The following is a 744,963-nucleotide window of genomic DNA, read 5'->3' as shown; positions in this document are numbered from 1 at the left end:
GGACGTGCGGGATCGTTCGAAGCAGCGCATCTTGCTGCTTCGTGGTGAGGTCTTCAGGTGGACTGGATCAGTCGGGCTTAGCTGGGGGCGTCCTTGTCAGCCCCGGTCTTCTTCTTGGGACGCCAGCCGGGAGAGGCAGCAGCCTTCCGGCTCTTGCGCGCCAACTCGCGCGCCTCCCGGAACTCGGGCTCGATCTCGGCGAGTTTGTCGACGAGGCCCTGCAGGTCGTACATGTTGGTCTGCCGACCACCGTGATCGCCGTAGCGCTCCTGCCGGCGCAGGAGCCCTTCGTTCTCCAGGTCGGTGATGTACCGCTGCACCTGGCGCTCGCTGATGCCGAGGCGGGAGGAAAGCTCCTTCTTGCTCGGGTACGGCTTGCGGGCGGCATCCCACCAATGGTCGATGATCTGCAGCAGCACGGCGAGCTGAGACGGGTTCAGATGCAGCCGACGTTGCGCTCGCAGCAGCAACGAAGGGATCATACAGAAACCCTGCTCCATCACCTTCCCGCCCCACTTGTCCGCATTGGCGGATCGGCGCTGCTTCTTGGGCGGGGATTCCGTTTCTGATTGATTCTGTTCGGTCATTTGTGTTCTCCTTGCCTCATAAATGCAGCCTGCCGGGGCTCCACACAAGGCGCGGAAAGTGGACGTTTGTGTCTTGGGGGTGCAGACACAAGCATCTAGTCCCCCAAGTCGTCAGCGTCTCCTGATTAAGACGTCAGTTACGCAGGAGAACCGGAAGGCGCATAACAAGCATATGGAACCCCCAGACACGGATGACCTATGGGGACCACCTTGAGGCCGGTTTATGCGGCTCGGCTTCTCGGTATCAGGCTCTTCTGACGGCAGCTGTCCCGATCAGGCCGACCACTTGGCTTTTCTCTCTCAGAGCGCGCTGCAGCCAAGCGCGGCATGACGGAGACCAAGTTGAAACGCCCCAATCCGCTCCCGCCCGTCCAGATGACGTCCGCAGAGCGCCGCGCCGAGCTGTGCGGCCTGCTGGCGCTCGGGCTGGTTCGGTTGCGGATGCGGGATGGGGGCGAAGTATCTGACGATACTGGAGAGCGTGGCCTACACTATCCGCCCGACCAATGCCGTCATGCAACTCCAACGCACCGGAGAAATGCATGAACAAGCCCGATCCCGTCCCCGCGCGCCTCGCCGCGCTCAAGACCACGCCGACGCCTGACCTGAAAAAGCAGTGGCGCGACCTGTTCGACAGCGAGCCGCCGCCGTTCAACCGCCGCTACCTGGAAAGCCGCTTGGCCTACCGCATCCAGGAACTTGCCTATGGCGGGCTCAAACCCGAGACGATTCGGCGCCTCGAACGGCTCGGCGAGGAACTGGACGGCGGCGACAGGAAGAAGCGCGGCATCCGCGCCGATCGCGACCGCCCCATCACCGGCACGCGCCTCCTGCGCGAATGGCAGGGCGTCGAACAGATCGTAACCGTCACCGCCGACGGCTTCGAATGGCAGGGTCGGCCGTACAAGTCGCTGTCCGCCATCGCACGGGCCATCACCGGCACGCGCTGGAACGGCTGGACCTTCTTCGGGCTCAAGAACCACAGGGGGCGGAAGTGACGAAGCCGCCGGATAAATCGAAGGTCGTCCGCAAGCTGCGATGTGCCGTCTACACCCGGAAGTCCTCCGAGGAAGGGCTGGAGCAGGAGTTCAACAGCCTCCACGCCCAACGTGAGGCCTGCGAGGCCTACATTGCCAGCCAGCGCTCCGAAGGATGGGTGCTTGTCCGCGATCAGTATGACGACGGCGGCATTTCGGGCGGCACACTGGAGCGCCCCGGATTGAAGCGGCTGCTGGAGGATATCGAGGACGGGCTGGTCGACGTGGTCGTCGTCTACAAGATCGACCGCCTCAGCCGCTCGCTGGCCGACTTCGCCAAGCTGGTTGAGGTGTTCGATCGGAACGGCGTGACCTTCGTCTCCGTCACGCAGAGCTTCAACACGACCACGTCGATGGGCAGGCTGACGCTGAACATCCTGCTGTCCTTCGCCCAGTTCGAGCGCGAGGTCACGGCCGAGCGCATCCGCGACAAGGTCGCCGCCAGCCGGAAGAAGGGCATCTGGATGGGCGGGGTGCCGCCCTACGGATACCGGGTAGAAAACCGGAAGCTGGTGGCCGACGAAGAAGCCGCCGAGCATGTCCGATGGATCTTCGCCCGCTACCTCGAGATCGGATCGGGGACCGAACTGGCGCGCGAGGTCGCGAAACGCGGCATCCGCACGCCCCGCGGCAACCGGATCGACAAAAAGTACCTCTACCGGATGCTGAACAACCGCGCCTATATCGGCGAGGCGGTCCACAAGGGCGAGAGCTACCCCGGCGAGCACGACGCCATCATCGACCGCGAGACGTGGGACCGCGTCCACGCCATCTTGCAGGAAAGCCCCCGCAAGCGCGCCGCACGCACCCGCGCCGAGACGCCCGCGCTGCTGAAGGGGCTGCTGTTCGGACCCGATGGTGCCGCGTTCTCACCGACCCACACGCGCAAGGGAGACCGGCTGTACCGTTACTATGTCAGCCAGACGGTGCTGAAGCATGGCGCAGGGGCGTGCCCTGTCGGCCGCGTGCCCGCAAGTGAGATCGAGGTCACCGTCATCGACCAACTGCGCGCCGTCTTTCGCCAGCCCGAGATCGTGGCGGGCTCGTTGAGAGCGGCTCGGGCGCATGACGAGGAGATCGCCAAGGCCGACGCACGGGCAGCGCTTCAGCAGCTCGACCCGCTGTGGGAAGAACTGTTCCCCGCCGAGCAGGCGCGCATCGTCACGCTGCTGGTCGAGCGTGTCGATATCGGCATGGACGGGCTGAAGGTGCGGCTACGCATCGACGGTCTCACTGGCCTTTCCCGCGAGATGCTGGGCGGCAATATCGGAGAAGCGGCGTGACACTCGGCGCGCCGATTCCCGAGACTGTGACGCTCCACGTCCCATTCCGCGTCGTTAAGCGCGGCGGGCGGAAAGAGATGCAGTTGCCAGAAGGCGCTACCCATCCGCGTCGCACGGACAGCACTCTGGTCAAGGCGCTGGCCCGCGCGTTCCGCTGGAAGCGTCTGCTGGAGTCGGGTGAGTTCGCCACCGTTTCCGAACTTGCCGAGCGAGAGGGGATCGCACCATCCTACATAACCCGCGTCCTGCGCCTGACGCTGCTAGCGCCGGACATCGTCGAGGCAATCCTGGATGGCAAGCAGGGGCCGGAGGTGACGCTGGCACAAGGACTGGAGCCGTTCCCCCTCGCATGGCAGCTGCAGGGCGCGCATTTTTCTCTGTAGGACAAAAACTGCATCGCGGACGATTGACTCGTCCAGGGAGATAACCTAGATCTCTGTAAGCGCCTTACAGAGGATTTTTCCATGCGGCTCGCGGAGCTCTCTGATATTCACTCCGGCTACACGGCACGCGGCAGGCTCGAACCGCTGCCTGAGGGCGGCGTGCCGGCACTGCAGCTGCGTGATGTCGGGACGGAAGGCGCGGCACCGGGCCCAGACTTCCAACGGTACGATCTGGGCAAGCTGCCCGCCCGATACTTTGTCCGTGGCGGCGAGGTCGTCTTTCGCTCGCGCGGCGAACCGAACGCTGCGGCCGCAATTCGCGATCCGCTTCCGGAGCCTGCCGTGGTCATCGTTCCGCTGGTGATCGTTCGCCCGGACAGGGCCCGCGTTCTCCCCGAATACCTCGCTTGGGCCATCAACCAGCCCGACGCGCAGCGCAGGCTCGGCGCGGAAGCACAGGGCACAAGCCTCCGGATGATCCCGATGGCGGTCCTCGAAAACCTCGAGATCGCCGTCCCCGACCTGCCCACGCAGAGACGCATCGTCGAACTCAATGCCTTGGCCCGGCAGGAGGGGAAACTGCTTCGACAGCTCGCCGCTCGCCGGGAAGAACTCGTAAGCGCGATTCTCGGCGAGGCCGCGAAGGCCGCCGACCAGAAGGAAATTGCCTGATGACCAACCAGATTACCCAAGACCAGGTCAATAATGCCGCCTGGGCTGCTTGCGACACCTTCCGGGGCGCAGTCGATCCCGCTCAGTACAAGGACTACATCCTCGTGATGTTGTTCCTGAAGTATATTTCGGACCTCTGGAACGACCACCTCGAGACCTACCGCAAGCAGTATGGCGACGACGAGGCACGCATTCGCCGGCGCCTCGAGCGCGAGCGCTTCATCCTGCCTGAGGGCGCCAGCTTCTACGACCTCCACGCCCAGCGGAACGAGGCCAATATCGGCGAGCTGATCAACATCGCGCTCGAGAAGATCGAGGACTCGAACCGTGCCAAGCTCGAGGGCGTTTTCCGCAACATCGACTTCAACTCCGAGGCCAATCTCGGCCGCCCGAAGGATCGTAACCGCCGCCTCAAGAACATGCTTGAGGACTTTGCCAAGCCTGCCCTCGACCTGCGCCCGTCGCGGGTGACCGAGGACATCATCGGCGAGTGCTACATCTACCTGATCTCGCGCTTCGCCTCAGACGCCGGAAAGAAGGCGGGCGAGTTCTACACCCCCACCGCCGTGTCCCGCCTGCTGGCCAAGCTGGCCGCGCCGCAGCCCGGCAACACGATCTGTGATCCCGCCTGCGGGTCCGGCTCACTGCTGATCCAGACTTCGCAGGAGGTCGGGTCCGAGAACTTCGCCCTCTACGGGCAGGAGGTGAATGGGGCCACCTGGGCGCTGGCCCGGATGAACATGTTCCTGCACGCAAAGGATGCTGCTCGCATCGAATGGTGCGACACGCTCAACAGCCCGGCGCTGGTCGAGGGCGATCACCTGATGCGGTTCGACGTGGTGCTCGCCAATCCGCCGTTCTCGCTCGACAAATGGGGCGCGGAGGATGCCGACAGCGACCAGTACAAGCGCTTCTGGCGCGGCGTGCCGCCCAAGTCCAAGGGCGACTACGCCTTCATCACCCACATGATCGAGATCGCCAAGCGGCAGTCCGGCCGTGTCGCCGTCATCGTGCCGCATGGCGTGCTGTTCCGGGGCGGGGCCGAGGGGCGCATCCGCCAGCAGCTGATCGAGGAGAACCTGCTCGACGCCGTCGTCGGCCTGCCCGCGAACCTGTTCACCACCACGGGCATCCCGGTCGCCATCCTGATCTTCGACCGCTCGCGCGAGGAAGGTGGAGCGAACGCGGACCGGCGGGACGTGCTGTTCATCGATGCCAGCAAGGAGTTCACGCCGGGCAAGACCCAGAACGTGATGGACGAGGCGCATGTCGCCAAGGTGCTGGAGACCTACAGCGCCCGCGCCGAGGTCGAGCGGTATTCGCATCGGGCGAGCCCCGAGGAGATCGCCGAGAACGGCTACAACCTAAATATCCCCCGCTACGTCGACACCTTCGAGCCGGAGGAAGAGATCGACGTCGCCGCCGTGCAGAAGGACATCCTGCGGATCGAGGCGGAACTGGCCGAGGTTCGGGCGAAGATGGCCGGGTATCTGAAGGAGCTCGGCGTTGATGCTTGAAGGATGGCGCCATGCAACGGTGGAGGAAATCTGCCAGAGGGTCAGCGTTGGGATCGTGATCAAGCCGTCGCAGTACTACGTCGAGAACGGCGAGGGTATTCGCGCTTTCCGGTCCGCCAATATCGGTGAGAACAAGGTCGTTGATCGGGACTGGGTGTACCTGTCTAACGCCGGCCACGAGGCAAACAAGAAATCTGCCCTCCGAGAAGGCGACGTTCTGGTCGTGCGGTCAGGCGCCCCTGGCACAGCATGTGTCGTGCCAAAGGATTTCGCAGGCAGCAACTGCATCGATGTCGTGTTTGCGCGTCCGGATCGCAGTCAAGTTCTGCCAGAGTATCTGGCTAGCTACACGAATTCGGACGTCGGCAAGCAGCATGTCCTCGGCAATAAGGGCGGACTCGCCCTCCAACATTTTAATGTTGGTGCCTACAAGGAAATGCTTGTCTTGCTACCCCCGCTCCCCGAACAGCGCAAGATCGCCGTGATCCTGCGGACCTGGGACGAAGCGCTCGAAAAGCTCACCGCCCTCCGCGCGGCGAAGGAGCTCGCTTATCGCGCTCTTGCCCGAAAGTTCTTCGAGCCCTGCCATCCATCCTTCCACGGGCGCCCGAACACTTGGCAGGAGTTCGAACTCGGCGACATCTTCATCGAACGCACTCAAGCTGGCGAAAACGGCGAACGCCTTCTCAGCGTCACTATGAATGGTGGCGTGATCGACCGCGACGATGTTGGCCGCAAGGACACCTCGACGGAGGACAAGTCGCGATACAAGCTCGTCCTGCCGGGAGACATCGCATACAACACCATGCGCATGTGGCAGGGTGTGTCGGGCCTTTCTACGATGCGAGGCATCGTCAGCCCAGCCTACACGGTCGTGACGCCGAGAGAGCTTCATATCGTTGGCCGGTATGCAGCGCATCTCTTCAAATCGCGCAGGATGGTGTTCGACTTCGAGCGCTACTCCCAAGGCCTGACCAGCGACACTTGGAACCTGAAGTTCCCGGCCTTTTCCAAGATCAAACTTTGGCTTCCGCCGACCGATGAACAAGAGAAGCAGGCCAATCTGCTCGACGCGATGCTATCCGAGCAGGACGTTCTCCGCCGGCAGATCGAAGCCCTGACCCGCCAGAAGCGCGGCCTGATGCAGAAGCTGCTGACGGGCGAGTGGAGGGTCAGCCCGTGAAGTTCGAAGTCTACTGCGACGAGACACTGCCCGACCTGTTCACCTCGGCTCACCCCGACGCGCGCTTCCTGATGATCGGAAGCCTGTGGCTCCCGGCTGATCTGCGAGACGTTGTGAAAGCCCGGATCGCAGGGCTACGCCAGCAGCATGGTGTTCATGGCGAGATGAAGTGGCGCAAGGTGTCGCCGTCGAAGGTGGGCTTCTACACAGATCTCATCGACCTGTTCATGAGCTTCGGTCTCGACCTGCGGTTCCGATGCATCGCTGTCGAGCACGAGGCAATGAACCTCGGCCTGCACAATGGCGACGCCGAGTTGGGCTTCTACAAGTTCTACTACCAGGTCTTGCACCACTGGATCCTCGATCAGAACGAATACACCGTTTTTTGCGACTTGAAGCGCAATCGGGACAGGACGCGGCTCTCGACGCTCAAGCGGGTTCTGAACAATGCCAACCGGACCTCGATCATCAGTGACGTTCAATCGCTGCCGTCTCCCGAAGTGGTTCTTCTGCAACTCTGCGACGTTCTGCTCGGGGCTGCCTCGGCGCGGATGAACGATCGGCAGGACCTTGGCGCGGCCAAGGAAAGCGTAATTGCTCATCTCGAACGACGGTTGAACCGTACTAGGCTGCGCCCAACCCACAAGTCGGAGGAGAAGTTCAATATCTTCCGGATCAGGCTCGAGGGCGGCTGGTGATGCCCCCGCTTTTGAAACTAGCTGACGAAGCAGCCTACCGCGCGCACTACGAGCTAACGCTTTGCCGTGGCGGTATCTTCACACATGATGGGATCCCCGTGTTCTTTCGAAGGGAAGAGTTCGACCACGCCTTCTTCGAGAGCTCAACCAGGCGTGGCGAGAACGATGTGTTCTCCCCTGTCCGCGCGGAGAGGATAGACTGGATCGCGGCAGCCTTGGCTGATCCCGGCGCACAGCGCTTTCAGGGTTGGTTGAAGCGAGAACGCCGCCACGATCCCACCCGGCGCGTTACCGTCGTCATGGGCGATTTCGTCGTCATCATCGCGCTGAGCAAGCGCCGTGATGGCCGGCTCAAGGCGAATTTCATCACCTGCTACAGAGCGGACAACAGCATCGGAAGGATAATCGGCGCTCCCCTCTGGACGAGAGAGGATTGTGTCAATGCACTGCGGTAAGGGAAGAAGGACGCTGATTTGCTACGCTGGCTCAGCGTCCGAGGCCTCGATAGGTTCACGGCCGTTGGGCAGTGAACTCGCGGTAGATATGGTCATCATATGGCTGGGAAGTCAAGGGACCCCTAACAGACCGCACTTTCCGCTGGGTCGCGGAGCAGCGTTCGGAGAGCGCTCATGACCTTCAACGCCGCGGAGAAACATCAGTCTCAGGTGCCGGCACTTCAACTGTTGGTCGCCCTCGGGTTTACCCCACTCTCGCAGGACGAAGCGCTGCGCCTCCGCGGCGGGCGCCTGCGGAACGTCGTGCTGGACGACGTACTCGCCGAGCAGCTGATGCGCATCAACCGCTTCACCCATCGGGGCCGCGAGTACGGCTTCGACCTCGAGGACGCGCACGAGGCGATGCGGCGGCTTAAGCCCACGCCGGACCGCCTGAAGGGGCTGCGGGGAACGAACCAGGACATCTACGACACGCTCGTTCTCGGCACCACGATCACAAAGTCCATCGACGGCGACTCGAAGAGCTACTCGTTCCGCTACATCGATTGGGAGCGGCCGGGGAACAACGTCTTCCACGTCACCGCCGAGTTCTCGGTCGAGAGAACCGCGTCGAGCCAGACCAAGCGCTGCGACATCGTCGCCTTCGTGAACGGCATCCCGATCCTGGTGATCGAGAACAAGCGGCCGACAGAAAGCCTGAAGAAGGCGGACAGCCAGCTGATCGGCTACCAGAACGAGGACAACATCCCGCAGCTCTTCCACTTCGCCCAATTGCTGATCGGCATGAACCGGAACGAGGCGCGCTACGCCACGGTCGGAACGCCGCGGAAGTTCTGGCAGACCTGGCGCGACGAGGAAGACACGGACGAGGCCATCGCGCCCTTCGCCAACCGCGTCCTTACGGCGGCGGAGAAGGACGCCATCTTCTCCGGCGACTTCGTGGACGCACGCGCCTATTTCGACGCGATGGCCGCCGAAGGCGACCGCGCCGTCACGGCTCAGGACCGGACGGTGCACGCGCTGTGCCGCCCCGAGCGGCTGCTCGACCTCATCCGCCGCTTCACCGTGTTCGACGGCGGCGTCCGCAAGGTTGCGCGCCACCAGCAGTTCTTCGGGATCCGCCGCGCGGTCGAGACGGTCAAGCAGCACGACGTGAGCGGCGCCCGCAAGGGCGGCGTGATCTGGCACACACAGGGCTCGGGCAAGTCGCTGACGATGGTGATGCTGGGGCGCTCGCTCGCTCTCGAGCGCAGCATCGAGAACCCGCGGATCCTCATCGTCACGGACCGCGACGATCTCGACAAGCAGATCAAGGACACCTTCAAGTCCTGTGACCTCGAACCGGTTCGGGCGACGAGTGGGTCTCACCTTCTGGAGCTCGTCCACAACAAGGCTCCGCTGGTCACCACGATCATCAACAAGTTCGATACGGCGCTGAGAAACAGCAAGCTGGTGGACGAGGATCCGAACATCTTCGTGCTGGTCGACGAGAGCCACAGGACTCAGACGGGGCGCTACGGCGGCCACAGCCAATTCGCCGCCAAGATGCGCCGCCTCCTTCCAAAGGCCTGCTACCTCGGCTTCACCGGCACGCCCCTTCTGAAGAAGGAGAAGAACACGCTGTCGACCTTCGGGCGGCTGATCCACCGCTACGCCATCGACGAGGCGGTCGCCGACGGTGCTGTCGTGCCGCTGCTCTATGAGGGACGGCTCGTTGAGCAGCAGGTCTCGGGCGCCGTTATCGACCGTTGGTTCGACAAGATCAGCGAGGGGCTGACCGAGAACCAGAAGCGTGATCTGAAGCGCAAGTTCTCCCGGATGGACGCTCTGGCCAAGACCGATCAGGCTATCCGAGCCAAGGCGTTCGACATCTCCGAGCACTTTCGCCAGCACTGGCAGGGGACTGGGTTCAAGGCGCAGCTCATCGCCCCGTCGAAAGCGGCGGCCGTCCGCTTCAAGGAGGTCCTCGACGAGATCGGCCACGTGTCGAGCGCGATCGTCATCTCGCCGCCGGACGAGAACGAGGGCAACGAGGAGGTCGACCAAGAATCCAAGGACCTCGTGCGGAGATTTTGGTCGTCAATGATGGCGCGGTACAAGACCGAGGAAGAGTACAACCGCCAGATCATCGACGCCTTCAAGGGCTCCGGCGATCCAGAGATCCTGATCGTCGTCTCCAAGCTGCTCACCGGCTTCGACGCGCCCCGGAACACGGTTCTTTACGTCTGCAAGTCCCTGAAGGAACATAACCTCCTGCAGGCGATTGCGCGCGTAAACCGCCTCTACGAGGACGGTGGCACGGAGAAGCAGTTCGGCTTCATCATCGACTACGAAGGGTTGCTGGGCGAGCTCGACAGCGCCCTGACGACCTATAGCGCATTCGAGGGGTACGAGGCGGCGGACCTCGCCGAGACGGTGCATGACGTCCGCGAGGAGATCCGCAAGCTGCCCCAGCTGCACGATCAGCTCTGGGACCTGTTCAAGCCGGTCCGGAACAAGAAGGACATGGAGCAGTTCGAGCAGCACCTTGCTGACGAGTCGCTTCGCCATGAGTTCTACGCGCGCCTCAAGGCTTTCAGCCGGTGCCTTCATATATCGCTCTCGTCGGACAAGCTGTTCGATGTCTTCGACGAGGCCAAGGTCGACGCCCTGAAGCGGGACTGGAAGCAGTTCTCCGAGCTCAAGCGGTCGGTCCAGCTCCGCTACCAGGAGACGGTCGATGTCCGCGAGTTCGAGCCAAAGATCCAGAAGCTGCTCGATGACCATGTAGTGGCGATGCCTGCCGAGACCATCATCGAGGTGGTGAACATCAACGATCCTGATGCGCTGAAGGCGGTCGTCGAGGAGACGGGCGTCTCAGAAGCCTCGAGGGCGGACCGCATCGCCAGCGCCACCCGGCGGGCAATCACCGAGAAGATGGATGAGGACCCGACGTTCTACAAACAGTTCTCCGAGCTGCTCGAAGAGACCATCCGCGCCTATCGTGAGAAGCGGCTGTCCGAGCGTGAATACCTGAACAGCGTCGTGGACCTCGCGAGCAAGGTCGCGCGCAAGGATCGGGGCCGGGATGTTCCGGAAAGCATTCGGGGCGATGAGGATGCGCAGGCGTTCTTCGGGATCCTCGACGGTCAGCTCAAGACCAAGGGCGATGAGCCGGTGGCCGGTGCGGAAGCCGCCTCTATCGCCCTGGAGATCATCGACATCATCAAGTCCCACCTGATCGTCGATATCTGGTCGAACGAAGTGGCCCAGAACAAACTGCGCAATGCCATCGATGACTACTTCTTCGACGTTCTGCGTGACGAGAGGGGCATCGACCTGCCCGTGCAGGTGCTCGACGATCTCGAACTCAAGATCATGGATCTTGCTCGGGCCCGGTTCGCGGCATGACGCGGGAACTGCACTGCCTGCAGTACGGCGAGCAGGAGATCCGGTACGAGATCGTCCGCCGTCCGAGGAAGACGCTAGAGATCGCTGTCGAGCCGGATGCTTCGGTGGTGATCGCGGCCCCGGAGGACGCGACGCTCGACGCCATAGAAGCCAAGCTGCGGAAGCGCGCGGCATGGGTGACGCGGCAGCAGCGGTACTTCGCCCAGTTCCTTCCAAGAACACCGGAGCGCAGGTTTGTCGCCGGTGAGACCCATCTCTACCTCGGGCGCCAGTATCGGCTGAAGGTGGTCCCGCATGTCCAGGAAAGCGTAAAGCTGATCCGCGGCTTCATCGTTGTGCAGACACACCGGCCGACCAGGCCGGAGGTGACGCGCGAACTGGTCGAGGCATGGTACCGGGACCGGGCACACATCAAGTTTCCGGAGCGGATCGAGCTCTGTCTCGGCCACTTCCCGGATCCGGAGGCATTCAGGCCGAAAGGTCTCATCGTACGCCAGACCCGGCAGCGATGGGGGTCCATGTCGCCGGCCGGACGCCTGCTGCTGAACCGCCGCCTCGTGCAGGCGCCGGTCGACGCCATCGACTACGTGATCACCCACGAGCTCTGCCATGTGGCGGAGCCTCATCACGGTGCTGCCTTCTTCGAGCTACTCTACAAGGTGATGCCCGATTGGGAGCGTCGGAAGCAGAGGTTGGAAAGGGCCATGGCCTGAGAACTTCCGAACCCGGTCGCGGCAGACGCAAACGCGACTCCAATCCAAGCAATTTCAACGGCTTGAATTTCGTCAATATCTACATGGGCTTATGAGAAATTCACCAAATCGGCGCAGTCATGAGGTCCAGAGAATATCGGCCCTGAGAGACCGCTTCCGGGCCTCTTGGCGCGGGGGCCAGTGCTCAGCCCCTCCCGCATAACCCTCAAAAACAACGAGAAATTCCGGCCGCAGCCGGATCGGGAGAACGCCTTCGTGGGGGCAAGTGGCGGAGAGGAAGGGATTCGAACCCTCGAGACGGTTGCCCGTCTACTCCCTTAGCAGGGGAGCGCCTTCGACCACTCGGCCACCTCTCCGGTACGCCTCGTGTACGCAGAATGCCGTCGCAGATCAAGGCGTTTTTCTCCTATCCACACCAAACTTGTCCAAGGTGTTGAAGCGCTTGCGATCTTCGCCCCTTGAACCGTTTGTCGGGTGCAGGGGATCGGGGCATTCCGGTGTTTCGTCCTGAGCTGAGGTGGAGCTTGGCCTGTCCTCATGCCGAGGGCCATCTTCCGGGCACGTTGCTGGCCGAACGCGCGTGAGGGACGGCGAGGGCGGGCCACAGGTTGGGAGAGAGAAGCAGAGAGGGGCGCCGAGGTGTGAGGGCGGCCGTAAGGCGGGCGCGGGGAGCGGTCTTCTGAATGCGCGCGGCAGAAAGGGCGTTCGGAAGCTTGGCCCCCCCCAAAAAAAACCAGAAAAAGCCGAGCCCCCCTAAGCAGGGCCGCAGAAGCCGGATCGCAGAAGATGGGGAAGGTCCGGGGAACCGGTCAGGTCTGTTCGGCCCCGCTCCGGCGTCCTCGGCTGCGGCTGCGGCGCCTGGGCTCAAGGCCCGCCTTGATTGCCCTCCCGCAGCGCTTCCCCGGCCTTCAGGCGACGTCGTCGATCAGGATGTGGCGGCGGCCGCGGGCGCAGGTCTCGATCCGGGCTTCGACCCGGTAGATCTCCCGCAGCAGGTCTGCGGTGAGGACATCCCCGGTCGCCCCGCTGGCCGCCAGGGTGCCCTTGTCGAGCACGATGGCGATGTCGGTGTAGCGCAGGGCGTGGCCGAGGTCGTGCATGGCCACGATGATCAGCATCTGCCGGTCCTCGGCCAGACGGCGCAGGATGCGCAGCAGGCCAAGCTGGCGGTGCAGGTCGAGGGCGGAGGTCGGTTCGTCGAGAAGCAGGATTTCCGGCTCCTGAACGATGGCCTGGGCCGCGCTGACGAGCTGGCGCTGGCCGCCGCTCAGGTCGGAAATGGCCCTTGCGCCGAGGGTCTCGATATCGAGATAGCGCAAGGTGTCCTCGACGGCGGTCAGGTCGTCTTCGGCCACCTTCAGGCCGCGGCCCTGCATGCGGGCGAGGAGCACGGCCTCGTAGACGCTGAGGGCTGCGGCACTGCCACTGTCCTGGGGCATGTGGCAGATCGGGCGCTCACTGCGCTGACCCTCGATCCGGACCTGACCCTCGCCCTTGATGTGTCCGAGAATGCGCCGGAACAAGGTGGACTTTCCGGCCGCGTTGGGGCCCAGCAGGGCGACGATCTCGCCGCCGGACAGGGTCGGGGTGGTGATGCCCTCGAGGATGCGGGTTGTGCCGTAGCCGGCGGAGACGTTTTCCAGGCGCAGGCTCACCATGTGGAGGCTTTCCGGTTGAGAATGAGGAACAGGAAGAAGGGGATGCCGACGAGAGAGGTGACGATGCCGATGGGAATGATCGTGCCGGGAATGATGATCTTGGAGAGCACCGACCCGACCGACAGGATGAGCGCACCGCAAATGGCCGATCCGGGCAGGAAGAAGCGCTGGTCCTCGCCCAGCAGCATGCGGGCGATGTGAGGTCCCACGAGACCGATGAAGCCGATGGTGCCGACAAAGGCGACCGCAATGGCCGCGAGCAGGGAGACGAGCACCAGAACCTCAAGGCGCAGCCGCTTCGGGTCGACACCCATGGAGCGGGCCTTGGCGTCGCCGAGCCGCATGGCGGTGAGGGCCCAGCCGTGGCGGGCCAGCAAGGGCAGCACGAGCGCAAGCACGGTGCTGGCGATCCAGAGTTTCGGCCAGGTGGCCTTGGTGAGGCTGCCCATGGTCCAGAAGACGACCGCCGAGACGGCCTGCTGACTGGCGAAGAACTGGATCAGCGCCATCAGGGAATTGAAGATGAAGACCATGGCGATGCCGAGCAGCACGATGGTCTCGATGGTGACGCCGCGGCGCATGCTGAGAGCATGGATCATGAAGGAGGTGATCATGGCCATGATGAAGGCATTGACCGGGATCACATAATCCACGGCGGGCGGAAACAGAACCACCCCGAAGGCGAGCGCCAGGGCGGCGCCGAAGCTGGCGCCGGCGGAAATGCCCAGGGTGAAGGGGCTGGCGAGGGGGTTGCTCAGGATCGTCTGCATCTGGGCGCCAGCGACCGAAAGGCTGGCGCCGACGACGATGGCCATGAGGGCCACGGGCATGCGGATCTCCCAGAGGATCACGCGGGCCTGGGCGGTGGCGCTGTCGGGCAGAAACAGGGCGGAGAGAACCTCCGCGAGCGTATAGTTGGCGGGGCCGAGCGCCAGATCGACGCAGACGCTGAAGAGGAGCGCCAGGGCGAGGCCCGCGAGCAGCATCTGCCGGCGCAGCACAAGGGCGCGGTAGAAACCGCGCCCCGTTGCGTTGCCTGGAACAGGCGACGGATCACTTGTCATTGAGGGAGACCCAGTAGCCCGGTTCATAGGCGACCGGCAGGAAGCGTTCGTGCAGGTCGGCCATGGTTGCTTCCGGATCGAGGTCGGCAAACAGCTCCGGATGGATCCACTTCGCCAGTTGCTGCACGGCGACGAAGTAGTAGGGGCTGTTGTAGAACTGGTGCCAGATGGCGTGGAAGTTGCCGGTCTCCACGGCGGCGATGCCGGTCATGGCGGTGCGCTTCGTCAGATTGTGCAGCTTGCGCCGGGCTTCGGTCATGTCGGAGCCGGGTCCCATGCCCACCCAGTTTCCGCCGGGCACATAGGCATCCCAGTTGCCGCCGGTCACCACCACATGTTCGGGGCTGGCGGCGATGATCTGTTCCGGGTTCAGGGTGCCGAAGGTGCCGGGAATGATGTCGCGGGCAATGTTGGTGCCGCCGGCGAGTTCCACATACTTGCCGAAGTTGCCGTCTCCGAAGCTCATGCAGCAATCGTCGGAATAACCGCCTGCGCGGTCGACGAAGACGGTCGGGCGCGCCGGGGCGGCGGCCTCGATCACATCCGTCACCCGCTTCAGCTGGGCTTCGGAGAAGGCGATGAATTCTTCGGCGCGGTCCTGCTTGCCCAGAAGCTCGCCCATGATGCGCATGGACGGAACCGTGTGTTCGAGCGGCTTTTCGCGGAAGTCGACGTAGACAATCGGAATGTCGAGGGCGGCGAGCTTGTCGTCATAGCCCGCGTCTTCCGTCGCCGCCTTCGCCTCGATGTTCATGAGGATCACGTCGGGCTTCAGGCTGGCAGCCTGTTCCACGTCGAAGGTACCATCCTTGAAGCCGCCGAAGGTGGGCAGATCCTTGAGCTTAGGGAACTTCGCCTCATAGCGGGCATAGCTGTCCGGATCGGCCTGGGAGAAGTCCTCGCGCCAGCCGACCACATGAGCGAAGGGATCTTCGGGGGTCAGCACGCCGAGCAGATAGATCTGGCGGCCTTCCCCGAGAATGATGCGCTGGACAGGCGCCTCCAGCGTGACCTCCCGGCCGGCAACGTCGGTCACCGTGATCTGGTCCGCGAGGGCGAGAGCCGTCGAGGCGGCCAGAGATGCAGCGATGAGGGAACCCCTCAAAATGGAGCGAAGCATTTTCATGTCTCCTTGTTGGGGCGCAAGGCAACTGCCGTTGCGGCCCTTGGGCGCGTCCAGATTGAGCAGCTATATAATATGAGTATTTAATTCAAGATATTCATGGAGGCCTGGCCGGTTTTCCACGACGTTGCGGTAGTTCCGGTTCACATGGCGCCGTCGTCGCGTCCTGGAGCCGCATGGAACTGGGCCGCGTGCATGCGGGCATAGGCGCCGCCGTCGCGCAGCAGGACCTCGTGAGCCCCCTGTTCGACGATCCGGCCCTGATCCACCACCACGATGCGGTCGGCCTTGCGGATGGTGGCCAGCCGGTGGGCGATGATGAGGGTGGTGCGGTTGGCGGAGAGATCGTCGAGGCTTTCCTGGATCTCGCGCTCTGTCTGGGTGTCGAGCGCCGAGGTCGCCTCGTCGAGAATGAGGATGGCCGGGTCCTTCAGGAAGATGCGGGCGATGGCGAGGCGCTGCTTCTGGCCGCCGGAGAGCTTGACGCCGCGCTCGCCGATCACCGTGTCCAGGCCCTCGGGCATGCGGGCCAGCGCCGAGGTCAGGCGGGCGCGCTCAAGAGCGGCCAGGATCTGGGCGTCGCTCGCCCCCAGCCGGCCATAGGCGACGTTGTCACGCAAGGTGCCGCCAAAGAGGAACACATCCTGCTGCACGATGCCGATCTGCCGGCGCAGGGAGGCGAGCGTCATGTCGCGCAGGTCCTGACCGTCGATGGTGATCCTGCCGGAGGTCACGTCATAAAAGCGGGGCAGGAGAGAGCAGAGCGTGGTCTTGCCCGCCCCCGAGGGTCCGACGAAGGCGACGGTCTCGCCGGCGCGGATCTCCAGATCGATGGCGTCGAGCACCTTGTGGTCGGCCGCATAGGCAAAGCTCACCTGATCGAAGCGGATGTCGCCCCGCAGACGTGTGACCGCGCGGGCCTCCGGCCGGTCGGCAATGTCGGGTGCGGTGTCCAGCAGGTCGCAATAGCGGCGGAAGCCGGCGATGCCCTTGGGATAGGTCTCGATCACCGCGTTGATCTTCTCGATCGGGCGGAAGAAGACGGTGACCAGCAGCAGGAAACCGACGAAGCCGCCATAGGTCAGGCTGTCCTGCAGCACCAGATAGCTGCCGGCCAGCATGATGATGAGCTGGATCAGCCGCATGCTCATGTAGTTGAGCGAGGAGGAGGCGGCCATGATGCGATAGGCCTCCAGCTTGGTGCGGCGATAGCTGGCGTTGTCCCGGGCAAAGAGCCGGCGCTCATGCTCCTCGTTGGCGAAGGCCTGGACCAAGCGAATGCCGCCGACATTTTCCTCGACCCGGACATTGAAGTCGCCAACCCGGGCATAGATCGACTGCCAGTTGGTGGTCATGCGGCCGCCATAGTGGCTGGTGACGAAGGCCACCGCCGGCACGATGGCCGCCGTGATGAGCGCCAGCGGAACATTGACCCACAGCATCAGCGCGAAGGCGCCGAGGAAAGTCATGACCGCGATGAAGAGATCCTCGGGGCCGTGATGGGCTATCTCGCCGATCTCCTCCAGATCCTTGGTGACCCGGGCGAGCAGGTGGCCGGTCTTCTGGTTGTCGAAGAAGCGGAAGGAGAGTTTCTGCAGGTGCTCGAAGGCCTTGCGGCGCATCTCCGTCTCGATGTTGATGCCCAGCATGTGGCCCCAGTAGACCACCACCGCATTGAGCGCGGTGGTGAGCAGGTAAAGTGCCAGCAGTCCGATGGCGGCAAGGACGATCAGCCGCCCCTCACCGGTGGGCAGGAAGTCGTCGACGAAGACCTTCACCGCCACGGGAAAGGACAGTTCGAGGAGGCCGGCGAGGATGGCGCAGCCGAAGTCGAGCAGGAAGAGCGACCGGTAGGGGGCGTAATAGGCGGCGAAACGCTTGAGCATCGGGCAAAGGTCCGGATCTGGCGGAAAGACTGGTCTAGAGAGGGCGGCAGAGCGTGTCGAGAAGGGTCAGTGCAATCGTGACCGGCCGTTGCCCAGCAGCCACAGCAGATAGGGCCCGGCCAGAAGGCTGGCGATGAGCCCCAGCGGTAGCTGGTAGGGGAAGGCCAGTTGGCGCGACAGCCAGTCGGAGATCACGAGAAGCATGCCGCCGCAAAGCGTGCTGGCGATGACGTGGGCACGGCCGTGGGCGAAGCCGCCGAGGCGCGCCAGGTGCGGGGCGACCAGTCCGATGAAGCTCAAGGGTCCGATGCTGAGGGTGGCGAGCGCGGTGGCCGCGGCGCCAAGCGCGATCAGGGTCAGCCGGGCCGGGCGCAGGGGCAGGCCGAGGGAACGGGCCAGCGGGTCGCCCAGACTGAGGAGATCGAGCCAGCGCCCGAGGCCCAGAAGCAGCGCCACGAGCCCGAGGGCGGATCCGGTCAGGGCCAGCCCTCCGGCGAGGGTGGCGGACTGGGTGGAACCGGTCATCCAGGCCACCAGCTGGTAGGAGACCGGGGTGCCCATCGCCATGACGGCGGACAGGATCGCGCTGCAGAAGGCCCCGAGCGCGACGCCGCCCAGAAGCAGGCGCTCGCGGCTGAACCCGGCGCGGGTGGCCAGCCGCAGGATCAGAAGCGTCGCCAGCAGAGCGCCTGTCGTGCTGGCGGCCAGCCGTAGTTCGCTGCCAGCGAGCGGCACGATCAGCAGCATCAGGCACAGGCCGACGCCGCTGGCCGCGCCAACCCCAAGGATTTCCGGCCCGGCGAGCGGATTGCCGGAAAGCTTCTGCAGGATCACTCCGGCGGTGGCGAGCAGGGCGCCCCCGGCGAGTGCGGTCAGGATGCGCGGCAGACGCCAGGGCAGCATGTCTGCGAGATCGGCGCCGGTGACGAGCTGCCAGCCTTGCCCATTGCGGCCGAGGCAGAGCGCCAGCGCACAGGCCAGGACAAGGCCGAGAGCCAGAAGGGCGAGCCGTGCGGGGCTCTGCTGGAGAGGTCCGGTGGGCGCGGGCGGGAGGGATCCGGTGTCCCGTCTCTCGCCGGGGCGCAGCATGGAGAGGCGCGGCAACACCCAGAGCAGCAGCGGCCCGCCCAGCAGCGCGGTGGCGGCCCCAGCGGGAATGCGGTCGAACTCCCGGCCGATGGTGAGAGCGAGCGCGCTGTCAGTCACGCTCAGCAGGGTTGCGGAGATGACGAGGGCGGAGAGGGTCTGACCGCCGGATGAGGTGCCTGATGCGGTCCCCGAACCTCCGGTCGCGGCAATCCGGGCGAGTGCAGGACCACCCAGGCCGATGAAGGCGATGGGCCCGAGATGGGCGGTGACGGCAGAGGCCAGGCCGGTGGCCAGGGCCAGCAGCACGATGCGCAGGGTGATGACCGCAAGGCCAAGCCCGCGGGCGGCCCGGTCATCGAGGGAGAGAAGGGTCAGCGGGCGGCGCAGGAGGACGGCGCAAAGGGCAACGGCAAGGGTCAGCGTGCCGAGGATCCCTGTCGCCTGCCAGTCCTGCTGGACGAGTGACCCGCCGCCCCAGACGAAGAGAGAGAAGACATAGTCACCGTTGAAGATGATCAGGGCGGCGCTGGCAGCGACCGCCATCATGGTCAGCATCATGCCGCCCAGCACGACGGAGACCGGATCAAGACCCTTGCGCCAGGTCAGGCTCAGAAGCAGGGCGACGGTGCCCAGGCCGCCCAGAAGCGCCACGGGTTCCCGGCCCAGCGTCAGGAGGGCGGGCAGGAACAGGGTCGCGATGGCAAGGGCAAGCTGCGCTCCGGCGGTGATCCCGAGGGTTGCGGGCTCGGCGAGCGGATTGCGCAGCACCCGCTGGAGCAGCAGGCCCGACAGGCCGAGCGCGGCCCCGGCCACCAGCCCTATGGCGAGGCGAGGCAGGAGCGCCGAGGCGAAGGTGAGACGGGCGAGGGAACAGGCGCCGGAGGCATGGCCGCTCGCAGGATCAGGGGCGGTCTTGCAGGTCACGACCTCCTGCCATCCCAGATGGAGCCGCAGGGCAATGAGGAGCAGGGCGGAGGCGGTAAGGATCGCGGGCAGCCGGCGCAACAGATCCGGCGCAAGGCGGGCGGAGCCTGCTGCGACGGCTTGCGCAGGGCCGGAGGCGTGAAGGGGCAGGCGGTCAGTCATGGCCGAGCCCCTCCAGCCCGTCGGTGATCTCCGCAGCAAGGCGCAAGGCGGTCGGCACGCCGCCATAGTGGTTGTGATCGCCGGTCCAGACGATCCGGCCTTCCCGAACCTGAGGCAGGGCCTGCCAGACGGGGTTGCGGGCGAGTGCGGCCCGAAGATCCTCCGGCGTCGGGCCGACCACGATGACGTCTGCCTCGGGCATCCGGGCGAGCGCGGTGACGGGCACCGGGGCCGATGCCGAGTAGCTGGTGGGGCCTTCCCAGGCCCCCGGACGGCCGAGGCCTGCAAGCACGCCGCCGACAAGGCTTTCCGGTCCGAAGACCCGCAGATGCCGCGCGTCCCCCAGGTTGACCGCGATGGCGGGGCGCTCCGGCCGATCTGAGAGCTTCTGCCGTCCCGCGTCAAGCGCGTGGTCGAGGGCGGACAGGAGCTCCTGGGCCTGAGTTTCCCGGTCAAGCAGCGCGCCAAGGCGGGTCACAGCGTCGCGCGCCAGATCCAGAGCCGGGCGGTCGGGAGTATAGGTTGCAAGGGAGAGGACGGGGGCGATGCGTTCGAGCTGCGGCCGCATGGCTTCGTAGAAGCCGGAAATCAGGATGAGATCGGGGGACTGGGCCTGCAGAAGTTCCAGATTGGGCGCGCCGCGCAGGCCCATGTCGAGGGTGTCGGCGGGAAGGTCGTGTCCGATGGGCAGGCGGCGGTACTGGCGCAGTTCGGCGGCAAGCAGGACGGGCACGTCGAGCGCGACGACGGTTTCCAGCAGGGCCCAGTCGAGAATGGCGAGGCAGGGGCTGTTATCCGGTCTGGCCGGCGCGGCGATCGCCCGGTTATGGGCCGCGCCCGCGAGCAGCGCCAGGTTTCCGCCCACGGCGCTGACAAGGACACCCGTCAGGCCGGCCAGAACCGCGCGGCGGTCAGGATCTGCGGCTGTCATGCGGGGAACCCGATCGGCTTGCCGCTCGCCGGGTGGGGCATTGTGTGCATCTCCACCCGGTAGATGCGGCTGAGCACGTCCGCCCGCATCACCGCGTCGGGGGTGCCATTGGCAATCACGCGCCCCGCCTCAAGGGCGACGATGCGGTCGGCAACCCGGGCGGCCATGTTGATGTCGTGCAGCACGACGACGGCGCTCATGTCGCGGCTGCGGGCCAGATCGCGCAGCAATTCGAGCATGTCCACCTGATGGGGAATATCGAGCGCGGAGGTCGGTTCATCGAGCAGAAGGCAGCGGGTGTCCTGGGCGATCATCATGGCGAGCCAGGCGCGCTGACGCTCCCCGCCGGAGAGGCTGTCGACCACGCGGTCTGCCATGGCGGTCAGGCCGGTCGCGGCAAGTGCGTCCTCCACCTTGTCCCGGTCGCGGTGGCTGAAGCGGCCAAGCGTGCCGTGCCAGGCGAAGCGGCCGAGGGCCACCAGATCGCGGACGCGCATGCCATCGGAGGACGGCGGAAACTGGGGCATGTAGGCGAGCAGCCGGGCCAGCTCGCGCCCGCCATAGTCCGTCAGGCGCTGCCCGAGAAAGTGGAGGCTGCCCGCATCCGGCCGGATCTGGCGAGCCAGAATGTTCAGAAGCGTGGACTTGCCCGATCCGTTCAGGCCGATGAGGGCGTGAACCCTGCCGGCCTCGAGGGAAAGGGTGAGGGGCGGAAGGATCTCCCGCCCCTGACGTTCAAGGCTGATGCCGTCGAGCTGGAACAGGGGCTCCCGGTCCGTGAGGCTGGCGACCGGGCCGCTGGCTGTGGTCATGGGATGTCCCTGTTCCTGTTCGGGTTACCAGGTGGCGCGGGCGCGCAGCATCACGGTGCGGCCCTCGCCGTAGTAGCAGTAGGCGGAGGTGTTGCAGGCGGCCACATAGGTGGTGTCGGCAAGGTTGGTGACGTTGAGATCGACGCCCCAGTTGTCGCGGGAATAGCCCAGATGGGCATCCACCAGCGTCACGTCCGGCACTTCGTAGAGGTTGGCATTGTCGGCGAAGGTCTTGCCGACATAGCGCAGGCCGCCACCGATGGAGACACCGTCGAGGGCGCCGCCGAAGAGCGTCTCGTCGAAGCCGTATTCCAGCCAGAGCGCGCCCTGGACCTCGGGCGCCGCAAGCGGAACCTTGCCCACATTGGCCGCCACCGTGTCCTTGGTGATCTCCAGATTGTAGGCGGTGAACGCTGCGGTCGCCGTCAGGTTGTCGAGGATCTCGCCCTTGGCTTCCAGCTCGATGCCGCGGGAGCGGACTTCGCCGGTCTGGATCTTCTGCCAGGCATTGACCGGGTCGTCGGTCTGGACGTTCTGGCGGGTCAGATCGAAGACCGAGGCGGTGATGAGGGCGTTCATGAAGGTCGGCTGGTACTTCAGTCCGGCCTCGTACTGGACGCCGGTTTCCGGCTCGAAGGCATCGCCGGCAAAGGTGGTGCCGATCTGCGGGTTGAAGAAGCTCGCCACGCTGACATAAGGCGTCAGGCCGTTGGCGAATTCATAGGCGAGGCCGGCGCGGCCGGACAGGGCGCCATCGGTGGAGGTGGTGCCGTTGTTGTCGGTCCAGACCTGATCATAGCGGCCGTTGAAGGTGGCGATGAAGCCGCCGCCGAAGCGGATCTGATCCTGCGCATAGGCGCCGAGCTGATGCTGCTCGAGGACCGTGTCGGCGCCGACCGCATAGGTCTCGCCGGCGGCGCCATAGACCGGGTTCAGCACGTCGATGGCGCCGGCAGAGCCATAACCGGAGGCGCTGCGGTTGCGGTAGAACTTGTAGTCGGTGCCGGCCAGCAGGGTGTGGTCCAGGGCGCCGGTCGCCAGCGTTCCGGTCAGGCTGGTGTCGCTGACGAAAGTGTCGGCGCTGGTGCGTTCCTTGAAGGTGCCGCGTCCAAGCTCGGTGGCGCTGGCGTAATAGCCGTAGCCCAGCACCTGCTGCTCGCCGACATTGACGTGGGTGAAGCGCGACTTGTGGTCCAGGGACCAGCCATTGTCGAAGGCGTGCTGCAGGTCATAGCCGAAGGAAAACTGGGTGCGGGTGTAATAGTCCGAGCCCGGTTCGCTGCCGTTGAAGTCCGGATCGATGCGGCCGAAGGCGGCGCGGGTCACGGTGCCTTCATAGGGCAGCCAGGTGCCGGCGATATGGGTCTCGTCGACGGCGGTGTAATTGCCCAGAAGGGTGAGCTTCGTGCTGTCGTTCAGGTCGAGCCGCAGGCTCGGGGAGATGACGCCCTTGAAGTTGTCGTCGAAGCCGTCGTCCTGCTTCTGGCCTTCCAGATGTCCGGTCACCCGGTAGGAGGCGACGTCGTTGATCGCATCACCGATGTCGAAGGCGGTCCAGGCGGTGCCTTCATCGGCGGTGCTGACGCCGGTCTCGACCGAGCGGATGCGCTTGCCGTTGGCCACTTTCGACACGTAATTGACCAGACCGCCCGGATTGGAGCCACCATAGAGCACGGAGGCCGCGCCCTTCAGCACCTCGATGCGTTCCAGCGTGAAGGGATCGACCAGGGTGGAGCCATAGCCGTTGAAGAAAAGCGGCATGCCGTCGAGATAGACGCCGGTCTGGGTGGCGTCGAAGCCGCGGATGAAGATCCAGTCCGTGTCGCTGTCGGCGCCGTAGGGCTGGGCGAAGACGCCGGCGGTGTAGCGCAGGGCCTCATCAGCCTTGGTCGCGCCGCGCTCGCGGAATTCAGCCGCGCCGACGACGGAGACCGACTGGGGGATCTCGTTGAGCGGGGTTGCGGTTTTCGATCCGGTCAGGGTGGCGTCGGCGACATAGCCTTCCACGGCGCCGGTTGCGGCTTCGTCGCCGGGAGCCGTTTCCACGGTCACCTGCTCCAGGCGGGTGGTGGTGTCCTGAGCGAAGGCGGAATGGCCTGTGAGCGCGGTGCTGGCCAGGAAGGCCGCGGCGAGAATGCCCCTCGTCATTGTGTCATGCCCCGAAGTCTGTCTGGGAGAGTGGCCTTCCGGATAAGGGCCGGAAGGGTGATGAAGATAATTCGGAGTCATTAAGTCAGGTTTTCCGTCGGGGCTTGTTCGTTTCTTCGGTCTCTTGAACGAAATTCCGGCAAATGTTCCGGTCCGCGTGTGTTCAGCCGTCGAGGCTGCGCAGCCAGGCGCCGGGCGTCGTGCCCTCGAAGCGGCGGAACACTCGGGTGAAATGGGCCTGGTCGGCAAAGCCCGCGGCGAGGGCGGCCTCGGTGGGGCTCAGGCGCTGGTCGCGCAGAAGCCGCTTGGCCTCCTGCACCCGGCGGGCCATCTGCCAGCGGTGGGGCGGAAGACCGGTGGACTGCTTGAAGGCCTCGGAGAAATAGGAGGGCGACAGGCCCACCAGATCCGCCAGTTCCTTCAGCGAGATGCTGCGCGCCACATTCTCGGAGATATGGTCCATCACCTTGCGCAGATGGCGGGCAGGCAGCTTGCCGCGCTGGGCCCGGGCGGCGGGCCTCGGACGGGCCAGAAGGGTGACAAGTGCCGTCACCAGGCTCTCGCCATAAAGATCGTCCAGCCCGTCTGGATCGGCGGTCTCCCGGCCGATGAGCCGGGCGACTTGCAGAAGACGCGGATCGGTCAGGGAGAATTGCGGAGCCTGCAGAGCCTCGTTCAGGGACACCCGGTCCAGACGTCCGGCGAGCCGCTCCGACAGGGAGGCCATGTCCAGATGCAGATCGAGATGGCGCATCGTCCCTCCCGGAGAAATGCGCGACCAGATTGGCATTTCGGCCGGGATGAAGCATAGCGGCCTCTCGGGAGACAGCGCATGTTCCGGCCCGCTGTCTGTGCTGCGCAGGTTGAGGCGCAGATCGGCGTCGCCTTCCAGCATCATGAAGAGCCGGGGCGCACGAGACACATAGTGGCCTTCCGCGCCTTCCGCACAGGAGACATTCCACACGTCGGCAATGACCCCCGGCCAGGCCCGGCAGCGCAGCTCCTCCAGCACGGTGACGCCGGAGATGCGGCTGTTCATGTTGGGATGAAAGGTCACGAGCGGCACATTCGCTGGGAAGTCGGAGACGATGGGCACTTGCCGCAGGGGCAAAGCGTGTCTCGCGCTCTAACGCAAAAAACCGGACTTTTCCAGTCCGGTTTTCGCATTCTTCATTCTGGGTTCCCGCAGGGCGCGACGGTCAGGCCTTGCCGGCGATCTGGGCCGACTGGGCCAGCAGGGCCGCGTTGCCGCCGGCTGCGGTGGTGTCGATGCAGACGTGGCGCTCGTGGAAGATATGACCCGTGTCCGGCTGACCGGCGATCAGCGGCAGGATGGGACCGTCCCTTTCGGACAGCGCCTGGGCATAGGCGCGGGCCTGCGTTTCATCGCCCCACCAGACCACGGCCGAGAAGCCGTCCAGTCCGATCAGGTCCTGAGGCGCGAGGCGACCTCCCTCGGCCACCGCATTGCCGCCCATGGCGACGATCAGGTCGCGCTGGCGGTTGGCGGCCGCCTCTCCGGGGCCGAGGCAGAGCACCGGCTTGCGGGCGATCCGCGACAGGCGGTTGCTTTCACCGGTGGGCCCGGGCAGGTCCTCGCTGATCACCGGGCGCTCCGCATCGGCTGTCGCCAGCAGCTTGCGCAGTTCGACGAGATCTGCCGCGCGGTCGCTGGCTGCCGTCATCTCCGCCAGTCCGCTCTCGACCGGGTGGGCCTTGAAGCGGGACAGATAGGCCGGGCCACCCGCCTTCGGACCCGTTCCGGACAGGCCTTCGCCGCCGAAGGGCTGGCTGCCGACGATGGCGCCGATCTGGTTGCGGTTCACATAGACGTTGCCGACGTGCATCTTCTCGCTCACCGCCTTGACGCGGGAGGTGATGCGGGTGTGAAGGCCAAAGGTCAGGCCGTAGCCGGTGGCGTTGATGGCCGCCACCACGTCATCCAGCTGTTCGGCGCGGAAGGTTGCCACATGCAGCACCGGACCGAAGATCTCGCGCTTCAGATCGGCAATGCCGCTGACCCGGATCAGGGCGGGGCCGACGAAAGTGCCGGTGGCGGGAGCGTCGAGCTGCTTCACGAGACGCCCCTCGGCCCTCGCCACCGCGATGTGGTCGCGGATGGTCTTGGCCGCCGCGTCATCGATCACCGGACCGATATCGGTGGTGAGCAAGGCCGGATCGCCGAGCACCAGTTCATCCATCACGCCCTGAAGCATCTCGATGAAGGCCGGGGCGATGTCTTCCTGCACATAAAGGCAGCGCAGGGCCGAGCAGCGTTGACCTGCCGATTGGAAGGCGGAGGACACGACATCGCGGGCGGCCTGTTCGGGCAGGGCGGTGCTGTCGACGATCATGGCGTTGAGCCCGCCGGTTTCGGCGATCAGCGGGGCATCCGGCGCCATGTTGGCCGCCATCGCCCGGCGGATGCGCTGGGCGGTCGCCGTGGAACCGGTGAAGGCCACGCCGTTGACGCGCGGGTCGCTGGTGAGGGCTGCGCCGACGGTGGCGCCGGATCCGATCAGAAGCTGCAGGGCTTGCGCCGGAACACCGGCCCGGTGGAGCAGGGAGACCGCATGGGTCGCAATCAGCGGCGTCTGTTCGGCGGGCTTCGCCAGCACTCCGTTTCCGGCCGCAAGGGCGGCTGCGATCTGGCCGGAGAAGATGGCCAGCGGGAAGTTCCAGGGGCTGATGCAGGTGAAGATGCCTTGCGGCGCCGCCGGTTCATGGTCTGCCGCATTGGCTGCGTAGTAGCGCAGGAAGTCGACGGCCTCGCGCACCTCGCCGACGCAATCGGCGAGGGTCTTGCCGGCTTCTGCCGCCAGAAGGGCGAAGAAGGTCGCGGTTTCGGCCTCGTAGAGATCGGCTGCCGCATTCAGGATGCGCGCCCGCTCTTCCACCGGCGCATCCCAGGGGCGTGCGGCGGCAAGGGCGGCGTCGACATCCTCGGGCGAGGCGATCTTCACGGTGCCGATGGTGGCACCCGTTGCCGGGTTGTGTGCCGACGCGGTTACGGTGCCACTGAGGCGCCCGGCGATGCTGGAGAGGGCGAGATCCGGCCGGGTGCGCCGGCGTGCCTCGTCGACTTCGGCCAGCGTGATGCGGCTGGACAGGTCGTGGCCCTGGGAGTTGCGGCGCGCGGCTCCGAAGAGGCCCGGCCCCTTGGCGAGGATCGGGCTCGGCTGGAAGCCGAGAGCCTCGGCTTCCGTCAGCGGGCAGGCGACGACTTTCTCGGGCGCGATGCGCTCGTCCACGATCTGGTTGACGAAGGAGGAGTTGGCCCCGTTTTCCAGAAGCCGGCGGACCAGGTAGGCCAGCAGGTCGCGATGGGCGCCCACAGGCGCATAGATGCGGCAGCGGGTGCCGTTGTCGCCCTTGACGAATTCATGCAGCTTCTCGCCCATCCCATGCAGGCGCTGGAACTCGAAGCAGTCCTTCGGCAGGTCGCGGGCCAGATGCAGAACCGCGGCCATGGTGTGAGCGTTGTGGGTGGCGAATTGCGGATAGATCCGGTCGGTCATGGCCAGCAGCTTGCGCGCATTGGCAATGTAGCTCACGTCCGAATAGGCCTTGCGGGTGAAGACGGGGAAGTCGGGCAGGCCTTCCACCTGCGCATGCTTGACCTCCGCATCCCAATAGGCGCCCTTGACGAGGCGCACGGTGATGCGCCGGTCGAGGCGGGTGGCGGTTTCGTGGAGCCAGTCGAGTACAGCACCGGCCCGGCGCGAATAGGCCTGGACCACCACGCCGAAGCCGTCCCAGCCCGCGAGCCCCTCATCCTCCAGAACCCGCTCCATCACCTGAAGCGACAGGACCAGCCGGTCGGCCTCCTCCGCATCCACGTTCAGGTTCATGTTGGCGGCCTTGGCCTGCAGGGCCAGATCGCGCAGCACGGGCACGAGCTCCGCCAGAACCCGCTCTTCCTGGGCGACCTCGTAGCGCGGATGCAGGGCGGAGAGCTTGACCGAGACGCCCGGATTGTCGCGCATGTCGGGGCGGGTGCAGGCGGGCGTCAGCGCCGCGATCGTGTCGGAATAGCTCTTCTTGTAGAACTCGGCGGCGGCCCGGGTCATGGCGGCCTCGCCCAGCATGTCATAGGAATAGGTGAAGCCCTTGGCCTCCTGGCGGGTGGCGCGTTCCATGGCCTTCTGGATGGTCTCGCCAAGCACGAACTGGCGGCCCATCTCTCGCATGCCCTGGGCGACGGCGGCGCGGATCACCGGCTCTCCCAGACGCTTCACGGCACCACGGACGATACCGGTGAGGCCGGGCTTCTCGCCGTCCAGAACCTTGGAGGTGAGGGCGAGGCCGATGGTCGAGCTGTTGACCAGCGCCGAGCGGGAGTGTCCCCGGTGAGCGGACCAGTCGTGCGGCACGATCTTGTCCTCGATCAGGTCGTCGATGGTGGCCGCATCGGGCACGCGCAGCAGCGCTTCGGCCAGACACATGAGCGCGATGCCTTCTTCCGTCGACAGGCCGTATTCGGCGAGGAAGACCTCCATCAGGCCCAGGCTGTCGTCCTTGCGGATGCGGCGCACGAGATCGGCGGCGGCACCGACGATGGCGCTGCGATCGCTCGCGGTCAGGTTGGCCTGCGCGGCCAGCTGGCGCAGCAGGGCGGTTTCGTCGGTCAGCTTGAGGGCGTCGATGGCATCGAAGGTGTCGCGGGCAGCGCGCATGTATTGCCTCCTGTGGCGTTTGCGCTATTCTACTCTCGCCCTGGACTTCAAACCGTCCAAAATAATTTTCTGAGCAGACGATCGGACTAAAATGCAGGCCAAAGACACGCCAAATGAAATTGTCGAGCTGGACCGGATCGACCATGCGATTCTCAACATTCTGGCGGTCGATGGACGCATCTCCATGACGGCGCTGGCCGAAAAGGTCGGCCTGTCGAAGACGCCGGTGCTGGCGCGGGTGCGCCGGCTGGAGACGGAAGGGGTGATCCTCAACTATCGCGCCACCCTGTCCCCGGCGAAGCTGGGGCGCAGTCACATCGCCTTTGTCGAGGCGCGGTTGCTGGACACGCGCGAGGCGGCGCTGAAGGCCTTCAACGATGCGGTGGCCAAGGTGCCCGAGATCGAGGAATGCCACATGATCGCAGGCGGTTACGATTATCTGCTGAAGGTCCGGACCCGGGACATCGCCGAGTATCGGAGGGTGATGGGAGAGAAGATCTCCTCCCTGCCGCATGTGTCCTCGACCAGTACCTATGTGGCCATGGACACGGTGAAGGAGACGGCGCTGCACGGCCTTTGAGATGTCGACAGCATCTTGACGGCGGCGGGGTGATCCACATAAGAAAAGAAGCCGTAAGTATCTGGCTTGATTATAGTAATTCTAAACTGACTGGTGGGTCATGACCAAGGTTTCTTCCGTGGGCGACGATATTCGCTTCCATCTGGCCCGCGAAACTCGCGCCCTTCACGACGTGGTCGACCAGCAGGCGGAGTTCAACGATCTGCACACGGCTGAGGGCGTGGCGGGGCTGCTGCGCTTCTTCCGCAAGGGCTTCGGCCGGATCGAAACCGCGCTCGAGCGGTCGGGCGCCGAGGCCGTGCTTCCGGCTTTCCCCGAACGCCGCCGCGCCGCGCTCATCGATGCGGATCTCGCAAGCGGGTCCTCTGGTGAGATCCCGGCAGAGGCCGCTGCGGAGGACCTGGTCTTCCTGTCGCCCGCCGAAATCTGGGGTGCGCTCTATGTGGTGGAAGGCTCCCGTCTGGGCGCGCGGATGATGGCACGCGCTTCCGATGCCACGCGGGCTTCCCGCTTCCTGTCTGAATCGGCCGAGTGCCGCTACTGGCCGACCTTCCTTGCCGCCCTGAGCGAGGCGGATGCAACGCTTGCCGATCGCGATGGCATGGTCGCCGGTGCCCACAAGGCCTTCCGCGCCTTCCTCTGACGGGGATCAAACCTCTCGCTTCTTGAAAAAGCCACGTGCGGGTGTGAGGGCCGGCGCGTGGCTTTTCACATTTGCGCCCTGGCGTGAAACACTGGGGCTCCTGCCGGCCCGCATTGTTCCAGTCGAAAAATGGGTGGCTGCCTGAGACACTTTTTCCGCTGGTACGCAAGGGGCACTGCGTATTAGGGGGCTCAGAATGTCTTGCGTCCGGGCCATAGCAGGCGCCCCGTCGTCGGCGGATCAATCCCGGGTTGCGACTGTGATCATCCCTCCCTGTTTTTCAGCCTGAGCGTCCTCAAGGGCTTAGGAAGTTTTCCTCAGGGTCCGTTTCGAAAAATACGTAATAGTATGTATATCCGGAAAATTAATTTGATCCCTGTTTCCGCACCGGTAATATTTCCGAGTTCGCAGATGCGTTTCGGTTCTGAGGGGGAACGAGACGTCTCTTTATCTTGATCGCGCGGCCGCATGCGCCACTTTCATGCGTGTTGCGCGAAGTTCGACTGCCTCTCCTCGATTCTCCACTTCACTGCTTTGCGTCCTGCCACTGCGGGATAAGTCCTCACACCGCGTAACAGGCAAAGGCTCAATGGAAATCGTCGACCTGGGAAATTGCGAGCGGGAGCCGATCCACCTTCTCGGTGGTGTTCAGGCTTTCGGGTGTCTGTTTGCCTTCTCGAATGACTGGTTGCTGGCGCATGTGAGCGACAACTGCGAGCGTTTCGCGCGCCAAGCACCCGATGACCTGCTCGGCACTCCGGCGGCCAACATCTTCTCCCGCGACAGTCTGCACGACATGCGCTCGCGGTTGCAGTGGATTCAGTATTCCGATGGTGGCGAACGCATGTTTGGCGTCGACGTGTTTGGCGACGGGCGCAGCTTCGACGTGGCCCTGCACAAGTCGGAAGATCTCATCATCATTGAGGTCGAGCTGACCCATCATGCGCACCGACTGGACGCCATGTCCGTCGTTCGCTCGATGATGTCGCGTCTGGGCACCGACATCCGCTTCTCGGCCTTCCTGGAGCAGGCCGCTCGACAGGTGCGCTTCGTTACCGATTTCGACCGGGTGATGGTCTATCGCTTCCTGCCCGACGGATCGGGCGAAGTGGTGGCCGAATCCCGCAGTCCGCAGGTCGATAGTTTCCTCGGGTTGCGCTACCCGTCCTATGACATCCCGCCGCAGGCTCGCCAACTCTATCTGCGCAACCAGTTCCGCATCATCGCCGACGTGGACGGCGAGGTGTCGCGGCTGGAGCCGCCGCTGCGCTATGACGGCCGTCCGATCGACCTGTCTCTCAGCGTGCTGCGCTCGGTCTCGGAAATCCATCTGGAATATCTGCGCAACATGGGCGTCAAGGCGTCGCTGTCCATCTCGATCATCGTCGATGGAAAGCTCTGGGGCCTGTTCGCCTGTCACCATTATGCGCCGAAGCTGATCGGCTTCGACCGGCGCACCGCCGCCGAGCTCTTCTCCCAGATGTTCTCGCGGGAAGTGGCCAAGCGGGAACAGGACGAGATGCTGACGGTTGAGGCCCGGGCGCGCGCCCTGCATGACCGGGTGATGGCCTCCGTCAGTGTCGAGGGATCCGTCTTCGACAATCTGAAGGACTATCTGGAAGCCTTCATGGAGGTGGTGAGCTGCGACGGGGTCGCGATCCTGGTGGACGAGGACTATGCGAGCCTGGGGCTCGCGGCCTCGCCGGAGGATGTGAAGTCCTTGCGCAAGCTGCTCAACCGGTCGGCTGCAAGCCGGGTCTTCTCGTCCAACCGGCTCTCCACCCTGATGGGCGAATCGGACTTCACCCTGCGTATTCCCGGAGTGCTTGCGATCCCCGTGTCCCGTCGCCCGCGCGACTATCTGCTCTTCTTCCGGGGTGAGGTGGTCCAGTCGGTCACCTGGGCCGGCAAGCCGGAGAAGGCGATCGAATACGGGCCGAATGGCGCACGCCTGACGCCGCGCAAGAGCTTCGAGGCCTGGAAGGAAGAGCTGACCGGCCAGTCCGAGCACTGGACGCGCTCGGACCTGCGAATCACGGAAGTCCTGCGCACGACGCTGCTGGAGGTGATCCTGCGCTCGGTCGATGCCAATGATCGCCTGCAGCAGGAGGCCAACCGGCGGCAGGACACGCTGATTGCCGAGCTGAACCACCGGGTGCGCAACATTCTCACCCTCATCCAGGGCGTGGTGTCGAAGACCCGGCAGATGTCGCTCTCGCCGGAGCATTTCACCGAGACGGTAAATGGCCGCATCGGCGCGCTGGCGCGAGCCCATGACCAGATCACCCGGGGCAACTGGTCGCCCGGGCCTCTGCGTCTGCTGCTTGAGAACGAGATCCGAGCCTATTCAGAGGAAATCGGCGATCAGGTGGATCTCTCCGGTGACCCGGTGATGCTGGAGCCCCAGGCCTTTTCCACCATCGCTCTCGTCATGCACGAGATGGTGACCAATGCTGCCAAATATGGCGCATTGTCCCGCCCGGAGGGCCGTCTCTCGGTGACCTGGAAGATGAACCCAGATGGCTCCGTTCTGATTGACTGGCAGGAGCGCGGCGGCCCTGCGGTCGGCAAGCCGAGCCGGCGGGGCTTTGGCTCGACGATCATCGAGCATTCCGTTCCGCACGAGCTGCACGGGGTGGCGGAGATCGACTATCAGGAGGCGGGCGTCAGTGCCTTCTTCCGGATCCCGGCCCGGTTCTGCCAGCGCGATCTCGATGAAGGTTACCGGGCCCCGGCTCATGATGTTCCCGCACCGAAGGAGATTGCCGTGGACGCACGCAAGGGCAGGGTTCTTCTGGTGGAGGACAACGTGATCATCGCCATGGATGGCGAGGACATGTTGCGCGAGATCGGTTTCAAGGAAGTTGTCCTGGCCAACAGCGTCTCGTCCGGCCTGCGCCGGGTGGACGAGGGCGGCATCGACATGGCCGTGCTGGACATCAACCTGGGGGTGGAGACCAGCCTGCCGATCGCCGAGCGGCTGCTGGCCGATGGCACGCCCTTCATCTTCGCCAGTGGCTACGACGACACGTCGTTCCTGGAGGACCGGCGCTTTGCGAAGATCCCGGTGCTGAGCAAGCCCTTCACCAAGCAGATGCTGGTGGAAGCCTTCGGCGGAGAGATCGAGCGCTGACGCGCGGGCAGACCGTCTCTCGGAAATTTCAGGCGACCGTGCCGTTCACAGCGGCAGGTCGCGGCTGTCGGCGATCGCTTCCATGGTGATGTAGGAGGTCACGGTCTCCAGCTCCACCTTGTCGATCAGGGCCTGATAGATCCGGTCGAAGGCATTCATGTCCTCGACCATGATCTTCAGCATGTAGTCGTAGTCGCCGGCGAGGCGGAAGAAATCGATCACATTGGGAATGGCGATCACCTGGCGGCGGAAGGTTTCCAGCCATTCGCGCGCGTGGTGGCGCGTGCGCACCATGACGAAGACCGTCAGGCCCAGCCCGAGCTCCTGCGGGTCGAGGCGGATCGTGTGTCCGCGGATCACGCCACGTTCCTCCAGCACCTTCAACCGGCGCCAGCAGGCATTCTGGGACAGGCCGACTCGGTCCGCGATCTCGCGCTGGGAGAGGCGGGCGTCCTGTTGCAGGACCTTGAGGATCTTTCGATCAAGAGGGTCGAGAGCGTGCTTCATGTTGGGTCATATGACACAATATGCCCGTGTCGTCCCGAGAAATCTGTGATGAAATCCAAGGCCTGCCGATCATAGCATCCGGTTCTCAAGCCCCGGAGCGATCAAATGACCCCAGATCATGCTGAAACCCTTCTCCAATCCTTCCGCGACAGCCTCGCCGGGCCGGACCATCTTGCCCGGCTGAGCGCAGGTGTCATCGGCGAGGGGCGGATGATCGACGGAGGTTTCGGCCCAAAGCCGCTAATCTATGCGGATTACGTCGCCTCCGGCCGGGCCCTGCGCCAGGTGGAGCATTTCATCCTGGAGGAGGTGCTGCCGCTTTATGCCAATAGCCACACGGAGGCCTCCACCTGTGGCGCCTTCATGACCCGGCTGCGGCGGGCGGGGCGGGCCGCAATCGCGCGTCTCTGCGGCGCGGACGCGAGCCATGCGGTGATCTTCTGCGGCAACGGAGCAACCGCCGGGCTGAACCGGCTGGTGACGCTGCTCGGGGTCTCCGGTGCGGTGGCGCGCGGCGAGCGGCCGCTGGTGCTGATCGGTCCCTACGAGCATCACTCCAACATCCTGCCATGGCGCGAAAGCGGGGCGGAGGTGATCGAGATCGGCGAAGCGGAGACCGGCGGTCCGGATCTGGGCGAGCTGGAGCGGGTGCTGCGGACGGCGGATCCCGAACGGCTTGTCGTCGGCGCCTTTTCCGCCCTGTCCAATGTCACGGGGATCCTGACCGGTGTCGCCGCCGTCACAGCACTCTTGAAGCGGTATGGGGCGCTCTCGGTCTGGGACTATGCGGGCGGCGGGCCCTATCTGCCCATCGACATGGGGCAGGGGATGGATGCGGTGGTGGTGTCGCCGCACAAGTTCGTCGGCGGGCCGGGGGCGTCCGGCGTGCTGGTCCTGCGCCGGGATGCGGTGCGCGAGACCCGGCCGAGCGTTCCGGGCGGCGGGACGGTGCGATTCGTCTCGCCCTGGGGCCATGACTACAGCACCGATGTGGCGGTGCGCGAGGAGGCGGGCACGCCCAACGTGCTTGGGGATATCCGCGCCGCGCTCGCCTTCCTGGTCAAGGATGCCATCGGTCAGGAGGTCATGGACCGGCGACACGCGGCGCTGAAGGCGCGGGCGCTGGAGGTCTGGGGAAACTGCCCGGAGATCGAGCTGCTCGGCCAGCCGCAGAAGCGCCACAGTCTTCCGATTTTTTCCTTCCGCATCCGTGACATGCGCGAAGGTGGCAACTTGCATCCGCAACTTGTCACGCGCATGCTCGCAGATCTCCACGGGATTCAGGCGCGCGGTGGATGCGCCTGCGCCGGCCCCTATGCCCATCGGCTGCTGGGGCTGGATCAGGACCACTCCGAAGCCCTGCGTCAGGCCATCCTGTCTGGAGAGGAAATGGAAAAGCCGGGCTGGACCCGGCTCAATCTGAGTGTCCTGATGAGCGACAAGAAGGTCGAGACCATTCTCGGCGCCGTGGCGGAGCTGGCGCGTGCGCCCTATCCGTCCTGTCTGGCCTATGAGGCCGATCCTTCCACGGCCCGGTTCCGGGTGCGGGCGGAGGCGGCCTGATGTGTCGCTGGGCGGCCTGGAGCGGGACTCCGAAATATCTCGAGGAACTGGTCTGCGGACCGGAACATTCGCTGGTGCATCAGAGCCGCAACGCGGTCTCGTGCAAGACGCCGGTGAATGCGGACGGGTTCGGCATGGCCTGGTACGACAGCCGTCAGGCGCCCTGCGTCTACAAGGACGTGCGACCGGCCTGGTCGGATGCGAACCTGCTGCAGCTTGCCCATCATGTGCGCTCGCCGCTGTTTCTCGCCCATATCCGCGCCTCCACGGGCACGGCCACGAACCACGAGAACTGCCATCCCTTCACCTCCGGCCGCTGGTGCTTCATGCACAACGGCCAGGTGGGCGGCTATGAGCGGGTGCGCAAGCGGCTCGATGCGCTGATCCCCGATCACCTCTATCGCTACCGCACGGGCGCGACCGACAGCGAGGCCCTGTTCCTGATTGCGGTCGGCTACGGTCTCGACGCGGATCCGGTGGGGGCGATGGTGCGGGCGGTGAAGGATGTGGAGCAGATCGCCCGCGAGGCGGATGGCCTGCCGCACATGCGCTTTGCCGCCGCCTGGTCCAACGGGGAGAGCCTCTTTGCGGCGCGCTATGCCTCGGATCATCTGGCGCCGAGCCTCTACTACCGGCGCTTCGCGGAAGGCACGACCGTGGTGTCCGAACCGCTCGACAAGGCGCCTGATGCCTGGGTCGAGGTGCCTCATTGCAGCATCCTGCAGGTGACGGGGGGCGAGGTGCGCGAATTGCCCTTCCGCGCGGTCTCCGCCGCAGCCTGAGCGAAACGTGAAAAGGGCCCGCAGTGCGGGCCCACTTGGTGCATGTCGTGTCTTGCCGGTGCGTCGTCATGCTGATCAGGTTCTTGGCGCACGGCTCCCGGATCTTCGGGCCTTGCCTTCGTTCGGGAGGACGGTGGAGGGACTTTGCCAGAGGGGGATAGCCTTTCGGAAGGTCAATAACCGCTCCGCCGTCCCGGACGCAGCGCAAGCGGAGATCCGGGACCTCACAACCGACGCTCCAATGGATATTCGAGAGAAGAGTGGGTCCCGGCTCAGGGCCGGGACGGCGCGGCGGAGGGACGAGGCTTCGGCAGCACTCTCTTCCTCGTCATCCCGGGCAAGCGTAGCGCAACCCGGGATCGGTGAGCCAGAGATCTCTCTTGTCCCGTCCTTGAGCTTTCTGGTCCAGTGGCTATGGGGGGCGGGGCTCATCGATGCCGGATCTTCAGGCTCTGCCTGCGTCCCGGGCGCGAATGTCAGATGGTTCGCTGACCTGAAGGGCCCGCAGAGCGGGCCCTTCTTGCATGGTTTGTCGGCTCAGAGCGGATCGAGCGCCTGGGCCAGATCGGCGATGATGTCGGCCGCATCTTCCAGACCGATGGAGACACGCACCACGTCCGGCCCGGCACCGGCGGCGGTCTTCTGCGCGTCGGTCAGCTGGCGGTGGGTGGTGGAGGCCGGATGGATGATCAGCGACCGGGTGTCGCCGATGTTGGCCAGATGGGAGAAGAGCTGGACGTTGGAGACCAGCGCCACCCCCGCGTCATAGCCGCCCTTCAGGCCGAAGGTGAAGACCGCGCCGCCGCCCTTGGGCATGTAGGTCTGCTGCAGCCCGTGATAGGCATCGCCCTCCAGCCCGGCATAGGACACCCAGCCCACCTTGTCGTGGCCCTTCAGGAAGGCCGCGACCGCCTTGGCGTTGTCGCAGTGGCGCTGCATGCGCAGGGGCAGGGTCTCGATCCCGGTCAGGATCATGAAGGCGTTGAAGGGGGAAATGGCCGGGCCCAGGTCGCGCAGGCCCAGCACGCGGCAGGCGATGGCGAAGGCGAAGTTGCCGAAGGTCTCGTGCAGGACGAGGCCGTCATATTCCGGGCGGGGCTTGGACAGCATGGGATAGCGGTCGTCGGCCGACCAGTCGAAGCTGCCGCCATCCACCAGGATGCCGCCCATGGAATTGCCGTGGCCGCCCATGAACTTGGTCAGCGAGTGGAGCACGATGTCGGCCCCGTGCTCGATCGGGCGGCAGAGATAGGGAGTGGCCAGGGTGTTGTCGACGACGAGCGGCACCCGGTGCTTGCGGGCAATGGCGGAGATGGAGGCGATATCGGTGACCACGCCGCCCGGGTTCGCCAGGCTTTCGATGAAGATCGCCTTCACCGTGCCGTCGATGGCCGCCTCGATGGCGCCCATGTCGGCCGGGTCGACCCAGCGCACGTTCCAGCCAAAGCTCTTGAAGGAGTGATTGAGCTGGTTGATCGAGCCGCCATAGAGCTTGTTGGCGGCAACGATCGTGTCACCGGGCTGCATCAGGGCGTGGAAGGCGAGCAGCTGAGCCGCGTGACCGGAGGCCGTGGCAAGGGCTGCCGTGCCGCCCTCAAGCGCTGCGACGCGCTCTTCCAGAACCGCCGTCGTGGGATTGGTGATGCGGGTGTAGATGTTGCCGAAAGCCTGAAGGCCGAACAGGGAGGCCGCATGATCCACGTCGTCAAAGACGAAGGACGCGGTCTGGTAGATCGGCGTCACACGGGCGCCGGTGGACGGGTCGGGCTGGGCACCGGCGTGAATCGCCAGGGTGGAAAAGCCGGGAATTCCTTCGCTCATCAAATGTTTCCTCCTCGTAAGTTTTGCGCAGTGTGGCGGAGGGGACGACACCCGTAAAGGGGCAGAGCTCTTTATGAAGCAGCGGGTGCTTCCCCGTGGCTCGCAGGCCTAGAGACGGCGCAGGAGCTCCCGTCCGAGCGGCTTGGCGGGTTCGCTGCGCAGGACGAGCGCGGTCTTGACGGCGCCATGACGGGCGACCGCGTCGACGATGGTTTCGAGCTGACCCGGATCCGGCACCAGGACCTTGAGCAGGAAACAGTCTTCGCCCGTCAGCCGATGAACCTCGATGACGTGCGGCATCTCGGCAAACTGCTTGAGGCAGGGCTTGATATGCTCATGGGTGGTGGCGACGCGGATCAGGGCCATCATGCCAAGTCCTAGCGCCTCGGGTGAAATGCGAGCGCCATAGCCGGTGATGACGCCTCGCTCTTCCAGCCGTTTGACCCGCTCGGATGTGGCGGGTTGGGAGAGGCCGATGCGCCGGCCCAGTTCGGAGATGCCGATGCGCGCGTTCTCCTGCAGGATCTCGAGGATGGCGATATCCGTCGGATCGAGGGGTGGACGGGATGTCGCTGTCTTTTGCATGGTCGACCTTTAATTCATCGGCTTTAGCATCTCTTTCCCGATGAATTCCCATTCCTGCGCCGGAATTTCATCGGCAAGCTGTGCTGATCTCAGATCATTGCGGAAGGACGCGACGATGGAAATCCTAAATTTGCCGGGGATCGGAAATTCAGGGCAGGACCACTGGCAAAGCCTTTGGGAAGCAGGCGACAATCGCTTCTTGCGGTTTCAGCCGACGAGCTGGGATGCGCCGGAGCTTGATGACTGGATTGCTGCGCTGGACCGGGCAATCGGCGTCTGTTCCGCACCTCCCGTTCTCGTGGCGCACAGCCTTGCCTGTCTTCTTGTGGCGCATTGGGCGGCCCGGACAAGAGTGCCGATTGCCGGGGCCCTTCTGGTGGCGCTCCCGGACCCTGACGGCGCTGCGTTTCCCGATGCAGCGGCCAGTTTTCGCCCGGTGCCGGCAAAGGCCTTGCCGTTTCCCTCGATGGTGGTGGCCAGCTCGAACGATCCCTATGGCTCCGTTGCCTATTCTCAGGCGCAAGCTCGGCTGTGGGGAAGCCGCTTTCTGGTGTTGGGCGATCTGGGGCACATCAACGGATCGAGCGGGCTGGGCGTCTGGCCGGAAGGTCTGGCGATTCTGTCAGTGTTTATCGGATCGCTGACGGCTCAGCCATGATCGTCGGCGAGGCCCCGGCGCTGGAAGCCCTGCTTGAGGACCGGGCGTCGGGAGGAGATGGTGCGGGAGTTCACGCCCATCCAGCCGATCTCGCCGGAGAGGCGGCCGTATTCGATCTTTGGGCAGCGATCCATGACGACCCGGATCCCGGCGGCTTCCGCCCGGGCGGCGGCGGCGTCATGGCGCACTCCCTGCTGCATCCAGATCACCTTCGGCAGGGTGCCGGAGGTGGTGCCGCGTCCGAGGATCTCGTCGATGATCCCGGCGGCGGCCTCCGCATTGCGGAAGATGTCCACCATGTCGGGGGTGGCGGGCAGGTCCTTAAGGCTGGCATATACCGTCTGGCCCAGAAGTTCGCTGCCGGCGAGGCCCGGATTGACCGGCCAGACCTCATAGCCCTTGGCGAGAAGATATTTCGTCACGAAGTGGGAGGGACGCACCGGGTTGGCGCTGGCGCCGACGAGGGCAATGGTCTTCACCTCGTCCAGGATGGCCTTGATATAGGCGTCGGGGTAGGCGTCGTGATTCATGCAAGTCACTCTCGTGCTTCGAAAACCGCTCCATCCAGTCAGGAAACGCCGGCGCTTGCAACGGCTTTTCCCGGCGCCGGCAGCACGATCGGGATCCTGCGGTCTCACAGAAGCGTGACCGGCGCGGGGCCGAGAGCGCGGCTTTTGCCGCTGACGGGCGATCCGGCACGGGTTACCGTAACGGCATGGGTGAAAATCGTCATTCTTCCTGTCTTGTCGCGCTGGCGGGGGCTCTTGCCCTTTGCGCTGCCTTTTGCGCGGGCCTGTCTTTTGGCGGGCCAGGTTCTGCACAGGCCCAGAGCGCTCCGGCCGCCGTTGATGTGGCGCTGGTGCTTGCGGTGGATGTCTCCCGCTCCATGGCGGTGGATGAGCTCCTCATCCAGCGCAAGGGCTATGCGGCGGCGATTGCCGATCCCGCCGTGCTCCAGGCCATCGGCTATGGGGCGCATGGGCGCATCGCCGTGAGCTTTCTGGAATGGGCCGGGCAGGGGCACAGCCAGCTGGTGCTGGACTGGACCGTGATCGAGACGCGCGAGGACGCGGAGGCGGTCGCGGCCCATCTTCTGGCCGGGCGCAGTCTGGGGGCAAGCCGCACGTCGATTTCCGGCGCGATCCGCAGCGCTTCGGCCCTGTTCGAGCGGTTGTCCTTCGACGCGGAGCGGCGGGTGATCGACATTTCCGGAGATGGCCCCAACAACGAGGGCCTGCCGGTGGTCGCGGCCCGCGACGCGGCGGTGGAACAGGGCATCGTGATCAACGGGCTGCCGCTGATGACAAGGGGCGGCGCCTATTCCGGTTTCAGCATCGACGGGCTCGACCGCTACTATCAGGCCTGCGTCGTCGGCGGTCCCACCAGTTTCGTGGTGCCCGTGTGGGACTGGGCGGAATTTCCCGAAGCCGTGCGGCGCAAGCTGGTCATGGAGATCGGCGGGGTCGCGCCCGGACACGGACCCGGACCGAGCTCAGATCCGGATCCGGCTGCACCCTATTTCGCGGATCAGGGGGCTTCCGGCAAAAGGGCCCTGCCGGTGCAGTTCCGCCCGGCAGAGCCCTATGATTGCCTGATCGGCGAGAAGCTGTGGGAACAGCGTCGCCGGAATTTCGATTTCGACCGCTGACCGCTGACATTTGTCCACTGACCATTGGCTAACGGCTATCGGCCGAAAAAGGCGCTGCGGGTCAGCTGTCGCTCCACTCCGGCTTGCGCTTTTTCAGGAACGCGCTGATGCCTTCCTCCGCATCCCGGGCCATCATGTTCTCCACCATCACGCCGGCGGCATAGTCATAGGCCTTGTCGAGGGGCATCTCGATCTGCCGATAGAAGGCTTCCTTGCCGATCTTGAGAGTGTGGGCCGACTTGGAGGCGATGGCCTCGGCGTATTTTTGCACCACCTGCTCCAGATAGTCGCGCGGGATGATGCGGTTGATGAGGCCGAAGTCCTTGGCGGTGGAGGCGTCGATGCTCTCGCCCGTCAGCAACATTTCCATGGCCTGCTTCGGCGAGGCATTGCGCGACAGGGCCACCATCGGCGTTGAACAGAAGAGCCCGATGTTGACGCCCGGGGTGCAGAAGGTGGCCGTGTCGGTGGCCAGCGCCAGATCGCAGGAGGCGACGAGCTGGCAACCTGCGGCCGTGGCCACCCCGGTGACGACGGCGATCACCGGCTTGGGGCAGCGCACGATCTGCTGCATCAGGTCGGCGCATTGCTTCATGATCGCCTGATAGGTCGCCTTGCCGCCGTCGGCCTCGGCCCGGGCGGCGGTCAGTTCCTTCAGGTCATGGCCGGCGCAGAAGACCTTGCCTTCCGCCCCGATCAGCACCACCCGGATCGCCGGATCTTCGGCCGCGCGGGTGAGCTCGGCGGAAAGCGCCGCCATCATGGGGCGGGAGAGGGCGTTCATCCGCTCCGGCCGCTGCATCACGATGCGATAGACGCCCTGGTGGAGCAGGGTGCCAAGCAGCGGGCGGTCTTCGGTCTGGGGCGTCGCGGCGGCGTCGAGCTCGCTCATGGTCCTGTTTCCTCCTGATGGGCAAGGGCTTGCAGCACGGGCCTGTGGCACATCTGCGTGTCTTCTTGATCTTCCTGTCTTATAGACTGCGCGGGAGAGCGTGGCGAGCAGCGGTCACGGCCGGCTGGGGAGAAGCGCCGCGCGGTTGCCGGTGTTGCCCTTGTCAGGATGCACGAATACCGTTTACGTAAGCGTTAGATACTGGCGCGGATTTTGGGAGGAAGCATGCAGCCTGTAATGACGCTGGAGGAGGTCCGGACGTTCCTGAAGGATCATTTTCCGCAGGTGAATGGCGGGTTTTTCATGGAAGATGTGGCGCCCGGACAGACGGTGATGCGCCTGCGGACGACCACCATGCACCTGCGCCCGGGTGGAACCGTTTCCGGTCCGGCGATGATGACGCTTGCGGATGTGGCGGCCTATACGGTGGTTTTGGCCCATGCGGGGCCGGTGGCCATGGCGGTGACCACGAATCTCAACATCAATTTCCTGAAGCGCCCGGCGCCGGGCGACATGATCGCCACCTGTCGGCTGTTGAAGCTGGGCAAGCGTCTGGCCGTGGTGGAGTGCCTTCTCGCCAGCGAGGGGGACGAGGATCTCTGCGCCCACGCAACGGCGACCTATTCCATTCCGCCGCGGGACGAGGCGCGGGCGCAGGACGGTGCTGCGGCGGTGGGTGCAAGCTGAGAGGGAACTGCCGGTGCGTTTCCACACCGGCAGTCAGGGTCAGTGGCTCATGCGGTGGGCGAGCCCGCGCAGGCTGGAGAACACCAGGCCGGCCAGAGCGCCCGAGGCGAGCAGGAGGGCCAGGGCAATGGCCGAATCGCCCCAGACCTCGAAAGGCAGGCGGGAAGCGGCGACGAAGGTGCCGATGGCGGTGACGGCGAAGCCGGCCGTCAGCATCACGCAGACGATCTGGGTCATCATGTCGCCCCAGACCCAGGCGGGCATGGCCTTGGTGCCGTGAACCGCGCGCAGGGCAAGATACAGGAAGATGATCACCGCGAAGGCGGTGGCGGCTCCACCAAGAGCCATGAGCCAGGAAGTGGTGAACATGGGAAGGCAATCCGGAAAGGGCAGGTCTGCCTGTTACGCGATTGGCTTTCGCGCAAAGCCGCCCGCAGGGATCTGCGGAAAGCAGGTGTAGCGGGCGGTCTGATGTTCCTCCTGCGGAGTGTCGGCAGCAACGGGATTATTTGCGGGTCGGGCGGGTATATTTGATGTCGTGCGCGGCCCATGCCATGGATTGGCCGCAATTGACGCGAATTCGCGCTCAAGGCGCCGTGGCTGGTGCTTTTGGACGCAGATGGCCCGTGGAGCGGCTGACGGTGAGGCAAAGCCGGGCAAAAAGAAGTGGTAATATAATACCGTTTTTTTAAGCTATTGTTTTTGCTTGTTTTTTCGCACTGTCGCTCGAATGAATGCTCTTGACCGGTCTTTTTCCCTGACGTATAAGCTGCGCCGACGAATGAAGGTCCGTCAGCGCCGGGATCCGGCGGCTCGCGGGCCTTTTGGTTTAAACGACCCCAATCATGGATCGACACACATGAAGACCTTCTCTGCCAAGCCGGCTGAGGTCGAGAAAAAGTGGATCTTGATCGACGCAGAAGGCATGGTTGTCGGCCGCCTGGCCGCCTACATCGCCAACCACCTGCGCGGCAAGCATCTGCCGACCTACACGCCCCACGTCGACACCGGTGACAACATCATCGTCATCAACGCCGACAAGGTCGTGCTGACCGGCCGCAAGTACGACAACAAGAAGTACTACTGGCACACCGGCCACCCGGGCGGCATCAAGGAGCGCACCGCACGTGCAATCCTGGAAGGCCGTTTCCCGGAGCGCGTCCTGGAAAAGGCCGTGCAGCGCATGATGCCGGGCGGTCCGCTGTCCAACAAGCAGCTCAAGAACCTGCGCATTTACGCCGGTGCAGAGCATCCGCATGAAGCTCAGTCGCCGGAACTGGTCGACGTCAAGAGCCTCAACGAAAAGAACGGGAAGAGGGCTGACTAATGGCTGAGCTGAACTCCCTGGAAGAGCTGGGCGGCGCCGTGTCTGCTGCTCAGGAAGCTCCGGTGCATGTCCAGAAGCTGGACGCACAGGGCCGCGCCTATGCCACCGGCAAGCGTAAGGACGCCATTGCCCGCGTGTGGGTCAAGCCGGGCTCCGGCAAGATCACCGTGAACGGCAAGGACTTCACTGCCTATTTCGCACGTCCGGTGCTGCAGATGATCCTGCGTCAGCCGATCGTTCTCTGCGACCGTGATGGCCAGTTCGACGTCGTCGCCACCGTCACCGGTGGTGGCCTGTCCGGTCAGGCCGGTGCCGTTCGTCACGGCATCTCCAAGGCTCTGACCCACTACGAGCCGGAACTGCGCGCGATCCTGAAGAAGAACGGCTTCCTCACCCGCGACAGCCGCGTGGTCGAGCGCAAGAAGTTCGGCCGTGCAAAGGCACGTCGTTCGTTCCAGTTCTCCAAGCGTTAATCGCTTCGCAGATCTGGTCGAAGGACCGATTTCAGAAAACCCGCCGGAGATTTCCGGCGGGTTTTTTCGTGTCTGGATGTCTTTTTGTTCGATCGTCTCCGGATAACTCCTCACGCAAGCCTAGAGCGAGGTGGTGACAGAAAAATCCGGATCGAGCGGGTTTTGTTTTTTGAAATTTACGTTAGGGTAGTTTGTCGGTTCCTCAGCTTCAGGGGCGCATTTTTTCCTGGAAGCTTCTGTTTTTTAAGAGGATTTCCATGCTACTTTCGCTTTTTTGCACGGCATGGCTGCGCTGTGGTCTTCCGCGCCTTTCCGCCGTGCTCCCGGTCACACTGCTTTGCTTGGCGGGGACGAATCCTGTCTCTGCGCAAGGCGTCCTCCCGTCTGGCGGGGAGCTCCAGCTTGACCTCAAGAAACCTGACTTGCCCGTTCTCCCGATTGACAGGCCAGACGCGCGTCTGACCTGTCCGTTCCGGCTTTTCATCGAAACTGCGATGCAGGCACCCGAGGAAGTATCTCTGCGCTATTTCGTCAAGAGTGATGGCGGCGCAGAGGTACTCGGCGGTCAGGCGAAGCTGACGGACACGATCGAGGGATCCTTGCCGGCCGGGGAGGTTCTGGTAGTGGTCCGTGCGCCGGGGCACACTCTTTTTTCTGAAAAGGTCCGCCACGGATGCCGCAATGCGCTCGGCCTCATCGGCGTGACAACCAACCATATCGCATCACTTACCCTCAAGCTGGGGGAAACGCGCAGTGCCATGTTGCGTCTGCCATTTGCCTCCAAAGTGTCGCGGGTGACCTACCGGGCCAAAGACGGCCTCGCGCTGATGGATGACATCGTGCTGGGCGCAGAAGACGAGATCGCCCGGCGGCAGGCAGGGGACCAGACGGCGCCTTGGTATAGTGGGCGAATGCCCGCGCCGCCCCCCCAGCCCGAGCGGGATCTTTCGGGCACCGGAGATCTGCGCACCGTGCGCCAGCCGTTGCTTGCCCTGAGCGATCCGGATCTGCTCTGGCCGGACGGAGTGGTTCCCTACGAAATTTCAGCAGGTGATTTCACCCTGCGCGAGGAAGGCATTATCCGCGAGCACATGGACCGGATCGAGCAGGTGAGCAATGTACGCTTCATCAACGAACCTGGATATGGCGGAAAACTGTTAATCCGGCAGGATTCGAGCGTGACGAATGTCTGCGGAAGCTCGCCTGTCGGCCGCCAGAGCGACGAGCAGGTCCTGATCCTGAATGATCGCTGTGTCCGGCCTGGAAACAGGACGGTGACCCACGAGCTCCTGCATGCACTCGGGATGTTCCATGAGCAAAACAGGCCTGACAGGGAAAAATACGTCCGGATCCTTTCCGACAATATCCAAGAGGACGTGGAGGGCAATTTTGACCGCGCCGAGGAGGATGCGACACAGACCCTGACGCCCTACGACTATGCGTCGATCATGCATTATTCCAGTCACGCATTCGGCAAGCGCATGGCAGTCACGTTGGGGATCACGGCGCGCAAGACCATCGAATGCGTCGCCGCCGACTGCGATGAGGAGCTGATGGGAGGCGAGGTGCTCTCCAGGCTCGACCAGCAGGGGCTCCGCCTGCTTTATCCGGGCCTGAAAGATCATCTCGGAGGCGGAGACTGGCACAACGCCTTTGCGGCGACCGGAATAGCCATTGGCGACCTTACTGGCAACGGCAAGGGGGAGGTCGTGGTGGTGTCCGACACGCCTGTTGCCGGCGAGGCGCGGGTACATGTGCTTGACCGCATGACCAATTACGCCCCCTTGCGCGGCAGCAGCCTGACCGGCGCGGACTGGGGCAACGGTGCCTATGGGACGGCGGTTGCCATGGGCAACATCGGCGAGCGTTTGGCGGCCCTGTCCCGCGATGGCGAAATTCCCCGGCAGGAAGTCGCCATCGGCCGGCGCAGCACCGTGAACATGCGCATGGCGGTCTATGGATATGAAGGAGCTTACCCTCAGGGGCGCCTCATGCCCTATTTCGAGATCGGGAAGGACTGGGGTACGTCTTCCGTTCGCGACATTGCCTTTGGGGATCTGGATGGGGATGGGATCGACGAGATCGCGGTGGCGACCGACGATGAGGATCGCGGGAGTGGCTATCAGGGCACGCGCCCTGGCGCCGTGCAAGTGATCATGCGCGGGCGCAAGGGAACGGCGGCGCAGGACCAGTATTTTCCCCTGCGGTTCGACGGTCATCTTGACGGACACAAGGCGATTGCAGTGGCCTGGGCCGAATTGGGCTGCGAGGCGCCTTATCCCCTGAACGGTGTGCTCGATCCGGTCAATGCGTGTGGTCTGGACGCTGCGGGCGCGCGCCTTCCGCAGAAAAAGGAGCTGATTGTGCTGACTGATGCGGACAGGAAGGGCGAGGCCAGGATCTATGCCTTTTCCATCGAACTGGATAGCGGGAGCGCTTCGGGGGATCCGACCAAGGCACTGAAGATCACACGGCTTTTCACCGCTGGCGAGGATTGGGGACCGGGAGCACGCGCCACCGATATTGCCGTCGGGCAACTGGATGAAGATGCACTCGACGAGATTGCGGTCTCCCGCGACAGCTCTGTCAATCTGCGGGTAAAGGTGCTGGAGACCGATCTCCACCGCAACTACACCGAGCCGAAGAACGACAACAAACGCCCTATCGGCGAGACCTGGGCCAGGGATATCGCCGCGTCGCGGGTCGCCATGGCGGATCTGGACGGCGACGGTCTGGACGAAATTATCGTTGGACGCATGCCTCACGGCAACAAATCTGTCGGGTTCCAGCGGGTCATGACCTTCTCCTGGAGCCAGACCAAGGGCGCGCTGGTCACCAATCAGCTGGTGGCGAATGATTATCCGGTCGATGGCAGTGACCGGATCACGGCTCTAGCCGCCGGCGACGTGACCGGCGATGGAAAAGCGGAACTGGGAATCGGCAACACCCGGGTCACGGCGATCCTTTCAGGGGGAGGCGGCTTTGGCAGCCCGTCGGCGCATGGCGTCCCTTCCTTCCGCTTCGGAGTGCTGTCGCCCTGCCGTCGCGACGTCTGCGGTGCGTCGGCAAAGTAAGGGGTGGGAGAGAGAGGGGCGGAGCATCCGCTTCCCGCTTGTGAAGAGCTGCGGGTTTCGCTAGGGCTGGTGCCGGTTGAACCCGTTTCGAAAGGCGATCCATGTCCGACAGCAAGAACCCCCGGCCCACCGACAATGCGGTGTTCGGCTCCTCCATTCTCGGCGGGGCTCATGAGCCCACCTATGGCGGGGTTCTCTCCTTCATGCGACGACGCTACAGCCGCGATCTGACCGGCGTGGATGCGGCGGTGTGGGGCATTCCCTTTGACGCCTCCGTCTCCAACCGGCCGGGCGCGCGCTTCGGTCCGCAAGGGGTGCGCCGGGCCTCGGCCATCTTCGATGGCGATCCGCAGTATCCGTTCCAGGCGGACCCGTTCAAGGTGCTGTCCGTCGTGGATTACGGCGACTGCTCCTTCGACTATGGCAAGAACGCCGATATTCCGGGCCATATCGAACGTCAGGCGCGGGAAATCCTCGACCAGGGCGTCCATCTCTTCTCCATCGGCGGCGATCACTTCGTCACCTATCCGCTGCTCAAGGCCCATGTGGCCAGGCACGGGCCGCTGGCCCTGGTGCAGTTCGATGCCCATCAGGACACTTGGGACGATCAGGGCGACCGGATCGACCATGGCACCTTCACCGGGCGTGCCGTGCGCGAGGGGCTGATCGATCCGGAGAAGTCCATCCAGATCGGCATCCGCACCCATGCGCCGGAAACCTGCGGCCTCGAGATCCTTTATGGGGAAGAGGTCGAGCAGCTGGGCGTCAACGGGGTTGTCGAGCTGATCAAGGACCGGGTGGGCGATTCCAAGGCCTACATGACCTTCGATATCGACTGTCTGGATCCCGCCTTCGCCCCGGGCACGGGCACGCCGGTGGCCGGTGGCCTGTCGTCGCGCGAGGCGCTGATGATCCTGCGCCGTCTGGGGGATATCGACTTCGTCGGCGGCGACGTGGTGGAAGTGTCCCCGGCCTATGACCATGCGGACATCACTTCCATTGCCGGGGCGACGATTGCCCAGCACTACTTCGGTCTTCTGGCCGAGCGTCGGCTCGCCGGGCAAGGCGAAGACTGATCGCAGGCCGACTAACGGATTGGACCGGAAGGGCTTCACCTTGCTCTCCCGGTCCTCTTCCGGCGCGATGTGACGCGTCATGTGACGCGCCGGGCAAGGTGTCGGGCATTGCCTGGCCCGAACTGACGACGCTAGAATGATCCACCATCGCGAGGGAGACTTTTCGCACCGGCCGTCCAGCGGCCGGGAAACGGAGTGTGCCCTCATGTTTCGATCTCTCCAGCGTTTCCGTATCCTGCAAAGGCCGCTTTACGCGCTCGTGGTCTTGGCCGGGCTTCTTGTCTCAAGCGAGACGGCGGTGCGGGCTGAGGAGGTCCGGGCGCCCGGTCCGACGGGGCCTCTCGCCGGCACCTTACTGAGCGCTCCGGGCCACTCGGCCGGAGTGCTGATCCTGCCGGGATCCGGACCTATCGACCGGGACGGGCTGTTTTCGAAGGGACTGGGACCGAACACCTACAGGCTTCTTGCCGAGGGTCTCGCGCAAGAGGGCATCAGCAGCCTGCGGGTGGACAAGCGCGGCCTGTTCGAAAGTGCTGCGGCCACCGCCGATCCGAACGACGTGACGCTTGACGCCTATGGGCAGGATGTGGCGGCCTGGGTTTCTGTCATGCGGGGGCGGACCGGCCTCGCGTGCATCTGGCTTTTGGGGCATTCGGAAGGCGGGCTGGTGGCCCTGAAGGCGGTCGCCCGCGCGGACTTGCGCGGGGCGGTCTGCGGCCTGCTGCTGGTCGCCGCTCCCGGGCGTCCGCTCGGTGTGCTGCTACGCGAGCAGCTTGCGCAAAACCCCGCCTCGGCGCCCTTGCTTGCAGAGGCCGAACGGGTGATCGCGCAGTTGGAACGGGGCGAGCCGGTGCCGGAGAACGAGCTGCCCCCGGAGCTTGCGTCCTTGTTCGCTCCGCGCCTGCAGGGCTATCTCATTGATCTTCTTGCCCATGATCCGGCGAAGATGCTCGGCGCCACGTCGCTTCCCCTTCTGATTCTGCAGGGCGAACAGGATCTTCAGGTGCAGGTGGAGGATGCGCGGCGACTGGCGCGGGCGCGGCCTGATGCGGAGCTGCATCTGCTGGCGGGCGTCACTCATGTGTTGAAAGCGGTGACCTCGACGGAGCGGCAAGACAATCTTGCCACATACACCGATCCGCACCGCCCGGTGCCGCCGGAGATCATCGGGCATCTGGCCCGCTTCATCGCGGACCATGCGCCCTCGGAATGAGGGGGCACCCCATGCGGCGCTGCCGATCAGTTGACAGGGGGAGTTGGCTGGCGATCGTTGTCGTTCTGCGGTGCGATGGACCAGAAGCGGTAGAGGGGATGGGCATTGCGCATCCGCTCGTAGAGCTGGACCAGCCGGTTCAGCAGGACGAGCTTGCCCGCGTAGGTGACGGCCAGACCGGGCAGCAGAACCATCCAGTCGTTGCGCAGGGCGCCGACCAGGGTGGCGATGAAGCCGATGGCGGTGACGGCGGAGAGCAAGAGGGCGGCCTGATCCACGTCGCGGGGGATGGGCACCTGACGGCGGTTCAGCCAGATGCGCTCGCCGAAGGTGGCTTTGGAGGCCCAGTTCTCCGTGTTCTTCGGAGCCGGGAAGAGGCGCGGATTGACCCGCAGCCAGATCACCACCAGCAGGGTCAGGCCGAGGGCCGCCCAGGGGCCAAGCAGGCTGTGGCTCCAGATGGCCGCTGCCAGGAAGGGCAGGGTGGCCATGCGGGTGTAGACGCTCCAGGGCGAGGCGTGACGGTGCCAGGCGGCGCTGTCCATGCCGAGCGCGCGGATGGTCCCTGCCGGCATGGGGGCCGGCATGGTCCGGGGGCGCGGAATTTTCGGCGCGGGCTGCATGTCACCTCACGAAGAACACTTGCGTCAGTCATTATAGGGCACAGTTGCGGAAAGGGGAGGTTAATTGCCGTCTCCGTACTTCCTCGGACCCGCGACCGGTCGTGGGGCCGGTCAAGACCCCAGGCCGCCGTCTCGCGCCTGTGCGCGGGGCATGTCTTCACTCTGCCCGATCAGGCCTTGGCCTTCACATAGGAACCCGGCGCATCCTCGATGATCTTCATGCGGTTGGCGCCGGGCTTGCGGGCCTTGGCCATGGTGTCGTCCTGCTTGCGGATCCAGGCATCCCAGTGGGGCCACCAGGAGCCGGGGTGCTCCTCGGTCTTGTGCAGCCAGTTTTCGAAGGTGCCCTTCGGCGCGCGGCCGGTCCAGTACTGGTACTTGCCCTTGGCGGGCGGGTTGACCACGCCGGCAATGTGGCCCGATCCGGACAGCACGTATTCCACCGGTCCGCCGAAGCATGTGGAGCCGAGGAAGACGGACTGGGCCGGGGCGATGTGATCCTCGCGGGTCGCCAGATTGTAGATCGGGATGGTCACGTCCTCCAGATCCAGCCGCTCGCCGTCGATCACCATCTCGCCACGCGACAGGTTGTTCTCCAGATAGCAGTTGCGCAGGTAGAAGGCGTGGTTGGCGGCGGGCATGCGGGTGCTGTCCGCGTTCCAGTAGAGCAGGTCGAAGGGGAAGGGATCGGTGCCCTTCAGGTAGTTGTTGACCACATAGGGCCAGATCAGATCGTTGGAACGCAGCATGTTGAAGGCCTGCGCCATGCGCGAGCCCTCCAGATAGCCGGTCTCGGTCATCTGCTTTTCGAGGATGGCCAGCTGTTCCTCATCGACGAAGACCTTGAGGTCGCCGGCGAAGGTGAAGTCCACCTGGGTGGTGAAGAAGGTGGCGGTGGCGATGCGGGTGTCCTTCTTCGCCGCCATGTAGGCAAGCGTCACCGCCAACAGGGTGCCGCCGACGCAATAGCCGATGGCATTCACCTCTGACTGGCGGGTGGCCTTCTTGATCACGTCGAGGGTCTCGAGGATGCCCTCCTTCATGTAGTGCTCGAAGCTCTTGCCCGCCTGCTGTGGCCCCGGATTGACCCAGGAGATGACGAAGACCGTGTGGCCCTGGTCGACCGCCCACTTGATGAAGGACTTTTCCGGGTTGAGATCCAGAATGTAGAACTTGTTGATCCAGGGCGGCACGATCATCAGCGGCCGCTTCAGCACGTCGGGCGTGGTCGGGTCATACTGGATGACCTGGCACACGTCGTTCTGGGCGATCACCTTGCCCGGCGTCATGGCCATGTTCACGCCGAGGGCGAACTTGCTCGTGTCGGTCTGGCGGATCTTCAGCTCGCCATGGCCGGCGGCGATGTCCTCGGCCAGATGCTGCATGCCCTTCACCAGGTTCTCCCCGTTCGATTCCACGGTGAGGCGCAGCAGCTCCGGATTGGTGAAGAGGAAGTTGGAGGGCGAGATCGCGTTGGTGATCTGCTCCATGTAGAATTCCGCCTTGTGGCGGGTGTGATCGTCGATGCCCTCCGCCTCGCGCACCATGTCCTGCGCCCAGGACGAGGTGATCAGGTAGAGCTGCTTGAGGAAGTCAAAATACTGGTTCTCGTTCCAGTCCGGGTCCTTGAAGCGCTTGTCCTTGGGCGAGGGGCTGATGGCGGGCGCGGTGTCCTCGCCGATCATCCGCTTCAGGGACGAGTTCCACAGCTCCGCATAGCCGGTCCACAGCCGGTTCTGAGCCTCCACCGCGCGCTGCGGGTCGGAAGTCCAGTAGTCGCCGATCTGGGCGAGGGTGCGGATGACGGAGGTCAGTTCCTCGGTGCCGCCACCCTTGCGGATCTCGCCATTCTCGCGCGGAGCGATATAGGCGGCCAGTGCCTTGCCTGCGTTTTCGAGGGCCTTTGCCAGGTTCTGCGCAAAGGCTTCCGGATTGTCGACGATGTATTTGATCAACTGCTTCGGGCGTTCGTCAGCCATGGTCAGGCGCTTTCCTCCAAACGTCTTTCCGGCAGGCACCGGATGCGCGCCCTGCGGCGGCAGCTCTTGGGCAAGTGTCACTCAGGTTGTCGGAAAAAGGCAATGCGCAAATGCGTTTTTCTGCCTTGACCCCCGTCAAATCCGACGAAAAATCGCCGCAGCCGCGCGGGCAGATTTTCCCTCTGCCGTCCGTCTGGTGGAGAGTTTCCGGTCTCAACCGATTAAATAGTCGGGAGCGAACCAGAACGGCTTTTCTGGGGCTGGTCTTCTCAGTAAAGTGCGGCTATGCGCCATTGGCAAAATCGGAAGTCATACACTTGCCTCGTCTGTCCCTGCCCAGTCTCCATCTGGGTCTCAGCCTCCTCCTTCTGCCGCTTGGCGCCTGCGCGCTCGGGCCGGACGCCACCGTCTTCGAGGTGGTGACGGCGCAGCCTCCTGCGGCCACCGTCGCGACACCGGTTGCGGGCGCGACGGATGGAGTGCCGCTGGCGCTGGCGGAGCCGGCCGGCGGGGTGACGGATCCGGGCGTGGCCTTGCTCAAGTCGGTTGACGGGGGCATCGGGGCCGGAGGAACCGATCCGGCAGCGGCCGGCACCGCGTCGACCTCCGGGGCGGCTGCGCCAGTGACCCTTTCGGAAGGGGCCAGCTTCGAGGCGACGATTGCCTATCTCAAGGCGCTTGGGCTTGCCCAGACCGCCCAGAAGCCTGCGGCAACCACCGCGACGGCGGCCCAGATGCGGGCGCTCGCGGCCTCGGAGCGGGCGGCGGCCCTGGCCTCCATCGAGGCAAGCGGTTCCACCGGCCGCTAGTGCGAAAAATACCTGTCCAAACACGTGATGATTGGTGCGGGTAAGGTGACCTGCTGCTAAAAGGCGGCATCCGCAAGCCTCCCCTTGAGGGAGCTGGCTTCCGGGACAAGTGTTCAACGGGATCGAAAACGCGAAGGATCCGCGCCATGGAAGAGTTTCATAAGACACGGCGGCTGCCGCCTTATGTCTTCGAACAGGTCAACCGGCTCAAGGCCAAGGCGCGAGCGGCGGGCGCGGACATCATTGATCTCGGCATGGGCAACCCGGACCTGCCGACCCCGAAGCACATTGTCGACAAGCTGACGGAAGTGGTTCAGGACCCGCGCTCTCATCGCTATTCCGCCTCCAAGGGCATTCATGGGTTACGCAAGGCCCAGGCGAATTACTATGAGCGCCGCTTCGGCGTGAAGCTGAACCCGGAAACCCAGGTGGTTGCCACGCTGGGGTCCAAGGAAGGCTTCGCCAACATGGCCCAGGCGATCACCGCACCAGGCGACGTGGTGCTGAGCCCGAACCCGAGCTATCCGATCCACACCTTCGGCTTCCTGATGGCCGGTGCGGCCATCCGTTCCATCCCGGCCGAGCCGGGGCCGGAGTTCTTCCACGCGCTGGAACGTGCCGTCATCCACTCGGTGCCGAAGCCGCTTGCCATCATCCTGTGCTATCCGGCGAACCCGACGGCCTATTGCGCCGACCTGGAGTTCTACAAGGACGTGGTGGCCTTTGCCCGCAAGCATGACATCTTCATCCTGTCGGATCTGGCCTATTCGGAGATCTATTTCGGCGACACGCCGCCGCCCTCCGTGCTGCAGGTTCCAGGCGCGATCGAGGTGACGGCGGAGTTCACCTCCCTGTCCAAGACCTTCTCCATGCCTGGCTGGCGCATGGGCTTTGCCGTGGGCAACGAGCGGCTGATTGCCGCGCTCACCCGGGTGAAGTCCTATCTGGACTACGGTGCCTTCACGCCGATCCAGGTGGCGGCAACCGCTGCTCTCAACGGCTCGGACGCCTGCGTGGCGGAAACCCGCGCCATCTACAAGAAGCGCCGCGACGTGGTGATCGATGCCTTCGCGCGCGCCGGATGGGCCATTCCGGCGCCGGAGGCGAGCATGTTCGTCTGGGCGCCGATCCCGGAGAAGTTCAAGGCGCTCGGCAGCCTGGAGTTCTCCAAGCTGCTGCTGGAGAAGGCCGAGGTGGCCGTGGCTCCGGGCATCGGCTTCGGCGAATACGGCGACGACTACGTCCGCATCGGTCTGGTGGAGAACGAACAGCGCCTGCGCCAGGCCGCGCGCAACGTGCGCCGTTTCCTTGAAACCGCAGACGAAACATTGCACAACGTGGTGCCGATCGAGGCGTCTCGCTAATTCACGAAGATCAACCGGAATAAGATTTACATGGCAAATGCTTTGAGACTTGGGGTCGCTGGACTTGGCACCGTGGGTGCGTCCGTGATCCGGCTCCTGAGCCAGCATGGGGATGCGCTTGCGCGCAAGAACGGGCGTGCGGCGAAAGTCGTCGCCGTCAGCGCGCGCGACCCGAACCGGGACCGGGGTGTGGATGTCAGCGGCCTGACCTGGTTCACTGACCCGGTGGCGCTCGCCAATTCGGACGAGATCGACGTCTTCGTGGAGCTGATCGGTGGCGACAGCGGCCCGGCAGAAGACAGCGTGCGGGCAGCGCTCAGCGCCGGCAAGCATGTGGTCACCGCCAACAAGGCGCTGCTGGCCAAGCATGGCGTCGAGCTGGCGGCGCTGGCCGAGCTGAACCGGGTGAGCCTCAACTACGAGGCGGCGGTGGCCGGCGGCATCCCGATCGTCAAGACCCTGCGCGAAAGCCTGTCGGGCAATGCGGTGAACCGCATCTATGGGATCATGAACGGCACCTGCAACTACATCCTCACCCGGATGGAACGGGACGGCATTTCCTTCGAGGACTGCCTCGCCGATGCCCAGCGTCTGGGCTATGCGGAGGCCGATCCGAGCTTCGACATCGAGGGCAACGACACGGCGCACAAGCTCGCCATCCTGACGAGCCTCGCCTTTGGCACCAAGATCTCCGCCGATGATGTCTATCTGGAAGGCATCACCTCGATCACCACCGCAGACATCCAGGCAGCCGACGAACTCGGCTACCGGATCAAGCTGCTGGGCGTTGCCCAGCGGACCGACACCGGCATCGAGCAGCGCGTGCATCCGACTATGGTGCCCAAGCATTCCGCCATCGCCCAGGTGGACGGCGTGCTGAATGCGGTGGCCGTGGACGGGGATTTCGTCGGCAGCCTGGTGCTGGTCGGCCCGGGGGCGGGCGGCGATGCGACCGCGTCCTCCGTGGTCAGCGACATTGCGGATCTTGCCCGCGGCTGCCGCACCAACGTGCTCGGCATGCCGGCCGACGAGCTGGCGGATTACACCCGGGCGCAGATGCGCCGGCACGAGGGCGGCTATTACATCCGCTTCTCGGTTCATGACCGGCCGGGCGCCTTTGCTGAGATCGCCAAGGCGATGGGCAACAAGGCCATTTCCCTGCAGTCGATCGTCCAGCGCGCCCGCGCGAAGGTGGCGGCCACCGACCTGCAGTCTGTGATCCTGATCACCCACGAGACGACGGAAGTCGCCGTGCGCGAGGCGCTGGACGAGATTGCCGCAAGCGGCGTGATCTCGGGCGTTCCGCAGATGATCCGAATTGAAAAACTGAATTGATCCCTTGGCCGGGTGACGCGGGAGGCGGCCCGGCCGAATGAGAGTGGAGAGTTTGATGGCGAAGAAGGAAACGTCCGGATCCAGCGTTCTGGATCGTATTCTGACACTGGAGCTGGCGCGTGTGGCCGAGCGGGCGGCCGTTTCCGCTGCCCGTCTTCGCGGTCATGGCGACGAAATGGCCGCCGACCAGGCCGCCGTGGACGCCATGCGCCGGGAACTGAACCGGCTGCCGATCGACGGCACCGTGGTGATCGGCGAAGGCGAACGCGACGAAGCACCGATGCTCTACATCGGCGAGAAAGTCGGCACCAAGGTCGGTCCGAAGGTCGACATCGCTCTCGATCCGCTGGAAGGCACCACCATCTGCGCCAAGAACCTGCCGAACTCCCTGGCGGTGATTGCCATGGCGCCGGAAGGCGACCTGCTCAACGCGCCTGACAGCTACATGGACAAGATCGCCATCGGCCCGGGCTATCCGGCCGGCCTGATCGATCTGGATGCGCCGATTGCCGAGAACCTGGCAGCGGTTGCCCGCGAAAAGGGCGTGAAGATCCACGAGATCACCGCCTGCGTGCTCGACCGTCCGCGCCATGCCCGTCTGATCGAGGACATCCGCGCCACCGGTGCGGCGATCCGTCTGATCGGCGACGGCGATGTGGCCGGCGTGATCCACACCACCGACTGGGAAGAGACCGGCATCGATCTCTACGCCGGCATCGGCGGGGCTCCGGAAGGCGTTCTGGCGGCTGCGGCCCTGCGCTGCATCGGCGGCCAGATGCAGACCCGTCTGGTGATCACCCGCGAAGAGCAGGTGGAGCGGGCCCATCGCATGGGCATCGACGACATCAAGAAGAAGTACACCCTGGAAGAGATGGCAGGCCCGGACGTTCTGTTCGCCGCCACCGGCGTGACCGACGGCAACCTGCTGCAGGGCGTCAAGTTCGGCCGCAACGACATCACCACCCACACGCTGGTGATGCGCTCCTCCACGGGCACGGTGCGCTACATCAAGGCCAAGCACACCCAGCTGGACAAGTTCCACCTGGACTGAGCCTTGGGGCATGACAAGTGGACCGCCGCGCCGCAAGGGGCGGCGGTCCCGCTTTTTTTGAAAGCCGGCCGGACGGTCCGAGCGACAGACGGGGCACCGGATCCCGGGACGTGTCCGAGCCGCAGACAGAGCGCATGATCAGCGGGCAGGGAAGGCCGCAGCCATGATGAGTTCCAGCCCAGACGGATCGACGGGACGCCTCGTCCTCGGGGTCGCGCGCTCGGCCAATGACAATGCCTGGCGCGAGCGGCTGAACGATGCCCAGGCCCTGACTGCCGCGACGATTTCCCAGCGCGAGGGCCTGCCGGACGTGCTCGCCCGGGTGATGGCGGCGCGCGGCGTTGCGGCCCCGGCGGCCCAGGATTTCCTCAATCCCTCCCTCAAGACCCTGATGCCCGATCCCTCCACCCTGGTGGGGATGGATGCGGCAGTGGCGCGTGTCGCGGATGCGGTACAGGCGGGCACGCGGATCGCGATCTTCGGCGACTATGACGTGGACGGGGCCACGTCCTCTGCGGTTCTGGCAAGCTATCTGCGCTGGGTCGGGCTCGATCCGGTGATCCACATTCCCGACCGCATCATCGAAGGTTACGGGCCGAACGGTCCCGCCATCGAGGCGCTGCACCAGAGCGGCGCCCGGCTGCTGGTGACTGTGGACTGTGGCAGCACCTCCTTCGAGGCCTTCGAGAGCGCCCGGCGCCTCGGCCTCGACGTGGTGGTGATCGACCATCACCAGGTGGGCGAGGAGCTGCCCTCGGTGGCCGCCCTCGTCAACCCGAACCGGCAGGATGACTTGTCGGGGCAGGGGCATCTGGCGGCGGTCGGCGTCACCTTCCTGTTTCTTGTCGGGCTCAACCGGGAGCTTCGCCGCCGGGGCGCCTTCCCGGGCGGTCGTCAGCCCGATCTCATGCAATTGCTGGATCTCGTGGCGCTCGGCACCGTGTGCGATGTGGTGCCGCTGCAGGGTCTCAACCGGGCCTATGTCATGCGCGGCCTCGACGTGATGGCCCGGCGCGGCAATGCGGGGCTCTCGGCTCTGGCCGATGTGGCGCGCGTCAACGGACCTCCCGCGCCCTATCATCTGGGCTTCCTGCTCGGACCGCGGATCAACGCAGGCGGACGCATCGGCGATGCGGCCCTGGGCGCGCGGCTGCTCACCTGCGGTGCGGCGGACGAAGCCCGCGCCATTGCCGAGCGGCTGAACCAGCTCAATCAGGAACGCCAGGCGATGGAAGCCCTGATGCTGGAACAGGCCGAGGCGCAGGCGGTCGTCGCCCTGGCCAACGAGGATCCGGCGGTGCTGCTGACCGGGTCGGAGGAGTGGCATCCGGGGATCGTCGGCCTGCTGGCCTCGCGGCTGAAGGAGGCGCATCGGCGTCCGTCCTTTGCCATTGCCTTCGACAGCGAGGGCAGGGGCACAGGCTCCGGCCGATCCATCCAGGGGGTGGATCTGGGTCGGGCCGTGCGCAAGGCGGTGGACCTCAAGCTGCTCGTCAAGGGCGGCGGACATGCCATGGCGGCCGGCCTGACGGTGGAGCGCTCCCGGCTCGGCGACCTTGCCGCCTTCTTTGCCGAGATCCTGAGCGCGGAGGTCGAGGCGGCTTCGGCAAAGCGGGAGCTGAAGATCGACGGGGCGCTGACCGCCACGGGGGCGAGTGTCGAGTTCCTGCAGCTTCTTGAGAAGGCCGGGCCCTATGGGGCAGGCCATGCGGAGCCGGTCTTCGTGTTCCCCGCCCACCGGGTGAAATTCGCCGATGTGGTCGGCAATGGTCACGTACGCGTGACCCTGGCCGCCGGGGACGGGGCCAGCCTCAAGGCGATCTGCTTCAAGGCAGAAGACAAGCCCCACGGAAAGATGCTGCTCCACAACCGGGGCGGGGCGCTGCATGTGGCCGGAACCCTGTCCATCGACACCTGGCAGGGTGTCCCTAAGGCACAGTTGCGCATTCTGGACGTGGCGGACCCGCAGAAGGTGCGGGTCTGAGCCGGAGAGGCGCTCTTTAACTTGCATTAACCATATGGAAAGGCTCGCGGCCTAGGGTCTTGTCAGGCGAAGGAATCGCCTGATGGGGGATCTGGCATGGCTGCTCAGAACGAGCTGGAAACATTGTTTGCGGAACTCGACAGACGCACCGATCTGGCACTTGCCGGTCTGCGCCAGGTGCGTGAGACGCCGAAACTCTCCAGCCTCAAGAGCCCCTTCTTCCTGCGTGCGCCGCTGGTTCTCACCGCAGCCCTTGTCTCGCTGCTGATCGTCTGGTTTTCGCGCGGCGCGCCGTCCCAGTTCTGATCGCTGCTGAAGCCATTCACCTGACTTTTTGCGCCTGGCTGTCTCAGGGTCCGACATTTTCGGGCCCGAGGCTTTTTAGTGGCCGCCGAACCGGGCTAGTGTGAGCCATCGTCCGCAGACTCGCGTCTGACGTGACCCCGCCACAACCGATCTTCATGCCCGGGATACCTGCCAGATGACTGATGTGCCGATTGCCCTTTGGGCGATGAACCTGGGGTTCGCGCCCCGGTCCGCCGCCGATTTCGCCGCTCATGTGGAGGCGCGTCTGCGTCAGGTGAAGGAAGAGGGGGCCGAGCTTCTCGTCCTTCCCGAATATGCCATCGAGGCCTGTCTTGCCTTCAAGCCGGAGGGTCTGGCCCCGACCGAGGAGATGACCTTCCTCGCGGCCGTGGGCGAGGATGTGCGGGCGCTGCTGGCTCCTCTTCCGCAAAAGCTCGGGATCTCGCTGCTTCTCGGCTCCATGCCGGTCGCATGCGAGGGCGGCTATACCAACACGGCCGTCTTCTATGCCCATGACGGGCGCGAGATCCGCCACGACAAGCTGAGCCTGACGCCGGGCGAGCAGGATCCGGAAAGCTGGACGCTGGTTCCCGGCGGTGAGGTCGTCATCTTCGACTGGCAGGGCGTGCGAACCGCCATGCTGATCTGTCTGGACGTGGAAATGCCGGCGCTCTCCGTGCTTCTGGCGGAAGAGAAGATCGAGCTGCTTCTGGTCCCCTCCATGACCGAGAAACTGTCGGGCTATCACCGGGTGTTCGACTGTGCCAAGGCGCGGGCGGTGGAACTCATGTGTGCAGTCGCCGTCTGCGGCACCATCGGCCGGTCCGAGGGCACCACCCAGATGGAGACCAATGTTTCGGGCGCCGCGCTCTTCGTGCCCTGCGAGGAGCCGCTCGGCTTCACCGGCGTCGGCGCCAAGACCCAGGTTTTCGACGGGCGCGCCGGCGATGATCCGGTGCTCCATGCCCGGGTTCCGGTCACCGCGATCCGACGGCTGCGGTCGGGGGCCGCAGAGGTCTGGCCAGGGTCCTGGAAGGCCGGTCACGTGCGGGTGCGCGAGGCCTGAGAGGGCAACTTGCGCAGCTGGACGATGTAATGACGCCGTTTTGACCGGCGGCTGACGCAGGGTCTTGCGCCTCTCGTCAGCGCGATGTCGCGCGAATGTCATCCAGCTGTTGCACCCTTTCGCTCTGTCGCGGACTATTTGACGAAGAATCAATAAGCCGGCTCAGGAAGCAGCGCGGCGAGCGAAAGGCTTCAAAGCTGAAACGGGTGTTCAAGAACCTCTTCACCGTGCCGGACCGGCTGCAGATTGCCGCGCTGTGCTATCGGGTGACCAACCGCCGTCTCGAGGTGTTGCTGGTCACCACGCGGGACAGTGGCCGCTGGATCCTGCCCAAGGGGTGGCCCATGATGAAGAAGAAGGGTCACCGCACGGCGGTGATCGAGGCCTTCGAGGAAGCCGGTGTGATCGGCGAGGCTCCGCGCAAGGAGCCATATGCCCAGTTTGCCTCGCACAAGGGGGTTGGCGGCGGGCTGAAGGTGGACACGGATGTGCTCGTCTATCTGGTGGAGGCCAAGGGCCAGGCCGAGACGTTCCCGGAAGCGGGCGAGCGGCAGCTGCGCTGGCTCAGCGTGGACGAGGCCATCGCGCTGACCGACGAAGAGGGCGCGCGGCCCATTCTCCGGCAGTTTCTAGAGGAAATGCGCCAAAAAGGCCGTTGCTCGTAAGTCTCACAATTGAAATTCCGCTCATCTCCTGTCATGCGGGGGCGCAGCATATGACAGTTTCGTGACACCGTCACCCGCGAGCAGAGTGGAATGGCATGAATCAGTACCATAAACCGACCCTCGACAAGGATCTGGACAAGCTCTCCTACATGGGAGAAGCCACGGGCAGTCTGGGCAAGCGTCTGGTCGCGCCGGGCATCGGCCTGCTCTTCGTTCTTGTCTGCGGGCTGGTGGCGACGCTCTTCTTCTTCGACTCTCCCGGCACCTATATTGTCGCCGTCGCGGCGGTGATCGGAGCCTACATGGCGCTGAACATCGGCGCCAATGACGTGGCCAACAACGTCGGGCCCGCCGTGGGCTCGCGCGCCATGAGCATGCTGACGGCCCTGCTGATTGCCGCCGTGGCCGAAAGCGCCGGCGCTCTGCTGGCCGGGGGCGATGTGGTCGGCACGATTTCAAAGGGCATCATCGATCCGGCGGCGGTCGCCAATCCGGCGGTCTTCATGGCTGCCATGATGGCCGCCCTGATTTCCTCCGCGCTCTGGATCAACCTGGCGACCTGGATCGGGGCGCCGGTTTCCACCACCCACGCCATCGTCGGCGGTGTCATGGGGGCCGGGATCGCTGCCGCAGGCTTTGCGGCGGTGAGCTGGGGCACCATGGGGCAGATTGCGGCCAGCTGGGTGATCTCGCCGCTGATGGGCGGGGTGATCGCGGCCTTCTTCCTCTATCTGATCAAGGTTCTGGTGGTCTACCGGGACGACAAGATCGCCGCAGCCCGGCGCTGGGTGCCGGTGTTCATCGCCGTGATGACCGGGGCCTTTGCCACCTATCTGGCGCTGAAGGGCGTGAAGAAGCTCGTCGAGATCGACATGCCGATGGCGCTGCTGATCGGCCTCGGGTCGGCCATCGCCAGCCTGCTGATCACCCGGCCCTATGTGGCGCGCCAGTCGCGCGGTCTGGAAAACAAGAACCAGTCCCTGCGCAAGCTCTTCAAGGTTCCGCTGGTCGTCTCGGCCGCGCTGCTGTCCTTCGCCCATGGCGCCAATGATGTGGCCAACGCGGTGGGGCCGCTGGCGGCCATCGTGCACACGGCCGGGTTCGGCGATGTGGCCAGCAAGGTGGAAATCCCGCTCTGGGTCATGGCGGTCGGAGCCTTCGGCATTTCCTTCGGTCTGCTGCTCTTCGGTCCGAAGCTGATCAACATGGTCGGCCAGCAGATCACCAAGCTGAACCCGATGCGTGCCTTCTGCGTGGCGCTGTCTGCCGCGCTGACCGTGATCGTCGCCTCCGCGCTGGGGCTGCCGGTGTCCTCCACCCACATTGCGGTGGGTGCGGTCTTTGGCGTGGGCTTCTTCCGCGAATGGTACACCGCAAATTCGCTGCGCCGGTTCAATTACGTGATGGCCAAGAATGGCCGGGGTCCCAAGCCGACCCGTCCCCAGCGCAACAGGGAAGAGATGTTCCGCCGCAAGCTGGTGCGCCGCGCCCATTTCTCCACAATCGTGGCGGCCTGGGTGATCACCGTTCCGGCGTCTGCGCTGCTGTCGGCGGGTCTCTACCTGCTGCTCGTGCCGTTGATGGGGTGAAGACCGGTCAGGATCGGACACTAAACTGAAGAAAACAAAAGCGCCGCAGGATCCTGCGGCGCTTTTTTCATTTAGCAAATGAAGTTTATCGGCGTGGCCAAACTCAGTTGGTGGCGGTCGCATTCGGGAAGAACAGCTGTTCGCCGTTGATCTTGTAGGCTGCGATGGCCGACTGGCCTTCGGCGCCGATCAGCCAGTCGATGAAGGCCTGGCCGGCTTCGGCCTTGACGTTCGGGTGCTTGGCCGGATTGACCAGAATGACGCCATACTGGTTGAACAGGATATCGTCGCCCTGGGTGACGATTTCCAGGGACCCACGGTTCTGGAAGGCGAGCCAGGTGGCACGGTCGGTGAGCGTATAGGCGTCCATGCCGGCGGCCACGTTCAGGGTGGCGCCCATGCCGGAGCCGGTCTCGCGGTACCAGTCCTTGGCGGCCTTCACGTCCACGCCGGCCAGCTTCCAGAGTGCCTGTTCCTTCTTGTGGGTGCCGCTGTCGTCGCCGCGCGAAGCGAAGGGGGAACCGGCTTCGGCGATCTTGGCAAGCGCTGCCTTGGCGTCGGTCATGCCCTTGATGCCCGCGGGATCGCTGGCCGGTCCGACGACGACGAAGTCGTTGTACATCACGTCGAAGCGCTTCACGCCTTCACCATCGGCGACGAACTTTTCTTCCGCAGGCTTGGCATGGACGAGGAGCACGTCACCATCGCCATTGGCGGCGTTCTTGATGGCCTGACCGGTGCCCACGGCCACGACGCGCACCTCGATGCCGGACTTCTTGGTGAACTCCGGCAGGATCACGTCGAGAAGGCCGGAGTTCTGGGTGGAGGTGGTGGACTGGACGACGATGAACTGGTCGGCGGCCTGTGCGGATGCGATCGGGGCGACGAGGGTCGCAAGCGCGAGGCCCGCCCCGAGGATCGTGCGGGCGAAGAGACGGTTGAACTGGTGCATCTGGATGTTTCTCCCTCAAATGCGTCTTGTGATGGTCTTCCGGCCCGAAGGGAACCGGCAAGCGGGTGGGACCCAGGCGGCGTCACGCCCGGGGGACCTCAGAGAAGGATGTCTCCCTTCACGTAGGCCTCTGCCTCGGCGCTCGACGGGCGGTCGAAGAAGGCAGCGGCGCTCGTGTGCTCGACAATCCGGCCCTTGTGCAGGAAGACCACGTCGTCGGCGAGACGGCGGGCCTGGGCCATGTCGTGGGTGATCAGCAGCACCTTGGTGCCTGCGGCGCGCGCTGCCCGGATCGCGGTCTCGATCAGCAGGGTCGAGGCCGGGTCCAGATTGGCGGAGGGTTCGTCAAGGAGCAGGACGCGCGGGTCATGCAGCAGGGCGCGCGCGAGCGCGAGGCGCTGCTGTTCGCCCCCGGACAGGGTGCGGGCGTTCTGGCGAGCCAGATGCTCGAGGCGGACCTCGCGAAGCGCCTGCATGAGGTCGTCGGTGGAGGGGCGCGGGCGGCGCAGTCCGGCGACGAATTTCAGATTGGCGAGAACGGAGCGGCGCAGCAGCACCGGCTTTTGCGCCACCAGGGCCTGGGCCTTGCGGATGGCGAGATCCGGCGCGTGGTCGCGGCCTTCGTGATGCCAGAGGATCGTCCCCCGGGTCGGCGTGACCAGACCATGAAGGCAGCGCAGAAGCAGGGACTTGCCCGCGCCATTGGGCCCAAGGATCGCCGTGACCCCGTCATCGGCAAGCGCCAGGTCGATGTCGTTGAGCACCAGCGTGCCCTCCAGCGTGAGGGTAAGCCCCTCCACGCGCAGGGGCATGGGCGAACGACCCGAGCGGCGCAGGCTGCGGGCCGTGACGGAGGCCGGGGTCTCAAGCACGTCGGACATTCCCGCTCATCCTTGCCGGTGCGTTGATCAGGGACGTCAGGGCGTTGACCGCCAGCGCCAGGGTCAGGAGGATCAGCCCGAGTGCCAGCGCGAGGGCGAGATCGCCCCGCGACGTCTCAAGCGCGATGGCCGTGGTCATGACCCGGGTCACGTGGTTGATGTTGCCGCCGACGATCATCACCGCGCCGACCTCGGCGACCGCACGCCCGAACCCGGCGAGCAGCACCGTCACGAGAGAGAAGCGTCCATCCCACAGGAGTGCTGCGATGGCGGTGGGCGCGGGGACCCCCAGAGAGCGAAAGGTCTCCGCATATTCCTGGTCCAGATCGTTGATCACCTGGCGGGTCAGCGCGATCAGGATCGGCGTGATGAGAATGGTCTGGGCGATGACCATGGCCGTCGGGGTGTAGAGCAGGCGCAGTACACCTAGCGGCCCTGCATTGGACAGCATCATGTAGACCAGCAGGCCGACGACGACCGGCGGAAGGCCCATGAGCGCGTTGGTGAGGACGACGAGGGCACGGCGGCCGGGGAAACGGGTGACGGCCAGCAGCGCACCCAGCGGCAGGCCGATCAGGGCGGAGGCGAGCAGCGCGCTCAGGGTGACCTGCAGGGACAGCAGGACGATTTCGACAAGGGCGGGGTCGGCTTCGAGAATGAGCCCGCCCGCCAGCAGGAAGCTTTGTGCAAAATCCTGCATAATTCTGTTTTTCTCCCTGATCTTCTCTTCTTTGCCCGCAGAATATCCGAAATCGCGTAATTTCGATAGGGGCAATTCCCTCACGTCACCCTTGCTCCACCGTTCAAGATCCATCTCGATGGCAGGCGTGGTTGCCTCGTCCGGGATGCCAAGACCGCAGCTTCAGGCGAGGCAAGGGAGGGCAATCCCGGCCGAAGACCGGGTGGCGGCATCCGGTGTCACGCCGAGAGAAAGCGATCAGGCCGGGAGGTCGAGATCCGCCCAGACGGGCAAGTGGTCGGAGGCGATGCGGGCGGTCGCTGAACGGTGGACGCCGGACCGCAGCACCGGCAGATCGGCGCTGGTCATGATGCGGTCGAGGCTGGCGACGGGGAAGGGAGACGGAAAGCTCTTGCCCGGGTTCGTGATCGTGTAGTGGGCGCTGACGGCGCGCAGGGGCCGTCCTTCCTCGCGCCATTCGTTCAGATCGCCGACGAGCACAGTCGGGGGCGATCCCTCGTCCGGATGCAGGATCTGCATCAGCCGTTCGATCTGCCGCTGGCGGAAGTGACCGACAAGGCTCAGGTGGGTGGCGGCGACACGCAGGCGGCGGCCATCAATCTCCAGATCGGCCATGACGGCGCCGCGGGGCTCCAGCTGGGGCAGGTCGATGCAGGAATGGCTGCGCACGCAGATCCCATCGCGCACCAGAATGGCGTTGCCATGCCAGCCCAGACCGCCATCGTGGCGAGCGAGGGGAACCGGGTGAAAGCCGCAGGCCTCGGCGAGGCGTTCTGGCAGCAGGGTGGAGTGACGGGCTCCGAAGCGGCGGTCGGCCTCCTGCAGCGCGATGATGTCGCATCCCAGCTCGCCGAGCACCTTGAGGGTGCGCTCCGGCTGTCGGCGCCCGTCGACCCCGATGGATTTCTGGATGTTGTAGGAGGCAATCCGGATCATGGGGCGTGGTGAGGCTCTGTCTTGGGCATCGGAGCGGCAAGGACCGGGAGTGCTTGCGCTGCGTTCCGGTAGCGGAATGTGTGTGGCAGAACAACGGCTCACCGGCAAGCTGGTTGCATCGCATGGACGCCACCTAGCCGAGACCGGCGGGGACGGTGCGGCAGGAAGAGGACGCCGTCAGGCGCGCAAGGGACGGAATGCCTCCTGCTGCTCGCCGAAGCGGTTGATCAGATCGGCGAAGCACATGGGCGCGCCGAAGAGATAACCCTGAAGGTGGTCGATGTCGGCCATGAAGAGCAGGTTGGCCTGTTCCTCGGTTTCCACCCCTTCGGCCACCACCTTCATGTGCAGGGCACGGGCAATGGCGGTAATGGCGACGATCAGCTGGCGGGCCTCGTCGCTTGTCGTCAGGTCTCGTGTGAAGCTGCGGTCGATCTTCAGGGTGTCGAAGGGCAGGCGGCGGAGATAGCCGATGGAGGAGAAGCCGTCGCCGAAGTCATCGAGGAAGACCTCGAAGCCGGCCGCACGCAGGGCGTTCAGGCGCATGCGGCTGACCTCGGGCTGCGTCACGAGAACCCCTTCGGTCAGCTCGATGGCGATGCGCGAGGGGGCGATGTGATGGTCGCGGCAGGTGCGGATCAGCCGGGCCACATAGCGCGGGTCCGCCAGCTCCTTGGGCGAGGCATTGATGCTGACCTTTAGAGCGGGCCAGATCTGCATGTCCCTGCAGATCTTCTCCAGAATGGACTGGCCGAGGGCAATGATGAGGCCTGCCTGTTCCGCGACAGAGATGAAGACCTCCGGGCTGATGGGGCCTTCTGCCTCCGACGGGGTCCAGCGTGACAGCGCCTCCACCCGGCGCAGGCTGCGGGTGCGAGCGCAGATGATGGGTTGATAGACCACGTTGATCTGCCGGTCGGCGATGGCCTGACGCAGGCGAACCTCCAGATCCCGGTGATTGTTGAGCACGCTGTCGAGATCGGGAGTGTAGCGCAGGGGCACGCCCGAGCGGGTGCGCTTGGCCTCCAGCACCGCCAGATCGCACCGGCGCTTGAGCTCGGCGATCGAGCAGAAGTCGCGCTGGGAACTGGCGTAGCCGACAGAGGCGCGCACCTGGAAATCCTGTCCGCACAGGGTGTAGTCGGTGGCAAAGGCTTCGTAGATCACTTCCGCGCAGGCCCGGATTTCCTCTTCCGGATTGGGCGAGATCAGCAGCACGTCGAATTCGTCACCGCCGGTGCGGGCCAGGAAGGCGGAAGGCGGAAGGGCACGGGTGAGGCGCTCGGCGACCATGCGGATGAGATGGTTGCCGCCGATCTGTCCGACCGCATTGTTGATGTCCCGCAGGCCGGTGATGTCGATCAGCATCATGGCCGCATGTCCGGCGGCGCATTCGGCCAGCACGTTGGGCGAGCCCATCGCCTTGAGCAGGTTCTCGCGGTTGGGGAGCTTGGTCAGGCTGTCGTGATGGGCAAGCCAGGTGGCCCGGCTTTCCTGTTCGCGCAGCCGCACGGCATTGGACCGGGTGAGGCGAAGCGCGACGGCGCACATGCCGATCAGCATGATACAGACGATGGAGGCGGGCAGCAGCGCCTGCCGCAACAGGATTTCTCCGGGATATTGCGGCGTCCAGATCAGGTGCCCGATCAGCATGCCGGAGGCATCGCGAAGGGAGTGGGCATAGCCATCTGTGGTGGCGGCCTCCAGCCCGGGAAAGCTCGGTGGGTGGAGCGTCAGCCCGCTCAGGGTCGTGGTGCTGCCGATCTCGGCCAGGACCTGGGGCGTCAGTTCCCGGCCGAACACGAGCAGCATTGCGGGGCGCTCTTCCTCATCGTTGCTCGCGGTAGGCTGGAACAGGGCGGACGAGAGGAAATAGATGCGACCCTCGAGCTCGATCACGCTGTTGTGGAGCCCTGACATGAGCTGCCGGGTCGGTGGCAGGGTTTTCCTCAGGGTGGCAAAGAGCTCCTTGCCCATCAGGCTTTCGCGGATTGCGCCGGCGGGGTCGACGAGCCAGAGCGTGTCGCCGTGTTCCCCTTCCTCGCCGAGACCTGTCAGGTCGATGAAGTAGCTGGAGGCAAGCTGGCTGGCGAGCTGATCCTGAAGCCAGTCCCGATCATGGTCCTGCAGACGCCGGCCGGTTTCGGGCCAGTAGACGAAGGCGCGTGCCGTCTTCTCTATGCGGGACTGGAGACCGGTAACCGCCTGTTCGATCATCCGGCGCTCGTCCGCGCGCCGGGTCACGTTGAGGGTGTAGGAAGACCAGAGGAGAAGGGCGGTGATCCCTGTCAGGGAGAGCACGACGCAAAGAATGAGAAGGCGGCGGACCTGGCCCGAATGAAGCGGGGCAGCGTTGATGCGGCCTTTGGGTTTTGCAGGGTCTTCGGTTGTCGACGTTGGCGCTCGCAAGGGGCCCCCCTGAATTCCGGGTCTATGTGCTTTTCACGTCAAGTCTGGTCGTCCGGTCCTGATCCGGGCATACGCCATGAGCCTGCCCAAACTATCGTCGGGCAAGAGTTAAGGAATTCATGCTGCGGGAGAAGGGAGTCAGGCTTTTTCAGGAATAACGTAGCTTGTGTTGCTCTGAATCGGCCGAGCATATGTTAGTTTTGACTAGTCAATACTTGCAGTCTGTTTTCGCTCTGGTGCCTCACCCTGTCGAAACTTCGGATATCTCAAGTCAGCGAGCATGTACCACTGGGCCAGATGGCGCAGGATCAGAGGCTCGAAGATCCCGTTCAGGGTGGCGATGGTGGCGGCGGGATCATAGGCGCCGGAGGCAGGTCGGGGCAGGGCCGGGTGGAGGGTGAGCATGAGCCGGGCCCCCTCGCGCCGCAGGCAGTGTACGGGCACGATCAGGGCCTCAGCGGCATTGGCCAGCTTGACCGCCACAAGAGCGTTGCCGCCCGGCGTGGTGGGGCGGCCGAAGGCGGGGAAGTGAACCTGCGCGTCGCGCACCTCATCGATGAAAATGATCAGGTTCGCCGCCCGTCCGGTCAGCAGGCGGTGCAGGCGGAAGGCGGATTTCTGCCCCGGCGGGAAGAGATACTGGCCGCGCGCCTTGCGCAGGCGATAGATCACCCGGTTGGTGAAGCGGTTCGGCTCGGGTTGAAACGGGCCCACCGTGGGGCCGGCCGGCCCCGTGTGGGTGGCGGCAATCACGGCCTCCCAGGTTCCGAGGTGGACCGAGACGAAGACCAGCGGACGGCCTGTCGCCTGGGCCGCCTCCAGATGTTCAGCCCCTGAAACGGTCAGATGCGGCGGCCGCGCCAGCCGGTTGAGAACGCTGAACTCCGCCACGCTGCGGCCCATGTTGCGCCACCAGCGCCGATGGAGACCGTTGTCCGGGTCGAGCAGCGGATCGGGTGCATCTTCTGGCAGCGCCAGGCCGTGCCTCCGCCCATGGGCGGCGAGTGCCTCCAGATTGGAGCGGATCCGTGCGGCAAAGACCCGGTTCCGGTGCCACCGGCGCGAGACGGGCGCAAGGCTTGCCCCGACTGCGGAGACGAAGGTCACGGGCAGGTGGCGCAAGACGGCGTGAAAGGCGAGGTTGAGGCCGCCCTGAACCGGGTGCTTCAGCCAGTGGAGCCGTGCCACATGACGGCGGGCGGGCTCTGCGGCAAAGAGGTCCGCCAGCGGGGGCGCGGCGGGCTCGAACGGCAGGGTTTCCTCGATCGGAATCTGCTCGAAGCCCGGCCTGCGTCCGTCGGCCGGGACGTCTCGGCGGTTAGTCATGAACCGGTCCGCGGGCTCAGCATCATCGGCAGGGTTTCCCCCGGGCGCAGGGTCAGGCGGCAGACCGGCTGAACGTCCGTTCCCGGTTTCAGGGTCAGATCGAAGCGGCTGGCGAGGGTGGCCAGACTGAGGATCGCTTCCACCATGCCGAATTGCAGCCCGGCGCAGATGCGCGGACCGATGGAGAAGGGCACGTAGCCATATTTGTTCGGCCGACCCTCACGGGTCAGGAAGCGGCTCGGGTCGAATTCGTCCGCCCGCTCCCAGAGCTTGGGATTGCGGTGGAGCAGCCAGGGCACGACCATCAGGATCGAGCCCTTGGGCACGTGGCGATGGCCCACCTGCACGTCCTCCATGGCCTGTCGGGCCAGAACGGGCACCGGCGGATAGAGCCGCAGGGTTTCCTCGATCACGGCCCGGGTGAAGGGGAGGTTGGCCACATCCGCAAAGCCGGGCGTGCGCCCTGCCAGCACGGTATCGAGCTCCGCATGGAGCCTGTCGCGGACATGGGGCGCCTGGGACAGCAGGAACCAGGACCAGGCCAGGGTGTTGGCGGTGGTCTCATGACCGGCCATGAAGATGACGGCGGCTTCCGAGCGGATGGCGGCGCGCGACAGCGGCTGGCCGTCCTCGTCCCGGGCTTCCAGCAATCCGCCGATCACGGAGGTCTCGCCGCGCTCCTTTTGCGCCTCGTAGCTGTCGATGATGGTGTCGAGCACGTCGAGGATGCGGGTCTTCGCCGCCCGCACCTTGCCGTTTCGGAACCGGGGCAGCCAGTCGGGAAGACCGAGCATGGCGGGCAGGTCGACCTGATCGATATGGGCCTGATAGGCGGTGAAGCCCTCCACCACCTCGTGGGCATAGGCACTGCCAAGGGTGCGGCCGAAGATTGTGCGGGAGATGATTTCCGCCGTCAGGTGCGCCATTTCGGACAGGGCATCGATTTCCGCGCCGGGGCCGCGGGTCTCCCATTTCTGCGCCATCTCGACGATGGTTTCGATCATGATGGGCGCGAAGCCCGGCACGCGGGAGCCGTGGATGATCGGGGCCACGATCTTGCGGCGGCGGCGCCAGGTTTCCGTGTCGCTGATGAAGAGCCCGTCGCCCAGCAGGGGCTCCAGCGCATGGCGCATCTGGGGGCTCTTGCGCTGCAGCTCCTCGTGGTGGGTCTGGAAGGCGTCCTGCACCACGTCGGGCGCGTTGCAGAGGAAGAGTTCCCGGCGCAGCACCTTCTGGGAGACGAGACGGCGCGAGAAGTCGCTTTCGGTCCAGATGGAGAGGAAGTTCTTGCGGGCCAGACCCAGCAACTGGATGATCGAGGGCTGGGCCGGGTGCCGATAGGGATAGGGCGGCACATAGGCCGGTGTCACCTCGGGGCTTGCCGGCGTCCCGGTGGCGGAGGCCCTTGCGGCCGCGTCGTCTGCCCTGAGGCTGGCGGACATGTCTCCGTCTCCTGGCTCCTTGCCCGTCGCGGGACGAGCCTTGCGCGACGGGTCAGTGATTCCTGCATAGTGCCGTCAACGGGCGCGGGAGAAAAGCCCGGCGAGACCGAGGGTGATCCACGACAGGATCAGAGCGATCCCGCCGCCTGGCGCCGCCATGGGGAAGAGGCGGTCTTCCGCCAGCGCCCGGGACAGCATGTCGCCGCAGAAGAGCAACAGACCGAGGGTCATCAGCCCCAGGGCCAGGGTTGCGAGCGGGGCCCGCCGCAGGGTGGCCAGCAGGCCGGCGACGGCCAGCGCCGGCGCGTGGAAGAGCATCATCTGGCCGGCCTGCTGCATCAGGCCGGTGGTGTCCATGTGGGCGGCGGCGGCGAGCGTTGCCACACCGGCCGCCCCCGCAAGGCCGGCGCACAGGACGCCGGCCCGCAAGGGGGCCGCGCCGGTCGAGGTCTGGGTCATGTCAGGGCTCCGGATCAGGCGGCGAGGCCGCGGCTTTCCAGCAGGGCGTCGATCTTCGGATCGCGGCCGCGGAAGGCACGGTAGGTCTCTGCGGGGTCCGGCAGGCCGCCGGCGGAATAGATGTGGGTCAGCAGCTTTTCGGCGGTTTCCGGATCGAAGACATTGCCCGTTTCGCGGAAGGCGGCGAAGGCATCCGCATCCATCACTTCCGACCACATGTAACTGTAATATCCGGCCGAATATCCGTCGCCGGCAAAGGCATGGGCGAAATGGGGCAGGCGATGGCGCATGACGATCGCCTTCGGCATGCCAAGGGACGCTAGCCGGTCCTTCTCGAAGGCGGTCACATCCAGCGCTGCCGGATCGGCAAGGGTGTGGATGTCCTGGTCGATCAGGGCGCAGGCGGTGTATTCCACCGTGGCGAAGCCCTGGTTGAAGTTCTCGGCCGCCTTGAGCTTGTCGAGGAGAGCCTGGGGCATGGGCTCGCCGGTCTTGTAGTGCACGGCGAAGCGCGACAGGATTTCCGGCTCGGACAGCCAGTGCTCATAGAGCTGGGAGGGCAGCTCCACGAAGTCGCGGGCGACGGAGGTGCCGGAGATCACCGGATAGGTGACGTTCGACAGCAGTCCGTGCAGCGCATGGCCGAACTCGTGGAACAGGGTGCGGGCGTCGTCGAAGGTGAGCAGCGAGGCTTCCCCCGGCTTGGCGCGGGAGAAGTTCATCACGTTGACGATGATCGGCGGCACGTCGCCCTTCAGCCGGTGCTGGGAGCGGAAAGCGCTCATCCAGGCCCCGGACCGCTTGGAGGCGCGGGCGAAATAGTCTCCCAGGAACAGGCCGACGTGACGGCCTTGCGCATCCTTCACCTCGAAGACGCGCACGTCCGGATGATAGACGGGCAGCCCGGTCTTTTCCTCGAAGGTCACGCCGAAGAGGCGGGTGGCCGTGTGGAAGGCGGCCTCGATCATGCGGTCGAGCTGCAGGTAGGGCTTCAGCTCCGCGTCGTCGAGATCATATTCCGCCTTGCGCAGGCGCTCGGCATAGAAGCGCCAGTCCCAGGGCTCCAGATCGCCATTGTCGCCTGACGCATGGGCCAGAGCCTCCAGGCGGGCGGCTTCCTCGTTGGCGCGGGCGACGGCCGGTCCCCAAACCCGCATCAGCAGGTCGCGCACGGCGCCGGGCGTTCCGGCCATGCTGTCGTCGAGCTTGAAGGCGGCAAAGTTGTCGTAGCCGAGAAGGCGGGCCCGCTCGTCGCGCAGGGCCACGGTTTCGGCAATCAGGGCGCGGTTGTCGGTGTCGCCGCCGTTCTCGCCGCGGGCGGTCCAGGCCTTGAAGGCTTCCTCGCGCCGCGTCCGGTTGGTGGAGAATTGCAGGAACGGCTCGATGGACGAGCGCAGGAGCGTGATCACATACTTGCCCTCAAGACCCCGCTCGCGGGCGGCCTCGGCTGCCGCGGAGAGCAGGAAGTCTGGCAGGCCTGCAATGTCTTCGTCGGTCTCGAGAACCAGCTGATACTCCGCTTCGTCCTTCAGCACGTTCTGGGCAAAGCTGGTGCCGAGGGTGGCCAGTCGCTGGGAGATTTCGGCCATGCGCGCCTTCGCGGTATCGTCAAGCCAGGCGCCGGCCCGGCGGAACATGGTGGCATAGCGTTCCAGCACGCGCGCTTCCTCGCGGCCGAGGCCAAGCGTGTCGCGCGCGTCCCACAGGGTGGCGATACGGGCGGCCAGCCGGGCATTCTGGAAGGTCTGGGAGGAGTGGCGGGCGAGCTTTGGCGCCATCTCGCGCTCGATGGCCTGCAGCTCCGGGTTCGTGTGCGCGCCGGTCAGATTGTAGAAGGTGCGGGCGGTTCGGCTCAGGCCTTCGCCGGCCATTTCGAGCGCCCGGATGGTGTTGTCAAAACTCGGCTCGCTCTGCGCATCGGCAATGGCGTCGATCTCCGTGCGGGCCTGCGCCATGGTCGCATCGAAGGCCTCGCGGAAATGCTCGGGCTCGAGGGCGCCGAAGGGCGGCAGTTCGAACGGAGTGGTCCAGTCGGCGAGAAGCGGGTTGGAAGTCGTCATGACCGTTTCGCAATCCTTTGGGAGCAAGGCGGGAATCAGGGGCGGCGGAGGCCGCGCGGTTGACCAAGCATATGGCGTCTGTGCGCCGGGATGTGAAGCCTAGCGTGCGGCATGGTCCGGTGCAAAGGCCCCATCGAGGTGGGAGCGTGGCGTCACCACATGGATTTCGCGGCGCGCTCCGGCCATTCCCGGTCGTAGCTCTCGCCACCCACCTCGCCGGCGGTCATGTTGGCGAGGATTGCGCCGGGTGTCGGCAGGCTTGCGGGATCGACGCGGGCGGCCTCGTCCCAGAGACCGGCGCGCAGGACCGCGCGGGCGCACTGGAAATAGATCTCTTCGATGGTGATGCGGATGACGCTGCGGGGCGCCTTTCCCTCACGCGCGAGGCGCTCGAGCAGGTCCGGCTCGACGGAGATTTCCGCCCGGCCGTTGACCCGCACGCAGGTGCCCGATCCCGGGATCAGCATCATCAGGGCCACGCGCGGATCGCGCACGATGTTGCGCAAGGAATCGATGCGGTTGTTGCCACGCCGGTCGGGCATCAGGAGGGTGGTGTCGCTCTCGATCACCAGGCAGGTGCCCGCATCGCCGCGCGGGGAACAGTCAAGTCCCTCGGGGCCGCTCGTGGCAAGCGCACAGAAGGGCGAGGCCTCGATGAGGCGGCGGTAATCCGCCGTCAGCCGCGGGCTGACCTTGACGAGGCTGGCCGGGCTGCTCGTGCCATAGAGTTCGGTGAGGGCGTCAAGGGTGGTGATCGTGTGGCTCATCTGTGGCTCATCGTGTGGTGCGGCCGCTGGCGGATCCGGTCGGGCATGGGCGTCGGGTGCGGGCAGGGCGCAGGATGGAGACCGGAGCCTAGCACGGCCGCCGCTGGAAGACAGGTATCCTTGCGCAAACTTCGGGCCGAGACCTTTCCGTCTGGATCTGCGCTCGTATGTATTCCTGCGTCCTTGGACGGCAGTGCGGTATCCTTCCCTTGCTGCAATGCGGGATGACCATGAGGAAGTCACGGGTTCTATTGCTGAATCTCAAGTTTTGCAGCGCAATAATTCTGAGTTACTTTGCGAATCCGAATGTTGAAGCCGGGATTTTTCGTCGTGAAAACTGATTTTTGACCGTCCGATAGTCGTATTGCGAAGAAGTTCTTCAATTCCTTAGGATCCGGCTCAGGCACGCGCTGCGAACGAGGAGGCGTCCCCTGGTTCCGTCCGGCAAGGTCCGGCGGGTACGTGGGGCGCGGTTCGAGGCAAGGGCTCGCTGCGCGAGGAGGTGCAGCCGTTTCATCGAGGCTATGTGAGCCTTTCGGGAGGAAAGCATGACGATTATTCGCAAACCGCTGAATCGCCGTTCCATTCTGCGCGCCGGCGCGCTGGGCGGTGTGGCGCTGGCAACCCCCACGATCTTTACGAGCCGGGCCTGGTCGGCCGGATATCTGAACGAGCCGACCGGCTCCACGGTGACCTTCGGCTTCAACGTTCCCCAGTCCGGTCCCTATGCCGACGAAGGCGCCGACGAACTGCGCGCCTATCAGCTGGCCGTCAAGCACCTGAACGGTGAAGGCGACGGCGGCATGCTGAACACCTTCTCGTCCAAGGCGCTGCAGGGCAATGGCGTCAACGGCAAGAAGGTCGTCTTCGTGACCGGTGACACCCAGACCAAGTCCGATGCGGCGCGCGCGTCTGCCAAGCGCATGATCGAGAAGGACGGCGCCATCATGATCACCGGCGGCTCGTCCTCGGGCGTGGCCATCGCGGTGCAGTCGCTCTGCCAGGAAGCCGGCGTCATTTTCATGGCCGGTCTGACCCACTCCAACGACACCACCGGCAAGGACAAGCGCGCCAACGGCTTCCGCCACTTCTTCAACACGGAAATGACCGGCGCTGCGCTGGCTCCGGTGCTGAAGAACGTCATGGGTGCCGACCGTCGCGCCTATCACCTGACCGCCGACTACACCTGGGGCTGGTCCCAGGAAGAGTCCATCAAGAAGTACACCGGTGAACTGGGCTGGGAAACGGTTGCAGCCGTGCGCACCCCGCTGGGTGCGGGCGACTTCTCCCAGTACATCACCCCGGTGCTGAACTCGGGCGCCGACGTGCTGGTGCTGAACCACTACGGCAAGGACATGGTGAACTCCCTGACCCAGGCCGTGCAGTTCGGTCTGCGCGACAAGCAGGTGAACGGCAAGAACTTCGAAATCGTCGTTCCGCTCTATTCCGAACTGATGGCACAGGGTGCCGGTGAAAACGTGAAGGGCATCCTCGGCTCTTCCGGCTGGGACTGGAAGCTCACCGATGCGGGCACCCAGGCCTTCACCAAGTCCTTCGGTCAGGAATACGGCTTCCCGCCGAGCCAGGCGGCGCACACCTGCTACGTCCAGGCCCTGCTTTATGCAGACGCCGCGCAGCGCGCCGGCACCTTCATGCCGAGCGAACTGGGCAAGGCGCTGGAAGGCTTCGAGTTCGACGGTCTGGGCAACGGCCCGACCCTCTATCGCGCCGCCGACCACCAGTGTTTCAAGGACGTGCTCGTCGTGAAGGGCAAGGAAAACCCGTCCTCGCAGTACGACCTGCTGGAAGTGGTGGAAGTGACCCCGCGCGCCCAGGTCGAATACCCGGCAGAGCTGCTGGGCGGCGAACTCGGCCCCTACAACAACGGGGTCTGATCTCCGCTTGCCAACCGCATGACGGCCGCTCTCCGGAGCGGCCGTTCCCTGCCTGCGGGCTTTCAGTCAGTCAACTGCGGCGATACCGATGGATGTCTTTCTTCTCCAATTGCTGAACGGTCTGGACAAGGGCGGCGCCTATGCGCTGATCGCCCTGGGCCTGACCCTTATCTTCGGCACACTCGGGGTGGTGAACTTTGCTCACGGCACCCTGTTCATGCTCGGGGCCTTCTGTGCCATCACCTTCAACAAATTGCTCAGCCTGGAGCAGGTCCGGATCGATCCGGAGAAGCTGACCCCTTGGGGCACGCCTCTCGAGGTCCGCGAACCCTATGTGGAGGCGCTTCTCGGCGACTTCGGCCACTGGCTGCTCAACTATTCGGTTCCCGCCTCCATCCTGCTTGCGATCCCCGTGATGGCCATCATCGGCTTCGTCATGGAACGCGGCCTGATCAAGCATTTCTACAACCGACCCCACGCCGACCAGATCCTCGTCACCTTCGGCCTTGCCATCGTGATCCAGGAAATCGTCAAGACCATGTTCGGCGCCAATCCGATCCCGCAGATCGCTCCGGAGAGCCTGCGCGGCGCTGCCGACATCGGCCTGATGCTGGGCACGGATCCGGGCGTCATCGTCTATCCGGTGTGGCGCATGGTCTATCTGGTCTTTGCCGGTCTCGTGATTGCCGCCGTCTTTGCCTTCCTGCAATTCACCACCTTCGGGATGGTGGTGCGCGCTGGCATGGCGGACCGGGAAACCGTCGGTCTGCTTGGAATCAACATCGAGCGCCGCTTCACTATCGTCTTTGCGATTGCCGCGGTCGTCGCCGGCCTGGCGGGCGTCATGTACACGCCGATCCTGCCGCCGGACTATCACATGGGCATGGACTTCCTTGTGCTGTCCTTCGTGGTGGTGGTCGTGGGGGGCATGGGCTCGCTGCCCGGAGCCGTTGCCGCAGGCTTCCTGCTCGGCATCCTCCAGTCCTTCGCCTCCATGAACGAGATCAAGGACATTCTCCCGGGCATTGACCAGATCATCATCTATCTCGTTGCGGTGGTCATCCTGCTTGTGCGTCCGCGCGGGCTGATGGGTCGCAAGGGCGTCATGGAGAACTAAGAACAATGAGCGCAAGAACCTCTCCCGCCCGCGATCTCGTCTATTTCGTGATCTTCGCGGCGGCCGTCCTCACCATGCCGGTCTGGCTGGCGCCCATCGGCGCCGGTTACCCGGATCTCCTGCAGAAATTCGCGATCTACGGGCTGTTCGCGACGGGCTTCAACCTGCTCTTCGGGCTTACCGGCTATCTCTCCTTCGGCCATGCGGCCTTCCTGGGGGTCGGGTCCTACACGGCGGTCTGGTCGTTCAAGCTTCTGGGCATGAACCCCATTCCGGCGGTGATCCTGGCCGTCGTGGCCGCCGGCATCTTCGCCCTGGCCATCGGCTTCGTGTCCCTGCGCCGGTCGGGCATCTATTTCTCGATCCTGACGCTGGCCTTTGCCCAGATGTCCTACAACCTGGCCTATTCGGTGCTGACCCCGATCACCAACGGCGAGACCGGCCTGCGCGTCCTGCGCTCCGACCCGCGGATCTTCGATGCGGCGGACGGGGCAGAGGGGGCCCTCGTCTCCACCCTCTTCGGGATCGAGATGAATGGCTATGCCGGCTTCTACTTCTGCGCCGTCATCCTGATCGCCGGCTTCTTCATCGCCCAGCGGATCTTCCGCTCGCCCTTCGGCATCATGCTGCGGGCCGTGAAGTCGAACCAGAACCGCATGACCTACACCGGCCTCAACCCGCGTCCCTACACGCTGGCGGCCTTCGTCATCTCCGGTATGTATGCCGGGCTCGCCGGCTCCCTGCTATGCATCACCGATCCGCTGGCCGGGGCCGAGCGCATGCAGTGGACCGCGTCCGGTGAAGTGGTGCTGATGACCATTCTCGGCGGGGCGGGCACGTTGCTCGGGCCGCTGCTGGGGGCTGGTCTCATCAAGTATTTCGAGAACATCTTCTCGGCCTTCAACGAGCAGACCCTGCATTCCATCTTCAGCTTCCTGCCGGACTTCCTGGAAACCCCGGTGGTCGGCCTCATGAGCCTCTTCGTGGGCGAGGGCTGGCAGCTGACGCTGGGCGTGTTGTTCATGATCATCGTGATCTTCCTGCCGGGCGGCATCATGGAGGGGGTTTCCCGTCTGGGACGTCTCTTCAAGGGATCTGACAAGCCCTCTGCCGCCGACAAGGGCCGCGTCGAAGCGGCTGCCGAGTAAAGGAAACCACACATGGAAATTCTCAAGGTTTCGGGTGTGAACAAGTCCTTCGGCGGCTTGCGTGCCCTCAACAACGTGAACTTTGCCGTCGAAGAGGGCACGGTTCACGCCATCATCGGGCCGAACGGGGCGGGCAAGTCGACCTTCCTCAACTGCATGATCGGCCGTCTGGCGCCCGACACGGGCACGGTGATGTTCGGCGACATCTCGCTCACGGGCATGAAGCCCTTCGAGATCAACCAGGTGGGCGTGTCCCGCGTGTTCCAGACGCCGGAGATCTTTGCGGATCTGACGCTTCTGGAAAACGTCATGATCCCCACCATGGCCAAGCGCGACGGGATCTTCTCCCTCAATGGCTTCCGCCGTCTCGACCGGGATGCGGAGGTCCGCGACAAGGCGCTCCACATGCTGGAGGACGTGGGGCTGGCGGAGAAGAAGGACATGCACTCGGGCAGCCTGTCGCGCGGCGACAAGCGGCGTCTGGAGCTGGCCATGTGCCTGTCCCAGGATCCCAAGCTGCTGCTGCTCGACGAGCCGACCGCCGGCATGTCGCGCGCCGACACCAACAACACCATCGACCTGCTGAAGCGGATCGGCGACCGGGGCATCACCAAGGTCATCATCGAGCACGACATGCATGTGGTGTTCTCGCTGGCCAAGAAGGTGACCGTTCTGGCCCAGGGCACGATCATCGCCGAAGGCAAGCCGGAAGACATCAAGGGCGATCCGCGCGTTCAGGAAGCCTATCTGGGAGGAGCGCATCTATGACGCTTTTGGACAATCAGTTCGACGGGCGCGACGCGCCGGGCATCAAGCCGGTGCGGGCTCAGGGCGGGGCTCCCGCCTTCTTCTCGGCGTGGGATCTGCATGCCTATTACGGCGAGAGCTATATCGTTCAGGGTGTCCGATTCGACGTTCGCGAAGGCGAGATCCTGGCGCTGCTCGGCCGCAACGGGGCAGGCAAGACCTCGACCCTGCGCACCATCGCCCGCATGGACAATCCGCGCCTGACCCACGGGGAAATCTGGCTGGACCACCAGCCCCTGCACGAGATGAAGAGCTATCAGGCCGCGCGTCTGGGTGTCGGGCTGGTGCCGGAAGACCGGCGCATCATTCCGGGCCTGACGGTTCAGGAAAACCTCGAGCTCAGCCAGATCGCCGAGCCCAAGGGCTGGTCGATCGAACGCATCTACGAGCATTTCCCCCGTCTGGCCGAACGGCGCAGTCAGGAAGCCGTGACCATGTCCGGTGGCGAGCAGCAGATGCTGGCGGTTGCCCGGGTGCTCGCCCGGGACATCAAGCTGCTGCTCCTCGACGAGCCCTATGAAGGCCTGGCCCCAGTGATCGTTCAGGAAATCGAGCGGATCCTCGAAGGGGTGAAGGAGCTCGGCATCACCACGATCATCGTGGAGCAGAATGCGGTGGCGGCGCTCCATCTGGCGGACAGGGCCGTGATCCTCGACATGGGCGAGGTCGTCTTCGACGGCACCGCTCAGGAGGTTCTCGACAATGCCCAGCTGCGCCAGGAGTATCTGGCCATCTGACGGCAGGACCGCAGCATGAAACAAGGGGAGGCCGGTGCCATGGGTGCCGGCCTTTTCGCATTTGCGCCACCTGAATGCTGCCGCAGGCTTGCCAGAGGCCCCCGGCATGCTAACCATCTCCTTGAAAGAACAAGGAGTCATTCCCCATGCTGTTGCTCTCCGCCGAGCAGACCCGCGACGCGCTGCCCTTCGATCGCCTGATCACCGCCCTTGATGCGATGTTCCTTTCCGGCTGCGAGATGCCGGTGCGCCATCATCATGACATGGCTGTGCCCGGCGAGGCGGATGCGACCCTGCTGCTCATGCCCGCCTGGGTGCCGGGGCGTTATTCGGCGGTGAAGATCGTCAATGTGGTGCCGGGCAATGCGGATCGCGGACTTCCGGCCATCGCGGCGCAGGTGCTGCTGTCGTCGGGCCAGACGGGGGAAATGCTGGCCCTGATCGACGGGGGCGAGCTGACGGCCCGCCGCACGGCGGCGGCCTCCGCGCTTGCCGCGCGCTATCTGGCCCGCGAGGATGCCGCCCATCTGGTGCTGGCGGGCACGGGGCGTGTGGTGGAGAACCTCATTGCCGCTCACCGGGCTGTGCGGCCGATCACCCGGGTAACGGTCTGCGGCCGGTCGCTGGAGCGCACGCAAGCCTTCGCGCGGCGCATGGCAGATCTGCACGGGGTCGCCGTGGAGGCGAGCGACGATCTGGAAGGCGCCGTTGGGCAGGCCGATATCGTCAGCGCGGCCACCCTCTCCATCGATCCGCTGATCCGCGGCGCTTGGCTGCGGCCGGGCACCCATGTGGATCTGGTCGGGGCCTTCAAGCCTTCCATGCGGGAAAGCGATGACGAGGCGGTCCGCCGGGCGAAGGTCTATGTGGACACGCTTGCCGGGGCGACGAAGGAAGGCGGCGACATCACCCAGCCGCTGGCGAGCGGCGCACTCACCCGCGAGGCGATCTGCGGCGACCTCTTCGGGCTTGCCCGGGGCGATGTGAGTGGCCGGCGAAGCGCAGAGGAGATCACGCTCTTCAAGTCGGTCGGTGCGGCGCTTGAGGATCTGGCAGCGGCCATTCTGGCCTATGAGGTGGCCAGTCGCGCCTGAGGGCACGCTTCAGCCCAGTTCGAAGGTGGTGATCCCGAAAATCCGCGCCAGCGGCAGGTCGGGAGCCTGACCGCGATACATGCGCGCGGTCTCGAACACGGGGGAAAGGTCGTGGCGTTCGGCGAGCGCCAGGGCGGCCGCGTTGGGCTCAGGCGTGTCGAGGATGACCGTCTGGCCCTTCACCTGCCCGGCAAGGGCCCGGAACAGCAGGTCCGCGACTTCCGGCGTCTGCGCGAAGAGCGGGCCGATCTTGTACCCGTCCTCGCACTGGCGGATGGTGCCGAAGCCCTGAAGCGTCCCGTCTTCCACCACGGCGAAGGACTTGCGGGTGTCCGCCATCGGGTCCAGCCAGGCCTCGAGGAAGGCTGTCCGGTCGAAGCCGAAGAACTGCCTGTCCATCGCGCGCAGCGCGGGCAGCATGCCCTTGCCGGCAAGCGTCAGGCGCGGATCGGCGGGCGCGTCCACCGTGGAGAGCCCGCTCTGGCGGATGTTGCGGTGGGTCAGCGTGAAGCCGGACTTGCGGTAATTGTCCTGCTGGTCGACGACCCCGTCGAGGCCGACCGTGCGGTTGCCCAGACGATCCATCGCCGCGGTCCACAGGGCCCGGCCGTGGCCCTGACCGCGATGGTCGGGCGCGCAGATGTAGAAGCCGATGAAGCCGAAGTCGTCGCCGTAGCGGACGGCCGAGATGCCGGTCACCGGCTCGGCTTCCAGACATCCGACCAGAAAACCCTCAGGGTCTGCGGCAAGAAAGGCCGCGCCATCGTCCGATCCCGGGTTCCAGCCCTCGCGTGCGGCCCAGGAGACCAGAAGATCGACATCCTCGGGCGTTGCGGTTCGAATTTTCATGGCAAGACTAAACTCAGTGAATTTGATGCTTCAAGGTCGCGGTGGAGTGGTTGCGCGTTGATCAGGTCGAGATCCGTCGCTCAGTCCGGGAAACACGTCGTACGACCTGCTCGCGCAAAGCCTCGAGTGGACGGTCGACCGACAGATAGAAAGTGGTGGAGACCACAAGTATCACGCACAAGACAATGACCTTTTCGGTGCTGTCCAGAGGTCCAAGCAGCTCCTTCATCATTGAAATGATTGGCCAGTGAATGATGTAGAGAGAGAATGAGAAGTTTCCAAGGTGTCGATCGAGAGGGGAGCTTTGCTGACGCACGTTCCAGGCTACGAAGGGGGTCAGGAGAATGGTCCAGGGCATCAGGAAGACATCGCTCGAAAAAGCGAGGTCTTGATCCTTAAGAAGCAAGGGGCGGTAGGGGCTGCTCGCGTAGGTCAGCAGCCCGGCGGCAATGAAAAGACCGAGGGACGCCCATGCCGAGCGAGAACTGGGTGCAAAGCCAGATCGATAGATCCAGATGCCGCATGCAAAGCATGGCGCATAGTAAAGGGCAGTCTCGACGTCGAGATACTCTGAAAGTGCTATGCCGCACATTGTCAAAAGCGCCACGATCGCCAAAGTTCCCGATCGAGGATGGATTGGAGACTTGCTCATGCCAAGAACGATCAACGGAAGCGCGAGATAGAATTGCGCTTCAATATCTAGAGACCATGATACGCCCAAGACGTCGGCATCTGTAGATGCTATCCCAAGGAGGAGGAAACTCATCGCGGAAATTGGTTGATCGGTCGAGGATGTAAAACTCAGAATGACACCAAAAATCAACATTGCGGCTGCAAACGGCGCCCAGATGCGCAGAAAGCGAGAAATGTAGAATGTTCTCAGGCCGTAGTTTGGCGCATATTTTTCTGCATACATCTTGCTCACCCAGTAGCCACTCAAGGCGAAAAAGATGAATACAGAAGGCCTGCCTATTTCATAGTTTGACAGATGGCTGGCAACGACCATGGCTGCGAGAACGCAGCGGAATAGACCTGGTTGGAAAATCATTCGTGCGCCTGCGGCTAAATAGAAGAATGGTCTTGGACACCGAGAAATATCGGGCAATTCAAAGCGATAACCGGAAAAAAGACAACAAAAAAGCCCGCGCTGTTGCACGAGCTTCGGAAGAAAAGTGGTACGCCCAAGGGGAATCGAACCCCTGTTTTCGCCGTGAAAGGGCGACGTCCTAACCGCTAGACGATGGGCGCACTGTCGACGCTGCTGCGTCGGTGGAGAGGCTTATAGGCAGAATTTCCGGACCCCGCAAGAGGCTTTTTCACGAAATCTTCCCCGTCACTCCTGCCTGTGCAAAACTTTCGGGACGAGGGGCGCAAATGCGTGGAAATGCGCCGCAATCGGCATCGGCCCACCGGTCAGGCCCACCGCTCAGACCCATCGGTGGGGCCCGCCGGTGGTGCCAGCGGGCCCGGGATGCTCGGGCGGCTTACCAGGTGCCGGTGTTTTCCATGGAGATCCAGGGTTCTGCCGGGGCCAGAGCCTCGCCCTTCTGCAGGATCTCGAAGGAAATTCCGTCCGGGGACTTGATGAAGGCCATGCGGCCGTCGCGCGGCGGACGGTTGATGGTCACGCCCTTGGCCTGAACGCTGGCACAGAATTCGTAGACATTGTCCACTTCATAGGCCAGGTGACCGAAGTTGCGGCCGCCGGAATAGGTTTCCGGGTCCCAGTTGTAGGTGAGTTCCAGCAGCGGAGCCTTCACGTCGCGACCGGCGTCCACGTCCTCGGACGCGGCCAGGAAGATCAGGGTGAAACGGCCGGCTTCGTGATCCATCCGTCGGACCTCGGTCATTCCCATCTTGTTGCAATAGAAATCGAGGGACTCCTCGATGTTGGTGACGCGCACCATGGTGTGAAGATAGCGCATGGACGATTCCTCCTTTTTTGCTGGCGGGAAGCATATAAGGTCGTGGGCCGGAATGGCGAGGGGCGGGCGCAAGATCAGAGGGCCGAAGGGCGGCACATGGACGAGATTGTCAATCTGACGGAGGCACAGGCGGTCCTCCGCGACCTGTTCGGCGGGAGCGCCGGCCGGCTGGTGGTGATGACCGGGGCGGGCATTTCCACCGAGAGCGGGGTTCCCGATTTCCGCTCTCCCGGCGGCCTGTGGTCGCGCATGCAGCCTGTGACCTTTCAGGACTTCGTGTCCGATCCGGATCAGCGCCGGGAGGACTGGCGCCGCCGGTTCGAGATGAAGGAGATCTTCGATCGGGCGGCACCCAATGCGGCGCATCGGGTGCTCGCCGGGTTGAGCCGCACCGGCGGGCTGGAGCTGCTGATCACCCAGAACGTGGACGGGCTGCATCAGCGCGCTGGCGTCGCTGAGGAGTGTCTGGTGGAGCTGCACGGCAATTCCACCTATGCGACCTGCCTGGACTGCGGGCAGAGGGCCGAGCTGGAGCAGGCGCGACACGTGTGGGCGGATCACCAGGATCCCGTCTGCGCGGCCTGCGGCGGTCTGCTCAAGGCGGCGGTGGTGAGTTTCGGACAGGCCATGCCGGAGGCAGCGCTTCGGCGGGCCGCCGAGGCTGCGGCGCAGGCGGATGTCTTCGTGGTCATCGGATCCTCGCTTCTGGTGCAGCCCGCAGCGCAGCTTCCGGTGATTGCGGCGCGCGCCCACGCCCGTCTGATCCTTATCAACAGGGAAGCGACACCACTCGATCACCTTGCCGAGGTCAGCGTGCGCACGTCGATAGCTGAGACATTTTCGCACCTTGACCCGGGGAAAGTGACCTAGCGGCCTAAATCGCTTGTGGGGAACCGGGACAATTCCTCTTCCGGTGTGCCGGTGCGGTGTTATCCTTTTGTTAGGAATCAACCTGAGTCGCGTTTCGTCTGATCCTGAAACGCTCCCTGGTTGAGTGGTGCGAACGAAACGCGGGGCAATCGGACATGGGGGCTAAATCGCTTACGGACCCCCGCATGATCGAAGCGACGGACGATGTTGCCGTCGATGTGATCGAGATTGCGGGTTCGATCAAATGGTTCGATGTCGCCAAGGGCTATGGCTTCATCGTGCCGGACAGCGGCGAGGGCGATATCCTGCTCCACGTCACCTGTTTGCGGCGCGATGGCTATCAGACCGCCTATGAAGGTGCGCGTGTCGTCTGCGAGGTCCTTGACCGGCCGCGCGGCCTGCAGGCCTTCCGCATCCTTTCCATGGACGAATCCACCGCCGTTCACCCGTCCCAGCTTCCGCCGTCGCGCACCCATGTGCAGGTGGTGGCCGAGACCGGGTTCGAGATGGCGACCGTGAAGTGGTTCAACCGGGTGAAGGGGTTCGGCTTCCTCACCCAGGGCGAAGGCTCCGAGGACATCTTCATCCACATGGAAACGCTTCGCCGTTTCGGGATTGCCGAGCTGCGTCCGGGGCAAGAGGTTCTGGTGCGCTTCGGGACCGGCCCCAAGGGGCGCATGGCTGCCGAAATCCGCCCGACCGGCGCGGGAACGCATATTCCCTCGTCCCATTGATCAGACGGGGCGGGGGCGGACCGGGAGCGACGCTCCCCGACCGGAAAACACGCGATTTCAAGGGGCCTTGTGGCCCCTTTCGTCTGTCTGGTGTCCCGATCGGGCTTACCCAGGGCGGCCAGGGCAGGGGTCCTGCCTTGCTCTTGCCGCGCTGGCAGGCGATTGAGAAGCCCTTGGCCGTGATGCGGTCGGGATCAGGTCTTTGCCCCTCAGGCCGAAGGAGAGTTTCCATGTGGGAAGATGCAAGCCGGTCGCGCTGCCCAGAGATCCAGGCCGAGTACAGAGCCCGAGGCAACGCTCAGGGCAAGGCCCAAGGCAGGGCGAGGTTTCGGGCTGGAACCCTGGAGCGGAACAGGGCGGGGCATAGTCTTGCAGGCTTCACGCGCGTCGCCCTGATGCTGGCGCTGGTGGCAGGCGTATCGGTGCCGGTCCTTCGTCCGGCACTGGCGACGGAACCGGCGCAGCAGGCCTTGAGCGCCACGGCGGATGCGCAAACCCTGCGTCTTCCGCTGGAGATCCATACGCCCGAGACGCGGCATCTCTTTCAGGTGGAGGTGGCGCGCACCGACAAGGAACGGGCGCGGGGCTTGATGGAGCGGCGCGATCTCACCGCCGATCAGGGCATGCTCTTCCTCTTTGCCAGCGCCGGAGACCGGTATTTCTGGATGAAGGACACGCCGCTCTCGCTCGACATCATCTTCATCGGCGAGGACCGCCGCATCTTGCGGGTGGCGGCAGGAACCGAGCCCTTCTCCGAGCGGATCATCCCCTCCAACGGGCCTGCGCGCTACGTGCTGGAGGTGCTGGCGGGCACGGCTAAACGGCTCGGCTTCGGGGAGGGGGACCTGGTGGTCTCCGATGCCTTCGATCTTGCGCCGGGCGAGTGAGGGGCTCTCCGGCGAGGCCGGCGCGGAAGGGAACCGTGCAAAGGCGCGCGGGGCCGGGTCTTCGCCCTTGACGCTCCCGGTCCCGGGGGCTAAACCGTCCTCACTTCGGATCGGGGTATAGCGCAGCCTGGTAGCGCATCTGGTTTGGGACCAGAGGGTCGCAAGTTCGAATCTTGCTGCCCCGACCACTCTCCCTTCATTTTCAGTGTCTTGACGTGGTCTGTTCCAGTCTGCGGCTGGTGATCGTTAGCCCTTGTGACGCATTTTGCGCCCACGGAGCCCGCGTCCGGCCACCGTCACTCGCCGTTACAACGCCTTGCCGGGGTTGCGCGATGGCCGAACGGGCCTCGGCCGCCGCGCTTCGTCCTACTTGTCCCGGTGCAGGTGCTGGATCACGCCGAAATAGGCGCAAAAGCGCCGGTCGGAGAGCGAATTGGGCCGCAGGGCGATGATCAGCCGTTCGAAGGCGACCTCAACGCGGCGTCCGTCCAGCCGCATGGTGGTGCGGCCATAGCCGTAATAGGGGGTGCCGCCGAGCGCTACCCGATAGCCCTCTGCGGAGGCTTCCTCCAATGCGATATCCGGGGTGCGCAGGCTTCCGGCTTCCGGATCTGCCCAGTCGTCTCCGAACAGGGTGCGCTGGCTGGCGCGCTTGCCCACATAGAAAATCGGCGGCGGAGCGCCGTCCGTCATCCTGTCCGAGCAGAGGCTGAGATAGGGCAGGTGATCGCGCAGCCGGTCGGCGATAGGGGCCGGTCCGGACATCACGGCTTCATGGAAGGCGGAAAGATGCGGGTCGGCAAGGCCGCGCTCGATGGCTTTGGTGCCGATTTTGGTGAAGATGTGCTGGGTCATCGAAGGCAGGACAGAGGAACGCCGCAAGGGCCGAAATGGGGGGAGGGCGTCAGGCAAAGGCTTGAAGCAACACGGAAATGATGCCGCAGAACTCCCGACGCTCTTCGCATTTCAGCTCATAGGCGCTCTCCACCTCGTAGTCGAGGGACAGGATCATGTCCCACATGTCCCGCAGGCCCTGATCCTCGATCCGGCTGAGGAGCTGTTCCACCTCGTGCGGGGTCACGACGGCATGTTCGTGCCGGTAGGCCTCTGGCGGATACTGGAGGGGCAGAGACATGGGACCGCTCTGTTCTTCTGTTTGGATCTGCGGCCGGGTTGCGGCCTCCGGAAGATGACGGCGCATCTCCGATCCCGTGAGGCGGGAGGGCAATGCACCGGCCGGTTGCGGACCTCGACAGGGGCCCTTCACCTGACGCCGACCCTGCCATGAAAAGGGGGCCATGCCCATACCGCATTCTTCGTAAGTACAGTCCTTGATGGGCAAAATGGCGGGGAGGCGCAGCCTGGATCCGGATCTCCGGTTGACTTATGGCGCAAAGACGGGAAAAAGCATGATCCAGAGGAACCGGCGCGCAAGCGGCGGGGTTCATCCATTCTGAAGGTGTCTCACCATGGTTGCACGCATCTACCGTCCTGCGAAAACCGCCATGCAATCCGGCAAGGCCAAGACGCAACGCTGGGTGTTCGAATTCGAGCCGGAAATGGCGCGCTCCGTGGAGCCGCTCATGGGCTACACCTCTTCCGCCGACATGAAGGCCCAGGTGCGCCTGACCTTCGAGACCAAGGAAGACGCGATTGCCTATGCCCGGCGCAACGGCATTCCGCACCGGGTCGAAGAGCCCCGGGACCGGGTCGTGCGCGGCGCCTCCTATTCGGACAATTTCAAGTTCGACCGGCAGACGCCCTGGACCCATTGAGGTCCGCTGCCCACGACCGGCGTGGCGGTTGCTCTTCCCCGGAAGGGTGGCGGCCGCCGTCAGGCCGCATCACGTTCGTGCCGCGCCTCAGGCACGCCAGGACAAAGGCCCCGTAGCTCAGCTGGATAGAGCACTCGCCTTCTAAGCGAATGGTCGCAGGTTCGAATCCTGCCGGGGTCGCCATCCTGATTTTCAAGAATCTGTATCGGAAACGATTTTCCGAAATTGTTACGCACCCAAGCCAGGGGTGCGGGAGTGATGGGCCGTATTCCGCGCCTGATATGCTGGGCCTGTCTGCAGTCCGCTCCCCAACATCACCTTCGTCACCCCGGACGCAGCCCAACGGAGATCCGGGGCCGGTGAGCCGCTGGGCCAAGTGATCAATCGGCCTCAACTGAGAGTTCTGTGGCTCGCCGATCCCGGGTCGCGCTGTCGCTTGCCCGGGATGACGGTGGAGGGACATTGCCAGCGGGGGGGCAGCCTTTCGGAGGGTCAGCGACCTCTGCGTCGTCGTCCCGGACTTGATCCGGGATCCATTCCACGCCGCGACAGGTCCCTTCCTTGTGCACCGGGCCGGGGCCGCTTCGGGCGCTCAGGAGGTGAGTAGATCCCCGGTCAAGCCGGGGATGACGACCGTGAGGGTGCCCATTTCGAGAGGCTCGAAGGATGGCCCACCTGTTTGGCGCGCGGGACTCCGGCCGCTAACGGCATGCCTATTTCTTGTCCCGAAGGCCGGGCACAGTTCTGCCCGCCTGTTTGGCGTCCAGAAACCTGGCCGGAAAAAAGGCGCGTCTATTTGGCGCCCAAAACCTGAGTAGAAAAAAGGCGCGCCTATTTGGCGCGCCGGGGCTTTCTGGACCGCTCCAGGTCGGGCATGGGGGTGATGCGGGCCCGCAGGGCGAGGTTCATCTCCTCGCTGTCCTCGTCGAGCGCGCTGAGGGCCAGATCGAGGAGATAGGCGCAGAAGGTTCGATCCTTCATCTCAGCTTCGCGCTTGGTGAAGCTGATCATCCGGCGAAGGCTTTCCGCGTCGGAGAGCGCCGCGAGGTTTGGCCCGGTCGCCTCGCAGGGGCGTCGCCCCTCGGGCGCGCCGGCAGCTGTTCCTTGATCCGGGCGGAGATGGCCCTCGCCAAGATCCGGTGAGATGCGGGACTGATGATCGTGTGCCAGTTCGAAAACGTTCGTCTCGCCTTTCGACATGGTATGTACCACTCAAGATGTAGGGTCTGCGGCGCGGCCAAGGGCCGTCCTCCGCTGGATCCCCGGTCCCGGGATCCTGTGCAACAGGCTACGCATCCAGCCCGGCTCGTTCTTCGCGAGACCCTTTTGGGCCCTGATGCGGGAACGGAGCGGCAGTCCGGCGTTCTGGCGCCGATGGCGGAGGGGCTGCAAGGGATTTGGCAATCCCCGGCGTCCCTCGGCAATCTGCCGGGGCGTATCCTGCGTCAGTGTCTGATCGGTCGGCGCACGAAAAGGGGTCGCCACACGGCAGGATGCCCGGGGTGTGCTGCAGGGTTGCACCGGATTCCGCAGTCTTCGGCGCCGTCTCCGGACGAAAGTCCTTGCCATGCCCACAAGCACGAGACGCGCGAAAGGATCCGCGGAATGCCGGAGATGCTCTGCTCCGGATGTCCCACCATGGCCACGCTCTGGCACCCTGATCTCCGAGGGTCGGAGACCTCTCGCCGTATCCGGCAAGATCTCGCGCAAGTCCGTGGCGGTCGATGTGCCGGCGCCGCGATGGCCCATATCGCAGTCCGGCCCCTTCCAGTTCGCCAACCGCGTCCGACATGACAGCGATCGGTATGTTCGAGTTCTCCCTCGATGGGTTCGGTCACTTGCCCTGACAGCCAGGGGAGCGGCCGAACTGAATTCGGAGCGGCTTCTCGGGCTTGATCTGGTATTTTTACCGGATTTTTGCGCCAAAAAGCCCTTCAGTGCCGTTCGTGAGCTTGCTTCAGCCCGGTATCCACAAGTGGAACGGCGCATGGTGCCGACCAGACCTGCGATGCGTGATCGCGAACAGAAGTGAAGTATCTCCGATTTCTTTCCATATATCCAGTGTTACCTGATCCCTTTGCGGAGAACATCGCAAACGCGACGTTGCGGAGGCAAGATGTTTGCCGGGCAAGCACCGCGAAGACAAGCATGACGCGACGTTTCCGACGCCGTCTTTGCAACGTTGCTCCGGGGGCGAGGCCGGGCTGTCTGCTGTGGGTGGCGGGCGATCTCTCAGGAGCGGGGGAGGTGACCGCGGTTGCGTCGCGAACGTGCTGCGTGCGGGTGGTGCTTCGGGGTGCCAGTTGGGGTGTTGACGGGTGTGATTCCCTGGGCTAGAAAATACTTGAGAATAATACTCCAGTTTTGGAGCGGCGTTCTCACTGGCGATTGCCGGTTTCCCCGAAAGGGGTCTCTGGAACCTACCTGCGGCGGATCTCCTCGGAGATCCGCTCTTTTTTTGACCAGGGTTCTGCCGGGTGTCATGGTCGTTTCCGGGGCGTTTCCCAGGCCTCTCTCGGGCCTCTCGGGGGCCTCTGGGGGGGGATCCCCAGCCCCGGCAGCGGGCCGGCTCAGGAATAGCCGGGAACCAGTTCCGGGCGGCCGTCGAGGCGCGGACGACCCAGGGTCATCACCCAGAAATGGCGCCATTTGCCGTTTGAGCGGTCGATCGAGGCGACACCCACTTCCGTCACATAGGGGTTGAGCAGGTTCTTGTTGTGCCCGGGCGAGCCCTTCCAGCCGTCGAAGGCCGCTGGCAGGTTGGCATAACCGGCGCCCAGGTTCTCGGCCGCCGCATAATTGTCATAGCGGGCGTCGGCCAGCCGCTGACCGAGACCGAAGCGGCTGTGCGCCCAGGTGTCCATGCTGTCCTGTTCGGCGATTCGCCGGGCCATGTCGGCGGAGACGGACACGAGGGCCTGACTGGCGCGCAAGGGAGCGCGGCCGTGACCGGCGCGATAGGCGTTGATCAGGGCGAGCACCTGAGACTGGTCGACCGGGATTACCGTAAAACTGGGGCCGTCCTCAGCCATGTCGCCGAAGGGAAGCCCGGCGCAGGAGGCCAGCAGCAGGCTTGCGCCCGCCGCGATCAGCCCCCTCCGGGAGACGCAGGCGGCAAGGCTCTGCCCGGTTCGAGCGCCGGGGTGCCCGGCGCCCGACAGGTTCGTGGCCTTTCGCCAGGGGAGGCCAGGGATCAGATCATCGGCGGGGTGGCTCCGCGCGAGCAAGGTCCGGTGATCGTCTGCCATCTGGGTCTCCTGGAAGCGGTGGGCGGTCAACCGCCCCAGCTTACTCCCTCATCGGCCCAGAAGGGGAAGGGGCCTTCATGATTTTCCACATAGGCGGTGTGGGTGACGAGGCCGAAGGGCTCGATCCAGGCATGAAGATAATAGGCGGCCGGGTCGAAGTTGAACTGGGCCGGGGCTTCCGGGTCGAGATCCAGCACCACCTGATGCCCGGTGGCCGGGGCGATGGTCAGGGTCTTGCCGGCGAAGCTGGCGATGATCGGTCGATGCACGTGGCCGCAGATGATCCGCTCCACATGGGCGTGGGGGCGCAGCACCTCGGCAAGGGCGGCAGCATCGACGAGGCCGATGCGGTCCATGTGGGCAAAGCCGGTGGGGATGGGCGGATGATGCAGGGCGACCACCGTCGGCTTGTCGGAGGCGGCGAGCTCACCGGCCAGCCACTCCAGCTGAAGCGTTCCGATCTCGCCATGGGGTTTGCCGGGCACATGGGTGTCGAGGGCGATCAGGCGCAGCTTGCCCACCTCGGCCACATAATGCAGCTTGCCGTCGAGCCCGACGTTGTCGGGGGCGAACTCCGCCAGTTCGCGGGCCATGTCGGCGCTGCCGTCGTGATTGCCGGGGATGACATAGACCGGCATGGGCAGCTTCTTCAGGAGACGGCGGACCTGGGCATATTCGCGCGGGTCGCTCTTGTCGGTCAGATCGCCGGTCACGATGACGGCGTCGGGGCGCGGGGTCTGGGCCATCAGCGCATTGATGGCGCGCTCGGCCAGCATGTTGGTGTCGCTGACCCGGTAACAGGTCAGGCCGTTCGGCCGCTGGTGCAGGTCGGTGATCTGGGCAAGAATGGTCATGGAGAAGTCTGGGTCTCTGAAACGGGTCGGAGCTGGGAAAAAGCCTCTGGAACAGGCCGTCCGACGATAGCCTGAAGGGGCGGAAGCGCAAGCAGCTGTTTCCCTTTTCCGTCCGGTCCTGTAGAGGGAAACGTCTGGCCCGGGGCTTTACGCCGGGCATGTGACAATCTGACGAAGGACGATAGCCAGTGACGGCGGAAGAGAGCACGAAGGCTGAAGCATCCCCTGCCGCGACGGCTGCGACCGGAGGCCGCGCCGCTGGCAGGGCTGACGTCGCACGACCTTGGTGGCTGCGGCTTCTGGGGCATGACGGGCTGGCGCCGTTGCTGTTGCTAGGTCTGACGCTGCTGCTCTTCATCCCCGGCCAGATGACCGTGCCGCCGCTGGACCGGGACGAGCCCCGTTTTACCCAGGCCTCCAAGCAGATGCTGGAGCGCAACGACTTTGTGGATATCCGCTATCAGGACGAGGCACGGCACAAGAAGCCGGTCGGCATCTACTGGCTGCAAGTCGCGGCTGTAAAGCTGACGGGCCATGATGCCACGGCGCCGCTGTGGGTCTATCGCCTGCCGTCCCTGATTGCCGCCGTGCTTGCGGTGCAGATGGCCTACTGGTTCGCCCGCGCCTTCACTGGGCCGCCCGCGGCGCTCATCGCCGGTCTCTTCGTCGCCGGTGCGGTGATCGTCGGTGTCGAGGCGCGGCTGGCCAAGACCGATGCGGCGCTCTTTGCCGCCATTCTGCTGGCGCAGGGCGCGCTTGCCCGTCTGTGGCTGGCAGGCGAGGGACGCCGGACCAATGGACTGGCCTTCCTGTTCTGGACCGGGCTCGGGCTCGGCGTCCTGATCAAGGGGCCGGTGGCGCCCATGGTCGTGGGGCTGACGGTGCTGGCGCTCATGGCGCTGGAACGCAAGGCCGCGTGGTTTGCCCGCAGCCGGCCGCTGCCCGGTGTGATCTGGCTGGTGCTGCTGGTGCTGCCCTGGTTCGTGGCCATTACCCTTGCAACCGACGGGGCCTTCTTCCGGGAGGCCATCGGAAAGGATCTGCTGGGCAAGGTCGGTCAGGGGCAGGAAGGCCATGGCGCGCCGCCCTTCACCCATCTGGCGGTGATGTTCGCGATCTTCTGGCCGCTTCCTGCCTATGCGCTGCTGTCGCTGTCCACGATCTGGCGGGAACGGGCCAGCCCGCTGGTGCGGTTCTGCGCCGCCTGGTTCGTGCCGTCCTGGATCGTCTTTGAGCTGGTGGCGACCAAGCTGCCGCACTACACCATGCCGCTGCTGCCGGCACTGGCACTGCCTGTGGCCGTCGCGCTTGTTGCCGGGGCCGGCGCTCTTGCCTCTGGCGAGGTGCGCGGATCCCGCAGGCTGTCCTGGGTTGCCGCCGTGCTTCTGGCCCTGCCGCCGGTCGGGCTGGCGGTTGTCGCCCTGGCCGGGCCGCTGGCGCTTGGTGTCTGGCCCTCGCCCCCCGGTGTCGTGCTGGTGGTGATCGCGGCCTGTCTCGCGCTTGCAGGTGCCGGACAGATCCTGAAAGGGGCACCGCTCAAGGCGCTGCCCGCCTCGATCGGCGCGGCCCTGTTCGTGGCCTTCGGCTTCTGGGGCTATGTGGGTCCGGCCCTGTCGCCGATCTGGGTGTCGCCGCGTCTCGTCGCGGAGATTACCCGGGTGACGCCCTGTGCCGATCCGCAGGTGGCCTCGACCGGTTTCAATGAACCGAGCTTCGTCTTCCTGCAGGGCACCGACACGCTTCTGGTCGGACCGGAGGCCAATGCGGATTTCCTCGCCGGTGACGTGGCTGGCAGCCGCGCCTGCCGCATTTCCGTGGTAGATGCCACACAGGAAGACCGTTTTCTCGCCCAGGCGCCGACGAAGGGTCTTGTGCCTGTCCTCCTCGGCAGGGTACAGGGCCTGAACATCAATGGCGGCGACGAGCTGGATCTTGCCCTCTACGGCGCCTCGGCCTCGACGGTCGAGAAGTCCGAGGACCGGGCGGGTGCCGTTGGGGCTGCAAGCGGTTCCGGCAAGGCGTCTGGCGCAGACGCGCCTCTGGCCCCAGACGCTGCTCCGGCCCCAGACGCTGCTCCGGCAAACTGACGGCCGTCGGGCTGTCGGCCAGCACGCCGACCGAGACCACTGCCCAAACATGGACTGAAAGACTGCACCGTGGACCGAAACGATCTCGACACGCCTCTGCTGCCTGCCGCCAGGGACATCCCGTCCCGGATGAAGCGAAACCTTGTCCGGGTGGGGGCTCTCCTGTCCGGTCGCCGGGTGCGGGCGCGCAGGGCAGAGCACAAGCCGCTTCGCCCGGGCCGCAGGCCGCAGGACATTGTCGCCTTCGCCCTCCTGACCGTGGGGCTGGCGATCGTCCTGCTCGACATTCCGTCCACGCCCTGGCTGCGGTCGCTGCCGCCCCAGTATCGCAACACCTTCTCGGCGCTCACGGATATCGGCAAGTCGGACTGGATCCTGATCAGCACCGGGGTCATCTGCCTGGCACTTCTCACCCTTGAGGCCCGGCGTCTGCGTTTCCGCCTGCGCATGGGCGTTGCGGCGGCCTGGACCTATCTGGGCTTTCTCTTCTACACGGTGGCCGCTTCCGGTCTTCTCGCCATCGTGCTGAAATGGTGCTTCGGCCGTGCGCGACCCAAGCTTTATGAAGAGCTCGGGCCTGTCGCCTTCGAGCCCTTCATCTTCCACGGCGCGCATACCAGCTTCCCCTCCGGACATTCCACCACGGTGGGGGCTCTTGCCATGGCTCTCGCGCTGATCTTCCCGGCCTGGCGCTGGCTGATTGGCGTGGTCGCCTTCTGGGCGGCCTTCAGCCGGATCATGGTCGGCGCCCATTATCCGTCCGACGTGATCGCGGGCACTCTGCTCGGGGTCACCTTCACCTATTTCAGCGCGCGCTATCTGGCGCGCCGGCGGCTCGGGTTCCACTTCACGGAAGCGGGCTCGATCCGCCCGATCATGGGGCCTGTGTCGGCGGGCGCTTGCCTGCGGGCGTTCGGGTCTGTATTGAGGCGCCGATCCGGCCTTCTTGCCGGAGCGCAATCTGCGGCCGCTGGGAGGGTGGACACCGCGAAGGACGAAGGCACGGGCGAATGAGCGAGATCGACGGGACCATGATGGGACAGGACACAACCGGCATGCCGCTGGACGGGCGGAGCATGCCCCTGGACGTGACGGTGCCCCTGGACGTAACGGTGGTCGTGCCCGCCAAGGACGAGGCGGAGAACCTGCTGATCCTACTCGACGAGATCGGGGCCGCCCTTGAAGGTCGCCGCTTCGAAGTGATCGTCATCGACGATGGCTCCTCCGACGGCACCGGCGACGTGCTGAAGCAGTATCGCCTGACCCATCCCTGGCTGCGTCCGCTGCGCCATGCGGTGGCCTGCGGCCAGAGCTGCGCGGTGCGGACCGGCGTGCTCCATGCCCGCGGCGCCGTCGTGGCGACCATCGACGGCGACGGGGAGAACAACCCAGCCTATATTCCGCAGCTTCTCGATGCGCTGAACGCTGCCGGGCCCGCCTGTGCGCTGGCCGCCGGTCAGCGGGTCGGCCGCAAGGCGAGCCTTGCCAAGCGTCTTGCCTCCAAGGGCGCGAACAAGCTGCGTGGCGCCATTCTCAAGGACAACACCCGCGACAGCGGCTGCGGCCTGAAGGCCCTGCGCCGCGAGGTGTTCCTGACGCTGCCCTATTTCGACGGCTGGCATCGGTTCCTGCCCGCGCTGGTGATGCGCGAGGGCTTTGGCGTGACCCATGTGGACGTGCTGGATCGCCAGCGCCGCCACGGCCAGTCCAAATACGGCATCTTCGACCGGGCGCTCGTCGGCGTTCTGGACCTCTTCGGGGTCTGGTGGCTGCGCCGCCGCCGCAAGAAGCTGCCGCAGGTCTCTTCCCTGGCCGACTGATCCCGGCCTTCCGGCCCCTTGCGCGGGCCCTGACGGATGTTTCTCCCGATGCAGTTTGTGCTCGATTATCTTCACACGGTCTTCGTCCAGAAGTTCGACTTCTGGTTCGTCTTCGGCATTGCCGCCCAGGCCATGTTCATGATGCGCTTCGTGGTGCAGTGGCTGGCGTCCGAGCGGGTCGGCAAGTCCATCGTGCCGATCGCCTTCTGGTTCTTCTCGCTCGCCGGCGGTGTGATGCTACTGGCCTACGGGTTGGTGCAGCGCGAGCCGGTGATCATTCTCGGCCAAGCGCTTGGGCTGATCATCTACCTGCGCAACCTGCGCCTGATCTTCAAAGAAAAGCGGCAGGACCCGACGGTCTGACCCGCCTGACCGGCTCTTCACTCAAAAGGCCCCGCAGCGGTGATGCTGCGGGGCCTTTTTGCATTCTTGATGCCACGACGGGCGGTCAGGCCGGAATGGCGGCGGCGAGCGCCTGTTCCAGATCGGCGATCAGGTCGCGCGGATCTTCCAGACCCACATGCAGGCGAACCATCGGACCGGCCTCGACGACACTGGCCGGGGAGGCGGTGCGGATGCCGTTCAGGCGCACCGGGATCGCCAGGCTCTCGTAACCACCCCAGGAATAGCCGAGGCCGAAGAGCTTCAGCGCATCGAGGAAGGCCTCCGACTGGGCCTCGGACACGCGCTTGTCGAAGGCGAAGGTAAAGAGGCCGCAGGCGCCCTTGAAATAGGTGCTCCAGAGATTGTGACCGGGGCTGCCGGCGAGTGCCGGATAGCGCACCTCGCGGATCTCCGGGCGGGACTGGAGCCACTCGGCCACGGCCGTGGCATTGCGCTGGTGACGCTCCAGGCGCACGGACAGGGTCTTCAGGCCGCGCAGGGCCAGATAGACGTCGTCGGGGGCCACGTGCAGTCCCAGCCAGCCATGGGTGGCTTCCAGGTCCGGCCAGGCCTCGGCGCTGGCGGCGACCGTGCCGATCATCGTGTCGGAGTGGCCGACGATGTATTTCGTCGCGGCCTGGATCGACAGGTCGATGCCGTCCCTGATCGGCTGGTAGAAGAGGGGCGTCGCCCAGGTGTTGTCCATCAGAACCCTTGCGCCGCGGGCCTTGGCGGCGGCGACAAGGGGGGCGATGTCCAGCATTTCCATGGTGAGCGAGCCCGGGCTTTCCAGGAACAGTGCGCGGGTGTTGTCCTGGAACAGGCCCTCGACCTCGGCACCGACGGAGGGATCGAAATAGGTGGCGGTGATGCCATAGCGCGGCAGCAGCCTGTCGGCCAGTTCCCGGGTCGGGCCGTAGCAGGTGTCGACGATCAGGACGTTGTCCCCGGCCTTCAGGCAGCTCAGCAGGGCAAGCGCGATGGCATTGAGGCCGGAGGTGGCGAGCTTGGTACCTGCAGCCCCCTCCAGCGCGGTGATCGCTTCCTCGAGGGCTGCGGTGGTCGGCGTGCCGCGGCGCCCGTAGTGATAGGTGCGCGAGCCATCGCGCATGGACTTCACGTTGGGGAAAAGAACAGTGGAGGCGTGAACGACCGGCGGATTGACGAAACCGTGGAAGTCTTCCGGATGGTTTCCCCCGTGGGTGAGCAGTGTATCCGGATAAATACTGCCATCGTTTTGGGCAGCGTCGGGTCGATTTTTACTCATGTTCACCTTCTGTGCAGTGCATTCCGGGGGAATCGCCGATTCGGCTTGGGAATTTTGGCAGTCATGAGAGTGCAACCCCTTGACCGGTTGCGTCAAATGCCATCGAATGCGTGCATTGGGCTCGAGAACGGCATTCGGAGGACGATTGTGAGGGGCAGGCCGAAGGGCCGGTTTCCCACGCGTTGAATGCAGCCAGAACCTGAGGGAGGCGAGATCCGTGTCACGGACCCCTGCCGGACTGAGGTTCAGTCTCTTGCCCAGTACAACGATAAAGTATGGGTAACAAAAGGCTGCATATCCATGTCCAACAAAATCCTTCCGCTTGTCATCGGTGCTGCCATGGGCGTCGGCGCGACGGCTGCTCACGCCACCACGCTTGAAGACGTCAAGGCAAAGGGCTTCGTCCAGTGCGGCGTGAGCCAGGGCCTTCCCGGCTTCTCCAACCCCGATGCACAGGGGAACTGGTCCGGTATCGACGTCGATTACTGCCGTGGCGTTGCCGCAGCCGTGTTCGGCGACGCGAATGCCGTCAAGTTCACCCCGCTGTCCTCCAAGGACCGTTTCACCGCCCTGTCTTCCGGTGAAATCGACATCCTGTCCCGTAACACCACCTGGACCATGTCCCGTGACACCCAGATGGGCCTGAACTTCGCCGGCGTGACCTATTACGACGGCCAGGGCTTCATGGTGCGCAAGGATCTGGGCGTGACCTCCGCTCTGGAACTGTCCGGCGCGTCCGTCTGCACGCAGACCGGCACCACCACCGAGCTGAACGTCGCCGACTACTTCCGCTCGCACAACATGCCGTATGAAATCGTCGCCTTCGACAACAACAACTCGGTTGTTGAAGCCTACGACGCCGGCCGCTGCGACGTGTTCACCACCGACGCCTCCGGCCTCTATGCAGAGCGCCTGAAGCTGGCAAACCCGGGCGACCACATCGTCCTGCCGGAAATCATCTCCAAGGAGCCGCTCGGCCCGGTCGTTCGCCAAGGCGATGATCAGTGGTTCAGCGTTGCCAAGTGGACCCTCAACGCGATGATCAACGCTGAAGAACTCGGCGTGACCTCCGCAAACGTCGACGAGATGAAGGCCTCCGACAACCCGGGCATCAAGCGTCTGCTGGGCACCGAAGGCGCCTTCGGCGAGCCGCTCGGCCTGTCCAACGAGTGGGCCTACAACATCATCAAGCAGGTCGGCAACTACGCCGAAATCTTCGACAAGAACATCGGTCCGGACACCCCGCTGGGCATCTCCCGCGGTGTGAACGCGCTGTGGTCGCAGGGCGGCTTCATGTACGCTCCGCCGATCCGCTAATCGGTTCTGCCGGGGCCCTTGCGGGCCCCGGCTCACCTTCGGTGGACCGTCTCCAGACGGTCGACCGGTCCCGGCCGCCTCAAGTCTGCGTCATAAGCGGACAGGCCGCGCCGGATGAACTGCCAAACAAAGTCTCCCGCGTCACTGTCACCAGGTCCGAGCATATGGGCCGGGGCGGGGCAGGGTTTTCCCGCCGCTCATCCATCAAGGGGTTGAAGGGGAGAGCGGTCAACTTGGGGTATTGGGTACATGTCAAGCGATACGCAGGACCGGGCGGGTGCGCCGGCGCGTGCGTCGCTCCTGAATGATCCGAAAGCCCGGGGCCTGTTCTACCAGATCGTCGTCGTCGTCGGTCTGGCGCTGTTCTTCTGGTTCATCGTGTCCAACACGATCCACAACCTGCAGCGTCTGAACATTGCTTCCGGTTTCGGCTTTCTCGAGAACACCGCGGGCTTCGGGACGTCGCAGTCCCTCATCAACTATTCCGAAAGCTCAAGCTATGGCGACGCGATCCTTGTCGGTCTGCTGAACACCATCCTGGTGGCGGTGATCGGCATCTTCTTCGCCACGCTGCTCGGCTTCCTCATCGGCGTTGCGCGCCTGTCCAACAACTGGATCATCTCCAAGCTGGCCTATTGCTACGTGGAGCTGCTGCGCAATGTTCCGCTGCTTCTGCAGATCTTCTTCTGGTACTTCGCCGTGCTGCGCTCCATTCCGGGCAAACGCGAGAAGTGGTCCCTGTTCGACACGTTCCACCTGAACATCGTCGGCCTGCGCGGCCCGGCGCCGATCTTCGAGCCCGGCTCGCAGTTCATGTTCTATGCGCTGATCGTGGCCATCGGTGCGGCCTTCGGGCTCAGCCGCTGGGCGCGCAAGCGCCAGGACGCGACCGGCCAGCAGTTCCCGTCCTTCTGGGCCGGGCTCGGCCTGATCATCGGCCTGCCGACGGTCGTCTGCCTGCTCACCGGCGTTCCGGTTCATCTGGAATATCCGGTCTTCAACGAGACGGGGCCGATCCTCAAGCGCGGCTTCGAGCTGGGCACGGGCTTCAACCTGATCCCGGAACTGCTCGCCCTCGTGCTGGCGCTGTCGCTCTACACGGCCGCCTTCATCGCGGAAATCGTGCGCGCCGGCATCCAGGCGGTCAGCCATGGCCAGACTGAGGCCGCCCAGGCGCTCGGCATCCGCCAGGGCCTGACCCTGCGCCTGGTCGTGATCCCGCAGGCCATGCGGGTGATCATTCCGCCGCTGACCTCACAGTTCCTGAACCTGACCAAGAACTCCTCGCTTGCGGTGGCCATCGGCTTCCCCGACCTGGTGTCCATGGGCGGCACGGTGCTGAACCAGACCGGTCAGGCGCTGGAAGTCATCGCGATCTGGATGGCAGTCTATCTGTCCCTGTCGCTGCTCACCTCGGCCTTCATGAATTGGTACAACCAGCGCATGGCGCTCGTGGAAAGATAAGGAGAGGGACATGTCTGACGCTCAAATGTTCCAGATCCGCACCGTCGAGGCGCCGCGTCTGCCGGCTCCGTCGTCGACCACCGGTGTCATCGGCTGGATGCGACAGAACCTGTTCTCGTCCATCGGCAACACGGTTCTCACCATCCTCGGCGCCCTGATCGCCTGGGCGCTGATCGAGCCGCTGATCGAGTTCGCACTCGTCAAGGCGGTCTGGACGGGTGACGACCGCACGGCCTGCCTCGGGGCGGACGGCGAGCACATCGGCGCCTGCTGGGCCTATGTGGGCGACTACATGCAGCAGTTCATCTACGGCCGCTACACGACCAGTGAACTGTGGCGGGTGAACACGGTCTATGGGCTCTTCGCCCTGCTGCTCGTGCCGCTTCTGGCGCCGTCCGTACCCTACAAGGGGATCAACGCCCTTCTGCTGCTCGTGGCCTTCCCGATCGTGGCCTATTACCTGCTGACGGGCCTCGTCATCGGCGACACGGTGATCCTGCCGATCGTTGAGACGGCCCAGTGGGGCGGCCTGCTGGTCACGCTGGTGATTGCGGTCACCGGCATCACGGCCTCCCTGCCGCTCGGCATCCTCTTTGCCCTCGGCCGGCGCTCCAACATGCCGATCATCAAGCTGATCTCGGTGATCTTCATCGAGTTCTGGCGCGGGGTTCCGCTGATCACCGTGCTCTTCATGTCGTCGGTCATGCTGCCGTTGTTCCTGCCGGACGGGGTAACCTTCGACAAGCTGCTGCGCGTGCTCGTCGGCGTGACCCTGTTCTCGTCCGCCTATATGGCGGAGGTGGTGCGCGGCGGTCTGCAGGCGATCCCGAAGGGACAGTATGAAGGGGCGATGGCGCTGGGTCTGCGCTTCTGGCCGATGATGTATCTCATCATTCTGCCGCAGGCGCTGAAGCTGGTGATCCCGGGCATCGTGAACACCTTCATCGGCCTGTTCAAGGACACGACGCTGGTGCTGATCGTGGGCATGTTTGACCTGCTCGGCATGATCCAGTCGTCCTTTGCGGATCCGAGCTGGGCCACGCCGACGCAGGCGCACACGGGCTATCTGTTCGCTGCCTTCGTGTTCTTCGTCTTCTGCTTCGGCATGTCGCGCTACTCGATCTTCGTCGAGAAGCAGCTGCACACCGGCCACAAACGCTAACGGGCCCAAGGGCCCAGGCGGGAGCGGTGAGCCGCTTCCGCCGCCATTCTTCTCAAGTCTGGAGTGAAACCCATGTCTGACACCGCTGTGGAGCTGAATCTCGATCGCTCGCGGATGATGGTTTCTGAAACCGAAGTCGCTGTCGAACTCATCAACATGAACAAGTGGTACGGGGATTTCCACGTGCTGCGCGACATCAACCTCAAGGTCATGAAGGGCGAGCGCATCGTCATCTGCGGCCCGTCCGGGTCCGGTAAGTCCACCATGATCCGCTGCATCAACCGTCTGGAAGAGCATCAGGCCGGCCAGATCATCGTTGATGGCAACGAGCTGACGGGTGACCTGAAGAAGATCGACGAGATCCGCCGGGAAGTCGGCATGTGCTTCCAGCACTTCAACCTCTTCCCGCATCTGACGATCCTGGAAAACTGCACCCTTGCGCCGATCTGGGTGCGCAAGATGCCGAAGCGCCAGGCCGAAGAGATCGCCATGCACTATCTGGAGCGCGTGAAGATCCCGGAGCAGGCCAACAAGTACCCGGGCCAGCTCTCCGGTGGTCAGCAGCAGCGCGTGGCCATTGCCCGCTCGCTCTGCATGAACCCGAAGATCATGCTCTTCGATGAGCCGACCTCGGCGCTTGATCCGGAAATGATCAAGGAAGTGCTCGACGTGATGGTGAGCCTGGCCGAAGAAGGCATGACCATGCTCTGCGTGACCCACGAAATGGGCTTTGCACGCAAGGTGGCGAACCGGGTGATCTTCATGGATGCCGGACAGATCGTCGAACAGAACGAGCCGGAGGCCTTCTTCCTCAACCCGCAGCACGAGCGGACCCAGCTCTTCCTGAGCCAGATCCTGCATCACTGATCGGGTCGCGCGCGAGCGCAAGACAAACGAAAAGGCCGGCGAAATCGCCGGCCTTTTTTTGCTTCTGAGATCTCGGTCGGGCCTATTCCTCGCCGCGCAGCAGCGGGGTGATGCGGCGGACTGCAACGCGGCGGTTTTCCGCGTTGGCGGCCTGGGTCCGGACCTTCAGATACTGCTCGCCATAGCCCTGGACCACGAGGTTTTCCGGCGGAATGTCGAAATAGTCGGTCAGGGCGAGAGCAACGGATTCCGCACGGGCATCGGACAGGCGCAGGTTGGAAATGTCGTTGCCCACCGCATCCGTGTGGCCCTCGATCAGGAACACGTCATCCGGGTTCTGGCGCAGACGCTCGGCAATGGATTCCCCCAGATAGGAGAGGGTGTCGAACTGGTCGGCGGGGATCGCCGCAGAGCCGGTGGCGAAATTCACTGCCAGATCGACCCGGCGCAGCTTGGCGCGCAGGCGCTCGTTCTCGCGGATTTCCTCCAGGCTGTAGGCCCGTTCGACCTGCTCCACGGGAGCGGCCTCAAAGGTGCGGGCATAGGTGTCCCGGTTGGCGCGGCGGCCTTCCACGATATAGCGCTCGCGGGGCACCTCGAGGCGCAGGGGCGGCAGGTCCACCCGTTCGCGACGGCGCTCGCGGCGATACTCCTCCCGGTTGTCGATGAGGACGACCTTGCTGCCGTCCGGCCGTTCGCGGACGCGACGGATGATGTTGCCATCCGGATCCTCCACGGTGATCACCCGCGAGCCGTTGGGACGATCAATGACGATGCGCTTGTTGCCGTTCGGCAGGGTCTCTGCGGTCACACGGCTTTCCGGGGTTTCCAGACGGCGCACATCGTCATGCTCGACCCGGGCATTGGCCCCGGTGCCGATGACCACGCGGGCATCCATGTTGGGCAGGGGAATGGAGAACTGCAGGGTGTTGCCGTCCGAACGCAGGATCGGCTTCTTGCGGTCGCCATCCCGGTGGTTTCGGTCGCGGTGGTCCCCATCCCGGTGACGGCGGTCGCCCTCCCGGGTGTCTTCCGCGCGGCGCTCCTTGCGGCGCGGCTCGGAATCCGGTGCCGGGGCAGAGGCGGCAGCCGGCGCGGACTGCAGGGTGCGGGGCTCGGCGGGGGATGCCTCGGTAGTTGCGGCCACGGGCGGCTTGGGGGCGGGCGGGGCGTCGCTCGCCTGGGTTTCCTGCCCGGCCGGCTTTTCCTCCGGGGTCACATCGGCAGATGCGGCTGCTTCGGCCTCGGGCTTGGGCTCGGGGGCGCTGGCCTCGGCCGGAGCAGGGGCCGGAACTGGGGCAGGCTCGGTTACTGCCGGTGCCGGTTCGGCCGGGGTTTCTGCGGGTGCGTTTACGGGGGCGGGCTCTGCGGTCGCCTCGGCCGGAGCTTCAGTGGGAGCTGCTGCGGGGGCGTCTGCCGGGGCCTGGCGAGCATCCCGCGGGCGCTCTCCACGTTCGCGGCGCTCACCGTCCTTGCCGGGGCGCTTGCGCGGGGCCTCGCAGCCTTCGGCCTGCGGGTTCGCGGCGCAATCGACGGTCTGTTCCGGCGCGGGCGCGGCAGCATTGTCCTGGGCAAAGGCGAGGGGGCTTGCCGTCAGCAGGGTGGTGGCGGCAAGCGCCGAAAGCAGATGTCGCAGGCCGGTGCGGCGGGGCGTGGGTCGTTGCATGGGGCGTTTCCCTTTTCCTTATGGCGTTGTTAACGCTGTCGGGGGGGAAACGTCGGAGCCAGGTGACGGGTTCACAAGGGGGCAAGAATTATTTTTCTTTGCCCCGCCCCTCGCGCGTCTCTGCCAGTGTCAGGTGTCCGTCTAAGGCGCCCGTCTCAGGCTCCAGTGGCAACCTCCGTATCGTCGCGGCCGCCCCATTCGCTCCAGGAGCCGTCATAAAGCGCCAGATCCCGCACACCGAGGGCGGTGAGGCCCAGGGTCAGGATGGCGGCGGTGACGCCGGAGCCGCAGGTGGTGGTGATGGGCTTGTCGAGATCGACACCCGCCGCCACATAGGCCGCCTTCAGGTCGTCGCCCGTTCGGAAGGTCCCGTCCTCGGCGATCAGGCGCGGGAAGGGCAGGTTGAGCGCGCCGGGCATGTGGCCGCTGCGCAGGCCTGCGCGGGGTTCGCTGGCCGCGCCCGAAAACCGCTCGGCGGAGCGGGCATCGACCACCTGACGGGAGCCATCGGACAGGGCGCGGCGGATGTCGTCGAGATCCGCCACGGCGGAATTGTCGAGCCGTGCGGTGAAGTGGCTCTCGCTGCGGCGCGGGGTCTCGTCGCTCAACCGGTGGCCTTCCGCCTTCCATTTCGGCAGGCCGCCATCCAGCACATAGACCCGCTCCACACCGAAGGCGCGGAAGGTCCACCACACGCGCGGGGCGGAATAGAAGCCGAAATCGTCATAGACGACGATGGTCTGGCCGTCGCCGATGCCGAGCTTGCGCATGGCAGAGGAAAAGACATGGGGCGCCGGCAGCATGTGCGGCAGCGGGTTGGACTTGTCGCAGATGGCGTTCACGTCAAAGAAGACCGCGCCGGGCAGATGCTCCCCGCCATAGACCGGCTTCATGTCCGGGCTGGTGACCGGCGGCATCCAGGCATTGACGACGACCACATCGGGCGCATCCAGGTGCTCGGCCAGCCACTGGGTGGAAACGAGAGGGAAGTAGGACATGTTGAATCCTTCTGACGAAAAAGCGGAATGAAGCAGGCAGGCGGCGGGTGCGGGCTGCCGGTTATGGGGGCGCTGCCGGGCTCAGGCGAGGCGGATCCGGACGCGCCGGTTCTGCTTGCCCTTGTTCTCGATCTTGCCGAGCTCCAGGGGACCGATCTCGCCCGTGTCGGCCACATGGGTGCCGCCGCAGGGTTGGAGATCCACGTCGCGGCCGATGCGCACGAGGCGGATGCGGCCCGACCCGCGCGGCGGCTGCACGGACATGGTCTTCACAAGGCCCGGATTGGCGTCCAGCTCCGCGTCGGTGATCCACTCGCTGGTGACCGCATGGCTCCCGGCGGCAAGGGCGTTGAGCTGGCGGGTGATCTCGTCCCGGTCGATAGGCTGGTCTCCCATGTCGAAATCGAGCCGGCCTTCGCCGTCGCCGATCTGGCCGCCGGTGACGGGGAAGGGCAGGACGACGGAGAGGAGATGGAGTGCGGTGTGCACGCGCATCAGGGCGTGGCGCCGGTTCCAGTCCAGCTCGGCGGTGACCTGGGTTCCCGGTTCGGGCAGCGGCGCGTTTTCGGCCGGCACATGCAGGATGCCCGTCCGGTCGGCGTCATAGACCGTGTTGGCAATGGGCACGCGGGTGCCGTCGGCAAGCAGCAGCGCGCCCCGGTCCCCGGGCTGACCGCCACCGGTGGCATAGAAGACGGTCCGGTCGAGCAGGATGCCGCGCTCGCTCACTTCAAGGACGCGCGCCTCGCAGTGGCGCAGATAGGCATCCTCGCGGAACAATGGTGTGGTCATGGGTGTTCTGCGGCCTCCCCCGCCATGAGCTTGCGGGGCGCGCATGTGGCGCGGCCCGTGTTGCAAGCGAGAGTAACGGTGGTCCGCCGCTGGTCAAGGTGAGTCCGGAGCCGATCAGATCGCCCGCTCCGGTTTCACACCGCCGTCCTGGCCGGTGTCAGGCGGGGTGACGCAGCAGGGCTCAGCTGGCGTTGGCGCGGGCCGCCAGAAGCCGCAGGGCGAAGGCGCCCATGACCCCGGCGAAGGCCCAGTCGAAGGCGCGCATGGCCTTCGGCGAGCTGCGCAGGAAGCCTGCGAACTGGCTGGAGAAATAGACCATCACGATGCAGCAGGGCACGCCGAGGGCGATGAAATAGAAGCCGAGGAACAGCAGCTTGCCGGCCGCATGGGGATCGCCGACGGTGACGAACTGGGGCAGGAAGGTCACGAAGAAGAGGATGATCTTCGGGTTCAGCAGGTTGATCAGCAGGCCCTGGGACCAGACGCGGGCGAAGCTCTCCTTCTTCGTGGTCACCTCTTCGAGGGTCAGGGCCGAGCCATGGCGCACGGCCTGCACGGCCAGATAGATCAGATAGGCGGCGCCCGCATATTTCAGCACGGAGAAGGCGGTTGCGGAGGTCGCAAGCAGGGCGGAGATGCCAAGCGCGGCAAAGAGCGAGTGCACCACGATGCCGCAGGCCGCCCCGAGCACGGCCGCGATCCCCGCACGACGGCCTTGGGTCAGGGTCTTGCCCATGAAGAGGGTCATGTCCGGTCCGGGGGTGATCGTCAGGATGAAGGCTGCCAGGGTGAAGGCTGCGATGACCGAGAGGTCGGGCAGGAAGGTCATGGGGCGTCTCGCTACTGGCGCGCGGAATCGGACGCGCCGAAAGGGTTACAGCACCGGACTTAGCAGTTTTGCCCCCGTGGCGACCACTCGAAAAGCGAAGGACCGGCTCTTGAGCGCGGAGGGCGGCACGGCGCGGGAATGGGCGAAGTCGTTTTCGAGCATGCGCGCCACCTTCTCGATCATCCGTGCGTGGGTGAACCAGAGGGTGATCTCGAAATTGATCGAGAAGGATCGGTTGTCGAAATTCACCGTTCCGATGGAGGCGAGGTCGTCATCGACCAGCACCACCTTCTGGTGCAGGAAGCCGGCCTGATAACGGAAGACCCGCACGCCTCGGGCCAGCATGTCGTCGCCGTGGGAGTGGCTGGCCAGCCAGACGATCTTGTGATCGGCCTTTTCGGGCATGAGGATGCGCACGTCGACACCCCTCAGCGCGGCCGCATAGAGCGCGGTCTGGATGTCGAGGGAGGGCACGAAATAGGGGGTGGAGATCCACAGGCGCTTGCGGGCGCGGGCGGCCGCCTCGACGAAGGCGATGGCGCATTCCTCCAGCTCGTCGGCGGGGCCGGTGGGCATGACGAGCACCGGCTCGTCGCCGGGCTTCTCGATGCTGGTGAGGAGCGCCAGCGAGATGTCGCCGCCATGGGCCCACTTCCAGTCTTCGGCGAAGGACAGGGCGCAGGCCAGCGCTGCGGGGCCCGAAACGCAGACATGGGTGTCGCGCCAGGCACCGAAACGGTCGTTGCGGCCGAGATAGTCGTTCGAGACATTATGGCCGCCGACCCAGGCGTGCTCGAAGTCGGTGACCACGACCTTGCGGTGATTGCGGTAATTAAGCCGCATGGGGCCAAGGATGCGCAGATACTTGTGTCGGGCATTGAAGGCGCTGACCTGGACACCGGCCGCGCGCAGGCGCTTGCGGTAGGAGCGGGTCAGGCTGGAGGAGCCGATGTCGTCATAGAGCAGATAGACCCGAACGCCGGCTTTCGCCCGCTCGATCAGCCGGTCGGCCAGCTGGTTGCCAATCTCGTCGTCGGCAATGGTGAAGAACTGCACGAGGATGGTGTGGCGGGCGGATTCGATGCCGGCGAGGATCGAAGAAAAGGTTTCCTCCCCATTGATCAGCAGCTCGCAGCGGTTTCCCGCCAGGAAGGGCAGTCCGGCGACGCTGGAGAGGACCTGCCAGGTGCGGGTCTCCTCTTCGTCGGTGAGATCGAGCTTCCGGGCCCGCTCGGCCCGGTTGTCGCGCCCCAGCTTGTGGCGGATGCGGGCGTAGTCGTCAAAGTCGCGCCAGCCGAAGATCACATAGGCCGGGACGGTCAGATAGGGAATGAAAAACAGGGAGAGCAGCCAGGCAATCGAGCCTTGCGACGACCGGCTCTTGAGGATTTCCCGCACGGAGCAGACCGCGGCAGCGACATAAAAGACGATGGCCGCCGCGGCCAGAAGGCCGAGGTTGTTGGCCACCGTCTCCACCATATGGGTGCCGGAGGCGATGTCTCTTGCGGTGTCGGCAAGGGCCTGCGCCCCGCTCTGTGGCTCCATCGGGAAATCCGTTCTCCCCGCTTCTCGCGTCAGGCGAAGGGCGCGGTCAGCCCGGAAGAACGCTCCAGCCAGCCCGGAACCGGAAGGTTCTTCGCGCGCAGGAACTCGGGATTGTAAAGCTTGGACTGGCTGCGGGTTCCATGATCGCAAAGGATGGTCACGATCGTGTGGCCCGGACCGAGGTCCTTCGCGAGGCGGCGGGCGCCGGCCAGATTGATGGCGCTGGAGCCGCCCAGCAGCAGGCCTTCGTTCTCGGCGAGGTCGAAGACGAGGGGCAGGGCTTCCTCATCGGGGATCGCATAGGGGAAGTCCACGGTGATGTCGCCGACGATGGGGGTCGTGCGGCCTAGGCCGATGCCTTCCGCAATCGAGCCGCCGTCGGTGGCCTTGGCCACTCCGTCCTTGAAGAGATGATACATGCCTGCGCCCAGCGGATCGGCGCAGCCGATGCGGATGCCCGGAACCTTTTCGCGCAGGAAGGTGGAAACGCCGGCGAGCGTGCCGCCCGAGCCCACCGCGCAGATGAAGCCGTCGATCTTGCCGCCGGTCTGTTCCACGATCTCCGGGCCGGTGGTCAGATAATGGGCCTTGCGGTTGTCCAGGTTGTTCCACTGGTCGGCGAAGAGCACGCCGTTCGGCTCGGTCTTGGCGAGCTGTTCGGCAAGGCGGCGGGCAACGTGCTGGTAGTTGTTGGGATCGGAGAAGGGCTTGGCGGGAACCTCGATCAGCTCCGCGCCGCACATGCGCAGCATGTCCTTCTTTTCCTGGGTCTGGGTCTCGGGGATGACTATGACCGTGCGATAGCCCCGGGCGCTGGCGACCAGCGCGAGGCCGATGCCGGTGTTGCCGGCGGTGCCTTCCACGATCAGGCCGCCCGGCTTCAGCTCGCCACGGGCTTCCGCCTCCAGGATCATCTGGCGGGCGGGGCGGTCCTTGACCGACTGACCCGGGTTCATGAACTCGGCCTTGCCGAAGATCTCGCACCCGGTTTCTTCCGACAGGCCCTTGAGGCGGATCAGCGGCGTGTTGCCGATGGCGTCGACGACAGAAGAGGCAGCGGTCATGAAAAGGGTTCCTGATTGTCTTTGCGGGCGGCAAGCCCGAGGGTCTTTCGATGAGGCCCGGCCCCGGCCCGGAACGAGTAGTTCGCCTTTTGCCGCGCGCGTCAACTGGCTGTCGCACGCGGCGGACAAGAGGGTCTCGTTCCGGCCGGGGAGCCGGTCGGTTGGGGATCACATAATGCGGGGCAGGGAGGGCTGCAACCGGAGGCGCGCGGAGCGAGTTGAAATGGGACCGGCTTTCGTTCTATTTTCGGCGCGCGGGCGAGGACACCCTGTCCGATTTTCCGCGCGTCATATGATCTGCTGCCCCAAAGCCTCCGTATGAGGAAACAGAATTGTTATTTCCTCGTGACAGGAGCACCATGAGCGACTGCATGGAAAAGAACGTCACCGGTCTGGATGAACTGCTTGCGGGTTATGCCGCAGGGTCTCTTGCCATGCCTGCCCATGTGCTGGTGGGGGCTCATCTGGAATTGCGGGACACCCACCGATCCTATGTCCACCAGCTGGAAACCCTTGGCGGTGCCGGCATGGAAGACTGTGCACCCGTGGCCCTGGCCGACCGGGACAGTCTGCTCGCGCGGATCCTTGCCACCGAGCCGGCGCCGCGTGTGAGCGGCGCGTCTCATCCTGCGACGCGTTCCGGTGACGCCTGGATGCCTTCGGCCATCCGGCCGCTTCTGGGGCGCTCCGGTGCCGAGGGTGGGCTCGTGTGGAAGACGCTGCTTCCGGGCGTGAAGGAATGCAAGCTCGGCGAGATCGATGGCTGCGCCACGTCCTTCCTCTGGGTGCGTGCGGGCAAGGCCATGCCCTCCCACACCCACAGCGGGACGGAACTGACGCTCGTGCTGCAGGGCGGCTTCTCGGACTCGGATGGTCATTTCGGCAAGGGCGACATCGCCTTCGCGGACCACGAGATCGATCACAAGCCGATTGCCGATGATGACGGGGAAGATTGCATCTGCTTCACCGTGACCGAAGGCAGTCTGCGTCTGACCGGCCCGATCGGCCGGCTCTTCGCTCCCTTCATGCGCTGATTTTTTAAGGGCTTTCCCAGATCCATCGGGCTCTGAATGCGTATCTCCTGTAGACAATCTCAGGAGACACCCATGACTTCTCCCAATGTGAGCCCTTATGTGGCGCGCCCCCTCGACGGTATTGCCTGGATCACCGGCGCCAGCTCTGGCATCGGACGGGCGCTCGCGCTCAGGCTCGCCGCCGAAGGCTGGACGGTTGCCGTCACCGCCCGATCCGCCGACCAGCTTGCCGCGCTCGAAACGGAAGCTGCAGGACTTGCGGGGCAGATCCGCGCCTTCCCCGGAGATGTGACCGACGCCGCCCTGATGGCCAATCATCTGGCGGCCATGGAACGCACGCTCGGGCCGGTTGCTCTGGCGATTGCCAATGCGGGCGTCTATTTCCCCCAGGACGGACTGGACGGCGATCCGGCCCAGTGGAAGACGACCTTCGACGTCAATCTTTCCGGCACGGTCAACATGCTGCTGCCTGTCATAAGCGCCATGAAGGAGCGCCGGCGGGGTCAGATCGGCGTTGTGGCGTCTGTCGCCGGATATCGCGGCCTGCCCACGTCGGCTGCCTATGGCGCCACCAAGGCGGCGCTGATCAACATGGCGGAAGCGCTGAAGTTCGATCTGGACCGGGCCGGCATCCGCATCCAGGTGATCAATCCGGGCTTCGTCGACACGCCCGCCACCGCCGACAACCCTTTCCCCATGCCGCATCTCATGACGCCGGAAGATGCGGCGTCTGCCATCTCCGACGGCTTGAAGGACCCGCGCGCCTTCGAGATCTCCTTCCCCAAGGCCTTCGTCCGCCAGCTGAAGCTTCTGCGGATCCTGCCCTATTCCTGGTACTTCAAGCTCGTGGCCAGGAGCACCGGCTGGGACAAGAAGTCCTGAGAGGGGGGCTTCTGAATGCGGGCTGTCAGCGACCCGGAGCCCCTCTTGGCTCGTCGTCCCTGCGCAGGCAGGGACCCAGTACACGCCAGCGGCCCCGGTGGCACTGATGCGTTCGCTCAGGTCGGCATCCCCGGTCTCGTGCGGAGGTTCCAGGTTCCGGGGGGGGCGAAGGAGACCCCTCATCCTTGCTCAGGCTGTGAGTGGATCCCCGATCAGGTCGGGGATGACGGATCGAGGAGAGGCGGTGAAGAGCAGAGAACTGCTGAAATAGCGACCATCGCCCCGAGACGGGAGCCTCTCCCCTCCGCTATGGTCAAGCCCGAGCATTGCGGAGAGGGGAAAGCTCCCCTCCACCGTCATCCTTGTCTTCGGGCCGGGGATCCAGTCTCCGTCAGTTCCCGATAGAGAGCCTGTGAGCTCAGCTCTTCACATAGACCATCTGGCGCACGTCGATGTTGCCGGAGCGGAAGCCGGCCTCGCAATAGTGGAGGTAGAACTCCCAGAGGCGGCGGAAGCGCTCGTCGAAGCCGAGCGGCATGATGCGGGGCCAGGCCTCGCGGAAGCGGATGCGCCATTCCTCCAGGGTGCGGGCATAGTCCTGGCCGAAGATGCGCTGGTTCGCCAGATCGAGCCCGAGGGTCTTGCCGATCTCCACCAGCTTGCCCGGCGGCGGCAGCATGCCGCCCGGGAAGACGTGACGCTGGATGAAGTCGGTGGAGCGCCGATAATCGTCGAACATGCGGTCCTGGATGGTGATGATCTGCAGACCGGCCTTGCCGCCCGACTTGAGGCAGCGGCTGAGCTGACGGAAGTAGGTCGGCCAGTATTGCTCGCCGACTGCCTCGAACATCTCGATGGAGGCGATGCGGTCATAGACACCCGCCTCGTCCCGGTAGTCCTGGAAGACCACCTGCACCCGCTCGTTCAGTCCGGCGTTGAAGATACGCTCGCGGGCATAGTCATATTGTTCCCGGGAGATGGTCAGGGCACGGACATTGGCGCCGATCTCCTTGCCGACGAATTCGGCGAAGCCGCCCCAGCCGCAGCCGATTTCCAGCACGTCATGGCCGGCCTGGATGTCGGTTTCCCGGGCGAGCGAGAGGTATTTCAGCCGTTGGGCGCCCTCCAGATCATTCACGGACGGGTCGTAGATGGCCGAGGAATAGGTCATGGAGGGGTCGAGCCACTCCCGGTAGAAGGCATTGCCCAGATCGTAATGGGCGGAAATGTTGCGCTTCGAGCCGGAGCGGGTGTTGGCGTTGAGCCAGTGGCGCAGGGAGAGCAGGAAGCGGGTGATCGGCTTGCCGTGAAGCACGGCGACGGTCGCGTCCCGGTTGATGCAGAAGAGCTCCAGGAAGGTGGTGATGTCCGGGGAGGACCAGTAGCCGGCGATGAAGGCCTCGCCGACCCCCACGTCGCCGCCCTGAATCACCATCCGGGCGAAGCGCCAGTCATGGACGTGAAGTTCGGCGCTGGGGCCGGCCTCGCGCCCTTCGAAGAGGAAGCGGCGGCCATCCGGGGCCGTGACCAGCAGGCGGCCATGGCGCAGGCCCGCCAGCAGGCGGAAGCCCAGCCGCACGAAGCGGGGCAGACGGGCGGTGGCCGCCTTCAGGTTGTCGGATGTGACGCGAACGATGTCAGACATGTCATGTCCCTCGAAAAGGAGAGCGGATGGCGTGGTCTGCCGCCTGAGGGGAAATCCTCGCGCGGCCGAAGGAAAAGGTCGGTCATGGCGTTGGGGGAGGGTATCACGCCCCTTTCGCTGCGGACCGGAAGTTCGTCAATCGTCTGCACTCAGCGGGTCAGCGCCCGGGCCTTGCCGTCAAGGACTGGCGGCTCGGGCCGACGGTGAAATGGTACACCCATGCGCCAGATTTTAAAGGCCTGCCAATGGATGCCCGCCAGAACCTTGAGGCCGAGCAGGGGGATCCGGGCGCAGAGACGCACCACGCCCATGGTGGTGAGGGGACGGGCGCGGCCGTGGAAGGTGGCCGAGAGGATCGGGCCTTCCGGATCCCTTTCCAGAATGCGCAGGCGCACCCCGTCGCCTGGAGGCATGAGGCGGAAGTGGTAATGCTGGCGCATGTCCAGGAAGGGGGAGACGTAGAAAAGCTTCTCCTGATCCTGACGCAGGCCGGCGGCGCTGAGCTGGTGAGGCCGGACGGGAGCCACATAGGTGTGCAGGTCGCCGAAGGTGTTGCGCACCTCGTAAAGCACTCCGGTGAGGTTCTTCTCCTCGTCATAGGCGAAATAGACCGCCAGCGGGTTGAACACGTGGCCGAGCACCCGGGGATAGGCGAGGAGCAGGACACGGTCCGGGCGCGCAAGGCCTTCCCTGGCCAAAAGCCCATCCACATGGGCGCGCAGGGAGGAGCCGTCGCGGGGGCCGTGATCGCGCTCGTGGAAGGACACCAGATTGATGCGCCCGACCGAGAAAAGTCGGCTCATGCGGCTGGCTTCGTCCAGCCGGTCCAGATCGATCAGCAGAGAGAAGACGTCATAGGAAAAGCGGTTAGCCACCGGTTTCATGCGCTGATGCATGACCGGGCCGACGTAGAGCGTGGCGGCCGCTGACGGAGCCGTGCCGTTGGCGGCCATGTCGGTCGGGAAGTCGCGGATCACCTACCGTCTCCCTTCAAGGGGGCCGTCCTGAAGCTGCTCTTTGCCTGCGCCAGGGCGATGCAAGTCCTCACTCTGCCGCCTCCAGCAGCTTTTCGCCAGTGGCGCCTTCGGGGGCCGCGCTGTCCCAGGGTGCGGTGCAGCCGAGCGCGCGCGCAACTGCAAGGCCGGACTTCAGTCCGTCCTCGTGGAAGCCGTGGCCCGTCCAGGCGCCGCAATACCAGGTGCGGTTCTGTCCCTGCAGGGAGGCAAGACGCGTCTGGGCGTCGATCGCCGCACGGTCGAACTGGGGATGGTCGTAGACGAAATGGCCGAAGGTGAGCTCGGGGCGCGGCGGTGTCGCCGGATTGAGGGTAACAAAGACCGGCCGGGCGGGATCGATGTTCTGGAGACGGTTCATCCAGTAGCTCACCGTCACCTGCCGGTCGGCATCCGGGGTGGAGCCTGCCAGATAGTTCCAGGAGGACCAGACCTTCTGCCGGCGGGGCATCAGGGCCGTGTCGCGGTGCAGGTAGACGTCATTGGGGCGGTAGCGCACGTCGGCCAGCAGACGGCGTTCGGTGTCGCTGGCATCGCCCAGCATGGCAAGCGCCTGATCGGTGTGGGTGGCGAGCACCACCTGGTCGAAGCGGTTGATCTCGCCTTGGGCATCGGTGATCTCCACATGGTCCGGATGTCGGCGGATGTCGGTCACGGCCGCGCCCAGACGGATGTGGCCCTGAAGCGGGGCCAGAAGCCTTTCCACATAGGAGCGGCTGCCGCCGGTGACCGTGCGCCAGGTGGGGCGATCGAAATTCACGAGCCGGTGATTGCGGAAGAAGGCGACGAAGTTTTCCGCCGGATAGTCGGGCATTTCGGCAAGCGGCGTGGACCAGATGGCCGCGCCCATGGGAAGGAGATACTGGTCGGTGAAGGTGCGCCCGTAGCCATTGGCGCGCAGGTAGTCGCCGAGCGACAGACCCGCCAGGCGACCGGCTTCCAGATCGCGCACGCTCTCCTTGTTGAAGCGGAAGATCTGGCGCAGCATCATCAGGAAGGCGGGATTGAGCAGGTTCCGGCGCTGGGCGAAGACCGTGTCCAGGTTCTGCCCCGACCATTCGCGGCGGCCACTGTCGGCGGAGAGGGCGAAGCTCATGTCGCTCTCTTCGGTCGGAACGCCGAGATGGGCGAGCATGCGCGTGAAATTCGGGTAGTTCAGCTCATTGTAGACGATGAAGCCGGTGTCGACGGACATGGGCTCGCCGTCATAGTCGATGTCGACGGTTGCGCTGTGACCGCCTGTCCGCAGGCGCTTTTCGTAGAGGACGACCTCGTGGCGGGTGCTCAGCACCGCTGCCGCACTGTTTCCGGAAATGCCCGAACCGATCACCGCTATGCGCATGGTTTACCCTGTTGCTGGGGGAGAACCGTCCGCGTGACGGTCGGCTTTCCCGGCTTGACCTCTTTTGCAAGGGCTTACGCCCATGTTGCGAAGTCGGATCACCGGAGGATCAGCAAAAGGTCTTGAAAATTCTGAAAGAACTGTGACGGCAGCGGTTGGGCAACGTGCCGAGGGCGGGGCGCCGGGTCGCGGAAGATGAGCCGATCTCAAGATCGGTGCGGCTTGGACCTGCGAAAGCGCGGCCGAAAGAGGCGACCGGGCGCGGCGCCGATATGGTTCGAGCCGGGCGCTGGGCGCTCGGCTCGTCGGTCATGTCGGATATGCGGGGAGGGGATCGGCGCCGGTGGAAGGGGCAGATCCTGACACGGGTGGTTCAGTCAGATGCGGGTCAGGCCTGAAGCGTGCCGATCAGCCAGTTCCAGGCGACCTGCACGGTTTCTGCCGCGCCAGACACGAGAGCGGCAACGGTCTGCCAGACGGCGGTGCCAAAGAGCGCAAGGTGCATCAGCACACCGGGCTCGGGTTCCTTGGTCTCCGCCGGCGGGCGTGCCTCCATGAACTCCACCGAGGTTGCGCCCAGGTTTTCGTCCTCCACCACGCGGCGGGTCACGACCATGGCGCCGTCAAGCGCCAGGCGATCCTCATCAAGCTTGGCGACGCGGGTGGCAGGATCCACTGAGCGCACCACGATGGCGCGGCCATCGGGCAGAAGGTGGGTCTCGTTGGGGCCGACCTCGCTGTCGTAGATCACCTCACCGTACCGGTCGATGAGCTCGACCCAGATGGTCGGACGGCCGTTCATGTCGATCTGGCCAACCCAGATGCTGAATTCGCTGTCGAGCGGATCGCTTTCCTCGAAGGAGGCGGCAGCCACAGTGACGGCCAGATTGTCGTCCTCGATGAAGACGGTTTCCTCGGACCGGGTGGCGGGGCTTGCGGAGACTGCGGTCTCTGCAGCCGGCAGGCTAAGCCTGTCCTCGGCGAAACCGGGCGCTCCGCCCGTAACAGCAAGCAGGGGAAGGGCGATGGCCGCGACGCCAAGGGCTCGCCGCAGGGCGACGGACGGGGCCGTTGCGCGCAGACGGGTGGCGCAGGCGTGGTCGAGCAGCATGCGCATGCGTGACTTGCGGAAATGTGCCGGGCCGCTCCCGGACGGGGTCTGGGCAATCCTAACCATTTTCTCGCCTCCCGGGGCTTTGTGCCCCTTGGTCTGCTTAACGCGCCAGACCGGCTCCTGTTCCGATCCGCGCAAAGTATAGTTCCGAGTTCCTTTCGCTTGCCGCAGAGGCGGGTGTTAACGGGTTGTCGCGTCTCTGCCGTATTGCGACCACATTTATACCAGCTTCCCCGCAAGAAAGCGTGTAACGCAGATCACAATTCGTCGTGTTTTGCTTGGGGGGGTGTTAACCAATTCCTTGGAGAACACTTGGGGCGGAGGGACTGTTTCGATGTAAATTGCTAGTTTTGCCGATATTTATCCTGGAAGAAAGGTGTGCATACTTGGCAATTTCACTGGTATATTCCCCAAATTGTTTCGTAGAACAAAGAGATCCTTAGGGTTTTTCATTTACCCCTTGGGGTTGAAGAGGCAGATGAGGTTGTTTTCGTGACGCTTGCACCCACCCATGCTTCGGCATCGCTGCAGTCCTCTCCCTCTGGGGCGGGGTCATCCATCGCTCTCGTTCCGGGGCGCGAGAGGGGGAGCGAGGCGGGGAGCGAGGAGCAGGGGGCGGGCGGGGTGCTCGCGGAGCCCCGGCGCCTGGCGCTCACCGCCCTTCTGTCGTCCGTGGTGGCGCTCAGCGAGGGCGCGGTGCGCGGTGCGGCCTTCTGTGCGATTGAGCCGGGCGCGCGCGACCTGCTGGTTCTGGCCCTCGATGGCGAGGGCGCTGGAGGCTGCCTGCCGGACCCTGGGGCCCGGATCGCGCTGCCGGACTGCGTTCTGGACGACGCCCAAGCCTCTCTTGTGACGATCCCGTTGCGTGACCAGGAGGGAATCCGGCTTCTCGCTCGTCAGCCCGGTGCCGATAACATGCGTTTCGGGCTTTTGCTCGACACGGCTGCCTCCGGCGGCCGGGGTCTTCCCTCTTTCAAGGCGCTTGAAAGCGTTCTGGCCAGCGCTATTCGTCTTGTTTCTCCGGAGCTGCCGTCAGCGCCTCCGGCCCAGACCATGTCCGATCGCACCGAGCATCAGCAGCTGGAATTCTATTCTCAGTTCAGCGAACTGGCCGGTACCGGCGGTTGGGAAATCGACGGCGAGACCCTGGAGGTGCGCTGGACCTCCCAGACCTGCCATATCCATGACATGCCGGAAGGGGAGACCCCTTCGCTGCAGCAGTGGTTCGGGCTGTGCCATCCGCATGACCAGCCCATGCTGCAATCCGCATTCCGGGAAGCCCTGCGCACCGGGTCGGGCTGGCGGCTCAATCTGCGCATTCGCACGGCCATCGGTCGTGAGGCCTGGGTCTATTCCGTCTGTCAGCCGGTGTTCGATCCGGGTCGGGCGAAGCCGCGACTTGTCGGAGCGGTGATCGACATCAGCTCCCGTCAGGCGGTCGAGACCGAGGTCAATCGGGCGCAACTGCTCTATCGCTCGACGCTGGATGCCCTGAGCGAAGGCATTCTGGTGGTGGACCAGAACGGCATCGTCCAGCGTTACAACACGGCCACGGAAACCATCCTCGAGGTCAGCACCCTTTATGAAGGCATGAGCCATCTCTCCGATGTGGTGGGGCTGATCGTGCCCGAGCCGGATGCGGACGAGGACGCCGATGACGATGCGGAGGTGCTGGTCCCCTCGGCCGGGGAATTCCTGACCGACCTGCTGACGGGGCGCGAAAGCCGGTCCTGGACGGCACTCGCGCGGTTTGGGCCGGAGCGCCGGCGCAAGTGGTTCCGCTGCCGCTCCGAGCCGCTCATCGACGATGCCAGCCAGGCGATGACCGGTGTCGTGATTTCCGTCGAGGATGTCACCCGGCAGAAGCACAGCGAGGACATGCTCAACGAGGTCTTCGAGGCGATCCCCGCCGGCTTTGCGATTTATGATCACACGGACGCGCTGGTCATGGCCAATGGGGCCTACCGGCGCGGCCTCCTGGGAGGCATGGCCCTGCGCGACTGTCAGGGCCGCAGTTTCCGCGAGCTGCTGCTGAAGGCCGTGGAGGAGGGACGATTTGCCGACCTTCCCTGGTCTCGCGAAGACCGGGACGCCTGGATCGAGGACCGTCGCACCAGTTTCTTCATCGGCGACTCGTCCCATCTCGACCAGATGAGCAACGGGCGCTGGCTGCAGACCACGAGCCAGATCACCCCGTCGAGCTTCCGCGCCGACTTCTTCGCCGACGTGACGGAGATAAAGCGGCAGGCCTCGATCCTGAAGGGGGTCTTCGACCAGTTCCCGGGCGCCGTGTCGCTGGTCGGGCCGGATCTCAACCTCACCTATTACAATGACCACTGGAAGCGGCTGCTGCATTTCTCCGGCATGGAGACGGACGAGGTGCTTGCCCTGCGCGAGGTGCTGCGCAATGCGTTCCGGCACATGGGCTCAGGCGAGGAAAACCTCGAGGCGGAAGTGGCCCGCTCGGCCGAGGCCCTGCGGAGCATCGACAAGGAGCCTTTCGAGCGGCGTTTTGCCGATGGAACCATCTACAAGATCAGCGGCGCGACCCTGCCGGATGGCAGCGTGCTGACCTTCGTGGAGGACGTGACCGCCCGCCGTCAGGCGGAGACGCGTCTGCAGGAAAAGGAAAGGGAGGCCCGCCGCAAGAGCGAGGATCTGGAGCAGACCCTTGCCTATCTCGACATGGGGGTCAGCGTCTTCGACAAGGACGGCAACCTGCAGACCTGGAACGAGAAATACATCGAGATCTTCGGCAAGCGCGACGGAGAGGTGGCGCGCGGTGTCTCGCTCACGTCCCTGATCGAGGCGGAAAAGGCTCGCGGTGACTTCAAGGGGGATGTGGGGGCCCATGTGCGCGGCCTGATCGGCGCCCTGCGCCGGGGCGAGACGGTGCGCTCGCGCTTCCCGCTCGCCAGCGGCCGGATCGTGAGCTCCATTCATTCCCCGCTGCCGTGCGGCGGCTGGATTGGCACTCACAGTCTCGTCAGCCAGAGCGCCGAGGCGCCGATCCCCGAGGGGCCTGTCGTGGCGATGGGGCGCGGAACGCAGCTGTCCGGCGAGAGCGAGTTGCTGAAGGCCCTGGACGAGATCCTGCAAGGCCTGCGCAATCGCAAGGGGGCCGGGGCCCTCCTGGTCATCCGGATCTACGGGCCTGCGTCGGAGGTGGATCTTGCAGAAAAGCTCGGTGGCAGCGTTCGCGCCTTCGACATGGTGGCACGGCTGGGGTCTGGCGAATTCTGTGTTGTGCTTCCGAGCGTGCAGGCGGGACATGGGGCGCTGCAATCGCTTGCCGCACGCATCCGCGACGAGCTTCTGGCCCAGATCGGCGGCGGCGACCGACCGGACAATCTGGTGATGGTCGGCGCGGTGGCGCTGACGCCGCGCTTGCAAGGGGGGGCGTGCGAGGTTCTGGACATGGCACGAGAGGCCTGCCAGATCGCGCAGGCCGGCGCACAGGGGCCGATTGTCCTGCTCGAGGCAGGCGGGGCTGGGCGATCAGAGGATGACGGGAGCCTCGATCCGGGGATCTGAGACGCGCCAGGCGGCGCGTCCCGAGCGGTCTCGCCCGAGACCTTACTTCAGCAGGGCCAGGGTCGCGCGGCTGCTGGTGGTCAGGTCGGCGATGCAGGCGGTCGCGGGGGCGGAAGGCGTCTCGCCGCCGGTGCTGCCCTTCGCCAGATCGCATCGCGGTGCGCCATTGACCAGCACCTGGCTGAGGCCCTCACAGGGCTGACCGGCCAGCTCGAACTGCCGCACCACGGTCTTGGAGGCCGGCAGGGAGCCGAAGTCGAAGGCGGTCATCTTTTCCACCAGACCTTCGGCATTGAACAGCACCAGTTCATAGACCACGCCGGTCACGTCCCGGGCCGAGCCGTTGCTGGCCACGAACGAGAGCATGCAGCCCCGCTCGGTGGTTACGGAGCGATTGAGCTCCAGGGTCAGGCCGCCGTCGGCCGCATGCACCATGCTGGGCGCGGCCAGCGCATAGGTGAGCGACAGGCCGAGAGCGCGCATGAGCCGCTTGCCGGAAACGCGGCGGCGAAGGGAAGAGGCGCGAAGGATGTGCGGCATGCAGCGGGCTCCGTCTTTGGCTTTGAGCGAAATCAAATTTTTCGCCGGACGACGTGACAATTAGAAAATATGAATTTAGTAGTCAAGTAATGTTGCGCGGATGACGGGCGCCTTTCCCGGATCCGCGGCACGACCGGTTGCCAGCCAGGGTGCGGCGGGATTTTCGCCGCCCGAGCCAGCCGTTCCGGGGTCTTTCACGCGACTCTGATCAGGACCATTCCATGTTCCGCTTGTCTTCCCGTCTGCCGTTCCGCACCGCGCGGAGCCTTGTTCTTGCTGCCAGCCTTGCCGCTTCGCCCGCCCTTGCGGCAGGGGCGCCGGTGCCGGATGTGTCCGGTGCCCGGCATCTGGTCTCCATCGGGGGCTCGGTGACGGAAATCATCTATGCGCTGGGGGCAGAGGACCGGCTTGTGGCCCGCGACACGACCAGCCTCTTTCCGCCTGCCGCACAGGCCCTGCCCGACGTGGGCTATATCCGCGCGCTGAGCCCCGAGGGCGTTCTCTCGACGGGTCCGGATGCGATCCTGACGCTTGAGGGCAGCGGGCCGCCCGAAGCGCTGGAGGTGTTGCGCCAGGCCGGTGTTCCGATCGTGACCGTGCCGGAGGACTACAGCGGCGAGGGTGTGCTGCGGAAGGTCGAGATCGTGGGGCAGGCGCTCGGACTGGCCGACAAGGCCGCCGACCTGTCCGCCAGCCTTCGCGATGCCCTTGCCCGGGCCGAGGAACAGGCTGCGACCCGCGAGAGCGATCTCAAGGTGCTGTTCGTCCTGTCGCTGAGTGGCGGCAACGTGATGGCAGCCGGCGAGCATACGGCGGCGGCGGGGATCATGAAGCTGGCCCATCTGACCAACGCGGTTTCCGGCTTCGGCGGCTACAAGCCCCTGACCCCGGAAGCCATCACCGAGGCCGCGCCTGACGTCATCTTGATGATGAGCAACAGCGGCGACCATGCAGCCAGCCGGGAGACGGTGCTCGCTCATCCGGTTCTGGGGCTCACCCCGGCCGCGCGCAACAACCGGATCCTGGCGCTCGACGGGCTCTATCTTCTGGGCTTCGGGCCGCGCACGGCGGAGGCCGCCGACGAGCTGAGCCGCACGGTTGCCGAGTGGGCGGCGGAGGAGGCTGGCCAATGAGCCTTGCCTCCCTGTCGGCCGAAGATGCCGGAGACACGCCGGCCGCCTCCAGCCGGGCCGGTCATGCCGGTGCGGGTGACCGCCGCCGGCGCGCCCGCCTCGTGCTGCTGGCGCTTGCCGGTCTGCTCGTCGTGGTGGCCCTTGCCAGCCTGTCGATCGGCGCGGTGGGGGTGACCCTTGGCGACTATCTCCACGCCCGGCTGTTCGGGGGCGAGATCCCCTTGCGCGACCGTCTCGTGATCGAGGTGATCCGTCTGCCGCGCATGGTGCTCGGCATGCTGGTGGGTGCGGGGCTTGCGGTGGCCGGCGCTGTCATGCAGGGCCTGTTCCGCAATCCCCTGGCGGATCCGGGGCTCATCGGCGTCAGCGCCGGGTCCAGCCTCGGTGTCGCCGCCTTCATCGTGCTGGGAAGCACGGTGCTGAGCCCGGTGAGCGCGCTGCTCGGGTTTCACGCGGTGCCGCTGGCCGCCTTCGCGGGAGGTCTGGCGGCAACCTTCTGCCTTTATCGGCTCGGTCAGAGCCAGGGGCAGACCTCCATCGCCACCCTGCTTCTGGCAGGCATTGCCCTGTCGGCCATCGTCTTTGCCTGTGTCGGCGTGCTGATCTTCATGGCCGATGACCAGCAGATCCGGGATCTCAATTTCTGGCAGCTGGGCTCGCTGGCCGGCGCCACCTGGGAAAAGACCCTTGCGGCGGCCCCGCTCATCCTGGCCTCGCTTGCCGGAGCCCGGCTCATGGCGGGCGGGCTCAACGCCCTGTTCCTGGGCGAGGCGGCGGCCGGGCACATGGGGCTTGACGTGGAGCGGCTGAAAACGGCCGCGATCTTCTGTGTCGCCGGGGCCGTGGGGGCCAGCGTGGCGGTGGCCGGCGGCATCGGGTTTGTCGGTATCGTCGTGCCTCATCTGCTGCGCCTGCTCATGGGGCCGGATCACCGCTATCTGCTGCCCGGTTGCGCCCTGCTCGGGGCAAGCCTGCTGCTCGTGGCAGACACCGTGGCCCGGGTGCTCGTGGCACCTGCCGAACTGCCCATCGGGATCGTCATGGCGCTGGTGGGCGGCCCGTTCTTTCTCTGGATCCTCTTGCGTCGCAAGGGGCTGATCGCAGGGGTGTGAGGAGAGATCCGATGTTTCATTTCCGATCGGACGAGAAAGCTGCGACGGCTTCGGCATGGACCGGGGACCGTAACGGGCTCGCCGTGCGCGGCCTGGGCGTGACGCTTGGTACGCGGCGCATTCTCCACGACATCAGCCTTTCGGCGCGGGTCGGCGAGCTGACAGCGATCATCGGGCCCAACGGTTCGGGCAAGAGCACGCTGCTGAAGGCGGTGACCGGCGAACATGCCCATGACGGGGAAGCCCTTCTTGCGAGCGTCCGGGTCTCTCCGGACAACCGCAGGCGCCTTGCCCTCATGCGTGGGGTTCTGGCCCAGCACACCAGCGTTGCCTTCTCGCTCACGGTGGAGGAGGTGGTGCGCCTCGGCGTGAGCGTGCGCGGTGCGCATGGCCCTGACGCGGCCATGAGCGTGGCGGAGGCGCTTGAAGCCGTCGACCTGTCCGGTTTCGCCGGGCGGGATTATCTGAAGCTGTCGGGGGGCGAGCAGCAGCGGGTGCAGCTCGCCCGTGTCCTGTGTCAGGTGGGGGCGCCGGTCGGGCCGCAGGGGCCACGCTGGATCTTCCTCGACGAGCCGGTTTCCAGTCTCGACATCAAGCACCAGCTCTGGGTGATGCGCTTTGTCCGCGACTTTGCCAAGCGCGGCGGCGGGGTCGTGGCGGTGATGCATGATCTCAACCTGACGGCCATGTTCGCGGATCAGGTGGTCGCCCTTCGGCAGGGCCGGGTGCATGCGGCGGGCACGCCGCAGGAGGTTCTCACCCGCGCGCTCATGTCGGAGCTTTATGACTGTGATGTGCCGGTGGGAGAGGCACCGCGTGACGGAAGCCCCTTCGTGCTTCCGCATGGGGCGAGGGTTTCACCTGGCACTTGAGACCTTGCGGGCGACGCGTGGCTTGCGCGAGCCGCGACGCATCTCGCAAAACCCAGTCTGAAACTGAGCGCAAGACCCACGCCATTTCACGTGCCCGAGAGCGCCGCGCGGCGCCTCGGGTGAAGTGAGGTCAGCGCGGGATGGGGCCACGTGCGTCAACCTCATGCTCTTGCGTCACGGTCCCCTCCCGGGGGGCGCGGGCCAAGGGGCGGGGGCTGTGGCCTGCCGGAAAGGACAGGCTTTCTCTCTCGCCTCTGGTGTCTGGTCCGTCCCGTTTGTTTGGGATCTCGACCATTCGATCCGCAGAGCTTGTTCCGTAAGGATCTCGCACATGATCACGGTCCTGGAAGACCTTGAAACTCATGATCTTGTGCGTTGCTTCGATCCTTGTGGACTCATCCTTCGCGAAAACTTCTGATTCTTGCAACTTGGTAAAAACAACAGGTCCGAACGATTTGTGTGCGCTGGATACGTGTATCTACGTAATTTTCCACTCTTCCCCTGCGGAATCAAGCTCTCAGTGTTGATCTGTCGTTCGAAAGTCGTAGCGGTCACGTGCGAGAAGGTTCCTTCACCCCCCTCAGGCGGCTCAGGACTTATAGGAAGAGGACGCCAAGGTCTCCGAGAGGACCCAGTCCGCATAGTCCTGCGAGACGAGCGCGAGCGGCCACGCAAGGATCGCGGCCACCTCATAGGGGTGAAGCTCGCCGATTCGGGCGCAGAGCACGTCAAACAGGTGCTGGCGCGTCTTCAGGGTCAGGATCACTTCCCGGTCTTCCTCCAGCGTGCCCTTCCAGCGGTAGAGGCTGGTGATGGCCGGGCCGATGTTGGCGCAGGCCACGAGCCGTTCTTCCACGAGGTGCCGGGCGATGGTGCTGGCGCAGGCATCGTCGGGGCAAGTCACGGTGACTTCGATGAGGGCAGGCGTCATGATCGCGGCTCCGGCAGATGGCAAAGGTGGCCTGTCAGACCTCGGGCGCGGAAAGGGATCTGTCAAGATATCCGAACACCGTGACGCAGGACTGCGCGGTGAAAAGCCGGATCTGGAAAAGGGGGGGTAGAAAGTGGCTCCCTGAGTAGGACTCGAACCTACGACCCAGCGATTAACAGTCGCTTGCTCTACCAACTGAGCTATCAGGGAATACCGTCGGACGGGGTGGATCAGAAGATCCTGTCCGGTGATCGGCGCGGTGAGGAGAGGATGGCTCCCTGAGTAGGACTCGAACCTACGACCCAGCGATTAACAGTCGCTTGCTCTACCAACTGAGCTATCAGGGATCACCGTCAGGCGGGCTGGATCAGCACCGCCGCGTCGATGGGGATGCGTATATCAAACGGTTTGCCGGTTTGCCAAGTCCTTGCCCGCGATTTTTATGAAGAAACTTCACGAGCCTCGCACAGGGTGTGGATAATTGAAATGCGATCAAGGGCTTGGGCGCGTTTTTCCAAGGCGCCGGGCGGTTGGCCCGGCCCCTGGCGTAGTGCCGGTTCCCGGCGGTCCGTCCCGATGTCCGAATGAGGACGGGCATGTGGGGGCGGGGCGCCTGTTCACGCGGTGCTCGGCTCCTCCCGGTTCCGGTTGCCGTGGTCCTGCAAGCCGGATAGAACGGAGAGGTCAGGTGTCTGTCAGGGGCCTTCGGGGCCGTGACGGATGAAACGGGAATTCGGTGCGGGCAGGGTGGTCGACAGGCCGCGCGCTCCCAGGCCGAAGCTGCCCCCGCAACTGTAGGCGGTGAGGCGGCGGGACGAGACGCCACTGGCGCCAGGCACGGGACACCGCGCCGGGGCCGGGAAGGCAGGACCGCCGGACCGATCGAACCGCAAGCCAGGAGACCGGCCTGACGTGATGTTTCTTCTCGTGAGACCGTCGGGTGGACGGTGCGGAGGCACGGCATGACTTCCTGCGGCCCGTCCGTGGACAGACCGGCGGCGACAGAGGCGACCGCAACGCTCGTTCTGGGCGGTGCGCGCTCGGGAAAGAGCGCCCATGCGGAAGCTCTGGCCCGTGCGAGCGGCCGCGATCTCGTCTATCTCGCCACCAGCCCGGTGCTGGACGCGGAATGGGAGGGCCGGGTGAACCGCCACAAGGCCCAGCGCGGCACCGACTGGCGCACGGTGGAGGAAGAGCTCGACATCGTCTCCGTTCTCGAGCGCGAGGCCAGGGCCGGGCAGATCGTTCTCGTCGACTGCCTGACCCTCTGGCTCAACAACCTTATCTATCACGGCCGCGACGTGGAGGCCGAGACGCAGCGCCTTGTCGCGCATCTTGCTGCCCCCGCCGGTCCCGTGATCCTCGTTTCCAATGAAATCGGCCTCGGCATCGTGCCGGAAGCGCGCGAGACCCGCGCCTTCCGCGATGCGCAGGGGCGTCTCAACCAGCTTATGGCCCGGGTTGCCGCGCGGGTGATCTTCGTCGCCGCCGGCCTGCCGCTCACCCTCAAGCCTTCTTCTCTCTCTTCCACGGACACGCCCTCATGACCGACCAGACTTCCTCGCCGCTCCGCCAGCCGGGGCAAAAGATCCCCGCCACCATCATCACCGGCTTTCTCGGGGCGGGAAAGACGACCCTGATCCGCTCGCTTCTGAAGAATGCCCAGGGCAAGCGCATCGCGCTGATCGTCAATGAATTCGGCGACATGGGCTTCGACGGGTCTCTGCTGAACGGCTGCGCCGATCCGGATTGCGCGGCGGAAGAGGTGGTGGAGCTGACCAACGGCTGCATCTGCTGCACGGTGGCCGACGACTTCCTGCCGACCATGGAAATGCTGCTGGCCCGGGAAACCCCGCCCGAACATATCGTCATCGAGACCTCCGGCCTGGCCCTGCCGCAGCCGCTGGTGCGGGCCTTCTCCTGGCCGAGCGTCAAGCCGAAGGTCACGGTCGACGGGGTGGTGACCGTGCTGGATGCGGCGGCCCTTGCCGAGGGCCGGATCGTGCTGGACGAAGCCGCACTCGAGGCCCAGCGCAAGGCGGACGAGGCCCTGGACCACGAGAGCCCGGTGGAGGAGCTCTTCCATGACCAGCTGCGCTGCGCCGATCTTCTGGTGCTGAACAAGGCCGATCTGGTCTCCGAGGCGGACCTTGCCCGGGTGCAGGAGCAGATCGCCCGCGACCTGCGCGCCGGTGTCGCCATCGTCACCGCGGAGAAGGGCTCGCTGCCGATCGAGGTTCTGCTCGGCCGGGAATCGGCTGCCGAGGACGACATGGAGCAGCGCCACGAGCATCACGGGCATCATCACGACGATCATGACGATCATGATGACCACGACCACCACGACGATGACCACGATCACGGCGATCACCACGACCATGACCATGACCATGACCATGACCATGATCACCACCACCATCATCACGACCATCACCACCATGATGACTTTGACAGTCAGGTGATTGCGGTGCGCGACTTTGCCTCCCTGAAGGAGGCCGAAGAGCGGGTGCAGGCGGCCATGGGCTGCCGCGGCGTGCTGCGGATCAAGGGACCGGTGCGGATTGCGGGCAAGGCCGCTCCTGCGATGGTGCAGGCGGTGGGGCCCCGGGTCGAGACCTGGTTCGCCGCAGGTGCGGAGGCCTCCGGCCGCCTTGTCGTCATCGGTCTCAAGGGACTGGATCTCGACGGGGTGAAGGCGGTTCTCGGCCAGCCGGCGGAGGTCGCGTGATCCGTCTGCGCGGCAAGCCGGAGCGCGGCTGATGCATATTCTGGCCAGCCAGACCCGGGGGATCGACATGGGCGAGGAGGCTGTCGATCTGGGCCAGAGCCCGGCCGACATCCTCTTCCTGTCCGCCGCCGACACGGAGCTTGGCGCTCTGGCAGCCGCGCAGGCGGCGCTGGGGGAGGCTGCCTGCAGCCTGCGGTTGGCCAGCACGCTGGCGCTTTCCCATCCCTATTCGGTCGACATGTATGCGGAGGCCACGGTCTCCGGGTCGAAGCTGGTGATCGTCCGCCTTCTGGGCGGTGTCGACTACTGGCGCTACGGGGTGGAGCGTTTCGAGGAAGAGGCGCGGGCGAGCGGGGTGCGGCTGGTCTTCCTGCCAGGCGACGACACCTGGGACGAGGATCTGGCCGCCCGTTCCACCGAGCCGGTGGAGGTGGTGCGCCGGCTCTGGCGCTATTGCGTCGAGGGCGGTGCGGTCAACCACGGCAATTTCCTGCGCTACGGCGCTCATCTTCTGAGGCGCGGCGAAGATCCGGTGGCGCCTCTGCCGCTGCCGCGTGCCGGGATCCACGGGCATGGCGATCTCGACGCGCTGAGAGCGGCCTGCTGGGCCGATCCGGCGGCCCCTGTCGCGGCGCTTGTCTTCTACCGGGCGCTGGTACAGGGCGGGCAGACGGCGCCTGTCGAGGCGCTCTGTGCCGCCCTTGCCGCTCAGGGGCTCAATCCGCTGCCGGTCTTCGTCTCGTCGCTCAAGGAAGCCGAGAGCATTGCCGTGCTGGACGCGCTGATGGAGGCGGCAGGCCCTGCCGTGGTGCTCAATGCCACGGCCTTTGCGGTGTCGAACGCGGGCAAGGCTCACCGGCCGACGCCACTCGACCGGCCGGGCAAGCCGGTGCTGCAAGTGGTGTTCTCTTCCTCCTCGCGTCAGGCGTGGGAGGAGAGCGATCAGGGGCTCTCCGCGCGGGATCTGGCCATGCATGTGGTGCTGCCCGAGCTGGACGGGCGGCTGCTGAGCCGGGCCGTCTCCTTCAAGGAGGAAGGCCTGCGGGACGGGGCGACCCAGTCGACCCCGGTGCGTTTCGTGCCCGCCCCCGACCGGATGGCGTTCGTTGCCGCCCTTGCGGCGAACTGGGCGCGGCTTGGCGCGCTTCCGGCCTGCGAGCGCAGCGTGGCGCTGGTGCTGGCCAATTATCCCAACAAGGATGGCCGGCTTGCCAATGGGGTCGGGCTGGATACGCCGGAATCCTGTGCGCAGCTGCTGCAGGCGATGAAACTTGCGGGCTACGCGGTTGAGGACGCTCCGTCAGGATCGCGCGCGCTGATGCAGCGCATTTGCGCTGGCGTGACCAATGCGCTGGAGGGGCGTGAGACCCGCACGGACTATGAGACCCTGCCGCTTGCGACCTATCGCGCGGCCTTCGAGCGGCTGCCCGAGCAGGTGCGGCAGGAGGTCGTCGCGCGCTGGGGCGCACCGGAGGCCGATCCGCATGTGGTCGACGGGGCCTTCCGTCTCGGCCTGTACCGCTATGGCCGGCAGATCGTCGGCATTCAGCCGGCACGCGGTTACAACATCGATCCCAAGGACACCTATCACGACCCGGCGCTTGTGCCGCCGCACCACTATTTCGCCTTCTATGTCTGGCTGCGCGAGGTGGCCGGTGTTCACGCGGTGGTGCATCTGGGCAAGCATGGCAATCTGGAATGGCTGCCGGGCAAGGCGCTGGCCCTGTCCGAGGCCTGCTATCCGGAAGCCGTTCTCGGGCCGCTTCCGAACATCTATCCCTTCATCGTCAATGATCCGGGCGAAGGCGCGCAGGCCAAGCGACGCACGTCGGCGGTCATCGTCGACCATCTCACGCCGCCGCTCACCCGGGCCGAAAGCCACGGTGTGGGCGAGGAGCTGGAAGGGCTGCTTGACGAATATTATCTGGCGAGCGGTGTGGACCCGCGCCGCCTCAAGGCCCTGACCCGCGACATTCTCGATCTTGCCGCCCGCCACGGGCTCGACCGGGACATCGGTCTTGACCCGTCCTCAGACGAGGCGACACGGCTGGCACGGCTGGACGCCCATCTCTGCGATCTGAAGGAACTGCAGATCCGCGACGGGCTGCATGTTCTGGGGCAGAGCCCGGAGGGCGATCTGCTCACCGATCTTCTGGTTGCGCTGGTGCGCGTGCCGCGAGGGTCTGCCCCTGAGCAGGAAAGCCTGCACCGGGCGATCGCGCGGGATCTGGGGGTGAAGAACGAAGTCGTTCTATCGTCATCCCGGTCAAACGCAGTGCGAGCCGGGATCGGTGAGCCGGGGTCTATCGAGAGCCATGGGGCTCACCGGTCCCGGATCTCCGCTGACGCTGCGTCCGGGATGACGCTGGAAAGGTCCTTCGATCCCCTCGACTGCGATTTTGCCGCGCCCTGGAACGGTGCGCGGCCGGAGGTGCTTGCGCGGCTCTCGGCAGATCCCTGGCGCTCCTGTGGCGACACGGTCGAGCGGATCGAGCTGCTGGCCGGCCTGCTGATCGCGGGCAGTCTCGAGCCCCCCGGGGCTGCCAGTGCGGCGGTGCTGGGCGATGTGGAGGCCCATCTTCGCCCGGCGGTCACCGGCTCCGGCCCGGCGGAGACCGAGGCGGTGCTGAGCGCGCTCTCCGGAGGGTTCGTTGCGCCCGGGCCTTCGGGGGCACCGACCCGGGGCCGGCCGGACGTGTTGCCCACGGGGCGCAACTTCTATTCCGTCGACGTGCGCGCCGTGCCGACCGAGACGGCCTGGCGCATCGGCAGGGCCTCGGCCGAGCTGGTGCTGCAACGGCATTTTCAGGACGAGGGCGAGTGGCCGCAGGCGCTGGTGCTCACCTGCTGGGGCACGGCCAACATGCGCACCGGCGGCGACGACATCGCCCAGGCCATGGCCCTGATCGGTGCGCGCCCCGTGTGGCAAGGCGCCTCGGGCCGGGTGTCCGGGTTCGAGATCCTGCCCTTGTCGGAGCTGGGTCGGCCCCGGGTCGATGTCACCTTGCGCATCTCCGGCTTCTTCCGGGATGCCTTCCCGCATCAGATCGACCTGTTCGACAGTGCGGTGCGGGCGGTGGCCGCGCTCAACGAGCCCGAGCAGGCCAATCCGCTGGCAGCCCGCTTTCTCAGGGATTGCGAGAGGTTGCGCGCGCAAGGGATTGATGCCGCGGAGTCATCGCGGCGCGCCGGCTTCCGGGTCTTCGGGTCGAAGCCCGGTGCCTATGGGGCCGGGCTTCAGGCGCTCATCGACGAGGGGATCTGGGAGGCGCGCGACGACTTCGCCGAGGCCTTCCTCACCTGGGGCGGCTATGCCTATGGGCAGGGCGCGGAGGGCCTGGCGGCGCGGTCGGATCTGGAAGAACGTCTCAAGGGGGTCGATGCGGTCCTGCACAATCAGGACAACCGGGAACACGACCTGCTCGACAGCGACGACTATTACCAGTTCGAGGGCGGGCTTGCGGCGACCGTCGAGAGCCTGACCGGTACAGCCCCGAAGGTCTATCACAACGATCATTCCCGGCCAGAGCGGCCGGTGGTGCGCACCCTGTCGGAGGAAATCGGCCGGGTGGTGCGCGGACGCGCGGCCAATCCGAAATGGATCGCCGGTGTCATGCGCCATGGCTACAAGGGGGCCTTCGAGATGGCGGCGACCCTCGACTATCTCTTTGCCTTTTCCGCCACCACACGGGCGGTGGGCGACCATCATTTCGACCAGCTTTTCGAGGCCTATGTGGAAGCGGACGAGGTGCGGGCGTTCCTGCAGGACGTCAATCCGGCCGCCTGGCGCGAGATGCTCGCCCGTTTCGACGAGGCGCTCCGGCGCGGGCTGTGGACCCCGCGCCGCAACAGTACTCATGCGCGGCTGGACAGCCTGCGCGCACAGATCAGGGAGATTTCCTCATGACCGACACTCCGGAAAACGGGCCCGACACGGAGATGGCGACCGGCCTCGACGGCAGCGCGAGCGAAGCCGATCTGGATGCGCGCCACGCGGAGAAGATGCGCAAGAAGAAGGCGGCCCGCGACAAGATCATGGCCACCAAGACCATCGAGAAGGGTCTGCTCATCGTCCACACGGGCAAGGGCAAGGGCAAGTCGACGGCGGGCTTCGGTATGGTGTTCCGCTCGCTCGGCCACGGTCACAAGGTCGGTGTCGTACAGTTCGTCAAGGGACGGCTGGACACCGGCGAGCGCAAAGCGCTGGAACGCTTCTCCGATCTGGTCACTGTCAAGCGCATGGGCGAGGGCTTCACCTGGGAAACCCAGGACCGGCAGCGGGACATCGCGGCGGCGCGCGAGGCCTGGGACGTCGCCAAGGAGATGATCCGCTCCCGCGAGCACCGGCTGGTGCTCTGTGACGAGCTGAACATCGTGCTGCGTTACGACTATCTGCCCATCGAGGAGGTCGTGGACTTCCTGCGGGACGAAAAACCGGAAGGCGTGCATGTGGTCATCACCGGCCGCAACGCCAAGGACGAGCTGATCGAGATTGCCGATCTGGTGACCGACATGACCCAGGTGAAGCATCCGTTCCGTTCCGGCGTGAAGCCGCAGGAAGGCATCGAGTTCTAGGATCTCGACACCATCGGGCGCTGCGGAAAGGCTTCGCGGCGCCAATGCATGCGTCGAGTGTGCAGAGCGCGGGACACTCGCTATTCTCTGTGCCCGAATCGGCGGAGGATTCCGCCATCCTGTCCCTGTCTGCGGGCCTGCTCTCGCCGGTCAGCCCGCAGCCTCATCCGAGACCCGGAGCGTCATGCCCTTCACGATCGTTTCCGCCGATCCGGCCTATGCCGTCGAGATTGCCCGCCTGTCCCGTCGGTCCGTGGAGGAGCTGTGCGCGGCCGATCACGCCGGCGCCGGGCCGGGTCTCGATGCGTGGCTGAACGCGCTTGCGACCGACCGGATCGAACGCTGGATCACCCGGCCGGGTGTCTTCCTCATGGCGGTGGACGAGACCACGCAGGTGCTTGGGGCCGTTGCCGCTACCACCATGGGCGAGATTGCCCTGCTGCATGTTCTGCCCGAGGCGCGGTTCCAGGGGGTGAGCAAGGCGCTGCTGCGCCAGCTTGGCCGCGCACTCGATGATCTGGGAGCGTCACATCTGTTGGTGCGGAGCCCGGAGACGGCACGGCGCTTCTTCGAGGCCCGCGGCTTCGAGCCCGCCGGGCCTGCCGAAGAGCGGGAGGGCCTGCGCCTTCATCCGCTGCGAAAGGCGCTTTGATGGAACAGCTTTCGGGCAAGAGCCGTCGTCCGGCCCTGATGATCCAGGGCACGGGATCGAATGTGGGCAAGAGCCTGATCGTTGCCGGTCTGTGCCGCCTGCTGGCGAACCGGGGCATCAGGGTGATGCCCTTCAAGCCGCAGAACATGTCGAACAATGCGGCCGTGACGGCCGATGGTGGCGAGATCGGTCGGGCGCAGGCGCTGCAGGCGCTGGCGGCGCGGGTGCCGCTGTCGGTTCACATGAACCCGATCCTGCTGAAGCCGGAGACGGAGACGGGCGCTCAGGTCATCGTCCAGGGCAAGCGCTTCGGTACCATGCGGGCGCGGGAGTACGGGCAGAGAAAAGCCGAGCTTCTGCCGAAGGTTATCGAAAGTTTCTATGAAATTGAATCCGCCTGCGATCTGGTGCTGGTGGAAGGGGCGGGAAGCCCGGCGGAGATCAATCTGCGGGCCGGCGACATTGCCAACATGGGCTTTGCGGAGGCTGTCGACCTGCCGGTGGTGCTGTGTGGCGACATTGACCGGGGTGGGGTGATCGCCTCGCTGGTTGGCACCCATGCGGTGCTGGACCCCGCCGAGCGGATCCGCATCCAGGCCTATTTCATCAACCGATTCCGGGGCGACACGAGCCTCTTCGACGAGGGGCTGATGGAGATCAGCGGGCGTACCGGCTGGGACAGTGTCGGGGTCGTTCCCTGGTTCTCCGAGGCGGGCAAGCTGCCGGCCGAGGACGCGCTCGGGCTGGCCGACGGTCAGGGCCAGGGGCCGGTGAAGATCGTCGTGCCCGTGACCTCGCGGATCGCCAATTTCGATGATCTGGATCCGCTGCGCCTCGAGGAGAGCGTGACCCTGCAGCTGGTGCAGGCGGGAGAAGCGCTGCCGGGCGATGCGGATCTCGTGCTGCTGCCGGGGTCCAAGGCGACGATTGCGGATCTGGCCTTCTTCCGGGCGCAAGGCTGGGACATCGATCTCAAGGCCCATGTACGCCGGGGCGGGCGGGTGATCGGTCTTTGCGGCGGCTACCAGATGCTGGGTCGGACGATTTCCGATCCACATGGCATCGAGGGGGCTGCCGGATCTGTCGAGGGGTTGGGACTGCTGGACGTGGACACGGTTCTGACCGCAGACAAGACCCTGCGCGAGGTCGAGGGCACCCATGTGGAGAGCGGCATGGCGGTGCGCGGTTACGAGATCCATTTGGGGCGCAGCTTCGGGGAAGATTGCGCGCGGCCGTTCCTGACGCTGGCCGGACGGCCGGAGGGCGCCACATCCGCAGACGGACGGGTTGCCGGCACCTATCTGCACGGGCTCTTCGGGTCGGATGACTTCCGCGCCGCCTGTCTCGACCGGCTGGGCGCCGGATCGACGCTCGCCTATGAGGCGCAGATCGACGGGGTGCTGGACCGGCTGGCCACCCATCTGGAGGGCTGTCTCGACGTGGAGCGGCTGCTGGAGATTGCCCGGGGGCGCTGCGACAACCTGCTGCTGCCGGCCGGTCTCTTCGGCGACCGGCTCTGAATGTGCCGGAACTTCGGGTCAGGACGACTCAGAAGAGCACGATGGGCGCTGTCAGCAGAAAGACCCCGAGCACCAGCAGAAACTGCGCCTTGTAGACCCAGCGCAGGACGATGAGCGCCCGGTTGATGTCCTGGGCGGTGGCCTCCTTGCGGCCCTTCGGGTTCATGAAGGGATCGCGCACCACATAATCCGCATAGGCACGGGGGCCGGCCAGCGCGATGCCGAGCGCGCCCGCCATTGCGGCCTCGGGCCAGCCAGCGTTGGGAGAGCGGTGCTTGCGCGCATCCCGATAGACGGTCTTGAGGGCTGCGACCGGCGAGCCGCCGACGATGGGTGCCACCAGCGCGATGAGCAGTCCCGTCAGGCGGGAGGCGGGCAGATTGATCAGGTCATCGAAGCGGGCTGCGGCCCAGCCGAAGTCGTGCAGCTCGGCGGTCTTGTGGCCGATCATGCTGTCGGCGGTGTTGACCGCCTTGTAGGCGATGAGGCCGGGGAGCCCCAGAAGGGCGAACCAGAAGACCGGCGCGACGACCCCGTCCGAGAGGTTCTCTGCCGCAGATTCGATGGCTGCGCGCGACACGCCCGCTTCATCCAGCTTTTCCGGGTCGCGCCCGACAATCATGGAGACCGCGCGACGTCCGGCGGGCAGTCCGTCCCGCGAGAGAGCATCGCGGACGGCGGCCACATGGCCGTGCAGGCTTCGCTGGGCCACGAGGATGGCGGCGGGCAGGACGATCAGAACCTCCCCATAGGCGAGATGCTCGGCGGCGATCTGCAGGCCAAGGCCGATGGCCAGGCTGACCACGAGCAGAAGAAGCAGGGTCAGCACTCCGGCACCCCTGCGCCACCGGTGAGAGTGGGACTTCCGGTTCAGGGCGCGCTCGAGGACGCGGATGAAGCCGCCGATCCAGACCACCGGGTGGGGAAGGCGGCGCCAGATCCAGTCCGGATCCCCGATGAGGGCGTCAAGGGCGAGGGCGGCGAGAAGGAGGAGGAGGGTGTCTTGCCAGAAAAGCATGGGGCGGGATCACTGGTTGGCGCAGGGGCGCTCAGATCTCGGTAAAGGCGTCGATCAGGCTGGTCGACAGGCGGTTGAGATCGGCCGTTTTCGGCGGCAGGCCAAATCGCAGCCAGTTGGGCGTGTGATCGAAGCGCCGGGTCCAGATGCCGCGACGGGCCAGCGCGGCATGCAGCTGATGGGCCCGGGGGTGTTCGAAGAGGGCGAAGAGCGGCACGTGACCCAGCAGGCTCAAGCCGCCATGCTCCAGGGTCAGGGTCAGGCGCTTCATGTCGTGGTGCAGCCGCTCGCGGGTCGTTGCCTGCCAGGCCGTGTCGCCTAGAGCCCTGGCGCCGATGGCGAGCGCCGGTCCGTTGACCGCCCAGGTGTCAAGGGTCAGCGTCAGGGCGCCGCAGATCTTGTCCGGACCGACAAGGAAGCCGAGGCGAACGCCTGCAAGACCGAAGAACTTGCCGAAGGATCGCAGCACCAGAATATTGTGCTGGTTCTCCAGATGGGGCAGCACGCTGACCTGAGGCACGCAGTCGGCGAAAGCCTCGTCGACAATGAGATAGTGGCCGGACTGGGCCAGATGCTCCGCCAGCGCGATAAGGGCCTGGGGCTTGAAGGAGCGCCCGTCCGGATTGTTCGGATTGACCAGAAGCACATGGCCGGGGAGCCGTTTCATGGCGGCCAGCAGGTCGTGCCAGCTCAGGGCCTCGTGGACCTCACGTCCAGCCTGGTTCCAGTTCTGGCTGTGGCTGGAATAGGTGGGGCCCAGGAGATGCAGGGGACCGAGGGGCAGGGCGTCCGGCAGCAGGGAAATGATCACCTGGGTGCCGGGTGTCACGGCGAGGGCCTGGCTGCGGGGAATGGAATAGGCCTTGCGCGCCGCCTGACGCAGGCTGCGGAGCGCGGCCTCGGAGGGAAGGCGCGTCCAGTCGTCGGGCTTCAGGATCCCCTCGACCGGATAGGGATGAGGATTGATGCCGGTGGAGAGATCAAGCCAGCTGTCCGGCGTGCCGCCGAACTGCGCAATCGCTTCTCCCAGATCGCCGCCATGCCGCATGGAATCTGTCCCATCCTCCCCGTCATCGGCCAGACACATATGGCATGGGGCGCGCCCTGTACAGGGTTGGCGGGGACAAGCTGTTCCGACGCTCGCCCCACACGGAGGCGAGCGATTGACAGGGACCGGCCCGCGACGCCATAAGGAGGAGAACAAAAGCGGAACATTTGCGGAGGTGCAAGATGACGGACATCCGGAGTGGCGTGCCGCGTCCCGATTTCGAGCGGGATGTGCTCATCAGCCAGTTGCGTCAGGCCTATCTTGGGCTGATGGAGGCGCGGGAGACGCTGGGGCCCGGTGCCGGATTGCAGCGGGCCTCGGAGGCCGTGATCGGGGAGCTTGAGGCTCTGGCGCTGGTGCTGACCGGTGATGGCCAGTATTTCCGCCGGGATCGCTCGCACAAGGGGGCGGGGGGCCTTGATCGGCGCGACCTCGACAAGGGGGGAGCGCGTGACGCGGTCGATCGATCAGGATCCGCGATGAGAGCGGGGCAAAAGCTGATTGGAGTTCCCGGAGAGGGCGCAATAGTCTGACGGCCGATTGCGGATTGGCTCGTGTGTCGCCTTTCCGCTTATCCTTTCGCGCCGCGCCGGTCTCCGGCCGTCTTTCAGGAGCTTTCCATGTCCGATCTCGTCCTCCATGTGGGCAACAAGAACTATTCCTCCTGGTCCATGCGTCCCTGGGTGGCGCTGACGGCGGCGGGGATCCCCTTCAGGGAAGTGCTCCTGCGCTTCGACTTTCCCGCCGGCAATCCGGAGATCCGCGCCGTGTCGCCCTCGGGCAAGGTGCCGCTCCTGCGCGACGGGGAGCTGGATGTGTGGGAGAGCCTGGCGATCATCGAATATGCGGCCGATCTCTTCCCCGATGCGGGGCTCTGGCCGGAAGGGCGGAGGGAGCGCGCGGTGGCGCGGGCCATTTCAAGCGAGATGGCGACCGGTTTTGCCGCCCTGCGCGGCGCCTGCCCGATGAACCTGCGCCTGGAGCCGATGACCCTTGCTGTGCAACCGGCGGTTCTGGCCAATGTGGCGCGGATCGAGACCCTCTGGGCGGACTGCCTGGCCTCCAGCGGCGGGCCTTATCTCTTCGGAGCCTTCTGTGCGGCCGATGCCATGTATGCGCCGGTGGTTTCTCGCTTCCACACCTATGGTCTGCCGGTGAGCGACACCAGCCGTGCCTACATGCAGGCCGTGATGGCCCATCCGGCCGTGGTGGAGTGGGTGGATGCGGGGCGCGCCGAGCCGTGGATCGTGGCCGAGGACGAGCTTCCGGCAATCCCCAAGCCCTGAGGCGTCAGCCCTCAGGGCTTGCGCTTTGCCTGCCATGGCGCTGAGCTCCGGATCCGGGCAGGGTTCGGGGCCTTCAAGCCTTGCGCAGTCGTGCTGGGGTCGTGCTGGGGGCGAGGCGCTCGACAACAGATCGTATCCCTGGCGCTGGGCACACGAGGTCACATTGCACGAAAGTGCAAGCTGGCGCGGAAGATCTCGAATTCTGAAGGGGGGAATTTGGAGGCCTCTGCCGGAATCGAACCGGCGTACACGGATTTGCAATCCGCTGCGTCACCACTCCGCCAAGAGGCCTTCCTGAACGGTCCGTGACGCTGTGGTGATGTCTGCGTCGACCGATGGCGCTGGTGATTACCAGAGGGATCTGAAAAGCTCAATGGGAGATTTTGCGAAATTCGCTTAAGGTGTGGATGAAGCAGCGGGAATTTTTCCACCTCCGGAGGCGGCTTGCTGCCCTTTCGCCAATCTGCCGCAGCGGTTCCGGCGCATCCTGCGCGAAACGGGCAGGCGACGTCGATCTGTGCCTGCGTCGGGCCGCCTGCGTCGCGCCGCGACCGGCAGGGCCCGGGCACCCGAGGTGACGCCTGCGGGAGGAGGGGTTCCCAGTGCGGCCCCATTGGGGAATGGCGCAATCAATTGCTTGTCACCGGCCCCGGTCCTTTGTAAGGAACCGGTCAGAGAGGCCGATTTTTCGGAACATCGGAACAAGAGGGTCATCATGACTGACTATGCCCTGTCCCGCCGCAAGATGGTGGATTGCCAGCTGCGCACCAATGACGTGACCGACCACCGGGTGCTCGATGCGGTCGAGGCGGTTCCGCGGGAACGCTTCGTGCCGGCATCCCGCCAGGCGGTGGCCTATATCGACCGGGAAATCGCGGTCGAGGGCAGCGGTCAGCGCGTTCTGGTCAAGCCGCATGTGATGGGAAAGATGGTCCAGCTCGCCGGGGTGCGCCCGGATGACGTGGTTCTGGTGATCGGTGCCGGCAGCGGCTACACGACTGCCGTCATGTCCCATCTGGCCGCCTCTGTCGTGGCCGTGGAGAGCGATCCGGATCTGGCGCGCCAGGCGGGCGAGACGATCGTCGAGCTTGGTATCCAGAACGCCGCCGTGGTCGAAGGCCCGCTGACGGCAGGTCTGGCCGGGGAAGGCCCCTTCGACGTGATCCTCATCGACGGCGCCGTGGAAGTCCTGCCGCAGGATCTCTTCCGTCAGCTCAAGGACGGTGGCCGCCTCGTGGTCGTGGAAGGTCTGGGCGGTGCGGGCACCGTGCGGCTCTACCAGAAGGCCGGGGAACATGTCTCCGGACGCTTCGCCTTCAACGCCAGCGTTCCGCTTCTCCCGGGCTTCGGTCGCGTGCCGGAGTTTCAGTTCTAATTAACCTGTGCCATGATCTGATGGTTGACGACTCGTTGAGACCTTCTTCTCCCCGAAGAAGGCCTCCGACGAGGCGGGGGTTTTTCAGGGTTCAGAGTTTCATCCAGGCGCAAGCCGCAAGCGCCCTTTTTCAGAAGGGTGCCGTGTGTTGCCGATTGGTCGCACCTCGCGGAATTGTGCTTGATCTTCAGGTGCAAAGTTGCATCACGGCAGACGGCCGATTACCAGTAGTCTGACCTGCGCAGCATGCACGGCAAGGATTTGGGAATGCAGAAGAAGTTTCGAGCGATGGCGGCAGCCCTCGGTGTGGCGGCCCTGATGTCGACCACGGCCGTGACCTCCGTCAGGGCGGAAAGCATCCAGCAGGCTCTCGCCCTTGCCTATGCCAACAATCCGTCGCTCAACGCGGCCCGTGCCGGTCTGCGCGGCGCGGATGAAAGCGTTCCCCAGGCCCTGGCCGGATGGCGCCCGACTGTCAGCGCGTCGGCCAGCGCCGGTGGAACGCGGACCGAGAACTCGGCCACCACCACCTATCAGAACAACGCCTCGCTTTCCCTGTCTATGTCCCAGGCTCTGTTCAACGGGTTCAAGACGGTCAACTCGACCAAGCAGGCCGAAGCCATCATCCGCGCCCAGCGGGAAAGCCTGATCGCGACCGAGCAGGATGTGCTGCTTGCTGCCGCTCAGGCCTATGTGGACGTGATCCGCGACACCGCGCTGGTCTCCCTGTCCCGCAGCGACCTCGAGTTCCTGAACGAGCAGGTGCGTGCCGCCGATGATCGTTTCGATGTGGGTGAGGGCACCCGTACCGACGTGTCCCAGGCCGATGCCCGCCGCTCCAGCGCCCAGGCGAGCCTCAATGCGTCTCTGGCGCAGCTCAACGCGAGCCGCGCGATCTATCGCCAGATCGTCGGCGTGGAAGCCAACAACCTCTCGGCCGATACCTCGATCGGCATCCTTGTCCCGAAGAACCTCGACGCCGCGCTTGCCACGTCCGAGACCAGCCAGCCGGTGATCCGTCAGGCCGTTCATCTGGTCGATGCGGGTCTCTACGGGGTCAAGGTCGCCGAAGGCACGCTGATGCCGACCGTGTCGCTCAGCGGCTCCCTGTCCCAGAGCTGGGCCACCAATTCCTCCACTGACGGCACGACGTCTGCCTCGTTCAGCGGCCGGGTGTCCATTCCGATCTATCAGGGTGGTTCCGAATATTCCGCCATCCGTCAGGCCAAGGAATCCCTCGGTCAGGCACGGCTGCAGCTGGATGTGGCGCGCGATCAGGTCCGCGCCAACGTGATTTCCGCCTGGGGCAACTATCAGGCTGCGGAAGCGTCGATCAGCGCGGCTCAGGCCGCCGTTCAGGCCCAGCAGCTGGCGCTCGAAGGCGTTCTGGAAGAGCAGCGGGTCGGTCAGCGCACCACCCTTGATGTGCTTGATGCCCAGCGTGAGCTGGTCAGTCAGCGCGTCTCGCTGGTCACCGCCCAGCGGACCCGGATCGTGTCCGGCTATCAGCTGCTGGCCGCCGTCGGCAAGCTGGATGCGGGTACGCTCGGCCTCAACGTCAAGCGCTATGACCCGACCGAGCATTACAAGGCCGTGCGCAACAAGTGGTTTGGCGTGCGGACCCCTGACGGGCGCTGATCGGGCTTTTCAGCGCCCCTGATCCCTTGAGGACTGGTTGATCCCGTATCGGCCCTTTCGTCCCGGGATCGCTTTCGAATTCTGTCCATGACCGGCCGGCGCCTGGCGCCGGACCCAAGGTTGCCGGGGAAAAGACAAGCGGAAGCATCTGCTTGTCTTTTCGCTCGGGCCTTGGCGCTTCTATAATGGCTGTTAACGAATCGTTCAGTCATGCGCGAAGTGATTCGATAACGCGTTGCCGATTAGTACGGGGGATGTCATGGCGCAAGCTAAGCAGGCGGACGAACCGTCCATGGAGGAAATACTCGCCTCCATCCGCCGGATCATCTCCGACGAGGATGAGCAATCCGGCGGTGCGGCCACAGCCAGCGCCGGTTTGAGCACGACCAACCAAGACGAGGCGGCAGACCTGATGGGTGATTCAGCCGAGATGTCCCAGGACGACCTGGACAAGCTCTTCGACATGGACGACTCCGACATCGGTGGCGTTGAGGACGAGGACGCGGCCGACGACGACATGGCGGCTGCGATGGCCGCGGCGGCCGATGACGAAGACGACGTGCTCGAACTGACCGAGGACTTTGCCGTCGGCGAAAGTGACGCGGACGACGATCTCGCCATGGTCGGCGAGGACGAGATCGCCTTCGTCGAAAAGGACATTCCGGCCGACGACGATGACGCGGACATCATGGCCGGCTTCGACATGGACGATGTCGAGGAAGAGGCCCCGGTGGCGGCCGCGCCGAAGCCGGCTCCGGCTCCGGCAGCAGCCCCCAAGCCGCGGGCAACGGCGTCCGTGGCCACTGCGCCGATCCCCGACGATCTGCCGGAGGTCGATGACGAAACGCCGCTCACCTCGGACATGACCGGCTCCGCCGTTCATGCGGCCTTCGACAACCTGTCGAACCTCTTCGTCGGCAATCAGCCCCAGACCATGGAAGAGCTGGTGCGCGAGATGCTGCGCCCCATGCTGAAGGCCTGGCTGGACCAGAACCTGCCGGTGATGGTCGAAGCGCTGGTGAAGAAGGAAATCGAGCGCGTCACCCGCCGCCGCTGATCCTGATCGTATTCCGGTCGTCCCCTGGCCTGTCCTGAGGGCGAAGTGCCCATCCCATTGCCTGACGCCGCCTCCCGGGGCGGCGTTTTCGTTTGAAGTGGAGCGGGTGCCATGGTTTGCCCAGCTTTCCGCCTTCTTCTGTTGACTTGAGAAGCCGCATCCGATTTACACGGTCGGCACGGACATCCATCTTCGAGTACCCTTATGCTTGACAAGACTTACGAGGCGGCAAGCGTTGAGCCGCGGATCTACGAAACCTGGGAAAAGGCCGAGGCCTTCAAGGCCGGTGCCGGCGCGCATGAAGGTGCAGACGCCTTTACCATCGTGATCCCGCCGCCGAACGTGACCGGCTCCCTGCATATGGGCCACGCGCTCAACAACACCCTTCAGGACATCCTCGTCCGCTGGAAGCGCATGCAGGGCTTTGACGTCCTGTGGCAGCCGGGCACCGACCATGCGGGCATCGCGACCCAGATGGTCGTCGAGCGCGAGCTGGCGGCGAACCAGCAGCCGGGCCGCCGCGAGATGGGCCGCGAGGCCTTTGTCGAGCGGGTCTGGGAACAGAAGCGCAAGTCCGAAGGCACGATTCTGGGCCAGCTGAAGCGGCTTGGCGCGTCCTGCGACTGGAGCCGCACCGAGTTCACCATGTCGCCGAACCTGTCGGCTGCCGTGCTCAAGGTCTTCGTCGATCTTTATAATGAAGGCCTGATCTATCGCTCCAAGCGTCTGGTCAACTGGGACCCGAAGTTCGAGACCGCCATTTCCGATCTCGAGGTCGAGAACATCGAGTCCGACGGCCACATGTGGCACTTCAAGTATCCGCTGGCCGGCGGCGAGACCTATGAATATGTCGAGAAGGACGAGGAGGGGAACGTCACCCTCCGCGAGACCCGCGACTATATTTCCATCGCCACCACCCGCCCGGAAACCATGCTGGGCGACGGTGCGGTGGCCGTGCATCCGGATGATGAGCGCTACAAGCCGATCGTCGGCAAGCTGTGCGAGATCCCGGTCGGCCCGAAGGAACACCGCCGCCTGATCCCAATCATCACCGACGAATATCCGGACCCGACCTTCGGCTCCGGCGCGGTGAAGATCACCGGCGCGCATGATTTCAACGACAACGGGGTTGCCCAGCGTAACAAGATCCCGATGTACCGCCTGATGGACACCAAGGGCGCCATGCGCGCCGATGGCGCGCCTTATGCGGAAGAGGCCCTCAAGGCCCAGGCCATCATCGACGGTGCGGACTTCACCATCAACGAGGTCGACGCGATCAACATCGTGCCGGACGACCTGCGCGGTCTGGACCGTTACGAGGCGCGCAAGCGCGTGATCGACCAGATCACTGAAGAGGGTCTGGCGGTCATGGTGCCGGCCGATCATGCGGACGTGGCCTGGATGAAGGGCCGTGCACCGGAGTGGACCACCGCCGGCAAGGCCGTGGTGCGCGCGCTCGGCGAGGACGAGGACGCCCCGGCGCTGCTGCCGATGGTCGAATCCAAGAAGATCATGCAGCCCTATGGGGACCGCTCCAAGGTGGTCATCGAGCCGATGCTGACCGACCAGTGGTTCGTCGATGCCAAGGTTCTGGCCGAACCGGCCCTGAAGGCCGTTCAGGACGGGACCACCAAGCTCATTCCGGGCAATGCGGAGAAGGTCTATTTCCACTGGCTGGACGACATCCAGCCCTGGTGCATCTCGCGCCAGCTGTGGTGGGGTCACCAGATCCCGGTCTGGTATGACGAGGATGGCAAGGAATATTGCGCCGAGAGCGAGGAAAAGGCCGTGGAGATGGCCGGCGGCAAGCCGCTGACCCGCGACCCGGACGTGCTCGACACCTGGTTCTCTTCCGCCCTGTGGCCGTTCTCGACCCTCGGCTGGCCGAACAAGACGCCGGAACTTGAGCGTTACTACAAGACCGACGTGCTGGTCACCGGTCTCGACATCATCTTCTTCTGGGTGGCCCGGATGATGATGCAGGGCCTGCACTTCATGAAGGAAGTGCCGTTCGACACGGTCTATTTCAACTCGATCGTCGTGGACGCGCAGGGCAAGAAGATGTCCAAGTCCGTCGGCAACGTCATCGATCCGCTCGACCTGATCGACCGCTTCGGCGCCGATGCGACCCGCTATGCGCTCGCCAGCCAGGAAGTGCAGGGCCGCCGGTTCCTGCGCATGTCCGACCAGGCGGCCGAGGGCGGCCAGCGGTTTGCCACCAAGCTGTGGAACGCGGCGCGCTTTGCCGAGATGAACGAGTGCCAGCGGGTTGCCGGCTTCGATCCCTCCGCCACGAGCCAGACCCTCAACCGCTGGATCGCGACGGAAGTGGGCAAGTGCGCGGCCGAAGTGACCGAGGCGCTTGAGGGCTTCCGCTTCAACGATGCCTGCGCGGCCTTCTACCGCTTTGTCTGGAACACCTATTGCGACTGGTACCTGGAGCTCGCCAAGCCGATCTTCAACGGCGACGATGAGGCCGCCAAGGCCGAGACCCGCGCCACCGCCGCCTGGGCCCTGGACGAGATCCTGAAGATCCTCCATCCCTTCATGCCCTTCCTCACCGAAGAGCTGTGGGAGCGCATGGGCGATGCGGGCGTGAAGGCCGACCGTCTGCTGGCGCTGACCCAGTGGCCGAAGGCTGTCGTGGCCGACGAGGCGGCCGCCGGCGAGATCAACTGGCTGGTGTCCCTCATTTCCGAAATCCGCTCGGTGCGGGCGGAAATGAACATTCCGGCAGGGGCCAAGGTGCCTGTCGTCATCGTCGGCGCGTCCGATGTGACGAAGGCACGTCTCGACACCCACCGGTCCGCCATTGAGCGACTGGCCCGTGCCGAGACCATCGAGCTGGCCGAGGCAGCCCCCAAGGGGTCGGCACAGGTCATCGTCGGCGAGGCAACGATCTGCCTGCCGCTGGCCGGTCTCATCGACCTGGGTGCAGAGCGGGCACGCCTTGCCAAGGAGATGGACAAGCTCAAGGGCGAGATCAGCCGCATCGAGAAGAAGCTCGGCAACCCCGGCTTCCTGGCCAAGGCCCCGGAAGAGGTGGTCGATGGCGAGAAGGAAAAGATGGCCGAGTTTGCCGCGCGCCTCGAAAAGGTCACGCTGGCCCACAGCCGGTTGCTCGACGCCTGAGGCGCGAGCGCCTATCGTCGCCGAAGAAAATGCGGCCCGGGGAAGCCTTGTCTTTTCCGGGCCTTATTCCGATGCTAGCGATCGGACCTTGAACGAGAGAATCGAGCAAAGAGACACGCCATGCGGCTTGGACTGACGCGATCGGGAATGGGTCTTGGACACCGGATGGGCAAGGCCGTGGGAGTGTCCGTACTTGCTTGCGGCGTGACCCTTGGCGGTGCCGTGGCACCGGCGCTTGCCCAGTGGCAGCCGCTCGATCCGGCGCGCGAGTTGCCGCCGCTGCCGCTGCCGGGTTCCGACCAGCAGCCGCCACAGCCCCAGACCTTTGATCAGCCCCAGACCTTCCAGCAGGCCCCGCTGGATCCGGCGCCCGAGCCCCAGACCCTGCCTGGGCTGGACGGGCAGGAGAATGGCGTCGCTCAAGGGTTCGATCAGGGTGTCGATCAGGGGGCAAATCCGGGCGGCAGCCAGGCGGATCCGAATTTCGACCCCTATGGTCAGAACCAGGGGCAGCAGACCACGGAGACCCCGGAAGGCGAGCTGATCGAGAACCCGGTCGCCGTCTTCTCGGGTCTCGACAAGATCACCGCGCGGATCACCTCCTTTGACGTCTACATGGGCGAGACGGTCCAGTTTGGCGCGCTGCAGCTGACGCCGAAGGTCTGCCACACCCGGCCGGCCACCGAGAACCCGGAGACCACCGCCTTCGTGCAGGTGGACGAGATCACCCTGAACAACGAAGTCCGCCGGATCTTCTCCGGCTGGATGTATGCCGGGTCGCCCGGTCTGCATGCGGTGGAGCATGCGGTCTATGACGTCTGGCTGACGAACTGCAAGACCTCGTCCTCCGTGCCGCCACCAGAGGGTTATGATGGTCCTCCCGTGGAAGCCGGGGCAGAGCAGGGGCTCGACCCGCTCGCAGGCGAAGCGGAAACCGGCAAGACCGGCATTCCCGTACCCAAGCCCTGATCCGCTTCCGCGATCCGATGACATTCCAGAGGCCCCGTTTCACGACGGGGCCTTTTTTCGTCATCCGGACTGCCGGGCCGTCACAGGAACCCGTCTGCTTCGTCCTTGAGAAAAGTCCGTTGGTCGTGTCATCCGGGAAAGGAAGCGGGAATGTTCGTGAAATACTCAAAGAACGATGGTGCCTTTGCGCCCGTGACCCAGATGCTGCAGGCCCGTCTCCAGACGCGGCTGAAGACCGTGGGCAATGTGGCCTCGCCGGAAGGCTTCACCTTTCTGACCAAGCCCGCGATCGACAAGTATATCGTCGACAGTTCCTACCCGCGGGATTTCGCGCTGTTCGGCTTTGCCTTCAAGACCTCCGACGATCCGGCGGGTCTGCGGCCCTTGCGCCGGATCCAGGTTTGTACCGAAGGGTCGCTTTGCGTGCCCGTGGGGGCGGACAGCGGCAGCGGTGACGTGGGCATGAGCATCAATGTCTCGCTGAAGGACATGTCCCGCATCGAGAAGATGACCACCTATTACTGCATGCTGACAGGCGCGTCGGAGGCGGATCTGGCGCGCTACGGCAAGCGGATCGTGGCCATCGTGCTGACCTACAAGACCCTGGATCCGGCAGCGCCGCCAAAGGACATGGTGGTCGCGGCGGAAGGGAGCCTGTTCAAGACGGCGGAGGCCGCTCAGGGGCAGACCCTGGCCGAGCGCATCCAGACGGCGGTGAAGACCTTCAACCGCAACGGCAATTATCAGATCTTCGACGAGGTCAATGATGCGGGCCTGTCGCTCAGCATCACCACGCCGCAGGGGACCATCCGCCGTCAGGTGGTGAATGTGGGCTATCATCAGTTCGTGGGCAAGTCGCGCACTTACATCAACAACATCGAGCTGGTGACCGCGCTGCCGGCTTCGGCCCAGATCGCCAGTCTGTTCCAGAACCTGGAGGAGATCAGCTTCACGCTGCCCTTCGTGAAGAACAATCTGGGCCTGCAGACGGAGATGGTGCTGGAACGCACGGTGACCGAGGGGCGCAACGACATCACGGTGAGCCAGAAGTCGTCGATGCATACGTTCTCGCTGCCCTCCATCGGCATCGGAGAACTGGCGGAGGTGGGGTCGATGTATTCTTACAGCACCGGCACTAGCTCGTCGGAGCAGCATGACAAGACCCGCTCTACCGCTGACCGCAATGCCTTCACCATGCAGGTGCCGCACGACGCCTATGTGGTGCGCGGCTATCCGGGTGTGCAGAAATATGCGGTGAGCACGGTGGTGGGGCTGATCTACACGCCCAATGCGGATCCGAAGTTCGAGGTGACCATCCCCTCGGGCACGCCGGCCATCGTCGCCAATTCGGATGATGCGCTGGTGCTCAGCGTGCTCGGCTTCATCTAGACCCGAAGCGAGACCGGCGACGCTCAGGCTTCCTCGTCTTCGTCGTCCCCGTCTTCGGGGAACGGGCGGGACAGGTCCGGTTGCGGCGCGCCCTTGCAATGGCGCTCCACGATCTCCAGCACGTCAGCGCCGGTGGCTTCGGCGCTCAGGGCATAGAAGTCGCCTTCCACCTGAAGGGCCTTGGCGAGCTCGTCGTTATACGTGTCCCGGTCCACTTCGATCGTGCCGAAGCGGGCGAGGTGGGACGTGACGAACTGGGTGTCGAGAAGGGTGTAGCCGCCAGCGATCAGTCGGGCGACCAGATGGGAGAAGCAGACCTTGGAGGCGTCGGTGGCCTTCGTGAACATGCTTTCGCCGAAGAAGGCGCCGTTGAGGGAGACGCCGTAGAGCCCGCCCACGAGGGTCTCGTTCTCCCAGGCTTCCACCGTGTGGCAATAGCCCAGGTCGAAGAGCTCGCCATAGAGACGGCGGATTTCCCGGTTGATCCAGGTCTTGGGCCGGTCGGGACCGCCACCGGCACAGCCGTCGATCACCGCCTCGAAGTCGGTGGAGATGCGGATCTCGAACCGGTCGGCGCGCAGCGTGCGGCGCAGGCGTCGGGGAAGATGAAAGTCGGAGAGGGGGAGGATGCCGCGGTGTTCGGGCTCGAGCCAGAACAGGCCGGCATCCTCTGCCGATTCCGCCATGGGGAACAACCCGCAGGCATAAGCCTTCAGCAGGACCTGCGGGGTGATTTCCAGGACAATGTCGTCGCTGTGTTCTGCCATGGGCGCGTCGGTTGCCGCCGGAGAGCCTTAGCTCTCCGAGGTGTTTGCGAGATACTGTTCCAGCCAGTGGATGTCGTATTGTCCGTTGGCGATGTCCTGATTTTCCACGAGATCCCGGAACAGCGGGATGGTGGACTTGATCTCGTCGACAACGAACTCGTCCAGGCAGCGGCGCAGGCGCATCAGGCACTCGACGCGGTTGCGGCCGTGCACGATGAGCTTGCCGATCAGGCTGTCGTAATAGGGCGGGATCTTGTAGCCCTGATAGACACCGCTATCGACGCGCACACCCAGACCACCGGGCGGGTGGTAATAGGTGATGGTGCCCGGAGACGGCATGAAGGTGCGCGGATCCTCGGCGTTGATGCGGCATTCGATGGCATGGCCCTCGAACTTCACGTCTTCCTGGCGAAGATCCAGGCTGCCGCCGGCGGCGATGCGGATCTGTTCGTTGACCAGGTCGATGCCGGTGATCATTTCCGTCACCGGATGTTCCACCTGCAGGCGGGTGTTCATCTCGATGAAGTAGAACTCGCCGTTCTCATAGAGGAACTCGACGGTGCCCACGCCGCGGTACTTGAGCTTGCGCATGGCATTGGCGACGATCTCGCCGATCTGGTTGCGCTGCTCGACGTTGAGGCAGGGAGACGGAGCTTCTTCCAGCACTTTCTGGTGACGGCGCTGCAGGGAGCAGTCGCGTTCGCCGAGGTGAATGGCGTTGCCCTTGCCGTCGCCGAGAACCTGGATCTCGATGTGGCGCGGCTTGCCGAGATACTTCTCCATGTAGAGAGCATCGTCGCCGAAGGCGGCCTTGGCTTCCGCACGGGCATTGGCCAGCGCGCCATCCAGGTCGGCAGCGGTCTTGGCGACCTTCATGCCGCGTCCGCCGCCGCCAGCTGCGGCCTTGACGAGAACCGGATAGCCGATCTCGGCCGCAATGGCATGGGCGTCGTCTTCCGGGCGCACGGCGCCGTCGGAACCGGGCACGACCGGAATGCCGAGATCCCGGGCCGTCTGCTTGGCCTGGATCTTGTCACCCATGATGCGGATGTGTTCCGAGGTCGGCCCGATGAAGACGATGTTGTGGGCTTCGAGGATTTCCGCGAAGCGGGCGTTCTCGGAGAGGAAGCCGTAACCCGGGTGGACCGCGTCGGCACCGGTGATTTCACAGGCGGCCAGAAGCTGCGGGATGTTCAGATAGCTGTCGCGGGCGGCCGGGGGGCCGATGCAGACGCTTTCATCCGCCAGACGCACGTGCATGGCATTGGCATCGGCCGTGGAGTGAACCGCCACGGTGGAGATGCCAAGCTCCTTGCAGGCGCGCAGGATGCGCAGCGCAATCTCACCGCGGTTGGCAATGAGGATCTTGGAGAACATGAGCAAGCGCTCCTTATTCGACGATGATGAGCGGTTCGCCGAATTCGACCGGCTGGGCGTCGTCCACGAGGATCTGCTTCACGACGCCGGCCTTGGTTGCCGGAATGTGGTTCATGGTCTTCATCGCTTCGATGATCAGGATCGTCTGACCGACGGAGACCTTGTCGCCCACCTGGACATAGGGCTTGGCGCCCGGTTCGGCAGCGAGATAGGCGGTGCCGACCATCGGGGAGGTGATGGCGTCGACTGCGGCGGAAGCGGCGGCCGGGGCAGCAGCCGGAGCGGCTGCGGGGGCGGCGACAGGGGCTGCCACCGGAGCCGGGGCGGCCACATGGATCGGCGCGTCATAAGAGATCTGGCGGGCGACGCGGACACGGAAATCGGTCTGCTCCAGCTCGATCTCGGTCAGGTTCGTCTCATCGAGAAGCAGCGCAAGATCGCGGATCAGGTCCGTATCAAACTTCTTGTTATCTTTCGACATGTGGCTGAACTTTCGTAATATCGGTCAGGCTGTGGCTGCGCCATTCAGGCTGCTGCGCCTGGCGTGGGCGGACGGTTGGACAATGATCCGTATGCAGGGATCCGCATGCAGGGCGGCGGTCTCTTTCACTCAGAGGCTTCCGGCGAGGGTACGTCCCGCCAGACAATCCGCCCCGTGGGGTGTCATTTCCGTAAGCGTCCAAGGTCTTTCGTACCGGTTGAGCTTGAACATAGGCGGCCCCAACGTTTCCGCGGGCCGATCATCGCTCCTTATAGGCACTCCCGTTGATGAAAAAAAGCCCGAACCGTCTGGGGTCCGGGCCTTTTTCCCGATTAACAGGTGGTCTGGCCGCAGTTGCGCACAGACTCGATCCGCGCTTTCAGACCATCGTAGCCGATGGCGCCGGGGATCACCTCGTTGCCCACCACATAGGACGGGGTGCCCGAGAGACCGAGCTTGTCGGCCAGCTCGTAGACCTCGCTGATGGAGGTTCGGGCGAGTTCGGTCTGCACCACTTCGCCGATCTGGGCTTCGGTCAGGCCGATGCCGGTTGCCGCCTCGATCGCGCTGGCGTGATTCGCCTGACCGCGCTGGAGCAGCAGGGCCTGGTGGAAATCGGCGTATTTCTCGGGCGCCAGCTTGTTGACCGCCACGGCGATCTGGGCAGCCTCCGCCGAGCCCTGGCCAAGAACCGGGAATTCCTTCAGCACGACGCGCAGCTTGGGGTCTTCCTCGATCAGGCGCACCATGTCCGCATAGGCACGCTTGCAGTAGCCGCAGTTGTAATCAAAGAATTCGACCAGGGTGACATCCCCGTCCGGGTTGCCGAGGACGGCCTGATGCTCCGAGTTGAAGAGAATGTCGGCGCTGCTCGACAGGGCGTCGTTGCGGGCCTTTTCCTCGGCCGCCTGCTGGCGGCGGTCCAGCTCGGCGAGCGCATCGCGGATCACTTCCGGGTTGGCCAGAAGATATTCCTTGACGATGGTTTCCACCTGGGCGCGGTCCATGTCGGCGGCGCGCACCGGAGCGACATCACCGAAGACGCCTGCACCCAGAAGACCGGCGCCGAGGGCAAGACCGCCAAGAGCGGACCGCAGCCGGCGTGCGGTGAAGAGGCGAAGATGGGACATGAAAGGCTCCTGTTGCTTGCGTGCGGGCCGGTCGGGCGCGGCACGAAGTCGGTATGGGTCTCCGGAACGCGCCCGGGCCGGCTCAGCGCCGACGCTGCAGGTTCTCCGGCGGTCTATAGGACAGAATATCATCGGCTTGAAGCCAGGCGGGCGTGCCGCGCTTCAAATTCTGTTGAGCTCGCTGTGCGTAGCGCTTGGCGCCCTGGAAGTCGCCCTGGATCATGAGGCCGCGGGCGGTGGCGAGATCCGCCTCCGCCGTCTCGCCCTGGCGGGCATGGGCAATTGCCAGCTGGCTGTAGCCGATGCCGGAATTGGGGTCGCGTTGCAGGCCACCCTTCAGGGCGCCTTCGGCCTCGGCGAGGGCGCTGTTGTCGTTGGAGGCGACAAGGGCATAGCCGAGCCAGATGAGGAACTGACCCTCCTGCGGGTGCAGGGCCACGGCCTTGCGGAAGGCGGGCACCGCCTCGCGCGGGCGACCGGCCTCCATCAGGGCCTGGCCTTTCAGCTCCTGGAAGTGGGGGTTGTTCGGCTGCTGGCGGATCAGGTCGTCGATCTGGGCGATGGCCTTGCGGGAGCGGCTCTTCATGGCCGCCACCGCCCGGGCATATTGCGCCGGCATGGAACTGTCGCTCTTGGGATAGCGCCGGGCCACCTCGTTGGGGTGATTGACGAAGGCAAAGAGCTTGGCGCGCACCATGGCGTGACGGGCGGCCAGGGCGGCCGGCGCCGGGGTATCGAAATAACGGCTGGCCTGGGCATCGACGGCCAGTGACCGGTAGCGCTCGTTGGCCATGGGATGGGAGACCGCGTAAGGATCGGCGAAGCGGGAGGCAAAGACCTGCTGCTCGGCGAAACGCTCGAACACGGTCAACATGCCCTTGGCGCTCTGTCCAGTGGCTTCGAGATAGCGAAGCGCGGCCCGGTCGGCGGAGGCTTCCTCGCCGCGCTGATAGGACAGGAGCGAGCGCTGACCGAGGCCGCCGGCGCCCAGTGCCGCGGCAGCGCCCCCGGTGGTCGCCTGGCTGGACCCGGCACTGGCCCCGGCCACGGCCGCACCTGCGCCCAGCACCATGCCGATAACGGACATGATCTGGGCATTGGCCGCGGCCTGACGCAGGCGCACCAGGTGGCGGCCGGCGATGTGGCCGGTTTCATGGGCGATCACCCCGATCACCTCGCCTGGGGTCTCTGCCTCCAGAATGACGCCGATGTTGATGAACATGCGCTTGCTGTCGGGGACGAAGGCATTGAAGGACTTGTCATTCACCAGCACGATCTCGGCCGGTGAATTGCCGATGCCGGCCACCTTGAAGATCGGCGCCGCATAGTCGCGCAGGAGATCCTCGGTTTCCGCGTCGCGCACCAGGGGCAGGCCGCGCTGCTGGGCCTGGGCGGCGGTCGGCAGGACGCCGAGGAGGGTGGGCAGAAGCAGAGCGGCGGTCAGTCCGGAGCTCAGAAGTTTGCGCAAGGCGAGTGTCCTCGGCTGGATGAAGTGCACGAACCGTAGAAGACAGCCCGGGAAAAGGTCAAGCTCCCGTCTGTGCAAGCGGATTGAGCGGATGGTAAGAGGGAAACGAGGCAAATCAAGGACACCCGGAGGCAACTTGACCATCACGCACAAGACCGTGAGCCGGCAGGCCGTATCTGCGCGCAGCGCCGTCGATCCGTTTCTCGCCATGGAAGTGCTGAGCGAGGCGGCGCGTCTGGAGGCTGAAGGCCGGCGGATCATCCACATGGAAGTGGGCCAGCCCGGTGCTCCGGCGCCGGTTGCCGCCCGCGAGGCCGCGATCCGCGCCCTTGAAGACGGCCGGATCGGCTATACCCAGGCGCTCGGCATTCCCTCGCTGCGGCAGGGGCTCTCGCGGCACTATCTGGCGACCTACGGGGTCGAGGTGCCGGAAGCGCGCATCGCGGTGACGACCGGCTCTTCGGCAGGCTTCAACCTCATCTTTCTCGCCGCCTTCAATCCGGGCGACCGGATCGTGCTGACCTCGCCGGGTTATCCGGCCTATCGCAACATCCTCAAGGCGCTCGGGCTGGTGCCGGTCGAGGTCGAGGTGGGTGAGGACAGCCGCTGGAGCCTGACGCCCGAGCATCTGGAAGCTGCCCGCCGGGACGGACCGGTGCACGGGGTGCTGGTGGCAAGCCCCGCCAACCCCACCGGCACGATGATGACACCCGAGGCCCTGGAAGCCCTGGTGACCTATTGCGACCGGGAAGGCATCTGGTTCATCTCCGACGAGATCTACCACGGCCTCGTCTATCAGGGCACTCAGGAGACGGCCCTGCGCTTTTCCGACCGGGCGATCATCATCAACTCATTCTCGAAGTATTTCTGCATGACCGGCTGGCGCATCGGCTGGATGGTTCTGCCGGAGGATCTGGTGCGGCCGGTGGAGAAGCTCACCCAGAGCCTCTATATCTCGGCGCCCGGCCTGTCGCAGGTGGCCGCGGAAGCCGCCCTCGGGGCGGGCCGTGAGCTGGAGATCGTCAAGGCGGGCTATGCGGCCAACCGCAAGCTTCTCCTCGACGGCTTGCCGAAGATCGGGTTCGACAAGCTGCTGCCGGTGGACGGGGCCTTCTACGTCTACGCGGACATCAGTCGCTTCACCAACGACTCGCTCGCCTTCACCAAGGCGATGCTGGCGGAAGCCGGTGTCGCCGGGACGCCGGGGGCGGATTTCGACCAGATCAACGGGGCCCGCTTCATGCGCCTGTCGTTTGCCGGCACGACCGGCGACATGGAAACCGCCCTCGCGGCCCTGGGCGCCTGGCTCCGCTAGGGAATCCCCGCGTCGTCCCTGCGCCGCCCAGTGTTTGTCATCCTCGGCCCCGTGCCGAGGATCGAGCCTTAGGCGTCGAAGACTGGGTGCTCGGGATGGGCCCGAGCGTGACGAAGGTGAGGGGAGCGCAGGAGTGCGAGCGACCGGCGAGGCGAGGCAAGAAAAAAGGCGGCCACTTGGGCCGCCTTTTTCATGTCTCGTGCCGGTCGTCCTCAGAAGAACGTGCGGCGCTGCCACCAGCCGCCCCGCTTGGGGCGGTTCGGGTCGTCGTTCTCCGGGGTGGAGGCCAGCTCGCTGGTCACAACCGGTTCGGCCGGGGCCGAGGGGGCTGCGGGCTCCTCATCGGCCGCGACGGTCTCGGCTTCGCCAGAGGTCTCGGCGACCTTCTGCTCGCCGGTCTCGTCCACCGCCTCGGCGACGGGTTCGGCGGAAGGGGCCTCGACGGTGTCCGCGACCGGCTCGGCCACGGTTTCCACGACCGGTTCGGCTTCATGGGCAACCGGCGCCTCGACGGCCTGAGCCTCAGGGGCTGCTTCCGCGACGGCCTCAGGGGCCATTTCCACCGCCGGGGCGTCAGTCACGGTCTCAGCCGGAGCGGCGTCAGCCTCGTCCTTGGAGACGGTTGCCTCGGTAGCCGCTGCGTCGACCGGAGCGGCCTCGGTTGCGGAGACTTCAGCTGCGGCATCCTGGCCCGCGTCGGCGTCGTCAGAGGCGGTTTCGCCGTCAGAGCCGTCTTCGGACCCGTTTTCGCCTTCACCTTCGCCATTGCGACGGCTGCGACGGCCACCGCGACGGCCGCGACGGCGCTTGCGGCGCGGTTCACCATCGGTGTCGCCATCGGCTTCGGAGGTCTCGCCTTCGGAGGCAGTGTCCTCATCGTCAGACTCTGCGGAGCCGTTCTCGTCGGAGCTGTCCTCGCGGGCGGCCATGTTGCCTTCGCTGGCGCCATCTTGGCTGCCACCACGCCGACGCTTGCGGCGGCGGCGGCGGCGACGGTCACCCGAACCGCGCTGGCCTTCGCCCTCGCTGTCGCCGTCGTTCTCGCTCTCGTCTTCGGACTGATCCTCGCGGGCGTCTTCGCCGGCGGGCAGGTTGTCTTCTTCGTCCTCGTCCTCCGGAATGTCGATGTCGTCGATCTCGAAGGTGTCAGGATGGATGGTGGTCAGCACCGGCTGCGGGTAGCGCTCCCGGTCAACCAGTTCGGCCCGTTCCAGCTGGTAGAGCTGGCCGTTGTGCATGTGTTCGGCCTGCAGGGTGATCTCGACCGCGAAGCGGGCTTCCAGATCGACTAGGTTCGAACGCTTCTGGTTGAGGATGTAGAGGGCCACTTCCGCAGTGGTGCGGATGATCAGGTTGTGGGTCGCGCCCTTGAGCAGGTTGTCTTCCAGCGACCGGAGGACGTGGAGGGCAACGGATTCGACCGAGCGGATCATGCCCGTGCCATGGCAGTGCGGGCAGAGCGTGGTGGAGCTTTCCAGAACCCCGGTGCGGATGCGCTGACGCGACATTTCCAGCAGGCCGAAGTGGGAGATGCGGCCAACCTGGATGCGGGCGCGGTCGCTCTTCAAGCATTCCTTCAGGCGGCGCTCGACGTTCCGGTTGTTCTTGTTCTCCTCCATGTCGATGAAGTCGATGACAACCAGACCGGCCAGATCGCGCAGACGCAGCTGGCGGGCGACTTCTTCCGCCGCTTCCAGGTTGGTCTGGAGGGCAGTGTCCTCGATGTTGTGCTCACGCGTGGACTTGCCGGAGTTCACGTCGATCGACACCAGCGCTTCCGTCTGGTTGATGACGATGTAACCGCCGGACTTGAGCGTCACCTGGGGCGAGAACATGGCATCGAGCTGCGGCTCGACCCCGTAGCGGATGAATACCGGGGACGCATCGCGGTAGGGCTGGACGTTCTTGGCATGGCTCGGCATGAGCATGCGCATGAAGTCCTTGGCCTCGCGGTAGCCTTCCTCACCGGCGACCAGAACCTGGTCGATGTCCTTGTTGTAGAGGTCGCGGATCGAGCGCTTGATCAGGCTGCCTTCCTCATAGACGAGGGAGGGAGCGGTCGAGCGCAGGGTGAGCTCGCGCACGTTCTCCCACAGGCGCATCAGATATTCGAAGTCGCGCTTGATCTCGGCCTTGGTGCGGCTGGCGCCTGCGGTCCGCAGGATGACGCCCATGCCTTCCGGCACCTCCAGCTCGGAGGCGATCTTCTTCAGACGCTTGCGGTCGGTCAGCTGGGTGATCTTGCGGGAGATGCCGCCGCCACGGGCGGTGTTGGGCATCAGGACGGAGTAGCGGCCGGCGAGCGACAGGTAGGTGGTGAGAGCCGCGCCCTTGTTGCCGCGCTCTTCCTTGACGACCTGAACCAGCAGCACCTGGCGGCGCTTGATCACTTCCTGGATCTTGTACTGACGGCGGGACGACTGGCGGCGGACCGGCACTTCCTCCATGGCGTCTTCGGCGCCAACGGATTCCACGCTGTCCTCGTCCGATCCATCTTCGGCGAAGTCATGGCTGTCATCGTCGCGGGACCTGGAGGAAACGTTATCCTCGTCCTCGGCGCCATCTTCGCTGGCTTCGGTGTCGTCGGAGACCTGATCCGCAGCGCCTTCATTGCGGGCGGCGGAGGACCGGCGCCGGCGGCGGCGCGGCTTTTCGTCCCGGGGCTCGTCGGAATGGTCGTCGTGCTGGCGGCTTTCCTCTTCCAGGAGCGCCTGACGATCGGCTACCGGGATCTGGTAGTAGTCGGGATGAATTTCGCTGAAGGCGAGGAAACCATGCCGGTTTCCGCCATATTCCACAAAGGCGGCCTGCAGGGACGGTTCGACCCGCGTCACCTTTGCCAGATAGATGTTCCCGCGAAGCTGCTTCCTGTTTGCCGCTTCGAAATCGAATTCTTCAACCCGATTGCCCCGGACGACGACCACCCGGGTTTCTTCCGGGTGGGCCGCGTCGATCAGCATTTTGTTTGCCATAGATGAAAGTCTCCACGGCAGGCTCCAGGTCCGCGCAGAAAGCGCGCGGTGAATAATCCGCTGGAGCGGCTGCCGTCATGTTGTGGAAGTCAGGGAAAGGGTAGGGCGCTGCGGCAATCGCGGTCGCAAAGGCGACAAAGGGGGCCGTGTGAAACGGGCCTTCCATCTTGTCGAAACCTTGTTGCATCGCGTCGTTCCTGAGGCCGCAGGCCTGTGAATTGGTCTTCGTTGTCGCTCTCGGGAAAAGGGCAGGCCGCCTCGACGCGCATGCGCCATGGGCGGGGATCGCCGCATCCCCCGTCGCACGGATCCTTCGGGGCCCCGGTGGTCCCCCGCCCTTGAATTGCTTCCGGATCTTTGTGGGATTGCGAAAGACGGGGCGGGACTCACAAGCGGGTTTCGAAAGCCTGATAACCGCCGAAAGACCATCCGCATGACGTCAGGGTTTGTGGCCTCCATGAGCCCTGACAATGGGACGGACCGCGATGACATGTGGATAGTCCAGCGCTGGCATCGGGGGCGGTATCGGTTTCAAACCTAAATCCGTAAGGTACTTTTACGATCACGGATGCGCGTTTGCAAGCAATGTGAAAGCGATAATGCGATTTGATCCAAATTGCTGTTCACAAGATGACGCTGGGACATCTTTGCGAGCTTGTGCCCCGGTGGCCGGTGGGCTGGTGTCACGGCGGGGTTGACGCGGGTGGCCGGGCGACCCTAACCCTTGCGGGCCTGAAAATCCGGCCGAACCTGCGGCCGGATGAGGTACAGGATAAGGCAGGCATCCTTGAGGATCATCTGAGCGGAGGCAGTCGCGCTTCATGGCAGGAAACCGGTGGCAGGAATGGTTTCGGGCAGAACGTCCTGGCCCGCAGACCAGCGAGGGCGAGGATCCGGGCCGGACTGCGCGAAACCATGCGGGCTGTGGGACTGCGCGCGCCGGGATCGTGCTTTTCTGCGCTCTCGTCCTCGGGCCGCTGATCGCCGGTCTTGCTGGCTTTGACAAGGCTTCGGCCCAGAGCGAACCCTCGGCCCAAAGCCAGTCTCAGACCCAGTCTCAGGCCCAGTCGCCATCCACATCGACCGGGGGCGACCAGGCCGGTCTCCTGCGGGTGACGGGCGCGCGGGTGGCGGGGGACGCGGTGCGCACCCGATTCGTGATCGACCTCAGCGACCAGATCGGCATCGCCATTTCGGGGCTCGCCGATCCTTACCGGCTCATTCTCGATCTGCCGGAGGTTGCCTTCGATCTGGACCCGGCGGCGGGCAAGGAGGGGCGCGGTCTGGTGACGGCCTGGCGCTATGGCCTCTTTGCCCCGGGCAAGTCGCGCATGGTGATCGATCTGTCTGAGCCGGCGCGGGTGGACAAGACCTTCGTGCTGCCGGCGGTCGACGACCAGCCGGCGCGCATGGTGATCGATCTGGTGAAGAGCACCCGGTCCGACTTCCTCGCCTTTGCCGAGACGTCGCGGGCGAGCCTCGCTCAGGGCAAGGGTGCGCCAAAGGGCGACAAGCTGTCGGGGGGCGACGGCAACCGTCCGGTGATCGTCATCGATCCCGGTCATGGCGGGCTGGACACGGGGGCCGAGGGTGTCGGCGGCACGCTGGAAAAGGCGGTGGTTCTCGACTTCGCCTCGATCCTGAAGCGCAAGCTCGAGGAGACGGGGCGCTACACCATCCATCTGACCCGCGAGGATGACACGTTCGTGGCGCTCGGCAAGCGCGTGAACCTCGCCCGCGATCTGGGGGCGGATCTCTTCGTGTCGATCCACGCCGATTCGGTCATTCGCGGCCGCTCGCTGGCGCGCGGGGCAACCGTCTATACGCTTTCGGACACTGCGTCGGACGATCTGGCCGGGGAACTGGCCCAGTCGGAAAACATGTCCGACATCATCGCCGGGGTGGAGCTGCACGACGAGACGGAGGAGGTGACGGACATCCTCATCGATCTTGCCCGGCGCGAGACGCGCACCTTCTCCGGCTACTTCGCCCATGTGCTGGTGGAGGAGCTGAAAAGCGCGGTGAAGCTGATCGGCAATCCTCACAGATCCGCAGGGTTCCGGGTGCTCAAGGCCCATGACATCCCTTCCGTGCTCGTCGAGCTCGGCTACCTCTCCAATGAACAGGACGAGAAGTTGCTGATTTCCGATGAGTGGCGCGAGCGCATGGCGACCGCCATGGTCGAGGCGATCGAGACCTTCTTCCGGCCGCGTCTGGAAGGGCAGGGCGGCTGAGCCTTTTCGCGCCCTGCCATGGGCGATCGCGCCGGGGCGGCCTGCCTCAGCCTCGCCATATTGGGCAGCCATGTTGGCCGCAGGTTTTGCACTGCGGTGATGCCGCTCCCTACAGGTGAGGGAACCGCATGATGCGCAAGGGGGTTTGGGCTGCAGAAAGACTGCTGACCGAGCTTTCTTTTGTGTTAAGGACGGGCAACGCGTTTCGAACGTTGCGATGAAGACGACGAGTGGTGCGACCGGTCCCGGAGAGGGGCCGGCGGCCAAGACGGGGAAAGACGAGCCCGCAGCATGAAATTCCTGATCAAGTTCTTCGGCTATCTCTTCGGTATAGGCGCCGCCGTTGCTCTCGTGGCAGCTGCGGGTGTCTGGATCTATCTGGAGAAGCTGAACGAGGGCCTGCCCGACTACACCGCACTCAAGAACTACGAGCCGCCGGTGATGACCCGCGTGCATGCCGCCGACGGCAGCCTGATGGCCGAATATGCCAACCAGCGGCGCATGTTCCTGCCCATCCAGGCCATTCCGGACCGTCTGAAATATGCCTTCGTCGCGACCGAGGACAAGAATTTCTACAAGCACATCGGTGTCGACCCGGAAGGGTTGGCCCGTGCTGTGGTGCGCTTCGTCCAGAACTACGGCAGCGGCCGGCGTCCGGAAGGCGCCTCGACCATCACTCAGCAGGTGGCGAAGAACTTCCTTCTGACCAATGACGTGAAGATCGAGCGCAAGATCAAGGAAGCGATCCTCGCCCTGCGCATCGAGCAGACCTATTCCAAGGACCAGATCCTCGAACTCTATCTGAACGAGATCTACTTCGGCTTCGGCGCCTATGGGGTGGCCGCCGCATCGCTTGTCTATTTCGACAAGTCGGTGCATGAGCTGAGCCTCGAGGAGATGGCCTATCTGGCCGCCGTGATCAAAGGTCCGACCAACTATCATCCCTTCCGCCACAAGCAGGACGCGATCGTCCGGCGCAACCACGTCATCGAGCGCATGGCCGCCGAAGGCTATGTGACCCGCGAGGAGGCCGAGGAGGCCAAGTCGAAGGATCTGGTGGTCACACCGCGCGAACGGGGCATCCAGCTGGATGCGGCCGAATATTTCACCGAGGAAGTGCGCCGCGAAGTAGCGAATATCTACGGCGAGAAGCGTCTTTATGAAGGCGGTCTGTCGGTGCGCTCGACGCTCGATCCGAAGATGCAGGTCATGGCCCGCCGGGCCCTGCAGGACGGCCTGCTCGCCTTCGACCGGGAGCGTGGCAAGTGGCGTGGTCCCGTGGCGACCATCGACATCAACACCGACTGGGGTGCTGCGCTCGGCAAGGTCGAGGCCCATAGCGATCTGCCGCACTGGCGTCTGGCCGTGGTTCTCGATGCAGGCGAGAAGGAGGCCAGGATCGGTCTGCAGCCGCCGCTTCTCATCAGCGGGCGCCTGTCCGACGAGCGCGAGACCGGCAAGCTGATGCTGGAAAGCATGGGCTGGGCCCGGGTGAACGGTGCCTCGCCCAAGGCGGTCAACCAGGTGCTGAAGCCCGGCGACGTGGTCTATGTGCAGGAGGCCAAGGGTGTCTCCGGCATCTTCGAGCTGCGCCAGATCCCGGAAGTGTCCGGCGCGCTGATTGCCATGGATCCTTACACCGGCCGCGTGCTGGCCATGGTCGGCGGGTTCAGCTTTGCCCAGAGCGAGTTCAACCGCGCGACCCAGGCCTATCGTCAGCCCGGTTCGTCCTTCAAGCCGTTCCTCTATGCGGCAGCCCTCGACAATGGCTACACCCCGTCGTCGGTCATTCTCGATGCGCCGCTGGAAGTGAGCCAGGGGCCGGGTCAGGAAACCTGGAAGCCGCAGAATTATGCGGGCAAGTTCTATGGCCCCTCGACCCTGCGCACAGGCATCGAGCTGTCGCGAAACGTCATGACCGTGCGTCTGGCGCAGGACATGGGCATGCCGCTGGTGGCCGAATATGCCGAGCGCTTCGGTATCTACGACAATATGCTTCCGGTGCTTTCCATGTCGCTGGGGGCGGGGGAAACCACCGTCCTGCGCATGACCGCCGCCTATGCCACCATTGCGAACGGTGGTCGCCGGATCCGTCCGACCCTGATCGACCGGATCCAGGACCGCTATGGCCGCACCATCTACAAGCATGACAGCCGCATCTGCGATGGCTGCACCCAGGACGAATGGACCGGCCAGGCCGAGCCGACCCTGATCGACGACCGTGAGCAGGTGCTCGATCCGATGACCGCCTATCAGATCACCTCCATGATGGAAGGTGTGGTCCAGCGCGGCACGGCGACGTCCGTTCAGGCGGTCGGGCGTCCGGTTGCCGGCAAGACGGGCACCACCAACGACGAGAAGGATGCCTGGTTCATGGGCTTCACGCCCGATCTGGCGGTCGGTGTCTTCGTCGGCTACGACACGCCGCGCCCCATGGGACGGGGGGCGACCGGTGGTCAGGTGGCCGCGCCGATCTTCACGGAATTCGTCAAGGAAGCGCTGGCCGACAAGCCGCCGGTGGAGTTCCGCGTGCCGCGCGGGCTGCAGCTTATCCCCATCGACCGGCGCACGGGTCTGCGCACGGCGGCCGGCTCTCCGGATGCCATTCTGGAGGCCTTCAAGCCGGGCATGGCGCCGCCGGACAGCTATTCGGTCATCGGTTTCGGCGACGACATGGGCGATTACCGCAGCGTGTCGCCGGAAGCCGGCGAAGCGGTGCTGAGCGGAACGGGCGGGCTCTACTGAGCGCAGTCCGCACCCTCAATCCACCCGATCCATCCGTGATCCATCAATGATCTCGGCCGTTTTCCAGAGGGGGCGCTTCCAGGCGCCCCCAGCGGTTTACAAGGGTTTCCCCCGGGGCTAATGTCCCGCACCGATCTGGGCCCGGTGCTGCTTCCGGCAGGCCGGGCTTTTCACACCAAATGAGCGAGGTATCCGATGCGCGCCGAGATGGAAGGCATCGTCGATGAAATCAAGCAGGCCATAAGCCTGCTGAGGAGGCATCTTTGACTGGGATCATGCTCTCGTAAGACTGGATGAACTGAACGCAGCCTCGGAAGATCCGTCGCTGTGGAACGACCCGAGCAAGGCCCAGAAGCTGATGCGTGAGCGTCAGCAGCTCGACGACGGCATCACCGGCGTGCGTGCCCTCGAACAGGACCTTTCCGACAATGTCGAGCTCATCGAACTGGGCGAGATGGAAGGGGACAAGGGGGTCATCGCCGACGCCGAGGAGGCCCTGCGCGGGCTGAAGGAGAAGGTGCATCAGCTGCAGCTTCAGTCGCTTCTCTCGGGCGAAGCCGATGGCAACGACACTTACCTGGAAATCAACTCCGGAGCCGGCGGTACCGAGAGCCAGGACTGGGCCTCCATGATGCTGCGCATGTACCGCCGCTGGGCGGAAAAGCGTGGCTACAAGGTGGAGCTGCTCGAGTATCACGACGGGGAAGAGGCCGGCATCAAGTCTGCCACCCTGCTGATCAAGGGCGAGAACGCCTATGGCTGGCTGAAGACGGAATCGGGCGTTCATCGCCTGGTGCGCATTTCGCCCTATGACAGCCAGGCGCGCCGCCATACGAGCTTCTCCTCGGCCTGGGTCTATCCAGTGGTGGATGACTCGATCGAGATCGAGATCAACGAAAGCGACTGCCGCATCGACACCTATCGTGCGTCGGGTGCGGGTGGTCAGCACGTCAACACGACCGACTCGGCCGTGCGCATCACGCACCAGCCGACCGGCATCGTGGTGCAGTGCCAGTCCGAACGCTCCCAGCACAAGAACCGGGCCACGGCCTGGTCGATGCTGAAGGCCCGTCTCTACGAGGCGGAACTGAAGAAGCGCGAGGAAGCCGCCAACAAGGAACAGGCGTCCAAGACCGATATCGGCTGGGGCCACCAGATCCGTTCCTATGTTCTCCAGCCCTATCAGCTGGTGAAGGATCTGCGCACGGGCGTGGAAAGCACGTCGCCGTCGGATGTGCTGGACGGGGATCTCGACCAGTTCATGGAAGCGGCCTTGGCGCAGCGCGTCTTCGGGGGCGATGCTGCGGACGTGGCCGACATCGACTGAGGACCGGCTCCGGCCTGATCTGGCCTTGAGACACGAAAACGCCCGGGGATTTCTCCGGGCGTTTTTCGTTTCGGCAGAGTGTAAGGGGCAGCTGCTCAGAGGTAGCGGGAGACCGTCTTGCCCGCATTGAGATAGGGCTTGGGGTCGAGTGCCTCGTTCTGGAGGCGCACCTCATAATGAAGATGCGGACCGGTGGAGCGTCCGGTGCTGCCGACCTGACCGATGATGTCGCCCGGGGCAACGCTTTCACCTTCGCGCACGAAGATACGGCTCAGGTGAGCATAGCGGGTGACGAGCCCACCCGGATGGCGGATCTCCACCATGTTGCCATAGCCGCCGTTGCGGCCGGCGCTCAGAACGGTGCCCCGGCCCGTGGCGTGAACGTCCTGGCCCTGGGGCGCCATGAAGTCGATGCCCGTGTGCATGGCGATGGTGCCGAGGAACGGATCCATGCGCGGGCCGAAGGTGCTGGAGACGGGTGTGCCCCGGGTGGGGGGCGCCACGGGAAGGTCGCGGATGGCCTGCTTGAGGCCATCGAGATCATTCAGCGCCGTTTCCGCCGTCAGGGCGCTTGAGGCAAAACCAGGTCCGAGCAAGGGCTCGTAGGGGCCGCCGACGGCGAGATCCGGCGAGGACAGGGCAGGCGTTGAGGGGCGCAGATCGGCGAGGCGCAGGCCGAGTGGGCGGAGGGCGCCGGTCAGGGTGTCGATCTGGCTGCGGGCGGCCAGGGTGATCGCCTGAAGGGCGGCGGCACTCTCCGCATCCATGGCGCTCAGGTCCGAGCGCAGCTGGGCAAGCGCCTGCTTTTCCTGCGCATTGAGCTGGGCTTGCGGGCCAACCGGTGCGGCCGGAGCTCCGGTCGCGGCGGGGGCGACCTGTTCGGGCGTGATGCCTGAGGACCCACGCAGGCCGAGGGCTGCAAAGGGATCGTCGAGGGGCTGGGATTCGCCGCCGATGGCCAGAAGATGATCGGGGCCGGCGGCCAGTTCGTCCACCAGATCCGGCTTGCGCTCGGGCAGCGGCGTGGTGAGGGCCAAAGGTAGGCCCGAGCGTTCGGCCCGGGCTACCAGATCGGAAACGAGGGAATGGCGGGCCTGCAGGCTTTGCTGGCGCTGCAGGAGCATGTCCATCTGCTCTTCGAGATTGGCCTGGGTCAGGGCCTGACGGCTCATCAGCCGGTCGATCTCCGTGCGCAGAGACTGGATGCGCGCCTCATAGCTGCGCGAAAGCTGTTCGCGCTCCTGGCTGGCGGCTGCCAGGGTCTCGTCGCGGCTGGAGGACCAGGTGGCGTAGCCGGCGAACGAGGTGAGGGTCAGGATTGCAGCGCCCGACAAGGCCAGGGCGATCCGCAGCGCGAGAGCTCGACGGGGAGCCGGAGAGGGGCGACGCGCAGCCGGGCTTTCGGCGCTGGCGGCAGATCTCTGTGGGGCACGGTACATCGTCTTGGATCACTCGGCATGGACGTCTGTCTTGTGCCAAGTAGACCCGATCAAGGTTAACAAAATCTCACGCGATGGCGGATTTCTGCGGTTTCATTGGGCTATTTGCCTGTCCGATGAACCTCTTAGATGGTTACCACGGGGAAGGTTTCAGGTCCGTCCTGCCTTTCGTGTGCCGCGCGCAGGCTCTGCGCGCGGACGGAATCAGAGGATGAGCCTGAGACGGCTTTCGACCCCGTGTCTGATCAGCGCGGCAGATCGCGCGCGGCGGCGAGAACCTCTTCCGCGTGGCCTGCCACCTTCACCTTGCGCCAGATGCGGGCAATGTTGCCGCTGCCGTCCACAAGAAAGGTCGAGCGTTCCACGCCCATGTAAGTCTTGCCATACATGGATTTTTCCACCCAGACGCCGAAGGCTTCGCTGGCGGCATTGTCCGGATCGGCGGCCAGGGTCAGGCGCAGGCCATGCTTGGCGATGAACTTGTCGTGCTTTGCCGCGTTGTCCGGAGAAATGCCGATGATCCGGACGCCGAGGCTCTCGAACTCGCCGGCCAGATCGGTGAAGGCAATGGCCTCCTTGGTGCAGCCGGGGGTGTCATCCTTGGGGTAGAAATAGATGACGGCGGGTGTGCCTGCGAGGTCAGCGGTGGCAATGCGTCCACCGCCATCGGTTTCAAGATTGAACGGGGGGAGCGGGCTGCCTTCTGCGAGGGCGGTCATCTTGCCTTCCTTCTGTCACACTGAGAGGGTCATAAGACTGGACTATCTGCGCCGGGCAGCGGGTTTTTCAAGCCCTTGCCGGAATGTGCGGCTAATATTTCACCGGTTGGGCGAATCGACCGGATCGCGGGTCTTGCAGACCCGTCTCCGGGCCTTTCTCTGGCTGGCTGCTCGGGCGGACAACGGACTGTATGGATCAACTACCGCAAGACGATAGCGGCAACGGGCGAGCCCTCCAGGAGGGCGAAGGCCCGGACCGGCGTGAGGCGCGTGCCCCCGATGTGGGCGCGACTGATCCCTTGCGCGCGGATGAGCCTACCCAGCCCTCAGCAGCCGAGCCTGCGTCGTCCGGCGATCCCGTTTCCGCTGAAGCGGCCGAGCTGTCTCCAGAACCTCAGTCCACCGTGGCTGAGGAGCCGAAGCCGGATGCGCTGTCGGAAGGGACCGGTGGCGCTGGCGTGGGGGAGACAGGCGAAGCCCTCGCTTCTGAGACAGCCCTCCCCAAGGTGTCCGCGGACACAGCCGAGCCCGGCGATGCCGCAGCTCACGCTGAGGAACCTGAGCCGGCCAGGCCGAGCCTGTTGGGCCGGCTGGTGCGGATCGTGCTGTTTCTCGTGCTCTTCGTTCTCTGCCTCGTGGCGGGAGCCATTGGCTGGCTCTATCTGTCCGGCCCGGTTCACGTGCCCTTCGTCGCCCAGTGGCTGGCGGGGCAAGCCAGTGTCGGCCCGGCGCGGCTGACTATCGGCGATGCCTCCTTCGACATTTCCTCAAGCTCCGGCATCCAGGTCGTCCTGCACGAGGCGCATTTGCGCGTCGAGGGCGAGGTTCCGGTGGAGGTGACCCTGCCGCGCCTCGAGGCACCCATCGAGCCGCGGGCGCTGCTCTCGGGCAAGCTGCATTTCGCCTCGCTGGATCTGGTCCGGCCGCGTGTCGTCCTTGGGGTGCCCCAGGCCCAGAACAAGGACCTGCCGCCGATGGCCGGGCTGATGGAGGCGATCAACCGGGTTGCCGATGTCATCGACCTGCAGTTCTCCCGGCGCAATCTGGCGCTTGTGCGCATCAGCGATGGCTCCCTGCGCATGACGGGCGCGCTGGCCCGCCGGTTCCAGGGGATCAATGCCACGCTCACCCGCGATATCTCCGGGCGGCTCACCGGACAGGCACGCATTGCCGGGCGTTTCGGCCCCTGGGAAATGCGCTTCGACCGGCTTCCCGGACTTGAGGCGGGGCCGGACACACCTGCGATCGGCAGCCAGTTCGGGGTCAAGTTCCGCGACATCACCATCGGCGATCTGCTCGACAGCCGGAAGACCCTGCAACAGGGCAAGGGCCTCGGCCTGCCCATGTCGGCGGAGTTCCTGGCCCAGTTCGACGGACAGGGCGCCTTTGACAAGGCGGGTGCCGTGGGTCGGGTCACCAAGGGCTGGTTCCGCCTTGGCCGCACCTCGGTGCGTTTCGACGACGCGGCGGTGGAACTCGCCTGGCGGCGGGATGCGCCGGTGGTGGAGATCCGCCGCTCCCATGTGATCCAGGGCAACAGCCGGATCTTCTGGAACGGCGAGATCCGCCCGCCCGAGGACGGGGCGAGCGAATGGGTCCTGCGCATCGTCTCCGACTATCCGCAATTCGGCTCCTCCGACATTCCCGACGAGCCGGTGATGCTGGATCAGGTGCTGATCGACGGTCGTGTTGACACGGACAGCCGGACGGTTTTCATCGACAATGCACGGATCACCGCCGGCCCCGCTCAGCTTCAGGGCTCCGCGAGCCTCGACCTGCTGGAGGATGGCCCCTATCTGGTCGTGGTGATGGAAGGGGAAAAGCTGCCCGTCGGCCTGGTGAAGCAGGTCTGGCCCATCACGCTGGTTCCGCCCGCACGGCAGTGGATGATCGAGCGCCTCACAGGCGGTCTCGTGGATCATGTGGCCTATTCGGCGGCGGTGCGCCCGCCGGCCTTCAATGCGGCCGACCCGGATCCGGGCTGGTCGGGAAATGACCTGCGCGTCGACATGGCGTTTTCCGGCGCAAGCCTGCTGCCGGTGGGCGAGGTCGGTGAGATCCGGGATCTGACCGGCACGCTGACCGTTGCCGACGAAACCCTGACCGTGGACGCCAGGGGCGGCACGATGGCGGACCCGTCCGGTGGCACAGGTGTGGTGCAGGTGCCGGAAGGCATGTTCCGCATTCTCAATCTGCCCCTGCGCTCGGGCAAGATCGCCGAGCTCGACGTGAAACTGGCGGGTGACGCCGGGCCCGTGAGCGAGGTGTTCAATGCCAAGCCCTTCGAGATCCTGAAGAAGGCCAAGCTCTCCTCGCAAGGGGTGACAGGCACGGGCACCGTCAGTCTCTCCGCGCGGTTCCCGCTCGAGGGCAAGGTGGAGCTGCAGGACGTGGAGTGGCGCGCCACCGCCGAGGCCAAGGGCTTCACCTCTCCCAACGAGATTCAGGGCCACACGATTGCCAAGGGCGATATCCGCCTCGACGCGGACCCGTCCCGGGTCGCGATCACCGGCCAGGGACTTCTGGACGGCCTGCCGGCCGACATCGATCTGGTCATGCCGCTGGACGGATCCGACGTGGAGGCCCGTCAGGGGGTGGCGGTGACCGCCAATGCCAAGCAGTTGAAGGAGCGGGGCATCGACCTCACCCAGTTCGTGGAAGGGCCGATGGAGCTCAATCTCCAGGACCTGGGCGAAGGGGGCAAGCGTTTCGACGTGGACCTGACCCCGGCACGGGTCAAGCTCACCCCGCTCGGCTGGAGCAAGGGCAAGGGGATCCAGGCCTCGGCCTCCTTCCTGCTCAAGGAGGCCGGTGACGAGATCCGCATCGGCGACTTCCGCCTGAAGTCCGAAGGGGTGGATGTGACCGGCGATATCCGGCTCTCGTCGAAGGGGGAGCTGCTGGAGGCGAATTTCTCCCGCTTCCACCTGCGCTCGGGCGACGCGGTCGCCCTGCAGATCCGCGCCGACGGATCGAAGCGCTATGCGGTGACCCTCAATGGCAAGACCTTCGACGCGCGCGGTGTGCTGACCCAGATTCTGCGCGGCGGGGAAGGCGGAGAGCCCAAGTCCAAACAGCCGTTTGATGTGCTGACCCTCGACGTCTCGCTCGATCAGGTGATCGGCTTCGACGGCAAGCTCAGCGCCTTTTCAGCCGAAGTGGAGATGCGCGACGAAAAGGTGCGCTATGCGGATCTGGCCGGGCAGGTCAATGGGTCTTCGCCCTTCCGGCTGGTGATCAATGCGTCGGAGAGTGGCGGCGGACGTCAGGCGACAGGCGAATTTTCCGACGTGGGCGGGCTCCTGCGCTTCCTCGACCTTTACGAGCGCATGCGTGGCGGGCAGGGACGGCTTGCGGTGAAGATGCCCGACGATCAGGACTGGAAGGGAACCTTCCGGGTGCGCAACCTGTCGATCACCGATGACCCGGCGCTGAAGACGCTTGGCGCGCGGGGCTCCGTGCCAGGTCAGCCGGCACGCTCCGGCGAACTGGTGCCGCCGGAAACGGCCACCACCGGGGCTGCGGCCTTCGATCAGCTGGAACTGGTCTTCGTGCGCTCAGGCAATCTCCTTTCGGTCACCCGCGGAGCGCTGCAAGGGGCGGTTTTCGGCGGCACCGTGTCCGGTGATGTGGATCTGGATGCCAAGACCCTCAACCTGACAGGCACCTTCGTGCCGATCTATGCGCTCAACAACATCTTCTCCAAGATCCCGATCCTCGGCTTCGCCCTGGGCGGCAGCAGCAAGGAAGGCCTGATCGGTGTCACCTACCGGGTCACAGGCGCGCTTGCCGAACCGGTGCTCACCGTCAACCCCATGTCGGCCATCGCGCCGGGCATCTTCCGCAAGATGTTCGAGTTCCAGCAATAGGTCGTGGATCTTTCGAAGACCGGATGCCCGGGACGCGCCCGGGCAGAAGGGCGGGGGAGTGGCTGGAGCAGGAGGAAGCGCAGGGCAGAAAGCACGGCAGGGCGGCTGCGCGAGGGGCTGTCAGCGCAGGCTGAACTTCCCCGCTTTCCACCGTCATCCTCGGCCCTGTGCCGAGGATCCAGCCTTCGGCCTGGAGGACTGGATGCTCCGGACATGCCCGAGCATGACGGAGGAAAGGGGTGAGTATTGGCCGCAGATGGTCCCGCTCTCGCAGATGCTCTTCCGCGCCCGCTGCGGCATGCGCCCTGCCGCCGTGGCTCCCACGCTCCCACCCCACCGCGCGTTAGGCCATGGCTCGACCATGGCACCCATCTTGCGCCCGAGGCTCAGTAGCAGACGAGATTGTTCTCGAAATCGTCGCTGAGCGTCGCTTCGACCTCCATGGGGTTTTCATCGGGCTGGCGGCAGTAGCCGGCCGCATCATCCGACGGGGTGTAGTAGCAGCCGGGCATCGGCTTGTCCTGGACGGTCTTCAGCTGAATGGTGACGGTGCCGATGCTCTTGTTATCCTTGTCCAGGACGGTGATCGTCGTGGGCTCACGGCGCAGTCCGCCACCGTCGAAATAGATGAAGGGCTCGGCGGTCGTCGGCGTCAGGGCGAGTGCTTCATCGCATTCGGGCACCTCGTCGGCCCGGGCTGCTGCGAGGCCGAGAGCCATGAGCCCTGCAAGCGCGCCAAGGCCGACCCGGGTCAGGCCGAAGGCATGAAAGTTGATGGATGGCATGGCGGATCGTCTCCTGTGTTGGGATCAGCAAGACAGGGACGCGGACGGTCGGCGATGGTGACGAGAAAAAGTCTCGCATCATTATCGTCTGACCCGTGCCGAGGATCCAGCCCTTGGCTTCGGGGACTGGATGCTCGGGACAAGCCCGAGCATGACGGAGAGTGGAGTGGCAGGAACCGGAGAGGAAGTGGCTGGGGGACACGCGGCAGCCCTGTCCGGGCCTCGCACCCAGACGAAAAAGGCCGGGCGTGGGCCCGGCCTTTCGATGGATCCGTGACAAATGTTCCGGATCAGACCGGCTTCACCAGCACGTGCTTCTTCTTGCCCAGAGACAGCTTGATCACGCCGTCGGCGGTCACGTCGGCAAGGGTGAGGGTGCGATTGGGGTCCTGCTCGCCCGCATCGTTGATCTTCACCGCGCCGCCCTTCATGTTGCGCCGGACGTCGCCGTTGGAGGCGCAGAGCCCGGCGGTGACATAGACGTTGAGCACGCCAAGGCCCGCTTCCAGCTCGGCGGTGGGGATCTCGATGGTCGGCAGGCCTTCCGCGCTCTCGCCTTCCTCAAACGCCTTGCGGGCGGTCTCGGCGGCGGCTTCCGCCTTCTCGCGGCCATGGATCATGGCGGTGGCCTCGGTCGCCAGAACCTTCTTGGCCTCGTTGATGCCCGCACCTTCGAGGGCGGCCAGACGGCGGATCTCGTCCAGCGGCAGCACGGTGAAGAGCTTCAGGAACTTCTCCACGTCCGCGTCTTCGGTGTTGCGCCAATACTGCCAGTAGTCATAGGCCGAGAGCTGCTCCTCGTTGAGCCAGACGGCGCCGGCCGCGGTCTTGCCCATCTTGGCGCCGGAGGCGGTGGTCAGCAGGGGCGCGGTCAGCGCGAAGGCTTCCACGCTTTCCTTGCGGCGGATGAGGTCCACGCCGGAGAGGATGTTCGACCACTGGTCGGAGCCGCCCATCTGCAGGCGGCAGCCGGTCTGCTGGTAGATCTCCAGGAAGTCATAGCCCTGAAGCAGCATGTAGTTGAACTCCAGGAAGGAGAGGTGCTGCTCGCGCTCGAGCCGCAGCTTGACCGAATCCCGCTGGATCATCTGGTTGACCGAGAAGTGGCGGCCGATGTCGCGCAGGAAGTCGAGGTAGTTGAGCTTGAGCAGCCAGTCCGCGTTGTCCAGCATCACCGCGTCGGTGGGGCCGTCGCCGAAGGTGAGCAGCTTCTCGAAGATCTTCTTGATGCCGGCCTTGTTCTCCTCGATCGTCTCGTCGGAGAGCACCTTGCGGCTTTCGTCCTTGCCGGTCGGGTCGCCGACGCGGGTGGTGCCCGAGCCCATCAGCGCGATCGGCTTGTGGCCGGTCTGCTGGAACCAGTAGAGCATCATGATGGTGACGAGGGAGCCCGCGTGGAGGCTGGGGGCGGTGCAATCGAAGCCGATGTAGGCGGTGACGGTTTCCTTCGTCAGGAGCTCGTCGAGGCCCTTGGCGTCGGAGAGCTGATGGATGAAGCCGCGTTCTTCCAGAACCTTCAGAAACTCGGACGTGTACTCGCTCATGGTCTTCCCGTTGTCGGTGCCGGAAGATTGGCAGCATCTTCCGCGAAAAATCAGTCGCCTCCGCTATATCGGAAGTTTTTCGAAATTTCACGGGGGCAAGGCAAAAAACCGGCTTCGTCCGCAGGCTTTGCCGGTCTAGCAAGGATATCCCGCCGCACCGACCGGAGTTGCCCGCCATGACTGCCCCTTCAGACCGCACCGCCCGCGCCTTCGGGCTGATCTGTGGCGACATGATGCCGGGGCCGCGCAACACGCTCACCGACGTTCCGGGGGTGCGCGTCGGTCATCAGTCCTTGCAGACCAAAACGCTCAACACGGGCGTCACCGCGATCCTGCCTGCCGGCGGAAACCTCTTCCGGGAGAAGGTTCCGGCGGCCGTGGAGGTGATCAACGGCTTTGGCAAGAGCGCCGGCCTGATGCAGGTGGAGGAGCTGGGCACGCTGGAAACGCCGATCCTGCTCACCAACACCTTCGGCGTTGGCACGGGCATCAATGCGCTGATCCGCCGCGCCACCGGCACGGTGAACCCGGTGGTGATGGAATGTAATGACGGCTATTTGAGCGACATTCAGGGACTGGCCTTGAGCGAAGCGGATGCGCTGGCGGCGCTGGAGGCGGCGGACACGGATTTCGCCCAGGGCAATGTGGGGGCGGGCACGGGCATGAGCGCCTTCGGCTTCAAGGGCGGCATCGGCTCGGCCTCACGGGTGTTCGGGCTGGACGAGCGGAGCTTCACGCTGGGCGCTCTGGTGCTGGCGAATTTCGGCCGGCCCGGCGATCTGATGCTTCCGGACGGGCGCAAGCCGCATCCGGGTGACCTGAAGGCGCCCGATGATGGTGTGCCGCAAGAGCGCGGCTCGGTCATCGTCGTGCTGGGCACGGACGTGCCGCTGGAGAGCCGCCAGCTCAAGCGGGTGGCGCGGCGGGCGGGCGCCGGGATTGCCCGGCTCGGCGCCTATTACGGCAATGGTAGCGGCGATATCGCGCTCGCTTTCTCCACGGCGCAGCGTGTTCCTCATGATGTGGCGGCCGATTTTCTCGCGCGCGACGTGCTCGCTGAAAGCCGGATCGACGAGCTCTTCAAGGCCGCCGCCGAGACCACCCAGGAAGCGGTCCTGAACGCGATGATCGCGGCGGACCCAATGAGGGGGTTCAAGGGGCATAGAAGGCGTAGTTTGAGGGAGTGGCTGGAGAGCCGCGCTGGTTGAGCCGCGCACCTGATGCCCCTTCGACACCCTCGCGGCGGTCACCCTCGGCCCTATGCCGAGGATCCAGCCTTGGGTGTCGAAGACTGGGTGCTCGGGACGGGCCCGAGCATGACGGAGAGGGGAGTGGCCGGAGCCAGAGAGTGAGTGGCAGGAGCAGGAGCAGAAAGCGCGTCAGGGCGCAGAGGCGAAGGGCTGTGAGCGCCGCGCTGGTTGACGCCGCCCGCGCAACGTCTGTCATCCTCGGCCCTGTGCCGTGGATCCAGCCTTGGGTGTCGAAGACTAGGTCCCGGCTCACGCCTGAGATGACGAAGCCAAATCGTCTGGTGCACTGTATTGCGGCACAAGAGGCGCAAGTTACCTCTCTCAAGGCTGGGAGAGGTCGGACTGAAAAGTCCGGGTGAGGGTTGAGGCCATCCTCCCCATATGCGCTGCGGCAAGACCGATGGTCTTGTCGGCCCTCACCCGACGCGTTGCGTCGACCTCTCCCGGTCCCGGGAGAGGTAAATGGCGCTTATGCCTTGCGCGAGAGCAATTGGGGTGAGCCACAAGCCGACCCTGGCGCCCCGTACCATCTTCAGCGCCGGGATCAGAGACGACTTCAAAATACAGAGTTGATGATGCTGAGCGAGCGGTCGGAATAGTGCCGCACTCTTTCCAGTCTTGTTGAATACGAAAAAGGCCGGGCGTGAGCCCGGCCTTGTCCGTCATCCGATCCGGGAAGGATCAGACAGAGTAGTACATGTCGAATTCGACCGGGTGCGGCGTCATTTCGTAACGCTCGACTTCTTCCATCTTCAGTTCGATGTAAGCGTCGATCTGGTCGTCGTCGAACACGCCACCGGCCTTCAGGAACTCGCGGTCCGCATCAACGGCTTCGAGAGCTTCGCGCAGGGTGCGGCAAACGGTCGGGATTTCGGCCAGTTCTTCAGCCGGCAGGTCGTACAGGTTCTTGTCCATGGCGTCGCCCGGATGGATCTTGTTCTTGATGCCATCGAGGCCAGCCATCAGCAGAGCGGAGAAGCAGAGGTACGGGTTCGCGGACGGATCCGGGAAGCGAACTTCGACGCGCTTTGCCTTCGGGTTGGACGAGAACGGAATACGGCAGGAAGCCGAACGGTTACGGGACGAGTAGGCCAGAAGAACCGGTGCTTCGTAGCCCGGGACCAGACGCTTGTAGGAGTTGGTCGACGGGTTGGTGAAGGCGTTCAGGGCCTTGGCGTGCTTCAGGATGCCGCCGATGAAGTACAGGCAGCTCTCGGAGAGGTCAGCGTACTGGTTGCCGGCAAAGGTCGGCTTGCCTTCGTTCCAGATGGACAGGTGGCAGTGCATGCCGGTGCCGTTGTCGCCATAGACCGGCTTCGGCATGAAGGTTGCGGTCTTGCCATAGGCATGGGCAACCTGGTGCACGACGTACTTGTAGACCTGCATGTTGTCGGCGCAACGGGTCAGGGTGTCGAACTTCATGCCCAGCTCGTGCTGAGCGGACGCCACTTCGTGGTGGTGCTTTTCGGTCGGCACGCCCATTTCGGCCATGATGGACAGCATTTCGGAGCGCAGGTCCTGGCAGCTGTCGATCGGCGGAACCGGGAAGTAACCGCCCTTGGTGCGGACGCGGTGACCCATGTTGCCGGTTTCGTATTCGCTGTCACCGTTGGTCGGCAGTTCGGTGCTGTCCAGCTCGAAGCCGGTCTTGTACGGATCTGCGGAGAAACGGACGTCGTCGAAGACGAAGAATTCGGCTTCCGGGCCAACGAAGATGGTGTCGCCGAAGCCGCCGGACTTCACGTAGGCTTCCGCCTTCTTGGCGGTCATGCGCGGGTCGCGGTTGTAGGCTTCGCCGGTGATCGGGTCGACGATGTCGCAGAAGATCGCCAGGGTGGTCTGAGCGAAGAACGGGTCGATGTGAGCGGATGCGGGATCCAGCACCATCATCATGTCGGACTCGTTGATGGCCTTCCAGCCAGCGATGGAGGAACCGTCGAAGGCAGTGCCTTCGGCGAACATGTCTTCATCGACCAGTGCGATGTCGAACGTGACATGCTGCATCTTGCCGCGCGGATCGGTAAAGCGCAGGTCAACGAACTTTACATCCTTGTCCTTGATGAGCTGAAGGACTTCAGAGGCGGTGGTCATACTGTCCATCCCTTTAGTTATGTTACTCAGTTGGGGTTCGTCCCGATCCGGTTCCCGGCGCTGTCAGGCAGGCGTGTTGCGGTCATCTCGGATCGAAAGGCTGGAAGGCCGCGAGGGCCTGGAAGGTGATGAGGTCAGATCGCGTCGACGCCGGTTTCGCCGGTCCGGATGCGGACTGCTTCCTCGATGTTGGAAACGAAAATCTTGCCGTCGCCGATGCGACCGGTCTGCGCGGCCGAGCGAATGGCTTCCACCGCCTGTTCCACGAGATTCTCGGTCAGGACGATCTCTACCTTAACCTTGGGCAGGAAGTCGACCACGTATTCGGCGCCGCGGTAGAGTTCGGTGTGTCCCTTCTGACGCCCGAAACCCTTCGCCTCCGTGACGGTGATGCCCTGGAGACCGACCTCCTGGAGAGCTTCCTTCACCTCGTCCAATTTGAAGGGCTTAATGATCGCTTCGATCTTTTTCATCACCTTCTGTCTCTCTCCGAGTTGTCTGGCCCGAGTTGTCGTTCGGCCCGGTTGTTCTTGTGGCCTGGGCGTGGTCCGCCAGCGGAGGGAACCTCCGTGTGCAGCTTCCCCTCCTTCTAGCACGTAGCGTGCCAATCGGAGGGAGGCTGCGAAGCGGCCAAGAAACAGGCAATTTCGTCGAAAACCAGAAGGCGCGATCTTTTGCGACGCGTCAAGTGTGATCAATTTATGTGCAAATGCTGCTTAATTGTGCATTTCCGAATGGGGTGATCCCCGCGGGATGCTGCGGTGCAAGGCATCAGGGCTGCTTTTTCTTGCGGCAGCGGGTGCGTGGCCGCCACTCTCTTGCGGGGCTCAGGAAAGCGAATCGCCGTCCCTGCAGCAGCCGGACAAGCGCCTGCTCGGCGACGGGGTAGACGGTGGGGCAGACAGCAAAAGGAATGGCCGTGATGAGGGAGCGGACAGGGGATGCGCGGGATGCCGCGCTGCTCACGCCTCGGGAAATGGCAGCCGCCGATCAGGCGACAATCCGCGCCGGAGTTCCCGGTGCCGCGCTGATGGAGCGGGCAGGGGCTGCTGTTGCACGCGCGGCGTCTGCGATGACCCGGCCGGGGCAGCGGATCGTCGTCCTCTGCGGTCCGGGCAACAATGGCGGTGACGGATTTGTCGCAGCCCGGCACCTGCGAAATCGTCAGAGATCTGTGGATGTCCTGCTTCTGGCAGAACCGGAGCGCCTGAAGGGGGATGCCCGCTGGGCCTTCAACGCTCTCTCTGGCGGATGGAGGCCGCTCTCCGGGGACGTGCTTGCGGAGTGTCTTGATGGCGCGCATCTGGTCATTGACGCGCTGTTCGGAGCGGGACTGGACCGGCCGCTTGCCGGAGTGGCGGCGGAGGCGGTGCGGGCGGTCGCTGTGTCCGGCGTGCCGGTGCTGAGCGTCGATCTGCCCTCCGGGGTGAATGGTGCGACCGGCGAGGTGCTGCGGGCGGAGGAGGGGCAGGGGCTGGCCTTTCGCGCCGCGGCCACGGTCACCTTCTTCCGGCGCAAGCCCGGCCTCGTGCTTTACCCCGGTCGCGGGCTCTGCGGGAAGGTCGAGGTGGCGCAGATCGGGATCGAGCCTTCCGTCCTCGATGAGATCGCGCCGCGCCAGTGGGTGAACGGGCCGGATATGTGGGGCGCGGCTTTCCCCCGCGTGCGGGACGATGGCCACAAATATGATCGCGGCCACGCGCTGGTGCTGTCCGGCGGGGCGGCGTCGTCGGGGGCGGCCCGGCTGTCGGCGCTCGGGGCCCTTCGCATCGGAGCGGGGCTGGTGACCCTTGGTGCGCCGCCTTCGGCCATGCTGGTCAATGCCGCGCATCTGACGGCGGTGATGCTGCGCTCCGTCGGGGATGCGGACGCTCTGACAGACCTTCTGGAGGACCGGCGGTTCACGTCGGTTCTCGCGGGGCCGGGATTCGGTCTGGGTCAGAGGCTTGACGCGGTGCTTGCCGTGCTGCTGTCCGCAGACCGGGCGCTGGTGCTCGATGCGGATGCGCTCACCGCCCTCGCGGTGGATCCGGAAGGAGCCTGTGCCCGCTTGCGCGAACGGGCGGCGCCGGTGGTCCTCACACCCCACGAGGGGGAGTTCGGCCGTCTGTTTCCGGATCTGAAAGAGCAGCCGAAGCTGGAACGGGCCCGGGCGGCCGCGCATCGGTGCGGGGCGATCGTCGTGCTCAAGGGCGCGGATACGGTCATTGCCCATCCGGATGGACGGCTCGTGATCAATGACAATGGCGCGCCCTGGCTGGCGACGGCCGGATCCGGAGACGTGCTGGCCGGGCTTGTCAGTGGCTTGCTGGCCCAGGGAATGCCCGCCTTCGAGGCGGCCTGCGCGGCCGTTTGGATCCACGGGCGGGCGGGGGTCCGCTTCGGGCCGGGGCTGATTGCGGAGGATCTTCCCGCTCAGGTGCCGGGGGTTCTGTCCGATCTGCTGCAGCGGTGAGCCCGGGTCCGGGTGCCGGTGGACAGGGCGGAATTTCCCTTTGACGGCGAAAGCGCGAGTGCTATAGAGGCCCCCGCCTTGGCGACGCGGTCTCTGACGGGATCTGCGTCCTTGCGGATGTGGCGAAACTGGTAGACGCACCAGATTTAGGTTCTGGCGCCGAGAGGCGTGGGGGTTCAAGTCCCTCCATCCGCACCAAGCCCTTTTTCCCTCTCGACTGACGGTTTCCTTTGCAGGGCGCGGTGTGTCCGTCGTGCCGCAGGCGCGCAAGCCGTGGGTCGGGCAGGGACTTTTCGTGCAGGGGGCATGCGCTGCATCCCCGGATTGGTGTGCGCAGAGGCCGCCTAACGGGCCATGTAACCCCTCCGACACTTGACACTCCTTAAGACACCCTTTATCGCGCTCCCATCGTGCGCCTTCCTTTAGGCATGGTGCGGCCTGCTAGATCGCCTCCCTCGGGCTTCCGAGGAGACGGGCGCCGGGCGGCATCGGACGAGTTTTTGAAAACAAGCATCCGGAACGGATCGTTCCAGACCGAGGACGAAGCAAACCCATGCAGGTAACCGAAACCCTCAACGAGGGCCTCAAGCGAGAGCTGAAAATCGAAATTCCGGCCGCTGACCTGGCCGCCAAGCTCGACACCTACCTGGACGACATGAAGTCCAAGGTGCGCATCAACGGCTTCCGTCCGGGCAAGGTTCCGGTCGCGCATCTGAAGAAGATGTACGGCCGTCAGGCCATGGCCGAGCTGCTGTCCAACGAAATCCAGGCCTCCACCCAGAAGGCCCTGGAAGACCGTTCCGAGCGCCCGGCCCTGACCCCGTCCATCGATCTGCCGGATGAAGAAGCCGAAAAGATCCTGGCCGGCGATGCCGACCTGTCCTTCAAGATGTCCTATGACGTCCTGCCGGACTTCGAGATCGTCGATTTCAAGGGCATCTCCATCGAGCGTCCGGTCGTCGAAGTGGCTGACGCCGAAGTCGACGAGCAGATCGCCGAGATCGCCAAGAACGCGACCCCGTTCGAAGCCAAGGACGGCGCTGCCGAAAACGGCGACCAGGTGACCATGTCCTACCTGGGCAAGCTGGACGGCGAACCCTTCGAGGGCGGTGCCGACGAGAACGGCAAGCTCGTGCTCGGCTCCGGCCGCTTCATCCCGGGCTTCGAAGAGCAGCTCGTGGGCCTGAAGGCCGGCGACACCAAGGTCATCGAAGTGACCTTCCCGGAAGATTATCCGGCCGCTCATCTGGCCGGCAAGGCCGTGACCTTCGACATCGAAGTCAAGGAAGTCGGCGCACCGGGTGAAGCCAAGCTCGACGACGAATTCGCCAAGAACCTGGGCCTTGAGTCCCTCGACAAGCTGAAGGAAATCATCCGCGGCCAGATCGAGAGCCAGTTCGGCGCGATGACCCGTCAGCGCGTGAAGCGTCAGCTTCTCGATGCCCTGGATGAGCACTACTCCTTCGAACTGCCGGAAGCCCTGCTGAACGGCGAGTTCGAGAACGTGTGGCGTCAGGTCGAAGAAGACATGAAGCGCAACGAGAAGTCCTTCGAGGACGAAGGCACCACCGAGGACGAAGCCAAGGCCGAATACCGCAAGATCGCGGAACGCCGCGTGCGCCTCGGCCTGGTCCTGTCCGAGATCGGCGAGAAGAACAACATCCAGGTCACTGACGAGGAAATGCAGCGCGCGCTCTATGACCGCGTGCGTCAGTTCCCGGGCCAGGAACAGCAGGTGTTCGAGTTCTACCGGAACAACCAGCAGGCTCTCGCGTCCCTGCGTGCCCCGATCTACGAAGAGAAGGTCGTCGACTTCATCCTCGAACTGGCCAAGGTCACCGACAAGTCCGTGACCAAGGAAGAGCTGGAGAAGCTCGTGGCCGAGGACGAGGACGAAAAGGCCTGATCGGCCTTTCGACCGAAATATCCACCGGATGCGGCATGGGGCTTAACTTTGCCTTCATGCCGCGTCTGGCAAGACTTTTCGAACAGGGCGACATCTCCTATGTATGGGATGTCGCTTTTTTCGAGTCAGGTCCCGGGTCGTTCAGACGTGTTGCCTTGACCTGTGTCTCGCCGGGCCTCTCTCAAGGGGTGCCCGGTCCTCTCAAGAATAATGGATGAGGTATGAAGGATCCTGTCGAACTCTACATGAACACACTCGTTCCGATGGTCGTCGAGCAGACGAACCGCGGCGAGCGGGCCTTCGACATCTATTCCCGTCTCCTGAAGGAGCGGATCATCTTCCTGACCGGTCCGGTCGAGGACCACATGGCGACCTTGATCTGCGCCCAGCTGCTGTTCCTGGAATCGGAAAACCCGACCAAGGAAATCGCGCTGTACATCAACTCGCCGGGTGGTCTGGTGACGTCGGGTCTGGCGATCTACGACACCATGCAGTTCATTCGCCCTGCCGTGTCCACCCTGTGCATCGGCCAGGCTGCCTCCATGGGCTCCCTGCTGCTGGCTGCCGGTGAAAAGGACCTGCGCTTCTCCCTGCCGAATGCCCGCGTGATGGTGCACCAGCCCTCCGGCGGCTTCCGCGGTCAGGCGGCCGATATCATGCTGCATGCTCAGGAAATCCTGAAGATGAAGCGCCGGCTCAATGAAATCTACGTGAAGCACACAGGTCAGAGCCTCGATGCGGTTGAAGAAGCGCTCGAGCGTGACAACTTCATGACGGCAGAGCGGGCGAAGGAATTCGGGATCATCGACAGCGTGATCACCGACCGCGCCAGCCTCTCCGAGCAGGCGTGAGCCTGTTCTGACGACAACTGCCGGTCCGGCTGATCCTCTGGTGAGGGTGCCCGGACCGGATCGACTGCCGGAGGGCAGGGGAGCCGGTCTCCCCTCCCGGATCGGGTTCCCGGGGCAGGCTCGGGAAAATGACCAGTGGGCACACGTCCCATTGCCGGCAAATGGACCGTAGTTTCTGCTTCCGCCTTAAACCTATATTGATTTTTAAGAGGGAAGCATGGTCCCATTGGGGCCGACGAGGCGATACAATCGGTCCGGATCGGAAACTTTCGAGCCTTCCTGCCTTATTTTGGCTCGATCTGGAACGATAAGGGGGAAGCTCCTCCTTAGAGAACGCGGGGTTGAATAGATGACCAAGGCCAGCGGCAGCGACTCCAAGAACACGCTCTACTGCTCGTTCTGCGGGAAGAGCCAACACGAAGTGCGCAAGCTGATCGCCGGCCCGACTGTTTTCATTTGCGATGAATGTGTCGAGCTGTGCATGGACATCATCCGCGAGGAAAACAAGTCTTCGCTGGTGAAGTCCCGGGACGGGATCCCGACGCCGCAGGAAATCCGCCATGTTCTGGATGACTATGTCATCGGTCAGAACAGCGCGAAGAAGGTCCTGTCCGTCGCCGTTCACAACCATTACAAGCGCCTGAACCACGCCTCGAAGAACAACGACGTGGAACTGGCGAAGTCCAACATCCTTCTGGTCGGCCCGACCGGCTGCGGCAAGACGCTTCTTGCCCAGACCCTGGCGCGCATCCTCGATGTGCCCTTCACCATGGCCGACGCCACGACCCTGACCGAAGCCGGTTATGTGGGCGAGGATGTGGAAAACATCATCCTGAAGCTGCTGCAGTCGGCAGACTACAACGTGGAACGCGCACAGCGCGGCATCGTCTACATTGACGAGGTGGACAAGATCAGCCGCAAGGCCGACAATCCGTCCATCACCCGCGACGTGTCCGGCGAAGGCGTGCAGCAGGCCCTGCTGAAGATCATGGAAGGCACCGTGGCTTCCGTGCCGCCCCAGGGCGGCCGCAAGCATCCCCAGCAGGAGTTCCTGCAGGTGGACACGACCAACATCCTGTTCATCTGCGGCGGCGCCTTTGCGGGCCTCGACAAGATCATTTCCGATCGCGGCACCAAGACCTCCATCGGCTTCAAGGCCAAGGTGAGCGCTCCTGAAGATCGCCGCATCGGCGAGCTCTTCTCCGAGCTGGAGCCGGAAGACCTGCTGAAGTTCGGCCTGATCCCGGAATTCGTCGGTCGTCTGCCGGTCATCGCGACCCTCGAGGATCTCGATGAACCTGCTCTGATCACGATCCTGACCGAGCCGAAGAACGCTCTGGTCAAGCAGTATCAGCGCCTGTTCGAGATGGAACAGGTGGAGCTCACCTTCCACGAGGACGCCCTGTCGGCGATCGCCCGCAAGGCCATCGACCGCAAGACCGGTGCCCGTGGCCTGCGCTCCATCCTGGAAGCCATCCTGCTCGACACCATGTACGAGCTGCCGGGGCTGAAGGGTGTGAAGGAAGTGGTCATCTCGCCGGAAGTGGTGAAGGGCGAGGCGCGCCCGCTCTACATCTACGAAGACCGCGAGGAAACCACGGCAACGGGCGCCTGACGCGCCCTTGCGGTTTACCCGGGTCTCCGACGGCTGTCGTCACGCTTTCAGGGTGTGGCGGAACGTCTCCGGTCCGGCGGTTCAAGACAAGGATGCCGTCCTCCTTCCGGAGGGCGGCATTTTTTGTCAAAGCGGTGCAAAAGATCAGTTTTCCACCGCCTGATCGGATCATCCCGGGGTTTCTTGCCGTCGGGGTCCGTGTGCCTTGACAGGGCGGTCCCCGGTGTCCACCTAATAGGTCGACTAAGGCGTCTCACAAGCGGTTCGGGCCGCGCCCATCTGGGGTGATCCGAACCGGCCATTTCGCGGCTTCCTCCCCGCCGCAGGCGCCTGGAAGCGTACACCGGCTGCCCGATCGCGGGGGCGGTGGCGCGCAGAGAAAGGAAAGAAAATGAGCGATCACGACATCCGCTCTGAGGATCAGGGCTCCAGCGCCGTCTACCCGGTGCTGCCACTGCGGGACATTGTTGTCTTTCCGCACATGATCGTTCCGCTCTTCGTTGGCCGCGAGAAGTCCATCCGCGCCCTGGAAGAGGTGATGACCACCGACAAGCACATTCTCCTGGCCACCCAGAAGAACGCCGGTGACGACGATCCCAGCTCCGACGACATTCATGAGGTCGGTACCCTCGCAACCGTGCTGCAGCTGCTCAAGCTGCCCGACAACACGGTGAAGGTCCTGGTCGAGGGCGGCGCACGTGCCCGCATCGACGAGTACACCGACCGTGCCGAATATTACGAGGCAACCGCCACCGTGCTGCCGGAGCGCGATGGCGACAACATCGAGGTCGAGGCCCTGGCCCGCTCGGTGGTGGCCGAGTTCGAAAACTACGTGAAGCTCAACAAGAAGGTCTCTCCGGAGGTCCTGGGCGCCGTCAACCAGATCGAGGACTACTCGAAGCTGGCCGACACGGTGGCCTCGCATCTGGCTGTGAAGATCACTGAGAAGCAGGAAATCCTCGGCATCGTCTCCGTCTCCGAGCGTCTGGAACGGGTGCTGGGCATGATGGAGAGCGAGATCTCCGTTCTGCAGGTGGAAAAGCGCATCCGCTCGCGGGTGAAGCGCCAGATGGAGAAGACCCAGCGCGAGTACTATCTGAATGAGCAGATGAAGGCCATTCAGAAGGAACTCGGCGACAGCGAGGACGGTCGCGACGAGATCGCCGAGCTGGAAGAGAAGGTCAAGGCCACCAAGCTGACCAAGGAAGCGCGCGAACGCGCCGCAGCCGAGATCAAGAAGCTGAAGCAGATGTCGCCGATGTCTGCGGAAGCGACGGTGGTGCGCAACTATCTCGACTGGCTGATCGGCATTCCGTGGAACAAGCGAAGCAAGGTCAAGCACGACCTGGAGTTCGCCGAGACGGTTCTCGACACCGATCACTATGGCCTCGAGAAGGTCAAGGAGCGGATCGTCGAGTATCTGGCGGTGCAGAAGCGGGCCAACAAGCTGAAGGGTCCGATTCTCTGCCTCGTCGGCCCTCCCGGCGTCGGCAAGACCTCTCTGGGCAAGTCCATCGCCAAGGCGACGGGTCGCGAATTCGTGCGCATTTCGCTGGGCGGCGTGCGTGACGAGGCCGAGATCCGCGGTCACCGGCGGACCTATATCGGCTCCATGCCGGGCAAGGTCATCCAGTCCATGAAGAAGGCGAAGAAGTCCAACCCGCTCTTCCTGCTCGACGAGATCGACAAGATGGGCATGGACTTCCGCGGGGATCCGTCCTCGGCCCTGCTCGAGGTGCTGGATCCGGAACAGAACGCCACCTTCATGGACCACTACCTTGAGGTCGAATATGACCTCTCGGACGTGATGTTCGTGACCACGGCCAACACGCTGAACATTCCCGCGCCCCTGATGGACCGCATGGAAGTGATCCGCATTGCCGGTTACACGGAAGAGGAAAAGGCAGAAATCTGCCGTCGTCACCTCATCCCGAAAGCCGCCAAGGACCATGGTCTGAAGGACGGGGAGTTCTCGATCACCGACGAGGCCCTGCAGTTCGTGGTGCGTCGCTACACCCGTGAGGCGGGCGTGCGTAATCTCGAGCGCGAAATGGCGACGCTTGCCCGGAAGGCCGTCAAGGACATCCTGATGAGCGACAAGACCTCCATCGAGGTCACGCCGGAGATCGTCGAGAAGTACCTGGGCGTTCCGCGCTATCGTTATGGCGAGGCGGAAACGGAAGATCAGGTCGGCGTTGTCACGGGTCTGGCCTGGACCGAGGTGGGCGGCGAGCTGCTGACCATCGAAGGCGTCATGATGCCTGGCAAGGGCAAGATGACGGTGACGGGCAACCTGAAGGACGTGATGAAGGAATCGATTTCCGCAGCTGCATCCTACGTGCGCTCGCGGGCCGTCGATTTCGGCATCGAGCCGCCGCTCTTCGACAAGCGGGACATCCACGTGCACGTGCCGGAAGGCGCCACGCCCAAGGATGGTCCGTCGGCCGGCATCGCCATGGCGACGGCCGTCATCTCCACCATGACCAGCATTCCGGTGCGCCGGGACGTGGCCATGACCGGGGAAATCACCCTGCGCGGCCGCGTGCTGCCCATCGGTGGCCTGAAGGAGAAACTGCTGGCGGCCCTGCGCGGTGGCATCAAGACGGTGATGATCCCGCAGGACAATGCCAAGGATCTGGCCGACATTCCGGACACGGTGAAGAACTCGCTCGAGATCATCCCTGTCTCCGGCATGGAAGAGGTGCTCAAGACCGCGCTGGTCCGGGTGCCGGATCCGATCCAGTGGGACGAGGCAGCGGCTGATGCCGCCGCAAAGACCCGGCCGCAGGAGGACGAATCGGCGGGCTTCGTCGCCCACTGATCTTCCCCTACTGCGATGCAGCATCCGGAAACCCCCGCCCTTGGCGGGGGTTTTCTTTTGGAAATTGCTGAAATTGGCTGTTTTCCGCCAAAAATGGCTTGCGTTTGGAGGCGTTTCGCCTGACTTTCCGGCAACGGCGCCGACGAGAATCGTCGGCCATCTGCCGTCTCTTAGAAAGGTATGAGCTATGAACAAGAACGATCTGATCGCAGCCGTTGCAGAGAAGACTGGCCTCACCAAAGCCCAGGCCGGCGAAGCTGTTGACGCAACGTTCGACACGGTCACTGAAACCCTGAAGGCCGGCGACGAAGTTCGCATCATCGGCTTCGGCAACTTCTCCGTGTCCGAGCGCGCTGCCACCGAAGGCCGCAACCCGCGCACCGGTGACACCATTCAGATCCCGGCTTCCAAGACGCCGAAGTTCAAGGCCGGCAAGGGCCTGAAGGACGCCGTGAACGCCTGATCGGCGCTTCCGCTCTTTCAAAGACGGTCTGCCAGGGCCCTGCGGTTTCCGCAGGGCCTTTTGTTTTGCTTGTGGATGGCGCAGCGTGCAGGTAGGGCAGGCGTGGGCGGTGAGAGGTCGTTTTGCGCGGCAGACGCGGCGTCGCCTTGGGCGCGCGCCTTTCTCCATCCACAGGGCGGCGCGGCAACGTCGTCAAGGCTCTTGCAAAGGCCGGGGCTTGCGCCTACAAGGCTCCCACTGCGCGCCCGACACGGGCCGGCGTCAGGGCGATTAGCTCAGTTGGTAGAGCGCCTCGTTTACACCGAGGATGTCGGGAGTTCGAGTCTCTCATCGCCCACCAATCCCTTCTCCTTTCATCTCGTTGCCGACCTTGCGCTTCTCGATCAGCGCGGGCTTGGTTTACCCTGTGTGCCTTCCGCTTTTGACACCTCTCTGACGGTTTCTTACCATGCGTCAGTTTCATGAGGTGCTTCATTGCGATTCCCGGCTTTTCTGCTCACCCTTCTGCTGATCCTGTCCTGCGGGGCCGCCCATGCGGAGCGACGGGTTGCCCTTGTCATCGGCAACTCGGCCTATGTTCATGCGGCCGCGCTTCCGAATCCGAAGAATGATGCGCTCGGCATGAGCGAGAAGCTCGAAGATCTCGGCTTCGAGGTGGTGCGCGGGGTCGATCTGGATCTGGGCGCCATGCGCGGCACCATCCGGGATTTCGTCGGCAAGCTGGAGGGGGCGGACATGGCGCTCTTCTTCTATGCGGGCCACGGGTTGCAGGTGGGGGGCGAGAACTATCTGGCGCCGGTGGATGCGCGGCTGCGCTCCTATCTGGATCTCGATTTCGAGGCGGTGCCCGTCAATCTGGTGCTGACCGCGATGGAGCGGGCGGCGAAGGTCAACCTGGTGTTTCTCGATGCCTGCCGGGACAATCCTCTGGCTGAGACCCTTGCGCGCTCCATGGGAACGCGCTCGGGCAGTGTAGGCCGGGGGCTTGCCAAGGTCGGGTCGGGGGTCGGGTCCCTCGTCTCCTTTGCCACCCAGCCGGGCAATGTTGCGCTCGATGGGGCAGGGGACAACAGCCCCTTTACCACGGCGCTCCTGAAGCATCTGGGCACGCCGGGGCAGGACATCACCCGGGATCTGGTGCTGGTGCGCCGGGACGTGCTGCAGCAGACCGGTGGCAAGCAGGTGCCCTGGGACAATTCCTCTCTCACCGGTGAAGTGATTCTGAAGGCCGCGCCGGTGGTGGTGACCCCGCCGGAGCCCGCCGGACCGGATCCCCGGGTGGAGCTTACCTATTGGGAGACCATCAAGGGGGGCTCGTCGGCGGCCTATTTCGAGACCTATCTCAAGCGCTTCCCGGACGGTCAGTTCGCCGATCTCGCCCGTCTGCGGCTTGAGGACCTCAAGGCGGCGGAGACGGCGGCTCGGGAAGAAAAGGCGCGCCCGGCGCCGGAGCCCGTCGCGACCGGACCTGATCCCCGCATCGAGCTGGCCTATTGGCAGTCGGTTCAGGATGCCGGCTCGGTCGGCATGTTCCAGAGTTACCTCGCGCGCTATCCGGAGGGCATCTATGCGGAGCTGGCGCGGCTGAAGATCGACGCGCTGACCCGTGCGGCGGAGGCCGGGGCGCAGTCAGCCGCGCAGTCAGCCGCGCAGGACAAGGTCACGGTTGCCAGTCTGGCACCCGAGGAAGGCCGCCAGGCAGAGGAGCCGGCGGCACTCGATCGTTCCCCCACCGGGCCGTCAGGCGCGGCAATCGAACCAGCGGAGCTGGCCCGCTCTCTGCAACAGGAGCTCAATCGGGTTGGCTGTTCGGTTGGCACCGTGGATGGAGACTGGGGCGCGCGCAGCCGCCGGGCGCTTTCGACCTACGGGAAGGAAGCCGGGATCCGCCTGTCGTCGCTTGATCCGTCGGCTGAGGTCCTCGAGCAGATCCGCCGCAGTTCTGGCCGGGTCTGCCCGCTGGCCTGTGGCGCCAATCAGGAAGAGCGCAATGGTCGCTGCGTGGCGAAGCCTCAGGCGGCGGGAGGAGCGGCAGGAGGGGCGACGACGGCGCGGGTGGACAGCAAGGCGACGGCCTCGGCAGGGGCCTGCCCGGCGGATGCGCGCAATGCGGCGCGCCCCCTGATCAAGTGGAACTATCGGCAGCTCTTCGCCGTGGTTCAGCACCCTTGCGGACGCAAGATCACCTGCACCATTCCGCCCAACAGCTACAATGACATGAATTGCTTCTGGGAGAAGTAGGTCGGGATTTACGAGGAGCGCAGGTCCTGGGCGATGGCAAGTGCGATCAGATGGGTCACGTTGCGCGCGCCGAACTTGATCTTCAGGGCCTGGATCCGGTGTTCCACCGAGCGGCGGGTGACGCCGAGCAGGGGTGCAATCTCCTTGGGCTGCTCGCCCAGGGCCAGATGTTGCAGGATCGTGCTTTCCTGAGGGGTCAGGTCGGAGCGGCTCGGCGCCAGCGGCAGCACGAGATTGATCATCATCAGGCCGAGCGCCCAGGCCGGGCGGGCGGTACCGCCTGTGCGCTGTGGCAAGATCAGCCGGTCGTAACGGTAAAGCCGGTCGACAATCGGAGAGACGACCTGGTCCACCATATGGCGGCCGGTCTCGCGCACCTCCGCATAGGCGGCGAGCAGAAAGCGCCGGGCATAGGTCTGGTCCGGGATCTCGCCAATCCGGATCGGGGGGAGCGGGGCCGACGGGAGGTTCTGTCTCAGGCAGACGAAGAGAAAGTCCTCCGGCCGCTCCGGTGTCAGATCCACCTGAAAGATGTTCAGGGCCGGACCTTCGCACAGTTGCCCGAGGCGCGCGGCAAGGCCTGCCGGGCCGGCGTTCTCTGGTTCATTGGACCACAGGTCCAGAGCGTCACAAATGAAAGCGTCGAATTGCATGCCGATCGGTGATCCGTAAAAATAGAAATAAAAAAATAATGCAATGTGCGCATTGGATAGCCACTCCTGACGGGCACGTAAAGCGGTTTGGCGTGGCGCAGATCGTCAAACTGTCGCAATTTTTAGAGAACTTCGTTCACTAAATCCCCCGATCCACTGGATTAGGTCCACCCATTCAGTCCTGACGGCTGATCATGTCCGTTCGCGACTTGCCTGCGTGGGGCCGTCGCGGGGGAGGGCGTCAGTCATCGTCGCCCCGGGTCAGAAGCCCGGCGTTTGCGGACCGGGGTTTTCGAAAACGCAAAAAAAACCGGCCAAGCCCTTTTGCGGAAATGTCTTTATCCACAAACCTCTGTCTTCGGAAACTGGCGTTTTTCCCGGAGTCTTGCCGGAGTTTGGGGAACTTTCGCAAAAACGTCATTTCGGGCTTTGCGGGGCGCTTGACTTCGCCGTCCTGTCGCCGTACATCGGCGTCACTCCACGGCGACAACGGGTCGCTGAGGGGTCCTTAAGCGGGTGTAGCTCAGTTGGTTAGAGTGCCGGCCTGTCACGCCGGAGGTCGCGGGTTCGAGCCCCGTCACTCGCGCCACTTTCTCTCTGGTCTTCGGATCAGAGATCGAGGAAGAGGCGCTTCACCGTTTATCGAGCGGGTGTAGCTCAGTTGGTTAGAGTGCCGGCCTGTCACGCCGGAGGTCGCGGGTTCGAGCCCCGTCACTCGCGCCACTTTCTCTCTGGTCTTCGGATCAGAGATCGAGGAAGAGGCGCTTCACCGTTTATCGAGCGGGTGTAGCTCAGTTGGTTAGAGTGCCGGCCTGTCACGCCGGAGGTCGCGGGTTCGAGCCCCGTCACTCGCGCCACTCACGGTTCTTCTCAAGGTTTCAGATGTTGATTTGCGGTCGGATGGGTCACCCTCCGGCCTTTTTCGTTTTTGCATGGCCCGGCTCGCGGGCCCTGGCCGAGTGGCCGCAGACTGCGTCGTTGCGCCGGAGCAGGGGCGGGGATCAGGATCCTGTTCGACGGCGCGGGCGAGACGGGTCGCGAGCCGTGATTGATTCCCCGGCAAATGGCGGGAAACCGGGCTTTGTCGAGGGGCGTGCCTCAGCCGTTGCTGGCGTTTTGCACCGGTTCGTGTCCGGTCAAAGGGGCAGAATGCCGCAGCTTGGTCCGATCTGACGCAAAGGCCGTCTTTTCTTTGACCGTGAAGGGTCTTGCGTTGCACTATCGCGTGGGCTAAGCGTGCCTGCGCATGCCGATGGTTCCTCACCCATCGGTGGATCGTCCCCAGGTGGCGCAGGACGCAATTGCAGCCCCAGTCGACGATCGCGACGGCCGGCCCCCTCAGCGGCTCCCGGCCCCATTGCAAGGACGCGAAGACATGGAAGAACTCTTGCGGGAATATGTCCCGATTGTCGTCTTCATCGGCATTGCGCTGGTGATCGGCCTGGCGCTGCTCGTCTCGCCCTTCCTTCTGGCCTATCGGAACCCCGATCCGGAAAAGCTGTCGGCCTACGAGTGCGGCTTCAACGCCTTCGATGATGCGCGCATGAAGTTCGATGTGCGTTTCTACCTCGTGTCGATCCTCTTCATCATCTTCGATCTGGAAGTGGCTTTCCTCTTCCCCTGGTCCGTCCAGTTCGCTTCGCTCGGCTGGTACGGCTTCTGGTCGATGATGGTGTTCCTGGGCGTCCTCACGGTCGGGTTCATCTATGAATGGAAAAAGGGAGCGCTGGAATGGGATTGACCACCACCGGCCCGCTCATCGCGGAAAGCCCGAAGGGCATCATTGATCCGAACACCGGCAAGCCGGTGGGCAGCGATGATCCGTTCTTCCTGGAAATCAACGAGGAACTGGCCGACAAGGGCTTCCTCGTCACCTCCACCGACGCCCTGATCCAGTGGGCCCGCACCGGTTCGCTGATGTGGATGACCTTCGGTCTCGCCTGCTGCGCGGTGGAAATGATCCAGGTTTCCATGCCGCATTACGACATCGAGCGCTTCGGCACCGCGCCGCGCGCCTCTCCGCGTCAGTCCGACGTGATGATCGTGGCCGGCACGCTGACCAACAAGATGGCTCCCGCCCTGCGCAAGGTCTATGACCAGATGCCGGAGCCGCGCTACGTGATCTCCATGGGATCCTGCGCCAATGGCGGCGGCTATTACCACTATTCCTATTCGGTGGTGCGTGGCTGTGACCGGATCGTCCCGGTCGACATCTATATCCCCGGCTGTCCTCCGACGGCTGAAGCGCTGCTTTACGGCGTGCTGATGCTGCAGAAGAAGATCCGCCGCACGGGCACCATCGAACGCTAAAAGACTTCCCCGGCGGCTTGCGCCGCCGACGAGGCTCCAACGGAGTGAGGGCTACACGAATGGACGAGACGCTCAAGGATCTGGCCGAGCACATCACGCTGTCGCTCGGCGGGGCCGTTCTCTCCTCGAAGGTGGAATATGGCGAACTGACGATCGAGGTCGGCCTGTCCGACCTGCTCGAGGTCATTCGCTTCCTGAGGGACAATTCCTCCTGCAAGTTCGTCAACATCACCGATGTCTGCGGCGTCGACTATCCGGCGCGCGACAAGCGGTTCGACGTGGTCTATCACTTCCTGTCGCCGGTCCAGAACCAGCGCATTCGCGTGAAGGTCGCCACCGACGAGGAAACCCCGGTTCCCTCGATCACCGGTCTCTTCCCCGGTGCGGAATGGTTCGAGCGCGAAGCCTACGACATGTATGGCATCCTGTTCTCCGGCCATCCGGACCTGCGCCGCATCCTGACCGACTACGGCTTCGACGGCTTCCCCCTGCGCAAGGACTTCCCCGTCACGGGCTATGTGGAGCTGCGCTACGACGATGAAAAGAAGCGCGTCGTCTACGAGCCGGTGAAGCTGAACCAGGAAATGCGCAATTTCGATTTCCTCTCGCCCTGGGAAGGCACGGACTACGTGCTGCCGGGCGATGAAAAAGCAACCACGAAGTAAGGCGCGCTGAAGATGGCTGAAGCACAAGTCCGCAACTTCAACATCAACTTCGGTCCGCAGCACCCGGCAGCGCACGGCGTGCTGCGTCTGGTGCTGGAGCTGGACGGCGAAGTCTGCACCCGCGTCGATCCGCATATCGGCCTGCTGCATCGCGGCACCGAGAAGCTGATCGAGCAGAAGACCTATCTCCAGGCAGTGCCCTATTTCGATCGGCTCGACTACGTGTCGCCGATGAACCAGGAACATGCCTTCGCGCTCGGCGTGGAAAAGCTGCTCGGCATCACCGTGCCGATGCGCGGCCAGCTGATCCGCGTGCTGTTCTCCGAAATCGGCCGCATCCTGTCGCATCTTCTGAACGTGACCACCCAGGCGATGGACGTTGGCGCGCTGACCCCGCCGCTGTGGGGCTTCGAGCCGCGCGAAGAGCTGATGGTGTTCTATGAGCGCGCTTCGGGTGCACGCATGCACGCAGCCTATGTCCGTCCGGGCGGGGTGCACCAGGACGTGCCGCAGAAGCTCCTCGACGATATCTGGGACTTCTGTGACCCGTTCCTCTCCCGTCTTGACGACATCGAGGGCCTGCTGACCGACAACCGCATCTTCAAGCAGCGCAATGTCGACATCGGCATCGTGTCGCTGGAAGATGCCTTTGCCTGGGGCTTCTCGGGCGTGATGGTGCGCGGTTCGGGCGCGGCATGGGACCTGCGCAAGTCGCAGCCCTACGAATGCTATGCGGATCTCGACTTCGACATTCCGATCGGCAAGAACGGCGACTGCTATGACCGCTATCTCATCCGCGTGGAAGAGATGCGCCAGTCGGTCCGCATCATGAAGCAGTGCCTGGAAAAGCTGACGGTCGAGACCGGCCCGGTCTCCTCCACCGACGGCAAGATCGTTCCGCCGAAGCGAGGCGAGATGAAGCGGTCGATGGAAGCGCTGATCCATCACTTCAAGCTTTATACCGAGGGCTATCATGTTCCGGCCGGTGAAGTTTACGCCGCCGTGGAAGCGCCCAAGGGCGAATTCGGGGTCTATCTGGTGTCCGACGGCACCAACAAGCCCTATCGCTGCAAGATCAAGGCACCGGGCTACAGCCACCTGCAGGCCATGGATTTCCTGTGCCGCGGTCACCAGCTCGCCGACGTTTCGGCCGTGCTGGGCTCGCTCGATATCGTGTTCGGCGAGGTCGACCGCTGATGGTTGCCGCCACCTTTGCTAACGTGACCCTGGCGGCCGCCTGCGCGGCTCCGGTCAAGACGACAGAACGGGGATAACACCATGGCAGTTCGCAGACTTGCCGCGGAACAACCTGAAAGCTTCGCGTTCACGGCCGAGAATCTCGCCTGGGCGAAGAAGGTGATCGACCGCTATCCGGCGGGCCGTCAGGCGTCCGCAGTCATCCCGCTGCTGTGGCGGGCCCAGGAACAGCATGACGGCTGGGTGTGCGAGCCGGCGATCCGCTACATCGCCGAAATGCTCGACATGCCGCATATCCGCGTGCTGGAAGTGGCCACGTTCTACACGATGTTCCAGCTGCAGCCGGTGGGCAAGAAGGCCCATATCCAGGTCTGCGGCACCACGCCGTGCCAGCTGCGCGGGGCAGGGGATCTGATCAAGATCTGCCAGAGCCGCATCGCCAAGCACATGCACGAGATCTCCGAGGACGGAAACTTTTCCTGGGAAGAGGTCGAGTGTCTGGGCGCCTGCGTGAACGCGCCGATGGTCCAGATCTTCAAGGACACCTACGAAGATCTGACCGAAGAGACCTTCAACAAGCTGCTCGACGACATCGAGGCTGGCAATCCGGTCACCCCGGGTCCGCAGAACGGCCGCCGCTTTGCCATGGCAGCCGGAGGCCAGACCTCCCTGACCGAGATCAAGGACGACACCGTCGGTGTCCTGCCGCAGCCGGTCGTTATCGACGGGTCCGAGCCGGCGTCCCATCACTTCACCGGTGATGCAATCAACACCGGTGGCAAGGACTATGACGGGGTCCCGACCCCGGCAGAGGACGCGGTTGCCAAGGTGAAGGCGGCGCATGCGGCCAAGATCGCGGCTGCCAATTCCGCAGCCGCTCAGGAAGCCGAGGCCAAGGCGCGCGCGCCGGAAGCCAAGGCCGAGAACGCGGCCCGTCCGAAGACCGAAGACCGCGCCGAAGTCGAAGTGGCGCGCAGCGGTGCTGCCAGCGACGAGCAGGAGCCCAAGCTCCTGAGCGCGCCGGACGGCGGCAAGGCGGACGATCTCAAGCAGCTCAAGGGCGTTGGCCCGGCGCTGGAAAAGACCCTGAACGAGCTCGGCATCTATCATTTCGCGCAGATCGCGGAATGGAGCGCCAAGGAAATCGCCTGGGTCGACAGCCGCCTGAAGTTCAAGGGCCGCATCGAGCGGGATGGCTGGATCGACCAGTCCAAGATCCTGGCCGCCGGCGGTGAAACCGAATTCTCGAAGCGTGTCGCCGCCGGCGAAGTGCCTTCGAGCAAGAACGAAGAGTAGGAGATCGCCGTGCTGAAGGATCAGGATCGCATCTTCACCAACATCTACGGTCTGCATGACTGGGGCCTGAAGGGCGCCATGAACCGCGGCCATTGGGACGGCACCAAATCCATCCTGGAGAAGGGCCGCAGCTGGATCATCGACGAGATGAAGGCCTCGGGTCTTCGCGGTCGTGGCGGCGCGGGCTTCCCCACCGGCCTGAAGTGGTCCTTCATGCCGAAGGAAAGCGACGGTCGTCCGGCCTATCTCGTCGTCAATGCCGACGAATCCGAGCCTGGCACCTGCAAGGACCGCGAGATCCTGCGCCACGACCCGCACACGCTGGTCGAAGGCTGCCTGATCGCCGGTTTCGCCATGGGCGCGATCGCTGCCTATATCTATGTGCGCGGCGAGTTCATCCGTGAACGCGAGCGCCTGCAGGCGGCCATCGACCAGGCCTATGACGCCGGGCTGATCGGCAAGAACAACAAGAACGGCTACGATTTCGACATCTACGTTCACCACGGGGCCGGCGCCTATATCTGCGGCGAGGAAACGGCACTGCTGGAAAGCCTGGAAGGCAAGAAGGGTCAGCCGCGCCTGAAGCCGCCGTTCCCGGCGAACGTCGGTCTCTATGGCTGCCCGACCACCGTGAACAACGTGGAATCCATCGCGGTCGCCCCGACGATCCTGCGTCGCGGCGGGGCATGGTTCTCCGGTCTGGGCACGCCGAACAACACGGGCACCAAGCTCTTCTGCGTGTCGGGTCACGTCAATCAGCCGGCGACCTTCGAGGAAGAGCTGGGCATGCCCTTCGGCGAGATGATGGACCGGCATTGCGGCGGCATTCGCGGCGGCTGGGACAATCTGCTGGCGGTCATCCCGGGCGGGTCTTCCGTGCCGTGCCTGACGGCCGAGCAGATCAAGGACGCGCCGATGGACTTCGACACCCTGCGCGGTCTGGGCTCCGGCCTGGGCACGGCGGCGGTGATCGTCATGGACAAGTCGACCGACATCATCAAGGCGATCGCCCGCATCAGCTACTTCTACAAGCACGAGAGCTGCGGCCAGTGCACGCCGTGCCGTGAAGGCACCGGCTGGATGTGGCGCGTGATGGAACGCATGGTGAAGGGCCAGTCGTCTCGCGAGGAGATCGACATGCTCTTCAACGTGACGAAGCAGGTTGAAGGCCACACCATCTGTGCTCTCGGAGACGCGGCCGCATGGCCGATCCAGGGGCTGATCAAGAATTTCCGTCCGGTCATCGAGCAGCGCATCGATGACTACATTGCCCGGCCGAAGGCGGCCCCGGCGATGGTCGCGGCAGAGTAATTGGAACGGGATTTGGAGAGCAGGCGATGACAAAGCTGATCATCGACGGCAATGAGGTTGATGTCCCGTCGGACTACACGGTGCTTCAGGCCTGTGAAGCCGCTGGCGCCGAAGTGCCGCGTTTCTGTTACCACGAGCGCCTGTCGATCGCGGGCAACTGCCGCATGTGTCTGGTGGAAGTGAAGGGCGGACCGCCCAAGCCGACCGCCTCTTGCGCCATGTCCGTGCGCGACCTGCGTCCGGGCCCGAACGGCGAACCGCCGGTGGTGGAAACCAAGAGCCCGATGGTCAAGAAGGCCCGCGAAGGGGTGATGGAGTTCCTGCTCATCAACCACCCGCTGGATTGCCCGATCTGTGACCAGGGCGGCGAGTGCGACCTGCAGGACCAGGCCATGGCCTACGGGGTCGACGGCTCGCGCTTCCACGAGAACAAGCGTGCGGTGGAGAACAAGAACATCGGGCCGCTGATCAAGACGATCATGACCCGCTGCATCCACTGCACCCGTTGCGTGCGCTTCACGACGGAAGTCTGCGGTGTCACCGACATGGGCCTGATCGGCCGTGGCGAGGACGCGGAGATCACCACCTATCTGGAAGCCGCTCTGTCTTCCGAAATGCAGGGCAACGTGGCGGACCTGTGCCCGGTGGGCGCACTGACCCACAAGCCCTATGAATTCCATGCCCGTCCCTGGGAACTGGTGAAGACCGAAAGCGTCGACGTGATGGACGCTGTCGGCTCTGCCATCCGGGTCGACACCCGTGGCCGCGAAGTCATGCGCATCATGCCGCGCCTGAACGAGGCGGTGAACGAGGAGTGGATCTCCGACAAGTCCCGCTACATCTGGGACGGCCTGCGCACCCAGCGTCTCGACCGGCCCTATGCCAAGGTCGATGGCCGCCTGCAGCCGGTCACCTGGTCCGAGGCGTTCCGCATCATTGCCGAGAAGGTCAAGGCGACCTCCGGCGACCGCATGGGCGCCATTGCTGGCGATCTGGCTTCGGTCGAGGAAATGTACGCTCTCAAGAGCCTCATGACCGCGCTCGGCTCCGCCCACATCGACTGCCGTCAGGACGGGTCCAAGCTGCATCCGGCCAACGGCCGCGCCAGCTATATCTTCAACTCCTCCATCGAGGGGATCGAAGAGGCCGACGCCATCCTGATCATCGGCTCCAACCCGCGCCTCGAGGCTCCGGTGCTTAATGCCCGGATCCGCAAGCAGTGGCGCAAGGGCGGCTGCAAGATCGGCGTCATCGGCCAGGCGGCCGACCTGACCTACGATACCACCTATGTGGGTGCAGGCACCGACACGCTGGCCGATCTGGTCGCGGGCAACGGCTCCTTCCTCGACGTGCTGAAGGGCGCCAAGCGTCCGATGATCATCGTCGGTCAGGGCGCCCTGTCGCGGGTCGACGGTCCGTCCGTTCTCGGTCACGCGATCAAGCTGGCCGATGCGGTCGGCGCGATCTCTGCCGACTGGAACGGCTTCAACGTCCTGCACACGGCGGCCAGCCGCGTCGGCGGTCTCGACATCGGCTTCGTGCCGGGCGAGGGCGGCAAGTCGGTTCTCGACATGCAGCATGCCGGCGAGAAGGGCGAGCTGGACGTGCTCTTCCTGCTCGGCGCGGACGAACTGGATCTGGACGCGTTCAAGTCCACTTTCACCGTCTATATCGGCACCCATGGTGACCGCGGCGCCCACGCGGCGGACGTGATCCTCCCGGGCGCGACCTATACGGAAAAGTCGGGCACCTATGTGAACACGGAAGGCCGTGTGCAGCAGGGCAACCGCGCCGGTTTCCCCGTGGGCGAGGCCCGCGAGGACTGGGCGATCCTGCGTGCACTCTCCGCCGTGCTTGGTCAGGCTCTGCCCTTCGACACGCTGGGGGCGCTGCGCGCCAAGCTGGCGGCCGAGTTCCCGCATTTCCTCACCATCGACGGCATCGAAGCCGGCTCGATCGAGGATCTGAAGGGGCTGAGCGGTCTGGCCGGCAACCTGGAAGCCGCAGGCTTTGCCAACGCGGTCAACGAATTCTATCTCACCAACCCGATCGCACGGGCCTCCAAGACGATGGCGGAATGCTCCGCTCTCGCCAAGGCGCGCGCGGCGGTGGCAGCGGAATAAGGGGCAGGGGCGAACCATGTCGGACTTCATGACGACCTACGGCTTTCCCTTTCTTTGGATGGCCTTCCAGAGCATCCTCCTCATGGTGGTGCTGCTGGTTCTCGTCGCCTACATCCTCTATGCGGACCGCAAGATCTGGGCAGCCGTCCAGCTCCGCCGCGGCCCGAACGTGGTGGGTCCCTGGGGCCTGCTGCAGAGTTTCGCCGACCTTCTGAAATTCGTTCTGAAGGAACCGGTGATCCCGTCGGGCTCCAACAAAGTGCTCTTCCTGCTGGCGCCGCTGGTTTCCGTGATGCTGGCGCTGGCCGCATGGGCGGTGATCCCGGTGGCCGATGGCTGGGTGATTTCCAACATCAACGTGGGCGTGCTCTTCGTCTTCGCCGTGTCGTCGCTGGAAGTCTACGGGGTGATCATCGGCGGTTGGGCGTCCAACTCCAAGTATCCGTTCCTGTCGGCCCTGCGTGCTGCGGCCCAGATGGTGTCCTATGAAGTGTCCATCGGCTTCGTCATCGTGACGGTGCTGATGTGCGCCGGGTCGCTGAACCTGTCGGAAATCGTCCATTCTCAGGAAACCGGTCTGGCGACCATGATCGGCCTGCCGTGGCTGTCCATCCTCAACTGGTACTGGCTGCCGCTCTTCCCGATGTTCGTGGTGTTCTTCATCTCTGCCCTGGCCGAGACGAACCGTCCGCCCTTCGATCTTGCGGAAGCGGAATCCGAGCTGGTTGCCGGCTTCATGGTGGAATATGGCTCCACCCCGTACATGATGTTCATGCTCGGCGAATATGTGGCGATCTGCCTGATGTGCGCCCTGATGACCATCTTCTTCATGGGTGGATGGCTGCCGCCGTTCGACTTCGCGCCCTTCACCTGGGTGCCGGGCGTCATCTGGTTCATCCTGAAGTGCCTGCTCGGCTTCTTCATGTTCGCGATGGTGAAGGCCATGGTCCCGCGCTACCGCTATGACCAGCTGATGCGCCTGGGCTGGAAGGTCTTCCTGCCGCTGTCGCTGGCCATGGTGGTGATCGTGGCGGCCGTGCTGATGGCGACCGGCTGGGCGCCCCAGCCCGGCGCCTGAGGGACGCGGGCATGACCCCGTCGCTCGCAGGGCTGATCGGAGCCGGGCTCGGATTGTATCTGGGCTGGCTCGACGGCAAGGTCCTCTCGGGGATCCTGGGAGCGCAGGCAGAACGCAAGAGAGGCGAGGGGGCTGGCAACAGCATCCTCGTCCGGTACCAGGCCCAGATCCGGGCCCTGAGTTTAGGTTGTCCCTTGGTCGCGTTTCCGATCATTGGATATTGGGCCGGCATAAGTCTTGCCGGCTGAGGGATTTTAAGGGAAGGCACCAGCGATGGGACTTGATCAGGCCGCCAAATCGCTCTTTCTGAAGGAGTTCGTCTCGGCGTTCTTCCTTGCCATGCGCTATTTCTTCAAGCCGAAGGCAACGATCAACTACCCCTTCGAAAAGGGGGAGGTGAGCCCGCGGTTCCGGGGCGAGCATGCGCTGCGCCGCTATCCGAACGGGGAAGAACGCTGCATCGCCTGCAAGCTGTGCGAGGCCATCTGCCCGGCACAGGCGATCACCATCGAGGCCGGTCCGCGGCGCAATGACGGCACCCGCCGCACCACGCGCTACGACATCGACATGGTGAAGTGCATCTACTGCGGCTTCTGTCAGGAAGCCTGCCCGGTGGATGCCATCGTTGAAGGCCCGAACTTCGAATTCGCCACCGAGACCCGTGAAGAGCTCTACTACAACAAAGAAAAGCTCCTCGCGAACGGCGACCGGTGGGAGCGGGAAATCGCCCGCAACATCGCTTTGGACGCGCCCTACCGTTAAGGGCACAACGAATTTCAATCCGGGGACGGGGCAGCCCCGCGGACAATCCGGTCCGCCACGTGCGCGCCCCGCGCTCCACTCCCGGCTTCGGCCAGACGACAGGCAGGTCTTTCAATGATCCTGAGCGCCCTTTTCTTCTATCTGTTCGCCGGTGTGACGGTGGCTTCCGCCTTCATGGTGATCGCCTCCCGCAACCCGGTCCACTCGGTCCTGTTCCTCATCCTGGCCTTCGTCAACTCGTCGGGGCTCTTCATCCTGCTCGGAGCGGAATATCTGGCGCTGCTGCTGGTCGTCGTCTACGTCGGCGCGGTCGCGGTGCTGTTCCTCTTCGTGGTGATGATGCTGGACGTGGACTTCGTCGAGCTGCGCCAGGGCTTCCTGCAGTACATGCCGGTGGGCGCGCTGATCGGCATCATCCTGCTGATCGAGCTCATCCTGGCGCTGGGTGGCTGGGCCATCTCTCCGGAGCTTGCCGGTCACACGGCGCATCCGACCCCGTCGCTCGAGCTGGCCTCGAACGTCGAGGCGCTCGGCGCGGTGCTCTACACCAAGTACATCTTCTTCTTCCAGCTGGCAGGTCTGATCCTTCTGGTGGCGATGATCGGCGCAATCGTGCTGACGCTGCGCCACAAGGAATTCGTCAAGCGGCAGGATATTTCTGCACAGGTTGCCCGCAATCCCGCCACCTCGGTCGAGATCCGCAAGGTGGAAAGCGGCAAGGGCATCTGAGGACTCTTCCGGGCCGGCCTCTTTCCGGGGCCTGGTCCGAACATACGCATGATCCGGCACGAGCGGCACCTTCTACGCTCCTGACCGGTTGGATTTAACGAGGGGGAGCACGGCGAGGCGCCCATGGAAATCGGTCTGTCGCACTATCTGACGGTCGCAGCCATTCTGTTCACGATCGGGATCTTCGGGATCTTTCTGAATCGGAAAAACGTGATCGTCATCTTGATGTCCATCGAGCTTCTTCTGCTCGCGGTGAATATCAACCTGGTATCCTTTTCTTCCTTCCTGGGAGACCTGATGGGCCAGATCTTCACCATGCTGGTGCTGACGGTTGCCGCCGCTGAAGCGGCCATCGGTCTGGCCATCCTGGTCGTCTATTACCGGAACCGCGGCTCCATTGCCGTGGAAGACATCAATTCGATGAAGGGCTAGGAGCGAATGTATACCGCCATCGTATTCCTGCCGCTGATCGGCTTCCTGATTGCCGGCCTGTTTGGGCGCATGATCGGGCCCAAGGCCAGCGAAATCGTGACCGCGACGCTGGTCACCGCCTCCGCGATCCTGTCGTGGGTCGCCTTCTTCACCATCGGCTACGGCGACACGAAGCTGGTGCAGATCGAGATCATGCGCTGGATCAGCGCCGGGGCGCTCGACGTGACCTGGGGCATCCGGGTCGACACGCTGACCGTCGTCATGCTGGTCGTGGTGAACTCGGTGTCCGCGCTGGTTCACTGGTATTCCCGCGGCTACATGCACCATGATCCGCATCGTCCGCGCTTCTTTGCCTATTTGTCGCTCTTCACCTTCGCCATGCTCTCGCTGGTGACCTCCGACAACCTGCTGCAGATGTTCTTCGGCTGGGAAGGCGTGGGTCTGGCGTCGTATCTGCTGATCGGCTTCTGGTTCCACAAGCCGTCCGCGAACGCAGCCGCCATGAAGGCCTTCGTCGTCAACCGCGTCGGCGACTTCGGGTTTGCGCTCGGCATCTTCGGCACCTTCGTCCTGTTCGACAGCATCGACCTGCAGACGATCTTCAACCAGGCCATCGCGCTCGGCGGCCAGGGCGAGATCGCGCATGAGGCCTCCTTCGAGTTCCTCGGCTATCACCTGGACACCCACGCGGCAATGACCGTCGTCTGCCTGCTGCTCTTCATGGGCGCCATGGGCAAGTCGGCGCAGTTCCTGCTGCACACCTGGCTGCCGGACGCCATGGAAGGCCCGACCCCGGTGTCGGCGCTGATCCATGCGGCCACGATGGTGACCGCGGGCGTCTTCATGGTTGCCCGCCTGTCGCCGCTGTTCGAGCTGTCCCACACCGCGCTGACCGTCGTCACCTTCTTCGGTGCGACCACGGCGTTCTTCGCCGCGACCGTCGGTCTGGTGCAGAACGACATCAAGCGCGTGATCGCCTATTCGACCTGTTCGCAGCTCGGCTACATGTTCGTGGCCCTCGGCGTCGGCGCCTATTCGATCGGCGTGTTCCACCTCTTCACCCACGCCTTCTTCAAGGCTCTGCTCTTCCTATGCGCCGGTTCCGTGATCCACGCGGTCTCCGACGAGCAGGACATGCGCAAGATGGGTGGCCTGCGGAAGCACATTCCCTGGACCTACTGGACCATGTTCATCGGGACCGTGGCCCTGACCGGTGTCGGCATTCCCTTCACCCACATCGGCTTTGCCGGCTTCATCTCCAAGGATGCGGTCATCGAGGCAGCCTATGCAGGTCACAACGCCATGAGCCAGTATGCCTTCTGGCTGACCGTGATCGCCGCCGGCCTGACGTCCTTCTACTCCTGGCGTCTGACCTTCATGACCTTCCATGGCAAGCCGCGTGCGCCCGTCGACGTGATGAGCCACGTGCACGAGAGCCCCTGGATCATGCTGTTCCCGCTGGTCCTGCTCTCTGTCGGTGCCGTGCTTGCGGGCATGGTGTTCTACGGGGTGTTCGTCGGCGAAGGCTTCGAGCACTTCTGGAAGGGCGCGATCTTCATGGGGCCGGAAAACCACATCCTGCACGCCATGCATGAAGTGCCGGGCTGGGTGAAGGTGTCGCCCTTCGTGATGATGGCCGGCGGTTTCGTCGTCGCCTACATCTTCTACCTGCGCAAGCCGGACCTGCCGAAGAAGCTCGCCGAGCAGCACTCTGGTCTCTACCAGTTCCTGCTCAACAAGTGGTACTTCGACGAGGCCTATGACTTCCTCTTCGTGCGCCCGGCCAAGTGGCTCGGCCGCACGCTGTGGAAGAAGGGTGACGGCACCGTGATCGACGGCTTCGGCCCGAACGGCATCGCCGCCCGCGTGCAGAATGTCACCACCTGGGTGGTCAAGCTGCAGACCGGCTATCTCTACCACTACGCCTTTGCCATGCTGATCGGGGTAGCGGCCCTGGTCACCTGGTCGATGTTTACCGGTGCCGGCACCGGAGGAGCTCACTGATGATCGACTGGCCAATTCTCTCGACGGTCACGTTCCTTCCGCTGATCGGTGTCCTCTTCATCCTCCTCGTTCCGGGGGATGACGAGGGCGGCAAGCGCAACATCCGCATGGTTGCGCTGGTCACCACGCTCTTCACCTTCGCGGTGTCGCTCATGCTCTGGGCGGGCTTCGACTATTCCAACCCGGACTTCCAGTTCGTGGAGGAAAAGGACTGGCTCGGCGGCGGCATTTCCTACCGCATGGGTGTCGACGGGATCTCGATCCTCTTCGTCGTGCTCTCTGCCTTCCTGATGCCCTTCTGCGTGCTTGCCTCCTGGGAGAGCGTGCAGAAGCGGGTGAAGGAATACATGATTGCCTTCCTCGTGCTGGAAACCCTCATGATCGGCGTGTTCTGCGCGCTCGACCTGATGGTCTTCTACGTCTTCTTCGAGGCTGGCCTGATCCCGATGTTCCTGATCATCGGGGTGTGGGGTGGCGCACGCCGCGTCTATGCGTCCTACAAGTTCTTCCTCTACACGCTGCTCGGCTCCGTGCTGATGCTGATCGCCATCATGGCCATGTACTGGAATGCCGGGACCACCGACATCACCGTGCTGCTCGGCCACGAGTTCCCGGCGTCCATGCAGACCTGGCTGTGGCTCGCCTTCTTCGCCAGCTTTGCGGTGAAGATGCCCATGTGGCCGGTTCACACCTGGCTGCCGGATGCGCACGTGGAAGCGCCGACCGCCGGTTCCGTCATTCTGGCGGGCATCCTGCTGAAGCTCGGCGGCTACGGCTTCCTGCGCTTCTCGCTGCCGATGTTCCCGCTGGCGTCCGACCTGTTCGCGCCGATGGTCTTCACCCTGTCCGTGGTGGCGATCGTCTACACCTCGCTGGTGGCGCTGGCCCAGGAAGACATCAAGAAGCTGATCGCCTATTCCTCCGTCGCCCACATGGGCTACGTGACCATGGGCATCTTCACGATGAACGAGCAGGGCGTGCAGGGCGGCATCTTCCAGATGCTCTCCCACGGCATCGTCTCCGGCGCGCTCTTCCTCTGCGTCGGCGTGGTCTATGACCGGATGCACACCCGCGAGATCGCGGCTTATGGCGGCCTGGTGTCGCGCATGCCGAAATACGCGGTGGCCTTCCTGATCTTCACCATGGCGAACGTGGGCCTTCCGGGCACCTCGGGCTTCGTGGGCGAAATCCTCACCCTGCTCGGCGCCTACCGGGCGAACACCTGGGTGGCCTTCTTCGCCACATCCGGCGTGATCCTGTCGGCCGCCTACGCGCTGTTCCTCTACCGCCGGGTCGTCTTCGGCCCGCTGGAGAAGGAAAGCCTCAAGTCGATCCTCGACCTGAACCTGCGCGAGAAGGTGATCCTCGTACCGCTCATCGTCCTGACGATCTTCTTCGGCTTCTATCCGATGGCGATCCTGGACGTGACACAGGGCGCGGTGGATCAGCTCATTCACAACTACCAGGCAGCGCTCGAGGCGGCTGGACATGTCCAGAACGCCGCAGCGCCGGCCCACTGACCGTCAAAGGCGAGATGAAAGCACATGTCTGACATGACACAACTGCCTGATCTCCTTCCGGCCCTGCCGGAAATCTTCCTGGCGCTCGGTGCGCTTGTCCTGCTGATGATCGGCGTCTTCGGTGGAAACCGGGTGTCGCCGCTGGTCAACGGCATGGCCATGGGCCTGATCGCGGCCACCGCGCTCTTCGTGCTGCCGTTCGGCGCGAAGAACGGGGTGACCTTCTCCGGCTCCTTCATCCTCGACGACTATGCCTATTACCTGAAGCTGGTCATCCTGGTCGGCTCGTTCTTCGCGATCGCCATGTCCTGGGCCTATGCCAAGAGCCAGGCCTTCGACAAGTTCGAGTATCCGGTGCTCATCGTGCTGGCGACCCTCGGCATGCTGCTCATGGTCTCCGCCCATGACATGATCGCGCTGTACCTCGGTCTCGAGCTGCAGTCCTTCGCGCTCTATGTCGTGGCTGCCATCAACCGGGACAGCGTGCGTTCGACGGAATCCGGCCTGAAGTACTTCGTGCTTGGATCGCTCTCCTCGGGCATGCTGCTCTATGGCATGTCGCTGGTCTATGGCTTCACCGGCCAGATTGGCCTGCCGGAGATCGCCGCTCACCTGCACGAGAACGGTGCTTCCATCGGTCTTGTGATCGGTCTGGTTTTCGTGCTCGCAGGCCTGGCCTTCAAGATCTCCGCCGTGCCGTTCCACATGTGGACCCCGGACGTCTATGAAGGCGCGCCGACCCCGGTGACCGCCTTCCTGGCAGCCGCTCCCAAGGTTGCCGCCATGGGCATGCTGGTGCGCGTCGTGATCGATGGCTTCCAGCCGGTGACCCACGACTGGCAGCAGGTGATCGTCTTCGTCGCCATCGCCTCCATGGGTCTTGGTGCCTTTGCCGCCATCGGCCAGACCAACATCAAGCGCCTGATGGCCTATTCCTCCATCAGCCACATGGGGTATGCGCTGGTCGGTCTTGCTGCCGGCACCGAAGGCGGCGTGCAGGGCGTGCTGTTCTACATGACCGCCTATCTGGCCATGACCCTCGGCGTCTTCGCCTGCATCCTCGGCATGCGCCGCAAGGATGGCATGGTCGAGGAGATCGAGGACCTGGCCGGCCTGAGCCGCACCAACCTGTCGATGGCCATCCTGCTGGCGATCCTGATGTTCTCGCTGGCCGGCATCCCGCCGTTCATCGGCTTCTTCGCCAAGTGGTATGTCTTCTCGGCTGCCGTGGAAGCGGGTCTCTATCCGCTCGCCATCATCGGCGTGGTTCTCTCCGTGGTCGGCGCCTACTACTACCTGCGCGTCATCAAGGTGATGTTCTTCGACGAGCCGAAGGAAGCCTTCGAGAAGATGCCGGTGGAACTTCGGGTCGTGCTCGGCCTGTCGGGCCTGGTGGTGATCTTCTTCTGGGCCATGCCGAGCGCCTTCATCCAGGGGGCCGCGACCGCCGCAGGCTCGCTGTTCTGAGCGTCCGCGTGAAGACAACGACACTCACAGGCCCGGCATCGCAAGTGCCGGGCCTGCGCATTGAGCGCCACGACAGTGTCCTCTCGACCATGGTGCCGGCCTTCGAGCGGGCCCGTGAGGGCGTGGCAGACGATCTCTGGATCATTGCCCGCGAACAGACCGGGGGCAGGGGCCGTCGCGGCCGCCTCTGGACATCTCCCCCCGGAAACCTTTATACGAGCCATCTCATGGTCGATCCGCAGCCGCGGGCGCGGATCGGTGAGCTTCCGCTTGTGGCAGCCGTTGCGCTGGCCGAGGCGGTCGAGCGGGTCTGCGGCTTCGACGGGTCGGGACCTGGCCGGGATGGCGGCTTCGTGCGCCTCAAGTGGCCCAATGACCTGCTGATCGGTGGCGCCAAGGTGTCCGGCATCCTGCTGGAGGCCGAGCCGCGCATCGACGGGCGCCACTGCGTGGTGCTGGGGATTGGCGTCAACTGCCAGAGCCATCCGGAGGCCGGGCTTTATGCCACCACCGACCTTCGGGCGGAGGGCTTCGACATTTCCCCGGACAGGCTGTTCGAGGCTCTGATCGAGCGGTTTTCCGTCTGGCGGGGGATCTGGCAGGAAGAGGGGGGCTTTTCGGCTGTCAGGACCGCCTGGCTGGCCCGGGCGGCCCATCTCGGCATGGAGATTGGCGTGCGCAACGGCTCCCGGGAGATCCGAGGGATCTTCCGCGACCTGGATGCGACCGGTCATCTCATTCTGGAATGCGCGGACGGCGAACGCGAAATCATATTCGCCGGTGATGTGTTTCTGGGCGGCTCGTAGCGCTTTTTCAAAGCCAGGCTCGCCGTTCGGAGACGGACAATTGGAGTAAGGAATGGCATCTGCCAAGGAAATCGTCTTCCTGCCGCTTGGCGGCGTGGGAGAAATCGGGATGAATCTGGCCCTTTACGGGTTCGGTGAAGGCAAGAAGCGCAAGTGGCTGATGGTCGATTGCGGCGTGTCCTTCGCCGGCCCCGACCTGCCGGGCATCGATCTGGTCTTCCCCGACATCACCTTCCTCGAACAGGAAGCGGACAACATCCTGGGCATGGTGATCACCCATGCCCATGAGGATCACTACGGGGCGATTGCCCATCTCTGGCCCTTCCTGCGGGTTCCGGTCTATGCCACGCCCTTCACGGCGGGGCTCCTGGAAGCCAAGATCGAGAGCGAGCCGGGCGCCGAGGAAGTGCCTGTCACCATCGTCAATCAGGGCGACCGGATCGACATCGGCCCGTTCAATGTCGAGTTCGTCGCCATGACCCACTCGATCCCCGAGCCCTGCGCGCTGGCGATCCGCACGGAAGCGGGTCTCGTGCTGCACACGGGCGACTGGAAGATCGACCCGACGCCGGGCGTGGGCAAGAGCATCGACCTGGAGCGTCTGGCGGAGCTCGGCCGGGAAGGGGTGATGGCGCTGGTCTGTGACAGCACCAATGCCATTCGCAACGGCAAGAGCCCTTCGGAAGCCGATGTGGCGCGCGAGCTGACGGAAGTCATGAAGAAGGCCAAGAACCGCATCGCGGTGACAACCTTTGCCTCGAACGTCGCCCGCATCAAGGCGATCGCGCTGGCGGCCAAGGCCTGCGACCGGGATGTGGTCGTGGTGGGGCGCTCCATGCACCGGGTGATCGATGTGGCCGGCGAACTGGGCTATCTCGACGGTCTGCCGACCTTCCACGACGAGGAAGCCTTCGGCTATCTGCCGCGCGAGAAGGCCGTTCTGCTCTGCACCGGCTCGCAGGGCGAGCCGCGCGCGGCCCTGTCGCGCATTGCCGCCGGCGACCATCGGCACATTGCCTTCTCCCAGGGCGACACGGTGATCTTCTCCTCGCGCACCATTCCGGGCAACGAGAAGGCGGTCGGCGCCGTGCTCAACAATCTGGCGGATCTGGGCACCCATATCGTGACCGACGCGGATGCGCTGGTTCACGTCTCCGGCCACCCGCGCCGGGGCGAACTGGAGGAGCTCTACAAGCTCGTTCAGCCGAAAGTGGTGGTTCCCGTTCACGGCGAGCCGTTGCATCTTGCAGCGCACGCGGACTTCGCCCGGGGCATGGGCGTGAAGGAAGTGGTGCGGGCGCGCAATGGCAACATGGTGCGGCTCAATGCCGGCTCTGCCGGGGTCATCAAGGAAGTCACCTCCGGCTTGATGGTCAAGGACGGGGACATTCTCGACGATCCGGAAGTGACCGGCGTGAAGGAGCGGCGCAAGCTGGCCTATGCCGGGGCCCTGGTGGTCTCGCTGGTGGTCAACAAGGCCGGCGAACTCTATGGCGATCCGGAAATGGCGCTGATGGGTCTGCCGGACTGCGACGACGATGGCGAGCCGATGGAAAACATCGTCGCCAAGGCCGTGGTCGGGGCGGTGGTCTCCATCCCCAAGGCGCGCCGCAAGGACAATGACCTGATCGCCGAGGCCGCGCGCCGGGCGGCCCGGGCGGCTGTGCTGGACGTGTGGGGCAAGAAGACCCACTGCCAGGTGCTTGTCAGCCGCATTTGACACGACCGCCTGCCGGTCCCGCGTTCGCGGGGCCGGGGCGCTGGAGGAGGGAAGAGGAATGATCGGACGTCTGAACCATGTGGCGATTGCTGTTTCCGACATGGAAGCGGCCGCGAGCGTCTATCGCGACACGCTGGGCGCCGATGTCTCCGAGAAGGTGGCCCAGCCCGACCACGGGGTGAACACGGTCTTCATCAATCTTCCCAACACCAAGATCGAGCTTCTTGAGCCGCTGGGCGAGAATTCGCCCATCGCGAAGTTTTTGGAGAAGAACCCCTCCGGCGGCATTCATCACGTGTGCTACGAGGTGGATGACATTCTGGCGGCCCGCGACAAGCTGGTGGCCCAGGGCGCCCGGGTGCTGGGCGACGGGGAGCCGAAGATCGGCGCCCATGGCAAGCCGGTGCTCTTCCTCCATCCGAAGGATTTCCTCGGCACCCTGACCGAGCTGGAACAGGCCTGATCCCGCGGCAACGACCCTGACCGGCAGGCGGCCTGCGCCCTGGCGGCGCCTCATGGGCTGATCCGCGCGAGCGTGCGTGAGACGGTCCTGTGGCGCCGGGCCGCGCAAATGCCATCATTGCGTGCGACGCGGGAGTGCTTCTCGTACCCCGGAGACCTCGCCGCGATGCTGACTGCCCATCTTCCTGCCGGCTATTCCCTCGTCCGGCTGGCGCGCCAGACCAGCCCCTCGGTGCTGGCTGTGGCGCTGATTTTCTCGATCCTGCCGGATTTCGATCTGCTCTGGTTCTATCTGGTCGACAACCGGTCTGTCCATCATCACCGCTATTGGGTGCATCTGCCGGTGTTTTGGGTCGCGGTCTTTTGTCCGCTCATCGCGCTTGGCTGGCGGACCCGATTTCGCGCCCATCTCGTCATTGCCTTTGCGGCGGTCATGCTCCATCTGGTGCTGGATACGATTGCCGGCGGGATCGCGTGGCTTGCGCCTTTCGACAGGACCCTGATCCATCTGGTCATCGTGCCGCCTTCGGAGCATTACCACTGGCTGATGACCTTCATGCTGCACTGGACCTTCGCTCTCGAGCTCGTTGTCTGGTGTCTTGCGCTGGGGCTGATGGCGCGAGAGGTTTCGCTGCGACGGCGGGCGGTGTAAGGAAACGTGCCGGAGAACGTTCCGGCACTCACGCGCGGGAGGAGAAGCGCATGTCGATCGCCTTTGGTCTGGCCATCTATTTCATGATCTGGTGGATCGTGCTTTTCGCCGCACTGCCCTTCGGCATCCGGCGCAGCCAGGTGGAGGCGGGCGACGTGGCGCCCGGCACGGATCCCGGTGCGCCGGAGCGGGTGAACATGGTCAAGGTGATCGTGATCACTACCGTGATCGCCACGACCATCTTTGCCGGCTACGTGTGGCTTCGTTACTCCGGCATCACCCTCGACGATCTCCCCCTGCCGCGCCCGCCCTCCGGCCGCTGACGGGTTTGGCTTGCTGACGGGCTCGGGAGACGCGGCAAGGCAGCGGCGGAGCCGCAAGGGAGCGAGATTCGCAAGCCGCTGTTGTTTGTCATACACCCCCCACCTCGTCATCCTGTGCAGACAGGAGCCCGGACCCCGCTGAGGGATCGATGCCTGTCGATCAGCGCGTGTGAAGTCTGGATCCTCGGCACAGGGCCGAGGATGACTTTCGAGATGGCGGCTTCGCTGGACAGGCTCCTGCGCGACGTCCAGTCACCCAGTCTTCAAGCCCCCCGGTCATCAAGCCACCAAAGTCTTCCGCCGCTCCTCCGTCGTGCCATGGCTCGACCATGGCATCCATGCCTTGACCTGTCCTCATCGGTTGGCCCGGATGGATCACGGCGTTGCGTGCATCCCCATGAGCTGCAATGATGGAAGATAGGCACGCTGAGAACCCCGCTACCGCTGCCGACCGTTGCAGCTGACCAGGCGCCGGAGGTCGAGGCGCCGGAGGACCAGGGGCCGGAGAACCAGGGGCCGGAGAACCAGGGGCCTGAGAACCAGGGGCCGGAGAACCAGAAGACACCGAGCCAGTGAGGCTTCACAGCTTCTCCCATTTCATCAGGCTGTCATCATGCGGGGGGCCTGGCTTTCACTTCGCTGGCCTTCGCTGCGAAGCCTTCTGCCACCGGTCAATCCATCCCCGGGTTCCAGGATATCGGTCGAAAAAAAAGGCAGAGCCGAAGCTCTGCCTTTTCCTCAGTTCCGCGTCTAATTGCTTTCGACCCCGAGTGCTCTTGCGAGCGATGCCATTTTGGCTTGTTCGGGTGGCTGCGAACCTTACGGTGCGCCAGGAAAGCTCTTCCTCCCAAGACTCAGACCGCGATTTGATCAAGGGTCGGTGGTAGGTAGGTCTTACCACAGCCCTTTTTCTTATGATTTTGTGACACTAGCCTACGTATTTCGATTTGTCACCAGTTTGTGCAGGAAAGGCTGAAATTTTTGCTTGTGCAATAATTTAGCAGGTTTGCCCCTGCGGAATGGGGGGGTGGTCATATTGGCATAAATAACGAGGATGCCTACCGATCAGGGTGGTGCGCCTCCAGAGGGCCCGGTTCGCTCCAATGGATTTGTGCCGGCAGGGGCGACAGCGCGACTGTCCGATCCGGCGGCCTTGCGGCGTTCTGACAGCCTGTCTCTTCTCCGGACCTCCCGCGCTGGCGGAGAAAGGGTGATTTCCTGATGAATGGCAGGGGCGGGGGCTTGTATTTGCGCGCTTCATGCGCTTTCACTCTTGCTTCAAATTCCGGCGGTTCGCCCGCCCTGAACGATCCAAGAGAGACCCCATGCGCCTGTCCCGCTATTTCCTGCCGATCCTGAAGGAAACGCCGAAGGAAGCTGAAATCGTTTCCCACCGGCTGATGCTGCGTGCCGGCATGATCCGCCAGCAATCCGCCGGCATCTATTCCTGGCTGCCGCTCGGCCATCGGGTGCTGCGCAAGATCGAGCGGATCGTGGAAGAAGAGCAGGCGCGCGCCGGGGCCATCCAGATGCTGATGCCGACGCTCCAGTCCGCCGACCTGTGGCGCGAAAGCGGGCGCTATGACGCCTATGGCAAGGAAATGCTGCGGATCACCGACCGCCACGAGCGCGACATGCTCTATGGTCCGACGAACGAGGAGATGATCACCGACATCTTCCGTTCCTACGTGCGCTCCTACAAGGATTTGCCGCTCAACCTCTACCATATCCAGTGGAAGTTCCGCGACGAGGTGCGTCCGCGCTTCGGCGTCATGCGCGGGCGCGAGTTCCTGATGAAGGATGCCTATTCCTTCGACCTGACCCAGGACCAGGCGGTGGAAAGCTACAATCGCATGTTCGTCTCCTATCTGCGCACCTACAAGCGCATGGGTCTGACCGCGATCCCGATGAAGGCGGAAACCGGCCCGATCGGCGGCGATCTCAGCCATGAATTCATCGTTCTGGCCGAAACCGGCGAGAGCGAGGTCTATTGCCATCGCGACTTCCTGGACAAGGCGACGCCGGGCATCGACACGGACTTCGACGGGGATCTGACTCCGATCGTCAGGGACTGGACCTCGCTCTATGCGGCGACCGAGGACGTCGTCGACAAGGCCGAGTTCGAGGCGAGCGTTCCGGAAGACAAGCGGATCGTTGCCCGCGGTATCGAGGTCGGCCAGACCTTCTATTTCGGCACGAAATATTCCGAGCCCATGGGCGCTAAGGTCGCAACGGCCGAGGGCACCGAAGAGCCGGTGCACATGGGGTCCTATGGCATTGGCGTGTCGCGCCTGCTCGGGGCGATCATCGAGGCGAGCCATGACGATGCGGGCATCATCTGGCCCATCGAGGTGGCGCCGTTCCATGTGGGCCTGATTAACATGCGCCCCGGGGATGACCTCACCGATCCGGTCTGCGAGGATCTCTATGCGCGCCTTGAGGCCTCCGGCATCGAAGTGCTCTATGACGACACGAGCAAGAGCGCGGGTGCAAAGTTTGCCTCGATGGATCTGATCGGCCTGCCGTTCCAGGTGGTTGCCGGCCCCCGCGGCCTGAAGGACGGGCTGCTGGAGGTCAAGGACCGCAAGACGGGCGAGAAGGAAATGCTGACGGTGGATGCAACCATCGCCAGGCTGCAGGCGGCATTGACGCTCTGAGCCGCAGCGTAGATCCTTGAAACACTGGGAATCGCCGGCGGTTGCCGGCGATTTTTTTCGCCCTGCGGCCGTGAAATCGCCACGGTGGTGACGAGCATGGGGCAACGGGCAGGGGCGCGACCGATTCGACGGTATCGTTCGACCCGAAACCCCGAGGATCCTGCTCTCCGGTGTCGGAGCGCGGCAGGCAGACACGACAGCGGACGGGCATAGCGGACGGACCATGAGCTCATCTCCCATCACTCCCGAACGGGCGACCCGTCCGTTCTCGGCTTTCGAATGGATGATTGCCGGCCGCTATCTGCGGTCCCGCCGCAAGGAAACCTTCATTTCGGTCATTGCCGGCTTCTCCTTCACGGGCATCATGCTGGGGGTCGCGACCCTGATCATCGTGATGGCGGTGATGAACGGTTTCCGATCCGAGCTGCTGGGCAAGATCCTCGGCATCAACGGCCACATGCTGGTCCAGCCGATCGATAGCCCGCTCACCGACTATGATCCGGTCGCCAAGCGGCTCGAGGCCGTGCCGGAGGTCATTTCCGCCATTCCCTTCGTGGAAGGGCAGGGGCTCGTCAGCGGCCCGTCGGGCAATCTGGGCGGATTGGTGCGGGGCGTGAACGAGGCGGACCTGCGGCGCATCCCGCTGATTTCCGGCAATGTGTCGCTCGGGACCTTCGACGACTTCGATGCGGGCTCCGGGGTCGCGATCGGCACCCGCATGGCGCAGCAGCTCGGGGTCACGCTCGGGGACAACATCACGCTCATCGCCCCGCGCGGGAATGTCACCCCCATGGGCGTCACTCCGCGTATCAAGGCCTATCCGGTCACGGCGATCTTCGAGATCGGTATGAGCGAGTATGATGCTACCTTCGTCTTCATGCCTCTGGCTGAAGCGCAAGGGTTCTTCAACATGGCCGATCGGGTGACGGGCATCGAGCTCTATGTGGCCGATCCGGACCGGGTCGGTGTCATGCGCGCAGCGGTGGAAGAGGGTGCAGGGCGCCCGGCGGTCGTGAGCGACTGGCGTCAACGGAACGTCACCTTCTTCTCGGCCCTCGAGGTTGAGCGCAATGTCATGTTCATCATCCTCTTCCTGATCGTTCTGGTGGCGGCTCTCAACATCATTTCCGGGCTCATCATGCTGGTTAAGGACAAGGGGCGCGACATCGCGATCCTGCGCACCATGGGGGCAAGCCAGGGGGCGATCCTGCGGGTCTTCCTCATCACCGGGGCCAGCATCGGCTGCGTCGGAACGCTGGCGGGCTTCGTCCTCGGGCTGGTGGTCTGCCTCAACATCGAGAGCATCCGGCAAGGGGTTTCCTGGCTCACCTCTACCCAGCTCTTTGATCCCACTCTCTACTTCCTTTCCAAGCTGCCGGCTGAGATTGACAATGGCGAGACCATTACCGTTCTGGTGATGGCGCTTGTTCTCTCGCTTCTGGCCACGCTCTATCCCGCCTGGCGCGCCGCACGGCTCGATCCGGTGGAAGCCCTGAGGTACGAATGATGACGGCCGCGGCAACCGTTCCCGCTCCTCACCCTGACGGACATGCACTTGCCCTCAGCGGCGTCGTGCGGACGTTCCACGAGGGTGACCGCGAACTGCAGGTCCTGCGCGGCGTGGACTTTGCCATGAACCCGGGCGAAATGGTCGCGCTGGTGGCGCCGTCTGGCACGGGCAAGTCGACGCTCCTGCAGATTGCGGGACTGCTCGAGCGGCCGGATGACGGCGAAGTGCTCATCGGCGGGCTCGATTGCGGCGACATGGACGATGCCGAGCGCACCATGGTGCGACGGGATCAGGTCGGTTTCGTCTATCAGTTTCATCATCTCCTCCCAGAATTCACGGCGCAGGAAAACATCATGCTGCCCCAGATGATCGCGGGCCTCCCCAAGCGGGAAGCGGCAGCGCGGGCCATGGAGCTGCTCGACTACATGCGTCTCGGGCCGCGGGCCCGGCACCGGCCGTCGGAGCTCTCCGGCGGGGAACAGCAGCGCGTCGCCATCGCCCGCGCCGTGGCCAACGCGCCAAGGCTTCTTTTGCTTGACGAGCCGACCGGCAACCTGGATCCGGAAACCGCCGACTATGTGTTCGAGGCGCTCTACGCCCTCGTGCGCGCCTCGGGTGTCGCTGCCCTCTTTGCCACCCACAACATGGAACTCGCCCGGCGCATGAACCGCTGCGTGACCCTGCGCGGCGGCCTGCTCGAACCTTACGAGCCCTGAGGCCGCCCGATCAGGCGACGTCGCCAAAGGCTTTAGTTGTGCGGCTCAGTCTCTCTCGCCAAAGACCTGGCATGACGCCTGCGCTGCAACTTCCGGTGCCTTTCCTGACCCGTGCCCTGCCGGAGGTCGCTGCTTCCAGGATGCGTGACGACTCTTGAAAGTGGCGACAGCTTGCACCTGTCCAAAGCCACGACTTTCCGCATCGTTGTTTCACCCTTTCTTAACCTTGAGGCGGATCGACAGAACGCGCAAGAGATAATTAGAACAAAAAGGGGTTGCGAAGAGAACAAAAGCGGTACATCGTATTTCCAGATTGTTGGAGACAGGAGCAGAGACATGTGCATTTTCGCCCGCGATTTCGCCGCTTTCGGTTCCATGATTGCCTTTTGTGCGACCCTGATGGTCTGGGGCGACGTTCTGATGGGAAGCCTCTGATCCCGAACTGGCTCGTGGGGGCGGTCGGCGTCTGGGTTCCGTCGCGAGCCACGGCGAAACATCCGCTGCGGGACATTCTCATGTCCGGGCCTGAGACGAGAAGATCGTGGATTGAAGGCTGCTGCCGCATGTCCGAGGGGCGCAAGAGGGGCTCGGGAGTGTTACCTTGGACAGCCCGGCGGAGCGTTTCGCCGGGGCCACGCCAATCCATGCCACGATGGGTGAGGGGCGTGAGCCGTACCTCGATTGTGCTCGGTTGCTGAACCCCTGATCCCTGGTTCCGCCGGGTGTCCGGCTTCGATTGGAGGATTTCCTCGTGACCCAGTCCCCATCCGTCAGCGGTCCGTCGATCGTCTCTGGTGCCGCTCCAGATGCTGGGGGTGGCGTCGGCCTCGACCGGATGATGGACCGTGTCGGCTTCGTGCATCTGCGCGTTCATTCCGCGCTCTCGCTGCTGGAGGGGGCACTTCCCATCAAGAAGCTCCTGGATCTCGCCAAGTCCGATGATCAGCCGGCCCTCGCCATCACGGATACGGGAAATCTCTTCGGGGCGCAGGAATTCTCGGCGAAGGCCTGGGGCAGCGGCATTCAGCCGATCATCGGCACCCAGCTCGCCATCACCTTCGACAAGCCGGTTGCAGGCGCGCCAGGGCTGGTGCTCGGAGGGGGGGGCGCACCGCAGCTTTCCGATGTGGTGCTGCTGGCAGCCGATGAGACCGGCTACATGAACCTGATGGACCTGAGTTCCCGGGCCTTCCTGGACACGGAGACAGGTCTGCGCCCCCATGTCGGGATCGACTATCTGCTCTCTCGGGCCGAGGGGATCGTGCTTCTGACGGGCGGTGTTTCGGGGGCGGTTGGGCAGGCCCTGCTTTCCGGCAACACGGCTCTGGCGCGCGAACGCCTGACGACGCTTGCCCAGGGATTTGCCGGGCGGACCTATGTGGAGATTCAGCGGCACGGCATGGAGACGGAGCACAGGACGGAGGCCGGGTTCCTGGATCTCGCCTATGAGCTCGGCCTGCCGATCGTTGCCACGAACGAGTGCTACTTCCCCAAGCGGGAGGATTACGAAGCCCATGACGCGCTCATCTGCATTGCCGAGGGCAGGGTCATTCCGGAGGCAGATCGCCGCAGGCTGACGCCGGAGCATTATTTCAAGTCGAGGGCGGAGATGGTCGAGCTCTTTGCCGATCTGCCGGAAGCGCTGACCTCGACCCTGGAAATCGCCGCGCGCTGCAGCTATCGCCCCTTGCGGCGCAATCCGATCCTGCCGCGCTTTGCCGGCGCAGATGCGGATCCGGAGGAAGCGGAACAGGCGGAGGCGGCCGAACTGGAACGGCAGGCCCGCGAGGGTCTCCAGGCGCGCCTCGATGCCCATGGCCTGGCGCCCGGCCTGTCGGAGACCGACTACTGGGAACGGCTCGACTACGAGATCGGCATCATCAACCGGATGAAGTTCCCGGGCTACTTCCTGATCGTGGCGGACTTCATCAAATGGGCGAAAGACCACGATATTCCGGTGGGACCCGGGCGAGGGTCCGGTGCCGGGTCACTGGTCGCCTGGTCGCTGACCATCACCGACCTCGATCCCATGCGCTTCTCGTTGCTCTTCGAGCGCTTCCTGAACCCTGAGCGCGTGTCGATGCCCGATTTCGACATCGACTTCTGCCAGAGCCGGCGTGAAGAGGTCATCCGCTACGTTCAGGAGAAATACGGCCGCCAGCAGGTGGCGCAGATCATCACCTTCGGGTCGCTTCAGGCCCGCGCCGTGCTGCGCGACGTGGGTCGTGTGCTGCAGATGCCCTATGGCCAGGTCGACCGGTTGTGCAAGCTTGTGCCCGCGAACCCGGCCAATCCGGTGACCCTGGCCCAGGCGATTGCTGACGAACCGCGCCTTCGGGAAGCCGCAAGGGATGAGGAGATCGTGGACCGGCTCCTGACCATGGCGCAGAAGCTCGAGGGGCTCTACCGTCACGCGTCGACCCATGCCGCGGGTGTTGTGATCGGGGACCGGCCGCTGGAGCAGCTGGTGCCGCTCTACCGCGATCCGCGCTCCGACATGCCGGTCGCCCAGTTCAACATGAAGATGGTGGAGGATGCCGGGCTGGTGAAGTTCGACTTCCTCGGTCTGAAGACCCTGACCGTCATCGACACGGCGGTGAAGCTCATCGCCCGCCGGGGGATCGACGTGGATGTCACGGCTCTGCCGATCGACGATCTTCCGACCTACGAGCTTCTGGCCCGCGGCGAGACCTTCGGCGTGTTCCAGCTGGAAAGTCAGGGGATGCGCCGGGCGATTTCCGGCATGAAGCCGGACCGGTTCGAGGATATCGTTGCCCTGGTGGCGCTGTACCGTCCGGGGCCGATGGAGAACATCCCGGTCTATAACGCGGTGAAGCACGGCGAGCAGGAGATGGACTGCCTCCATCCGCTGCTGGAACCGATCCTGAGCGAGACCAACGGGATCATCGTCTATCAGGAACAGGTGATGCAGATCGCCCAGGTGCTCTCGGGATACTCTCTCGGGGAGGCAGATCTTCTGCGCCGCGCCATGGGCAAGAAGATCGCTGCAGAGATGGAGGTCCAGCGCACCCGCTTCGTCGATGGGGCGGTGGAGCGCGGCATCGACAAGAAGCACGCCGGCTTCATCTTCGACCTGGTGGCGAAGTTCGCCAATTACGGCTTCAACAAGTCGCACGCGGCGGCCTACGCGCTTGTCTCCTACCACACCGCCTGGCTCAAGGCGAACCACCCGGTGGAGTTCATGGCGGCCTCCATGACCCTCGACATGGGCAACACGGACAAGCTGGGGGATTTCCGTCAGGAAGCGCGGCGGATGGGAATCGAGGTCGTGCCGCCGTCCATCAACCGGTCCCAGGTCTATTTCGACGTGGCCGACGGCAAGATCCTCTATGCCATGGGGGCGATCAAGGGCGTCGGCGAGCAGGCGGTGGAACACATCGTGAGCGCGCGCGGCGACAAGCCCTTCCGGTCCTTGAGCGACTTTGCCCGGCGCATCTCGCCGCGCCAGCTGAACAAGCGGACGCTGGAAAACCTTGTCGCGGCCGGCGCGCTCGATGAGCTGGAGCCGAACCGGGCCAAGATCCTGGAGGGGCTCGACCGGATCATGGGCCTGGCGCAGCGGACCGAGGAGAATCGCACGCTCGGTCAGAACGAGCTCTTCGGCGGCGGTGGCGGAGGAAGCGGCGAGGAGGATCTTCAGCTTAACGACGTGCCGAAGTGGAGTTCGGAGGAGCGGCTGCAGCGCGAGCATGCGGCCATCGGCTTCTATCTCTCCGCTCATCCGCTCGATGAATATGGCGAGCTCCTTGAGAAGATGCGGGTGCAGCCCTGGTCGCGGTTCGCCGAGGCGGTGAAACGCGGCGCATCCGCCGGACGTCTGGCGGGGACGGTGATCGGCATGCAGGAGCGCAAGACCAAGAGCGGCTCGAAAATGGGGATCGCGCGCCTCTCCGATTCGACCGGCCAGTTCGAGGTGCTGCTCTTCCGGGAGAAGCTCGAACAGCTGCGCGACAGTCTGGAGCCGGGCAAGTCCGTCGTCGTTCTCGTCGGGGCGGATCTGCGCGATGACGAGCCGTCCCTGCGCCTGGAAAGTGTCGAGAGCATCGACAAGATGGCGGCGCGGGTGCAGCGGGCGATGCGCGTGTTCCTGCGGGACGAGCGGGCGGTCTCCGGTCTGGCGCGGCACCTCACCGTGCGGGGCGAGGGGGAGGTCACCGTGATCGTCCAGATGCAGGAGGGCGCGCGGGAGGTCGAGGTGCGGCTTCCGGGCAAGTACCGTCTGTCGCCGGAGATCGCCGGGGCGGTGAAGGCCATGCCCGGTGTGAATGACGTGCAGATGGCGTGACGGCGTCCGCAGCGCGTGGGGCCGTCGACCGGCAGACGAACGTGGGGCGGGTATTGAGCGCCCCAAACGATCCTGTGCGGGTGTCCGGATCGTGCCGTATGCGGCAGGCTGTCCGGGGATGCGGCGAGGTCGATAACCCTGGCGGCTGGGTCCGGTGGGGGCGCCCGTAGGAGCCGCGAGGGCCGTGGGCCTGGTTGGCAGTTTCTGCGACCGCGCCTTGCGCTGGATCAGAGGCTGTTCCTGCGGCGTGGGTTGCGTCGCAAATTTCCCTGTCGGGACTTGCACTTTGGGGTTGCCCCGCCTATAAGGCGCGCATTCCACACGCAAGGGGCGGAATGCAGTCTTCGTGCTGCCTTCCATCCGGTGACGGACGCCAGTCTCGGTTCACCTGCTTTTCCGCTTGGAAATCAGGAGCTTCCGGTCTGGTCTCGTTCACGCCCACTTGCGGAGGTCAAACCGGAAAACAGGAGACAAGAGCCATGGCTCTGCCCGATTTCACCATGCGTCAGCTGCTTGAAGCTGGCGTGCACTTCGGCCACCAGAAGCACCGCTGGAACCCGCGCATGGGCCAGTATATCTTCGGTGTCCGCAATGATGTCCACATCATCGATCTGGCCCAGACCGTGCCGCTGCTGCACCAGGCTCTGAAGGCCGTTTCCGACACCGTCGCCGGCGGCGGTCGCGTCCTCATCGTGGGCACCAAGCGTCAGGCTCAGGAAGCTGTTGCCATCGCTGCCCGCAACTCCGCCCAGTACTACGTCAATGCCCGCTGGCTCGGCGGCATGCTGACCAACTGGAAGACCATCTCCAACTCCATCCAGCGCCTGCGCAAGGTTGAGGACACCCTCAATTCCGACGCCGCAAACTCGCTGACCAAGAAGGAGCGCCTGTTCCTGGACCGCGAGCGCGAGAAGCTCGAGCGGAACCTGGGCGGCATCAAGGACATGGGCGGTATCCCGGACCTGATCTTCGTCATCGACACCAACCGTGAAGCCATCGCCATCCAGGAAGCCCGTCGTCTGGGTATCCCGGTTGCCGCGATCCTGGATTCGAACTCGAATCCGGAAGGCATCACCTATCCGGTGCCGGGCAACGATGATGCTGGCCGCGCCATCACCCTGTATTGCGATCTGATCGCCCGGGCTGCCATCGACGGCATCTCCCGCGCCCAGGGTTCTGCCGGCATGGACATTGGTGCTTCCGAGGAAGCTCCGGTCGAAGAAGCTCTCGCCGACGCGTCGGAAGAAGCTGCCGAGGCCTGATGCCTTTGCGATATCCGGCGGCTTGCCGCCGGATATCCTCTGCTTTTCGAAAAAGGCGGGACGGGCTTCGTCGTCTTCCCGTCACACAGTTGGGGGTAGCCAGAATGCTGCACCCCGCTTTTTGTTTAACCCCCATCCACGAGGAAATCGATGAGCATTACCGCTGCGATGGTGAAGGAGCTCCGCGAGAAATCCGGCGCTGGCATGATGGACTGCAAGACCGCCCTGACCGAAACGGGCGGCGACATGGAAGCAGCAATTGACTGGCTGCGCACCAAGGGTCTTGCCAAGGCTGCCAAGAAGGCTGGCCGCGTGGCTGCCGAAGGTCTCGTCGGCGTGGCCGCCGAGGGCAACAAGGCCGCCGTCATCGAACTGAACTCCGAAACCGACTTCGTCTCCCGCAACGACGGGTTCCAGGATCTGGTCAAGAAGGTCGCCGGCGTTGCCGTGACGACCGATGGCACCCTGGAAGCCGTGTCCGCTGCCGATCTTGGCGGCAAGCCGGTTGCTGACGCGATCACCGATGCCATCGCCACCATTGGCGAGAACATGACCCTGCGCCGCACCGCGGTTCTGGAAGTGTCCGAAGGCGTCGTCGCCACCTATGTCCACAGCGCCGTTTCCGACGGTCTGGGCAAGATCGGCGTGCTGGTTGCCCTGGAATCCGCTGGCGACAAGGCCAAGCTGGAAGGCCTCGGCCGTCAGATCGCGATGCACGTCGCTGCCACCAGCCCGCTGGCCCTGTCCGCAGATGATGTGGATCCGGAAGTCGTCGAGCGTGAGCGCAACGTGTTCTCCGAACAGGCTCGCGAATCTGGCAAGCCGGAAAACATCATCGAGAAGATGGTGGAAGGCCGTATCCGCAAGTTCTACGAAGAAGTCACGCTGACCAAGCAGGCCTTCGTGATCGACCCGGACAAGACCGTCGAACAGGCTGTCGAGGCTCTGGCCAAGGACCTGGGCGCCCCGGTCAAGCTGACCGGCTTCGTTCGCTTCGCCCTGGGCGAGGGGATCGAGAAGGAAGAGACGGACTTCGCCGCAGAGGTGGCAGCCGCCACTGGGCAGTAAGCCTGATCCAGAAAAAGCGCCGGCATCGTCCGGCGCTTTTTTTATAGAAGGACCAGTCCGCATCACAAGAAGAAGGTTGCTGTCATGACCAAGCCCCTGCGTTGGAAACGTGTACTGCTGAAGCTCTCCGGCGAGGCCCTGATGGGCTCCCAGACGTTCGGGATCGACCCGGCGGTGGTTGAGCGGATCGCCAAGGAGATCGCCGATGCGGTTGCTCTGGGTGCCCAGGTGGGCGTGGTTGTCGGCGGCGGCAACATCTTCCGTGGCGTGGCTGTTGCCGCCAAGGGCGGCAACCGGGTGACTGGCGACCACATGGGCATGCTGGCCACCATCATGAACTCCCTGACCCTTGCCGACGCCCTGCGCCGGGTGAAGGTTCCGGCCCGTGTGCTCTCCGCAGTGCCCGTTCCTTCCATCTGCGAGACCTTCTCTCAGCGGGTGGCCGAGCGCTACATGGAAGATGGCGACGTGATCGTCTTCGCCGGCGGCACGGGCAACCCGTTCTTCACCACGGATTCGGGTGCGGCTCTTCGCGCGGTCGAGATGAAATGCGACGCCTTCCTGAAGGGCACTCAGGTGGACGGCGTCTATTCCGAGGACCCGAAGGTCAATCCGGATGCTGAGCGCTACGACAGCCTGTCCTATGAGGATGTGATCAAGCGCGATCTCAAGGTCATGGACACCACGGCCATCGCGCTGGCCCGCGACAATTCCGTGCCCGTCATCGTATTTTCCATCCATTCTCCCGGTTCGCTGGTCAGCGTTCTACAGGAAACCGGCCTCTATACGGTTGTCGGCGCCTGATTCTTTTGCCAATAAACAGGGCAACCGGCTTGTGTTTCGCGAAGGGTGTGCGATGTTTCGCGCAGACGCTCGCACGAGCTTAAACGACGAACAAACAAGAACGAAGCGAGGATGAGATGGCGGTAGAAGGTGTGGATCTCGAGGATCTCAAGCGCCGCATGCAAGGGGCGCTCTCCGTCCTGAAGACCGATTTCGCCAGCCTGCGCACCGGTCGTGCTTCCGCATCCATGCTGGATGCCATCAGCGTGGACGCCTATGGCCAGGCCATGCCGATCAACCAGGTTGCCACCGTCAGCGTGCCGGAGCCGCGCATGGTTGCTGTGCAGGTCTGGGACCGGGGCATGGTGCAGGCCGTGGACCGCGCCATTCGCGAAAGCAATCTGGGTCTGAACCCGGTGATGGACGGCCAGCTTCTGCGCCTGCCGATCCCGGAACTCAACCAGGAGCGCCGTCAGGAGCTCATCAAGATCGCGCACAAATATGCGGAACAGGCCAAGGTCGCCGTCCGTCACGTGCGTCGTGATGGCATGGATGCCGCCAAGAAGGCGGAAAAGGACGGGACGATTTCCCAGGACGACAGCCGCGTGGCGTCCGACGAAGTGCAGAAGCTGACCGACAGCATGATTGCCGAAGTCGATTCCATGCTGGAAAAGAAGCAGCAGGAAATCTCCCAGGTTTGATCGGCTGATCAGGCTGCCTGTTACCGAGGCGATGCGCGATGACTGCCAATGCCGACTATTCCCCGGTCTCCGGAAGGCCCAGCCCTTCGGAGCCGCGCCTTCCGCGCCATGTTGGTCTCATCATGGACGGGAACGGCCGCTGGGCCGAGGCTCGGGGTCTGTCGCGCACGGACGGTCATCGCCAGGGCCTCGAGGCCCTGCGGCGGATCATCCGCCACTCGGGCCGCATCGGTCTCGACTACATCACCATCTTCTCGTTTTCCTCGGAAAACTGGAGCCGGCCGCGTGCGGAAGTCACCTTCCTCATGGGCCTGTTGCGCCGGTTCATCCAGCAGGATCTGAGCGAGCTGCATGAGGCGAATGTCCGCATCAGGGTGATTGGCGGCCGGGACGATCTTGACCGGTCGATCCGGCAGCTTCTCGAAGAGGCCGAGGATCTGACCCGGGCCAATACGGGCCTCACGCTGGTGGTGGCCTTCAACTACGGGGCCCGCGACGAGCTGACCCGCGCTGTCCGGCGGCTGGCGGCGGATGTGGCGGCGGGCAAGCTCGCGCCCGAAGCCATTTCAGCCGACCACATCTCCCGGGCTCTGGACACGGGCGACATGCCCGATCCGGATCTGATCATCCGCACCAGCGGCGAGATCCGTCTGTCCAATTTCCTGCTGTGGCAGGCCGCTTATAGCGAACTCTATTTCTGCGACTGCCTGTGGCCCGATTTCGACGAGGCGGCGTTCGACCGCGCGCTCGAGGCCTATGGGGCGCGCAACCGCCGCTTTGGCGGCGTTGAAGCCAAGGCCCTGTGATGAGCGGCTCCGATACCTCTCCGGTCCCCGGCACTCCGGCGCCGAAATCCCGCATGGGTGACCTCAAGCTCCGTCTTCTGTCCGCCCTCGTGCTCGGTCCGGCCGTGCTCCTGCTCGTGTGGCTGGGCGGTCTGCCCTTTGCTGCACTTGTTGTCGTGGCGGGGCTTGGCTTCCTGTGGGAATGGCTGACGATCACCGGCACGGCGCGCAGCGCGCCGCACGGCATTCTGGCCTATCTGGTGCTTGTCACCGCCTTTGGCCTGCAGCTCTCCGGTCTTCCCGGAATGGGCCTTGTGGTCGTGCTGCTCGGGGCGGCCCTGGTCTGGGGGCTCGGCATCAGCGCGGAGCGCTCGCCTGCCGCCCGCTGGGCCGCAGAAGGCGTCGTCTATACGGGGCTTTCCATGCTGTCGCTCTTCGCCCTGCGCGAGGGCAGCCATGGGGCGGTGTTCCTCTTCTATCTTCTGGTCGTGGTCTGGTCGACGGATGTCTGCGCCTATTTCGTCGGGCGCTTCGTTGGCGGTCCGAAACTCTGGCGCCGCGTGTCCCCCAACAAGACCTGGTCCGGATCCCTTGGGGGTCTTGGTTTCGCCGTGGCCTTCGCCGGTCTCTATGCCCATCTGACGGGCGCGCAGGGCGTCGTTGGCTGGATGGCTCTGGCCGCGCTCCTGTCGGCCGCCTCCCAGGCGGGGGACCTGATGGAATCGGCGCTCAAGCGCCGGTTCTCGGTGAAGGATTCCAGCCATCTCATTCCCGGTCACGGCGGTATCATGGACCGGATCGACGGTCTCGTGGCGGCTGCCATCCTGGCCGCCCTGCTGGGGCTCGCATTTGGCGGCAGCCTGATGGGCCCGGTGTCCGGCTTCGGTTTGACCTGATCGCGGCAAGTCAGGGCAACGGCCGCGGCATCCATGCCGCTTCGGTCCGTTCCGGCTTGCGCCTGGAGTAACATGAGCGTGTCCCTTTCCCCATCCTCCGCGTCCCCATCCTTCGGTGGCCTTCTGTCCGAGACCTCTAGACAGAGGATCACCGTGCTGGGTGCGACCGGCTCCGTCGGCAAGAGCACGCTCGACATCCTGAGCCGCAATCCGGAATGCTTCGAGGTCGTGGCTCTGGTGGCGCATTCCAATGTTGAGGAACTGGCGGCCCAGGCGCGGCGGGTGAGGGCGCAGGTGGCCGTCATTGCGCGCGCGGATCTGCACGACGCCCTGAAGACAGCGCTGGCCGGATCCGGCATCGAGGCTGCCGCCGGTGAGGCCGCGGTTCTCGAGGCGGTCGAGCGGCCATGCGACATGGTCGTCGGGGCGATCGTGGGTGCGGCCGGGCTCAAGCCCACCTATGCCGCCCTGCGCGCCGGGCGCAGTCTGGCGCTCGCCAACAAGGAATGTCTTGTCTGTGCCGGTGATCTCTTCATGGCGCAGGTTCATGCGACGGGCGCGACCCTGTTGCCCGTCGACAGCGAGCACAGCGCCGTCTTCCAGGTGTTCGAACGCGACAATGCGGACCAGATCGAGAAGGTGGTGCTGACCGCGTCCGGGGGGCCGTTCCGCCAGGCCTCGCTGGAGGCCATGGCGAGCGTGACACCGGAACAGGCGCTGAAGCACCCGAACTGGGACATGGGCAGCCGCATCACCATCGACAGCGCCACCATGATGAACAAGGGCTTCGAGGTGATCGAGGCGTTTCATCTCTTCCCGCTGACGGCCGATCAGCTCGACATCCTCGTCCATCCCCAGTCCGTCATTCACGGCATGGTGCAGTATCGCGACGGATCCCTGCTGGCCCAGCTCGGCAGTCCGGACATGCGCACGCCGATTGCCCATTGCCTGGCCTGGCCGCGGCGGATCGAGGTGCCGGTGGAGCGTCTGGATCTGGCGCGCATTGCCAGCCTCAGCTTCGAGGCTCCGGATCCGGTGCGGTTCCCCGCGCTGCCTTTGGCGCGAGTGGCAATGGAGAGCGGCCCTGTCGCCACAGCCAGCCTGAATGCGGCTGATGAAGTGGCGGTTGCCGCCTTCCTTGAGCGCCGCATCGGCTTCCTCGACATTCCGGCGGCGGTTGCCGCCGTGGTCGAGCGGATGAGTGCCGGGTCCTCGGGATCCGTGTCCAGCATCGATGACGTGCTGGCGGTGGATGCGCAGGCGCGGGCGTTCTGCCGGGAATGGATCGCCGGACGCTGATCCTGTCGCTGCTCCTGCCGCTGCTCCTGCTGCCCTCCTGATTGGCCCGCGATGGCCGGTTGCGGGTGCCGTCTTGCCGGTGGACCTCACGTGAAATCCGTTTGCAACCCGATCGTCCCTTGGGGTAACCCTATTGCAAGGGGATTGTGCTAGGGCTTGAGTAACCTTGAGGCTTGCTGACCGGCGGAGGACTGCCGGTCATTCCGAGCCCCGCGTGTGGAGCATTCGCTTGTTGGATCTGTTGACGTCCGCCTATGACCTGGTCGTGGGGTATCTGGTTCCCTTCCTCTTCGTCCTGACCATCGTGGTGTTTTTCCACGAGCTCGGCCACTTCCTGGTGGCCCGCTGGTGCGGCGTGCGGGTCGTGACCTTCTCCGTCGGTTTCGGGCGCGAGCTCTTCGGCTTCAATGATGCCAAGGGCACGCGTTGGCGCCTGTCCCTGATCCCGCTCGGCGGCTATGTGAAGTTCGCCGGCGACGACAATGCGGCCAGCGTGCCGGACCGGGAGCGGATCGCCGCCATGAGCGCGCAGGAGCGGGAAGGCGCCTTCGTGGCCAAGCCCGTGGCGCAGCGCGCCGCCGTGGTGGCCGCCGGGCCGATCGCCAATTTCATCCTCGCCATCGTCATCTTCGCGACGATCTTCTTCTCCTTCGGCAAGATGATCACCGCACCGCTGGTCGATCAGGTGCAGCCGGGCAGTGCGGCGGAGGCCGGCGGTCTCCAGACCGGGGACCTGATCCTGACCGTCGACGGGCGCCAGATCGAAGCCTTCTCGGATCTGCAGCGGATCGTTTCCGTGAGCGCCGACCGGACGCTGGCCATGACCGTGGACCGGGCCGGTGCCGTGGTGGAGCTGAGCGTGACGCCGCAGGCGCGGGTGGTGCGCGACAATTTCGGCAACGAGCAGCGCATCGGCCTTCTCGGCGTGTCGCGCAGCCCGAGCCAGGATGACGTGAAGGTCAAGAATTACGGTCTCGTCGAGGCCGTGGTCGCCGGCACCCAGGAAACCTGGTTCATTGCCGAGCGGACCCTCAGCTATCTGGGCGGCGTGATCACCGGGCGTGAAAGCGCCGACCAGCTGGGCGGCCCGATCCGGGTGGCGCAGGTGTCCGGGCAGGTCGCAACTCAAGGGGTGATGGCGCTCCTGAGCCTTGCGGCCGTGCTGTCGGTCTCCATCGGGCTCATCAATTTGATGCCTGTTCCCATGCTCGATGGTGGCCATCTTGTGTTCTATCTGGCCGAGGCCCTGCAGGGAAAGCCGCTCAGCGAGCGGGTGCAGGATATCGGTTTCCGCATCGGCATGGGCATCGTCCTGCTGCTCATGGTGTTCGCAACCTGGAACGATGTGCTGCATTTGACAAATCTTTAAGGTTTATCAAGTGACATCGGCGCAACGTGTTCTAACAAAATCGCTTTCTCGGTGGACGGGCTGTTGCGTAATCGGCAAAAGGCTGTAAAACCATTCCCGAGTTGCTGAGAATCCGTCCATTCATGGCCGTCCGGTCGTGTCGGGGCTTTAAGACAAAAGGCATAGCGCACTAATGCAGCGATTGCAGAAAAACTCCTCCGCCGTGCTCCTTGCAGCGGCGTTCCTGGGCTCGAGCGCCATCGTTCCGGTCGGTTTCGGTCCTCTTTCCGCCACCGTTGCCGAAGCTGCTGTCGCCCGCTCCATCGTGGTGCGCGGCAACGAGCGCATCGAGGAAGAAACCGTTCTCAGCTATCTGACGATCCGTCCGGGCCAGTCCTACGGGGCTGGTGATGTGGACGAATCGCTGAAGGCGCTGTTTGCGACCGGTCTGTTCGCCGACGTGAAGATCACCCCGCAGGGCTCTTCCGTGGTGGTGACCGTGAGCGAGAACCCCATGATCAACCGGGTCTCCTTCGAAGGGAACAAGAAGCTCAATGACGATGCCCTGAAGACCGTTGTGCGGTCCTCCGAGCGCGCCATGCTGACCCGTGCGAAGGTTCAGTCCGACGTTCAGAACCTGCTCGAAGCCTATCGTCGCTCCGGCCGCTACGGCGCGTCCGTCGAGCCGAAGATCATTGATCGGGCCAACAATCGCGTCGACCTGGTGTTCGAGATCGACGAAGGGGCGAAGACCGGCGTGGAGCGCATCAGCTTCATCGGCAACGACTCCTTCTCCGACAGCCGTCTGCAGGACGTGATCCGCACCCGTGAAACCGGTCTGCTGGGCTGGCTGCGCACCACCGACACCTATGATCCGGACCGTCTGGCCGCGGATCAGGAGCTGCTGCGTCAGTACTATTTCAAGAAGGGCTATGCGGACTTCCGCATTCTCTCTGCGACCGCTGAACTCGACCGCGAGACCAACGTCTTCTACGTGACCTTCACGGTGGACGAGGGCGAGAAGTACACGATTTCCGACGTGGAAGTGGTGTCCTCCCTGTCCGACGTGGATCCGGAGAGCCTGCGTGGTGTCGTGCGCACCGATGCCGGTGACACGTTCAACTCGCTGCGTGTCGAGCAGAGCGTCGAGGACCTGACGGTTCGCGTGGCCGAAGGCGGTTATGCCTTTGCCCAGGTGCGTCCGCGCGCCTCCCGCGACTATGACAACAAGACCATCTCGCTGACCTATTACATCGAGGAAGGTCCGCGCGCCTATGTGGAGCGCATCAACATCGTCGGCAACGATCGCACCCGGGAATATGTCCTGCGTCGCGAGTTCGATCTGGCGGAAGGGGATGCCTTCAACCGCGCGCTGCTGGACAAGGCCGAGCGTCGCCTGAAGAACCTCGGCTTCTTCGAGAAGGTCAGCGTCACCACCTCCCAGGGTTCCGCGCCCGACCGGGTCGTGGTCAATGTGAACGTGGAAGAGAAGGCCACCGGGGAAGTCTCCTTCGGTATCGGCTACTCGACCACCGACGGCGTCATCGGCGACGTGTCCATCTCCGAGAAGAACTTCCTCGGCCGTGGCCAGTACGTGAAGATCGGCGTGGGCGGCGGTACGGACACCCAGTCCTACGAGTTCTCCTTCCGTGAACCCTTCTTCCTCGGCCGTCGCATCGGCTTCGATCTCGACCTGTACCGCAAGGTGACGGAAGAGAACGATTACCGCGACTATGACGAGGACAAGATCGGCGGCGGCTTCGGTTTCACCCTTCCGCTCAAGGAAGAAGAGCTGACCCTGCGTCTTGGCTACGAAATCTACCAGACGGACATTTCCGATCCGGCAAGCCCTGGTGCAACCGGTCTGGCCGACTGTGCGGTTAACCCGGACCTGTCTCCGGCCATCTGCGACAGCCTCGGCAAGCGTCTGACGTCGGCCATCAGCTACAAGCTGGCCTACAACACGCTGGACAACAACCTGAACCCGTCCGACGGCTTCTATGCCACGTTCGGTCAGGAATTTGCCGGCGTCGGCGGCGACAGCTTCTATCTGAAGACCACGGCCGAAGCCCGCGCCTATCGCGAGCTGCTGCCGGACTTCGGTCTGGTCGGAAAGCTGGCCATCCAGGGCGGTCACATCACCGGTCTGGGCGACGAGCGTCTGCGCGTTTCCGAGCAGTTCATGATGGGCGGCACCATGGTGCGCGGCTTCGAGAACTCCGGCATCGGTCCGCGTGACTCCGTGGGTGACGATGCCATCGGCGGCCAGATGTTCTTCGCCGCCACGGCTGAAGGCACCTTCCCGTTCCCGGTCATCCCGAAGGAATTCGGTCTGAGCGGTGCGGTCTTCGCAGACGCGGGCTCCCTGTGGGATGCGGATGACGATCTGGAGAACATCGTGAACACCAACGGTGGTCAGGTGGTTTCGGACGACTTCGCCCTGCGCGCCTCGGTTGGTGCGGGTATCCGTTGGCAGTCGCCGTTCGGTCCGCTGCGTGCCGACTTCGCCTGGCCGCTCATGAAGGAAGACAGCGACAAGACCCAGGTGTTCCGCCTCTCCGGTGGCACCCGCTTCTAAGCCGGGTCGAGAAGCTCCGGGCTTCCGTACAAAGATTTCGGACGGCCGCCCCCAAAGGCGGCCGTTTGCCGTTCAGATTGCGCCTTGCGCAGAGTATTCGAGTGCACGCCATGACAGACCTGTCCTTCTTCGCCCCCTTCGCCCCGGTCACCATCGGGCAGATCGCCGAATGGGCTGGCGCCGAGATTGCCAGCGGAACGCCGGAGACGGTGATCCGCCTGGTCGCGCCTCTGGAGGATGCCAGCGAAGGGGCGCTCGTCTTCTTCGACAACACGGCCTATCTGGAGAAGCTGACCCAGACCCGTGCGGCCGCCTGTCTGGTGGCGAAGAAACATGCCGCCAAGGTTCCCGAGGGGGTCGCGGCCCTTGTCTGTGCCGAACCCTACAAGGGCTGGGCGCTGGTTCTGGCGAAGCTCTTCCCCGACGCCATGGTGCCGCAGGTTCAGGCGCTGTCGAGTGTCTCCGAGCGGGCCGTGGTTCATCCCGACGCGCTGCTCGAAGACGGGGTGCGCGTGGGGCCGGGGGCTGTGATCGGCGCCGGGGCCGAGATCGGCCGGGGCACGCGGATCGAGGCCAATGCGGTGATCGGCGACAAGGTGCGCATCGGGCGTGACTGCGTGATTGGCGCCAATGTGGTGATCCAGCATGCGCTCGTCGGCAATCAGGTCTATCTGCACCCGGGCGTAGCCGTGGGGCAAGATGGCTTCGGCTATGCCATGGGTCTGGGCGGGCATCTGAAGGTGCCGCAGGTGGGCCGGGTGATCATTCAGGACAAGGTGGAGATCGGTGCCAACACGACGGTCGATCGGGGTGCCAACCGGGACACGGTGATCGGCGAGGGCACCAAGATCGACAACCAGGTGCAGATCGGCCACAACGTGGTCATCGGCCGGCACTGCGTGATCGTGTCTCAGGTGGGCCTGTCCGGTTCCTGCACGCTGGAAGACTTCGTGGCCATCGGCGGTCAGTCGGGGGTGCGCGGGCACGTCACCATCGGCATGGGCGCGCAGATTGCCGCCGTCAGTGTGGTGAACGAGGATGTGCCCGCCGGCGGGCGCTATGGCGGCACCCCGGCCAAGCCGGTAAAGCAGTGGTTCCGCGAAATCGCCGCCTTGCGCAAGCTTGCGGAGCGCGGCAAGGACGCTTAAACGGGGCTCGAACGAGTTCTACCCGAATGTATCTGACGGGCGCGGCTTCGGATCCGCGCCAGATGGGGGCACGACAATGGACGTTACCGAGAAGAAAGAACTGGCCAGCGCCGACATCCTCAAGATCATGGAGCTGCTGCCGCATCGCTACCCCTTCCTGCTGATCGACAAGATCATCGAGATGGACGGGGACGACAGCTGCATCGGCATCAAGAACGTGACGATCAACGAGCCGCAGTTCACCGGTCACTTCCCCAAGCAGCCGATCATGCCGGGCGTCCTGTTGATCGAAGCCATGGCCCAGACCGCCGGTGCCCTGTGCATTCACGCACGCGGCGACGGAGCGGCCCCGCAGCTGGTCTATTTCATGACCATCGACAAGGCCAAGTTCCGCAAGCCGGTGGTGCCGGGCGATGTGGTGGAATTCCACGTCAAAAAGATCAAGCAGCGCGCCAACATCTGGAAGTTCGACGCCATTGCCATGGTGTCGGGTGCCAAGGTGGCCGAAGCCGAGATCAGCGCCATGCTGGTGGATGCGTGAGGCCGCAATGACCAAGATCCATCCCACCGCGATTGTCGAGGACGGAGCGCAGATCGGCAACGGCTGCGTGATCGGGCCCTACAGCGTGGTCGGTCCGAATGTGACCCTGCATGATGGCGTCGAGCTGAAGTCCCACGTGGTGGTGGCTGGCCACACGTCCGTGGGTGAGGGGACGACGATCTTCCCCTTCGCCTCCATCGGCCATCAGCCGCAGGATCTGAAATATGCTGGCGAGGTCACCCGTCTGGAGATCGGCCGCAACAACCAGATCCGCGAACACGCGACCATGAACCCGGGCACGGCCGGCGGCGGCGGGCTGACGAAGATAGGCGACAACTGCCTCTTCATGATGAGCACCCATGTGGGCCATGACTGTGTGGTCGGCAATGGCTGCATTCTGGCCAACAACGCCACGCTGGCAGGCCATGTGGAGCTGGAGGATCACGTGATCCTGGGCGGCCTCAGCGCCGTTCGCCAGTGGATCCGCGTGGGCAAGGGCGCCATTATCGGCGGGCTGACCGGTGTCGAGTTCGACCTCATTCCCTTCGGCTCCGCCATCGGTGACCGGGCGCATCTGGCCGGGCTCAACCTGGTCGGCCTCAAGCGTTCCAACCTGCCGCGCGAGGAGATTCATGCGCTGCGGGCGGCCTATCGCGAGATTTTCGAGAGCGAGGAAGGCACGCTGCTGGAGCGCGCCGCGCGCGTGGCGGAGGCTCACGCGGATCGGCCGCTGGTCAAAACCGTCACCGACTTCATGTTCGCCCGCGAGAACCGGCGTTTCATGACGCCGCGCGGCGAAGGCTGAGCGATCATGCGGCAAGCGGCAGGGAGCGTGGACGGGCCTGTGGGGCTCATCTGCGGCAATGGTTCCCTGCCGCTCGCCGTTCTTGACGAACTGGGCCGCGCCGGGCGGCGCGCCCATGTGGTGGCCATTCGCAACGAGGCCTGCGAGGCGATTACCCAGCGGGCCGATGCGGTGCTGGGCTTTGGCGAGATCGGGCGCCTGTTCAAGGGCCTGTCGCGGGCCGGATGCCGTGACCTGATCCTGATCGGCGGCATCGTCCGCCGCCCGGATTTCACCTCCATTCTCGGCGATCCGGGCACGCTGCGGCGGTTGCCGCGCATTCTCAGGGCCATGACCGGGGGCGACGACAGCCTGCTGTCGAAGGTCATCGGCATCTTCGAGGCGGAGGGTTTCCACGTGGTTGGACTTCATGAAATTGCTCCGGCCCTTCTGGCCGGCGAAGGGGCGCTTGGCGCGCTGCACCCGGACGCGGCCGCTCTCGCCGATGTGGGCCTTGCGCGGGAGGCCGCCCGCCGGCTCGGGGATCTGGATATCGGCCAGGGGGCGATTGCGGTCGCCGGCCGTGTCGTGGCGCTGGAAGGGGCCGAGGGGACCGATGCCATGCTGGAGCGTTGCGCCCAGCTGCGTGCCTCCGGCCGGGTTCGGGCCAGGGCGCCGTCGGGCGTGCTGGTCAAGACCGTGAAACCGGGTCAGGACTTGCGGGTCGACCTTCCGACCATCGGGCCGAAGACCGTCGCGCTGGCCAAGGCGGCGGGCCTCGCGGGCATTGCGGTCCAAAGCGGCGGCGCCCTGATCGCGGAGCGGGAGGAGACCCTGAGGGCTGCGGATGCGGCCGGTCTCTTCGTCTTCGGGTTCGCGGGCGACAGCGGAGCACCGGCATGACCGCGAAGGCTCCTTGCTCCAGCGCCCATCCGGATCGTCCGCTTACCGTCGGGCTCGTGGTGGGCGAGGAGAGCGGCGACTTTCTCGGTGGCGCGCTGATGGCGTCCCTCAAGGCGAAGCTCGGAACAGGCCTGCGCTTCTGCGGCTCCGGCGGCCACCGGATGCAGGCCGAAGGACTGACCTCGGTCTTCGACATTGCCGATACGTCGGTCATGGGCCTGACGGCGGTTCTTCAGCGATTGCCGTTGATCATCAAGCGCGTACATCAGACTGTTGACGCGCTGGTCGAGGCGGATCCGGATGTGATCGTCATCATCGACAGCCCGGATTTCACCCATAACGTGGCCAAGCGGGTGCGCCGCAAGGCGCCGCATATTCCGATCGTCGGTTATGTGTCGCCCTCCGTCTGGGTGTGGCGTCCGGGGCGCGCGCGAAAGATGCGCGCCTATGTGGACGCGCTGCTGGCGCTTCTGCCGTTCGAGCCTGCGGTGCACGCGCGGCTCGGCGGCCCCGCGACCCATTATGTGGGGCATCCCCTCATCGAGCATCTGGGCGATCTGCGTCCCGCGCCGGGTGAGCGCAGCGATCGGGACGATCCGCACCGGGTGTTGGTGGTTCTTCCCGGAAGCCGGGGCAGCGAGATCGAGCGGCTCCTTCCTGTCTTCGGAGAGACGGTGGCCCGTGTGGCGGCCCGTGTGCCGGATCTCGAAGTGCTGCTTCCGGCCGTGCCTCATCTGGTTTCGCGCATCCGGCAGGAGACAGCTTCCTGGCCGGTGAAGCCGACGATCCTGGAAGGCGAGGCGGCGAAGAATGAGGCCTTCCGGCGCGCCCATGCGGCGCTCGCGGCGTCGGGCACGGTCACGCTTCAGCTCGCCATTGCCGGCGTCCCCATGGCGGTCGCCTACAAGGTGGACTGGTTCTTCCGGCGCCTCAAGGATCTGAACAGGATCATTCCCATCGCCCAGGTCACCTCCATGGTGCTGCCGAACATCATTCTGGGCCGCAACGTGATCCCGGAATATCTGGACGAGCAGGTGACGCCGGAAGCGCTCGCCGCGCGGCTGGAGACGCTTCTGACGGATACGGAGGAACGCCGGTCCCAGGTGGACGCCTTCGGCGATCTGGACGCGATCATGCGCTTGCCGGAAAGTCAGAGCCAGTCGGAAGCGGCGGCCCGTGTGGTGATCGACGTTCTCATCCGCGCGGGAGCCGTGCAGGCCTGATCCATGCTTGTCTGGACAGGCACATGCAGCTGCTCGTGGCCCCGGATTTGTGGATTACCGTAATCTCAGTCAGCGGCCCGACAGGTCAGATCGAAGGTCTCGGCGCGTTCGAGTTCCCCATCCAGTCCTTCCTTCTGAGTGTCATAGAGCATCCGCAGGTCCGCCAGGCCAAGGGTGGTCGGCGCCGTGCTGGTCCCTCCAATATATTCGTCATCGCTCAGATAGAGCGTGTCGCCGCTGATCTCGAAGGGGACGCAATAGGCGATGATCTCGCGAGCGGTGGTCTTTCCCTCCCGCTTCCCGTAGGAGGCGACGTCGATGCAGGCCTTGCGCGCGTCATAGTCGAGCTTCAGCGTGCCCCGCACATCGTCGTCCCGGGTCTCGATCGGCTTTCCCCCCGTGAGCAAGGAGCCCTGCCAATAGGCTTCACCGGTGCCCTGACAGGTCAGGGACAGGGCGCCTGAGGAGCGCCGCAGGTCCGGCTTCTCCTTGCGGCGTGTCTCCTTCTGTCCGTTGGTGCCACTCCCGAAGCGGATCGGGCCGGTCACGTTGGACCAGATCTTGCCGAGGTCGTGGGAGACGGCAATATCCAGCGGGATCATGCCGCCGGACAGAAGCGAGAAGCGTGTTGCCGGGGTGACAAGCCACAGGACGGCGAGCGTGGCGGCAATGCCGCCCCACCTGATCCACTTGCTTTGCCTTGGTTGAACGGCGACAGGCTTCCCGGACGTGGCGCCGGGTTCGGTGTCAGGCCTCGCGGTCGCCGTTGGTGGCGGTGTTGCGCCGTGCAGCGTCTCTCCGGCCGGCCCGGGCTCGTTGCGGGGAGCCGCAGATGTGGTTTCCTGCGGGTCCCTCGTTGCCTCGTCTGCAACTTCCATGCGCAACAGTGGCGAGCGCAGGTTGAGCCTTGTGCCGGCCTCGAAATTGACCGCCGTGATCCACCCGTCCATGGGCGCGCGGATCTTGCGCTCCTGCTCGGGGCCTGTGATGACGACGATGATTTCACCCTTGCGGACCGTGTCCCCGGCCGTGAAGGGCAGGGACGAGACGGTGAGCGGATAAAGGGCGTCATCGCGCGGCGAAAAGATCTCGATCAGGCGGGGCACGGGCAATCCAGTTCGCAGGGAAAATGCTTGGGCGGTAACGTGTGCCCAAGAGACCCGGAATCGCCGCGCTTGCCAAGGCGAAAGTCATGCCGTTCCGGTGCGTGTGCCGGAGAGCCAGCTTGCCGCGAAACACGGGCCGAGAAACAGGCGCCGCAATACAGGAGCCCGAGAAACGAAAAAGGCCGCCCGGGGGCGGCCTTCTCCATGTCTTGTTGTCGAAAGGCTCAGCGCTGTTCGATCGGCTTGTAGTCGCGCTTCGGCGCGCCGGTGTAGAGCTGGCGCGGACGACCGATACGCTGGGACGGATCTTCCACCATTTCCTTCCACTGGGCGATCCAGCCCACGGTGCGGGCGAGAGCGAACAGCACGGTGAACATGGTGGTCGGGAAGCCGAGCGCACGCAGGGTGATGCCGGAGTAGAAGTCGATGTTCGGATAGAGCTTCTTCTCGACGAAATAGGGATCGTTGAGAGCGATCTTTTCCAGTTCCATCGCGATGTCGAGGAGCGGATCGTCCTTGATGCCCAGTTCGCCGAGAACCTCGTGGCAGGTCTTCTGCATGATCTTGGCGCGCGGGTCGTAGTTCTTGTAGACCCGGTGACCGAAGCCCATGAGACGGAACGGATCGTTCTTGTCCTTGGCGCGGGCCACAAATTCCGGAATACGGTCAACGGAGCCGATTTCGGACAGCATGTTGAGGGCTGCCTCGTTGGCGCCGCCGTGGGCCGGGCCCCAGAGGCAGGCAATGCCGGCCGCGATGCAGGCGAACGGGTTGGCACCCGAAGAGCCGGCCAGACGCACGGTGGACGTGGACGCGTTCTGCTCGTGATCGGCGTGGAGGATGAAGATACGGTCCATGGCGCGGGCCAGAACCGGGTTCACCTTGTATTCCTCGCAAGGAACCGAGAAGCACATGCGCAGGAAGTTGGACGAGTAGTCCAGGTCGTTGCGCGGGTACACGAAGGGCTGGCCGACGTGGTACTTGTAGGCCATGGCAGCGATCGTCGGCATCTTGGCGATCATGCGCAGGGAAGCGACCATGCGCTGATGCGGATCGGAGATGTCGGTGCTGTCGTGGTAGAAGGCGGAGAGGGCGCCCACGGTGCCCACCATGACGGCCATCGGATGGGCGTCGCGGCGGAAGCCGGCGAAGAACCGCGACATCTGCTCGTGGATCATCGTGTGGTAGGTCACACGCTGCACGAAGTCGTTCTTTTCAGCCTTGGACGGCAGTTCGCCGTAAAGCAGCAGGTAGCAGGTTTCCAGGAAGTCGCCCTGATCGGCCAGCTGATCGATCGGGTAGCCGCGATACAGAAGCGTGCCTTCATCGCCGTCGATGTAGGTGATCTTGGATTCGCAGGACGCGGTGGAGGTGAACCCCGGGTCGTAGGTGAACATGCCCGTGTCCTTGTAAAGGGACGCGATGTTCACGACGGACGGTCCAATGGAGCCGCTGAGAACGTCGTACTCTTGTTCGGTACCACCCACGTTCAGCTTGGCAGTAGTGTCGGCCATTCAGAAAACCCCCTTTTCATATGTCATATGCAGCAGCGCTTATGCGACATTCTTGGCGGTGTGCTCCGAGGGGCGTTTTGCCAACGTCTTCGGGCGTCGCTCAAGCCTTTGCCGGCCGGCATCAAGTGTCCTCCTGTGTGCCGGCCCTACGCCGAACGCGCTGCCCAGCTGCTGCTGGAGGAATGGACGCGTTCTGCGTAAACCATTTGGTGCAGCGCCGCAAGTTGATCATTGTGCGCAAATGTATACGCTTCACAATGAGCTATGCGTGCCGACGGACCCGGCGCTGTGGGTCCGTCGGAAGTGCCCTTGGGTCAGGCGGCCTGGTCGGCGATGCGGCCGAGGGATTCTTCCCGGCCGAGCGCGATCAGGACGTCATAGATACCGGGAGAAACCCCGCGTCCGGTGAGGGCGGCGCGCAGCGGCTGTGCCACCTTGCCCAACTTGAGATCCTTTTCCTCGGCATAGGCCTTCACGGCGATTTCAAGGGGCTCCGCGTCCCAGGCAGGCTGAGCGCTCAGGACCTCATGAAGATCTTTCAGGATCTGGCGACCGGTGTCATCCAGAATTTTCTCGGCCTTCTCGTCGCAGTCCAGCGGGCGCTGGCGCCACAGGTAGCTGGCGCTGTCGGTCAGCTCGACCAGGGTCTTGGCGCGTTCCTTCAGGCCGGGCAGGGCGGCCAGGGTCACGGCTTCATGATCGCCCTGTGCCATCCAGTCGAGGATTGCTGCACCGCCGTCGAGATGGGCGAGGCAGGTCTTCCAGTCGTCCAGCAGATCGGCATCCGCCGTGGAGCGCATGTAGTGGCCGTTCAGGTTCTCCAGCTTCTTGAAGTCGAAGCGGGCCGCGGACTTGCCGACCGCATCGAAATCGAACCACTCGATCAGCTTGTCGAGGGGAATGATCTCCTCGTCGCCATGGCTCCAGCCGAGGCGGGCGAGGTAGTTGCGCATGGCCTGGGGCAGGTAGCCCATGGCGCGATAGGCTTCGGCCCCGGTCGCGCCGTGGCGCTTGGATAGCTTGGCGCCATCGGGGCCGTGGATCAGCGGGATATGGGCCATGACCGGGACATCCCAGTCCAGGGCCTTGAAGATCAGGGTCTGGCGGGCGGCGTTGGTCAGGTGGTCATCGCCGCGGATGATGTGGGTCACGCCCATGTCGTGGTCGTCGACCACCACGGCCAGCATGTAGGTCGGCGTGCCGTCGGAACGCATGAGGACCAGATCGTCCAGGTCCTTGTTGGCGAAGGTCACGGTGCCCTGCACCAGATCCTCGATCACGGTCTCGCCGTTCTGCGGGGCCTTCAGGCGGATGGCCGGGGCCACGCCTTCGGGGGCGTCGCTCTCGGGCCGGTCGCGCCAGCGGCCGTCATAGCGCGGCGCGCGGCCTTCGGCGCGGGCGGTCTCGCGCATCTCGTCCAGCTCGGCCGGCGAGGCATAGCACTTGTAGGCCTGGCCACGGGCCAGCAGCTCGTCGACCACTTCCTGATGGCGCGCCACGCGGGAGAACTGGGAAATCGGCTCGCCGTCCCAGGTCAGGCCCAGCCAGCTCAGGCCGTCGAGGATCGCGTCCACGGCTTCCTGGGTCGAGCGAGCCCGGTCGGTATCCTCGATGCGCAGCAGCATCTTTCCGCCGTGGTGCTGGGCGTAGAGCCAGTTGAACAGGGCCGTGCGGGCGCCGCCGATGTGAAGGAAGCCGGTGGGCGAGGGCGCAAAGCGCGTGACGATCGGTTTGGACATGGTGCTTTCGGTCGGTCTGTGAAAAGATCGGGGCACCGTGCGGCGCTCCGTTTGGCCCGGGTCTTACCATAGGCGCGGGACATTGAAAAAGCCTTGCGCCAAAAAGCCTGTGAAACCGTTTCGGGCTGAGCGAGCGCCAGGCTGACTGCCGGGCGGAGAGGCCGCAGGGAAGGGGGAGGGCGTCCCCCCGTTCGAGACGCCAGGCAAGCATGACGGGACCGATGGCGGATCGCGCAGACGATCGGCCGGGTCGGGGCCCCGCCGGACCGGATGAGGGCAAGGACCTGGCCTCTGCGGCCGGAGCGCTCGCGCCAGGCGGGGCTCGGGGGGATGCCGGTCGGGACAGCCGGAATACGGCCCCGGATGACAGGGTCCAGCGACGGTTCCCCGGGTTTGCCCGTTCATTTTCCCGGACATCTTTCTGGTCATCTTCCTCACCGACGGCGTCCGAGCCGGATGCGGGGCCAAAGGCGGGGCGGTCACCGGGTCCGGATCGGTATGAGAGCCGAACCCGACCCCGGAGTGAGGCCCCATCGGGCCCGTTCAGGCTTGCGGCGCTGGTGCCGCCGCTGGGGGATCCGAACCAGACCACCCTCCTTTGCGCGCTGGTCTTCTGCGCGGGCATCGGCCTTTATTTCCAGCTGCCCGAAGAGCCGGAGCCCTGGGCGCTTGCGCTTCTGTGGCTCGGACTTGCGCTGGCGTGCTGCTGGCAGGGCGTGCGTGCCCTGCTGGTGCCGCGCCGGGGGCAGCCCACTCCCTTCCTTTTCCCCGCGTCCCGGCTCACCTCCCGGCTCCTTTTGATCTCCCTGCTTCTGGTGAGCGGCGTGGCCTGCGGGGCCTGGCGCAGTCTCCAGGTGGCCGGGCCGCGGCTCGATGCGCCGCGGGTGGTTCGGGTGCTGGCCCATGTGGAGAGCACGGAGCCGAGGGAGCGGGGGCTGCGGCTGGTGCTGAAGATCCTTGCGCTGCAGGACCGGCAGGGCCGACCGCAGACGGATCAGGGAGGGCGCACGGATCTCCTCGGCATGCGGGTGCGGGTGAACGTCCGGGCGCCGAAGGCGACATCCAGGGACGCCGGGCTCCCGTCGCCACCCGAAGGGCCAAGGTCCGGACTTCAGGCATCGGGCCCGCAGCCGGGGGACCGGATCGAGGCCCGTCTTCGGCTTGTGCCTGGCGGAGGTCCGGCGGCACCCGGCGCCTATGACTTTGCCTTCTGGAGCTATTTCGCCGGCCTTGGAGCCAGCGGTCAGGTGCTCGGTCCGATCAGCTTCGTGGAGATGCCGCAGGCGAGCGATGACACGGGCTGGAGGGGCCGGGCATCCCGGGGGCTTGAGGCGCTCCGGGCCGATCTCGCACGGCGGCTCCTGGCAAGCGCCGGGGGCGGGCCGGAGGCCGGACTTGCGGTTGCCCTGCTGGTGGGCGACCGCAGTGGCGTGGGGGAGGCGGCGGAAGAGGATCTGCGGCAGGCGGGTCTCGCCCACATTCTGGCCATTTCCGGCCTGCACATGGCGATCTTTGCCGGTGCGGGCTATGCGGCGGTCGGACTGGTTCTTGCGCTTCTGCCTGGCTTCAGTCTGTCGGCGCCCACCCACAAGATCGCGGCGGTCGCCGGTCTGGCGCTCGCGACCCTCTATCTGGTGATTTCCGGCGCGGCGGTGCCCACCCAGCGCAGCTTCCTCATGGTGGCGCTGGTGTTTCTGGCGCGGCTCACCGACCGCCGCGGCCTGACCCTCCACTCGGTGGCGCTCGCCGGGATCCTGTTGCTGGTGCCGGCTCCCGAGCGGCTGCTGTCGCCGGGCTTCCAGATGTCCTTTGGCGCCGTGCTCTGTCTGGTTGCAGTCTATGAGGGATGGCGGCGCGCAGGGGGGCGCGAGGGCGGACGGCGGCGCCGTGCCCGGCCTGCCACCCGCTCGCGGAGCCTGCGGCTTGCCGGGGCCGTCGGGCGCTACGGGCTGGGGTTGCTGGTGACGTCGCTCGTGGCGGGCACGATCACCGGGGTCATCGGCGCCCATCACTTCGGGCGGATTGCCCCCTTCGGCCTTCTCGGCAATCTGCTTGCCATGCCGCTCTTTGCCCTGATCATCATGCCGCTCGGCGGGCTTGCGCTGTTGCTTCTGCCTCTCGGTCTGGCGAGCCTGCCGCTTCAGGGCATGACCCTTGCCCTTGGTTGGCTGCTGGAGATCGCCCATGCGGTGGCCCGATTCGGCACGGGTGACGGATCGGGCATCGGGGGCGCTGTGGGGGCCGTAGCGGGGGCCGTCGCGGGGGCGGTGCCGCCGCCGGGGGTGACCGCCAGCCTGCTGCTTGGCGGTGGGCTGATCTGTCTCACGCTTGCCTGGGCGGCGCGCGGGACGTCGCCCCGGGCGGGGCTGGGCGGTGGAGCCCGTCTGGCGGGGGATCCGGACCGGGAGCCGGTGCCTTTTGCTCGCCAGCAGGGGGGCCAAGGTGACGCTTGGGACGCCGGCGTTCCCTCGGGGCGCGCGCAGGGGCCTTTCGTCCGGATGCGTCAGGCCGGGCAAGGGGCTGCGCGAGGCTTGCGGGACATGTCGCGCCGGGCCGCCCCCGGGCTCATCGGGGCGGCCGGACCGCTTGCGGCGATTGGCCTGGGTCTCGTGCTCTGGGGACAGGAGCGGCCGCCGGACCTGCAGGTCTCGGCGGATGGTCGCCACGTGGCCTTCCGGACGCGTACGGGAGATCTGGTCACCACGGCCCGCGCGCGGTCCCTGCAGGCGGAGGTCTGGTTCACGACGGAGGGAGAAACCGGCGGACATCGGGGCGTGACGTCCCTCTTGCGGTCCTGCGACGCGGGGGGCTGTGTGATGCGGGGGTATGGGACGGAGGGAGCCGGTGCACATGACTCGCGTGAACATGGTGCGAGCGGACGGTCAACCGATCCATCCGGCCCCTCCGACCCGCAAGAGGGGGCCGCTGCTGCGCCGGAGCCGAGGCGACGCGAGGGGTCAGCCTATGGCGTCCTTCCGGGGAGCCTGCGGATTGCCCTGCCGAAAACCGGCGCGGCCCTGCGGGAAGACTGCCTTCTGGCGGATGTCATCGTCACGGCCCTGATCGCGCCTCCGGACTGCGCCGCAAGCCTCGTGCTTGATCAGCGAAGGCTCGCCACGGGCGGAGCCGTGTCCGTGTGGCTGACCCCGCATCCGGATGCGCCCCGGGTTGAGAAAGGCGACCACCTCACCGGGTCCAGTTCCGGTTCCGGCTCGGAGCGCGAGGTGCCGCGGGGACTTGAAACGCCGGGGCTCGCAACGCCGGAACGACTGTCAGAACCGGAGGCGAAATCGGGCGCAGCAGGGCCGCCCTCCGGGCTCGTGCTTCATGTGCGCAGCGCGATCCCGTCCCTGCGTCGGCCATGGATGCCCCGCCTCGAGGCTGATGCCGAGGCCATGGGATCCGCAGCTGCGGGATCGCGCTAGCAGTGGCGTCCACCCGCGTAAAAAGGCGAGAGAGGCGCCCCTGACCCGACGGACCTACTTCCGGGGGACCGGACCGCCTTGAGGCCCGATCAGTCAGTGTTGCCGCCCGGTGAGTGCTCGCGCCCGGTCAGTACTGCCGGAACAGCGCCACAAGACGCCCCTGCACCCGGACGCGGCCCGGTCCGAAGATTCGGGTCTCATAGGCCGGGTTTGCGGCTTCGAGAGCGATGGAGGCCCCCTTCTTGCGCAGGCGCTTGAGGGTGGCTTCCTCGTCATCCACGAGGGCCACGACAATGTCGCCGCTTTCGGCGCTGTCGGTCCGGCGGATCAGGACGGTGTCCCCATCCAGAATGCCGGCCTCGATCATGGAATCGCCGCGAACCTCGAGGGCATAATGCTCGCCCTTGCCAAGCATCTCCGGCGGAACCGAGATGGAATGGCTGTGGGTCTGGATCGCCTCGATGGGCACACCGGCGGCAATCCGGCCCATGACCGGGATCTCGATGCCGGCGCTGACCGGAACCGGATCGGCGGCGGGCCGCGTGGGGGCTGCCGGCTTTGCGGGCTTGCCGAGGTCGCCTTCGATGACCTCTGGCGAGAAGGTGCCGCGCTGGGGCGGGGTCGCAAGGCCGGGCGAAATGCTCTCGGGCAGGCGCAACACTTCCATCGCCCGGGCCCGGTTGGGCAGGCGGCGGATGAAGCCACGTTCCTCCAGGGCGGTGATCAGACGGTGGATGCCCGACTTGGACCGGAGGTCGAGGGCGTCCTTCATCTCGTCAAAGGACGGCGGAACGCCGGTTTCCTTCAGGCGCTCCTGGATGAACATCAGCAGTTCGTATTGCTTGCGGGTGAGCATGCCCAGCCTCTCATGTCACGGGCCGCCCGGTGCGGAGCCGCTCCCTGGACAGGAGGATCGAATCCGGGCGGTACAAATCATGAACGTACATTACCTGTTCTTATTGTGTTCCGCAACCGCTTAAGGATTTGCTACGGCCCGCTCCCCCTCAGACGTCGATCGGCTCCAGTCCGCACCAGCTGGCGATGAAGAGGGCGATGGCGCCGGTGATGCGCTTGACGGAGGCAAGGCTCACCCTTTCGTCAAAGCCGTGGATGCCCCGGGTGACGGGCCCATAGACCAGGCAGGGGATGTCCGCATAGATGACGAAGACGCGCGCATCGAGATAGGCGGTGGAGACCATGGTCTCCAGATCGCTGCCGGTGGCGCGGCGATGGGCGCGGGCGAGCGCCTGCTCGGCCTCCGTATTGTCCGGCAGCACGAAGCCGCGGGCGAAGAAGCCGTTCCAGGTGATCTGCGGCGGACGGTTGCCGAGGAAACTGTCGCCGGCCAGATCCCGGGCGAGATGCTCCTCGATCTGGCGGGCCCGGTCCTTCGGGTCGTCGCCGGGGTAGATGGCGATGCGGCAGTTCATGCGGCACCAGGAGGGCACGGAAGAGGCCCAGTCGCCCCCTTCGATCTGGCCCAGGTTGAAGTTGATCGGATGGGGATGGTCGGCGAAGGGCGGGCAGGCGTGTTTCTCGCCGTTCCAGGCCTCGGTCAGGCGTTTCAGGCTTTCGATGACCCGGAAACTTGCCTCGATGGCATTGGCGCCGGAGCCGGCCTCGCGCACATGGACCGGGTGGCCGGCGACCAGCACCTCGAACCAGAGCACCCCCACATTGGCGCGCACCAGTCGTTCATCCTCCGGCTCGGGGATGATGGCCGCATCGGCTGTATAGCCTTCGACGAGACAGGCGAGCGCGCCGTTGCCGGTGCATTCCTCTTCCACCACCGACTGGATGTGGACCCTGGCGGCGGGCTGGTATCCTAGGCGGCGGAGCGCATCGAGGGCGAAGACATTGGCCGCAATGCCGGCCTTCATGTCGCCGGCGCCACGCCCGTGCAGCCAGCCGTCCACGATCTTCGGCTCATAGGGGGGCGAGACCTGCCACATGTCGAGCGGGCCTTCCGGCACCACGTCCATGTGACCGTTGAGGATCAGCGACTTGCCGCGGGGCGTGCGCGGTTCGTGGGTGGCGATGACATTGAGGGCGTCCCGGTAGTCGACGGTGACCGGCGAGAAGCCGGGATGGTCGTGGATCTTCGCCAGATCCACCAGGAAGCTCTTGACCCCATAGCCCCGGTCGGAGAGCTGCCGGGCGAGCCATTCCTGGGCGGGGCGCTCGGCGCCGCGGCGCGAGGCAAAGCGCACGAGATCGCAGGTGAAGCCGATCTGTGCGTCGAACCCGTCCTCCACCGCCTGAAGGATGGCGGCCTCCAGTGCGGGGTCGAGAAGGGAGGCGTGGGCCTCACCCTCGGACGGGGCGGCAGGGGCAAGCGGATCGGTCATGGCAGGGTCCGGATCTGGGGCGGGAAGCCTCGAGGCAAGCATGGGGTCACGGGCCTGTCAATTGTCGACAATCGGCTCTCATGGGAATATGTCTCCGTGAGACAGACGGAAGCGGTTGGCAGTGCGGGCGATGAACATGGAGAGAGACGGTTCGGAGACGGGCACGGCTATGGGCACGGGCATGGGCATGGACATGGACACGGGCACGGAGCGGGATCTGCCGCACCGGATCGCGGCGCAGATCAGTGACGGGATCCTGGCCGGGCGACATGCGCCGGGGGAGCGGCTCAACGAGCTGCAGCTGTCGCGTGAACTGGGGACCAGCCGGGCGCCGGTGCGCGAGGCCGCCCGCCTGCTGGAGGCGCAGGGGCTCGTGATCTCCCATCCCCGGCGGGGGTTCTTCGTGCGCACCCTGACTGCGCCCCAGCTCTATGACATGTATGATCTGCGTCTGGCGCTGGAGATCCATGCGGCCGGTCAGGCGCTGGAGCGGATCGGAGAGGCGGACATGGACCGGCTGCGCCATCAGGTGGGGCTGCTGCACGGGCTTGCCCGCTCGGCGCGTCCGGCGGAACAGGTTGCCGCCGACTATGCCTTCCACCGGATGCTTGCGAGCCTGTCCGGCAACGGGCGGCTCCTCAAGGTGCTGGATGACATCGCGCTCGACATGCGCGCCGGCATTGCGGTGATCGGACGGCTCTATGACGACCCGGCGCGGATCGCGCGCAACCACGATCCGATCCTGGAGGCGCTGGAGGCGCGCGATCCCCATCGGCTTGCCGCCGCGCTGCGGTTCCACATAGGCGAGGCCCGCGACCGGGTGGTGCCGCTGTTTTCCTCTCTTCCAACTTAAAGTAACGTCGATAAGTTATTTGACGCGCTGCGTCCTGCGTCACAAGGCTGGACGCTTGCGCAACAGACCTAGAGCCTCGGACACGGCCCATGCAGATACAGGCGATCACCTATTTCCTCGAACTGGTCAAATGCCGCTCGATCCGGCAGGCGGCCCAGTCTCTCGGCGTGTCGCCCACGGCGATCTCGCGGCAGATGGACAATCTGGAATATCATTTCGGTGCGCCGCTGATCGAGCGCGGGGCCCGTGGCATCGAGCTGACGGCCGCCGGAGAAGTGGTCGCCCAGCACCTGCGCACGGCGAGCCGGTCCTTCGATCAGGCGCAGCAGTTTGTCGATGACCTGCGTGGCCTGCGCCGCGGCGAGGTGAGCGTCTGCGTCAATGGCGCGGCGAGCGGATCGGTCATGGCTCATGCCATGGCCGGCTTCATGAAGGCCTTTCCCGCGATCCGCCTCAAGGTTCAGGAAACCTCGGCGCGCGAGGGACTGATGGCCGTCACCCGGGGGGATGCGGACATGGCGCTTACGATGTTCTCGCCCGAGGATGTGCGGGTGCGGGTGCGCGCCCAGGTGCCGATGGCCTATCGGGCGATCATGGCGCCCGACCATCCGGCGGCCGCCCTCCCGGTCCTGACGCTCGCCGATCTTCAGGCCTGGCCGCTGGCCCTGCCGGATCACGGCTATTCCCTGCGCCAGGCCATTGAGGCGCGGCTGCGGGCGGCGAAGCGCAGTCCGGCCGAGGTCGTCTTCACCACGGCCTCCATGACCGTGCAGAAGGAGCTGGCGCGGCTCGGGGCGGCTCTGCTGATTCTGCCCGAACTCTCCGTGGTGCGCGATCTGGAGCAGGGGCTGCTGGTGGCGCGGCCGCTTGGTGACGACGCGCAGGTGGACACGCGGCTCCAGCTCAGCCTGCCCCCTGACGCGCCCTTGAGTTTTGCCGCCGAACGATTTGCCCGCCATCTGGAAGACCTTCTTCAACGGAGCCTGTCTGCCCGTCCGTGACGGGCGTTGGCCGGCGACGACAAGGTGACGCCGGGGATCCTGCTGCTGCGCCACGCGTGCAACGGTTTCGGCAACGCTGCGTCCTCAAGAAAGGCATTGTGTGTCCGCTCCCGCCTCGTGCAGCCTGCTCTCAGACAGGAGGCGGCGCAGGACCGCCGGTGACGAGGAACAGGACAGGCATGACCCTTTCTGGCGATGTGATGGAGCGCAGCCCTTCGGCCAGGGCGCTCGAGGAAACGGTTCTCGATCAGTCCGCAGGCGCGGTGCTGGCGCAGTTTGCTGCCGGCGACATCTCGCCGGTCGACTACATGGAGGCGCTGATCGCCCGTGTCGAGGCACGTGAGCCAAAGGTCTGTGCGCTCTGGGATTTCCGGCCGGAAGCCGCATTGGAACAAGCCCGCGCGTCCGAGGCGCGCTGGCATGCGGGCACCCCTTGCGGTCCGCTCGACGGGATGCCGGTCACGCTCAAGGAGCTGATTGCCACCAAGGGGGATCCGGTGCCCAATGGCACGGCTGCCAGCGACATGACGCCGGCGAGTGACGATGCGCCTGCCGCGGCCCGGCTGCGCGAGGACGGGGCCATCTTTTTCGCCAAGACCACGTGCCCGGATTTCGGCATGCTCAGCTCCGGGCTTTCGACCTTCCATCATCTGAGCCGCAACCCCTGGGATCTGTTGGCCAACCCGGGTGGCTCCAGCGCCGGGTCCGGATCGGCGGGGGCCGCCGGTTATGGGCCGCTGCATGTGGGCACCGACATTGGCGGCTCCGTGCGCCTGCCGGCGGGCTGGACGGGCCTCTTCGGCTTCAAGGCCTCCCAGGGCCGGGTGCCTGCCTTCCCCTATTATCCGGGGCGCTGCATCGGTCCCATGACGCGCACCGTCGAAGACGGCATCCTCCTGATGAAATCCCTCAGCCGTCCGGACTGGCGCGATGCGACGTCGCTTCCGCCCATGACCGAGAGCTGGGACGTGGCGCCGATGGATCTGAGGGGCAAGCGGATCGGCTACATGGCGGAGGCTGGCTGCGGTCTCGGCGTGGACCGGGACGTGGCCGAAGCCGTGGCCGGGGCCGTGCGCTGGTTCGAGGCACAGGGCGCGGAGATCGTGCCGCTGGACGGGGTCCTGACCCGCACCATGCTGGACGGTCTCGACGATTTCTGGCGCGCCCGGTTCTGGGCCCAGATGGAAACCTTCTCCGAGGAGCGCAGGGCGAAGGTGCTGCCCTATATCCTGGACTGGGCGTCTGCGGCCTCGTCGCTCAGCGGTGCGCGGGTTGCGGCAGGGTTCGATCAGATGCTGGCGATCCGGCAGGCAACCGCACGGATCTTTACGCAGGTGGACCTGCTGCTGTCGCCGGTCAATCCGATCGTGAGCTTCCCGGCCGAATGGCCGTCGCCCACCAATGATCCGGCCAAGCCCTTCGAACATATCGCCTTCACCATGCCCTTCAACATGGGCGACCAGCCGGCCTGCTCGATCAACTGCGGCTTCTCGGAAAGCGGCATGCCGATCGGGTTGCAGATCGTGGCGCCGCGCTTCGGCGATCTGGACGTGCTGTCGGCGGCGCTCGCCTATGAGCAGGCACGCGGTCCGATCACCAACTGGCCGGAGCTCTGATGTCCAGGGCCGTGCGCATCTCAGGCCCGGCCTATGGTGCGCGCGGCCTGAATCATGAGCGGGGCGAACTGCTTCTCGAAGTCCTCCCGGGACCATTCGGCAAGCGATCCGGCCAAATGGATCGCCGCCACCGGATCGCCCTGGGCATTGAGGATCGCGACGCCCAGCGCGATCTCGCCGGTGAGGATCTGCTCGCGAGCGACCGCATAGCCGCGTTCGCGGGTTTCGGCCACGGCGCGTCTGAGGTCACGCAGGTCGGTGAGCGTGTGGGGCGTGTGGCGGATCCGGTCGGAGCGGTGAAGGATGTCCTCCACTTCCGCCTGATCCAGATGGGCCATGATCGCCCAGCCACCGGAGGTGCAGAAGAGCGGCACGCTGTTGCCGATGAGCGTGGAGGTGAGGATCTCCCGCTTGCTCTGGAGGCGGGTGGCATAGACCAGCCGCAGGTCGTCGCGCAGGCTCAGGTCCACGCGCTCGCGGGTCATGCGGCGCAGCTCCAGCAGGATCGGGTTGGCCTTGACCACCACCGGGTTCAGCCGCTGGAAGTCGAGCGTGTGGTCGAGGATGCGCAGTCCGGGCACATAGCCGCGATCATCCGGATCCCGGTCGATGTAGCCCAGCGCCCGGAGCGTGAAGATCATGCGCTGGACGGCGGAGCGGCCGAGCCCGGTGATGCGGCTGATGTCCTGAAGGGTGAGCGGCCGCGAGGTTTCATGAAACGCCGAGAGAACCTGCAGGGCGCGGTCGATGGACTGGACGAAGAGCGGGTCCTGGCGCGGGTCGGCCCGGGTGGTTTCCACCTGTCCGGTTCCGGCGGTGCCGAGGGCGACGGAGGTCGTGGATGGCTGGGCCGGACGGGCAGGGCGATGGGGGGTGCGGGCGCGCATTCTTTTTGGGCTCCTCGTGCCTGCAATTGCATCTGGCGGGCGATTGACCATGGAGGTTAATGTCCGTTAGCATAAAACTGATACTAGAGTATTGCAATGCGATACCTGAGGGGAAATTTCCCGCCACCGCTCGCAGGCCGTGCTTCGGATCCCGGTTCATCCGGTCAGGGATCCGGAGTTTTGCAGCGAGGGAGACCCGGAATAGTCATTCGGTCCGCTCTCCGGTGCGCGGACCAGACGACACGAGAGTGAGACGTGAGGCGGAGCGGGCAGTGCCCCTCGGCAAAGACAGGAGAAGAGAATGTCCAGACGGGTGGCGATTGCCGGGTTCCTTCATGAATCAAACTCCTTCGCGCCGACGCCTGCGACCTTCGAACGCTTTCTGGAAGGCGGCGGCCACCTGCCGCTGAGCCGGGGAGCGGAAATTCTCGAACGCTGTCCGGGTGTGAACATCGGCGCGGCCGGTGCCGTCGACTTCGGTCAGGCTGCCGGGTGGGAGCTGGTGCCGCTGCTGTGGACGGTGGCCATTCCCTCTGCTCCGGTCGAACGGGAGACGTTCGAGACCATTCTCGGTGAGCTGATTGCGCGGCTTGAGGCCGCCGGCCCGCTGGACGGGGTCTATCTGGACCTCCACGGCGCCATGGTCTGCGAACATCTCGACGATGGCGAGGGCGAGATCCTGGCGCGGGTGCGCGCAGCCGTCGGTCCGGACGTGCCGGTTGCGGCAACCCTCGACCTGCATGGCAATGTCACCGCCCGCATGGTGGAGATGGCCGATGTGCTGGTCGCCTATCGCACCTATCCCCACGTGGACATGGCCGAGAGCGGGCATCGCACGGCTGAGCAGCTGGAGCGTCTGATGGACCGGCGCGGGGCTGGGCTGGCGCCCTTCGCCAAGGCCTTCCGGCAGCTGCCGTTCCTGATCCCCATTCCCTGGCAGTCGACCGAGCTGGAGCCGGCGCGCGATCTCTATGTCCGTGTGGCGCAGGCGGAGACCGGGGTGGATGGGGTCACCTCGACCTCCTTCCTCATGGGTTTCCCGGCGGCCGACTTCGAGGATTGCCGCGGCTGCGTCCTGGCCTATGCCGGAGACCAATCCGCGGCGGCTGCGGCCGCCGATGCGCTGCTGTCGCAGATCGTCTCCCGGGAGGCGGAGTTCCAGGGCCTGGCGCATGACCCGGACGAGTGCGTTGCGCTTGCCATGTCCCTTGCCGCAAATGCCACGCGCCCGGTGGTGATTGCCGACACCCAGGACAACCCCGGTGCGGGTGGGGATTCCAACACCGCCGGCATGCTGGCCGCGCTGATTGCAGCCGATGCGCAGGATGCGGCGCTCGGCCTGATGGTCGACCCGGAGGCCGCGCAGCTTGCCCATGCGGCGGGCGAGGGCGCCGATGTCACCCTGACGCTGGGCGGCAAGTCGGGCGTGGCGGGCGACGAGCCATTGACCGCAACCTATCGGGTCGAGCGGCTCTCGGATGGACAGTTCATGGCCAAGGGGCCATTCTTCGGGGCAACCCACATGGATCTGGGCCCCTCCGCCTGTCTGCGGATCGGTGGCGTCCGGGTAGTGCTGGCGAGCCGCAAGGTGCAGATGGCCGATCAGGAGATGTACCGCTATGTCGGCATCGAGCCGACGGCGCAGAAGATCCTGGTGAACAAGAGCTCCGTGCATTTCCGGGCCGATTTCACGCCGATCGCGCAGACCATTCTGGTGGCGCGGGCGCCCGGGCCCATGGCCCTGCTGGCGCAGGATCTGCCGTTCCGGCGGCTGGCGAAAGGCGTGCGGCTCTCTCCTTGCGGGCCGGCCTTCGTGCCTGCCAGACTGGAGGTGGCAGACGCCGCCTCCTGACCTCTTGCGGAACGGGGTCCGACGAGATCCCGTCCGCCTTGAACCGGCCGGAAACAGGCCGGGAAACCATAAGCAAGCAATCACCTAACCAGATGGGATGTGTTGAAGATGCTGAGTTTCAAGGACAGCCTTCGGGAGAAGGCAGCATGGCTGCGCGGGGGCCGTACGCTCCAGGCGGGTCTGATCGCGGGTGCGCTTCTGAGCGGCACCGGTCTCGCGACCCCTTCCTTTGCCGAGGAAAAGGTCGTCACGGCGGTGATGCACTCGGGCCTAAGGGTCATCGACCCGGTCATTACCACCGCCCATATCGTGCGCAACCATGCCTACATGATCTATGACGTGCTGGTGGCGGTCGACGAAACCTTCAAGCCGCAGCCGCAGATGGCCAGCTGGGAGATTTCCGAGGACAAGAAGACCTACACCTTCACCCTGCGCGACGGTTTGAAGTTCCATGACGGCGCTCCGGTCACCTCCGCCGATGCGGTCGCATCCCTCAAGCGCTGGGGCGTAAAGGACAGCGGCGGCCAGCTCATCTTCGACGTGACGGAGAGCCTGGAGCCCAAGGACGACAAGGTCTTCGTCTGGACGCTCAAGGAACCCTACGCGCCGCTGATCGACACGATCGCCAAGATGTCGGCGCTGCCGCCCTTCATCATGCCGGCAGCGGTTGCCGCGACGCCTGCAACCGAGTCCATCACCTCCTTCATCGGCTCCGGCCCGTTCAAGTTCGTCGAGGCGGAATATCAGCCGGGCGTGAGCGTGACCTATGTGAAGAACGAGGACTATGTGCCGCGTTCCGAACCGGCGAGCTGGATGGCCGGCGGCAAGGTCGTGAACGTGGACAAGGTCAAGTGGGTCACCATGCCCGACAGCCAGACCACCATCAACGCGCTGCTCTCCGGTGAAGTCGACTACATGGAGCAGGTGCCGGTGGATCTTCTGCCGATCCTGGAAGGCAGCGACGACGTGGTGGCGGAAGTCCGCGATCCGCTCGGCTACCAGACCATCGGCCGCATGAACTTCCTCTATCCTCCGTTTGACAACGTGAAGGTGCGCAAGGCTGCGCTCATGGCGCTCAGCCAGGAAGACGTGCTCGGCACCCTGATCGGCAACCCGGACTATTACAAAGTCTGCGGTGCGGTCTTCGGCTGCGGCACGCCGCTGGAAGACGAGGCCGGCGCCGAGACCCTGATCAATGGTGGTGATCTGGAAGGGGCCAAGAAGGCCCTGGCCGAAAGCGGCTATGACGGAACGCCGGTGGTGCTGATGCAGCCGACCGACGTGCCGACCATCTCCGCTCAGCCGATCGTCGCGGCTCAGGCCCTGCGCGAAGCCGGCTTCAACGTCGACATGCAGGCCATGGACTGGCAGACCCTCGTCGGTCGCCGCGCCAGCCAGGCGAAGCCCGCGGAAGGCGGCTGGAACCTGTTCTTCACCAACTGGGGCGTGCCGGAAATCAACACTCCGCTCATCAACCCGATGCTGAACGGCCGTGGCAACGATGCCTGGTTCGGCTGGCCGACGGACGAGAAGCTGGAAGCCCTGCGCAAGGACTTCATCGCCGCGGAGACCGCTGACGATCAGGCCACCGTTGCCAAGCAGATCCAGGCTCATGCGCTGGACGTGGTCAACTACATCCCGCTCGGCCAGTATCTGTCGCCCCAGGCCCGCACCACCAAGCTCGTCGACATGATCGGCTCACCGGTGCCGGTGTTCTGGAACCTGAAGAAGGAAGACTGATGGGGCAGGGCGGTCGCCCGGGAACTGCCCGGGGGATCGCCCGTCTCCGGTCCGTGTGAAAGAGCGCGGACCTTCGGACACTGTCTCCGTCTTCTCCCCTTTAGGCGGAGACACGACAGGAAGCCGGGGCGAAGACGCAGCCCTTTGTCCCGGTTTCCATCCAGAACATCAACGACACTCGAACGAGAGGGGCCAGCCGGCCGATGCTTGGCTATATCCTGAAACGACTACTCGCCGTGGTGCCGGTCATCGTCTTCGTGGCGATCTTCGTCTTCCTCCTGCTGCGGCTCACACCCGGCGATCCGGCAGCCATCATTGCCGGAGACGCGGCCACGCCCGCGCAGCTCGAGAAGATCCGCGCGTCCCTGGGCTTGAGCGAACCCATCCTGGTACAGTTTGCCACCTGGATCGGCCATCTGGTGCGTGGCGATCTGGGCATCTCCCTGATCTCCAACATTCCCGTCACCGAGCTGATCGGTCAGCGGATCTGGCCGACCATCAACATCGCGCTTCTCACCATCTGCCTGTCGGTGCTGATTGCCGTGCCCATGGGGGTGATCGCGGCCTGGAAACATCGCACCTGGGCCGACTACGCGGTGATGACCTTCTCCGTTCTCGGCTTTTCCGTGCCGGTCTTCGTCATTGGCTACATCTTCATCCAGGTCTTCTCCATCCAGCTGCGCTGGCTGCCCGTGCAGGGCTATACGGCCCCTGGGGATGACTTCGGCAAGTTCCTGTCGCGGGCGATCCTGCCCTGCCTGACGCTGGCGACCATCTATGTGGCTCTGATCGCCCGCATGACCCGTGCCAGCATGCTCGAGGTGCTCGGCGAGGACTTCATCCGCACCGCCCGGGCCAAGGGCGTGGGCGAGACGCTCGTTCTCTTCCGCCATGCCCTGCGCAATGCGGCCGTGCCCATCCTGACGATCATCGGCACCGGCTTTGCCCTGCTGATCTCGGGCGTGGTGGTCACAGAAAGCGTCTTCAACATTCCCGGCATCGGCCGGCTCACGGTGGATGCGATCCTGGCGCGGGACTATCCCGTCATCCAGGCCATGATCCTGCTCACCAGCGCCATCTATGTCTTCATCAACCTGATGATCGACGTCGCCTACAGCCTTATCGACCCGAGGATCCGGTACTGATGTCTGATGCCATGACCCCTGCTTCCCGGCTTCAGCCGGTTCTGGGCCTCCTGTCCCTTCCCGGGCAGATGCGGCGGCTGGGCGGCGGCCCGATGATTGCCGCTCTCGTGCTTGTGCTCATCGTGATCGCCGCGATCTTTGCGCCGCTCTACATTCCCCATGACCCGCTCACCATCAACGCCACCCAGCGGCTGAAGGGCCCGAGCGAAATGTTCCCGCTGGGCACGGACGCCTTCGGGCGCGATCTCTTCTCCCGCGTGGTGATGGGCGCGCGCGTGTCGCTCTTCATCGGGGTGGGCGCTGCAGTCGTATCCGTGGCGCTGGGCCTTGCGATCGGTCTGGTCTCCGGCTTCTTCCGCCTGGCGGACGCCATCATCATGCGCTTCATGGATGCGCTGATGGCCATCCCCTCGATCCTGCTGGCCATCGCGCTGGTGGCGCTCAACGGGCCGAGCCTGTGGTCGGTGATTGCCGCCATCACCCTGCCGGAGATCCCGCGCGTGGTGCGGCTCGTGCGCTCGGTGGTGCTCTCCGTTCGCGAGGAGCCTTATGTGGAGGCGGCGATTTCGCTGGGATCCTCCATGCCGAAGATCCTCTGGCAGCATCTGATGCCGAACACGCTCGCCCCGCTCACCGTGCAGGGCACCTATATCTGCGCCTCCGCCATCCTCACCGAGGCGATCCTGTCCTTCCTGGGCGCGGGCGTCAGCACCGAGATCCCGACCTGGGGCAACATCATGGCCGAGGGGCGGGTCTACTTCCAGATCAAGCCGTCGCTCATCTTCTGGCCCGGCCTGATGCTCTCCCTCTGCATCCTGTCCATCAACCTTCTGGGCGACACGGCGCGCGATCTGCTCGACCCGCGCCTGCGCAAGCGGGAGGGATAAGTCCATGCTGTTCAAGACCAAGAGTTTCGACGACGCACCGGTGGTACTCTCCATCGAGGACCTGACCGTGCGCCTCTCCGGTGTCAACGACACGGTGCGGCCGGTGCTCGACCGCATTTCCTTCCAGATCCGGGCAGGGGAAACCGTCTGCCTGGTGGGGGAAAGCGGCTCCGGCAAGTCGGTCACGTCGCTGGCGACCATGGGGCTGCTGCCCAAGGGGGCGCTGGAGGTGAGCAACGGGCGGATCATGCTCGGGGAGACCAACCTCCTGTCGCTGAGCGCCGGTCAGATGCGCGACATGCGGGCCCGCAACCTCTCCATGGTGTTCCAGGAGCCGATGACGGCGCTGAATCCGGTGATGCGGGTTGGGGCCCAGATCGAGGAGGTGCTCGACACACACATGCGTCTCTCCAAGAAGGAGAAGAAGGCGCGGGTGCTCGACATCATGGAGCAGGTCCATCTGCCGGATGTGGAGCGGATCTACCGGTCCTTCCCGCATCAGCTTTCCGGCGGGCAGCGCCAGCGCATCATGATCGCCATGGCGCTGATCCTGGAACCGAAGCTGCTGATTGCCGACGAGCCGACCACGGCGCTGGATGTCACCACCCAGCGGCAGATCCTCTCGCTCATTGCCGAGCTTCAAGAAAAGCACGGCACGGCGGTTCTCTTCATCACCCATGACATGGGTGTCGTGGCCGAGATCGCCGACACCGTGCAGGTGATGAAGCATGGCGAGCTGGTGGAGCGCGCGCCCGTGGAAACCCTCTTGAGGAACCCGCAGGAGGATTACACCAAGAGCCTGCTGCGGGCCGTGCCGAGCCTGACCCCGCGCCCCGAGCGGGTCTCGAAACCGCCCAAGGGCGGGCCGGCGCTTTCGGTCGAGGACCTGAACAAGACCTATGGCTCGTCGGGGTGGTTCGTGAACCGCTCCACGACGCTTGCCGCGCGGGATGTCAGCTTCGACATTCCCGCCGGACGGACGCTCGGGATCGTCGGCGAGAGCGGGTCGGGCAAGTCCACCGTCGCCCGCTGCATCATGCGCCTGATCGATCCGACCGAGGGATCGGTCCGCGTGGCGGGCACGGAGATCGCGCGCCTGTCGCGGGCGGATCTGCGGCCGCATCGCAAGCACATTCAGATCGTCTTCCAGGATCCATTCCGCTCGCTCAATCCGCGCTGGACTGTCGGGCGCTCGCTCGTGGAAGGGCCGCTGAACCTGGGCCAGGACAAGGCTTCTGCCATGGCGAGGGCGCGGGAGCTGATGGCACTGGTCGGCCTGCCCGAGGATGCGGTGGACCGCTATCCGCACCAGTTCTCCGGTGGTCAGCGCCAGCGCATCGCCATTGCGCGGGCCATTGCCATGGAGCCGGACGTGCTTGTGGCCGACGAGGCCGTCTCCGCGCTGGATGTGTCGGTGCAGGCTCAGGTGCTGGACCTGCTCGACGAGCTGCAGCAGAAGCTCGGCATTGCCATTCTCTTCATCACCCACGACCTGCGCGTCGCGGCCCAGATCTGTGACGAGGTGATCGTCATGCAGAAGGGGCGGGTGGTCGAGCATGGCAAGGCGGGTGCGGTTCTGGCGGATCCGCAGCATCCCTACACCCGCTCGCTGATCGAGGCCGCGCCCGGCCGCGCCTGGGACTTTGCCAATTTCCGTGAACTGGGCGCGCTTGCCGCCCAGTAGCGTCTCGCGTCCCCTCAATCCCCCCTTGTCGCGCCGCCGGCTTCCGGCGGCGCAAATGCCCCCTTCGAGGAATATTCATCATGCCAGTCCTGGAACGTATCGCGCAGTTTGCCCATGAGCTGACGGCCCTGCGGCAAGACATCCACGCCCATCCGGAAATCGGCTTCGAGGAGACCCGCACCTCCGGGATCGTTGCCGAGCTTCTGGAAAGCTGGGGCATCGAGGTTCATCGCGGTGTCGGCAAGACCGGTGTCGTCGGCGTGCTTCAGGGCAAGCTCGGTGAAGGGCGCTCCATCGGCCTGCGGGCGGACATGGATGCCCTGCCCATGGAAGAGCAGACCAATCTGCCTTACCGCTCTCAGAATCCCGGCCGCTTCCACGGCTGCGGCCACGATGGTCACACGACCATGCTGCTGGGGGCTGCGCGCTATCTGGCGGAAACCCGTGACTTTGCCGGACGGGTGGTGTTCATCTTCCAGCCGGCCGAAGAGGGGCTTGGCGGGGCGCGGGCCATGCTGGCCGACGGGCTCTTCGAGCGCTTCCCCTGCGATGAGGTCTACGGGATGCACAACAACCCGCTGGCGCGACCCAATCTGGTGGAAGTGCGCTCCGGCGTCGCCATGGCGGGGGCCACGTTCTTCGACATTGAGATCGTCGGCCGGGGCAGCCACGGGGCAGCCCCCCATCTCTCCAAGGATCCGATCGTTATCGGCTCGTCCCTCGTCCAGGCGCTGCAGAGCATCGTCAGCCGCAATGTCGATCCGGTCCATTCGGCGGTGGTGTCGGTGACGATGATGCATTCGGGCTCGGCCTATAACGTGGTGCCGGACCGGGCCGTGATCTCGGGAACCATCCGCTTCTTCGATGATGCGGTGCGCGACATGATTCATGAACGAATCCAGGATCTTTGCGCCGGGTTTGAAACCAGTTACCGAGTTTCGGTGAAGCCGGATCTGCGGCCGATCTTCTCCGTTCTGCGCAATGACCCGGAGCTGTCGCGGGAGTATCTGGAGGCGGCGGCCGAGATCGTAGGAGCAGAGCTGACCACCGCCGATAAGGAGCTGGTCACCGGGTCGGAGGACTTCGCCGACATGCTGAATGCGGTGCCCGGCGCCTATTGCAACATCGGCCACAGCGGCGGGATCCCGGTGCACAATCCGGCCTTCGTGCTGGATGACGCCATTTTGCCCGTCGGGGCCAGCATCTACGCCCGTATCGCCGAACGCCGCCTGGCAGCGTGACGGCCTGCCCCCATCTCACCCATTCGGGATCCATGACCATGAACTTTCAGGACCTGCCTTTCGACAGCGCGGCCATTCTGGCCGGGCTGAAGCCCTGGGTGCTTTGCGAGAGCCCCACCTATGACCCTTCGGCGGTCAATCGCATGATGGATCTGGCGGCCTATGAGCTGGCCGCGCTTGGCGCGGAGATCGAGCGCATTCCCGGCCGCATGGGCTTTGGCGGATCGCTACGGGCGCGGCTGCCCCACAAGGACAGGGGCAAGCCGGGCATCCTGCTGTCGGGCCATCTCGACACGGTCCATCCGGTAGGCACGCTGGCGACGCTGCCCTTCCGGGTGGAGGGCAACAAGGCCTATGGGCCAGGCATTCAGGACATGAAGGGCGGCAACTACGTCTGTCTGGAGGCCCTGCGCCAGATCGTGAAGGCGGGCTGGGAAACGCCGCTGCCCGTCACCGTGCTCTTCACTCCGGACGAGGAAGTGGGCACGCCCTCGACCCGAGACCTGATCGAGATGGAAGCCCGGCGCAACAAGTATGTGCTGGTGCCCGAACCCGCCAAGCCGGACGGTGGCTGCGTCACCGGGCGCTATGCGATTGCCCGCTTCAACCTGCGCTCGGTCGGGCGCCCAAGCCATGCGGGCTGGGCGCTCAAGGATGGCCGCTCGGCCATCGCGCTGATGGCGAAGAAGCTCCTGGAAGTGGAAGCCATGACCACCGAGGATTGCACCTTCTCGGTCGGGGTGATCCATGCGGGCCAGTGGGTGAACTGCGTGTCGTCGGAATGCGTGGGCGAGGCGCTGTCCATGGCCAAGCGGCAGGCGGATCTGGACAAGGGCGTCGAGGCGATGCTGGCGCTCAGTGACGACAGCGGCGACGTGGTCTTCGAGGTCACCCGCGGTGTGACGCGGCCGGTGTGGGAGCCGGATGCGGGCACCATGGCGCTCTATGAGATCACCCGGACGATCGCCGGCGAAATCGGCTTCGATCTGCCCCATGGCAGCGCGGGCGGCGGGTCGGATGGCAATTTCACCGGAGCGCTCGGCATTCCGACCATCGATTCCATCGGGGTGCGCGGGGCCGGTCTTCATACGCTCAACGAGCATATCGAGATCGACAGTCTGGCCGAGCGGGCCAAGCTTGCCGCAGGGCTCTTCCTGCGCCTGACCTGAGTGCCTGAGGTCTGCATCAGGGCCAAGGACCTGGACACGAGACACAGGGGGGCGTTGCGGTTTACCGCGGCGCCCATTTTTCGTGTCTTCCCGCTAGAGCGGCGCGCCCTCAAGACTGGAAAGGAAGGCGCTGATGGCGGCAACCCGGGTCATGTCCGGCGCGCAGACGGCAAAATGGGACAAGGCCAGATTCGGATCCTCGATCAGCAGTCCGCGGAAGCGCGGGTCGGCCTCGATCTCCGCTGCCATGGCGATGCCGAAGCCGTTTCCGGCCAGGATCAGCGTCGCGATCGAGCCCCATGAGCCGAGCGCCAGGATGGTCTTCGGGGTGATGCGCTGCAGGCGGGCGGCCGCCTCGAAGATCCGTCGCGTGCCCGAGCTCGTTTCGCGCTGGATGAGCGGCAGGGCCGCCAGTTCGGCCCAGGTGAGTGTCTGCCGGGCCGCCATCTCGTGGGATGCGGGCACCACCACGACGATCCGGGTGTGGGCCAGGGGCACCGCGTGATAGCCGGTCGGGGCCTCGCGCGCGGTGACAAAGGCCAGATCCAGGTCTCCCTCCTCGAGCAGGTCCATGAGGTCCTGACTGGCGGCCGCCCTGGCCTCGATCCGCAGCTCCGGATAGCGGGTCATGAAACGGGAGATCAGGGGAATGGCGAGCTGATAGGTCGAGTAGCCGATGCGCAGCTCGCCGGCCCCCAGCGCCCCGCGCCGGCTCAGATCCGCCTCCAGATCGGCTGCAAGCGCCAGCAGGGCACGGATGCGGGGCAGCAGCCGCTGCAGGGCCGGCGTCGGCTCGGCCGTGTAGCCGGTCTTGGTGAAGAGCCGGGTCTTGTAGCGGGTCTCCAGGGCCTGAACGTGGTTGGAGACGGAGGGCTGGGCGATGCCGAGCTGACGGGCGGCCTGCGTGAAACTGCCGGTGCGGGCCACCGCCTCCAGAGCCTGGAGCTGGCTGATGCTGAGCTTCTCGCGGCCTCGGGGGCTCATGGGGGCCTCATTCGGGGGCTTGCGTGCAGTGGCGGGGGCCGTGTGGCGCCTGTCGGGTGGCGTCCGCTGTGAGAGCGCGGACAGGCTTCTGATACGACAGCGTGCGGCCTCCCGCAATCTCCCGCTGGCAATCGGGCGCGGGCGCGGGTATCAGTTGCGGCAGGCGTGGCTGATCCGGCTTTCGGTCTTCAGCCACCCGCAGCAGTCTTCGTCTTGCGATCCGGTTCCGGATCGTCTTCTTCCCTGAAAGGACAGTCCATGAGCGACATCGTGCGTCTCGACAAGGGCCCGCGCATGAGCGAGGCCGTCACCTACAACGGTCTGGTCTATCTCGCCGGTCAGGTCGGCGAACCGGGCCAGAGCGTGGCCGAGCAGACCGCCACCGTGCTCAAGAGCATCGACGATCTGCTGGCTCGCGCCGGCTCCGACAAGTCGCGCATCCTGCAGGCCACCATCTGGCTGGCCGACATCAGCGACTTCGCCGAGATGAACTCGGTCTGGGACAGCTGGGTCGACAAGGACAACCCGCCGGCACGTGCCACGGGTGAATCCAGGCTCGCCGCGCCTGACTACAAGGTCGAGATCATCGTCGTCGCGGCCCAGAAGGCCTGAGCGGTCCGCCGTTTCGACGAGCCTTAGACGAGAAGGCGCCGGCACCCCCGGCGCCTTTTTTGCTTTTGCGCCGTTCGTTGCGACCGCGAGCTTGAGCTGCCTGGCCGGGTCAATGGTCTGGGCGCCTGTTCTCCCTCATGCCATGGCTCGACCATGGCGGGCGGCAGGCGGCCATGAGTGGCGGGCGACGACTTCTGCCGCCGTATATCCCTCCGCCGTTTTCGGATGCCGAAGCGTAACGGCATGGATGCTCGTGTCAGGCCCGAGGCTGACGACGGAGAGGGCGCAGGGACTATCCCCGCGCCTTCGGGTCGAGGCGGCGAATGATGGCGCCCAGTTGCTTCAGGCCGGGGGCGATCCGGTCTTCGGGCACGGCGCCAAAGCCGAGGCGGATGCAGTTGCGATCGTTGGTGGGATGGAGGAAGCGCACGTCGCCGCGTTCGATCAGGACGCCTTCCTTCTGGGCGATGCGTTGCAACTCCGCCAGATCGATCTCCGAGGGGATCTGGACCCAGATGCCGGTCCCGCCCGTGGTCTGGGTCACCCGGCACATGGGCAGATAGGTCTCTGCCGCCCGGAAGATCGCCCGCCACTTGGCGGCGAGCGTCTTGCGCAACCGGCGGATGTGGCTGTCATAGTGGCCTTCTGCCAGAAACAGGGCCATGGCCCGCTGATCCTGAGCCGGCGGATGACGATACATGAGCCGGCGAAGGGCCCGCAGCTCCGCGATCACGTCGGCGCGCGCGGCGATGAAACCCAGGCGCAGGCCCGGGAAAAGCGGCTTGGACAGGCTGCCCACATGGAGCACCCGCTCGCTGCGGTCGAGGCTCTTCACCGAAGGCTTCTGGGCGCCGACGAAATTCAGCTCGTGCTCGTATTCGTCCTCGATGATGATCAGGTCATGCTGCTCTGCCGCCTGCATCAGGGAGAGGCGCCGGTCAAGGGACATGGTGACGTTGGTGGGCGACTGGTGGCTCGGGGTGATGTAGACCAGTTCCGCCCGGGCGAGATCCGCCGTCACACGCATGCCGTTGCTGTCCACCGGCTGGGGCAGGAGGGTTGCCCCCATCGAAAGGAACAGGTTGCGCGTGTCCACATAGCCCGGATCCTCGACCGCCACCGCGGTCCCCGGCCCGCAGAACAGGCTGGCGGTCAGGTAGATGGCGTTCTGGGCCCCCACCGTGATCAGGATGTTGTTCGGATCGGCGCGGAAGCCGCGCTGGGGCAGGATCTTGCGAATGATCTGGTCCACCAGCATGGGGTCATCGCTGTCGACGAGATCCGAGATCCACTTGGGCGCATGCTGGGCCGTTCCGGCCAGCCGCACGCAATCGCGCCAGCGGGTGACCGAGGTCTTGTCCGGCTCGATCTGGCCATAGATGAAGGGATAGGGGTAGCGCCGCCAGTCGGCGGGCTTGTGAATATTTTCCTGCGCCACATAGCTCAGCCGCAGCCGGGAGGCGAGATCGAAGGGCCGCGCCTCGGGCAGTCCGGTGCCGCGATGGGGCGCCATGCGCAGGCTGAGCTGATCGCGCACGGCCTTGTCATTGACGAAGAAGCCACGCCGGGGCAGGGGGACCAGATAGCCGTCTTCCGCGAGCCGCTCATAGACGAGCGAAATGGTGTTGCGCGACACGCCGATCATCCGCGACATCACCCGAGTGGCGGGCAATGGCTCGTGGGTTGGCCAGGCTCCGGCCAGAATCGCCTCGATCAGTCTTTCCTGGATCTGGTGCTGCAGGCGGCGATCCTGATCGAAGGGGGCGGAGAAATAGGCATCGAGCATCGGACTGGCAAAGTCTGGAGAAATCGGAGCGTGCCGCGAGGGCCGCACGGTGTGATCACAATTCTATGATCCCAGCTCATAACCGAAATTGCCACCTCTGGCACCATAGATTTCAACGTCTGGCTCTAAGGCGGACTTAGGCGGCGCAATAGTCTTTTTGGTGCGCCGCAGCGACGGATAATAAAGACACTCAAATGGAGTCCGCGCGCGGCAGTTTTGCACTCCTGTCGGTTCTTCCGCCGGCAGGATTCAAGAGGGGAATATTTTCCATGTCCAAGACTTTTCGTGAGCTGCGTCCCAGCCGTCGCCAGTTTCTCCAGACTTCGGCCGTCGCCGGGGCTGGCCTGGCCATGCCTGCTGTTGTGAGCTCCAGCGTTCTTGCCTCCTCGGGCGAGATCAACATCATGATGTGGTCCGATTATCTTCCGGAAAGCTTCGTCAACGGCTTCACCGAAAAGACCGGCATCAAGATCAATTTCACGGGCATCGGGTCGAACGACGAGATCATCAACAAGCTGAAGGCCACCAACGGCGAAGGCTTTGACATCGTTTCTCCGACCGTGAACCGCAACCTGCTCTGGGCCGATCTCGGCCTGCTGCAGCCGTTCGACATGTCCCGCGTGCCGCTGGACAAGGTCAACCCGGCCATGGCGCTCGGTGAGACCCACTGGAACTTCGCCAACAAGGGCTGCCATTGGCTGCCGCACATCTGGGGCACCGAGGGCATTGCCTGGCGCACCGACGCCTTCACCCCGGCCGGTGAGTTCCCGAGCTACTACGACGTGTGGGATGACGCCAACGCCGGCAAGACCATGGGTCGCGGCCACTCCATGCTGCTCGGTCTGGGCCTTGGTCTGGAAGCCCGCGGCGAGATGGATCCGGGCTCCATGTGGGCGGCCTACGAGACCCCGGAGAAGATGGACGCAGTCTGGTCCAAGCTGGTCGAGATCGCCATTTCCAAGAAGCCGAACATCAAGCTCATCTGGAACGATGCCGATACCCAGAAGAACGGCCTGCTGAACGAAGGCGTCATCGTCGGCCAGACCTGGGACGGTCCCCCGATCGCCCTCAAGTCCGCTGGCGAGCCGGTCATGTACCGTGCGCCGAAGGAAGGCGCGATGGCCTGGGTCGACGGCATGGCTCTGCCGACCGGCGCCAAGAACATCGATCAGGTCTATGCCTTCATCGAGGCAGCCTATGATGCCAAGCTGGCCGGTGAAGCCATCCAGACCCATGGCTACAACTCTCCGGTGATCGGCGCCGATGCCTTTGGCGGTGAAGTCTATGCCAAGAACTTCGCCGACGCCTATCCGGGCGATGCCCTGGCCAACCTGAACGCCTGGCCGGCGGAAGCGCCCTGGTACTCCGAGAAGCGCACCGAATACGCCAACAAGTTCATGTCCGCCTGATCGGCGCCATGACCTGACGCTTCCTCCGGGACTGGGCCCTCGTCGCCCGGCCCCGGACGGGAGCGTGGCCAGATCTTCTTCAAGACAGAACGGCTTCCGGCCCGCGCAGCCTTGCGCGGCAACGGATCCGTGCATTCTCACGTGCATTTCCCAGGGGCGGGGCAGGGCTTCCGATGACCACCAAAGACATCAAGCTGGATCATGTATCGATCCGTTTCGGCGCGTTCACAGCCGTGGACAACGCCCATCTCACCATCAAGGGTGGTGAGTTCTTTTCCTTCCTCGGACCGTCCGGCTGCGGCAAGACCACCTTGCTGCGCTGCGTGTCCGGCTTTACCGAACCCTCCGAAGGCACGGTGTCGATCGGCGGCAAGGACATGCGTGGCGTCGGGCCCAACAAGCGTCCCACCGCCCTGATCTTCCAGAACCTCGCGCTGTTTCCGCTCATGTCGGTTGCCGAGAACATCGCCTTTCCGCTGGAAGTGCGCGGTGTCGGCCGCAAGGAGCGCCGCAAGAAGGCGGACGAGCTTCTCGACATGATCGCCCTGCCGGGCGTGGGCGACAAGAAGGTGCACGAGCTCTCAGGCGGTCAGCGCCAGCGCGTCGCCATTGCCCGCGCGCTCGCGGTCGAGCCCGACATCCTGCTGCTCGACGAACCCCTGTCGGCGCTGGATCTCAAGCTGCGCCACCACATGCGCACCGAATTGCGGGCCATCCAGCAGCGCGTCGGCCTGACCTTCATCTACATCACCCATGACCAGGGCGAGGCCCTGACCATGTCCGACCGGATTGCGGTGATGAATGCGGGTGTCATCGAGCAGATCGGCGATCCGGAGACCATCTACAACAAGCCGAAGACCGCCTTCGTGGCCTCCTTTGTCGGCGAGACCAATGCCATTTCCGGCAAGGTGACCAGCCAGAGCGACGGGATCGTTTCCGTGCAAACGCCGCTCGGGGTGCTGAAGGGCACGGCCGCCGGCGGGCGTCACTACAAGGCCGGCGACGAATGCTTCGTCTTCGTGCGCCCGGAACAGCTCGGCCTGGTTGGCGCGCCCGGTGCCATCCAGTCGATGGACAATCAGCTCACGGTTCAGGCGGTGAAGGAAGAGTTCGAGGGCAATGCCCGTCACCTCTTCCTCAATGCCCAGGGCCAGGACCTGCGTCTCAGCCGCACCAATCTGGGCGGGGTGAGCGATCATCTGGCGGGTCAGGCGGTGCAGGTGGGCTTTGCGGCGGATCAGGCAATCGTGCTGCCGCACGGTTCCCTGGCAGGAGCCTGACCCATGGGTGTCCTGCAACAAGGTCTTTCCGCCTTCACCCGCAAGCACGGGCTTGGGGTCGCGTGTTTCATCGGCCTCTCGGTCTTCGTCTGGGTGGTGTTCCTCATCGTCCTGCCGCAGCTGTCGATGCTGGACTTCTCCTTCCGCTACAACCTGCCGCGGGCCGAGGTGGGCGGCCCCGCCGATGTCTATACCCTCGACAACTACGCCTATTTCTTCCAGGGCAATGACGGCACGTTCAACGCGCTCGACATTGGCATCCTGGTCAAGACCATGGTGGCCGCCGTCATCGTGACCGTGATCGACATCGCCATCTGCTATCCGATCGCCTTCATCCTGGCCCACTCGGCCACGGGTGTCGCGGCGCGGCTCATGGTCATCGGCCTGATCGTGCCCTTCTGGGTGAACGAGATCCTGCGTGCCTTCGCCTTCCGCGTGCTTTTCGGTGCCACCGGTCTGGTCAATTCCATTGGCCTGTCGGCCGGGTTCTGGGATGTGCCGATCGACTTCATCCGCGCTGACGTGGCCCTCTATTCCGGCCTCGTCTATGCCTACATCCTCCTGATGATCTTCCCGATCTTCAACGCGGTGGAGGCACTCGACCGCAACCAGATCGAGGCGGCCCGCGACATGGGGGCGAGCTGGTGGCGCGTGCACTGGCGTGTGGTTCTGCCCATTGCCAAGCCGGGCATCGTCTCCGGCGCGACCATGGTCTTCATGCTGACGGCCGGCGCGCTTGCCGCCCCGCAGATCCTTGGTGGTCCGTCCAACCTGTGGTTCACCCAGCTCATCTACCAGTGGTTCAACGAAAGCGCGAACTGGCAACGCGGCTCGGCCTATGCGGTCGTGCTCCTCGTCGTCTGCATCAGCTTCGTCATGATGCTCATGCGCGTCTTCAAGGTATCCATCGGGGAGATCGGACGATGAACAGACAGACCGGTGGCGGCCCGCTGGCCGTCGGATACGCGCTGCTCTTCTTCGCGTTCCTCTTCGGGCCGCTGATCATCATGGTGATCACTGCCTTCAACTCCTCCTCCTTCCCGCGGGTCACGCCCTGGGAGTGCTTTACCACCGAATGGTTCGGGGTGCTCTTCGGCAATGGCCGGCTGATGAACGGTCTGCTCAACAGCGTCGTCATCGGCATCGGCGTGGTGCTGATCGCCGTGCCCATCGGGCTTGCCGGGGCGCTGGCGCTCTCCGAACTCGGGCCGAAGCTGCGCGCGGCGCTCTACACGGTGCTGATCACGCCGATCCTGGTTCCGGGTGTGGTGCTCGGCATCTCGACCATCGTCTTCTGGGGCGCTCTCGGGCGCTCCGTGGGGGCGGGGTATGACAGCATGTTCTTCAACGGCATGTTCCTGACCCTGATCGGTCAGGTCACCTTCATCGCCGCCTATGCCATGCTGGTTTTCATCGCCCGTCTGCAGCGCTTCGACCCGACCCTGACCGAGGCGGCCCTCGATCTGGGGGCGACCCCGGGACAGGCCTTCGTCAAGATCCTGCTGCCCTTCCTGGCGCCCGCCATCGGTTCGGCCGCCTTCCTGACGCTCCTTGCCAGCTTCGAGAACTACAACACCACCGTGTTCACGATCATGGCGGACAGCACCTTCACCACGGCTCTGGCCTCGAAGGTGCGTCTGGGGACGGATCCCTCGCTCTCGGCGCTGGCGGTGATCATCATCGGCATCACGCTGATCGGGGCAATCGTCAACGAGGCCTGGACCCGCCGGGCGGAGGCCCTGCGCTCGGGTTGCGCGGCCCGCTCCGCCGTCTATGGCAATCCGGCCCTTGCCGTGATCGTTCATCCGGCGACGGTTCTCGTGTTGCTGCTGGGTCTCGTGGGCTATCTCGCCTGGAGCGGCACCCAGCACGATGCGGGCGTCTGCAAGCAGCAGATCCTCGACGAGAAGCTCGCCCGTCAGGAGCAGCTTCTGGAGGAACAGCGCCAGCGCATCCGGGATCAGAAGGCGGCGGAAGAGGCGACCGGAACCGTGACGAAACCGGCAAGCCCGTCGGCCTTCGGGGGCGCCTTCAACGGTCTCGCCCCGAGCCCGGCCGCTCCGGCAACGCCTGCAACTCCCAAGGCACCTTCCGCCTTCGGTGGCGCCTTCAACAACCTGGCGCCAAAGACAGACTAGGGGGGAGAGACCTCACAAGACAGCGAAACGGCGCCGAAAGGCGCCGTTTCTTGTTTCAGCAGGGGGGTCGGGTCGCCGGGAGGACTGTCTCAGCGCTCACCCGGTTCCGCCCGCAGGCGCGTGGTGTCGGGCGACAGGGTCTGGGCCGCCTCTTCCACCGGCTGTTCGGTGAAGCCCTCGAGAGAGGCGAACTCCGCCGCATCGCGCTGAATCTCCACCGGGCTCGCGCCATAGGCGGTCACCAGCTCCGCCAGCGACCGCAGGGCATGCATGTGGATGCGCTCATAGCCGTGGCTGGCATCCACCCCGAAGGTGATGAGGGCCGTGCGCACATCGGCGCCCGCTTCCACCGCAGAGGCCGCATCCGAGCGATAGTAACGGAAGACGTCCTTCTGGTGCTTGATGGCGTTTTCCGCGCAGAGCCGGGCGATCTTGCGGGTCAGGTGATAGTCGAAGGGGCCGGTCTGGTCGCCCATGGCAATGGTGACGCCGAATTCCTCCGAGGCCTGTCCGGGGGCCGAAGTGCCATTGTCGATGGCAATCAGGCTGGCAATGTCCGGGGTCAGGATGGACGAGGCCCCGTGACCGGTTTCCTCTGCGATGGTGAAGAGCCAGAAGAGATCGACGGTCGGCACCGTGCCACTGTCCAGAAACGCCTTCAGGGCGGCCAGCATCACCGCCACACCGGCCTTGTTGTCCAGATGGCGCGAGACGATGTAGCCGTTGTCGAGAAACTCCGGCTGCGGTTCCACCGCCACGATGTCGCCGATCTCGATGCCCAGCTTGTCGAGGTCGGCCTTGCAGCGGGCATAGGCATCCACCCGCAACTCCACGAAGGGCCAGCCGACGGGCAGGCTGTCCACCTCGTCGTTGTAGGTGTGGCCGGAGGCCTTGAGCGGCAGGATCGTGCCGCTGTAGGCCCCGCTTTCGGTAATCACCCGCACCCGCGCGCCTTCGGCAAAACGGGCCGACCAGGTGCCGATGGGCACCAGTTCCAGCCGGCCGTTCTCCTTCAACCCCTTCACCTGGGCGCCCAGCGTGTCCAGGTGGGAGACGAAGGCGCGGGCAGGGCGGGTGGACCGGCCGGGCAACCGCGCCCGCACGGCACCGCGCCGGGTCAGTTCATAAAACACCCCGAGGCGGTCCAGCTCCTCGCAGACATGGCGCGCCACCTCATCGGTGAAGCCGGTGGGGCTGGGAATGGCGAGCAGGGCGTTCAGGGTGTCACTCAGATAGTCGATGTCGATGGCAAGCATGGGCCGCACCTCACGAACGTCCGCCAGCCGCCTCGCGCCCCTGGCCCGAACGGCTCAGGGCGTCGCGAACCGACTGCGGCATGGAGAGTGGGAAGAGGAAGTCGACGAACCGCTCGGCGGTGGGCTGGGGCTCGTGGTTGGCCAGCCCCGGCCGTTCGTTGGCCTCGATGAAGCGATAGTCGTCTTCCCGTGGCGAGCGGACCATGAGGTCGATGCCCGTGACCGGGATCTCGATGGCGCGGGCCGCCCGGATGGCCGCATCGATCAGCACATGGCTGGTCTCGCCGGTCACATCGTGGATCGTGCCGCCCGTATGCAAGTTGGCGGTCTTGCGCACGGTCACCGCGCGGCCATCGGGAACGATGCTGTCCCAGTCGAAGCCCTCCGCCTTCAGGCAGCGCTCGGTCTCCCGGTCCATGGGGATGCGGGATTCGCCCCCCGTGGCCGCAGCCCGGCGCCGGGACTGGGCCTCGATGAGCTCGCGGGCGGTGGCCCGGCCGTTGCCCATGATTTCCGCCGGGCGGCGGATGGCGCAGGCGACCACCTTGTAGTCGATGACCACGATGCGCAGGTCCTGCCCCTCGACGCATTCCTCGATCAGCACGTCGCTGGAATAGGTGCGCGCGGTCTCGATGGCCGCTTGCAATTCGTCCAGGGTGGTCAGCCCGATGGAAATGCCCTTGCCCTGTTCGCCGCGCACGGGCTTGACCACCACCGACCCATGGGTTTCGAGGAAGGCCTTTTCCTGCTCCGCGTTGCCCGCCAGGATCTGTTCGGGCACCCGGACACCGGCCTCCTTCACCACCCGGTGGGTCAGCTGCTTGTCGTCGCAGATCGACATGGCGACGCCGGAGGTGAAGTCGGTCAGGCTTTCCCGGCAGCGCACCGAACGACCGCCATAGGACAAGCGGAAGATGCCGCCGGGGGCGTCGATAATGTCGGTGCGGATGCCGCGCCGCCGGGCTTCCTTGACGATCAGCGCCGCATAGGGGTTCAGCCCGTCCTCTTCCGGGTTGGGCCCCGCATAGAGCTTCTCGTTGATGGAGTTGCGCAGCTTGACCGTGAAGAGCGGCACCCGCTCGAAACCGAGCTTCTCGTAGAGCGCGATGGCCTGGCTGTTGTCATGGAGCACGGAAAGATCCATGTGCGAAAGTCCGCGCCCCTTGAACTGCTCGGCCAGACGGCGCACCAGCGCCTCGCCGATGCCGGGGAAGCGCGCCTGCGGCGACACGGCCAGACACCAGAGCGAGGATCCACTGTCGGTCCCGTTGGTGGCCAGCTCGTGATTGACCCCCATGGCGGTGCCGACGATGGCGCCGGTCTCGTCCTCCTCGGCCACCAGAACGGTCAGATTGCGCTGGTCGATGCGGTTCCAGAAGAAATCGAGGGAGACCGGCACCATCTGGCGGCTGGCATAGAGCACGTTGATCGCCTCCGCATCGCTGCGCGAGGCGAGTCGGCGCACGGTGAAGCCCCTGCGCCGGTTGCGGGCCGGGCGATAGGTCGCCAGATCCATGCGATAGGTGTGGGACGGATCCAGAAACAGCTCCTGAGGTGCCGCGGCCAGCAGCACATGCGGGTCGCGCACATAGAAGGCGATGTCGCGCTGGTCCGGCCGCTCGTCCCTCAGAACCGCAAGCAGGTCCTGAGGATCGGAGAAGGTGTTGGCGAAGATCAGTCGACCCCAGCCGCACTCGGCGATGCGGTTCTTCTGGTTCTCCTGCTCCAGCTGCCGGTATTCGGGCTTTCCGCCCTGGTCGCGCATGCGCTTGAGCCGGTGGGTCAGCCGGTGGTCCTGCGCAGAGGTCTTGCGCCGCAGTGCCTCGTTGTCGGCCATAGGGGTCAGACCTCCTGCGCCTGCAGCCACATTTCCAGAAGCGCGACCTGCCAGAGCTCGGACCCGCGCAAGGGGGTGATGTGCTCGGTCGGCGCGGCAAAGAGCTTGTCGAGATAGGCCGGATTGAACAGGCCGCGCTCGCGCGCCTTGCTGCTGGTGAGGGTGTCACGCACCATGTTCAGATAATCGCCCTGGATGTATTTCAGCGCCGGAACCGGGAAGTAGCCCTTCGGCCGGTCGATTACCGCGGAGGGGATGACCTTGCGCGCGGCGTCCTTCAGGACGCCCTTGCCCCCATGGGCGAGCTTGTGGCGGGCGGGAATGCGGCCGGCCAGCTCCACCAGCTCATGGTCCAGGAAGGGAACGCGCGCCTCCAGACCCCAGGCCATTGAGTGGTTGTCGACCCGCTTCACCGGATCGTCCACCAGCATGACGTTGGTGTCGAGACGCAGGGCCTTGTCCACCGGATCATCCGCGCCGGGGCGGGCAAAATGCGCCTCCACGAAGGCCAGGCTTTCATCGCGCGAGGTCAGATAGGCCGGGTTCACCGCTTCCGCCATGCCCGCACGGGTCCGGTCGAAGAAGGCGGCCGCATAATCGGCGGCAGGTGTGCTGGATCCCTGCATCTTCGGATACCAGTGATAGCCGGCAAAGACCTCGTCGGCGCCCTGACCGGACTGGACCACCTTGATGTGCTTAGACACCTCCCGCGACAGGAGATAGAAGCCGATGTTGTCATAGGAAACCATCGGCTCGGACATGGCGCGGATGGCGCCCGGCAGGTTCTGCCGCAGTTCCGAGGAGGGAATGAAGATCTGGTGGTGATTGGTGCCGTAATGGGCGGCAATCAGGTCGGAATACTGGAATTCGTCGCCTTTTTCCCCGTTGGCTTCCTCGAAGCCGATGGAGAAGGTGGCGAGATCCTTCTGCCCTTCCTCCGCCAGCAGGCCGACGATCAGGCTGGAATCCACACCGCCGGACAGCAGCACGCCGACCGGCACATCGGCAACCATGCGGCGGCGCACGGCGGTGCGCAGGCCTTCCAGCACCATCTCGTTCCATTCTTCCTCGGAGCGGGCGAGATCTTCCGTGCTCTTGGTGAAATCCGGTTCCCACCAGGTGATGTCGCGGGCGCTGCCATCGGTCTCGATCGTGCGGATCGTGGCCGCCGGCAGCTTGCGCACGCCATTCAGGATGGTGCGCGGGGCCGGAACGACCGCGTGCCAGCTCATGTAATGTTCCAGCGCCACCGGATCGATGGACGTGTCCACGTCGCCGCCGGCAAGAAGTGCGGGCAGGGAGGAGGCAAAGGCGAGGCGCTGGCCCTTTTCCGCATAGTAGAGCGGCTTGATGCCGAACCGGTCGCGGGCCAGATGCAGTCGGCCGGAGCCGTGTTCGTGGATGGCGACCGCAAACATGCCGTGGAAGCGGGAGAAGCAGTCGGTGCCCCACTGGGCGAAGGCCTTCAGGATGACTTCCGTGTCCGAGGTGGAGGCAAAGTCATGGCCGAGGCCGATGAGTTCGGCCCGCAGGTCCTGATAGTTGTAGATGCAACCGTTGAAGACGAGGGTGAGACCGAGTTTTGCGTCGGTCATGGGCTGCGCGCCCAGGTCGGAGAGGTCGATGATCTTCAGGCGCCGGTGACCGAAGGCCACGCGTCCGCGCATGGTGACGCCCATGGCGTCCGGGCCCCGCGCGGCCATGGCCTGGGCCATCCGGTCCACCCGGGCGGTGTTGGCCATGTCGTTGTTGAAGGTGATCTCTCCGCAAATGCCACACATCTGTCGGTTATTCCTTTTCCGTTTCGGCTCCGCCGGGCGTCCAAACGCCACGGGCGGGAAAGGGCTGAGCGCACGCGCCACCGCGCGTGACTGGTCTTTGGGTCGCAGCCCCCAATCATCCTCCTCCTTGTCACGACGGATCCGGTCGGAGCCGGGACAGATCACGCCGCGATCCGCGAGGCGCGACGGCGATCAGACAGGCGTCATCGTGCGAGCGAAGAGGTTCACTCGGAAACTCAATGGATGAGCGGCCGGATAGTTGCATAAAGTCATGCAAAAAGGGCAGAAAATCTCAAAATGGGAGTTTTCTGCCGCTGGCGGCGAGTGAAAAAGTTATAGATAGCCGTCAAAGCACCAGAATCGGCACGGTCTCGCCAGGGTCCAGCGCAGGGGCGTGGGGCGGGCGGACGACCAGCGCTCCGGATTGAGCCAGCAGCGCCAGCATGGAGCTGTCCTGCCGGGTGAAGGGGGTGACCCGGAGGCTGCCATCGGCAGCAGTTTCGAGGGTGGCGCGGACATAATCCTGGCGCCGGTCATTTTCTGGAAGCGCTGCCGTGAGGGTGGCGGTGCGGTGGCCTGCCGTGATCTCCTGTCCGAGCAGGCGCGCCATGAGCGGCTTGAGGAAGAGCAGGGAACAGACGAGGCTGGAGACCGGGTTGCCGGGCAGGCCGAGTACCTTTGTCGCGCCCAGATGGCCGGCCATCAGCGGCTTGCCGGGGCGCATGGCAATGCGCCAGAAGGCCAGATCCATGCCCGCGTCGCCCAGTACCTTCTGCACCAGGTCATGATCGCCGACCGAGGCTCCGCCCAGGGTGACGAGAATGTCGGCCTTCGCCTCGATGGCGCGGGCGACATGTCCCGCCATTTCCATCGGCTCGTCGCGGGAGATGCCGAGATCCAGCGGCACACCGCCGCAATCCTCGACCAGCGCGGCAACGCCCGCATGGTTGGAGGCAATGATCTGGTCCGCTGCCGGCGTCTCGCCGGGGCGCACCAGCTCGTCGCCGGTGGCCAGAATGGCAACGACCGGCTTGCGCCGCACGGGAAGGCGCGGATGGTTCATGGCCGCGGCCAGCGCCAGATCCCGGTAGCAGAGCGTGCGCCCGGCGGTCAGCAGCACGTCGCCCTGCTTGAAGTCGAGACCGGCGGGCCGGACGAAGGCCGAGGCGCGGGGGATCTCGTTGACGAGGATCACGTCTCCGTCTTCCTCATTCAAGGCGGTGACATCTTCCTGGATGACGATCGTGTCTGCGCCGTCGGGCAGCGGGGCGCCCGTGAAGATGCGAAGGGCCTCGCCGGGCCCGAGGGTGCCCGCAAAGGCATGACCTGCGGGTGCTGCCCCGATCACTCGCAGGCGCGGGACGGGAGAGCCCTGAAGATCTGCGTGGCGCACCGCATAGCCATCCATGGCCGAGGCGGCAAAGGGTGGCTGGGTGCGGGTTGCGGCCATGTCCTGCGCCAGGACGCGCCCGTTGGCATGCGCCAGATCCACCCATTCGCTGGCGAGCGGCTCAACACCGGTCAGCAGGCGGTCGAGGGCGTCAGCAACGGGCATCAGGCTCATGGGTATCGCTTTCTGTCAGGTTCCGCCGGTGGTTCCGGTGCGCGCGTCTTCTTCCGCCGTCCAGTGACCGGACTTTCCGCCCGCCTTTTCCAGCAGGCGGATGGCGCCGATCACCATGCCCCGGTCCACGGCCTTGGCCATGTCATAGACGGTCAGGCAGGCGACGGAGCAGGCGGTCAGCGCCTCCATCTCCACGCCGGTCTGGCCGGAGACGCGGGTGAGCGCGGTGACCCGCAGGCCGGGCAGGGCCGGGTCCGGCTCGATGTCCACGGTCACCTTGGTCAGCAGCAGAGGATGGCAGAGCGGGATCAGCTCGTGGGTCTTCTTGGCGGCCATGATGCCGGCAATGCGGGCCGTGGCCAGCACGTCGCCCTTCTTGGCATTGCCCGACAGGATCAGGTCCAGGGTCTCCTGCCGCATGGTGACCGTGCCCTCGGCGACCGCGATCCGGGAGGTCACGGCCTTTTCGGACACATCCACCATGTTGGCGGCGCCCGTCGGATCGATGTGGGTCAGGCGCGGGCTGTCGTCGCTCATCATGTCTCTCCCCCAACAGGCCTATTCGGCGGCTGCCGCCGGACGGGTCAGGAGCGCACGCGTTGCCGCTTCCACATCGTCCTGCCGCATCAGGCTTTCACCGATCAGGAAGGTGGAGATGCCGCAGCGGCCCATGCGGGAAAGATCGGCCGGCGTGAAGAGGCCGCTCTCGCCCACCAGCAGCTGGTCGGAGGGCACGAGCGGCGCGAGGCGTTCACTGGTCTCCAGGCTGGTCTCGAAGGTCTTGAGATTGCGGTTGTTGATGCCGACCATGGGCGAGGCCAGCTTGAGCGCCCGCTCCAGCTCCGCCTCGTCATGAACCTCGAGCAGGGCATCCATGCCGAGCGCGAAGGCCTCGTCTTCCAGCGCCTTGGCCGTGTCGTCGTCGACGCCCGCCAGAATGATCAGGATGCAGTCAGCCCCCCACGCGCGGGCCTCGTGCACCTGATAGGTGTCATAGAGGAAATCCTTGCGCAGGGCGGGAAGCGCAACAGCCTCGCGGGCGGCGATCAGGAACTCCGGCTTGCCCTGGAACGACGGCGTATCGGTCAGCACGGAAAGACACGCGGCGCCACCGGCCTCATAGGCGCGGGCGTGCGCAGGGGGATCGAAGTCGGCGCGGATCAGGCCCTTGGAGGGACTTGCCTTCTTGATCTCCGCGATCAGTCCGTAGTCGCCCGCCTCTGCCCTGGCCCTGAGGGCCTTGTAGAAGCCGCGCGGCGCGCTCTGGTCCGCCTGCATGGCCTTGAGGTCGGCAAGCGAGACGGACGCCTTGGCAGCGGCGATTTCCTCGCGCTTGTAGGCTTCGATTTTTTGCAGGATATCAGCCATGTGCCTGTCCGTTTGAAGTGGCGACCAGTCGGTCGAGACATGCCTGGGCCGCGCCGGTGTCGATGGATTGGGCCGCGAGTTCCAGCCCCTCGGCCAGGGTTGTGGCCTTGTCGGCGACCACGAGGGCTGCGGCGGCATTGAACAGCACCACATCCCGATAAGCGTTTTTCGCGCCGGCCAGAACCTCGCGCAGGGCGGCGGCATTATAGGCAGGTTCCCCGCCCTTGAGCGCGCTGATGTCCACGCGCGGCAGCCCCACGTCTTCCGGGGTGATCTCGAAGGAGCGGATCTGACCGTCCTTCAGCTCCGTCACATAGGACGGCCCGGTGGTGGTGATCTCGTCCATGCCGTCGGAGCCGTGGACGACCCAGAGCCGCTCGGTGCCCCGGTCCCGCAGGGCTTCAGCCACGGGCTCCAGCCAGCGCCGGTCGAAGACGCCGAGAAGCTGACGCTTCACGCCGGCCGGGTTCGACAGGGGGCCGAGGATGTTGAAGATGGTGCGGGTGCCCAGTTCCATGCGGGTCGGGCCCACATGCTTCATGGCCCCGTGATGGAGCGGCGCGAACATGAAGCCGATGCCGGCGCTGCGGATGCAGTCGGCAATGACGTCCGGACCGATGTCGATGTTGATGCCGAGCTGGGCGAGCGCTTCCGCCGATCCGGATTTCGACGACAGGGACCGGTTGCCATGCTTGGCCACGGGCACGCCGCAGCCGGCCACCACCAGCGCGGTGCAGGTGGAAATGTTGTAGCTGCCGGTATTGTCACCGCCCGTGCCGACGATGTCGATGGCGTCGTGAGGTGCGGACACCCGCACCATCTTCTCGCGCATGGACGCGACGGCGCCGGTGACTTCGGAGACGGCCTCGCCGCGCACCCGCAGCGCCATCAGGAAACCACCGAGCTGGGAGGGTGTCGCGGATCCGGTGAGGATGATGTCGAAGGCCTCTTTGGCCTCCTCGTGGGAGAGCCTTTCGCCGTCGCCGACCTTGGCCAGGAAATCCTTGAAGTTGCGCATGGTCCTCGTTGCTCATGGGCCGGGCAGCCTGCCGCCTTGTGGCCCGGGGAAGGTTCAGGGGCCAGTTCAGCTGCCAGTTCAGGGGCCAGCTGGGGCCGCTGTGGGGCGCAGGGACGAGGGCGGCACCGCGTGCCGCCCCTGTTTCGCGGGGAGCCCGACCGCCGAGGGTCAGGCTCGCTCGTTCGTGTCAGTTAACTGGCTCAGTTGACCGGGCTCAGTTGACGGGCGTTCCGATCACCTGGGCGATCCCGGCCTGATTGACCTTCACGCCAGCGGTTTCCTCGATGTGCACCACATACTGGTTCAGCATGGAATCCTGCAGCTGACGGGTCAACTGGATCTCGAGACCGGCAATGCCATCCGCCTCGCGGAAGAAGGCGGGAACGGAGGCATTGGTGACCTTGAGCACCAGGCGCTCGCCGTCATTCTCGCCGGCAACCGTCTGCACCGTGCCGACAGGACCGGAGAAGACGGCTTGGACCGCCTCACGACCCAGCGCCGAGGCGGAGCGGCTGACGCCTTCCTGGGACTGGACCGTCAGGCCCAGCTCTTCGGCAATGGCGGTCATGGCGGCGCCGTCCTTGACGCGCTTGGCGACATCGGCGGCCAGCTCGTCGAGGCGGGCGGCGACCTGAGCGGCCTTCCAGCCGTCAATGACGCGCTGGCGCACTTCCGAAAGTTCGCGTTCGCGGGCCGGGATGACTTCCGTCACCTCGTACCAGAGGAAGCCGCGAGAGCCGAGCTGCAGCGGGTCGTTTTCGACGCCCACATCGGATTCGAATGCGCCGGAGACCAGACCCTCGACCTGCGGCAGGTCAACGGTCTTGTCGCCATCGTCCTTGCCGGTGGCGTCGAAGGCGGCGGGCGTCGTGACGGAGAGCTGGAAGCGCTGCGCCACTTCGGCAAGGCTCGCCCCACCGGCGCGGGCATCTTCCACTTCACCCATCAGGTCCAGCACTTCGCGCTCGGCGTTTTCGGTCGCCAGCGCCTTGCGGATCTCGTCCTTCACGTCGTCGAAGGCCTTGGCATGTTCGGGCGCGATCTCGGTGACCTTGAGGATCGCCGGGGCAAAGCGACCGTCGATCAGGCCGCTGGTCTCGCCTTCGGAGAGGGAGAAGGCTGCATCGCCCAGAGCTGCGTCGAGGAAGTCGGTGCGGGCCATCAGGCCAAGGGCGACGTCCTGCTCGCCGAGGTTCCGCTCGGCCATCAGGTCTTCGAAGGTGGTGCCGGAGGCGAGCTTGGCGGCCGCCGCTTCGGCTTCCTCGCGGGAGGTGAACGTCATCTGCAGGACCTTGCGCTTTTCCGGATCGGTGTAGCCGTCCTTGGTGCGCTCGTATTCTGCACTGACATCTTCATCGGAGACGTTCTCCGGCCGGGCCAGGCTTTCCGGGCTCAGCTCGAGCAGGGCCACCTTGCGGTATTCCGGCGCGCGATAGGCGTCCTTCTGCTCGTCGTAATAGGCGGTCAGCGTCGCATCGTCCGGATCGGCAACCGGCTCGAGCTGGGCTGCGGTCAGACGCAGGTAGTCCAGCGAGCGGGTTTCGCTCTGGTAGGCGTGGAGCGCTTCCAGATAGGCGGCCGGTGCGCTCATGCCACCGGAGACGCCCTGGGCGATCTGCTGGCGCAGGGCCTGAGCCTGACGCTCGAGCACGAACTCGTCCTCGCTGATGCCATTGGAGCGCAGCAGCTGGCCGAGACGCAGGCGGTCATAGGTGCCCGTCGGCCCGATGAGCGCCGGATCGCTGTGGATCAGCTTGGCGAGCTCTTCGTCGGAGAGGCCGAGGCCGAGAGAATCGGCGGTCTCATCCAGCGCGGCTTCGGCCACGAGCTTGCCCAGCGTCTGCTGGGGAATGCCGAATTGAGCGCCTTCCGTCGTGGTCAGCGGACGGCCGATCTGGCGGCCAAGCGCATCGAGGTCCCGGCGATAGGCCCGGTCGAACTGGAAGACGGAGATTTCCGTATCACCCACGGTCGCAGCCACATTGCGCCCGAAGCCGCGGAAGATATCCGCAATGCCCCAGACCGCAAAGCTGAGCACAAGCAATGCAATGAAGAGTTTGGCAACCCAGGTGCCGGCGCCCTTGCGCAGCGCGTCGAGCATGGTGTCTCCCGTCGTTTTCGTTCATCAGGACCGCAGCCGTGCCCGTTTCCGAGCCGGCAAAGGGAAGATCGCCCGGCCCTGCATGAAACATGCAGTCACCTGGAGCGAAGCGGCCGGATCATAGAGACGCTTGGCAAGGGGAGCAAGGCGGCGCGAAGAACTAAAGCGCAGCATTCAATCGTTATATTTCTGGAGCCTCGCGCCGGATCGGCTATAGAACTGCCCGATGGAGTTCCAACGCCTCAGGAGGAGATGCGCCGTGGCAACCAATCCGACCGAAAAGACCATCAAGCCGATCGTGGCCGGCAACTGGAAGATGAATGGCGCGCGCGCCTCGCTGGCGACCCTCGCCGAGATCGGCAAGGGCGTTTCCGCTTCCCTTGCGTCCCGCGTTGACGTGATGATCTGCCCGCCCGCGACCCTGGCCTACACGGCAGCCGTCGCCAGTGTCGGCATGCCGCTTGCCATTGGCGCGCAGGATTGCCACGTGGCCGCATCCGGCGCCCACACCGGCGACATTTCCGCTGAGATGCTGGCCGATTGCGGCGCGCGTGCCGTGATCGTCGGGCATTCGGAGCGCCGTGCCGATCATGGCGAGAGCGATGCGCTGGTGCGGGCCAAGGCGGAAGCCGCCCACCGTGCGGGTCTGGTGGCCATCGTCTGCGTCGGGGAAACCGAAGCCCAGCGGCGGGCCGGCGAGGAAATCGGCGTCGTGGCCGACCAGCTTGAAGGGTCGGTGCCCGACGGGGTGACGGCCGACAACACCATCATTGCCTATGAGCCGGTCTGGGCGATCGGCACCGGCCTTACGCCCACCGCGCAGGATGTGGCCGCCATGCACAAGGCCATGCGCGATGTGCTCGTGGCCCGCTTCGGGGCGCAAGGTGCGGCCATGCGTCTTCTCTATGGCGGCTCGGTCAAGCCGGGCAATGCGGCCGAGCTCATGGCCGTTGCGCATGTGGATGGGGCGCTCGTCGGCGGCGCCAGCCTGAAGGCGGACGATTTCCTCGGTATTCTCGCAGCCTACGCCTGACTGCGTGCCGGGCGGGGGCGGAAAGATTCTCATCTGACATCACCACGCTGAAGATCTTAAGGCCCTCGAATCGCGTCCCGGTTCGAGGGCCTCTTGCGTTCTGGGGCCGTGCCAAAGCCGCGCGGAAGGAAGCAGGGGCGGGAGCCTGCGGGTGCGGCAAGGGCAGGGCGGGGGCTCTCCCTGCGTCTGCGGCGCAAAGGCTGGACTGCCGCCGGTTCCGCGATTTCCAGTCTTCCCCTTCATGGTCGATCAGGGGAGGGATGAAGGCGGATTGGCGGCGGATTTCGCGGGTGCAGAAACGCTCTCTTAACCGTGACCGGCCATAGTCGGAACAGACCCGTCGTATCCGAGTTCAAAGGTCTTCATCCGTGCCCGCGACCACCCGCCAGCGCAAGCAATCCGTCCTCCGCCGACTGACCATTCCGACAGCCGCCCTGTCGGTTCTCGCCTATTTCGGCTTCCATGCCCTGAATGGCGAGCTGGGGCTGGTCGGACGCGCCCGCATCGAGCGCCAGGAAGCCATGCTTCAGGCCGAGCTCGACGCCCTGGTGAAGGAGCGCAGTCTCCTGCTCTCGAAGGTTTCCCTTCTGCGTCCGGAAAGCCTTGATCCGGACATGGTCGACGAACGCGCGCGCCAGAGCCTCAACCTCGTCCAGAAGGATGAATTGGTAATTTTGCGAAGGGCGCAGCGCTACGCGAACGTAAACCGTGAACTGGTTAATCGTTAGGTTTTAGCCGGATTTCAGTTAATCAACGTTTCTTTATAAGTTTCAATTAGATAATTCATGCTGCACCTGCGTTGTGCCTATCTTTCATTGACAAGAGGCGCAGGTTAATTTCCGCTGGATGTCTATAGGGAAACGCCAGCTAGAGACGAGGGATATGGCCGCAGCGACTAAGACCACTGCCGGCTCGGGCGCAACGTCCGCAAGCCGCACGCGCGGAGCTGCCAAATCGGCCGCTCAGGCGATCGTAGAATTCGACAAGGATCAGGAACTCCACGCCTATCGCGAGATGCTCCTCATTCGCCGCTTCGAGGAAAAGGCCGGCCAGCTTTATGGCATGGGTCTGATCGGCGGCTTCTGCCACCTTTACATCGGTCAGGAAGCTGTCGTCGTCGGCATGCAGATGGCCAAGAAGGATGGCGACCAGATGATCACCGGTTACCGGGATCACGGTCACATGCTGGTCATGGGCCTCGACCCGAAGGGTGTGATGGCCGAGCTGACCGGACGCCGCGGCGGCCTTTCCAAGGGCAAGGGCGGCTCCATGCACATGTTCTCCAAGGAACAGCATTTCTACGGTGGCCACGGCATCGTCGGCGCCCAGGTGTCTCTCGGCACCGGTCTGGGCTTTGCCAACATGTACCGCAGCAACGGCAACGTCGCGATGGCCTTCTTCGGTGACGGCGCTTCCAACCAGGGTCAGGTCTACGAGAGCTTCAATATGGCTCAGCTGTGGAAGATCCCGGTCGTCTACGTGATCGAGAACAACAAGTACGGCATGGGCACCTCCGTGGCCCGTTCCTCCGCCACCACCGATCTCTCCCAGCGCGGCGCCTCCTTCGGCATCCCGGGTGAACAGGTCGACGGCATGGATGTGCGCGCTGTCATGGCCGCGTCCGAGCGGGCTCTGGAACACTGCCGCACCGGTCAGGGTCCCTACATCCTGGAAATGGTCACCTATCGCTACCGCGGCCATTCCATGTCCGACCCGGCGAAGTACCGCTCCAAGGAAGAAGTGCAGAAGATGCGCACCGAGCACGACCCGATCGAGCAGGTCCGCAAGCGCGTGCTCGATGCAGGCTGGGCCACCGAGGACGATCTGAAGCAGATCGACAAGGACGTTCGCGCCATCGTGGCCGAAGCGGCCGAATTCGCCCAGACCGACCCGGAGCCGGATGTGTCCGAGCTCTACACCGACATCCTGCTCTGAGCCTTAGGGGACGACCATGCCGATTGACATTCTGATGCCGGCTCTCTCGCCGACGATGGAAGAGGGCAAGCTCGCCAAGTGGCTGAAGGCCGAGGGCGACACCATTTCCGCAGGCGACGTGATCGCCGAAATCGAAACCGACAAGGCAACCATGGAAGTGGAAGCCGTGGACGAGGGCGTGCTGGGCAAGATCCTGGTGGCCGAAGGCACCGAAGCCGTGAAGGTGAACGAGAAGATCGCGATCCTTCTGGCCGAAGGCGAGGACAAGAGCGCTCTCGACGGCGCTGCTTCTGCTCCCGCTGCCGCCCCGGCCGCCGCAGCTCCGGCTCCGGCCGAAGCCAAGGCCGCTCCGGTTCCGGCCGCGCCTGCCGCTGCCGAAACCCCTGCCGAATCCGACTATCCGGCTGGCACCCCGATGAAGTCCTCCACCGTGCGTGAAGCCCTGCGCGACGCCATGGCGGAAGAAATGCGCCGTGACGGCGACGTCTTCGTCATGGGTGAGGAAGTGGCTGAGTACCAGGGTGCCTACAAGATCACCCAAGGGTTGCTGGACGAGTTCGGCGCCCGCCGCGTCATCGACACGCCGATCACCGAGCACGGCTTTGCCGGTCTGGGCGTGGGCGCTGCCATGGCCGGCCTGAAGCCGATCGTCGAGTTCATGACCTTCAACTTCGCCATGCAGGCGATTGACCAGATCATCAACTCCGCCGCCAAGACCCTCTACATGTCCGGCGGTCAGCTGGGCGCGCCGATCGTCTTCCGCGGTCCGAACGGGGCAGCCGCCCGCGTCGGCGCACAGCATTCCCAGGACTACGCCTCCTGGTATGCCCATGTGCCGGGCCTCAAGGTCATCCAGCCCTATTCGGCTGCCGATGCCAAGGGCCTGCTCAAGGCCGCTATCCGCGATCCGAACCCGATCGTCTTCCTGGAAAACGAGATTCTCTACGGCCAGACCTTCGAGATCCCGGATGTGGAAGACTTCGTCCTGCCGATCGGCAAGGCCAAGGTCGAGCGCACCGGGTCCCAGGTGACCCTCGTGTCCTGGGGCATCGGCATGACCTACACCCTGAAGGCCGCCGACGAACTCGCCGCCATGGGCATCTCTGCCGAAGTCATCAATCTGCGGACCATCCGTCCGCTGGACATCGACACGGTGATCAAGTCCGTCCAGAAGACCGGCCGTCTGGTGACCATCGAGGAAGCCTTCCCGATGTGCTCCGTCTCGTCGGAAATCGCCTATCAGGTTCAGGAAAAGGCCTTCGACTTCCTCGATGCCCCGATCCTGCGCGTGACCGGCAAGGACGTTCCGATGCCCTATGCCGCCAACCTGGAAAAGCTGGCCCTGCCGAATGTCGGCGAGGTCATCGACGCGGTGAAAGCCGTCACCTACACCGCCTGACCCCGGGGGGAAGCACATGCCTATCAACATCACGATGCCGGCGCTCTCTCCCACCATGGAAGAGGGCAACATGGCCAAGTGGCACGTCAAGGAGGGAGACAAGGTCTCCGCCGGTGACGTGATCGCGGAAATCGAGACCGACAAGGCGACCATGGAAGTGGAAGCCGTGGACGAGGGCACGGTCGGCAAGATCGTCATCCCGGAAGGCACCGCCTCCGTGAAGGTGAACGAGCTGATCGCCATCCTGCTGGAAGACGGCGAAGACGCTTCGGCGCTTTCCGGCGGCGCGGCGCCCAAGGCGGAGGCAGCCCCTGCTGCCGCTGTTCCGGCCCCGGCTGCCGCTCAGTCTGCTGCCCCCGCGGCTGCAGCTCCGGCTGGCCCGGCTCCGGTGACGGCCTCGGGCGACCGGGTCTTCTCGTCTCCGCTGGCCCGTCGTCTGGCCAAGCAGGCCGGCCTCGACATCGCCGCCATTTCCGGCACCGGTCCCAAGGGCCGTGTCGTGAAGAGCGACGTGGAAAAGGCCATCGCCTCTGGCACCGGCAAGGCAGCCGCTCCGGCGGCCGAGGCGCCGAAGGCCGCAGCCGCAGCACCTGCTGCCGCCGCACCCGCCGGTCCGTCGAAGGATCAGGTGCTCAAGCTGTTCGAGGAAGGCTCCTACGAGCTCGAGCCTCATGACGGCATGCGCAAGACCATTGCCAAGCGCCTCACCGAGAGCAAGCAGACCATCCCGCACTTCTATGTGTCGGTGGATTGCGAGCTCGATGCGCTCCTCGCCCTGCGGGTTCAGCTCAATGACGCGGCCCCGAAGGACAAGGACGGCAAGCCGGCCTACAAGCTGTCGGTCAACGACATGACCATCAAGGCCCTGGCGCTCGCCCTGCGCGACGTGCCGGATGCCAACGTGTCCTGGACCGACGATGCCATGGTCAAGCACAAGCACGCCGATGTGGGCGTCGCCGTGTCGATCCCGGGCGGCCTGATCACGCCGATCATCCGCAAGGCGGAAGCCAAGGCCCTTTCCGTCATCTCCAACGAGATGAAGGACATGGGGGCGCGTGCAAAGTCCAAGAAGCTGAAGCCGGAAGAGTATCAGGGCGGCACCACCGCCGTGTCCAACATGGGCATGATGGGGGTCAAGAACTTCGCTGCCGTGGTCAACCCGCCGCACGCCACCATTCTGGCGGTCGGCGCGGGCGAGAAGCGCCCCGTGGTCAGGAACGACGCCCTGGCGATCGCCACCGTCATGACCGTGACGCTCTCCACCGACCACCGCTGCGTGGACGGTGCCCTTGGCGCCGAGCTCCTGCAGGCCTTCAAGGGCTACATCGAGAACCCGATGAGCATGCTCGTCTGATCGAGCCGATCTGGGCGCGGCGGATCTGCCGCGCCCGCTTTCCTGCACATATTCCCAGGGGGAAACGATGGCCGACACGAATTACGACGTCCTCATCATCGGCTCCGGTCCCGGCGGTTACGTCACCGCCATTCGCGCCGCACAGCTGGGCCTGAAGACCGCAATCGTCGAACGCGAGCATCTGGGGGGCATCTGCCTCAACTGGGGCTGCATTCCTACCAAGGCGCTGCTGCGCTCTGCCGAAATCATGGATCACGCCAACCACGCCAAGTCCTATGGGCTGACGCTGGAAGGCAAGATGACCGCCAAGGTGGAAGACGTGGTCGCCCGCTCCCGCGGCGTCTCAGCGCGGCTTAACGGCGGCGTCGGCTTCCTGATGAAGAAGAACAAGATCGACGTGATCTGGGGTGAGGCCAAGGTCACCAAGCCGGGCGAGATCGTCGTGGGCGCCTCCTCCAAGCCGGCTGTTCAGCCGCAGAACCCGGTGCCGAAAGGCGTCAAGGGGGAGGGCACCTACACCGCCAAGCACATCATCGTCGCCACCGGCGCCCGTCCCCGTGCCCTTCCGGGCATCGAGCCGGACGGCAAGCTGATCTGGACCTATTTCGAGGCCATGAAGCCGGACTTCATGCCCAAGTCCCTGGTCGTCATGGGCTCTGGCGCCATCGGCATCGAGTTCGCCTCCTTCTACCGCTCCATGGGCGTGGATGTGACGGTGGTCGAAGTCATGTCCCAGGTCATGCCGGTGGAAGATGCGGAAATCTCCGCCATCGCCCGCAAGGCGCTGGAAAAGCGCGGCATGAAGATCCTGACCGAGGCGAAGGTCGCCAAGGTCGAGAAGGGATCCAACTCCATCAAGGCCCATGTGGAGACCAAGGACGGCAAGGTGCAGGTCATCGAGGCCGACCGTCTGATCTCCGCCGTCGGCGTGGTCGGCAACATCGAGAACCTCGGTCTCGAGGCGCTCGGCGTGAAGACCGATCGCGGCTGCATCGTCATCGACGGCTATGGCAAGACCAACGTGGCGGGCCTCTATGCCATCGGCGACGTGGCCGGCCCCCCGATGCTTGCCCACAAGGCCGAGCATGAGGGCGTCATCTGCATCGAGAAGATCGCGGGCGTGCCGAATGTTCATCCGATGGACAAGGGCAAGATCCCGGGCTGCACCTACTGCAACCCGCAGGTCGCCTCGGTCGGTCTGACGGAAGCCAAGGCAAAGGAACAGGGCCGCGAGATCCGCGTCGGCCGCTTCTCCTTCGGCGCCAACGGCAAGGCCATTGCGCTCGGTGAGGACAACGGTCTGATCAAGACGATCTTCGACAAGAAGACCGGCGAGCTCATCGGCGCCCACATGGTGGGGGCGGAAGTGACCGAGCTGATCCAGGGCTTCGTGGTGGCCATGAACCTGGAAACCACCGAGGAAGACCTGATGCACACGATCTTCCCCCATCCGACCCTGTCGGAAATGATGAAGGAATCGGTGCTCGACGCCTATGGTAAGGTGCTGAACGCCTGATGGAAAAATCGAGAACCGGCGCGCGCGCCGGTTCTCGCGGTTTCGGGGGGTGTCCTCCATGCTGTCCCGGCCTTGAGCCGGGACCTCTACGGTCTCGAGCGTGGCCCTGTTGGCATACACTCGGGAGGTCCCGGATCTTCGCTTCGCTCCGTCCGGGACAGCGGAGTGTTTATGAGTACAGATGCCCCCTCATGCGGAGACAGCGCCTCGAGCGTCTTCTTGATTGAGGCCGGGTGATTGCCTTGAAGGGCAAGGGCAGGGGAAACTTTCATGGGCTTCATTCTCTGGATCATCATCGGCCTGGCCGCTGGTGCCATCGCCCATCGGGTGATGAACAGCCGCGGCGGCTTTCTCGGATCTCTTGTGGTCGGCCTGGTCGGTGCCTTGCTGGGGGGAAAGCTGGCGGATATGTTCCAGCTCCACGTGGCCGGCGGGCTCGTCGACCAGTTCCTGATCGCGACCCTCGGCGCCATCCTGTTCCTCTTCATCTGGAAGAAGCTGTTCTGAGCTCATGAGCACCGAAACCCTTGCCGACTTTCCCGCCCGCGCGAGCGACAAGCTGCGCTATGGCGACACCGATGCCCAGGGGCATGTGAACAACGCGGTCTTTTCCACCTTCCTGGAAACCGCGCGCACCGAACTGCTCTATGCGGCAGCCGAAGGGGACGAGGCGATCCTTGATCCCGACTGCGGCTTCGTGATCGTGCGCCTTGAGCTGGACTATGTGGCCGAGGTCCTGTGGCCGGGCAGCGTCGACATGGGCACCCGGGTCGTGAAGGTCGGATCGAGCTCCGTGACCCTGGACCAGACCGTCTTCCAGGCCGACAAGGTGGTGGCTCGCGCCCGCTCGGTCATGGTTCAGGTGAACCTGGCGAGCCGCAAGCCGCAGGCCCTGTCGGAGCGGGCCAAGGCCCGCCTCGAAGCGCTGATCTGATGCGGACTGGCGGGGCTCTGGTGGTGTCCGCCTGCTGCACAAACAGACCTGCACGAGCCGCATGGCGGCCCGTGCCAAACAACACTTGACCTTTTCCCGGAAGAGCGACACTTAAGCGCCATGGTTACGATCGTCGACACCCTCTCGAAGTCCGCTGACGCCCGCTCGGAGCGGCCGCGCCATCCGGAAAAGGCTCACCGTCCCGACAATCCGGTGCAGCGCAAGCCGCAGTGGATCCGCGTCAAGGCGCCCACGTCTCCGGTCTATCGGGAAACCCACGACATCGTGAAGAAGAACGGTCTGGTGACCGTGTGCGAAGAGGCCGGCTGCCCCAACATCGGGGAATGCTGGTCGAAGAAGCACGCCAGCTTCATGATCCTGGGCGACACCTGCACCCGCGCCTGCGCCTTCTGCAACGTGCGCACCGGCATGCCGGGGGCCGTCGACCAGAAGGAGCCGGGCTCCATCGGTGAGGCGGTGGCCCGCATGGGGCTCGATCACGTGGTCATCACCTCCGTCGACCGGGACGATCTGGACGACGGCGGCGCGACCCATTTCGCCAACGTCATCCGCGCCATCCGCGAACAGTCTCCGGGCACCACCGTCGAGGTTCTGACCCCGGACTTCCTGCGCAAGGACGGCGCCATCGAGATCGTGGTGGAAGCGCGCCCCGACGTGTTCAACCACAATCTGGAAACCGTTCCGTCGAACTATCTCAAGGTTCGCCCGGGCGCCCGCTACTTCCACTCCATCCGTCTGCTGCAGAAGGTCAAGGAGCTGGATCCGGGCATGTTCACCAAGTCCGGCATCATGGTTGGCCTCGGCGAAGAGCGCAATGAAGTGCTCCAGCTCATGGACGACCTGCGGGTTGCGGATGTGGACTTCCTCACCATCGGTCAGTATCTCCAGCCCTCGAAGAAGCATCACCCGGTGATGTCCTTCGTGACGCCGGAAGGGTTCAAGGCCTATGAGCGGATCGCCTATGCCAAGGGCTTCCTGAAGGTCTCGGCCAGCCCGCTGACCCGGTCGTCCCACCATGCGGGCGAGGATTTTGCGGATCTCAAGGCCGCCCGCCTCGCCAAGCTCGGTCACTGACACGGACCTCGAGAAAAGACAGGCCCGCCGGGCAGGCTCGAGTGAGCCTTTCCGAACGGGCCGGGAAGACGAAACATGCCCAGCTTTTCCTCCACCCAGAAGGTGAACCATCCCGCCAGCGAGATGTTCAATCTCGTGGCGGATGTCGAGCAGTATCCGGTCTTCGTGCCGCTCTGCCAGGCGCTCACCGTGCGCGGGCGCAAGTCCCTCGAGGACGGCCGCGAGATTCTGGTGGCCGACATGACGGTGGCCTACAAGCTGTTCCGGGAAACCTTCACCAGCCGGGTCGAGCTGCGTCCGGCCGAGAATGTCATCCTGGTGGAATATCTCGACGGGCCCTTCAAGCACCTTGAGAATCGCTGGACCTTCACCGACACCGGTGCGGGTCAGTGCGACGTGGGCTTCTTCATCGACTATGAATTCAAGAGCCGGGCGCTCGGCTCCCTCATGGGGGCCATGTTCGACCGGGCCTTCCGCAAGTTCTCTTCCGCCTTCGAGGCGCGTGCCGACGAGATCTACGGGCTCTGAGGCAGTCAGGCTGAGACGTCGGGGCTTACTTGAAGCCCTGGAAGGCGTCGCGGATCACCCGCATGCGGCTGGCCTTCATGTTGACGCCGGAGTTGTTGCGCCGGATCTCCGCCAGCTCCCCCTTGGAGAGGCCAAGGTCCTCAAGCTTCACCTGCAGCTGCGGCGACTGGCAGACGATAGCCCGATCGCTGGCCTCGTTGCGCTCCACCGTCAGTGTCCGGCCGGCTTCAGCCTCCGTCTCCGTCCACAGTACGGTTGCCGGTCGCACCCAGTAGGTTTCACCGCAATAGCTCACCTTCACGAAGCCGGGGCGCTTGGTCTGGGAGATCTGCTGGTAGCCGTTGAAGCTGCCGTTGGAATTTTCAGAGCGGATGTAAAAATCGGAATCGATCTGCGGGGTTTCGTTGGCCGGGGCAGGGGGCGCGGCAAGGATCAGCGCTGCGCAGGCGGTCAGCGTGATCGCAAGCAGGCGTCCCATCAGCGCCGGAGCGGCAGCATTCGGATGCGCGCACGCGGCTGTTGCGGCCGAAAGGGGCCGGCCGCGCTGCTGCGCAATGACTGTCCGGGTGCCATGGGTGTGTGGGGTCGCTGCCATCAAGGTTGCTCCGTGTCCGGTCGCGTCTCGGCCTGTCGCCAGGACGCTTCTCACCCGCACTCAAGCAGAGCAAACTTGTCTTAACCTTTCGCAAACGCCTTGAGCCGCGCTCTTGTGCGCTGCGGTGGGTGCCTGTGCGAGATTCATTCGTCGTGATAGGTGGTCTTCTGCCGGTCGTTGCCGGTCTTGGACAGCTGGAAGCTGTCGCGGATCGCGGCAAAGCGATTGACGGAGTCCAGATAGCGGCCATCGGTGCGCAGGACCGTGCGGGCGTTTTCGTCAATGCCAAGATCGCGCAGGGTGACCTGCTTTTCCGGTTCGTCGCAGATCGGACGCCAGCCGAGGCCCTTGTTGAACTCGACGCGAACCTTGTTCGCATTGTCCACTTCGACCTCGGTCCAGGCTACGGTCACGGGCCGGACCCAGTAGGTTCGGCCGCAATAGCGGACTTCGCGCATGTCCGGTCCCTGCTCGTCGAAAATCTTGTGGCTGCCGACAAAGTTCCCCTCCCGGTCACGGGAAATGAGGAAATAGTCCGGAACAAGGATGGTTTCGGCAAGCGCGCCCGTGGTCATCGCGGCAAGCGCTGCGAGAACGAGAAGCGGGCGCTGGAGACCAAAGCTCCTGGCATGGATGCTGACCGGATGACGCATGTACTTTGATCCCGAAAAGCTGGCCGCTTGCGCCGACCGAGACCTCGAACCTAGATTGTCAGGCTCGCAGTCTAAAGCGCAGCTGTCACGATTTTCCCAAGAACATGTCTAAGACTTTACGCAAGTTGAGAAAACGGGTGCTTTAATTGGCGTGATAGCTGCCGCTGGCCGAGGAATTCCCTGTCTCTTCCGGTTTCTCACGGAACGCCTTGGAAATGGCGCTGAACCGGTTTCCGCCATGGGAGGGGGCGCTGCTCGCCGGATCCTCGGCCAGGCGCCGATAGGCGGCAACCACCTCGGCCGCATCCAGCGCGATCCCGAGATTGGCGAGGGTTACCTGCTGGTCGGGATTGTCGCAGAGCGGGCGCCAGCCCTTTCCGAAATTATACTCGACCTTGACCGCGCGCTTGTTCTCCACCTCCAGCTGGGTCCAGGCCACCGTATAGGGCAGGACATAATAGGCCCGCCCGCAATAGGTGACCTGATACAGCCCGTCGGAACTGGACGGATAGATCTTGTGGCTGCCGGTGAACTCGCCGCCCCGATCCCGGGAGATCAGGTAGGTGTCGCCCGGCGTCGGCAGCTCTTGCTGGGCCGCGGAGGTTCCAGAAAGGGGCAACGCGCTCGCCACGAGGCTCGCGAAGATGCCGCTCAATCGGCGCAGTCTTGCGGGATATTCTCTCACGGATCTGGTCGCTCCCGGGACAATTTCAATCACATTGACAAAAATCCTAGGGCAAAGCCCTTGAGGTCTCCTTAGGCAGTTTGATCAAATTTGAAATGATCAGTAAAGCGTAGAGCACCGTGGAATAACGGACACCTTTCCGGTCAAGTTTTTCGAAGACCATGTGGAAGGTGCAGGTCTCCTGATCTTTCACGGCCAGCCCGAAATGGACCGTGCCGACCGGCTTCTCTTCTGAGCCACCGCCGGGCCCCGCAATCCCGGTCACGGACACGGCAATATCCGTGCGCGCATTGGCGAGCGCGCCGCTGGCCATCTCTGCGGCAACTTCCGCGCTGACCGCCCCGTGGCGGGCAAGCGTCTCGTCCTTCACCCCGAGAAGGTCCTGCTTGGCCTGATTGGAATAGGTCACCAGTCCCCGGTCCACCACGGCGGAGGAGCCGGAGATGGCGGTCAGGACGCCGCTGATCAGGCCGCCGGTGCAGGATTCGGCCGTCGCCACCGTGAGCCCGCGCTCTGCCAGGGCCGGAATGAGCCTTTCGGCCAGATCCTCAAGCTCGTCCCAGGAAGGAACGGTTGCAGGGAGGGTCGGAGCGTCGATCATCACCTTCTCCTTTTCCGGTCGGCAGATGGCGGGGCTTTCAGAAGGGCAGGCGGATGGTGGCGGCTGCCATGCAGGCGATGCCCTCCTTGCGGCCGGTGAAGCCGAGCCGCTCCGATGTTGTGGCCTTCACGGCGACGCGGCCGACCGGAATCTCGCAGATCCGGGCGATCGAGGCACGCAGCGCCTCGCGCACTGGCCCGATCTTCGGAGCTTCGCAGATCAGCGTGACATCCGCATGGGCCAGCAGGCCGCCACGCGCCCGCAGCCGATCGAGGGCATAGACAAGGAACTGGTCAGAGGCAGCGCCCTTCCACTGCGGATCGGAGGGTGGGAAATGGCTGCCGATGTCCCCATCGGCCAGTGCGCCGAAAATGGCGTCGGTCAGCGCATGCAGGGCCACATCCGCATCGGAGTGGCCTTTCAGCTTGCGGTCGTGGGGCACGCTGACCCCGCCCAGAATGACCGCGTCACCGTCCTCGAAGGCGTGCACGTCATAGCCCTGACCGACCCGCACGTCAGGCAGGGCAGCAAGTGCGGCAAGGGACCATTGAGGGGAGGAAGACGCCATGGATCGGTTCTCTTCGGAGTTCTCTGGGAGCGGGACCGGAGCAGCTGACCGGTCCCGGCGCAGGCGCAGCAGGTCCTCGGCGCGGACCAGGTCCTGCTGTGTGGTGATCTTGAAACTGTCGGACGCGCCGAGCGTGAGGGTTACCGGATGGCCCTGCCATTCGGCAAGGCCCGTGTCGTCGGTAAAGTCGTCGCGGCCTTCTGCTGCTGCCCTTTCGTGGGCGCGCAGGATCGCATCGAAGGCGAAGCCCTGTGGGGTCTGTGCGGCCCAGAGATTGGTGCGGTCCACCGTATCAAGCCGTCCACCCTCCGTCGTCTCGGCACGTTTCAGCGTGTCAAAGACGGGCAGGGCGGCCAGCGCGGCCGTAGCGCCCCCGTCGAGTGCATCGAGACAGGCGGCGAACACCTCGCTCGGGGTGAAGGGGCGCGCTGCATCGTGAATGAGCACCTGCTCCGGGCGCGGGCTGTCGGCCGTCAAAGCGGTGAGGCCGTTGTGGACGGAGACCTGCCGGGTCGCCCCGCCCTCGATGGGGGCAAGAAGGCGCGCGCGTTCGCTCTCGCTCAAAGGAGCAATCGCCGCAGCGTAATGCAAGTGGTCGTCCGGGTGGATAACCACGGCGGTCTTCGTTATACGGCCACAGGACAGAACAGCCCGCAGCGTGTGGGTGAGGACGGGAACTCCGGCCACGTGCCTGTATTGCTTGGGCAGATCCTGCGGCGTGCGGGCGAGCCGCGTACCGCGTCCGGCGGCGACGACCAGCGCCGCCACGTGTCTCGTCATGTTTGCTCTCGTCAGGTCAGTCTTGCTGCGGGTGCGCATCGTCCCACAAGCGAAACGCCTTTGAAACAGGCAAAACGCAATTTTATCAAGCCGCGGGCGCGTTTAGAGCGGATTGCCTCTTGTGGCAGCGCAAAAAATGGCTACGGTATAGGCAATAACAGGGTTGCACAGGTTATGAGCAGTTCAAACGTCTCTCCCAGATTGGGGCCTCTTCAGGTCGGTCCGTACGAGCTGCCCGCCCGGGCCTTTCTGGCGCCCATGTCCGGCGTCAGCGACCTGCCGTTCCGTCGCATCGCGGCCCGGTTCGGTGCAGGCCTGGTGATCAGTGAAATGGTCGCCTGCGAAAGTTTCGTGAAGGGTGACGCGGAAACCCAGATGCGCGCCGAGGCCCAGGCCGACGGTCTGCATGTGGTGCAGCTGGCCGGACGCGAGGCCCGTTTCATGGGCGAGGCGGCCAAGGTCGTGGCCGGGGCAGGGGCCCAGATCATCGACATCAACATGGGGTGTCCCGCCAAGAAGGTGACGAGCGGCTATTCCGGCTCCGCGCTCATGCGCGACCTCGATCATGCCCTGACCCTGATTGACGCCACCGTGGCCGCCGTCGATGTGCCGGTCACCGTGAAGATGCGTCTCGGCTGGGACGAGACCTCTCTCAATGCGGCCGATCTGGCGCGCCGGGCGGAAGCCGCTGGCGTGCAGATGGTCACCGTCCACGGCCGCACCCGCCAGCAGTTCTACAAGGGCGACGCCAACTGGGACGCCATTGCCGGCATCAAGCAGGCCGTCTCCATACCGGTCGTGGCCAATGGCGACTGTCGCAGCTCTGCCGATGCGGTGGAGATGCTGCGCCGGTCCGGTGCCGACGCGGTGATGATCGGGCGCGGGGCCTACGGGCGTCCATGGCTGCCCGGAACCGTCAGCCGCTTCCTGGCCACGGGGCAGGAAGGCGAAGCGCCGCAGGGCGCCGATTTCGCGGCCCTGGTGGCCGAGCATTACGAGGACATCTTGCAGCATTACGGAACCCATGCGGGCCTGCGCATCGCCCGCAAGCATCTGGGCTGGTACCTGGAGGTCGCGCCCGCCGGATCTGCCGAGGACCCGGCCTTCCGCCGCGCGCTTCTGACAAGCAGCAATCCGCAGGAGGTCCTGGGCCTGCTGGGAAGCTGGTTCTCCGCCCTCGAAACCCGGAGCGCCGCATGACCCCTGAAAGTCTCTCCAAGGGCCGGGCCGAAGCGCTGGCCAGCGATGGCCCGACGATTCTCGACGCTCTGCCTCATCCGGTCCTGCTCGTCGCCCCCGACGGGGTGATCGAGACTGCCAACATGGCCGCAGAGATCTTCATGCGCTGCTCGGTCTCCATGATGCAGCGGCATCCGATCGAATATTTCGTGCCTTTCGGCAGCCCGTTGCTCACCCTGCTGGAGCAGGTGCGCGAACGGGGTGCGGCGGTCAACGAATACAAGGTCGACATCGGGTCTCCGCGCATCGGCGCGCCCAAGGTCGTGGACATCAATGCCTCTCCCGTGCCGGATCGTCCCGGTGCCGTGGTGCTTATGTTCCAGGAAAAGACCATGGCGGAGAAGATCGACCGCCAGTTGACGTCCCGGGGGGCTGCGCGCACTGTGACCGGCCTGGCGGCCATGCTCGCCCACGAGATCAAGAACCCGCTCTCGGGGATCCGCGGCGCGGCCCAGCTGCTGGAACAGTCCGTGCCCGACGCCGACCGGCCGCTGACCCGCCTCATCACCGACGAGACCGACCGGATCGTCAAGCTTGTGGACCGGATGGAGGTCTTCTCCGACGAGCGCCCGATCGAGCGCGAGCCGGTGAATATCCATGTGGTACTCGACCACGTGAAGCGGCTGGCCGACAACGGCTTTGCCCGCAACAAGCGGATCGTCGAGGCCTATGACCCGTCGCTCCCGCCGGTCTTCGCCAACAAGGATCAGCTGATCCAGGTGTTCCTGAACCTGATCAAGAACGCCTCGGAAGCCATTGGCGACGATCCGGATGGTGAGATCCGCGTCACCACGGCCTTCCGGCCGGGGATCCGCCTCTCGGTGCCGGGCACCGACGAGCGGGTCAGCCTGCCGCTTGAGTATTGCGTCTACGACAATGGCCCCGGCGTGCCGGAGGACCTGCTGCCGCATCTGTTCGAACCCTTCATCACCACCAAGACCAATGGTTCCGGCCTGGGTCTGGCACTGGTTGCCAAGATCATCGGCGACCATGGTGGTGTGATCGAATGCGACAGCCAGCCCCGCCGGACCGTCTTCAGAATTCTCATGCCCGCCTTCGTCGAGACTGACGGCGGCCCAGTGACAGGACAGAAGTGATCATGCCAAGCGGCACCATCCTCGTCGCAGATGACGATGCAGCCATCCGGACCGTGCTCAACCAGGCCCTTTCCCGGGCCGGCTACACGGTTCGCCTGACGTCCAACGCCACCACCTTGTGGCGCTGGGTCTCCTCCGGCGACGGCGATCTGGTGATCACCGACGTGGTCATGCCAGACGAGAACATCTTCGACGTGCTGCCGCGCATGAAGAAGCTGCGCCCCGACCTGCCGGTCATCGTCATGAGTGCCCAGAACACCTTCATGACCGCGATCCGCGCGTCCGAGAAGGGGGCCTACGAATACCTGCCGAAGCCCTTCGACCTGAAGGAGCTGACCGGCATCGTGAGCCGCGCCCTCGAGGAGCCGAAGCTCGCCCGCAAGGTGGAAGGCGACGACCTGTCCGAAGGCATGCCGCTGGTCGGCCGCTCGCCTGCCATGCAGGACATCTACCGGGTGCTCGCCCGCCTGATGCAGACGGATCTGACGGTCATGATCAACGGCGAATCCGGCACCGGCAAGGAGCTGGTCGCGCGCGCGCTGCATGATTACGGCAAGCGTCGCAACGGCCCCTTCGTGGCGATCAACATGGCCGCCATCCCGCGCGACCTGATCGAGGCCGAGCTGTTCGGGCACGAGAAGGGCGCCTTCACCGGCGCGCAGAACCGCTCTTCGGGCCGCTTCGAGCAGGCCGATGGCGGCACCCTGTTCCTCGATGAAATCGGTGACATGCCGATGGAAGCCCAGACCCGGCTTCTGCGCGTGTTGCAGCAGGGCGAATACACCACCGTCGGTGGCCGGACCCCGATCAAGACCGATGTGCGCATCGTTGCGGCCACCAACAAGGATCTGCGGCACCTGATCAATCAGGGGCTCTTCCGCGAGGATCTGTATTTCCGCCTGAACGTGGTGCCGATCCGCCTCCCGCCGTTGCGCGAGCGCGCCGAGGACATCGGCGATCTGGTGCGCCACTTCTTCTCGCTGGCGGAGAAGGAAGGGCTTCCCTCCAAGCAGCTGGACCAGGGCGCGCTCAATCTCCTGCGCCGCTATCGCTGGCCGGGCAACGTGCGTGAGCTGGAAAACCTCGTGCGCCGTCTGGCCGCGCTCTATCCCCAGGACGTGATTTCCGAGAGCCTGCTGGAGCAGGAACTCAGCCAGCCGAGCACCTCGCCGCTGGAAGAGGACGGCTCGGAGACCATCAATCTGGGGGCTGCGGTCGAGCGTTATCTTGGCGGCTATTTCGAGAATTATGGCGACGCCCTGCCGCCTCCGGGCCTCTATCACCGCATCCTGCGGGAGGTGGAGTATCCGCTGATCAGTGCGGCTCTCGCCGCCACCCGGGGCAATCAGATCAAGGCGGCAGAACTGCTTGGCGTCAACCGCAACACCCTGCGCAAGAAGATCCGCGATCTCGACGTCCAGGTGATGCGCTCCTCGCGCTGAGCCACTGGAATTTTGAGAAACAGCACAACGGCCGCCCGGGATCCCGAGGCGGCCGTTGGCATGCCGGGCATGTGTGACGTTGAGAATCACAGGGTCATTCGCGCCGGCCGTCTGCCCCTGCAACTGACCGAAATGGCCGGTGGATCCTTAGAGGCGACGGTTTCCCTGTCCAGCCTGTCTCGGATTTGACCGTTAGGTCAGGTTTTCCAAAAGCGATCCGGCAACAATGGGTGGACAGTCCCTGCGTGCCCTGACAATGTCGCAATTCGGCAACAGCTTGTGGCAATTGTGTTGCAGCGGGATCCCGTCGCGGGTCAGTTGCAGCGGCTCGGCTGCCGGAGAGGCGGTCGAAAGAGGGTGCAGACGGGGACCGATGATCTTGGGAACGGTACAGGGTGCAGTCGGGGCTCAGGTCTCCAGCGGCAAGCTGGGGCGCCGGATCGGGCTCGCCATCATGCTGATCGCCCTGGTCTCCATTGGCATCACCTTCTTCATCCTCACCGGCATGACGGCCATCGCGCCGACCCAGAAGGTCATCTGGACGGCGATGAGCGTCAACGGCACGCTCGCGGTGCTTCTGCTGCTCACCATCGGCTGGGAGATCGGCAAGCTGCTCAATGCGCGCCGGCGAGGCCGCGCCGCTGCCCGTCTCCATGTGCGCATCGTCACCCTGTTCAGTTTCGTGGCCGCCGTTCCGGCGCTTCTGCTGGCGATTCTGGCCGCCATCACCCTCGACCGCGGGCTTGACCGCTGGTTCGAGGAACGCACCCGCCAGATCATCGACAATGCGCTGGTCGTGGCCCAGGCCTATCTGCAGGAACATGCGCGTGTGTTGCGCGGCGACATCATCGCCATGGGCAATGACGTGGACCGGGCCCGCACGGTCTATGACTTCGAGCCGACCCGCTTCGATGCCTTCTTCAACGCCCAGGCCTCCGTCCGCGGGCTGCTGGCCGCCTTCATCGTCGACGCGAAGGGCGCGGTGATCACCCGCGTGGTGCGCGATCCACGCATCAACATTCTCCAGCCCCCCCAGCAGAGCCTCGAGAAGGCCCAGTCCGGCGAGCCGATCCTGATTGCTCCGGGCAATTCCAATCTTGTCGGCGGGGTCGTGAAACTCGCCGCCTACAACGATCTCTATCTCTATGGCGTGCGGGCGATCGACCCGCGGGTGATCGAATACCAGCGCCTGGCAGAGGAGGGGGCCTCCGCCTACAAGGAACTGGAAGGGGCCCGCTTCGGCGTGCAGGTCGCCTTCGCGCTGGTCTATCTCGGCGTCGCGCTGATCCTGCTGCTGTCGGCGATCTGGATCGGCTTCGGCTTCGCGAACGGTCTTGTCGCGCCCATCCGCACCCTGATTTCGGCGGCCGACGAGGTGTCCAAGGGCAATCTCTCGGTCAAGGTGGAAACCAACCGCTCCGAGGGGGACCTTGCCAATCTCGGCCAGACCTTCAACAAGATGACAGGCCAGCTGGTTGGCCAGCGTGATGCGCTTCTGGCCGCCAACGAGCAGATCGACCGCCGCCGCCGCTTCAACGAGGCGGTTCTGGCGGGCGTTTCCACCGGGGTGATCGGCATCGACGATGATGCGACCATCGCGCTGGTCAACCGCTCCGCCCAGATCCTCCTCGACATGGAGGAGATGCAGATCCTCCGCCAGCCGCTGACCGAGATCCTGCCCGAGCTGACGGAATTCCTCGCCCATGCCCGCGAGCGCGATCACGAGCGGTTCCACGAGACCCAGCTCGAAATCGCTCGCGGCGGCCGCCAGCGCATCGTCATCGTGCGTCTGACCTCCGAACAGTCGACCCGGCGCGAGCACGGCTATGTGGTCACCCTCGACGACATCACCGATCTTGTCTCGGCGCAGCGCAATTCCGCCTGGGCGGATGTGGCGCGCCGCATTGCCCACGAGATCAAGAACCCGCTGACCCCGATCCAGCTCTCGGCCGAGCGCATCCGCCGCCGCTATGGCAAGAAGATCGAGGAGGACCGCGGGGTCTTCGACCAGTGCATCGACACGATCATCCGGCAGGTCGGCGACATCGGCCAGATGGTGGACGAGTTTTCATCCTTCGCGCGCATGCGCAAGCCCAGCAAGACACGGGCCGACATGCGCAACATCCTGCGCGAAGCCGCCTTCATGCAGACGGTGGCCAATGCGGAGATCGAGATCGAGACGGTCCTGCCGGACGAGCCGGTCGAAGCGATCTTCGACCAGCGCCTCGTCGGGCAGGCGCTGACCAATGTCATCAAGAATGCGGCGGAGTCCATCGAGGGGCGGCTGGCGGCGGAAGCCGCGGCGGCCACGGACTCCTACGCGCCGGCGAGCGAGCCGGCAAAGGGCAGGATCCGCGTGACCCTGTCCCGTCAGGGCGAGCGCATCGTGGTCGACGTGCGCGACAATGGGGTCGGTCTGCCCCAGGAAAACCGGCAGCGCCTGCTGGAGCCCTACATGACCACGCGGGAGAAGGGGACGGGGCTCGGCCTCGCCATCGTCCGCAAGATTCTGGAAGACCATGGCGGCGGCATTGAGCTGCTCGACGCGCCGGATCGGGAACTGGGCGAAACCGGGTGCCTGGTGCGCCTGACCCTGTCCGCGGTTGCCATGGAGAACGAGGACGGCGGTCCGACCCCCGGGGTCGACCGTCACGAAGAGACAGCGTGACGACACATGGCACATGACATTCTCGTCGTGGATGACGAAAAGGACATCCGCGAACTGATTTCCGGGATCCTGGACGACGAGGGCTACGGCACTCGCATGGCCAGCGACAGCGACACGGCCATTGCCGCGGTCAAGGAGCGCCGGCCGTCCCTCGTGGTGCTCGACATCTGGCTGCAGGGGAGCCGGCTGGACGGGCTCGGCGTGCTGGATGCGCTGAAGGAAATGGATCCGGACCTGCCGGTCGTCATCATCTCCGGTCACGGCAATGTGGAAACCGCCGTTTCCGCCATCAAGCGCGGGGCCTATGACTATATCGAGAAGCCCTTCAAGACCGACCGCCTGATCCTGATCGTCGAACGCGCGCTGGAAGCCTCCAGCCTGCGCCGGGAAAACCGCGAGCTGAAGCAGAAGACCGGGTCTGCCGACGGCATGGTGGGCAGCTCCAGTGCGGCCAACCAGCTGCGTCAGGCCATCGACAGGATCGCGGCCACCAACAGCCGGGTGCTGATCTCCGGTCCGTCCGGGTCGGGCAAGGAACTGGCGGCCCGCATGATCCACGATCTGTCGGCCCGCGCCCGCAGCCCCTTCGTCGTCATCAACGCGGCCACCATCACGCCCGACCGGATGGAGGAGGAGCTCTTCGGCATCGAGGACCAGGATGGCAACATCCGCAAGGTCGGTGCGCTGGAAGAGGCCCACGGCGGCACGCTCTACCTCGACGAAGTCGGCGACATGCCGCTGGAGACCCAGGGCAAGATCCTGCGGGTGCTGGTGGAGCAGAGCTTCTCCCGTCTCGGTGGGGCGCGGAAGGTCCAGGTCGACGTGCGCATCCTGTCATCCACCGCCAAGGATCTGGAAGGCGAGATCGTGGCGGGCACCTTCCGTCAGGACCTGTTCCACCGCCTGGGAGTCGTGCCCCTGCGGGTGCCGGGACTGGCCGAGCGCCGGGAGGACATTCCGACCCTGGTGAATTATTTCGTCGAGCAGGTATCGGCCGCCTCCGGCATTCCGGTGCGCGAGATCGGCGCCGATGCCATGGCGGTGCTCCAGACCCATGACTGGCCGGGCAACGTGCGCCAGCTTCGCAACAACGTGGAGCGCCTGCTGATCCTGGCGCGCGGCGAACCGGACCAGCCGGTGACCGCCGATCTGTTGCCGGCGGAGGTGGGCGCCATGCTGCCCGGTCTGGCCAGCAATGGCGGCGGCGAGCAGCTCATGTCCATGCCCCTGCGCGAGGCGCGCGAGATCTTCGAGCGGGATTACCTGCAGGCCCAGATCAAGCGCTTTGACGGCAATATTTCGCGGACGGCCGAATTCGTCGGCATGGAGCGCTCCGCCCTCCACCGCAAATTGAAGAGTTTGGGGCTGTCCTGACCGGCCAGCTCTGCTAAGGGATCTGTCCTAGGGCAAGTCAATCGAGGGTCTCGATCATGAAGGTGGTCATTTGCGGCGCCGGCCAGGTGGGTTACGGGATTGCCGAAAGGCTGGCAGCCGAGCAGAACGATGTCTCGGTGATCGACTCCTCGCCGAAGCTCATCAACGCCATCGGCGATCAGCTCGACGTGCGCGGCTTTGTCGGTCACGGTGCCCATCCGGACGTACTGGCGGCAGCCGGTGCCGAGGAAGCGGACATGATCATCGCCGTGACCCTCTATGACGAGGTGAACATGGTCGCCTGCCAGGTGGCCCATTCCCTTTTCAACGTGCCCACCAAAGTCGCCCGCATTCGCTCCCAGAGCTATCTGCAGGGCCGCTGGCAGAGCCTGTTCTCCCGCGAGAACATGCCGATCGACGTGATCATCTCGCCGGAAATCGAAGTGGGCGAAATGGTGCTGCGCCGCCTTGCCCTGCCGGGGGCGGTGGAAACCGTCCGCTTTGCCGACGATCAGGTGGTGACCGTCGGCATCACCATCGAGGACGACTGCCCGGTGGTGGACACGCCGCTGCGCCAGCTGACCGAGCTCTTCCCCGATCTCGGGGCGGTGGTGGTCGGCGTTTACCGCAACAACAAGCTCTTCGTGCCTTCCAGCTCCGACAGCCTGCTGGTGGGCGATCTGGCCTATGTGGTGGCCAAGCGCGATCAGGTGCGCCGCACCCTCGGCATCTTCGGTCACGAGGAGCCGGAAGCGAGCCGGGTGGTCATCGCAGGCGGTGGCAACATCGGTCTCTATGTGGCCCGTGCGCTGGAAAGCCGCCAGTCCAACACCCGCGTCAAGCTGATCGAGGCCTCCCGCGAGCGGGCGGTCGCCGTCGCCGACGAGCTGAAGCGCTCGGTCATTCTTCATGGCAGCGCGCTGGATCAGGGCATCCTGGACGAGGCGGACGTGAGTACCGCCGACACGATGGTGGCGCTGACCAATGACGACGAGGTCAACATCCTCTCCTGCGTCATGGCCAAGAAGCTCGGCTGCCGCCGCAACCTGTCGCTGCTCAACAACCCGAGCTATCCGGCCTTCACCTCCGCGCTCGGCATCGATGCCTTCATCAATCCCCGTGCGGTGACCATTTCGAAGATCCTGCAGCACGTGCGCCGGGGCCGTATCCGCGGGGTGCATTCGCTCCAGAACGGCGCGGCGGAAGTGGTGGAGGCCGAAGCGCTCGACACCTCGCCGCTGGTCGGGCGCCCCTTGCGCGACATCGACCTGCCGACCGGCATCCGCATCGGAGCGGTCTATCGCAACGGCAAGGTCTACACCCCCAACGGCAGCTTCCAGATCCAGGCCCAGGACCGGATCGTCATCTTCGCCATTGCGTCGAGGGTGCGCCAGGTGGAGCAGATGTTCCGGGTCAGCCTCGAGTTCTTCTGAGCCGGGAGATTGCTGCCGGCCGCAGGGTTCGCTCCGGGCAGATCTTGGCGGCGCCGCGCAAAAACCTGCGCGCGGCCAGAAAGCAGGTGAACACCCTCGGTCATTCCTCTTCGCGAGGCACTTGATCTTTGGGGCGCCCTTGGCTTAGGTAGATCTCGGTAGGGATTTCAACTTGCCGGTTGCAAGGGATCGGGCGTGCAGAGGTTTCCCAAGACCTTTGGCGCCGCTTTTCTGCGACCAGTTTGCGAGGCAGGATGCATCGCCGTTTCAGCGCCGGGGGCAGGGACGCGGTGGATTTTCACTAAGCTGTGCATACTGCGACAGAATCGGTGAGGGTGCACTTTCCACCTAACCGGGCTGTAATGTTAGGGTATTGGTCGACTTCGATGATTGTTCCGCGGGGCAGGGTGGCGAGAAACACCCGCTCAAGAGGAGCAATAAAGAGGGGAAGTCGATTGGGGCGGCAGATTTGTGTTTAGGGCCCCATGACATTGAGAACGAAAACTATCGGGTGCCCGGCCGTGCCCGGTCGAAACAGGATAAAAAACAGATGGCTGAGCGCGCACAAAATCTGCAAGACACGTTTCTGAACCACGTCCGCAAGCAGAAGACCCCCCTGACGATCTTCCTGATCAACGGGGTCAAGCTGCAGGGGGTTGTGACCTGGTTCGACAATTTCTGCGTGCTGCTGCGCCGGGACGGTCACTCCCAGCTCGTATACAAGCACGCCATTTCCACGATCATGCCCAACGCCCCGGTCCAGCTGTTCGAGCCGACCGACGAAGGCGCCGAGAAGGCGGGTAGCTGATTGACTTCCAAATCTCGCGAAAGCGACATGAGTTCGGGTTCGGGCGGCGATCAGGGAGGATTTGATCGCCGCCCGCAGCCTTATCGCGCAATGATCGTGGAGCCGGTGCTGACCGGCCGCCATGCCGCAGGGGACGACGGACTGCGCCATCTGCGCACACCGGAAGCCCGCCTCGACGAGGCCGTCGGCCTGTCTGCGGCCATCAATCTCGACATCGTTCACGCTGCGGTCGTGCGCATCAACGCTCCACGCCCTGCCACGCTCTTCGGAGAGGGCAAGGTGGAGGAACTGGCCGGGATGGTGGCAGCCGAAGAGCTGGATCTGGTGGTCATCGATCATCCGCTCACCCCCGTGCAGCAGCGCAACCTGGAAAAGAACCTGAAGACCAAGGTGATCGACCGGACCGGTCTGATCCTGGAAATCTTCGGCGACCGGGCGCGCACCAAGGAAGGCCGCCTGCAGGTCGATCTGGCCCACCTCACCTGGCAGAAGAGCCGGCTCGTGCGCTCCTGGACCCACCTGGAACGTCAGCGCGGGGGCGCAGGCTTCATGGGCGGGCCCGGCGAAACCCAGATCGAGGCCGACCGGCGTCAGATCCAGGACCGGATCCTGGCCCTGCAGAAGCAGCTGGAAGGCGTGCGCCGCACCCGCGACCTGCACCGCAAGAAGCGCAAGAAGATCCCGCAGCCGGTGGTGGCGCTCGTCGGCTACACCAACGCCGGCAAGTCGACCCTGTTCAACCGGATGACGGAGGCCAATGTCTTCGCCAAGGATCTGCTTTTTGCAACGCTGGATCCGACCCTGCGCAAGATCCGGCTGCCCCATGGACGGGAGGTGATCCTCTCCGACACGGTGGGCTTCATTTCCGATCTTCCGACCCATCTGGTGGCCGCCTTCCGTGCGACCCTCGAAGAGGTTCTGGAAGCGGATCTGATCCTGCATGTGCGCGATATCTCGCACCCGGACAGCGACGCCCAGGCCATGGACGTGAAGAAGACCCTCGATGACCTCGGGGTCAATCCGGCCACCGGGGCGCCCGTGGTCGAGGTCTGGAACAAGATCGACAATCTGGATCCGGTCTATCGCCAGAAGTTGCTGGACGAGCAGAGCGCCAGCGGGGAAGGGGCCATCGCCCTCTCCGCCCTGACCGGCGAGGGGCTCGACACGCTCTACAACCGCATCGACGCCTTCATCGCCCTGCATGACGACGTCTTCGTGGTGCGTATTCCGGTGGCAGAAGGTCTGTTGCTCGCCCAGCTCTACCAGCTTTCCCAGGTGCTGGACCGCACGGACGGGGAGGATTTCGTCGAGGCGCAGGTGCGCGTCACCGACAAGCAGCGCGGGCCCTTCCGCAGCGCCTTCGCCAGCTATCTGGTGGAATAGGGCGCCTGCCGGAGAGGCAGCGGTCTCGGATGCTGCCAAGCGAATACGAAAAAAGGCGGAGGCTCCAATCGAGCCTCCGCCTTTTTCATGTCCGGATCGGCCCGCGCGGCCTATGTCTCCTGAGGCGCGCCCTTGGCGGCCTGCCAGGCGGCTTCCATCTCGTCCAGGCTCATGGCCTCCAGCGTGGTGCCGGTCGCCTCCGCCCGGTCCTCGATGGCGGCGAAGCGGGTGCGGAACTTGTGGTTCGTGCGCCGCAGGGCGGCTTCCGGGTCGATGTCCAGATGCCGGGCCAGATTGGCCAGGGCGAAGAGCGTGTCGCCCAGCTCGTCCTCGATGCGCGCCCGGTCCGGCTGGTCTGAGGTCAGCTCTGCTTCCAGCTCGTGGGTTTCCTCGCGGATCTTCGCCAGCACTGGCACCGGATCACCCCAGTCGAAGCCGACCCGGGACGCCCGGCGCTGCAGCTTTTCCGCCTCCACCAGGGCAGGGAAATTGGCCGGCACCTCGTCGAGGAAGCGCTTCGGCCCGTCCTCCAGTCCCATGGCAGCGCGGCGGGCGGCCTTTTGCGCCTTTTCTTCGGCCTTGATCCGGTCCCAGATGCCCTTGACCAGCTCCGGCTTGTCGCCATGCTCGTCGCCGAAGACATGCGGGTGGCGGCGGATCATCTTGGCCGTGACGCCTTCCACCACATCGGCGAAGTTGAAGAGGTGCTCCTCGTCGGCCATCTGGGCGTGATAGACCACCTGGAGCAGCAGGTCGCCCAGCTCCTCCTGCAGGTTCTCCATGTCGTCGCGACGGATCGCATCCGCCACCTCATAGGCCTCTTCAAGCGTATAGGGGGCGATGGTCTCGAAGGTCTGTTCCAGATCCCAGGGGCAGCCGGTGACCGGGGTTCTCAGCGCGGCCATGATCTCGACAAGGCGGGAAACGTCGCGTCCGGGTTTCATGGGTCCTTGCATCTTTCTGTCGTCACTGCCGGACTTGATCCGGCAATTCATGCCGTGACTTCTGCCACGAGATATGAGGGGTATTTTTCAGTAATGAAACGGCATGGATGCCCCGGTCAAGGTCCGGTCAAGCAAAGGTCAAGCCATGGCAAGACGCTCCTGTGGGGAACAGTCTGCTGATGCAGGTTTCCTTCGCTGCCATCCATTCCAGTAGATGCAGAGCCCGAACACACTCCCTGACATCATCGCAAGGAGAGCCAATGCAGCGAGGCTTGGCCTTCCACGTCCATGCTACCCCCGGATCGACGGATGCCAGAAGGTGACGGCCCGCTCCAGCAGCGCCACGGCACCGTAGAAGAGCGATCCGGCGAGGGCTGCCACGGCGATTTCCGCCCAGACCATGTCCACATTCATGCGCCCCACTTCAGTGGAAATGCGGAAGCCCATGCCGACAATGGGCGTGCCGAAGAATTCCGCCACGATGGCGCCGATGAGCGCCAGGGTGGAGTTGATCTTCAGGGCGTTGAAGATGAAGGGCATGGCCATGGGCAGGCGCAGCTTGGTGAGGGTCTGGCCGTAGCTGGAGGCATAGGTGCGCATCAGGTCGCGCTGCATGGCATCCGATGCGGCAAGCCCGGCCACCGTGTTCACCAGCATGGGGAAGAAGGTCATGATGATGACCACCGCCGCCTTCGAGGGCCAGTCGAAGCCGAACCACATGACCATGATCGGCGCCACGCCGACGATGGGCAGGGCCGACACCAGATTGCCGATGGGCATGAGGCCCCGCCGCAGGAACGGCACCCGGTCGACCGCGATCGCCGCAAGGAAACCGGACCCACAGCCCAGCACATAGCCGACGATTACCGCCTTGAGGAAGGTCTGGCGGAAGTCGGCCCAGAGAATGGGAACCGAGCCGATGAGCCGGGTCCAGATGTCGGACGGCGCGGGCAGCAGCACCTTCGGCACCCCAAGGCCGACGGTCACCAGCTCCCAAACCACCAGCACCCAGATGCCGAAGAGCACGGGGATCGCGAGGTTGAGCGCCTTGGCGCCGGCGCCCTTCAATTTCCAGGCCGCCAGCCGCTCGATGAAGAGCCAGGCCGCGCCCCAAGCAGCCAGCAGCAGGAAGAAGAAGCCGGTCGTGGCCGCGCCCGCATGGTCGGCCGTGGCACGCAGCAGAAAGCCGCAGGCGAGCGTGGTGACCACCCCAAGCGCAATGTCCCCGATCCGGTGATGGGCGAGCCCCAGGCCAAACCGCACGCCGAGAATACCGAGCAGTCCGAGGCAGGCGGCCAGCGCCGGGGCATCGAGGGGCGAGATGTCCGGCGTGAAGGTGGTGGTCACGAGGCCGAGAGCAACCAGGGCCACGACACCCCAGGACAGCATCATCGACAGGGTGATGGAGGATCTGCGTGAGGCAATCGCGCTCATGATGCCATTCCCATGCGCTTGAGGACACTGCGTTCGATAAGGCCGATCACGCCCACCAGGACGCCTGCCAGCAGGGACGCCATGAGGAGCGCCGACCAGATCTGCGTGGTCTGGCCATAGTAGGAACCGGCGAGAAGCCGGGCTCCGAGGCCCGCCACCGCACCGGTGGGCAATTCGCCGATGATGGCGCCGACCAGCGACGAGGCGATGCCGATCTTCATGGAGGTGAAGAGATAGGGCAAGGCATAGGGCAGGCGCAGCTTGAAGAACGTCTCCAGCCGGGTGGCCGAATAGGTGTGCATCAGGTCCAGATGGATGATCTCCGGCGACCGCAGCCCCTTCACCATGCCCACCGTCACGGGGAAGAAGGACAGGTAGGTGGAAATCATCGCCTTGGGCAACAGACCGGTGACGCCGATGGAATTCAGCACCACGATGATCATCGGCGCGATGGCGAGGATCGGGATGGTCTGGGACGTGATGATCCAGGGCATGAGCGACTTGTCGAGCACGCCGGAATGAACGATGCCCACCGCCAGCAGGATGCCGAGGCTCGTGCCGATGACGAAGCCGAGCAGGGTGGTCGAGAGGGTGATCCAGGCGTGATAGACGAGCGACCGCTTGGAGGTCACCGCCTTGTTCACCGTGGTGTCCCAAATTTCCTCCAGCACCTGGTGCGGCGCGGGCAGGACCGGGCGCTTCTGGGTCAGCGTATCGGTGATGAGCAGGCTCATCGGCACATCGGTCTGTCCTGCGCGCTCATAGGTGTCGCGCTGGAACGGCGTGTTGAGGGCCACCGCCGCCACATACCAGAGCGCGATGATGGCAAGCACCACGGTGACCACGGGCAGCGTTGTGCCGGCGGCAAGGCGGGAGAGGGGCGAAGAGCGGGTCATGGCCGACGTGCCCCCGCACTCTCCGCGCCTTCCCGGCCTTGAGCCGGGACCCTGCGGGCGTTCAGGCAGAAAATGCCATGGTTACGGGGTCCCTCATCTGCGCTCACGCTCCGTTCGGGACGGCAGTGGGCGCTGATGGTCTTTCGTCCCTCCTCGCCCGCCCTGCGCTGGCGGGGATCCAGCAGACGCAGGAGGCTGCGGTTTGCCCCGGAATGACGACGGAGGGAAGGGTGCATTCTGCGGTCAATCCTCATAGGAATGCCCCGCCTTCAGGCCCTCGCGAACGCGGTGGGCGATCTTCAGGAACTCCTCGCTCTCGCGCATGTCCAGCGTGCGCTCGCGCGGCAGGGTGCTGTCGATCACGTCATAGATCCGGCCCGGGCGGGGGCAGAGGACGACGATCTTGGTCGACAGATAGACCGCTTCCGGGATCGAATGGGTGACGAAGACCACCGTCTTGTTGGTCTTGGCCCAGAGCTGGTGCAGTTGGTCGTTGAGGTGGTCGCGGACGATTTCATCCAGCGCGCCGAAGGGCTCATCCATCAGCAGCAGATCCGGCTCGACGGCCAGCGCGCGGGCGATGCTTGCGCGCTGCTGCATGCCGCCGGACAGCTGCCAGGGGAACTTCTTGCCGAAGTCGGAAAGCTCCACCAGCGCCAGCACCTTGTCGATGCGCGCCCGCTGTTCCGCCTTGCTCAGGCCCATGATCTCGAGCGGCAGGGCAATGTTCTTCTCGATGGTGCGCCAGGGATAGAGTGCTGCCGCCTGAAACACATAGCCATAGGATCGGTCGAGGCGGGCATTCTCCGGCGTTGTAGAGTTTACGGTAATCTCACCGCCGGTCTTCTGTTCCAGATCGGCGATCACGCGCAGCAGCGTGGTCTTGCCGCAGCCGGACGGACCGATGAAGGAGACAAAGTCTCCCTTCCCGATGGTCAGGTCGATGTTCGACAGCGCATGCACCGGACCGTCATTGGTCTCGAAGGTCAGCGACAGGTCGCGGATGTCGATGACCGGCCGCGAAACGGAGCGGGCGTCCGCGCTGAGAGGGCCGGTATCCGGAGCGTGGAGAATGTCCTGCATTGCTGTGCCTTGGGTCCTTGTCCTGTCGTGGCGGGCCGATTGCGGTTCAAGAGGTCGCGCCGGCTGGCTATCCCGAAGGGGCTATGCGGTCAACCTGATCGCGCGGCCTGAACTTCGTGTCTTTGCGGCAAGTCTGCCGTCCGGGGCGGTCGTTCGTCACGTCCGCCCCGGCCGGCGAAGCCTCACACGCCCGTTGCCGGGATGCCGGTGCGTTCCACCTTGCGCGGCGCGGTCAGTTCCTTCCAGGTGGACAGCGCCTTGCTGACCGCCGGATAGGGCTCGCGCTTGACGAATTCGCCATGTCCCTGCTGCGGCTTGATCTCACCGTCCACCAGGGCCACACGGCCACGTGTGAGGGTGAAGCGCGGCAGGCCCTTCACGGTCTTGCCCTCGAAGACATTGTAGTCGATGGCCGACTGCTGGCTGGCAGCGGAAATCGTCTTGGTCTTCTCCGGATCCCAGACCACCAGATCCGCATCGGCGCCCACCAGCATCGCCCCCTTCTTCGGATACATGTTCATGATCTTGGCGATGTTGGTGGAGGTCACGGCCACGAACTCGTTCATGGTGATGCGCCCTGTGTTCACCCCATAGGTCCAGAGCATGGGCATGCGGTCTTCCAACCCGCCCGTGCCGTTCGGGATCTTGGTGAAGTCCCCCAGCCCGAAGCGCTTCTGGTCCGTGGTGAAGGCGCAGTGGTCGGTGGCGACCACCTGCAGGGAGCCAGCCGCCAAACCTGCCCAGAGGCTGTCCTGATGGGCCTTGTTGCGGAAGGGGGGCGACATGACCCGCCGGGCCGCGTGGTCCCAGTCCGGGTTGCTGTATTCGCTCTCGTCCAGGGTCAGGTGCTGGATCAGCGGCTCGCCGAAGACCCGCTTGCCGGCCTGGCGCGCCCGACGGATGGCTTCATGGGCCTCTTCACAGGAGGTGTGCACCACATAGAGCGGCACGCCCGCCATGTCGGCGATCATGATGGCGCGGTTGGTCGCCTCGCCCTCCACCTGGGTGGGGCGGGAATAGGCGTGGGCTTCGGGGCCGTTGTTGCCCTCGGCCAGCAGCTGGGCGGACAGATCGGCGACAACGTCGCCGTTTTCCGCATGCACCATGGGCATGGCGCCAAGTTCGGCGCAGCGCTTGAACGACGCATACATCTCGTCGTCCTGCACCATCAGCGCGCCCTTGTAGGCCATGAAGTGCTTGAAGGTGTTGATGCCCTTCTCGCGGACGATGGTCTCCATCTCGTTGAAGACCTTCTCGCCCCACCAGGTGATCGCCATGTGGAAGGAATAGTCGCAATGGGCCATGGAGGACTTGTTGTCCCACATCTGCAGGGCTTCCAGCAGCGACTGGTCGGGCGAGGGCAGGGCGAAGTCGACCACCATGGTGGTGCCGCCGGCAAGGGCTGCCCGGGTGCCGCTGTCGAAATTGTCGGCGGAATAGGTGCCCATGAAGGGCATTTCCAGGTGGGTATGCGGATCGATGCCGCCCGGCATGATGTAGCAGCCCGTGGCGTCCAGGGTCTCGTCACCAGACAGGTTCGGGCCGATCTCGACGATCTTTCCGCCCTCGATCTTCACGTCCGCCTTGTAGGTCAGGTCGGCGGTGACAACCGTGCCGCCCTTGATCACCTTCGATGCCATTGCTGTTCCCCTTTATGTTTTCAACCTTGGCCGCTCTGGGCAATTTCAGCCTTCCGAGCCGTCCCGGGCTTGCCCCGGGGACCTTTTCAATCGAACGGGATGAACATCGACATGTCCGTCCATGCCGGGTTGAACTCCTCGATCAACTTGTCCTTCCACGCTCGTCGCCAGCGCTTCAGACGCCGCTCTCGTTCAATCGCCTCGAAGACCTGGTCGTGCCTTTCGAAATAAACCAGCGTCTTGATGTTGTATCGGCCGGTGTGACTTCCGGGCACGCCTGCACGGTGCTGTTCAAGTCTATTTCGCATGTTCCGCGCGCTGCCGACATAGATTGCTCCATGTGGCTTGTTCGCGAGGATATAGACGAAATAGCTCAGTCCCCAGGCTCCTTGATGCCGCGTTCAGGTCCCGGATCTCCCTTCGGTCGTCCGGGACAGCGGCGGGATTGAATGCCCTGCTGTCCCGGCCTTGAGCCGGGACCTGCCCTGTCACCTCATTTTCACTCCACGATCCCCGCCGTCTCGACCACGGCATGGAACAGCACGTCCGTGCCGGCGGCGGCCCAGTCCCTGGAGATCTCTTCCGCCTCGTTGTGGGAGAGACCGCCGACACAGGGGCACATGATCATGGTGGCAGGCGCCACCTTGGCGGCCCAGCAGGCGTCGTGACCGGCACCCGAAATGATGTTCATGTGGCTGTAGCCGAGCCGCTCGGCTGCCTTGCGGACATTGTCCACCAGCTCGGGGGCGAAGGTCACCGGATCGAAGTGACCGACGGCTTCCACGGAGCACCCCACGCCGAGGCCGTCGCAGATGCTGGCGGCTTCCGCCTCGATCTTCGCCCGCATGCGGTTGAGCTTCTCAAGGTCCGGGGTGCGGATGTCGACGGTGAAGATCACCGTGCCGGGAAGCACGTTGCGGGAATTGGGCGAGAAGTTCACCTGACCGACGCCGCCGACGGCGCCCGGCTGCTCGCTCATCGCGACCTCCTGCACCATCTCCAGAATGCGCCCCATGGCGAGGCCCGCGTTCACGCGCATGGACATGGGCGTGGAGCCCGTATGCGCCTCCTTGCCGGTCAGGGTGAATTCCAGCCACCAAAGGCCCTGGCAATGGGTGACGACGCCAATGTCCTTGCCCTCAGCCTCGAGGATCGGACCCTGCTCGATGTGCAGTTCGTAATAGGCGTGCATCTTGCGCGCGCCGACCTCTTCCGCGCCGTCCCAGCCGATGCGCTTCAGCTCATCGCCGTAGGTAAGACCTTCCTGGTCCTTTCGGCCATAGGCATAGTCGAGGGAGTGGACACCGGCAAAGACGCCCGAAGCCAGCATGGCGGGAGCAAAGCGCGCGCCTTCCTCGTTGGCCCAGTTGGTCACGACAATCGGGTGCTTCGTCTTGATGCCCAGGTCGTTCATGGTGCGCACGACTTCCAGCGCGCCCAGCACGCCGAGCACGCCGTCATACTTGCCGCCGGTGGGCTGGGTGTCGAGGTGGGACCCCACATAGACGGGCAGGGCATCCGGATCGGTGCCAGGACGGGTCATGAACATGGTGCCCATCTTGTCGACGCCCATGGTCATTCCGGCCTCTTCGCACCAGGTCTGGAAGAGCTTGCGGCCTTCCGCATCCTCATCGGTCAGGGTCTGGCGGTTGCAGCCTCCGGCGATGCCGGGGCCGATCCTGGCCATGTCCATCAGGCTGTCCCACAGCCGGTCGCCGTTGATGCGGAGGTTTTCCCCTGGTGCGGCCATCTTGCAAGTCCTCGTATGCGTAAGGCGTCTGGAAAGGCGCTTGAATGTCGATTGATTTCTTGCCGGTTTTCCGGCTTGGGCCCGTCAGGCGGGCCGAAGGATCGTGTGCGGGCTCCCGGCGGATCGGCATGGGGCCGACCCGCCGGTGAGCGTGGCTTTCGCCTGTCAGTCGATGCTGTTGAGCACCTTGCGCAGCTTCTCGAAGATCTCGTCGATCTGGGTCTTGGAGATGATCAGTGGCGGGGACAGGGCGATGATGTCGCCGGTGGTGCGGATCAGCAGCCCGTCGTCATAGGCCTTGAGGAAGGCGGAGAAGGCACGCTTGGTGGGCTGGCCGTCGATCGGGGTCAGCTCGATGGCGCCGATCAGGCCGAGATTGCGGATGTCGATGACATTGGGGCAATCCTTCAGGCCATGCAGGCCGTCTTCCCAGTACTGGGCGAGCTCGGAGGCGCGGGTCAGCAGACCTTCTTCCTCGTAGGTGTCGAGGGTGGCCAGGGCCGCTGCACAGGCAATCGGGTGCGCCGAATAGGTGTAGCCGTGGAAGAGCTCGATCATGTGCTCCGGCCCGGTCATGAAGGCCTCGTAGATCTTCGAGGCGCAGAAGACCGCACCCATCGGGATCACGCCCGAGGTGATGCCCTTGGCGGTGGTGACCAGATCCGGCGTGACGCCGAAGAAGTCGGTGGCGAAGGGCGAGCCCAGACGGCCGAAACCGGTGATGACTTCGTCGAAGATCAGCAGGATGCCGTTGTCGTCGCAGATCTGGCGCAGGCGCTCCAGATAGCCCTTCGGCGGAATGAGCACGCCGGTGGAGCCGGCGACCGGTTCCACGATCACGGCAGCGATGGTGGAGGGATCATGCAGCTGGATGATGCGGATCAGGTCTTCCGCATATTCGGCGCCGTTTTCCGGAATACCGCGGGAGAACGCATTGCGGGCCGGGTCATGGGTGTGGCGCATGTGGTCCACGCCGGTCAGCATGGTGCCGAAGGTCTTGCGGTTGGAGACGATGCCGCCGACGGAAATGCCGCCGAAGCCCACGCCGTGATAGCCGCGCTCGCGACCGATCAGACGGGTGCGGGTGCCCTGGCCGATGGCGCGCTGATAGGCGAGCGCGATCTTCAGGGCCGTGTCCACGCTTTCGGAGCCGGAGTTGGTGAAGAACACGTGGTCCAGCGGCTTGGGCATGAGGGCAGCCAGCCGGGCGGCCAGCTCGAAGGCCTTGGGGTGGCCCATCTGGAACGCGGGCGCGTAGTCCAGCTCGGCAACCTGCTTCTGCACCGCTTCCACCACCTTCGGGCGGGAGTGGCCGGCATTGCAGCACCACAGGCCTGCGGTGGCATCCAGCACCTGGCGGCCGTCGCTGGTGGTGTAATGCATGTCCTTCGCACCGACGAACATGCGCGGGTTCTGCTTGAACTGGCGGTTTGCCGTGAACGGCATCCAGAAGGCTTCGAGATTGTTGGTTTGGGATGATGCCGCGCCGGACATGCTTCCTCCTTGCGGCCGGACGCGTCAGAGGCGTCGGCCGACTGCTGGTTTGCGCCACTCGCTTTCCGCTCCGGCCCTCGTGCGAGGACCCTTGCGGATCTGCGAAGCTGTTTCCGCAGGAGGCAACGCCCTTCGGCGCGGTCTCGCTGCACAAGTGTCTCTGGAAGGCCGTTCGTTGACGGCCGGGGGCCTTGAGACCCCTCGATGTTATTTCGTTCGGGCGGTGTCGTGCCAGCCGGGCCAGTCCAGGAATTGCTGGAGCCACGGCGGTCAAAACCTGACCAAACGGTCAAGTCGAGGTTAGAAACGCTTGACCAGACGGTCAAGATGATAATTCAATCGGCATGATGAATTTCTGACCAAGCGAGTTGGCCGTGACGTCTGACCATGCAAATCCGCCGATCCCCGGCCAGGACGACCGGGACGCCGATCCGCTTTCGGAAGGCGCGCAGCCGGCAGGTGCCGTTCTTCCGCCCGATGCGGATGACGGGGTGACGGGGACCCGCGCCCTGGCCCGGCAGGCCGTGGAAGAACGCATCCTCAATGCGGCCGAGCAGGTCTTTGCCGAATACGGCTTCAAGGGCGCCACCATGGGCCGCATCGCCGAGCTTGCGGGGCTGCCCAAGGCCAATCTGCACTATTATTTCGCCACCAAGATCGCGCTCTACCGCCAGGTGGTGGAGCGCATCTTCCAGATCTGGCTAGAGGCGGCGGACGCCTTTGACGGCTGCGACCGGCCGGAAGAGGCCCTTGGCCGGTATATCCGGGCGAAGATGGACATTTCCCGCCTGCATCCGAACGGGTCCAAGGTCTGGGCCAACGAGATCCTGCACGGGGCCCCCGTCATCCAGGACTATCTGGAAACCACCCTGGAGGAGTGGACCAACGGCCGCATGCGCCTGATCGAGGGCTGGATCGCCCGCGGGCTGATGAAACCGGTGGATCCGCGCACGCTGCTCTACATGATCTGGGCCACAACCCAGCATTATGCCGACTTCAACCACCAGATCCACACGCTGAACGGCGGCGAGCCCTTGAGCGATGAACAGTTCGAGGCGGTGCGCGAGACAGTCGTCTCCATTGTTCTTCGCGGGGTCGGGATTGATCCCGATCCCCGGACCGGCGCAGATTAGGCAAGACCTCCGACTCAACCGGGCCGTCCCCGAAGGCCGCCCGCTCCGACCAGGGCCCAGAATGACCACACGCGCAAAGGCGCCGCGCCGCCGCGGCCGCCCGAAGGCCAGCCTCAAGGGCGTTCCGGTGGCGTCGCTCCCAGCCTCAACGGGAAGCGGCGGCCCCGGCATGGGGGCAGACGGCGACAGCCTCAGCCGCATCCAGGAGCGCAACCGCGCCCGCCTGCTCGAGGCAGCACTCGCCGAATTCTCCCGCCATGGCTATTCCGGCACAACGCTGGACCGGCTGGCGGCCGCCGCCGGCATGTCGAAATCGAATCTCCTCTATTACTTTTCCTCCAAATCGGACCTCTACGAGGCCTCGCTCGCCCATATCCTCGAGGTCTGGCTCGGCCCCTTGCGCCGCCTCGACCCGGAGGGAGATCCGGCGAGGGAGCTTGCCGCCTATATCAGTCAAAAGATGAAGATGTCTCAGGAAGCTCCTGATGCATCTCGTCTTTTTGCCAATGAGGTTATGAGTGGAGCGCCCCGGATCCGCCGGGTTCTGGAAACCGACCTGAAGACGCTCGTCGAGGACAAGGCCCGGGTGATCCGCCACTGGGTGGAGACCGGGCGCATTACTTCGGTCGATCCGGTCCACCTGATCCTCTCCATCTGGGCCATCACCCAGCACTACGCGGACTTTCAGGTGCAGATCCTCGCCGTGACCGGAAAGGACCTGAGCGATCCGGCGTTCCGCGCGGCAGCGGAGACTTCGGTCCTCCATCTGGTGCTGAGCTCGCTCGGCCTAACCGTCCCGGCTGAAGGGGTCGGGGAAGGGGAAGTGGCCGGGGAAGGCATCGCAGACCGGGAAGCCGAGAGCGAGGTGCCCCGATGACCGGCGAGACCCCTCCCGCAAAGACCGTCCCGGCGGCGCCGGCCAAAGGCGTCATTCCTGTGTCCGGCCGCACGATCATTCTGGAAAAGACCCTGCGCGAGGAGTTCATCCGCGCCTCGGGGCCGGGCGGACAGAACGTCAACAAGGTCTCCACCGCCGTTCAGCTCTGGTTCGATCTTGCCGGCGCCACCACCCTATCGGATCCGGTGAAGGAACGGGCAGCACGCATCGCCGGCTCCCGTCTGACCCAGGCCGGAGAGATCCTGATCCAGGCCGACCGGTTCCGCACCCGGGAACGGAACCGTGAAGATGCGCTGGAGCGGCTGCTGGAGATCCTGCGTCAGGCGCTCGTGGTGCCGAAGACCCGCAAGGCCACCAAGCCGACCCTTGGCTCCAAGAAACGGCGGCTCGATGCGAAAAAGAAGCGCGGCGAGGTGAAGAAGATGCGCAGCGGCGGCTTCGACTGAGCCTCTCCCTTGTCCTGTTCGATTGCTCCCTGTCCTGTCTGCCCTCCTGAAAAGGCCTGACGTCATGCCCATCGAACCCGTTCTCTCGCCGGATCTTGCGGGGTTCTCCTGTCTGCGCTGCGACACGCTCCATCCGGTGGGCGACTGGTTCCGCGGCTGCCCCTCCTGCTGGGAAAGCGGCTCCCCGGCGAACCTGCGCGCCCGATACGGGGAAGGGCGGCATGGCACCGCTTCCGAGGCGGCTGTGCCCTATTCTTGTGACTTCGGGACGCTGACCCCGGGCAACACGGCGCTGATCGCCTGTCCGCCCTCCATCGCCGGGGGGCTCGACATCCGGCTGAAATGCGAGTTTCAAAACCCGACAGGTTCCCACAAGGATCGCTGCAGCGCCCAGAGCGTGGCCCGGGCCAAGGCCGCCGGCTATCACACGGTGATCGCCGCGTCCTCGGGCAATGCCGGGGTGTCGCTTGCCGCCTATGCCCGTGCTGCGGGTCTCGCCTGCGAAATTGCTATCAGCGCCGCCATCATCGACAGCTACCGTCAGGAGCTCGAAGAGCTCGGCGCCCGCTGTCTCGTCTTCGAGACAGGCATCGAGCGCTGGCACTGGATGGAGCAGAGGGTTGAAGATCCGGGCGTCTATGCGGCTACCAATTTCGCGCTTCCGGCCGTGGGCTCCAGCCCCTTCGGCATCGAGGGCTACAAGGCCATTGCCCATGAGATCCGCGACCAGCTCGAAGGCCGGCTGCCCGCAGCCATTGCGGTGCCCCATTGCCGGGGTGATGTTCTGGCGGGCATTGCCTATGGTCTGGCGGAGATCGCAGGCGAGGGGGGCACGCTGCCGCGTCTTGTTGCCGTGGATCCCTTTCCGCGCACGGCGCAGATCCTTTCCGGCGTGTGGCCAGTCAGCGCAGAAATCGAGGGCGATGCGGCACTGCTTCCGGCCATCGGCGGTGGCACCACGACCTTCCAGTCGATCCGGGCCGTGAGGGCGACCCAGGGACTGGCGACCTCGGTCAGCGGCGAGGTGGCCGAAGCCATGCGCCTGCGCTTCCTCTCCGAAGGACTCGATCTGGAGCGCAGCGCGGTGGTCTCGGTCATCGCCCTGCGGGATCTGGCGGCAGAAGGCAAGGTCCCGACCGATCAGCCGCTCGTCGCCCTGCTGACCGGCAAGGGGCGAGAGGGAATATAAAATAAATTCAGTTATTTAATTTGGAGTCTTCGACTCGTTTGGCGGCAAGTCCCATTCGGCCAGAGGAAACAGCCGATCATAGGCCCAATTGAAGGAAAACCCGTAGACCACATAGAAAACAGTCAAAGCCGCATCCATCAGGAAGGCCTCGAAGAGCGGCACCGCCAGATACCAGGCAATGAACGGGATCAGGACGACGAGCAGTCCGAGCTCGAAGAGAAGCGCATGCAGCACGCGCAGCCCGAGCGACTTGAGCGTCGTGCCGCAAAGCCTCTGGAGCGCAACGTCAAAGGCGACATTGTAGGCGTAGTTCCAGAGCGTCGCGAGGGTCGCGCTCACGATTCCAACGACGCCGACATCACCGCTCGGCAAATGAAAGACGGCGCTGCCGAGGGGAATGATGATGACGAGGGCCACGATCTCGAAACTGAGCGTGTGACGCAGCCGGTCTAACGGTGAGCGCATGAGGAGCCTCAACAGCGCCGGGTCGTCCCGGCAAGAGCAATCCGGATTGGGGAGGTCGTCCTCACAGGGCTGTCCTATGCCAGTTTCCACGCAGCGCTTCAATACCGGTCGACCGCACATCGGAAAGCCGCAATCGAACAGATCGAGCGACGACAGGTGGGACCAACGCCACAGCGGCACTTGCATACACGTATATCGCATAATGTAGATTATGGAACATATCTGATTGAATGCTGGCTGCAGGAAGGCTGCGGTTCTGAAAGCGCGGCTCGCCCTGTGGCGTGGAGTTCTCTCGCTCAGATGGAGCGACAATGACTGCCCCGACGCCTCCTAGCTCTGGAAGCTGGTGTCGTGCTCCGCATCATCGTCGCCATCACCATCGATAATGTCCTTCGCTACGCCGAAGCCGAAACCCGCCCGGCACATGGCCGCAAGATCCCGGTCTCGCGATGCCGAACGATCACCGCTCTTGCGATAAGGTCCGAGCCTGCGGCGCCGGGCAAAGATCCGCGCGGTTTCCTGTTCCGGCGTGTCATCGGCCTCCAGCACCTGATCGATCAGCGTGCGGTCCACGCCCTTGGAGGCGAGCCTTGCAGACAGTCGCGAGCGGGATTCACCCTTGCGCCTGGCGCTGGCAAGCTTGGCCTCCGCATAGGCCATGTCGTTGACGACGCCCGAGCGCTCGCATTTGGCGATCACCGCATCGAGGAGCGCGGCATAGTCCGCCGGATCCTTGTCATGGGCCTGACAGGCCTTGAGCACCTTGCGCTCCAGCACCCGCCGCAGATTGGCCGCAGACGAGGCATAGCGGTCGAGATAATGCAGCGCCTGCCGGGTCAGGCGGTCTTCGGTCGGCAGACGCGGAACACGTCTCGGTCTGGTGGTCTTGCGGGCGGTTTCATCCATGGCGCAAGGCTAGGCACTGACGACGGCCATTTCTAGTGACCGCCGCCGCCGCCAGCCCCCATTTTCGGCTTTTCGACAAGGAACAGCGCCAGCAGCAGAAGAAGGAAAAGCCCGGTCAGCAGCAGGAAGATGTCGGCAAAGGCCATGACGAAGGATTCCCGCGTCACCATGCCGGACAGGGCCTTCAGGCTGGCAATATCCGCCGCATCCCCCAGCGAGGAAAAGGTGTGATCCATCAACGTCTTGGTTTCATTGACGGTTTGCCGGGCCCAGTTCAGGCTCTCGCTCAGGCGGGCGTAATGGAAGTCCTCGCGCTTGGTCAGTAGCGTCCCGATGATCGCCAGGCCCACGGCCCCGCCCAGATTTCGGGTCAGGTTGAACAGGCCCGAGGCGTTCTTGATCATCTGTGGCGGCAGCATGCCAAGCGCGATGTTGTTGATCGGCACCATGCAGATCATCAGCGACACGCCGCGCAGGATCTGCGGCACGAACAGCTCCCAGAAATCCCAGTCATGGGTCAGGTCCGTGACCATCCAGGTGCCCAGGGCGAAACCGGAAAAGCCGAGGCCCATCATCAGGCGCGGATCCATTACCTGCATCAGGCGACCGGCGATCGGTGCCGTCAGGAACATGGCCACGCCGGTGACGAACATGGTCTCCCCGATCTGCAGGGAGGAATAGTCGCGCACGGCACTCAGATAGACCGGATAGAGATAGGTCAGGCCATAGAGCCCGATGCCCATGGTGAAGCTGAAGAGGCTGCCCATGGCGAAGTTCTTGTTGGAGAAGGCCCTGAGGTCCACCACAGGCTCTTCCGCCGTGAAGGCGCGCCAGAAGAACAGCACCCCGGCCGACACGCAGCAGAGCGTGAAGAGCAGGATTTCCTCGCTCTGGAACCAGTCTTCGCCAGCCCCCTCCTCCAGCACGAATTCGAGGCTTCCCAGGAACACCGCCATGGCGGCAAAGCCGGTCCAGTCGAACTTGTCGAAGAGAGAGAGGTCCGGCTCGTCGAAGTCGATCAGCGTCACGGCGGCAATCGTCACGAAGATGCCAGGCACCACGTTGATCAGGAAAAGCCAGTGCCAGGAGGCAAGCTCGGTGAGATATCCTCCGAGCGTCGGCCCGATGGTGGGCGCGAGCGTGGCAACCAGGCCGATCAGCGGTGAAACGATGGAGAATTTCTCGCGGGGAAAGATCAGATACGCCGAGGCAAAGACCGTCGGGATCATGCCGCCGCCGATGAAGCCCTGCAGCGCGCGCCAGACGATCATTTCCTCGATCGTCGTGGCCGTCGCGCACATCAGGCTCATGAGGGTGAACCCGGCGGCCGAGAAGGCAAACATCCAGCGGGTCGACAGCATCCGCGAGAGATAGCCCGACAGCGGGATCATGATCACTTCGGCGATCAGATAGGCCGTCTGCACCCAGGCGATATCGTCCTGCGAGGCCCCGAGGCCCGCCTGGATCTCCGGCAGGGACGCCGAGACGATCTGGATGTCCAGGATCGCCATGAACATGCCGAAGACCATGCAGAGGAAGGTGAAGAGCTTGCGCCCGTCAATCGCGGTGCTGGCGGGAGCGGCTGGGGCTGTGGGTGCGGACATGATCTGTCTTCTTCTGGGTCTCTTGGCGCATGGTTCGCGTCAGGGGCGGACTTGCGCTCAATTGCGCAGGGCCACCTCGGCGCCGTCACCTTCGCGAGTCTCACCGGTGCGCTTGTCCACTTCGACGATGACCGACATGCCGGCGCGCAGCGGGTAGCGCTCCACATCGGCCGGGTCGACGGTGATCTTCACGGGGACGCGCTGGACGACCTTGGTGAAGTTTCCGGTCGCATTCTCTGACGGCAGCAGCGAGAAGACCGAGCCGGTGGCCGGCGAAATGCTCTCCACCCGCCCATGCAGCTTCGCATCCGGATAGGCGTCGATGGCGATGTCCACCTCGGCACCCTGACGGATCTCGTCGAGCTGGGTTTCCTTGAAATTGGCGTCGATATGGGCGTCCTGGATCGGCACGATGGCGGCCACGCGGCTGCCGGCCTGGAGGAAGGAACCGATCTGGGCCGCCCGGTTGCCGACGATGCCGTCGACGGGCGCGCGCACCACGGTGAACTCCAGATCCCGCTCGGCCTTTTCCAGCGCCGTGCGGGCGGTCGCAACAGCCTGGGTCGCTTCCTTCTGCTGGCCACGCAGCACGTCCACATTGGCCTTGGCCAGGGACACGGCGGCGCGGGCCTGGTCCTCGTTGGCCTTGGCGCTCTGCAGGCCGGTGCGGGCCGTGTCGAGGGTCGCCTGGCTGGTCACGTTGGAACTGGTCAGACGGGTCTGCCGGTCGAAGGTGAGGCGCGCCTCTTCATGGGCAGATTCGGCGGCGCGCAGGGCGGCCTCGGCCTGGGTCACCGAGACTTCGGCGGCAGAGATCTGATCGCCGATCCGCTCCACGGTCGCCTCGGCGGAGGAGAGGCTGTTGCGAGCCTGCTGGACCGCCAGCTTGTAATCGCCGTCGTCGATGCGGATCAGAACGTCGCCAGCCTTGACCATGCGGTTGTCCGCGCCCGAGACCTCGGCCACATAGCCGGAGACCTTGGAAAGAACGGTGGTGATGTCGGCGCTCACATAGGCGTCATCGGTCGTTTCCATGAAGCGGCCGTGGGTCCACCAGGCGTGGCCCTCATAGGCACCGGCACTCACGCCGGCGAGCAGGATCACGGCGAGTACGATGCGGCCCTTGCCCTTTTTCTTCTTCGGAGCGACGGGCGCGGCGCCAGTGCTGGCGTCGGACGGATTTGCGGTTTCTTCTGCCACGGATCGATTGCTTTCAACGTCGGGACCACGCGCGACAGCCTCTCTTGAGAGGCGTGTATCCCCTTCTCCGAGGGATCGGGACGCTTTGGGTCCGGGAATGTGTCGGGAACCGTCATCGGGAAAAGAAATTGACTGAACGGTTCGGTCAATGACATATATAGGCGAGTAAACCGGAGAGGGCAAGTGATTTCGCAACGCGCAAGTGAGCCGGCCCCGCTCCGGTCGCGCCGCGTCAGCCCCATCAAGGCTGCCGAGCGCCGCCGACACAAGAACGCTTCACGATGCATGGGGTTGCCGACAGACGCGGCCTCCCGCATTGTCACCGACGGTCCCTGACCGCCGCCACATCACGGGAATTCGCCATCATGGCCCTCGACAGCGACACGCAGACCCCTGCCCCGAACGACGCGGACGCGCCGGACAAGGACACGCCCAAGCGTCGCCAGATCCTGTCCGGTGCTCGGGACGTCTTTCGCGCCAAGGGGTTCGATGGGGCCTCGATGGACCAGATCGCGCGGGCGGCCGGGGTGTCGAAGGGCACCCTCTATGTCTATTTCCAGAACAAGGAAGACTTGTTCAAGGCGCTGATTCTGGAGGAACGGATCCATCAGGCCGATACGGCCACCGCGGAAGGGCTCGAAGACCAGCCGGTGGAAACCCTGCTGCGGGAAATCGGCCTGCTCTATCTGCGCAAGTTCCTGCGCCCGGAGAAACTCTCGACCCTGCGCATGGTGCTTGGCGCAACCGAGAAGTTTCCGGAATTCGGAGCGCTGCTCTTCGAGGCGGGGCCCAAGGCGGGGCGGCGTCAGCTGACCGCCCTCATCGAGGCGCGCATCCGCCGCGGCGAATTGCAATGCGAGGATGCCGGCATCGCCGCCAGCCAGTTCGCCGACCTCTGCGGCTCCTGGATGATCCGTCAGGCGCTCTTCATGCCCCAGCACAGCTTCACCGAAGCGGAGATCCACCGAAATGTGGACGCGGCCGTCAAGGTCTTCCTCGCCGCCTATGGCGTGAAGGGCTGACCCTTCCCAAGCCTGTGAGCCGCCCGGCTCCGGTCAGTCGATCGGAAATTCCAGAAGCATCATGTCATGGGCCGGGCGCACATGGGCCGGGGTCATCGCATCCAGATCGTCGTGATCGAGCGAATTGTGCAGGTTGGTCAGAACCGCCTCGCGCGGCGACATGCGTTCGATCCAGCCGAGAGCCTGTTCCAGGTGGAAGTGGCTCGGGTGCGGCGTGGGGCGCAGGCAATCGAGGATCCAGAGCTGAAGATCGGCGAAGGCGGGAGCCGCGGCTGCCGGGATCCCGGAAACATCCGGCAGATAGGCAATGTCGCGAATGCGGAAGCCAAGGGCCGGAATTTCGCCGTGCTCCACCTCGATGGGCAGGAAGTCGATGGGCCCGCCGCGCCCGTCGATGATCGTGGTTTCGCCCGCCTCCAGCCTGTGCCGATCTAGGATCGGCGGATAGGAGGAGCCCGCCGGGGTCTCGAAACAGTAGCTGAAGGCCCGGAGCGACCCGCGATAGGTGCGGTCGTCCATGTAGACCGGCATGCGCTGGCGCTGCAGCATGGCGAACTGGCGCAGATCGTCGATCCCGTGCAGGTGATCGGCGTGGGAATGGGTGTAGAGCACCGCATCGAGCGCCGGCACATCGGCGGTCAGCATCTGCTCGCGCAGGTCCGGCCCCGTGTCGATCAGCACCCGCGTCACCCCTTGTGCGGAGACCCGCTCCACCAGAAGGGAGCAGCGCAGGCGACGGTTGCGCGGGTTGAGCGGATCGCAGGCGCCCCAGTCATTGCCGATGCGCGGAACACCGCCCGACGACCCGCATCCCAGGATCCTGATCCGCAACCTGTCGCTCATGGGCTCTCCCTCAGCTCCGCACGTGTTCGAAACCCGGTGCCACCGGCACCTTGCGAAACAGGCGGAAGAAATTCTCGGTGGTCTGGCGCGAGATCTCGTCGAAGGACACCCCCCGCGTCTCCCCAAGAACCTGCGCCGTCATCGCCGTATAGGCCGGCTCGTTGCGCTTGCCGCGCCGTGGCTGGGGCGCCAGATAAGGGGCGTCGGTTTCCACCAGCAGGCGGTCCGCCGGGATCTCGGCGGCGATCGCCCGGATCTCTTCGGAGCGCTTGAAGGTCAGGATGCCGGAGAAGGACACATAGAGCCCCAGCTCCACGCCCTTCAGCGCGAGATCCCGGCCTGAGGAGAAGCAGTGAAGGATCGCCGGAAAGGCCCCCTTCTCCATCTCCTCTTCCAGGATCGCCGCCATGTCCGCATCCGCATCGCGGGAATGAATGACAAGCGGCAGACCTGTCTCGCGCGCCACGGCGATATGGGTGCGCAGGCCTTCGGCCTGGGCTTCCGGGCTGGCGTAATCGTAAAAGTAATCGAGTCCCGCCTCGCCGATCGCAACCACCTTCGGGTGCTCCGTCAGCTTCAGGATCTCGTCCTTCGGGATGCCGCGCTCTTCGTCCGCATTGTTGGGATGGGTGCCGACCGAACAGTAGACATTGTCGAACTGTTCCGCGAGGGCGCGGATCTGGTCGAACTTGCGGATGCGGGTGCAGATCGTCACCATCAGCTCCACGCCCGCCGCACGGGCGCGATCGATCAGCGCCTCGCGCTCGCCGTCAAAATCGGGAAAATCGAGATGGCAGTGGCTGTCGACGATCATGGGACGTGCGGGATCCGGATTTTAGGCCGCCAGAACCTTTTGCGCCCGAAGGAGGGCGGCACTGACGGCGGAAGACATGGATTGCAGGAGAGGATGGGTCCCCTCTCCTGCCTATATGGGTCGGCAGGGCGCGAGCGCCAGCCTGAGGCGGCGGCTTACGCGCCAGCCTCTTCCGGTTCGACATAGCGCGGGAAGGCCGGCTCCGGCTTCGGGATCACGGTGCCCGGAGCCAGACGGTGCGCGGCGCCGAGCTTGTCAAAGACCCGATCCTCTGCAGCCTGGGACAGGTTGTTCAGCAGCTTCTCGGCCGCCGTCGGCGTGACGCACTGAACCAGGATCGCAACCTGACGGATGATCTCGGCGGTGACATAGAGCACCGTGCCCATGCGTTCCGGATCGGTCTTCTTCAGGGCCCAGGGTTCCTGTAAGGCGAAGTAGCGATTGGCTTCACCGACCACGGCCCAGATGGCATTGAGCGCCACATGGATCTCCTGCCGGGACATGGCCGGGCGGCAGATCTCGATCAGCGCGTCGGTCTGGTCGAGCATCGCCTGGTCTTCGGCCGAGAACGCGCCCGGGGTCGGCGCGACGCCCTCGCAGTTCTTGGCGATCATCGACAGGGACCGGCTCGCCAGATTGCCCAGGTCATTTGCCAGATCGGCGTTGATCCGGTTGACGATGGCCTCGTGGCTGTAGTTGCCGTCCTTGCCGAAGGGCACTTCGCGCAGGAAGAAATAACGGGTCTGGTCCAGGCCATAGGTCTCGATCAGGCCGAAGGGGTCGATCACGTTGCCCAGGGACTTGGACATCTTCTCGCCCTTGTTGAACAGGAAGCCGTGGGCAAAGACGCGCTTGGGCAGCGGCAGGCCCGCAGACATCAGGAAGGCCGGCCAGTAGACCGCGTGGAAGCGGATGATGTCCTTGCCGATGATGTGCGCATCGGCCGGCCAGTGGCGCCACAGCTCGGCTTCCTCGTCGGGGAAGCCCACGCCGGTGATGTAGTTGGTCAGGGCGTCGACCCACACATACATCACGTGCTTCTCGTCGCCGGGCACCGGCACGCCCCAGTCGAAGGTGGTGCGCGAGATGGACAGGTCCTTCAGGCCGCCCTTGACGAAGGACATGACCTCGTTGCGGCGCTCGTTAGGACCGATGAAATCGGGGTGCTCCTCATAGAGCTTCATCAGCCGGTCGCCATATTCGGAAAGCTTGAAGAAGTAGCTTTCTTCTTCCACCCACTCCACCGGCGTGCCCTGCGGACCGTAGCGGACGCCGTCCTCGCGGACTTCCGTCTCGTCTTCCTGGTAGTAGGCCTCGTCGCGGACCGAGTACCAGCCGGAATAGCTGTCCTTGTAGATGTCGCCATTGTCGGCCATGCGCTTCCAGATTTCCTGGCTCGCCTTGTAGTGGCGGTCCTGGCTGGTGCGGATGAAGTCGTTGTTGGTGCAGCCGAGCGCCTTGACCATGGCCTCGAACCGGTCGGAATTCCGGTCCGCCAGTTCCCGCGCGGTGATCCCTTCCTTCTGGGCCGTCTGCAGCATTTTCTGGCCATGCACGTCGGTGCCGGTCAGGAAATAGACGTCCTTGCCGTCGAGACGCTGGAAGCGGGCCATCACGTCGGTGGCGATCGCCTCATAGGCGTGACCGATGTGCGGCGCCCCGTTCGGATAGGAAATTGCGGTCGTGATGTAGTAGCTGTTACGGTCGGTCATGACGCCCCGGGACGTGAGAAATCAGGTGGGTGAAAGACGGGCGGGAGACGGAGCGAACGGACCGCCCGCAGACGGGCTCGCTCAGGCTTTTCCCTGGCGTCAGGCGGTGGCCCGCATCAGCCTGGACAGGTTCCGGAACACGTCGAGAACCACCTGCTTTCGATCGAGATTGAGGGCCTCGGCATCGGCCGCGGCGCGGTTGGTCTTTTCCCACAAGTCCGCCCAGCTGGCAAGCCGCGCAGGGGGCTGTCCCCGCTCCGCGCGCATGCGCGCATGGATCCATTGCCGGGCCACATGCAGGAAGTTGTTCCAGTTGTCCTCCTGGCCGCGCGCAGCGATCATTTCGGCGAGCGCATGCAGCCGCGCCACATCCAGCGATGCGGCCCCGTCGGCCAGCTGGACGAAGCCCGAATTGATCGCCAGCCCGTCGCCGCTGAGCAGCCCGAGCGCGGAGCGCAGGCTCCCGTCCGCAAAGCCGATGAGGGTCTGGCGCGCGGCCGGATCTGCAGGCAGGTCCTCGGGCACCAGATCCTGCAAGCCCGCCAGAATATCCTCGTCCTTCAGCGGCGCCATGTCCAGACGGCGGCAGCGAGAGCGGATGGTCGGCAGCAGGCGGCCCGGCGCATGGGACAGCACCAGGAACAGGCAGCGCTCCGGCGGCTCTTCCAGGATCTTCAGCAGCGCATTGGCCGAGGAGGCGTTCATCTCGTCGGCGGAATCGACGATGCACAGGCGCCAGGCCCGGTCGGAGGCCGTGGTGCCAAAGAAAGATACGGTGCGGCGGATCTCGTCCACCGGCAGATCGGTCTTGAACCGCTTGTTCTTCGTGTCCCAGGGGCGGCGCAGATGCAGGATGTTGGGATGGGCACCGCCGGCAATCTGACGCGACACCACATGACCGGGCGGCACCGCGAGTGAGGTTGCCGCAGCTACATCCGGCGCAAACCGGTCCGGATGGGTCATGATGAACCGGGCAAAGCGGAAGGCAAGCGTCGCCTTGCCGATGCCCTTCGGTCCGCCGAGGATCCAGGCGTGATGAAGGCGCGGCGAGCGATAGGCCGCAAGCAGGGCCTGTTCGGTCTCCGCGTGGCCATGCAGATGCTGCTGCTCGCGCGGCAGGGGCAGGCCCTCCAGCGCATCGACCTCCGGGATATCCTCGATCTCGAGCGGCTTACGCGCCATCGCGCGGCTCCTTCACGGGCTGCGGGTCCTGCACGAGCTGATCCGAGAACAGCGACAGCACCGCGAGCCAGATCGCATCGGCGACCTCATCGGCCTCCTTCGCCCCGTCGATCACGACGAAGCGCTCCGGCTCGCGCCGGGCCAGATCGAGGAACAGGGCGCGGCGGCGCTCGTGGGTTTCCAGCGTGTCGGTCTCGAACCGGTCCGGAGCCTCCGCCCCAGCCGCCGACCGGCGGGAAACCCGTTCCAGGCCGATGGCTGCCGGCACATCGATGAGCACGGTCAGATCCGGCCGCAGACCTGCGACGGCTGCAGTCTCCAGCAGATCCAGATAGGCGCTGTCGACCCCGGCCTCGCCCTGATAGACCCGCGTCGAATCGGCGAAGCGGTCGCACAGGACCCATTTTCCGGCACTCAGCGCGGGGGCGATGGTGGCATCCACATGGTCGGCACGGGCGGCGGCAAAGAGCATCGCCTCGCCGCGCGGCCCCAGATGGCGGGCACCGCCCGACAGCAGCATCTCGCGGATGGTCTCCGCACCGGGCGAGCCGCCGGGCTCGCGGGTCAGCACCACTTCACGCCCGTGATCTTGCAGCTTTTGGCTCAGGCGGCGGATCTGGGTCGACTTGCCTGCGCCCTCCCCGCCTTCAAAGGTGATGAACCGACCGTCCACGTCTTCCGCCTCGCCTCGTTTCGCGCCCTGCCGGCGCTGCGGGCCATCCCGGGCCCGGTTTCTCGATACACATCCGCAGACCCCGCCTGTCGCTTGCGGGGGCGCTCAATACCAGCCGAAGAGAACTTCGCGCAGCGTGCTCAGTGCCCTGTCGGTCATGGAGCCTCGGCCAACCGCCTGCGCGGTCTTCAAGGGCTGGCGGTGAACAACCCCCTGATCGTTCATGACGAGGACCTCGCCCACCGGCGCCCCTTCGGCGACCGGTGCCCTGAGCGGACCGGAATAAACAACGCGGATGCGATAGTCCAGCTTGCCCTCGCGCGGCAGCAACACCTCCACGGGCCGCGCCGCCACGAGAGGCACCGTTGAACGCGTGCCCCCATGGACGCGCGCGTCCGCGATCGGTTCTCCGACGTCGAAAAGCCGCTCGGACGCAAAGACCGCCGCCGCATCGTCGAGAAGCCCCTTCAGGGCCAGACTGCGCTGGTCGGCGTTGGGCGATCCTGCGGTCACGATGAAATAACGCAGGCCTTCCCGCTGCACCGAGGCGAGCGCCGCAAAACCATCCGCAGCACTCTGCCCCGCGGCCAATCCGTCCAGACCGCGCACGTCCCCGACGAGCGGGTTCTTGTTGCGCTGGAAGATGCCGTTCCAGGTGAAGCTCTCGGCCGAAAGCAGCGCATATTCGCGCGGATGAAGGGTATAGAAGGCAATGGCCAGCCGGGTCAGGTCACGCGCTGTCGTGTGGCTCCAGACCGCCGGACCAGCCGCCGGATCGTCACCGGCGCTGTCACTGGCGCGATCCGCGGCGCTGTCCTCCGGCCCGTAGCCGGTCGGATTGACGAAATGACTGTCGGTCAGGCCCAGCTTGCGCGCAAGGTGGTTCATGCGGATGGCGAACTCTGCTTCCGAACCGGAGAGGCATTCCGCCAGCGCGATGGCGGCATCATTGGCGTTGTGCACGAGCAACCCGGTCATCAGATCGGAGAGCGCAATCTGAGAGTTCACCGCCGCAAACATGGTCGTGCGGCGCGAGGGCGCTCCACCCGTGCGCCAGGCATGTTCGCTCACCGGACAGATCTGGCTGTCGCGGATCTCGCCCTTGCTCAAGCCGTCCAGAACCACCATCGCGGTCATGATCTTCGCAATCGAACCGGGCGCAAAGGGCTGGTCCGCCGCCTTGGTGAAGAGCAGGGTCCCTCCGGCCAGGAAATCTGACCGTGCCTCGCCCTCCGCGACCCGCGGCGCGAGCTCGGGATCATGTACGAAGAGCAGCCCGATGGGAGACCGGCTGTCGAGCGCAAGGGCCGACGAGGTGGTTGCGGCGACGGCACTCAGGCCGGCAAAGAGGAAAGCAAAAAGCGCAGCCAGAGCCTTGGGCTCACGAACGCGCCGGAGCAACAGCCAGGACCTCATTCGAGGGGAATGTCTCAAGAAGGGCGCCCTCCGCTCGGCGTGATTCCGGGAAGCCTCACTGTGCCCGGCAGCAGAGGGGATCCGCAAGACGGAAGCAGGTTTCCCCACCCGCGAGCGAGACCAGATCGCCCGCTCGGCAGCACGGTGTGCCCTGCTCGTCAGCCGAGGCTCAGTTCTGGCGGGCGGCCAGGTCGTGCAGGGAGATGGAATTGCCGGAGACTTCCGCCAGCGCCTGATAGGCTGCGGAAATGCGACCCGTCGCGGCAAAGCTGGAGATGGCGCTTCCCGAGCTCAGGCGCGGAGACGCCGTGGGCAGCACCATGGTGCCAAGAACGCCGGTTGCCTGTCCGCCAGACTGAAGACTGGAGCTGGTCGAAGCGCTTGCCGGCGCCACAAAGGCGTTGGTCGCCGACGGAGCTGCTGCGACAGGGGCTGCGGCCTCCGGACCAGAGACGGCCACGAAGGGATTGGTCGAGGCCAGCTGCACCGACTGGATCGAGGCCTCGTAGGCTAGGGCCGGATCGAAAGCCAGCGCCACCTGGGTCGCGGCCACAGTTGCCGGGGTCTGGCCCGGGGTCTGGGCAGAGGCAACGGCAATCAGGCTGCCATAGGGCCGGGACAGAGGCACGGGGGAGCCACTGGCAAAGCCGGTCGCAGGAGAATAGAGAGCGGGACCGCTTGCCATGTCGCCCGGGACGCCGGAGGCGGCTGCGGGCGGCAGCTGGGACGGGCTGACACTGGCCAGCATGGTGCCCGGCATGGTCGCACCCGGCTGGACCGCATCCGGTCCGCTCAGGGAGGCCAGCAGATAGGATTCGTCACGGCCATCGAGCTGGGCGGGGCCGACATATTCGACCTTCACCTTGGCAACGCCGGCCTGCTTGGTGCCGAGCAGCGAGGCCACCCGTTCGGACACGTCGATGACGCGGTTGCCGTGGAACGGACCGCGATCATTCACGCGGACGATCATCGACCGGCCGTTCTTCAGATTGGTCACGCGGGCATAGGAAGGAAGAGGCATGGTCGGATGGGCCGCTGTCAGGGCGGTCTTGTCAAAGACCTCGCCATTGGCGGTCTGTCGGCCGTGGAAGGTCGGTCCGTACCAGGATGACAGGCCTTCCGCCTCGTAGCTCTCGTCGAGCTCGGGCTTGTACCAGCGGCCGGCCACCTTGTAGGGCTTGCCGACCATGTAGCGGCCGCCGCCCTTGGGCACCGGCTGACCGTCGGCAACCACCTTCGGGCTGGCCTTCACACCATATTTCTTCGGGCTGAACTTGGACTTGATCTCGGGGGTTTCGGCGCAGCCTGCCAGAACGGCGGCTGCAACACACAGGCAGAGGCCCATGCGCAGGGATCTTGACGTAAGGCCACCGGTCGCAGCATCGCGCGCAGCGGTCTCCTGTCCGTCGATCTGGCTGGTCACGGCGCGCGCTCGCGCCTTGCGAGAGACCCTGAGGCCGTTTCTCTCGTCCATCCCCTGCATCCTGCCGTCCTACTCCTTACGCGCCGGCAGCCCCTGGCTAACGCGAATTCCCGATACGTCCCGGCGTCGTGCCGGGTCAGAACTGCGCGGATCCGATGGTTCGGATCCCGGTTGCCGCCTCCCGCCCTGCCCAGTGATTTGGATCTTCGGGCGGGTCCCTCAGAGAGCTGCCGAAGGCCGTGGCCCTGGCGCCTCTCCGGCGGAGCGCATGTTCGATGCCGCGCCCCCGCACGAGCAACCGAACTGTTCCATACATGAAAATCTCTTAACCTAACCTGAATGATCCGTCGAGCCTGATGAAATGACGCAGGGGCGCGGCCTGTGGACCGATTAACCATGTGAAGACGCCAGAGTGTGACCCCTGTCACATTCACCAAGGAAGCCGCTGGGGTAATCAGATGTCACCGCAGCCGACATGCCCAGACGCTGCGGGCTGAACCTTCCCACCGGTTCAGTGATGGACCGCCGGGCCACCCTGCCCACGACACCGGACCGGCGGTCCCTCTTTTTCTCAAGATCGCAAAGGTTTCGCGCGGCTCGCGCTGATTCTTGCGGGCCTCCGGGTGCCTCGCCTGAGTCCTTGCCCGCGCCCCTCCCCTTGCCCCCAGCAGAAACGCGCCATTCCGCGCCCGGCGCTTGACATGGGCCGCAAACCGACGGAAACAGCAGGCAACCGGAAGAGTGGCAGAGTGGTTGAATGCAGCGGTCTTGAAAACCGCCGAGGGTGCAAGTCCTCCGTGGGTTCGAATCCCACCTCTTCCGCCATTCATCGCGTCGCCCGTCCGCGCCTGACGGTCTAAATTTCCCCTTTCTCCTTCCTGCTTGAGCCTTGCCCGGGATCCGACCGATCCCGCGACGGATCATCCGTTTCTCTCCCGAGCACTGCGTTTCGCGTCTCCTTCGGCAAGCGCACGCGCGGATCGTGTTCCCTTATCCGGAGCGCAGGGAACGGGACACTTGATCGCTCTTTAATTTAGTATACAAAGGTATGCAATTGGAGCGTCCGCATGATCCGTCCCTCCCAGACCCGCCTGCCGCCCCTGGCGCGCACCCTCGTCACCCTGTTCATCTCGCTTCTCGGTGCCTTCGCCTTTCAAGCGCTGAACCTGCCCCTGCCCTTTCTGTTCGGGCCCATGTTTGCAAGTCTCCTGGCGGCCCTTGCGGGCTTCCCGTTGCGCGGCACAGGGGTCGTTGCCAAGGGCGCACGCACGATCCTCGGTGTCGCGGTGGGCGCGTCGATCACTCCGCTGGTCCTCTCGCAACTCCCGCAGATGGCGCTCTCCGTCGCCCTTGTGCCGCTTTATCTGCTGGTGATCGGCGCGGTGGGCGTTCCCTTCTTCATGAAGGTCTGCGGGTTCGACCGGGCGACAGCCTATTACTCCGCCATGCCCGGCGGGCTTCAGGACATGATTGTCTTCGGCGAAGAGGCAGGCGGAAACGTACGCGCCCTCTCGCTGGTCCACGCCACCCGGGTGCTCCTTATCGTCAGCCTCGCGCCGTTCATCCTCACCCAGTTCATGGGCGCCGGGCTTGACCGTCCGGTCGGCGCACCGGCCAGTTCCCTGCCGCTTCAGGAGCTGGCCATCATGGCGGCAGCCGCGCTTATGGGCTGGAAGATCGCCGAAAGGCTGGGGCTCTTTGGTGCGACCATCATCGGGCCGTTGATTGCCGCCGCCATCTGCTCGCTCACGGGCCTCATCCATGCCCGCCCGCCGGCGGAGGCCATTCTCTTCGCCCAATTCTTCATCGGCATGGGGATCGGCGTCGGCTATGTGGGCGTGACCCTTCGCGAGCTGCGCCACTTTGTGCTGTCAGGCGTGCTTTTCGTCCTGCTGCTTGCGGTGCTGGCCGTGGTCTTTTCCGAAATCGTCGTCCAGACCGGGCTCGCCGCGCCGCTGGAGGGGTTCCTTGCCTTTGCGCCCGGCGGTCAGGCGGAAATGACGGTGTTGGCCATCATCACCGGAGCGGACCTCGGCTATGTGGTGGTCCACCACCTGACCCGGCTCATTCTCGTGATCCTGGGCGCTCCGGTCTTTGCCAGGCTCTGGCGAGACCGGATCCCTCCGACCTAGCCTGAGAGCTGGAGGCCTCAGGCCCCCAGCACCTCCGGATTGATCATGTTGATCGGTTCACCCGCCGCAAATGCGACAATCTGGTCGAAGATCTCGGAGAATTGCAGCTCGAACTCATCCTCTGTGACGAAGCCGATGTGGGGCGTCGCCACGACGTTCGGGTGATGGACCAGCGGGTCAGCCGGATCCGTGACGGGCTCCTGATCGAAGACGTCGATGGCGGCGCCCCCCGGCCGTCCGGTCTCCAGCGCCGCCAACAACGCCCCCGGTGCGAACAACCCGGCCCGGGACGTATTCACAAGAACCGCCCCGGGCTTCATGGCGGCCAGATCCTCCGCCGTCACGATGCCTCGCGTCGCCGGAACGAGCCGCAGATGCAGGCTCACCACATCCGTAGTGCTGAAGAAAGCCTCCCGGGTTTCCGCAACGCTCTCCCCATCGGCCCTTGCACGCTCACGCGAGGTCTCCGACGCCCAGAAGACAACCTTCATGCCGAAGGCCCGGGCATAGGCCGCCACCGCCCGGCCGATGCGCCCGTAGCCATAGATCCCGAGCACGCGGCCGCGAAGGGTCTTGCCCACGCCCATCTGCCAGGTGCCGGCCCGAAGGGACGCCATCTGCTGCGGGATCTGGCGGGCACTGGCGAGGATCAGCGCAAAGGTGTGTTCCGCGGCGGCGACCGACGGCAGGTCCGACTGGGTGTTGGAGCAGAGCAGCACGCGGTTTCGCGTGCAGGCCGGCACGTCCACATGCGGATAGCCGCTGCGCTGACTGATCAGCATGAGATTCGGCAAGCGGTCGAGAAGATCTCCGGTGATCCGGGTCCGCTCCCGAAACAGGACGAGCGCGTCGAAGGGCGCGAGCCTTTCCGCCAGCGCGCGCGTTTCCTGGACGTGATCGGTGAAGACCGTCACGTCATGGCCATTCAGCTTATCAAAGCAGGGCAGCCCGCGCAGCGTGTCGAAATAGTCGTCGAGAATGGCGATCTTCACCGGAATCCCTCCAAGGATCTTGAGTGCGCGCAAGGTCTTGCGCCCTGGTCACAGCCGTGTGGCTAAAGCAGCCCGTTCACAGTCGTCAGTGGGCCGGAACACTAGCGGGCCTTTGCCCTTGCGCACATAGCTATCGGACAACAGGTCATTCGTTTTCCTGTCGTGAAAGCAGGCGATCCGTGTCAGAGGCGCCGCAGCATCACGCAATCACGGCAAATTTTCCGGCCTCCGATCCCGTTCGTCGACCTTGCCGGGCCACACTTCAAACGCAGGAACAGGATGCTGATTTGCTTTGCGGGATCAGGTGCTTCCAGAGAGTCTCGAGGAGGCATCCGGACGCCCTTGAGCGAGGGTTCGAGGCGAAAGCCCTGCCATGGCTGCACCGCAGCAAGACGCGCTTTTCATGAATTTTATTCATGAAAAGACGGGAAAAACGAATTTGTTTCGGCTGACCCTGCGTGACAGCGTGAACCTCAAGGGCCTGCGGATTTGTCGGTGATCGGAGGAGGATCGCCGACCGGGAACCATCTGCAGGATCCTCTGACTGCTCTTGGGAGGAAAATCATGAAGACCGAAAAAATCCTTGGCCGCAGCCTTGCGGCCATGCTGGCAGGCGTCTGCCTTGCGTCATACGCACCGTCCGCAAGGGCGGAGGTCGACTTCGCCGGGAAGACCGTCGAATTCGTCATTCCCTTCGCCGAATCCGGCGGTTCGGCACGATGGGCCAACTTCTTTGCCCCGCTTCTGAGTGAGGCCCTGCCGGGCAACCCGACGGTTGTCGTGCGCTACCGTCCGGGCGGCGGCTCCACCACCGGGGCCAACTGGTTCCAGCGCCAGACCACCGACGACGGCACCCTGATCTTCGGACCGTCCGGCTCGACCCAGTTCCCCTATCTGCTCGACGACCCGCGCGTGCAGTATGAATATGACGACTGGCAGGTGGTGCTGGCGTCCGGTGTTGGCGGCGTGGCCTATCTGCCACCGGAACTGGGCGCGAAATTCGATGGCGATGCGGATGACCTCAAGGGCATCGAGTTCATCTGGGGCGCGCAGGGGGCCACCGGCCTCGACCTCGTTCCCAATCTCGCCTGGAAGATGCTGGGCATGAATGTCCAGCCTGTATTCGGCGTGGAAGGCCGCGGCGCAGGCCGCCTAATGTTCGAGCGCGGCGAAGCCAACATCGACTATCAGACCTCTCCGGCCTATCTGAAGAGCGTCGTGCCGATGGTCGAAGCCGGTCGCGCCGTCCCGATGATGAGCTGGGGCGCGCTGGATGACGAGGGCAACATCGTCCGCGATCCCTCCTTCCCCGAGATCCCGACCTTCAAGGAAGTCTGCGAGGCGACCGAGGGTTGCGAGACCTCCGGCGTGGCCTGGGATGCCTGGAAGGCCTTCTTCATCTCCGGCTTTGCCGCCCAGAAGATGGTGTTCCTGCCCAAGACCGCCTCGGCCGAGGTGGTTGCCGCCTATGAGAAGGCCTTCAAGGATATCATCGCGCGCCCGGATTTCGCGGAACTGTCGGAGTCCACTCTCGGGGCCTATCCCCAGATGACCGGCAAGGGCGCCGAAAAGGCCAAGGTCATGGCGACCAAGGTACCTGCGGAGGCCAAGGCCTTCGTCATCAAGTGGCTTCAGGATGACTACGGCGTCTCGCTGAAGTGATCCTGACGGGGGCCCGCATCACGGACCGGGCCCCCGCCCCTCTCTCAGACTTGCAGGTACAAGATGGATCTGTTCGCGACCGCGTTGCCCGCGCTCGGCGAAGCGCTGGCGCTCATCTGCCAGCCGGCGCAGCTCGGCTTTCTCTGCCTCGGTGTTCTGCTCGGGCTTTCGGTCGGGGTGTTCCCGGGCCTTGGCGGCATCGCCGGCCTCAGCCTCGTCCTCCCCTTCATGTTCGGCATGGATCCGGTTTCCGGTCTCGCCCTGATGGTTGGACTTGTCGCGGTGGTCCCGACCTCCGACACCTTCGCCTCCGTTCTGCTTGGCATTCCGGGAAGTTCCGCCAGCCAGGCCACGGTGCTCGATGGCTTCCCGCTCGCCAAGAAGGGTGAAGCGGCGCGGGCACTTTCCGCCGCCTTCGTCTCGTCCCTCTTCGGAGGGCTGCTCGGGGCATGCGTGCTGACCGTCTTCATTCTCATCGCCCGGCCCCTGATCCTGGCCTTCGGTCTGCCCGAGATGCTGATGATCACGCTTCTGGGCCTGTCGATGGTCGCGATCCTCGCCGGCCGCCTGCCCCTCAAGGGCGTTGTGGCGGCGTGTTTCGGCCTCATGGTCGGAACCATCGGCGAAGCCGGTCCCGGCGGATCCCTGCGCATGGCGACCTACGACCTGCCCTATCTGGCCGACGGGTTTTCCCTCGTGATCGTCGGTCTTGGCATCTTCGCCATTCCCGAGATCGTCGCACTCCTGCGCCAGGACCAGGCCATCTCCAAGAGCGGCGGCCTCGGCAAGGGCTGGCTCGACGGGGTCAGGGACTGGTACGCGAACATCTGGCTTTCGGTGCGCAGTTCGATCATCGGTGTCATCGTCGGGGTGATACCGGGGCTCGGCGGCGCGGTGGTCGACTGGATCGCCTATGGCATGACGGTGCAGTTCGCCAAGGACAAGTCCCGCTTCGGCCAGGGCGATATCCGGGGCGTCATCGGACCGGAATCTTCCAACAACGCCAAGGAAGGTGGCGGCCTCGTTCCCACGCTGATCTTCGGCATCCCCGGCTCCGGCAGCATGGCCGTCTTCCTCGGGGGCCTCGCCCTGCTCGGCTATGATGCCGGGCCGCACATGGTGCGCTACGAGCTCGACCTGACCTACACCATCGTCTGGTCGCTGGCGCTCGCGAATGTGCTTGGCGCCGGGCTCTGCATCCTCATGTCCGGGCCGATTGCCCGCATGACGACGATCCGCTTCACGCTGGTGGCCCCGTTCCTCTTCATGGTGATTGCCTTTGCCGCCTTCCAGTCCCGCCAGTCGCTCGGCGATCTCGCAGCGCTCATGGGCATCGGCATCATCGGCATCCTGTTGCGCCGCTTCGACTGGTCGAGACCCGCGTTCCTCATCGGCTTCGTTCTGTCCCACCAGGCGGAGAATTTCGCCAACATGGCCAATCAGATCGCAGGGGCGAAATTCCGCCAGGGCTTCCTGATCGGCCTCGAATACATCGGCTCGCCCATTGTCATCGGGATTTTCGTGCTGACCATCGTCTCCGTGGTGCTCGGCATCCGCCAGAGCCGGGCCATGATGGGCGATACCGAAGCGCCGACGGGAAGCAAGCGCGCACCGCTGATCTTCCTGCTTTGCGTCACTGCCTACCTGGCCATCTCGGTGATCAACGCCTCAACCATCAGCCTCGTGAGCGACAAGATCTTCCCGATCACCGTAGGGCTTGTCGGATTGCTGGGCTGCAGTGCCCTGCTCATCCGCATGCGCCTGGCCTCCGAGCGCGATGCCATCTTCGCCGATTTCGAACGCGGCGGAGAGGACGGGTCTGCGCCGCACGGCCTGTGGTGGACCCTCGCGTGGTTTGCCTTCCTCCTGGTGCTCGCCAGCCTGGTCGGCTTCGTTGCCGCCCTGACAGTGTTCTTCCTCGCCTTCCTGCGGATCCGTGCCGGCCTCTCCTGGCCGAGGGCCATCCTGCTCTCGGTCATTGCGATCGCCTCCATGTGTGCCCTTGGTGGCATCCTGGGTCGGGATTTCCCCGCAGGTCTTCTCCAGTCCACCGTCGCACTTCCCTGGCCCCTGACATGACCCAGACCGCCGTACCCTTTCTCTTCATGCGCGGGGGCACCTCCAAGGGTCCCTATTTCAACCGCAAGGATCTCCCGCAGGACCGGGAGCGCCTGTCGGAGGTCCTGATTTCCGTGCTCGGTTCCGGGTCCTCCACCAACATCGACGGGCTGGGCGGGGGCAATGCGGTCACCACCAAGGTGGCCATGCTCAGCCCCTCATCTCGCCCCGACGCGGACTTGGATTATTTCTTCGCCCAGGTGAGCGTTGAGGACCGCATGGTCGATTATGCTCCTACCTGCGGCAATATCCTCGTCGGTGTGGGACCTGCGGCCATCGAGATGGGCATCGTGCCCGCCCGCGATGGCATCACGCCGGTGCGCATCCACTCGGTCAACACCGGCTCACTGGTGGAGGCGCGCGTGCAGACCCCGGGCGGTGTCGTGACCTACGACGGCGACGAGGAAATCGCCGGCGTCCCGGGAACGGCGGCCCCCATCGCGCTCAACTTCCTGGATGTGGTCGGCTCCCGCACCGGGCGACTGCTTCCCACGGGTTCCGCCCGCGACCTGATCCAGGGACTGGAGGTCAGCTGTGTCGACGTGGCCATGCCGATGGTCATTGCGCGGGCGGCGGACTTCGGCGTCACCGGGTCGGAAAAACCGCAGGAATTGGATGCGAACCGCGACCTGATGAACCGGATCGAGGCCGTCCGTCTTGAGGCTGCCACGCGAATGGGGCTTGGCGATGCCACACGCTCCGTGGTGCCGAAATTCGGGCTGATTGCCCCGGCCCGCGAAGGCGGCGATTTTGCCGTGCGCTACTTCATGCCCTGGAATTGTCATCCAAGCCTTGCGGTCACCGGATCCCAGTGCCTGGCGGCCTGCGCCCTCATCCCCGGCACGGTTGCCGAGGGCCTGGTGCCCGCGTTTCCGCACAGCCCGGCGCTGGTCCGCATCGAGCATCCGGCCGGCATCATGGATGTAACCGTGACCTTCAGCCGGGATGACACCGGCTTCGCCTTCCACGCCGCCGGGCTCATCCGCACCGCACGCCTCATTGCCCGGGGCGTGGTGATGGTTCCCAACACGATCCTGATGAAATCCTCCCTCCCCGGGGCGGACACGCTTCAGCCTTCCGAGACCAGCACATGACGACAACCGATCCGCACGCGCTTCATGTCTTCGACATTCTGGCGCAAACCATCCGGGCCGAAGGGGTCACGACCTGCTTTGCCCTGCTCGGGGACGCCAACATGAACTTCGCCACGCGGCTGGCGGAGCAAGGCTGCCGCATGATCTACGTTCGCCACGAGCACTGCGCTGCGGCAGCGGCAATGGCCCATGCGCGCAAGGCCGGAGAGACGGGCTTTGCGACCGTGACCTGCGGTCCGGGCCTCACCCAGCTGATGACGGCCCTGCCCGCTGCCGTACGCGCCCGCATTCCGCTGGTCATTCTGGCCGGAGAGGCGCCCTTGAAGAGCGGCTGGTACAATCAGGGGATCGATCAGGCGCCCTTCATCAAGGCCACCGGTTCCGCCTACCATCAGATGCATTGGCCCGCGCGCATGCCCGAGCAGATCCGGGACGCGTTCCTTCAGGCGGAGCGCGAACGACGCCCCGTGGTGCTCGGCGTTCCCTTCGATCTGCAGGCACAACCGTGGATCAGCGGCGCGCCGCTGCCCCGTCCCTCCCGCGAGATCCTGCCAAAGCCCGGGCCTATTCCGCCCAATCCGGCCGACCTCGCTGCCGCGGCCGACCTGGTGGAGAAGGCCAGCCGGATCGTGGTGATGGCGGGAATGGGCGCGGTGGAAGCCGGGGCGGCAGATGCCTGCCGTCGGCTTGCGGAGACCTGCGACGCCCTTCTCGCCACGACCCTGCCCGCCCGCGGGCTGTTCTGCGAGGATCCCTTCAACCTGAACGTGGCGGGTGGGTTCTCCTCGAAGGTCGCCCGCGACTGTTTTGCCGAGGCAGATCTGGTGATCGCCTTGGGCTGCTCCCTCACCCATCACAACGCGGACGCAGGACGCTTGTGGCCCAAGGCGAAAGTCCTGCAGATCGATCTCGATCCCGTCGCCGTGTCTCAGGGGCGTCCTGCCGCGCAACATCATCTGCGCTGCGATGCACGTCTCGGCGCAGAAAGTCTTGCGGCAAGTCTCGCGAAGCGGCCGCCGGTCTGGCGCAGCAGCGAGCTTGCCGCGCGCATCCGCTCGACGCCTGCCGACGATACGCCTTTCGACGTGAGACACGGCGAACACGACCCGCGCGACGTGGTGGCGTTGCTGGAAGCGATGCTTCCGGCAGACTGGCAGCTGGTGAATTCGTCAGGGCACTGCTCCTACTTCTTCGCCCAGATGCCGTCCCGGCCCTACGAGACCTTCCTGACCATCCGGGAGTTCGGAGCCATCGGCAACGGCGTCTCCTTCGCCATGGGGGTTGCCACGGCCCGGCCGGACGACACCGTCGTGCTGTTCGATGGCGATGGCAGCCTGCTCATGCATATCCAGGAGCTGGAGACCATCCGGCGGCATGGAATGAACATCCTGATCATCGTTCTCAATGATGGGGCCTATGGATCGGAAATTCACAAGCTGCGGGCGGAGGGCCTGTCTGATGAAGGCGCTGTTTTCGGCCGGACCGACCTGGCCGCCATTGCGCGTGGCTTCGGCCTGCAGGGGCACCGGGTCGAGTCCCTCGACGCGCTGCCCGACCTCATCGCCGGCTTTGCCCGGTCGGGGGGCGCAGCGGTGCTCGACATTCCGGTGTCCGATCAGGTCGTCTCGCCTGTCATTCGGCGAGCTCACCCGCCCCGGCCTGCTGGCGCAGGGTGATCCTGTCCTGGGCGACGCCGGAGGCGAGCCGCTCTCGGGTCATGCCCAGCAGCCGCTCGGCCGGGCGGCTGAGCGGCATGCCCTTCCGCGTCACCACCGCCAGGGTCCGCTGCATCTTCACGTCAGAAAAAGGCAGGGCCTTCAGTTCCGGCCCGAAGAGGTTGGAGGTGAGGCTCGGCAGAACCGTGAGGGCGACACCATCGGCCACCAGCCGCATGGCCATCGCGGAGCTCTGGACCTCATAGCGCCAGACAATTTCCGAACTGTGATCGCCAAGAGCCTCGTCGATCAGCTTTCGATTGGTGGACTGGGACTTGATGCGCACGAAGTCCAGGCCGCACAGGTCACTGCAGGTGATCGTATCGCGCGCGGCCAGCGGATGGTTGCGCGGAACAAGAAGCACGTAGGGTTCGGTATAGATCTCCTCCATGTCGAGATCCCAGTAGCGGGCCCCCACGACGGAGATGCCGAACTCGGCCGCCCCCTCCTGCACCAGCTCGTAGACCCGCGCAACCGGCTGGTCTTCCATCCGGATCCGCACCCGCGGAAAGTCCCGGGAAAAGGTCTTGAGGATCGACGACATGTAGTAATAGGCAATCGTCGGCACGCAGGCGAAGGAGAGCTCCTCGTCCTTCGAACGGCCTCTCTGCTTGAGCCCGGCATAGGCATCCGCCAGCTGGCGCAGGTCCCGCCGGACCTGGGGCAGAAGCGTCTGCGCCTCCTTCGTCAGCGACACGTCCCGTGTCGTGCGAACGATCAGCTGCACTCCCAGGTCGCTTTCCAGCTTGCGGATGCGATGGCTCAGAGCTGTCTGGGACAGGTTGAGATAGGACGCGGCGCGCGAAAAGCTGCCGAGTTCGGCAATGGCCACAAAGGCCTCCAGACCGAGATAATCGGTGCGCATGAACGACTTGCCCCCTCCCGCAAGACCTGTTGGCGGCCACATGCTCCCCCGGCCGCCTCTCCTGCGACCTTAAGGGAAGCGGCCGCTCTTGCAAGCACAGGAGCGCGGAACCAAGCACTAGTTATGTCACGCTGCGGAATTCGAAGGACGTCAAGGCCTCGTCACGCCACCGGTGCGTGCACATGCTCCGCCGAGCCATAAGCCAGCCTTATGGACCCCTCGCAATTTGATATTTTCGCCAAGGCTTTCACTCACTTACGCTGCAGAAACCGGTGATTTCGACAAGCAAGTGAAACCCGGTTCCCCAGGCGGGATGCCGATCCCGCAGTCTGTCTTTAGGGAGGAAGACATGACCGGTTTCATCACCGACGCGAAAACCGTGCTGGTTGCTGGGTTCTCGCTGCTGGCCCTCGGGCTGACCATCACAGCCGATCCGGCAAGGGCCGAAGGCGGTCCGCTGATTGCGGTCTTCACCAAGAACCTGACCAATCCGGCCTACGCCGCCGCGCGTCGGGGCGTCGATCTTGTCGCCGCCGAAAAGGGCGCTGCGACCCTGCATTTCGTGCCGGAAAAGCCCGACAATGTGGAGGAGCAGAAGGCGCTGGTGACGGAGGCCCTCACCCGCAAGCCGGATCTGGTGATCTTCGTTCCCGTTGACGACAAGGCCATGGTCGAGGATGCCGCGAAGTTCACAGCGGCCGGAATCCCGGTCGTCTCCTTTGTCAATCGTCTGGAAGGCAGTTTCGTCACCCATGTCGGCTCCGACGACGTGGCTGTTGGCTACAATGGCGCCAGGGCGCTTTTCGAGGGCATGGGCGGGTCCGGCAAGGTGCTCGCCATTGAAGGCAATCCGGCCGCCCCCACCAGTCGCGACCGGGTCGCGGGGATGAAAAAGGCTGCAGCCGAATTCCCGAACATCGAGGTCCTGGACATCGTCACAGGCATGTACCAGAAGCCCGCGGCTTACGATGTGACCACGGAAGCGCTCAAGCTCCATCCCCGGATCGACGGCATCTGGGCAGCCAATGACGTGATGGTCTACGGTGCCTTCGACGCCCTCAACGAGGCAGGACGCAGCGCCCTGATGGTCGGGGCCAACGGCCTCGATGGTGCGATTTCCATGATCGAGGACGGCACCATGCTGGCGACTGTGGAATTCAGCGCCTTCAAGATCGCCTGTATCGCCGCCCGGGCGGGACTACGGCATCTGAACGGCGAACCGGTGCCTGCCGAGATCACAGTGCCCTCCGTCCTCATCGACAAGACCAATCTCGAACCGTGGAAGGTGCCTCTGGAGGAGCGCGACTGCCCCGCCTGGGACGAGATTGTCACCCGCTAGGACAGGCATTTCGGGTCGGAAGATGGCCCGGTATTGCGTCCCCGGCGAAGGGGGTCGCGAACTTCGACGTTGGGAGGCGTTGAACCATGACCCGGACCGGGCATGACACATCAGCGGAAACCTTTCGGACCGCCGACAGCTGCGACGTGATCGTGCTGGGCAGCGGCGCGGCGGGGCTCACCGCCGCGCTTACAGCCGGCTGGCAGGGTCTTCGCGTCATGGTACTGGAGAGCCAGGCGGTGATCGGCGGCACCAGCGCCCGCTCCTCCGGCACGATCTGGGTTCCGGACAGTTCCCTCCTGCTGGCCAAGGGTGTCCCGGGGGATTGTGGCGCAGCTGAGACCTATCTGGCCCATCTGGTCGACACCGCAGGCGCTGCCGCGCCCTGGCGGCGGTTTCTCGAGGCTGCCCCGCATATGCTCGATGAGGTGATGACCCGGACGGACCTCCGGTTTTCACCGTTGATGGCGGCGGCAGACTATCGCCAGGATTTACCCGGTGCCGCGTCCGGCGGCCGGGCGCTGGAACCCCTGCCCTTCGATGGACGCAAGCTCGGAGAGGACTTTACCCGTCTTGCACCGCCACTGAAGGATCTCATGGTCTTCGGCGGCATGATGGTGACCCGGGCGGAAGCGGCACGTCTTCTGCGTTTCGATCGCAGTCTCGCGTCCCTGAAACTGGCTCTCTCGCTGACGCTCCGTTTCCTGCTTGACCGCCTGCGCCATGCCCGGGGCACGCGACTTGTGCTCGGCAATGCCCTGATCGCAGCCCTGATGGACGCCTGCCGGCGTTGTGACATTTCCATCGTCACCGGTGTGCAGGTCACAAGTCTCACGCACGATGACAAAGGCATCAGCGGGGTTCGGCTGATCCACCAGGGACGAACTCTGACCCTCACCGCCCGGCGCGGGGTCGTTCTGGCCGGAGGCGGCTTCCCCGCATCTCCGCACAAGCGGCGCGAGCACCTGCCCCATCCAACGCCTCCCGCAACCCCGGCAGCCCCCGGCTGCGTCGGATCGACGCTGGATCTGGCGCTTGAGGCGGGTGCCACGCTCGGCCCTGATCTTGGCGACAATGGTCTCTGGTTCCCGAGTTCCCTGCGCAAGTGCCCGGACGGCGAGACAATCGTCTATCCGCATATCGCCCTGGACAGGTCGAAGCCTGGCCTGATTGCCGTGAATGGCCGTGGCAAGCGCTTTGCCAATGAGGCGATCTCCTACCATGAGTTCGTCCGCGCCATGTATGCCGACCGCGCGCGCGGTCATGAGGCGGTGCCTGCCTGGCTCATCGTCGATCACCGGTTCCTCAAGCGCTACGGGCTTGGGGCCGTGCGGCCCCGTGCGCTGAGCCTGAAAGCTCCTCTCGCCTCCGGCTACCTCCTGCGCGACGACACCCTCGCCGGTCTGGCGAGGACGATCGACGTTCCGCCGGCCGCGCTCCAGGAGACGATCGACTGGTACAACCGCTTCGCGGCAAACGGCACCGATCCGGAGTTTCACAAGGGCGAGACGGCCTATGATCGCGGCAACGGCGACCCGAGCCATCGGCCCAATCCGTGTGTCGCGCCGATCGTTCACGCGCCCTTCTATGCCATGGCCGTCTGGCCGACGCCGCTCGGCACCAGCCGGGGCCTGCTGACGGACGCGCATTCCCGTGTCCTTGACGGCGCGGGTCAGGCCATCGGCAACCTCTACGCCTGCGGCAACGACGTTCAGTCAGCCTTTGCGGGGCACTACCCCGGCGCCGGGGCGCAGCTTGCACAGGCGATGACCTTCGGATGGCTGGCCGGGCGACATGCCGCCGGACAGCCCTTTCCCACCTTCGAGACGGCGTCCCCGGACGCCCGATCCCCACATTCAGAGACAAGCGTTAAGGCGAGGACTTGATGGTAAAGCGCAAGGGCGGTGATCTGATCGCCGAATTTCTGGTCAGGGAGAAGATCCCGTATGTGTTCGGGATCTGCGGCCACGGCAACGTGGGCCTTCTGGATTCCCTCTATGACGTGAAGGACGAGGTCAAGCTGGTCTCTCCGAGGCACGAGCAGACGGCCGCGCACATGGCCGACGGCTTCTTCCGGGTCAGCCACACTCCGGCAGCGACACTGACGTCGACCGGGCCGGGATCGGCCAATCTGATCATGGGCCTCGCCGTGGCCCAGACGGACAGTTCGGCGATCTTCTCGATCACGGCGAATGTGCCGACATCCCAGTTCAACCGCGGCCCGTTTCAGGAGCTGAACCAGCATCATCAGGCGGATTTCAACAATGTGATCAAGCCGGTGGTCAAGCGCTCCTTCCAGCCGACCCGGGTGGAGATGCTGCCACTGGCCATGCGCCAGGCAGCCCAGACCATGACGACCGGCCGCCCCGGCCCGGTCAATCTGGATGTGCCCTACAACCTTTTCGTGGAAGAAGGCGATGTTCGCGAGGAGCCGGCATCGCCCGGGCTCAACATGCGCCGCAGCGGGGCGAGCGAAGCAGATGTCACCACGGCGGTCGACTGGCTTCTGGCGGCGGAGCGTCCGGTGATCTTCATCGGCCATGGCGTCACCCTGTCTGAAGCGGGCGTCGAACTGGTGACCCTGGCCGAACGGCTGTCGATCCCGGTGATCTCGTCTCCGAATGGCATGGGCTGCATGGACATGCGCCACGAGCTCTCCCTCGGCTTCATTGGCCGCAACGGGGCCTATGGCGCCAACCAGGCCGGACGCCATGCCGATCTGGTGCTCGCCGTCGGCGCCCGATTTGACGACCGCTCCGCCTCGTCCTGGATCCCCGGATATTCCTGGAACTTTCCTCGGACCCGCCTGATCCACGTCGACGTGGACCACGCGGAGATCGGGCGGAACTACCCGCCGGATCTCGGAATCCTGGCCGATGCGCGCGCCTTCCTGCGGCAGGCCCTGTCCGAGATGGATCGTCGCAATGTCGACGCTGGTCCGCGTCTCGAAAGCTGGCGCAAGCAGATCGCCGACTGGGCGGCCCAATGGCAGAAATTCATTGCCCCCGGCTTTGACCTGCACTCAAGCCCGATCCGCCCGGAGCGGATCGTTGCCGACTGCCGCAAGGTCATGCCGGATGACGCGATCATCACCCTGGACAGCGGCATTCACCACAACTGGTTCATGCAGTTCTGGGAGGCCCGGCGCCCTCAGACCATGCTGAACACCTGGGGCTATTCGGGCATGGGCTTCGGCCCCAGTTCCGCTCTCGGCGCCAAGCTGGCGGCACCCGACCGCCCGGTGGTCTCCGTCTGCGGAGACGGCGGCTTCACCATGGTTCCGCACGTGCTCTGTACGGCCGTGGAATACAACATCCCCGTTGTCTGGGTCGTCTGGAACAACTTCGCCTGGGGCGCCATCCGCGACCTGCAATACGCCTATTTCGGCGGGCGCGAATATGGCACGGCCTTCACCCATGGCCTCAATCAGGAGCCCTACAATCCGGACTTTGCCGCCTGGGCCCGGGCTGCCGGCGTGGATGGCTATACCGTCACCCGATCCCAGGATTTCGCAGGCACTCTGGAACAGGCCATCGCTTCCAACCGTCCCGCGCTCATCGACGTCCATGTGGATGCCAACATTCGCCCGCCCGCGACCGGCGCCTGGGAACTGCCGCCCATTCCCCCGAAACAGCCCGTCTTTGGCGAGGCCTGGTCTCCGGCCGGATGAAACCACCCCATGGGAGAGAACAGATGACCGAGAAAGGTGCGGCCTCGATCCGCAACATTGCCGAAGAACCCTGGCAGCAGTTCCCCGGCCACTTCGGCGGCGCCCTGTCCAAGGCTCTCGTCCACCCGGAGACGACGGGCTCGAAGCAGCTCGACTACCGCATCTCCACTTATCAGCCGATGGCCTATGTGGAACGGCACGTCCACAAGGTTCAGGAGCAGATCTATCACGTGCTGGACGGCGAAGGGCTGATGGACATCGGCGAGGAGCGCCGGGTCGTGCGCAAGCATGACGTGATCTTCCTGCCGCCGGGAACCTGGCATGCAATCCAGAACACCGGCCTCGGACCCTTGACCTTCATTGTGGTGACAACACCGCTGAAGGACGGGTGAGAAGCACCCGGAACACCACAGCAGGAGAGGCGATCAGATCATCACGCTGGTCGCCTCGACCGTTTTCAGCACCTCGTAATCCTCGAAGCCCGACCAGTCCCCGCTCTCCACCAGGTCCTCGGCGATCTCCTTCAGGACGGAGGCAACAACTGCCGCCGCCGTGGACAGGCGCTCGGGCGCGAGCGAATAGAGGAAGTTGCGCCGGCGGAACCGGGCGTCGGACACCGGCAGATAGCGCCAGTCGCGCCCCCTTGCCCCTTCATGCATGATCGCGCCCATGGGCTTGATCGTGGCGCCGATCCCGTCGTGAACGCAATTCATCAGCAGCGACAGGCTGTCGATCTCGGCCACCACATTCGTGCCCAGCCCCCGGTTCTCGAACTCGGCCGCGATCCGCTGGCGAAGCCCGTGCGACCCGGTCGGCAGGATCAGGGGAAGCTCCGCCGCCTCGGCGATGGTGATGGAGGTGCGCTCCTGGGGAAACAGCGGACTGTTGCGCGGCAGAAGAACGAACAGCTCCTCGATCAGCAGCGGCTCGACGGTCAGCTCGCTCGACATGTCGCTGGAAAAGAGCACGGCCAGATCGAGCTGGCCCAGGCGCATCAGGTGGCCGATATGACCGCTCATCCCCTCGACCACGTTCAAAAGGATGCTGGGATAGCGTTTGCGAATGGTGCGGACCAGATTGAGGCCGAGAGCTGACACGGTCGTCGCCGGCAGACCGACGGACACCATGCCCTGCACCGCACCCGTGTCGCTGCGGGCAATCGACAGGGCCTGATCGAGCTGGCGCAGCATGAACCGGGCGTGGTGATACAGCGCGAGGCCGTTTTCCGTCGGGGTCACCCCCTTCGACGAGCGGTGCAGCAAGGGGCGGCCAACCTCATCCTCGAGCTTGGCGATCTGCTGGCTGAGGGCGGGCTGCGCGATCAGGAGCTCGCGGCTGGCCTTGGACAGGCTGCCGCTTTCCACGATCTGCACGAAATATCTCAATTGGCGTGTATCAAGCATGCGCGAAAGATGAGCGCAATTTCTCCCATAAGTCCACCTTATAGCTAGTATCTCTATTTAATATTTCCGCTGAAAAAATAGTTTTCCTACACTCCGGGGAACAAAGACGAGGCGCGCCATAAGAAAAGCGCCCGAGGCATAATTTCAGATCATTACCTGGAAACGTCTATCTCGGGAGGAAACATGATGACGGACTCGAAGGCACGCACCGGCGGCATATCGCGCCGGACCGCGTTGAAAGTCGGCGCGGGAGGTCTCGCCGCAGGTTCCATGCTCTCCATGCCGGCGCTCGTCCACGCTCAGGCAGAAGCCATCCGGATCGGCCATCTGACGCCGATGACCGGCTTTCTCGGCTCGCTCGGAGAGTGGGCGGTCAAGGGCATCCAGCTCGCCGCCGAGGAGATCAACGCCGCCGGTGGCGTCATGGGCCGCCAGCTCGTCGTGAGCTCCGAGGACAGCATCAATCCCGACACCGCCGCCACCAAGGCGCAGCGCATGCTGGAGCGGGACGGCAATGCCTTCCTGATGGGGGAAATCAGCTCCGCGTCGGCCCTCGCGATTTCCCAGGTGGCGGAGCGCAACAAGCGCCTGTTCCTGGCGCTCGGCCCGCGCTCCGATACCCTGCGCGGCAAGAGCTGCAACCGCTACATGTTCTGCACCGACATTCCCAACACCGTGATGGTGAATGCAGTGGGCAGCGCCCTGCTGCGTGACGGCATGGTGGAAGGCAAGAAATTCGTGACCCTGACCGCCGACTATGTCTTCGGTCATGATCTTCTGCGCGCGGCGAAGTATTTCTTCGATGCCAATGGAGCCACGCTTGTCCAGGACGATCTGGTCGCGACGGACGTTACCGACTTCTCGCCGTATCTTCTGAAGATCCGCCAGGCCCAGCCGGACGTTGTCTGCCTCAACCTTGCAGGCAATCAGGTGACGAATTTCGTCAAGCAATATGCGGAATACGGCCTGCCCTTCCCGACCGTCGGGTTCAACCTGAACACCGCCGACGCCTGGGCCGCCGGGGAAGGCAATCTGACCGGCACCTGGCCGACCCCCTGGTATCACACGCTGGACAACCCGGACTCCAGGGCCTTCGTCGAACGCTTCCAGGCCAAATACGGCGAAGTGCCGGAGAACCATGCCTGGATCGAATATATCGCCCTGAAGATCGCAGCTCAGGCCATGGAAGAGACCCAGTCCACCGACAGCGAGAAGCTCGTCGACTATCTGGAGAGCGGCGCGAAATTCAACATCCTGAAGGATCGGGAAGCCTATTTCCGCAAGTGGGACCATCAGCTCATTCAGGAGGCCTATCCCTTCTCCGTGAAGGCCGCGGGCGAAGCCAAGGACCGGTTCGACATCATGGCCCTGGGCCAGTCCGTGCCGGGCAAGGATCAGGATCTGGAAGTGATCTTCCCGACCGCAGAGCAAAATCCCTGCTCTCTCTAGTGTCCGAGAGAGCATGACGTCGGGAAGGCGTCCATCGCCTTCCCGTTTTTCCCGACAGATCCGACAAGACGGCGGGCCGGCAACGGCCGCGTCCGGTCGCGGTCGTCCGCCAGAAACCAATCGGACGCGCTCATGCAATTCGTCTTTCTCATGGAGCAGGTGGTCAACGGGCTGGTGCTCGGGGGGTATTACCTCCTGATCGCGCTCGGGCTCTCGCTCATCTTTTCCGTCGGGGGGATCGTCAATCTCTCCCATGGCGCCTTCTATGCGCTTGGCGCCTACATCTCGCTCGAAATCGCCAGGCACCTGGGCTTCGCCGGCGGGGCGATCCTCTCGCCCGTCGTGGTCGGCTGTCTGGGCATCGCCTTCGAGCGGTTCATCCTGCGCCGCTTCTACAGGGCCGATCCGATCCTCAGCCTGCTGGTGACCTTCGGCCTTGCGATGGTGGGCGAACAGCTCATCCGCATCATCTGGGGTGCAGCCCCCATCCCGGTGTCCATGCCTCAGGCCATGAAGGGCCCGGTGATGGTCGGCGACTTCCTGTTCTCGCGCTATCGCCTCTTCCTTCTCGGGGTCGTCGTCATCGCGCTCGTCGCCATCTGGTCGCTGCTCAACAGGACGAGTTTCGGCCGTGTCGTGCGCGCCGGAATCCAGCAGCCGGACATGGTCGCCGCACTCGGCATCCGTCTCCAGCCCTACATGACCGCCGTCATCGTGCTCGGCGTCGGCCTTGCCGCGCTCAGCGGGGCACTCTTCGCACCGATCACCATCGTGCATCCGGCGATGGGAGCCGAGATCCTGACGGTTGCCTTCGTCGTCGTGATCATCGGCGGGCTCGGCAGCTTCTGGGGCGTGATCCTGGCCGCACTCCTCGTCGGGGTGGTGCGCGGCGTAACCATCCACTTCTATCCGGCCGCCGGCGCGGCCTCCATGTACGTCCTGATGTTCGCGGTGCTGATGTTCCGTCCGCGCGGGCTTCTCGGCGAGCGGATCGAGAAATTCGAATGATGATGACCCGTCTTCTGGACAAGTACCGTCCCTTCTGGATCGGCGTGGCCATGCTTGTGGCCCTTCCCTTCCTGCTGACGGCGATCGGTCTCACGGTCAACACGGCTTCGGTCGTCGTGATCCTGGCCATCGCCACCATGGGCCTCAACCTGATCGTGGGTTACACCGGCCTGCATTCATTCGGCCATTCGCTGTGGTTCGGCATCGGGGCCTATGCGGCTGCCCTCGCCCAGCTCAACTGGTTCCCTGGCCAGATCCTCCTGCCGATCCTCGTCAGCCTCTGCGTGACCGGATTTGGCGGCGCGCTGATCGGGTTCCTCATCCTGCGCCGGCGCGGGGTGTATTTCGCGCTGCTGACCCTGGCGCTCGTGGCCCTGGGCTACACGATCGCGTTCCGCTGGACGAATGTGACCGGTGGCGAAGACGGGCTCGGCGGGTTGAGCCGCGGCACCCTCGGACCGATCGATCTGGATGCCTCGGCGAACTACTATGCCTTCGTCGCCGTCATCGCCGCGCTCGTCCTCTTCTTCATGGTCCGGTTGCTGCGCTCGCCCTTCGGCCATGTCATCGTCGCCATCCGCGAGAACCAGCTGCGCGCCTCGTTCCAGGGCTATGACATTCAGCGCTACAAGTTGCTGGCCTTCACCCTGTCGGCGATGATCACCGGTCTGGCCGGCAGTCTCTCCGGCTTCGAGCATTATCTCGTCTCCGCCGAGGCGACCTCCATCACCCTCTCCGGCGAAATGCTGGCCATGGTCGTCATCGGCGGCATGAACCATTTGCTGGGCCCGGCGATCGGCGTGGTCTTCTACATCGTCTTCCGTGAGCTCTTCTCGATCTGGACGCAGAACTGGATGCTCTATTTCGGCATCGTCTTCGTCGGCTTCGTGATCTTCGCACCGGGCGGCATTGCCGGCATCTGGCAGCAGATCCGCAATCGCCTGTCGCCGCCGCCAGTCGAAACCTCGGCCATGAGCCGCCGCAAGATCTACGAAGGCCTGCCGCTTCCCGAATTCCTCCGCCCTGCGGCCCGCATCGGCGCGGTCCTGGAGGTCGCAGGGATCGTGAAGAAATTCGGTGGCTTCAAGGCGGTGGACCAGGTGTCCCTGACCGTCAACAGCGGGCAGATCCACGCCCTGATCGGCCCGAATGGCGCCGGCAAGACCACCACCTTCAACCTGATCTCCGGCATGTTCATGCCCGATCAAGGTTCGGTGAAGCTCGCCAACACCGACATCTCCGGCCTTGCCCCGCACGAGATCTCGGCCAAGGGTCTCGCGCGGTCCTTCCAGATCACCAATCTGCACGAAGGGGTCAGCATCTACGAGAACCTGCACCTGTCCGTTCAGGCGAAGCATCCCGGACGGTTCAACCTTTGGCGGGATATCGACACCTATGGGGACGTTCACCGGGAAACCGCGGAACTGACAAGGTTCCTCGGCCTCGAGGGGATCGAGGACGTCAAGGGCGGCGACCTGTCCTATGGCGGCCAGAGGCTCGTGGACCTGGGCATTGCCCTGGCCTCCAAGCCGCAGATCCTGCTGCTGGATGAACCACTGGCAGGTCTTGCCGCCGCCGAGCGGGAGCGCGTTGCGAGCCTGGTACGTCGCATGGCGGAGAATATTCCCGTCCTCATCGTCGAACATGATCTCGACCGGGTCCTGTCCCTGTCCCATCAGGTAACCGTCATGAACCAGGGTCAGGTGCTCATGAGCGGAACGCCGGCCGAGGTTCGGGCCGACGCCCATGTGCAGGAAATCTACACCGGCACCGGAACGCCAACCGTCGTCGGCCGGGCAGCGGAAGGCACAGCGCCTTCGACGCCCGTGCTCACGCTTGAGAATGTCAACACGTTCTACGGCAAGAGCCACATCCTGAACGATGCCTGTCTCGACATTCGCAGCGGCGAGATCGTCGCCCTGCTCGGGCGCAACGGCGCGGGCAAGTCGACCCTGCTCAAGACCATCGCAGGCCTGGTGCCAAGCGAAAGCGGCCGGATCCTCTTCGCCGATGAGGACCTGCGCAACCTGAGCGCACCCGACATCGCCCGTCTGGGTGTCGGATATGTCCCTCAGGGGCGCGGCATCTTCTCGGGCATGAGTGTGCGCGACAATCTGGAACTCGGCCGTCTGGCCCGCAAGACCGACGGCAGCGACGGGGTTGTCTGGAGCGAGGAACGCATCTTCGACATGTTCCCCCGTCTCAGGGAACGTGCCAGAACCGCCGGCGATCTTCTGTCGGGCGGGGAGCAGCAGATGCTCGCCGTGGCCCGCGCCCTGTCCGGCAACGTGAAGCTCTTGCTGCTCGACGAGCCTTTCGAGGGTCTGGCGCCTGCCGTGGTCGAGGAGCTCTTCATGGTCTTTGACCGGCTGCGTCAGGACCTGCCGATCCTCATCGTCGAGCACAATCTTGATCTTGTCCTGGCCCTGGCAGACCGGGTCTTCGCCCTGGAGCGTGGCAGCGTCTTCCACGAGGGACCCGCCTCGGCCCTTCTCACCGACATCGACTATCGCAAGGAAATCCTCTGGCTCTGAGCCGCTCGGGAAAGGAACAATCGTGACTGATGTGCAAGACCTGCTGGAGCCGGAGTTCGGAGCCCTGGATCAGGTGATGATCGCCGGACGGCTTGAACCGGGCGAAGGTGACCCCTTCGATCTCCTCGACAAATACACCCTGAAGCCCTTCTGCCGGTTGCGCGCTGCCAACGCAGCGCAGGTGACCCGAACCGTGGAGGCCGCCCATGCAGCCTTTCGCGCCGGTGCGCCCGGTCCCCATGACCGCGGCGAGATCCTGCAACGGACCATTCCACGTGTTCTCGCCCGGCAGGAAGAGTTCGTTTCGGCCATGGTCCGGGAGGCCGGCTTCACCCGCTCCGATGCGGCCGGAGAGGTCAAGCGTTGCCTTGAAACCCTCCGGCTCTCGGCGGAAGAAGCCCGCCGGCTTTCCGGTGAGGTGATCCCGCTGGAGGGCGCTCCGGGCCAGTCCGGCCGCATCGGCTTCACACTCCGTGTGCCGCTTGGGGTCATTGCGGCGATCACGCCCTTCAATTCGCCCCTGAACACCGTGACCCACAAGGTGGCTCCGGGGTTCGCAGCCGGCAACGCCGTGATCCTGAAGCCCTCGAGCCAGACGCCGCTGACGGCCATGCTGCTCGCACGCTGTCTGGTCGAAGCGGGCATGCCCGAAGGGTTCCTCTCCGTTCTGCAGGGAGGCGGCGACGTCGCCCAGGCGCTTCTGGCGGATGAGCGCGTACGCTTTTTTGCCTTCACCGGCAGCACCGAAGTCGGACGCGCCATTCAGGAAAAGGCAGGCCTCCGCCGCACCCAGATGGAGCTTGGCTCCATTGCCTTCACGTTGGTCTGCGCGGATGCGGATCTCGACCGGGCCCTGCCGAAGATCGTCAATGCCGCCTATCGCAAGGCCGGACAGGTCTGCACCTCGATCCAGATGCTCCTCATCGAGGAGCCGATCTACAGCACCCTGGCCGCCAGACTGGCGGATCGGGTGGAAGCGCTCTCCTTCGGCAACCCCAACCAGCCGGACACCTTCGTCGGGCCGATGATCTCCGAGCGGGAGGCGATCCGTGTCGAAACCTGGGTGCATGAGGCGATCGCGCAAGGGGCCCGGTGTCTCGCCGGAGGCCGGAGACAGGGCGCCGTCATGGCTCCGACCCTGCTCGAGAATGTCAGCCCGGAGATGAAGGTCGGGTGTCGCGAGATCTTCGGGCCGGTCATGTGCCTGGCACCCTTCGCCAGTCTGCCGGAGGCCGTCGAGAGGGTGAACGCCACGCCCTTCGGCCTCGCCTCGGGCCTCTTCACCAATCACATCGGCGAGGCCCTTCGCGCGGCCCTCAGCCTGGAGGTCGGAGGCGTTCACATCAACGAAACCTCGAGCTCGCGCGTCGACCTCATGCCTTATGGCGGATCCAAGGACAGCGGTTTTGGCCGGGAGGGCCCGCGCTATGCTGTTCATGAAATGACTGAAGAACGGGTCATAACCATCTCCACCCTATAAATTTTATCAGATAGAACTCCAAGGAAAGCTCAGAGAATGTCCAGGAAAATTGCACTCGTGTTCGGGGGCTCGCGCGGCATCGGCGCAGCCTGCGTGAAGAAGCTGAATGAGGATGGGTTCGACGTGGCCTTCACCTATGTCAGCGCGGCTCCCGAGGTCCCCACGGGCGGACCCGGAACGCAGATCAAGGCCTACCGCGCCGATATCGGCAATCCGCAGGACATCGCCCAGGTCTTCGCGGAGGTCGAAAGCGACTTCGGGGCCAAGGTCACCTGTGTCGTTGCCAATGCCGGCATCAACGTGCCCCCCGGACCGCTCGCCCAGTTTGACCCGGCCAACTTCCGCAAGCTGGTCGAAGTCAATATCGTTGGCGCCTTCAACATTCTTGCCGAGGCGGCGCGGTCTGTCGCCGATGGCGGCACCATCATCGCGACGACGACCACACTCGTCCGCCATGCAGTCCCGGGCGTCGGCCCCTACAGTGCCACCAAGGCCGCCGTCGAGTGCCTCGTGCGTTCCATGGCGAAAGAGCTCGCAGGTCGCGGCATCCGGGTCAATGCAGTCGCCCCCGGCCCCATCGACACCGACCTGTTCCGCGCCGGCAAGGATGAAGCCGCGCTTCAACGCTCGGCAGGCATGAGCCCGCTGAACCGGGTCGGTCGCCCGGAGGAAGTGGCCGAGGTGGTGTCCTTCCTGGCCTCACCCAGGTCCTCCTGGGTTCTGGGGCAGGTGATCCAGCCGAATGGCGGCGTCATCTGATCCCGATGCGTCGTCTCCCCGAGGCTCCCCAGCCTTTTCCTCGGCCCGGCATACTGCCGGGCCTTTTTTCCGGGGTGCCGAGGTGGGATGATCGATCGCAACAGGAGGACATGACATGACGGATGAAGAGGCCCGGGCGCATCTCGCCCTGAACGGACGCCTGCGCGTCGGCATCAACATGGCCAATCGCCTGCTGGTCTCGGGCCGTGATGCGGGCGGCGACCCGGCCGGGGTCTCACCGGATGTGGGGCGCGCCATCGCACAGCGGCTCGGCGTGCTCGTGAGCTTCGTGGAGTATCCCTCGCCCGGCGCCCTTGCCGATGGCGCTCAGGAGAATGCCTGGGACATCGGCAACATCGGTGCGGATCCGGATCGTGCAACGACGATCTGCTTTACCGCCCCTTACGCCGAGATCGAGGCCACGGCCCTGGTGCGGGATCGCTCGCCCCTGACGCAGGCTCACGAGATCGACCAGGCGGGCCTGACCCTTGCCGCCAAGGATCGCTCGGCCTATGGCCTCTGGCTGAAGCGCAACATTCGCGTCGCAACACTTGTCCTTGTCGACCCGGATCAGGATCCGCTCGACGTCTTTCAGGCGCGGCAGCTTGACGTCCTCACCGGTCTGCGCAGCGCGCTCCTGCGGGACTGTCAGAAAGTTGCCGGGTCACGCGTGCTCGACGGGACCTTCATGACTGTCAGTCAGGCGGTCGGAACACCGCTTGCCCGCGCCGCAGCTCTGCCCTGGCTTGAGGCGGTCGTGGCGGACCTGAAGGCCACGGGCGCTGTTGCCCGCTTCATTGCCCGCCACGGTGTGGAGGGGCTCAGCGTCCCCTCCTCCTGACCCCGGCACCGCCGGGCTCTTCGATCCTGCGATCCTCAGCTGCGGTCCTGAGGCGGTTCCGCCGGCCGCTGCAACTCCGTCTCGCGGGCATAGAGAACGAGCGCTGCGAAACGATAGATCCCATGCACGAACTTGCCATAGGGCATCGTCAGAAACAGGGCGAAGACAAGTCCCAGATGCAGGGACAGGGCAACCCCCATCGCAGGCGTTTCCCGCAGGATCATGAGCAGAAGTCCACTGGCGCCCGTGCCGAAGAGCATGAGCAGGAACGCTGCCTCCATGCCCCGCGCGGCCCCATCCTTCAGATCCGGATGCCGTCTGGCCTTGGTATGAGCGAGCCCAACCGGGCCGACGATCAGGCCGATCCCCCCCAGAATGCCGAAGAGCTTGGGCAGGGAGAACAGCCCGTAGGGGGCGGGCCAGCCGAAGACATAGTGATAGACTGTCGCCGTCGAAGTGGCCGCAAAGCAGAGCAGGAAGCCGTAGAACGTCAGGTGATGGTAGATCCGCCGCCGGTCCGTCGGTCTTTCGTCCTCGTTGTAGCATCCAACCCCACCGCCATCGAGATGACGCAGGCGCGCGGCGTCCTTCATCGCCTGCCACAGGGATGAAGCGGTGCCCGCCGCGAGGCTCTGGGCGCCGATGTCGCGCCAGAATGCCCGCAAGCCCAGCCCCGTGGCCAGGAGCATGTAGAGGAAGGCCGCGCCAAAGAGCCCGGCCATGACATTATGCGGCATGAGCGCGTAGAAGCTGCCGCCGCGAAACAGCACAGCCGGATCATGCCAGAGCGCGAAGCCGAGAATGAACCCGGCGACGGACAGGGCGGCGATGCCGGCGATGGCGGTGCCATTGCGCTTGAACAGCGGCCGCATGGCCGGTGGCCAGACGTAGGCCGCATAGCTGTCGGCGCGCACCTTGGCGAGGGTCTGAGGCACATTGACGTTGAAGGCGTGTGGCGGCGAAAACTGGCAATCCTGATAGCAGCCGGCACAGGAATGGCAGAGGTTGGCGAGATAGTTCAGATCCCCTTCCGCGAAGCTGCGGCGCAGCTCCATGGCCGGAAAAACCGCGCAAAGCCCCTCACAGTAGCGGCAGGAGTTGCAGACCGTCATCAGACGGGCAGCCTCCTGCAGATGGTCCGTGGACAGGCTGTCCGAAAACCGCGGATCCTTGTCAAACATGGCGAGCTGCTCCCTCTCCCGCGATCTTTCCGAAGACGCTGCCGATCGTCATGCCAATCCCGGCCGCATACCCCTTGCCCAGCACGTTGCCGGCCATGATCTCTCCTGCTGCATAGATGTTGCTGGCCGCGTCCCCACTGCGCATCTGCACCCGGGCCTCCGTGTCGACCCGCGTTCCCAGATAGGTGAAGGTGATGCCGGGGCGGACCGGATAGGCGTAATAGGGAGGATCCTCCAGGCGCCGCGCCCAGTGGGTCTTTTCGATTGCCAGTCCCTCGGTCCGGCAATCATCGAAGATCGTGTGATCGAAGGTGCCGGGGCGGACCGCTCCGTTGAACTCGGCAACCGTCCGGGACAGGGCCTCTGCCCGAAGGTCCAGCTTGCCGGCCAGCTCCGCGATGGACGAAGCCTGGATCGGCGGATAGAGCGAGGGCATGAAGCTGGTGAGCGACTTGCTGTCGAAGAGAATGTAGGCGATCTGATCGGGCTGGGCGGCGACAAGGCGGCCCCAGATGGCATAGCGCTTGGGCCAGAAGTCCTCGCCTTCATCGTGGAACCGCTCAGCCAGCCGATTGACCACGATGCCGAAGACCACGCAGTCCAGCCGCGTGATGATGCCGCCGTCGAAACGGGGCGCCCGGGCGTCAATCGCCACCGCGTGGCACTGGGTCGGGTCACCGATGGGCTCCACGCCCGCATCCAGCAGCATGCGCAGCACCTCGCCCCGGTTGTAAGGCGTGCCGCGAATGAGGAAATTTTCGGCGCACTCGCCCCATCCCTCCTTCAGCCATTCGATGTTGGCCTCGAACCCGCCGGCCGCGGCGACCAAAGCCTTGGCCTCGATCCGCATGGGCGCCCCGGAAGGAGCGGCCCCGTCACCTTCGCGGTCACCCGCCTCATTTCCCGGTCCGGTGCTCGCACGTGCCTCGGCGCAGCGGAACGTTCCGCCCTCGATCTCGAGCGCGGTGACCGCCGTGTCGTAGAGGACCTGGACCCCCAGATCCTCGGCGGTGCGATACAATGCATTCAGCATCGCGCGGCCGCCACCGAGGAAAAAGGAATTGGTCCGGCCCAGGCTGAGTGTTCCGCCGAGCGAGGGCTGAAACCGCACGCCCTGATCGGTAATCCAGGTCAGCATCTCCTTGGAGCGGGCGATCATGTGGCGGGCGAGCGTCTCGTCCGTATTGCCCTCCGTGACGCGCAGAAGATCGTCCCAGAACTCCTCCTCCGTATAGGGGCCGGTGAGCGTGTCCGTCGCGCTGTCATGGGCACATCGCATGTTGCGCGTGTGCCGCGTGTTGCCGCCCCGATAGAACTTTGGAGCCTTTTCCACGACCAGAACCTCGGCCCCTCGCCGCCGCGCGGCGATGGCGGCACAAAGCGCCGCATTGCCTCCTCCGATCACCAGAACATCCGTCCGGATCCATGTTTCTCCCATTGCGATGCCTCCTCCCTCGGCTAGCCATGGGGAACACTTGCCATGGATCGAGTTAGGATACAATAGTATACTAAACTGACAACGACCAAGTATCGCGTTTGGGATCGGACGGGAGATCGGCTAAGAAGACGGGGACGAATCCGCGAGGGACATCGAACAGTGGCGACCACCGAAAAGGCAGACAATCAGCCGGAGCCCGGCACCGGACCGACCGAGCGTGGCCGCGGGGAGAACTCTCGCGGCAGCAAGGTCTACCGTCTGCTTCTGGAGCGCATGCGCAAGGGCGAGCTGAAACCGGGCGCGCGGATGCGCGAGGACGAGACCGCGGTCGAATTGCAGGTCAGCCGGACCCCCGTGCGCGAAGCCTTCAACCGCTTGCAGGCGCGGGGTCTGGTCGAATCCACCCGTGGCGGTTGGACCGTTGCCGAACCGAGCCGGGCTCAGGTGATGGAGCTCTATGCCTTGCGGGCGGTTCTGGAGGGGGCTGCGGCACGTTTCGCGGCCGAGAATGCGACGCCGGTGGATCTGGTCACCATCGATCTGGCGCTCAAGGCCTTCATCGCCTGTCCGGCGGAAGAGCAGGCCCTGGCCAAGGCAAACATTCGCTTCCACGAAGCGATCTATCAGGCCGCGCGCAATGACTATCTCCTGCGCATGCTGGAAGACCTGAACGATTCCCTGGCCCTCCTGCCCAGCACCACCTTCACCATGCCGGAACGGGCCGAAGGCGCGGTCGCCGAACACCGGGCCATGGCGACCGCGATTGCCGCGCGCGACAGCGACGCCGCGGAGGCCGCCGCACGGACCCATATTCATCAGGCACGCGATGCACGGCTCCGCATGATCTTCTGCGCCAGCTGACGGCACCTGCCTTGCCTCCCGTAACTCCCGGGGGCGCTTGCCTCACCGCAGGGCCGAACCGACGGCTCAGCCCTTGGCAGGATCCGTGGGTGGCGGACCATAGCGGGCAACGAAGGTTGCAACCGCCTGTTCGCGGGTGGCCGCGCCCAGCTTGCTGCGGGCGTTGCGCAGATGCAGCTCCACGGTGATCGGGGCGATCCCCAGCTCGTGGGCGATGGCCTTGGTGCGCAACCCGTCGGCCAGAAGCTCCAGACATTGGCGCTCGCGCGGGCTCAAGGGGCAGTCCTGCCCGCCGCCGCCCAGCCGCCCCCGAAGGGCAAGAAGCCCCAGGCGGATTTCTCCCTGCCGTGCGCGCCGGATCCGCTCCACCTCCCAGCGGCCGAGCCTTGAGCCCACGTTCCAGGCCTCGACCCCGGCGGAATCGCGGCGGGTGACGGAGGAAAACCCGGAGCGGAACCCCGCCTCGCGGGCGGCCAGGATGACCTCCCGTTCGCCCGCGCTCAGATAGGCATAATCGTCCAGATAGTCGGCGCCGGTCTCGATCGGCCCATGGGCGGACAGGCAATAGGTGGGAAAGGGGTCATGACCGGCCAAGCCCTGATCCACATAGTAGCGCTCGAACTCCGCCCCCAGCGTGGTGCGGGCGCAGAAGCCCCCTTGCGCGCCTGGGTCTGCGCCTAGGTCTGCCCCGAGCTGCAGATGCAGGACCCGGTCAAAGCCCAGATCCTCGAGCCAAGCTGTGGCGCAGGCCCAGAGCCTGTCTGGCTCGGTTTCCACGGTCGCCGCCTCGATGAAATCTGCGAGCCTCACGCATCCCCCTATGGAATTCCTCAGATTGCTCTCAGTGTCCGCCTAATTCTACCTACGTCAAGTTTGAATATCTTCAATTGCTTCGGGATGCCCATGCGACCGACACCTTCGTTTCCGCTCCGCACGTTGCCACGCATCGCGGCACGCCTGCTGTTCTTCGCGTTTGCTGCAACCCTGATCGGCGGCGCCACGGCCGCCCTGGCGCAAGGGGCTGCCCCCCCTGAGCGCAGCACCGTTCTGATCCTCGACGGCAGCGGCTCCATGTGGGCTGAGCTTCCCGAGGGGCGCTCGCGGATCGAGGTCGCCCGTGATGTCCTGGGCCGCTATCTGGCAAGCCGCAACCCGGCCGAGCCGCTCGGCGTGGTGGCCTATGGCCACAATCGGCGCGGTGACTGTTCCGACATCGAGGTGGTGGCACCCGTCGGGCCGCAAGAGGCCCGGCAGCTGGAGCCGCGCCTGCGCGCCCTCATGCCCCGCGGCAAGACCCCCCTCGCCCAGGCCCTGCGCCGGGCGGCCGATGCGCTCCCGCGCAACGCCGAGGAAGCGGATCTGGTGCTGATCACCGACGGGCTGGAAACCTGCGGCGGCGACCCTTGCGCCGTTGCCCGGGAGCTGGCGCGCGAGGGGGTGCCCCTGCGCGCCCATGTGGTGGGCTTCGGCCTGACCGAGGGCGAGGTGAAGCAGATGTCCTGCATCGCCGAAGCCACGGGCGGCCAGCTCTTCTCCGCCCTGAGCGGCGAGCAGCTCGCCGAAGCGCTGCGCAAGACCGCAAGCCCGGTCACCCGTCAGCCTCAGTCCCCGAAGGCGGCCGCCCTTGACATCGGGCTGGACACCGATGACGCCGGCCGGCCGGACACCGTCACGCTCACGGCAGAAAACCTCGATGACGGCAGCTCCCGCTCGCTCGGGACGTTGGATTTCTCCCGGAGCTGGACCCTGACCGCCGAGCTTGACGCCGGTCGCTGGCGTCTGGTGGCGGACGCCGGAGAGCAGGGCAACGGATCCCTCGAGATTACCGTAAACTCGGGCGAGGCCCGGACTGTGCTCGTGCCCTTTACGGGTGCCCTTCCCGCCCTGGTCTTCGACGAGATCGGCCCCTACCGGGCAGGTGCCGGTGCGCTCTTCCCGCTGGAGATCTCCCGGGAAGGACTTGCCACAGGCGGCGCCGATTTCCTCCTGACCCTTCTGCCCCCCGATGCGACGGGGCTGGAGGACCGGGCGATCACCTGGTCGAGCCAGGACGGGTCTCTGGGACCGCGCCTCGGCCAGCTCAATCTCCCCACCGATCCGGGCACCTATCAGGTGGCATTCCACCGCTATGGCGAGACGAATCTGTCCAAGGCGCTCGCCCTGCGGCCGCTCCGGGTGGAGGCACGCCCGCAGGTCGAGATCGCCGCCCCTGCGCAGGTCGCTCCCGAAGCGCCCGTTTCCATCGCCGTGCGCGGTGGCGGCGCACCGTCCGACCGGGTGGAGATCTGGACCGACGGGGCGCTGGCCGACTGGGCGCAGAGCGCCTATCTGTCGGAGCTTTTCGCCAGCGAGCACGGAGCAGCCCGTGTCCTGACCGCGCCCGCAGCGCCGGGACCCTATGAGATCGTCTATCTCTTTGCCGACATGGACGGTGACGCTGCCATTGCGACCCGTCTGCCGCTCACCGTCACGGGAGAGATCACTGCCGAGGGGCTGGAGGGTGCAGATACTGCCCCTGCGGCCTCCGGAAGCAGCGCAGTCCCCCCGTCTCCAGGTTCCGCGCAGCGGAGCGACCTCCCTGCTCCCGCCGGGACCGGGACGGCGGGGACCGCGCAGGCTTCCCTTTCCGGGGGCGACATGGACCCGACCCACGGGCCCGATGACGTGCTGCCGCCGGATCAGGTCGGCTACCGGTGCGAGGAGACGACCCAATGCGTGATCGAGGATCCGGAGACAGGGCTGCTGTTTCTGCTGCCCGGCGGCTGGATCACCGACCGCCCGACCCGTGAGGCGGCAACCGCCGGTGGGGCATCCGGCGGGGCGCAGGGCCTTGTGCGCATGACTCTCTACGGCCCGGGGGAAGCGCCCGATTCCATCGTGCTGAACCCGCATCAGTGGATCGCCGCCAACGGCCCCTGCATGAGCGTACAGTCGGGTCAGCTCTGCCGCTTCGAGCCTGCCAGCGAGGCCATGCCGCTTGCCTTCGAACTGGTTCGCAGGTCGATCCGCGACACCCGGCCGAAGGATTTGCCGACCCCTGCCGAGGCGCTGGCCAAGGCCATGCAGGAGCTGGCTGCCCAGGACCCGGCAGCCGCGGCGGCCATGAAGGGGCTTCTGGAGGGCGCAGGCGGGATCCGCCCCGGAGCAACCCCGACCGGCATGGATTCGACCATCGTTACCTGTCCGGAAACGGAAGATTGCCTGTTCAGCCAGGACGACCCCTCCGTCGCGGGGGTGCTGCCGGCCGGGTGGAGCGTCAGTCTGGCCCCAGCCGCCGCCGATGGCGCGCCGGGTCTCTGGTTCACCCATGCGGATCCTGCCGGCAACGCCAAGCGCGCCGGTCTCAACCAGCCGGGCGGCGAAGCCTGTCTCGCCTCGGCGCTCGGGCCGGTCTGCGAATTCACCCCCTATATCTCGACTGACGAGATCGAGCTCATTGCCGGATCCCTGACGAGAGGCCGCGCGTCCGGCGCGCCCGTCACCGCCGGCCAGATCGATCTCCTGCGTCAGCTGACGGAGCGCAAGCCATGATGCCCTTCTTCCCCCTCGCCGCGGGTCTGCTCGCCCTCGGGCTCTTCACCGACAAGGCGCTGGCCAGCTGCGGCACGGACACTTTCGTTGCCTATCAGGGACCCGGCGCGTCGGGCGAGGCAGCACTCCAGGTGTCCCCTGCAGACGACCAGATCCAGAGCCTCTATGGACCGAGCGGCGATCGGCCGGACGGTGCCCAGGTGATCGTGATCACGGAGGGCAACGAGCCCTTCTGGCTGAAGCCCGGAGACACGCTGGAAGAAGTGGCCACCGGTCTTGGCCTGAACGCGGTCGCCCTGCCCTCCGATCCCGACTGCCGCCCCGCCCCGCCACCGGGCGGTGCCGGCGGCCTCACCTTCACCGAGGAGGAGGGCCTGACAGTCGACAAGGATGACCTGACATTTCGTGAGGATGAGGGGCTGGAGGTCGGCCCGGGCGGACAGCCCCGTGACGGGCTCTGGCGCGCGGAAATTGGCCCCAGCCGCATGGAAGGGTGTCCGGCCATGATGCAGGGCCTGTTCCCCATGGCTGCGGGTCAGGCGCCCGGGGGCATGGCGGGAATGGCTGGCGAACGCCGTCTCAGCTTCTCCCGTCCGTTCAATCCGGACGCGCTGGAGCTGTCCCGCACCGCCCGGGTCAAATGGACCCGCACAGGCGGCTCTATCTGGGAAACGAAGGACATGGCAGCGGCGCAATTTGCCGCCATTCCGGCTGGCGAAGGTGGCGGGTCCCACCTGCTCTGGACGCTTCAGGTCCTCTCACCTCAGGAGATCACCTTCCGCCGCTCCATGGAGATCGTGCTCCCGGCGGAAGCCGCAATCGTGATGGGCGGATCTCCCGGCGCCTGCCGGATCGTCGGCACCGACCGCTGGATCCGGGTCGGCGACTGACAGGCGGAACAGCGGCGCGGTAGCGAGACTCCGGCCCCTCATGTCCTTATTCGGGAATCAGGTCTTCCAGACGGAAGCGCAAGATACGGGCGATCTGGCTGAGTGCCGTCGCCAACTCTTCCTCGGGCGTGTTCAGCAGCCGGGTGTCGAAGGCTTCCAGGATCATGTCCTTGGTCGCCCCGCGCACGGCGAAGATGAAGGGAAAGCCGAAGCGCTCCCGGTAGCTGTCGTTGAGCCGCGTGAAGCGCTCGAATTCCGCGTCGGTGAGGGTATCAAGCCCGGCCCCTGCCTGCTCGCGCTTCGAGGCATCGGCCATGGCACCGGCGCGCGCGGCCTTGCCGGCCAGATCCGGATGGGCGCGGATGAGGGCAAGCTGCTCGCCCTCGCCGGCCGCCTCCATCGCCTGGGCAAAGGCGGCAATCAGCGCGGCCCGGTCGGAGAAGGGTGCGGAAGCGAAGGCCCGCTCCGCCACCCAGGGCGAATGTTCCGCCACATCGCCGAAGGCGGAGACGAAGGTCGCCCGGTCCATCCGGTTCACGTCTTCCAGTGCATACATGCCATCGTTCCTTCGCCGCAGGTCTGCAAACGGGCCCGGGAGGGTCTTACTTCGCCTTCAGGCCCGAGATCCAGGTGCCGAGCGTCTCACGCTCTTCGAGCGTCATTCCGGTCTCGTTGCCAAGCGGCATGGCATCGGACTGGACCGCCTGCACCATGATCAGATCCGCATAACGGCGCAGATCCTCGATGGTTTCCAGATGAATGCCCTTGGGCGCGTCCTCGAAGGCCTCGTGGGTCGGCACGGTGGCGTGGCACATGGCGCAATGGGCGCGGGCAATCTGCAGCACCGTGGCATCGGCAACGGCCGCTCCGCCGGAATAATCCTTCGGCGCGGTCATGATGACGGCGGCCAACAGGCCGACGGCGGCAACCGGAAGCGTCCACCAGAAGCGGGCGACCGGATCGCCGGCCTCATGCCGGTTGAAGAAATGGCGCACCATGCCGCCAATCACCAGGATCAGCGCGACGAGCAGCCAGCTCTGCGGATGGCTGGTCAGCATGGGATAGTGGTTGGACACCATCATCAGCAGGACCGGCAGGGTCAGATAGTTGTTGTGAACCGAGCGCTGCTTGCCGGTCGCGCCCAGACGCGGATCCGGCGCTTCGCCGCGCATCAGGCTGGCGGCGATCTTCTTCTGGTTCGGAATGATCACGCCGAACACGTTCACCGCCATGATGGTGCCGACGAAGGCCCCCACATGAATGAAGGCACCCCGGCCGGAGAACACGTGGGTGAACATGTAGGAGAAGGCCAGGATCAGCACGAAGAGGCAGAGTGCCAGCAGCGGCACGCTGCGGCCGATCGGCGACTTGCACAGGCGGTCATAGATCAGCCAGCCGGCCAGCAGGGATCCCATGGAAATCAGGCTCGCCTCACCGGGGGTGAGCTTCAGCACCGAGGGGTCGATCAGATAGGACGTGGCGTTGAAATAATACTGCACCACCAGCAAGGCGAAGCCTGTGACCCAGGTGAGATAGGCTTCCCACTTGTACCAGATCAGATCCTCCGGCAGCTCCTTCGGCGCCACGAGGAACTTCTCCACATGGTAGAACCCGCCGCCATGCACTTCCCAGGCCGTGCCATAGACGCCCTCCTTCATCCCCTCGCGCTTGCGCAGGGAAAGGTCGAGCGCGATGAAATAGAAGGACGTGCCGATCCAGCCGATGCCGGCGATCAGGTGCCCCCAGCGGATGATCAGGTTCAGCCAGTCCATGGCAAAGGCTAGGCTCATGACGATGGTCCTCTTCCGGGGCCTCTTCCCGAGATCCGGCTGATTGAAAGGGTGCGGGGTGTCAGGTGTCGGGCATGGCGACCCTCAGGTCTCCGATGCCATCCTTACCCTGAGGAAGGGAACCGGCCGCGCGCGCGGCGCGACCGGAGCTCTCAAGGACTGAAGTGCGGGGCGACGCGCGGCCGCCCCGGACACGGCCTCAGTTCGGCAGCTTGTCGTCCACGCCCTTGACGTACCAGTTCATGCCGAGGATGGCGCCGTCGTCGAGGGTCACGCCCTCGGCAGCCTTCAGCTCGCCAGCCTGGTCGTAGATCGGGCCGGTGAAGGGCTCGAAACCGCCTGCGATCTTGGCTTCGGTTTCCTTGGCCATGGCGACCACGTCATCCGGCAGGTTGGTGTAGGGCGCCATCTTCACGTGACCTTCGGCAATGCCGTCCCAGGTCTGCTCGCTCTTCCAGGTGCCGTCGAGAACGGCCTGGATGCGGTGGATGTAGTACGGGCCCCACTCGTCGACGATGGCGGTGTACTGGGCTTCCGGTGCGAAGGCGATCATGTCGGACGCCTGGCCGAAGCCGTGCAGACCGCGCTCCTGGGCCACCTGCAGCGGAGCGGTGGAATCGGTGTGCTGGACCATGATGTCCACGCCCTGGTCAGCCAGCGCCTTGGCCGCATCGGCTTCCTTGGCCGGGTCGAACCAGGTGTTGGCCCACACGACCTTCACCTTGAAGTCCGGGTTCACGGTCTGCGCGCCCAGCATGAAGGCGTTGATGCCGGAGATCACTTCCGGGATCGGGAAGGAGGTGATGTAGCCGGCGGTGCCGGTCTTCGACATCTTGGCCGCGATCTGACCGATGATGTAGCGGCCTTCGTGGAACTTGGAGTTGTAGGTCGCAACGTTGTCGGCAGTCTTGTAGCCGGTTGCATGTTCGAACTTCACGTCCGGATACTTGGCCGCGACCTTCAGGGTCGGGTTCATGTAGCCGAAGGAGGTGGTGAAGATGATGTTGCAGCCTTCACGGGCGAAACGCTCGATGGCGCGCTCGGCATCCGGGCCTTCCGGAACGCTTTCCAGATAGGCGGTTTCCAGCTTGTCGCCGAACTGGGCAACCGCTTCCTGGCGGCCCTGATCGTGCTGGTAGGACCAGCCGAAGTCGCCCACCGGGCCGACATAGATCCAGCAGGCCTTGACGTCGGCCGCCTGTGCGGAGCCGACTGCGGCGGTGAGCGCCACGGCGGCGACAGCGGCTTTAAGCAGGTTCTTCATTTTTGTATCCCCTCAAGAACTGAAAAGTCACTCGATACGCGATCTGGGAGGAGACCCGGAACCGGATCGCGATGCGATCCCGGGTACGAACGGCAGGTCAGGCCCGAAGGGACCTCACCTGTCGGGAACGAACGGCTTGCCGAGGCAGGCCGGCGTATTCACAAGCGTCAGACGACGGTTTGCCGATATGATCACCAGAACCACGATGGTTGCAAGATACGGCAGGCTGGACAGGAACTGGGACGGGATGCCGAGACCCTGGGCCTGGGCATGGAAGGTCAGCACGGTCACCGCTCCGAAGAGATAGGCACCGGCCACCACCCGCACGGGCAGCCAGGAGGCAAAGACCACCAGCGCCAGGGCGATCCAGCCCCGGCCGGCAGTCATGTTTTCCACCCACTGGGGCGTATAGGCGAGCGACATGTATCCGCCGGCAAGCCCTGCGCAGCCGCCACCGAAGAGCACGGCGAGGAACCGCACCTTGAGCACCGAGTAGCCGAGCGCATGGGCCGAGCCGTGGTTGTCGCCCACCGCGCGCAGGATCAGGCCCGCACGGGTGCGGAACAGCACGTAGCTCACGATGGCCACCAGACCCAGCCCCACATAGACCAGCGCGTCCTGATTGAAGACCACCGGACCGAAGAAGGGTATGTCGGAAAGCCCGGCGATTTCCAGGCGCGGCAGCTTGAGCCCCGGCACGCCGATGAAGGCCTCGCCGATGAGGCCGGAGAGCCCCAGACCAAGGATGGTCAGGGCAAGCCCCGTCGCGACCTGGTTGGTGGCGAGATAAAGCACCAGCAACCCGAAGATCGCCGACATGCCCATGCCGGCGAGGATCGCCGCCAGAGCCCCGACGGTGCCGGAGCCGGTGAGGTTGGCCGCGCCGAAGCCGACGACCGCCCCCATGATCATCATGCCTTCAACGCCGAGGTTGAGAACGCCGGAGCGCTCCACCACCAGCTCGCCGATGGCGGCAATCAGCAGGGGCGTGGCCGCGGTGATGACGGTCAGAAGAACCGCTTCGAACATGGGTCAGGCCTCCCGGGTGCCGACGCGACGGCTGCGCACCAGCCGCGGCTTGTAGAGAATGAGCGTGTCGCAGGCCAGCACGTAGAAGAGCAGCATGCCCTGGATCACGTCCGAGATCTTGTCGGAGATTCCCACCGACGACTGGACGGCCTCGCCGCCGATGTAGGAGAGCGCCAGAACGAAGCCTGCAATCAGGATGCCGAAGGGATTCAGCCGGCCGAGGAAGGCCACGATGATCGCGGTGAAGCCGTAGCCCGGCGAGATGACCGGCAGCAGCTGGTTCAGGGAGCCGGAGACTTCCATCGTGCCGGCGAGTCCTGCAAGGCCGCCGGAAATGGCGAAGACAAAGAGGGTCAGCCGCCCCCTGGAAAAGCCGGCGAACTCGCCCGCCCGCGGGCTTTCGCCCATCACCCGGATCTCGAAGCCCTTCAGGGTCCGCGACAGCAGGATCGCCAGCGCCACGATGACGACAATGGTGATCGGCGCGGCAATCGTCAGGCGGCCCAGGCCGATGGAGGGCATGATCGCCGCGTCGGAGAACATGCGGCTTTCCGGGAAATTGTAGCCTTCCGGATCCCGCCAGGGACCGCGCACCAGATAGTCGAGCAGCAGGTTGGCCACATAGACCAGCATCAGGCTGGAGAGGATCTCGTTAGTCGAGAACCGCACCTTGAGCAGCGCCGGGATGAGTGCCCAGGCCGCGCCGCCGAGAATGCCGAAGAAGAGCATCAGCGGCAGGGTGAAGACCGTCTGGAAATCGGGGAAGAGGATCGGCACGAAGGAGCCGCAGATGGCGCCGAAGACGAACTGGCCTTCCGCTCCGATGTTCCAGTTGTTGGACAGATAGCACAGCAGCAGACCGGCGGCGATCAGCACCAGCGGCGTCGCCTTCACCAGCAGCTCCTGCAGGGACCAGCTGTCGAAGAGCGGCTCAACGAAGAACTTGTAGAGGCCGATCATCGGATCCTTGCCCGCCAGCGCAAAGAGCAGCGCCGCGGTCAGAAGGGTCAGGACCACCGCCAGCAGGGGCGACAGCACCGTCATCAGGTGACTGTGTTCCTTGCGCTTGACCAGTTCGATACGCATCAGGCAGCTCCCCCTGCTCCGGTTCGGCTTGTCGCCTGTCTTGCGCTTTCGTCTTCCGCGCCGCCGGCCATCAGCAGGCCGATGCGCTCGCGGGTCATCTCCGCCACCGGCTCGGCGCGCGACAGCATCCCGCGCGAGATGACGGCGATCCGGTCGGCCACCTCGAAGATCTCGTCCAGATCCTGCGAGATGACGAGGACGGCCGAGCCCGAGCGGGCGAGATCGATCAGGGCCTGACGGATCAGCGCCGCCGCCCCCGCATCCACGCCCCATGTGGGCTGGTTGATCACCAGGATCCCCGGATTGCGGTCCAGCTCGCGCCCGACCACGAATTTCTGCAGGTTGCCGCCGGAGAGCGACCGGGCCTCCGGATTGTCGTGGGACATGCGCACGTCATAGGTGCCCTTGATCTTCTTCTCCAGGGCATGGGCCGCCTGACGGGACAGAAGCCCGAGGGTCGCGATCAGACCATCGCCGGTGCTGTGGCGGGTCAGCGTCACATTGCCCGAAAGCTCGAGCCCCGGAACGGAGCCATGCCCCAGACGCTCTTCCGGCACGAAGGCGGCCGACTTCTGCCGGCGCCAGGTGATGCTGCGGTGGCCGCAGGGCATGTCGTCGAGCTGGATCATGGCGGAGGGAACTTCCCGCTCGCCGGAAATCACGTCGAAGAGCTCGCCCTGGCCATTGCCCGCGACCCCTGCGATCGCCACCACTTCGCCGCCATGAACCTCGAGATCGATGCCGGACAGGGCCGTGGCGAAGGGAGTCAGGGCCGAGGCGCTCAGGCCCGTGAGCCGCAGGCGCACCGGGCCGGTGGCCGGGGCCGTGTCGCGGGCGGAAACATGGGCCACTTCGGCGCCCACCATCATGCGCGCCAGGCTACCGGCGGTTTCCAGCGACGGATCGCATTCCGCCACCTTGCGCCCGTGACGCAGGATGGTGGCGTGATGGCAGATGCGCTGCACCTCTTCCAGCCGGTGGGAAATATAGAGCACCGCGCAGCCTTCGGAGGCCAGACGCTGGAGCGTGACAAACAGCCTGTCCGCTTCCTGCGGGGTCAGAACCGAGGTCGGCTCATCCATGATGATCAGCCGGGGTTCCTGCAGCAGGCAGCGGATGATCTCGATGCGCTGGCGGATCCCGACGGGAAGGTCCGCGACCACATCGTCCGGATTGAGCGGCAGGCCATAGTCTTCGGAAATGGTGCGGATGCGCCGGGCCAGCTCGCCCATCGGGCCGGGCTTGGGAAGGGCAAGCGCGATGTTCTCCACCACCGTCAGGGCTTCGAACAGGGAGAAGTGCTGGAACACCATGCCGATGCCCAGACGCCGCGCCTCGGACGGATTGTCGATGCGCACCCGCTTGCCTAGCCAGAAGATCTCACCGCTGTCGGGTTCCAGCGAGCCGTAGAAGCTCTTCACCAGGGTGGACTTGCCGGCGCCGTTTTCCCCCAGAAGCGCGTGAATCTCGCCCTGATTGATGCGCAGATCGACGGATTCATTGGCCAGGATGTCGCCAAAGCGCTTCGTCAGCCCGAAGGCTTCCAGCAGGGGCGTACCAGCGCTCCGGTCGATCCCCGCCCCGTCCGCGCCTGCCGCGCTCATGGTCTTCACGTCGCTCAACTGTCCTGTCCCCCGGGCTCCTGCCGCCTTATCGTCCAAGTCCTGCCATTTTTGCAAGACCTTCCGCCCCACTCGCCGCACTCCCCCGGCGACTATCCAGATCTTCAAGGCGCTCAAGCAGTTGCACGCTCACATTCGCGGCAATCACCGCTGGATGCTTGGAGCGCAACCGCCCGCTGCCGATGGGACAGACCAGAGCCTCCAGGGCCCCGGCACTCAACCCGCCTGCCCGCAACCGGCTCTCGAACCGCTTGCGCTTGGTCTGACTGCCGATCAGCCCGACATAGGAAAATTTTCCGTCCCCCCCGCCATTCGAGGTCAGGGCTGCGGCGACGATCGCCTCGTCCAGCCCGTGGTCGTGGGTCATGACGAGAACGAAGCTCCCGGACTCGGCAGACGCCAGAGCGCTGACCGGATCCTCCGGCGCAAGCAGGGTCACGTGAGCAGGCACCCGGCCCGGGAACATCTCGCGGCGGCTGTCAACCCAGACGATCCGGAACGGCAGCGGCGCCAGCGCCAGAACCACGGCCCGCCCCACATGGCCGGCGCCGAAGAGATAGAGCGTCTGGCGCGCCTCTCCGAAGGTCTCGGTCACCGACTGGTCCCGGGCATCGCGCGGGGCCCCTGAGGTGACGTCCCGAAGCACGCCACGCTCTCCCTCCCCCTCTCCGGATGCGAGGCTTGCGCCCTCCAGCATCTGCCGGGCGCCCGCCCGCCCCTCAGAGACGGTCATCACGGTGGAGAAGACGGTCTCCTCCGCCTCCCGCTCCGCCAGGACCGACACCGCATCCAGATCGGCGCGGGAGAACCGTTCGAAAGTCAGGTCGACGCGCCCGCCGCAGCATTGGCCGAGATCCGGCCCCAGCGAGAAGCGCCGCCGCTCGAAGGGCCGCCCCTCCGCGTGGGCCGTTTCAGCCTCTGCGGCCTGAAGCGAGGCCAGCGCATGATGCAGGGCCTGATATTCCAGGTGACCGCCGCCGATGGTGCCCGCCAGGCTGCCATCCGGGCGCACCACCATGCGCGCCCCCGCCTCCCGCGGGGTGGACCCGTCGCCCCGGGCGACAGACACCAGCACGCAGGCCTCATGAGACCCAAGGGTTTGCCGGAGGACGCGCCAGACCTGCATCAGTCGGTTTCTCCCGAATCTGAGACTGGGGCTGGGGCAGAGGCTGCGACCGTGCGATGGGCCTTGGCCCGCTGCAGGCGCACGGCCCGCAGGATTTCCTCCGGCGTTGTCGGCGCATTCAGATCCGGCACCTCACCGGGGGCAAGGCTTGCGACTGCGTCGTGGATTGCACAATAGACCGCATTCGCCAGCATGACCGGCGGTTCGCCCACCGCCTTGGAGCGATAGATGGTCTCCTGCGGATTGCCCTTGCTCTCGTAGAGCCGCACGCGGAAGTCCGCCGGAATGTCGGAGGCGGTGGGGATCTTGTAGGTCGAGGGCGCATGGGTGCGCAGGCGCCCCTTGTCGTCCCAGACCAGTTCCTCGGTGGTCAGCCACCCCATGCCCTGCACGAAGCCGCCCTCGATCTGGCCGATGTCGATGGCCGGATTGAGCGAATGGCCCACGTCATGCAGCAGGTCCACCCGGTCGACGGTCATTTCGCCGGTCATGGTGTCGATGGTCACCTCGGCGCAGGCTGCGCCATAGGCAAAATAGAAGAACGGACGGCCGGTTGCGGTCTCCCGGTCCCAGGTGATCTTCGGGGTCGCGTAGAAACCTGCATCCGACAGATGCACCCGGCCCATGTGCGCTTCCTTGGCCACCTGCGCCAGCGAGAAGGCCTGATCGGCCACGATCACCTTGTTGTCGCGGAAGAGGATGGCCTCGGCCGGGCATTCGTGGCGTTCGCTCAGGAAGGCCACGAGCCGGTCACGGATGGTGCGCGCGGCAATGCGCGCCGCCATGCCGTTCAGATCGGTGCCCGAGGACGCGGCGGTCGGGGCCGTGTTGGGAACCTTCGACGTGTTGGTCGCCGTGATCCGTACCCGGTCGAGGGTGACACCCAGTTCCTCGGCAACCACCTGGGCCACCTTGGTGTAGAGCCCCTGCCCCATTTCCGTGCCACCGTGGTTCAGCTGCACGGATCCGTCCGTATAGAGATGGACGAGCGCGCCGGCCTGATTGAGGTGCTTCAGGGTGAAGGAAATGCCGAATTTCACCGGCGTCAGCGCCAGCCCCTTCTTCAGCACCGCATTGTGCTGGTTGAAGGCGCGCACCTTTTCCCGCCGCACCCAGTAGTCGGAGCTGGCTTCCAGCTGCGCCACCAGATCATGCAGGACCTCGTGCTCCTCCACCGGCATGCCATAGGGGGTGAGGTTGCGCTCGGCCGTATAGAAGTTGCGCTTGCGGACCGACAGCGCGTCCTCGCCGAGGGAGATCGCGATGGCCTCCATCATGCGCTCGGCCGCCACCATGCCCTGCGGCCCGCCAAAGCCCCGGAAGGCCGTGTTGGAACAGGTGTTGGTCTTCAGCCGCCGGGACCGGATCGTCGCCTGCGGATAGAAGTAGCTGGAATCAGAATGGAACATGGTCCGGTCATTGACGCCCAGAGACAGGTCGGCCGAATAGCCGCAGCGGGCGAGGAAATCGAATTCCGTTGCCTGGATCACCCCGTCAGACCCGTAGCCCACCGCCCAGTCGACGCGGAAATCATGCCGCTTGCCGGTCATGATCATGTCGTCGTCCCGGTCGAGCCGCAGCTTGCAGGGCTTGCCTGTGCGCGCCGCAGCGATGGCGGCAAGGGCCGCCCACTGGTTCGCCTGGCTTTCCTTGCCGCCGAAACCGCCGCCCATGCGCCGAACCTCCGCCGTGACCAGCGCATCCGGCACGCCGAGCACCTTGGCCACCGTGTGCTGGATCTCCGTCGGGTGCTGGGTCGAGGAGTGCACATGCATGCCCCCGTCTTCGGCCGGGCTGGCAAGCGCCACCTGGCCTTCCAGATAGAAATGCTCCTGTCCGCCGATGCGGAAGGTGCCCGAAAGCCGGTGATCGGCCGCCTCGAGCGCTGCGGCACTCTCCCCGCGCCCGAACTGATAGTCGGGCAGCACCATGCTGTCGGCCTGGGCGGCCTGATCGGGGGTGAGGATCGGCGTTGCAGCTTCCACCTCGAACACCGCCTTGCGGGCCGCACGCCGCGCGATCTCGCGCGTGGTCGCCACCACCGCAAAGACCACCTGGCCGAAGAAGAGGATCTCGCCCTTGGCAAGAACCGGATCATCTCCGAGGGCAGACGAGCAGTCGTTGGTGCCCGGAACATCCTCGGCGGTCAGCACGGCAACCACGCCGGGCGTGGCACGCACGGCCTCCAGATCCAGCGACAGGATCCGGCCGCACACACTGGCCCGGTCCCAGCCCGGAACCACATGCAGGGTGCCGGCGGGTTCGGGCATGTCGTCGATATAGACGGCCTGACCGGTCACGTGCTTGGCGGCGCTGTCATGGCGCACGGACTGGCGCACGATGGCCAGGGTCGAGGTCTCGCCGGTCATTCCGCGGCCTCCAGGGTGCTGCTGCCCGCGGGCTTTTCGGCCCCGCGCAAGCGCAATTGGGCCGCTTCCGTGCCGCCCGCCTCCATCAGCGCCTTGGCCAGAAGGGCCCGGGCGGTCTCGGCGCGGTATTCGGCGCTGGCGCGCATGTCGCTGAGCGGCGTGTAATCGGACTGGATGGCTTTCAGCGCTTCGGTCCAGGTGGCCGGGTCCTCGACGGTGGCGCCCACAAGGGCTGCTTCCGCACCGATGGCCCGTTTCGGCGTCCCCGCCATCCCGCCGAAGGCAATCCGTGCGGCGGTGATGCGCGCGCCCTCGAGGGTGAAGAGAAACGCCCCCATGACGGCGGAAATATCCTGATCGAAGCGTTTGGAAATCTTGTAGCAGCGGAAGACCTGATCGGCGGCCGGACGCGGCACGAAGAGGCCCGTAACGAATTCGCCCGCCCCCCGGTCCTGCCGTCCGTAGTCGATGAAGAAGTCTTCCAGAGGCAGGGTGCGGTCCCCGTGATGGGACTGGAGTTCGAGCGTGGCGCCAAGGGCGATCAGGGCCGGCGGGCTGTCGCCGATGGGCGAGCCATTGGCGATGTTGCCCCCGACCGTGCCGCTGGCGCGCACCTGCCGCGAGCCGATCCGCTTCCACAGCGCGCCCAGGTCCGGGGACAGCCGGGTCATGGCCGCTTCACAGGCGGCGAAGGTGGCGGTCGCGCCGACCAGCACGCCACTCGCAGTCTCCTCGACGCGGTCGAGACCGGCAATGCGCCCGAGCCAGATGACCTTCGGCAGGGACTTCAGATGCTTGGTGATCCAGAGCCCGACATCGGTCGCGCCCGCCACGAGCGTCGCGTCCGGATGCTGGCCATAAAGTGCCCCAAGCCCTTCCAGCGAGGCGGGCGAGGCAAAGAAGCTCTCGCCGTCGCCGATCAGCACGTCACGGCCGTCGTCCAGCTGGGCCAGGCGGGCGGCGGTGTCGCGGCCCCGCCAGGTGAAGGCGTCATCCGCCTCGTCGAAACAGGCCTGAAGGGCGGCCTCAACGATGGGCCGATAGCCGGTGCAGCGGCACAGGTTGCCGGCGAGCCATTCGGTCACGGTCGCCCGCGACTTCGACTGGCCTTCCGCGTGATAGAGGCAGAAGAGGGTCATGATGAAGCCCGGCGTGCAGAAGCCGCACTGGGACCCGTGCAGATCCGCCATGGCCTGCTGCACCGGATGCAGCCGGTCGTCCTGGGCGAGATCCTCGACGGTGACGAGTTCCGCCCCATCGAGCTGGCCCAGAAGCTGGATGCAGCTGTTCACCGGCTGATAGACCAGCTTGCCGTCGATCAGGCGGCCGATGGCGACCGTGCAGGCGCCGCAGTCTCCTTCCGCGCAGCCTTCTTTGGTCCCGGTGGCGCCACAGGTCAGGCGCAGATAGTCGAGCACGGTCGCCGTCGGCGCCACGTCACTGACTTCGACAACCTCTCCCTTGCGCAGGAAACGGATGGATTCGCGCATGAGCCGTCAGCTCCCCCGATAGGTGGAATAGCCGAAGGGCGAAAGCAGCAGCGGCACGTGATAATGGGCCTGCGGGTCGGCAATGGCGAATCGCAGCGGGATGATGTCGAGGAAGAGCGGATCGGCAAGGCCCGGCGCGCCGGACGCCTTGAGATAGTCGCCCGCGTGGAAGCGCAGCTCGTAGGTGCCGACCTCCATGGTCTCCCCTTCCAGGAAGGGCGCATCCACCCGGCCATCCGCATTGGTCACCTTGGTGGCAAGATCGGTCCAGTGCTTGCCGTCGGCGCACAGGCGGCGCAATTCGATCGTCAGTCCGGCCGCCGGCTTTCCGCTGGCCGTATCAAGGACATGGGTGGTCAGACGCCCCATCGCTCAGAAAATCTCCCTCGGTTCGCGCGCTGGCCCTCAGGCCCGCACGCATCCCACAGGGTGCCCCAATTCGACCTCAATCCAAAGCGCCGATTTCAGGTCTCGTTGTTGCCGAAATGGCATCATCCACCGGCAAATGATCTTTCAGCATCATCACCGCGTGATTGAAGAACATTCCGGGCGACAGGGCCAGCGCCCGGAGCGACGAGGTGACGATGCACATGCGGTCATCCTGCAGGGGCGCATCCTCAAGTTCGCGAAACACCAGCAGCCCGCGCGCCAGATCCTCCTCGCAGCCGATGCGGGTCTGGAAGCCGATCACCTGCCCGTCGCGGGCAAGCTGGCGCATGAAACGCAGGGAATTGGCCTCGACAAAGGTGCGCAGGCTGCCAGGCAGGCGGCTGAGCGCGCTGTCGAGCCGGGTTCTGAGCGACAGGCCGGTCGCCGGAAGCGCCAGCGGATAGCGCAGACAATCGGCCAGCACCAGCCGCTCGCGGGCGGCCAGCGGATGATCGGGCGCCATCAGCGCGCCGATCGGCATGTCGTGATGATAGGCCACCGTCAGGGCGGAGGCGCGCGGCGGATCGAAGGTGAGACCCACATCGGCCTCGCCCGCAATAACCCGTTCGGCCGCCTCGCGGGCATTGACCACGTTCACCGCCACGTGGATGCCCGGATAGGTCTTGCGGAAGCCGGCAACGAGACGCGGCAGCAGGCTTTCGGCGATGCTCTCGACGCTGGCAATCGAAACCGTGCCGCGCCGCAGGCCTTTCAAGGCATCCAGCTCGGCCATGGTGGCATCGAAATCGGAATAGGTGCGGCGCACATGGGCGAGCAGGATCTCGCCCGCCTGGGACAGGCGCAAGCGCTTGGCCACGCGCTCGAAAAGCTGCAGGTCGAGCGCTTCCTCCAGCCACAGGATCTGCCGGTTGACGGCAGAGGCCGCCACGTTGAGCTCCCGCGAAGCTGCGCGGATGGAGCCCCGCTCGGCGACCACCGCGAAATAGCGCATGGCCGGAGCATAAAGGTTGCGCGCCCTGTCGCTCCGCTTGTCTCCGGCCATGTCGCTTGTCCCCCTTACGGCAACAGAACGGTTGCGCCGGTAGTCTTGCGGCCCTGCAGGTCCTCGTGGGCGCGCGCGGCATCCTTCAGAGCATATTCCTGGCTGACCGGGATCTTCACGATGCCCTTGGCAACCACGTCGAAGAGTTCTCCGGCGGTCTTGGCCAGGGCCTCGGGCGTGGCGATATAGGTGAAGAGCGTCGGACGGGTCGCGAAGAGCGAGCCCTTCTGGGACAGGATCCCCATATTGAAATCGGTGATCGGTCCGGAGGACTGGCCGAAGCTGACCCACAGGCCGAGGGGCCGAATGCAGTCGAGCGACCCCGGATAGGTGTCCTTGCCGACGCTGTCATAGACCACGTCGCACTTGCGCCCGCCGGTGATCTCGGCCACCCGCTCGACGAAATTCTCGCTCCGGTAGTTGATCACGTGGGTGTAGCCGTTGGCGCGGGCGAGTTCCGCCTTCTCGTCGGACCCGACCGTGCCGATGACGGTCGCACCCAGATGGCTTGCCCACTGACCGGCGATGAGGCCGACGCCCCCGGCGGCGGCGTGGAAGAGCAGCGTGGTGTCCGGACCGACCTGGAAGGTCTGGCGCAGCAGATACTGGGCGGTCATGCCCTTGAGCATCATGGCCGCAGCCGTCTTGTCGTCGATGCCCTCGGGGATCTTCACCACCCGGTCGGCCGCCATCAGGCGCTCTTCCGAATAGGAGCCGATCGGCCCGGCATAGGCCACCCGGTCGCCGACGGCGAGCGAGGTCACGCCCTCACCGATCGCCACGACGACGCCGGCGCCCTCGTTGCCGAGCACCAGCGGCAGGCCGGACGGAGAGGGATAGAGACCGGAGCGGAAATAGGTGTCGATGTAGTTGAGCCCGACAGCCGTGTGGCGGATGCGAATCTCGCCCGCCCCCGGAGCCCCGACCTCGATTTCTTCCCACTTCATCTTGTCCGGTCCGCCGGTTTCGTGGATGCGGATCGCGTGAACCATGATGTCTCCTCCTCGACAGCAAAAGGACCGCCCGCAGGACGCGCGGGCGGTCAGGCTCCGATCACGGAGCCGATAGACGGGATGTCAGCCGACCTCAGGGAACACTCGGGCTCCCTTCAGGCCGCACGGGCCTCCCGGGCCCTGCGGCGCCTGCGGCCGGCAATGACATTGATGATCTCCACCCCGGCCGAGAAGGCCATGGCGAAATAGATGTAACCACGCGGGATATGGAACCCGAGCGCGTCGGCGACAAGGGCAACCCCGATGAGCAGCAGGAAGGCGAGCGCCAGCATCTTGGTCGTGGGATGATGCTTGATGAACTCGGCCACCGGACCGGAGGCCAGATACATGATGCCCATGGCGATGACCACGGCCGCGACCATCACCCCGAGGTGCTCCGCCATGCCGATGGCCGTGATGATGCTGTCGATGGAAAACACCATGTCGATGACGAGGATCTGGGCGATCACGGCGCCGTAGCTGACCTTGCGGGCCGCAGCACCTCGCTCCTCATCCTCGTCGCCCTCGATGCCCTTGTGGATCTCGTGGGTCGCCTTGAAGAGCAGGAACAGGCCGCCGGCCATGAGAATCGCATCACGCCAGGAAAAATCATGGCCCGCGATGGTGACGAGCGGCGCGGTGAGACCGACAAGCCAGCTCAGCACCGACAGCAGCGCGATGCGGAAGACCAGCGCCATGGCCAGACCGATGGCCCGGGCACGGGCCGCCATCTGCTCGGGCAGACGGGACACGATGACCGAAATGAAGACGATGTTGTCGATGCCGAGCACCACCTCCATGACCGTCAGGGTCAGAAGGCTTGCCCAGATTTCCGGCTGCATCAGCCATTCCATGGTGAGGTCTCCCCGTCTCATCCGGCGCGGGTGGGCGCCTCACGGCAGAACGCCCGGACCGGCCGGGCGTTGCATGGGATCAGGGATCAGTCGATGAAGCGTTCGCAGAGCTGCTGGATGCCGCTCACGCAGAAGAGGTAAAGACTGGCCGCTGTGAGCACCATGGCAGCGGGACCCTCGACGCTCATGCCGTCGGCCACAGCGATGCCTGCCGCCACGAACCACACCAGCGTGATGCCGAGGGTCAGAGGACGCCAGCGCTTGACGCGCACCGGATGGACGAAGCGGATCGGCAGGAAGGTGAGCACGCAGCAGAAGAGCACGAAGCCGATGGTGAAGCCTTCGGACGGCGACAGGGCCATCAGGCCGAAAACCACCATGTTCCAGCCGCCGGGGAACCCCTTGAAGGAGCCATCCGGGGTCTTCATGCCGTTGTCGGCGAAATAAAGCGCCCCGGTGAAGACGACGAGCCCGCCGCAGATCCAGCTCCAGGGCGAGGAGATCATGCCGCTGGCCGACAGGGCAAAGGCCGGCAGGAAGACATAGGTGGCGTAGTCGATGACGAAATCGAGGGACGCCCCGGACCAGCGCGGCAGCCGGTGCGCGATGTCGTATTTGCGCGCCAACGGACCGTCGACCCCGTCGATCACCAGCGCCAGACCCAGCCAGGCGAACATTTCCGCCCAGGCGCCACGGGCCCCGGCCAGAAGGGCCACGAGAGCAACCGGCGCACCCAGCGCGGTCAGCATGTGAATCAGGAACAGCGCAGGTTCCTGCGGGGTACGCTCATGGGGAAAGTCGGTCACGGGCTAGGGGCCTCACGCAATTGCTACGGGGTGCCGGGCCCCTGGGGGACGACACGTCTGTGGCTCTATTATTTCAATTCTGCGCCGGATTGAACAGACTTGTTGCCGATTTTTGTGCCCCGGGCCCGTTGCCCCCTCATTCCATAGCCTCATCGGCCGGCGCAGCAGGGGAATCCTCGCACCAGGCTCAGGCGGCTGCCCCCAGGCGGATGACCAGCACCAGGGCCGCTCCGGCCAGCAGGAACAGCGCCCCGGCCAGCGGCGGCAGCACCCGCGAGGGCAGGCTCTTTTCAACGGCCATGAGGGCGCCGAGCAGGACCATCCAGAACAGGTTCATCACGCCCACGGCGAACATGACGCCCATGACCGCCGAGCAGCAGCCGAGGCAGGACACGCCCTGGCGGACGCCCTCGACCAGGGCAGCGGAAAGCGGCACCCGCCGGTCCGCCCCGGCCGTTCCGAAGACGAAGCGCGGATACCAGCATCGCAGCAGACAGGCCCGCTTCACCGGCGTGAACTGATAGATGCCGGCCGCCAGCAGCACGCTGGCGGAAAAGGCGAGCGACACGGAGGCCGCCACATCAGAGAGGACGGCGAGTTTCGCATTGAAGAGCCACTGGGCCAGCGTCGCGGCGACCGCATAGGCAAGCCAGACGCTCACATAGCCGAGCAGCACCGCAAGGGTGGCCATCACGGACCCTTCGCTGGCCGCATGGAAGCGCTTCAGCATGGGGATGGCGGTCGGCACCATCATGGCAAGCGCCATGGCCGCCCACATGGCCAGCGCCCCGCCCCACTGGGCGAGGCTCCAGCCAGAGAGCCCCCCGGTCGCCGCCGTGGGCAGACACAGAACCTGGAGCGTGGCACGCACGTCCGCCGGCAGGGCGGCGAGAGGACCGAAACTGTTGAAAAGCCCCATGCCCGGGCCGAGCGCTCCCATGTCAATGGCTGGGATCATCTCCACCACCATCAGGGCCATCACCAGCCAGCCCAGCCCCGACAGGAGAACGACGGCCGCGACCACAAGACCCCAGCCGCGCGGGCGCACGGCATCAGGCCGCGCAGCTGCGGACGGTGCGGGAGGTGTGGACAGGGAGAGCGTCATCTTGCCTCGTGTCAGGGAACGGGATTGCCGTACGGGACCATCTCGTGCTTCTAGGGGACAGGATCCGCCGTCTCCATGACCCAGGTCAAGGCCGGTGACCGGAGACCCGGTCTAGATCCGAGGGCGGCGCGTTGCCACAGGGAGCGCCGCCGTCTTGTCAGCGCGCCCACGCGCCCCACGTAGATCAGGTGAGCGATCCGGTCCAGGCCGGGTAACGCCCATCGGATCATCGAACCCGGATCAGACCATGACCGATACCGCCGCCCTGCCCGCCTCCGACCAGACCCTCCACGACATTGCCGTGATCGGCGCAGGCCCTGCGGGCATGACCGCAGCACTCCTTCTGGCCAAGGCGGGATATGGCACCGTGCTGGTGGCGCCGCCCGCCAATCTGGACGACGGTCGCACCACGGCGCTCCTGTCGGCCTCTGCCGATCTTTACGCGCGGCTGGGCCTGTGGGAGACCCTTGCGCCCCTCACCGCGCCTCTGCGCCGGATGCGGATGATCGACGGGACGGACCGGCTCATCCGGGCGCCGGAAGTGACCTTCGACAGCGCCGAGCTGGAGCTGGACGCCTTCGGCTACAACATCCTGAACAAGGATCTGAACCGCACGCTCTCCGAGGCTGCAGACGCGGCCTCGACCCTCACCCGGGTCGAGGATACGGTCAGTTCCTATGCCTTCCTCGAGGATCACGTGGTGATCCGTCTGGCCTCGGGCGGCGAGATTCGCGCCAGGCTCTGTGTCGCCGCCGACGGCCGCCGCTCTCCGGCGCGCGAGGCTGCGGGCATTTCAGTAAAGAGCTGGTCCTATCCCCAGACCGCCGTGGTGCTCAACCTGGCCCATGACCAGCCCCACAACGACACCTCGAACGAATTCCACACACCCACCGGCCCCTTCACGCTGGTGCCGCTGCCCGGGCGCATGTCGTCGCTGGTTTGCGTCGTCAGCCCGGAAGACGCCGAGCCCCTGCGCGCCATGGCCGATGAGGATCTGGCGCTGGAGCTGGAGCGCCGGGCCCATTCGATCCTCGGCAAGTTCCGCATTGCCTCGCGGCCCCAGAGCTATCCGCTCTCCGGGCTCACCGCCAACGCCCTGGCAGGGCATCGTCTGGCGCTGATCGGCGAGGCCGCCCATGTCTTCCCGCCCATCGGGGCACAGGGGCTGAACCTGGGCCTGCGCGATGTCGCCTGCCTGGCTGGTCACCTGACCCCTGCCGGCAGCCCGCTCGCCGACCCGGGCGCGGACGCCCTGCTCAAGGCCTATGAGAAGGATCGCTGGCAGGACATCACCAGCCGCACCGCCGCCGTGGACGCGCTGAACCGATCCCTGCTCACCGATTTCCTGCCGGTTCAGATGATGCGCAGCGCCGGTCTCTATCTGGCCGACCGGTTGCCCGCCCTGCGCCGCTTCCTGATGAAGGAAGGCATCGCGCCGGGCCAGCGGCTGAAGGGTCTGCCCCTGCCCTTCCCCAAGGCGCCGCGCCTGCGGTTCCCTGCGCCCAAGCTGCCGCGTCTGCCGCGCTGAGGCGGGCCGGCATGCGCCTCAGGGCGGGGTGATCTCGAAGCCGAAATAGCCGCCGGTCAGGGCGAAGATGAAGGCTGTGACCGTGACGACGGAGGCAATGGTGCCGATCAGCACGAAGCTGGAGGCCCGCTGCACGTAGATCCCGTATTGCTGGGCGATGACGAAGACATTGGTTGCTGGCGGAAGGCAGGCCATGAGAATGGCGGTCGCCACCCAGATCGGGTCCATGCCGCCGATCCAGCCCAGCAGCAGGAAGATCAGGATCGGGTGCAGCACCAGCTTCACCGCCAGCACGATGGGCAGCTCCAGCGGAATGCGCCCGGCCGGCCGGATGGCCACGCTCACCCCCATGGCAAAGAGCGCGCAAGGGGCCGCCGCCCCGCTCAGATAGCGCAGCATCGTGTCGATGGCCTCCGGCGGCTTGAAGCCGATGGCCGCCGCCCCCACGCCCGCGATGGTCGCCAGGATGAAGGGATGGGTGAAGATCCGCACCGCGATCGTCCGCGCCGTATGCGCCATGGACTGGTTGCCGCTGCCGCCGAGCGCCATCATCAGCGGCGCCAGGATGAACATCAGCGTATTGTCAAAGCTCAGGATGAGGGCCGTCGGCACCGTGGCCGCCGGGCCGAGAACGGCCAGCGTCAGGCCGGGCCCCATGTAGCCGACGTTGGAATAGGAGCCCGCGATCCCCAGCATCGCCGCTTCCCGGATGTTGCCCTTGGTCGCGATCACCCCGATGCAGAAGGACAGGGCGAACATGGTGTAGGTCATGAAGGTCGTCGCGGTGACGAAGGTCGGATCCGTCAGCTGCTCGATCGGCGTGTTGGAGAGCAGCCGGAAGAACAGGGCCGGCAGCGCCACATAGACGATGAAGAAGGACATCCACGACAGGCCTTCCTCCGGCAGCTTCTTCACCTTGCCTGCGATGTAGCCCAGAAAGATCAGCCCGAAGAAGGGAAAGGCGAGTGAAATGACTTCCTGCATGTCTCTTCCGTCTGTCTGGCCCGGTCTGTGTCCCTGTCCGCAGCGCGAGAGCCCGGACGCGAGGGCGGCGCTCCGGCTTGCATCCGCAGCGCGCCTTGGATAAGCACGCTTGGACATTCGGGCAGGGATTGGCCGGAGGGGGACCGGCCCATGCTGCTCCCGGTTTGCGTACCCCTGCTTCCCCCCGCCGCGCAAGTGGCGTTCTCGCCGAAACGGTACAGACCCTTGCAGAAACCCCAGACGGCTTCCGTCAGCCTTCTTCACCGGATCGAATATCTGCTGCTGACCCTGGCCGTGCGCCTGTTCCGGGCCTTGCCGCTCGGTCCGGCGTCGGCCGTCATGGGCAAGCTCTGGCGCTGGATCGCGCCCTTCACCCATCGCCACGGCCGGGCGCTCGATCATCTCGCGCAGGCCCTGCCGGAACTGTCTGCCCGCGAGCGCGAGACCATCCTGCGCGACATGTGGGAAAATCTCGGCCGGGTGGCCGTGGAAACCTTCCACATCCGCGAAATCCTCGCCGCACCCGAGCGGATCGAATTTGTCGCCGATGCCGAGACGCGGGCGATTCTCGACAAGGGCGCGCCCTGCCTCTTCGTCTCACTGCACGCGGGCAACTGGGAGCTGAGCGTCATGCCTGCCGTGCAGCGGGGTTTGGACATTGCCGGCGTCTACCAGGCGCTGAAGAACCCGGGCGCGGATCAGCTCCTGCGCGACATGCGCGGCGACCTCTATCGCGGCGGCCTGTTCTCCAAGGGACCGGACACCGCCCGCAAGCTTCTGTCCATTGCCCGCAATCACTCGGCCCATATCGCCATCATGGGGGACCTTAAGGAAAAGCGCGGCCTGGAGATCACCTTCTTCGGCCTGCCCGCCACCGCCACGCCCGTGCCGGCAACCCTCGCCTGGGCGGGCAAGCTGCCCCTCGTCATCGGCCGCGTGTCACGGGTCAAGGGCGTCCATTTCCGCATCGAGGCCAAGGTTCTGCCCATGGCGCGCAGCGACGACCGCAAGGCCGACATTCAGGCCGCCACGCAGGCCTATCACGATCTCTTCGAGGACTGGATCCGCGAGGATCCCGCCCAGTGGATGTGGATCCACCGCAAGTGGGCCTGACCCCGCGTCCAACGGGAGATCCCCCGCAGGGCTCTGCCGCAGGTGCGAGAAAAATCTAACGCACCTGCGAAGCCCCCTCCACTTTTGGCGAATTCAGCGGCAGGATCAAAGCGGCTATAGACGACCCATCGTGCCTTTTGACAGGAGTTTGCCATGAAGCCGCCGCGCGCCTTTTTCCAGCCTCTCGCCATCGGGGCGCCCGCGCCTTATGCGGCTTTGCCCGTGCGCACGGAGCGCATGATCCACTTCGTGCCGCCCCACATGGAAAAGGTCCGTGCCAAGGTGCCCCAGCTCATTTCCCAGGTGGACGTGGTGCTGGGCAATCTGGAAGACGCCATTCCCGCCGATGCGAAGGAGGCCGCCCGCGCCGGCTTTGTGCAGATGGGTCAGGAGAATGACTTCGGCGACACCGGCCTGTGGGTCCGCATCAACTGCCTGAACAGCCCCTGGGTTCTCGACGACCTGATGACCATCGTGCCTGCCCTCAAGGACAAGCTCGACGTGATCATGCTGCCGAAGGTGGAAGGCGCCTGGGACATCCATTACCTCGACCAGCTTCTTGCCCAGCTCGAGGCGCGCGCCGGCGTGACCAAGCCGATCCTCATCCACGCCATTCTGGAAACCGCGCAAGGGGTCAAGAATGTGGAGGAGATCGCCGCCGCCAGCCCGCGCATGCAGGGCATGAGCCTGGGACCGGCGGATCTCGCCGCCTCCCGTGGCATGAAGACCACCCGCGTCGGCGGCGGTCACCCGGGCTACAAGGTGCTGGCCGACGCCGACCCGGCAAGCCCTGACGCTCCCCGCGCCGCCTATCAGCAGGACCTGTGGCACTATACGCTCGCCCGCATGGTGGACGCCTGCCAGACCTATGGCCTCAAGGCGTTCTACGGTCCCTTCGGCGACTTTTCCGACACGGCGGCCTGCGAGGCCCAGTTCCGCAATGCCTTCCTCATGGGCTGCGCCGGAGCCTGGACGCTGCATCCGACCCAGATCGACATTGCGAAGCGCGTGTTCTCGCCCGACGCGGACGAGGTCGCCTTCGCCAAGCGAATCCTCGAAGCCATGCCGGACGGCACCGGGGCCGTGATGATCGACGGCAAGATGCAGGACGATGCCACCTGGAAACAGGCGAAGGTGATCGTGGATCTCGCCCGGCAGGTGGCGGCCCGCGACCCGCAACTGGCGGATGTTTACGGTCTCTAGAACCCTTTGCCGTATAAGTGGGCACATCAGGCGTGCGGCGGCCCTTGTCAGCCGCCGCACGAGACCTTAATTCGGAAGAAACACCGCAAAGGTCGGGAACTCAGGTTATGCGTACGGCAAAATTCAACATCGGTCAGGTGGTCCGGCACCGGGTCTATCCGTTTCGCGGCGTGATCTTCGATGTGGACCCCACCTTCTCCAACACCGAGGAATGGTGGAACGCCATTCCCGAGGATGTGCGCCCGGTCCGGGATCAGCCCTTCTATCATCTGCTGGCGGAAAACGAGGAGACGGAATACGTCGCCTATGTGAGCGAGCAGAACCTCGTGCCTGACGTGACCGGCGAACCGATCCGTCACCCGCAGGTGGCCGAGATCTTCGACGAGCAGTCGGATGGCTCCTACCGCCCCAAGGACGTGGACATGCACTAGGCGATCGAGGCTCTTGCGGCCAGATCAGCCCCAGATCAACCCCAGTTCAGCCCATGAAAAAAGGCGCGGGGCCCATGGCCACCGCGCCTTTTTCGTCAACGGATACCGACCGCCCGAGACGGTCAGGGATCCGGGCCGCAAGGGCCCGGAGGAAAGCTTAGTTGCCGGCCGCCTTCTGGGCGTCGATCAGCTTCTGGCGCTCTTCCTGGGCCCGCTTCTGCAGCTCGGCCTGGAGTTCCTCGTTGCGCTTCTGCAGCTCGGCCACGTCCATCGGCTCGCCGTCATAGACCTTGGTGAAACCGGACAGGGTCAGTTCCATCGGGATCGGCTTGGCCTGCTGGTTCAGCGTGGTCAGGATCAGCTTGCCGCCCTGCTTCATGGAAGCAATGAAGGCATCGTCGATCACCAGCTCGGAATAGCAGGCGTTGGGGAAGCAGATGCCGTACTTGGCCTGAGCCTGCTTGCCCTGGTCAACCTGGACGCGCAGGCCCGGCTGGATCAGCATGCCGGTGGGCACGGCGACGAGCAGGGTCTTGCGGCCCTCACCCTCGATCTCGCGCACGGCGACGGAGGACAGGAATTGTCCGGTGTTGGTGCGCAGCTCCTGGGTGATCAGGCAGATTTCCTTGCCGACCTTCGGATCCACATTGCAGACCTTCACCCACGGGCTCTGGGCTTCCTGAGCCCGGGCCGGAGCGGTGCCCGCAAGCGAGGAGATCGCAAGGGCGGCGAAGGCCGCTCCGATCAATCCTCTGCCAACATACTTTTGCATTTGAACCATCCTCAATCTTCAAGGGTGCGGTCGACTGCCGCTGTTCTGCGGCATCTCCGCTGCAACTTCAAGGCCGCCAACGCCGGTTTCTCGTCTCATGTCTGGTTGCGTTACGATTAGGGCGACATGGTGACGTTCCTGCAACGCATCCCCTGGGACTTGACGGTTTCCGTTAAAGGTTGGGTAACCAAAATCCTTAACAGTCTGGAGCAATCGGTCTTTCCTGCAGGTGTGGTAGGATTCGGCCGGAATCAAGTCCTTTCAAGCGATCCAGGCATCCTTCATGGTGAACTCCCCTTCCTCCGCATCCAGAGCAAGATCCCTTGCAAAACGCATCGGGGGCGGAGTGTGCGCCGGCTCGCTTTTTCTGTGGGCGATCGCAGCCGAAATCCCGCCCGCGACAGCGCAGGACGACGTTCCCGCGGTGCATGCCATCGCCATGCACGGGGAACCGGCGCTCGGCCCCGATTTCAGCCATTTCCCCTATGCCAATCCGGATGCGCCCAAGGGCGGCGTCCTGAAGCTCGGGGTGCAGGGCACCTTCGACAGCCTGAACTCCTTCATCGTCCAGGGCGGCTGGACCAGCGCCCGTGGCATGAAGGAGCGCGAGTTCGGCAGCAACGTGATTGAAAGCCTCATGACCCGGTCCAACGGCGAGGCCTTCACGCTCTATGCCCATCTGGCTGAAAGCGTGCGCATGCCCGACAGCCGGGACTGGATCGAATTCACCCTCGACCCGCGGGCAAAATTCTCCGATGGCTCGCCGGTGACCGTCGAGGACGTGGCCTTTTCCCTCGACATCATCCGCGACAAGGGCCGTCCGCCCTATCGCAACTGGTACGCCAAGATCGTCTCCAAGGACTATCCGGCAGAGCGGACGATTCGCCTGAACTTCGAGAATGGCGAGAACCGCGAGCTGCCGCTGCTCGTCGCCATGGCGCCGATCTTCTCCAAGGCCCACACGGATGCGGAGACCTTCGACAAGTCCACCCTGACCCCGCCGATCGGCTCCGGCCCCTATGTCTTCGCCGAAATCGATCCGGGCAAGCGGGTCGTCTATCGCAAGAACCCGGATTACTGGGCCAAGGATCTGCCGGTAAAGCGCGGCTTCGACAATTTCGACGAGATCCGCATCGACTATTTCCGCGACGAAACGACCCTGCAGGAAGCCTTCAAGAAAGGTCTGGTCGACGTGCTGCAGTTCAATGACCCGGTGCGCTGGATGACCGGCTTCGACTTCCCCGCCTTCCAGGACGGCAAGGTGGTGAAGGACGAGATCACCCTCGGCACACCGGCCAACATGCGCGGCATCGCCTTCAACACCCGCCGCCCGCAACTGGCCGACCGCAAGGTGCGCCAGGCGCTCTCCATGCTCTTCGACTTCGAATGGGTGAACAAGAACATCTACTTCGACCTCTACAGCCGTACCTCCGGCTACTGGGACGGATCGGAACTCTCCTCCATCGGTGTAGCCGCAGACGCGCGCGAAAAGGCGCTTCTGGCGCCCTTCCCCGACGCGGTTGACCCAGCCGTGATGGACGGTTCCTGGCGTCCGGCACAGGCCGACGGCTCCGGCCGTGACCGCAAGGTCATGGGGGCTGCCCTCGCCCTGCTGAAGGACGCCGGCTACGCGGTGAAGGACCGCAAGCTGGTGAAGGAGGCGACCGGCGAGGCGCTGGCCTTCGAGATCCTGACCAAGAACGAGGACGAGGAAAAGCTGGCGCTCGCCTACAAGCGCAGCCTGGCCCTGCTCGGCATCGAGGTGTCGGTCCGCACGGTCGACCCGGCCCAGTTCGAGGACCGCCGCATCAAGCGCGACTTCGACATGGTCTTCAATGTCTGGGTGGCCTCGCTCTCCCCGGGCAGCGAGCAATATGGCCGCTGGGGCTCAGCCTCCGCCGACGCCGAGGGCTCCTTCAACATCGTCGGCGCCAAGGATCCCGCAATCGACGCCCTGATCGACGCCATCGTTGCCGCCCGCAGCAAGGAAGACTTCGTCTCCGCCGTGCGCGCCTTCGACCGGGTGCTGATCTCCGGCGCCTATGCGGTGCCCCTGTTCCACACCGGCAGCGAGTGGCTCGGCCGCTGGACCCGCGTGGCGGGCCCGCAGACCGCACCGCTCTACGGACACCAATACGACACCTGGTGGTCGGAGGAGGCGCGCTGATCCGCGCCGCCACCCCCGACCCGATCCATCACATTCAGGCCACTGGAAGACATCCATGAAAGCCGTATCGGACACTCTCGCAGACACCTTCAAGCGCCAGGGCGCATGGTCGGATCTCACGATCGACCAGCTCTTCAAGCGCACCGCAGAGGCCGCCCCGGACCGTCTGGCCCTGGTGGACGCCCCGGACCGGGCCGAATGGACCGGCGGCAAGGGCCGCCAGCTCACCTATGCCCAGGCGGATCGGGAAATCGAGCAGCTTGCGGGCTTCTTCCGTGCCATCGGCCTCGCGGCCGACCACGTAATCGGCCTGCAGGCGCCCAATACGGTGGACACGGTCATTGCTTTCCTCGCGGCACTGCGCGCCGATCTGGTGATCACGCCGCTTCCGCTCCACTGGCGCCAGAAGAACGTGCTTGCCGCCCTCAACTCCATCGGCGCCAAGGGGTTTGTGGCCGCCGACAGGGTCGAGACGCGCATGGTGGCCAATGCCGCCCGTGACGTGGCCGCCGATCTCTTCTCCCTGCGATTCGTCTTCGGTCTCGGCCACGAGATCCCGGACGGGCTGATCGAACTTGGCGCCATGCTGGAGGAAGCCGGCGACGACCTGCTGCTGCCCCCCTCCGACCGACAGGCGGCTCCTGATCACATCGCGACGCTGTCGTGGACCCGGAGCGGTGCCGAAAGCCAGCCGCTGACCCGCAGCCACAACCACTGGATGGCCTCCGGTCAGGCGATCCTGCGCGAGATGGACCTTCCCGAAGCCCCGCAGCTTCTGGTGCCCTATTCCTTCAGCGGCCTGACCGGGCTCGGCGCCGGGCTGATGCCCTGGCTGCTGACCGGCGGCACGCTGCATCTCCACCATCCGACCTCCCTGAAGCGCATGGCGGATCACGCCCGCGCCGTTCAGGCGAACCTCATTCTGGCACCCGGGCCGCTGACGGCAACCCTGGACCGGGCCCTGATCCATCCCAACACCATTCTGGCCGCGTGGAACGTGGCCTCGCCGCGCCCGGGTGCCCATGTGGCCCGGCACGGCATCGTCGACCTGCATATTGCCGACGAATTCGCGCTGGTGGCGCAGAAGCGCCCGGAGTCCGGGATCCCGGAGCGCTTCCCGCCGGGAAAGCAGTACGGGTCAGCGGGGCGTGAAAGCGGGCCAGCCCTTCTCGACATCGAACTGACCGACCGGGAAGACGGTCTGGGCGAGCGCATGACCTTCCGTGGCGCCATGGTTCCGGGACTCACCTGGTCCCAGGGCGCGGGCTCCGAGGCCGATGCCGGTCTGCCGGCCCGCGCGGCGCCCGGGGACGGACTGGAGACCATCGTCAAGCCCGACTGGGACGGCAAGTCCCTGCATGGCTTCGGCATTCCGGGCCAGACCGCACCGGGCATCGGCGACCTGACGGCCATCGATGCGCTTTATTCCAGCTACCCGGACATTGCCGAGGCCGCCGCCTTCCTGGTGGAAGACGAGGTTCTTGGCGCCCGCCTCTATGCCGCCGTGGTGCCTGCTCCGGGCCGCATTCCGGATGCGAAAGCCTTCTTTGCCTGGCTGGATACCCAGGGCATCGATCTGGCAGCCCTCCCCCACCGGGTGCTGGTGCTCCAGTCCTTGCCCCGGCTTGGAACCGGTGCCGTTGATCGCACGCGCCTGACCCTGCGCACCCAGCGGCTGCCCGCCAAGGTGGCCTGACACCCTCACGGACAGGCAGGTGACCGGATCGCCCCCACGCGCGCCGGGAATCTCCCTGCCCGTCTCGTTCCCCTTCATGGCCCGCTGGCTGCGCCCGGGCTTTCCCGGTCCGCAGCACGGCGGACCTGATCTCCTTGCGAATGTCGACCGCCCGTCATGGATCTTGATGTTTCCCTTTCCTGGCATGGCCCTCTCTGGCACGCGGGACTTGATCCTGCCGCCGGACAGCTGACGGCCTTCGGCATTCCCGGCGCGTCCCCGCTTCTGGCGGACATTCTGCCCTCGGCCGATCTGGCGGCCAGCCTTGCCGGGGACACCGAATCCGCAAGCTCTTTCCCGGCACTCTCCGGCGGCCCGCTGCCCACCGCCATCCTTCTTGCAGGGGCGTTTCTCGACACCCCTGTCGGCGCAAGGCTCGCTCCCGCCCTGCGGAATATGGTGACTGGCCTTTCGGCGGAAGTGCCTCTCGTACTCCTCGGCGAACCGGTGACGGAGAAGGGCTTCGACCTCTGCCTGCGCAGCCTGCGCCCGACCGCCATCGTGGACGCCACTGCGCCAGCCGACGTGCTCTTCGCCCTTGTCTGCAACCTGCAGCGATCGCTCCTGCGCTCTGAGGAGGCGCGCATCCGCCGCAAGGTCTTCGGCCGCCAGGCCGGCTACGGGGTCTCGCCGCGGCTGACCGGCCAGAGCGGGCTGCTGGTGATCGGTGTCAGCGGCAGGTTCCTTGAACTCCAGGCCGCTGGACCGCGCGCCGGACAGGTGGTCGGCGCCTTCAACCAGACCATCGGCGAGGATTTCCTCGAACACCGGGCCTTCGACGCGGTGGTGATCGACCAGCCCTTCGGCGAGGCGCTGGAAAGCCTGCATCGCCTGCGCATGGACAGCCGCTTTTCTGCCCTGCCCGTGCTTGTTCTGGCCGAAACCGCGGCCGATGCCGCCCTGCTGCTGCGCGCCGGCGCCACAGACGTGGTCTGCCCGCCGATCCTGCCCCAGTCTCTCGGCCACCGGCTGAGCGTGGCGATCCGCCAGGGCAAGCGCCGCCGTCTGGCGGACCGGGTGCTGGCGGAAACCCATTATCACGTGCTGCGTCAGATGCGGGGCGGCGGCCTCTCCGTCGACCGCTTTGAAACCTACCTTGCGCTCACCGCAGAGGCTCTCGCCCGCAGGGGCCTCAAGCCCTATCAGCTGCGCATGGACGCCCGCAGCTTCGGGGCAGCCTCCGGCAATCTGACCCTCGCCGCCGATCTGGAGGAAACCCTCCTCTCCATCGCACTGGCCACCAGCCGCGAGGAAGATCTCGTCTGTCTCGTGGAAGGTCAGGGCCCGGTCGCCGTGGTCAAGAGCGCGCGCGGGCTTGAACGTCTGAAGAGCCGCATCGGCGCCATCCTCGGCACCACGCGCCTCTGACAATCCTGTGACGCAAGGGTCTCTCCCGCTTTACGGCGCTCGCGCCGGGCCCTACCTTGTCCTTTCATCGCAGGATCAAGGAGACGGCACATGGCCGACGAACCCGCCCTCACAGTCGACGTGATTTCCGACGTCATGTGCCCCTGGTGCTACATCGGCAAGCGCCGTCTGGAGGCCGCCATCGCCCGTCTGCCGGATGTCACCGTCCAGGTCGGCTGGCACCCCTATCAGCTCGACCCCTCCCTGCCGAAGGAAGGCAAGGACCGCGCCACCTATCTGAACGAGAAGTTCGGTGGCCGCGCCAATGCCCGCTCCATCTACGATCACATCAGCGAAGTGGGCCGGGAAACCGGCATTCCGTTCGCCTTCGACCGGATCGAGGTGTCGCCCAACACCAAGGACTGCCACCGGCTGATCCTCTGGGCGCGCGCCGACGGACTTCAGGACGAGGTGGTCGATCTGCTGTTCAAGGCTTATTTCGAAGACGGCGCGGATCTGTCCAAGTCCGAAACCCTGGTCGCCATCGCCGAGAAGGCCGGCATGCAGGCGGATCTGGTGGAGCAGCTTCTAGAAACCGATTCCGATCTGGACAAGATCGAGCATCAGGTGGACCGGGCCCGGCTAATGGGTGTGACCGGCGTGCCCTGCTTCGTCATCGACGGACGCTTCGTCGTGAATGGCGCCGAGGCGCCGGAGACACTGGCCGCCGCCATCATGCATGCGCGCGAGACCCGCAGCTTCGTGCCCGAGGACAGCCTGTCCTGATCGCGCACGCAGACCATCGATAAGCTGAAACGCAAAAGGCCGCCCCAGGGGCGGCCTTTTTCATTCGTCAGCGGTTGATCGCAGGGGTCAGCCCTTGAGGATCGAACGGCCGGCATACTGGGCCAGCGCGCCCAGCTCTTCCTCGATGCGGATGAGCTGGTTGTACTTGGCCAACCGGTCGGAACGGGCCAGCGAACCGGTCTTGATCTGACCGCAGTTCATGGCAACCGCGAGATCGGCAATGGTGTTGTCTTCGGTCTCGCCGGAGCGGTGCGACATGACGGAGGTGTAGCCGGCCTTGTGGGCGGTCTCGACTGCATCCATGGTTTCCGACAGGGAGCCGATCTGGTTGACCTTGACCAGGATCGAGTTGGCGACGCCCTGCTCGATGCCCCGGCGCAGACGCTTGGTGTTGGTGACGAAGAGATCGTCGCCGACGAGCTGGCACTTGTTGCCGAAGAGTTCGGTCGCGGTCTTCCAGCCGGCCCAGTCGTCTTCGGCCAGACCGTCCTCGATGGAGATGATCGGGTAGCGGTTGACCAGATCTTCCAGATACTTGGCCATTTCGTCCGGGGACAGGGACTTGCCCTCGCCTACCAGCTCGTATTTGCCGTTCTTGAAGAATTCGGTCGAGGCCGCATCGAGTGCCAGGAACATGTCCTCGCCCGGCTTGTAGCCGGCCTTCTCGATGGCGCGCATGACGAAGCCGATGGCTTCATCGGTGGACTTCAGGCCCGGCGCGAAGCCGCCTTCATCGCCGACATTGGTGTTGTGACCGGCGTCCTTGAGGGCCTTCTTCAGGGTGTGGAACACCTCGGAGCCCATGCGGACGGCTTCCTTCAGGGATTCAGCGCCGACCGGCATGATCATGAATTCCTGGAAGTCGATCGGGTTGTCCGCATGTTCGCCACCGTTGATGATGTTCATCATCGGCACGGGCAGAATGCGGGCGTTGGCGCCACCGACATAGCGGTAGAGCGGCAGGCCGCAGGCCTGCGCCGCTGCGCGTGCGGTCGCCAGCGAGACGCCGAGGATGGCGTTGGCGCCAAGGCGGCCCTTGTTCTCGGTGCCGTCCAGATCGATCATCGCCTGATCGACGGCGAGCTGGTCTTCCGCGTCCATGCCGGCGATGGCATCGAAGATTTCGGAATTGACCGCATCGACCGCCTGCTGCACGCCCTTGCCGAGGAAGCGGGAGCCGCCGTCGCGCAGCTCGACCGCCTCGTGGGCGCCGGTGGAGGCACCCGACGGAACGGCGGCGCGGCCGAAGGACCCGTCTTCCAGGAAGACATCCACCTCGACGGTCGGATTGCCACGGCTGTCGAGGATCTCGCGGGCCGTCATGTCAATGATTGCGGTCATCATCTACTCCTTCAAGAGGGCCCCAATGAGAGGAAGGAGCCCTGTTTCTCCCAGTATCGGGACCACCGGTTGCCCGCCAGCGCGGGAGCGGCCCCTGTCATTTTCCGGTCTGCCGGGCCTCAGCCCTTGCGCGCCGCCTTGACCACCTGATCGATGGCCTGAAGTTCCTTGAGGATCGCACCCAGATCCTTCAGCGCCACCATGTTGGGGCCGTCGGAGGGGGCAGCATCCGGATCCGGATGGGTTTCCATGAAGAGGCCGCCGACACCGACCGCCACGGCCGCACGGGCCAGCACGGCCACCATGCGGCGGTCACCGCCCGAGGAGCCGCCGAGGCCACCGGGCTGCTGCACGGAATGGGTCGCGTCGAAGACCACCGGAGCGCCGGTCTCGGCCATGATCGGCAGGGCCCGCATGTCGCTCACCAGGGTGTTGTAGCCGAAGCTGGCGCCGCGCTCGGTCAGCAGCACGTTGGAGTTGCCGCTGTCCACCACCTTGGCCAGAACGTTCTTCATGTCCCAGGGGGCCAGGAACTGACCCTTCTTGATGTTGATCACGGCGCCGGTGCGGGCGGCAGCAACCAGAAGATCCGTCTGGCGGCACAGGAAGGCCGGGATCTGCAGGATGTCGACCACTTCGGCCACCGGAGCGCATTGCGCCTCGTTGTGGATGTCGGTTAGCACCGGCATGCCGAAGGTTTCCTTCACTTCGGCGAAGATCTTCAGGCCCTCATCGAGACCGACGCCGCGCTTGCCCGAGAGCGAGGTGCGGTTGGCCTTGTCGAAGGACGCCTTGAAGACGACCGGAATGCCGAGATTGCCCGTGATCTCCTTCACCGCGGCGGCGCATTCCAGCACATGCGCGCGGCTTTCCATCTGGCACGGACCGGCGATCAGCGAGAACGGGGCTTCGTTGGAGAAGCTGACATTTTCGACCTGGACGACGCGGTTGGCGCTGGACATGGGAGGCTGATCCTGAAACGGGCGGCAAGGCCGGAGGGGAAAAATCGCCCTCTCCTTACAGCGTCTCCCGGCCAGGGGCAACAAGATGAGGCGCGACCGCCCGCCCGACCCGCGAAAAACCGCCGAAATTAACAATATGCAGCTTTTGCGGAGGCTGACCTTTGGTTTCCGCGCCTGTTTCGGATAAGATGACCTTGCAGTCGGCGATCGCCTTGCCGGTCGGGATCGGGATTTGACCCGGCCCGTACCCGTATTGTTGCGAAGCGTGAAATCCGGCTGTGGATTTGTTAGAAACGATTTCCGAATTCAAGCGTTGTTGACACGTTGCTGTCGCTTTTCTCCCGTCAATGACGGACCGCATGTCCGACCGGTATCCGTCGCGGACAAAACCTTTCGTGGATTACATCTCTATGACCAAACCGATCCGTAAAGCAGTCCTTCCCGTCGCAGGCCTCGGCACGCGCTTTCTGCCCGCCACCAAGGCGGTGCCGAAGGAAATGCTGACGATCGTCGATCGACCGATCATCCAGTATGTCGTCGATGAAGCCCGCGCTGCCGGCATCGAGCACATCGTCTTCGTCACCGGACGCAACAAGACCGTGATCGCCGACCATTTCGACCGGGCCTATGAACTGGAAGAGACCCTCAAGAACCGCAACAAGCTGGAAGCCCTCAAGTTGCTCCAGTCCATGCGTCCGAAGGCCGGGTCCACCAGCTTTACCCGCCAGCAGGAGCCGCTCGGCCTCGGTCACGCCATCTGGTGTGCGCGCGAGATCATCGGCAACGAGCCCTTCGCCGTTCTGCTGCCGGACATGATCATGAAGTCCAACCCGGGCTGCCTCAGCCAGATGGTCGAGGTCTATAACGAAAAGGGCGGCAACGTCATTTCGGTGGAAGCCGTTCCGGAAGACCAGACCCACAAGTATGGCATCGTCGAGATCGACGGCGAACAGACCGCCAAGACCTTCGGCATCACCGGCATGGTGGAAAAGCCGGCCCAAGGCACCGCGCCGAGCAATCTCTACATCAACGGCCGCTATATCCTGCAGCCGGAGATCTTCGATCTCATCGCCAAGCAGGAAAAGGGCGCCGGTGGCGAGATCCAGCTCACCGATGCCATGCTGACCCTCATGGACAGCCAGCCCTTCACCGGCCTGCGCTTCACCGGCAAGACCTATGACTGCGGGTCCAAGGCAGGCTTCCTCAGCGCCAACATCGCCTTCGCTCTGGAAGACCGGGAACTGGCCACCGAGCTGCTGCCCCTGCTGCAGGAAATGATCGACCTGCCGCTCGCCGCCGAATAAGCCGGACGCGAGCCGATCGACATCAGACCGACGTGAACACAAGCCGGAATGCGACCCTCGCGTTCCGGCTTTTTCATGGTCCGACGCCGGTTTGAGGTGGCTCGCCTCACATCAGGCTTGCTCTGGTCGGGCCCTGCGCCTATGTGCAGGACAACCGTCTTTTTTCGCGATGCCTCTCCCTGGAGCCCCGGAATGTCCGATCCTGCCGCCACCCTGCCCCGTCTGGCCGTTGTCGGACTTGGATATGTGGGCCTGCCCGTGGCCGTCGCCTTTGCCGAAGCCGGACACGAGGTTCTGGGCTTCGACATCAACGCCTCCCGCATTGCCGAGCTGCGACAGGGCCGCGACAGCACTGGATCTGTCGTCGAGGCACGCCTCAGCGTCCCGACCCTGCGTGTCAGCGAAACCGCGACAGACATGGCCAGCGCGAACGTGATCATCGTGGCGGTGCCCACGCCCGTGGATCAGGCCAAGCGGCCGGACATGAGCGCGCTGAAGGCCGCGGCCCGCACCGTGGGCGGCATCCTGCGCGCCGGAATGACGGTGGTCTTCGAATCGACCGTCTATCCGGGTGTCACCGAAGACGTGATCCTGCCGATTCTGCGCGAGGCCTCGGGCCTCTCCTATCCGGCCGACTTCTCGCTCGGATACTCGCCCGAGCGCATCAATCCGGGCGATCCGGACCGGGACTTCAAGGATATCGTCAAGGTGGTGGCGGGCAACACGCCGGCTGTCACCGAGGCGCTTGCCGCCCTTTACGGCCGGGTCGTCACCGCCGGCATCCACAAGGCGCCCAACATCAAGACGGCGGAAGCCGCCAAGGTCATTGAGAACACCCAGCGTGACCTCAACATCGCGCTCATGAACGAGCTGGCCCAGGTCTTCCACGCCATGGGGCTCGACACCCGCGACGTGCTCGCGGGGGCTGCCACCAAGTGGAACTTCCTGCCCTTCCAGCCCGGGCTGGTGGGCGGCCACTGCATCGGCGTCGACCCCTATTATCTCACCCACAAGGCCCATGAGCTCAACCTGACACCCCAGGTCATTCTGGCCGGTCGTGGCACCAACGAGCACATGCCCGCATTCGTCGCCACCAAGGTGATCCAGACCTGCGTGAAGCTGGGCCGGCCCCTGCCCCTCAAGATCGCCGTCCTTGGCCTGACCTACAAGGCCAATGTACCCGACACGCGCAATTCCAAGGTTGTCGACCTGATCCGCGAACTGAAGGAATTCGGCGCGCAGGTGAAGGTCCATGATCCCCTTGCCGATCCCGCCCATGTGGACGCGGAATACGGGCTCGCGCTGAGCGGTCTGGAGGATCTCGCTGGCGCCGATGCCTATGTGCTGGCCGTGCCGCACCAGGCCTATCTGGAAGATGGCAGGGGCTGGGGCCTGATCAACCAGCTGGCCCCGCAGGGCGGCTGTCTGGTGGCCGACATTCCGGCGGTGCTGCCCAGGCAGGAGACACCGGAGACGATCACGCTCTGGCGCCTGTGAGGCCGAACGCCGCAAGGATGAGGCTGATCCTGCGACAGCACCACCGGCAAAAATGACCTAGGGGAAACTGCCGGAGATCCTTTTCCCGAAAATGCGCGTAGACTGAACGTTGCCCCAGCAAGAGGAGCGTTCCGTCATGCGGTTTCCTGTTCGTCTTCGCCATCGCCCTGCGCGATCGTCCGTCCCTGCAAGGATCTTGTCGGTCCCCGCACTGGCCCTGTGCCTCGCAGCCGTCATGACGCAGGGCGCAGTTCCGGCTCCGGCCCGCGCCGACACGGCCCAGACCACCCTGGCCGCCGAGACCACGCTGCCCGCCCCCGCCTTCCGCCAGATCATCCAGGATCAGATGAAGGCCTTCCGTCAGGGCGATGCGGCCGGTGCCTTCTCCTTCGCCACCCGCACGCTGCAGCAGCTCTACCAGACGCCGGAGATCTTCATTGGCATGGTCCGACAGGGCTATCTCCCGGTCTATCGCCCGAAGTCCGTCAGCTTCGGCCGCATGAAGGAAACCGAGCAGGGTCCGGTGCAGGAAGTCTATGTGACCGGCCCGGACGGCGAGGACTGGCTGGCGCTCTACAGCTTCGAGCAACAGGACGACGGCACCTGGAAGATCTCCGGCTGCATGCTGACCAAATCCCCCGCCCTCGGCGTGTGACCGGTCCCGCTTGAAGCCGTGCGAGGCGGCGAGGTCACGGCATGAATGCCATGGTCGCGCCATGGCATGAGGCAGGAGAGGTCCGGTCGAGTGAAAAGGGCAGGCATGACCGACAGGGGAAAGGCCTGCCCTCCCTCTCCGTCGTCAGCCTCGGGCCTGACACGAGGATCCGCTATCCCCGGTGCCAATTGTCGGAAAAGAACGCCACCCCGGCCGGTTACTGGAACCCCGCCTGCGCGGGGATGACGAGGAGACGTGTGGCTCTCAGGCCAAAGGCTGGATCCTCGGCACAAGGCCGAGGATGACCGAGAAAAAGAGAGGCGTGGACGACAGCCCGGGCACCGCCAAGGCCGCAATCGCCCCTCCGCCATGCTCACCGCCTCTTCGCTCCGTCGCGCCAGGCCTCAGGCCGCCAGGTCGGCCTGGCCGAGGACCTTCTGCAGGATCTCGACCATGGCGGAGAGATCGACTTCCTCGGTCACCAGGGCCGGGGCGAAGATCAGGGCGTCGCCGGTGGCCTTCACGTGTAGGCCGGCATCAAACAGCTTGCGCTGGACGAGCGAGCCCTTGGCGCCGGGAGCCGCTCCCGGGGTAAGCTGGATGCCCGACAGCATGCCGTAGCCGCGCAGGTCGCTGACCTGGGGCAGGTTGCGCAGGGAGAAGACCCCTTCGAGGAAGGTGGGCGACAGGGCCTTGCCGCGCTCGAAGAGACCATCGCGCTCGTAGATGCCGAGGGTGGCGAGCGCTGCGGCGCAGGCGACCGGATGGGCGGAATAGGTGTAACCGTGCATCAGCTCCGGCCGGTCGGCGGTGATGCTCTCGATGACCTTCTTCTGGATCTCCGTCTTCACGGCGACCGCGCTCATGGGAATGGCGCCGTTGGTCAGGGCCTTGGCCATGGTCATGACATCCGGCGTGACGCCGAATTCCTGGGCGGCGAAGGCCGCGCCGGTGCGGCCGAAGCCGGTGATGACCTCGTCGAAGACGAGCAGGATGCCGTATTTGTCGGCGATCTCCCGCAGGCGCTTGAGATAGCCCTTGGGCGGGACGATGGTGCCGATGGAGCCGGCAATCGGCTCGACGAAGACGGCCGCAATGGTTTCCCCGCCGTAGGTCTTGGCGATCTCTTCCAGATCGTCGGCGAGATGGGCGCCGTCATCGGGCATGCCGCAGGTGTAGCGCTGCTCTTCGGACCAGGTGTGGCGCATGTGGACCACGTCCACCGTCACGCCGCCGAAATCGCGGCGGTTGCCGACCATGCCGGCCAGCGACGTGCCGCCCAGATTGACCCCGTGATAGGCCCAGGAGCGGGAGACGAACTTGGTGCGCTGGGGTTCGCCATTGGCCTTGTGATAGGCCATGCAGATCTTGATGGCGCTGTCGACGGCTTCCGATCCGGAGGAGCCGAAGAACACCCGGTCTAGACCTTCGGGCAGGATGCCGGCCAGCTTTTCCGCCAGCTCGAAGGAAATCGGCGCGGCGCGCTGGAAATGGGGCGTGTAGTCCAAGGTCTGGAGCTGGGCATAGACCGCCTCGGCAATCTCGCTGCGGCCATGACCTGCGGCGCAGGTGAAGAGACCGGAGGACCCATCGAGCACCTCGCGTCCATCCGGCGTCCAGTAGCGCACGCCCGAGGCCCGGGCAAACATCTGCGGCTCCTTGTGGAACAGCTTGTTGTTGGTGAAGGGGAGCCAGTGGTGGTCCATATTGATCGGCGCAAGGGTCATGATGAGGTCCCGGTGGTGCAGACGAAGAAATTCGGTTGGCCCATTTGGAGCGAGTGGCCGCCCACCGGTTAGAGCCAGTTCGCACAAACCATGAGGCCAGAGCGCCACCCTGGACCCATGGCTCTTGTGCCCGGCCTGCGGTCGGGCGAAACTGCTTGCAACCTCAATCCCCTCGCTTCCATTCAAGGACTTTTCCGCATGACCGGAACACTTCTGATCACCGGCGCGACCGCCGGTTTCGGCCAGGCAACGGCCCGTCTCTTTGCCCGTCAGGGCTGGCGCGTGATCGGCACCGGCCGGCGCGCCGAGCGTCTGGCCGAGATGCAGGACGAGCTCGGTGACCGATTCCATGGCGCCTGTTTCGACGTGACCGACGAGGCGGCCATGGCCGCGGCCCTCGAAGACCTTCCCGAGGACTTCCGCCAGATCGACCTGCTGGTGAACAATGCGGGCCTTGCCCTTGGCACGGCACCCGCACCGCAGACCAAGCTGTCGGACTGGAAGACCATGGTCGACACGAACATCACCGCCGTTCTGGCCCTCACCGACCGGATGCTGCCCGGCCTGATCGAGCGCCGGGGCATGATCGTGAACCTGTGCTCCATCGCCTCCACCTGGCCCTATCCGGGGGGCAACGTCTATGGCGGAACGAAGGCCTTCCTGCGCCAGTTTTCCCTTGGCCTGCGCTCGGACCTGCATGGCACCGGCGTGCGCGTCACTTCCCTGGAGCCCGGTCTTTGCGAAAGCGAGTTCACCCTGGTGCGCACCGGCGGCAACCAGCAGGCCTATGACGCGCTCTACAAGGGGGCGCACGCCATTCAGCCGGAAGACATCGCCAACACGATCTACTGGGTGGCGACCCAGCCGAAGCATCTGAACTTCAACTCGATCGAGGTGATGCCGGTCAGCCAGTCCTGGGGCGGATGGCAGATCGCCCGCGACAGCACCGAGGCCTGACATCTCGACCCCAAAACGCAGTCGGGGCCGGTCTGCCATGCGGACCGGCCCCGATTTCCTGACTATCGGACGATGCGCGCGCCCGGCGCTCAGAGCGCTGCGATGTCGCCGCGGGCCCAGTCTTCCTTGGTGCGGGCATAGAAGTCGTCGAAGGTTCCTGCCTCGATCGCCTCGCGCATGCCGCGCATGAGATCCTGATAATAGTGGATGTTATTCCAGGTGAGCAACATGGCGCCCAGCCCCTCGCCGGCGCGCACAAGGTGGTGCAGATAGGCGCGGGAATAATGGTTCGTCGCCTCGCAGGTGGACGCCTCGTCGAGGGGGCGCGGATCGTCGGCATGACGGGCGTTCTTCAGGTTCACCTTGCCGAAGCGGGTGTAGGCGAGGCCATGACGCCCGGCGCGGGTGGGCATGACGCAGTCGAACTGGTCGATGCCGCGCCGCACGCTTTCCAGAAGATCGTCCGGCGTGCCGACGCCCATCAGATAACGCGGCTTGTGGGTGGGCATGGCCGGCAGGGTGATGTCGAGCATTTCCAGCATCACGTGCTGGGGCTCGCCGACCGCCAGACCGCCTACGGAATAGCCTTCGAAGGGCAGCTTGCCGAGCTCTTCGGCCGAGCGGATGCGCAGGTCCGGCACATCGCCGCCCTGAACAATGCCGTAAAGCGCCTGGCCCTTGGCCGGACCGTCCATGCGCTCGAATTGCTCGCGGGAGCGCACCGCCCAGCGAAGGGAGAGTTCCATGGCCCGGCTCACCTCGGCGCGTTCGGCCGGCAGCTTGATGCATTCATCGAGCTGCATCTGGATGTCGGACCCCAGAAGCCCCTGGATCTCGACGGAGCGTTCCGGGGTCAGGTGATAGCGCTGGCCATCAATGTGGCTCTGGAAGCGCACGCCGTCCTCGTCGAGCTTGCGCAGCTGGGCAAGCGACATGACCTGAAACCCGCCGCTGTCGGTCAGGATGGTCTTGTTCCAGTTCATGAACTTGTGCAGGCCGCCGAGCCGGGCCACACGCTCGGCGGTGGGCCGCAGCATCAGGTGATAGGTGTTGCCCAGCACCACTTCGGCGCCGGTCGCCTCCACATGGCCCATGAACATGGCCTTGACGGTGGCCTGGGTGCCGACGGGCATGAAGGCCGGGGTCTGCACCGTGCCATGGGGCGTGGAGATCTCGCCGCGCCGGGCCCGGCCGTCGGTCTTCAGCAGCTTGAAGGAAAAGTGCTTCGTGCCCTCGGGGGCCGGAGGCGGCACGGCGGGGCCGAGCCTTGCGTCATCGGCAATCTTCTTTGCGTTGCTCATAGCAGGAGGCTTTCGTCGATCGCGCCGCTTTGCGGGAACAGCAGGGAGGCATCCCCGTAGCTGTAGAAGCGGTATTCGGTTTCAATGGCGTGGGCGTAAGCCGCCCGCATGGTCTCGAGCCCCGAGAAGGCGGAGACCAGCATGAAGAGGGTCGACTTGGGCAGATGGAAGTTGGTCATCAGCCCGTCGATGGCCCGGAAGCGATAGCCAGGGGTAATGAAGATCTCGGTCTCGCCGGAAAACGCCGCCAGACCGCCCTCCCCTTGCGCGGCACTTTCCAGAATGCGCAGGGAGGTGGTGCCGACGGCCACCACCTTGTTGCCGCGGGCGCGCACGGCCTGGAGCGCGGCCGCCGTCTCGGGCGAGACCTCGCCCCATTCGGCGTGCATCTGGTGGGCGTCCGTGTCGTCGGCCTTGACCGGCAGGAAGGTGCCGGCGCCCACATGCAGCGTGACCTTGTGCTGCTCGATGCCCCGCTCGGAGAGGGCCTGAAGCAGCGCCGGCGTGAAATGCAGGCCGGCGGTCGGGGCGGCCACCGCCCCCTTCCGGTCGGCAAAGATGGTCTGATAGTCTTCCCGGTCCTGCGCGTCCTCGCCGCGCTTCAGCGCGATGTAAGGCGGCAGGGGAATGTGCCCGACTTCCGCCAGCCCCTGATCGAGATCCGGGCCGGAGCGGTCGAAGACGAGGAGCACCTCGCCCGTGTCGTTCTTGGCCTCGGCCGTGGCGGTCAGGGTTGCCGAGCCGTCGGCAGCGGCAAAAACCACGGTCTCTCCGACGGCCAGTTTCTTGGCCGGGCGGACAAAGGCCTTCCACCGGTCGGGTCCGCTGCGCAGATGCAGGGTCGCGGAAATCTTTGCGACAGCCTCGCCCCGGGTGCGGGTGCCTTCGAGCTGGGCCGGGATGACCCTCGTGTCATTGAAGACCAGCGCGTCGCCCGGCTCAAGCAGGCCCGGCAGATCGCGCACGCCCCTGTCGCTCAGGACAGGCTCCGCGCCGGGACGCACCACCAGCATGCGCGCGGCATCGCGCGGGCGGGCGGGACGCAGGGCGATCCGCTCGTTGGGCAGGTCGAAATCGAAGAGGTCTACACGCATGAGGCTTCGGCTCTGGTTCTGGTCGCGCGGAGGCGTCTCCGCAAGGGCCGCTCTTATCGCCTTGGCCGGAACGGGTCAACCGACCGGCGGCCTCCACGAAAAACGGCGCGGAGGGGCTCCGCGCCGTCTTGTGCTCATCACGGGGATCGCCAAGGGATCCGGCGCCCTCAGGCGTCGGCTGCGACCTTCATGGAGATGATGTTGTCCGGGTTGCGGACCGGCTCGCCGCGCTTGATCTTGTCGACATTTTCCATGCCTTCGATCACTTCACCCCACACGGTGTACTGGCCGTCCAGGAAGCCGGCGTCCGCGAAGCAGATGAAGAACTGGCTGTCGCCGGAGTCCGGGTTCTGGGCACGGGCCATGGAGCACACGCCGCGGCCATGATGGGCCTTGTTGAACTCGGCCTTGAGCTTCTTGCCGGAACCGCCGGTGCCGGTGCCGTGCGGGCAGCCGGTCTGGGCCATGAAGCCCTCGATCACGCGGTGGAAGACGATGCCGTCGTAGAAGCCTTCGCGCACCAGTTCCTTGATGCGGGCCACGTGGTTCGGGGCCAGTTCCGGCTTCATTTCGATCACGACATTACCGACGGTGGTTTCCATCAGAAGCGTGTTTTCGGGATCCTTGATTTCGGCCATTTTCTTCTCCAGGGGGTTGGCCCGTCACGGGCAAAGAGGATGCGGGTCGCGCGCCTTACTTGGCGTCCGCAGCGACCTGCATCTTGATGATCTTGTCGGGGTCTGCCGGCGGTTCGCCGCGGGTGATGGCGTCGACATGTTCCATGCCTTCCACCACTTCACCCCAGACCGTGTACTGGCCGTTCAGCCAGGAGGCATCGTTAAAGACGATGAAGAACTGGGAGTTGGCGCTGTCCGGGCTGGCGGCCCGCGCCATGCCGACCACACCGCGGCTGAAGGGCGCATCGGTGAACTCGGCCTTCAGGTCCGGCTTTTCCGAGCCGCCCATGCCGGTGCCGGTGGGGTCACCGCTCTGGGCCATGAAACCATCGATCACCCGGTGGAAGACCACGCCGTCGTAGAAGCCCTCGCGGGTGAGTTCCTTGATGCGGGCCACATGGTTGGGGGCCAGATCCGGACGCAGGCGAATGACGACCCGGCCGTCCTTCAGGTCCATGTAGAGGGTGTTTTCGGGGTCAAGCCCCTGGGCACTGGCAGACAGCGGCGCGAAGAGAAGGGCGCCGAGAACCGCAAACACGGAAAACAGTCGAAACACGCTGAACTCCATTCTTTCCTGATTGGCAGGGCTGCCGGCACGACACGTGGCCGTCGCGGGCATCACCGTTGCGTCTTGTCCTTGAGGGGGCCTGCCACGGCCTTCGGCACGAAGGCGGATGTCTCGCCCCCCATATTGGCGATCTGGCGCACGAGCGTGGCAGTGATATGGCGGCTCGTCGGGCTGGCGGGCAGAAAGACCGTCTGCACGTCAGGGGCCATGGCCTGATTCATGCCGGCCATCTGCATCTCGTAATCCAGATCCGTACCGTCGCGCAGGCCGCGCAGCAGCAGGGTTGCCCCCTGCTCGCGGGCGCAATTCACGACAAGTCCGGAGAAGGAGATGACCCGCAGCCGGTCCACGGCGGCAGCACCGAAGGCATCGCGCACGCTTGTCTGAAGCAGCGCCACCCGTTCCTCGAAGGAAAACAGCGGCTGCTTGCCCGGATGAACGCCGATGGCGACGACGACTTCATCGGCCAGACCGAGGGCCTGACGAAGAATGTCCATGTGTCCGTTGGTCACCGGATCAAACGAGCCGGGATAAAGGGCGATGCGTTTCATGAGCGTCTGCATAGCCTGCCGGCGAAAAAGGAACAAGGGAAACAAGGCGGATTGCCGCGAAATTCCCCGGCTCCACGCGGGTGGACTGCCGCTTGAAAAAACGAATCACCCGACATTTGTGTGACGGCCATCACGGCGGCCGGGAACCAAAAAGTTGACATTGCATTTACAAGTCAACAGCAGGCCACCTGCAGGGAGAATTCAAATGACCACCGCGAATACTTTCGAAAACGATCCGTTCCTGGCCAAGTATGGCAAGGATGTCTTCCGCTCCAACGTCAAGGCCATGCGTCCGCTCGCGGCCACCCATGTGGCGACCCTGACGATTGCCGCCTGCGCTGCCGCCGTCGTTGCCAGCATGCTGGCCTTCTCGCCGGTCTCCGCCGACACCGGCTCTGCCAGCACCGAGCTCTCCGCCATCGAGATCCAGGGCGCCGTGTCCACCAAGGGCGACCGGATTGCCGACGCCACGCCGGTTCAGTCGACCACGTCCTCCCTGCCGGGTGCCTGTGAAGGCCAGGCCTGGGGCGCCTATTCCGCCGATTGCGCCGCAGCGCTCACCGGCCAGTCGAGTGTTCGTGCCGTGACCTTCCGCACCATCGAACGTCCGGCCCCCACCCAGAACACGACGATCCTCGCACGGGTTCCGAGCAACGGCTGATGCTCCTGTTTCAGCCAGTACCCGGGGCCCTGCGTATCGGGCCGGATCGCCAGATCGATGAGTATCAAAAAGCAGCGACCTGAGACCTCTCAGCCGCTGCTTTTTCATATTCTCCGGTCCATTCTCCGCGCGCCGCGTCTCTGCAAGTCGTTTCCCTATTTCACGGCCCGAGCGCCGTCCGACCGCTCTTGCCTCGGTCATCTCGGACCAGCACAAGCGCGCTCCGGGATCGGTGACCCGGAAGCGTCTCTATGGCTCACCGGTCCCGGCTCAAGGCCGGGATGACAGTGGTGAGGGACCTATCGAAGCATCGCCCCACACTCCGCGCCGTCCCGGCCCTGAGCCGGGACCCAACCCTTCTCCCGAAGATCCATGTGCGCGTGGGTTGCGAGGTCCCGGATCTCCGCTTGCGCTGCGTCCGGGACAGCGGAGAGGTTTTTGAAACTCCGAAAGGCTGTCCCCACCGGTAATGGCTCTCCTCCGTCATTCCGGACAAGCGCAGCGCGGTCCGGGATCCATTCCGCGCCGTCCCGCCCCTTCCGTGCGGACCAGCTCCAGGCCCCTACGGGCGCTCTGGAAGTGAGTAGTTCCCCGGTCAAGCCGGGGATGACCGGGATCAGAGGTCGGAGCAGGAGCGGGGCGTGGCCGGAAAGCAAAAGGGAGAAGATGTTGCCATCTTCTCCCCCGCTGTCATTCGGTCTGAGACACGTCTCAGGCGTCGTCGCCGGACTCCGGAGCGCCGTCTTCGGGTGCCTCGGGCGTTTCCGGAGCGGAGCCGTCGGCCTCAACGGCACCGTCCACGGCACCTTCCGCCAGATCGTCCTCGTCATCCTCCACATCGGTGATGCGTTCGACGGCCACGACCTTCTCGTCGGCGGCGGTCTTGAAGACGATCACGCCCTGGGTCGAGCGGCCGGCGATGCGGATGCCTTCCACCGGGCAGCGGATCAGCTGACCGCCATCGGTGACCAGCATGATCTGGTTCCGGTCTTCCACGGGGAAGGAGGCGATCAGCTTGCCGTTTCTTGCATTCACCGCCATGGCGGTGATGCCCTTGCCGCCACGGCCGGTCACCCGGTACTCGTAGGACGAGGTGCGCTTGCCATAGCCGTTTTCGGAGATGGTGAGGATGACCTGTTCGGCCGCCCCCATTTCCGCATAGCGCTCGGTCGAGAGTTCACCGGCCACCATGGCTTCCTCGTCGGAGCCGCCTGCCGTCTCATCCGTTTCGCCGCGCAGGGCGCGGGACATCTTGAGATAGGCCGCACGCTCTTCCGCAGAGACGTCGATGTGATGCAGGATCTGCATGGAGATGACGTGATCGTCATCGGCCAGACGGACGCCGCGCACACCGACCGAGTTGCGGCCGGCAAAGACGCGCACATCGGTGACGGGGAAGCGGATGCACTGGCCGGACGAGGTGGTGAGCATGACGTCGGAATGTTCCGAGCAGGTCTCCACGCCGACAATGCCGTCGCCATCGTCCAGCTTCATCGCGATCTTGCCGTTGCGGTTGATCTGGATGAAGTCGGACAGCTTGTTGCGCCGGACGGTGCCGCGAACGGTCGCGAACATCACATCCAGGTTGCCCCAGGTGTCCTCGTCCTCCGGCAACGGCAGAATGGAGGTGATCTGTTCGCCCTGTTCGAGGGGCAGCAGGTTGATCATGGCCTTGCCGCGGGAGGTCGGGCCGCCAAGGGGCAGGCGCCAAACCTTCATCTTGTAGCAGATGCCGCGTGATGAGAAGAACAGCACCGGCGTGTGGGTGTTCGCCACGAAGAGGCGGGTGACGAAATCCTCGTCCTTGGTCGCCATGCCGGAGCGGCCCTTGCCACCGCGCCGCTGGGCACGGTAGGTCGCCAGCGGAACGCGCTTGACGTAGCCGGTGTGGGACACGGTGACCACCATGTCCTCGCGCTGGATCAGGTCTTCCTCGTCGAAATCGGCACCGCCGTCGACGATCTCGGTCCGGCGCGGGGTGGCGAACTCGTTCTTGATCTCCAGCATCTCGGTGCGGACGATGTCCTGGATGCGGGCGCGCGAGCGCAGGATGTCGAGGAAGTCGGAGATTTCCGCACCGATCTTGTTCAGCTCTTCCTCGATCTCGTCCCGGCCCATGGCCGTCAGGCGCTGCAGGCGCAGATCGAGGATGGCACGGGCCTGCTCCTCGGAGAGCTTGTAGCTGCCGTCTTCCTGGATCATGTGGCGCGGATCGTCGATCAGGCGGATCAGCGCCTCCACGTCGGCAGCAGGCCAGTTGCGCTCCATCAGCTGCTCGCGCGCCGTCGCCGGATTGGGCGCGGAGCGGATCAGCTTGATCACCTCGTCGATATTGGCAACCGCAATGCCGAGACCGACCAGGATATGGGCGCGGTCACGGGCCTTCTTCAGCAGGAAGCGGGTGCGGCGGCCGATGACGTCCTCGCGGAAGGACACGAAGGCCTTCAGCATGTCGGAGAGGTTCATCTGCTCAGGCTTGCCGCCGTTGAGCGCCACCATGTTGCAGCCGAAGGAGGACTGGAGCTGGGAGAAGCGGTAGAGCTGGTTGAGCACCACGTCGGCCACGGCGTCGCGCTTCAGCTCGACCACCACGCGCATGCCCGAGCGGTCACTCTCGTCGCGGATGTCGGAGATGCCCTCGATGCGCTTGTCGCGCACGGCCTCGGCGATCTTCTCGATCATCGAGGACTTGTTCACCTGATAGGGGATCTCGGAAATGATCAGGGCGAAGCGGTCCTTGCGGATCTCTTCCACCTCGACCTTGCCACGCATGACGACCGAACCGCGGCCCGTCTCGAAGGCGGAGCGGATGCCCGAGCGACCGAGGATGATGCCACCGGTCGGGAAGTCCGGACCGGGGACGATCTCCATCAGCTCTTCCAGGGTGAGCGCCGGGTTTTCCATGATGGCGATGGCCGCGTCGATCACTTCGCCCAGATTGTGGGGCGGAATGTTCGTGGCCATGCCCACTGCGATGCCGCCGGCGCCGTTCACCAGAAGGTTGGGGAACTTGGCGGGCAGAACCGTCGGTTCGCTCTCGGAATTGTCGTAGTTGTCCTGGAAGTCGACGGTGTCCTTGTCGATATCGTCCAGAAGCTTGTGGGCCACCTTCTCCAGGCGGCACTCGGTGTAACGCATGGCGGCCGCAGGGTCGCCATCGACGGAGCCGAAGTTGCCCTGACCGTCGATCAGGGGCAGACGCAGGGAGAAGTCCTGGGCCATACGCACGAGCGCGTCGTAGATCGCGCTGTCGCCGTGGGGGTGGTACTTACCCATCACGTCACCGACCACACGGGCCGACTTGCGATAGGGCTTGTTCCACTCGTAACCGTTCTCGTGCATCGAGAACAGGATGCGGCGATGTACCGGCTTCAGGCCGTCGCGCACGTCGGGCAGAGCGCGGCTCACGATCACGCTCATGGCGTAATCGAGATAGGAGCTCTTCATTTCATCGACGATGGAGATCGGCTTGATGTCGGACGATCCGCCGCCCGACACACTGTTGTCCTGGTCAGCCAAGGATAGCACTCATAATCTTGTTATAGCTGAACCGTTTATAGCCGATTCATGCGCTCCGACCAAATCGCGCACCCCTGCCCCGCCCCCAGCTATTGCCCTGTTATCAATGACTTGCAGGAACAATTCACAGGCAAGAAAATTGTTTTTGCGCAAGAGGCTCACCGGACGCCAAAATCACCGCTAGAAGGGCCGCCCGATTGCCCGATTTCCAGCGCCTCGCGGGGGCGTCCACACAAGGCTTACTGGCTCATGACCGACTTCCTCATCAACGCCTTCGCGACCCTGTTCGTGACCATCGATCCGGTCGGTCTGGCCCCGATGTTCCTTGCGGTCACCGCCGGATATTCCAAGCAGGTGCGGCGCCAGATCGCCATCCGCGCCACGATCACCGCCTTCCTCATCCTGCTGGTCTTCTACGTCACCGGCAATGCGGTGCTGGAGCTCCTGGGCATCTCCGTGTCCGCCTTCCGGGTGGCCGGCGGCGTGCTGCTCTTCCTGATCTCGGTGGAAATGGTGTTCGGCAAGCGCCAGAAGCGCAAGTCCGAGACCGCGGAGGCGGCCATCGAGGAGCATGATCCGGCCGATCTGCACGAGCTGGCCGTCTTCCCCCTCGCGATCCCGCTGATCGCGGGTCCGGCGGCGATTTCGGCGATCATCCTGCTGTCGGGCCAGGCGCCGGACACGATGACCTATGCCGGGCTCGGCCTCGTCATCCTGTCGATCCTCGGCGCCTGCATGGCCGCCTTCCTGCTGGCCGACAAGATCGAGCGGCTCATGGGCGACACGGCACAGCTGGTGGTAACCCGGCTTCTCGGCGTCATCCTCGCCGCCCTGTCCGTCCAGTTCATCGCGGACGGCATTCTGGCGCTCATCCGCGCCTGAGGCGCGGCGCTACCCTGCAATCGCGTAACGGCCACGCTCCAGCGCACGCAGATAACTCGGACGCGATCTGATCGCATCAAGCCATGCGGCGGTTGCCGGACCCGGCTCGCCGAGACGGAAGCGGCCGATGGCCACTTCGACCGGGAAACTCATGGCGATGTCGGCGGCGGAAAAGGCATTGCCCGCAAACCAGCGCCCACGCGCCAGCGTCTCTTCCCACAGGGCCATCTGGTCCCGTGCCTGAGGATCGGTGATCTGGGCTTGAGCGCCGTTGGCAATCAACTTCGCCAGAGGACGCACGAGGAAGGGCACCCGAGCGGGCAGCATGGTGAAGATGAGCTTCATGGTGATCATCGGCATGGCCGTGCCCTCGGCCGCATGAAGCCAGTAGCGATAGTCGAGGAGGGCGTCGCTACCTGGCTCAGGGCGCAGTCCCTTGGCCGCCCCGTAGACGTCGAGCAGATACTCGATCATGGCACCGCTTTCCGCGATAATGCGGCCGCCGTCTTCCAGCACCGGTGACTTGCCCAGCGGATGTATCTGCCGCAGCTCCCTGGGCGCCCGCATGTCCGGGCCGCGTCGGTAGGTGACGACCTCATAAGGGATCTCCAGCTCTTCGATCAGCCAGAGGATGCGATGGGCACGGGAATTTTCCAGATAGTGAACGCGCAAGAGATCTCTCCAGACTAAGGCTGAGACGGCGACGAGAGGGCCATGAGACAGGACCAGCAGACGGGTCGGTCTTCCGGCAAACCGGACAAGGGCCGCATGGTTCCCCATTTGGCCGCCGCTGTCGAGGAACGGATCGCCTGCTGGCGGGTTGGCCCAGCGAAGGCACCTGCCCCGCGCCTCGCCCTTGGCAGATCTTGCGATCTGCTGCTAGGGATGAAGCGAGGCGCCGTTGCACACGGTCGACGGTAGCGCGCTGTCGCCAACAGCGGCGCAACTGGTGCGCTCTCGACACGCAGCCGAAAGGAACAGACATGGCGGCCGGATCCAAGAAGGTCATCTTCGCAGCCCTAGCGGGCAATGCGCTCATCGCAGTCACCAAGTTTGCCGCTGCCGCCTACACGGGCTCTTCGGCCATGCTGTCGGAAGGCATTCACTCGCTCGTGGATACGGGCAACCAGGGCCTGCTGCTCTACGGGCTGAAGAAGTCCAAGCAGCCGGCCGACCGGGAGCATCCCTTCGGCTACGGGGCAGAACTCTATTTCTGGTCCTTCGTGGTGGCGATCCTGATCTTCGCCGTCGGCGCCGGTGTGTCGATCTACGAAGGGGTGCAGAAGGTTCTGGAACCCCACCCGGTCAGTGATCCGCTGGTCAACTACATCGTGCTCGGTCTGGCCTTTGCCTTTGAATCCGTCGCCTGGTGGATCGCCCTGAAGGAATTCAACGCCTCCCGCCGGGGCCGCAGCCTGTTCCAGACCGTTCGCGACAGCAAGGACCCGACGCTCTTCACGGTCCTTTTCGAGGACAGCGCCGCCATGCTCGGCCTGATCGTTGCGGCCATCGGCCTGGTGGCCGCCGAGGTGCTCGGCCTGCCCTGGCTCGACGGGGCGGCCTCCATCGTCATCGGCCTGATCCTGGGCGGCACGGCCGTGCTGCTGGCCTATGAGACCAAGGGCCTGCTGATCGGCGAAGGGGCATCCCCCCAGATCGTCGCCTCGATCCGCCAGATCGTTGAGGCGTCTCCGACGGTGACCGCCGTCAACGAGATCCGCACCCTGCACCGGGGCCCGCACGACATCCTGCTCGCCCTCTCGCTCGATTTCGAGGATGAGGTGAAGGCCGGCGCGGTTGAAGAGGCGATCTACGGCATGGAGCAGACGATCAAGCGCCAGAACCCGGACGTGACCCGTCTCTTCATCGAGGTACAGGCCGCCCGGCACCACGAGGAAATGCTGAAGGCCGAAGAAGAGCTGCGCATGCGCGACGCCTGAGGGGTTGCCGCGCCGGGCCGCGCCCTCTCCCCGCCGTCCCGGCCCTGGGCCGGGACCTGCATCGCGTCCCGGAGGCATTCCGGGTCCCGGATCTCCGGCATGCGCCTGCGTCCGGGACAGCGCGAGGGTGGAGAGAAAGGCCCGTGCCCGTTGCCCCACAGCCCTAACGCTCCCCTCCCTGCCGTCCCGACCTCACTCCGGGACCTGCATCCGATCCGGACACAAAAAAGGCGCCTGACGGCGCCTTTTTCATGAAAGAGGGATCATTCCCACTCGATGGTTCCCGGGGGCTTCGACGTGATGTCGTAGGTCACCCGGTTGATGCCCTTGACCTCGTTGATGATCCGCGTCGCGGTCTCGCCGAGGAAGTCGTGGCTGAAGGGATAGTAATCCGCCGTCATGCCATCGACCGAAGTCACAGCGCGCAGGGCGCAGGCATAGTCGTAGGTGCGGCCGTCGCCCATGACACCCACGGTGCGCACCGGAAGGATCGCCACGAAGGCCTGCCAGATCTCGTCATAGAGACCGTGCTTGCGGATCTGGTCGATATAGACCGCATCCGCCTTGCGCAGGATCTCCAGCTTCTCGCGGGTGATCTCGCCCGGGCAGCGGATCGCCAGGCCCGGTCCGGGGAACGGATGACGACCGATGAAGCGGTCCGGCAGACCGAGCTCGCGGCCAAGGGCGCGGACTTCGTCCTTGAAGAGTTCGCGCAGGGGCTCGACGAGCTTGAGGCCCATCTTTTCCGGCAGACCACCCACGTTGTGGTGGGACTTGATGGTCACCGAAGGACCGCCGGAGAAGGAAACGCTCTCGATCACGTCCGGATAGAGGGTGCCCTGAGCCAGGAATTCGGCGCCTTCGATCTGGTTCGCGTATTTCTGGAACACGTCGATGAAGAGCTTGCCGATGATCTTGCGCTTGGTTTCCGGGTCGGACTGGCCTTCCAGCTCGCCCAGGAAGAGCGCGCTCTCGTCGGCGTGAATCAGCGGAATGTTGTAGTGGTCCCGGAACATGGTGACCACTTCTTCCGCCTCGTTCTGGCGCAGCAGGCCATGATCGACGAAGACGCAGGTCAGCTGGTCGCCGATGGCCTCGTGGATGAGGACCGCGGCCACGGAGCTGTCGACGCCGCCGGACAGGCCGCAGATGACCTTCTTGTCACCCACCTGTTCGCGGATCTTGGCAATCGCATCCTCGCGATAGGCGCCCATCGTCCAGTCGCCGGTGAAGCCGGCCATGCGGATGAAGTTCTCGTAGACCATCCGGCCGTTCGGCGTGTGGTGCACTTCCGGGTGGAACTGGACAGCATAGAAGCGACGGGCCGGATCGGCGGTGATGGCAAAGGGCGCGCCGGGAGAGGTGCCGAAGACCTGGAAGCCCGGGGCAATCTCGCTCACGTGGTCGCCGTGGGACATCCAGACCTGCTCGCGCTCGGCCTGGAACCAGCCTTCCAGCAGCTCCAGACGGGCGTCGGTCGGGGTCACATAGGCACGGCCGAATTCGGCGGTGTGGCTTTCGCCCGCCTCGACCTTGCCGCCCAGGTCCTGCATCATGACCTGCTGGCCATAGCAGATGCCCAGGATCGGAATGCCCCGATCATAAACGCTCTTCGGCGGGCGCGGCGAGCCCTCGCGGGTCACGCTGTCCGGTCCGCCGGAGAAGATCACGGCCTTGGGAGAGAACTCGTCCAAGAAGGCATCCGTGACATTCTGGTACGGATGGATCTCGCAATAGACATTGAGTTCGCGCAGACGCCGGGCGATCAGCTGGGTTACCTGAGACCCGAAGTCGATGATGAGGAGGCGGTCATGCTGTATCATGGGCTGCTTCTACCTGCTCTCCGGATCAAATTGAAGGCCGAATTTCCGGCAGCCAAGGGGTTTTTTGCAAGCTCGGCAGCCGGACGCGACGCCGGAACGGCCATGGCTTTGCACCACCCCCGAGGACTGCCTTGAAATGGCCTCTGGAGAACCATCTTTGCGCGTTTCCCTTTTCGCTGCGCAGAGGCTTCAATGGGGCGACTGTCAACGGGACTGATTCCTTCTGGTGAGCGATCGTATGCAACCACCCGGCGCCGCGTCTTTCGAACGCGCCCTCTACTACGAACGCAACGGCAAGCCGGATGCGGCGCTTGCCGCGTATCTGCAGGCCCTGGAAGAAGCGCCCGACGACCTGGAAATCGCCTATCGCACCGCTTCGGCCCTGCTGCGCGCCGGGCATCTGGACGAGGCCCTGTCGCAACTGCGGCGCATCGTCTTCGTGGCCCCGGATCACCATCAGGCACGGGCCAGCCTCGGCAACTGCCAGTATCTTCTGGGCGACATGACCAATGCGGAGAACAATTTCCGCACGGTGCTGGATGCCCTGCCCGACAATCGCAACGCGCTCTACGGCCTTGCCAGCATCCTTGTCGATCAGGGGCGCGACTCCCAGGCGCTTGCGCCGGCCGAACGGCTCGTGGGGCTGATGCCCGACAACGCCGACGTGCGCACCCTGCACGCCCGGGCACTCTCCCATGACGTCCAGGCCTCTGCCGCGATTGCCGCCTACCGGCGCGCGCTGGAGCTGGACCGGGGCCATCTGCCGGCCATGCTCGGGCTCGCCCGGCTCTATCTCAAGCGCAGGCGTTATGACGAGGCGGCGGTGCTTGCGGCCCAGGCCGCCTCTCACGCGGCGAAATCCATCGAACCGCTGCAGGTGCTGGCCGATGCCCGCACCCTCGGCGGCGACTATGACGGGGCACAGGCCGCCCTGCATCAGGCCCTGTCGATCTGCACGCCGGATCAGCAGGCAGACCTGCTGCTGCGGCTCTCGACCTGTCTGCGGAAGGCGGGCCAGCCGGAAGCCGCCCTGGTGGAAGCCTTCCAGGCCTATCAGCTTGCCCCGCAGGACAGCGGTGTCCTGAATGCACTCGGAACCTGTCTTGCCGGACTGAAACAGGGTGCCATGGCCCGCGCCGTGCTGACAGCCGCCTCCAGCGGTTCGGATCTGGACGAGGGCCTGAAGGCCCGCATCGCGCGGGCTGCCGCGGACGCGGAACAGGCAACCGCCCCGGATCTTCCGGATGCGGTCTCTCCGGATGGCTCCGCTCCCCTCGCGCGTGACGCGGACCCGGAACATGCCCCTGACGCTCCGGTCGAGATGCAGACCGAGCCCGCACCCGACGTTGCCGCGGAGCCTGTGCAAGATCAGGCCGGTGCGCCGGATACGCCGCCCTGGGAGACGGAGGCCGATCTGGAGGCTCAGCTCGAGGCCGAAGCGGGATACGCCGAGGCCGCAGACGAACAGGATCCGCGCAGCTGAGCCGCACCTGCGCAGCCGACCAGACAACAAAGGGGCGTGATCCTGCCGGACCACGCCCCTTTGTTCATCTCGGTTGTCGTCTCAGACGCTCGCGTCAGGCGCGGCGCTGAAGCACGGCGGCAAAGAACCCGTCGGTGCCGGTGCTGGCCGGAGTGAGCAGCACGTCGCCGCGCTCGTTCACGTAGCGCGGCAGCGCAACACCGGGAAGTGCTGCAGACCATGCTGCAGCCGCAGAGCCGGCCCCGAAGTCGTCGTGGCGCTCGAGGAAGGCGGTGATCTGCTCGCTGTTTTCCTGCGGCAGGACGGAGCAGGTCACATAGACCAGACGGCCGCCGGGCTTCACGTAGGCAGCTGCCGCATCGAGCACCTTGCGCTGATCGTCGAGACGGTCGGCCAGGGCCTTGTCGGTGAGCTTCCACTTGCTGTCCGGGCGACGGCGCCAGACACCGGTTCCCGTGCAGGGCGCATCGACGAAGACCAGATCCATGGCGCCTTCCAGCTCGTCCAGACGGGACGAGGCCGGGTCACGAACCTGCACGTTGCGCACCCCTGCCCGCTTCAGGCGCTCGTGGATGGGAGCCAGCCGCAGACGCTCGGCGTCATAGGCAAAGATCTGCCCCTTGTTTTCCATGGACGCAGCGAGCGCGAGGGTCTTGCCGCCGCCGCCGGCGCAGAAGTCCAGCACCTGCTGGCCGGGCCGGGCAAGCCCGAGGGCCGCCACAAGCTGGCTGCCCTCGTCCTGAAGCTCGAACCAGCCCTTCTGATAGCCTTCTTCAGCCTGCACGTGGGGCATGCGCGCCGCGCCAGGCTTTGCAAAGATCCGCAGGCCGTTCGGCGACAGGGGGGTCGCCCCGGCAGACACGTGAGCGAGCTTCTTCAGAAGCTTCTCCCGGTCGGATTTCAGGGTGTTGGCCCGCAGGTCGATGGGCGCACGCGCGGCGAGCGCCTGACCTTCGGCCACGGCCTGATCGGCAAAGACCGCCTCGAAGCTCGGCCAGAGCCAGGCCGGAACGTCGGCGGCTGCCGCGCCCGTTGCCTGGGCCTCACGCGCTGCCTCGAGAGCCGCCTCTTCCTCGGCACTCAGGGGCTCGGGGGCATGGCGATCGGCTTCCACCGCCGCCTTGAACCCGTCGATCCCCTGATCCCAGGTGAGCACATAGGTCGCGATGACCGCCATGCGCGGATCGTCACGGCCGAGCCGTTCGGTCAGCGAACCGCGATGACGCAGGGCGTCGAACACCAGATTGCCGATGACCGTGCGGTCCCCGGATCCGGCGAAACGGTGGGCGGTGCCCCAGTCCCGGAGCGCGAGCTGGACCGGACGATGCCGGGTTTCCACCTCGGTCAGAACTTCAATGGCAGCAGAGAGACGTCCACCGTCTTTCATGATCGTACCTTCCTGAGAAAAGCGGGCCTGAGAAAACCGGGACAGGCGCCCGCCTTTCCCAATGTCATGGGCCTGATTACAGACTGGAGGGATAATTCGGGCTTTCGCGGGTGATCGTCACGTCGTGAGCATGGCTTTCACGCAGACCGGCACCGGAAATGCGCACGAAACGCGCCTTTTCCTGGAAGTCCGGAATGGTCTTGCCACCGCAATAGCCCATGGCAGCGCGCAGGCCACCGGCGAGCTGATGCAGGACGCTGGCGAGCGGTCCCTTGTAGGGCACCTGACCCTCAATGCCTTCCGGCACGAGCTTCAGGGTGTCGCGCACTTCCGCCTGGAAGTAACGGTCTGCGGAGCCGCGCGCCATGGCGCCCACGGAGCCCATGCCGCGGTAAGCCTTGTAGGAGCGGCCCTGGTGCAGATAGACCTCGCCCGGGCTTTCTTCCGTGCCGGCCAGCAGGGAGCCGACCATGACGGTGGAGGCGCCAGCGGCGATGGCCTTGGCCAGATCGCCGGAGTACTTGATGCCGCCGTCGGCCACGATCGGAATGTCCTGCTTGGAGGCCTCGTTCACGCAATCCATGATGGCGGTGAGCTGGGGCACGCCGACGCCGGCGACGATACGGGTGGTGCAGATGGAGCCCGGGCCGATGCCGACCTTGACCGCATCAGCGCCCGCATCGATGAGCGCCTTGGTGGCTTCACCGGTGGCGACATTGCCGGCCAGAACCTGGGTGGCGTTGGAGATCTTCTTGACCTTGGTGACCATTTCCAGAACGCGCTGGGAGTGGCCGTGGGCGGTGTCCACCACGATCAGGTCGACGCCCGCATCGATCAGGCGCTCGGCGCGCTCGAAGCCCTCGTCGCCGACGCTGGTGGCGGCGGCCACCCGCAGACGGCCCTGATCGTCCTTGGAGGCATTCGGATTGAGCTGGGCCTTTTCCATGTCCTTGACGGTGATCAGGCCGATGCAGTTCTGCTTCTTGTCGGTGACCAGCAGCTTCTCGATGCGGTGATGGTGCAGAAGACGCTTGGCTTCTTCCTGGCTCACGTTGTCGGAGACGGTGACCAGGTTTTCCCGGGTCATCAGTTCATAGACCTTCTGCTCCGGATTGGAGGCGAAGCGCACGTCGCGGTTGGTGAGGATGCCGACCAGGCGGCCGGTGACCTGACCGCCCGCGCCACCGTTTTCGACGACCGGCACGCCGGAGATGCCGAAACGCTTCATAAGGTCGAGGGCTTCGGCCAGGGTCGCGTCCGGGCCGATGACCAGCGGATTGACGACCATGCCGCTTTCGAACTTCTTCACCTTGCGCACTTCCTCGGCCTGCTGCTCGAGGGAGAGGTTGCGGTGAATGACGCCAATGCCGCCGGCCTGGGCCATCGCGATTGCCAGACGGCCTTCGGTGACCGTGTCCATGGCAGAAGAAATGATCGGAAGGTTGAGTTCGAGGTTCTTGGTCACCCGCGAGCGCAGATCGGTCTGCGCGGGCATGACCTCGGAGTGGCCGGGAATCAGCAGAACGTCATCGAAGGTCAGTGCTTCCACACCGGTCGACGGAACATAAAACGTGGCCATGCGCCAATTTCCCTTCCTTGAATAGGATCAACACGACGCCGGAATGGTGAGTTCCCGCATCGATGGATGTGCTTCGGCTGTGCCGGAGAAGTTGGCGCGGGTCAATAACATGGAGGTGACAGTCTGAAAAGGGTGCGGGGCAAAAATCTCGCCCCGGACCCGATTTTCCTGTCACCGCGTTTTTCCTGTCGCCCAGAGGTTCCTTGCCCCGGCCCCCAGCCCCGAACGGGACGGATCAGTCGTCGTCGTGGCTTTCGCCGCGCGGGTCGAAGCCCTCTGCGGCTGAGGCCCTTCCGGCCGCACTTCCGGCATCAAGCGGCGCATTATCCGCATCGCGGCCCCGGAAGCCCTTGGCGATGACGTAGAGTTCCGGGCTTTCCTTGCGGCTTGACGGCGGCTTCAGATGAGCCACCGTCTTGAAGGAGCGCTTGAGCTCCTGCAGCAGCTCGCCTTCGGTGCCGCCCCGGAAGACCTTGGCCAGGAACGACCCGCCGGGCACCAGATTGCGCTCGGCGAAATGGATCGCCACCTCGAAGAGATGGGTCGTGCGCAGGTGGTCGGTCTGGCGGTGGCCCGTGGTGGGCGCCGCCATGTCGGAAATCACCACGTCCGGACCGTAGCCGCCGAGGGCCTCGATCAGCATCTGCGGCGCGTCATCGTCCAGAAAGTCCTTCTGCAGGAAGGTCACGCCGGGCAGATGGTCCATCTCCAGATAGTCGATGCCGACCACCTTGGGCGCTTCGGGAGCGGATTTCACCCGCTCCGCCGCCACCTGGCACCAGCCACCGGGAGCCGCCCCAAGGTCGACGACCCGGTAGCCGGGCTTGAGCAGCTTGTGCTTGTCGTCGATCTCGATGAGCTTGAAGGCCGCGCGCGAGCGCCAGCCCTCCGCCTTGGCACGGCGCACGTAGGGGTCGTTGAGCTGCCGCTGCAGCCATTGGGTGGAGGAGGAACGGCGGCCGCGCGCGGTCTTCACCTTCACGTGAAGGCCGCGGTCACCGGTGCCCTTGCTCGAACGGGTCATGTCTTGCCTTTGTTGCGGGAGCCCCAGCGCCCGCCCTTTCCCTTCGACCACACCCCATCTGCGGCCATGAGTTCTGTCAGAATGCCTTCGCGCAATCCCCGGTCCGCGACGCGCAGGCGCTCGCAGTTCCAGCGCCGGCGGATCGCCTCAAGAATGGCGCAGCCGGCAAGCACCAGATCGGCGCGGTCGGCACCGATGCAGGGATTGTTCACGCGCTCCTCGTAAGACATTTGGCGCAGACGATCAATCATCTCGCTGACCTGACCGCTTTCCAGCCACGCGCCGTCCACACGGCGGCGGTCATAGCGCTTGAGGCCAAGCTGCACGCCCGCCAGCGTCGTGACCGTGCCGGAAGTGCCCAGCATGTGCACGCCCCCGCCCCGGATTGCCGCGCTCAGATCCTCTCCCAGCGCGAAACCCGCGAGATGCCCTTCCACGTCGCGGACCATGGCCTCGAACACCTCCGGCGTCACATCCACGCCGCCGTGGCGCTCGGCCAGGTTCACCACACCCACGGGGAGCGACGCCCAGGAGCGGATGAAGCGGGTGAGCGCAAAGCCGCGTGCCCCGCAGCGGTTGCGCAGGTCGAGCCAGACGATTTCCGACGAGCCGCCGCCGATATCGAACAGGATGACCCCGTCGGCGGCGGGATCCACCAGTGTGACGCAGCCCGCGACCGCAAGACGGGCTTCCGTCTCGCGGCTGACGACCTCAAGCGTCATGCCCGTCTCCGCTCGCACCCGCTCGATGAAGTCGAGCCCGTTGGCGGCGGCCCGGCAGGCCTCGGTGGCAATCAGGCGGGCACGGGCCACCCCGCGCTCCTCCAGCTTGCGCTGGCAGATGTCGAGGGCTTCGACCGCCCGGTCCATGGCCTGGGTGGAGAGAAGGCCGGTGCTGCCGACCCCTTCCCCCAGACGCACGATGCGCGAATAGGCATCGACCACCCGGAAGCCCCGGTCATCGGGACGGGCAATCAGCAGCCGACAATTGTTGGTGCCCAGATCCAGCGCGGCATAAAGCGGATCGACCCCGCGCCCGGAGGTGGCGCGCACACCGGGCCGCAAGCCAGTCCGCATGTCCGCCCGCACGTCTGCCCGAACATCACCAGGAGCCGCCGGAGAAGACTGTTCCTGCCGGGTCTGGACGCCACCCGCAGGCAGGGACGCGCGGTCCTCGCCCGTCAGACCTTGAGCAGCTGCCTCGCTGCGTGCCTGTCCCGACGGGATCTTTGCGTGGCCCGTCCCCTCTCCGGCGCTTGCGCGCCTGCGTCCGCGACGACGCCCTTTTGCGCGCACGGGGCCGTGCTCGGTCAGCCCGGATTTCTCCGCAACAGCCCCCAAAGGAGCTGAAGAGGCAGGATGCCCGGCACCCATGCCTGACAGAAGGTCACGGCCTGGCATGAGGTCACGACCGCCCGCACCGTCTGCAGGCCCTGCATCCGCCGCATGGCGATCCGGTTCGCCCTGTCCGGTCCCAGATGTTCCAACGGTCTCCGAGCCCTGACCGGCCGAGAGCGGCCGGGGTGCAGAACCAGTCCCCTTGTGCGAGGGCCGCCCATCGCCGCCGTTGCGCCCCTTGCCCTTGCGGGCCGCGCGACGTCGCGATCTGGGCCCCTGCGGGGGCTTGCCCGGTGCGGACCCGGCCTCTGCGCCACCCTCGGCGGCGCGAGACCCGGACCGGTCCGGGATCGAAGTCCCGTCGCCCGCACTTGGTTCGAGCCCTCGGGGCGCTCCTTTCAGAGCCTTGCGCTGCGCCTTGCGACCCGTTCTGGAGCCGCTGGACGCACCCGATGCCTCGCCGGTCTGACGACCGGAAGCGCTGTGGCCGGCACCGGTGGAGGAGATATCCCCTCCGCCTTCAGCCTTGCCGTTGCGACGCCGGCGCCGCTTGCGCCGGGAATTGGCCCGCTGACCTGCGCGGGAAATGGGTCCGGACGGATCAGCCGCTTCCCGACGCGATTCGGGAGGCTCGTGTGCTGAATCAGTCACTTTTCATGCCTTGTCTGGCGCGGGAAACCGGAGCTGAAGCCCCATTTTTCGCACGCGTCTCTTCGTTGGCTGACATGTTATCAGCAAGACTGCCCGTCGACTAGGCTTCTGTCCGCGCCGCGATCCTGCCTGGGCAGGGACCCGGCGGACGCAGGGCAGGCAGACGCAGGAAAGCGGCGCGCGCGACGGACAGACGAGACTGACAGACAAGAGGCATCGGAGAGGCGCGCACTGTGCCCCCCCCAGCTCAAGACCCGGACCACAGCGGATGTCGATCTCATGCCTCCCTGCTCCCATTCGGAGCAGGCTCAGCGGTGAAACCGCCCCGACCCGCCGAGGTCATGATATGTTCAATGCATCGGTCAGGCTCATCCCATGAGCGCCCCGCGCTTTCCCCGGGCCCGTCCGCGCGGCTCCACCCGCTCCAGTCAATGGGCCCCGCTGACGACATCGGCCTTGTCGAGCCTGCGATGACCCGCCCGCTCGCCTCCCCGCGCCTCCCCTGCATGCGAATGCCAACCCTCATTCATATTCGGTTGAAAAATCTGCACGCCGGAGGGGCCTGCTCAAGCGACCACAGATGCCAATCCGGTTATCCCCAGGCAGCTCCTGCGCGCGACAAACCGATCTTTCCCGACGTTTTCATTTTGAAAATTCGCGCGTTTCCGCAAGGGTTTCCGGGCACGAGCCGCAGTGCTCTGTCCCGGCACGAGGCGGGATGAGCAACGCCCGCAGACCGGCCACGTCGACCGGCTGTGGAAAGTCGGCAAAAAAAGTTCGGCGGGGCGCTTGCGCCGAAAGCCCGGTTGGTTATATACCCCAGCCATCGACGGCGGCACGGCCCGCCGCACCGGCCACCAGCGCCGGACGCGAGACAGCTCGCTTGCTGGGGAATAGGTTAACGGTAGACCCGCGGACTCTGACTCCGTTAGTCCTGGTTCGAATCCAGGTTCCCCAGCCAACTCTTTTTGCCTTAGCAAATTCAATGACTTATGGGCAGGTGCGTACCTCAGATCGTACCCCGTTATGTACCTCTGCGCCTTCTCCTAGCCGCCTCTCCCAAGAGATCGACCAACCGTGAGCGGCACTGTCGCCAAACGCTCCCGGCCGGACCTGAGGCAACACAAGCTGCTCCCAGCAAAAACACCTGATCCACCCACGACTGCAACTGTCCCACGCGTGGGTTAAATACATGTTTTTGTTGACATAAACCTGATTTTCATTTCTTCTTCGCCTGACCTTCGAAGGACCTCACGCCTCCTCTATGGGGCATCATTCGCAACGGGCACACAGCCCGAAGGAGAAGTCATGCGCTGGAATATTGATGTTTTGGGTTTGAAGTTGTTGGTCGAGGTCGCCGGGACTCACTGGGCCTATGTCAGCACGAACTGGTTCGAGGCCTTTTGGTCGAGACATGATCGGTTCGAGGGGAAGAATGGCGGAGTCCGACACTGGTGTTTCGACAGGAAAGGCAGTGCAGCCTGAGTGGCGGGCCGATTGCGGCCACTAAAGGGAAGAGGCACGAATGCCCCTCACATAGGGAGAGAGAAGGCCGGTCCATGTGACCACTCGACACCTAAGAGTTGGCCTCTGTCCCGCTCACGTTTCCATTGTCAGCTTAGCCCCGTGGTCCCTGCGACTGCGGGGTTTCTTTTTGGTCAGTGGTGGAGACGACAACAACAAAACGAACATCATGGCAATCAATGGAAACAACGATGACGACCGAGGAACACAAAGCGCCCTCATTGGCGGGTTCCGGAACATTACCGGCTGATTTGCCGTCGCGAGATCCTGCCGACATACTGAAGGTGTTGGGGGAGGTGAAAGCTACGGGGCGCGACGATCCCGCCAAGCCAGACAGAATCAACCCTAACGATCTGCTCCACATCGAAGCCCTGTTTCAGGCACGGGGAGCGGGGGAGATCGACAACAGACACGTTGAGAGCCTGCTCTACACCCTGACCACTGGGGACGATCTGAGACCCATCTCTGTTTGGAGATGCGGTGGCTCGATCATCCTCCTTGATGGCCATCATCGCGTGAAGGCCTACAAGCTGTATCGGAGGCGGACCGGGAAGCCGGTGACGATCCCTGTCAGTTGGTTTGAAGGCACACCTCAAGACGCACTAGCTTTCGCCACTGGTTCTCACCTCGACATCAAGCTTCCCCTCACATCGGCACAAAGGAGCAACCATGCATGGATGCTGGTCTGCCTTGGGATCTACTCCAAACAACAGGAGAGCAAGCTTACGGGGCTCCCTACTAGCACCATCGGCAACATGCGGAAGGTGAGGAAGGAGTTGTTGAAGGCGGATCAAACGCTGCCTTCCGCTTGGAATGCGGCTCTGTCGTTGGCCAAGGGCCGAACATGCAAGATGGATTTGGATTGGGAGGATGTCGTGGAGCAGAAGGCGAAGGAATACGCTGACAGAATACAACGGGCCGTTGGCCCCCAGTTTTTCAAGAACACGGAGATCATGGCGGCTACCATTGAGAAGCTTTGCCCGGGCAGAGTCGAGGACATCATACGGCTGCTGTCTGAAGGCGATCTGGATGGCTTCACCGACGACGAGGAAGAAGCCGACTTCTGAAGCCAAGGGTGTACATTTCTAGAGGTGTACATCTTGTACACCCCGCCCTCTGACCGGCACCTCTTGCCACCCTTGCCGGTCACCCTTCGTGGCCTATTGTCGGGTTCCCTCTGCCGCCTTCTTCGAGGTCGAGCCTGACGAGGGGTCACGGTGTTTTGCCGCAAAAATTCTTCCCCCCAATCATATAGAGAGCCATGGCGATCTCCCCCCTCCAGGGGTAGTGCTGCTCGTGGCGTCTTAGAAGGAACACCATGGACGACAGCAACATTCTGATCGATCTCCGCTGGGGTGATGACTACGAGGCAAAAGCCCATGATCATTGCGACCAGCACCACCAGCTCCAGAAGATCCCCCAGCGGTCGGACGACGAAGCAGCGCGTCAGGCGAAGCTGGAGAAGAGGCAGGCAGCATATCAGGCGAAGCAGAAGCGGAAACTGGAGCGCATCAAGGAGCGGTACAGGACAGACCCTGACTTTCGAGCCAAGAGGCTGGAGGTCAGCCGTGAGGCGAACAAGAGGCGCTACCACAGCGACCCTGAGTATCGGCAGCGGGTACTTGAACGGAGCCGCACCGCTAAGAGCCGCCGCAGCGCCCAGAAGGCACACCAGTCCCAATAGACCACGCCCTAGTGACTCCCTCGGAGTGACGTCATTGATAGTGCCACATGAGTGGTTATTGACTTTTGAGACTGACGGTATCACAAGGTCAATGACTTATATGGCACTTCGGAGCTTCACCTATGCCCTCTACCATCATCGGCTATGCCCGCACCTCGACAATTGACCAGACCTATGGCCTCGCTGCCCAACTTCGCGACCTTGAGGCTGCTGGCTGTGAGAAGGTGTTTCAGGAACAGGTTTCCTCAGTGGACAAGAACAGGCCAGAACTTGAGCGGGCCTTGGAGTATGCCCGTGAGGGTGACGTGTTCGTAGTCACCAAGCTGGATCGTCTTGCCCGTTCAATGCCCGATCTGGTCAGGATCACGGATACGCTTCAAGCTAAGGGCGTGACGCTCAAGATCCTGGCCCTTGGGATCGATACCTCGACACCGACCGGCAAGCTGATGATGAACCTGCTAGGGTCCATTGCAGAGTTTGAACGGGAAATCATGCTGGAGCGGCAGCGGGAAGGCATTGCCAAGGCTAAGGAAGAAGGCAAGTACAAGGGCCGCGCACCAACAGCCCAAAGAAAGGCTGATGATGTCAGGCGACTAAGGGCCGAAGGAAAGACTGCGGAAGAGATCGTGGAGGTTCTGGGGGTCAGCCGCTCCAGCGTATTCAGGATCCTTAGGGGGACAGAAAACCTCTCCGCATCTTCCAGAGGGGGCGATAATGCTTTTTGAGTATCCGGTAGAGCCCTGAGCGAACAGCAATTGACAGTTGAATTTGCAGTTTATACCCATTGACATCGAATTTGGGTCTGGGAGGCAAGTATGGCAGTTATCAGCGTTGTAAACATGAAGGGGGGCGTGGCAAAGACAACCCTGGCAACCAATCTTGCCGACACATTGGTACGACGACACGGTCGCAAAGTCTTACTTGTCGACCTTGACCCTCAATTCAACGCTACTCAGTGTCTGATCTCGCCAGAAAAATATGTGAAATCTCGGGCCGCTGGGCAGCCGACAATCGTTAGCATCTTTGACGACGCTCCCATGGCCGTTAGCGCTGTCGAAGGAGCCAAACCGCAAGCCCCCATTGCACTCAAGGACATCAAGCCTTGGCGGATAAAGGAAAATTTTGACCTTCTGCCCGGGGACTTGGAGCTGTATCGGCTGGAAATGGGAGGCGGGCAAGGCCGAGAACAACGGCTCAAGAGGTATCTGGAAGCAATTAACGCGGCGGAGATATATGACTTTGTCATCGTTGACACTCCACCGACACCGTCCCACTGGATGATGGCGGCGCTTCTGGCATCAGATGGCTATTTAGTTCCCGTCAAGCCAGAGCCGCTATCTCGAACCGGCATAGATCTTTTGCGAGGTGTTGTTGAGCGCTTCTCTCAGAACTACGGACATCCGATTGAATGCGTCGGAGTGGTTCTGACCATCGTTGAAACCAACACCGTGGTGTACCGGGAAGCCGTAGAATTTTTGGACAAGAACCCCGTCTGGGCAGGGAAGCGATACGCGGCTTCTTTACCTAAACGAGTTAAGCTCGCAAAAGGACAAGGGCACCAAGCCTTGATCTTTGATCTAGATGACAACGACCTCAAGCGCGGTATCACCGGTATTGCCAAGGAGTTCGCGGAGAAAGCCAATGGCTAAAAAGGCGGAGAAGAAATCTACGACGAGGTCCGAAAAGACCCGTGACGTGCGAACCGCTGGACGGTTTCTTGAGGAGCTATCATGGCTGCTCCAGTCCTACTCCCATCTGGATTTTAAGATGCTGACTGAGGCGAATTTTCAGACTGCCCCTCCAGAGTCACTACGCAAGGCCGGCTCCAGCAATGGAAACATTCAGTTCCTAGTGGGTTCCCTACCTATAATTTTCAACAATACTCGGTATTTTCCTAACAACGAAGACATAGCCGACTTTGCCAATGGTGCCCTTGGCTTAAACATCGCGCGTTGGGAAAAGCGGTCGCGTTATGAACTCATCGGCTTAATTGTTTGCGAGACCGCCAAGCTTGATGATCAAAGACTTGGTCGTCTTGTTGAAGCCATTACCCGCGTCACTCAAGATGATCCGGGCATTGATGCTATAGTAGCAGATCGACGAGCCAACAGCCAAAGCTGGAACGAGCTGATACAAATTCTGACACGGCGTAGCGTCGATGAAACATAAAACAAAAACCGCAGAGTTAGAGTACAGCCAGTTCCTTAGGTCGTTCAACATAGGACCATTGCTGGACGACGCTCGACTTCAAAGCCACATAAGCAAGGTATTTAAGCACTATTACCCCCTACTTATTCTCGAGGCGAACCTCAGCAAGAAGCCATCATGGAAAATAAAAGAAAAAAATGAACAATTTCATGTTTATTTCCGCGAGGCGATTTCAGATATATGCCAAAGCATTTTCTTGGCAAGCACTGGATTATACAAATCGTCCCAACTTTCCTTAAGGAGCGGCTTGGAGAACTGGATGAGATGCTTGGGACTATCTCAGGATCAGGCAGTTCTTGCGCTAAAATCTACCTATGAACTCCTTGACTTAGTGAGCAGCGTTCCAGCTATCAAAGACGATAAAATAGTATACGGCTACTTCAATGTGCTAAGAAGTAGATACGCACTACTGTGCGGATACGTCCACACGTCCAATGCCGCGCATATGGCGCTTGTGACAGCCTCTGGGGAGTATCCTCGTTATCTAGAAAAAGAGGCTAATGAAACATTTGGGGCAATATCGGAAACCTGCAGCAGAGTACTTTATTTGTTTTGTATCGTTGCCGAGAAAACCTACCGGGGCCTCCATCATCGTGATTTTGACTTGGTTAGTGATGCGCTTCCTAAGTCCTTAAAGAAGGCACTCAATAGCTGACCTTGGTCGGATTTCCTACAAAATTGAAATCACAGCGGCGGTAGCCTCACCGCCTCCACACATTCTCGCATCTGCTCGATGGTCAGCCCTCCGAGGTACACGCTAGCTGCCACGCTCTGCGGCTTGTGCCCGACCACGATCTGAACCACCAGTTCTGGCTGGCCCGCTTGAAGTGCCTTCGTGATGAACCATCGGCGGAACGAGTGGAAGTTGACGCGATCTCTGCGCTTGCCCTCCACCGGATCAACGATGCCGGAAGCCCTGCGGTAGTAGGTGAAGGCCTTGACCGCCGCCGGCATGGACCGTTCCTGCGGCTTGTCAGCGGCCACGGGAGGACATTCGGGGAATAGATCATCATCGGGCTGTTTGCCCTTCACAAGCCGCTCCATGGTCGATTTCAAGGCGCTGTGGATAGGGACCAGACGGGAAGCCTTCTCCCGTTTCTGCGGCTTGAAGCGGATGTTTCCGTCCTCGGTGATGTCCTTGCGCTTGAGGCTGATAATGGCATCGATGCGGGCACCTGTCAGGGCTCCGATTAACATTACATCCCTGAGATAGGGCTGATTGGGTTGGCCGCTGAACAGCTTCACCATCTCGTCGTCAGTGAATGGCCTCTCCTTCTCGTCCTCCTTCGGCTGGACCTTGGGCAGCGATTGGCGAGACCAAGGAGAACTATCACGCTCGACGTAGCCGCGCTTCTCCAGCCAGAACCAGAACTGCGACAGGCAGGACAGATATTTGTTGATGGTCCGGTTGGTAAGCGGCCTGTCAGGGTTGGACGCTAGGTCGCCGATGAACTGGCCAGCCCTCTTGCGGGTAATAGCCTCGATAACGAAGGGCACACGCTTGTCCTTACACCAGTCATCCAGCGCGTTGATCGCCCTGCCGCTGTCACTCTTGGTACGCGGCGACCACTTCACCTGCGCATGGAAGAGATCCAGCGGCTCACGAACTGGTGTCTCCTTTCCGAGGGCAACTCGGAGAAACTGACCTGCCTTCTTCTCGCTGTGCGGGTCGAAAACTGGGCTGTCCCTCTCCTCATCAATCCCGATCTCAGGCCCCCTGATCAGTTCGGCAACCTGAAAGATGCCTTCTTTCTCCAGTTCGAAATCGTCGGTGCCTTCGTCTTGGGACTGGAGATTGCTTCGAAGATCAAGGGCCAGACTGGTAAGCTCCCGGTCGGACATGGAAGGCGCGGCGGCGATCCCCACGACTGTGGCCTTCGGCAGCCTTCCTTCCCGGGCGGCTTGAATCATCGCGAGAAACTCGGCCACGACGGCATGTTTCTTCCGTTCCGCTTCGGCTTGGCTGTGCGTCTCAAGGGATCGCTTCAGGCGGGTCTTGCCGATGGCTTTGACGAGTTCTCGGGGGACCGGAACCGACACCCTCCAGCCACCGTTGTTCATCTTCTCAAGGTAGGTCGGCGCACGACTTCGAGACAAAGAATGTACCTCAAAATGCCCTGTTGAATGTACCCTACCTTTATGAAATCGCTGAATGTTTTTCAAGATCAAACGCTTATCTGCGCACCCCATGAGGGTCCAGGTTCCCCAGCCAACTCTTTTTTCTTTCCCAGAAACAACTTCATCCTGCATCGTCACCTCATGTGACGGCGTAGTGTGACGTTCAAGGTCTTGTCCGGCTTTCCGATTGGTTCGGGGCCGGTTTTTCGTGTTTGTGCCTCAAACACCAAAGCGCCGGGCCCTTTCGGGTCCGGCGCCGGGTTCAGGAGGTCGTGGGTCGTCGCAAGGATCAACCGTGCGGGGCGTCAGCCCTTGGCGGTCAGGTCGTGCTTCGACAGGGGCAGGCTGCGGATGCGGGTGCCGGTGAGGGCCGCGACCGCGTTGACCACCGCAGGCGGCACGCCAGGCAGGCCCGGTTCGCCGATGCCGCCCATGGGCGCCCCGCTCTCGACGATCGTCACATGCACCTTCGGCATGCGCTCGGGCGAGAGGATGGGATAGAGGTCGTAGTTGCGGGCCTCCGGCATGCCGTCCACATAGGTGACGCCTTCGAGGAGCGCCGAGGACAGACCGAGGGCCACGGCGGAATTGACCTGGGATTCGATAATCGCCGGATTGACGATGGATCCCGGATCAATGGCCACCCACACGTCATGGACGACCACTTCCCCATCCTCGAGGGAGACTTCCGCGATGGTTGCGACTTCCGAGCCGAAGGGCGAGGCCATGGCCACGCCACGGGCCCGGCGGCTGCCGTCTTCCGCCTCGAAAGGACCGCGTTTCCAGCCCCCCGACAGATCGCCCACCGCCTGAAGCAGGGTGTTGTGGCGCGGGCTTGCCTCCAGCAGCTTCATGCGCAGCTCGAAGGGATCCTGCTCGCCCGCGTCGGCCATTTCGTCGAAGAAGGTCTCGTAGAAGAAGTCATTCATCGAGTGACCGACAGAGCGCCAGAAGCCGATGACCATCGGATCTTCCACCAGGATGTTGCCGACGCGCCGGTTGGCAATCGCATAAGGCTTGCCGGCAATGCCTTCCACGGTGGAGCTGTCCACCTTGTCGGGCTGACGGCCGAACCAGCGGCCGATCGGACCTTCGCCCACGGTGACGGCGGAGAGCGCCACCGGCTGGCCCGCATCGTCGAGAGCCGCCTCGAAGCGGGCAACACCCATGGGGCGCTGGGCATCGCGCAGGAACTCTTCCTCGCGGCTCCAGAGCACCTTCACCGGCTTGCCGACAGCCTTCGACAGGGCAATTGCCTGGGGATAGGGGCTGGCAGCCGCATAGAGGAAGTGACGGCCGAAGAAGCCGCCGAGCATGGGCGAGTGGATGATGACCTTGTCCGGAGTGACGCCGGCGATCTTGGCGGCATCGGCCTGAAACATCTCCGGGGCCTGGTTGGGCAGCCAGAGCTCCAGGGTGCCATCGCCGTTCCAGCGGGCGAGCGCGGACGGCGGCTCCAGCTGACCATGAACCAGCGGCGGTGCGTCATAGACGGCCGAGACCTTGCGGGTGGCCGAGGCCAGAGCGGCCGCGGCATCGCCTTCGCTCTCGAAGGCAAGACCTTCGCCTTCCGTGGTCTTGAGCTTCTCCATGTGGGCAGCGGTGGAATAGTCCGCCGGCATGACGAAGGGCGTGCCCTCCCCCGCTTCGGCCCATTCGACTTCCAGAGTCTCGACGGCGCGGCGAGCGCGCCACCAGCTGTCGGCGACGACGGCCACCGCGCCCTTCAGCTTGTGCAGGGAGTGGACGCCGGGCATGGCGGCAACCTCCGCCTCGTTGGTCAGGGAGACGGGCTTCTGACCGAGGCGGCCGGCGTGCTGGACGGCCGCATAGAGCATGCCGTCCACCTTGAGATCGATGGCATACTGGGCCTTGCCGGTGGACTTGGCCAGAACGTCGACGCGCTTCTCGGGCTTGCCGATGTAGCGGAAGTCCTCGCGGGCCTTGAGCTCGACCGTCTCGGGCACGGGAAGTGCGGAGGCTGCCTCTGCAAGATCGCCGTAGGCCAGCGACCGACCGGAAGCGGCGTGGACGACCTTGCCCGGCTCGGTGGTCAGTTCCGAGACCGGCACGGAGAGTTCGGCCGCGGCCGCCTCAAGCAGCATGGCACGGGCGGAGGCGCCGAGCTTGCGCATGGCGTCATAGCTGGTGCGCACGGACATGCTGCCGCCGGTGAAGCGCATCTGGCCGCCGATCAGCAGGTAGTCCGGGCCGGGAGGCGCGGTTTCCACATGGAAGTTGGCCGGCTCCACATCCAGTTCCTCGCCCACGATCTGGGCCATGGCGGTGTAGATGCCCTGCCCGCCTTCGACGAAGGCGCTGCGGAACTTCACGGTGCTGTCGGGAAGGATCTCGAGGAAGGCCTCGATGCGGGTGCCGGCGGCGGCCGGCGTTGCCTGCTGGGCCTGCACCCGGGCACTGCCCATGGGCACGGACACGGAAAGCACCAGCGCGCCCGTTCCGGCCAGGAAGCCGCGACGGGACAGGTTGAGCGGACGGGCCGCTTCTACGGAGTGTTTCATGAACCGGTCCCCCCTCACGCTTCGGCGGCCTGCCGCACGGCGGCGGAAATGGCGTTGTAGGTGCCGCAGCGGCACAGATTGGTCATCGCGGCGGCGATGTCCTCTTCGGTCGGGTTCGGCGTTTCCTTCAGAAGCGAGGTGGCCGCCATGACCTGACCCGACTGGCAATAGCCGCATTGCGGGACCTGATTGTCGACCCAGGCCTCGACCACCTTGCGGCCGACCGGGTCATTGCCGATGGCCTCGATGGTGGTGATCTCGGAGCCTTCGACCGCCTCCACCGGGGTCACGCAGGTGCGGGTTGCCACACCATCCACCAGCACGGTGCAGGCACCGCACTGGGCCAGGCCGCAGCCGTATTTCGTGCCGGTCATGCCCAGCGTGTCGCGCAGCACCCAGAGCAGCGGGGTATCCGGCTCCACATCGACCTGCTGCATCGCCCCATTAATGTTCAGTTGCATGGATCCTCTCCTCGCTCGGATGGGCGCACTCCACCCCCGGCACGATCCGATGCGGATCGCGGCGTCCCCGGGAAACGGAGGCCTCTGCCCTCTCCCGCCGGACCGGCGGGTCAATTCTTGATCAAGGCTTCGGGAGTGCACCGAAGCGTTTACCCGATATGGCGTGAGACTGCCCGCGGACTAGGGGCCGTTCGCTCAGCGTTATGCTGAACGGCATTCATCAATCGTGGCAATCACTCGCGAGGATCAGTCGCGGGAGCCGTCGCGATGCTCACCGGAGACATCGAGCGCGTGGCCGCTGGCGGGTCCGATCAGCGGCTGAATCAGCATCCGGTCAAGGCGCAGGTCAGCGGGCTCGCGAAACTGCTCGATGCCGATCTGCATGGACTCGTGCCCAAGCGCCGGCTGGGCCACATAGGTGCCGAGCAGCCGGTCCCACCAGGGCACGGAGAAGCCGTAATTGGAGTTGGTCTCGCGCGGATCGACCGAGTGATGCACCCGGTGCATGTCCGGCGTTACCAGCACCAGCCGCAGCCACCGGTCGACAGAGGGGCTGAGGCGGATGTTGGAGTGATTGAAGAGCGCGGTGGCATTCAGCAGGATCTCGAAGACGAGGACCGTGACGGGGGACAGCCCGAGTGCTGCCACGACCGCCAGCTTGATCCCCATGGAGAGCAGGATTTCCAGGGGATGAAAGCGCAGGCCCGTGGTCACGTCGAAATCGAGGTCAGCGTGATGCATGCGGTGGAGCCGCCAAAGGGCCGGGACCGCGTGAAAGAGCACGTGCTGGAGATAGATGGCGAGATCAAGGAGCAGGATGCCGGCGCAAAAGGCCAGCGCGCCGGGCAGCTCGACCATGTTGAAGAGGCCGAAACCCTTGTCCTGCGCCAGGACGCCGACACCGACGGCCAGAACCGGAAACGTCAGGCGCAAGAGGGCCGTGTCCATCGCCACCAGCGCCAGATTGTTGGTCCAGCGCAGCACCCGGGGGATCTCCAGGCGGCGGCGGGGCGCGGCCAGTTCCCACAGCATCATCCCCACCAGAACGCCGAGGAAAACGGACAGGCGCAGAACGGGTTCGTGGGTCAGGAGCATGTCACCCATGAGTGGATCGGATCCGCATCGGTTGGCTGCGGCGAAAGCAGAGGGCCGCAGCCCGATGATAGGACGCGGGTCCCCTTCCTTCAATGGCAGGCGGCCCCAATGCGCGCTGCGGGCAGCTGCGCCGGTGTCCGGAGATCCGGGCTCGGAACCGGCGACTCAGGAACGGGGGACGGGGGTCAGGGATCTGGGTTCAGGGATCCAGGCCGGCGCAGCGGGCGGTGTTGCGGATGTGGGTTTCCATCTCGCGCCGCGCGCCTGCCCCGTCATTGGCCCGCAGGGCCTCGATGATGCGCCGGTGCTCGGCAATCGATTGCTTCATGCGCTCAGGATCCGTCATGGGGATCGGCTGGCGCTGGGTTTCCACCAGCTGGTCGCGCACGGTCTGATAGAGCGCCTTGAGCATGGAATTTGAACAGGCCGAAACGATGGTCTTGTGGAATTCCAGATCCGCCTCGACATTGGCGACCAGATCCTGCGCCTCCCAGGCCTCCTCCATGGCGGTGGTGGCCCGCTGCAGGGCATCCAGATCCATCTGGGTGAGACGGCCGGCGGCGAGGCGCACGATCTCCCCTTCCAGCATAAGGCGGGTCTGGAACACGTCGAAGGCGGAATGAATGTCGGAATAGCGCCAGGGGGCCATGCCGGACGACGACGCCCCCGGACCCGACGTCACATAGGTGCCGCGCCCGGCCTCGGTCTTGACGAGGCCCAGGGTCTCCAGCGTCAGCAGCGCCTCGCGCAAGGAGGCCCGGCTGATGCCAAACTTCTGGGCAAATTCGCGCTGGGAGGGAATCTTCTCTCCGGCCTTCAGGGTTCCGGACTGGATCATCGCCTGGATTTCCCGGACCACCGATTGCGGCACGAGGGTCTTGTTCAGCATCTTCCGTCCCGTCTCCCAGGCATCTGTTCGCAGGTGCACTCTATTTTTCATGAGCCATCTTGCAAAGTCCAAACCGCCATGCTTGTTTGGTCTAACTGGTCTGACCAGTTGGACCAGCCATACAGTGAGTCATGTTCAAAACACAAGGGGAACAGTCATGACAAGCGCAACCAGCTTCAAGGGGATCCTGCTCGCAGGCCTCGTCGCCGCCTTCGGCGCGACCGCATCGCATGCCGCCGACCTGACCGTCGGCGCAAACATCGGCAACGTGCCGTGGGAATTCGAAGACGCCAGCGGGAAGGTGACCGGCTTCGAAGTGGATCTCGTCAACGAGATCGCAGCCCGTCTCGGCAAGTCCGTCGAATTCGTCAACACGCCCTTCAACGGCCTCTTCCCGGCGGTTCAGTCCGGCCGCATCAATATGGCGATCTCCTCGATCACCATCACCGAGAAGCGCCTGGAATCCGTGACCTTCGCCCAGCCCTACTATGACAGCGACCAGTCTCTGACCGTCACTGCCGCGTCGGGCATCGAGGGCCTGAAGGGCATGTCCGGCAAGGTTGTCGGCGTCGACACCGGCTCCACCGGTGACATGTGGGCCGAAGCGCACAAGGGCGACGTCGGCCTGTCCGAGATCCGCCGCTACGAAGGCCTGGCTCCGGCCATGCTCGACCTGGTGGCCGGCCGCGTGGACGGCTACATTTCCGACATCCCGGCCCTGCTCTACTACGTGAAGGACAAGCCGGAGCTGAAGGTCGTGGAACGCATCCCGACCGGCGAGAAGTACTCCATCATGTTCAACAAGGATGATCCGCTCGCGACGGAAGTGAACGAGATCATCACGACGCTCAAGAAGGAAGGCTTCATCGCGAAGCTGCACGAGACCTGGTTCGGTGCTCCGGCCGAGGAAACCACCTCCACCGTCTCCATCCTCGACATGCCGAAGCTCAAGTAAGTCCGGACGGCCGGTCACCGCACGCGGGACGACCGGCCGCTTTGACACCTCAAGGGACGATCCGGCGGCGCCTCTCCGCCGGGCCGGATCGTCCAGCCTTGCCCGGGGATCCTTTCGGCATGAACCTTCTCAATACCTTCTTCAACGGCCCGGTGCTGCTGGCGAGCCTGCCCCAGCTGCTTCAGGGCCTGCTGGTCACCCTGCAGATCGGCATCACCAGCATCATCTGCGGCCTGATCGGCGGCCTGTTCCTGTCGGTGACCCGCCTCTATGCGCCCGGGTTCGCCCGCGGGCTCATCCGGGTCTACATCGACATCTTCCGCTCCATTCCGCTCCTCGTCCTGCTGATCGTCGTCTATTACGCCCTGCCCTTCGTCGGCATCCGGCTGTCGCCCTTCCTCTCCGCCGTCACCGCCCTGTCGCTGGTGTCTGCCGCCTATACGGCCGAGATCTTCCGCGCCGGCATCGAGGCGATCCCGAAGGGTCAGTTCGAGGCCTCGGCGGCGCTTGGCCTCTCCAACCGCCACACGATGGTGGATGTGGTGCTGCCCCAGGCGATCCGCATCGTCATTCCGCCGCTGACGAACAACTGCATCAACGTGCTCAAGGACACCGCCCTTGCTTCCGTGGTCGCCATGCCGGACCTTCTGAAGCAGGCGACCCAGGCGCAGGCGCTGTCGGCCAATCCGACGCCGCTGATCGGTGCCGCCCTCATCTACGTGGCCCTGCTGTGGCCCATGGTCGCCATTGTCGGCCGCCTCGAGAAACACTTCAGCCGGGGACGCAGCTGATGACCACCCAAACCGCCCCCCTCATCTCCATTCGCGGACTGGTCAAGGCCTATGATGCCTTCACCGTGCTGCACGGGATCGACCTGGACATCGCCGAGGGCGAGGTCGTCTGCGTGATCGGCCCGTCCGGTTCGGGCAAGTCCACGCTCATCCGCTGCATCAACCATCTGGAGGCCTTCTCCCCCGACAGCACCATCACGGTCGACGGCATTCGCGTCGAGCCGGGCAAGGCGCTGGCTCAGGTCCGGGCCGAAGTCGGCATGGTGTTCCAGTCCTTCAACCTGTTCCCGCACATGAGCGTGGTGCGCAACGTGATGCTGGCGCCCATGCGGGTGCGCGGCACGTCTGCGGCAGAGGCCGAGCGCAAGGCCCGCGAGCTTCTGGCCCGCGTGGGCATTGCCGAACAGGCGGACAAGTTCCCCGGCCAGCTTTCCGGCGGACAGCAGCAGCGCGTCGCCATTGCCCGGGCGCTGGCCATGGAGCCGAAGGTGCTGCTCTTCGACGAGCCGACCTCGGCGCTCGACCCGGAAATGGTCGGCGAGGTGCTGGACGTGATGCGCCAGCTCGCAGGCACCGGGGTCACCATGGTGGTGGTGACCCACGAGATGGGCTTTGCCCGCCAGGTCGCCGACCGGGTGATCTTCATGGATGGTGGCCGCCTCGTGGAGGCCGGCACCCCGCAAGAGATCTTCGACCGGCCCAGCCATGAACGGACGCGCGGTTTCCTGCGCGCCGTCCTCAATCACTAAGAACACACGTCAAACGGAGGACGCCAGCAATGGCGCAGACCATGTCCCAAACTTCCGCTCTCGATCTCGCCTATGCCCGCAGCCAGTTTCCCGGCCTGGACCGGGGCTGGACCTTCTTCGACAATGCCGGCGGGTCGCAGATCGTCGCCCCGGCGCTGGCCCGCATCAACACCTTCCTGATCGAGAAGAACGTGCAGATCGGCGGCACCTATGACGTGTCGCGCGATGCGGCGGCCGCTCTCTACGAAGCCCGTGTCGCGGGCAAGGATCTGGTCAATGCCAGCCGCCCGGAGGAGATCGTCTTCGGCAGCTCCACCACCGTTCTGCTGCAGAACCTGGCCAAGGCGATGCAGAGCCAGCTGCAGCCGGGTGACGAGATCATCGTCAGCAGCGGCGACCATGAATCCAACATCGGCCCCTGGGACCGGCTGCAGGCCATGGGCATCGTGCTGCGCTTCTGGCCGGTCAACAAGGAGACGCTGACGCTGGATCTGGCGGATCTGGAGCCCCTGATGAGCGAGCGGACGAAGCTCGTCTGCGTCACCCATTGCTCCAACATCCTGGGCTCCGTGAACCCGATCCGCAGCTTTGCCGATTTCGTCCACGCCCGCGGCGCGCGCATCTGCGTCGATGCGGTGGCCTATGCCCCGCACCGGGCCGTCGACGTGCAGGCGCTCGACGTGGATTACTACGTCTTCAGCCTCTACAAGACCTACGGTCCGCATTTTGCCATGATGTACGGGCGTTACGACTATCTGGCCGAGCTCGACACGCTCTATCACTACTTCTACGGCAAGGACAAAATTCCGGGCAAGCTGGAGCCGGGCAACCCGAATTACGAACTCGCCTATGCCACCTGCGGCATCGTCGACTATCTGTGCGAGCTGGGGCGACGCGCCGGAGCCACGGGCAGCACCCGCGACCTGATCGTCGCGGCCTATGGCGCGATCACCGCCCAGGAGGATGCGTTGACCGAGCGGCTTCTCGCCTATCTGCGGGCCCGCAACGACTGCCGCATCATCGGCCAGAGCGTTAACCGGGACAGCACCCGGGTGCCGACGATTGCCTTCCGCTTCGAGGGCCGCGACGCGGGCGAGATCTGCAAGGCCATGGACGCGGAAGGGATCGCCATCCGCTTCGGCGACTTCCACTCCCGTCGCCTGGCCGAATATCTCGACCTGACCGATCTGGGCGGCATGGTGCGCGTCTCCATGGTCCACTACAACACCCTTGAGGAAGTGGACCGATTCACCGCAGCCCTCGATCGGATCCTGGCGGGCGACACCGGCCTGCGTCAGGCCAGCTGAGGCCGCGGCAGGACAGGAGATGGACAGGATGACATTCGACACGGTGATCGCGAACGGCACGGTGGTGACCGCCAGCGACACGTTCCGCAGCGACGTCGGGATCCGCGAAGGGCGCATCGTCGCCCTTGCGGAGGGCCTTTCTGCCAGCGCCGGCCCGGACACGGAGATCATCGACGCCACCGGGCTCTACGTGATGCCCGGCGGCATCGACAGCCACGTGCATCTGGACCAGCCCTCCGGCGAGGGCATTGTCATGGCCGATGATTTCGACAGCGGCACCCGCTCGGCCGCCATCGGCGGCAACAGCGCGGTTCTGGCCTTCTGCATGCAGGAGAAGGGCCAGCCCCTGCGCGAGGCGCTGAAGGACTATCACGGCAAGGCCGAGGGCAAGTGCCATGTGGACGTCTCGTTCCACATGGTCATCACCGATCCGACGCCGGAAGTGCTGGGACAGGAGCTCCCTGCCCTGGTCGAGGACGGCTACACCTCGCTCAAGGTCTTCATGACCTACGAGGGGCTGCGGCTGCGCGATGACGAGATCCTGGCGACCCTGGACAGCGCCCGGCGCACCGGGGCCCTCGTCATGGTCCATTGCGAGAACGAGGATGCGATCCGCTATCTCATCGGCCGGCACGAGGAAGAGGGACTGACGGCGCCGAAATACCACGCCACCACCCGCCCCGTGGCGGCCGAGCGGGAAGCGACCCACCGCGCCCTGTCTCTGGCCGAAATTGTGGATGTGCCGATCGTCATCGTCCATGTCTCCAACCGGGAAGCGATGGAAGAGATCCGCCGCGCCCGCGTCCGGGGCCAGAAAATCGCCGGCGAGACATGCCCGCAATATCTGGTGCTGACCGCCGACGATCTGGATCTGGACGGGCTGGAGGGCGCGAAATTCGTCTGCTCTCCGCCGCCCCGCGACAAGCCGAGCCAGGACGCTTGCTGGGAAGGGCTTGAACAGGGCGTCTTCGACCTGTTCTCCTCCGACCACTGCCCCTTCCGCTTCGATGATCCGGAAGGCAAGCTCAACGAGAAGGGCAAGCGCACCTTCCGCTGGATCCCCAATGGCATTCCGGGCGTTGCGACCCGACTGCCCATTCTCTTCTCCGAGGGGGTGGTGAAGGGGCGCATCGATCTCAACCGCTTCGTGGCGCTGACCTCCACCAACCACGCCAAGCTCTACGGCATGTACCCGCAGAAGGGGACCATCGCGGTCGGCGCGGATGCGGACATCGCCCTATGGGATCCCAGGCGCCAGCAGGTTCTGACCAACGACATGCTGCAGCACGGGACCGACTACACGCCCTATGAGGGCATGGAGATCACCGGCTGGCCGGTGCGGCTGCTGGTCCGGGGCAAGACCGTGATGAGCGAAGGCGCTCTGGTGGATGAAGGGGCCGGCCGCTATGTGCCGCGCGCCCGCTCTCCCCTCACCGGCTCGCGCGTCTGAGGCAAGGCCTCTGGCGGCCACCTGGTCGCAAACCCTGAACGAGAGACCCGGTCCGTTATCCGACGGGCCGGGTCTTTTGATCTCTGCAGATCAGATCACCGGAGCCTTGGGCCGCGCCTCGGCGAGGCTGTCGGTCAGCACATGGCTTACCTCGGTCACGCGCCAGGCTTCGTCGCTGCCCCCCAGAGCTGCGCGCAGCTCGTCACAGATCTCATGATCCAGCGAGGGAACGACTGTGGCCCGGATGAAGCGTCCGGTCTCGCGCAGCCGCACGTCATGGCCGGGATAGCGGAGCCTGAGCTCTTCTCTCAAGGCCTCTGCCACAGGATGGATCTCGTCCGCATCCAGCTTGCGCGGCGCGCCGTCGAGCAGTTCGGCCAGCGCGATCTTGCAGTTGCTGATCCCGTCCTTGAGAACGGAGAAGGAAATGATGAGGGCGGCGGCCGCATCGGCCCACCAGAAGCCAAGGCCGATGCCGACAATGCCCGCAATGCCGGCCAGCCCCGTCTGCCAATCGGCCGCATTCATGTCCGCATCTGTGCTGAGGATCTTGTCGGAGAGGTTCTGTGCCGGCTGCTTCTTCATCCGGCCGAGCACGACTGGCGGGATCACTGAATAGGCGAGACCTGCCATCATCAGCCAGCCGAGCCAGATGGTTTCGCCGAAGAGCTCGACCGTTCCGATGGTCGGATGTTCGGCCCGCACCAGTGTGGTGATGCTCTCGTAGAGCAGGAAGACGCCCATGACGAGCAGCGCGCAGGCGGCGGCAAAGAAGCCGAGGGAGCCCACCCGGTGGAAGCCGAAGGGGAAGCGCTCGGAAGGAGGCTTGCGTTCTGCCCAGGCCGAGAGCAGGAACAGCGAGGGCGGCAAAAGGCTGAGAAGATCCTCGATCCACGCGGTCTTCATGGCCTGGCTCGACCCCATGATGAAATACATCACGGCAACGATGCTCGCCAGGAAGCCGAGCGTCCAGATCTCGATGCGGACCGCCTTGCGCAGCGCCGCCCGCTTGTCTTCAGGCAAAGGGGGATAGGAGGTCTTTGCGCTCACTTCACCTCTCCCGCCACGGTCTCAAGCAGGCTGAGGAACCGGTTCTCGCCCTTTCGGACGGCAAAGACCGTCTTCACCGTCTCGCCCCGCAGCCGGGTTTCGGACATGGGCCGGGACAGGCCGAGCCGGGTGGCAAAGGGCGTCGTCTCCGGTAAATCGCCCGCGATCAGGTCGACCTCGCCTTCCTCCAGTGCGGCGGCAAGCTGATGAAATTCGTCATGGCGCAAGACGATCCTGGCGTCGAGGCGCTCTGCGAAGCGGGTGAGGATGGCCCGTTCGCGCGGGTTCTCAAGCCCAGCAGCCGGGTCCGCCTTGGACGAGCCATTGACGCCGACGACAAGCTCTCCGCCCCGGACCTTGTCCAGGGTCTCCTCAGGATCTTGGGGAAAGTTGCAGGCGGCCAGAGCCAGGGGAAGCAAAAGGGAAAGGCCGAGGCAGGCCCAGAGGCGCATCTGTGGATCTCCGGTGACAGGACGTATCACGGAGATGAACGGCAGAGATGCACCCCGGTTCCACCCATGTGCCCGGGTCTGCTGTCAGGTGGCGACGCGGACCTTCTGCTCTCCGGGCATGGGGAAGACACCGAAGCGACGCTTGTCTTCCAGCACGCGCTCCACAATCTCGCGCCCGATCTCCGGGGCCTCAGTCGAATAGCCGTAGAGAAGCGCCGTGTCGCAGAGCAGGTTGATGAGACGGGGCGTGCCCTGGGTCGCGTGGAAGATCATCTCGCTGGCTTCCGGCGTGAAGAGCGTGCGCTTGGCGCCTGCAACCCGCAGCCGGTGATCGATGTAGCTCGCGACCTCGTCGGGCTTGGAGAGATAGGGCAAATGGAAGTCGGAGGACACGCGCTGCACGAACTGCTTCATGCTGGGGGACGCGAGCAGTTCCTTCAGCTCCGGCTGGCCGGAGAGCACGATCTGCAGCAGTTCCCGCGCATGGCTGTTGACGTTGGTCAGCATGCGCAGCTCCTCAAGCGCCTCAGCGCCAAGGTTCTGCGCCTCGTCGACGATGAGCACCGTGCGGCGCCCCAGCTCATACTGGCGGGTGAGGAAATCCTTGAAGCGCTTGAACAGGACCACGCGGCTGCCGCCATCGAATTCCTGATCGAAGGCCATGAGCACCCATTCCAGCAGCTCGCCGCCGCCGCCGGTGTTGCTGAGCAGGCCCACGCAGATGTCGCCGGGCAGCTTGTCGAGCAGATGCTGGATCAGCGTTGTCTTGCCGGCCCCGACTTCGCCGGTGATGACCGTGAAGCCGGCGTGATTGACGATGCCATACTCGAGCATGGCATAGGCCATGCTGTGCGGCCCGCCCCAATAGATGAACCGGGGATCCGGAATCAGGGCAAAGGGCTTTCTCAGCAGGCTGTAAAACGGTTCATACATGAATGACCCCAATGTCAGGGTGACTGGCCGTCAGGCAACACTTTAAAAATCGGCGGCAACGGGCTCGACCGGCGAAGGGAGAGGCTTCGCACACCGAGGGCCAGAGACAGGCCGCGCCACGCCCCTCTTCAATACGCGCCCTGGGGGTCATCATTCAAGCCCATGGTGGAGAAAGGGTTAAGTGGGCGCTGCGGAAACGGTCGAGACAGAACACGCAGGACACACTTGATGATCGATTGTCCCGACAGGTGTCGGATGGTGCTGCACGGCATCGTGCGCCGAAATCTCCATCGCGCGATCCGCCAGGTCTGGAGCGCCAGCGACGTCGACCGGCGCTTGCCCTGCCCTGCCGCCACGCTCCTCGCGTCACCGCCCTCCCGGCGCTTGGGAGGTGCGTTGTCCAGAACAGACATGGAAAAGGGCCGGAACCCTGCGGTTCCGACCCCTGTTCCCCACTCAGGCCCGGATACGCAGGGCCGAAGCGTCATGTACACTCAGGCAGCAGCGCCGCGGGTCTTGCGACGGCTCATGCCATAGAGGCCGACGAGACCGAAGCCGAGCAGAGCGCCTGCGGCCGGAAGCGGCACCGGCGTCACGCTGACCAGGTTCTGGGAGTGGCTGCCCTTGCGGCCGTTCACGCCTTCATAATAGGTGAAGGCATACTTGCCGGTCGTGGCGCCGCTCAGATTGCTCAGGAACTGATTGGCAAAGCCCACGACACTGGACGGGGTCGCGTCCCGCCCACGGGTGACAGCTTCAAAAGCGCCATTCAGCAGACTGAAGGTGCTCGAGGTCTCATAAAGCACCTCCCAGAGCGCCAGCTGGAAACCAGCGGACTGGGAATTGCTGTTGAGATCCAGGGTCGCGTAGTTCGCGGCAAACAGCTTCTCGACATTGGCCTTCTGGGTGGAGGTCAGTCCGTAGCTGTTGGAGAACGGGGTTTCGGTGGTGTTGTAGTTGCCCGGCAAGCTCAGAGAGTTCGACAGATCGAGACACCAGGCGATGATGTTGTTGACACCATCGGTGAGCCGGAAGCCACCGGCCTGTGCCGTGTAGTCATTGCGACCCAGTTCCACCTTGACACCCGCATTGCCACCGCCGCCAAAGACGTCAGAGGACTGCTTGGTGAGAGTCACAGGAGCGGCGCTTGCAGCGCTCGCGAGCATGACCGAAGTCAGGGCCGCAGCGGCCAGGAGTTTCAATTTCATGATAAAATCTCACTTTCTAGAAAATTTACGCAGCACTACCTGAGAGGGTGTACCACAACTTCCCGCCGCACCCCAGAAATATATTGAAACAACGTAAACAACAACACCTTTCCACCCAAGGCTCTTCTTTAAAAGTAACGTAGACGTATGGTATTTTTACCTTGGGACTCGAGTACCCGCATCTAGCCAAAAAAGGCGCTGAGAGTTCAGTGTATTGGCAAGGCCCTCGCCGTCCTGCTTTTTCGCAGCCCCGCCTGTCGGCCACAGGGCAGCGAAGTGGGAGGACGGCGCGAGATGGAGCTCTGCCCGCGCACAACTGCAGGCAGTTGCGCACGAAAAAGCCGGCGCCGGGCTCACCCCAGACGCCGGCTCTCCAAGCCGTCTTGCTCAGTAATAGTAATACTTGCTCGGAAGATCTTCGCTCTTGTTGAGGATCACACCCAGCAGCTTGTTCAACTCACTCATCTGCAGTTCACACTCATCGACCTCTGCCGTGGTGGTCTGACCCGCGGCGACCACCAGAAGCGCCGTATCGATGTGCGGCAGCAGGGCGATCGCATCATCCGTGCTCTTCATGGGCGGAAGATCGAAGAGCACGAGCTCGGGCTTGAGGGCCGTGTAGATGTAATTGAAGAGTTCCTGGATGCGCGCGCCCTGGATGAGTTCGGACGACGCGGAAATATGCCCGGCATTGAGACCGACAATCAGATTGGGATCCACCTGAACGAAACAATCGCGTGCGTCCTGCTCGCCGAGGAGATAACGCCCGATCGACCCGGTCGGACGGACACCGAGGGTCGAGGCCACGGCCGGCTTCTTCAGGTCAAGATCCACCACGACAGTGCGGATCCCAGGCTCACGCGCGAGACTGAACGCGAGATTGAGCGTCACCATCGTCTTGCCGCAGGCCGGTGTCGGAGACGTCAGGGCGAGAGACGTCCAGCCATTGTCCTGCATGGTCTTGCGCACTCGCGTCCGCAGATGATTGAACGATACATGGTTCGGGTCCTTCATGGAGCGGGCAATAATGCGCCGACGCTCCAGATGGGTCGGATCGAGCTTGACGATGCGAAGCTTCTCCGCAGGCTCTTCGACGACAGGCACAGGAGCCACCTCGGGTCGCCGAACGGCCTCTCCCGCGCTCACCGTTCCCGCAACCGGTGCTGCCGAAAAGGCACCCAGGCCGGGCGTTGCCTGCCGGGCCTTTTCAAGAGCGTTCTTGATGTGCTGCACTTGAAATTACTCCGAAAAATCGATGACGGCGATCAAACCTGGTTCGCCAGACGGACATGAATGATCTGCCAGCCGCGCTCCGCGAGGAGATCGAGGGGCAGGTAAAGGAAATGAACGGCAAAGACGGCAAGGGTGATCGCCACCGCGACACCGCCGGCCATCATGATCCGGCGACGCAGGCGCTGGCGCATCTCGGCGGCCGTCTCGATATAGGGAATGACTGCGAAGGGACGCAGCTTCAGGCGGCGCTCCAGATCGGAAGACGTGCGAATGGAATTGTCCAGAAGTTCCAGAAGCAGGGCGAGACCCAGCCCGACCGCCAGCCCGCCGAAACCACCCGCCAGGATGATCTTTACGCGCTCCGGCTTGGCTGGCGTTTCAGGGACGGTCGCCTGTTCCAGCACCTCGAAGCGCTCCGCCTGACGGTCCTGCTCCAGCCGCTCGCCGGTCTCGGCTTCCGCGAGCTTCGCCTTTGTCTGATTGTATTCGGCCTGGAGGTTGGCGTATTCGCGCTGCAGGGCAGCATATTCCACCTCGACCGTGGGCGTGCGGGCGATGCTCGTCTTCAGCCCGTCGACCTTGGCCGCCAGTTTCTCCCTTGTTTCCTCCAGAAGTTGCTGGCGGGTGGCCGGATCGGCGGAGAAGCCCTGCTGAGACATCTGTGCCTTGATGGACTGAAGGTTGATCTCGGAGAGCGAGATCGCCTTGTCCAGGTCGAGGATCTGGCTCTTCGGGACAAAGCCCTTGGCCAGCAGAGGCTCCAGGACCTTCCGACGCTCGACGAGAGAGTCATAGTTCAACTGCTCCGCCTGAAGACGAAATGCCAGCTGCTGCGAAGCCGATCCATCTGCAACGGCGGTCGTCGCGTCCGGGCTCGCGGCCAGTCGCAACTCCCGATCCACGGTCGACAGGTCGGTCAGGGCCTGGGTAAGCTCCACCCGACGGGTGTCCAAGGTCTCGGGAAGATCTGCCTCGTTCTCGCGCTTGAAATCCGCGAGACGGCCTTCCGTTGCCAGAAGCCGGGATTCGAGCTGGGTCAGCTGCTGCTTGAAGAAATCACTCGTCTCCGCCGCCCGGTTCAATCGGGTCTCGACGTTCTGGGCAAGGATCGACGACACGAGTTCGTTCGTCACCCGGGCCGTCATGCGCGGTTCCCCATATTCGAAGGAGACGTGGAAGCCGACGATCTCCGTGTTGCGCCGGGAGTTCAGCGTCACCGAGATCTGCTCGATCAGAATGGCTCCGCGCATCTTCTCCACGATTTCGGTGGGAGACGGGCGCTCACCGTTCGTCGTGTAAAGATCGTATTTCGCGGCAATCTCGAGAAGACTGTCGCGGGCCATGAGCCTCTGTTCGATCACCTTGATCCGTTCATTGGTGTTCGAGGTCACGGTGGAGGACGCCAGCTCGGAGGGAATGCGCTGGGATTCGATCAGGATCGTGGCGGTCGAGAGATAGGTCTTCGGCAGGAGAAACGCCACCGCGACCGTCGCGGCAAGGATGACCAGCGCGGGAAGGATGACGAACAGATATCGCCGCTTCACGATCGAGAAATACCGGCGAAGGTCCAGATCTTGTTCCATGGTCAATCCACTCAATGAGGTCCGTTCGGACCCGTCACTCACGTCATCATCGTCTCTTCCGGCCGGTCAGGTCGACCGAAAGAAGCCTGTTATTGTGTCGCGGTCGCTGCTGTGCCCGCCTCGATCTGGGCAATGGCAGACCGCGCCTGCTCCAGATCCGCCTCGGTCATCAGGGCGCCGGACTTCAAAGCACGCTCCAGCACCGGCTTCGCCCGGTCCCCCTGGCGCTGAGCGAGCAGCGCCATGCCATAGTGATACTGTATGAGGCCTACATCCGGCAGCTTCTCCGCAGCCGTCTTCAGAAGCGGCAGGGCCGACGCATGCTCGCCGCGCAGATGGTAGATCCATCCAAGCGTGTCGAGATACTGGGGGATCTCGGAGTTGCGGAACCGCTGGGCAATCTCGAAGGCGCGTTCAAGGGATGCGGGATCGCCGCGCCGCTCGGAGAGCAGGCTCGCCAGGTCGTTCGCGGCGATCGTCGATTCCGGGTCAGCCTTGAAGAGCTCCTCGTATTCGGCAATGGCCTCGTCGAACTTGCCCTGGCGCTGATAGACGGTGGTCAGGAGCAGGCGAAGAGGCATGCTCGCGCTGTCCTTCTTCAGGCCACCACGAACAGCGGCCTCCGCATCTTCAAGTCGGTTGGCGCTCTGGTAGAACTGTGCAAGTGCAGTATCGCCCAGGGCCCCCGTGTCACGCGCGGCGGCCTCCTTCAGGGCTGCCTCGGCCTCATCGGCCTTCTCCATCGACATGTAGACCGATCCGAGCAAGACACGGGCCTCAACCCGATCCGGCTCGCGCGAAATCAGATCGACCAGATAGGCGGCCGCAGCATCCCCGCGCCCGGCCTGGAGATAGGACCGGATCAGGTCAGGCAGGACCACCGCATCGTCCGGACGCTCGCTCGCCGCCGTTTCAAGCAGCTTGATGCTGTCCGCATGCCGGTTCATGCCGGTCAGTGCCGCGGCAGAAATGCGGTCCGCAGCGGTGCCGGCGCCCTCGACGGTCGCTTGGCGCAGCCGCTCGGAGATCTCCTGAGCGCCTGCCCAGTCCTGGGATGCCAGCCGCAGCTGGGCCAGCAGGCTCAGGGACGGGATATCGCGCGGCGAGCGCTGCACAACATTTTCCAGCACGCGGCGCGCCTGCTCGACCTTGCCATAGCGCAGAAGGAACCGCGCCATGGGCAGCCCCATCTCCGGATTGTACTCCGACAGGGTCACCGACTTGGAGAACTGCTCCTCGGCAAGAACCGTTGAGCCACCGCGCTCATAGATGCTGGCGAGCAGCGCATGGAGCTGGGGATCGTTCGGAGCCTCGTTGATCGCAGCGCGCAGATCTTCCGACGCACCTGCCACGTCTTCGCGGGCCAACCGGACCTGCGCACGAACCTGAAGCGCCTCGACATTGCGCGGATCGTCCTTGAGCACCCGCTCCACAAGCTCCTGAGCTTCATCGATCTTCTGCTCGGGAAGTTTCAACGCTGCAAGCTGAACGCGAACGCGCGCAACGCGAACCGGATCCTTCTCGCGCTCGGCCAGGGCTTCAAGGAGAGCCCGGGCTTCCTCGATCTGCCCGCCCCTGACCATCAGCTGCACCAGGGGCATCTCGAGTTCGAAGGGATCAAGTGCTGCTGTCCCCTCTCCGGCCGCCGCGCTCTTGCGCCGGTCGATGATCGCCTTCAACTCGTCGATGGCGGCCGTTATGCCGCGCTGCGAGTTGAGAAACCCGACTAGATTGAGCTGGGCCTTGGCGTCCCCCGGGTGAGATTCCGCAAAATCACGAACGACACGCTCCGCATCGTCAATGCGGTTCTTGCTCAGATACCACTTCGCCCATCCTTCCCGGAAGGCTTCGGCCTCCGGAGACGCCTCGACAAGTCGGGCAAACATGTCCTCCACGCCGGCTTCGTCTCCGGTCGCCTCGAGCGCGGCAAGACGAAGGGTCTGAAGACCGATATCCGTTTCCCCAGCGATAGGGCGCTCATTGAGGACCTCCAGGACGCCCGCCGGATCACCTGCATTCAGGCGCTCCGTCGCAAGCACCACATAGGCGTCGGCGAGGCTCGGGTCCTTGGCGAGAGCCAGCCTCGCCAGCCGAACGGCCTCTGCGCCCTTGCGCTCCTTCACGGCCACGGCCGCATTCGTGACAAGGACCTGGGGGTCCTCAGGCGCGAGAGCCATGGCCTGGTCGGCAAACTTGCGAGCCTGCTCGACCTGGTTTCCGCCCAGCAGGAAGGCTGCTACGCGATTGCGCGCCTCCACATGCTTGGGATCCAGCTCGATGACAGACATGTAGATCTTGAAGGCGGTTTCGAGATTGCCCGCGCGCTCCTCGGCCCGTGCCAACTCGTAGCGCGCGGGAATGGACTCCTTGCGCAGCTTCAGCGAATTGCGGAATTCGAGCCCAGCCTTGGCGTATTGCCCCTGCTCTGCGAGTTCCAGACCGCGACGATAGTGTGCTTCTGCGCGTTCCTCGGCGGAGTCACAGGACGCCAGGACAAGCGAGCCCCCCAGCGCGAGCGCGAGAGAGACGATGCGAAGGGAGGACTGGACACGTCGAAAACCGACCGGGGGCATGAAACTCAGCTCCAAAAATCAATAAACTTACGTATGGTCAGAACTATACCGAAGAAACGGTGAAAATCGAATCGGAACATCAAAATGTCGCTGCCAGAAAACGGCTGCGGCAGGTGGACATCATGCACGAGAACCACCTCACGCCAAGATGCTAGACCGGCAAATCGCAAGATGAGGTTAAGATCGGCGCCCCCGCGTGATCGCCCCCATGCATCGTGCCGTCTTCACCACTCTCGTTCACGCCTGCAGCATACGAAACATCTTCCGAAGACCGATGAGCTCGGTCGGCAGGCGAAAAGAAAACGGTGGCTTCTGACCGGATCCTTCCGGAAAGCAACCACCGTTTCCCGTTCAGTCAGCAGAAACCGTCACGCACCACTCAGGCGGCGACGAGATCCTTGCCGGCCTTCGCCTTGCGACGACCCATCAGGCCGAGACCTGCCACGCCGGTGCCGATCAGCAGGAGACCTGCCGGAAGCGGAACTGCGGTGGTGGAGGAGAAGGACGCCAGGCTGCCGACAGCGTTGCTCGAGAAGGAGAACACGCCGTAGGTGTCATCATAGCCAGCCTTGGTGATCAGGCCACGAGCGACGAAGTTGATGCCATTGGCATTGTTCAGCACCGGAGCGGTGATGAGCGAGGTCAGGGCGAAGTTGAAGCCAGCCACAGACCAGACCTGGCCGAGGTTGGAGAAGTCGATGTCGGTCATGGAAACCGGCAGGAACAGTGCACTGGTGAAGTCACCCTGAGCACCCAGAACGAATGCGTTAGACGCAAAGTCAACGCCGGTCAGGGACGTCGGGTTGTTGACGTTACCCTGGATGTTGATGGCGCCGGAGATCGGAGCAGCTTCAACCGAGCCGGCAGCGCCGAGAACGGCGACGCCGAGAACAGCAGCAGCTGCCAACTTCTTGAGAGAATTCAGAACACGCATAATTATTCCTTTCGAAAATCAGGAACTCGCCCACTCCACCCCTACAAGATGGACAGGGCCCACAATCATTAAACAACTGCTTGCCGCATTAAGGTTTTTTTAACCCCCTGCCGTTGCGAGAGTCAAGAGATTGAGTGCCAATCGCAAAGTCTCACTCGACATATAGTTAAATTCACCAATTCCAGTGACGCGAAGCAGACCAGTTCCCTCCTGGGGCGACCTGCCTCGCGCGGCGTGCCGTTGTCGTTCAATGCTCTCCGAAACAACGTCCGGCCCCGTACCCACACCCGGCATGATGACCCGACGACCTGTTCCAGTCACATCTTGCTGAGCCGGTTGCTGCTTCCCTTTGGAGGTGGAAGCTTCCCGGCTCTCGGGAGGATCGGTCAATCCCGTCCTACCGTCTGCCCTCACGCCCCGAAAGCGAGCACTCCGTCGGGGCATGAATTCCTTGCCAACCGCTAGAACGCGGGAAACCCTTGCGGATCTTCCGAACGCCGCACACGAGGTGCGCCACGCCTAGGCGCACAGCTCAATAGCCGCTGCCGCGGAAGAACTCCCGCCACACCGTCTTGAAGAGGATCTCGATGTCCTTACGGTTCGAATATCCATCAACATATTCAAGGTCATAACGAAGGCGCATACGCGCAGCATGGGCATCCGTCGTCTCGCCACGGTAGCCATTCACCTGGGCCAGTCCGGTGATGCCCGGACGCACCTTGTGACGGTTCATGTAACGGTGGTCGAAATCCTCGTAGCGCACGCCGGCAGCGAGCATGTTCGGGACATGCGGTCGCGGCCCGACCAGAGCCATGTCTCCGCGCAGAACGTTCCAGAGCTGCGGCAACTCGTCAAAGCTGCTGCGACGCAGGAACCGGCCGATCGGGGTTACGCGAGGATCGTTCTTCTGGGTCTGCTGAACGCCGCTCTCGTCGGTCTGGGCCAGATGCATGGTCCGGAACTTCAGAACGGTAAAAAGCTCGCCATTCAACCCGTAGCGCAACTGCTTGAAAAGCACCGGACCTGGGCTGGTAACCCGGATCGTCGCCGCCACAATCACAAGTAAGGGGGACAGCATCACCAGTCCGCCGATTGCCCCCGCGACATCGAGGGTCCGCTTGAGCGGGAGGCGATAGGCCCGCGAGCGTTCCGAACTCGGCTGAAGGTCCGGACTGCCAAAGGCGACGTCGGGCATGCGCATCGCATAAGACCCGGCATAGACCGGCGCGAGCGCACGGATCTGGCGCTCCTCGCCCTCTCCGAGCCGCATGGAGACAGAGGACCTTCCGCCGCGGCGCCAACCGCTTTCTTCCGCGCGACCACCCCCCCTGGGTCCGAAGAGACGCCAGGACCCAATGAGCTCTCTCGCAAGATCCGTGATCAGCGTGAGGCGATGAGACTTTCCAGGGAAGGTCGATGACGAGGCAAGGAAAGATTTTCGGTCGCCGGGAAGTGAGCCACCGATTGTCACGTCAAAAGTCATAAAACATGCCCCCTTTTTTGAGGAGACCCCGCATTTGCTCAAAAGAACCGCCCGAAAGGGCGAGATGCCGCAATTTAAAAAGTTGCAAACAGGCGTCTGAGATCCGAATCCGGATTTCAAATTGGTACGTATTAATAACGGAAAATTAACACAGACCACATGAGGAGGCAATCCTTCGAAGGGGCTGGAGTTCCGGAAATCGGGAAAATTTTCCGCAAAGTCAGAGAGGCCGGCGAGTGCGCGCTCCGCAGCGCAACAGGGGACCTCGAACATTCAGAAAATTCGCCCCATGAGGGGCAAACCTGCGCCGCCGGCGTCATCTCTCATCCACGACCACAGAGTTCCCGACCGGATGACTCGCCGCCATCTCTGCGACGCCCGCCACCGGCTGGGAGAAATCCGCACTGGCAGGCCCCGACCTGCAGAACGGTCAGTCTCCGGATCCCGGAACCCGGACCCTCACCTGTCAATCGAGGGCGGGATAATAGTCCGGGATCTGGGGATAGACCTGATCAAGGAAGGCAGTTGCCCGCTCCTCTGCGCGCGCGACCGGCTCGCCCGGCGCCATGGGAACCACGACACGCACAAGGCCACCATCGGACCGGCCATGGCGGACCGTATCCCACATGGAGACGAACTTGACCTCGAAGTCATTGGTGATCTGACGCCCGCGCTGCTCGAACCAGTAATAGACGAGCTGTCGCTCCAGACCGAGCTGGATGATGGCCCGGTTGGCATGAACCGTCTTCTCACCTTGGGCACCGGTCAGCCGCAGGTCCGCCTGCTGCCACTCCGACACTTCCCAGCCGCCGCCGGGCAGGCAGATTTCGGGAGAGTGGATGCCCTCCCCTTCGGTCTGGGAGCGATAGAAGGTGAGGAGCAGATTGGCCTGATCCGACCCGTTGGAATAGGTCGCCAGAAGATAGTCATCCGCCCCGAGCACCCGCTCGATCGCGGGCTCCAGCATGGAGGACTGCCCCTCCCAGGCGCCGAGCTGCATGGGGAAGACCCCGAGCGGCAGACGGTCAACATGGGAGGCCTTGGTATCCGGCAGGGTCTGCCAGATCGCTCCGGCCGCGAGAATCCCCAGAACGGAAAGGATGAAGGCGCGGCCGGCCGGAATGGTGGGCACCTTCTTCAGCGGTTCCCACACGCCCTCGAAATCCATCCAGACGATGTATTCGGGACGGGGACGGCCAAAGAGGAAGAACCGGGACAGGATCACCGCCTCCAGATAGAGGATGGCCGTGCAGGTGATGAAGATGATCCAGCCTTCGAAGAAATGCAGGAACCCTTCCGCCTGTTCGATGCCATAGGCATTGACCAGAACGCCGATCACGCCGATGCGGAAGCTGTTCATGACGATGGTGACCGGGATGGTGGAGAAGAAGATCACCACCCGATGCCAGTTGGGGCCGTTGTACAGAACGGCCATGAGCCAGCCGAAGCTGAAGAGCGGGAAAAGATAGCGCAACCCGCTGCAGGCCTCGGCGACCTGAAGCTTGTAGTCCCCCAGATCGATCACATTGCCATCGAGGAAGACCGGGATCTGGGCAAGCTGAATGAACCAGACCCCCAATTCCGAGGAAATGAACTGCAGATGGGTCGAGACCTTGAGGTAAATGAAGCTCGGCAGAGGCAGCATGAAGATGAGATGCAGCCAGCCCGGCCAGAAACGGAACCCTTCGCGCGTGCCGGCAAGAAGCAGGATGATCGCGCCGATATAGAGAATGAAGCCATAGGTGATGACATCGGGAATGCGCACGAGATTGCCAGCCAGACCGACGATCAGGGCCAGGACAAAGACCAGAAGCCCGAGGGTACGGCGCCCGTCGTCCTTGCGGATCGGTCGCCTGTGGATCTCCCGAAGCGTCATGTAGCCGGTGATCAGGGGCACGATCGGACCGTAGCTATACTCAGGCCGCGCCCAGGCAACGCCCAGGGAGATCAATCCATCCCAGAAAAAGGCAGCCGCGCCCACACAGGCCACCAGAAGCCAGGGCCAGGCCTTGCCGGCAAGCGGCGCCAGGCCTTGCGGCCGGGACAGGGTTCGGGAAGGTCCAAGATCGTCCTTGCGGATGTCCATGCTCATCAAAAAGAACCACTCAAAAACAGCCCGCAAACGCGGAAGAAACAGATCAAAAAATCGCAAGCCCCGGCAATCAAACAGCTGCGCCAAACGGCTTCCTGAGGCGCATGGGCAGGCCAAACAGCCCTCCCCCCACACTAAGGTGCTCGCCCGCCAGCCGCCCCACCAAGAAGAAGCCTCTCCGGCGTGAGCGATCAGGCGCCGTGGTCACACTCCCTGCGAGACCACCAGCCTCAGGGCCGCCCGCTGCCGTCCCGCACTCCAGACGAGAGATCCGGGAGGACCATGCCCGGGCACCCGAACGGGTCAAGATGCAGGAGCAGGCGTGCGGCAAAAGCCCGAAACAGGCTCCCGCCAGGTCCTGTGACCCTGCCTCTGACCTGACCCTGACCCCAGCCCCGGCTTGAGGCCCGGATCCGGTCCATCCTCATCCTAATTTAGGAGGCAATCAGGGGCAAAGCACAATGATTTTATTGGTAAACATCCTAACTTGCTGTTTTTGCGGAGCTATCTTTTTCGCGATGTTGCCGGCGGCAAATCCGGACCACTGCCCGGCCCAGAAATCCGTTGACGCAGGAAGAGCTTGAGGCCACCCTGAGCTCCTATTTTTTTGAATTTTCTCAATCAAGGATTGGTTTGTTGATTCACTCGGCAAATCCGCGTCAGGCCGCCCCGGGCAAGGTCCTGATCATTGTGGAAAATCTTCCCGTCCCGTTTGATCGGCGTGTCTGGCAGGAAGCAACGGCCCTCAAGGATGCGGGCTACGAGGTTTCGGTCATCTGCCCCACCGGGCGCGACTATCAGGCCCGCGAAGAAACCATCGACGGCATCCATGTCTATCGCCACCCCCTGCCCTTCGAGGCCTCGGGTGCGCTTGGCTATCTGGTCGAATACTCGGCCGCGCTTTTCCATGAGCTGCGCCTGTCGCTGAAGGTCCTGCGCCGCCACGGCTTCGACGTGATCCATGCCTGCAATCCGCCGGATCTCATCTTCCTTGTCGCCCTGGTGCACAAGGTCCTCTTCGGCAAGAAATTCATCTTTGACCAGCACGACATCAACCCGGAGCTGTTCGAGGTCAAGTTCGGCCGGAAAGGCTTCTTCCACAAGCTGCTCCAGTTCTTCGAAGCGTGCACCTTCCGCACGGCGGACGCGAGCCTGGCCACCAACGAGACCCTGAAGCGCCGCGCCATCGAGCAGGGCGGCATGCCCAAGGACAAGGTGTGGGTGGTGCGCAGCTTCCCGGACCTGAAGAAATTCCAGCGCACCGAACCCGACGTGGCGACCCGCAAGGGCCGGAACCATCTGATCGGCTATGTGGGCATCATGGCGCGCCAGGACGGTGTGGATCTGCTCGTCGAGGTCATGCACCAGATCGTGAATGTCCAGGGCCGCTCGGATATCGGCTGCGTCATTATCGGCAACGGTCCCGACTACGAGCGCCTTCAGGCGCTCTCCGCCAGCCGGGGCCTTGAAGACTACATCGAGTTCACCGGCTATCTGAGCGGCCAGCCGATGCTCGCCAAGCTTTCGGCCTGCGACATCGGGGTTATTCCCGACCCGTCGAATGCCTGCAACGACAAGCTGTCCATGAACAAGGTCTTCGAATACATGGCCCTCGGCCTGCCCTTCGTGCAGTTTGACCTGCCCCAGGCTCGCATCGATGCGGGCGAAGCCGCCCATATCGTGAGCGGCACAGAGCCGGAAGACCTGGCGCAAGGGATTTCCGAACTCCTGGCGGACGAGGATAAGCGGGCGCGCATGAGCGCCTATGGACAGGAACGGGCCCAGCGGGAATTCCACTGGAGCCTGGAGAAGCACGCCATGCTGGCCGCCTATCGGGATGTGCTGCCCGCCGCCGGGGACATTCCGGCGACCTCCAACGTCCCGGTTTCTTCGCAATGACCTCCGCCACTGCTGCGTCCGCCCCCACCCTCACCATCGTCATTCCCCACCTCAACCAGCCGGGGCATCTGGCGAATTGCCTGAGGTCTCTGGAGGCGCAAACCGCCGCGATGGACGATGTGGAGATCATCGTGGTCGACAATGGCTCGAAGGAACTCCCTCACGCGCTCTGTGCCGGCTCGCACCTTGACGTGCGCCTGACCCAGGAAGCGACCCCGGGTCCGGGGCCTGCCCGCAACCATGGCATCTCGCTCGCCCGGTCGGAACTTCTCGCCTTCATCGATGCGGATTGCCTCGCCCATCCGGGCTGGGTTGCAGACATTCGCGATGCCTTCAGCGACCCTTCCGTGCAAGTTGTCGGCGGTGATGTGCGCATCGCGCTGAAGGATCCGCAGCGCCTGACGACGCTCGAGGCCTATGAATCCGTCTATGCCTACCGGCAGAAGATGTACATCGAGAAGCAGGGGTTCTCAGGCACCGGCAACCTGGCCATGCGACGTCCGGTTCACGCGCAGGTCGGCCCCTTTGCCGGGATTGGTGTTGCCGAGGACCGGGACTGGGGCCAGCGCGCCACCCGGTTGGGCCTGAAGATCCATTACCGGCCCGGGATGATTGCCTATCATCCGGCGCGCGAAAAGATGGACGAGCTCTACACCAAGTGGGACCGGCACATCGCCCATGATTATGCCGAGGTCAAACCCGACTTGCGCAGCCGCGCGATCTGGGTGATCAAGGCACTGGCGCTGGCGGCATCCCCGCTCTGGGAAGTTGCCCGCATTGTCGCATCGGACCGGATCTCCGGCCTGCGCCCACGGCTGCGGGCGCTCAAGGGACTTGCCATCATCCGCCTGTTCCGCGCAAGACGCATGCTGGCCCAGATCGCCCGCGAAGGCGGCGCCGTCTCCAGCACCTCCTGGAACCGCTGACTGGCGGGATGCGAGCGATTTTCCTAGACTGAACCAAACTGGCCCAATTTCCGGAACCGCAACGTGAACAGCTCCGCATCAACCGGCGTCGCCTCTGCATCTTCCACTCCAGCCAACTGGAGAATGGCTACGACCGAGGAGACCACCGGCCATCCGGTTGCGGCATATGTTTTCATGGCCTCGCTTTGCGTGCCGCTCTTCTTCAACATCGGTCCGCTTCGGCTCGCGCCCTTTCTTCTGGTGCTGCTCGTATTGTTTCCACCGATGTTCTTCAAGTGGGTTTCCGGCAAGCAAACCACCGTTCAGCTTCCGGATCTGCTGCTGCTCTTCTACTGCGCGTGGTGCGCGATAGCCCTCGCAATGGTTCACGGCGTGTCGTTCATAACCGAGCCGGCGACCATCGTCCTGCTGCAGACATTCGGCAGCTATCTGGTCGGCCGCATCTATGTCCGGAATGAAGACCAGCTTCGCAAGGTCGTGCGGTTTCACTTCGCGCTCGTCCTCGCGCTTTTGCCCTTTGCCTTGTTCGAAACTGTGAAAGGCTATCCGCTTCTGAACCGGATCTTCGGCGCGCTTGGGCCGGTCTTCCACGATCACCACATGCCCACGCGCATGGGTTTGCGGCGTGTTCAGTCCGTTTTCGAACACCCAATTCTCTACGGAATCTTCGTCAGCTCCACAGTTGGCATGCTGTTTTCGATGGACCGGTTCTCTTCAGTAAAGGTCGTTGCGTTCGCGGCTATCGCCGTTGCCACCTTCGTTTCGCTCTCGACGGGGGCTTTGCTCTGCCTGATGATCCAGATCATACTGCTCACGTGGGGCATGGTGATGGGCAAAAACGAGAAAAAGTGGAAGATGATCATCATCATCTTCATCTCTTGCTACATCACCATCGATCTGCTTTCGAACAGATCTCCGTTTGAAGTTTTCGTGAGCTACATGACCTTCAACACGGGGAGCGCCTACAACCGGGTGTTCATTTGGAAATACGGCACCGCTGAGGTCTACCGTCATCCGCTCTTCGGGATTGGCTACAATGACTGGATCCGTCCCTGGTTTATTCACAGCTCGAGCATGGACAACTTTTGGCTGTTGCAGGCCGTCCGATATGGCCTTCCGGCCTGGGCGTCCATGACGGTGGCATTCGTGATCCTTTTGATCCGTTTGAGCGCCGTGAAGTTCAGAAAGAAGACCAGCGGTGATCTTCGAACCGGTTTTGTCATTTCGATCGTTGGAGTTTTCTTTGCCATCTGCAGTGTGCATCTCTGGAATTCCGCGTATTGTTGGCTCCTCTTCCTCATGGGCAGCGCCACGTGGATGCTCGAGAAGGGCCCGCATTTGGCGGATGCCATCGAGGGAAATGACCCTGAGGAGGACAAGCATCAACGCGCGGGTGCGCGCCGCCTCCAAGCGGGTCCAGCCATAGACGAGGCTCCTGCCGCCGCAAAGCCTGCGCTTCCGGTCAAGCCGCGTACTCGACCGGGCTATACACGCCCCCGTTAGCCGCCTCACGCCTTTTGGCTCAGTGGAACGGGTCGGCGGCAGCCCTCACTAGCGCGTGGCGAGACGATAGGCCTCTGGTGTAAGGCGCGAGCGGACGCTCTTAGGCGGACGCAGACCGAGCAGGCCGCGCGCGGCGCCATCGGCTTCCACGAAATGCCCCTGCAAGGCCAACTTGACCACCTTGGCAGCTGAGTAGAGATAAGCATAGGCCAGGTTCTGCGGGAAGAAACGCCGGACGAAACGGATCCGGTTGCGATAATTGAAATAATTCGAGAAGGACGAACCCTGCTCCTTGCCCACAACAGGTGACCCGATGGCTGTGCCGGCATGATGGAGCACGCGAGCCTTGTCCGCGTGCACCAGGGAAAGCTCGCCGCGCCGGAAGGCCCAATCCACTTCCTCGTAATAGAGAAAGTAGTCGTCTTCCATCTTTCCGACCGTCTGGAGATATCTCCGCGACGCGACAATGCATGCGCCCGGAATATATTGCAGGTCCTCATCTTTCGGATGCGGAGTGGACTCGGCATCCGCGAAGAGGTGAATATTGGAGCACATGCCAGACCGGGGATTCACGCGCCCGCCATCGGTCTGGATGCGGTTTTCCGGAGACACGTAGATCACGCGCCCCCCCATCAGCCCGAAGCCGGGAACATCGCCAGCCTTGGCCACGAAGGCTGAAGCCGTTTCTGGGAACACCCGGCAATCCGGGTTAAGCACCCAATACAGATCGCAATCCTGTGCCATAAGGAAGTCGAGACCAAGGTTGACGCCCCCCGCATAGCCGAGGTTGACCGCGGATCGGAGGACCGTGACATCTGGACAATCTGGAGCCTCTCTCGTCACGCGTTTCAGACGCTCCTCGGCGTCAAGAACCGCCACCCCACTCGGACCGGCCTCCAGGTCATGAAGGACTTTCATCGTGCCGTCAGTCGAGGCATTATCGACAACGACGATGCGAAGGTTGCGGTGACTGGAGGACAGGAGGCTCTGGATGCAATCCCGGATCACGTCTTCTGAATTGAACGCGACGACAACGACACCAACCGACACTTCTGCATCATGCGACATTTGTGAAAACCATCTTTCTCAAACATGTCTTTTCTCGCGACGCGACCAATCGACGGTTGCGTCTGAGCTAACAAGAATTTCCTACCAAAGTCCCGGCGGGAGCGGAAAGCCGAACCGGGGCAGACAATACAATCGGAGTATTTCATGACCCTGATGAAGGTCAAGAAGCGTGGCCTTGGCCATTTGAGCGGTCTGCGCAATCTGCTCGTCAATCTAAAACGCAACTATTACAACAAGGTCTGGGGCATGCACCTCGACCCCACATGCCAGATCTCCCTCTCCGCGAAGTTCGACCTCACCTATCCGCGCGGCGTCCATGTCGGCGCGAACTCCTATGTGGCCTTCGAGGCGCGTATTCTCTGTCATGACAGGACCCGGGGCCTCTATCTCGACACACGCATCGGACGCAACTGCTTCATCGGTGGCCGGAGCCTCATCCTTCCCGGCGTCGAAATCGGCGACGGCTGTGTTGTCGGCGCCGGTTCGGTGGTGACCAAATCCGTCCCGCCGGGGTGCGTGGTTGCCGGCAACCCGGCACGGATCCTGCGCGAGAACGTCGTCGTCGGGCCCTTCGGACGCTTTGCGGACGCGGACGAGACCGAACACCGGCTCGTGGCCGAAGGCATGGCCTGAGAGAGCGCGGCGGCTTACCATTTCCGCAGATGGATCCTGCGCAGCGTCCCGGCGTAGTTTCGAAGCCAGGCCCTCAGCGAGGATTGCCAGGCCGCTCGCAGCAGATTGTAGCCGGAATAGTTCGGTGCCGGAAACCCGAGGCTGCGCAGGGCCAGGAGCCGGGCCAGCACATGACGCTTCCGGTTGGCCTGTGAGGGCTGCATGGTCTCGATTTCGGTGAGATCGACCTGTCCGCTCTCCAGGTAGCCGGCCGAGCGGGCGGCCGTGACCAGGTCTTCGCCGGCGCGGCTGCGGGTGACCACGAGGCTGCGGCCCTGCTGTTCCTCAAAGAGCGGATAGCCCTTCTCGTCCGCGTGCCAGGCATCCGCACAGACCACGTCCGCCGATCCACCTGTCCCATCGGGGCAGATCTTGCAGCGGAATTGCACGTGACGGCTGAGGATATTGCCCCAGGAGGCCGCGTAGCTCATGCCGACGGAGCGCCCGTCCTTCAGCACGGCTGTCGCCTCGCCGGGCCAGCCCTCGCCACGGTAGCGGAAGCGGGCCACGTCGTCCTGCTCCACGCCAAGGGTGGAGAGCACCTCCTCCCCTCCCTTGAGGCTCGGCACACCCGCGCAGAAGAAGGAGAGCATCGCCGGAATCTTGTCCGCAACCCGAGGATCCTCGCGCCCCAGAGCGCGCGCCGCGGCGATGTCGCAGGGTTTGCCGACAAGCGCGAAGGTGCCCGGAGCCCCCAGCTCCTGAAGGAGCGTTGCCAGCGGCGCGGAGGGAGCGTAGCGCGAACCGGCGCGCTGAAGGATTTCCGCCCGATCATGGCTCACGCCAAGACGGTTCTGCAGAGGAAAGGCATCATCGGCACCGATATGCACGATGCGATCCACCTTGCCGCTTTCAATGAGATAGGCAAGCATCGCCGACAGCGCCCCGCCGGAGGAGGCCCTGTGCCGAAGCGCCTCGTCGGTTGAGGCACCGCTCGAGACAGAAACAATCGGCCCCCAGAGCACATGATCCTCGCCGTCCCCTTTCGGCTGCGCAAGGGTCAGACCCGGGCAGGTTCGGGCAATCCTTGCATCCACCTCAGCCGGCACGGGCTGCGTCTGCACGGGGCGCAGATAACCATCCGTGCTGACCTGCATTTCGACTGCGTCAGGCGCAAGCGAAGCGCAGAGGCCGCAGCCTGCACAGAGATTGCCCCGCGCCACCCGCTTGAGGCTTGCTGCCGGCATGACTGGCGTCACGCTCATCGACGGGCCTCCAGCAGCGTCTTCAGCACGGCCTCATAGGCACCGAGCTTGCGATAACCTTCCGCCAGCGCGATCTGCAGGTCCGCCGTCAGCCGGTCCCGCTCCTCGTAGCTCCTCATGACGGTCGCCAGGATTTCATCAGCCGGCTGGCTGCGGCAATCGACCAGATGGTCATAGCCAATGGTACCGAAGAGGCCTGCGAACTTGCGACTGTAGGCCATGGGCAGCACCGGAACGCCGGAGGAGAAGGCGGCGATGCAGGCGTGCATGCGCGCGCCCATGAAGAAATCGAGGCCGGAAATATAGCTCTTGGCCGCAGACGGGCTCTCGAACCGCGGCGCAAGGACGGCGCCGGGAAACTCCTGTGCCAGGGCTTCACAGACACGGTAGTCGTCTTCGACCACATGGTTGCGGGAGTTCACGTGACCGACCAGGTGCAACTCGCATTCTTCGCGGGAGGCGAAGTAGCGACAGATGTCGCGCACGAGAGCCGCGTAATCCGCGACCAGGTCAAACTGGTTCTTCTGGGTATAACCGCCGTTGAAGAGGAGGCCGGAGACATTGAGGCCGACCCGAACCTTGCCGTCCGCGATCGGTGCCGCCGGCTCATAGGGCAGCTTCAGCGCCACGTCGCAGGCTTCGATCAGCTTGTGCCCGAGGCCAAGGGACTTGAGATAGTCGCTGGACAGAACATCGCGGGTCACCACCTTGTGGGCGCCCCGCATGACGGTTGCGGCCAGAGCCCGGGTCCAGCGACGCTGGAAGGGGCCGATGGTCTGCGGGCTGAGCAGGAGCGGCCGCCGGGCGGCGAAGACCGTCAGCTTGGAGAGGATGTTGTAGAGGAAACGCTGGACGCCATAGATATCGGCGAAGCTGTCGCCAGCCGAGATATCGAGAACGATATCGCATCCGCGCAGGGCAGAATAAAGCCCGGAGGGCTTGAGGAAGTCCTTTGCCGAGAGCGCAACAACCTCGACATTTGCACCGGTGACGTAAGCAGGCTGAGGATCGCTCCAACCAAGAATGCGGTATCGCAAGGTGACGCCGACGTCGCGAGCCACCTGGTCCAAAATGGCGATGTGGCCGGCAGTCAGGGCGCCGACGCCGAGATTATCGGAATTCACGGAATGCCAGAGAAGGCCGATGGTAAGTGTCTTCATGAAAATACCCGAAACCAAAACCGTTCAACATATGCCGGGAGACCTGAAATCCCCCGATGAGACAGCCGATAATCGCCGAACCGCCCCTCGAATTTCGTCCCATGCGCCATCGTCCCCTCAGATGACAAAATCCGCATGACGATGAGCCCCTTAGAGGCAACCAGCTACCGCCCCTTCCCCTTCGACGTTCTCAAGTAGGACAGAAGATCGCGAACCTCGGGCGTTTTCCAGATCAACACCCCTGTCAGAACTAGCATGAGAACATGAAGAAAGCCGAAATTGAACAGGTGTTCCCGCGAGGACGGGGCAAGAAGATTGACTGCGACCACGCTTGAAAGAACAAGGACCATCAGTCCAAGCGACGGAAGAAGCGCCGACACGCGCACCAAGAACACCCTGTTCAACAGATAGAGCGAGGCGAGCGACGCCGCCAGCTCGCCAAGGATGCCGACGAGGACCAGTCCCTCAATGCCGCCACCCGACTGGACCACGAACCAGACCACCGGCACGAACAGCGCCCGCACGATATTTGCCTGCATGGGATTGCGCGTCCGGGCCCGGGAAATGGCGACGATGGAGGTCCCGGTCCTCGCTAGCCGCAAACCGTGCATCAGCCCGAGCCAGCCGATGAAGCCAAGTGCAACCTCGTATTTGATGCCATAGAGGACCGCGATCAGCAGTGGACCGAAGGCCGCGTAGCCGACAACGAACCCGGCAGCCGCAACGAGCGACAGGCGCAAGACGCCTTCCGCCATCTCTCGACCCTTCTCAGAGCCTGCCGACGTTGCGGAAAGACGCGGCAGCAGGATGGACTGAAGCGTTGTGGCAGTAACCTGAGCAGGCGTCATCGTGACGGCCAAAGCGGCACTGAACCAGCCGAGGTCCTCCAGGCTTTCAAGACTTCCCAGAATGACTCGGTCACCGTGAAAGATGCAGAAGATCAGCAGGCCATTGATCATCAACGGCCAGCCAAAAGACTGTACACGTCCCAGGATCTGGCGGTCCCACGCCCAGGCATAACGGCGTTCGGCCACCACCTGGGAGAGGCCAAGATAGGCGACCTGCTGCAGGAGAATGGAGTAGAGCATTGCCCGGAAGTCGCCAAGGATCAGACCAAAAGCCACCGCAGAAGCCACGGCAACCAGCTGCGACCCGAGATCGACCGCGATGAAGCGCGAGAAGCGGTAATCTTTCTGAAAGCGGTAGATATCGAAGTTCAACGCTCCGCGCAGGACCGGAACAATGGCGAAGAGCTGATAGGCCCAGACGAGATGCGGGACCTCGAAGAGGCTGGCGATCGGCCCAGCCGCCGCGAACAGGATCAGTCCGGTGACAAGGCCACGCAAGAACTGGACCGCCTGCAATGTCGCTTGAAAGCTCGGCTCCCGCCCCTCGGCATCCTGCAGCATGAGCTTGTTGAGGCCCAGATCGGTCGACATTTCGAGAAGGAAGAGCGTGATCGCGAAGGTGCTCGCGATACCGAAGTCCTCGACGCTTATCAGCCTGGCAATCAGGATGTTCCGCGCCAGTCCAAGCACGGAAACCGCAGCGTTATTCGCTCCGATCGAGGCAATGCTCTTCAACATGAGGAAATCCGAAAATCTTCAAACGGAAAGGTGTTTAGGATTTAGTAACGAGGGCAAATATGCGAAGGTCGCTACGCTATCACCCACTGTTTGATCAAGTCATTTTTCTGATTGAATTTCCCAGGCAGGACGAAAGAGGTTCTCCACGCTATGTCGCGCATTCCGCTTTGTACACTGGCATTCTGTTTTCATGGTGAAGCTCCGGAGACGGAGAAGGCGCGGTTGATTTCCAACGGTGTCGACGCGATCGCAGCGCTGGGAGCAGAGCAGATCTATCGCATCGATGTGGCCGATGACGCGATCCTGCTCACCAATTACCCACGATCAAACATTGCCTCAGGTGATTGTCAGGAACGCACATCTTGGGTTCTGCTGCACAATCATCTCGCGCTTTCCACTGACGGCCGGGCCCTCGGCGCCAATGATCTGGTGAAGGGGCTATCGTCTTACGGTGTGGCGTTCCTGGATGACTTCGAGCCGCCGTTTCTCGCCTTTGCCGCCAAGGACGGCGAGATCGTCGCCTGCCCGGACCGGTTGGGCCTCGCTCATCTTTTCGCGCATGCCCACGCGCACGGCGCCGTGCTGTGCACCCAATCGAGCGTTCTCTCGCGGGTGTTTTCGCTCCCCTATGACCCTGCCGGACTTCTGACATTCATGACTGCAGGCCATCGGATCGGTAATCGATCAACGATCTCAGGCGTCACCATGGTGAGACAAGGGTTCCGGGCCAGGCTTCGCGGGGGCGAGATTGTGGAAGAGCCCCTCTCCATCCCATACATCGATCTGCCGGACGACCCCGTCGAAGCCGGATGCGAAGCCATTCGCCGGAGCGTTGCCCGTTGCCTTGACGCAGCTCCGTCTGCGGGCATGGAATTGAGCGGGGGGCTGGACTCCCGCATGATCCTCGCCGCCATTCCCCAGGCCTCTCGCGTCGGAATGCTGGCGCACACGATTGGTTACGCCCCCTCCCCTGACATCACGACCGCCGGGCAAATTGCATCGCTCTTCGATATGGATCATGACGTGCTCGATCTGTCATCATTCGGATTGGAGCAACCTGACCAGATCTGGGCTCGCGCCTCGCGCGTGGCCTTGAGGGACGATTTCACGAGCAACATTCATGATCGCCTGACCATCGATTGCGTGGACGATCATCTCCTCGGCGCCACCAGGCTTGGAGGCGTGAACGGAGAATATGCGCGCGGCTTTTACTACCCCGCCCTTCCAATTGACAAACCTGTTTCGGAAGATGCCATCGACAGGCTGATCAGCTGGCGGCTCATGACCAATGACGCAGCCCCGAAATCGCTTTTTGCGGACGATCTCGGCTCTCGGATCGGTGCTACCCTGCGCGAAAGCGTGAAGGAGGCGCTCGCGACAGGTGACGAGCCCTTCGGTCAGGCACTCGACACTTTCTATCTCAACCAGCGCATGCGCCAGTGGGCTGGAAACAGTCTGACCCGGGCCATGAGCAATCGCATGATCCTCGCCCCCTTCTTCCACCGCGAGTATCTTGCCTGGGCCAAGGGCCTTCCGGTGGCGGCGAAACGAGATTCGAAGCTGTTTTGCGATGTCCTGACGCGTCTCGACGGTCAACTCGGTCACCTTCCCCTCGACACCGGGCTCATTCCCGCGCATCGCTCTTCTTCAGGCGTCAGCGCAAGGCTCTCGGATTGGCGGCACAAGGCAGGGAAGCTCAGCACCAAACTTCGGCAACGCTTCGCAGGTGCTCGCAAGCTCAATCTCGGTGGAGAGAGCTTTCAGTCCAAACTGGCCAAACGGGAAATCCTCGAACGGATCAACTGGGATCAGCTTGCCCAGACAGGCGTCCTCGATCCCGCATTCCTCGATCAGATGCGCCAATCCAAGGTTCCGGCAGGGCGCACGACACTCGGCTATCTCTTACCGATGCATTTCCATTTGGGCTACTTGACCCCGACCCCAGGCTCTGCGCGAGCAGTCACACTTCAGGCAAGTCGAGAGGAAATCACGCAATGACGACCAAAGATCTCGACATGATTACTCCAAAGTTAAATGTGCCACTTGAATTTTTACGAAAATTAGCTGCAGCACTAGCTACCCTGTTTGTTTTCGCGCTCATCTTCGTGACAGCCTGCACATCGAGCGCAGACGCCAATACTTTATTTACCCAAATTGACAATGGCAAAAACAACAATCAAATTAAACCGTGGATATTTGAGAATTATAAGGATTATCTGCCGAGGATCGAGGTGAATACGAGCACCCGACCCTTGAGTGAGAATGCGTTTAAAATTTGCGTAAATGCCCGATGCCTGACGCAAGAGGCGAGCAAGACGCGAATGCTAGATCACTCTCAGCACGAACCGACATCGGAGCTGAAAATGGCAGACAATTTCGCAGCGACCTCCGGCAACGAGGCAAACGTCATTCACGTTTCTACGGCAGCTGAACTGGCCGTGGCCCTCGAGGTTGCGACGGGTGGGGAGACCATCCTTCTCGACGGCGGCAACTACGGAGAGTTCACCTTCTCCGATCTGAACTTTGCCTCAGAGGTGACAATCAAGTCCGCGGACGCCGAGAACCCGGCGACCTTCAATATCATCACGATGCGTGACGCCTCGAACCTGCATTTCGACGGTATCAATGTGGACTTCATCCCCGATGAAGAGACCTATGCCTTCAGTTCTGCGGTCAAGATCACGGATTGCGCAGATATAACCTTCTCGAACTCCACCTTTACGGGCGGCCCGGCGGTCAATGGCGTTCCGCCGGAGACCGAAGCTGGTGGTCTGGATGAGACGGGCAATGTCCTGGGTCTTTACACCGGCCGCGCTTTCACCATCAGCCAGTGCACCGGCATCACGATCGAGACCAGCGATATTTCTGCCTTCAAGAACGGCATTGTCGTCGGGCAGACGGACGGTTTCGAGCTGCTGAACACGGAAATTCACGATCTTCGCTCGTCTCCGCTGCGTGGAGCGGAAGTGGACAATGTGACCGTTGACGGCAACCATTTCTACGACTTCCATCCCTGGCAGCTCGGCGGCGCCGGCGACCACGGTGATTTCGTCCACTTCTGGTCCCGCCCCTCCACTCAGACTGAGGCAAGCCAGAACATCACGATCACCAACAACTTCTTTGAACAGGGTGACGGCCAATCCCTGCTCGGGATCTATCTCGACGACAACCACAACGGCTTGGGCTTCGAGAATGTCACGATCTCGAACAACGTGATTTACAATGGTGACCGTCAGGGTATCCGCATCGAGAACGGTGACGGCGTTGTCATCGAAAACAACACCCTGCTTCAGAGCAGCGGCGATGCTCAGGACGGCCCGACCATCGTGCTGCGCGATGACACCAAGAACGTGGTGATCAAGGACAATATCCTGTCCTATGAAATGGCGTTCGATGACGAAACCAACGTCAATCTCGACACGATAACGGTGACCAACAATCTCTTCGTGCAGGGAACCGACGCCACCGCTGACAATTACGTGGGTCATCTCTTCGTCAATCCCTTCGCAGGTTTCGACGCGGAACTGATCGACCTGCAGGCCCTGCCTGACAGCCTCGTCGCCAAGATGGGTGTGGGGGCGGCCCTGACCGTCTATGGCTCCACCACCATGGACGGGATCTCCGGCTACGTGGTCGATGAAACCGGCAAGGGCCTCGACAGCCTGACGCATGGGTTCTCGGTGTCGGAAATCCTCGATGAGGGCAATCCTGTCGACCTTACCGGCGCGACCATCTCCTGGGACTTCGGCGATGGTCGCCAGGCGTCTGGTGACAGCGTTTCCCACAAATTCGCGGATGCCGGCGATTACAAGGTGGTGGGTACCATCACGCTCGCCGACGGAGAGGTCATCACCGTGACCAAGACCGTGACGGTGGAGTCGCCAATCACCATGCTGCTCGACTTCGACCAGCTCGAAACGGCAGCGTCGGCGTCAATGATGGCTGCCGCAAGCACTGGTGCGACCTACGAGGATCATGACGACGGCCAGGCCATTCGCCTGAACGGCACCACCGTGAAGTACGCGACAACCTCCGAATTCTTCAACAACGAGGCCTACACGCTTCTCGTCGACTACAAGAAGGATGAAGGCAACGAGACCTCGAGCGGGCGTATCCTCAACTTCTCGAAGAGCTTCGTCGTCAATGTCGAAGGCAGCGGTCTTGCTGTCTCCGTGGTAACTGACCAGGGATCCGCATGGATCCGCACTGGAGACATCGGTCTCGACGACGCCGAGTGGCACAACATTGCCCTGACCTTCTCCGGAGAAACCGGCGCTGCAATCCTCTACGTCGATGGGACCGAGGTTGGTCGCATCGAGGGATGGGTTGGGGCGACTCAGGTCGGCCTGTCCGGTCAGTCGATCTATCTCGGCAATCCCTGGGGAGAAAGCTTCTCCGGCCTGATCGACAATCTGGCCTTCATCAAGGGTGCCTTCACGGCTGAGCAGATCGCCAGCGCCAGCGAGACCCTCGCTACGCTCACAGCCGCTGCAGAGGACGTCATCACCGATGGCGGGTCCAATAATGGGGGCGATGGTGCGGGTTCGGGCGATGGCACCGGATCCGGTGGCGACACCGAGACCCCGGTCGAAGTGCCCAACGTCATCAAGGGCAGTCTCGACAGCGAGCACCTCTATGGCACCGACGGCAATGATGAGATCTACGGACTCGGCGGCCAGGACCGCATCTACGGTGGTGACGGAGCGGACACCATCTACCTGGGCGACGGCAACTATAGCGTGGCCGAAGGCGGCAACGGTGCCGACGTGATCTATGGCGGTAACGGCAGCGAGTCGCTTTTCGGGAACGATGGCAACGACATCCTCTATGCCGGTGAAGGCACCGACAAGCTCTTTGGTGGCGCGGGCAATGACATGCTCGTCGGCGGCGGCAACGGTCGGGACTATCTCTATGGCGAAGACGGGGACGATCTCCTGATCGCCGGCGATGTCGACTACAGCGCACTCTACGGGGACGCCGGCAACGATACCCTGATCGGCGGGACTGGGCAGGACAAGCTCTATGGTGGCGACGGCAATGACGTCCTCATCGGCGGGGCTGGCCGGGACAACATGACTGGCGGTGCCGGAATCGATCAGTTCGTCTTCGAGGAAGGCTCGGGGCGTGACGTGATCCAGGACTTCAACGTGGCAGAGGACAAGATCGTCCTGAAGTCCCTGGGCTTCGCCACCGCGGCCGATGCCCTGGCCTGCCTGTTCACCGTCCATGACGAGCTCTACGTCAATCTGGATGGCCCGGACGCTGCCTTCTCCTGGTCGACCACTGACTGCGTCAAGCTGGTCGGCGTCAACCTCGAGGACATGACGGCGGACAACTTCTCCCTGGTCGCCTGAGACCTGATCGAGAAACCTGACTGCAAGGGGCCCGGATCTTCCGATCCGGGCCCCTTCTTCGTTTGCGCAGCGCATTCCCGAACGGCATCAGTCGGTTATGAATTGAATTCGCCACAACTTGCGATGACTTCCTTCAGTCCCCGCTTGCAACTCCCGTTTGCGCTTTCTTAAGGCCTTCAAACGCAAGGTCATTTCAGAGACTTGAAGAAACAACGGGATAGAACTTCGGTAAATTTACCCATTGTTACTTCTGCAAAGAGAATCCCGCGACCGAGCGAACTGCAAGAAGATTGGAACCCCCTGGCGATGCGCAATCCAGAGACCTGGCGCGATATCCGCAAACACTTCCAGGAAGAGAACCGGCGTCTTGGCGGAACGACCGGCGGTGATGCCCCGGGCCGTGCAGATGAGACCGCATCCAGGACGCAGCAGGCGCGGAGCGAGAAAACGTCTCTGCCCGCACCCTATCTGGGCGGGACGCCGACCTCCACGCACCCCAACAGTTGGAAGATCTTCCGCAAGGCCACCGGCGAGATCCGGCGCTTCATCGTCGCAGTTGCCTTCTTCAGCTTCGTGATCAACGTGTTGGTGATGGTCAGCCCCATTTTCACCATGCAGGTCTATGACCGGGTCCTCTCCTCGGGAAGCCTTGCGACCCTCTTCTATCTGGCGCTTGCGGCAACGGCCCTCATGGCGGTGAGTGCCATGCTGGAGGGGGTGCGATCGCGCATCCTGGTCCGGCTGGGCGGCCGCTTCGACGATCTGCTCAGCGGCGAACTCTTCACCGCCCTCGTGCGTCAGTCGTCCCGCGGAACCAAATCCAGCTCGCTTTCGGATCTGGACACATTGCGCGGCTTTCTCACCGGATCGGGCCTGTTCTTCTTCTTCGACGCCCCCTGGACGCCCCTGTTCCTCGGGGTGATGCTGATGCTGCATCCCCTGCTCTTCGGCATTGCGCTGGCAGGCGCAGGAATTCTCTTCACCCTCGCGCTGATCAGCGAGGGCATCACCCGCAAGCCTCTGACGGAATCCGCCGGCCACTTCAACCTGGCCAAGCAATTCGCCGGTGAGGTGACCTCGAAGGTGGACACGGTCGAGGCGATGGGCATGTCGGACCGGCTGCGTGAGCGCTGGCAGACTCACTATCAGGCGGGTCTCGCCCATCAGGCTCGCGCGAGCGACCACGCGGGTGTTCTGACGGCCATCAGCAAGTTCGTGCGCCCCGCCCTGCAAATCGCCCTTCTGGGGTCCGGGGCCTATCTCGCCCTGAACCAGCAGATCTCGGCCGGCGCGATGATCGCCTCCTCCATCATCATGGGACGTGCCCTTGCACCTGTCGAAGGCGCCATCAGCAACTGGCGGTCCTTCATCATGGCGCGCGCTGCCTACAGCCGCATCCGCAAGGTGATGAAGGAAGGCGAACACGAGCAACCCAAGCTTCGGCTTCCCCGTCCGGCGGGCGACGTGTCCGTGGAGCGGCTGGAAGGCGCGCCTCCAGGCTGCAAGACCCCCGTCATCAAGGGCATTTCCTTCGCGATTTCCCAGGGTGAGGCTCTGGGCGTGGTCGGTCCGAGCGCCTCTGGCAAGTCCACGCTGGCCCGGCTGCTCGTGGGTGTCTGGCCCACCTCCAAGGGCGCTGCCCGGATCGATGGCTCCGACGTCTGCGACTGGGACCGGGCGGAACTTGGACCCCACGTGGGATATCTCTCTCAGGCGGTGGAGCTCTTTGACGGCACGATTGCCCAGAACATCGCCCGCTTCGGCGACGAGGATCCGGAAGCCATCATCGAGGCCGCCCGCGAGGCAGGCGTGCACGACATGATCCTGCACCTGCCCAACGGCTACAACACGGTGGTCGGTCCGAGCGGGTCGGTGCTCTCCGGCGGTCAGCGCCAGCGCATCGGCCTTGCCCGCGCGCTCTATGGCGGCCCCGCCGTGGTGGTTCTGGACGAGCCCTATTCCAACCTGGACGACCAGGGTGAGCGGGCGCTGAAACAGGCACTGTCGAACCTCAAGGCCCGCGGGACGACGGTGGTCATCATCGCCCACCGCCCGTCGATCCTGCACAATGTCGACAAGGTTCTGGTGCTGCGCGACGGGCTGATCGACCAGTTCGGCCCGGCGGAAGTCGTGCTGGCAAATCTCTATCGCGCCGCGCAGCGCGCCGCAGCAGGTCCCGCTCAGGGACCGGAAACCCCGGCGCAGAAACAGGCCACCGGCCCGGCCGACCCGCGTCTGCTGGCTTCTTCGAACTCGTCAAGGACTGCCTGACATGAGCAAGACCGACACCCGGCTCCTGTACAAGCCGCCTACCAACCCGCGGCCGGCCATCGTCTTCGGCATGGCGCTGATCGTTCTCGGCCTGGGCAGCTTCAGCGCCTGGAGCGCCTTTGCCAAGCTATCAAGCGCGGTGGTGAGCAGCGGCACCCTCAAGGTCGCCACCAACCGGAAGATCGTCCAGGCGGCCGAAGGCGGTACCATCCGGGTCATTCTGGTGGAGAACGGCCAGAAGGTCACGGCTGGCGATGTGCTGCTGCGTCTCGACGACACCAAGGCCCGCGCGTCCCTCGACGTGATCCAGAGCCGCTACGATCTGGAGCAGGCCACGGTTGCGCGCCTGCGGGCCGAAATCGAGGATGCGGAGGAAATTTCCTTCTCCGACGATCTTCTCTTCCGCCGCGCCGATGGCAGCGTCGCCCAGATCCTGGAGAGCCAGCAAAGGCTCTTCACCGCGCGGCGCAATGCGCTGGACGGTCAGGTCAAGGTGATGCGCGAGAAGATCCGTCAGCTCACCGGCAAGATCGACGGTCTGATGTCCCAGTCCAAGGCTGTCAACGACCGGGCCAAGCTCAGCCGCGAAGAACATGAGATCCTGAACCAGCTGCTCGACCGCAATCTGGTCAGCAAGTCCCGGGTTCTGGAGTTGCAGCGTGCCATGGCCGCACTCGAGGGCGAGAAGGGAGATCTGGAGGCCCAGATTGCCGCCGCAGAAGCCGAGATCGCCCAGACCAACCTGCAGGTCCTGCAGGTGACGATGGATTTCGAGGAAGAGGTCAACGACGAGCTGGGCAAGCACGAGGCAGCCATGTACGAGCTGGCGCAGCAGCTGCTTGATGCCCGCCATTCGCTCGAGCAACTGGTGGTTCGGGCCACCGAAAGCGGCACCGTCGTGGACCTGACCGTCCACACCATCGGTGGCGTGGTGGAACCGAGTGCCACCCTGCTCGAGATCGTGCCGAACAAGGATGACCTGATCATCGAGACCCGCATCCGTCCCGAGGACGTGGATCAGGTCTTCGCCGGCCTTGCGACTGATATCGTCTTTTCCGGACTGTCCAAGCGCGAAACCCCGCGCCTGAGCGGCAGTGTCGCCTATGTGTCTGCCGATGCCCTGACGGATCCGCGCAGCGGTGCGGCCTATTTCTCCGTCCATGTGGCCCTGCCCAAGGACGAGATTGCCAAGATCGGCGACCATGACCTGGTGCCTGGCATGCCTGCGGAAGTCTACATCAAGACCTCGGAACAGACGCCCTTTGCCTATCTGACCCAGCCCCTGCGCCAGAGCCTGAGGCACGCCTGGCGCGAGAGCTGATCACCCGGCAAACCCCTAACCCTGCCCCCGGAAGTCGTAACCCAATCGGCGTCCGGGGGTCTTTTCATTCGCGCGCATGCGCCCGCCTCCAGTCCCTCCTGTGTCCCGCCACGCGCCGTTAACCCTCGGCCTTAACGCTGAGGCAGAAAAGACCGCGCCCCCACTGTCGCAGACAGCGACCCTCCGTTGCCTTGCGGAGGCATTTGCCGTAAGCCATTAGGGTGTTTTGACGATCTGATTTTTACCCTGCGGCTCGCGCCGCTCCCGTTTCAAACAGGCCTTGCAGTGATCCTTTCCAGACAGAGCATTGCGGATGTCGTCCTTGTCCAGCCGAAGGCTTTCGGTGACAACCGCGGCAGCTTTTCCGAAGTCTATCGCGCCTCGACCTTCGCCGACGCCGGGCTTCCGACCGTCTTTCCTCAGGAAAACATCTCCCATTCCGTGCCGGAGGGCACCCTGCGCGGCCTGCACTACCAGTCCCCGCCCCATGCCCAGGGCAAGCTGGTCCGCTGCCTGCGCGGCGCGATCCTGGACGTGGCGGTGGACATTCGCCGCGGCTCGCCCACCTTCGGGCAGCATGTGGCAGCCGAACTGACGCCGGAGAACGGACACTGGCTCTGGGTGCCGGCGGGCTTTGCCCATGGATTCTGCACCCTCGTCCCCGACACGACCGTTCTCTACAAGGTCACCGACTATTACGCGCCCGAGTGCGACCGTGGCATCGCCTTCGATGACCCGGATCTCGCCATCGACTGGCCCTTTGCTGCCGACCGTCTCGTGCTGTCGCCGAAGGACCAGACCCAGCCGCGCCTGGCCCAGATCGAGAGCCCCTTCACCCTGGAAACCGCGGGAGCGAACTGACATGCGGATCATCGTGACCGGCGGTGCCGGCTTCATCGGTTCGGCGCTGGTGCGCCATCTGGTGCGCGACGTGGGGGCCGAGGTTCTGACCCTCGACAAGCTGACCTATGCGGGCAACCGGGACTCCCTGCGGTCTGTCGACAACCTGCCGAACCACCGCTTCGTGCAGGCCGACATCTGCGACCGGAGCGCGGTGCGCGAGGTCTTCGACAGTTTCCGTCCGGACCGGATCTATCACCTGGCGGCCGAAAGCCATGTGGACCGCTCCATCACCGGCGCGGGCGACTTCGTCCAGACCAATGTGGTGGGCACCTTCACCCTGCTTGATGCGGCGCGGACCTACTGGAACGGGCTGGACGTTGCGGGCCGCGAGCGCTTCCGCTTCCTGCATGTCTCCACCGACGAGGTCTACGGGTCGCTGGGTGAGACCGGACTTTTCAGCGAGACGACTGCCTACGACCCGTCCTCGCCTTATTCCGCGTCCAAGGCGGCATCGGACCATCTGGCGATCGCCTGGCAGCGCACCTATGGCCTGCCGGTGGTGGTCTCCAACTGCTCGAACAATTACGGGCCCTACCATTTCCCGGAAAAGCTGATCCCGCTGATCATCCTCAACGCGCTGCATGGCAAGCCCCTGCCCGTCTATGGCGACGGCAGCAACATCCGCGACTGGCTCTATGTGGAAGACCATGCGCGTGCCCTGCATCTGATCGCCGACAAGGGCCGTCTCGGGGAGAAATACAATGTCGGCGGACGCAATGAGGTGCGCAACATCGATGTGGTGCGCCGCATCTGTGCCCTGCTCGACCAGATGCGCCCGAAGGGCGCGCCCCATGACCGGCTGATCACCTTCGTGCGCGACCGGCCCGGCCACGACCAGCGCTATGCCATCGACGCAACCAAGCTGGAAACCGAGCTGGGGTGGAAGGCGCAGGAGACGTTCGACACCGGCATCGCCAAGACCGTGACCTGGTATCTGGAGAACGAGGACTGGTGGCGCCCGCTGCAGACCCGTTATGACGGCCAGCGCCTTGGCGTCCTGAACGAAACGCCGAAAGAGGTTGCCCGATGAGCGTGCGCCTTGCGGTCACCGGCACGCAGGGTCAGGTGGCGCGTGCCCTGATGGAGATCGGGCCCGAGCTCGGACTGACCATCCTGCCGCTTGGACGCCCCGACATCGACCTGACCCGGCCGGACGGGATCCTTCCCGCCCTGCGTGCCCTGGCGCCGGACGCTGTCGTGTCCGCCGCCGCTTTCACCGAGGTAGACCGGGCCGAGGACGAGCCGGAGCTTGCCCACGCGATCAACGCGGCAGGGGCCGGCGCCGTGGCTGAGGCCGCGAAGGCGCTTGGCGTGCCGGTGGTTCACCTGTCGACCGACTATGTCTTTGCCGGAGACAAGATGTCTCCTTACATAGAGAGCGATCCGACCGGCCCCACCGGTGTCTATGGCGAGAGCAAGCTTGCCGGCGAGGCGCTGGTGCGCGCCGCCAATCCGAACCATGTGATCGCCCGCACCGCTTGGGTCTATTCGCCCTTCGGCAAGAATTTCGTCAAGACGATGCTTCGGGTTGCCGCCGACCGGCCAGTCCTGCGGGTGGTCGACGACCAGCGCGGCAACCCGACCAGCGCCCATGACATTGCGCGAGGGCTGATCGATCTGGCGCACCTGCTGCGGGAGCGGCCCGACGACGAGACCCTTCGCGGCACCGTTCATCTGGTCGCCCGGGGCGAGGCCAGCTGGGCCGACTTCGCCGAGGAGATCTTCCGGCTTTCCGCAGAGCTCAACGGTCCCCATGCACAGGTGGAACGGATCCCGTCCACCGCCTATCCGACCCGCGCCCTGCGTCCGGCCAATTCCCGGCTCGACACAAGCCGGCTGGAAACGGTCCACGGGATCGTCCTGCCGGAGTGGCGCCTTTCGCTGGAGCCGGTCATCCGCCGGATTCTGAACGAGACGCAAGGCTGAAACCTCCATCTGGCCACCCGTTCGGGCCGCCCAACCAACACGCCGACCCCAAGGAGCATTTCGACATGAAAGGCATCATTCTCGCAGGCGGCAGCGGCACCCGCCTCTATCCGATCACCATGGCTGTGTCCAAGCAGCTCATGCCGATCTACGACAAGCCGATGATCTATTATCCGCTGTCGACCCTGCTTCTGGCCGGCATCCGGGAGGTTCTGATCATCACCACGCCGCAGGATGCGGAGAACTTCAAGCGCCTGCTGGGCGATGGCAGCCAGTGGGGCATCTCCATTTCCTACGCCGCACAGCCGGAGCCCAAGGGGCTGGCTCAGGCCTATACGATCGGAGCGGATTTTGTCGACGGCAAGCCGTCCTGTCTGGTGCTCGGGGACAACATCTTCTACGGCCACGGGCTGACCGACCAGCTGCAACGCAGCGCGACCCTGACCAGCGGCGCCACGGTCTTTGCCTATCGGGTGGCCGATCCGGAGCGTTACGGGGTGGTGGAGTTCGACGAGAACATGCGGGCGATCTCCATCGAGGAGAAGCCCGAACGGCCGAAGTCCCACTATGCGGTGACCGGGCTCTATTTCTACGACGCCAGCGTGGTGGAGATTGCCGCCAACCTGAAGCCGTCGGCCCGCGGCGAACTGGAAATCACCGACGTGAACAAGGCCTATCTGGAACGCGGCGACCTGACCGTGGAACTGATGGGCCGTGGCTTTGCCTGGCTCGACACCGGCACGCCCGACAGCCTGCTGGAGGCAGCCGAGTTTGTCGGCACGCTGGAGCGGCGCCAGGGCGTCAAGATCTGCTGCCCGGAGGAAATCGCCTGGCGCAGCGGCTTCATCGACACGCAAACCCTGCTCGCCTCGCCAAATGCCCAGGGCAAGGGCCCCTATTCGGTCTATCTGCGCAGCATCGCTGAGGGCGGGCTCTGACGAGCCCGACCCTTTCGCGAGACAGATCTCAGCCTGCGCCTTAGGCGGCGTCCGAGAGCAGATGGCAAGCAGCCTGACGACCGGGCGCCACCTCCCGCAATTCCGGCTTCACCGCCTTGCAGATTTCGGTCGCCTGCGGGCAGCGCGGATGGAAATGACAGCCGGACGGCGGATTGAGCGGTGACGGCACTTCCCCCTTGATCGGGTGGAACGTGCGCTTGCCGGCGCGCAGGTCCGGCGCCTCGGCCAGAAGAGCCTCCGCATAGGGGTGCAAGGGCTTCGCAAAGAGCTCCGAGGTGGGGGCCAGCTCCACCACCCGGCCGAGATACATGATCGCCACCCGGTCGGAAATGTGGCGCACCACCGACAGATCGTGACTGATGAACATGTAGGTCAGATCCAGCTCTTCCCGCAGATCCATGAAGAGATTGATGATCTGCGCCTGGATCGAGACATCGAGGGCGGCGATGGATTCATCGCACACGAGAAACTCCGGGTTCACCGCGAGCGCCCGGGCGATGCCGATCCGCTGACGCTGCCCGCCAGAGAACTGGTGCGGGAAGCGGTCTCGCAGGCTCGGATCCAGTCCAACCCGATTGAGCATCTCGACCGTGTAGTCGTCCCGCTCGCGCCGGGAAATCAGCCCGTGGGCGACCGGTGCCTCGCTCACCGCCTGCACGATCCGCTTGCGCGGATTGAGCGAGGAGAACGGGTCCTGGAAGATCATCTGCACCGCGAGCACATAAGCCTTGCGCTCGCGCGACGTCATCTGGGACAGGGCCTTGCCCTTCCAGACGATGTCGCCGGAGGTCGCCTCGTGAATGCCGGCGACCGTGCGCCCGAGGGTGGACTTGCCGCAGCCGGATTCTCCGACCACGCCCAGAACCTCGCCCCGGTTCAGGGACAGGGACACGTCGTCGGTCGCCTGGACGCGGATCTCTCGGTTGTTCGCCCCCACAAGATTGGCCAGCTTCTCAGCCCCGTCGAGCGGGGTTCGGAAGACCTTGGAGACATTGCGGATATCGAGAAGGGCAGTCATGACGGCAGCTCCGCGGAAAGGGGTCCGGTCGGCAGCGGTTCCGCCGCGCTCAAGGGGTGATGGCAGCGCACTGCACGCGGGTGGCGGTTGTCGCCGATGGCGGCCTCTTCGGTGGCACCATGGCCGGGCACCAGATCCGGCACCAGATCTGGCACCTGGGCGCAGACCGGGGTTCGGGCGAAGCAACGTTCGCTGAACGGGCATTCGGCGCCGAGCCTGAGGAGCGACGGGGTCATGCCCGGGATCTGGAACAGGCGCTTGCCGGTCATGTGTTCGCCCGGCACCGAGCGGATGAGGCCGCTGGTGTAGGGATGGCGCGGGGCGGCGACCACCTCGGCGGCAGCACCGGTTTCCACCACGCGCCCCGCATACATGACCGCGATCGTGTCGGCGAGGCCGGCCACGACGGAGAGATCGTGGGTGATCCAGATCATCGCCGTCCCACTGTCGCGGCACAGCTTCTGCGCCTCGGCCAGGATCTGCGACTGGATGGTCACGTCGAGGGCGGTCGTCGGTTCATCCGCCACGATGAAATCGGGCCGGTTGAGGAAGGCAATCGCGATGGCGACCCGCTGGCGCATGCCGCCGGAGAGCTCGTGCGGATAGCATTTCAGCCGTTCTTCCGGCGAGGGAATCCCGACCTGGGCGAGACCATCGCGGGCCCGGGTCCAGGCCTCCTTGCGACTCACCTTCTCGTGGGCCTGGATCGCCTCGATCATCTGGGTCTCGATGCGCAGGACCGGATTCAGGGTCATCATCGGATCCTGGAAGATCATGGCCATGCGGCCGCCGCGCAGGCGGCGGAGCTCCGGATCGGGCAGTCCGACGAGTTCGCGGTCAAGCAGGCGGATGGAGCCACCGACGATGCGGCCGGGCTCGTCCACAAGGCCGAGGATCGAGAAGCCGGTGATGGACTTGCCGGAGCCGGATTCCCCCACGAGGCCGAGGATCTCGCCCCGATTGACAGAGAGCGACACGCCGTTGACCGCCTTCACCACGCCACCGCGGGTGAAGAAATGGGTCTGGAGATTGTCGATGGACAGAACGGTCTCGGTCATTTCGCCAGCCTCGGGTTCAGAACATCGCGCAGCTGGTCGCCGACGAGATTGATGCAGAAGACGGTGACCAGAAGGGCCAGACCGGGGAAGAAGGAGATCCAGTACTTGCCCGAGAGGATGTACTCGAAGCCGTTGGAGATCAGGATCCCGAGGGAGGGTTCAGTCTGGGGCAAGCCGATGCCGAGGAAGGACAGGGTCGCCTCCAGCGCAATGGCATGAGCCGTCTGGATGGTCACGACGACGATCAGGGGCGACAGACAGTTGGGCATGATCTGGCCGAAGAGGATGCGTGCCGGCGACAGGCCGAGATTGCGCGCCGCCTCCACATATTCCTTGCGCCGCTCGGCCAGGGCGCTGCCACGCACCGTGCGGGCGTAATAAGCCCACTGCACCGCCACCAGGGCGATGATGATCTTGTCGACACCCTTTCCTAGGGCGGCCACCAGCATGAGCGCGATCAGGATCGCCGGGAAGGACAGCTGGAGATCGACCAGACGCATAATCAGAGTCTCGATCCGGCCGCCCGCATAGGCCGCCGTCAGACCGATCACGGTGCCGATCACCATGGCGATCAGCCCGGAGAAGACACCGACCGCAAGGGAGATCCGCAGGCCGTAAAGCATGGCGGAATAGAGGTCGCGCCCTGCCCCGTCGGAGCCGAGCCAGAAGGTATAGCCGGCAAAGGCCTCCTCCCCCGGTTCCATGCGGGCATCCATGATGTCGACCTGGGCGAGGTCATAGGGGTTCTGCGGCGTGATCCAGGGAGCCAGGGCCGCAAGCGAGATGATGACCACGAGAATGGCGAGGGCCACCACCGCCACGGGGCTTTCGAGGAACTGGCTGACGAAGACGCCGAGGCTGGTGTCCTTGAAGCGGGGCTTCTGGGAGGAAGGAAGGGACGCGCTCACGACTTGGCTCCGGTCAGGCTTACCCGCGGATCGAGGGCGGAATAGATCACGTCGACGATCAGGTTGATCAGGACGAAGAGGAAGACAACGATCATCAGGTAGGCGACGATCACCGGCCGGTCGAGCTGGAGAACGGAATCGATCAGAAGCTTGCCCATGCCCGGCCAGGCGTAGATGGATTCCGTCACCACCGAGAAGGCGATCAGCGAGCCGAATTCCAGGCCCAGCACGGTCACCACCGGAATCATGATGTTCTTGAGCAGATGGACGCGGACGATGCGCCCGAAGCTCAGGCCCTTGGCGCGGGCGAACTTGATGTAGTCCTGCTGCATCACCTCGCGCGCGCCGGCACGGGTCAGGCGGATGATCATGGACATCTTCAGCAGCGCAAGGTTGCTGGCCGGAAGGATTATGTGGCGCAGGCCATCGAGGGTGAAGAGCGAGCTCTCGATCCCGAGGAAGGAGCCCACATCCCCGCGCCCGGTGGAGGGCAGCCACTGGAGCTGAACGGAGAAGAACATGATCAGCATGATGCCAACCCAGAAGGTGGGCAGGGAGAAGCCGAAGATCGAAGCGGCCATGATGGCCCGCGCGCTCCGCGTGTCCGGCCGGATGCCGGCGTAGACGCCGAGCGGAATGCCGAAGACGAGGGCAATGACCAGCGCGCTGACCGCCAGCTCCAGGGTCGCGGGAAAGCGCTGGAGAATGAGCTGCACGGCAGGCTGACCGAAGATGAAGGACGTGCCCAGATCCCCCTGGATCGCTCCCTTGAGGAACAGTCCGTATTGCTCGATCACGGGACGGTCGAGACCGAACTGGCGGATCACCCGTTCGATTTCCGCCTGATCGGCGTCGGGGCTGACGAGCATGTGAACCGGATCGCCAACCACGTTGACCCCGAAGAACACGATGGTGGCCATGAGCAGCACGACAATTGCGCTCTGGCCTGTGCGGCGAATGAGAAAGGCGAGCATGGGATCCGTTTGCACCGAGCCCTCCCGGCGGGAACCGGAAGGGCAGCTGTTAAGCCTTGGAAAAGGACCCGGGCCGCAAGGTCCGGGTCCCGATGAGGCAGGCCTCAGTTCTTCGAGACGCCCATGGCGATGGTGTATTCATCCGTGCGCGGCTCATAGGCGAGCCCCTTGCGGGTGGCCCAGGTGTTCACCTGGAAGTGCAGCGGGATGATCGCGACGTTCTCGATGGACTTCTCGGTGGCTTCGACCAGAAGCGCGCGGCGCTTGTCGTCGTCCACGGTGGCGAGAGCCTTTTCGATCAGGGCATCGACTTCCGGGTCCGAATGACGGCCACGGTTGGAAGAGCCGAAGCCGCCAGCCTTGTCATAGGTGTGCACCAGGGACTTCAGCGGAGAAGACGCTTCACCGGAGCCGGCACCCCAGCCGGCCAGGATCAGGGAGAACTCCGGGAGACCTTCGGCACCCGAGGACGCACGGGTGAAGAAGACGGAGCGCGGCATGGTTTCCACGTGCATCTTCAGACCGATGCGGGTGAGCATCTGGCCAACCGCCTCGGCGATCTTGGCGTCGTTGAGATAGCGGTCGTTCGGGCCGTGGATGGTCAGCTCGAACCCGTCCGGATAGCCAGCTTCCGCCAGAAGGGCCTTGGCACCCTTTGCATCATAATCCAGCGGCTGCAGCTTTTCGGACACGCCAAAGAAGCCCTTGGGCAGAAGCTGGCCGGCAGGAAGCGCCACGCCTTCCATCACGCGGTCGACGATGCCCGGACGGTTGATGGCCATGGAGAGGGCCTTGCGCACGCGCACATCGAGCAGCGGGTTCTTGATGTCGGACCCGTCGACGCCCTTCACGAAGGGCGAGTTCTCGCGGAACTGGTCCAGGTGCAGGTAGATCACCCGGTTGGAGCTGCCCTGCCAGAGGCTGACCTGATCGGCGGCCTTGGTCTTGAGCGTCTCCACGTCGCTGGTCGGCACATCGTTGATGATGTCCACGTCACCCGAGAGAAGGGCTGCCACGCGGGCCGGATCGGACGGGATCGGCTTGAAGGTCAGGTTGTCCCAGCCCGGTGCGCCACCCCAGTAGTCGGCATTGGCGGCCATCTCGATCTTGTCGCCCGGCACGAAGGCCTTGAACTTGAACGGACCGGTGCCGATGGCGGCCTTGCCGGAGTTGAAGTCGGCGGTGGTGGAGGTGTCCTTGATGCTGTCGGAGATGATCGCGATCTGGGAGATCTCGTTGGGCACCAGCGGATACGGGCCTTCGGTCTTCACGTGGATCGTGTAGTCGTCCACCTTCACGATAGTCTTGCCGCTCGTGTAGGTCGACATGCTGGACGGCGAGTTCGGCACGTTCGGCGCACGCTCGAAGCTGAAGACCACGTCATCGGCGTTGAAGTCGGTACCGTCGTGGAATTTCACGCCCTCGCGCAGCTTCACTTCCCAGGTCGTGTCATCAATCGGCTTCCAGGACACGGCAAGCGCCGGATAGAGACCCTGAACTTCGTCCTGCCCGATGAGCGGGTCGAAGATGTGGCGGGTCAGCGAGTGGTTCGGCGTCAGGTTGTGATAATGCGGGTCGATCGCGGTCGGCTCGGAGGAAAGGCCGATCGTCAGATCATCGGCCCAGGCAGCCGACGACAGCAGGCCCATTGCAATCGAAGTTGCGGCCAGAATTCTCTTCATTCGTAGTCCCCATGTCTGGAAGCTTATTTTTTAGGCGAGCATCATTTTTGCCGAGTATCCTAGCAATCCAATTTCGTATGAAAAGCCAATAGTCTATGCGTTTAAGTCATAGACTTAGAACCGAAGCCGCTCTTTGCAGGCCGGTGGAAAAACGCAAGGATCGCGCATCGTGAGAAAAGCATGGCATTCCATTCGAGAATATGAGGTCCTGCGGGCCATGATCCTGTCCGGGACAACCATCTCGGCAGCGCGTCAGCTCGGGATCTCCCAGTCTGCGGTCAGCCGGGCGCTCGCAAGCCTGGAAGCCCGGCTGCAGACGACGCTCTTCGTGCGCAACGGTGGCCGCCTGACCCCGACGGCGGAAGCGGTTCGCCTCAACGATAATCTCGACACCCTGTTTCAGGCGCTGGATGGAATCGAGGGCAAGGACCGCGGCGCGCCGGAACAGCTGGTGCTGCGCATCGGCGCCCCGCCGACCATGGCGCACCGGTTTCTTCATTCCCGCGTCATCGCCTTCATGCGGGCACAGCCGCAATACCGCATCCTCTTCGAGATCTGCGACAGCGACACGCTGCTGCTGCGCATCGCGGAAGAGCGGCTCGACATCGGTGTCTCAGACCTGCTGTCGCGGCATGCGGGCGTGCGCATCACCCCGTTCCGCCGCTCGCACATGGTCTGCGCCATTGCCGAGGACAGCCCCTTGCGGGACGTGGAGGTGATCACGCCGGAGCATTTCCACGATCTGCCGATCATCACGCCGATCAAGCGTCATTCCCTGCGCGGCAACATCGACCGCATGTTCGCCCGCGCCGGCGTGTCCCCGAAGATTGCTGCGGAAGCCGCCACCATCGTTTCCATTCTGGAGCTGGTGAAGGCCAATCTCGGCGCCGCCTTCATCAATCCCTTCCCCATCGCCCTGTCCGCGCCGGAGGGCATTCTCTTCCGGCCGATCAATCAGGAGATGGAATATCGCACCTCCTTCCTCACCCCCATCGGCGCGGCCATGAGCGCGGGCACCCGCTCCTTCATGCGCTATGTGCGCAGCGGGGTGAAAGCTGACCAGTGGTCGGAGCCGATCCCCTGATCCATTCCCTCTCTCCCTTTCCTCCCCCTCGCCGTCATATCCGGACCTCGTCATGACCCTGACCGCCACTTCCCCCGACTTCCCTGCAAGCTCCGTCGACCTCCTCGCCCGGCTCGTGAGCTTCAACACCGTCAGCTCCAACAGCAATCTGGAGCTCATCGGCTTCCTCGAGGCCTATTTCGCGCATTTCGGCGTCGCCACCCGGCGCTACATGGACGAGACCGGCGAGAAGGCCAATCTCCTCGCCACCATCGGCCCCGACACGCAAGCCGGATACATCCTCTCCGGCCACACGGATGTGGTGCCGGTGGAAGGTCAGGACTGGTCGAGCGATCCCTTCACCCTGACGGAGCGCGACGGGCTTCTCTATGGCCGTGGCGCCTGCGACATGAAGGGGTTCCTCGCCTGCATGTTGTCTGCGGTGCCCGACATGCTGGCCGCCGACCTCAAGCGCCCCATCCATCTCGCCTTTTCCTATGACGAGGAGGTCGGTTGCATCGGCGTGCGCAGCCTGGTGGAAGACATGGCCGGATGGCCCGTCACGCCTGCCGGCTGCATCGTCGGCGAACCGACGCTGATGGATGTGGTCATCGGCCACAAGACCAAGCGCAGCCTGCGGGTGACCGTCCGCGGCAAGACCGGCCACTCGTCCCTGGCGCCCCAGTTCGTCAACGCTGTCGACTATGCGGCCATGCTGGTGGTCAAGATCCGCGAGATCCGGGGCCGTCTGGAGCGAGAGGGCCTGCGCGACGAGCTCTACGACATACCCTTCACCACCAGCCATACGGGCGTGATCCAGGGGGGCAGCCAGCTCAACATCGTGCCGGACCGCTGCGTCTTCGACTACGAGTTCCGCGTTCTGCCGGAAGAGGATGCGGATGCCCTGGTCGCCGAAGTGGAGGCCTATGCCCGCACGGTTCTGGAACCGGAAATGAGGGCGATCGATCCGGCATGCGGCATCGATTTCGACTGGATCTCCCAGTTCCCGGGCCTGTCGACGGAGCCGGAAGCGGACATCACCCTCCTGACCAAGCGGCTCAGCCAGCGCAACGGCCATTCCAAGGTCGCCTATGGCACGGAGGCCGGCCTGTTCCAGACCGTGGCCCATGTGCCGACCATCGTCTGCGGCCCCGGCTCCATCGAGCAGGCGCACCGGGCGGACGAGTTCATCGCCCGGTCCGAGCTGGAGGCCTGCGACCAGTTCATTCGCCGTCTCATCACCCATTGCTGCGCGTGATCCGGCTTTGCACCGGCGTCGCCAGAGACGCCAACCAACAGGGAAGACAATGAAGAATACGGAACAGATCTGGGATCATGTGGAGACCCACAAGGACGACCTGATCGGCATGGCCGACAGGGTCTGGGGCACGCCGGAACTGCTTTACGGGGAATTCGAGTCGGTGGCAGAGCACACCGCGATGCTGAAGCAGAAGGGCTTCGCCGTGAGCGAAGAGGTTGCCGGCATTCCGACCGCCGTGACCGGCATCGCAGGCTCCGGCGGGCCGCTGATCGCATTCCTGGGGGAATATGACGCCCTGCCCGGTCTGTCGCAGGAAGCGGGTCTCGCCGAACCGCGCGAAGTGGTGAAGGGCGGCAACGGTCATGGCTGCGGCCACAACCTGCTGGGGTCGGCCGCCCTTCTGGCGGCCTGCGCGCTGAAGGACTGGCTGGAGGAAACCGGCACGCCGGGCCGGGTGATGTATGCCGGATGCCCGGCCGAAGAAGGCGGCGGCGCCAAGAGCTTCATGGCGCGCGCCGGTGTCTTCGACGACGTGGATGTGGCCATCACCTGGCACCCGGGCTGCATGACCCATGTGGACGACATGCTGAGCCTCGCCAACACGCGCATCGATTTCACCTTCACCGGCCGCCCGAGCCATGCCGCCGCCTCGCCGCACCTGGGTCGCAGCGCCCTGGACGCCGCCCAGATCATGTGCGTCGGCGTAAACTATCTGCGCGAGCACATGCCGGACAGCGACCGGGTGCATTACGCCTATCTGGATGCGGGCGGGTCCGCCCCGAACGTGGTGCAGAGCACGACCACCGTGCGCTATGTGGTGCGCTCGCGCTCCCTGTCGGGCATGCGCGCCCTCATCGAGCGAGTGAAGAGATGCGCCGAGGGCGCGGCCCTGATGACCGAGACCCGGGTCGAGGCCAAGGTGATCACCGCCGTTTCGAACATGCTGAACAACGAGCCTCTGGCCGTCGCCATGAAGTCGGCGCTCGATGCGCTCGGCGGCGTTCCCTTCGATGCGGACGACCGGGCCTTTGCCCGCCAGATCCAGGCAACGCTTTCGGAGGAGGATATCGCCAGCTCCTATATCGCGCTCGGCCGCGAACCGGTGAAGGGCGAGGAATTGTGCGACTACGTGACCGACTATGCGCCGGGCTACACGCCAGCGCTGGGCAGCACGGATGTGGCCGACGTGTCCTGGCAGGTGCCCACCATCCAGGCCCGCGTCACGACCCATGCGGTGGGCACCGCCCTCCACACCTGGCAGGCGACCGCCCAGGGCAAGTCGGGCATTGCCCACAAGGGCATGGTCCATGCGGCCAAGGCCATGGCCCAGACCGCCGTCAAGGTTCTCACCGAAGACGGCCTGCTGGAAGAGGCCAAGGCCTATCATGCCCGCCTTCTCGAGAAGGAACCCTATGTCTGCCCAATCCCGGCCGAGGTGCAGCCGCCGCTGAAGCCGCGCCCCGTCAAGTAACCGTCACCACCGCCGGGCGGCCTGCGCCCGGCGGATTTTTCTCAAGCTGAATTATTTAATTTCAATCATTTATATACCTATTTGAAAGTGAACCATCACTTCAGGTCGAGGCCGTGAAGGCCCCCTTCGTCCAGGGGTCGGCATTGATCGCCGCAAGGGTGCCATGGGTCGCAAGGCTGATCTCCTTGCGCAGGCTGCGGGTGCCTGCCGTGGTCAGCCAGAGCTTCACATATTCCACATCCCAGTCGCCCGGCATCGCCGGACTGTTTCCCACATAGGTGAAAAAGAACAGGCGCCGGCCAGTCTGGGCGGTGGACCCGGAGACGCTCATCGTCCCGCTTTCCACCAGCGTCCCGTCGCGGGTCAGGGTCACGGTGCCGGCGGCGAAGTCGACACTCAGCGCCAGGGTCGTGCGCTCACCCGGCACAAGGGTGTGGCGGCCGGCCCCGGAGAAGACCTGCACCGTCGACACATCCTCGATGGCCAGAACCGCAAATGTCCCGCCGGAGACGGCCCTGAGCCCCCCGGCCGAACTCTGGCCGAAGATCTGCTGATTGCTGGTTGCGACCGTGACCCCGGGCGCCAGACGCGCCTCACACTCGAAGCGGGTCGTGCCGGCAGGCACATTGGTTGTATCGACGAAATAGCCCGTGCCGATCCGGAAGGTCGGCGGCTCGCCTGGTGTCGGATCAATCGGAGACAAGGAGGCGGCAGGCACGCGCCGCGGACTGGTCAGCGACAGGGCGAGATCGATCATGGCACACCTTTCGACAGGAAACGGGAGACCCCGAGATTTTCTCAGGATCCGGGGACCTGTCAGGATAGGGCCATATGCCCAAGTGGGGATAAGTGCGTGATACTCATCGGCACTCATCGACACTTACGGCCGACCACCGTCCTCCTCGACCGCTCGCCAGAGCCCCGCTCCTGCGGCCTGTGCCTCCGCCTCGATCTGGCGCAGACGGACGGGATCCGGTGCATTCTTGACGTTCTGTGCCGCTGCATCGTCGTCAGGTGCGCCGTAGAGGGTCCCGTCAGATCCTTCGGCCAGACGCGCCGCACCCAGGCGCAGCAGCTCCTCCGCCAGATGCCGGGTCGCATCGACCCTGCACAACAAAAGGACCTCGGCCGATGCCGCTCCGCCTGCCACCGCGGTCTCTTCATCGCCGGGATCTTCAGGCCCCGGCAGACAGGCGAGATGCCGGCCGGCGACCAGAGTGCGCAAGGCTACGCGCGACGCGAGACCGCAGGCCCAGCGGGCACCGTCCCGGTCCGTGCAGATCCGGCGCGGCGCCACCGGCACGAGGCCCGGCACCCGGTAATACCGGTCCTTCACCCGAAACCGCGTGCTGTCGATGACCACAAGCGTACGCGGCAGGGACAGGATCTCAGTGAAAGGGTCGCGTGGCGGTCGCGGCGCGACCCGAGGCAGGGAGTGAGCGGGGCTCACGCGCATGGGCTCCCGGGTCCAGAGCAAGGGTCCGGAGGTGGAGGGAGAGACCGTAGTCCGGGTTGTCTCGGTGCTTGGAATGTCCCGATCGGGGGACACCTGATCCCGCAGCGGCGGAGGGAGCGCATCCTCAGCGAGGCCCGGGGAAACAAGGCCCGCGAGCATCAATCCCGCACCGGCAAGTCCGAGACGCCAGAGATTGCGCGGCTTTTCCGTGCCCCCTGCGAAACTTATCCGCGCCGCTCCCGACGGGCCCATACTATCCGCCCCTTCGTGCCTCATCGGCCAATCCACCACGCAAAGGACACGTGACCATGCCCGACCGATACGAGAGTTCAGGCGCCAGCCTGTCAAGCCCGGCCTATCATGGCTTTGCCGTGACGCCCGCGGATGCGACCGATCTGCCCGAGGTGACCCGAGCCCTCTATGTGGGAACGGCAGGTGCCCTGCGGGTGACCCTCGCCTCCGAGGCCGTGGTGACGCTGACGAATGTGGCCGCGGGCAGCCTTCTGCCCCTCCGGGTCACTCGGGTTCATGCGACCGGCTCCACGGCTGGGGACGTGGTCGGCCTTTCGTGACCTGCTCAGCGCTCGGTGCTCTCCCCTTGGCACTCACCCCTTGGCGCCCTGGCCGCGGGAATAGAGATCCTCGTAACGCACGATATCGTCCTCGCCCACGTAGGACCCGGTCTGCACCTCGATCAGGACCATCGGCACCTTGCCCGGGTTTTCCATCCGGTGAACGGCGCCGAGCGGGATGTAGACGGACTCATTCTCCGTGACCAGCCGGACCTCGTCGTCAATGGTGATGCGGGCCGTGCCTTCAACGACGATCCAGTGTTCCGAGCGGTGGAAGTGGCTCTGCAGGCTCAGGGCCGCGCCCGGATGCACGTGGATGCGCTTGACCTGAAAGCGGGAGCCGACGACCAGGCTTTCGAACCAGCCCCAGGGGCGATGATCCTTCGGGAAGGCAGTCGCTTGCGCCGCCCCCCTGGCCTTCAGCAGATCGACTGCCTTCTTCACATCCTGGGCCCGGCCCATGTCGGCCACGAGGACCGCGTCATTCATGGCGACGGCCATGATGTTTTTGAGCCCGATTCCCACCAGTTGCAGGCTGTCGCTGTCGGAGCGCAGAAGCACGTCGTGACAATCGATGGCATGGGCCTCGCCCGAGGTCACGACGCCATCCTCGCCCTTGTCCGTCTCGCGCCAGACCGCATCCCAGCCCCCCAGATCCGACCAGCCGGCCGCGAAGGGAACCACCGCCAGGTTGTCTGCCCGTTCCATCACCGCATAGTCGACCGAGATTTCGGCGGCACCGGACCAGGGCTCGGGGGCAAGGCGCAGGAAGCCAAGATCCGCGGCCGCGTCTTCGACCGCACCGCGCACGGGCGCCATCAGCTCCGGCGCATGGCGCTCGAAGGCGGCAATGATATCCTTCGCAGCGAAGAGGAAGATGCCGGCATTCCAGAGGAACGTGCCGGCCGCAACCATCGCGCTCGCCCGCTCCAGATCCGGCTTTTCAACGAACTGCTTCAGATCGACCGGGTCGCCCGCCTCCGATGGCTTACCGGACAGTTCCAGATAGCCATAGGCGGTTTCGGGATGGGTCGGCCGGATGCCGAAGGTCACGAGCTTGCCGCGTGCCACGTCCCCCAGTCCCTTTCCGACCGCCGCATGGAAGGCCGCCTTGTCCGGCACCACGTGATCAGAGGGGGCGACCAGCAGCACGGCCTCAGGGTCCTTCGCATGCAGATAGAGGGCGGCCGCAAGCACGGCGGGGGCCGTGTTTCGGCCCTCCGGCTCGATCAGGACGGCGCCGGGATCGATCCCGGCGGCAGCCAGCTGCTCGGTGACGATGAAGCGGAAGTCGGACCCGGTGATCACCACCGGCGGAGCGAAGCTCAATGTGTCGCTGGACGACAGGCGGCTGGCGGAGGCCTGGAACAGGGTTTCCTCGCCGACCAGGGGAACGAACTGCTTCGGATAGGACTTGCGCGACAAGGGCCACAGGCGCGTGCCGGACCCGCCGCACAGGATAACCGGATAAAGCATCAATTTCTCCCTGACCCCGGAAAACCCCAAGACGAATATCCCCCTTATACCAGCACACACAGCCCTTGCGGCAAGGGGCGCGGCATCCGGCCCGCTTCTGTCAGGCCGAGTTTTCTGGGGAGCGTTGACGGCCGGGTGCTGCGGTCGGGCTCCATGCTTTCACCAGCCCCTGCCCCATGCTATCGAAGACCCGCTCTGTCACCTTCTGGATCGGGACCGTCTCTGCCCATGAAAACCGCGCTCGTTACCGGCTCTGCCGGCTTCATCGGCTTCTTCCTGTGCAAGCGGCTTCTGGCCGACGGGTTCCGGGTCATCGGGCTGGACGCCATGACCGACTATTACGACGTGACCCTGAAGGAACGGCGCCAGCAGATGCTGCTGCAGAATGCGGAGTTCACCGCCGTAACGGAACGGGTGGAGACGCCGGGGCTGCTGCGGGATCTCTTCGAGCGCGAGCGGCCGGACGTGGTGATCCACCTCGCCGCCCAGGCGGGTGTGCGCTATTCCATCGAGAACCCGCGCTCCTATCTGGATGCGAACATCACCGGTACCTTCGAGCTGCTGGAGGCCGCGCGCGCCTTCCCGCCCGAGCACATGCTTCTGGCCTCCACGTCCTCGGCCTATGGCGCCAACACCGAGATGCCCTATCGGGAGACCGACAAGGCCGATCACCAGATGTCCTTCTATGCGGCGACGAAAAAGGCGACAGAGAACATCGCCCATTCCTATGCCCATCTCTTCGGGCTGCCGGTGACCATGTTCCGCTTTTTCACCGTCTATGGCCCCTGGGGCCGGCCGGACATGGCGCTCTTCAAGTTCACCAAGTCGATCCTCGAGGGCCAGCCCATCGACGTCTACAACTTCGGCGACATGAAGCGGGACTTCACCTATGTGGAAGATCTGGTCGAAGGCATCCGGCGGCTGATCGACGCGGTTCCCGTGCGGCCCGAGGACGGTGTTGTGCCGGTGGGCGACAGCCTGTCGCCGGTGGCGCCCTGGAGGATCGTGAACATCGGCAATTCGCAGAGCGTCCAGCTCACCGACTATATCGGCGCCATCGAGGAGGCGACCGGCCGGACCGCGATCCGCAACCTCATGCCCATGCAGGCCGGCGACGTGCCCGCCACCTGGGCGGATTCCTCGCTGCTGCAATCCCTCACCGGCTATTGCCCGAGCACCCCCGTCGCCGAAGGCGTCAGCCGCTTCGTCGCGTGGTACCGGGACTATTACCGGATCTGAAATGCCCTTGCTGCGCCGCCAACCCGCCAGGCTCAGCCCGCTGCGAGGCGGGCGAGCTTGGAGAGGATGGTGGCCGCGCCCTTGAGGCGGGTATCGGTCTTTTCCCAGTCGCGGGTGAGCACGACCTTCTGGTCGGGGCGGATCTTGGCGAGCACGCCCTGTTCGGCGATATAGCCGACAAGGCCCGCCGGGTTGGGGAACTGGCTGTTGCGGAAGGTCAGGACCACGCCCTTCGGGCCCGCATCCACCTTCTCCACATTGGCCTTGCGGCAAAGGCCCTTGATGAAGACGATCTTCAGCAGGTGCTGCACTTCTTCCGGCATGGAGCCGAAGCGATCGATCAGCTCGGCCCCGAAGGCGTCGATCTCGTCGGCCTCGGTGAGATCCCCCAGACGGCGATAGAGCGACAGGCGCAGCTGCAGGTCGGGCACGTAAGTTTCCGGGATCAGGACCGGCGTGCCGATGTTGATCTGGGGCGACCACTGCTCCTCGCCCATGTCCGCGCCGCCATCCTTCAGGCTGGCCACCGCCTCTTCCAGCATCTGCTGGTAAAGTTCGAAGCCCACTTCCTTCACATGACCTGACTGTTCCTCGCCGAGCAGGTTGCCCGCGCCGCGAATGTCCAGATCGTGGCTTGCCAGCTGGAAGCCCGCCCCCAGGGTCTCAAGCGACTGCAGCACCTTGAGGCGGCGTTCCGCCGGTGCGGTCAGGGTCTTGGTGGCAGGCACCGTGAAGAGCGCATAGGCGCGGGTCTTGGAACGGCCGACGCGGCCGCGCAGCTGATAGAGCTGGGCCAGGCCGAACATGTCGGCCCGGTGCACGATCAGGGTGTTGGCGGTCGGAATGTCGAGCCCGCTTTCCACGATGGTGGTCGACAGAAGCACGTTAAACTTGCCCTCATAGAAGGCATTCATCACGTCCTCCAGCTCGCTCGGCGGCATCTGGCCGTGAGCGATCGCGACCTTCAGTTCCGGCACGCTGTCTTCCAGGAACTGGCGGATGTCGGCGAGATCGGCCAGGCGCGGACAGACATAAAAGCTCTGGCCGCCGCGGTAATGTTCGCGCAAAAGCGCCTCGCGCACGACGATTGGATCAAAGGGCGAGACGAAGGTGCGCACGGCAAGGCGATCCACCGGCGGGGTGGCGATGAGCGAGAGCTCGCGCACGCCGGTCAAGGCCAATTGCAGCGTACGCGGGATCGGCGTCGCGGAAAGCGTCAGGACGTGAACGTCCGACTTCAGTTCCTTCAGCCGTTCCTTGTGCTTCACCCCGAAATGCTGCTCCTCGTCGATGATCAGGAGCCCGAGATCCTTGAACTCGACGCCCTTTCCAAGCAGCGCATGGGTGCCGACCACGATGTCCACCGTGCCGTCGGCAATGCCCTTCTTGGTCTGGGTCAACTGCCTGGTCGGCACCAGACGCGAGGCATGGGCGACATTGATCGGCAGGCCGTGGAAGCGCTCGGAGAAGGTGCGGAAATGCTGGCGCGAGAGAAGCGTCGTGGGCACGACAACGGCCACCTGGCGGCCGGACATGGCGGCCACGAAGGCCGCACGCAGCGCCACTTCCGTCTTGCCGAAACCGACGTCGCCGCAGACGAGCCGGTCCATGGGGCGGCCGGAGGAGAGATCGCCGAAGACCTGGTCGATGGCATTGAGCTGATCGTCGGTCTCGTCATAGGGGAAGCGGGAGGCGAACTCCTCGTAGACCCCTTCCGGGGTTTCCACCACGGGGGCGGTCTTCAGGGCGCGCTGGGCGGCGGTCTTGATCAGTCCGTCAGCGATCTCGAGGATCCGCTTCTTCAGCTTGGCCTTGCGGGCCTGCCAGGCGCCGCCGCCGAGCTTGTCGAGCTGGGCTTCCGTGTCCTCCGAGCCGTAGCGGGACAGGAGCTCGATGTTTTCGACCGGCAGATAGAGCCGGTCACCGCCCTGATATTGCAGCTCGAGACAGTCATGGGGCGCGCCCAGCGCCTCCACGGTCTTCAGGCCGACGAAGCGGCCGATGCCGTGGTCCACGTGAACGACCAGATCGCCTTCCGACAGGCCGGTCGCCTCGGTGATGACATTGGCGCCCTTGGCCTTCTTGCGCGACTTGCGCACCAGCCGATCGCCGAGAATGTCCTGTTCGCCGATGAAGGCGATGTCTTTCAGCTCGAAGCCGTGCTCGATACCGATGACGGCAAGTGCGGTCGTTCCCTTCGGCAGGGTTTCCGCTTCGGCGAGCGTCGCGACCGGGGCGGCAGAGCCCAGACCGTGATCGTCGAGGATCTGGGCAAGGCGATCGCGGGAGCCTTCTGACCAGCAGGCCAGGATCGGCTTGCGGCCGGCCTTCTTGAGGTCCTTCACGTGGGTGACGAGCGCGTCGAAGATGTTCACGTCGCCGGCCGCGCGTTCGGCGGCAAAGGAGCGGCCCTGCCGGCCTTCCAGCGACACCACCTGCTTTCCCGACCCCGGTGGCGGCGTGAAGGGATCCAGCGTCGCGCTGGCGCGGTCCGCGATCATGGCCTTCCACTCGGTCTCGGTCACATAGAGCCGGTCGGGCTGAAGCGGATTGTAGGGCACGGTCCCCTTGGCGGAGCCGCTCTCGCGGGCCTCCTGACGGGCGGTGAAATGCTCGTTGACCTGTTCGAGGCGCTCGTGCACCGCATCCATGGTGCGGGTGTCGAGGACCACAGGCGCGTCGCCCACATAGTCGAAGAGGGTCTCCAGCCGCTCATGGAAGAGCGGCAGCCAGTGTTCCATGCCGGCATAACGTCGGCCTTCGGAGATAGACTGGTAGAGAATGTCGTCGCGGGTTGCAGCGCCGAAGGCTGCCAGATAGCCGCGGCGGAAGCGGGAAATCGCCTCTTCGCCCAGGGTCAGCTCCGACATGGGCGCCAGATCGAGCCGCTTGAGCTGTTTCAGGGTGCGCTGGGTTTCGGGATCGAAGGAGCGGATCGATTCCAGCGTGTCGCCGAAGAAGTCGAGGCGCACCGGTTCCTCGGAGCCCGGCGCATAGAGATCCACGATCCCCCCGCGAACTGCATATTCACCCGTCTCGCGCACCGTCGGCGTCCGGGAAAAGCCATTGAGCTCCAGCCAGCCGGAGATGCCGCTCATTTCCACCCGGTTGCCCGGAGCGAGCGAGAAGGTCTGCCCGGCCATCCAAGCCCGTTCCGGCACCCGCTGGACCGCCGCATTGACCGTGGTGAGGAGCACCGTCGGCCGGGTTTCCGGCAATCCGCGGGCCAGCGCGCCCAGCGCCATGAGACGGCGGGCGGAAATGGCGGTATTCGGAGACACCCGGTCATAGGGCAGACAGTCCCAGGCAGGCAGCTGCAGCACATCGGCCTCTGGCGCGAAGAAGGACAGCGCCTCGGTGATCATCTGCATGCGGGTCGCATCGCGGGCCATGAAGACCATAGCCAGTCCCTTGGCCTTGCTCTCGGCAAGCAGACGGGCAATGGCATAGGCCTCTGCCCCGTCGGGGACGCTGGCGAGGGTCAGGTTGGCCTGGGCGGTCAGCAGGCTTTCGAACACGGGCTTTTCCTTGACGGTCTGGAACGGACAGTTGGCTTGCGCGGGCAGGCTTCGATCAGGACGGGTCCGGGAGCGTCAACTCCCGGAGCATTGGCCCCCTGACAGAAAGCCTGCCGGGATGATGGGTTCCTAGGCACGGAACACCAAGAACAAAAAGAGAACGTTTCCTCAGATGGCCGGACGGCCGGCCCGCAGGCGGGCGATTTCGTCCTCGTGATAGGCGATGATGCGGCGATAGAGCGGGCCGTCCCACTCCTGCGGCAGGGGCTTGCGCCCGCTCATCCAGGAATAGAGATCCTGATCATGGGCGGTCAGCAGATGCTCCAGCTCCACCAGTTCCTCCTCGGTCAGCTCGTCGATCTTGGCATCCACGAACCCGCCAAGGAGCAGGTCCATCTCCTTCATCCCCCTGTGCCAGCAGCGGAAGAGAATGCGCTTCAGGCGCGGATCGCGGTCTGCGGCAAGGGTGTCGGTGTCTTGGGTCATGGAAACTCTCGATTGGCTGGCCGGGGTCGCGCGGTTGCGGCGAACCTGCTGCGGCGGCGACGCGTGGACTGGAGGCTATATAGCGAGCGGGAACGGAAAAGTCAGCGCCGCAATGCGCAGGTTTTTGCCGCAGGGCGATGAGAACATATTGCGTACATCTGCCGGGCCATGCGAAAACTTCCCCAGACACGAGTTTCCGACGGGGGTGATCGCGCCCCTGCCCCGCAGTCCAGCCGCGCTGACCGTTCCGCCCATGCGTCCTCCCCTGCTTGATCCGCTGTTTGCGCCCGTATCCACCCTGCAAGGGGTGGGGCCGAAGATCGCCCAGCTTCTGACCGAGTTCCTCGGAAGCTCTCCCGACCGGGAGGCGACCGTGGCGGATCTTCTGTTCCATATCCCGAGCGGGCTCATCGACCGACGTCACCGGCCGGGCATCGCCTATTCGGAAAGCGGCCAGATCGTCACCCTGGATGTGACCATCGACCGGCATCAGGCCCCGCCGCGCGGCTCCAAGGCGCCCTATCGAATCACGGCCTTCGACGACACCGGGTCGATTGCCTTCGTCTTCTTCCATCCGCGCCGCGACTGGCTGATGAAGATGTTCCCGGAAGGGGAACGGCGCATCGTCTCCGGCAAGGTGGAGTGGTTCAACGACCGGCCGCAGATGGTGCATCCGGATTACGTCGTCTCGCCGGAAGAGGCGGAAACCCTGCCCGCACTCGAGCCGGTCTATCCGCTGACTGCCGGTCTCTCGCCCAAGACCCTGCAGAAGGCCATCGGCACGGCGCTGGAGCGCATTCCCCATCTGCCGGAGTGGCTGGATGAGGCGCACCAGTCCCAGAACCTGTGGCCCGACTTCACCGCGTCGCTCACGACCTTGCACCATCCGCAGGAGCAGGAGGACCTGTCTCCCGCCTCTCCGGCGCTGGCCCGCGTCGCCTATGACGAGCTGCTTGCCTCGCAGCTGGCGCTGGCCCTTGTGCGCGCGTCCATGCGCAAGCTGGGCGGCATTGCCCGCAGGCCCTCCGGCAGGCTCCAGAGGGACGTGATCGCGGCCCTCCCCTATACACTCACCGGCTCGCAGCAGACCGCCATTGCCGAGATCAACGGGGATCTGGCCGAGCCGGTGCGCATGCTGCGCCTGTTGCAGGGGGACGTGGGCGCGGGCAAGACGGTTGTCGCCCTGGCGGCCATGGCCCAGGCGGTGGAAGCCGGCGGTCAGGCCGCGCTGATGGCCCCGACGGAGATCCTCGCCCGCCAGCACTTCGCCTCCATGGGACCGATCTGCGAAAAGGTCGGCCTGCGGCTGGCGCTGATGACAGGCAAGGACACGACCCGAGAGCGCCGTCTCACCCAGGAAAGGCTGGATGCGGGAGAGATCGATATTCTGGTGGGCACCCATGCGCTCTTCCAGGGCTCGGTCACCTTCAAGGATCTCGCACTCGTTGTGGTGGACGAACAGCATCGCTTCGGCGTGCACCAGCGTCTCGCGCTCTCCGCCAAGGGGCGCGGCGTGGACGTGCTGGTGATGACGGCCACTCCCATTCCCCGCACCCTGCTGCTGTCGTCCTTCGGCGACATGGACGTGTCGCGCCTCACAGACAAGCCCGCGGGCCGAAAGCCGGTGACCACCGTCTCCGTGTCGCTGGACCGGCTGGACGAGATCATCTCCCGCATCCGCGCCGCCATCGCCGAGGGTCAGAAGGTCTATTGGGTCTGCCCGCTGGTGGAGGAGAGCGAGAAGATCGATCTTGCGGCCGTGGAAGACCGGCACCGGGTGCTGGAACAGGCCCTGCGCCAGCGCATCTCCCTCGTCCATGGGCGCATGAGCGCCGACGAGAAGGACGCGGCCATGCAGGACTTCAAGGAGGGCCGGACCCGGGCGCTCGTCGCCACCACCGTGATCGAGGTGGGCGTGGACGTGCCGGATGCGACCATCATCGTCATCGAACATGCGGAACGCTTCGGCCTGGCCCAGCTGCACCAGCTGCGCGGGCGGGTCGGGCGTGGCGAAAAGCCCTCCTCCTGCGTGCTGCTCTACAAGGGACCGCTGGGCGAGACGGCCGGCGCGCGGCTCAACATCATGCGCCAGACCAACGACGGGTTCCTGATCGCGGAGGAAGACCTGCGCCTGCGCGGTGGCGGCGAGATCCTGGGCACGCGCCAGTCCGGCACGCCCGGCTTCCGCATTGCCAATGTGGAGGACCACGCAGATCTCATGGAGGTCGCCCGGGACGATGCCCGTCTCATTCTCGAGCGGGACCCGGAGCTCCAGTCCGACCGGGGCCAGGCGCTCAGATGCCTGCTCTATCTCTTCGCCCGCGACGAAGCCATCCGCCTGCTGCGGGCGGGGTAAGGCGTGAAGCGGGAGAGCCTTCGCCGCCCCAAGACGCAGCCCATTCCCCCCGCCCCTCCATCGCCCCCCCCCGGACGAGGGCGCAGCGGAGATCCGGGGCCGGTGAGCCAGCGCTGCCCCATGTTGCCATGACGCTCGAAGAGACTGGATCCTCGGCACAGGGCCGAGGATGACCGGGAGGTGAGGCTCAGGCTGGGGCCGGGTAATGCCCGCCGTGCCCTGCGCGGGCGCGGTGGCTCACCGATCCCGGCTCAAGGGCGGGATGACGATGGAGAGCCAAAGAACGCTTCCGCACCGACCTATCCGCCGTCCCGGACGCAGCGCAAGCGGAGATCCGGGACCTCGAAACCGACGCGCACATGGATCTTCGAGAGAAGACTGGGTCCCGGCTCAGGGCCGGGACGGCACGGAGAGAAGAGCGATGCTTCGAAAGCCAGGACGGCAGGGCGCGCGCGGAAGAGCATGTGCGGGAGCGGGCGTCTGCCTCGGACATTCAGCCCTCGTCCTCTCCGCCGTCATGCTCGGGCTTGTCCCGAGCCTCCAGTCATGCAGCTCGAAGGCTGGATCCTCGGCACAGAGCCGAGGATGACCCGGAGGTGAGGCTCAGGCTGGGGACGGAGCATGCCCGCCGTGCCCTGCTCGAGCTCGGTGGCTCACCGATCCCGGCTCAAGGCCGGGATGACGATGGTGGGGATCGGACGTGTCGAGGGGCGTAGCCGGGCGGAGGCCAGAAGCTGTTCGAGCGCATGACCGCCGGATGCCACCGGCACCGACCCTTCACCTCGCCCTCCGTCGTCACCCCGGACGCAGCGCAGCGGAGATCCGGGGTCGGTGAGCCAGCCCTGCCCCATGTTGCCATGCATCTCGAAGGCTGGATCCCCGATCAGGTCGAGGATGACAACCGACACAGAGACGACGCCGAGAAGCCGCTTCCGCTCGGCCCTGTTACGCCTCTTCCGGCTGGCGGGCGGTGTGAGTGGCGCGCTTCTTGGGATCCTCGATGAAGTCTTCCAGCGCTTCCGGATAGGACGGGTTCACCAGACCGGCGGAAATGATCAGCTTGGCGGCGTCTTCCACCGTCATGGTCAGTTCCATCACTTCCGACTTGGGCACGAAAAGCAGGAAGCCGGAGGTCGGGTTCGGCGTGGTGGGCAGGAAGACGGAGACCGTGTCGGCCTTGTCGCGCAGCTTGCGGGCGATCTCGCCCTTGGTCTCGGTGGAAATGAAGACGATCGCCCACAGACCCGGACGGGGATACTGGATGAGGGCGGCCTTGGAGAAGGAGCTTCCACGCTCGTTCAGCACCGTCTCGAAGATCTGCTTGAGGCCGCTGTAGAGATTGCGCACCAGGGGCATGCGGTTCACCAGCCGCTCGCCGAAGGACAGCATGGAGCGGCCGAGGAAGTTGGCGGCGAGGAACCCGATGATGGTGAGCAGCACGATGGCCGTCACCAGACCGAAGCCCGGCACCGGGAACGGCAGATAGGTGTCCGGATTGTAGGTGTGCGGAATGATCGGCTTGACCCAGCCATCGACCCACTGGATGAAGGTCCAGGTGAGCCAGAGGGTGATGCCGATGGGGCCGGCAATCACGAGGCCGGTCAGGAAATAGTTGCGGAGCCGCGTCGCGAAGCGGGTCTTGTGGGGAACGGGAGCTGCCGGATCGGCGGCGGGGTCTTTGCGCATGGTGATCGGGTCCGAAGGCCTTCCTGTGAGCCTGCCACATTGCCGCTCCGGCTTCATTTGCCGGTGCGGGGGTTCGCTTTTGACGAACAAGTCCTATAGATAGGAGTTCCTATCAGGTTTCGAACAGGCCTGAACGGATTAATTTTGGGCGCCCTCCCGCGTCCGCTTGCGTGTTCTGGAGGCAGGTGCGTGCGGCGCACAACATTCAAGGCATTGGGCGTGGCCTGTGTCGGGCTCGGCATTCTGGGCGCGATATTGCCCCTGTTGCCAACGACGATCTTCTTCATTCTCGCGGCCGCCTGTTTCGCGCGCTCCTCGCCGGAGCTGGAGGCGCGCATTCTCGACCATCCGCGCTTCGGACCGATGGTGGTCGCCTGGCGCGAAAACGGGGTGATCCCCCCGAAGGCCAAGATGATGGCGGTGGGCGGCATGGCGCTGGGTTACGGGGTCTTCTATTTCGGCAGCCAGCCGCGGGCCCTGTGGGCGCTTGTCGCCGCGGGCGTGATTGCCGCCTGCGCCGGATATGTGCTGTCGCGTCCGTCCCATCCGGCCGGCTGAGGGGAAGAGCGGATCTCGCCGGCGGGCGCGCTTCACCTCACCTATCGGGCCTCACATGTCTGGCCTCAGATGTCGGGCCTCAAATGTCCGGAATGAGCCGCTTGCCGAGGACCATCGCCTGATCTTCCGAAAAGCCCTGATCCTCATAGAAGCCGACGACCTTCTCGTTGCCCCGGCGCACCATGAGATTGACCTTCGGGCAGCCGAGGTCGAACAGAAAGGCCTCGCAGTCGGCCATGAGGTGCCGGCCGAGGCCCTGCCCCTGACAGGCCGGATCGATGGCGAGATAGTAGATGGAGCCACGGTGCCCATCGTAGCCGACCATGACCGAGCCCACGACGGTCTCGCCACTCAGCAGCAGCCAGAAGCGCCCCTGGGTGTCGGTCAGCTTCCGGTCGATGTCCTTGTCCGGGTCGTTCCACGGGCGAACCAGGCCGCAGGCCTCCCACAGGGCCTTGACCCCGTCCCGGTGCGCGGGCGCAAACGTCACCTTCCGCACGCCGTCCGGCCACGCCCCTGTGGCGGGCGCGGCAGAGCTCGCGGCAGAGCTGTCGGTCATTCCACCGTCACCGACTTGGCAAGATTGCGCGGCTGGTCCACGTCCGTGCCCATGAAGACGGCCGTATGATAGGAAATCATCTGCACCGGCAGGGCATAGATGATCGGCGCGACGATTTCCGGCACGTCCGGCATGACGACCACGTTGCCGGCGGTGTCACCGCTCTCTGCCGCGCCCTTGGCGTCGGTGATCAGCACGATGCGACCGCCGCGGGCGGCCACTTCCTGCATGTTCGACACGGTCTTGGCATAGATGCTGTCATGGGGAGCGATGACGAAGACCGGCATGTTCTCGTCGATCAGGGCGATGGGCCCGTGCTTCAGCTCACCGGCCGCATAGCCTTCCGCGTGGATGTAGGACAGTTCCTTCAGCTTCAACGCCCCTTCGAGCGCAAGCGGGAAGTTGGTGCCGCGTCCGAGATAGAGCGCGTTCGAGGCCTTGGCGAGGGACTGGGACAGACGCTCCACGTCCACCTCGCGCTTCAGCGCCTGGACCGCATAGCCCGGAACTTCCGTGAGGGCGCCGATGAGGGAGGCTTCCTGTTCGGCGCTCAGCGTGCCGCGAATGCGGCCGGCCTGCACGGCCAGGACGGCCAGAACCGCCAGCTGGCAGGTGAAGGCCTTGGTGGAGGCCACGCCGATTTCCGGGCCGGCGATGGTCTGGAAGACGACATCGGCCTCACGGGCGATGGTGCTTTCCGGCACATTGACGACGGCACCGATGCGCGCGCCGTTTTCCTTGCAGTAGCGCAGGGAGGCCAGCGTGTCGGCGGTTTCGCCGGACTGGGAGATGAAGAGCGCGAACTCGCCGTCGCTGACCGGGGTTTCCCGGTAGCGGAACTCGGAGGCCACGTCGATTTCCACCGGCAGTCGGGCGTATTTCTCGAACCAGTATTTGGCCACCAGCCCGGCGATATAGGCCGTGCCGCAAGCAGAAATGATCAGCCGGTTGATCTTGTCGAAGCCGGCATGCTCGATCCCCGGGACGGCGGCCTTGCGGGCGCCGAAGTCAATGTAGCGGCTCAGGGTGTGGCCGAGAACTTCCGGCTGCTCGTGGATTTCCTTGGCCATGAAGTGGCGGTAGTTGCCCTTGTCCATGAGGGCAGCCGTCACTGAGGAGCGGGACTCCGCGCGGGTCACGGGCGCATTGGCCGCGTCGAAGATCTCGACGGAGCTGCGCGTGAGGACCGCCCAGTCGCCTTCTTCCAGATAGGTAATGCGGTCGGTAAAGGGCGACAGCGCGATGGCATCGGAACCGAAGAACATCTCGCCATCCCCGTGGCCGACGGCCAGCGGCGATCCCTTGCGGGCGCCGATCAGGAGGTCTTCCTCGCCGGCAAAGAGGAAGGCGAGCGCAAAGGCGCCGTGCAGGCGCGGCAGGACTTCGGCCACGGCCTCGCGCGGGGTCTTGCCCAGCTCCAGCTGACGGTTGACCAGATGGGCGACCATCTCCGTGTCGGTGTCGCTCTCCGGAACGGCACCGAAGGTTTCGATCTCCGCGCGCAGTTCCAGGTAGTTCTCGATGATGCCGTTGTGCACCACGGCCACGCGGCCAGCCACATGGGGGTGGGCATTGCGGGTGCTCGGGCCGCCATGGGTGGCCCAGCGGGTATGGCCGATCCCGGATGTGCCGGCCAGCGGCAAGCGCTCGAGGGCCGCATCCAGATTGCGCAGCTTGCCTTCCTCGCGGCGGCGCTCCAGCTTGCCGTCGATCAGGACGGCGACCCCGGCAGAGTCATAGCCGCGGTATTCCAGCCGCTTCAGCGCATCCACCAGACGCGGTGCCACTTCCGTTTGTCCCAGAATACCGACGATGCCACACATGAAGACGTAACCCTTGTGAAAATTGATAGTATCGCTTTAAGCGTGTGCGCTGCGAAAGCGAAATCAAACCCTGTTTCAGTTCATGACAGGGCTGCGGTGTCGATTGGTTAAAGTGAAGCGCGGCGCCGCCGCTGTCAGTCCCGGGCGCTTTCGGCCACCTTGGCGGCCTTGGCCGCCTTGAAGCGGGCGCGCAGTTCCGCCGCCTTGCCGGGCTTGTCGGTCTGGCGGCCGCGACCGATGACCAGCGCGTCGGCGTCCACATCCGCCGTCACCGTGCTGCCGGCCGCCACATAGACCCCGTCGCCCAGGGTGAGCGGGGCCACGAGCGTGGCGTTGGAGCCGATGAAGCTGCCCTTGCCGATGACGGTGAGGTGCTTGCCGTAGCCATCGTAATTGCAGGTGATGGTGCCTGCGCCGATGTTGGAGCCGGCCCCCACATGGGCATCGCCGATATAGGTGAGGTGATTGACCTTGGCGCCGGTCTCCACGGTCGCCTGCTTGATCTCGACGAAATTGCCCACGTGCACGCCCTCTGCAAGCCTTGCACCGGGACGCAGACGGGCATAGGGGCCCATGGTGACACCGGCACCAACCTCGGCCCCTTCCAGATGGGAGAAGGCCCGGATCCGGGTACCGCTCTCGACGCGCACGCCGGGACCGAAGACGACGTTAGGCTCCACCAGAACATCGGCGCCAAGTGCCGTGTCATGGGAGAAGAAGACGGTGTCCGGCGCCTGAAGGGTGACGCCAGCCTCCATGGCGGCCAGGCGGGCGCGCTTCTGGAACACGGCCTCGCAGGCGGAGAGCTGGACGCGGGTGTTGATGCCCTGCACCTCTTCCTCGTCGGCGGCCACGGCCACCACGGCAAGACCGCATGCATTGGCGATTTCCACCGCGTCGGTCAGGTAATATTCGCCCTTGGCATTGGCGTTGCCGATGGCGACCATGAGATCGAGCGCGACGGCGCCGCGGAAGCCCATGATGCCGGAATTGCAGAAGGTGACGGCGCGCTCCTCAGGGCTTGCGTCCTTTTCCTCGCGGATGGCGACCAGCCGGCCGTCGCGCATGAGAAGTCGGCCATAGCCGAAGGGATTGGCAGCCTCGAATCCCAGCACGGCCACATCGGCGCCAGCGGCCAGTTCGGCCCGGACGCGGGAAATGGTTTCAGCGGTGACAAGCGGCGTGTCGCCGAAAAGCACCAGCACGTCGTCGGCACCCTCTTCCAGGGCGGGACGTGCGGCAAGGGCGGCATGGGCAGTGCCCAGCCGGTCCACCTGAACGAAGCAGCGCGCCTGCGGGGCAATGCGCGTCACGGCAGCCTCGAGGGCCGGCATGTCGGGACCGATCACCACGGCCGGGGCTTGCGCACCTGCCTCGGCGAGTGCCTTCAGCACATGGCCGACAAGCGGCAGGTTGCCGATTTCGTGCAGCACCTTGGGCAGGTCGGAGCGCATGCGCGTGCCCAGTCCGGCTCCCAGAACGATCGGAAGAAAGCTGCGCTCGGTCATGCGTGTCGTCCCCTGCATTACGCTTCGGTCCCCGTCTCCGGCGACGCGGCCTTGCGCCCGCCGGAGCCCTTGTCGCCAGCCTGTATGCCCCGATCCACAAGACATTGAAAGACTTTCCGCCTTTCCCCCCACTCATTCTTGTTCGTTAACCATAATTGAAGTCAGATGGCCAAGATTACGCTACAAGATTCGCCTGATCCGGACCGAAAGACACCGTGCCCGAGAAACCCGCCCGCAAAGCGTCACGACGACGCCACGCCCGGGAGACGCTGACATCCCAGCGGCTCACCGTGCTTGGCTGGGCGTTTGCCGCCACGCTCTGCGGTCTGGCTGGGCTGTCGGCCGTGCAGTTCACGGCGCCCGGTGCCCCCTCGCCCTTCCGGCTTCCTCCCGGCACACCCTATGCCGGACTGCGACTTCCCGATGCCAGCCCCGTCACCTCGACGGCCTCCATCGGGCTGAACGGGCAGGATGTCTCGATCGGGGTCTATGGCCGACCTGGCACTGGCAGCTCCCTCGATCCGTCCGCGAGCGCGCATCTGGAAACCCTGCAAAAGGAAATCGTCTCCCTGCGCCGGCGCCTTGCGGTGATGAGCGAGCAGAATGGCGCCTACAGCCGAAGGCTTGCCGCCCTGGAAGACGTGGTGAAGGGCGCAGATGACGCAACGCGCGCTGACGCGGCCTCAGGCACGGCCTCCACCGCGAGGCTTGCCACGCCGTCCGCAAGAGAGATCTCAGCCCCTGCCGGCGCTCCGGTTCCGCGCCCGACCGCGGCCGATGCGGCCCGCACGAGCGCGCCCAGGGCCGTCGCGAATCCGGCCAGCGTACGCCAGATCCAGCCGCAGGCTGGTGTGGTTCCCGCGCCTGAAAGCGGTCTCGCCGGCGACGATGACCGGGACTCGGTTCGCTCGCGCATCGAATCCATTCCGGCCCCAGAAACCCGGGAAGGCCCTTTCCTGAAACTGTCGGAACTGCCGCGCGGAGCCAACAAGGGCGAAGGGTCGGGCGCTCCCGCCCCCGCACCGCGCCCGGTGCGTCTCGTCCAGCTTCCCTCCGCCGACCTGCCGCCCGCCCCGCAGACGCAGGTGGCCTTTGTGCCGCAAGCCTTACCGGAGGCGGATGCCGACGACCCGGTATCGACCGCATCGATCCCGCAGGACGCCGCCGACATCGAACAGGACGCACGCGACGCCATGCGCGTTCAGGTATCCCGGCCGGCGGGCCGATCCCTTTCGTCTGCCCCCGGGCCGATCAGCCGCACGGATTTTGCCGTTGTGGTGGCCCATCTGGACAAGCCCGATGACGCGACAATCGCGTGGCAGTCTTTCCTGTCGGAAAACGGAGAGCGTCTCGGCTCGCTGGAGCTGAGCGCGCGCACGGCCGCCTCCATGCTGAGCCCGGGCAAGACCGACCTGCTGGTCGGCCCCTTTGCCAATGCGGCGGATGCGACCGTGGCCTGCCTGAAGCTGAAGACGGCGGGCGATCATTGCTATCCGACGCTGTTTGCCGGAGATGCGCTGCCGCTCGCACCGCGCGAGGGCACGGCCCTTCAGGCCGCCAACTGAGCGTACCTCATTTCTGAAGCCCCTCAGCCGATCTCGGTCAGGACCGGGAACCACTCCTGCAGCAGGGCAGAGAAGCTGGTGAAGACGCCGAAGAGCAAAGCGATGCCGGTGAGGATCAGGAAGACGCCCATCACCTTCTCCACCACGCCCATGTGACGACGGAAGCGCTGCATCAGGCCGAGGAACGGCCGGGCAAAGGCGGCAGCCAGCAGGAAGGGAATGGCCAGTCCCAGCGCATAGGCGGCAAGCAGGATCACCCCTTGCGCGACACTTGCCTTGGAGCTTGCCACCGTCAGGATCGCGGCCAGGATCGGCCCGATGCAGGGGGTCCAGCCGAAGGCGAAGGCCAATCCGATGAAATAGGCCCCCAGCAACCCGGCCGGCTTGCGCTCCACTTGGATGCGTGCCTCACGGTAGAGCAGCCCGATGCGGAAGGCACCGAGGAAATGCAGGCCCATCAGAATGATGAGCCCCCCGGCGATCCAGGTGAAGATATCCCGGTACCAGGCCAGGAACTGCCCGACGACGCTGGCACTTGCCCCCAGCGCGATGAAGACGGTGGAAAAGCCCGCGACAAAGGCCAGCGCGGCAAAGAAGACCCGCCGCGACACATCGGCCCTGGCATCGCCCGCGCGCAACTCGTCAAGGGACACACCGGCGAGGAAGCCGAGATAGGGTGGCACCAGCGGCAGGACGCAGGGAGAGACAAAGGACAGGAGACCGGCAAAGACGGCTCCCCAGAGGGTGAGATCCTGCAGCATGGCGTCGGCATTCCGATTGAAGGACAGGGACTTGCTGGGCCCACAGATAAAGAGGCGATGGGACGGGTGCAAGCTTCGGACCTGCGCCCGACTGTCACGGCCCGATCAAGTTCCGGTCATCCGGCACCACGCACCGGCACCCTTGAGTGCCTTGCAGCGTCCGGCCGACCCATCCTCTCCTGCCACAGCGTCCCGAGACGCAGGCGTACGCAAAAAAGGCCTCGGACCCGATGGGGCATCCCATGGGTCCGAGGCCTTGATCCGTGTCGCGGTGGTTCCGGGCTCAGCCCTGGTGACGCCCACCGTTGATCACTTCGAAGAGGGTTTCGCGCAGCTCCTGCTCCTCGCGACCGTCGCGCAGTCCCTGGCGCCACTGGTCGAGCACGAGACGCAAGCCCAGCGTGTCGCGATTGTGAGGCAGCTGGCTGATGAAGCCGGCAAAAAAATCATCCAGACGATCGCGATCCATGACCTTCTGGTCGATCATCGCGTGAATGAGCGTCATCGTGGCGGCAATGTGCCCCTTCACGAATTCGAGCTCCATCGAGCTCGTTCGCATTTCGGCGGTGTTCTCGTACATATAACCCTCGCTGGTCCAGCACGTTTCCCCTCACGCCGGACAAAAAGGAACGACCCCGTTGATCAAGGTTCATTCGGCACTAAACAGCCGAAAGGATACAACAAATCCGAGGGTTGACCATATCCGTCGAACGACCTTGGTCGGATCTGCTTAGGGCCGGATGAAAACAAGATTAAAATACGACACGAACAATAAAAATGACCCTACGTGACTCGGCGTTTTTTCGTCAAGTCGGGGCATTCGCGCAGTCATCAACAGACGAGCTGGGCGAAAGAGGATTTTTGGCTTGCATCGTTCGCGCTCGGCGCTTAAACACACGGCCATTCCGGAGGGCAACGACGACGGACGTCACCAGACCCGTCCAGCATCCGGAACCCCTTCGGGAGCCGATAGCTCAGCTGGTAGAGCAACTGACTTTTAATCAGTAGGTCCAGGGTTCGAACCCCTGTCGGCTCACCACTCCCCTCCCCGAAGACAGAATGGTCGCAGGCGCAAACATGCGTTGGCGCGTTCCGACTATCCACATCTTGTCCACAGGATGTACGCGGGTTGAGCACAGGCCGCCAACAGGCTTTCGCACAGGATCTCCCAGCCTCTGGCCACAGGTTGTACCAAAGGGGATCCACAGGCCGTCCTCACGCTTGTGCACAGGTTGTTCCGGGTGTCAGCCACCCGGATATCCAGAGCATTTGCAGCGGGGTTTCCCCAGGCTAAGCCGCCGGATCAGGCGGGGGTGAGGATAAGCGTCATGCCGTGCAGCTGCCCGGCGGGGATCACCTGACGGGTGAGCAGCCCTTCGCAGGCGATCTCGAGGGCGGCGAAGCAGGGCCGCTCGTCCGGCAGGGACACGCGTGCCGGCTCGCCCAGGAGATAGGCGTAAGCGTCCTCGGTCACCACACGGATCAGACCGCGCGGCGTGGGCAGATCCAGGCCAAGGCTCGTCGCGCGCATCTCGCGCTGGCCGATGAACCCGCCCAGGAACTCATGATGATCGGAAGGATCACCGGCCACCATGTAGAGGGTCGCGACCGTCTTCGCGCCATTCTCGTGGGTCTGGAAGGCCGGCTTCCAGAAATGTTCCGGGAACTTGTTGTGACAGGTGAAGAAGCCCAGAGCCGGACCGTGCGGGTCCGTGGCAAAGGTCAGATCGAAGGCCACCTGCGCGGTGGTGCCATCGGGCAGATTGGCCACCCGCTCGAAGCCGAAGGGTGCCCAGGTCTTCAGACCCAGGCGCTCGAAATCGGCCCGGTCGGCCTCGGCGCCTTCCGATTGCGCCACCAGCATGGAAATGCCTTCGCGACGGGCGAGGAAATCCCGGTTGAAGGCGCCGAAGGAGAACTCCGTCTCCGTCGCCTCGGTGATCCCCTCCGGATCGGCGACCGTCAGAAGTTCGACAAAGAAGCCGTCAAGCTGCACCAGCTTGTTGGCGGTGCCCCAGGGGTGCCGATTGGTCGGCGTCACGGTGAAACCGAGCGCTTCCCATGCGGCGCCTGCCGCCTCCAGATCGCGCACCGCAACGACAATATGGTCCAGTCCCCGGGTCATTCTTCCAGCCTCTTGCTTCGCATCGGGTCCGCCAGCGCGGCCCGACCCCTCTGCGGCCGGTCATAGCAGAGAGCGCCGGGCACACAAAGGCCAAGTGACGAGAAACACGGGACAGGCTGCATGTCAGCGCACGTCCTGCGCATGCAGGCACCCCCTCCTCCAAGCCCCTCAGCCAAACGAAAAGGCCGACCCAGAGGGCCGGCCTTTCACATGATTTCGAGGCAGGAGCCGCGGTCTGGTCAGACCAAGCGGCTCTGCTTCATGGCGGCGTCGATGAAGGACGCGAAGAGCGGATGGGGCTCGAACGGACGGGACTTCAGTTCCGGGTGGTACTGAACGCCGATGAACCAGGGATGGTCATCGATCTCGACCGTTTCGGGCAGAACGCCGTCCGGAGAAGTGCCGGCGAAGTTCAGGCCGCAGGCTTCCAGCTGCTCCCGGTAGCCGATGTTCACCTCGTAGCGGTGACGATGGCGTTCGGAGACGCTGGTGGAGCCGTAGATTTCCGCAATCCTGGATCCGGGCTTCAGGGCCGCCTGATAGGCGCCGAGGCGCATGGTGCCCCCCAGATCGCCGTCTTCGGAGCGCACTTCCCTAGCATTGCCCCTGGACCATTCGGTCATCAGGCCCACGACCGGCTCCTTGGCGGGGCCGAATTCGGTGGAGCTGGCGTCCTTGATGCCGGCCATGTTGCGGGCCGCTTCGAGAACGGCCATCTGCATGCCGAAGCAGATGCCGAAATAGGGGATCTTGCGGGTGCGGGCAAAATGGGCGGCGGCAATCTTACCTTCCGCGCCGCGCTCGCCGAAACCGCCGGGCACCAGGATGCCGTGGACGCCTTCCAGATAAGGGGACGGATCCTCCTTCTCGAAGGTTTCCGATTCCATCCACTCGATGTTGACCTTGACGTTGTTGGCGATGCCGCCATGCACCAGGGCCTCGATCAGGGACTTGTAGGCGTCCTTGAGCACGGTGTACTTGCCCACCACCGCGATCTTCACTTCCCCTTCCGGGTTGGCGATCTTCTCGGAGATGGTGGTCCAGCGGTCCAGCACCGGCGCAGGCGCGCCCTTGATGCCGAAGGCTGCCAGGACCTCGTCGTCCAGGCCTTCGTTGTGATAGGCGATCGGCACGTCATAGATGGACTTGACGTCATAGGCCGGGATGACGGCGCTTTCGCGCACGTTGCAGAAGAGCGAGAGCTTGCGACGGTCGCTGTCGGGGATCTTGCGATCGCAGCGGATCATCAGGATGTCCGGCTGGATGCCGATGGAGCGCAGCTCCTTCACCGAGTGCTGGGTCGGCTTGGTCTTCATCTCGCCGGCTGCCGGAATGTAGGGCATCAGGGTGAGATGGACATAGACCGCATCGCCGCGCGGCAGTTCATTGCCGAGCTGACGGATGGCCTCGAAGAAGGGCAGACCCTCGATGTCGCCGACGGTGCCGCCGATTTCCACCAGAACGAAGTCATAGTCCTCGTTGCCGTCGAGAACGAAGTTCTTGATCTCGTCGGTCACGTGGGGAATGACCTGGACGGTGCCGCCCAGATAATCGCCGCGGCGTTCCTTGGCGATGATGTCCTGATAGATACGGCCGGTGGTGATGTTGTCCTGCTTGTTGGCAGGACGACCGGTGAACCGCTCGTAGTGACCGAGGTCGAGGTCGGTTTCCGCCCCGTCGTCGGTGACGAAGCATTCGCCATGCTGATACGGGCTCATGGTGCCCGGATCTACGTTGAGATAGGGATCCAGCTTGCGCAGCCGAACCTTATATCCGCGTGCCTGGAGCAGAGCGCCCAGGGCCGCAGATGCCAAACCTTTGCCAAGCGAGGAGACCACGCCGCCGGTGATAAAGATGTATCGCGCCATGGAGCCACATCATATCGTTGCCGAGGGTTGTTTGACCACTCGTGAGTTTTCATTAGACACAACAAAAATGCCCTGCGGGGCCCGCAGGGCATAAAGAGCTGAAGCGACGGAACAATCGGCCCGCCGCCCGCATGCCGCCCCTTACTGGGCTGCCGGGACCTGAGGTCCGGCCGGCGCACTCTCTTCACTTTGCTGCTTCAGCGAATCAAGGAGACCATTGCCCGCGCCTTCGGTGCCGGTGGCCGGAGCGGTGGTCGTGCTTGCGGGAAGCTGATCCAGAACCGAGCCCGGACGATCCCCCATTTCGGCGATCAGGCTGAGGCCGAGGGAGGTCACGAAGAAGACCGCAGCAAGGATCGCGGTCGCACGGGTCAGCACGTTTGCCGTGCCGCGGCTGGACATGAAGCCACCGCCGCCACCGCCGCCGATGCCCAGGGCACCGCCCTCGGAGCGTTGCAGCAGGACGACCAGCACCAGCGCCAGCACGACCATGAGATGAATAACGATGACTACGGTTTCCATCGTGGGCCATTCTGTTTGATCAAGATTTGCCGCCTTCTACACCAGTTGGAAGGAGCTTTCCACCCTTCATGTGGGCTTTTGCAGGGGAGCTGTCCAGCGTGCCTGCACGCCCGTGCCCCGGACATGCTTGGCATTCACGCAAGGGGACGCTATCCCTTGGCAAATCAGGGCGAAAGGGGGCGAGATCCCCTCGCCTTTCCTGACCCACGCACTGACACGGGCTCCGCTCCAACATGACCATCCTGATCACCGGCGGCGCCGGCTACATCGGCTCCCATGCCTGCGTGACCTTTCTGGAGGCGGGCCATGACGTGGTGGTAGTCGACAATCTGGCGAATGCCCGGGAAGAAAGCCTGCGGCGGGTGGCCAGGATCACCGGCAAGTCCCTCGCCTTCGAGCAGGCCGACATCCGCGACGGCGCGGCGATGGAGCGCATCCTGCGCGATCACGGCTGCACGGCGGTGGTGCATTTTGCCGGACTGAAGGTGGTGGGCGAATCCCTGCGCGATCCGCTGGCCTATTACGACGTGAATGTCACCGGCACCCAGCGTCTGCTTTCGGCCATGGAGCGGGCGGGCGTGCATCAGCTCATCTTCTCGTCCTCCGCCAATATCTACGGCCCGCCGCAGATCCTTCCCGTGCCCGAATCCCATCCGGCGGCCCCCATGTCGCCCTATGGGCGGACCAAGCGGATTGCGGAGCACTTGCTCAACGATCTTTCGGCCAGCGACCCCAAGTGGCGCTTCGCCATCCTGCGCTATTTCAATCCGGTGGGCGCCCATGAAAGCGGGCTGATCGGCGAGAACCCCCTCGACGTGCCGCAGAACCTGTGCCCCTTCATCGCCCAGGTCGCCAGCGGTCGGCGCGAAAAGCTCATGGTCTATGGCAATGATTACGAGACCCGCGACGGCACGGGCCTGCGCGACTACATCCACGTGGTCGATCTGGTGGAAGGGCATCTCAAGGCCTATGAGGCTCTGCAGACGGGTGCAGACGCGACCCGCTGCTTCACGGTCAATCTGGGAACCGGCACGGGCTATACGGTGCTGGAAATGGTGCGGGCCTTCGAGCGGGCGACCAACCGGCCCATCCCCTTCGAGATCGCCCCGCGCCGGGATGGCGATGTGGGCGAATGCTATGCGGAAACCCAGAAGGCCGCCGATCTCATCGACTGGCGCGCCCGCTTCGGCCTGGACGACATGTGCCGGGACGCCTGGAACTGGGTCTGCAAGAACCCGACAGGCTTCGAGGACTAGGCGCCCCTCCAGAGCGATCAGCCCCCTGCTTGCTGTCTTGGATGACAATGGTGTGGGGGCAGCCGAAGCGTCGCCCTTCTCTCCGCGCTGTCCCGGCCCTGAGCCAAGACCAACCGTTCTCCCGAAAACCAATATAGGCGTCGGTGGCGAGGTCCCGGATCTCCGCTCGCGCTGCGTCCGGGACGGCGGTGAGGTCGGTACGTTCACCTTCTCGGCGTCCTCCCGGACGAGGCGGACGCCGAAGATCCGGGATCGGTGAGCCCAAGGCCTCTCTGTGGCTCACCGGTCCCGGCTCAAGGCCGGGATGACGATGGAGGAGTTCAGGCACATTGAAAACGACGGTGAGGATCGCACGGCTCATCCCCCGTCACCTCTCCCAAGATGGGAGAGGTCGGAGCAACGCTCCGGGTGAGGGTTGAGACGCATCCGCCACCGACAGTTCCGCGCCGTCCCGGCCCTGAGCCGGGACCAACCGTTCTCCTGCATATCCATCTGGGCGCCGGTGGCGAGGTCCCGGATCTCCGCTCGCGCTGTGTCCGGGACGGCGGAGAGGTCGGTGCGTTCACCTTCTCGGCGTCGTCCCGGACGAGGCGGACGCCGAAGATCCGGGATCGGTGAGCCCAAGGCCTCTCTGTGGCTCACCGGTCCCGGCTCAAGGCCGGGATGACGATGGAGGAGTTCAGGCACATTGAAAACGACGGTGAGGATCGCACGGCTCATCCCCCGTCACCTCTCCCAAGCTGGGAGAGGTCGGAGCAACGCTCCGGGTGAGGGTTGAGCCTCACCATCAAGCAGACTTGGCCTCCGGGGCGAAGCCTTCCACCCTCACCCGACGCTTCGCGTCGACCTCTCCCGGTCCCGGGAGAGTTTGCACTCCGTCCTGACCACGCGCCCGCACTAGCCGTGGGCGATCATCACGTGGCGAATGGCGGTGTAGTCCTCGAGCGCGTAGTGGGACATGTCCTTGCCGTAGCCGGACTGCTTCATGCCGCCGTGCGGCATCTCGTTCACCAGCATGAAGTGGGTGTTCACCCATGTGCAGCCATAGCGCAGGCTGGCGGCCGTCTTCATCGCCCGGGAGACGTCCTTCGTCCAGACCGACGAGGCGAGACCATAGTCACTGTCATTGGCCCAGGTGACCGCCTCTTCCTCATCGGTGAAACGGGTGACGGAGACCACCGGACCGAAGACCTCGCGCCGGACGATCTCGTCGGACTGCAGCGCCCCCGCGATCACCGTGGGCTGATAGTAGAAGCCGTTGCCGCCATGGGTCTTTCCGCCGGCGGTTGCCTCCATGTGGGACTGTTCGAGAGCGCGCTCGACGAAGCTTGCCACCCTGTCGCGCTGGCGCAGGGAAATGAGCGGCGGCATCTCGTTGACCGTGTCGTCCTCGTTCGCAAAGACGATGGAGGAGACGGCACTGGAGAGATCGGCCACCAGCCGGTCATAGATCCCCGCCCCCGCATAGATGCGGCAGGCCGCCGTGCAGTCCTGGCCGGCGTTGTAATAGCCGAAGGCCTTCAGCCCCGCGACCACCGCCTCCAGATCCGCATCGTCGTGAACGATGACCGGGGCCTTGCCTCCCAGTTCCAGATGGGTGCGCTTCACGGTGCGCGAGGCGGCCTGCATGATTTTCTTGCCGGTGGCCACGTCGCCGGTAATCGAGATCATGTTGACCTTGGGATGGTTGATCAGCGCATTGCCGACGCTCTCGCCGCGGCCGAGGATCACGTTGACCACGCCCTCGGGCAGTTCCTCGGCGAGGATTTTCGCCAGCTTCAGGGCGGTGAGCGGCGTCTGCTCGGAGGGCTTGAAGATGACCGTGTTGCCGCCGCCAATGGCCGGGGCAAGCTTCCAGGCCATCATCATCAGCGGATAGTTCCAGGGGGCGATGGAGGCGACGATGCCGATGGGGTCGCGGCGGATCATGGAGGTGTGACCGGCCAGGTATTCGCCTGCGGCAGAGGCCGGAACGCAGCGCACCGCGCCGGCAAAGAAGCGATAGCAGTCGACGATGGCGGGGATCTCGTCATTGCGGGCCGCGTTGATGGGCTTGCCGCAGTTGAGCGCTTCCAGCGTGGCGAAGCCATCGGCCTCCGCCTCGATCCGGTCGGCGATCTTCAGGAGATATCCGGCGCGCTCCGCAGGCGTCGTGCGCGACCAGGTCGCAAACGCTTTTTCCGCTGCCGCAACCGCCCGCTCGACCTGATCCAGAGAGGCTTCGGGCAAGGCGAGAATCGCCTCGCCATTGCGCGGGTTGAGAATGGTTTCCTCGGCTTCGGTGCCGGTCTCGAAGGCGCCGCCGATCAGCATCTGAGTGTCCATGTGTACCCTCCGGGTCCTGTGTGTCTCTTGGTTCGTGTTCACTTGCCCTGTCCGGCAACCTTGTCGCCGTCCCGGGTGAGGTAATAGGCGCCGAGGATCGGCAGGGCGGTGACGAGCACCACCACCATGGCCACCACATTGGTGACCGGTCTCTGGCGCGGGCGCACCAGCTCTTCCAGCATCCAGATCGGCAGGGTCGCCTGTTGCCCGGCCGTGAAAGTGGTGACGATCACCTCGTCGAAGGACAGGGCGAAGGCCAGCATGCCGCCGGCCAGAAGCGCGGTCGCGATATTGGGCAGGATGACGTGGCGCAGGGTCTGGAAGCCGTTGGCGCCCAGATCCATGGACGCCTCCACCAGCGACGCGGAGGTGCGCCGGAAGCGGGCGACCGCGTTGTTGTAGACCACCACCACGCAGAAGGTCGCGTGGCCCAGGATGATGGTCCACATGGAATACGGGATCTCCGCCAGATGGAAGGCCGAACGCAGGGCAATGCCGGTGATGATCCCCGGCAGGGCGATCGGCAGGATCACCATGAGGGAGATCGCCTCGCGCCCGAAGAAGCGCGAACGGGCGACGGCTGCCGCACAGAGGGAGCCCAGCACCACGGCAATCAGGGTGGAGATCGACGCCACCTGCAGCGAGAGCACGAGCGCCTCCCACACGTCCGGCCGGTTCCAGGTCACCTCGAACCAGCGCAGGGTCAGGCCGGGGGGCGGCCACTGGTAGCTCTTCTCCTCGGTTGTGAAGGCGTAGATGAAGATGAGCGCAATGGGCAGGTGCAGGAAGGCAAGCCCCAACCCTGCGGCGATCTTCAGGCCCATCGGGGCCCTGGAGGAGGACGCGCTCATGACTGCCCCTTTTCCGATTGATCTTGCAGCACGCTCGCTTTCATCATCCCGGCCAAGCGCAAGCGACGAGCCGGGATCGGTGCGCCCAAAGTGTCTCTGTGGCTCACCGGACCCGGATCAGCCTGAGGCTGTCCGGGATGACGACGGAGGGGCTGGTGTTGTGCTGTCGCCTGCAACGCTGTGCCGTCCCGGCCTTGCGCCGGGACCTGACTGCTGCGGCGCGGACCAAACCCTGGGTGGCGGCGTCCCGGATCTGCGCTCACGCTTCGTCCGGGACGGCAGCGGGCGTCGAAAGATCGTCTCGCCTTGGCGTCATCCCTGCGCAGGCAGGGATCCAGTATCCCCTGTGGCCGCGGCAGGAGCCCCTCACGTGCCCCCCGAGAAGAACGACGGCAGGGCTCGCTCGGCATGGACTGGACATCACAGTGCATCGAAGGCCCCCACCCGTTTGGCGCCCCAGAGATAGAAGCCCATGATGACCACGGGCACGACGGTCAGGGCGGCGGCGAGGGGTATGTTTCCTGCCGTACCCTGGTGGGCGTAGACGGCCTGACCGAGGAAAAGCCGGGAGGAACCCACAATCTGCGGAATGATGTAGTCGCCGAGGGTCAGCGAGAAGGTGAAGAGCGACCCGGCGACGATGCCGGGCAGCGCCAGCGGCAGGAGCACGTGGCGCAGGGTCTGGGAGGGATCGGCGCCCTGATCGGCGGAGGCCTCCAGCAGGGAGACCGGCACCCGTTCCATGGCCGCCTGCATGGGCAGGATCATGAAGGGCAGCCAGACATAGAGGAACACGAGGAAGGTACCGATATAGCTGACGGAGAGCGAGTTCCCGCCGATCACGGGGATCGCAAGGACGAGATCCAGCAGCGGCATCAGACCGAGCTTCGACAGGCCCCAGGTGAGGATACCTTCCTTGGCGAGGATCAGCTTCCAGGCATAGACCTTGACCAGATAGCTGGACCAGAGCGGCAGCATGACGCCCAGATAGAACACCGCCTTCCAGCGCCCGCTGGCATAGCGCGCCGCAAAGAAGGCCACGGGAAAGGCCACGAGCACGGCCGCGATGGTGACGACCGCCGCCATCAGCACGGTGCGAGCAATGATGTCCAGATTTACTGGGTTGAGCAGCTCGCCATAGGTCTTGAGCGTCCACTCGTACTGGATCATTCCGGAGAATTCGTCGATGGAGAAGAAGCTCTGCACAAGAAGCGCGAGCAGCGACCCCAGATAGATGATGCCGAGCCAGGCGACCGGCGGTCCGAGCAGCACCAGAAGCAGCACCGAGGGACGGCGCCAGAGCGTGTCGGAGAAGCGGGCGAGAAGACCGGGCCGGCGCTCCAGAATCGCGGGCTGGGTGGCCAGTTGGACGCTCACCTTGCGGCCTCCATCAGATGCAGGCTGGCGGGATCCCAGGACAGGCCGACCTGTTCCCCGCCCCTCGGCACCGGCTGCCCCGCAGGGATGAGCGCCGAAAGCGCCAGATCGCGGACACCGAGCTGCACCCTTGTGACGGCACCGGTGTAGCTCAGCCCGGTGACGGTGGCCGTCAAGCGGGACGCATCTGGGTCGGATGCAGCCTCCGCGCCGCTGACGAGGCGCAGGGCTTCGGGCCGCAGGCTGGCAGGAACCGCAAGACCGGTCAGTTCCCGGACCAGATCGGGCGGAAGCACGTTGGAGGAGCCGACGAAATCGGCCACGAAGGGCGTGTCGGGACGCTCGTAGACATCCTGAGGCGTGCCGACCTGCTGGATCCGGCCCTCGCTGAAGACGGCCACACGATCGGCCATGGAGAGGGCCTCGCCCTGATCATGGGTGACGAAGATGAAGGTGATGCCAAGCGACCGCTGAAGACCTTTCAGTTCCTCCTGCATCTGTTCGCGCAGCTTGAGGTCCAGCGCCCCGAGAGGCTCGTCCAGCAGGAGGACCTTCGGCCGGTTGACGAGGGCACGGGCGAGCGCCACCCGCTGGCGCTGGCCTCCGGAAAGCGCGCTGGGCCGCCGGTCGCCGTAGCCCGGCAGCCGCACCATCTCCAGCGCCTCTTCAGCCTTGGCATGACGCTCGCGGCGGCCCATGCCGGCAATCATCAGGCCGTAGGCGACATTGTCGCGCACGCTCATGTGGGGAAAGAGGGCGTAGTCCTGGAAGACCGTGTTCACGTTGCGCCGATAGGGCGGCACCCCCTCGGCGGTCTCGCCGAAGATCTCGATATGCCCTGCGGTCGGCTGCTCGAAGCCTGCGATCAGGCGCAGGCTGGTGGTCTTGCCGGAGCCGGAGGGGCCGAGCATGGCGAAGAATTCTCCGGCGCGCACGTCAAGGTCGACCCGGTCGACGGCACGAACCTCGCCATAGTGGCGGGAGACAGTCTTGAATAGGACAGCAGTCTGCATGGTCACGCTTCATCATTCGCCTGCCGGAAGATCCGGCAGGCGTCTCTGGTGCTGATGGACGGGAGCGGGATGAGCGGGCTCAACGCCCGCCGATCACGCCGATGTAGTCGGAGACCCAGCGGTAATAGGGCACGCAGGCGTCTTGGCTGGCGCATTTGGCCACCGGCGTGGTCCAGAACCGGATCTTCTCGAAGTCATCCATGCCATTGGCGGTGCAGCCCTCGGCCGTCTGCATGCCCGAGCCATCGGTGCAGGCCGCCGGAACGACCGGGTTGGCGCCGAACCAGACGGAGAGGTCGCTCTGCAGGTTGGACGACAGGGTGTGCTCCATCCACATGTAGGCGCAGTTCGGGTGCTCTGCATCCACGTGCATCATGGTGGTGTCGGCCCAGCCCGTTGCCCCTTCCTGCGGAATGGTGGAGGCGATGGGCTGGCCTTCGCCCTTGAGCAGCCCGACCTGGAAGGGCCAGGAGCCGGAGGCCACGACGCCCTCGTTCTTGAAGTCGTCGATCTGGATGAAGGCATCGTGCCAGTAGCGCGAGACCAGATCCCGCTGCTGGCGCAGCAGGTTGAGGGCTGCGTCATACTGCTCCTGATTGAGCTCGTAGGGGCTCTTGATGCCCAGCTCCGGCTTGTGGAACATCAGGTAGTTGGCCGCATCGGCAATGTGGATCGGCCCGTCATAGGCCTGAACCCGGCCCTTGTTCGACTTGCCGTCGTCGAGGGTGGTTTCCTCGAAGACCACGCTCCAGCTCTTCGGCGCTTCCTTGAAGGCCTCGGTATTGTACATCAGCACGTTCGGGCCCCACTGATAGGGCACGCCGTAATGGACCCCGTCGACCGTGTGCCACGCGGCATCCTTCAGGCGGTCATCCACCTTGGACCAGCTGGGCACCAGCGCGGTGTTCACCGGCTGGACGCGCTTGCCGGCGATGAGGCGCAGGGAGGCATCGCCGGACGCGGTGACCAGATCGAAGCCCCCTTCGTTCATCAGGGCGACCATTTCGTCGGAGGTGTTGGCGGTCTTGACGTTGACCTTGCAACCGCTGGCTTCCTCGAATTTCGTGACCCAGTCGAAGCCCTTGTCGGTTTCGCCGCGCTCGATATAGCCCGGCCAGGCGACGATGGTGACTTCACCCTCGCCCGCGCCCAGTTCGGACAGCATCTCGGCGGCGGACAGGCTGGCGGTCTGAGCGGCCAGCATGGACAGGACAGAGCAACAGCTCAGGAATTTCTTCATGATCGAATTTCCCCTCGGACAGATTGCGCGAGATTTCGTGGAGGTGATGCATTTTGATTTTTTCTTGTGCCGCGAGCTTGCGCGCATCCTCCGGCCTTCGCAATTTCATAATATCGAAAGCGATTATCGGAAAAACCGATAGCAGAGACCAAAATACTCACAGGGTCAGACGCTTGGACGAGCGGGCAAGCATGCGCTGCGCCAGCGGCCCTATCCGAGACTGAAGCGGGACGCCGGCTAACGGTTGCGCAGCATGCGCTGGGCCTTGGCCAGCTCGATGAACTGGGCGGTGGGGGTCTTGGGGGCAGAGCCGCGCCGCCAGACGATGCCGACCTGCACGACAGGCAGACTGCCGCTCACGTCCCGGCTTTCGATCCGGTCGCCTTCCAGCGACCAGGGGCGGTAGACCAGATCCGGCAGGATCGCGATGCCCGCACCCGTGGCGACCAGCGAGCGCACGGCTTCGACCGAGCGGGTGCGGAAGGCCACCGGCGGGCGGGAGCCGAGCGCGCCGAGGAGCTTGGCGGTCGCCTCCTCGATCTCGTCAAGGGTGAGCATGATGAGCGGCTCGCCGAGCAGGTCGGACAGGGCGACGCTGTCGGGGGTCTCCAGCCGGTGACCAAGCGGCAGCCACAGGCGATAGGGCGACACTTCCAGGATTTCCGACTGGAGCGCCATGGGATCGCGCAGGTTCGAGACGACCATCACCGCCACATCCAGCTCGCCGCCGATCAGGAGATGTTCCAGATATTCGCCGCTGTCCTCGATGGCGGTCACCTCCACCCCCGGATAGGCGCGGCGATAGCGGGCCAGAATGTCGGAAAGCACGTAGCCGGCCACCAGCGATGTCACGCCCAGGTGCAGGCGTCCGGGAGAGGCGTCGGGCGGTTCGGCGAAGGCCCGCCGGGCATCGGAGACGCTGGCCAGGATCGAGGTGGCATGGCGCAGGAACTGGTGCCCCTTGTGGGTGATGGTCAGGCCGCGCGAATGGCGCTCGAACAGGGCGACTCCCAGATCGCTCTCCAGCTCCTTGATGGCCTCGGTGACGGCGGACTGGGAAATGCTCAGGGACTGGGCGGCGCGGGAGATCGATCCGCGCTCGGCGGAGGCCACGAAATACTGCAACTGGCGGATCGTGAAGGACATGCGTCCGACTGCACTTCCTCGTTTCGCGCGGCACCCGCGCCATCCGGCGGGCTTCCTCACCCCATCAAACACCGCCACCGCCGCCGGAACAAGAGGCAGAGCCGCTTCTCCCGGTCCGGGCGCCGGTCATCGTGGCATTTCCGCCGCTTAGATGGGAGAGACCGGGATGGCGACAGGCTCGCGACACGGATTGGCGCCGGATTTGCGGGGGCTACCCCTCACTGTTCACAGGCGGTGAACACTGCGTGCGCCGCCCCTGCCCTTTCACCGGTCAGTTTCCCATGCCATATGGCAGTGCAGCAGACAGGCCCCGCGCCGCCCTGAAACAGATTTCCGGAGTTCCCCCCAATGACCAAGGTCCTCGTTCTCTACTATTCCACCTATGGCCACATCGAAGCCATGGCTGAAGCCGTTGCCGAAGGCGCCCGTTCCGCCGGTGCAGAGGTTGCCCTGAAGCGCGTTCCGGAAACCGTTCCGGAAGAAATCGCCAAGCAGGCCCACTTCAAGCTGGAACAGTCCGCTCCGATCGCCACCCCGGCAGAACTGGCCGAATATGACGCGATCATCGTCGGCGCACCGACCCGCTTCGGCCGTCTGCCGTCCCAGATGGCAAGCTTCTGGGAGCAGGCCGGCGGCCTCTGGGCAACCGGCGCCCTGGAAGGCAAGGTGGGCGGCGCCTTCACCTCCAGCGCCACCCAGCACGGCGGCAATGAAGGCACCCTCTTTGCCCTGCTGAACACCTTCCTGCACTTCGGCATGGTGGTGACCGGCCTGCCCTATTCCTTCGCCGACCAGATGACCCTGGACGAGATCGCCGGCGGCTCGCCCTATGGCGCGACCACCATTTCCGGCGGCCAGGGCCAGCGCATGCCGAGCAAGATCGAGCTCGACGGCGCCCGCTACCAGGGCAAGTTCGTGGCTCAGACCGCGGCCAAGCTGACCGCCGGTGCCAAGACCCCGGAACTCGCCTGACACAGGCGCCTGCGGGCAAGCCCCCAGCGGCCCTGCCCGTAACAGCTTCAAGACTGCAGACTTCCAGCGGAGTGCCCCCGGGCGCTCCGTTTTTTTGCCTCCGCTCAGGCGAGGCTTGCCGCCAGCAGGATCTTGAGCGCGAGGATCAGGAGCAGCCCGAGGATCAGCCAGTCGAAGACCTGGCGTGACACGCGCTCGCCGATCCAGCGCCCCACCGGCATGGCGGCAAGGGTGGCAAGCGTCGCGAAGGCCCCGATCAGGAGCCTCTGGCCGTCCAGCAGTCCGAGGGCGGCCTGACGCTCGATCTGGCTGATCGTCATCAGGGCAAAGAAGACGGAGATCGTGGCGATGAAGGTCGGCCGCGGCAGGCGCAGGGCGTTGAGGAACGTCAGAGAGGCGGGTGCGGAGAGCCCCGTCGCCCCTTGCAGGATGCCGCCAGCACCCCCCACCGGCAGGGCCAGCTTGCGGGCAAGGGGATAGGCGAGTACCCAGTCCATGTTCCACAGGCGGAAGGCCACATAGCCGATCACCACGAGCGCCATGGCAATTTCCAGCAGGTCACCGGGCAATCCGGCCAGAAGATAGGTGCCGACAACGGCGCCGATGGCCCCGCCGCCGCCGAAGAGCAGCAGGAAGGACCAGGGCAGCAGATGCCGACGATAGGCGAAGGCCTGCCAGAGATTGGTGAGAAGGTTGGGCAGAACAAAGACCGAGACCGCGAACTGGATGTCGACCAGCGCGGTGAGCACCGGAATGCCGATCACCGGCGCACCAGCCCCGGTCGCGCCCTTGAGCAGGCCGCCCAGCCCGCAGGCCACGAGGGCAAGAACCAGCGTAAGCGGATCGATGGCGCCGAGAAGGGTCATGACAGATCTCTGGAACAGGCGCGGCTCTGCGTGGGACAGGCCCGCGAGTCGCCGCCAATTGGCAAGGCAACCTTTGTTTCATGGCGCGGCCGCCCCTGTCCAGACCGGAGCCGGCGCGTTGCCCCATGCCAACGAATCCCGTCCTCGCGGCAGCGTGATCAGGATTGTCACAGGACGGGCTTGCCCTCCGGATCCGGCAACGTTATAGAGTAACTGTTACTGAATAACATTACAGGGACCCCACATGTCACGTCTCCGCGTTTCCCCCCTCGCCGGCCTTGCCCTCCTTGCGGCGTCGACCGCCCTGTTTTCCGCGCCCGCCCTGGCAACCCCGAAGGTGGTCGCCACCCTGAAGCCGATCCATTCGCTCACCGCCGCCGTGATGGAAGGTGTGGGCTCCCCCGATCTTCTCATTCAAGGTGCTGCTTCCCCCCACGACTTTGCCCTCAAGCCCTCCCAGGCCGGCCTCCTGCAGGACGCGGATCTGGTGATCTGGGTCGGTGAGGCTCTTGAGACCAGCCTTGCCAAGCCGATCGAGGCGCTCACCGGAGAGGCCCGGGTGCTGGAGCTGATGGAGGCCCCCGGCCTCACCCTGCTCGAGTTCCGCGAGAGCGACGACTGGGGCCATGATGACCACGCTCACGGGGACGAGGCCCATGAACATGAGCATGAAGACCATGGGAAAGACGCTCACGCAGATGGCGCCCATGAGGATGAAGCGGCGTCGGAAGGCGCGCACGAGCATCACCATGAGGGGCTCGACCCGCATGTCTGGCTGTCGCCGGACAATGCCCGCGCCATGACCGCTGCCATCGCCGCCCGCCTGGCCGAGCTCGACCCGGAGAATGCCGCAACCTATCAGGCGAATGCCTCCGCCCTGGAGACCCAACTGGCCGCGCTGAAGGACGAGATCGCGGCGCAGGTGGCCCCGGCACGCGAGACCGGCATGATCGCCTTCCACGATGCCTATCACTATTTCGAGGAGAGCTTCGACCTGCATTTCCAGGCCGCCGTCGCACCCCGGCCCGAGGTTCAGTCCGGTGCGGAGAGCCTGTCGCATCTGAAGGACCTGATTGCCTCTGAGGGCACCCGCTGCCTCTTCACCGAGCCCCAGTTCACCCCGAAGCGGGTTCAGCTGCTGCAGGACGGCACGGGACTGAAGGTCGGCACGCTCGATCCGCTCGGCGCCGATCTGGCCGACGGGCCCGGCCTCTATCCGCAACTCCTGCGCAACATGGCCAGCGCCATCGCCGACTGCGCGGCCAACTGAGGCCCGGCGCGGTTCCCCCTGCCGGGCGCGGCCGCACAGGCCCCGCCCGGCATTCATGACTGCCAGCTCAGTGCGCCCCTCAGGTCCGGGTTTCTTCCACGCCCCCCTCCACCGTCATGCGCGGGATTGTCCCGGGCCTCCAGTCTTCGACGCAAAGGGCTGGATCCTCGGCACAAGGCCGAGGATGACCGGCGTGAGGCGTTGGGCGGAAACAGGCAGCGTTCACAGCTCACGCCCTCTGCTCGTCTCCCCGCCCCTCGTTGCCCCTTTCCTCTCCACCGTCATGCTCGGGCACGTCCCGGGCCTCCAGCCTTCGACGCAAAGGGCTGGATCCTCGGCACAAGGTCGAGCAGGACCGGGCAAACGCTTGAAGCCGGAGAAAGGGCGCATCTACCACAAAGCAAAAGGGCCGCCCCATCGGGCGGCCCTTTTTCATTCCGCAGGCACTCTCGCGCCATTGGCCGGATGATCAGCCGCGGGTCTGGTCCGTGGTCTTGATCGCTTCGAGAAGCTTCATGTCCCGGTCATAGACATCGCTGAAGTAGCCGATCTTGCCGTCATCCTGGGGCCAGGCGGTGAAATAGGCCACATAGACCGGAATGTCGGCCGTGACATTGTCCTGATCGTTCTGACCCTGCGCGATGCGGCCCGACACATAGTCTTTGTTCTTGCCCAGCACCGCGGCCGCCATGGCGCGCGGATCCTGCAGACGCACGCAACCATGACTGAAGGCGCGCTCGTCCCGGGAGAAGAGGTTCCGCGACGGCGTGTCGTGCATGTAGATGTGGTGCTTGTTGGGGAAGAGGATCTTCAGCTCGCCAAGCGCATTGGACGCACCGGGATACTGGCGCACGTTCACGCTCGCCTTCTTGGTGGCGACCGCATGCCAGTCAACCGAGGCGGAGGAGACCTGACGGCCGTTGGCTGTAGTCACCTCGTAGCCGGCATTGTCCAGATAGCTCGGGTCACGTGCCAGCTTCGGCAGCATCTCGTTGACGATGATGGAATAGGGAACGCCCCAATAGGGGTTGTATTCCACATACTCGATCTTGTCGTAGAAGAAGTTGGTCTGGTTGGACTTCTTGCCCACCACCGCACGCATGGAAAGCGGCTCGGAGCCCGGCTCGTAATAGGTGGCGGTGTAGGCCGGCTGGTTGATGAAGACCCGGCGCTCGCCCAGGGTTTCAGGCAGCCAGCGCAGGCGTTCCATGGCCAGCTCGACCTTGGCGATGCGCGCCACATTGGTCTCGCCAACGAGGGCCCGAACCGAGTTCTTGCCGATCACCCCGTCCGCCGACAGACCGTTTTCCTTCTGGAAGCCCTTCACGAGCTCGACCAGGGCGGGGGTGTATTCCTCGCCGTCCTGATAGGCCAGGATCGTCTCCGCATGGGCATCCTGCAGCTCCCGCGAGCCGTTCTTGCGGATGGCGGCCATGACGTTCTTCAGCTCCGGGTTCGACTGACCCGGCTTGATCAGGGTGCCCGGCGCGATCACGATCGGATCCGCATTGGCATCTTCTGCCCGCAGACGTGCCAGCTCGCTGGCCAGCGCCTTGAACGGCGCATTGTCCGGCTGATGGGAGACGAGGGCTGCCAGCGCATCCGGTGCGGCGGCCACACCCTTCAGACCGGCCACCAGGTCCACTTTGTGGCGCGGCAGGTCGTGGTATCCCGAAATACGGTTCGGATCGACCCGGCCCCGCTCCGCGTCGAGCATGTAGGTCAGGGCCGCCTTGCTGAGCGCCATCTCGAAGCCCATGAGGGCGGCGGCACGCTCGGCTTCGGGCAACAGATCGACATTCGGCATCTCGACCAGATAATCCTGCGGATCAAGTCCGTAGGCGTCGGCGGCGGCGAGACCACCGAGAACGGCCTGGGCGCGCTCATTCACCCGGCCGTCGGTCACCCAGACGAAATCCGGATGTTCCCGATAGAAGGTGACCAGCGCGGAGCCGACTTCCTTCAGGGCGGTGAGGCTCAGGTCGGAGAGCGCCGGGCGGGCCTGATCGAAGGCGGTGAGCTGGACCGTCGCCGGTGCAGCCGGAGCATCACTGCCGACCGCAGCCGGGCTCTCGCCGGTCGCAGGCGTTGCAGCAACGCCATTGGCATCAGGCGCCGGAGTGGCGGCGGGCGCAGCCTCGGCCGTTCCGGCGGTGGTGGCAGCCGGGGCAACGGGGGCGGCAACGGCGGCGGTCGTCACCTTGGCGAGATCCTTGAAGTCCACCGGAACGAGCGGATCGGCCTTGTAGGTGAAGTATTTCGGGGCGGGAACATAGGAATTGTCGGCGGCATCGATGATGCGCTGCCGGTCCTGCTCCACCGCCTTGGTAGGGGCGGCCGCCTGCGGGTTGAACAGGCGCTTGAAGAAGCCCTCCGCACGGACATCGTCCGTGGTCGCGGCCAGGAACGGCGCGCTCAACGCCAGCGCCAGGGTCAGCGTCAGGGCGGAGCTGGCGCGCCAGCGTGCGCCGGCAGCGACCTTGCGGCCGCGCGCGGACGTATCCTGCGATGCCTGGCGGAGAGTGAATTCGGGGAGACCTTGCATTTCAGTCAAACCTGCTCGTCATGATGTTCGTTTGCGTCCAGCCCGGTCATGCCCTGCCCTCGCATGGCCGGATGTCTTGCGACAGGTCGGAGCCAGCACCCTTGCCCCGGGCCCCCTGGTCCGATGTTGCGGCGTCGCCCCGCCTGCTATTCCCTGCCGGTTGCCCGCCTTGCGGGCATGCCGCGAACGCGCCTCAAGCCTAGACCCTTGGCACAGGCAAGACCACCCTCGGGACCGCGTTCATCCCGCGCCTCAGCGCCGCATCGATCGAAACGGCGCCAGAAATACGAGATGCAACCCGACATGCGACCCGAGAAGCACCCCTCCAGATTCGCCCCCGACACACAAGCGCCGGAAGCCTCCTCCGAAGGCCGGAAGCGTCCCATTTCCGGAGCATCTGCCCCCGACCTGGTGACAGGCTCCGCTTCCCCGGCCAGAAACCACGGCAATCGGGAAAAAATACGGCATTCCCTTGAGGCCTGCCGAATGCCGGTGCTCCGGACCTCCGACGCGCTTCCCGTCAAGGACAGAAGCCCCTGACCGGTCCCCGCATGCGCGCTCGCCCCTTCGCGGGCCAGCATCGGCGAAGACGGGGCATGGTGCCTGCCGGCTCACCAAGAGCGGGTTAACCCGACCCCGGAAGCTGGCCTGCCCTTCCCCTCACATTCTCGTGAAGAGCCCCTCCGCACCTGAAAGGGCCGGGGCAGCTTTTGCCTGAATGTGAAACCGGACGCAAAACGGCCGCGCACGTCAAGGACGTGCACGACCGCTTGAACCTGCGTTTCGCCGTCAGATATCAGAACGGGATCTCGTCGTCCATGGGGCCTGCACCGCCCCCGAAGCCGCCGCCAGCACCACCGCCGGAAGAGGAGCCTCCGCCGTAGCCACCGCCAAAGCCGCCGCCCTGACCGCCGCCGGAGCTGCCGCCACCATAGCCACCGCCGTAATCGCCGCCGGAGCCACCGCCATAGCCGCCGCTGTCACCGCCGTAGCCGCCGGACCCGCCGCCCTGGCCGCCGCCGCCGTCGCCACGACCATCCAGCATGGTCAGCGTGGAGTTGAAGCCCTGAAGCACGATCTCGGTGGAATACTGGTCCTGACCCTGCTGGTTCTGCCACTTACGGGTCTGGAGCTGGCCTTCGATATAGACCTTGGAGCCCTTGCGCAGGAAGTTTTCCGCCACCTTGCACAGGCCTTCATTGAAGATCACCACCCGGTGCCACTCGGTGCGCTCCTTGCGCTCGCCGGTACCGCGATCGCGCCAGCTTTCGGAGGTGGCGATGCGCAGGTTGGCGATCGGACGACCGTCCTGCGTGCGCCGGATTTCCGGATCCGCGCCGAGATTTCCGACCAGAATGACCTTGTTGACGCTTCCCGCCATACCCAAAACTCCTCATGTTGGCCTGCAGCCCGGCTCATGATGCCCCGGGTCTCCCCCGGTCCGGCCCTCATGCTCCGGCAATGCTGTCCGGCAATTCCTTATTCGCCCCGCCGCAGGCGTCGTACCTGCCCGGCCCCGCGTTCAGCAGACCGCGGCCACGCGCCGCAAGCGCCGTCTACGGTCCGCAAGGCAGATCTTCGGCGGCAAGCCTACACATCCGGCGCGCGCGCGCCGACCCTTTTTGCACCTCCCTCACCTGTTTCCACAAGGAGGTGCCGTCCCTTGCGCCGCCAAGAGGGCCTCACCGACGCAATCAGGACGGCCACCGGAGGCCGACACCGTCGGATGAAGCCGCCCGCTTCTGAACTCTCTCGCTGGCGACGCCGGGAAACGGCCGCAGAAGGGGCTTGCCAGAGAGGATATGTTCACTTTATGTTCCAAGCAAGAAGAGAGTCACGCACGGAGAGGCTCTTCCAGCCCAGGGCAGTGGACGCTGCAAGAAGCAGGAATGACGGGACGCCGTGGCCTGAATGCTCCCACCGCAGAAACAGAAGACGGCATGGAACGGAAGACCGTCGCGGCTGGTTGGTTTTTTGCCGCGTCTAGCGCGAAGCATCTGGCAGAGCTTGCGCGAGTTGCTATATGGGCCCTGAATGAGCGAAAGACCGTCGCGAGGATCGGTGCGCGAGGACCGGGGCGCGCGAACGCGAGGCAGCGCAGCGCAGAGGCGGGGTCGAGAGTGCCGGTTAAGGGTCCGCAGCAAGACGGGTGAATGAGTCAAAGACCGGACTGCAATGAAGGCCGGACTGCCGCGAACGAATGACACGATGCGAGGGTGCCCCTCCCGGCGCCCGGCATCCACTGGGAACGAGTGAAGACATGGGCCGTGAAACGGGAACGACCGGCATGCCGGATGCCAATACGGTACTCAGCGTGCGCGGAGCGCGCGAGCACAATCTGAAGAATGTCGATCTGGACCTGCCGCGCAACAAGCTGATCGTCATGACCGGCCTGTCGGGATCCGGCAAGTCCTCCCTCGCCTTCGACACCATCTATGCGGAGGGGCAGCGGCGTTACGTGGAGAGCCTGTCGGCCTATGCCCGCCAGTTCCTCGACATGATGCAGAAGCCGGATGTGGATCATATCGCCGGCCTGAGCCCCGCCATCTCCATCGAGCAGAAGACCACCTCGAAGAACCCGCGTTCCACCGTCGGCACGGTGACCGAGATCTACGACTACATGCGTCTGCTCTTTGCCCGGGTCGGCGTGCCCCATTCTCCGGTCACCGGCCTGCCCATCGAGAGCCAGACGGTCAGCCAGATGGTCGACCGGATCCTGTCGCTGGAGGAAGGCACCCGTCTCTATCTGCTGGCACCCATCGTGCGCGGCCGCAAGGGCGAATACCGCAAGGAACTGGCGGAGCTCATGAAGAAGGGCTTCCAGCGGGTGAAGATCAACGGCGAGTTCCACGAGATCGCCGAAGCCCCTGCCCTCGACAAGAAGTTCAAGCACGACATCGATGTGGTCGTGGACAGACTTGTCGTGCGCGAGGATATCGCGGGGCGTCTGGCAGATTCGCTGGAAACCGCGCTCGGCCTCGCCGACGGGATCGCGATCGCGGAATTCGCCGATCGTCCCCTGCCCCAGAGCGAGGACGGGGTGCTGCAGAATCGCAACGAGACCCACGAGCGCATCGTCTTTTCGGAAAAATTCGCCTGCCCGGTCTCCGGTTTCACCATCGCCGAGATCGAGCCGCGGCTGTTTTCCTTCAACAATCCGTTCGGCGCCTGCCCGACCTGTGACGGGCTGGGCAGCACCCTGGCCTTCGAGGCCGATCTTGTCGTGCCCGACACGACCCTGTCCTTGCGGGAGGGCGCCGTGCTGCCCTGGGCCAAGACCGGGAGCACCTCGCCCTATTATGCCCAGACCCTTGAGGCGCTTGCCAAGCATTACGGGGTGGCCATGTCCGCCCCCTGGAAGGACCTGCCGGAAGACGCCCGCCAGGGCATCCTGCATGGCACAGGCAAGGAGAAGGTCACCTTCGTCTATGATGACGGGGCACGCAGCTACAAGACCGAGAAGCCCTTCGAAGGGGTGATCGGCAACATCGAGCGGCGCTGGCGGGAGACCGAGAGCAACTGGGTGCGCGAGGAGCTGTCGCGCTATCAGGCCGACCACCCCTGCCCGGCCTGCAACGGCTACCGGCTCAAGCCCGAGGCGCTTGCGGTCAAGCTCCAGGGCAAGCACATCGGGGAAGTGACCGAGTTTTCCATCCGGGAGGCCGGCGCCTGGTTCTCGTCGCTGGACAGCGGCTTCACCGCCAAGCAGCGGGAAATCGCGGAACGCATCCTCAAGGAGATCCGCGAGCGCCTGCGCTTCCTCAATGACGTGGGTCTTGAATATCTCTCCATGTCCCGCTCCTCCGGCACGCTGTCGGGCGGCGAGAGCCAGCGTATCCGTCTGGCCTCGCAGATCGGCTCCGGCCTGACCGGCGTGCTCTACGTGCTCGACGAGCCCTCCATCGGCCTGCATCAGCGCGACAATGCCCGGCTGCTCGACACGCTGAAGCACCTGCGGGACCTGGGCAACACGGTGATCGTCGTCGAGCATGACGAGGATGCGGTGCTGCATGCGGACCATGTGGTGGACGTGGGCCCGGGCGCGGGTGTTCACGGCGGACAGATCATCGCCAGCGGCACGCCGGCGGAGATCATGGCCAATCCGGACTCGCTCACTGGCAAGTATCTCTCCGGCGCGCTGCGGATCCCGAGCCCGCCCGAGCGGCGCAAGATCAAGAAGACCCGCAAGCTGACGGTGCGCGGGGCGCGGGGCAACAACCTCAAGAACATCGACGTGGATGTGCCGCTGGGAACCTTCACCTGCATCACCGGGGTGTCCGGCGGCGGCAAGTCGACCTTCATGATCGACACGCTGTTCAAGGCGGCCGCGCGCCGGCTGAACGGGTCGCGGGAGACCCCGGCGCCCCATGACCGGATCGACGGTCTGGAACATCTGGACAAGGTGATCGACATCGACCAGTCGCCCATCGGCCGCACGCCAAGGTCCAACCCGGCCACCTACACCGGCGCCTTCACCCACATCCGCGACTGGTATGCGGGGCTGCCGGAGGCCAAGGCGCGCGGCTATGCGCCGGGCCGCTTCTCCTTCAACGTGAAGGGCGGCCGCTGCGAGGCCTGCCAGGGGGATGGCGTCATCAAGATCGAGATGCACTTCCTTCCCGATGTCTATGTCGCCTGCGATGTCTGCAAGGGCAAGCGCTACAACCGCGAGACCCTGGAAGTGCAGTTCAAGGGCAAGTCGATTGCCGACGTGCTGGACATGACCGTGGAAGAAGCAGCAGGCTTCTTCTCCGCCGTGCCGTCGATCCGCGACAAGATGGAGACGCTGGCCCGGGTGGGCCTGGGCTACATCAAGGTCGGCCAGCAGGCGACAACGCTGTCGGGCGGCGAGGCCCAGCGGGTGAAGCTCGCCAAGGAACTGTCGCGCCGCTCCACCGGGCGCACGCTCTACATTCTGGACGAGCCGACGACGGGTCTGCATTTCCATGACGTGGCGAAGCTGCTGGAGGTTCTCCACGAGCTGGTGGATCAGGGCAATTCGGTTTTGGTGATCGAGCACAATCTCGAGGTGATCAAGACCGCCGACTGGGTAATCGACTTCGGTCCGGAAGGCGGGGATGGCGGCGGGACGATCGTCGCGACCGGACGTCCGGAAGACATTGCGCAGGTGCCGGCGAGCTACACGGGGCAGTTCCTGGCCGAGCTTCTTGAACGCCGTCCTCAGGAAAAACCTGCCGCTGCCGAGTGATTGTGCATCGCAGCAAGTCCGACGTCGCGAGAATCGACTGATTCTCGCGACGTTTTCACACATGCAACGCAGGCGCACCCAATTCATGCTGCATTGCGTTATATGCATGACTGGCATGCGCATAACGCGCTTCTATTAATTCGATCCTCAAATTATATATCTCTCAACACGGTGATGACGCGGCGCACAAAACTTGCTGCGAAGCACCACAGAAGGATCGAAACAATGTTTGGCATCGCCCGCAAGTACAGCAACTGGGTTCAGTACCGCCGCACGGTGGATGAGCTGTCCCGTCTGTCCCAGCGTGAACTGAGCGATCTGGGCATTGGTCGTGGCGACATCAAGACTGTCGCCCGCCGCGCCTCGATCTGACACGAGATCGCGTCCACACGAGCCACCTCCTCCCAGGCTTCGGGGCGTGTGACACAGGTGAGACATCCTCCTCCCAGTCTCACCCAGTCAATGTCGTCCGCCAGTACCTCCTCCCACTGGCGGACGACCTGAAATTCGGATCGCGTTCCCATGAGCCACCTCCTCCCAGGCTCCCGGAACGTGTGGCAAGTGCGAGACATCCTCCTCCCAGTCTCGCCATCGCAAAACGTCGCCCGCCAGTACCTCCTCCCACTGGCGGGCGTTCGTTTTTTCAGGGCCCCCATTTCCTGAACGTCTCCGTTGCGAGCTCCGGCCACATCCCTTGTCTTCCATGCCTCTCAACTCCCTTGCGCGCCACTGATCACTTCATGCGTCCAGGCATCTCTGCGTCCTCAGCATAGCAGCACCCCAAGCGCGTGCCGCAGGGCCTGCAAGGTCCTGTGCAGCTGAATTGAACATGGTGCGAAACGCTGACGCGACGTTGCGCGGGTCTCAGCGGCCGCGTCTTTCGGCACGCGTGACGAGACTGCGCCGACACCTCCCGATTCCGCTGCCTTGTTTTCCGGCAAGCTGCTCAGGAGCTGTGCATTTTCCGCAAGGCTGGGCTGCAGGAAGCAGACTTTTCAAAGGGCTTTGACACGACTATCTCAGCGTCATCGGATTTGAGGCTGCGGGCGAGGCATTTGCCCCCTCGGCCTTTCCTCAACAAGCAAGACCTTTGAAAGGCATTCCCATGCTCGACACCATCGTGCGCAAGTACCAGACCTGGAAGCGTTACCGGTCCACGTTTGACGAACTGTCCCAGCTCACCAATCGCGAGCTGCAGGATCTGGGCATCAACCGCGGCGACATCGACCGCTTTGCCCGGTCTGCCACCCGCTAAGACCACAAGGGCGGAACACGCGCTCCTCCCCGCACCTGTTCCGCACGCTGCGCCCTGAGCGCGGCACCTGACGAAAACGCCCGCCGGCTCCTCCCCCGACGGGCGTTTTCTTTTGTTTGCCGCCCACCTGCCTTGCCGGGCCGGATGTCAGCCGCTTGCCGGACGGCTCGCCATCCAGGCCTCCAGCGCCTGCACCACCGGCAATTCGCCATTGGGGCGGGGCCAGGAATCGATCGCGAAGACCTTGCCGCTCGTCGTTTCACGTAAGGTTGCGGTGGCATGGGGATAGCGGCCATCGAGGAAAAAGCCCCGCGCCACGGGCGAGGCCACCTTGTGATGCCTCAGCAGCCCGTGGGCTTCGGCCACCACCAGCAGGCTGTTGGTGTTGGTCGATTCGTCGAGGCAATCCATCTGGCCGCGCACGCCGCCATTGTGCATGTCGAAGCCGCCGACATCGCCCGCCGACCCCACGGTGGAGGCCACCCGGCGCTCCTGCCAGGCCACGGCTTCCGCAACCGCCCTGCGCTCGGCCTCGGGCGACTTGCGCCCCTGCGCCAGAATGGTCTTCAGCCGGGCCAGATCGCGGCGGGAAAAATCCACCGGCGTGCGGTAGGTGCAGCCGAACCCGTGACAGATATAGATGCGGTCGCCGCGTGGCGCCTGACGCTCGCCGTCATACCAGGCCATGGCGTCCTTCTCGGCCTGCATGGCGCAGCCGGAAAGCACCATTCCGATCAGGGCACCGAGACAGGCGCGTCCCCATCCGGTCGCCGAGATCCTGCAGTGTGTCATGCTATTCTTCCCAACCGCAAGTTTGCCGTCGCGTCAGAGTAACAAGGCAAGCGCGGCTGGCAAGAGCTGATCGCGGGGAAGGGTTACGCCCGGCTCAACGGCCCCGCGCCATTGCACTCCACGGGGCTTCACGGTATCAGACCGCAAGACCTTGCCGGGGCGTCTGACCCTGCGGCGGCATGGGAGGCACAGCCCCACCCGGAGCCCCGCGCCGTTGCGCTGCCCCCGCCCCCAATCCGGACAGGACTGATGACAGACAAGAACACCCCCATCCACGTGATCGGCGGCGGCCTCGCCGGGTCCGAGGCCGCCTGGCAGATCGCCCGGCGCGGCATCCCCGTCGTGCTTCACGAAATGCGCCCGGTGCGCAAGACCGATGCCCACAAGGGCGAGGGCCTGGCCGAACTGGTCTGCTCCAACTCCTTCCGCTCCGATGACAGCGACCTGAACGCGGTCGGCCTGCTGCACCACGAGCTGCGCCAGGCCGGTTCCCTGATCATGGCCTGTGGCGACGCCAACCAGGTGCCGGCCGGCAGCGCGCTGGCCGTCGACCGGGAGGGGTTCTCCGAGGCCGTGACCCGCACGCTGGAAGACCATCCGCTGATCACCATCGCGCGCGAGGAAATCGCCGGACTACCGCCAGCAGACTGGGACAGCGTGATCGTCGCCACGGGTCCGCTGACCTCTCCCGACCTGTCGGCGGCGGTTCTGGAAAAATGCGGGGAGGAAGGGCTCGCCTTCTTCGACGCCATCGCGCCGATCGTCCATTTCGACAGCGTCGACCTGTCGAAGGCCTGGTTCCAATCGCGCTACGACAAGGTCGGCCCGGGCGGCACGGGCAAGGACTATCTCAACTGCCCCATGACCAAGGAGCAGTATGACGCCTTCGTCGATGCGCTGATCGCCGGCGACACCACCGATTTCAAGAAATGGGAAGCCAACACGCCCTATTTCGACGGCTGCCTGCCGATCGAGGTGATGGCGGCCCGCGGCCGCGAGACCCTGCGCCATGGCCCGATGAAGCCGATGGGCCTGACCAATGCCCACGCGCCTGACGTGAAGCCCTATGCGGTGGTCCAGCTGCGCCAGGACAATGCGCTCGGCACGCTCTACAACATGGTCGGGTTCCAGACGAAGCTGAAATACGGCGCGCAAGGGGACATCTTCAAGATGATCCCGGGGCTGGAAAACGCCCAGTTCGCCCGCCTCGGCGGCCTGCACCGCAACACGTTCCTCAATTCGCCCAAGGTGCTGGACGGAACCCTGCGGCTGAAGGCGGAACCACGTCTGCGCTTTGCCGGCCAGATCACCGGCTGCGAGGGCTATGTGGAATCTGCCAGCGTCGGCTGCATGACGGGCATCTTCGCCGCCATGGAACGGCTCGGCCAGCCGGTCACCACCCCGCCGGAGACCACCGCCATGGGCGCGCTGATCGCCCATATCACCGGCGGCCACATTGCCCGCGAGATGGAAGAGACCGGCGGCGGTCCGCGTTCCTTCCAGCCGATGAACGTCAATTTCGGCCTCTTCCCCCATGTGGAGGTGCCGAAGGTGGACGCGGACGGCAAGCGCATCAAGGGCAAGGACAAGACCCAGGCCAAGAAGCTCGCCTTCACCCGCCGCGCCAAGACGGACTTCGCCGGCTGGATTGCGCCCCTTCAGCCTGAGGGCTGAAGGCCAAGGGGCTGACGGCCTCGGCTCAGCATGCCGGATCCCCGGCACGGGGCCGAGGATCCGGCTGACCCGACACCGATGATCGCAAAAGACAAGACTGTCAGCGAGTTACTGGATCCCTGCCTGCGCAGGGATGACGGGAGAATATGCGCATCAGGACACCGCTCCATTTGGGTGTGGTCACGTCCCTCTCCTCGGTCATCGCCGCATGTTCCCTCTTTCCCACACCCTCCGTCATGCTCGGGCTTGTCCCGAGCACCCAGTCCTGCAGCTCAAAGGCTGGATCCTCGGCACGGGGCCGAGGATGACGATGGAGAGGTTTGAGGCGGAATGACAGAAATCAGGAAATTACCCAGCAACCGCCACGCTTGATCGAGCCCATCCCCTCTCCTCCGCCATGCTCGGGCCTGTCCCGAGCATCCAGTCTTCCGGGCACAAAGACACGATCCTCGGCACGGGGCCGAGGATGGCGGATAAAAGCAAGTCTGACTTGTCAGACGCCGGCGCCCTTGCGGCGGGTGGCGCGCCAGAGGTGCCATTGGCGGCGGAGCTGGGAGAGGTCGACCGGGGACTGGAGCGGGTCGTGGCCCGGCTTTTCCATCGCGCGCAGGAAGGGCTCGACCAGGGCCAGAGGCAGGAAGGCCGGCTTCAGGCGGGGTGCCAGGCCTTCGGACTTCTCGCGCACGCGCTTCAGGTGATGGCGCACGTGATCGCGCAGTTCGGAAAGGGCCGCGCGCAGCTCCGGGGTCGTCTCGCCCCGCAGCACCGTCGCCGTGTCCACCCCGTGACGGGCGAGGAGATCGGCGGGCAGATACATCTGCCCCCGGGCGGCATGCCAGGGCAGCGCCCGCATCAGGCCGGTGAGCCCGTAGGCCACGCCCGCATGGCCGGCGAGTTCACCGGTCAGCGGATCCTCCCCGTCGTTCAGCACCAGGCAGGCGAGCTGGATCAGAGCCGAGGCGGTCTCGCCGCAATAGCCCTCCAGATCATGGAGGCTCGGCATGGGATCGTCATAGAGGTCGAAGATCCGGGCATCGAGCATGTCGCTGAGTGCTGCAACTGGAAGCCGGTAGCGATCAATGGTCGCAAGCAGGGAAGCGGCGACCGGATTGGCCTGCACCTCGCCGTGCCCCTCGCCGGCCAGCAGATCGCGCCACCATTGCAGGCGCATTTCTCCGGGCAGCGGCTGGGAGACGGTCTCGCGCACCCGGCCGATCTCGACGTTGAAGGCATAGAGCGCCATCAGGCCCTTGCGCGCGTCCTGCGGAGCAAAGAGCGAGGCGAGGAAACGGTCCCGATCGGCGGCATGGACCAGATCGGACACTTGCGCGAAATCAGTCTGCGAAAACCTGTCCATGGAGACAGAGATGGGGCGCTCAGCGTTCATAGTCCACCGCCAGAAGGGCCGCGGCCACGGCGCGCTCTTCGGCCAGCATGACATTGAAGGTGCGGACGGCGGCGCCCGTGGACATGGTGTCGGAAATGATGCCCGCCTCACGGAACAGGGTCTTGAGGGCAGCCGGGATCGGGCGCAGGTCTGCGCCGGTGCCGATCAGCAGAACCTCGATGCCTGCGACCTCCTCGAAGACCTTCTCGAAGGCCTCGGGCGTCAGGTCGGCAAAGCTGCTCGGCGCCCAGCCATAAATTCCAGAGGGCACGCAGAGCAACGAGCCCAGATGGGACATGCCTGCGAAGCGGAAGCCGCCATTGCCATAGGCGTCGAGCGGGGCGCGCCCCGGAAAATGGGCCTTGCGGATCTCAACCATCTGCGTCCTCGGGTCTTCAATGCGCGGGGCCGCGCCCCCTGTCCGGATCGGACGGCGGCGCGGCCCCGCATTCACTCATGATGCTCGTGTCGAGCGCCGGTGCCTGCTCCGGGTCAGGCCGAGGCGGGAGCAGGCTCCTCGGTGCCCTCATCCTCGCCTGCATCGCCCGACGACTTGCCGTCGGGGCGCAGGTTGAAGAGGATCAGGAAGGGTGCGGCCAGGAAGATCGACGAATAGGTGCCGATCACCACGCCGAAGATCATCGCCAGGGTGAAGGAACGGATCACCTCGCCGCCGAAGATCCACAGGGCCAGCAGGGCCAGCAAGGTGGTCAGCGACGTCATGGTCGTGCGCGACAGGGTCTCGTTGATCGAGAGGTCGAGCAGTTCCGACAGGGACATCTTCTTGTAGCGCCGCAGGTTTTCGCGGATGCGGTCATAGACCACCACCGTATCGTTCAGCGAATAGCCGATGATGGTGAGCACGGCCGCGATGGACGACAAGGAGAAGTCCAGCTGAAGTACAACAAAGAGACCGATGGTGACGATCACGTCGTTGAAGGTGGTCAGGATCGCGCCAAGCGCGAACTGCCATTCGAAGCGCACCCAGATGTAGATCAGGATGGCCAGAAGGGAGACGGCGACGGCGAGCGTGCCGGCGCGGGCCAGCTCCTCGGAGACGCTCGGCCCCACAACTTCCACGCGGCGGAACTCCACCTTCTGCTCGGCGAAGACATCCCGGATATTGGCGACCACGGCCTGCTGGGCCAGCTCGCCGCCGGGTTGTTCTTCCACGCGCACCAGCACCTCGTCCGGATTGCCGAACTGCTGCACCTGCACGTCGCCCAGATTGAGCTCGCCGAGGGAGGAGCGGATGGCGGACACGTCCGCCGGTCCATCCGTCTTCAGCTCGATGATGGTGCCGCCCTTGAAGTCGATGCCGAGGTTCAGACCGACGGTCGAGAACAAGGCGATCGAGGCTAGACCCAGCACGATGGCCAGCGGGAAGCTGACCTTGCGCAGCCACATGAAGCGGAACTTGGTGTCGTCCGGAACAAGTCGAAGCAATGCCATTTGTCTTCTCCCGGATCAGATCGGCAAGGTGGAGGGACGCCGGCGGCGGACCCAGAAGGCCACCAGAAGGCGGGTGAAGGTAAAGGCCGAGAAGACGGTGGTGAAAATGCCCACCGCCAGGGTGACGGCAAAGCCGCGCACCGGCCCGGAGCCAAGCTGGAACAGGATCACCGCGGCAATCAGCGTGGTGATGTTGGCGTCCAGGATGGTGCCGAGCGCCCGGCTGAAGCCGGCATCAATGGCCGAGATCACGGAGCGCCCGTTGCGGGTTTCCTCGCGGATACGCTCATAGATCAGCACGTTCGCATCCACCGCCATGCCCATGGTGAGCACGATGCCCGCAACGCCCGGAAGCGTCAGGGTCGAGCCCAGGATGGTGAGAGAGGCGAAGATCAGGAACAGGTTGGCGACCAGGGCAATGTTGGCGATGATGCCAAGCAGGCCGTAGGCTGCCACCATGAAGCCGACCACGAGAACCAGCGCGATGATCGCGGCGAGCTTGCCCGCCTCGATGCTGTCTGCCCCCAGGCCCGGACCGATGGACCGTTCCTCGATGACCGTCAGCTTGGCCGGCAGGGCACCGGCACGCAGCAGCACGGCAAGATCATTGGCGCCTTCGACGGTGAAGTTGCCGGAGATCTGGCCGGAGCCGCCGGTGATCGGTTCACGGATGACCGGCGCGGAGATCACTTCGTCATCAAGCACGATGGCGAAAGGCTTGTTCACGTTCTGCTGGGTGATCAGGCCGAACTTGCGGGCGCCTGCCGTGTTGAAGCGGAAGTTGACCACCGGCTCGTTGGTGCGCTGATCGAAGGACACGGAGGCATCCACCAGATCTTCGCCCGAGAGCAGCGGCGCGTCTTCCACCAGATAGGGAACTGGGGGATCGTCCACCGAGTAGAGAACCCGGGTGCCGACGGGAGGACGGGACTGAAGCGCCTGCTCGCCCGACATGGAGGTGTCGACCATGTGGAAGGTGAGCTGGGCGGTCTGGCCGACCAGATCCTTCAGGCGCTCCGGATCGCTTTCGCCCGGGGCTTCCACCAGAATGCGGTCGGCGCCCTGACGCTGGATGTTCGGCTCAGTGGTGCCGATCTCGTCCACGCGGCGGCGGATGACCTCGATCGACTGCTGCACGATGGAGCCGAGGCGCTGTTCCAGTCCCTGCTCGGTGTAGGTGAAGCGGGCGAGGCCGTCGTCGGAGAGGGTGACGTCGAATTCGTTGAGCTGCTGGCCGCCGAACACGCTGTTGACCAGCGGGTTGACCAGGCCCTGCAGACGGGTGCGGGCATCGTCGAGACGGTCCAGGTCGCGAATGCGGACCTGTGCGGACTGTCCCTGCACGCCGAGACCGGTGTAGCCGATGCGCGGCTGTTCGCGCAGGGCGTTGCGGATGTCGCCGACCAGGGTCTTCAGGCGCTTCTGGACGTAGTCTTCCCGGTCCACCTCATAGAGCAGATAGGCACCGCCCTGAAGGTCGAGACCAAGGACCATCTGGCCCTTCGGCAGGAAGGACGGCCAGGCCTCAAGGGTCTTGGAAGAGAAGAAATTCGGGAGCGTGAAGACCACACCGGCGAGGACCGTGAGCACGATCAGGGTGATCTTCCAGCGGGCAAAATAGAGCATGTCGAGCGCCTGTGCTGGGCGGCCGGGCCTTCATCCGGTGGTGGAAAGGCCCGGCCTAGTCTCGTGGATTGCGGGGGCCTGAAGGATCAGGCGCCTTCCTTGACCGGCTCGCCCTTGGCGCGGACTTCCTGAACCATGGAGCGCACGACGCGAACCTTCACGCCTTCGGCCAGTTCGATCTGCAGTTCGCCATCGTCCACGACCTTGGCCACCTTGCCGATCAGACCGCCGGAGGTGACGACCGTGTCGCCGCGACGCACGTTGGCGATCATTTCCTGATGCTGCTTCATGCGCTGACGCTGCGGGCGAATGATCAGGAAATACATGATCACGAAGATCAGGACGAACGGCAGGATGTTCATCAGTGCAGCCGGGTCCATGATGGATCCGGTGGACTGAGCGTAGGCCGGGGTGACAAACATTCAAAACTCCTCAAGGCGCGTGGCGGAAACCGGAAGGCCCGCCCCCTGCGTCTCTTTGCGATTGGCGAAACTCGCCAGATTCCAGGTGGCCGGACTATACCGAGCGACCGGCGGTTTTCAAGGCTCAGAACCATGCGCAGGCGTACCGAAAGGGCAAGATCGGACGTTTTCCCGGCTTTGCGCCCGTGATACTGGCTTGGGCCCAGTCTTGCGTCCGCCCCCTGCCCGGCAACTGCCGCCTGCGCGGGGTCGTACGCCCGAAGCACATAGGTTCGAGGAGCGCCTGCAACAATGACCCGCGACACGGAAATCGCCGCCCTTTCCGCGAAATTCGATCAGCTTCTGGAGCTGGTTGCCCGCGCCGTGCCCCAGCGCCCGGCCGCACCCGACTTCGACGCCGCCGAGGCCTTCGTGTGGCAGCCGGTGCCCGGCGAGTTGCAGCCGGTGCCGAAGGTGAACCGGGTGGACATCACCCTGCTGTGCGCCGTGTCGCGGGTGCGGGACCTGCTCGTCGACAACACCAGCCGTTTCGCCAGGGGCCTGCCCGCCAACAACGCGCTGCTGTGGGGCGCGCGCGGCATGGGCAAGTCGTCGCTGGTGAAGGCGGCCCACGCCAAGGTCAATGCAGAAGACGCGGGGGGCAGCCTGAAGCTCATCGAGATCCACCGGGAGGACATCGAAAGCCTGCCCGCGCTGATGAGCCAGATCCGTCACAGGCCGGAACGCTTCATCGTCTTCTGCGACGATCTCTCCTTCGACCATGACGACACGTCCTACAAGTCGCTGAAGGCCGTGCTGGAAGGCGGCATCGAGGGCCGTCCGGAGAACGTGATCTTCTACGCCACCTCGAACCGCCGCCACCTGCTCCCCCGCGACATGATCGAGAACGAACGCTCGACCGCGATCAACCCGGCCGAGGCGGTGGAGGAGAAGGTCTCCCTCTCCGACCGGTTCGGCCTGTGGCTCGGCTTCCACAAGTGCTCCCAGGACGACTATCTCGACATGGTCAACGGCTATGCGGCGCATTACGACCTGGGTGTCGAGGCGGACCGGCTGCGGCGCGAGGCGCTGGAATGGGCCACCACCCGCGGCAGCCGCTCGGGCCGCGTCGCCTTCCAGTTCATCCAGGATCTCGCCGGACGGCTGGGCGAAACGCTCGACTGAGCGGCTCTCGGCTGCCCCGGAGAGCGGCGCTTGCCGTTGATGCTTGGGAATGAGCCGAGGACCCGGCTCTTCGCCTGCGAGACTGGATGCTCGGGACAGGCCCGAGCAGGACCGTGGAGAGGTCGGAGGACAATGACGGGTATGCCGATCCCGAGACCCCTCCAGCGCAGGACGGCTCGTGTTCCCGCCCATGTCTCTCGTCCCCGGAAGGGTCATCCTCGGCCCTGTGCCGAGGATCCAGCCTTGGTCTGCGAGACTGGATGCTGGGGACAAGCCCGAGCAGGACGGAGGAGAGGTTGGGGTACTGGGCCCCTGCCCGCTCGCCCGAACACAAAAAAGGCCCCGTTTCCGGGGCCTTCTGTCATAGCGAACCAGTGCGATCTCAGCCCTTGGGCAGGTAGCGCAGGGGATCGACCGGCTTGTTTTCCTTGCGCAGTTCGAAGTGCACCTGGGGCTGACTGACCGAACCGGTGGCGCCGGCAAGGCCGACCACGTCGCCCTGGCGCACCTTGTCGCCGCGCTTCACGTTGAGCTTGGAATTGTGGGCATAGGCGGAGACCCAGCCGTCCTCATGACGGACGAGAACCAGATTGCCGTAACCCTTCAGCTCGTTGCCCGAATAGATCACGGTGCCATCGCCCGCAGCCTGGACAGGCGTGCCTTCGGCCACAGCGACGTTGATGCCGTCATTGACCGAGCCGCCCGGCTTGGCGCCGAAATCGGACAGAAGCTCACCGCGCACCGGCCAGCGGAACAGGGCACCGCCCGCGTTGCCGGAACTGGTCTCGATCGCGGGCTTTGTTGCTGCCGGATCGAGGGCCGCCACCTGCTGACGCTCGACCGGGGCGGCCGGACGGGTTTCCGTCTGGGCCTTGGTCTCGACGCGCGGCTGCACCACCACGGGCTTGGTCGCGGCGGCCTGGACAGGCTCGCTGCGCACGGGCTGGGCGACCGCGGCCGACTGGGTGCGGGCGCCGCGCGGCTTGGGCGCGGGCACGGCGGACACGGGTGTGGCAGAGGCCACATCGCGGTAGCTCGGCTGGGCGGGTGCGGGCTGGGCCGCGTTCACGGAACCGGTGGTCAGGCCATCGGAAGAGCCGGCGGGCGGCAGGCTGTTGCCCGCAGACGCCGTGGCGCTGGTGCCGTTGCCATAGACATAGACCGGAATGATGAGGCTCTGGCCCGGACGGACCTGGGACGCATCCTGCAGGCCGTTAACCGCGACGATCGCCTCGGCGGGCACGCCGTACCGGCGGGAGACGGTTGCCACTGTCTCGCCATTGCGCAGGGGCACGACCGTGCCACCGGTCGAGGTCCAGCCCTTCCAGCTGCGGCCAGCGGTGGGCGCAGGCTCGGCACGGGCGACTTGGGCCTGAGCAGGGGCCGGAGAGGACGAGATGGGAGCAGAGGCAACGGGCGCCGGCAGGGAGCGGCTCTCGACAGCACCCCGGGAGGAGCTGGAGGCGACGGGGGCAACCGGCGCACCATAGCCGCTCGAGGCGACCTGACGCGGGGCCTGACCACCGACATTGCCGTTGGGAAGATGGCGCGGCTGGACATCCACGACCGGCCCGCGAACCGGAACGGAGCCGGTGCTGGTCGGCGCACCGGATGCGGGCGGAAGCCCGGCGGAGGTGCCGCCATTGCCGTTCATGATGTCCTGATAGCTGGGCTGGCGCACATTCCCCGAAAGGATCTGTCTCTGGTTGGCGGTCGAGCCCGTGTAGAACTCACTGCCGAACCGTTCGGTCGCCGCGCTGCAGCCGGCGAGAACGCCCGCCGTCATGGAAATCACCGCCACCCGCGAAATCAGGTCACAGTGGAGAAGACGTAACCGCTTACTCATCGCCCTACTCGAACCGATAAACTGTTGTGCTTATGGTTAAGAGTAGAAAGCAGTAAGGTTGATAAAGGACTAATGCGGAGCAGGTTTCCGGGACGGAAGGCCGAAGACGGAAAATTTCCACCTTTAAAGACGGCGTGAGATGGGGCTACCCCGGTCGGCGGGCGCCCTCCCCTAAAGCACCGTGGCCTAAAGCGCCCTGCCCTGAAGCGCCGTGGACTAGAGAACGGCGGCCGTGCCGCGCACCAGCGACACGGTGCGCACATGGTCGAGCAGCTCCACGTCCTCCACGCCGGTCGTCACGCGCACATGGCCGTCCGCCATCACCTCCGCCCCGGGCCAGACCGTGTAGCGAGTGAGTTTCTGGATCTCGCGCGGGGCCCCGAGAGGCAGGATCAGAATGCCATTCGGCTTGAGAAGCCCGCGCAGATCGTCAGGCACCACGGGCCAGGCCGCATTGACGACGATGCGGTCGAACTTGTCGGTTGCCTTGAGGGGGCGCACCGCCAGACAATCCTCCAGGGCCCGCTCCGGATCGGCGCCGGCATCCGCGAGACCGATGGTGTCCTCCACCGCGCGGGTCGGCGCAAGACCGTCGCCGTGATGCAGGTGGATGTTCTTGAGCTTGAGGGCCGCCAGCCGCTGGCGCGCCAGATCCACCAGCCCCCGGTAGCGCTCGATGGAATGCACTTCCGCCGCCAGATGGGAGAGAACCGCCGTCTGGTAGCCCGAGCCGGTGCCGACTTCGAGAACCCGATGGTTCGGTTCGATGCAGAGCGCCTGCACGACCCGGGCCACCAGCGAGGGAGCCGAGGCAGTCTGACCGCATTCGATTGGGACGACCGCGTCCTGATAGGCCAGCGCGTGATAAATGGCGGCGAGGAACAGGCGCCGGGGCACGCGCTCGATGGCGGCCAGCACATTGCGGTCGCCGATGCCGGAGCTGCGCAGGCGCAGAACGAAAGCGGCGCGGGCTTCCCGCTCATCCAGCCCGAGAGCCGGAGAGGTGTCGGAAAGGCGATCCGCGCCGTTCTTGTTCATGGTGCCCCGCTCGGAGAAATCAGTTCCGGCCGTTCAGCACTCCGTTCAGGGAGCCGACAAGATCATGGGCCGTGAGATCGATCCTAAGCGGTGTGACCGAAACATAGCCATCGTAAATCGCATGGAGGTCGGAGTTGTCCAGAACAGAAGGAGCCCGCTCCTGGAAGCCCAGCCAGAAATAGGGATAACCCCGGCCGTCCTTGCGCTCGGAGATGGTCAGGCCGCTCTGCTCGTGATGGCCCTGCACCGTCACCTTCACCCCCTTCACCGCTTCCGGCGCGCAAGCGGGGAAGTTCACGTTGAGCAGGGCATGACGGGGCAGATCGAAGGCGACCAGCTGGCGGAAGAGATCGGGCGCCAGCGCCTCGGCACAGGCATAGTCCGGCTCGCGGCTGACATCCCAGTTGTAGGCCTGGGAGACGGCGATGGAGCGAATGCCCAGGATCGCGCCTTCCATGGCCCCGGCGACGGTGCCCGAATAGGTCACGTCCTCACCGAGATTCTGGCCCCGGTTGATGCCGGACAGGACCAGATCCGGCATGCCCGGCAGAACCTTGCGCACGCCCATGATGACGCAGTCGGTCGGCGTGCCGCGAAGGGCAAAGCGCTTCTCGCCGACCTGGCGCAGACGCAGCGGGTCGGAGAGGGTCAGCGAATGGGCAACGCCCGACTGATCCGTTTCCGGCGCCACGACCCAGATGTCATCGGACAGGGTGCGGGCGATCCGTTCCAGAACCTCCAGCCCTTCCGAGTGAATGCCGTCGTCGTTGGTGATCAGGATGCGCATGATCAGCCGATGACCTCCAGCCCATTCATGTAGGGACGCAGAACCTCCGGCACGGTGATCGTGCCATCGGCATTCTGGTAGTTTTCCAGAACCGCGATGAGCGCGCGGCCGACGGCGATGCCGGACCCGTTCAGTGTATGGACGTGGCCGAGCGCCTTTTCACCGGTAAGGCGATAGCGGGCGTTCATGCGGCGCGCCTGGAAGTCGCCGCAGAGCGAGCAGGAGGAGATTTCGCGGAACGTGTCCTGACCCGGCAGCCAGACCTCGATGTCATAGGTCTTGCGGGCACCGAAGCCCATGTCGCCGGTGCACAGCGTCATGACCCGGTAGTGAAGGCCGAGCTTCTTCAGCACGTTCTCGGCGCTGGCCAGCATGCGCTCGAGCTCGTCGACGGACTGGTCGGGCGCGGTCACGGAGACCAGCTCGCACTTCTGGAACTGGTGCTGGCGCAGCATGCCACGGGTGTCGCGACCGGCGGAACCCGCTTCCGAGCGGAAGCAATAGGTCAGGGCGGTGACACGGACCGGCAGCTCTTCCTGGGGCAGGATCTCGCCGGCAACCAGATTGGTCAGGGGCACTTCCGCCGTCGGGATCAGGTAATGATCGCCGGTGGTCTTGAAGAGGTCTTCCTCGAACTTCGGCAGCTGGCCGGTGCCATAGAGCGCGGTGTCATGGACGAGCAGCGGCGGGGAGACTTCCGTATAGCCGTGTTCCTGGGTGTGCAGGTCGATCATGAACTGGCCGAGGGCGCGTTCCAGACGGGCGATCTGTCCCTTCAGGATGACGAAGCGCGAGCCGGAGATCTTGGCGGCAGCCGCGAAGTCCATGCCGCCCTGGGCTTCGCCCAGCTCGAAATGTTCCTTCGGCGCAAAGTCCAGCACGGGCTTTTCGCCCACGACGCGCAGGACCACATTGTCCACCTCGTCCTTGCCGACCGGAACATCCTCAAGCGGCAGGTTCGGAATGACCGCAAGGGCTGCCTCGACGGCCGCCACGAGCTCGCGTTCCTTTTCCTCGCCTTCCTGAATGAAGGACTTGATGCCGGCGACTTCTTCCTTCAGGGCCTCGGCCCGTGCCATGTCCTTTTCGGCCATGGCCTTGCCGATTTCCTTGGAGGCCGCGTTGCGCCGTTCCTGTGCTTCCTGAAGCCTGGTGATATGGGACCGGCGGGCGTCGTCCAGCGCAATCAGCCTGGCGGAGGAAGCCTCATATCCGCGCCGTGCAAGGCCGGCGTCAAAGGCTTCCGCGTTTTCCCTGATCCATTTGATATCGAACATGATGCTTCCCGAGCAACGCTTGTGTGGGGGCTGGCCCGGGCGTCAGGTGCGGGAAGCAGAGACCGTGCAGACACGGATCAGGCCTGCTCGGCCTCCCGTTCGGCATCGCGCTCCGCCCGCTGACGCTCGATCAGCCGGACAGAAATGATGGAGACTTCGTAGAGAAGGAGGGTCGGGAGCGCAAGACCGATCTGCGAGATGGGATCGGGCGGGGTCAGCACGGCAGCAGCGGTGAAGGCGGCCACGATGGCATACTTGCGCTTCTCCCGCAGCGACTGGGCGCTGACCAGACCGGCGCGGCCCAGCAGCGTCAGGACGACGGGCAGCTGGAAGACCAGACCGAAGGCGAAGATCAGCACCATGATGAGGCCGAGATACTCGCTCACCTTGGCCAGATGTTCGATGGCCACATGGCCCTCGCCGCCGGTCTGCTCCATGGAGAGGAAGAAGCCCATGGCCATGGGCATGACCATGAAATAGACGAGGCAGGCGCCGATGGAAAAGAGGATCGGCGTGGCGATCAGGAACGGCAGGAAGGCCGTGCGCTCGTTCTTGTAGAGGCCGGGCGCGACGAACATGTAGACCTGACCGGCAACGATCGGGAACGCCAGGAAGAGCGCGCCGAAAAGCGCCAGCTTGAGCTGGGTGAAGAACCACTCCTGCGGCGCGGTGAAGATCATCTTCACGGCGTCCGGATTGGGGGCGGCCTTCAGATAGGGCACGGTCAGGATGTTGTAGATGTCGGTCGCGAAATAGAAGCAGATGATGAACATCACGCCGATCGCGATGACCGACTTCAGCAGACGGGAGCGCAGCTCGATCAGATGCTCGATCAGCGGCGCCTTGGAGTCGTCGATATCTTCCTGGCTCATGCCTTGGTGTCTTCTGCTGCGGGAACGGGAGCCGCCGGCGCGACGGGGGCAGCAGCGGGCGCCTCGACCGAGACGGCGCTCGCCTCCGTCGCCACCGGCGTTGCGGCGGATGCCTCGGGTGCGGGCGGAATGGCCGGAGCGGCAGGCGCGGGCGTGGTTGCAGCTGCCACCTTGTCGCCGACCGCCGTCTTTGCCTTGTCCTCCTCGATGGACTTCTTCAGATCACCGAGAGGGTTGAAGTTGCCGACGGCTTCCACCTGCTTCTTCATGTCGGCGATGTCGGCCTGCTTCTCGGCTTCGCGAATCGCGTCATTGAAGGTGGACTGGAATTCGCGCGACATGCGCCGCACCTTGCCGATGGTCTGGCCGATGGTGCGCAGCATGCGCGGCAGGTCCTTGGGGCCGACGACGATGATCATCACGCAGACGATCACCAGGATTTCGGTCCAACCGATATCGAACATCTAGGGATCCAGACTGCTCAAAACGCGCGCGCAGAACCATTCGACCGGTCTGCCGCCATCCCCATCCATTCCCCTCCGGCCCCGTCAGGCGGCACCTTGCGGGCCGGCGCGACGGGTTGCACCGAAGAGGGGTTCGCTCGGATCCGCAGCGCCCACGACGGGGGCGGATCCGGCAGATCTCAGCCGACCTTGGACTGGTCTTCCGCCTTCTCGGCAGAAACGGTCTCGGAGGTCTGATGGTTGATGGTCTTCGGAGCCGGCGTATCGTCTTCCGCCATGCCCTTCTTGAAGCTCTTGATGCCCTTGGCAACGTCACCCATCAGATCGGAGATCTTGCCACGACCGAACAGCAGGACGACCACCACAGCGATGATCAGGATCTGCCAAACACTAATTCCCATTACGCCAAACTCCCGCTCAGGCGGCCTTCAACGGCCTTTTTGGCACTATTACAAAAAAGACCAAGGGGCCGCAACTTAAAGGGCCGTCAATGCGACCGATTGATGAGGACCGTCCTTCATATAGGTCAAACCTCTGGAAAAACGAGGGTTTCACGAGGAAGTGGCCGCAGGCTGACGGTTTCGGTGGAGCGGAAGCCCAATCCGGGCGCCAGTCGGGCGTGGAAGGGATGGTCATATCCCTCGACCGCCAGGGTCAGGATATCCATCTCGCCGACGAATCGGGTGGCCATCACCGTGGCCTGCCCGAGGTTCTGCCCGATCTCGCGAGTGATCTCCATGAAGCGGTCCTGACCGGACTTGCGCCCGAGCATGAGACCGGAGGGCCGGATCACGACCCGCACCGGCGCGCCCAGACCGAGCCCCTCCAGCGTGCTGCCGAAGTAGATGTCACGGCGAAACAGGCCGATGGGCGTGTCGACGCCCCCCTCCACCACCGTTCCCGGCAGCTCGTTGAGCTCCGAGAAGAAGCGGGCGGCCGCCAGATCGGCCGGGTTCTCGAAGAAGTCACGCGGCGCTCCCACCTGCACCAGACGGCCCTTGCGCATGAGGGCGATGCGATCGCCCATGCGCATGGCCTCTTCCGGATCGTGGGTGACCACGATGCAGGAGGCACGGCTTTCCCGCAGGATGGCGAGGGTTTCCTCGCGCACCTTGTCGCGCAGGCGCTTGTCGAGGCCAGAGAAGGGCTCATCCATCAGCAGGATGCCCGGCCGGGGCGCCAGGGCGCGGGCAAGCGCCACACGCTGCTGCTCGCCACCGGACAGGGCATGGGGATAGTCCTCGGCGTGGTCGAGCAGCCCGACCCGCGCAAGGGCGGCGCACGCCTGTTCGCGGGCCTCGGCCCGGCCCAGATGCTTCAGGCCGAAGAGCACGTTCTTCAGGATGGTCATGTGCGGGAACAGGGCATAGTCCTGGAACATCAACCCGACCCCGCGCTTTTCCGGCGGCACGAAGCCCCCCTCCCCGGCCACGATGCGGCCATTGATGCGCACCTCGCCGGAGGTCTGGCACTCGACGCCGGCGGCGACCCGCATGAGCGTGGTCTTGCCGCAGCCGGAATGGCCGAGCAGGCACAGGACCTCACCGGGCGCCACCGACAGGGACACATCGTCGAGAGAGGTCACCGGCCCATAGGCATGGGTGATGTTGCGCAGTTCGAGACCGGTTCCGGTTTCCTGGAGGGCAGCGGACGCGGTGGTGTCTGGGGTCAAAGCTTTCATTCCTCCGGATCCGCCTCCTCCGGTCCCGCCAGTTCGGCGGCATCGAAGAGCAGTCCTTCTTCCAGGGGATCCTCGTCTTCGGCAAGGTCGGCAGAATCATTGGGCATCGGCACGAGGAAGTTCGCCGGGATGGCACTGTCGAGCAGTCCGGCCCCTTTCAGTTCCTCGAGACCGGGCAGATCGCGAACATTGTCCAGGCCGAACTGATCGAGGAAGCCGCTGGTCGTGCCATAGGTCACGGGACGTCCCGGCGTCCTGCGGCGGCCGCGCATGCGCACCCATCCGGTCTCCAGCAGCACGTCGAGCGTGCCCTTGGAGGTGGATACACCGCGGATCTCCTCGATCTCGGCCCGGGTCACCGGCTGGTGATAGGCGATGATGGCGAGGGTCTCAAGCGCGGCACGGGAGAGCTTGCGCTGTTCCTCCCGGTTGCGGTGCATGAGGAATTTCAGATCCTCGGCCGTACGGAAGGCCCATTTCCCCGCCACGCGCACAAGATTGACGCCCCGCGTCCGGTAGAAACGCTGCAACTCGGCGAGAAGTGCGGGCACGTCGGCCCGGGCAGGCAACCGCTCAGCCAGCTCGTCGGTCGACAGGGGATCGGCGGAGGCAAAGAGCAGCGCCTCGGCCATGCGCAGGAGGTCGAGGTCGGGCGCGGTGGCTGCGGGCTCGCGTTCGAGCGCGTTCAGCAGGTCGCCCGTGGTGTCTTCGGCCAGGTCCGTGCTCGGGTCCTTGGTGATCGTGCTCATGGGCGTCAGGCTCCTGCAGGCCGCGAGCGAATATAGACCGGGGCGAAGGGTTCGGCCTGACGCAGCTCGATCTGTCCCTCGCGCACCATCTCGAGGCTGGCGGAGAAGGTGCTGGCAATCACGGTGGCGCGATCCTCGTCGTCATAGAGATAGTCCTGCAGAAAGCTGTTGATGGGGGCCCATTCGGCGATGCGGCCGATGAGGCGGGAGAGGATCTCGCGCGCTTCGGCGAGCGACCAGACGTTGCGGCGCAGCACCCGGACCGTGGTAACCGAGCGGCGCTGGCGCTGGGTCGCATAGCTCGACAGCAGTTCGTAGATCGAGGCGGACCAGATGCTCTTCTGTTCCACCGAGGTGTTTTCAGGCGCTCCGCGGGCAAAGACGTCCCGGTTGAGCAGGCAGCCCTCATAGAGCCGTTCGGCGGCAAGCCGCATGGCCTCCAGGCGGCGCAGCCGGAAGGCGAGTGCTGCGGCCAGCTCTTCCCCCGTCGGTTCGTCCTCGCCCTTCTGCTCGGGCAGAAGCAGGCGCGACTTCAGATAGGCTAGCCAGGCGGCCATGACCAGATAGTCGGCCGCCAGTTCCAGACGCATGCGCCGGGCCTCGGCCACGAAGGAGAGATACTGTTCGACGAGGGCCAGGATCGAAATGCGGGCGAGATCCACCTTCTGGCTGCGGGCAAGCGCCAGCAGCAGGTCGAGCGGGCCTTCGAAGCCATCCACATCGACCAGAAGCTGGGGATCGCTCGTGGCGCGGTCCTCCTGAAAGGCCGCGCTGAGCAGATCGTGCTCATCCCCTCGTGCCATGCCCTGTCCCTTGAAGGTCGACGCCGGTCCCGGCGTCCGTCCCCTATTCGTCCACCAGCACGCGGAACCGCGCCCGGGCAGCCTCGATGTCGAAGTCTTCACCGCGCCGGGGATCCACGAAGGCCAGCGCCTCGCGGCAGCGCCGGGCCGACGAACCGGTGAGCAAGGGCGCGACCTCGGCCAGCGCCCGCATGTCCTCGATCTCGCCATTGCAGTGAAGCACAAGATCGCACCCGGCCGCAAAGGTCAGGGCGCTGCGTTCGCGGATATCCCCACCAAGCGCCTTCATGGAGATGTCGTCGCTCATCAGGCAGCCCTGGAAACCGAAGCGGCCGCGGATGATCGTGTCGATGACGAGCGCGCTCTGGGTCGCGGGCGCCACCGGATCGATCTCCGGGAAGCGGATATGCGCCGTCATGGCGAGCGGATATCCGCTCAGCGCCACGAAGGGCGCAAAATCGCACGCGACAAGATCGTCCATGGACGCATCGACCACGGGCAATTCCAGATGGCTGTCGACGGTGGCCCGCCCGTGACCGGGCAGATGCTTGAGCACCGGCAGCACGCCCCCGGCCAGCAGACCCTCGGCAGTCTCCCGGCCAAGCACCGCCACGGCCGCCGGATCGCTGCCATAGGCCCGGTCGCCGATCGCGTCGACGGTGGTCTCGCAGACCACATCCAGCAGCGGCAGGCAATCGACCGTGATGCCAAGCTCGCGCAGCTCATGGGCAATGAGGCGGGCGCCGAGCCATGCGGCCTCGCGCCCCCGGCCCGGATCGACCCGGTAGAGATCGCCGAAGCGCTTCTGCGGCGGGAAGGACGGCCAGTGGGGTGGACGCAACCGCTGCACCCTGCCCCCTTCCTGATCGATCAGGACAGGCGCGTCTGCACGCCCGACCGCCTCGCGGAAGGCGCTCACCAGCGCGCGCACCTGATCCGGGCTCGCGCAGTTGCGACGGAACAGGATCAGCCCCCAGGGCTGGTGCTCGGCAAAGAAGGAAATCTCGTCTGCGGTCAGCGCCTCGCCGGCACATCCGCTGATAAAGGCCTTGATCATGTTCATCGCATATCCGGCGCATGGAATCCGGTCAAGAAGTCCGGTGCCATGGGAGAGACGTCCCGCGCCCGCGCCCCTGCCCCCAGCTGCGGCGATGAAAGCCCCAGCGCAGCGCCTGAGCGCGGCGTCTGCGGGGAGGTTCCCGGCCACCAAGCCTCAAGTGAAATGCCCTGCCCGCCTTGCATCCCCCGGCCGCCCCGGTCATTGATGGGGTGTCATTCACCCCCAGATGCGGAGCCCCCTCCTTGCACGCGCGTCCCGATTTGCCGGAAGGCACCCTGCACCGACTGAAGGTCACCTCCGAAGCCCTGGCATCCAATCTGCTTGGCGATCCCAGCACCCGTACAGTCGTGGTCTATGTCCCCCACGGCCACACCGGCGAGGGCCTGCCGCTGCTGGTGGATCTGGTCGGCTTCACCTCCGGCGGCCCAGCCCACACGAGCTGGAAGAACTTCGGGGAAAATGTTCCCGAGCGGCTCGACCGGCTGATTGCCGATGGCGAGATGCCGCCGGTGGTGGTGGCCTTCCCGGACTGTTTCACCCGGCTGGGCGGCAACCAGTATATCGACAGCGCTGCCATGGGCGGCTGGGCGACCTTCCTGACCACGGACATGCTGGCGGCGGTCGAGGGGCGCTTCGGCTGCGGCGGACCGGGCAGACGCGGGCTCTTCGGCAAGTCGTCGGGGGGCTATGGCTCCATCGTCCACGCCATGCAGCATGCCCGGGTCTGGTCGGCGGCCGCCTGCCATTCCGGCGACATGGCCTTCGAACTCTGCTACCTGCCGGAAATGCCGAGCGCGCTCCGGGCCATGGAGCGCAAGGGCTCCATCGAAAGCTTCATCACGGAGTTCGAGCGCGGTCCGAAATATCCCGGCGGCGCCTTCCACGACCTGATGACCTTCGCCATGGCCGCGACCTATGATCCGGACCCGAAAGCCTTCTGCGGCGTCCGGCTGCCGGTGGACCGCCAGACCTGCGAGATCCTCCCCGACCGCTGGGCCAACTGGCTGGCCTGGGATCCGGTGCGCATGACCGATGACGCCGGTCACCTGAGCGCCCTCAAGAGCCTCAAGGGGCTGTGGATCGATTGCGGCACGGTGGACCAGTACAATCTGCTCTACGGGGCCCGCCGGCTCTCGGCCAAGCTGACGGCCGCCGGCGTCACCCACACCTACGAGGAATTCGACGACAACCACTCCTCCATCGACTACCGGATGGACCGCAGCCTGCCCTTCCTGGCGAAGGCCCTCTGCTGAGCCCACAAGGCGCATCGCCTGCCAACAAAAAACCCGGCCAGTCGGCCGGGTTCAGGCTGCCCACAAAGGGCGATCCCACAGCGCGTCATCCCGGGCAAGCGATAGCGCGACCCGGGATCGGAGAGCCAAAGAACGCTTCCGCACCCACCTCTCTGCCGTCCCGGATGCAGCGCAAGCGGAGATCCGGGACCTCGCAAGCAACGCTCACATGGATCTTCGGGAGAAGGGTTGGTCCCGGCTCAGGGCCGGGACGGCGCGGAGAGAAGCGCGATGCTTCGATAGGCCCTCTCCGTCGTCAAGCCATGACATGACGATCCCTAAGGTGGAGGGCCCTGGTGAAGGCCGAAAAACAGGGTTGATGACGACAGTGAGGTTTGCCGCCTGCCAACAAAAAACCCGGCCAGTCGGCCGGGTTTTTTCGTGTTGCTGAGAGCTGCCCTCGAGAGCATCAGTCCTGACGGACGAAGCAGTCGCCGCCAGCGGCCTTGAGGCTCTCGCAGAGCGAAATCGCCTCGGCCTTGGAGCCGGCCGGAATGCGGGCCCGGTAGAAGGTGCCCTTGCCCTCGATGTCGGCGCGGACGATGACCGCCCGACGGCTGCCAAGTACCGAGGGGAAGCGACGCTGCAGATCCTGATAGGAAGTGCGCGCGGTTTCCTCAGACTGGCGCGAGGTCACCTGAACTACATAGGTGCCCGGAGGAATGGACCCACCGCTGGCAACAGGTGCAGCCGTGACCGGCGCCGAGGCGACCGGAGCCGCCGCGACGGGCGCGGCCGGAGCAGCGCCCAGAACCAGAGGTCCGGAGCTGCGCACGGGGGCACTCGGCTGGGTCGCCACAGGCTGGGTTGCCACAGGTTGGGCGGCAGCGACCACGGTGCGCTCGGACACGCCCGGCTTGGTGCGCGGGATGCCCTTGGGCGCATTGGCCTGATCTTCCGCAGAGGCGGTGGAGGCGAAGGGATCTGCCGCCGCCGCATCAGGCTGCGTGCCATCCTGAGCAGGCGCAAAGGGATCCGGAGCCGCGGCCGTCTGGGCACCTGCGTCCGGACCATTGGCGGACGGTGCGAAGGGATCGTTGGCCGCGGGAGCGGAAGTCTCGGCGGAGGTTACACCGGCATCCGGCAGCGGCGTCGCGGGAGACGCGTCGGCCGCAGGCTGCGTCGCAGAGGAACCGTTGACCGCGGCCGGGCTGGTGTCGATCACTCGCGCCTGGGTCTGACCGGCACCTTCGCCGGACACGATGCTGCCATCCGGGCGCACGACAAGGGTGCGCACCTTCTTCGGGCCGCCGGGAACCAGCGGATCGGTGGTCACGACCTCATCGGGCGCGGGTGGCAGGGCTGCGGGTTCGGTCTTTTCCGGCAGGATCAGCCGCTCGCGGCTCGTGTCGGAGGTGCCATCCACCCGGTCATAGATCAGCTTGGAGCCGGAATCATCCTCCTCCTTGGCCGGTTCCATGACCTTGAGCGGGCCTTCGAGACCGGCAATCACGGGGGCGGGACCATCGGGGATCACCACGCTGTCGCCACCGCCGACGAGGGCATAGCCGATCCCGCCGAGAACGACCACGCCGAGAACGGCAGCGGCGACGCCCAGGCCCTTGCGATTGCGCGCGGCCCCGCGGGGAACGGCCACTTCTTCCTCATGGCTGTGGGGCGGCAGAACGCCGGAGCGGCCGATGGTCGGGTCGCTCTCCTGCATGGCGGCAGCAACCGCGTCGAGATCATAGCCTTCGGGGGGCGGCGCTTCCTCATCGTCATCCCCTTGGGGAAGCCGGTTGGCCGCCGCAGGCCAGGCCATATCGTCGATGTCCTGCGAGAGGCTCGCGGAGCCGGAGAGGCTGCGATAGTCACCGCGCGCGGGCTGTGAGGTTGCCGGCGTATCGAAGACCGGATCGGTCAGGGACGCAGCGCCAAAGGCCGGATCATCGAGAAAATCGTCGGAGACGAGCGGTCGGCCAGTGGACGCACCACGACCGGAGGCGGGCTGGGCGCCGTGGCTTGCGGCGGTGTAGGCCGCAGCCCCGAACGATGACCGATCGGCCGACGATGCAGGCTCCGTCAGGTCGGCCGCATCGGGCGCGCCGCCACGGCTCAGACTGTCGGAGGCTGCCGGGGTTTCCTCGGTGACGAAGCCGCCCACTTCGGCGAAATAGCCCTCGCTGCGCACGGAATTGCGCGACGCGGAAGACGCGGCCAGCTGACCGAGTTCGGCAAAGAGCGCATCGAGATCCGTCGCGGGCGCCGGGGTCGGTGCGGCGGCGGCCGTCCTTGCACCCTGATCCGACACCGGCTCACGGCTGGCCTGGACCGCATCCGCATAGGTCGGCTCGTCCTCAATATCGTCACTCAGCTCGCCGTCACCGGGCGCCTCGTCCGCGTAAGCGTCCTGCGCATAGTCGTCTTGCGCATACTCCGCCTCACCGCCGTCGAAGAGATCATCCTCATCGGCACTATCCAGATGCGGCTCATGACGCGGCGCGGCACGCAAAGGGTCATCGACCTGGGTTTCATCGAGCTGCAGGTCGGCAGAAAATTCGCGTTCGAAGGAGAGATCCGCCGGACCGCCGGCAAACGGCGCACGGGGCTGGAGATCGATGTCGTCATCGGCCTCGGGCTGGCGACGGGTGAAGTCAAAGGAACTGCGGAAGGCCCCGATCAGCTCATCCTCGAGCGCGGGGAAGCCCTCCTCCTCGCCCTGATCCGCAGGGGACTGCACGGCCGGGGCGCCGCCCAGGCGGGGCTCGACCCGCACGGCGGGGGCGGCATGTTGCGCGTGGGAAACGGAAGCCGGTGCCTGAACCTCGTCCGGGCTTTCCTCGGCCCAGTCCTGCGCCCAGCCCTGGGTCTCGTAATCCTCGTCACGCAGCGGTGCCTGAGGTGCAGCAGAGCCACCGAATGCAGGCTCCTGCCGGCTGCCGAAGGACGGCTCCTGGCGCGTCCCCATCACCGGCTCGCGGCGCTGGGTGTCGTGGTCATGGTCATGTTCATGGGCATGATCGTGGGCGCGGCCATGAGCCGCCTGCGGACGGGTCTCCGCCTGAGGGCGCTCGGCGCGCGTGTCCTGACCGAAATCCGGAAAATCATCCAGACCGGCAAAATAGTCCGTTGTGCCGACACGATCGCTCGTCACGCTTCCCCCTGACGGCCGGGTGCGGTTGACGATGCGCGCCAACTCGACCAGCGGATCTTCCGCCGCAGCCGTTTCATCACTTTGCCCCGCCGGGCGCAAACTGGGCGCGTCAGACGAGGAATGTTCATTGTCTCGTGCCATAGGCTTCAGCTGTCCGGCCATAGTCTTCGCCCGCCGAACCGTGCCGCGCGGCCTTCAGCCTGCGACAAAATACGACGGGCGCTTGCAGGCTCAGCGCATTTCCAGCGGCGCATCCACGCCAAGAATCGCCAAACCTGATGCAATCACCTTCGATATTGCACGTACCAAAGCAAGACGCGCCAGAGTTAATTTTGGATTATCGGGATGAATGAAGCGCAATTGAGGCGCTTCCTTGCCCCGGTTCCAGTGGCCGTGAAGGGCGCTGGCGAGCTCGTGCAGATAGAAGGCGACCCGGTGCGCCTCATGGGTTTCGGCTGCGGCCTCGACGATGCGCGGCCAGCTCGCCATGCGGGCGATCAGCTCCAGTTCCGACGGATCGTCGAGGAGTGACAGGTCAGCCTCGCGCAGGGCGGCATCGGACAGGTCGAGGCCCGGCAGCTCTTCGCCCGCCTGACGCATGACCGAATGGCAGCGGGCATGGCCGTATTGCACATAGAAGACCGGGTTGTCCTTGGACTGCTCGGTCACCTTCTGGAAGTCGAAGTCCAGCGGCGCGTCGTTCTTCCGGTAGAGCATCATGAAGCGGACCGGATCCCGGCCAACCTCATCCACCACATCGCGCAGGGTGACGAAGTTGCCCGAGCGCTTGGACATCTTGAAGGGCTCGCCGGCACGGAACAGCTTCACCAGCTGGCAGAGACGCACGATGACTTCGGACTTGCCGCCGGACACCGCCTTGCCCACCGCCTGCAGACGCTTGACGTAGCCGCCGTGGTCGGCGCCGAGGATGTAGATCATCTCGTCAAAGCCGCGCAGATACTTGTCGCGGAAATAGGCCACGTCGGCGGCGAAATAGGTGTAGGAGCCGTCGGACTTCTTCAGCGCCCGGTCCGTGTCGTCGCCATAATCGGAGGCGCGGAACAGGGTCTGCTCGCGGTCTTCCCAGTCATCGGGCACTTCGCCCTTCGGCGGCGGCAGGGTGCCTTCGTAGACCAGACCGTCGCCGCGCAGGGCCTCGAGCATCTCGTCGATCTTCGAGGGCTTGCCGTCTACGTGGTCATGCAGGGTCTTCTCGGAGAAGAAGACGTCATGGTTGACGTTGAGCTGAGCCAGATCCTCGCGGATCATGTCCATCATGGCGCTGACGGTGAAGGGCTTGACGATGGCGAACCAGCCGTCCTCGTCCATGGACTTCAGCTCGGTGCCATAATTCTCGGCCAGCGCCTTGCCGACGGGGACCAGATAATCGCCCGGATAGAGACCGGCCGGGATCTCGCCGATGTCCTCGCCGAGCGCCTCGAGATAGCGCAGATAGGCGGAGCGGGCGAGCGTGTCGATCTGGGAGCCCGCGTCGTTGATGTAATATTCGCGGGTCACATCATAGCCCGCGTAGGCAAGCAGGTTGGCCAGCGCATCGCCGACAACCGCGCCACGGGTATGGCCCACGTGCATCGGACCGGTCGGATTGGCGGAGACATATTCCACGTTGACCTTCTTGCCCGCACCAAGGGTGGCGCGGCCGAAGTCCTCGCCCTTTTCGGTGATGGCGGCAAGGATCCGGTGCCAAACGGCCGGGGCCACGCGCAGGTTGATGAAGCCCGGACCGGCCACGGAGACCTCGGTCACGTCCGCATCCTGGGAGAGACGCTCGGCCAGCCGGTCGGCCAGATCGCGCGGCTTCATGCCCAGCGGCTTGGCCAGAACCATGGCGGCGTTGGTGGCCAGATCCCCGTGGGCCGGGTCACGCGGGCTTTCCACGGTCACGCGGCTCAGGTCGAGCTCGGAGCCATCCGGCATTGCAAGGTCGAGCTGACCAAGGGCGACACGCACCCGCTCAGCGAATTCGGCGAAGATATTCATATCCATCCAACCGGCAGAGAGTGAATTCAGGAACAGCGCCGCGGCCGGCCCACAAGGCCGCAAGTCATCGCGGAGCAAAATCGAGCTGGGGCCTAACCCAAATCCGGGGTGTCGTCAAACAATCTGCGGTGTTCGTCTATGGCGTAACGATCCGTCATCCCGGCAATATAGTCGCAGACCCGGCGGGCAAGCGCCGGCTGGGAAAGGCTTTCCAGACCGACGTTCCAGGGCCTGGGCATGTCCTGCGGACGAGCCATGAAGGCGCCGAAGAGCTCGCGCACCACACGGGCCACCTGCCGGCGCACGGCCAGCACATCCTCGTGCCGGTAGACCCGGGCGAAGAGGAAGGTCTTCACCTGTCGTTCCGCCGCTGCCATTTCCGGGGAAAAGCTGACGAGGCAGCGTCCGGCGTTGCGCACATCCTCCACGGAGCGCGGATCGACCTCCTTCAGGCGCTTCAGCGCCTCGGTGATCACGTCCTCCACCATGCGGGTGATGGAGCGGCGGACGATCTCGTGGATCCGGCGCCCCTCTTCCAGTCCCGGATACTTCGTGTCGACTTCCGACAGGATGTCGGCGAGATAGGGCACCTCGCGCATGTCCTCGATGGCAAAGAGCCCGGCGCGCAGGCCGTCGTCGAGGTCATGGGCGTCATAGGCAATGTCGTCGGCTATCGCTGCCGCCTGGGCCTCCGCGCTCGGCCAGGTGTCGAGGGCCAGATCGTGGCGCTGCTGATAGGTGCGGATCGCATAGGGAAGCTGGCTGCCCGCGAACTTGCCGAGCGGATGGCCCTGCGGGTCGACGAGCGGCCCGTTGTGCTTGACCAGACCCTCCAGGGTCTCCCAGGCGAGGTTCAGACCGTCGAACTCCGCATAGCGGTGCTCGAGCGAGGTTACCACCCGCAGGGACTGGGCGTTGTGATCGAAGCCCTCGAAGGCGGCCATGCATTCATGCAGGACATCCTCGCCCTCGTGCCCGAAGGGGGTGTGGCCCAGATCATGGGCGAGCGCGAGGCATTCGGCCAGATCCTCGTCGAGGCGCAGGGCGCGGGCGAGCGCGCGGGCGATCTGGGACACCTCGATCGTGTGGGTCAGCCGGGTGCGGAAATGGTCGCCCTCGTGATAGACGAAGACCTGGGTCTTGTGCTTGAGGCGGCGGAAGGCCGTGGAATGGATGATCCGGTCGCGGTCACGCTGGAAGGGCGTGCGGGTCGGGCTGTCGGGTTCGGGATGCAGACGACCACGGGTCTCGAAGGGTTTCTGGGCGAAGACCGCCCGTTCCTGTGCGCCGAAACCGACTTCCTTCAGGGTCTTGTCCACTCTCACCTCTTCCCGTTGCATTGCGGTTGCGCGCCGCTGTCGTGCGCGGGTTGTTGACGCGGAGCCTGCCACTCCTTACCTGTCTGGGGCAAGGAAGGGTCTTGCCCCTGCCCCGCTTTGACGAGGCGCCTGATTTCTTCCGCTCCGCGCGCCTCGCTCCCGAGGTCCCGGAGAATCGTTTCAAGCAGAACGGCAGCACCATGAGCGAAACACTTGAAAATCCGGTAACAGTAACCGACCGCGCTGCCAAGCGGATTGCAAAGATCCTGAGCGGCGAACCGGCAGGCACCATGCTGCGCGTTTCCGTCGAGGGCGGCGGATGCTCCGGCCTGCAATACAAGTATGATCTTGTGGCCGACCGGGAGGCCGATGATCTGGTTCTGGAAAAGAATGGGGTCACGGTGCTGGTGGATGCCATCTCGCTCCAGTACATGGGCGGATCGGAAATCGACTTCGTCGACGACCTGATGGGACAGTCCTTCCAGATCAACAATCCCCATGCGGTCGCCGGCTGCGGCTGCGGCACCAGCTTCACGATCTGACGCGCGTCACAACCGACCGCACAGAGTTTCGAGGGCGCCGGATCTCCGGCGCCTTTTCTTGTGCCCGCGCCTCTTTTCATGCCCGCCCCGGCCCTTTCCCCAGAGAATCGCCCCGCCGCGGGGCGCTGCGACAGGACAGCGGCCTTCGAGCGATGCTAAGACTGCGGCATCAATCGCCCACATGAAGACGAGCGCCGGGGTTTCACCATGAAGATCGCTACCTGGAACATCAACGGCGTCAAGGCGCGGATCGATACGGTTCTGGCCTGGCTGGACGAGGCGAAACCCGATCTCGCCTGTTTCCAGGAGATCAAGTCGGTGGACGAGGCCTTCCCACGCCAGCCCTTCGAGGATCTGGGTTACAATCTGGAAATCCACGGCCAGAAGGGCTTCAACGGCGTGGCGCTGCTATCGCGCATGCCGCTCGAGGACGTGACCCGCGGCCTGCCCGGCGACGACACGGATGAACAGGCCCGCTACATCGAGGGCACGGTGTCCACCGAGACCGGCGCGGTGCGTGTCGGCTGTCTCTATCTGCCCAACGGCAATCCGCTGGGCACGGAGAAGTTTCCCTACAAGCTCGGCTGGATGGAACGGCTGATCGACAACACCCGCAAGCGTCTGGCGGAAGAAACCCCGTTCCTGCTGCTCGGGGATTACAACGTCATCCCCGAGCCGATGGACGCGGCCCGGCCCGAGGCCTGGGTGGACGATGCCCTGTTCCAGCCCGAGAGCCGGAGGAACTTCCGCGCGCTCCTCAATCTCGGCATGACCGAGGCGGTCCGGGCCTGCACCTCCGCCCCGCAGACCTATACGTTCTGGGACTATCAGGCCGGCGCCTGGCAGAAGAACAACGGGATCCGCATCGACCACGTGCTGATGTCGCCGCAGGCGACCGACCTCTTCCGGGGCTGCGGGATCGATGCCCATGTGCGCGGCTGGGAGAAGCCCTCCGATCACGTGCCGGTCTGGGTCGATCTGGCGGCCTGACCGCCGCGACCTGTCCCGACACGCAGCGCAAACGCAAAAGGACGGCTCAAGGCCGTCCTTTATCATGTCTCGCAAGTCTTGATGCCGTGCCCTTACTGGGCGGGGGCTGCCGGAATGCTCTGGGCGGCCTGGACGGTGAGCGTGTCGCTCAGGTCCGGCCGGTTGTGCTGCATCCAGCCTTCGGCCATCACGAGGGCCTGACGGCGGATGTCCTCGCTGGCGCGGGCGAAATAGGTCTCGTGCAGGGCGCCGATCCAGTCATCCTGAACGCCGCGGCTCTGCCACTGGGCCACCGTCAGCCACATGAGGCCGCGGGCGCGGCGGTCATCGGACTGGGCCATGTCGAAGAGGGTCTCGCCAAGGCGGGCCTGGGCGGCCACATGGCCCTTGAGCGCGGCCAGATTGAACACGCGCACGGCCTCGAGGCGGCGATCCTGCTGATAGATCAGCCCCAGCTCGTACTGGGCCTGCGGATCCCCAAAGTTGAAGGCAGCGGAGCGGAAGAGCTTTTCGGCAAACTGGGTGTTGCGCGGCACCACGCCGTCGATGCCGGTCTTGAAGAAGTTGCCGAGGGCGACATAGGCGCTGGCGACATAGGGCGCTGCGCGGGAGTCGAGCCGATCGGATTCGTGCTGGCGGATCACCTGGCTGTAGTACTGGAAAGCCATGCGGTCGTCTTCGGTGACGCCATCGCCGGTCTCGTACATCTTGCCGAGCTTCCAGGCCGCACCCGGTTCGCCCTTCTCGGCGGCATATTGCAGGGAGGTCAGAGCGCCGGACGCGTCTCCGGCCTTGGACTGGCCAAGCCAGTTGCGCAGGGCTTCCTGACGGCTGGGCTCCTGGGGCACACCGGCGGGCTGAGGCAGGATCGACACGGTCGGCCGCGGTTCGCCGTCGAAGGCGAGCGCCGGACCGGTCGGGGCCAGAGTGGCCAGGGCCAGAACCATCCCCGTTACTGTTACCGCATTCCGCATGGCGGACATGATGTCCAACTCTTTCGCTCGTTGTTGACGGGTCGAAGCCCGGATCCGTTCGCCAGATGCTGCGCAGACCTGCGCGCCCACTGTCGTCCCGGACCCCTCACCACTCTCATGGCGAGACGTGCCTCGACGCCCCCTGATGCGTCCCCGGTCCCTCGGACCCGATCCCATGGCACCGTTGTAGCGGCGCATTGGGACAGGAATTTGGCCCCGGTCCGGCAAGGCGACGACATTTTCCGATCGTTTCCAACCGGCATCTTGCCCTCTCGTGCCGTGGCTCAACATCTGATGATCAAACATGGCCGAAGAGCGGCAGCAATCGGGAATGACTCCGTCACACGCATGTCCGTTCCGGGGTGTTGCAACCGCGCCACATTCCCTCGCCATTTGCCGCAGTGCAGCGCAGGTTTCAGCGGTTTCGGGGCCCTCGAAACCCGATCTCCGGCTGGCCGCGATCGCCTTTTCGGCACCGAAATCAGGCGCACCACCCCTCCCCGGAGCCCTGCCCCAATACCGCCGGACAGGTTGCCCTTCGGTTAACCATAAGTTCCGGAACCGGACAGCCGCCTTTTGCCAGCAGGTGGCGGAGGAGCGCCGTGACGCCCGCCGGGCGGAGCACGGGTCCCCAGCGGCAAAATGAGGCCGGGACACGGCCGAATCCCCGACTTGGCTGGGGATATGTCGAAATGTTCCACTTTTGTTCAAGGACAGGGCGGAAAGATTCGGTAAATCCTAAAGCCTGTCCGGCATGGTCAAGCCGCAGCCGGCTGCGGTTTCCTCTGCCATGATCGGGGCACGCCGCAGGGCGTCCCTGGCTGACGCCGATGGCCGGACCCGGATGCCCAGTCCCGCACCCAGACCTCCTTGCGGAGATCGACGCCGGGACGGACCTTGAGTGGATGTGAGCAGAGCATGAGCGCGAAGAACGATCTTTTTGGCGGAACGGCCGCGAAGCTGGAGACGGAGACCTCGTCCGAACCGGCGCCGCAGTCTGCCGCCGCCGCGCCCAGTTCGTCGCCGAGCGCCACGCCGAAGCCCGCCCCCCAGCGCAACGAGACGCCTCCCCCGGCCGCCAGCAGCGACTATTCCGCCGCCGACATCGAGGTCCTGGAAGGGCTCGAGCCGGTGCGCCGCCGTCCGGGCATGTATATCGGGGGAACGGACGAGAAGGCCCTGCACCATCTCTTTGCCGAGGTGATCGACAATTCCATGGACGAGGCGGTCGCCGGACATGCCTCCTGGATCGACGTGACTCTGGACACGGAAGGCTACCTGACCGTGACCGACAACGGTCGTGGCATTCCGGTCGATCCTCATCCGAAATTCAAGGACAAGTCGGCGCTGGAGGTCATCATGACGACGCTCCACGCCGGCGGAAAGTTCGACAGCAAGGCCTACGAGACCTCCGGCGGCCTGCACGGGGTTGGCGTTTCCGTGGTCAACGCCCTGTCGGAAGATCTGATCGTCGAGGTGGCCCGCGCCCGCAAGCTCTATCGCCAGCGCTTCCAGCGCGGCATCCCGCAAGGCGGGCTCGAGCTGGTCGGCGACACCCAGAACCGGCGCGGCACCCTGGTCCGCTTCAAGCCCGACTGGCAGATCTTCGGCAAGGACGCGAAGTTCGATCCCGCCCGCCTGATGAAGATGGCCCGCTCCAAGGCCTATCTCTTCAACGGGGTGGAGATCCGCTGGCATTGCGCCCCGGCGCTGCTGGGCGAGAAGAGCGAGACGCCGGCCGAGGCCGTTTTCCACTTCCCCGGCGGCCTGAAAGACTATCTGGACGAAAGCCTGACCAAGGAACGCAAGGTCGTCGATGACGTCTTTGCCGGGCGCACCGCCAAGACCAGCGGCCACGGCGCCGTGGAATGGGCGGTCAGCTGGTTCGCCGGCGACGGTTTCGTCAACTCCTACTGCAATACCGTTCCGACACCGGAAGGCGGCACCCATGAGGCAGGTCTGCGCTATGCCCTGCTGCGCGGCCTCAAGGCCTATGGGGAGCTCACCAACAACAAGAAGGCGGCGCTGATCACCGGCGACGACGTGATGACCTCGGCGGGCGCCATGCTCTCCGTCTTCATCCGCGAGCCGGAATTTGTCGGCCAGACCAAGGACAAGCTGGCCACCAACGAGGCGACCCGCATCGCCGAGAACGCCATTCGCGACGCCTTCGACCACTGGCTCACCGCCTCCCCCAACCAGGCCAACAAGCTGCTGGAATGGGTGATCGACCGGGCCGAGGAACGGCTGCGCCGGCGCCAGGAAAAGGACGTGGCGCGCAAGACCGCCGTGCGCAAGCTGCGCCTGCCCGGCAAGCTGGCGGACTGTTCCCAGAACCAGGCGGAGGGCTCGGAGCTCTTCATCGTGGAGGGCGATTCGGCAGGTGGCTCGGCCAAGCAGGCGCGCAACCGGCGCAATCAGGCCATCCTGCCCTTGCGCGGCAAGATCCTGAACGTGGCCAATGCGGGCCGCGACAAGCTGGTCGCCAACCAGCAGCTGGCCGACCTGATCCAGGCGCTCGGCTGCGGCACCCGCTCAGCCTACAAGGACGAGGAGCTGCGCTACGAGAAGGTCATCGTCATGACCGATGCGGACGTGGACGGTGCCCATATCGCCTCGCTGCTGATCACCTTCTTCTATCGCGAAATGCCGAACATGATCCGCAACGGCCATCTCTATCTGGCCGTGCCGCCGCTCTACCGCCTGAGCCAGGGCGGCAAGACCATCTACGCCCGCACCGACGCCCACAAGGACGAGCTGCTCTCCACCGTCTTCAAGGGCAAGGGCAAGGTCGACATCGGCCGGTTCAAGGGTCTGGGCGAGATGCTGCCCTCGCAGCTGAAGGAAACCACCATGGATCCGGAGAAGCGCACCCTGCTGCGGGTCTCCATCGACGAACGCCCGGAAGCGGCGACCGCCGACACGGTGGAACAGCTCATGGGCAACAAGCCGGAGGCTCGCTTCCGCTTCATCCAGGAGAACGCCGAGTTCGCCCACGACCTCGACATCTGAGGCCTTGCGCGAATCCAGCGGCCGATGTGATGAGGACGCTCACTGGCGCCCTGCGCAGGTAGTGCGCAAGGTGGGTGAAAAGGAAAGGAGCGGAAGATCTGCAAGACGATCTTCCGCAAACCGGCCGATTGTTAACTCCATTACCTTTCTTTTTTGACCCAACGCCGAATTTCCCTGCTTTTCCGCGTGCCTGTCATTGACACTAGGGCGCAGGACTGTAGGGTGTGCGCCAAATTGCCAAGGTTCTCCCACACCTTGGATTTCGTCATTCCTTTGCATCCGCAAGCAAGAAACCTGGGCCACACGCTCCATGTCATTCAAAACGCTCGGCCTTAGCGAGAAAGTCCTCGAAGCAGTCGAGGCTGCCGGTTACTCCGAACCGACCGCCATTCAGGCAGGCGCAATTCCCTATGTCCTGGAACGCCGCGACGTGCTGGGCATCGCCCAGACCGGAACGGGCAAGACCGCCAGCTTCACGCTGCCCATGCTGACCCTTCTGGAAAAGGGCCGTGCGCGCTCTCGCATGCCGCGCACCCTGATCCTCGAGCCGACCCGCGAGCTGGCTGCCCAGGTCGAGGAAAACTTCGAGAAATACGGCGTCAACCACAAGCTCAACGTGGCCCTGCTGATCGGCGGCGTGTCCTTCGGCGAGCAGGACAAGAAGCTCGACCGCGGCGCTGACGTGCTGATCGCGACCCCGGGCCGCCTGCTCGACCATTTCGAGCGCGGCAAGCTGCTGCTGCAGGGCGTCGAGATCCTGGTGATCGACGAAGCCGACCGCATGCTCGACATGGGCTTCATTCCGGACATCGAGCGCATCTGCAAGCTCATTCCCTTCACCCGCCAGACCCTGTTCTTCTCGGCCACCATGCCGCCGGAGATCCAGCGCCTGACGGAAGCCTTCCTGCAGAACCCGGCCAAGGTCGAAGTCGCACGCACCTCGTCCACGTCCGAGAACGTCTCGCAGCGTCTCAAGGCTGCCGGTTCAGAGGATTACGACAAGCGGGCCGCCCTGCGCGAACTGCTGGAAGGTGCCGAAGACCTGAAGAACGCCATCGTCTTCTGCAACCGCAAGAAGGACATTGCCGTTCTCTTCCGGTCGCTGGAGAAGCACGGCTACAACGTGGGCGCCCTCCATGGCGACATGGACCAGCGCTCGCGCATGATGATGCTGGACAATTTCCGCAAGGGCACCATCACCCTGCTGGTCGCCTCCGACGTCGCCGCCCGCGGCCTCGACATTCCGGATGTGAGCCACGTCTACAACTATGATGTGCCGATCCACGCGGAAGATTATGTGCACCGCATCGGCCGCACCGGCCGCGCGGGCCGCAAGGGCTCTGCCTTCACTATCGTGACCGGCAATGACGAGAAGTATCTGAAGGCCATTGAAGAGCTGACCCAGCAGTCGATCGAATGGATCGGCGATGCGGTCGACTTCGAGGCTGCCGCCGCAGAGCGCAAGGCCCGTCGCAAGCGTGGTCCGAAGGCCGATGCCGAGGGCGACACCGCTGCCTCCGCTCCGGCAGCCAAGCCGCGCAACGCCCGCCGCGGGCGCGGTGCCAAGGCAGCGACTGCCGAGGCCGCACCGGCCGCGGTGGAAGCGCCTGCCGCAGAACCGGTCGTGGATCTGGCAGAAGCGCCCCAGCCCGACGTGCCGCGCAGCAACAGCCGCCGTGGCTCCGGCCGCGCAGCCGCCTCTGCTGCCAACAGCAACCAGCAGTCCGAGGCACGCCAGCCGGCTCAAGCTCAGGCACAGGCTCAGGCCAAGCAGCAGCCTGCTCCGCGCCGCGGCAAGTCCCAGACGCCGGAACCGGCCTTCGGACACGGTGGGCACATCCCGGCCTTCCTGCTGCGCGAGCCGCGGCCGAAGAAGGCTTCCTGAGCCACCGGCGCAGAACAGATTTCCGCAAAGCGAGATCAGTGACGCTGCGGAACATCCTCAGACTTTCAAAAAAGGGGTGCCGTTCATTCGGCACCCCTTTCGCTTTTGTCGGATGCCGGAAGACCATGCGCAGTTCTGCAAGGATGTATCCGGTCAAAAATGAACGTAAAATAAGCGAACCCGGCGCCATGCCGGGAAGAATATGCCGGGAGAGAGGCAGTTTTTTCCCATCTCGCACCTGCGCTTAACGGCACCTTAAGCGTTGAACAGGCATTTTTGACCATGAAAAAGCTGCGGGGTGCAGCGCCGGGTGCAAGCGACTGGTGGGGACCGATGACGGATCTGGATGCGCACAAGCGAACTATCATTTATGGAGACAGCGCCCTCTCCTACATCAAGCGCTATACGCTTCCCGCCGTGCCGCGTGCCTATGAATTCTGGTACACCTATTCCGCCGGATACAATTACGGTCTGAACCGCGCTGTCAACCAGGCTCTCAAGGAGAGCGGCAGCCTGTCCAACGAGGACATGGAAGGCATCTACGGCAAGTATCTGGCGCCGACACGGCTTGGCGACCGGCTGAACGAGGTCGGCACCAAGGTCAGCGCCGAGGTCGAAAACCTGGTCGACACCCTGCGGCACAATGTGGATGCCACCACCGACTACGGCGTCTCGCTGAAGGAAGGTGCCGCGGCCCTGCAGTCGCTGCGTGATCCGAAGATGCTCGAGGCTTTTGTCGGACGCATGACCGAGGCGACCCACACCGCCCTCAAGGCCAATCAGGCGCTGGAGACCCAGCTGCTGGAATCCAAGCGGCAGATCGAGACGCTGCAGGCCAATCTGGAAGCCATCCGCTACGAGTCGCTGACCGACGAGCTGACCACGCTGGGCAACCGCAAGCACTTCGACAACACGCTGGAGAAGGCCGTTGCGCTCGCCAAGGACAGCGCGGCAGGGTTCACCCTGCTCCTGACCGATATCGACCATTTCAAGAAGTTCAACGACACCTTCGGCCACCAGACCGGCGATCAGGTCCTGCGCCTCGTGGCCTTGTCGGTGAAGCAGAACGTCAAGGGCCAGGACACCGCCTGCCGCTATGGCGGCGAGGAATTCGCGATCATCCTGCCCCATTCGCACATGTCGGACGCCATGGAGATCGCCGAGAAGATCCGCCATGCGGTGCGCTCCAAGGAGCTGATCAAGCGGTCCACGGGCGAGAACCTGGGCCGCATCACCATTTCCATCGGCATCGCGACCTACCGTCCGGGTGACACCACCGAGTCGATCGTGGGTCGTGCCGACGAGGCGCTCTACGCCGCCAAGCGCAGCGGCCGCAACAAGGTCTGCACGGAAGCCGATCTCGCGGGCGCGGACAGCAAGAACGCGGTCGCCTGACCGCTCTGGCCTGCCGGCACGAAGGAATTGAAAAGGGTCGCGGCATTTCTGCTGCGACCCCTTTTTCGTTCAGATGACTGTTTCAGCCAAGGTTCTTGAAACCCATCTGCCAGAAATCGGCCTCCAGCCTGGAGGCCTCTGAAAAGATCCGGCGCAACACCGGATAGCGCGCCTCGGTCAGATAGGCAGACGCCGTCTGGTCCATCCAGTCGCAGAAGTCGCGGGCAGCGTTCTGGTAGTCATCGCTGGCATATTCGGCGAACCAGCGCGCGTAGGCAGGCGCGCCATCCGTGCCCTCCGGCACCACGCCGCGATGGCGCGCACCGATCTCCCCGTAGCCAAGGATGCAGGGCGCCAGCGCCACCTGCAGATCGAGCAGATCCCCGCGCAAGCCGCTTTCCAGCACGAAACGGGTGTAAGCGAGGGTTTCGCTTTCCTCGGCGACCGTCTCCAGCTCCTTGCGCGCAATGCCCCATTTGGCGCAGAGCTCGACATGAAGCTCCATTTCCCCTTCGAGGATCGTCTTCAGGCCAGCCATGCCCCGGCGCATGTCGCCGAGGGTCTGGGACTTGTAGATCGCCAGTGCATAGGCCCGCGAGAAATGGATGAGGAAGAGGTAGTCCTGCTTCAGATAGGTGCGGAAGGCGTCAAGTGGAAGCGAGCCGTCGGCCATGCCGCGCACGAAGTCATGATCGACGTAAGCCGCCCACTCGGAGGCGCAATCCGTCTTCAGACGGTCGAAAACGCTCATGGAGCCCCTCAGGCCGGGGTCGACAGCTTGGAGGGGTCGGCCGCCTGAAGCGACACGGATTCCCCGCAGCCGCAGGCAGACACCTCGTTCGGGTTGCGGAAGAGGAAGCCGGAGCGGAACTTCGTCACCTCATAGTCCATTTCCGTGCCGAGCAGGAACAGGACGGCGGAAGGATCGACGAAGAGGCGCGCGCCCTTCTCCTCGATCACGTCGTCACCGGGGCGCGCGGCGTCCACCATTTCCATGGTGTATTCCATGCCGGCGCAGCCGCCCTTCTTGATGCCGACGCGCAGGCCGCCGGCGTCCTTGCCGGAGCCTTCCAGAAGCTCGCGCACCCGCTCTGCGGCCGGGTCGGTCAGGGTCATGACCTGAAACTTGCGTGCTGTCGCCATTGTCGTCTCGCAATCCTTTCAGGGTCCGCGCATCGCGCGGCTCCAGCAGAAGTCGGGAAGCCCCCTGCCCCTTGATATGGAGATCGGAAGCCACCGGTTCCAGTCCGCCCGAGGGCGAACCGGCGCCTGGTCAATACCAGTTGAGGGCTACCTTGGCCTCGTCCGACATGCGTTCCGGCGACCAGGGCGGATCGAAGACCATGGTCACGTCCACGGACTGAACGCCGCCGACGGATTCCACGGCCTGCTGCACCCAGCCCGGCATTTCGCCCGCCACCGGACAGCCCGGCGCGGTCAAGGTCATGTCGATGGCCACCGAGCGGTCATCCTCGATATCGACCTTGTAGATCAGGCCGAGCTCGTAGATGTCGCAGGGGATTTCCGGGTCATAGACCGTCTTGAGGGCGGTGATGATGTCCGCCGTAAGCCGCTCCAGTTCCGCCTGCGGAATGGCGGTCGGGGCTGCCACTTCGGCGCGCAGCTCTTCGCCCGCGGCATTGTGGTCGATGGTGATGGTGTCTTCGCTCATGGTCTCAACTGTCCTGAGAGGACCTTGTTCTCGTCTTGCCGTCCGAATTCTCTGCCTGAATTCTCTGCCTGGCGCGCGGGGCGCTCAGGCGAAGAACGCCTGCGCCCGCACCAGCGCATCATGGAGGACATCGACCTCCGCGCGGGTGTTGTACATGCCGAAGCTTGCCCGACATGTAGAGGTCACGCCGTATCTTGCCAAGAGCGGCTGCGCACAATGGGTGCCTGCGCGCACGGCCACGCCGGCCCGGTCGATGATGGTCGACACGTCATGGGCATGGGCGCCCTTTATCTCGAAGGAGACGATGGCCCCCTTGCCCGGCGCGGTTCCGAAAATGCGCAGGGAGTTGATTTCCGACAGGCGCTGATGGGCATAGGCCGACAGGTCCGCCTCATGGGCGGCGATGCGGTCGCGGCCGACGCTGTCCATGTAGTCGAGTGCCGCGCCCAGACCGATGGCCTGCACGATGGGCGGGGTGCCCGCCTCGAAGCGATGGGGCGGTTCCGCATAGGTGATGCGGTCCTCGGAGACCTCGCCGATCATCTCGCCGCCGCCCATGAAGGGACGCATGGCCTTGAGCTTCTCGGTTTTCGCCCAGAGCACGCCGATGCCGCTCGGACCGTAGACCTTGTGGCCGGTGAAGCAATAATAGTCGCAGCCGATGTCCTGAACGTCGACCGGCATGTGCACGGCGGCCTGGCTGCCGTCGATGAGCACCGGAATGCCGCGCTCATGGGCGATGCGGGTCAGTTCCTTCACCGGCACCACCGTGCCCAGCACGTTGGACATCTGGGTGATGGCCACCAGCTTGGTGCGCTCGGTCAGGGCATCGGCAAAGGCGTCGAGGTCGAAGGAGCCGTCCTCGCGCACATAGACCCACTTCAGCACGGCGCCGTTGCGCTCGCGGTGGAAGTGCCAGGGCACGATGTTGGAGTGGTGCTCCATGATGGAGAGCACGATCTCGTCGCCGGGGCCGAAATGGTCCGGGCCCAGGCCATAGGAGACCAGATTGATCGCCTCAGTGGTCGAGCGGGTGAAGATCACCTCGTCGACGGAGGGAGCATTCAGGAAGCGGCGGACCTTCTCCCGCGCGCCCTCATAGGCATCGGTCGCGGCGTTGGAGAGGAAATGCAGGCCCCGGTGCACATTGGCATATTCCTGGGAATAGGCATGGGTGATCGCGTCGATCACGGCCTTCGGCTTCTGGGCCGAGGCGCCATTGTCGAGATAGACCAGCGGCTTGCCATAGACTTCCCGGGACAGGATCGGGAAATCCTTGCGGATCGCCTCCACGTCATAGGGCCTGTCGAGTTCTGCGGTTGCGACCGTCATTGCCGCCTGCTCCCGTCTGGATTTCTTCTGATGTCGTCATGTGCCGTCCCGGCCTTGAGCCGGGACCGCAAGTCTTGTGGCGCGAGGTCCCGGCGCAAGGCCGGGACTGCGGTGTCAGAAGGCCTCTGCGCCCCCTCCTCCCCCTTGAGGGGGAGAAAGGGGCTGCGGTCTTTGGCTGCTTACGCGCCTGCGAGCCAGTCGCGGACGCGGGTTTCCAGAGCCTCGGTGACGTAGTCTTCCTCGAACTCCTCGATGGCTTCCGACAGGAAGGCCATCACCAGAAGGGTGCGGGCTTCGGCTTCCGGAATGCCGCGGGCGCGGAGGTAGAAGAGCAGGTCCTCGTCGATCTGGCCGCTGGTGGCCCCGTGGGCGCAGAGCACGTCGTCGGCGAAGATTTCCAGCTCCGGCTTGTTGGCCATTTCCGCGCCTTCCCCGAGAAGGAGCGCCTGGGTCATCATCTCGCCGTCGGTCTTCTGGGCGTGCTGGGCCACGTTGATGCGGCCCTGATAGACGCCGCGCGCCTCGTCGTCCAGCACCGTCTTGAAGAACTCGCGAGAGTTGCAATGCGGCACGGCGTGATCGACGATCAGGGTCTGGTCGGCCAATCCGTTGCCGCGCGCCATGGAGACACCATAGAGCTTTGCATCGGAATTCTCACCCGCGAAGGCAACGAACTGCTGGTTGCGGGCAAAGGCCGGACCGGCCATGAAGCCGAGGATCTTGAACAGGGCCTCGCCGCCGACCTTCGCAAGGGTGGTCAGCAGGCGGGCGCCTTCCGAGGCGCCGACGACCAGACGGGTGACGGCCAGGGTGGCCTTGTCGCCGATCTGATAGTCGAAGACCACGTTGCTCTCGCCCGCTCCGGTGGAACCGGCAAAGGTCTCGATGAGCTTCAGGTTGGCACCGGTGCCGACTTCCACCCGGTTGCGGGTGACGATGGCGCCCGCTTCCGTGGACACATGCACCAGCTCGACCGGACGGGAGACCTCGACGCCGTCCTTGACGCTCAGGACGATGCCGCCCTGGACGAAGGCCGTGTTGAGGGCCAGCACGCCATCCTGACTGGCGCTCTTCGGCGTGGCCAGCAGCTCGGCTGCGGTGTCCGCATCGAGTGCGGCTGCGAAATCGCGGATCACGACGCCTTCGGCTTCAAGGGCCGCGACGTCGGAGGCTTCAGCCAGGAAGGAGCCGTTGGCGATGACGAGGCGATAGCGCGTCAGACCGGCGAAGGCTTCGTCCGCGGCCAGCACCGCGCGCACGGCGGCCGCATCGGCCTTCGGCGCCAGGGGGGCAGCGGATTTCATGAAGGCGCGCAGGTCGGAGTACTTGTACTCCTCCACGCGCCGGTGGGGCAGACCACGGGTCTTGATCTGCTCGGCAGCCGCCACGCGCAGGTCCTTGACCGCGGTGGAACCGGCGAGTGCGCCCTTGGCCTCGTCGAAACGGGCCAGCAGGTCGCTTTCCGCCTGGGTGTGGCTGATCTGGGTCGGGGCAGTCATTGTCTGATGATCTCCCTCAGGCTCAGGCTGCTTCGATGTAGTCGGCGTAGCCGTTCTTTTCCAGCTCGAGAGCCAGTTCCTTGCCGCCGGTCTTGACGATGCGGCCCTTGGACAGAACGTGGACGACGTCCGGCACGATGTGGTCGAGCAGGCGCTGGTAGTGGGTGATGACGATCATCGCCCGGCCCGGGTTGCGCAGCTTGTTCACGCCTTCGGACACGATGCGCAGGGCGTCGATGTCGAGGCCGCTATCCGTCTCGTCGAGAACGCAGAGGCTCGGCTCCAGCAGGGACATCTGCAGGATCTCGGCGCGCTTCTTCTCACCGCCGGAGAAGCCGACGTTCAGCGGGCGCTTGAGCATATCCATGGTGACGTTCAGGTCGGCGGCCTTTTCCTTGACCAGCTTCATGAAGTCCGGGATCGACAGCTGGGCAAGACCCTTGGCCTTGCGCTGCGCGTTGAGCGCGGTCTTCAGGAATTCCATGGTGGCGACACCCGGGATTTCGATCGGGTACTGGAAGGCCAGGAAGACGCCGGCAGCGGCGCGCTCGTCCGGCTCCATGTCGAGCAGGTTCTGGCCGTGGAAGATGATCTCGCCTTCGGTGACTTCGTAGTCTTCCTTGCCCGCCAGGATGTAGGACAGAGTGGACTTGCCGGAGCCGTTCGGGCCCATGATCGCGTGGATTTCGCCAGCGTTCACTTTCAGGTCGATGCCGCGCAGGATCTCGGTGCCTTCTTCGGCGATGCGGGCGTGCAGGTTCTTGATCTCAAGCATTTCTATAACCTTCGTCTTTGGCTCGGCTTGCGCTTCGCTGACGGTGGCTCGGCCTAATCGCCGAACCAGCGCCTTCGCATCGCATGAAGGAGAACGGGAAACTGCTCCGCGCTCACCCCGAGCTCAACAACATCCTGAATGGAAATAACGGCGTCGATCGCGCAGGACGGACAGAGCGCGGTAACCTCACGCTCTTCGACTTCGTTACACCATTCCTCAATTTCCTTTGCCAGAAACACCGCCTCACAATGGAAGCAGCCCGCTGGCGTGTTGCTTTGGTAGCGTCGTCGCTGTCGCGTACTCAGCTTGTGCGCGGCAGTGACGATCTGCTTGTCCATTAACCGACGGAGCCTTCCAGGCTGATCGAGATCAGCTTCTGGGCTTCAACGGCGAATTCCATCGGCAGCTGCTGGATCACGTCCTTGACGAAGCCGTTGACGATCAGCGCTACAGCGCCTTCTTCATCAAGACCACGCTGCAGGCAGTAGAACATCTGGTCGTCGGAGATCTTCGAGGTGGTGGCCTCGTGCTCGAAGACGGCCGATGCGTTCTTGCTCTCGATGTAGGGCACGGTGTGGGCGCCGCAGTCCTGACCGATCAGCAGGCTGTCGCACTGGGTGAAGTTGCGGGCGTTGGAGGCCTTGCGGTGGGCGGAGACCAGACCACGGTAGGTATTCTGGGACTTGCCGGCCGAAATGCCCTTGGAGATGATGCGGCTGGACGTGTTCTTGCCCAGATGGATCATCTTGGTGCCGCTGTCGATCTGCTGATAGCCGTTGGAGACGGCGATCGAGTAGAACTCGCCCACGGAGTTGTCACCACGCAGGATGCAGGACGGGTACTTCCAGGTGATCGCCGACCCGGTCTCGACCTGGGTCCAGGAGATCTTGGAGTTCTTGCCCCGGCAGTCGCCGCGCTTGGTGACGAAGTTGTAGATGCCGCCCTTGCCTTCCGAGTCGCCCGGGAACCAGTTCTGGACGGTGGAATACTTGATCTCCGCGTCATCCAGGGCGATCAGCTCAACCACGGCCGCATGCAGCTGGTTCTCGTCGCGCTGGGGGGCCGTGCAGCCTTCCAGATAGGACACGTAAGCGCCCTTGTCGGCGACGATCAGAGTGCGCTCGAACTGACCGGTGTTCTGCTCGTTGATGCGGAAGTAGGTGGACAGTTCCATCGGGCAGCGGACGCCCTCCGGCACATAGACGAAGGAGCCGTCGGAGAAGACGGCGGAGTTCAGCGTCGCGTAATAGTTGTCGGTGACCGGAACCACGGAGCCGAGATACTTCTTCACCAGATCCGGATATTCGCGCAGCGCTTCGGAGATGGAGCAGAAAATGACGCCGGCCTTCTTCAGCTCTTCCTTGAACGTGGTGACCACGGACACGCTGTCGAAGACGGCGTCGACGGCGACCCGGTTCTTCGGCTCGACGCCGGCGAGGATTTCCTGTTCGCGCAGCGGAATGCCCAGCTTCTCGTAGGTCGCGAGCAGCTCCGGATCCACTTCGTCCAGGCTCTTCGGGCCTTCGACGGACTTCGGCGCGGCCCAGTAGTAGAGGGCATCAAAGTCGATCTTCGGGTAGCTGACGCGGGCCCAGTCCGGCTCGGTCATGGTCTGGAAGCGGCGAAGGGCGTCGAGGCGCCACTCGGTCATCCACTCCGGCTCGTTCTTCTTGGCGGACAGGAAGCGAACGGTTTCCTCGCTCAGTCCCTTGGCGCTTCGCTCCGACTCGATGTCGGTGACAAAGCCATACTTATACTGGTCAACATCGATCGCCTTGACCTGATCGATCGTCTCCTGCACAGCCGGCATTTCAACTCTCCGTCCTGCGGCGCCCAGACGGCGCCACCATTTCAAGTGTCACAAGGCCACAGGGCCCTGATCGCGGGGTCACCCTCGGGAGGAAGGTGCATGTCTTTCGGCGCACCAGGCACGCCGGAATTTTAGAACGCTCACGCGGCCCGGGTGCGGGCCTGCGGATTGAGCCGGTCGACCACGCCGGGCCAGACCTCGAGGAACCGGTCCACATCCGCTTCGGTCGTGGACCAGCCCATGGACACGCGCAGCGCGCAGCGAGCTAGATCCTCATCCACCCCCATCGCGCTCAGCACATGGGAGACGGACACCTTGCCGGACGAACAGGCCGAGCCCGACGACAGGCACAGATTGGCCAGATCGAAGGCGATCAGCGCGGTCTCCGCCTTCACGCCCGGCACGGCGAAGCAGCTGGTGTTGGCCAGGCGCGATGCCCCTTGCGAAAAGATCACGGTGCCGGCGCAAACGGCGCGCAGACCCTCTTCCAGCCGGTCGCGCAGTGCGGCAAGGCGTCCTGCCTCGCCGGCTTCCACGGCAGCGTCCTGCGCTGCCACGCCAAGACCCACGGCCCCGGCGACATTTTCCGTGCCCGCCCGGCGCCAGTTTTCCTGTCCGCCACCGGTGAGCAGCGCCGAGGGTACCCGCGCGGTGGAGCGCACCACCATGGCGCCCATACCCTGAGGCCCACCGAACTTGTGAGCAGATAGGGTGATCACGTCGGCCTGCCAGTGCTCGATGTCGATCGGCATGCGCCCGGCGGCCTGGACCGCATCCACATGGAAGAAGGCACCGGCCTCCTTCGCCATGCGGCCGATCTCTGCAATCGGCTGGATCGCGCCGGTCTCATTGTTGGCGGCCATGATCGAGATCAAGGACGGGGTTGCCGTTTTCAGTTTCTCTGCGAGGGTGGGGAGATCCACGACGCCGTTGGCATCGACGGGAATCACTTCCTGCTCGGCGACACGGAACCGGCCACCGGCCACGACGGACGGGTGCTCGCTCGCGCCGCGCAACAGTCGGTCCAGATAGACCGGTTCGCCCTGATCGACCCACGCGGGCGACAGGGCCGTCATGTTGGCTTCGGTGCCGCCGGAGGTGAAGGTCACCGCCCGGTTGCGCGCGCCACACAGACGCGCCACCTGTTCGCGGGCCGCTTCCAGCCGCCCGCGGGCCCGACGCCCCGCACCATGCACCGACGACGCATTGCCCACATCCGCCATCGCCTCGATCATGGCATCGCGCACGGCCGGACGCAGGGGCGCCCCGGCATTGTGATCGAGATAGACGAGAGGAGGCCTTGCCGCCATCGGGACTTTATTCCTGATCCGTCGTGTCGAAACCGCGCGAAAGCCCGCCGACCGGCGGTCATGACTTCCGGCGCTGCGTGAAAAGTCTCGGGCGCGGCGCCGTCACGCTTCACGGAAAGCTTGAAATTTTCCGCGCAGATGACGTAAACGTGCCGAAACTCGGTTTGTCGGCGCGACCGCAGTGCGCGCCGTTCGAATTTCGAATAATTCTAAACAAGGGTTTTAGAAACTCGGAGCCTGATAGTCAAGTTTGGACTTCACAGGTTCGCGTATCAAAATCCCCAGGACAATGGCCGCCTGCGGCCGCAACAACCATAAAAAGGACTGAGCGCCTATGCCTGAGGTGATCTTCAACGGCCCGGCCGGCCGCCTGGAAGGCCGTTTTCATCCCGCCAAGAAGCGCAATGCCCCGATCGCCCTGGTGCTGCATCTGCATCCCCAGTTCGGCGGCACGATGAACAATCAGATCGTCTATCAGATGTATTACATGTTCGCGCAGCGCGGTTTCGCGGTGCTGCGGTTCAACTTCCGGGGCGTCGGCCGGTCCCAGGGGTCCTTCGACCATGGCCAGGGCGAACTGTCGGATGCGGCAGCGGCCCTCGACTGGGTGCAGACCGTGCATCCGGATGCGCGCGCCTGCTGGATTGCCGGCTTCTCCTTCGGCGCCTGGGTCGGCATGCAGCTGCTGATGCGCCGTCCGGAAGTGGAAGGCTTCATCTCCGTCGCGCCCCCGGCGAACCTGCATGACTTCTCCTTCCTCGCCCCCTGCCCCTCCTCGGGCCTGATCGTCCACGGCGAGAACGACAAGGTCGTGCCGCAGAAGGACGTGCAGACCCTGGTGGACAAGCTGAAGACCCAGAAGGGCATCGTGATCAACCACCAGGAGATCCCGGGCGCCAACCACTTTTTCGAAAACCACATGGACGACCTCATCGGCCGCTGCGGCGACTATGTGGACGAGCGTCTGGGCATCACCCCGGCCGATTACGTCGACGTCGGCTGAGCGTCCGGCCAGTTCGAACTTGGAAGAAAGCCCGGCCCCTGCGCCGGGCTTTTTTGCTTTCGGGCGCCCCCCAGATGACCGCAGGCAGCGAAACGGTGGGGCCGGCCTGAGCCAGCCTGCGCGTGCGCCTACGCCTCCCCTTTGTCATCCCCGCGCAGGCGGGGATCCAGTATTCCCGGCGGCGCGGTTGACCCCACAAGCGAGCGACAACGGTTACTGGATCCCGGTCTTGGCCAGAGGCCAAACCGGGATGACGACGGAGGGGACGGCGTGAAAAGGCGAGGATAGAGGAGACGTGCGGTACGGAAGACGTAGCGGAGCGTGGTGGCCGCGATGGGCCCACGTTCGAGGCCAGAACGCAAAAAAGCCCGCAACTTGCGGGCTTTTCTTAAATGCATTTATTAAAGACCGAAGGTCTTACTGACCGGGCGTCCAGGCGTCGTAGTCGCCGGTCACCGTCGGGCGACTTTCCGGTGTCAGGATCGACCCGTGGGGACGATAGGCGGCTGCCGTTCCGGTCAGGTTCGCGTGATGCGGCTTCTGCCAGTGCTTGGCGTGATAGGTCTCGTCGGTCGGCGGGGTATCGACCCGGTGGTGCATCCAGCCGTGCCAGCCCGGAGGAATGGCAGACGCCTCGACCAGGCCGTTGTAGATCACCCAGCGCTTCTTGCCGTTGCGCTCGCGGTAATACTTGTTGCCGAACTCGTCCTCTCCGACGAACTCACCCTTGCGCCAGGTGAAATAGCGGGTGCCCATCGTGCGGCCGTTCCACCAGGTCAAGATTTCGAGCAGGAGGTTTTTCATCGTCCCGACGCGTCCTTCGAGAAAACTCAGATGTTTGACCAAGCGTTTCGCACTCCGACCGGGCCGCGTCAAGCGGCAAGGCGCGGTTTGCGGGGATTTGGCCTCTGCTTCTCACCCGCTCACGTCGCGGCCGCGGCGCGCCAGACTCGTCCCGGCCGAGGCCGTGCAACCGGCCTCCGGTCAGCGGGCGCGACCGGAAATCCGGGAGGGTGCGGCAAAGCTGCCACGAGACCCCTTGCCCGATCCCTTTGAACTTCCCTTTCCGCCCTTCCCGGCGGTCCGGGCACCGGCGGCAGGCGTCGCCTCCGGCTCTGCGGAGCCGCTCATCTGGGGCGCAACGCCCGCAAATTCCTTTTCCACCGCGCCGCGCACCTTCACCAGGTTCTGGACGGAGCGTTCCTGCAGCTGCCGGGCATTGTCGAGGGAGCGGGTGCGTTCCTTCTGGGCGTCCAGCAGCTTGTGAACCCCCTGGATGTTGTAGAAGCCCGAATTGTCGAGCACCAGCGGCCGGCTGTCGGCCATGAGCCAGCGCAGGCGATTGTAAAGGGTCGAGGGCGCGACCGGCTTGACGAGGAGATGATGGGCGCCGGAGCGCAGGGCCCGGTCCACCAGGGCGCGGGTGCCATGGGCGGTGATGAAGAGCAGCGGTACGTAGCAGAGCGGGTCCATGTGCCGATGGCGGATCAGCTTGAGGAGCTGATAGCCGGAGGTCGGCGCCATGCGCCAGTCGGTGAGGATGAGATTCGGCGGCTCGGACACCATGGCCGGTAGCGCCTCGTCGACCGAATCGAAGACGCGCACCCGGGCCACCTTGAAGCTCATCAGGATGGAGCGAAGAATGGACTGCATCGGCTTGCTATCGTCGACGATGACGATGTCGAGATCCTCGATGGCAAGACCGAAGGCCGCGTGGTTTTTCATTGAGCCGCTTTCACTTGAGCTTCCTCTCTGACCACCCTACGCATATTCCCATTAAGGGCCGCCCAAACGGCTGCCGACAATTTGCTTCAAATTTTAACGATCCCACGGCCAGTGAGAATGCGGGCGGTCAAAGGGTCGCAGCGCGCTTGACGACGGACATGGCTGGCGCAATTCTGTGCAAGACTTTCGAGCCTGGCTGTCCGACCTGATCTGCGCCCCGGCACCCTCGATCCGCCCTGCCCGAACCGGCGGTTTCGCTGGAGTTCCGCAGGTTCCCGACCCCGCCCCGACGGCGGGCGACCCGCTCCGATCTCCGGCACGGGACGTTCGGCTTGCACCTTCCACCCTCACTATATTTTGCGATCCGCCCAGTTCCCGACCACAAGAGGTGGAGGAAATGGTCTTGACGGTCGGAAGCTCTTTCCCCTAATTTTCGGTCGTACCCGAGTAACGCGTCTGGAAGCCGACCAGCCGGTCCGGACCTTCCTTCCCAGTTCCAGTCTTCACGGTAAAATCGCCCTCAGGCCGCAAGGCCAGGATGCGCGTTGCCGTGCGCCGGCTTGTGTCTGGCTGCCGCGTCCCTGCCCCCTCCACATCCGGGCAGCGCGTCACCCGCCCCTCGCAAGCGCTTCCGCCGCCGCCACCTGAACATGGGTGCGCCGCTGCGGGAGGGATGATAGAGTTAACCGTTCATAAACCTGTTGATGGACACCATATCTAGTAGCAACGACACGCCCATCTACCAGATAATGATTTAACACCAGTTCACTCCCCAAGGGTGGACCGCAAGGACCCGTCGCTGAGACGGGCGGGACTGCAAGAGCGGGCCGCAGACCTTCGGGAGCGGCCCGGAACGCGAGGAACAGGCATCGGCCGGCCACAGGGGCATCAGCGTGCGGGCTGCCGACCAGAGATCTTTGAGGGGATACGGAATGCGGATTGAGCGGCGCTATACCCAGGACGGACAATCGCCCTATGCAGCAGTCGAGTTCCGGACCGCGACGAGCGAGATCCGCAACCCGGACGGTTCCATCGTGTTCCGGCTGGAGAATATCCAGGTCCCGGCCCAGTTCTCGCAGGTTGCCGCCGACATTCTGGCGCAGAAGTATTTCCGCAAGGCCGGCGTTCCGGCCCGCCTGAGGGCTGTGGAGGAAAACACCGTTCCCTCCTGGCTGTGGCGTCACGAGGCCGATGAGGCCGCCCTTGCCGCCCTGCCCGAGGACGAGCGCTTCGGCTCGGAAATCGATGGCCGCCAGGTCTTCGACCGTCTCGCCGGCACCTGGACCTACTGGGGCTGGAAGGGCGGCTATTTCGACCGGGAGGAAGACGCCCAGGCCTTCTATGACGAGCTGCGCTACATGCTGGCGACCCAGAAGGTGGCGCCGAACTCGCCGCAGTGGTTCAACACCGGCCTGCACTGGGCCTATGGCATCGACGGCCCGAGCCAGGGCCATCATTACGTCGACTTCCAGACCGGCGAGCTGGTGAAGTCCGCCTCCGCCTACGAGCATCCGCAGCCGCATGCCTGCTTCATCCAGTCCGTGCAGGATGATCTGGTCAACGAAGGCGGCATCATGGACCTGTGGGTGCGCGAGGCGCGCCTGTTCAAATATGGCTCGGGCACCGGCTCGAACTTCTCTCACGTGCGCGGCGAAGGCGAACGGCTGGCGGGCGGCGGCAAGTCCTCCGGCCTGATGAGCTTCCTCAAGATCGGCGACCGGGCAGCGGGCGCTATCAAGTCCGGCGGCACCACCCGGCGTGCGGCCAAGATGGTCGTCGTCGACGTGGACCATCCGGATATCGAGGACTACATCAACTGGAAGGTGAAGGAAGAGCAGAAGGTTGCCGCCCTCGTCACCGGATCGAAGATCTGCCAGAAGCACCTGAACCTGATCATGAAGGCCTGCGTCAATTGCGAGGCCGACAAGGGAGAGTGCTTCGACCCGGCCAAGAACCCGGCGCTGAAGCGCGAGATCCGGGCCGCCAAGAAGATGCTGGTGCCCGACAACTACATCCAGCGCGTGATCCAGTTTGCCCGCCAGGGCTTCACCAAGATCGAATTCCCCACCTACAACACGGACTGGGATTCGGAAGCCTATCTGACCGTGGCCGGCCAGAACTCCAACAATTCGGTGCGCGTGACCGACGGCTTCCTGAAGGCCGTGCTCGACGATGGCGACTGGGAACTGACCGCCCGGCGCGACGGCAAGGTGCTGAAGACGCTGAAGGCAAAGGAACTGTGGGAGCAGATCGGCTATGCCGCCTGGGCCTCCGCCGATCCGGGGCTGCAGTATCACACCACCATCAACGACTGGCACACCTGCCCGGCGTCCGGCGAGATCCGCGCCTCCAACCCCTGCTCGGAATACATGTTCCTGGACGACACGGCCTGCAACCTGGCGTCCCTGAACCTGATGCAGTTCCGCCGCGCCGACCGGTCCTTCGACGTGGAGGCCTATGAGCATGCGGTGCGTCTGTGGACCATCGTGCTGGAAATCTCCGTGCTGATGGCCCAGTTCCCCTCCAAGGAAATCGCCGAGCTTTCCTACAAGTTCCGCACCCTGGGGCTCGGCTATGCCAATATCGGCGGGTTGCTGATGACCTCCGGCATTTCCTATGACAGCGACGAGGGCCGGGCGCTCTGCGGGGCGCTGAGCGCCATCATGACCGGTGTCTGCTATGCCACCTCGGCCGAAATGGCCGGAGAGCTCGGCGCCTTCCCGGGCTATGCGGACAATGCGCCGCACATGCTGCGGGTGATCCGCAACCACCGCCGTGCCGCCCACGGGGAGACCAGCGGCTACGAGGGTCTGTCGACCCTGCCCGTTGCCCTCGACCATGCCTCCTGCCCGGACAAGACCCTCATCGAGCGGGCAAAGCTCTCCTGGGACAAGGCGCTGGAGCTGGGCGAAAAGCACGGCTATCGCAACGCCCAGGTCTCGGTGATCGCGCCGACGGGCACCATCGGCCTGGTGATGGACTGCGACACCACGGGCATCGAGCCGGACTTCGCCCTGGTGAAGTTCAAGAAGCTGGCCGGCGGCGGCTATTTCAAGATCATCAACCGGGCCGTGCCGGAAGCGCTCGAGGTGCTCGGCTATTCCCCGTCCCAGATCGCCGAGATCGAGGCCTATGCGGTGGGCCACGGCTCGCTGGAACAGGCGCCGGCCATCAATCCGGGCAGCCTCAAGGCCAAGGGCTTCACCGAGGAGAGCCTTGCCAAGCTGAAGGGCGCGCTGAAGTCGGCCTTTGACATCAAGTTCGTCTTCAACCGCTGGACCCTGGGCGACGACCAGATGGCCGCCCTCGGCGTCTCCGCTGAGCAGCTGGAGGATGGCGCCTTCGAGCTGCTGCCCTTCCTCGGCTTCTCCAGGTCCGAGATCGAGGCCGCCAACACCCATGTCTGCGGGGCGATGACGCTGGAAGGCGCGCCCTTCCTGAAGGCCGAGCACCTGCCGGTCTTCGACTGCGCCAACCCCTGCGGCAAGATCGGCAAGCGCTTCCTCTCGGTGGAAAGCCACATCCGCATGATGGCCGCCGCCCAGCCCTTCATCTCGGGCGCGATCTCCAAGACGATCAACATGCCCAATGATGCCACGGTGAAGGACTGCGAAGAGGCCTACATGCTGTCGTGGAAGCTGGCGCTGAAGGCCAATGCGCTCTACCGCGACGGGTCCAAGCTGTCCCAGCCCCTCAACGCCCAGCTTCTGGCCGACGAGGACGAAGACGAGGACGAGGCCGTCGAGACCCTGGCCGCCAGGCCCATGGCGGCGCGGGCCGAGGTGGTGGCCGAACGCATCGTGGAGCGGATCGTGGAGCGGGCCGTGCGCGCCCAGGAAAAGCTGCCGACCCGGCGCAAGGGCTACACCCAGAAGGCCAAGATCGGCGGGCACACCATCTTCCTGCGCACCGGCGAATATGACGACGGGCGCCTGGGCGAGATCTTCCTCGACATGAACAAGGAAGGCTCGGCCCTGCGTGCCTTCATCAACAACTTCGCCATTTCCGTCTCGCTCGGCCTGCAATACGGGGTGCCGCTGGAGGAATATGTCGACGCCTTCACCTTCACCAAGTTCGAGCCGGCGGGCATGGTCCAGGGCAATGACGCCATCAAGAACGCCACGTCGATCCTCGACTATGTGTTCCGCGAGCTCGCCGTCTCCTATCTCGGCCGGCATGATCTCGCCCATGTTCCGCCGGAGCGGTTCGGCTCCACCGGCACGGTGACGGCGGCCGGCTCCGATCCGGTGAAGGACAGCGGCGTGGTCTCCCACGGGCTGGTGCGCGGGCAGACGGAGCGGTTCCGCCTGATCTCGGCCACCGAACCGGCCGGCACGCTGACCCAGGCCGTCGCTGGCCAGACGCTCTCCTCCCCTGCCCTGCAGACCTCGGCGGTGGCCACCGCCTTTGCCCGCTCGGCAGAGGTGACCAGCGTCAAGGTGGAAACGTCGGTGGGTACGGCGAGCGCGCCGAAATCCTCCACCGCCCAGCAGATCGCCCAGGCGCGGATGAAGGGCTACGAGGGGGAAAGCTGCCCGGAATGTGCCAATTTCACCATGGTGCGCAACGGCACCTGCCTGAAATGCGACACCTGCGGCTCCACCAGCGGCTGCAGCTGAGCGGCGGGGTTAACGTGGTCCCGGATCGCACAGGATGAGCGATCTGGGGCAATAGGCGGCTCAAACGGGCCTGGAAAACGGAAAAACCCGCGCGATCAGAGAGGATCGGGCGGGTTTTTGTTTGTTTAGGTGGGAACAGAAAACGTACGGTTATGATCGATCAAGCGAGATGAAAATAAAAATATATCAACCATTAAGTCTTCAATTTCTAAGCTTAATTTTTTCAGAGTTCCGCTTATAAGATTCAGTTGATGCGGCATTTTCAAGATCTGTTTTATATTCTCGCATTATTTTAAGAATTTCATCAAGAAGAACACCGAACTCAGAACCACCGATATCGATAAACTCTCCATGCGCGATCCTGTTACGCCTATGAACCAAGCTTTCGTCGATCAGGTTGTATCGCGAGATGTATCTGCCGAGATCGATGTCCAACGACAACGCAATATTACTGAAAACTTTTGAAGTTAAGTTAGATTCTGTGTTTATTGCAGAACCTAGCTTTAATTTAGACCGACTCTCAAGCTCAGCTAGAATAAAATCAAATGCATCAATATTGGCCGAAGACTGGCGAGATTGTGCTAGCGTCTGCAGCTTGGATTTTAACCCAAAAACGGAAAAACACGACTTTAACTCGCTGTATTTAAGTCCACGGCTATCGACAAACCTAAGATACATTTCGGAGGAGGCTTTTATGAACCCCTCCCAATGAGCATACAATAACGCGACCCCAGCCCTGATAAAATGGCGACGCTCAGGGCCATTAGTTTTCGCCGCGACGCTGAACGCTTTGACTTCCTTAACTCGCCACGCCATTTCCTGGTCTAACGCGTCTTGCAGCTGGTCGAGGGTACGGATATCCGCCACGGCCATCCCTCACTGCTGAAAAACTTCGGTCGCCAAAGGCAGTAGTCTCGATAACCGTGTTGTCCCGCGAACACCAGCGCCAGAATTCTGCGAGAAAATTTCGTTCCGCCAAAGGTTTTTTGCCCTGCTCGAAATGAAGGTGTTGCGTTCCTCGTCTGTCATCTGCCGCATCACCTCTAGGTTATCAGCAACTCCCTTCGATATGACCTCGAAAACCGACATCAGAAACTTCCCGCTGAAGATATTGCCATTCCACCGCTTAAATGCATCTGAACCAAGGGCATCGTTTATGTACTGAAAAGTAAGGTTAAACTCCTCACCTCGGGTGTGAAGGTCGAAGGTGCCGTCGCTGGCCATTGTGATCAGCGCTTGGTCCAAATACTCGTGAACATCCAATCCTGACTGGTACGGAACGTTCCGGAACGCGTGGAACCGCAATACCAGCTCAACCCCAGCTTGAGACTTTAGAGCTGCTTCAGTTTGCTGGGTTGTGGTGATGAAATTTGGGTCATTCGCTAGGTCGATCATCCAGTCATAGAACGGCCGGTTGATCGAAACAGCCATGCTATTTCTGACTTCCTGTTCGGAAAGGCCAACCCCCCCGGTGTTGAGGCGCTGGAACAACTCGAACTTGGCCGCAGCATCGCTTTCGGCTTTCAGGATTTCGACCCGCACCCGCGCGCGCTTGATTTCAATTTGAAGCGCTGTCCCAAGTCCGTCACCCGCATCAGGTGCGCTTTCTTTCCAGCGCTTACCGTTCAAACTCGGCAGCAACCGGGTACCATTCAGAACCAACGCCCCCTTAGCTTCGGCGACCTCACCTTTCAACTCACCGACTAGCTGCAAAACAGTAGATATGCGTTGCAGACCATCGACAAGCTCCCACACGCCGTTGTCCTTTTGCGACACGAAAATCGACGGAATGGGAATACCCAATATGATCGATTCAATGAACCGCGTCTTCCTTTCGTCGTCCCACCTAAAAAGTCGCTGAAAGACTGGGTCGATAAGGAGCTCCTCATCACGATAAAGGTTGAGGATTTCTCCTAGGGACATATCGTAGCCATCAGTGACCACGTTCTTCCGCGCAGCCTGGACCTCTTCCGAAAGCGACAAGATTCTCTCCATACGTCTCAGCAATAGATTTAGGCATCTATTACCACCAGGAGTGGGTCCTCCTCAAGAAATATGCGGGGTGGATTCCAAGGGATCAAATGAATTTAAGCGGCTAAGCCTACAGAGTCGATGAGCTCAATGACAAGCTTGGTTGGCTATGAAAAGTCACCAAAAACTGCTCCCAGCCCGCCGCTCACCGCCGCTCCTTCCCCCTACTTCACCTCACCTTCGTCATCCCGGACGAGGGCCCGCCCGAAGATCCGGGATCGGTGAGCCGGGGCGCTGGAGGCTTCTACATTCACGAGAGGCTTCTGCCTCACCGGTCCCGGCTCGCGCTGCGCTTGGCCGGGATGACGATGGAGAGGGAAAGGTGCGGGTAGAGAGGCCGCACCAACCTCGCCGGTCAGCCGATGCGGATCGACTTGACGTTGACGAATTCCTTCAGGCCTTCCGGGCCGTGTTCGCGGCCGTAACCCGAGGTCTTCACCCCGCCGAAGGGCATGGCGGGCGAGGCCACGTTGAAGGTGTTGATGAAGACCATCCCCGTGTCGAAATACTCGGCGGCGAGGAGGCGGGCCCGCTCCACATCGCGGCTGAAGATGCCGCCGCCAAGGCCATAGCGGCTGCTGTTGGCGATGCGCAGGGCGTCCATGTCGTCCCGGGCCTTGATGATGGCCGCGGCCGGGCCGAAGAGCTCGTCCTCATAGGCCGGCTGGCCCGGGGCCACGTCGGCAAGCACGGTGGCGGGATAGAACCAGCCCTCGCGGTCCGGGATCTCGCCGCCGACGACCAGGCGGGCGCCCTTGTCGATGCTCTCTCGCACCTGCTCGTGCAGGGTGTCGCGCTGCTTCTTCGTCACCATCGGGCCGAGCTGGGTGGCCTCGTCGGACGGGTCGCCCATGCGGATGGCCTCGAACTTCTCCGCATAGGCCTTGAGGAAGGCGTCGTGGTTCTGCTCGGTCACGATGAACCGCTTGGCATTCACGCAGGTCTGGCCGTTGTTGTAGAGGCGGCCCTGAACGCAGGTCTCCACCGCAAGCTCCAGATCCGCATCGTCGAACACCAGATAGGCATCGTTGGAGCCGAGCTCCAGCACGGTCTTCTTGACGAGCTCCGCCGCCCTGGCGCCCACGGCGCGGCCGGCCCGGTCGCTGCCGGTGAGCGTAACACCGCGGATCCGGTCGTCCTCGAGGATCCGGTCGGACTGGTCGTGGGAAATGAGCAGCACGCCGAAGAGGCCCTTGGGCAGACCGGCACGCTCATAAAGGTCACGCAGGAAGAGGCCGCTACCGGTGCAGGGCTCGGCGTGTTTCAGCAGCACCCCGTTGCCGGCCATCAGGCTGGCGATGGAATAGCGCACGGCCTGGTAAGCCGGGAAGTTCCAGGGCTGGATGCCATAGACCACGCCGATGGGCGAATGGGTGACGTAAGCCGTGCCGCTGTCGACCTCGCGCTCCTCGTCGGCCAGCGCGTCCGGGCCGATCTTTGCGGTGTAGTCGCAGATGGCGGCACAGAGATCCACCTCGCTGCGGCTGTCCTTCAGCAGCTTGCCGACTTCATCGGTCATGAGACGGGCGAAATCGTCCTTCGAGCGGCGCAGCTCCGCTCCGATGGCGGCGATCACCCCTGCCCGCTCCTCCAGGCTTTTCAGGCGCCAGTCCAGGAACGCGGTGTGCGAGGCCTCGACCACCGCGGTGGCTTCTGCGTCAGACATGAGCGGATAGGTGTCGATGACCTGTTCGGTGAGCGGATTGGTGGTCTTCAGAGGTCCGGACATGGTGTGATCTTTCTTGTCTTTTCTCGTCTTGGGAAAATGGGTGGGGCGGTGCGGGGTCAGCCGTGGGTGGCGCGGTGGCGGGAGAGCGTCTTCTCCACATCGGCGAGGCTCGCAAGGATCTCCTCGCGCCAACCCTCCGGCGGCAAGTGGCGAGTTGCTGAATGGGCGGCGCAGACGATGGGCGTTCCGGCCCAGATCGCGGCGAGATCCCGGGCCCAGCGGGCATAGGCATCCGCAGCCCCTTCCCTCTTCTGCAGAGCCTTGGCAAGCTGGGGGTGGAAGCGGAGCCGGGACTGGGGAAGCAGTCGTCCAAGCAGGCCGGGTGCGGCAAAGACGTTGAGCGTGTCGTCCACGTGGACGATGCGGCTTTGCCGGTGACGCACAAGCACGGAGGCCACGTGAACGCTGTCGTCGGCGCAGATGAAGTCCACACCGGCGGGCACCGAGAAGTCCAGATCCCCGGCAAACTCCTGCTGCAGGGAGGCGTCCTCAATCAGGCCCGGATCCCAGGGCAGATCAGGCAGTTGCGCGTGGTGACGCCGCGTCCCGATCAGGCGAGCATGGGGCAGCAGCTTGTGGGCCGCGTGGCAGTGGAGCGTGTGAAAGGGGTGGACGTTGAGGATCGCCTCCACCGCCCGGCCGCCATCGGTCAGCGCCAGCAGGGCCTCGCGGTCGCTCTCGTCCAGTTCATAGCTGTCGAGCAGGAGGAACCGGCCACTCTCCCGGCGGACGAGGGACATGTGCGTGCCGAGGTTCAGCACCCGGGCGATCCGCAGATCGCCGCGAAAATTCCAGAAGTTGTCGGCCAGTTGCCTCATGTTGCGGCTTTCCCACGTTCCTGCTTGGTCGAGCGGAGCGTCGAGCTCCAGTCTACCAATGCGCGGGCGCCCGCTCTGTTCCCTCGACCGTCAGAGCACAGTCAAAATTCCGCGTTGTTTCAGGGCGTTGGAGAGGAAGATCCGTTCAGGCCCGACGGGAAAGACCGCGCTGTGCCCTCAGGCTGTCGGCTCCAGTGCACCGGTGAGGACAGAGGCGGTCGACGGGGTGGCAGGCGTGGAGGCAGGCATCGTCGCGGACGGTCCGGCCTCCTCCCCCAGGCCCAGCAGCTCGGGCCAGACGGGGGCGCTGGCGCGCGAGAACACCTGGATATGGCCGAGGCGGCGCAGACCGTGGGCTTGCGGGTCGAGGATCCGGTAGGCGACCCGCTCGGCCGGGAAACAGTCCGCATAGCGGCGGCAGGCGGCGGGCGGCACCACCGGATCGTCAGCCATGGTCAGCACCCGCAGGGCCGGCGTCACCCGCTCATAATCGGGATGGGGCAGCAGCGAGCCGAAATCGTGAGAATAGAAGCCGTGCCGGGTGCACCAGCGCCGCCACTGCCAGTAAACGCCCTTGGGCAGATCCGCGCCAAGCGCCAGATGGCGGCCGGGCAGATAGCCTGTCAGCGCAATGCCGACGGGACCGAGCAGATACCAGAAGGCCAGCGCCAGAGGCCGGTAGCTCCAGGGATGATCGCTCACATGGCCGACCCCGGCGCCGACCGTGGTGATGCAGTCGACGCGCGGATCGGGCACGCGGAAGGAGAAGCCCAGGCCGCCGAGGGAATGACCGATGATCCGCAAGGAACCTTCCGGCGCAAGGCGGGCCAAGGCCTGCTCGGCCGCCTGCTGGTCGCTCAGCATCCAGTCGATGAAGGTGGCGCGGCTCCGGCGCAAGGGGCCGGTGCCAGACTCCCCGAAGTCCCGGTAGTCATAGGTCAGGGTGGCCACACCCCGGCTAGCGGCCCATTCCGCAAAGGGGCGATAATAGAGCTGGGGAACGCCGGTTGCGCCATGAAGCACCTGATGGGCGCGCAAGGGGCCGACCGGCCGGTAGAGCCGGGCCGCAAGCAGGGCACCCTCCGCCTCGATCGTCATGCGCTCCATGTAATGCTCCATCTCCGCCTCCCCTGCCCGTCGCGGCCCATCAGCCCTGATGACCACGGCGGTCGATCACTAGACCAGTCGGTCTAATAGCCCATCTGGACCAATCGGTCTAGTGCGGATAGGATTGCGCCATGACCGATCTCTCCACCCGCGACCTGCTGCTCAAGACCGCCTCCGACCTGTTCCGCCGCAAGGGCTATGACGGGGTCGGGCTGTCGGAGATCCTGAAGGCCTCCGGCGTGCCCAAGGGGTCGCTCTACCACCATTTCCCCGGCGGGAAGGCGGAACTCGGTGCGGCCGCGACCCGCTGGATCGGCGGCGTGCTGCAACGGCGTCTCGACCGGGCCTTCGAGAGCTCTGCCAGCTTCACCGATGGCATGGTCGCCCTGTGCGCCCTGCTGGGAGACTGGGTGGCGCTCGGCGCCTGTCCGGTGATGAGCGTGGTGCAGGCGGGGGATCAGGATCCGCAGCTGCGCGAGGCGGCAAGAGCCGTGCTCGACGACTGGCGCGGCTGCCTGCGCGCCCATGCGGAGCGCCTCGGAGAGCCGGATCCGGAGGATCTTGCCGAGCAGCTGCTCATGCAACTGGAGGGGGCATGGGTGATCGCCAGCGCGGAAGGCGAGCCCCGCGCGTTCCGGAAATTGTCGGATTTTCTTCAAAAAGCGCAGAAATTGGCCATCTGACCCAAAGGTTCCACATCCTCGCCATAGTTTGGCCCTCTGGGATCCTTAAGGGAAACGCTGCGTAAACAAGACGGCAGCTCCGGCTGCTCGCGATGTCCGGTCCGCGAATGCGGCAGCGGTCGCCCTTCAGAAGAGACACCCATGAAGCTTCAGCCGATCCTTCTTTCGGCGGGCCTCCTGCTTGCCCTTTTTCAGGCGAACGAAGCAGCGGCCTTCCCCAATTGCGGCAAGGCCTCCTGGTATGCCCTCAAGAGCCGGACCGCGTCCGGCGAAATGATGGACGCCAGCAAGATGACCGCCGCCCACCCCAGCCTTCCCTTCGGCACCCTGCTCAAGGTCACCAATGTGAGCAACGGTCAGGATGTCTATGTGCGGATCAATGATCGCGGCCCCTTCAGCGGCAAGCGCATCCTCGACCTGTCCAAGGCCGCGGCGCGACAGCTCAGCTTCGTTTCCAAGGGCGTGACCAAGGTCTGCATCAAGCCGGTGACGAAGCAGGAAGCGGCAAAGCTCGAAGCCATGCCCCTGCCCCGCAAGCGCCCGAACCTCAAGGTCGCGCTCAAGGACGTGAAGGCCCTCGACAAGCCCTGGTTCTAGGGGCCCTGGTTCTAGAGCGCCCTGGTTCTAGAGCGCCCTCGCTTCACATCATCACATGTCATGAAAAAGGGCGCGGCAGATCTGCCGCGCCCTTTTCGCGTTTCGCCCGCAGCTCATGCGGTCAGGCGAGGCTTGCCTTGCGGGTTGCCGCGTTGCGCGCGGTGCGGGCCACCAGAATGCCGACGATCATGGCGCCGACAAAGACCAGCGGCTCAACGCGGCCGAGGCCCAGCGCCGGAATAGCCCCACCCGGGCAGAAGCCGGCGATGCCCCAGCCCACGCCGAAGATCGCAGCCCCTCCCACCAGGCGCAGATCGATGGTCTGGGCCGTCGGCAGATGGAAGCGGGTGTCGAGGAGCGGCGCGGTGCGGCGCCAGGCCAGCCGGTATCCGATGAAGGTCACGACGATGGCGCCGCCCATCACGAAGGCCAGGGACGGGTCCCAGGTGCCGGCCACGTCGAAGAAGTTCAGGACCTTGGCCGGATTGATCATGCCGGCCAGAGCGATCCCGGCCCCGAAGACGAGACCGGCGAGAAGAGCAAGAAGCGCACGCATGATCAGAAGCCTCCGAGAACGTGACGAATGACGAAGACGGTCGCAGCCGTTGCGGCCATGAAGGTCAGGGTTGCGGCCAGCGAGCGGACCGAGAGGCGCGACAACCCGCAGACCCCGTGACCGGAGGTGCAGCCGGAAGCGAAGAAGACGCCAACGCCCACGAGCAGGCCGCTGATGATGGTCCAGACCATCGGAATGTCGGTCTGGAAGGTGATGGTGTCCGGGCCATAGACGGCGGTGATGATCGCCGGTGCCGCGATGGCGCCGATCACGAAGAACAGGCGCCAGTCCCAGTCCTTGGCAAGGGGCGGTAGGATGCCGGTCAGGATGCCGGTCATGCCGGCGATGCGGCCGTGGAAGAGCATCAGGAGCACGGCCGCGAGGCCGATGAGGGAGCCGCCCACGAAGGACAGCAAGGGGGTGAATTCAGTGATCATGGTTCGTCAGTCCTCGGAACAGGATCGGTTCGGCTCCCGAAGGAGCAAGGTCGTCAAATCGGCGCGTGGTCAGGGGTCACTCCGCGCAGAACAGGCGATGCAGGGTCTCGATCACGGTGCGGACCTTGTGATCCGCCAAGGAGTAGAACACCTGCTTGCCATCCTTGCGCGGGACGACGAGCTCGGCCCGGCGCAATTCGGCCAGTTGCTGGGACAGCCCGGGCTGCCGGATGCCGAGCTGCTCTTCCAGCTCGCGCACGCTGCGTTCCCCTTCCATCAGGGCACAGCAGACGAGAAGCCGGTCGGGATTGGCGAGCTTCTTCAGGAAGCCGGAAGCCTCCAGCACCTTCTCGCCCATCGCTGAGAGGGGCGCCGCCGCACCGCTCTCCGCATCTAGAGCCATGTCGTCCATTGAGACGTCGAGAAGAGCCATCAGGAACCTCGCCACGGGGGATCTGGGTCGGGGCACGGAGAGATCGCCGGTACCCGTCCAACTTGAGGAGAAGATAGTACGATTAAGTTTTTTTGCAATCGTTTTTTCGAAATCGTTCTGACCTGTACAGCGGCCCGCAGCGACGGCCGCCGCCTTGCTGCAAGGGCGCGGCTTGACCGGCTTCGTGCCCCGCCCTAAAACCAAGGTGTCCTTATCAAGTTTCCCGAGATTCCCCGCCCGAGCCGCGACCGCGTCCTCTCCGGACGCGCGATCCGCCTGCAACGGGCGACACCAGCCGAGGCGGTCCCGCGCCCCGGCCCGGCCCTTTCGGGACGCCCTTTTGAAGTTGCTCCATGCCCCACCGGATGTTCCGATCGCTTGCCAACCGCAACTACGCGCTCTTCGCCATCGGCGCGCTGGTGTCCAACATCGGCACCTGGATGGAACGCACGGCGCAGGACTGGCTGGTTCTCACCGAGCTGACGGATCACAATGCCTCCGCCGTCGGGCTGGTCATGGCGCTGCAATTCGGTCCGCAGCTCCTGTGCCTGCCCTGGACGGGGGCGGTGGCCGACAGTTTCGACAAGCGCAAGCTGACGATGATCACCCAGTCGATCATGGGGCATCTGGCGCTGGTCCTGGCAGGCCTCACCCTGTCCGGCCACATCCAGCTCTGGCATGTGTGCCTTCTCGCCTTCCTGCACGGCTGCACCGCCGCCTTCGACATTCCAGCGCGCCAGACCTATGTCTCTGAGCTGGTGAGCAAGGAGGAGCTGCCCAATGCGGTGGCTCTCAACTCGGCCTTCTTCAATGCCGCGCGGATGGTGGGACCGGCGGCGGCCGGGATCGTCATTGCGCTGGCCGGCACGGGCTGGGGCTTTCTGCTGAATGCGCTGTCCTTCGGTGCGGTGCTCGTCTCGCTGTTCCTGCTGCGGCCGCGGGTGGCGCCGACGGAAGCGCGCAAGCGCCTCTCCATGCGCGGCGGCTTCCTTGAGGGGCTGGCCTATGTGCGGGCGCGCTCAGACCTGATGACCTGGCTGCTGATGCTCTTCTTCATCGGCACCTTCGGCCTCAACTTCCCGATCTATGTCTCGACCATGGCGACCAAGGTCTTCGGGCTCGGCGCCTCGGACTACGGCTTCCTGTCGTCCTGTCTTGCGGTGGGAACGGTCAGCGGCGCGCTTCTGGCGGCCGGGCGGGCCCAGGCCACGGGCACGGTTCTGGTCGCGGGGTCGCTGGGCTTTGGCGTGGCCTCGCTGCTGGCCGCCCTTGCGCCAACGCCGGTGCTCTTCGCCGTGGCGCTGGTTGCCTGCGGGGTCAGCGCGATCACGGTGATGACGACCTCCATGGCGCTGATGCAGCTGGACACGGAACCGGCCATGCGCGGCCGGGTCATGTCGATCCGTATTGCGGTGACCATGGGCGGCACGCCGGTCGGCGCGCCGATTGCCGGTTTCATCGTCGACCATTTCGGCGCGCGCTGGAGCCTCGGGCTTGCGGTCGCCTCCGGCCTGATTGCCGGGCTGATCGGCCTGCGCCACCTGATGCGGCCCGCAGACCTGAGGGAGCCGCCGGGCACACCGCCCGACGGTCCCCTGCCGACGTGACGCCGCGGCTCAGCCCTGGGGCAGAAGCAGGCGGTCGAAATAGGCCGTGAGCGGGACACGCACCTGAAGGGGCAGCACGTCCGCCACATACTGGTCCGGCCGCACCACGATCAGCGCGCCCTTCTCCCGGTCGATGCCCCGCAGGTCGAAGATGTCGATCCCCGACTTCAGGTCGGCGCAGAAGACCTTCTCGTAGTCGGTGAGCCCGAAGCTACCCTTTGCGGGACGCAGGAGGCCGGGCATCAGACCGAAGGCCAGATCGCGGAAGCCCTGCTGGAAGATCGCCCGCACATCGAACACCGCATCGGCATCGGCACCCGCCGGAGTGAAGCGGCGCACAGGAGAGGCCGCATCCGTTTCCAGCCAGGCCATCAGCTCGGCAATTGCGCCCCCGGCCATTCCCGTGTCGCCGGCCGGGGCAAAGGCATAAAGGCGCCAGCGGCCATCGGCCTCGGCCGCGTGTCCCAGTTCCATCGGCTTGCCGTCAGCCAGGCGCACCACGGGGGCGGAGTGGAAGCGCATGCCGACGGTGAAACCGGTGGCCAGCGGCTGATGGGCTGCATCGCTGGTCAGGACGGAGGGGCGATAGTGGGTCGCCGTGCCCGCCGTAAACCTGCCCTGCTTGACGAAGTACCGCTGGAACGCCTTGGGATCGACCGCATCGGCCGCCGCCTCGCCGTCTTCCACCGGCTTGGCGGAGAACATGCGCGCAAATTCCCGGTCGAAGTCGATCAGGTCCTGGGCGATGCCCTGACGCTCGGCCGAATAGGTCAGCAGAAGCTCAGGTCTCGCCAGACCCTGCAGCACGGCGGCCAGTTTCCAGCCCAGGTTGAACGTGTCCTGCATGGAGACATTCATCCCCTGCCCGGCCTTGGGGCTGTGGGTGTGGCATGCATCGCCCGCGATGAAAACGGACGGGATCCGGTCGCCCGCGGACGGATCAGTCACATTGTCGAACCGGTCGGTGATGCGCTGGCCGATCTCGTAGACCGACCACCAGGCGATCTCCTTCACGTCGAGCGTGTAGGGGTGAAGAATGCGCTGGGCGGCGGCCACGAGCCGGTCGCTGGTGATCTTGCGGTCGGCGACGCGCTCGTCTTCGGCCAGCTTGTCCATTTCCACATAGAGGCGAACGAGATATCCGCCCTCGCGCGGGATGATCAGCAGGTTGCCCTCTCCCGACGAATGGACAGCCGCCTTCATGCGGATGTCGGGGAAGTCGGTGACGGCCAGCACGTCCATGACGCCCCAGGCCTGATTGGCGGCATCGCCCTTCAGCTCGCGGCCGATAGAGCGGCGCACGACACTGCGGGCACCGTCGCTGCCCACCGCATAACGGGCACGCACGATCTCCTGCCGGGTTTCCCCGTTCACGTCATGCTCGAAGGTCAGGGTGACCGGATGGCTGACAGGCTCTACCGCGACATCGACGCTGATCAGGCGGCGGCCATAGGCAGGCTCCAGCCGGCGCGGGCTCTTGCGCATGAGGTCGAGATAGAACTCGTGGACGCGGGCCTGATTGAGGATCACATGGGGAAATTCGGAGAGACCGTCCTCCGTGTCCTGGATGCGCCCTGAGCGGGCGATGGACGCCGGGTTCGCCGGATCCGGCTTCCAAAAGGTGGTCTCGTTGACCCAATAGGCTTCCTTCAGCACCTTTTCGGCAAAGCCGAAGGCCTGGAACATCTCGACCGTGCGGCAGGCAATCCCATCGGCCTGGCCCAGCTCCAGCGGGCCGTCGCGCTGGTCGGCAATGGCCGTGACGATGCTGGGGAAGCGGGCGAGCTGGGCGGCGAGCGTCAGACCGGCCGGACCGCAGCCGACGATCATCACATCTACTTCAGCGGGCAGCGACGTGACGTTGCCCCCCTCGATTTCCGGAGCTGCGCGTGCAATGGCTGGATCACCGAACTGATAGCCGTCGAGATGGAACTGCATGAAAATCCTCCACGAGAGACCGGCCCGCCCTGGATCGGGTCCGGAACCGGACCTCCGCCCCCTCGGGGTATGGTCCGGCATGAGCGTCTGGAATGGGGACGACGAGGACAGATCCGTCTTGCGGGATCCTCTCCTCGTCGTCCGTTCCGTGCCGTCCGTGGGTCGACCGCCTTGCGGAGGGCGACCGCCCTCGTTTTGCAACGAGAGCGGATGGGGCCACGCGGCAGCACGTTGATAATCAGTATACTGATGATTAGTATGCTTGTCAAATTCCTCTCAGACTTTCACAGTCCAGACAAGGAGACGCCATGACCGAACTCAAGCAGATGCCCGGGCATCTGATCCGACGTTACCAGCAGATCGCAGTGGCGGTGTTTCACCGTCAGGTCGACCCGCTGGGACTGGATCTGACGCCGGTGCAATTTGCCGCCCTCAACACCCTGCGCGTCCACAAGGACATCGACCAGGCGACCCTTGCCGGGCTGATCGCCTATGACCGGACCACGATCACCGGGGTGATCGACCGGCTGACGGCCAAGGGGCTGGTGGACCGCAAGATCAGCCCGACGGACCGGCGCGCGCGGGTCGTCTCGCTGACCGCGGAGGGCGAAGCAGCCCTTGATCGGGTCATGCCCGCCGTGGAGGAAGCGCAGACCGTGATGCTGCAGGGGCTGGACGCGCGCGAGCAGCAGGTCTTCATGGAGCTGCTGACCAAGGCGACAGAGGCGACCAACGACCTGAGCCGCGCGCCGCTCATCCCCCTTGCGACCCCGGAGCCCACCGAAGGAGCCGAATGATGACGCAACCCCCTGCCGAGACCTCCGCCAACAAGCCTTGCATCATCTGCGTGGCCATCACCGGCAGCCTGCCCACCAGGGCCAACAACCCGGCCGTGCCCATCACCGTTTCCGAGCAGGTGGAAAGCACCCAGGAAGCCTTCGAGGCGGGTGCGACCATCGTCCACGCCCATGTGCGCAATGACGACGAGACCCCGAGCTCGGATCCGGAGAAATTCGCCCGTCTGCTGGAGGGCCTGCGCAAGCATTGCCCCGGCATGATCGTCCAGTTCTCCACCGGCGGTCGGTCGGGTGCAGGCCAGACCCGGGGCGGCATGCTGCCCCTGTCCCCCGACATGGCGTCGCTTTCCGTCGGCTCCAACAACTTCCCCAACCGGGTCTACGAGAACCCGCCGGATCTGGTCGACTGGCTGGCCTCCGAAATGCGCCGCTACCATGTGAAGCCGGAAATCGAGGCCTTTGACCTCAGCCACATCCATCAGGCGGCGACCATGAACCGGGACGGACGGATCCCGGGCCGGCTCTACATCCAGTTCGTCATGGGGGTGAAGAACGCCATGCCGGCCGACCGGGACACGTTCGACTATTACATCCGCACGGTGCGGCGCCTGACCCCGGATGCGGAATGGTGCGCGGCCGGCATCGGCCCGAACCAGATCGTGCTGAACGAATGGTGCGTCGCCTCCGGCGGCCACGCCCGCACCGGACTGGAGGACAACGTGCGCCTCGACCGGCACCGGCTCGCCCCCTCCAATGCCGCACTGGTGAAGCGGGTCACCGAGCTCTGCGACCGCTACGCGCGCCCCGTCGCCACCTGGCAACAGGCCCGCGACATGCTGGACCTGCCGCTGAAGGGGTGAGCAGTCCATCCGGACCTCACCGGCGGCGCGTCGCCGTGAAAGCCCCCCTCTGTCCGTTTCACGGACATCTCCCCCTCACGGGGGGAGAGAGGGATCAGCGCTGGACGATCTGGCGGATCTGACGAAGGGTCATGAACAGTCGGGAGGGCCTGCTGGCAAAGCTCCGGAAGCCGAAGGCCACATACCAGTCCTTGCGCCGCTGAAAGGCCTCCGGGCCACCATCGCTCATCACGTCCAGCAGAACCGCGCGGCACCCCACGTCGGCGGCGATGACGCAGGCCTTTTCGAACACGTGATGCAGAAGGATGCCGCCCAGGCCGCAGCCCTGCGCCCGGCGGTCCACGGCAATCTGCCCCAGGAACAGGACCGGAATCTCTCCGTGGCTCGGGGTTGCCCTTGGGGGGCTCGCCAGTTCGGCGACATTCATCATGCCCATGTTGATGGCGGAATAGCCGAGGATCCTCGTCTGCCCCTCCTCGACGGCCACATGCACGCGGGTCATGTCGTCCCGCTGCTGCCGTCTGGCAGAAAGCGCAAGATAATTGTCGAGGCGCTGGACGCCGCAGTCGAAGCCGGACCGGTCGTGCCGGTCGGGATCCCACCTCTCGATGCGCAGGGGCGTGTCGTCATTCGGCATGCGTGACGCGGCGGCGATAGGTTTCGGCCGCCTGCAGCGCGCGTGGGGTCGGTGGCGGTGGCGTGTCGAGCGCTGCGGCAAACAGCCTAGCGTCTTCCGCACTCAGGACGTGGTGGGAACTCTCTTCGATCACCCGGCGCGCCTCGCGGGCAATGGCATCGCGCAGGAAGACCGACTTGTCGACGCCAAGCGTCACCGCCGCCCGCTCAATGAGCTGTGCCAGAGCCTCTCCGTGGCGGATCTGCGTGGTCCGCGTCTGCTTTTCACCGGGCTCCCCGGCCTCCGGCCGATCCAGCATGGAAGCACTCCTGGGCTCCAGAACCTATGTGGTGCAGATAGCACTACATTGGAACGGAAACGCAGGTCAAGTTAAGACTAGAAAATGCAACCAGAAAACAACTCTGGCAGTGCGTGTAAACGAATTGAAAAACAAAAAATTGTAATAAGCCCATATGAACTCATCAATAAAATTACATCAATCAATGAAGTTGCAAAAACTTAAGCATCTACATAAGTCATTCTCGAATAAAGTAAAAGACGGGGCAGACCTCAGGCAACTTAATCTCTGTTCCTGCGCAATCCTAACAAGCACCTGACCAGAGGAGGTCATTTTCGTTTGAGCGCCTCTGACAATTCCATCGAGCATCGCCTTCGGATCACTCAATCTCTCGGCGTGACGCCCATCTCTCGGCATTAGATTGCCCGTGAGAGACCTAACACCTAAAGCTGTTTTGACGGCATCCTCATCCGCCAATGCCCACGCCTCAAGTTCCCTGTTCGGCGAAAGCAAAACTGCTTTACGCGGATCAAATCCACATTTGGCTGATGCCATCTCCACTAGCTGCTCTCTTCTTTGCCTGAGAGAGCCTGCGGTATGCCGACCTCCAAGATCAGCATGAACAAATAATATGTGAAACTCCCTTCGCCTCAAACAAATCTGATCAGCGACAGAGTCAAAAGAACGCTTATTTATACCAAACTCAACAGCAGGAAATTCACCAACGTCGCAAGGCCTACGCCCGCGAGTTAATATTATATCCTCTAGTAATCGCGGAATCAATATATTTAAATATCTTTGATCTGTAACACCCTCATAAAACGCTGACCATGAAAGATACATCAAATTCCACCCGCTCGATTCCGGAGAATCTCGTCTACCTTCTCACGATACAAATGATGCTCATCATCAAACAGAGTCTTCTCGGGGACTATTCTACGCATACGTGTGCGCGTCTGCGCTACGGCTCCATCCCCCACGAAGCTACGAACCATATCGGCAAACAAAATTTCCTCGGCCTTTAAAGCACTCATAACTGCAGGAGAGTGTGTATTCATAAGAACTTGAAAATAATCACCATAAGGACCTTGCTCCTGCGTCGCATCGCGCAACAAATTTATAAGATCTGGTATCCTACCCTCATGAACACCATTTTCAGGCTCCTCAAAACACAATATACCCTGACGATCAGGATCATCGATCACTGCAAGAAGAGCAAGTAAGCGAATTGTCCCATCACTAATTACACGCGAACTAAATGACGCCCCATCCCTAACTTCTACATCAAATGCATACTCTCTATTTTTTGCATCATCGAGAACACGTATCCCCTTAACTTGAGGAATCAACATTGATAGGTCGGCAGAGATATCAGCCAGCGCACCCATTGGACGGTTCTCAGATGCAGAAAGACGCTGAATTTCAGACAAACTCGCCGCCAAGTTTGAGGCATCGCTTTTAAGGCGTTTATTCTCGAACCTGTCGTTGGCTTTACGTGCTTCCGCTGGATTAATTTCAAGAAATTGCGGCCGCGCGATTAGCTTTTTCAGAGCGTACAAATGGCGAAATTCTGAAGTCGCAATAGTTGATAGAGCACTTCTAGAGGCCTCAGCCGCTGGCAGCTGCAAAGGGTTCCCTCTCTTCGACGCACCGCTCTCCGCAACTCCATCCTGCCTAATAGTAAATACCCTAGGCCGACCTTGAATATCTTGCTCAGTTTCCAGATACGGCTGCTTTCTGCTTGAACGACTTATCTTCTTAGATGGCAAGAAAACCATGCGATCGTTTTTGGCTTGAATGACGCGACACTCCTCATGACAAACAAATATCCCATGAGGCTGATCTCGCATCTCAACGTCAATTTCATATCGAAGCCTCTGCGACTGCGTCTCAAATGACGCACCAAAATCATCCACGCCACGCGTTGGCAGAAGGACTTCAATTGCGAACTTCATAACCTTTTGCATACCTGCTGACGTATGGCGAAATAGCTCTTCAGGCTCGCCCCTGAGCTCCTGCATTGCTTGCCGGACATCAACTTGAGCGAGACGCGAAAGAAACTTCAATGCATCAAATAGATTTGATTTTCCCGTTGCATTAGCCCCAACAACAGCAACAAATGGCTGAAGGTCCGCCGAGAACTCCTTAAAGGTCTTAAACCCATCTATTTCAATTCGGGTAATCAAGGAGCTAGCCTTTTCACTATACACTCACAAAGATTCATCTGAGTGATTTCTATATTAAGTGAAAAATCCTTAATATCAACGTATTTTAAAATTTTGACCTAAATTTTCTTACAGATAGCATCGTACCATCCATTCGGAAACTCTAATCTTAGCCTCAATGCTTATCAGCTCCCCTTGCCTTTTTGCGTCGAGTCTCGCCATAGGTAGGGTCTCACCGGATTCTGGCCGAATGCGGCCGGCTCCTCGTTTCCTCCCGAGATTTTCCCGTGCTCGACGTTCTTTCCATCACGTCCGTGATCTTCCTGCTCGTGGGCCTTGGCCGGCTGGTGTTGTGGCTGGGGTGGTTTCAGGCGGGGGACATCCGGATCCTGGGGGCTTATGTGGCCAATCTGGCGCTGCCGGCGCTGATCTTCCGCACGCTGGCGCAGGCGGATCTCGCCCATGTGCTGCAGGCCGACTATCTGGCGATCTATGCGGGCGCCTCCCTGCTGACGCTCGGGCTCGGGCTCTTCGTCTCCACCCGGCTGCTCGGGCTCTCGCCGGTGGAGGCGGCCTTTCAGGGGCTGGGCATGTCCTGCTCCAACTCGGGCTTCATCGGCCTGCCCATCGTCCTGATCGCCCTGCCCGCCGTGGCGCCGCTTGCCTTCACCCATAACGTGATGGTCGAGACGCTGCTGATGCTGCCGCTGATCCTGGTGCTGGCGGAGCGCGGCCGCAACCGGCATCTGGGTGGCGGGGCGCTGGCGCGGCAAATCGCCCGGCGCCTGTCGGCAAGCCCCATTCTCTGGGCCATGCTCTCGGGCATCGGCGCCTCGCTCTCCGGCCTTTCCCTGCCGGCAGGCCTTGCCATGCCCCTGTCGCGCAGCATCGATCTGCTCGCCCAGTCGAGCGCTGCGGTGTCGCTGGTGGTGATCGGCGCCTCGCTGGCCAACCTGTCCTGGCGCTCCATCGATGCCAGGGTGCTGTCGGTTGCCGTGTTCAAGGTGGGGGTCATGCCCGCGCTCGTGGTGGGGCTGACGGGGCTCGCCATGGCGCTCGGCTGGCTGACCATGCCGGCTGACCTGCTCAAGGCGATGATCGTTCTGGCCGGCATCGCGCCCGTGTCGATCTACCCGATCCTTTCCATGGCCTATGGCATCGACCGGGGGCCGGCGGTGGCGCTGGCGCTCTGCACGGCGCTGAATTTCGTCACCGTCACGGCTGCCCTCTGGCTGCTCGGCGCCGGGCTGTAATCGGCTCTTCGGGAACGACCCGAGACCGGGTCAGAACACCTTCGCCACGTCATACATGACCGGCTCGAAACTCTTGCACAGGGCAGCGATCCGGCGGTTGCGCTCGCGCATTTCCGGCGTGCGCAGCATGGCAAGAAAGTCCTCGCGCCGCTCCCACTGGGAATAGTTGGCGATGCGGGTCTGGGCGTCGTTCACGTGGAGGCCGGCGCCGATGAAGCCGGGCTGGCGGGAGATGAACTCCGCATAGGCGTCCTTCAATTCCTCCAGCAGGTCGTAACAGGTGCCCGGCGTCATTTCGAAGGTGGTCAGCACCGTCTGGCAATGGGCCTGATCGGAAATCTTCGGCATGGCTCTCTCCTCCTCGGGAGGGCGCCCCTCCCCTCAAGCGCGCGCATGAGATGCGCGACCTTTCGGCTTTGCCCGAGATGTCAGCAAAACACAGAGCAGGCTGCCGGTCCATTGGGCGTTTTGGCAAGCAGGGCCCGAGCCCCCGCGCTTCCCCGTTGACGGCGCCCGGGCAAGGACCCACTGTGAGGTTTCTTCACAGGTGCCGGAGATTCTCCCGCCCCACCTCCCCAGACCGCACAGCGAAGACAGCATGAGCAACCGCACCTATTACGCGCCTCCCGGAGGCCTCGCCCCCCAGACCCAGCTCCTCACCGACCGGGCCATGTTCACCGAGGCCTATGCGGTGATCCCCAAGGGCACGCTTTCCGACATCACCACAAGCCTGCTGCCCTTCTGGGACAAGACCCGGCTCTGGGTGATCGCCCGGCCCATGTCCGGCTTCGCCGAAACCTTCTCCCACTACGTGATGGAGGTGCAGCCCGGCGGCGGCAGCACCCGTCCGGAGGCGGACAGCGGCGCGCAAGGGGTGCTCTTCGTGGTGGATGGCTCCATCGAGGTGATGGTCGGCGGCGCGGCGCACACGCTGGTGCCCGGCGGCTATGCCTATCTGCCGGCCGGCAGCGGCTGGACGCTCAAGAACACCGGCGGGGCTTCCGCCCGCTTCCACTGGATCCGCAAGGCCTATGAGGCAGTTGACGGTCTGGACAAGCCCGAGCCGCTCTTCCTCAACGAGAACGACATCGCGCCCTCGGTCATGCCGGATACGGACGGGGTCTGGGCGACCACCCGCTTCGTCGATCCGAGTGACCTGCGCCACGACATGCATGTGACCATCGTCACCCTGAAGCCCGGCGGGGTCATACCCTTCCCCGAGACCCATGTGATGGAACACGGGCTCTATGTGCTGGAGGGAAAGGCGGTCTACCGGCTCAACCAGGACTGGGTGGAAGTGGAAGCGGGCGACTACATGTGGCTGCGCGCCTTCTGCCCCCAGGCGTGCTATGCGGGCGGCCCGAGCGACTTCCGCTACCTGCTCTACAAGGACGTCAACCGGCACATGAAGCTGCGGTGAGCGCCATGGACCGGACCATCATTGCCGAGCCGCTGACGGCTGCGGCCTTCGCCCCCTTCGGCGAGGTGCTGGAGGCCTCGGGCAGCCCGGACAAGCTGATCAACCAGGGGCTCTGCGGCCGGTTCCACGACCGGGCGACCCTCGACTTCACCGGAGAGGACGGCAAGGCCGGGATCTCGCTCTTCCTGTCGCAGAAGCGCGATCTGCCTTACCGGCTGGACATGGTGGAGCGTCATCCGCTCGGCTCGCAAGCCTTCCTGCCCATGACGGCGGAGCCCTTCCTGGTGATCGTCGCCCCCGACGAGGCCGGAAAGCCCGGCCGGCCGCTGGCCTTCGTCACGGCGCCCGGTCAGGGCATCAACTTCCACCGCAACACCTGGCACGGGGTGCTGACGCCGCTGTCCGATCCCGGGCTCTTTGCGGTGATCGACCGGATCGGCCCGGGCGACAATCTGGAAGAAATCTGGTTCGAGGAACCTTTCGAGGTGGTGCTGCGTTAAGTCAGCATCCCCTCCTAAACGTCATGAAAAAGGGGCGGACCTGCCCGGTCCGCCCCTTTTCCCTTGTCCGCTTATGCGGACACAGCTCACTTGGCCGTGATGACCTGCATCACCAGCTTGCCGTCCACCTTCACGGGGCCATCTTCCTTGGCGCCGAGGGTGTATTCGAAGACGCCGGGTTTCATTCCGCCCTCTTCGCCGTGCAGCATGAGCATCAGCATCTCGCCGGATTTGACCGGCTCGTCGAGGGTGGCGGTGACGCCCTTGTTGTCGCCGGCAGCAAGCGCCGCGTGGCCCACGACAGGACCGGGCTTCATGGCCGCATCCGTGCGGTGGACGACAAGCCAGCCCGGCGCGGCTGCCATCACGTTATCGGCCATCACCGAGCCGCCGGAGACATCCTGATCGGATGCCATCACACCCAGCTCACCGCTGGCGCCCGCTCCTCCCACGAAGGCCAGAGTGGACAGGACCATCGCTGCGGCAAAAATCTTCTTCATGCGAACCTCCTCAGACACATGCGTGTCAGTTGACGCATTCATTTACGCTGCGTCAGATCAGCCAGACCACAGGATACACGCGGCGGGGAGCGATGACTGAAAACGCTCCTAACAAAGCATGAAGGGGCGGACCTTTCGGCCCGCCCCTTGCACTCGGTAATCCGTTTGCAAAGCCACTCACAAGGCGGCTTCGGCTGAGGCAGGCTCGGCCTCTCCCTTCTTCGGTGGGCGCACTCCGTAGAAGAGCGCGAAGAGCACCGGCGTCGCGATCAGGGTCAGAACCGTGGCAAAGGCCAGACCGCCCATGATGGTGACCGCCATGCCCTGGAAGAAGGCGTCTGACAGAAGCGGTGCCATGCCGAGGATTGTGGTGATGGCTGCCAGCATCACCGGGCGCATGCGCGAGACCCCGGCTTCCACGATGGCATCATATTTCGGACGGCCCTCCTCGATCAGGATGTCGATCTCCTCGAGGAGAACGATCGCATTCTTGATCAGCATGCCCGACAGGGACAGGAAGCCCAGCAGGGACATGAAGCCGAAGGCGGTGTCCGTGCCCAGAAGGGCCAGCGCCACGCCGTTGATGGACATGGGCACCATCAGCCAGATGATCAGCGGCTCGCGGATCGATCCGAAGAGCAGGATCGAGGTGATGAGCATGACCAGGAAGCCGAGCGGCAGCTGGGCCCCAAGCGAGGCCTGTGCGTCACGGGTGCTTTCAAACTCCCCGCCCCACTCCAGGTGATAGCCATAGGGCAACTCGATGGCCTCGATCTGCGGGCGCACGCGCTTCAGCGCCGCATCCGCCGTCTCGCCACCGGTCACCTCGGCGGCCACGGTCAGGGTTCGTACCCGGTCGCGGCGATGGATGAGGGTGTCCTGCGGCTCCATCTGGAAGTCGCGCACGATCTGATCGACCGGGACATACTCGCCTTGGGAGTTGGAATAGACCAGGTTGTCATAGAGCGTCTTGGTGGCTTCCTGCCCTTCCGGACGGGCCTTGCGCGCATAGATCGGAATGTTGTCATCCCCATCGCGGAAGGTACCGACCTGAACGCCTGAGGTGGCGAACTTCAGGGCGTAGGACAGGTTCTGGCGGGTGATGCCGGCGATCCGGGCCCGGTCCTCGTCGAAGAGAGGCCGCAGCACCAGCTCGCGCTGACGCCAGTCGGCACGGATGTCGTTCAGACGGTTGTCGGGATCGCGGAAGATCGCCTCGGCCTTGGCCGAGAGCTGACGCAGCACATCCGCATCCGGACCGGAGAAGCGGGCCTCGATCTTTGCCCCGCCGCCCGGGCCAAAGACCAGACGCTTGGTGATGATCTGCGCTTCGGGATAGTCCATGCCGAGCTTCTCGCGCAGGTCGAGGGCCAGCTGATCGATCACGTCGCGGCTGGTGGTGCGCACGATGAGATGGCCATAGGCGTCATTGGCGCTTTCGGGAGCATAGGTCAGCATGAAGCGGGTCGCACCGCCGCCGGCATAGCTCGTCACCGTCTCCACCCGCTCGTCGGCCTGAACGATGTCCTCGATCTCGGCGATGTCACGAGCCGTGGCAAGGATGTCCGTACCCTGGGGCGCCCAGTAGTGGATGTAGAAGATCGGTGTGTTGCTGTCGGGGAAGAAGGCCTGCTTGACGCTGCCGAAGGCCACGAAGCAGACCGCAGTGATGGCCACCAGCACCACCACCGTCAGCACCCTCGCCTTGAGCGAGACGATCAGGAACTTGCGGTAGAAGGTGTAGAGGATGCCCTTGTAGGGATCATGGCCATCGCCGCCGGCGCCAACCTTGAAGAAGTACTTGCCGAAGAGCGGGGTCACGGTCACGGCAAAAACCCAGGACAGCAGCAGCGAAATGCCGATCACCGCGAAGAGCGAGAACAGGAATTCGCCGGTCGCGTCCGGGGACAGGCCGATGCCGGAAAAGGCCATAATGCCGATGACGGTGGCGCCCAGCAGCGGCCACATGGTCTGGCCCACCACCTTGCTGGCAGCGGGAATGGCCTTCTCGCCACGCTGCATGTTGATCATCATGCCTTCGGCGACCACTATGGCGTTGTCCACCAGCATGCCCATGGCGATGATCAGCGCGCCCAGCGAGATACGTTCCATCTCGATGCCGAATATGCGCATGAAGAGCACCGTCGCCATGACGGTGAGCAGGAGCACGGCCCCGACCACGAGGCTGGCACGCCAGCCCATGAAGAGGCAGAGCACGCCGATCACGATGACCACCGAGGCGGCCAGGTTGACGATGAAGCCGTTGACGGCCTCGTCCACCACCACGTTCTGTTCATAGATCGGGCTGATTTCCATGCCGACAGGGAGCTGGGCGCGGATTTCCGCCAGCTTGGCCTGCACGCCGGAGCCCACGTCGACGATGTTGGTGCCATTGACCTGAGACACGCCGAGCGTGACGGCCTCGCGGCCATCGTGGCGGATGATCAGGTCCGGTTCTTCCGGCGGCAGCACCTCGAGGGTCGCGATGTCGGAGAGGTGGATCATGGCCGTGGTGCCCGGAACACCGACGACAAGATCCTGGATCTTCTCGTAGGCATCGAAGGCCGACGCGGTCATGAGCTGGATGCGCTTGTCGCCGGAGAGCGCCGATCCGTTGGTCTGGATGGCGTTTTCAGCCGCGAGCACATCGGCCACGTCGGACATGGAAATGCCGAGGTTGGCCATCTTCTCCTGGGAGATATTCAGGTAGATGCGATCATCCGGCTCGCCGGCGATCTCCACCTTCGCCACCCCGTCGACGGTCAGCAGCTCGCGGCGGATCTGCTTCACGGTCTTGCGGATCTCGCGGCGGGAGTAGCCCTCGGCGGTGAAGGCGTAATAGAGGCCGAAGACGTCGCCGAAGCTGTCATACACCAGCGGCGGCTGCACACCGCTCGACAGGTTGCGCACCTCGTCATTCACCTTGCGGCGCAGCTCGTCCCAGACCTGGGGCAGCTCCTCGCCGTCATAGGTGTCCTTGATCTCCACCTCGATGCGGGAGAGACCGGGCTGGGACACGGACTTGAGCTTGTCGAGCTGGGGCATCTGCTGGATGGCGGTTTCCAGCTTTTCGGTGACCTCCAGCTCCACTTCCTCGGCGGTCGCGCCCGGATAGGCGGTGATCACCTGAGCGGTCTTGATGGTGAAGGCCGGATCTTCCAGCCGCCCCACGGTCATGAGGCCCCAGAGGCCTCCGAGCAGGGCGACCAGCACGATCATCCAGGTGTTGACCGGCTTTTCGATCGAGTAACGGGCAATATCCACGGGTCAGGCTCCCTTGTTTCCGGACACGCGCAATCAGCGCAGCGGCCGGACGGCCTGGCCGTCGGTGAGATAGGAGACGCCGGCCGAGACGATCTGGTCGCCCACGGACAGGCCCTCATGGACCGGGATATAGTCGCCATTGACCACACCGATCTTCACGGGCGCGCGCGAGACGGTTCCCGCTGCCTCGTCAAAGGCCCAGACATAGGCTTCACCGGCCCCGTCCACCGCGACGGCAGACGTGGGCACGAGCAGAGCCTCGCGGGCACCCGGGTTCTCGTTCAGATTGGCCACAACGGTGGCGGACATGCCCGGCTGGATCCGGTAGTCGGGGTTCTGCGGCATGGCCAGGGTGATCCGGTAGGTCTGGGTCACGTCATCGACTTCCGAGGAATGCTCGCGGTAGACCAGCGGGAAGGACTGGCCCGGGAAGGCCTGGAACTCGGCGTGGAGATTGCTGACATCCTCGCCCTTGACCCGCGCGAAGAGGGCTTCCGGCACGTTGATGTCGATCTGCACCTCGGAGACATCCTGCAGGCGCAGCACGGCCGCCCCGGCCGTCACAAAGGTGAAGTTGTCCACCAGCCGGCGGGTCACAACCCCTTCGAAGGGCGAGAAGAGACGGGTGTAGGCCAGGTTCTGCTCGGCCGTCTTCAGGGCTTCGACCGCCAGATCATACTGGTTCTTCTGGTCGTCATAGGTCGACTGGGAGACGACGGAGCGGGCGCGCAGGGTTTCCTGACGGTCAAGATCACGCTTGGCCTGATCGACCCGCAGCTGGGCCTCGCGCACGGCACGCTCATAGTCGGTGGGGTCGAGGGCCGCCAGAAGGTCGCCCTTCTTCACTTCCGCACTCTCGAGAACCGGCAGTTCCTGCAGCTTGCCGCCGACCTGGAAGGCCAGATCGACGGTCTTCACCGGCTGGACGCGGCCGGTAAAGCGGCGCGAGAGGGTGGCCGTGTCTTCGGAGACCGTGAAGATCCGGGCCGGGCGCGGCTGGGCAATCAGCTTGGCCTCGGCTTCGGCAATCGGGTCGGTCGCCTCGTCCTGACAGGCAGCAAGTCCGAGGCCGAGAGCCAGAACGAGACCTGCGCTCTTCAGCAGGCGGGCACCGGAAAACCGGGGAGACAGAAACATCGTCTACAGTCCTTCATTCAGGAACGAACCGCGGAGGAGGGAACGCAGTTCGTCAAAAAAAGCAGTCAGTTCGGTGTCGGAGAAGCGCATCACCCCGTGGGCATAACTCATGAGAACGCCTTCGAGGGCGCTCCACACGAGCATGGCGCGGGGCAGGTTGCGCGTCTCGCGACGCATCTCGTCGCGCAGCTTTTCCTTGTGCGCGAGAAAGGGTTCACACAGGTCCGGCGCACTCACATGGGTGAGGAGAATGCCGCGCGGCCCCGCATCGTTTCCCCGGATCCAGAGCTCGCCGGCCTCGACAAGCGCGGCCAGTGTCGGGCAGCCCGAACCAAGATCGAGCTGGCGCTGGCGCTCGGTCTCGACCTGGGAGGCGAAGCCTTCAACTTCGCGCTCTACCATTCCCTTCACCAGCAGTTCCTTGTTGGGAAAGTTGTAGAGAACGCCGCCCTTGGAGAAGCCGGCGCGTTCAGCGACAGACTCGATGGTCAACGCCCCTGCCCCCTTCTCGCAAACGAGTTGGAGCGCGGCTTCGAGAATGGCTTCGCGCGAGCGGCCGGACGCGTCCGGCTTGCGGCCACGGCGGCGGGGCGCAGCATCGGTCTCGGACGTGTCGGCAAGGTGGGGGGTAGAGCTCAAGGCTTCAGATCCGGTGCGAAAAATCTGCCCGCTTTTATACCGTCCAGCCGGTACAGACAATAGTCAGAACATGCCAGGGTGGGCAGAAAAACGCCCTGCCCGACTGCGGGATCAGGTCACCCGGGGGAAGATTTCGAAGGGCATGCGGATCAGGCGGCGGCTTCCGCGGCGGCGGCGGCCTCGGCCTCGGCCCGGGCGCGCCGGGCGGCTGCGGCGAGATCCTCCTCGACCTTCGCGGCGAAGGCGATGTATTCCGACGCAGGCATTGGCCGGGCGAAGAAATACCCCTGCGCCGCCGTCACCCCCAACTCGCGCAAACGGTCGATCTGGTCCTCCGTCTCGACCCCCTCGGCGATGATGCCCATGCCGAGGTTGTCGGCCAGCTCGACCATGCTGTCCACGATGGTGGTTGAGCTGTCATCGTCGCCGATGCTGTCGATGAACATCTTGTCGATCTTGATGATATCGATGCCCAGCTTCTGCAGATAGGCCATGCCGCCATGACCCGTGCCCACGTCGTCGAGGGCGACGCGCAGGCCCATGGCCTGCATCTCGGCAATCATCTTTCGCGCCAGATCCAGATCGTCCAGCGGATAGCGCTCAGTGACCTCGACGACGATCTGCTGGAAGGAGATCTTCGAATTCTCGTAGATGTCCTTCAGATCCTGAATCACCTCGCGGTTGCGGAAGTGTCCGGCAAAGAGATTGACCGACAGCTTGAAGTCCGGGTTTTCCTCGTAGAGCTGACCGACCTCCTGGGTGGTCTGCACCATGATGGAGCGGGTCATGTCGAAGATATGGCCGGTACTTTCCGCATAGGCCATGAACTGGCCGGGCGACACCATGGTGCCATTGGGCCGGCGCCAGCGCATGAGCACCTCGCAGCCGCGCAGCTTGCCGGTCTCGATGTCCATCACAGGCTGGTAGTAGGGAATGAACTCGCCGTTGCGGATGGCGGCGGAGAAGTCGTCGTGCGCCTCGCTTTCCGGGCGCCAGGAGAACCAGACGCCGATGGCCACGAAGATCAGCACCAGCGCGCCGCAGCCGGCTGCGGCAAGCACCTTCAGGTCCTGGATCATGGTCAGCGCGGCCGAGCGGGGCGCGATGATCATGGCCGAGAGGGGATACCGGGTGGAGTTAATGGTGGCGACCATCACGTTTTCCGGGTCATTGCCCTGGGACGTATAGCCACCCGACGTATACCAAAGCAGATCCGCCCCGAGGCGCAGCTCGACACGGCGGTAGGAGCGGATGAAATCCGGACCCGGATCGATGGCGATGGCCGCCGGATTGATCTCGGCAAAGAGACGGTAGCCGTTGCGAAGGTCCCAGCTGACCACGGCGGCCCGCGCGCCAAGATATTCGCGCTCCAGCATGCCGATGCCGACCAGCGGACCGTCCTGGCGCAGCACGGGCAGGATTGCCTTGCCGGTCAGCTCCCGGTCGGGAACAATGCACATGCGCTTGCCTTCATGATCCACCAGACCGACGGAATCAATTGCGCCTTCGCTGGAGACCACCTTCTGGAAGAGCACCCGGTCCGCGCCGTCGCAAGTCTGGACATCATCCCGATCGAGCCGCTGCAGGGCGGTCACGGTCTGGCTGATCATCTCCTCGGCGCGCTGGACATAGCGCTCGCCCATGCGCTCCATTTCCACGTAGGCGTGACTTTCCGCGTGATAATTGAGGATCCAGTTGATCACGAACAGCGGTGCCGTCGCCAGAAACAGCGCGACAATCACAGCCTTCACGAAGAACAGGTAGCGGCGGGACACAATCGAAGGCCTACGGTAAACAAGTGCTGCAAAATCATGGGGCAAAGGCGTAAACAAGCGCTGAACAGAGGCTTTGATACTTGTCATTTGCGCCACGCATCAGCCTGTCTATGCTGATGCAACCTGTTCGACAAAACGGGACATCCTTTCCGAGAATGCCGGCCCCACGGAGTTTCCGCCGCCATGCAAGCCCTCTTCATCGGCCAAGCCTATATCGACATCACCTTCCTCACCGACCGGCTGCCCACGGGCGACGAGAAGACCATCGCCCGGGACTATGCGGTGTCCTTCGGAGGCAATGCGGTGACGGCGGCCTTTGCCTGCGCCAAGCTCGGCGGCAAGCCGGAGCTGCTCTGCTCCCAGGCCGATGACTGGCTGGCGCGCATGTTCCTCGACATGGCGGCGCAATACGGCATCTCGGTCCACGGCCGCAAGGTGAAGGAAAGCTCCCTCTCCTTCATCATGCCCAAGGACGGCAAGCGCGCCATCGTTCGTTGCCGGGACAACGAGTTCCTGCATCCCTTCCCGCCCCTGACCCTGACCGGGCTCAAGGCTCTGCATCTGGACGGACACATGCCCGATGCGGCGCTCCACTACGCCAAGGCGTGCCGGGAGCACGGGATCCTGACCTCCCTCGACGGGGGCGCGGTGCGCGACAACACCGACGAGCTCCTGGCCCATATCGACGTGGCCGTGGTGTCCGAGCGCTTCTGCGAGCAACTCGGCCGCACGCCGGGCGAAACACTGGACTATCTGCGCTCGCGCGGCTGCCCGGTGGGCGCCGTCACCCTCGGCGAACACGGGATGGTCTGGTATGATGGCAGCCGGCATCACGAGATCATGCCGGCCCTTGACGTGCCGCGCGACCGGGTGGTCGACAGCAACGGCGCCGGCGACATCTTCCACGGCGCCTATATCGCCTCCTACCTGCATGATCCGGCCCATTCCTGGCTGCATCACTTCACCCAGGCCCGCGGGGCCTCCAGCCACGCCATCCAGCATCTGGGCAACGAGAACAGCCTGCCCACCTGGGCCGACATTGCCGCGGCCATCGCCGAGTTTGCCGAAAAGCCGGACTGACCCGCCGCCCCGGCAAGACCGCACCGGTTGAAACCCCGGATCAATCCCTTACCTCAGGGGACGGATCCTCTCCCTGCGCCAATGGCCTGTCGCCGTCTGCGAGCGGAGAGACCCGGCCCATGGCACGCAAGCGGCATGTCCGGCGTTGTCCTTCCGCACACCGTCATGGCATCATGGCGGCGTTTTAATCATGTCATTGCCCTGCGGACCGGCCGAGGCCGGCCTTCCGCCCAGACGGAGCCTTTCATGCATCTGCCCCCCTTCCGATCCGCATCCGGCCCGGGCCTGCGCCCCTTCACCCGCCTGGCACTGAGTGCCGCACTCCTGTCGGGAGCTGCCCTCGTCACCCCGGCTGCCGCCTTCGAGCCGACCGGCAACGAGATCGCCGACACTTATCTGACCCTGCTGGAGAGCGGCCAGAACGAAACCGTCACCGTGGGCAAGGTGGAGGCTTCGGGCGATGTGGTGACGCTGAGCGATCTGCTCTTCGTCAACAACGGGGATGACGGCACGCGTCTGAGCATCGACACCAACACCCTGAAGGGCGCGACGATAGAGGCGGATGGTCGGCTGACCATCGAGACACTCGCGCTTCAGGGCATCCGGATCACCGACAAGCAGGACACGACCGTCACGGCAGCGACCGCCGAGGCCCGCGACGTGACCCTGCCCTCCGTCGAGGACGTGCGCGCCGAACGCGGCCTCGAAGGCAAGTCCATGTACCGGGAGGTCGATGTCGACACGATCCGCATCGACAACAAGGACGGGCGCCATGTGACTGTCGGCCATTTGGGCGTCCGCCTCGACGATCTGCGCGAGGGTGTCGCCCACAAGGGCAGTCTCGAGGTCAGCGACCTCAACCTGCCGCTGGACGCCTTTGATCCGAAGGGACGTGCCCAGATCCGGGCGCTCGGCTATTCGGAGGTCAACCTCGGCCTGAAGGCCGCTGTCGGCTGGGCACCGGAAACCAGCACCCTGACCATCGAGAGCCTGCATGTGGACGCCCGCGACATGGCGAGCCTCGACCTGAGCCTGACCGCCGGCGGGGTCACCAAGCCGCTTATGGACAAGCTGCAGGCGGTGTCCGCGCTCAAACCCTCCCGGGAAGAGCAGCAGAAGCTCCAGCAGGAGCTGCTCCAGTCGGTGACGGTCAATTCCATCACGCTCGATCTGGTCAACCACGGGCTCTACGAACGCGTGATCGAGCTGCAGGCACAGGGCCAGGGCGTCAGCCGTCAGGATCTGGAAAAGCAGCTCGGCATCGTCCTGCCCATGGCGCTGGTCCAGATCCAGGACACGGAGCTGCGACGCCAGGCGCAGGAGGCGCTGACTGCCTTCCTCGCCACTCCGGGCAGCCTGCGGGCGACGGCCACGCCGGCCACCCCGCCGGTGATCGGCGTTCTGATGGGCGCCGGAATGATGGCCCCCAACAGCCTGCCCGGCCTCCTGGGACTGAAGGTCGAAGCCAACCCCGCGAACTGACAGCCCGTCAGGACCGCACAAACGAAAACGGCCGGAACTCTCCGGCCGTTTTTTTGTCTCGCAGGTGTCATGACCTTCAGGGCTGGCCGGGCTCGACCGGATCGGCACCGGCGGGAGCTGCCTCGCGCTGGCCGGCGCGGAATTGCAGGTCGCAGAGGCGGCGATAGATGCCGTCCCGGGCATTGAGCGCCACATGGGTGCCCTCTTCCACGCAGCGGCCGCGATCCATGACCACGATCTTGTCCGCATGCATGACGGTGGACAGGCGATGGGCGATCACCAGCGTCGTCCGGCCCTGCATGAGGCGCTCAAGCGCTGCCTGAACCTTGGCCTCGGATTCCGCATCAAGGGCGGAGGTCGCCTCGTCGAGCAGCAGGATCGGCGCGTTGCGCAGCATGGCCCGGGCGATCGCGATGCGCTGACGCTGACCGCCGGAAAGCTGGTCGCCGCCCTCGCCCACGGACGAGTCGTAGCCCTTGGGCATTGCAGTGATGAAGTCATGAGCGTTGGCGTCGCGGGCAGCCTGCATCACCTCCTCGTCGCTCGCCTCCGGGCGGCCGAGGCGGATATTGTCGCGCACGCTCAGATCGAACAGGAACGTATCCTGCGAGACATAGGCGATCGACCGGCGCAGGCTTGCCAGCGAGACACCGGAAAGCGCCTGACCGTCGATGGCAATGCGCCCCGAAGCGGGATCGTAGAAGCGCTCGATGAGGGCAAAGACCGTGGACTTGCCCGCTCCCGAGGCACCGACCAGCGCGGTGGTGCGCCCGGCTTCCGCCACGAAGGTGAGCCCGTTGAGCGCGGAGCCCTCGCCATAGGAGAAGCTCACATCCTCGAAACGGACCTCACCGGCGGTGACCCCCAGCGGACGGGCGTCGGCGGCATCCTTGAGCTCGGGCTCCTCGTCGATCAGGTCATACATCAGTCGGACGCCGACCAGCGAGTTGGTCAGGTTGACCTGCAGGCGCGCCAGGCGCTTGGCCGGATCATAGGCCAGCAGCAGCGAGGTGATGAAGGAGAAGAAGGCACCGGGCTCCTGGCCCATCTCGACCACGGAATAGCCGCCGTAGAGAATGACCAGCGCCACGGCAAAGCCGCCGAGGGTTTCCATCAGCGGCGAGGTACGCGCGGTCAGGGAGGCGATCTTGTTGGCCTGCCGCTCCACGTCGCCGACGGCGGCATTCATGGCGGCCTGAAGCCGGTCCTCGACCCCGAAGGCCTTGACGATGCGAATGCCGAGGGCAGTCTCCTGAAGCACGGACAGAATGCGCGTGGTGGAGACAAATTGGGACTTGGCGTGCTTGCGCACCCGGCGCACCAGCAGCGACACGCCGATGACCGCCGGCGGCATGATGACCAGCGCGAAGAGCGAGAGCAGCGGATCCTGCGCGATCATGACCGCGACCAGACCGATAATGGTGAGCACGTCACGCCCGAGGCTGACGACCACCAGATCGATGACGGCGCGGGCGGCCGACGTGTTGTGCTGGATGCGGGTGGTCAGTTCCCCCAGCGGCGTGCGGCTGTAATAGGCCATGTCCTGCTCGAGCAGGCGGGCAAAGAGCCGGCGCTGGCAATCGGCGACGATGGCATTGCCGACCCGGCTGAGAACCACCTGCTGGCCATAGGTCGAGGCGCCCTTGACCGTGAAGATCGCCATGACGAAGAGCGCGATCGCGACGATCATGCCCTTGTCCTGGTTGATGAAGACCTCGTTGATGACGTCCTTCATGATCCAGGCGCTGGCGGCCGTGGAGGCGGCCACCGCCCCCATGAAGACGAAGGCGACCGCATATTGGCGCAGGTAGCTGCGGGCATTCTCCAGCAGCAGACGGCGGATCAGGGGGATCGTCGTCTCGGGCGCGAGCTTTTCAGCGGTCTTGGTCTTTTTCGACATGATCCGTTTCGGTCGGCTTTTCAGGTGGCAACAGGTGAATGATCGTCATCATCCGGCAAGGCCGGGAGTTCCGGGATGGGTGAGCCGCCGGCACTCGCGGCTCAAGGCAGAGGGGCGCCGCTTCGGGCACTCCGGCCCCTTCAAAGACGGAAGGGGCACCGAACCGATCCAGCGCCCCTGTTCCAGAGTTTCAATCACATCCCGAGGGGATCCGATGCGTGTGCCACCGCACCGATCAGGCGCTCGGCAGGTTCAGGCGCAGATGCAGTTCGCGCAGCTGCTCCGTGGTCGGCTCGCTCGGCGCGCCCATCATCAGGTCTTCCGCCTTCTGGTTCATCGGGAACATGATGACCTCGCGGATGTTCGCCTCGTTGGCGAGAAGCATGACGATGCGGTCGATGCCGGCCGCGCAGCCACCGTGGGGAGGCGCGCCATACTGGAAGGCGTTGACCATGCCGCCGAAGCGCTTGTCGACTTCCGAGTTCGGATAGCCGGCGATCTCGAAGGCCCGGTACATGATTTCCGGCTTGTGATTGCGGATCGCGCCGGAGACCAGCTCGTGGCCGTTACAGGCCAGATCGTACTGGAAGCCCTTGACCTCAAGCGGATCGCCGTTCAGCGCATCCAGGCCGCCCTGGGGCATGGAGAAGGGGTTGTGCTCGAAGTCGATCTTGCCCGTGTCCGGATCCTGCTCGTAGATCGGGAAGTCGACGATCCAGGCGAATTCGAAGCGGTTGAGATCGGTCAGGCCGAGCTCTTCACCGATGATGTTGCGAGCCTTGCCGGCGATCTTCTCGAAGGACTTCGGCTTGCCACCGAGGAAGAAGGCGGCGTCGCCCACATCCAGACCCAGCTGCACGCGGATGGCTTCCGTGCGCTCCGGACCGATGTTCTTGGCCAGCGGACCGGCGGCTTCCATGGAGCCGTCGTCGGCCTTGCGCCAGAAGATGTAGCCCATGCCCGGCAGACCTTCGTCCTGGGCGAACTTGTTCATGCGGTCGCAGAACTTGCGGCTGCCGCCGGTCGGGGCCGGAATGGCGCGGACCTCGTTGCCGTCCTGCTCAAGCAGCTTGGCGAAGATCGCGAAGCCGGAGCCGGCGAAATGCTCGGAGACGACCTGCATCTTGATCGGGTTGCGCAGGTCCGGCTTGTCGGAGCCGTACCACAGCATGGCGTCGCGATAGGCGATCTGAGGCCAGTTGCGGTTGACCGGACGGCCACCGCCGAACTTTTCAAAGCAGCCGGCCAGAACCGGTTCGACCGTGTCGAAGATGTCCTGCTGCTCCACATAGGACATCTCCAGGTCGAGCTGGTAGAAGTCGGTGGGCGAGCGGTCGGCACGCGGGTCTTCATCGCGGAAGCAGGGCGCGATCTGGAAGTAGCGGTCGAAACCGGAGACCATGATCAGCTGCTTGAACTGCTGCGGCGCCTGGGGCAGCGCGTAGAACTTGCCCGGGTGCAGACGGGACGGCACCAGGAAGTCGCGCGCGCCTTCCGGCGAGGAAGCGGTGATGATCGGCGTCTGGAACTCGGTGAAGCCGATGTCCCACATGCGGCTCCGCAGGTCGGCGACGACCTTGGAGCGAAGCATGATGTTGTTGTGCAGCTTCTCCCGACGCAGGTCGAGGTAGCGGTACTTCAGGCGGATTTCTTCCGGATAGTCCTGATCGCCGAAGACGGGCAGCGGGAGTTCCTTGGCCGCGCCCAGGATTTCCATGTCGCGGATGAAGATCTCGACCGCGCCGGTGGCGATGTCGGCGTTGATGGTGGCGTCGGTGCGCTTCTTCACTTCGCCATCGATGCGGATGCACCACTCGGAGCGCACGGTTTCAGCCAGCTTGAAAGCGGCCGAATCCGGGTCGATCACGCACTGGGTGATGCCATAGTGGTCGCGCAGATCGATGAACAGCAGACCGCCGTGGTCACGGACACGATGGACCCAGCCGGACAGGCGAACGGTTTCGCCAACATGGGTTTCGCGCAGGTCGCCGCATGTGTGACTACGGTAGCGATGCATGTATTCCTCGACAGTTTTCTAATTCGGACAGCCCCGTCCGGCAGTTCGACGGCCATGGTGGACGGGATTCGACAGATGGGGTCGGCGCGCACGCCAGATCTCGATGGGTGGAGAAGCCACGTCACCGGTCAGAAGTCAAGGCGCAGGGCGGTTTGCGACCCGTTTTGCGCCGGCATATCGCAAAAGCGCGGGCGCGTAAACGGCAGCGGGGTCTGCCGCGCCCCTGCCCCGTGCTTTCCCTGTCCTCCGGCTGCCGACCTGCGGCATGGATGCAACCCGCTGCAGCTCCCGGGCCGGTTCGCGCGATTTCGTGGCGACAAAGAGGCAGGACTGCGATATAGCACTTGGTCACCATGAATGTGATTACGACTACATCCGAACTCGCCGCCGCCTGCGAGACCCTCGGCTCGAACGATTATGTGACCGTCGATACGGAGTTTCTGCGGGAGAGCACCTTCTGGCCGCAGCTCTGCGTGATCCAGCTGGCCGGTCCAGGTCAGGCCTACGTGATCGATGCGCTCGCCGAAGGCCTTGATCTTGCGCCCTTCTTTGCCCTGATGGCGAAGGAGGACGTGACCAAGGTGTTCCATGCGGCCCGCCAGGACATCGAGATCATCTATCATCTGGGCGGTCTGATCCCGACCCCGCTCTTCGACAGCCAGGTGGCCGCCATGGTCTGCGGCTTCGGCGATTCGATCTCCTATGACCAGCTGGTCTACAAGGTGACGGGCGCCCAGCTCGACAAGTCCTCGCGCTTCACCGACTGGGCCCGGCGTCCCCTGACCAGGAAGCAGCTCGAATATGCGGTGGCCGATGTCACCCATCTGCGCGACTGCTATGCCTTCTTGAAGGCCAATCTGGCCGAGCAGAAGCGCAGCCACTGGGTCGAGGACGAGATGAAGGTGCTGCTGTCGGAAAGCACCTATCGCACCGAGCCCGCCCATGCCTGGCAGCGCCTGAAGCTGCGCGTGCGCAAGCCGATCGAGCTGGCGGTAATGATGGAAGTCGCCGCCTGGCGCGAGCGCGAGGCGCAGGGGCGCAACGTGCCGCGCTCGCGGGTGCTGAAGGATGATGCGATCTACGAGATCGCCGCCCAGCAGCCGGCCGATCCGGAATCGCTTGCCCGCCTGCGCACCATCCCCAAGGGCTTCGAGCGCTCCAAGCCGGCCGAGGAAATCCTCAAGGCCGTGCGTGCCGCCCTCTCCACCCCGCGCGACAAGCTTCCGAAGGTACCAAAGGGCCGTCAGTCTCCGGACGGATCCGCCGCCGCCGTTGATCTCTTGAAGGTGCTGCTCAAGCTCGTCAGCGAGAACCACGGGGTTGCCTCCAAGGTGATCGCTACGGTCGATGATCTGGAAAAGATCGCCGCCGATGACCACGCGGATGTGGCGGCCCTGCAGGGCTGGCGCCGCGAGCTCTTCGGCGAGACCGCGCTCAAGCTGAAGCGCGGCGAAGTGGCCCTTGCCTTCCGCGACCGGCAGATCGTCGCCATCGAGCCTGCTGCCGAGCGCGAAGCCGCCGAGTAAGCGGCCCTCTCCTTCGCAGAACCCTCAAACGGCGCGGTCCTCCGCGCCGTTTTTTGTTTTCGGGCGTCCCCGCTGGTTTTCGTTCTGGTGCAAGGACAGCTGCCGCCGGAGCGTCGGGTTTCCGGCCCGGGCGCTAGCCTGCTCATGGCCAGCTTCGTCCACGTTTCCACCGATCGGGGCGGTGGATCTGGAACTGCATGACGCGACGGGGCGCGATGACCTGCTTGACCCGGACGACACGAGCGACGGACAGACGATCGGACGGGCGCTGCGGGAGGCTGAATCGAACGGCATCGTCTATCCGAGCGTGCGTCACGAAGGCGGATGCTGCATCGGCGTCTTCTGGCCGGACCTGCTGCCGATCCTAGTGTAGGGCGACCACTATGACTTCCATCTCGACGGGCAGCGCGTCGACCGGATCCGCAATGCAAGCCGGGGTAGGCTCTACGCCCTGTGACTTGCCGGATAAGGGGCGCGCGTGACGTCAGCTGTCGCTGACGACGATCTCGCCCCGGCAGTCCACCAGCTTGGCAAACTGGGTGAAGCGCTTGCGCAGGCGCTCGCCGTCGAATTCGGCCAGATCCTTCGGCAGGGTCAGGGTCACGAGCCCCTCTTCCGCCTTGATGCCCGTGCGCGGCAGGATGCCGGGCATGGAGGCGGTCAGCAGCGAGGCCACCCGCAGCATGGCGCCCACCATCCGGGAGCGCTCCTTCAGGCGCCCGTCGAAGAGCTGACGGATCACCGGCGACAGGCCCGCGTCCCCCAGCCCCTGATGGCGATAGAAGACCGAAGCCGCCAGGAAGGCGCGGCCCGCGTGGTCGAGCCCGACGAAGGCCGCGTTGGAAATGATGTTGAGGCTCTGCTCGCCGCGATAGTCGGGATGGGCGCGCCAGCCGATGTCGGAGAGCAGGCAGGCGGCGTGGCGCAGGGGCTTCTCCTGCCCCACTTCCTCGATGGCCAGTGCGCCGAAGATCCGGTCGGACCAGGCCACCAGCTCCTCGGCATGTTCGGGCGAGCGGGCGCGCAGCAGCGCGAATTCCCGCGCGGCCTCGATCACCGGATCCTGCAGCTTCATGCGGGCGGGCAGCATGTCGTAGAGCAGGCCTTCACGCACACCGGTGGCCGAAATGATCAGCTTGTCCGCCTGCATGGCGGTGAGCACCTTTTCCAGCACCACGGCCCCGAAGGGCACGAGGGACCGGCGCTGCTTCGACACGACCTCCGATCCGGCCACGCCAGAGAGGTCCTTGACCGAGACCTCGCGGCAGAAAGCGATGGCATCGGCCGCCGGGATCTCGAAATTATGCATCACGTGCAGGGGATAGGCGACGCGCTCCATGTAGAGGCGCGCCAGCGAACGCCAAGTGCCGCCGACCGCATAGAAGATGCGCTCGCCCGGCCCGAGATCCGGCCACTGATAGGTCGCCAGCGCCTCTTCCGCCAGGGTCTGCGCCCGGGCAATCTTGCCTTCCGAGGCTTCCGCCAGACGCAGGCCGCCGAGCGCGAAGGTTTCTCCAGGGCCGGATGTGCCCTTGTCGACGGGCACCAGCTCGAGGCTGCCGCCCCCCAGATCGCCGACGATGCCGTGGGGATCCCAGAAGCCGGCGATGACGCCGAGGGCGGAGTAAAAGGCTTCCTCGCCACCGTTCAGGATGCGCACGGGAACGCCGAGGATCTCTTCCACGGCCGCAACGAATGCGGGGCCGTTGGCGGCGTCGCGGGCAGCAGCGGTAGCAATCACATGGGTCTCGCGCACGCCGATATGGGCGCTGACCGCCTTGAAGCGGGTGATGGCGCCAAGCGCGCTCTGAACGCTGTCCTCGGCCATGCAGCCGGTCACCGCGATGCCGCGTCCGAGGCCCGCAAGCGTCTTCTCGTTGAAGAGCATGGTGGGCGTACGGGCATGGCGCTCATAGACCACCAGACGCACGGAATTGGAGCCGATGTCGATGACGGCGATCGGGCCGGTGCCGTTCAGACGGCCGCGAGCGGGATAGCGGTTTGCAGTCATGTCACTCTTTCGGCGGTGCGCCTTCGGCAGCCCGCTTGAGGAAGGATTTCGGCCGATCGCTCTTCAGCGACTTGCCCCGGCCCGACAGGGAGGGGTTTGTCATGAAATAGCGGTGGGCGTTGAAAGGTTCCTCGTTGTCCCCCGGGATCACCCGTTCGTGCGAGCCGTCCGGCAGGATCCGCCAGCTCTGCTGATTGTCCCTGAGGTTCGCCACCATGATCTGGTCGAGAACCTGTTCATGCACGGTCGCCGTCCGCAGAGGAACAAGCACCTCCACCCGGCGGTCGATGTTACGAGGCATCATGTCCGCAGAGCCGATGTACACGTGGGCCTGCGGCGAGGGCAACCCGTGCCCATTACCGAAGCAATAAATTCGTGAATGTTCCAGAAACCGTCCGACGATGGACTTCACCCGGATGTTGTCGGAGAGGCCCGGAATGCCCGGGCGCAGGCAGCAGATGCCGCGGATGATCAGGTCCACCTGCACACCCGCCTGGCTTGCCCGGTAGAGCGCATCGATGACCTGGGCGTCGACGAGGGAGTTCATCTTCATCCAGATCTGGCCGGGACGTCCGGCCTGGACATGGTCGATCTCCGCTTGCGTGAGCTCGAGGATACGCCGCCGCAGGCTCAGCGGCGAGACCGCCAGATGGTTGAGCTCGCCCGGCTCCGCATAGCCGGTGATGTAGTTGAACACCCGGGCCGCGTCCTGGGCCACGTCCGGATCATCGGTGAAGAAGGACAGATCCTCGTAAATCCGCGCGGTGATCGGGTGATAGTTGCCCGTGCCGATGTGGCAATAGGTGCGCAGGCTGCCGTGCTCGCGGCGCACCACCATGGAGATCTTCGCGTGGGTCTTCAGCTCGATGAAGCCGAAGACCACCTGAACGCCGGCGCGCTCCAGGTCGCGGGCCCACTTGATGTTGGCCTCCTCGTCGAAACGGGCCTTCAGCTCCACCAGCGCCGTCACCGACTTGCCGGATTCGGCGGCTTCCACCAGCGCCTTGACGATGGGCGAGTTGTTCGACGTGCGATAGAGCGTCTGCTTGATCGCCACCACATCCGGATCCTGAGCGGCCTGGCGCAGGTACTGCACCACCACGTCGAAGGATTCATAAGGGTGATGAACGATGATGTCCTTCTGGCTGATGGCGGCAAAGCAGTCGCCGCCATGCTCGCGGATGCGCTCGGGGAAACGGGCCGTATAGGGCTCGAACTTCAGGTCGTTGCGGTCCAGGTCGACGATCTGGGAGAGGTTGTTAAGGGCAAGCAACCCGTCGGCCAGGAAGATCTCGTCCTCGCCCACATGCAGCGCCTCGGCCACGAAGGCGCGCAGGGCCGGCGGCGTGGTGTCCTGGATTTCCAGACGGATCACCGATCCCCGGCGGCGGCGCTTCAGGGCGCTCTCATAGAGCCGGACGAGATCCTCCGCCTCTTCCTCGATCTCGATGTCACTGTCGCGGATGATGCGGAACGCGCCCTTGCCGATGATCTCGTAGCCCGGGAACAGCCTCCCGATGTAGAGGCCGACGACGCGTTCGATGGCGATGAAGCGGATGCCGCCGTCCTCGCCATTGGGCAGGCGCACGAAGCGGTCCACCTGGGAGGGGATGCGCAGGAGCGCGATCATGCCGCGGCCGCCCTTTACCGGGGCCAGCTCGAAGACGATCGAAAAGCCGAGGTTCGGAATGAAGGGGAACGGATGGGCCGGATCGATGGCGAGCGGCGTGAGGATCGGGAAGATGTAGGTGAGGAAGTGATCCTCGAGCCAGCTGCGGTCCGCAGGCCCAAGTTCTGCCACGGCCAGCGTCTGGATACCGGTTTCGGCAATCTCCGTGCGCAGGCCGCGCCAGATGGTCTGCTGCGACGCCTGGAGCCCCCGCACGGCCTCGGAGATGCGGACAAGCTGTTCGGACGGGGTGAGGCCATCGGCGGAGCGGCTGATCACTTCCGCCCGCTGCTGACCGCGCAGGCCCGCCACGCGGACCATGAAGAATTCGTCGAGATTGTTGGCGGAGATGGACAGGAACCGCAGCCGCTCCAGCAGCGGATGGTTGCGGTTCATCGCCTCTTCGAGCACCCGGTGGTTGAACTGGAGCCAGCTGAGCTCCCGGTTCATGAAGCGGCTGGGGGACGAGGCCAGGTCCGGGTCGGCAACGGCCGGATCTCCCGCCAGCGAGCTCGGGGCTCCCGCAGAGGCCTGCACCGCATCCCTCAGATCGATCTCGTCCGTCATCCCTCTACGCTCCCACGCTGTAACCGCCGCAGGCCCGCCGCCCCTCCGGCCTGGTGCCGCAGGGACACGAATCTCGGACCTTGCCCGCCCCACTAGTGCCGCATAAGTGGCCACTTGTCAGCAGGCACAGGCCCTCACGTCTCGCAGCGGGACAGGCTCAGACGAGGGGCTCGGCCTCCAGCCGGTCGAGAACGCGGCCCACGAGGGGCTTGGAGATCTTGACCCGGCCCGCCAGCGCTTCCCGGTCGATGGCCTCGACAGCCCGGCAGGCCACGCCCAGAGACCGCTCCATGCGCACCACCAGATAGTCGACCACGGCCAGATCCACATGGAGCTGACGATCGGCGAAGAGCTTGACCAGCACATGCTGAAGCAGACCGTCGTCCGGCTCCAGGATCTCGACCGGGGTCGCTGCGCGCAGGCGCGACATGAGATCCGGCAGGCGCAGGTTCCAGGCACTCGGCCAGGTGCGGCTGGTGATCAGGACGTTGATGCCTGCCTGCCGCGCCGCGTTAAGCAGATGGAAGAGCGCGGTCTCGTCGACGCCGCGATGGGCATCCTCGAGAACCACGGCCGGGGCCAGAGCCAGATCGCCCACGAGCTCGCTCGTCAGATCCTGGGCATCGATGACGGCAGCCCCGCTCTCGGCCCGGAAGACCTCCACGAGATGGGTCTTGCCCGCACCGACCGGCCCGGCAAGGATCACGACCGAAGACGGCCAGTCCGGCCAGCGGTCGAGCAGTTCGAAGGCCGCCATGTTGGAGCTGCCGACAAGATAGTCGTCTCGACCGAGCGCCTCATCGTGTGGCAGGTCCAATGGCAGCTGGCGAGGAGTGTCCGCCATCATGTCATGCGCCTGTTTCTTCTTGGGCCGCTGCGGTGCGGCCGGTCCCTGTGTACAGTGGGCTCGCTAGGTACTGCCTCAGGGCAAAACGCGCAAGCACCCCAAGCATGGCCGCGACCGGAACGGCGATCAACATCCCCACAAATCCAAACAGGTAGCCGAAGGCGAAGAGCGCGAACATGAGCGTGACCGGGTGCAGGCCGGTGCTTTCGCCCACCAGCTTGGGCTGCAGCACGTTGCCTTCCAGAAACTGTCCGGCGCCGAAGATGGCCGCCACGACGAGTATCATGCTCCAGTCCGGCCAGAATTGCACCAGGGCGACCCCGAGGGAGACCAGGAAGCCGAGGCTGGCGCCGACGAAGGGAATGAAGCTGACGAGCCCTGCCCCCATGCCGATCAGCAGGCCGAAGTTGAGACCGGCGAGCATCAAGCCGATGGCATAGAAGGCGCCGAGCAGCAGGCAGACGGAGACCTGTCCGCGCACGAAGCCCGACACCGCGGCGTCCATTTCCCGGGCCAGCTGGCGGATGGTCTCCTGATGATCGCGGGGGAGCCAGCTATCGATATGGGCGACCATGTGGTCCCAGTCGAGCAGCAGGTAGAAGGCGACAACCGGGGTCACCACCAGAAGGGAGACAACGGACAGAAGCGCCTGACCGCCGTTCCACACCGACTTCAGGATACCGGTAACCCAGCTCGCCCCCTGCCCCAGCAGGTTGCCGAAGGAGGACTGGAGGTCTTCCATGCGGAACAGGCCGAGACGGGCGAGCCGCTCGCCGAAATTGGTGCGCAGAAGCTGCTGCAGCTGGTCCACCAGCCCCGGAGCCTTTTCCAGGAAGCCCGAGACCTGGGAGCCAAGCACCGGACCCACCACCAGCAGGAAGAGCAGCACCATCAGGATGAAGACAAAGAGGATCGTCAGGGTGGCCCAGATGCGGCTCATGCCCCAGGCCTCGAACCGGTCGGCCACCGGATCGAGCAGATAGGCAACCGCCATGCCGGCCACAAAGGGCAGCAGCACGTCGGAGAAAACGGTGAGGAAGAGCACCAGAAGCGCGGTAGCCAGCAGCCAGAACTGGACGTGACGACGCAGGGACATGGGACACCTTTTCGCGCGGAGGGTTGCAGTCTGAGCGGCCGGACGGCGATCCCGCGTCCGGCCTTCGCACTTAGGGATGACCAGCGGCTCAGGTCAAGAGACACATCAAGAGACCGAGGTGACCGGTTTCCGGCCAAGGCGTCCCTCCACTGCCCCTCAGCCGCCGATCTGGCCCCTCCGGGAGAATGGCGGAGGACCCGCATTTGGGTCCCTGCCGAGCCACTCCTGCACGGTGCAGGACTGCCCCGTCGGGTGCGCGCAGCCAAGACCGTCTCGAAGAAGCGGTCGCTGCCCGGCATAGGCCCTTGTTTTCCGGCGCTTCACCCTGTAAGCGCGTGGCCTAGAGACGCATTCATCCCCCTGGAAGCGGAGTCCCCCATGAGCGATACCTCGTCCACCGGCCAGAACGGTCTGACCTACGCCCAGTCTGGCGTCGACATCGACGCGGGCAACGAACTGGTCAAGCGCATCAAGCCGCTGGTCAAGGCCACCGCCCGGGCAGGCGCCGACAGCGACATCGGAGGCTTCGGCGGCCTGTTCGATCTCAAGGGCGCGGGCTTCAAGGACCCGATCCTGGTGGCCGCCAATGACGGCGTCGGCACCAAGCTGAAGATCGCCATCGACACCGCCCAGCACCGCACCGTCGGCATCGATCTGGTGGCCATGTGCGTCAACGACCTGGTGGTCCAGGGTGCCGAACCCCTCTTCTTCCTGGATTATTTCGCCTGTGGCGCCCTTGACGTTGCCACCGCAACGGATGTGGTCGCAGGCATTGCCGATGGCTGCAAGATCTCCGGCTGCGCCCTGATCGGCGGCGAAACCGCCGAGATGCCCGGCATGTATGCCAAGGACGACTATGACCTCGCCGGTTTCTCGGTCGGCGCCGTCGAGCGCGACCAGATCCTGCCGCGCAAGGATGTGGCGACCGGCGACGTGCTGCTGGGCCTCGCCTCCTCCGGCGTTCACTCCAATGGCTTCTCCCTGGTGCGCAAGATCGTCGCCGTCTCCGGCCTGACCTGGGACGATGCGGCGCCGTTTGCCGACGGCAAGTCGCTGGGCGAAGCCCTGATGACGCCGACCCGCATCTATGTGAAGCCGCTGCTGGCCGCACTCAAGGAAACCTCCGGGGTCAAGGCGCTGGCGCACATCACCGGTGGCGGCCTGCCGGAAAACCTGCCGCGCGTGCTGCCCGAGGGCACGGTAGCCGAGATCGATCTGAGCGCCATCGATGCGCCGGCGGTCTTCAAGTGGCTGGCGAAGGCCGGCGGCGTGGCGGAAAAGGAAATGCTGCGCACCTTCAACTGCGGCGTCGGCATGGTGATCGTGGTGGCGGCCGATCAGGCGCAGGCCGTGACCGATGTGCTGACCCGTGAAGGCGAGACCGTGTTCCGCATCGGCACGATCGCTCCGGAAGGCACCGGCACGGGCGAAGCCGTCCACTTCACCGGCTCCCTGGGCCTGACCGCATGAGCGGCACGGGAACCGGCGCTGGCTCCGAGACTGGCACTGGCACTGGCAGCGACACTGGGCCGGTCCGCAAGATCGAGCGCAAGCGCGTTGCCGTGCTCATCTCCGGACGCGGCTCCAACATGCAGTCCTTGATCGCGGCGGCGATGGATCCGGCCTACCCGGCGGAAATCGCCCTCGTGCTCTCCAACAGGCCGGATGCGGGCGGGCTGGCCCGCGCCGCGGAGTTCGGCATTGCCACCGCCGTGGTCGACCACCGGGACTACAAGGGGGACCGGGAAGGTTTTGAGCGGGCCGTGGACGCCATCCTCAAGGCAGAACGGATCGAGATCGTGGCGCTGGCCGGCTTCATGCGCCTGCTGACCCCCTTCCTGGTCAATGCCTGGAGGGACCGGATGATCAACATCCACCCGGCGCTGCTGCCCTCCTTCAAGGGACTGGCGACCCACGAGCGGGCGCTGGAAGCCGGCGTCAAGCTGCATGGCGCGACCGTGCATTTCGTCTCGGCCGAGATGGACGACGGACCGATCATCGCGCAAGGGGCCGTTCCGGTCCTCGATGACGACACGCCCGAGACCCTGGGCGCGCGGGTGCTCGGCGTCGAGCACCAGATCTACCCCCGCGCCCTTGCGCTCGTGGCCTCCGGCAAGGCCAAGCTGCGCGACCGCCGGGTCGTCAGCGGCACGGACAGCTTCAGCGGCGACGCCCCCGAACCCGGCGCCCTCATCGTGCCCTGAGGCGCGAGACCCGTTCCTGACAGGCAAAAGGCCGGAGGCAGCGATACGCCCTCCGGCCTTTTTTGTGTCTTGTGCATGAACAGGGCTCTCGCTTCAGCACCGACCGACCACGACCTGCGGCCTGCGTCTCCACCGAAGCCGATCCTCGCCATCATCTCGTGGCTCTGCTGCTAACTCCGAGGTGAGAAGGCACACCCCTCACCCGGCGCTGCGCGCCGACCTCTCCCGGTCTCGGGAGAGGTAACAGGTGGCTGCCTCCGGGACCCGGATCCGCTCGCCAATGCCACCTCAGGGCCGCTCCCTCGCAAGCTCTCTTGCGATATCCCTCCCTTCTCCTCCGTCTTGCTCGGGCTTGACCCGAGCATCGATGCGGTGACGCCTTGACCCAGCACGGCCCCGCGAGGAGGCAAGGGAACGGCATGGATGCCATGGCATGGAGGAGAGGTGAAAGCGAAAGACACGGGGGCCGAGGACCGTATCCTCGGCACAGGGGACAGGATTGCCCTCCCTGGCCGCAAGCCCTATGTGCCGCACGCTTTTGGCTCGCGCCTTCACGTGGTCGGGGTCAACGGGGGCGGCGGAGCATGTCGTCGTACCATTGCACGAGCGCCGCATCGCCGGGTTCGGCGGAGGATGCATCTTCCTGCAGTTGGTCGCGGATCTGCAGCCAGAACCGGACGGCCCAGGCAGGCGCGCCCTCCGGCCAGAGGGGCATGGTCAAAAGCTCTGAGGGCGACATGCCCGAGCGCAGGGCGCACATGTCCTGATAGGTGGCGCAATCGTCCTCGTCCTGCCCGAGGCGGGCGGCCGCGATGAGCGCCCGGGCGCGGCTGTAGAGATCATCCTGATCGCGAAAGTCCTGAGGAATCGTCACGCGCTGCCAGTCCCGGGCGAGGGTCTGGAGGGCATTGCGGCTCCGCGCCGCGGGATCTGCCTCTGCCGCCGGCCCCTGGCCGGAGAGCAAGGGGAGCACCCTCAACTGCGCCCGCACCACGAGGGCCATCAGGGCCTCGGCGGACTGGGCCTTGCGCCAGAGGTCCCATTGCATCTCGGGCGCACGCGGGTCCGTCATCGGCCCTTCACGCCTTGCGGATCCAGACCGCCGTGTCGTGGAAGGCGGCGCCGCCGTAGGGGGCGACGGGGTCGGCGCCGGTGAGTGTGTTGATGCCCTTTCCGCCGACGAAACTGTCGTTCGGCCAGATGCCTTCGGAGATCACCGTGCCCGGGGTCACGTCCTCGTAGAAACGGGCATGGAGGGTCACCACACCGCGGTGATTGCCCATCTTCACCAGATCGCCATCGGCAATGCCCAGGGCTTGCGCATCGGCCGCCCGCAGCCACGCCTCCGGGCGGCGTTCCTTCTTCCGGCCAGTCTCGTTCTCGTTGAAGGTCGAGTTCAGGAAGGAATGGGCCGGCGCGGTCACCAGACGGAACGGATGACGCTCGTCGGCGGCCTCGATCGCGTCCCACTGGTCGGGCAGCTCGGGCATGGTGGTCCAGGGACCGAAGACGCGCCCGTCGGTCGGCTTGTTGGGCGCTGCCGAGCGGCCCCAGTCGGGCTTGAAGTGGAACTTGCCGTCGGCATGTCCGAAGCCCTTGAGATAATGGGCAGTCTCGAAGTCCGGCTGCAGGTCGATCCAGCGCGCGGCCTCGAAGTCCTCCAGGGTGCCGTAGCCCGAGGCACGCATCATCCAGTCCACGTGCTCGCGGGCGCTCATGTGGAAGCCGGGATGATCCTTTGCATGAACGCGCTTTGCGATCTCGTTGAGTACGAAGAGGTTCTCCTTCGGCCCCTCCTCCGGCTCGACGACCTTCGGGCCGAAGAGAAGATACTGATGGCCGCCGCCCTTGTAGATGTCGTCATGCTCCAGGAACTGGGTGGCGGGCAGCACGATATCGGCCATCCGGGCCGTGTCGGTGAGGAACTGCTCGTGGACCACGGTGAAGAGATCCTCGCGGGCGAAGCCCTTGCGCACCAGCTCCTGCTCGGGGGCGACCGAGACCGGATTGGTGTTCTGGATGATCATCGCCTTGACCGGCCCGCCGCCGAGAAGGGCGGCCTCATCGCCGGTGAGGATGCGGCCGACGAGGGACTGGTCGAGCTGACGGGTCGGATGATCCAGCAGCTCGGGCGCCTCGATCATCGACTTGTCGAGCTTGTAGATGGCACCGTTGTTGTGGAAGACCCCGCCGCCCTCGTATTTCCAGCAGCCGGTGACCGCGCCGATGCTTGCGGCCGCATGCATGGAGACCGCGCCATTGCGCGAGCGGGTGAAGCCGTAGCCGAGGCGGAAATAGGTCTTCTTGACCGTGCCGATGGCATTGGCCGCCTCGACGATCTGCTCGACATCGAGCCCGGTGATCGCCGCGGCCCATTCCGGGGTCCGGGTCTTGAGGTGTTCTTCCAGCTCATCCGGGCAGTCGGTATAGGCGGCGAGATAGTCCCGGTCGGCAAAGCCATCGCGGAAGAGCACATGCATGATGCCGCAGGCAAGGGCCGCGTCGGTGCCCGGCCGGATCACCAGGCCGATGTCGGCCTGCTTCATGGTCTGGGTGCGGTAGACGTCGACCACGATCAGCCTTGCGCCACGGTTCTTGCGGGCGGCGGTGACGTGGGTCATCACGTTGACCTGGGTGGCCACCGGATTGGTGCCCCAGATCACGATCTGGTCGGAAACCGCCATCTCGCGCGGATCGGGGCCGGCCAGAAGACCGGTTCCGGCCACATAGCCGGTCCAGGCCATGTTGGTGCAGAAGCTGCCGAACATGCGGGAGTAGCCCTTGGCATGGGTCAGGCGCCAGATGCTGTCGCGCTGCACCAGACCCATGGTCCCGGCGTAGTAATAGGGCCAGACGCTCTCGGCGCCGAATTCGGCCTCCGCTGCCAGGAACTTCTCGGCGATCAGGTCGAGTGCCGCATCCCAGGAGATGGGCTCGAACTGGCCGGAGCCCTTGGGGCCGATGCGGCGCAGGGGCGTCTTCAGCCGGTCCGGATGATAGAGCCGGTCCGCATAGCGGGCGACCTTGGCGCAGATCACGCCGGCGGTGTAGCCGTTGTCCTTTGCCCCGTTCAGGCGCTTGACCCGGCCCTCCTCGTCCAGATGCACATCGAGGGCGCAGGTCGAGGGACAGTCGTGAGGGCAGGCAGAAAAGGCGGTCGACGGCAGGGGCTTGTTCATGATCGGGCTCGTGGAGGAAAGTGAGCGGAAAGTCGGTCGGAAACCCTCCGCTGTCAAGGAGGGGGCGCGCTCCCTCCCCGCTCTCCGTGCCGCCTGCCCAGCGCTACTTCAGGGCCGGCCGAAGTCGTCGGCACGCACGACCCCGTCGCCATTGCGGTCGATCCGGGCAATCCAGCCGGCGGCGGCATCCAGAAACTCGCCGCGGGACACACGGCCGTCGCCGTCCAGATCATTGACCTCCAGACGCAGGCCATTGGCCGGGTTGCGGCGGCCCTCGCCCATGCCCTGACCGTTCTCGGCCTGATCATTGGCACGCGCCTCGTCAAAGGTCACGTATTCCTCGGCATCGAGAAACCCGTCGTCATTGGTGTCAAAGGAGGCGAAGACATCGGACCGGCGGTCGCGGGCCTCGTCGACGGTGACGGCGCCGTCGCCGTCGAGATCCCAGTTCTCGATGAAATGCGCGCCGGGCGCGGCCTGGGCAGCAGAAACGGCGGCGAAGGGGGCAACAAGGCCGGCGATGAGAATGAGGGTCGGCATGCGCATGAGAAGGCTCCTTGTCCGGTCAGAGGCGTCTCCGGCGGGCTATCCGGCCGGTCTTGCGCTCCGTAGTGAAGATGGAGCCTTGCGCGGGCAAATGCTGTCCTTGAGCCGTCGCGAGATGTAACGGAGCCATGTCAGGCGTGGGGTCCGCGACCGGCCGACACACACGTCATGCAGCTGGACACGCAAAAAGGGCCCACCCGTTGCCGGGCAGGCCCTTTTCAAGTGAACGCGATCAGGCGTCCGGTCGAACCGTCAGGCTGGATTAGCCGACGATTTCGTGACCGGCGAACCAGAAGGCGATTTCTTCTGCTGCGGTTTCCGGAGCGTCGGAGCCGTGCACGGAGTTTTCGCCGATGGACAGGGCGAATTCCTTGCGGATGGTGCCTTCGTCAGCGTTGGCCGGGTTGGTGGCGCCCATGACTTCACGGTTCTTGGCAATGGCGTTTTCGCCTTCCAGGACCTGAACGATGGTCGGAGCGGAGGACATGAACTCGGTCAGTTCACCGAAGAAGGGGCGGTCCTTGTGGACAGCGTAGAAGGCTTCAGCCTGGCGCTGGGACATCCACACGCGCTTGGAAGCGACGACGCGCAGGCCGGCGTCTTCGAGCTTCTTGGTGATGGCGCCGGTCAGGTTGCGCTTGGTTGCGTCCGGCTTGATCATCGAAAACGTGCGTTCAATCGCCATGGTCTTGGGTCTTCCTGTTGGTCTGTGAAGGCGGGCCGAGGGATCGGGTCCCGCCGATACGCAAGAGGCCGGTGAATTGCTTCGCCAGCCTCGATTTGGCGCTTCTATAGCCGTGCCACGGCGGGATCGCAAGGGGGGCCTTCATGACGTTTTTGCGTCTTGCCCCCAGAGCTTTCGTCCCGCTCTCTGGCCCGACTCAGGGGCGGCCGCTAGGCTGGTCGCCACGGGCAAGGGGCCTTCCGGCTTCCGCAAGGGCGGATCGCCACATCGACACAAGGGTTAGTCCCCATGGCGGACACGACAGGTTTCACGCAGATTGCCTCGACGGGGCGCGACCCGATGCGCTCCTCCTGGAGACGGGCGCTTTGCCTCTCCCTCCTTCTGGCCCTCTCGCCTCTTTCTCCCCTTTCAGGTCTTGCAGCATCCAGCCCGGCCCAGGCGGCGACGCGCGAGGACCTTCCCGTGGAGGCCGTGACGCCCCCTGCCGCGTCTGCCGAGAGCCTCTCCGACGATCCGTTGCCGGCCCTCCTTTCCGCCATGACGCCGGATCAGCGCGACGAGTTCTTCATCTTCCTCGCCGGCAATGCCTATGTCGCCCTGCATGACCGGCTGGCCGAAGCCGTTCTGCAGCGGCTGGGACTGGAGAAGGGCCCGTCACCCCAGACCACCCTGGACGCGCTGTCCGCCATCCAGATGTCGGCGCTGGCGGAGGACGAGGCCGCCCTTTACCTGTCCACCGGCCTGATCGGCGCCGTTGCCCTTGGCCACATGGCTTCCTCACCCGCAACAGAGCTTTCGGCCCTGCCCGCGCGCAGCGACCTTGCCAACCGCCTGCTGCTGTGCAGCCAGCTCGACCCGGATGATCCGGCGGGCTTCGCCGCCCTTGCCGAAGGTCTGGGCTATCCGGAGGAAGATCTGGAGACCTGCGCGCCCCGGCTCAACGCCGCCTTCGACACCTGGCACGACCTGACCTTCGGCCTGCGCCCGGAGGCGGTGCCGGACCGGGTGCCCGTTGCCGTGATCCACGAGGATGCCGCCACCGATCCCTTGCGCCTCTTCCTGAAGGAGAGCCACCTGCTGGAGCTGGTCGCCAGCCAGATGAACCAGCTCTATGGCTTTACCCGCCCGCTGACGCTGGCCGCCCGCAACTGCACCACGCCGGCCATTGCCTGGGACGATGCGCGCAGCGAAGTGACCCTGTGCGACGGGTTGCTGCGCGGATATGGCGCGCTGTTCCTGGAGATCTTTCCCGCCACTTACGACGGCGAGGGCGACGGCGAGAGCTACAACGAGGACGAGGACGCAGCGGCACCTGACGCGAGGGGCGCACAGGGCAACTGAGCGGCGGGGGCAACACACTCGCGGCCGGCCGGGGGCTCCGCAAAATCTCCTTGCATGGGCGCACAAGCTCCGCCATTCCTCCTTCCCATGTTGCAGATCACCGACCTCACCTACCGCATCGGCGGCCGGCTTCTCATCGAGAAGGCCAGCGTCACCCTTCCCTCCCGCGCCAAGACCGGCCTCGTCGGCCGCAATGGCGCCGGCAAGTCTACCCTGTTCAAGCTGATCACCGGGGATCTGGCCTCGGAGACCGGGTCAGTGACGATCCCGAAGAATGCCCGGATCGGCCAGGTGGCGCAGGAAGCGCCGGGCACGGAAGAGACGCTGCTGGAGGTGGTGCTGAAGGCCGACACGGAACGGGCCGCCCTGCTGGCGGAGGCCGAGACCGCCAGCGACCCGGCGCGCATTGCCGAGATCCACACGCGGCTTGCCGACATCGGCAGCCACACGGCGGAAGCGCGCGCGGCCTCGATCCTCTCGGGCCTCGGGTTTGACGAGGAAGCGCAGGGGCGCCCCTGTTCCGCCTTCTCCGGCGGCTGGCGCATGCGCGTGGCGCTCGCGGCCGTGCTCTTTGCCGAGCCGGACCTGCTGCTGCTCGACGAGCCGACCAACTATCTCGATCTGGAAGGCACTCTCTGGCTGGAAAGCTATGTGGCGCGCTATCCCCATCAGGTTCTGCTCATTTCCCACGACCGGGACCTGCTGAACAAGGCGGTGGACAGCATCGTTCATCTGGATCAGGGCAAGCTCACCTATTACTCCGGCGGCTATGACAGTTTCGACCGGCAGCGGCGCGAGACCATGGCGCTGCAGGCCAAGGCGAAGGAGAAGCAGGATGCGCAGCGCAAGCACCTGCAGGCCTTCGTCGACCGGTTCCGCGCCAAGGCCACCAAGGCCCGCCAGGCCCAGTCGCGGCTGAAGATGCTGGAAAAGATGCAACCGATCGCGGCGCTGACGGAAGAAAGCGCCCGGCCGATCCACTTCCCCAATCCGGAAGGCCGCCTCTCCCCGCCGATCCTCAAGCTCCACGGGGTGAGCACCGGCTATGGCGACAAGCCGATCCTGCGCGGCCTGACCATCAACGTGGACACGGACGACCGCATCGCGCTTCTGGGCGCCAACGGCAACGGCAAGTCCACCTTCGCCAAGCTCATCTCCGGACGGCTGGAGGCCATGAGCGGCGAGGTCACCCGCGCTTCGAAGCTGAAGATCGCCTTTTTCGCCCAGCACCAGCTCGACGAGCTGCGCCCGGCCGAGACGGCGGTCGACCATGTGCGCAGTCTCATGCCCCAGGCGCCGGAAGCCCAGGTGCGGGGCCGTGTCGCCCGCTTCGGCCTGCCCACCGACCGGATGGACACGCCCGCCAAGGATCTCTCCGGCGGCGAGAAGGCGCGCCTGCTGCTGGGACTTGCCACCTTCGACGGACCGAACCTGCTGATCCTCGACGAACCGACCAACCACCTGGACATCGACAGCCGCGAGGCGCTGGTGCTGGCGCTCAACGACTTCGAGGGCGCGGTGCTGCTCATTTCCCACGACCGGCATCTGGTGGAGGCCTGCGCCGACACCCTGTGGCTGGTGCACGGGGGCACGGTGGCGCCCTATGACGGGGACATGGAGGACTACAAACGCCTGATCCTTCAGGGCCCGGAAGCCGCCCGCAAGGCGCGCGAGAAGGAAGCCGCCGCCGAGGCCGCCGTCTCGGGTCAGGACAAGCGCCGCGACGCCGCCCAGAAGCGCGCCCAGCTCAAGCCGCTGAAGGCCAAGATCGATCTGGCGGAAAAGGAAATGGCCCGCCTTCAGGAAAAGATCGAGAAGATCGACGAGATGATGTCCGACCCGGAATTCTTCACCAGGGACCCGGATCGCGCGGCGAAATTCGCCAAGGAACGGGCCTTCTGCGAGAAGAAGCTGATGAAGACGGAAGAGGAATGGCTGGAACTCTCCGCCGAGTATGACGAGGCGGTTTGAGGGGGCGATTGTCTCAAAGAGTGCGGTGGCGGGTGCGGGTGCCGTCCCGGACCTGATCCGGGACCTTGCCGGTGTCGCACCAGAAGCCCTGTGCGCTGAAAGCACCTCCCGGCGAGAGGTCCCGGCAACAGGTCCCGGCTCTGGGCCTTCCTCAGGGCCTTCCTCAGGGCCAGGAGCGAATAACACGACGGCAGTCTTCGCAAGACACTCAACGTCAGCGGTTACTGGATCCCTGCCTGCGCAGGGATGACGACCGTGCAAATGGCGCCGCCTCTCCACCCATCACCCCCGCCTTTCCGCGTTTCACCCCCTCTCCTTCGTCACCCTCGGGCTTGACCCGAGGGCCCATGCCGTGAGCTCTCGGCACATGAGGGCCTCTCCAACGGCGCAAGGTCACGGCATGACGAGGGAGAGGTGGGAAGAACGGAGAGCAGCGATGGCGATCTGTGGAGCTTCCGCTGGGCCGCGAGGTCAGAGGCCCCCCTCACCCTGCGCTGCGCGCCGACCTCTCCCGGTCTCGGGAGAGGGAATGGGTGCCAGCCGCACGGTCTTGGCTCCTCACGGTACCCCCACCTGAAAGCCGCATCCTCGCAAGCGCCCATGCGGCGGAGAGGTGCGGGCAGGACTGATGAAGAGACGCTTGCGACCTAGCGGCACTGGACAAGCGGCCGTTCCCGAGGTCAGATTTATAAACCGGCGCTCAGAAAGTCCGGTCTGCCCCGATGCGACGCGCAGCAATGTCCAGAGCTTCGTCGCGGTAGGATCCGGACTGATGGTCCAGAAGGGCGCTCAGATCAACAAGCGAAAGTGGTCGGCTGATCAGGTATCCCTGATAAAACAAACAGCCAGCACTCTTTAGCGCATCAAGTTGCTCTTCCGTTTCAACGCCTTCCGCAATGATATTCAAATCCAGGCTTCGAGCGAGATCAACGATGGTCTTGACGATGGCCATATTACGTGGATCCGCGATGAGGTCGCGAACGAAAGATTGGTCAATCTTGATTTGATCGAAGGGAAACCGCTTGAGAGAGCTGAGAGACGAATAGCCTGTTCCGAAATCATCCAGCGACCACGTGATTGACTCAGCGCGTAAAGCCTCCATCTTTGCAATCACCCGGGTCCAATCTTCGGCCAATGCACTTTCTGTAAGTTCCAGTTTCAATCTGGAAGGCCGAGCGCCGCTGGAATTAACAATTGATATGACTTGGCGAACGAAGTCATCCTGGCGGAACTGGATGGCACTGACATTAACAGCCATTGTTAGATGGGCCGTCGCCGGATCATGGGACCAGCGCTCCAGTTGGGCGCAGGCAGTTCTGAGCACCCATTCGCCGATGGGGACGATCAGTCCCTCTTCTTCGGCGAGAGGAATGAAGTCGGCGGGTGATATCTGTCCTCGTTCGGGATGGGTCCAACGCAAGAGCGCCTCGACCCCCAGGATTTGTCTGTCTTCACCCACCTGCGGCTGAAACTGAAGATGGAACTCGCCTCTCAGGAGACCACGACGAACGTCGGCGACAAAGGTTCGACGTCCCACGAGATTCGATTGCATCAGAACGATCGACACAGCAGCACCACCAATCCCGGTCAAATGATTGACGAGGACGCCGATCTTGTGTCGCCCGGGCGTGCCTTCGAACCCCAGATGGTTCAACACGTTTAGATCGAGAGAGAACGCGCAGAAGATGACCAGTGCAAGCGTGGGCAGCACAATACGCAGATAAAAACCTTCACGGTACAGAAGGAAGTACGACGCAGCAGCAACCGCGAGCATGTTTAAGTGAATGGACCGCGACACCTCTGCGCTGGGAACATCAGAAAGGCTTGAGAGCGTTACCGTGACAATGAGCATATGGCTCATGAGGATCGCGGCAAGCCTAAGGCGCCCGATCAGGGCAAGTGCCACCATCGCCGCTCCGACACCGATCGTTAGCATGTTCACGCAGTACAGGAACCAGCGACCCTCGACGGCATAGTAAAAGCACCAGAGCGCGCTGATCAGCACGCAGACCAGCCCGCCGATCAGTATCAGCTTTCGGGCGCGCTCATTGTCCAGACCGACAACACCCAATTCCTTCGTGTAGGACTTATCCCGGCAATTTGAGACCTTACGCAGGAGAACATTCAAATCCAAAGCCTTCAGTATCACCAACGAGCGCGAAGCATTTCCAAAAGACGACCAGATCTCTATTGCCACCTCAGTCGAAAAACAAGAACATCTCCAAAATTAGGCAACGCATACACCATATCTCGCGCGCAACTTTCTTGATTACAAAACCGATGACGGGTCACTCCACTCTGTTTGCCGGGGTGCCGTCCCCGGCAAAGCTCGTGATATTTTCCACCGTGGTCCGGGCGATGGCCGTCAGCGCCTCGCGGGTAAAGAAGCCCTGATGGCCGGTGATGAGCACGTTGGGGAAGGTCTGCAACCGGGCGAAATGGTCGTCGGGGATGATCCGGTTGGAGAGATCCTCGAAGAAGAGATCGCTCTCCTCCTCATAGACATCGAGGCCCAGCGCGCCGATCTGGCCGGACTTGAGCCCGGCGATCACCGCATCCGTGTCGACCACCGCCCCGCGGGAGGTGTTGATCAGCATGGCGCCCGGCTTCATGGCCGCGACCGCCCGCGCATCGATGAGATGGCGGGTTTCCGGCGTCAGCGGGCATTGCAGGGTGATCACGTCACACTGGCCGAGCAGCGCCTCGAAGGGCAGATAGGTGACGCCTGCGGCCTGAAGCGCCTCATTGGGGTAAGGGTCGCTCGCCACCACCTTGCAGCCGAAGCCGAGGAGAATGCGCGCCAGAACCTGACCGATCACGCCGGTGCCGACGACCCCTGCCGTCTTGCCGTGAAGATCGAATCCCATGAGGCCGTCGAGGGCGAAATTGCCCTCCCGCACCCGGTTGTAGGCCCGGTGGATCTTTCGGTTCAGCGCCAGAATGAGCGCCACCGCGTGTTCGGCCACCGCATGGGGGGAATAGGCGGGCACGCGGGCCACCTTGAGGCCGAGCTCCCGGGCGCGGGGCAGATCCACGTTGTTCACCCCGGCCGAGCGCATGGCCACAAGCCCGATGCCCATGTCGGCCAGGAGATCGAGGACGGGTGCGGAGAGATCGTCGTTGACGAAGGCGCAGACGGCCGTGGCGCCATTTGCCAGCATTGCGGTGGAGGGCCCGAGCCGGGCGTCGTGAAAGACCAGTTCGAGGGGGGGCTCCGCCCCTTCCGCCGCCCGGGTCAGGAACTCCCGGTCGTAGGGCTTGGTGGAAAAGACATCGATCCTCACCTGTGCCGCATCACTCCGCATGATCCTCGATCCCCTCGCCTGTCTCGCCGCTGCCCCAAGCTGCCGATCGTTTGTCGCCGTTCCTGCCGGGCGGGGGCCCCCGCTGGTGAAGACCCTAAGCGCTTTGGCAGAGGGAAAACAGGTTCTCTGCGGGCGTCCTCCACGATAGTGTCGCAGGCGATGCCCTCCGCGAGAGATCCGATGCCACAGACCGCGCCCCAGACCTCACAGATCACCACCCTCGGTTTCGATGCGGATGACACGCTCTGGCACAATGAGCGGATCTTCCAGTTCACCGAGGCCCATTTCACCGAGCTCCTGGCCGATCACGCCGCAAGCGATCACCTGCGCGAGCGCCTGCTGGCGGCCGAGCGGCGCAACCTGTCGCGCTATGGCTATGGCATCAAGGGATTCGTGCTCTCGATGATCGAGACGGCGCTGGAGGTCACCGACAACCGGGTGCCGGGCGAGATCATCGAACGGATCCTCGCGGCCGGGCGGGAGATGATCGCCCATCCGGTGGAGCCCCTGCCCCATGTGCGCGAGACGCTGGAGGCGCTCTCCGGCTCCTATCGCCTCGTGCTGATCACCAAGGGCGACCTGTTCGATCAGGAGCGCAAGGTGGCCGAAAGCGGGCTGGCGGAGCTGTTCCGGGCGGTGGAAATCGTGTCGGAAAAGACGCAAGTCACCTATGCCACCCTGTTTGCCCGCCACGGCACCGGGCCGGTTGAAGCCATGATGATCGGCAACTCGGTCAAGTCGGACATCCTGCCCGCGCTTGGCGCCGGGGCCCATGGGGTCCACGTGCCCCATGACATCACCTGGGCGCTGGAGGAGGCCGACGCGCCGGAAGGCATCGAGCGGTTTCACCGGATCGATCACATGGGCAAGCTTCCGGAGCTTCTCGCGCGGCTGACGTGAGCCCCGCGCTGGCCCGGACCTTCAGGCGGGACGGGCGAAGACGGCGCGCACATGGGGAATGGTGCGGCCGGGCCGGGTGATCTCGTAGGAGGTCGCCTCCACGAGCGTCAGCCCGAGGCTCTCGAAGCGGCGCCATTCGGAGGGGCTCAGCGGCCAAGGCGGCCCATCGGAGGCTGCGCCTTCCGCGCGCACCCGGCTGATCAGCAGCAGCCGGCCGGCGGGTTTCAGCAGACCGGCAAGCACGTCGACCGCCCGGGAGCGCAAGGGCTCCTGCAGGGCCTGGAGCGTGTAGCATTCATGCACCAAATCGAAGGCACCCGACCAGTCGGGCGGCAGCTCAATCAGATCGGCGGCCACATAGCGCACGGAGGACCCGGGAAAGCGCGACCGGGCCCAGTCGATCGCCTCGGGGGCCAGATCGAAGGCGGTGGTGGTGTAGCCGGCTTCCGCCAGTGCCTGCGCATTGTCGCCGAGCCCGCAGGCCACATCGAGGGCGGTCTGCCCCTGCCCCGGGTGATCGGCCAGCCAGTCGACCAGCGCCTGTTTCGCCTTGCCATCCGCCCAGGGCACGGCGGCGGTGTCGCCGGCCGCCTCGCGGTAGACGGTGCGAAACCATTCGGCCCTGTCGGCAGACGAGCCGCCCTTGCCGCCGGTCAGATCGTCGAGGCGGGCGCGGGCCGCGTCCCGGCGGGCGAGAAACGCGTCAGGTCTGTCGTCAGGCATGGTCCAGTCTCCCGGTCATGGTCACGGGCGGCAGGTTGCGGTGGGCCTCAGGCCTTCTTCTCCCAGCCGCCGCTTTCGGTCTGCTGCCAGTAGGTCAGCGCGTGACCGGCGGCCTTCACGGCCTTCCAGGTCTGGCGCGCCTCGCCGAGCGCTTCCGGGTCGTTGCCGTCGAAGAGATAGACGACCCGTGCATAGGGGGTAAGGTCCGCAAGCTGGGCCCGGTCCACCATGAAGCGCACCTGCGCCTCGTTCGGGTTGTCCCCTTCCGCAGTGAGGTAGATCGGCTGCTGTTCGGGATAGCCGTCCTCCTGCGTGCCATGGGGCAGGAAGCTCTCGTCGGAGAAGGTCCACAGATGGGCATTGAGCGCATCGCGCCGCTCAGGGTTGCCGGCCTGCACGGCCACGACCCAGTCGCGCTCGAGGCACTTGAGCAGCAGACGCGGCAAGGCGTCTTCCAGCGGCTGATGCATGAGGTGATAGAACAGAACTTCGGTGGTCATGGTGCCCGTGCGCCGTGGGGCCTGCCGCAGCGCCATTGTCCGGACGCGCCCAGGGCCCTCGCGATTCTCCTGGTGGCCTCAGTCTAACCCGTCACGGCCATGGCGGGGGCTTCGCATCGCACAAGCCTTCGCAAGCTGGGGAAAACTTTTGCTCACAGGGAACTTGCGGCCATTTCATGGCGTTTTGCGGGTGTCGGCGCGGCCTTGTGATGCAGCACGGCAACACCGGAGGCAGGGCAACGACACGCGGTTGGTTGCCGGCGGATTGGCACTGGACTCTTTCCACGCCCAACGTCATTAACCGATCGCAAATCAGGACCACCTAATCTCGCCGACCGGGGACACGAATCCGGAAGGTTCGCGGACGGGAAACACGACGTTTCCTGCGCGACCCGACGGCTTGGCAAGGCGGGATCGGTACGGTCCTGCAGCGTTTTTCAAGGGGATGAGCATGGCTGCTCGCATTGTTGTATTCTTTGCTCTCGTTTTCGCTCTGGCCGGCGCCACCGCCTCCATCGGACTGCTGGTGTCCGAGGAAGCGTCTGCCTGCCAGGCCTACAAGACCTGCTGAGACGCGGACCTCACGGCCTGCTAGCTCACGCCGCAAACGAGACATGAAAAAACCCGCCGTTTCCGGCGGGTTTTTCTTTTTGCAGGCCGTGAGGCAGCGACGGCGGATCAGCCCTCGTAATTGTCGGCAACCAGCCGGTCGAGCAGACGCACGCCATAGCCGGACGCCCAGCCCGGATTGATGTCCGTCTTGGCGCCGCCAAAGGCCGTACCCGCGATGTCCAGATGAACATGGGGCACCCCGTTGGAGAAGCGCAGCAGGAACTGGGCCGCCGTGATGGAGCCGGCCGTGCGACCGCCGGTGTTCTTCACATCCGCATTGGGGGTGTCGATCAGCTTGTCATAGTCCTTGGAGACCGGCAGGCGCCAGACCGGCTCGCCAGAGGCCTTGCCGGCCGCGGTCAGCTTCTCGGCCAGGGCATCGTCCTCGGTGAACATGCCGGCGTTGAGATGTCCGAGCGCGATCAGCACGGCACCGGTCAGGGTGGCCAGATCGATCATGAAGGCCGGCTTGAACCGGTCCTGGGTGTACCAGAGCGCATCGGCCAGCACTAGGCGGCCTTCCGCGTCCGTGTTGAGCACCTCGATGGTGGTGCCGGACATGGCGGTGAGGATGTCACCCGGACGGTAGGCATTGCCGTCGGGCATGTTTTCCACCACGCCGATCACGCCGATGGCGTTGACCCGCGCCTTGCGGGCCGCGAGCGCATGCATCAGGCCTGTGACGGCAGCCGCGCCGCCCATGTCGCCCTTCATGTCCTCCATGCCCGCGCCGGGCTTGATGGAGATGCCGCCGGTGTCGAAGACGACGCCCTTGCCGACGAAGGCAAGCGGTGCCTCCCCCTTCTTGCCGCCGTTCCACTTCATGACGGCCAGACGCGGAGGACGGACGGAGCCCTGGGCAACCGCCAGAAGCGCGCCCATCTTCAGCTTGCCCATTTCCTTCTCGGTCAGGATCTCGACCTCGACGCCGAGCTTTTCCATTTCCCTGACCCGGTCGGCGAATTCCACCGGACCGAGGGCGTTGGGCGGCAGGTTGACCAGCTCGCGGGCGAGCAGCACGCCGTCGCTGACGGCTTCCAGATCGGCCCAGGCCTTCTTGGCAGCCTTGGATTCGGCGCAGGCGAAGGCAATCTTCAGGGCTTTGGGCGCGTCATCCTCGGCCTTGGGGGTCTTGTAGCTGTCAAACACATAGGAGGCCAGGCGCGCACCCATGGCCATGCGGGCTGCCGCCACGCTTGCCGCCGCCTCGTCCAGATCGGCCATGTCGGTCACGACCGTGGCCGCTTCGACCTTGCAGCGGGCGAGCAGCGCCTGCAGCTTGCCGCCGAGACCGATCCAGTCCTCTTCGCCAAGCTCGGCCGCCTTGCCGAGACCGAAGACCACGAGACGATCGGCGGTGAGCCCCGCGGGGGCGATCAGATCCAGGCTCGTGCCCTTCTTGCCGGTAAACCCACCGACGGTCGCGGCGCGCTCCAGTCCGCCGGACAGGTCGGCGACCAGCTCGCCGGCGGCGGCGCCCAGGGTCAGCCCCTCTCCTGCGAGCAGGACAACCGTCCCCTCGGACGGCTTCGACATCTTGACGAAGGAAACCTTGGTCAACTGTGCCATGACTTCTCAAATCCTCTTGTCAGCCGGGCGGGCCAGGCCGTCGTCGGCGCCGGATGCGCCGGTGGCCGGAGGGCTCCGCCGGGAGCCAGATCATGGCCGCTCGCCCTCACCGCTGCAAGCACCGGATGCATTCGCTCAACCATGAACGGATTTTTACCAATCTTGTTGAGCGTTGATTCACCAAGGGGCGTGCTATTGCTGATGGGAAGCGCTTCCCCTAGAAGAGGCAGCCTGGACCGGTTCGACGCACATGAAAATTCTGGAACGCTACATCATCCGTCGCACCGCCTTCGTGTTCATCATGACACTGGGCGCAATGACCGGTGTTGTCTGGGCGACCCAGGCCCTGCGTCAGCTCGATCTGGTGACCTCCAAGGGCCAGACCGTGGTGCAGTTCATCGGCATCACCCTGCTTGCCATGCCCTTCCTGCTGGTGATCGTCGCGCCCTTTGCGCTGATGATCGCGCTCATCCTCGTGCTCAATGCCCTGTCGGGGGACAGCGAGCTCATCGTCATCAACGCCACGGGCGGGTCTCGCTTTCTGGTGCTGAAGCCGGTGATGCTGTTTTCCGGCCTGGTGTTCCTGATGGCGGCCAGCATGTCGCTGCATCTCGCCCCGCTCGGGCTGGCGCAGCTGCGCGACGAGCTGACCCGGGTGCGCGCCGATCTGGTGGCCAATATCGTCAAGCCCGGCCGCTTCATCTCGGTCGAGGACGGGCTGACCTTCCACATCCGCAACCGCTCGGGCAACGGCACGCTCGAAGGCCTGCTGCTGCATGACACGCGCGACGAGGCGACCGCCTTCACCTATCAGGCCGAGAACGGCCAGATCATCGAGGCGGCCAACCGCACGCTTCTGGTCATGCAGAACGGCACCATCCAGCGCAAGCCGAAGTCGGAGGGAGACATCTCCATCGTCCGCTTCCAGTCCTATGCCTTCGACCTGTCGAGCCTGATCCCGGAAGCCGGCGAACCGGTCTACAAGGCCAGCGAGCGCTCGACCTTCGATCTGCTGGCACCCTCCGCAGACGACGCCTATGCGAACCAGCATCCGGACCGGCTGCGCACGGAACTGCACGAGCGCTTCAGCCAGCCGCTCTATTGCCTTTCCTTCGCGCTGGTCGTCTTCGCCTTCCTCGGCCGCGTGCGCACCACCCGCCAGAGCGCCGGTCTCATCACGCTGGGCGCCATCGCCTGCTGCATCGGCCTGCGCACCGCCGGTTTCGGGGCCAGCGCCATCGCCGGCACCAATCCGCTGCTGCTGAGCCTGCTCTATGTCATTCCGCTGGGGGGCGCTGCCCTGGCCCTCTGGTCCATCGTCCGGTCCCAGCGCCTGCACCTGCCGGGCGCCGTGGCGCGGCGCGCGGAGCGGCTGACCGAGGCCTTCGAACGGCTCTGGGCGCGGCTCACCCCGTCCGGCACCGGCCATGGAGCGTCCTGACCCCATGTTCCTTGGCCGCACGCTCTCCCTTTATTTCTCCTTCCGCTTCCTGCGCTCGATCCTCGGGCTGTTCCTGCTTGCGGCGGTGCTCATCTTCCTCTTCGACGTGCTGGAACTGGTACGCCGTGGCGCGGACCGGGAAGGCTTCTCGGTGCTGCGGGTCGCGGCGATCTCGCTGCTACGGGTTCCGCTCCTGCTCGAACAGGTCTTCCCCTTCGCGGTGCTCTTCGGCTCCATCGCGGCCTTCGTCTCGCTCAGCCGGGCGCTCGAATTGGTGGTGACGCGGGCAGCCGGCGTTTCGGTGTGGCAGTTCACCCTGCCCGCGCTTCTGGTCGGCCTGGTGCTCGGCACCTTCTCGGTGACGGTCTACAATCCGGGTGCGGTCTGGCTGCAGCAGAAATCCGAGGAAGTCTCGGCCGGGATCTTCGGCTCCGGCGACAGCATGCTGATGCAGACCACCGATGACATCTGGGTGCGTCAGGACGGGCTGGACGGGGAAAGCGTGCTCCTGGCCAAGAAGCTGCTCGACGGCGGCGCGACGCTCCTCGACGTGACGATCTTCGCCTTCGACAAGGCGGGCCTGTTCCAGGAACGGGTGGAGGCGCGCGAAGCCCGGCTCGGCAACCGGATCTGGTATCTGCAGGATGCCACGGTCTACACGACCGAGGCCGATCCGCAGCGCTACGAGAACTACGAGGTCAGCACCTTCCTGACGGCGACGGAAGTGCGCGAGAGCATCGGCTCGCCCGAATCAATCTCGTTCTGGAAGCTGCCGCGCTTCATCGAGCTGGCCCAGAATGCCGGATTACCGGCCTATCGCTATGCCCTTCAATATCAGACGCTTCTGGCCCGTCCCCTGCTTTTGGTGGCGATGATTTTGATTGCGGCCGCAGTTTCGCTCAAGGTGTCCCGGTTTGGCGGGCTCGGAAAGATGATTGTGGGTGGAATCCTCGCTGGCTTCGTGCTTTACGTTCTAACGGAGCTCGCGAAGGACTTTGGCGGAGCGGGGATTGTGCCGCCTGTAGTCGCCGCCTGGGCTCCGGGACTGTTTGGGGTGCTGATGGGTTTGACCATCCTGTTGCATCAGGAAGATGGGTAGGGAACGCGTGTCTTGTAACTCCCGATCTGACGTGGCGCTGACCGGCCGGCGGAGCGATGCTCCCGCGGGCGCAGGATCCTCGCGCCTGCGCGCGAGCCTGATGCTCGGCGCCAGCGGTCTGTGCCTTGCCGTGCTGCTGGCAGGCGGAACGCTCGATGCCGCGCGCGCCCAGTCCGGCCTGAACCCGAACCTTGTTCAGAACATCGCGGCCGAAGACGAGCAGCTGCTGCTCGAAGCCGCGCAGGTCACCTATGATTTCGACCGGGACGTGATCGTCGCCTCCGGCCGCGTGCAGGTTTATTACGCAGGCTACACGCTTGATGCGGACCAGCTGGTCTTCGACCGGGGCGTGGGCACGCTGACGGCACGCGGCAACGTGGTGATGGTGGAGCCGGGCGGCAACGTGGTGCAGAGCCGCGAGCTGACCCTGTCGGAAGACTTCGCCGAAGGCTTTGCCAACGCGCTGCAGATCGACACGCCCGAGCGCACCCGCTTCCTCGCCGAAAAGGCGACGCGGACACAGGGCAACACGACCACCATCGAGAACGGTCTCTACACGGTCTACACCCGCGAGACGCCGCATCCGGAAAAGCCGCCGCTCTGGCGCATTCGTGCCGCCAAGATCATCCATGACCAGCAGGAACAGATGATCTATTACGAGGATGCCTCGTTCGAGTTCTTCGGCCAGCCGATCGCCTACCTGCCCTATCTGTCGATGCCGGATCCGACCGTGAAGCGGAAGTCCGGGTTCCTGATCCCGTCGGGCGTCTTCAACGACAAGCTGGGATACGGCGTCACCCTGCCCTATTACTGGGCGCTCGATCCCCATTACGACCTGACCACCTCGCTGACCCCGCTGAGCAAGCAGGGCGTGCTGGGAAGCGCCCAGTTCCGCCACCGGCTCGCGAACGGCCAGTACACGTTCTCCGGTGCCGGCATCTTCCAGGGACGTCCGGGTGAATTCGTCGGCACCAGCGGTGACACGCGCTGGCGCGGCGCGATTAACACGACCGGCACGTTCAGCCTGTCGCCGAACTGGGAATACGGCTGGGATATCACCGTCAAGAGCGACCGTCGGGTCCTGAGCGACTACGACATGACCATGCTCGGCAACGACAACGAGACGTCCGAGATCTATCTGGAGGGCAGCACGGACCGCAACGGTCTGAGCGTGCGCGCCTATTCCTTCTCGCTCAGCCAGGAAGACTACGTCTCCACCGGAAACAACGCGACCCCGGCGCTGTTCTCGTCCGTCGGCTCCTCGCTCCAGGACAAGCAGCCCTTCGTCATGCCCGTGATCGACTATGATCACGTGTTCGAGGATCCGATCTTCGGCGGCGAGTTCTCGACCACCGCCAACTTCACCTCGCTGACCCGCGCCGAGACCGACGCCTTCCGCCCCACCGGCACGACCACCGACCGGTTCCGCGGCATCGACGGCACCTTCTCGCGCCTGTCCGGCGAAGCCAACTGGCGCCGCAGCTTCATCGACCCGCTGGGTCAGGTGTTCACGCCCTTTGCCTATGCCCGCGGCGACCTGTTCTTCATCGCGTCCGCCGACAATGACGTGGGCGCGCTCACCAGCGACAGCTTCGTCGGCCGCGCCATGCCGGCTGCCGGCCTCGAGTACCGCTATCCCTGGCTCGTCGGCTTCACCGGCGGCAACCAGATCATCGAACCCATCGCCCAGGTGATCGTGCGCCCAGACGAGGCGAGCATCGGCGAGCTGCCGAACGAGGATGCCCAGAGCATCGTCTTCGACAGCACCACCCTCTTTGACTGGGACAAGTTCTCCGGCTTTGACCGGGCGGAAGGCGGCAGCCGGGTCAACACCGGCCTGCGCTACAAGCTGCAGTTCGACAACGGCCAGTATCTGAGCGCCCTGATCGGCCGCTCCTATCACATTGCCGGCGAGAACTCCTATACCACAACCGACATCCTGGGTTCGACGCAGGATTCGGGTCTGGCGACCGGTCAGTCCGACTATGTGACCAGCATGTACATGGACACCCAGTACGGGGTCCGCTTCGGCGCCCAGGCCCGGCTCGACGACGAGGACTTCCGCGTCCGCCGCCTGCAGGCTCAGGCTGCGGCGACCTATGGGCCGGTTGTCTCATCGGTTGCCTATGCCTTCCTCGGCGCCCAGCCGAACCTTGGCATCAACGACCCGCGCGAGGAAATCGTCGGCTCCACCAGCCTGCGGCTGGAGGAAAACTGGCGCATCTTCGGTCACCTGCGCTATGATCTGGAGAACAAGGACATCGTGCAGAACGGCATCGGTCTGGGTTATGACGACGAGGGCTTCTCCATGTCCGTCTCCTATGGCGAAGACCGGAGCGACAGCAGCGAGCAGACCGACCGCACCATTTATCTGCGGCTTGGTCTGAGAACCATCGGCAACACCCAGTTCTCCTCCGGCACCAACTGAGCCGACGGCCGTCCGCATTGCGGCCGGAGCGGCCGCCGGCCATCGCCTTATTTGAGACATGGTGGAGAGGCAGGACTTGCAGGTCGGCGCTGCGAAGCGCCCCAGCCCGCCACCGGCCCCGCAGACCGGTCCGGGCGCAAGATTTGAAATGAGCTCGGGAACTGTGCAAGATCCCGAAACAGGATTTTCGAGACCACGGGGCCAGCGACATGCGCGCCGGCCCACGACAGGACAAGATCAGGGTTCCCATGACTTTCAAGCGGCCGGCACTCACTCCCCTCCTTCTGGCGATCAGCCTGCTGGGCGCGCCGATTGCCGCTGCTCCCGTGCTGGCCCAGACCTCCATCGCCGTGGTGGTCAATGATCAGGCGATCACCACCTATGACGTGAACCAGCGCGCCAAGCTGCTGCAGCTCACACAGCGCAAGCAGGGCGCTACCGCCAAGCGTCTGGCCGAGCAGGAGCTGATCGACGACACGATCAAGCTGGCCGAAGCCAGCCGTCTGGGCATTTCCGTCAGCCAGGCGGACGTGGACAACGCCTTCGGCTCTATCGCACGCAACGTGAAGCTGTCGCCGGCCCAGCTCGGTCAGGCCCTGCGTCAGGGCGGCGTCGACCCGCAGACCCTGAAGGACCGTCTGAAGGCGCAGATCGCCTGGTCGCAGGTTGTGCGCCGCCGGTTCTCCGCCAGCGTCGACATCAACGACAGCGACGTCATCGCGGCCCTGCGCAAGTCCGACATGAAGGACAAGCAGACCAGCGTCGAATATGACCTGAAGCGCGTGGTCGTCGTCGTGCCGAAGAATGCCGGAGGCGGCTTCAAGTCCCAGCGCAAGCGCGAGAGCGATGCGATCCGCGCGGCCTTCAACGGATGTGACGCGAGTGCCACGGTTCTCGGATCGTACAAGGAAGTGGTGGTGATGCCCATCGGCCGTCGCCTCGAGACCGAGATTCCGGAAGATCTGCGCGGCGCCATCGACAAGACCGAAGTCGGCCGTCTGACGGCCCCGGAAGCCTCGCCGCGCGGCTTCGAGATGATTGCGGTCTGCGAGAAGCGCGAGATCAAGTCCGATATCGCCGCCCGCACCGAGATGGAAAACCAGCTGCGCGAGCAGGAAGGCGAGAAGCTGGCCCGCCGCTACCTGATGGATCTGCGCCGCCGCGCCACCATCGTCGATCGCTGATCGGGATCCTTCCCATGTCCCAGCCGAAGATGCCCGTTGCCGTCACCATGGGAGAGCCCGCCGGCATCGGTCCCGATGTCGCGCTCATGGCCTGGGCTGCCCGCAAGGACCAGTCCCTGCCGCCCTTCTATCTGCGCGCGGATCCGGGGCTGCTGGCCCACCGGGCCCAGCGGCTGGGCCTGAGCGTTCCGATCCAGATGGTGGAACCCGAGGACGCTGTTGCGACCTTCGGCCGTGCCCTTCCCGTTGTCACGGGCACCCATGCGATCGAGGACCGGCCGGGCGAGGAGACCTCCGCCACGGCGCAGGACGTGATCCGCTCCATCGAGGCCTGCGTGACCGATGTGCGCGACGGGCGGGCCATCGCCATCCTGACCAATCCGATCAACAAGGCCAATCTCTACAGCGCCGGCTTCGATCACCCGGGCCACACGGAATTCCTCGGCGCCCTGGCCGAGCGCTACTGGCAGCCGGACAGGCCCGTAAAGCCGGTGATGATGATCGCCGGACCGGACCTGATGGTCGTGCCGGTAACGATCCACATCGCGCTCAAGGACGTGCCCTCTGCCCTGACCGAAGAGCTGATCGTGGAGACCGTGCGGATCGTCGCCGGTGACCTGCGCCAGCGGTTCGGTCTTCCCGCCCCGCGCCTTGCGCTCTGCGGCCTGAACCCGCATGCGGGCGAGAATGGCACCATGGGCACGGAAGACCGGGACGTGATCGCCCCGGCCGTCGCCCGGCTTCAGGCGGAGGGGATCGACGCCTTCGGCCCCCTGCCCGCCGACACCATGTTCCATGCCCGGGCGCGGGAGACCTATGACTGCGCCATCGGCATGTATCACGATCAGGTGCTGGTGCCCGCGAAGACGCTCGGCTTCGATGACGCGGTGAACGTGACGCTGGGCCTGCCCTTCGTGCGCACGTCGCCCGATCACGGCACGGCCTATGGCATTGCGGGCACGGGCAAGGCCAAGCCGGACAGCTTCATCGCCGCGCTGCGCATGGCGGCCATTCTGGGCAACCCGGACGCATTGTGACCCGCCATTCCGGAGCGCCCCGCAGCCCCTTGCACCCGAGCCCTCTGGCGCCATCGCTCTTGACCTGACGCTGCCGAGGGTCTAGGCCCGCGACGTGCCTGCAGGCCTCGGTTCCAGACTGGGGTTTCAGGCTCCGCCCTTTGGACTTGTTTTCAGGATCTGCCCTTCATGGCTCAAATCGACGATCTGCCCCCCTTGCGGGAGGTCATCGCCACCTACGGACTGGATGCCCGCAAGTCTCTGGGGCAGAACTTCCTGCTGGACCTGAACCTCACCTCGCGCATCGCCCGCTCCGCCGGCGACCTGACCAATTGCACCGTCATCGAGGTGGGACCAGGGCCGGGCGGCCTGACCCGCGGCCTGCTGGCCGCCGGCGCGAAGCGGGTCATTGCCATCGAGAAGGACCGCCGCTGCCTGCCCGCCCTTGCCGAAGTCTCCGCCCATTATGACGGGCGGCTGGAGGTGATCGAGGGGGATGCCCTGGAGATCGACCCGCAGGCACTGGCGCCCGGCGAGGAGATCAAGATCGTCGCCAACCTGCCCTATAACGTGGGCACCCAGCTGCTCATCAACTGGATCACCACGCCGGAATGGCCGCCCTTCTGGTCGTCCCTGACGCTGATGTTCCAGAAGGAAGTGGGCGAGCGGATCACTGCTGCTCCGGGCACGGACCACTATGGCCGGCTGGGTGTGCTGGCCGGCTGGCGCACCCATGCGGGACAGCTCTTCGACCTGAACCCCAAGGCCTTCACCCCGCCGCCGAAAGTGACCTCCACGGTGGTGCATCTGACGCCGCGGGCCGAGCCCCTGCCCTGCGAGCTGAAGCAGCTCGCCAAGGTGACGGCCGCCGCCTTCGGCCAGCGCCGCAAGATGCTGCGCGCAAGCCTGAAGATGCTGGCCAAGCCGGCGGAGCCCTATATCGAGGCTGCAGGCCTCGATCCGACGTCCCGGGCCGAGGAAGTGGATGTGGCCGGCTTTGTCCGCCTCGCCAACGCCTTCGCCGCCGACGGCCTGTAAGCCACCGCCACGCGTGAGGGGGCGGCGTGGCGCGCCATCCCCTCCCCGCAGAGGCCCGGTTTTCCCGCAAACCTCACCGCGTTCGTCATCCTCGGCCCAGTGCCGAGGATCCAGACCTCACCCGCAGACGCTCGGGCTGATTATCCCTTCAGGGCGTCCTGGAGGTCTTCGACCATGCCGTCGATGAAGGGGCCGATGGCGGCGGAGCGGGCCTGCTTGTGGCGTTCGGCGCGCAGGATGGCGCGCACGGCCTCATAGGCCCGGTCGAGCACCTCGTTCACCACCACGTAGTCGTAGTTGACCCAGTGGCGCATTTCGCCGACGGCGGTTTCCATCCGGCGCAGGATCACGTCATCCGCATCCTCGCCGCGCCCACGCAGACGCTTCTTCATGTCCTCGATGGAGGGCGGCAGGACGAAGATCGAGACCACGTCCGGACGCATCTTCTCATAGAGCTGGAACGTGCCCTTGATGTCGATGTCGAAGAGGATGTCGCGGCCGCTCTGGATCGCGGCCTCCACGGGGGCGCGCGGCGTCGCATAGTAGTTGCCGTGCACTTCCGCCCATTCCAGCAGTTCGCCCGCTTCGCGCATCTCGAAGAAGCGCTCCTGGCTGACGAAGTGGTAGTGGACGCCATCCTCCTCGTAGGAGCGGCGCGGACGGGTGGTGACGGAGATGGAGAGTTCCAGCCCCTTCTCGCGCTCGAGCAGCATGCGGGCGATGGTCGACTTGCCCGCGCCCGAGGGCGAGGACAGGACCAGCATCAGGCCGCGGCGCTGTGCTTCCGCCTGATCGGCGGTGACAAGCGTACCCTTCGGCATGGGGGGAACGTCGGACATTGGTGTTACTCCAGATTCTGGATCTGCTCGCGCATCTGGTCGATCACCGCCTTCAGCTCCAGGCCGATGGCGGTCAGGTCGACGTCATTCGACTTCGAGCACAGGGTATTGGCTTCCCGGTTGAATTCCTGGGCGAGGAAATCGAGGCGGCGGCCGATGGCCCCGCCCGAGCGCATGAGATCGCGCACGGCCGCCACATGGGCGGTCAGCCGGTCGAGTTCCTCGCGGATGTCGGCCTTGGTGGCCAGCAGGACCGCTTCCTGATGCAGGCGCTGGGGATCGAGCGCCCCGGCCCCGGCATCAAGCAGTTCGGCCACCTGCGCGGCCAGACGGGCCCGGATGGCCTCGGGCTGACGGGCCGGAAGGGTTTCGGCGGCCGCGGTGAGTTCGGCGATCCGGTCGATCTGACCGGTGATCAGCGCGCCGACGGCCGTGCCTTCGGTGGCGCGCATGGCGGAGAGCTCGGCCAGAGCCTGATCGAGGGTCGCCGTCAGCTCCGCCATCATCGCCGCCCGGGTTTCCTCGTCATCCTCTGCGTCATTGACGGTCAGGATGCCGCTCTGGCCAAGGATGCCGTCCATGGTGGCAGGGGCCAGATCGGGGGCGCGCTCGCGCAGCAGGGCAACGGCCTTCAGAACGGCCTCGAGAGCGGTCTCGTTGACGGTGAAGCTGGTGGCCGACTGGTCGCGCTGCATGGACAGGCCGACGGAGACATTGCCCCGCTTGAGCACGGCGGCACAGCGCTCGCGGATCTTCTGTTCCAGCGTGTCGAGACCGTTGGGGATGCGGATGCGCAGGTCCAGGTTCTTGCCGTTGACGGAACGCAGTTCCCATGTCCAGCGGACCACGCCGCTTGCGCCCTGAACCCGGGCAAAGCCCGTCATGCTGGCCACTGTCATGTCTTCCCGTTCCTTCCCTCACAAGAGCCGACGGACCCCCGTCAGTTGGACGGCGCCGGCGTGGCCGCCTTTTCCTTCTCGCGCTGTTCCTTCTCGAGCTTGCGCCACTTGGCGACATTCGCCTGATGCTGCTCGTAGGTTTCCGCGAAGATGTGACCGCCGGTGCCATCGGCCACGAAGTAGAGATCCTTCGTGCGCGAGGGGTTGGCGACGGCCTCCAGAGAGGCCCGGCCCGGGTTGCCGATCGGCCCCGGCGGCAGAGCATCGATCTGATAGGTGTTGTAGGCGTTTTCCTTCTTCAGCTCCGACTGCTTGATCGCGGACCGGTCCTGCAGCCAGGCTTCACCGCCATAAAGGCCATAGAGGATGGTCGGGTCGGACTGAAGGCGCATGCCCTTCTCCAGCCGGTTGACGAAGACACCGGCAATGCGCGGGCGCTCGTCGGCCTTGGCGGTTTCTTTCTCCACGATGGAGGCGAGGATCACCAGGTCTTCCGGGGTTTCCACTGGCAGGTTCGGCGCGCGGCGTTCCCAGGCGGCGGCCAGAACCTTGGCCTGGGCGGCCTTCATCTGGTCGATGATGTTCTGGCGGGTGGTGCCACGCGTGAAGGCATAGGTTTCCGGCAGAAGGTCGCCTTCCTTGGGCAGCTCGGTGATCTCGCCGACCAGCACCGGATGGGAGCGCACGCGCTGCAGGATCTGCGCGGTGGTCCAGCCTTCGGGAATGGTGACCTGATGGACGACGGCCTTGCCAGAGACGAGGGCCTCCATGACGTCCTTCATGCTGACGCCGGCCTCGAAGGCATATTCACCGGCCTGCAGACGGGTCGCATTCTTGTAGAAGCGCACACCGAGATTGAAGAGCAATTCGTCGACGATGCCGTCCTCGATCACGTTCTGCGCCTGAAGGCGCTCGGTGATGCCGGAGAGACCGGCGCCGGAGGAAATCAGGACCGTGGAATCGGAGCCCAGCGGTCCCGGCTCCTCGAAGGCCTGCTTGCCGAAATAGAGCGCGGCCCCGCCCCCCAGAAGGGTGAGCACGGCAACGGTGATGACCAGATTGATCAAGATGACGATCGGATTGCGCACATGCCGCGACCGCGCAGGGGGCGCCGGGGCCACTTCCGGCTGGATCGCCTCTCGCGGACTCTTCGGCTTGATACGCATGAAAACGCTCCTTCGCTGATCGTCGCGGGCGTCTGCCCGTTGGGCCCGGGGCCTGCCTGCCATCTGAACCATCCGGGGAAGGATCCGTTCCCGGGAGGCGTGGCGCGCATGTTCCGTTTGGGCTCAGACTTTATAAAGGCATCCGAAAAAAAGATCGCCGCCGAATCCCGGATCCGGCGGCGTTTTCCTGAATTTCCGTCAGGCGCGAGCGATCACCCGGCAACCTTGCGGAAGACCAGCGACGCGTTGGTGCCACCAAACCCGAAGGAGTTGGAGAGTGCCACGTCGATGTTCATGGACTTGGCCTTGTGGGGCACCAGATCGATGGCGGTGTCCACGGAAGGATTGTCCAAGTTGATGGTCGGCGGGGCGACGCTGTCTCGAATCGCCAGAACCGAGAAGATGGCCTCGATGGCCCCGGCGGCCCCCAGCAGGTGACCGGTGGAGGACTTGGTCGAGGACATGGTCAGCTTCGAGGCTGCATCGCCCGCCAGACGGGTGATGGCTCCAAGCTCGATCTCGTCGCCGAGCGGCGTGGAGGTGCCATGGGCGTTGACGTAGTCCACATCGGCGGCCGTGATGCCGGCGCGCTTGAGCGCGGCGTCCATGCAGCGATAGGCCCCGTCGCCATCAGAAGACGGCGCGGTGATGTGATAGGCGTCGCCCGACAGGCCGTAGCCCACCACTTCGGCGTAGATCTTGGCGCCGCGGGCCTTGGCATGCTCGTATTCCTCGAGCACGACAACGCCGGCACCTTCGCCCATGACGAAACCGTCGCGGTCCTTGTCATAGGGACGCGAGGCGCGCTCAGGCTGATCGTTGAAGCCGGTGGACAGAGCCCGGCAGGCGGCAAAGCCCGCCAGCGACAGACGGCAGATCGGCGATTCCGTACCGCCGGCCACCATCACGTCCGCATCGCCGAAAGCGATCAGACGGGAGGCATCGCCAATGGCGTGCGCCCCGGTGGAGCAGGCGGTGACGACCGCGTGGTTCGGGCCCTTGAGACCGTGGCGGATGGACACGTAGCCACCGGCCAGGTTGATCAGACGCCCGGGAATGAAGAAGGGAGAAATGCGCCGCGGACCCTTTTCGGCCAGCACGTGCGCAGCGGTTTCAATGCCCTGGAGACCACCAATGCCGGACCCGATCAGAACGCCGGAGCGGATCTGGTCTTCATAGGCAGTCGGCTTCCAGCCGCTGTCCGCGATGGCCTGATCAGCCGCCGCGATGGCATAGACGATGAAGTCATCGACCTTGCGCTGCTCCTTGGCGTCGAGCCAGTCGTCGGGATTGTACCCGCCGTCCTCGGCTGCTCCGCGCGGGATCTGCGCTGCGATCTGACAGGCCAGATCAGAGGTTTCGAAGGTCTCGACCCGCGAGGCTCCGCTCTTGCCATCGAGAATGTTTTTCCAAGTGGTATCGACGTTTCCGCCAAGCGGAGACACCATACCCAAACCGGTAACGACTACTCGCCTCATCGACCTGCATCTTCTGGGGACGGCGGCGCCAGGACCCCGATTGATCGAGGTTCCGCGCCGCCCGTCCGTTCAGTCATTCAACCGGCTGAAATCAGCCAGCGTTCTTTTCCAGGAAGGAAACGGCATCGCCAACGGTCAGGATGGTTTCTGCAGCATCGTCCGGGATTTCCACGCCGAATTCTTCTTCGAAGGCCATGACCAGCTCGACGGTGTCGAGGCTGTCTGCGCCCAGGTCATCGATGAAGGAGGCGTTGTCGGTGACCTTCTCGGCGTCGACGCCGAGGTGTTCGATCACGATCTTCTTCACGCGGTCCGCGATGTCGCTCATTTTATACTTCCTTGAGTTTTCACGTTTTTCCGGAGCACATCCTATCGACCTTGCAGTCGGATAGAAAGGCCCATGTTTGCTACGCCGCGGTGCCGTCCGGCCGGGTTCGACCCGCCGGGGCACACACGATGTTCGAACTGGTCCAGAGGAGATCCGGGCCGCCACGGCGACCCATTCCCTTCCCCATCCTTAATCGGCGGCTAGGTATCACACTTTAGCCCCCTTGGCCAGCCGCTCCGGACGCGCGGACGCGGCCGGTATCCCTGCTCTTGTCTGACGGGAAAATCCCAATCAGATCATGGCCATGCCACCATTCACATGGAGGGTCTGGCCGGTGACGTAGGCCGCTTCGTCGCTGGCCAGATAGGTGCAGGCGGCAGCGATCTCGTTCGCGGTGCCCAGACGGCCCGCGGGAACGCTCGTCAGAATCGCTTCCTTCTGCTTCTCGTTCAGGGCGTCGGTCATTGCGGTCTCGATGAAGCCGGGCGCCACGGTGTTCACGGTAATGTTCCGGCTCGCGACTTCACGTGCGAGGGACTTGTACATGCCAATCATGCCGGCCTTGGCCGCGGCATAGTTGACCTGGCCCGGGTTGCCGGTGACGCCGACGACCGAGGTGATGCCGATGATGCGGCCGGTGCGGCGCTTCATCATGCCCTTGATCGCGGCACGGCACAGGTGGAAGCCGGAGGTCAGGTTGACTTCCAGCACCTGGTCCCACTCGTCGTCCTTCATGCGCATGAAGATGTTGTCGCGGGTGATGCCGGCGTTGTTGACCAGAATGTCCACCTTGCCCATCAGTTCCTCGGCCTTCGGCAGAAGGGCTGCGACTGCGGCGCGGTCGGACAGGTTGGCGGTGGCCACGAAGGCCCGCTCGCCCAGATCGGCGGCCAGGGCTTCCAGCTTTTCGGCGCGGGTGCCGGAGAGCACCACGGTCGCGCCCTGGGCGTGGAGGGCACGGGCGATGGATTCACCGATGCCACCGGTCGCACCGGTCACAAGGGCGGATTTCCCCTCAAGGCTGAACATGTCGAGTTTCCTTCCTCGGATCTGGGTTGGGCTGACGGTTCAGCCGTTGAATGCGGCGATGAGCGCGTCGATGTCATCGGCGGTGTTGACGGCAACACCCTTGGCATCGGGGGCGATGCGCTTGACCATGCCGGTCAGCACCTTGCCGGCGCCCACTTCATAGAGCGTGTCGACGCCGGCTGCCGCCAGCCAGGTGATGCTTTCGCGCCAGCGCACGGTGCCGGTGACCTGTTCGATCAGGCGCTGACGGACTTCCGCCGCATCGGTGATCGGACGGGCCAGCACATTGGCGACCAGCGGTACGATCGGGTCCTTGATGGCGGCTTCGGCGAGAGCCGCGGCCATGGCTTCGGCGGCAGGCGCCATGAGAGAGCAATGGAACGGTGCGGACACCGGCAGCTTCAGGGCGCGGCGGGCGCCCTTTTCCTTGGCCAGCTCGATGGCGCGCTCGACGGCTGCCACATGGCCGGAGACGACCACCTGACCCGGAGCGTTGTCGTTGGCGGCCTGGCAAACTTCATCCCCGGCAGCAGCCCTGGCGATCTCGTCGGCGGCGTCGAAGTCCAGACCCAGAAGGGCCGCCATGGCGCCCTGCCCGACCGGCACGGCGGTCTGCATGGCCTCGCCACGGATGCGCAACAGGCGGGCGGCGGTGGCCACGTCGAAGCTGCCGGCAGCGGCAAGGGCGGAATATTCGCCCAGCGAATGGCCGGCCACATAGGCGACAGAGGCCTTGAGGTCGAAGCCGCGGGCTTCCAGCACGCGCATGGTGGCCAGGCTGACCGCCATGAGGGCCGGCTGGGCATTGGCGGTGAGGGTCAGCTTGTCCTCGGGGCCGCTCCACATGATATCGGAGAGCTTTTCACCGAGCGCATCATCCACTTCTTCAAAGACGGCGCGCGCTTCGGAAAACTGGTCGGCGAGCGCCTTGCCCATGCCGACAGCCTGGCTGCCCTGTCCGGGGAACGTGAATGCAATGCTCATGTGGCGCGGCCTTCCTTGGGGTTCTCTCACGGCGGACCAGATGGCCCGGACCGGGAATTTGCGGCAGGCTCCTGCGCCTTGCAACAGCACGGACACCACCTCTTTGGCGCGAGGCTATGGGGTCAACAGCAAGGCCCTGTCAAGACCTGCAGCCCCTTCCGACCTGCTCCACTGTGGGAAAAAGCGAGAATTTCCCTAGGGAAGGTCGGCGAAGTAGGCGAAGCCTCCACGTTCAACTGGAAAGAGTGTATTTTTACGGCAACCTCCAAACCGGACTTTTAAGTAGTAGGAGCTAGACAGCGCTGCGCTTGACGGCCTTTGCGGTGCGTGCAATTTATTCACACAACATCCGAGGGTGGTATGATGGAATTTGTGAAATTAGGCAGCACCGGTCACACATGGACCGATTTTGCGTCGAATTGGCGTGCAATCTGTGAAGAATACGATGATGATTTTGACGATTACGCATGGGGTATCATTTCTGTTTTAAAGCCCTTGTGCGAAAAACCTGAACGGCAGGCAGCTGCGTTCGCAGTCTTTGACGGCTCAGAATATCACAGCATTTGCCAGCTAAACTGCAAGCCGATCAAGGGCCACAATGGCCCGGTGTTAAGAATGCGTCACTTGACGATTAACCCACACTATGATTTGGGCTGTCGCGAAGTCGCGGATTATGCCAAGCTCATGATCAAGACGGTCATCGGAATATGGCGCCTCTCCGAGGCAGAGAGTTCTGACTTCTTTGCAGACACGATTAAGTTTCACATGAAGAGCCCGGCGGACCGTGTGCTATTTCATGCAATGGGTGAAATGCTGGGTGGTGTGCGCAAGATCAAAACCACCACGCATGGCGGGTGGCTAGAACTAACGAAGACGTAACACTCAGGTAGTAAGTTCACTGAGAAGGGAGAAGCCAATGCTTCAAAGCTCCATAGAGGTCGAGATAGCGCAAGCTATCGAAGCTGCCATTAGGAAAGTCGGAATTGAAAAAATTAAGCAGAGCTCGCTCTGCTTATCCAATAGTCGACAGCCGCTTAAGCAGGCCGCCTAAAAAATAAAAAAAAACCGCCGATTTAGGCGGTTTTTTTTATTAACACCATTACGATTGGCTTCTTAACAGCCAAGGCTTGCAATTCCGGCTCACTCGTGTAGAAAGCGGCCGTCCGGGATCTTGGCCGAAGGCTGAACGGAAGAACCTGCCTGAGCAATCAGGCTTGTTAGGGTGGTCCAACAAACCCGTCTTCCCGTGTCTCCGCTCTCGTTAGAATTCTCGTCACCTTTCCACGGGTCGCGAGGAGGCTTTGCGCCAGATCCTGTCTGAAACCCTAGGAAAGGCTTTTCTCATGCCTCTTTACGAGCACGTGTTCCTGGCTCGCCAGGACGTTTCGGCCCAGCAGGTCGAAGCCCTCGTCGAACAGTACAAGGCCGTCATCGAAAACGGCGGTGGCACTGTTGGCAAGGTGGAAAATTGGGGTCTGCGCGCTCTCGCGTACCGCATCCAGAAGAACCGCAAGGCTCACTACACCCTGATGAACATCAACGCTCCCCATGCAGCTGTTGCTGAAATGGAACGCCAGATGGGCCTCAGCGAAGACGTTCTGCGCTTCATGACCTTCAAGGTCGAAGAGCACGACGAAGAGCAGTCTGCCATGATGCAGAAGCGTGACCGTGATGACCGTCGTGGCGGTGGCCGCGGCGAGCGTTTCGGTGACAAGGGCGGCCGCGGTGAACGCGGTGGCGATCGCGGCCCGCGCCGCGCAGAAGCGGAGTAAGATACAATGGTTGATGTTGCACAGCTTCCGAGCCGCCGTCCGTTCTTCCGTCGTCGGAAGACCTGCCCGTTCTCCGGCGCAAACGCACCGAAGATCGACTACAAGGACCTCCGCCTCCTGCAGCGCTACATTTCCGAGCGCGGCAAGATCGTTCCGAGCCGCATCACCGCGGTTTCCGCGAAGAAGCAGCGTGAACTGGCCCGCGCCATCAAGCGCGCCCGCCTGCTCGGCCTGCTGCCCTTCGTGATCAGCTAAGCCCTTTCGGGACAGCACGATCCACACTCTTTTCGCGGCCCGGGGCACTCCTCCGGGCCTCTTTTCAGGACTGGGGTCGGCCGGCGAGACCGGCAGCGACCTCTAACCGCGATCCCTGACCGGATCCGCGGGACAGACCAGGAGAAATCCCATGGAAGTCATCCTTCTCGAGCGCGTTGCCAAGCTCGGCCAGATGGGCGAAACCGTCCGCGTCCGTGACGGCTATGCCCGTAACTTCCTGCTGCCGCAGGGCAAGGCTCTTCGCGCCAACAAGGCGAACCTCGCCAAGTTCGAAGCCGAACGCGCCCAGCTCGAAGCACGCAACCTGGAACGCAAGACCGAAGCCGAAGGCGTGGGCGCAAAGCTCGACGGCCAGAGCCTCATCGTCGTCCGTTCCGCTGGCGAAACCGGCCAGCTCTACGGTTCCGTTTCCAAGCGCGACATCGCTGACGGCCTGACCGCTGCCGGCTTCACCGTTGGCCGCAGCCAGGTGGAACTGAACACGCCGATCAAGACCATCGGCCTGCACAGCGTTGCCATCGCCCTGCACCCGGAAGTCGAAGTCACCGTCACCGTGAACGTTGCACGTTCCGAAGACGAAGCCGTGCGCCAGGCCGCCGGTGAAGACCTCTCCACGCCGGACCAGGACGTCTTCGAATTCGAAGAAGAAGAAACTGAAGGCGAAGAAGGCGACGACGGCGAAGAAGAAGCCGCCGACGAAGAATAAGCCTCTCAGAACCTACGCAGTTCTACGAAGCTACACAGGAAACGGCGCCCGTATGGGCGCCGTTTTCGCATGTCCGGGTCCTTGCAAGATTTCTGTGCAGATCGCACTCTGCTAAAAATCACCCTTGTCAGAATTACTGCTGTTTTTTCAGTCAGGCTTGGCAATTCCTGAGACGCCTCCGGAAATTCATTAAGAAATTCAGACCCTCGCCTCATAAATCCGTGAGATCGTCACATTTTCCACCGTCAAGCCGTCCTGATGATTATCCCCGCTGATTTCGAGCGCCCGACCTGAATCGGAGTCAAGGTTTTTGATTCCTTGATAGCGCTTCGGAGTTACGGTTAGACGGATGGACCAGGGTCATCGGGGGACGTCATGAAGGGCAAGCTACAGTCGGTCGAAGCGGAGGACATCTCCCAGCGCATCGCTCCGCACAATGCGGAGGCGGAACGCCAGCTTCTCGGCGCGATCCTCGTGAACAACGAGACCTTCTACCGGGTCTCCGACTTCCTCGAGCCCTTCCATTTCTTCGTGCCCCAGCATCAGGAAATCTACGAGAAGGTCGGTCAGCTCATCCGGGCCGGCAAGACTGCCTCGCCGATCACCCTGAAAACCTTCTATCCGGCCGATGCGAAGATCGCCGACCTAAGCGCCACCCAGTTCCTGCTGCGGCTGGCCGCCGATGCGGCCTCCATCATCAATGCGGAAGACTATGGCCGCACGATCTATGATCTGGCGATGCGCCGGAACCTGATCCGCATCGGCGAGGACATGGTCAACATCGCCTATGATGCGCCGATCGACGTGCCGCCGGCCCAGCAGATCGACGATGCCGAGCGCCGCCTCTTCGAACTGGCCGAAACCGGCCGCTCCGAAGGCGGGTTCATCGCCTTTGGCGAGGCCCTGACCGAAACCATCGAGATGGCTCAGGCCGCCTATCACCGCGAAGGCGCACTGTCGGGCATTTCCACCGGCCTCATGGCGCTCGACAAGCTCATGGGTGGCCTGCAGCATTCGGATCTGATCGTGCTTGCCGGTCGTCCCGCCATGGGCAAGACCTCGCTGGTGACCAACATCGCCTATAACGTGGCGCAAGCCTATCAGGCCGAGGAACAGCAGGACGGAACGATCAAGACCGTCAACGGCGGCGTGGTCGGTTTCTTCTCTCTGGAAATGTCCGCTGAACAGCTAGCCACCCGTATCATTTCCGAGCAGGCCGAAATCTCCTCCTCGAAGATCCGCCGCGGCGAAATCTCGGAAGCCGAGTTCGAGAAGCTCGCCGCGTGCGCCCAGATCATGCAGACCGTGCCGCTGCACGTGGACCAGACCGGTGGCATTTCCATTGCCTCGCTGGTGGCGCGCGCGCGCCGTCTGAAGCGCCAGCGCGGCCTCGACCTGATCATCGTCGACTATATCCAGCTGCTCTCCGGCACCTCCAAGACCGCCGGCAACCGCGTGCAGGAAATCACCGAAATCACCACGGGCCTGAAGGCGCTGGCGAAGGAACTGAACGTTCCGATCATCGCGCTGTCCCAGCTCTCCCGTCAGGTGGAAAACCGCGACGACAAGCGCCCCCAGCTCTCCGACCTTCGCGAATCGGGGTCGATCGAGCAGGACGCCGACGTGGTCATGTTCGTGTACCGCGAGGAATACTACCTGTCGAAGACCGAGCCGGAGGAAGGCACGCCGGAATATGAAGTCTGGCGCGACAAGGTGGAACGGGTGAAGGGCAAGGCGGAAGTGATCGTCGCCAAGCAGCGTCACGGCCCCACCGGCACGGCGGCCCTGCACTTCGAAGGCCAGTACACCCGCTTCTCGGATCTGGCGGAAGACGACTACCTGCCCGAGCGGATGGAATAGGGATCCCCGGATCCCCTCGGCCGGTCTCCCGGTCCAAGAAAAAAGCGGCGGACCCTGGCCCCAGCAATTTCGGTTGCTTGGGGCCAGTTTTGTTTTGGGGCACACTGGCCATACGGGTCCCGTCTGGCCTAGATTCGTGATCACAAGCGGCGGCGCCCTTTGGCGCGCGCCCCAGCTCCCACGGTTGGCCCCGAGCCGCACAGAGTTCCAAGATGTCCCTTCCCCTTCCCGCCGCCGGCGGCGTTCTGACCATCGACACCGATGCCATTGCCGCCAACTGGCTCCAGCTCAAGTCCCTGCTCGCCTCTGGCACGTCCTGTGCCGCCACCATCAAGGCCGATGCCTATGGCACGGGCGCGGCGCGCACGGCCCGCCGTCTGGCCGAGGCGGGCTGCGAGACCTTCTGCGTGGCGCTTCCCGCCGAAGGGATCGAGGTGCGCAACGCGGTGCCAACGGCGCGCATCTTCATCCTCAACGGTCTGTTCCCGGGCACTGCGGAGCTGCTGAGTGCCAACCGGCTGATTCCCGTGCTGGGATCCATGGAGGAGATCGCGGACTGGGCCGCCCACTGCCGGGCGGCCGCCACGCGCCATCCGGCAGCCATTCACGTGGACACGGGCATGAACCGGCTGGGTCTGCGCCCGGATGCCTTTGCCGCGGTGATGAGCGATGCGGCGGCGACCCGCGACTTCGAGATCGTGCTGCTGATGACCCATCTGGCCTGCGGCTCCGAGCCCGAACACCCGATGAATGCCCATCAGCTGGCCCGTTTCCGCGAGGCAACCGCCCCTTACGCCCATATCCCGCGCTCCATGGCCAATTCAGCTGGGGTGCTGATGGGCCGCGACTTCCATTTCGACATGGCACGGCCGGGCATCTCGCTCTACGGCGGCAAGGCGCTGGACACGGTGGCCAACACCATGCAGCCGGTGGTGAAGATCGAGGGCCGGGTCATGACCCTGCGCGACGTGCCCGCCGGCGAGACGGTGGGCTATGCGGCAGCGCGGACCACCACCCGCCCGACCCGTATCGCCATGGTGTCGGCCGGCTATGCGGACGGCATGCACCGGCGCGCCGGCTCTACGGATGCGGAACCCGGCGGATATGGCTTTGCTGCCGGGCAGCGGGTTCCCCTCTTCGGCCGCATCTCGATGGACATGATGGCCTTTGACGTGACGGACCTGCCCGAGGGCACCCTGGACCGCGGCTCGCTTGTGGAAATTCTCGGCCCCAACGTTGCGGCCAGCGATCTGGCTTCCTATGCCCAAACCATCGACTATGAATATCTGACCGGGCTCGGCAAGCGCTATGCCCGTCACTATGGCGCCCTGACGGCCACCGGCACGACCGGCTGAGCCCCTCGCGCAACGGAGACCCGATGGCCAAGCGTTCCACCAGTTTCGTCTGCCAGTCCTGCGGCGCGGTGAGTTCCCGCTGGGCGGGGCGCTGCGACAGTTGCGGCGAGTGGAACACCATCGTGGAGGAACAGACCGGCGGCGGGGTCGGCGGCGGCCCGGCCCGGGGCAAGCCCACCAAGGGCCGGATCGTCGAACTGGTCGGCCTGGAGGGCGATGCCAAGGAACCCTTGCGCATCCAGTCCCGGGTTGCCGAACTCGACCGGGTCACCGGGGGCGGGTTCGTGCGCGGCTCGGCCCTGCTGGTGGGCGGGGATCCGGGCATCGGCAAGTCGACCCTGCTGATCCAGGCGGCGGCCGCCCTCGCCAGCCTCGGCCACAAGACGATCTACATCTCCGGTGAAGAGGCCATCGGCCAGGTGCGCCTGCGCGCCGAACGGCTGGGTCTGGCCAAGGCGCCGGTGGCGCTGGCGGCGGAAACCAGCGTGGAAGACATTCTCGCCACGCTTCAGGCCGACACGCCGCCTGCCCTTCTCATCCTCGATTCCATCCAGACGCTGTGGACCGATCAGGTCGACAGCCCTCCGGGCACGGTGACCCAGGTGCGGGCCTCCGCCCAGGCGATGGTGCGCTATGCCAAGAAGAACGGCACGACGCTGGTGCTCGTCGGTCACGTGACCAAGGACGGCCAGATCGCCGGCCCGCGCGTGGTGGAGCACATGGTCGATGCCGTGCTCTATTTCGAAGGGGACGGGGCGCATCAGTACCGCATCCTGCGGTCGGTGAAGAACCGCTTCGGCGCGACGGACGAGATCGGCGTCTTCGAGATGACCGGCGCGGGCTTGCGCGAAGTGGCCAACCCGTCCGCGCTGTTCCTGGGCGAGCGCAACGGCAATGCACCGGGCGCTGCGGTCTTCGCAGGTCTGGAGGGCTCCCGCCCGCTCCTCATCGAGATCCAGGCGCTCGTCGCCCCCTCGCCGCTCGGCACCCCGCGCCGGGCAGTGATCGGCTGGGATTCGGCACGCCTTTCCATGATCCTCGCCGTGCTGGAAGCCCGTTGCGGCGTGCGCTTCTCCCAGCATGACGTCTATCTGAATGTGGCCGGCGGCCTGCGCATCAACGAGCCGGGCGCCGACCTTGCGGTCGCGGCAGCCCTCGTCTCCTCCCTCAGCGGGCTTGCCCTTCCGGCCAATTGCGTCTATTTCGGCGAGGTCAGCCTGTCAGGGGCCATCCGGCCTGTCGCCCAGGCGCAGTCCCGCCTCAAGGAGGCGGAAAAACTGGGCTTCGACAAGGCCTATTGCCCGCAAGGCAACCTGAAGGACAAGGCTCCCACCGGCATGACCGCGCAGGGCCTTGAGGAACTTGGGGATTTCATCGCCAAAATTTCGGCGCACGGCGGCCGTAAGGGGTGAAATACCGCATAAGGGTTGCTGACGCGACAGACTGACCAGGCACCTGCCGTGGAGCAGCCCCCGAGGGCGCCCTGCGGCATCGAGGACAAGGGACCGGGAAGACACATGCCGATTACGCTGCTCGACGGAATTCTCATCGTCATCATGCTGGTTTCGGCCGTTCTGGCGATGATCCGCGGTTTCGTTCGGGAAGTCCTCTCCATTGCCTCGTGGATCGCGGCGGCAGCCGCCGCCTTCTTCCTCTATGGCGACGTTCTGCCCTATGCGCAGCAATATATCGCCAATGCCCATGTGGCGCTTGGCGTCTCGGTGGCCGGGGTCTTCATCCTGACCCTGCTGATCGTCAGCTACATCACCATGCGCATCTCCGACTTCGTCCTCGACAGCCGCATCGGCGCGCTGGACCGCACCCTGGGCTTCGTGTTCGGGGCCGGTCGCGGGTTGCTGCTCGTCGTGGTGGCGATGATGTTCTTCAACTGGTTCGTTCATCCGGACCAGCAGCCGGGCTGGGTGTTGCAGGCCAAGTCCCGTCCGGTTCTGCTCTCGGTGGGCGAGCGGCTCATCGCCTTCCTGCCCGAGGATCCCGAGCAGGCCATTCTCGACAGGCTGAAGGCCGAAAACAGCCAGACCACCGGCTCCGTTCCGGGCACTGCCGACACGGGCTACAGCGCGTCCCAGCGCCAGGGCCTGAACCAGCTGACCGGCAACAACAACTGAGAGATCTGGCCGGCCCTTGCCGGCCTTTTTCGCGTGTGCGCCCCCCAGGCGTTGCCTGGCGGCCCGACGCGACACCAGACCCTGAAGACCTGCCGCACTCCCCGGCGGCGCATATGAAGGAGCTTCGCCATGCGCGGCGAGACCATTCTTGACGATCCGTTCGACATCCACGGCGACACGCTGCGCGAGGAATGCGGCGTCTTCGGCATTCTGGGCCACGAGGATGCCAGCGCCCTGACGGCGCTCGGCCTCCACGCCCTACAGCATCGCGGTCAGGAAGCGGCCGGCATCGTCACCCTCGACGGCGACCAGTTCCGCTCCGAGCGCCACCTGGGTCTGGTGGGTGACCATTTCTCCGACGCCTCGACCATGGCGCGCCTGACCGGCAACTCCGCCATCGGCCACGTGCGCTACTCCACCACCGGCGAACCGGCCTTGCGCAACGTGCAGCCGCTGTTTGCCGAGCTGGAAGGCGGCGGCATCGCCATCTGCCATAACGGCAACTTCACCAATGGCCTGACCCTGCGCCAGCAGCTGATCCGCGACGGCGCGATCTGTCAGTCCACCTCGGATTCGGAAGTCGTTCTTCAGCTCATCGCCCGCTCGCGCGAAAAGAAGATCGTCAATCGCTTCATGGAAGCCATCCAGCAGATGGAAGGCGCCTATGCGCTCGTCGCCCTGACGCCGAAGAAGCTGATCGGCGCGCGCGACCCGCTCGGCATCCGGCCGCTGGTCCTCGGCGACCTGAACGGCGCCCCGATCCTGGCATCTGAAACCTGTGCCCTCGACATCATCGGCGCCACCTTCATCCGTGAAGTGGAGAACGGCGAGGTGATCGTCTGCACGCCGACCGGCATCGAGAGTTACTTCCCCTTCGGGAAGCGCCCGGCCCGGCCCTGCATCTTCGAATATATCTACTTCTCCCGCCCCGACAGCATCGTCGGCGGCCGCTCCGTCTATGACGTGCGCCGCGAGATGGGCCGTCAGCTGGCGCGCGAATCCAGCGTCGAGGCGGACGTGATCGTGCCCGTGCCCGACAGTGGCGTTCCGGCGGCCATCGGCTATTCCCAGGAAAGCGGCATCCCCTTCGAACTCGGCATCATCCGCAACCACTATGTGGGCCGGACCTTCATCGAACCGACGCAGCAGATCCGCAACCAGGGCGTCAAGATGAAGCATTCCGCCAACAAGCCCATCATCCAGGGCAAGCGCGTTATCCTTATCGATGACAGCCTGGTGCGCGGCACCACCTCGGTGAAGATCGTCCAGATGATCCGCGAGGCCGGCGCAGCGGAAGTGCACTTCCGCCTCGCCTCTCCGCCGATCCGCTATTCCGACTATTACGGCATCGACACGCCCGTGCGCGAGAAGCTGCTCGCCGCCAAGTACAATCTCAAGGAGATGTGCAACTACATCGGCGCCGACAGCCTCGCCTTCCTCTCCGTGGACGGGATCTACAAGTCCATGGGCTATGAGGGCCGGGACAACGAGAACCCGCAGTTCACCGACCATTGCTTCACCGGCGACTATCCGACCCCGCTGACCGACCTGCACGGGGACAAGGATCTGGTGAAGGCACCGCGTCTGGTGGAAGCGAGCTGACGGGACACCCATGAGCGAGACGGCAAATCTCTCCGGTGACTTCACCGGCAAAGTGGCGGTGGTGACGGGAGCCTCCCGGGGCATCGGCTATCAGGTGGCCAAGGCGCTCGGCGCCCGCGGGGCCCATGTCTTCGCCCTGGCCAAGACCGTCGGCGGCCTGGAGGATCTCGACGACGAGATCCGCGCCGCCGGAGGCAGTGCCACCCTGGTTCCGGTGGACATCACCGACTATGACGCGCTCGACCGGCTGGGCGCGGCGATCTACGAGCGGTTCGGCAAGCTGGACATGCTGGTGGGCAATGCGGGCATTCTCGGCACCCTGTCGCCCATCGGGCACATCAAGCCGAAGGACTTCGAGAAGGTGCTGGCCACCAACGTGACCGCCAACTACCGGCTGATCCGCTCGCTGGACCCGCTGCTGCGCCAGTCGGAGGCCGGACGCGCCGTCTTCATGACCTCGTCCCAGGCGAGCGACCGGGTGCCCTTCTGGGGCCTTCAGGCGACCTCCAAGGCCGCGCTGAACGCGCTTGTCGTCACCTATGCGCACGAGCTGGACAAGGCCGCGCTCAGGGTCAATCTCTATGATCCGGGCCCGGTGCACACGGGCCTGCGCGCCAAGGCCATGCCGGGCGAAAAGGGCCAGGGCATCACCCAGCCCCATGAAGTGGTCGACGACGTGCTGCGGCTTCTCGGCCCGGGTCTGAGCGAGACGGGCCTGTGCTACCGCCGTGAAAGCGGCCGCTTCGAGACCGTCTGACGCAGCCGGGACATACCAAAAGAGAACGCGGCCAGTGTGCGGCGTTTTTTGTGTCCAAGCAGCACTTCCGCTGCCCCACGCCTTCGTCCTGCCCGGGCCTGTCCCGAGCATCCAGTCTTCCTGCACAAGGGCTGGATCCTCGGCACAAAGCCGAGGATGACGGTGGAGGTTCAGAGACGGAGGCCGTTCTGAGCGAAGGACGGCTCAGGGCGAAGGACGGCTCAGGCGCCTCTCGAGCGGGCCTTTCGGCCTGCCTCAGGCGTAGGCCTTCTCGGCCAGGGTCACGACCGCATCGAAGACGCCGGGGCTTGCGACGACCACGCGGGTGCCCTTGTCGAGGGCGGCGTCGGCGTCATAAGGCGCGACGCGGACACCGGCTTCCTCGGCCATCAGCATGCCCGCCAGGCAGTCCCAGGCGTTCATGTGGGCCTCGACATAGCCGATAAGCCGGCCGGAGGCGGCATAGGCCAGCATGAGCCCGCCCGACGCATTGCGGAAGAAGACCCCGCCCTCGTCGATCAGCAGCTGGACCGCATTGACCGCATCTTCCTTGCGGGAGCGGCCGTTGAAGCCGACGCCGAGGGAGCCGTTGGCGAGGCTCTGGCTGGCAGAGGGCTTCATCGGCATGCCGTTGACAAAGGCGCCCGCGCCGCGCTCGGCCCAGAAGAGTTCGCGGGCGACCGGGTCGAAGGTCACGCCGATGACCACCTGACCCTGATGGACGCAGGAGAGCACCACGCACCACTGGGGAATGGCGGTGACGAAATTCGCCGTGCCGTCGATGGGGTCGATGACCCAGGTGTAGCCGGAGGTGCCGTGGATGCGGCCGTGTTCCTCGCCCAGAATGCCGTCTTCGGGATAGGCGCGCGCGAGTTCATCCCGCACGAGCGTCTCCACATCCCTGTCAGCTTCGGAGACAAGATCCTGATGGCCCTTGGCGGAGATGGTTAGCTCTTCCAGCCGGCGGAAATAGGTCAGGCCCAGATCACCTGCCTTCTGCGCGAGGGATTTGGCGAATTCCAACCGGTCGGACATGGCGAGCTTGCTCCGAAAGTGAGGGCGAGATGGGCGAAAGGCCCCGGATGGGGCCTCTCGTGTAGGTCGGTTTCATGACACTCGGGTGACAGCGACCGCGCGGCCCTGCCCGGATGCCTGCAGGACGCTGCTGCGTCCTACTGAATCTTGCGCTTCTTCTTCACCGCATAGGGGTTGTCGCCCTTGCGGTAGGAGAAGCGGATCGGCGTGCCCTGGATGTCGAAGGTCTCGCGCAGGGAGTTCACCAGATAGCGGGTGTAGCTTTCCGGCAGCTGCTCGGGACGCGAGGCAAAGGCAACGAAATGAGGCGGACGGGTCTTGGCCTGGGTCATGTAGCGCAGCCGCACCCGGCGACCGGCCACCGCGGGGGGCGGATGGTTGCCGGTGACGCGCTCCAGCCAGCGGTTCAGGCGGGAGGTGGAGACACGGGCGTTCCAGGCCTCATAGGCGGTGAAGACGCTCTCGAACAGGCGGTTGACCCCCTGCCCCTGAATGCCGGAGAGGGTGCAGATCTGCACGCCGCGGATCTGGTTAAAGTAGCGGTCGTTGGCGTCGCGAATCTTCTGCCAGGCGACTTCGCGGTCTTCCACCAGGTCCCACTTGTTGATGGCGATCACCAGCGCGCGGCCTTCGCGGGCCACCAGATCGATGATCTGGAGATCCTGCTTCTCGAAGGAAATCATGGCGTCGAGAGTGACGACCACCACTTCGGCGAACTTGATCGCGCGCAGGGCATCGGCGACGGAGAGCTTTTCCAGCTTCTCCTGGACGCGCGCCTTGCGGCGGATGCCGGCCGTGTCGAAGAGCTTGATGTGCCGGTCGCGCCACTCCCAGTCGACGGAGATGCTGTCGCGGGTGATGCCGGCTTCCGGCCCCGTGAGCATGCGGTCCTCGCCGAGGAGCGTGTTGATCAGGGTCGACTTGCCGGCGTTGGGGCGGCCGACGATGGCCACGCGCAAGGGGCGTTCCTTCGTGCCGGCCGGCTCCTGATCCTCGATGATCTCGCCGTCTTCGTCATACTCGACGTCGACTTCGGTGACCGCCTCGATGGACTGGGCAGCTTCCTGCTCTTCCAGCTCGGTCACGAGATCGACATGCGGCTTCAGGGCGTCATAGAGGTCGGCAAGACCTTCGCCATGCTCGGCGGACATGGCGATCGGCTCGCCCAGGCCCAGCGAATAGCTCTCGTAGATACCGGGAGCGCCGGCGCGGCCTTCGGCCTTGTTGGCCAGCAGGATCACCGGCGTAGTGGTCTTGCGGGCCAGGGCGGCGAAATGGGCGTCCAGCGGCGTGATGCCTGCGCGGGCGTCGATGACGAAGAGGATGACGTCGGCTTCCTCGATCGCCTCTTCGGTCTGACGGCGCATGCGCCCTTCCAGAGAGGCGCTGTCCGCGTCCTCCAGACCGGCGGTGTCGACGATGGTGAACTTGAGGTCGCCAAGGCGCGCGTCGCCGGGACGACGGTCGCGGGTCACGCCCGGCGTGTCGTCAACCAGCGCCAGCCGCTTGCCGACCAGACGATTGAACAGGGTGGACTTGCCGACATTCGGCCGTCCGATAATGGCGACTTTTGCGCCCACGTGACAGTACTCCTAAAGAGCCGCCAGCCCCGCCGCTGCCGGCAGGGCCCTTCTTCAGTTGAAGGCGGCGACGGCGTCATCGCCGTCCAGAACGATCATGCGCCCGCCGGCGGCAATCGGCGACACATAGACATCGGTTCCGACGTCATTGGTCGCCATGATCTTGCCGGACGCCGCATCCACCTGTGCAATGCGGCCATCGCTCGACATCACGACGAGCGCCCCATTGGCAAGAAGCGGACCGGCCCAGTTGCGGCGCTGTTTCTTCTTCTCGGGCTTCGGCAGGGCCGTGAGCCAAAGGGTTTCCCCGGTCTTCCGGTCGAGGGCGACCAGACGATCATCCAGATCAACCATGAACAGGGCGTTGCCGGAAACGACCGGCGTATGCACGGAGCCCAGATCCTGAGCCCATTCGCGGGTTCCCGTCTTGAGGGAGGCGGCAATCGTGCGGCCCGAGACGCCGGTGGCATAGACAATGCCGTCGGCGATCACCGGGCTTGCCGAAACATCGGAAAGGCCGGAGAGAGCGAAGGTGCGGATACCACGGTTCACCCCGTCGATCCAGACCGCTTCGCCGCTTTCGCTGTCGATCGCCATCACCTCGCCGGAGGAGAAGGGCACGACCACGGCCTTGCCGGAGACGGCGGGAGCGGCCGCAGACAGCACGCCCGCGGTTTCCTCGATGCCGGTGTAGCTCCAGACCTGGGAACCGTCCTGCAGGCTCAGGGCATAGACTTCATTGGACTGGCTGACCACATAGACCTTGCCCTGACCGACTGCGGGTGCGCCGCGGGCCGGAGTGGGCAGATCGGCTTCCCAGATGACCTGGCCGGAGGCGGCATCCAGGGCCGCCATCTTGCGATAGGCGGTCGCCACATAGAGACGGCCATCGGAGACTGCGACACCGCCACCGGGTGCCAGACCCTTTTCACCCTCGGGGCGCAGAGACTTGCTCCAGACCCGGCCGCCGTTGGTGCCAAGGGCCACGACCTCACCGGAGGGCTTGTAAACGAAGACCCGCGATCCGTCTGAGACCGGACGGGCATAGCTGCGCAGGGCATCAGACGTGAAGCCGCCGCCGGACGAGCCGATGCTGGCGCGCCAAGCCCGGGAGCCGGAGACGCTCACGGCCACATTGCCCGGATTGTTTTCCGCGTTGCCGCCGACAGTGGTCCAGCTCTGGCCGCCGGTGGCGTTGCCGATGCTGGCAGGGCGCGCGGTCGCCGCGAGCGCCGGGTCCGCGGTCTCGAACAGGGCCTTGCGCTCGCCGGGCAGGATCTTTTCCTTGCCCCACGGATTCATGCCGGAGGTGAATTCGGACACGCTGCCGCAGCCGGCGAGCGAGACGCCGAGCAGCAAAACGGCGGTCAGGGGCGCCAGCGCGCGACGGGTGTTGCGCGGGGCGCGAACAGATGCGGTCATCAGTTTCCGCCCTCCGGGGCCTTGGTTTCGCTCTCGCCAGCTTCGCCTGCAGTGGCGCTGTCCGGCATCGCCTCGCCATGGGCGGCGAGGATCAGGTCGTTGAGCAGGGCGACACGGCGGCTCACATCCGTGGGCGTTTCGGTGTCGTCATTGAGGGCGTCGAGCCAGTCACGGGCCCGGTCCACGTCGCCGGCCTTCCAGGCGGCCACGGCGAGGATCTCGCGGGCACTGGCGCGGAAGGGATTGGCGTCGCCCGTCAGGGGTTCCGCCCGGTCTGCGACGGCGGCGTAGTCCGCGGTGTCGGCGGCGATATAGGCCGCGCGCAGGGCAGCGACATCGCGCAGGGTCTTGTCGAGAGACGTGTCCCGGGACAGGGCGTCGAAGGCGGCCAGGGCATCCTCGCTGGAGCCCTGCTGGGCCAGCACGCCGGCAGCGCGCATGCGGGCCAGCTCCGGATAGCCGCCAGCGGCATCGGAGAGGCTGTCGAGCAGGTCGCGGGCCTCGTCCAGATTGCCGGCCTCGGCAGCGGCGACGGCCTGCTGGAAGGTGGTGCCGGCGGCATCAGCCTGGGTCTGACGGTAATAGTCCCAGCCGCGATAGCCGGCGGTGCCGACGACGATCAGGGCGGCGAGCAGGATCACCCAGGGACCAAAGCGGTCCCAAAGCCGACGGTAGCGCTCCTGGCGGATGTCTTCATCGACTTCACGAAAAATATCGGACATTGCGTGACCTGTAATCCAACTCTGAAACTGTCTGGCGGCGCGGGCGACAGGCGCTGAACCCTCCGGTTTCGCGGGTGCGGCAGGCGCGCACGGCCATGAAACGGACCGAGGCCTCTTCCCCCGATTTCATGGCGGGAGTGAGGCGGCGCGGCCGGGGCAAGAGGGCAGACATGTCTCGCCAATTGGAGTGCTTACGAAAGACCGGCGGGAATTACAAGGTTTAGGGCGCGCGCAGCCGACGCTGCGGCGCTTTCCGGGCACCTTTTCCCGGAGTTCGGGCAGGTAGGCGACGGAAGGGACGGCAACGGGGAGCGGAAGGCGAATCTCCCTCCCCGCAGGCCTCAGGTGAGTTGCAGCCGGATCACTTCTCCGCCATCCATACGCTCGCTCATCCAGACATGGTCGAGAAAGCCCTGGATCGGCATCGGACGAGCGAAATAGAAGCCTTGAAGGCAATCGACCCCGAGCTCCTCGAGAATCGCACGCTGCTCGGCTGTCTCGATCCCCTCGGCCACGACCCGAGCCCGAACGGAGCGGGCGATGTCGAGGACCGGACGGATCAGCGAGGAGCGTAGCGCCTTCTCGTCACGACCGATCTCGCGGATGAAGGACCTGTCGATCTTGAGGATGTCGACGGCGGCGCGGCGCACCTGAGCAATGTTGGAGAAACCTGTGCCGAAGTCGTCGATGGCGATCTCGAATCCCTGCGTGGTGGCAAAGTCCCGGAACTTTGTCATGCGGTCCCAGGATTGCACTCCCGATTCCAGAACCTCCAGGCACAGGCAAAGACCTGTCTCGCCTGCGATGCGCAGGGCGAGGCTGCGTTCCAGCCGATGGGCGCATTCATCAGTCAGGTCCACCGGGAAGACATTCACGGAAATGCGAAAGCGTGGCCGCACGTCCGTCAGCGGACGCAATTCCTCAATGGCGCGCAGCAGGATGATCTCGGTGAACTCCCAGGTCAGACCCAGAGCCTGAACCTCGGGAATGAACTCCGCCGGCGAGACCGGGCCGAGACCATCGTCAAAACGGGCGAGCACCTCACACCCGACGACTCGGCCCGTGCGAGCTGCAACGATCGGCTGGTAGTGACAAAGGATGCCCGCGCCCCCAGCCCGGATGGCCCGGCGAATGCGGTGGGATACCTGCATTTCCCGGCTAGCATGTCGACGCAGATACCCGAACGCCGAAAAGGTCAGGGCGAGATTGGCCAGTAGTCCGCCGCAACCAATGATCACTTCGTCTCTCGCGACCACGTAAGCGTGGCGGTAGATGAGAAAGCACGCCCGATTTTTAGGCTTAAGGCATTCCACGGCATAAAGCGCTCGCTCAAGCGGGTTCCAGCCGAGTGAGAGGTAATTCGCAAGCACCTCCGGCCGACCGCTTATCAGCTTTCTGGCGCCGCTCGGCAGCACCTGAAAGCCAGCATATTCAAACCCGTCACCCAATTGCTTCTCGGCTTGATCGAAGAAAAACACCCCGACTTCACCGGAGCGAAAGAGGAAATTCTTGCTGCGGCCCCACTCCGGGACTTGTGTGAGCCCCATCCAAAAGAAAATGCCCGGCTCTGCTCCAGCCATTTTCTTCTGTCCAGACAGGGTTATCGGTTCGGAAAGTCGCCCCGTCAGGGCGGTGCACAGGATGTCGTTGGTACCCGGGGCAAAGATCACGGCATCGTTGATAAGGTCAAATTCAAAAAGGCCCCCGCGTAGTCTTGCGAGAGCGGTCTCGTCGCATCCCTCGAAACTCATCGCTCTGAGGCTATCGAGGAACTCAAGGCGATGCCGACTGGTCTCGTGAATGCGACTTACGAACTTCTCGACCTCCACCTGCGTCCGCACGCCGATATCGACGCTCAGAACAAACAGGAGGAATCCCAGTCCCGCAAGGAAAACCAAACCGCTGCCAGCGTGGGCAGCGTATCTCAGTCGCAATAAACGGTGCACAGCCGCACTCCCTGGCCCCGATTGTCTAGCGCTTTCTGAGGCTCAATTATTCCACTCACTTAAGGGCCACTCCTTACCAGCAAGTTTACCCGGAAAGATCCTCCGCCGTGACGTAGTAAAAATAAGTAGATATGGCCCCATTGATCTCAACCTCAGCTACGTTACGCGCTCTTAAGTTGTAACGCGGCATAACAATCGCCTTCAGCCTGCAACCCTACAATCTGCGAGTGCAGGCTCCGGTATTTTTCCCGGGAACCGAGGTCGCGCAATATTTTTTTAGGATTAAGGGCTTAGAGTTACCTCAAAGTGCAAACTGCTGACTCAACGGACCCGATGACATGACGGAAGAACGCCGAACCGACCCGCGCCGACGCACTCTCAAGTCCGCCCGAATCGTCTTCGGAGGCTTGTCGCAGGTCTTCAACTGCACCATCCGCAACACGAACGAGACCGGCGCCCTGCTGGTCCTTCCCAGCACGGTCGGCGTGCCGAACAGCTTCCTGCTCTATGTCGACAATGAGGCGACCCGCCGTCCGGTGGAAGTTGTGTGGCGGTCCGAGGACCGCATGGGCGTGCGCTTCATCGGACCGGCCGAGAGCACCCTGCGCCGGGCCATCTGACCCGGCCCATCCCTCATCCCGCGCAGACACCCGGCTCAACCTCACGGCCGAGCGAATGCTTCACGCCAGTAGTCTGTCGATTTCCGCCGAGACGATCGGATCTGGCGCGCAGCAATCAGTGCCGATGACCACACGACGGCCCTCGCGTGCTGCGTGCTCGATGCCTTCCAGCACCTCAACCACATGAACGGCCAGATAGTCGGAACAGCGATAGCTGCCGCCTTCGCGGAGTGCGCGCGCCATGTCGGCCAGCGCCAGCCCGCGATAGAAATCCTCCGCTCTCAGATCCGTCGGTGCCGCAAGCGTCGAAGGCACGACGGTGGGTGACACAAGTCCGGTCCCCTCATCGACGCGGTTTAGCACCACCTCCCCCTCGTAGGTGGTGGGGTCGGGCAGTTCCAGCGTGCCATGGGTGCCAAAGACCCGGATTCCGGACTCCGCCGGACCCCAGACATCCCAGCTCAGCACCAGCGACACCTGCATGCCATTGCGGAAGGACAGCAGCGCCTGGAACGTGGTGTCGCAATCCACATCCATTTCCACCAGCGCCCCGTCCGTCGTCACGCCGCGACGCCGGGACTGGGGCGAAGAGGCCACGGCGCATACGGTCTCCACCGAACCGAAAAGGGCCACAAGGGTGGAAATGCAATAGGGTCCCTGATGGGTCAGCGGCCCCTGCCCCGCCAGGTAATGGGCCTGAGGATTGTGATGACGCAGCTCCGCCCCCCGGTTCATCACGTGGCATGTGGCGAAATTCACCTGACCGATCTGCTCAAGCTGGAGCATGAGACGGGCTGTCTGATAGGCGGGGGTCAGGAAAGTGTTGGGCGCCACGCCGATGCCGCGCCGGTTCTCGACAGCGAATTTCTGCAGGGCTTCGGCCTGGGCAAAGGTCAGGGTCAACGGCTTCTCGCTGAAGAGATGCTTGCGCGAGCGCAGGACCTCCCACCCCACGGCGTAATGGGCATCGGCCGAGGTGAGGTTCACCACAAGATCCACATCGCCAGCATGAAGCAGATCGCTGACCGTGGTGGCGCGGACCCCGTGGTCCTGACCAAATCGCTCGGCCATGCCCCGGTTGAGGTCGGCGCAAGCGCGGATCTCAAGTCCCTTGAACCGGGGGATGGCGTTGAAGTAGCTGGCGGCCACCTTGCCGCAACCGATGATCCCGATCCCGAGCGCCTGATCCATGTCGTCGTCCTCCCGCCGGGAAGAATTCGCAAGGCCCTCGTCACTCCTGCGTAGGAGCCGCCAGCAAATGCCTTGCGAATACTTCCAATACCCACCACAGATTGAATACGGTGTACGGGAAGACTATTTCAGGTGTTGTTTCTCAATGCTTTACGCAGACGGATAATCGTCACGACATCTTGCCGCAACGCAACCCCGTCGGGCGCCAGAGAGGGTTCTGGCGCGGCGGTCAGCGTGCCTTCTGGCAGCGCTGGCATTCCCCCCGCAGTTCCACCGTGGTGCGGGCAAGCGCGAAGCTGTGCTCCCGGGCCCAGTCCTGCAACAGGCCGATGGCGGTGTCGGGCGCGAACTCATCCACCTGACCGCAGGTCTCGCAGATGGCGAAGGCCGCCGTATCATGGGATGCACAGCCGGGATGGGAACAGACGACGAAGGCGTTGAGACTTTCGAGCCGATGCACCAGACCCACGTTCATCAGCTTTGTGAGCGCCCGATAGACCTGCAGGGGCGCGCGCATGCCCTCGTCGCGCAAGGCGTCGAGGATGGCATAGGCGGTCAGCGGACCATCGGCCGCCGCCAGCGCATCGAAGACAAGCGCCTGGTTGCGGGTCAGATCCAGCTTCTGGCGATGAACGTGATCGTGCATGGTCTGGTGTCTTTCTGACCGGTCAGTCTGCCCTGGAGATGCGAAGTCCCGGCAGAAGGCTCGCCAGGAAGATGAGAAGCGCCGCGACGACGATCGACGGCCCGGAAGGTGTGTCCCAGATCCGCGAGGCATACAAGCCCCCGATCACGGCGGCACAGCCCAGAAGGCTCGAAATCAGCGCCATCTGCTCCGGTCCGCCGGACAGGCGCCGCGCCCCGGCGCTCGGCATGATGAGCAGCGCCGTGATCAGAAGCACGCCGACGATCTTCATGGCAATGGCGATGACGGCGGCCATGAGCAGCACGAAGACCAGCTCCATCCGGTCGGGATTGGCGCCCTCGGCAGCCGCCAGCTCCGGACTGACGGTCGCGGCAAAGAGCCGGTGCCAGATCCAGCCGAGGCCGGCGAGCACCGCGACGCCGCCGCCATAGATCATGGCAAGATCCATGCGGGTGACGGCGAGAATGTCACCGAAGAGAAGGGCCAGCAGATCCACCCGCACCCAGGCCATGAAGGACAGGCCGACCAGACCGATGGCGAGCGCCGAATGGGCGAGAAGCCCCAGAAGCGCATCGCGCGACAGGGAGGGCCGGCGGGAGAGAAGCACGAGAAGCACGGCCAGCAGGCCGGAGACGGCAAAGACCGCCAGCATCACGTTGATTTCCAGCGCCAGGGCGAGCGCCACCCCAAGCAGACCCGCATGGGAGAGCGTGTCGCCGAAATAGGCCATGCGGCGCCAGACGATGAAACAGCCGAAGGGGCCGGCCACGAGAGCAATGCCAATGCCGGCCAGAAGGGCGCGGATGAAGAAGTCGTCAAGCATGGGTCGTCTCTCCGCGCCGCTCCGCGCCCGTTGCTGCGGCGTGATCATGGCCATGATTGGGGGCCTGATCATGTGCGTGATCGTGAGCATGATCGTGTGCGTGATCGTGAGCATGATCGTGGCCGTGGTGATGATCATGGGCCGGGTCATGACCGTGATCGGCGCAATGCTCGCCCGCGCAGCTTTCGGCGATGGAGCCATCCGCGTGACGCACCCGGCCATCGGGGAGGTGCTCGTGGTCATGCTGATGGCGATAGAGGGCAAGCCCCGCCCGGCGGCCGAAGAGCTCGCGGAAACTGGCGCTCTGGCTGACGGCAACCGGCGTGCCCCGGCAGCAGACGTGGCCATTCAGGCAAATGACCTGATCGGTGGAGGCCATGACCATGTGCAGGTCGTGGGAAATCATCAGGATGCCGCAGCCCAGCTCGTCGCGCAGGCGGGTGATCATCTCGTAGATCTCGATCTCGCCGGAGAAGTCGACCCCCTGCACCGGTTCATCGAGCACGAGAAGGTCGGGCTTGCGGGCAATGGCGCGGGCCATCAGCACCCGCTGCAATTCGCCGCCCGACAGGTTGCGCACTTCCGCGTGAAGAAGATGGGCGGCCCCGGTCCGCTCCAGCGCCTGGCGCAACTCGGCAGAGGAGAGCTTCTGGGTCAGGCGCATCAGACGCTCGACCTTCAGCGGCAGCGTCCAGTCCACCTGCAGCTTTTGCGGCACATAGCCGACCTTGAGCCCCGGACGGCGGCTGGCTGTCCCTTCGGTCGGGGACCAGATGCCGAGCGCCATCTTGGCGGTGGTCGACTTGCCCGATCCGTTGGGGCCGATCAGGGTCACGATCTCGCCGGGTGCAACGGTCAGGTCGACCCCCTGGACGAGCCAGCGGCCGGACCGGAACAGTCCCGCCCGCGACAATTCGATGAGGCTTCCGGCTGGCGCCCGGGTCTTCATCCCCGTCTCTCCCCTGACACTGCACGTGGCGCACAATGCGTTATAACATTACGTAGCTTGTCTCGATATACGAGCTTGGGCAGTCCAAGGCAAGCGCCCTCACCGCAGTGTGATCCCCGGACCACACAGAAGACACCGCTTCCCCGTCAGTCTCGGCCTTGTGCCGAGACTCCAGACTTCTGGAAGGTCGAACTCAAACAAGATGGCCGGACCCATGGGGTCCGGCCTTGCATGTCAGTCAGAGCCTCCGGAGCGGGCGGGGATCAGATGTCCTGCCCGTCGATGGAGGTTGCCGGGGCCACCAGATAGTTGTTGGCCCGCAGGAACTCGATCACCTCGTCGGCAACGGTTTCCGGGTCGCGGCCGACATTTACCAGACGCAGCTCCGGCGTTTCCGGCGCCTCATAGGGGCTGTCGATGCCGGTGAAATTCTTGATCTCGCCGGCTTCAGCCTTGGCGTAGAGCCCCTTCGGGTCGCGGTTCTTGCATTCCTCGATGGGCGTATCGACGAAGATCTCGATGAAGTCCCCCTCGCCCATCAAGTCGCGGGCGAGCTGACGCTCGGCGCGGAAGGGCGAGATGAAGGACACGAGCGTGATCAGGCCCGCATCGACGAAGAGGCGCGCGACTTCCCCCACCCGGCGGATGTTCTCCACCCGGTCGGCATCGGTGAAGCCGAGATCCCGGTTGAGCCCGTGGCGCACATTGTCCCCGTCGAGGGTATAGGTGTGACGCCCTTCCAGATGGAGCTTGCGCTCCACGATGGAGGCGATGGTCGACTTGCCCGAGCCCGAGAGACCGGTGAACCAGAGCACGGCCGGGCGCTGGCCGAGGGCCGTGGCACGCGCCTGCTTGTCCACATGCATGGCCTGCCAGTGGATGTTGGTGGCCCGGCGCAGGGCAAACCAGATCATGCCCGCCCCGACCGTGGCATTGGTCAGACGGTCGATCAAAATGAAGGAGCCGGTGGTGCGGTTGGCCTCATAGGGATCGAAGGCCACGGGCTGGCTGAGCGACAGGTTGCAGAAGGCGATCTCGTTGAGATCCAGCTGCTTGCCGGCCACATGCTCGAAGGTGTTCACGTTGATCTTGTGCTTGATCTCGGTGACGGTGGCCGTGACCGTCCTGGTGCCGATCTTCAGCAGATAGGGACGGCCGGGGAAGAGCGGCGCGTCATTCATCCAGATGAGATGGGCAGCCATCTGGTCGGCCACGTCCGGCCGGGCACCGGAGGATGCCAGAAGATCGCCACGGGAAATGTCGATCTCGTCTTCCAGGGTGATGGTCACCGCTTCGCCGGCGCCGGCGCGCGCAGCCTCACCCACCGGGGTCAGGATCCGCTCGACCCGGGAGGTCTTGCCGGAGGCCGCGACGACGAGCTCGTCGCCCACCGCCACGGTGCCGTCGGCAATCGTGCCGGAATAGCCGCGGAAGTCGAGGTTCGGCCGGTTGACCCACTGGACGGGGAAGCGGAACGGCTGGTGCAGCTCATGGCCGCCGATCTTCACGGTTTCCAGGTGCTCCAGCAGGGTCGGACCCTTGTACCAGCCCATCTTGTCGCTGCGGACGGTGACATTGTCGCCGTAGCGAGCCGACATGGGGATCGCCTCCAGGGTCTCGAAGTCGAAGCCGCTGGCAAAGGCCTCGAACTCGGCACGGATCTCGTCAAAGCGGGCTTGCGAATAGTCCACCAGGTCGATCTTGTTGATCGCCAGAACCACGTGCCGGATGCCCAGCAGCGAGGCGATGAAGGCGTGACGGCGGGTCTGGACCATCAGGCCGTTGCGGGCATCGACCAGAAGCACGGCCAGATCGGCGGTGGAGGCGCCGGTCGCCATGTTGCGGGTGTATTGCTCGTGACCGGGCGTATCGGCGACGATGAACTTGCGCTTGTCGGTGGAGAAGAAGCGATAGGCCACGTCGATGGTGATGCCCTGCTCGCGTTCGGCCTCCAGACCGTCGACCAGAAGGGCCAGATCGATTTCCTCGCCCACGGTGCCGTGGCGGCGGGAATCCTTTTCCAGCGCGGCGAGCTGATCCTCGAAGATCAGCTTGGTGTCATAGAGCAGGCGCCCGATCAGGGTGGACTTGCCGTCATCCACGGAGCCGCAGGTCAGGAAGCGGAGCTGATCCTTCTCTTCCTGGGCCAGGATGTATTCGGTGACGGATTCCGCGCTGGCGGTGATGGCATCGGTGATGGACATCAGAAGTATCCCTCGCGCTTCTTCTTTTCCATGGAGGCGCTGTCGTCGTGATCGATGAGGCGGCCGGAGCGTTCCGAGGTGCGGGCAATGAGCATCTCGCGCACGATCTTCGGCAGGGTGTCGGCGTCGGATTCGATGGCCCCGGTGAGCGGGTAGCAGCCCAGGGTGCGGAAGCGCACGGTGCGTTCCTCGATGCTCTCGCCGGGCAGCAGCTTCATGCGGTCGTCATCGACCATGATCAGCATGCCGTCGCGCTCCACCACCGGCCGGGGGGCGGCGAAATAGAGCGGCACCATGGGAATGTCCTCGGTGAGGATGTACTGCCAGATGTCCAGCTCGGTCCAGTTGGAGAGCGGGAAGGCCCGGATGCTCTCGCCCTTGGCCACGCGGGCATTGTAGAGGTTCCAGAGCTCGGGGCGCTGGTTCTTCGGATCCCAGCCGTGACTGGAATTGCGGAAGGAGAAGACCCGCTCCTTGGCCCGGCTCTTTTCCTCGTCGCGGCGCGCGCCGCCGAAGGCCGCGTCGAAGCCGTATTTGGTCAGCGCCTGCTTCAGCGCCTCGGTCTTCATGATGTGGGTGTGAACGGACGAGCCGTGATCGAAGGGCGAGATGCCGCGCTCGATGCCTTCCGGATTGGTGTGGACGATCAGATCCAGCCCGAGCCGGCGGGCGGTCTCGTCGCGGAAGGTGATCATGTCCCGGAACTTCCAGGTCGTGTCCACATGGAGCAGCGGGAACGGCGGCTTCGAGGGATAGAAGGCCTTCATCGCCAGATGAAGCATCACCGACGAGTCCTTGCCGATGGAATAGAGCATCACCGGGTTGCGGAATTCCGCCGCAACCTCACGGATGATGTGGATGCTCTCAGCCTCCAGACGGCGCAGATTGCTCAGGCGCTCTTCGGAGAGAATGGGTGTGGTCTTGTCCATGCGGACACCCTTTTTCTTGCAAGGGGGCCGGAACCGGCCCGCAGTTCAAACTGGATATCGCGGAAAGTCCGGCTTCAGGCCGCGACCGGAATGCCGGCCGCCTTCAGGATGCCGGCGGAACTCACGGCGACGAAATGGGGGTTGAGAAGATCCTGCTTGGTGGCGCCGGCCGGCACCGCATAGGCGCGCGGGGTCCAGCCCTCGGCCTCCAGCACCAGCCCTCCGGCCGCCCGCAGCACCGCGTCACCCGCGGCAATGTCCCACTGCATGGTGGGCGACAGACGGGGGTAGAGATCGGCCTGACCGGTCGCCACCCAACAGAGTTTCAGGCTGGAGCCGACCGAGACCCGGTCGGCAACCTCGAAGCGGTCGATGAAGTCAGCCGTCTCGGGCGACAGGTGGGAGCGGCTGGCAAGCACCGTCAGCCCCGCCTCGGGCGCACGGCGCACGGAAATGGCGACCGGCGCGCCGATCACTCCGTCCGTGACGGTGGCGCGGAAGGCGCCCCGCTCCCCTGCCCCGCCGAGATCGCGGGCAAGCGCCCCGCCCCAGTAGAGTTCGCCAAGGGCGGGCGCATAGACGACGCCGAAGACGGGAACACCCGCCTCGATCAGGGCGATGTTTACGGTGAACTGGCCGTTGCGGCTGATGAATTCCTTCGTGCCGTCGAGGGGATCGACCAGAAAATAGCGATCGGTGACGGCAGGCAGATGTCCGGCCTCGACCGATTCCTCGGCCACCACGGGGATGGCAGGAAAGCGCGCGGAGAGGCCTGCGAGGATCACCGCCTCGGCGGCTTCGTCCGCAGCCGTCACCGGCGAGCCGTCGGCCTTGGCGGTCGCATCCACCGAAGCCTTCGCATAGATCTCCAGAATGCGGGCACCTGCCTCCACGGCCAGTTCGCACAGTTCGCGGGCGCTCTGTGCGGGAATGGGGGAATGGGTCGTGTCAGTCACCTTGTGCCACTTTCTCGGTCTGGGTCGTCTGGGGAAGCCTCGGCACCGCCCGAAGAGGACGGCATCGTTGAGGGCACTTTAGGCGCGCTGGCGGCGGGAAGAAACAAACGGCTTTGCGAGGGCGTCGAGAGCGCAGGGTTTTTTTGTCTCAAATTTCCCCCAAGGAAGAAATGACGGCCCTGCCGACGGGGCGCGAGCCGGGACAGGCGCAGCATCAAGCGCCGAAGGCGTCAGTTGAACGCCCGACAATGAAAAAACCCGCCGGCGCAGAGCCAGCGGGTTCTTTCATTTCAGATCAGCATCGAATGCCCTGTCTAATGCAGGAAGCCCGGCATGAAGAGCACGATCGCCGGGAAGGCCATGAGCAGGGCCACGCGGATGATCTCCACGCCGAAGAAGGGCACCACGCCGCGGAAGGTCTCGCTCATCGGCACGTCCTTGGCGAGGGCGTTGATGATGAAGACGTTGAGCCCGACTGGCGGGGTGATGAGCCCGAGCTCCACCACGATCAAGGAGAGGATCCCGAACCAGATCTTCAGCTCGTCCACGCTCATGCCGAAGTTGGAGGAGGCTGCGGTGGCGTAATCGCCGCCGTTCAGGTCCACCAGCACCGGCCAGAAGAAGGGCACGACCACCAGGATCATGGCCAGACTGTCCATGAAGCAGCCCAGGATGATGAAGATGATCAGCATGATCATCAGCACGACCCAGGGGTCCAGTCCGCTGGAACCGGCCCAGGCGGCCATGGCGCTCGGAAGGCCGGCGCGGGTGAAGAAGCCCTTGAGCACTTCCGCACCGAAGAGGATGAAATAGATCATCCCCGAGGTCACGGCCGTCTCCAGCAGGGACTTGGACACGCCGCGGATCGACAGGCCTTCCTCGCCCCACAGCCTCTGGGCGAAGCCATAGGCCATGATCACGAAGACCCCGATGCCGGCGGCAGGTGTCGGCGTGAAGAGACCGACGCCGAGGCCCAGAATGATGGTGCCGAAGATCAGCAGAACCGGAATGAGCCGCAGCAGCGCCCGCCGCCGCTCGTCCGCAGGCATGCCGGAGGTGTCAGGGGCGAGCTTCGGGTTGAGACGCACCTGAATGGCGATGACGGCGATGAAGAACACCACCGCGATCAGGCCCGGAATGATCGCCGCACGGAACATGTCGATGATGGAGGCCTCGACGATGACCGCGTAGATGACCAGCGCCACGGACGGCGGGATCAGGATGCCCAGCGTGCCGCCGGCGGCCAGCGCCCCGGTCGCCAGACGCGGCGAGTAGTTCATGCGCCGCAGTTCCGGCAGGGCCACGCGGCCCATGGTGGAGGCGGTGGCAAGCGACGAGCCGCAAACCGCACCGAAGCCGGCGCAGGCGCCGATGGCCGACATGGCGACGCCGCCACGGAAACGGGACATCAGGGCGCTCATGCCGCGGAACAGGTCCTGGCTGAGGCCCGCCTGGCTGGCGAGATAGCCCATGAGCACGAAGAGCGGCACGACCGACAGGTCGTAGTTGGCCATGTTCGACCAGAGCAGCGTCTTGAACTGCTTCAGGTAGGGCACGAAGCGCACGTAAGGGGCCGCCAGCGACAGGCAGAAGTAGCCGCCGACGCCCACGAGCAGCATCGACAGGCCGACGGGCGCCCGCAGCGCCAGCAGAATGAACAGGATCGCCAGGCCGGCGATGCCGATGAGTTCCAGTTCACCCATGAGAGGGCCCCTTTTCAAAGGTCTGGGCGAGGCAAACCAGCGACCAGAGGATCATGGAGATGATGCCGGGAATGTACCAGGGCCACTCGGACCAGCCGAGAACGGAGGTCAGCGTGTTGTCGGCGCGGGTTTCCTGCAGGCCGAGCACCATCCAGTAGGCCAGGAAGAGGCCGAGCCCGAAGGTCAGGACAAGCCAGAAACGGTCGAGGACGGACTGAAGGAGCGGCGGGAAGTGCTGGACGAAGAGTTCCACGGCCACATGCCCGCGGCGCATCTGGCAATAGGGGAAGAAGCTGAGTGCAGCGGCACTCACGGCAAGGCGGACGAAGTCCTCGTAGCCGGGCAGACCCGGCACATAGACGCCCAGGGGCTTGAGCACGCTGTCCAGGAGGAAGGCGCCGACATTGACGGCCGTGACGAGCACGATGGCAATCACCAGAAGACCGCCAAGGAAAGCCCAGCCGCTGACGATACGTTGCAGAAACGCGTACATGATGCAGCCTTTTGTAGGAAGGGCGAACGGCACCTTGGTCCCGTCCGCCCCGGATGTCCCTGAAAGTTCAGAGAGACTTACTTTGCGTGCTGGGCCGCAACGGCGGCGCGCGCCTTCTCGACCAGACCGGCGCCGTCGAGACCGTTGCCGGTGGCTTCGGCCACCCAGCGGTCGACGACGATCTGCATCTTGTCGTTGAAGGCCGCGGTCTGCTCCTCGGTCATTTCGATGAGCTCGCCCTGTTCGCGGCGCAGGCCCTTGCCGTCTTCCTCGATGGCATCCCACAGCGCGCCGTATTCGGCGGCGATGGCACCCATGGAGTTGTCGTCGATGACCTTCTTCAGGTCATCCGGCAGAGCGTTGTAGCGGTCTTCGTTCATGGCGATCATGAAGATCGAGGTGCCGAAACGCAGGTCACCCGCACCGACGGTGGTGTACTTGGTGAGTTCCTGCAGCTTGAGCGGACGCACGATTTCGAAGGGCACCATGGCACCGGCAACCACACCCTTGGACAGGGCCTGCGGCAGGTCCGGAACCGGCATGCCGACCGGCTCTGCACCGAGAGCCTCGAGGCTCCAGCCACCGACGCGCGACGGGGTGCGGATCTTCAGACCGGCCAGATCGTCCGGGCTGGTGACCTTCTTGTCGACCATGTGGAAAGCCTGACCGCCATGGGTGTGCAGCAGGATGATCTTGAGGCCCTTGAAGTCGTCCTTGATCATGTCGAAGGAGTCGAGCAGCGCCAGGGTGGTTTCCTTGGCGGAGCCGAGGTGCACGGTCGGCAGCTCGAAGACTTCCGCGTGGGGGAACACGCCCGGGGTGTAGCCCAGAAGCGTCCAGGTCATGTCGACCACGCCGTCACGGACCTGGCGGTAGAGTTCCGGCGGCTTGCCGCCCAGAGACATGGCCGGGAAGATCTCGACCTTGATGCGGCCGTTGGATTCCGCCTCCACCTTCTGTGCCCACGGTTCCATCATCTTGGTCTGAGCCGGAGACTTGGGGCCGAGGAAGTGGTGCAGCGTCAGGGTCACTTCCTGCGCGCTGGCGGTCACGGTCATCATGGTTGCGGTCAAGAGACCGGCAGCCACGGAAAGAATACGCTTCATTTGAACCTCCCTTGGGATGTGGCAACCTGACCGCCCGGGTCTCCGTCCGGATCCTCCCAGTCCGGTCAAATTGCCGTAAAACGCTACGCCATTCCCGAACGTCCGTAAAATGATGTTTCCTCAGTCAACAATAACCGAAACTTATGCAACGCCTACCTCCGTTAAGGCAGATTAGCGCAATCCGGCCATTTCATCATAAGGAGCGATTACCTTTGACCGGCACAGACTGGGCTGCAACCCGCAGGGCGTTCTGGAAGACCAGCAGCGCCGGGGTGGGCGAGGCATCCGCCCGGGTGGTCAGGCCGACCGGCCCGGTGGTCTCCGCCGTCTCCAGCGGCAGCTCGACCAGCTCTCCCTTGGCGACGTCGCGCGAGACCACGCCGCTGGAGATGATCCAGACCGCGTCGGTGCCGAGCGTATAGGTGCGACCGAAGGAGTTGGAGATGGTCTCGATGCGCTTGGGCAGACGGGTGATGCCCTGCGCGATCAGGAGACGCTCCACATAGGGACGGATGATCGCCTCACGGGTCGGATAGAGCACCGGATAGTCGACGATGCGGGTCAGGTCGTCGGCCCGGTCGTCGAGCAGCGGATGACCGCGCCGGACGACGAAGGAGACGCTCTCGGAATAGAGATGGGTGAAGGAGAGACCCGACATCTGGTCCGGTTCCGCCAGGCGGCCGACGACCAGATCCAGCTCCCCGCCCCTCAGGCGGCTGAGCAGCAGGGTGTTGGGACCGGCAATCAGGGTCAGCGTGGTTTCCAGCCCCTCCGCCTGGAAGGACTCCACCGCCTGGGGCACGATGCGGGCCGCCACACTCGGCAACACGCCCACATTCAGGTAGGATTCGCCGGACATGCGCGACTGGGCGACACTGTCGAGCCCCTGCTTCAGCGCGGCGATGCTGGCACCGGCATAATGCAGGAAGACCTCGCCATGCTGGGTCAGGACCACGCCCTTACGGCTGCGCTCGAACAGACGGACCTCAAGGATCTCTTCCAGTTCCTTCAGGGTCTTGGAGACGGCGGGCTGGGTGATCGTCAGGGCATCGGCGGCCTTCACGAGACTGCGGCGCCGGGCGACCTCGAGAAAACACTGCACGTGCCGGTATTTGACGCGGGGATCGATCATTCGACATTCCAGCTGGTTATCATTATCGCTCAATTTCTCATTTTACATAACCACGCTGAGAGTCAAATATAAATTCCACGAAGGAACCGCTGAGCGGCTCGCCCTCGGGCAGGCACGATCAGAACGGGTCCCGCGTTTCGGAGGAGACACCCGTTGAAGATGATGAAGGCCAATGGCCTCACCCTGCATTACACGGACAGCGGCGAAACCGGCCTGCCCGTGCTGGTGTTTGCCAACTCGCTCGGAACCGACCTCCGGGTCTGGGACCGGCTTGTCTGCCATCTATCGGGCCGTTTCCGCATGGTGCGCTATGACAAGCGCGGCCACGGGCTGAGCGGGGCGACGCCCGCGCCCTACGGGATGGACGATCTGGTGTCCGATGCGGCCGCGGTGCTCGATGGCCTGGGGCTCACCAAGGTCATCTTCGTCGGCCTGTCGGTCGGGGGACAGATCGCGCAGGGGCTCGCCGCCCGCCGCCCGGATCTGGTGCGTGCGCTGGTCCTCATGGATACCGCCCACAAGATCAGCACGCCGGAGATGTGGAACACCCGGATCTCGGCCATCGATGAGGGCGGCATTGCAGCCCTTGCCGAGCCGATCCTGGAGCGCTGGTTCTCGGCCCAGTTCCGCAGCCAGCGTGCCGATGAGCTGGCCGGCTGGCGCGCCATGCTGACCCGGACGCCGAAGGATGGCTATCTGGGCACGTGTGCTGCCATCCGCGACACAGATTTCACCACCTCGACAGCCGCCATTTCGGTTCCGGTCCTGTGCCTGTGCGGCTCCGAGGACGGGTCGACCCCGCCGGAGCTCGTGCGCTCCACCGCCGCCCTCGTCGCGGGTGCCCGCTATGTGGAAATTCCCGGGGCAGGCCACCTGCCCTGCGTCGAGTTTCCGGACACGGTCGCTGACGCGATCACCACCTTCCTTCAGGAGAATTCCCTTGTCTAACCGCGCCCCCGGATCCCGCTTCGAGACCGGCATGACCACCCGCCGCAGCGTGCTCGGCGATGCCCATGTGGATCGCGCCGGAGCAAACACGACCGATTTCGACCGGGACTTCCAGACGCTGATCACGGAAAGCGCCTGGGGCACCGTGTGGGCGGACGACACCTTCACCAAGCGCGAGCGGTCCATCGTGACCCTGGCGCTGCTGGCCGCCCTCGGCCACCACGAGGAACTGGCCATGCATATCCGCGCCACCGCCCAGACCGGGGCGAGTGAGGCCGACATCAAGGAAGTGCTGATGCATGTGGCGATCTATGCCGGTGTGCCGGCCGCCAACACGGCCTTCAAGATTGCCAAGGAAACGCTGGCCGGCATGAAGGCCGGCTGACGACCTGAGCCTTCGACCGGGCCCTGCCCGGTTCATGCAATGACTGGAGGGGATCTGGCCACCGGATCGGACGGGACCGCGGCCAAACCTGCCCTGGGAGAGACTGATGACCATCGAAAGACCCAATTTCCAGCCGAGTGCCCCCAAGCCCGGCGAATATTACCAGCGCGACCGCGACTGGCATCCGCCTGCATTCGCGCCGATCTACAAGACGTCCGTTCTGCGCTCGCCCAAGAACGCACTCCTGTCCATCGACCAGTCCCTGTCGGAACTGACCGGCCCGATGTTCAACCACAATGAGCTCGGCCCGCTCGACAACGACATGATCTCCAACTACGCCAAGGACGGAGATCCGATCGGCGAGCGGATCATCGTGCATGGCCGGGTGCTGGACGAGAATGGCCGCGGCATTCCGCACACGCTGGTGGAAGCCTGGCAGGCCAATGCGGGGGGCCGCTACCGGCACAAGAAGGACACCTATCTGGCGCCGATCGATCCGAACTTCGGCGGCTGCGGCCGCTGCCTGACCGACGATCAGGGCTATTATTACTTCCGCACGATCAAGCCGGGCCCCTATCCCTGGCGCAACTATGTGAACTCCTGGCGCCCGGCCCACATTCACCTGTCGGTCTTCGGCCCCTCCTTCTCCCAGCGCCTGATCACCCAGATGTATTTCGAGGGCGACCCGCTCATCGACATCTGCCCGATCGTGAAGACCATCCCGGACGAGGCGGCCATCAAGAGCCTGATCGCGCCGCTCGACATGCACAATTCGATCCCGATGGACACCCGCGCCTACAAGTTCGACATCGTGCTGCGCGGCCGCCGCTCGACCCTGTTCGAAAACCGTCTGGAAGGAAACTGAGCCATGGTGCAGAAGCTCGACTTCATCAAGGAAACCCCGTCCCAGACCGCCGGCCCCTATGTGCATATCGGCCTGGCGCCGGCCTATGCGGGGTTCGACATCTTCGAGAACAACTTCACCAACGAGATCGCGGGCCCCAACACCCGGGGCGAGCGGATCACGATCATGGGCCGCGTCTTCGACGGCTCCGACGCGGTGGTGAAGGATGTTCTGCTGGAGAGCTGGCAAGCCAACACGGATGGCAAGTACAACCACCCGGAAGACTTCCAGACCAAGGACGTGGACGACGACTTCCGCGGCTGGGGCCGGATCTGCTCGGATTTCGAGACCGGTGAATTCACCCTGAAGACCATCAAGCCGGGCAAGGTTCCGGGCCGCAACGGTTCCACCCAGGCCCCGCACATCAGCCTGTGGATCGTCGCGCGCGGCATCAACATCGGTCTGCATACCCGGCTTTATTTCGCCGACGAGACCGTCGCCAACGGCACCGATCCGGTGCTCAACGGCATCGAGCTGGCCGAGCGGCGCAAGACGCTGATCGCCGAGCGTTCCGAGCAGGATGGCGAGGTGATCTACACCTTCGACATCCGTCTGCAGGGCGACGGCGAGACCGTCTTCTTCGACATCTGACACGGGGTCTTCCCGTCACGGACCGGGGGATGCCCCGGTCCCTTTCCGCTTCCCCCCTGTGCGGCACCGGTTCCTGCCTCCCTTCGCGGACGCCCCGGCGCCCGTTCAACACCGAGTAGGATCCATGGCGAAAATCCAGACCCTCTCCGAGGCCGTCGCCGAGAACATCAAGGACGGCGACACCATCGCCTTCGAGGGCTTCACCCATCTCATTCCCCATGCAGCCGCCCACGAAGTGCTGCGCCAGGGCCGCAAGGACCTGACCGTCATCCGCATGACCCCCGACATCATCTACGACCAGATGATCGGCATGGGCGCGGTGAAGAAGCTGGTCTTCTCCTTTGCCGGCAACCCGGGCGTCGGCCTGCTGCGCCGCCTGCGCGATGCGGTGGAGAACCAGTGGCCGCGGGCAATCGAGATCGAGGAACATTCCCACGCGGCCATGGCCAATGCCTATGAGGCGGGCGCGAGCGGCCTGCCCTGCGCCATCTTCCGCGGCTATCGCGGCGCGGAACTGACCCGGGTGAACCCGAACATCAAGTTCATCACCTGCCCCTTCACCGGCGAGGAGCTCGCCGCCGTGCCCGCCCACCGTCCGGACGTGGCCGTGATCCACGCCCAGAAGGCGACGAAGAAGGGCGATGTGCTCATCGAGGGCATCACCGGCGTGCAGAAGGAAGCGGTGCTGGCAGCAAAGCGCTCCGTCGTGACCGTGGAAGAGATCGTCGAGGACTTCGACGACGTGCATCCCAATGCGACCGTGCTGCCCTTCTGGACCGTGACCTCCGTGGTCAAGGTGCCCGGCGGCGCCCATCCGTCCTACACCCAGGGCTATTATGCGCGCGACAACGCCGCCTATCTGGAGTGGGACAAGATCTCGGCCGACCGGGAGACCTTCCTGGAGTGGATGCGCGAGCACGTGATGAACGAGACGCCCGACGTCTTTGCCACGCGCGTTGCGCCCCTCAAGGTTCAGGGTTGAGGAGACGACCAATGACCGCATTCACCCCCACCGAAATGATGACGGTTGCCGCCGCCCGCGCGCTGAAGAACGACGATGTCTGCTTCGTCGGCATCGGCGCGCCGTCGGCCGCCTGCAACCTGGCCCGTCTGACCCATGCGCCGGACATCACCCTGATCTATGAAAGCGGCACCATCGGCACCGCGCCGGACGTGCTTCCGCTCTCCATCGGCGACGGCGAGCTCTGCGACACCGCACTGACCACCGTGTCCGTGCCGGAGATGTTCCGCTACTGGCTGCAGGGCGGGCGCATCACCGTCGGCTTCCTGGGCGGCGCCCAGCTCGACAAGTTCGGCAATATCAACACCACCGTCGTCGGTGACTATGACAAGCCGAAGGTCCGCCTGCCGGGCGGCGGCGGCGCGCCGGAAATCGCCGTCTCCTGCGGCGAGATCTTCATCACCATGAAGCAGTCCCTGCGCGGCTTCGTCGACAAGCTCGACTTCATCACCTCGCTCGGCCACGGCAAGGGCGGCAACGACCGTGCGGCCCACGGCGTGACCACCAAGGGCCCGACCCGGCTGATCACCGATCTGGCGATCTGGGAGCCGGATCCGGAGACCAAGGAATTCACCGTCACCTCCCTGCATCAGGGCGTGACCCGCGAACAGGTCTCCGCCACCGTGGGCTGGGCCGCGAAATTCGCGGCAGAAGTCGGCGAAACGCCGGTTCCCACCGCCGAAGAGCTGGAGGTCCTGCGCGACCTGCATGCTCGCACCAAGGCCGCCCATGGCGGCGGCAACGAGTGAGGCCATCATGAAGCACGCCTATATCTGCGACTATATCCGCACGCCCATCGGGCGCTTCGCCGGGTCGCTCTCCTCCGTTCGCGCCGATGATCTCGGCGCGATCCCCCTGCGCGCCCTGATGGAGCGCAACACGGACGTGGACTGGACCGCCGTCGATGAAGTGATCTTCGGCTGCGCCAACCAGGCGGGCGAAGACAACCGCAACGTGGCCCGCATGTCGGCGCTGCTTGCCGGCCTGCCGGACGTGGTTCCGGGCACCACCATGAACCGGCTCTGCGGCTCAGGCATGGATGCGATCATCACCGCCGCTCGGGCGATCATCGCCGGCCAGGCCGACCTCATCGTCGCCGGCGGCGTGGAGAGCATGTCGCGCGCGCCCTTCGTCATGCCCAAGGCGACCTCGGCCTTCTCGCGCTCCAACTCGGTCGAAGACACCACCATCGGCTGGCGCTTCATCAACCCTCTGATGAAGAAGCAGTATGGCGTCGACAGCATGCCGGAGACCGGCGAGAACGTGGCGGAAGACTTCAACATCTCCCGCGAAGACCAGGATGCCTTCGCCTGGCGCTCCCAGCAGAAGGCGGCCAAGGCCCAGGAAAGCGGCCGTCTGGCTGAGGAAATCGTCGCGGTTACCATCCCCCAGCGCAAGGGCGATCCGATCATCGTGGATCAGGACGAACATCTGCGTCCCGAAACCACGCTGGAGGGGCTGGCCAAGCTGAAGGCTCCGTTCCGCGAGGGCGGCTCTGTCACGGCCGGCAACGCGTCGGGCGTGAATGACGGGGCCGCCGCCCTGATCATCGCCTCGGAGGACGCGATCGCCAAATACGGCCTGACGCCGATTGCCCGCGTCGTTGCGGGGGCTACTGCCGGCGTGCCGCCGCGCATCATGGGCATCGGCCCGGCCCCTGCCACCCGCAAGCTGTGCCAGCGCATCGGCGTCGCGCCGAAAGACTTCGACGTGATCGAGCTGAACGAGGCTTTCGCCTCGCAGGGGATCGCGGTGCTGCGTGACCTGGGTCTCGACGAGACGGCCGAGTATATCAACCCGAATGGCGGCGCGATCGCGCTCGGCCATCCGCTCGGCGCGTCCGGGGCCCGCATCACCGGCACGGCCGCACTGGAACTGAAGAAGCGCGGCGGCAAGCTGGCGCTGGCCACCATGTGCATCGGTGTCGGCCAGGGCATCTCCATCGCGCTTGAGGGCGTCTGAGCCCTCACCCGTCGCTTCGCTCCGACCTCTCCCGGTCCCGGGAGAGGTCGACCCGCAGGATCGGGTAAGGGATTGGCGCGCGTTTTCTGCATTCCGCCCCAGGCTGGAATCCAGTAAATCTCGCCCATCACCGACCATCCCCCGACGCGTCACCCCAGGGACCCTCCATGAGCCTCACCGCCTTCGACAGTCAGGTCCTCGGACCGCTCTTCACCGACCCGGACACCGCCGCGCTCTTTACCGATGAGGCGATGATCAAGGCGATGGTGGATGTGGAAGGTGCGCTGGCGGCGGCCGAAGGGGCCTGCGGGGTGATCCCGCAAGCCTCGGCGGCCATGATCGAGAAGACCTGCGCCCGCGCCCGCATCGCCGCCCACCGGCTGAGCGAGGGCACGCTGAGCGACGGGGTTCCCGTGCCCGCTCTCGTCAAGGAGCTGCGCTCCCAGATGGACGCGGACCATGCCCGCTTCCTCCATTGGGGCGCGACCAGCCAGGACATTTCCGACACGGGTCTGATCCTGCGGCTGAAATCCGCCCTCGACCTGCATGAGGCTCGACTGCGCCAGCTTGCCGACACCCTGGCCGGACTTGCGGCGGCCCATCGCGACACGCCGGTCGCCGCCCGTACCCGCACCCAGCAGGCCACGCCCACGAGCTTCGGCCTGAAATGCGCGGTCTGGCTTAGCGCCGTCCTGCGCCATATCGAGCGCCTGCCGGGGCTTCGCGCCCGGCTGCTGCTGCTCTCCTTCGGGGGTGCTGCGGGCAATCTGGCAGCCCTTGGCGACAAGGCGATGGAGGTGGAAGCCGCGCTTGCGGCCCGGCTCGGCCTCGGCCTTGCGCCCGCCCCCTGGCACACGATGCGCGACGGGCTGGACGAGTATGCGGGCTGGCTGTCCCTCGTCACCGGCACCCTGGGCAAGATGGCCCAGGACGTGATGCTGATGGCCCAGAACGAGGTGGCCGAACTCCGGCCCGGGTCCGGCGGCGGCTCCTCCACCATGCCCAACAAGGTCAATCCGGTGGGAGCTGAAGTCATCGTGGCGCTTGCCCGCCAGAATGCGGGACTGCTTGCCACCATGCACCAGGCGGCGCTGCACGAGCATGAGCGTTCCGGCTCCAACTGGTCGATCGAATGGCTCACCCTGCCCCAGATGGTCATCGCCACGGGCGCGGCGCTTGCTGCCGCCACACGCATGGCCAGCGAACTGGTCGTGCGCGGCGATGTCATGCGCGCCAATATCGAGGCCTCCAACGGCTTGATGCTGGCGGAAGCTGCCATGTTCGCGCTGGCCGACCACATGCCCCGCCCGGAGGCGCAGGAGCTGGTCAAGTCCGCCTGCAAGGCCGTGAACGAGACGGGCACCCATCTCTTCGACGTGCTGGCGCAACGCTGCGACCTGCCCGTCGACTGGGAAGCGCTCAAGGATCCGGCCCGGCACATGGGGGCCAGCGGCCCGATGATCGACCGGGTTCTGGAATCCCATCAGGCACTTGGCGCCAAGAGCTGAGACCCTGAATCAGGTTTGTGACGCTTCACGCCGCCGGTGCGCACCACCGGCGGGCGGTGGCTTGCGCGCGGTCGTCGTCCGCCTCTGACCGTTTCGACAAGTCCTTCTGGAGCCTTGCGTTTTCCCCTGCGTTCAAAAAGTCCAAGCGATGAGGCAATCGCGTCCATTCTCCCGGCGCGCGCGCTCCCTAGAATAGGGCTCACAAACGCATCAGGGAGGAACTCATGCGCACCCAGGTCGCCATCATCGGCGCCGGCCCCTCCGGCCTTCTCCTGTCCCAGCTTCTTCACAAGGCTGGTGTCGACTGCATCGTCTTCGAACGCCGTTCGCCCGACTATGTGCTCTCGCGCATCCGCGCCGGGGTGCTGGAACAGGGCATGGTCGGCATGCTTGAACAGGCCGGCGTGTCAGAGCGCATGCACCGGGAAGGCCTGCCCCATGACGGCTTCGCCATTTCCGTGGGCGACACCCGCCTGCGCATCGACCTGAAGGGCCTGACCGGTTCGCGCGTCATGGTCTATGGCCAGACCGAGGTCACCAAGGACCTGATGGACGCCCACACGGCCCGTGGCGCCCAGGTCATCTACGAGGCGGAAAACGTCACGCCGCTGGACTTCGACACGGATCATCCGCGCATCACCTACGAGAAGGACGGCGTCACCCATGAGGTGGCCTGCGACTTCATCTGCGGTTGCGATGGCTATCACGGCGTGTCGCGCGCCGCCGTGCCGGACGGCGCCATCACCGAGTTCGAGAAGGTCTATCCCTTCGGCTGGCTGGGCATCCTGTCCTATGTGAAGCCGGTGGATCACGAGCTGATCTATGCCAATCACCCGAACGGCTTTGCGCTGGCCTCCATGCGCTCCGAAACGCTCAGCCGCTATTACATCCAGGTGCCGGCCGGCACGGATGTGAACAAGTGGTCGGACGATGCCATCTGGGCGGAGCTGAAGGTCCGTCTGGGGGCTGAAGCCGCCGCCAAAATGGAGACCGGTCCGTCCATTGAAAAGAGCATCGCGCCTCTGCGCTCCTTCGTGGCGGAACCCTTGCGCTTCGGCCGGCTGTTCCTGGCCGGGGATGCGGGCCACATCGTGCCGCCGACCGGGGCCAAGGGCCTGAACCTCGCCGCCTCGGACATCCACTATCTCTCGTCCGGGCTCATCGAATATTACGGCGAGAAGTCCGCCGCCGGGATCGACGCCTATTCGCAGCACGCATTGGCCCGCATCTGGAAGGCGGAGCGCTTCTCCTGGTGGATGACGTCCCTGCTGCACCAGTTCCCGGAGCTGGGCGCCTTCAACGCCCGCATGCAGCAGGCGGACATGGATTATCTGGCAAGCTCAGAGGCCGCCCAGCGATCGCTGGCGGAAAATTACGTCGGCCTGCCCTTCTGATGCGGCCTGCGGCTCCTCACGGCGCCGGGCCCCAAAAAGAAACCCCGCCTTTCGGCGGGGTTTTTCCTAAAAGAATGAATTGCGAACAAAGACCTGCTCGAAATACTCACTCCTGATCCGGCGATGGTGCGCCAGGTCAGGAGCCGGAGCGACGCATGAGAAGCAATGCCTCCTCAAGCCCTGCCGCTACCGCGCTCAAGGGCAAGGTTGGAAGAGCCAAAACGGCCCATGCGGTTTCCTCCCCTTCCTTGAACAGGTGACCCGGATCAAATCTCCGGATCCATTCGCCCGACTTCCGGAAGTCCTCCCCGACCTCGCGGCTGTCCGCGACGAACCTCTGCATCACGCTGACGGCTGTCTCGGTGTTGAGCCCGACCGCCAAGGTCATTCCAGTCGAAAACGCTGCAAACGCGTGAACCGCGAAATACTTGCGGGAACTGGTCATCAACACTCAAAAGTTAACAAGAAATTAACAACATGGAAACAATTAGATGCATTCGCCCCGACGTGCAACCCCTCAGGCCGCAACCCAGAGGGCTTTCCTGACTTATCGTTAATTTTGGCAGGTCTCGTTGGGGAAAGCTGGCATGGCCGGATCGTTACCGGTCCGTCTCGGGGGCGGCGCGGAAGTCTTGGGGTGCGCGCCCGGTTTCCTTGCGGAAAATACGGGAAAAATAGGCCGGATCGTCATAGCCGAGATCGAAGGCGACCTCCTGCACGCTACGGCCGGAGAAGGTCAGCAGGCGCTTGGCCTCCAGCATGACCCGGTCGCGCACCGCCTGAGCGGCCGTGCGGTCGAGGAAGAGACGGCAGAAGCGGTTGAGGCGGGCGACGCTCAGACCCAGCGCATCCGCATAAAACTCCGCGCCACGTTCGGTCAGGAAGTGATCCTCGACCAGCGCCTTGAACTGGACGAGGGAGAATTCGCGGCCCGGCTCCGCCTGGACCGACCGCTCCGCCGGGTCGAAGAGAAGAACCAGCGAGAGCCCGAGAAGCGTGCGGAAGATCGCCCGCCGTGCCCCTGCCCTGTCCCGCTCGACCGCCATTTCCTGCAAGGCAAAGGACAGCCTGCGCGCGCCTGTGGCATCGAGCTTCACCACCCGGGTGCCCGGACAGGTCAGCGCGGCCCGCTCCGCCTGGGTGAGGTCCTCGCCACCGCCGGTCAGATAGTCACCGGTGAAGGAGACCACATAACCCTCGGTGCCGGGCTCGAAGGTCCAGCCATGGATCGATCCGGCGGGCACATAGACGGCGGTCGCGGGGGCAATCGTCGCCTCCTCGCCGTCTGCGGCAAGCCGGCCGGAGCCCGCAAGGATCAGCAGAATCTGGAAAAGATGGGCATGGGAATGGGGCTCGAGGGACCAGCCGAGCGACCGGGACCGGGCCGGGATCGTCTCCACGTGGAAGAAATCGAAGTCTTCCGCCGGGCCGTCCTCGCCGTAGAGATGATAGCGCGGAACGGGCGGTTTCGAAGATGGGGATCGGGAAACTGGGGGCTTCTGGGCCACGCTCGCCTCTGGTCCTGCAGGGGGCCCTTGCGACTGATGCCAGACGGGGCTTCGTCCTTATAGCAAGGAACGCCGCTTCGCGGCCAGCCCGACGCAGTGACAGGTCTCTTCGCGCCTAGGGAAGGCTTGCGCGATGGGTCTGGACGACCGGAGAGGGCGTCGCCTCCGGTTGGGCAGAGGCGACGATCGCCAGGATCGCCGCCGCCAGAAAGAAGCCGCCACAGAGGAATTTCATCACGGACCGTCCCGGCTCGATGTTCGATCCGGTCACTGTGACAGGATTTTCTTCCGACACCGCCAAGAGGCTCGTTAAAATTGTCGGGATCCGGAGTCCTACCGGGCCGGAGCGGGATTACTCGCCCTGGGAGCCCCGGGCGTGATGGGCATGCCAGTGCCAGGCGATGTCGATGCGCCGGGGCAGCCAGACCTTCTCGTGGGACTGGACGTAGTCGAGGAAGCGGGCAAGGGCCGCAGCGCGCCCCGGACGGCCGACCAGACGGCAGTGAAGACCGATGTTCAGCATCTTCGGTGCGCCCTCCTCGCCCTCCTTGTAGAGCACGTCGAAAGCATCCTTCAGATAGGCGAAGAACTGGTCGCCCGAGTTGAAGCCCTGAATGGCAGCGAAGCGCATGTCGTTGCTGTCGAGGGTGTAGGGGATCACCAGATGGTCGCCGTTGGGGCCGTCGACCCAGTAGGGCAGATCGTCCGCATAGCTGTCGCTGTCATAGAGGAACCCGCCCTCCTCCATCACCAGCTTCTGGGTCTGCATGGAGCAGCGGCCGGTGTACCAGCCGAGCGGACGGGAGCCGGTGACTTCCTCGTGGATGCGGATGGCCTCGCGCATGTGTTCGCGCTCGATCTCCTCGGGCATGTCGGCATATTCGACCCACTTCAGCCCGTGGGAGGCGATTTCCCAGTCGGCTTCCTTCATGGCGGCGACCGCTTCCGGGTTGCGCGCAAGAGCCGTGGCGACCCCGTAGACCGTGACCGGAATGGCGCGACCGGTGAACATGCGCCACAGGCGCCAGAACCCGGCGCGGGAGCCGTATTCGTAAATGCTCTCCATGTTCCAGTGGCGCTTGCCGACCCAGGGCTGCGCCCCGGTGATCTCGGACAGGAAGGCCTCGGAGGCCGCATCCCCATGGAGAATGTTGTTTTCCCCACCCTCTTCGTAATTCAGCACGAACTGAACGGCGACATTGGCGCCGCCGGGCCATTTCGGATCGGGAGTGGTGCGGCCGTAGCCGAGCATGTCGCGCGGATAGTCGGAGGTCATGTCGGAGGTCATGGGGGCTGAAGTCTCTCTAACGGTTGGAGAAATCAGAAAACCCCAAGCCCTGCTGCATTGCAAGAGGCGGCAGGGGCGCGAAGGCCCGGACCTGGCGGAAATGGCGGATTCCCGCGATTTGTCCAAAGTTTGGTTCAAATTTTAGCGTGGAGCTTTGCGAAGTCTTTGAGGCCGGCTGATAGAAGGCGCTTCAGCACTAGGAGTTTTAACAATGAAACTGGTTCCGACCGGGCTGCTGTTCATGGTGACCGCCGTCAGCATGGCGTTCATGGCAGACCCGACCCCGACCAATGCAAGCCATCAGGCCCTTGCCGGACGCCTCACCTCAGGCGCCCTGCCGATGGTCACCGTCGCAGGACCTGCGCCTGCCGCTGCCAGCCTGAACTGATCCCCGGATCACGCGAATCCCAGGCACTGGCGAACGGCCGCTCTTTTCCCGTCATTCCCGAAACCATGACCGCAAGGCGCGCGCCGGAGCTTTCAGGCCCGGCGGTCGGTCTGCCTGCGTCCGGCGGTCACGCGCACGGGCACCGGCACGAGTTTCGGCTGGCGGTGAGGAATGAGGGTCTCGAGCAGGGTCATGGACCGGCGACCACGGCCCTTGCGGTCGCCGCTGTCCTCGTCGGACGACCCGAGCATCATGATGGCAGTGCCCATGACGACGGAGGTCATGGTCACGATCAGGCCGCCGGCGAGAAGCACGAGGGGCACGACCGGATCCTGGGCGGCCACGATGAGACTGCGCAGATGGCCCACATCGGCGGCCAGAAGCCCGGCCAGCATGAGCAGGGAAATCGCGACCCCGGCCGCGCCGTTGACTGCCAGAAGGCGCAAGAGCGGATTTGCGGGTGCAGAAGGCTTCAGGCTCTGGCCGGACTTCCGGCTCTCGTCATGCAGAAACGCGCTCATGGGGATGGCCTCCCGAAACTGGTACTGACGGGCCCCTTGCTCACACTCGCGTGAAGGGACGCAGGAGCGATTGCGAAAGACCCACGCACTACGCTAGGACGAGACGCGCAACCGCACAAGCTGACAGTTTAGCGCAGTGGTTTCTGCGTAGACGGCTCAGGGATCCGTTCCGCACCGCCAGACGCCAGCCTCACGCCACCACTCTCTCTTCGTTAAAAAACCCGACGTCACGCCCTTGTCGCACGAGCGGTGCATATATAGATATGCGATATACCGTTTCGAGACATGAGCACTCACGTCTCGCGCGCGGGGGCCTGTGCCTTGGCAACCCCGTCTCGACCGGATGCGAAGACCCATCCTATGCAAGCCGCTGGCATCGCCGGCGCAAGACCGTCGGCAGGAGCAGAGTGACATGAGCGTACGCAGCCTGTGCCTTGCGATCCTGAGTTTCGGCGAGGCGACCGGATACGAGATCCGCAAGGAATCCACCTCCGGCCGCTTCAGCTATTTCGATGATGCCAGCTACGGATCGATCTATCCGACCCTCGCGAAACTGGAGCGGGAAGGCCTCGTCAGCCTGCGCGAGGAGCCACAGCGCGGCAAGCCGACCCGCAAGATCTATGCAATCACCGAGGCCGGCCGGGCCGCGCTGGTGGAGGAGCTGCGCGAACCGCCGGAACCGGACCGGTTCCGCTCGCCCTTCCTGCTGACCGCCCTCTGCGCCGAAAACCTGGACCGGGACACCCTGTCGATGGCCATTGCCCGGCGCCGGCAGCATCTCAACGACGAACTGGCGATCCTGCAAGCACACGACGGCGACTGCGACCATGGCCCCTCCCGCTGGACGCGGGCCTTCGGCATTGCCTGCATGGAGTTTTCCCTCGCCTATCTGGCCCAGCACGGCGACGAGCTGCTCGCCATGGCCGGGCGGGAGAGCCCTGCCCCCCTTGTCCGGGACGAGCGGCGCGATCACGCCGCCGCCCCGTCCTCTTCTTCCCCCGTGAACACTGCCGGTTCCCCGGCCCAGGCTGCCGAGTAGCGCGCCGACCATTTTCGGAGACATCCGCCCATGCATTTCAAGTTTTCCTATGTTCTCGCCCTCGCCATGACCGGAGCGGTCGCCACCTGGATGGCCACCGGCACGATCGTGCGGGGCGGCCAGGAGGACAGTGCCAACGGCACCCCGCCGCCAGCCGAACGCCAGCAGGACAGCCAGGGAACCCTCTTCAAGGTGGAGGTGCTGCCCGTCAGCGCCCAGGCGCGCCTCAGCTTGCTGGAGATCCGCGGGCGCACCGAGGCCCATGCCAAGGTCGCCGTGCGGGCGGAAACGGCTGCGGTGGTCAACGAGCGCCCTGCCCGTTCCGGTGCCCGGGTTGAAGCCGGTGACGTGCTCTGCCGGATGGATGTGGGCACGCGCGAGGCCAATGTGGCCGAGGCCAAGGCGATGCTGGCGCAGGCCCAGCTGAACTACAAGGCTGCCGACAAGCTGTCCCAGAGCGGGTTCACGGCGCAGACCACCCTTGCCGCCCAGCAGGCGGCGCTGGATGCGGCCCGCGCCCGTGTCGAGGAAGCGGAACTGGAACTCGACCGCACCCAGGTGCGGGCGCCGATTTCCGGGGTCATTGAAAGCCCGATGGCCGATGTGGGCGCGCGCCTCAATGTGGGCGACACCTGCGCCACCATCGTTGCCTTCAACCCGATGACGGCCATCGGACAGGTGGCGGAGCTGAATGTGGGCAAGCTGTCTCTCGGCATGACTGCGACGGTCGACCTGATCACCGGCCAGTCTGTTCCCGGCAAGGTCACCTACATTGCCCCCGCCGCCGATGCAGACACCCGCACCTTCCGCATCGAGGTGGAGATGGACAACTCAGACGGCGCCATCCGGGACGGGCTGACCGCGCTCACCCGCATCGAGCTGCCCACGCGCCAGGCGCATTTCCTCTCCCCCTCCATGCTGACGCTGAATGATGCGGGGCAGATCGGCGTGCGCGCCGTGAATGACCAGAACATCACCGAATTCCATCCCGTGACCATCCTTGGCAACGAAGGCCAGGGCGTGTGGGTGGATGGCCTGCCGGAGACGGTGACGATCATCACCGTGGGCCAGGACTATGTGAAGGACGGGGAGACGGTGGAGCCCATCGTCAAGACCGCGGAGGCCGCCCGATGATCGCAGCTCTCGAGGATATCCTGCGCCGTCCCAAGACGGTCACGGTGCTCATGCTGGCCCTGCTGCTGGCGGGCATCGCCAGTTACATCGCCATTCCGAAAGAAGAATCCCCGGACATCGACGTGCCGGTCTTCTATGTCTCCGTCGTCCAGCAGGGCATTTCGCCCGAGGATGCGGAACGGCTTCTGGTCCGCCCCATGGAGACCCAGCTTCGCGGTCTCGACGGGCTGAAGGAGCTGACCGCCATTGCCTCCGAGGGCCATGCGGGCTTCGTGCTGGAGTTCGACGTCTCCTTCGACAAGGACGAGGCGCTTTCCGACGTGCGCGACAAGGTGGATCAGGCCAAGGCCAAGCTGCCGTCCGAGGCGGAAGAGCCGACGATCACCGAGACCAACTTCGCCCTGTTCCCGACCATGATGGTCGCGCTCTCCGGCCAGGTGCCCGAACGCACGCTCTATCAGCTGGCGAGGCGGCTCAAGGACGAGATCGAGGCGGTCGACACGGTGCGCTCGGCCGATCTTTCCGGCCACCGGGAAGAGCTGCTCGAGGTGCTGATCGACACCCAGAAGCTGGAGAGCTACGCGATCTCCCAGCAGGAGCTGATCAACACGCTGACCATGAACAACCGGCTGATCCCGGCCGGGGCCCTGGACAGCGGCGCGGGACGCTTCAACGTCAAGGTGCCGGGGCTCGTTGCCAGCGCCGAGGATGTCTATTCCATGCCGCTCAAGCAGAGCGGTGAAGGGGTCGTCACCCTGGGCGACGTGGCGGAGATCCGTCGCACCTTCAAGGATGCCACCAGCTACACGCGGGTGAACGGCAATCCGGCCATCGCCATTCAGGTGACCAAGCGGATCGGCACGAACCTGATCGAGAACAACGCCGCCGTGCGCGAGGTCGTCAGTGCGGCACAGGCCGGCTGGCCCTCCTCGATCAAGGTGGACATTCTGCTCGACCAGTCGACCAAGACCTTCGAGGTGCTCGGCTCGCTGGAAAGCTCGATCATGACCGCGATCTTCCTGGTGATGATCCTGGTGGTCGCGGCCCTCGGCCTGCGGTCCGCGCTGCTCGTCGGCCTTGCGATCCCGACCAGCTTCATGCTCGCCTTCTTCATCCTGGCCGGCATGGGCTACACGGTGTCCAACATGGTGATGTTCGGCCTTGTGCTGACCGTCGGCATGCTGGTGGATGGGGCCATCGTCATGGCCGAGTATGCCGACCGCAAGTCGGCCGAAGGCATGGAACCGACGGAAGCCTATATCCGTGCGGCCAAGCTGATGTTCTGGCCGATCGTCTCCTCCACGGCGACGACGCTGGCCGCCTTCCTGCCCATGCTGATGTGGCCGGGGGTGGCGGGCGAGTTCATGAGCTACCTGCCGGTCACGGTGATCATCGTGCTGTCGGCCTCGCTCATCACGGCGATGATCTTCCTGCCGGTCACCGGCGGGCTCTTTGCCAAGGCCTCCGCCTGGATGGGCCGCAACGCGACCTGGTTGCTGGCGCTGGTCTTCGGTCTCCTCGTCGGCTTCAGCGCCTATGGGGCACCGATGCTCGCGAACAATCCCGTCAAGCCGATCATCACGGGTGTCGCGGCGATTGCAGCGAGCATTGTCGCCTTCTTCGTGCTGCGCCCCTTCGTGGCCTGGAGCCGGGCGCGGGCCGCCCGCCGCCATGAGCTGGAGATGGAAGAGGCCAAGGCGCTTTCGGCCAACGAGAGCTTCGACGTGCGCAAGGTGCGCGGGATGACCGGCCTTTACGTGCGGACCCTGAAGCTGCTGGCCGGCAATCCGCTGGGCAGCGCCCTGACGATTGCCGCCATGCTCGGCGGCGGTTTCATGATCTTTGCCAGCTTTGCGGCCAACCCGACCGGCGTCGAGTTCTTCATCGACGAGGAGCCGGATCAGGCGGTGGTGCTGGTGTCGGCCCGCGGCAATCTCTCGGCCGCCGAAAGCCTCACCCTTGTCCAGGGGGTGGAACGCGAGGTGCTGCAGATCAAGGGCGTCAAGAATGTGGTCGCGACCGCCAATGCCCCCGGATCGTCTTCGGGCGGACCGGACATCGGCGGCGTGCAGGACAAGCCGGCGGACGTGATCGGCCAGCTGTCGCTGGAACTCGACGACTTCTGCTGCCGGCGCCGAGCCCAGGCCATCTTCGACGAGATCCGTACCCGCACGGAGCCCCTGCCCGGCATCAAAGTGGAAACCCGCAAGATCGAGGGCGGCCCGCCCACCGGCAAGGACATCCAGCTCGAGGTCAAGTCCACCTCCTATGCAGCCATGGTCGAGCAGGTCGGTCGCGTCCGCGCCCATTTCGATGGCATGGACGGGCTGATCGACGAAGAGGATGACCGCCCGCTGCCCGGCATCGAATGGCAGATCGCCATCGACCGGGAGCAGGCCGGACGCTATCAGGCCTCCATCGCCTCGGTCGGCTCCATGGTCCAGCTTGTCACCAACGGGGTGCTGATCGGCACGTACCGGCCTGCGGACAGCGAGGACGAGGTGGATATCCGCGTGCGTCTGCCGGAAGAGGAGCGCACCCTCGGCCAGATCGACCAGCTGCGCCTGCAGACGCCACTCGGACAGGTGCCGCTGGCCAATTTCGTCGAACGCACCGCCTCGCCGAAGGTCTCGGAGATCATCCGTCGCGACGGGCTCTATTCCATGATGATCAAGGCAACCGTCGACCCGGCGAGCGGCGCGACCATCCCCGAGAAGGTCGGCGAGATCCAGACCTGGATCGACGGAGAGACCTTCCCGGACAATGTCTACCTGAAGTTCCGCGGCTCGGACGAGGACCAGAAGGAATCGGGCGAGTTCCTGATGAAGGCCATGATCGGCTCGCTGCTGCTCATGTTCCTGATCCTGCTGACCCAGTTCAACTCCTTCTACCAGACCTTCCTCACCCTCTCGACGGTGGTGATGTCGGTGATGGGGGTGCTGCTCGGCATGCTGATCACGGGGCAGAAGTTCTCCATCATCATGACGGGAACGGGGGTGGTGGCTCTGGCCGGCATCGTGGTGAACAACGCCATCGTGCTGCTCGACACCTACAACCGGTTCCGGGAAGACGGGCTGGAGCCGCTGGACGCGATCCTGAAGACCTCGGCGCAGCGCATCCGGCCGATCATGCTGACGACCATCACCACGATCGCCGGTCTGGTGCCGATGGCCACCCAGATCAATCTGGACTTCATCAACCAGAAGATCGCCATGGGCGGCATCACCGGCTTCTGGTGGGTGCAGCTGTCGACGGCGGTGATCTCCGGCCTCGCCTTCTCCACCCTGCTGACGCTGATCATGATCCCGGTGATGATCGCCCTGCCGAGCGTCTGGGCCCCGTTCCTGCGCCGGTTGTTCCGCCGTGGCGGCACGCCCCCGGCAAGCAGTGCCGCCGCGCCGGACACAAGCGGCAACGAGCGGGTGGTGCCGATGCAGCCCCGCAGCCCGGAAAAGCTCGGCAATGCCGGCTTCCCGGGAGCGGCCGAATAGGCGGGGCCCGGGTCGACCGATCCATGATCTGAAACGAAAACGCCGGGGCCATGCTCCGGCGTTTTTTTTCCCGATCTGCGGACACCGACTCAATCGGGGATGACAAGGGCGGGGGTTCATCTGAAAGCCCAACGGTCCGGCAGACTGGATGCTCGGGACAGGCCCGAGCATGGCCATCGAGTGGCGCAGCGCGCACCGTTCCCGCCCCTTGCTCCTGTCAGACTGGGCACTTCCGGGCGGCCGTCATTTCGCTCAAGCGCTCCCTCACCGTCGTCATCCCGGTCAAGCGGAAGCGCGAACCGGGACCGATCAGCCCGTGCCGCGCTGTTCAGGCAGGCCCCGGCACTCCCGGTGGCTCACCGATCCCGGATCTTCGGGCCTTGCCCTCGTCCGGGATGACGAAGAAAAATCGTCTGGTGCACTGTCTCGCCTAACAAGAGGCGCAAGTTACCTCTCCCAAGCCTGGGAGAGGTCGGACTGAAAAGTCCGGGTGAGGGTTGAGGCCATCCTCCCCTATGCTCTGCGACAAGCCCGACGCCCTTGTCGACCCTCACCCGACGCGTCGCGTCGACCTCTCCCGGTCCCGGGAGAGGTAAAGGCCGCCGTGCCATGAGAGGGAGTCATGACGTGAGCCACAAGCCGACCATGGCGCCCCGTACCCTCTTCAACGCCGGGATCAGAGACGACTTCAAAAAAACAGAGTTGATGACGATGGAGAGCAACAGGACTCTTCCACTCCGACCTCTCCGCGGTCCCGGACGCAGCGCAAGCGGAGATCCGGGACCTCGCGCCAACGCGCAGATGGATATTCGTAAGCAAGTTTGGTCCCGGCTCAGGGCCGAGACGGCGCGGAGCGCGGGGCCCGCGATCCCTGCTACCGCCCTCAATGTGCGCCCGAACCCCTCCATCGTCATCCCGGCCTTGAGCCGGGATCGGTGAGCCACAGAGAGGCCTCGGGCTCACCGATCCCGGATCTTCGGCGTCCGCCTCGTCCGGGATGACACGGTGGCGGACGGTGGAGGGCCAGTGCCAGAGGGGGACAGCCTTTCGGAGGGTCGACAACCTCTCCGGCGTCCTTGCCGGGCTCGATCCCGCAATCCATGCCGTTGCGTTTGCCAAACGCGAAAGCCTCTTTGTGAAAAAGCCTCAGGGACCGGCACAAAAAAGCCGGGGCAAGCCCCGGCGTTTTTCATGTCTGAGTGTGCTCGCTTCGGGCTCAGCCGGCGTCGTGCTTGTCCCGGTCGCCCAGGTGGTCCAGATCCGTGTCCTCGCAGTCGCCGTCATCGTCGAAGCCGAAGGCGGCATCTGCCAGCACGTGCTTGCGATGGGAGCGATAGGCGAAGGGAATCGCCACCAGATAGGCCAGCGTGCCCACCGCCAGCATGCGGAAGGGATAGCTGACGGTCAGGCCGACGATCAGCACGGCCAGCGCGAAGAGCGGCAGCACGAAGTCGCGGCGGATGCGGTTGCCCACCTGCTTGCCCGAGAAGGTCGGCAGGCGCGAGATCATCAGGAAGCCGATGGCGAGGGTGTAGAAGGCGACACCCGGTGCGAATTCCGGCCAGTGCGGCAGAAAGCCCAGGAACTCCCAGTAGATCGGCATAAGTACCAGGAGGGCGCCAGCGGGCGCCGGAACCCCGGTGAAGAACTTCGCGGCCCAGGCCGGCTTGTTGGGATCGTCCAGCGCCACGTTGAAGCGGGCCAGACGCAGGGCTGCGGAAATGGCAAAGAGAAGGGCCGCGATCCAGCCGAAGGAGCCCGCCTCGTGCAGGATCCAGAGATACATCATGAGCGCGGGGGTCACGCCGAAATTGACGAAATCGGCAAGCGAATCCAGTTCCGCGCCGAAGCGGGAAGTGCCCTTGAGAAGCCGCGCGACCCGCCCGTCCAGCGCGTCGAGAACGGCTGCCACAAGCACCGCCCCGACGGCAAATTCCCAGCGCCCCTCGAAGGCCATGCGCACGGCGGTGAGGCCGGAGCACAGGGCCAGCAGGGTCACCATGTTGGGCAGGATCATCCGCAGGGGCACGCGACGGAAGCGCGGCGCGCGGTCCGCAACACCCTCCTGCGCCGTTTCCCGGTGGCCTGCCTGCGACGCGGCGGGGCCGGTCGGCGTCGTTTCCTGCGGATCGCTCACGGGGGTGTCCTCAGCTGATGCGGGTCACGGGACGCGGACGGGCATCCGGCTCGAGAAGATCGAAGAGAACGGTTTCGCCCGCGATCATGGTCTGGCCCACATGGACCTTGGCCACGTTGCCGGACGGCACATAGACATCAAGGCGCGAGCCGAAGCGGATCAGGCCGAAGCGTTCGCCCGTGCCCAGGCTCTCGCCCTCGCGCACGAAGCAGACGATGCGGCGCGCCACGAGGCCGGCGATCTGCACCACGCCGATGCGGGTGTCGCCATGCTCGATGACCAGACCGTTGCGCTCGTTGTCTTCGGAGGCCTTGTCCAGCTCGGCATTGAGGAACTTGCCGGCACGATAGGCGACCCGGATCACCCGGCCGCCCAGCGGCGCGCGGTTCACGTGGCAGTTGAAGACATTCATGAAGATGGAGACGCGCATCATCGGCGCGCTGCCCAGCTCCAGTTCCACCGGCGGGATCACCTCGCCCACGTGGGACACGGTGCCATCGGCGGGCGAGATCACCAGGCCATCGCCCACGGGCGTGACGCGTTGGGGATCGCGGAAGAAGTAGCAGACCCAGCCGGTGAAGATCAGGCCGATCCAGAAGAGCGGATCGACGAACCAGCCCACAACCACCGTGGCCACGACGGAAATCGCGATGAAGGGCCAGCCTTCGCGATGGATCGGCACGAAGGCCTTGGTGATGGAATCGACGAGCGACATGGGCGCGGGTCCTTGCGGGTTGGCCTCCGGAGCGGAGGGGCGAACGACAAAGCCGGCGGGCGCGCAGGCGCGTCCACCGGAAGAATTTGCATATCTAAGGGGTTCTAAAGGCTTTTCTTCACCAGTTGAACCGGAAAAGCGCAGGATCTCCCCAACTTGCGCGCAAGCGGGGAGATCGCCGGATCAGCCGGGAAGGTAGTCGGCCGAGGGGCCGCGCACCACGATGCCTTGCGCATCCGCCGCGCGGACGGCCCGCAGCCGTTCCTCCGCCTCGTCGGCCTCGCGCTGGCGGGCCCACATGGAGGCATAAAGACCGTTGGCTTCCAGAAGCTCCGAATGGGTGCCGCGCTCGGCGATGCGCCCGCCTTCCAGCACGATGATCTGGTGCGCATTGACCACGGTCGACAGGCGGTGGGCGATGACAAGGGTCGTACGGTTCTGGGAAACGTGGTCGAGGGCGGACTGGATTTCCCGCTCGGTGTGGGTGTCCAGTGCCGAGGTGGCCTCGTCGAGGATGAGCACCGGCGGCGCCTTGAGGATGGTACGGGCAATGGCCACCCGCTGCTTCTCGCCGCCCGACAGCTTGAGGCCGCGCTCACCAACTTCCGTCGCAAAGCCTTCCGGCAAGGTCTCGATAAAGTCGTGGATCTGGGCCATGCGGGCAGCTTCGCGGATTTCCGCATCGGTGGCGTTCACCCGGCCGTATCGGATGTTGTAGGCGATGCTCTCGTTGAAGAGCACCGTGTCCTGCGGCACCATGCCGATCGCCTCACGCAGGGAGGCCTGGGTCACATCGCGCACGTCCTGCCCGTCGATGGTCACCCGGCCGCCGGTCACGTCATAGAAGCGGAAAAGCAGACGCGAGATGGTGGACTTGCCCGCACCCGACGGGCCGACGATGGCAACCGTCTTGCCGGCCGGCACCTCGAAATCCACGCCCTTCAGGATCGGGCGGCTCTCGTCATAGTGGAAGGTCACGTTCTCGAAGCGGATGGCGGCGTCCTGCACCTGAAGGGCGGCCGCATCCGGCTTGTCGGTGATTTCCGCCGGCACGCGCAGCAGCGCGAACATTTCCTCGATATCGGCCAGACCCTGGCGGATTTCCCGGTAGATGAAGCCGATGAAATTGAGCGGAATGGCGATCTGCATCAGCAGCGCATTGATCAGCACGAAGTCGCCGATGGTCTGCTCGCCGCGCTGGACCGCCAGCGCCGACAGGATCATGCAGGCGGCCGTGCCTATGCCGAGGATGAAGGACTGGCCGAAGTTCAGCCAGGCGAGCGACGTCCAGACCCGGGTCGCGGCCCTCTCGTAGGTGGCCATGGAGGCATCGAAGCGCGCGGCTTCCATGCGCTCGTTGCCGAAATACTTCACGGTCTCGAAGTTGAGAAGGCTGTCGATGGCCTTGGAGTTGGCATCCGTGTCCGAGGCATTCATCTCGCGGCGGATGCCGATGCGCCAGTTGGACGCCTTGATGGTGTACCAGACGTAGGCCACGATCATGACGGCGACGATGGCCAGATATTCGAAGCCGAACTGCCACCAGATGACCCCGGCCATGATGGCGAATTCCAGGATTGTAGGAATGCCATTCAGGATGGTGAAGCGGACGATCGCCTCGATGCCCTTCACCCCGCGCTCGATGACCCGCGACAGGCCGCCGGTGCGGCGCTGCAGGTGGAAGCGCAGCGAGAGTTCATGCAGGTGGCGGAAGGTGATCTGGGCGAGCTGGCGCACCGCATGCTGCCCGACCTGGGCAAAGAGCGCATCGCGCAGCTGGTTGAAGGCCACCGCCAGCACGCGGGCCGCGTTATAGGCCAGAACCAGCGCCATGGGCGCCACCAGCCAGGCGGGCAGATACCCCGCCTCGCCGGTCAGCGCGTCGGAGGCCCAGGCGAAGAAATAGGGCGAAAGCACCGTCACCACCTTGGCGACGACAAGCACCAGAAGCGCCCAGACCACCCGCGCCTTCAGATCGGGTCGGTCGGACGGCCAGATATAGGGACGCAGGTTGATCAGGGTGGTGAGGGTCGAACCCTCATCGGCCGAAATGCGACCCGTGGTCTTGCCGCTGGCAGCCCCCTTTGGGGCGGCAGACGGGGCTCCGGATTGGTCGGTGCTGGCAGGTTGAGCCAAGGGGATACTCCTCGCGGCCCGGCTGGCGGGCCTTCATGTGGTGCGGCGGCGGGGCCTTCAGGCCCTTCTGTGACGGCCCTTCGCGCGTCGCACGACGAAGGGCCCTGGCGATCGGGTCGGGCGGGTCAGCCCTGAAGAGCGGGATCTGCGGACGGGGTCAGCACATCGAAGAAGGACCGGGCAAGGCCATCGGCGAGGCGCAGACCGTCCGGATCCACCGAGTAGTGGCAGCAGCGCCCCTTGATGACACAGGTCACAAGACCGGCCTCCTTGAGGGCCTGAAGATGCTGGGACACGGTCGACTGGGCAAATGGCGAGGCCTTGACCACATCGCCGCAGCAGCTGGCGGGATGGTCGGCAAGCTGGCGCAGGATCGCGAGACGTGCCGGATGGGCCAGCGCCCGGAAGACGGCGGCAAGCCGCTCGTCCGCGTCCTCGAACCGGCCGGAGCTGCCCTTCGCCGGTCCGCAGCAGGCTTCAGGCGCGGCGCATGAGCCTGAACCGCTCTCCATCACGAGAACTTTGGCGGGAAGGTCCGAAGGGGCTGACATCGCACCTCGACTGCGGGGCTGGAACGGGGGCCGGCATGAGCCGGGGACGGATCTCGAAGCGCAACCGGCACACAGTTCGGCGGCGGCCTCTTTCATCGTAAATATGCGATGGATCTAGCTTTTCAAGTACGAAATTGAAAACCGCGCCAAACCAGAGGCTTGGCGCGGTTTCCTGAGGATCTGATTCCGGCCCTTGCGGACCGATGAGCCCGGTCAGTTCGCCGGTGCTGCATCCGGCTGCGGCCAGGCGTTGTCGCCTTCCGGGGTCAGGAACACCTGGCCCGGATAGATCAGGTCCGGATTGCGGATCTGGCCCTTGTTGGCCTGGTAGATGGTCGTGTAGCGGAAGCCGTCGCCGTAGAGCCGGCGGGCGATGTTCCAGAGATTGTCGCCCTTGCGGATGATCACATTGGGCAGCACCTGCTCGACCGACGCTTCGGTGGAAGCCTCACCGGCGGCGGCCTCACCCTCGCTGGCAACCTTGGTGAGGATGATGGCTTCCTCGGCCTTCTCGAAGGTCACGGCCGCGCGGGAGACCACGGCACCGGTCTTGGGGTCGATCATGTCGGCCCGGACCTCGACGGCTCCGGCGGCCAGATCCATGGCGCCCTGAACGAGCCAGCGCTCGCTGGTCTCCAGACGGGCCTCACCCAGCAGGGCGTCGCCCACATAGACCTGAACCCGGAGGGACAGCGCGCCGGTGCCAGCCACATAGACCGTGCCCTGCTCCGCTTCCACCGCCTCGACGGTGAGGGTCAGATCGGAGGCCGGCGGGGTGGCCGTTTCCGCCGGAGCCTGATCCGCGACAGGCGCGGCCGGGGCAGCGGTCTCCGTTGCGGCCGGAGCCGGCTCTGCGGCGGGAGCCTCGGTTGCGGGAGCCTCGGCCGCAGGGGCCGCGCTGGCGGGCGCTTCGGTCGCCGCCGGGGTGTCGGTTTTCGGGGTGTCGGCTGCCGGGGCTTCAGCAGCGGGCGCCTCGGAGACTGCGGGTGCGGCGGGCGCTTCAGTCGCGGCCGGGGCAGGATCGGCAGCAGCCACCTGGGTCGCGGCCGGGTCGGCAGCCGGGGTTTCGGGGGCCGGGGTTTCGGGGGCTGCAGGCGCTTCAGACGCTGCCGGAGCCGCATCGGCGACCTCGGCGGCCTCATCCTCGGGCAGCTGCAGCACGGTGGAGGGCGCATCCGGATCGCTCAGCACCACCAGCGGGCGGCTCTTGCCACCTTGCGGAATCGACACGGCGAGACGCTGTTTCGACGGGGTTGCAACCCCACCGTCGGCCGATCGGGTGGACAGGGAGAGATCGAAATCGCCAGCCCCGAGCGGGGTGTCGAGAATGATGGTCCACTCCCCGTCCTTGTTGGCCTGACCGGTGCCGACAACCTTGCCGTTGGCCAGAAGCTCGACGATCGTGTCCGGCTTGGCGCGGCCTGCGAGAACCGCATCGCCGGTCGGCTCGACGCCGACCGCATCGAAGGTCGGAGCCTCGTCTTCGGTCGCGGAAGCTGTGTCGGTGCTGGCCGGGGGTTCGGCCTGAGCGGCGGGTGCCGGTTCAGGTGCGGCAGCCGGGGCCTCTGCGGGGGCGGCTGCGGTCTCAGCCGGCGGCGTCGCCTCGGGGCCAGACCCGGCAACGCCGGTTCCCTCGTCCGTGGAGCGGAAGTAATAGCCGGTTCCAAGTGCTGCCAGCCCGACAAGGATGGCAATGAGGATGGTCCGGATCAATGTGGTTCTTGTCATGTTCATTCCCATCGGAATGACCGGTTTCCCACCTCCAACGCACTCCCCAGCTTTCTGGTGGACCGCGCCTGCGGGTTCCCTCCGGTCGCCCCTTGTCCCCTTGCAGGAGGCTCCGGTCCGCCTTGCGGTCCCGGTGCCTGTCCTGGCCCCAGTCTTCGGGCAAGGCGCAGCGCACACGCATTCAGGGTGCGCTGCAACCTGTCACCCCTAACAGCATGGATATACACATTTTTACAGGTCAGCAAGAAAACCGCCCGGTGCTCTTTGACAAGGGTAAATTTCTTCGCCCCTATAAGCCGCGAATGCTTGACCTCTTCACTCCGGGAATGCGACATCATCAGTATGACACATCTTCAAAGCATCTGCGTGTATTGCGGCTCCAGTTTCGGCACCGATCCGGCCTATGAAGCGGCAGCAACCCGGCTCGGACAGGTCATTGCCGGCGCCGGATTGCGCCTCGTCTATGGCGGCGGCAATGTCGGCCTGATGGGCACGGTGGCCCGCGCAGCCCTCGCCGAGGGCGGCAAGGTCACTGGAATCATTCCGACTTTCCTCGAACGCCGCGAGGAAATGCTCGACAGTCTGGACGAGCTGGTGGTCACCCAGACCATGCATGAGCGCAAGCACCTGATGTTCGAGAAGTCGGATGCCTTCGTCGCCCTGCCCGGCGGCATCGGCACCCTGGAGGAAGTGGTCGAGATGATGACCTGGGCCCAGCTTGGCCGCCACGCCAAGCCGGTGTGCCTGGCCGACGTCAACGGCTTCTGGTCCCCGCTCCTCGACCTGCTCGACCACATGCGCGCCCAGGGCTTCATCCGCGAGAGCACGGAAGTGCCCTATGTGGTGGCAAAGCGAATCGACGACGTGATCCCGCTGCTGACCGGCGCCTGCCAGGATGCGGGCGATGATCCGCGCAGCACGGGCCTGAGCCTCGACCAGCTCTGAGGCGCCCAACGGCGCCTTCTGGGGATGGGCGTTCCCTGCTCTTCCATGCCTGAAAATGCAAAAGGCCTCCTCTGTCGCCAGAGGAGGCCTTTTTCGTTCGTGCTGTCGTGGTTGCTGGGGCGAAACACCTCCACCGTCATTCTCGGCCTTGTGCCGAGAATGACGGTGGAGAGTGAGAGCCGGCGCTTCGGCCGTGGCCGGAGGGTTGTCCCGGATCAGACCGTCGGCGTCGGGGTGTGGCGCTGGCGGTGCCAGCGGGCAATGGAGTCGTAGCTGAAGATGGCGAGCGCCACCCAGATAATCGCGAAGGTGGTGAGCGTGCCCATGTGCAGCGGCTCGCCCCAGACGAAGACCGCCTGCAGGAAATGCATGGAGGGGGCGATGTACTGGAGCAGACCGATCATGACCAGCGGCAGGCGGCGGGCGCCCGCAGAGAAGAGGATCAGCGGCACGGCGGTCAGCGCCCCGGACGAGATCAGGGCCGTCACCACCACCGGGTTCCCCGTCGGCATGATGTCCGCACCCCAGGACCAGTTGAGGGCGAGATAGCCCAGCACGAAGGGCAGAAGCAGCAGGGTCTCGATCAGCAGACCCGGCGTTGCCCGCACCGGCGTGATCTTACGCACATAGCCATAGCCGGCGAAGGTCGCGGCGAGGAACAGGGAGACCCAGGGCAGTCCGCCGACGAGCAGCGCCTGCATGAGCACGCCCCCGGTGGCGAGCGCCACCGCGACCCCCTGCAGGCGGGAGAGACGCTCGCGCAGAACGACCAGCGCCAGCGCCACGCTGACCAGCGGATTGATGAAATATCCGAGCGAGACGTCGAGCACCATCTTCTGCTCCACCGCCCAGACGAAGACCAGCCAGTTGGCGACGATCAGCACGGTGGAGATGCAGAGATTGCGGACCAGCCTGGGCTGGCGGAGGATTTCCGTCACCTCGCCGAAGCGGCGGAAGATGACGAGGAACAGGGTCACGAAGATGACCGACCAGACGATGCGGTGGGCGACCACGAAGTCGGCGCGCACGCCCTCGAACAGCTTGAAGAAGGCCGGAAGCACGCCCCACATCAGATAGGCACTGAGGGCGCAGATGAACCCGGTGCGGGCCTCGGCGGCCTCGCCCGTGGTGGGTACCGGCTGGTTGGACTGGGCTGTCATTCGGGCGCGAACCTTCAAAATGGGAAGCGGCTGACGGGGACCCGCCCGCACCCGGTCAGGTGCGCGGGGCCTTCATCAGCGCATAGTTGATGCTGTCCACCAGGGCCTGGAAGGAGGCATCGACGATGTTCGAGGAGACGCCGATGGTGAACCAGCGGCGGTGGGTGGACTTGTCGTGACTTTCGATCAGAACCCGGGTGACGGCCTCGGTGCCGCCATTCAGGATCCTCACCTTGTAGTCCACCAGCTCCAGCCCTTCAATGGCGGCCTGATACTTGCCGAGATCCTTGCGCATGGCCTTGTCCAGCGCGTTGACCGGGCCGTTGCCTTCCGCCACCGACATGCGGCTCTCGCCGTCGATGTCGAGCTTGACCACCGCTTCGGACATGGTGGTCAGCTCGCCCATGGCGTTGAAACGGCGCTCCACCATGACGCGGAAGCTCTTCACCTCGAAGAAGCTCGGCACCTCGCCGAGGATCCGGCGGGCCAGCAGCTCGAAGGAGGCATCCGCCGCCTCATAGGCATAGCCCTCCGCCTCGCGCTGCTTGACCTCCCCCAGCAGCCGGTCGAGCCGGGTGTCGGTCTTCGAGACCTCGATGCCGAGGCGCTCCAGCTCGCCGATCAGATTGCTCTTGCCCGCCTGATCAGAGACCAGAACCCGGCGCCGGTTGCCGACGCTTTCCGGGGTCACGTGCTCGTAGGTCGAGGGATCCTTCAGGATGGCCGAGGCATGGATGCCCGCCTTGGTGGCAAAGGCAGTCTCGCCCACGTAAGGGGCATGACGGTCGGGCGAGCGGTTGATGATCTCGTCGAAGGCATGGGAGATCGACGTGATCTCCGCCAGCTTCTGCCGGCTGACGCCGATCTCGAACCGGTCGGCATAGGCGGCCTTCAGCAGCAGAGTCGGGATCAGCGTGATCATGTTGGCATTGCCGCAGCGCTCGCCGATGCCGTTCAGCGTGCCCTGGATCTGACGCACCCCCGCATCCACGGCGGCCAGCGAATTGGCCACCGCATGGCCGGTGTCATCATGGGTGTGGATGCCCAGATGGGTGCCGGGCACCACCTTCACCACCTCGCCGACGATGCGGCGGATGTCATCGGGCAGCATGCCGCCATTGGTGTCGCACAGCACGATCCAGCGGGCACCGGCCTCATAGGCGGTGCGGGCACAGGCCAGCGCATACTCCGGATTGGCGCGGTAGCCGTCGAAGAAATGCTCGCAGTCGATCATGGCCTCGCGGCCCATGGCGACCGCTGCCTTCACCGTTTCGGCAATGCCTTCCAGGTTTTCCTCGTTGGTGCAGCCGAGCGCCACCTTCACGTGATAGTCCCAGGCCTTGGCCACAAAACAGAAGGCATCCGTGTCGGCGGCGAGCACCTGCTGCAGGCCGGGGTCATTGGCGGCCGACCGCCCTGCCCGCTTGGTCATGCCGAAGGCGGTGAATTTCGCCGAGCGGGTGCGCTTTTCTTCAAAGAACTCGCTGTCGGTCGGATTGGCGCCCGGATAGCCGCCTTCCACATAGTCGACGCCGAGCCGGTCGAGGAGTTCGGCCACCACGATCTTCTCATTGACGGAAAAGTCGATGCCGGAGGTCTGCGCCCCATCCCGAAGGGTGGTGTCGAACAGATAGAGCCGTTCCTTGCCTGCGTCACTCGTCATGGTCGTCGTGTCCCCGTGTCCCTCATGCCGCCGCTTCTGGCGGTCTTTCTCTCTCGTCACGTATTGTCGTGTCGCGTCGTGCCGCGCCGTTCAGGCCGGCTTGCCGGCGAAGTGATCCGTCGCCCGGATCAGCGCATCCAGAATGCCCGGCTCGTCGAAGGCGTGGCCCGCCCCCTCGATCACCTTGTACTCGGCGCGCGGCCAGCCCCGGGACAGTTGCCATGCGGTTGCCAGCGGACAGGGCATGTCGTAGCGGCCGTGGATGATCACGCCGGGAATGTCCTTGAGCTTGTGGGCGTCGCGCAGGAGCTGCCCCTCTTCCAGCCAGCCGCCGTGCATGAAGAAGTGGTTCTCGATGCGGGCGAAGGCATAGGCAAACTCCTCCTCGGCGAAATGGGCGGAGTTGTAGGCGTGGGGCAGAAGGGTGATCGTCTCCCCTTCCCACAGGCTCCAGGAGCGGGCGGCGCGGTAGCGTTCGGCCATGTCGTCGCCGGTGAGCCGGCGGTGATAGGCGGCCATCAGATCGCCGCGCTCGGCCTCCGGGATCGGGGCCAGGAAGGCCTCCCACTTCTCCGGGAACATTTCCGAGACCCCGAACTGGTAGTACCAGTCCAGCTCGCGCTTCGTCAGCGTGTAGATGCCGCGCACGATCAGCTCGCTCACCCGCTCGGGATGGGTCTGCGCATAGGCCAGCGCCAGGGTCGAGCCCCAGGAGCCGCCGAAGACCTGCCAGCGGTCAACGCCGACCATCTCGCGCAGACGTTCGATGTCGGCGACCAGGTGCCAGGTGGTGTTGGCCTCCAGCTCGGCAAAGGGGCGCGAGCGGCCGCAGCCGCGCTGGTCAAAGAGAAGCACGTCATAGGCCTGCGGGTCGAAGAGCTGGCGATGGAGCGGCGAGAAGCCGCCGCCGGGGCCGCCATGCAGGAAGACGGCCGGCCTGGCGCCCTTCGTGCCGGAGCGCTCCCAGTAGATCTCGTGTCCGTCGCCCACATCCAGCCAGCCGCTGTCATAGGGTTCGATCTCGGGGTAGAAGCCGCGCAAGTTACTCATTCCGCTTTGTCTTTCGGGGTCGGCCAATGGAGCGTGTCATGGTCGGGGTGCTGGTAGGACAGCACACGATTGAGAAAGGCATTCGCCTTGGCCTGCTGATCCGGGTCGCGGCCGGGGCGTTGCAGCACCCGCTCGCACCAGGGCACGGCCTGCTCGCGCGCCAGCTGGATGACAGGCTCGGCGGCGGATGGATCATCCAGGGTGAGGATGGCCACATCGGTGGCGCCGCCGTCCTGTTCGTAGGTCAGCGGGGTACCGCAGGTGGCGCAAAAACCCCGGCGAACCAGATTGGACGAGCGGAAATGGGCCGGCGCGCCCCGGGTCCACGTCAGGGTTTCAGCGGTAACGAGCGCCGCATAGGGGGCGGCGAAGGCCTTCTGGCACATGCGGCAATGGCAGATCCCCGCCCCGCGCAGGCCGGAGACCGCATAGCGCACCGCCCCGCACTGACAGCCACCGGTGTGGCTCGGCTTCTTATCCATTCGGGTTCTCCCTTCCACAGGCCGACAAGATGGTGCGGCAGACAGTGTCGATCTCGCCAAGAACCTCGGCATTCCAGAAACGGCAAACGCGCCAGCCCATGGCCGCGAGGCGCTGATCCCGTGCCTGATCTGCTTGCAGGCCCAGGGCGTCGCCATGCTGGGATCCGTCCAGTTCGATGATCAGCCGGTGTTCCGCACAGGCGAAATCCACGATGAACCCGGCGAGCGGAAGCTGGCGGCGGAAGGAAAGGCCGTTGAGGCGATGGGCCCTGAGACGCGACCACAGCAGACGCTCTGCATCGGTCATCCCGGAACGCAGGCGTCTGGCATTCCTGCGCTGTCCATCGGGGAAAGGATGATGTGGCACGGCAGATCCCCCCTCTGTCTTCTGCGAAGACATCTCCCCCTCAAGGGGGGAGAGCGGAGTATGCCGAGCAGTCTTGCCCGTCACAACCGATGACATTCCTTCGAGCATGATGCCCGCGAGAGGCGCGAGGCGACGCAGCGCATTCCCCTCTCCCCCCTTGAGGGGGAGATGTCGGGGAACCCGACAGAGGGGGGAAGGACGCGCGCCACCAAGCATCAGCGCTTCACGTCCCAGGTCGTGACTCGCTGGCCGGTTGTGGAGTCCTTTGAATCCTTTAGGACAATTCCCTGAGACGCCAGGTCATCGCGGATGGCATCGGCACCCGCCCAGTCCTTGGCCTCCAGGCAGGCGAGACGGGAGGCGATCTTCGCTTCAATGGCGGCGGTGTCGAGACCGGTCATGTCGACCTTCACCGGAGCGAGCCCCATGAGCGCGGCAGAGGCGGAATAGACCGCGAGCTGTGCGGGACCCTTCGCCGCATCGGCTGCCAGTTTCTGCAGGGCCTGAATGGCCGCCACCGTGTTCAGGTCGTCGTTCAGCGCGGCCAGAACCGCATCCGCCGGGGCCGCATCTGTGGGAACCAGCTCGGGCCACTTCTTCAGGATGCCTTCGGCCTCGTCCAGACGCTTGACCGAGAAGTCGATGGGCTCGCGGTAGTGGGTCATGAGCATGGCGAGGCGCAGGACTTCTCCCGGCCAGCTGCGGCCGCCGAACTTGTCCGTCGCCAGCAGCTCATGAATGGTGACGAAGTTGCCCTCGGACTTGGACATCTTGCGCCCTTCCACCTGCACGAACCCGTTGTGCAGCCAGACATTTGCCATCTTCGAGGTGCCATGGGCGCAGCAGGACTGGGCGATCTCGTTCTCGTGGTGGGGGAAGATGAGATCCAGCCCGCCGCCGTGAATGTCGAAGGTCTCGCCCAGATGCTTGGCGCTCATGACCGAGCATTCGATGTGCCAGCCCGGACGGCCACGACCCCAGGGGCTGTCCCAGCCCGGCTCTTCCGGCGAGGAGAGCTTCCACAGGACGAAATCGCCCGGGTTCTTCTTGTGGGCATCCACGGCGATGCGGGCGCCGGCCTTCTGGTCTTCCAGATTGCGCTTCGAGAGCCCGCCATAGTTGGGCATGGAGGCCGTATCGAAGAGCACCTCGCCGCCGTCTGCCGTCGCGGCAACATAGGCATGGCCCTTTTCGATGAGAACCTGAATCATCTCCACCATGCCCTCGATATGGGCGGTGGCGCGGGGCTCCACATCGGGGGCCTGGCACCCGAGCGCCTTCACATCCGCATGGAACTGGTCGGCGGTCTTGCCGGTCACCTTCGCAATGGCATCATTGAGCGGCAGATCGGGATAGTCGCGCAGGGCGCGGGCGTTGATCTTGTCGTCCACGTCGGTGATGTTGCGCACATAGGTCACATGCTCGGCGCCATAGAGATGGCGCAGCAGACGCGCCAGCACATCGAAGACGATGACCGGACGGGCATTGCCGATATGGGCGAAGTCATAGACGGTCGGGCCGCAGACATACATGCGCACGTTGTCGTCGAAAATCGGAACGAAGTCCTCCTTCTGACGGGTCAGCGTGTTGGTCAGGCGAAGGCCTCTGAAGGTTCCAGAGGTCTGCGGTCCCGGCACATGGTGGCCATGAGGGGCAGTCATGTCGCTCGTCTCTCCCGGCGCGCAGCAGCACTTCACCACCGGCTGGCCGGGCGGTCCATCTCAGGAGACATTTTGCCAAGAGGGAACGGCCACAGCCAGCGATGTCGCTAGCTGCAAATAATCTTGATCGCAATGATGGTGCGTGTGGCCGTCATCATGGGCTCTTAATGAGCCCTTTGCGGAGTGCGGTCAAGCCCGACCCGCGTCCCGCCCGGTACGCTCGACACAAAAAAGGCGCGGGCGTGGCGTTTACGAAGCTGAACGGTGACTGAACGGGCCTCTCAGACCCGGTTCAAGGGCGAGCCGCTAGAACGGGATCAGTTTCGGGGCGCGGTGGCCCCTCCTGTTCCAGCGTATCGAGGTCCGTCATGCTCAACCGTCTCTTCGCCCTTGCCATCCTGACCAGCCTGCTCGCCATGCCGTTCCTGATCCTGGTGGCCCAGAAGATGGACGGCCCGGCAACCTCGGTGATGGGCCTGCGGACCTACGAGCGCTGCGTGACGAATTCCCCCGTCTGCGAGATCGCCCAGAGCATCCTGCGGGTGGCCGCCTGACGCTCCGGGCGGGCGTGACCTTGCCGCGAGGGCTGATGATCAGTCGTCGAGATAGTCGCCGCAATTGGGCGGCATCTGGTCGCCCCAGGGCATGATGGCAACCGTCGAGGTGGAGTTCTTCGGGCTGCCCTCGATCAGCTTGTCGGAATAGCTCAGATAGACGAGCACGTTGCGCTTGGCATCGCAGCCGCGCACGATCTGCATCTTCTTGAAGAAGAGGGACCGGCGCTCCCGGTACATTTCCTCGCCCTGCTCGAACTTCTTCTTGAAGGACACCGGCCCCACCTGACGGCAGGCGAGCGACACGTCGGAGACTTCCTCCGCCACGCCGAGCCAGCCGGTGATGCCACCCTTTTCCGGAACGGTGAAGTGACAGGAGACGCCTTCGACGATCGGATCATCGATGGCATAGGTCGCCAGCTTGTGGTCCGGCGACATGAATTTCCAGACCGTCGACTTCTTGAAGATCAGATCGGGATCATCCGCCGCCTGGGCGAGCCCCGCCACGGCGGTCAGGCCAAGGGCGACAAGGCTGGTGAAAAGGGATTTCCGGGAAAGACGCATGGCAACCTCGCGTGTGGTCTTGCGGGCAAACGCCCGCCCTGCCGTTCGGGTTGCATGTAGGCACTGACATCGCGCGATGCCAGTGCCTTTTGTCCAGGCCTCACGAAGAGGCCGTTGGTGGGAGACGTTGCCCCTGCCCTCAGTCGCGGGTTTCACCCTCGTCCTTCATTCCGGCATCGGTCTCGATGGCGTCAGTCTCGGCGGGTTCGGTTTCGGCGGCTTCCGTCTCGGCGGCTTCTTCGGGAGTATCGTCCGCGATCTCGTCACTCTGCGCAGACTTCGCAGGCTTGGCGGCAGGCGCGTCGGCGGCCCCCAGCGCGCGGCCGAGTGCGGCCTCCCGCTCCGTGGTCCAGACCGGGGGCATGTCCACACCCTTGGCCTCGTCATAGGTCCGCGCGACGTTGAAGCGCAGCATGGCCGCATGGGCGGCAAGCTTCTTCAGATCCGCCGGCATGGCCTCGTCCACCGCGGCCAGAACCTCGGCGAGGGACGCGCCGGATTCCACCGCTTCAAAGCCCGCGGTCTTCAGCACCGAGAGATAGCGGCTGGTCTGATCGAGGGCCCGGGCCACGGCGTTCGGGCCGATGGCGCACGTGCCGCGCGAGGGCATGATCGCATTGGGGCGGAAGGCCGCCATGCGGGTGAGCACGCGCGGCCAGTCGCCGATGTGGCCGTCACCGCAATAGGGCGCGATGGAGGTCGCCACCAGCCCGCCGGTGAACATGACCCGCTCGTCCTCCACCCAGACCACCGTGTCGCCAAGGGTGTGGCCACGCCCCAGATGCATGAGCCGCACTTCGCGGTCGCCCAGATCGAGGGTCATGGAGGAGGCGAAATTGATGGTGGAGCGCACCCGGCGCGAGGCGGAACCCGCAAGGCCGGAGGAATCACGGGCGAGCGCCAGAAGCCGGTTGTCGGGCCCGTGGTCGGCCAGCATGCGGCGGGTCAGGTCGGAGACGACGATGTCGGCGCCGTCAAAACCCGTAACGCCGAGGGTCTGGCGCGCGTGGAAATGGGTCAGCGCTACATAGCGCACGGGCTTGCCGAAGCGACCGGAAATAGCCTCTTCCACCGCCGTGGCGATGGAGGGATGGGCACCTGCATCGACCACCAGAACGCTCTTGCGTCCGACGACGACGCCAATGTTGGCATCGGGCACCAGATCGGAGCCGGACTTGTCCTTGACGGCGGCACCGGTCAGCCGGGCGGCATAACAATCCCGGCCCAGATCCTCGAAGAAGATGGTGCGGGCGCCCCCGGCAGTCGCTGTCTGGTTGCTCATGTATCTCGCTTCTCACCTGTTGGACCGGAGGATCGAACCCCGCGCAGGGCTCTTGGCCCAAACCACGGCACATCCGGTCGGCGGGCCGTTCGACGGCCTCTCGTTGATCCGTGTCACGCCTGCGTGCGCCCGGGACGGGCATGGGCCCGATCACGGCCTGCTGGTGCCGCAGGCGCGCACCCTTGCCGTCTTCCCATCCGATTCGCGCGACGCAGGGCGAATTCCGTTTGTCTCTCAGGGCGCTTTTCAACAGAAGGATGACGGCAGGAGCAAGGCTAGCCGAGCAGATTGATGGTGACAAGCAAGCCGCCCGCCGGGGCACCCCTGCCCGCCCTTCCCCGCTTCCGCGCCAGTTTGCCGTCGGGGGACCTGCGGTTCCGCATTGTCTTTGCGCAAGGGAAGGGCAACAATGGGAGGATTACGAGGGGCAGCCCCCACCGCTCCCCTACTTCCTGCCGGCCCCGCGCCGAAATCACCCGCAGACGAGGCTTCATGGACGACGTGGCGCGCAGAGGATCTGAAGGGCGCTCCAGGCAGGCAGCCTCCTGTCTGACCGGCGTCATGCTGCTCTCGATCCTTGCCTTGATGCCTGCTGCCGAAGCCGCGGGGTCCTGTGACGACCTGCGGCAGCAGCTCGCGCGTCTGGAACGCAGCGGCGGCCCGGATGGGCAGGCCAAGTGGCAGGCAGAGCATGACCGGCAGGCCGAGGCGCTGACCGCCGCCGAGCGGGATGCCCATCACCTGAACTGCGGCGGCGGGCAAGCTGATGCGCGCTGCGGCCCCCTCACCCAGAAGATGGAGCGGATGCGCCGCAACCGGCGGGCCATCGACAGGCAGCTTGCCAAGGCCGCCGGAACGGGCAAGGCCAAGTCCATCGCCCGGCTTCAGACGCGCCTGCAGGCGGCCGGATGTGGCGGCAAGACGACTACAGAAGCCTCCAGCGCCCGCAATTCGCGTCCGGGCGGATTGCTCGGCGTCCTGCTGGGCAGTCGCGCAAGGGTCGGCGACGGGCTGGAAGAGACCGCCGGCGGCGCGACGTCGGCACCGGTGAGCCGCTCCACCGGGCAATCGTCCCGGGCCGGGATGGTCGGCAGCGGGGCAGGCCAGACGCCGGGCGGTGCGCGCTTCTCTGCGTCTGCGACCTATCGCACCCTCTGCGTGCGGCAATGCGACGGCTATTTCTTCCCCTTGAGCTACAAGACCACGCGCCGGCAGTTCTCGCAGGATGCCTTCCGCTGCAGCGAGGTCTGCCCGGGTGCGGAGACGGAGCTTTTCGTCCATCGCAATCCGGGTGGGGCGGCGGAGGACATGGTGTCCCTCTCCGGCCAGCCCTATGACGGGCTCACCAATGCCTGGCGCTATCGCAGCGAACGGGTGGAGAACTGTTCCTGCCGCCCCCTCGCCTCCCGGACGGGAGCGAACGAGCTGCGACTGGGATCAGCGGGCGCCACCGGCGCCCTGCGGGTGCTGCAGGCCTCACCGGGCCATGTGCGGGCGGTGATCGGCGGTGTGGGTGACGAGAACGGCGACGTCACCGGCTCCAGCGTTTTCGGGCGGCCGGAGCGTCCCGACGCGGTCGGGCTCGAGGTGTTTGTCGCCGCGCCGCTGCCCGGCGATGAGCTCTCGCCGGATCTGGACCCGGCAAGCCGGCTCGACCTGCTTCTCGGCTTCGACAGCGAAGCGGCCTTGCTGCAGGATCCCGCACAGACCGCCACGCGGACTGTAGCAGGAGCGCAAGGCGCAGATCAGAGAATGCCCGTGGGCGAGCCAGGCCTGACGCCTGACGCTGCACCGCAGCCGGTCTTCACGATCGCGGACGAGCCGGTGGCCCGGCCCGATCCGGACCGGCCGGTCAGGGTAGTCGGTCCAGAATATTTTGTTGCCCGATGAAGGGCAGCAGGGCGCCCATGTCGGGTCCGTGATCGAGGCCCGTCAGGGCGCGGCGCAGCGGCATGAAGAGCCCCCTGCCCTTGCGGCCTGTCTCGGCCTTCAGTGCGTCGGTCCAGGTCTTCCAGGTGGAGGCATCGACCGGCCCGTCTGGCAGCAGGCGACGGGCGGCGACCAGGAAGTCGCGGTCCTCCGGGTCGACCTCAGCCTCGACCGTGCCCTTGACGATCTGCCAGTAGAGATGGGCATCGGACACGCGCTCGCAGTTTTCGCGCACGGTCAGCCAGAAGTCTTCCTCCGCCTGGATCCCCAGATCGCAAAGGCGGCTGCTGACCACCGAGAAGGGCATGGCGTGCACAAGGCGGGCATTGAGCCCCACCAGCTCGTGCGGGTCGAACTTGGCCGAGGAACGCGAGACGCCGGCGAGGTCGAACCGGTCGCCCAGCTCGTCCATGGTCGCGACCGCCTCGACCGCATGGCTGGTGCCCGTGAGGACGGCCAGCGAGGCCACCGCCATGGGCTCCAGACCATCCTCGCGCAGGGACCCGATGGACAGGGCGCCCTTGCGCTTCGACAGCCCCTCGCCATCGGCGGTGGTCAGAAGATTGTGGTGACCGAAGACCGGCGGCTCTGCCCCGAGGGCGCGGAAGATCGCCAGCTGCACGGCCGTATTGGCCACGTGATCCTCACCCCGGATGATGTGGGTGATGCCCATGTCGATATCATCGACGATGGAGGTCAGGGTGTAGAGATAGGCACCGTTCTCGCGCACCAGCACCGGATCGGACATGGAGCCGAGGTCGATGGTCTGGGGACCGCGGCACAGGTCCTCCCAGCTTTCGTCGGTCCGGCGGATCTGTTCCGGGTCCTGATCAAAGTTCGGCAGAAGGAAACGCCAGTGCGGCTTGCGGCCTTCCGCCTCGAAGAGCGCCTTCTGCTCGTCGGAAAGACGCAGCGCTGCGCGGTCATAGACCGGCGGGCGCCCAAGGGCACGGGCGCGTGACCGCCGGCGGTCCAGCTCATCCGCCGTCTCGTAGCAGGGGTAGAGCAGGCCCGCATCCTTCAGGCGCTGGACGGCCGCGTCATAGATCTCGAGGCGCTCGGACTGGCGCTCCATGCGGTCGGGGACCAGCCCCAACCAGGCGAGATCCCGCTCGATCGCATCCGCATACTCCCGGCGGGAGCGTTCCAGATCCGTGTCATCGAAGCGCAGGATGAAGCGCCCGCCGTGCTTTTTCGCAAACAGCCAGTTGAACAGCGCGGTGCGGCTGTTGCCAATATGGATGAGCCCGGTGGGCGAAGGAGCGAAACGGACGGTTACAGTCATGGCCTTTGGGTAACTCTCTCCACCTGAGGTCGCAACATCTTTCCCCGCGGAAAGACGACCTTACGGTATTCTTGGCTATTATTTGTGCAGATACAGTGACATGCGACCGTGACCACTCGGAAAAATACTTATAATCTTGCAACTCAAGGTATAAGTACTTGCCCGTAGAAGGTCGGATCGGGAAACTTCCGGGACACCGGTGAAGCGGTGCTCAGCTTCTGTCCCGGAAGCGGTTGGTGATGGGATAGCGGCGGTCCTTGCCGAAGTTGCGCGGCGTGATCTTGACGCCCGGAGGTGCCTGGCGACGCTTGTATTCGGCGATGTAGAGCAGATGCTCGATGCGGTGGATCAGCGCCCGGTCATGGCCGCGCCGCTCGATGTCGCGCACCGCCATCTCGTTCTCCACCAGACAGGTCAGGATGTCGTCCAGCACCTCGTAAGGGGGCAGGCTGTCCTGGTCGGTCTGGTTCTCGCGCAGCTCTGCGGTGGGAACCTTGGTGATGATGCTGTCGGGAATGACCTCGCCCTCGGGTCCCAGCAGGCCGTCCGGACGGTTGGCATTGCGCCACTTCGCCAGATGATAGACCTGGGTCTTGTAGAGATCCTTGATGGGGTTGTAGCCGCCGTTCATGTCGCCATAGAGAGTGGCATAGCCGACCGACATCTCCGACTTGTTGCCGGTGGTCACGACCATGGCGCCGAACTTGTTGGAGATCGCCATGAGGATGACGCCGCGGGCGCGCGACTGGATGTTTTCTTCCGTCGTGTCCTGCTCGCAGCCGGCAAAGAGGCCGGAGAGCACGCGGGAGAAGCCTTCGACGGGCTCGGCGATCGGCACGTGATCGAAGCGGATGCCGAGCGCCTCGGCGCAGTCGGCCGCGTCCGTGACGCTCTGGCGGGAGGTGTAGCGGTAGGGCAGCATGATCGCATGCACCTTGTCCGCCCCCAGACCGTCCACGGCCATGGCCGCACAGATCGCGCTGTCGATGCCGCCGGAAAGGCCCAGGACCACGCCCGGGAACCCGTTCTTCAGCACATAGTCGCGCAGACCCAGAACGCAGGCCTTCCAGTTGGCCTCGTCCAGATCCGGCAGGCGCGCCATGGGCCCCGGCGCGCAGGTCCAGGTGTCATTGTCCTGACGCGACCAGTCGCTGATCAGGAGCCCGGCGTCGAACTGGGGCATCTGGAAGGCGAGGCTGCGGTCGGCGCGCAGGGCGAAGGAGCCCCCGTCGAAGACGAGCTCATCCTGACCGCCCAGCTGGTTGCAATAGACGAGCGGCAGGCCGCTCTCGACAACCCGGGCAACCACGACCTGGAGCCGCTCTTCCATGCGGTTCTCCCAATAGGGAGAGCCGTTGGGCACGAGCAGGATCTCCGCCCCCGTCTCCGACAGGCATTCGCAGACCTCGTCGTTCCAGATGTCCTCGCAGATCGGCACACCGATACGCAGGCCGCGGAAGTCGATCGGCCCGGGCAAGGGACCGGATGCAAACACGCGCTTCTCGTCGAAGACGGCGTAATTCGGCAGGTCATGCTTGAAGCGCAGGGCCTGAACCTCGCCTGCGTCGAGAAGAGCGACCGCATTGTAGAGCTTGCCGTCCTCCAGCCAGGGCGTGCCGACGAGCAGCCCCGGAGCGCCGTCCAGGGTCAGGGCCGCCAGCGCGCGGACCTCGGCCATGCAGCGCTCGACGAAGGCACGCTTCAGCACCAGATCCTCTGCCGGATATCCGGCGATGACCAGTTCGGAGAAGAGGACGAGATCGGCACCCTGCCCGGCAGCGTCCCGGTGCGCCTGGCGCACCAGTTCGGCATTGCCGACAATGTCGCCGACGGTGGGGTTCACTTGCGCGACAGCCAGACGGAACCGGCCTGCGATGCGGAGAGCGGGATTCTCTTTTACCATGTCGCTGATTTAGCCCGGAGTGCGGCGACTTGCAATTGCCGCAGGCATGCAGATCTTGCGGTGCAATGACGTCAGCACCAGGCCACGCCGCGCTCCGGCTCGTCTTCGGCATCTGCGGTCCCGGCGCCCGGCGCCCGCCTTGTCCCCGAGGCACCCAGCAGCGTGGGCGACGTGAGGTCAAGGACCGGGCCGCCCGTGGGCCAGGATGTGGCCGCGAACATGCCCTTGGTCCGCCCATGCGCCTCCTGGAACGCCAGCATGTTGCAGATGCGCTGGTAGAGGACGGCCGGCGACACCGGCTTGGCGACAAAACCGTGGATGCCGAGCTTGCGCGCTTCCAGGATGTTGGCCTTGCGGGAATGGGCGCTGACAACGATCACCGGCGTGGTGCTCAGGGTCGCGTCCTTCTCGCCGCGCAGAAACTGGATGAACTCGCCACCGCTCACCGGCTGCATGGCCCAATCGCACAGGACGAGGTCGGGCTGGCGGTCGATGGTCTTTTCCAGACCGTCGGTCGCCTCTGCGGCCTCGAAGATCTGGCGCACGCCGAGGCCGCTCAGAATGGAGCGGAGAATGGCGCGCATATGCGTGCTGTCTTCAACGATGAGGACGGAAAGTCGCGACAGGTCCCTGCGCTTTTCCATGAGGCGGTGCTCCCGAATGACCAAACCCTCCAGCCGCGAGGGCTGGAGCGAGGCCCGCGATTCCTGCGGCGAAAAATGCCGTGCGCAGCCTCTTTTCTCGAAATTCGGGACAGTCTTGCAGCGCACAGTCTTAAGGTGCGCTTACCAGATTTATTGATAATACAAACAAGCGCAAAATGACTGTCTCAAACGCAAACGGGCGGCCAGGCCGCCCGTTTCCAGATCGTTTGCGAGGAATGCCCCTCAGCCGTTGACGGCGATCTTCAGATCCCGCTCGGCCCGTTCCTTCTTGAGGTTTTCCGCAATCAGGAAGGCCAGGTCGAGCGCCTGGTTGGCGTTCAGGCGCGGGTCGCAATGGGTGTGGTAACGGTCGCCCAGCTGCTCGGCGGTCAGGGCATGGGCCCCGCCGGTGCATTCGGTCACGTCACGGCCGGTCATTTCCACATGGATGCCGCCGGCATGGGTGCCCTCGGAGCGGTGCACGGCAAAGAAGGCTTCCACTTCCTTGAGCACGCGTTCGAACGGACGGGTCTTGTAGCCGCCGGCGGTGATGGTGTTGCCATGCATCGGGTCGCAGGACCACACGACCTTGCGGCCCTCGCGCTGAACGGCGCGCACCAGCTGGGGCAGATGGTCGAAGACCTTGTCGGCGCCGAAACGGCAGATCAGGGTCAGGCGGCCGGCTTCGTTTTCCGGGTTCAGCAGATCGATGAGTTCCAGCAGCCCGTCCGGGGTCAGGCTCGGACCGCACTTCAGGCCGATCGGGTTCTTGATACCGCGGAAGAATTCCACATGGGCATGGTCGGGCTGGCGCGTCCGGTCGCCGATCCACAGCATGTGGCCGGAGGTGGCGTACCAGTCGCCGGAAATGCTGTCGACGCGGGTCAGCGCTTCTTCATAGCCCAGCAGCAGAGCCTCGTGGGAGGTGAAGAAGTCGGTGGAGCGCATCTGCGGCACGGTGGAGCTGTCCACGCCGCAAGCGCGCATGAAGGCCAGCGACTCGGAGATGCGGTCGGCCAGTTCCTTGTAGCGGTGACCCTGCGGGCTGTCGGAAATGAAGCCCAGCATCCACTGGTGCACCTGGTCCAGGTTGGCGAAACCGCCCTGGGCGAAGGCGCGCAGCAGGTTCAGGGTCGCAGCCGACTGACGGTAGGCCTGTTCCATGCGCGAGGGATCGGGCACGCGGGAGGCTTCGGTGAAGTCGATGCCGTTGATGATGTCGCCACGGTAGCTGGGCAGCTCGATATCGCCCTGCTTCTCGATGCCGGACGAGCGCGGCTTGGCAAACTGGCCGGCGATGCGCCCGACCTTCACGACCGGCTGGCTGGCGGCAAAGGTCAGCACCACGGCCATCTGCAGGAAGGCGCGGAAGAAGTCACGGATATGGTCGGGGTGATGCTCGGCGAAGCTCTCGGCGCAGTCACCGCCCTGAAGCAGGAAGGCCTCGCCTTCGGCGACGCGGGCAAGCTGCTTCTTGAGCGCGCGCGCTTCCCCTGCAAAGACAAGCGGCGGATAGCTGGTCAGGCGCTTTTCCACATCGGCCAGGGCGGCCAGGTCCGGATACTCGGGAACCTGCAGGATCGGCTTTGCTCTCCAGCTGTTCGGGGTCCACTTCTCCGCCATAGTCTCACTCCTCGATCGCAGGCACCCGGCCCGCGCAATCGTTTCACAAATTTCGCAAAAGCCCCCCGGCAAGGGCGTTTCCGTTCATCGTTGCTTCCATATCCGGACGAAACGTGCGCGCGTTTATACACGTGTCGCTTCATGAAGACCACAGGCTATACTGGGAAAAGTTGCCAGCCACCGCCCGCAAATCCAGGAACAGCTTCATGACACTCGAACACAGCCACGCAGCCGAGGATATTGCCCGCCGCCTGCAGGGTGGCCCCGACGCCAGCTACTTGCGCGACTGGGTCTATGGCGGCATCGACGGGGCGATCACCACCTTCGCGATCGTGGCCGGATCGGTGGGCGCGGACCTCTCCTCGCGCATCGTGCTGATCCTCGGGCTTGCCAATCTGCTGGCGGACGGCTTCTCCATGGCGGTTGCCAATTACAGCGGCACCCAGACCGAGCGGGAGGACTATCACCGGCTCCTGCTGGTGGAGGAAAAGCACATTCGCGTGGACCCGGAGGGCGAGCGCGAGGAGATCCGCCAGATCTTCCGGGCCAAGGGCTATGGCGGCGAGGAACTGGAGACGCTCGTCGGCATCCTCACCTCCCGGCGGCAGCCGTGGATCGACACGATGATGCTGGAGGAATACGGCATGACCCGCTCGCCGCGGGCGCCCCTCAAGGCAGCGCTTGCCACCTTCATTGCCTTCTTCATCTGCGGCAGCGTTCCCCTCATCCCCTTCGTCTTCGGCCTGTCGGCCAGCGGCCTCATCACCACCGCCAGCACGGCGCTCGCCTTCTTCGGCATCGGAGCGCTGAAGTCCCGCTGGTCCACGCGCTCCTGGGCGGTCTCCGGGCTGGAAACCTGCGCCATCGGCATGACGGCGGCCGGCATCGCCTGGGCCGTCGGATATGGCCTGAAGACGACGCTTGGAACCTGATGGGGGCACCTGAGCGGGCACCATCCGATCAGCGTTAAGGAGCGGTTTCCGGGATCCATCGACTTGTGGCGCGGGCGACGAGGGCGACTTAGGAATTTCTTCGTATGGTCCTCGGCGATGATCGCCAGACGCCGCCTCTCGCGGTGGACCAACCTGTCAGGATGACCGTGCCTGCCCCGACTGCCGCCAGTTCCCCAAACGGATCGACCAGCCCTCTCGGCGCCCTGAACCCGGTGTCCGTGACCCGCTGGGTCTATCTCATGGCGGGCGGCCTCATTGCGATGGCTGCGGCCTGCATGATCTTCATCGGCGTCACAGCCTCTGCGGAGGCCGACCGGCACGCGCTTTCCGGCGAGAAGCAGCTCTTTGCCGAAGCGATCCAGCGCAATCACATCCGCATGTCGCGGGCCCAGCTCGCGCGCGCCCATTCCAGCGAGGCGGTCGCGCAGGTGGAAGACCGGTTCGACCCGGCTTTCGTGCGCGATCGGCTGCTGCGCCCGCTCTGGCGGGAGGCGGAGCTGGAAAGCAGCTTCCTGATCGCACCGGACGGGACACTTCTCGCTTCCTCAGAGCGGAACGAGGTGCATTTCGAGCGGCGGCGGCTGACGGCCAACGACCCGCTTTCCGTGCTGGCGGCCCAGCAGCGTCGCGCCCTCGTGAGGGCCTGGCCGAAATCGGGTGGTCCCGAAGAGGGTCCTCTTCCGCAGATCTGGTCCGACGACACCGCAAGCTATTCCTTTGCCCTGGTGAACGGCGCTCCGTCCCTTCTCAGTGCGGTCGCGATCGAGACGGTCACGGGAGGGTCGGCCCGCAGTCCGGAGCGCACGACCGTGCTCATCTCGGCCCGGGTCATCGACGCCTCGTTCCTGGATGCGCTGCAGGGAGAACTCCCCTTCCCCGATGTGAGCTTCCGGCTGACCGATACCCCCTCCTCGCATCAGACCCATGTGCAGGTACAGGATGCCTCGGGCGTGGCCTTCGGCTATTTTCACTGGAACGGTGCCAAGCCCGGCCCGAAGATCCTGCGCATGATCGGGCCACTGATCGTGGTGATGGGCCTGGCCCTGGCCGTGTCCTCGGTGCTCGTCGCCCGGCGGATCGGCCGCCTGTCGCGCGCGCTTGAGGAAAGCGAAGCGGCAAACCGCCGGTTGGCCCTGCATGATCCGCTGACAGGGCTCGCCAATCGTTTCCAGTTCACCGCGCTGCTGGACGAGGCGCTCAGCGACTGCGCGTCCCGACCGATTGCACTGTTCGGCTGCGACCTCGACCGGTTCAAGGCGGTGAACGACCGCTTCGGTCATGCGGCCGGAGATCTGGTGATCCAGAGCGTGGCGGAGCGTCTGGCGGCGGTCACCGCAGATCAGGGCACGGTGGCCCGGATCGGGGGCGACGAATTCGTCATTCTCGTTGCGCTCGGCGGCACCGCCTCGTATCGGCAGGCGGATGGATCCCCTGGCCTGTCCAAGGCCGAACGGACGCATCTTCAGGATCTGGCCGACCGGCTGATCGCGGCGGTGGACCAGCCCGTCATGCTGGCATGCGGTGACCGGGTGAGTGTGGGGCTGAGCATCGGCATCGCCGTCGCGCCCCTCTGCGGGATGCGCGACACGGATCTCATTGCTGCGGCCGACGCAGCTCTCTACGGGGCAAAGGATTCAGGGCGGGGCTGCGCGGTGTTCTTCGATGACCGGTCCGCTCAGCGCGCCGAAGCCTCCACCGCCACTCACGCCTCCCCTCCCCGGGGCTCCGATTCGACGCCCCGCAGGACGGGGACAGGGTGAGGCCGCAAGGAAGGCGATCCGGATCAGGGCAGATAGGCGACGCCGTGGTCGGCCAGAAGATCGTCAATCAGCTCGCGCAGGCTGTCCGACAGGACGATCGCCCGGGGATAGCGCGGGGAATCCCGGTCCGCCAGGATCGGCACGTGCCAGCCTTCGGTGGTCTCGATGAAGTGCCTTACGCCCTCCTCGCCCCAGAAATCATGGAAGCCCTTGAGGACACAATCCACATAGCTCTGGAGGATCGGGTTTTCCGCGTCGCCCCAGCCGTAGTAGCGGGGCTTGGCGCGGAAGAGGAACATGTCGTTCGGCCCAGACGCGCCCTGGGCGTCGCAGCGGAAGCGCTCGCCGATGCCATCGACCTTGTCATACATGTGCTCGCGGCGTTCGAGGCGCTCCAGCCCGTCGCGCGGTTCGCGGGCCATGACACCGCGAATGGCCACGCCGTCGCGGGGAACCACGCAGAGCGAGCAGACCCCGTGTCCCTCGATCTCGCGCCCGGCGATGCTCCACTGACGCACCCACCCGTCGAGGGTTCCCGGGGTGACTTCGGCATGATCCGGCAAGGTGGCCACGTTCACGAGGGAGCCATAGCCGAAATAGGAAATCGTCATGTACAGGCCTTCAGGTGAATGAACCCGTCGGGGAAACGCCGCATCGGCGTCTGGCGGGCAAATGCGGGAGATATCGGGCCCAAGGCCTTCGTCTCCGGGGTGAGACGGAGCCGGACAGTCTCCGATCCCTGCCGATTTACTCCGGGATCCCCACCGGGTAAAGCCCCCGCGACCGGCGACCGTCCTCACGCGCGCAGAGGTTGCCCAGCAGGTTCTTGCGAGCAGAGAGCAAGCTTTCCACCGTCCAGCAGGGCAGAGGTAAGCAAAACCCCGTAATGACCGGAAATGAATCCGTCGATATTGCAGAGTTTCACAAGTCAAAAAGACGGGTCATTAAGGCTTTCGGGCTAGATGTCGCCGATACGATAAAGACAAAGGGGGAAAAGAAAGCGTGGGCGAGAGGACGGCACGGCGCTACAGCGACCGCATTTCACGGGAACAGAAGCATCGCATCTCCCGTCTGGCCTTTCTGCTGGCCGGCCTCCTCATTTTCGTGAGCGCCGTATCCCTGGTCTTCGTCGGCTATGTCGCCACCCGCGCCTCGGAGGGAGAAGCTGACCGTAATGCGGGAATGCTCTTCGAGAACACCCTGCGCGACCGAAGCCTGCTGATAGCCCGCGAGCAGCTGCCGCTCGCCCGCTGGGACGAGGCTGTGGAGAAGATCGTGATCGACTTCGACCACGACTTCGTCCGACAGGAACTCAAGAGCCTGTGGACTGACTTTGGCCACGACCGCAACCTGATCGTGAACGCCCAGAATGTGGTGCTGGCCGAGACCTTCCAGGACTACACCCACATCGTGCTGCGCCCCCTGTCAGACACGCCGGAATATTCGCCGCTGGTGCAGCAGGCCCGCGATGTCTTCAAGCTGAAGCGAACGCGGGTGCCCAGGGGCTTCAGCTACTCCTCCCTGCAGGAACTGGACATGAAGGATATCGCGGCCTCGGGCTTCGTGGTGCTGGAGGACAAGCCCGCGCTGGTCAGCGTCATTCCGATCATTCCCGATCAGGAACGGGTCGCCCTGCCCCGTGACGAAGCCACGCTGCTGATTTCCGCCCATTTCATCGATCAGGATTTCGTCAACGGCCTGAACTCGCAGATCCGCTTCGAAGACATGCGCTTCCAGTTCGAGCCGAGCGCAGACAATGACGAGATCAGCTATCCGCTCGAAAGCCTCCAGGGCGAGATCATCGGCTATTTCATCTGGGGTAAGCTGCCCGTGGCAGCCCCCATCTGGCACACGGTCATTCCGGTGATCCTGGCGCTCAGCATCGCGCTCGCCATCATGGCCTTCGCGATTGCCTGGCGGATCGGGCGCCTGACCGCGTCGCTGCAGGCGAGCGAGCATCAGAATCGCTTCCTCGCCCTCCACGACACGCTCTCCGGACTCGCCAACCGCCTGCATTTCAACCGCACCCTGGCGGAGGCGGTGAACACCTTGTCGTACCGGCCCTTCGCGCTCATGCATTGCGACCTGGACCGGTTCAAGGCCGTCAACGACACCCATGGCCACGCCGCCGGTGATGCGGTGATCCGCGAAGTAGCCGCGCGCCTGAAGACCGTCGTCGGCGATGCGGGTCTCGCCTGCCGGGTCGGCGGGGATGAGTTCGTGATCATCCTCAACGACCTGACCGACCGCATCGCCCTGCAAAAGCTGGCCGGCCGTCTTCTCGATGCGGTGCCCCTGCCGATCGACATCGGCGACGGAGAACTGGCTGAGGTCGGCATCAGCATCGGCATCGCCATTGCCCCCGACAACGGCCTGACCCCGGAAGAGGTGCAGGCTGCCGCCGACGGCGCGCTCTACAAGGCGAAGAATGCCGGCCGCGGGCGCATGGCCTTCGCGGATCCGGCCGGGGAAAATGATGCCGCCGCCCAGCGGGCCGAGATGGAAAAATACAACAAGGCCCAGAGCTCGCGTCCCGCCAGCGCCGCGCCCGCCGTCTGAGCCCTTTCAGTTCCCCCCGCGTGACACTGAAACAGAGAAGGCGACGGACACCCGTCCGCCGCCTGAACCTGCCGACACATGAGCATCCCAAGATGCGTCCGCCCGGGCGAGCGATCGCGCGACCCGGGATCGGAGGGCCAAAGAGCTATACTGCACCGACCTCTCCGCCGTCCCGGACGCAGCGCAAGCGGAGATCCGGGACCTCGCACCCAACGCGCCCATGGATATTCGGAAGCAGGGTTGGTCCCGGCTCAGGGCCGGGACGGCGCGGAGCAAGGGGGGCTGCTTCGAGAGCACGCTCTCCGTCGTCCTTGCCGGACTTGATCCGGCAATCCTTGCCGTGACGCTTCGGCAAACGCGGCGCTGCTGTGTGGCGCTACTTCACGGCATGGATGCCATGGTCAAGCCATGGCAAGACGAACACTGGCGTGGAAGGGCATCGTGAAGGCCCAAAGACAGAGTTGATGACACAGGTGAGACTGGGCACAAGAAAAGGCGACGGACACCGGTCCGCCGCCTTGTCTTGCAGGTCAGAAGTGCCGGAGCGCTCAGGCGCCGCGCAGACGCTCGGTCGGCGCGCGCATGGTCACCAGCTCCTCGGCCGCCGTGGGATGAACGGCAACCGTGCGGTCGAAGTCGGCCTTGGTGGCGCCCATCTGCAGGCAGATGCCCAGCACCTGCGCCAGTTCCCCGGCATCCGGGCCCATCAGATGAACGCCCAGCACCCGGTCGTCATCCGCATTGACGATCACCTTCATCAGCATCTTCTCGTCGCGACCGCTGAGCGTGTGCTTCATCGGGCGGAACTTGGCCTTGTAGATGTCCAGGTTCGGGGTCAGCTCAAGCGCCTGATCCTGGGTGAGACCCACGGTGCCAAGTTCCGGCTGGGAGAAGACGGCGGTCGCGATCAGAGAATGATCCACGGTCCAGGGGTTGTTGCCGAAGAGCGTGTCGGCGACCGCATGGCCTTCGCGGATGGCCACAGGGGTCAGGGCCACCCGGTCGGTCACGTCGCCCACGGCGTAGATATGCTCGACATTGGTGCGCGAGGCCGCATCCACCGCAATGGCGCCGTTCGGCTTCAGGATGATGCCGGCCGCGTCCGTGCCGAGACCTTCCGTGTTCGGCCGGCGGCCGATGGCATACATGATCTGATCCACCACGCAGGTGCGGCCCTGGCGTGAGGTCACGTCCAGCCGACCATCGGGGCGTCGGACGATCCTGACGGGCACATCATCGGTGATGATCTCCACGCCCTTCTTCGCCACCTCTTCCTGCACCGCCTCGCGCAGGTCCATGTCGAAGCCGTTGAGGATCATGTCGCGCCGGTACATGAGCTGGGTCTTCACGCCGAGCCCGTTGAAGATGCCGGCGAATTCTACCGCAATGTAGCCGCCACCAACGACCATCACGCTCTCCGGCAGCTCTTCCAGATGGAAGGCCTCGTTGGAGGTGATGGCATGTTCGATGCCGGGAACGTCCGGGTCCAGGTTGGCTGCCCCGCCGGTCGCAACGAGAATATATTTCGCGGTGACGGTCTCGCCAGTGGCGGTGAGACGCAGGGTGTGGTCGTCGACGAACTCGGCGCGGCTGTCGAAGCAGGTCACGCCGGTATTGTCGAGATTGCGCCGGTAGATGCCTTCAAGACGGGTGATTTCCTTGTCCTTGGCGGCAATCAACTGGCGCCAGGAGAAGGAGCGCTCGCCCACGTGCCAGCCGAAGCCTTCCGCATCCTCGAATTCTTCCGAGAAGCGCGAGGCATAGACGAAGAGCTTCTTCGGCACGCAACCGCGGATGACGCAGGTTCCGCCATAGCGGTATTCCTCGGCCAATCCGACCTTGGCCCCATGGGTGGCCGCAATGCGGGCGGCGCGCACGCCCCCGGATCCACCCCCGATGACAAACAGGTCAAAATCGAATTCGCTCATCGCGCTCTCCATCTTCCGAAACTCGTCTTGCATCACCTGACCGGCGGCTCGCCCTCCCATGTCGGGGCACCCCGGGCCGCCTGCAAGGGGGCTCCCGGCTTCGTGATCCCCCCGACAGAGAAACGGCCTGCCCGCAAGGTTGACGGGCAGGCCGTGATCATTTCGCCCTTGCGCTGATCGCGCCCGGTCTTACTGGGCAGCAGCGGCGGAGCGCTTGTCCAGCTCCTCACGCACCAGGGCTACCAGCTCGGTGGACATCTGGTTCTGCCACTCGCGGGCCGCACCGATCGCCAGGGCGGTGATGGTCGGGCCGTTGTCGGCAAGCTTGGAGCCCAGCGGGCTTTCATAGAAGGCGGCGAGCTCCTTCAGCTCCTCTTCGGAGAAGCGGCGCGCCCAGATCTGGTAGATGGTGTTGTTGAGCTCGCTGCGGCGTGCGGCCAGCTTCAGCGCAGCCTCGGACGTGACGTCCACGATTTCCTGGGTCCGGGCCGGATCGGCCTGAACGAAGAGGGTGCGGGTCTGCTCGGCCAGAACCGGCAGGATGTCGTCAAAGGCGCCCATGGCCTTGGTGGCGGTCACCACCTTGCGGGCAGCCTCGATGTGGCTGGCGGAAAATTCGCCGTCCTGAGCCTGAACCGGCTGCAGGGCCGCGAGGAAAAGGGTCGCCGCGACAACCGCTCCGGAGGAAAAAATCGACGTCAGTTTCATTCTCAAACTCCTCAAAAAGGCCCACCGTCGGCGGACCTTTCGACTTAACTTCAGGCTCGGGCGGTCATCTCGAAAACGCCATCCGGACCGGCCACATAGGCCTTAGCGGCCAGGCCGATGAACAGGCCATGCTCGACCACGCCCGGCACGGCGACCAGGGCCGCGGCAAGCGCCTGCGGGTCCGGGATCGCTCCAAGGTGTGCATCGAGGATGTAATGTCCGCCATCTGTGACAAAAGGATGTTCGGCCCCGCCGCGCATGCGCAAATCCCCAGACAAACCGAGGTCGGCAAAAACCTTGCCGATGGCGATGCGGGTGGCGCCGAGGCCGAAGGGAACCACCTCGATGGGGAGCGGGAACTTGCCCAGTGTTTCAACGCATTTGCTGCTGTCGGCAATGACGATCATGCGGGTGGAAGCTGCAGCCACGATCTTCTCGCGAAGATGGGCCCCGCCGCCGCCCTTGATCAGGCTGAGTGCGGGATCGATCTCGTCGGCCCCGTCCACGGTCAGGTCGAGTGCCGGGGTCTCTTCAAGGGTCGTCAGCGGAATGCCCTCGGCTTCCGCCAGCGCCCGGGTGCGCTCGGAGGTGGGCACGCCTATGACCTGAAGCCCCTCGCGGACGCGGGCTCCCAGGGCGCGCACGAAATGCTCGGCCGTGGACCCTGTCCCGATGCCCAGCTTCATGCCCGAGGTCACATCCGCAACCGCCCGTTCGGCGGCGAGGCGCTTCATGTCTTCACTCATGATCCCAGCTCTGTTCCGGCTCTTGTTCTTGCTTATCGACCAGCATGTCGTCATCTTCGTCGCTTCGTGCCAACCGGGTTCCGGCAAGGCGCTGCCGACCCCCGAAGCGGGCACAAAGTCCCTGACGGGCGATGGAACTCCGACTGGCGAATTTCCGCAATCCCGCAGGTCAGATGGCTGCTTAGCATGGCTGACGGCACGGGCAAAGGCCAAAGCCGCCCAGCAGCGCCCCTCACCCCCCAGCAGACTGGGGATAGGCCTGCGGCCACACCGCCCCGCCTTGTCGGTGCGGCACCGCAAAAAGTTTTCGCGCCCCGGCAGGCCCCACAAAGACAGACACGTCGATGCTGCGCCGCAACGTAAGTCAAAACATCAGCGCAAAAATTACCATATCACATGAGGACATCACCTTAAGACGAATTGGCAATAATTACAGTCTTAACCCCTTGGCGAGTATTTCGTCTTAGAGTTGCCTCAAAATATCATCTCACAAGATGCTTCACCGAGGAACGCATGGGCTTTTTTCTTTCGAAGAAACAAACGGATACACCTGAGGCGCAAGATTTGCCGGGCACCGTTGCGGCACCGTCTCCCGACGCGGACAGCCGGGAGAGCCGACAGGCCCTGACCCATACGCTCGATGCCATCGAGGGGGATCTTCAGGTCGCCGCAAGCTCCATGCAGGAGGCCGCCCAGGCGGTGACGGCGCGCATCCAGAGCCAGGGCGAGATGCTGGCCCAGGTGGAGACGGCGAGCGCTGTGCTGGACAGCCAGTCCGGGGAAGCGGCAAGCAACGCCAGCGAGCTGGCCCATTCGATCAACGAACTTTCAGCGGCCAGCAGCGAAATCGGCCAGCAGATCACCACCTCGAATGATCTGGTCGAGCAGGCACGCGGACTGGCTGACGAAGCCAATGCCGGCGTCCTGGACCTGCAATCGGCCATCGAATCCATCGCCAATGTGGTGCGCCTCATCTCCGACGTGGCCAAGCAGACCAATCTCCTGGCGCTGAACGCGACGATCGAGGCCGCCCGCGCCGGCGAAGCAGGCAAGGGCTTTGCGGTGGTGGCCAGCGAGGTGAAGCTGCTGTCCCAGCAGACCCAAAGCGCCACGGACGAGATTTCGGCCAATATCGCAAGACTCCAGGCCTCCGCCGACAACAGCATCGACAACGTGACCCGGGTCATCGACGTGATCGGCCAGATCCGCCCGAGCTTTGCCGCTGTGGAAGCTGCCGTGCACGAGCAGATCGGCACCACCCAGTCCATCGGAGACCGGGCCCAGCAGACGGCGCGCTTCGTGCAGGATGTCTCTGCCCAAGCGCGCATGATCGCCGAAAGCACCCAGCAGGCCCGGAATGTGGCCCAGGACGCCGCGCAGGCCAGCATCGGCATGGGCGAGCGGGCGGCCGGGCTCGGTGGCCGCTTTACCATGATGATCCGTCAGACCGCCGTGGGCGACCGGCGCGCCCATGATCGGCTGCCCCTGCGCCTCAACGGCGAGATGACGGGCGCCGGCGGGCGCATCGCCATCGAGACGCGCGACCTCTCCGAGGGCGGTGTTCTGGTGAAGCCCGGAGCCTCGCCCGCCTCCGGCAGCACCGCCACGGTCACACCGGGCATCACGCCGGGCAGCGCCATCACCCTGTCGCTCGGAACGCTGGGCACGACGCGCGCAAGGGTGGTCGCGCATTCTGACGCAGGCGTCCATTGCGCCTTCGTGGACCCTGACGGCCCCTTCCTCAGCGCCGTGCGCCAGAAGCTCGCCCAGGTTCGCGCCGAACACGACGCCTTCGTGGCCCGCGCCCAGACCGGAGCACAGCGGATTGCGGCCGCGATGGAGGACCTGATCGCCAAGGGACGGCTGCGGCAGGACGACCTGTTCGACACCCGCTACCGCCCCCTGCCCGGCACGGATCCGCAGCAGTTCGAGACGCTTTACCTGAGACAGATCGAAGCCGTGCTGCCCGCCATCCAGGAGGGGATCCTTGCGGAAGATCCGGCCCTTGCCTTCTGCGTGGCCGTGGATCGCAACGGATATCTGCCCGTCCACAACCGGATCTACTCGCACCCGCAGAAGCCGGGGGATCCGGTCTGGAATGCCGCCAACTGCCGCAACCGGCGCATCTTCGATGACCGCGCCGGACTGAGTGCCGGCCGCAACACCCGCCCCTTCCTGATCCAGACCTATGCCCGCGACATGGGCGGCGGCAAGGTTGTGTGGATGCGCGAGGTGGATGCGCCGATCGAGGTGGCCGGACGCCACTGGGGCGGATTCCGCACGGCGTACAAGATGTAAGCCCGGATCCCCGAGCCAGAAGACGCGCAGGCAGGTTTGACCGGCGCCCTCCCTGCCCGAACACGCCGATCCGTGCCTGCGCAGGGATCGGCGAACCGGATGGCGCTGCGCCTCCCGAGATCACCGTTATGAGGCGGGCTTCGCGGCACCGGACGGTGGCCGGGAACACCCTCAATGCATGCAATGGCGCATGCGGCGAATCATGCAAAAGCCGTTTCATTCCTTGGACTTGCCGGACCCTTGGTAAATTTGCCGAGCTTGTTAATCAATTTTTAATTTTTCCGCCCAGGAACTCCATTTGTCATTTGAGGGGAACCGTCTTCGGTGATAGGCGTTGAGGATAAATTCAGAAATAATTTACTGTTATCCCCGCGAGGGGAGCCATTTTGAGGTCCTGCAGATGACCACCCGTTTCCCGCTGCGCCTTGTTCTTTGCGCAAGTGTCACCGTCCTCGTCGGCCTGGCCGGCCTGAGCGCACTCGGCTCCCGTACAGCCGAAGCCGCAACCTTCGATTTCGAAGTGAAGAACGATCCGGCCGACTGGCCCTGGATCGGCCGCAGCACCCGTCCGGTGACGCTGACCAGCGTGCGCCATGGCCTCACCTATTTCCCGACCGAACAGACCGGTGACGAAGGCTCCATCGGCCGCTCGACCTTCGAGCAGAGCAATGGCTTCGCCAGCGGCAGCCGGTCAGGCTCCGGCGGCAGCCGTGGCGGGTCCGGCGCCCGGATCGGTGGCGGCGGCCTGTCGGCTGGTGGCGGTGGCGGCGCAGGTGGTGGCGGCTCCGCCGGCGGTGGCGGTTCGGCTGGTGGCGGCGGTGGCGGCGGCCAGGGTTCGCCGATCGCGACCGCCCTTATCCTGCCACCGGAAGGCGACGGCTCCACGCCCGATGGCGAAACGGGCGGAAATGGCGGCCCGTCGACCCAGGTCATTCCGGTAACGCCGCCGACGACCGTCCCGGTTCCCGCAGCCCTTCCGCTAGCGGCCGGCGGCCTGGCGCTCCTTGGCCTCCTCGGTCTGCGTCGTCGCCGCGCGGCGTGAGCATCGGCTACAGGCCTCGCACAGCTTCCAGATCATTCAAGAGGCCCCCGGCATCCGGGGGCCTTTTCGTTTTCAGGGACAGTTCATTCCCGGCAAGCCCGCACGCAAAGCACCAGGGTGTACCGATGAAAAGACAAATCGCCCGTCGGACACAAATCGCCTGACAGGTTGAAATGTTTTGGGAATTTTTAGAATAGGGGGAATGGTGGGCGATACTGGGATTGAACCAGTGACCTTTCCGGTGTGAACGGAACGCTCTCCCGCTGAGCTAATCGCCCGCGCCTCTCGGCTGGTGAGGGGGTATCTAAATGATCATCTCCACCGGCGCAAGAGCCTTTTTCGCCCCTGTGGAAATTGCCCCCACCCTATTGGGGAGAGCCGCAAGGGGGCCGGTCATCATGACCCTGAAGGACGGCAACCGCGCGCTCTTGTCAGACAACGGACCGGCCAGGGGCTCAGAAAGGTCAACGTCTTGCCTCAGCCGATTGGATCCCCAAGAAACATTGCATGCGTCTCCAGACATCGAACAATTTGATTCGGCAAATTCCCCGGACAGTGACCAGACTAATCAGTATTATTTACTTTAAACCCTGTGAAGACCTGCACCGAACACCAACCACGGAGGAACCGGCCATGGCACCCGTCGCTCGACACCTTCCCGACAACACGCACATTCTTAATTCACATTGAACAATCTCTCCGTTTCTCTGGAGCCGATCTCTCATTGACACATTCTTAACGCGAAGTTAAGGTCAAGCTGCTTGGGATGATCTCGTATTTTAGTAAATAGTCTCAAGAAATATTTGTGCATCTCTTGACGAGACCATGAGAGAAATTCTTTCACCCTCATGGCTCATTCAGAGATTCAACATGTTGTTTGAGTAGCGGCCGATGACATCAGTCACTCGCCGTTTAAAATTTATTACCCTATTCTTGAGGTATTTCATCATGAACCTGAAAACGCTCGTCGCCGCGTCTGCGGTGATGCTTTCGCTTGGAGCCGGATCGGCGTCGGCTGCAACCTTCACCTATGACTATACCGGCGGCGCAACGAACGCTTCGGGCCCCAGCCTGGGTTGCGCTGCTGGTGGCCTGTTGAATGTCGGCTGCTCGGTGACGTTTAACAGCGACGGTCTGGGTGTGTACGGCGCACCGGACACCCAGCCGGATCAGATCGACGGCAATCCGATTCTCAGCAGCGAAACCCTGAGGTTTGATTTCGGTTTCGACAGAAGCTGGGATTCCATCCTTTTCGGACGCTGGGATAGCAACGACGACCTGACCGTGACCTGGGACGGCGGCTCCGCAACCTGGGGCCCTGGCGTCGCAGCGCTCCTCGATCTGGGCGGGATCGTTTCGAGCTTCCTCGAAATCACGGCCACCGGGACCTTCTTCGCTGATGGGATCATCTTCGGCAACGACAGCTTCACGGCAGCACAGATCAACGTGTCGTCCGTCCCGGTGCCGGCGGCTCTGCCGCTCATGGCCGGTGGCCTCGGCCTCCTGGGCTTGGTCGGCCGTCGCCGCAAGCGGTCTGCAAGCACCGAGGTTGCCGCCTGATCGCGGCAGCACTCCGGTCTTTCCGAATCACGACGAAAAACGGCCCTCGCGGGCCGTTTTTCACATCGATCAAACGATCGGCCTGCCAGGGAAAGGCTGCCTGATGCGCCGGCAAATGCCCTTTCGCGGTAATGGGCAGCGCGGCGCGGCTCAGACGCTCAGCTCATCCAGCGCGGCCTCAAGGTCATCGAAATGGGAAATCACCCGGTCGGGACCAAGGTCGCGCACGGGCACCGGCGTGTAGCCGAAATCCACCGCGACAACCGGTATGCCGGCGGCGCGGGCCGCGTCGATGTCGGTCACGCTGTCGCCCACCATCACCGAACCGGTGACCATGCCGCCGGCCCGCTCGATGGCACCGAGAACCGGCCGGGCGTCGGGCTTGGGGCGCTCGAACGTATCACCGCCCACCACCGCATCGAAATGCCAGGTCAGGTCGAGAGCCGCCAGCAGAGGCAAGGTCAGGCGCTCCACCTTGTTGGTGCAGACCGCCAGGCGGAAGCCCCTGTCGCGCAGCCTCGCCAGACAGTCGACCACACCAGAGAACGGCCGGGTGTGATCGGCAATGTGGGCCTCGTAATAGGTGAGGAAATGGGCGTAGAGAGGCGCAAGGCTGTCCTCGGTCCAGGCGACGCCATTGGCCTCCAGCCCGCGCTGGAGCAGCACCTTCGCCCCATGCCCGACCATGGTGCGCACGCTTTCGGGCGCAATCGCCTCGTGCCCGGCCGCCTCCAGCACCACGTTGAGGGTGACGACCAGATCATCCATCGACGAGACAAGGGTCCCGTCCAGATCGAAGACGATGACCGGGGGCGTGGCGGCGGAACGAAGCGGCGTGGAGGACATGAGGCTCTCTCGGGTCGGAATGGGTCGGGGTGGGAAGGGCTGCGGCGTCCCGTCTGCTTATCAAACGGCGGGAAGGACCTGCAACCTTGCTGATCGGGCCCAACGGGCCCAGCGCAAGACGCCCTAACGGAAATATGGAGGCAAACGTAGCGGCAGCTTGATATCCTGAGGGCAAGAATCACGCCCGTCGCCGGACACACCCGACGCCTGGCATACCCGTCGCGCACACCGGAGACCCCATGGCCGCCAAGCAAGCGCTCCGCGCCCCCGCCCAGCCGACCCTCGTCCAGCGCCTGCAGAAGGCGCTCGCGCTTCAGAAGGCCGGAGAGGTGGAACAGGCCAAGCGGATCTATCAGGCCGTTCTGAAGAAGACACCGCAATCGGCCGATGCCAATCATCTGCTCGGGGTCTGCTACCGGCAGCTGGGCGACCCGGACAAGGCGCTCGACTATATCCAGCGCGCCATTGCCATCGCGCCGGACCGGGCGCCGTTTTACGCCAATCTGGCGCGCACCCTGTCCGACATGCCCCATATGGACCCGCAGAGCGTCATGGCGGCGGCCGACAAGGCGCTCTCGCTCGATCCCCTGCTGGTGGAGGCGCTCAATCTCAAGGGCATCGCGCTTTCGCACATGGAGCGGAAGACGGAAGCGGAGCAGATCTTCCGGCAGCTGATCGCCGCCCATCCCGGCTTCGTCGATGCCTATCGCAACTATGGTGTGCTGCTGCGCGACAACAAGGACCACGACAAGGCAGTGGTCTTCTTCGACAAGGCGGCCCAGCTCGATCCGGGCAACCCGGAGAATTTTGTCCAGCGATCCCGCTCGCGGCTGGAGATCGAGGATTACGACCGCGCCCGCGTCGAGCTGCAGGACGCCCTGCGTCGCTTCCCGACCAATGCGGACCTGCTCCACGAAGTGGCACGGCTCATGTTCAAGACCGGCGAGACGGCCCAGGGCCTGCCCTTTGCCCGCAAGGCGGCGGAGCTGGATCCCAACAACCTGCACAAGCATGTGACCCTGGGCGTGACCCTGCACGGGGTGGGCGAATTCGAGGAGGCCATCGAGGCCTTCCTGACGGCGATCCGGCTCAGCCCCACGCCCCTGCCGACGGCGGAATGGAACCTGTCGCTGGCCTATCTTGCGGCAGGCCGACTGAAGGAAGGCTACGCGCTGCACCACCGGCGCTTCGACGACAAGGCTTCGGCCTGCCTGCGCCGCATCTTCAAGACGCCCGCCTGGCAGGGCGAGGACATTTCCGGCAAGCGGCTCCTGGTGTGGACCGACCAGGGCATGGGGGATGCGATCCGCAACGTCTCCATGCTGCGCGAGGTTCAGGCGGTCGCCGGCGAAATCATCCTCGAGCCGCCGCTGAAGATGAAGGAGATCCTGCGCCGGAACTTCCCGGACATTCCGATCCGCACCCAGAGCTTCAACCGGCTGACGCTGGAGACGGACGACGAGGATTTCGACGTGCAGGTCAGCCTCTCCGATCTGGCGGTGTTCTTCCGCAAGTCCATAGAGGATTTCGCCCGCGCGCCGCAACCGACCCTGCAGCCGGACATGACCCGGGCAGCCAGCTACATCACCCGCTTTTCCGAGCGGGAACGGCTGCCGGTGGTGGGGCTTGCCTGGCGCTCGGGGGAACTCGCGGCCGCGCGCGCCCGCTGGTACATGAGCATCCTGGAAACCGCGCCCATCCTGCGCACGGAAGGGGCGATCTTCGTCAATCTCCAGTACAGCGCCATCGAGCGGGAGATCCGCTTCGTGCGCGAGGGGCTCGGCATCGATTTTCACGCCTTCGACGATATCGACCTGCGCGACGACATCGAGGGCGCCGCCGCGCTCACCGCCTGCTGCGACCTGGTCATCTCGTCCAATACGAGCGTGGCGGATCTGGCGGGGGCACTCGGCACGCCCTGCTGGCGCTTCGGGCCGCCCAACGGCATCACGCTGCTCGGGCAGCAGAACCCGCCCTGGCACCCGTCGGTCACCTATTACCGCATTCCGGCCGACAAGCCGTCGGAGTGGATCGCCGGCCCCCTGTCGGAAGACCTGCGCGCCTGGGTCGACCGGTTCGCGCCTGAGGACAGGCCCGAGCGGCTGCGCCAGATTGCCGAAATGGGAGCCGGGATCTCCTCATGACCCTGCGCGTCCTGCATCTGGCGTCCTTCATCGGCAACATCGGCGACAATGCCATGCATGACGGGGCCTATCGCACCCGGGCCGAGGACATGACCCTGCCCCTCTCCTATTCCCGCATGGAGATCCGGGAGTACATCCACTGGAAGACCCGGCACTTCGACGACACCTTCCTGGACGAGGCGAACCGGCACGATCTGGTGATCCTGGGGGGCGACAGCCTGTTCCAGACCTGGCGGGAGGACACGGCAAGCGGCACCTATATCGAGGCGGCGGCGGATTATCTGGACGGTATCAGGCGACCGCTCTGCCTCTACGGGCTGGGCGTCGATGCGACCCGTGGCGTCAGTCCGCTGGCCATGGAGCGGTGCCGGAGCTTCCTCGACAGCCTGTTTTCCCGGCCGGACCGGGTCGTCTCCCTGCGCGACGACGGCAGCATCGACATCCTGCGCCGGCATCTGGGCGAGGCCTATACGGACCGGATCGCCGTGATCCCGGACGGCGGGCTCTTCGCCCGGCCGCGCAGCCACGAGCAGCCGGCCATCCCCGCCGACTGCCGCCGCTTCATGGTGGTCAATCTGGCCGGAGACATGGGCGACCTGCGCTTCGGCTCTCCCACCGCCTCCTCCTCCAGCGGAGGCGACGAGGGGCCAAGCGCCTTCTGCGCGCGAATGGGCAGTTTCCTCTCGGAGTTGCTGCGGGAGGATCCGGATCTCGGCTGTGTCTTCGTGCCCCATATCCACTGGGATCTGGCGGTGATTGCCGAGACGCTTGCCGCCATGGAAGACCGGCAGCGGCGGACCCGGGTGAGTGTCGCGCCCTATCTGCAGGGTGAGGCCTGGTCGGCCGGGTTCGATCTCTATCGCCGGGCAGATCTGGTCATCGCCATGCGCTTCCACGGCAATCTGGTGCCGCTGGGTCTGGAGGTGCCGACGCTCGGCATCGACACCCATCACAAGGTGGGCGGGCTCTATGCGGCGCTCGGGCTTGAGGACCAGTGTGTCAGCCTGTCAGATCCGCAGGCCTTCGACCGGCTGGGCGAGCTGGCGCGGACCGCGCTCGGCTCGGGACGCAGCGCATTTGTCTCCCGTCAGGACAAGGCGGTGGCGGTGAAGCGTCAGGCCCTGCTGCAATTCCACCAGATGCTGGATCTGTGGTTGCCGCCCTTCACCTGAGCCCCGCTTCTGGCGCTTCGTTACAACCCTCTGGCCAGCCAGCCGCCATCGACAGGCAGGTCGATGCCGGTGACATAGCGGGCGGCGTCGGAGGCCAGAAACAGGCAGGGGCCGACGAGATCCTCCGACATGCCCCAGCGGTCCAGCATCATGTGCGACAGTCTCTCGGCATGTTTTTGCGGATCGCGGAAACTCGCGTCGGTCATGGCGGTGTGGATGTAGCCGGGGCAGAGATTGTTCACCCGCACGCCCTGCTTGCCGAAGTCCCGCGCCAGGGCCAGGGTGAGCTGGCGCAGGGCCGCCTTGGATGCCTGATAGGATGGATTGCCGGGAAAGCCCCGCACCGCTCCCAGACTGGTGACATTGATGATCGAGCCACTGCCCTGCCCCGCCATGATCCGCGCCGCGCCCCGCGCCAGACGCCAGGCCGCCTCCAGATTGACGGCCAGCGTCCGGTCCCAGACCGCTTCGGCGTCGGGACTGTCCGCATAAGGATCGTCGCAGGCCAGGCTGACGCCCGCATTGTTGACCAGAACATCCAGCCGCCCGAAGCTGTCCAGGGTCGCCTCCAGAACGCCCGAAGCGGACCTGCCCTCGACCAGATCGACCGTGAGATCGAGGGGGGGACCGGCGACTGGGGCCTGCTCTTCCACAGGAGGCAGAGGTGGCAGGTCGATCCGGTCCACCCGCACCACATGGGCGCCCGCTGCTGCAAATCCGGCGGCGATGGCCGCGCCATTGCCACGGGCCGCGCCGGTGACGATCACGACCCGGCCGGTGACGTCAAAAAGGGCGGATGTTGTGGAGGGGCCCTCCGGTGCCGACGCGCCCGCCATCGGCTCAGCGTCCCTTGCCGAAGGCATAGGTGGTGGGCGCATCGGCAAGGGCGCCCTGACGGTTCCAGCCCTTGATCTGGCTGGCAATGTCGATGCCGACCGTCTCGCCCCAGGCCTTCAGCAGGGCCTGCGTCACGGGACCGGGCGCGCCCGTGCCCACCGGCTGCCCCTCGAAGCGGGTCATCGGCAGCAGACAGAAGGGCGTTGCGGTGAAGAAGGCCTCTTCGGCAACCCGCAGGTCATAGGGTTCCAGCTCGCACTCGCGCACGCTCAGGCCCAGCGCAGGGGCCAGCTCGTCGATCACATAGTCCCGGCTGATGCCGCGCAGCACGTCGCGTCCCGGCGGCGTCAGGAGTTCGCCCTTGCGCAAGAGGAACAGATTGGCGCCGGTGCCTTCCGACAGGCAGCCGCGCTCGTCGAGCAGAACCGCCCAGTTGTTGGACCCGGACATGCGGGCCGCCTGAATGTTGGCGACCATGTAATGCATTCGGCTGCGGTTCTTGATCTTGGGATCGAGATAGGCGGCCGGAATGGCACGCTGGCTGGGGACGACGCCGCTCACGCCGGTGTCGAAGAGATCGCCCATGCCGGCGACGGTCCAGCGCAGCGGGTAGTCGGAGATGATCAGGTTCTGGCCGATCGGCAGGTCGACCTCGTCCCGATAGATGCCGAGGAGGCCGCGGGTGACGGTGATCATCAGCCGGTGCTCGTCGTCCTCGCGGAATCCGGGCGCATTGGCGGCGATGGTGGCCAGACAGGCGGCCTCCATCTCGTCGACCGAGGGAACCTGCGCGTACTCCAGGATCTTCAGGCCGGTGCGCAGGCGCTCCAGATGCTCGCGCAGCTTGAACTGGCGACCGGCGAAGGAGCGGGTCATCTCGAAGACCGCATCGCCGAACATCATGGCGCAGTCATAGATCGACACCCGCGCTTCAGTTTCCGGGATGAATTCCCCGTTCCAGTAGACCACCCGATCCTGCGTCATGTGCGCCCCGTTCACCCCTGCTTGAGCTTCGTCTTCTTCGGTGTCTTGCGTCCGTCCCACCAGGCGATCACGTCGGAGATCCCGAAACTCGCATTGTGGGGATAGAGATCCTCGTAGAGCTGGGTGATCTGCTCGAACTGATCTCGCGTGTTGACGTCGAGGATGATGTCCGGGCGCCGCAGCTCTGCCGGGCAGGCCGGCGAGCCGATGCGATAGCGCTCCGGATGATCATAGAAACAGGTGTGCGGATGCTCCCGGTGGCGCGGGCTGAAGAAGGTCTCCGCCGCCTCCAGCAACACGCTGCCGCGATAGACCTCGCAGCCGATGCCATCGGGAAAGCCGGTGGCCAGAACATCCGGATAGCTGGTCGTCAGATCCTCGCCGCTGCGCAAGTGACAGTCGATGGTCAGATCGATGACCCAGGGCTCGGGGCACGGATTGTCGGCGGGAATGCGCACCACCGTTTCCAGATCCCAGCGGCGCACGGCTTCCGCATAGCGCGAGAGCACATCGTCCTCGGAGCCCCGGAACAGCTCCACGCCGGTGGTCCGGGCCACATCCACGAGCGGATCGTCGCTCGCCAGATCCGGGATCGCCAGAATGAAGACATCCGGCCGGGTGGCGCGCATGGCACGCTCGATCACCCGCTGGACCAGCGGCTTGCCCATGAGCGGCATGAGCGACTTGCCGGGAAGGCGCAGGGAATTCATGCGGGCCTGAAAGACGCAGCCGATACGGGCCGAGGCGGTCATGACCAGATCTCCCCTGAACGGATGGCGCCATAGGCATGGCAGAGGGGCACGGAGCCGTGCTTCGCGTCCCGCTCCTCGCACCAGTAGGAAATGTCCATGACCTGCGAGAGATGGCGCTTCAGATCCTCGGCCGAGCCCAGAACCTCCTGCCCGACCCAGGTGGCACTCGGCGGGAAGGACAGGGTCACCAGCATGTGCGCGCCCTCGCCGCCCAGGCTCGCCATGCGGCGCAGGGCGAGATCCAGATCATGCACCACGTACCAGAGCACGCCACGGCAGACCACAAGATCAAAGCGGTCCTCCGGCGCCC

At 64.7% G+C, this 744,963-nt stretch carries 608 protein-coding genes, 16 tRNA genes, 2 pseudogenes and 1 riboswitch (1 of these 627 cut by a window edge); of the genes and pseudogenes, 310 read left to right on the top strand and 316 right to left on the bottom strand.

What is annotated here, in order from left to right; translation table 11 throughout:
* Nucleotides 1-77: 77 nt before the first annotated feature.
* Nucleotides 78-587, bottom strand: coding sequence for a helix-turn-helix domain-containing protein (locus tag FR728_RS08505; protein WP_149892115.1), 510 nt, complete (start codon nucleotides 585-587; stop codon nucleotides 78-80).
* Between the two features lie 542 nt (nucleotides 588-1,129).
* Here FR728_RS08505 and FR728_RS08495 point away from each other — a divergent pair.
* From FR728_RS08495 to FR728_RS08450, 10 genes are all read left to right on the top strand, one after another.
* Nucleotides 1,130-1,585: a DUF2924 domain-containing protein gene (locus FR728_RS08495; protein WP_149892114.1), complete on the top strand. Its 456-nt coding sequence runs from the start codon at nucleotides 1,130-1,132 to the stop codon at nucleotides 1,583-1,585.
* On the top strand, nucleotides 1,582-2,907 hold the full coding sequence (locus FR728_RS08490; RefSeq protein ID WP_149892113.1) for a recombinase family protein: 1,326 nt from the start codon (nucleotides 1,582-1,584) through the stop codon (nucleotides 2,905-2,907). The genes FR728_RS08495 and FR728_RS08490 overlap by 4 nt, the downstream gene beginning before the upstream one ends.
* Nucleotides 2,904-3,290, top strand: a complete 387-nt coding sequence (locus FR728_RS08485; RefSeq protein WP_149892112.1) for a hypothetical protein — start codon at nucleotides 2,904-2,906, stop codon at nucleotides 3,288-3,290. Before FR728_RS08490 ends, FR728_RS08485 begins: the two co-directional genes overlap by 4 nt.
* Before the next feature lie 81 nt (nucleotides 3,291-3,371).
* A complete protein-coding gene (locus tag FR728_RS08480) occupies nucleotides 3,372-3,962 on the top strand; it encodes a restriction endonuclease subunit S domain-containing protein (RefSeq protein ID WP_149892111.1) in 591 nt (196 codons plus the stop codon).
* Complete coding sequence (locus FR728_RS08475; RefSeq protein WP_149892110.1) at nucleotides 3,962-5,479, top strand: type I restriction-modification system subunit M; 1,518 nt, start codon at nucleotides 3,962-3,964, stop codon at nucleotides 5,477-5,479. The genes FR728_RS08480 and FR728_RS08475 overlap by 1 nt, the downstream gene beginning before the upstream one ends.
* Complete coding sequence (locus FR728_RS08470) at nucleotides 5,472-6,662, top strand: restriction endonuclease subunit S (RefSeq protein ID WP_149892109.1); 1,191 nt, start codon at nucleotides 5,472-5,474, stop codon at nucleotides 6,660-6,662. Before FR728_RS08475 ends, FR728_RS08470 begins: the two co-directional genes overlap by 8 nt.
* Complete coding sequence (locus FR728_RS08465; RefSeq protein ID WP_149892108.1) at nucleotides 6,659-7,360, top strand: DUF3800 domain-containing protein; 702 nt, start codon at nucleotides 6,659-6,661, stop codon at nucleotides 7,358-7,360. Before FR728_RS08470 ends, FR728_RS08465 begins: the two co-directional genes overlap by 4 nt.
* Entirely contained in the window at nucleotides 7,360-7,815 is a 456-nt protein-coding gene (locus FR728_RS08460) for a hypothetical protein (RefSeq protein WP_208998697.1), read from the top strand. The genes FR728_RS08465 and FR728_RS08460 overlap by 1 nt, the downstream gene beginning before the upstream one ends.
* A 174-nt stretch (nucleotides 7,816-7,989) precedes the next feature.
* On the top strand, nucleotides 7,990-11,205 hold the full coding sequence (locus tag FR728_RS08455; protein ID WP_149892106.1) for a type I restriction endonuclease subunit R: 3,216 nt from the start codon (nucleotides 7,990-7,992) through the stop codon (nucleotides 11,203-11,205).
* Complete coding sequence (locus tag FR728_RS08450) at nucleotides 11,202-11,918, top strand: M48 family metallopeptidase (protein WP_104492481.1); 717 nt, start codon at nucleotides 11,202-11,204, stop codon at nucleotides 11,916-11,918. The genes FR728_RS08455 and FR728_RS08450 overlap by 4 nt, the downstream gene beginning before the upstream one ends.
* A gap of 266 nt (nucleotides 11,919-12,184) precedes the next feature.
* Here FR728_RS08450 and FR728_RS08445 read toward each other — a convergent pair.
* The 11 genes from FR728_RS08445 to putA all read right to left on the bottom strand — a co-directional run bounded on the left by FR728_RS08445 (nucleotide 12,185) and on the right by putA (nucleotide 28,391).
* Nucleotides 12,185-12,274 (bottom strand) — tRNA-Ser (locus tag FR728_RS08445).
* Nucleotides 12,275-12,826: 552 nt separating this feature from the next.
* Complete coding sequence (locus FR728_RS08440; RefSeq protein WP_149892105.1) at nucleotides 12,827-13,576, bottom strand: ABC transporter ATP-binding protein; 750 nt, start codon at nucleotides 13,574-13,576, stop codon at nucleotides 12,827-12,829.
* Nucleotides 13,570-14,640 (bottom strand): FecCD family ABC transporter permease, encoded by a 1,071-nt coding sequence (locus tag FR728_RS08435; RefSeq protein ID WP_149892104.1) that lies wholly within the window; start codon nucleotides 14,638-14,640, stop codon nucleotides 13,570-13,572. Before FR728_RS08435 ends, FR728_RS08440 begins: the two co-directional genes overlap by 7 nt.
* Entirely contained in the window at nucleotides 14,630-15,760 is a 1,131-nt protein-coding gene (locus FR728_RS08430) for an ABC transporter substrate-binding protein (protein WP_149892103.1), read from the bottom strand. Before FR728_RS08430 ends, FR728_RS08435 begins: the two co-directional genes overlap by 11 nt.
* Nucleotides 15,761-15,906: 146 nt before the next feature.
* On the bottom strand, nucleotides 15,907-17,649 hold the full coding sequence (locus FR728_RS08425) for an ABC transporter ATP-binding protein (RefSeq protein WP_149892102.1): 1,743 nt from the start codon (nucleotides 17,647-17,649) through the stop codon (nucleotides 15,907-15,909).
* Between the two features lie 66 nt (nucleotides 17,650-17,715).
* On the bottom strand, nucleotides 17,716-19,824 hold the full coding sequence (gene fhuB / locus FR728_RS08420) for a Fe(3+)-hydroxamate ABC transporter permease FhuB (protein WP_188318820.1): 2,109 nt from the start codon (nucleotides 19,822-19,824) through the stop codon (nucleotides 17,716-17,718).
* A complete protein-coding gene (locus FR728_RS08415) occupies nucleotides 19,817-20,755 on the bottom strand; it encodes an ABC transporter substrate-binding protein (RefSeq protein WP_149892100.1) in 939 nt (312 codons plus the stop codon). The genes fhuB and FR728_RS08415 overlap by 8 nt, the downstream gene beginning before the upstream one ends.
* A complete protein-coding gene (locus tag FR728_RS08410) occupies nucleotides 20,752-21,567 on the bottom strand; it encodes an ABC transporter ATP-binding protein (protein ID WP_149892099.1) in 816 nt (271 codons plus the stop codon). The genes FR728_RS08415 and FR728_RS08410 overlap by 4 nt, the downstream gene beginning before the upstream one ends.
* 24 nt (nucleotides 21,568-21,591) lie before the next feature.
* On the bottom strand, nucleotides 21,592-23,715 hold the full coding sequence (locus tag FR728_RS08405; RefSeq protein WP_149892098.1) for a TonB-dependent siderophore receptor: 2,124 nt from the start codon (nucleotides 23,713-23,715) through the stop codon (nucleotides 21,592-21,594).
* A 163-nt stretch (nucleotides 23,716-23,878) separates the two neighbouring features.
* The gene (locus FR728_RS08400; RefSeq protein WP_149892097.1) at nucleotides 23,879-24,772 is read right to left on the bottom strand and encodes a helix-turn-helix domain-containing protein; all 894 of its coding nucleotides are present in this window, start codon (nucleotides 24,770-24,772) and stop codon (nucleotides 23,879-23,881) included.
* 142 nt (nucleotides 24,773-24,914) lie between these two features.
* Nucleotides 24,915-28,391 carry a bifunctional proline dehydrogenase/L-glutamate gamma-semialdehyde dehydrogenase PutA gene (putA, locus tag FR728_RS08395; RefSeq protein WP_149892096.1) on the bottom strand — a complete coding sequence of 1,159 codons (3,477 nt, stop codon included), beginning with the start codon at nucleotides 28,389-28,391 and terminating at the stop codon, nucleotides 24,915-24,917.
* 91 nt (nucleotides 28,392-28,482) lie between these two features.
* Here putA and FR728_RS08390 point away from each other — a divergent pair, with 91 nt between their 5' ends.
* From FR728_RS08390 to FR728_RS08380, 3 genes are all read left to right on the top strand, one after another.
* Nucleotides 28,483-28,971: an Lrp/AsnC family transcriptional regulator gene (locus FR728_RS08390; protein WP_149892095.1), complete on the top strand. Its 489-nt coding sequence runs from the start codon at nucleotides 28,483-28,485 to the stop codon at nucleotides 28,969-28,971.
* A 100-nt stretch (nucleotides 28,972-29,071) separates the two neighbouring features.
* Nucleotides 29,072-29,614, top strand: a complete 543-nt coding sequence (locus FR728_RS08385; RefSeq protein WP_149892094.1) for a biliverdin-producing heme oxygenase — start codon at nucleotides 29,072-29,074, stop codon at nucleotides 29,612-29,614.
* 589 nt (nucleotides 29,615-30,203) lie between these two features.
* Nucleotides 30,204-32,747, top strand: coding sequence for an HWE histidine kinase domain-containing protein (locus tag FR728_RS08380; protein ID WP_149892093.1), 2,544 nt, complete (start codon nucleotides 30,204-30,206; stop codon nucleotides 32,745-32,747).
* Nucleotides 32,748-32,792: 45 nt separating this feature from the next.
* Here the strand turns inward: FR728_RS08380 and FR728_RS08375 are convergent, their stop codons facing one another.
* The gene (locus FR728_RS08375) at nucleotides 32,793-33,254 is read right to left on the bottom strand and encodes an Lrp/AsnC family transcriptional regulator (RefSeq protein ID WP_149892092.1); all 462 of its coding nucleotides are present in this window, start codon (nucleotides 33,252-33,254) and stop codon (nucleotides 32,793-32,795) included.
* 105 nt (nucleotides 33,255-33,359) lie between these two features.
* Here FR728_RS08375 and FR728_RS08370 point away from each other — a divergent pair, with 105 nt between their 5' ends.
* Entirely contained in the window at nucleotides 33,360-34,817 is a 1,458-nt protein-coding gene (locus FR728_RS08370) for an aminotransferase class V-fold PLP-dependent enzyme (protein ID WP_149892091.1), read from the top strand.
* Nucleotides 34,817-35,599, top strand: coding sequence for a class II glutamine amidotransferase (locus tag FR728_RS08365; protein ID WP_149892090.1), 783 nt, complete (start codon nucleotides 34,817-34,819; stop codon nucleotides 35,597-35,599). Before FR728_RS08370 ends, FR728_RS08365 begins: the two co-directional genes overlap by 1 nt.
* 537 nt (nucleotides 35,600-36,136) lie before the next feature.
* On the opposite strand, the gene FR728_RS08360 is transcribed toward FR728_RS08365, so the two are convergent.
* Both FR728_RS08360 and FR728_RS08355 read right to left on the bottom strand, forming a co-directional pair.
* Nucleotides 36,137-37,420, bottom strand: a complete 1,284-nt coding sequence (locus FR728_RS08360; protein WP_149892089.1) for an O-acetylhomoserine aminocarboxypropyltransferase — start codon at nucleotides 37,418-37,420, stop codon at nucleotides 36,137-36,139.
* 108 nt (nucleotides 37,421-37,528) lie between these two features.
* Nucleotides 37,529-38,005 carry an Lrp/AsnC family transcriptional regulator gene (locus FR728_RS08355; protein WP_149892088.1) on the bottom strand — a complete coding sequence of 159 codons (477 nt, stop codon included), beginning with the start codon at nucleotides 38,003-38,005 and terminating at the stop codon, nucleotides 37,529-37,531.
* A gap of 115 nt (nucleotides 38,006-38,120) precedes the next feature.
* On the opposite strand from FR728_RS08355, the gene FR728_RS08350 reads away from it, so the two are divergent.
* Complete coding sequence (locus tag FR728_RS08350; protein WP_149892087.1) at nucleotides 38,121-38,663, top strand: RBBP9/YdeN family alpha/beta hydrolase; 543 nt, start codon at nucleotides 38,121-38,123, stop codon at nucleotides 38,661-38,663.
* Here the strand turns inward: FR728_RS08350 and FR728_RS08345 are convergent.
* Nucleotides 38,654-39,193, bottom strand: coding sequence for a CoA-binding protein (locus FR728_RS08345; RefSeq protein ID WP_149892086.1), 540 nt, complete (start codon nucleotides 39,191-39,193; stop codon nucleotides 38,654-38,656). The genes FR728_RS08350 and FR728_RS08345 overlap by 10 nt on opposite strands.
* 185 nt (nucleotides 39,194-39,378) lie before the next feature.
* On the opposite strand from FR728_RS08345, the gene FR728_RS08340 reads away from it, so the two are divergent.
* Nucleotides 39,379-40,311, top strand: a complete 933-nt coding sequence (locus FR728_RS08340; RefSeq protein WP_149892085.1) for a DUF1194 domain-containing protein — start codon at nucleotides 39,379-39,381, stop codon at nucleotides 40,309-40,311.
* A 61-nt stretch (nucleotides 40,312-40,372) separates the two neighbouring features.
* Here the strand turns inward: FR728_RS08340 and FR728_RS08335 are convergent, their stop codons facing one another.
* On the bottom strand, nucleotides 40,373-41,203 hold the full coding sequence (locus FR728_RS08335; RefSeq protein WP_149892084.1) for an enoyl-CoA hydratase: 831 nt from the start codon (nucleotides 41,201-41,203) through the stop codon (nucleotides 40,373-40,375).
* A gap of 225 nt (nucleotides 41,204-41,428) precedes the next feature.
* Between FR728_RS08335 and FR728_RS08330 the strand changes: the two genes are divergently transcribed.
* Complete coding sequence (locus FR728_RS08330) at nucleotides 41,429-41,890, top strand: PaaI family thioesterase (RefSeq protein WP_149892083.1); 462 nt, start codon at nucleotides 41,429-41,431, stop codon at nucleotides 41,888-41,890.
* A 39-nt stretch (nucleotides 41,891-41,929) separates the two neighbouring features.
* On the opposite strand, the gene FR728_RS08325 is transcribed toward FR728_RS08330, so the two are convergent.
* Complete coding sequence (locus tag FR728_RS08325; RefSeq protein ID WP_149892082.1) at nucleotides 41,930-42,259, bottom strand: hypothetical protein; 330 nt, start codon at nucleotides 42,257-42,259, stop codon at nucleotides 41,930-41,932.
* A gap of 490 nt (nucleotides 42,260-42,749) precedes the next feature.
* Here FR728_RS08325 and rplM point away from each other — a divergent pair, with 490 nt between their 5' ends.
* The 5 genes from rplM (at nucleotide 42,750) to FR728_RS08300 (ending at nucleotide 49,053) form a co-directional block, all read left to right on the top strand.
* Nucleotides 42,750-43,217: a 50S ribosomal protein L13 gene (gene rplM, locus FR728_RS08320; protein ID WP_149892081.1), complete on the top strand. Its 468-nt coding sequence runs from the start codon at nucleotides 42,750-42,752 to the stop codon at nucleotides 43,215-43,217.
* Nucleotides 43,217-43,690, top strand: a complete 474-nt coding sequence (gene rpsI, locus FR728_RS08315; protein ID WP_149892080.1) for a 30S ribosomal protein S9 — start codon at nucleotides 43,217-43,219, stop codon at nucleotides 43,688-43,690. The genes rplM and rpsI overlap by 1 nt, the downstream gene beginning before the upstream one ends.
* A 494-nt stretch (nucleotides 43,691-44,184) precedes the next feature.
* Nucleotides 44,185-46,764 (top strand): M12 family metallopeptidase, encoded by a 2,580-nt coding sequence (locus FR728_RS08310; protein ID WP_188318819.1) that lies wholly within the window; start codon nucleotides 44,185-44,187, stop codon nucleotides 46,762-46,764.
* A 101-nt stretch (nucleotides 46,765-46,865) separates the two neighbouring features.
* A complete protein-coding gene (speB, locus tag FR728_RS08305) occupies nucleotides 46,866-47,840 on the top strand; it encodes an agmatinase (protein ID WP_149892078.1) in 975 nt (324 codons plus the stop codon).
* A gap of 205 nt (nucleotides 47,841-48,045) precedes the next feature.
* On the top strand, nucleotides 48,046-49,053 hold the full coding sequence (locus tag FR728_RS08300; protein WP_149892077.1) for an alpha/beta hydrolase: 1,008 nt from the start codon (nucleotides 48,046-48,048) through the stop codon (nucleotides 49,051-49,053).
* Nucleotides 49,054-49,079: 26 nt separating this feature from the next.
* Here FR728_RS08300 and FR728_RS08295 read toward each other — a convergent pair whose 3' ends face one another.
* Together FR728_RS08295 and FR728_RS08290 are read right to left on the bottom strand one after the other, a co-directional pair.
* Complete coding sequence (locus FR728_RS08295) at nucleotides 49,080-49,628, bottom strand: DUF6653 family protein (protein ID WP_149892076.1); 549 nt, start codon at nucleotides 49,626-49,628, stop codon at nucleotides 49,080-49,082.
* A gap of 218 nt (nucleotides 49,629-49,846) precedes the next feature.
* Nucleotides 49,847-51,655 carry a PHA/PHB synthase family protein gene (locus FR728_RS08290; protein ID WP_149892075.1) on the bottom strand — a complete coding sequence of 603 codons (1,809 nt, stop codon included), beginning with the start codon at nucleotides 51,653-51,655 and terminating at the stop codon, nucleotides 49,847-49,849.
* A 317-nt stretch (nucleotides 51,656-51,972) separates the two neighbouring features.
* Here FR728_RS08290 and FR728_RS08285 point away from each other — a divergent pair, with 317 nt between their 5' ends.
* The 9 genes from FR728_RS08285 (at nucleotide 51,973) to FR728_RS08245 (ending at nucleotide 61,824) form a co-directional block, all read left to right on the top strand.
* A complete protein-coding gene (locus tag FR728_RS08285; protein ID WP_149892074.1) occupies nucleotides 51,973-52,464 on the top strand; it encodes a hypothetical protein in 492 nt (163 codons plus the stop codon).
* 146 nt (nucleotides 52,465-52,610) lie between these two features.
* The gene (locus tag FR728_RS08280; RefSeq protein WP_149892073.1) at nucleotides 52,611-53,828 is read left to right on the top strand and encodes an LL-diaminopimelate aminotransferase; all 1,218 of its coding nucleotides are present in this window, start codon (nucleotides 52,611-52,613) and stop codon (nucleotides 53,826-53,828) included.
* Nucleotides 53,829-53,858: 30 nt separating this feature from the next.
* Nucleotides 53,859-55,163, top strand: coding sequence for a homoserine dehydrogenase (locus tag FR728_RS08275; protein WP_149892072.1), 1,305 nt, complete (start codon nucleotides 53,859-53,861; stop codon nucleotides 55,161-55,163).
* A gap of 55 nt (nucleotides 55,164-55,218) precedes the next feature.
* A complete protein-coding gene (gene glpX / locus FR728_RS08270) occupies nucleotides 55,219-56,214 on the top strand; it encodes a class II fructose-bisphosphatase (RefSeq protein ID WP_149892071.1) in 996 nt (331 codons plus the stop codon).
* Between the two features lie 163 nt (nucleotides 56,215-56,377).
* Entirely contained in the window at nucleotides 56,378-58,198 is a 1,821-nt protein-coding gene (gene recJ, locus FR728_RS08265) for a single-stranded-DNA-specific exonuclease RecJ (protein ID WP_244304436.1), read from the top strand.
* Between the two features lie 96 nt (nucleotides 58,199-58,294).
* Nucleotides 58,295-58,504 carry a hypothetical protein gene (locus FR728_RS08260; RefSeq protein ID WP_149892070.1) on the top strand — a complete coding sequence of 70 codons (210 nt, stop codon included), beginning with the start codon at nucleotides 58,295-58,297 and terminating at the stop codon, nucleotides 58,502-58,504.
* 175 nt (nucleotides 58,505-58,679) lie between these two features.
* Nucleotides 58,680-59,570 carry a nitrilase-related carbon-nitrogen hydrolase gene (locus tag FR728_RS08255; protein ID WP_149892069.1) on the top strand — a complete coding sequence of 297 codons (891 nt, stop codon included), beginning with the start codon at nucleotides 58,680-58,682 and terminating at the stop codon, nucleotides 59,568-59,570.
* Nucleotides 59,571-59,776: 206 nt separating this feature from the next.
* The gene (locus FR728_RS08250; protein WP_208998694.1) at nucleotides 59,777-60,235 is read left to right on the top strand and encodes an NUDIX hydrolase; all 459 of its coding nucleotides are present in this window, start codon (nucleotides 59,777-59,779) and stop codon (nucleotides 60,233-60,235) included.
* 95 nt (nucleotides 60,236-60,330) lie between these two features.
* Nucleotides 60,331-61,824: an inorganic phosphate transporter gene (locus tag FR728_RS08245; RefSeq protein ID WP_149892067.1), complete on the top strand. Its 1,494-nt coding sequence runs from the start codon at nucleotides 60,331-60,333 to the stop codon at nucleotides 61,822-61,824.
* A gap of 103 nt (nucleotides 61,825-61,927) precedes the next feature.
* On the opposite strand, the gene FR728_RS08240 is transcribed toward FR728_RS08245, so the two are convergent.
* The 10 genes from FR728_RS08240 to FR728_RS08195 all read right to left on the bottom strand — a co-directional run bounded on the left by FR728_RS08240 (nucleotide 61,928) and on the right by FR728_RS08195 (nucleotide 73,756).
* Nucleotides 61,928-62,776: an ABC transporter substrate-binding protein gene (locus tag FR728_RS08240; RefSeq protein ID WP_149892066.1), complete on the bottom strand. Its 849-nt coding sequence runs from the start codon at nucleotides 62,774-62,776 to the stop codon at nucleotides 61,928-61,930.
* 98 nt (nucleotides 62,777-62,874) lie between these two features.
* Nucleotides 62,875-63,657, bottom strand: coding sequence for an ABC transporter ATP-binding protein (locus FR728_RS08235; RefSeq protein WP_149892065.1), 783 nt, complete (start codon nucleotides 63,655-63,657; stop codon nucleotides 62,875-62,877).
* Entirely contained in the window at nucleotides 63,641-64,357 is a 717-nt protein-coding gene (locus FR728_RS08230; RefSeq protein WP_149892064.1) for an ABC transporter permease, read from the bottom strand. The genes FR728_RS08235 and FR728_RS08230 overlap by 17 nt, the downstream gene beginning before the upstream one ends.
* Nucleotides 64,358-64,594: 237 nt before the next feature.
* Nucleotides 64,595-65,293 (bottom strand): endonuclease/exonuclease/phosphatase family protein, encoded by a 699-nt coding sequence (locus FR728_RS08225; protein ID WP_149892063.1) that lies wholly within the window; start codon nucleotides 65,291-65,293, stop codon nucleotides 64,595-64,597.
* A gap of 177 nt (nucleotides 65,294-65,470) precedes the next feature.
* A complete protein-coding gene (locus FR728_RS08220; protein ID WP_149892062.1) occupies nucleotides 65,471-67,594 on the bottom strand; it encodes a putative bifunctional diguanylate cyclase/phosphodiesterase in 2,124 nt (707 codons plus the stop codon).
* Nucleotides 67,595-67,906: 312 nt separating this feature from the next.
* On the bottom strand, nucleotides 67,907-69,028 hold the full coding sequence (locus FR728_RS08215; protein ID WP_149892061.1) for a lysophospholipid acyltransferase family protein: 1,122 nt from the start codon (nucleotides 69,026-69,028) through the stop codon (nucleotides 67,907-67,909).
* Nucleotides 69,025-70,470 (bottom strand): cytochrome P450, encoded by a 1,446-nt coding sequence (locus FR728_RS08210; protein ID WP_149892060.1) that lies wholly within the window; start codon nucleotides 70,468-70,470, stop codon nucleotides 69,025-69,027. Before FR728_RS08210 ends, FR728_RS08215 begins: the two co-directional genes overlap by 4 nt.
* 75 nt (nucleotides 70,471-70,545) lie before the next feature.
* Nucleotides 70,546-70,929, bottom strand: coding sequence for a DUF423 domain-containing protein (locus FR728_RS08205; RefSeq protein ID WP_149892059.1), 384 nt, complete (start codon nucleotides 70,927-70,929; stop codon nucleotides 70,546-70,548).
* A 14-nt stretch (nucleotides 70,930-70,943) separates the two neighbouring features.
* On the bottom strand, nucleotides 70,944-72,989 hold the full coding sequence (locus FR728_RS08200) for a M3 family metallopeptidase (RefSeq protein ID WP_149892058.1): 2,046 nt from the start codon (nucleotides 72,987-72,989) through the stop codon (nucleotides 70,944-70,946).
* Nucleotides 72,990-73,141: 152 nt separating this feature from the next.
* Nucleotides 73,142-73,756, bottom strand: a complete 615-nt coding sequence (locus FR728_RS08195) for a pyridoxamine 5'-phosphate oxidase family protein (RefSeq protein ID WP_149892057.1) — start codon at nucleotides 73,754-73,756, stop codon at nucleotides 73,142-73,144.
* Nucleotides 73,757-74,304: 548 nt separating this feature from the next.
* Between FR728_RS08195 and FR728_RS08190 the strand changes: the two genes are divergently transcribed.
* From FR728_RS08190 to lhpI, 6 genes are all read left to right on the top strand, one after another.
* Nucleotides 74,305-75,651 carry a substrate-binding protein gene (locus FR728_RS08190; RefSeq protein ID WP_149892056.1) on the top strand — a complete coding sequence of 449 codons (1,347 nt, stop codon included), beginning with the start codon at nucleotides 74,305-74,307 and terminating at the stop codon, nucleotides 75,649-75,651.
* Between the two features lie 88 nt (nucleotides 75,652-75,739).
* Nucleotides 75,740-76,768, top strand: coding sequence for a branched-chain amino acid ABC transporter permease (locus FR728_RS08185; protein ID WP_149892055.1), 1,029 nt, complete (start codon nucleotides 75,740-75,742; stop codon nucleotides 76,766-76,768).
* Nucleotides 76,769-76,773: 5 nt separating this feature from the next.
* On the top strand, nucleotides 76,774-77,916 hold the full coding sequence (locus FR728_RS08180; RefSeq protein ID WP_149892054.1) for a branched-chain amino acid ABC transporter permease: 1,143 nt from the start codon (nucleotides 76,774-76,776) through the stop codon (nucleotides 77,914-77,916).
* A 12-nt stretch (nucleotides 77,917-77,928) separates the two neighbouring features.
* Nucleotides 77,929-78,684, top strand: coding sequence for an ABC transporter ATP-binding protein (locus FR728_RS08175; RefSeq protein WP_149892053.1), 756 nt, complete (start codon nucleotides 77,929-77,931; stop codon nucleotides 78,682-78,684).
* A complete protein-coding gene (locus FR728_RS08170; protein WP_149892052.1) occupies nucleotides 78,681-79,460 on the top strand; it encodes an ABC transporter ATP-binding protein in 780 nt (259 codons plus the stop codon). Before FR728_RS08175 ends, FR728_RS08170 begins: the two co-directional genes overlap by 4 nt.
* Nucleotides 79,461-79,606: 146 nt before the next feature.
* Entirely contained in the window at nucleotides 79,607-80,554 is a 948-nt protein-coding gene (lhpI, locus tag FR728_RS08165) for a bifunctional Delta(1)-pyrroline-2-carboxylate/Delta(1)-piperideine-2-carboxylate reductase (RefSeq protein ID WP_149892051.1), read from the top strand.
* A gap of 9 nt (nucleotides 80,555-80,563) precedes the next feature.
* On the opposite strand, the gene FR728_RS08160 is transcribed toward lhpI, so the two are convergent.
* From FR728_RS08160 to FR728_RS08145, 4 genes are all read right to left on the bottom strand, one after another.
* Nucleotides 80,564-81,403 carry a GNAT family N-acetyltransferase gene (locus tag FR728_RS08160; protein WP_149892050.1) on the bottom strand — a complete coding sequence of 280 codons (840 nt, stop codon included), beginning with the start codon at nucleotides 81,401-81,403 and terminating at the stop codon, nucleotides 80,564-80,566.
* A 61-nt stretch (nucleotides 81,404-81,464) separates the two neighbouring features.
* Nucleotides 81,465-82,451, bottom strand: a complete 987-nt coding sequence (locus FR728_RS08155; protein ID WP_149892049.1) for an acyltransferase family protein — start codon at nucleotides 82,449-82,451, stop codon at nucleotides 81,465-81,467.
* Between the two features lie 125 nt (nucleotides 82,452-82,576).
* Nucleotides 82,577-82,651, bottom strand: a tRNA-Glu gene (locus FR728_RS08150).
* A 236-nt stretch (nucleotides 82,652-82,887) separates the two neighbouring features.
* On the bottom strand, nucleotides 82,888-83,328 hold the full coding sequence (locus FR728_RS08145; RefSeq protein ID WP_149892048.1) for a VOC family protein: 441 nt from the start codon (nucleotides 83,326-83,328) through the stop codon (nucleotides 82,888-82,890).
* A gap of 96 nt (nucleotides 83,329-83,424) precedes the next feature.
* On the opposite strand from FR728_RS08145, the gene FR728_RS08140 reads away from it, so the two are divergent.
* The 4 genes from FR728_RS08140 to FR728_RS08125 all read left to right on the top strand — a co-directional run bounded on the left by FR728_RS08140 (nucleotide 83,425) and on the right by FR728_RS08125 (nucleotide 86,007).
* On the top strand, nucleotides 83,425-84,198 hold the full coding sequence (locus FR728_RS08140) for an SIR2 family NAD-dependent protein deacylase (RefSeq protein WP_149892047.1): 774 nt from the start codon (nucleotides 83,425-83,427) through the stop codon (nucleotides 84,196-84,198).
* A 185-nt stretch (nucleotides 84,199-84,383) separates the two neighbouring features.
* Nucleotides 84,384-84,932: a cold-shock protein gene (locus tag FR728_RS08135; RefSeq protein WP_377174735.1), complete on the top strand. Its 549-nt coding sequence runs from the start codon at nucleotides 84,384-84,386 to the stop codon at nucleotides 84,930-84,932.
* 395 nt (nucleotides 84,933-85,327) lie between these two features.
* Nucleotides 85,328-85,819, top strand: coding sequence for a DUF192 domain-containing protein (locus FR728_RS08130; RefSeq protein WP_149892045.1), 492 nt, complete (start codon nucleotides 85,328-85,330; stop codon nucleotides 85,817-85,819).
* A gap of 111 nt (nucleotides 85,820-85,930) precedes the next feature.
* A tRNA-Pro gene (locus tag FR728_RS08125) sits at nucleotides 85,931-86,007 on the top strand.
* Nucleotides 86,008-86,185: 178 nt separating this feature from the next.
* On the opposite strand, the gene FR728_RS08120 is transcribed toward FR728_RS08125, so the two are convergent.
* Both FR728_RS08120 and FR728_RS08115 read right to left on the bottom strand, forming a co-directional pair.
* Nucleotides 86,186-86,674 (bottom strand): hypothetical protein, encoded by a 489-nt coding sequence (locus FR728_RS08120; protein ID WP_149892044.1) that lies wholly within the window; start codon nucleotides 86,672-86,674, stop codon nucleotides 86,186-86,188.
* Nucleotides 86,675-86,723: 49 nt separating this feature from the next.
* The gene (locus tag FR728_RS08115; RefSeq protein ID WP_149892043.1) at nucleotides 86,724-86,954 is read right to left on the bottom strand and encodes a hypothetical protein; all 231 of its coding nucleotides are present in this window, start codon (nucleotides 86,952-86,954) and stop codon (nucleotides 86,724-86,726) included.
* A 334-nt stretch (nucleotides 86,955-87,288) separates the two neighbouring features.
* On the opposite strand from FR728_RS08115, the gene FR728_RS08110 reads away from it, so the two are divergent.
* Together FR728_RS08110 and FR728_RS08105 are read left to right on the top strand one after the other, a co-directional pair.
* Nucleotides 87,289-87,594, top strand: a complete 306-nt coding sequence (locus FR728_RS08110) for an ETC complex I subunit (protein WP_149892042.1) — start codon at nucleotides 87,289-87,291, stop codon at nucleotides 87,592-87,594.
* 106 nt (nucleotides 87,595-87,700) lie between these two features.
* Nucleotides 87,701-87,777 (top strand) — tRNA-Arg (locus tag FR728_RS08105).
* Nucleotides 87,778-88,425: 648 nt separating this feature from the next.
* Here FR728_RS08105 and FR728_RS08100 read toward each other — a convergent pair.
* The 3 genes from FR728_RS08100 to FR728_RS08090 form a co-directional block, all read right to left on the bottom strand.
* Nucleotides 88,426-88,605 carry a hypothetical protein gene (locus FR728_RS08100; RefSeq protein WP_188318818.1) on the bottom strand — a complete coding sequence of 60 codons (180 nt, stop codon included), beginning with the start codon at nucleotides 88,603-88,605 and terminating at the stop codon, nucleotides 88,426-88,428.
* Between the two features lie 1,559 nt (nucleotides 88,606-90,164).
* The gene (locus FR728_RS08095) at nucleotides 90,165-90,842 is read right to left on the bottom strand and encodes a CAP domain-containing protein (protein WP_208998693.1); all 678 of its coding nucleotides are present in this window, start codon (nucleotides 90,840-90,842) and stop codon (nucleotides 90,165-90,167) included.
* 26 nt (nucleotides 90,843-90,868) lie between these two features.
* Nucleotides 90,869-91,696 carry a phosphodiesterase gene (locus FR728_RS08090; protein ID WP_149892041.1) on the bottom strand — a complete coding sequence of 276 codons (828 nt, stop codon included), beginning with the start codon at nucleotides 91,694-91,696 and terminating at the stop codon, nucleotides 90,869-90,871.
* A 323-nt stretch (nucleotides 91,697-92,019) separates the two neighbouring features.
* On the opposite strand from FR728_RS08090, the gene FR728_RS08085 reads away from it, so the two are divergent.
* The 4 genes from FR728_RS08085 (at nucleotide 92,020) to FR728_RS08070 (ending at nucleotide 95,966) form a co-directional block, all read left to right on the top strand.
* The gene (locus FR728_RS08085; RefSeq protein WP_208998692.1) at nucleotides 92,020-93,783 is read left to right on the top strand and encodes an ArnT family glycosyltransferase; all 1,764 of its coding nucleotides are present in this window, start codon (nucleotides 92,020-92,022) and stop codon (nucleotides 93,781-93,783) included.
* Between the two features lie 69 nt (nucleotides 93,784-93,852).
* Nucleotides 93,853-94,797 (top strand): phosphatase PAP2 family protein, encoded by a 945-nt coding sequence (locus FR728_RS08080; RefSeq protein ID WP_208998691.1) that lies wholly within the window; start codon nucleotides 93,853-93,855, stop codon nucleotides 94,795-94,797.
* Between the two features lie 62 nt (nucleotides 94,798-94,859).
* On the top strand, nucleotides 94,860-95,603 hold the full coding sequence (locus FR728_RS08075; protein WP_149892281.1) for a glycosyltransferase family 2 protein: 744 nt from the start codon (nucleotides 94,860-94,862) through the stop codon (nucleotides 95,601-95,603).
* 48 nt (nucleotides 95,604-95,651) lie between these two features.
* Nucleotides 95,652-95,966, top strand: a complete 315-nt coding sequence (locus FR728_RS08070; protein ID WP_149892039.1) for a lipid-A-disaccharide synthase N-terminal domain-containing protein — start codon at nucleotides 95,652-95,654, stop codon at nucleotides 95,964-95,966.
* Between the two features lie 85 nt (nucleotides 95,967-96,051).
* Here FR728_RS08070 and metC read toward each other — a convergent pair whose 3' ends face one another.
* Nucleotides 96,052-97,254, bottom strand: coding sequence for a cystathionine beta-lyase (metC, locus tag FR728_RS08065; protein ID WP_149892038.1), 1,203 nt, complete (start codon nucleotides 97,252-97,254; stop codon nucleotides 96,052-96,054).
* Between the two features lie 300 nt (nucleotides 97,255-97,554).
* Here metC and FR728_RS08060 point away from each other — a divergent pair, with 300 nt between their 5' ends.
* The 4 genes from FR728_RS08060 (at nucleotide 97,555) to FR728_RS08045 (ending at nucleotide 102,064) form a co-directional block, all read left to right on the top strand.
* Nucleotides 97,555-98,571: an amino acid ABC transporter substrate-binding protein gene (locus FR728_RS08060; protein ID WP_149892037.1), complete on the top strand. Its 1,017-nt coding sequence runs from the start codon at nucleotides 97,555-97,557 to the stop codon at nucleotides 98,569-98,571.
* 249 nt (nucleotides 98,572-98,820) lie between these two features.
* Complete coding sequence (locus FR728_RS08055; protein ID WP_149892036.1) at nucleotides 98,821-100,035, top strand: amino acid ABC transporter permease; 1,215 nt, start codon at nucleotides 98,821-98,823, stop codon at nucleotides 100,033-100,035.
* Between the two features lie 10 nt (nucleotides 100,036-100,045).
* Nucleotides 100,046-101,197: an amino acid ABC transporter permease gene (locus FR728_RS08050; protein ID WP_149892035.1), complete on the top strand. Its 1,152-nt coding sequence runs from the start codon at nucleotides 100,046-100,048 to the stop codon at nucleotides 101,195-101,197.
* 72 nt (nucleotides 101,198-101,269) lie between these two features.
* On the top strand, nucleotides 101,270-102,064 hold the full coding sequence (locus tag FR728_RS08045; protein ID WP_149892034.1) for an amino acid ABC transporter ATP-binding protein: 795 nt from the start codon (nucleotides 101,270-101,272) through the stop codon (nucleotides 102,062-102,064).
* An 82-nt stretch (nucleotides 102,065-102,146) separates the two neighbouring features.
* Here FR728_RS08045 and FR728_RS08040 read toward each other — a convergent pair whose 3' ends face one another.
* The 6 genes from FR728_RS08040 to FR728_RS08015 all read right to left on the bottom strand — a co-directional run bounded on the left by FR728_RS08040 (nucleotide 102,147) and on the right by FR728_RS08015 (nucleotide 108,958).
* Nucleotides 102,147-103,730: an OmpA family protein gene (locus tag FR728_RS08040; RefSeq protein WP_149892033.1), complete on the bottom strand. Its 1,584-nt coding sequence runs from the start codon at nucleotides 103,728-103,730 to the stop codon at nucleotides 102,147-102,149.
* 155 nt (nucleotides 103,731-103,885) lie between these two features.
* The gene (gene sseA, locus FR728_RS08035) at nucleotides 103,886-104,728 is read right to left on the bottom strand and encodes a 3-mercaptopyruvate sulfurtransferase (protein ID WP_149892032.1); all 843 of its coding nucleotides are present in this window, start codon (nucleotides 104,726-104,728) and stop codon (nucleotides 103,886-103,888) included.
* An 81-nt stretch (nucleotides 104,729-104,809) separates the two neighbouring features.
* Nucleotides 104,810-105,520 carry an alanyl-tRNA editing protein gene (locus tag FR728_RS08030; protein ID WP_149892031.1) on the bottom strand — a complete coding sequence of 237 codons (711 nt, stop codon included), beginning with the start codon at nucleotides 105,518-105,520 and terminating at the stop codon, nucleotides 104,810-104,812.
* A gap of 181 nt (nucleotides 105,521-105,701) precedes the next feature.
* Nucleotides 105,702-106,349 (bottom strand): LysE family translocator, encoded by a 648-nt coding sequence (locus FR728_RS08025; protein WP_149892030.1) that lies wholly within the window; start codon nucleotides 106,347-106,349, stop codon nucleotides 105,702-105,704.
* Between the two features lie 45 nt (nucleotides 106,350-106,394).
* A complete protein-coding gene (gene cls / locus FR728_RS08020) occupies nucleotides 106,395-107,894 on the bottom strand; it encodes a cardiolipin synthase (protein ID WP_149892029.1) in 1,500 nt (499 codons plus the stop codon).
* Between the two features lie 29 nt (nucleotides 107,895-107,923).
* Nucleotides 107,924-108,958: a cysteine synthase A gene (locus tag FR728_RS08015; RefSeq protein ID WP_149892028.1), complete on the bottom strand. Its 1,035-nt coding sequence runs from the start codon at nucleotides 108,956-108,958 to the stop codon at nucleotides 107,924-107,926.
* Nucleotides 108,959-109,317: 359 nt separating this feature from the next.
* Between FR728_RS08015 and FR728_RS08010 the strand changes: the two genes are divergently transcribed.
* Together FR728_RS08010 and FR728_RS08005 are read left to right on the top strand one after the other, a co-directional pair.
* Nucleotides 109,318-109,992, top strand: coding sequence for a ChrR family anti-sigma-E factor (locus tag FR728_RS08010; RefSeq protein ID WP_208998689.1), 675 nt, complete (start codon nucleotides 109,318-109,320; stop codon nucleotides 109,990-109,992).
* A gap of 87 nt (nucleotides 109,993-110,079) precedes the next feature.
* Entirely contained in the window at nucleotides 110,080-110,874 is a 795-nt protein-coding gene (locus FR728_RS08005; protein ID WP_149892279.1) for an SDR family NAD(P)-dependent oxidoreductase, read from the top strand.
* A 418-nt stretch (nucleotides 110,875-111,292) separates the two neighbouring features.
* Here FR728_RS08005 and FR728_RS08000 read toward each other — a convergent pair whose 3' ends face one another.
* The 4 genes from FR728_RS08000 to FR728_RS07985 all read right to left on the bottom strand — a co-directional run bounded on the left by FR728_RS08000 (nucleotide 111,293) and on the right by FR728_RS07985 (nucleotide 116,051).
* Nucleotides 111,293-112,519, bottom strand: a complete 1,227-nt coding sequence (locus FR728_RS08000; protein ID WP_149892027.1) for an SAM-dependent methyltransferase — start codon at nucleotides 112,517-112,519, stop codon at nucleotides 111,293-111,295.
* 149 nt (nucleotides 112,520-112,668) lie between these two features.
* Nucleotides 112,669-113,472 carry a DUF1365 domain-containing protein gene (locus tag FR728_RS07995; protein ID WP_149892278.1) on the bottom strand — a complete coding sequence of 268 codons (804 nt, stop codon included), beginning with the start codon at nucleotides 113,470-113,472 and terminating at the stop codon, nucleotides 112,669-112,671.
* Between the two features lie 91 nt (nucleotides 113,473-113,563).
* Nucleotides 113,564-114,874: an NAD(P)/FAD-dependent oxidoreductase gene (locus tag FR728_RS07990; protein WP_149892026.1), complete on the bottom strand. Its 1,311-nt coding sequence runs from the start codon at nucleotides 114,872-114,874 to the stop codon at nucleotides 113,564-113,566.
* A gap of 388 nt (nucleotides 114,875-115,262) precedes the next feature.
* Complete coding sequence (locus tag FR728_RS07985) at nucleotides 115,263-116,051, bottom strand: hypothetical protein (RefSeq protein WP_208998688.1); 789 nt, start codon at nucleotides 116,049-116,051, stop codon at nucleotides 115,263-115,265.
* 429 nt (nucleotides 116,052-116,480) lie between these two features.
* Between FR728_RS07985 and FR728_RS07980 the strand changes: the two genes are divergently transcribed.
* The gene (locus tag FR728_RS07980; RefSeq protein WP_149892025.1) at nucleotides 116,481-119,522 is read left to right on the top strand and encodes a PAS-domain containing protein; all 3,042 of its coding nucleotides are present in this window, start codon (nucleotides 116,481-116,483) and stop codon (nucleotides 119,520-119,522) included.
* A 42-nt stretch (nucleotides 119,523-119,564) separates the two neighbouring features.
* Here the strand turns inward: FR728_RS07980 and FR728_RS07975 are convergent, their stop codons facing one another.
* A complete protein-coding gene (locus tag FR728_RS07975) occupies nucleotides 119,565-120,062 on the bottom strand; it encodes a hypothetical protein (RefSeq protein WP_149892024.1) in 498 nt (165 codons plus the stop codon).
* A 221-nt stretch (nucleotides 120,063-120,283) separates the two neighbouring features.
* Between FR728_RS07975 and FR728_RS07970 the strand changes: the two genes are divergently transcribed.
* The 3 genes from FR728_RS07970 to FR728_RS07960 are packed head-to-tail and all read left to right on the top strand — an operon-like array spanning nucleotide 120,284 to nucleotide 123,179.
* Nucleotides 120,284-121,195: a heme/hemin ABC transporter substrate-binding protein gene (locus tag FR728_RS07970; RefSeq protein ID WP_149892023.1), complete on the top strand. Its 912-nt coding sequence runs from the start codon at nucleotides 120,284-120,286 to the stop codon at nucleotides 121,193-121,195.
* Complete coding sequence (locus tag FR728_RS07965) at nucleotides 121,192-122,307, top strand: FecCD family ABC transporter permease (RefSeq protein WP_149892022.1); 1,116 nt, start codon at nucleotides 121,192-121,194, stop codon at nucleotides 122,305-122,307. Before FR728_RS07970 ends, FR728_RS07965 begins: the two co-directional genes overlap by 4 nt.
* Before the next feature lie 11 nt (nucleotides 122,308-122,318).
* A complete protein-coding gene (locus tag FR728_RS07960) occupies nucleotides 122,319-123,179 on the top strand; it encodes a heme ABC transporter ATP-binding protein (RefSeq protein ID WP_149892021.1) in 861 nt (286 codons plus the stop codon).
* 589 nt (nucleotides 123,180-123,768) lie between these two features.
* On the opposite strand, the gene cutA is transcribed toward FR728_RS07960, so the two are convergent.
* The 3 genes from cutA to FR728_RS07945 form a co-directional block, all read right to left on the bottom strand.
* Nucleotides 123,769-124,110, bottom strand: a complete 342-nt coding sequence (gene cutA, locus FR728_RS07955) for a divalent-cation tolerance protein CutA (RefSeq protein ID WP_149892020.1) — start codon at nucleotides 124,108-124,110, stop codon at nucleotides 123,769-123,771.
* 134 nt (nucleotides 124,111-124,244) lie between these two features.
* Nucleotides 124,245-124,320, bottom strand: a tRNA-Asn gene (locus FR728_RS07950).
* A 61-nt stretch (nucleotides 124,321-124,381) separates the two neighbouring features.
* Nucleotides 124,382-124,457: transfer RNA gene (locus FR728_RS07945), tRNA-Asn, on the bottom strand.
* A 322-nt stretch (nucleotides 124,458-124,779) separates the two neighbouring features.
* Nucleotides 124,780-125,035: riboswitch (cobalamin riboswitch) on the top strand.
* Nucleotides 125,036-125,072: 37 nt separating this feature from the next.
* Between FR728_RS07945 and cobU the strand changes: the two genes are divergently transcribed.
* The 6 genes from cobU (at nucleotide 125,073) to FR728_RS07915 (ending at nucleotide 133,585) form a co-directional block, all read left to right on the top strand.
* A complete protein-coding gene (cobU, locus tag FR728_RS07940) occupies nucleotides 125,073-125,657 on the top strand; it encodes a bifunctional adenosylcobinamide kinase/adenosylcobinamide-phosphate guanylyltransferase (RefSeq protein WP_149892019.1) in 585 nt (194 codons plus the stop codon).
* Entirely contained in the window at nucleotides 125,654-126,838 is a 1,185-nt protein-coding gene (gene cobW / locus FR728_RS07935; protein ID WP_149892018.1) for a cobalamin biosynthesis protein CobW, read from the top strand. Before cobU ends, cobW begins: the two co-directional genes overlap by 4 nt.
* A 31-nt stretch (nucleotides 126,839-126,869) precedes the next feature.
* Nucleotides 126,870-130,745 carry a cobaltochelatase subunit CobN gene (gene cobN, locus FR728_RS07930; protein WP_149892017.1) on the top strand — a complete coding sequence of 1,292 codons (3,876 nt, stop codon included), beginning with the start codon at nucleotides 126,870-126,872 and terminating at the stop codon, nucleotides 130,743-130,745.
* Nucleotides 130,746-130,777: 32 nt separating this feature from the next.
* Nucleotides 130,778-131,413, top strand: coding sequence for a cob(I)yrinic acid a,c-diamide adenosyltransferase (gene cobO, locus FR728_RS07925; RefSeq protein WP_149892276.1), 636 nt, complete (start codon nucleotides 130,778-130,780; stop codon nucleotides 131,411-131,413).
* A gap of 184 nt (nucleotides 131,414-131,597) precedes the next feature.
* On the top strand, nucleotides 131,598-132,065 hold the full coding sequence (locus tag FR728_RS07920; protein WP_149892016.1) for a GNAT family N-acetyltransferase: 468 nt from the start codon (nucleotides 131,598-131,600) through the stop codon (nucleotides 132,063-132,065).
* Nucleotides 132,065-133,585 (top strand): cobyric acid synthase, encoded by a 1,521-nt coding sequence (locus tag FR728_RS07915; RefSeq protein ID WP_149892015.1) that lies wholly within the window; start codon nucleotides 132,065-132,067, stop codon nucleotides 133,583-133,585. The genes FR728_RS07920 and FR728_RS07915 overlap by 1 nt, the downstream gene beginning before the upstream one ends.
* A gap of 28 nt (nucleotides 133,586-133,613) precedes the next feature.
* On the opposite strand, the gene cbiB is transcribed toward FR728_RS07915, so the two are convergent.
* Entirely contained in the window at nucleotides 133,614-134,603 is a 990-nt protein-coding gene (gene cbiB / locus FR728_RS07910) for an adenosylcobinamide-phosphate synthase CbiB (RefSeq protein WP_149892014.1), read from the bottom strand.
* A 31-nt stretch (nucleotides 134,604-134,634) separates the two neighbouring features.
* Entirely contained in the window at nucleotides 134,635-135,651 is a 1,017-nt protein-coding gene (cobD, locus tag FR728_RS07905) for a threonine-phosphate decarboxylase CobD (RefSeq protein WP_149892013.1), read from the bottom strand.
* Between the two features lie 182 nt (nucleotides 135,652-135,833).
* Here cobD and FR728_RS07900 point away from each other — a divergent pair, with 182 nt between their 5' ends.
* Together FR728_RS07900 and FR728_RS07895 are read left to right on the top strand one after the other, a co-directional pair.
* The gene (locus FR728_RS07900) at nucleotides 135,834-136,184 is read left to right on the top strand and encodes a hypothetical protein (RefSeq protein WP_149892012.1); all 351 of its coding nucleotides are present in this window, start codon (nucleotides 135,834-135,836) and stop codon (nucleotides 136,182-136,184) included.
* Nucleotides 136,185-136,271: 87 nt separating this feature from the next.
* A complete protein-coding gene (locus FR728_RS07895) occupies nucleotides 136,272-136,937 on the top strand; it encodes a glutathione S-transferase family protein (protein WP_149892011.1) in 666 nt (221 codons plus the stop codon).
* Nucleotides 136,938-137,154: 217 nt separating this feature from the next.
* Here the strand turns inward: FR728_RS07895 and FR728_RS07890 are convergent.
* Nucleotides 137,155-137,228 (bottom strand) — tRNA-Cys (locus tag FR728_RS07890).
* A gap of 424 nt (nucleotides 137,229-137,652) precedes the next feature.
* On the opposite strand from FR728_RS07890, the gene FR728_RS07885 reads away from it, so the two are divergent.
* The 6 genes from FR728_RS07885 (at nucleotide 137,653) to FR728_RS07860 (ending at nucleotide 146,497) form a co-directional block, all read left to right on the top strand.
* The gene (locus tag FR728_RS07885) at nucleotides 137,653-138,312 is read left to right on the top strand and encodes a protein-L-isoaspartate O-methyltransferase family protein (RefSeq protein ID WP_149892010.1); all 660 of its coding nucleotides are present in this window, start codon (nucleotides 137,653-137,655) and stop codon (nucleotides 138,310-138,312) included.
* A 267-nt stretch (nucleotides 138,313-138,579) separates the two neighbouring features.
* Nucleotides 138,580-139,950 carry a TolC family outer membrane protein gene (locus FR728_RS07880; RefSeq protein ID WP_149892009.1) on the top strand — a complete coding sequence of 457 codons (1,371 nt, stop codon included), beginning with the start codon at nucleotides 138,580-138,582 and terminating at the stop codon, nucleotides 139,948-139,950.
* Between the two features lie 259 nt (nucleotides 139,951-140,209).
* Complete coding sequence (locus tag FR728_RS07875) at nucleotides 140,210-141,007, top strand: PopZ family protein (protein WP_149892008.1); 798 nt, start codon at nucleotides 140,210-140,212, stop codon at nucleotides 141,005-141,007.
* A gap of 204 nt (nucleotides 141,008-141,211) precedes the next feature.
* Nucleotides 141,212-144,139, top strand: coding sequence for a valine--tRNA ligase (locus tag FR728_RS07870; protein ID WP_149892007.1), 2,928 nt, complete (start codon nucleotides 141,212-141,214; stop codon nucleotides 144,137-144,139).
* A 120-nt stretch (nucleotides 144,140-144,259) separates the two neighbouring features.
* Nucleotides 144,260-145,108, top strand: coding sequence for a DUF2155 domain-containing protein (locus FR728_RS19430; protein ID WP_244304434.1), 849 nt, complete (start codon nucleotides 144,260-144,262; stop codon nucleotides 145,106-145,108).
* 150 nt (nucleotides 145,109-145,258) lie between these two features.
* A complete protein-coding gene (locus FR728_RS07860) occupies nucleotides 145,259-146,497 on the top strand; it encodes a hypothetical protein (protein ID WP_149892006.1) in 1,239 nt (412 codons plus the stop codon).
* Between the two features lie 23 nt (nucleotides 146,498-146,520).
* On the opposite strand, the gene aat is transcribed toward FR728_RS07860, so the two are convergent.
* From aat to FR728_RS07835, 5 genes are all read right to left on the bottom strand, one after another.
* Nucleotides 146,521-147,264, bottom strand: coding sequence for a leucyl/phenylalanyl-tRNA--protein transferase (aat, locus tag FR728_RS07855; protein ID WP_149892005.1), 744 nt, complete (start codon nucleotides 147,262-147,264; stop codon nucleotides 146,521-146,523).
* A 27-nt stretch (nucleotides 147,265-147,291) separates the two neighbouring features.
* Nucleotides 147,292-148,641, bottom strand: coding sequence for an acetyl-CoA carboxylase biotin carboxylase subunit (gene accC / locus FR728_RS07850; protein WP_149892004.1), 1,350 nt, complete (start codon nucleotides 148,639-148,641; stop codon nucleotides 147,292-147,294).
* Between the two features lie 13 nt (nucleotides 148,642-148,654).
* Entirely contained in the window at nucleotides 148,655-149,122 is a 468-nt protein-coding gene (accB, locus tag FR728_RS07845) for an acetyl-CoA carboxylase biotin carboxyl carrier protein (protein ID WP_149892003.1), read from the bottom strand.
* 332 nt (nucleotides 149,123-149,454) lie between these two features.
* Nucleotides 149,455-150,252, bottom strand: a complete 798-nt coding sequence (locus FR728_RS07840) for a DsbA family protein (RefSeq protein ID WP_149892002.1) — start codon at nucleotides 150,250-150,252, stop codon at nucleotides 149,455-149,457.
* Between the two features lie 82 nt (nucleotides 150,253-150,334).
* A complete protein-coding gene (locus FR728_RS07835; RefSeq protein ID WP_341872927.1) occupies nucleotides 150,335-151,720 on the bottom strand; it encodes a M48 family metalloprotease in 1,386 nt (461 codons plus the stop codon).
* 208 nt (nucleotides 151,721-151,928) lie between these two features.
* On the opposite strand from FR728_RS07835, the gene FR728_RS07830 reads away from it, so the two are divergent.
* On the top strand, nucleotides 151,929-153,035 hold the full coding sequence (locus tag FR728_RS07830; protein ID WP_149892274.1) for a pyridoxal phosphate-dependent aminotransferase: 1,107 nt from the start codon (nucleotides 151,929-151,931) through the stop codon (nucleotides 153,033-153,035).
* A gap of 212 nt (nucleotides 153,036-153,247) precedes the next feature.
* Here FR728_RS07830 and FR728_RS07825 read toward each other — a convergent pair whose 3' ends face one another.
* Complete coding sequence (locus tag FR728_RS07825) at nucleotides 153,248-156,007, bottom strand: Rne/Rng family ribonuclease (protein WP_149892000.1); 2,760 nt, start codon at nucleotides 156,005-156,007, stop codon at nucleotides 153,248-153,250.
* 947 nt (nucleotides 156,008-156,954) lie between these two features.
* Between FR728_RS07825 and FR728_RS07820 the strand changes: the two genes are divergently transcribed.
* The 3 genes from FR728_RS07820 to prfB all read left to right on the top strand — a co-directional run bounded on the left by FR728_RS07820 (nucleotide 156,955) and on the right by prfB (nucleotide 162,313).
* Nucleotides 156,955-158,241, top strand: coding sequence for an N-acetylmuramoyl-L-alanine amidase (locus FR728_RS07820; protein WP_244304429.1), 1,287 nt, complete (start codon nucleotides 156,955-156,957; stop codon nucleotides 158,239-158,241).
* Nucleotides 158,242-158,532: 291 nt separating this feature from the next.
* Nucleotides 158,533-160,986, top strand: coding sequence for a penicillin-binding protein 1A (locus FR728_RS07815; RefSeq protein ID WP_149891998.1), 2,454 nt, complete (start codon nucleotides 158,533-158,535; stop codon nucleotides 160,984-160,986).
* 195 nt (nucleotides 160,987-161,181) lie between these two features.
* Nucleotides 161,182-162,313 (top strand): peptide chain release factor 2 gene (gene prfB, locus FR728_RS07810; protein WP_149891997.1). Its coding sequence is split into 2 segments (ribosomal slippage): nucleotides 161,182-161,250 and nucleotides 161,252-162,313, totalling 1,131 coding nucleotides; the frame shifts between segments, so codons are not numbered across the junction.
* A 95-nt stretch (nucleotides 162,314-162,408) separates the two neighbouring features.
* Here prfB and FR728_RS07805 read toward each other — a convergent pair.
* On the bottom strand, nucleotides 162,409-163,752 hold the full coding sequence (locus tag FR728_RS07805) for a M23 family metallopeptidase (protein ID WP_149891996.1): 1,344 nt from the start codon (nucleotides 163,750-163,752) through the stop codon (nucleotides 162,409-162,411).
* Nucleotides 163,753-163,997: 245 nt separating this feature from the next.
* Nucleotides 163,998-164,471: a peroxiredoxin gene (locus FR728_RS07800; protein ID WP_149891995.1), complete on the bottom strand. Its 474-nt coding sequence runs from the start codon at nucleotides 164,469-164,471 to the stop codon at nucleotides 163,998-164,000.
* Between the two features lie 191 nt (nucleotides 164,472-164,662).
* On the opposite strand from FR728_RS07800, the gene FR728_RS07795 reads away from it, so the two are divergent.
* Nucleotides 164,663-168,340 (top strand): AsmA-like C-terminal domain-containing protein, encoded by a 3,678-nt coding sequence (locus tag FR728_RS07795; protein ID WP_149891994.1) that lies wholly within the window; start codon nucleotides 164,663-164,665, stop codon nucleotides 168,338-168,340.
* 386 nt (nucleotides 168,341-168,726) lie between these two features.
* Here the strand turns inward: FR728_RS07795 and FR728_RS07790 are convergent, their stop codons facing one another.
* Both FR728_RS07790 and tyrS read right to left on the bottom strand, forming a co-directional pair.
* Nucleotides 168,727-169,125 carry a hypothetical protein gene (locus FR728_RS07790; RefSeq protein ID WP_149891993.1) on the bottom strand — a complete coding sequence of 133 codons (399 nt, stop codon included), beginning with the start codon at nucleotides 169,123-169,125 and terminating at the stop codon, nucleotides 168,727-168,729.
* 290 nt (nucleotides 169,126-169,415) lie between these two features.
* Entirely contained in the window at nucleotides 169,416-170,669 is a 1,254-nt protein-coding gene (gene tyrS, locus FR728_RS07785) for a tyrosine--tRNA ligase (RefSeq protein ID WP_149891992.1), read from the bottom strand.
* A gap of 176 nt (nucleotides 170,670-170,845) precedes the next feature.
* On the opposite strand from tyrS, the gene FR728_RS07780 reads away from it, so the two are divergent.
* The gene (locus FR728_RS07780) at nucleotides 170,846-171,877 is read left to right on the top strand and encodes a DmpA family aminopeptidase (protein ID WP_244304427.1); all 1,032 of its coding nucleotides are present in this window, start codon (nucleotides 170,846-170,848) and stop codon (nucleotides 171,875-171,877) included.
* A 723-nt stretch (nucleotides 171,878-172,600) separates the two neighbouring features.
* Here the strand turns inward: FR728_RS07780 and glnA are convergent.
* Nucleotides 172,601-174,010 (bottom strand): type I glutamate--ammonia ligase, encoded by a 1,410-nt coding sequence (gene glnA, locus FR728_RS07775; RefSeq protein WP_149891991.1) that lies wholly within the window; start codon nucleotides 174,008-174,010, stop codon nucleotides 172,601-172,603.
* A gap of 134 nt (nucleotides 174,011-174,144) precedes the next feature.
* Nucleotides 174,145-174,483, bottom strand: a complete 339-nt coding sequence (locus FR728_RS07770) for a P-II family nitrogen regulator (protein WP_149891990.1) — start codon at nucleotides 174,481-174,483, stop codon at nucleotides 174,145-174,147.
* A gap of 449 nt (nucleotides 174,484-174,932) precedes the next feature.
* On the opposite strand from FR728_RS07770, the gene FR728_RS07765 reads away from it, so the two are divergent.
* The 9 genes from FR728_RS07765 to FR728_RS07725 all read left to right on the top strand — a co-directional run bounded on the left by FR728_RS07765 (nucleotide 174,933) and on the right by FR728_RS07725 (nucleotide 186,362).
* Nucleotides 174,933-176,465 carry an NAD(P)H-hydrate dehydratase gene (locus FR728_RS07765; protein WP_244304425.1) on the top strand — a complete coding sequence of 511 codons (1,533 nt, stop codon included), beginning with the start codon at nucleotides 174,933-174,935 and terminating at the stop codon, nucleotides 176,463-176,465.
* A 113-nt stretch (nucleotides 176,466-176,578) separates the two neighbouring features.
* Nucleotides 176,579-176,663, top strand: a tRNA-Leu gene (locus FR728_RS07760).
* 355 nt (nucleotides 176,664-177,018) lie between these two features.
* Complete coding sequence (gene tig / locus FR728_RS07755; RefSeq protein WP_149891989.1) at nucleotides 177,019-178,371, top strand: trigger factor; 1,353 nt, start codon at nucleotides 177,019-177,021, stop codon at nucleotides 178,369-178,371.
* A 221-nt stretch (nucleotides 178,372-178,592) separates the two neighbouring features.
* Entirely contained in the window at nucleotides 178,593-179,222 is a 630-nt protein-coding gene (clpP, locus tag FR728_RS07750) for an ATP-dependent Clp endopeptidase proteolytic subunit ClpP (RefSeq protein ID WP_149891988.1), read from the top strand.
* Between the two features lie 349 nt (nucleotides 179,223-179,571).
* Nucleotides 179,572-180,837: an ATP-dependent Clp protease ATP-binding subunit ClpX gene (gene clpX, locus FR728_RS07745; RefSeq protein WP_149891987.1), complete on the top strand. Its 1,266-nt coding sequence runs from the start codon at nucleotides 179,572-179,574 to the stop codon at nucleotides 180,835-180,837.
* A 391-nt stretch (nucleotides 180,838-181,228) separates the two neighbouring features.
* Nucleotides 181,229-183,658, top strand: coding sequence for an endopeptidase La (gene lon / locus FR728_RS07740; protein WP_149891986.1), 2,430 nt, complete (start codon nucleotides 181,229-181,231; stop codon nucleotides 183,656-183,658).
* 187 nt (nucleotides 183,659-183,845) lie between these two features.
* Entirely contained in the window at nucleotides 183,846-184,121 is a 276-nt protein-coding gene (locus tag FR728_RS07735) for an HU family DNA-binding protein (protein ID WP_149891985.1), read from the top strand.
* A 264-nt stretch (nucleotides 184,122-184,385) separates the two neighbouring features.
* A tRNA-Val gene (locus FR728_RS07730) sits at nucleotides 184,386-184,461 on the top strand.
* A 134-nt stretch (nucleotides 184,462-184,595) separates the two neighbouring features.
* Nucleotides 184,596-186,362, top strand: a complete 1,767-nt coding sequence (locus FR728_RS07725; RefSeq protein WP_208998687.1) for a caspase family protein — start codon at nucleotides 184,596-184,598, stop codon at nucleotides 186,360-186,362.
* Between the two features lie 8 nt (nucleotides 186,363-186,370).
* Here the strand turns inward: FR728_RS07725 and FR728_RS07720 are convergent, their stop codons facing one another.
* A complete protein-coding gene (locus FR728_RS07720) occupies nucleotides 186,371-187,015 on the bottom strand; it encodes a helix-turn-helix transcriptional regulator (protein ID WP_149891984.1) in 645 nt (214 codons plus the stop codon).
* Nucleotides 187,016-187,527: 512 nt separating this feature from the next.
* Here FR728_RS07720 and FR728_RS07715 point away from each other — a divergent pair.
* The 41 genes from FR728_RS07715 (at nucleotide 187,528) to lpxB (ending at nucleotide 232,380) form a co-directional block, all read left to right on the top strand.
* Nucleotides 187,528-187,604, top strand: a tRNA-Asp gene (locus FR728_RS07715).
* Between the two features lie 57 nt (nucleotides 187,605-187,661).
* Nucleotides 187,662-187,738, top strand: a tRNA-Asp gene (locus FR728_RS07710).
* Nucleotides 187,739-187,795: 57 nt separating this feature from the next.
* Nucleotides 187,796-187,872: transfer RNA gene (locus tag FR728_RS07705), tRNA-Asp, on the top strand.
* Nucleotides 187,873-188,390: 518 nt separating this feature from the next.
* A complete protein-coding gene (locus FR728_RS07700) occupies nucleotides 188,391-188,756 on the top strand; it encodes an NADH-quinone oxidoreductase subunit A (protein WP_149891983.1) in 366 nt (121 codons plus the stop codon).
* Entirely contained in the window at nucleotides 188,747-189,325 is a 579-nt protein-coding gene (locus tag FR728_RS07695; RefSeq protein WP_188318815.1) for a NuoB/complex I 20 kDa subunit family protein, read from the top strand. The genes FR728_RS07700 and FR728_RS07695 overlap by 10 nt, the downstream gene beginning before the upstream one ends.
* A 59-nt stretch (nucleotides 189,326-189,384) precedes the next feature.
* On the top strand, nucleotides 189,385-189,990 hold the full coding sequence (locus FR728_RS07690) for an NADH-quinone oxidoreductase subunit C (protein ID WP_149891981.1): 606 nt from the start codon (nucleotides 189,385-189,387) through the stop codon (nucleotides 189,988-189,990).
* Nucleotides 189,991-190,002: 12 nt separating this feature from the next.
* Entirely contained in the window at nucleotides 190,003-191,187 is a 1,185-nt protein-coding gene (locus tag FR728_RS07685) for an NADH-quinone oxidoreductase subunit D (RefSeq protein ID WP_149891980.1), read from the top strand.
* 81 nt (nucleotides 191,188-191,268) lie between these two features.
* Complete coding sequence (gene nuoE, locus FR728_RS07680; RefSeq protein WP_149891979.1) at nucleotides 191,269-192,483, top strand: NADH-quinone oxidoreductase subunit NuoE; 1,215 nt, start codon at nucleotides 191,269-191,271, stop codon at nucleotides 192,481-192,483.
* Between the two features lie 9 nt (nucleotides 192,484-192,492).
* The gene (gene nuoF / locus FR728_RS07675; RefSeq protein ID WP_149891978.1) at nucleotides 192,493-193,794 is read left to right on the top strand and encodes an NADH-quinone oxidoreductase subunit NuoF; all 1,302 of its coding nucleotides are present in this window, start codon (nucleotides 192,493-192,495) and stop codon (nucleotides 193,792-193,794) included.
* Nucleotides 193,795-193,820: 26 nt separating this feature from the next.
* The gene (gene nuoG, locus FR728_RS07670) at nucleotides 193,821-195,917 is read left to right on the top strand and encodes an NADH-quinone oxidoreductase subunit NuoG (protein ID WP_149891977.1); all 2,097 of its coding nucleotides are present in this window, start codon (nucleotides 193,821-193,823) and stop codon (nucleotides 195,915-195,917) included.
* Nucleotides 195,918-195,933: 16 nt separating this feature from the next.
* Complete coding sequence (gene nuoH, locus FR728_RS07665) at nucleotides 195,934-196,995, top strand: NADH-quinone oxidoreductase subunit NuoH (RefSeq protein WP_149891976.1); 1,062 nt, start codon at nucleotides 195,934-195,936, stop codon at nucleotides 196,993-196,995.
* An 11-nt stretch (nucleotides 196,996-197,006) separates the two neighbouring features.
* Nucleotides 197,007-197,243, top strand: a complete 237-nt coding sequence (locus FR728_RS07660; RefSeq protein ID WP_149891975.1) for a hypothetical protein — start codon at nucleotides 197,007-197,009, stop codon at nucleotides 197,241-197,243.
* A gap of 25 nt (nucleotides 197,244-197,268) precedes the next feature.
* Nucleotides 197,269-197,757 carry an NADH-quinone oxidoreductase subunit NuoI gene (gene nuoI, locus FR728_RS07655; protein WP_149891974.1) on the top strand — a complete coding sequence of 163 codons (489 nt, stop codon included), beginning with the start codon at nucleotides 197,269-197,271 and terminating at the stop codon, nucleotides 197,755-197,757.
* Nucleotides 197,758-197,871: 114 nt separating this feature from the next.
* Nucleotides 197,872-198,486: an NADH-quinone oxidoreductase subunit J gene (locus tag FR728_RS07650; protein WP_149891973.1), complete on the top strand. Its 615-nt coding sequence runs from the start codon at nucleotides 197,872-197,874 to the stop codon at nucleotides 198,484-198,486.
* A 123-nt stretch (nucleotides 198,487-198,609) separates the two neighbouring features.
* Entirely contained in the window at nucleotides 198,610-198,918 is a 309-nt protein-coding gene (nuoK, locus tag FR728_RS07645; RefSeq protein WP_149891972.1) for an NADH-quinone oxidoreductase subunit NuoK, read from the top strand.
* 6 nt (nucleotides 198,919-198,924) lie between these two features.
* On the top strand, nucleotides 198,925-200,922 hold the full coding sequence (gene nuoL, locus FR728_RS07640) for an NADH-quinone oxidoreductase subunit L (protein ID WP_149891971.1): 1,998 nt from the start codon (nucleotides 198,925-198,927) through the stop codon (nucleotides 200,920-200,922).
* On the top strand, nucleotides 200,922-202,442 hold the full coding sequence (locus FR728_RS07635) for an NADH-quinone oxidoreductase subunit M (protein WP_149891970.1): 1,521 nt from the start codon (nucleotides 200,922-200,924) through the stop codon (nucleotides 202,440-202,442). The genes nuoL and FR728_RS07635 overlap by 1 nt, the downstream gene beginning before the upstream one ends.
* Before the next feature lie 33 nt (nucleotides 202,443-202,475).
* The gene (gene nuoN, locus FR728_RS07630; protein ID WP_244304423.1) at nucleotides 202,476-203,909 is read left to right on the top strand and encodes an NADH-quinone oxidoreductase subunit NuoN; all 1,434 of its coding nucleotides are present in this window, start codon (nucleotides 202,476-202,478) and stop codon (nucleotides 203,907-203,909) included.
* 8 nt (nucleotides 203,910-203,917) lie between these two features.
* Entirely contained in the window at nucleotides 203,918-204,715 is a 798-nt protein-coding gene (locus tag FR728_RS07625) for a biotin--[acetyl-CoA-carboxylase] ligase (RefSeq protein WP_208998686.1), read from the top strand.
* Between the two features lie 52 nt (nucleotides 204,716-204,767).
* Nucleotides 204,768-206,435 (top strand): ribonuclease J, encoded by a 1,668-nt coding sequence (locus tag FR728_RS07620; protein ID WP_149891968.1) that lies wholly within the window; start codon nucleotides 204,768-204,770, stop codon nucleotides 206,433-206,435.
* Nucleotides 206,436-206,493: 58 nt separating this feature from the next.
* A complete protein-coding gene (gene mce, locus FR728_RS07615; RefSeq protein WP_149891967.1) occupies nucleotides 206,494-206,898 on the top strand; it encodes a methylmalonyl-CoA epimerase in 405 nt (134 codons plus the stop codon).
* Nucleotides 206,899-207,063: 165 nt separating this feature from the next.
* Entirely contained in the window at nucleotides 207,064-207,549 is a 486-nt protein-coding gene (locus FR728_RS07610) for a metal-dependent hydrolase (RefSeq protein ID WP_149891966.1), read from the top strand.
* Between the two features lie 50 nt (nucleotides 207,550-207,599).
* Nucleotides 207,600-207,872, top strand: a complete 273-nt coding sequence (locus FR728_RS07605; RefSeq protein WP_149891965.1) for a DUF1467 family protein — start codon at nucleotides 207,600-207,602, stop codon at nucleotides 207,870-207,872.
* A gap of 1,325 nt (nucleotides 207,873-209,197) precedes the next feature.
* The gene (gene proS, locus FR728_RS07595) at nucleotides 209,198-210,529 is read left to right on the top strand and encodes a proline--tRNA ligase (protein WP_149891964.1); all 1,332 of its coding nucleotides are present in this window, start codon (nucleotides 209,198-209,200) and stop codon (nucleotides 210,527-210,529) included.
* Nucleotides 210,530-210,752: 223 nt separating this feature from the next.
* Nucleotides 210,753-212,036 carry a lipoprotein-releasing ABC transporter permease subunit gene (locus FR728_RS07590; protein WP_244304421.1) on the top strand — a complete coding sequence of 428 codons (1,284 nt, stop codon included), beginning with the start codon at nucleotides 210,753-210,755 and terminating at the stop codon, nucleotides 212,034-212,036.
* The gene (locus FR728_RS07585; RefSeq protein WP_208998685.1) at nucleotides 212,033-212,755 is read left to right on the top strand and encodes an ABC transporter ATP-binding protein; all 723 of its coding nucleotides are present in this window, start codon (nucleotides 212,033-212,035) and stop codon (nucleotides 212,753-212,755) included. The genes FR728_RS07590 and FR728_RS07585 overlap by 4 nt, the downstream gene beginning before the upstream one ends.
* 838 nt (nucleotides 212,756-213,593) lie before the next feature.
* Nucleotides 213,594-217,061 (top strand): DNA polymerase III subunit alpha, encoded by a 3,468-nt coding sequence (gene dnaE / locus FR728_RS07580; RefSeq protein ID WP_149892267.1) that lies wholly within the window; start codon nucleotides 213,594-213,596, stop codon nucleotides 217,059-217,061.
* 479 nt (nucleotides 217,062-217,540) lie between these two features.
* On the top strand, nucleotides 217,541-218,323 hold the full coding sequence (gene rpsB, locus FR728_RS07575; RefSeq protein WP_149891963.1) for a 30S ribosomal protein S2: 783 nt from the start codon (nucleotides 217,541-217,543) through the stop codon (nucleotides 218,321-218,323).
* A gap of 150 nt (nucleotides 218,324-218,473) precedes the next feature.
* A complete protein-coding gene (tsf, locus tag FR728_RS07570) occupies nucleotides 218,474-219,391 on the top strand; it encodes a translation elongation factor Ts (protein WP_149891962.1) in 918 nt (305 codons plus the stop codon).
* A gap of 84 nt (nucleotides 219,392-219,475) precedes the next feature.
* Nucleotides 219,476-220,195 carry a UMP kinase gene (gene pyrH, locus FR728_RS07565; RefSeq protein WP_149891961.1) on the top strand — a complete coding sequence of 240 codons (720 nt, stop codon included), beginning with the start codon at nucleotides 219,476-219,478 and terminating at the stop codon, nucleotides 220,193-220,195.
* A 116-nt stretch (nucleotides 220,196-220,311) separates the two neighbouring features.
* On the top strand, nucleotides 220,312-220,875 hold the full coding sequence (frr, locus tag FR728_RS07560; RefSeq protein WP_149891960.1) for a ribosome recycling factor: 564 nt from the start codon (nucleotides 220,312-220,314) through the stop codon (nucleotides 220,873-220,875).
* Nucleotides 220,876-220,997: 122 nt separating this feature from the next.
* Nucleotides 220,998-221,681: an isoprenyl transferase gene (locus FR728_RS07555; protein ID WP_244304487.1), complete on the top strand. Its 684-nt coding sequence runs from the start codon at nucleotides 220,998-221,000 to the stop codon at nucleotides 221,679-221,681.
* A gap of 53 nt (nucleotides 221,682-221,734) precedes the next feature.
* Nucleotides 221,735-222,556 (top strand): phosphatidate cytidylyltransferase, encoded by an 822-nt coding sequence (locus FR728_RS07550; RefSeq protein ID WP_149892266.1) that lies wholly within the window; start codon nucleotides 221,735-221,737, stop codon nucleotides 222,554-222,556.
* 72 nt (nucleotides 222,557-222,628) lie between these two features.
* The gene (locus FR728_RS07545) at nucleotides 222,629-223,855 is read left to right on the top strand and encodes a 1-deoxy-D-xylulose-5-phosphate reductoisomerase (RefSeq protein ID WP_149891958.1); all 1,227 of its coding nucleotides are present in this window, start codon (nucleotides 222,629-222,631) and stop codon (nucleotides 223,853-223,855) included.
* Nucleotides 223,856-224,087: 232 nt separating this feature from the next.
* Nucleotides 224,088-225,224, top strand: coding sequence for an RIP metalloprotease RseP (gene rseP, locus FR728_RS07540; RefSeq protein WP_149892265.1), 1,137 nt, complete (start codon nucleotides 224,088-224,090; stop codon nucleotides 225,222-225,224).
* A 172-nt stretch (nucleotides 225,225-225,396) separates the two neighbouring features.
* Nucleotides 225,397-227,781, top strand: a complete 2,385-nt coding sequence (bamA, locus tag FR728_RS07535) for an outer membrane protein assembly factor BamA (protein WP_149891957.1) — start codon at nucleotides 225,397-225,399, stop codon at nucleotides 227,779-227,781.
* A gap of 110 nt (nucleotides 227,782-227,891) precedes the next feature.
* A complete protein-coding gene (gene lpxD / locus FR728_RS07530; RefSeq protein ID WP_149891956.1) occupies nucleotides 227,892-228,929 on the top strand; it encodes a UDP-3-O-(3-hydroxymyristoyl)glucosamine N-acyltransferase in 1,038 nt (345 codons plus the stop codon).
* 76 nt (nucleotides 228,930-229,005) lie between these two features.
* Nucleotides 229,006-229,470 carry a 3-hydroxyacyl-ACP dehydratase FabZ gene (fabZ, locus tag FR728_RS07525; protein WP_149891955.1) on the top strand — a complete coding sequence of 155 codons (465 nt, stop codon included), beginning with the start codon at nucleotides 229,006-229,008 and terminating at the stop codon, nucleotides 229,468-229,470.
* Between the two features lie 7 nt (nucleotides 229,471-229,477).
* Nucleotides 229,478-230,275, top strand: a complete 798-nt coding sequence (gene lpxA / locus FR728_RS07520) for an acyl-ACP--UDP-N-acetylglucosamine O-acyltransferase (protein WP_149891954.1) — start codon at nucleotides 229,478-229,480, stop codon at nucleotides 230,273-230,275.
* A 6-nt stretch (nucleotides 230,276-230,281) separates the two neighbouring features.
* Nucleotides 230,282-231,157, top strand: coding sequence for an LpxI family protein (locus FR728_RS07515; protein ID WP_149891953.1), 876 nt, complete (start codon nucleotides 230,282-230,284; stop codon nucleotides 231,155-231,157).
* Nucleotides 231,154-232,380, top strand: coding sequence for a lipid-A-disaccharide synthase (gene lpxB, locus FR728_RS07510; protein WP_149891952.1), 1,227 nt, complete (start codon nucleotides 231,154-231,156; stop codon nucleotides 232,378-232,380). Before FR728_RS07515 ends, lpxB begins: the two co-directional genes overlap by 4 nt.
* A gap of 65 nt (nucleotides 232,381-232,445) precedes the next feature.
* On the opposite strand, the gene FR728_RS07505 is transcribed toward lpxB, so the two are convergent.
* The 3 genes from FR728_RS07505 to gltX (FR728_RS07495) all read right to left on the bottom strand — a co-directional run bounded on the left by FR728_RS07505 (nucleotide 232,446) and on the right by gltX (FR728_RS07495) (nucleotide 236,739).
* Nucleotides 232,446-233,486, bottom strand: a complete 1,041-nt coding sequence (locus tag FR728_RS07505; RefSeq protein WP_149891951.1) for a dihydrolipoyllysine-residue succinyltransferase component of 2-oxoglutarate dehydrogenase complex — start codon at nucleotides 233,484-233,486, stop codon at nucleotides 232,446-232,448.
* Nucleotides 233,487-233,710: 224 nt separating this feature from the next.
* Nucleotides 233,711-235,000, bottom strand: coding sequence for a citrate synthase (gltA, locus tag FR728_RS07500; RefSeq protein ID WP_149891950.1), 1,290 nt, complete (start codon nucleotides 234,998-235,000; stop codon nucleotides 233,711-233,713).
* Nucleotides 235,001-235,314: 314 nt separating this feature from the next.
* Nucleotides 235,315-236,739: a glutamate--tRNA ligase gene (gltX, locus tag FR728_RS07495; RefSeq protein ID WP_149891949.1), complete on the bottom strand. Its 1,425-nt coding sequence runs from the start codon at nucleotides 236,737-236,739 to the stop codon at nucleotides 235,315-235,317.
* Nucleotides 236,740-237,299: 560 nt separating this feature from the next.
* Here gltX (FR728_RS07495) and FR728_RS07490 point away from each other — a divergent pair.
* Nucleotides 237,300-240,164 carry a ComEC/Rec2 family competence protein gene (locus tag FR728_RS07490; protein WP_188318814.1) on the top strand — a complete coding sequence of 955 codons (2,865 nt, stop codon included), beginning with the start codon at nucleotides 237,300-237,302 and terminating at the stop codon, nucleotides 240,162-240,164.
* A 127-nt stretch (nucleotides 240,165-240,291) separates the two neighbouring features.
* On the opposite strand, the gene lexA is transcribed toward FR728_RS07490, so the two are convergent.
* Both lexA and FR728_RS07480 read right to left on the bottom strand, forming a co-directional pair.
* On the bottom strand, nucleotides 240,292-241,020 hold the full coding sequence (gene lexA / locus FR728_RS07485) for a transcriptional repressor LexA (RefSeq protein ID WP_149891947.1): 729 nt from the start codon (nucleotides 241,018-241,020) through the stop codon (nucleotides 240,292-240,294).
* 148 nt (nucleotides 241,021-241,168) lie between these two features.
* Nucleotides 241,169-242,512, bottom strand: coding sequence for an ArgE/DapE family deacylase (locus FR728_RS07480; protein WP_149891946.1), 1,344 nt, complete (start codon nucleotides 242,510-242,512; stop codon nucleotides 241,169-241,171).
* 130 nt (nucleotides 242,513-242,642) lie between these two features.
* On the opposite strand from FR728_RS07480, the gene FR728_RS07475 reads away from it, so the two are divergent.
* The 3 genes from FR728_RS07475 to FR728_RS07465 all read left to right on the top strand — a co-directional run bounded on the left by FR728_RS07475 (nucleotide 242,643) and on the right by FR728_RS07465 (nucleotide 245,982).
* Complete coding sequence (locus FR728_RS07475) at nucleotides 242,643-243,365, top strand: GntR family transcriptional regulator (protein ID WP_244304419.1); 723 nt, start codon at nucleotides 242,643-242,645, stop codon at nucleotides 243,363-243,365.
* An 89-nt stretch (nucleotides 243,366-243,454) separates the two neighbouring features.
* Nucleotides 243,455-244,366, top strand: a complete 912-nt coding sequence (locus tag FR728_RS07470) for a LysR family transcriptional regulator (protein WP_149891944.1) — start codon at nucleotides 243,455-243,457, stop codon at nucleotides 244,364-244,366.
* 179 nt (nucleotides 244,367-244,545) lie between these two features.
* The gene (locus FR728_RS07465; protein WP_244304417.1) at nucleotides 244,546-245,982 is read left to right on the top strand and encodes an amidase; all 1,437 of its coding nucleotides are present in this window, start codon (nucleotides 244,546-244,548) and stop codon (nucleotides 245,980-245,982) included.
* 20 nt (nucleotides 245,983-246,002) lie between these two features.
* On the opposite strand, the gene FR728_RS07460 is transcribed toward FR728_RS07465, so the two are convergent.
* Nucleotides 246,003-246,869, bottom strand: a complete 867-nt coding sequence (locus tag FR728_RS07460; protein ID WP_149891943.1) for an IclR family transcriptional regulator — start codon at nucleotides 246,867-246,869, stop codon at nucleotides 246,003-246,005.
* Nucleotides 246,870-247,170: 301 nt separating this feature from the next.
* Between FR728_RS07460 and FR728_RS07455 the strand changes: the two genes are divergently transcribed.
* The 7 genes from FR728_RS07455 (at nucleotide 247,171) to FR728_RS07425 (ending at nucleotide 256,587) form a co-directional block, all read left to right on the top strand.
* Nucleotides 247,171-248,721, top strand: a complete 1,551-nt coding sequence (locus FR728_RS07455) for a M81 family metallopeptidase (RefSeq protein WP_149891942.1) — start codon at nucleotides 247,171-247,173, stop codon at nucleotides 248,719-248,721.
* Between the two features lie 108 nt (nucleotides 248,722-248,829).
* Nucleotides 248,830-250,461: an ABC transporter substrate-binding protein gene (locus FR728_RS07450; protein WP_149891941.1), complete on the top strand. Its 1,632-nt coding sequence runs from the start codon at nucleotides 248,830-248,832 to the stop codon at nucleotides 250,459-250,461.
* Between the two features lie 203 nt (nucleotides 250,462-250,664).
* Nucleotides 250,665-251,606 (top strand): ABC transporter permease, encoded by a 942-nt coding sequence (locus FR728_RS07445; protein WP_149891940.1) that lies wholly within the window; start codon nucleotides 250,665-250,667, stop codon nucleotides 251,604-251,606.
* 68 nt (nucleotides 251,607-251,674) lie between these two features.
* Nucleotides 251,675-252,493 (top strand): ABC transporter permease, encoded by an 819-nt coding sequence (locus FR728_RS07440; protein WP_244304485.1) that lies wholly within the window; start codon nucleotides 251,675-251,677, stop codon nucleotides 252,491-252,493.
* A gap of 4 nt (nucleotides 252,494-252,497) precedes the next feature.
* Complete coding sequence (locus tag FR728_RS07435) at nucleotides 252,498-254,177, top strand: ABC transporter ATP-binding protein (protein ID WP_149891938.1); 1,680 nt, start codon at nucleotides 252,498-252,500, stop codon at nucleotides 254,175-254,177.
* A gap of 80 nt (nucleotides 254,178-254,257) precedes the next feature.
* Nucleotides 254,258-255,418, top strand: coding sequence for a M20 aminoacylase family protein (locus FR728_RS07430; RefSeq protein WP_149891937.1), 1,161 nt, complete (start codon nucleotides 254,258-254,260; stop codon nucleotides 255,416-255,418).
* A gap of 38 nt (nucleotides 255,419-255,456) precedes the next feature.
* Nucleotides 255,457-256,587 (top strand): M20/M25/M40 family metallo-hydrolase, encoded by a 1,131-nt coding sequence (locus FR728_RS07425; RefSeq protein WP_149891936.1) that lies wholly within the window; start codon nucleotides 255,457-255,459, stop codon nucleotides 256,585-256,587.
* 93 nt (nucleotides 256,588-256,680) lie between these two features.
* On the opposite strand, the gene FR728_RS07420 is transcribed toward FR728_RS07425, so the two are convergent.
* Nucleotides 256,681-257,571, bottom strand: coding sequence for a LysR family transcriptional regulator (locus FR728_RS07420; RefSeq protein ID WP_149891935.1), 891 nt, complete (start codon nucleotides 257,569-257,571; stop codon nucleotides 256,681-256,683).
* Between the two features lie 258 nt (nucleotides 257,572-257,829).
* On the opposite strand from FR728_RS07420, the gene FR728_RS07415 reads away from it, so the two are divergent.
* Complete coding sequence (locus FR728_RS07415; RefSeq protein WP_149891934.1) at nucleotides 257,830-258,183, top strand: RidA family protein; 354 nt, start codon at nucleotides 257,830-257,832, stop codon at nucleotides 258,181-258,183.
* Between the two features lie 292 nt (nucleotides 258,184-258,475).
* Here the strand turns inward: FR728_RS07415 and FR728_RS07410 are convergent, their stop codons facing one another.
* Nucleotides 258,476-259,969 carry an aminotransferase-like domain-containing protein gene (locus FR728_RS07410; protein WP_149891933.1) on the bottom strand — a complete coding sequence of 498 codons (1,494 nt, stop codon included), beginning with the start codon at nucleotides 259,967-259,969 and terminating at the stop codon, nucleotides 258,476-258,478.
* 269 nt (nucleotides 259,970-260,238) lie between these two features.
* On the opposite strand from FR728_RS07410, the gene FR728_RS07405 reads away from it, so the two are divergent.
* The 4 genes from FR728_RS07405 (at nucleotide 260,239) to FR728_RS07390 (ending at nucleotide 264,796) form a co-directional block, all read left to right on the top strand.
* Nucleotides 260,239-261,378 (top strand): substrate-binding domain-containing protein, encoded by a 1,140-nt coding sequence (locus tag FR728_RS07405; protein ID WP_149891932.1) that lies wholly within the window; start codon nucleotides 260,239-260,241, stop codon nucleotides 261,376-261,378.
* A gap of 173 nt (nucleotides 261,379-261,551) precedes the next feature.
* Complete coding sequence (locus FR728_RS07400; protein ID WP_149891931.1) at nucleotides 261,552-262,658, top strand: ABC transporter ATP-binding protein; 1,107 nt, start codon at nucleotides 261,552-261,554, stop codon at nucleotides 262,656-262,658.
* 3 nt (nucleotides 262,659-262,661) lie between these two features.
* A complete protein-coding gene (locus FR728_RS07395; RefSeq protein WP_149891930.1) occupies nucleotides 262,662-263,585 on the top strand; it encodes an ABC transporter permease in 924 nt (307 codons plus the stop codon).
* Nucleotides 263,582-264,796 carry an ABC transporter permease gene (locus FR728_RS07390; protein WP_149891929.1) on the top strand — a complete coding sequence of 405 codons (1,215 nt, stop codon included), beginning with the start codon at nucleotides 263,582-263,584 and terminating at the stop codon, nucleotides 264,794-264,796. Before FR728_RS07395 ends, FR728_RS07390 begins: the two co-directional genes overlap by 4 nt.
* An 89-nt stretch (nucleotides 264,797-264,885) precedes the next feature.
* Here the strand turns inward: FR728_RS07390 and FR728_RS07385 are convergent, their stop codons facing one another.
* The 8 genes from FR728_RS07385 to FR728_RS07350 all read right to left on the bottom strand — a co-directional run bounded on the left by FR728_RS07385 (nucleotide 264,886) and on the right by FR728_RS07350 (nucleotide 275,721).
* Nucleotides 264,886-266,052, bottom strand: coding sequence for an osmoprotectant NAGGN system M42 family peptidase (locus FR728_RS07385; protein ID WP_149891928.1), 1,167 nt, complete (start codon nucleotides 266,050-266,052; stop codon nucleotides 264,886-264,888).
* Between the two features lie 10 nt (nucleotides 266,053-266,062).
* On the bottom strand, nucleotides 266,063-267,889 hold the full coding sequence (gene ngg, locus FR728_RS07380) for an N-acetylglutaminylglutamine synthetase (RefSeq protein ID WP_149891927.1): 1,827 nt from the start codon (nucleotides 267,887-267,889) through the stop codon (nucleotides 266,063-266,065).
* Between the two features lie 5 nt (nucleotides 267,890-267,894).
* Entirely contained in the window at nucleotides 267,895-269,670 is a 1,776-nt protein-coding gene (locus FR728_RS07375) for an N-acetylglutaminylglutamine amidotransferase (RefSeq protein ID WP_149891926.1), read from the bottom strand.
* A 346-nt stretch (nucleotides 269,671-270,016) separates the two neighbouring features.
* A complete protein-coding gene (locus tag FR728_RS07370) occupies nucleotides 270,017-271,234 on the bottom strand; it encodes a molybdopterin molybdotransferase MoeA (protein ID WP_149891925.1) in 1,218 nt (405 codons plus the stop codon).
* Nucleotides 271,235-271,249: 15 nt separating this feature from the next.
* Nucleotides 271,250-271,771 carry a cyclic pyranopterin monophosphate synthase MoaC gene (gene moaC / locus FR728_RS07365; RefSeq protein WP_149891924.1) on the bottom strand — a complete coding sequence of 174 codons (522 nt, stop codon included), beginning with the start codon at nucleotides 271,769-271,771 and terminating at the stop codon, nucleotides 271,250-271,252.
* Between the two features lie 21 nt (nucleotides 271,772-271,792).
* Nucleotides 271,793-272,602 carry an indole-3-glycerol phosphate synthase TrpC gene (gene trpC, locus FR728_RS07360; RefSeq protein ID WP_149891923.1) on the bottom strand — a complete coding sequence of 270 codons (810 nt, stop codon included), beginning with the start codon at nucleotides 272,600-272,602 and terminating at the stop codon, nucleotides 271,793-271,795.
* Nucleotides 272,595-273,620: an anthranilate phosphoribosyltransferase gene (trpD, locus tag FR728_RS07355; protein WP_149891922.1), complete on the bottom strand. Its 1,026-nt coding sequence runs from the start codon at nucleotides 273,618-273,620 to the stop codon at nucleotides 272,595-272,597. Before trpD ends, trpC begins: the two co-directional genes overlap by 8 nt.
* A gap of 214 nt (nucleotides 273,621-273,834) precedes the next feature.
* Entirely contained in the window at nucleotides 273,835-275,721 is a 1,887-nt protein-coding gene (locus FR728_RS07350) for a SurA N-terminal domain-containing protein (RefSeq protein ID WP_149891921.1), read from the bottom strand.
* Nucleotides 275,722-275,980: 259 nt separating this feature from the next.
* Between FR728_RS07350 and tpiA the strand changes: the two genes are divergently transcribed.
* From tpiA to FR728_RS07300, 10 genes are all read left to right on the top strand, one after another.
* Complete coding sequence (gene tpiA / locus FR728_RS07345) at nucleotides 275,981-276,754, top strand: triose-phosphate isomerase (RefSeq protein ID WP_280115331.1); 774 nt, start codon at nucleotides 275,981-275,983, stop codon at nucleotides 276,752-276,754.
* A 368-nt stretch (nucleotides 276,755-277,122) separates the two neighbouring features.
* Entirely contained in the window at nucleotides 277,123-277,482 is a 360-nt protein-coding gene (locus FR728_RS07340; RefSeq protein ID WP_188318813.1) for an FtsB family cell division protein, read from the top strand.
* A 154-nt stretch (nucleotides 277,483-277,636) separates the two neighbouring features.
* Nucleotides 277,637-278,689, top strand: coding sequence for a pyruvate dehydrogenase (acetyl-transferring) E1 component subunit alpha (gene pdhA, locus FR728_RS07335; protein ID WP_149891919.1), 1,053 nt, complete (start codon nucleotides 277,637-277,639; stop codon nucleotides 278,687-278,689).
* A gap of 16 nt (nucleotides 278,690-278,705) precedes the next feature.
* On the top strand, nucleotides 278,706-280,088 hold the full coding sequence (locus FR728_RS07330) for a pyruvate dehydrogenase complex E1 component subunit beta (RefSeq protein WP_149891918.1): 1,383 nt from the start codon (nucleotides 278,706-278,708) through the stop codon (nucleotides 280,086-280,088).
* 16 nt (nucleotides 280,089-280,104) lie between these two features.
* Nucleotides 280,105-281,442, top strand: coding sequence for a pyruvate dehydrogenase complex dihydrolipoamide acetyltransferase (locus FR728_RS07325; protein WP_149891917.1), 1,338 nt, complete (start codon nucleotides 280,105-280,107; stop codon nucleotides 281,440-281,442).
* A gap of 67 nt (nucleotides 281,443-281,509) precedes the next feature.
* Nucleotides 281,510-282,958 carry a dihydrolipoyl dehydrogenase gene (gene lpdA, locus FR728_RS07320; protein ID WP_149891916.1) on the top strand — a complete coding sequence of 483 codons (1,449 nt, stop codon included), beginning with the start codon at nucleotides 281,510-281,512 and terminating at the stop codon, nucleotides 282,956-282,958.
* A 270-nt stretch (nucleotides 282,959-283,228) separates the two neighbouring features.
* Nucleotides 283,229-283,465 (top strand): GlsB/YeaQ/YmgE family stress response membrane protein, encoded by a 237-nt coding sequence (locus FR728_RS07315; RefSeq protein ID WP_149891915.1) that lies wholly within the window; start codon nucleotides 283,229-283,231, stop codon nucleotides 283,463-283,465.
* 4 nt (nucleotides 283,466-283,469) lie between these two features.
* The gene (locus FR728_RS07310; RefSeq protein ID WP_149891914.1) at nucleotides 283,470-283,892 is read left to right on the top strand and encodes an acyl-CoA thioesterase; all 423 of its coding nucleotides are present in this window, start codon (nucleotides 283,470-283,472) and stop codon (nucleotides 283,890-283,892) included.
* A 120-nt stretch (nucleotides 283,893-284,012) separates the two neighbouring features.
* Complete coding sequence (gene lipA / locus FR728_RS07305; RefSeq protein WP_149891913.1) at nucleotides 284,013-284,987, top strand: lipoyl synthase; 975 nt, start codon at nucleotides 284,013-284,015, stop codon at nucleotides 284,985-284,987.
* Nucleotides 284,988-285,062: 75 nt separating this feature from the next.
* Entirely contained in the window at nucleotides 285,063-285,515 is a 453-nt protein-coding gene (locus tag FR728_RS07300) for a type II toxin-antitoxin system RatA family toxin (RefSeq protein ID WP_149891912.1), read from the top strand.
* A 25-nt stretch (nucleotides 285,516-285,540) separates the two neighbouring features.
* Here the strand turns inward: FR728_RS07300 and FR728_RS07295 are convergent, their stop codons facing one another.
* The 5 genes from FR728_RS07295 to ispD all read right to left on the bottom strand — a co-directional run bounded on the left by FR728_RS07295 (nucleotide 285,541) and on the right by ispD (nucleotide 289,397).
* Entirely contained in the window at nucleotides 285,541-286,110 is a 570-nt protein-coding gene (locus FR728_RS07295; protein ID WP_149891911.1) for a hypothetical protein, read from the bottom strand.
* Between the two features lie 143 nt (nucleotides 286,111-286,253).
* Nucleotides 286,254-286,763 carry a hypothetical protein gene (locus FR728_RS07290; RefSeq protein WP_149891910.1) on the bottom strand — a complete coding sequence of 170 codons (510 nt, stop codon included), beginning with the start codon at nucleotides 286,761-286,763 and terminating at the stop codon, nucleotides 286,254-286,256.
* A gap of 142 nt (nucleotides 286,764-286,905) precedes the next feature.
* On the bottom strand, nucleotides 286,906-287,418 hold the full coding sequence (locus tag FR728_RS07285) for a hypothetical protein (RefSeq protein WP_149891909.1): 513 nt from the start codon (nucleotides 287,416-287,418) through the stop codon (nucleotides 286,906-286,908).
* 76 nt (nucleotides 287,419-287,494) lie between these two features.
* On the bottom strand, nucleotides 287,495-288,049 hold the full coding sequence (locus FR728_RS07280) for a CinA family protein (RefSeq protein WP_149891908.1): 555 nt from the start codon (nucleotides 288,047-288,049) through the stop codon (nucleotides 287,495-287,497).
* A 37-nt stretch (nucleotides 288,050-288,086) separates the two neighbouring features.
* Nucleotides 288,087-289,397: a 2-C-methyl-D-erythritol 4-phosphate cytidylyltransferase gene (ispD, locus tag FR728_RS07275; RefSeq protein WP_149891907.1), complete on the bottom strand. Its 1,311-nt coding sequence runs from the start codon at nucleotides 289,395-289,397 to the stop codon at nucleotides 288,087-288,089.
* Nucleotides 289,398-289,571: 174 nt separating this feature from the next.
* Between ispD and dusB the strand changes: the two genes are divergently transcribed.
* From dusB to hflX, 8 genes are all read left to right on the top strand, one after another.
* Entirely contained in the window at nucleotides 289,572-290,597 is a 1,026-nt protein-coding gene (gene dusB, locus FR728_RS07270; protein ID WP_149891906.1) for a tRNA dihydrouridine synthase DusB, read from the top strand.
* A complete protein-coding gene (locus tag FR728_RS07265; protein WP_149891905.1) occupies nucleotides 290,594-291,733 on the top strand; it encodes a two-component system sensor histidine kinase NtrB in 1,140 nt (379 codons plus the stop codon). The genes dusB and FR728_RS07265 overlap by 4 nt, the downstream gene beginning before the upstream one ends.
* Before the next feature lie 2 nt (nucleotides 291,734-291,735).
* Complete coding sequence (gene ntrC, locus FR728_RS07260; RefSeq protein WP_149891904.1) at nucleotides 291,736-293,175, top strand: nitrogen regulation protein NR(I); 1,440 nt, start codon at nucleotides 291,736-291,738, stop codon at nucleotides 293,173-293,175.
* Between the two features lie 373 nt (nucleotides 293,176-293,548).
* Complete coding sequence (locus FR728_RS07255; protein ID WP_149891903.1) at nucleotides 293,549-295,843, top strand: sensor histidine kinase NtrY-like; 2,295 nt, start codon at nucleotides 293,549-293,551, stop codon at nucleotides 295,841-295,843.
* 6 nt (nucleotides 295,844-295,849) lie between these two features.
* Nucleotides 295,850-297,217: a nitrogen assimilation response regulator NtrX gene (gene ntrX / locus FR728_RS07250; protein ID WP_149891902.1), complete on the top strand. Its 1,368-nt coding sequence runs from the start codon at nucleotides 295,850-295,852 to the stop codon at nucleotides 297,215-297,217.
* A gap of 56 nt (nucleotides 297,218-297,273) precedes the next feature.
* The gene (trkA, locus tag FR728_RS07245; RefSeq protein WP_149891901.1) at nucleotides 297,274-298,650 is read left to right on the top strand and encodes a Trk system potassium transporter TrkA; all 1,377 of its coding nucleotides are present in this window, start codon (nucleotides 297,274-297,276) and stop codon (nucleotides 298,648-298,650) included.
* 550 nt (nucleotides 298,651-299,200) lie between these two features.
* Nucleotides 299,201-299,458 carry an RNA chaperone Hfq gene (hfq, locus tag FR728_RS07240; protein ID WP_149891900.1) on the top strand — a complete coding sequence of 86 codons (258 nt, stop codon included), beginning with the start codon at nucleotides 299,201-299,203 and terminating at the stop codon, nucleotides 299,456-299,458.
* A gap of 27 nt (nucleotides 299,459-299,485) precedes the next feature.
* On the top strand, nucleotides 299,486-300,841 hold the full coding sequence (hflX, locus tag FR728_RS07235) for a GTPase HflX (RefSeq protein WP_149891899.1): 1,356 nt from the start codon (nucleotides 299,486-299,488) through the stop codon (nucleotides 300,839-300,841).
* Between the two features lie 110 nt (nucleotides 300,842-300,951).
* Here hflX and mazG read toward each other — a convergent pair whose 3' ends face one another.
* The 8 genes from mazG to aptA (FR728_RS07195) form a co-directional block, all read right to left on the bottom strand.
* Entirely contained in the window at nucleotides 300,952-301,785 is an 834-nt protein-coding gene (mazG, locus tag FR728_RS07230; protein ID WP_149891898.1) for a nucleoside triphosphate pyrophosphohydrolase, read from the bottom strand.
* Nucleotides 301,786-302,076: 291 nt separating this feature from the next.
* Nucleotides 302,077-303,219: an ABC transporter permease gene (locus FR728_RS07225; RefSeq protein WP_149891897.1), complete on the bottom strand. Its 1,143-nt coding sequence runs from the start codon at nucleotides 303,217-303,219 to the stop codon at nucleotides 302,077-302,079.
* On the bottom strand, nucleotides 303,216-304,115 hold the full coding sequence (locus FR728_RS07220) for an ABC transporter permease (RefSeq protein ID WP_149891896.1): 900 nt from the start codon (nucleotides 304,113-304,115) through the stop codon (nucleotides 303,216-303,218). The genes FR728_RS07225 and FR728_RS07220 overlap by 4 nt, the downstream gene beginning before the upstream one ends.
* Nucleotides 304,116-304,358: 243 nt before the next feature.
* Nucleotides 304,359-305,198, bottom strand: coding sequence for an ABC transporter ATP-binding protein (locus FR728_RS07215; protein ID WP_149891895.1), 840 nt, complete (start codon nucleotides 305,196-305,198; stop codon nucleotides 304,359-304,361).
* 182 nt (nucleotides 305,199-305,380) lie between these two features.
* Nucleotides 305,381-306,838 (bottom strand): dihydropyrimidinase, encoded by a 1,458-nt coding sequence (gene hydA, locus FR728_RS07210; RefSeq protein WP_149891894.1) that lies wholly within the window; start codon nucleotides 306,836-306,838, stop codon nucleotides 305,381-305,383.
* A gap of 86 nt (nucleotides 306,839-306,924) precedes the next feature.
* A complete protein-coding gene (locus tag FR728_RS07205) occupies nucleotides 306,925-307,197 on the bottom strand; it encodes a GIY-YIG nuclease family protein (RefSeq protein WP_280115335.1) in 273 nt (90 codons plus the stop codon).
* Nucleotides 307,198-307,337: 140 nt separating this feature from the next.
* Complete coding sequence (locus FR728_RS07200; protein WP_149891892.1) at nucleotides 307,338-308,588, bottom strand: Zn-dependent hydrolase; 1,251 nt, start codon at nucleotides 308,586-308,588, stop codon at nucleotides 307,338-307,340.
* A gap of 165 nt (nucleotides 308,589-308,753) precedes the next feature.
* Nucleotides 308,754-310,082 (bottom strand): omega-aminotransferase AptA, encoded by a 1,329-nt coding sequence (aptA, locus tag FR728_RS07195; RefSeq protein WP_149891891.1) that lies wholly within the window; start codon nucleotides 310,080-310,082, stop codon nucleotides 308,754-308,756.
* A gap of 374 nt (nucleotides 310,083-310,456) precedes the next feature.
* Here aptA (FR728_RS07195) and FR728_RS07190 point away from each other — a divergent pair, with 374 nt between their 5' ends.
* From FR728_RS07190 to FR728_RS07175, 4 genes are all read left to right on the top strand, one after another.
* Nucleotides 310,457-311,215, top strand: coding sequence for a TetR/AcrR family transcriptional regulator (locus tag FR728_RS07190; RefSeq protein ID WP_244304415.1), 759 nt, complete (start codon nucleotides 310,457-310,459; stop codon nucleotides 311,213-311,215).
* Nucleotides 311,216-311,276: 61 nt separating this feature from the next.
* A complete protein-coding gene (locus FR728_RS07185; protein WP_244304413.1) occupies nucleotides 311,277-312,092 on the top strand; it encodes a TetR family transcriptional regulator C-terminal domain-containing protein in 816 nt (271 codons plus the stop codon).
* A complete protein-coding gene (gene arfB, locus FR728_RS07180; protein WP_149891890.1) occupies nucleotides 312,089-312,559 on the top strand; it encodes an alternative ribosome rescue aminoacyl-tRNA hydrolase ArfB in 471 nt (156 codons plus the stop codon). The genes FR728_RS07185 and arfB overlap by 4 nt, the downstream gene beginning before the upstream one ends.
* A 64-nt stretch (nucleotides 312,560-312,623) precedes the next feature.
* A complete protein-coding gene (locus FR728_RS07175) occupies nucleotides 312,624-313,748 on the top strand; it encodes a pyridoxal-phosphate dependent enzyme (RefSeq protein ID WP_149891889.1) in 1,125 nt (374 codons plus the stop codon).
* A 15-nt stretch (nucleotides 313,749-313,763) separates the two neighbouring features.
* On the opposite strand, the gene FR728_RS07170 is transcribed toward FR728_RS07175, so the two are convergent.
* From FR728_RS07170 to FR728_RS07155, 4 genes are all read right to left on the bottom strand, one after another.
* Nucleotides 313,764-314,213, bottom strand: a complete 450-nt coding sequence (locus tag FR728_RS07170; protein WP_149891888.1) for a PACE efflux transporter — start codon at nucleotides 314,211-314,213, stop codon at nucleotides 313,764-313,766.
* Between the two features lie 330 nt (nucleotides 314,214-314,543).
* Nucleotides 314,544-315,119, bottom strand: coding sequence for a regulatory protein RecX (locus FR728_RS07165; protein ID WP_149891887.1), 576 nt, complete (start codon nucleotides 315,117-315,119; stop codon nucleotides 314,544-314,546).
* Nucleotides 315,120-315,151: 32 nt separating this feature from the next.
* Entirely contained in the window at nucleotides 315,152-316,723 is a 1,572-nt protein-coding gene (locus FR728_RS07160) for a DHA2 family efflux MFS transporter permease subunit (protein WP_149891886.1), read from the bottom strand.
* Between the two features lie 57 nt (nucleotides 316,724-316,780).
* Nucleotides 316,781-317,923, bottom strand: coding sequence for an HlyD family secretion protein (locus tag FR728_RS07155; RefSeq protein ID WP_208998682.1), 1,143 nt, complete (start codon nucleotides 317,921-317,923; stop codon nucleotides 316,781-316,783).
* 365 nt (nucleotides 317,924-318,288) lie between these two features.
* Between FR728_RS07155 and FR728_RS19695 the strand changes: the two genes are divergently transcribed.
* Entirely contained in the window at nucleotides 318,289-318,945 is a 657-nt protein-coding gene (locus FR728_RS19695; RefSeq protein ID WP_149891885.1) for a TetR/AcrR family transcriptional regulator, read from the top strand.
* Nucleotides 318,946-318,978: 33 nt separating this feature from the next.
* Here FR728_RS19695 and FR728_RS07145 read toward each other — a convergent pair whose 3' ends face one another.
* From FR728_RS07145 to FR728_RS07115, 7 genes are all read right to left on the bottom strand, one after another.
* The gene (locus tag FR728_RS07145; protein WP_149891884.1) at nucleotides 318,979-319,788 is read right to left on the bottom strand and encodes an MBL fold metallo-hydrolase; all 810 of its coding nucleotides are present in this window, start codon (nucleotides 319,786-319,788) and stop codon (nucleotides 318,979-318,981) included.
* Between the two features lie 10 nt (nucleotides 319,789-319,798).
* Nucleotides 319,799-320,602 (bottom strand): TatD family hydrolase, encoded by an 804-nt coding sequence (locus FR728_RS07140; protein ID WP_149891883.1) that lies wholly within the window; start codon nucleotides 320,600-320,602, stop codon nucleotides 319,799-319,801.
* Nucleotides 320,603-320,757: 155 nt separating this feature from the next.
* Nucleotides 320,758-322,314, bottom strand: coding sequence for a methionine--tRNA ligase (metG, locus tag FR728_RS07135; protein WP_149891882.1), 1,557 nt, complete (start codon nucleotides 322,312-322,314; stop codon nucleotides 320,758-320,760).
* Between the two features lie 99 nt (nucleotides 322,315-322,413).
* A complete protein-coding gene (locus tag FR728_RS07130) occupies nucleotides 322,414-323,496 on the bottom strand; it encodes a DNA polymerase III subunit delta' (RefSeq protein WP_149891881.1) in 1,083 nt (360 codons plus the stop codon).
* A complete protein-coding gene (tmk, locus tag FR728_RS07125) occupies nucleotides 323,486-324,169 on the bottom strand; it encodes a dTMP kinase (RefSeq protein ID WP_149891880.1) in 684 nt (227 codons plus the stop codon). Before tmk ends, FR728_RS07130 begins: the two co-directional genes overlap by 11 nt.
* A 105-nt stretch (nucleotides 324,170-324,274) precedes the next feature.
* Nucleotides 324,275-325,570, bottom strand: coding sequence for a D-alanyl-D-alanine carboxypeptidase family protein (locus FR728_RS07120; protein ID WP_208998681.1), 1,296 nt, complete (start codon nucleotides 325,568-325,570; stop codon nucleotides 324,275-324,277).
* A 184-nt stretch (nucleotides 325,571-325,754) separates the two neighbouring features.
* Nucleotides 325,755-327,059: a septal ring lytic transglycosylase RlpA family protein gene (locus tag FR728_RS07115; RefSeq protein WP_341872926.1), complete on the bottom strand. Its 1,305-nt coding sequence runs from the start codon at nucleotides 327,057-327,059 to the stop codon at nucleotides 325,755-325,757.
* 684 nt (nucleotides 327,060-327,743) lie between these two features.
* Between FR728_RS07115 and FR728_RS07110 the strand changes: the two genes are divergently transcribed.
* Together FR728_RS07110 and FR728_RS07105 are read left to right on the top strand one after the other, a co-directional pair.
* A tRNA-Ser gene (locus tag FR728_RS07110) sits at nucleotides 327,744-327,833 on the top strand.
* Nucleotides 327,834-328,075: 242 nt separating this feature from the next.
* On the top strand, nucleotides 328,076-329,140 hold the full coding sequence (locus tag FR728_RS07105; RefSeq protein ID WP_149891878.1) for an AbrB family transcriptional regulator: 1,065 nt from the start codon (nucleotides 328,076-328,078) through the stop codon (nucleotides 329,138-329,140).
* A gap of 17 nt (nucleotides 329,141-329,157) precedes the next feature.
* On the opposite strand, the gene FR728_RS07100 is transcribed toward FR728_RS07105, so the two are convergent.
* Nucleotides 329,158-330,132: a D-2-hydroxyacid dehydrogenase family protein gene (locus tag FR728_RS07100; RefSeq protein ID WP_149891877.1), complete on the bottom strand. Its 975-nt coding sequence runs from the start codon at nucleotides 330,130-330,132 to the stop codon at nucleotides 329,158-329,160.
* A 373-nt stretch (nucleotides 330,133-330,505) separates the two neighbouring features.
* Here FR728_RS07100 and FR728_RS19690 point away from each other — a divergent pair, with 373 nt between their 5' ends.
* From FR728_RS19690 to FR728_RS07080, 5 genes are all read left to right on the top strand, one after another.
* Nucleotides 330,506-330,631: a hypothetical protein gene (locus FR728_RS19690; protein ID WP_280115330.1), complete on the top strand. Its 126-nt coding sequence runs from the start codon at nucleotides 330,506-330,508 to the stop codon at nucleotides 330,629-330,631.
* 65 nt (nucleotides 330,632-330,696) lie between these two features.
* Entirely contained in the window at nucleotides 330,697-331,794 is a 1,098-nt protein-coding gene (locus FR728_RS07095; protein WP_188318812.1) for a type 2 periplasmic-binding domain-containing protein, read from the top strand.
* Nucleotides 331,795-331,857: 63 nt separating this feature from the next.
* Nucleotides 331,858-333,873, top strand: a complete 2,016-nt coding sequence (locus FR728_RS07090; protein ID WP_149891876.1) for a tripartite tricarboxylate transporter permease — start codon at nucleotides 331,858-331,860, stop codon at nucleotides 333,871-333,873.
* Nucleotides 333,870-335,006, top strand: coding sequence for a 4-oxalomesaconate tautomerase (locus FR728_RS07085; RefSeq protein ID WP_149891875.1), 1,137 nt, complete (start codon nucleotides 333,870-333,872; stop codon nucleotides 335,004-335,006). The genes FR728_RS07090 and FR728_RS07085 overlap by 4 nt, the downstream gene beginning before the upstream one ends.
* On the top strand, nucleotides 335,003-336,682 hold the full coding sequence (locus FR728_RS07080) for a thiamine pyrophosphate-binding protein (RefSeq protein ID WP_149891874.1): 1,680 nt from the start codon (nucleotides 335,003-335,005) through the stop codon (nucleotides 336,680-336,682). Before FR728_RS07085 ends, FR728_RS07080 begins: the two co-directional genes overlap by 4 nt.
* Here FR728_RS07080 and FR728_RS07075 read toward each other — a convergent pair.
* On the bottom strand, nucleotides 336,639-337,586 hold the full coding sequence (locus FR728_RS07075; RefSeq protein ID WP_188318811.1) for a LysR family transcriptional regulator: 948 nt from the start codon (nucleotides 337,584-337,586) through the stop codon (nucleotides 336,639-336,641). The two genes, FR728_RS07080 and FR728_RS07075, sit on opposite strands and share 44 nt — an antisense overlap.
* Before the next feature lie 349 nt (nucleotides 337,587-337,935).
* Between FR728_RS07075 and FR728_RS07070 the strand changes: the two genes are divergently transcribed.
* From FR728_RS07070 to FR728_RS07055, 4 genes are all read left to right on the top strand, one after another.
* On the top strand, nucleotides 337,936-338,925 hold the full coding sequence (locus tag FR728_RS07070; RefSeq protein WP_188318810.1) for a sugar ABC transporter substrate-binding protein: 990 nt from the start codon (nucleotides 337,936-337,938) through the stop codon (nucleotides 338,923-338,925).
* An 86-nt stretch (nucleotides 338,926-339,011) separates the two neighbouring features.
* Nucleotides 339,012-340,811, top strand: coding sequence for an FAD-dependent oxidoreductase (locus FR728_RS07065; RefSeq protein ID WP_149891871.1), 1,800 nt, complete (start codon nucleotides 339,012-339,014; stop codon nucleotides 340,809-340,811).
* The gene (locus tag FR728_RS07060; protein ID WP_149891870.1) at nucleotides 340,811-342,595 is read left to right on the top strand and encodes a thiamine pyrophosphate-binding protein; all 1,785 of its coding nucleotides are present in this window, start codon (nucleotides 340,811-340,813) and stop codon (nucleotides 342,593-342,595) included. The genes FR728_RS07065 and FR728_RS07060 overlap by 1 nt, the downstream gene beginning before the upstream one ends.
* 23 nt (nucleotides 342,596-342,618) lie before the next feature.
* Nucleotides 342,619-342,987 (top strand): cupin domain-containing protein, encoded by a 369-nt coding sequence (locus tag FR728_RS07055; RefSeq protein ID WP_149891869.1) that lies wholly within the window; start codon nucleotides 342,619-342,621, stop codon nucleotides 342,985-342,987.
* A 33-nt stretch (nucleotides 342,988-343,020) separates the two neighbouring features.
* Here the strand turns inward: FR728_RS07055 and FR728_RS07050 are convergent, their stop codons facing one another.
* On the bottom strand, nucleotides 343,021-343,998 hold the full coding sequence (locus FR728_RS07050) for a LysR substrate-binding domain-containing protein (protein WP_149891868.1): 978 nt from the start codon (nucleotides 343,996-343,998) through the stop codon (nucleotides 343,021-343,023).
* 183 nt (nucleotides 343,999-344,181) lie between these two features.
* On the opposite strand from FR728_RS07050, the gene FR728_RS07045 reads away from it, so the two are divergent.
* The 6 genes from FR728_RS07045 (at nucleotide 344,182) to FR728_RS07020 (ending at nucleotide 352,069) form a co-directional block, all read left to right on the top strand.
* A complete protein-coding gene (locus FR728_RS07045) occupies nucleotides 344,182-345,447 on the top strand; it encodes an ABC transporter substrate-binding protein (RefSeq protein WP_149891867.1) in 1,266 nt (421 codons plus the stop codon).
* Between the two features lie 132 nt (nucleotides 345,448-345,579).
* Nucleotides 345,580-346,455 (top strand): branched-chain amino acid ABC transporter permease, encoded by an 876-nt coding sequence (locus FR728_RS07040; protein WP_149891866.1) that lies wholly within the window; start codon nucleotides 345,580-345,582, stop codon nucleotides 346,453-346,455.
* Nucleotides 346,452-348,989 carry a branched-chain amino acid ABC transporter ATP-binding protein/permease gene (locus FR728_RS07035; protein WP_244304409.1) on the top strand — a complete coding sequence of 846 codons (2,538 nt, stop codon included), beginning with the start codon at nucleotides 346,452-346,454 and terminating at the stop codon, nucleotides 348,987-348,989. Before FR728_RS07040 ends, FR728_RS07035 begins: the two co-directional genes overlap by 4 nt.
* A gap of 22 nt (nucleotides 348,990-349,011) precedes the next feature.
* Complete coding sequence (locus FR728_RS07030) at nucleotides 349,012-350,469, top strand: aldehyde dehydrogenase family protein (RefSeq protein ID WP_244304407.1); 1,458 nt, start codon at nucleotides 349,012-349,014, stop codon at nucleotides 350,467-350,469.
* Between the two features lie 36 nt (nucleotides 350,470-350,505).
* Complete coding sequence (locus FR728_RS07025; protein ID WP_149891865.1) at nucleotides 350,506-351,228, top strand: SDR family oxidoreductase; 723 nt, start codon at nucleotides 350,506-350,508, stop codon at nucleotides 351,226-351,228.
* Between the two features lie 115 nt (nucleotides 351,229-351,343).
* On the top strand, nucleotides 351,344-352,069 hold the full coding sequence (locus FR728_RS07020) for a transporter substrate-binding domain-containing protein (protein ID WP_149891864.1): 726 nt from the start codon (nucleotides 351,344-351,346) through the stop codon (nucleotides 352,067-352,069).
* A gap of 35 nt (nucleotides 352,070-352,104) precedes the next feature.
* Here the strand turns inward: FR728_RS07020 and tcuB are convergent, their stop codons facing one another.
* Both tcuB and tcuA read right to left on the bottom strand, forming a co-directional pair.
* Entirely contained in the window at nucleotides 352,105-353,250 is a 1,146-nt protein-coding gene (gene tcuB, locus FR728_RS07015) for a tricarballylate utilization 4Fe-4S protein TcuB (RefSeq protein ID WP_149891863.1), read from the bottom strand.
* Nucleotides 353,243-354,688 (bottom strand): FAD-dependent tricarballylate dehydrogenase TcuA, encoded by a 1,446-nt coding sequence (gene tcuA / locus FR728_RS07010; protein ID WP_149891862.1) that lies wholly within the window; start codon nucleotides 354,686-354,688, stop codon nucleotides 353,243-353,245. The genes tcuB and tcuA overlap by 8 nt, the downstream gene beginning before the upstream one ends.
* 159 nt (nucleotides 354,689-354,847) lie before the next feature.
* Here tcuA and FR728_RS07005 point away from each other — a divergent pair, with 159 nt between their 5' ends.
* Nucleotides 354,848-355,549, top strand: a complete 702-nt coding sequence (locus FR728_RS07005) for a GntR family transcriptional regulator (protein WP_244304405.1) — start codon at nucleotides 354,848-354,850, stop codon at nucleotides 355,547-355,549.
* A gap of 66 nt (nucleotides 355,550-355,615) precedes the next feature.
* Here FR728_RS07005 and FR728_RS07000 read toward each other — a convergent pair whose 3' ends face one another.
* Nucleotides 355,616-356,359 (bottom strand): helix-turn-helix transcriptional regulator, encoded by a 744-nt coding sequence (locus tag FR728_RS07000; RefSeq protein WP_188318809.1) that lies wholly within the window; start codon nucleotides 356,357-356,359, stop codon nucleotides 355,616-355,618.
* Between the two features lie 93 nt (nucleotides 356,360-356,452).
* On the opposite strand from FR728_RS07000, the gene FR728_RS06995 reads away from it, so the two are divergent.
* Both FR728_RS06995 and FR728_RS06990 read left to right on the top strand, forming a co-directional pair.
* Nucleotides 356,453-359,080 (top strand): vWA domain-containing protein, encoded by a 2,628-nt coding sequence (locus FR728_RS06995; protein WP_188318808.1) that lies wholly within the window; start codon nucleotides 356,453-356,455, stop codon nucleotides 359,078-359,080.
* Nucleotides 359,077-359,970 (top strand): hypothetical protein, encoded by an 894-nt coding sequence (locus tag FR728_RS06990; protein ID WP_149891859.1) that lies wholly within the window; start codon nucleotides 359,077-359,079, stop codon nucleotides 359,968-359,970. Before FR728_RS06995 ends, FR728_RS06990 begins: the two co-directional genes overlap by 4 nt.
* A gap of 46 nt (nucleotides 359,971-360,016) precedes the next feature.
* Here the strand turns inward: FR728_RS06990 and uraD are convergent, their stop codons facing one another.
* From uraD to FR728_RS06915, 15 genes are all read right to left on the bottom strand, one after another.
* Entirely contained in the window at nucleotides 360,017-360,526 is a 510-nt protein-coding gene (uraD, locus tag FR728_RS06985; RefSeq protein WP_149891858.1) for a 2-oxo-4-hydroxy-4-carboxy-5-ureidoimidazoline decarboxylase, read from the bottom strand.
* A 46-nt stretch (nucleotides 360,527-360,572) separates the two neighbouring features.
* Entirely contained in the window at nucleotides 360,573-361,760 is a 1,188-nt protein-coding gene (locus FR728_RS06980; protein ID WP_149891857.1) for a urate hydroxylase PuuD, read from the bottom strand.
* Nucleotides 361,761-361,959: 199 nt separating this feature from the next.
* A complete protein-coding gene (locus FR728_RS06975) occupies nucleotides 361,960-363,024 on the bottom strand; it encodes a BMP family ABC transporter substrate-binding protein (protein ID WP_149891856.1) in 1,065 nt (354 codons plus the stop codon).
* 114 nt (nucleotides 363,025-363,138) lie between these two features.
* Nucleotides 363,139-364,053, bottom strand: a complete 915-nt coding sequence (locus FR728_RS06970; protein WP_149891855.1) for an ABC transporter permease — start codon at nucleotides 364,051-364,053, stop codon at nucleotides 363,139-363,141.
* A gap of 3 nt (nucleotides 364,054-364,056) precedes the next feature.
* Nucleotides 364,057-365,139 carry an ABC transporter permease gene (locus FR728_RS06965; RefSeq protein ID WP_149891854.1) on the bottom strand — a complete coding sequence of 361 codons (1,083 nt, stop codon included), beginning with the start codon at nucleotides 365,137-365,139 and terminating at the stop codon, nucleotides 364,057-364,059.
* Nucleotides 365,139-366,743: an ABC transporter ATP-binding protein gene (locus FR728_RS06960; protein ID WP_149892255.1), complete on the bottom strand. Its 1,605-nt coding sequence runs from the start codon at nucleotides 366,741-366,743 to the stop codon at nucleotides 365,139-365,141. Before FR728_RS06960 ends, FR728_RS06965 begins: the two co-directional genes overlap by 1 nt.
* Nucleotides 366,744-366,789: 46 nt before the next feature.
* A complete protein-coding gene (gene xdhC / locus FR728_RS06955; protein ID WP_149891853.1) occupies nucleotides 366,790-367,887 on the bottom strand; it encodes a xanthine dehydrogenase accessory protein XdhC in 1,098 nt (365 codons plus the stop codon).
* Nucleotides 367,887-370,256, bottom strand: a complete 2,370-nt coding sequence (xdhB, locus tag FR728_RS06950; RefSeq protein ID WP_149891852.1) for a xanthine dehydrogenase molybdopterin binding subunit — start codon at nucleotides 370,254-370,256, stop codon at nucleotides 367,887-367,889. Before xdhB ends, xdhC begins: the two co-directional genes overlap by 1 nt.
* Nucleotides 370,253-371,746: a xanthine dehydrogenase small subunit gene (gene xdhA, locus FR728_RS06945; protein ID WP_149891851.1), complete on the bottom strand. Its 1,494-nt coding sequence runs from the start codon at nucleotides 371,744-371,746 to the stop codon at nucleotides 370,253-370,255. Before xdhA ends, xdhB begins: the two co-directional genes overlap by 4 nt.
* Nucleotides 371,747-371,752: 6 nt before the next feature.
* The gene (gene uraH / locus FR728_RS06940) at nucleotides 371,753-372,115 is read right to left on the bottom strand and encodes a hydroxyisourate hydrolase (RefSeq protein WP_149891850.1); all 363 of its coding nucleotides are present in this window, start codon (nucleotides 372,113-372,115) and stop codon (nucleotides 371,753-371,755) included.
* 76 nt (nucleotides 372,116-372,191) lie between these two features.
* The gene (locus tag FR728_RS06935) at nucleotides 372,192-373,178 is read right to left on the bottom strand and encodes a LysR family transcriptional regulator (RefSeq protein WP_149891849.1); all 987 of its coding nucleotides are present in this window, start codon (nucleotides 373,176-373,178) and stop codon (nucleotides 372,192-372,194) included.
* 14 nt (nucleotides 373,179-373,192) lie between these two features.
* Entirely contained in the window at nucleotides 373,193-374,170 is a 978-nt protein-coding gene (locus FR728_RS06930; protein WP_149891848.1) for a quinone oxidoreductase family protein, read from the bottom strand.
* Between the two features lie 116 nt (nucleotides 374,171-374,286).
* On the bottom strand, nucleotides 374,287-375,024 hold the full coding sequence (locus FR728_RS06925; protein WP_149891847.1) for a TerC family protein: 738 nt from the start codon (nucleotides 375,022-375,024) through the stop codon (nucleotides 374,287-374,289).
* Nucleotides 375,025-375,110: 86 nt separating this feature from the next.
* The gene (locus FR728_RS06920; protein WP_208998680.1) at nucleotides 375,111-375,830 is read right to left on the bottom strand and encodes a CDP-alcohol phosphatidyltransferase family protein; all 720 of its coding nucleotides are present in this window, start codon (nucleotides 375,828-375,830) and stop codon (nucleotides 375,111-375,113) included.
* 187 nt (nucleotides 375,831-376,017) lie between these two features.
* Nucleotides 376,018-376,935 carry a DUF2182 domain-containing protein gene (locus FR728_RS06915; RefSeq protein ID WP_149891846.1) on the bottom strand — a complete coding sequence of 306 codons (918 nt, stop codon included), beginning with the start codon at nucleotides 376,933-376,935 and terminating at the stop codon, nucleotides 376,018-376,020.
* Nucleotides 376,936-377,182: 247 nt separating this feature from the next.
* On the opposite strand from FR728_RS06915, the gene FR728_RS06910 reads away from it, so the two are divergent.
* Nucleotides 377,183-378,463 carry a UbiH/UbiF family hydroxylase gene (locus FR728_RS06910; RefSeq protein WP_149891845.1) on the top strand — a complete coding sequence of 427 codons (1,281 nt, stop codon included), beginning with the start codon at nucleotides 377,183-377,185 and terminating at the stop codon, nucleotides 378,461-378,463.
* An 18-nt stretch (nucleotides 378,464-378,481) separates the two neighbouring features.
* On the opposite strand, the gene FR728_RS06905 is transcribed toward FR728_RS06910, so the two are convergent.
* Nucleotides 378,482-379,447, bottom strand: coding sequence for an AEC family transporter (locus tag FR728_RS06905; protein WP_149891844.1), 966 nt, complete (start codon nucleotides 379,445-379,447; stop codon nucleotides 378,482-378,484).
* Nucleotides 379,448-379,672: 225 nt separating this feature from the next.
* Between FR728_RS06905 and FR728_RS06900 the strand changes: the two genes are divergently transcribed.
* From FR728_RS06900 to hspQ, 3 genes are all read left to right on the top strand, one after another.
* Nucleotides 379,673-380,560, top strand: a complete 888-nt coding sequence (locus FR728_RS06900; protein WP_208998679.1) for a lysophospholipid acyltransferase family protein — start codon at nucleotides 379,673-379,675, stop codon at nucleotides 380,558-380,560.
* Between the two features lie 153 nt (nucleotides 380,561-380,713).
* Nucleotides 380,714-381,763: an HpcH/HpaI aldolase/citrate lyase family protein gene (locus FR728_RS06895; protein WP_149891842.1), complete on the top strand. Its 1,050-nt coding sequence runs from the start codon at nucleotides 380,714-380,716 to the stop codon at nucleotides 381,761-381,763.
* A gap of 107 nt (nucleotides 381,764-381,870) precedes the next feature.
* Nucleotides 381,871-382,194 (top strand): heat shock protein HspQ, encoded by a 324-nt coding sequence (hspQ, locus tag FR728_RS06890; RefSeq protein ID WP_149891841.1) that lies wholly within the window; start codon nucleotides 381,871-381,873, stop codon nucleotides 382,192-382,194.
* A gap of 157 nt (nucleotides 382,195-382,351) precedes the next feature.
* Here hspQ and FR728_RS06885 read toward each other — a convergent pair whose 3' ends face one another.
* Nucleotides 382,352-382,966: an invasion associated locus B family protein gene (locus FR728_RS06885; RefSeq protein WP_149891840.1), complete on the bottom strand. Its 615-nt coding sequence runs from the start codon at nucleotides 382,964-382,966 to the stop codon at nucleotides 382,352-382,354.
* 439 nt (nucleotides 382,967-383,405) lie between these two features.
* Between FR728_RS06885 and FR728_RS06880 the strand changes: the two genes are divergently transcribed.
* The 4 genes from FR728_RS06880 (at nucleotide 383,406) to FR728_RS06865 (ending at nucleotide 389,001) form a co-directional block, all read left to right on the top strand.
* The gene (locus FR728_RS06880) at nucleotides 383,406-385,133 is read left to right on the top strand and encodes an extracellular solute-binding protein (protein ID WP_208998735.1); all 1,728 of its coding nucleotides are present in this window, start codon (nucleotides 383,406-383,408) and stop codon (nucleotides 385,131-385,133) included.
* Between the two features lie 55 nt (nucleotides 385,134-385,188).
* A complete protein-coding gene (locus tag FR728_RS06875; RefSeq protein WP_149891838.1) occupies nucleotides 385,189-386,829 on the top strand; it encodes an AMP-binding protein in 1,641 nt (546 codons plus the stop codon).
* A 156-nt stretch (nucleotides 386,830-386,985) separates the two neighbouring features.
* Nucleotides 386,986-388,236, top strand: coding sequence for a hypothetical protein (locus tag FR728_RS06870; protein ID WP_149891837.1), 1,251 nt, complete (start codon nucleotides 386,986-386,988; stop codon nucleotides 388,234-388,236).
* 90 nt (nucleotides 388,237-388,326) lie between these two features.
* Nucleotides 388,327-389,001, top strand: coding sequence for a DsbA family oxidoreductase (locus FR728_RS06865; protein WP_149891836.1), 675 nt, complete (start codon nucleotides 388,327-388,329; stop codon nucleotides 388,999-389,001).
* A gap of 87 nt (nucleotides 389,002-389,088) precedes the next feature.
* Here FR728_RS06865 and eno read toward each other — a convergent pair whose 3' ends face one another.
* From eno to FR728_RS06850, 3 genes are all read right to left on the bottom strand, one after another.
* Nucleotides 389,089-390,363, bottom strand: a complete 1,275-nt coding sequence (gene eno / locus FR728_RS06860) for a phosphopyruvate hydratase (protein WP_149891835.1) — start codon at nucleotides 390,361-390,363, stop codon at nucleotides 389,089-389,091.
* Nucleotides 390,364-390,482: 119 nt separating this feature from the next.
* Entirely contained in the window at nucleotides 390,483-391,325 is an 843-nt protein-coding gene (gene kdsA / locus FR728_RS06855; RefSeq protein WP_149891834.1) for a 3-deoxy-8-phosphooctulonate synthase, read from the bottom strand.
* A gap of 55 nt (nucleotides 391,326-391,380) precedes the next feature.
* Nucleotides 391,381-391,686, bottom strand: a complete 306-nt coding sequence (locus FR728_RS06850) for a hypothetical protein (RefSeq protein ID WP_149891833.1) — start codon at nucleotides 391,684-391,686, stop codon at nucleotides 391,381-391,383.
* Nucleotides 391,687-391,735: 49 nt separating this feature from the next.
* Between FR728_RS06850 and galU the strand changes: the two genes are divergently transcribed.
* From galU to FR728_RS06835, 3 genes are all read left to right on the top strand, one after another.
* Complete coding sequence (gene galU / locus FR728_RS06845; protein ID WP_149891832.1) at nucleotides 391,736-392,629, top strand: UTP--glucose-1-phosphate uridylyltransferase GalU; 894 nt, start codon at nucleotides 391,736-391,738, stop codon at nucleotides 392,627-392,629.
* Nucleotides 392,630-392,821: 192 nt separating this feature from the next.
* Nucleotides 392,822-394,126 (top strand): nucleotide sugar dehydrogenase, encoded by a 1,305-nt coding sequence (locus tag FR728_RS06840; protein ID WP_149891831.1) that lies wholly within the window; start codon nucleotides 392,822-392,824, stop codon nucleotides 394,124-394,126.
* A gap of 235 nt (nucleotides 394,127-394,361) precedes the next feature.
* Nucleotides 394,362-394,781: a DUF4864 domain-containing protein gene (locus FR728_RS06835; RefSeq protein ID WP_149891830.1), complete on the top strand. Its 420-nt coding sequence runs from the start codon at nucleotides 394,362-394,364 to the stop codon at nucleotides 394,779-394,781.
* 404 nt (nucleotides 394,782-395,185) lie between these two features.
* On the opposite strand, the gene aptA (FR728_RS06830) is transcribed toward FR728_RS06835, so the two are convergent.
* Entirely contained in the window at nucleotides 395,186-396,508 is a 1,323-nt protein-coding gene (gene aptA / locus FR728_RS06830; protein WP_149891829.1) for an omega-aminotransferase AptA, read from the bottom strand.
* A gap of 198 nt (nucleotides 396,509-396,706) precedes the next feature.
* Here aptA (FR728_RS06830) and FR728_RS06825 point away from each other — a divergent pair, with 198 nt between their 5' ends.
* On the top strand, nucleotides 396,707-397,465 hold the full coding sequence (locus FR728_RS06825) for an SDR family oxidoreductase (protein ID WP_149891828.1): 759 nt from the start codon (nucleotides 396,707-396,709) through the stop codon (nucleotides 397,463-397,465).
* An 89-nt stretch (nucleotides 397,466-397,554) separates the two neighbouring features.
* Here the strand turns inward: FR728_RS06825 and tgt are convergent, their stop codons facing one another.
* The 5 genes from tgt to coaD all read right to left on the bottom strand — a co-directional run bounded on the left by tgt (nucleotide 397,555) and on the right by coaD (nucleotide 401,656).
* A complete protein-coding gene (gene tgt / locus FR728_RS06820; RefSeq protein WP_149891827.1) occupies nucleotides 397,555-398,766 on the bottom strand; it encodes a tRNA guanosine(34) transglycosylase Tgt in 1,212 nt (403 codons plus the stop codon).
* Nucleotides 398,763-399,860: a tRNA preQ1(34) S-adenosylmethionine ribosyltransferase-isomerase QueA gene (gene queA, locus FR728_RS06815; protein WP_149891826.1), complete on the bottom strand. Its 1,098-nt coding sequence runs from the start codon at nucleotides 399,858-399,860 to the stop codon at nucleotides 398,763-398,765. The genes tgt and queA overlap by 4 nt, the downstream gene beginning before the upstream one ends.
* 167 nt (nucleotides 399,861-400,027) lie before the next feature.
* Nucleotides 400,028-400,489 (bottom strand): peptidylprolyl isomerase, encoded by a 462-nt coding sequence (locus FR728_RS06810; protein ID WP_149892253.1) that lies wholly within the window; start codon nucleotides 400,487-400,489, stop codon nucleotides 400,028-400,030.
* Between the two features lie 64 nt (nucleotides 400,490-400,553).
* Nucleotides 400,554-401,093, bottom strand: coding sequence for a peptidylprolyl isomerase (locus tag FR728_RS06805; protein WP_244304399.1), 540 nt, complete (start codon nucleotides 401,091-401,093; stop codon nucleotides 400,554-400,556).
* A gap of 62 nt (nucleotides 401,094-401,155) precedes the next feature.
* A complete protein-coding gene (coaD, locus tag FR728_RS06800) occupies nucleotides 401,156-401,656 on the bottom strand; it encodes a pantetheine-phosphate adenylyltransferase (protein ID WP_149891824.1) in 501 nt (166 codons plus the stop codon).
* 205 nt (nucleotides 401,657-401,861) lie between these two features.
* Here coaD and FR728_RS06795 point away from each other — a divergent pair, with 205 nt between their 5' ends.
* On the top strand, nucleotides 401,862-402,317 hold the full coding sequence (locus FR728_RS06795) for a hypothetical protein (RefSeq protein WP_149891823.1): 456 nt from the start codon (nucleotides 401,862-401,864) through the stop codon (nucleotides 402,315-402,317).
* A gap of 711 nt (nucleotides 402,318-403,028) precedes the next feature.
* Here FR728_RS06795 and gyrA read toward each other — a convergent pair.
* Nucleotides 403,029-405,764, bottom strand: a complete 2,736-nt coding sequence (gene gyrA, locus FR728_RS06790; protein WP_244304475.1) for a DNA gyrase subunit A — start codon at nucleotides 405,762-405,764, stop codon at nucleotides 403,029-403,031.
* Between the two features lie 321 nt (nucleotides 405,765-406,085).
* On the opposite strand from gyrA, the gene FR728_RS06785 reads away from it, so the two are divergent.
* On the top strand, nucleotides 406,086-406,718 hold the full coding sequence (locus FR728_RS06785) for a MarC family protein (protein ID WP_149891821.1): 633 nt from the start codon (nucleotides 406,086-406,088) through the stop codon (nucleotides 406,716-406,718).
* Between the two features lie 9 nt (nucleotides 406,719-406,727).
* On the opposite strand, the gene FR728_RS06780 is transcribed toward FR728_RS06785, so the two are convergent.
* Entirely contained in the window at nucleotides 406,728-407,390 is a 663-nt protein-coding gene (locus FR728_RS06780; RefSeq protein WP_244304397.1) for a glutathione S-transferase family protein, read from the bottom strand.
* Nucleotides 407,391-407,701: 311 nt separating this feature from the next.
* Here FR728_RS06780 and FR728_RS06775 point away from each other — a divergent pair, with 311 nt between their 5' ends.
* The gene (locus FR728_RS06775; protein WP_149891819.1) at nucleotides 407,702-408,658 is read left to right on the top strand and encodes a cation diffusion facilitator family transporter; all 957 of its coding nucleotides are present in this window, start codon (nucleotides 407,702-407,704) and stop codon (nucleotides 408,656-408,658) included.
* 263 nt (nucleotides 408,659-408,921) lie between these two features.
* On the opposite strand, the gene guaA is transcribed toward FR728_RS06775, so the two are convergent.
* Complete coding sequence (guaA, locus tag FR728_RS06770; protein WP_149891818.1) at nucleotides 408,922-410,481, bottom strand: glutamine-hydrolyzing GMP synthase; 1,560 nt, start codon at nucleotides 410,479-410,481, stop codon at nucleotides 408,922-408,924.
* Nucleotides 410,482-410,707: 226 nt separating this feature from the next.
* On the opposite strand from guaA, the gene FR728_RS06765 reads away from it, so the two are divergent.
* Complete coding sequence (locus FR728_RS06765; RefSeq protein WP_149891817.1) at nucleotides 410,708-411,964, top strand: tetratricopeptide repeat protein; 1,257 nt, start codon at nucleotides 410,708-410,710, stop codon at nucleotides 411,962-411,964.
* A 94-nt stretch (nucleotides 411,965-412,058) separates the two neighbouring features.
* On the opposite strand, the gene FR728_RS06760 is transcribed toward FR728_RS06765, so the two are convergent.
* The 4 genes from FR728_RS06760 to FR728_RS19330 form a co-directional block, all read right to left on the bottom strand.
* Nucleotides 412,059-413,351: an RsmB/NOP family class I SAM-dependent RNA methyltransferase gene (locus FR728_RS06760; protein ID WP_149891816.1), complete on the bottom strand. Its 1,293-nt coding sequence runs from the start codon at nucleotides 413,349-413,351 to the stop codon at nucleotides 412,059-412,061.
* Nucleotides 413,352-413,427: 76 nt separating this feature from the next.
* Nucleotides 413,428-414,930: an IMP dehydrogenase gene (gene guaB / locus FR728_RS06755; protein WP_149891815.1), complete on the bottom strand. Its 1,503-nt coding sequence runs from the start codon at nucleotides 414,928-414,930 to the stop codon at nucleotides 413,428-413,430.
* A gap of 235 nt (nucleotides 414,931-415,165) precedes the next feature.
* Entirely contained in the window at nucleotides 415,166-415,954 is a 789-nt protein-coding gene (locus FR728_RS06750) for an RlmE family RNA methyltransferase (RefSeq protein ID WP_149891814.1), read from the bottom strand.
* Nucleotides 415,951-417,354, bottom strand: a complete 1,404-nt coding sequence (locus FR728_RS19330; RefSeq protein ID WP_377174769.1) for a Ppx/GppA phosphatase family protein — start codon at nucleotides 417,352-417,354, stop codon at nucleotides 415,951-415,953. The genes FR728_RS06750 and FR728_RS19330 overlap by 4 nt, the downstream gene beginning before the upstream one ends.
* A gap of 1,475 nt (nucleotides 417,355-418,829) precedes the next feature.
* On the opposite strand from FR728_RS19330, the gene FR728_RS06740 reads away from it, so the two are divergent.
* The 7 genes from FR728_RS06740 to FR728_RS06710 all read left to right on the top strand — a co-directional run bounded on the left by FR728_RS06740 (nucleotide 418,830) and on the right by FR728_RS06710 (nucleotide 424,013).
* Nucleotides 418,830-418,903: transfer RNA gene (locus FR728_RS06740), tRNA-Gln, on the top strand.
* A gap of 754 nt (nucleotides 418,904-419,657) precedes the next feature.
* Entirely contained in the window at nucleotides 419,658-420,533 is an 876-nt protein-coding gene (locus FR728_RS06735) for a hypothetical protein (RefSeq protein ID WP_149891813.1), read from the top strand.
* A 251-nt stretch (nucleotides 420,534-420,784) separates the two neighbouring features.
* Nucleotides 420,785-421,150, top strand: a complete 366-nt coding sequence (locus FR728_RS06730) for a hypothetical protein (protein WP_149891812.1) — start codon at nucleotides 420,785-420,787, stop codon at nucleotides 421,148-421,150.
* Nucleotides 421,151-421,272: 122 nt separating this feature from the next.
* Nucleotides 421,273-421,875: a recombinase family protein gene (locus tag FR728_RS06725; RefSeq protein WP_149891811.1), complete on the top strand. Its 603-nt coding sequence runs from the start codon at nucleotides 421,273-421,275 to the stop codon at nucleotides 421,873-421,875.
* Nucleotides 421,876-421,965: 90 nt separating this feature from the next.
* Nucleotides 421,966-422,799: a ParA family protein gene (locus FR728_RS06720; protein WP_149891810.1), complete on the top strand. Its 834-nt coding sequence runs from the start codon at nucleotides 421,966-421,968 to the stop codon at nucleotides 422,797-422,799.
* Entirely contained in the window at nucleotides 422,792-423,319 is a 528-nt protein-coding gene (locus FR728_RS06715) for a hypothetical protein (RefSeq protein WP_149891809.1), read from the top strand. The genes FR728_RS06720 and FR728_RS06715 overlap by 8 nt, the downstream gene beginning before the upstream one ends.
* A complete protein-coding gene (locus FR728_RS06710) occupies nucleotides 423,309-424,013 on the top strand; it encodes a hypothetical protein (protein ID WP_149891808.1) in 705 nt (234 codons plus the stop codon). The genes FR728_RS06715 and FR728_RS06710 overlap by 11 nt, the downstream gene beginning before the upstream one ends.
* 29 nt (nucleotides 424,014-424,042) lie before the next feature.
* Here the strand turns inward: FR728_RS06710 and FR728_RS06705 are convergent, their stop codons facing one another.
* The 5 genes from FR728_RS06705 to FR728_RS06685 all read right to left on the bottom strand — a co-directional run bounded on the left by FR728_RS06705 (nucleotide 424,043) and on the right by FR728_RS06685 (nucleotide 430,443).
* Nucleotides 424,043-425,608 carry a tyrosine-type recombinase/integrase gene (locus FR728_RS06705; protein ID WP_149891807.1) on the bottom strand — a complete coding sequence of 522 codons (1,566 nt, stop codon included), beginning with the start codon at nucleotides 425,606-425,608 and terminating at the stop codon, nucleotides 424,043-424,045.
* A 173-nt stretch (nucleotides 425,609-425,781) separates the two neighbouring features.
* A complete protein-coding gene (locus FR728_RS06700; RefSeq protein ID WP_149891806.1) occupies nucleotides 425,782-427,998 on the bottom strand; it encodes a xanthine dehydrogenase family protein molybdopterin-binding subunit in 2,217 nt (738 codons plus the stop codon).
* 14 nt (nucleotides 427,999-428,012) lie between these two features.
* Nucleotides 428,013-428,459 (bottom strand): (2Fe-2S)-binding protein, encoded by a 447-nt coding sequence (locus FR728_RS06695; protein ID WP_149891805.1) that lies wholly within the window; start codon nucleotides 428,457-428,459, stop codon nucleotides 428,013-428,015.
* A gap of 246 nt (nucleotides 428,460-428,705) precedes the next feature.
* Nucleotides 428,706-429,563, bottom strand: a complete 858-nt coding sequence (locus tag FR728_RS06690) for a sterol desaturase family protein (protein ID WP_149891804.1) — start codon at nucleotides 429,561-429,563, stop codon at nucleotides 428,706-428,708.
* A 190-nt stretch (nucleotides 429,564-429,753) separates the two neighbouring features.
* Nucleotides 429,754-430,443, bottom strand: coding sequence for a FadR/GntR family transcriptional regulator (locus FR728_RS06685; protein ID WP_149891803.1), 690 nt, complete (start codon nucleotides 430,441-430,443; stop codon nucleotides 429,754-429,756).
* Nucleotides 430,444-430,600: 157 nt separating this feature from the next.
* On the opposite strand from FR728_RS06685, the gene FR728_RS06680 reads away from it, so the two are divergent.
* The 5 genes from FR728_RS06680 (at nucleotide 430,601) to hydA (FR728_RS06660) (ending at nucleotide 435,695) form a co-directional block, all read left to right on the top strand.
* Nucleotides 430,601-431,398, top strand: coding sequence for an ABC transporter substrate-binding protein (locus FR728_RS06680; RefSeq protein WP_149891802.1), 798 nt, complete (start codon nucleotides 430,601-430,603; stop codon nucleotides 431,396-431,398).
* A 119-nt stretch (nucleotides 431,399-431,517) separates the two neighbouring features.
* Nucleotides 431,518-432,189, top strand: a complete 672-nt coding sequence (locus FR728_RS06675; protein ID WP_149891801.1) for an amino acid ABC transporter permease — start codon at nucleotides 431,518-431,520, stop codon at nucleotides 432,187-432,189.
* Nucleotides 432,189-432,938: an amino acid ABC transporter ATP-binding protein gene (locus tag FR728_RS06670; RefSeq protein WP_149891800.1), complete on the top strand. Its 750-nt coding sequence runs from the start codon at nucleotides 432,189-432,191 to the stop codon at nucleotides 432,936-432,938. Before FR728_RS06675 ends, FR728_RS06670 begins: the two co-directional genes overlap by 1 nt.
* Nucleotides 432,939-432,967: 29 nt before the next feature.
* Entirely contained in the window at nucleotides 432,968-434,245 is a 1,278-nt protein-coding gene (locus tag FR728_RS06665; protein ID WP_425280843.1) for a cysteine desulfurase-like protein, read from the top strand.
* Between the two features lie 28 nt (nucleotides 434,246-434,273).
* The gene (hydA, locus tag FR728_RS06660; protein ID WP_244304395.1) at nucleotides 434,274-435,695 is read left to right on the top strand and encodes a dihydropyrimidinase; all 1,422 of its coding nucleotides are present in this window, start codon (nucleotides 434,274-434,276) and stop codon (nucleotides 435,693-435,695) included.
* Between the two features lie 90 nt (nucleotides 435,696-435,785).
* On the opposite strand, the gene FR728_RS06655 is transcribed toward hydA (FR728_RS06660), so the two are convergent.
* The 10 genes from FR728_RS06655 to xrtD all read right to left on the bottom strand — a co-directional run bounded on the left by FR728_RS06655 (nucleotide 435,786) and on the right by xrtD (nucleotide 449,236).
* Nucleotides 435,786-436,745, bottom strand: a complete 960-nt coding sequence (locus FR728_RS06655) for a cation diffusion facilitator family transporter (protein ID WP_149891798.1) — start codon at nucleotides 436,743-436,745, stop codon at nucleotides 435,786-435,788.
* On the bottom strand, nucleotides 436,742-437,197 hold the full coding sequence (locus tag FR728_RS06650) for a transglycosylase SLT domain-containing protein (RefSeq protein ID WP_149891797.1): 456 nt from the start codon (nucleotides 437,195-437,197) through the stop codon (nucleotides 436,742-436,744). The genes FR728_RS06655 and FR728_RS06650 overlap by 4 nt, the downstream gene beginning before the upstream one ends.
* 84 nt (nucleotides 437,198-437,281) lie before the next feature.
* Nucleotides 437,282-438,130, bottom strand: coding sequence for an ExeA family protein (locus tag FR728_RS06645; protein ID WP_149891796.1), 849 nt, complete (start codon nucleotides 438,128-438,130; stop codon nucleotides 437,282-437,284).
* A gap of 494 nt (nucleotides 438,131-438,624) precedes the next feature.
* Nucleotides 438,625-439,338, bottom strand: a complete 714-nt coding sequence (locus FR728_RS06640; protein WP_149891795.1) for a VPLPA-CTERM sorting domain-containing protein — start codon at nucleotides 439,336-439,338, stop codon at nucleotides 438,625-438,627.
* Between the two features lie 387 nt (nucleotides 439,339-439,725).
* Entirely contained in the window at nucleotides 439,726-440,571 is an 846-nt protein-coding gene (locus FR728_RS06635; RefSeq protein WP_149891794.1) for a CpsD/CapB family tyrosine-protein kinase, read from the bottom strand.
* A gap of 32 nt (nucleotides 440,572-440,603) precedes the next feature.
* Nucleotides 440,604-442,154 (bottom strand): GumC family protein, encoded by a 1,551-nt coding sequence (locus FR728_RS06630; RefSeq protein ID WP_149891793.1) that lies wholly within the window; start codon nucleotides 442,152-442,154, stop codon nucleotides 440,604-440,606.
* 89 nt (nucleotides 442,155-442,243) lie between these two features.
* Nucleotides 442,244-444,727, bottom strand: coding sequence for a tetratricopeptide repeat protein (locus FR728_RS06625; protein ID WP_149891792.1), 2,484 nt, complete (start codon nucleotides 444,725-444,727; stop codon nucleotides 442,244-442,246).
* 379 nt (nucleotides 444,728-445,106) lie between these two features.
* Nucleotides 445,107-445,661, bottom strand: a complete 555-nt coding sequence (locus FR728_RS06620) for a VPLPA-CTERM sorting domain-containing protein (protein WP_149891791.1) — start codon at nucleotides 445,659-445,661, stop codon at nucleotides 445,107-445,109.
* Nucleotides 445,662-446,193: 532 nt separating this feature from the next.
* Nucleotides 446,194-446,931, bottom strand: a complete 738-nt coding sequence (locus FR728_RS06615; protein ID WP_149891790.1) for a sugar transferase — start codon at nucleotides 446,929-446,931, stop codon at nucleotides 446,194-446,196.
* Nucleotides 446,932-447,610: 679 nt separating this feature from the next.
* A complete protein-coding gene (gene xrtD / locus FR728_RS06610) occupies nucleotides 447,611-449,236 on the bottom strand; it encodes a VPLPA-CTERM-specific exosortase XrtD (protein ID WP_149891789.1) in 1,626 nt (541 codons plus the stop codon).
* A 636-nt stretch (nucleotides 449,237-449,872) separates the two neighbouring features.
* On the opposite strand from xrtD, the gene FR728_RS06605 reads away from it, so the two are divergent.
* From FR728_RS06605 to FR728_RS06595, 3 genes are all read left to right on the top strand, one after another.
* On the top strand, nucleotides 449,873-451,135 hold the full coding sequence (locus FR728_RS06605) for a glycosyltransferase family 4 protein (protein WP_244304393.1): 1,263 nt from the start codon (nucleotides 449,873-449,875) through the stop codon (nucleotides 451,133-451,135).
* Nucleotides 451,132-452,061 carry a glycosyltransferase family 2 protein gene (locus tag FR728_RS06600; RefSeq protein WP_149891788.1) on the top strand — a complete coding sequence of 310 codons (930 nt, stop codon included), beginning with the start codon at nucleotides 451,132-451,134 and terminating at the stop codon, nucleotides 452,059-452,061. Before FR728_RS06605 ends, FR728_RS06600 begins: the two co-directional genes overlap by 4 nt.
* Before the next feature lie 63 nt (nucleotides 452,062-452,124).
* The gene (locus FR728_RS06595) at nucleotides 452,125-453,564 is read left to right on the top strand and encodes an O-antigen ligase family protein (protein WP_149891787.1); all 1,440 of its coding nucleotides are present in this window, start codon (nucleotides 452,125-452,127) and stop codon (nucleotides 453,562-453,564) included.
* A gap of 48 nt (nucleotides 453,565-453,612) precedes the next feature.
* Here FR728_RS06595 and FR728_RS06590 read toward each other — a convergent pair whose 3' ends face one another.
* On the bottom strand, nucleotides 453,613-454,632 hold the full coding sequence (locus FR728_RS06590) for a glycosyltransferase family 2 protein (protein ID WP_149891786.1): 1,020 nt from the start codon (nucleotides 454,630-454,632) through the stop codon (nucleotides 453,613-453,615).
* A 144-nt stretch (nucleotides 454,633-454,776) separates the two neighbouring features.
* On the opposite strand from FR728_RS06590, the gene FR728_RS06585 reads away from it, so the two are divergent.
* A complete protein-coding gene (locus tag FR728_RS06585) occupies nucleotides 454,777-455,265 on the top strand; it encodes an acyltransferase (RefSeq protein WP_149891785.1) in 489 nt (162 codons plus the stop codon).
* Between the two features lie 14 nt (nucleotides 455,266-455,279).
* Here FR728_RS06585 and FR728_RS06580 read toward each other — a convergent pair whose 3' ends face one another.
* From FR728_RS06580 to FR728_RS06570, 3 genes are all read right to left on the bottom strand, one after another.
* Entirely contained in the window at nucleotides 455,280-456,509 is a 1,230-nt protein-coding gene (locus FR728_RS06580) for a Coenzyme F420 hydrogenase/dehydrogenase, beta subunit C-terminal domain (RefSeq protein WP_149891784.1), read from the bottom strand.
* The gene (locus FR728_RS06575; RefSeq protein WP_149891783.1) at nucleotides 456,506-457,669 is read right to left on the bottom strand and encodes a polysaccharide pyruvyl transferase family protein; all 1,164 of its coding nucleotides are present in this window, start codon (nucleotides 457,667-457,669) and stop codon (nucleotides 456,506-456,508) included. The genes FR728_RS06580 and FR728_RS06575 overlap by 4 nt, the downstream gene beginning before the upstream one ends.
* A gap of 164 nt (nucleotides 457,670-457,833) precedes the next feature.
* A complete protein-coding gene (locus FR728_RS06570; RefSeq protein WP_149891782.1) occupies nucleotides 457,834-459,255 on the bottom strand; it encodes an oligosaccharide flippase family protein in 1,422 nt (473 codons plus the stop codon).
* A gap of 150 nt (nucleotides 459,256-459,405) precedes the next feature.
* On the opposite strand from FR728_RS06570, the gene FR728_RS06565 reads away from it, so the two are divergent.
* From FR728_RS06565 to rfbA, 8 genes are all read left to right on the top strand, one after another.
* A complete protein-coding gene (locus tag FR728_RS06565; protein WP_149891781.1) occupies nucleotides 459,406-461,253 on the top strand; it encodes an asparagine synthase-related protein in 1,848 nt (615 codons plus the stop codon).
* 365 nt (nucleotides 461,254-461,618) lie between these two features.
* Complete coding sequence (locus tag FR728_RS06560; protein ID WP_188318807.1) at nucleotides 461,619-464,609, top strand: right-handed parallel beta-helix repeat-containing protein; 2,991 nt, start codon at nucleotides 461,619-461,621, stop codon at nucleotides 464,607-464,609.
* A gap of 306 nt (nucleotides 464,610-464,915) precedes the next feature.
* Complete coding sequence (locus FR728_RS06555) at nucleotides 464,916-466,880, top strand: type I secretion system permease/ATPase (RefSeq protein WP_149891779.1); 1,965 nt, start codon at nucleotides 464,916-464,918, stop codon at nucleotides 466,878-466,880.
* 1 nt (nucleotide 466,881) lies between these two features.
* On the top strand, nucleotides 466,882-468,201 hold the full coding sequence (locus FR728_RS06550) for an HlyD family type I secretion periplasmic adaptor subunit (protein WP_149891778.1): 1,320 nt from the start codon (nucleotides 466,882-466,884) through the stop codon (nucleotides 468,199-468,201).
* Between the two features lie 285 nt (nucleotides 468,202-468,486).
* Entirely contained in the window at nucleotides 468,487-469,062 is a 576-nt protein-coding gene (gene rfbC, locus FR728_RS06545; protein ID WP_149891777.1) for a dTDP-4-dehydrorhamnose 3,5-epimerase, read from the top strand.
* A 1-nt stretch (nucleotide 469,063) separates the two neighbouring features.
* A complete protein-coding gene (gene rfbB, locus FR728_RS06540; RefSeq protein ID WP_149891776.1) occupies nucleotides 469,064-470,134 on the top strand; it encodes a dTDP-glucose 4,6-dehydratase in 1,071 nt (356 codons plus the stop codon).
* Between the two features lie 2 nt (nucleotides 470,135-470,136).
* On the top strand, nucleotides 470,137-471,030 hold the full coding sequence (gene rfbD, locus FR728_RS06535; protein ID WP_149892249.1) for a dTDP-4-dehydrorhamnose reductase: 894 nt from the start codon (nucleotides 470,137-470,139) through the stop codon (nucleotides 471,028-471,030).
* Nucleotides 471,031-471,095: 65 nt separating this feature from the next.
* Entirely contained in the window at nucleotides 471,096-471,968 is an 873-nt protein-coding gene (rfbA, locus tag FR728_RS06530; protein ID WP_149891775.1) for a glucose-1-phosphate thymidylyltransferase RfbA, read from the top strand.
* A 40-nt stretch (nucleotides 471,969-472,008) separates the two neighbouring features.
* Here the strand turns inward: rfbA and FR728_RS06525 are convergent, their stop codons facing one another.
* From FR728_RS06525 to FR728_RS06505, 5 genes are all read right to left on the bottom strand, one after another.
* Nucleotides 472,009-473,007, bottom strand: coding sequence for an ABC transporter ATP-binding protein (locus FR728_RS06525; protein ID WP_149891774.1), 999 nt, complete (start codon nucleotides 473,005-473,007; stop codon nucleotides 472,009-472,011).
* Complete coding sequence (locus tag FR728_RS06520) at nucleotides 473,004-474,065, bottom strand: ABC transporter ATP-binding protein (RefSeq protein ID WP_149891773.1); 1,062 nt, start codon at nucleotides 474,063-474,065, stop codon at nucleotides 473,004-473,006. The genes FR728_RS06525 and FR728_RS06520 overlap by 4 nt, the downstream gene beginning before the upstream one ends.
* Nucleotides 474,062-474,973, bottom strand: coding sequence for an ABC transporter permease (locus FR728_RS06515; RefSeq protein ID WP_149891772.1), 912 nt, complete (start codon nucleotides 474,971-474,973; stop codon nucleotides 474,062-474,064). The genes FR728_RS06520 and FR728_RS06515 overlap by 4 nt, the downstream gene beginning before the upstream one ends.
* Entirely contained in the window at nucleotides 474,970-475,947 is a 978-nt protein-coding gene (locus FR728_RS06510; RefSeq protein ID WP_149892248.1) for an ABC transporter permease, read from the bottom strand. Before FR728_RS06510 ends, FR728_RS06515 begins: the two co-directional genes overlap by 4 nt.
* 104 nt (nucleotides 475,948-476,051) lie before the next feature.
* Complete coding sequence (locus FR728_RS06505) at nucleotides 476,052-477,629, bottom strand: ABC transporter substrate-binding protein (RefSeq protein WP_149891771.1); 1,578 nt, start codon at nucleotides 477,627-477,629, stop codon at nucleotides 476,052-476,054.
* A gap of 169 nt (nucleotides 477,630-477,798) precedes the next feature.
* Between FR728_RS06505 and FR728_RS06500 the strand changes: the two genes are divergently transcribed.
* Genes FR728_RS06500 through FR728_RS06490 form a run of 3 tightly spaced genes read left to right on the top strand, consistent with a single transcriptional unit; the run spans nucleotide 477,799 to nucleotide 481,424 of the window.
* Nucleotides 477,799-478,713: a LysR substrate-binding domain-containing protein gene (locus FR728_RS06500; protein ID WP_149891770.1), complete on the top strand. Its 915-nt coding sequence runs from the start codon at nucleotides 477,799-477,801 to the stop codon at nucleotides 478,711-478,713.
* A gap of 52 nt (nucleotides 478,714-478,765) precedes the next feature.
* Nucleotides 478,766-479,950, top strand: coding sequence for an acetylornithine deacetylase (gene argE, locus FR728_RS06495; RefSeq protein ID WP_149891769.1), 1,185 nt, complete (start codon nucleotides 478,766-478,768; stop codon nucleotides 479,948-479,950).
* Nucleotides 479,951-479,999: 49 nt separating this feature from the next.
* The gene (locus tag FR728_RS06490) at nucleotides 480,000-481,424 is read left to right on the top strand and encodes an amidohydrolase (RefSeq protein WP_149891768.1); all 1,425 of its coding nucleotides are present in this window, start codon (nucleotides 480,000-480,002) and stop codon (nucleotides 481,422-481,424) included.
* A 100-nt stretch (nucleotides 481,425-481,524) separates the two neighbouring features.
* On the opposite strand, the gene FR728_RS06485 is transcribed toward FR728_RS06490, so the two are convergent.
* Both FR728_RS06485 and FR728_RS06480 read right to left on the bottom strand, forming a co-directional pair.
* Nucleotides 481,525-482,181, bottom strand: a complete 657-nt coding sequence (locus FR728_RS06485) for a hypothetical protein (RefSeq protein WP_149891767.1) — start codon at nucleotides 482,179-482,181, stop codon at nucleotides 481,525-481,527.
* A 123-nt stretch (nucleotides 482,182-482,304) separates the two neighbouring features.
* Nucleotides 482,305-482,874, bottom strand: coding sequence for a hypothetical protein (locus FR728_RS06480; RefSeq protein WP_149891766.1), 570 nt, complete (start codon nucleotides 482,872-482,874; stop codon nucleotides 482,305-482,307).
* Between the two features lie 314 nt (nucleotides 482,875-483,188).
* Here FR728_RS06480 and FR728_RS06475 point away from each other — a divergent pair, with 314 nt between their 5' ends.
* Entirely contained in the window at nucleotides 483,189-483,452 is a 264-nt protein-coding gene (locus FR728_RS06475; RefSeq protein WP_149891765.1) for a spike base protein, RCAP_Rcc01079 family, read from the top strand.
* A 33-nt stretch (nucleotides 483,453-483,485) separates the two neighbouring features.
* Here FR728_RS06475 and FR728_RS06470 read toward each other — a convergent pair whose 3' ends face one another.
* Nucleotides 483,486-484,928, bottom strand: coding sequence for a mannose-1-phosphate guanylyltransferase/mannose-6-phosphate isomerase (locus FR728_RS06470; protein WP_149891764.1), 1,443 nt, complete (start codon nucleotides 484,926-484,928; stop codon nucleotides 483,486-483,488).
* Between the two features lie 228 nt (nucleotides 484,929-485,156).
* Here FR728_RS06470 and FR728_RS06465 point away from each other — a divergent pair, with 228 nt between their 5' ends.
* On the top strand, nucleotides 485,157-486,167 hold the full coding sequence (locus tag FR728_RS06465) for an SDR family NAD(P)-dependent oxidoreductase (protein ID WP_149891763.1): 1,011 nt from the start codon (nucleotides 485,157-485,159) through the stop codon (nucleotides 486,165-486,167).
* A gap of 32 nt (nucleotides 486,168-486,199) precedes the next feature.
* On the opposite strand, the gene mfd is transcribed toward FR728_RS06465, so the two are convergent.
* Both mfd and FR728_RS06455 read right to left on the bottom strand, forming a co-directional pair.
* A complete protein-coding gene (gene mfd / locus FR728_RS06460) occupies nucleotides 486,200-489,685 on the bottom strand; it encodes a transcription-repair coupling factor (protein WP_149891762.1) in 3,486 nt (1,161 codons plus the stop codon).
* A gap of 168 nt (nucleotides 489,686-489,853) precedes the next feature.
* The gene (locus tag FR728_RS06455; RefSeq protein ID WP_149891761.1) at nucleotides 489,854-490,171 is read right to left on the bottom strand and encodes an FAD assembly factor SdhE; all 318 of its coding nucleotides are present in this window, start codon (nucleotides 490,169-490,171) and stop codon (nucleotides 489,854-489,856) included.
* Nucleotides 490,172-490,424: 253 nt separating this feature from the next.
* On the opposite strand from FR728_RS06455, the gene recG reads away from it, so the two are divergent.
* On the top strand, nucleotides 490,425-492,527 hold the full coding sequence (gene recG, locus FR728_RS06450) for an ATP-dependent DNA helicase RecG (RefSeq protein WP_149891760.1): 2,103 nt from the start codon (nucleotides 490,425-490,427) through the stop codon (nucleotides 492,525-492,527).
* 653 nt (nucleotides 492,528-493,180) lie between these two features.
* On the opposite strand, the gene FR728_RS06445 is transcribed toward recG, so the two are convergent.
* Entirely contained in the window at nucleotides 493,181-493,435 is a 255-nt protein-coding gene (locus tag FR728_RS06445; RefSeq protein ID WP_149891759.1) for a hypothetical protein, read from the bottom strand.
* A gap of 37 nt (nucleotides 493,436-493,472) precedes the next feature.
* Nucleotides 493,473-494,213, bottom strand: coding sequence for a DUF502 domain-containing protein (locus FR728_RS06440; protein WP_149891758.1), 741 nt, complete (start codon nucleotides 494,211-494,213; stop codon nucleotides 493,473-493,475).
* 189 nt (nucleotides 494,214-494,402) lie between these two features.
* On the opposite strand from FR728_RS06440, the gene FR728_RS06435 reads away from it, so the two are divergent.
* Nucleotides 494,403-494,771, top strand: coding sequence for a YbaN family protein (locus tag FR728_RS06435; protein ID WP_149891757.1), 369 nt, complete (start codon nucleotides 494,403-494,405; stop codon nucleotides 494,769-494,771).
* Between the two features lie 79 nt (nucleotides 494,772-494,850).
* Here FR728_RS06435 and FR728_RS06430 read toward each other — a convergent pair whose 3' ends face one another.
* The 3 genes from FR728_RS06430 to glmU all read right to left on the bottom strand — a co-directional run bounded on the left by FR728_RS06430 (nucleotide 494,851) and on the right by glmU (nucleotide 498,661).
* On the bottom strand, nucleotides 494,851-495,330 hold the full coding sequence (locus FR728_RS06430; protein WP_149891756.1) for a GNAT family acetyltransferase: 480 nt from the start codon (nucleotides 495,328-495,330) through the stop codon (nucleotides 494,851-494,853).
* A complete protein-coding gene (gene glmS / locus FR728_RS06425; RefSeq protein WP_149891755.1) occupies nucleotides 495,327-497,153 on the bottom strand; it encodes a glutamine--fructose-6-phosphate transaminase (isomerizing) in 1,827 nt (608 codons plus the stop codon). The genes FR728_RS06430 and glmS overlap by 4 nt, the downstream gene beginning before the upstream one ends.
* 134 nt (nucleotides 497,154-497,287) lie before the next feature.
* Nucleotides 497,288-498,661, bottom strand: a complete 1,374-nt coding sequence (gene glmU / locus FR728_RS06420; protein ID WP_149891754.1) for a bifunctional UDP-N-acetylglucosamine diphosphorylase/glucosamine-1-phosphate N-acetyltransferase GlmU — start codon at nucleotides 498,659-498,661, stop codon at nucleotides 497,288-497,290.
* A 215-nt stretch (nucleotides 498,662-498,876) separates the two neighbouring features.
* Here glmU and FR728_RS06415 point away from each other — a divergent pair, with 215 nt between their 5' ends.
* A complete protein-coding gene (locus FR728_RS06415; RefSeq protein ID WP_149891753.1) occupies nucleotides 498,877-500,226 on the top strand; it encodes a hypothetical protein in 1,350 nt (449 codons plus the stop codon).
* Nucleotides 500,227-500,249: 23 nt separating this feature from the next.
* Here the strand turns inward: FR728_RS06415 and FR728_RS06410 are convergent, their stop codons facing one another.
* The gene (locus FR728_RS06410) at nucleotides 500,250-500,987 is read right to left on the bottom strand and encodes a cytochrome c biogenesis CcdA family protein (RefSeq protein ID WP_149891752.1); all 738 of its coding nucleotides are present in this window, start codon (nucleotides 500,985-500,987) and stop codon (nucleotides 500,250-500,252) included.
* 283 nt (nucleotides 500,988-501,270) lie between these two features.
* Nucleotides 501,271-501,567 (bottom strand): hypothetical protein, encoded by a 297-nt coding sequence (locus FR728_RS06405; RefSeq protein ID WP_208998677.1) that lies wholly within the window; start codon nucleotides 501,565-501,567, stop codon nucleotides 501,271-501,273.
* A 383-nt stretch (nucleotides 501,568-501,950) separates the two neighbouring features.
* On the opposite strand from FR728_RS06405, the gene FR728_RS06400 reads away from it, so the two are divergent.
* A tRNA-Lys gene (locus FR728_RS06400) sits at nucleotides 501,951-502,026 on the top strand.
* A gap of 264 nt (nucleotides 502,027-502,290) precedes the next feature.
* Here the strand turns inward: FR728_RS06400 and FR728_RS06395 are convergent.
* The 3 genes from FR728_RS06395 to secG form a co-directional block, all read right to left on the bottom strand.
* Complete coding sequence (locus tag FR728_RS06395) at nucleotides 502,291-503,112, bottom strand: VOC family protein (RefSeq protein WP_149891751.1); 822 nt, start codon at nucleotides 503,110-503,112, stop codon at nucleotides 502,291-502,293.
* 239 nt (nucleotides 503,113-503,351) lie between these two features.
* Nucleotides 503,352-504,980, bottom strand: a complete 1,629-nt coding sequence (locus FR728_RS06390) for a CTP synthase (RefSeq protein WP_149891750.1) — start codon at nucleotides 504,978-504,980, stop codon at nucleotides 503,352-503,354.
* A gap of 141 nt (nucleotides 504,981-505,121) precedes the next feature.
* On the bottom strand, nucleotides 505,122-505,502 hold the full coding sequence (secG, locus tag FR728_RS06385) for a preprotein translocase subunit SecG (RefSeq protein ID WP_149891749.1): 381 nt from the start codon (nucleotides 505,500-505,502) through the stop codon (nucleotides 505,122-505,124).
* 233 nt (nucleotides 505,503-505,735) lie between these two features.
* Here secG and galE point away from each other — a divergent pair, with 233 nt between their 5' ends.
* Nucleotides 505,736-506,758, top strand: a complete 1,023-nt coding sequence (galE, locus tag FR728_RS06380; RefSeq protein ID WP_149891748.1) for a UDP-glucose 4-epimerase GalE — start codon at nucleotides 505,736-505,738, stop codon at nucleotides 506,756-506,758.
* 897 nt (nucleotides 506,759-507,655) lie between these two features.
* On the opposite strand, the gene FR728_RS06375 is transcribed toward galE, so the two are convergent.
* From FR728_RS06375 to FR728_RS06350, 6 genes are all read right to left on the bottom strand, one after another.
* A complete protein-coding gene (locus tag FR728_RS06375; RefSeq protein ID WP_149891747.1) occupies nucleotides 507,656-509,083 on the bottom strand; it encodes a gamma-aminobutyraldehyde dehydrogenase in 1,428 nt (475 codons plus the stop codon).
* Nucleotides 509,084-509,121: 38 nt separating this feature from the next.
* Entirely contained in the window at nucleotides 509,122-509,934 is an 813-nt protein-coding gene (locus FR728_RS06370) for an ABC transporter permease (RefSeq protein ID WP_149891746.1), read from the bottom strand.
* Between the two features lie 420 nt (nucleotides 509,935-510,354).
* Complete coding sequence (locus FR728_RS06365) at nucleotides 510,355-511,311, bottom strand: ABC transporter permease (RefSeq protein ID WP_149891745.1); 957 nt, start codon at nucleotides 511,309-511,311, stop codon at nucleotides 510,355-510,357.
* Nucleotides 511,308-512,324 carry an ABC transporter ATP-binding protein gene (locus tag FR728_RS06360; RefSeq protein WP_149891744.1) on the bottom strand — a complete coding sequence of 339 codons (1,017 nt, stop codon included), beginning with the start codon at nucleotides 512,322-512,324 and terminating at the stop codon, nucleotides 511,308-511,310. Before FR728_RS06360 ends, FR728_RS06365 begins: the two co-directional genes overlap by 4 nt.
* Nucleotides 512,325-512,403: 79 nt before the next feature.
* Nucleotides 512,404-513,528, bottom strand: a complete 1,125-nt coding sequence (locus tag FR728_RS06355) for an ABC transporter substrate-binding protein (protein WP_377175278.1) — start codon at nucleotides 513,526-513,528, stop codon at nucleotides 512,404-512,406.
* Between the two features lie 273 nt (nucleotides 513,529-513,801).
* Entirely contained in the window at nucleotides 513,802-514,710 is a 909-nt protein-coding gene (locus FR728_RS06350) for a LysR family transcriptional regulator (RefSeq protein WP_149891742.1), read from the bottom strand.
* Nucleotides 514,711-515,058: 348 nt separating this feature from the next.
* Between FR728_RS06350 and wrbA the strand changes: the two genes are divergently transcribed.
* A complete protein-coding gene (gene wrbA, locus FR728_RS06345; protein ID WP_149891741.1) occupies nucleotides 515,059-515,682 on the top strand; it encodes an NAD(P)H:quinone oxidoreductase in 624 nt (207 codons plus the stop codon).
* Nucleotides 515,683-515,786: 104 nt separating this feature from the next.
* On the opposite strand, the gene FR728_RS06340 is transcribed toward wrbA, so the two are convergent.
* Complete coding sequence (locus FR728_RS06340; protein WP_208998676.1) at nucleotides 515,787-516,548, bottom strand: sulfite exporter TauE/SafE family protein; 762 nt, start codon at nucleotides 516,546-516,548, stop codon at nucleotides 515,787-515,789.
* 244 nt (nucleotides 516,549-516,792) lie between these two features.
* On the opposite strand from FR728_RS06340, the gene FR728_RS06335 reads away from it, so the two are divergent.
* On the top strand, nucleotides 516,793-517,818 hold the full coding sequence (locus FR728_RS06335) for a zinc ABC transporter substrate-binding protein (RefSeq protein ID WP_149891740.1): 1,026 nt from the start codon (nucleotides 516,793-516,795) through the stop codon (nucleotides 517,816-517,818).
* Between the two features lie 469 nt (nucleotides 517,819-518,287).
* Here FR728_RS06335 and FR728_RS06330 read toward each other — a convergent pair whose 3' ends face one another.
* The gene (locus FR728_RS06330) at nucleotides 518,288-520,363 is read right to left on the bottom strand and encodes a L,D-transpeptidase family protein (protein ID WP_149891739.1); all 2,076 of its coding nucleotides are present in this window, start codon (nucleotides 520,361-520,363) and stop codon (nucleotides 518,288-518,290) included.
* Nucleotides 520,364-521,159: 796 nt separating this feature from the next.
* Entirely contained in the window at nucleotides 521,160-521,744 is a 585-nt protein-coding gene (locus FR728_RS06325; protein ID WP_149891738.1) for a single-stranded DNA-binding protein, read from the bottom strand.
* 906 nt (nucleotides 521,745-522,650) lie between these two features.
* Between FR728_RS06325 and uvrA the strand changes: the two genes are divergently transcribed.
* The 3 genes from uvrA to FR728_RS06310 all read left to right on the top strand — a co-directional run bounded on the left by uvrA (nucleotide 522,651) and on the right by FR728_RS06310 (nucleotide 526,827).
* Complete coding sequence (gene uvrA, locus FR728_RS06320) at nucleotides 522,651-525,572, top strand: excinuclease ABC subunit UvrA (RefSeq protein WP_149892245.1); 2,922 nt, start codon at nucleotides 522,651-522,653, stop codon at nucleotides 525,570-525,572.
* A 225-nt stretch (nucleotides 525,573-525,797) separates the two neighbouring features.
* Nucleotides 525,798-525,944 carry a DUF1127 domain-containing protein gene (locus FR728_RS06315; protein WP_149891737.1) on the top strand — a complete coding sequence of 49 codons (147 nt, stop codon included), beginning with the start codon at nucleotides 525,798-525,800 and terminating at the stop codon, nucleotides 525,942-525,944.
* Nucleotides 525,945-526,677: 733 nt separating this feature from the next.
* Nucleotides 526,678-526,827 (top strand): DUF1127 domain-containing protein, encoded by a 150-nt coding sequence (locus FR728_RS06310; protein WP_149891736.1) that lies wholly within the window; start codon nucleotides 526,678-526,680, stop codon nucleotides 526,825-526,827.
* Between the two features lie 147 nt (nucleotides 526,828-526,974).
* On the opposite strand, the gene FR728_RS06305 is transcribed toward FR728_RS06310, so the two are convergent.
* Entirely contained in the window at nucleotides 526,975-527,619 is a 645-nt protein-coding gene (locus FR728_RS06305) for a hypothetical protein (RefSeq protein WP_208998675.1), read from the bottom strand.
* Between the two features lie 249 nt (nucleotides 527,620-527,868).
* Here FR728_RS06305 and trmFO point away from each other — a divergent pair, with 249 nt between their 5' ends.
* Nucleotides 527,869-529,293, top strand: a complete 1,425-nt coding sequence (gene trmFO, locus FR728_RS06300) for a methylenetetrahydrofolate--tRNA-(uracil(54)-C(5))-methyltransferase (FADH(2)-oxidizing) TrmFO (protein ID WP_149891735.1) — start codon at nucleotides 527,869-527,871, stop codon at nucleotides 529,291-529,293.
* Nucleotides 529,294-529,786: 493 nt separating this feature from the next.
* Here trmFO and FR728_RS06295 read toward each other — a convergent pair whose 3' ends face one another.
* The 5 genes from FR728_RS06295 to yajC form a co-directional block, all read right to left on the bottom strand.
* Complete coding sequence (locus FR728_RS06295; protein ID WP_244304391.1) at nucleotides 529,787-530,617, bottom strand: phytoene/squalene synthase family protein; 831 nt, start codon at nucleotides 530,615-530,617, stop codon at nucleotides 529,787-529,789.
* A gap of 52 nt (nucleotides 530,618-530,669) precedes the next feature.
* On the bottom strand, nucleotides 530,670-531,059 hold the full coding sequence (locus FR728_RS06290; protein WP_149891734.1) for an Mth938-like domain-containing protein: 390 nt from the start codon (nucleotides 531,057-531,059) through the stop codon (nucleotides 530,670-530,672).
* Nucleotides 531,060-531,172: 113 nt separating this feature from the next.
* Nucleotides 531,173-532,132, bottom strand: a complete 960-nt coding sequence (gene secF, locus FR728_RS19540) for a protein translocase subunit SecF (protein WP_149891733.1) — start codon at nucleotides 532,130-532,132, stop codon at nucleotides 531,173-531,175.
* A 15-nt stretch (nucleotides 532,133-532,147) separates the two neighbouring features.
* Nucleotides 532,148-533,758: a protein translocase subunit SecD gene (gene secD, locus FR728_RS19535; RefSeq protein WP_149891732.1), complete on the bottom strand. Its 1,611-nt coding sequence runs from the start codon at nucleotides 533,756-533,758 to the stop codon at nucleotides 532,148-532,150.
* An 86-nt stretch (nucleotides 533,759-533,844) separates the two neighbouring features.
* Nucleotides 533,845-534,180 carry a preprotein translocase subunit YajC gene (yajC, locus tag FR728_RS06275; protein WP_149891731.1) on the bottom strand — a complete coding sequence of 112 codons (336 nt, stop codon included), beginning with the start codon at nucleotides 534,178-534,180 and terminating at the stop codon, nucleotides 533,845-533,847.
* A 291-nt stretch (nucleotides 534,181-534,471) separates the two neighbouring features.
* Here yajC and FR728_RS06270 point away from each other — a divergent pair, with 291 nt between their 5' ends.
* Entirely contained in the window at nucleotides 534,472-535,344 is an 873-nt protein-coding gene (locus tag FR728_RS06270; protein ID WP_149891730.1) for an ATP-binding protein, read from the top strand.
* Between the two features lie 382 nt (nucleotides 535,345-535,726).
* On the opposite strand, the gene FR728_RS06265 is transcribed toward FR728_RS06270, so the two are convergent.
* The 11 genes from FR728_RS06265 to nagZ form a co-directional block, all read right to left on the bottom strand.
* Nucleotides 535,727-537,190, bottom strand: a complete 1,464-nt coding sequence (locus FR728_RS06265) for a M23 family metallopeptidase (RefSeq protein ID WP_149891729.1) — start codon at nucleotides 537,188-537,190, stop codon at nucleotides 535,727-535,729.
* 216 nt (nucleotides 537,191-537,406) lie between these two features.
* A complete protein-coding gene (locus FR728_RS06260; protein WP_149891728.1) occupies nucleotides 537,407-538,228 on the bottom strand; it encodes an rRNA adenine N-6-methyltransferase family protein in 822 nt (273 codons plus the stop codon).
* A 19-nt stretch (nucleotides 538,229-538,247) separates the two neighbouring features.
* Nucleotides 538,248-539,015, bottom strand: coding sequence for a 5'/3'-nucleotidase SurE (surE, locus tag FR728_RS06255; protein ID WP_149891727.1), 768 nt, complete (start codon nucleotides 539,013-539,015; stop codon nucleotides 538,248-538,250).
* A gap of 2 nt (nucleotides 539,016-539,017) precedes the next feature.
* The gene (serS, locus tag FR728_RS06250; protein ID WP_149891726.1) at nucleotides 539,018-540,292 is read right to left on the bottom strand and encodes a serine--tRNA ligase; all 1,275 of its coding nucleotides are present in this window, start codon (nucleotides 540,290-540,292) and stop codon (nucleotides 539,018-539,020) included.
* A 77-nt stretch (nucleotides 540,293-540,369) separates the two neighbouring features.
* Complete coding sequence (tatC, locus tag FR728_RS06245; protein ID WP_149891725.1) at nucleotides 540,370-541,164, bottom strand: twin-arginine translocase subunit TatC; 795 nt, start codon at nucleotides 541,162-541,164, stop codon at nucleotides 540,370-540,372.
* The gene (gene tatB, locus FR728_RS06240) at nucleotides 541,161-541,628 is read right to left on the bottom strand and encodes a Sec-independent protein translocase protein TatB (RefSeq protein WP_149891724.1); all 468 of its coding nucleotides are present in this window, start codon (nucleotides 541,626-541,628) and stop codon (nucleotides 541,161-541,163) included. The genes tatC and tatB overlap by 4 nt, the downstream gene beginning before the upstream one ends.
* Before the next feature lie 179 nt (nucleotides 541,629-541,807).
* Nucleotides 541,808-542,029: a twin-arginine translocase TatA/TatE family subunit gene (locus tag FR728_RS06235; RefSeq protein WP_149891723.1), complete on the bottom strand. Its 222-nt coding sequence runs from the start codon at nucleotides 542,027-542,029 to the stop codon at nucleotides 541,808-541,810.
* A gap of 125 nt (nucleotides 542,030-542,154) precedes the next feature.
* Nucleotides 542,155-543,309 carry an ABC transporter ATP-binding protein gene (locus FR728_RS06230; protein WP_149891722.1) on the bottom strand — a complete coding sequence of 385 codons (1,155 nt, stop codon included), beginning with the start codon at nucleotides 543,307-543,309 and terminating at the stop codon, nucleotides 542,155-542,157.
* Nucleotides 543,306-544,058: an SMC-Scp complex subunit ScpB gene (scpB, locus tag FR728_RS06225; protein WP_149891721.1), complete on the bottom strand. Its 753-nt coding sequence runs from the start codon at nucleotides 544,056-544,058 to the stop codon at nucleotides 543,306-543,308. The genes FR728_RS06230 and scpB overlap by 4 nt, the downstream gene beginning before the upstream one ends.
* A 5-nt stretch (nucleotides 544,059-544,063) precedes the next feature.
* Entirely contained in the window at nucleotides 544,064-544,861 is a 798-nt protein-coding gene (locus FR728_RS06220) for a segregation and condensation protein A (protein ID WP_149891720.1), read from the bottom strand.
* Between the two features lie 43 nt (nucleotides 544,862-544,904).
* Nucleotides 544,905-545,918: a beta-N-acetylhexosaminidase gene (gene nagZ / locus FR728_RS06215; RefSeq protein WP_149892242.1), complete on the bottom strand. Its 1,014-nt coding sequence runs from the start codon at nucleotides 545,916-545,918 to the stop codon at nucleotides 544,905-544,907.
* 245 nt (nucleotides 545,919-546,163) lie between these two features.
* On the opposite strand from nagZ, the gene FR728_RS06210 reads away from it, so the two are divergent.
* The gene (locus tag FR728_RS06210) at nucleotides 546,164-547,174 is read left to right on the top strand and encodes an alpha/beta hydrolase (protein WP_149891719.1); all 1,011 of its coding nucleotides are present in this window, start codon (nucleotides 546,164-546,166) and stop codon (nucleotides 547,172-547,174) included.
* A gap of 448 nt (nucleotides 547,175-547,622) precedes the next feature.
* Here the strand turns inward: FR728_RS06210 and FR728_RS06205 are convergent, their stop codons facing one another.
* From FR728_RS06205 to FR728_RS06195, 3 genes are all read right to left on the bottom strand, one after another.
* On the bottom strand, nucleotides 547,623-550,307 hold the full coding sequence (locus tag FR728_RS06205; RefSeq protein WP_188318806.1) for an SPOR domain-containing protein: 2,685 nt from the start codon (nucleotides 550,305-550,307) through the stop codon (nucleotides 547,623-547,625).
* A 231-nt stretch (nucleotides 550,308-550,538) separates the two neighbouring features.
* Nucleotides 550,539-552,308 carry an arginine--tRNA ligase gene (argS, locus tag FR728_RS06200; RefSeq protein WP_149891717.1) on the bottom strand — a complete coding sequence of 590 codons (1,770 nt, stop codon included), beginning with the start codon at nucleotides 552,306-552,308 and terminating at the stop codon, nucleotides 550,539-550,541.
* Nucleotides 552,309-552,400: 92 nt separating this feature from the next.
* Entirely contained in the window at nucleotides 552,401-553,648 is a 1,248-nt protein-coding gene (locus FR728_RS06195) for a deoxyguanosinetriphosphate triphosphohydrolase (RefSeq protein ID WP_149891716.1), read from the bottom strand.
* Between the two features lie 179 nt (nucleotides 553,649-553,827).
* On the opposite strand from FR728_RS06195, the gene erpA reads away from it, so the two are divergent.
* Both erpA and xth read left to right on the top strand, forming a co-directional pair.
* Nucleotides 553,828-554,169, top strand: a complete 342-nt coding sequence (erpA, locus tag FR728_RS06190; protein ID WP_149891715.1) for an iron-sulfur cluster insertion protein ErpA — start codon at nucleotides 553,828-553,830, stop codon at nucleotides 554,167-554,169.
* 207 nt (nucleotides 554,170-554,376) lie between these two features.
* The gene (xth, locus tag FR728_RS06185; RefSeq protein ID WP_149891714.1) at nucleotides 554,377-555,159 is read left to right on the top strand and encodes an exodeoxyribonuclease III; all 783 of its coding nucleotides are present in this window, start codon (nucleotides 554,377-554,379) and stop codon (nucleotides 555,157-555,159) included.
* Nucleotides 555,160-555,251: 92 nt separating this feature from the next.
* Here xth and FR728_RS06180 read toward each other — a convergent pair whose 3' ends face one another.
* Entirely contained in the window at nucleotides 555,252-556,142 is an 891-nt protein-coding gene (locus tag FR728_RS06180) for a tetratricopeptide repeat protein (protein WP_149891713.1), read from the bottom strand.
* Nucleotides 556,143-557,051: 909 nt separating this feature from the next.
* Between FR728_RS06180 and parE the strand changes: the two genes are divergently transcribed.
* The 3 genes from parE (at nucleotide 557,052) to FR728_RS06165 (ending at nucleotide 562,425) form a co-directional block, all read left to right on the top strand.
* Nucleotides 557,052-559,145 carry a DNA topoisomerase IV subunit B gene (gene parE, locus FR728_RS06175; protein WP_149891712.1) on the top strand — a complete coding sequence of 698 codons (2,094 nt, stop codon included), beginning with the start codon at nucleotides 557,052-557,054 and terminating at the stop codon, nucleotides 559,143-559,145.
* 310 nt (nucleotides 559,146-559,455) lie between these two features.
* The gene (locus tag FR728_RS06170) at nucleotides 559,456-561,030 is read left to right on the top strand and encodes a DEAD/DEAH box helicase (RefSeq protein ID WP_149891711.1); all 1,575 of its coding nucleotides are present in this window, start codon (nucleotides 559,456-559,458) and stop codon (nucleotides 561,028-561,030) included.
* 282 nt (nucleotides 561,031-561,312) lie between these two features.
* The gene (locus FR728_RS06165) at nucleotides 561,313-562,425 is read left to right on the top strand and encodes a GGDEF domain-containing protein (protein ID WP_208998673.1); all 1,113 of its coding nucleotides are present in this window, start codon (nucleotides 561,313-561,315) and stop codon (nucleotides 562,423-562,425) included.
* Nucleotides 562,426-562,507: 82 nt separating this feature from the next.
* Here FR728_RS06165 and tenA read toward each other — a convergent pair whose 3' ends face one another.
* The 9 genes from tenA to FR728_RS06120 all read right to left on the bottom strand — a co-directional run bounded on the left by tenA (nucleotide 562,508) and on the right by FR728_RS06120 (nucleotide 570,823).
* Nucleotides 562,508-563,176: a thiaminase II gene (gene tenA / locus FR728_RS06160; protein ID WP_149891710.1), complete on the bottom strand. Its 669-nt coding sequence runs from the start codon at nucleotides 563,174-563,176 to the stop codon at nucleotides 562,508-562,510.
* An 8-nt stretch (nucleotides 563,177-563,184) separates the two neighbouring features.
* Nucleotides 563,185-563,568, bottom strand: a complete 384-nt coding sequence (sufA, locus tag FR728_RS06155) for a Fe-S cluster assembly scaffold SufA (RefSeq protein WP_149891709.1) — start codon at nucleotides 563,566-563,568, stop codon at nucleotides 563,185-563,187.
* 130 nt (nucleotides 563,569-563,698) lie between these two features.
* On the bottom strand, nucleotides 563,699-564,097 hold the full coding sequence (locus FR728_RS06150) for an SUF system Fe-S cluster assembly protein (protein ID WP_149891708.1): 399 nt from the start codon (nucleotides 564,095-564,097) through the stop codon (nucleotides 563,699-563,701).
* A gap of 84 nt (nucleotides 564,098-564,181) precedes the next feature.
* Entirely contained in the window at nucleotides 564,182-565,429 is a 1,248-nt protein-coding gene (locus tag FR728_RS06145; protein ID WP_149891707.1) for a cysteine desulfurase, read from the bottom strand.
* A 179-nt stretch (nucleotides 565,430-565,608) separates the two neighbouring features.
* On the bottom strand, nucleotides 565,609-566,928 hold the full coding sequence (gene sufD, locus FR728_RS06140; RefSeq protein WP_149891706.1) for a Fe-S cluster assembly protein SufD: 1,320 nt from the start codon (nucleotides 566,926-566,928) through the stop codon (nucleotides 565,609-565,611).
* Nucleotides 566,929-566,950: 22 nt separating this feature from the next.
* Nucleotides 566,951-567,703: a Fe-S cluster assembly ATPase SufC gene (gene sufC, locus FR728_RS06135; RefSeq protein WP_149891705.1), complete on the bottom strand. Its 753-nt coding sequence runs from the start codon at nucleotides 567,701-567,703 to the stop codon at nucleotides 566,951-566,953.
* Nucleotides 567,704-567,756: 53 nt separating this feature from the next.
* Nucleotides 567,757-568,041, bottom strand: a complete 285-nt coding sequence (locus tag FR728_RS06130) for a cytoplasmic protein (RefSeq protein ID WP_149891704.1) — start codon at nucleotides 568,039-568,041, stop codon at nucleotides 567,757-567,759.
* A complete protein-coding gene (gene sufB, locus FR728_RS06125) occupies nucleotides 568,041-569,513 on the bottom strand; it encodes a Fe-S cluster assembly protein SufB (protein ID WP_149891703.1) in 1,473 nt (490 codons plus the stop codon). The genes FR728_RS06130 and sufB overlap by 1 nt, the downstream gene beginning before the upstream one ends.
* A gap of 140 nt (nucleotides 569,514-569,653) precedes the next feature.
* Complete coding sequence (locus FR728_RS06120) at nucleotides 569,654-570,823, bottom strand: cysteine desulfurase family protein (protein ID WP_149891702.1); 1,170 nt, start codon at nucleotides 570,821-570,823, stop codon at nucleotides 569,654-569,656.
* A gap of 334 nt (nucleotides 570,824-571,157) precedes the next feature.
* Here FR728_RS06120 and FR728_RS06115 point away from each other — a divergent pair, with 334 nt between their 5' ends.
* Entirely contained in the window at nucleotides 571,158-571,826 is a 669-nt protein-coding gene (locus tag FR728_RS06115) for an alpha/beta hydrolase (protein WP_149891701.1), read from the top strand.
* A gap of 417 nt (nucleotides 571,827-572,243) precedes the next feature.
* Here the strand turns inward: FR728_RS06115 and FR728_RS06110 are convergent, their stop codons facing one another.
* Together FR728_RS06110 and FR728_RS06105 are read right to left on the bottom strand one after the other, a co-directional pair.
* Nucleotides 572,244-572,630 carry an NADH:ubiquinone oxidoreductase subunit NDUFA12 gene (locus tag FR728_RS06110; protein WP_149891700.1) on the bottom strand — a complete coding sequence of 129 codons (387 nt, stop codon included), beginning with the start codon at nucleotides 572,628-572,630 and terminating at the stop codon, nucleotides 572,244-572,246.
* Nucleotides 572,631-572,810: 180 nt separating this feature from the next.
* Entirely contained in the window at nucleotides 572,811-573,551 is a 741-nt protein-coding gene (locus FR728_RS06105; protein WP_149891699.1) for a response regulator, read from the bottom strand.
* A 932-nt stretch (nucleotides 573,552-574,483) separates the two neighbouring features.
* Between FR728_RS06105 and FR728_RS06100 the strand changes: the two genes are divergently transcribed.
* Nucleotides 574,484-578,170, top strand: a complete 3,687-nt coding sequence (locus FR728_RS06100) for a vitamin B12-dependent ribonucleotide reductase (RefSeq protein ID WP_149891698.1) — start codon at nucleotides 574,484-574,486, stop codon at nucleotides 578,168-578,170.
* A gap of 201 nt (nucleotides 578,171-578,371) precedes the next feature.
* On the opposite strand, the gene FR728_RS06095 is transcribed toward FR728_RS06100, so the two are convergent.
* The 5 genes from FR728_RS06095 to FR728_RS06075 form a co-directional block, all read right to left on the bottom strand.
* Complete coding sequence (locus FR728_RS06095; protein ID WP_244304389.1) at nucleotides 578,372-579,043, bottom strand: MAE_28990/MAE_18760 family HEPN-like nuclease; 672 nt, start codon at nucleotides 579,041-579,043, stop codon at nucleotides 578,372-578,374.
* 3 nt (nucleotides 579,044-579,046) lie between these two features.
* Nucleotides 579,047-580,153 carry a DUF262 domain-containing protein gene (locus FR728_RS06090; protein ID WP_149891697.1) on the bottom strand — a complete coding sequence of 369 codons (1,107 nt, stop codon included), beginning with the start codon at nucleotides 580,151-580,153 and terminating at the stop codon, nucleotides 579,047-579,049.
* 403 nt (nucleotides 580,154-580,556) lie between these two features.
* Nucleotides 580,557-581,930 carry an NAD-dependent succinate-semialdehyde dehydrogenase gene (locus tag FR728_RS06085; RefSeq protein WP_149891696.1) on the bottom strand — a complete coding sequence of 458 codons (1,374 nt, stop codon included), beginning with the start codon at nucleotides 581,928-581,930 and terminating at the stop codon, nucleotides 580,557-580,559.
* Between the two features lie 56 nt (nucleotides 581,931-581,986).
* Entirely contained in the window at nucleotides 581,987-582,748 is a 762-nt protein-coding gene (locus tag FR728_RS06080; protein ID WP_149891695.1) for a hypothetical protein, read from the bottom strand.
* A gap of 177 nt (nucleotides 582,749-582,925) precedes the next feature.
* Entirely contained in the window at nucleotides 582,926-583,867 is a 942-nt protein-coding gene (locus FR728_RS06075; protein WP_188318805.1) for an alpha/beta hydrolase family protein, read from the bottom strand.
* Between the two features lie 119 nt (nucleotides 583,868-583,986).
* On the opposite strand from FR728_RS06075, the gene FR728_RS06070 reads away from it, so the two are divergent.
* Both FR728_RS06070 and FR728_RS06065 read left to right on the top strand, forming a co-directional pair.
* The gene (locus FR728_RS06070) at nucleotides 583,987-584,538 is read left to right on the top strand and encodes a TetR/AcrR family transcriptional regulator (protein WP_149891694.1); all 552 of its coding nucleotides are present in this window, start codon (nucleotides 583,987-583,989) and stop codon (nucleotides 584,536-584,538) included.
* Nucleotides 584,539-584,679: 141 nt separating this feature from the next.
* A pseudogene (locus FR728_RS06065) lies at nucleotides 584,680-585,027 on the top strand (septal ring lytic transglycosylase RlpA family protein); the annotation flags it as partial.
* Between the two features lie 229 nt (nucleotides 585,028-585,256).
* Here the strand turns inward: FR728_RS06065 and FR728_RS06060 are convergent.
* The 3 genes from FR728_RS06060 to FR728_RS06050 all read right to left on the bottom strand — a co-directional run bounded on the left by FR728_RS06060 (nucleotide 585,257) and on the right by FR728_RS06050 (nucleotide 586,486).
* Nucleotides 585,257-585,691 carry a DUF6691 family protein gene (locus FR728_RS06060; protein WP_149891692.1) on the bottom strand — a complete coding sequence of 145 codons (435 nt, stop codon included), beginning with the start codon at nucleotides 585,689-585,691 and terminating at the stop codon, nucleotides 585,257-585,259.
* Between the two features lie 2 nt (nucleotides 585,692-585,693).
* Nucleotides 585,694-586,128, bottom strand: coding sequence for a YeeE/YedE family protein (locus FR728_RS06055; protein ID WP_208998672.1), 435 nt, complete (start codon nucleotides 586,126-586,128; stop codon nucleotides 585,694-585,696).
* Nucleotides 586,129-586,204: 76 nt separating this feature from the next.
* Nucleotides 586,205-586,486, bottom strand: coding sequence for an ArsR/SmtB family transcription factor (locus FR728_RS06050; RefSeq protein ID WP_149892238.1), 282 nt, complete (start codon nucleotides 586,484-586,486; stop codon nucleotides 586,205-586,207).
* A 428-nt stretch (nucleotides 586,487-586,914) separates the two neighbouring features.
* Here FR728_RS06050 and FR728_RS06045 point away from each other — a divergent pair, with 428 nt between their 5' ends.
* Nucleotides 586,915-588,168, top strand: a complete 1,254-nt coding sequence (locus FR728_RS06045; RefSeq protein WP_149891691.1) for an MFS transporter — start codon at nucleotides 586,915-586,917, stop codon at nucleotides 588,166-588,168.
* 9 nt (nucleotides 588,169-588,177) lie between these two features.
* Here the strand turns inward: FR728_RS06045 and FR728_RS06040 are convergent, their stop codons facing one another.
* A complete protein-coding gene (locus FR728_RS06040) occupies nucleotides 588,178-590,106 on the bottom strand; it encodes an FAD-binding monooxygenase (RefSeq protein ID WP_149891690.1) in 1,929 nt (642 codons plus the stop codon).
* 308 nt (nucleotides 590,107-590,414) lie between these two features.
* Between FR728_RS06040 and FR728_RS06035 the strand changes: the two genes are divergently transcribed.
* Together FR728_RS06035 and FR728_RS06030 are read left to right on the top strand one after the other, a co-directional pair.
* Entirely contained in the window at nucleotides 590,415-590,903 is a 489-nt protein-coding gene (locus tag FR728_RS06035) for a MarR family winged helix-turn-helix transcriptional regulator (protein WP_149891689.1), read from the top strand.
* A complete protein-coding gene (locus tag FR728_RS06030) occupies nucleotides 590,903-591,763 on the top strand; it encodes a 3-oxoadipate:acetyl-CoA acetyltransferase (protein WP_149891688.1) in 861 nt (286 codons plus the stop codon). Before FR728_RS06035 ends, FR728_RS06030 begins: the two co-directional genes overlap by 1 nt.
* Before the next feature lie 94 nt (nucleotides 591,764-591,857).
* Here FR728_RS06030 and FR728_RS06025 read toward each other — a convergent pair whose 3' ends face one another.
* The 3 genes from FR728_RS06025 to FR728_RS06015 all read right to left on the bottom strand — a co-directional run bounded on the left by FR728_RS06025 (nucleotide 591,858) and on the right by FR728_RS06015 (nucleotide 594,887).
* Complete coding sequence (locus tag FR728_RS06025) at nucleotides 591,858-592,400, bottom strand: GNAT family N-acetyltransferase (RefSeq protein ID WP_149891687.1); 543 nt, start codon at nucleotides 592,398-592,400, stop codon at nucleotides 591,858-591,860.
* Complete coding sequence (locus FR728_RS06020; RefSeq protein ID WP_149891686.1) at nucleotides 592,390-592,698, bottom strand: type II toxin-antitoxin system TacA family antitoxin; 309 nt, start codon at nucleotides 592,696-592,698, stop codon at nucleotides 592,390-592,392. The genes FR728_RS06025 and FR728_RS06020 overlap by 11 nt, the downstream gene beginning before the upstream one ends.
* A gap of 821 nt (nucleotides 592,699-593,519) precedes the next feature.
* A complete protein-coding gene (locus FR728_RS06015; RefSeq protein ID WP_149891685.1) occupies nucleotides 593,520-594,887 on the bottom strand; it encodes an AAA family ATPase in 1,368 nt (455 codons plus the stop codon).
* 242 nt (nucleotides 594,888-595,129) lie between these two features.
* On the opposite strand from FR728_RS06015, the gene FR728_RS06010 reads away from it, so the two are divergent.
* Complete coding sequence (locus FR728_RS06010) at nucleotides 595,130-596,095, top strand: AEC family transporter (protein WP_149891684.1); 966 nt, start codon at nucleotides 595,130-595,132, stop codon at nucleotides 596,093-596,095.
* Nucleotides 596,096-596,125: 30 nt separating this feature from the next.
* On the opposite strand, the gene FR728_RS06005 is transcribed toward FR728_RS06010, so the two are convergent.
* Complete coding sequence (locus FR728_RS06005; protein WP_149891683.1) at nucleotides 596,126-596,443, bottom strand: antibiotic biosynthesis monooxygenase family protein; 318 nt, start codon at nucleotides 596,441-596,443, stop codon at nucleotides 596,126-596,128.
* A 250-nt stretch (nucleotides 596,444-596,693) separates the two neighbouring features.
* Here FR728_RS06005 and FR728_RS06000 point away from each other — a divergent pair, with 250 nt between their 5' ends.
* Together FR728_RS06000 and FR728_RS05995 are read left to right on the top strand one after the other, a co-directional pair.
* Nucleotides 596,694-597,515, top strand: a complete 822-nt coding sequence (locus FR728_RS06000; RefSeq protein ID WP_149891682.1) for a bifunctional allantoicase/(S)-ureidoglycine aminohydrolase — start codon at nucleotides 596,694-596,696, stop codon at nucleotides 597,513-597,515.
* A 5-nt stretch (nucleotides 597,516-597,520) separates the two neighbouring features.
* A complete protein-coding gene (locus FR728_RS05995; RefSeq protein WP_149891681.1) occupies nucleotides 597,521-598,015 on the top strand; it encodes an ureidoglycolate lyase in 495 nt (164 codons plus the stop codon).
* A gap of 86 nt (nucleotides 598,016-598,101) precedes the next feature.
* Here FR728_RS05995 and FR728_RS05990 read toward each other — a convergent pair whose 3' ends face one another.
* The 5 genes from FR728_RS05990 to FR728_RS05970 all read right to left on the bottom strand — a co-directional run bounded on the left by FR728_RS05990 (nucleotide 598,102) and on the right by FR728_RS05970 (nucleotide 605,330).
* Nucleotides 598,102-598,515: a DUF7282 domain-containing protein gene (locus tag FR728_RS05990; protein WP_149891680.1), complete on the bottom strand. Its 414-nt coding sequence runs from the start codon at nucleotides 598,513-598,515 to the stop codon at nucleotides 598,102-598,104.
* Between the two features lie 177 nt (nucleotides 598,516-598,692).
* Complete coding sequence (locus tag FR728_RS05985) at nucleotides 598,693-601,779, bottom strand: efflux RND transporter permease subunit (RefSeq protein WP_149891679.1); 3,087 nt, start codon at nucleotides 601,777-601,779, stop codon at nucleotides 598,693-598,695.
* A 33-nt stretch (nucleotides 601,780-601,812) separates the two neighbouring features.
* Nucleotides 601,813-602,916: an efflux RND transporter periplasmic adaptor subunit gene (locus FR728_RS05980; protein WP_149891678.1), complete on the bottom strand. Its 1,104-nt coding sequence runs from the start codon at nucleotides 602,914-602,916 to the stop codon at nucleotides 601,813-601,815.
* A gap of 3 nt (nucleotides 602,917-602,919) precedes the next feature.
* On the bottom strand, nucleotides 602,920-603,555 hold the full coding sequence (locus tag FR728_RS05975) for a TetR/AcrR family transcriptional regulator (protein WP_188318804.1): 636 nt from the start codon (nucleotides 603,553-603,555) through the stop codon (nucleotides 602,920-602,922).
* 149 nt (nucleotides 603,556-603,704) lie between these two features.
* Nucleotides 603,705-605,330 (bottom strand): EAL domain-containing protein, encoded by a 1,626-nt coding sequence (locus FR728_RS05970; RefSeq protein WP_208998671.1) that lies wholly within the window; start codon nucleotides 605,328-605,330, stop codon nucleotides 603,705-603,707.
* 183 nt (nucleotides 605,331-605,513) lie between these two features.
* Between FR728_RS05970 and FR728_RS05965 the strand changes: the two genes are divergently transcribed.
* Together FR728_RS05965 and FR728_RS05960 are read left to right on the top strand one after the other, a co-directional pair.
* Complete coding sequence (locus FR728_RS05965) at nucleotides 605,514-606,410, top strand: sugar kinase (protein WP_149891675.1); 897 nt, start codon at nucleotides 605,514-605,516, stop codon at nucleotides 606,408-606,410.
* 246 nt (nucleotides 606,411-606,656) lie between these two features.
* The gene (locus FR728_RS05960; RefSeq protein ID WP_149891674.1) at nucleotides 606,657-607,892 is read left to right on the top strand and encodes a hypothetical protein; all 1,236 of its coding nucleotides are present in this window, start codon (nucleotides 606,657-606,659) and stop codon (nucleotides 607,890-607,892) included.
* 76 nt (nucleotides 607,893-607,968) lie between these two features.
* On the opposite strand, the gene FR728_RS05955 is transcribed toward FR728_RS05960, so the two are convergent.
* Together FR728_RS05955 and aspS are read right to left on the bottom strand one after the other, a co-directional pair.
* Complete coding sequence (locus tag FR728_RS05955; RefSeq protein ID WP_149891673.1) at nucleotides 607,969-609,792, bottom strand: ABC transporter ATP-binding protein; 1,824 nt, start codon at nucleotides 609,790-609,792, stop codon at nucleotides 607,969-607,971.
* A gap of 235 nt (nucleotides 609,793-610,027) precedes the next feature.
* Nucleotides 610,028-611,809, bottom strand: coding sequence for an aspartate--tRNA ligase (gene aspS / locus FR728_RS05950; RefSeq protein ID WP_149891672.1), 1,782 nt, complete (start codon nucleotides 611,807-611,809; stop codon nucleotides 610,028-610,030).
* A 353-nt stretch (nucleotides 611,810-612,162) separates the two neighbouring features.
* Here aspS and rnd point away from each other — a divergent pair, with 353 nt between their 5' ends.
* Complete coding sequence (gene rnd / locus FR728_RS05945; RefSeq protein ID WP_149891671.1) at nucleotides 612,163-613,335, top strand: ribonuclease D; 1,173 nt, start codon at nucleotides 612,163-612,165, stop codon at nucleotides 613,333-613,335.
* A gap of 181 nt (nucleotides 613,336-613,516) precedes the next feature.
* Nucleotides 613,517-613,708 (top strand): RES family NAD+ phosphorylase, encoded by a 192-nt coding sequence (locus FR728_RS19785; RefSeq protein ID WP_188318803.1) that lies wholly within the window; start codon nucleotides 613,517-613,519, stop codon nucleotides 613,706-613,708.
* Nucleotides 613,709-613,819: 111 nt separating this feature from the next.
* Here the strand turns inward: FR728_RS19785 and FR728_RS05935 are convergent, their stop codons facing one another.
* From FR728_RS05935 to FR728_RS19525, 4 genes are all read right to left on the bottom strand, one after another.
* Nucleotides 613,820-615,346: a Ppx/GppA family phosphatase gene (locus FR728_RS05935; protein WP_149891669.1), complete on the bottom strand. Its 1,527-nt coding sequence runs from the start codon at nucleotides 615,344-615,346 to the stop codon at nucleotides 613,820-613,822.
* Nucleotide 615,347: 1 nt separating this feature from the next.
* Nucleotides 615,348-617,582 carry an RNA degradosome polyphosphate kinase gene (locus tag FR728_RS05930; protein ID WP_149891668.1) on the bottom strand — a complete coding sequence of 745 codons (2,235 nt, stop codon included), beginning with the start codon at nucleotides 617,580-617,582 and terminating at the stop codon, nucleotides 615,348-615,350.
* A 157-nt stretch (nucleotides 617,583-617,739) separates the two neighbouring features.
* A complete protein-coding gene (locus FR728_RS19530) occupies nucleotides 617,740-618,426 on the bottom strand; it encodes a P-loop NTPase family protein (RefSeq protein ID WP_149891667.1) in 687 nt (228 codons plus the stop codon).
* 4 nt (nucleotides 618,427-618,430) lie between these two features.
* On the bottom strand, nucleotides 618,431-619,525 hold the full coding sequence (locus tag FR728_RS19525; protein WP_149891666.1) for an AI-2E family transporter: 1,095 nt from the start codon (nucleotides 619,523-619,525) through the stop codon (nucleotides 618,431-618,433).
* A 378-nt stretch (nucleotides 619,526-619,903) separates the two neighbouring features.
* On the opposite strand from FR728_RS19525, the gene purM reads away from it, so the two are divergent.
* A complete protein-coding gene (gene purM, locus FR728_RS05915; protein WP_149891665.1) occupies nucleotides 619,904-620,995 on the top strand; it encodes a phosphoribosylformylglycinamidine cyclo-ligase in 1,092 nt (363 codons plus the stop codon).
* 71 nt (nucleotides 620,996-621,066) lie between these two features.
* Entirely contained in the window at nucleotides 621,067-621,729 is a 663-nt protein-coding gene (gene purN, locus FR728_RS05910; protein WP_280115334.1) for a phosphoribosylglycinamide formyltransferase, read from the top strand.
* Nucleotides 621,730-622,294: 565 nt separating this feature from the next.
* Here purN and FR728_RS05905 read toward each other — a convergent pair.
* The 4 genes from FR728_RS05905 to ndk all read right to left on the bottom strand — a co-directional run bounded on the left by FR728_RS05905 (nucleotide 622,295) and on the right by ndk (nucleotide 626,139).
* Nucleotides 622,295-622,801, bottom strand: a complete 507-nt coding sequence (locus FR728_RS05905) for a hypothetical protein (protein WP_149891663.1) — start codon at nucleotides 622,799-622,801, stop codon at nucleotides 622,295-622,297.
* Nucleotides 622,802-622,808: 7 nt separating this feature from the next.
* A complete protein-coding gene (locus FR728_RS05900) occupies nucleotides 622,809-624,908 on the bottom strand; it encodes a molybdopterin-containing oxidoreductase family protein (protein ID WP_149891662.1) in 2,100 nt (699 codons plus the stop codon).
* Nucleotides 624,909-625,016: 108 nt separating this feature from the next.
* Nucleotides 625,017-625,454 carry an EF-hand domain-containing protein gene (locus FR728_RS05895; protein WP_208998670.1) on the bottom strand — a complete coding sequence of 146 codons (438 nt, stop codon included), beginning with the start codon at nucleotides 625,452-625,454 and terminating at the stop codon, nucleotides 625,017-625,019.
* A gap of 262 nt (nucleotides 625,455-625,716) precedes the next feature.
* The gene (gene ndk / locus FR728_RS05890; protein ID WP_149891661.1) at nucleotides 625,717-626,139 is read right to left on the bottom strand and encodes a nucleoside-diphosphate kinase; all 423 of its coding nucleotides are present in this window, start codon (nucleotides 626,137-626,139) and stop codon (nucleotides 625,717-625,719) included.
* A gap of 288 nt (nucleotides 626,140-626,427) precedes the next feature.
* Here ndk and FR728_RS05885 point away from each other — a divergent pair, with 288 nt between their 5' ends.
* Nucleotides 626,428-627,480, top strand: a complete 1,053-nt coding sequence (locus FR728_RS05885; protein WP_149891660.1) for a hypothetical protein — start codon at nucleotides 626,428-626,430, stop codon at nucleotides 627,478-627,480.
* An 87-nt stretch (nucleotides 627,481-627,567) separates the two neighbouring features.
* The gene (locus tag FR728_RS05880) at nucleotides 627,568-629,451 is read left to right on the top strand and encodes an ABC-F family ATP-binding cassette domain-containing protein (protein ID WP_149892236.1); all 1,884 of its coding nucleotides are present in this window, start codon (nucleotides 627,568-627,570) and stop codon (nucleotides 629,449-629,451) included.
* 700 nt (nucleotides 629,452-630,151) lie between these two features.
* Here FR728_RS05880 and FR728_RS05875 read toward each other — a convergent pair.
* A complete protein-coding gene (locus FR728_RS05875; RefSeq protein ID WP_208998669.1) occupies nucleotides 630,152-631,648 on the bottom strand; it encodes a putative bifunctional diguanylate cyclase/phosphodiesterase in 1,497 nt (498 codons plus the stop codon).
* A gap of 91 nt (nucleotides 631,649-631,739) precedes the next feature.
* On the bottom strand, nucleotides 631,740-632,735 hold the full coding sequence (locus FR728_RS05870; RefSeq protein ID WP_149892234.1) for a 2-hydroxyacid dehydrogenase: 996 nt from the start codon (nucleotides 632,733-632,735) through the stop codon (nucleotides 631,740-631,742).
* Between the two features lie 201 nt (nucleotides 632,736-632,936).
* On the opposite strand from FR728_RS05870, the gene FR728_RS05865 reads away from it, so the two are divergent.
* Nucleotides 632,937-633,656 (top strand): HAD family hydrolase, encoded by a 720-nt coding sequence (locus FR728_RS05865; protein ID WP_149891659.1) that lies wholly within the window; start codon nucleotides 632,937-632,939, stop codon nucleotides 633,654-633,656.
* A gap of 21 nt (nucleotides 633,657-633,677) precedes the next feature.
* Here the strand turns inward: FR728_RS05865 and FR728_RS05860 are convergent, their stop codons facing one another.
* The 3 genes from FR728_RS05860 to FR728_RS05850 form a co-directional block, all read right to left on the bottom strand.
* Nucleotides 633,678-634,379 (bottom strand): class I SAM-dependent methyltransferase, encoded by a 702-nt coding sequence (locus FR728_RS05860; protein ID WP_149891658.1) that lies wholly within the window; start codon nucleotides 634,377-634,379, stop codon nucleotides 633,678-633,680.
* Between the two features lie 47 nt (nucleotides 634,380-634,426).
* Nucleotides 634,427-634,879, bottom strand: coding sequence for a DNA polymerase III subunit chi (locus FR728_RS05855; RefSeq protein WP_149891657.1), 453 nt, complete (start codon nucleotides 634,877-634,879; stop codon nucleotides 634,427-634,429).
* A gap of 678 nt (nucleotides 634,880-635,557) precedes the next feature.
* The gene (locus tag FR728_RS05850; protein WP_149891656.1) at nucleotides 635,558-637,060 is read right to left on the bottom strand and encodes a leucyl aminopeptidase; all 1,503 of its coding nucleotides are present in this window, start codon (nucleotides 637,058-637,060) and stop codon (nucleotides 635,558-635,560) included.
* 250 nt (nucleotides 637,061-637,310) lie between these two features.
* On the opposite strand from FR728_RS05850, the gene lptF reads away from it, so the two are divergent.
* From lptF to rsmA, 6 genes are all read left to right on the top strand, one after another.
* A complete protein-coding gene (gene lptF, locus FR728_RS05845; RefSeq protein WP_149891655.1) occupies nucleotides 637,311-638,501 on the top strand; it encodes an LPS export ABC transporter permease LptF in 1,191 nt (396 codons plus the stop codon).
* 4 nt (nucleotides 638,502-638,505) lie between these two features.
* On the top strand, nucleotides 638,506-639,600 hold the full coding sequence (lptG, locus tag FR728_RS05840; protein ID WP_149891654.1) for an LPS export ABC transporter permease LptG: 1,095 nt from the start codon (nucleotides 638,506-638,508) through the stop codon (nucleotides 639,598-639,600).
* 31 nt (nucleotides 639,601-639,631) lie between these two features.
* Complete coding sequence (locus FR728_RS05835; RefSeq protein ID WP_208998668.1) at nucleotides 639,632-642,028, top strand: LPS-assembly protein LptD; 2,397 nt, start codon at nucleotides 639,632-639,634, stop codon at nucleotides 642,026-642,028.
* A 248-nt stretch (nucleotides 642,029-642,276) separates the two neighbouring features.
* Nucleotides 642,277-643,212, top strand: coding sequence for a peptidylprolyl isomerase (locus FR728_RS05830; protein WP_149891653.1), 936 nt, complete (start codon nucleotides 642,277-642,279; stop codon nucleotides 643,210-643,212).
* 14 nt (nucleotides 643,213-643,226) lie between these two features.
* The gene (gene pdxA / locus FR728_RS05825; protein ID WP_149891652.1) at nucleotides 643,227-644,249 is read left to right on the top strand and encodes a 4-hydroxythreonine-4-phosphate dehydrogenase PdxA; all 1,023 of its coding nucleotides are present in this window, start codon (nucleotides 643,227-643,229) and stop codon (nucleotides 644,247-644,249) included.
* A gap of 168 nt (nucleotides 644,250-644,417) precedes the next feature.
* The gene (gene rsmA, locus FR728_RS05820; protein ID WP_149891651.1) at nucleotides 644,418-645,266 is read left to right on the top strand and encodes a 16S rRNA (adenine(1518)-N(6)/adenine(1519)-N(6))-dimethyltransferase RsmA; all 849 of its coding nucleotides are present in this window, start codon (nucleotides 644,418-644,420) and stop codon (nucleotides 645,264-645,266) included.
* Nucleotides 645,267-645,406: 140 nt separating this feature from the next.
* On the opposite strand, the gene gmk is transcribed toward rsmA, so the two are convergent.
* From gmk to fabD, 7 genes are all read right to left on the bottom strand, one after another.
* On the bottom strand, nucleotides 645,407-646,105 hold the full coding sequence (gene gmk, locus FR728_RS05815) for a guanylate kinase (protein WP_244304388.1): 699 nt from the start codon (nucleotides 646,103-646,105) through the stop codon (nucleotides 645,407-645,409).
* Between the two features lie 5 nt (nucleotides 646,106-646,110).
* The gene (locus FR728_RS05810; protein WP_149891650.1) at nucleotides 646,111-647,004 is read right to left on the bottom strand and encodes a YicC/YloC family endoribonuclease; all 894 of its coding nucleotides are present in this window, start codon (nucleotides 647,002-647,004) and stop codon (nucleotides 646,111-646,113) included.
* A gap of 41 nt (nucleotides 647,005-647,045) precedes the next feature.
* Nucleotides 647,046-648,170: an endolytic transglycosylase MltG gene (mltG, locus tag FR728_RS05805; protein ID WP_149891649.1), complete on the bottom strand. Its 1,125-nt coding sequence runs from the start codon at nucleotides 648,168-648,170 to the stop codon at nucleotides 647,046-647,048.
* Nucleotides 648,171-648,382: 212 nt separating this feature from the next.
* Complete coding sequence (fabF, locus tag FR728_RS05800) at nucleotides 648,383-649,648, bottom strand: beta-ketoacyl-ACP synthase II (protein WP_149891648.1); 1,266 nt, start codon at nucleotides 649,646-649,648, stop codon at nucleotides 648,383-648,385.
* Nucleotides 649,649-649,739: 91 nt separating this feature from the next.
* Nucleotides 649,740-649,976, bottom strand: a complete 237-nt coding sequence (locus tag FR728_RS05795; protein WP_149891647.1) for an acyl carrier protein — start codon at nucleotides 649,974-649,976, stop codon at nucleotides 649,740-649,742.
* Between the two features lie 291 nt (nucleotides 649,977-650,267).
* Nucleotides 650,268-651,005 carry a 3-oxoacyl-[acyl-carrier-protein] reductase gene (gene fabG, locus FR728_RS05790; protein WP_149891646.1) on the bottom strand — a complete coding sequence of 246 codons (738 nt, stop codon included), beginning with the start codon at nucleotides 651,003-651,005 and terminating at the stop codon, nucleotides 650,268-650,270.
* A 39-nt stretch (nucleotides 651,006-651,044) separates the two neighbouring features.
* The gene (gene fabD, locus FR728_RS05785) at nucleotides 651,045-651,989 is read right to left on the bottom strand and encodes an ACP S-malonyltransferase (protein WP_149891645.1); all 945 of its coding nucleotides are present in this window, start codon (nucleotides 651,987-651,989) and stop codon (nucleotides 651,045-651,047) included.
* 360 nt (nucleotides 651,990-652,349) lie between these two features.
* Between fabD and FR728_RS05780 the strand changes: the two genes are divergently transcribed.
* From FR728_RS05780 to FR728_RS05735, 10 genes are all read left to right on the top strand, one after another.
* On the top strand, nucleotides 652,350-652,868 hold the full coding sequence (locus tag FR728_RS05780) for a hypothetical protein (protein ID WP_149891644.1): 519 nt from the start codon (nucleotides 652,350-652,352) through the stop codon (nucleotides 652,866-652,868).
* 464 nt (nucleotides 652,869-653,332) lie between these two features.
* Nucleotides 653,333-653,761, top strand: a complete 429-nt coding sequence (rpsF, locus tag FR728_RS05775; protein WP_149892231.1) for a 30S ribosomal protein S6 — start codon at nucleotides 653,333-653,335, stop codon at nucleotides 653,759-653,761.
* A gap of 6 nt (nucleotides 653,762-653,767) precedes the next feature.
* Nucleotides 653,768-654,016: a 30S ribosomal protein S18 gene (gene rpsR / locus FR728_RS05770; RefSeq protein WP_149891643.1), complete on the top strand. Its 249-nt coding sequence runs from the start codon at nucleotides 653,768-653,770 to the stop codon at nucleotides 654,014-654,016.
* A gap of 151 nt (nucleotides 654,017-654,167) precedes the next feature.
* Complete coding sequence (rplI, locus tag FR728_RS05765; RefSeq protein WP_149891642.1) at nucleotides 654,168-654,743, top strand: 50S ribosomal protein L9; 576 nt, start codon at nucleotides 654,168-654,170, stop codon at nucleotides 654,741-654,743.
* A gap of 375 nt (nucleotides 654,744-655,118) precedes the next feature.
* The gene (locus tag FR728_RS05760; protein WP_149891641.1) at nucleotides 655,119-656,603 is read left to right on the top strand and encodes a replicative DNA helicase; all 1,485 of its coding nucleotides are present in this window, start codon (nucleotides 655,119-655,121) and stop codon (nucleotides 656,601-656,603) included.
* A 212-nt stretch (nucleotides 656,604-656,815) separates the two neighbouring features.
* The gene (gene alr / locus FR728_RS05755) at nucleotides 656,816-657,958 is read left to right on the top strand and encodes an alanine racemase (protein WP_149891640.1); all 1,143 of its coding nucleotides are present in this window, start codon (nucleotides 656,816-656,818) and stop codon (nucleotides 657,956-657,958) included.
* A 23-nt stretch (nucleotides 657,959-657,981) separates the two neighbouring features.
* Nucleotides 657,982-659,370 (top strand): DNA repair protein RadA, encoded by a 1,389-nt coding sequence (gene radA / locus FR728_RS05750; protein ID WP_149891639.1) that lies wholly within the window; start codon nucleotides 657,982-657,984, stop codon nucleotides 659,368-659,370.
* 105 nt (nucleotides 659,371-659,475) lie between these two features.
* Nucleotides 659,476-660,087 carry a CvpA family protein gene (locus FR728_RS05745; protein WP_149891638.1) on the top strand — a complete coding sequence of 204 codons (612 nt, stop codon included), beginning with the start codon at nucleotides 659,476-659,478 and terminating at the stop codon, nucleotides 660,085-660,087.
* A gap of 129 nt (nucleotides 660,088-660,216) precedes the next feature.
* Nucleotides 660,217-661,689, top strand: coding sequence for an amidophosphoribosyltransferase (purF, locus tag FR728_RS05740; RefSeq protein ID WP_149891637.1), 1,473 nt, complete (start codon nucleotides 660,217-660,219; stop codon nucleotides 661,687-661,689).
* A gap of 10 nt (nucleotides 661,690-661,699) precedes the next feature.
* Nucleotides 661,700-662,446 carry an SDR family NAD(P)-dependent oxidoreductase gene (locus FR728_RS05735; protein ID WP_149891636.1) on the top strand — a complete coding sequence of 249 codons (747 nt, stop codon included), beginning with the start codon at nucleotides 661,700-661,702 and terminating at the stop codon, nucleotides 662,444-662,446.
* Nucleotides 662,447-662,701: 255 nt separating this feature from the next.
* On the opposite strand, the gene FR728_RS05730 is transcribed toward FR728_RS05735, so the two are convergent.
* From FR728_RS05730 to FR728_RS05710, 5 genes are all read right to left on the bottom strand, one after another.
* Nucleotides 662,702-663,481, bottom strand: coding sequence for an inositol monophosphatase family protein (locus FR728_RS05730; protein ID WP_149891635.1), 780 nt, complete (start codon nucleotides 663,479-663,481; stop codon nucleotides 662,702-662,704).
* A 137-nt stretch (nucleotides 663,482-663,618) separates the two neighbouring features.
* Nucleotides 663,619-665,061 carry a ribosome biogenesis GTPase Der gene (gene der, locus FR728_RS05725; protein WP_149891634.1) on the bottom strand — a complete coding sequence of 481 codons (1,443 nt, stop codon included), beginning with the start codon at nucleotides 665,059-665,061 and terminating at the stop codon, nucleotides 663,619-663,621.
* A gap of 54 nt (nucleotides 665,062-665,115) precedes the next feature.
* Nucleotides 665,116-666,483: an outer membrane protein assembly factor BamB family protein gene (locus FR728_RS05720; protein WP_149891633.1), complete on the bottom strand. Its 1,368-nt coding sequence runs from the start codon at nucleotides 666,481-666,483 to the stop codon at nucleotides 665,116-665,118.
* Complete coding sequence (locus tag FR728_RS05715) at nucleotides 666,483-667,205, bottom strand: tetratricopeptide repeat protein (RefSeq protein ID WP_149891632.1); 723 nt, start codon at nucleotides 667,203-667,205, stop codon at nucleotides 666,483-666,485. The genes FR728_RS05720 and FR728_RS05715 overlap by 1 nt, the downstream gene beginning before the upstream one ends.
* A 341-nt stretch (nucleotides 667,206-667,546) precedes the next feature.
* Entirely contained in the window at nucleotides 667,547-669,151 is a 1,605-nt protein-coding gene (locus FR728_RS05710) for an EAL domain-containing protein (protein ID WP_149891631.1), read from the bottom strand.
* Nucleotides 669,152-669,489: 338 nt separating this feature from the next.
* Between FR728_RS05710 and FR728_RS05705 the strand changes: the two genes are divergently transcribed.
* A complete protein-coding gene (locus tag FR728_RS05705; RefSeq protein ID WP_149891630.1) occupies nucleotides 669,490-669,771 on the top strand; it encodes a PilZ domain-containing protein in 282 nt (93 codons plus the stop codon).
* Between the two features lie 60 nt (nucleotides 669,772-669,831).
* On the opposite strand, the gene FR728_RS05700 is transcribed toward FR728_RS05705, so the two are convergent.
* The 11 genes from FR728_RS05700 to pcaQ all read right to left on the bottom strand — a co-directional run bounded on the left by FR728_RS05700 (nucleotide 669,832) and on the right by pcaQ (nucleotide 681,903).
* Nucleotides 669,832-670,962: a Gfo/Idh/MocA family protein gene (locus FR728_RS05700; protein ID WP_149891629.1), complete on the bottom strand. Its 1,131-nt coding sequence runs from the start codon at nucleotides 670,960-670,962 to the stop codon at nucleotides 669,832-669,834.
* A gap of 229 nt (nucleotides 670,963-671,191) precedes the next feature.
* Entirely contained in the window at nucleotides 671,192-671,608 is a 417-nt protein-coding gene (locus tag FR728_RS05695; protein ID WP_149891628.1) for a Fur family transcriptional regulator, read from the bottom strand.
* A 22-nt stretch (nucleotides 671,609-671,630) separates the two neighbouring features.
* On the bottom strand, nucleotides 671,631-672,431 hold the full coding sequence (locus FR728_RS05690; protein WP_149891627.1) for a metal ABC transporter permease: 801 nt from the start codon (nucleotides 672,429-672,431) through the stop codon (nucleotides 671,631-671,633).
* Entirely contained in the window at nucleotides 672,424-673,380 is a 957-nt protein-coding gene (locus tag FR728_RS05685) for an ATP-binding cassette domain-containing protein (protein ID WP_149891626.1), read from the bottom strand. The genes FR728_RS05690 and FR728_RS05685 overlap by 8 nt, the downstream gene beginning before the upstream one ends.
* 263 nt (nucleotides 673,381-673,643) lie before the next feature.
* Nucleotides 673,644-675,584, bottom strand: a complete 1,941-nt coding sequence (gene cysN / locus FR728_RS05680; protein WP_149891625.1) for a sulfate adenylyltransferase subunit CysN — start codon at nucleotides 675,582-675,584, stop codon at nucleotides 673,644-673,646.
* On the bottom strand, nucleotides 675,584-676,513 hold the full coding sequence (gene cysD, locus FR728_RS05675; protein ID WP_149891624.1) for a sulfate adenylyltransferase subunit CysD: 930 nt from the start codon (nucleotides 676,511-676,513) through the stop codon (nucleotides 675,584-675,586). Before cysD ends, cysN begins: the two co-directional genes overlap by 1 nt.
* Before the next feature lie 74 nt (nucleotides 676,514-676,587).
* Nucleotides 676,588-677,469 carry a 3'(2'),5'-bisphosphate nucleotidase CysQ gene (cysQ, locus tag FR728_RS05670; protein ID WP_244304387.1) on the bottom strand — a complete coding sequence of 294 codons (882 nt, stop codon included), beginning with the start codon at nucleotides 677,467-677,469 and terminating at the stop codon, nucleotides 676,588-676,590.
* Between the two features lie 314 nt (nucleotides 677,470-677,783).
* A complete protein-coding gene (locus tag FR728_RS05665) occupies nucleotides 677,784-679,172 on the bottom strand; it encodes a TRAP transporter large permease (protein WP_149891623.1) in 1,389 nt (462 codons plus the stop codon).
* Nucleotides 679,165-679,665, bottom strand: a complete 501-nt coding sequence (locus tag FR728_RS05660) for a TRAP transporter small permease (protein WP_149891622.1) — start codon at nucleotides 679,663-679,665, stop codon at nucleotides 679,165-679,167. Before FR728_RS05660 ends, FR728_RS05665 begins: the two co-directional genes overlap by 8 nt.
* Before the next feature lie 77 nt (nucleotides 679,666-679,742).
* Entirely contained in the window at nucleotides 679,743-680,771 is a 1,029-nt protein-coding gene (locus FR728_RS05655) for a TRAP transporter substrate-binding protein (protein ID WP_149891621.1), read from the bottom strand.
* Nucleotides 680,772-680,964: 193 nt separating this feature from the next.
* On the bottom strand, nucleotides 680,965-681,903 hold the full coding sequence (pcaQ, locus tag FR728_RS05650; protein WP_149891620.1) for a pca operon transcription factor PcaQ: 939 nt from the start codon (nucleotides 681,901-681,903) through the stop codon (nucleotides 680,965-680,967).
* A gap of 159 nt (nucleotides 681,904-682,062) precedes the next feature.
* Here pcaQ and pcaD point away from each other — a divergent pair, with 159 nt between their 5' ends.
* The 9 genes from pcaD (at nucleotide 682,063) to pobA (ending at nucleotide 690,616) form a co-directional block, all read left to right on the top strand.
* Complete coding sequence (gene pcaD, locus FR728_RS05645) at nucleotides 682,063-682,851, top strand: 3-oxoadipate enol-lactonase (RefSeq protein WP_149892229.1); 789 nt, start codon at nucleotides 682,063-682,065, stop codon at nucleotides 682,849-682,851.
* A complete protein-coding gene (gene pcaC, locus FR728_RS05640; RefSeq protein WP_280115327.1) occupies nucleotides 682,844-683,236 on the top strand; it encodes a 4-carboxymuconolactone decarboxylase in 393 nt (130 codons plus the stop codon). The genes pcaD and pcaC overlap by 8 nt, the downstream gene beginning before the upstream one ends.
* Nucleotides 683,237-683,342: 106 nt before the next feature.
* Nucleotides 683,343-684,101, top strand: a complete 759-nt coding sequence (gene pcaH / locus FR728_RS05635) for a protocatechuate 3,4-dioxygenase subunit beta (protein ID WP_149891619.1) — start codon at nucleotides 683,343-683,345, stop codon at nucleotides 684,099-684,101.
* Between the two features lie 3 nt (nucleotides 684,102-684,104).
* Nucleotides 684,105-684,731 carry a protocatechuate 3,4-dioxygenase subunit alpha gene (pcaG, locus tag FR728_RS05630; protein ID WP_149891618.1) on the top strand — a complete coding sequence of 209 codons (627 nt, stop codon included), beginning with the start codon at nucleotides 684,105-684,107 and terminating at the stop codon, nucleotides 684,729-684,731.
* 124 nt (nucleotides 684,732-684,855) lie between these two features.
* Nucleotides 684,856-685,713 carry a CoA transferase subunit A gene (locus FR728_RS05625; RefSeq protein WP_149891617.1) on the top strand — a complete coding sequence of 286 codons (858 nt, stop codon included), beginning with the start codon at nucleotides 684,856-684,858 and terminating at the stop codon, nucleotides 685,711-685,713.
* Between the two features lie 11 nt (nucleotides 685,714-685,724).
* On the top strand, nucleotides 685,725-686,501 hold the full coding sequence (locus FR728_RS05620; RefSeq protein WP_149891616.1) for a CoA-transferase subunit beta: 777 nt from the start codon (nucleotides 685,725-685,727) through the stop codon (nucleotides 686,499-686,501).
* 7 nt (nucleotides 686,502-686,508) lie between these two features.
* The gene (pcaF, locus tag FR728_RS05615) at nucleotides 686,509-687,714 is read left to right on the top strand and encodes a 3-oxoadipyl-CoA thiolase (RefSeq protein WP_149891615.1); all 1,206 of its coding nucleotides are present in this window, start codon (nucleotides 686,509-686,511) and stop codon (nucleotides 687,712-687,714) included.
* Between the two features lie 167 nt (nucleotides 687,715-687,881).
* On the top strand, nucleotides 687,882-689,222 hold the full coding sequence (gene pcaB / locus FR728_RS05610) for a 3-carboxy-cis,cis-muconate cycloisomerase (RefSeq protein WP_149891614.1): 1,341 nt from the start codon (nucleotides 687,882-687,884) through the stop codon (nucleotides 689,220-689,222).
* Nucleotides 689,223-689,446: 224 nt separating this feature from the next.
* A complete protein-coding gene (gene pobA / locus FR728_RS05605; RefSeq protein ID WP_149891613.1) occupies nucleotides 689,447-690,616 on the top strand; it encodes a 4-hydroxybenzoate 3-monooxygenase in 1,170 nt (389 codons plus the stop codon).
* Nucleotides 690,617-690,752: 136 nt separating this feature from the next.
* Here pobA and FR728_RS05600 read toward each other — a convergent pair whose 3' ends face one another.
* The 3 genes and pseudogenes from FR728_RS05600 to puuE all read right to left on the bottom strand — a co-directional run.
* Entirely contained in the window at nucleotides 690,753-691,061 is a 309-nt protein-coding gene (locus tag FR728_RS05600; RefSeq protein WP_149891612.1) for a hypothetical protein, read from the bottom strand.
* 154 nt (nucleotides 691,062-691,215) lie between these two features.
* A complete protein-coding gene (locus FR728_RS05595) occupies nucleotides 691,216-692,124 on the bottom strand; it encodes a helix-turn-helix domain-containing protein (RefSeq protein ID WP_149891611.1) in 909 nt (302 codons plus the stop codon).
* A gap of 376 nt (nucleotides 692,125-692,500) precedes the next feature.
* Nucleotides 692,501-693,400: pseudogene (gene puuE, locus FR728_RS05590) on the bottom strand (allantoinase PuuE); the annotation flags it as partial.
* Nucleotides 693,401-693,623: 223 nt separating this feature from the next.
* Between puuE and FR728_RS19320 the strand changes: the two are divergent.
* Entirely contained in the window at nucleotides 693,624-693,800 is a 177-nt protein-coding gene (locus FR728_RS19320) for a hypothetical protein (RefSeq protein WP_188318802.1), read from the top strand.
* Between the two features lie 92 nt (nucleotides 693,801-693,892).
* On the opposite strand, the gene FR728_RS05585 is transcribed toward FR728_RS19320, so the two are convergent.
* Nucleotides 693,893-694,321 (bottom strand): hypothetical protein, encoded by a 429-nt coding sequence (locus tag FR728_RS05585; protein ID WP_244304385.1) that lies wholly within the window; start codon nucleotides 694,319-694,321, stop codon nucleotides 693,893-693,895.
* Nucleotides 694,322-694,733: 412 nt separating this feature from the next.
* On the opposite strand from FR728_RS05585, the gene FR728_RS05580 reads away from it, so the two are divergent.
* Genes FR728_RS05580 through FR728_RS19520 form a run of 3 tightly spaced genes read left to right on the top strand, consistent with a single transcriptional unit; the run spans nucleotide 694,734 to nucleotide 699,985 of the window.
* Nucleotides 694,734-695,360 (top strand): PadR family transcriptional regulator, encoded by a 627-nt coding sequence (locus tag FR728_RS05580; RefSeq protein ID WP_149891610.1) that lies wholly within the window; start codon nucleotides 694,734-694,736, stop codon nucleotides 695,358-695,360.
* Between the two features lie 30 nt (nucleotides 695,361-695,390).
* Complete coding sequence (locus FR728_RS05575; RefSeq protein ID WP_149891609.1) at nucleotides 695,391-696,494, top strand: efflux RND transporter periplasmic adaptor subunit; 1,104 nt, start codon at nucleotides 695,391-695,393, stop codon at nucleotides 696,492-696,494.
* Nucleotides 696,491-699,985 carry an efflux RND transporter permease subunit gene (locus tag FR728_RS19520; RefSeq protein WP_149891608.1) on the top strand — a complete coding sequence of 1,165 codons (3,495 nt, stop codon included), beginning with the start codon at nucleotides 696,491-696,493 and terminating at the stop codon, nucleotides 699,983-699,985. The genes FR728_RS05575 and FR728_RS19520 overlap by 4 nt, the downstream gene beginning before the upstream one ends.
* A 1,216-nt stretch (nucleotides 699,986-701,201) precedes the next feature.
* On the opposite strand, the gene FR728_RS05565 is transcribed toward FR728_RS19520, so the two are convergent.
* The 5 genes from FR728_RS05565 to FR728_RS05545 all read right to left on the bottom strand — a co-directional run bounded on the left by FR728_RS05565 (nucleotide 701,202) and on the right by FR728_RS05545 (nucleotide 707,252).
* Complete coding sequence (locus FR728_RS05565; RefSeq protein ID WP_244304465.1) at nucleotides 701,202-702,014, bottom strand: CDP-alcohol phosphatidyltransferase family protein; 813 nt, start codon at nucleotides 702,012-702,014, stop codon at nucleotides 701,202-701,204.
* Between the two features lie 118 nt (nucleotides 702,015-702,132).
* Complete coding sequence (locus tag FR728_RS05560; protein WP_149891607.1) at nucleotides 702,133-702,837, bottom strand: phosphatidylserine decarboxylase; 705 nt, start codon at nucleotides 702,835-702,837, stop codon at nucleotides 702,133-702,135.
* A gap of 183 nt (nucleotides 702,838-703,020) precedes the next feature.
* Complete coding sequence (locus FR728_RS05555; RefSeq protein ID WP_188318835.1) at nucleotides 703,021-704,889, bottom strand: ABCB family ABC transporter ATP-binding protein/permease; 1,869 nt, start codon at nucleotides 704,887-704,889, stop codon at nucleotides 703,021-703,023.
* 209 nt (nucleotides 704,890-705,098) lie between these two features.
* Entirely contained in the window at nucleotides 705,099-705,485 is a 387-nt protein-coding gene (locus FR728_RS05550; RefSeq protein ID WP_149891605.1) for an ArsR/SmtB family transcription factor, read from the bottom strand.
* Between the two features lie 252 nt (nucleotides 705,486-705,737).
* The gene (locus tag FR728_RS05545; protein ID WP_208998666.1) at nucleotides 705,738-707,252 is read right to left on the bottom strand and encodes a LysM peptidoglycan-binding domain-containing protein; all 1,515 of its coding nucleotides are present in this window, start codon (nucleotides 707,250-707,252) and stop codon (nucleotides 705,738-705,740) included.
* Between the two features lie 342 nt (nucleotides 707,253-707,594).
* Here FR728_RS05545 and FR728_RS05540 point away from each other — a divergent pair, with 342 nt between their 5' ends.
* Nucleotides 707,595-708,197, top strand: a complete 603-nt coding sequence (locus FR728_RS05540; RefSeq protein WP_149891603.1) for an LOG family protein — start codon at nucleotides 707,595-707,597, stop codon at nucleotides 708,195-708,197.
* 215 nt (nucleotides 708,198-708,412) lie between these two features.
* On the opposite strand, the gene rarD is transcribed toward FR728_RS05540, so the two are convergent.
* The 6 genes from rarD to cysS form a co-directional block, all read right to left on the bottom strand.
* Entirely contained in the window at nucleotides 708,413-709,357 is a 945-nt protein-coding gene (gene rarD / locus FR728_RS05535; RefSeq protein ID WP_149891602.1) for an EamA family transporter RarD, read from the bottom strand.
* 55 nt (nucleotides 709,358-709,412) lie between these two features.
* Entirely contained in the window at nucleotides 709,413-711,020 is a 1,608-nt protein-coding gene (gene cimA, locus FR728_RS05530) for a citramalate synthase (protein WP_149891601.1), read from the bottom strand.
* 90 nt (nucleotides 711,021-711,110) lie between these two features.
* The gene (gene pip, locus FR728_RS05525; RefSeq protein ID WP_149891600.1) at nucleotides 711,111-712,070 is read right to left on the bottom strand and encodes a prolyl aminopeptidase; all 960 of its coding nucleotides are present in this window, start codon (nucleotides 712,068-712,070) and stop codon (nucleotides 711,111-711,113) included.
* The gene (locus FR728_RS05520) at nucleotides 712,067-712,552 is read right to left on the bottom strand and encodes a GFA family protein (protein ID WP_149891599.1); all 486 of its coding nucleotides are present in this window, start codon (nucleotides 712,550-712,552) and stop codon (nucleotides 712,067-712,069) included. Before FR728_RS05520 ends, pip begins: the two co-directional genes overlap by 4 nt.
* Nucleotides 712,545-712,952, bottom strand: a complete 408-nt coding sequence (locus FR728_RS05515; protein WP_188318834.1) for an endonuclease domain-containing protein — start codon at nucleotides 712,950-712,952, stop codon at nucleotides 712,545-712,547. Before FR728_RS05515 ends, FR728_RS05520 begins: the two co-directional genes overlap by 8 nt.
* Nucleotides 712,953-713,134: 182 nt before the next feature.
* Nucleotides 713,135-714,580 (bottom strand): cysteine--tRNA ligase, encoded by a 1,446-nt coding sequence (cysS, locus tag FR728_RS05510; protein ID WP_149891597.1) that lies wholly within the window; start codon nucleotides 714,578-714,580, stop codon nucleotides 713,135-713,137.
* 368 nt (nucleotides 714,581-714,948) lie between these two features.
* On the opposite strand from cysS, the gene FR728_RS05505 reads away from it, so the two are divergent.
* Nucleotides 714,949-715,134: a hypothetical protein gene (locus FR728_RS05505; RefSeq protein ID WP_149891596.1), complete on the top strand. Its 186-nt coding sequence runs from the start codon at nucleotides 714,949-714,951 to the stop codon at nucleotides 715,132-715,134.
* Between the two features lie 39 nt (nucleotides 715,135-715,173).
* Here the strand turns inward: FR728_RS05505 and FR728_RS05500 are convergent, their stop codons facing one another.
* Complete coding sequence (locus FR728_RS05500) at nucleotides 715,174-715,698, bottom strand: CreA family protein (RefSeq protein WP_149891595.1); 525 nt, start codon at nucleotides 715,696-715,698, stop codon at nucleotides 715,174-715,176.
* A gap of 139 nt (nucleotides 715,699-715,837) precedes the next feature.
* On the bottom strand, nucleotides 715,838-716,980 hold the full coding sequence (locus FR728_RS05495) for an MBL fold metallo-hydrolase (protein WP_149891594.1): 1,143 nt from the start codon (nucleotides 716,978-716,980) through the stop codon (nucleotides 715,838-715,840).
* A gap of 492 nt (nucleotides 716,981-717,472) precedes the next feature.
* On the opposite strand from FR728_RS05495, the gene FR728_RS05490 reads away from it, so the two are divergent.
* A complete protein-coding gene (locus tag FR728_RS05490; RefSeq protein WP_188318801.1) occupies nucleotides 717,473-718,870 on the top strand; it encodes a DUF2865 domain-containing protein in 1,398 nt (465 codons plus the stop codon).
* Here the strand turns inward: FR728_RS05490 and gltX (FR728_RS05485) are convergent.
* From gltX (FR728_RS05485) to FR728_RS05470, 4 genes are all read right to left on the bottom strand, one after another.
* Nucleotides 718,833-720,194: a glutamate--tRNA ligase gene (gene gltX / locus FR728_RS05485; protein ID WP_149891592.1), complete on the bottom strand. Its 1,362-nt coding sequence runs from the start codon at nucleotides 720,192-720,194 to the stop codon at nucleotides 718,833-718,835. The genes FR728_RS05490 and gltX (FR728_RS05485) overlap by 38 nt on opposite strands.
* Nucleotides 720,195-720,405: 211 nt before the next feature.
* The gene (locus FR728_RS05480) at nucleotides 720,406-722,097 is read right to left on the bottom strand and encodes an NAD+ synthase (RefSeq protein ID WP_149891591.1); all 1,692 of its coding nucleotides are present in this window, start codon (nucleotides 722,095-722,097) and stop codon (nucleotides 720,406-720,408) included.
* A 71-nt stretch (nucleotides 722,098-722,168) separates the two neighbouring features.
* Nucleotides 722,169-722,741, bottom strand: a complete 573-nt coding sequence (locus FR728_RS05475; RefSeq protein WP_149891590.1) for a response regulator — start codon at nucleotides 722,739-722,741, stop codon at nucleotides 722,169-722,171.
* Between the two features lie 243 nt (nucleotides 722,742-722,984).
* Entirely contained in the window at nucleotides 722,985-724,364 is a 1,380-nt protein-coding gene (locus FR728_RS05470; RefSeq protein WP_149891589.1) for a class II 3-deoxy-7-phosphoheptulonate synthase, read from the bottom strand.
* 206 nt (nucleotides 724,365-724,570) lie between these two features.
* Here FR728_RS05470 and FR728_RS05465 point away from each other — a divergent pair, with 206 nt between their 5' ends.
* Both FR728_RS05465 and FR728_RS05460 read left to right on the top strand, forming a co-directional pair.
* Nucleotides 724,571-725,296: a VIT1/CCC1 transporter family protein gene (locus tag FR728_RS05465; protein WP_149891588.1), complete on the top strand. Its 726-nt coding sequence runs from the start codon at nucleotides 724,571-724,573 to the stop codon at nucleotides 725,294-725,296.
* A 161-nt stretch (nucleotides 725,297-725,457) separates the two neighbouring features.
* The gene (locus FR728_RS05460; protein ID WP_188318800.1) at nucleotides 725,458-727,077 is read left to right on the top strand and encodes a diguanylate cyclase domain-containing protein; all 1,620 of its coding nucleotides are present in this window, start codon (nucleotides 725,458-725,460) and stop codon (nucleotides 727,075-727,077) included.
* Between the two features lie 23 nt (nucleotides 727,078-727,100).
* Here FR728_RS05460 and FR728_RS05455 read toward each other — a convergent pair whose 3' ends face one another.
* The gene (locus FR728_RS05455) at nucleotides 727,101-727,688 is read right to left on the bottom strand and encodes a gamma-glutamylcyclotransferase family protein (RefSeq protein ID WP_149891586.1); all 588 of its coding nucleotides are present in this window, start codon (nucleotides 727,686-727,688) and stop codon (nucleotides 727,101-727,103) included.
* A 391-nt stretch (nucleotides 727,689-728,079) separates the two neighbouring features.
* On the opposite strand from FR728_RS05455, the gene FR728_RS05450 reads away from it, so the two are divergent.
* On the top strand, nucleotides 728,080-729,636 hold the full coding sequence (locus FR728_RS05450; protein ID WP_149891585.1) for a sensor domain-containing diguanylate cyclase: 1,557 nt from the start codon (nucleotides 728,080-728,082) through the stop codon (nucleotides 729,634-729,636).
* A 548-nt stretch (nucleotides 729,637-730,184) separates the two neighbouring features.
* Here FR728_RS05450 and gor read toward each other — a convergent pair.
* The 3 genes from gor to rpiA form a co-directional block, all read right to left on the bottom strand.
* The gene (gene gor / locus FR728_RS05445; protein ID WP_149891584.1) at nucleotides 730,185-731,564 is read right to left on the bottom strand and encodes a glutathione-disulfide reductase; all 1,380 of its coding nucleotides are present in this window, start codon (nucleotides 731,562-731,564) and stop codon (nucleotides 730,185-730,187) included.
* 189 nt (nucleotides 731,565-731,753) lie between these two features.
* The gene (locus FR728_RS05440) at nucleotides 731,754-732,272 is read right to left on the bottom strand and encodes a DUF2059 domain-containing protein (protein ID WP_149891583.1); all 519 of its coding nucleotides are present in this window, start codon (nucleotides 732,270-732,272) and stop codon (nucleotides 731,754-731,756) included.
* Nucleotides 732,273-732,322: 50 nt separating this feature from the next.
* Entirely contained in the window at nucleotides 732,323-733,021 is a 699-nt protein-coding gene (gene rpiA / locus FR728_RS05435; RefSeq protein ID WP_149892224.1) for a ribose-5-phosphate isomerase RpiA, read from the bottom strand.
* A gap of 561 nt (nucleotides 733,022-733,582) precedes the next feature.
* Here rpiA and FR728_RS05430 point away from each other — a divergent pair.
* Nucleotides 733,583-735,316: a methyl-accepting chemotaxis protein gene (locus tag FR728_RS05430; RefSeq protein WP_149891582.1), complete on the top strand. Its 1,734-nt coding sequence runs from the start codon at nucleotides 733,583-733,585 to the stop codon at nucleotides 735,314-735,316.
* 400 nt (nucleotides 735,317-735,716) lie between these two features.
* Entirely contained in the window at nucleotides 735,717-736,358 is a 642-nt protein-coding gene (locus FR728_RS19315; protein WP_188318841.1) for a hypothetical protein, read from the top strand.
* Nucleotides 736,359-736,561: 203 nt separating this feature from the next.
* Here FR728_RS19315 and FR728_RS05420 read toward each other — a convergent pair.
* A tRNA-Val gene (locus FR728_RS05420) sits at nucleotides 736,562-736,636 on the bottom strand.
* 670 nt (nucleotides 736,637-737,306) lie between these two features.
* On the opposite strand from FR728_RS05420, the gene FR728_RS05415 reads away from it, so the two are divergent.
* Entirely contained in the window at nucleotides 737,307-737,918 is a 612-nt protein-coding gene (locus tag FR728_RS05415; RefSeq protein WP_149891581.1) for a PEP-CTERM sorting domain-containing protein, read from the top strand.
* Between the two features lie 150 nt (nucleotides 737,919-738,068).
* Here the strand turns inward: FR728_RS05415 and gph are convergent, their stop codons facing one another.
* Complete coding sequence (gene gph / locus FR728_RS05410; protein WP_149891580.1) at nucleotides 738,069-738,764, bottom strand: phosphoglycolate phosphatase; 696 nt, start codon at nucleotides 738,762-738,764, stop codon at nucleotides 738,069-738,071.
* Nucleotides 738,765-739,003: 239 nt separating this feature from the next.
* Here gph and FR728_RS05405 point away from each other — a divergent pair, with 239 nt between their 5' ends.
* Both FR728_RS05405 and FR728_RS05400 read left to right on the top strand, forming a co-directional pair.
* A complete protein-coding gene (locus FR728_RS05405; protein ID WP_149891579.1) occupies nucleotides 739,004-740,908 on the top strand; it encodes a tetratricopeptide repeat protein in 1,905 nt (634 codons plus the stop codon).
* Nucleotides 740,905-742,080 (top strand): polysaccharide pyruvyl transferase family protein, encoded by a 1,176-nt coding sequence (locus FR728_RS05400; RefSeq protein ID WP_149891578.1) that lies wholly within the window; start codon nucleotides 740,905-740,907, stop codon nucleotides 742,078-742,080. The genes FR728_RS05405 and FR728_RS05400 overlap by 4 nt, the downstream gene beginning before the upstream one ends.
* Nucleotides 742,081-742,100: 20 nt before the next feature.
* Here the strand turns inward: FR728_RS05400 and FR728_RS05395 are convergent, their stop codons facing one another.
* The 4 genes in view from FR728_RS05395 to FR728_RS05380 are tightly spaced (at most 11 nt apart) and all read right to left on the bottom strand, a layout consistent with a single transcriptional unit that may run on beyond the window.
* On the bottom strand, nucleotides 742,101-742,916 hold the full coding sequence (locus FR728_RS05395; RefSeq protein ID WP_149891577.1) for an SDR family NAD(P)-dependent oxidoreductase: 816 nt from the start codon (nucleotides 742,914-742,916) through the stop codon (nucleotides 742,101-742,103).
* A 4-nt stretch (nucleotides 742,917-742,920) separates the two neighbouring features.
* The gene (locus FR728_RS05390) at nucleotides 742,921-743,901 is read right to left on the bottom strand and encodes an aminotransferase class IV (RefSeq protein ID WP_149891576.1); all 981 of its coding nucleotides are present in this window, start codon (nucleotides 743,899-743,901) and stop codon (nucleotides 742,921-742,923) included.
* A gap of 11 nt (nucleotides 743,902-743,912) precedes the next feature.
* Nucleotides 743,913-744,653, bottom strand: a complete 741-nt coding sequence (locus tag FR728_RS05385) for a cytidylyltransferase domain-containing protein (RefSeq protein WP_149891575.1) — start codon at nucleotides 744,651-744,653, stop codon at nucleotides 743,913-743,915.
* Nucleotides 744,650-744,963, bottom strand: the 3' end of a protein-coding gene (locus FR728_RS05380; RefSeq protein ID WP_149891574.1) for a class I SAM-dependent methyltransferase. The gene runs 406 nt beyond the window's last position; 314 of the gene's 720 nt are visible here — the last part of the coding sequence; the start codon falls outside the window, past its right edge — the gene reads right to left on this strand; its stop codon occupies nucleotides 744,650-744,652. The genes FR728_RS05385 and FR728_RS05380 overlap by 4 nt, the downstream gene beginning before the upstream one ends.

The sequence above is a fragment of the Roseibium aestuarii genome (assembly GCF_008477545.1).
In the GTDB taxonomy this organism is placed as follows: domain Bacteria; phylum Pseudomonadota; class Alphaproteobacteria; order Rhizobiales; family Stappiaceae; genus Roseibium; species Roseibium aestuarii.
The sequence above is the reverse complement of the archived record's forward strand: the minus strand, read 5'-3'. Positions and strand labels throughout refer to the sequence as shown.

Excerpts from the sequence above, each read along its gene's own strand:
- FR728_RS08505 (WP_149892115.1), bottom strand. The coding sequence starts at position 587 with ATGACCGAACAGAATCAATCAGAAACGGAATCCCCGCCCAAGAAGCAG.
- FR728_RS08495 (WP_149892114.1), top strand. The coding sequence starts at position 1,130 with ATGAACAAGCCCGATCCCGTCCCCGCGCGCCTCGCCGCGCTCAAGACC.
- FR728_RS08480 (WP_149892111.1), top strand. The coding sequence starts at position 3,372 with ATGCGGCTCGCGGAGCTCTCTGATATTCACTCCGGCTACACGGCACGC.
- FR728_RS08475 (WP_149892110.1), top strand. The coding sequence starts at position 3,962 with ATGACCAACCAGATTACCCAAGACCAGGTCAATAATGCCGCCTGGGCT.
- FR728_RS08470 (WP_149892109.1), top strand. The coding sequence starts at position 5,472 with ATGCTTGAAGGATGGCGCCATGCAACGGTGGAGGAAATCTGCCAGAGG.
- FR728_RS08460 (WP_208998697.1), top strand. The coding sequence starts at position 7,360 with ATGCCCCCGCTTTTGAAACTAGCTGACGAAGCAGCCTACCGCGCGCAC.
- FR728_RS08455 (WP_149892106.1), top strand. The coding sequence starts at position 7,990 with ATGACCTTCAACGCCGCGGAGAAACATCAGTCTCAGGTGCCGGCACTT.
- FR728_RS08450 (WP_104492481.1), top strand. The coding sequence starts at position 11,202 with ATGACGCGGGAACTGCACTGCCTGCAGTACGGCGAGCAGGAGATCCGG.
- FR728_RS08440 (WP_149892105.1), bottom strand. The coding sequence starts at position 13,576 with ATGGTGAGCCTGCGCCTGGAAAACGTCTCCGCCGGCTACGGCACAACC.
- FR728_RS08435 (WP_149892104.1), bottom strand. The coding sequence starts at position 14,640 with ATGACAAGTGATCCGTCGCCTGTTCCAGGCAACGCAACGGGGCGCGGT.
- FR728_RS08430 (WP_149892103.1), bottom strand. The coding sequence starts at position 15,760 with ATGCTTCGCTCCATTTTGAGGGGTTCCCTCATCGCTGCATCTCTGGCC.
- FR728_RS08425 (WP_149892102.1), bottom strand. The coding sequence starts at position 17,649 with ATGCTCAAGCGTTTCGCCGCCTATTACGCCCCCTACCGGTCGCTCTTC.
- fhuB (WP_188318820.1), bottom strand. The coding sequence starts at position 19,824 with ATGACTGACCGCCTGCCCCTTCACGCCTCCGGCCCTGCGCAAGCCGTC.
- FR728_RS08415 (WP_149892100.1), bottom strand. The coding sequence starts at position 20,755 with ATGACAGCCGCAGATCCTGACCGCCGCGCGGTTCTGGCCGGCCTGACG.
- FR728_RS08410 (WP_149892099.1), bottom strand. The coding sequence starts at position 21,567 with ATGACCACAGCCAGCGGCCCGGTCGCCAGCCTCACGGACCGGGAGCCC.
- FR728_RS08405 (WP_149892098.1), bottom strand. The coding sequence starts at position 23,715 with ATGACGAGGGGCATTCTCGCCGCGGCCTTCCTGGCCAGCACCGCGCTC.
- putA (WP_149892096.1), bottom strand. The coding sequence starts at position 28,391 with ATGCGCGCTGCCCGCGACACCTTCGATGCCATCGACGCCCTCAAGCTG.
- FR728_RS08390 (WP_149892095.1), top strand. The coding sequence starts at position 28,483 with ATGCAGGCCAAAGACACGCCAAATGAAATTGTCGAGCTGGACCGGATC.
- FR728_RS08385 (WP_149892094.1), top strand. The coding sequence starts at position 29,072 with ATGACCAAGGTTTCTTCCGTGGGCGACGATATTCGCTTCCATCTGGCC.
- FR728_RS08380 (WP_149892093.1), top strand. The coding sequence starts at position 30,204 with ATGGAAATCGTCGACCTGGGAAATTGCGAGCGGGAGCCGATCCACCTT.
- FR728_RS08375 (WP_149892092.1), bottom strand. The coding sequence starts at position 33,254 with ATGAAGCACGCTCTCGACCCTCTTGATCGAAAGATCCTCAAGGTCCTG.
- FR728_RS08370 (WP_149892091.1), top strand. The coding sequence starts at position 33,360 with ATGACCCCAGATCATGCTGAAACCCTTCTCCAATCCTTCCGCGACAGC.
- FR728_RS08365 (WP_149892090.1), top strand. The coding sequence starts at position 34,817 with ATGTGTCGCTGGGCGGCCTGGAGCGGGACTCCGAAATATCTCGAGGAA.
- FR728_RS08360 (WP_149892089.1), bottom strand. The coding sequence starts at position 37,420 with ATGAGCGAAGGAATTCCCGGCTTTTCCACCCTGGCGATTCACGCCGGT.
- FR728_RS08355 (WP_149892088.1), bottom strand. The coding sequence starts at position 38,005 with ATGCAAAAGACAGCGACATCCCGTCCACCCCTCGATCCGACGGATATC.
- FR728_RS08350 (WP_149892087.1), top strand. The coding sequence starts at position 38,121 with ATGGAAATCCTAAATTTGCCGGGGATCGGAAATTCAGGGCAGGACCAC.
- FR728_RS08345 (WP_149892086.1), bottom strand. The coding sequence starts at position 39,193 with ATGAATCACGACGCCTACCCCGACGCCTATATCAAGGCCATCCTGGAC.
- FR728_RS08340 (WP_149892085.1), top strand. The coding sequence starts at position 39,379 with ATGGGTGAAAATCGTCATTCTTCCTGTCTTGTCGCGCTGGCGGGGGCT.
- FR728_RS08335 (WP_149892084.1), bottom strand. The coding sequence starts at position 41,203 with ATGAGCGAGCTCGACGCCGCCGCGACGCCCCAGACCGAAGACCGCCCG.
- FR728_RS08330 (WP_149892083.1), top strand. The coding sequence starts at position 41,429 with ATGCAGCCTGTAATGACGCTGGAGGAGGTCCGGACGTTCCTGAAGGAT.
- FR728_RS08325 (WP_149892082.1), bottom strand. The coding sequence starts at position 42,259 with ATGTTCACCACTTCCTGGCTCATGGCTCTTGGTGGAGCCGCCACCGCC.
- rplM (WP_149892081.1), top strand. The coding sequence starts at position 42,750 with ATGAAGACCTTCTCTGCCAAGCCGGCTGAGGTCGAGAAAAAGTGGATC.
- rpsI (WP_149892080.1), top strand. The coding sequence starts at position 43,217 with ATGGCTGAGCTGAACTCCCTGGAAGAGCTGGGCGGCGCCGTGTCTGCT.
- FR728_RS08310 (WP_188318819.1), top strand. The coding sequence starts at position 44,185 with ATGCAGGCACCCGAGGAAGTATCTCTGCGCTATTTCGTCAAGAGTGAT.
- speB (WP_149892078.1), top strand. The coding sequence starts at position 46,866 with ATGTCCGACAGCAAGAACCCCCGGCCCACCGACAATGCGGTGTTCGGC.
- FR728_RS08300 (WP_149892077.1), top strand. The coding sequence starts at position 48,046 with ATGTTTCGATCTCTCCAGCGTTTCCGTATCCTGCAAAGGCCGCTTTAC.
- FR728_RS08295 (WP_149892076.1), bottom strand. The coding sequence starts at position 49,628 with ATGCCGGCAGGGACCATCCGCGCGCTCGGCATGGACAGCGCCGCCTGG.
- FR728_RS08290 (WP_149892075.1), bottom strand. The coding sequence starts at position 51,655 with ATGGCTGACGAACGCCCGAAGCAGTTGATCAAATACATCGTCGACAAT.
- FR728_RS08280 (WP_149892073.1), top strand. The coding sequence starts at position 52,611 with ATGGAAGAGTTTCATAAGACACGGCGGCTGCCGCCTTATGTCTTCGAA.
- FR728_RS08275 (WP_149892072.1), top strand. The coding sequence starts at position 53,859 with ATGGCAAATGCTTTGAGACTTGGGGTCGCTGGACTTGGCACCGTGGGT.
- glpX (WP_149892071.1), top strand. The coding sequence starts at position 55,219 with ATGGCGAAGAAGGAAACGTCCGGATCCAGCGTTCTGGATCGTATTCTG.
- recJ (WP_244304436.1), top strand. The coding sequence starts at position 56,378 with ATGATGAGTTCCAGCCCAGACGGATCGACGGGACGCCTCGTCCTCGGG.
- FR728_RS08260 (WP_149892070.1), top strand. The coding sequence starts at position 58,295 with ATGGCTGCTCAGAACGAGCTGGAAACATTGTTTGCGGAACTCGACAGA.
- FR728_RS08255 (WP_149892069.1), top strand. The coding sequence starts at position 58,680 with ATGACTGATGTGCCGATTGCCCTTTGGGCGATGAACCTGGGGTTCGCG.
- FR728_RS08245 (WP_149892067.1), top strand. The coding sequence starts at position 60,331 with ATGAATCAGTACCATAAACCGACCCTCGACAAGGATCTGGACAAGCTC.
- FR728_RS08240 (WP_149892066.1), bottom strand. The coding sequence starts at position 62,776 with ATGCACCAGTTCAACCGTCTCTTCGCCCGCACGATCCTCGGGGCGGGC.
- FR728_RS08235 (WP_149892065.1), bottom strand. The coding sequence starts at position 63,657 with ATGTCCGACGTGCTTGAGACCCCGGCCTCCGTCACGGCCCGCAGCCTG.
- FR728_RS08230 (WP_149892064.1), bottom strand. The coding sequence starts at position 64,357 with ATGCAGGATTTTGCACAAAGCTTCCTGCTGGCGGGCGGGCTCATTCTC.
- FR728_RS08225 (WP_149892063.1), bottom strand. The coding sequence starts at position 65,293 with ATGATCCGGATTGCCTCCTACAACATCCAGAAATCCATCGGGGTCGAC.
- FR728_RS08215 (WP_149892061.1), bottom strand. The coding sequence starts at position 69,028 with ATGACTAACCGCCGAGACGTCCCGGCCGACGGACGCAGGCCGGGCTTC.
- FR728_RS08210 (WP_149892060.1), bottom strand. The coding sequence starts at position 70,470 with ATGTCCGCCAGCCTCAGGGCAGACGACGCGGCCGCAAGGGCCTCCGCC.
- FR728_RS08205 (WP_149892059.1), bottom strand. The coding sequence starts at position 70,929 with ATGACCCAGACCTCGACCGGCGCGGCCCCCTTGCGGGCCGGCGTCCTG.
- FR728_RS08200 (WP_149892058.1), bottom strand. The coding sequence starts at position 72,989 with ATGACGACTTCCAACCCGCTTCTCGCCGACTGGACCACTCCGTTCGAA.
- FR728_RS08195 (WP_149892057.1), bottom strand. The coding sequence starts at position 73,756 with ATGAGCCACACGATCACCACCCTTGACGCCCTCACCGAACTCTATGGC.
- FR728_RS08190 (WP_149892056.1), top strand. The coding sequence starts at position 74,305 with ATGACGATTATTCGCAAACCGCTGAATCGCCGTTCCATTCTGCGCGCC.
- FR728_RS08185 (WP_149892055.1), top strand. The coding sequence starts at position 75,740 with ATGGATGTCTTTCTTCTCCAATTGCTGAACGGTCTGGACAAGGGCGGC.
- FR728_RS08180 (WP_149892054.1), top strand. The coding sequence starts at position 76,774 with ATGAGCGCAAGAACCTCTCCCGCCCGCGATCTCGTCTATTTCGTGATC.
- FR728_RS08175 (WP_149892053.1), top strand. The coding sequence starts at position 77,929 with ATGGAAATTCTCAAGGTTTCGGGTGTGAACAAGTCCTTCGGCGGCTTG.
- FR728_RS08170 (WP_149892052.1), top strand. The coding sequence starts at position 78,681 with ATGACGCTTTTGGACAATCAGTTCGACGGGCGCGACGCGCCGGGCATC.
- lhpI (WP_149892051.1), top strand. The coding sequence starts at position 79,607 with ATGCTGTTGCTCTCCGCCGAGCAGACCCGCGACGCGCTGCCCTTCGAT.
- FR728_RS08160 (WP_149892050.1), bottom strand. The coding sequence starts at position 81,403 with ATGAAAATTCGAACCGCAACGCCCGAGGATGTCGATCTTCTGGTCTCC.
- FR728_RS08155 (WP_149892049.1), bottom strand. The coding sequence starts at position 82,451 with ATGATTTTCCAACCAGGTCTATTCCGCTGCGTTCTCGCAGCCATGGTC.
- FR728_RS08145 (WP_149892048.1), bottom strand. The coding sequence starts at position 83,328 with ATGCGCTATCTTCACACCATGGTGCGCGTCACCAACATCGAGGAGTCC.
- FR728_RS08140 (WP_149892047.1), top strand. The coding sequence starts at position 83,425 with ATGGACGAGATTGTCAATCTGACGGAGGCACAGGCGGTCCTCCGCGAC.
- FR728_RS08135 (WP_377174735.1), top strand. The coding sequence starts at position 84,384 with ATGATCGAAGCGACGGACGATGTTGCCGTCGATGTGATCGAGATTGCG.
- FR728_RS08130 (WP_149892045.1), top strand. The coding sequence starts at position 85,328 with ATGCTGGCGCTGGTGGCAGGCGTATCGGTGCCGGTCCTTCGTCCGGCA.
- FR728_RS08120 (WP_149892044.1), bottom strand. The coding sequence starts at position 86,674 with ATGACCCAGCACATCTTCACCAAAATCGGCACCAAAGCCATCGAGCGC.
- FR728_RS08115 (WP_149892043.1), bottom strand. The coding sequence starts at position 86,954 with ATGTCTCTGCCCCTCCAGTATCCGCCAGAGGCCTACCGGCACGAACAT.
- FR728_RS08110 (WP_149892042.1), top strand. The coding sequence starts at position 87,289 with ATGGTTGCACGCATCTACCGTCCTGCGAAAACCGCCATGCAATCCGGC.
- FR728_RS08100 (WP_188318818.1), bottom strand. The coding sequence starts at position 88,605 with ATGATCAGCTTCACCAAGCGCGAAGCTGAGATGAAGGATCGAACCTTC.
- FR728_RS08095 (WP_208998693.1), bottom strand. The coding sequence starts at position 90,842 with ATGGCAGACGATCACCGGACCTTGCTCGCGCGGAGCCACCCCGCCGAT.
- FR728_RS08090 (WP_149892041.1), bottom strand. The coding sequence starts at position 91,696 with ATGACCATTCTTGCCCAGATCACCGACCTGCACCAGCGGCCGAACGGC.
- FR728_RS08075 (WP_149892281.1), top strand. The coding sequence starts at position 94,860 with ATGCCCCTGGACGTGACGGTGCCCCTGGACGTAACGGTGGTCGTGCCC.
- FR728_RS08070 (WP_149892039.1), top strand. The coding sequence starts at position 95,652 with ATGCAGTTTGTGCTCGATTATCTTCACACGGTCTTCGTCCAGAAGTTC.
- metC (WP_149892038.1), bottom strand. The coding sequence starts at position 97,254 with ATGAGTAAAAATCGACCCGACGCTGCCCAAAACGATGGCAGTATTTAT.
- FR728_RS08060 (WP_149892037.1), top strand. The coding sequence starts at position 97,555 with ATGTCCAACAAAATCCTTCCGCTTGTCATCGGTGCTGCCATGGGCGTC.
- FR728_RS08055 (WP_149892036.1), top strand. The coding sequence starts at position 98,821 with ATGTCAAGCGATACGCAGGACCGGGCGGGTGCGCCGGCGCGTGCGTCG.
- FR728_RS08050 (WP_149892035.1), top strand. The coding sequence starts at position 100,046 with ATGTCTGACGCTCAAATGTTCCAGATCCGCACCGTCGAGGCGCCGCGT.
- FR728_RS08045 (WP_149892034.1), top strand. The coding sequence starts at position 101,270 with ATGTCTGACACCGCTGTGGAGCTGAATCTCGATCGCTCGCGGATGATG.
- FR728_RS08040 (WP_149892033.1), bottom strand. The coding sequence starts at position 103,730 with ATGCAACGACCCACGCCCCGCCGCACCGGCCTGCGACATCTGCTTTCG.
- sseA (WP_149892032.1), bottom strand. The coding sequence starts at position 104,728 with ATGTCCTACTTCCCTCTCGTTTCCACCCAGTGGCTGGCCGAGCACCTG.
- FR728_RS08030 (WP_149892031.1), bottom strand. The coding sequence starts at position 105,520 with ATGACCACACCATTGTTCCGCGAGGATGCCTATCTGCGCCACTGCGAG.
- FR728_RS08025 (WP_149892030.1), bottom strand. The coding sequence starts at position 106,349 with ATGACCTTCCTGCCCGACCTCTCGGTCATCGCAGCCTTCACCCTGGCA.
- cls (WP_149892029.1), bottom strand. The coding sequence starts at position 107,894 with ATGGAGCCACAGAGCGGGGCGCAGGCCCTTGCCGACACCGCAAGAGAC.
- FR728_RS08015 (WP_149892028.1), bottom strand. The coding sequence starts at position 108,958 with ATGACCGCTGCCTCTTCTGTCGTCGACGCCATCGGCAACACGCCGCTG.
- FR728_RS08010 (WP_208998689.1), top strand. The coding sequence starts at position 109,318 with ATGAGCGACTGCATGGAAAAGAACGTCACCGGTCTGGATGAACTGCTT.
- FR728_RS08000 (WP_149892027.1), bottom strand. The coding sequence starts at position 112,519 with ATGTCTGACATCGTTCGCGTCACATCCGACAACCTGAAGGCGGCCACC.
- FR728_RS07995 (WP_149892278.1), bottom strand. The coding sequence starts at position 113,472 with ATGGCCGCCAACGGCACGGCTCCGTCAGCGGCCGCCACGCTCTACGTC.
- FR728_RS07990 (WP_149892026.1), bottom strand. The coding sequence starts at position 114,874 with ATGCGCATAGCGGTGATCGGTTCGGGCATTTCCGGAAACAGTGCGGCA.
- FR728_RS07985 (WP_208998688.1), bottom strand. The coding sequence starts at position 116,051 with ATGGTTAGGATTGCCCAGACCCCGTCCGGGAGCGGCCCGGCACATTTC.
- FR728_RS07975 (WP_149892024.1), bottom strand. The coding sequence starts at position 120,062 with ATGCCGCACATCCTTCGCGCCTCTTCCCTTCGCCGCCGCGTTTCCGGC.
- FR728_RS07970 (WP_149892023.1), top strand. The coding sequence starts at position 120,284 with ATGTTCCGCTTGTCTTCCCGTCTGCCGTTCCGCACCGCGCGGAGCCTT.
- FR728_RS07965 (WP_149892022.1), top strand. The coding sequence starts at position 121,192 with ATGAGCCTTGCCTCCCTGTCGGCCGAAGATGCCGGAGACACGCCGGCC.
- FR728_RS07960 (WP_149892021.1), top strand. The coding sequence starts at position 122,319 with ATGTTTCATTTCCGATCGGACGAGAAAGCTGCGACGGCTTCGGCATGG.
- cutA (WP_149892020.1), bottom strand. The coding sequence starts at position 124,110 with ATGACGCCTGCCCTCATCGAAGTCACCGTGACTTGCCCCGACGATGCC.
- cobU (WP_149892019.1), top strand. The coding sequence starts at position 125,073 with ATGACTTCCTGCGGCCCGTCCGTGGACAGACCGGCGGCGACAGAGGCG.
- cobW (WP_149892018.1), top strand. The coding sequence starts at position 125,654 with ATGACCGACCAGACTTCCTCGCCGCTCCGCCAGCCGGGGCAAAAGATC.
- cobN (WP_149892017.1), top strand. The coding sequence starts at position 126,870 with ATGCATATTCTGGCCAGCCAGACCCGGGGGATCGACATGGGCGAGGAG.
- cobO (WP_149892276.1), top strand. The coding sequence starts at position 130,778 with ATGGCGACCGGCCTCGACGGCAGCGCGAGCGAAGCCGATCTGGATGCG.
- FR728_RS07920 (WP_149892016.1), top strand. The coding sequence starts at position 131,598 with ATGCCCTTCACGATCGTTTCCGCCGATCCGGCCTATGCCGTCGAGATT.
- FR728_RS07915 (WP_149892015.1), top strand. The coding sequence starts at position 132,065 with ATGGAACAGCTTTCGGGCAAGAGCCGTCGTCCGGCCCTGATGATCCAG.
- cbiB (WP_149892014.1), bottom strand. The coding sequence starts at position 134,603 with ATGCTTTTCTGGCAAGACACCCTCCTCCTCCTTCTCGCCGCCCTCGCC.
- cobD (WP_149892013.1), bottom strand. The coding sequence starts at position 135,651 with ATGCGGCATGGCGGCGATCTGGGAGAAGCGATTGCGCAGTTCGGCGGC.
- FR728_RS07900 (WP_149892012.1), top strand. The coding sequence starts at position 135,834 with ATGACGGACATCCGGAGTGGCGTGCCGCGTCCCGATTTCGAGCGGGAT.
- FR728_RS07895 (WP_149892011.1), top strand. The coding sequence starts at position 136,272 with ATGTCCGATCTCGTCCTCCATGTGGGCAACAAGAACTATTCCTCCTGG.
- FR728_RS07885 (WP_149892010.1), top strand. The coding sequence starts at position 137,653 with ATGACTGACTATGCCCTGTCCCGCCGCAAGATGGTGGATTGCCAGCTG.
- FR728_RS07880 (WP_149892009.1), top strand. The coding sequence starts at position 138,580 with ATGCAGAAGAAGTTTCGAGCGATGGCGGCAGCCCTCGGTGTGGCGGCC.
- FR728_RS07875 (WP_149892008.1), top strand. The coding sequence starts at position 140,210 with ATGGCGCAAGCTAAGCAGGCGGACGAACCGTCCATGGAGGAAATACTC.
- FR728_RS07870 (WP_149892007.1), top strand. The coding sequence starts at position 141,212 with ATGCTTGACAAGACTTACGAGGCGGCAAGCGTTGAGCCGCGGATCTAC.
- FR728_RS19430 (WP_244304434.1), top strand. The coding sequence starts at position 144,260 with ATGCGGCTTGGACTGACGCGATCGGGAATGGGTCTTGGACACCGGATG.
- FR728_RS07860 (WP_149892006.1), top strand. The coding sequence starts at position 145,259 with ATGTTCGTGAAATACTCAAAGAACGATGGTGCCTTTGCGCCCGTGACC.
- aat (WP_149892005.1), bottom strand. The coding sequence starts at position 147,264 with ATGGCAGAACACAGCGACGACATTGTCCTGGAAATCACCCCGCAGGTC.
- accC (WP_149892004.1), bottom strand. The coding sequence starts at position 148,641 with ATGTTCTCCAAGATCCTCATTGCCAACCGCGGTGAGATTGCGCTGCGC.
- accB (WP_149892003.1), bottom strand. The coding sequence starts at position 149,122 with ATGTCGAAAGATAACAAGAAGTTTGATACGGACCTGATCCGCGATCTT.
- FR728_RS07840 (WP_149892002.1), bottom strand. The coding sequence starts at position 150,252 with ATGTCCCATCTTCGCCTCTTCACCGCACGCCGGCTGCGGTCCGCTCTT.
- FR728_RS07830 (WP_149892274.1), top strand. The coding sequence starts at position 151,929 with ATGGAAGTGCTGAGCGAGGCGGCGCGTCTGGAGGCTGAAGGCCGGCGG.
- FR728_RS07825 (WP_149892000.1), bottom strand. The coding sequence starts at position 156,007 with ATGGCAAACAAAATGCTGATCGACGCGGCCCACCCGGAAGAAACCCGG.
- FR728_RS07815 (WP_149891998.1), top strand. The coding sequence starts at position 158,533 with ATGAAATTCCTGATCAAGTTCTTCGGCTATCTCTTCGGTATAGGCGCC.
- FR728_RS07805 (WP_149891996.1), bottom strand. The coding sequence starts at position 163,752 with ATGTACCGTGCCCCACAGAGATCTGCCGCCAGCGCCGAAAGCCCGGCT.
- FR728_RS07800 (WP_149891995.1), bottom strand. The coding sequence starts at position 164,471 with ATGACCGCCCTCGCAGAAGGCAGCCCGCTCCCCCCGTTCAATCTTGAA.
- FR728_RS07795 (WP_149891994.1), top strand. The coding sequence starts at position 164,663 with ATGGATCAACTACCGCAAGACGATAGCGGCAACGGGCGAGCCCTCCAG.
- FR728_RS07790 (WP_149891993.1), bottom strand. The coding sequence starts at position 169,125 with ATGCCATCCATCAACTTTCATGCCTTCGGCCTGACCCGGGTCGGCCTT.
- tyrS (WP_149891992.1), bottom strand. The coding sequence starts at position 170,669 with ATGAGCGAGTACACGTCCGAGTTTCTGAAGGTTCTGGAAGAACGCGGC.
- FR728_RS07780 (WP_244304427.1), top strand. The coding sequence starts at position 170,846 with ATGACTGCCCCTTCAGACCGCACCGCCCGCGCCTTCGGGCTGATCTGT.
- glnA (WP_149891991.1), bottom strand. The coding sequence starts at position 174,010 with ATGACCACCGCCTCTGAAGTCCTTCAGCTCATCAAGGACAAGGATGTA.
- FR728_RS07770 (WP_149891990.1), bottom strand. The coding sequence starts at position 174,483 with ATGAAAAAGATCGAAGCGATCATTAAGCCCTTCAAATTGGACGAGGTG.
- FR728_RS07765 (WP_244304425.1), top strand. The coding sequence starts at position 174,933 with ATGAGGGAGCGGACAGGGGATGCGCGGGATGCCGCGCTGCTCACGCCT.
- tig (WP_149891989.1), top strand. The coding sequence starts at position 177,019 with ATGCAGGTAACCGAAACCCTCAACGAGGGCCTCAAGCGAGAGCTGAAA.
- clpP (WP_149891988.1), top strand. The coding sequence starts at position 178,593 with ATGAAGGATCCTGTCGAACTCTACATGAACACACTCGTTCCGATGGTC.
- clpX (WP_149891987.1), top strand. The coding sequence starts at position 179,572 with ATGACCAAGGCCAGCGGCAGCGACTCCAAGAACACGCTCTACTGCTCG.
- lon (WP_149891986.1), top strand. The coding sequence starts at position 181,229 with ATGAGCGATCACGACATCCGCTCTGAGGATCAGGGCTCCAGCGCCGTC.
- FR728_RS07735 (WP_149891985.1), top strand. The coding sequence starts at position 183,846 with ATGAACAAGAACGATCTGATCGCAGCCGTTGCAGAGAAGACTGGCCTC.
- FR728_RS07720 (WP_149891984.1), bottom strand. The coding sequence starts at position 187,015 with ATGCAATTCGACGCTTTCATTTGTGACGCTCTGGACCTGTGGTCCAAT.
- FR728_RS07700 (WP_149891983.1), top strand. The coding sequence starts at position 188,391 with ATGGAAGAACTCTTGCGGGAATATGTCCCGATTGTCGTCTTCATCGGC.
- FR728_RS07695 (WP_188318815.1), top strand. The coding sequence starts at position 188,747 with ATGGGATTGACCACCACCGGCCCGCTCATCGCGGAAAGCCCGAAGGGC.
- FR728_RS07690 (WP_149891981.1), top strand. The coding sequence starts at position 189,385 with ATGGACGAGACGCTCAAGGATCTGGCCGAGCACATCACGCTGTCGCTC.
- FR728_RS07685 (WP_149891980.1), top strand. The coding sequence starts at position 190,003 with ATGGCTGAAGCACAAGTCCGCAACTTCAACATCAACTTCGGTCCGCAG.
- nuoE (WP_149891979.1), top strand. The coding sequence starts at position 191,269 with ATGGCAGTTCGCAGACTTGCCGCGGAACAACCTGAAAGCTTCGCGTTC.
- nuoG (WP_149891977.1), top strand. The coding sequence starts at position 193,821 with ATGACAAAGCTGATCATCGACGGCAATGAGGTTGATGTCCCGTCGGAC.
- nuoH (WP_149891976.1), top strand. The coding sequence starts at position 195,934 with ATGTCGGACTTCATGACGACCTACGGCTTTCCCTTTCTTTGGATGGCC.
- FR728_RS07660 (WP_149891975.1), top strand. The coding sequence starts at position 197,007 with ATGACCCCGTCGCTCGCAGGGCTGATCGGAGCCGGGCTCGGATTGTAT.
- nuoI (WP_149891974.1), top strand. The coding sequence starts at position 197,269 with ATGGGACTTGATCAGGCCGCCAAATCGCTCTTTCTGAAGGAGTTCGTC.
- FR728_RS07650 (WP_149891973.1), top strand. The coding sequence starts at position 197,872 with ATGATCCTGAGCGCCCTTTTCTTCTATCTGTTCGCCGGTGTGACGGTG.
- nuoK (WP_149891972.1), top strand. The coding sequence starts at position 198,610 with ATGGAAATCGGTCTGTCGCACTATCTGACGGTCGCAGCCATTCTGTTC.
- nuoL (WP_149891971.1), top strand. The coding sequence starts at position 198,925 with ATGTATACCGCCATCGTATTCCTGCCGCTGATCGGCTTCCTGATTGCC.
- FR728_RS07635 (WP_149891970.1), top strand. The coding sequence starts at position 200,922 with ATGATCGACTGGCCAATTCTCTCGACGGTCACGTTCCTTCCGCTGATC.
- nuoN (WP_244304423.1), top strand. The coding sequence starts at position 202,476 with ATGACACAACTGCCTGATCTCCTTCCGGCCCTGCCGGAAATCTTCCTG.
- FR728_RS07620 (WP_149891968.1), top strand. The coding sequence starts at position 204,768 with ATGGCATCTGCCAAGGAAATCGTCTTCCTGCCGCTTGGCGGCGTGGGA.
- mce (WP_149891967.1), top strand. The coding sequence starts at position 206,494 with ATGATCGGACGTCTGAACCATGTGGCGATTGCTGTTTCCGACATGGAA.
- FR728_RS07610 (WP_149891966.1), top strand. The coding sequence starts at position 207,064 with ATGCTGACTGCCCATCTTCCTGCCGGCTATTCCCTCGTCCGGCTGGCG.
- FR728_RS07605 (WP_149891965.1), top strand. The coding sequence starts at position 207,600 with ATGTCGATCGCCTTTGGTCTGGCCATCTATTTCATGATCTGGTGGATC.
- proS (WP_149891964.1), top strand. The coding sequence starts at position 209,198 with ATGCGCCTGTCCCGCTATTTCCTGCCGATCCTGAAGGAAACGCCGAAG.
- FR728_RS07590 (WP_244304421.1), top strand. The coding sequence starts at position 210,753 with ATGAGCTCATCTCCCATCACTCCCGAACGGGCGACCCGTCCGTTCTCG.
- FR728_RS07585 (WP_208998685.1), top strand. The coding sequence starts at position 212,033 with ATGATGACGGCCGCGGCAACCGTTCCCGCTCCTCACCCTGACGGACAT.
- dnaE (WP_149892267.1), top strand. The coding sequence starts at position 213,594 with ATGGACCGTGTCGGCTTCGTGCATCTGCGCGTTCATTCCGCGCTCTCG.
- rpsB (WP_149891963.1), top strand. The coding sequence starts at position 217,541 with ATGGCTCTGCCCGATTTCACCATGCGTCAGCTGCTTGAAGCTGGCGTG.
- tsf (WP_149891962.1), top strand. The coding sequence starts at position 218,474 with ATGAGCATTACCGCTGCGATGGTGAAGGAGCTCCGCGAGAAATCCGGC.
- pyrH (WP_149891961.1), top strand. The coding sequence starts at position 219,476 with ATGACCAAGCCCCTGCGTTGGAAACGTGTACTGCTGAAGCTCTCCGGC.
- frr (WP_149891960.1), top strand. The coding sequence starts at position 220,312 with ATGGCGGTAGAAGGTGTGGATCTCGAGGATCTCAAGCGCCGCATGCAA.
- FR728_RS07555 (WP_244304487.1), top strand. The coding sequence starts at position 220,998 with ATGGACGGGAACGGCCGCTGGGCCGAGGCTCGGGGTCTGTCGCGCACG.
- FR728_RS07550 (WP_149892266.1), top strand. The coding sequence starts at position 221,735 with ATGGGTGACCTCAAGCTCCGTCTTCTGTCCGCCCTCGTGCTCGGTCCG.
- FR728_RS07545 (WP_149891958.1), top strand. The coding sequence starts at position 222,629 with ATGAGCGTGTCCCTTTCCCCATCCTCCGCGTCCCCATCCTTCGGTGGC.
- bamA (WP_149891957.1), top strand. The coding sequence starts at position 225,397 with ATGCAGCGATTGCAGAAAAACTCCTCCGCCGTGCTCCTTGCAGCGGCG.
- lpxD (WP_149891956.1), top strand. The coding sequence starts at position 227,892 with ATGACAGACCTGTCCTTCTTCGCCCCCTTCGCCCCGGTCACCATCGGG.
- fabZ (WP_149891955.1), top strand. The coding sequence starts at position 229,006 with ATGGACGTTACCGAGAAGAAAGAACTGGCCAGCGCCGACATCCTCAAG.
- lpxA (WP_149891954.1), top strand. The coding sequence starts at position 229,478 with ATGACCAAGATCCATCCCACCGCGATTGTCGAGGACGGAGCGCAGATC.
- FR728_RS07515 (WP_149891953.1), top strand. The coding sequence starts at position 230,282 with ATGCGGCAAGCGGCAGGGAGCGTGGACGGGCCTGTGGGGCTCATCTGC.
- lpxB (WP_149891952.1), top strand. The coding sequence starts at position 231,154 with ATGACCGCGAAGGCTCCTTGCTCCAGCGCCCATCCGGATCGTCCGCTT.
- gltA (WP_149891950.1), bottom strand. The coding sequence starts at position 235,000 with ATGGCCGACACTACTGCCAAGCTGAACGTGGGTGGTACCGAACAAGAG.
- gltX (WP_149891949.1), bottom strand. The coding sequence starts at position 236,739 with ATGTCCAAACCGATCGTCACGCGCTTTGCGCCCTCGCCCACCGGCTTC.
- lexA (WP_149891947.1), bottom strand. The coding sequence starts at position 241,020 with ATGCTCACCCGCAAGCAATACGAACTGCTGATGTTCATCCAGGAGCGC.
- FR728_RS07480 (WP_149891946.1), bottom strand. The coding sequence starts at position 242,512 with ATGACCGATCCGCTTGCCCCTGCCGCCCCGTCCGAGGGTGAGGCCCAC.
- FR728_RS07475 (WP_244304419.1), top strand. The coding sequence starts at position 242,643 with ATGAACATGGAGAGAGACGGTTCGGAGACGGGCACGGCTATGGGCACG.
- FR728_RS07470 (WP_149891944.1), top strand. The coding sequence starts at position 243,455 with ATGCAGATACAGGCGATCACCTATTTCCTCGAACTGGTCAAATGCCGC.
- FR728_RS07465 (WP_244304417.1), top strand. The coding sequence starts at position 244,546 with ATGACCCTTTCTGGCGATGTGATGGAGCGCAGCCCTTCGGCCAGGGCG.
- FR728_RS07460 (WP_149891943.1), bottom strand. The coding sequence starts at position 246,869 with ATGCGCGCCCGCACCCCCCATCGCCCTGCCCGTCCGGCCCAGCCATCC.
- FR728_RS07455 (WP_149891942.1), top strand. The coding sequence starts at position 247,171 with ATGTCCAGACGGGTGGCGATTGCCGGGTTCCTTCATGAATCAAACTCC.
- FR728_RS07450 (WP_149891941.1), top strand. The coding sequence starts at position 248,830 with ATGCTGAGTTTCAAGGACAGCCTTCGGGAGAAGGCAGCATGGCTGCGC.
- FR728_RS07445 (WP_149891940.1), top strand. The coding sequence starts at position 250,665 with ATGCTTGGCTATATCCTGAAACGACTACTCGCCGTGGTGCCGGTCATC.
- FR728_RS07440 (WP_244304485.1), top strand. The coding sequence starts at position 251,675 with ATGCGGCGGCTGGGCGGCGGCCCGATGATTGCCGCTCTCGTGCTTGTG.
- FR728_RS07435 (WP_149891938.1), top strand. The coding sequence starts at position 252,498 with ATGCTGTTCAAGACCAAGAGTTTCGACGACGCACCGGTGGTACTCTCC.
- FR728_RS07430 (WP_149891937.1), top strand. The coding sequence starts at position 254,258 with ATGCCAGTCCTGGAACGTATCGCGCAGTTTGCCCATGAGCTGACGGCC.
- FR728_RS07425 (WP_149891936.1), top strand. The coding sequence starts at position 255,457 with ATGAACTTTCAGGACCTGCCTTTCGACAGCGCGGCCATTCTGGCCGGG.
- FR728_RS07420 (WP_149891935.1), bottom strand. The coding sequence starts at position 257,571 with ATGAGCCCCCGAGGCCGCGAGAAGCTCAGCATCAGCCAGCTCCAGGCT.
- FR728_RS07415 (WP_149891934.1), top strand. The coding sequence starts at position 257,830 with ATGAGCGACATCGTGCGTCTCGACAAGGGCCCGCGCATGAGCGAGGCC.
- FR728_RS07410 (WP_149891933.1), bottom strand. The coding sequence starts at position 259,969 with ATGCTCGATGCCTATTTCTCCGCCCCCTTCGATCAGGATCGCCGCCTG.
- FR728_RS07405 (WP_149891932.1), top strand. The coding sequence starts at position 260,239 with ATGTCCAAGACTTTTCGTGAGCTGCGTCCCAGCCGTCGCCAGTTTCTC.
- FR728_RS07400 (WP_149891931.1), top strand. The coding sequence starts at position 261,552 with ATGACCACCAAAGACATCAAGCTGGATCATGTATCGATCCGTTTCGGC.
- FR728_RS07395 (WP_149891930.1), top strand. The coding sequence starts at position 262,662 with ATGGGTGTCCTGCAACAAGGTCTTTCCGCCTTCACCCGCAAGCACGGG.
- FR728_RS07390 (WP_149891929.1), top strand. The coding sequence starts at position 263,582 with ATGAACAGACAGACCGGTGGCGGCCCGCTGGCCGTCGGATACGCGCTG.
- FR728_RS07385 (WP_149891928.1), bottom strand. The coding sequence starts at position 266,052 with ATGCTTGCCATCGACATCGACTATCTGAGTGACACCCTGAACGCCCTG.
- ngg (WP_149891927.1), bottom strand. The coding sequence starts at position 267,889 with ATGGCCGACAACGAGGCACTGCGGCGCAAGACCTCTGCGCAGGACCAC.
- FR728_RS07375 (WP_149891926.1), bottom strand. The coding sequence starts at position 269,670 with ATGTGTGGCATTTGCGGAGAGATCACCTTCAACAACGACATGGCCAAC.
- FR728_RS07370 (WP_149891925.1), bottom strand. The coding sequence starts at position 271,234 with ATGAGCCTGATGCCCGTTGCTGACGCCCTCGACCGCCTGCTGACCGGT.
- moaC (WP_149891924.1), bottom strand. The coding sequence starts at position 271,771 with ATGAGCGACGACAGCCCGCGCCTGACCCACATCGATCCGACGGGCGCC.
- trpC (WP_149891923.1), bottom strand. The coding sequence starts at position 272,602 with ATGGCTGATATCCTGCAAAAAATCGAAGCCTACAAGCGCGAGGAAATC.
- trpD (WP_149891922.1), bottom strand. The coding sequence starts at position 273,620 with ATGCGCAACTTCAAGGATTTCCTGGCCAAGGTCGGCGACGGCGAAAGG.
- FR728_RS07350 (WP_149891921.1), bottom strand. The coding sequence starts at position 275,721 with ATGCTCGACGCGCTGCGCAAGGGCGCCGGCACCTGGGTTGCCAAACTC.
- pdhA (WP_149891919.1), top strand. The coding sequence starts at position 277,637 with ATGGCCGCAGCGACTAAGACCACTGCCGGCTCGGGCGCAACGTCCGCA.
- FR728_RS07330 (WP_149891918.1), top strand. The coding sequence starts at position 278,706 with ATGCCGATTGACATTCTGATGCCGGCTCTCTCGCCGACGATGGAAGAG.
- FR728_RS07325 (WP_149891917.1), top strand. The coding sequence starts at position 280,105 with ATGCCTATCAACATCACGATGCCGGCGCTCTCTCCCACCATGGAAGAG.
- lpdA (WP_149891916.1), top strand. The coding sequence starts at position 281,510 with ATGGCCGACACGAATTACGACGTCCTCATCATCGGCTCCGGTCCCGGC.
- FR728_RS07315 (WP_149891915.1), top strand. The coding sequence starts at position 283,229 with ATGGGCTTCATTCTCTGGATCATCATCGGCCTGGCCGCTGGTGCCATC.
- FR728_RS07310 (WP_149891914.1), top strand. The coding sequence starts at position 283,470 with ATGAGCACCGAAACCCTTGCCGACTTTCCCGCCCGCGCGAGCGACAAG.
- lipA (WP_149891913.1), top strand. The coding sequence starts at position 284,013 with ATGGTTACGATCGTCGACACCCTCTCGAAGTCCGCTGACGCCCGCTCG.
- FR728_RS07300 (WP_149891912.1), top strand. The coding sequence starts at position 285,063 with ATGCCCAGCTTTTCCTCCACCCAGAAGGTGAACCATCCCGCCAGCGAG.
- FR728_RS07295 (WP_149891911.1), bottom strand. The coding sequence starts at position 286,110 with ATGGCAGCGACCCCACACACCCATGGCACCCGGACAGTCATTGCGCAG.
- FR728_RS07290 (WP_149891910.1), bottom strand. The coding sequence starts at position 286,763 with ATGCGTCATCCGGTCAGCATCCATGCCAGGAGCTTTGGTCTCCAGCGC.
- FR728_RS07280 (WP_149891908.1), bottom strand. The coding sequence starts at position 288,049 with ATGATCGACGCTCCGACCCTCCCTGCAACCGTTCCTTCCTGGGACGAG.
- ispD (WP_149891907.1), bottom strand. The coding sequence starts at position 289,397 with ATGACGAGACACGTGGCGGCGCTGGTCGTCGCCGCCGGACGCGGTACG.
- dusB (WP_149891906.1), top strand. The coding sequence starts at position 289,572 with ATGAGCAGTTCAAACGTCTCTCCCAGATTGGGGCCTCTTCAGGTCGGT.
- FR728_RS07265 (WP_149891905.1), top strand. The coding sequence starts at position 290,594 with ATGACCCCTGAAAGTCTCTCCAAGGGCCGGGCCGAAGCGCTGGCCAGC.
- ntrC (WP_149891904.1), top strand. The coding sequence starts at position 291,736 with ATGCCAAGCGGCACCATCCTCGTCGCAGATGACGATGCAGCCATCCGG.
- FR728_RS07255 (WP_149891903.1), top strand. The coding sequence starts at position 293,549 with ATGATCTTGGGAACGGTACAGGGTGCAGTCGGGGCTCAGGTCTCCAGC.
- ntrX (WP_149891902.1), top strand. The coding sequence starts at position 295,850 with ATGGCACATGACATTCTCGTCGTGGATGACGAAAAGGACATCCGCGAA.
- trkA (WP_149891901.1), top strand. The coding sequence starts at position 297,274 with ATGAAGGTGGTCATTTGCGGCGCCGGCCAGGTGGGTTACGGGATTGCC.
- hfq (WP_149891900.1), top strand. The coding sequence starts at position 299,201 with ATGGCTGAGCGCGCACAAAATCTGCAAGACACGTTTCTGAACCACGTC.
- hflX (WP_149891899.1), top strand. The coding sequence starts at position 299,486 with ATGAGTTCGGGTTCGGGCGGCGATCAGGGAGGATTTGATCGCCGCCCG.
- mazG (WP_149891898.1), bottom strand. The coding sequence starts at position 301,785 with ATGAAACCCGGACGCGACGTTTCCCGCCTTGTCGAGATCATGGCCGCG.
- FR728_RS07225 (WP_149891897.1), bottom strand. The coding sequence starts at position 303,219 with ATGAGCGCGATTGCCTCACGCAGATCCTCCATCACCCTGTCGATGATG.
- FR728_RS07220 (WP_149891896.1), bottom strand. The coding sequence starts at position 304,115 with ATGACCCGCTCTTCGCCCCTCTCCCGCCTTGCCGCCGGCACAACGCTG.
- FR728_RS07215 (WP_149891895.1), bottom strand. The coding sequence starts at position 305,198 with ATGCAGGACATTCTCCACGCTCCGGATACCGGCCCTCTCAGCGCGGAC.
- hydA (WP_149891894.1), bottom strand. The coding sequence starts at position 306,838 with ATGGCATCGAAGGTGATCAAGGGCGGCACGGTTGTCACCGCCGACCTG.
- FR728_RS07200 (WP_149891892.1), bottom strand. The coding sequence starts at position 308,588 with ATGGCCGCACCAGGGGAAAACCTCCGCATCAACGGCGACCGGCTGTGG.
- aptA (WP_149891891.1), bottom strand. The coding sequence starts at position 310,082 with ATGTCCGGCGCGGCATCATCCCAAACCAACAATCTCGAAGCCTTCTGG.
- FR728_RS07185 (WP_244304413.1), top strand. The coding sequence starts at position 311,277 with ATGACCACACGCGCAAAGGCGCCGCGCCGCCGCGGCCGCCCGAAGGCC.
- arfB (WP_149891890.1), top strand. The coding sequence starts at position 312,089 with ATGACCGGCGAGACCCCTCCCGCAAAGACCGTCCCGGCGGCGCCGGCC.
- FR728_RS07175 (WP_149891889.1), top strand. The coding sequence starts at position 312,624 with ATGCCCATCGAACCCGTTCTCTCGCCGGATCTTGCGGGGTTCTCCTGT.
- FR728_RS07170 (WP_149891888.1), bottom strand. The coding sequence starts at position 314,213 with ATGCGCTCACCGTTAGACCGGCTGCGTCACACGCTCAGTTTCGAGATC.
- FR728_RS07165 (WP_149891887.1), bottom strand. The coding sequence starts at position 315,119 with ATGGATGAAACCGCCCGCAAGACCACCAGACCGAGACGTGTTCCGCGT.
- FR728_RS07160 (WP_149891886.1), bottom strand. The coding sequence starts at position 316,723 with ATGTCCGCACCCACAGCCCCAGCCGCTCCCGCCAGCACCGCGATTGAC.
- FR728_RS19695 (WP_149891885.1), top strand. The coding sequence starts at position 318,289 with ATGGCCCTCGACAGCGACACGCAGACCCCTGCCCCGAACGACGCGGAC.
- FR728_RS07145 (WP_149891884.1), bottom strand. The coding sequence starts at position 319,788 with ATGAGCGACAGGTTGCGGATCAGGATCCTGGGATGCGGGTCGTCGGGC.
- FR728_RS07140 (WP_149891883.1), bottom strand. The coding sequence starts at position 320,602 with ATGATCGTCGACAGCCACTGCCATCTCGATTTTCCCGATTTTGACGGC.
- metG (WP_149891882.1), bottom strand. The coding sequence starts at position 322,314 with ATGACCGACCGTAACAGCTACTACATCACGACCGCAATTTCCTATCCG.
- FR728_RS07130 (WP_149891881.1), bottom strand. The coding sequence starts at position 323,496 with ATGGCGCGTAAGCCGCTCGAGATCGAGGATATCCCGGAGGTCGATGCG.
- FR728_RS07115 (WP_341872926.1), bottom strand. The coding sequence starts at position 327,059 with ATGGACGAGAGAAACGGCCTCAGGGTCTCTCGCAAGGCGCGAGCGCGC.
- FR728_RS07105 (WP_149891878.1), top strand. The coding sequence starts at position 328,076 with ATGATCCGTCCCTCCCAGACCCGCCTGCCGCCCCTGGCGCGCACCCTC.
- FR728_RS19690 (WP_280115330.1), top strand. The coding sequence starts at position 330,506 with ATGGCTGCACCGCAGCAAGACGCGCTTTTCATGAATTTTATTCATGAA.
- FR728_RS07095 (WP_188318812.1), top strand. The coding sequence starts at position 330,697 with ATGAAGACCGAAAAAATCCTTGGCCGCAGCCTTGCGGCCATGCTGGCA.
- FR728_RS07090 (WP_149891876.1), top strand. The coding sequence starts at position 331,858 with ATGGATCTGTTCGCGACCGCGTTGCCCGCGCTCGGCGAAGCGCTGGCG.
- FR728_RS07085 (WP_149891875.1), top strand. The coding sequence starts at position 333,870 with ATGACCCAGACCGCCGTACCCTTTCTCTTCATGCGCGGGGGCACCTCC.
- FR728_RS07080 (WP_149891874.1), top strand. The coding sequence starts at position 335,003 with ATGACGACAACCGATCCGCACGCGCTTCATGTCTTCGACATTCTGGCG.
- FR728_RS07075 (WP_188318811.1), bottom strand. The coding sequence starts at position 337,586 with ATGCGCACCGATTATCTCGGTCTGGAGGCCTTTGTGGCCATTGCCGAA.
- FR728_RS07070 (WP_188318810.1), top strand. The coding sequence starts at position 337,936 with ATGACCGGTTTCATCACCGACGCGAAAACCGTGCTGGTTGCTGGGTTC.
- FR728_RS07065 (WP_149891871.1), top strand. The coding sequence starts at position 339,012 with ATGACCCGGACCGGGCATGACACATCAGCGGAAACCTTTCGGACCGCC.
- FR728_RS07060 (WP_149891870.1), top strand. The coding sequence starts at position 340,811 with ATGGTAAAGCGCAAGGGCGGTGATCTGATCGCCGAATTTCTGGTCAGG.
- FR728_RS07055 (WP_149891869.1), top strand. The coding sequence starts at position 342,619 with ATGACCGAGAAAGGTGCGGCCTCGATCCGCAACATTGCCGAAGAACCC.
- FR728_RS07050 (WP_149891868.1), bottom strand. The coding sequence starts at position 343,998 with ATGCTTGATACACGCCAATTGAGATATTTCGTGCAGATCGTGGAAAGC.
- FR728_RS07045 (WP_149891867.1), top strand. The coding sequence starts at position 344,182 with ATGATGACGGACTCGAAGGCACGCACCGGCGGCATATCGCGCCGGACC.
- FR728_RS07040 (WP_149891866.1), top strand. The coding sequence starts at position 345,580 with ATGCAATTCGTCTTTCTCATGGAGCAGGTGGTCAACGGGCTGGTGCTC.
- FR728_RS07035 (WP_244304409.1), top strand. The coding sequence starts at position 346,452 with ATGATGATGACCCGTCTTCTGGACAAGTACCGTCCCTTCTGGATCGGC.
- FR728_RS07025 (WP_149891865.1), top strand. The coding sequence starts at position 350,506 with ATGTCCAGGAAAATTGCACTCGTGTTCGGGGGCTCGCGCGGCATCGGC.
- FR728_RS07020 (WP_149891864.1), top strand. The coding sequence starts at position 351,344 with ATGACGGATGAAGAGGCCCGGGCGCATCTCGCCCTGAACGGACGCCTG.
- tcuB (WP_149891863.1), bottom strand. The coding sequence starts at position 353,250 with ATGTTTGACAAGGATCCGCGGTTTTCGGACAGCCTGTCCACGGACCAT.
- tcuA (WP_149891862.1), bottom strand. The coding sequence starts at position 354,688 with ATGGGAGAAACATGGATCCGGACGGATGTTCTGGTGATCGGAGGAGGC.
- FR728_RS06995 (WP_188318808.1), top strand. The coding sequence starts at position 356,453 with ATGCGACCGACACCTTCGTTTCCGCTCCGCACGTTGCCACGCATCGCG.
- FR728_RS06990 (WP_149891859.1), top strand. The coding sequence starts at position 359,077 with ATGATGCCCTTCTTCCCCCTCGCCGCGGGTCTGCTCGCCCTCGGGCTC.
- uraD (WP_149891858.1), bottom strand. The coding sequence starts at position 360,526 with ATGTATGCACTGGAAGACGTGAACCGGATGGACCGGGCGACCTTCGTC.
- FR728_RS06980 (WP_149891857.1), bottom strand. The coding sequence starts at position 361,760 with ATGAGCCTAGCCTTTGCCATGGACTGGCTGAACCTGATCATCCGCTGG.
- FR728_RS06975 (WP_149891856.1), bottom strand. The coding sequence starts at position 363,024 with ATGAAGAACCTGCTTAAAGCCGCTGTCGCCGCCGTGGCGCTCACCGCC.
- FR728_RS06970 (WP_149891855.1), bottom strand. The coding sequence starts at position 364,053 with ATGTTCGAAGCGGTTCTTCTGACCGTCATCACCGCGGCCACGCCCCTG.
- FR728_RS06965 (WP_149891854.1), bottom strand. The coding sequence starts at position 365,139 with ATGCGTATCGAACTGGTCAAGCGCAAGGAACACAGTCACCTGATGACG.
- FR728_RS06960 (WP_149892255.1), bottom strand. The coding sequence starts at position 366,743 with ATGAGCGCGGCAGGCGCGGACGGGGCGGGGATCGACCGGAGCGCTGGT.
- xdhC (WP_149891853.1), bottom strand. The coding sequence starts at position 367,887 with ATGCAGGTCTGGCGCGTCCTCCGGCAAACCCTTGGGTCTCATGAGGCC.
- xdhB (WP_149891852.1), bottom strand. The coding sequence starts at position 370,256 with ATGACCGGCGAGACCTCGACCCTGGCCATCGTGCGCCAGTCCGTGCGC.
- xdhA (WP_149891851.1), bottom strand. The coding sequence starts at position 371,746 with ATGCGCGAATCCATCCGTTTCCTGCGCAAGGGAGAGGTTGTCGAAGTC.
- uraH (WP_149891850.1), bottom strand. The coding sequence starts at position 372,115 with ATGGGGCGTCTGACCACCCATGTCCTTGATACGGCCAGCGGAAAGCCG.
- FR728_RS06935 (WP_149891849.1), bottom strand. The coding sequence starts at position 373,178 with ATGGCCGGAGACAAGCGGAGCGACAGGGCGCGCAACCTTTATGCTCCG.
- FR728_RS06930 (WP_149891848.1), bottom strand. The coding sequence starts at position 374,170 with ATGGTTCACGCGATCCGCATCCACGAAACCGGCGGACCGGACAAGATG.
- FR728_RS06925 (WP_149891847.1), bottom strand. The coding sequence starts at position 375,024 with ATGGAATGGCTGATGCAGCCGGAAATCTGGGCAAGCCTTCTGACCCTG.
- FR728_RS06915 (WP_149891846.1), bottom strand. The coding sequence starts at position 376,935 with ATGACGCTCTCCCTGTCCACACCTCCCGCACCGTCCGCAGCTGCGCGG.
- FR728_RS06910 (WP_149891845.1), top strand. The coding sequence starts at position 377,183 with ATGACCGATACCGCCGCCCTGCCCGCCTCCGACCAGACCCTCCACGAC.
- FR728_RS06905 (WP_149891844.1), bottom strand. The coding sequence starts at position 379,447 with ATGCAGGAAGTCATTTCACTCGCCTTTCCCTTCTTCGGGCTGATCTTT.
- FR728_RS06895 (WP_149891842.1), top strand. The coding sequence starts at position 380,714 with ATGAAGCCGCCGCGCGCCTTTTTCCAGCCTCTCGCCATCGGGGCGCCC.
- hspQ (WP_149891841.1), top strand. The coding sequence starts at position 381,871 with ATGCGTACGGCAAAATTCAACATCGGTCAGGTGGTCCGGCACCGGGTC.
- FR728_RS06885 (WP_149891840.1), bottom strand. The coding sequence starts at position 382,966 with ATGCAAAAGTATGTTGGCAGAGGATTGATCGGAGCGGCCTTCGCCGCC.
- FR728_RS06880 (WP_208998735.1), top strand. The coding sequence starts at position 383,406 with ATGCACGGGGAACCGGCGCTCGGCCCCGATTTCAGCCATTTCCCCTAT.
- FR728_RS06875 (WP_149891838.1), top strand. The coding sequence starts at position 385,189 with ATGAAAGCCGTATCGGACACTCTCGCAGACACCTTCAAGCGCCAGGGC.
- FR728_RS06870 (WP_149891837.1), top strand. The coding sequence starts at position 386,986 with ATGGATCTTGATGTTTCCCTTTCCTGGCATGGCCCTCTCTGGCACGCG.
- FR728_RS06865 (WP_149891836.1), top strand. The coding sequence starts at position 388,327 with ATGGCCGACGAACCCGCCCTCACAGTCGACGTGATTTCCGACGTCATG.
- eno (WP_149891835.1), bottom strand. The coding sequence starts at position 390,363 with ATGACCGCAATCATTGACATGACGGCCCGCGAGATCCTCGACAGCCGT.
- kdsA (WP_149891834.1), bottom strand. The coding sequence starts at position 391,325 with ATGTCCAGCGCCAACCGCGTCGTCCAGGTCGAAAATGTCAGCTTCTCC.
- FR728_RS06850 (WP_149891833.1), bottom strand. The coding sequence starts at position 391,686 with ATGCGGTCCGTCATTGACGGGAGAAAAGCGACAGCAACGTGTCAACAA.
- galU (WP_149891832.1), top strand. The coding sequence starts at position 391,736 with ATGACCAAACCGATCCGTAAAGCAGTCCTTCCCGTCGCAGGCCTCGGC.
- FR728_RS06840 (WP_149891831.1), top strand. The coding sequence starts at position 392,822 with ATGTCCGATCCTGCCGCCACCCTGCCCCGTCTGGCCGTTGTCGGACTT.
- FR728_RS06835 (WP_149891830.1), top strand. The coding sequence starts at position 394,362 with ATGACGCAGGGCGCAGTTCCGGCTCCGGCCCGCGCCGACACGGCCCAG.
- aptA (WP_149891829.1), bottom strand. The coding sequence starts at position 396,508 with ATGACCCTTGCGCCGATCAATATGGACCACCACTGGCTCCCCTTCACC.
- FR728_RS06825 (WP_149891828.1), top strand. The coding sequence starts at position 396,707 with ATGACCGGAACACTTCTGATCACCGGCGCGACCGCCGGTTTCGGCCAG.
- tgt (WP_149891827.1), bottom strand. The coding sequence starts at position 398,766 with ATGAGCAACGCAAAGAAGATTGCCGATGACGCAAGGCTCGGCCCCGCC.
- queA (WP_149891826.1), bottom strand. The coding sequence starts at position 399,860 with ATGCGTGTAGACCTCTTCGATTTCGACCTGCCCAACGAGCGGATCGCC.
- coaD (WP_149891824.1), bottom strand. The coding sequence starts at position 401,656 with ATGAAACGCATCGCCCTTTATCCCGGCTCGTTTGATCCGGTGACCAAC.
- FR728_RS06795 (WP_149891823.1), top strand. The coding sequence starts at position 401,862 with ATGACCACCGCGAATACTTTCGAAAACGATCCGTTCCTGGCCAAGTAT.
- gyrA (WP_244304475.1), bottom strand. The coding sequence starts at position 405,764 with ATGAAGAGCTCCTATCTCGATTACGCCATGAGCGTGATCGTGAGCCGC.
- FR728_RS06785 (WP_149891821.1), top strand. The coding sequence starts at position 406,086 with ATGACCGACTTCCTCATCAACGCCTTCGCGACCCTGTTCGTGACCATC.
- FR728_RS06775 (WP_149891819.1), top strand. The coding sequence starts at position 407,702 with ATGGCGGCCGGATCCAAGAAGGTCATCTTCGCAGCCCTAGCGGGCAAT.
- guaA (WP_149891818.1), bottom strand. The coding sequence starts at position 410,481 with ATGATACAGCATGACCGCCTCCTCATCATCGACTTCGGGTCTCAGGTA.
- FR728_RS06760 (WP_149891816.1), bottom strand. The coding sequence starts at position 413,351 with ATGAAAGACGGTGGACGTCTCTCTGCTGCCATTGAAGTTCTGACCGAG.
- guaB (WP_149891815.1), bottom strand. The coding sequence starts at position 414,930 with ATGGCCACGTTTTATGTTCCGTCGACCGGTGTGGAAGCACTGACCTTC.
- FR728_RS06750 (WP_149891814.1), bottom strand. The coding sequence starts at position 415,954 with ATGACCCGTTCGAGCAAGGGCACCGGTGACCGCGGCCTTCACGTGAAG.
- FR728_RS19330 (WP_377174769.1), bottom strand. The coding sequence starts at position 417,354 with ATGCCAGGCCGTGACCTTCTGTCAGGCATGGGTGCCGGGCATCCTGCC.
- FR728_RS06735 (WP_149891813.1), top strand. The coding sequence starts at position 419,658 with ATGACGACCGAGGAACACAAAGCGCCCTCATTGGCGGGTTCCGGAACA.
- FR728_RS06730 (WP_149891812.1), top strand. The coding sequence starts at position 420,785 with ATGGACGACAGCAACATTCTGATCGATCTCCGCTGGGGTGATGACTAC.
- FR728_RS06725 (WP_149891811.1), top strand. The coding sequence starts at position 421,273 with ATGCCCTCTACCATCATCGGCTATGCCCGCACCTCGACAATTGACCAG.
- FR728_RS06720 (WP_149891810.1), top strand. The coding sequence starts at position 421,966 with ATGGCAGTTATCAGCGTTGTAAACATGAAGGGGGGCGTGGCAAAGACA.
- FR728_RS06715 (WP_149891809.1), top strand. The coding sequence starts at position 422,792 with ATGGCTAAAAAGGCGGAGAAGAAATCTACGACGAGGTCCGAAAAGACC.
- FR728_RS06710 (WP_149891808.1), top strand. The coding sequence starts at position 423,309 with ATGAAACATAAAACAAAAACCGCAGAGTTAGAGTACAGCCAGTTCCTT.
- FR728_RS06705 (WP_149891807.1), bottom strand. The coding sequence starts at position 425,608 with ATGCAGGATGAAGTTGTTTCTGGGAAAGAAAAAAGAGTTGGCTGGGGA.
- FR728_RS06700 (WP_149891806.1), bottom strand. The coding sequence starts at position 427,998 with ATGAAACACTCCGTAGAAGCGGCCCGTCCGCTCAACCTGTCCCGTCGC.
- FR728_RS06695 (WP_149891805.1), bottom strand. The coding sequence starts at position 428,459 with ATGCAACTGAACATTAATGGGGCGATGCAGCAGGTCGATGTGGAGCCG.
- FR728_RS06690 (WP_149891804.1), bottom strand. The coding sequence starts at position 429,563 with ATGGGTGACATGCTCCTGACCCACGAACCCGTTCTGCGCCTGTCCGTT.
- FR728_RS06685 (WP_149891803.1), bottom strand. The coding sequence starts at position 430,443 with ATGCTGAACAAGACCCTCGTGCCGCAATCGGTGGTCCGGGAAATCCAG.
- FR728_RS06680 (WP_149891802.1), top strand. The coding sequence starts at position 430,601 with ATGACAAGCGCAACCAGCTTCAAGGGGATCCTGCTCGCAGGCCTCGTC.
- FR728_RS06675 (WP_149891801.1), top strand. The coding sequence starts at position 431,518 with ATGAACCTTCTCAATACCTTCTTCAACGGCCCGGTGCTGCTGGCGAGC.
- FR728_RS06670 (WP_149891800.1), top strand. The coding sequence starts at position 432,189 with ATGACCACCCAAACCGCCCCCCTCATCTCCATTCGCGGACTGGTCAAG.
- FR728_RS06665 (WP_425280843.1), top strand. The coding sequence starts at position 432,968 with ATGGCGCAGACCATGTCCCAAACTTCCGCTCTCGATCTCGCCTATGCC.
- hydA (WP_244304395.1), top strand. The coding sequence starts at position 434,274 with ATGACATTCGACACGGTGATCGCGAACGGCACGGTGGTGACCGCCAGC.
- FR728_RS06650 (WP_149891797.1), bottom strand. The coding sequence starts at position 437,197 with ATGCGCCTCTGGGCCTGCCTCGGCCTTTCCCTTTTGCTTCCCCTGGCT.
- FR728_RS06645 (WP_149891796.1), bottom strand. The coding sequence starts at position 438,130 with ATGTATGAACCGTTTTACAGCCTGCTGAGAAAGCCCTTTGCCCTGATT.
- FR728_RS06640 (WP_149891795.1), bottom strand. The coding sequence starts at position 439,338 with ATGAAATTGAAACTCCTGGCCGCTGCGGCCCTGACTTCGGTCATGCTC.
- FR728_RS06630 (WP_149891793.1), bottom strand. The coding sequence starts at position 442,154 with ATGGAACAAGATCTGGACCTTCGCCGGTATTTCTCGATCGTGAAGCGG.
- FR728_RS06625 (WP_149891792.1), bottom strand. The coding sequence starts at position 444,727 with ATGCCCCCGGTCGGTTTTCGACGTGTCCAGTCCTCCCTTCGCATCGTC.
- FR728_RS06620 (WP_149891791.1), bottom strand. The coding sequence starts at position 445,661 with ATGCGTGTTCTGAATTCTCTCAAGAAGTTGGCAGCTGCTGCTGTTCTC.
- FR728_RS06615 (WP_149891790.1), bottom strand. The coding sequence starts at position 446,931 with ATGCGGCTCGGAGAGGGCGAGGAGCGCCAGATCCGTGCGCTCGCGCCG.
- xrtD (WP_149891789.1), bottom strand. The coding sequence starts at position 449,236 with ATGAGCATGGACATCCGCAAGGACGATCTTGGACCTTCCCGAACCCTG.
- FR728_RS06600 (WP_149891788.1), top strand. The coding sequence starts at position 451,132 with ATGACCTCCGCCACTGCTGCGTCCGCCCCCACCCTCACCATCGTCATT.
- FR728_RS06590 (WP_149891786.1), bottom strand. The coding sequence starts at position 454,632 with ATGTCGCATGATGCAGAAGTGTCGGTTGGTGTCGTTGTCGTCGCGTTC.
- FR728_RS06585 (WP_149891785.1), top strand. The coding sequence starts at position 454,777 with ATGACCCTGATGAAGGTCAAGAAGCGTGGCCTTGGCCATTTGAGCGGT.
- FR728_RS06580 (WP_149891784.1), bottom strand. The coding sequence starts at position 456,509 with ATGAGCGTGACGCCAGTCATGCCGGCAGCAAGCCTCAAGCGGGTGGCG.
- FR728_RS06575 (WP_149891783.1), bottom strand. The coding sequence starts at position 457,669 with ATGAAGACACTTACCATCGGCCTTCTCTGGCATTCCGTGAATTCCGAT.
- FR728_RS06570 (WP_149891782.1), bottom strand. The coding sequence starts at position 459,255 with ATGTTGAAGAGCATTGCCTCGATCGGAGCGAATAACGCTGCGGTTTCC.
- FR728_RS06565 (WP_149891781.1), top strand. The coding sequence starts at position 459,406 with ATGTCGCGCATTCCGCTTTGTACACTGGCATTCTGTTTTCATGGTGAA.
- FR728_RS06560 (WP_188318807.1), top strand. The coding sequence starts at position 461,619 with ATGGCAGACAATTTCGCAGCGACCTCCGGCAACGAGGCAAACGTCATT.
- FR728_RS06555 (WP_149891779.1), top strand. The coding sequence starts at position 464,916 with ATGCGCAATCCAGAGACCTGGCGCGATATCCGCAAACACTTCCAGGAA.
- FR728_RS06550 (WP_149891778.1), top strand. The coding sequence starts at position 466,882 with ATGAGCAAGACCGACACCCGGCTCCTGTACAAGCCGCCTACCAACCCG.
- rfbB (WP_149891776.1), top strand. The coding sequence starts at position 469,064 with ATGCGGATCATCGTGACCGGCGGTGCCGGCTTCATCGGTTCGGCGCTG.
- rfbA (WP_149891775.1), top strand. The coding sequence starts at position 471,096 with ATGAAAGGCATCATTCTCGCAGGCGGCAGCGGCACCCGCCTCTATCCG.
- FR728_RS06525 (WP_149891774.1), bottom strand. The coding sequence starts at position 473,007 with ATGACTGCCCTTCTCGATATCCGCAATGTCTCCAAGGTCTTCCGAACC.
- FR728_RS06520 (WP_149891773.1), bottom strand. The coding sequence starts at position 474,065 with ATGACCGAGACCGTTCTGTCCATCGACAATCTCCAGACCCATTTCTTC.
- FR728_RS06510 (WP_149892248.1), bottom strand. The coding sequence starts at position 475,947 with ATGCTCGCCTTTCTCATTCGCCGCACAGGCCAGAGCGCAATTGTCGTG.
- FR728_RS06505 (WP_149891771.1), bottom strand. The coding sequence starts at position 477,629 with ATGAAGAGAATTCTGGCCGCAACTTCGATTGCAATGGGCCTGCTGTCG.
- argE (WP_149891769.1), top strand. The coding sequence starts at position 478,766 with ATGACCCTGACCGCCACTTCCCCCGACTTCCCTGCAAGCTCCGTCGAC.
- FR728_RS06490 (WP_149891768.1), top strand. The coding sequence starts at position 480,000 with ATGAAGAATACGGAACAGATCTGGGATCATGTGGAGACCCACAAGGAC.
- FR728_RS06485 (WP_149891767.1), bottom strand. The coding sequence starts at position 482,181 with ATGATCGATCTCGCCCTGTCGCTGACCAGTCCGCGGCGCGTGCCTGCC.
- FR728_RS06475 (WP_149891765.1), top strand. The coding sequence starts at position 483,189 with ATGCCCGACCGATACGAGAGTTCAGGCGCCAGCCTGTCAAGCCCGGCC.
- FR728_RS06470 (WP_149891764.1), bottom strand. The coding sequence starts at position 484,928 with ATGCTTTATCCGGTTATCCTGTGCGGCGGGTCCGGCACGCGCCTGTGG.
- FR728_RS06465 (WP_149891763.1), top strand. The coding sequence starts at position 485,157 with ATGAAAACCGCGCTCGTTACCGGCTCTGCCGGCTTCATCGGCTTCTTC.
- FR728_RS06455 (WP_149891761.1), bottom strand. The coding sequence starts at position 490,171 with ATGACCCAAGACACCGACACCCTTGCCGCAGACCGCGATCCGCGCCTG.
- recG (WP_149891760.1), top strand. The coding sequence starts at position 490,425 with ATGCGTCCTCCCCTGCTTGATCCGCTGTTTGCGCCCGTATCCACCCTG.
- FR728_RS06440 (WP_149891758.1), bottom strand. The coding sequence starts at position 494,213 with ATGCGCAAAGACCCCGCCGCCGATCCGGCAGCTCCCGTTCCCCACAAG.
- FR728_RS06430 (WP_149891756.1), bottom strand. The coding sequence starts at position 495,330 with ATGACCGACAGCTCTGCCGCGAGCTCTGCCGCGCCCGCCACAGGGGCG.
- glmS (WP_149891755.1), bottom strand. The coding sequence starts at position 497,153 with ATGTGTGGCATCGTCGGTATTCTGGGACAAACGGAAGTGGCACCGCGT.
- glmU (WP_149891754.1), bottom strand. The coding sequence starts at position 498,661 with ATGACCGAGCGCAGCTTTCTTCCGATCGTTCTGGGAGCCGGACTGGGC.
- FR728_RS06410 (WP_149891752.1), bottom strand. The coding sequence starts at position 500,987 with ATGCTGCAGGATCTCACCCTCTGGGGAGCCGTCTTTGCCGGTCTCCTG.
- FR728_RS06405 (WP_208998677.1), bottom strand. The coding sequence starts at position 501,567 with ATGTACGAGAACACCGCCGAAATGCGAACGAGCTCGATGGAGCTCGAA.
- FR728_RS06395 (WP_149891751.1), bottom strand. The coding sequence starts at position 503,112 with ATGACCCGGGGACTGGACCATATTGTCGTTGCGGTGCGCGATCTGGAG.
- FR728_RS06390 (WP_149891750.1), bottom strand. The coding sequence starts at position 504,980 with ATGGCGCGATACATCTTTATCACCGGCGGCGTGGTCTCCTCGCTTGGC.
- secG (WP_149891749.1), bottom strand. The coding sequence starts at position 505,502 with ATGGAAACCGTAGTCATCGTTATTCATCTCATGGTCGTGCTGGCGCTG.
- galE (WP_149891748.1), top strand. The coding sequence starts at position 505,736 with ATGACCATCCTGATCACCGGCGGCGCCGGCTACATCGGCTCCCATGCC.
- FR728_RS06375 (WP_149891747.1), bottom strand. The coding sequence starts at position 509,083 with ATGGACACTCAGATGCTGATCGGCGGCGCCTTCGAGACCGGCACCGAA.
- FR728_RS06370 (WP_149891746.1), bottom strand. The coding sequence starts at position 509,934 with ATGAGCGCGTCCTCCTCCAGGGCCCCGATGGGCCTGAAGATCGCCGCA.
- FR728_RS06360 (WP_149891744.1), bottom strand. The coding sequence starts at position 512,324 with ATGCAGACTGCTGTCCTATTCAAGACTGTCTCCCGCCACTATGGCGAG.
- FR728_RS06355 (WP_377175278.1), bottom strand. The coding sequence starts at position 513,528 with ATGCTGGCCGCTCAGACCGCCAGCCTGTCCGCCGCCGAGATGCTGTCC.
- FR728_RS06350 (WP_149891742.1), bottom strand. The coding sequence starts at position 514,710 with ATGTCCTTCACGATCCGCCAGTTGCAGTATTTCGTGGCCTCCGCCGAG.
- wrbA (WP_149891741.1), top strand. The coding sequence starts at position 515,059 with ATGACCAAGGTCCTCGTTCTCTACTATTCCACCTATGGCCACATCGAA.
- FR728_RS06340 (WP_208998676.1), bottom strand. The coding sequence starts at position 516,548 with ATGACCCTTCTCGGCGCCATCGATCCGCTTACGCTGGTTCTTGCCCTC.
- FR728_RS06335 (WP_149891740.1), top strand. The coding sequence starts at position 516,793 with ATGTCACGTCTCCGCGTTTCCCCCCTCGCCGGCCTTGCCCTCCTTGCG.
- FR728_RS06330 (WP_149891739.1), bottom strand. The coding sequence starts at position 520,363 with ATGCAAGGTCTCCCCGAATTCACTCTCCGCCAGGCATCGCAGGATACG.
- FR728_RS06325 (WP_149891738.1), bottom strand. The coding sequence starts at position 521,744 with ATGGCGGGAAGCGTCAACAAGGTCATTCTGGTCGGAAATCTCGGCGCG.
- uvrA (WP_149892245.1), top strand. The coding sequence starts at position 522,651 with ATGCCGGATGCCAATACGGTACTCAGCGTGCGCGGAGCGCGCGAGCAC.
- FR728_RS06315 (WP_149891737.1), top strand. The coding sequence starts at position 525,798 with ATGTTTGGCATCGCCCGCAAGTACAGCAACTGGGTTCAGTACCGCCGC.
- FR728_RS06310 (WP_149891736.1), top strand. The coding sequence starts at position 526,678 with ATGCTCGACACCATCGTGCGCAAGTACCAGACCTGGAAGCGTTACCGG.
- FR728_RS06305 (WP_208998675.1), bottom strand. The coding sequence starts at position 527,619 with ATGACACACTGCAGGATCTCGGCGACCGGATGGGGACGCGCCTGTCTC.
- trmFO (WP_149891735.1), top strand. The coding sequence starts at position 527,869 with ATGACAGACAAGAACACCCCCATCCACGTGATCGGCGGCGGCCTCGCC.
- FR728_RS06290 (WP_149891734.1), bottom strand. The coding sequence starts at position 531,059 with ATGGTTGAGATCCGCAAGGCCCATTTTCCGGGGCGCGCCCCGCTCGAC.
- secF (WP_149891733.1), bottom strand. The coding sequence starts at position 532,132 with ATGGCATTGCTTCGACTTGTTCCGGACGACACCAAGTTCCGCTTCATG.
- secD (WP_149891732.1), bottom strand. The coding sequence starts at position 533,758 with ATGCTCTATTTTGCCCGCTGGAAGATCACCCTGATCGTGCTCACGGTC.
- yajC (WP_149891731.1), bottom strand. The coding sequence starts at position 534,180 with ATGTTTGTCACCCCGGCCTACGCTCAGTCCACCGGATCCATCATGGAC.
- FR728_RS06270 (WP_149891730.1), top strand. The coding sequence starts at position 534,472 with ATGACCCGCGACACGGAAATCGCCGCCCTTTCCGCGAAATTCGATCAG.
- FR728_RS06265 (WP_149891729.1), bottom strand. The coding sequence starts at position 537,190 with ATGAGTAAGCGGTTACGTCTTCTCCACTGTGACCTGATTTCGCGGGTG.
- FR728_RS06260 (WP_149891728.1), bottom strand. The coding sequence starts at position 538,228 with ATGAACAAGAACGGCGCGGATCGCCTTTCCGACACCTCTCCGGCTCTC.
- surE (WP_149891727.1), bottom strand. The coding sequence starts at position 539,015 with ATGCGCATCCTGATCACCAACGACGACGGCATTCACTCGGAAGGGCTG.
- serS (WP_149891726.1), bottom strand. The coding sequence starts at position 540,292 with ATGTTCGATATCAAATGGATCAGGGAAAACGCGGAAGCCTTTGACGCC.
- tatC (WP_149891725.1), bottom strand. The coding sequence starts at position 541,164 with ATGAGCCAGGAAGATATCGACGACTCCAAGGCGCCGCTGATCGAGCAT.
- tatB (WP_149891724.1), bottom strand. The coding sequence starts at position 541,628 with ATGTTCGATATCGGTTGGACCGAAATCCTGGTGATCGTCTGCGTGATG.
- FR728_RS06235 (WP_149891723.1), bottom strand. The coding sequence starts at position 542,029 with ATGGGAATTAGTGTTTGGCAGATCCTGATCATCGCTGTGGTGGTCGTC.
- FR728_RS06230 (WP_149891722.1), bottom strand. The coding sequence starts at position 543,309 with ATGAAAGCTTTGACCCCAGACACCACCGCGTCCGCTGCCCTCCAGGAA.
- scpB (WP_149891721.1), bottom strand. The coding sequence starts at position 544,058 with ATGAGCACGATCACCAAGGACCCGAGCACGGACCTGGCCGAAGACACC.
- FR728_RS06220 (WP_149891720.1), bottom strand. The coding sequence starts at position 544,861 with ATGGCACGAGGGGATGAGCACGATCTGCTCAGCGCGGCCTTTCAGGAG.
- nagZ (WP_149892242.1), bottom strand. The coding sequence starts at position 545,918 with ATGATCAAGGCCTTTATCAGCGGATGTGCCGGCGAGGCGCTGACCGCA.
- argS (WP_149891717.1), bottom strand. The coding sequence starts at position 552,308 with ATGAATATCTTCGCCGAATTCGCTGAGCGGGTGCGTGTCGCCCTTGGT.
- FR728_RS06195 (WP_149891716.1), bottom strand. The coding sequence starts at position 553,648 with ATGCAACGGGAAGAGGTGAGAGTGGACAAGACCCTGAAGGAAGTCGGT.
- erpA (WP_149891715.1), top strand. The coding sequence starts at position 553,828 with ATGAGCGAAACACTTGAAAATCCGGTAACAGTAACCGACCGCGCTGCC.
- xth (WP_149891714.1), top strand. The coding sequence starts at position 554,377 with ATGAAGATCGCTACCTGGAACATCAACGGCGTCAAGGCGCGGATCGAT.
- FR728_RS06180 (WP_149891713.1), bottom strand. The coding sequence starts at position 556,142 with ATGTCCGCCATGCGGAATGCGGTAACAGTAACGGGGATGGTTCTGGCC.
- parE (WP_149891712.1), top strand. The coding sequence starts at position 557,052 with ATGAGCGCGAAGAACGATCTTTTTGGCGGAACGGCCGCGAAGCTGGAG.
- FR728_RS06170 (WP_149891711.1), top strand. The coding sequence starts at position 559,456 with ATGTCATTCAAAACGCTCGGCCTTAGCGAGAAAGTCCTCGAAGCAGTC.
- FR728_RS06165 (WP_208998673.1), top strand. The coding sequence starts at position 561,313 with ATGAAAAAGCTGCGGGGTGCAGCGCCGGGTGCAAGCGACTGGTGGGGA.
- tenA (WP_149891710.1), bottom strand. The coding sequence starts at position 563,176 with ATGAGCGTTTTCGACCGTCTGAAGACGGATTGCGCCTCCGAGTGGGCG.
- sufA (WP_149891709.1), bottom strand. The coding sequence starts at position 563,568 with ATGGCGACAGCACGCAAGTTTCAGGTCATGACCCTGACCGACCCGGCC.
- FR728_RS06150 (WP_149891708.1), bottom strand. The coding sequence starts at position 564,097 with ATGAGCGAAGACACCATCACCATCGACCACAATGCCGCGGGCGAAGAG.
- FR728_RS06145 (WP_149891707.1), bottom strand. The coding sequence starts at position 565,429 with ATGACGGTCGCAACCGCAGAACTCGACAGGCCCTATGACGTGGAGGCG.
- sufD (WP_149891706.1), bottom strand. The coding sequence starts at position 566,928 with ATGACTGCCCCGACCCAGATCAGCCACACCCAGGCGGAAAGCGACCTG.
- sufC (WP_149891705.1), bottom strand. The coding sequence starts at position 567,703 with ATGCTTGAGATCAAGAACCTGCACGCCCGCATCGCCGAAGAAGGCACC.
- FR728_RS06130 (WP_149891704.1), bottom strand. The coding sequence starts at position 568,041 with ATGGACAAGCAGATCGTCACTGCCGCGCACAAGCTGAGTACGCGACAG.
- sufB (WP_149891703.1), bottom strand. The coding sequence starts at position 569,513 with ATGCCGGCTGTGCAGGAGACGATCGATCAGGTCAAGGCGATCGATGTT.
- FR728_RS06120 (WP_149891702.1), bottom strand. The coding sequence starts at position 570,823 with ATGGCGGCAAGGCCTCCTCTCGTCTATCTCGATCACAATGCCGGGGCG.
- FR728_RS06115 (WP_149891701.1), top strand. The coding sequence starts at position 571,158 with ATGCCTGAGGTGATCTTCAACGGCCCGGCCGGCCGCCTGGAAGGCCGT.
- FR728_RS06110 (WP_149891700.1), bottom strand. The coding sequence starts at position 572,630 with ATGAAAAACCTCCTGCTCGAAATCTTGACCTGGTGGAACGGCCGCACG.
- FR728_RS06105 (WP_149891699.1), bottom strand. The coding sequence starts at position 573,551 with ATGAAAAACCACGCGGCCTTCGGTCTTGCCATCGAGGATCTCGACATC.
- FR728_RS06100 (WP_149891698.1), top strand. The coding sequence starts at position 574,484 with ATGCGGATTGAGCGGCGCTATACCCAGGACGGACAATCGCCCTATGCA.
- FR728_RS06095 (WP_244304389.1), bottom strand. The coding sequence starts at position 579,043 with ATGGCCGTGGCGGATATCCGTACCCTCGACCAGCTGCAAGACGCGTTA.
- FR728_RS06085 (WP_149891696.1), bottom strand. The coding sequence starts at position 581,930 with ATGTCCGGACCTCTGAAGACCACCAATCCGCTCACCGAACAGGTCATC.
- FR728_RS06080 (WP_149891695.1), bottom strand. The coding sequence starts at position 582,748 with ATGAGGCAACTGGCCGACAACTTCTGGAATTTTCGCGGCGATCTGCGG.
- FR728_RS06075 (WP_188318805.1), bottom strand. The coding sequence starts at position 583,867 with ATGGAGCATTACATGGAGCGCATGACGATCGAGGCGGAGGGTGCCCTG.
- FR728_RS06070 (WP_149891694.1), top strand. The coding sequence starts at position 583,987 with ATGACCGATCTCTCCACCCGCGACCTGCTGCTCAAGACCGCCTCCGAC.
- FR728_RS06060 (WP_149891692.1), bottom strand. The coding sequence starts at position 585,691 with ATGCGTGCGCTTCTTGCTCTTCTCGCCGGTCTCGTCTTCGGGGCCGGG.
- FR728_RS06055 (WP_208998672.1), bottom strand. The coding sequence starts at position 586,128 with ATGATCACTGAATTCACCCCCTTGCTGTCCTTCGTGGGCGGCTCCCTC.
- FR728_RS06050 (WP_149892238.1), bottom strand. The coding sequence starts at position 586,486 with ATGGGCGAGAAGGTGCTGGAGGCTTCCGGCTTCCTGAAGAAGCTCGCC.
- FR728_RS06045 (WP_149891691.1), top strand. The coding sequence starts at position 586,915 with ATGCCCCACCGGATGTTCCGATCGCTTGCCAACCGCAACTACGCGCTC.
- FR728_RS06040 (WP_149891690.1), bottom strand. The coding sequence starts at position 590,106 with ATGCAGTTCCATCTCGACGGCTATCAGTTCGGTGATCCAGCCATTGCA.
- FR728_RS06035 (WP_149891689.1), top strand. The coding sequence starts at position 590,415 with ATGACCGAACTCAAGCAGATGCCCGGGCATCTGATCCGACGTTACCAG.
- FR728_RS06030 (WP_149891688.1), top strand. The coding sequence starts at position 590,903 with ATGACGCAACCCCCTGCCGAGACCTCCGCCAACAAGCCTTGCATCATC.
- FR728_RS06025 (WP_149891687.1), bottom strand. The coding sequence starts at position 592,400 with ATGCCGAATGACGACACGCCCCTGCGCATCGAGAGGTGGGATCCCGAC.
- FR728_RS06020 (WP_149891686.1), bottom strand. The coding sequence starts at position 592,698 with ATGCTGGATCGGCCGGAGGCCGGGGAGCCCGGTGAAAAGCAGACGCGG.
- FR728_RS06005 (WP_149891683.1), bottom strand. The coding sequence starts at position 596,443 with ATGCCGAAGATTTCCGATCAGGCCCATTGCCAGACGGTGCTGACCACC.
- FR728_RS06000 (WP_149891682.1), top strand. The coding sequence starts at position 596,694 with ATGAGCAACCGCACCTATTACGCGCCTCCCGGAGGCCTCGCCCCCCAG.
- FR728_RS05995 (WP_149891681.1), top strand. The coding sequence starts at position 597,521 with ATGGACCGGACCATCATTGCCGAGCCGCTGACGGCTGCGGCCTTCGCC.
- FR728_RS05990 (WP_149891680.1), bottom strand. The coding sequence starts at position 598,515 with ATGAAGAAGATTTTTGCCGCAGCGATGGTCCTGTCCACTCTGGCCTTC.
- FR728_RS05980 (WP_149891678.1), bottom strand. The coding sequence starts at position 602,916 with ATGTTTCTGTCTCCCCGGTTTTCCGGTGCCCGCCTGCTGAAGAGCGCA.
- FR728_RS05965 (WP_149891675.1), top strand. The coding sequence starts at position 605,514 with ATGCAAGCCCTCTTCATCGGCCAAGCCTATATCGACATCACCTTCCTC.
- FR728_RS05960 (WP_149891674.1), top strand. The coding sequence starts at position 606,657 with ATGCATCTGCCCCCCTTCCGATCCGCATCCGGCCCGGGCCTGCGCCCC.
- FR728_RS05955 (WP_149891673.1), bottom strand. The coding sequence starts at position 609,792 with ATGTCGAAAAAGACCAAGACCGCTGAAAAGCTCGCGCCCGAGACGACG.
- aspS (WP_149891672.1), bottom strand. The coding sequence starts at position 611,809 with ATGCATCGCTACCGTAGTCACACATGCGGCGACCTGCGCGAAACCCAT.
- rnd (WP_149891671.1), top strand. The coding sequence starts at position 612,163 with ATGAATGTGATTACGACTACATCCGAACTCGCCGCCGCCTGCGAGACC.
- FR728_RS05935 (WP_149891669.1), bottom strand. The coding sequence starts at position 615,346 with ATGACTGCAAACCGCTATCCCGCTCGCGGCCGTCTGAACGGCACCGGC.
- FR728_RS05930 (WP_149891668.1), bottom strand. The coding sequence starts at position 617,582 with ATGACGGACGAGATCGATCTGAGGGATGCGGTGCAGGCCTCTGCGGGA.
- FR728_RS19530 (WP_149891667.1), bottom strand. The coding sequence starts at position 618,426 with ATGGCGGACACTCCTCGCCAGCTGCCATTGGACCTGCCACACGATGAG.
- FR728_RS19525 (WP_149891666.1), bottom strand. The coding sequence starts at position 619,525 with ATGTCCCTGCGTCGTCACGTCCAGTTCTGGCTGCTGGCTACCGCGCTT.
- purM (WP_149891665.1), top strand. The coding sequence starts at position 619,904 with ATGAGCGATACCTCGTCCACCGGCCAGAACGGTCTGACCTACGCCCAG.
- FR728_RS05905 (WP_149891663.1), bottom strand. The coding sequence starts at position 622,801 with ATGACGGACCCGCGTGCGCCCGAGATGCAATGGGACCTCTGGCGCAAG.
- FR728_RS05900 (WP_149891662.1), bottom strand. The coding sequence starts at position 624,908 with ATGAACAAGCCCCTGCCGTCGACCGCCTTTTCTGCCTGCCCTCACGAC.
- FR728_RS05895 (WP_208998670.1), bottom strand. The coding sequence starts at position 625,454 with ATGCGCATGCCGACCCTCATTCTCATCGCCGGCCTTGTTGCCCCCTTC.
- ndk (WP_149891661.1), bottom strand. The coding sequence starts at position 626,139 with ATGGCGATTGAACGCACGTTTTCGATGATCAAGCCGGACGCAACCAAG.
- FR728_RS05885 (WP_149891660.1), top strand. The coding sequence starts at position 626,428 with ATGGCGGACACGACAGGTTTCACGCAGATTGCCTCGACGGGGCGCGAC.
- FR728_RS05880 (WP_149892236.1), top strand. The coding sequence starts at position 627,568 with ATGTTGCAGATCACCGACCTCACCTACCGCATCGGCGGCCGGCTTCTC.
- FR728_RS05865 (WP_149891659.1), top strand. The coding sequence starts at position 632,937 with ATGCCACAGACCGCGCCCCAGACCTCACAGATCACCACCCTCGGTTTC.
- FR728_RS05860 (WP_149891658.1), bottom strand. The coding sequence starts at position 634,379 with ATGCCTGACGACAGACCTGACGCGTTTCTCGCCCGCCGGGACGCGGCC.
- FR728_RS05855 (WP_149891657.1), bottom strand. The coding sequence starts at position 634,879 with ATGACCACCGAAGTTCTGTTCTATCACCTCATGCATCAGCCGCTGGAA.
- FR728_RS05850 (WP_149891656.1), bottom strand. The coding sequence starts at position 637,060 with ATGGCACAGTTGACCAAGGTTTCCTTCGTCAAGATGTCGAAGCCGTCC.
- lptF (WP_149891655.1), top strand. The coding sequence starts at position 637,311 with ATGAAAATTCTGGAACGCTACATCATCCGTCGCACCGCCTTCGTGTTC.
- lptG (WP_149891654.1), top strand. The coding sequence starts at position 638,506 with ATGTTCCTTGGCCGCACGCTCTCCCTTTATTTCTCCTTCCGCTTCCTG.
- FR728_RS05830 (WP_149891653.1), top strand. The coding sequence starts at position 642,277 with ATGACTTTCAAGCGGCCGGCACTCACTCCCCTCCTTCTGGCGATCAGC.
- pdxA (WP_149891652.1), top strand. The coding sequence starts at position 643,227 with ATGTCCCAGCCGAAGATGCCCGTTGCCGTCACCATGGGAGAGCCCGCC.
- rsmA (WP_149891651.1), top strand. The coding sequence starts at position 644,418 with ATGGCTCAAATCGACGATCTGCCCCCCTTGCGGGAGGTCATCGCCACC.
- gmk (WP_244304388.1), bottom strand. The coding sequence starts at position 646,105 with ATGTCCGACGTTCCCCCCATGCCGAAGGGTACGCTTGTCACCGCCGAT.
- FR728_RS05810 (WP_149891650.1), bottom strand. The coding sequence starts at position 647,004 with ATGACAGTGGCCAGCATGACGGGCTTTGCCCGGGTTCAGGGCGCAAGC.
- mltG (WP_149891649.1), bottom strand. The coding sequence starts at position 648,170 with ATGCGTATCAAGCCGAAGAGTCCGCGAGAGGCGATCCAGCCGGAAGTG.
- fabF (WP_149891648.1), bottom strand. The coding sequence starts at position 649,648 with ATGAGGCGAGTAGTCGTTACCGGTTTGGGTATGGTGTCTCCGCTTGGC.
- FR728_RS05795 (WP_149891647.1), bottom strand. The coding sequence starts at position 649,976 with ATGAGCGACATCGCGGACCGCGTGAAGAAGATCGTGATCGAACACCTC.
- fabG (WP_149891646.1), bottom strand. The coding sequence starts at position 651,005 with ATGTTCAGCCTTGAGGGGAAATCCGCCCTTGTGACCGGTGCGACCGGT.
- fabD (WP_149891645.1), bottom strand. The coding sequence starts at position 651,989 with ATGAGCATTGCATTCACGTTCCCCGGACAGGGCAGCCAGGCTGTCGGC.
- FR728_RS05780 (WP_149891644.1), top strand. The coding sequence starts at position 652,350 with ATGATGGAATTTGTGAAATTAGGCAGCACCGGTCACACATGGACCGAT.
- rpsF (WP_149892231.1), top strand. The coding sequence starts at position 653,333 with ATGCCTCTTTACGAGCACGTGTTCCTGGCTCGCCAGGACGTTTCGGCC.
- rpsR (WP_149891643.1), top strand. The coding sequence starts at position 653,768 with ATGGTTGATGTTGCACAGCTTCCGAGCCGCCGTCCGTTCTTCCGTCGT.
- rplI (WP_149891642.1), top strand. The coding sequence starts at position 654,168 with ATGGAAGTCATCCTTCTCGAGCGCGTTGCCAAGCTCGGCCAGATGGGC.
- FR728_RS05760 (WP_149891641.1), top strand. The coding sequence starts at position 655,119 with ATGAAGGGCAAGCTACAGTCGGTCGAAGCGGAGGACATCTCCCAGCGC.
- alr (WP_149891640.1), top strand. The coding sequence starts at position 656,816 with ATGTCCCTTCCCCTTCCCGCCGCCGGCGGCGTTCTGACCATCGACACC.
- radA (WP_149891639.1), top strand. The coding sequence starts at position 657,982 with ATGGCCAAGCGTTCCACCAGTTTCGTCTGCCAGTCCTGCGGCGCGGTG.
- FR728_RS05745 (WP_149891638.1), top strand. The coding sequence starts at position 659,476 with ATGCCGATTACGCTGCTCGACGGAATTCTCATCGTCATCATGCTGGTT.
- purF (WP_149891637.1), top strand. The coding sequence starts at position 660,217 with ATGCGCGGCGAGACCATTCTTGACGATCCGTTCGACATCCACGGCGAC.
- FR728_RS05735 (WP_149891636.1), top strand. The coding sequence starts at position 661,700 with ATGAGCGAGACGGCAAATCTCTCCGGTGACTTCACCGGCAAAGTGGCG.
- FR728_RS05730 (WP_149891635.1), bottom strand. The coding sequence starts at position 663,481 with ATGTCCGACCGGTTGGAATTCGCCAAATCCCTCGCGCAGAAGGCAGGT.
- FR728_RS05720 (WP_149891633.1), bottom strand. The coding sequence starts at position 666,483 with ATGACCGCATCTGTTCGCGCCCCGCGCAACACCCGTCGCGCGCTGGCG.
- FR728_RS05715 (WP_149891632.1), bottom strand. The coding sequence starts at position 667,205 with ATGTCCGATATTTTTCGTGAAGTCGATGAAGACATCCGCCAGGAGCGC.
- FR728_RS05705 (WP_149891630.1), top strand. The coding sequence starts at position 669,490 with ATGACGGAAGAACGCCGAACCGACCCGCGCCGACGCACTCTCAAGTCC.
- FR728_RS05700 (WP_149891629.1), bottom strand. The coding sequence starts at position 670,962 with ATGGATCAGGCGCTCGGGATCGGGATCATCGGTTGCGGCAAGGTGGCC.
- FR728_RS05695 (WP_149891628.1), bottom strand. The coding sequence starts at position 671,608 with ATGCACGATCACGTTCATCGCCAGAAGCTGGATCTGACCCGCAACCAG.
- FR728_RS05690 (WP_149891627.1), bottom strand. The coding sequence starts at position 672,431 with ATGCTTGACGACTTCTTCATCCGCGCCCTTCTGGCCGGCATTGGCATT.
- FR728_RS05685 (WP_149891626.1), bottom strand. The coding sequence starts at position 673,380 with ATGAAGACCCGGGCGCCAGCCGGAAGCCTCATCGAATTGTCGCGGGCG.
- cysN (WP_149891625.1), bottom strand. The coding sequence starts at position 675,584 with ATGTCCATCACCGATGCCATCACCGCCAGCGCGGAATCCGTCACCGAA.
- cysD (WP_149891624.1), bottom strand. The coding sequence starts at position 676,513 with ATGGACAAGACCACACCCATTCTCTCCGAAGAGCGCCTGAGCAATCTG.
- FR728_RS05665 (WP_149891623.1), bottom strand. The coding sequence starts at position 679,172 with ATGGGTGAACTGGAACTCATCGGCATCGCCGGCCTGGCGATCCTGTTC.
- FR728_RS05660 (WP_149891622.1), bottom strand. The coding sequence starts at position 679,665 with ATGTACGCGTTTCTGCAACGTATCGTCAGCGGCTGGGCTTTCCTTGGC.
- FR728_RS05655 (WP_149891621.1), bottom strand. The coding sequence starts at position 680,771 with ATGAAGCGTATTCTTTCCGTGGCTGCCGGTCTCTTGACCGCAACCATG.
- pcaQ (WP_149891620.1), bottom strand. The coding sequence starts at position 681,903 with ATGATCGATCCCCGCGTCAAATACCGGCACGTGCAGTGTTTTCTCGAG.
- pcaD (WP_149892229.1), top strand. The coding sequence starts at position 682,063 with ATGATGAAGGCCAATGGCCTCACCCTGCATTACACGGACAGCGGCGAA.
- pcaH (WP_149891619.1), top strand. The coding sequence starts at position 683,343 with ATGACCATCGAAAGACCCAATTTCCAGCCGAGTGCCCCCAAGCCCGGC.
- pcaG (WP_149891618.1), top strand. The coding sequence starts at position 684,105 with ATGGTGCAGAAGCTCGACTTCATCAAGGAAACCCCGTCCCAGACCGCC.
- FR728_RS05625 (WP_149891617.1), top strand. The coding sequence starts at position 684,856 with ATGGCGAAAATCCAGACCCTCTCCGAGGCCGTCGCCGAGAACATCAAG.
- FR728_RS05620 (WP_149891616.1), top strand. The coding sequence starts at position 685,725 with ATGACCGCATTCACCCCCACCGAAATGATGACGGTTGCCGCCGCCCGC.
- pcaF (WP_149891615.1), top strand. The coding sequence starts at position 686,509 with ATGAAGCACGCCTATATCTGCGACTATATCCGCACGCCCATCGGGCGC.
- pcaB (WP_149891614.1), top strand. The coding sequence starts at position 687,882 with ATGAGCCTCACCGCCTTCGACAGTCAGGTCCTCGGACCGCTCTTCACC.
- pobA (WP_149891613.1), top strand. The coding sequence starts at position 689,447 with ATGCGCACCCAGGTCGCCATCATCGGCGCCGGCCCCTCCGGCCTTCTC.
- FR728_RS05600 (WP_149891612.1), bottom strand. The coding sequence starts at position 691,061 with ATGACCAGTTCCCGCAAGTATTTCGCGGTTCACGCGTTTGCAGCGTTT.
- FR728_RS19320 (WP_188318802.1), top strand. The coding sequence starts at position 693,624 with ATGAAACTGGTTCCGACCGGGCTGCTGTTCATGGTGACCGCCGTCAGC.
- FR728_RS05585 (WP_244304385.1), bottom strand. The coding sequence starts at position 694,321 with ATGAGCGCGTTTCTGCATGACGAGAGCCGGAAGTCCGGCCAGAGCCTG.
- FR728_RS05580 (WP_149891610.1), top strand. The coding sequence starts at position 694,734 with ATGAGCGTACGCAGCCTGTGCCTTGCGATCCTGAGTTTCGGCGAGGCG.
- FR728_RS05575 (WP_149891609.1), top strand. The coding sequence starts at position 695,391 with ATGCATTTCAAGTTTTCCTATGTTCTCGCCCTCGCCATGACCGGAGCG.
- FR728_RS19520 (WP_149891608.1), top strand. The coding sequence starts at position 696,491 with ATGATCGCAGCTCTCGAGGATATCCTGCGCCGTCCCAAGACGGTCACG.
- FR728_RS05560 (WP_149891607.1), bottom strand. The coding sequence starts at position 702,837 with ATGTCGCTCGTCGATTCCATCACCAAGGCCTTCGTGCCGATCCATCGC.
- FR728_RS05550 (WP_149891605.1), bottom strand. The coding sequence starts at position 705,485 with ATGGAGAGCGGTTCAGGCTCATGCGCCGCGCCTGAAGCCTGCTGCGGA.
- FR728_RS05545 (WP_208998666.1), bottom strand. The coding sequence starts at position 707,252 with ATGACAAGAACCACATTGATCCGGACCATCCTCATTGCCATCCTTGTC.
- FR728_RS05540 (WP_149891603.1), top strand. The coding sequence starts at position 707,595 with ATGACACATCTTCAAAGCATCTGCGTGTATTGCGGCTCCAGTTTCGGC.
- rarD (WP_149891602.1), bottom strand. The coding sequence starts at position 709,357 with ATGACAGCCCAGTCCAACCAGCCGGTACCCACCACGGGCGAGGCCGCC.
- cimA (WP_149891601.1), bottom strand. The coding sequence starts at position 711,020 with ATGACGAGTGACGCAGGCAAGGAACGGCTCTATCTGTTCGACACCACC.
- pip (WP_149891600.1), bottom strand. The coding sequence starts at position 712,070 with ATGAGTAACTTGCGCGGCTTCTACCCCGAGATCGAACCCTATGACAGC.
- FR728_RS05520 (WP_149891599.1), bottom strand. The coding sequence starts at position 712,552 with ATGGATAAGAAGCCGAGCCACACCGGTGGCTGTCAGTGCGGGGCGGTG.
- FR728_RS05515 (WP_188318834.1), bottom strand. The coding sequence starts at position 712,952 with ATGTCTTCGCAGAAGACAGAGGGGGGATCTGCCGTGCCACATCATCCT.
- cysS (WP_149891597.1), bottom strand. The coding sequence starts at position 714,580 with ATGACTGCCCCTCATGGCCACCATGTGCCGGGACCGCAGACCTCTGGA.
- FR728_RS05505 (WP_149891596.1), top strand. The coding sequence starts at position 714,949 with ATGCTCAACCGTCTCTTCGCCCTTGCCATCCTGACCAGCCTGCTCGCC.
- FR728_RS05500 (WP_149891595.1), bottom strand. The coding sequence starts at position 715,698 with ATGCGTCTTTCCCGGAAATCCCTTTTCACCAGCCTTGTCGCCCTTGGC.
- FR728_RS05495 (WP_149891594.1), bottom strand. The coding sequence starts at position 716,980 with ATGAGCAACCAGACAGCGACTGCCGGGGGCGCCCGCACCATCTTCTTC.
- FR728_RS05490 (WP_188318801.1), top strand. The coding sequence starts at position 717,473 with ATGGACGACGTGGCGCGCAGAGGATCTGAAGGGCGCTCCAGGCAGGCA.
- gltX (WP_149891592.1), bottom strand. The coding sequence starts at position 720,194 with ATGACTGTAACCGTCCGTTTCGCTCCTTCGCCCACCGGGCTCATCCAT.
- FR728_RS05480 (WP_149891591.1), bottom strand. The coding sequence starts at position 722,097 with ATGGTAAAAGAGAATCCCGCTCTCCGCATCGCAGGCCGGTTCCGTCTG.
- FR728_RS05475 (WP_149891590.1), bottom strand. The coding sequence starts at position 722,741 with ATGGAAAAGCGCAGGGACCTGTCGCGACTTTCCGTCCTCATCGTTGAA.
- FR728_RS05470 (WP_149891589.1), bottom strand. The coding sequence starts at position 724,364 with ATGGCGGAGAAGTGGACCCCGAACAGCTGGAGAGCAAAGCCGATCCTG.
- FR728_RS05465 (WP_149891588.1), top strand. The coding sequence starts at position 724,571 with ATGACACTCGAACACAGCCACGCAGCCGAGGATATTGCCCGCCGCCTG.
- FR728_RS05460 (WP_188318800.1), top strand. The coding sequence starts at position 725,458 with ATGACCGTGCCTGCCCCGACTGCCGCCAGTTCCCCAAACGGATCGACC.
- FR728_RS05455 (WP_149891586.1), bottom strand. The coding sequence starts at position 727,688 with ATGACGATTTCCTATTTCGGCTATGGCTCCCTCGTGAACGTGGCCACC.
- gor (WP_149891584.1), bottom strand. The coding sequence starts at position 731,564 with ATGAGCGAATTCGATTTTGACCTGTTTGTCATCGGGGGTGGATCCGGG.
- FR728_RS05440 (WP_149891583.1), bottom strand. The coding sequence starts at position 732,272 with ATGAAACTGACGTCGATTTTTTCCTCCGGAGCGGTTGTCGCGGCGACC.
- FR728_RS19315 (WP_188318841.1), top strand. The coding sequence starts at position 735,717 with ATGACCACCCGTTTCCCGCTGCGCCTTGTTCTTTGCGCAAGTGTCACC.
- FR728_RS05415 (WP_149891581.1), top strand. The coding sequence starts at position 737,307 with ATGAACCTGAAAACGCTCGTCGCCGCGTCTGCGGTGATGCTTTCGCTT.
- gph (WP_149891580.1), bottom strand. The coding sequence starts at position 738,764 with ATGTCCTCCACGCCGCTTCGTTCCGCCGCCACGCCCCCGGTCATCGTC.
- FR728_RS05405 (WP_149891579.1), top strand. The coding sequence starts at position 739,004 with ATGGCCGCCAAGCAAGCGCTCCGCGCCCCCGCCCAGCCGACCCTCGTC.
- FR728_RS05400 (WP_149891578.1), top strand. The coding sequence starts at position 740,905 with ATGACCCTGCGCGTCCTGCATCTGGCGTCCTTCATCGGCAACATCGGC.
- FR728_RS05395 (WP_149891577.1), bottom strand. The coding sequence starts at position 742,916 with ATGGCGGGCGCGTCGGCACCGGAGGGCCCCTCCACAACATCCGCCCTT.
- FR728_RS05390 (WP_149891576.1), bottom strand. The coding sequence starts at position 743,901 with ATGACGCAGGATCGGGTGGTCTACTGGAACGGGGAATTCATCCCGGAA.
- FR728_RS05385 (WP_149891575.1), bottom strand. The coding sequence starts at position 744,653 with ATGACCGCCTCGGCCCGTATCGGCTGCGTCTTTCAGGCCCGCATGAAT.